This is a genomic window from Nonomuraea sp. NPDC050202 (assembly GCF_040656115.1).
Classification (GTDB): domain Bacteria; phylum Actinomycetota; class Actinomycetes; order Streptosporangiales; family Streptosporangiaceae; genus Nonomuraea.
This window is the reverse complement of record NZ_JBFALF010000002.1, coordinates 159,001-1,044,206: the sequence shown is the minus strand read 5'-3', so window position 1 is coordinate 1,044,206 and position 885,206 is coordinate 159,001. Positions and strand designations below refer to the sequence as shown.

The following is an 885,206-nucleotide window of genomic DNA, read 5'->3' as shown; positions in this document are numbered from 1 at the left end:
CCACCACGTTGTTCGCCAACTCCGCGACAGCCGGCTCGCTCGTGTCGGGCATCGCCGCCGGCGGCATCTCCCACGCCCTCGGCTATCGCGCGGCCCTGTTGGTCTGCGCCGTGCTCAGCGCCCTGGCGTGGCTGCTGTTCCTCCTCGCACAGCGTCGAGCACGAGTTGAGACAAACAATTCCGTCACCGAGCCTCTGCCGCCACACTGAGCGTCGCCGACAGCGGGACTGCTGCCCATTGCTCTGGATATGCGCCTCCCCAGCGCCGGCCTGGTCCCGCTCAGCCACCAGCACCACCGTGACACGCCCCCATGGAGATGACCAGCAGCCACCTCACTAGGCGTCACGATCACGAGCTCGACACCATGGCCAATGCTGGTCCCCTCTGCACGGTTACTTGTCGTGGCTCTGCACTTGAACCCGTACGCCGACATCGGCGGCCGCGGCGCGGTCTTCAGCATCTGCGGCGGCCTGGCGGGCGTCGAACTCCTCCAGAGCCTCCCGCGCCGCCCTTCGGGCCGCCTCATCGGCCAGCAGAGCGGTCTTCACTGCTGTGGGATGTGTCATGACATCGGTGATAGCCGAAGGCCGGGTCCCGCTCTTTTCCGCTTCTTTCTCGACCGCATCACGCCGCTCGGTCGACAGACCCGAGGCCTCCCAGCTGCGGTAGTAGCCGTTCAAGGCCCCCCGCTCGGGTCCGCGCCACCAGCCGCAAAGTAACGCTGAGTAACCGCCGCCACTTTGTGTAGGCTGCGGGGCTGTTCCTCAGGGAGGCGTCAGGGCCCAACCAGGGCGGTGATCAGTTTGCGCGCTGCTGCTTTGGTCAAACGCCGCAGCGCCTGACCGGTCTTCTCGTCAGTTCCGCGCGGCGCGATCTCGGTTCCCTGGACCCACGATGCCGCTCCTTTTGCGATCTTTGGGTGCGGCCTGGCTCCGGTCGATGATGTGCACCGACTCGGCTCGGCCCAGCCCGTGCCGGGCTTGCCGGTGACGGCCTTCCAGAGGGCATCGGTGGTCAGTGCGGATTCGTCGAAGTCCTCGGTCAGGCCCGGGCCGGTCAGGGCAACCCAGCTGGCTATGTCAGTTTCGTCTGACGCCGTTTGTCGGTCTCGTTCGACACCACATGGGTGCCTAACGGGGCAGGAATGTCGGCTTCGTCGGACACCACTTCCGGGTCCCTTGCTACGGCCGCTCGGCGAGTTGTCGAGTGGTGTGGGCGAGTCGGTAGGAGTCGGAGCCCGTTTCGATGATGGTGCCGCCCCGCCTTGGCGTCGCGTCGGATCGTGGCGTACAGGTCGACGCGTGAGGTGGGTGCGCGAGCCATGATGCTCAGACCCAACTCAAGTGGCAGATCAGTTCGTCCCTTGGCGGACGTCCGTCCCGTGCTCGGCGAACGCCTTGAAGTCCTCCATGTGCTGCTGCGACTGCTTGCGGAAAGAGCCAGGCATCACAAGCCCCACCAGCCGCATCAGCAATCCGTCGAACCGGAATTCGCTCTCGCTCTCCCACAGCGTGGTGTCCGGACCGGCTGCGATCAGCCGGTCGCGCTGGGCCTGCCACATGCCCTCGCCGGCGATCTCGCGGTCGTAGTGCACGACGACAGAACTGGGGATGGCGTGCAGGTCTTCAGGTTCCAGGCGCGTGATGGTCTCGGTCGCCTCCATTCTCTGCTTCCCCATGTGAAACACGACTCGCGAGGTGGTGCCGAGCTGGCCGTGCGCTCCGTCCACCGGCTCGTGCAGTACCAGGCCCCGCAGCCACTTCGGCATGTGCGCCGGGTCCGCGAGCATCTGGAGCACCTTCTCTCGCGGCAGGGCGATCTCGATCGAGGTGGTGTACTTCATCAAGCGTTCCCTCCGGGGGCGTAGAACGCGGTGGTGGCCTTGACGGCGGCCGCCACGTGATCCGGATCGCCACCGGCGGCCAGGTGAGCTTCGCCCCATGCCGCAGCGCTGCGTCGCACGAACTCGCGCCCCGTGGGCGAGGTCTGGAACTCCTCGTGATCGAGGGTTTCGCCGTCTGCCAGGAACCGGGCCAGGGTGAGGAGATGCAGGTCCCAGCCCACACCGCCGGCACCGGGGCCGTAGGTCGGGAACATGGGCTCCCCGACGGCCGCTGCATGGACCAGTTCAAGCTCGGTGTCCCCGGCAGGGCCCGGGGACAGGCGCACCTCGACCTCGCTCGTGCCCGGCCACTCGTCGGCGTCCGGCCCGAAGAGCCAGGACACCCGCAGCAGACGCGGCGGCTCGCACCGGAGGATCTCCCCGTGCTCACCGCCGTCCAACTCGAACGACCCGCCGAGCCGCAGGTCTCCGGAGACCGACTTCAACCAACGGCCCAGCCGCTCAGGGTCGGTGATGGCGGTCCACACGTCGTCGACCGGCGCGTCGTAGCGACGCCGCAACTCCATCGTGTACGCGTCGCCGGCGGGCAGGGTCGCTGTTCCCATCGTCCGGCGCGCAGCGGCCAGTTCGTCCAGCACATCCTTCATGTCATGTTCCTTTCACTGGCGGATCGGCCTTGCCGGCGTCGGTGCCGTGTCGGGCTGCTGGCCAGCCCGGGACCGGGATGCACGCCTGCCTCGGGCCAACTCAGTGCCCAGGGCATCGAGCCGCCGATCCCAGAACCCGCGAAACCGGTCCAACCACACGTCAACCTCGCTTAGCGACGTCGGGTCGACGGCATAGAACCGGCGAGCCCCCTCGGCCCGGACCGGCGCGAACCCGTTCTCACGCAGAACGCGAAGATGCTGGGAATCAGCCGGCTGGGACAGTGCGAACTCAGCCCGGATCACGTCCGTGATCGCCCCAGAGGTCTGCTCGCCCTCGGCGAGCAGCTCCTGAATGCGCCGGCGCACCGGGTCGCCGAGAATGTCGAACGCGTGCACGAACCAGAAGCATAACAGTTCTGACTTATATAAGCCAGAACTGGTACTGCCGCATTACCCCCGGTGTCAACGCACATCGACACCCGGCACGCCCCATCGATGCTGGTGTCGAACGAGACCGACATCCGGTGTCAGGTGAGACCGATACGGCCCGTCGACGGGCGGACACCGGCCTACTCACACCGATCGCTTCCTCAGCCGCATCGCCGCTGGTAGAAGCAGCGTAGATATGGTCTGGTTCGTGTGCAGTACACCCGCGAAAGTTCAGGGTCTTCTGTGTGCCGCTCCAGGGATTCGAACCCTGAACCTCCGCCTCCTGAAGACGGCGCCTCTGCCAGTTGGGCCAGAGCGGCTTGGGCCCCGGGCTTGGCTGGCGTGGGCCGGCCCGGGGCGAGGGCAAGGTCCGGCCGGGGGGCGCCATTCCCGCCGGCCAGGCCGTAGCCCGCGGCCCTTTCCTTTCAGGGCCGTCGTCCGAGTGGCAGGATTCGAACCTGCGGTGCTCCTGCTCCCAAGGCAGGCGGGCTGACCAAGCTGCCCCACACTCGGTTGACGAAATAAATGTGGAAGCCGCCTCGAAGGTGGTCCGAGACGGCTTTCCGGGAACCTCTGCGAGGGGTCAGCCGGAAAGCCTTCGCCGCAGCTCAGGCAGGGTGGCGGCGGAGGGTCGAGTTGTCATCGGGTTGAGCACTTCGCCGCCTTTCTCGCTCGCTGCTGGACGATGTCCACGGTAAACCGGTGATCGGGTCGCGTGCCACTTAATTATTCGCCGGCGCCGACGCGGCTCTCCGGGGTTTCGACGCGGAAGCGGGGCAGAGAATCCGGGTAGTTGTCGCGGACGTAATTGACCAGGAATTCGCGGACGTCGCACTTGAGGTCCCAGGAGGACGGCGAGTCGGCGGCGCTCATCAGGGCGCGCAGTTCGACCAGGCCGTTCGGCAGCACGTCCGTGACCTGGAGGGTCCAGTCCTTCTGGTCCCACAGCGGGTTGCCCTGCAGGAACTCGTAGAGCGCGTCGCGCAGCTTCGGGACCGGGACCGACCAGTCCACCCGCAGCAGGCACACGGCCAGGACGCGGCTGCCGTGGCGGGTCCAGTTCTCGAACGGGTTCTGGGTGAAGTACGAGACCGGGAGCACGAGGCGGCGCTCGTCCCACAGGCGCACCACGACGTACGTGAGCGTGAGCTCCTCGATGCGTCCCCATTCGTCCTCGACGACGACCACGTCATCCAGGCGCAAGGCGTCGCTGAAGGCGAGCTGGAGGCCGGCGAGCATGTTGCCGATGGTGGGCTGGGCGGCGATGCCGACGATGGCGCCGGCGATGCCGGCCGAGGCGAGCAGTCCGGCGCCGAGCGCGCGGACCTGCGGGAAGGAGAAGAGCATCGCGCCGACCGCGATCACGATGATGATCGCGGCGGCGACGCGGCGGACCAGCGCGATCTGCGTCATGATCCGCCGCGCCCGCCGGTTGCGCTCCCCCTCGACCAGCACCAAGCGGTCGAGGATGACGTCCGTCAGCGCGTACGTGGCCTGCACGATCAGCCACGTGACCGCGGCGATCGTGGCCAGGCCCAGCACCCGTTCGACGGTGCCCGCGGTGCCCTTCTCGCTGGCCGAGTCGCCGAACATGCCCGGCCCGAACACGAGGTTGAACGCCACCACGGCGGCCACCGAGAAGGCCGGCCACGTGCAGTGCTCCACCAGGTGACGGGCCAGCGCCCATTTCCGGCCCACCTTGGTGAGGACTCTTCTGGACACCTCCACCAGCAGGATCGCGCCCACCACCGAGATGACGAGGATCGGCCAGTCAGCCGGAGACTGCACGCTCATGCCCCCAATGTCTTAGAACGTCTCGTCAAAGGTCACATTTCCCTCAACTGCCACTTGATACGCGGAGACACGCCGTTCGAAGAAATTGGCCAGCTCCTGCACGTCCTGCAACTCCATGAACGCGAACGGGTTCGCCGAGCCGTAACGCCTGGGCATACCCAGCCTGACCAGGCGTTGGTCGGCCACGTACTCCAGGTACTGGCGCATCTGCGCCACGCTCATGCCGGGCATGCCCTCCCCGCACAGATCCTCGGCGAAGGCCAGCTCGGCGGCCACCGCCTCCTCCAGCATCAGCGTCACCTGCTTGCCCAGCTCGTCGTCGAACAGCGACGGCTCCTCGGCCCGCACGGTGTCCACCACGCTGAACGCGAACTCCATGTGCATGGACTCGTCGCGGAACACCCAGTTCGTCCCCGTGGCCAGACCGCCGAGCAGGCCGCGGGAGCGGAACCAGTAGACGTAGGCGAACGCGCCGTAGAAGAACAGGCCCTCGATGCAGGCGGCGAAACAGATCAGGTTGAGCAGGAACTGGCGGCGCTCGGCGGCGGTCTCCAGCCGCCGCAGGCTCTCGATGGAGTCGATCCACTTGAAGCAGAACTCCGCCTTGTCGCGGATCGACGGGATGTGCTCGATCGCGGCGAACGCCTTGACCCGCTCGTCCGGGTCGGGCAGATACGTGTCGAGCAGCGTGAGGTAGAACTGCACGTGCACGGCCTCCTCGAAGAGCTGCCTGCTGAGGTAGAGGCGCGCTTCGGGAGCGTTGACGTGCTGGTAGAGGTTGAGCACCAGGTTGTTGGCCACGATGGAGTCGCCGGTGGCGAAGAACGCGACCAGCCGGTTGATCAGGTGCCGCTCCTGCGGCGTCATCCTGGCCAGGTCGGCGAGGTCGTTGTGCAGGTCCACCTCCTCGACGGTCCACGTGTTGCGGATCGCGGCGCGGTAGCGCTCGTAGAAGTCCGGGTAACGCATGGGCCGGAGGGTGAGGTCCATTCCGGGGTCGAGCAGCATGAGAAGGGGCTCCTTACTGGCAGGCTTCGCAGGTTTCGGGGTTCTCGAGTGAGCACGCCACCGCCGGCTCCACCGTGGCGACGGTGGTCTGGGCGATGCGGGTGGCGGGGCGGGAGCGCAGGTAGTACGTGGTCTTCAGGCCCTGCTTCCAGGCGTAGGCGTACATCGAGGAGAGCTTGCCGATGGTGGGGCTGGCCATGAAGAGGTTGAGCGACTGCGACTGGTCGATGTACGGCTGGCGCGCGGCGGCCAGGTCGATGAGCGCCTTCTGCGGCAGCTCCCAGGCCGTGCGGTAGAGCACCTTGAGGTCGTCGGGGACGCCGGGGAGCGCCTGCACCGAGCCGTCGGCCCGCTTGAGGTCGTCGCGGAGCTGCTGCGTCCACAGCCCGCGGGCCTGCAGGTCGGCCACCAGATAGCGGTTGACCTGCAGGAACTCGCCGGACAGGGTCTCGCGCTTGAACACGTTGGACACCTGCGGCTCGATGCACTCGTAGCAGCCGGCGATGGAGGCGATGGTGGCGGTGGGCGCGATGGCGATCATGAGCGAGTTGCGCAGGCCGGTGCGGGCGATCTTCTCGCGCAGCGCGTCCCACCGCGGGGACGAGGCAGCGCCGCCGCCGTTCGCGGGCACGCCGGGGACCCCGCCGCCCGCCGCGCCGCCGCCGTTCGCGGGGACCCCGCCGCCTGCCGCCCCGTAGTGGTCAGGGTGCAGGACGCCGCCGGCCGCGCGGGTCTCGTCGTACGACGGGTGCCGGCCGCGTTCGGTGGCGAGGTCGGCCGAGGTGTCGTACGCCGCCAGCGCGATCTCCTCGGAGATCCTGGTGGACAGCTCCAGCGCCCGCGGCGAGTCGAACGGCAGCCGCAGCGCGAAGAACACGTCGGCCAGCCCCATCAGGCCGAGCCCGATGGGCCGCCAGCGCTTGTTGGCCGCCTCGGCCTCGGGCGTCGGGTAGAAGCCGAGGTCGATGGTGCGGTCGAGGAAGCGTACGGCGGTGCGCACGGTACGGCGCAGCCGCTCCCAGTCCACCTCCCCCGCCACCAGGTGGGCGGCCAGGTTGATCGAGCCGAGGTTGCAGACCGCGGTCTCGGCGTCGCTGGTGACCTCCAGGATCTCGGTGCACAGGTTCGACAGGTGGATGACGTTCTCGGGGCGGGCGGTCTGGTTGGAGGTGCGGTTGGCGGCGTCCTTGAACGTCATCCAGCCGTTGCCGGTCTGGGCGAGGGTCCGCATCATGCGGCCGTACAGGGTGCGCGCCGGGATCTGCCTGACATATCGCCCCTCGGCCTCGTAGGCGCGGTATCTCGCCTCGAACGCCTCCCCGTACAGGTCCGTGAGGTCGGGCGTCTCCTTCGGGTCGAACAGCGACCACAGCTCGTCGGACTCGACCCGGCGCATGAACTCGTCGGGCACCCAGTTGGCCAGGTTCAGGTTGTGCGTACGGCGGGCGTCCTCGCCGGTGTTGTCCCGTAGCTCCAGGAACTCCTCGATGTCGGCGTGCCAGGTCTCCAGGTAGACGCAGGCCGCGCCCTTGCGCCGCCCGCCCTGGTTGACCGCGGCCACGGACGAGTCGAGCGTGCGCAGCCAGGGCACGATGCCGTTGGAGTGGCCGTTCGTGCCCCTGATGAGGGAGCCGCGCGAGCGCACCCGGGTCCAGGAGATGCCGATGCCGCCGGCGTACTTGGACAGCCGCGCCACCTGCCCGTACCTGTCGTAGATGCCCTCCAGCTCGTCACGCGGCGAGTCGAGCAGGAAGCAGGAGGACAGCTGCGGGCGCCGCGCACCGGAGTTGAACAGGGTGGGCGAGCTGGGCAGGTACGACAGCGTGGACATGAGCCCGTACAGCTCGGCCGCCTCGGCGACGCTCTCCGACAGCCCGCAGGCCACGCGGAGGAAGAAGTGCTGCGGCCGCTCGAGCACGTCGCGGGTCTCGGGGTGGCGCAGCAGGTAGCGGTCGTAGACCGTGCGCAGCCCGAAGTACTCGAACCGGTCGTCGGCCTCCTCCGAGACGAGCGCGTCCAGCTCGGCGGCGTGGGCGGCGACGAACTCGGCCAGCGTGTCCTGGATCAGCCCGGCCGCGTGGGTGGCCGCGATCGACTCGGAGAACGAGCGCACGCCGTGCCCGGCGGCCTCGTCGGCGATCTCCTCGGCCAGCAGCCGGGCGGCGACCCGCGAGTTGGCCGGGTCGGCGATCACCCGCGCGGCGGCCTCCTCGATGGCCAGACGGCGGTCAACCTCGACGATCTGAGTCATGTTCGCTCTCCTCATCCCCGTGAGGGCACGCGAGAGCACGGCAGCACGCCATGGCATACCGCGTCGCGCTCCGGCCCACCCTCGAGACCTTGAACACCTCATGCCGGGCAGCACCCGGCACACCGCTGGCAGGTCTTCGGGCTCGCGGGCACGCTCGATGGCACCTACTGGCCGTCGCTTCCCGGATCTCTCCAGTGCCGATGACGGCGGTCGTTCCCGCTCACCGCTGCGGGGCAGCCCCGGAATCGCACCGGGTTCCCTTTTGCTCCGCCTCCTGAGAGGCGAACCAGCGACGAGCAGGATCCTACATCTAGTGGCCGTTCCCGCAACTACCCCAGCATGTTGTGGCTTTGGTGGAGTCGAGCAGGCCGAGATCCCGCAGTACGGCGCGGGTACGGGCGATCTCGGTGCCGAGCCAGCGGGCGAAGTCGTCGCCGGCGAGCGGGATCGGGACCCAGCCGGCCGCCAGGCAGGCCGCCTCCCAAGCGCTGGACCCGATCACCTCCTCGCACATGCGCACGGCCGACTCGCGGCTCTCGTCCGGCATGTCCTCGGGCCCGAACGCGGCCGTCCAGTCGGCGAAGTCCACCCGCACGCCGCACTCCAGCAACGTCGGCACGTCGAGTTCGGGCACGCGCCGGGCCGTGGAGACCGCGAGCGCCCTGACCCGGCCGCGGCCGATGGGGGCGCGCCAGTCGGCCAGCGGGCCCGCGGCGGCGGCCACCTTGCCCGACAGCAGCGCGGAGACGGCCTCGCCCGTCCTGGGATAGCCGGTGTAGTCGACCCGCCTGCCGTCCGCGCCGATGGCCCTGGCGATCAGGCCGAACAGCAGGTGGTCGGGCTCGCCCTGCGGCCCGCCCGCCAGCAGGGTCTGCTGGGGGCTGGCCAGGAGGCGGGCGGCGAGGTCATCGAAGTCCCGCAGGGGCGAGCGGTCGGGCACGACCACGACCTCGATCTGGCCGCTGAGCCTGGCCAGCGGGGTGGCGGTGTCGAGCAGGCTCTGCGTGTTGTTCAGCTCGGCGGTGGCCAGCGCGGGCAGGCCGCTCACCGTGATCGCGAATCCGGCCCCGGCCACCGGGCCACCGGGGCCGCTCCCGTCCGCCGGACCGCTGCTACCCGCCGGGCCGGCGCCGGTCGCCGGGCTGCCGCCGATCGCGTGGCTGACGGCCGCCGCGAAGCCCGCGGCGCGGGCCGCGGCGGCGAAAGCCTGCCCCACGCGGGCCCAGCGGTGCCCGCCCGCATTGATCGAGAATCCGGTACGCACCACGTTCCCCGCCCGTTCCGTGCCGCAACCGGCCGCGCAGGCGATGGCGCCGAGCCCGCAGGCGAGGAACCGCCGCCGGCGCATGTGCTTCTCCCCCGGACCCTCCATTACTCTATGTTATTAACCCATTACGAGACGCTCTACACAGGGGTCGCGATCAACACTCACAAACCGCTATTCTTCGCGATTTTTCGTGATTTTCAGGCTTAACTGACTTTCTTCCCGACTCCGGCCATCAGCGACGACGGCAGCGACCAGTCCCCCACCAGCTTGGGCCGGTCCGGCCGCCAGTCGGTGGCCTGGACGAGCCCCGGCGGCTCCAGCGGCCAGCCCCCGAAGAACGCGCGGATCTGCCCCGGGGACCGGTCGGTCCCGCCACCGGCCGACGAGCCCCGGTAGACCCTCCTGGCCCGCTCCTCGTCCTCCAGACCTCCCAGGGTCGTGGCGTGCGTGATCACCAGGAAGCCACCCGGGGCCATCCGCTCGCGCAGCACGGCCACCGCCCGCTGCGGCCCCGCCGAGTCCGGCAGGAAGTGCAGGATCGAGACCAGCAGCACCGCGATCGGCCGGTCGAGATCGAGGAACTCCCCGGCCCTGGCCAGCACGTCCTCGGGGTCGAGCAGGTCGGCCTGGACGAAACGGGCCCTGCCCGGCGAGTGCCGGAGCAGGGCCGTGGCGTGTGCGGCGACGACGGGGTCGTGATCGACGTAGACGACCCTGGCCCCGGGCGCCACCTCGTGCGCGCTGCCCTGGGTGGGCAGCCCGCTGCCGAGGTCGAGGAACTGGTCGACCCCGGCGCGGGCGACATGACGTACGGCACGCTGGAGGAAGGCCCGGTTCGCGCGGGCCAGCGGGACCGCCTCCGGGATCAGCTCGGCGAGCTGGTCGATGGCCTGGCGGTCGACCGCGAAGTTGTCCTTCCCGCCCAGCATGTAGTCGTACATGCGTGCGGGATGAGGCTTCTGGTGGTCGAACTGCCGCACAGTATCGAATTTATGTCGTATCCAGCCGGATAACACTACCTTGGGAAGATTGTGGCTGGATTCAAGTCGGCTATTCGACCGTAACGCTCTTGGCCAGATTGCGCGGCTTGTCCACATCGCGGCCCAGCGCCACCGCGGCGTGGTACGCCAGGAGCTGCAGCGGGATCGTGAGCAGGATCGGGTCCAGCTCGATCTCGTTCTTGGGGATCACGATCACGTCGTCGGCCAGCTTGGCGTCGGGCTCGCGGTGCCCGACCATGAGCACCTGGCCGCCGCGGGCGCGGATCTCGCCGAGCGTGGTGAGGTTCTTGTCGAGCAGCTCGTCGTCGGGCACGATCGCGACCGTCGGCATGTCGGGGCCGATCAGCGCGAGCGGGCCGTGCTTGAGCTCGCTGGCCGGGTACGCCTCGGCGTGCACGTAGGAGATCTCCTTGAGCTTCTGCGCGCCCTCGCGGGCCACCGGGTAACCGCGCACCCGGCCGACGAACATCATGCTCGGGTGCGGCGCGTACCTCTTGGCCAGCTCGGCGATCTTGTCGCCCTGCTGCAGGATCTGCTCGATCTGGCCGGGCAGCTTGCGCAGGCCCTCCACGATGCGCCGCCCGTCGGCGGGCGACAGGTCGCGCACGCGCCCGAGGTGCAGCGCGAGCAGCGCGAACGCCACCGACGTCGAGGTGAACGCCTTGGTCGAGGCGACCGAGACCTCGGGCCCGGCGTGCAGGTAGATGCCGCCGTCCACCTCGCGCGCGATGGCGCTGCCCACGGCGTTGACGATGCCGATGACCCGGCCGCCCTTGCGCTTGAGCTCCTGCACGGCGGCGAGGGTGTCATAGGTCTCGCCCGACTGGCTGATCGCGACGTAGAGGGTGTCGGGGTCCACGACGGGGTTGCGGTAGCGGAACTCGCTGGCCGGCTCGGCGTCGGACGGGATGCGCGCCAGCTCCTCGATGAGCTGGGCGCCGATCTGGCCCGAGTAGTACGCCGACCCGCAGCCGATGATCTTCACCCGGCGGAAGCCCCTGGTCTCGCGGGCGTCCATGTTCAGGCCGCCGAGATGGGCCACGTGGAAGCGCTCGTCGAGACGGCCGCTCATGGTGCGGGTGATCGTCTCGGGCTGCTCGGAGATCTCCTTGAGCAGGTAGTGCTCGTAGCCGCCGGTGTCGTAGTGGCCGGCGTCCCAGTCGACCGTCAGCGGCTCCTTGGCCGTCTCACGGGCGTCGCTGGCGAAGGTGTGGAAGCCGTCGGCCTTGAGCACGGCCAGCTCGCCGTCCTCCAGGTGCACGACCTGGCGCGTGTAGCGGACCAGCGCCGCCACGTCGGAGGCGGCGAACATCTCCTTCTCGCCGATGCCCAGCACGATCGGGCTGCCGTTGCGCGCCACGACCACCTCGCCCGGCCGCTCGGAGTCGATCACGGCGATGCCGTACGTGCCCACGACGCTCTTGAGCGTCTTCCTGACGGCCTCCTCCAGCGAGTCGTTCTCGTCCACCGCGGCGGCGATCAGGTGCGCCAACACCTCGGTGTCGGTCTCGGAGGCGAACACCACGCCGTCGGCCTCAAGCTTGGCGCGCAGCTCCGCGGCGTTCTCGATGATGCCGTTGTGCACGACCGCGATGCGCTCGTCGGTGGACAGGTGCGGGTGCGCGTTGACGTCGCTGGGCACGCCGTGCGTGGCCCACCGGGTGTGCCCGATGCCCAGACCGCCCTTGAACCTGACCGGCACGACCTTGGCCAGATCCGCCACCCGGCCCTTGACCTTGCGTACCTTCAAGCCCTTGTTGGACACCACGACCCCGGCCGAGTCATAGCCCCGGTACTCCAGCCGCTGCAGGCCCTCCAGCAGGATGGGCGCGGCGTCCTTGGGGCCGACATAGGCCACGATTCCGCACATCGAGGTCTCCTCTATCCGTAAATGATCCTGCGTAGCTGCCTCAGGGACAGCTCTGGAGCCGCTACCCGCCGGCTCCGTAAGTCGGCGGCGATCCGGGGAAAGATCTCGTCATTGGTGAAGCCCTTGGACTTCAGCTCGCCGTGGCGGCGGCGGACGTACTCCTCGGTGGACTCCGAGAAGTACGACAGCACGTCGGCGACCACGCGGGCGGCCTCGCCGGGGCCGAGCGGGCTCGTCCTCGTGAGGTGCGCGATGAGATCTTCGTACGGATGCCGTGCCGTGGACACAGACGAGGACACTACGGCTCTGGAACGAGACACGCCAACATCCTGCCCGATATCGGGCAGGAAATGCTTCTAGGCGATGGCCGCGCGGCTCCAGCCCTTGCTCAGCCGCCAGCAGGCGAAGGCTCCGGCGGCCAGGCCGAGGCCGCGAGCACCGCCGCCGGGCCCGCCGTACCGGCGAGATCGCCCCTGACCGCCGCCTGCAGCATGGTCGTCGCCTCAGTAGCCGGGCGAGACCGGCGCGACGGCCTGCGCCCAGCCGGGCATCAGCGCGTACGGGACCAGCGCACCGCCGAGGGCGCTGACCGACAGGACGGCGATGTTGCACAGCGCGCTGAGCTCGCCCTGGCTGCGCACGACACCGGCGATGGCGGTGCCCACGCAGAGCAGGGCGAAGCTCCACGCCGTCACGGCCAGCACGAGCGGCCCGATCGACCCCGCCGCCGGGCGCATGCCGACGGCGAGCACGCCGTAGCCGAGCAGCAACGGCCTGCTGGACGACCAGCACGGCGATCCGGCGCGGCGCCGGAAGACGGCCCACCGGCGCGCGGCGCGGCGACGCGGACGCCCCGGCGCACCGGAGGCTGGCGAAGCATCTGACGGTCGTTGACTGGGATGCCGAATTCGCCGCGGATCTGGCTGATCTCATGCGTATCATCCGACCCGTCTGACACATCCCTTTCCTGGGAATAGTTACGCTCAGTAGTCGCATCGTGACTTTCCTGGGGAGATGTTCATGCAGCTCTGGCTCGCCGTCGTCCTGGCCGCCGGCGTTCTCACCGCACCCGCCGACGTCCCGCCGCTCACCGCGCCCGACGTGGGAAGGCAGGCCGAGTTCGCCGCGGCCGCGCGGGAGTACGGGGTGCCGGAGAGCGTGCTGCTCGCGGTGGCGTACCTGGAGTCGCGGTGGGACGCGAACGGGGGGCGGCCGAGCACGGCGGGCGGTTACGGGCCGATGCACCTGGTGGACGCGTTTCCCGGCGACGTACGCGCCCACGGCCACGCCTCCGCGCACGGGGAGACGATCATCGGGGACGCCCTCGGCGACCCCCGCGGGGACGACGCCCGGCCCATGTCCACCTCGGTCACCGAGGCCCTGTCCCGCTCGGCGCTGCGCACGTCGGCGGCGGCCCCGCCCCGCACGACCCTCCCCGAGGCCGGGCGGCTGATCGGCGTGGAGCCCGCGCGCCTGCGGACGGACCCGGCGGCGAACATCCGCGCCGGCGCCGCCCTCCTGGCCTCCTACCAGGAACGCCCCAGCGCCCAGCCCGCCGACTGGCACGGGGCCGTCGCCCGGTACGCGGGGACGGATGATCCGGTGGCGTCCCGGGCGTTCGCGGACGAGGTGTTCTCGGTGATGCGGGAGGGGGCGGAGCGCCGTACGGACGACGGTCACCTGGTGCGGCTCGATCCCGTTCCGGACCTGCCCGTGGCGCGCGGGGACGCGACACCGGTGGACGCGCGGCCCGGCGCCACCGCCTCACCGGCGAACCCGCACCCCGGCCCCGCCGCCTCACCCGCGGCCCAGCACCCCGGCCCGGCCACCTCACCCGCACCCCGGAACCCCGATCCGGCCGCCTCGCCGGCGGGCCGGGAACCCGACACCGGCATCGAGGGGTGGCCGGACGACGAGGCGGGCCTCCTGGCCGGAGCGGACGCCGAAGCCCTGTGGGAGACCACACCCAAGGGCCAGCCGTCGACGCAGGCCGAGTGCCCGCCCTCGCTCACCTGCGAGTGGATGCCCGCCGCCTACAAACGCTTCGGCAAGAAGAAGGACCGCGACTACGGCAACCACGACCACCTGGCCCGCAAGCGCTCGGTCGACTACATCGTCATCCATGACACGGAGGGCACCTACCAGGGCATCCCCAGCCTGATCCGCAACCCGAAGTACGTGAGCTGGCACTACACGATCCGCTCCAGGGACGGACATGTCGCCCAGCACGTGCCGACGAACGACATCGCCTGGCACGCGGGCAACTGGGACGTCAACACCCGCTCGATCGGCATCGAGCACGAGGGCTACCTGGCCAAGGGGGGCGCCTGGTACACGGAGGCGATGTACCGGTCGTCGGCCAGGCTGGTCAGGTACCTGGCCGCCAAGTACGACATCCCGCTCGACCGGGCCCACATCCTCGGCCACGACAACGTCCCCGGCACGACCCCGCAGACGGTCGCCGGCATGCACGAGGACCCGGGACCGTACTGGGACTGGGAGCACTACTTCGAGCTCATGAACAAGCCGTTCAAGGCCGCCAAGAACGGGGACTCCATCATCATCCGCCCCTCGTACGCCTCCCACCGGCCGCGCTTCACCGGCTGCGTGGCTACCAAGCCCGCCCAGGCCTGCCCGGCGCACGGGGCGTCCACCGTCTGGCTGCACAAGGCGCCGAGCCAGAGCGCTCCCCTGGTGACCGACCTGGGCAAGCACCCGGGCAAGCCGAGCACGTACAGCGTGTACGACCACAGCGCCCGCGCCTCCACCGGCCAGCGTTACGCCGTCGCGGACCGGCAGGGGGACTGGACGGCAATCTGGTACCTGGGGCAGAAGGCGTGGTTCCACAACCCGGCCTCGAACCCGACCGCCATCCCGGCCAAGGGCCCGATGGTGACGCCGCTGTCGGGCGAGGTGAAGGTGTACGGGCGGGCGTACCCGGAGAAGTCCGCCTACAAGAGCGCCGCGTACCAGCCGCTGACCCCGCTCAGGTACAAGATCGCGCCGGGGCAGACGTACACGGTGGGTGACACCGTCACCGGCTCCTACTACGCCGCCAACGCCTACTCCCCGGCCAAGCATGTCACCACCACCGGCAAGACCCGCTACCACCAGATCCAGCTCGGGCACCGGGTGATGTTCGTGATGGCCAAGGACGTGCGTTTGATCGGTTGAATTTCGCTCCACGGGCCGCGCAGTGCGCACGGGCACTCTCCGGAGACGATATGGTTTTCCCGTGGCCCGGCGCAGGTAGCCGGAGGCTCACGCGGAAGTGGCTCAGTGGTAGAGCATCACCTTGCCAAGGTGAGGGTCGCGGGTTCGAATCCCGTCTTCCGCTCGGAGCAAGACTCCTGGTGGAGTGGCCGAGAGGCGAGGCAGCGGCCTGCAAAGCCGTCTACACGGGTTCAAATCCCGTCTCCACCTCGGTGATCTGCGGACCCTCCAGGATCCGCTAAAGTAAGTCCAGCGCCATGCGGAAGTGGCTCAGTGGTAGAGCATCACCTTGCCAAGGTGAGGGTCGCGGGTTCGAATCCCGTCTTCCGCTCTGAGTTTCCAACTCAATAAAGGACGATTAGCTCAGCGGGAGAGCGCTTCCCTGACACGGAAGAGGTCACTGGTTCAATCCCAGTATCGTCCACCCTCTCTTATGAGAGTGCGGCCCCAGGCTCATGGCTTTCCGCCGGAGTCTGGGGTTTGTCGTTTCCGGCCCGCCCTTCCAGCAGCCGGACCAGCCGCGCCCGGCACTGCGGCCACTCCTCGGCGATGACGGAGAACATCGCGGAGTCGCGCAGCAGGCCGTCCTCCCCCGGCGCCCACGACGGCGACCACCTGCGCAGTACGCCCTCGAACCGCGCGCCCACCTTCTCCAGGGCGGCCCGCGAGCGCTCGTTGCGGGCGTCGGTCTTGAGATCGACCCTGGCCACGCCCCAGCTCTCGAAGGCGTGGCCGAACAGCAGCAGCTTCGCCTCCGTGTTCACCCCGGCGCCTCGCGCGGACCCGCCGAGCCAGGTGAACCCGATCTCGACCGCGCACAACCGGTCGCCTCCCGGCCACAGGCGCGGATCCCAGTAGGCGGTGACGCCGACCGCGCGGCCCGACGCCCTGTCCACCTGCGCGTACGGCGCGAGCCGCCCCGCCGCCTGGCGCTCGAGCTGCGCGTCGATGTAGGCGCCGACCTCGTCCGCCCTCGGCACCCAGGTGAAGGTGAACGCGCTGCGGTCCTCCTCGGCCGCCACGGCCAGGTCGCCGGCGTGGTGATGGCCGAGGGGCTCCAGGCGGACGCGCGCGCCTTCGAGCACGGGCCCCTCCAGCGCGAAAGTCATCGATGCACCCCCAGAGTGATCATTCTTGCCGGGCCAGGGCCGAGCGTCAACGGTGGCGGTGGCCAACCATGGGGGATATGTCGCCTTGTGCGAAGTTTTGGGGACAGAGCGTGTATATACCGATTAAGGGCGGGTAGCGCCGATGCATTGGCTCCTCGGAGGAGGAAACCGTGGATATCAACATCGGCCAGGGCCTGTCAGACGCCTGGCGGCAAATAGCGATGTTCGTGCCGAGGCTGGTCGCGTTCCTGGTGATTCTGCTCATCGGGTGGATCGTGGCCAAGGCTCTGGAGAAGATCGTCGACAAGGTGCTCGAACGGGTCGGCTTCGACCGAGCGGTGGAGCGCAGCGGCGTGCGTCGCTGGCTGGAGCGCAGCAAGTACGACGCCAGCAGCCTGCTCGCGAAGATCGTCTTCTATGCGATCCTGCTGATCACCCTGCAGATGGCCTTCAACGTCTTCGGCCCCAATCCGGTCTCGGCGCTGCTGGCCGGCGTGGTCGGCTGGCTGCCCAAGGCCCTCGTGGCCATCGTGATCATCGTGGTGGCCGGGGCGGTGGCCAAGGCCGTCCAGGACATCGTGGGCGGCATGCTCGGGGGGCTGTCGTACGGCCGCTGGCTGGCGACCGCGGCGGCGGTGTTCATCTGGGCGCTGGGCATCATCGCCGCGCTCAACCAGATCGGCGTGGCCACGACCGTGACGACGCCCGTGCTCGTCACGGTGCTCGCCACGATCGGGGCGATCGCGGCGATCGGCATCGGGGGCGGGCTCGTCCGGCCCATGCAGCAGCGGTGGGAGCGCTGGCTGGGGCGGATGGAGCAGGAGGCTCCGCAGGCCAGGGCGCACGCCGAGGCGTACCAGCGGGGGCGTGAGGACGCCCGCGCCATGACGGAGGAGACGGCGCCGATCCGGACGTCGCCCGGCGGAGCGCACCGCTCCGACATGCCTCCGGGCTGAGGCCCGAGGCGAACGCCCGGGGCGCTCCCCGGGCTGAGGCCCAAGTGCCCCGGGCGAACGCCTGGGGCACTGCCCGTTCAAGCTCAGGCGGGGTGACCGTCTTCCAGCAGGTCGAGCTCGCGGGTCAGCCAGCACACCGCCGTCAGCCGCAGCGACGGCGCGTCCGGCTCGCCGGTGAAGGCCCAGCCGCGGTGCCGCAGCTCGTCGAGGAAGCCCAGCAGGTAGTCGCCCAGCGTCTCCCGGTCGAGCGGGATGGCGTCACGCAGCACCGCCGCGTGCTGGTCGACCGCGGCCACCAGCCCCGGATCGCCGTCCATCCTGGCGAGCTGGGCGTCGCCCAGGGCGTGCATGAGCCAGCGCAGGGGCGAAACCGCCCAACCCTCCTCGAAAACCACGCGCCAAGGTTAAGGCATGTCCCGAGGTCAGCGGCCCGGCTCGAACGGCAGGCCCACGTAGTTCTCCGCCAGCGTCGTGGCCGCCGCCTCCGACGAGGTCACGTAGTCGAGGTAGGACAGCTGCAGCTTCCGCGCGTACGGATCGTCCTCCTCGAACGTGTGCAGCAGCGTCGTCATCCACCACGAGAAGTGCTGGGCCCGCCACACCCGCTTCAGGCACGCGTCCGAGTACCCGTCGAGCAGTTCGGTCGAGCCGCTCCCGAAGTACGCCGCCAGCGCCTCGGTCAGCACCCGCACGTCGGCCACGGCCAGGTTGAGCCCCTTGGCCCCGGTGGGCGGGACGATGTGGGCGGCGTCCCCCGCCAGATAGAGCCGCCCGTACTGCATGGGCTCGGTCACGAACCCGCGCATCGGCGTGATGCCCCGCTCCATGATCTCGCCGGTGGCCAGCGTGAAGCCGGGCACGGTCTCCAGCCGGGTCCGCAGTTCCTCCCAGATCCGCTCGTCCGGCCAGTCGTCGAGCCGGGCGTCGGCGGGGACCTGCAGGTAGAAACGGCTGACGGCGGGCGAGCGCATGCTGTGCAGGGCGAAGCCGCGCTCGGTCCTGGCGTAGATCAGCTCCTCCGACGACGGCGCCACGCGCGCCAGGATGCCGAGCCAGGCGAAGGGATAATCGCGCTCGAAGACGCTCAGGACGCCCTCCGGGACGGCCGGCCGGGACACCCCGTGGAAGCCGTCGCAGCCCGCGATGACGTCGCAGTCGAGCCGCTCGCCGCCGAACGTGAGGTACGGCTGCGACTCCAGCGCGTGCAGCTCCACGTCCTCGACCTCGAACCGGACGTCACCGCCCGCCGCCAGTCTGGCCGCGATCAGGTCCTTGACCACTTCCTGCTGCCCGTACACGGTGATGGACCGGCCCGGCACGAGCTTGTCGAACGCGATGCGGTGCCCCGCGCCGCCGTACCGGAGCTCGATGCCGTGGTGCGGCAGCCCCTCGCGCAGCATCCGCTCGCCGACGCCGGCCTCCACCAGCGTGTCCACCGTGCCCTGCTCCAGCACCCCGGCGCGCACGCGGCGCTCGACGTAGTCGCGGCTGCGCTTCTCCAGCACCACGGAGGAGATGCCGCGCAGGTGGAGCAGATGTGACAGAAGCAGACCTGCGGGGCCCGCCCCGATGATCCCGACCTGAGTTCGCATGAAGGAAGCATCCAGCCTCGACCGGGTTCGCGCCGAGAGGACCCTTCCACTCAGTGGAAAATTCATGCAGGATTGCGGCATGTCAGGCGGAGCCCGGGAGTCGGGGCGCTCGGTGACGTCCAAGGTGCTGGCCATCCTGGGGGCGTTCGACGCGGCGCGCCCGCAGCTCACGCTGACCGAGCTGGCCGCCCGCAGCGGGGTGCCGCTGAGCACGGCGCACCGGCTGGTCGGCGAGCTGGAGGAATGGCAGGCGCTCAGCCGTTCGCCCGACGGGCGGCTGCGGGTCGGGCCGCGGCTGTGGGAGCTGGGCCAGCTCGCGCCGAACCGGCTGCAGGAGCTGGCACATCCGTGGTTGCAGGACCTGTTCGGCTCCACGGGCGAGAACGTGCACCTCGCGGTCAGGGACGGCCTGGAGATGCTGTACGTGGACAAGGTGTACGGCAGGCGGGCCGTGCCCATCGTGTCCAGGATCGGCGGCCGGCTGCCGATGCATCCCACGGGGGTCGGCAAGGCGCTGCTGGCGTACGAGCCGGACTGGTTCGTCAGGTCCTACCTGGCACGCAAGCTCGAACGCCCCACCCCGCACACGATCACCGAGCCGGGGCGGCTGGCCAGGGAGCTGACGGCGGTGCGGGCGCAGGGGTACGCGCTCACCTACGAGGAGATGACGCCCGGCTCGTGCTCCGCGGCGGCCCCGGTCCTGGTGGACGGCCGGCCGGTGGCGGCGCTGGGCATCGTGCTCTCCTCGCGCCGCGCCCGCGAGCTGCCCCGGCTGGTGGAGCCGCTCCGCGCCGCCGCCGCCGGCATCGCCACCGCGTACGGGGGTTAGTCGCTCAGCTTCTGGATGCGGTCCTTGAAGAGCGTGGTCGCGATGGCGGCCTTGTGCGGCTGTCCCTTGAGGAAGGCCTGCGCGAAGCTCTTGGCCTGGTCGTAGGAGACCTTGCCGGGCATGGGCGGCTCGTTCGGGTTGACGTCCACGTCCACGAGCGCGGGCCCGTCGTGGTGGAGCGCCTGCCCGATCGCGTGCGCCACGTCCTCCGACTTGGTCACCTTGGCCCCGAACCCGCCGCACGAGCGCGCCCAGGCCGAGAAGTCGGCCTCGGGCTGGGCGTAGCGCACGCCGTGCTCCGGGTAGCCGAGCACCATCTGCTCCCACAGGATCTGCCCGAGCGAGTTGTTGTTGTTGATGACGACCTTGACCGGCAGCCTGTGCTGCACCGCGGTGAGGAACTCGGCCATCAGCATCGAGAAGCCGCCGTCCCCGACGTAGGCGATGACCTGGCGGCCGGGGAAGGCGTGCTGCATGGCGATCGCGTACGGCAGGCCGGGGGCCATCGTGGCCAGCGTGCCCGACAGGTAGAACTCGCGCCCGCCGCGGATCGTCCAGTGGCGGGCCGCCCAGGTGGCGATGGTGCCGCTGTCGCACGTCATGATGGCGTCGTCGGTGGCGAGCTCGTCGAGGATGGACATCACGTACTGCGGGGCGATGGGGTCGCGGTCGGGGTTCTCCAGGGACTCCATGTCGGCGCGCCACTTGGCCATCATCTTCTGATATTTCGCCAGATGACCGTTGTCGTCCCGGCGGCCCAGCAGCGGCAGCAGAGCCCGCAGGCCCTCCTTGGCGTCGCACACCACCGGCACGTCCGTCGCGATCCGCGCCCCCGCCCTCGTCGGGTCCGCCTCGAACTGCACCACCCGCGTGTCGCGCACCTCCGGCAGGAACTTGGAGTAGGGGAAGTTCGTGCCCACCATGAACAGCACGTCCGCCTCGTCCATCAGCTCCTCGCTCGGCCGGGTGCCGAGCAGGCCGAGCCCGCCCGTCGTGTACGGCGAGTCGTCGGGGACGACCGCCTTGCCCGGCAGCGTCTTGACCACGGGCGCCCCGAGCGCCTCGGCCACGGCCAGCACCTCTTCCCTGGCGTGCAGCGCGCCCTGCCCGACGAGCATGGCGGGCCGCTCGGCCCGGTTGAGCACCTCGGCCGCCCACTCCACGTCCTCCTGCCTGGGCAGGCCGGGCGGCTGCAGGTAGACGGGCGCCGTCTGGGGCGCCCGCACCGGGGCGACGCTCTTGTACGGGTCCGCCCCCGCCTCGGCCACCTGGATGTCGTTGGGCAGGGTGAGGTGGGAGACCCCGCGCCGCGCGTAGGACGTACGGATGGCCAGGTCCACCAGCGAGGGGAGCTGGGCCGGGTTGGTCACCATCATGTTGTACTCGGCCACGTCGGCGAAGAGCTTGTCCAGGTGCACCTCCTGCTGGTAGCCGGTGCCCAGCACGGACGTCTCCTGCATGCCCGTGATGGCCAGCACGGGCACGTGGTCGAGCTTGGCGTCGTAGAGGCCGTTCAGCAGGTGGATGCCGCCGGGGCCGGAGGTGGCCAGGCACACGCCGATGCGCCCGGTGGCCTTGGCGTAGCCGGTGGCCATGAACGCGGCGGCCTCCTCGTGGTGGACGAGGACGAAGCGCACCCGGTCGCGATGGCGCCGCAGCCCTTCCATGATGCCGTTGATGCCGTCGCCCGGCAGGCCGAAGACAGTGTCGACGCCCCATGCCGCGAGCCGTTCGATCAGGGATTCGGATGCGATTCGAGCCATGTGTGCGGCCCTACCCCGCTCTGCCGCCCGCAGACGCGGAACCGGGATTCATGGGCATTTCTCGAATGTGGCGGGTAGGGGACCCCACATGCGCATTCTGGTCACGGGAGCCACCGGCACGTTGGGCGGGGCACTGGTGCCCGCGCTCCTCAAGGCGGGTCACGAGGTGCGGGCGCTGAGCCGTACCAAGCGGGACGGCCGCGGCAACGTCGAGTGGATGTGGGGCGACCTCTTCTCCGGCAACGGCGTCAGGGAGGCCGTGGACGGCGTAGACGCGATCGCCCACCTGGCCACCAGCGGCCGCAAGGGGCGCGGCGCGGTGGACGTGCCCGGCACCAGGACTCTGATGATCCTCGCGCACGCGGCCGGGGTGCCGCACGTACTGTTCACCTCGATGGTCGGCGCCGACCGCGCCGCCTACGGCCACCTGCGGCACAAGCTGGAGGCCGAGCGGCTGGTGCAGGAGAGCGGGCTGGGCTGGACGATCCTCCGCGCCACCCCGTTCCACCAGTGGCTGCACCGGCGGCTGCGCGACTACGCCTCGCTGCCCGTGCTGCCCGTGGACCGGTCGCTGCCCTGGCAGCCGGTGCACACGGGCGAGGTGGCCACGCGCGCCGCCGCCCTGCTCAGCGCGGGCCCCGCACACCGGGAGATCGAGTACGGCGGGCCTCAGGTGCTGGACACCGAGGAACTGGTCAGGACCTGGCTGAGCGCCTCAGGGCTGCGCCGGCCCTGCCTGCCCGTCCGCTATCCGGGCCGCCTGTACGCGGCGCAGCGCGCGGGCGACCTCACCACCGACGCGGCGCCCAAGGGCGAGATCACCTGGCACGACTACCTCATGCCGCCGCCCCCGTTCCTGTCGGACGACTTCGCCTCCGAGCACACCGCCTCCCCCACCAGCCCGGCCACGCAGCCGGAGCAGGACCCTGACCTGCACGTATACGGGGGCGACGAGGGGTACGAACGCCCGACACGAAGCTAGCCGGACGTCCAGTTTTATTACACTTCGCCGCCTTGTTGCTTTCTGTCTGTTATTAGAAGATGTGTCCGGTGATGAGAGGCATCCCGCTGACCGAGGACTTCGCCAACGGCGGGGTCTCCTTCTGGTACCGGCAGATCGGCCTGCCCATGCGGCGGCCGGCCCTGCCGGGGCCCCGCGAGTACGACGTCGCCATCGTCGGCGGCGGCTACACCGGCCTGTGGACCGCGTACTACCTGAAGCAGGCCGACCCCGGCCTGCGGATCGCGATCCTGGAGAAGGAGTTCGCCGGGTTCGGCGCGTCGGGGCGCAACGGCGGGTGGCTCTCTGCCGAGTTCGCCGGGTCGCGCAGGCGGCACGCCAAGGCGCGCGGGCGGCAGGCCATGATCGATCTGCAGCGGGCCATGTTCAGGTCCGTGGACGAGGTCATCAAGGTGACCCGCGCCGAGGGCATCGACGCCGACGTGCACAAGGGCGGGCTGATCCACGTCGCCACCAACCCGGCCCAGCGCCGCCGCCTGCGCGCCGGTGTCGCCGACCTGCGGGCCTGGGGCTACGGCGAGGACGACGTGCGGCTGCTCGGCCGCGACGAGCAGCGCGAGCGCGTGCAGGTGGCGGGGGCGCTGGAGGCGTCGTACTCGCCCCACTGCGCCCGCATCCAGCCCGCCAAGCTGGCCGTCGGGCTGGCCGCCGCGGTGGAGCGGCTGGGCGTGGACATCTTCGAGGACACGACGGTGACCGAGATCCGGCCCAGGCGGCAGGGAACTGCGGCGTCGGCGGTCACCACGCGGGGCCTCGTCTCGGCCGAGTACGTCATCCGCGCCACCGAAGGCTTCACCGCCAGCCTGGCCGGCCAGCACCGGCAGTGGCTGCCGATGAACAGCTCCATGATCATCACTGAGCCGCTGCCCGCCGACGTGTGGAAGCACCTCGGCTGGCAGGGCAACGAGCTGCTGGAGGACGAGGCCCACGCCTACGTCTACGCCCAGCGCACGGCCGACGACCGGATCGCGATCGGCGGGCGCGGCGTGCCCTACCGCTTCGGCTCCCGTATCGACCGGCGCGGCGCCACCCAGGCGCGGACCGTCGCCCTGCTGTGGCACATGCTCGTCAAGCTCTTCCCCGCCGCCGCCGACGTCCGCGTCCAGCACGCGTGGTGCGGGGTGCTGGGGGTGCCGCGCGACTGGTGCTCGACCGTGCACCTGGACCACGCCAGCGGCCTCGGCTGGGCCGGCGGCTACGTCGGCAGCGGCGTCACCACCACGAACCTGGCCGGCCGCACGCTGCGCGACCTGGTGCTGCGCCGCGAGAGCGAGCTGACGGGGCTGCCGTGGGTGGGGCGGCAGGTGCGGCAGTGGGAGCCGGAGCCGCTGCGGTGGGCGGGGGTGCAGCTCATCTACGCGCTGTTCCGCGCCGCCGACCGCCACGAGAACGAACGCGTCGCCACGACGTCGGCGTACGCGCGCCTGGCGAACCTGATCTCAGGCCGCTGAGCCCGCGCTGCCGATGCCGGAAGCCTGATCGCGCGCTGCCGATGCCAGAAGGCTGATCCCGCGCTGCCGATGCCAGAAGGCTGAGGCTGATCCCGCGCTGCTGATGCCAGAAGGCTGAGGCTGAGCCCGGGCCGCCGGCCTCAGGATTCTGGGGCGCCGCGCCCCCACGGGTCGTAGTCGACCTCCAGCGGCTCCTGCGGCGGCCGCTCGCCCTCCGGCACGTGCTGCAGGTTGACGCGGATGCGGTACCACACGCTGCTGCGCCCCCGCATGCCGTCCACCAGCACGTCGGCGGCCTCCAGCCGGGCGGCGACCTCGGGATGGCGGGCCTTCCACCGCTCGAACCCCGCCATCGCCTCGTCCTTGTGCTCCGCCTTGGCGATCTCGATCACCGGCATCGTCTGCTGCCTGCGCCCGCTGCCCTTCGGCGGCTTGGGCGCCGGGCCGAGCTCCTCGGCCAGCTCCAGCAGCCCGTCGAGCGAGCCGGGGTGCAGGTCCATGTCCTCCCACGGGTCGCCGCGCTCGGCCAGCCGCTCGGGCACGGTGTCGATGGTGAACTCCTCGGGCCGGCAGCCCGGCACCTCGTCCCAGGTCAGCGGGGTGGACACGCGGGCGTCCTGCACGGCGCGCACGGAGTAGGCGGAGGCCACGGTGCGGTCGTAGGCGTTCTGGTTGAAGTCCACGAAGACGCCGTGCCGTTCCTCCTTCCACCACCGGCTGGTCGCCAGGTCGGGGGCGCGCCGCTCCACCTCGCGCGCCACCGTCTCGGCCGCCTTGCGCACCTTCGCGAACGGCCAGCGCCGCTCGATCCGGGCGTAGACGTGGAACCCGCGCGATCCGGACGTCTTGGGCCAGGCCACGAGCCCGTAGTCGGCCAGCACCTCCCTGGCCACCTGCGCCGTGCGCAGCACGTCGGCCCACTCGACGCCCGGCACAGGATCGAGGTCGATGCGCAGCTCGTCGGGCCTGGACAGGTCGTCGGAGCGCACCGGGTGCGGGTTGAGGTCGACGCAGCCGAGGTTGACCACCCAGAGGAGCTGCGCCAGGTCGGTGCAGACCACCTCTTCCGCGCTCAGCCCCGAGCGGTACTTCAGCTCGGCCACCTCGATCCAGTCGGGCCGCTTGGCCGGGGCCCGCTTCTGGAAGAACGCCTCCTGCTCGATGCCGTGCACGAACCGCTTGAGCACCATCGGCCGCCCGTGCACGCCGCGCAGCGCCGCCTCCCCCACGGCCTGGTAGAACCGGACCAGGTCGAGCTTGGTGCGGCCGGACTGCGGGAAGACGACCTTGTCGGGGCTGGTGATGCGGACCTCGCGCCCGGCGACCTCGATGTCAGGCATGAAGGTCACGATACGCGGGGCGACCGACAACCCCGGGGAGCTCCGATCACGGATCCTGGAAGGTGCCGTGGCGGCCGGCCCCCGCGGCGAAGCGGGCCGCGCCGTCCGACGCGTCGGGCAGCGACACCAGGCCGTGGCGCAGCTCGTTGCGCATCGCCACGCCCTCCTCCAGGCCGTCCTGCTCCAGCACCGACATCCGGTCGCCGCGCAGGCACTCCTGCGGGAACCGCGCCAGCTCCCCGGCCAGCGCCTCCGCGTGCTGCCTGGCGGTGCCGCCGGGCACGAGCCGGTTGGCCAGCCCCCACGCGTACGCCTCGGGCGCCTCGACGGGCCGGCCCGTGAGGATCATGTCCAGGGCCCGCGACGTGCCGATGAGCCGCGGCAGCCGTACGGTGCCGCCGTCGATGAGCGGCACGCCCCACCTCCGGCAGAACACCCCGAACACCGCGTCCTGCTCGGCCACCCGCAGGTCGCACCAGAGCGCCAGCTCCAGCCCACCGGCCACGGCGTGCCCGGAGACGGCGGCGATGACCGGCTTGCTCAGGCGCAGCCGGGTCGGCCCCATCGGCCCGTCGCCCTCCTCGCCGACGTGGTTGTCGAGCGACTTGAGGTCGGCGCCGGCGCAGAACGTGCCGCCCTCCCCCCACAACACCGCCACGGCGGCGTCGGAGGACTCGAAGTCACGGAACGCCTCGGTCAGCGCGTCGGCGGTCTTGCGGTCGACGGCGTTGCGCGCCTCGGGCCGGCTGATCACCACGGTGGTGACCGGGCCCTGGCGCTCCATGCGTACGGTCATGCGACCCTCCTCGGGGGAACGTGCGGTGGCTCTCCTCGGGGAACGTGCCGAGCGTACGTCGATGCGGTGGTGCGGGCCAGGGACCGGCGGCGCGGATGGCCGGGTGCCTGCGAAGGGGATGCCTCGAAGTGCACACAATATGCGATCGGATGACTACGATAAGTGGCATGCCCTCTGCTCATCCCCTGGCCTACACTCAAGAGATGAGTGACAGCGCCTTCGAGGTCCCGCTGAACGAAGCCGACGGCCACCTGCCCGAGGTCATCAGTGCCGCCTCCGAGCGTGGCGCGATCGCTTACCTGACCGATCATGGGCGCCGGGTGGCGGCCATCGTTCCCGCCGACGACGCCTGGTACTGGACGCACGGTTGGCAGGCGGCCGAAGCCGAGGCCGACGCGGACTTTCGCGAAGGCCGCAGCCGCCGGTTCGACAGCATGGACGACCTCTTCGCCGAAAGCGACGCCATTCGCGGGGAGACGTCCGCTTGAGATACGAGCGTTCCGACTCGTTCCTGCGGGATCTCTCACGACTGCCTTCTGAGCATTACGCGCTCTTCAAAGAGGCGGTCCGCAAGCATTTCCTGCCTGCTCTCGCCGAGGGAGCTCACACCGGCCAGGCGCCCTGGCCGACCCGTCTGCGTGTCCACAAGCTCGCCGGCACCGACGTTTATTCGATGACATGGAACTTCGCCTCCCCTGATGGACGCGCCACCTTCCACTACGCCACCGACGTCGACGGCGAGACGATCCTGCGGTGGAGGCGTATCGGCGATCACTCCATCTACGATCGCCCTTGACCACTGCCCGGTTCTGTCGTCCTCGGTTGCTATAGATGAGCGCCATCGTCCGGCACGACAACGGGACAGGATGGCCGATGGACGCTTGGGGTGACCTCACCGAGGAAGACGAGCGGGAGTTCGCGCGGCTCGACGCCGCCTTCGAGGCCGGTGAGCCGCTGACCGGCGAGCGCGATGCGACGTTCGGGACGTGGGCGCACGTCAGGTTCTGCGCCGCTCCTGGCGACGAGCGGCGTCGCGCGCTGCTCGGGCAGGTGACCGAGCGCGTGACGGAGTGGGACAAGAACACGGTCTCCGGGCTGTGGCGGGTGTCGGGCCGGGCCCCGCACCCGGCCTCCGTGGACGATCCGGACTTCTACCGGGTGCCGGTGGCCGCCGCCGCCTCGCTGCCCTACTCCGGGCGGCGGTTCGCGCTGCGCTGGTGGGACTTCAGGCACATGCGCTGGTACGACGACCGCTTGTGGCAACTCATCGGCGATCAGTTGACGGAGCTGCTCAGCGAGCCGGAGACCGACGACCCGGCCGAAGCGGTCCGCAACCTGCTCTGGGACGAGGACGCGTTCGTGACGCGGCTGGCCGGTGAGTTCGCTCCCCGGCTCGGGTCCCCTGAGGTGCGGCCACTGCTGCGGCACTGGTGCACCGCCACCGCCTCCAAGCCCAGTCCCCGGTGGACTCAGCAGGCCAAGGAGCTGCTGAACGCGTCGGCCATGAACGTCATCCCCGAGGTGCTACGCGCGCTGGCGGTCCATCGAGAGGCGGTGGTCCGGCATCTGTACGCCGACAGGGTGCACGCCGAGACCGTTTTTCTGCGCCGGCGCACCGCCACGGCGCTGCGTGGCCTGGTGTGGACCTGCGAGCTGATCGACGAGCCGTGGGTGGTTCCGCTGCTCGGCGACGTGGCCGTGACGGCGGGCACGGGCATCGGCGGCTCGGGCGCGAACGCGCGCAGCGAGCTGCTGGCCAACGCGGCGATCGGGGTGCTGGCCAGGCGCGGCGGCCTCGACGTGGTCGCGCAGCTCGCGCGCGTGCAGGCGAAGGTCCGCAAGAAGACGATCCTCGCCGCGGTGGACCGCACGCTGAACGAGGTGGCCGAGGGGGCTGGGCTCTCCCCCGAGCAACTGCTGGACCGCACCGCGCCCACGTTCGGGCTCGACACCGACGGCACCCGTACCGAGCAGGGGCTGTGCCTGTCGCTGGACGGCAAGATCACCTACAACGGGCGCAAGACCATCCCCAAGGCGGTGGATCGGGAGCTGCTCGCCGAGTTCAGGGCCACCGCCAAGGAGCTGAGGAAGGCGGTGCCCGCCGAGCGGTTCCGGATCGAGCGGGCACTGGCCACGGAGCGGATCTGGCGGTGGCGGGACGTGTGCGCCCACTTCCTCGACCACCCGGTCGTCGGCGCGTTCGCCCGCAACCTGATCTGGGAGATCCTGCAGGGCCCCGCCGGGCTACCGGTGCGGGTGGACGGGGCCTGGGAGCTGACCGACCCGGCGGGCCGCCGCATCCAGCCCTTCCCCGACACGCCCGTCCTGCTCTGGCACCCCATCGCGCACAGCGCGCAGGAGGTCCGGGGCTGGCGTGACCACCTCATCGCGAACGAGCTGCGCCAGCCGTTCAAGCAGGCCTTCCGCGAGGTCTACCTGCTCACCCCGGCCGAGGAGGAGACCCGCCACCACTCGCGCCGCTTCGCCCGGCACCTGCTGCGCTACGGCCAGGCCAAGGCGCTGCTGACCGAGCGCGGCTGGAGCGGCATGTCGCTGGGCCACTGGGGCCGGCTGTACGGCTCCGGCGAGGCCGAGGCCACCAAGGAGCTGCCCGGCGGCCTGACCGCGCACTGGGACTTCCACCTCGACGAGGACTCCTTCGACCGCGACGGCGGCGGCACCGTCTCCATCTGCGTCAGCGGCGACCTGCGCTTCACCGCCGAGGGGCGCGGCGTGCCGCTGGCCGAGGTGCCGCCGCTGACGCTGTCGGAGGTGCTGCGTGACGCCGACCTGGCCGTCGGCGTCACGTCCACCGGGCTGGACCCGGAGGGGCACGGCGAGTACTGGGAGTCGTACGGGTTCGGCGAGCTCAGCGAGTCTGCCGAGATGCGCCGCGACGCGCTGGCCCGGCTGCTGCCCCGCCTGGCCGTCGCCGGCCGGTGCACGCTGTCCGGCCGGTTCCTGCACGTCAAGGGCGACCTGCGGACGTACAAGATCCACCTGGGCTCCGGCAACATCCTCATGGAGCCCAACGACGCCTACCTGTGCATCGTCCCGGGCGGTGGCGGCGACCAGGTGTTCCTGCCGTTCGAGGAGGACGGCGGCATGTTGTCGGTCATCCTGTCCAAGGCGTTCCTGCTGGCCGCCGACACCGCGATCACCGACCCGTCGATCACCCGGCAGCTTCGCTGACGCTGAAGGCGCCCGCGAGCAGCTCGTCGAAGGGGTCGTCGGCGGGGCGGTCGAGGCCGCGCAGCGGGCCCGGGTCCACCAGGTGCGCCTCGGCGTACAGGCGGGCCACGAGCGCCTTGCGGCCGTCGTCGAGCCCCCACGTGGCCTGGTCCTCCAGCAGCGCGGCGGCGTAGACGTCGGCCATGAACTGCGCCAGCGGGTAGAGCCGCGCCTCGGCCGCCGGGTGCTCCAGCGCGGACCACGCCTCGATGGCCTTGGTGAGGTCGTCGATGCGGGTCCGTACCAGGTCGGAGGTGGCCAGGGTGCGCAGGTGGTCGAGGAAGGGCAGGTGGGCGCGTTCCTTGAGCATGGCGCGGCGCACGTCGAGGCAGAGGATGTTGTCGCCGCCCTCCCAGATCGGGTTGACCTGCGCGTCGCGCAGCAGCCGGGCCACCGGCCACTGCTCGATGTAGCCGTTGCCGCCGTGCACCTCGATGGCGTCGGTGGCGGCGGTCACGCCGAGGCGGGCGGCGCGCAGCTTGATCAGGGCGGGCGCCAGGCGCAGCCGGGGCCCGACGTACCCGTCGAACACCATCGCCTGCGCGGCCTCGACCTCGACGATCAGCTCGCTCAGCTTGCGCCGCACGAGCGGATGCTCGGCGAGCGGCCGGCCGAACGCCTCGCGGGCGCGGGCGTAGCAGAGCGCCTCGACCAGCGCGCGCCTGGCGACGCCGACGCCCATCATGGCCACGCCGAGCCGGGAGGCGTTGGTGAGCTTCATCATCGTGCCGAGCCCCGAGCCGGAGCCGTCACCGGCCAGCAGGAACGCCTCCGCGCCTGCGAGCTCCACCTCGGCCGAGGCGACGGACCTGGTGCCGAGCTTGTCCTTGAGCCTGCGGATGCGCACCCCGTTGCGGCTGCCGTCGCGCCGCTCCCACAGCACCAGGAACGGCGCCACGGCTCCATCGGGCAGCCTGGCCAGCACGACGAACGCCGAGCCGTTGGCGTTGGAGGCGAACCACTTGAACCCGGTCAGCAGCCACGCGTCACCGGCGGGCACCGCCTCGGTCTCCAGCGCCGCCAGGTCGGAGCCGCCAGTCCGCTCGGTGAACAGTTGTGCGGCCTCGCCGGAGTAGAAGCCGTTGGCGAAGATCTCCCACACCCGATCGCGTACGTCCGGCGGCGCGTGCTTCTCGGCCAGCGAGACCACCATGTCCCCGCCCGTGCCGAGCGCGCAGCCCATCCCGATGTCGGCCTGGTCGAGCAGGTACGTCCACGCGGCGCCCAGCGCGGCCGGATCGGCTCCGTTCGCGCGGGCCTGCCCGGCGAAGGACGGGGAGGTGAAGTTGTCGGCCATCAGCGCCTGCCGGGCGGTGTGGAACGACGGCGGCATGACGACCTGGCTGACGTCCCTGCCCCACTTGTCGTACTTCTCCAGCCGTGGCGGGTTGCGGTCGGTCTCCTCGGCGCATTCGGCGACGAGGCCGCCCATGAGCTCGCCCAGCCGGTCGAGGCGCGGCTCCGCCCAGGCGTAGCCGTCACCCAGGTGCCGCCGCATGAGCAGGCGGAGCGTGGGGTCGCAGCGCCACCAGTTGCGCCCGGCGCCGCCCTGGTAGGACTCGGTGGCGTAGCGGTCGCTGCGGTCGAACGGTTCGATGAGATAGCGGCCCATACTCGCGAGTGTTACATATACTCGACACGCGATGGAAGAGCGTAATAGTACGACCTTGAGCGCCCGTTCAGCGGTGCTGAGCGCGCTGCTCGGCAGCCACCCGCCCCGGCTGCCCGCCCGCCACCTGGTGCGCATCGGCGCGCTGTTCGGCATCGCGGAGGGCACGGTCAGGGTGGCGCTGTCGCGCATGGTCGCGGCCGGCGACCTGCTGCAGGCCGACGGGCAGTACACGCTGTCGCAGCGGCTCGTCGAGCGCCAGGCCCGGCAGGACGAGAGCCGCGACCCGCACACGAGGCCGTGGGACGGCACGTGGGAGGTGGCCGTGGTGACCGCCGAGCGGCGCGCGCCCGCCGACCGGGCCGCGCTCCGGCACACGATGACCGCGCTGCGCCTGGCCGAGCTGCGCGAGGGCACCTGGCTGCGCCCGGCGAACCTGGTGCGCGCCGCCTGGCCGGAGATCGTCACCGCGCAGTGCACGCTGATCGACGGCCGCCCGCGCCGCGACCCCACCCCCCTGCTGTGGGACCTGGACGGCTGGGCGGCCGAGGCGCGGCGCCTGGAGCGGGCGCTCGGCCGCGCGCAGGGGCTGGCCGAGGGCTTCCTCGTCTCGGCCGCCGTGCTGCGTCACCTGCTGGCCGACCCGCTGCTGCCCGCCGAGCTGCTACCGGACGGCTGGCCGGGCGCCGGGCTACGGGCCCGCTACGACGCCTTCGACCGCCGTTACCGCGAGGTCCTCCAGGAGCACCTCAGAGGCTGACGCCGAAGACCGTCCGCTTGCCCCTGAACTCGCTGACGCTCCAGAGCTTGCCGTCCTGCACCGTCAGGTCCTCGGGCCCGATCGGGAACGGCCTGGTCTCCAGCTCCTCGCCCTCGTACACCAGCAGCTTGCCGTTGGCGGCGGAGCCGGCCGACTGGCTCAGGTACCACTTGGCGCGGTACGTCATCGCGCCCTGGATCTTGGGATGCCCCATGACGAACGCGTCCACCGGCTCCCCGCCCTCCAGGTCGAGGTTCCAGCGCCCCACCCAGCCGTCGGGGGTCTTGTCCTGGTACTGCCCGGTGATGAGCCTGGGCGTGTCGCCGCTGCGGTCGATCGACACGAACGAGAACCGCGGCCCCGGCCGCGCCACCTTCCAGAAGTCGGTCTGCGGGATGACGTAGCGGTAGCCGAAGGCGTGCAGCTTGCCGCCGTGGCGGCCGACGCGCTTGCCGTCGCCCAGGTCGTTCTGGGCGGTGCGCAGGTCGAGCAGGTTGCCGAGGTCGAAGACGCGCAGGCCGCGCGTGGTGTCGGCGACGTAGAGCAGGTCGCCGTAGCAGGCGATCCCGCCGGCGTGGATGTCGATCGGCCCGTACGAGCCGTCCGGCTTGGCCTGCACCAGCAGCGCGTGCTGGTACTTCAGCGACTTGGGGCTCAGGAACGACACCCTGATGCCCCGCTCCCCCGCCTCCGGCTTGAAGTACCAGCTCACCATGAACGCGGGGATCCCGATGGTGCCGGAATCCTCGCTGCCGGTCAGGCCTTGCGGGTACCAGTCGGCGGTGTCCTGGTCCTTGGCGTCGAAGGCGTACCACTCGGCCGGTCTGGGCCGCATCGAGCCCATGGCGGCCGCGGCCCCCTTCCGCTCGCAGGCCCTGTTGGCCTGCGCCAGCACCGCCTCGACGGACGTGCCGCCGATCTCGCCGGCCAGCTTGGCCGCCCCCTCCGCCAGGTCCCCCGTCTCCCGCATGAGGGCAAATGCCGCCTTGTCGGTGGGAACCATCCCCGTACCCGCCATATCTGCCTCACCTTTTCCGTCTCTTGACCAGTTTGACGGAACGGGGATGGGCAAGGTTGGCGATCACTTCCACAAATGCACAGGAGTCCCCGAGAGCGCCAGCTCGCGGTAGCGCCGGACGAGCTCGCGCCGGTCGCCGCCGAAGCGCTCCAGCGCCTCGCGCTGCCACGCCGAGCCGGTGCGGCGCAGCCGGGTGCGCTGCGCGATCACGTCCAGCGCCCGGTCCGCGTCGTTCGGCGCCACCCCGGCGCCGAGCAGCCCCTTCCTGGCTTCGGGCAGCAGGTGCAGCACCAGCTCCGCGGCGTCGTGCTCGCCCTCCATGCCGGGCCAGGAGAGCTTGGCGTCCAGCCCGTGCATGGCCGCGCGGTAGAAGTTCTGGTACGCCGTGGCGAACCGGTAACCGGTCAGGTCCCGCTCGGCCTGCGACAGCGTCAGCCCGAGCAGGAAGGCCGTGTTCGCCGCCATGTCCGCGCAGGAGGGCCCGGCGGGCAGCGCCCGCATCTCGATGCGCAGGTGGCCGCCGTCGGCGGGGTCGTAGACGGGCCGGTTCCACTGCCAGATCGTGCCCTGGTGCAGCCGCAGCTCCGGCACCTCGTACCGGTCGGCCCCCTCGGTGAGGTCGGGCACGATCGGGTCGTAGTCCTGCACGTACCGCTCGAACAGCTCGTGCGCGCCCTCGCGCACCCAGTCCGAGCCGAACGTCACCCGCCCGTCCCTGCGCTCGCGCCGCTGCACGTCCCGGTCGTCGGCGGCCTCCTCCATCAGCGCGATGCGGGTCTCCTCCCACAGCTCGCGCCCCAGGAAGAACGGCGAGTTCCCGCACGCCGCCAGCACCGGCCCGATGGCGAGCTGGGCGGCGTTGAACAGCCGGGCGAAGTGCTCGGGCGGCGTGCGGACGTGCACCTGCCAGGAGGTGTTGGCGCTCTCCAGGATCACGTCCTCGACCGAGAGCTCCAAGTCGTCGATCTTGACGAGGAACGGCTCCAGCCGCAGCCTCCTGATGCCCCTGCTCATGGCCCGGTATCGGTTCTGGTCGCTCATCGCGCCCAGCGTGAAGTCCTCGGTGTCGAGCGTCGGCAGGATGCCGATGGGCAGCGCGCCCCCGCCCGCCACGGCCCCGTCCACCTTAGTGATCGTCTCCTGCACCTCGGCGCTCAGCCGCTCGAAGGGCCTGCCCGCCAGGGGCAGCGGGGTCAGGTTCACCTCGATGTTGTAGCGGCCCAGCTCCAGCACCACCCGGTCGTCGCCCAGGGCCTGCCGTACCTGGTCGTTGCGGGGCAGCGGCCGCCCCTCGTCGTCGATCAGGAACAGCTCCAGCTCGGCCCCGATCGTGATCGGGCCCTGACCGAAGCCGGGGGTGTCGAGCAGCTCGCGCAGCACGCCTAGCTGCTCCCGGATGCGTTCCCCGAAGCGGGTGTACTCCGCCTCGGTAAATCGCTCCTTATCCAGATCTCTTCCCATCACCCCAATCTGTCCCAAATGTCAGCCTTGACACCTTCACCAGCGGACGGTGCCCGCATCCTCCAGATAGGCGCCGGTGGGACCGTCCTCGTCCAGGGTCGCGAGCCGCACCGCGATGGCCGCGCCCTGCTCGGCCGTGCGGAACCCCTGGTGATCGTTGAGGTCGGTGGCGCAGTAGCCCGGGTTGGCCGCGTTCACCTTGATGGGGGTGTCCTTCAGCTCCTTGGCGTAGCAGACGGTGACCATGTTGAGCGCGGACTTGGAGGAGTTGTAGCTCAGGGCGTTGAACTCGCCGAAGGGGCTGGCCGGGTCCATCGCCATGGCCAGCGAGCCGAGCTCGCTCGACATGTTCACGATCCGCCCCGCCCGCGACCTGCGCAGCAGCGGCAGCATCGCGTTCGTGACCGTGACGACGCCGAACACGTTCGTCTCGTAGACCTGCCTGAGGTGCGCGGCCGTGGCGGCGCTGGGCAGGAAGCCGGCCGGGTCGCCGGTGATGCCGGCGTTGTTGACCAGGACGTCCAGCCGGCCGTACTCGCTGTCGATCCACTTCGCGGCGGCGGCCACGCTCTCCCCGTCGGTGACGTCGAGCCGGACGTACGGCTGCCCCAGCCGTTCGGCGGCGGACCTGCCGCGCTCGTCGTCCCGCGCCCCCACGATCGTGGTGACGCCCTGCTCCGCCAGCAGGCGCGCGATTTCGTAGCCGATGCCCTTGTTGGCACCCGTGATGAGTGCGATCTTCGTCATGCCTCCCACGTTCGCCCAGGTCAGGTGCTCGCGGGAGAGACCTGGAGAGGCTGGGATCAGCGGTACCACCCACAGGGCCGCGTTTCGGCCGAGGATGGAGGCATGAACCGCGACGAACTCGCCGAATTCCTCCGCGTCAGGCGCGCCCATGTCACCCCCGCGGACGTGGGCCTGCCGGCCGGCGGCAGCCGCCGCACGCCCGGCCTGCGCCGGCAGGAGGTCGCGCAGCTCGCGGGCATGTCGATCGACTACTACATCCGGCTGGAGCAGGGCAGGGGCCCGCACCCGTCCCGGCAGGTGCTCAACGCGCTGTCCCGGGCCCTCATGCTGGGCCAGGACGAGCGCACCCACCTGTTCCACCTGGCGGACCAGCCGCTGGACCCGCCCAGGATCAGGGAGGACGTGCCGGGGAGCCTGCTGCACCTGATCGCGTTCCTGGAGGAGGTGCCGGCGTACGTCCTGGACGCCCGCTACGACATCCGCGCCTGGAACACCATGGCCGGCGTGCTCATGGGCGACCTCGACGCCACGCCGCCCGACCGGCGCAACGTCATCCGCTGGGTCTTCATGTCGCCCGACATCGCCGAGCACCTCACCGACGAGGAGAAGGGCCGCTTCGCCCGCGCCTCGGTCGCCGACCTGCGCGTCGCCGCCGGCCGCTACCCCGAGGACCGGGCCATCCAGGCGCTGGTGGCCGAGATGCTGGCGCTCAGCCCGGAGTTCGCCGAGCTGTGGTCCAGGCACGAGGTCGCGGTACGCAGGGAGCAGCGCAAGCACGTCCACCACCCGGTCGTCGGCACGATCGAGACGATCTGCCAGGTCATGCCGGTGCCCGACCGCGACGATCTGCGCCTGGTGCTCTACACCACCGAACCCGGCTCGCCATCGCACCGGGCCTTGCGCGAGCTGCGGCAATTGACTCTAAGCTCATGAGATGCGAGCGGTTGCCTTTGACATCTTCGGTGGGGAGCTCGACGTGCGCGAGCTGCCCGACCCTTCCCCGGCCGCGCACGGAGCGGTGATCAGGGTCGAGGCGACCGGGCTGTGCCGGTCCGACTGGCACGGCTGGCAGGGTCACGACCCCGACATCAAGGTCCTGCCGCACGTGCCGGGGCACGAGCTGGCGGGCGTCGTCGAGGCGGTGGGCCCCGACGTGCGCGGCTGGCTGCCGGGGGCCAGGGTGACGGTGCCGTTCATCTGCGCGTGCGGCTCCTGCGCCTCCTGCAACACCGGCGAGCAGCAGGTCTGCGAGCGGCAGACGCAGCCGGGCTTCACCCACTGGGGCTCGTTCGCCGAGTACGTCGCCATCGACCACGCCGACGTCAACCTGGTCTCCGTGCCCGAGGACATGGCCTACGCCACCGCGGCCGGCCTCGGCTGCCGCTTCGCCACCGCGTTCCGTGCCGTGGCGCAGGTCGGCCAGGTACGCCCGGGGGAATGGGTGGCCGTGCACGGCTGCGGCGGCGTGGGCCTGTCGGCCGTGATGATCGCGACGGCGGCCGGCGCCCGGGTCGTGGCGGTGGACATCAGCACCGACGCCCTGCACCTGGCGGAGCTGGCAGGGGCCACGCACTTCGTCAACGGCTCGGCCGGTGACGCGGCAGCCCAGGTCAGGGAGCTGACCAGGGGCGGCGCGCACCTGTCGATCGACGCGCTGGGCAGCCCCGCGACGTGCGCCGCCTCCGTCGAGAGCCTGCGCCGCCGGGGCCGGCACGTGCAGGTCGGGCTGCTGCCCGGCGGGGCGACGCCGGTGCCGATGGACCGGGTGATCGGCCACGAGCTGCGGCTGCTGGGCAGCCACGGCATGGCCGCGCACGCCTACCCGCCCATGCTGGAGATGATCAGGGCCGGGATCCTGCACCCCGACCAGCTCGTCACCCGCACGATCGGGCTCGCCGACGCCGGCAAGGCGCTGGCCTCGATCGGCTCGGTGCCGGGCGTCACCATGATCACCCCCCGCTGATCGGTGCTCAGTCCTCCGGCCGCACCCTCAGCGTTCTGAGCACCAGGGCCAGCATGCCGTGGTGGGCCACGAGCATGATCAGCTCGATCCGGCCCGCCTCGTCGTAGCGGTCGCACAGCGCCGCCCACGTCGCGTCCGTCAGGTCGCCGGCGTAGTAGAGGTCGTCGGCCACCTGCAGCACGAGCTGGTCCTCGACCGACCACAGGGCGTCCGGCCTGCGCACCAGCTCGACCTCCTGCGGCGTGAGGCCCGCGTCCAGGGCGAGGCGGGCGTTCCTGGCCCACTCGTAGGCGCTGCCGCAGTGGTGGGCGGTGCGCAGGATGGCCAGCTCGCGGTCCCTGGCGGGCAGCGTGCCGTCCTGCAGCGTGCCGTGGAGGTGCCGCCACGCCTGGTACAGGCCCGGGTGGCGGGCCAGGGTGGCGAACACGTTGTACGGATGGGCCTTGGTGAAGTCGTCCCATTGTTCGGGTGGAAGGGGCCGCACGCGGGGTTTCATGTTCGTCAACATCTCCCAACCGGCCAGACGCTTGGTAAGCCTCCATCAGGGTACGAGCCGTCCGCGATAAAACGGCTTTACGGCTAAATAGAAGCGCTTTTCTTGATTGGGTCAATACGGCAGGATAAAGAGGCCCGCAGACGTTGCAAGCCTGGTCGACCGCAAGGACGCATGGTGATTCGAACGTTGCTCGCTGAGGACATGAACCTGGTACGAGGGGCGCTCGTGGCGCTGCTGGCCTATGAAGAGGACATCGAAGTCGTGGCCGAGGTCGATCGGGGTGATCGCATCCTGGCCGCGGCCCGGGCCTCCCGGCCCGACGTCGCGGTACTCGACATCGCGTTACCCGGCATGGACGGGCTCGACGCGGCGCGTGAGCTGCACGAGAAGTTACCCGAGTGCGGGGTGCTCATCCTGACCGGGGTCGGCACCCCCGGGCTGCTCAAGAAGGCGCTCGACGCGCACGTACGCGGGTTCATGGCCAAGGACGCGCCCTCCGGGCGGCTGGCGGACGGCATCCGCAGGGTAGCCGACGGCGAGCGGGTCATCGACTCCGAGCTGGCGATCGCGGCCATGCGGCCGGCCGATGCGCCGCTGACGCCACGCGAGCTGGACGTGATCGGGGCGGCGGCGGACGGGGCGTCGGTCGGGGAGATCGCGGCCTCGCTGTATCTGGCCGAGGGTACGGTCCGGAATTATCTGTCCAGGACCACGGCCAAGCTGGGAGCGCGCAGCAGGATCGACGCCATCCGCATCGCCAGGGAATCGGGTTGGATCTGAAATGTTCAAATTCCTGAATTTAGTCCGGTATGTGCCGCCAGAAAGGCCAGCACGTCGGCGGCCAGCGCGACGGAGCGGCTGACCGCCCGGGCCCCGTGGCCCACGTCCGGCTCGTGGCGCAGCAGGACCGGCCGGTCGCCGCCGGTCGCCCACTGCAGCGCCGCGCACATCTTGCGGGCGTGCATGGGGTCCACCCGCGTGTCGGCCGCCGCCGCCGTGAACAGCGTCGCCGGGTAGCCGGCGGCCTTGCTCACGTGGTGGTAGGGCGAGTAGTCGAGCAGCCAGGCGAGCTGCTCGGGGTCGTCCGGGTCGCCGTACTCGCCGGTCCACGAGGGGCCGAGGCCGCTGAGGTGGTAGCGGGCCATGTCGAGCAGCCCGGCCGAGCACACGACGGCGGCGAACAGGTCGGGCCGCTGGGTGAGCGCGGCCCCGACGAGCAGGCCGCCGTTCGACTCGCCCCAGATGCCGAGCTGCTCGGGGGTCGTCCAGCCGTCGGCGATCAGCTTCTCGGCGGCGGCCACGAAGTCGTCGAACACGTTCTGCTTGCGCTCCAGCATGCCGTCGCGGTGCCACGCCTCACCCTCCTCCCCGCCGCCGCGCAGGTTGGCGATGGCCAGCACGCCGCCCGCCTCGACCCAGGCCAGGGAGTCGGCGGCGTAGCCGGGCATGAGGGGGATGCCGAAGCCGCCGTACCCGCTGAGGATCGCCGGGCGCGGGCCGCCCTGGGAGGGGCGCGCGACGACGACCATGCGGATCAGGGTGCCGTCGGCTGAGGCGTACTCGATGTGGGAGCTGCGCACCTCCGGCAGCGTGACGCGGCCGGGCGCGGCGGACCAGCGCGTGGTGGCGTCTGTGCGGGCGTCGTAGCGCCAGATCTCGGCGGGGGTGACGGCGTCGGTGTAGGCGAACCACGCCTCGGGGCCGCCTCCCGGGCGGGAGGTGAGCGAGGCGATCGAGCCGTTGCCGGGCAGCGGCACGGTGCCCAGCCGCTCCCCCGTGCGGGCGTGGTGCACGGCGATCTCGCCGACCGCGTGCCGCGTCCTGGAGACGAGCAGCCGGTCGCCGTCGAGCAGCGTGAACGCCCCCAGCACGGCCTCCGTGTCCTCCGGGATCAGCTCCCGCCAGGCCGTGGGATTCCCCGGGTCGGCCACGCAGAGCCTGCGGCGGGGCGCGTCCCTGTCGGTGAGCAGGTACAGGCGGCCGTCGCAGGCCACCGCGCCGGCCGTGCGGGCGTGCGAGCCCTCCTGCACGGGACGGGGCGCCGGGTCCTGGCCGGCCAGGTCGGCCAGCCAGAGCGAGTTGCCCGACGCGGTACCCGCCGAGATCGTCAGCCAGCGGCCGTCGGGGCTGATCTGCACGCCGTACGAGATCGCGCCCCTGGTGAACACGGGCACGTCGGGCTCGGCCGAGCCGATCGTGTGCAGGAACACGCCCTCCCGGAAGCGGACGTAGTAGAACGACTCGCCGCCCGGCAGCCAGGCGACCGCCGAGTAGCGGCAGCCGCCGATGGGCCCGTCGACGACCGCTCCGGTGGCGAGGTCCCGCACGTACAGGCAGGCCTTCTCGTCGCCGCTGCGCGAGGTCTGGTACGCCAGGCGGCGCCCCTCCAGGTCGGGCTGCCAGTCGTCCAGCGTCGTCAGCCCGCTGGGGTCCAGCTCCATGGGGTCCAGCACCACGCGGTCGTCGCAGCAGAGCACCGGGTGCTCCTGCGACGGGGATTGGCGCAGGTGGAAGCGCTTGTCGCCGCGCCACACGGGCGGGGTCACCAGGCCCGTCTCCCTGAGCTCGGTCAGCCGCGCCAGGAATCGCTCCCGCTGGGGCAGCGCGGCGGCGCTGTCGCGCCACAGCCGGTCCTGGGCCGCCAGCCACGCCTGCGTGCGCGGGTCGGCGGGGTCCTCCAGCCAGCGGTACGGGTCGTCGATCTCGTGGCCGTGGCGGCGTTCGGTGATGGGGAGGCGTTCGGCGGGCGGATAGCTGTCTTGAAATTTCATGACACGGGCTCCGGGTGCCAGTGGCCGGCCAGGTCGGCGTACAAGGGGGAGGTCCGGATCAGCTCCTCGTGGGTGCCGAGCGTGATCCGGGCGCCGTCCATGAGCAGGATGCGGCGGGCGCGCAGGGCGGAGGTCAGGCGGTGGGCGATCACGATGAGCGTGCCGCCTCTCCGGGCGAACGCGGCCTCGGCCCTGGCCTCGGTGGCGGGGTCGAGGTGGCAGGTGGCCTCGTCGAGGATGACGATGCGGGCGGGGGCCAGGTAGGCGCGGGCCAGGGCGATGAGCTGGCGCTGTCCTGCCGAGAGCGCGCCGGGCTCGACCTGCGCGTCGTACCCGCCCAGCTCGTCCACCAGGCCGCCCGCGCCGACGGCCTCGACGGCCTCGACGATCTCCGCCGGCCTGGTGCCGGTTTCCGCGTGGTAGAGCAGGTTCTCCCGGAGCGTGCCCCTGAAGACGTACGCCTCCTGGGGGATCAGCACGCGGGCGGCGGGGTCGAGCTGGTCGGCGGGCACGCCGCCGACCAGCACCTCGCCCTCACCGGGTCGCAGCACGCCGCTGAGCAGGGACGCGAGCGTGGACTTGCCCGCCCCGCTGGGCCCCACGATCGCCAGGTGGTCGCCCTCGGGGACCGTCAGGTCCAGGCCGTCCAGAACGGGCGCGGAGTGCGGGCCGTAGGCGAAGGTGACGGCGTCGAGCCGGATCTCGCTCGCGAACGGGCGGATCCTGGAGGGGACGGGGGCGGCGGGCGGCGCCATGGCGAGGATGCGGCCGAGCGAGACGGCGAGCCGGACGCCGCTGACGCCGAGCCCGTGCACGAGCCCGCCGAGCGCGGGCGCCAGCGACTGGGCGACGTACGCGAGGGTGCCCACGATCACCCCGGCCCCCACCCCCCGGTCCAGCAGCCACGGGGTTCCCGCCAGGACGAGGACGACGGGCAGCCAGCCGCCGACGGCCAGGGCCGCGGTGCGGGCGGCGCTCACCCGGGCGAGCGTGCGCGCGGCGGCGGCCTGCGCGCCGACCCGGCGTTCGAGCCGGCCCGTCACGCTCTCCCGCAGACCGCACGCCTCGATGTCGCGCAGCCCGCCCGCCATGTCGGTCATGGCCTCGGCCAGCCGCTCGTCGGCCAGCAGGTACGCGCGCTGCCGCCGGGCCAGCGCGGGCAGCGAGGCCAGGAAGAGCCCGAGCCCGGCCAGGAAGGGCGGCATGACGAGCACGAGCGTCTCGGGAGCCAGCGTCAGCAGCCCCAGCACGACGCTGACCACCGTGAACACGAACCCGCGCACGGTCGTGACCACGGCCGCGAAGGCGTCCCTGGCCAGCTCGACCTGGAGCCCGGCCCTGGCCACGGCCCCGCTGTCGCGCCCCGAGCCCGTCCTGAGCGCGCCCTCCACCACCCGCGTCAGGAGATCGTCCCTGAACGGCTCCGCCACCGCGGCGACGGCCAGCACGACCTGCCGCGCGGCCACGGCCCCCGCCAGCCACGTGACTCCGAGCGCGGCCAGCCAGCCGAGCCCGATCAGCGGCTCGGCCGCACCGAACCCGTCCTCGATGGAGCGGGCGACGGCATGCCCGATGAGGAACGCGGGCGCCGCCTCGACCACCGACCAGAGCCCGAGCTTGACGAGCTGCCGCGGCTCCCGCCGCAGGGCGCGGACGAGCGGGTTCATGGCGCGGCTCCCTGGGCTCCCCTGGCTTCCTGGACTCCCCCTGCTTCCTCTGTGACCTCGGCTCCCTGGAAGACCGCCCGGTAGGCCGGGTCCTGCCACAGCACGTGGTGCGGCCCGCACGCGCGGACCGTGCCGCCGTCGAGCCAGACGACCTGGTCGGCGCGGGCGGCGGTGGCCAGCCGGTGGGCGGCGATGAGGCGGGTGCGGCCGAGCCGGTCGGTGGTGAGGGCCTGGCCGACCTGGCGCTCGGTCACGGTGTCGAGGCTGGAGGTGGCGTCGTCGAGCACGAGCAGCCGCTCCCCCCGGGCGAACGCCCTGGCCAGGCCGATGCGCTGCCGCTCGCCGCCGGACATGGGCGCGTCGCCGAGGGGGGTGGCGAAGCCGAGCGGGAGCCGCCGGACGAACGTGTCCGCGCACGCGGCCTCGGCGGCCTCCGCCACCCGACGCGCCGCCGGCAGCCGGCCGTCGAGGACGGCGGCCTCCGCGGACAGGCCCGGGCCGGCGGCCGCCCCCTTCCTGACGGGCGCCGGCTCGGGGGCGGTGGGGCTGGTGGCGCTGGTGGGGCTGAGGGGGCTGAGGGGGCTGAGGGGGCTGAGGGGGCTGACCGGGCTGATGGCGTCGCCGATGGTCTCGCCGACCAGGACCGGGCGTTCGAAGGCGTAGCCGATCGCCCGCCTCAGCTCCTCCTCCGCCAGCTCCGCCAGGGGCACGCCGTCGAGCAGGACGGTGCCGCGCTCGGGGTCGGCCAGCCGGCCCGCCAGCGCGGCCAGCAACGACTTGCCCGACCCCGACCGCCCGACGACGGCGGTGACGGATCCGCCGGGGAGCGTGAGGTCGCCGATGGCCAGGCCGCCGGCGGCCACGTCGCGGAACTCGACCGTACCGGGGCCGGGCGGGAGCGCGCGGGTGCCGTACCGGACGGGTGGCAGGTCGAGGACCTCGGCCACCCGTCCGGCGGCGGCGCGCGCCCTGGCCAGGCCGCTGATGTGGCCGAGCGCCGTGCTGAGCGAGGCCCCGAGCACGGCGTAGCGCGCGGCGGCGTACAGCTCTCCGATGGTGAGGTCGCCCGCGGCGAGCATGAAGCCGCCCACGGCGAGGACGGCGACCTCCAGCAGCGGCACGACCAGGCCGGACCGGACGGCGGCCGAGGCGTTGGCCCGCCACAGCGCCATGCCGTGCGTGCGCAGCCCGGGCAGCGGCGCGAGCACGCGGCGCGACTCGCGGCCCGCCGTGCCCGCGGCGGCGATCGTGCGGGCGCCGCCCAGCGCCTCCACCAGGCGGGCGGCGATCTCGCCCTGGGCCTCCTGGTACCCGCCCGCGAGCGTGGTCGTCGTGCGCAGGAAGGCACGCAGGACGAAGAGGATGACGACGATGCCCGCCCCGAGCGTCAGCGTCAGGACGGGAGCGATGAGGGTGAGCGCGACCAGCGCGCCGGCCGTGGGGACGAGCAGCGCGAGGGCGCTGGTCACCGTCTCGGGCGCCCTGCCGACCTCCTCGGCGTTCAGGCCTGCCCGGGTGACGAGCTCGCCTTCCGGGAAGCGGCGGGTGGCCGCCGAGCCGGTGCCGAGCACGTGCCGCAGCACGCCGGAGCGCAGTGTCGCGGCGGCGTGGGCGCCGCTGGCGCCGCGCGCCCAGACGCCGAGGCTCTCACAGAGCATGACGGCGGCGACCGCGCCGGCGCAGAGCGCCAGCCAGGGGGTGCCGCCGGGCTGGCGCGTCACGAGGGCGTCCACGGTGCGGCCGATCAGGTACGGGATGGCCAGCTCGCCGGCCGCTCCCACGACTGCCGTGCCGGCCAGCACGACGGGCCATGGGCCGCCGCGCCGTACCGCGCTGACGACCAGCCGGTCTCCTGCCCGCAACGCGACCCCTCCTCTCGTGCATGTCCCCGCGCCGTGATGGACGGCGCGGGGACCTCTATTCGCACATCAGTGGCAGAGAGCGACACTGAGGTTGCTGGGCTTGCCGGAGTGGCAGGAGAGAACGGTCAGCGTGCTGCCGCCGCTGGCCACGTCGCTGGCCGCGGGAGCCTCAAGACCCTGCAGGTCAAGAAGTACCATGTCGTACACCTCCTTCCGTGGTGTCGTCGGGGAGAGGCCGCTCGGGTGCGGCCCCGAGGAACGGCAGATGGCAGGGTTTTTCGCCCATCGCCGAGGCGAGGGCGAAGAGCACGCCGGCCGTTCCGGTCGCGAAATCCATGGACAGGCGCAGGAGCTGGTCGCCGGGGAAGGCCAGGCCCCCGGCGTACGGCAGCGCGTGCCACCGCAGCCCCTTCACCAGTTCGGGCACGTCCCCCGCGCCGGCCGCGATGAGCCCGGCGCGCCCGGTGAACAGCCCTGCCTGCACGAAGAAGCCCGCGCGCCCGGCCAGCCGCAGCTCGGCCAGCGCCGTCGCGAACGCCTCGTCGTGCCGGTGCCGCAGGTAGCGCTCCAGCACGAGGGCGATCCCCGCGGACCCTTCGTCGAGGTACGGCAGCAGCCGCCACCCCTGGTTGACCTGGAGCGAGCCGTCCTCCGAGTGGCGGCAGCGCCGCAGGTCCTGCCGGAGCGCGGTGGCCGCCAGGTCGAGCAGCGCCGGGTCGCCGGTGTGCTCGTAGGCGTGCAGGAACAGTAGCGCGGGGCCTGACGAGCCGTGCATGAGCCCGGCGCGCGGGTTGGCGCCGCCGCTGATCTCGGGCACGGAGGTGTCGAGCCGCCCGGCGCAGATGTCCACCGCGCGCAGGGCGAGGTCGGTGTACCCGAAGTGAAGGAGGTTCAGCCCGATGCCGGGCAGTCCGGAGATGAGCGCCGATTCCAGGCGGTCCCACTTCTCGCGCAGGCAGACGTCGATGAGGTCGTGCGCGTCCTGCTGGTGTCCGAGCAGGCCGAGCACGTACGCGATGCCGTGCAGCCCGTCGTACAGGCCGAGGCCGGAGCCCTGGACGGGGCGGCGGGCCCGCTCGCACAGCCAGCGCTCGTACTCGGGAAAGGGCCCGAGGCCAGTGCTGTGCAGGGCGAACAGCACGCCGGCCGCGCCGTGTGCGAGGTTGAGCCCGCCGCCGGGCTTGAACTGGCCCACGTCGCCGGGGAAGAGCCGGTCGTCCCGTCCGGGCGTGGCGGCGGCCACTATCGCCTTGGCCATGGCGTCCCGCAGCTCGGGCCAGCTCGCCACGCCCGGCATGGGCACGGTCGTGTCGTCGCGCGCGCCGCCCGCAATGGTGGTGACGGCCTCGTCGATCACGCCGCGGGGCACGGGGAACGTCTCCTTGACGATCTCCCCGAGGTGGGCCACCTTCGGCCGGTGCAACGGCAGCATGATCGTGCACTGCGGCGCGAACAGGCCCAGGCGCAGGCAGGCCAGCGCGTACCGGTCCACGTCCACGCCCTGGCGGTCGGCCGGGGCGGCGAAGGCGGGATGGGCGAGCGCGGCGCGTCCCCTGTCGTCGGCGAGCGTGGCGACCTCGTAGTCGATCAGCGCCACCCGGCCGTCGTCGGTCAGCAGGATGTTGTCGGGGTGCAGGTCGCCGAAGACGACCCCGCGCTCGTGCAGCGAGCCGACCGCGCGCGTGACTTCCTCCAGCGTCTCGACCGCCCACTCGGTGTACTCGGCCAGGTCCCGCTCGGTGCAGGTGGCGCGGGTGAGCGGGTAGCGGTGCACGAGCCGCCGCTGGAGCGGCGTGCCGTCCACGAACTCCTGCACGAGGAAGTGGTGCTCGCCCAGCGTGAAGTAGCCGCGCAGCGCCGGGGCCGCGGGCAGGCCAGACAGGCGTTCGAGGATGTCGCGCTCGTGCTCGATCCTGGCGACCGCGTCGCGGCCCGCCGCGTCGAGCCCGGCGTGCGGCCTGGCCTCCTTGAGCACCACGCGCTCGCCGGTCCGCGTGTCGCGGCCCAGGTAGACGCCGCCGCCGTTGGAGAAGTGCAGGACGCTCTCGATCGTGTACGGCAGCCCGGTCGTCGTCACCGAGTTGCGGGCGGCCAGCTGCGGCTCCAGGAACGCCGGCAGCGTCGTCCACGGCGGCACCGAGAAGGTGGCGCCCCGCACGTCGGGCACGAGCGTGCCGTCGCCGTCCTCGAGGGCCAGCACGCGCTCGCCCGCCGGGGACAGGCAGTGGCGCTCGGCGAAGCCGCCGTACCTGATGAACAGCGGTCCTTCGTTGTAGCGCAGATCGCTGAGGATGTACGGGCCGCGCACGTCGCGCAGGAGCTCGTCGAGCTCCTTGAGCACCAGTTCGAGCTGCGCCTCGTCGCGCGGGTAGATGGTGATGAGCTTGCCGCTGGAGGCTCGGGAGGCGGCCTTGGAGTTCACCATGACGAGCACGGGCAGGCCGCGCAGGAACTTGAACGCGATACCGCGCGGCAAACAGTAGTCCCAAATGGCTTCGATGGCCTTTTCCGCGTCCTCCACGCGGGCCGACACGTGAATCTTCCAGCCCTGCGAAGGCAGCGGCGGCTCGTTGTCCGGAGCGAAATAGCACCAGGTGTCGGTGAGGGCCGAGGACCAGCCGGCGGGCAGTGACCTGCGCAGAATGGGAAAGTCGGCGTCTTCGGCCGTGCTGTGCTCGAGGCTGTCGTAGAAAAACTGATCGGCCAGGCAATACAGCTCGTACTTATCCATCTGGGCGGGACCTCCAGGGCGGTGTGCTCAGTAGCCTCTCGCCGTTGGAGCCGTCCGGCTAGTCACATTCTTCAGCACGAATACAGGCTTATGTGTATGGCATTTGTGAAATCCACACCATTGACCGGGAGGCGGTTATTTCTTCCGTGGGACGTACACGCTGAAGGTGAATTGGCCGGTCCTGGAGGAGGTGGCCTCCAGCCAGCCGCCGAGGCCGGAGACGCGCTCGGCCAGGTTCAGCAGGCCCTGGCCTGCGTCGCCGGGGCGGCGCGGCGGGCGCACCCCGTCGTTCCTGATCGTCAGGCGCACCATGTGGTCACGTTCCAGGAGATGCATCGAGCACTGGCGGGCCTCCGCGTGGCGCAGCACGTTCGTGACGCCCTCGCGCAGGGCGTGCGTGAGCGCCTCCTCCACGTCGCCGGGCAGGTCGCGGCAGGACACCCTGATCTGGCAGCGCACCCGCGCCGACTCCAGCAGGGAGCGCGCCGAGCCCAGCTCGGCGGCCAGCGTGGAGCTGCGCAGGCCGTGCGCCACGGCCCTGACGTCGGTCGAGAGGCTGCGCAGCAGCTCCACCGTCTCGCTCACCTCCTCCCGCGCCTTCTCGTCGCGCTCGGCGACCAGCCGCTCCAGGAGCTGCGCCTTCAGCACCAGCACCGTCAGCCGGTGGCCGACCAGGTCGTGCAGGTCGCGGGTGAAGCGGCGGCGCTCCAGGGCGACGGCCCTGCGCATGACCTCGGTACGCGCCTCGCCGAGCTGCTTGGCCCGCCTGGTCAGCGTGAGCACCGCGTACTCGGCCAGGCCGGCCAGCGGGGCGGCCAGCGCCCACAGCGGGTCGATCATGGACCGGTCGGGAGCCGCCAGCACCACCGGCCCGCACGCCAGGGCCAGCAGCACCAGCACGGTCGAGCGGATCCGGCCCGCCATCACCAGCAGCGCGCCCGCCAGCAGCCCGCAGACCGGGGTCCACGCAGCGCCGAACACGGTCAGCGGCAGGTACGTCAGCCACGCCTGCACGGCCACGATCCACCACGCGCCCGCACGGCGTACCGGGGTCTCGGTGATGAACCTGACATGCAGGGCCAGCAGCACGAGCAGCGTCAACGCGCCCTCGGCCACCGCCCCCGACCTCGCCAGCCCGGTCAGGATCGGGACCGACAGCCCGGCGATCCCCGCCCCCAGCCCGAGGCCGCCCAGCCAGTAAGGGGACGAGAAATCCTTGAGCCGGGCGCGCAGGCCCTTCCACCTGGAACGTCGATCGCGGAACTTGGCACGCGCCCTAGACATGAGTCCACGGTGTGTGTCTTCCACCTCACCCCCGGTATGCGTTCGGGTCTGCCGGATCAGGCACGTCGCCAGGCGCCCACCGTTTTGCAACGTTCCTCTAATCCACTTGATCGGCATCGCCCCTGTAAAGGTCATTTCCGTTTTTGGACAGGTGATTTCCCGTGGACCCCCTGGGTAGCGGCGACATATCTGGTCATATGGTGAGCTTCATGGAGTACACGCGACTGGGTAACTCAGGCTTGAAGGTGTCCCGGCTGTGCCTGGGCATGATGAGCTACGGCGACCCCGCCAGGCAGCAGTGGGCGCTGGCGCGGGACGAGGCGGAGCCCCTCGTCCGCAGGGCCGCCGACGCGGGCGTGACGTTCTTCGACACCGCCGACGTCTACAGCGCGGGCGCGAGCGAGGTCGTGACCGGCGAGGTGCTGCGCGCGACCTTCACCAGGCGTGAGGACTACGTACTGGCCACGAAGGTGTACTTCCCGATGGGCAGGGGGCGCAACGACCGCGGCCTGTCGCGCAAGCACATCCTTGACGCCATCGACGCCTCGCTCACCCGGCTCGGCACCGACTACGTGGACCTCTACCAGATCCACCGCTGGGACGACGAGACGCCCATCGAGGAGACCATGGAGGCGCTGCACGACGTGGTCAGGGCGGGCAAGGCCCGCTACATCGGGGCGTCGAGCATGTGGGCCTGGCAGTTCGCCAAGGCGCAGCACGTGGCCGAGGTCAACGGGTGGACGAGGTTCGTCTCGATGCAGAACCACTACAACCTCCTCTACCGCGAGGAGGAGCGCGAGATGCTGCCGCTCTGCGCGGACCAGGGCGTGGGCGTGATCCCCTGGAGCCCGCTGGCGCGCGGCGTGCTGGCCAGGGCCGGCTCCGCCACCACGACCGCCAGGACGGGCTCGGACGAGCGGATCGACCACCTGTACGACCCGGAGAACGACAAGCTGATCATCGAGCGGGTGGCGCAGGTGGCGGCGGACCGCGGGCTGCCCGCAGCGCAGATCGCGCTGGCCTGGGTGCTGCACAGGGGCGAGATCAGCGCGCCGATCGTGGGGGCCACCAAGGAGCGGCACGTGGACGACGCCGTGGCCGCCGTGTCGGTGACGCTGTCGGAGGAGGAGATCGCCTTCCTGGAGGCGCCGTACCGGCCTCGCGAGGTGCGCTTCTGAGCTGCGGACCGCCTCGGCGACGGCGGCGGCCCGCTCCCCGGCAGCCCGCGACGCCCCAGGAGATCGCCCTGCGCTACCTGCGGCGGGTGGCGCCCGATCACGCCGCCGGGCTCAGCGTCCAGTGGATCGACCAGCACGACGAGACCGTCACAGCGAGGACCGTCGGAGCCAGGACTGTCGTAGCCAGGACTGTCGTAGCCAGGACTGTCGTAGTGGCCCCCTAAGGTATGGGCATGCGGGCAAACGAGGAAGCGGCGGCGGCGCTGCAGGAATACGCGGAGCTGTTCGCGCTCTCCGGTGGCGACGCCTTCCGGGTGCGGAGCTACCAGAAGGCGGCCAAGGCGATCGCCGGGTACCCCGAGGACATCTCGGTCGTCGACGTGCGCTCCGTGCCCGGGGTGGGCGAGGCCATCGCCAAGAAGATGGAGGAGTTCCTGCAGCGCGGGAGCTTCCGGCAGCTCGACGACCTGCGGGGCCGCGTGCCCGACGGTGTGCGTCGGCTGACCAGGGTGCCGTCCCTGGGGCCGAAGACGGCGATCATGCTGTTCGAGGACTACGGCATCGACTCCACCGCGGCGCTGAGCGAGGCGATCACCTCCGGCCGCCTCGACGGGGTCAAGGGCCTCGGCCCCAAGACCCTGGCCAACCTGCTCAAGGGCATCGAGCAGCTCGAGCAGTCGGGCCGCCGGGTGCACATCGGCGTCGCGATGTCCCTGGCCGAGCAGGTGTTGGGCTCGCTGAAGGCCGAGCGCATCGCGTACGCGGGGTCGCTGCGCCGGATGCGCGACACGATCGGCGACATCGACATCCTCGCGGTGGCGCCCGAGTCCATCATGGCCGACTTCCGCGCCCAGCCGTACGTGGCCGAGGTCATCGCCGCCGGCGACAAGAAGACCTCGATCCGTACCACGTCCGGCATCCAGGTGGACCTGCGCGTGGTGCCGGCCGGCTCGTGGGGCGCGGCCATGCAGTACTTCACGGGCTCCAAGGAGCACAACGTCGCCATCAGGGAGATGGCGGTGAAGAAGGGCTGGAAGCTGTCCGAGTACGGGCTGTTCGAGGGCGAGCGGGTGATCGCCGCCGAGTCCGAGGAGGACATCTACGACGCGCTCGGCATGCAGTACGTGCCGCCGCCGATGCGCGAGGACGGCGGGGAGGTCAAGGCGGCGCTCGCCGGCGAGTTGCCCGTCCTGGTCGAGCTGGCCGACCTCAAGGGCGACCTGCACACCCACACCGACCTGACCGACGGCATCGCCTCGCTGGAGGACATGGTGGCGGCCGGTCACGCCCGCGGCTACGCCTACTACGCGGTCACCGACCACGCGCCCGATCTGGCGATGCAGCGCATGACCCTGGACAAGGCGCTCGAACAGCGGGGCCGGGTCGCCGAGCTGCAAGCGAAATATCCCGACATGCGCCTCCTGCACGGTACGGAGCTCAACATCGCCCCCGACGGCTCGGTCGACTGGCCGGCGGAGGTCCTGCGGGAGTTCGACGTGTGCGTGGCCTCGGTGCACTCGCACTTCGGCATGTCACGCGACGAGATGACCCGCCGCTTCATCGCCGCCTGCGAGAACCCGTACGTGGACATCATCGGCCACCCGACGACCCGCAAGATCGGCAAGCGCGAGCCCGTGGACGCCGACTGGGACGCCGTCTTCCGCGCCGCGGCCCGCACCGGCACCGCCATGGAGATCGACTCCTACCCCGACCGCTCCGACCTGCCGTCCGACCTGGTGCGGCTGGCCAGGCACCACGGGGTGAAGTTCTCGATCGACAGCGACTCGCACGCGATCCCGCACCTGGCCAACCAGCGGTTCGGGGTCGGGATCGCGCAGCGGGCCTGGTTGACCACGGATGACGTCATCAACACGTGGCCGCTGGAGCGGCTGCTGGCCTTCCTGGGGCGCTGATCACTCCCCCGTCCAGACCTGGAGGCGGTTGCGCCAGACCCAGTGGCCCTTGTGGTCACCGCTCTTGATCCGCACCCAGTGGCCGGGGCCGCGGCCTCTGGCGGCGCAGGTGGCCTTGACGGGGTCGTCGGACGGGGGGAGCTCGGCCGTCTTGCGGTGCTTCTTGCCCGGGCCCAGCCTGATGGGGGCCGGGTCCTCTGCCTGATTGACGTAGTGGCAGGTCGGGGAGTGGCGGGCGGCGGTCTCGACGGTGGCCGGAGTCAGAGGGGTGACGGCGAGTGCGGTAGCCGGGGTCAGGGGGGTGATGGCGAGTGCGGTGCCCGTGAGGAGGCGGGTTGCGGCTCCCATGAGCGGTCCCCTTTCGACGGTGTCCGCGCCCTCTGCTCACAAATACGGACTTAACGCCATATATGCGGATGTTTTGCCCCGGCCTTGGGGGTTCCGTCAGACGCCGATGGGACACAGGCCGACCAGAACGACTCCCGGGCTGACAAACCCTGGGCGGATGTGCCCGGAGGTCCCGCAGTGGTTCGACGAGGGGCTGGCAGTCGTGATCTCCGGCGGCACCCGCTACCTCGCCTCCGAGACGGCCGAGGACCGCCGCCTGGTGCCCCCGTCGGGCCCGCTGCCCGTGACGCTCGACGAGTGGTTGAGCGCCGCGAGCAAGGATGCCGGTACGTACGCCGAGTCCGCCTGCCAGGTGACCCGCTGGTTACGCGACAACGGAGGGCGCGGGCCTCCTGTTTCTGATTGAACGCCTCAACACCGGCACCCCTTCGCCACCCTCGTCGAACCGGGCTGAGCCGGCACGCCGCCCCACGAGCAGGCGGCCCGCGGAGGCGTTGGGGTGGGCCTGACCTCGGGTAGGGGTCTGTGTGCGGCACGAATGGAACGTTCCCGCAGGGCCGAGGAAGATTTTGGCAATGACGGGCGCGCGGAGACAGCTCAAGGAGATTAAATGGTTTCCTGGTAGGAAATAGGTATTAAGAGGTGATGCTCCATGAAGCAGGCCACCGCGGCGATCGTGAAGCCGCTGCCCGACCACCTGTTCAGGATCCACGGCAACAGCGCCGAGATGCGCTGGGAGTCCATGGCGGGGCTCGGTTACCACACCCCGAACGACCGGTTCTTCGTTCGCAACCACACCTACACCCCGCTCATCGACGTCACCACCTGGCGGCTGAGCGTCCACGGGGAGGGCGTGCGATGTCCGCGCGAGTTCAGCTACGAGGAGCTGCGGGCCATGCCGTCGCGCACGTACGACGTGGCGATCGAGTGCGCGGGCAACGGGCGGCGCTTCTACCGCACGCAGCAGCACGACGGCGCCCCCGGCACGCAGTGGGGGCTGGGCGCGATCGGGGTTGCGCGGTGGCGCGGGGTGCCGCTCAAGTACCTGCTCGGCCAGGCCGGGGTGCGGCCCGAGGCGGTGGACGTGCTGCCCACCGGGCTCGACGCGCCGTTCGAGGATCACGGTCATGTCCGCCGTCCGCTGCCCATCGGCAAGGCCATGGACGACGTGCTCGTCGCCTATGAAATGAACGGCGTCCCGCTGCCGCCCGACCATGGATTTCCGGCACGGCTGGTGGTGCCGGGATGGGTGGGAATAGCGTCGATCAAATGGCTCGGCGACATAGAAATCTCGACCGAGCCGCTCTTCACACCGTGGAACACGGTGTTTTACCCCGACGTCACGACGCAGCCGGTGAAGAGCGCGTTCGAGGTCCCCTGGAATGCGCGCGTGCCTGTCACGGGCCCGCACGTCCTGCGCGGCCGATCCTGGTCGGGCCGGGGCCGGATCGTCAGGGTGGAGGTCAGCTTCGACGGCGGGCTGAGCTGGCGCACAGCAGAGCACCATGGTCAGCACCTGGTCAAGGCCTGGTTGCCCTGGCACGTCGCCTGGGCTCCGGAGCGTACGGGCACGCGCCTGCTCATGGCGCGCGCCACGGACGAGACCGGCGCCACGCAACCCCTCACCACGCCACGCCACCCGTTCGGGTACCACTTCGACGCCGTCGTGCGACATCCCATTCACGTCGTCAATGGATAGGAAATTGTCACCGATCCGGGCTGAGCTGGAGATTTCCATTATCACTCGTAGGGCGCACCCGAATTCATCTGAAAGACTCGCGCAGAAACCTCGCGGAAATCCCCTGGTGTGATGCTGTCCGCACCAGGGAAAAGGAGAGCCGATGCGCCAGTTGACCGCACTCGACGCCCAGTTCCTCAATGTCGAAACGCCCACGACCGCCGCGCACGTGGCCGGGCTGGCGATACTCGACCCGGCGGACGGCGCGGTCACCAGGAGCTCGCTGGCAGAGCTGCTCCTCGATCGCATCCACCTCTCCCCCGCGCTCAGCCTGCGCCTGGCCGAGGTGCCGCTCGGCCTGGACCACCCCTACTGGGCCGCCGATCCCGGCTTCGACATCGACAACCACCTGTTCGAGATGACCCTGCCCGAGCCGGGGGACCGCTGGCAGCTCGCCGACGCCGTCGCGCGGATCCACGCCCGCCGGCTCGACCGGGCGCACCCGCTGTGGGAGATGCACCTGATCAACGGGTTGGGCGATGGGAAGGTGGCCGTCTACACGAAGGTGCATCACGCCGCCATCGACGGGGTCTCGGGCGCGGAAACCCTCGCCACGCTGCTCGACTTGACCCCGGACGGGCATCTGACGCCGGGAAGCCGCCACACGACGGCGAGGAACGGCGGAGAAGCGAAGGCGAGCGGCGACGCGAGGCCGACGGCCGTGGGCACCGTCGCCTGCCAGTCCGGCTCCGGCCAGGCACACCGCGCCGCTCGGCCGCATGGCCCGGCCCCCGTGCACGGCGGGAACCCCGACCTTTCACGCGACATCGCGTCACCCCACGCCCCCGACGACGCTCCCAGCCTGATCGGGATGCTGGCCGGGGCCGCGTTCCGCACCGCCACGCACCCCGCCCGCGCCGTACGGTCAGTGGTCAGAGCCGCAGGAGACCTGGACGCCATCCCGGTCGTGGGAGCCCTGCCCGGCGCGAAGCTGGTCGCCAAGGCCGCGCGGATGGTGACCCGCGACCAGCATCACCGCCCCGAGCTGCCCGGCCTGGTCGTGCCGCGCACCCCGCTCAACGGCCCGATCAGCGCCCGCCGCCGCCTCTCGTTCGGCTCGCTCTCGCTCAAGGACGTCAAGAACGTCGCCAAGGCCAACGGCATGAGCGTGAACGACGTCGTCATGACCCTGTGCACATCGGCCCTGCGCTCGTGGCTGCGCGAGCGGGACGCGTTGCCGGAGGAGCCGCTGGTCGTGGCCGTGCCCGTGGCGGTACGCAGCACGACGGCCAGGGACCTGGTCGGCAACCAGATCTCGGCCATGGTCGCCCCCATGCCCACGAACCTGCCCGACCCCAGGGAGCGCCTGCAGGCGGTCGTCACCGCCATGGGCACGGCCAAGCGACGCTTCGCGCTGGCGCCGGCGACGTGGTTGAGCGAGCTGTGCTCGATCCTGCCCGCACCGCTCACGAGCCTCGCCACCCCGGCGATCTTCCGGCTGGCCGGGATGGCGTGCCCGCCGATCAACCTCATCGTCAGCAACGTTCCCGGCCCGCAGTTCCCGCTGTACCTGTGCGGCGGGCGGGTGCTGTCGTACTACCCGCTGTCCGTGCTGACCGACATGAGCGGCGGCCTGAACATCACCTGCTTCTCCTACGACGGCATGCTCGACTTCGGCATCGTGGCCTGCCCCGAGCGGGTGGACGACGTGTGGGGCCTGCTGGAGCACCTGCGTACGGCGCTGGACGAGCTGCTAGACGAGCGAGTGGGCGATGAGTTCCGCGACGGCGTCGGGGTCGATCTGGTGGCCCGTTAGCTGGCAGAGGTTCTCCTGGTAGATCAGGACGGCGGCGAACGTGGCGGCCGCCACCTCCAGCCTGGCCGCGTCGCCGCGCGCGCCCGGCAGGGCCAGCCCGAGCGCGAACCTGGCACGCCTGGCCAGCTCGCCGTTGAGGCGCCCGAGGCGCCCGAGGCGCTCCTTGACCGAACCGTGCGTGTCGGCCTCGCGGAACAGGATGCGCCGCATCGCCGGTGAGGCGCGCAGCGGCAGGACGCGTGACAGCCTGGCCAGCGTGCCCGCCGGGTCGCCCGGCACCGCGTCGACCTGGTCGTCCTCCTCGACGTGCGTGCGTTCGTTCACGAGGGCGACCAGTACGTCGATCTTGCGCGGGAAGTACTGGGAGATCAGCTCCTTGGGCACGTTCGCGAGTTTGGCGATGACCACGGTGGGGGTGGCCTCGTAGCCGCCACCCGCGAAGAGCTGCTCTGCCGCGTCCAGGATGCGCGTGCGCGCGTCACCGATCACCACAGCTCCGAACCATAGCCCCACCTGCGACTCCGTCGCCATCACGGGAGAGCGGGAGGCGCCTGCCGAGCCATGCTCGGTCAGGCTCGGCTTCGCTCTGGGCCACCGAACATGCCGGGCGAATCAGGTGAACTCTTCGCCCGACTGCCCGAAGCGTGAGTCGTTCGGGTATCGTATGAGACATAAATGTCTCAAATGATACGTAGGTGTATACAGATGGCAGCGACACGTGACCAGATCTTGAAGGCCGCGATCCATCGCCTCAACGAGAGCCCGGCCGCCTCCATGGCGCAGCTCGCCGAGGCCGTGGGGATCAGCAGGGCCACCCTGCACCGCCACTTCAGCAGCCGTGACGAGCTGATGCTCGCCCTCGCCCACCGCGCCTACGACCACTGGGAACGCCTGCAGGTGACCAGCGGCGTGGCGGCGGCGACCGCGTCCGGCGACCCCGAGGCGCTGGAGCGGGCCATGAACGAGCTGCTGGGGGGCGTGATCGACATGGCCGACGAGTACGGGTTCGGCCTGACCGACGACCGGCTGGCGAGCCATCCCGAGCTGAAGCGGCGCACCGACGAACTGGAGGAGCGCGAGGTCGCGCTCTACGCCGCCGCCCAGCGCGCGGGCCTGCTGCGTGCCGACCTGCCCGCCCGCTGGATCAGCAACACCGTGTACGGGCTGCTCGTCACCGTACGGGAGAGCCTGCGCAACGGGGACGTCGCCCGGCGGGACGTGCCGCGGCTGCTGATCAGCACGTTCCTGCACGGCACCGCACCTGGAAGGGAGGAAGGATGACGATCACCACAGCGCCCGTCTCGTCGAGGCGGCGGTGGGCGGGCCTGGCCGTGCTGTCGGCCAGCGTGCTGCTCGTGGTCATGGACATGACCGTGCTGAACGTCGCCCTGCCCGCCATCTCCGAGGACCTGCGGCCGGAGTCGACCGAGCTGCTGTGGATGGTGGACGCGTACGCGCTGGTCCTGTCAGGGCTGCTGGTCACCGTGAGCGCGCTGGGCGACCGGTGGGGCCGCAAGCGGATGCTGATGACGGGGTTCGCGGTGTTCGGGCTGGCCTCGCTGGCCGTGCTGGCGGCCGACAGCCCGCTGGAGGTGATCGCGGTACGGGCGCTGCTCGGCGTCGGCGGCGCCATGATCATGCCGTCCACGCTGTCCATGATCCGGAACCTGTTCACCGACCCCGCCGAGCGGGCGAAGGCGCTCGGCGTGTGGTCGGCGATGGCCGCGGTCGGCGCCGCGCTGGGGCCCGTCGTGGGGGGCGTGCTGCTGGAGCATTTCAGCTGGCACGCCGCGTTCCTGGTGAACGTGCCCGTCATGGCCGTGGCGATCGGGTTCGGCCTGTTCCTGCTGCCGGAGTCCAGGAACCGGACGCCCGGCCGCTGGGACGCCGTCGCCACGCTGCTGTCGATGGCGGGCATGGTGGCCCTGGTCTACGCGATCAAGAACTTCGGCAAGTACGGCCTCACCTCCCCCGCAGCCCTGGTGGCCGCCGTGGTGGCGGCGGTGGCGCTGGGCTGGTTCGCGGTCCGGTGCCTGCGCAGGGAGGATCCGCTGCTGGAGCTCAGGCTGTTCCGCAGCGCGCCCTTCTCGGCCGGGGTGGTGACGGCACTCGTCACGTCGATCGCGATGGCTTCCGTGTTGCTGCTGCTCGCGCAGTGGATGCAGCTCGTCCAGGGGTACGGCCCGCTGGAGACGGGCGTGCGGCTGCTGCCCGCCGCGCTGGCCGCCGTCATCGCCTCGCCGCTGGCCCCCTCGCTGGCGGCGCGCATCGGAGCCCGTACGGTGCTGGCCGGCGGGCTGGCGCTGACCGGGCTGGCGTTCCTGCTGCTGGTCGTGGTGCCCGGCCCGCTGGGGTACTGGCCCGTCGCGGTCGCGCTGACGCTGATCGGCCTAGGGAACGGCTCGCTCGCGATCGCCTCGGCCGCCATCATGTCGGGCTCGCCACCGGCGAAGTCGGGCAGCGCGGCCGCCATCGAGGAGACCAGTTACGAGCTGGGCGGGGCGCTGGGCGTGGCCGTCCTGGGCAGCGTCGCGGCCGCCGTGTACCGGAACGAGGTGGCGTACACGGGGCCGGGCGCGGGGGTCGCGCGGGAGTCCCTGGGCGGGGCGCTCGACGTCGCCAGGGAGCTGGGGGCGGCGGGCGGCCGGCTCGCCGCGCAGGCCACGGCGGCGTTCACCGACTCCCTCGTCCTCACCAGCGGGGTCGCGGCCGTACTGCTGGGGGCGGGCACGCTGGCGGTGTGGTGGCTCACGCCGCGCGACCTCGACGTGTCATCGGCGGACCACCACTGACCCACCCACGGCACCCGCCCGTCCCGCCGCGTTCCTCGCCTCCCGGGACGCCACCAGGCGCGCAGGGGTGCAGCAACCGGCGCGCGTAAGGCGCGATGCGCGGCGCCGATGGGCGGCGCGAGGCGGCCGGTGCACGCGATGCATGAGCCGGACGAGCCCAAGCATGGGCCCGGGCCGGCGGGCGGAGGCCGGACGGCGCAGGCCAGGCGGGCGCAGGTTGGGCGGCACGGGCTGGTGGGTGTTACAGGTCTGGGCCGGCGACCTGGTCGGCTACACGGCCGATGCGGGCCAGGCGGGCCAGGGCCGGGCGGGCCAGCACCTCGCCGATGTCGTGCAGGGCCACGATCAGCTCCTCCACCCCGTCGAGCGGCATGTCCGGCTCCCTGCTCAGCAGGATCCCCCGGTAGTCCTCGGGCGAGACGGCCCCGCCGGGCAGTTCGATCCGTTCGTCCTCGACGCGGAACAGCACCGGGACGGACGTGTCGAGGGCCAGCGCGAGCGCGGTCAGCTCGGCCGCCGTGAAGGACCGCTGGCCGCGCTCGGCCTGGTGGACGGCCTGCCGGCTCCACGGCCTGTCCAGGTAGCGCCCCAGCGCCTCGCCCAGCTCGGTCAGCGACATCCGGCGCTCCGCGCGCAACCGGGCGATCTGCCGCCCGATGGCCTCTTCGACCCGCATTCCTCACCCCTTCCACCCGGTTGTCATTCTGCACGATGACACCGACAGCCACCCATTGACAGCCATGCGCCCGCCGCAGTACTGTAAATGCACAGAGTTCCCCGTCAATGTAGTCGATGACACGAGCGATGGTGAGGCGCGAGATGCAGGACATCGTCATTGAGGTGGTCGGACCGGTCGGCGGCTGCGCCGTGCTCAAGGTCGCCGGCGAGGTCGACGTGTTCACCGCCCCCAAGCTGCGCGAGCAGATCATCGACCTCGCGGCCAAGGGCACCGTGCACGTCATCGCCGACCTGAGCGAGGTGCAGTTCCTCGACTCGACCGGGCTGGGCGTGCTCGTCGGCGGTCTCAAGCGGCTGCGCACGCAGGACGGCTCGCTCGCGCTCGTGATGACCACGGACCGCATCTCCCGCATCTTCAAGATCACCGGCCTGACCGCCGTCTTCGCCTCCCACGCCTCCGTCCAGGACGCGATCGCCGCCGACCCGCACTGGACGCAGGCCGTCGAGGGCGAGGCGGGCAGCGTCGCCGAGTGGTGCGCGCGGCAGGGCCTGCCGGCTGCCTGACCCCCGGGCACGCCGAAGCCCCCTTGCCACCGCACGCCGGCCGCGGCGGCAAGGGGTCCGGCCGTGCCCGCACAGCGTCAGGAGCGGGAGGCCTCGTCGAGGATGGCGAGTTCCTCGGCGCTCAGCGTCAGCGCCGCCGCCTCCATCAGCGGCCGCAACTGCTCCAGGTTCCGCGCGCTGGCGATCGGCGCCGTGACCGTCGGCTGGGCGGCCACCCAGGCCAGCGCCACCGAGGCCGGCGCGGCCCCCCGCTCCCTCGCCAGCCCGATCAGCGCCTCCACCGTCCTGGGCCCGTGGGCCGTCTCCAGGTACTCGGCCGCCTTCCCGGCCCGCGGGCTGTCCACGGCCACGCCGGGCGCGTACTTGCCGGTCAGGAACCCGCGCGCCAGCCCGAAGTAGGGCACGCTGGACAGTCCCTCCCCGGCCACGACCTCCCGCAGCTCGCCCTCGTAGCCCCGCTCGACCAGGTTGTACGGCTGCTGCAGCGCGACGTACCTGGCCAGCCCCTCCGCGTCGGAGATCTTGAGCGCCTCCGCCAGCCGCCCAGCGGAGTAGTTGGACGCCCCGACGTGGCGGACCTTGCCCTCCTGGATCAGCGCGTCGAACGCGGCCAGCGACTCCACCAGCGGCGTGTCGTGGTCGTCGACGTGCGCCCAGTAGAGGTCGATGTAGTCCGTACGCAGCCGCCGCAGCGAGTCCTCGACCGCCGTCCTGATCGTCGCCGGCGCGAGCCCTTCGAGCCCCTCCAGCATGCCGACCTTGGTGGCCAGCACGATCGAGTCGCGGTTGCGGCGCGAGGCCAGCCACTCGCCGATGATCGTCTCAGAGGTGGACTCCCCCGTGGCCCAGTACGGGTAGACGTCCGCCGTGTCGAGGAAGTTGCCGCCGCCGTCGACGTAGGCGTCCAGGATCGTGAACGACGTCTCCTTGTCGGCCGTCCAGCCGAAGACGTTGGTGCCGAGCGATATCGGGAACACGGACAGGTCCGTGGTGCCTATGGATCTCATCCCGCTATTATCCGCACATCCAACAAGGAGATCGCGATGCGGCCCCGGTTACGAGGATGCCTGGTCAGCGTGGTGGTCGCCGCCGGTCTGTGCCTGGCGGCCGTGGCGGTGCTGCGGCCCGGCGGCCAGGATCCGCCCGGCCCGGAACCGGCTCGGGAACCCGCCCCGGCCCGGACCGAGCTCGTGAGCGAACGCCGGTTGGACGAGCGCAGGATGGAGCTGACGATCAGGTCGCGGGCGCTCGACGCCACCACGAAGGTGCGCCTGCTGCTTCCGCGCGGCTGGGAGTCCCGGACCGGCTGGCCCGTGCTGTGGCTGCTGCACGGCGGGCTCGACGACCACACCTCGTGGACCGCCAGGACCGACGTCGAAGCCCTCACCCGCGACACCGGCGTGCTCGTCGTGATGCCGGACGGCGGCGAGTGCGGCAGCTACTCCGACTGGTGGAACGGCGGGGAGGGCGGCCCGCCGCGCTGGGAGAGCCACCACCTGGAGGAGCTGCTGCCGCTGCTCGAAGCGCGCTACCGGGCGGGCCCGCGGCAGGCCGTCGCGGGGTACTCGATGGGCGGGCAGGGCGCCATGCTGTACGCGGCCAAGGGGCACTTCGAGGCGGCGGCCTCGTTCAGCGGCGCCCTGCACATCCTGGGCCCCGGCGTCCCGCAGGCCGTGATGGCGGGCACCGCGATCGGCTGCTTCGGCACCGACTGGAAGCGCATCTGGGGCGACCCGGAGGAGCAGCGCGAGGTCTGGCGCGCGCACAACCCCTACGACCTGGCGGACAAGCTGAAGGGGGTCCGGCTGTACGTGTCCGCCGGGGAGGGCGACCTGGTGGAGGACCTGGCCAACCGGGCGGCCAGGGCGTTCGCCGGCCGCCTGGAGGAGCTGGGCATCCCGGTGCGCACCCATTTCCACCGCGGCGGGCACAACCACACGTCCTGGCAGCGGGAGCTGCACCGGGCCTATCCCATGCTGATGTCCGACATCGGCGCGCGGCAGGTCAGCTGACGCGTTTGACCAGCGAGTCGCACAGGGCGCGGAGGTCTCGGGCCTGCGGCAGGCACTGGTCCAGGGTGTCCAGCGCCGACGACAGGTATCGCTCGGCCAGGGCCTGGGCCGCCGTCCGGCCACCGGCCCGCTCGGCCAGGTCTGCGGCGTACCGTACCGTGTCGTCGTCCGTCGCGCCCGACATGAGGACGGCTGACAGCTCGCGGGCGGCCATGGTGCCCGAGGACAGGGCGGCGAGGATCGGCAACGTCTTCTTCTCGCGTCGCAGGTCGCTGTGCACGGGCTTACCCGTGACGTCCGGGTCCCCCCAGATGCCCAGGATGTCGTCCACGATCTGGAAGGCCACGCCGAGATCCCGCCCCACGTCCCACATCCGCTGGGCGAGCTCCGGAGCGCCTCCCATCTCGACGCCCGCCGCCGCGGCCGCCCCCAGCAGGCCGCCGGTCTTACCGGCCGTCATCTCGAGGTACTCATCGGTGGAGACCCGGTCGTGCCCGTCCCAGGTACGCTGCTCGAAGGCCATGTCGGCGGTCTGGCCCTGCACGAGCTCGACGAGTGCCGCCGACAGGTGGCGCATCGCCCCTGGATGGCCGGCGAGCTGCCTGACGGCCAGCGCCAGGAGCGCGTCACCGGTGACCAGGGCCGGGCCCACGCCGTACGCCTTCCAGAGCGCGTCGCGATGCCTGCGCCGCTCGTCGTTGTCGATGATGTCGTCGTGCACCAGCGAGAAGGCGTGCACCAGCTCGACGGCCACCGCCGCCGGCAGCGCCGGCTCCGCCCTGCCGCCTGCCGCCTCCGCGCTCAGCAGCGCGATGGCCGGACGCAGGCCCTTGCCCGCGCCGTGATCGCGGGGCGTGCCGTCCATGCCGGACCATCCCAGCGTGAACGCCGCCATCGTGGCGCCCCAGGGATGCAGGACGGCGACGGCCTCGCGGAGCGCGGGCTCCACGAGCCTCCGGCAGCGGGCGACGGCCTCCTCACCGGGCCCGATGGGGGCTGAGTGGCCGACGTCCATGCACGTGCTCCTTGCTCACCGCGATCTTGAAATTATCAGAAGTGTCGTGTGATACTCCACGAGCAGCTTAACTTTTGTCAGTGAATGTCCGTCATCCGAGACGGACGTGATGGAGGTCCGGTGTCGTTCGGCGGCGTGCCGACCCGTCATGCCCAAACCCTGCCCCTTCTCCGATTCCTGGCAAGGAACGCACGTGACCCCCTCCGCGCCGTCGAAGAGGCGGGCCGGCAAGCGAACGGCGAGCTCGTCCGGCTGAACATGGGCCCGTTCCGCCCGTACCTGATCACCCATCCGGACCACGTGCAACACGTGCTCAAGACGCACCAGCCCAACTACCTCCGGACGGGCATGTTCTGGGACCCGCTGGGCCCGCTGATCGGGCAGGGCATCCTGTCGGACGGCCCCGGCTGGAAGGCCAGCAGGAGCATCCTCCAGCCGATGTTCACGGCTCGCTACGTCGACTCGCTCACCCAGCGCATGGCTGCGATCGTCACCGATCTCATCGACACGGTGGTGGTGCCCGGGCGGCCCATCAACATCGCGGACACCGTCTCCGCCCTGATCCACCCGGCGATCGTCCGGCTCTTCCTGGGCTCCACGATCTCCGACGCGGACATCGAACGGCTGGCGCCGGCCTACGACACGGGCGTGACCGCCCGTTCGATCCGGCTGCTGCTGCCGTCCGTTCCTGAGCGCTTCCCGTTACCGGGCGACCGCGCGTTCCGGGAGGCGATCAGGACCATCGACGAGGTCGTCTACCCCCGCATCCGGTACGCCAAGGCCCGCGGCGAGCACGAGAACGACCTCGTCTCCCTGCTGTGCGAGGCCCGCAAGGGCGAGCCGGACATGGACCGGCTGATCCGCGACGACATGGTGGCCGTCCACGGCGCCGCCACCGAGACCTCCGTCACCGCGCTCACCTGGGTCTGGCCGGTGCTGGACGCGCATCCGGAGATCGCCGCCAACGTCTACGAGGAGATCGAACGGGTGGTCGGCCCCGGACCCGTCACCCTGGCCCACCTGCCCGAGCTCACCTACCTGCGGATGTTCCTGGACGAGCTGGTACGTCTCTATCCGCCCGGCTGGATCCTGCCCCGGACGGCGATCCACGCCGACACGATCGGCGGGGTGGAGATCCCCGCCGGGTCCACGGTGGTGCTGAGCCCGTTCCTGACCCAGCGGCTGCCCGAGTTCTGGGAACGGCCGCTGGAGTTCGACCCCGGGAGGTTCACGCCGGAGAACGGCCGCGGGCGGCACCGGTACGCCTACTTCCCCTTCTCGGCGGGGCCGCACTCGTGCCTGGGCCCGCGCCTGTTCACGATGGAGGCGCTGTTGCTGGTCGCCGGAATCCTGTGCAGGTACCGGCCGGTGGTGCACACCGACGGCCCGGTCCTCCCCCGGCTGGCCTCGACGTTACGGGCGGATGCCCGGCTTTCCATGACCCTCGTCCCCGTGGGGCGCGGATGAGCGGCCCGGCCATGGCGGCGGGCCTCGGCAGGGCCTGCGCGCTGGGCGTCGAGTGCGCCCGCGACCTGAGCCGCCACGCCGCCCGATATCCCGAGCTCTTCCCCGCCAGGCCCTTCGACCCCGGCTTCTTCCACTCGCTGGGCCTGGTCGGCGCGTTCGGCTCGCCCTGGGCCACCGCGGACGAGCTGCGGGCGGTCAACCGGGCGGCCCTGTGGGTGTTCGCCGCGGACCTGCTCATCGACCACGTCGCCACCTCGAGGGAGGAGGTGGCCGCGCTGGTCGGCGACTGCGTGGCCGTGGCCGCCGGCCGCAGGGAGCCGGACAGCCCGCTCACCCGCTTCCTCGCCGAGCTCCGCGACGATCTCGGCGGGGACTCTCGCTGGTGCGACCAGCTTGAGCGCATGCTCACCGCGATGCAGCGCGAGTGGCACTGGCGTGCGTCCGGGGCCGCCCTGGATCTGGACGAGTACCTCGCGAACGCGGACAGCTGCGGCTCCTCCTTCGTCAACCTCTCGCACTGGCTGTCCATCGGCGACCCCGGGAGCCCGTCCGGCCTCGACCGGGTTCGCGAAGCCGGTGACGAGGTGCAGCGCTACCTCCGGCTGCTGAACGATCTGACCACGTACGACAGGGAGAGCCGCTGGGGCGACGCCAACGCCCTGACACTGGGCGCCGAGCGTGACGAGGTGATCGAGCGCATGGCGCGGCACTCACGCATGGCGGCCGAGCTGATCGAGCCGCTGCGTGAGAGCTCGCCCAGGGCGGCGCTGTACCTGGAGCGGCAGCTGGGCTTCAACACCGGCTTCTACGGCATCACCGACTACTGGGGGGAGATGTGAACGTCACCCGCGAGGCCGGCGCGCTGGTGGCGACGCTGATGTCCACGCCGTGGGGGCAGGTGTCCGCGTCGGTCTACGAGACGGGGCGGCTGGTCACCCTGGCCCCGTGGCTGATCGGGCATCGTGAGCGGGTCCACTACCTGCTGCGCACGCAGCGTCCTGACGGCTCGTGGGGCGCGCCCGACGGCTACGGCCTGGTGCCGACGCTCAGCGCCACGGAGGCCCTGCTCACCGTCGCGTCAGGGTCCGGCGAAGGGCTCATCCCCGAGGACATGGAGCACGTGGCACTGGCGGCGCGCAGCGGCCTGGCCGCACTGCACGAGCGGCTGCCCCGGGTGGCCGGCGTGCCCGACATGCCAGCCGTCGACCTGATCGTCCCTGGGCTGGTCACGCTCATCAACGCCCACGGCGTGAGCGCGCCGCTCCCTCTGCCCCCCGGGCTCGACCACAGCCGGGTCGAGCAGGTCCGCCGGGTGGTGGAGTCCGGCGCGACCCTGCCGGAGAAACTGCTGCACGCCCTGGAGGCCACCGGCCTGTCGGGCGGCGCGCGCTCCGTCCGGCCCACGGTGATCGGCACGATCGGCGCATCGCCCGCCGCGACCGCCGCCTGGCTCTCCACCGGCGCCGAGCTCGAAGCCGACTTCGCACTGCGCCACCTGGAGGCCGTCGTCACCCGGTACGGAGGCCCGGTCCCCGTGGGGCTGCCGATCACGGTCTTCGAGCGCGGCTGGGTGCTCACCTGGCTCTCGCGGGCGGGTCTCAGCGTCCAGGTGCCGCCGGAGATGCTGGCCGACCTCAGGGCGTCGATCGGCCCGGCGGGCACCTCCGCGGGCCCTGGGCTTCCCGCGGACGCCGACACCACCTCGGTCGCGCTGCACGCCCTGGCGTTGCACGGCGTGGCCCTCGATCCCGGGAGCCTGCTGGCGTTCGACACGGGCACGCACTTCTGCACCTGGCAGGGCGAGGACGGCATTTCCATCAGCGTCAACGCCCACGTGCTCGACGCGTTCGGCTCGTACGCCGCCACCGCCCCCGCGAGGGCGGGCGCGTACGCGGAGGTCAGGAGCCGGCTGGCGGACCTGCTGGCGGAGCGGCAGCACCCGGCGGGCAACTGGGAGGACCGCTGGCACGCGTCACCGCTGTACGCGACGCTGAGCTGCGTTCTCGCGCTCGGCGAGTACGGTGGCCGCGAGCACGCCGCGGCGGTGACCATGGCGCGGGAGTGGGTGCTCGACACCCAGCGTGCCGACGGGTCGTGGGGACGATGGGAGGGCACGCTCGAGGAGACCGCGTACGCGATCCAGGCGTTGCTGCTCCCGGAGCGAGTGCGGGGCGGCGCGGTGGACGAGCGGTACGCTCATGCCGCCGCCCGAGGGCACGCATACTTGCAGCGTATGGGCGATATGTCGGACTATCCGTCACTTTGGCATGACAAGGACCTTTACACTCCCATCGCCATTGTCAGGGCGGCAATCCTGGCAGCCTTGCACTTGGGCGCTCCGACACTAGAATCCCGGTAAATTCGGACTTTACGCCATGTACTAGGATTTTCCCTCCTTGAGTGGGCCTTGCGGCGTTGCTAGGGTGTCCCGGGTGCCGTTTGCAGAAATATCCACTAAAGTCTTGACATTCGGCTTGACGCACCCCTCTGACCTGGACGGTTAATATGCGTTTGCGTAACTCAAGCGTGCGGGCCAAGGTGACAGCCTTGCTGGTGTCGCTCGTCGCGCTGTGGGGTTTCGCCGCCTGGGTCACCTTGCGTGAGGGCGTCAACCTGCTGGGTGCCACCACTGTCGACAGCGGCGCGGTGCAGCCTGCCGAGGTTCTCCTCGCGGAGCTCCAGCGCGAGCGCCGGATCACGATGGAGGCTCTGGGCAGCCCGAGACGGCTGCCCGACAAGTCGCTCCGCGAACAGCGAGCCAAGACCGACACGGCGCATCGCACGCTCGTCGAGTCCGCGACCAGTGCCAGCGTGCGGTTCGCCGCCGACGCCACCCTGACCCGCCGCATCGACGAGGCGCTCAAGACCACCGAGGGGATCAGCGCGACCCGGAAGACCATCGACAGCGGCCGGCTCGACCAGCCCCAGACCGCCGACGCCTACAACGACGTCATCGACTCCCTGTATCGCATGTTCGACGGCGTGGCCGCGCTGGACGACAAGGAGATCGCCAAGGACGCGCGGACCATGCTGACGATCAGCCAGTCCAGCGAGTACCTGGCCCGCGAGGACGCGCTCTTCGCCGGCGCGCTGGCCAGAGGCGGGTTCACCCAGGCGGAGCACACCGAGTTCGTGCGGCTGTCCGGCTTCTACCGGATCTCCCTGGACAAGGCCGCCGCCCAGCTCGGGCCCGCGGACGCGGCCGCGTACCAAATCTGGGCGAAGAGCCGTGCGGTGCAGCAGCTGCACATCCTGGAGCAGCGGATCGCCCAGTCCGACGCCGGGATCCTGCCTGCCGTGACCGCCCAGGAATGGCGCTCCGCCACCGAGCCCGCCCGCGCCGCGCTGGAGAAGTTCATCTCCGACGGGGGTGACCGGCTGGTCGAACGGGCCGTGCCCGGAGCCGTCGGCGTCATCGTCCGGCTCGTCCTCGCAGGCGGCCTCGGCCTGCTCGCCGTCGTCGCCTCCATCGTGCTGTCGATCACCACGACAAGACAGCTCCTCGCCCAGCTCAAGAAGCTGCGCGACGCCGCCCACGAGCTGTCCGACGAGCGCCTGCCCGGCATCGTCGAGCGCATCGGCCACGGCGAGGAGGTGGACGTCGCCAAGGAGGCCCCGGCGCTCGACTTCGGCGACGACGAGATCGGACAGGTGGGCCAGGCGTTCAACACCGTGCAGCGCACCGCCATCGCCGTCGCCGCCGAGCAGGCCGAGCTGCGCCGCAGCATCCGCGACATCCTGCTCAGCCTCGCGCGCAGGACGCAGGGCCTGGTGCACCGCCAGCTCACCGTGCTCGACGTGATGGAGCGCCGCGAGACCGACCCCGAGGAGCTGAAGGAGCTCTTCCGGCTCGACCACCTCGCCATCCGCATGCGGCGCAACGCGGAGAACCTCATCGTCCTGTCCGGCTCCTCCCCCGCCCGTACGTGGCGGCGCTCGGTGCCCATGGTCGACGTGGTCCGAGGCGCGCTGGCCGAGGTCGAGGACTACACGCGCGTCTCGCTCATGCCCATGGGCGAGGTGGTGCTCGTCGGCCGCGCCGTCGGTGACGTCATCCACCTGCTCGCCGAGCTGATCGAGAACGCCGTGTCGTTCTCGCCCCCGTACACGAACGTGCAGGTCAGCGGCCAGCTCGTGGCCAACGGGTACGTGATCGAGATCGAGGACCGCGGCCTGGGCATGAAGCCCGAGGACCTGGAGACGGCCAACGAGCGCATCGCGGACCCGCCCGAGTTCCGCATCACCGGCACCGCCCGGCTGGGGCTCTACGTGGTCAGCCAGCTCGCCAGGCGCCACGACATCCAGGTGGTGCTCAAGGCGTCCCCGTACGGCGGCACGACGGTCGTGGTGCTGCTGCCGCAGGAGCTCGTCCAGCTCGACCCCACGCCCGAGCCGCCCGGCGGCGAGCGGGAGCGGCTGCCGCGCAGGCAGCCGGCCGTGGCCACCGCCACCCGGCCCGCCACGGCGGAGAACGTGCGCACGCTCCCGTCGCGGCCCACCGCCGTCCCGGCCCCCGCACCCCCGCCCGCCCCTCGGCCCCGGCCGGAAGCCGTGCCGAGGCCCGAACCCGCGCCCGCCCCGGAACCACAAGCCGAAACGCCAGCCGAACCGGAGCAGCAGTCTGTGACCGAGTTCACACCAGGGGGGCTTCCCCTTCGGGTGCCCCAGGCCAACCTGGCGCCAGCGCTGCGTGACGACACGCCCACGCAGCCCGACTTTGAGGAGGACGATGACGAGCGCTCGCCGGAGGAGATCCGCGCGATGATGGGATCTCTGCAGTCAGGAACCCGTCGCGGCCGCTCGCAGGCGGCCAAGATGCTGGAGGAACAGCAAGGAGGTGACGCATGACCCCCACCGCGGGCGCCGACCTCAACTGGCTGATGGACGACCTGGTCAACCGGGTCAAGGAGGCCGAGCACGCGATCGTGCTGTCGTCCGACGGGCTGCTGATGGCCTCCTCGGCCGCGCTGCAGCGGACCGACGGCGAGCACCTGTCCGCCGTCGCCTCCGGACTGCAGAGCCTGGCCAAGGGCGTCTCCGACCACATCTCCGCCGGTGCGGTACGGCAGACGGTCGTGGAGTGGAAGAACCAGTTCCTCATCGTCACCGCGGCCGGCGAGCGCGCCTGCCTGGCCGTCCTGTGCGCGCAGAACGCGGACATCGGGCTGGTGGCGTACGAGATGGCGATGATGGTCGCGCGGGTGGGCCAGTACCTCACCTCCGGCGCGCGCAACGCCCAGGCCATCGCCGGGAGCGACCGGTGAGAGGCGCGGACGAGCCCACGGACGAGCACTGGGTGGATCCGGAGATCATCCGGCCCTATGTCGTGACCCGTGGCCGTACCCAGCCTGCCCACGGCAGGTTCGACCTGATCTCCATGGCGCTGGCGATCGGTCCGCCGCCGGGGCCCGACGCCGGGCTGGACCCTGAGCACCTGCGCATACTCCAGCTCTGCCGTGAACCCAAGTCCGTAGCCGAGATAGCCGCATACCTGGACCTACCGGCCGGCACCATCCGCGTGCTGCTCGGCGACCTGTTCGACCGCGAACTCGTCTCTGCCCAGGAACCCCGATCCGAGGTGGACATGCACGACATGAAGATGTACAGGGCGGTGCTCGATGGTCTTCGCTCGCTCTGAGCGTCCGCGCCTGCCGACGGCGATCAAGATCCTGGTCGCCGGCGGGTTCGGCGCGGGCAAGACGACGATGGTGGGCGCGGTCTCCGAGACCCGGCCGCTGCGCACCGAAGAGGTGCTGACCGACCGCGGCATCGGCGTCGACGACCTGACCTCGGTGGAGGCCAAGCGCACCACCACCGTGGCGATGGACTTCGGCCGGATCACCCTCGGCAACGACTACGTCCTGTACCTGTTCGGCACGCCGGGGCAGGAGCGGTTCTGGTTCGTGTGGGACGAGCTGGCGGAGGGATCGCTGGGCGCGGTCATCCTCGCCGACACCCGGCGGCTGGCCGACTGCTTCCCCTCGGTCGACTACTTCGAGCGGCGCGGCACGCCGTTCGTGGTGGCGGTCAACTGCTTCGAGGGGGCGCCGACGTTCGAGCTCGACGAGGTGCGGCTGGCGCTGCAGCTCAACCCGTCGATCCCGATCATCATGTGCGACGCCCGCAAGCGGGACTCCAGCCGGGAGGTCCTGATCACGCTGGTCAAGCACTCGGCCCGGCTGCGCGCGGAGCCGGTGGGCAGCTGACCCCGCGGCGAGAGGGCTCGCGAGCCCTCTCGCCCTCTCCCCGCGCTGCCGGCAGGGGGCCGGCCATGAGGTGTCACGCCTGCCCGTCCAGGTACGCCTCCAGCGCCGCCGCGCCCCGCAACATCGCCCGTCCCCTGGCCGACAACCGTGCCTGCCAGTCGCGCAGCGCGGTCTCCAGGGGCGCGAGCCCGCCCGCCGTACGCACCTGCCGGATCAGCGGCGCGATCTGCTCCAGCAGGTAGCCGCCCCGCCGGAGCTGGTGCGCGAGCTGCGCGTCCCGTACGTCGGAGGCGCTGTAGACGCGGTAGCCGGTCGCCGGGTCGCGGCGCGGCACGACCAGCCCGGCCTGCTCCCACTTGCGCAACGTCGCGGGGCGGATCCCCAGCTTCCTGGCGAGCGGCCCGATGAAGGTGACACCGCCGGCCGGCTCCGGCTCGCGCGACGGCACCAGGGAGCGCAGCGCCTGCTCGACCGCCTGGAGGGTGCGCCGGTCCTCGAGGAGCTGGGCGTGGCTCTCGTCGATCAGCCGCAGCGCCTCCTCGGTGGCGCCCTCGTTCGCCGCCCGCATGATCGCCGTCGCGGTCGCGTGCCCGTGCGCGGGCACCAGGGCGAGGAACGCGCGCAGCGCCTGGGCGTGGCGGCCCGTGTAGGTACGGTAGCCGTGCTCGGTGCGCGCGGCGGCCGGGAGGATCCCGGCCTCCTCGTAGTTGCGGACCGCCTGGGTGGACAGGCCGTGCTCGCGCGCCAGATCCACCGGCCGCAGCCGCCCTCGGGGCATGACGTACCTCACCGTGTTGAGGGTCCGGCAGCGGTGCCGCGGCGGAACCGGCGTCAAAGTCTCAACAGTCACTTCAACGATACCGTAGAAGGCACGTCCCCCGACAGAACAGGACCGTGTCATGAGTGCTGCCCCCTCGATCAGCGACGCCGCCCGGGACCTCGACGTCGAGGGCGTCGCGGCCGTCACCCGGCTCGTCCGCTCGCTGCCCGCCCGCCCCCGCCTGCTCGGGCTGGGCGAGGCCCTGCACGACGAGCGGCCGATCCACGAGCTGCGCAACGAGATCTTCCGCGAGCTGGTCGAGCAGGAGGGCTACCGCGCGGTCGCCCTCGAGAGCGACTGCGTGGCGGGCCTGGTGGTGGACGAGTACGTCCGGACGGGCGCCGGCTCGCTGGACGACGTCATGCGGACCGGGTTCAGCCACGGCTTCTGGGACCGGGAGGCGACCCGCGACCTCCTGCGCTGGATGCGCGCGTACAACGAGGGCCGCCCCGCCGAGGACCGGCTGCGCTTCTTCGGCTTCGACGCGCCCCTGGAGATGATGAGCGCGGCCAGCCCTCGCCACGCGCTCGTCGCCCTCCACGACCACCTGGCGGCGGCCGGCGTCCCCCTCCCCTGCTCCCGCGACACCCTGGAGCGGCTGCTGGGCCCCGACGAGCGGTGGACGAACGAGGCCGCCGCCATGGACCCGTCCCGGTCGGTGGGCAACTCCCCCGACGTCGCCGAGCTGCGCCTGATCGCCGACGACCTCGTGCCGCTGCTCACCGTGCACGCGCCGCACCTGATCCGCGCGACCTCGCGGGAGGAGCAGGAGCGGGCGCACCTGTACGCGCGCACCGCCACGGGGCTGCTCCGCTACCACGCGGCCATGGCCGAGCCGTCGCCGGCACGCGTCGGGCGGATGCTGGGGCTGCGCGACGCGATGATGGCCGACAACCTGGAGGCCATCGCCCAGCACGGCCCCGCGCTGGTCTTCGCCCACAACCGTCACCTCCAGCGGGAGAAGAGCCGGTGGCAGCTCGCGGACATGGCGCTGGAGTGGTGGAGCGCGGGCGCCATCGCCGGCGCACGCCTCGGCGCCGGATACGCGTTCCTGGCCTCGGCCCTCGGCACCGTCCGCCATCAGGGGCTCGGCGTCCCGGATCCCGGCACGGTGGAGGGCGTGCTGGCCACGCTCCCCGGCGAACGGTACGTGGTCGACTCGCGCCTGCTCGTGGCGGCCATGGCGGGGACCGAGCCGGCCCAGCGTACGGACGTGGCCGACAACCACGGGTACTTCCCGCTCGACCCGGCCCATCTGGGCGAGACCGACGGGATCATCTTCGTCAAGGACGTGCGCGAGCGCTGACCCCCAGCAGCACACGGGCCGTGGCGAGCCACCCCTCGCGGGCGCTCGGATAGCGCGGGGCCCACCCGGTCGCCGCGCGGAAGCGGGCGTTGCTGACCCGGAGGGAGCGGGTGAGCGAGGTGAGCCGGTCGCCGAACACGTACGCCAGCCGCCCCGGCCCGCGTACCCACGCGGCCGCCCCGGCGGCGCGGGCGAGCGCGTCCGCGTACGCCCGCTTGGTCAGCGGCTCGTCGTCCACGACGTTGTACGTGCCCGCGGGCGCCTCCAGCGCGGCCACCACGGCGGAGGCGGCGTCGGCCAGGTGGATGGAGGAGACGTAGCCGCCCGGACGGCCGAGGATCATGCCGACGTGGCGGCGGGCCTGCGCGAACAGCTGCTCGCTGTGCTCGGCCCCCGGCCCCTGGAACCAGCCGAGCCGCAGCACCACCGCCGCTCCCCCGCCGGACTCGGCGAAGCGGCGGGCGCTGGACTCGGCGGCGAAGTTTCCCCGGGTCAGCGGGTAGTGGTCGACCGGGGCGTCCTCGTCGAGCCAGCGGTCGCCCCCGTCGCGGTAGAGCATGCAGACCGACTCCTGCACGACGCGGCCGACCCCGGCGTCGAGCGCGGCGGCCACGACGGCGGCGGAGCCCTCCGCGCGTACGCGATGGTTGGCGCGCATGGCGGCGGCGCTCATGAAGCGGCTCATCGGGGGGATCGCGGTGGCCAGGTTGACCACCGCGTCGTGCCCCTCGAACGCCACTGCCAGCCCGGCCCGGTCGAACAGCGACACCCGCGCGGGCCTGGCCCCCTGACGTTCGAGCGCGGCGGCCTTGTCAGGGGTGCGAGCCAGCGCGGTGACCTCGTGACCGGCCGCGACCAGCGCCGGGACGGCGTGGCCGCCGATCGCGCCGGTGCCGCCTGTGATGAAGACCCGCATAGTGAGAGAGTACTCTCTTACCATGGCGAGATCCACACCGGGCGTCACCCGGCAGCGCCTCATCGACGAGGCCGTCAGGCTGTTCTCCACCCGCGGCTACGCCGCCACCTCCGTGGCCGACATCCAGGCCGCCTGCGGGCTGACAACCGGCTCGGGCGCGCTCTACAAGCACTTCCCGTCCAAGCAGGCGCTCCTGGAGGCCGCGGTGCGGCGCAACCTGGATCGGATCGCCGAACGCGGCGGCGAGACGACCGGCGCGACCGGCGATCCGCGAGCCGATCTGGAGCGGATGGCCCGGGCCGTGTGGCAGGTGATCGAGGAGGACCGGGAGCTGATCCGGATCATGCTGCGGGAGTTCGACGGGTTCACCGAGCTGTTCGAGGGCATGTGGCAGGGCGTGCTGTCCGGCGTGTACGCCCAGGGCGCCAGGTGGATCGCGGCGCAGCGCGAGCTGGGCAACGTCGAGGCCGACGATCCGGAGGCCACCGCGGCCGTGCTGCTGGCCTCCCTCACGTACTACCCGCTGCTCCAGATCATGATCGGCCACACCCCCGGCGACCTCGATCCCGAGCGGTTCCTCGCGGCCTGGGTCCGGCACGCCGCCCTTACGCTCGGGCTGGCACCCCGCCCGGCCTGACCCCGCCCGGCCCGACCCCATCCGGCCCGACCCCATCCGGCCCGACCCCGTGCGGCCCGCCCCCGTGCGGCACGACCCCGTCCGGCACGGCCCCGTCCGGCCTCGCCCCGCCACGGGCGAGGACCTGCTCGCACGCCAGCAGCAGCACCCCCGCGCTCCAGGCGTGCGACAGCGTCAGGTACATGCCCTTGGGCTGGAAGCAGTCCGTCTGGTAGTAGCGCTCGGTGATCATGCCCCGGTACGCGTTGAGGTCGCCGTCGGCCGCCGGGAGGAGCTGGCGGAAGCAGTCCAGCGTCTCCTGCGCCCGTTCCGCGTAGTACGGGTCCCCGAGCGCCTCCGACAGCTCCATCAGCTCCGCCGTGCACACCAGCCCGTACGCGTGCAGGTGCTGGTTCGACGGCGAGGCCTGGTCGGCGCCGCGGGTGGCGAAGCCGTAGCGGCCGAGCGGGGTGCGCGGGCCGAAGCGCACGTTGTAGGTGTAGCGGAAGGTGAGGGTCCAGTCGGCGGCGCGGCGGGCCAGGTCGAGCCAGCGGGCGGCGCCGGTGCGGCGGTGCAGCGCCATGTACGCCATCACGGCCGCGTACCCGTCCTCCGAGGTCGGGGCCAGGTCCACGTCCTCGGGGGCGCCGTAGACGAACTCGTCCTCGACGAACGAGGCGTAGTACTCCCCGGCGCGCTCGGCCGCCCGCAGGTGATCGGGGTCGCCGGACTCGGCCAGCGCGGCCACCCAGGTCAGGCCGGAGGCGCCGGACCAGGACAGGACCTCCCCGGTGGCGGCGTGGTGCAGGGTGCCGAGGTTGCCGTCCTGGCGCTGGCGGGCGGCCATCACCCGCAGGTTGGAGCGGGCGGCCGCCTCCCAGTCCGGGTTGGGGCGCGAGCGCAGCGCGCGCAGCAGGAAGAGGGTCGCCTCCCCCAGGGTGCGCGCGTGCAGGGCGTCCTTGACGTGGCTCCAGCTCTGCGACCAGCCCGACTTCCGGTACCAGGTGCCCCAGAACGTCCCGGACGGCGACAGGTCGGCGCAGATGAAGTCGATGACCCGTTCGGCGGCGGCGACGTGCTCGGGCCGTCCCCTCCGCAGCCCGTGCTCCAAGAGCGCCGCCGCCCACGGGATCCCGCTCACCCAGCCGACGTGCATGGCCTGCCGGTCCACGCGCTCGCCGTTGGTGCCGCTCACCTCCCTGTCGAACCCGACCGTCTCCAGCAGCACGCCCGGGTCGGGGTCGTAGTGCCAGCGGTACAGGCCCTCGGCGGCGATGTCGGCGGCCTCCGCGACGTCCTCCCACGGCTCGACGGGGGCGGCGGGCAGGCGCAGGTCGCGGTCCTCGCGCAGCAGCGGCGCGTACGCGTGCCGGTCCGGGGGCAGCGCGCCGGTCGCGAGCGTGAGGACGTGCGACTCGCCCGGCTGCCACACGTGCGTGGCGGCCCGGGCGGGCAGCGCCAGCGCGGAGCCGTAGTAGGTGACCGGGAACTCCCGGTACGGGAACAGCAGCGCGATCGTCGCCTGCCCTGCTTCGTGCTCGATGGCCAGGCCGGTCGGGCCGAGCGGCGACTCCTCGTCCGCGATCAGCGCGGTGCCGCCGGTGTCGCCCCAGACCAGGACGGCGGGGGTGGCGGCCCGGTCGGCGCGGAAGCCCCAGCGGGCCGAGACCATCTCCTCGGGGCGGTCGGCGCCCGCCTCGAAGCGGGGGAAGACGCGCTGGCAGTCCGCGGGCCGGTTCTCGCCGTAGAAGAGGCCGGGGATCAGCCACCACGGGTCGCCGGCGGCCGTCACCGACCTGCTGACGCGGACGGTCGCGGCGGCGGGCGCGGCGCCGTCGTACCGGATGTTCAGGCTCAGCTCGCGGCGGCCCGTGGGGCGCCGCTCCCCCCACCGCCACTCCACGCCGAACGGCCCGGCCGCGTCCAGCAGCTCGACGAGCACCTCGCCACCGTCGGGATCCGGGACGACCACGGGTGAGCCGGCCCTGGGCGGGTCCGCGACGGGGCCGCCCACCTCGCCGACCTCACCGACTTTACCGACCTCGCCGACACCGCCGACGCCGCCGATCACCAGGCCTCCACGGTGAACGCGCCCTTGCGGACGCCCAGCTCGACCAGGTCGGTCTCCATCGCGGAGAGCGGGTCGTCGAGCGGGATCCTGAACGTGCGGATCTCGCTCGGCCCGAAGTCGGCGATGAGCCTGATCCCGGCCATGGGGATGTTCAGCGTCGCGACCGCGGGCCGCCCGGTGCTCTCGACGGCGCGCACCACGAGGTCGCGCGGGGCGTCCTCGTGCAGCTTCACCGCCGTGACCATGACCTGCCCGTCCCCGTCGTCGAGGTAGCCGCGCGCGCTGGGCAGCGGGCCGTCGTGGAAGCTCTCCAGCATCGCCCGCACCGGTGAGCCGAGCAGCGCGGCCCGTCTGGTGAGCCCGGCGGCCCGCCAGTCGCCCGCGTGCGGCACCAGCAGGTACGAGAACCGCTGCGTCCCCTGGTCCTGGAAGGAGTAGTAGCCGTCCGGGTCCAGCAGCCGGGGGTCGTGCCAGGAGTAGACCGGGCTGCGCACGGCGGTGATGCCGATGCTGTGGCTGCGCCCGGGGCTCGGCGGGGAGACGTCGTAGCCGTGCTTGGCGTTGTTCACCACGGCCAGGCCGGCCCGCGCGCCGTGCACGGCGCCCGACAGGTCCACCCACGACTGGGCCGGCTCCTCGGCTCCGTCGATGGGCCTGTTCAGGTGGGCGAAGGGGATCTCGTACGTGGCCACGGGGCTCTCCAGCCCGACGGGGAAGCGCAGCTTCATCAGGTGCGCCTGCTCCCGCCAGTCGAGCGTGACCCGCACCTCGACGGCGTCGTCGGCCCCCGCGCCCAGGATGAACTCCTCGGCCATGGTGGAGCGGCCCCACTCGCGCTCGACCCGGAGGCGGGCCCGCAGCGGGCCGTGCTCGCGCAGGACGATGTCGGTGGTGACCATCTCCTCGCCGGGCCAGTCGTAGGAGACGACCCGGTGTCCCCAGGTGTCGGTGGGGTCCTCGCAGACCTGCGTGTGCGGGCCGGAGGCCCCGGCCAGCAGGTCGACGCCGGTGCGCTTGTCGACCAGGCTGGACAGCCAGCCGGTGACGGGGTCGAGCTCCAGGCGGAGCACGTCGTTCTCCAGGTGGTGCTCGGAAGCGAGCAGGGTGCCGGCCGGGTGGGCGCCGGGGCCCTGGCGCAGCCGGTAGAGGCGGTAACCGAGCGCGGGCAGCTCCGCCTGGAACACGGTGGCGCCGCGCCCCTTGTCGTCGGTGGTGGCGACCGACTGGGTGCGCTGGCAGGGCACGTCGGCGCCGTCGGCGTCCACGACGTGCACGCCGTTCGGGGCCAGGCCGTACTGCATCTCGACCCGGGTCGTAACCGGCCACGGGTGCGGGTTGAACACCACGACCGGCTGGGTGCCGCTCTCCTCGGGCACGGCGATGTCGCGGGCGATCACGTTGTGCGCCCTGGCGATGATCCGCTTGGAGATCGCCATGGCCTCGCCGAGCTGGTCGCGGGCGTCGTCGTAGGCGGGCTCGATGGCCGAGCCGGGCAGCACGTCGTGGAACTGGTTGAACAGCACCTGCTTCCACGCCCGCTCCAGGTCGGCGCGGGCGTCGTGGCCGGCCACGGCGGCCCAGCGCTCGGCCGACAGCACCGCCGCCTGCGCCCTGCGCTGCCAGGCCTTGATCCCGGAGTGCGCGGAGTAGCAGCCGGCCGCGTGGTGCTGCAGGTCGTCGCGCCACACGGGCAGCTCCGCCAGGCCCTGCTCGCCCAGCCGCTTGCCGATCTCGTCGAAGTAGCGGCGCGGGGACGACATCGTCAGCTCCCCGAACGTGCCCATCCGGTCGTAGCGGTGGATGGACTCGATGTTGGCCTTGGTGGGGCCGCCGCCGTGGTTGCCCACCCCGTAGAAGATCATCAGGTCGCCGAGCGAGCGGTCGAGCTGGCCGAGCGCCTTCTCCGTCTGCCCGGCCACCTCGCCGGGCGGGCTGCAGTACTCGAACGGGATGCGGTAGGCCAGCACGCGGCTGCCGTCGGGCGCCTCCCACCAGAACATCGTGCCGGGCAGCTCGCTCTCGTGCGGCCCCGGGCGCAGGAAGCAGTAGGAGTCCATGCCCTGGCCGCGCAGGATGGCCGGCAGCATGGCGTTGTGGCCGAACGGGTCCACGTTCATGCCGACCGAGGCCGTGACGCCGAACTTCTCCTTCAGGTAACGCTGCCCGTACAGGCCCTGGCGGACGAACGACTCGCCCGACGGCATGTTGCAGTCGGGCTCCACCCACCAGCCGCCCGCCATGACCCAGCGGCCCTCGGCCACCTTCTCCTGGATCCTGGCGAACAGCTCGGGGTCCGACTCCTCCACCCACGACAGCAGCACCACCTGGTCGCAGGTGAAGACGAAGTCCGGGTACTCGTCCATGCGGTGGATCGCCGACCAGAACGTGGCCCGCGCCTCCTGGTACCCCTCCTGCCACGGCCACAGCCACACCGGGTCGAGGTGCGCGTTCCCGATCATGTGCAGGGTGCGGGCGGGGGACGCCGCGGGCCTGGGGGCTCTGGGGAGGTCGCGCGGCTGGCTGCCGGAGGGCGCGTTCGACATGGGCGCCACTCGCCGGGTCACGCGGCCGCCCATGCGTCGACCTTCTCGCTGATCATGTGCAGCATCAGTGTGTGGATCTCCTGGATGCGCGGGGTTTCTGAGCTGGGGGCGAGGAGGATGTGGTCGGCGTGCTTGGCGGCGGCGCCGCCGTCGCCACCGCCGAACAGCACCGTCACCGCGCCGTTGGTCTGTGCGGCCTCGAGCGCGCTGACCACGTTGGGCGAGTTGCCGCTCGTGGTGAACGCGGCCACGACGTCGCCCGGGCGGGCCAGCGCCCGGACCTGGCGGGCGAAGACGTCATCATAGGCGTAGTCGTTGGCTATGCACGTCATAACGGTCGCATCGGTGGTCAGCGTGACCGTGGGCAGCGGGCGGCGGTCGCGCTTGTAGTGGCCGATCAGCTCGCCGGTGAGGTGCTGGGCGTCGGCGGCGCTGCCGCCGTTGCCCATCGTGTAGAGGGTGCCGCCGCGGGTGAAGGTGTCGATGAGCAGGTCCGCGACCTGCTCGACGTCGGGCAGGAGCGCCGTCATGCCGCGCGCGGCGGCCAGGTGGCCCGCCACGTGCTCGGCGAGGACGTCGGGGATCGGGGGCATCGGGGGAAGATCAGGCATGGGTCTTTCCTGAGGCGAGGTCAGGGGCGAGAGCGCGGGAGCCGGGCCAGGCCGGGCCCCGGTCCTGAGCCGAGGCCAGGTGCTGTACTTGAGGCGAGGTCGGACTCGGCTCTTGAGGCGAGGTCAGGTGCTGTTCTTGAGGCGGTGTCGGACTCGGCTCTTGAGGAGGGGTCAGGACTTGGCGCCGGTGATGAGGTCGTGGGCGACGGCGCCGGCGCCGACCACGCAGACGCCGTCGCCGAGCTCGGCCAGCTCGAAGCGGGCGGCGCGGGCGGCGGGCGGCATGGCGTCCCTGGCGACGGCCGCGGCGACGGGGTCGAGGAGCCTGGCGCCCGATCGGGTGACGCCGCCGCCGAGGACGACGAGCTCCGGCTCGAACGCGTTCACCAGGTCGGTGAGCGCGGTGCCCAGTGCCCATGTGGTCTCGTCCCACACCTCGACCGCGAGCGGGTCGCCCGCCTCGGCGGCGCGCGAGACGTCCTGCGCCGTGGGGAGCGCGAGGGCGGACAGCGACGAGGGGCGGCCGGCGGCCAGGGCCTCGCGGGCGCGCTCGGCGATGGAGGTGCCGGACGCGTACGCCTCCAGGCAGCCCCGCCGCCCGCACGAGCACTTCCGCCCGCCCGGACGCACCATGACGTGCCCGAGCTCGCCGCCGTTGCCGGCCGCGCCACGGTGCAGGCGGCCGGCGATGACCGAGCCGCCGCCGACCCCCGTGGAGATCGTGAGGTAGAGCATGGTGCTGGTGCCGCGGCCCGCGCCGTACCGGAATTCGCCCAGCGCGGCGGCCGTGGCATCGTTCTCAAGGGCGGCGGGGACGCCGAACGCCTCCGTGGCCAGCGAGACGATCGGGACGTCGATCCATCCCGGCAGGTGCGGCGGGCACTCCAGGACGCCGGTCGTGGTGTCCAGCGGGCCGCCACAGGAGATGCCGACGGCGGCCACCTCGGGCACGCCGGCCTCCGCAACCGCCTTCCTTCCCAGGTCGAACAGCCTGGTCAGGACGGGTCGCGGCCCCTCCTCCCTACGGGTGGGGGTGACCTGCCAGCCGTGGATCAGGCCATCGCCTGTGACCACGCCCGCGGCGAGTTTGGTGCCGCCGATGTCGAGGGACAGGACGGCGGGAAGATCGTGCTCCATTGGGCCTCCGACGGGAACGACTGCCGCGTTGAGGCTGTGACATCGTTCCCACACGGGATCCTAGGGCGACCTTTCCCCGTGGGTCAACGCACCGGGTGGGAGAAATGTCAGACGGCGGGCGGCTGCGCGGTGGATTCGCGCTCGATGAGCCGCACGTTGAGCACGGTCGTGACCGAGTCGGACTCGGGGCGCTCGATGCGCTCGCCGAGCCTGCGTACGGCGGTCGCGCCCAGGTTGAAGGTGTCCTGGGAGACCGCGCTGACCGTGGGCGAGACCATGCTCATCCAGGGCGCGTCGTCGAAGGCGACGAGGCTGATGTCGCCGGGCACGCGCAGGCCCAGCTCGCCGATCGCCCGCCAGACGCCTTCGGCGAGCACGTTGTTGGCGGCGAACACGGCTGTGGGACGGTCGGGGCCGCGCAGCATGTCGAGCGCCCGGCGGCGCGAGTCGGCCACGTCCCAGCCCGAGGAGACGACCAGGCCGGGATCGACCTTGATGTCACCGGCGTTCAGCGCCTCCAGGTAGCCCTGGTAGCGCTCGTACCCGGTGGTCCAGTCGGTCTCGTCGATGAACAGCGCGATCCTGCGGTGCCCGAGCCCGACGAGGTGGGCGGTGGCGGTGCGGGCGCCGACGCGGTTGCCGACCACGACGCCGTCGGTCGAGCCGGCCGCGAACTGCCGGTCGACCTCGACCACCGGGATGCCGTGGGAGGCGAGGTAGGTGGACACGGCGGAGGAGTTGGGCGTCACGACCACCCCGGCCACCCGGAGCGCGACCAGCGCCTCCGCGGCCTCGGCCTCGGCCTGCGCCGACAGGCTCGTATCGGCCAGCACCATGGTGTAGCCGCGCTCGCGGGCCTCCCTGCTGGCGCCGGCGGCCAGCTCCGCGTAGAACGGGTTGCGCAGGTCGCTCACCAGGACCCCGACCGACCGGCTGACCTGCTGCTTGAGCGTGCGTGCCATGACGTCGGGCACGTAACCCAGCTCGGCCGCGGCCCGCAGCACCCGCTCGCGCACGTCGCTGGCGGCGTAGCCGCGCCCGGTCAGCGCCCTGGAGACGGTGGAGCGGGAGACGCCGGCGGCCTCCGCCACGTCCTTGATCGTGGGGCGGCGGGAACGGCCGAGGGGGGCGCTGCGCCGTTCTACGGTCATCGAATCCCTTCCGCGACCACGTCGACCAGCGCCTCGGCGTGCTGCCCGAGACGCAGATCGCCGATGGTCAGATCGACTGCGAGACGAACGCGGCGCCGCGGCACGACGTCGGCGCCGAGACGGAGATGCACCTGCTCCATACCCCCTCCGGGCAACCTGAGCGTCAGGGATCCCTGCTCGCGCCGCCACCCGGGCGGCACCACCGGCTCGACGGTGGCCACGACCTTGTCCGGCCACGGGTTGCGCACGGTGGCCGTCAGCACGACCTCGCCGCCCGCGGGGACGCTCGTATAGTACGGCGTCACGCGGCACAGCACGCCGTCAGCCCCGAGGTCGAGCCGGTCGAGCGGGAGCAGGTCGTGGTGCAGCGCGACCAGCTCCTCGCCTCGTTCGGTCATCATGTGCAGGTAGTCGTCGTCCACCCAGCGGGGCCGCCAGTGGCCGCTGACCATGAGATCGGGGCGCAGGCGCCGGTAGAGCGCGGCGCTCTTGCGGTAGTCCTCGATCTGGAACCTATTCTTGTACTGAAAATTCAGGATCTCCTGGCGTTCGTCCGGGATGCCCATCCCGTCCTGCTGGTCGCCGGTCACCAGCACCCGGTGCCCGTCCACCTCGAACTCGTAGGCCGCCGCGAACAGCGTGTGCCCCGGCAGGTCGTGCACCGTGATGTCGTACTCCCACCAGCGCACCGTCTCCCCCAGCCCGAGCACCCGGTCGGCGGGGATCGGGTCGAACCACTGGCACGGCAGGTCGTGGTGGAGCGGCGCGGCCAGGATGGGGGCGATGTGGGAAGGCGCCCAGATCGCGGTGCCCTCGACGTCGCGCAGCAGCGGCATGCCCGCCACGTGGTCGTCGTGGTAGTGGGTGGGCAGGGCGACCTCGACATCGGTGACGCCGTAGTGCTCGCGCAGCGCGGGCAGAGAGGCCAGCCAGGGGCGGCGCGCCTCGCGGGCGGTGCTCTTCACCAGACCCGTGGACATGTCGTAGCCGAAGTCGAACACCATGGCCGCGCCCGACTCCGACAGCAGCACGTAGCTGTAGGACTGGCTGCTCCTGTTCATCAGCAGGTGCGGCGTGACCTGCACGAACGGGTTGTTCAGCAGGCGGCGCACGTCCCAGGGGTGCGGGCGGCGGAAGTCCACGTAACGCTGCATGGCGGCCGACAGGCGGGCCAGGGCGTCCTTCGGGTCGGTCATCGGCTCACCGTGCGAGGGCAGCAGCACGTCGAGCTCCTCCCGCTGGAGCAGCTCAGAGCTGAGCACGACCATGGCGGGGCCCTCGTTCTCGGTGTACGACCACTGGGTGGCGGCCAGCGACCACACCTTGCCGGGGGCGTAGATCAGGTCGCCGGTGAAGGCGACGCCGCCCCAGACGTAGGTGACGGAGCCGGGGGTGTGCCCCGGGGTGGGCAGGACGCGCACGTCCACCCCGCCGTATCGGGCCGTCCGATACTCCGGCACCACGTCCGTCACCGCGACCGGCTCCAGCAGCGAGAAGCGGTCGTCGCGCAGGTCGTAGTCGTTGAGCAGCTGCCGTCCCTCCCACATCTCGCCGACCTTCTCGAACAGGTCGCGCTCGACGGGCGGCACGTGGACGGCCACGCCCGCCTCGACCGCCCGGTGCAGCCCCTGCACCTGGTCCCGGTGGTGGTGGGTGACCAGCACGTCGGTGATGCGGTCGAGGCCGAGTTCGTCGAGCAGGTCGAGCACCCGCCCGGAACCGAAGTCGACGGCGATCCCGGTGCGCTCCCCGCCCTGGAGGGCGGGAGCCTTGATGACGTAGACGTGGCAGGTGTCCTCGACGCGGAGCACCCCGGGCACGACTTCGGTAACTTCCTTGGCCACGAGGCCAAATCCTATCCGGTATCGTTCCCACAATGGATGCCCTGGAGTGGATTGTTCCCTGTCCGAAAAAGGCTACTTTCGGTGTTTCGCACGTGGAGCTTCGTGACGCTGGAGTCCAGGGCGACGCGGCTGCCGGAAGTGCCGTCGGCGAGCTGCGCCGGACACTCCCGTCGACTCCGGACGCCCCGGCGGTGATCGAGGTGCGGGTCGACGCCGGCGCCGGGCTGCCGCCGGAGGGGTACACGCTGACGGCCGGGGACGGCCGGGTGACGATCGTGGGAGCCGATCCCGCCGGGGCGTTCTACGGGGCGCAGACCCTCGTCGCGCTGGCCGCGGCACCGTGCTCCGAGCACGCGGCGTGCGTGCCGGAGTCGGACGTCCGCGACTGGCCCGACCTGCCGCTCCGGGGCACGATCGAGGGCTTCTACGGCACCCCGTGGACCCACGCCGACCGCCTGGAGCACCTGCGCTTCTCCGCCAGGCACAAGCTCAACGCCTACGTGTACGCCCCCAAGGACGACCCGTTCCACCGGGAGCGGTGGCGGGAGCCGTACCCGGAGGAGGAGCTGGCGCGGCTGGCCGAGCTGGTGGCGGAGGCGGCGGCGCGGCACGTGCGGTTCGTGTTCGCGCTCAGCCCCGGCCTGTCGATGGTCTACAGCGACCCGGCCGAGCGGGCGGCGCTGCGCGCCAAGGCCGAGCAGGTGTGGCAGGCGGGCGTCAGGGAATACGCGCTGCTCTTCGACGACATCCCGCCCGAGCTGAGCCACCTGCCCGACCGGGAGGCGTACGGCACGGCGGAGGGGGCCAGCGCGAGCGCCCACGCGGCGGTCTGCCGCGACTTCGCCGAGCACTTCCTCGCGCCCCACGGCGCGGACCGGCCGCTGACCATGGTGCCCACCGACTACGCGGGCACCGCCCGCACGGCCTACCGCGACCGGCTGGCGGCCGAGCTGCCCGCCGACGTGCTGGTCTGGTGGACCGGGTCCGACGTGGTGGTGGGCGCGATCTCGGCCTACGACATGACGGCCGCGGCGGCCTCCTACGGCCACCGGGTGGCACTGTGGGACAACTTCCCGGTCAACGACTTCGACTTCTCCCGGGTCTTCCTGGGACCGCTGGTCGGCCGGGCCACGGACCTGGACGAGGTGCCGCTGGAGGGCATCACCGCCAACCCGATGGTGGAGGCGGCGGCCTCGCGGATCGCGCTGACGACGGTGGCCGACTACGCCTGGCACCTGGCGGCCTACGACCCGGCGCGCTCGCACGAGCGGGCGATCCGGCTGCTGCCGGGGGCCGCGGAGCTGCTGCCGCTGGTGGAGGCGTGCTCGGCGTGGCCGCCCGGCGACGACCAGAGCCCGGCGCTGACCGCTCTGTGCGCCGCCGCGCTGGAGGGCGGCCCCTACGAGACGCTGCGCGCCGAGCTGGTACGGCTGGCGGAGCTGCCGACCGGCGTGCCGGGCCCGATCGCCGCCGAGCTGGCCCGGTGGGTGTCGGCGGCCAGGGACGTGGGCGCGGCCGGGCTGGCCGCGCTCGACCTGCTGACGGGCGCGGGCACGCTGGCGGCGGCCGAGGAGGCGCTGGCCCGCGCCGAGACGCACGAGGCGAACGTGCTGCGCAAGGTGATCCCGCCGTTCGCCCGCCAGGTGCTCGAACGCGTCACCGCCTGAGAACCCCGAGCGCGGGTGCCGGTCAGAGCGACAGCACCTGACCGGCCGCCCGCAGCTCCTCCTGCAGCGCCGCCACGTCCACGTCCTGCACCGCCTTCCCGCTCCCCGCGGCCTGGGCGGCGGCCAGCCCGGCGGCGTGCCCGAGCATCTGGTACTGCACCTCCATCCGGATGGAGGAGAACGCCACGTGCGAGGCCGACACGCACACCGGCACGACCAGGTTCGCGCACTCCTCCCGCCGCGGCACGATCGCCCCGTACGGGATCTGGTACGGCGCCACCCCCACCGACAGGTACCCCTCGGTCACCACCATGGGCACCGGGTCGGGATGCTCGTACACCTCCCGCCAGGTCCGCTGCACCTCACGGATGTCCAGGTGGTAGGAGCCCATCGCGATCACGTCCGGCTGCGGCCGCCCCTGGAGGAGGTCGTGCTCGGTCAGGTGCGTCTCCCCCAGCATCCGCCGCGCCTCGCGCACGTAGAGCTGGTGCGGCAGGTGCCCGGTGTCGGCGAACTCGTCGGCCGGCAACCCCCACCGCGACAGCTCGGCCCGCACGGCGGCGGGCACCTCGGGGTCGTGGGAGAGGAAGTACAGCAGGTCCTGGGCGTGGTGGAGGTGGTGCAGGCGGATGCGCTCGCGCCCGGCGGCGTCCGCGTCGGGGTAGGCCCAGGCCGAGCGGTCGAGCACGCTGAGCGAGAACGGCCCGAGCGAGTTGCCGTCGCACTTGCCCCGGGGCAGGTTCGGCTCCAGGCCGACCAGGCGTCCCGCGCGGGGCTCGACGCCCTGCTCGCGCCAGTGGCGGAAGAGCCGCCGCCCCAGCTCCCAGTGCTCCTCGTCGTAGCCGGGCCGCCGCTCGAACGGGATCCGGTCGGGCGCGGTGGTCATGCAGACGCGGTAGCCGTACGACATGACGCCGCCGTCGCCCGCGCCCACCTCGGCCATCGGCCCGTCGGCGACCTGCGGCAGCAGCGTGCCGTCGGCGCGGAACGGCGAGATCCAGGGCGGGAAGTTGTGCATGCCGGGCACCACCTCGCGCCGCCCGGCGAAGGTCTCACCGTGCAGCGAGCGGTCCTCGCGTCCGACGCGGTACGACACCCCCGCGGCGGCCAGCAGGTCACCCTCGTAGCTCGCGTCCACGAACACCCCGGCCGCGTGATCCGCCACCGAGACGATCCGCTCCCCGGAGGTGACCACCGCGCGCAGCGGCGCGTCGAACACCACCTCCACGCCGGCCCGCTCCAGCCAGGACAGGAAGATCTCCTCGGCGACGTGCGGCTCGGGCCCGGCGTAGTGCCCGGGCGCGACCCCGTAGGCGCCGGCGACCGCCTGGCGGAACCCGGCGGCCATGCCGCCGAGCACGCGGGCGTCGCCGACGTCGGTGTAACCGAGCCCGCCCGAGGTCATGCCGCCGACGTGCCGGCCGGGTTCGAGCAGCACGGTGTCCAGGCCGCGCCGGGCGGCGGCCACGGCGGCGCACACGCCTGCCGAGGTCGCGCCGTACACGACCACCTCGGCCTGCCTCATCGCAGCCCCCACCACGCCGCCACCTGGTCGAGGTCCGCGCCGGTGATCGGCTCGCGGGTGTTGTCGATGGACTCGACGTAGTACAGGGCGGGCACGCCGAGCTCGGGCTGGGCCCGCGCGTAGGCGAGCCAGTCGGCCCGGCTCGGCATCGGCCACTGGTCGGTGTCGATCAGGTGGTGCGGCATGGCCTGCGTGGCCACCGCGTGCCGGTAGCGGAGCTGGTCCACGGCGGGCACGAGGTCGCCGCGGGCGTCGTACTCGAGCACGTCGTTGAGCCTGATCATGTCGGTGACGTCGGCGAAGGCCGGGTGCGGGGTGTGGGTGATCATGAGGGCGTCGGGTTTGACCTGCTTGGCGGCGTCGTACATGGTGGCGAGCAGCTCGTGCAGGAGGGCGATCCCCCAGGTGGAGCCGTACGTCTTCAGGTGCGAGCCGCTGGGGAACCACTGCGTGAAGTCGATCTTGAAGCCGTCGGCGCCTAGGTCGCCGAGGAGCCGCTCCATGATGGCCCGGATCCGCAGCCGGTAGGCGGGGTTCGACGGGTCGGCGGCCACGGGACGACCGCCCGCGTCCGTCACGCACTCCTCCGGCGGCAGCCCGTCGGCCGACCAGGCACGCCACCACAGCAGCACGCGCTGGCCGCGGGCGTGCCGGTCGGCGATCCACTCGCGCAGCGCCGGCCACTTGGCCTCGTCGGGCTCGCAGTCGCCGTACGTGAGCTGCCACCGGTCGTCGATGACGACGGTGCCGGGCACGATGCCGTGCTCCTCCAGCCTGGCCAGCCACTCGTCGTACAGGTCGCGCCGCGACAGCTCCACCGGGGAGACGCCGTCGGCCCTGGCGCACTGCGCGCCCCAGCCGCAGAAGATCGGCCGGCTCCACCAGTCGGCCCGCTCGGGCACGCCCGACGGGGCCAGGCCGTGCCCGACGAGGTCGGCGCGGTGCTGGGTGATCGCCTCCCAGGGCGAGGACGCGGCGCGGAACACCACGGCGGGCGAGGTCCACGAGCCGCGCACCTCGGTGTGGCACTCGTAGTCGAAGCGCAGCAGCGCGCCGCCGTCCAGCGGCTCGTACGTCAGCTCGGTGAAGGTCAGATCGGCGATCCCGGCACGGACCGACGCGCCCAGCCAGTCGCCGGCCGGGACGGCGGTGGCGCCGTCCGGCTCGTCCTTGCAGAAGGCCAGCACCAGGGGCGGCGGGGAGAAGACGGCGTGCAGCCGGCCGGGCGAGGCGTCGCCGACGACGGTCAGCGCGACGGGCGCGGACACCGGCCGCACCGCGCCCACGGGGTGCGCGGGTGTGGGGCTGAAGACGCCGCGCGCGTGGATGCCCGACCGGAACGTGCCGGCGGCGCGGGTGTTGAGCACGGCCCTGCCGCCCATCAGCGTCACGTCGCCGAGCACGCCGTCACCCTCGACCCGCACCTCCAGCTCGATCGTCTCGGGGGTGCAGGTCAGCCGGACGGTCTTGGCGTCCCACTCGGTGGTGCGCTGGGGAAAGTCGAAGATGGCCACGCCCTCGCGCTCGACGAGCACGGGCGGCAGCGTCTCGTACGTCTCGTCGCGCCCGCCCCTGGTGTTCACCGAGGCCAGCAGGTTGAGCGTCATCCAGCCCACCAGCTCGGCGCTGGGGTCGGTCCGCGAGACGGTCAGATGGTAGTGACCGCTGTCCAGGTGGTAGGCCGTGTCAGTGGTGGTGATCCGCATGGGTTAGCCGAAAGCCTCGATCCTGGGCAGGGCGGGGGCCGTGCCGCCCCCGGCGATGAGCCGGGCGTAGTAGCGCCCGGAGTCCTTGACGGTGCGGGCGCCGGTGGCGTAATCGACGTGGACGAGCCCGAACCTGGGCCGGTAGCCCAGCGCCCACTCGAAGTTGTCCATGAGCGACCAGTGCAGGTAGCCGCGCACGTCGGCGCCCGCTTCGAGAGCGGCCTCGACGGCCGCCACGTGGTCGCGCAGGTAGGCGATCCTGCGGTTGTCGTGCACCCGGCCGTCGTGGGTGGGCGCGTCGCCGAAGACGCCGCCGTTCTCGGTGATCATCAGCGGCGTGCCGGGGAAGCGCCGGCTCAGCCCGACGAGCAGGTCGCGCAGCGCGCCCGGGTTGATCTCCCAGCCCTCGTCGGTCCTGGCCACGTCGCCGCTGGGTCCGACCACCCTCCAGGGGAACGGGTCCGGCGGCGCGGCGGCCATGACGCGCCGCGTGTAGTAGTTGATGCCGAGGAAGTCGCTGCGCCCGCCGATCGCGGCCTCGTCGCCGTCCTCGATGAAGTCCAGGCCGTGGCCGAGCGCCCGTTCCCAGTGCTCGCGCATGTCGGCGGGGTAGCCGTCGCCCAGCAGCGGGTCGAGGTACCAGCGGTTGACGTAGCCGTCGGAGCCCCAGGCCGCCGCCCGGTCGGCCTCGCTGTCGGTGGCGGGGTCGCAGGGGAACAGGCTCAGCGCGCAACCGGCCCTGGTCCCGGCGTGCGCGTGCAGCACGTCGGCCGCCGCGCCGTGGCCGAGCAGCACGTGGTGGCCCGCCTTGACGGCCGTGCCCAGGTCGGCGACGCCGGGGGCGTGCAGGCCGAGCTGGTAGCCGAGCAGGGCGATGATCCACGGCTCGTTCTGGGTGATCCACCAGGTCACGCGGTCGGCCAGCCGGTCGGCGACGGCCTGCGCGTAGCGGGTGAAAGCGTTTACGGACGAGCGCTCGGCCCACGTCAGGCTCGCCGGCATGTCCCAGTGGTTGAGCGTGAGCACCGGCTCGACGCCCGCCTCCAGCAGCGCGTCGGTGAAGCGCTCGTAGTGGTCGAGCGCCTTGGGGTCGGCGTGCGCGCCGTCCGGCATGACCCGGGACCAACCGGTCGAGAAGCGGTAGGCACGCAGCCCCAGCTCCTTGATCAGCTCGATGTCCTCGCGCCAGCGCAGGAACGAGTCGCAGGCCCGCGAGCCGTCGCCGCCGCCCTCGACCGCGCCGGGGCGGCGGCAGAACACCTCCCACACCGACTCGCCCCGGCCGTGGTGCCCCTCGATCTGGTACGCGGAGGTGCCGGCGCCCCACAGGAACCCGTCGGGGAAGCTCATCCCTTGCTCCCGGTCGTGGCGATGCCCTTGACGAAGTGCTTCTGGCCGAGGAAGAACAGGATGATCATCGGGATCGTGGTGATCACGCTGGCTGTCATGACGATCTCCCAGTGCCACTCGCCGCCGAACCCGAACTGGTCGAGCAGCGCCTTCAGCCCGCGCGGCACGGTGAACGTGCTGGAGTCACGCAGGTAGATGAGCGGCCGCATGAGGTCGGTCCACGCCGCCTGGAACTCGAACAGCAGCGTCACCACGACCGCCGGCTTGCACAGCGGCAGGGCCATCCTGGTGAAGATCTTCCAGTTGTTCGCCCCGTCGATCTTCGCCGCCTCGAACGGCTCGCGCGGCAGGCCCATGAAGAACTGCCGCAGCAGGAAGATGTAGAAGGCGCTGCCGAACAGGTTCTGCGCCCACAGCGGGGTCAGGGTGCCGACCATGCCGAGGGAGTTCCAGATGAGGAACACCGGGACCATGGTGACCGCGCCCGGCAACATCATGGTGGCCAGCAGCAGGCCGAACAGCGCGTTCCTGCCGGGGAAGCGGAAGTAGGCGAAGCCCCACGCCACCATCGCGCTGGTGATCGTCACGGCCACCGCGGCCAGCACCGTCACCAGCAGCGTGTTGAACATCCACAGCGCCAGCGGCGCCTCCTGCCACACCTTGATGTAGTTGTCGAAGGTGAACGTCTCGGGCAGGATCCGGTGGTCGAACACCTCGCTGCGCGGCTTGAACGAGGCGCTGAGCAGCCAGATGAACGGGTAGATGAACGCGAGGGCGAACGCGCTCAGCGCGACCCACGTCAGGATCTTCGGCAGCCGCCTCACGGGTTCCCCCCTTCGTAGTGCACGAACCGCTTGGTCACCACGAACTGCACGCCGGTGATCGCCATGATCACGATGAACAGCAGCCAGGCCAGCGCGGAGGCGTAACCCATGTGCAGGAACTCGAAGGCCTGCTGGAACAGGTAGATCGCGTAGAACAGGGCGGCGTCGTTGCTGTAGGTCGTGTTGCCCGAGCCGAAGAAGGCGGTGTACGCCTCGGTGAACGACTGCAGGGCGTTGATGCTGTCCACGATGAACAGGAAGAACAGCGTGGGGCTGATCATCGGCACGGTGATCCGCAGCGTGCGCTTCCACCATCCGGCCCCGTCCACGAGGGCGGAGTCGTACAGCTCCTGGGGCACGCCGCGCAGCGCGGCCAGGATGATGACCACCGACGACCCGACGGTCCACAGGCTCATCAGCACCAGGCCCGGCTTGACCCAGGCGGGGTCGGTGGTCCAGGCGGGGCCGTCGATGCCGAAGACGCCGAGGAAGGCGTTGATCACGCCGTCCTGGCCGTTGAACAGCATCAGCAGCAGGATGCCGACCGCGACCGGCGGCGTCATCTTGGGCAGGAAGAAGGCCGTGCGGAAGAAGCCGGTGGCCTTGGTGGCGCTGTTGAGCAGCAGCGCCAGCCCGAGGGAGACGACGAGCTGGGTCGGCACGGACATCACGGTGAACAGGAACGTGTTGCGCAGCGCCAGCCCGACCTTCGGGTCCTCGAAGAGGGTCACGTAGTTGTCGAAGCCGATGAACGACGGGTCGTTGATGACGTCGTAGTCGGTCAGCGACAGGTAGGCGCTGTTGATCACGGGCCAGGCGGTGAAGATCAGGAAGCCGATGATCCAGGGGCTGATGAACAGCAGCGCCGCGCGGGTCTCGATGAACCGCATGGACCGCCAGCGCGGCGCCTTGGTGTGCGAGAGGGACATTGCCTTAGTTCGTTCGCTTCGTCCAGTCGGCCCATGCCTTGTCCAGGGCCGCCTGGGCGTCCTTCTGCGCCTTGTCGAGGGCGGCCTGCGGCTCGTCCTGGCCATTGAGCACCCGGTTCACCGCACCCTGCCAGGCGTCCTTGAACTCCTTGTCGGCGGGGTTGGCCGGCAGGCTGAAGGTGTTCTGGTTGGCCTCGTAGACGGCCTTGACGCCGGAGTCCCAGGGTTCGCCGCCCGAGGTGAGCATCTTCTGGATCTCCTCGTCGGCCTTGACGTTGCCGGTGAGGACGCCGGTGAACGGCTTGCCCTCGGCCTTGCGCTTGTCCACGCGAGCCTGGGCCGCGGCCTTCCACGACTCCACCAGCGTCATCGTCTTGGCGAAGCGGCAGGCGGCGCCGGGGTTCTTGGAGCCCTTCGGGATGGCCCACGACGAGCCGGAGGAGTAGGCCAGCGGCTTGCCCTCCGGGGTGCGGAAGGTGTCGAAGGCCATGGGCGCCTTGGGCGAGACGTCGTTGAGCACGTTGACGTACCACTGCTCCATCGGCATCGCGCCCAGCGCGTTCTCGGCGTACTGGTTGCCCTTGCCGAAGAAGTCGGCCGAGTCGCGCACGGCCTTGACCTTGGCGAAGCCGCCCTGCGCGTCGTAGATGGCGACCGCGAACTGCAGCGCCTTGACCACCTCGGGGGTGTTGAGCTGGGCGGTCCTGCCGTCGGCGGACAGCAGGTCGGCGCCGAGGGACTTGGCCCACAGCGGCAGGAACTCCGGCAGCTTGCTGTCGAAGCCGATCACCTGGAGCTTGCCGCCGGGCGCCTTGACCAGCTTCTTGGTCGCCGCGGTGACCTTGTCCCAGTCGGAGCCGTTGACGTCGGCGATCGTCAGGCCGGCCTTGCTGAGCAGGTCGGCGTTGGCCATGGTGATCTGGACCTGGTTGAACTCGGGGATCGCGTAGACCTCGCCGCCGAACGTCACCTGGCTGAGCGCGTTCTTGTTGTACATCGAGGTGTCGATCTGCTCCCCCTGGACGCACTGCGTGAGAGGGATGATCGCGCCACGCGAGGCAAAGGTGCCGATCTGGTCGCGGTTGGCGTAGATGATGTCCGGCGGGTCGCCGGCCGCCACCGCCGACAGGAACTGCTGGATGTCGAGGTCGCCCTCGATCAGCTTCACGTCCGCGCCCTTGAGCGACTTCTTGGCCAGCTCGACGCGGGTCTCACCGATCTCGTCGGTCGCGCCGAAGCCCATGACCGAGATGGTGCCCTGGTAGGAGGCGCCGGGGTTGAACTGGCCCGCCGACGGAGCGGGCGCCGCGGCGCCACCGGTGCCCTTGGCACACGAGGTGAGCGCCAGCGCGAGCGACACCGAAAGGACGGACCAGCGGACGAGCGGGGATCTCATGGGGGTTTCGCCTCCACACTGAACAAGCGGGGCATCAGGCATGCTGATGACGGCCACGTGGCGCCAGGCCAGTGTGGCAACGTTCACACATCTGAGAACGTACCCATACCGCTGAAATCCCGTCAACCACTCACTTCACTGCGTTTCTGTCCTGTTAAGAAACTCCAGAGGCGTGGGACGCCCCACTGGGACGCCCGCACCTCCTTCCCCGCCGGGGATCCCGTACACGCGAGAGGGCCCGGCCGTTGGTCACGGCCGGGCCCTCCTTGGGCAAGGCGCCCCGGGGCAGGGGGGACGGGCGCCTCGCCAGGGGGTTGGCGTCAGTGTTCGGAGGCCTTCTCGGCGCCGACGCCGGTGAGCGAGCGGACCTCGATCTCGGCGTACTTGGCGGCGTTGTACTCCTTGCTGAGGATCGTGCCGAGCCAGCCGCACAGGAAGCCCAGCGGGATCGAGACGATGCCGGGGTTGCTCAGCGGGAACAGCACGAAGTCGGCCGTCTTGAACAGCGCCGTCTCGCCGCCGGAGACCACCGGCGAGAAGATCACCAGCAGCAGGGCCGAGACCAGGCCGCCGTAGATGGCGGACACCGCACCGGCCGTGTTGAACCTCTTCCAGAACAGGCTGTAGAGGATCGCCGGCAGGTTGCCCGAGGCCGCCACCGCGAACGCCAGGGCCACCAGGAACGCCACGTTCTGGCCCTGGGCCAGGATGCCCAGGCCGATCGCGACGGCGCCGATGACCAGCGCGGACAGGCGGGCCACCACGACCTCCTGGCGCTCGCTGGCCTGGCCGCGCTTGAAGACGTGCGCGTACAGGTCGTGGGAGAAGCTGGAGGAGGAGGCGAGGGTCAGGCCCGCGACCACGGCCAGGATCGTGGCGAAGGCCACGGCGCCGATGAGCGCCAGCAGGAGCGTGCCGCCGACCGGGCCGAAGATGTCCTCGCCGATCTGCTGTGCCAGCAGCGGGGCCGCGGTGTTGCCCGCCTTGTCGCCCGCGACGATCGCATCCTTGCCCACCAGGGCCGCCGCGCCGAAGCCGAGGACCAGGGTCAGCAGGTAGAAGACGCCGATGATGCCGATGCCCCACAGGACCGACTTGCGGGCGTCCTTGGCGGTGGGGACGGTGTAGAAGCGGATGAGGATGTGCGGCAGGCCCGCCGTGCCCAGCACCAGCGCCAGGCCCAGGCTGATCAGGTCGATCTTGCCGGCCAGGCCCTGCGCCTCGGTGCCGTACTTCAGGCCGGGGATCAGGAAGCTGCCGGGGTTGGCCGCGGGGCCGCTCTTGGTGGCGGCCTCGCCGAGCAGGGCCGACAGGTTGAAGCCGTACTTGCCCAGCACCAGCAGCGTCACCAGGGCGGCGCCGCCCATGAGCAGCACGGCCTTGACGATCTGCACCCAGGTGGTGCCCTTCATGCCGCCGAAGACGACGTACACGATCATCAGCGCGCCCACGCCGACGATCGTCCAGGCCTTGCCCGCCTCGCCGGTGATGCCGAGCAGCAGGCCGACCAGCGCGCCCGCGCCCACCATCTGGGCCAGCAGGTAGAAGATGCTCACCACGATCGTGGACACGCCCGCCGCCGTGCGGACCGGGCGCGGGCTCATCCTGAACGCCAGCACGTCGGCCATGGTGAACTTGCCGGAGTTCCGCATCAGCTCGGCCACCAGCAGCAGCGCCACCAGCCAGGCGACCAGGAAGCCGATCGAGTAGAGGAACCCGTCATAACCGGACAGCGCGATGATGCCCGCGATGCCGAGGAAGGAGGCGGCCGACATGTAGTCGCCGCCGATCGCCAGGCCGTTCTGCACGCCGCTGAACGACCGGCCGCCCGCGTAGTAGTCGGCGGCCGTCTTGGTCTGGCGGCTCGCCCAGAACGTGATCGCCAGGGTGGCGGCCACGAAGGTGAGGAAGAGGATCATCCCCAGGGTCGTCGAGCTCACTGAGTCTTCCCCTCCACCTCGTGGCGCAGCTTGTCGGCGATCGGGTCGAGCTTCTTCTCCGCGTGCCTGGCGTACGCCCACGCGATGAGGAAGGTGGACACGAACTGCAGCAGGCCGAGGACCAGCCCGACGTTGATCTCGCCGAGCAGCTTGATCCCCATGAAGCCGCGCGCCCATCCGGACAGCACCACGTAGAGCAGGTACCACGCGAGGAACGCCACGGTCATGGGGAACGTCCAGCGGCGGAAGGCTCTTTTCAGCTCCTGGAACTCACTGCTCTCCTGCACTTGTTCATAGACCGACGCGTCATGTTCTCTAGTCGTCACGAGACCTCCACTGTGATGCGGATCACGCCCAACGTAAGAGCGCAACCTACCCGTCGTGGAGATCCGTAGGAGGGTTGTTCGGTGAGGCGGTGCCGTCAGGCGATTAGTTGGGGATGGCCTGCGGTGAAAGGTCTGGTTCGCACGACGAGCGGTTGGGCACCCCTTTCACCCCTTTACGGCCCCCGCCGTCAGACCCTCCACGATGTAGCGGCGGATGGCGGCGAACAGGACGAGCGTGGGCACCACCGAGACGACCGTGGCCGCCGCCATCGAGCCCCAGTCGATGTCGTACTGGGTGATGAAGGAGTTCATGGCGACCGGGACGGTCTTGGCGTCCTCGCTGTCGATGAACGTGATCGCCAGGAACAGCTCGTTCCAGCACTGCACGAACGCGAAGATGAAGGTGGCCGCGATCCCCGGCAGCATCACCGGGATCACCACCCGCACCATGGCCGCCAGCCGCGAGGCCCCGTCCACCTGCGCCGCCTCCTCCAGCGCCACCGGCACCCGCTCGTAGAAGCCGCGCATGATGATCGTCGAGAACGGCACCAGCATCGCCACGTACACCAGCATCAGCCCCGCCAGCCGGTTGAGCAGGTCGAGGTCGGACATCAGCAGGTAGAGCGGGCCGAGCGCGATGAACAGGGGGATCATCTGGGTGACCAGGAAGGCCAGCACCAGCGCGCCGCGGCCGGGGAAGGCGAAGCGGGCCAGGGTGTAGCCGCCCAGCACGCCGATGGCGGTCACGACGGCCGCCGCCACGAGGGAGACCAGGAGCGAGTTCAGCAGGTACGTCCCGAAGTCGGCGAACTCGAACAGCTCGGCGTAGTGCTCGAAGGTGACGTTCGCCGGCCAGTAGCGCAGCGGCACCGAGAAGATCTCGGGCTTGGGCTTGAGCGAGGTGACGACGATCCAGTACAGCGGGAACAGGGTGATCAGCAGCCAGGCGCCCAGCACGGCGGCCTTGGCCACGGTGCCGACGCGGCTCATCGGGCCTTCTCGAATCGGGTGGCGTTCAGGTAGAAGATGCTGAAGGAGAGCAGGAGGCCGAGGACGAGCAGGCCGACCGCGCCCGCCCGGCCGTAGTCGCCGCCGATGACCTGCTGGATGAGGAACGTGGTGATGATGTCGGTGCTGCCGGCCGGGCCGCCGCCGGTCATCGCGTAGATGAGGTCGGGGAAGTTCAGGATCCAGATGATCCGCAGCAGCACGATCAGCGCCAGCGTGGGCCGGATGTGCGGCAGCGTGACGTGCCAGAACTGGCGCAGCCGGGACGCCCCGTCCACGGCCGCCGCCTCGTACAGCTCCCTGGGCACCGACTGCAGCGCGGCCATGATCATGATGGCGAAGAACGTGACGCCGTACCAGATGTTCGCCACGATGACGGAGGTCATCGCCCACCCCGGCGAGGCCAGGAAGCCGATGCGCTCCTCGATGAGGCCCGCCTTCAGCAGCAGGTCGTTGACCACCCCGAACTGACCGTTGAACATCCACCGCCACAGCAGCCCGATCAGGAACCCCGACATGGCCCACGGGAAGAACACCCACGCCTGGTAGAGCCCCCGCCCCCGGAAGTGCCCGCGCAGCAGCAGCGCCAGTCCGAAGCCGAGGACGAACTGGAAGAACAGCGAGACGGCCACCCACGTGCCGGTGTTGCGCAGCGCCGTCCAGAAGCGGTCCTCGGCCAGCACGGCGCGGAAGTTCTCCAGGCCGGCGAACGGGGTGGAGGTCACGTCGAACAGGTTGTAACGCTGGAAGGCGATCACCGCGCCGCGGACCATCGGGTAGTACGTGAACAGCGCCACGAACACCACGCCCGGCAGCAGGCACAGCGCGATGAACCGGGCCCTGCGGACGGTGAACGTCCTCATGAGACCTTCTTGGCCTGGTCCACCCAGAAGGCGTCCCACGCCTTGAGCACCTCGGCGGTGGTCTTCTTGCCGGTGATCAGCGCCTGGACGTCACGGTCGGAGTCCACCAGGAACTGGCTCCAGCCCGGATAGTCCACCGGCCTGATCGTGATCACCTGCTTCGGGTCCTGCTGGGCCTGCAGGTACGCCTTCCACGCGCCCTGGGAGAACTGCGGGTCGTTCTGGGCCTGCCTCGAGATCGGGATGAGCGAGTTGCCCTTGGCGAAGGCGATGCTCTGCTTGGCCTCCGACAGGAACTGCACCAGCTTGACCGCCTCCTGCGGGTGCTCGCTGAAGGAGGTCACGCCCCAGCCAGCGTAGCCGACGGGCTGGTAGGCGTAGCCGGTGGGGCCCTTGGGGATCGGTGCGGTGGACCAGGCCGTGACGCCGCTCTCCTCGACCGTCTTGATCACCTCGGGGTCCTGGATGAGCATGCCGGTGACGCCCGAGGTGAAGCCCTGGACCATCTCGGGGTAGCCCCAGGACACGGAGTCGGGCGGCGACGCCTCCTTGAAGATCTTGACGAAGAGGTCGAGTGCCTGCGCCGCCTCGGGGGTGGAGAAGATCGTCCGCTTGTCCTTCAGGTAGAAGGACTTCTCCGGGTTCAGCGCGTCGCCGTTGTAGGCGCTGATCATCATCACCGCGTAGTCCGCGCCGCCCTTGCCGCCCCTGAAGGAGTAGCCGTACCGATCGCCGGTGGTCATCCGCTTGCCGGCCTCGTACAGCTCCTGCCAGGTGGCCGGGGGCTTGGTCATGCCGAAGTCCGTACGGTAGAACAGCGTGCGCTGGTAGAACCCGTACGGGATGAGATAGGCCTTGCCCCCGACCTCCACCGCCTTCTTCTGGGCCAGCTCGGTCAGCTCCGGCCAGCCGGGCCAGTCCGTGGTGGGCAGCTCGGCCAGCCAGCCGTTGTTGGAGAAGGACTTGGCCGTGTGGTCGCGCACCTCCAGCACGTCCAGGCCCTTCTTCGTCTGCAGGATCTGGGTGATCTTCTGGTCGGCGCTGTCGAGCGGCGGGGAGATGAGCTCGACGGTGACGCCCGGGGTGGCCCGCTCGAAGTCGGCGATGAGGGACTTGATGAGCTTCGTACGCTCGGGTCCGGTCAGGCTCTCGATCATCCGCAGCCGGACCTCCCCCGGCGAACCGGAGGAGCCGGAGCCGCAGCCCGCGAGTGCCAACGTGACGACGGCGGCCGTGGCCACCAGGACGGGGTTTCTCATGACGAGCCTCCCGCGAGGTCAGACAGCGCTGTCAGTCACGTTAGGCGGACATTCCCTCCAGGGCCAGACCGAGATCCTTGATCAGGAGTTCCGCGGGCTCCAGGCCGACCGAGAGCCGGACGAGACCGACCGGGATGCCCATGGTGGCCCGCACGCTCTCCTCGGTGGACAGCGCGGGCGCGTTCACCAGGCTCTCGAACCCGCCCCACGACACCCCGATCCGGAAATGTCGCAACCTGGAGAGGAACGCCCCGACCTCCGGGCGGGACTCCGTGTCGAGCTCCAGGCTGAACAGGCTGGAGAAGCCGGACATCTGCCGCAGCGCGATCGCATGCCCCGGATGCGACGGCAGCCCCGGATGGTTCACCGACCGCACGGCCGGATGGTCCCGCAGGAACGCCGCCACCGCCAGGCCGCGCTCCTGGTGCGCCGCCATCCGCACCGGCAGCGTCCGCAGCCCCTTGATCACCTTGGCCGCGTCGTGCGGCGACATGGCGGCCCCGTAGAGCTGGAACTCGGTCAGCGCCAGCGGCCTGATCAGCCGCGCCGGCCCCACCACCACCCCGCCGACCAGGTCGCTGTGCCCGCCGATGTACTTCGACAGCGAGTGGACCACCAGGTCCACCCCCATCGTCAGCGGCTTCTGGAACAGCGGCGTGGACCACGTGTTGTCCATCACCGTCACCAGCCCCCGCTCCTTCGCCCACCCCGTCACCTCGGCGATGTCCACCACTGCGTAGGCCATGTAGGACGGCGACTCGAAGTAGAGTAGGCGGGTGCTCGCCTTGATAGCGCTGTCACCCTCCTCGAGATCCTTGACGTGGGTATGCGTCACCCCGAACTTCTCCAGGTAACGCAGGAACTGCGTGGTGGGCCCGTAGACCGCGCCGAGCACCAGCACGTGATCGCCGGCCGACACGAGCGAGGAGATGGTCGCCGAGATCGCGCCCATGCCCGACCCGAAACACTTGGCCCGCTCTCCCCGCTCCAGCGCGGCGAGCTTACGCTGGGCGAGATCCACCGTCGGGTTGGTCCCCCGCCAGTAGACGTAGCGCTCGTCCTCGTTCCTGACGGCCTCGCCGAGCTCCTCCGCCGTCGCGAACGTGAACACCGAGTTCTCGAACACCGGCGGGTTGACCGCGCCCAGCATCCAAGGCTCGTCCTCACCCAACCGGCCACAGATCCATTCATCATTCATGGGGGCACACTATGACAACGCGCAAGCCGACCATGGCGGACGTCGCCCGGCAAGCGGGTGTGAGCCTCAAGACCGTCTCCCGGGTCGTCAACCAGGAGCCCCACGTGCGGGCGTCGCTGCAGCAGCGGGTGCAGGCCGCGATCAGCGCCCTCGGCTACCGCCGCAACGAGGCCGCCGCCCGGCTGGCCAGGGGCGCGACCATGCTGACGCTCGGGCTGGTGATGGAGAACATCTCCAACGAGTTCTACTCGCGCCTGGCCGCCGCCGTCGAGGCCGCCGCGGCCGGTCACGAGGCGCTGGTGGTGTTCGGCTCGTACGAGGAGAGCGCCGACAAGGAGCGCATGCTGATCGAGTCCATGTACGCCAGGGGCGTGGACTCCCTGATCGTCGTGCCCTCGGCGGCCGACCACTCCTGGCTGGCCGAGCACGCCGGTCTCACCACCGTGTTCGTGGACCGGGTGCCGCCTGGCCTGGACGGGGCCGACGTGGTGCTGCTCGACGACGTGTGGGGCGGCCGCATCGCCACCGAGCACCTGCTCGCCCGCGGCCACCGCCGGATCGCGCTGATCTCCGACGACGACGGGATCAGCTCGGTGCACGACCGGGCGACCGGCTACCGCGCCGCGCTGGCCGGCGCGGGGGTGCCGGCCGACGAGGAGCTGGTGGTGCGCGAGCTGTACGACCCCGGCCAGGTGTCGGGCGAGGTCACCAGGCTGCTCGACCTGCCCTCGCCGCCCACGGCGTTCTTCGCCACGAACAACCGCGCGGCCATCGGCATCCTGCAGGCCCTGCGCGAGCGGCCCGAGCGGCCCGCGTACGTGGGGTTCGACGACTTCGCGCTGGCGAACGTGTTCAACCCCGGCGTGACCGTGGTCCGCTACGACACCGCCCGCCTGGCGCGCGCCGCCGTGGACCTCCTGCTGAACCCGTCGCCGGCGGCCCGCCGCATCAAGGTGCCGGTGGAGCTGGTGCCGCGCGGCTCCGGCGAGCTTCCGCCCGCCTGACCGCCGTCCCAAGACGTGGTCACGTCTCCCCATGTCAGGGGCAGAGCCGTCGCCGGGTGGGTAACCACTCGGCTGGGGGGTGGGCCATGTCCGGGAGTGCGGGGGATTCGAGCGAGGCCATCGATCCGGACGTCTACCTCGACGTGCCCGTGGTCCTGGTGGACGAGATCAGCCTCGACGTGCAGGACCTGCGGGCGAAGGTGTCGCTGCAGGCCGAGGTGCTCGATCTGCTCAAGCTGAGCGTGGGCGCCGACGTGTTCCTCGGCTCCGTCAACCTCACGATCAAGGGCGTGGAGGCGCAGGCGCTGCTGAAGGTGCGGCTGGACAACGTGGCGCGCATCATCGACCGGGTGCTGCAGACCATCGACGACAACCCGCAGATCCTGGAGAACCTCACCCGGAACCTCGGCACGGCCGTGCGGGACATCGGGAGCGGGGCCGGGTACGCGGTGCGGGATGTGGGGGCGGGTGCCGGTGATGCCGTCCGCGACGTCGGGGCCGGGGCAGGCGGCGCCGTGCGCGACGTGGGGACGGGAGCCGGTGACGCCGTCCGCGACGTCGGGGCCGGGGCAGGCGGCGCCGTGCGCGACGTCGGAGCGGGAACCGGCGATGCCGTGCGTGACGTGGGAACCGGAGCCGGCGAGGTCGTGCAGGACGTGGGAACCGGGGCCGGTGAAGTCGTGCAGGGCGCGGGAGCCGGCACCGGAGAGGTCGTACAGGACGTCGGGGCCACGGCCGGTGGCGCGGACAGCGGCGGCAAGTCCCAGCACCGCCACCACCGCTACCTCTTCAAGCGCCGCCACCACCGGAAGTGATCAGCACCATGCCGAAACCCGAGCACCCACGCACCCCGGACGTCGAGATCAGCGCCTCCGCCACGGCCAGGGAGCTCCGCTTCCACGAGCGACCGGAGGTGTCGGTGCACGCGGAGGCGGAGCCCGGCGGCGAGTGCGCCTGGGGCAGCGACCGCACCAACCTGCCCGACCAGGTGGAGCCGAACGTCACCTACCGCGACATCCGCGTCGACTTCCGCGTGGCAGCCGCACTGGCCACCCCCGCCGACCCCGCCGCCCCCGCCACCCCCGAGCAGAACACCGACCCCGAACAGGGCACCGGTCCCGAGCAGGGCACCGGTCCCGAGCAGGGCACTGGCCCCGCCGAGGAGCCGCCGTCGCCCTGCTAGCCGTCGCGTCCGGCCTGGAAGGCCTCGCGCAGGACCGTGGCCAGCTCGTCGGCCAGCTCCGGAGTGGCGGCCACGACGCCGCTCCACCGCCTGGTCAGGTCGGTGTCCAGCTCGACGGCCCGCCCGAACACGTCCCTGACCGCCCCGCCCGCCGCCTCGGCCAGCACGACGGAGGCGGCGATGTCCACCAGCCGGTGCGTGTCGGTGGCGGCGTCGGCGAAGGCGTCGGTGGCGCCCTGAGCCACGAGGGCGCCCTCCAGGCAGCTCGTGCTGAGGATCCGCACGCGGGCCGCCCGCCGCGCCACCTCCCACCAGGCGGCTGCGGCTCCCGGGTTGGCGGGATGGGGCCGCAGGAGGGAGACGGCGGCGCCCGCGAGCGCCTTGCGGCCGCTCGTACGCAGCGAGGACGGCTCGCCCGCCCGGGCCCACCAGCTCCGCCCGGTGTCCAGCCACACCGTCAGCGCCTCGGTGAAGACCCCGTCCTCGGCCGCTGCCGCCGAGAAGGCCGACAGGGGGACGCCGGCGGCGGCGTTGGCCGAGCCGTCCACCGGGTCCATGACGAGGGTCAGCGCCGAGCCGTTGTCCACCCAGCCGGTCTCCTCGGTGAGGACGTTGACCGGGTGCCCGGCCAGGGCTCTCAGGATCGCGTCCTCGACGAGCACGTCGATGCGCATGGTCGGGGTGCCGTCCGCCCCGTCCGCCACGACGGCGGCCAGGGTGGCGCGGTCGTGCTCGGCGGTGGCGGTGGTGTACGCGTCCAGCGCCGCCGAGGCCGCCGCGGCGAGGGCCGGATGCGCCTCCACGGGCACCCCGGCACCCCACCCACGCACGTTCGGCCCCCCGGGCCCAGGCCCGGCCCCGCGCTCAGCCCCGCGCATCGGCGTCCCCTCTCCTCACGGCACTCGCGTCACTGTCCTACCCCCGCCGGCAGCGCGGAGTCACCGGCCGTAACGGTGGTCCGCACCGTCGGCCACCCCCGTTCCACGGTCACGACGGCCAGGTCCCCGCACTGCCCCGCCACCGCGGCCTGCCCCACGAGCAGGCCGGCGCCGACCGCCTCAAGGAGCGCTCGGCCTGGGCCATCGAGCGGGTGACGCGCTAGGACGAGCGGGGACGCCAGTCGCCGCGGTCGAGGTCGAGGTCCTCCGGCGTGTGCAGCCTGACCATGGTCCTGGCCACGCCGGGCGGCACCCGGTGCGGGGTCAGGAAGGACACGGCCGCCATCACCGTGAACGCGATCGGCACCGTCCACGCCGCCGGCTGGGCCAGCAGCGCCCCCGCCAGCCCCCGCTGCGGCCCCGCGACGATCGTGACGAGCACGGCGGCGCAGGCCAGCCCGCCCCCCACGAACAGTCCCGCCAGCGCCCCCGTCGTGGACAGCCGCCGCCACCAGATGCCCAGCACCAGCAGCGGGCAGAACGACGAGGCCGCCACGGCGAACGCCAGCCCCACCACGTCCGCCACCGGCAGCGCCCGCGCCCACAGCGCCAGGGCCAGCGGCACCGCCACCGCCATCAGCGTGGCGATCCTGAACGAGCGCACCCCGCCCTTGAGCAGGTCCTGGGCGATCACCCCGGCGACGGACACGGTCAGGCCCGAGGAGGTGGACAGGAACGCGGCGAACGCGCCCGCCGTGACCAGCGCGGTCAGCAGGTCGCCGAGGGTGCCGCCGATCATGCGGGAGGGCAGCGTCAGCACGACGGTGTCCGTGCGGACGAGCTCGGGCGTGTACATGCGGCCCAGCCATCCGTACACGGCGGGCAGCAGGTAGAAGGCCCCGAGCAGCGACAGCACCACGAGCGTCGTGCGGCGGGCGGCCCGCCCGTCGGGGTTGGTGTAGAAGCGGACGAGCACGTGCGGCAGCCCCATCGTGCCCAGGAACGTGGCCAGGATCAGCGAGTACGTCGAGTACAGCCCGTACTCCTTGCCCCCGGCCAGCGGCACCTGCCAGGTGGCCGCGTCCGCCGCGCTGACGCTGGGCGCCCCGTCGGCCTGCCAGGCCATCAGCAGGAACACCAGCGGCACCGCCAGCGCCGTCAGCTTGAGCCAGTACTGGAACGCCTGGACGAACGTGATCGACCGCATCCCGCCCGACAGCACGTTCACCGCCACGACGACCGCGACCAGCAGGCCACCCACCCACACGGGCGCGCCGGTGATCGTGCGCAGCACCAGGCCCGCGCTCTGGAACTGCGGCATGAGGTAGAGCCAGCCGATCAGCACGACCAGCACGCTCGCGGTGCGGCGCACGGTCATCGACTCCAGCCTGGCCTCGGCGAAGTCGGGCAGCGTGTACGCCCCGGACCGGCGCAGCGGCGCCGAGACCAGCACCAGCAGCACCAGGTACCCGCCGGTCCAGCCGACGGGCAGCCACAACATGTCCACGCCGAAGGACAGGATCAGCCCGGCGACCCCCAGGAAGGAGGCCGCCGACAGGTACTCGCCGCCGATGGCCGAGGCGTTCCAGAGCGGGCTGACCGTGCGGGAGGCGACGTAGAAGTCGGAGGTGGTGCGCGAGAACCTGATCCCGAACGCTCCGATGAGCACGGCCGCCACCACCACGACCAGCACCGCCGTCAGGCTCATGCGGCCGGCTCCGCGCCACGCCGTGCCCGGTGCCCGTTCACCGGCGCTCGACCAGCTCGGCGAAGTGCCGCTCGTTGCGCTCGGCCTGGCGGACGTAGAGCCAGGCGCCGATGACGAAGGCCGGGTAGATGAGGCCGGCGAGCACCGCCCACGGGAGCGGCAGGCCGAGCACGTCCACCTCGCGCAGCTCGGGGATGAGCAGGAACAGCAGCGGCAGCCCGCCCACCACGCACGCCAGCACCGTGCAGACGAACAGGGCCAGCCGGAACTGGGTGCGCAGCAGGGAGTGCATGTAGACCTCGCCGAGCCGGGTCTGCTCGTCGATCTCCCGGGTGGCGGGGTAGCGGGGGCGCCTGGCGGCGGCGGTGCGCGGGCTGGTGACGACGACGCGGCGCGGGACGTCGGCCCTGCCCCGGGAGAGGTCCGCACGGCGGCCGGGACGCGGCTCCGGGCTCATTCCTGCCTGCCCTTCCTGGCCCGCCGCACCAGCAGGTCGCGCAGCTCGCGCGTGTGCCGCCGGCTGACCGGGATCTCGGTGTTCCCGACCCGTACGGTGCACTTGCCGGAGTCGATGTGCAGCTCCTCGATGTGCTTGACCGCCACCAGGTGGCTGCGGTGCACCCGGACGAACCCGGACGACGCCCACCGCTCCTCCAGCGTGGCCAGCGGGATGCGCACCAGGTGGGTGCCCGCGGCGGTGTGCAGGCGAGCGTAGTCGCCGTGCGCCTCCACGTACATGACGTCGGCGCTGGAGACGAACCGGGTCACCCCGCCCAGCTCGACCGGGATCGTGTCGCTCTCACCGCCCTCCACCGGCACGTCGGCGGAGATGGCGACCCGCCTGATCGCCTCCGCCAGCCGCTCGGGGCGGACGGGCTTGAGCAGGTAGTCCTCGGCCTTGATCTCGAACGCGTCCACCGCGTGCTCCTCGTACGCGGTCACGAACACCACCCTCGGCGGGTTCGCGAACTGCGACAGCAGCCGCCCGAGCACCACGCCGTCCAGCCCGCGCATCCTGATGTCGAGGAACACGGCGTCGATCGGCCGCCCGTCGGCGATGGCGCGGTCGAGCAGCCGCAGGGCCGCCGCGCCGTCCCTGGCGGTGACCACCTCGCCGATGCGGGGATCGGCGCGCAGCAGGTACGACAGGTCTTCGAGGGCGGGCAGCTCGTCATCTACCGCGAGTACCCGGAGTTGTGCCATAGACAGTGATGAAACCGACAACAAAGATCGAGGTCAACGGGCAGAGACGCCTGGGTGATATTTCGGCAATCTGATGTTGACCTTGGTGCCCGCGCCGCTGGCCGTTTCGACGACGAGGCCGTACTCGTCGCCGTACACCTGGCGCAGCCGCTCGTCCACGTTCGCCAGCCCGACGCCGCCCGCGGGGGTGATCTCACCTGCGAGGATGCGGCGCAGCCTGTCGGGGTCCATGCCGAGGCCGTCGTCCTCGACGCTGATGCGGCACTCGGCGCCGGCGTCCTCGGCGATGATCGTGATGCGGCCGACGCCGTTCTTGCTCTCCAGGCCGTGCCGTACGGCGTTCTCGACCAGCGGCTGCAGGCACAGGAACGGCACCGCGACCGGCAGCACCTCGGGCGCGATGCGCAGCGTCACCTGGAGCTGGTCGCCGAACCTGGCCCGCTCCAGGATCAGGTAGCGGTCGATCGAGCGCAGCTCCTCGGCCAGCGTGGTGAACTCGCCGTGCCGCCGGAAGGAGTAGCGGGTGAAGTCGGCGAACTCCAGCAGCAGCTCCCTGGCCCGCTCGGGGTCGGTGCGGACGAAGGAGGCGATGGTGGTGAGCGAGTTGTAGATGAAGTGCGGGGAGATCTGCGCGCGCAGCGCCCGCACCTCGGCCTCCATGAGCAGCGTGCGCGAGCGATCCAGCTCGGCCAGCTCCAGTTGCGAGTCGACCCAGCCGGCCACCTCCTGCGCGGCCCTGACCAGCCCGGCCGAGGCGTTCTGCCCGTAGGCGGCCAGCGCGCCCACGACGCGGTCGTCGGTGGTCAGCGGCACCACCACGGCGTGCCTGACGGGGCATTCGAGCAGGTCGCAGTCGATGGTCAGCACCTGCGTGCGGCCGTCCTTCAAGGTGGCGGCCGCGTGCTCGAACGCCTGCTCGGCGTGGTGGTCGTCGCCCTCGCCGTCGTACACGAGCAGGCGCTCGACGTCGGTGATCGCCAGCGCGGCCGAGCCGAGCAGCGCGCGCAGGTGCCGCGAGGCGCGCTCGGCACCGTCGGCGGTCAGGCCGGCCCGCAGCGGCGGCCCGGCGAGCGAGGCGGTGTGCAGGGTCTCGAACGTGGCCCGCTCCGCGGGGCTGGTGCCCAGCTCGCGCCGGCCCCGCATGACCCGCCACAGCACGATCGAGGGCACGCCGACGAGCACCGCGACGACGGCCACGCCGACCAGGTACTCCACGCGGCCAGAGCCTAGCCGGTCAGCGGGCCTTGGCGATGAGGTCGGCGTACGCCTGGGCCTCCTCGGCGGAGTCGTACGTCGTGCGCGGCCAGAAGAACCCGCGCAGCCCGTCCTTCTTGTTGCGCGGCACGACGTGCACGTGCAGGTGGGCGACGCTCTGGCTGATGCGGTTGTTCATGGCCACGAACGTGCCGCCCGCCTGCAGCCCCTGCTCCACCGCCCGCGCCATGGCCTGCACCCGCTCGAAGAACGGCCCGACGTCGCCGAGGTCGGTCAGCGTCTCCACGTGCGCGCGCGGCACGACCAGCACGTGCCCTTTGAAGACCGGCCGGGTGTCGAGGAAGGAGATCGCCACCTCGTCGGAGCCCACCACGTACGCGGGCCGCTCCCCGGCGATGATCTCGCAGAACAGGTCGGTGCTCACCGCCCGACCCTATCCGCGAACGCCGTCCAGCTCGTCATGTTGGGCGCCGACCACTCCTGCGGCGCGTGCAGGAAGTGCTCGCCCACGCGCTCGCGCAGCCGCTCGGGCACCTGTTCGACCTTGGCGCCCCGGCAGTGGTAGACCAGCCCGCCCCCGCGCTGCCCCATGGCCATCCACGGCAGCCACGGCGAGACCCGGCACCAGGAGAACACGCACGGCACGTCCGCCATCCCCGACTCCACGTCGGCCGCCGAGGCGAAGAACTGGAACAGCTCCAGCGCCCGGTAGGTGTCACCGGCCGAGTTGTCGGGGAAGTCGGCCACCTTGAGCGGCGACGGGTAGGCCAGCCGCACGTCCACGTTGTAGACGACCTGACCGCCGAGCCGCGTCTCCGGCACCGGGTAGGCGCCCAGCCGCTGGTTGACCGGGTCGTTGAAGACGTGCTGCACCTCGACCTCGCGGCTGGTGAACGGGTTGGGCCAGGAGTCGAGCACCTCCCGGCTGCCGGGGTCGAGGTAGAGCGCGGCCTCCCTGGTCAGGAGCTGCCAGCCGGCCTCGGTCTCGACGGCCCTGGCCACGTTCAGCCCCTCGAACCCGAACAGGTGGTGCGGCCCGTCGTCGTCCTGCCAGCCGTAGACGTCACCGGTCCAGTACGAGATTGTCTCGGTGCCGTCGGACGAGGCACGCACCCGGAGGAAGTCCATGATCGCCAGCCTAACGCGGGACGACGGTCACGGCGAAGATCGCTTCTCCGGACCGCTGCCTGCTCTCCTCCGTGGCGGGCGTCCTCGCCTGCCCGCATCGCCAGCAGTCGAACAGCCTGATCTCGGTCGTGCCCGGCAGCTTGCCGTTGAACACGAAGTAGGTCGTGCGCCCGGACCCCGGCCCGCCGCCCTGGCTCTCGTGCTCCTCGCTGATGAACGAGGCCACCTTCGCGTCGGGCAACTCCACCAGGTCCCAGCTGTCGCCCACCGAGGGATTGTCGGTGACGGCCAGCGAGAACCGCTGCCCGGAGCGCACCTCGACCTGCACGGTCGCGCCCTTCGAGCCCTTGACCACCTTGCCGTAGTCGCTCACCGCGGACCCGGCGCCGCACCCTGCCACCAGGAGGGCGAGCAGGGCTGCGGCAGATGTCCGGCGTATCACTCCGGCAGGTTATCGGGCTCGGGCGGATCCCTCGGCACCGCGTACGGCTCCCGCTCGGCCGGCTGCCCCTCGGCGATCTTGCGCTGCCTGACCAGCTCGGCGTCCAGCTCGGCGCCGAGCAGCAGCACCATGTTGGACAACCACAACCAGACGAGGAACACCACGACCGCCGCGAGCGTCCCGTATGTCCGGTCGTAGGAGGCGAAGGAGGCCGCGTACAGGGCGAAGCCGCCCGAGACGAGCACCCACAGCACCACCGCCAGCAGCCCGCCCGGCGTGAGCCAGCGCATGCCGGGCTGGCGGACGTTGGGCGCCGCCCAGTACAGCACCATGATCATGCCTGCGGCGACCAGGGCCAGCACCGGCCATTTGACCACGTTCCACGCCGTCACCATCGCGTCGTCCACGCCCAGCGCCGCGCCCACGGCCTCGGCCAGCTGCCCGGTCAGCGTGACGGCGATCGCTCCCACCGCGAGCAGCACGGTGGTCAGCACCGTCAGGGCGAGCCGAAGCGGGGTGAGCTTCCAGAACGGTCGCCCCTCCTCGATGTCGTAGATCACGTTGCCGGCCCTGATGAAGGCGCCGATGTAGCCCGAGGCGGACCACAGGGCGATCAGCAGCCCGGCCGCGGCCACGACACTCGCCGCGTAGTCCGTGCCCTCGACCGCCCGCACGCCCTGGTCGATCACGCTGCGCACCTCGGCGGGCGCCACCGCCAGCAGGCTGCCCACGACCGCCGCCGCGTCCTGCCTGCCCAGCAGGCGGAACAGGGACACCAGCACGATCAGCGCGGGGAAGATCGACAGCACGGCGTAGTACGTCAGCCCCGCCGCCAGGTCCTGGAGACGATCGTCGCGGAATTCGGCGATCGTCCGCCGTAACACGTGCCACCACGCCCTGCGCGGCAGCTCGGCCGGATGGTCGGGGACAGCCTGGGGGGAGGGCATGTCCTACTTGGCCGCCCTGCGGCGCCTCATCATGCGGCGCAGCACGAACGCGGTCACCGCGCCGATGGCCGCGATCAGCACCACGGGCCGCTTCTTCGCTCCGGCGGCGGCGTCCTTGACCTGGTCGGGCGTGTGGTCGCGGACCTTGCCCGCCACCTCGGAGGCCTTGCCCCTGACGGTCTCGGCCGCGTCGGCGGCCCGGTCCTTGGCCACCTCCGCCGCGTGCCCGGCCCGGTCCTTGGCCACTTCGGCCGCGTGCCCCGCCCGGTCCTTGGCCACTTCGGCCGCGTGCCCGGCCCGGCCCTTCACATCGGCCTTGGCCGCGAGCTGGCTGACGGTCTCGCCCATCTCTCTTCGGGTCTCCTCTATATTTTTGCGCACGTCGTCCTCATCCTCCTCGTCGTCCTCCCCGTGCGCCCCACGCATGGACTCCTCCTCGGTTCGCAGGTGCTCGACCGCTTCTGACCGCTCGTCCGGGATGGGGGCTTCGGGGATGAAAGTCTCGTGTTCCTGCCTGGCCACCTCGGCCTCTCGCGCGTTCTCCGCCGCGCCCGGCCTGGTGGGAGGGACATTGATGGATTCGCGCTCGGTCGGAGTGCCCACGGTCGCTCTGCGGGCGCCGACGTCACCGGCGTGCTGCTCGCTGTATCCGGGGTCGGTCTCGCTCATCGCCGCGCCCTCTCCTTGACCATGTCGATGTCGGCCTTGACGCTCGCGATGGCCTCCTCGGGGACCGGCGGCGTGGCCCGTTTGACCTCGTTCTTGCCGAACAGCCCGAGCAGGGCGGAGACGATGAACAGCGCTCCCGCCACGATGGCGGCGGCCGCCCACCCGGGCAGTACCAGAGCGAGGAGCATGACGACGGCGGCCACCAGCGTGGCACCGCCGCAGAACGCGACCATCCCGGCCGCGCCGAACAGGCCCGCGCCGAAGCCGGCGCGCTTGCCCTTCTCCGTGAGCTCCATCCTGGCCAGGCGAAGCTCATCCTTCACGAGCCTGGTGACCTGCTCGGAGAGATCGTTGACCAGTTTGTGGGTGTCGTTCACGATGTTCGCCTCCTCCGCTGAGGAAGGCGACTACCCAGACAAAAGGCCTTCTATCACGCGAAAAAAGCGCTCAGCGGCGCTTCTTCGCCGCCGTCTTCAGCAGGAAACCGAGCACGGAAACCACCGGGTCCTTCTGGACCTCGCACCAGTTGTCGGGCTGCTTCGGCTTGCTCCATGGGGACGGGAGCTCGCACGAGGGAGCCTGCGGCTTCGGCCGCTCACACCACGATCCTGGACGCTCCATACTTCGATCCTACGTCCTCGGGCACCGGCGTGACAGACGAGATATGCCGTCCCTACACCTTCGTGCACCGGCCGGACAGACGGGATGCGCCGTCCCTGGGCCTACGGGATGCGCCGTCCCTGGGCCTTCAGACACCGGCCGGACAGGCGAGACACGTCATCCCGGCCCCTTCAGGCGCCGGCCTGGCAGATGAGATGCGTCAGGGCGGCCACCGCCCGGTAAGGGTCGGTACGCCCCGCCCGCTCCTCGGCCGCCAGCAGGCCGTCGAGATCCCCGGGGACGGGCGCGCCGTCGGGCGCCACGTCCGTGAACACGCGCACGCCGTACCACTGCCGCACCTCCAGCCTCTGTTCGGCCAGCCGCCGCGTCAGCTCGGCGAGCCGGTCGGCCCTGGCCGTGACGCCGACCCTGTTGGGGTAGTACGGCTCGTCGAAGGCCCACAGCGCCCCCGCCCAGTCGCCCAGCAGCCCGGGCCGCATGGCCAGCGCGTCGCCGTTGCGCACGAGCAGGGACAGCACGCCGCCGGGAGCCAGCATGCCCGCCAGACCGGCCAGGAGCGGGCCGGGGTCGTCGAAGTACATCAGCACGCCGTGACAGAGAACCGCGTCGAAACCCCCCGGCTCGAACAGCTCCGCCAGCCGCTCGGCCTCGGCCTGCACGGTCCTGACGCGCATGCCCGGCTGGATCCCGGCCTCGAGGATGCCGAGCAGCTCGCGGGAGGCGTCGAGCGCGGTCACGTGGTGACCTCTGGACGCCATCCTGAGGGCCTGCGTGCCCTGGCCGGAGCCGACGTCGAGGATGCGGCAGGGGGTCGCGGGGAGGTGCGCGGTGAGCTGGCGGGTGACGAGCTCCTGGCGTACGACGTCGCGCAGCGTGCCGAGCCCTTCACGCCACCTGCCCTCGGCCCCCGAGAACCTCATGCTCACGACCTTAACCGCCGGTTGTCCACAGGCTCCAGACGGCCTGCCCCGATCTTCCGCCGGTCCGGGTAACCTGCCGGGGTGCTGGTACACGGGGTTTGGACGACGGACGGGCTCGCCTTCTGGGCCGAGACCACCACCGCTGACCCGACCACCGCCGACCCCACTGCGGCCGAGTCCACCGCCACTGGCCGCACCCCAGCCGAGTCCACCCCCACCGTTCCCACCCCAATCGACCCGACCGCCACCCACCCCACCGCAGCCGACCTCACCCCCTACACCGATACCTCTGCTCGCCCCGTCACCTCAGCGGTAACCGGCTCCCGCGCCCCGGCTGCTCCACGGCGGGCCGCCGCTTCAGGGCGTGCGCGTCCGGCCGGCGCCCCGCACCCCCATCCGTTCGCCGCCCCCGCCGCCGACATCGCCGCCGCCCTCGGCCTCAACACCCCGCCGACGGTCGAGGCGGGCTCCCCATCGCCCGCGCCCGGATTCGGCGAGGAGCCGCCCGCGCCCGGGCGCGGCACCGAGCCGCCCCTGATCGAGCCCGGTGCCGAGCCGCCAGCGCCCGGGCGTGCCACGAAGCCACGCGTGCTCGGGGGCGGTGCCGGGCCGCGCGTGCCCAAGCCCGGCGCCGAACCACGCGTGCTGGAGCTGCTTCTGCCCGGCTCGGCCCGGGAGCCGCTGCCTTCGCCCGAGACCGGGCGCATGGCCGAGGTCGCGCGGCCGCGGCTGCGGTTGTGGCAGGTGCCGGCCGTCGTCCCGCCCACGGCCGACGCCCTGCGTGTCCTCGCCGAACACACCGGCACCGCCACCACGCGCCACTGGGCCGCCGTCGCCGCCTTCGCCCACGACCTGGTACGACGGGGCCGCGTGATCCCGCAGCTCGTGCCGCTCACCACCGCAGGCCGCGAGCACACCGCGAGCGGCCCGGGCGACGCCGCCATGGCCACGCCGGCGACCTCCCGAGACGACATCAGCGCCACGCCGGCGGGCTCCGAAGACGACCCCATGGTCACGTGGGCAGCCCCCGAGGACAACTCCAGGGCCGTGTGGCGGCCGGTCCTCACGGGGGCCGACGCCGCCTACTTCCGTGGCCTGGCCCTGGCCATGCCGCCCGCCTGCCGCACGTCCTCGGTCGAACGCCACTCCACGGACGTCCAGCGCGAGGCCTTGGAGGCGTTCACCGACGCCATCGTCCGCCGCACGCTCACCGAGCCCCTGCTCGCCAGGCCGCCCAGGACCCTCCAGGAGCGCTGGCTGACCGCGCTCACCGACGACGGCGCGGCGTGCCCCGACGTACCGGAACTCCGCCGCGAGCTGGAGAAGTGGCACGAGGCGGTGACCACGTCCGAGGGCGCGACGCGGGTGTGCTTCCGCCTCCTGGAGCCCACCAACGCCGTGGGCACCACCGCCACGACCACAGCAACCGACACAGACACCGACACCAGCGATATCAAGGACACCGCTGGCACCACTGGCACCACTGGCACCGACGACTGGCGGGTGGAGCTGGCGCTGCAGGCTGTCGACGACCCCAGCCTCTATGTCCCGGCCTCGCAGGTCTGGGGCGGAGTGACAGGGCTGCCGGGCAAGCCGGAGCGGGAGCTGCTCGCCGGCCTCGGGCGGGCGGTGCGGCTCTACCCGGAGCTGGACCGCGCGTTGCGCGTGCCGGAGCCGAGCGAGCTGACGCTGGACACAGCCGGGGCGTTCGGGTTCCTGCGGCAGGCCGCGCCGCTGCTGCAGGCGGCCGGGTTCGGGGTGCAACTCCCGCGCTGGGCGGGTCGTACGCGGCTGGGCCTGAAGCTGACCACCCGCACCAGGAAGCAGCAGTCGGCGGCGGCGGGCCAGGGCTTCGGCATGCGGGAGCTGGTCGACTTCCGGGTGGACCTGGCGGTGGGTGACGAGACGATCAGCGAGGCGGAGCTGGCCGAGCTGGCCAGACTCAAGGTGCCGCTGGTCAGGGTGCGCGGCCAGTGGGTGGAGCTGGACGACAGGCAGCTCAAGGCGGCGCTCAGGGCGGTGGAGGGCAGCCGTACGGGCGAGGCCAGCGCCGCCGAGATCCTGCGGCAGGTCGTGCAGAGCGACGACGAGGAGCTGCCGCTGCTGGAGATCGACGCCGACGGGGTGCTGGGCGACCTGCTGTCCGGGCAGGCCGAGCGGCGGCTCACCCCGCTGGCCACCCCGCCGGGCCTGGACGCCACGCTGCGGCCGTACCAGGAGCGGGGGCTGGCGTGGCTGAGCTTCCTGTCGGAGCTCGGGCTGGGCGGGGTGCTGGCCGACGACATGGGGCTGGGCAAGACGATCACCACGCTGGCGCTGCTCGTGCACGAGCGCGCCCCAGGCCCGAGGCCCGCGCACGAGGGCACCACCGTCCCAACGGGCCTGGACGAGCGCGTCACCGCCCCGACGCTGCTGGTGTGCCCGATGTCTCTGATCGGCAACTGGCAGCGTGAGGCGGCCAGGTTCGCGCCGGGCCTGCGGGTGTACGTGCACCACGGCAGCGGGCGCGACGCGGCCGGGATCGAGCACGCCGACCTGGTGATCACCACCTACGGCACGGCCCACCGCGACCTGGAGACCCTCAAGCGGTACACATGGCGCCGGGTCGTGTGCGACGAGGCCCAGGCGATCAAGAACAGCGGCACGCTGCAGGCCCAGGCCGTGCGGGCCATCCCCACGGGCACCCGGCTGGCGCTGACGGGCACCCCGGTGGAGAACCACCTGGCCGAGCTCTGGTCGATCATGGAGTTCGCCAACCCGGGCCTGCTGGGACCGCGTTCGCGGTTCAGGACCCGCTTCCAGGAGCCGATCGAGGCCCGCCAGGACGAGCAGGCGGCCACGGCGCTCAAACGGGCGACGGGCCCCTTCATCCTGCGCCGCCTCAAGACCGACAAGTCGATCATCTCGGACCTGCCGGAGAAGATGGAGGTCAAGGAGTGGTGCCCGCTCACGACCGAGCAGGCCACGCTCTACCAGGCGGTCGTGGACGACATGCTGGCCAAGATCGACAGCAGTGAGGGCATCGAGCGGCGCGGCCTGGTGCTGTCGGCCATGGCCAAGCTCAAGCAGGTCTGCAACCACCCCGCCCATCTGCTGAAGGACGGCTCCCGCCTGGCCGGCAGGTCGGGCAAGCTGGCCCGCCTGGAGCAGCTCGCGGAGGAGATCCTGGCGGAGGGCGAGAAGGCCCTGCTGTTCACGCAGTACGCCGAGTTCGGCACCATGCTGCAGCCCTACCTCGCCCAGCGTCTCGACCGCCCGGTGCTCTGGCTGCACGGCGGCCTGCCGAAGAAGACCCGCGACCGCCTGGTGGACCGCTTCCAGCACGACCCTGAGCCGACGCTGTTCGTGCTCTCGCTCAAGGCCGCCGGGGTCGGGCTCAACCTGACCGCCGCCAACCACGTCGTCCACGTGGACCGCTGGTGGAACCCGGCCGTCGAGGACCAGGCCACCGACCGCGCGTTCCGGATCGGCCAGCGCAAGAACGTGCAGGTGCGCAAGCTCATCTGCGCCGGCACCCTGGAGGAGCGGGTGGACCAGATGATCGAGCGCAAGAAGGCGCTGGCCGAGCGGGTCGTCGGCACGGGCGAGGACTGGCTGACCGACCTGTCCACCGAAGAGCTGCGCGAGGTGTTCCGCCTGACGGCCGAGGGGGTGGGCTGATGGCCCAGGTCGAGGCAGCCAGGCCCGCCGAGGTTCAGGTGATGGGCTGATGGCCTGGTTCGAGGCCGGCAGGCCGATCAGGGTCGAGGGTGGGATCAAGGCGCGGTCGCAGCGCGGCAGCATCGGCTCGGCCTGGTGGTCGCGGCGGTTCATCGACATCCTGGAGCGCATCTGCGACAAGGGCCGGCTCTCGCGTGGCCGGGCCTACGCCCGCCGGGGCCAGGTGCTGTCCATCGACCTGTCCGCCGGTGAGGTCACGGCCGCCGTGCAGGGGTCGCGGCCCGATCCGTACGAGGTCGTGATCCGGATCGAGGCGTACGGCGAGGCGCGCTGGACCGCCATCGAGGAGTCGATCGCGGCGCAGGCCGTCTACCGGGCCAGGCTGCTGGCGGGCGAGATGCCGACGGAGATCGAGGAGCTGTTCGCCGCGATGGGCGTCGACCTGTTCCCGCGCGACCTGGACATGGAGTGCTCGTGCCCCGACTGGGGTTTCCCCTGCAAGCACCTGTCGGCGGTGCTCTACCTGCTGGCCGAGTCGTTCGACGACGACCCGTTCCTGGTGCTGGCCTGGCGCGGGCGCACCAGGGAGCAGTTGCTCGGCTCGCTGGCGGACGAGCCGGTGGCGGACCCGCTGCGGGTGGCGGACGTGCCGTTCGCGGACCGGCTGGCCGACTTCTACGCGCCGGGGGCCACGGCGCACCGGCCCGAGCGCCGTCCCGCTGCCGCCGCCCCCGATCTGCTCCTGCGGGTCTTCCCGCCGCCCGGCGACCTGGAGCGGGCGCTCGCCCCGGCGTACAAGGGGCTCGCGGAGCCCCAGACGCACGACGGCCACGCGGAGCCCCAAACGCATGACGGCCTCACGGAGCCCCAAACGCAAGAGGGGCTCTCGGAGCCCTGACGTACGAAGGGCTCGCGGAGCGCTGAGCGCACGAAGGGCTCGCGGAGCCCCGGGCGCACGCCCCCTTCACACTTTCCCAGCCCGTGACGTACAGCGATTGCTCAATTACTTTAAGTAGAAGAAGCCGCAACCTAGGGAAAGGACGAAAACATGGGATTTTCCTGGACCTGAGCCGCTGACTCAGCGGTCCTCGAAAGCGGCGGGCACCATGACGCGCACTCCGTTCGGGACCACGCGGAGCCTGATCGGGGTGCGCAGCCGCACCTCGCCGTCCACGTCGGCGGCCATCGGCGGGTCGGTCTCCAGCAGCATCTCCCTGCCCACCACGAACGGCCCACCCGCCAGGCTGCGCCAGCGACCCGTCGTGGCCCGCAGCAGGGTCTCGCCGAGCAGGCGCAGCTTCTTGCCGGAGCCGAGCTGGTAGGCCACCAGCATGCCGTTGTCGATGCTGATGTCCCGGGCCACCTGCCAGCCGCCGTGGAAGCGGCCGTTGGCGATGTTGAGCTGGTGGGTGAGCAGCTCGTGCCGCTGCCCCTCCACCGTGATGTACGCGCGGAACGCCTGGTGGTTCGGCAGGATCGTCAGGGCGGTGAGCGGGTAGGCCGGGCGGCCCACGATGCGCTTGAGCCACGGCTTGACCTTGCCGGCCACCTCGACGGAGACGCCGAAGCTGGCCAGGTTCGCGAACGGCCGGTCGTCGGCCATGCCCAGGTCGATGTCGGCCACCTTGCCGGTGGCGAACACCCTGATCGCCCCCGCCAGGTCGAGCGGCAGGCCGAGGCTGCGCGCGAAGTTGTTGGTGGTGCCCAGCGGCAGCACGCCGAGCGCCACGTCGCGGTGGGCGACGTGGCGCACGGCCGTGGACAGGGTGCCGTCGCCACCGCCGACGATGAGCAGGTCGGGGTCGGTGGCCAGGGCGGTGTCGAGCAGGTCGCGCAGCTTCTTGGTGTTGTAGACGGACAGCTCCGCCAGCGGCTCGAACCCGAGGTTGTGGATCTGCTCGATCACCTCGAAGTAGTGACGGCGGCCGCGGCGCGAGCGAGTGTTCACCACCACCGCCACCCGGCGATCCCGCCGGATCGCCTCGGTGTGCTCATCTTTGGTGCGCAGTTCGCTCATGGTCATTAATCGTAGGGGCCGCCGGAGTTACCGGCGGCCCTCTGAATGATTACTTCTTCGGGGGAACCACGTGAACGATCGCGCCCAGGTTCCCGGGCAGCGGGCTCACCAGCTTGAACTGCACGCCCAGCGCCTTGCCCTCGTCACCGGGGTTGCCGGTGCCGAGGACGGAACCGGCGGCCACCTGGCCGTACAGCTCCGTGGCCGGGGTGCCGTCCTGGTGCACCACGCGGGTGGTGTACGCCTGGTCGCCCTTCGACGGCACGACCACCGAGGCGTCGGCGTCCCGGAAGTACAGGCCGCCGTCGATCGCCTCGATGCCCGGGTACCAGGTCTTGGCGTCGGTGAAGGCGGAGACGCCCTTCTGCGCGGGGAAGTCCGTGCAGTACTCGCTGAACGGCTCGTCCGGCGCCTCCAGGCACTCCTTGAACGGGTACGTCTTGCCGAACCCGAACGCGGCGTTGGAGGTCTGCACCCGTCCCTGGAGGTTCTTCTGCAGCGTCGGGTCCTTCTCGGCCGCGACGCCGGTGCGGCGCAGCGGCTCGAAGTGGGAGTCCACGACGAGCAGGCTGCCCTTGGGGCCGAGGCTGGGCGGCTGCCTGAGGGTGTCGTTGATGTTGTTGTTGATGTACGTCGAGTCGCGGTACCACACGAGCAGACCGGGCGCGTTGTACTTCACCTTCTGCACCTTCCACGCCCCGTCACGGAGGTAGTCGGTGTCGTAGGTGTACTGCAGGCCCTTGTCGAAGCCGTCGAAGTTGCGCCACTCGGCGAGGTAGAAGCGCTGGATCTCGCGCTCGCCGTTGTTGCGGGTCCAGCCCGTGCCGCTGGTGTTGGTGAACGTGCCGTGCAGGGGCTTCCAGCCCGTGTCGGTCTCGACGTCGTCGCTCCACACGGCGGTGCCGCCGTTGGTGAGCTCGAAGTCGTCCACGTGCCAGCCGCGCATCTGGTAGGCGGCGTCGGTGTTGTACGTCAGCCGCAGCTTGATCGTCTGCCCGGCGAACGGCGTCAGGTTCACGTAGTCGTGCCGCCAGGCGCCGCCGGTGTCACCGGTGAGGCCGTACTTCTTGTTGCCGAAGGTCTTGAGGTTCTTGTACGGGTCCGGGTAGTCGTCCGGCGTGGTGACCTCGTTGCCGGCCTCGTCGTAGACCTTCTGCTGGGTCCACGTCTCGCCGCCGTCGGTCGAGACCTCGACGAAGCCGAAGTCCCAGTCCTGCTCGATCTCGTAGTTGTTCCACATCCACAGCTTGAGATCGGTGCCGGCGGGGACGGGCAGGTCGCGCTGCAGGCTGAGGTTGGCCCAGTCCTGGTCGAGGCCGCTCCACCAGGCGCTCGAGCCGCTGTGCACGTCGATCATCTTCAGCGGCGTGGAGGCCAGGTTGACCCGGACGCCGTCCTGGGTGAGCTTGGGCGTGCGCGACGTCTGCCCGACGGTGACGAGCCTGGCGGCGTCACCGGGGTTGAACGTCTTCGGGTTCGCCCAGCCGAGCACCCACTTGTCCCACAGGCCCATGTGCGTCGGCATGGACTGGAAGATCGGGCCGGAGTGGGAGCCGCTGGACATCAGGTCCCAGAAGTCCACGGCGGAGCTGGCCGCGCCCGAGGTGTCGTACAGGTCGGGCAGGCCCAGGTCGTGGCCGTACTCGTGGGCGAAGACGCCGACGCCGGAGTCCTCGGGCTGCACGATGTAGTTGGAGATCTTCTTGTCCGTGCCGGGGATCTTGTAGCCGCCGGCCACCGCGCTGGAGTGGGCCCAGATCGCGTACGTGCCCTGGGCGCCGCCGTCGGAGGACTTGTCCTTGCCGGCGTGCACGAGCACGAGGTGGTCGATCACGCCGTCGGGCTCGGCGAAGTTGCCGTCACCGTCGGCGTCGGAGATGTCCTCGACGTCGTAGTCCGCCCACGGGAAGTCCGGCTGGGCCTGGGCCAGCGCGTTCACCGTGTCGATCGGGAGCTGCTGGGCGCCGAGCGGGTTGTCGGGGTGGCCCGACATGTCCTGGGGCGGGTTGCCGCAGGCGGCGGCGCCGTACCACGCCTCGGAGTGCGGGACCTTGATCCAGCCGACGGCCGAGCCGGTGACGGAGTAGGCGCCCTTGGACATCTCCTCGTACATCTTCTTCATCGTGAAGCCGGAGATGTCGATGCCGGGCTTGCCGTCGCGCGGGTCCTTCAGGTCCGGGCGCACGCGCTCGGTGATGCCCTTGTCGGTGTAGAGCATCTTGTTGAAGTGCTCGGTGCTGAAGTCCTTGACCCAGAAGGAGTTGTTGTCCTTGTGCGGCAGCGTGGCCGGGTCGGGGATCTGGTTGTGCAGCGGGCCGTTCAGGAGCGTGCCCGGCGGCTCGACGACGCAGTCGTCCGGCTCGCTCTGGGTGCTGCGCAGCCGGTTGTAGCCGGAGAAGTCGTCGTTGGCCTGCTCGTTGAATTCGACGAGGACCGTCAGGAGCTTGGCCGTGCGGGTCTGCTTGGTGTTCTTGAAGATCCATTCAGCGGGGTTGCGGCCCGTCTTGATGGCCTGGTCCTCGCGCGCGGCGAGAATGCGGCCGGTCACCGGGTTTCCGCTGTTGAACTTCCTGTCGAACTTCTGCGCGGGAGTGAGCGAGCGGGACCTCGCGTCGTTGAGCGTCGGCTCCTTCGTGTCCTCGGGGACCGCCGGAGGAGCGTAGTTGATGTAGTAGTCCGCGGCCGTGGGCTGGTAGTTCGCGACGGACGTCGCGGCTGCCGGCGGCGTGGACAGGGCGGCGCCAAGGAGGGCGACCGCCGGGATCGTTGCTAACAGGCGCTTAGAACGTGGCACCAGGAACCCTCTCTGCCCGGGGTCGCCGGGCGCATGGCCATAGGGTGTGCAATGCCGGACGCTAAGGGGTACGTCACCGAACGTAAAGTACGTTGTTGAAACGTGATCAAACTACGACATTTCAGAACATCAACAGCACCGCGGCGGCCCCGCCCGCAATAGCCCCGCCGTAACAAATCACTGCCACCAGCAGGTCGAACCTGGCGATGCCGAGCAGTTCCTCACTGGTGTGACGGATGCGGTGCGCGGCGTGGAAGAGACACAGCACGACCACCACGACCAGCGCCAGCCGTACGAGCACGCCGTCCAGCAGCCCGCGCAGGTGCTCGGCGGTGGGCCAGTCCACGATCCCGAGCGGCATGAGCACCCCGAACAGCAGCACGAGCACCGGCACCACCAGCGCCGCCACCACTCCCCCGCCGCTGAACAGCAGCCACAGGTACGGCTCCAGCGTCCGCCTCATCGGAACCCCCTCAGCACGAAGAAGGCGATGACCGCGGAGACGACCAGCCACAACGAGTGGTTGCCGCCCTGGATCATCCACGCGGGCAGCCGGTAGCCGTCCAGGCGCACGACGGTGGCCTTGGGCGCGAGGTTCAGGAACGTGACCGAGTGGAACGCGGTCGCGGCCAGGGCGACCACGTTGATCGCGATCATCCACGGCCGGGACGCCAGCGCCGCGAACTCCGCCGTCCTCCCGTCGAGCACCGCGGCGACCAGCATCAGCAGGAACACCATCGACCAGGCCACGAACACGCTGGTCAGCTCGCGCAGCACGAAGATCGTGTAATTGCGGGTGCGGGCGAACCAGAGGTTGTCGCGCGGGGGCCGGTAGGCGGCCGAGGTGGTCCGTACGGCGGCGCTCGGCGTCACCTCGTCATGCGCCTTCACCGCTTGCTCCAGGGCAGCACCGAACGCAGGGCGGCGGTCAACTTGTAGCGCTGGATCGCCTCGGCCGGGTCCACGTGCTTGGGGCAGACCCGGGTGCACTCGCCGACGAACGTGCACCCCCACACCGCGTCGTCCTGGCTGAGGACGTCGAACCGGTCGCCCATGTCGCGCGAGTCCAGGTTGTAGCGCTGGGCCAGCGCGATCGCCGCCGGGCCGAGGAAGTCGGGGTCGAGCACGTAGACGGGGCAGGCCGAGTAACACAGCAGGCAGTTGATGCACATGCTGTACTGCTTGTACGCCTCCAGCTGCTCGGGCGTCTGGGCGTACTCGGCGGTCAGCGGCAGGTCCTCGCCCTCCCTGATCAGCCAGGGCCGCACGGACGACAGCTTGGCCAGGAAGTCGTCGATGTCCACCACCAGGTCCCTGATCACCGGGAACCCCTTCAGCGGCTCGATCCGCACCGGCCCCTCGCCGTACTCGGCGAGGAAGGTGCCGCAGGTCAGCCGGGCCTCCCCGTTGACGGTCATGCCGCACGAGCCGCACACGCCCATCCGGCACGACCAGCGGTAGGACAGGCTGCCGTCGAGCTGGTCCTTGATGTAGTTGAGCCCGTCGAGCACGGCCCAGTCGTTCATCAGCGGCACGTCGTAGCCCTGGAACGCCGGCTCGGCGTCCTGCCCCGGGCGGTACCTGGCCACTTCCAGCCGGATCGTCCGCGTGCCCGCCGCCTGCCGTACCGCTTCCGTCGTGTCAGTCACGGCCGTAAACCCTTTCTCCCGGAGGCCAGCGGGTGATCGTCACGGGCAGCAGGCCGACCGACGGCGTGCCGTCGGGCGCGCGGTGCACCAGCGAGTGCGCCAGGAACGCCTCGTCGTCCCTGGCGGAGAAGTCGGTGCGCTGGTGCGCGCCGCGCGACTCCTGCCTGTTCAGCGCGCAGGCCACGATCGTCTGCGCGATCTCCAGCATGCCGTGCAGCTCCTGCATGTTGATCAGCTCGGTGTTGAAGGCGGTGCTGGCGTCCTCGACACGTGCCTCCTCGGCCCGCTCGCGCAGGTCCGCGAGCGTGTCCACGGCCTTGGCCAGCTCGCCGCCCGTGCGGTAGATGCCGGCGGCTCCTTCGAGCGTGTGCTGCATCTGCTCGCGCAGGTCGGCGATCCGCTCACCGTGCTTGCTGCCCTCCCGAGCCCGTTCCAACCGCCGCCGCTCGTCATCGCCCTGGCTGCGTACGGCGGGCGGCTCGGCGTCGCGGTGCTCCCTGGCGAAGGCGGCCGCCGCGATGCCCGCCCGGCGGCCGAAGACGAGGATCTCGGGCAGCGAGTTGGAGCCGAGCCGGTTGGCGCCGTTGATGCTCACGCAGGCCGTCTCCCCGGCCGCGAACAGCCCCGCGATCGGGGTGGCGCCGTCGAGGTCGGTGTGGACGCCGCCCATCATGTAGTGCACGACCGGGCGTACCGGGATGAGGTCGGTGGCCGGGTCGAGGTTCTGGTAGCTGCGGCACAGCTCGCGCACGAACGGGATGCGGGCGTCGATCTTGCCTTCGCCGAGGTGGCGCAGGTCCAGGTAGACGACGGGCCCGTACGGGGTGTCCACGGTGCGGCCCTTGTGCTGCTCGTGCACGAACGCCTGCGACAGCCGGTCGCGCGGGCCCAGCTCCATGCTGCGCAGCTTCGGCGTGGGCGTGGGCTTGCCCAGGTCGTAGTCCTGCAGGTAGCGGTAGCCGTCCTTGTTGATCAGCCAGCCGCCCTCCGCCCTGGCCGCCTCGGTGATGAGGATGCCGGTGAACGGCAGGCCGGTGGGGTGGTACTGGACGAACTCCATGTCCTTCAGCGGCGCGCCCTCCCGGTAGGCCAGGGCCATGCCGTCGCCTGTCTTGATGGCGGCGTTGGTGGTGAAGGGGAAGACCTTGCCGCAGCCGCCGGTGGCCAGGATGACGGTCCTGGCCGGGATGGTCTCGATGCGGCCGGTCCTGATCTCCACGGCCACGACGCCGTGGACGCGGCCGTCGTCGACGACGAGCTTGGTGACGAACCACTCGTCGTACCTGATGACGTCCTGATACTTCAGAGTCGTCTGGAAGAGCGTGTGCAGCAGGTGGAAGCCCGTCTTGTCGGCCGCGTACCAGGTGCGCATCTTCTTCATGCCGCCGAACGGCCGCACCGCGACGCGGCCGTCGCTCTCGCGGCTCCACGGGCAGCCCCAGTGCTCGAGCTGGATCAGCTCCTTGGGCGCCTCGGCCACGAACGCCTCCACGGCGTCCTGGTCGCAGAGCCAGTCGCCGCCGGAGATCGTGTCGTAACAGTGCTCGTCGAGCGTGTCGCCGTCGCCGATCACCCCGGCGGCGCCGCCCTCGGCGGAGACGGTGTGGCTGCGCATCGGATAGACCTTCGACACGACCGCCACCTTGAGCGAAGGGTCCGTCTCGGCGACCGCGACGGCCGCTCGCAGCCCGGCTCCGCCTCCCCCGACGATGAGCACATCGATCATTGACGTCACTTTCCGTGATCTGGCTGAATCTGGTCCTTCACCCGCTTGCCGTCGTGGCGGATGGCCGACAGGTGGATGCTGCCGTCGTGGTACTCGTGCCGGATGCGACGGCAGCCGCAGTCGAAGAGCTGGTCGCGGATGACCAGACCGTAGCCGTCGTCGTCGACGAGGCGATCACCTCCGGACTTCTTCCCGCAGGGGGCCGTCTCGGGGTCGAAGGGAATCTTCGTGCCTGTCATCGCCGATCTCCCTGGATAGGCGAAACATCATGGAGGAGGGTCAGCCGGGCGCGTCATGGCGCGGCGGCACCTCCGGGGTGCCTCCCTGGTCGGCCTCCGGCTTCTCGGCGGGCTCCTCGTGCGGGTAGTGCAGGTCGAAGGCCGGCCGTTCGGAGCGGATCGGGGGCATGAAGGTGAAGTTGTGGCGCGGCGGCGGGCAGCTCGTCGCCCACTCCAGCGAGTTGCCGTAGCCCCACGGGTCGTCGAGCGTGACCTTGGGCGCGTGCCTGGCGGTCTTCCAGACGTTGTAGAGGAACGGCAGCGTCGAGGCGCCGAGCAGGAACGCCCCGACCGAGGAGATCTGGTTGAGCGCCGTGAAGCCGTCGGCCACGCCGTAGTCGGCGTAGCGCCGGGGCATGCCGAGCTGCCCGAGCACGTGCTGGATGAGGAACGTGGTGTGGAAGCCGATGAACAGCGTCCAGAAGTGCACCTTGCCGAGCCGGTCGTCGAGCATGCGGCCGGTCATCTTCGGCCACCAGAAGTAGAACCCGGCGAACATGGCGAACACCACGGTGCCGAACACCACGTAGTGGAAGTGGGCGACGACGAAGTAGGTGTCGGTGATGTGGAAGTCGAGCGGCGGCGAGGCCAGGATGATCCCGGTGAGCCCGCCCAGCAGGAACGTCACCAGGAAGCCCACGGCGAACAACATGGGCGACTCGAACGTCAGGTGCCCGCGCCACATCGTGCCGATCCAGTTGAAGAACTTCACCCCGGTGGGCACCGCGATGAGGAACGTCATGAACGAGAAGAACGGCAGCAGCACCTGCCCGGTGGGGAACATGTGGTGTGCCCACACCGTCATCGACAGCCCGGCGATCGCGATCGTGGCCCCGACCAGGCTCATGTAGCCGAAGATCGGTTTGCGGCTGAAGACCGGGATGACCTCGGTGATGATCCCGAAGAACGGCAGCGCGATGATGTAGACCTCGGGATGGCCGAAGAACCAGAACAGGTGCTGCCAGAGGATCGGCCCGCCGTTGTCGGACAGGAAGACCTGCGTGCCGAGCTTGCGGTCCGACTCCAGCACCAGCAGCGCGGCGGCCAGCACGGGGAACGCCATCAGCACGAGCATGCTGGTCAGCAGCACGTTCCAGGTGAACAGCGGCATCCGGAACATGGTCATGCCGGGCGCCCGCATGCCGATGATCGTGGTGATGAAGTTGACCGCGCCGAGGATCGTACCGAGGCCGGACAGGGCCAGGCCCATGATCCACAGGTCCGCGCCGACCTGCGGCGAGTAGATCGACGACGCCAGCGGCGTGTACGCGAACCAGCCGAAGTCGGCCGCCCCTCCCGGCGTGAAGAACCCGGCGAGCACCATCAGCCCGCCGAACAGGAACAGCCAGTACGCCACCGCGTTCAGCCGCGGGAAGGCCACGTCGGGCGCGCCGATCTGCAGCGGCATCACCACGTTCGCGAACCCGGCGAACAGCGGGGTGGCGAACAGCAGCAGCATCACCGTGCCGTGGATGGTGAACAGCTGGTTGTACTGCTGCTGGCTGACGACCTGCATGCCGGGCGCGGCGAGCTCCGCCCTGATGAACATGGCCATGACGCCGGCGACGAGGAAGAACCCGAACGAGGTGATCAGGTAGAGGTACCCGATGACCTTGTGATCGGTCGTGGACAGCCAGGATGCGATGACGGTCCCGGTGCGACGGCGCCTGACCTGCTCGATCGAGGTCTCTCGAACGGTCGTCACGGCTGCTCCCCTCCGACGCGGAGTTGTGCCTGCCCCGATCTACCCATTCCACGCCAACGATCGCCGCTCGGCTAGGCGTTCTTTGTTATTCGCCCGCGAAACCTTTGGCCCCGGCGCGGTCCACATTCCGGATACTTACCGGCCTACCTGGTGACATCTTCTATCCTTCGTAGGCCACACAGAATCGGAGGAGATGCTCGTGACCGCCCAGAGTGACTACGCCGACCTCGTCCAGCGAGGGCTCTCGCTCGACCTCACCCGGGGAAAGCCGTCGCCGCGCCAGCTCGACCTCTCCAACGATCTGCTGAAACTGCCCACGTCGTACCAGGCGGCCGACGGCACCGACGGCCGCAACTACGGCAACCTGCAGGGCCTGGCCGAGCTGCGCGAGCTGTTCGCGCCGCTGGTGCAGGTGCCGGCGGAGCAGCTCGTGGTCGGGGGCAACTCCAGCCTGGCCATGATGCACGACACCGTGGTGCACGCGCTGCTCACCCCGGTGCCGGGCGCCGCGCGCCGGTGGGTCGAAGAGCCGGAGATCACGTTCCTGTGCCCCGTCCCCGGCTATGACCGGCATTTCACCATCTGCGAGCGGTTCGGGATCAAGATGGTCCCCGTCCCGATGAACGCGGAAGGCCCCGACATGGACGTCGTCGAGCGCCTGGTGGCCGAGGACGCGAGCGTCAAGGGCATGTGGTGCGTGCCGAAGTACAGCAACCCGTCCGGTCTCACCTACAGCGACGAGACCGTGCGCAGGCTGGCCGCCATGGAGACGGCCGCGCCCGACTTCCGGATCTTCTGGGACAACGCGTACGCGGTGCACCACCTCACCGACACCCCCGACGAGCTGGCCGACCTGCTGGCGCTGGCCGCCGAGCACGGCAACGCCGACCGGGTGTTCGTCTACGCCTCGACCTCGAAGGTGACGCTGGCCGGCTCCGGCGTCTCGTTCTTCGGCGGCTCGCCGGCGAACGTGAAGTGGTTCCTGCACAACACCTCGAAGCAGTCCATCGGCCCCGACAAGATCAACCAGCTCCGTCACGTGGAGTTCCTGCGTGACGGCGCCGGCGTGGCCGCGCACATGCGGCGGCACGCCGAGCTGATCGGGCCGAAGTTCGAGCTGGTCGACAAGGTGCTGACCGAGCGGCTCGGCGACCTGGCCACCTGGACGAGCCCGCGGGGCGGCTACTTCATCAGCCTGGAGGTGCCGCACGCCGCCGAGGTGGTGGCCAGGGCCAAGGCGGCGGGCATCGCGCTGACGCCCGCCGGCGCCACGCACCCGTACGGCAAGGACCCCGACGACCGCACGATCAGGATCGCGCCGACCTACCCCGGCCTGGAGGAGCTGGAGCAGGCCATCAACGGCCTGGCCGTCTGCGTCCGCCTGGTCGCCGAAGAGCACGCCTGACCGACCGCCAGACCGACCGCCAAACCGGTCGCCTGACCGGACCAGGCGCCGCGGCCCTCGCCTCTCAGTGGCGGGGGCCGCCGCCGTTCCTGAAGCCGAAGATGTACTCGCGCGTCTCGCTCGGGTGGAACGTGACGCCGACGCCCGGCTCGAAGGCGACGTTGTCGCGGGCGCAGTAGTACAGGCTCTCCCACACGGTCAGGGCCTTCTCCCTGGCCGGGGCCTCCAGCGTGTCGCGCTTGCGGGCGCCGTGCGCGCCGAGCACGTTCAGCAGGCCGAACCCCCAGAACAGGCCCGTCAGGCAGAACGGCGCCAGCAGCACCTCGCCCCAGTTCGGGTCCTGCCCCATCGCGATCACCAGCGACATGACGAGATGCACCAGCGCCGCGACCAGCAGCAGCACGTACCCCTGGTTCCTGGCCCAGGGCGTGTAGTGGCGGCTGGGGAACGACAGCCACACCGCGAGCTGCGTGCGGCTCATGACGTGCTTCGACGCGCCCAGCGCCGCCTGGGTGGGCAGGTCTGCGACCTCCCGCGTGCCCGGTAACCTGACCCGCCCGATCTTGTACGTGGTCCCGGCGGCCACCACTCCGGGAACCGCGACAACCTGGTCAGTCTCCAAACACACCGGGCACCCGACAGTCACCCGGGCAGTCTGGCCTTAAGGAACGCACTGCGCAAACCATAAGGTGCATAGTGTGAGACCGATTGATGCCCTGGTGGACGCTCTGTCCGAAGCCCGCGTTCTGACCGACCCCGACGTGATCGACTCCTACGCCCGCGACCGCACGTTCCTGGAGCCCGGCAAGCCGCTCGGCGTCGTGCTCGCCACCTCTCGCGACGACGTGGTGACCACCATGAAGTGGGCCACCGAGCACCGGGTGCCGGTGGTGCCGCGCGGCGGCGGCACCGGCCTGGCGGGCGCGTCGGTGGCCGGCGACGGCTCGGTCATCCTCTCGCTGGCCAGGATGACCGCGATCAGGGAGCTCTCCCCCGCCGACGAGATCGCCGTCGTCGAGCCCGGCGTCATCACCGCCGACCTGGACAAGGCCGCCAGGCAGCACGGGCTGATGTACGCGCCGGACCCGTCCTCGTACGAGATCTCCACCATCGGCGGCAACCTGGCCACCAACGCCGGCGGGCTGCGCTGCGTGAAGTACGGCGTGACCAGGGACTCGGCGCTCGGCCTGGAGGTCGTGCTGGCCGACGGCCGGGTGCTGAACACCGGGCGGCGCACGATGAAGGGCGTCACGGGCTACGACCTGACCGGGCTGTTCGTCGGCTCCGAGGGCACGCTCGGCGTGATCACCGCCGCCACCGTGCGGCTGCGGCGCGCGCCGGCCGCGCCGCCCGCGACGTTCGCGGCCGACTTCTCCTCGCTGCGGGACGCCGGGGCTGCCGTGTCGGCGATCATGGCGGCCGGCTGCCAGCCGTCCCTGATGGAGCTGCTCGACCGGGCCACGCTGCAGGCCATCGACGAGTGGCGCAACATCGGGCTCGAACCCGCCACGCAGGCCATGCTCATCGGCCAGTCCGACGCCGCCGACAGCCAGGCCGCCGTGGAGCGCATGGAGCGGATCTGCACGGAGAACGGCGCCTCGTTCGTCGCCGTCTCGTCGAGCCCGCAGGAGGCCGACGAGCTGATCGGGCTGCGGCGCCTGGCCTACGGGGCCAAGGAGCGCCAGGGCGCGTGCCTGGTGGAGGACGTGTGCGTGCCGCGTTCCGCGCTGGCCGAGATGATCGGCCGGATCGAGGCGGCGGCGGTGCGGCACGGGGTGCGGATCGCCACGGTGGCACACGCCGGCGACGGCAACCTGCACCCGGTCTTCATCTTCGAGCACGGCACCGTGGAGCCGCCGCCGGAGGTGTGGGCCGCGGCGGACGAGGTGTTCAAGGACGCGCTGGAGCTCGGCGGCACGCTCACCGGGGAGCACGGCGTGGGGCTGCTGAAGCGGCGCTGGCTGGAGCTGGAGTCCGGGCCGGTCGTGGGCGAGCTGCAGCGGGGGATCAAGGCCGTGTTCGACCCCCTCGGCATCCTCAATCCCGGCAAGGCGATCTGACGGCCGACGATTGGATCTCGCCTTCACCAAGCCGTGACCTTGGGCTTCCAAGCGCACACGACCTGCGACGGAAGCCTGACTTTCATCGTCAAAACGTGAAACTTCTGATAGGTCCGGCAGACGCCCCGAGGGTCACGCTGGTAGCGTTTTGCCTCATCTATTGGGTTGTGATGGGGGTCCGACGTGAATCAGTTCCAGCCGTTGGCGGCGGACGATCCGCGGCGGCTGGGGGCGTATGACATCGTCGCCCGGCTCGGCGAGGGCGGCCAGGGCGTTGTCTATCTCGGCAAGAGCGACTCCGGGGAACAAGTCGCGGTCAAGCTGCTGCACAACGCCCTGGTGGCGGACGCCGACGCCAGGACACGCTTCCTGCGCGAGGTGGCGGTGGCGCAGCGCGTCGCCCGGTTCTGCACCGCTCCGGTGCTCCACGCCGACCTGGACGGGAGCCGGCCGTACATCGTCAGCGAGTTCGTGCCCGGGCCTTCCCTGCGCGAGCTCGTCATCAACGAGGGGCCGCGGCGGGGCGCGGCCCTGGAGCGGCTGGCGATCAGTACGGCGACCGCCCTCGCGGCCATCCACCGGGCCGGGATCCTGCATCGCGACTTCAAGCCCGCCAACGTGCTGATGGGGCCCGAAGGTCCCGTCGTGATCGACTTCGGCATCGCCAGGGCGCTCGACTCCCCCGGCGCCACGGCCACCGGGATGGCCATGGGGACGCCCTCGTACCTGGCGCCCGAGCAGCTCAGCGGGGCGCAGGTGTCGGAGGCGGCCGACGTGTTCGCCTGGGGCGTCACGATGGTGTTCGCCGCGACGGGCAAGCCCGCCTTCGGGGCCGACTCCATTCCCGTGGTGATGAACCGGATTCTGAACGAGGAGCCGGAGCTCGGGAAGATGGAGGGGCTGCTGGGCGACCTGGTGGCCGCCTGCCTGTCGAAGGATCCGGCGCAGCGGCCCAGCGCCGACGAGCTGATCGTCCACCTCACGGGACAGCCCGCGCCGAAGGCGGCCATCGAGCCGGTGACGGGCGGCCAGAAGACCGCCCCCGGCGCTGCCGGTGCGGGCGGCGCCGGCGGTGTCGCTGCCGGTGCCGCTCAGGCGGGCGCTGACGGCTCAGGCGGTCCCGGTGATGCGCCGAACCAGGACCACTACCCCGGCCCATGGCACCAGCCGACCGGCCCCCAGCAGCTTCCCCCGCAGCAGACGGGCGACTACGGCCGCCAGGCGGCCGCGGCGGCCCAGGGCGGCCCCGCCGGCAGCGCGCCTCACGGCGGCCCCGCGGGTAACGCGGCCCAGGGCGGTGCGGCCCAGGGCGGTCCCGGCCAAGGCGGTGCCGCGGGCAACGGACCGCAGGCGGGCATGCCCCACGGCGGCCCCGCGGGCAACGGCACCCACAGCGGTTCTGCAGGCAACGCGCCCCACGGCGGTCCCGTTCAGGGTGGCGCGGCGCAGGGCGGGCCCGGCGGGATGCCGCCCGGAGCGCCCCAGGCCGGGATGCCGGGCGGCGGCCCGCAGCCGGGAATGCCCGGCGGCCCGCAGGCAGCCGGCGCCCCCGGCGCGCAGGCCGGCGGCCCTCAGGGCGCTCCCGGGATGCACGGCGGCCCCAACGGCGGCCAGCAGTCGGCCGCGTCCGGGATGCCCCCGCACGGCCCCGGCCAGCCCTTCCAGGCGGGGGCCCACGGCGGTCCCGCGGGTCCGGGCGGGCCTCATGGGCCGGGCGGCCGAGGCGGGCCGGGCAGGCCCAACGGTCCCGCCGGCCCCGGTGCGGCCAGTGGTCCCGGTGCGGCCGGGGCAGCCGGTACGCGACCGGGTGGCGGGGTGCCCGCCAAGCAGCGCCGTACCCTTACGCTCGCCCTGTCGGGTGCCGCCGCAGCGGCGCTGCTCGTCGTGGCGGGCGCGATCGTCGTGCAGGCCAACAGCAAGGAGCCCGAGGTCGTCGCGGTGGGCAACTCCGCCAACGAGACCGACGGCGGCTCGGGCGGCGCGGGCCAGCCGAGCGAGCCCCCGACCGCTCAGCAGTCCCCGCCCGTGGTGATCCCGACGGACAGCGCGGCTCCGGTGCCCACCCTGGACATCGAGCCGGAAGAGACCAAGAAGACCAAGAAGCCGACGAAGGAGCCCATCGCCCAGGTTCCGCAGGTGGTCACCGAGGCCCCCAGGCCCCAGACGACCACGAAGAGGCCCACGCCCACCCCGACTCCGACCAAGAAGAAGAAGACCACGCTGGTCGAGCCCGAGCTGGACCCGACGGAGAAGCCGACCTCGGGCCCCACGACGACCGTGCGTGCGGAGGGCGAGGCGGACAAGCCGGCCACGTCGCTGAAGCCCAACACGTACAAGCCGACGGCGGTGTGCGGCGCGGGCTACAAGATCGTCGACTCGCGGTCGCTGGGCGCCAACGCCACGATCTACCTGCTGTACAACAGCAGCGCGGGCAAGAACTGCGTGGTCACGATGTCGCGCCTGGTCCACCCGAAGAAGATGCCGATGAGCGCGATCCTCCAGGTCAAGGGCGGCTCCAGCGGCAACAACTCGGGCTCGTTCACCGCGTATGCCGGCCCGGTGCGTCTGCCCGCCGCCAAGAAGTGCGTGATCTGGGGCGGCTCGTGGAGCTCCTACAGCTGGAAGTCCGGCTGGAGCCACTGCAGCTGATCCGGCACGACGATCGAGCCGCCACCCGTCACGGGGTGGCGGCTCGTTCCATGCCTGGGCTAGCGTGCTTGGCATGATCGCCGGGAGGACGTCGTGATCAGGAGCAGGCTCGACACCGGGAGCGACGACTACCGCGCCAGGCGCGCGGCGATGCTGGCCAAGCTGGCCGAGCTGGACGCCGAGCAGGCCAAGGCGGTGGCCGGGGGCGGCAAGAAGTACGTCGCGCGGCACCGGGCGCGTGGCAAGCTGCTGGCCAGGGAGCGGGTGGAGCTGCTCGTCGACCCCGACTCCCCCTTCCTGGAGCTGTCGCCGCTGGCGGCCTGGGGCAGCGACTTCCCCGTCGGGGCGAGCGTGGTGACGGGGATCGGCGTGATCGAGGGCGTCGAGTGCGTGATCACCGCGAACGACCCCACGGTGCGCGGCGGCGCCTCGAACCCGTGGACGCTCAGGAAGACCCTGCGCTCGGCCGAGATCGCGCTGCGCAACCGGCTCCCGTACGTGAACCTGGTCGAGAGCGGCGGCGCGGACCTGCCGACACAGAAGGAGATCTTCATTCCGGGCGGGCAGATCTTCCGCGATCTGACCAGGTTGTCGGCGGCGGGGGTGCCGACGGTGGCGCTCGTGTTCGGCAACTCGACGGCGGGCGGGGCGTACGTGCCCGGGATGAGCGACCACGTCGTGATGGTGCGGGAGCGGGCCAAGGTGTTCCTCGGCGGGCCGCCACTGGTCAGGATGGCGACCGGGGAGGAGTCCGACGACGAGTCGCTGGGCGGGGCAGAGATGCACGCCAGGGTCAGCGGGCTGGCCGACTACCTGGCCCAGGACGAGCACGACGCGCTGCGGATCGGGCGGCGCGTCGTCGCCTCGCTGGGCTGGCGGAAGCTGGGCCGCGCGCCCGATCCCGGCGTGGCGGAGCCGGTGTATCCGGCCGAGGAGCTGCTCGGGATCGTGCCGGAGGACCTGAAGGTGCCGTTCGACCCGCGCGAGGTGATCGCGCGGGTGGTGGACGGCAGCGAGTTCGCGGAGTTCAAGCCGCTGTACGGGGCCTCGCTGGTGACCGGGTGGGCGCGGATCCACGGGTATCCGGTGGGGGTGCTGGCCAACGCGCGCGGGGTGCTGTTCAGCGAGGAGTCGCAGAAGGCCACGCAGTTCATCCAGCTCGCGAACCAGTCGCGCACGCCGCTGCTGTTCCTGCAGAACACGACCGGCTACATGGTCGGCAAGGACTACGAGCAGGGCGGCATCATCAAGCACGGCGCCATGATGATCAACGCGGTGTCCAACTCCACCGTGCCGCACCTGACGGTCGTCATGGGCGCCTCGTACGGGGCGGGCAACTACGGGATGTGCGGGCGCGCGTACGAGCCCCGCTTCCTGTTCAGCTGGCCGAGCGCCAAGTCGGCGGTGATGGGCCCCGCCCAGCTCGCCGGCGTGCTGTCCATCGTGGGGCGGGCGTCGGCGCTGGCCAAGGGGCAGGTGTACGACGAGGAGGCCGACGCGGCGATGCGGGCGATGGTGGAGGCGCAGATCGAGGCCGAGTCGCTGGCCTTCTTCCTGTCGGGGCGCCTGTACGACGACGGGGTGATCGATCCGCGCGACACCCGTACCGTGCTGGGCATGTGCCTGTCAGCGATCAACAGCGCGCCGGTGCCCGAGGCGGCGGGATTCGGGGTGTTCCGGCCGTGATCACTCGCCTGCTCGTCGCGAACCGGGGCGAGATCGCCCGCCGCGTCTTCCGTACCTGCCGGGCGCTCGGCATCTCCACGGTGGCCGTGTTCTCCGACGCCGACGCGGACGCGCCGCACGTGGCCGAGGCCGACCTGGCGGTACGCCTGCCGGGCACGCGTCCGGCCGACACGTACCTGGACGTGGGGCGGCTGCTGGCGGCCTGCCGGGCCTCGGGCGCGGACGCGGTGCATCCGGGTTACGGGTTCCTGTCCGAGAGTGCGGAGTTCGCTCGGGAGGTGCTGGCGGCCGGGCTGGTCTGGGTCGGCCCGCCGCCCGAGGCCATCGCGGCCATGGGCGTCAAGATCGGGGCGAAGCGGCTGATGGCGGAGGCCGGGGTGCCGGTGCTGCCCTCGCTCGACCTCGCCGCGCCTGAGGAGTTCCCGCTGCTGGTGAAGGCGTCCGCGGGTGGTGGCGGGCGCGGGATGCGGGTGGTGCGCGAGCCCGGGGAACTGGCCGGGGCGGTGGAGTCGGCGCGGCGGGAGGCCGCCGCGGCGTTCGGCGACGGCACGGTGTTCGCCGAGCCGCTGCTGGAGCGGGCCAGGCACGTGGAGGTCCAGGTGCTGGCCGACCGGCACGGGGCCGTGTGGGCGCTGGGCGAGCGCGAGTGCAGCGTGCAGCGGCGGCACCAGAAGGTGATCGAGGAGTGTCCCGCGCCGGGGATCCCGGAGGCGACGCGGTCGCTGCTGTACGAGGCCGCGGTCCGGGCGGCCCGCACGATCGGGTACGTAGGGGCCGGGACGGTGGAGTTCCTGGTCAAGGGGGACCGGGTGGCGTTCCTGGAGATGAACACCCGGCTCCAGGTCGAGCATCCGGTGACCGAGCTGGTTCACGGCGTGGACCTCGTGCGGCTGCAGATCGAGGTGGCGGAGGGCGCCGCGCTGCCCGCCGGGCCGCCGGCGCCGGTGGGGTGGGCGGTCGAGGCGCGGTTGTACGCCGAGGACGCCGATCATGTGCCGCAGGCCGGGGTGTTGCGGCGGTTCGAGATCCCGGGTGACGTGCGGGTGGATGCCGGGGTGGAGTCGGGGTCGGTCGTGTCGCCGCACTATGACGCGCTGCTGGCCAAGGTGGTGGCGCATGGTTCGACGCGGGCGGAGGCGGTGCGCAAGCTGGTGTCGGCGCTGCGCCGGGCCCGGCTGCACGGCTTGACCACGAACCGGGATTTGCTCGTAAATATCCTGACGAATCGGGAGTTTGTGGCCGGTGACACGCACACCGGCTTCCTCGACCCCGACGGCCCTGTCCGCGCGTCCCCCGCGGCCCGGGAGCAGCCCGCCGAGGCCGGGCACGCGGGGCTGGCGGCCGCGCTCGCCGTGGCGGCGCTCAACCGCAGCCGCGCCCGCGTGCTCCCCGGCCTCCCCGCCGGCTGGCGGAACGTGCGCTCCCAGCCGCGCACCATCCGCTTCGAGGAGACCGGCGAGGTGACCTACGACCCGCTCCCCGAGGGTGTCACCGTCGCCGCCGCGGACCCGTACCGGGTGATCCTGGAGCACGACGGCCTGCGCCGCACGTACGAGATCGCCCACTACCCCGGCAGCGTGTGCGTCGACCACGCGGGCGGGCACGCCGAGCTGACCCCCGTCCCCCGCCTCCCCGAGCCCGCCGAGCACGTCGCGCCCGGATCCCTCCTGGCCCCCATGCCGGGTAACGTGCTGCGGGTCGAGGTGGAGCCCGGTGATCGGGTGGTGAAGGGCCAGGCGGTCCTGGTCCTGGAGGCGATGAAGATGGAGCACCGCATCACCGCCCCGGCCGACGGCGTGGTGTCCGTCGTAGGCGTGGAGAAGGGCCGGCAGGTCGACGCGGGAGCGGTGCTGGTGATCATCCAGGAGGGGGACTCATGACAGACCTGGTGCACAAGGAGCTCGCGGGGGGCGTCGCGACGATCACGCTGGACTCGCCGCCCAACCGCAACGCGCTGTCCAGCCGCCTGCTGGCCGAGCTGGCCGACCGGCTGCGGTGGGCGCTGGCCGAGCCGGAGGCCAGGGTGATCGTGCTGACCGCCACGGGGCACGTGTTCTGCTCGGGTGCCGACATCAAGGAGCAGCGCGCCTCCGGGGCTCCGGTGACGGCCTCGTTCCCGGAGGTCCTGGAGCTGATCTGGGAGAGCGCCAAGCCGGTGATCTGCCGGCTCAACGGCACCGCGCGGGCGGGCGGCCTGGGGCTGGTGGCCGCGTGCGACTTCGCGATCGCGCCGCTGACGGCGTCGTTCGCGTTCACGGAGGTGCGCCTCGGCGTCGCGCCCGCCATGATCGCGGTGCCGGTGCTCCGCAGGCTGAGCTCCCGAGCGGCGGCCGAGTACTTCCTGACCGGCGAGGTCTTCGACGCGGCGCGGGCCGTGGAGATCGGCCTGCTGTCGGCGGCCGTCCCGCCCGAGGGCCTCGACGCGACCGTGGCCCGCTATGCCGAGATGCTGATGAAGGGCGGCCCGGAAGCGCTGGCGATCACGAAGCGGCTCGTCAGGGAGGTTCCGGCGATGTCCTTCAGGGGAGGGTTGCAGCGGATGACGGAGCTGTCGGCCGAGCGGTTCACCTCGGCGGAGGGCCAGGAGGGCATCGCGGCGTTCATGGCCAAGCGCCCGCCCGCGTGGGTGCCCCAGGAGGGCTGATCATGGTGCTGCGCGTCGCGAACTGCAGCGGCTTCTACGGCGACCGGCTCTCCGCCGCCAGGGAGATGGTCGAGGGCGGCCCGATCGACGTGCTCACCGGCGACTGGCTGGCCGAGCTGACGATGCTCATCCTGGCCGGCAACCGGCTCAAGGGCCGCCCTGGCTACGCCCCGACGTTCCTGCGCCAGCTGGAGGACGTCCTGGGGCCCTGCCTCGACCGGGGCATCAAGATCGTGACGAACGCGGGCGGCCTCGACCCGGCCGGCTGCGCGGACGCCGTCCACGACCTCGCCGCCCGCCTCGGCCTGTCCCCGTCCGTTGCGTACGTCACCGGCGACGACCTCACCGGTCACCCGCTCCCCCTCGTCAACGCCGACACCGGCGAGCACCTCACCGCGACCCCGCTGACCGCCAACGCCTACCTCGGCGGCCGCCCCATCGCCGCCGCCCTGTCGGCGGGCGCGGACGTGGTGGTCACCGGCCGTGTCACGGACGCCGCCCTGGTGACCGGCCCCGGCATCTGGCGGTACGGGTGGGGGCCCGAGGACCTCGACCCGCTGGCGGGCTCGGTGGTGGCGGGGCACGTCATCGAGTGCGGCTGCCAGGCGACGGGCGGCAACTACGCCTTCTTCCAGGACGTACCGGACCTGGCCCACTGCGGCTTCCCCCTCGCCGAGCTGCGCGCGGACGGCTCGTCCGTCATCACCAAGCACCCCGGCACAGGCGGCCTGGTCTCCATCGGCACGGTCACGGCGCAACTCGTCTACGAGCTGGGCGGCCCCCGCTACCTCGGCCCCGACGTGGTGGCCCGCTTCGACACGATCACCCTGTCGGACGACGGCCCCGACCGCGTCCTGGTCTCCGGCGTCCGCGGCGAACCGCCGCCGGACACCCTCAAGGTCGCCGTCAACCACCTGGGCGGTTACCGGAACACGATGACGCTGGTGCTGACGGGCCTGGACGTGCCGGCCAAGGCGCGGGTCGCCGAGGAGGCGCTCTGGGCCCGCGTCCCGCGCGAGTCGTTCGACGAGGTGGACGTCACGCTCACGGACTCCGGACTGCTCCGCATCACCGTGATGTCCACGGACGAGCGCAAGGCCGGCCGCGCCTTCTCGTCCGCCGTGGTGGAGACGGGCCTGGCCAGCTACCCGGGCTTCTACGGCCTCTCCCCGCCGGGCAACGCCTCGCCGTACGGGGTGTACTGGCCGGTGCTGGTCCCGGTCTCGGAGGTGCGCCCCAGGGTGTTCGTGGACGGCGAGGAACTCCCCCTCCCGCCTCCCCCGGACCGTACGCACCTGCCGCCCGCAGCGGGCGCGGGCCCGGCAACCCCCGTACCCCTCCCAGCGCCCGGGGCCGGCGCCCAGCCATCCCCGCACGCGGACGCGCGGGAGGTCGGCACCACCACCATCCCCCTGGGCCGCATCGCGGGCGCGCGCTCCGGGGACAAGGGCGGCAACGCCAACCTGGGCGTCTGGACCGACACCCGGGCCCGCTACGACTGGCTGGCGGCCCACCTGACCCCCGACACACTCAAACGCCTCCTGCCCCATCTCGCCCCCTACCGCATAGACCGCCACGACCTCCCCAACATCAAGGCGCTCAACTTCGTCGTCCACGGCCTCCTGGGCAGGGGCGTGGCCGCCAGCCCCCGGATGGACCCGCAGGCGAAGGCGCTGGGCGAGGAGCTGCGAGCGCAGCCGGTGGACGTCCCTACGCCCCTGGCACCGCCCGCCACCCCAGCAGCCCCGCCCCCATGAGCCCCGCCATGGCCCCGAGCGACGACGCCCGCACCTCCGGCGCCTGCCGGAAGCCCAGCCGGGCGCTCAGCCGCTCCCGCAGCGGCACGAGGAGGGTGTCGCCCGCCTGCGAGACCCCGCCGCCGATCACGATGGCCCCGGGATCGAGCACCAGCGTGTACGTGGCCAGCGCCAGAGCGAGCGCCTCCACGGCCTCGTCCCACACCGCCACGGCCCGCGCGTCCCCCGCCAGCACCGCCCGGACCACCTCCTCGGCCCCGGGAAGGCCGCACCGCGCCGCCACGGCCCCGCCGGACGCGTAGGCCGCCAGGCAGCCCCGCTGCCCGCACCCGCAGGCCGCCCCGTCGGGCCGCACGGGGATGTGGCCCACCTGCCCGGCCCACCCGCCCGCGCCCCCGTACAGCGCGCCCGACAGCACCACGGCCCCCGCGATGCCGGTGCCGATGGGCAGGTACAGGACGTCCCGCCCGCCTTCCCCGTACGCGAGCTCCGCCTCCCCGGCGGCCCGCACGTCGTGCCCCAGCGCCACCGGCAGCCGTACGTCGGGGGCGAACGCGTGCGCGGGCACGTCGCGCCAGCCGAACGCGGCGGAGAAGACCGCGTGGGTGGGCGTGACGAGCCCGGGCACCGCGAGCCCGACCGCCAGCGGGCGCACGCCGTCGCGGGGACGGGCGAGGTCGGCGACGAAGGCCGAGACGGCGGCGATGACCCGCTCGGGGCCGTCGGCGCGGGGCGTGGGGCGGCGCTCGACGTGGTGGATCGTCCCGTCCCTGGCGACGAACCCGCCCTTCATGGTGGTGCCGCCCACGTCGATGGCCGCCACGTGCGTCATCCAGCCCTCCGAACAGTGCCGATAATCACTTTGAGTCATCCGTCGTCCATGCAGAAGAATGCCCTCCATGACCGTTCGCCGCCTCACCGAGGCCGACCTCGACGACTGCGCCCGGCTGGCCAAGGACCGCGGCTGGCTGCCCGAGCGGCACAAGTGGGGCCTGCTGTTCGAGATCGGCGAGCCGTACGGCATCGACGCCCCCGACGGCGACGGCCTGGCCGCCACGAACGTCCTGACCCGCTACGGCGACGACCACGCCGTGATCAGCATGGTGCTGACGGCCGCCAGGTTCGAGCGGCAGGGGCTGGGCCGCAGGCTCATGGAGCACGTGCTGGAGCAGGCGGGCGGGCGCACGGTCTCGCTGTACGCCACCGAGATGGGCCGCCCCCTGTACGAGCGGCTCGGTTTCCGCGTCGTCGGCCGGGCCGCCAGGCACACGGGTGTCTTCCGCGGCGAGCCGTCGGGGCGCACCCGCCCGGCCACGCAGGCGGATCTCGACGGCATCCTGCGGCTCGACGCGCAGGTGTTCGGCACGGACCGGTCGGCGTTGCTGCGGCGCATGTTCGGGTTCGGCGAGCAGGTGCGGGTCGCGGAGGGCGGCTTCGGCCACTGCTGGCGCAACGACGACAACACGGTGATCGGCCCGGTCGTGGCTGGGGACGAGGAGACGGCCAGGGCGCTGATCGGCGATCTGGCGCTGCACGCGGGCGGCGAGGTGCGGATGGACTTCGACCTGTCCAGGCAGGCGCTCATCGCGTGGGCGGGCGAGCACGGCATCGGCAGCCCGTGGCAGGTGTCGATGATGGTGCGCGGCGGTGAGCTGCCGGGCGACCGGTCGTGCCAGTACCTGCCATTCATGCAGGCGCTGGGTTGACCTTGCGTGCAGCGCTCTCATAGGGTCGAGCACCAGAATATCGTTCTGTAGAGGGGCGGTACATGACCTCCACCCACATCGACGTCGGGGCCATCGACCTCGACGAGCTCGGCGCGTGGATGGACGCCGAGGGGCTGCCGGGCGGCCCGATCACCGACCCGGCGCCGGTCCTGGGCGGCACACAGAACGTCATGGTCCGCTTCGAGCGCGGCGGCCGCCCGTACGTGCTGCGCCGCCCTCCCCTGCACACCCGCCGCAAGAGCAACGAGGTGCTGCGCCGCGAGGCGCGGGTGCTGGCGGCGCTGCGCGACACGCCCGTGCCGGCGCCCCGGCTGGTGGCCGCGCAGACGGCGCGGGAGCCGGTTTTCTACCTGATGGAGCCGGTGGACGGGTTCAACCCCTCGACGGGGCTGCCGGAGCCGCACGCGTCCGACCCGGCGATCAGGCACCGGATGGGGCTGGAGGCCGCCGCCGCGCTGGCCGAGCTGGGGCGGATCGATCCGGCGGTGCTGCCCGGGTTCGGACGGCCCGAGGGCTTCCTGGAGCGGCAGGTGCCGCGCTGGCTGACGGAGCTCGACTCGTACGGCGAGCTCGACGGCTATCCCGGGCCCGACATCCCCGGCCTGCGCGAGACGGCCGACTGGCTCACCCGCCACCTGCCCCGCACGTTCACGCCGGGCGTCATGCACGGCGACTACCATTTCGCGAACCTCATGTTCGCCCCCGACGGCCCCCGCGTGGCCGCGATCGTGGACTGGGAGATGTGCACGATCGGCGATCCGCTGGTGGATCTCGGCTGGCTGCTGGCCATGTGGCCGTCGGGCAACGACCACGTGCCGGGGCTGCCGCCGCCGCGCGAGCTCGTCGCGTACTACACGGCGCTGTCGGAGCGCGACATGTCGGCCATCGACTGGTACGCGGTGATGGCCTGCTTCAAGCTCGGCATCGTGCTCGAAGGCACCCACGCCAGGGCGTTCGCCGGGAAGGCGCCCAAGGACATCGGCGACCTGCTGCACGCGACGACGCTGGCGCTGTTCGAACGGGCCCAGGAGTTCATGAACGGCGCCCTCGACTGATCAGTCTCCCCATCACGATTTCCGGAAAGACGATCAAAGGGGAAACCCCCGGGCATACAATTGCGCGCAATTGCTCAATTAATCGGGGAAGGATCGTCATGCGAATGCGGTTCCTCGGCTCCACCTCGGAGGCAGGCGCCTGTCCCACCCTGTACGAGACCGACCGCGGCACCATCGTCGTGCAAGGTCTCCGGGTCACCGACGCGGAGGCCCTCGCGGACCTGCGCGACGTCCTCGACGGCGAGGCCGCCGTAGAGGTCCCCCGCGAGCTCATCACCGAGATCGCCCGCCGCGTCCTCCCGGACGCCGATGAAACCCGTGCCCGTCAGGCAAACGCTTTCCCAAGCAGCGGAGGAACACCGACGGCAACCGGTTGATCACAATTGCGGCGGGCCCTGGCATGATCGGCACCGGCGAGGCTAGCCTCTTGCGCCGTGACGTCCTTTCAGCAGGCGCGCATCGACCTCGGCAGCCAGCTACGTCAGCTGCGCGAGGCGGCCCATCTGTCGGGCAAGGAACTGGCCGAACGGCTGCGCTGGCAGCCGTCCAAGGTCTCCAGGCTGGAGAACGCCCGGCAGACGGCGACCGAGGATGACGTGGTCGTGTGGGCGCAGGCCGTCAACGCCTCGCCCGACACGACGGACGAGCTGATCAGGCAGTCCATCGCGCTGCTGGAACGCCACGACGACTGGAAGCAGCGCCACCGCAGCGGCCTGGCCGCGATCCAGGAGGACGTCCGCGACCTGGAGGCCCGCACGAAGGTCTTCCGCGTCTTCGAGCCGGGCATCATGGTGGGCCTGCTGCAGACCTCCGAGTACGCCAGGCACGTGTTCCGCAAGGTCAAGCGGCTCTACAGCGCGGCCGACCAGATCGACGCGGCGGTGCGGGTGCGCATGCAGCGCCAGGAGATCCTCTACGACCGGACGCGCACGTTCAGGTTCGTGGTCACCGAGGCCGCGCTGCGCACGATGCTGGCGCCGCCCGAGGTGATGCGCGGCCAGCTCGACCGCCTGCTCGCCGTCAGCACGCTGCCGAACGTCGAGTTCGGCGTCATCCCGTTCGGCACCGAGCTGCCGGCCAACCCGGTCAACGGCTTCTGGATCTACAACGAGGCCATGGTCGCGGTCGCCACGATGACCAAGGACCTGATCCTGCGCGATCCCGATGACATCGCCTTCTACGTCCGGGCGTTCGACGATTACGCGAAGGCGGCCGAGTTCGAGGAGACGGGGCGGGAAGTCATCATCGCGATTCTTCACGATTACCGGAAACAAACCCCACATTAACCGCAGCAATTGCTTGCCCCCCACCGCAAGATCGTGCAATTCTGACGCGAGACGATGCGGAGGTGACGCATGATGCTTGATACCGCGCTCTGCCTCGAGCGGTTCGCCTGGCACGCGGGTCGTCATGCCGACCTGTCCGTGCAGAGCCTGGCGCTGTCCAGCGACCCGGCGTACGTATCGGTCCGCAACCGCTTCTCGGCCACCCTCGCCGAGACCGTGACCTGCTCCGACGAGGGCGCCTTCATCACCTCGTGGGGTTACCGCCTGGGCACCACGGAGGACGTCGAGTCCGCCGCCGCCCGCCTCGCCTTCCTCCTGGCCGCTCTGCCCGCCTAGGGCTGTTTGAACGGGATGTTGAGCCAGGGGCTGTCGGGGTCGGTCGTCAGGATGCGGTGCGCGTCGAGCATCTCGCCGTACCAGTCGCCGAACTCCTCCTCGTCGAAGTGCAGGCAGCGGCCCAGGATGTAACCGGCCGAGAAGTCCTCCCAGGAGCGATAGTTGATCCGGCTGACCCGCCCGGCGCGCACGACCGCCTGCTCGGCCTCCTCCAGGGTGCAGAAGCGGGCGCCGAGCCCCCAGCGGGCCATCTTCGAGGCCCGCCCGTAGTCCCACGCCTCCACCGAGTGCACGAACCGGCCCTCGGCGAGCAGCCCGTCCGCGCGGAAGCGCGCCTCGTACCGGATGATGCGCCCGATGAGCCGCTGCGCCCCGGCGGCCATGGCCTCCGCCTCGGCCTCGCTCAGCGGCTCCGGCCCCTCCGCCGCGCGGCTGCGCAGGACACGCGCGGTCACCTGCCGCCAGTGGTCGACCTCGACCACGCCGCCGTAGTCGAGGGCGAGGCCGCGGCGCACGCCCAGCACGAAGCCCCAGACCGGGCTGCTCATCCGACCGGCGAGCAGCTTCTCCACCGCGTTCGCCAGCGCCGCCGGGGTGGTGATCTCCCACCACTCCCGCAGGCGCTTTCTCTCGCCGACGTAGCCGGTGCCGTGCCAGCCCATCGCGTTCCAGAGGGAGCCGTTGCTGACGCAGAGCAGCGCCCCGCAGGCGAGCCCGTGGGCGACCGGGCCTTGCAGCGGGCCGCCTGACCACAGGGTGCGCAGCCGGTTGCCGGGGGCGATGGTCGCGCGCTCGGTGTGCCGGCGCCACACCTGCCGGTGGGCGGCCGTCGTGGGGAAGAACGCCTCGCACGGGCTGCCCGGGTTGACGGCCAGCCATGCCTCGCCCCCAGGCCAGTCGTGGGCGAGGGCCGCCAGGTCGGTCCTGAAGAAGACCGGGTCCGGCACGGGCGCGGGAAGCATCCCGTCGGTGAGGAACACCAGACTGCGGACGCCGTGCCGGGGATCCCAGCGGACGGGGTTGTAGAAGTTCCAGTCCTGCCGGGAGTCGGCCTGGGACCGCGACATCGCGTGGAAGAGCTTCACCTGGGCGAGGACGTCGAAGTACGCGGGCCAGTCGCCGCGCGTCCTGGCGTCGTACAGGCCGCGCTCGATCTCCGTGGGCGCCCGCCAGTACGGAGCCGGCGCCGCGCCCGCCAGGCCCGCTCCTGGATCGTCCCGCACCCCCATGCGGCGTTACCTTACAACCGCTCTGTACGGCTCTGCTCGACAGCACCCCGCCTTGTGGAGCACCTTCCGCGTCTCGGGGCCGGTCCACGTTCCCGGCGGGGCGCCGCCGCGGCAGCGCCCCGCCCTCGCCTACGCCGCGCAGTCGTAGAGCCCGTCCTGGCCGTCCACGGCCGTGCAGTTCTGCTGCACCCAGCTCGTCACCTCCGAGTTGCCCCGGCCGGGCCCGCCACCGCTGCCCGGCATGACGTACCTGAGCTGTCCCGAGGAGACCAGCGACCGGAGCCGGTCCACGGTCATGGCGGGGTCGCTGCCGGTGAAGCCGCCCATGGCGATCACGGGCTTGCCGGTGGACAGGATGAGGCCGGACGCCTGCTGCGCGCTGCCCACCGCGACCAGCCACGTCGCGCTCCCCTGGTGGGCGACCAGATACGCGGCCATCGCGTCGCTGACGCCGCCGCCGGGACCGCCCCGCCCCATGAGGCCGGACCGGCCGCTGCCTCGCCCTCCGGCCGCCGTCCGCCCGTTCTGCGGGTCGCCGCCCGGCTGGTCCGCGCTGTCGGGGAGCTGTCCGTCGCCCGGCTGGTCCGCGCTGTCCGCGAGCTGTCCGTCGCCCGGCTGGTTCCCGCCGCCCGGGAGCTGTCCGTCGCCCGGCATCCGTCCTGGCGTGCCTCCGGGCCCGCCGAGGCCCGTCCGTCCCGACGAGGGGCCGGCGGTCGGGTTCGTCCCGTTGATCGGGGACTGCAGGGGCGTCACCGCGTACGCGGCGGGCCCGGCGAGCCCGGCGACCACCGCGGCCGCCAGCGCGACCGCCGCGAACCGCGCCGTCACCCGGGCCCGCACCCTGGCCAGCACGAGCACCACCACGGCCACCAGGCTCGCCCCGAGCACGACCCAGGGCAGCCACGGCAGCCAGTCGGGCGTGCGGCGCAGCACCACGAACGACCAGCCCCCGGTCAGCGCCACCGCCAGCGGCAGCACCCAGGCCCACGCCCGCGACCGCCGGTACGCCTGCCACATCACCACGAACCCCGTCCCGGCCAGCGCGGCCACCGCGGGAGCCAGGGCGGTGGTGTAGTACGGGTGGAAGGTGCCGCTGGAGAAGCTGAACACCGCGTAGTGCACGACCAGCCACCCGCCCCACACCAGCCAGGCCGCCGCCGCCGGCCCGCCGTCCGCGTGCAGGCGCCGCACCCGCGGCAGGATCGCGAACGCCAGCGTCACCACGCAGAACGGCAACAGCCACGAGATCTGCCCCGCCAGGATGTCGTTGAACAGCCGCCCGGCCCCGGGCTCCCCGCCGAAGCCACCGCCACCGCCGCCCCGGCCCTGGCCGAAGACGCGGCCGAGGCCGTTGTAGCCGATCACCAGGTCCCGGACGGTGTTGTCGGTGGAGCCGCCGATGTAGGGGCGGGAGTCCTCGGGCCACAGGTCGGTGACCACCATCCACCAGGCGCTGGACACCACCAGCACGACCCCGGCCGCCAGCAGGTGCCCCACCCGCTTCAGCCACGGCACCCCGGCGCACACCAGGTAAGCCAGCGCGAACGCCGGCACCACCAGGTACGCCTGCAACATCTTGGCGTTGAACCCGAGCCCCACGAAGAACGCCGCCAGCAGCAGCGGCCCCAGCCGCCCCGTCCGCAGCGCCTCCAGGCAGAACCAGGCCGACAGCACCAGCAGCAGCACGAGCACGGTGTCGGGGTTGTTGTCCCGGTTGATCGCCACGGTGATCGGCGTGAGCGTCATGACGACGGCGGCGATCAGCGCGGCGAGGTGGCCCCCGGCAGGCCGTGAGCCAGGCGAGGCGGCGAAGGCGCGGCGCACGGCCGAGTGCACCAGGCCGACGGCGGCCACCCCGGCGAACGCCTGCGGGAGCAGCATGCTCCAGGTGCCGTAGCCGAAGATCCGCGCCGACAGCCCCATCACCCACAGCGCCAGCGGCGGCTTGTCCACGGTGATGAAGGAGCCGGCGTCGATCGCGCCGAAGAAGAACGCCTTCCAGCTCCGGGTGCCCGACAGGATGGCGGCGGCGTAGTACTCGTTGGCGTTGCCGCTCAGCGCCCACGCGTACAGGACGAACGCCACGGCGAGCACCGCCCACAGCGCGGGCCGCGACCAGCGCGGGTCGTCCTCGGCGCCGAGGAGGGCACGGGCGAGCGCGCCGCGCTTGCCGGCGGCCCGGTGCCCGGGCCTGACGGCGGTGGCGGTCATCGGGTGGCCCTCCGCTCGGGGTTGAAGACCCACGCGCGCAGCAGCAGGAAGCGTACGAGCGTGGCCGCCGCGTTGGCGACGATGACCGCGATCAGCTCCACCGCGTGGGAGACCCCGGCGGGCAGCAGGGAGAGGCTGCCCGAAGTGAGCGCCAGCCCGACGAGGAACGCGATCAGCCCTTCGAACTGGTGCCGCACGGCCCCGCCCGAGCCCCTGACGCCGAAGGTGAAGCGGCGGTTCGCCGCGGTGTTGGCCACGGCGGTGACCAGCAGCGCGACCGCGTTGGCCGCGAGGGGCGGCACGACCTGGCGCAGCAGCGAGTACAGCAGCAGGTACGCCAGCGTGCTGATCACCCCCACGACCGCGAACCGCGGAAGCTGCCTGGCCATGCCCTTCGGCAGCTCGGCCCGCTCGACCCTGGCGGGCACGGGGATGCGGGCGGCGCCGGACAGGGCCCTGCGCCCGACCCGCACCAGGCCGCGCAGGTCGTCGAGGGCGGTCTGGACGATCTCCACCCGGCTGTCCGGGTCGTCCACCCAGTCCACGGGCACCTCGTGGATGCGCAGGCCGTGGCGCTCGGCCAGGAGCAGCAGCTCGGTGTCGAAGAACCACTGCTCGTCCTCGACACCGGGCAGCAGAGCCTGGGCGATCTCCGTACGGGCGGCCTTGAAGCCGCACTGCGCGTCCGAGAACCCGGCGCCCATGCCGAAGCGGAGCAGCAGGTTGTACGAGCGGGAGATGAACTCCCGCTTGGGCCCCCGCTCCACCCGCGCCGCGCGGGCCAGGCGGGTGCCGATGGCCAGGTCGCTGTGGCCGGACAGCAGCGGCGCCACCAGCGGCAGGAACGCGTCGAGGTCGGTGGACAGGTCCACGTCCATGTAGCTGACGATGTCGGCCTCGCTCTGCGACCACACCCTGCGCAGGGCCCGCCCGCGGCCCTTCTCGTCCAGGTGCACGGCCCGGACGTTCGGCAGCTCCCTGGCCAGCTCGGTGGCGAGCTGCCAGGTGTCGTCCGTGCTGGCGTTGTCGGCGATCGTGATGCGGAAGCCGTAGGGGAAGTTCCTGGTGAGGTAGGTCTGCAGCCGGGATGCCGGCCCGCAACGCCCGCTGCTCGTTGTGGACCGGGACGACCACCTCGACCAGGCGGGTCCGCACTGCTGTGGTTTCCATGCAGCTAAGGACACATTTGGGGTCTTTAAGGCGACTTATCCGATTCTGAGTTACGGATGAGAGTTCCCGGCAGCTCCATGGTGGCGATGGCTCCGCCGTCCGGGGCGTTCTCCAGGCTCACGGTGCCGCCCGCCTCCGTGACGGCCTGCGCCACGATCGCCAGCCCCAGCCCGGAGCCGGGCAGGCCGCGCGCCGACGGGGAGCGCCAGAACCGCTCGAAGACGTGCGGCAGCTCCTCCTCGGGCAGCCCGGGGCCGTGGTCGCGCACGGTCAGGCGGCCGTCGCGCAGGTTCACCTCGACCTGGGCGCCCGGCGGACTGAACTTGGCGGCGTTGTCGATGAGGTTCAGCACGGCACGTTCCAGCGAGGTGGCGCTGCCCACGACGTACCAGGGGCGCAGGTCGGTGACGACCTCGGCGCCGCGCAGCCTGGCACGCTCGACGGCGGCCGTGGCCACCTCGTGCAGGCCCAGCTCGACGTGCGGCTCGTGGTCGGTGTCGCCCCTGGCGAGCTGGAGCAGGTCGGCCACCAGCGTGGACAGCTCGGCGAACTGCGCCTTCACGTTGACCAGCAGGCGCTCCTTGGCGCCGGGGTCGAGGCTGCGGCCGGTCTGCTCGCTGCGCAGCAGCAGGTCGATGTTGGTGCGCAGGGTGGTGAGCGGGGTTCGCAGCTCGTGGCCGGCGTCGGCGACGAGCTGTTTCTGGCGCTCCCTGGAGCCTGCCAGGGCGGCGGTCATGGCGTTGAACGAGGAGGACAGGCGGGCGATCTCGTCGTTGCCGTGGACGGGGATGCGCGTGTCGAGGTCCTCGGTCTGCGCGATGTGCTCGACCGCCCTGGTCAGGTCGCCGACCGGGCGCAGGGCGGAGCGGGAGATCGCGAGCCCGGCCATGGCCGCGCCGAGCACGCCGAGCACGGAGATGCCCACGAGCATGATCCCGGCGTTACGCAACGTGCGCTGGATGTACCCGACAGGCCTGGCCTCCATGACCGCCACGCCGGGCTTGAAGTTGATCGTCACCACGCGCACGTCCTTGCCGTCGCGCGTCGTCCCGTAGCGGTAGACGGGCTCGCACGGCTCGAAGGCCTGCGCGTCTTTCTCGTAGTCGGGCACGATGGGCGACGGGCCGATCGAGCAGGTGGTGCTGTCGGCGTACAGTAAAGTCGCCAGGCCGTCGACGAACGGGCCCCGCGCGCCCTCCGGCGTGCAGTTGCGCTCCAGGAACCCCTTGTCGCCCCCTCGCACCGACTCCAGGATGCTCTGGTCGAAGTTGCCGATGAGCCGGGTCTGCAGGATGAAGTACGACGCGCCCGCGCACATCGCGATGGCCAGCGCCACTGCCACCGTCACCAGGAGCGTCAGCCGCGTGCGCAGGGTGCCGCGGGTGGCCAGGCCGCGCAGGCGCTCACCCAGCCCGCCGCCGTTCACGGCGTGGTCCTGAGCACATAACCCACCCCGCGCACGGTGTGGATCACGCGCGGCTCGCCCCCGGCCTCGGTCTTGCGCCGCAGGTACATCACGTACACGTCGAGCGAGTTGGACGTCGGCTCGAAGTCGAAGCCCCACACCTCGCTGAGGATCTGGTCCCTGGTCAGCACCTGGCGCGGGTGCGCCAGGAACAGCTCCATCAGCAGGTACTCGGTCCTGGTCAGGTCGAGCCTGCGGTCGCCGCGGGTGACCTCCCTGGTCGCCGGGTCCATGCGCAGGTCGCCGTACGAGAGCGTGTCGCCCTCGGCCGTGCCCGTGCTGAGCGCGCCGCGCCGCAGCAGGGCCCGCACCCTGGCCAGCAGCTCGTCCAGCTCGAACGGCTTGACCAGGTAGTCGTCGGCCCCCGCGTCGAGCCCGGAGACCCGGTCGCCGACCGCGTCGCGGGCCGTGAGCATGAGCACCGGGACGTGGTTGCCGGACCCGCGCAGCCTGCGGCACGCGGTCAGCCCGTCGAGCCTGGGCATCATGACATCGAGCAGCACCGCGTCGTACGGCTCCGCCGCCAGGGCGTCGAGCGCCTGTTGCCCGTCGTTGGCGGTGACGACCTTGTAGCCCTCGAACTCCAGGCTCGACTGCAGAGCCTCGCGCAACGCGGGCTCGTCGTCCACTACCAGCAACCGTGCGGGCTCACTCATGCTTACAAACGCTAGGGGCTCATCATGAAAACGTGATGAACGACCTCACAGAGGTCTTATGAGGATCACCACGCGACGGGCATCGAAGTGAGCCCGAAGATGGGTCCATCGTACTTGGCGGGCAGCTCCTCATCGGCCACCGTCACCCGCAGGCCGGGCAGGCGCTCGAACAGCGTGCGCAGCGCGATCTCCAGCTCGGCGCGCGCCAGGTTCTGGCCCAGGCACTGGTGCACGCCGTACCCGAAGGCCACGTGGTGGCGGGCGCCGCGCTCGACGTCGAAGTCGTCGGGCCGCTCGAACGCCCGCGCGTCGCGGTTGGCCGAGGCGCCGAGCACGAAGATGCCCTCGCCCTTCCTGACGAGCTGACCGCCGATCTCCTGGTCCTCGACGGCGACCCGGTCGAAGGCCACCCAGTCCACGATCGAGTGGTAACGCAGCAGCTCATCGACCGCCATGGGCCAGCGGTCGGGGTTCTCGCGCAGCGCGGCGAGCTGGTCCGGGTGGCGCAGGAGGGTGAGCGTGGCCAGTGGGATCATGTTGGCGGTGGTCTCGTGGCCGGCGACGAGCAGCAGGAACATCACGCCCACCAGCTCGTCGTGCGTGAGCCGCCCGCCGGTGATCAGCCGGCCCAGGAGGTCGTCCTGCGGGGCCTTCTCGGCGTCCGTGACGAGCCCGTCGAGGTAGTCCCTGATCGCGAACGCCGGCGTGTGGAAGTCCCCGTCGGAGCTGAGCATCTCGCGGGTTCGCGCCTGGAAGAACTCGCGGTCGGCGTACGGGACCCCGAGGAGCTGGCAGATCACCAGCGAGGGCAGCGCGAGCCCGAACGCCTCGACCAGCTCCGCCTCGGAGCCCTGCGCGACCATGTCGTCGATGAGCCGGTCGACCAGCGCCTGGATCCCCGGCCGCAGGTCCCTGATCCGCCTGACGGTGAACTCGGGGATGAGCAGCCGCCGGAACCTGGTGTGCTCGGGCGGGTCGAGGTCGATGAAGTGACCGGCCAGGAACTTCTCCATGGCCGCCGCCTCCTCGGGCGACGGCGGCGGCGCGGTGTGGAGGGCGGTGTTGGGATGGCCGGGCGTGGCCGGGCTGGTGCTGATGCCGCTGCCGGCGAGCACTCGCTGGGCCTCGGCGTGCCGGGTGACGAGCCAGACGTCCCCGTTGGGGAGTGAGGCCCTGACGAGCGGGGCCTGCTCGCGCATCCGCTCGTACTCGGGCGGCGGCGCGAACGGGCAGGTACGCGGAACCGGGAAGGAATGCGCCATAGTGTTGCCCCCAAGAAGCCGATCGCATTGCTTACTTACGCGAAAGTAAGCAATGATGCGATGGGCCGTCAAGTGATGGGAGCGGAATGGCGGGCCGGCGGACGGACACACGTGAGCGGATCCAGCAGGTGGCGCTGGAGTTGTTCGCCGAGCGCGGATACGACAAGACCTCGCTGCAGGAGGTGGCCGAGCGGCTGGAGATCACCAGGCCGGCGCTCTACTACCACTTCCGCACGAAGGAGGACATCCTCGCCAGCGTGGTGGACCGGCTGTGCGACTCGATCGACGAGCTGATGGCCTGGGCCGGGGAGCAGCCGAGGACGGCCGAGTCACGCCGGGAGATCCTGCGGCGCATGTCGGGGCTGATGGAGGATCAGTGGCGGCCTATGTTCAGGTTCGCCCAGGTGAATCAGGGCGTCATGCAGCACAACGTGGCCGGGGAGCGCATGCGGAGCCGGATCGTCGGCATGCTGTCGGTGCTGGCCGTGCCGGGGGCGAGCGCGGTCAAGCAGTTCGAGGCCAGGCTGGCGGTGTTCGCGGTGATACTCGGGAGCGCGCCGTTCCTGTTCGACATGGACCTGGACGAGGGCGAGCGGGCGGACGTGGCCCTGGAGGTGGCCGCCAAGCTCGTCACCGACTGAGCGTCGGGCTAACGCAGGAGCGCCATGGCGGCGTTGTGGCCGCCGATGCCGCTGACGCCGCCGCCCCTGCGGGCGCCCGCGCCGCACATCAGGATGCGCTCGTGCTCGGTCTCCACGCCCCACCCGCCGTCCTCGGCGTACGGCCAGCTCAGGTCGGTGTGGAAGATGTGACCGCCGGGCAGCCCGGCGTCCCGTTCGAGGTCCACCGGGGTCTTGACCTCGACGCACGGGGTGCCGTCGGGGGCGGTGAGCAGGCAGTCCTCGATGGGCTCGGCGAGGACCGCGTTGATGGAGGCGAAGGTGGCGTCCAGGGCCAGCTTCCTCGCCTTCTCCGGATCTTTCCGGAAGAGCCGGGCAGGCATGTGCAGGCCGAACAGCGTCATCGTCTCGGCACTGCCACGCAGGTCGGGCCCGAGGATGGACGCGTCGGTCAGCGAGTGGCAGTAGACCTCGGCGGGCGGCAGCTCGGGGATCTCGCCGCGCGCCGCCTGCTCGTACGCCGCCACGAGCTGATCGCGTCCCTCGTTGATGTGGAACGTCCCGCTGAAGGCCGCCCGCGGATCCACGGCGGCGTCCTTGAGCCGGGGCAGCCGCGTGAGCACCATGTTGACCTTGAGCTGCGCCCCCTCGGGCAGCACCGCCTCCGGCCGCCCCATCACCCGGTCGAGCACGGCCGGTGGCAGGTTCACCAGCACGTGCCCGCCGCTCACGGTGTGCTCGCCGTCGTCCGCCACGAACGTCACCTCGCCCGACGGCGAGATGCCGACGATCTCGGCCCCGGTCCTGATCTCGGCGCCCGCCCGCCTGGCCGCCGCCTCCAGCGCGCCGGAGACCGCGCCCATGCCGCCGACCGGGACGTTCCAGTCGCCGGTGCCGTCGCCGATCACGTGGTAGAGGAAGCACCGGTTGGCCAGCAGGTCGGTGGCCGGGTCGGCGAACGTGCCGATCAGCGCGTCGGTCAGCACGACGCCGCGCACGGTGTCGTCGCGGAACCGCTCGTCCACCGTCTCCCCGATCGGCCGCGCGAACAGGTCGCGCCACGCCTCCTGCCCGACCAGGCGCTCGATCTCGGCCTGCGGCCGCAGGGGTTCGAGCAGCGTGGGGGCGAGGGCGCGCGCCACCTCGGCGGTCATGCCGTAGAACCGCCGCCACGCCTCGTGGTCGGCCTCGCCGCCCGTGACGTTCCTGAACGAGGCCGCCGTACGCAGGTCGTCCTCGTTGTCGACGAGCAGGCCCGTGTCGCCCTTGGGGGTGTAGGAGGCGTACCGGCGGCGGCGCAGCTCCAGGTCCAGCCCCAGGTCGCGGACGATCCGGGTGGGCAGCAGGCTCACCAGGTAGGAGTACCGTGACAGGCGCACGTCCACGCCGGGGAACGCCCGCGCGGAGACCGCCAGGCCGCCCACGTGCGCGTATCGCTCCAGCACGAGCACCCGCCGCCCGGCCCCGGCGAGGTACGCCGCCGCGACCAGCCCGTTGTGCCCGCCCCCTGCCACGACCACGTCATACGAAGCCACCTTCGCACCCTACGACCCGCCCCGCCCCACCCGTCAACGCGCCCCACCCATCCGAGCGCCCCACCCATCCAAGCGCCCCACCCCCAACGCGCCGCACCCACAACGCGCCGCACCCACAAACCCCACCCGCCGACGCGCCGCACCTCACCGGCCCGCGCCCACCTCGCTCAGGAGCACCGCACCGGCGGCGGGGTCGTCAGCCGGTCAGGGGCGGGTCGCGATGGCCAGAAGGGTCGCCGCGGGGCCGGTCAGCGGGCGGCCTCGGCGCCACACCGCGCGCAGGCTGCGGACCAGGTTGACCCCCGTGAGCGGCACCTCCACCAGCCGCCCCGTCGCCACGTCGGACTCCACCGCGTACCCGCTCAGCACCGCCGGCGCCACGCCGGCCTGCGCCGCCCCCTTCACCGCCGAGTTCGATCCCAGCTCCAGCCGCGGGCTGGCCCGATGCATCGCGGCGAACGCCACGTCGAGCGTCTCCCGCGTACCGGAGCCGGTCTCCCGCACGACGAGCGGCGTGGCGGCCAGTTCCGGCCCCCTGAGCACGGTGCGGCGGCGCGCCCACGGATGCTCGGGCGCCACCACGACCACGAGCCGGTCGGTCCCGACGACCCGCACGGCCAGTCCGTCCGGCACGCTCGGCCCCTCGACGAACCCCAGCTCCACCTCCCCGGCCAGCACCCGGGCCGCGACGTCGGCGGAATTGACCACGTCCAGCCCCACCTGGACCTCGGGCTCCCGGTGCTGCAACTCGCCGAGCCAGCGCGGCACGAGGTACTCGGCCACCGTCATGCTCGACGCCACCCGCAGATGAGCGGCCTCGCTGAGACGTACGGCCTGGGCGGCGCGCATGAGCTCCTGGGCCGCCGCGAGCACCTGCGTGGCCCAGCCGGCCACCATCTTGCCCTCGGCGGTGAGCGTGGAGCCGCGGGGGGTGCGTTCGAGCAGGGGAAGGCCGAGACGGCGTTCGAGCAGGGCGATCCGCTTGCTGGCGGACGGCTGCGCGATCCCGGCCGCCCTGGCCGCCCGCCCGAGGCTGCCCAGCTCGCCGACGTCGACGAGGAGCTTGAGCGAGTCGAGATCCGGCAGCGCACTCATAGCCTCAGGCTATGGCCTCCCAGGCAAGGCATGGCTACCGGGCGTCCCTCCCGCGCCGAAGACTGGGATCATGCTCACCACCCCGCGCGACCCCGCCGCCCGCGATCCCCTGCAGCGGACCCGGCCACGCCTGGTGCGGGGTCACCGGCCGCGCCCGGACGGGCCGCCCCGGGGAACGCGCCGCGAAGCACCGGCGCCTCGATCGGGGCGCCGCTCCTGGTCGGCGCGCCTCGCCGAGCCCGGCTCCCGGTGGAGCGCCTTCGGTGAGGCGGGTGGCCGGTGGATGGGGCGTGCGACGGCGCGGATCGGTCTGCTGTGGCCGGGGGTGGCCGCGGCGGCCGTGGCGGTGGCGTTCGCGACGCTCGTCAACCGGCTCGTCCCGGCCCTCACCCCGGCGGTCGTCGCCGTCGCGGCCGGAGCGGCCGTGGCGAGCGTGGTGGGCGTCGGCGACCGGCTGAGGCCAGGGCTCGCGTTCGTGTCCAGGCGGGTGCTCCGGGTGGCGATCGCCCTGCTGGGCCTGCAGATCGCCGTGCCTCAGGTGCTGGCGCTCGGCTGGCAGAGCCTGGCCGTCGTGGCGGTGGCGACCGGGGTGACGTTCGCCGTGACGCCGCCGATCGGGCGCAGGCTGGGCCTGAGCCGCGGCACGTCCCTGCTCATCGCCACGGGCGTGGCCATCTGCGGCGCCGCCGCCATCGCCGCGATGCGCGAGAGCACGGACCTGCCCGACGAGGACGAGGCCGCCGCGAGCGCGCTCGGCGTCGTGGTCCTGTACGGGAGCGCGGCCATCGCCCTGATCCCCCTGCTGGCGGGCCTCATGGACCTGTCGCCGGCCCAGCTCGGCGTGTGGACGGGCGCGGCCGTGCACGAGGTGGCACAGGTGGCCGCGATCGGCGCCGCCTCGGGCGTGCTGGCCACCGCCGTGACGGTCAAACTGGGCCGCGTCGTCCTCCTGGCCCCGATCGTGGCACTGAAGACATACCGCGAGCGATCCGCCCAGAACGCCACGCGGACGGCGGGCCCGGATGATCCGGCCGCGGCGGGGGCGGCCGGACCGGAGCGGCGGGAGGGTGGGCGGAGGCCGCCGGTGGTGCCGCTGTTCGTGGCCGCGTTCCTGGCGATGGTGGCCGTGCGGAGCATCGGGCTGGTGCCCGCGGCGGTCACCGGCGCGCTCCCCGGCGTGACGAACGTGCTCATGGCCGCCGCCCTGTTCGGCCTCGGCACCGGCATCGACGTGCGCGGACTCCTGCGGGGCGGCCGGGCGGCGCTGCTCGGCGGCATCGCCACGGCGATCATCGCGGCCACATCCCTGGCCGGGGTCGCGCTCCTCGTGTGATCCTCGGAGTGGACGGCCGGGCCAGGGGCCCGTACCCTGCTCCATTTGGAACAAATACCGCGAAAGCGGTCGTTCCCCGTAGGCAGCCCCAGGACCACTCAAGGAGCATGAAACTCACCATGCGCAGCACCACCGACTCCATCCTGCAGCCGTCCGACGAGGTCGCCGAGGCCCTTGCGGCGGGCGCGCCGGTCGTGGCGCTGGAGTCCACGATCATCTCCCACGGGCTGCCGCAGCCGCGCAACCTGGAGGTGGCGCGGGAACTGGAGGGAGTCGTACGGGCGGCGGGCGCCGTACCGGCCACGATCGCCGTCCTGGACGGCGTGCCCCGCATCGGCCTGGACGAGGTGGAGCTGGAGCGCATCGCGTCCGAGCCCGGGCTGCGCAAGCTGGGCCAGCGCGACCTGCCCCTGGCGGCGGCGCTGAAGGCGAGCGGCGCGACCACGGTGTCGGCCACGTCGTTCCTGGCCGCGCGCGCCGGGATCCGGGTCTTCGCCACCGGCGGTCTCGGCGGCGTGCACCGCGGCTGGGCCGAGGACCAGGACGAGTCCGCCGACCTCGACACGCTCGCCCGCACGCGGATCACCGTCGTCTGCGCGGGCGTGAAGTCGATCCTCGACGTGCCGGCGACGCTGCAGCGGCTGGAGACGCGCGGCGTGAGCGTGGTGGGGTTCGGCACGGACACCTTCCCCGGCTTCTACCTGCACTCCTCCGGCCAGCCGATCGACTGGCGGATCGAGTCGCCCGACGAGGCCGCGGCCATCATGCGCGGCCAGGACGTCCTCGGCGGCCCCGAGACCGCGCTGATCGTGGCCAATCCGGTCCCCGAGGACCAGCAGCTCGACCCGGAGCTGCACGACCGCGTGCTCGGCGAGGCGCTGGCCGCCGCCGAGCGCGAGGGCGTCAAGGGGCAGGCGATCACCCCGTTCCTGCTCGGCTACCTGGTGAACGGCACCGCCGGCGCCTCGCTGGAGGCCAACCTGGCCGCCGTGCGCGGCAACACCGCCCTGGCGGCCCGGATCGCCGTCGCCTGGGCCAGACCGTGACCGGCAACGCCCTCCTGATCATCGGGGACGTCGTCACCGATGTGGTGGCGTTGCACGGCTCCCCGGTGCGGGCCGGCACCGACACGGCGGCCGACATCGTGCTGCGCCCGGGCGGCTCCGGCGCGAACACCGCCGCCTGGGCCGCCCGCCTGGGCGCCGAGGTGCACCTGCTGGCCAGGCTCGGCTACGACAGCAGCGAATGGCACACCACCGAGCTGGTCAAGACGGGCGTGCACCCGCACGTGGCGGTGGATCCCGACCGTCCCACGGCCGTCGTGATCGCGATGGTGGATCGCAGCGGTGAGCGCTCGATGCTCACCAACCGCGGTGCCGGCGGCCTGATCTCGGCGGCCGACTGGGACCCGGCCCTGCTCGACGGCGTGACGCGGCTGCACCTGTCGGGCTACATCCTGTTCGCCGAGGCCGGGCTGGGCCTGGCCAGGCGGGCCATGGCGGACGCGGCGGCGGCCGGCGTCGCGATCAGCCTCGACCCGGCCTCCACGGGCCCGCTGCGCGACTTCGGCGTTGAACGTTTCACCCGCGAGACCGCGCCCGCCGGCCTGATCATCCCGAACCTCGACGAGGCCCTCCTCCTCAGCGGTGCCCGGACGGCGGAGCAGGCGGCCGTACACTTGAGTGAGAGATATGGCACAGCGGTGGTGAAGCTGGGCGCACAGGGCGCGCTGGCCGCCGTGGACGGCGAGGTGGTGGCGACCACTGAGGGGGTGTCCGCCGAGGTCGTCGACTCCACGGGGGCGGGTGACGCGTTCGCCGCCGGGGTCCTCGCCGCGAAACTGCTCGGCGCCGACGAACAGGCCGCCTTGCAGGCCGGTTGCCGTGCTGGTGCGGAATGTGTGGCCCAGGTGGGCGGCCGTCCACGGTACGGTTTGGATCTGAACCGTCTTTACCCTATTCACACTGATTGATAGCTTGCCGCGTAGGCTGCACCATTAGCCACATGCGTTACGGGCAGCACCACGCGGCTCACTGGGGAGGATAAGGTCCGCCGATGGAAGTCGAGTCATCGATCTGCCTGAGCGACCTAGTCCCTGCGCTGCGTTGGAGCCGCCCGCAGCAGGTGGCCGAGGCGCTGGGGGATCCGCGCCTGCCCGCGGGGTGGTGGTCCTCTCTCGCGCTGTCCAAGGCGCTCGGCACGGCGGGGCTCGACTGGATCTGTGACCGGCTGGCCCGGCTGGCCTCCTCCCGCTGGGACCACCTGCCGCTGGCCGACCTGCTGCCCGCCCTGACGGTTCACCACATCGATCCCGCGCTGCCGGGCTGGCCCGAGGCCACCCGTACGGCGATCACCGGCCTCGGCGGCTGGCAGCGGCTGCGCCGCCTGTCGCCCAGCGACCTGACAACCCCGTCGGCCACGCCCGAGGCCGTGATCGGGTCCGTCTTCCGCGAGATCCTCGGCCGCATCCCGGCCCAGCGCGAGGTTCCCGTCGCCGCCGCCCAGGCAGGCCATCCGGAGGTCACCCGGCCGCTCCAGCGGGGCCAGGCGCCCGCCTCCTCCGCCGGTACGGGCTCGTTCGCCGCGCAGCCCTCGCCGGCGGCCGGGCCGCGCCAGACCGGCTCCTTCCCGCTTCCCACCGCCGCCGACAGCGGCCCCGGGGCACGCCAGACGGGCTCCTTCCCCGCCGTACCCGGCGAGCGGCAGACGGGTTCTTCCCCGTCGGTGCCCGGTGAACGCCAGACCGGCTCCTTCCCGGCGGTGCCCGGCGAGCGCCAGACGGGTTCCTTCCCCGCCGTACCTGGGGAGCGCCAGAGCGGCTCCTTCCCGGCCGCGCCGGCCGCCGACGCGACGCCCGGGTCCTTCCCCGGCGCACCGCAACAGCCCTCGGAACGCCAGCCGGGCTCCTTCCCCGGCGGGCCGCAGACCCCCGAGCGCCGGCCGGGCTCCTTCCCCGAGCAGCCCGCGGCCGACGGCACGCCCGGGTCCCGCCAGACCGGCTCCTTCCCCGCCGTACCCGGCGAGCGCCAGACCGGCTCGTTCCCCGCAGTGCCCGGCGAACGCAACACAGGCCCCTTCCCCGCGGCCGACGGCACGCCGGGGGCGCGCGAGACGGGCTCGTTCCCCGCGCAATCCCCGGGCGGGCCGCGCCAGGGGTTCGCCGGCGAGGGCGGCCTCCCGCAGCGCCCGGCCCCCGGCCAACAGGAACGCCTCCCGCAGCGCCCCACGGGCCCGCAGTCCGGACGCCAGGACCCGAGCGCCCTCCCGCCCCGTCCCGGCACGCCCGGCCCCGTCCCGGGCGCGCCCGGCACGCCCGGCTCCGTCCCCAGCACTCCGGGCGCCGCAGCTCCCGGCTCGAACGCCGGCGCGCCAGGTTCCGCCACCGGCGTCCCAGGCTCCCGTCCCGGCGCCTCCCCGCTTCCCGGCGCGCCCGGAGCCACCCCGGCCGGCTCGATCCCACCCCTCCCCGGCGGCGCCGACCCCGCCAAGGGCTACTCCACCCCCGTCCCCTCGGACACCGACCATGCGATGGTCCGGGTCGTGGACAGCCTCTTCCGCAGCCTGGACAAGCTGGAGCTGGCCGTCGCCGTGCACCGGCTGTTCGCCGAGGACCCGGTCAGCCTGCGTACGCTCGCCCACAAGATGCTGGTGGAGCGGGAGGCGCTCTCCCAGGCCCAGCGCACCGCCGAGGAACGCGTCCTGCAGTGGCTGCGCTCCTCCGAGTCCGCGCCGGTCACCGGCCACATGTTCCGCCTGACCGAGTGGCTGGGCGCCGCGGCCACCGAGGATCAGCTCATCGGTGCGGACCCGGCCCACCCGGTAATGGTCCCCTCGTTGCGCACGCCGCTGTGGCGGGTGCTGGTGACGCTGATGCCGGACCGCCGCCTCCAGGACGGCTGGCTCGTCGTGGGCGACATCCACGGCCTGCAGGCCCGTACGAGGCAGCTCCTGGCCTCCAGCTCGCCCGACGCCGACGTCGTGGAGCTCATGAGCGAGCTGGGCATCCGCGCCCACTCGGCCAAGGCCTGGCTCGATGCGCTGCCTCCCGAGACGGGGCCCGACCAGGTGTCCGCCGCCCCGTCGCCGGCTCAGCCCCTCCCCCGCCGCACGCCCGGCGCCAACGGCCACCACCACCGCGGCGGCCAGCCCATCCCAGCGGCGACGGCCGGATCCATCGACCCCTCCGCCGCGCTCGCCACGCTGTCGGCGCTGTCGGGCGGCCGCTCGTCGATGCTGCCCGCCGGCGGCCTGGCGGGCACCCCGTCCACGCCTCCTCCGCCGCTGCCGAGCCCGTCCTCCGACCCGCGCCGCTGGCAGCGCATCGAGGTCACGCCCGAGCACCTCAGGGGCGGCCCGGTGGCGGTGCCCGAGGGGTACGCGGCGCAGCTCGGCATGCGCCCCGGCACCCTGCTGTCGGTGACGGGTCCGGGCGACAACGCGATCGTCCTGGTCTGGCAGGGTCACCAGCCGGTCTTCGACTCGCTGCAGCCCGTCCTCATGCGCCTGAACGCCCGCCCGGGCGACCAGGTGTACGTCACGGTGGACGGCTACCGCCTGGAAGCCCAGCTCACCGCCTGACGCCGCCCTCCCCGGGCTCCTCCGTCGGGAAGAAGATCGCGCTCACGGGACGAAGGACGCCGTCCGCGCCGCCACCGTCCAGCGCGCCGGTTTCGGCTCGTTCCACTCCCCCCGTGAGCCCGCTGGACGCCTACGACCTCGTCGTGCACCTGCCCCACGTCACGGGCGCCGAGCCCGACGAGAGCGCGCTCGCCTGCTCGCCCCAGGAGGTGCGGGAGGTGTTCTCCCACTACAAGCCGCGGTGACGCGTCCTGGCACCCGCCACGTCGCAGCGGGCGTCAGTCGAACAGGCGCATGCGGTGGGCCGTGGCCGCCGCCTCGCCGCGCGTGGCCGCTCCCAGCTTGGCCAGGATGTTGGACACGTGCACGCTCACCGTCTTGACCGAGATGACCAGCTCCTCGGCGATCTCGCGGTTGCTCCGCCCGCTCGTCACCTCCCGCAGCACCTCCAGCTCGCGAGCCGTGAGCCCGAGCGGCTGCCCGCCGGCGGGCTCCTCCGAGCCGCCGCCGATCCTGGCCCGCCGCGTGAAGGCGTCGAGCTGCTCCAGCAGCGGCGTGGCGCCGAGCTCGCGGGCCAGGTCGCGGGAGCGGGTGATCCGGGCCGCCGCCCCCTGCCGGTCGCCGGACGCGAGCGCCGCCCGCGCCGCGGACATCAGGCAGAGCGCCTCGGCGTACGGCTCCCGCAGCGCCTCCCACGCCCCCACCGCCAGGTCCCACGCCTTGAGCCGCCAGGCGACCGCCTCGGCGGCGTGCTCCAGCGGCGCCTCGGGCCCGGTCAGCGCGCCGAACGTGAGCCGGTGCGCCTGCTGCAGATCGCCCTCGGCCAGCAGCTCCCCGCCGAGCGCCCGCAGCCGCGGCAGCAGCGACAACGCGAGCCGCGCGACCGCCCCGAGCTCCACCGCCCTCGGCTCCGTGAACTCCGCGGGCTCCCCCGGACCGGTCTCGGCGAGGCCCGCCGTGGCGTCCAGGAGCCGCGGCGACGGCACCACGGCCCAGACGAGCTGCGCGACGGCCACCAGCACCGGCCAGGAGTAACGCGGGTTGCTCACCAGGTCGCGCTCGTCCAGGGCGCGCGCCGCCGTCTCCACGGCCTGGTCGAGCTGCCCCCGCGCCTGCAGCAGCCGGATCTCCCTGCACAGGTGGGGCAGCGTCGTCTGGTCCCGGTAGTTGCCCCGTGACAGCACGCTCCGCGACGCCTCCAGCAGCTTCTCCGCCCTGTCGAACTGCCCGCGCGCCAGCGCGATGTCGGTGGCGAAGCCCTGCAGACTGGCCCGGTAGGGGGCGGGCGGCGCCAGTTCGAGCGCGTGCTCGACCACCTGGAGCGCCTCGTCCCAGCGGCCGAGCGACACCAGCGGCTCGGCCAGGTTGATCGACAGGAACGTGCCCGACGTGCGGGCCAGGCCGTACTGGCGGGCCTCCTCGACCCCCTCGCGGGCGACCCGCGCGGCCCGCTCGTGCATGCCGGCGCCCTCCAGGGCGTCGGACTCGGAGATCGCGCACCGCATCAGCGCGTTGTACGCCTCGTCGCGGGAGGCGATGCGGCGCGCCTCGGCGAACGCGGCGAGCTGGGAGTCCATGTCGGAGTAGCAGGAGTGGCCCCAGGTGAGGCTGATCATCGCGTGCGCCTCGACGTTGGCGTCGCCGACCTCGTGGCCGATCTCCATGGCGTGCCGGGCCGTGGCCTGCCGCTCCTGCCGGTCCTCCGGCCGGTGGAGCATGCGTGACAGGCTCTCCAGCACCTGGCCGCGGAGCTTGAGCTGGTCGGCGGGCACGAGAGCGGCGGCCGCGCGCAGGTCCTCGAGGTGGCCGGGGCGGCTCAGGTCGTAGCGGGTCAGGCCGCGCTGGCGCAGCAGCATGGCCGCCCTGATCGGGTCGACGCAGTGGTCGAGCTCGTCGAGCGCGGCGCTGGCCATGGCGATGCTGCGCTCGTACTCGCCGGACAGGTGCGCGACCGTGGCCGTCTGCCTGAGCACGTCGATGCGGTCGGCGCCGATGCGCTCGGCCGCGTCGGGCACCTGGTCCCACAGCTCCAGCACGCGGGACAGCATGCGGAGCTGCTCGTCGTAGGCGGTGGACTTGCGGGCCGCGGCGGCGGCGTGCCAGGCGCTGGTCAGCGCCCAGGTGGAGTCGTGGGCGGAGTGCCAGTGGTGGGCCAGCTCGATCGCGCCGCGCGGGGCGGGCAGGATCGACAGGTCGCGCTCCAGCGCCTCGGCGTAGCGGGTGTGCAGGCGGACGTGCTCGCCGGGCAGCAGGTCGTCGTGGAGCGCCTCGCGGATGAGCGCGTGGCGGAAGCTGTAACCCTCGCCGTCGACCACCAGCACGTTGCCCGCCACGGCGGGCCGCAGGGCGCGCGACAGCGCGCCCTCGTCGAGCCCGGCGACGGCGCTGAGCAGGGCGTGCTCGATGCGCTGGCCGCCGGCGCTGGCCACGCGCAGCAGCTCCTGCGTCTCCTCCGGCAGCCGCTCGACGCTGGCCAGCAGCAGGTCGCGCAGCGACTCGGGCAGCGCCTCGCCGCCGCCGCACTCGTTGAGCAGCGCCTCGACGAACAGCGGGTTGCCCTCGCTGCGCGCGTAGATGAGGTCCATGTCGGCGGGGGACGGCTCCCGCTCCAGGATCCCGGCCGCCAGCGCGACGGCCTCCCTGCGGGTGAGCCTGCGCAGCTCGGCCCTGGTCACCCACTCGACCCGGCCCAGCTCGGCGAGCAGCGGCCGCAGCGGGTGGTTGCGGTGCAGCTCGTCGGTGCGGTACGTCACCACGATGAGCAGGCGGGCCGCCGTGCGCTGGTAGCGCACGAGGAACGTCAGCAGGTCGCGGGTGGAGCGGTCGGCCCAGTGGGCGTCCTCCACGATCAGCACCACGGGCCGCTCCTCGGCCAGCCGCTCCAGCAGCCCGAGCACCTGCTCGAACAGCCGCGCCCTGGCCTCGGGCCCGTCTTTGCCCGGCTCCCCGAACTCGGGCAGCAGCCGCCCCAGGGCCCGCGCGTTGCCGCCGGGCACGAGCGCGGCCACCGCGTCGCGGCCCAGCTCGCGCACCAGACCGCGCAGCACGGCGGTGAACGGCGCGAACGGCAGGCCCTCCGTGCCCAGCTCCAGGCAGCCGCCGACGAGCACCAGGGCGTCGCCTGCCCGGTGGTCGACGAACTCCTTGACCAGCCGCGTCTTGCCGACCCCGGCCTCACCGCCCACCAGCACGGTGGACGACGCCCCGGCCCGCGATCGGGCCAGGCCGTCACCGAGAGCGGCGAGCTCGCGGGCACGCCCGACGAACAGAGGGCTCACGGCATGGATACTCACGCCCCAAGGATGCCATCCGCCTGAGACAGAAACATCCGCCAGCCCCCGCTGTACGCGCTCAGCGGAGGACTCGTGCGCGGGGGCTCAGCGCAGGGGCTCAGCGCAGGGGCTCAGCGCAGGGCCTCGTGAAAGGGTCGAGGCAGGACCTCGCGGGAGGGCTCAGCGCAGGACCTTGCGGAAGAACGTGGCCGACGCCTCGTACCCCAGCGCATGGTAGAACTCCGGCGCCCGCCGCGTCGCCATCGCCACGTACCCGGCCTCGCGCGACCGGGCCCACCGCTCGAACTCCTCCAGCAGCGCCCGCCCGATCCCCTGCCGACGCGACCCCGACTGGACCATGGCCTCCTCGACCCAGGCGACCGGCCCGTTCGCGAACAGCGTCAGATGCACGAACCCGAGCAGGTAACCGTGCACCCGCCCGCCCACGACGGCAGTGAGCAGCAGGGCGTCGTCGTTGGCGAGCAACGCGGGCAGCGCGGCGTCGAAGGCGTCGCGCTCCGGCCTGAACGTCAGGCCGAACTCGCGGGCCAGCGCGAACACCTCGTCCGCGTCCGACTTCTCCGCCCTCCTGATGAGAAGATCGTCAGCCGTCATGACCAACGACCCTAGATCGTCGCGAGGGCATTTAGCAAACACCTGTTCACAGGTCGCCCAGCCCGAGTTGCCGCGCGATGAGCATCCGCTGCACCTCGCTGGTGCCCTCGCCGATCTCCAGGATCTTGGCGTCGCGGTAGAAACGCCCGACGGGGAACTCGTTCATGAACCCGTACCCGCCGAAGATCTGCGTCGCCTCCCGCGAGTTGTCCATCGCCGCGTTCGAGGAGACCAGCTTGGCGATCGCCGCCTCCTTCTTGAACGGCGCCCCGGCCACCATCTTCTCGGCCGCGTGGTAGTAGGCCAGGCGGGCGGTGTGCGTGCGGGCCTCCATGTCGGCGATCTTGAACTGGATGGCCTGGTAGTGGCCGATCGGATGGCCGAACGCCCTGCGGTCCCTGACGTACTTCAGGCACTCGTCCACGCAGCCCTGCGCCAGCCCCACGCCGAGCGCCGCGATCGCGATGCGGCCCTCGTCGAGGGTCTGCAGGAACTGGGCGTAGCCGCGGCCGCGCTCGCCCAGCAGGTTGCCGGCGGGGACGCGGCAGTCGGTGAACGACAGCTCCCGGGTGTCGGAGGCGTTCCAGCCGACCTTGGAGTACTTCTTCGACACCGCGAACCCGGGCGTGCCGCTCGGCACCAGGATCGTGGAGATCTCCCGCTCGCCGGTGAGCGCGGCCACGCCGACGACGCCGGTGATGTCGGTGCCGGAGTTCGTGATGAACGCCTTCGTCCCGTTGATCACCCATTCGTGGCCGTCGAGCACGGCCGTGGTCCGCATCCCGCCCGGCACGTCGGAGCCGCCGCCCGGCTCGGTGAGCCCGAACGCGCCCAGCCGCTCCCCCGAGGTCAGCCTGGGCAGCCACTGCCTGCGCTGTTCCTCGGTGCCGTACCGGAAGATCGGCATCGCGCCCAGCGACACCGCCGCCTCCAGGGTGATGGCCACGCTGGAGTCGACCCTGGCCAGCTCCTCCAGGGCCAGGCAGAGGGCGAAGTAGTCGCCGCCCATCCCGCCGTACTCCTCGGGGAACGGCAGGCCGAACAGCCCCATCGCGCCCATCTGCCGCACGACGTCGTACGGGAACTCCTCTCGCTCGTAGAAGTCGCCGATCACCGGCGCGACCACCTCACGGGCGAACGCCTCTACCGTCTTGCGCAGCTCTTCGTACTCGTCGTTGAGCATGTCTCAGCCTTTCGAAAGCGCCTGTACGACGCGGGACGGGCTGGGCCTGCCGAGCAGCTCCGCCAGCCAGGTGCTGGTGGACACGAGCTTGCCCAGGTCGAGGCCGGTCTCGATACCGAGGCCGCGCAGCATCCAGACCAGGTCCTCGGTGGCCAGGTTGCCGGTGGCGGACTCGGCGTACGGGCAGCCGCCGATACCGCCCGTGGAGGCGTCGATGGTGGTGACGCCCGATCTCAGCGCTGCCAGGGTGTTGGACAGCGCCTGTCCGTAGGTGTCGTGGAAGTGCACGGCCAGCCGCTCCGGCGTGCGGAAGGCCTCGATCAGGGCCGTGACGTGACCCGGGGTGCCGACGCCGATCGTGTCGCCCAGCGACAGCTCGTAGCAGCCCAGCCCGAGCAGCCGCTCGCCGACCGTGACGACCTGCGCGATCGGCGTGGGCCCCTCCCAGGGGTCGCCGAAGCACATCGACACGTAGCCGCGCACCTTGATCCCGTTGTCCAGCGCCCTGGCCACGACCGGCTCGAACATCTCGAACTGGCTCTCCAGGCTGCGGTTCAGGTTCTTGGCGGCGAACGTCTCGGTGGCGCTGGCGAAGATGGCGATCTCGTCCACGCCCAGGTCGAGGGCGCGGTCGAGGCCGCGCAGGTTCGGCACGAGCACGGGGTAGCGCACGCCCGGCTTCCTGTGCAGCCTGGTCAGGAGCTGCTCGGCGTCGGCGAGCTGCGGCACCCACTTCGGGTGCACGAAGCTGGTGGCCTCGATCACCTTGTGCCCCGCGTCCGCGAGCCGGTCGATGAGCTCGGCCTTCACCTCGACGGGGATGACGGCGGACTCGTTCTGCAGGCCGTCGCGCGGGCCGACCTCGTAGATCGTGACCTGGTGCGGAAGACCTTCCATGGGGTACGGCATCACGCCTCCTCGCTGGTGACCACGGCCAGGACGGCGTCCATGTCGACCGGCTGGCCGGCCCGTACGGACAGCTCGGAGACGACGCCGTCGCGCGGGGCCGTGACCGTGTGCTCCATCTTCATGGCCTCCACGATGAGCAGTGGCTGGCCCTCGTTCACCCGGTCGCCCTGCTGCGCCTTGACCACCAGCACGGTGCCGGGCATGGGGCTCCTGACCACGCCGTCGGCCGCCGAGGCGGCACCCGCGCGGTCGCCGGGGTCGCCGATCAGGTGCCGGGTGAGCGGCCAGGACGCGCCGTCCCTGCCGAGCCAGAGGGTGTCACCGTCGCGTACCCAGAGGTAACGCGTGGTGCGCCCGCCGATCGTGACGGCCAGGTCGCTGCCCGGCCGGATGCGCGCCCGCACCGCTTCGCCATTCATCAGGACTTCGGCGGACTCCTCGGGCAGCCCGCGGACCTGGATCGCGTGCACACCGTCCCGGGACTCCAGCCGCCACGTCGTCCAGGCCTGCTCCCCGATCCGCCACCCGTCGGTGACCTCCCACGGGTCGTCGCCCTGCGGCATGGCGTGGAAGACCAGCGCCGCCGCGGCCTGGACCTCCTCGGGCGGCGCCGCGTCCGGCACCAGCTCGGGCAGGACGCGCTCGACCAGGCCGGTGTCCAGCTCGCCCGCCACGACGGCCGGATGCGCGGCCAGGGCCCGCAGGAACGGGATGTTGGTCACCACGCCGAGGACCGCCGTCCCGGCCAGCGCCCGGTCCAGCGCCCTGAGCGCCGCGGCCCGGTCCGGCGCCCAGGCGACGACCTTCGACAGCATGGGGTCGAACTCGCTTCCGACGACGCCCCCCTCGACCAGCCCGGAATCCACCCGGACGACCGCCCTCCCACCGGAGACCGGCCCGCTCGGCATCCCGCCGCCGGAAACCGGGCCGCTCGGCACCCCGCCGCCGGAGACCGCGCCGCTCGGCACCCCGCCGCCGGAGACCGGCCCAGGGCCCGCGTCGCCGGGTTCCCGCAGCGTCAGGATCCGGCCGCCCGTCGGCAGGAAGCCGCGCGCCGGATCCTCGGCGTACACGCGGGCCTCCACCGCGTGGCCGTCGAGCCGCACGTCCTCCTGCCCGAACGGCAGCCGCTCCCCCGCCGCCACCCGCAGTTGCAGCTCCACCAGGTCCAGGCCGGTCACCAGCTCGGTGACCGGATGCTCGACCTGCAGCCGGGTGTTCATCTCCATGAAGTGGTAGGCGCCGGTGGTGCCGTCCACGATGAACTCGACCGTGCCGGCGCCCACGTACCCGACCGAGCGGGCGGCCTCCACCGCCGCCGCGCCCATGCGGGCCCGCGTCTCGGGGGAGACGAAGGGCGACGGCGCCTCCTCGATGATCTTCTGGTGCCTGCGCTGGAGGCTGCACTCGCGCTCACCCAGGTGGACGACGTTGCCGTGGGTGTCGGCGAGGATCTGGATCTCGATGTGGCGGGGGTTCTCGACGTACCGCTCGATCAGCAGCGTGCCGTCACCGAACGCGGCCAGCGCCGTACGCCGCGCCGACTCCAGGGCGTCGGGCAGCTCGGCGGCCGACCGGACCAGCACCATGCCCTTGCCCCCGCCGCCCGCGGACGGCTTGATCAGGGCGGGGAAGTCGCGCCACTCCTCCAGCCCCGGCTCGGTGGCGCCGGGCACCACGGGCACCCCGGCGGCGGACACGGTGGCCTTGGCGCGGATCTTGTCGCCCATCGCGTCGATGGCGGCGGCCGGCGGCCCGACGAACACCACCCCGGCCTCGGCGCAGCGCCGCGCGAACGCGGCGTTCTCGGCGAGGAACCCGTAGCCGGGATGCACCGCCTGCGCCCCGGAGGCCAGCGCCGCGCCGGCGATGGCCTCGATGTCCAGATATCTCGGCACCTCAAGGGCGAGGTCGGCCTCGCGGACGTGCCTGGCCCCCGCGTCGGACGGCGTGTGCACGGCCACGGACGCGATGCCGAGCCCGCGCAGCGTGCGCGCGATCCGTACGGCGATCTCGCCCCTGTTGGCGATCAGAACACGGTCGAACAGCATGCGTCACATCCGGAAGACGCCGTAACCGGCGGGCTCGAGCGGCGCGTTGGCCGCCGCGGACAGCGCCAGGCCCAGGACCGTGCGGGTGTCGAGCGGGTCGATCACGCCGTCGTCCCAGAGCCTGGCCGTGGAGTAGTAGGGGTTGCCCTGGTGCTCGTACTGGGCCCTGATCGCGTCGGGGTCGGCGTCGCCGACCGTGGTGAGGACGTTCGCGGCCTGCTCGCCGCCCATGACCGAGATGCGGGCGTTCGGCCACATCCACAGGAACCTGGGCGAGTACGCCCGCCCCGCCATCGCGTAGTTGCCGGCCCCGAACGACCCGCCGATCACCACCGTGAACTTGGGCACCCGGGCGCACGCCACCGCCGTCACCATCTTGGCGCCGTGCTTGGCGATGCCGCCCGCCTCGTACGCCTTGCCGACCATGAAGCCGCTGATGTTCTGCAGGAACAGCAGGGGGATGCGGCGCTGGTCGCACAGCTCGATGAAGTGCGCGCCCTTCATCGCCGACTCGCTGAACAGGATGCCGTTGTTGGCCAGGATGCCCACCGGGTGCCCGTGGACGTGGGCGAAGCCGGTGACGAGCGTCGATCCGTACTCGGCCTTGAACTCAAGGAAGCGCGAGCCGTCGACGATCCTGGCGATCACCTCACGCACGTCGTACGGCTGGCGGGTGTCGGCGGGCACCAGCCCGTACAGGTCGCGGGGGTCGTGGGCGGGCGGCTCCGGCGCGATCGTCCGCCAGGGCCGCTCGGCGCGCGGGGCCAGCGTGGAGACGATGTCGCGGACGATGGCCAGCGCGTGCGCGTCGTCCTCGGCCAGGTGATCGGTGACGCCGCTGACGCGCGCGTGCAGGTCGCCGCCGCCCAGCTCCTCGGCCGTGACCTCCTCGCCGGTGGCCGCCTTCACCAGCGGCGGGCCGCCCAGGAAGATCGTGCCCTGGCCGCGGACGATGACCGCCTCGTCGCTCATGGCGGGCACGTACGCGCCGCCGGCCGTGCAGGAGCCGAGCACGGCGGCGATCTGCGGGATGCCGCGCGCGGACATCGTGGCCTGGTTGTAGAAGATGCGGCCGAAGTGCTCGCGGTCGGGGAACACCTCGTCCTGCCGGGGCAGGAACGCTCCACCGGAGTCCACGAGGTAGACGCAGGGCAGGCGGTTGTGCAGCGCCACCTCCTGCGCGCGCAGGTGCTTCTTGACCGTGATCGGGTAGTACGTGCCGCCCTTGACGGTGGCGTCGTTGGCGACGATCACGCATTCGCGGCCGGAGACGCGGCCGACGCCGGTGATGATGCCCGCGGCCGGGGCCTGGTCGTCGTAGAGGCCGTTCGCGGCCAGCGGCGACAGCTCCAGGAAGCGGGAGCCGGGGTCGAGCAGGCCGTCGACGCGCTCGCGCGGCAGCAGCTTGCCGCGCTCCACGTGCCGCCGCCGCGACCGCTCGGGGCCGCCGAGCGCGGCGACCGCGAGGCGTTCGAGCAGCTCGGCGGCGAGCCGCTCGTTGAGCTCGGCGTTGTGCTTGTACGCCTCGCTCCCGGGCTCCACAGCCGTCTTCAGCACCGGCCAGTCGCTCCTCATGGCTCCAGATGTTAGTCATCATTAACGTCATCGTCTAGCATGTGAGACGTGACCACCGCCTCTGACACCCCTACCCGCAGCCGGCGCAACAGGCGCGCGGAGATCCTGGAGGCGGCCGCCCGGCTGTTCGCGGCCCGTGGTTTCCACGGCGTGTCGATCGAGGACATCGGCGCCGCGGTCGGCGTCTCGGGGCCCGCGCTCTACCGGCACTTCGACGGCAAGGACGCGCTGCTGTCGGAGATGCTGCTCGACGTCAGCTCGCGGCTGCGCGAGTCGGCCATCACGGTCGTGACCGGCTCCGCCGGCCCGGACGAGACGCTGGACGCGCTGCTCGACGTGCAGATCACCTTCGCGACGGACCATCCGGCGCTGATCACCGTGCACGACAGGGAGCTGGGCAACGTGCCCGAGCCGGCGCGCCGGCAGATCAGGCGGCTGCAGCGGCTCTACGTCGAGGAGTGGGTGACGGTGCTGGCCGAGCTGCATCCGGAGTGCCCCGCGGCACGGCTGCGGGCGGCCACGCACGCGGTGTTCGGCCTGCTCAACTCGACCCCGCACAGCGCGGGCGAGCTGCCCGCGCAGGACATGCGCCCCATGCTGCACGCGATGGCGCGCGCGGCCATCGCCGCATGTGTTCGTTAAGGCTCGTTAACTTAACGTCGTCGCCTTGTCGACTCAAATATCTAGATATATCGTCAGCATATCTCGATAGTTGGAGGCGATCATGCGCGACCATCACGAGTTCTGGGACGCTCCCCCGCCCCCGCCGCCCCCCTTCCCTCCACCGGGGCCGGTGGCGATGCCCTTCCCGCCCGGCGCGCCCGCGCCGCCGCACCACGTCGTCCACTGGCAGCAGCCCCCGCCCCGGATCCGCCGCGGCGACGTCAGAGCGGCCCTGCTGGCCCTGCTCCACGAGGGGCCGCGGAACGGCTACCAGATGATCCAGGACATCGAGGAGCGCAGCCGCGGGGTGTGGCGGCCCAGCCCGGGATCGGTCTACCCGGCGTTGCAGCAGCTCGAGGACGAAGGGCTGGTGACCGGGGACGAGTCGGGCGGGAGCCGGAGATACCGGCTGACCGAGCAGGGCCGCGCGCAGGCCGCCAGGCATGCCGACGAGGCGCCCTGGGAGGAGGTCGCCCGCACGGTCCCCGACGACCACCACGAGCTGCGCCTGCTGTGGGCCCAGCTCGACGAGACCTTCAGCCACCTGGTGCGGACGGGCAGCGAGCGGCAGCTCGCCGAGGCCAGAAAGCTGATCAAGCAGACACGCAGGTCCGTCTTCCAGATCCTCGCGGAGGACTAGATGCCCGCGGACGCCGCGGTGTCCGTACGCGGATTACGGAAGGCGTACGGGAAGGTCGAGGCCGTCAAGGGCGTCGACTTCGAGGTGCGTCCCGGTGAGGTGTTCGGGTTCCTCGGCCCGAACGGCGCCGGCAAGACCACCACCATCAGCATGCTCTGCACCCTGGTGAACCCCACGGGCGGCAGCGCCACGGTCGCCGGTCACGACGTGGTCAAGGAGCGCGACCAGGTACGCAGGAACATCGGCCTGGTCTTCCAGGACCCCACCCTCGACGGCTACCTCAGCGCCCAGCAGAACCTGCGCTTCCACGCCGAGCTGTACGGCGTGCCGAAGGGCGCGGTGCACGACCGGATCCGCAAGGTGATGGAGATGGTCGCGCTGTGGGACCGCAAGGACGCCAAGGTCATGACGTTCTCGGGCGGCATGAAACGGCGGCTGGAGATCGCGCGCGGGCTGCTGCACTCGCCCCGCGTGCTGTTCCTCGACGAGCCCACCGTCGGCCTCGACCCGCAGACCCGCTCGGCCATCTGGGGATACATCAACCAGTTGCGGCTCATGGAGGACATCACCATCTTCATGACCACGCACTACATGGACGAGGCCGAGTACTGCGACCGGATCGCGATCATCGACCACGGCCGGGTCGTGGTCATCGACTCCCCCGAGGCGCTCAAGGCGGGCGTCGGCAAGGACCGCGTACAGATCCAGACCCCCGACGACCCCGCGGCGATCGAGGCGCTGCGGGAGCGGTTCGGGCTGGAGGCGGCCGTGCACGAGGGCGCGGTGACGTTCGCGGTGGCGTCCGGCGAGCAGTTCGTGCCGCGGCTCTTCGCCGAGCTCGGCATCCCGATCAAGTCGGTGAGCGTGTCGCGGCCGTCGCTCGACGACGTGTTCATGTCCTACACCGGCTCCACGATCCGCGACGCCGAGGCGGGCGACGACACCATGGCGTGGATGAGAGCGATGGCGAGGCGATAGTCATGGCGTCAGAGGCCATCGGCGTCCGGGTGCCGGCCCGCGGCGCCGGGCACGACCTCCGGGCCGTCAAGATCGTGCTGCACCGCGAGATGCTGCGCTTCGTCAACGACCGCACCCGGATGTTGTCGATGCTCGTGCAGCCCGTGCTGTGGCTGTTCGTCATGGGGACGGGGCTGGGGTCGCTGGTACAGGGGTCGATCCCCGGGGTCGACTACCGCACCTTCATGTACCCCGGCATGATCTCCATGACCGTGATCATGACGGCCATGTTCTCGGCCGGGTCCATCGTGTGGGACCGCGAGTTCGGCTTCCTGCGGGAGATGCTGGTCGCGCCCGTGTCGCGGGGGGCGATCGTGATCGGCAAGTGCCTGGGCGGGGCCGTCGTGGCCGTCGGGCAGGGCATCGTCATCCTGGCGATGGCGGGGCTGGTGGGCGTGCCGTACGCGCCCGGCCTGATCGTCACGCTGCTGCTGGAGATGTTCCTGGCGGCGTTCACCATCACGGCCTTCGGGGTGACGCTGGCCGCCCGGATGAAGAACATACAGACCTTCTTCGGGCTGATGCAGATGGCGATCATGCCGATGATGTTCCTGTCGGGGGCCATGTTCCCGCTGGCCAACCTGCCCTCGTGGCTGCACGTGCTGACCGTGGTGAACCCGATGACGTACGCGGTGGACCCGATGCGGCAGGCCGTGTTCGCGTACCTGGACGTGCCGGCGGCGGCCGAGGCGATGCTCAATCCCGGGGTGCGGTGGTTCGGCTTCCAGGTGCCGGTCGGACTTGAGCTGGGGATCGTGGCGGGGCTGGGGGTGGTGTTGCTGGGGGTGGCGGTCCTGCAGTTCCGCAAGGCCGAGTAGAACGAGGCCCGGGGCAGGTGCCCCGGGCCTCGTCGCGGTGTTCAGGTGGTCAGCGCTTCACGCGGACGTAGTCCGTACGGCTGTGATCGCCGTAGGTGTCCCCGTCGCCGCCGAACACGAACTTCCAGTGTCCCGACTTCCAGGCCTTGGCCTTCGTGTAGAGCCGCCCGCTGTCACCGGACGAGGTCGTCTTCACGAACTGCCACTTCTTCGAGCCCAGCGGCTTGAAGAACAGCGCCACCTTGGCCGAGTAGCCCTCCCACGAGCCTTCGTCGTCGATCTGCAGCAGACCCCTGAACCTCAGGTACTTGCCGCGCTTGACCGGCTCCGGGTAGGCGTTGAACTTGACCAGCCGGGTGTCCGCCTTCTCCGCCGGCGGCGGGGCGGGCTGGTTCACCTTCACCCAGTCGGGCCTGCTGACCGAGCCGTTGACGCCTCGCGTGCCGCGGTACTCGGCACGCCACCAGCCTGAGGTGACGGCTTCGGCGGAGGCGCCGAAGCGGCCGTGGCGGCCGGTCACGTCGCTGGTGACGTACTCCCAGCGGCTGGAGCCGTCGGCCTTGAAGAAGATCGACACGCGCTGGCCGGGCAGGCCGCCGCGGCCCTCGACGCGCAGGGCGCCGGAGAAGGACAGCCTGTCGCCCTTGTCCACCGGCTCGGGGCCGGCGTCGAAGCCGGCGATGCGGCTGCCGAGGCTGGCGCGCCTGACGTCCACCCTGTCGGCGTCGCTGACGGAGGCCCTGGCGGTGCCGGTGGCCGCGAACTCGGCGCGCCACCAGCCGGTGGCGTTGGCCTGGACGCGGGCGCCGAACCAGCCGCCGCGGCCGGTCGTCACCTTGGCGGCCTCGCGGTAGGTGTCCGAGCCGCGCTCGCGGAAGGTGATGGACACGCTCTGGCCGGCGTAGCCGTCGCCGTCGGCGAGGAGGCGGCCGGTGACCCGGATGGTGTCGCCCTTGTCGACGAGGTCCGGGCTGGCGTCGAGGTCGCCGATCTTGGTGGTGAGCGCCTTGACGACGTCGAACGAGCCGGACTGGGTGACCGAGCCGCCCTCGCCTGAGGCGGTGGCGGCGTAGTTCCACTTGCCGGCGGCTCCGGCGCCGAAGGACTTGGTGCCCGTCCACTTCAGCCCGCCCGTGACGGCCGTGGACGTGACGTTGACGGTGTCACCGTTGAGCTTGAGACCAGCCGTGGTCGCGTTCGTCGTGGTGAACGTGAACGTGACGCTGACATCGCTGTCGAAGACCACGACGGGCGCGGCCGGGCTGAGCTCGACCTTGGTGATGGTGGGGGTGGGGGCCGCCGACGCCGCGGGCGTGGCCAGGGCCATCGTCCCTGAGACGCCCAGTACGAAGGCTAGGGCGGCGACACGGATGCGTTGTAACATGCGGGTTCCTTTCTGGAGACCCCATTGGTCCAACGCGGCATTGAGGGTGCCACGTGTGCTCTACCAGTAGACGTGCATGCCGCCGGTGAAGTTGTGATTTCTGACAAACAGTTATCAGTCAGGGTCAAAAGGAGCGGTCCACAACCTGTCGCCGGCGTCCGGCAGACGTCAGGGCCGATCAGGGACATAATCGATGCTGTGGCGCGCGACACAGTTGAGACTCACTTCATCGAGACGGTTTCGACGCTCGAGGCGGGCCCGGCCCGAGATCCGGGGCTGCCGGTCCGCGAGGGCACGTCCCTGACCGGGGAGCAGTGCAGGTCGCTGTTCAGGCGCCAGCTCGACAGCCGGCTGCTCGACATCGCGGCCCGCTGGCTGCGCGAGCGCGACGAGGGTCACTACACGATCGGCTCGGCCGGCCACGAGGGCAACGCGGCCGTCGCCGCCGCCCTGCGGCCCACCGACCCTGCGCTGCTGCACTACCGCTCCGGCGCCTTCTACCTGACCAGGTCCGAGCAGGCCGGGCGGGTCCCCGAGCAGGGCATCCGCGACGTGCTGAAGGGCCTGACCGCCGCCGCGGACGAGCCCATCGCGGGCGGCCGGCACAAGGTGTTCGGCCATCCCGACCTGGCCGTCATCCCCCAGACCTCCACGATCGCCAGCCACCTGCCCAGGGCGGTCGGCGTGGCGTTCGCCATCGAGCGCGCCCGCGCGCTGGGCGTGCCCTTCGCGTGGCCGCAGGACGCCATCGCGGTGTGCAGCTTCGGCGACGCCTCCATCAACCACGCCAGCGCCCTGTCCGGTCTCAACACCGCCTCCTACGCCACCTACCAGGGGCAGGCGCTGCCGCTGCTGTTCGTGTGCGAGGACAACGGCATCGGCATCAGCGTGCGTACCCCCAAGGGCTGGGTGGAGGCGGCCGCCCGGCGGCCCGGCATCGAGTACATCGCCGCCGACGGCTGCGACCTGCCCGCCGCGTACGACGCCGCCGTCGAGGCCGTCCGGCACGTGCGCGAGCGGCGATCGCCGGTCTTCCTGCACCTGTCGACCGTGCGGCTCATGGGGCACGCCGGTTCCGACGTCGAGTCGGCGTACCGCACGCAGCGGGAGATCAGGGCGGACCTGGACCGCGATCCGCTGGTGCGCACCGCCGCCCTGATGGTGGAGGCGGGGCTGATCACGCCGGACGAGCTGCTCAAGGCGTACGAGATGGCGCGCGAGCACGTCCTGAGGATCGCCGAGGAGACGGCGCGCAGCCCGCGGCTGAGCTCGGCCAAGGAGATCATGGAGCCGATCGCGCCGCGCAAGCCGGACCTGATCGCCAGGATCAGCCCGATGGCGGCCACGGCGGCGGTCAGGGAGAAGGCGTTCGCCGGATCGTTGCCGGAGAACGACAAGCCGATGACGCTCTCCCAGGCCGTCAACCGCACGCTCGCCGACGCGCTGGCCGTCTATCCGGAGATGACGGTGTTCGGCGAGGACGTCGCCAAGAAGGGCGGCGTGTACGGCGTGACGCGCGGGCTGCAGAAGCGGTTCGGGGCGGGACGGGTGTTCGACACGCTGCTCGACGAGCAGGCCGTCCTGGGGCTGGCGCTCGGGTCGGGCGTGTCGAAGCTGCTGCCGGTGCCCGAGATCCAGTATCTCGCCTACCTGCACAACGCGCTCGACCAGATCCGCGGGGAGGCGGCCACGCTGTCGTTCTTCTCGCGTGGCGCGTACACCAACCCGATGGTGGTGCGGGTGGCCTCGTACGCCTACCAGAAGGGGTTCGGCGGGCACTTCCACAACGACAACGCGGTGGGCGCGCTGCGTGACATCCCCGGGCTGGTCATCGCCTCGCCCGCCCGGCCCGACGACGCCTCGGCCATGCTGCGCACGTGCCTGGCGGCGGCGCGCACCTCGGGGTCCGTCTGCGTGTTCCTGGAGCCGATCGCGCTCTACCACACGCGTGACCTGTTCGACGAGGGCGACGGCGGGTGGCTGGCGCCGTACGCTCCGCCCGCGCGCTGGGCGGAGACGCACGTGCCGATCGGGCGGGCGCGCTCCTACGGCGACGGGCGCGACCTGACGATCGTGACGTTCGGCAACGGGGTGCGGATGAGCCTGCGGGCGGCGGTGCGGCTGACCCAGGAGGGGTACGGGTGCCGGGTGCTCGACCTGCGCTGGCTGGCGCCGCTGCCGATCGACGACCTGCTGCGGGCGGCCGAGCTGACCGGGAACGTGCTGATCGCCGACGAGACCCGGCACAGCGGCGGCGTCTCGGAAGGGATCGTGGCCGAGCTGCTCGACGCCGGGTTCACCGGGGCGGTCGGGCGGGTGACCTCGTCCGACAGCTTCATCCCTCTGGGGAAGGCGGCCGATCACGTGCTGCTGTCGGAGGAGGAGATCGAGCAGGCGGCCCGCAAGCTACTGGGTTGACCGCGCCACGGCGCCCCTGATGCAGGCCGGCTTCGACCAGGCGACCGTGGAGGTCTCCGAGATCCGCAGCGGGACGCCCACCAGGAAGCAGTAGCCGCTGTCCGGGTCGAGGCCGGCGAGGCGGGTCGAGGTGGCGCCCTGCGACAGGGGCGTGATGGCCTGCCCGCCCTTCTCGACCGGGGAGCGCTGGACGACCACCGGGTAGTCGCGGGCGCCCGCGGGCAGCGACCAGCGCAGCTCCACCAGCTCGCCCTGGTCGGCGGTCACCTTGACCTGGCGGGGGGCCAGGGCGGCCACCTGCTTCTTGCCGATGGGCTCCTGGTCGGCGGTGCCGGTCCTGGGCCGGTGGGTCGTGGTGGTCGGGGTGGTCGTGGTGCTCGTGGCGGGTGGCTGCGTCGAGAGGTGGACGGCCAGGGCGGTGCCGGCCACGACCACGGCCGCCGCCGCGCCGCCGATCAGGATCATCCTGCCGGTGCGGGAGGCGCCGCCGGCCGGGGGCATCGTGGGAGCGGGCGGGGCGAGCTCGCCGGTCGGCTGGTGTCCCGGGGCCGGGTGGCCGGGAGCGTGCTGGGCGGGCGAGTGCGGGCCCGGGTAGCCGATGCCCTGCGCGCCTGGGTGCGCGCCCGGGTGCGCGCCGGTGGGAGGATGCGGCGCCGGGCCGGCGAGATGGGGCGGGCCCGCCTGGGGCGGTGCGGGCGGCAGGTGGTGGCCGGTGCTCGGGAGTCCGGTGCTCGGGAGTCCGGTGCTCGGGAAGCCGGTGCTCGCCGGCGGAGGCTGAGGGGCGCCGAAGTCGTGGCGCGGAGCCGGGGGCGTCGCCGGGCCGGGGTCCTGGCGTGGGGCCGGGGCGGGATCCTGGCCGACCAGGTCCGTGACCGGGAGGCCGAGTTCCGCCTGCAGCGCCTGGAGGTGCCGGGCGAGCTCGCGCGCGGACCCGTACCGCGTCTCCGGCTGCTTGGACATCGCCCGCAGGATCGTCTCGAACACCGCCGCGGGCACGTCCGGCCGGTTGATCGGCGGCGGGTCGAGGCTGAGCACCCGGTACATCAGCGGCGCGATCGACGGGTCGGACGGGTTGTGGAAGGCGGGCTGGCCGGCCAGCAGGTGGTAGAGGGTCGAGCCGAGCGAGTAGATGTCGGTGGAGGCCGAGTGGGGCCGGCCGGTGAGCACCTCGGGGGCGGCGTGCAGCGGGGTGAACGCCTGCGAGGTGACCGAGATCTCCGAGGAGTCCACGACCCTGGCCACGCCGAAGTCGGCGATCGCGAGCTCGCCGTACCGGGAGATGAGGATGTTCTGCGGCTTGATGTCGCCGTGCAGGACCCCGGCCTCGTGCACGGCGGCCAGCGCGCCGGCCAGCTTGACGCCCGCCCGCAGTACGTCGGGCAGCGGGAGCGGCCCCTCCTTGCGGATCTTGTCGCGCAGCGAGCCGTTCCCGAAGAAGTCCATCGCGATGTACGGCTTGCCGGAGCGCGTCACGCCGGTGTCGAAGACGGTCACGACGTTCGGGTGGCCGGTGAGGCGGCCGGTGAGCTGCAGCTCGCGCTGGAACCTGCGCATCGTGCGCTGGTCCACCCGGTCCACGGACAGCACCTTCAGCGCCACGACCCGATCGAGGCGCTCCTGGTAGGCGCGGTACACGACGGCGAATCCGCCCTGGCCCGCCTGATCGAGTACCCGGTACCCGGGTGCGTCCTCGACTGGCAGCACTCCACTCTCCCCCTGTTGCTGAGGAGTTTAGTGCGAAATATCGGGACTAGAGGGGGTTCATGAGGTACGCGCCGAACAGCACGGACGTCACCGACACGAGCAGGAAGAAGAACACGTAGAACCCGCCGGGCAGGAACGTCAGCCTGGCGAGCTGGTCGGCGTCGGAGTCCCTGGCCTGCCGGCGGCGCCGCTTGTGCTGCAGCTCGATGATCGGCCTGATCCCGCCGAACAGCAGGAACCACACCGCGACCAGGGCCACGACCTGCTGGATGTCCGCCGGCGCGTACATGATCAGGGCGAACACCGCGCCGCCCGTCACCAGGAGGATCAGCGCCCCGTACAGGTTGCGGATCAGCAGCAGCATGCAGACCAGGAGCAGCAGCACGCCCCAGACCAGCAGCGTGACGCGGCCCTGCTCGGTCAGCCAGGCGGCGCCGAGCCCGAGCAGCGGGGGCGCCAGGTAGCCCGCGAGCGCGGTCAGCACCATGCCGGGCCCGGTGGGCCTGCCCCTGGTCAGCGTTACGCCGGAGGTGTCGGAGTGCAGGCGGATGCCTTCCAGCTTGCGCCGGGTGAGCAGCGCCATCAGCGCGTGACCGCCTTCGTGGGCGATCGTGATCAGCCCCCTGGACACCTGCCAGGGCATGCGGAAACCGACGATGACCAGCGCGAGGAGAGCCGAGACCACCACGACCCAGGGGTCGGGGTCAGGCTGAACCTTGATCAGGTGGGCCCAGAACTTGTCCATCGAGGAGAACCCTAGCCGGTCAACTCACGGCCCGGCGGCGGTAAAGGGTCTTCCTCGTGGAACCCGGGCCGCTCGCGGGGGCTCCGTTCGCGCGATGGGGCCGCCACGTGCCGGGGCAACGGGGCGGCCGTGATCTGATAGAGGGGTGAACGATCGGCACGTGGCGCTCATCAGCGCCTTCTACGACGCTCTCGGCCGGGCGGACTACGTGGCCATGGAGCGCTGTTACCACCCCGAGGTCAGTTTCGGCGATCCCATCTTCCAGGAGGTCGAGGGGCGCGACAGGGTGATGCGGATGTGGCGGCTCCAGCTCGGCGTGCGTGACGGGTTGAAGTCGGCGTACCGCGACGTGAGGGCCGACGACTTCACCGCGACCGCTCACTGGACCTCCCGCTACACCTTCCACCGCACGGGCCGCGAGGTGGTCAACGAGATCGACTCGTTCTTCAGGTTCGAGGACGACCTCATTGTTCGCCATCACGACGACTTCGATTTCCGGCGATGGTCGAAAATGGCACTTGGCAGGCCACATGGGCTTTTGTTCGGATGGACACCGTTGTGGCGCAAGACCATCAGGGACCGCGCGGCACAGCAGCTCGACGAGCTGCGTCCGTCGTAGTCGTTATCGGGAGGGGCGATGGCCAGGGTGAAGGGGTTCAGGCGCAGCGGGGACGCCCGCGAGGAGGCTCCCGAGCACTCGATGGACCCGCGCGCCGCCGAGGAGCGCCCCTACCGGCCCACGGTCATCGACAACGCGATCTACCGGAACGGCGAGCGGGTCGACAACCCCGGCTCGCTCGCCGACGCCTTCGAGCGCCTCAAGCAGATGCCGGACGCCATGGCCTGGATCGGGCTGTACCGTCCGAAGGAGTGGGAGCTGGTCAAGCTCGGCGAGGAGTTCGAGCTGCACGAGCTGGCGCTGGAGGACGCCATCGTCGGCTCCCAGCGCCCCAAGGCCGACCGGTACGGCGACACGCTGTTCGTCGTGCTGCGCGCCGCGCGCTACCTGGACGACGTGGAGGAGGTGGCGTTCGGCGAGGTGCACGTCTTCGTCGGCCCCAACTTCGTGATCACCGTACGCCACGCCGAGGCCCCCGACCTCCAGGCCGTCCGCAAGCGCATGGAGTCCGACCCCGAGCTGCTGCGGCAGGGCCCGCAGGCCGTCCTGTACGCCATCCTCGACGCCGTGGTCGACGGGTACGCGCCGGTGGTGGCCGGGCTGCAGAAGGACATCGAGGAGATCGAGGTCCAGGTGTTCGGCGGCGACCCGTCGGTGTCGCGGCGCGTGTACGAGCTGTCGGGCGAGGTGATCGAGTTCCAGCGGGCCACGGCGCCGCTGGTCGGGATGATCCACGGGTTCATCGCGGGAGCCCGCAAGTACGGGGTGACCGACGAGCTGCAGAGCTACCTGCGCGACGCGGCCGACCACGCGATCACCGTCACCGAGCGCATCTCCTCCTTCCGCCAGATGTTGCAGAACATCCTGGTCGTCAACTCGACCCTGGTCACCCAGGCCCAGAACGCGGAGATGGCGCGGATGACCGAGGCCAGCATCCAGCAGGGCGAGGAGGTCAAGAAGATCTCCGCCTGGGCGGCCATCCTCTTCGCCCCCACCCTGGTCGGCACCGTGTACGGGATGAACTTCGACTTCATGCCGGAAACGCACTGGGCGTTCGGGTATCCGTTCGCCATCGTGCTGATGGGCGCCGTCTGTGTGGCGCTCTACACGGTCTTCAAGCGCCGCAACTGGCTCTGACGGCGGGCCCGGTGATCACGGGCTGAGGCCGGCCAGGAGCAGCCAGAGCATGGCGGCCTGGATCAGGCCCACCACGTCGATGGCCAGGATCCAGGCGAGGCCGTTCAGCGTCGTCCGGGAGACGACGTAGCTCAAGGGGAGGGTGAGCGCGGCGTGGATCATCGTGTAGCGGTCCGGTAAGCCGCGCTGCGAAGTGAACCCGGCCACCATCCCGAGGACGATCACCAATGCCGCGTAACTGCCTGCCACCCACGTCGCCACTGCCCTTCTCCTCACGGTCCGCTTCTCGATGGCGGACGCCTCCGCCCGGGCCCCGCGGGCCCCGGGCGACGAGCGCCTCTCCTTGGACCCTACGTTGATCCGGTGGATCAGTCAGGGAAGTCGGTCAGCGACTGCTCGGCCTCCGCGATGGCGCGGCGCAGCTCCTCCGCGTACGTCGCGACCTGATCAGGGCCGAACCTGGCCGAGGGCACCGAGATCGACAAGGCGCCCACGGCGGTGCCGCGGCCGTTGCGCAGGGCCGCGCCGATGGCCGAGACGCCCTGCTCGGTGCCCTCGATGTTGAGGGCGTGGCCGCGGGCGCGGACCTCGGCCAGCTCGTGGGTCAGGACCGCGCGCTCCCTGGCGGGATGGTCCGCGTAGAGCTCCCACAGGTGCTCAGGGGGCAGCACCGCGAGCAGGGCCTTGCCGCCGGAGGCGAGGTGGGCGGGCAGGATGGTGCCGCGCCGGTCGCCCACGTGCAGGAGCTGCGGCGACTCCACGCTGTCCAGGAAGCGGACCTCCGTGCCCACCCTGACCATGAGGTTCACCGTTTCCTGGAGGCGGGCGCAGAGCGCCTCCATCGCGGGTCTGGTGCGGGCGCGCAGCTCGCGCAGGGCGGAGCCGCCCGGGACGGCCGGGGTGGCGGCGAGGAACGGCCCCGGCAGGTACGTGTGCTGCTCGTCCTGTACGGCGAAGTCGCGGTAGACCAGCATCGCCAGCAGCCGGTGCGCGGTCGAGCGGGCGATGCCCAGCTCGACGGCCACGTCGGTGACCGTGAGCCGGCCCCGGTCGCGCAGCATGTGCAGCACGAGCAGCGCGTTGTCCACCGAGCCCAGCGCGTACAGGGGCTTGTTCTTCACAGCGGAATGCTAGTCCCCCGTAGAAGAATTCACCGTGATCACGGTCAGCACGCTCGGCGCTTCCGGGGAGACGACGGTGACGCCCTCGGCGGTCCGCAGGTAGCCGGTCGACAGCAGCGCCGGCCGCACCGCCTGTCCCTCCCCCGGCAGGTGGAGCAGCGAGACCGTGAAGCCGTCGCCGTCCCCCAGCACCACCGTCCCGTCGCGCCGCGACAGCACGCTCAGCGCCGGGTCGAAGTGCCACAGGCTGCGCAGGGCGCCCGTGGGGACGCTGTCGTGCACGACCATCACGTCCGGGCCGTGGCCGACCAGCACACGCCGCGTCCGCGTCACCCCGTAGGCCTCGTCGGCCAGCTCGTACGACTGGCTCGACGGGCCGATGGACGAATGGAGCAGGCGGGTGGGCGTGCCGGGGCGGAAGGTCCCGGAGGCCGGGATGGGCACGTTGTGGGCTTCGGGGGAGCGGGTCCAGTCGACGTAGCCGGTCCGTTCGTAGGAGTGGAAGCCGGCCTCCACGAGGATGCGGCGGCCCTGGGCGGAGTAGGTCACGCCCAGGTGGTCCTCGTGGCCGTGCAGCCGCCTGCCGGGGCCGAACCTGATCGAGTAGTACGCGGCCGAGGGATCGTCCCAGGCGCTCCTGCCGAACACGTAGCCCCCGTCGAAGACCCGCACCACCGGCCCCTCGTGCGGGAACCCGTCCGCGCGGGCGTCGGCCGGGCTGTCGCCGATGGGGACGAGGTGGCCGTCCGGCTGGGTGGCGTGGGCCACGTACGACTCCAGCGCCCGCCGCCTGGCCAGCAGCCGCTCGGGCACCTCCGCCCCGCTCTCGCGGATCGCGCGCAGGGCGACCCCGAGGCGGCGGTGCACGTACAGGCCGTAGCGCGGGGCCTGCTCGTGCAGGACGCCCTGGGCGTCGACGGCCAGCTCGGCCGAGGCCGTCATCCTGCGTACGGCCAGGTCCCGCCAGCGCGCCCGGCCCAGGCGGCAGCCGACGACCAGCAGCGCGATGTCCTGGTCGAGGCCGTGGTTGTGGCCCTCGCGGTAGAGGGAGTGGTCGGCCAGGACCTCGCCGTGCTCGGCCAGGCTGTCCCACAGGCGCTCGGTCCGGACGTGCTCGCTCAGGCACACCAGCGCCGGGGCGCGCAGCGCGACCGCGTGCTCGGCCCACGCCCAGGGGCTGATGCCGGAGCCGCCCCTGGGGTTCGCGCCGATCCAGTCGTCGGTGATGGCGCGGGCGCGGTCGAGGCACGCCGTGTCGCCCGCTCGTTCGTAGGCGGCCACCAGGCGGCCCATCCAGCGCAGCGAGTGCAGGTGCAGCGCCCAGGAGCGGTTGCCGTGCGGGTTCGCGGTCCAGTCGATCGGCGTGCCGAGCCGCACGGCCGGCAGCTTCACGAACGTCACCAGGCCGTCCATCACCTCCTCCACCTTGATCCCGGGGAACTGGTCGCTCAGGCAGATGGCCCTGCCTGAGGTCGTTCGGGCACGCCGGAACACGTCATGACTCCTGTTTCAGGGCGCGCGGGACCCACGCGCGGCACCGTCGGACGGGGTTAGCGGGGGCCCTCGTCGGTCCAGCCGGCGACGAGGACGAGCTCGGAGCGGGTGCCGTCCTCGCTGGACAGCACCTGCGAGGTGCCCGGGTCGATGATCAGCGTCCGGCGGACGCCGGAGGGCAGGCCGAAGGAGAACGCCTCACCCGCGCGCCCCCGGTCGTCCGTGGCCGTCCCCAGGTAGCGGACCTCGGGCAGGTCGGCGAGCGCGCGGTAGGCGGCGGCGCGCACGCCGGGCGGGGACGGCTTGGTCCACAGCAGGCCGCCGAGCGCGTCGGCGAGCAGGGACTGCGAGCCTGCCGGGAGCATCGCGGCCACCCGCTCGCGCAGCTCGGCGGCGTCGGAGGGCAGGGCCTGGATCTCCGCGAAGGTCAGGTCGCGCCCGGCCATGCTGAACGGCGAGCGGCCGGTGACGCGGGTGACGCGGCCCTGCTCGGCGGTCCACGCCCGGCCCTGCCTGGTGACCCAGAGCTCGGTCTCCCTGACGCCGTCGTACACCTTCCTGACGTGCCAGTACGTGCCCTGGGAGGTGGCGGACGCGGCGGAGGTGGCGGCCGTCAGGAGGATCTGCCTGCCCGTCTCCATGGGCTGGTCACGAAGGATCAGGAGGATCAGCGCGAGGGCGGCGGCGGTGGCCGGGATCACCGCCCAGGACAGGCGGCGACGCCGGCGGCGGGCCGTCACGCGCCACCACACCCTGGCGTGATCGTGCGGTCCTGGCCGCGGCTTGCCGTACAGCTCGCGGATCAGCTCATCCATCGTCGCGCGCCTCCCCGAGCCGGCCGCGCAGCTTCTTCCTGGCGCGGCTCAGGCGGGAGCCGACGGTGCCGTACGGGATGCCGAGCGCGGTGGCGATCTCGTCGTGGCTGAGCCCGGCCAGCGCGACCAGCAGCAGCACGTCGCGGTCGCGCCGGTCCAGCTCGGCCAGGGCGGCGGCCAGCTCGGGGCGCAGGCTCTGGGCGCTGACGCGCACGGCCACGGACTCCTCGTGGCCGGGCGCGTCGGTGTCGGGGCCGCAGCGGCCGAGCGCGCGCAGCGTGCGGGCCTCCAGGCGGCGGTGCTTGCCGATGAGGTTCGTGGCGATGCCGTACAGCCAGGCCCGCACCCCCGCGCGGGACGGATCGTAGCGGTCGCGCTTGCGGAACGCGGTGAGGAACGTCTCGGCCACGATGTCCTCGGCGTGGTCGGGGCCGAGCCGCTGGGCGACGTAGGTGTGGATCTCGCCGAAGTACGCGTCGAACACGGCGGCGAACGCGTCGGCGCCGTCCAGCGTGTCGTGCCGCGTGTCGTGCCCCTTGTCGTGCCCCTTGTCGTGCAGGGCCCCCGGCGCGCGGGCCGTCCAGGGCACCGTGGCCGCGATGGTCTCCCCCGTCATGAGCAACCTTCCGATGTATCAGTACTCGTCTGTAATCACCCGATACACCGGATCGCTTTCACGGCCGCCCGAGGAAACGGCGGACGTCGGCGAGCTCGTCGTCCAGGGCGGGCAGCTCGCCGAACGGCTGCACGCTCACCTCGGCGCCCCTCCTCCCCCACACGCCCCTGATCACGCCGTCCACCAGCACGACCGGGCGCAGGACGCCGCCGCCGGGGAACACCTTCCTGGCGTGTTCGGGGGCCAGGATCGGGTCCCTGCCGCGCCAGCCCAGCAGGTACTCGTCGAAGGCGGGGGCGAGGCGTACCAGCGGGGCGGCCTCGGGCGGCGGCGGGGGTGCCGGGCTCAGGCTCCAGGCCGTGCGGGCCTCGCCGAGGGACAGGCCCGACCAGGCGGCCAGGTCGTCGGGGGTGGCGGGGTGGTGGGCGCGGCGGTAGCGGGTGGCCAGCTCCTTCAGCGCGCGTTCGCGGTCGGGCTCGGGGACGACGGGTGCGCCGAGCCAGTCGGCGGCGTGCACGTACGTGGGCTTCCCCGCGCGCTGCGGGCCCAGGACGGCCAGGCCGTGGTGGGCGGCCAGCGCCACCAGGTGCACGACGCCCTGGCCGCGGGCCCTGCCCTTCAGGCGTTCCTCCAGGTCGGCCTTGGTGAGGGGGCCCTGGCCCGCGAGGGCGCCGGTGATGAGCGCCAGGAGGTCGTCGCCGGTGACGCCCTCCTCGGCGAGGCGGCGCAGGGTGCCGGTGGCGCGGCTGGTCAGGGCGTGGATCCAGGGCAGGTCGTCGGCGTGCACGAAGTGCAGGGTGCCGCGCGGGCCCCACGTCCTGACGAGCTCGCGGGACTGCCAGGCCGCCTCGACGTCCGCCGGGGTGAGGGTGGCGGAGCGGGCGCGGAAGGCCAGCAGGGCCGAGGGGACGTCCTGGGCCTGCATGGCCGCCAGGCGCCTGACGATCTCGCCTGCCGTCAGGCCTGGCGGGCGGTGCAGGAGCTGGGCCTCGGCGCTTCTCATGGGGCGATCATCGCAGGAGGAGGCGGTCGCGCAGGCGGGCGAGGAGGGGCTTGCGGGCGCGGACGGCCCTGCGGATGGCGTCGCTGCGCTGCCAGGCCTCGGTGGCGGCGGCGTCGGTGACCTCTTCGGGCGCGTACCGCACGAAATTGGAAATTTCGGCTAGCGGGTGGAGATGTGCGGAAATGTCGCCCGGTTGGCGGGACACCACGTCGCCCGCCGTCAGCGCGTGCTCCCCGCCGAGCCCCAGATCGTCGCACGCCTGCCGCCACGCCCCCAGCACCCGCTGCGCGGGCTCCGGCGCGCTGCGGCGGCCGTGCCTGCGCCGCCACGGCACGGCGACCACCACGCCCGCGTACGCCACCAGCAGCCCGCCCGCCGCCACCGCCGCGACGAGCCACGGGTCAGGGCCGCTCGCCGCCTGCTCGCCCTGGTCCGCCGCCTGCGGCTGGGACTGCTTGGGCCGGTCGCTGCCCCCCTTGGCGAACTCGCCCTCCAGCTTCTCGCTCTCCTCGATCGCCGAGGAGGCCACCTCGTGGTCGTCCTTGGCCCCGCTGCGGCCCGGCGTCGGGTAGAACGGCCGCCACCCCAGCCCCTCGAACTTGATCTCCGCCCACGCCATGACATGTCCGGACTTGACGTGATAAACGCCACCGGACTCCTCTCCCGGCCTGAACCCCACGACCACCCGCGACGGCAGCCCGAGCGTCCTGGCCATGAGCGCGAACGTGGCCGCGAACTGCTCCGACGTCCCCCTGTGCGTGGTCTGCAGGAAGAACTCCAGGCCCTTGAGCGAGTGGCCGGGGGGCGCGGTGACGTCGTAGGCGGCGTTCGTGCGCAGGTAGCTCTGGAGCCGGTACGCCTGCTTGATCGGCTCGCCGGCGCCCTTGACCGCCTGCTGGGCGAGCCTGCGGAAGAGCCGCTCCTGGGGCCCGTCGGGGAAGGCGGTCAGGCTCGCGTCACGAACGGGGACGGCGGCCAGGAGGTCCGCCTTCGTGGGCCGCGGCACGCGGGAGGTCACCTCGTAGCTGAACCCCTTGGCCGGCTTGGCGTCGGCCAGCAGCGACCCGCTGGCGGGGTCCACGGCCAGGCCGCGCACGCCGGTGACCTCCTCGGGGCGTTCCGCGGCGGGCAGCCAGGTGCCGGGCAGGCCGCCGAACGTGATGCGCTGGCGCACCACGTCCGCGGCGCCCGCCCACTCGCCCTCGGGGACACGGCCGCCGGTGGGCTGGAAGCGGGCGCTGGAGGTCCAGCGGACGCCGTCGTACCGGTCGAGCACGGCCAGGCGCCAGTTCTGCGGCTTGCCGGCCTCGACGGTGAACAGTTCGCGGTCGGGGATCTGCAACCACGCCGAGACCCGGTCGAGAGGGCTGACGCTGTCCACGCGGGCGGGAGGGGGGAGGTCGGCGTCCTGGCGGGGGTTGTACGGCTCGGCGGCGATGGGCAGCAGCGGGCCGACCACCAGCGCGAGCCCGGCCAGCGCGGCGGCGGCCGGGATCCCGGCGAGCAGCCAGACCGGGGAGCGGCCGTCGCGGATCAGGGCCAGCGCGGCGATCAGCACGAACAGGGCCGCCGCCACCGGCAGGTTCGAGCCCTCGCCGTCCACGCCCAGCAGCAGCGCCGCACCGAGGACGGCCAGGGCGGGAAGCGCGGCGGCGATCCGCGTGGCGGTGCGGGTCAGGATCTCCGCGCCGATGGTGGCCGCCGCCCAGACGAGGGTGTGCACGAGGACCAGCAGCTCCGGCTCCGGCTGGGCGGGCAGAAGGGTGGTGAGCAGGGCGTGCCAGGCGTTGACGACGTCGGCGGGGACGGTGGGTGACAGCGTTCCGTACAGGGGGATGGTGCCGGCCAGCCAGAGGACGAGGTCCAGGAGGAGGGCCAGCCACAGGGGACGGCCGCGGGTCAGGGCGGCGACGGCCGCGGGGCCGACGGCGGCGGGGACGACGGCCAGGAACAGCTCGCTGCCGGGGAACACCCGGTGGAAACCCCAGCCCGCCACGCCCGCCAGCGCCGCCACGACGGCGAGCCCCGCCGGGCGCGGCCACAACGGCCCGCCCTGCACGGCGTCGCGCCGGACGTCGCGCCGGACGTCGCCGGGCGGGCCCGGCCGGGTGGCACGCCGCTCGTCGCCGGGCGGGTCCGGCCGGGTGGCACGCCGGACGTCGCCGGGCGGGCTCGGCCGGGTGGCGCGCCGCATGCCGCGGGTCATCGGGACCTCCAGGCCGCGGGCAGCTCCTCCAGCGACACGATCGGCACGACCGTCACCCCTGGCGGGCCGGCCGGAGCCGGGCCAGGGCCCACGTACACGCAGATGACGCGGTCGAAGCGGCGCCGTGCCCCCGCGATCCGCCCTGCCTCCGACGGGTCGCCCGTCACCAGTACCAGCGATCCTCCGCCCCGGGCCGTCCGCAGCGCCTCCGTGACCCCGGCCGTGCCGGGGCGGACCAGCGCGAGCCGGTCCAGCACGGCCTCGGGATCCGTCTTCGTGTCGGGCAGCGGCCCGTCACCGGTCAGGACGCGTACCGGGAACCCGGCCCGGGCGGCGGCGACGGCGGCCGAGGCGGCGGCGTCCACGGCCGGCTCCGTCAGGCCCCGCGTGTCGAGCAGCACCGTCGTGGTGGGCAGGCTGGCGTCGATGAACTGGCGGACCATCAGGGTGCCGGTGCGGGCGCTGGAGCGCCAGTGCACGTGGCGCAGGTCGTCGCCCAGCACGTACTCGCGCAGGGTGTGGAAGGTGACCGTGCCCGCGGGCGCGTTGTCGCTGGCCGGCCCCTCCAGGTGGTGGGCCTTGCCGGACGGCGGGACGGGCAGGGCGACCGTGCGCGGGCGTACCAGGAGGGTGACGGGCCGGCCGTACTCGCGCAGCCGGCGCGTCAGCCCGAACGGGTCGGCGCGCACGAGCACGAGCGGCCCCACCGGGATCTCCCCCCGCGTGTCCGTCGGCAGCGGGTACGACACCGTGCGCACCGCCCCCTTGGGCAGCCTCGGCAGGTCGACCGTGTGCTCCGACGAGCCGATCCGGTCCTGGGCGCGCAGGCCGGACAGGCCGCGGCGGCCGAGGTTGGTCACGCTCAGGACGGCCACGGCGGCGTCGCCGCGCGGCACCTTGACCGGGGTGACCTCCCTGCGCACCTCCAGCCGCGGCCTCGGAGCGGTCCACGCCAGGGCCGCGGCCAGCGCGAGCAGCGCGCCCGTGGCCAGCACCACGGGCTCGGGGTAGCCGAGCGCGAACCCGGCGGCGTACAGCACCACGGCCCCGGCCAGCGTGCCCCAGCCCAGCGGGGTCAGGACCGCGGTGAGCCGGGTGCGCGGAGGTTGTCCGGCGGCGGGCCCGGTACGCGGGGGCCGTGCGTCGGCGCGCCCGGCGGGTGGCGACGGCTGCGCGGCGGCGAGTCCGGCCGGTGGCGACGGCTGCGCGGCCGTGGGCCCGCCCGGTGGCGAGGACTGCACCTACGCCGCCTGCGGCACCGGCATCCCGGCGAGGATCTCGCCGAGCGCGGCGGCCGCGGTGACCTCGCGCAGCTCGGCCTCCGGCGTGAGGATCAGGCGGTGCGCCAGCACCGGCACGGCCAGCGCCTTGACGTCCTCGGGCACCACGTAGTGCCGCCCGGCCGCGGCGGCCTTGACCCGGGCGGCGCGCAGCAGCGCGAGGCTCCCCCGGGGGCTGGCGCCGAGCCGCAGGTGCGGACTGGTGCGGGTGGCGCCGCACAGCGCCACGATGTAGTCGTAGACCGGGTCGGCCACGTGGATGCGCGAGGCGAAGTCGATCATGCCGGCCACGTCGGACGACCTGGCCACCACCGGCAGCCGCTCGACCTGCGGCCCCGTCGGCATGCCCTTGAGCACCTCGACCTCCGACGCGTGGTCCGGGTACCCGACGGAGATCTTCATCAGGAACCGGTCGAGCTGCGCCTCGGGCAGCGGGTACGTGCCGTCCATGTCCACCGGGTTCTGCGTGGCCACGACGAGGAACGGCCGGGGCACCGGATGCGGCTCGGCGTCCACCGTGACCCGGCGCTCCTCCATCACCTCCAGCAGCGCGGCCTGCGTCTTCGGGGAGGCGCGGTTGATCTCGTCGGCCAGCACGATGTTGGCGAAGACCGGCCCCTGGTGGAACTCGAACTTCTGGTGCGCCTGGTTGAAGATCGACACGCCGGTGATGTCGCTGGGCAGCAGGTCGGGGGTGAACTGGATGCGCCGCCACTCGGCGTCCACGCTGGCGGCCAGGCAGCGCGCGAGCGTGGTCTTGCCGGTGCCCGGGACGTCCTCGACGAGCAGATGCCCCTCGGCGAACAGGCAGATCAGGGCCAGTTCGGTGGCCTCGTGCTTGCCGCGGATGATGCGCTCGATGTTGGCGGCCAGGAGCTGGAAGCGCTGCGCGAACTGGCCGGCGAGCTGCTGCTGCGGTTGCTGTTGCGGCTCGTACACCGGCGGCGGCTGCTGGAACTGGTGGTCCTGGTAGTTGTACTGGGTCAACTGAGTCCCCTTCTCAGTCGGTGCACTCGAAGAGCGGCCCCTCGGGGAAACCGCCGTCCGGAGTCGCCACCAGAGTGTCGTTCAGGTAGCCGTTGCCGTACTGGCTCTCGATCCGGTTCCAGACGTCGCTCGTCCTGCCGGTCGAGGAGTCGGTGTACGAGGCGCCCTTGACCTGGCAGATCACGGTCAGGGTGATGTACTGCCCCTTCGGGATCGTGCCGGCCGTGCCGCTGGTCGACGGGCCGGGGCGGATCAGGGTGTTGGTGTCGTCGTTGCTGGCGTTCTTGTACTGCTGGCGCGGGTAGGCCAGGTCCACCTCGGCCGTGGCCACGTCGGGGCTCTCGCCGGCGGCGTTCCTGGCCTTGAGCTTGAAGGCGTGCTTCTGGTTGTTCTTGAGCCCGTCCACGGTGAACGACGTGCCCTTGATGCCGCTGTTGGTGGCGGCGCCGGTCAGCTCGTACGTGGTGGCGTCGTCGGCGCCCTCGGGGGCGGTCCAGGTCAGCTCGGCGCCCCGGTTCCTGGCCTTGGCCGCGAACCCGGTGGGCGAGCCGGGCGCCACGCACGGCCGCACCCCGGCGCTGGGCTCGGACTCGACCTCGCCGCCCGACCAGTGCGCGACCACGGTGAACGTGTACTCGTTCGCGCAGTCGCCGCCCGTGAACTCGAACTGGAACGGCCCGTCCGCGTCCACCGACTGCGGCGTGGACCTGCCGTCGCCGGAGGTCTTCAGCGTGTACCGCTCGACCTCGCCCCCGGTGGACTCGCTGAAGGTCACCGTCACCTTGCCGGGGCCCGACCTGGCGGTCACGGCTCCCGGCGCGGAGGGCGCGCTGGGCGACGGCGTCCGGGAGGGGGTCCTGCTGGGCGTCTCGCGCGTGGGCGTGGGGGTGGAGCTGGGCCGGTCGGTGGTCCTGACCGGGTCCGGGTCGGGCTCCTGCTCGGGCTCCTGCTCGGGCGGGGTGTCGGGCTGGGTGGGCTCGGTGCTCGGGGTCGGCCTGGGCTTGGGGGTGGTGGACGGCCCCGGTACGTCGGAGTCGCCCTTGTCGACGTCGTGCTTGCGGCCCTCGGGGTCGATGACGACGGCCTTGTCGCCGTTCTCGTCGTTCGCCCAGAGCAGGCCGTCCTTGACGAACACGTCCACCGGGCCCGGCTCCTGCGCCACCTGGAGCGTGGTCGGGCGGCCGCCCGCCGCGCTGTCCCAGACGATCAGCGCGCCGCGGCCCTGGTCCGGCACGTACACCTTGGTGCCGAGCACCTGCGGCACTCCCAGGTCGGCCGGGTCGCCGGTGGCCAGCTTGGTGCTGAGCACGGCGTTGGAGCTCGTGTCGATCACGACGAGCAGCCCGGAGTCGCCGGGCGCCAGGATCGGCACCAGGGAGCCCTCGGTGCCGGCCGGGGTGAGCGCGCCGCCCCTGGCGGCCTGGGCCACGCCCTTGGGCAGGGTGATCTCGCCCACGCCCCCGTCGGAGCCGATGATCGTGGCGGTGGCGGCCCTGGTGTTGACCACGACGGGCAGGCCACCGGCGATGGTGACCGACAGCTCCTCGCCGGGCTCGCCGACCTTGATCGGGCTCGCCGCGGCGCCGTTCGAGACCGGGACGACCTGGCCCTGCGCCGTCACGGGCACCCACAGGCGGCCCCCGCCGTCGACGCGGGCCGCGCCCAGCGGTCCCGGCAGGGTCAGCGCGGCGCCGACGGTGTCCAGCGTGGCGGGGTCGATCTGCTGGACCTTGCCCGCGGCCGGGTCCACGGCGTAGGCGGTGTTCCCCGACATGGCGAGCTGCATCCCGGCCGCGCCGAAGTCGCGGGTCTCGGTGACGGTGAGCTGGCTGGGCTCGACGCGGCTGACGTACCCGGTGCGGTCGTCCACGAGCAGGACGTTGCCGCCGTCCTGGACGACGCGGAGCCGGCGGCCCGCCTTGTCGTCGAGGTAGCCGTCCACCTCGCCGGACAGGCCGTTGACGTGCACGATCTTGCCTCGGGCCGCGGTCCACAACCACGCGCCGACGTCGGCCAGCTTGGGGTTGGCGCTGGAGACGCCCACGCCGAACCACGCCGCCGCGGCGACCAGGATCACGGCCGCCACCCCGGCGATCACCGCCGTGGCACGATCACCGCGGAGCACGCTCACCTTGCCTACCCACCCCGGTTTGTACGACTAGGGAGCGTTTCGCCCCGGAACAACGGGCATCACCCTAGCGCCCGGACGTCCCTCCCGGGTATGTACCGGCTGGTAGCCATGGGAGCGCCGGTGCGCGAGTGCCAAGAGTGTCGGTGTGAAGCCGTACCTTAGAGCCCGTGTCCGAACAGCCCCTGACCCTCGACTCCGTCCTCACCGACGAGGCGGTCCTGTCGACCTACCGCCGCATGTTCGCCGCGCTGGCCCGCGACAGCGGGGCGGTGGTCGACGACCCGGCCCTGGTCGACATCGCCGAGACGCTGTTCGCGGCGTTCGCGGAGGCGGGCGAGGAGTGGCTGACGCACGAGCAGATGCGTTTCGCCTGCCGCGCCTACCCCACCGACCAGTTCGACAACCGGCTGCGCGTGCTCAAGGGGCTCGGCGCCATCCGCGAGGTGTTCCCCAAGCCCAACCAGCTCCGCTACCGCGCCTCGTTCACCAGCGTCGTGGGGCTGATGTTCATCAGGCGGATGATGGACGACGGCGGCCAGTCCGAGATGCACCGATTGCTGGCGCTCGAAGACCTCAACGTCGCCGACCCGCGCACCACGATGGAGGAGGCCAGGCAGAGCGCGCTCAACCTGGCGCGGGCGTTCCGGCTGTGGGCGCTGGAGCTGATCACGCTCACCACCGGCACCATCGAGGAGCTGCGCGAGCAGGCGCCCAAGCTGTGGGGCACCGAGGAGATCGCGCGGCGGGCGCAGAGCCTGCACGGCACGATCCTGACCCGCTGGCCGGAGCTCGACCGGGTCTGCACCGACCTGCGGGCCGCCATCTACGCCTACAGCGACGCCTCGCGCCGCGCCGCGGGCCGCCTGGCCGACTCGGCGGGCACGACGCGCAACCTGACGCTGCTGCCGACCGAGACGTGGCGCACGTTCGCGCAGACGGCGTCGAGAGAGCGGCTCGCGGCCGTGCTCGACGGGTTCCTCTTCGACGCGCCCGCACCCTGGCACGATCCCGCCGCCATCGCGCGGGCCGTCGACGAGGCCCCGCGGCCGGCCCCCGCCCAGCCCACTCCCCCGCGCTCCACGCTGCCCGACCCCGGCCCCGAGTCCTCGCTCGACACCTCGCCCGGCGCCGCGCTCGAACGGCTCACCCGGATGGCCGAATCCCTGCTGGGAGGAGCTTCGCGGGTGGCGCTGGCCGACGTGCTCGGCTCCGACTGGGTCGCGGCGCGGCGGATGCTGGCCGACCTGACGACCGTGGACCTGCGGCCCGAGCTGCCCTACCGGCTCGCCTGGGCCGACGGGCTGACCGTCGATCCCGATCGCGAGCCCGCCTGGCTCTCGCACGGTTACCTGGAGCGCCTGTGATGGATCAGCGACAAGCGGCCGTCTCCCATGCGCTGGTGCGGGCCTACGGGCCCGCCCGGCTGGGCGCCGGGGTTCCCGCCGCCCCCGGCATGATCCGGCTGACCAGGCCCGACTCCACCGGCGACGCCCTGCCCGTCTGGCCCGACGGGGTGACGCCGTCGCTGCTGGAGGAGCACCAGGTGGCGCCCGTGCCCGTGGAGCGCTCCGGCGAGACGCGGCGGGTGCTGGCGGCGGTGCTCAAGTGCTGCTGGACCGATCTGTCCGTGGACCCGTGGCCGGGCGATCCCGCGCCGGTGGAGCTGGTGCTCGACACCTACCGGGAGCTGATCGGGCGTACCGACGACCTGATGCGCAACTGGGCGCGCGGCGCGCTGCGGCGGCTGCACGACTCGGCCTGGATCGTGATGGACGACGGGGTGGTGCTGCTCGGGCCGCGCTGCGCGTTGTGGCCGGTGGAGGCCCACGCGCAGTTGCAGGAGCTGGTGCGGCGCCTGCCGGAGCCCGAGCGGCCGGAGCTGACCGTGGTGGGCGACGCCGACATCATCGCCGCCGCCCGGGGTGCCGGGGGCGCGAAGCCGGGCGGCGGTAGCCAGGAAGCGGAGGCCGGCGGCGGTAGCCGGGAGGCTGAGGCCGCGGAGCGGGCCGAGACCGCCGAGACCGCCGAACCCACCGAGACCGCCGAACCCGCCGAGGCCGCCGAACCCGCCGAGGCCGCGGAGCGGGCCGAGGTCGCGGAGGCCGGTGGCCGGGTCGAGGCCGGCGCGGCCGAGTTCGACGACCTGCTGGGCGGCTACGACGAGCGGCGGCGGGCCGAGCTGGTGGCGGCGTTCATGGTGGTCGAGCACGCCGCCGAGCCGGTGCAGGAGGTGCGCTTCGCCGCCCTGCGCGACCCGGCGCTGCGCCGCACGCTGGGCGAGATGCTGGCCAGGCGCGGCCGTACGCTGATCCAGCACCGCGACCGCTGGATCTCCGGCTACGACGACGGTGCGGCCGCCGCCATCGGCGCCCTCGACGCCGCCGGCACGCCCGAGACGGCGCGCGGGCCGCTGGGAGTGAGCGAGCGTGCGGTGCTGACGCTCGTGCTGGTGCACTCCGTGGCCATCCCGCGAGCCGAGGGCCTGCTGCCGGATGACTCGTGGCTGTCGCCGCACCCGACACCGGTCGAGGAACTGCGCCGCCACACCCAGCTCCCGATCGGCGAGCTGGAGTCGGCGTTGCGGACGTTGCGGCACGCTGGGCTGCTCGGCCAGGTGAAGGCGGGCGAGGAGGCGGGCGGCTACGTGCCGGGGCCGCAGTTCCACCGGCTCACCGCGGCGGCGCGGCGGCGGTTGCAGGAGGAGCTGATCCTGGCGGCCGGGCCGAACACCCCGCTCGCGACCGCCGTGCTGGCGCGTAGATCCGCCAAGTAAGAGCGTTTTTCTGATGGATGGAAGGGTTACGGGGGTTCGAGGTGTCGCAGGTGGATAACGTCGTCGGGGACCGGGTGCTGATCGCCATGCAGGCGGTCAACATCTCACGGCTGTCGACCCATCCCGTGCCCACCGTCCCCGGCACGCTCATCGTCGTGGCCGGTGCGGGGCCCAAGGACTCCAACGGGGCGGGGAAGTCCTCGTTCATCGCCTCGATCACCGCGCTGCTCGGTGACGAGCAGTGGCGCTTCGCCTCGGGCGCCAAGGCGGTGTCGGAGCTGCTGTTCAACGCCGAGCTGGCCAGCGGCGCGGGGGCCCGGCAGTGGGCCAGCGCCGATCACGGCTACATCGTGGGCGTCTTCGGGCCGCCCGGCATGAACGGCTTCGACCCGGCCCCTCCGCCGGACGGCACCGGCGGCGAACGCGCCCCCGCCTCGGCCCCCTCCGGTGACGTGGCCCGGGGCACGACGGCCGGTGGGACGGCCGGTGGGGCGGCCGGTGGGGCGGCTCCCGGCGCTGGGCTCGCGCTCGCCGGTGGCGGTGACGGTCGGGGTGGGAATGGCGGTGGCGGTGACGGTGCTGAGCTCGTGCTCGGGGAGGCCGACGGCGGCGGTGGGGAGCTGTTCGAGGTGCCCGACACCTCGGGCGGGGCGCTGACCGTGTGGCTGAAGGTCAACCAGGAGGCGCCGCACCTGGAGATCCGCTGGCGGGAGGGCGTGCACCTGGCGGCGTCCCCGTCCGAGGCCGAGCGGGTGGCGCGGGCCGACGAGATCTGGGCGTCGCTGCCGAGGTCGGCCGGGCGGCGCGACGTCGTGGCCCGCGACCTGACCAAGGTGCTCTACGGCGACAAGGTCAGGTGCGTGTCGTTCCTGTCCACGTCCGTGCGCAGCAAGGTCGCCACCAACCTGCTCTCCCAGCCGCTCAACGAGATCACCCCTGAACGCGTCTTCGAGGCCATCGCCGCGCTCACCGGCCTGGACGCCGAGCTGGAGCAGGAGCGCGAGGCCCGTCGCGACGAGCACGCCAAGCGGGTGCGCGCGGCGCAGGCGGCCGAGCGGCTGGCCGAGTTCGAGGCGGAGTCGAAGGCGCTGCTGACCACGTTCGACCGGCGGGACCAGGCGCGCATCCGGCTGGCCGACGCGCTGCGGTGCTGGCGCGGGCGGCAGGCGCGCAAGCTGGCCGACGCCGCGGCCAAGGACGAGGCGCTGGTCGCCGACCTCGAACGGCACCGCGCCGCGGGCGAGGCGGCGGGCGAGGCGATCGCCATGGTGAAGGCGGAGATCGCCACGCTGCGCGAGGACACCCTCGACCGGCAGGTCTCGCAGGCCCGCAAGGAGCTGTCGGCCCTGCAGGCGCGGGCGGCCAAGCTCGACGCCGACCGCGCCGTGGCGGAGAACTCCGCCGACGAGCTGCGCGGGCTCATCCCTGGGCTGGAGGAGACCCGGCGGTTCGCCGACGGGCGGGACGTGCCGGCGGCCGAGCGGGAGCTGGGCGAGGTGCGGCTGCGCCTCAACGAGGCGCTCAAGGCCCTGGGCGTGGCCGACCAGGAGGTGGCCTCGGCGCAGGCCGCGCTGGACGACGCCGAGGGCGGCCCGGCGGCGGCCCAGCTCAACGCGCTGGCGGCGGCCGGGATCGGCGCCACCGGCCTGCTGGACGCCCTGGACGTGGCGGAGCAGGCCCGCGACGCCGCCCACACGCCCCCGACGGCCCTGCCCGGCTCTCGTGCCGGTGCCGGTGCTGGTGCTGGTACGAGAGCCGGTGTCGCGGCTGGTGCCGGTGCCGGTGCCGCGGCCGGCGCTGGGTCCGATGCTGGGTCCGATGCTGGGTCCGATGCTGGGTCCAGTGCCGCGGCCGGTGCTGGAGCCGGCGCCGCAGCCGGTGCTGGAGCCGGCGCTGGGGTCGGGCTTGCGCTGGGTGAGCTGCGCGGGTGGCCGAACGAGCATGCCGTGATCGTGGACGCCTCCCAGCTCGACGAGGCCGCCGCGGCGCTGGCGGAGCTGCCCGGGTCGGTGCTGGTCAGCGCGGCCGGGGTGAGCGTCGTGGGGGCGTTCGACGGGGTGGCGACCGGGCGGGAGGCCCGGATCAAGGCCGCCGAGCAGCGGCTCAACCGGGCCAAGGACGTGCAGGAGAGCGCGGCGCAGGCCGTACACGACGGGGAGGAGGCCGTCGCGCAGGCGCAGCGGCGGCTGGAGGGGGCCAGGGCCGGGGTGCGGCTGGCCGAGATCGAGGCCAAGCTCGGCGAGCGGCGGGCCAGGCTGGGTGAGCTGAACGCGGCCATCGAGGAGCTGACCCCGAAGGTCGCCGAGGCCGAGCGGCAGGCGGGCGCCCTGGACTTCCGCGCGCGTACCAGGGACATGGAGATCGAGCGGCTGGAGGGCCGCAGGCACCGGCACGAGTCCGAGCGGGCGCAGGCCCGCGACCAGGAGGCGAAAGTCGGGGCGGAGCGGGAGGCGCTCAAGCTCGGCGCGCTGGCCGCCGACTGGGGCGGCACGGTCGAGACCGCCCGCGAATGGCTGGAGGCGCTGCCCGAGGAGGAGCGGCCCAGGGCCGCCGAGGAATGGTGGCGGGTCGCCGAACGCCACCTCGACCAGGCGTTGCGCGACACGTTCCCGTCGGATGACGAGGCGGAGATCCCGGAGGAGCTGCGGTTCCTGCTGAGCGAGCGGGAGGGCAGCACGGCGCGCGAGCAGGCGACGTTCCCGGCGGTGTGCGGGGCGCTGGCGTCGTACCTGCGGGGGCAGGAGGAGTACGAGCGGCACCAGCGGCGGCAGATCGAGGCCCAGCTCGTCTCGCGCCAGCGGGACCTGGCGGCGGCGGCCAGGGGCGCCGAGGAGGCGGCCCAGTCCACGGCCGTGCACCGGGCGGCGCTGACGGCGGCGATCAAGGCGCGGCTGGCGCGGGTGGCCGAGGAGTTCGACAAGCTCGACACCTCCTACGGCGGTTACGGCGCGACCCTCGAGTTCCCCGTGCCGCCCGCGCCCGCCGACCCCGAGCAGCGCTGGCAATGGCGGGTGACGCCCAAGTGGCGGCGGGGCGAGGGGCAGGGGTTCGTGCCGTACAACCGGCGGGCCAACACGGCGCTCATGGACGAGAAGGCCGTCAAGCTGGTGTGCGCGGCGGCCATCGCGTCGTCCGGTGGCGGTCACCTGTGCCTGGTGCTCGACGAGCTGGGGCGCAACCTGGGCAAGGAGCATCGGCGGGAGGCCGTGGCGCTGTTCAGGAGGATCGGGGAGACGTACGGGATCACGGTGATCGGGGCGTTGCAGGACGACATGGAGCCGTACGCGATCGACGCCTGCGGGCAGTACATCAAGCTGCGGCGGTCGTCGGACGCGATGCCGTACAACGAGCCGCCGGTGATCGTCGGGCACGACCAGCACGCCGAGCGGGTGCGCGCCCTGGCCGCGTACGTGGATCGGGGCACGCCCGCCCTCACCTGATCGGCGGACCCGGCGATCCGGCGCAGTCTCACCTGATCAACGGGCCCGACGATCCGAGGCGACCTCACGCGATCGGCGGGCCGATGTAGGAGGCGCGGAGGCGGAGGAGGGAGCCTCGTTCGTACTCCTCCATGGCGTGGGCCAGCCAGCCCGCGACCCTGGCCACCGCGAAGATCGCCTCTCCGGCGCCTGGCACCATGCCGCTGACGGCGGACAGGGTGGCCAGGGCGAAGTCGATGTTGCGGTCGGGCAGGCGGCGGCGTCGCATCTCCGCCAGCACGGCCTCCCCCGCGGCGATCCGCCCGTGCCCGGGCGCGGCCTGCTTGACCAGGTCGAGCAGGGCGGCGCCGCGGCCGTCGCCGTTCTTGTAGACGCTGTGGCCGAAGCCGGGGATGCGCTCGCCCCGCCGCACCCGTTCGGCGATGGCGCGGGCGGCGTGGCGGGGCTCGGCGATCTCGGCCAGCAGGCGTTCGGCGCCGTACGACGCCCCGCCGTGCAGCGGGCCGCCCAGGACGCCGAGGCCGGTCAGGACCACCGCGTACGGGTCGGCCTTGGCGGAGGCGGCCACCCTGGCGGCCAGCGTGGAGGCGGCCAGCTCGTGGTCGGCGAGCAGCACCAGCGCGGCTTCCATGGCCGTGAGCAGGGCCGGGGTGGCGGGGTGCGGGCACAGGCGGGACCACAGGCGCTCGGCGATCGAGTCACCCTGGGGGTCGCTCAGCGGGGGCGGCGCGTCCACCAGGCCCGCGATCAGGCGGCGGCCGGTGGCGGTGACCGACTCGGGGTCGAGCTGGTAGCGGAGGGTGTCGGACGCGCCGAGCACCGTGGTGATCACCTGGAGCCGGTCGAGGGGCAGCAGGTCGTCGGGCAGCCCGCGCTGCGCGGTGACGGCGGCCCGCAACCCCTCCTCGGGCTCGCACCGCCACGGCCGGCCACCCCGCCTCACCCCACCCCGCTCCTCGCCCGCGCCTTCGGCGGGCGGGCCACCGCGCCTCGCTCTGCCTCGGTCCTCGCCCGTGCCTTCGGCGGGCTGGCCACCGCGCCTCGCTCTGCCTCGGTCCTCGCCCGTGCCTTCGGCGGGCGGGCGCCAGACGGCCGGGTCGCCGGTCCACAGCCACTCGGCGACCGTCTCGAACGAGGCCGTGCCGGCCAGGCTCAGGGCGTCGATCCCCCGGTAGTAGGGCCGGTCGACGCCGAGCGCCGTCACAGCCGACTCGATGACGAGCTCCGGCGGCTGGCTGCGGGGCCGGCCCCGGCGCGCGAGGCGTTCGATCTCCTCGGCCGAGAAGAGGCTGCGCCGTCCGTCCTCACCGTGCCGCCGCTGCAGCACCCCCCGGCTCACGTACGCGTACAGCGTGGCGGGCTTGACGCCCAGCCGCTCCGCCGCCGTGGCCGCGTCGATCCACTCCACAGCCGCCCAACCCTCCCATAGTTGACGAAAATCAATATTGATCCACGTTGAACGCGCATGTCAACGTGAAGGCATGCCAAAAGTTCATTTCCTCGACGTCACCAACCGGGACGGCGTGCAGACCGCGCGCACCGGCCTGTCGAAGTTCGGCAAGACCATGGTCAACTTCTATCTGGCCAAGCTGGGGGTGGCGCAGTCCGAGATCGGCTTCCCGTTCCTCTTCCACGAGGTCCCGTACGTCCGGGCGCAGGTGGCGCTGGCGCAGGCGGGGGCGTTCGGGGAGCTGAGGCTGTCCGGGTGGTGCCGGGGTGTGCCGCAGGACGTGGAGAAGGCCGCGCCGCTCGGCCTGAAGCACTACAACCTGTCCATCTCGACGTCCGACTACATGATCCAGAACAAGTTCCGCGGCCGGCTGGACAGGGACGCGATCATCAGGGAGATGACGGCGGCGGTCCGCGTGGCCAAGGACGCGGGCGCGCTCACCGTGGGGGTCAACGCCGAGGACGGCTCGCGTACGGACGACGGGTTCCTGCTGGAGTTCGCGCTGGCGGCCAAGCAGGCGGGCGCCGACCGCGTACGCTACTGCGACACCATCGGCGGCGACACGCCCGACCGGATCCGCGAGCGCTTCGCCAAGCTGGCCTCCGCCACCGCGATGCCCGTCGAGACCCACTGCCACAACGACCTGGGCATGGCCGTGGCCAACTCCGTTTCCGGCGCGCTCGGCGACCTCGACGCCGGGCAGGACGCGTGGATCAACACCTGCGTGAACGGCATCGGCGAGCGCTCGGGCAACGCCGACCTGCTCTCCACGATCCTGGCCTTCCGCCATGGGTTCGGGCTGGAGTCGGCGCAGATCGGGGACGCGCTGAACCTGGAGTGGGCCCGCCGGTTCGGGCTGTGGGCGAGCTACGCGCTGGGGCAGCCGCTGCCGTACAACCAGGTCGGGGTGGGGCGCAACGCGTTCGCGCACGAGTCGGGCATCCACGCCGACGGCGCGCTGAAGGACCACGGCAACTACGAGCTGTACGACGAGGCGACGCTGGGGCCGTTCCCCGGGGACTGGCACGCGCGCCCGGGCCGGGTGGTGCTGACCGGCGAGTACGGCGGCAAGGCCGGGTTCCGCCACGTCATGGAGGGGCTGGGGGTGGAGGTGCCCGACGAGGAGGAGTCGTTCCGGCTGGTGCAGCTCTGCAACGCGATGACGGGCAGGCCACTCACGGACGACGAGTTGCGTCTGATCGCGGCCTACCCGCGCGAGTTGTCGCTGATGTTCCCCGGTTACGCCTGACCGACGGCCGGTCAGGCCCGCCGCTCACGCGGCCGGAGCCTGACGAGCACCCGGCCCGGCCTCCCCGGCGGCCTGCGCGTCGTGAACGGCCTCGCCGGGAGCAGGCGCGTCGTGAACGGGCTGCTCGTGCGCCGCAGCCGGGCGGGCGGGCTCGTTCGCCTGCTCGGCGGCCAGCGCCTGGCGGAAGTCCTCGTCCGCGTGCTCGATCGCCTCCAGCCGCACCGTCTCGCGCCGGAAGAGCCCCGCCAGCAGCCAGTCGGCCAGCACCGCGGCCTTGTGCCGGGCCGTCGGCACCCACCCCAGGTGGTAGGCCCGGTGCGCGAGCCACCCGAGAAGGCCGGTGAGCTTGATCCGGTACACCTGGGCGACCCCCTGGTGGTGGCCGAGCCCGGCGACCGAGCCGAGGTAGGCGTGCCGGTACGGCTTGAGCCGCCGCCCCCGCACGTACGCGACCAGGTTCCGCCCCAGCAGCTTGGCCTGCCGCACCGCGTGCTGGGCGTTGGGCGCGGTGAACTCGCCCGGCCGGGTCAGGTCGGGCACGGCGGCGCCGTCACCGGCCGTGAAGGCGTCCTCGACGCCCGCCACCGTCAGGTACTCGGTCGCGAGGAGCCGCCCGATGCGGTCCACGGGCAGCCCGCTGGCCGCCGCGAGCGGGCTGGGCCGCCCGCCCGCCGCCCACACCACCGTGCCGGCGTCGATCTCCGTCCCGTCCGAGAGCACCGTCACGCCGCCGGCCAGCGAGGCGAGCCGGGTGCCGAGCCGCACGTCCACGGCGCGCTTGCGCAACGCGTCCACGGTCCAGCGGCCGAGGTCGGCGTGCAGCTCGGGCAGGATGTGGTCGTTGGCCTCGACGAGGGTCCAGCTCAGGTCCGCGGGCTCGATGCCCTCGTGGTAGCGCACGGCCTCGTCGGCCAGCCCCTGCATCTCGGCCAGCGCCTCGACGCCGGAGAACCCGCCGCCGACCACCACGAACGTCAGCGCCCTGCGCCGTACCTGCTCGTCGTCGGTCGAGGCGGCCGCGGCGAGGTTGGCCAGCACGCGGTTGCGCAGGTGCACGGCCTCGCCGATGCTCTTGAAGCCGACCGCGTGCTCGGCCAGCCCGGGGATGGGCAGCGCGCGGGTGATCGAGCCGGCCGCCATGACGAGGATGTCGTACTCGATCGTCCTGGCGGGGCCCTGGACCGGCTGGAAGTCGGCGCTGCGCGCCTCGTGGTCCACCCGCGTGACGCGCCCGGTCAGCACCCGCATGCCCTTGAGCACCTGCCCGAGCGGGGCGGCCACGTGGCGCGGCTCGATCGAGCCGCCGACCGCCTCGGCGAGGAACGGCATGTAGGTCATGTAGCCGCGCGGGTCCACCACGGTGACGGTCGCCTCGCCGGAACGGACGAGCTTCCGCAGCCCCATCGCGGCGTACATGCCGACGTATCCGCCACCGACGATCAGGATGTGCTTCCTCATTGCCCCGTCTCCTTTCGGGTTCTTCACCCCATGGACGGGACAGCGCCGCCGTTTGTGACAACTTCCGGCGGCGAAGTCTCAGAGCGACCGGTCGCCGGTCTCCGGCAGGGCCAGCAGGCAGAGCAGGCTCAGCAGGGCCATCGCGGAGACGTACCCGCCGATCGCCATGACGCCCAGCCCGCCCGCCTGCATGCTGGTGGCCACCAGCGGCGGCACCGCGCCGCCGAGCACGCCGCCGAGGCTGTAGGCGACGGACGCGCCGCTGTAGCGGTACTCGGTCTTGAACAGCTCCGGCAGGTACGCCCCCATCGGCCCGAAGACGAGCCCCATCAGCGCGAGCGCCCCGGCCAGCGCCAGCCCGACCAGGAAGATCGAGCCGGTCTCCATCAGCGGGAACATCACCAGCCCCCACGCGATCGCCGCGGCCGTGCCCCAGATCAGCGTCCGGCGGCGGCCCAGCCGGTCGGACACCAGGGCCGAGACCACCGTGCCCGCCGCCATGAACACCACGCCGACCATGGTCAGCGCGAGCATCGTGGTCCGCGGGATCCGCAGGGTGTCGGTGCCGTAGGCCAGGCAGTAGGTGGTGGCGGTGTAGAAGAGCGTGTAGGCGACGGTCATGGCGCCGGCGCCGAGCAGCACGCGCCGCCACTGGTGCCGCATGAGCCCGGCGAACGGCACCTTGGCGATCCGGCGCTGGTCCATGGCCGCCTGGAAGACGGGGGTCTCGGAGATCTTCAGCCGCACGTACAGGCCGACGACGACCAGCAGCAGGCTCGCCACGAACGGCAGCCGCCAGCCCCAGCTCTCGAACTGCCCGTCGCTCAGCACGGCGCCGAGGATCAGGAACAGCCCGTTGGCCACGATGAACCCGGCCGACGGGCCGAGCTGCGGGAACATCGCGTACAGGCCGCGCTTGCCGGGCGGCGCGTGCTCGGTGGCCAGCAGCGCCGCGCCGCCCCACTCGCCGCCGAGGCCGATACCCTGCGTGAAGCGCAGCAGCACGAGCAGCACGGGCGCGATCACGCCGATCGAGGCGTAGCCGGGCAGCAGGCCGATCAGCACTGTCGACAGGCCCATCACCAGCAGCGAGACGACCAGCATGGACTTGCGGCCGACGCGGTCGCCCCAGTGCCCGAACACGGCCGAGCCGAGCGGCCGGGAGATGAACGCCACGGCGAACGTCGAGAACGAGGCGAGCGTGCCCGCCACCGAGTCCATCTCGGGGAAGAACGCGGTGTTGAGCACCAGGGCCGCGGCGGTGCCGTAAATGTAGAAATCATAGAATTCGATCGCGGTGCCGATGAGGCTGGCCGCCGCGATCCGGGACCGGCTGGGCGCCGCGGTCTGGGGGGAAGTCGTCATGAATTTGTCTCACTATGCGGACTAACGTCTTGTGAAGCGATACGCAGACGCTACCACCTGCGCAATGTCACGTATCACCCACGGGGAGGGGCACGGGTTTGGCCGTCGATCTGGTGATCTTCGACTGTGACGGGGTGCTCGTGGACAGCGAGCCGATCTCCGTACGCGTGGGCACCGCCGCGCTGCGGCGGCTCGGCTGGGACATCGACGAGACCGAGTACGCCGAGCGGTTCGTCGGCTGCACCAACGAGTACTGGGCCGAGCAGGTCGGCCAGACCCCGCCGGGCTGGCGCGAGCAGGTCAACGCCGACTACGCCGACGCGATCGCCGCCGAGCTGTGCGCGATCGACGGCATCGAGGCGGCGCTCGACCGGCTGTCCATCCCCTACTGCGTGGCCTCCAACGGCCGGCACCCGACCATCCGCCGCAGCCTGGAGCTGACCGGGCTGGCCGGCAGGTTCGACGGGCGGGTGTTCAGCGCCGAGGACGTCGCCAGGGGCAAACCGGAGCCCGACCTGTTCCTGCACGCCGCGGCCACGATGGGCGCCGAGCCCGAGCGCTGCGTGGTGGTGGAGGACAGCCCGTTCGGCGTGACGGCGGCGATGCGCGCCGGCATGCGCTGCTTCGCCTTCGCCGGCGGCCTCACGCCCCCCTCCCGGCTGACCGGCCTGGGCGCGACGCTCTTCCACGACCCCGCCACGCTGCCCGACCTGATCGCCGCCCTCGACTGACAGCCTCGTGCGTACGGGCCGGGCTCCCCCGACCGCTCGGCACCCGCCCGCCGCACCACGTACGGTGAGGCCATGCCTTCAGGTACGCAACGTCCTTACGTGGTGGCCCACGTCGCGGTGTCCGCCGACGGAGCTACCACGGGATTCCAGCCGGACGTCACCCGGTTCTACCAGCTCGCCCAGACCTGGGAGGAAGACCTCACCCTGGCAGGGGCCGACACCATCCTCGCCCAGGAGCAGGCGCTGGCCGGCGCCGAGCACCCCGGCCCCGCGCCCGACGGGCCGCTGCTGGCCGTCGTGGACGGCCGCGGCCGGGTCAGCCAGTGGGAGGCGCTGCGCGCCGCCGGCCACTGGCGCGACGTCGTGGCCCTGCGCTGCCGCGACACTCCCCCGCGCCCGGCCGGCCTGCCGGTGCGCGAGCTGGTCACGGGCGCCGACCGGGTCGACCTCGCCGACGCCCTGCGCACGCTGGGCCGCGACGACGGGGTCGGCGTCGTGCGGGTCGACAGCGGCGGCCGGCTCATCGGCGCGCTGCTCGCGGCCGGGCTGGTGGACGAGGTCAGCCTGCTCGTCCACCCGTGCCTGGCCGGCGAGCGCGCCACCCGCTTCTGGTACGGCGACCGCCCCGCCGCCGCGCCGCTCACCCTCATCACCGCGCAGAGCCTGCCCGACGGCCTCGTCTGGCTCCGCTATCACCCCTGACGGGTGCGGCCGTCCTCGTCCAGGTAGTCCCGCCACGACCGCTTCGGCGTCCAGCCCAGCAGCCGGTGCGCCTTGGCGCAGGAGATGCCCGAGGCGTCAGGGCGGGCCAGCGGCCGCAGCTCGATGCGGTCACCGAAGTAGCGGCGCAGCATGGCGGCGAAGTCGTGCCCGCCCGCGTTGTCCGGCGAGGCGATGTAGAACACCTCGTGCCCGGGCAGGTCCGACTCGGTGGCCAGCACGATCGCGTCCGCCAGGTCGTACACGTCGATGTAGCTCCACAACCCCGCCCCGGCCTGGGAGCTGTCGCGGACCTGCGGGCCGAGGTTGCGCTCGTAGTTGCCCTCGTGCTGCACCCAGCTCGGGCGCAGCGAGATGCAGCGGATGTCCGAGCGGCGCACCGCCGCGTCCATGAGCTGCTCGCCGAAGTGCTTGGCCAGCGCGTACGGATCCTGCGGCCGGATCGGGTGCTCCTCGTCCACCGGCGCGTAATCCGGCAGGAACGGCCGTTCGGCGAAGAAGAACCCGGGGACGGTCTCGCTGGAGATGTTCACGAACCGCGGCACCCCGAACCGCACCGCCGCCTCGAGCACGTTGAACGTCGCCATCAGGTTGTTCTGGAACACCACCTGCGGCGCGTTGGCCGTCGGGTCGGGGATGGCCGCCGCGTGCACCACCGCCTCGGACCCGCGTACGACAGCGAACGCCTGCCCCGCGTCCGTCAGGTCGGCCTGCACGTAACGCGGCTCGTCCGGCTCGCGCCGCTCCCAGACCGGTCGCGTCAGATCGGTGGCGGTCACCTCGTGACCCGCCGCGACCAGCGCGCTGACGGCCGCCCTGCCGACCTTGCCATGGGCTCCGGTGACGACGACACGCATCGATGACTCCTCAGGGGTAGATCCGGGGTGGTGCTGTCAGACTCCCACGGCCTTGAGCGTGGAGCCCGTACGCGTCTTGTTCACCTTGAGCTGCGCCGTGATCCTGGAGCGCAGCTCGGCCACGTGGCTGACGATGCCCACGGCCCGGCCGCCGTCGCGCAGCCCGTCGAGGATGTCGAGCACGCCGTCCAGTGTGTCCTCGTCGAGCGTGCCGAACCCCTCGTCCACGAACAGCGTGCCCAGCTCCGCGCCGCCCGCCTCCGCCGTGACGACGTCGGCCAGGCCGAGCGCCAGGGCCAGCGAGGTGATGAAGCTCTCACCGCCGGACAGCGTGGCCGGATCCCGGTCGACGCCGGTCCACCCGTCGGCCACCCGCAGCCCGAGCCCGCCGCCCGCACGGGCCCGCGAGCCCGCCGTCTTGCGCAGGTCGTGCCGCAGCAGGTAACGGCCGCCCGACATGTGGTCCAGCCGCTCGTTCGCCGCCGCCACCACCTGCCGCAGCCGCTCGCCCAGCACGAACGACGACAGGCTCATGCTCCACTGGTTGTCGCCCGAGGTGCCGCTGGCCAGCGCCGCCATCCGCTCGGCCAGCCGGTGCCTGTCGGCCGCGGGACGCCAGCGTTCGATCCGGCCGGACAGCTCGCCGCACAGCTCCTCCAGCCGCCGCGCCCGCGCCTCGGCCCGGTCGCGGGCGCTGGCCAGCCTCGTGTACGCCTGCTCCAGCCCGTCCCGCTCGGCCCCGATCGCCGCCAGGTCCGGCGCCGGCTCCGCCGCGGCGGCCACCAGCTCGGGGTCGGCCAGCACGCCGGTCACGGCGGCGTGCTGGTCGTCCAGCCTGCGCAGCAGCTCCGCCTTGCTCTCCCGCTCGGCCAGGCTCCGGTACGCGGCCTCCGCCTCCCGCACGTCCCCGAACCCGGCCTCCTCCGCCGCCTCCTCGGCCGCCTGCCTGGCCCGCTCCAGCTCCTCCCGGGCCGCCACCGCCGCCTGCGTGGCCTCCAGCGCCTCGCGCAGCAGCTCCGCCTCGTCGTGCAGCCTCGACAGCCGGGCGGTCAGGGTGGCGTCGTCGCCGCGTGCCGCGTCCAGCCTCGCGCTCAGCCGCCCGGCGTCGCCGCTCAGCTCCTCGTGCCTGGTACGCCCGGCAGCCAGCCTCGCGGCGACCTGGCGGCCCCGCTCCTCCAGCTCCTGCCTCTCGCGCCGGAGCCCGGCCGCCTCCTCGGCCAGCACCCGCTCCCGGCCCGCCGACGCCTCCAGCCTCCGCAACTCCCGCTCGGCCTCGGCCAGCACCCGCTCACCGTCCACCTCCCCGGCCTCCACCCCGGCCTCCACTCCGGCCTCCACCCCGGCACCGCCGTGCGCCACAGCGGCGTCCGTGCCAGAACTGCCCTGCGCCTCAGCGGCGTCTGCGATGTCACCTCCGCCCGCGGCTGCCACCGCGCCGGAGGTGACGGCTTGGGCGAGCTGGGTGCGGACGCGGCCGCGTTCGGACTCCAGGTGGCGGTGGTGGGCGCGGTGGGCGGCGAGGGCCTCGGCGAGCTCCCTGGACTGGTCGCGAACCCGTTCGCGCTCGATCTCGACGCGTTCGAGCGCGGCGGCCAGGGCAGGCTCGCGGTCGGCCACCGCCTGGAGGCGGGAGACCTCCTGCTCGGCCAGCTCCACCCGGTCCTCTGCCGCCACCACGTCCAGCCCCCCGGTGGCCTCGACCGCGTCGGCGTGCCGTGACTCCAGCGACGCGAGCGCCCGCTCGGCGGCCTCGCGCTCGGCCAGGGCGGCTTCGTGGGCGCTCTCGGCCTCCTGCTCGTCGTCGGCCGAAGGAGCACTCGCGGCCGGCGAGGCCGGATGAGGGTGGTGCTCGGAGCCGCAGACCGCGCACGGCCGCCCCTCGGCCAGGTCGCGCGCCAGCTCGGCCGCCATTCCGTCGATGCGGGCCTGCCGCAGGTCGAGCCAGCGCTCCCGCGCCGCCTGCGCCTGGTCCACCAGCACCTGGTGCGCGGCCACGGCCGCCTCCAGCTCCGCCGCCAGCGCCTCCCGCCGGTGGGTGGCCTCCAGCGCGGCCCTGGCGGCGTCGAGGCTCGCGGTCGCGGCGGGGATGGCCGCCGCCTGCGCGCGTACCTCGGTCAGGGCGGCGCCCGCGTCGGCGAGCCGTCCGGGCAGCTCGGCGTCGGCGGCGGCCACCTCGGCCTCGCGCTGTGCCAGCGCGTCCAGTTCCACCGCCAACCTGGCCAGCTCGCCGTCGATCTCGATCAGGTGGGCGGCGGCATCGCGTACGGCCCGCGCGGCCGGGATCCTGGCGGCGTCCACCCGCGCCTCGGCCAGCCTGGCCTCGGCCTGCTCGATCAGCCCGGGCAGCACGGCCAGCCGCGTGGCCACGGCCTCGTCGGCGCGTACCAGCTCGGCCAGCTCCTGCTCGACGCGCAGCAGGTCGCGCCGCACCACCGACAGCCTGGCCTCCTCGGTGAGCAGCTCGGACAGGCGCGCGATCTCGTCCTGCCGCCGCCGCTCCAAGCCGGCCAGCTCAGCCACGGACGGCTCCGCGCTCCGGTACGCCGAGGACCGGCCCGTGTCCCGCTCGTCCGTACCGCCTGGGCTGTGAGCGGACGGCGCCGCGAGGTCCTGATCCGGGGCATGACCGGATGACGCCGTGAAGTCCTGACCCCCGGCCAGGCCGGTGGCGGAGCCCTGGTCACGGGCCGGGCCGCCCTGGTCGCCAGCGAGGCCGGTGGCGGAGAGGAGGGGGCGGGCGCGGGCGAGGGCGTCGGCGGCCAGCGTGCGGGCCTTGGTGGCGGCCTCCGCGCGCTGGCGGGCGGCCGTGATGAGCGGGAGCACGCGGTCCGCCCTGGCGGCGTCGTCGAGGATCGCCTGCAGGTCGGCGCGCTCGTCGGCGCGCTCGTCGAGGGTGCGGCGCAGGGTGAGCGCCTCGGCGTGGCGGCGCTGGCGGTCGGCGAGCGCGGCGGCCCGTTCGAAACGCGTCCGCGCCGCCCGCAGCGCCTGACCGGCCGCCGCGTGCTCCTCGTCGGCACGCAGCACGACGGCCCGCGCGGCCTCCAGCAGGGCGCCCGCCCACCGCACCGGGTCGGTCTCCGGCGACGGCACCTCATCGCCCGCGCCACCGCCGTCCTGCGGCGCTCCGCCGCTCACCGCGCCGGCCCCGGACGGGCTCGGCCGCGCCGCAGCGGGCAGGTCGAACAGGGCCGGCGGCGCCGCGGGATCATCCCCCGGCGCGGCCAACGTAGCAGGCACAGGCGCATCGGACGCAGGCTCGGCAGACCCGGGCGCGGAGGAGGCGGGCGCGGAGGAGGCGGGCGCGGAGGAGGCGGGCGCGGAGGAGGCGGGTACGGCAGCCCCAGACGCGGCCGACGCAGGCACGGCCGACGCAGGCGCGGCGGACCCAGACGCGGCCGACGCAGGCGCGGTGGAGATGGGCGTGGCGGAGGCGGTCAGTGCGGCGGGCAGGTCGTCGCCCGCGGCCTCCTCCACCCGCTTGATGGCGAAGTCCACCTCCTGCCGCAGCTCCTGCGCCTCCCGCCAGGCAAGCTTGCGGTGCTCGGCCAGCCACGACTCGGCCGAAGTGAAGATCTTGACGGTGAACAGCCGCTCCAGCAGCTTCGACCGCTCATCCCCATCAGCCCGCAGGAACCGCGCGAAATCCCCCTGCGGCAACATCGCCACCTGGCAGAACTGGTCGGCGTTCATCCCGAGCAGCCCGCCCACCAGGTCCCCGGCCTCGTCCAGCCGCGTCGTCAGCCCGTGCCAGTCGCCCCCCTGCCACTCCGACAGCACGACCTTGGACTTCTCCTCGGTGACCCCGGACCCCCGCAGCTTGGGCCGCAGCCAGGCCGGGGAGCGCTGGATGCGCAGTAAGCGCCCCCGGATGGTCACCTCCAGCGTGACCGACGGCCCCACCGACGGCGGGGCGTGGTCGCAGCGCAGGCTGCGGGCGCTGTTGCGCTGCCCGGGCACCTGGCCGTAGAGGGCGAAGCACAGCGCGTCGAGGATCGTGGTCTTGCCCGCCCCGGTGGGCCCGTGGACGAGGAAGAGCCCGGCCGCCGACAGGGCGTCGAAGTCGACCGTCTCGGTGCCCGGGAAGGACCCGAACGCCGTGAGCGTGAGCCTGTGCGGCCGCATCTACGCCATCGTCTCCTTCACCCTGGACGCCTCGATGGCCTGTCTTAGCAGGTCTTCCTCCTCGGGTGCGGCAGGCTCGCCGCGCACCTCCCGAACGAAGTCGAGCGCCACCTCCGCCTCCGGCCGCCCGCTGAGGCGTACGGGCTGCGCGGCGGGTGCGGCGCCCACCGGGTCGAAGGAGAGGGCGAGGGTGTGCGGGAAGCGGGCGCGGAGCCGGTCCATGGCGGATTTCGGGCGGACGGCGTCGGTGAGCACGACCTGCAGCCAGTGATCCTCGTAGGCCGCGTACGCGGGCAGCGTCAGCAGCTCCTCCAGCTCCCCGCGCAGCCGGCCGACCGGGCGCGGCACCGGAGCGGGGACGAACTCCGCCCCCTCCCCCAGCGTCACCAGCCACGACCCCTTGAGCTGCCCCACCTCGGAGAAGGAGTACGCCAGCGGCGAGCCGGAGTAGCGCACGGTCTCCGACATGCGCTGCCGCCCGTGCAGGTGGCCGAGCGCCACGTAGTCGACCCCGTCGAACGCCCGCAGCGGCACGTGCGCCACCCCGCCGACGCTGATGTCGCGCTCGCTGTCGCTGGCCTGCCCGCCCGTCACGAAGCAGTGGGACAGCACCACCGACGCCCGGTGGCGTGCGGCATCGGCCCTGATGCGCGTCATCGCATGCGAGATCGCCGCCGTGTGGCTGCGGTCGGGCAGCTCCCACTCGGCGCGCACCAGCTCGGGCTCCAGGTAGGGGATGCCGTAGAAGGCGACGCCGTCGACCAGCACCGGCTCCCACGACTGGCCGGGCGAGGTGCGCACGTGCACCCCCGCCGCCTCGAACAGCGCCGAGCCGAACCGCAGCCGCAGCGCCGAGTCGTGGTTGCCGCTGATCAGAACCACCCGCGCCCCGGCCCCGCGCAGCCGCCCGAGCGCCTCGTCGAGCAGCGCCACCGCGTCGACCGGCGGCAGCGCCCTGTCGTAGACGTCGCCGGCCACCGCCACCACGTCGACCCGCTCGGCCCGCACCGTCTCCACCAGGTGATCGATGAACGCCGCCTGCCCCGCGAGCAGGCTCTCCCGGTGGAAGGAGCGCCCGAGGTGCCAGTCGGAGGTGTGCAGGATCCGCATGTCGCAGGAAGCTAACAGGTCTCACCGACAAATGAGGTACCTCCAGTCCCACACGCTGGGAGTAGGCTGGAAGATCAGCGGGCAAAACAACGCACATGGGGAGGCCAATGCGCACTGGCCGTGGCACCTTGAGCGTCGCCGCCGGTCTGGTGCTGGTGGCTCTCGCTTCGGTCGGATACGTACTGCCACCCGCGTTCGACCCACCGCCGCTCAAGGTCGATCCAGCCTTCCAGGCGATCCCGGCGCAGCCCGCCGGCGAGCTGAAGCCTGTGGTGGCCGCCGATCCCGTCCGCAGCGAGGAGATCTCGATCCCGGCCGAGGCCCAGCGGCTGGAGGGCACGCTCCGGGTGCCGCTCACCCCTGGGCGCCACCCGGCGATGGTGTTCGTGTCGGGCTCGGGCAACGGCTCGCGCACGGAGTTCACGCCGCAGGCGGAGTTCCTGGCCAGGGCGGGCGTGGCGACGATCGCGTTCGACAAGCGCACGATCGGCTACAACTTCCGCGACCGCGACTTCGGCCTGCTCGCCGACGACGCGCTGCGGATGGTGGAGTACCTGCGCACCCGGCCCGAGGTGGACCCGGCACGCGTCGGCATCTGGGCTGTCTCGGAAGGCGGCTGGGTGGCGCCGATCGCGGCGGCCAAGAGCTCGTCGGTCGGGTTCATGGTGCTGGTGTCGTCGCCGAACGTCTCCCCGCTGCGTCAGGTCGCCTGGGCGCTCAACGAGCAACTCCTGCGGCTGCGCGCCCCCATCGGCGCCCGCGACCTGCTGACCAGGGCGATGGGCGGCGTCGGGTTCGACTTCCTGCGCTACGACGCGATGCCCGCGTTAAGCCAGGTCAAGCAGCCGATCCTGGCCTTCTACGGCACCACCGACCCCTCGATCCCCTTCGTCGAGTCCACCAAGGCGCTCATCACGGCGATGCGCAAGGCGGGCAACGACGACTACACCATCCGCTTCATGGCCGACGGCGACCACGCCATGCGCGTCAAGGGCGGCCCCTTCACCAAGGGATACCTCGAGACCCTGGCCAACTGGATCAAGGGCCTGCCCGGCACGTCCAGGCCCGCCGTGCACATGGCCGGCGCCACCCCCGTCCAGCGGTTCGAGGCCAGCGACGTGCCCGCGGCCCCCTGGTACGCCGGCGGCACGATGCTCGGCCTGACCATCTGCCTGGCCGCCGTCGGCTACGTGGCCGGCCCGGTCGCCGCCGTGGTCGTACGCCTGCGCCACCGCGGCCAGACACCCGTCGAGACCAACGCCAGGCTGTGGCCGCCGATCAGGCGCAGGCTCAGCCGGATGGCCTGGACCGGGCTGGGCCTGCTGGCCTCGGTGGTGGCGTTCATCACGCTGCTGGTGCTGTTCTCGGTCAACCAGGCGGGCGCGTGGCCCGCCGTGCTGGCCGGCTGGCTGGTCGTGCGACTGCTGGCCGTGCTGATGCTGATCCAGGAGGTCACGGCGGTGGCGGCGTACGTCTCGGCGCTGCGCGAAGGGCTGCAGCCGAGCCGGTGGCAGCACGTGGCCGTCGGGGGCGTCCTCGGCGGCACCGGCCTGCTGCTGGTGGCCGCAGCCTACTACGGCCTGTTCTCGTTCCCCTGGTGACCCTGGTGACGCTGGTGACCATGGTGACCCTGGGCATCCTGGTGACCCTGCCCTAGATAGGCGTTCATCCAGCGGTCCAGCTCGGCGAAGACCTGCTTGCGTGCGGGCTCGGCCGACAGCACCAGGTCGTGCAGCCCGTCCGGGATCCGCACGCACGTCACGTGCGGCCCCAGCGCGGTGGACCAGCGGGCGATGTGCCGCGGGTCGAGCACGATGTCGGCCGAGCGGGCCTCGGGCACGAAGTCGCGCACCCGCAGCCCGGTCGAGGAGGCCAGCACCAGCACCGGCACGTCCACCGACAGGCCCTGGTGCAGCCGCCGCTGCGCCCGCCGGATCGCGGCCAGCCACATGGCGTGCACGGAGAAGCCGCCCAGCGGCTTGAGCTCCAGGTCGTAGTCCCACTCGCCCTGCTCGTTGCGGTGCAGCGTCTGCCCGTAGACGGTGCTGGAGCCCAGCGGCAGCACCCGCCGGCTGTACGACAGCGGCGTCCTGAGCAGGTCGGCCGCCAGCCGCAGCGGGGCGGGCACGTTGAGGTCGAAGAACGGGCTGTTGAGCACGAGCCCCTGCACCAGGCCCCGGCCGCGCACCCGGTCGGCCCACAACGGAGCGATCAGGCCGCCCGTGGAATGGGCGTTGATCGTCACCTCGTCGTGGTCGCGGCGGATGATCCGCACGGCCTCGTCGATCTCCGGGAAGTAGTCGGTGACGCTCCTGATCAGCCCCCTGGTCTGGTGCGGCAGCAGCGATCGGCCGTACTTGCGCAGGTCGAGCGCGTAGAAGTCGACGCCGCGCTGCACGTAGTGCTCGGCCAGGTGGTCCTGGAAGAAGTAGTCGGTGAACCCGTGCAGGTAGAGCACCGCGCGGCGGGTGCCCGCCTCGGCCCTCCTGCTCACCAGCGTCGCCACGACCTGTCCCTCGAAGTCGTCGGGCATGGGCAGCACGGTGATCTCGTACATGCTAGACACCATAGGGATCGTCCGGCCACGACGGCACGCCGGGCGGCAGATCCTGGCTCACCTTCATCGGGAAGTCGGCCTGCCGCTTGTCCAGGAACGCCGTCACCCCCTCCACCGCGTCGGCCGCGCCGCCCAGCTCGGTCATGAGGCGGGAGTCCGCCGCGTGCGCCTCCCACGGCGAGGACGCCGACAGGCCCGACCACATCAGCCGCCGGATGGCGGCCACGGAGACGCCCGAGGTGTTGTCGGCGATCTCGCGGGCCAGCGCGTACGCCGCCGGCAGCAGTTCCTCTTGCGGGAGGACGCGCGAGACCAGCCGCCCTTCGAGGGCTTCGGACGCGGGGAAGAGCCGGCCGGTCGCCGCCCACTCCATGGCCTGGGCGATGCCCACGATCCTGGGCAGGAACCAGCTCGACGCCGCCTCGGTGACGATCCCCCGCCGCGCGAACACGAACCCGAACCGCGCCGTCTCCGACGCCAGCCGCACGTCCATCGGCAGCGTCATCGTGACCCCGACCCCCACGGCCGGCCCGTTGATGGCGCCGATGACGGGCTTGAGCGAGCGGGCGATCCGCAGCGCGACCGTACCGCCGCCGTCGCGCGGCGCCCCGTCCACCGTCTCGCCCTCCTGCCGGTGCCCGAACGTGCCGCCCCCGCCGCCGAGATCGGCACCGGCGCAGAACGCCGGGCCCGCGCCGGTCACCACCACCGCGCGCACGTCGTCATCGGCATCGGCGAGATCGAAAGCCTCGATCAACTCCCCGCGCATCGTAAAGGTGAACGCGTTGAGCCGTTCGGGACGCTTCAATGTGACGGTGGCGATGCGATCGGTCACCCCGTACTCGATCTCCGTGAAGGCCATGCCCCGAATCTTATTCGGTTACTGATGTTCACCCTCCGATAAAGACATATTTCGTATCTGATGCATAGGCTGCCGCCTCTATGGGAGCCTGAGGCGACCGCACCCATGCGGTTCACCGCAGGTTGCGGACTTTGCGCCTATGGTGGAATTCGCGGGGAAACGGGGAAGGCGTGCGGCAGGCTAAGGAACCATCGAGCGCCGGAGCGGTCCTCGGGTGGCTGGTGCTGGCGGCACTCGCGCCCGGGGCCGCTCACTTGCGTGCCGGCTGGCGCAGGACAGGCCTCGTCCTCATCTCCCTGTACGCCGTCCTCCTGCTGGGCCTGCTCGCGTTCGTCCTCACCAACGACATCGGCAACCTGGCCGGCTCGATCACCAAGGACTCCTGGCTCGCCACCATCATGTTCGGCACCATCGCCCTCGGGGTGGCGTGGTTCGCCATGATCGTCCACTCGTTCGTGGTGCTGCGGCCCGGCCGGCTGGCGCAGCCGGCGCAGATCCTCACCGGCACCGTCGCCGGGCTGCTCGCCGTCGCGGTCGTGGTCCCCTTCGGGTTCGCCGCACAGACGGCCAGCACCTCCCGCCAGGCACTCGACAACATCTTCCAGGCCCCCGAGAACGAGGGCGAGGCCCCGGCCCCCGAGCCCAAGCCCGAAGACCCCTGGGCCGGCCGCGACCGGGTCAACATCCTGCTGCTGGGCGGCGACGCCGACGACAACCGCGTCGGCGTCCGCACCGACAGCATGAACCTCGCCAGCATCGACGTGAAGACCGGCAACACCGTCCTGTTCAGCCTCCCCCGCAACCTCGAGGACGTGCGCTTCCGCCCCGGCACCCCGATGGCCCGCCGCTTCCCCAACGGCTTCGACCTGCCCAAGGACGCCAACGGCGGCGCCAGCGACCTGCTCAACAGCGTCTGGGAGTACGCCGACGCCCACCCCGAGATCTTCGGCGGCAAGCAGCACCAGGGCCCCAAGGTCCTCATGGACACGATCGGCTACACCCTCGGCCTCAAGGTCGACTGGTACGCCCTGGTCAACATGTGGGGCTTCGCCCGCCTCATCGACGCCATCGGCGGCGTCACCATCACCGTCGAGCAGGACGTCATCTTCGGCAAGTACAACGAGGGCCTGGTCAAGGCCGGCACGCGCAAGCTCAAGGGCGCCGACGCCATGTGGTACGCCCGCTCGCGCACCTACAGCGACGACTACACCCGCATGCGCCGCCAGCGGTGCGTGCTCGGCGCCATCCTCGACCAGGCCGACCCCGGCACGGTGCTGTCCAGGTTCAACCAGGTCGCGCTGGCCACCAAGGAGCTGATCAGGACCGACATCCCGCGCACCTGGCTGGAGCACCTCGTGCCGCTGGCGCTGAAGGTCAAGGACGCCGAGGTGACGAGCGTGCAGTTCGTGCCGCCGCTGATCAACACCGGCTACCCGGACTGGGAGAAGATCCGCGACGTCGCGGCCAAGGCGGTCCGCGACTCGACCCGCGTCAAGGCGCCCGTCGCCGCCTCCGCCAGCCCGTCGTCCTCGTCCCCCGCTTCGTCCGTGCCCTCCTCGTCGGCCTCGCCTTCGCCGAAGAAGACCAGGAAGCCCGCGAAGGAGACCGGTGACGACCCCACGAAGGGGCTCACCGAAGGGTGTGGGAGCTCGGCCGCCAAGGGCTAGCCGCCTCCTTTACGTTGTAGATCACAGCAGCGCACCGGCGAGCCGCCGCCAGTGCGGCATGGCGGACGCGCCGCGCGCGAGAACCTGGATCCCGACGTGGTCCGCGCCCGCGTCGAGGTGGTCGTGCAGCCTGCGGGCGATCGTGTCGAGGTCGCCCCAGACCACCAGGTCGTCCACCAGCCGGTCACTGCCGCGACCGTCGTCGATGTCCGCCTCGGTGTAGCCCAGCCGCAGGAACTTGGCGATGTTGTACGGCGTGGTGAAGTAGGGGTGCAGGTGCTCGCGGGCGAGCTCCCGCGCCCTGCCGGGGTCGCTCTCGAACAGCACCGCCTGCTCCACGCCGAGGAACGGCCCCTCCCCCAGCGTCTGCCGCGCCTGCGCCGTGTGCCGCACCGTCACGTGGTAGGTGTGCGCGCCGTCGGCCCGGTCGCGGGCCAGCTCCAGCATCTTCGGCCCGTACGCCGCCAGCAGCCGCCGCATCCGCCCTCGCGGCGCGGGAACGGCGTCCGCCGCCGCGTCCATGGCGTCCAGGTAGCCGCCCATCGCCTGCAACGGCTTGGCGCCCGGCCGCTTGGCGCCACCGAAGCCCAGGCCGAGCAGGTGACGGCCAGGGTAGGCGTCGGCCAGGAGGGTCGCCGCGCTCTGCGTCCACCGGGGCTCGCGGGACCAGATCTGCGCGATGCCGTTGACGACCTTGATCCGCTCGGTGCAGGACAGCAGGAACCCCGCGTGCGTCAGGGCCTCCCGCCCCCGCAGCTCCGGCACCCAGATCGCCTGCCAGCCCAGCTCTTCGAGCTCCCGCACGGACTCGCGCATCGCGCTCGCCGGCAGGCCGTCGAAGTCGAACGTCCAGACCCCGAACCGCCCCAGGTCCATGCCCTCGATCGCGCCCATGTGCCCTCCATCGACATATCGCTTATTTTCGATATGAGCGTACATGATGGGACACGGATGCCGGTGACCCGGTGGTCAGAGCGCGTTGCCGAGCACCTCGACCAGGCGAGAGATGCGCTCCTCGTCGCGCCTGTAGTGCGTCCACTTCCCGACCCGGGTGGAGCGCACCAGCCCGGCGCGTTCCAGCGAGGCCATGTAGGCGGAGACGGTGGACTGCGCGAGGCCGAGCTTGGCCTGGATGTGGCTCACGCAGACGCCGACCTCGTGCGGGTCGGCGATGCCGGTCTCCACCGGGAAATGCGCCTCGGGGTCGCGCAGCCACTGGAGCACCTGGAGACGCACGGGGTTGGCGAGTGCCTTGAAGACCTCGACGAGGTGCGCGGAGGTGTCATCCTGAGCCATCGGTACGAGTATAGGCCGACATTTCGCGGAACTTCGATATGAGGGGGAGAGGCCGGAATGATCGCGAGCCCGGGAGGGACGCGGGAGCCCCGCACGAGCGCGGGAGCGTAAAGAACCTGCCTCGCCGCTGTGGCGTACCCGGCCGGACCCGGGTGGGTCGTGGTCTCCTGGGCCGGAACTCGTCACCCAGGAGGTCCGACATGCGCCGCCGCGCTCACCTACTGCTCGCCACCGCCGCCCTGGCCACCGTGCTCGTGCCGCTCGTCCCCATGGACACCCCGGCGCCTCCCGGGGTGATCAGCGGCACGCAGGGTGTCCGTCACGCGCTCATGCGGGCGGGCCAGGGTCTCTACCTGCTGTCCGACGTCATCGGCGGCATCAACTGGCATCACCAGCTCACCCTCTGACGCCGCCGGGCTCACACGCCCTGACGCGGCCGGGCTCACGCTGTGACGCGGCCGGGCTCACGCTCCGGCGTCACGCGCGAAACGACTCCTTGGACAGGCGCCGCACCCGCGTCTCGTCGATGTCGTGCCCGAGCCCCGACTGGGTCAGCGGCACCGCGATGACCCCCGCGTTCGCGCCGACGATCGGGGTGACGATCTGGTTCTGGCGGGGCGGCTGCGTGACGTCGCACGGCAGCGTGCAGCCCGGCAGGCTGGCCACCGCCACCGTGGCCGCCCTGGCCAGGCCCGCCCCCTGACCGCCGGTGCACTGGATGTCCCAGCCCGCCGCCGCGGCCTTGTCGTGCGCGCGCCTGACCTCCGACAGCGAGGCGAACGCGGCCGGCCGCAGCAGCAGGACGCGCGCCGCCCGCAGCGTCAGGTAGTCGTCCAGCTCGGCGGACGAGCCGGCCTCGACCGCCACCGAGGCGGTCACCTGGTCCTGGAGCGAGGCGTGGGCGTAGACGTCGGAGGTGGCGAAGGGCCGCTCGATGACCTCCAGGCCGTAGGAGTCGAGCGCGACGAGCTGGCCGAGGTCGGAGTAGGCGTTGCCGCAGTCGACGGCCAGGGTCAGCGCGGGGTACGCCTGCCGCACCGCGCGTACGGGCTCGACGTCCCAGCCGGGCCTGACGTCCAGCGTGACGTGCCCGTACCCGGCGCAGACCTGCTGGTTGACCCGGGACACGAGGCTCTCGACGGACGGGTCTGGCGCCAGCCGGACCGTGGCCATGAGCGAGGTGCGGGTGCCGCCGATCGCCTCGGCGAGCGGCACCCCGCGCATCCTGGTCCACAGGTCCCAGCAGGCCATGTCCACCGCGGAGTCGCCGCCGGCCACCGTGTCGGGATGTTCCCAGTCGACCCCGACCAGCAGTGCCGCCAGCGACTCCTCCAGCCTCGACCAGGTCTTCGCCGCAGGAGCGGTCGTCTCGCCCCATCCGGTCATGCCCCCGTGGTCGGTGAGTTTCACGAGCAGGGTCTCCGTTCTCCTGCCGTACGGCAGGACCAGCCGGAAGACCTCGAGCTCCCGCACTCGCGGCATGTACCCCCCTTATGACGCGGTTCCCTCCATAGTGCCCGCTGCCCGGGAGTGAACGAAACGCGGGGCCAGCACGGCGCCCAGAACCGCGAGCCCGATGGTGAAGGCGAGACCGACCGCGTAGTTCTGCGCGGCGGCGGTGAACAGGGCGCCGCTGACCGCGACGGCCACCACGGTGAACACCGACTCGCCCACGCCCACGGCCGCGGTGTTGTTGCCCTCCTCGCCCTCCTTCGACATCTCCAGCACCAGCACCGACACGGTCGGGTGCAGCACGCCGATGCCGAGGCCGACGGCGGCCATGCCCACGTGCGCGAGCACCAGCGGCACCGGGTCGATCAGGACGAGCGTCACCAGCGAGATGCCGGCCGCGATCAGCAACGCGCCGCCGCGCAGGGCCGCCATGTTGCCGATCATGCCGCGGCCCTTGAGCCAGGAGCCGGTGGACCAGCCGAGCGCCCCGATGGTGAGCACGATGCCGGCCGCGGTGACGCTCAGGCCGCGCTCGTACTTGAGCATGAGCGGGATGAGCACCTCGGCCGCCGTGTACGAGCCGAACGCCAGCCCGCGCAGCAGCGGGCCGGTCGGCAGGCCGCGGGCGGCCCGCATCGAGCCCGGCAGCAGCAGCTTGGGCAGCGACACGGCCAGCAGGACGATGCCGGCGGCGAGCAGGGGCAGGCCGGCGAGCTGGAGCGCGCTGCCGTACTGGATGAGGGCGGCGGCGACGGCGGTCAGGGTGGCGAAGACGAGCTTGCGGCCGAGGCCCGGGGCCGGCGCGGCGACGCCCTCGTGCACGGCCCTGCCGGCGGTCCCGCGCCAGAGCAGCATCGCCGACGGGACGACGATCACCGTGACGCCGAGGAAGATCCACCGCCAGTCGAGGTTCTCGGCGATGAAGCCGGCGATGGCCGGGCCGATCATGGAGGGCACCACCCAGGCCGCCGAGAACGCGGCGAACACCCGCGGATGCATCGCGGGCGGGTAGGCCCTGGCCACCAGCACGTACAACGCCACCTGCGTCAACCCGGTCCCGAGCCCCTGCACGAACCGGCCCGCGACGAACAGCTCCATGGTCGGCGCGAGCCCGGCCAGCAGCAGCCCCGCCACGAACGTCACCACGCCGGCGCCGATGGGCTGGAGCGGCCCCCGCACGTCGCTCCACCGGCCGCCCAGCACCGTCGCGATCACGCTGGCCGCCAGGGTGGCGCTGAAGGCCAGGTTGTACAGGTGCATGCCGTCGAGCTCGCGCGCCACCACGGGCATGGCCGTGGCCACCGCCATGGCCTCGAAGGCCTGCAACGTGACCAGCGCGACCAGCCCGACGCTGAGCGCGCGGTACTGCGGCGAGACCACGCTCGCCGGAGTTCCCACGGGACTTTCAACAGTCGTTGTCATACCGGCAAACTATGGCGAAGGCCCAGGTCAGCACATCGGGCGCAGGGCCTAGGCAATTCGGCCTAAGGCCCTGCCGTCTACGCCTTGGGCATGCGCGCCTCGATGCCGTCGAGCAGCAACTCCAGCCCGTAGGTGAAGCGGTCCTCGCCGTCGCCGGCGGTCAGGTCCTTCACGTGTTTGCTCAGGTGCGGGAAGCGCTCGCGCGGCAGGCCCTCGTAGTAGGCGATGATCTGCGCGACGAACGCCTGGAAGTACTCCTCGGGCCCGCTCATCCCGGCCGCACGCATCCGCGCCCAGTGCAGGGAGCCCTCGTAGGCGTCGCCGACGAGGTAGAGCGTGAGCCGGTCCATCGCCAGGGACGCTTCCACCGGGGGCATGCCGGCCTCGATCAGCAGCCCGTACGTGAACTCGCCGGCGAGCAGCGAGCTCTCACCCGTCGGGATGTTCGCCAGCGCCGCCCTGGCCACGTCGGCGTGGTCGCGGAAGACGCGGTGCACCTCCAGGGCGTACTCCCGCAGTTGCTCCTTCCAGCGGGCCGGGTCGGGCTCCGGCAGCCGCACCTCGCTGAGCACCCGGTCGTAGATCAGCTCCAGCAGCTCCTCCTTGCCGGACACGTGCGCGTACAGCGAGGCGGGGCCGGTGTCGAGCTCCTGGGCCACCCGTCTCATGCTCAGCGCGTCGAACCCCTCGGCGTCGAGGATGCGCAGCCCGGTCTCGACGATCAGCTCCTGGCTGAGCTGCTGCCTCTTGACCTGCGCCGGGCGGCGCGACTTGCGCCACGGGGGCGCCGGCACGTCTCGGGAGTCCTTGCTCATACGAACACTGTACTTGACACGAACGCCGTTCGTCACTAAAACGGTGTTCGTTGACGAACGCCGTTCGTTGACTAGAACACCGTTTGAAGGAGTTGTCATGACAGTGACCGCCTCCGGGGCGACGACCGAGGCCCCGCCCTACCGCTGGCGCTGGGTCGCCCTGTTCGTGGTCCTGGCCGCCGAGGTCATGGACCTGCTGGACGCGCTCGTCACCGCGATCGCCGCCCCCACGATCCAGGAGGAGCTCGGCGGCTCCGAGAGCCTCGTGCAGTGGCTCGGCGCGAGCTACACCCTGGCCATGGCCGTCGGCCTGATCACCGGCGGGCGGCTCGGCGACCTGTTCGGCAAGAAGCGCATGTTCGTGATCGGCGCCGCCGGCTTCACCGTCGCCTCGCTGCTGTGCGGCGTCGCCGTCAGCCCCGAGATGCTCGTCGCGGGCCGGGCGGTGCAGGGCCTGTTCGGAGCCGTGATGTTGCCGCAGGGGCTGGGGCTGATCAGGGAGATGTTCCCGCCGCAGGAGATGGGCAAGGCGTTCGGCATGTTCGGGCCGGTCATGACCATCTCCTCCGTCGGCGGGCCCGTGCTGGCGGGCTGGCTGGTGGACGCCGACTTCTTCGGCACGGGCTGGCGCATGATCTTCCTGATCAACCTGCCCATCGGGCTGGCCGCCGTGCTGGCCGCGCTGCGCTTCCTGCCCGAGTTCCGCCTCTCCAACGCCACCCGGCTCGACCTGCCCGGCGTCGCGCTCGTCTCGATCGCCGCGTTCCTGCTGATCTTCCCGCTCATCCAGGGCCGCGAGGCGGGCTGGCCGGCCTGGACGTTCGTGTCGATGGCCGCCTCCGCCGCGCTGTTCGCCCTCTTCGGCCGCTACGAGTCGCGCCGCGCCAGGTCCGGCCGGGATCCGCTGGTCACGCCCTCCCTGTTCCGCAAGCGGGCCTTCATCGGCGGCCTGGTCTCCGGGCTGGCCTTCTTCTCCGGCATGACCGGATTCGGCGTCGTCTTCAGCTTCTACACGCAGGCCGGGCTCGGGTTCACCCCGCTCCAGGCGGGACTGACCGCGCTGCCGCAGGCCATCGGCGGCGTCGCCGGCTTCGCCCTGGCGATGGCCGGGCTGCAGGAGAAGCTGGGCCGCGGCCTCATGCAGATCGGCACCGTCGTGATGGCGGCCGGGGCGGCCGTGCTCGCCCTCACCATCCACGTGGCCGGGGTCGACGTCAGCGGCTGGCAGCTCGCTCCCGGGCTGACCCTGGTCGGCGTCGGGATGGGGCTGACCATGGCGCCGTTCTTCGACATCGTGCTGGCCGGCGTCGAGCCGCACGAAACGGGCTCGGCCTCCGGCACGCTGACCGGGGTGCAGCAGCTCGGCGGCGCCTTCGGCACCGCCGTGCTCGGCACGCTCTTCTTCGATCTGCTCGCCGACCAGTGGGAGTTCGGGGCCTCGATGGAGGTCACGGTGTGGGTCGAGGTCGGGCTGCTGCTGCTGACGTTCGCCCTGTCGTACCTGCTGCCGCGCCGCGCCCGCCCGGAGCAGCAGCCGCACGGTGCGTGACGCCCGCGCCGGGGCGCGCGATGCCGCTCGTCACCGCCGTGGGGGTGTGCGGGCTCGCCGTCAGGGCGCGATGGGCCACCGTCTAGGTGCGCCGGCTTGCCGTCAGGGGGTGATGTGCCGCTCGGCCCAGCGCGCGATGTCGCGGCGCTCGATCGCCGCCGCCATCAGGTCGGGGAAGGCGTCGGGCGTGCACGAGAACGCGGGCACGCCCATCGCCGCCAGCGCGGCGGCGTTCTCGTGGTCGTAGAACGGCGCGCCCTCGTCGGACAGCGCGAGCAGCACGATCACCTGCACCCCGGCCTGCGTCATCGCCGCCACCCTGCGCAGCATCTCCTGCCTGATCCCGCCCTCGTACAGGTCACTGATCAGGATGAAGATCGAATTGCCCGGCCGGGAGATGAGCCCCTGGCCGTAGGCGACGGCGCGGTTGATGTCGGTGCCGCCGCCGAGCTGGGTGCCGAACAGCACCTCCACCGGGTCGTGCAGCTGATCGGTGAGATCCACCACCGCCGTGTCGAACACGACGAGCGACGTCTTCAGCGAGCGCATCGACGCCAGCACCGCCCCGAACACGCTCGAATACACCACCGAGGCGGCCATCGAACCGCTCTGGTCGATGCACAGCACCACCTCCCGCTGCACCGAACGCTGCCTGCGCGCGTAGCCCACCAGCCGGGACGGGACCACGGTGTTCCTGTCGGGCAGGTAGTTCTTCAGGTTCGCCCTGATCGTGCGGTCCCAGTCGATGTCGGCCACCCGCTTGGGCCGGTGCGTCCTGGCCGAACGGTCCAGCGCCCCCGACACGGCGGCCCTGGTCTTCTGCTCCAGCCTGCGCTCCAGCTCCGCCACCACCTTGCGCACCAGCGCCCTGGCCGACTCGCGGGCCTGGTCGGGCATGACCTTGTTGAGCGCGAGCAGGGTGCCGACCAGGTGCACGTCCGGCTCCACCGCCTCGAGCATCTCGGGCTCCAGGAGGAGCCTGGTGAGGTTCAGCTTCTCGATCGCGTCCTTCTGCATGACCTGGACGACCGTGGACGGGAAGTACGTGCGGATGTCGCCCAGCCACCTGGCCACCCGCGGCGCCGACGCGCCGAGGCCGCCCTGCCTGCGGTCGCCGTCCTCGCCGCCCTGACCGCCCTGGTCGTAGACGGCGGCCAGGGCGGCGTCCATCCGCGCGTCCACGCCTTCCAGCCCGCACCCCGTGCCGTCGGCCGGACCGCCGCCGAGGACCAGCCGCCACCGCCGCATCCGCTCGTCCGCCGCGCTCATCGCCCCGCCACCCCTCCACGCCCGCTGTCTCGCCCGGCCACGCTCATCCGCTCGCCTTCCCGATGATCGAGAGCACGGTGGCGACGGCCGCCGCGGCGCGGCGCTCGTCCACGTCCTGCTCCCCTTCCTCCTCGTCGCGGCCGGCCGAGCGCACCCGCTCGCCGATCGCCCTGCGCTCCGGCGCGGCGAAGGCGCCGAACGTGCGGCGCAGCAGCGGCAGCACGTCCGTGAACTGCTCGCCGGACAGCCCGGTCAGCCAGCCGTCCACCAGGGCCAGCAGGCGCGGGTCGTGCACCAGCAGCAGCCCGCCCCCGGCCAGGAAGCCCTCGACCCACGCGGCCGCCCGCGCCGGAGCCTGGCCCCGCGACATGGCCCTGGACATGCGGTCACCGGCGTCGTCCAGCTCGCCGGAGTCCAGCAGGATCCTGGTCAGGCGGCCCTCGATGAGGCCGTGCAGGTCCTGCCGGTCGCTGATGCCCCGCAACGTGCCCAGCCAGCGCCCCCGGGGCCCTGCCCCGTCCGGAGCCCCGTCCGGAGTCCCGTCCGGAGCGCCGTCCGGAGCCTTGGCTGAAGCCCCGTCCGATGCCCCGTCCGGAGCGCTGCCAGGTGTGTCGGACAGGAGGGCGACGGCCGAGTGCACCGCGTCCACGTGCTTGAGCAGGTCCGCGGCCGCCCCGTCGTCCAGCCCCGTCACCGCCACCGGCAGCCCGACGCAGATCCGCTCCAGCATCGACCGCACGATCACCGCCAGCCCCTCCGCCGAGGTGCCGCGCACGTCGCCGTACCGGTGGGCGCGCACCATCGCGGGCAGCGCCGCCATCAGGTGGGTGACGTCCGTGTCGAGCGCCGCCTTGGCCGACAGCGCCGCCAGCACGTCCGGCAGCGCCTCCGGCAGGTCCGCCAGCAGGCACCGCTCCACCAGCGACGTCAGGTCGGCCAGCGCCGCCGACGACTCCCCCGCCAGGTCCGCGGCCCGCTGCGCCGCCGCCGCGACCACGGTCGTGCCGAGCGCGGCGTGCTCGATGAGCGCGAGGTCGTGCTCGGGACGCCACCGCAGCGTCCACGTCTCCCTGAACGTGCCCTTGCCGCGTGCCTGCCCCGGCGTGCCCCAGCCCACGCCGAGCAGCGCCAGCCGGTGCAGCAGGTTGCTGCGGTCGAGGTCGAGGGGTTTGCGCAGGTCGAGGTCGATCTCCCGGTCGAGCGCCTCCGGCTTGAGCTTGAGCCGCCGCTGCTGCTCGCGCAGGTCCCGCTGCAACGGCACCATCGGCGTGCCGTCGGAGACGTGGCCGAGCCGGTCGCCGACGACCATGCGCCGCTGGATCAGCTCCACGGCCAGGTCGTCGCCCTCGCACAGCACCGCCCTGGCCGCCTCGGTGACCTCGCCGAGCCCGGCCAGCGGCCTGCCGCGCAGGGCGGCCAGGCTGCCCGCGAGGCGAACGGCCTCGATGACGTGCGCCGACGACACGGCCAGCCCCTCGTCACGCAGCACCCCCGCCGCCTGCGCCAGCCACCGCTCCACGGGCCGGTCGGGCGCCTCGAACAGGTGGTGGTACCAGCCGGGCGAGGTGATCCCCGCGCCGTAGCCGCTCCAGGATGCCAGCCGCCCGTACGTCCACGGCACCCACGTCAGCTCCGCCTTCACCTTCGGCAGGCCGCGCAGCACGGCGTTGTCCGCGGCGGCGGACGGCAGCGGGCCGGTCAGCGCGGGCACGTGCCAGGCGCCGCAGATCACCGCGATCCGGCCGAAGCCCTGCTTGACGGCCGCGCGGAGGGTCTTGCGCATGTACGCCTCGCGCCTGGCCTCATGCCCGCCCGGCTCGTGACCCTCGCGTACGGCGGCCATGGCCTCGGCGATCACCTCGAACGGCGTGTCGCCGCCCCGGTGCTCGACGACGTCCTCCCACCAGCGTTCCGGGTCGTCGTACCCGGCCGCGGCGGCCAGCGCGCCGATGGGGTCCATCCGCACGCCGGGGTGCCGCTCGCGCTTCCCAGCGGCGTCCGGAGAGTCGTCTCCGTCGTCGTCCCCCGGGGCGTCCTCCTCGCGGTCGCCGGCCAGGGAGTGGGCCGCGGGCAGGTCGCAGAAGCGCACCGGGATGCCGGCGGACGTGCCGTACAGGATCGCCTGCCACTCGGGCGAGAACGCGGCGAACGGCCAGAAAGCGGCCCGCGACGGCTCGCCCGGCACGTGGGCGAGCAGCGCGACCGGCGGCTCCAGGCCGGGCGCCAGCGTGACCAGGGCGTCGGCCTCGGGCGGGCCCTCGATGAGGATCGCGTCGGGCCGCAGCCGTTCGAGCTCCCGCCGCACGGCCCGCGCGGAACCAGGCCCGTGATGCCGCACCCCCAGGACCGACACGCCGCTCACAGCACCTCCTCCTGGGCCTGAACGCCGCCCACCCGGCCTCGGCACGTGGCCGGGACGCCGCTTGTCCGGCCTCCGCCGGCCGTCGGGACGCCGTTCATGACACCTCGCGGCAGGCGCGGTAGAAGTCGCGCCAGTCGGAACGCTCGCGGACCACGGTCTCCAGGTACTCACGCCACACCACCCGGTCCGACACCGGCTCCTGCACCACCGCGCCCACGATCCCCGCTGCCACGTCCGCCGGGCGCAGCACCCCGTCGCCGAAGTGGGCGGCCAGGGCGATGCCGTTGGTCAGGACCGAGATGGCCTCCGCCGTGGACAGGGTGCCGCTGGGCGACTTGACCTTGGTGCGGCCGTCCTCCGTGACCCCCGTGCGCAGCTCCCTGAACACCGTCACCACCCGCCGGATCTCCGCCAGCCCCGTCGCCGTCTCCGGCAGCTCCAGGGAACGGCCGAGCTGGGCGACGCGGCGGGCGACGATGTCCACCTCCTCCTCGGCGGTGGCGGGGACCGGCAGCACGACGGTGTTGAAGCGGCGGCGCAGCGCGCTGGACAGCTCGTTGACGCCCCGGTCGCGGTCGTTGGCCGTGGCGATCACGTTGAAGCCGCGCTCCGCCTGCACCTCGCGGTTGAGCTCGGGCACCGGCAGCGTCTTCTCCGACAGCACGGTGATCAGGGCGTCCTGCACGTCGGACGGCATGCGGGTGAGCTCCTCGACCCGGGCCACCCGGCCCTCCGCCATCGCGCGCATGACCGGCGACGGGGTCAGCGCCTCCATCGACGGGCCCTCGGCCAGCAGCCGGGCGTAGTTCCAGCCGTACCGGATGGCCTCCTCGGCGGTGCCCGCGGTGCCCTGCACGAGCAGCGTCGAGTCGCCGCTGATCGCGGCGGCCAGGTGCTCCGACAGCCACGTCTTCGCGGTGCCGGGCACGCCGAGCAGCAGCAGCGCGCGGTCGGTGGCCAGCGTCGCCACGGCCACCTCGACGATGCGGCGCGCGCCGACGTACTTGGGGCTGATGCGCTCGCCGTCGCCCAGGATGTACGTGGTCACCGCCCACGGCGACAGTTTCCAGCCCGGCGGCCTGAGCCGGTCGTCGTCCTTGGCGAGGAAGGCCAGCTCCTCGGCGTACTGGTCTTCCGCGTGCGGGCGCAGAACGGTCATCGGGAGAGCTCCTTGTACATGTCAGCACGGAAACGCAGCAGGGCGGCGACCTGCTGGATGGGCTCGGCCGGCGAGTAGTCCTCGGCCAGCTCGAACAGGGCCGGGTCGATGTGCTCGCCCGCCAGCTTGACCAGCTCGCCGAGGTTCCACGGCTGCGTGGTGTTCACCTTCACGATCTTGTTGAGCACGGCCGTCGCCAGGCCCTCGCGCCAGTGGGACGACACGCCGCCCAGCACCATGATCAATTGGCTGTCGAGGTCGTGGCCGCGTACGAACCGGGCGGCCAGCTCCTGCTGCTCCTCGGGCGGGAGGCATTCGAGCAGGTCGGCGATCGGGTCCCAGCCGAACATCGCCCGTGCCCACTCGGGGTCACGCTGGAGCACCGCGGCGCGTACCCAGGCCGCCTTCACCTCGGCGTCCCAGTCGGGGATCTTCATCGCCAGCAGGGCGTGCGGCCGGCCCCAGAAGGACAGGGGGGCGCGGGAGATGATCTGCTGCAGCCACCAGGCGCGCTCGCCGATGCCGCGGGGCGGCTTCGGGCGCACGCCGTCGCGTTCCATCTCCTTGTCGCAGGCCACGGGCGCCTCGACGGAGATCGCGTCGCCGCTGATCGTCACGCAGGCGCGCACCCGCTCGGCCATGCGCTGCGACAGGCGCGAGCCGGGCAGGCGGGTGAGCAGGTTGGCGGCGGCCTGGCGCACCTCCCTGCGGCGGTCGTCCAGCGCCTGCTCGAGGAACGGCTCGTCCGCCATGCTCAGCCCGTCGGCCAGCACCTCCACGAACCCGGCCCGGTCGTCGGGCGTCTCGCGCTCCCACGTGCTCTCCAGCAGCCGCCTGGCCTGGCCGGGGTCGGCCGCCCTGAGCGTGCTCAGGTGGGCGCGCCGGTCGGCGGCGCCGCCCAGCTCCCACGTCTCGCCCGTCGGCTCCTCCAGCAGGTACGCCCAGGCCGGGTTGAGCCCGGCCAGCCAGCGGCCGCGCTGCCCGGCCAGCACGCCGAGATGCACCCTGATCGAACGGTCGCGGCGGCCGCGTTCCAGCAGCTCGGGCAGCACGTACGCGGGCACCCTGCGGCCCGTGGCGGCGGCCGCGGCCAGCCATTCGGGGATCAGCCTCTCGTGCTCGCCGCCGAGCAGCCTGCCCAGCCGCTCGGCCGCGCGCCTGCCCACCGCCTCGCGCTCCTCGCCGGGCGCGGGCTCCATGCCGCCGGGCTCGTTCACGCGGCGGCCCGCGCGCCGCCGCGCCACCTCGACGGCCGCCGCTTCGAGCAGGTCGCCGGGGTACGGTCTGCGGTCGGTGCCCACGAGCGCCGTCGAGGCCAGGTCGTCCCAGCCGGTCACAGGATCACCGTCGTTCCGTCGTCGTCCCAGGTGGTCAGGGGGCGCAGGCCCTGGGGCGTCCACTCGACCGCCACCGTCAGCGGGCGCCCGCCGGAGACGGCGATCAGCCGCCAGGGGTCGTGCGCGCGGGGGTGGAGCGGGAGGCCGCCGATGGCGGTGCGGCCGGGGATCACGCCAGTGAGGACCAGCGGCCACGACTCGGTCCACGGATCCTCGGCCAGCACCCACGCCACCTCGTCGAGCGCCTCGTCAGGCGACACCCCGGGCGGCACCTCGGGCGGCACCCCGGGCGGCACCCCGGGCGGCACGGCCGCCGACCGCGCGGCGGGCGATGGTGCGATGGGCGGTGGCGCGGCGGGTGGGGGGATCGTGGCGTGGCGGGTGGCTACGAGGGCGCGGAGGGGTGCGGCGCCCGGGTAGTAGGTGAGGTCGGCGTCGATGGTCGTGCCCGTGACCAGGGAGGCGTCCAGCGGCTGGCCCTGCGGGGCGAACGACAGGATGAGGGCGGGCCGGCCGGTGCGGCGGCCCCGGAGCCAGACGCGGCGGGCCGTCAGCCGGTCCTGGGACTCGTCGCGCCTGCCCAGCACGTCCCAGTGATCGCGCACCGGCGGCCCGGCCAGGACCTCTTCCCTCGTGACGGGGAAGCCGGTGCGGATCAGCACGGTCTGGGCCAGGGGCTCCGTGAGCTCGGCCCGGCGGCGGTAGGCGACGGCGAGCAGGTTGACGAGGGCGTACTCCTCCAGGAGCCGCCCCGGCCAGCCCTCCTCGGCGCGCACCCGGGCCAGCCGGGACACGACGCCGGCCACGCCGGGTGCCTGGGCGTCGATGAGCCGCTTGGCCAGGCCGTCCCAGTCGTGCTCCTGTGCGCCCGCCAGCCCCTGCCGCACCTGGTCGGCCAGCCACCTCTCCAGCTCGGCCAGCCCGGCTGCCACCCGCTGATGACGTACGGACTCCACCCGCCCCCCGGAGCCGGGTGGGACACCCCCGCCCTGCCCGCCCTGCCCAACGCCCGCACCGGCACCGAAGGGAATGCCCAGGTCGATGCCCGAGGCAGACAGGTCGGAGCCGGAGGCCGAAGGGTCCGTGCCCGAGGCCGAGAGGCCGGAGCCGGAGGCCGAGGGGTCGGGGCCCGGCTGGGGGCCGTCGTCGCCGGCGGCCAGGCGGGCGCGGGCGGCGTCGAGCCGGGCCGCCGACCTGGCGGCGCGCTCGGCGCGCCCGTCCAGCCACTCCGTCACCCACTGCGGCGCCGCCTCCTGGGCGGGCACGCCGTCGGCGGACCACAGGAGCAGCAGCCCGAGCGCGTGCTTGCACGGGAACTTCCTGCTCGGGCAGCTGCACCGGTACGCGGGCTCGCTCAGGTCGACGGCCGCCAGGTAGGGCTTGGCGCCGCTGCCCTTGCACTCGCCGTACAGCACGGTGCCCGTCGTGCCGCGCAGCGACCACTTGCCGGCAGCCGCCACCCCCTGCGCCGCCTTCTGGGACGAGGCGTCGGGGGCGAGGGCGAGCACCTGATCGCGGCTCCACCGTTCAGTCACCTGCCGCAGATTACCCAGGCGTACCGACAATCCGCGCGGCGTCCGGATGATCCCGGACGTCCGGGTTCAGCCCGCGCTCACCTCGGCCGCCGACAGGTAGGAGCCGCTGGCGCGGTGCCCTTCCAGCCGGACGTAACGGGCCTGCACGACCTCGAACGTGGCCGTGTTGAGCCGGGCGTCCAGCGCCCACGTGCCCGCCGCGACCTTGGTGAACGTCTGGCCGTCCGTGCTGACGTAGACCTTGTGGTCGAGGATCGTGCCGTTGAGGTTGCCGTCGAAGCGAGGCTGGTAGCCGATCTTCGAGATCTGCTTGACCTCGCCCAGGTTGAGGGTGATCGACTGCGGGAGCGGGGTGGGCGGCGACTACTCGGAGTGCCAGAACGTGCCGATGTCCCCGTCCACGGCCCGTTCGGGGCCGAAGCCGGCGTGGAAGCTGCTGGCGTACACCTGCGACCTCCCACCGCACCGGCACGCCGGCCCGCGGCATGCCGCCGAGCCCGTCGTCGGCCAGCGGCTCGGTGGCGAGCCTGGTCCACAGCACGACGCTGTCGGGGCGGGGGTCCAAAATATTAAAATATGAGGAATCGTACGCCAGGTGAACGGACAAGGTCATCAGCGGAGACGGCACTTATCCGAAATATCCTCATAAACTCTGCATGTGGAGTTGTGGATCTACCCCGACGGCCCGTCCACCGAGGTCCCGGACGAGGCGGCGGCCCTGGCCAGCCCGCTCGCCGGGCAGCTCGTCCTCGACGGCAACCGCTTCCTGCGCAGGGACGTCACGGGCGCCCCCGTCGCCTTCGTCGAACGCCCGCCCATCGCCGAGGCCCTCGACCTGCTCCCCCACCCGGAGGGCGGCTGGTTCAAGGAGACCTATCGCTCGCCCGTCACGTTCACGCCGGACGGCTATCCGGGGCCCCGGGCCAGCGCCACCGCCATCTACTTCCTGCTGCACCCGGGCGAGGAGTCCGTGCCGCACATGGTCACCTCGGCGGAGATCTGGCTGTGGCACCGCGGCGGGCCGCTCGACCTGACGATCGGGGGCGAGACGGTCGTCCTCGGCCCCGGCGTCGAGCACGGCCAGGTGCCGCAGGCGGTCGTGCCGGGCGGTGTGTGGCAGTCGGCCCGCCCGGCGGGCGACACGGAGGTGCTGGTGAGCTGCCTGGTCTCGCCGGGCTTCGACTTCGCCGACTTCCACGCCTGACGTGAGAAGCTCCCGGCCGGACGTGCTGCGCCGTCCGGCCGGGAGCTTCGGTCTACTGCGGTCGCGCCGCGTCAGTGGAGCATCAGTTCGGCGGGACCGCCGGCGGCCTGAAGATCTCCCAGACGCGATAGGCGCGCGTCCACCACTTCGACCCGAACCCCTGCGAACGCGGAGCCTCCGACGCGTACGGCTTGGAGGCCGGGCCGTGTCCGGTGCCCTGCCACGCGATGCCTTCCGTCTCGGTCCTGCTGCTCCTCGTGTACGCCCCGGTGGGCCGGGCTCTCCCCAGCTGCTCGTCGATCGAGCGTTTCTGCGCTTCGCTCAGCCCGCGCGACTGGCTCTGGCTGGGGTTCGGCGCGTTGCGCTGCGCCTTGGGCGGCGACTGCCGCTGGACCGACCTGCGACTGGTCGGGCGGGTTGCGGGCCGGTGCCTGACCGTGGCCTTGGAGGGCCTGCTCGCCCGCCTGGTCACTGCCCTGCGCGCGGCCTCGGCCCGTCGCCTGGCAGCCGCGGCCCTGCGCTGCGCCGCCGCCGCCCGTCGCCTGGCAGCCGCCGCTGCCGCCCGCTGCCTGGCCAGCGCGGCCTTCTTCCTGGCCGCCAGCGCCGCCCGCTTCCTGGCGGCTTCGGCGGCCCGCTTCCTCGCCGCCTCAGCTGCCCGCTTCCTGGCTGCCTCGGCGGCCCTGCGCCTGGCCGCCTCCAGAGCGCGCCTCCTGGCCGCCTCGGCGGCCCTGCGCCTGGCAGCGGCGAGCGCCGCACGCCTGGCCGCCGCGGCCGCCGCCCGCCTGGCAGCGGCCTGGGCCAGCCGCCTGGCGATGGCACGCGCCGCGATCCTCGCCGCGATGCCGACGGCGAACCAGAACAGCTGACCGTCGGGGTCGCTCATGGTGACGGGGCTGTTGTTGGCGTAGGCGTAGGCGTTGAGCTGCTGCGGATCCTCCTCGTCGATGATCGGGTCCACCGAGAGGAAGCGGCCGTTGGCCGGGTCGTACTCGCGGGCGCCGAGGTGGACGAGGCCGGTGGTCGCGTCCTTGGTGCCGCCGACGAACCCGCGCTGCCCCGGCCACCAGGGTGGCGCCGTCCCGCGATCCTCGCCGAACGGGGTCTGCCTGCGCACGGCCAGCTCACCGTTGCCGGCGTTCACCATGGCCTGCGCGGTGCCCTGGTGGTCGTTGGCCATGAAGTAGACCTGGTTGTCCGGCGTGCGCACCGCGATGGCCTCGCCGCCGATGGTGTAGTAGCGGGTCTGCTCGACGGCGTCCTTGGCGTAGTCGAGACGCAGCTCCATGTCGTCGATGTAGAGCGTGGCGTCGGTGGGCGTCTTGCGGAGCAGGCGGTCGCCGTCCGCGTCGTAGACGAACGAGGTCGTCTTGCCCGCCTCGGTCACCGACTCCAGGTTGCCCTCGGCGTCCCACACCAGGCTCTGGTCGGAGTTGCCGACCTTGCGCCTGGTCGTGTTGCCCGCCGCGTCGTACTCGAACAGGTCCTGTCCGACAGCCTGCAGCGCGTGCGGCTGCTTGCCGCCCGCCGTGGGGTAGCTGAAGGTGCGTACGCTCTCGCCCCCGCTGCCGAAGGCGTGCTTGGTCTCCTTGGTCCGGTTGCCGGTGACGTCGTAGGCGTAGCTGACCGCGTACGGGGCCACGCCGCCGATCGTGGCGGACTGCGGGGTACCGCTGGCGCAGTCGTCCGTGGCCGTCCACGCCGAGGTCAACCGGCGCAGGTGGTCATGGGTGAAGCACTGCGTGTCCTGGTTCGCCTTGTCCGCGATCTTGGTGACGTTGCCGGCCGCGTCGTAGGTGTAGGCGAGGTCCAGGTCGCTGGAGGCGGCGCCCGACCGGTCCAGCCGCATGCCGGTCAGCCTGCGGGTGCCCTCGTCGTGGGTGTAGGTGAGCCAGGTCTTCTTGTCGCCGTCGCCGAGCTCGTACTGCAGGGTCTCGCCGAGCTTGGAGTAGCGGGCCGCGTTCACGTACGCCGACAGGCCGGTGACCTTGACCGGCTGGCCGAGCGCGTCGTAGGTGTAGACGACCTGCTCCTCGGCCAGCCCGCCGCCTGCCGGGAAGCTGACCGACTGGACCTGGTCGTCGAGCGTGTAGCGGGTGTTGAGCTGGTAGGAGCCCGCCAGCTTGCCCTCCCGTGCCGGGACGGTCACGGTCTGGCGGAGGGTGCGGTAGTCGGCGTCGATCGCGTCGATCTCGGCCTTGTACGCCTGCCCGTCCACGTACCGGATGCTGGCGTTCAGGTGGCCCTTGGCCAGGGCGTCGTACTTCCACTCGGCCAGCAGCGTGCCGCTCGCCGAGCCCTCGCGCAGCTGCGTCTTGCGGCCCAGCGCGTCGTAGCCGTACCACAGGGTCTTGCCGCGCGAGTCGGTCGTGGTGACGATCTCGTCGGCGTCGTTGTACGTGGTGGTCGTGACGCCCTTGTCCGGGTCCTCGGTCTTGATCTCCCGGCCGCGGAAGTCGTAGTGGTGGCGCCAGACGTTGCCCGCCGGGTCGGTCACCGTGGACAGGCGTCCCGCGTGGTCGTAGGTGTACTTGGTGGACTCGTACTCGCCGGTCGGGGTCGCGCCCTTGTACTGGCGCAGCTCGATCAGGCGGTCCTCGGCGTCGCCGATGCGGGTCGTCGCCGTGCCGCCCGGCGGCGGGGTGATGTGGATCCGGTCACCCTCGTCCTTGGCGGTGACGCGGTACTTCTCCGCGCCCTTCGCCTTGAAGACCTCGGCGTTCTTCTCGCCCGTGCCGTCGAACAGCGACACGACCTGGCTCGGCACGGCGGCGTCGGCCACCGCCAGCAGCGCGGTGGACGGCGTGCCCGTGGCGAAGTAGCCGGTGTTCTGCTTGTACTCCTCGCCCTGGGAGTTGTAGAAGGTGTCGGTGATCGTGCGGCCGTCGCGCAGCGCCGGGTCCTGCGTCTGGTCGTCGGTGGGCGCGGGCTCCTGGGTCTGGCGCTCGCGCATCAGGCCGTCGTACAGCTCGTGGCTGACGGTGTAGCCGCCGTCGGCGCGCAGCGTCCTGGTGGTGACGACGCTGGGCCCGTCGGAACGCACCGTGTAGGAGTACTCGGTGCTGGGCGACTGTCCTGCCGCCTTGCTGCGGTCGGGCTGCCAGACCTTGATCAGGCGGCCCAGCGCGTCGTACTCCAGGTCGACGCGGCGGTTGTTGGCGTCGATCTCGGAGACGGGCTCGCCCCAGGCCGGTTCGAGCTGGGTGCGCTCCAGGTGGCCGAGCTGGTTCGTCTCCGTGGTCTCCCTCGCCGGGGCCCCGGCGGCGGGGCTGTAGGCGGTCACGGACTTGGTGCCGACCGGGTCGGTCTCGCTGGTCTCCCGGCCGTAGACGTCGTAGGTGTGGGTGCTGCCGGTGATCGTCTGGCCGTCGGCCGAGACGACCTCCTGGACCGCGGTCACGTCGCCCTTGGTCGGGGGCTGGCCGTTCGCCTGGCCGTCGTACTGGACCTTCTCGTCGGAGAGCACCTCACCGGCGGCCAGCGTGGAGACCGCGGTGCCGCAGCCGGCCGCGACCTTCTGGACACGGCTGGGGTAGTCGAGCATCCAGGACGTGTCGTTGCGGGCGTAGGTGTAGCGGGTGCACTCGTCGTCGTCGGTGCTGGCCAGGTCGCCCTTCTCGTCCACCTGCAGGAGCAGGCCCTTGGCGTCGTACTCGCGGTCCTCGCCGGTGCGCCGCCACTTGCCGCCGGGCATCGCGGCGCGGGTGACCATGGACTTGGGCTGGACCACGTACGCGGCCTTGGTGACGCCGCCCTGCGTGGACTCGGCCGTCTTGACCGACCACGGCTGCTGCGCGGTCGCGGTCAGGAGCGTTCCGCCGTCGCCGTCGAAGAGGATCTCCTCCCGCTCGAACCCGGCGAGCTGGTCCAGGTCGTCCAGCTTGACGCCCTCGGAGTCCTCCACCTGCGCGACGCGCTTGGAGCCGTCGGCCTGCTTGTCGCCGTGCATGCCGCGGAAGTAGCGGAACTCCGTCAGCGTGCGCTTGGTGTCCTGGCCGTCGCCCTCGCGCACCCGTACCCTGCCGAACCCGCGGAAGTCCGACCACGTACGGTGCTCGGGCTTGACCAGGACGTTCTCGGCGTAACGCCAGGCGGCGCCGTCCAGGTACTCGTAGTCGGTGACCACGTTCGGGGAACCGGCGACCCGGTCGACCTCGACGGTCTGGGTGACCAGGTACTTGTGGAACCAGTCGGTGACCTCGGCCTCGTTCGGCGGGGCCCAGCGCTGCGGGAAGCAGCGTCTGGTGTTCTTGTCCGCCGCCGGTACGTCGCCCGGCTTGCAGTCGGCCGCCGAGTAGTTGATCCGCAGCTCGCCGCCGGACTCGTTGTTGATGGCCTGCACCCGCCACTTGACCAGCGGGGCGCGGCCCTCCAGGGCGTCCACCCGGTTGGGCAGCTGCACGCCGGTGAACTTCACCGGGGGCAGCGTGATCGTGCCGCCCACGTGGCCGGTCTGCTGGATCGAGGCCAGCCACAGCGCCGGGCTCATGCCGTCACCCGAGGCGGGGAACTGGTGCGCCAGCGCCCACGAGTCCACCGGGTAGTACTGACCGGCCGCGTTGAGCACCTGCGTGGTGACCTTGGTCAGCCGCTTGCGCGTGAAGAACGTCGGCGCCAGGCGGTCGACGCACTTCACTCCCGCGTCGCAGATCTGGTCGAACGGGACGTCCGGCCAGTGGCTCGCGGTCTCCTTCTTCAGCTCGGCGGGCGCGCAGGTGACGGTGCCGCTGGGCAGGCAGCGCTCGGCGGTCTCGAACAGCACCCGGGCGGCCGGCGTCCTGGTGAACAGCTCGTTCTTCAGGTAGCCGTAGTCGATGCGGGTGAGGTAAGCGCCGCGCACGTACGGGGTGCCCAGCTCCGGCTTCATGTTGCGGCCGTAGTGGTTGGTCTCCTGGGCGTACCAGTAGGTGGTGGCGTTGCCGTGGGTGTCCACCTCGGAGTCGAGGTTCCACCGGTAGGCCTGCTGGCACCAGGCGTTGGCCGGGGTGCTGCTGTAGCAGGGCTCACCGCTGTTGTTGCCGAACACCGGCACCGTCTGCACCGACTTGGTCTCGGCCTTGCCGCTCACCCAGCCGGGCAGGCGGTTGAGGCCGAAGGTGTACTGGGTGCCGTCCGGTGTGGTGACCCGCCAGTGCTCGCCGTTGTTGTCACCGTTCGTGGCACCGGTCAGCGCCTCGATCCGGGTGCCGTCGTCGCGCTTGGGCCGCCACTGCTTCGTGGTGGCGTCCTTGACCAGCTCGACCGACGAGTCGCCCATGGACATGATGGCGTTGTCCTGGTCCCAGCACAGGTCGCCGGTCTTCTTGCCGTCGATCATGCAGGACTTGTAGCGGCGCTCGATGTAGCCGCCCGGGTTCAGCTCGAAGCCCTCACCGGCCCAGGACGCCTGGTTGTTGGTGGAGGCGGTGCGCCCGTCCACGCTCTGCGAGGAGTAGCCCAGCGACACGCCCGGCTCCTCGCCGCCCAGCGACGGAGGCGTACGCAGGTCATAGCTCCAGGTGAAGTCGCCCGACTGGGTGCCGACGCTCCAGTCCGACGAGGCCGCCAGGGAGGTGGCCGCGTGGTCGCCCGACGGGCCGGACGCCGCCGCGGTCAGCGCGTACAGGCCGCCCGTCTCGACCTCGGCGGTCACCGTGCCGCTCGTGGCGTTGTTGTCGCTCTGCACCGGCTGCGGCGCGGCGCAGCCGGCCGCGCCGGTCAGCGCGCACTCCTCCAGCTTCACCAGGCGCAGCCGGGAGCCGTAGTCGCCGCCGTAGGCGTACCGGAAGCCGGAGTAGTCCACCTCCAGGCGGGTCTTGACCGGCTTGGCCGCGGCCGTCGCCGCCACCCCCTGCCCCGGCGTGACGCGCATCGCCAGGCCGAGACGGTCGGTGTCGAGCAGCTCGACGCTGATCGGGGCCGTCGCCTGCGCCGCCTTGGCCGTCCCCGGCGCCAGCTTCACCGGGAAGCCGGCCTTCAGGGTGCTGACCGAGCCGCCCAGCTCCGCCTTCTGCGGCTTGGGCCAGGTGACGGCGGGCGCCGCCTTCCAGGCCTGCTTGGCGACGGGATCCGCCAGCGGCGGCTTGACGGGCACCTTCCCGCCCGTCACCGGCGTCTCCTTCTGCACGGCCGGCGCCGAGCGCGGGGCCGCGTAGGCGGGCATGGCGTACGCCATCTCCACCATCAGGACGATCGAGAGAACAGGGGCCAGCCTGCGGGGCCAGCGCGATTCGGGCTTGGCTTCCCGCGTCGCGAAACGATTCCACGACGAGTCGGGGCGATCCGGTTCCTGGGGGGTTGGTTGCAGGCCGTTCCATCGGGAGTCAGGCAGGTCTAACTCACTCGGCTGATCCATTGAGCTCCTCCGGGGGTTACGGGGAGACCGGCTGAGCGAGCTGTGCGGTGCTCAGCCAGCCGTCGACAGGCGCGAGAGCCCGGTGGGGTCTCGCTGCTCGAGGAGACGATCTTGACGGCGCGGCCAGCCTTTCCCTGGCTCCATGACACGATCACCGCCGATGATCGAATCGTCACCTCCGGGCCCCCGTTGGTCCAGACTTTTGCGCTTTCTGCTCAAATCTTCTTCAGAGGTAAGGCCCTCTCTGAAACTTTCCGCCCGGCCTGGCCTTCCCGAGCGGAGGAGCGAACGCGGTCAGCCGGGCATCGCCGTCCTGACCGGCTGATCGCCAGGTTTACCGGCGGCCTGCCGGTAAGGGGCGGGACATGGACACCAAGGAATGGACCGTGCGCATCTCGCTCACCGAGGCCGGTGACGACACCTCGGCGCAGGCGACGCTGACCACCGCGAAAGGCGAGCAGGTGACCGGGACCGGCCGGGCGCGCCGCAACCCGGCGGACCCGTCGAAGCCGGTGATCGGGGACGAGCTGGCCGCCTCGCGCGCGCTGGCCGACCTGGCACATCACCTGGCGGTCATCGCAAATCACGACATTTCGGAATCGGCCGCGGAATCCCCGCCTCCCACCCGCTCGTGGTGATCACGGTGCTCGACGCGTACGGCGCGCGCGCCGCCCACCTCGCGGGCGCCCCGCCCGGCGGCGCGGTCGCCCAGTGGCCGGTGCTGCGGCACACGGCCGGCTGAACCTACCATTGACCCTTCATGGGCAAGATGCCCGCCGACGAGGCGGAAATCGACGTTTCTCTGGTACGCCGCCTGCTGGCCGCGCAGTTCCCGCACTGGGCGGATCTGCCCGTCGAGCCGTTCCCCTCCTCCGGGACGGTCAACGCGGTCTACCGGTCGGTCAGCCGGTGGATCGACGGCGAGAACCCGCGCGAGGGTCACGAGGACGGCGTGCTCGCCGAGGAGCTGGCCGGCCTCGTCGCGGCGTTCCGGCGGATCGACCTGCCGGGCGGGTGTACTCCGACCTCATGCCGGGCAACCTCCTGGTCCGGGACGGGCGGCTCACCGGGGTGATCGACTTCGCGACCATGGGCGTGGGCGATCCCGCCGTCGGCCTGATCCCGGCCTGGAACCTGCTCACCCCCGCCTCCCCCGAGGTCTTCCGCGCCGCGCTCGACGCCGACGACGCGACGTGGGCGCGCGGCAGGGGCTGGGCGCTGTCGATGGCGCTCATCCAGCTCCCCTCCTACCTGCACACCAACCCGGGGATCGCGGCCAACGCCAGGTACGTGATCGGCCAGGTGCCGGCCGGCAGGATCAAGGACCGGCCCCTGGGGTAACGTCCGTCCCGTCGCGCCGACCGCACAAGGAGAGACCCATGATCCGCAAGGCCGTGATCCCGGTGGCCGGGCTGGGCACCCGGTTGCTGCCCCTGACGAAGGCGCTGCCCAAGGAGATGCTGCCGATCGGCGACAAGCCGGTCATCGAGCACACCATCCGCGAGCTCGTGGACTCCGGCATCGACGAGATCACCATCGTGACGTCGGCCCGCAAGGAGCTCGTCCAGCGGCACTTCGCCCCTGACGGCGACCTGGAGCGGGAGCTGCGCGCGTCCGGCAAGGACGACCTGGCGGACGCGGTGGCGGAGCTGTCGTCGCTGGCCCACATCACGTACCTGTACCAGCGCGGCCCGTACGGCAACGGCACGCCGGTGCTGAACGCCGCGCGGGTCATCGGCGACGAGCCGTTCATGGTGTTGTGGGCCGACGACGTGTTCGTGGCCGAGGTGCCCCGCGCCAGGCAGCTCAAGGCCGCCTACGCCGCCACGCGCGCCCCGGTGCTGGCCCTGATGCCGATGGCGGTCGAGGACGCCGCCCGCTACGGCGTGCCGATCGTCGAGGAGGACCTCGGCGGCGGCCGTCTGCGCATCTCGGGGCTGGTGGAGAAGCCGCGCCCGGAGGAGGCACCCTCCCAGTACGCCGCCATCGGCGGTTACGTCGTCACCCCCGGGGTGGTCGCCGAGCTGGAGGCCGCCACGCGCCGCTGGCACGAGCGTCCCGAGGGCGAGATCTACCTCACCGACGCCCTGCACCGCCACGCCGCGGCCAACCCGGTGTACGGCCAGGTCATCGACGGCACCTGGTGGGACACCGGCTCGCCGCTCAACTATCTGCGGGCGCAGTTCGCCGCGGCGCTGGCCGATCCGGTCTACGGGCCGGAGCTGCGCAAACTGGCGCGGGAGAGCTAGCGTCTACGAAAGAACTTACGAGGAGGGCACCGGTGAGCCGACAAATCGTTTCCATCGTGGGCGGCAAGGACGCGCAGGCCGCGAGCACGTACGAGTCGATCAACCCCGCCCGCACGGGCGAGGTCGTGGCGCGGGTCGGCCTGGCGGACGCGGAGACGTTCGCCGCGGCCTGCCGCACCGCCAAGGAGGCGCAGCGCGAGTGGGCGAAGGTGCCCGCGCCGGTGCGCGGCCGGGTGATCGCCTCGATCGGGCGGTTGGTGGAGGCCAACACCGAGCGGCTGGCCAGGCTGGTGACCGAGGAGATCGGCAAGCCGTACGCCGAGGCGCTGGGCGAGGTCAGGGAGATCGTGGACACCTGCGACTTCTTCCTGGGCGAGGGCCGCAGGCTGTACGGGCAGACGGTCCCGTCGGAGATGCCGGACAAGAACCTGTTCACGTTCAGGAACCCGATCGGCGTGGCGGCGGTGGTGACGGCGGGCAACTTCCCGGTGGCCGTCCCGTCGTGGTACCTCGTCCCGGCGCTGCTGTGCGGCAACGCCGTGGTGTGGAAGCCCGCCGAGTACGCCGCCGCCTCCGCGCACGCCCTGTTCCGGCTGTTCACGGCGGCGGGCCTGCCCGACGGCGTGCTGAACGTCGTCTTCGCCGGCGGCGCCGACACCTTCAGCGGCCTGGAGCGGGCGCTCGGCGAGGGCACGGTGCAGAAGGTGGGCTTCACCGGCTCCAGCGAGGTGGGCAGGAAGATCGGCGAGCTGACGGGCCGCCACCTGCAGTCCGCCTGCCTGGAGCTGGGCGGCAAGAACCCGATGGTGATCATGCCGGACGCCGATCTCGACCTCGCCGTCGAGGGCGCGTTGTTCTCCGGCTTCGGCACCGCCGGCCAGCGCTGCACCAGCCTGGGCACGGTGATCGTGCACGAGAGCGTGCACGAGGCGTTCGTGGAGCGGTTCGCGCGGGCGGTCGGCTCGGCCAGGATCGGCGACCCGGGCCAGGACGTGCTGGCGGGGCCGCTGCTGGACCACAAGTTCGCCGAGCGGTACGAGGAGTACCTGACCTGGATCGAGCCGCACCACCGGGTCGTCACCGGGGCGACCGGCCGGATCACGCAGGACAACCCGCGCGGCGACTTCGACGGCGGCGACGGGCTCTACTACCACCCGGTCGTGGTCGACGGCGTGCGCCCCGGAGACCGGCTGTTCATGGAGGAGACGTTCGGCCCGATCGTGGGCGTGACCGCGTTCTCCACCATGCGGGAGGCGCTCGACCTGGCCAACCTGCCCGGTTACGGCCTGTCGAGCTCCATCTACACCACGAACCCGCAGCACGCTTTCCGCTTCAGGGAGGGCATCTCGGCGGGCATGGTCAGCGTCAACAACTCCACCTCGGGCGCCGAGGCGCACCTGCCGTTCGGCGGCAACGGCAAGTCGGGCAACGGCAGCCGCCAGTCGGGCATGTGGGTGCTCGACCAGTTCACCCGCTGGCAGGCGATGAACTGGGACCACTCGGGGCGCCTGCAGAAGGCGCAGATGGACGTGGCGGACATCGTCCCCGACCTGGACTTCCGCCTGGCATGAGCGAAGCGGGGCCCTCTCACGAAGGGCCCCGCTCCCGCTGCGGGACGATCAGACCTGGCCGACCTTCTCCAGGGCGGCGCAGCAGGTGTTCACCAGCAGGCGGGTGACCACGTACGGGTCCACGTTGGCGTTCGGGCGGCGGTCCTCGATGTAACCCTTCTTGTCCACCTCGACCTGCCACGGGATACGCACGGAGGCGCCGCGGTTGGAGACGCCGTAGCTGTACTTGTTCCACGGGGCGGTCTCGTGGTGGCCGGTGAGGCGCAGCTCGATGTCGGCGCCGTACTGGGTGACGTGCTCCATCGGCTTGTCACCCTCGCCGAGCGCTTCGCAGGCGGTGATGATGGCCTCGTAGCTCTCGCGCATGGCCTTGGTGGAGAAGTTGGTGTGCGCGCCGGCGCCGTTCCAGTCGCCACGGGCGGGCTTGGGGTCGAGGGTGGCCTCGACGCCGTACTCCTCGGCGGTCCGGTAGAGCAGGTAGCGGGCGACCCACATGTGGTCGGAGACCTCGAGCGGGCCCGCCGGGCCGATCTGGAACTCCCACTGGCCGGGCATGACCTCGGCGTTGATGCCGGAGATCGCGAGGCCGGCGGCGAGGCAGCGGTCGAGGTGCAGCTCGACGATCTCGCGGCCGAACACGGCCTCGGCGCCGACACCGCAGTAGTAGTGGCCCTGCGGGGCGGGGAAGCCGCCCTCGGGGAAGCCCAGGGGACGGCTGCCCTTGAAGAAGGTGTACTCCTGCTCGATGCCGAACCAGGACTCCTGGGCGGCGTACTGCTCGGCGATCGGGCGCAGCAGGGCGCGGGTGTTGCTGACGTGCGGGTCGCCGTTGATCTCCTCGACCTCGCACAGGACCAGCTTGTTGTCGCCGCCGCGGATCGGGTCGGGGCAGACGAACACGGGGCGGAGCACGCGGTCCGACGAGTGACCCTCGGCCTGGTTGGTGCTGGAGCCGTCGAAGCCCCAGACCGGAGGCTCGGATCCGTCGGCAAGGATCTTGGTCTTCGAGCGCAGCAGAGCCGTGGGCTCGGTGCCGTCGATCCAGATGTACTCAGCCTTGTAGCTCACGGCGGTCCTTTCGGGGTTTTTCTCAGCCACGCCGAGTCTTATGGATGGCCGTTTCCCGGTTTTTGCCCGAATGTGAACGCCGTGTTAAGCGGAACGTTTTACCTCGCTGAGGTCACCGCTCCCGCACGGTTCCGTCGGCCGCGACTGTGAGCGTCACCTGGGGAGCGCCTTCCCCGCAGTCGGGCCCGTTGGGGAAGGTGGCCCTCGGCGTCACCCTGATCGTACGGGTCAGCACCGGCTCGGAGCCGCCGTCGCCGAGCGTCAGCCGTACCTCGACCGGCCGCTTCGGCAGCCCGCTGATCGTGCCGAACCCGAACTTGCCGCCCGTGCGCACCGCCGTCGCCGAGCAGGCCTCGCCCTCGCAGGTATGCCCGGTCACCCGCGTGGACGGCATCAGCTCGCCGCTCGATCGCCTGCACGCGCCGTCCCAGCAGACCTCCATCGCCAGGTGACCGGCGCGAGCCGCGACCGCCTGGTCCACCTCGACGTGGACGCCCTCCAGGCCGGCTCTCACCGTGCAGGGCGCCTGGCCGTACGAGCAGGCGGTCAGGCAGGCGAGCAGGAGGAGGGTGAGTCTGAGCACACCCGTAAGACGTGCGGCGGCCGTGCCCGGTTCAGGGGGCGAAGGGGGCCAGCTCCGGCACCGTCGTCCCGTCCAGGATCGAGCGGGCCAGCGCGTCCCCCGTGAACGGCGCCATCGTCAGCCCCGCCGCGCCGAACCCCGTCACCACGTGCAGCCCGTCCTCGCCCGGCAGCGGCCCGGCGATCGGCACCTGCTCCGACGGCAGCGGCCGCAGCCCGACCCGCGTCTCGATGAGCGTCGCGTCCGCCAGCCCCGGCGCGATCCGCAACGCGTCGGACAGCACCTGCCACTGCCCGCGCGCCGTCACCCGCGCGTCGAACCCGCTGCCCGTCTCCCTGGTCGCCCCCACCGCCACCCGCGAGTCGTCGAAGGCCACCATGTAGTGGTGCGACAGCGGGTGCACCGACGGCCAGCCGCTGGTGTCGACGCCGTCGAGGCGCAGGTGGGTGATCTGGCCGCGCTGCGGCTCGACCGCCAGGCGCAGGCCGCGGGGTTCCAGCAGCTCGTTGGCCCAGGCGCCGGAGGCCACCAGCACGGCGTCGGCCTCCAGCACGCCGGAGTCCACCTCCACCAGGGGCGGGCCCTGGGGGCGCAGCCTGGCCCGCCCGCGCACCTGCCGGGCTCCGTGGTGCACCGCGCCCTGGAGCAGCGCGTCGCGCATGGTGCGCCCGTCCACCCGGCCGCCGCCGGGGACGAACACGCCCTCCAGGGTGTCGGCCAGCACCGGGAACAGGGCGCGTACCTCGTCGTTGCCGATGCGCCGCACCTCGCCGACGATCCCGCCGGCGTCGCGGGCGCGCGCCTCGACCAGGGCCTGCGCCTCGTCCAGCCGCGCCGGGTCCTCGTGCACGAGCAGCTCGCCGGTGCGGCGGTAGTCGGTACGCTCCACGCCCGCCTCGGCCAGCAGCCCGATGACCTCGGGGTAGTAGGCGGCGCCGGCCGCGTACAGGTCGTAGAAGGGCCCCTCCACGGCGGAGGCCCACGGCGCGATGATGCCGGCGCTGGCCGCCGTGGCCTGCCCGGCCTCGCCGGAGTCGACGACCGTGACGGCCGCGCCCCTGCGGGCCAGCGCGAAGGCGGCGCTCGCGCCGGCGATGCCGCCGCCGATGACGATCACATGCATGATCTCCTTCCTACCGTACGGCGCATGAGCTCCGGCCCACCGGGTACCACCTGCGACGACACGCGTCCGCAGTCGCCTCCCCCACGACGGCCGGCACAGGGAGCCTTGGTGCACGTTTCCGCCGCGGTGTGGTGGCTGACGATCCTGGGGATCGTCGGGCTGCTGCTGTTCGACTTCTTCTTCCACGTCCGCAAGTCGCACGTGCCCACGCTGCGCGAGGCGTCGATCTGGTCGGCCCTGTACGTGGGCATCGCCCTGCTGTTCGGCGCCGGGGTCTGGATCTTCGGCGGCTCGGACCCCGGGGCGGAGTACTTCGCCGGTTACGTGACCGAGAAGGCGCTGTCGGTCGACAACCTCTTCGTCTTCCTCGTCATCATGTCGAGCTTCAAGGTGCCGCGCGCCGACCAGCAGAAGGCGCTGCTGTTCGGCATCGCCTTCTCGCTGCTGGCCAGGAGCGGGTTCATCCTGGTCGGCGCGGCCCTGATCAACATGTTCTCCTGGGTGTTCTACCTGTTCGGGCTCATCCTGCTGCTCACGGCGGGCAACCTGCTCAAGCCGGAGGGCGAGGAGAGCCACTCCCCCGACAACCTCATGGTGCGCGTGGCCCAGCGGCTGCTGCGCACCAGTGACACCTATGACGGCGACAAGCTGTTCACCGTCCAGGACGGCAGGCGGGTCATGACGCCCATGTTGCTCGTCATGATCGCCATCGGCGGGACCGACATCCTGTTCGCGCTGGACTCGATCCCGGCCATCTTCGGCCTCACCCAGAACGTCTACCTCGTCTTCACCGCCACCGCGTTCTCCCTGCTGGGGCTGCGGCAGCTCTACTTCCTCATCGACGGGCTGCTGGACCGGCTGATCTACCTCTCCTACGGCCTGGCCTTCATCCTCGCCTTCATCGGGGTGAAGCTGGTCCTGCACGCGCTGCACGAGAACAACGTGCCGTTCGTCAACGACGGCGAGCCGGTGCCGGTGATGGAGATCAGCACGGGCCTGTCCCTGTCGGTGATCATCGGCGTGCTGGCGGTCACGGTGGTGGCCTCGCTGGCCAGCGCCAGGGGCCGGGCGCAGAACACGGTGTCGACGGTGCGCCGGCACGCCCAGCAGTATCTGGACGTCGAGCACGACCCCGAGCTGCGCGCGGAGCTCTTCGCCAAGCTGCTGGCCGGGGAGGAGCAGCTCAGGCGGCTGCCGGAGAAGTTCAGGAGGCAGATCCGCGATGAGGACAAGCTGATGGCGCTGCTGCGCCGCGCCCACGAGGAGCACGACCGCGAGTGAGGCGGGCACGAGCGGGCCGGGGCGCTCGCTGGAACGCCCCGGCCCGCACGCGGCCTTCCGGTCAGGTACGGCGGTCGGTGCCGTTGCCGTCGTAGCCGAGCAGCCGCATGGCCGTGTCCGGGTCCATGGCCGCGGCCAGGAGCTGGGCGCGGGCGTGGGCCTGGTCGCGTTCGTGCTCCGCCTTGGCCTGCGCCGTGCGGATGCCCTTGATCGCGACGAACGCCAGCCCCGCGCCCACGATCCCCGCGACGACCACGACGAACAGCAGGAGCAGCAGCCCCGGCGAGGCCACGCCGGACGCCGCGGACCCGGAGCCGTTGCCGTTACCGCCCGCCAGCGTGCCCGTCACCGCGAGCGCCGCGATGATCGACAGCACCACGAGCCCGAGCAGGCTGGCGATGACCAGCCAGATCCGGCCCACGGCCCGCCGCGGCGCAGGCGGCGCGGCGGCGGAGGCGGGGGCGGGGGCGCCCACGACGACGGACACCGGCGGCTCCGCCGGCGCCGGCGGCTGGGCGGGGCCGGCCCAGGGCACGAACTCCGGCCGATCGGACTGCTCGGCGGGCAAGCCCGAGGCAGCGACCTGGCCCGAAACGGCAGCCGAGCCCGAAGCGACAGCCGAGCCCGAGGCCGCGGGCGGGCCAAAAGGCGCGGGCGGGCCCGAGGGCGCGGGCGGCCCGAAGGTGACAGGCGGCACGGAGGTGACAGGCGGTTGCTGCGCGAGCGGCACGGGCGGCCCCACGGGCGGGGTCAGGGGAAGAGGCGCGCCCGCAGGCGACGGCGGGGGCGCCTGGGCCACCGCCGCCGAACCGGGCCCGGGTGCCTGCAGCACAGGCGGCGAACCGAGCCCAGGAGCCTGGAGCCCCGTCGGCGCGGTCTGGACGATCACGGCGCCGGGAGCGCCGCCGAAGGCGGCCGGCACCGCCTCGACCGGCTCCTGGTGCCCGGGCAGCTCGCGGTCGATCCGGCTGTGCTCCTTGTGCGCCCTGACCGCGTCCCGGTGGTAGTCCTCCAGCTCCTGGTAGAGCTCGTCGGAGGCGTAGATGCTGCCGTCGAGCAGCGGCCCCGGCTCTCCGCGGATGATGGCGACCACGTCGTCGCCGTTGAGCGTCTTGTGCGTCTCCAGCGCGTGCGCCAGGCAGAGCACCTGCCTGCGGTGCTCCTGCAGCAGCTCCTCGGTCTTCTCCAGCAGCCGCACCAGGTTGAACTCGATGCGCTCGCCCAGCACGTCGGGCGTCATGTCGGGCTGGTTCCTGCTCGGCTCCCTGTCGGTGATGCCGATGGTGCCGCCGCCACCGGGCTTGCGCACGGCCTTGCCGCCCATGATCTCCAGCTCCTGGAGCGCGGGCAGCGACGTGACGCCCGAGCCCATGCCCCAGTACGACTCCATCATCGCCGTCAGGTACGTGGCGGAGTACAGGTCGCCGGAGACACCCGAGGAGTTGTCCTCGCCGAAGAACATGCGCTCGCCCGCCAGCGAGGCCAGGGAGACCATGATGTCCGCCTCGTGCTCGGACTTCCACCGGGTGAACTGGTCCTCGGGCTTGATCGAGGCGACCATGCCCAGGTAGTCGGCGCCCTTCTCGATGGTGGCGATGTCGATCTCGAGGTGGAAGCGGGTGACGTAGGCGACGACGGCGTGGCAGGCCTCGTGCACGGCCACGGCGTGCCGCTCGCGCTCGATGTACTCGACGTCCTCGGGCGGGCCGAGCTGCTTGAGCCGCTTGGCGCGCAGCACGTCCGACCAGGTGATGACCTCGCGGCCGTCCCTGATGGCGGTGATGAGCGACTCGTTGACCAGGTCCTTGATGGTGGCGCCGGTGGCGTACGGGGTGATCGTGGCCAGCTTGTCGATCTGCTCGGGGGTGAGCTCGTGCTCGACCTTGTCGAAGTAGCCCTGGTAGGTGCGCACCCGCCCGGCCTTGGACGGGTAGCCGACCTTGTAGATGCGGTCGATGCGGCCCGGCCGCAGCAGCGCCTCGTCCAGCGCGTCGGGCCGGTTGGTGGCCATCATGACGAGGATGCGGTACTTGGGCGGCGGCTTGGGCCGCATGCCGAGCAGCCGGCGCACCAGCCGGTTGAAGAACCCGCGCGGCTTCTTGAGCCCGGACAGCTCGGTGAGCAGCGCCTGCAGCGTGCCGGGGTCGCCGCTGTTCATCATGCCCCCGCCCATGAAGAAGCGGTCGCGCAGCCCCGGCTCCTCCTCGGCGTGGCGCCCGCCCTTGAAGGCGAGCACCTGGCGGGTGGCCTCGGACAGGTAGTTCATGCCGTGGCAGCCGTCGAGGCCGGAGTGGCCGGCGAAGCCGCCGCCCTGTCCGGGCGGGCCCTGCTGGGCCAGCCTGCCGCGCTTGCCGAGCGAGTCGGCCTCGTCGAAGAAGACGATCACGCCGCCGTACCGCAGGGCCAGCTTGCGCAGCTTCCTGAACAGCGACTTGACCTTGAGAATGCCGATGCCCATGAACATGTTCGTGAACGCGCCCGGATCCACGAACACGTACGGCTTGCCGGTCTCACCGGCGACGGCCTCGGCCATGAGGGTCTTGCCGGTTCCCGGCGGGCCCCACAGCAGCAGGCCGCTGGGGACGTACCCGCCGCGCTTCTCGATCTCGTCGGGCCGCTCCAGGAACACGATGTTCTCCTGGACGCGCTCGACCACGTGGTCCTGGCCCCACACGTCGTGGAAGCGGGTCTTGATGTCGTCGGGAAAGTACGTCTCGACGCCGCCCCTGGACAGGAACCAGAACAGGCCCACGAACTGGATGATGATGACGAAGAACAGGAAGACGATCTGCAGGAGGAACGGCAGCGCCTGCCAGAGCAGCGCGGGCGCCTGGAGCAGCGCGGTGAACGGGCTGACGTCCAGCACCGCCCCCAGCACCAGGGCGATCAGCGTGATGAAGAACACGATCTTGAGCGCCCGCGCCAGGCGGAACCGCGTCCAGTCGTCGAAGCGGCGGTGCGTCCAGCGTTCGAACCCGCCGAAGACCTTCTGGCTCCAGAAGCGGTGGTAGCCCGACCAGTGCTCGCTGACGAAGAAGTGCAGCTGCCTGATGATCTCCGCGCCGAGCAGCCAGAAGATCCACTGGTAGGCGATCGCGATCTGCTGCGCGGCCTCGGGGAAGGAGATGACGCCCTCGAAGTCGGCCATCACCTTCCAGGTCAGGACGAGGTAGGCCAGCACGAGGACGACGAGGAACTTGCTCCGGTCCCAGAGCTGCATCTTCTTCCTTGTCACGGATTCGGGATCATTGGGCCCGCTGCCGGGGGCGCGCAGCCCTTCATGGTGAATCGTGGTGGTCAATGATGCTCCCTCATCCGGGCAGCCGGAGCAGCTTGAACGAACTCGCGATCTTGTCGAACTCGGCGGTGCGCTTCGCGAAGCAGACCGACTGGCAGCCGATGAGCATGACGGAGACCGTGGCGCCCTTCTCGTCGAGGATGGCGGTGTGGTCGAACGTCTGGACGTCGTTGCCGATCTGGTAGTTGAAGCGGACGCGGACTCCCCTGGCGCCGCCGTCGAGGGTCAGCACCTCATCGCTGATGGGCTCGAAGCGGTTGAACATGGGCGGCTGGTTCATGGCCAACGCCTGCTGCAGGTAGGCGGTGCGCATCTCCTCGGTCACCGGAAGGATGAAGTCGCGCAGCCTGTTCAGGGAGATCGAGTCCCGTTGCTCCTCGGTGAGCTGGTGCACGGTGGCGTAGACGAACGGCTCCGTCGAGCCCAGGAGATGGTTGACCGATGGATCCGCTGACTGGTCGAAGGCCGTCGACCAGACCCGCTGCGCCCGCAGCAGCGCGGCCTGCGAGCGGGGATGGTCGCCGGACAGGTACAGCTCGATGGGATGGGCGTCGAGCTGCGTGAACGAGGCGGGCACCCTGAAGTAGGTGGTGCCGCTCTTGTCGCGTACGTAGGTGAACTCCGGCTGTCCGCAGGCGGACAGCATCAGGACCGCGGCCATGAGCGCGATCAAAGCCCGTGTCTTTTTCACCAGGGCTTACCTCCGCATGACGGACCGACGGAGTTGTTGTGCCCGCTTTGGAGGGAAATCAGCTCGCCGTGCGGTGAGAAATCTTGACCAAATCTTGGCCAAGCATTGGCTTTACTTGTTACAGACCAAAACGGCGTCCGTGCAGGGGCTGCGAGCGCTCCGCTACAACGTTCATGCAACCCCCATTGGTACATCCCGGTAAGTAGCGAAAGATATGAGGATCCCTATCGACCACCCCTGGAGCGGACCATGACAGAACCCGCGATGGAGACCGTGGACTCCTTCGGCATCACGGCCGAACGTCAGTTCGCCGACCTGTGGTCACGGTCGGTGCTGACGGTGCGGGAGCGCCGCCTGCTCCTCCTCGGGCTGCTCGTCGGCCAGGGGCTGCACGAGATGACCGACGTCCAGCTCGACGTGGCGCTGCGCGCCGGCGAGCTGAGCGAGGCCGAGCTGCGGGAGGTGGCGGTCTTCCTCACCCACTACGCGGGCTGGGCCAGGGGCGCCAAGCTGAACGACCAGGTGGAGTCGCTGATCGAGCGGGTCAGGCGGGCTCGATCCGATAGATCGGACCCTGCAGGCTGAGCGCGTACAGCTCGCCGTCGGGGCCCTCCCCGAACGACGAGAGCTGATCCACCCGGCCGACCTCGGCCGAGTCCGCCACGTCATCCGCGGGCGCGGCCCTGACCCATCCGGCGCAGAAGTCGCCGTACAGGAACTGCCCCTTCAGCCAGGGGATCCGCTCGCCGCGGTAGACGTACCCCGCGATCACCGAGCAGTTGCCGCCCTCGTTCAGCGGGTAGACGATCACCGGCTCGACGAGGTCGCGGGCCTGGCCGTCGCGGAAGCGCGCCCTGCCCTCGCGCAGGTTCCAGCCGTAGTTCTCGCCGCCCTTGGAGCTCGCGGGCTGGTGGTCGACCTCCTCCCACGCGTTCTGCCCGACGTCGCCGATCCACAGGTCGCCGGTGCCGCGGTCGAAGCTGAACCGCCAGGGGTTGCGCAGGCCGTAGGCCCAGATCTCGCCGCGCGCGCCCCGCCTGCCGGCGAACGGGTTGTCCTTCGGGATCTCGTACGGGTCGCCGCGCGGGTCGATGCGCACGATCTTGCCGAGCAGCGTGCCCAGGTCCTGGCCGTTGCCCTCGGGGTCGCCCGCGCTGCCGCCGTCGCCGAAGGCGATGTAGAGGTAGCCGTCGGGGCCGAAGGCGAGCTGGCCGCCGTTGTGGTTGGCGAACGGCTGGTCCTGCTTGAGCACGTCGCGCCTGCCGGTCGCGCGCTCGCCGTCGTAGGCCCACTCGGTGATGTGGGTGTGGCCCTGCGCGTCGGTCCAGTCGAGGTAGACCCAGCGGCCCGTGGGGTGGAACGCGACGCCGAGCAGCCCCTGCTCGTTGCCCGTGCTCACCTCGCGGGACAGGTCGATCACGGTCCTGCCGTCGGTGGTGCGCAGCCGGCCCGTCTGCTCGGCCACGTAGAGCCGGTCGTCGCCCTCGCGCACGGCGAACGCCACCGGCTGCTCCAGCTTGGCGATCTCGGTGAAGCGCAGCTCGCCCCGCTCGGGCGCGGGCGTGCTCGTCTGCGGCTCGGGCAGGCCGGTGCGCGGCGAGGGCGCGGGGGCGGTGGTCGTGGGGGCGCGGGTGGCCGACCCGGCGGGTTGCTCGGGCGTGCATGCGGTGAGGGCCATGAGGAGCATCCCGGCCATGACGAGGCGCACGTTGCCCATCCTGCCATGACCGTTAAGGTGCAGGCATGCCAACCGCACTGATCACTGGCGCGACGGCCGGCATCGGCGCCGCCTTCGCCCGTCACCTGGCCGCCGAGGCCTACTCGCTCGTCCTCGTGGCGCGCGACGAGCTCCGCCTCGCCAAGGTCGCCGACCAGCTCAAGCTCAGGTACGGCGTGGGCGTCGAGGTGCTGCCCGCCGACCTGTCGACCGAGGAGGGCCTGGCCAGGGTCGAGTCGAGGCTGCGTGAGGGCGTCGATCTGCTGGTCAACAACGCCGGTTTCGGCAACGCGGGCAACTTCCCGCACGTGCCGGTCGAGAACGAGGTCCGCATGCTCAAGGTGCACTGCGAGGCCGTGCTGCGGCTGACGCTGGCGGCGCTGCCCGGCATGCGGGAGCGGGAGCGGGGCGCGATCGTGAACGTCGCGTCCGTGGCGGCGTTCTTCACGCGGGGCACCTACAGCGCGTCCAAGGCGTGGGTGGTGAACTTCAGCGAGTCGGCCGCGAGCACGGTCGGCCCGCGCATCAGGGTCATGGCGCTGTGCCCCGGCTTCGTCCGCACCGAGTTCCACCAGCGGGCCTCGATGGACGCCTCGGGCATCCCCTGGTTCCTGTGGCTGAAGGCCGACGACGTGGTGCGCGAGGCGATGCGCGACCTGGCGCTGGGCAGGCGGGTTTCGGTGCCCGACCTGCGGTACAAGCTCATCGTGGCGATCGGCCGGCTCGTGCCGCGCCGCCTGCAGGCCATGGTGTCGCAGCGGATCGGCCGCTGACGGCCGTACGGGAAGGCCCGCGGACGGCCCGTACGGGAAAAAGGACGGGCCCCCGCCGCGGGAGGGGGTCGCGGTGGGGGCCCAGGCGGTCGCGGGCTCACGCCCGCGGCCGGGAATGTGGTGTCAGCGGTTGGCCTCGTGGCCGATCGACAGGCCGGAGGCCGGGTCGAAGAAGTGCAGGTTGTGCGTGTCGACGACCAGGTCGATGCTCTGGCCGGGGCGCACGTGGCTGCGGGCGTTGACGCGGGCGGTCCACAGGGACTTGTCGCCCGACAGCGGCAGCGTGGCGTCCTCTTCGTCACCCGCGTCGGCGGCGGCGACGGTGTCCTTGTGCTCGACCGGCGGGGCGTCGATCAGGAACAGCACGTTGATCTCGGAGCCCAGCTCCTCGGTGACCTCCGCCTTGACCGGGAGCGTGGCCCAACCGTTGGCGTGGGTGCCGGCGGAGGCGGCGTCCTCGAAGTCGGAGGGGCGGATGCCGAGGATGATCTTCTTGCCGATGTACTGGTCGAGGCCCGGCTTCTCGGAGAAGGTCGCCTCGGGGATCGACAGCTTGATGTCGGCGAAGGTCACGGCGGCGCCGCCGTCGCCGCGGACCAGCTCGGCGGTCACGAAGTTCATCGACGGCGAGCCCATGAAGCCGGCGACGAACAGGTTGACCGGCTTGTCGAACAGGTTCTGCGGGGTGTCGACCTGCTGCAGCAGACCGTCGCGCAGCACGCAGACGCGGTCGCCGAGGGTCATGGCCTCGACCTGGTCGTGCGTGACGTAGACGGTGGTGACGCCGAGGCGCTCGTGCATCTGGTTGAGCGAGGCGCGCATGGAGACGCGGAGCTTGGCGTCCAGGTTGGACAGCGGCTCGTCCATGAGGAAGGCCTGCGGCTCACGGACGATGGCGCGGCCCATGGCGACACGCTGGCGCTGACCACCGGACAGGGCGGCCGGCTTGCGCTTGAGGTAGGTCTCCAGGCCGAGCATCTTGGCGGCCTCGTTGACCCGCTTCTGGATCTCCGGCTTGGGCATCTTGCGAAGCTTGAGGCCGAAGGCGAGGTTCTCCTCGACCGTCATGTGCGGGTAGAGCGCGTAGTTCTGGAAGACCATCGCGATGTCGCGGTCCTTCGGCGGGAGGTGGTTGACCACCTTGTCGCCGATGGCGATCTCGCCACCGCTGATGTCCTCCAGACCCGCGATCATCCGGAGCGCGGTCGACTTACCGCAACCGGACGGGCCGACCAGCACCATGAACTCGCCATCCTTGATCTCAAGGTTGAGCCCGTTCACGGCCTTCACGCCACCGGCGTAGATCTTGTCGACGTTCGTCAGAACGATGGATGCCATGACATTCCTTCGCGCTCCAGGGCGGATGGCCCGGATGGTCCCGTCAGATTCGCCCGCACGGAGCGAATCTCCCCACTCGGCGTGGATACGTTTTCAAGCATCTCACCCGAAACGGACATCGGTGTCAAGGGTTACGGCATGACCAGCCCTTGTACTCACAGGCGACTTCCAGTTTCCCGGAAACCATGATGGAATCGTTTCCATGGAGAGGCGGGCGACGATCAAGGATGTGGCCGAGGCGGCCGGCGTGGGCGTCGCCACCGTCTCCCGGGTGCTGTCGGGCGGCTCGGCCAGCCCGCAGACCAGGGAGCGGGTCCTGGCCGTGGCCGCCCAGCTCGACTACCGCCCCAGCGCGCTCGGCCGCAACCTGCGCCAGCGCCGCACCGGCGGCATGGGCCTGCTCGTCCCCGACCTGACCGACACCTTCTACGCGCAGCTCGCCGAGGGCGTGCTCGCCTGCGCCCGCTCGGCCGGCGAACCCGTCGTGCTCGGCTCCACGGCCGGCGACCCCGAGCAGGAGGCCGAGCTGATCGGCATGCTGCTGGAGCAGAGCGTCGACCGCCTCATCGCCGTCCCCTCGGGCGAGGAGGACACCTGGGCCCCGGCGATCCGCGCGGGCATGACGGTGGTCTTCGCCGACCGCCTCCCTGCCCGGCCGTCCCCCGAGGAGGAGGATCCCGCCGCCGCGACCGTCAGCGACCTCATGCTCCTGGACGGGATCGCCGCTCCGCCGCCCGCCCCCCTGCCCGCTCCCGGCCGCTCGTCCGAGCCGCCGTCGCTGCCGTCCGTGCTGGCCGACGACCGGGCGGGCATCCGCACGGCGGTCCGCTACCTGCGCGGCCTGGGCCACAAGCGCATCGCCTTCCTCGGCGGCCCCGGCCACGACCGGCGGGTGTCGGCGTTCAGGGAGGCGGTGGGCTCGCCGGTGGACGAGGAGCTGGTCGTGTTCGGCACGGGCAGCCGCGACTCGGCCTACGCCGCCGCCTCGGGCCTGTTCCAGAGCCGCCCCGACCTGTCGGCGGTGGTCGCCGGGGGGAACGTGCTCGGCGAGGCCGCGGTGCTGGCGGCCAGGGAGCTGGACCTGCGGGTGCCGCGCGACGTGTCCCTCGTGATGTACGACGACGTGCCCTGGGCCGAGCTGTGCTCGCCGCCCCTGACCGTGATCGCCCAGCCGGGCCGCGACATGGGTTACCGGGCGGCCGAGCTGGTACTGCGGTCGGCCGGCCGCAGGGCGCGCTCCATCGTGCTGCCCACGGAGCTCATCGTCAGAGGGAGCTGCGGCCCGCGCCGCTAGCCGGGGCCGACGCCCGCGGACCGCGGAGCCGTCAGCCGGGGGCCAGGATCGCGCCCGCGCCGCGCAGGAGCTCGGCACGCAGGTCGGCGGCGGGGACGTCGGGGAGCTGACCGATCGGGTCGGCGACGGCCGCCAGCGCCTGGGCCGCGCGCACCCGTTGCCGCCAGTCAGGGCTGGGCCCCGCCAGCAGCTCCACGGCCCGGTTCATCAGCCCCACCACCCGCGACATGATCTCGGTCGTCTCGTCGCCGTACACGGAGGCGTCGCGGAGCAGCAGGGCCATCGTCTCCCGGTGCGCCAGGATCACGTCCAGGCAGCCCTCCAGCACCGCCCGCCGCACCTCCTCCGGTTCGGCGCGGGACGACGCGGCCCCGATCACCGCCTCCAGCTCGTCGATCGGGGGCCCCACCAGGCTCGCCAGCAGCGCGCTCTTGCTGCGGAAGTGGTGGTACAGCGACGGCTTGGTGATCCCGACGCGCTCGGCGATGTCACGCATGGAGGCGGCGCGGTACGTCTGCGCGGTGAACAGCTCCCGCGCCGTCTCGATGATCCGCGACCTGGTGTCGTCCCCGGCCAACGATGCCCCTTCCCTCACGAGAGCCGTCAGCATAGCAGCGGTTGCCTACCTTCCGGTCGGTAGGCTACCGTCGCCTTCACCCTACCGACCGGAAGGCAGGGAGAAGGGAGAGCAAAATCATGACGACGATCCAGGGCACGGTGGCACCGGGCCTCGAACCGGTGCGGGAGGCGTTCGAGCGCAACTTCGCCGACGGCGGCGAGGTGGGCGCGGGGCTCACCGTCTACCGGTACGGCGAACCGGTGGTGGACCTCTGGGGCGGCCTCGCGGACCCCGCCACCCGCCGCCCCTGGCGGCGCGACACCATCGCGCCCCTCGCCTCCACCTGCAAGGCCTTCGCGTCCGGCGCGCTCCTCCTGCTGGCCGAGCGCGCCGAGATCGACCTGGAGGCCCCGGTGGCGCGTTACTGGCCGGAGTTCGCGCAGCAGGGCAAGGGCCGGATCACCGTACGCACGCTGCTCAGCCACCGCGCCGGCCTGCCGAGCCTGCACATGCGGCCCATCACCTGGGAGGACCTGCGGGACTGGACGCCGATCACCGAAGCGCTCGCGGCGGCGGCCTCCGAGTGGCCGCCGGGCACCGCGCACGGCTACCACGGGGTCAGCATCGGCCACCTCGCGGGCGAGCTCGTCCGCAGGGTGTCAGGAGTGAAGCTGAGCGAGTTCCTGGCGCGGGAGATCACGGGGCCGCTCGGGCTCGACTGCTACGTGCGGGTGCCCGACGCCGCGATGTCGCGCCTGGCCACGGTGGTGGTCCCCGACGCCGAGTCCGTCCGCCTGGGCATGGAGGTGCCGGAGCTGGCCGGGTTCGTCGAGGCGCTGCACGATCCCGGCTCGTTGTCCTACCGGGCCCTGTATGGCAGCGTCGCCCTCGGCTGGGACGCGGCGAACGAGCGGCGCACGTACGAGGTGGAGAGCCCCTCCATGGACGGCGTCGCCTCCGCCCACTCCCTGGCCCGCTACTTCGCCGCGCTGACCGGCCCCGTCGACGGCGTGCGGCTGCTGGGCCCGGACCTGCTCGACCGGGTGCGCACGCCACAGGCCGACGGCATCGACCAGGTGCTGCGCGTGCGGACCGCCTGGGGCATCGGCTTCGCCGTGCCCGGCGGCCCGTTCTGGCCCGCGCCCGAGCGTCTCACCGGCCTGTTCGGGCAGAGCGGCGCGACCGGCTCGTTCGCCTTCGCCGACCCCGCCCGCGGCCTGGCCTTCGGGTACGTGCCCAACCGCGGCTCCGAGCTGCTGGAGGGCGGTGACTTCCGGGTGCGCTCGCTGGTCGAGGCCCTCTACCGGAGCCCGGTGTAGCGGCGCGGCAGGATCATCACGGGGTTGTCGTCGAGGATCACCTCGGGCGGCCCGAACCGCGCCGCGACCTCCCGGATCTCCGGCTCGTCCAGCAGCAGCAGCCGCCCCCGCTCGACGAACGTCTCCCCGTCCACGACCACGGTCGGCCGGTCCACCTGGCAGTCGCAGTGCGCGAACCCGGGCCCCGTCGTGACCGGCACGCCGTCGGTCAGCCCGTCGAGGCCGCAGTAGAACGCCCCGGCGTGCTTCTCCCGCTCGAACTGCGTGCCGCCCGCGACGCGCACCTTCGGGTTCAGCCCGAACAGGGCGTGGCGCATGTAGAAGCCGCCGGGCGCGTAGCGGCGCAGCTGCTCGGCGGCGGCCCCGCCCTCGATCTTGCGGACCAGGTTGCCCTCCAGCGTGATGCGCAGCGGCTCCTCCGGCACGCCGGTGACGGTGCTGTCCTCGACGACGAGCACGCCCTCGGTGCCGGTCGGCCAGAAGTTCACGCCGCCGTACGGGAACGGCCGCCAGTCGCCCGGCCGCAGCCCGCCGGGCCCGGGGTCCTCGAAGGTGAGGCCGGAGAACGTCAGGTCCGTGCCGCGCGCGGAGGTCACCCTGATCGAGGAGGCCGCGCGGAGCCGGCGCAGCGCCCCGGCCACCAGCGCGTGGAAGACCTCCACGGGCAGCCGCGCGCCGGTCAGCAGCGCGCCGGCCGTGGCGGTCATGTGCAGGGACAGGAAGCGGACGGAGCGGGACCTGATCTGGTCGAAGAACAGCGGCTCCGTGTGCACCTCGCCCCACCAGGTGCCGCTGATCACGACGTCCGCCTCGTGGAAGGTGGCCGTCTCGATCGGCAGCGGCGCCTCGCGGTCCCAGCCGCCCGCGCTGAACGGCGGCACCGACAGGATGCGCACGTCGGCGCCGCGCAGCGTGGCCGCGGCGGCGATGGCCTGCACGACGACCGGGTCGACAGTGTGCTCCATCATCAGCAGCACCCGCTCGCCCGCGGCCAGCCGGACGTACTCGCACAGGTTGCGCACGCCGGGCATCAGCTCGACGATCGAGTACGGGGCCACGGCCGGCTCGGCGACATAGCTGAACGGCGATGCCGCATACGGATTTGTCGTCATTCGCGAGCCCCCTCGGCCTTTGCGTCTCGGGGCATTCGATACCCACAGTGACGAATGCATACCCTGCGTGTACGACGTTCGCCCCTTCCGGTGGCGGCCCTACAGTGGGCGTCTGTGCTGTTCGGTAGATCGGCGGAGATCGCCGCCATCGAGGACGTGATCTCCCGGGCCCGCGGCGGCGCGGGCGCCGCGCTCGTGCTGCGCGGCGAGGCCGGCGTGGGCAAGACGGCCCTGCTGGACCTGGCGGCCGCGCGGGGCGGGGCCATGCGGGTGCTGCGCACGACCGGCGTCGAGCCCGAGTCGGACCTCGCCTTCGCCGCCCTGCACCAGCTGCTGCGGCCGGCGGCCGGGCTGCTGGACGCGCTGCCCGAGCCGCAGCGCGAGGCCGTGCGCGGGGCCCTCGGGCTGGGCGGGGGCGCGTCCGGTGACCGGTTCCTGCTGGCGGCGGGGGTGCTGTCGCTGCTGAGCGAGGCCGCCGTGCCGGACGGGCTGGTGTGCGTGGTGGACGACTTCCAGTGGGTGGACCGGGCCTCGGCCGACGCGCTGCTGTTCGCCGCCAGACGGCTCGGCACGGAGCGGATCGCGATGTTGCTGGCGGTACGGGGGGACGCTCCGGTCAAGGGCGTGCCGTCACTGCCCATCGGCGGCCTGCCCGAGGCGGCGGCCACCGACCTCCTGGACGCCGCCACCCGCCACCCCGCCTCCCTTTCCCCGGACGCCACTCGCTACCCCGCCTCCTCTTCCCCTGACGTCGCCCTGCGGACCGGCACCGGGCCCGGTGGAGCGGGCGTTCCGGCGCTCGCCGAATCCGGAGGTGGCGAGGGCGGCGCGATGGCGCCTGCCGTGAAGCGTGAGCTCGTGGCGCTGACCAGGGGCAACCCCCTGGCCCTGCGCGAGACCGTGCGGCGGTTGAGCCCCGGGCAGCTCGCCGGCCGTGAGCCGCTGCCCGACCCGCTACCGGGCGGCGCGCGGCTCTTCGGGGAGCAGGTGGCGGCGTTGCCGGAGGGGGCCCGGCTGGTGGCCCTGCTCGCGGCCGTCGAGGGCGACCTGGACGTGGTGCTGCGGGCCGCCGGGCGGATGGGCGCGAACCGGGAGGCGCTGCACGAGCTGGAGGCGGCCGGCCTGGCGCGGGTCGAGGGCGCGTCCGTGCGGTTCCGCCACCCGCTCGTCCGGTCGGCCGTGCACGAGTCCGCGACCCCGGCGGACCGCCGCGAGGCGCACCGGGTGCTGGCCGGGGAGTCGGACGGGGACCGCCGCGCCTGGCACCTGGCGGCGGCCGCGCTCGGCCAGGACGAGTCCGTCGCCGCCGCGCTCGCCGAGACCGCCGCCCGGGCCCGCGACCGCGGCGGCTACGGCGACGCCGCCACCGCCCTGGCCAGGGCCGCCGAGCTGACCCCCGGCAGGGCGGCCAGGGCGGCCCGGCTCAAGGACGCCGCGGTGGCCGCCTGGCTGGGGGGCCGCCCGGGGCAGGCGGAGTCGCTGCTGGCCGAGGCCCGGGAGCACGCGGCCGGTGACGCCGCGCTGGGGATGGAGCTGGCCCAGTTGCGCGGCCGGTTCGAGCTGAACTCCGGCAGCGCCGCCGAGGCCGTGCAAATCCTGGCCGCGGGCGACAGCTTGGACATGCTGGCCGACGCCGCCGAGGCGGCCTCGTACGCGGGCGACACCGCCGCCATCGTCGAGATCGGCCGCCGCGCGGCGGCGCATCCGGAGGGTTTCCTGCGCGACGTCCTGACCGGCATCGGCCTGACCCTCTCCGGCGGCGCCTCCGCCGACCCGCACGACAGCACGCAGGCCCCTCACGGGCAGGCACACCTGCACGACGACACGCCGGCCCCCTACAGGCGGGCACACCTGCACGACGGCACTCGGGCTGCTCACGGGCAGGCGCACCTGGACAGCGCCGCGCAGGCCTCCGGCGAACGCGCACAGGCCGAGGGCGAACGCGCACAGGCCGAGGGCGAGCGCGCGCCCGTGCATCCCCACGACACCGCCCACGCCCTCCTGAGGCGGGCGCTGGCGAGGACCGGGGAGCTGACGGAGGCGGCCGGGTTCCTGTGGGCGACGGCGGCGGCCAGCTACTTGGGTGAGGCCGATTTGTCGGCCGAGCTGGCCGCGCGGGCCGGCCGGGTGGCCAGGGTGTCGGGCATGGTCGGGCAGTTGCCGGTGGTGCTGGAGTTCGTGGCCACCGCCGAGCGGATCGCCGGCCGGCTGGCGGAGAGCCAGGCCGTCTCCGAGGAGGGCCTGGAGCTGGCCCGCGAGGCCGGCTACAGCAACACGGTGGCCGCGCACCTGGCCAACCTGGCGGTGCTGGCGGCGCTGCGCGGCGAGGAGGACGAGTGCCGCCGGCTGGCCCAGGAGGCGCTGGCCATCGCGCTCCCCCACCGGGTGGGCCTGCGCGCGGGCGTGGCCGCGTACGCGCTGGCCATGCTGGACCTGGGGATGGGCCGGTTCGCCGCGGCGCACGACCGGTTCGCCGCGATCGCGGCGGCGGGGCCGGGCGCGGGGCATCCGACGGTGGTGTGGCGCTCGACGCCGGACCGGATCGAGGCCGCGGTGGGCGCGGGCCACCTGGAGGCGGCGGGGGCGGCGCTGGAGGCGTACGAGCGGTGGTCGGCGCACGCGGCCACGGCCGAGTCGCGTGCGCTGCTGGCCAGGTGCCGGGCCCAGGTCACGGGCGGGCACGAGGGTTTCGAGGAGGCGCTGCGGCTGCACGCGAACCCGTACGAGGCGGCCAGGACCGCGCTGCTGCTGGGCGAGCGGCTGCGCAGGGCGCACCGGCCGGGCGAGGCGCGCCCGCACCTGCGGGCGGCGCTGGAGACGTTCCAGCGGGCGGGCGCGCGGCCGTGGGCGCGGCGCGCGCACGGCGAGCTGCGCGCGGCGGGCGAGAGCGGGCCCGGTGAGAGCGCCGAGCCCGCCCGCGGCCCGTCGCTGGACGTGCTGACCCCGCAGGAGCTGCGCATCGCCGGGCTGGTCGCCGACGGCCTGTCCAGCAAGGAGATCGCCGCGCAGCTCTTCCTCAGCCCGCGTACGGTCGAGTACCACCTGTACAAGATCTATCCGAAGCTGGGCATCGGCACCCGTACTGAACTGGCGCGGCTAGTAGTTCTACGGAAGGCACCCGTAAGCCGGCAGGACATGCTTTGAGCATGCAAAACGACATCTGGAGCGAAGAGTTCGGCAACGCCGCCGACGAGCCGATTCTGTTGATCATGGGTTCGATGTCGCAGGGGATCCTGTGGCCGGACGAGTTCGTGGGCAGGCTGACCGCCGGCGGGCGGCGGGTGATCCGCTACGACCACCGCGACACGGGCCGCTCCCGCATCGTGGACTTCGAGAAGGAGCCGTACACCTGGGACGACATCAAGGACGACGTGCTGCGGGTGATGGACGCGCACGGCCTGGAGAGCGCGCACCTGGTCTGCCACTCGGCGGGCGGGCTGCTGGGCCAGCTGATCGCGGTGGAGCGGCCGGAGCGGGTGCGCACGCTCACCGTCATCGGCTCCTCGCCGCTGGGCGAGCGTGAGGGCATGGTGGTGATGCGGGCGCTGATGGGCGAGCCGCAGCCGGAGGGCAGCCTGCCGGAGCCGACGCCGGAGTTCGTGGCCTTCTACCGCGAGCTGATCGCCACCCCGCCGCCTGCCGGCCGGCGCGAGCGGATCGAGGTGATGATCGCCGAGCAGCGCGTGCTGCACGGCGATGCGCTGCCGTTCGACGAGGACGCCGCGCGCCACCTGCAGGAGCGCATCTACGACCGGGCCCGCGACCTGGACGCCGTGGCCAATCACCGCCTGGCGGCGGCGGCCAGGCCGGACTTCGAGCCGGTGGGCGTGCTGCACCTGGTCAAGGCGCCCACCCTGGTCATCGAGGGCACCCACGAGCCGTGCAAGCCCGGCCACGGCGCGATCATCGCCGAGCGGATCCCGGGCGCGCGGCTGATGATGATCGAGGGCATGGGGCACACGCTGCCGCCGGAGGTGCACGAGGAGCTGGCGCGGGCCGTCCTCGCGCACACCTCCGCGGCGAGCGGCTAGAGCAGCCGCTCGATCGCCGAGGTGATCGCCGGGTCCTCCGGGGTGATGCGGGGACGGAAGCGGGCCACGACCTGGCCCTGGCCGTCCACGAGGAACTTCTCGAAGTTCCACTGCACGTCGCCCGCCTCTCCCTGCTCGTCGGGCGTCCGGATCAACTCGGCGTACAGGGGGTGGCGGCCGGGGCCGTTCACCTCGGACTTCTCCAGCAGCGGGAAGTCCACCCCGTAGGTGGTGGAGCAGAAGTGCTGGATCTCCTTGGCCGTGCCGGGCTCCTGCCCGGCGAACTGGTTGCACGGCATGCCGATCACCGTGAAGCCGCGCGGGCCGTACTGCTCCTGGAGCTTGACCAGGCCGGTGTATTGCGGGGTGAGGCCGCATCGCGAGGCCACGTTGACGATGAGGGCGGGCTTGCCCGAAGCCAGCTCTGCCAGTGTGGTCGGCTCGTTCGTCAGAGTGCGAAGCGGGATGTCGCTGAGGCTCATGGTTCGACCCTACAGAACGCGTCAGGCCGAAATTGTGACGCAGTCCTCATTTTTCCGACAAACACGCATGAAAAGGTATATATCGAGATCTTTACTGACGATCTACGTTTCCATGGTCAATTCGCTGTAAAGGGAGCCTATCGGGCAGGGTGGCGCGGTCCACGAACCCCCTCGAAAGGGAACCCGCATGCCCATGCTCCGCCGTACCGGCGTCCTGGTCCTGACCGCCACCCTGGTGGCGGCGGGCGGCGCCTCGGCCGCACAGGCGCAGAGCTCCCAGACCAGCGGCAGGAACAAGACCATCGCCAAGGCCATGGTGGCCGCGCGTGGCTGGGACAGCACCCAGTTCAGATGCCTGGTGAAGCTCTGGCACCGCGAGAGCGGATGGAACCACCGCGCCGGCAACGGCTCGGGCGCCTACGGCATCCCGCAGGCGCTCCCCGGCCACAAGATGGCCTCGTCAGGACGTGACTGGCGGACCAACCCGCGCACGCAGATCAAGTGGGGTCTCGGCTACATCAAGCAGCGTTACGGGTCGCCGTGTCGCGCCTGGGGGCACTTCCAATCCCACGGTTGGTACTGAGCCAAACCCCAGGCTTGCCCGCTGTTTCCGGCAAGGGCCGCCCTATCGGGCGGCGACCGGGCAATCCCGGCCCAGCGAGCCGCCCTTTTATCCGCAACGGTCACACAAACACCTGTCCTTCGCGTGTCTTGGTGTATGACCCGCGGTGACAGCGCGTAATAGGAATCGTGCTAGAGGACACGTCGCGGTGCCCTCCGGGCCGCCCAGCACGACCGGGCGGAGGCAAGATGCGTCCCGGAGGGCCGCGCGGACCCTCTGCGTCCGAGCCACGGACGCGGACGGCGGGGCGCCCGTGCAGGGCGCCTGTCCGCACGCGACCCGACAGCAAGGATCGCCTTGGACAGCAAACGCGCGCTCAGCGGCACACTCGTTTCCGTCACCGCTTTCACCGCACTCGGCGCAACGGCCGCCCTGGCCGAATCGCAACCGCCGATCAGGGCGACGACCGCCCTGGCCGAGTCGAGGCAGCCGATCAGGACCGGGATCTGGACCACGTCGGCGCGACCGAAGATGGCGGCCGTCCGGCCCGCCAGCAGGAACAAGAAGATCGCCTTGGACCACGTCGTGCAGCGAGCCTGGAACTATCGCGAGTTCCGCTGCCTGGACAACCTGTGGACCAGGGAGAGCAACTGGAACCACCGGGCGCTCAACCACTCATCCGGCGCGTACGGCATCCCGCAGGCCCTGCCGGCCGGAAAGATGAGCGGCGCCGGCCGTGACTGGAAGTCCAACCCGGAGACCCAGATCCGCTGGGGTCTGGCCTACATCAAGGGGAGGTACGGCAGGCCTTGCGGCGCCTGGGGGCACTGGAAATCGCACAACTGGTACTAGCCGGCTCAGGAGGGCACCCGGAGCGGCTCACCGGGTGCCCTCCCGACGCCCCGCGTACGCCTCGATCGCCTTGATCAGCAGTTCGAGCCCGAACTCGAACTCCTCCTCGTGATCGCACTGGTCGAGCAGCGCGGACAGCGAGCTGACCTCGGGGAACAGCGCGGGATCCACCCCGTCGCCCCTGATCGTCCTGGTCTGCACGGGCGCGAACGTCGGCGTCACCCCGACCTCCCGCAGCAGCGAGCCGACGATGTAGGCGATGAACATCCGCAACATCCGCACCGCGTCCGCCCCGTCGAACCCGGCGCTGCGCAGCGTGGCCAGCGCCCGCTCGACGGGCAGCAGCCCGGCGGCGGAGTGCAACTGGCGGCTGACCACGAGCATGGTGGAGCGCGGGTGGTGGTGGGCGATCTGCCGGAACGCCCTGGCCTGCATGCGCACCCGGTCGGTCCAGTGGGCGTCGGGGTCGTCGGTGAACTCGATCTGGCTCAGCACCGCCTCGGCCACCCCGTCGAGCAGGGCGTCCTTGCCGGGCACGTGGTTGTAGAGCGACATGACGCCCACACCCAGCTCGGCCGCGATGCGACGCATGGAGATCGCGTCGGCGCCCTCCCGCTCGATGAGGCCGATGGCGGCGGCGACGATGCGTGCCCGGGACAGGGGCTCGGTGCTCATAGCTCATTCTATGGACGGCTGGTAACCGGCCCCGCGATGCCGCGCGTTTCGGCAGACTTGGAGGCGTGCGCCAGATCCTGACCTATCACGACGCCGTCGTCCTGCTCGGCGGGCCCAGCAGGATCACGAACCTCCTCGACAGGGCGTCGTCCCTGGCGCTGTTCGGGATGCAGGCCGTCGACCTGTTCGACGCCCGCGCGGAGGCGGTGCGGCTCGGCGACGCCTTCATCCGGACGCTGCGCGACAAGGTCAAGGGGCTGAGCAGGTACGACGCGACGCAGCGGCTGGTCGCGGCCCACTCGGTCATCGTGGCCACCGCCTACCTGGAGGCGCTGGCCGAGGTGGACGTGCTGCGCGAGCTCACTCCGGAGGACCAGCGCCGGATCACCCAGACCGACGGCCACCCCATCCGGATCGTTCCCCTGCCGCTGCCCACCCCGGCCCACCCCTACGAGTACGTGCTGGGCGAACTCGAGACCCTCTACCGGACGGTGTTCACCGACCCGCTGCTCAGCTTCGTGCAGGGTCTCGCCGTGTGGGACACCTGGGACGAGACCACCCGGAGCAGGCTCTTCGACGAGGTGCCCGCCCGCGCGCTCCTGCGCTACGAGGAGCTGTTCCGCCGGCTCGCCGCCGAGTTCCCCGAGGTCGCGTGCTGGTCCGACCGGATCGATCACCAAGCCACCAGGGCCGAGCTGTCACGGGGCCTGGCGGGCATCCACGAGCAGCTCGCCAGGATCCCCTCCAGCCGCACCCTGTCCGATCGGCTGGCGGCGTTGATCCGGTCGAACAAGGCGGCGCTCAAGCGGCCGATCGTCTCCTCGGCCCGCATGCCGGCCGGGATGGCGATCCCCACCCTGGACGAGGGCTACGTCAACCCGGGCTACCGCCTGATGTCCGGCGCCCATCGCTCGATCGCGCTGGAGGAGGACTGGGCGAGGCTCCCCCACCGCCGCGACCTGGACGCCTTCCTGTCCGGCCACCTCACGCTTCCCCAGGCCACCGAGGCTCCCCTCCTGGTGCTCGGCCAGCCGGGCGCGGGCAAGTCCGTGCTGACGCGCATGCTCGCCGCCCGCCTGCCCGCCACCGAGTTCCTCCCGCTCAGGGTCGAGCTGCGCGGGGTCCCGGCCGACGCCGACGTGCTCGCACAGATCGAGCACGGCATCAGGGCCGCGCTGGACGAGCAGATGTCCTGGCCGGAGTTCGCCTACGCCGCCGAGGGGGCGCTGCCGGTCGTCATGCTGGACGGGTTCGACGAGCTGCTGCAGGCGACGGGCGTGAACCAGACCGACTACCTGGAGAGGGTCGCCCAGTTCCAGCGTGACCAGGCGGAGAAGGAACGCGCGCTGGCGGTCGTCGTCACCTCCAGGATCGCCGTCGCCGACCGGGCGCGGCTGCCCGAAGGCTCGTACGTCATCCGGCTGGAGCCCTTCGGGGACGACCAGATCCGCCGGTGGGTCACCACCTGGAACGACGCCAACCACGAGTACTTCCTCGGGCGCGGGCTGCTGCCGCTGCCGCTGGACCGGGTGCTGGCGGTGCCGAAGCTCGGCGAGCAGCCGCTGCTGCTGCTCATGCTCGCCCTCTACGACGCCGACGCCAACGCCCTGCGGCACCTGCGCGAGGACCTCCACGAGGCGGAGCTGTACGAGCGGCTGCTGCACGACTTCGCCGTCCGCGAGGTCGGCAAGTCCCGCCCGCACCTCGCGGACGACGACCTGGGGCAGGCCGTGGAGGACGAGCTGCGGCGCCTGTCGATCACGGCGTTCGCGATGTTCAACCGCGGCCTGCAGTGGATCGCCGAGCAGGACCTGGACGCCGACCTGCGGGCGCTGCGGCCGCAGGAGGCACACCGCCCGCGGGGCCTGCGCCGCCCCCTGAGCCCGGCGGAGGGCGTGATCGGCGGCTTCTTCTTCATCCACACGACGCAGGCGCTGCGCGACGAGCAGCGGCTCAAGACCTACGAGTTCCTGCACGCCACGTTCGGCGAGTACCTGGTCGCCCGCATGGTCGTCAGGGAGCTCGTCGAGATGGCGGAGGAGCTGGCGTTCGCCGAGTCCCGCCGCCGGCCTGTCCGGGCGAGCGACGACCTGCTCCAGGCGCTGCTGTCGTTCGCGGCCCTGAGCGTGCGCGCCCCCACCGTGGACTTCCTCAAGCACGGCATCGCGGGCCAGGTGCCCGGCAACCGGCGCGCGCTGCTGACGCGTCACCTGTGCGAGCTGTTCGCGCAGTCGCTCCAGGCCGGGCCCGGCGCCGCCTACGACGCGTACCAGCCGGTGCGGGCCGAGCTGACCGCGCGTTGCGCCGCCTACAGCGTCAACCTGATGCTGCTCGCCGTGCTGTCGTCGGACGAGCCCCTGTCGGGCGCCGAGCTGTTCGACGTGGAGCAGCCCGAGCACGCGAACGAGCGCTGGCGCAGGATCGCCCGGCTGTGGCACTCCCAGCTCAGCAGGGCGGAGTGGGACTCGCTCATGCGCACGATCTGGGTCCGCCACTTCCTGCGCAACGAGACCAGGGTGCTCCAACTGGAGTTCAACCGGAACCCGCCTTACGACCTGCGCGAGACGGTCTTCTTCAGCTGGCCGCAGCCGCTGCCGAACTACCCCTACCAGCACAGGGCGTCGGGTGCCGCGCCGACCACTAGCTGGATGCGCACGATCTCGTTTCGCGACGACAGCGAGATGGCCCATCTCTTCCTCGACCTGCTTCCCTATGCGGTGGAGATCGGCGGTCGGCTCGACGCGCAACCGCAGAGCCCTGTCACGCACCTGCTGAGGCTCCTGTTGAGCGACACACCGCACCTTGACCTTTACATGCAGTGCCTGGGCCATGCACCGAACACGCGCTATGTGGACCGGGTGCTGAGGCAGTTGGAAGCAGACGCGCACACGTTGCCCAGCAGGGACGTGGCAACGATCCTGCGTCTCGCCCTTGACTCCGTGTATGACGGCAAGAAGCATGGCCGGCGTGTCCATCGCATCCTCCGAGTGCTGAAGGATCGCGCGGACCGCGATCCGCAGGTGCTGCGAGAGGTGGGCGAGCTATTCTCGTGGCAGCCGCATGACCAGCCGGGTCTCCGGCCCGTCCTCGATCCGGAGGTCTCCCCCGTGGGCCCTGGCGATGTCGCGGGCGATCGGCAGCCCTAGCCCGCTCCCGCCGGTGTCCCGCGACCGCGTCCGATCCAACCGGGTGAACCGCTCGAACACCCGCTCCCGCAACTCCTCGGGGATCCCCGGCCCGTCGTCGGCCACCTCCAGCACCGCCTCGTCCCCGCTCCCCCGCACCGACACCCGCACCGCCGAGTCCCCGTACCGATCGGCGTTGGACAGCAGGTTCGTCAGCACCCTGGCCAGCCGCAACCGGCTGCCCTCCACGAACACCCCGGGCTCCACGCGCAGGGTCACCGGCAGCCGCGCGGGCCGCCGCGCCACCTCCTCCTCCACCAGCCGCCCCAGGTCGATCCGCTCCCTGCCGATCTCCGTGCCCGCGTCCAGGCGGGCCATCAGCAGCAGGTCCCCGACGATGTCCGCCAGCCGCTGGGCGTCGTCCATGACGGCCAGCCAGTCGGCCTCGGTCCGCTCCTCCAGCCCCGCCTCCAGCCGTACCATCAGCCCCGCGATCGGCGTGCGCAGCTCGTGGGAGGCGTCGGAGACGAACCGGCGGTGCCGCTCCACGGCGTCCTCCAGCCGGCTCAGCGTGTCGTTGACGGTGACGGCCAGCTCGGCCACCTCGTCCTCGCTGGGGGGCACCTCCACCCGCCGGCTGAGGTCCTCCGCGCTGATCCGTTCGAGGCCCCGGCGGATGCGTTCCACGGGGGCCAGCACGTGCCCGACCCCGTACCAGGCGGCCCAGCCCAGCAGCGCCACCAGCGCGGCGGCGGATCCGTACAACATGGCCGGCAGGAAGGACGAGCGCAGCAGGAACGGCTCGCGCACCGCCGCGTAGGCCACGGCCGGCCCGTACGCGGTGGAACGGTTGCTGGTCCCCACCACGACCACGCAGCCCTCGGGCCGGCACACCCGGCCGTTGACGCGAGAGTCCCCGCCGGAGGGCCTGGCCGAGGTGAGCGGCGGCTGGCCGGCGAGCGCCGCGCTGGCCGCCACGACGCGGCCCTCGGCGTCCACGACCTGCAGCAGGCCGACGCTGTCCTGCGGCGGGATGTGGCCGGGGAAGGGCTGGTCGTCGATCATCATGGTGACGCGGCGGCTGGCCTTGGCGGCCTGCTCCATGAGGTCGGCCCTGGCCTGCACCGGGTACGTCGCCGAGATCACCGTCACTCCGCCCAGGATGAGGAGCCCGAACGAGACCACCGTCGCGATCGTCACCCGGGCCCTGATGGAGCGACCGTGCACCATGTGTCCGACTATGTCACGGAGCGTACAAACAGCAGGTCAAACGGATGTGTAGAAGCGGCGGTGCAGCTCGCGTACCTCCTCGGCCAGCTCGGGCACGGGCCCTTCCACGATCACTCCCGGCGCGATCTCGCCGACCGGCAGCGTGCGCACGGGCGGCGCGGGCACCCCCAGCTCGGCCAGCCAGCCGGCGAGCTGGGCCGAGGAGGCGACGTACACGATGCGCCCGAGCCCCACCCAGGCGTGCGCCGCGGCGCACATGGGGCAGTGCTCGCCGGAGGTGTAGACGGTGGCGGCGGCACGCTCCCCGGGCGTCAGGTGCTCGGCGGACCAGCGGGCGAGGGCGAACTCCGGATGCCGGGTGCGGTCGCCGGAGGCCACCCGGTTATGGTCCTCGGCCAGCACCGCCCCGTCGCCGGACACCAGCACCGAGCCGAACGGCTCGTCACCCACCTCCAGTGCCCGGGTGGCCAGCTCGACACAGCGCCGCAGGTACGGCAGCTCCGATGGCTCGATCATGACAACTCCACCATAGGTATCGGCCCGCCGAAAGTGCATGAGCATTCATGTTTCCGCACGTCATGTACAGAAATCCGACCTTGGGGCCACAGAAAATCGGTTGATCCCACGTATTAGCCTAGAAGGGATGCCTCCCGATACGCAGAAACCTCGCCGTCCCCTGCTGTCTTCCAACTCCCTGTGGCGGATGAAGCCGTACCTCCGCCCGTACGTCGCCAGACTGATCGTCATCTGGCTGACCGCGCTCGTCGGTGTCGCTCTCGTCATCGTGTTCCCCCTCATCATCAAGACCGTCATCGACGGTCCCGTCGAACACGGTGACTCCGGCGCGCTGCTGCCCCTCGGGCTGCTCGCGATCGGCGTCGGCGCGCTCGAGGCGCTGCTGATCCTCTTCCGCCGCTACATCCAGGTCAAACCGGTGCTCGGCCTGGAGACCGCCGTCCGCGACGATCTGTACGAGCACCTGCAACGCCTGCCCATGGGCTTCCACGGCGACTGGCAGTCCGGGCAGCTCTTATCGCGGGCCACGACGGATCTTTCGACGATCCGCCGCTTCCTCGGCTTCGGCGCCCTGTTCCTGGTCATGAACGTGCTGCAGGTCATCACGGTCACCGTGCTGCTGCTGAACATGTACTGGCCGCTGGGCCTGCTGGTGCTGGCCTCGGTGGTGCCGATCGTGTGGACGTCGCAGCGCTTCGAGAAGCGCTACATCAAGATCTCCCGTCAGGTCCAGGACGAGCAGGGCGACCTCGCCACGCTCGTCGAGGAGTCCGCGATCGGCATCCGCACGATCAAGGCGTTCGGCCGCCGCCACCACGTCTACGACCAGTACGACGACGCGGCGCGCAAGGTCTACGGCTCCTCGATGGACAAGGTGCGCCTGTCGGCCAAGTTCTTCTCCTTCCTGGAGATCGTCCCCAACATCACGCTGGCCCTGGTGCTGCTGATCGGCGCGCTGGCGGTCGGCTCCGGCACCCTGACCCTGGGCGCGTTGATCGCCTTCACCACGCTGATGCTGCAGCTCGTGTGGCCCGTGGCGAGCCTGGGCTACCTCCTGGTCATGGCCCAGGAGGCGATGACCTCCGCCGACCGGCTCATGGAGGTCATGGACACCGTCCCGGCCATCGAGGGCGGCACCGGCACGATCGAGGAGCCGCGCGGCCACCTGCGCTTCGAGGGGGTCGGCTTCCGCTTCGCCGACTCCGAGGAGCCGGTGCTGAACGACGTCTGGCTGGAGGTCCGGCCGGGCGAGACGGTCGCCGTCGTGGGCCCGACCGGGGCGGGCAAGACCACGCTGACCGCGCTGGTGCCCCGCCTGATCGACCCCACCTCCGGCCGGGTCACGATCGACGGGCACGACGTGCGCGACCTCGATCTGAAGACCCTGCGCTCGGTGGTGGCCACCGCGTTCGAGGAGCCCACGCTGTTCTCGATGAGCGTGCGCGAGAACCTCATGCTCGGCCGGCCCGACGCCACCGAGGAGGAGCTGGAGCAGGCCATCCAGACCGCGCAGGCCATGTTCGTGCACGACCTGCCGTGGGGCCTCGACACCCGCATCGGCGAGCAGGGGCTCTCCCTGTCCGGCGGGCAGCGGCAGCGCCTCGCGCTGGCCAGGGCGGTGCTGAGCAAGCCACGCATCCTCGTGCTCGACGACACGCTGTCGGCGCTCGACGCCGAGACCGAGGCCCTGGTGGAGGAGGCGCTGCGGCACGTGCTGCGCGACGCGACCGGCATCGTGGTCGCCCACCGCGCCTCCACCGTGCTGCTGGCCGACAAGGTGGCGCTGCTGCGCGACGGCACGATCACGCACGTCGGGCAGCATCGCGAGCTGCTGGCGCAGGTGCCCGAGTACCGGGAGCTGCTGGCCCAGGACGCCGACTTCGACGACGCGGCGGAAGGAGCGCTTCGATGACCACGACGGTTCAGGAGAAGAGCGGTTCCTGGCGCGGCGTCGCCTCCGAGGATCAGGACGAGCTGTCGGACAAGGTGTCCGTGCTGCTTCGGGCGCGCTCGCGGCGGCTGCTCGGCGACCTGCTGCGGCCGTACAAGAAGAGGATCGCGCTGCTCGTACTGATCATCGTGATCTCCAACGCGGCCGGGCTGTCGATCCCCTACCTGGTCTCGGTGGGCATCGACCACGGCATCCCGCCGATCACGAACGGCTCCGGCTCCGGGGTCCTGGTGACGGTGGTCGGGGTGATCCTGGCGGCCGCGGTCACGCAGGCGCTCACCCGGCAGGCGTTCCTGCGCCTGATGGGCGCGGTCGGCCAGAGCATCCTGCTGACGCTGCGCAGGAGGGTGTTCGACCACTTCCAGCGGCTGTCGCTGAACTTCCACGAGAAGTACACCTCGGGCCGGGTGATCTCCCGGCTGACCTCCGACATCGAGGCCATCGCCGAGCTGGTGCAGTCGGGGTTCGACGCGCTGGTCAAGGCCGTGCTGACGCTGGTGGGCACGGCGGTGCTGCTGCTGGTGCTGGACGTGCACCTCGGCCTGGTGGCGCTGATCCCGATCCCGCTGCTGCTGCTGTTCACCAAGTGGTTCCAGCGGCAGTCGGCCACGGTCTACCGGCGGACCCGCGAGACGGTCGCCTTGGTGATCGTTCACTTCGTGGAGTCGATGATCGGCATCCGCGCGGTGCAGGCCTTCCGCAGGGAGCCGCGCAACCAGGAGATCTTCGAGCAGCTCAACGACGACTACCGCGACGCGAACGCGCGCAGCATGATCCTCGGCGCGACGTTCATGACCGGCGTCAAGCTGATCGGCAACATGACGATCGGCGCGGTGCTGCTCTACGGCGGCTACCTGGCCCTGCGCGGCGAGGTCTCCCCTGGCGTGCTGGCCGGCTTCATGCTGTACCTGCGCTCGTTCTACGAGCCGATGCAGGAGATCAGCCAGTTCTACAACACGCTGCAGTCGGCCGGCGCGGCGCTGGAGAAGCTGTCGGGCGTGCTGGAGGAGGAGCCCTCCGTGCCCGAGCCGCGCGAGCCGGCGGCGCTGCCGGAGGGCAGGGCGCGGGGCAAGGTGCGCTTCGACGGCGTCGAGTTCGCCTACGTCAAGGAGATGCCGATCCTGCCCCGCCTGGATCTGACGATCCCGGCGGGACAGAGCGTGGCGCTGGTCGGCGCCACGGGCGCGGGCAAGACGACGCTGGCCAAGCTCATCTCCCGCTTCTACGACCCGACGGACGGGCGCGTGCTGCTCGACGGCGTGGACCTTCGGCGGCTCGACGAGCCGACGCTGCGCCAGGCCGTGGTCATGGTGACGCAGGAGAACTTCCTGTTCAACGGCACGGTCGCGGACAACATCAGGTTCGGCAGGCCCGACGCCACGGACCGGCAGGTACGCGAGGCGGCCAAGGCCATCGGCGCGCACGAGTTCATCTCCGGCCTCCCCCAGGGCTACGACACCGAGGTGGGCAAGCACGGCGGCCGGATGTCCGCCGGGCAGCGGCAGCTCGTCGCCTTCGCCCGGGCGTTCCTGGCGGATCCGGCCGTGCTGATCCTCGACGAGGCCACCTCCAGCCTCGACGTGCCGAGCGAGCGGCTGGTGCAGCGGGCGCTGCGCACGATCCTGGCCGAGCGCACGGCGCTGATCATCGCGCACCGGCTGTCGACCGTGGAGATCGCCGACCGGGTGCTGGTGATGGAGCGCGGCCGGATCGTCGAGGACGGGCCGCCTGAGCAGCTCATCGCCGCCGCGGGCCGCTTCGCCGGGCTGCACCGGGCGTGGCTGGAGAGCCTCAGCTCCTAGGCGGCCCTAGGGCTGGGGGTGCGCCGCGGCCATGGCGTTGGCGTACAGCTCGTACCCGACGAACAGGGCCAGCGGCACGCCCAGCGCGACCAGCAGCCTGCCGGGCAGGCGCGTCCGCTCCGGAAGAGGAGCGGGTGCCCTGTCCGGCGGCGCCGCCGGACAGGACACCCGCTCGGTCTCGGGCTCGGACTTGGACTCGGGCTCTGGCTCGGGCTCGGGCTCGGGCTCGGGGTGGCGGGTCGGGTACCCGGAGGGGAACCAGGTCACGCGGTACGCGCCGCAGGCCGGGCAGCAGGCGCTCGACCAGGGCGGCGGCACGGGAACTCCCGAGCTGAGCCAGAGGTCGCCCCCGTTGCCGTAGTCGTCGCAGAGGTGTCTGACGACGAATTCCTCTTCCCAGACGTGCAGGCAGCGCAGGCATTCGAAGGGCCACGTCTCGCAGGTGTCGAACCCGGGCACAAGGACCACCCCCGGCTTGTCGGTCGCCGTGTCACCGAAAGTGTCCGCCCGGTTACGATTCCCCTTCAAGACGGGCTCCTGACACCGGCGGCCACGAAAGCCTTACCGGTTGTCAGGTTGCGGAGTCAGTACAGCGGTTTCGGCACCGGGCTCAGCAGCGGCGTCGCGTCGGGCACGACAGGCTCGGCCGGTGGGATCAGCTCCGGATGGCGTGCCAGGTAGCCGTCCGGGAACGTGGTCGCCTGCTCAGAGCCGCACTGCGGGCAGACGGCGCCCGACGACGGCGGCGGGACGCGCAGCCCGGCGCGCAGCCAGACCTCGCCCTCGTTGCCGTGGTCGTCCTCGCTGCGCCTGACGACGTAGTCCTCCTGCCAGACGTGCCAGCAGCCCCGGCACTCGAAGGGCACATTTCTCAGTTCTTCTTCCACCTTGCGGTCACCCCCTGATTTCGAGTGTCCGCCTCCTCCGGATAAATCCGCAACCAGGCTCACCGAATGGTGAAGACAAAGGTGAGAGCGCCCGCGACCACGCCCAACGTGCCGAGCCAGGCGAACAGCGCGTCGAGCCCGGCGTCCAGGGGCCTGCCGGCGTGCAGGGCGGCCTGTACCCGGCGGTAACGCAGCCGCGTCCTGATCAGGAGCACGCCGCCGCAGAGCGCGGACAGGGCGAAGGCGGCGGTGGCGAGCACGGGCAGGCCGTGACGGACCGCGAGCCCGGCCGCGCCGAGCCCGCCGGTGGACAGGGCCACGGCGGTGCGCACCCAGGCCATCCGGGTGCGCTCGCTCTGCAGCCCCCGGTCCCAGATCTCCTCTTCGGCCGCCATGCGGTCACGCGGACAGGATGATCAGGACGAGCGCGATGACGGCCACAGCGGCGACGCCGTACCCGAAGACGGCCGCGAGCGCGGGCGGCGGGAGCGGCGCCTGCTGGCGCAGCGCGCGCTGGATGTTGCGCCAGCGGGGGTAGGCCATGCCCGCCGCGAGCGCGGAGAGGGTGACCAGCACAATGGCCAGCCCGGTACGGATCCACGGCACGAACACATCGGACGGCACGGCCGCCATGGCCACCCCACCCGCGCTGAGCGCCAGCGCCGTGCTCAGCCAGGTGAGGAAGGTGCGTTCGTTGGCCAAGGTGAAACGCGGGTCGGGTTCCATGGGAAAAACGCTAATTCGTACCCATTTCCCCTAGAGAAGCCGGGATTATCCCAGCACGTCAGCTACAGGCCTGGGCCACCTTCTCCACATAGGCGGCGCCTTCGGAGGTCACCTTCTGCACCGCGTCCACGGCGTCGTTGGCGTCCTGGACGGTGATGCTGGTCAAGGTGCTGGCCATGCTGTCGGTGGCCTCCTTGAGCGTGGTGTTGGCGGCCTGGTCGGCCACGCCGTTCAGCTTGTTCGCGGCGTCGTCGATGGCCTTGTCCATGGCCTGCGGGTCGTTGGTGAGCTTGCTGATCTCCGCGCCCAGCTCAGTTATGATCTTGGGGGCTTCGAGGCACGCCTGGGCCTTGTCGATGGTGCTGTTGACCTCGCTGCACCCGGCAGCCAGGACGCCTGCGGCGAACAGGGCCAGCGGCAGGAACCGGCTCTTGAGATGTCGCATGCCTCGACCCTACCCAAGGGTTCACTCACCTGCGGTCACTTTACGCAACCAGTCGATCACCAGGCGGTTGACCTCCTCGGGCCGTTCCTGCTGGACCCAGTGCCCGCAGCCGTCCAGGAGGTGGGCGCCGGCCAGGCCGGGCAGCGTCCGGGGGAACGCCTCGATGGCACCGGCCATCCAGGTGGTGCTGGCGTCCAGCGCCCCGCCGATGAACAGCGCGGGCTGGGTGATCGGCGCGCCGTCCCAGGCCGCCAGGTCCTCCCAGTCCCTGTCCACGTTGCGGTAGCGGTTCAGGGCTCCGGTCAGGCCGGTCCGCTCGAACTCGCCCGCGTACACGTCCAGGTCGGCCTCCGTCAGCCAGGACGGCAGGGTGTCCTGGGGGAAGCGGTCGCGCAGCCGGCCGCCCCGGGGCACGAAGTAGGCTCCCTGCCCCTCCCCCGACAGGGCGGCGTAGAAGCCGGCCAGCCAGCCGCGCACGTCCGGCTCGATCTCGGCCTCGGCGCGGCCCTCGGCCTGGAAGTAGCCGACGTAGAACTCCTCGTCGCCGCCCATCGCGGCGAACGCGTCGGTGGGGCGGTGCGGGCCGCGCGGCGCGTACGGAACGCTCAGCAGGCCGACGGCCCGGAACAGGTCGGGCCTGAGCAGGGCGCTGTTCGCGGCGATCGAGGAGCCCCAGTCGTGGCCGACGATCACGGCCGAGCGCTCGCCGAGCCCGCGCACGACGGCGGCGTTGTCGGCGACGTGGGCCAGCATCCGGTAGTCCGCGACGCGGGCGGGCGCGGAGGAACGGCCGTAGCCGCGCACGTCGACGGCCACCGCGCGGAAGCCCGCCGCGGCGAGGGCGGGCAGCTGGTGGCGCCAGGAGTACCACGACTCGGGGAAGCCGTGGACCAGCAGGACCAGCGGCCCGCTGCCCTGCTCGACCACGTGGATCCGGCCTCCCGGCACCTCGACCAGGCGGTGGGTCTGTGACATGCGCGTGCCTCCCTTTCGTTCCCAGGCACTATCCGGCCCGCCGGGCGCGTCAGGCGAATCCTGTTGCCGTTTCAGCAAGATCTGGACAAGTCCTCCGGCGGGACCGAAGATTCCATGCATGCCCTCGGAAGATCATCCCCACCGGCAGCGCGACGGGATCCGGGCGCTGCTCGGCGGCAACCGCGACTTCCGGCGGCTGCTCACGGCGGGCCTCGTCTCCCAGACCGGCGACTGGGCGATCAGCACCGGCCTGGCCTACCACGTCTACACGCTCACCGGCTCGACCCTGTCCACCGCGATCATGCTGGTCGTCTCGCAGCTCCCCGACGTCGTGCTCGCGCCCGTGGCCGGCATGCTCGCCGACCGCTGGGACCGCCGCAAGCTGCTGGTCGGCACGGACCTGCTGCTGGCGCTCGGACTGCTGCCGCTGCTGGCCGTGCGGGAGCCGGACCAGGTGTGGATCGTGTACGCGGTCGCGCTGTGGACGGGGGTGCTCAGCACCGTGCTGTTCCCCGCCCAGAAGGCGCTGCTGCCGCAGGTCGTGCCCGAGGAGCAGCTCGTACGCGCCAACGCGCTGCACGGGCAGAGCGGCCAGGTGGCCCGGCTCGTGGGGGCGATGGCCGGCGGGGTGGCGGTCGGCGCGGGCGGGCTGGCGGCCGTCGTGTGGATCGACGTGGCCAGCTTCCTCCTGTCGGCCCTGCTCCTGTCCGGTCTACGGCCGCCCGCCCGCCGCTCCCCCGCCGCCGCCCGGACCTGGACCTTGCGGGTGGAGCCGGGGATCGGGCCGCTGGTGGTCTACATGGTGATCACCGGGCTGGGCGAGGGCGTCTTCGCGACGCTGGCGGCGCCGTTCGTGGCGGACGTGCTGGGCGGGCGCGGGGACGCGTACGGGCTGTTCCTGTCGGTGCAGGCGGTCGGCGGGATCGCCGGCGGGCTGGCCGTGGCGGCCTGGCTGGGTAACGTGGCGCCGCGGGCGCTGCTGGGCTGGGGGACGGTCGTGTTCGGGCTGGCGGACGCGGTGCTGTTCACGTACCCGGTGCTGCTGTACTCCCCGGGCGCGCCGCCGGCGCTGTGGCCCGCTCTCGTACTGATCGCCGTCGCCGGGGTGCCCGCCGCCGCCTCGATGGCCGGCCTCATGACGCTGGCCCAGACCCGCGCGCCCGCCGACCGCACGGGCGCCGTCTTCGGCGTGCTCGTCAGCGCCCGCGCCGCCACGGGGCTGCTCGGGATGACGCTCGCGGGCGCGCTCGGCGACCGGTTCGGCATCGTGCCGACCCTGTGCCTGCACGCCGCGGGTCTCGTCGCCGCCGGCCTCCTGGCGTTGCTGCTCGTCCGGCGCTGACCTGCATTCATAAGGCATCGGATATCGCTCGTTTCGCGATATCGCTATTAGACATGACGTGATCGCATCTGCTTTGCTCCTCACCTCCGGACCCATCGCACGACAGCGAGGACATACGCATGCGACACCTCCGCACCCGGGCCGCGCTCCAGGCGGCCGCCGCCCTGACCGTCTCCCTCGTGGCGGGCGGCGCTCTCACCACGGGCACGGCCTCGGCGGCCACCCCCGCCACCCAGCAGGTGGCGTCGCCGGACGCGGCGCAGGCGCGGGTCAAGAAGGAGCTGCGCGCGCTGGAGGCGTCCTTCAAGGGCCGCATCGGCGCGTACGCCATCGACACCGCGACCGGCAAGACCGTCGGATACCGTTCCGGCGAGCGTTTCCCGCTGCTGTCCACGTTCAAGGCGCCGCTGTGCGCGGCCGCGCTGCACAAGGCCCGCACCTCCGAGCCCGGGCTGATGGAGAAGGTCGTCACGTGGACGGCCGCCGACCTCAAGCCCAACTCCCCCACCACCGAGAAGCACGTCGAGGACGGCCTGAGCGTCGCCAAGCTCTGCGAGGCGACCATCACCGAGAGCGACAACACCGCGGCCAACATGATCCTCAAGCAGATCGGCGGGCCCGCGGGGCTGACGAGGTACTTCCGCTCGCTCAAGGACCCGATCTCGCGGCTCGACCGCTACGAGACCGAGCTGAACGACTGGACCGCCAAGGAGAAGCGCGACACCACCACGCCCGCGGCCATCGCCCGTGACCTACGCCTGCTCACGGCGGGCAACGCGCTGCAGGCCAAGGACCGCGAGCAGCTCAACGCCTGGCTGATCGCGAACAAGACCGGCGACGCGCGCATCCGCGCCGGCCTGCCCAAGACCTGGAAGATCGGCGACAAGACGGGCACGAACGGCGAGATCGGCGGCGCCAACGACATCGCCGTCGTCTGGCCGTCCGGCACGTCGAGCGCGCCGATCATCCTGGCCGTCTACACCCACCGCACGGTGGCCGCCGCGGACGACGCGACCGTCGCGAAGACCGCCACGATCCTGGCCCGCGGGCTCGGCAGGCTCTGATGTCGCGTCGGGGGACGAACATCGTGCGCCTGGCCGCCGCGGGCGCGGCGGCGGGCCTGGTGGTGGCCGCGATCGCGGTCCCGGCCGTCGGGGGCGCCGGGCTCGGCTTCGTGACGGCGGCGGGCGAGGTGAACCTCAAGCCGCTCGACCTGGCCGAGCCGCCGCCGGCGGAGGTCACGATCGTGCGGGACGCCAAGGGCGGGGAGATCGCCCGCTTCTACGAGGAGTACCGCGAGGTCGTCGGGTTCGACGAGATCGCCGGGACGATGAAGACGGCGATCGTGGCGATCGAGGACTTCCGCTTCTACGAGCACGGGGCCATCGACATCGAGGGCACGCTGCGCGCGCTGGCCACGAACCTGCAGTCCGGCAAGGTGAGCCAGGGCGGGTCCAGCATCACCCAGCAGTACGTCAAGCAGGTGCTGCTCAACTCGGCCGACACCGAGGAGGAGCGGAACGCGGCCGTCGAGGCGAGCTACGCGCGCAAGCTCAACGAGCTGCGGTACGCGATGGGCATCGAGAAGAAGTACACCAAGGACGAGATTCTCGCCAAATATCTGAACATCGCGTACTTCGGCGCCAGCGCGTACGGCGTGGAGGCGGCGGCCAGGCGCTTCTTCGGCGTCTCCGCGGCCGACCTCACCCTCCCCCAGGCCGCCACGCTGGCCGGCGCCGTCCAGGATCCGAACGCCACGGACCCGAACCTGGGCAAGCAGCAGCGCGAGCGCCTGCTCAAGCGGCGCAACGTCGTCCTGGACCGGATGGCCGAGCTGGGCAAGATCACCGCGGCCGAGGCGGCCAAGGCGAAGGCCGCCAAGCTCGGCTACAAGGGCACCAGCATCCCGGGCGGCTGCGAGAGCAGCCAGTACCCGTACTTCTGCCTCTACGTCCGCCACGAGATCCTCGGCAACCCGGACTTCGGCCGCACCGCCAAGGCCAGGCTCGCGATGCTCAACCGCGGCGGCCTGACGATCACGACCACGCTCGACCCGGCCATGCAGGCGGCGGCCGACCGGGCGCTCAAGCGGTACGTGCACCCGTCGGACGCCCCCGTCGCCGCCCAGGCCCTGGTCGAACCCGGCACGGGCGCGATCAAGGCCATGGCGGCCAGCCGGCGCTACGGCCGGAACGCGGCCAAGAACGAGATCTCCTACAACGTCGTGGCCAACACCGCCCACGGCGGCGGCATCGGCTTCCAGCCCGGCTCCACGTTCAAGACGTTCACCCTCATCACGGCCCTGCAGCAGGGCATGAAGCTGGACGACGGCATCGCGGCGGGCGCGGGCTACCGGGCGCCCGCGTACTCGACGTTCAAGACCTGCAAGGGCCAGAACATCGGCGACCCGACCCACACCGTCACCAACGACGAGGGCTCCCCCGGCTGGAAGACCCTCAGGACCGGCACGTGGGACTCGGTGAACACGTTCTTCATGGAGCTGGAGGAGCGGGTCGGCCTCTGCGAGACGGTCACGACGGCCAAGTCGCTCGGCATCCGGCGCGCGGACGGCAAGAAGCTGCAGGAGTACGAGACGTTCACGCTCGGCATCAACGAGTCCGACCCCGTCACGGTGGCCACGGCGTACGCGGCGATCGCCGCCCGCGGCACGTACTGCGCCCCGCTGGCGATCACCAAGATCACCGACCGCGACGGCAAGATCACCCGCTACCGCCCGAAATGCCGCCAGGCTCTGGACCCGGGCATCGCGGACGCGACAGCCGAAGTCCTGTCGGGCGTCTTCACCGAGGGCACGATGAGCGGCGTCGGCGGCCTCGACCGCGACGCGGCCGGCAAGACGGGCACCACGGACGACTACGCCTCGGCCTGGTTCGCCGGCTTCACCCCCGACCTGGCGGGCGCGGTGAGCCTGGGCGACCCGCGCGGCTCCCAGCAGCACAAGCTGACGGCCGTCACGATCGGCGGCCGGTACTACGGGGCGGTACAGGGGGCCAGCATCCCCGGCCCCATCTGGCGCGACACGATGCTGTCGGCGCTGCGCGGCGTGCCCGCCACGCCGTTCACACCGATCGACGAGGCCCGCTTCGAGGGCTGCTCGGAGAGCTGCCGCCCCGACAAGGGCCCGAAGGACGGCGAGGCCACCCCGGAGGTGACCCTGGCTCCCGAGGACGTCCTGGAGTAAAGCGGATCACGGGCGGCCCGCCCCTCCCCTTCCCCGGCGGAGGCGGCGGGCCGTCCGTCCCGCCTCGAAGGCGTTCCGCCCTGGCGGAAGCACGATCCTGTTGCTGTCAGGGCTCCGCCGAACGACGCGCGCCTCACTCGTTCCGCTCCACGACGTAGTACGTCTTGCGATGGAAGCCGGTCACCGTGGCGCCCTCCTCCATGAGGCCGCCCAGCACGTCGCGCACGGTATGCCGCCACGCCTTGGCGGCGCCCGCGTCCACCCCGCGCAGCCGTTCGATGTCCTCGGGGACCGCGACCAGCACCACGCGCCCGTCGGTACGCCCCCCGACCGGGCGGTCGCCGTCGCCGCCCAGCCCGATCACGGCGTCCTCCGGCACGTCCGGCAGGTACGGCACCCGCCGGACCGCCGCCTCGACCCGCGGATCGGTCAGCGGCCACACGGCCAGGACCCGGTCGGACTCGTCGCCCTGGTTGATGGCGTCGGCCATCACGCCGTAGAAGTTCGGCAGGTACTCCGCCGGGCGCGCGCCCAGCTTGGCCAGGTTGAAGTGGGCGTTGCGGCGGACCAGCGGGTCGTAGGTCCAGGTGATCCGGGAGATCCCGCGCTCCAGCGCCCACAACCGCTGGTGCAGCTTCAGCTCGAAGCCGATGCCCCGTCCCGCCGCCGCGCCCGTGGTGTTCGAGTGCAGGGTCGAGTCCCGCCCGAAGAAGCCCACCGAGGCCCCGACCATCCGGTCGCCGTCGAAGGCGCCGGAGACGTAGTTGCCCACGTGGGTCAGCGCCCGCATCAGCCCGGCGCTGATCGGGCGGCCGTCCGGCTCGAACCTCCAGATCCGCTCGAACAACTCGTCGACCTGCTCGAACTCCTCGTTCGCATGGAGTTCCCTGATCACGACCGAGGCCGTCGTGGCCGGGCAGTCGGACCCGGTGGCCCCCGGCACGTGCACGCGGTCGCCGCCGACGGCGGCCCTGGCGTGCCCGATCCGTTCCTCGAAGGCCGATCCGCTGCGGATCGCGCGTCGCTCCGTCACCCGACGAACGCTAGAAGGACCAGGGGTGATACGTCCAACACGCGCTGGCTGATGGGTCGATATCTGTGGACGTATGGACCGTCCCGAACGTGTCCCCTGCCGCGACAACGCACGGCACTCAACCCGCCCCCGGCGGAGCGTAGATGTGGCGATGCGCGTAGAGCAGGTTCTCGCCCGCTCCCGCGGCCACCCCGAACGGCTCCTCCGGGCGGTCATCCAGGCTCACGGGCATCGCCTCGCGCGGGCTCAGGAACCACGCCATCCCGGCGATCGGCCTGGCGGCGGGGAAGGGAAACGGCACTTCGTCCTCGTTGGCATGGAGGATCTCGTACAGGGCGCTGCTCACGTCCGGCACCTGGGCCCGCACCTCGTCCTCCCGGGCATCAGGCTGGATCCCGCGGTACGCGCACCGCCCCGCCTCGATGAGCTGCTCGAAGTCTTCGACGTAATGATCGGTACGGGTCAGGACGGAGAGCACACCCCCGGCATCGGCGCTCTCCTCCGGGGATCCGCCGGTGGCCTCCGGCGTCATGGGGCTCTTCCCCGTGACGGCGGCGAAGGCATCGTCATAAGACGCGAGCGCCCGCAGCAAGGCTTCCTGCTCCTCGGAAGGGTCCTTGCCCTCCGTCACCACGGCGAGATGCTCTTCGACGGCCACGATCAGCGTTCGAGCCGCGAGCCGTAACGTCGCGACACCGCTCACCTCCGATCGCGCTGCCTCATCAACCATGCGGTCGCCCCTCCATCACCAGTTCGCCGTCCCTTCCTTGATCACCCGCCACCGTACAGAATGGCTGTGTGACGACACAGGACGTTCAGGTCTACCCCATGCCGGTCACCGCGCACATCGCCAGGTTCATCCTGGCCCTCCAGATGGGCGCCGGCTTCGCGGGGATCGCCCTCTGCGTCTACCTCTTCACCTCATCCGGCTTCGCCGCCCCCTTCCTGCTGCTCCTGCTCGCTTCTGCCGCCGTCACGGCGCTCCTGTGGCTGGTGGTGGCCCGCTGGCCGTCCCGCAGGAGGCCGGTACGCTGGGCGGCCATCGCCATCCAGGCTGCCACCTGTGCCCTGATCCTCGCCAAGCCCCTGTTCGACAGCGACATCAGTTTGTTCAGCACGCTCTTCCAGAGCGCCGTCCCGGCGGCGACCGTCATCCTGCTCGCCGTCCCCTCCACGGGCCGCTGGTTCGACCGCTGATCCCGTTCTCGATCTCCTCGTCCGGGTAGCGCCGGAGGCATGCGCGTCGCCACACTCAACCTCTGGGCCCGCCACGGCTCCTGGAGCAGGCGCAGGCAACTCCTGATCGACGGGTTGCGCGACCTGGACCCGGACCTCGTCGCCCTGCAGGAATCCGTCGTGACGGACGACTACGACCAGGTCGTCGACCTGCTGGGCCCCGGCTACCACGTCGTCCACCAGGAAGGCGGCGAAGCCGACGGCACGCGGGCCTCGATCGCCAGCCGCTGGCCCCTGCGCGAGGTCCGGCAGATGCGTCTGGACGTCACCTCCCGGGTGGACCCGTCGGAGTTCGCGAGGTGGGTCGGGCTGGCCGAGGTGCTGGTCCCGGAGTTGCGGGGGGTGCCGCTGCTGTTCGTCAACCACAAGCCCTCCTTCCGGCTCGGCCACGAGCACGAGCGCGAGCTGCAGGCCGTCCGGGCGGCCAGGCTGGTCGAGGAGGTCGCCGGGGATCGGGACCGCGTGCACGTGGTGGTGGCGGGGGACTTCGACGCGCCGCCCGAGTCCGCCGGCGTCCGGTTCTGGGCCGGGCTGCAATCCCTGGAGGGGATGAGCGTGGCCTACCGCGACGTGTGGCGGTGGGCGCACCCGGACGCGCCCGGGCACACGTTCACGCCGGTCAACCCGCTGGTGCGGAGCGGGAACTGGCCGCTGGAGACGGGCCGGCGGATCGACTACCTCTTCGTACGGTGCCACGGCAACGGACCCACGCTGCGGCTGATGAACTGCCGGCAGATCTTCGACCATCCGGTGGACGGCATCTGGGCCAGCGACCACTTCGGCCTCATGGCGGATCTCGAGGCGATGCCATGACTCAGCGAAGGCCGGCGGCGCGCAGCAGCCGTAGCTGGCCGATCTCCGTGACGTTCTTCATCAGCTCGGCGTTCACCCAGGCGAGCATGTGCGCCACGGTGTGCCCGGACTCCTCCGGCCACGGGAACGGCGCCGCAGCCTCCAGGTCGCCGTCGGTGAGCCGCCCCAGCACCGCCAGCCACTCCTCCCGCAGCCCGCGCAGCCACGCGACGGCGCTCTCCCCGTCACCCGGCCACCTGACCTCCGACCTGTCGCGCGGCGCCCGCCCCCGCGCGTGATCGATGGTCACGCTCCACCACCAGCCGATGTGCCAGCTCACCCAGGCGATCGTCGGCACGGGAACGGGGTCGGGCTCGGCCTCCGCCCAGTCCGGCTCCCACACCCCCGCGGCGTCTCGGCGCACGGTCCAGCAGTTGCGGGCGGGCTCCCACAGGAAGTCCTCCGGCTGCAGCCGTTCCAGGTGGTACTCGAACAGTGACCAGGTGAACTCGAACTGCCAGCGCAGCAGCTCACATCGCGATCCGGACATCGGCCGATGCTCGCACGCCCCGGCCCCGGCCGTAAAACGGTTTATGGGCGGGCCTCAGAACTCGTCGTGACCCGAGACCTGAGCGATGGAGAAGACGTGCCGGCTCGCGGCGCAGATCGTTTCCAGCACGTGGACGGGGGTGTCCGCGGTGGAGTAGCTCGCCCGCAGCACCTGGACGATCCACTCCCCCGGATCGAGCTCCAGCGTCTCCCGCTCGAACGCCACCGGCGGCCGGGCGACCAGGCTCTCCTCCGCGCGGCCGAACGTGTGACCGAGGGCGACGAGCGCGGACTGCAGCGACGGCCGCACGAAGTCCGGCTCGGCGAGCCGGGTGCCGCCGAAGAGGTCGGCGCGGAAGTAGCTCGTGGCGATGCGTACGGGGACGTCGTTCGCGGTCATCATCTTGCGCCGCGCCACGACGTCCGTGCCCGGCTCGACCCGCAGGCAGGCCGCCACGTCGTCACCGGCCGGTTCGAGCCCGACGTACAACATCCGGCGACCGGCCTTCAGGCCCTGACGCTGCGCCTCCGACAGGAACAACGACGCTGAGCCCCGTACGGCGGGCTCCGTCGGCAACGTCCGCCGCACGAGCACGCGCGGCACGCCGGACGCCTGACCTCCGGGACCTCGTTCCGCGGGAACGCTGTCCTGGACGCCTTCCCGCCTCGGCGTCTCGTCGCCCATGCGAATCTCGCCTCCTGTCGAATCCGGCACGCCGCAGGCACTCTAGTGCCCTGCCGCGACGCCCCTGCGCGGGCCCTCGGCCGTCGCCCGGCCCGGGGTCCAGGTCAGCCGACACATCGTGCGACGGTGAGGACCGCCGACCAGTGGCGCGTGAGCCGTCCGTCCGGACGTGCGGCGAGGCGGCGGCGGATCTCGCGATAGAGGTGCTCCTTCTTGTCCGGGTCCATCACGATGTGGCCCGAGAACGTGTCCAGCAGAGCGATGTACTCGTCGGCCGTGTAGCGCAGGGCCCACACGTAGAGCTCCGTCCCCACCACCGTGAAGCGCCCGGACGCCTCGATCTCGGCCGCCATGGGGTCGGGCTGCTCGTCGGGCTGTGGCGGCGGCCACGGGCCGCCGTCGCCTTCGCCCAGCTCGTCGTAGACCTTCTGGATCTCGGTGAAGAACGGGTCGAAGCCCGCCGGGAACGCGTGGTCGGCGTTCCAGACGGCCAGATGGCTGCCCTCGGCGAGCAGGCCGGCCGCCTTCGCGTACTTGACCTCCGGATTCACCCACTTCCACGCCGTGGCCGCGTAGAGGAGATCGAAGCGGGCGCCCGGCGGTGGCTTCCAGTCTTCGAACGATGAGGTGATCACGGAGACGTCGGGGAAGTCGGCAAGATGTTCGCGTGCCTTGGCCGCCAGGGCCTCGCCGAGTTCGATCGCGGTGATCCGGAACCCCATCCGTGCCAGCGGGAGCGTGGCCTTGCCCGGCCCGCAGCCTACTTCGAGGAGGTGCGCGGGTGGCTTGAGCGCTGTCGTCGCGAGGAGGTCGGCGTACAGGTCGGGCGGGTAGTCGGGGCGGGCGTCCTGGTAGGTGTCGGCCGCGCGGTTGAACGTGGCTCGTAGCGGAAGGCGATGGGACATGATCCGATACTGGCAGGGCGCCACGTCGAGATCGCGCCATGAAACACGTGGCGATCTTTCAGGACATTCCGAGTCCCGCTGCCCCGGCCGGCACGGGGTGCGCCGCAGGCGCCCAGATCAAAAACGCCTGAGCCCTGCGGCGCGAAGCGCCCCCTGGCGAAGCCCTACTCGGGGCGGGTCACAACGGCCCCGGTCGGTGATCGGGCAACGGGTGGGGGGCCGGGGCCACCTACAGCTTGGAGAAGCAGGGGCCGTCGAAGGTGTAGGCCTGGGCCGTCGGCCCCGTGAAGAAGTCCTTGACCATGGTGACACCCGTCGTCGCCTTGTCGTCCACCTTGTTGATCAGCGTCTGCCTGAAGACCGCCGACGGGTCCGCGAAGTTGCCCGCCTCCGCCGGCAGCATGCCCTCGTAGTCCACCGTCTTCAGCGTCTTCACCGCCGCCAGCAGGCCGCTCCTGCTCACGTTCCCGCCGGCCACCATCGCGTCCAGGGCCGCCTTCATGGGGTACGCCCACGCCCATCCCGAGGTGTAGCCGTCGTTGGGGGTGACGCCGGGGAGCGCTTCCCGCATCGCCTTGTGGCCGGGGGTGTCGGCGTCCCAGGGCTTGCCGGGGGCCGACTGCTCGTACAGGGCCTTCAGGGCGGGGGCGGCGGGGGACTGCAGCAGGGCCGGGTTCCACGTCGGGCCCGTGCCGATGAAGCGCCCCTTGTACCCGGCCGCGGCCGACTGGCCGACGATCGTGGCGGCGTCCGCGGGGCCCGTGGTCAGGATGACGAGGTCGGGCTTGTTCTTGGTGATCTCGGTGATGGCGCGGCCCTGCTCGGTGGCGCCGGTCGGGGTTTCGACGTGGGTGAAGGTCAGGCCGCTGCGCTCGGCGGCCGCCTTGGCGCCGGCCGCGGCGTCCGCGCCGTAGTCGCCCGCCAGGTGGACGGCCATGACGGACTTCACCTGGTACGTGTCCACCGCGTAGTCGACCGAGTTCATCGCCTCCACGCAGTAGTTCGACCCGGTCTCGACGATGACGTCCTCGAACTCCCAGGCCGAGGTCCACGACGCGGGGGCGGAGACGACGTTGTTGGCCTTGAGGTCGCCGATGATGGCGGCGGTCGTGGGCGAGCCGAGGGTCTGGGCGAGGCCGAGCACCTGGTCCTTGATCTCGTTGTAGACCTGCCGGTGCACCTCCGGGTTGTACTTGTTGTCCTTGACGTACCTGGTGACGTCCACCTCGTACTTGCCGCCGATGCCCCCTGCCTTGTTGACGCGCGCCCAGAAGGCCTTCTGGGCGTCGGTGATGGGGACGGCGAGCGCGGCGAAGGGACCGGAGGTGAGGTCGGAGATGGTGCCGAGGTAGATGCAGCCCTTGTTCCTGTCCACGGCGGACGGGCAGGGCTCGGTGGTGACACCTGGAGCCTGGGCGGCGGGGCCGCCTCCACTGCCTTGGTCGTCCCCCCGGAAGACGCCGCATGCGGACAGAAGGGCCGCTATGGCGACAACAGTGACTGCATAGCGACTCTTCATGGAGAACCCTCCTGGAGCGAGCTAGTACGAGAAAGGCCAGGACTTCCAGTAGTTGCGGACCCGGATCCACAGGCCGAACAGGCCCCGTGGCTCGAAGATGAGGAACAGCACGATCAGCAGCCCGTACAGGACGGTCTCGACCTGGAACACGTTCGGCGTCTGCGTCGTGTCCCCGCTGATGAACGGCACCAGCGCCGGCAGCGACCTGGTCACCGGCTGCAGCAGCGAGATGAACAGCGCCCCCGCGATGGCCCCCGACACCGTCGCCACCCCGCCGATCAGCACCATCGCGATGAACTGCACCGACAGCAGCAGGTTGAACGACCCCGGCTCGACGTACCCGGAGATCGTGTACAGCAGCCCGCCCGCGCACCCGGCGTAGAACGACGAGACGCCGAAGGCGAGCACCTTGTAGCGGGTCAGCGGCACCCCGATGACGGCGGCGGCGATGTCGCGGTCGCGGATGGCGGCGAAGGCGCGGCCGATGCGGGAGCGCGCCAGGTTGCGGGCGGCCACGGCGAAGACGATGAGCAGCGTCAGCATGAGCGTGTAGAGGAGCTGCTCCTTGGTGCCGAGGGGCCCGTCCTGGTCCAGCCGTACGCCGAGGAGCTGCGGGATCGCCGCCTCCCTGCCCACCCCGGGCCCGCCGGTCAGCTCCTGCCACTCCTTGAAGATGTGCTCGCCCAGGAAGACCAGCCCGAGCGTGACGACGGCGAGGTAGAGGCCGCGCAGCCGGGTGGCCAGCGGCGCGACCAGCACCCCTGCCGCGGCGGCGACCAGGCCGGCGGCGGGCAGCCAGATCCACAGCTCGGCGACGCCGTACCCCACGTTCTCCCCATCAGGGGGACCCGAGAGGGCGGCCGCCGTGTACGCGCCGATCGCGACGAAGAACGCGTGCCCGAGCGAGACCTGCCCGGCGTACCCGGTGACGATGTTGAGCCCGATCGCCCCGATGGCCAGCACGTACGCCCCCGCCAGCACCTCCAGCGACCGGTCCTGCAGCAGCACCGCCAGCGCGAACGCCACCAGCACCAGCAGCCCCGTCGACACCTTCTTGGCGGGCGTGTCGAGCAGCGCCATGTCCTGGGCGTAGGAGGTGTAGAGCAGCGGCCGGCCGCGCACCCGCCGGGACCGGCCGGTCGGTATGTCAGGAGGTGCCCCCGCGGAGGTCCGCGTCTCGGTCATACCCGCTCGACCTCCCGGGTCCCGAACAGCCCGTACGGCCGCACCAGCAGCACGAGCAGCATCACCACGTACGGCGACACGACCGCGAAGTTCTGCCCCAGCCACGGCGCGAACTCCCCCTGGTACGACTGGAACAGCGACTCCACCACGCCCACGACCAGCCCGCCCGCCACGGCCCCGCCCAGCGAGTCGAGCCCGCCCACGATGATCGCCGGCAGCGCCTTCAGCGCGATCACCCAGGTCATCTGCTCGATCCCCTGCCCGGTGCCGACGAACATCCCGGCGATCGCCGCCAGGAACCCGGCCAGCCCCCACGACAGCGCGAACACCGCCCCCACCGAAACCCCCTGGGCCAGCGCGATCTCCTGGTCGAAGGCCGCCGCCCGCATCGCCAGCCCGTAGCGCGTGTAGCGGAAGAACGCGAACAGCAGCGCCACCAGCACGGCGGTGACCAGCATCATGGCCAGCCAGCGCGACTGCACGACCAGCGGCCCGAGCGAGACCTGCGTGAACCCCCACGGGTCCCCGACCTGGCGCACGTCCCGGCCGATGAAGGCGTTCACCACCACCCGCAGCACCACGTCGATGCCGAGCGTGATGATCGCCACGACGAACACCGGCCGGCCCACCATCGGCCTGATCGCCACCCGCTCGACGACGAGCGCCACGCCCGCGATGAGCAGTGCCGCCAGCAGCACGGCCGCATAGAAGCCGGTCACCCCGGCCAGGTAGCTGACCGCGACGGCCCCGGCCAGCATGAGGGCGGGCTGGGCGAAGCTGATCACCCGCGTGGCCTTGTAGATGATCACGAAGCCGAGCGCGAGCAGCGCGTACACCGACCCGTTCCCCAGGCCCCTGATCACCGACTCCAGCAACCCCTTCACCGGGCGTACATCCCTTCGACCAGGTCCTCGAAGAGCTTGGCGATGGCCGAACGCTTGACCTTCTGCGTGGCGGTCAGCTCGCCGTCCTCGTGGTCGAGCTCCTTGGGCAGGAACGCGAACCGCTTGACCTGCTCCACGTACGCGAACCGCTCGTTCACCCCGTTCACGATCCCCTGCACCAGCTCGCGCACCTGCGGCTTGCCCGACAGATCCCGGTAGGTCGTGTACGGCAGGCCGCGCCGCCGCGCCCACTCCCCCACGGTGTCCAGCTCGATCCCGATCAGCGCCACCAGGTACGGCCGCTGGTCCCCGATCACCACGGCCTCCTTCACGTACGGCGACGCCTTCAGCGCGTTCTCGATCTCGCTGGGCGCGATGTTCTTGCCGCCGGCCGTGATGATGATGTCCTTCATGCGGTCGGTGATCCGCACGTGCGTGCCGTCCACCCACTCGCCCACGTCGCCGGTGTGCAGCCAGCCGCCCTCGTCCAGCACGTCGGCCGTGGCGCGCGGGTTGCGCCAGTAGCCGGCGAAGTTGCCCGGATGCCTGGTCATGATCTCGCCGGTGGCCTCGTCGATCTTCAGCTCGATGCCGGGGTGCGGCTCGCCGACCGTGCCCAGGCGCACCCGTCCCGGGCGGTTGGCGGTGGCGACGGCGGTGTTCTCGCTCATGCCGTACACCTCGTGCATGGGCACGCCGATCCCCATGTAGAACTTGAGCACGTCCGGCGCGATCGGCGCGGCGCCGGAGGCGGCGTAGCGGACCCGCCGCATGCCGAGCCGCTCGCGCAGCGAGCGGTAGCAGAACACCCAGCCCGCCGCGTACGCCGCCCGCGTCCCCGGCGTGTGCCGGCCGCCGGTGCGCACCAGCGAGTCGCCGACCCGGTCGGCCACCCGCAGCCAGAGCCTGGTGAACGCCCGCTTCACCGGTGAGGCCGACTCCAGCCTGATGTTGACCTGCGCCAGGACCTTCTCCCAGATGCGCGGCACCCCGAACAGGATCGTCGGCTGCACCTCCCGCAGGTTGGCCTGGACGGTGTCGATGGACTCGGCGAAGTTCACCTGCACCCCGGCCGCCGAGTTGAACCACACGGTGAACGCCCGCTCGGCCACGTGGCACAGCGGCAGGTACGACAGCGCGAGATCGCGTTCCGAGGGCGGCGGGGAGGTGAAGCCGCCGCCCTCGACCAGGGTGAGCACGGCGAACTCGACGTTGGCGACGGTGAGCATCACGCCCTTGGGCGGGCCTGTGGTGCCGGAGGTGTAGATGAGCGTCATCACGTCGGAGGGCTCCGCCTCGGCCATGCGGCGCTCCACGGCGCCGGGGTGCGCGGCGCGGTGCTCCGCCCCGAGTGCGAGCATCTCGGGCCAGGACATGAGCACGTCGTCGTCGTAGCGGCCGCGGATGCCGCGCGGCTCCAGGTAGACGATGCGCCGCAGCTCGGGGCACTCGTCGAGGACGGACAGCGCCTTGTCCACCTGCTCCTGGTCCTCGGCGAGGAGGATCTTGGCGCCGGAGTCGGCCAGCAGGTAGGCGACCTCGGCGGGCGGGTTCGTCGGGTACAGGCCGACCGTGATGGCGCGCGCGGCGACCGTGCCGAGATCGGTGTAGAGCCACTCCGGGCGGTTCTCGGAGTGCACGGCCACCCGGTCGCCCGGCTCGACGCCGAGCGCGAGCAGGGCGTGGGCGACCAGCTCGACCTGCGTCCAGTACGCGGCCCAGGTGACCTCCTGCCAGATGCCGAAGTCCTTGTGCCGCATGGCGACGGCCTCGGGGGCGCTCCTGGCGCGCTCGCGCACCCTCGTGACGATGGTGGCCGTCCCCACGGCGGTGCCCGTGCTCATGCGGCTCCCTCCCGCCCACCCGCGCTCATGCGGCCCCCTCCCCACCCGCCCGTGCTCATGCGGTCCCTCCCAGGTACGCCTCGATGACCGCGGGGTCCTGCTGCACCTCGGCCGGGTCGCCGAGCGCGACAGGGCGGCCGAAGTCGAGCACAAGCACCCGGTCGGCCAGGTCCATGACCAGCGCCATGTCGTGGTCCACGAGCACCACGGGGATGCCCAGCTCGTCCCGGATGTCCATCACGAACCTGGCCATGTCCTCGGTCTCCTCCAGGTTCATGCCGGCCACGGGCTCGTCCAGCAGGAGCAGCCGGGGCTCCATGGCCAGCGCCCGGCCCAGCTCGACCCGCTTCTGGATCCCGTACGGCAGCAGCCGCACGGGATGGCGGCGCCACGCCTCCAGCTCCAGGAAGTCGATGATGTCCTCGATCCTGGCGCGGGCGGCCAGCTCGGCTCGCCTGGCTCGGCCGTACCAGGCGAGCGCCGGCAGCACGCCGTAGCGGAAGTGGTGGTGGCGGCCGAGCATGAGGTTGTCCAGGACGGTCAGGTTGTGGAAGAGCTCCACGTTCTGGAACGTCCTGGCCAGGCCCATGGCGGCGATCTCGTGCGGCCGGCGGGCCAGCAGGTTCTCGCCGAGGAACGTGACCCGCCCGCGCTGCGGCCGGTAGACGCCGGACAGCACGTTGAAGATCGAGGTCTTGCCCGCGCCGTTCGGGCCGATGAGGGCCAGCAGCTCCGCCTGCCGCACCTCGAAGGAGACCCCGTCGATGGCCTTCACCCCGGCGAAGCTCAGATGCACGTCCTCGAACGTCAGGAGAGCCATCTTTTTCTCCGCTTGTAGTGCTTGACCTCGCGGAACGACCGGACGGCCCCCAGGTAGAACTCCTTGATGTCCTCGTCGGCGAGCAGCTCGCGCGACGGCTTGTCCATCACGATCTTCCCGGTCTCCATGACGTAGCCGTGCGAGGCGATGGACAGGGCCATCGTGGCGTTCTGCTCGACCAGCAGGACCGTCGTGCCCTGGCGGTTGATCTCCACGATGAGGTCGCGCACCTGGCCCACCAGCGACGGCGCCAGGCCCAGGCTGGGCTCGTCCAGCAGCAGGTACTTCGGGCCCGCCATCAGGGCGCGGCCGACGGCCAGCATCTGCTGCTCGCCGCCCGACAGGTAGCCCGACACGCTCCTGCGCCGCTCCCGCAGCACCGGGAACAGGCCGTAGACGCGGTCCAGGTGGGACTCGGCGGCCGTGTGGCCGCCGACCTTGAGGTTCTCCTCGACGGTCAGCTCGGCCAGGATGCGCCGGCCCTCCATCACCTGGCTGACGCCGCGCCGGACGATCTGGGCGGGCCGCAGCTCGTGGATGGGCTCGCCCTCCAGCGTGACCTCACCCTTGGTGATCTCGCCGTCGTGCACGCCGAGCAGCCCCGACAGGGCCCGCAGCAGGGTGGTCTTGCCCGCGCCGTTCGCGCCGAGCAGCGCCACGACGGAGCCGGGCGGCACGCGGATGCTCACACCGCGCAGGACGAGCATCACGTCGTCGTAGACGACTTCGAGGTTGCGTACCTCCAGCACGCGCGGCTCCCCGGGATCGTGTGGCCTACATCACTCCCCCCGATGAGGCCAATGTCCACGCTTGCTCAGCGACCGACAAGAGGCCCGGCCGAAATTCGCACGGCACGGTGCGCCTAGGATTTCCGGTATGGCAATTTGTGAGCATCTTTCCGAGGCCGACGACCCCGCCGCGAGGACTCCGGAGGGCTGCGAGGAGTGCCTGGCCGTGGGGGGTCGCTGGGTGCACCTGCGGCGCTGCCTGGAGTGCGGGCACGTCGGATGTTGCGATTCCTCCCCGGCCAAGCACGCCACGGGGCACTTCCACGAGACGGGTCACCCGGTCATGCAGTCGTACGAGCGCGGCGAGGACTGGCGGTGGTGCTTCGTGGACAACCAGATGGGGTGAGGATCACCTTTCGAGGATCGCCTCCTCGAAGTCGAGCTGCGCCATCACCTCGCGCAGCACCTCGTCGTCGAGGCGGCGCTCGTCACGCAGCCGGACGAACACCTGTCGCTCGGCCTGCAGCATGTCGCGGCGCAGGCGGCGGTAGAGGGCGCTCGGCGTCTCGGCGCCGCCCGCGCCCGTGCCGCCGCCCAGGCGCTCCCACGCCGACAGCGAGCGGCGCCACGACTTCTCCCTGAGCTGGTCGATCACCTGGCGCTGGATCTCGTCGGGCTCGCCGTCGAGCTCCCCGACCAGCCGCTCCAGCTCCGCCAGGCCCGACTCCAGCGCGGCCTGCTGCGCCGCCGCCTCGGCCAGGCGGTCCTCGTACTGCTCCTGCTCGCTCGACACGCCCAGCCGCCTGATCAGCGCGGGGAACGTGGTGCCCTGGATGAGCAGGGTGCCGATCACGGTCGTGAACGTCAGGAACAGCAGCAGCGCCCGGTCCCGCGGGGCCACCCCCGAGATCGAGAACGCCGCCGCCAGCGACACCACGCCCCGCATGCCCGCCCAGCCGAGGATCACCGACTCCGCGGAGGACGGCGCGCTCCCCCTGCGCCACACCTTGATCACGAGCGTCACCGTGAACACCCACACGAACCTGCTGACGATCGTCACCGCCAGCACCGCCACCGCGTACCCGGCGACCGCCCAGGCGCTGTAGCCGGTGATGCCCTCGATCACGGTCACGAGCTGCAGCCCGATGAGCGCGAACACGATCGCCTCGAGGAAGAAGTCGGTGACCTTCCACACCGCGTCGGACACCAGCCGGGTGCCGAACCCCCGCAGATGCATGCGGTTGCCCAGGTAGAGGCCGACGATCACGACCGCGATCACGCCCGAGGCGTGCACGCTCTCCGCCGCCAGGTAGGCGGCGAACGGGATCAGCAGCATCAGCGTGTTCTCGACCAGCGAGTCACGGGTGCGCTGGAAGATCCAGGCGAAGACGAACGCCAGCGCCAGCCCGATCGCCACCCCGCCTGCGGCGGCGAACAGGAACTCCCCCAGCCCCTCCCACAGGCTGACGGCCCCGCCCACGGCCGCCCCGATGGCCACGCGGTAGAGCGTGAGCGCGGTGGCGTCGTTGAACAGGCTCTCGCCGATGAGGATCGTCAGCGACCGGCGCGGCAGCCCCAGCCGGCGGCCGACCGCGACGGCCGCCACCGCGTCGGGCGGGGCGATGATGGCACCCAGCGCGAACGCCAGCGCCAGCGGCAGATCGGGCAGCATGAGGTGCACGGCCAGCCCGACGACGGCCGTGGTGAACAGCACCAGCCCGATCGACAGCAGCCCCACGGCCCGCTTGACGTCACGCAGGCGCAGGTAGGAGCTGTCGAGCGCGGCGGAGTAGAGCAGCGGCGGCAGGAACACGTACAGCACCAGCTCCGGCTGCAGCGGCACCGACGGCACCAGCGGCGAGACCAGCAGCCCGGCCGCCACCAGCAGCAGCGGCGCCGGCCAGCCCTTGCGCCGCGCGATCGCCGCCACGCCGACCGCACCCCCGGCAAGCAGCAGCAACTGCAAACCCATGCTCGGATCCACCGGCGCCCCTCCAGCCCCCAGCCGGGCGATCGCGAGCCGACGACCGCCTCAGCCCAATCGTCCCGCCGAGAGCGTACCTGCCGCGCCGAGGCGGGGCGTCACCACTCCCTGCGGTCGCTTCTCTCGTGGTAGTCGGGCTGCTCGGGGCGCAGGCGCTCGCCCGTGGAGAACATGGGGTCCCCGACGTACGGGCGGGACATGCCCGCGTCGGGCTGCTGCGTGTACTGGTCCTGCCCGTACTGGTCCTGCGGGGAGTAATGGTCCTGCGGCGGGTACTGCTCCTGGCGGCCGAGCGCCAGCAGCGGGTCCACCGGGTTGGGGGCCTGCTGCGGGCTCTGCTGCTGGTAGGAGCCGTAGTCCTGGACGGGCTGCTGCGGCTGCTGGGGAGCGGCGCGGCGGCGGCCCGCCCCCGGGATGCCGTGCATGGGCGTGCCCAGCCCCGCCGTGCTCGGCTGGGGCTCGGGCGGGGCCTGCTGGTAGCCGTCGGAGCGCCGGCTCCCGTACGTGTCGGCGGAGTACGGGTCCTGCTGGTACGGCTGCTGCTGCGCAGCGGGCTGGTACGGCTCGGCGGCCTGGGAGGGGAAGCCGAGCGGGTCGGTGCTGATGGGCGACTGCCTGCGCTGGTCGCCGCCGGGCATCTGGTAGACGGGCTCGGCGCTGTCGATGTACTGCGGGCCGGTGAACGGCTCGGCGGCCGGCGGCGGCTGCTGCGTGTAGTGGGGGCCGCTCAGCGGGTCGGAGGTGTACTGGGGGCCGCTGAAGGGGTCGCCGGTGTACCTCGGCTGCGGCCCCGTCGTCTCCACGTACTGCGGGCCGGTGAAGGGCGTGCGGGGCTCGCCGTACGCCGGGGTGGTGTCCCTGGGGGCCGCGCTCTCGCCGTACGAGGCCACCAGCTTGTCCTGCGGGGCCGGGCCCCTGGCCACGAGGACGTCGTTGGGCGACAGGGCGGCCGTGGGCCGCTCGTCGAGCTGCTGCGGTGGCGCCGGTGGTTGCTGCTGGCTGTGCTGCTGGGGCCGGTGGTACGTGCCGGTGCCCGGCATGACCTCCGTGCCGGGGTCGTGCGCGGGCACGGCGGGCTGCTCGCCCGTCGCCTCCGCGAACCCCTCGTCGAGGGTGTCGAGCAGCCGGCCGACATCCTCCATCGGCATGCGGAAGCTCGCTGTGCACATCTCACCGCGCCACAGGCTGAGGACCAGTGTCCCCTCATGCCACGTGACGCGGAGGCACCGCTCCTGACCTCGTGCATCGAAGAAGACTTCGCCGAACGACGGCAACGGGACAACTTCCGACATGGCAGACATACTGCTTTAACCAGCCTTTATTCGTCCACTCAACCCCGGAAAACCCAGAGGAACCGGCCTGACCATCTACACCCGGACTCCCTCCGGTCACACCCTGTGAGGCACTTCCGCGACCAGTTGGAGTTCCGATCGCCCAGTGTGCCACGCAACCCGCCGGGAGTATCCGGGAACGCCGGGATGCGTCTGGCCGATCACACCGCGTTCGGCGCGGCGACCCCGGAATGCAGGTAGCGTTTACTGCCGTGCCGGACTCCCATCTCCCACCAGTGGACGAACTGCTCAGCATCGCGGTCAACGCTCTCGGCGGGAGCGAACGGCAGGGCCAGCTCACCATGGTCCGCGCGGTGCAGAAGGCCATCGACGACGAGGAGCACCTGGCCGTCCAGGCGGGCACGGGCACCGGCAAGTCCCTGGCCTATCTCGTGCCCTCGATCCGGCACGCCATGGACAGCGACTCCCCCGTCGTCATCTCCACCGCCACCATCGCGCTGCAGCGCCAGCTCGTCGACCGCGACCTGCCCCGGCTGGCCGAGACGCTGGCCAAGGAGCTGCCGCACGAGCCGACGTTCGCCATACTCAAGGGCCGCCGCAACTACCTGTGCCGCTACAAGGCGACGGCGGGCTGGCCCGAGGAGGACGAGCAGGACCAGCTCTTCGACCCGCGCGAGGTGAGCGCGACCGGCCGCATGGTGCAGCGCATCCAGGAGTGGGCCGAGCAGACCGAGACCGGCGACCGCGACGAGCTGGTGCCGGGCGTCAGCGAGCAGGCGTGGCGGCAGTTCTCCGTGAGCGCCCAGGAGTGCCTGGGCGCCACCCGCTGCCCCAGCGGGGCCGAGTGCTTCGCCGAGCTGGCCAGGGCGCGGGCCGGCGAGGTCGACGTCGTCGTCACCAACCACGCGCTGCTGGCCATCGACGCCATGGGCGACCTGCCGGTCCTGCCCGAGCACGAGGTCGTGGTGGTGGACGAGGCCCACGAGCTGGTCGACCGGGTCACCTCGGTGGTCACCGCGGAGCTGTCGGAGGCGTCGGTCATGCTGGCCGTGCGCCGGGTCGGCCGCCTGATCGACCAGCCCATCGCCGACCAGCTCATGGAGGCCGGCGAAGACCTCAAGGCGCTGCTGGCCGCCGCCCCGCCCGGCCGCATCGACGAGCTGCCGCAGGTGCTCGGGCTGACCCTGCAGCTCATCCGCGACACGGCCTGGCGCTGCATCACCGCCATGGGCCCGCGCAACGCCGACAAGGACGACCCCGACAAGGCGGGCCAGCGCAAGGCCGCGTTCACCGCGCTCGACGAGGTGCACGACACGGCGGTGCGCATGCTCGACGCCTACGGGCACGCCTCCGAGGCTGACCGGGCCGAGGTGGTCTGGCTCGACGGCGCCACCGACCGCCGCCCGCCCTCCCTGCGCGTCGCGCCGCTCACCGTCAGCGGCATGCTCCGCGACAAGCTGTTCGGCGAGCGCACGGTGGTGCTCACCTCGGCCACCCTGGCGCTCGGCGGCACGTTCGACGCGCTGGCGGCGCAGTGGGGGCTCGCCGACGGCAAGTGGCAGGGCATCGACGTCGGCTCCCCGTTCGACCACCCCCGCGCCGGCATCCTGTACGTCGCCAAACACCTGCCCCAGCCCGGCCGCGACGGGCTCCCGCAGCAGTACCTCGACGAGATCACCGAGCTCATCGAGGCCGCCGGCGGCCGCACGCTCGGCCTGTTCTCCTCCATGCGCGCCGCCAAGGCCGCCACCGAAGCGCTGCGCGACCGCCTGGACGTGCCGCTGCTGTGCCAGGGCGACGACTCGACGATGCTCCTGGTCAAGCAGTTCTCCGAGGACGAGCCGACCTGCCTGTTCGGCACGCTGTCGCTCTGGCAGGGCGTCGACGTCCCCGGCCCGTCCCTCAGGCTGGTCATCATCGACCGCGTCCCCTTCCCCCGCCCCGACGACCCCCTCACCTCGGCCAGGCAACGCCACGTGGCGGCCAGGGGCGGCAACGGCTTCATGGCGGTGGCGGCCAACCACGCCGCGCTCCTGCTGGCCCAGGGCGCCGGCCGCCTCCTGCGCGCCCAGGACGACAAGGGCGTCATCGCGGTCCTGGACCCCCGGCTCGCCACGGCCCGCTACAGCGGCTTCCTGCTGAACTCCCTCCCCCCGTTCTGGCGCACCACAGACCCGGCCGTCCCCCGCGCCGCCCTGAAGCGCCTCGCAGCCGACCCCTCCTGACCCGCCGGGGCCTGGCAGGCCCATCGGGGCAGAGCGAGCACGCGCAGGGGCTCCACGGCACCGGCTCGAACGGCGGGCCGCGTTGTCGCACGGCGGGCTTCGCACGCCACGGGCATCCGGTGCCCGCGGCATCACGCATCTCAGCATCGCGTGGCGGGTGCGGCGAGGCCCCGGGGCGCGGGCCGGCCAGCGCCAGGGCCAGCGGCACGACCGCGTGCCTCCCAGCGCCGGTACGGCGAGCAGCCGTACCGGCGGAGCCCGGCGCGACGTGTGCGGCGGGAAGGGGTTGACCACGGACCCGGTCAACGACGCGCCGTGACGGCGGCCGGCCCCGTGCGGGTCCAGAAGCGTCCCCCTGGAGGCCCTCAGCCCCGAACGGCGGGTGGCGCCACGCCGGCCTGCCGTAACTGAAGAAAGGTTCTAGGACCAGGGAGCGAGATCGGGACGCTTCGGAGCCAGCCCATCCCCCGAAGACACCCCCCGGAGGCGGCGGGACACCCACGGCACCAGATGCTCGCGAAGCCACTGAGCATCCTCGCGCCGCCGCGCCCGCGGATCCACCGCCCGGTCCGGCCACTCCTTGCGCCAGTCCTCGAACGGCACCCCCAGCACATCGAGCACGCGGGCGGCCACGAGCCGGTGCCCGTCCTCGTTCATGTGCAGCCGATCGGGGCTCCACGCCCGCCAGTCTCGCAGCCCCTGCATGGACCACTGATCGACGAGCCGGCACCCGTACAGGTCGGCGATGGACCGCACGTGCAGGTAGAAGACGGCGAACCGGCCGCGCAGCCGCCGCATCAGCGGTGTGTCCCGCGGGTCCACCCCCGTGAACAGCACCACCTCCGCCCCGCAGCCCCGCAGGTCCCGCACGGCCCTGGCGAGCTTCTTGGCCATCACGTCGGGGTCGCTGCCGGGCCGCAGCAGATCGTTCCCGCCGGCGCAGAAGCTGACCAGGTCGGGCGCCATGTCGACGGCCAGCGGCACCTGCTCGGCCACGATCTGGTCGATCAGCTTGCCGCGCACGGCCAGGTTGGCGTAGCGGAAGGAGGGGTCGTCGGCGGCGAGCCGCTCGGCCACCCGGTCGGCCCAGCCACGGTAGTGCCCGTCCGGCCCGGGATCGTTCAGTCCTTCTGTGAAGCTGTCGCCGAGGGCGACGAAGGACTTGTAGTGCCTCATGAGGTGGTGTTCATCTCCGAGATAGCGTGCAGCGCAAGGACGTACGACTGTAGTCCGAACCCCGCGATGGTGCCCGTCGCCACCCCGGCCACGACAGAGGTATGGCGAAACTCTTCCCTGGCCGCGGGGTTGGAGATGTGCACCTCGATGAGCGGGGCGGTGCGCTGGGCGATGGCGTCGCGCAGAGCGTAGGAGTAATGCGTGAAAGCGGCCGGATTGAGCACGACCGGGATCTGGCCGTCGCACGCCTCGTGGATCCAGCCGATCAGCTCGGCCTCGGAGTCGGTCTGGCGCACCTCGACGTCGTGGCCGAGCTTCCCGCCGGTCTCGCGGCAGAGGTTGACGAGGTCCTCGTACGTGCCGGCCCCGTAGACGGAGGGCTCACGCTTGCCGAGCCGGCCCAGGTTGGGCCCGTTGAGCACGAGGATCATGCCGAGATCTCCTTGTAGGCGGCTTCGAGCAGCTCTTCTGCCGGGCCTTCGAGGCGGCCCGGCCTGGCCAGGTCGTCGAGCACGACGAACCGCTGCTTGGCTCCGCGGTTCTTCTTGTCCAGGCGCATGTGGTCGCGCAGCCGGGGCCAGGCGTCGGCGTGGTAGGTGGTGGGCAGGCCGACGGCGGTGAGGATGGCGCGGGTGCGGGCGACGACGTCGGCGCGGCCGGAGAGCCTGGACAGCTCGGCGGCGTAGACCATGCCGATGGCGACGGCCTCGCCGTGGCGGATGCCGTAGTGCTGGTCGCGTTCGATGGCGTGGGCGAGCGTGTGGCCGTAGTTGAGGATCTCGCGCAGCCCGGCCTCGCGCAGGTCGGCGCCCACGACGTCGGCCTTGACCTGGATCTTGCGTTCGATCAGCTCGCGGGTGTGGGGGCCGTCGGGGCGGGTGGCGGCCTCCGGGTCGGACTCGATGAGCCGCAGGATCTCGGGGTCGGCGATGAAGCCGCCCTTGATGATCTCGGCCAGGCCCGCGACGTAGTCGGCCTTCGGCATGCCGGCCAGCGTGGACAGCTCGCACAGCACGCCCGCGGGGGGCAGGAAGGTGCCGACGAGGTTCTTGCCCTCGGGCGTGTCGATGCCGTTCTTGCCGCCGACCGCCGCGTCGACCATGGCCAGCAGCGTCGTGGGCACGAGCACGACCTGCACGCCGCGCAGCCACGTGGCGGCCACGAACCCGGCCAGGTCCGTCGTCGCGCCGCCGCCCACGCCGACCACGGCGTCGGAGCGGGTGACGCCGTGGCGGCCCAGCTCGGACCAGAGCCGCGCGGCCACCTCGACGGTCTTGGCCTGCTCGCCGTCGGGCACGGGCAGCTCGACGACCTCGTAGCCGCTGCCGGACAGCGCCTCGCTCACCGGCCGGGTGATCCCGGGCAGGGTCTGCGGGCCGATCACCGCGACGGTGCGCACGCCGGGCTTGAACAGCGTGGTCAGCTCGGCCAGCACGCCGGTGCCGACCACCACGTCGTACGGGCTGTCGCCGCGTACGTGGATCCGCGTCGCGGCCGTCGCGCTCTCGTCCGGGGTCGTCATGCGGGCAGGCCCTTCATGATCTCGTCGGCGAGCTCTTCCGGCTCGCGCTTGTCCGTCACCACGGTCGTCACGGCCAGCCGCTCGTAGACCGGCCGCCGCTCCTCCATGAGCTTCTTGAGCTGGCTGCGCGGGTTGAGCACCAGCAGCGGCCTGGCCGCCGCGAGCCCGACCCGCTGGACCGCGTCGGACAGCCCGACCTGGAGGTAGACGACGTGGTGACCGGCGAGCAGGGCCTGGGTCTCCTCGTGCAGCACGGCGCCGCCGCCGAGGGACAGGATGCCGTCGTGCTCGGCCAGCGCGCGGCGTACGGCCTCGTGCTCCAGCTCGCGGAAGCGGGCCTCGCCGTCCTCGACGAAGATGTCGGCGACGGGCTTGCCCGCCACGGCCTCGACGTCGGCGTCGGTGTCGCGGAATTCGACGCCGAGCCGCTCGGCCAGCAGCCGCCCGAGCGTGCTCTTGCCGGACCCGGGCGGGCCGATCAGCACAGCGCGTGTCATTTGATCACCATGGAAGAGAGGTATCCGGACAGGTTGCGGGCGACTTCCTCGACGGAGTCGCCACCGAACTTCTCGATCGCCGCGTCGGCCAGCACCAGCGCGACCATCGCCTCGGCCACGATGCCCGCGGCCGGGACGGCGCACACGTCGGAGCGCTCGTGGTGGGCCTTGGCGGCCTCGCCGGTCTTGACGTCGATCGTGGCCAGCGCCCTGGGAACGGTGGAGATCGGCTTCATCGCGGCGCTGACCCGCAGGATCTCGCCGTTGGTCATGCCGCCTTCGAGGCCGCCCGCGCGGTTGGTGATGCGGCGCACGCCGTCCTCGGTGGTGTACTCGATCTCGTCGTGGGCGCGGGAGCCGGGCCTGCGCGCGGTCTCGAAGCCGTCGCCGACCGCGACGCCCTTGATCGCCTGGATGCCCATGAGCGCGCCGGCGAGCCTGGAGTCGAGCCTGCGGTCCCAGTGCGTGTAGCTGCCCAGGCCGGGCGGCAGGCCGTAGGCGAGGACCTCGACGACGCCGCCGAGCGTGTCGCCGTCCTTGTGCGCCTTGTCGATCACGGCGACCATCGCGGCACTGCCCTCGGGGTCGGAGCACCTGACTGGGTCGTCGTCGATCCTGTCCAGGTCGCCGGGGCCCGGCAGGGTCTCGGCCGGGGTGCGCGCGCCGCCGATCTCGGTGACGTGGCTGACGATGTCGACGCCGAGCGCCTGCTTGAGGAAGCGCCTGGCGACCTCGCCGAGCGCCACCCGGGCGGCGGTCTCGCGGGCGCTGGCCCGGTCGAGCACGTTGCGGGCGTCGTCGAAGCCGTACTTCTGCATGCCCGCCAGGTCGGCGTGGCCGGGGCGGGGGCGCGACCGCGGGGCGTTGCGGGCCAGGCCGTCCAGCTCGTCCGGGTCGACCGGGTCGGCCGCCATGACCTTCTCCCACTTGGGCCACTCGGTGTTGCCCACGCGGACCGCGACCGGGCTGCCCATCGTGCGCCCGTGGCGGACGCCTCCGACGATCGTCACCTGGTCCTGCTCGAACTTCATCCGCGCGCCGCGCCCGTAGCCGAGCCTGCGGCGGCGCAGGGCCTCGTCGATGGCGGCCGTGGTCACCTCTACCCCGGCCGGCAGGCCTTCGAGGATGGCGACGAGTTCGGGGCCGTGGGACTCTCCGGCGGTCAACCAGCGCAACATACGTACAAGTCTTCCACGTACGGCCTAGTGAGATGTCCCCCGGTCACGATGCGAGACAGAGTGTCGGCAACGTTCCGAGCAGCATGAAGGTGCCGAAGGGGAACTGGGTGTGCCTGGTGGCGCGCCCCGTCACCAGCAGGCAGAGCGCGTAGAGCGCGCCGAGCAGCTGCCCGCAGAACGCCGCCGCCACCAGGGCCTGCCAGCTCAGCGCGGCGCCGGCCATGCCGATCAACCCAGCGATCTTGACGTCGCCGAGGCCCATCGCCTCCGGTCTGAGGAGCCACAGCAGCCCGTACACCGCGGTCAGCGCCGCCCCGCCGGCCAGCGCCCTGGGCAGCTCTCCCGTCGGGAGCAGCGCCAGCGCCATGATCGGGTACGCCGGGAGCGTGATCGCGTCGGGCAGCGTGCTGGTACGCCAGTCGATGACGGCCAGCGCGACGGCGATCACGGCGAAGCACACGTACGGCGGCCCGGCCCGCCACGCGACCAGCGCGGCCACGGCGGCGCTGACCAGCTCCAGGGCCGGCCACCGGCGGGCGGGGGCCAGGGGTTCGCCGTCGCCGGAGGAGTAGGAGGCGGCCAGCGCCCTGATGCGGTCTCCGCAGACGAGGCCGGCGAGCGCCATGAGTGCCACCATCCCGCCGACGCTAGCCGCGCCCGGCCGTCACCCTCGCGCCGCCATACACATCCGGCATGAAGATCCGGGAAAGAGGCCAGGAGGCCGAGAGGCCGGGCGCGAGGATCGCCGCCGCCGCCAAGGCCCCCGGGCGTGCCGCTGTCAGCGTCGCCGCGAGAACCAGCGGCGTTTGCGCGGCGGCGCGGCCTCCACCCTGGCCACCGTCACGCCGGACAGCTCGTTCACGGTGCCGGACTCGACCGCGGCCAGCGCCGCCAGCACCTCCCCCTCGATCACGAACTGCACCGGCCCCGCCACGTCCACCACGACGGCCGCCGCCCGCTCCTGCACGGCGGCCTGGCAGACCTGCAGCGTGGTGGCCTGGATCGGCCGCGCGTCGGGCCGCCACCGGACGAGCGCCTCCGTGCCGGTGAACGCGAGCACCGCCTGCCTGCCGTCCTGCCCGACGAGCTTGGGCAGCGCCATCTCGCTCTCCTTCTCCTGCCGCAGCCCGTGCTCGCCCACCTCGGACTCGGTCAGCAGCGCGACGACGGGCACCAGCAGGCGGGCGCCGCCGAGCGCGTTCAGCACTTCGGCGGGGCCGGCCGTGCCGTCCTGGTAGGCGGCCAGCGCGGCGGCGACGGCGGGGGCGGCGCTGCCGTCGTCGTTCGGGTCAAGGGGTTGCGGGATGCTCGGCACAGCGTCCGAGACTACCCGCGCCCGCCACCGCCCCCGATCCGGGCCCGGATCGCGTGCACCGCCGCGGCCAGCACGGGCGGCACGGTGATCACGATCACCACGGCGTCGGTGATCCGCTCGGCCGCCGCGTCCAGCACCAGCCAGCCGAGCAGCGCCCACGTCCGCAGGTCCGACCGCACGACCCAGCGCAGGCACCGCGTCGCCGCCCGTCCGACCGCTGCGGCACGTTCCGCCACAGCGGTCCGCCGGTCCCGGACGGCCGCACGTCCCCCGCCCGCGAGGGCGGCTTGCCCGCGCAGCGTCAGCGCCATGCGCGGCATGCCCGCCAGCAGCCGGAACGTGAACCTGTACCGGGCTCTCCCGACGGGGAGTGCGAGCAACTCGCCCAGCCACTCCTCCAGCCACCTGGCCCGGGCCGCGGCCGGAAGCATGATCGCCCCCGCTGTGATGGCCCCGAAGAAGGTTCGGGCGCCACCAGCCCCGGACAGGTTCGCCATGGCCAGCCGCCGCAGCTCCTCCTCGACCTCCGTCAGTCCCAGCCGCCTCGCGACGGGAGCGACGACGTCGAGGTTCTCCTGGGAGTTCACCCGTTGCCTGGCCTCGGGCAGACCGCTGATCGTGCGCTGGTTGTGCAGCCGGTCCGCGAGCTTGAGCGTGAGCACGCGCTCGTCCGTCGAGACAGGCCATTCGGGCGGTCTGCGCTTGGCGTAGTCCAGCATCCGCATGCCGCGCAGCAGGTCGATGATCGGCGCGCCGAACTCGGCCGCCAGCTCCGCCTCCGGGCAGGCGGTGTCCGCCAGCACGTCGTGGAGCAGCGCCGCGCAGAGCATCTCGTGGTCCAGGTCCAGCTCGGCCAGGATGACGGCGACGGCGACCGGATGGGTGATGTACGGGCTCCCGTCCCGGCGGAGCTGCCCGCTGTGCCAGCGTTCGGCGACCTCGTAGGCGCGTCGCACCAGACGCAACCGCTCGCCGGTCAGCGAACCGCCGACGGCCTTCAGCAGCGGCTGGAGATGCCCGCTCACGGTAAGCCTCCCACCGGCCCCGTCACCCAGCCCGGCACCCGCTGCCTGCGCGCCCTGTAAGCCTTCGCGATCGCCTCGCGCGCCTGCTGCGCCCCGTCCGTGGTGACCCGGTAGTAGCGGCGCCGCGGCCGCCCCTCGGCCACGTGGGCCTCCGGATCCTCCCACCGGCTCTCCACCCAGCCCGCCTGCTCCAGCCGCGCCAGGATCGGGTAGAGCGTGCCGCTGGGCAAGCCTGCGAGGTCGCACAGCTCCAGCCCGTAACGTTCGCACAGGGGATCGGCCAGGAAGGCCCGCAGGACCGCCTGTGTCGGCATGGTCATCCGTAACCCGGCCTGCATGTCTCGTACTCTACATAGGTAGATGTACGCAGACCGTCACCCGAACGGTACGAGTCGTGTGACCCCCACAGCAGGGCCCAGGAGTCACCCCAGGTCGGCGATCGCCGCCACCGGCCCGCCCCCGGACGGCCCCTGGTGCACGGCCGCCACCGACACGAACACCGCGGGATCCCCGGTGACCGCGGCGGCCACCCCGCCCACGGCCGCCTTGATCTGCCGGTGCCAGTGCACGTCGGAGTCGTCCAGCATGATGTTGCGCCGCCCCCGCACCCGCCCCGACGGATCGGCCTCGCACTTCATGAACACGTTCACCAGCCGCCCCCCGAGGTCGGACGGATGCGGCCGCTCGGGCAGCGGGAGGCCGGAGTCGCGGATGGCCTCCCAGATCCCGTCGGCGTCCAGCGCGTCCTTCATCACGCTGTGCCCGATGCGGTACCGCCCGCCGATCCCGCGCACGTTCCCCACCAGCACGATCTGCGCCCGGTCCAGCTCGACCCCGGACGAGCACGAGGCGACGGACGAGTACAGCGACAGGTCCTTGTGGATCTGGCCGGCAGACGGCATCTCGATCTCGCCGAGCGCCACGGCGATGCCGAGGGCGGTGGTGGAGTTGGACAGGTCCATCGAGGGGCCGGTCTCCTCGATGGCGGTGTCCTGGCCGCGGCTCCTGGCGTCGGTGATGGTGGCCAGCGTGAGCAGCGGGGTCTTGGTCTGTACGTAGTGCACGTCGCGCGGGTCGTCGATGCCGGCGGTCTTCATGGCCTCGCGGACGCCGGCGGCGACCTTCTCGACCATGGCCGGCCTGCCGATGTCCTCGGGGAGGATGACCTCGCTCATCGCGACGCCGACCGACAGCCGGGGCTCCTCGGTGGCGGGGGCGTCGGCCGTGGTGGCGAAGATGGTGGCGTGCGGGCTGAGGATGCCGTCGGTGCCTCCGGACCACACCAGCGGCACGCTCTCCGGGGCGGGGTGCCCGTGCTCGGCCAGGACCTCTCGGAAGGCGCGGTCGGCGAGGATGCGCGTGTAGTCGTTCACGCCGCCGTTGCCCTCGGTCTTGCCGATGACGGCCAGCACCCGGTCCGCCTCGATCACGCCGTCGGCGATCAGCCTGGACAGGCCGGAGGCGTCGGTGACGCTCTCGATCGGCACCTTGCGCACTTCGATCGGTTCCGGCATGCGTACGCCCTTTCTGCTGGCGGCGGGTCCCCACGCTACCGAGCCGGCCGGCGGGGTTCATGGTCAATGTGTGCCCAGGAACCCCGCCGGCGATGTCAAGGTGCGCTGAGCGCGATGGTGGGCGGCAGGCGGGCGGCGTGGTGTCCGTGGACGATCGGGCCGGCCACCGATCCGCAACTCCGGATGAACGCCATAGGGTCGGGCTGTGATTCGCGAAGCGCACGTCAACGGGATCAGGCTCGTCTACCGGGAGGAAGGCGCCCCCTCCGCTCCTCCGCTGCTGCTGCTGCACGGCCGCACCGCCGACCACAACGACTGGAACGGCATCACCCAGCACTTCGCGGCCCGCTTCCACGTCTTCGCGCCCGACCTGCGCGGCCACGGGGCCAGCGACCATCCCGGCGAGTACGCGCTGCCCGGCATGGCCGCGGACGTCGTCGCCCTGCTCGACCACCTGGGCGCCGAGCGGGTCAGGCTGGTCGGGCACTCGCTCGGCGGCGTGATCGCCTGTCTCGTGGCGGCGGACCGTCCGGACCGGATCGAGCGGCTCGTCCTGGAGGACCCGCCGCCCGCGTACGCGCTCACGGGGCGCCCGCCGATCGTGGAGGACGGCTCGACCGGGTTCGACTGGCGGATGGTGCACGAGACCGAACGGCAGATGCTGGAGCCCGTGTGGGGCGAGGGGCTCGCGAAGATCACGGCGCCCACGCTCGTGCTCTCGGGGACGCTCAGCCCGTTCGAGCCGGACGTGGCGGCGCGGATCCCGGGGGCGGAGCTGGTCAGGATCGAGGCGGGGCATCTGGTCCACATGGACGCCCGCAAGGAGTTCCTGCGCGCGGTGGACACTTTCCTCGGCTGAAACGGCATTCCAGAAGTTCTGCTCGTAACCGGTGGGGAGCCAGGGCGCCACAAGCTGCCCCGGACCGAGCCGACAGATCACCAGCTGGACACACGATCGGCCAGTTGTCACCCGGGTCAAGCTCGGCGATCCGGGTCGGAAACATCCGCGTGCCGAGAACAGGACCGTCATCGCCCGCCGGGCTTGCCCCCATCGGCCATGCAGCTCCGTGCGCAACTGCTCGATCGAGGCGCCGGAGCCGTCGGCGAACACGCTGGCCGGGCGCACACTGAGCGCGACCTCGCCGGGCGGGTGGACGTTGTGGGCACCTTCGTTTACGCGTGAGTTCTGGTACCGGCTACGAGCGAGTCGCCTGATCCAGAGTCATCTCACGGAGATGAGTTCTTCGGGTAGCCGGTCGCCGGTGACCCTGGCTCGGATCATGTCTGTGAACAGTCCGGGCTTCTCGCCGTTCCACGCGTGGCCCACTCCGGGCGCCAGGCATGCCTCGCCGTTGGGGAACGCAGCGGCGATGTCGACCAGGGAGCGCCTGGTGAGATCGTGCTCGTTCTCACCAGCCACTGCCAGAACCGGGCAGGGAGAGTCTGCGGCCTGGCTCGCCAGCCGAAAACCGAGGGCTTCGTCACTGACCCTGCGGAATGCCTGCCGGCTGGTAGCCCGCGCGGCGCTCTGGTAGCCGTCGATGTCGGCTGCGGGGACGTTGAGCGCGCGGGCGTTGGCCCGCAGCACCGGCCCCCATTTCATGACCGGGGCCATCAGGGTGCCCAAGAGCCGCAGCCTGCCGGGGTTGGGGAAGGGCAGCACGTTCACCCCGCTCACGATCGCGCCGATCACCGCCGCGGGAGCGGTCGCGGCCAGGTGCGCCGCCACGTAGCCGCCCAGGGACAGGCCGACGACATGCGCCCTGCCCTCCGGTACCCGTGCCCTGATCACCTCGGCTACCAGGTTGGCGGTCTCAGCAATCGAGGTCCACGAGCGCGTGTTGCTCCGCCCGTGCCCGGGCAGGTCGGGAACCAGGACGTGCATGTCGTCGGTCAGCGCAGAGACCTGCTTGGTCCACATCCAGCCGCTGATACCCACACCGTGCAGGAGCACCACCGCCGGCGCCTCGACGTCGCCCACCTCTTGGACAAAGATCGCCATACTCGTCATGCTGGCACAACCGTCGCTGACCGTGTCGCTCCCGATCTTTTCCTTACACAATGTAGTGTCCGTTGTCATCAGAGGCGCCCGTGCATGGTCCTGAGCGGCAAGGTCCCCAGCGGTACCCGAACTCGTTCGCCGAACAGGCTCCGAAGACCACCAGCCGGTGCCCGAACTCATTCGACCTGGTCCCGGACTCACCGGCCGAACCTTTCGATCCGACTCCCGGCGAGGGCCCTGTCAATGCCTGTCCGCGCCTGCTATCTCACGCCCCGTTACGCGCAGGGCTTCTGGAAGGGCGCATGGGCCCGCGGGCACGGCCCTGGCGCGCCGTTCTCATCGGGCCGTAACCCGGGTGTCACGTTTCCCGGCCAGGGTAAGTGCGTGGTTGACATGCACCTGCACCAGCGCCTGAGCAGGCTCCGGCTGATGGCGCCCTCGATCGGGCAGTGCGCGGCGGGAGCCGCGCTGGCCTGGCTGGTGGCCAAGGAGCTGCTCGGTCATGCCAGCCCGTTCTTCGCGCCGATCGCGGTGGTGGTGTGCATCGGCGTGGGGCTCGGGCAGCGGCTGCGGCGGGTCGTCGAGCTGGTCGTGGGGGTCAGCCTGGGCGTCGGCGTGGGTGACCTGCTGGTGTCGTGGATCGGCTCGGGCGCCTGGCAGATCGCGCTGGTGGTGGCGCTGGCCATGGCCGTGGCGGTGCTGCTCGACAGCGGCTCGCTGATCGTGCTCCAGGCGGGCTCGTCGGCCGTGCTGGTGGCCACCCTGCTGCCGCCGTCGGGCCTGGGCGGCCTGAACCGGATGCTCGACGCCCTGGTCGGCGGCCTCATGGGGCTGCTGGCCGTGGCGTTGCTGCCCGCCAGCCCGTCGGCGCTGGCCACGCGGCACGCGACCGGGATGTTCGGCGCGCTGGCCGACGCGCTGCGGCAGATCGCCGAGGCGATCGAGCGCTCCGACTCGGCGCTGGCCGCTCAGGCGCTGGAGGCGGCGCGGGGCACGCAGACGAGCGTGGAGGAGTTCAAGCAGGCGCTGGAGACCAGCCGCGAGATCGCCACCATCTCGCCGCTGCACCGCCACCGCCGTCCCAGGCTGGAGGGGTACGAGACGGCGGCCGTGCCGCTCGACCACGCGCTGCGCAACGCCAGGGTGCTGGCCAGGCGGGCGATCGTGGCGCTCGACGGCTCCAGCGCGCTGCCACCCTGGCTGCCGGGGGCGCTGCGCGAGCTGGCCGACGCGACCCTGCTGCTGCGCGATGAGCTGGCCACCGGCAGGCCTCCCGAGCGGGCGGGCCTGGCGATCCTGTCCGTGGCGTCGCGGCAGGGGGCGCAGCGGTGGGGGTTCTCGGCGGACGTGATGATCGCCCAGCTCCGGTCGATCATCGTGGACCTGCTCCAGGCGACGGGCACCGAGCGCGAGGAGGCCGTCGCCGCGCTCCCGCCCCTTGACGTCGCGCCCGAGCCGCCTCCGGCGGACCCCCAGGCACCCTCCACCCCCACACCTGACGAAAAGGACTTAGCCGGGGCAAACGTGACCTTACTGTCATAAAGATCCGCCATGGTGGAGAGGTGCTAACCAGGCTCAGCGATCTTGTGAAGGAACGGCTGGGCACGTTCGGCCTGACGGCGCCGTCGATCGCGCAGTGCGCGGTGGGCGCCGCCCTGGCCTGGACCGCCGCCGTCGAGCTGCTCGGCCACCCCGCCCCGTTCTTCGCCCCCATCTCCGTGCTGATCTGCGTGGGTGTCGGCCTCGGGCAGCGGCTGCGGCGGGTCGTCGAGCTGGTCGTCGGGGTCAGCCTGGGCGTCGGGGTCGGCGACCTGCTGGTGTCGTGGATCGGCTCGGGCGCCTGGCAGCTCGCGCTGGTGGTGGGGCTGGCCATGACGGTGGCCGTGCTGCTCAACAGCGGAGCCCTGTTCGTCGCGCAGGCGGGCTCGTCGGCCGTGCTGGTGGCCACCCTGGTCCCGGGCGACGGCGTCGGCGGGCTCGACCGCATGGCCGACGCGCTCACGGGCGGCCTCATCGGGATCGCGGCGGTGGCACTGCTGCCCGCCAGCCCGTTCACGCTCGCCGCCAAGCACCTGTCGGGGGTGCTCGACGCGCTGTCCACGGTGCTGGAGCGGGCGGCGGAGGCCATCGAGAAACGCGACGCGGACCTGGCGGCCGAGGCCCTGGAGGAGGCGCGCACGACGCAGGCGGCGGTGGAGGAGTTCGAGGCGGCCCTGGAGACCAGCAAGGAGATCACGATGATCTCGCCGCTGCACTGGCACCGGCGGGCCCGCCTGGCCCGCTACGAGACCGCGGCCGTGCCGGTGGACCTGGCGCTGCGTAACGCCAGGGTGCTGAGCAGGCGCACCCTGGCCTCGCTCGGAGAGGCCAGCCCGCCTCCTGCCGCGCTGGCCGAAGCGATGCGCGAGGTCTCGGAGGCGGCGCTGCTGCTGCAACTGGAGCTGGGCGCCGGCCGGGAGCCGACCCTGGCCCGGCAGGCGCTGCTGGCGGTCGCGGCCCGGGAACGGCCCCAGGGGCTGGGGTTCTCGGCGCACGTGATCATCGCCCAGTTGCGGTCCGTGGTGGTGGATCTGCTGCAGGCGACGGGGATGGAGCACGAGGAGGCGACGGCGGCGCTGACGCCGCTGGACGAGGCCGGGGTCGGCGACGAGGCCACGCGGCGCGGCTGAGGAGCCCGCGCGTGCTCAGGTGAAGGTGCGCAGGACGTCGGCGATCTCGTCCACCTCGGCGAGCTTGCCGGAGGCGACCGCGATGACGAAGTCGTAGGCGACGTCATCGTCGGCGGGATCGAGCTCGACGTGGTTCTTGGCCAGGAAGACATAGGTCAGCAGCCAGCCGGCCCGCTTGTTGCCGTCGACGAACGGATGGTTGGCGACAATCGAGTGGAGCAGGGCGGCGGCCTTGGCGAACAGGTCGGGATAGGCGTCCTGGCCGAAGAGGGAGGTCTGCGGACGCTGCAGGGCCGCTTCGAGCAGCCCGAGGTCGCGCACCTCGATCGGGCCACCGACGGCGATGCGGGCGACACGCAGCCCCTGCTCCAGGCTGATGTACCCGGTCACTCGCCGAGCCTGCGCAGCAGGTCCGCGAAGCGCTGGGCGCCCTTCTCCGCAAGGGCGTCGGTGAGCTCGTCGTCGGAGACCCGCTGGAGGTAGTCGTCGATCGCGCGTAGCGCTATTTGCTGCATGCTCCGCCCTTCGGCCTCCGCGCGCTTGCGGAGGGCTTCGGTCTGCTCGTCACTCAAGCGAAGGGTCATAGCCATGCCCCCATCGTAGACGCAAGGTGGTATCACCGCGATACCACGACGGAGAGTTTAACATCGGCTACTTTCCGTTGAACAAGTTTTCGCAAGCGTGGGTGCGTTCCTCCTAGGAACTTCTCACCACTCCCTCAACCCCTCCGGCCTCGGCAGACTCGTCGTCGTCGCCACCCAGCGGCGGCATGACCACGGAGGTTGGAAGCGAACATGATCGGCAAAGTGCTGCTCGCCATCGGCATGCTCACCGCGATGACCGCCTGCGCCGACGGTGACCGCGGCTCCAAGCAGGCGCCGCAGCGCGCGAGCGCCGCCCCGCACCCGTACGTCGGCATGTGGGTCACCGCCGACGGGCGCATCAGGCAGGAGCTGCTGCCCGACGGCCGCTACGAGGAGGAGCGCGACGGCCGCAAGCGCGCCTACACCGGCCGGTACACCGTCACCGGCAGCCACCTCGACTACTTCGACGACGCCGGGTTCACCGCCACCGGCGACGTCCGGAACGGCGTGCTCTACCACGAGCACCTCGTGCTCCACCGGGAGCGGTGACGTCCGGCGGGCACGCGGGCCGGCGGCGGATGGGGGCCGCCGCCGGCCGCGAGGTCACGGCAGGGCGGGGTACGGTTCGGTGACGCGGTACAGGGCCGTGTCACCGTCGGAGCTCACCCGGCGGAACCCGGCCTTCTCGAGCACGCGGACCGACGGTGGGTTCGACAGTTCCACGTTGGCGAACACCGTGTGCACCCCCTGCGCGGTCAGGGCGAACGCCGCCAGGGCCCGGGTGGCCTCGGAGGCGTAGCCGCGGCCCCGGCGGGAGGCGACGATGCCGTACCCGAGCTCGACCGCGCCGTCCTGGGGAGGCCAGAACAGGCCGATCGAGCCGACCACCAGCCCGCTGTCGCGCTCGACGATCTGACGGTGGCCGTGGACGTCCAGCCAGGCCGGGTGCTCGGCGAACAGGCCGGCGATGACCTGGTCGCCTTCGGCCGGGAAGTCTCCGGCCCAGTGCCCGGGCCGGGCGCCGTCCAGGACCGCCGCCACCTCATCGGGTGTCCAGACCCGAAGGAGGAGACGATCGGTGGTCAGGTCGGCGCCGGCCGGGGTAAGGAAAGAACTCACGTGACACTCCTGGTCGTTGGGAGACGACCGGGCCGCGAGCGACCTGCTCAAGCGGACCGGCCGAGGGCATGCTGAACACAGCCGTCGGCAGCCATATTCATCAGCCCCCTCTCCTCCAGAAGTGATCCGCCCAACCTTAACAGGGGTCAGGAGGACAGGCGCTTCAGCCGGGTGACCGCCTCGTCGATGACCTCGTCCTTCTTGCAGAAGGCGAACCGTACGAAGTGCCGCCCCCGCTCCGGGTGGTCGTAGAACACCTGCGTGGGAATGGCCACCACCCCGGCCAGCTCGGGCAGCCGCCGCGTCAGGTCCAGGCCGTCGGAGAAGCCCAGCGGCCGGATGTCGGTCTGCACGAAGTACGTCCCCGCCGGCCGCAGCACCGAGAAGCCCGCCGCCGACAGCCCCTCCATGAGCCGGTCGCGCTTGTCCTGGAGCCCGGCCCCGAGCGCGGCCACCCACTCCAGCTCGTGCCGCAGCCCGTACGCCACCGCGAGCTGCCACGGCGCGCTCGCCGTGAACGTGAGGAACTGCTTGACCGTCTGCACCGCCGTGACCATCGCGGGGGGTGCGCACACCCAGCCCGTCTTCCATCCGGTGACCGAGAACGTCTTCCCCGCGGACGAGATCATGACCGTGCGCTCCCGCATCCCGGGCAGCGTGGCCATCGGCACGTGCTCGACCCCGTCGAAGGTGAGGTGCTCGTACACCTCGTCCGTGATCGCGATCAGCCCGTGCTCCTGGCAGAGCTCGGCGATGACGGTCAGCTCGGCGCGGGTGAAGACCGTGCCCGTGGGGTTGTGCGGGGAGTTGACCAGGACGGCGCGGGTGCGCGGGGTGACGGCGGCGCGCAGCTCGTCGGGGTCGAAGGTGAAGCGGCCGTCGACCGGCCTGAGCGTGACGGCCACCAGCCGGGCCTGGGCCAGGGCGATCGAGGCGGCGTAGGAGTCGTAGTAGGGCTCGAAGGCGATCACCTCGTCACCCGGCTCGCACAGGGCGAGCACGCTCGCCGCCACCGCCTCGGTGGCGCCCACCGTGACCATGATCTCGCCCACCGGGTCGTAGGTGAGGCCGTAGTGCGCCGCCCGGTGCTCCGAGACCGCCTGCCGCAGCTCCAGCACGCCCGGCCCGGGCGGGTACTGGTTGGCGCCCGCGCCGATGGCCTGGACGGCGCGGTCGAGCATCGCGGCCGGCCCGTCGGTGTCGGGGAAGCCCTGGCCGAGGTTGATCGACCCGGTCTGGACGGCGAGTGCGCTCATCTCCGCGAAAATGGTCGTACCGAAGGTGCGCATCCTGCTGACAAGTGGTTCGGTCACGGCTCCACACTATTAGTCTCGTCCCGTGATCATTCGGGTCGTGCTCGCCCTCGCCCTGTCCGCGCCTCCCGTCATGACCCCGGCCGGGGCACCGCAGAGCCCCTGCCCCGTCCCCGTGCCCGCCCGTACGAGCTGCGGTTTCCTGGAGGTCCCCGAGCGCAGGGACGCCCCCGAGCGGAAGATCAAGGTCGGGTACGCCGTGCACCTCTCGGCGGCGGCCGGCCGCAAGGCCGACCCCGTCGTCTACATGAGCGGCGGCCCCGGGTCGGCGTCGATGCAGCTCATGGGGTTCCTGAGCCAGATGTTCCCCGACCGTGACGTGGTGACCGTCGAGCAGCGCGGCAGCAGGTACTCCCAGCCGGTGCTGGCCTGCCCCGAGACCGCGCAGGCGCTGCTCGGGCGGCTGCGGCAGCCGCCGGCCGACGTCGCCGCCGCCGCGAACCGGTGCCGCGAACGGCTCACCGAGCAGGGCGTCGACCTTCGCGGCTACAACACGAAGGAGATCGCGGCCGACGTGGTCGCGTTGCGGCAGAAGCTCGGGTACGCCTCGTGGAACCTGTTCGGCGTCAGCTACTCGACCAGGGTCATGATGGACGTGGCCGCGGCCGACCCCGAGGGGGTGCGGTCGGTGGTGCTCGACTCGTACCTGCCCGCGGGCGTCGCCTGGTACGACGACGCCGACCGGAACCTGGGCGACACGATGGCGCTGCTGGGGGTCCGGGAGCGGTACGAGACCATGCTGGCGCGGCTCAACCGGACGCCGGCCCTGGTCCCGGTGCTGGATCCGCTGGCGGGCCGCGAGTTCACGGCGCGGATGAGCGGTGACGACGTGGCCACGATCCTGGCGGAGGCGCTGCACGAGGCGGAGGTGGCCGCCGTGGTGCCGGTGATGGTGAGCGCGCTGGCCGAGGGGCACGACGAGCTGCTGCGGCCGCTGGCGGATGCGGTGGGCGAGGGGCTGACGTCGCACGAGTTCGGGCTGTATCACGCGGTGCAGTGCCAGGACGAGGTCCCGTTCAACACCTTCGGCCGGGGGTCACGGCTTTTCACCGTAAATGCGGATAAGGCGGTGTGTGATGCTTGGCGGCTGCCCAAGAGCAGCGCCGCCGTGAGCGCCGTGCAGGCCCCTGTGTACGTGCTCGCCGGCCAGTACGACCCGACGACGCCGCCGAGGACCGCGGGGCCCGCCGCCGAGTCCCTGCCCGGCGGGCGTTTCCAGCAGTTCGCCGGCCTCTCCCACGCCGTCTTCCTGGCGAGCGACTGCGCCCGCAGCCGGATCGCCGGGTTCGTCGGCGACCCGGCCGGCCAGTCGCTCACCCCGTGCCCCGCGCCCGAGCTCCGGCCGGGCGGTCTGCACGTGACCGGCGCGCCGTACCAGATCTCCCGCTCGCCCTGGCCGGCCGCACCCTTCGCCCTGTACGCGCTGGCCTCCCTGATCCAGCTGGTGACGGCCGCGCTGAGGGGCAGGGCACTGGCCGCCTTCGGCGGGCTGGCGGGCGTGGCGTTCACGGGCGTCGTCGCCCAGTCCGTCCTCACCCTGGCGAGCAGGAACGAGACGGCCCTGGCCGTCGGCGTGCCGGACCTGGTGGTCCCGTACAGCTCGATCGCGGCGATCTCCGCCATACTGACTGCGGCGGCGCTCTTCCACGACCGCAGATGGCCGCACATCGCGGCAACCGTCATCAACGGCGGATTCCTCGTATGGTGGTTCACCTGGGTCCTGTAAAGACGCGCATCCATGAGCTCGACGCCCTACGCGGCTTCGCGGTGGGCGGCATCATGCTGGTCAACACGTGGCAGCACATCGAGCTCAAGAAGACGCATCCGGTCGGGCTCGACTGGTTCGTCGAGGGCCTGTTCCAGAGCCGGTTCTATCCGATCTTCTCGTTGCTGTTCGGCATCAGCTTCCTGCTGTTCCTGCGCGGCAACAGCCGCTGGGCGCTGGTGAGCAGGCTGTTCTGGCTGTTCTGCTTCGGGATGATCCAGCACCAGTTCTACGAGGGCGAGGTGCTGACCGACTACGCCTTCTACGGCGCGCTGGTGCTGCTGCCGGCCTCGTTCCTGGCCGAGGGGCTGCCCGTGCTGCTGCTGGGCGTGGCGGGCGTCGGGTGGGCGCTGATGCCGGGGGTGGGCGGCGGGCCGCTGCTGATCCCGGGGCTGTTCCTGGTCGGCATGGGCGTGTGGCAGTTGCGGCCGCCGAGGTCCCTGCTGCTGCCCGGGTTCGCGGTCGCCGCGCTGGCCTCGGTGCTGCTCACCATGGCGTGGATCAGTACGAACGACTGGACCGTCTACAGCGTGGCCGCCCTGGCGGGCGCGGCGGCGTACGTGCTGGGCCTGCTGCTGATCCTGCGGCCGTGGTTGTCGGCGCTGATGGAGCCGCTGGGGAAGATGGCGCTGACGAACTACGTCTCCGGCACCGCCGTGATCGCCCTGGCCCTGCCGCTGCTGGAGACCGACCGGAGCCGGTGGTCGGTCGTGGGGCTGACGGCGGTCACGCTGATCGTGCAAGGCCTGTTCAGCCGGTGGTGGTTGTCACGGTTCAGATATGGCCCGCTTGAATGGATATGGCGGTGCCTGACCTGGTTTCGTCTGGTGCCCAACCGGCTACAGTCGAGCCGTGACCAGAATCGCCCTCTGCCAGATCCCGGTGTCCCCTGACCCCTCAGCCAATCTCAAGAGGGTCCGAGAGGCACTCGCGTCCGCCGAAGGCGCCGACCTGGCGATCTTCCCCGAGGCCACGCTGACCCGGTACGGCCGGCGCATCTCCACGCTCGCCGAGCCGCTGAACGGGCCGTTCGTGTCGGGGCTGGCCGAGTCGGCCCGCGAGCACGGGCTGGCGGTGATCGCGGGCGTGTTCGAGCCCGGCGAGGATCGCGTGCACAACACGGCGGTGGCGATCGACGCCCGGGGCGAGCTGAAGGCGGCCTACCGGAAGATCCACCTGTTCGACTCGTTCGGCGCGAAGGAGTCCGACCTGGTCGCGCCGGGCGCGGAGCCGGCCGTGGTGGAGCTGGCGGGCGTCAGGGTGGGGCTGATCACCTGCTACGACGTGCGCTTCCCCGAGCTGGCCAGGGCGCTGGTCGACCGGGGCGCCGAGCTGTTCGCGGTGATCGCCGCCTGGGGCTCAGGGCCGCTCAAGGAGGACCACTGGGTGACGCTGGTCAGGGCGCGGGCGCTGGAGAACACCATGTGGACGGCGGCGGTCGGCCAGGCGCCCAACCCGGCGGAGTCGTCCGACGGGTTCGGGGTGGGCCGCAGCATGCTGGTCGACCCGCTCGGCGTGGTCCGCTCCGACCTGGGCACCGGCCCCGGCGTGCGGGTCGTCCAGGTGGACCGCGAGTGGACGGCCACCGCCCGGGCGATGCTGCCGTGCCTCGAACACCGGGTGCTGTGACCCTGACCCGGTCCACCCCGGGGTCAAGCGATCGTAAAGTAGGACTGTGAGCGGAACGCAGATGCAGAAGGTGGTCCCGCCGCGTCTGCTCGTGCCATATCTGTCGGGCAAGCGCACGGTCATCTCGGGTTACGTCTACCGGGTGCAGGATTGTGTCAGGCTGACCACCCCCGAAGCCCTCTACTACGGGCTCGACCTGTCCTTCGACGGATCCGAGCTGTTCGCCGAGGTGCCCGAGCTGTACATGATGCGATGGTTCGCCCGCGACGTCGACACCTACGCGGTGCCGTACGGGCCCCACATGGGCGGCGACTGGAGCGACGCGCCGCCGTTCGCCGGCAACGGGTTCACCACGTCGTCGGAGCACGTGGTGCCGCAGTTCCACACCGTTCCGATGCCGATCCCGGCCGGGGCGGAGATCGTGCACGTCACCGGCGAGGGCGAGCGGCCCTTCGCCGAGTACGACGGGCTGACCTGGCGGCCCGCCGCATGAGCGACGAGATCATGCCGGTCGCCTCCGGCTTCGTGGCCCGTTTCGGCGAGAGCACGCTGCCTGCCGCCCTCGGCCCCGACAACGACCAGGTGGTGCTGTTCAGCGAGACGGAGCTGGAGGGGTTCGAGGCCGCCTCCGGCTACTGGCGGCGGGTGGTGCCCAGGGCGCAGGTCGAGTGGCTGGTGCTCATCCGCACGGTGGGCGCGTTCGGCGGCGAGCCGTGCATCGTGCTCGACGAGGACGACGACGGGCTGCACATCGCCTACACCGGGCACAGCGGGATGAAGGCCGAGGCGCTGGGCTACTGGATGGTCGACCACGGCGCCTACGAGGTCGTGGTGCCCCGCGAGGAGGTCTTCTCGATCCGGGTCGAAAGGATTCCGGTCCCGTAGTCAACCTTCGGCGCGTCCGTGTGTCTGTAGGGATGTGACCGAAACAGCGACCATGGCGCAGCCGTCGTTCGCCGAGCTGTTCGCGGCCCAGTACCACTCCCTGGTACGGCTGGCCGGGCTGCTCGGCGCGGACGACCCCGAGGACATCGTCCAGGAGGCGTTCGCCCGGCTGCACTCGCGGCGGCTGCGCGACGACGGGGCCGCGATGGCCTACCTCCGCGCGACCGTCTGCAACCTGACCCGCAACCGCCTGCGGCATCTCCGCCTCGTCCGGCTGCGCCGTCCCGATCCTCCGGAGCACGTCCGCAGCAGCGAGCACGCCGTGCTCGTCTCCGAGGAGCACCGGGAGCTGCTGGCGGCCGTGGACCGCCTGCCGCGCCGCCAGCGCGAGGCCCTCGTCCTGCGTTACTGGCTGGAACTGTCGGAGCGCGAGATCGCCGACGCCATGGGCGTCTCGCCAGGATCGGTGAAGACCCACGCCAGCAGGGGCCTGGCGGCCCTGGGCAGGGCGCTGAAGGAGGAGGACCGGTGAACGACCTGGAAGAGCGCCTGCGGGCGGCCCTCGACGCCCGCGCCCAGACCTTCGAGACCAGCCCGGACGCCTGGCTGCGCGTGCGCGAGCGCAGGCCGCGCCGCTACCGCGCGCTGCGCCTGGCGGCGGCCGCGCTGCCGGTGGCGCTGCTGGCCGTGTTCGTCCCCGTCCTGCTCGGCGGGGGCCTGGGCAGGAACACCGCGGCCGACGCCGACGCGATCTACCAGGGGCTCATGCGTGGCAGGACCGCCGCCGGCGAGCAGGTCACGGTGGACAACCCCACCGAGGGCAAGCCGCTGCGGCTCTGGTTCGCCAAGGGCAGGCTGGGCAATCCCGAGCTGTGCTACGTCGTCGAACGGGTGGACGCCGAGGGGTACGGGGGCTGCTCGCGCATGCCCACGATCGGCTCCGACGCCTGGTTCGCGGGCAGCACCGTCCGCGACCAGGCGGAGAGCGCGCTGGACTGGGGCGTGGCGGTCGACGACATCGGGACGGTCACCGGGGTCGCGGGTGACGGGCAGAGGTTCCCCGGGCAACTGTGGCGGCCCGCGGGGGCGCCGTACCGGATCTGGACCGTGACCTACCCCGCGCGGCAGCCGCTGTCGAAGATCGAGATCTCCGACGACCGGGGCAGGGACCTCGGCGAGCGCTCGCGCGACATGTTCGCCGCTCCCCAGCCGGGACAGGCTCTCGGGGCGGCCCACGACCTGCCCGCCGGGGTGACCGCGCGGCCGTTCCGGACGAAGGAGGGCACGGAGCTGCGCCTCACGCGCGGCGGCGCGGAGCTCGGCACGGTCCTGCTCGGCCAGGCCATGCAACCGGTCGACGCGCGCATGCGGGAGAACGTGATCACCGGGGTGGCGGCAGGGAACGTCTCCAGGATCGCGTTCTCCTTCGAGGACGGAACCACCGCCCAGGTCGGGACGCGGCCCGATCCATGGGGCCTGGGCATCACGCTGTTCGCCGCCGAGGGCGCCCCGGACGACGGCCAGGAGCGCCATCGCCTGGTCGCCTACGACGCGTCGGGCGCGGAGGTCTGGCGCGACGAGGCCAAGGACCCGCAGGAGGGGATGCCGCCCGTCGGCGAGGTGATGAGCCTGCCCGGCACCGGAGCGGCCGGTGAGCCGGTGCGCGTCTGGTTCACCGACGCCGGCCCCGACACGGGCCGCCCCAGGGTCACGCTCTGCTACTCCGGCGGCGTGGACCCCGACCTGTCCTGCATCGGCGGTGGCCGGCACCCGGACCACCTCGGCAGCCCGCTGCGGGCCGTCCAGTACCTGCCGGAGCCCGGCACCGTCAGCTACTTCGGCGCGGCAGGCGACGACTGGGAGTCGGTCGAGGCCGTGCTCTCCGACGGGCGGCGCCTGCCCGCCACGTTCCGGCGCGGCACCGGGACCCCGGCCCCGATCTGGTACGTCACGATCCCGTCCAGCGACGCGGAGGTCGCGGGCTTCACCATGAAACGCAAGGACCGGCCGCTCGGGCTGTTCCCGGAGACGCGCAAGGACTGCGGGCAGCAGGCCATGCGCTCCGACACCCCCCGCCACCCGCTGCCCGCGGGCGTCACCGCGCTCGTGAGCGAGCCGAACTGCCTGGCCTTCTGGGAGAACGACGAGCTGGTCATGGGGCTCGCCGGGCCGCTGCCCGGGACCAGGCTGAGCGACCTGCTCAGCGCCGAGCAGCCGGTGAGGTGGGGCCGCGGCACCCACGCCTGGTACGGCTACGCGCTCGCCGGCACCGCCAGGATCGAGGTCACCTCGTCGAACGGTGTCACCGGCACCGCGCAGGCCGCCCCCGATCCGTGGGAACAGGGGGTGGCGCTGTTCGCGGCGCCGATCCCCGAGGGCGCCGACTTCTCCGCCGGCATGGTCGTCAAGGGGTTCGACGCCGGCGGCAAGCAGCTCTGGCAGCAGGACTAACCCAGGTTGCGGTACCGGGCCCGGCGGGCCGCGAAGCGGTCGGCCGGGCCCACCTGGAGCAGGCCCGCGATCTCGTACTCCAGCGCCCGCCCCACCCGCTCGCAGAACTGCCTCGGCTCGTAGGCGGCGTCGGGCAGCTCGGGAATCACCCGGTCCACGATGCCGTCGCGGCGCAGGTCGGTGGCGCGGATGTGCTGCGCCTGGGCGATCTCGGGGGCGAAGTCGACCGAGCGGTAGAGGATGGCGGAGGCGCCCTCGGGCGGCAGCGGCGCCAGCCAGGCGTGCTGCGCGCAGAGCACCCGGTCGGCGGGCAGCAGCGCCAGCGCCGCGCCGCCCGCGCCCTCGCCCAGCAGCAGGCAGACGGTCGGCGCGTCGAGCATGAGCAGCTCGGCCAGGCAGCGGGCGATCTCGGCGGCCAGCCCGCCCTCCTCGGCCGCCTTGGACAGGTCGGCGCCGGCCGTGTCGATCACGGTGACCAGGGGCAGGCCGAGCTCGGCGGCCAGCCGCATGCCGCGCCTGGCCACCCGCAGGCCGGCGGGGCCGAGCGGCGAGTTGGCGCGCTGGAGGCGCCGGTCCTGGCCGAGCACCACCGCCGGCGCGGTGCCGAACCTGGCCAGCGCGAGCAGCAGCCCCGGCTCGTTCTTGCCCGTCCCCGTGCCGCTGAGCGGCGTCACGTCCGTGGCGGCGAGCTTGAGCAGGGTGCGCACGCCCGGCCGGTCGTCGCGCCGGGACCGGGTGATCGCCTCCCACGCCTCCACCGGCCGCAGGTCCTCCTCGGGCGCCTGGCCGGCCTCGATGGCCGAGCGGTCGGCGGCGAGCACGGCCAGCGCCCTGATCGCCACCTCCCGCGCGTCCTCGGCGGACACCACCGCGTCGAGCAGGCCCTTGCCGTGCAGGTTCTCCGACACCTGCACGCCCTCGGGGAACGGGTAGCCGTGCAGCGACTCGAACACCCGCGGCCCCTGGAACCCGATCAGCGCTCCCGGCTCCGCCACCGTGACGTGCCCGAGCGACCCCCAGGACGCGAACACCCCGCCGGTCGTCGGATGCCGCAGGTACACCAGGTACGGCAGGCCGACCGCCCGGTGCTCCTGGATCGCCGCGGTGATCTTCACCATCTGGACGAACGCGAGCGCGCCCTCCTGCATGCGCGTGCCGCCCGAGGCCGGCAGGGCCAGCAGCGGCAGCCGCTCCCGGGTGGCCCGCTCGGCCGCGGTCACGAACCGCTCGGCCGCCACCACCCCGATCGAGCCCGCCATGAACGAGAACTCGCACGCCACGACGGCCACCCTGCGCCCGTCGAGCAGCCCCTCGCCGGTGATCACGGCCTCGTCGTAGCCGCACTTGACGCGGGCCGCGGCCAGCTCGTCTGCGTAGGAGGAGCCGGGCTCGGCCGGATCGGCGGGCGGCGCGTCCCACGACTTCCACGACCCCCGGTCGAGGATCGTTTCGATCAGTGTGCGCGCGTCCGGACGGCTCACTATCGCTCCCTAGATGTCAGCCAACGTTGCAATGTTGACGCATGAGCGCCCCGGCCGGTGCCACCCGTTCGCGATCATCGTTCGCACTCTTCCAGCCAGGCGAGCACGGCGTCGCCGTCCTGGCCGAGCATGGGCGGCGCGGTGTGCTCGACCCCGGTCAGCCCGTCGAAGCGCAGCGGCGGCCCCGGCAGCTCGATCGGGCCGAGCACCGGGTGCTCCACCTGGACGACCAGGCCCTGCGAGCGGGTCTGCTCCCACGCGTAGACCTCCTCGAGCGTCCTGATCGCGCCGGCGGGCACGCCCGCCCCGGCCAGCTCCGCCAGCCAGTGGGCGCGGTCGTGGGCGGACAGCGCCTTCTCCATGTCGGCTATCAGCTCGTCGCGGTGCGCGAACCGGTCGCGGTTGGTGGCGTAGCGCGCCTGGCCGGGGTCGATGCCGAGGAGCGCGGCCACCTTGCGCCACTGGCCGTCGTTGGCGGCGGCGATCTGCAGCATGCCGTCGGAGCAGCGGAAGGCGCCGTAGGGGGCGATGGAGGCGTGGTGGTTGCCGCCCGCCGCGGGCACCTGGCCGCCCACCGTCCAGGCGGTGCCGTGGTAGGCGTGCACGCCGGTGATGGCGGCGAGCAGCGAGGTGCGCACGACCCGGCCCCTGCCGGTGCGCTCGCGCTCGTAGAGCGCGCTCACCACCCCGTACGCGCCGTACATGCCGGCTAGCAGGTCGCCGATGGAGGCGCCGACGCGGTACGGCTCGTCGGGCGAGGGGCCGGTCAGCGACATCAGCCCGGCCTCTCCCTGGGCGATCTGGTCGTAACCGGGGCGGCCGCCCTCGGGGCCGTCGTGGCCGAAGCCGGTGATCGACAGGACGACCAGGCGCGGGTTGAGCTCGTGCAGGCGCTCGACGGAGAAGCCGAGGCGGTCGAGCACGCCGGTGCGGAAGTTCTCGACCAGGACGTCGCTGTGGCGCACCAGGCGCTCGATGAGCTGCTTGCCCTCGCCGGACTTCAGGTCGACGGCGATGGACTGCTTGTTGCGGTTGGCCGCCAGGAAATAGGTCGAGATGTCGTGATCAGGCCCGACGAACGGCGGGCCCCAGCCGCGCGACTCGTCCCCCCCGTCCGGATGCTCGACCTTGATCACCCGAGCGCCCAGGTCACCGAGCATCTGCGCGGCGTGCGGCCCGGCCAGGGCCCTGGACAGATCGAGTACGACGATGTCACCGAGGGGTCCGAGCAAGATCCAACCTCCTCCTTGCGTCCGGGGTGAAAGAACATTCTCTCAGGCGTCCGCCCCCCGTCACCTACCCTGGGTCCGGTGAAAGACCTGGCCTCTCGCATCTCGAACCTGCGCCCCTCGTGCGGCCCGGTCCGCCTGGTGGCCGTGGACGGGCCCGCGGGGTCGGGCAAGACGACGTTCGCGGGGCGGCTGGCGGCGGAGCTGGGGTGCCAGGTGATCCACAGCGACGACTTCCCCGTGCCGTGGGAGGAGGGGCCAGGCGGCTGGTTCCACGCGCTGGAGTCGCAGGTGCTGCGACCGCTCCAGCGCGGGCTCCCCGGAGGTTTCCGCAGGTACGACTGGGTGCGCGGCGGCTATGCCGAGCCGGTGGCGGTGCCTGTCGCGCCCGTCCTGGTCGTCGAGGGCGTCGGGACGGCGCGGGCCTCGGTGGCGGACCTGCTGGCGTACACCGTCTGGGTGGAGGCCGCCGAGCCGGTGCGCCTGCGGCGGGTGCTGGAGCGGGACGGCGCCGCGCTCGAACCGCGGTGGCGGGAGTGGTTCGAGGCGGAGCGCACGTGGTTCGCCGGGGACCGCACCCGGGAGCGGGCCGACCTCGTGGTCACGACGTGAGGTGCGCGACGTCGTTGAAGCTGACGAGCTCGCCCCCGGTGCGCCAGAGCGACACCGAGGCGTTCAGCACCGGCGCGAACTCCAGCACGGCCGCCAGCTCCGCGTCCGGCCGCTTGCCGAGGACGTGGCGCAGCGCCAGCACCACCGAGTCGTGCGCGACGATCAGCACCCGCCGCCCGGCTGCCCGCCCGTCCAGGTCCCGCAGGAAGTCGCGCAGCCGCACCACGACGTCGGCCAGCGACTCGCCGCCGGGCGGGCGGAAGGCGTAGGCGCCCTCGGCCTCGCGCCGGACCAGCTCCTCGGGGTGCCGCTCCCGGATCGCGGCCAGGTTGAGTCGCGCGAACGCGCCCCCCTCCTGGTCCCTGAGCCGCTCGTCCACGGTGACGGGGAGCGGCTCGACGCCCCACGCCTCCTGGGCGATCTTCCAGGTGTCGAGCGCGCGCAGGTACGGCGAGCACCACACCAGCTCGGGCGCCTCGCGGGCGGGCCGGGCCGCCAGCAGCCGGCCCAGCGCCGCCGCCTGCGCCCTGCCCAGCTCCGTCACCGTCACCTCGTCGTCGCCGCGCCCGTAGACCAGCGGCGTCTCCCCCGCCTGCCGGTGGGCGAGGTTGGCCTCGCTCTCGCCGTGCCGCACCGCCATGATGCACTCAGGACCCATGTCCCCATCCTCACACGGCGGTGATCGTACGGTGGTGGCATGACTGGCGTCGCAGTACTCGGAACGGGGCTCATGGGGCTGCCCATGGGCCGGAACCTGGGCCAGGGCCGGCATGCGGGTGACGGCGTGGAACCGTACCAGGGACAGGGCCCTGCCGCTGGAGGCCGACGGCGCGGTGGTCGCGCACTCCCCCGCCGAGGCGGTCGCGGGCGCGGACGTGATCGTCACGATGCTGAGCGACGGTGACGCCGTGCACGAGGCCGTCACCGCCGCCGCTCCCGGGCTGCGGGCCGGGCAGGTGTGGGCGCAGATGAGCACGGTCGGCCTCGCCGCCGTGGAGCGGCTGTCGGCGCTGGCGGCCGAGCACGGGCTGACGTTCGTGGACGCGCCCGTCCAGGGCACCCGGCAGCCGGCCGAGCAGGGCAGGCTGGTCATCCTCGCCTCCGGCCCCGCTTCGGCCCAGGGCGCGCTGGAGCCGGTGTTCGGGGCGCTCGGGCAGTGGACGCTGTGGCTCGGGGACGCCGGAGCGGGCACGAGGCTCAAGATGGCCACGGTCAGCTTCGGCATCTCGCTGACGGCTGTCGTGGCCGAGGCGCTCTCGCTCGCCCAGGGGCTCGGGCTCGATCCCGATCTGGTCCGCCAGGTGATCAGCGGTGGGCCGATGGACAGCGCCTACTTCCAGGCCAAGTCCGCCGCCATCCTGTCGGGCGACTTCACGCCCAGCTTCACCGTGCGCAACGCCGAGAAGGACACGCGGCTGATCGGGGAGGCGGGTGAGGCCGCCGGGGTGCGGCTGGACGTGGTGGCCGCGGCCGGGGAACGCTTCCGGCGGGCGGAGGCGCAGGGGCACGGCGATGAGGACATGGCGGCCACGTATTTCGCGAGCTTCGGCAAGGGGCAGGCTGCCGTGCCGCCTGCCCGGGGGGAGGACGGGAGCGGGCCCGGGGCCCGCGACGGTGAGGCGTGATCAACGCCTCACCATTCGTCCACCTCCGCGTAGGCCCTGCCACCCGAGAGCTTCGCGTACCCGGGCCCCCGGTCGAAGAACCGGTCCGCCGGAGGCCGCAGGCGGGCGCGGAGCTCGGCCGTGCCCTGCTCGTCGATGCGGTCCCCGTCCAGGACCACGCCGTAGTCGCCCAGCGCTCCCGCGATCGACACCTTCCCGTCGCGCACGTCGGCCGCCACCGCCCGGGGGTCCCGGTCGTAGGGGGAGCCCCAGCCGCCCCCGCCGGTGGTGCGGATCCTGATCAGGTCCCCCGCCTGCACCGGGTGGTCGTCCACCAGGCCTTCCATCTCCTTGCCCGCGATCTCCACCCGGAACGGCCGCCCCGCCAGGCCGCCGTTGACGCCCCAGCAGGACAGGATGGACCGGTCGGCGATCGACATGTACGAGGCGTCGCGCAGCATGCGGATGTGCTTGTCGTAGCCGAGCCCGCCCCTGAACATGCCGGGGCCGCCCGAGTCGCAGGCCAGGGCCAGCCGCTCCACGCGGAACGGCCAGCGCGCCTCGGCGAACTCCACCGGGATGTTGCGCGAGTCGGGCACCACGTGGATGGTGTCCTCGCCGTCGGCGTACCAGCGCCCGCCGGAGCCGCCGCCCAGCACCTCGCGCATGAGGTACGGCTGCCCGTCGGCGTCCGTGCCGTACACGCCCGTGTAGCGGATGGTCTCCTGGTCGGCGGGCATGCGCCCGCCGGTGGCCTTGGCCAGGACGCCGGCCAGGACGCCGAGCAGCCGCAGGATGACGAACGTTCGGGCGTTGGTCGGGGCGGGGAAGACGGGGGTGAGGAGGGTGCCCTTCTCGGGGAAGATCATTTTGATGAGGGGCACCACTCCCTCGTTCACGTCCAGCTCGGCCATGCGGTCCGGCGTGTCGGCCAGGTTGCGCAGCACCGGGGCCAGCCACTTCTTCAGGAACACGCCGTCGGCGTAGTCGCCGGCGTGGTTGATGGGGCCCTTGGCCTGGGGTGAGGTGCCGGTGAAGTCGATGGTCAACGGCGCGTCGGCCGCGTGGTCCACGCTCAGCGTGATGCGCTGGGCGTGCAGGCGGGGCTCGTCCACGCCGTCGTGCTCGGCGTAGTCCTCCCACACGTACGTCCCCTCGGGGATCTTCGCCAGCAGTTCCCTGCGGAACGTCTCGGTCGTCTTGGCGATGATGGCGTCGAAGCACTCCTGGACGGCCTGCTTGCCGTACCGCTCGAACAGCTCGCCCAGCCGGCGCGCGCCCATCAGGCAGGCCGAGCACTCGGCGTCGAGGTCCCCGGCCAGGGAGTCGGGCATGCGGGAGTTGCGGGTCATGATGCGCAGCGCGGCCTCGTTGGGCACGCCCTGGTCCCGCAGCTTGATCGGCGGGACCATCAGGCCCTCTTCGTAGACCGAGCGGGCGTGGGAGGGCATGGAGCCGGGGACCGAGCCACCGATGTCGTCGTGGTGCCCGAAGGCCTGGACGAAGGCGACCACCTCGCCGTCGTGGAAGACCGGGACGGTGACGCACAGGTCCGGCAGGTGGCCGATGCCGCCTTCCGACAGGTAGACGTCGTTGTGGAAGTAGACGTCGCCGGGCTTCATGGTCTCGACCGGGAAGTCGCGCACGACGGGCTGGACGAGCGCGCTGTAGGAGCGGCCGGTGAGCTTGCGCAGCCGTACGTCGTGGATGCCCGCGCGGAAGTCGTGCGCGTCGCGGATCATCGGCGAGCGGGCCGTGCGCGCGATGGCGGTCTCGACCTCCTTCTCGACGGAGGCGAGCGTGCCTTCGACGATCTCCACCAGGATGGGATCAGTCACGACTTATCTCCACATTTCCGTATTCGTCGATCTTCGCGGTGAAGCCGGGGTGGATGGGGATCGTCGAGCCGTACTCCTCGATCACCGCCGGCCCCCGCACGGTGGCGCCGGGGCCCAGGGCGGCGCGCTGGTGGATCGGGGTGTCGCGGGTCTCGTCGAAGTGCACGGGGCGGACCGACGTGGCGCCCTCGCCGGCCTTGTCCAGGCGGCGGACGGCCGGGCGGGTGATGGGGCCGATGCCGGAGACGCGCAGGTTCACCCACTCCACGCCGTGGCGGGGGTCGTCGCGGTAGGCGTAGCCGTACAGCTTCTCGTGGGCGTCGTGGAAGCGGGAGATCACCTCGGCGTGCCAGTCGTCGTCGATCTCCCCCGCGGGCGCGGGCACGCGGACCTCGTAGGCCTGGCCGTAGTACCGCAGGTCGGCGCTGCGCTGGTAGATCGGGTCGTCGAAGCCCTCGCGGTCGAGCGCCTCGCCGGCCTGATGCTCCAGGTCGTGGAAGATCTCGACGGCCTTGCCGAGGGACAGCTCGCGGGTGACGTACGTGCGCACGTAGTCGTTCTTGACGTCCACCGTGAGCAGCCCGAACGCCGAGACGTTGCCCGGATCGCGCGGGACGATCACGGACGGCAGGCCGAGGATGTCGATCAGCCGGCAGGCCAGCAGCGGCCCCGACCCGCCGAACGTCACCAGCGGGAAGTCCCGCACGTCCAGCCCGCGCTTGACGGTGAGCTGCCTGATCGCGTTGCTCTGGTTGAACGCGCTGATCTCCAGGATGCCGGTCGCCGTGCGCTCGGGGGTGAGGCCGAGCTTGTCGGCCAGGGCCTGGATGCCGGTGCCGGCGGCGTCCACGTCCAGCGGGATCTCCCCGCCGAGCAGGTGCGGCGGGATCCGGCCGAGGAACACGTGCGCGTCCGTCACCGTCACCTCGGTCCCGCCCTTGCCGTAGCAGAGGGGGCCGGGGTCGGCGCCGGCGGAGCGGGGGCCCACCTTGAGCGTGCCCTCGGGCGAGATCCACGCCACCGAGCCGCCGCCCGCGCCGACCGTGATGATGTCGATCATCGGGATCTTGCACGGGTAGCGGCCGACGGAGCCCTCGGTGGTGATGGAGGGCTCGCCGTCGATCACCACGGCCACGTCGGTCGAGGTGCCGCCGCCGTCCAGCGTGATCACCGACTCGTGGCCCGCCGTGGAGGCGATCAGCGCGGCGCCCAGCGCGCCCGCCGCCGGGCCCGACAGGACGGTGCTGATGGGCTGGTTGACGACCTCGCGGGCGGACAGCACGCCGCCGTTGGACTTCATCACGGAGAACGGCATGCCGAGCCGGGTCGACAGGGTCGCGATGTAGGTGCGCATGGCCGGCTTGACGGCGGCGTCGACGAGGGTGGTGACCGAGCGCTCGTACTCGCGGTACTCGCGCAGCACGTCGCTGGACAGCGAGATCACCGCCTCCGGGTGCTCGCGCCAGAGCACCTCGCGCATGCGCCGCTCGTGCTCGGGGTTGGCGTAGGAGTGCAGGAAGCAGACCCCGATCGCGGTGATGCCCTTGGCGCGGAACCAGCGGGCCACCTCGGCGGCCTGCTCGTCGGAGAACGGCCGCACCTCGTTGCCGAGGTGGTCGAGCCGCCCGCCGACGGTCTTGACGAGGTGGACGGGCACGATCCTGGGCGGTTTGACCCAGAAGTAGGAGTTGCCGTAGCCGTCAGGCACGCTCTGCCTGGCGATCTCCAGGATGAACTCGAACCCCTCGGTCGTGATGAACCCGAGGTTCTCGATGCGGTCCTCCAGGAGCCGGTTCGTGGCCACCGTCGTCCCGTGCACGATCGAGCCGACGTCGAGCCGGCCCAGCTTCTCGATCCCCGCGAGGAACCCGTCGGCCGGGTTCGCGGGGGTCGAGGGGGTCTTGGTGGTGAGGATCTCACCCGTCTGCTCGTCCACCGCCACCACGTCGGTGAACGTTCCTCCGGTGTCCACTCCGATACGCACGCTACGCATGGCTCCTCAGCTCCGGCGACGGCCGAGCACTTCGTCGATGACTCGTGGCGCGTTCGTGGGGCCCACATACGCCGCCAGGCGCACCACCATCTCCTGCGACCTGGCGAGCTCGGCCTCGACCCTGGCCTTGCCCGACTGGCCGGCCTGGACTCCGAAGTAAGCCCCGATAATGGTACCGATCACCCCCGCCACCCCGGCGAACAGCGCGGCCAGCTCCCCCGTGGCGAACACGGCGGCGCCGAAAGCGACGAGGAGCGCGACGATGCCCGTCACCACGACGAGGAAGCCGTAACGCCAGCGGGTGGCGTCCGCCTGGGCCGCCGTGAGGTCGTCCTGCCTCATCAGCGCGTCCAGCGGCGACGTCTCGGACGGTGGTTTTTCGGTGACCACAGATTCCTCCTGAACAACTACAGGGGAGAAATGTCCCACGAGGTCATGGAACAAGCCAAGCCACTAAGCTGGCGGCCCGTGACCGAACTGTCTGCCTTGTCTGCCGTGCCGTCTGGCGCCCGGGATGCCGTACTGAAGTTCTACTTCGGCCCCATGGACTGCGGGAAGTCCACCCTGGCGTTGCAGATGAACTACAACCACGGACGGCAGGGCAGACGCGGCCTGGTGCTGACCAAGCACGACCGCTCGGGAGGGCCGAAGGTCACCAGCCGGATCGGGCTCGGGCTGGAGGCGATCGAGGTGGAGGACTCCCTCGACCTCGTACAGCTGGTGACCGCGCACGACCGCATCGACTACCTGATCTGCGACGAGGCCTGCTTCTACACCGTCGAGCAGATCGAGCAGCTCGCCGACCTGGTGGACTCCCACGGCGTGGACGTCTACGCGTTCGGCCTCGCCTCCGACTTCAGGTCGGTGATGTTCCCGGCGGCGCAGCGGCTGTTCGAGCTGGCCGACGAGGTGTGCCGGCTGCAGGTCGAGGTGCTGTGCTGGTGCGGGCGTCCCGGCCAGCTCAACGCCCGGATCGTGGGCGGGACGATGGCGCGTACGGGGGAGCAGGTCGTGATCGGCGACACCGACCACGCGCCCGTGCGCTATCAGGTGCTCTGCCGCCGCCACCACCGCGCCGGCCAGCTCGGCGAAGGCGGGAACGCGGGGGCGGGCACGCACGCCGGCGCGAGTGCGCGTGCGGCTGCGGGTGCCCCGGACGAGGGCTCAGCCGCTTGAGCGCGGGGGGATCAGGCGTTCCAAGGCGTCCCTGAGCAGCCTGGCGTCGCCGTCGGGCAGCGGCGCCAGGAACTCCGCCTCGGCCGCCGCCACCACCCCCACGGCCTCGGCCAGCACCTCGCGGCCGCGCTCTGTCGGCTCCACGATGTTCTTGCGCCGGTCGGCCGGGTGCGGCCGGCGCCCGACGAGCCCCTTGCGCTCCAGCCCGTCGACCATGGCGACCATGGTCGTCCGGTCGATCCCCATCCGCTGGGCCGCCTCGAGCTGCGACAGCGGCTCGGACCCGCCCAGCACCGACAGCACGCCGAACTCGCGCCCGTCGATGCCGCACGGCTCCAGCGCCGGGCCCATCAGCTCCGACAGGCGCAGGTTGGCGTGCTTGAGCAGGTAAGCAAGGCTGCGACTCGACACCTTGTGATTCTCCCACCACGCCCGGCTCAGACGGCGCAGTACCCGTCGTCGCACCCGTCGCCCGGCGCCGCGAGCTGGGTGATCGGCGTCTGCCCGGTCCGCTCGGCCACCTCGTCGATGGCGGCGGCGAAGGCGTCCTCCGGCTGCGCGCCCGACACGGCGTACTTGCCCTCGAACAGGAACAGCGGCACCCCGGAGATGCCCAGCGAGCGCGCCCTGGCGAGCTGCTCGCGCACCTCCTCCGCGCCCTCTCCGGAGTCGCGCACGCCCACCTCGCCGGCCAGCCTGTCCAGCACGCCGGGGTCGGCCACGTTCAGCCCTTCGGTGAAGTACGCGCGGAAGAGCCGCTCGGCCATCTCCTTGCCGAGCCCCTGCCGGGTGGCGACCTCGATCAGGCGGTGCGCCTCGAACGTGGCGGCGTTGACCGCCTTGTCGTAGTGCAGCTCCAGCCCCTCGGCGGTGGCGGCGCCGACCACCCGCTCGACCATCTGGCCGGCGTTCGGGCCGAACTTGCGCTCCAGCGCCGGGATCAGCGGCTCACCGTCGGACGGGGCGTCCGGGTTGAGCTGGAACGGCCGCATCGTGACCTCGATGGTGCCGCCCTTGGCCCGGAACCGCTCGGCGGCCCTGGCGAACCGGACATGCCCGATGTAACACCAGGGGCACACGACATCCGAAAAAATCTCGACCTTCATATCGCTGGACAACCCGATCGGGTACGCGGTGATTCCGGGCCCTAGCCGGCCGCCAGCTCCTCCAGCCGGTACGGCAGGTACGCCGAGTCGTCCACCAGCGCCGACGCGCCGCGCCACCAGCCGAACCACTCGCCGCTGCGCCACATCCAGTCGACCCGCTCGATGGCGGCCACCACGTCGCCCACCGTCTCCCACCGCTCGCCGAGCTGCTCGCCGGAGGCGCCGTGACGCGTCGCCCACGCCATGAGGATGCCGACGGCCTCGGCGGGCACCTCGCGCGCGTACGGGTCGGGGGTCTCGCCGGGCAGCCGGTGCGGCCCGAGCCCGGCCGCGACGCCCCAGCTCCACTGCGCCTCGGCGGGCCGCGAGTAACGCAGCGACTGGAAGTCGAGGTTGGAGCCGAGCTCCTCGTCGGGCCGCCGGGCGACGACCGCGTCGAGCCGCCCTCCGGCGTCGAAGTGCACGACGAGGCGCTGCCCCGGCTTGACGCCCGGCGGCAGCTCGAAGCGGTCCTCGGCCTGCCAGGAGTTGAGGTCGACCTGCGCGACGGGCGCGCCCCACATCTGGTCGGCGGCGTCGTCGGAGATCCAGGCCGCTAGCATCTCCAGCGCGGTCAGGTCGGTCCACGGCTCGATGGCGACCGCCGTGCGCACCACCTCGTCGGGCGCGGGCAGCTTGCCGCCCCTGGGCTTGGACCACCAGCCCTCGCCCAGCTCGCGGGTGCCGACCAGCAGCGCGGCGATGGCGGCCAGCTCGGCCGAGCGCCTGGTGAGCTGGGCACCGAGGGCCAGCTCCAGCGTGCGGTCCGTACGCTCGTCACCGAGCACGGGACGCACGTCGCCGATCAGCATCTCCGCTGTCGGGCGTTCCTCGCCCAGGAGGTTGCGTACGACTCGCCTGGCCTCGGTCCGTGCGTCTTCAGCATGTGCCTGCCGCATACCGCCACGCTACGCCGGGAGATCCTTTTCCGCGAGAGCCCCCGAGGCCATCAACCCCTCCGGCGCGACCCGCGTCCCAGCAGCCAGCCCAGGGTGACCCCGCCGAGCGCGACGCCGGCCCCCATGCCGAACGCCGCCAGCATCACCCACGGGCGTGTCTCGGTGTGCCGCTTCGCGGGCCGCTCGAAGACGGCGCCCGGCGCCGGGCGGCTGTCGGGAAACAGGTGCGTCCCGGCGTACGTCTCGGCCGAGGCGGGCACGGGCTCGGCGGGCAGGCCGAGCCCCGCGGGCAGGCCCGGCTCGGCGGTCGGGACCGAGGTCCGCAGGTGCTCCTCCACGGCCGAGAAGAACTCGCCCGCCGTCCGCTTGGCCACGGAGCCGAGCATGCGCTGCCCCACCCCGCCGATCATCCCGCCGACCACCGCCTCGGCGTCGTAGTCCACCCGCGTCCCGCCGTCGAGCTCGCTCAGCCGTACCAGGACGGTGGCGTCCACGGTCCCCGGCGCACCCTGCCCGCGGGCCTTGAGCGTGAAGCTCTCGGGCTCCAGCGGGTCGGACAGCGCCACCTCGCCCTGGTAGACGCCCGTGATCGAGCCCACGCCCGCGTTGATCGTCATCCGGTACGTGTCCGGCCCCGTCTCCTCCAGCCGCTCGCACCCGGGAAGGGTGCGCACCAGCACCGCCGGGTCCCTGAGCGCCGCCCACACCCGCTGCCTGTCCACGCCGATCTCGGCACTGCCCGCCAGTTTCATGCGGCCACTCTAGGCAGCGCCGGGCGCGTGGATAAGGGCAACACCTCACAGAGGCTGGCAAGATGGTGCCTCATGTTCAGGGGACACCGGATGATCGGCGTGGCGTGCGTCCTGGCGCTGGCCGCCTGCGCCCCGGCCGGGACCGCTTCCAGCCCTTCGCCCGGCACCCCCGTTCCCACCGCGGCGACGCCCGGGAAGAAGACCCCTGAACCGGCGGGGCCGCCGGGCGCCAAGCCCCGCAAGGGCGAGGTGCGCCCGATCCCCCGCACCGGCGGCCTCCCGCCGGTGATCAGCTCGATCCCGACCGGGCGCAAGGTCGTCTTCCTGACCATCGACGACGGCTGGGAGCAGGACCCGGGCTTCGTCAGGCAGGTACGCGACCAGCGCATCCCGATCACCGCCTTCGCCATGCGCGACGCCGTCGAGGCCAGGGGCACCCCGGACGAGTCGGGCGGCCCGGCCCGGTACGTAGGTGCCGGTAAATGGGGATATTTCCGGCAGCTTCGCGACGCCGGCGTACCCGTCGAGAACCACACCCTCACCCACCCGAACCTCCGCCTGCTCGGCTACCCCGCCCAGCGCCGCGAGCTCTGCGGCTCCTCGAAGCTGATCGAGAAGGAGATCGGGACGCGGCCCACCCTGTTCAGGCCGCCGTTCGGCAACTACAACACCGACACGCTCCGGGCCGCCAAGAGCTGCGGCATGTCGGCCGTGCTGCTCTGGACCGCCACCGTCCAGCCGGGCGGCAAGATCGCCTACCAGGTGCCCGACAAGAAGCTGCGCCCCGGCGACATCCTGCTCCTGCACTTCCGCCCGAACCTGGCCAGGGACTTCCGCGTCCTGGTGAACAAGATCAAGCGCCGCGGCTACGAGCTGGGCGACCTCCAGGCGTACCTGGCGGCGGCGCAGCCCCGCTGAGGTCCGCGCCGAGGTCCGCGCCGAGGTCCGCCGGGCGGCGTACGCGGCGATCAGCCGGGCGGGTGACGCGCCCCGGCGCCCCCGCGCGCCATCCTCGACAGGGCAACCAGCACAGGCGATGTGACCAAGCTCGCATCGCATTGCTCTACGGCTTGTAGTACTACTACGGGTAGATGTACTACAGCGTGTAGAGCTCAGGGAGACGACGGGGAAGATGGACGCACTTGACCTGGCGCGGTGGCAGTTCGGGGTGACCACCGTGTACCACTTTCTGTTCGTACCCCTGACCATCGGTCTCGGGATCTTCGTGGCCGGCCTGCAGACGGCCTGGCACCGCACCGGCAACGAGCAGTACCTGAAGCTCACGAAGTTCTTCGGCAAGCTGTTCCTGATCAACTTCGCCATGGGCGTGGTGACCGGCATCGTGCAGGAGTTCCAGTTCGGGATGAACTGGAGCGAGTACTCCACGTTCGTCGGTGACGTCTTCGGGGCGCCGCTGGCCATGGAGGCGCTGCTGGCCTTCTTCATGGAGTCCACGTTCCTGGGATTGTGGATCTTCGGCTGGGACCGGCTGCCGAAGCGGGTGCACCTGGCGACCATCTGGGCGGCGGCCATCGGGTCCAACCTGTCGGCCTACTTCATCCTCGCGGCCAACGCCTGGATGAAGCACCCCGTCGGCTACGAGGTGGTGGACGGCAAGGCCAGGATGACCGACCTGTGGGCGGTGCTGACCAACTCCACCGCGCTGGCCCAGGTCCCGCACGTGATCGCGGGCTCGTTCGTGGTGGCGGGCGGCTTCGTGCTGGCGGTGTGCGGTTACTGGCTGCTGCGCACGCGGGCGGAGATGTGGCGCAGCGCCGCCCGCGCCGCGCTGGTGATGACGGCCATCGCGGGGGCGGTCGTCGCGGGCACCGGCGACCACTCGGCCAAGCTGATGCACGAGCAGCAGCCCATGAAGCTGGCCGCCGCCGAGGGCCTGGAGCGCGACACGGAGGGCGCCGCGTTCAGCATCGTCCCCGGCATCGAGATCCCGAAGCTGCTGAGCTTCCTGTCCACCTACGACTTCGAGGCCCCCGTCCAGGGCACCGAGGACCTGCAGCAGCGCTTCGAGCAGCAGTTCGGCCCCGGCGACTACCGCCCGGACGGCACCGTCGTCTTCTGGTCGTTCCGCGTGATGATCGTGTTCGGCCTGGCGACGGTGGGCCTGTCGGTGCTCGGCCTGTGGCTGACCCGCCGCAGGCGGCCGTTCCCCGCGTGGTTGTCGCGGGCGATGCTGCTGGCGCTGCCGCTCCCGCTGATCGCGGTGATCGCCGGCTGGCTGCTCAGCGAGATCGGCCGCCAGCCCTGGACGGTCGCGGGCGAGCTCCTCACCGCCTCCAGCGTGTCACCGAGCGTCTCGCTGGCCGAGGTGGCCACGTCCCTGACGATCTTCACGCTCCTGTACGGCGCGCTCGCGGTGGCCGAGACCGTGCTGCTGGCCAGGCACGTCCGCAAGGGCGCCGAGGAGCAGGCGCCGGTCCAGGCGGCCGAGGCGCCGCGCGAGCCGTCCCTGATGTACTGAGGAGCCTCCCCCAATGATCGAGTTGTGGTTCGCCATCATCGCCTTCCTCTGGACCGGCTACTTCGTCCTCGAAGGCTTCGACTTCGGCGTCGGCATGCTGGCGCCCCTGGTGAGCAGGAACGCCGCCGAGCAGCGCGCCGGCCTGCAGACCATCGGCCCGGTGTGGGACGGCAACGAGGTGTGGCTGATCACCGCGGTCGGCGCCATGTTCGCCGCCTTCCCCGCCTGGTACGCGGGCGTGTTCAGCTCCTTCTACCTGCCCGTGACGCTGATCCTGGTGGGGCTCATCGTGCGCGGCGTGGGCCTGGAGTGGCGCGGCAAGGTGGACAACCCGCTCTGGTGCGACCTGGGCATCGTGGTGGGCAGCGCGCTGCCGGCGTTCCTGTGGGGCTCGGTCTTCGCCGACCTGCTGTTCAACAGCGCGCTCGCGGCCGTCGTGGGCGGCGTGTTCACGCTGGCGGTGTGCGTCCTGCACGGCGCCGTGTTCCTCACCCTGAGGACCACCGGCCCGGTACGCCGCCGCGCCCGCGTCGCCGCCATGATCGCCGGCGGGGTGACGATCCCGGTGGCCGTGGCCGCCCTGTCGAGCCTCGGCACGATCCCGGCCCTCGCCTCCATGGCGGCCCTGGCCGCGGCCACCGCCCTCATCTGGCGCCGCCGGGAGGGCTGGGCGTTCGCGGCCACGGCGGGCTCGATCGTGCTGGCCACGCTGGCGGTCTTCATGGAGCTGCGGGTCCGGCCGCTGCCGGGGCTGACGCTGGCGGAGGCGGCCTCGGCGCCGTACACGCTGGGCATGCTGACCTGGATCGGGCTGATCGCGCTGCCGTTCGTGCTGGTGTACCAGGGATGGACGTACTGGGTGTTCAGGAAGCGCGTGCTGGTCGCCGGCCACTGACCCGCTGACAGGACAGGACGTGGTTCCTCGTCGACCACCGCATGCCAAGATCGCAAGAGCTCGGCAGGCGAGGCCGATCGCCGGGCGGGAGCACACCCCGCCCGGCGATCCCCGGTCAGGTCGCCGGCGCGCCGCCCAGATAGAGGCGTCCCAGGCGCGGGTCGGCGGCCAGCTCGCGGGCGGGCCCCGAGATGTGCACCCGGCCGAGGTCCAGCACGCATCCCAGATCCGCCATCTCCAGCGCCCGGCGGGCGTTCTGCTCCACCAGCAGCACCGCCACCCCGGCCCGGCGCATGAGGTCTATCTGCTCGAAGACGACCTGCGTGTTGCGCGGGTCCAGCCCCATGGACGGCTCGTCCAGCAGCACCACCGACGGCTCCAGCATCAGCGCCCGCGCGAACTCCACCTGCTTCTGCTGCCCGCCCGACAGCAGCCCCGCCAGGCTCCCCCACCGCTCCCCCACGACCGGGAACAGCTCCTTGACGGCCTCGATCCGCGCGTTCAGCCGGGCCTGGTCGCGTACGGTGAAGCCGCCGAGCCGGACGTTCTCGGCCACCGTCATCTCGCGGAAGACGCTGTGCCCCTGCAGCACGTGCGCCAGGCCGAGGCCGAGCAGGCGTTGCGGCGGCAGGCCCGTCACGTCGCGGCCGGCCAGGAGCACCCGGCCCGAGCGGGGCGCGAGCAGGCCGCTGGCGACCCTGAGCGCGGTGGACTTGCCGGCGCCGTTGGGGCCGACGAGGCAGACGACCTCGCCGGCGCGGACGGTGACGGCCAGGCCGCGCAGCACGGGGGCGGCCCTGCCGTAGCCGGCCACGACGTCCTCCAGGGAAAGAACCGCCTCAGACACCGAGATACGCCTCCAGCACGCGCGGGTCCTGCCGGACGGTGGCGGGCGGGCCCTCGGCGATGGGCGCGCCGCGGTCGAAGACGATGACGTGGTCGCACATGCCCATCACCATGTCCATGTTGTGCTCGACGACGAGGAAGGTGCGGCCCTCGGCGTTGAGGTCGCGGACGAGGGCCGTGATGCGGTCGATCAGCGCCGGGTTGACCCCGCCGGCCGGCTCGTCGAGCAGCACCAGGTCCGGCTCGGCCATGAGCACGGCGGCCAGTTCGAGCAGCTTCTGCTGCCCGTACGAAAGGTCGCGCGCCTCGGCCTCCTCCAGGTGCTCGATACCCATACGGCGCAGCCAGTGGCGGGCCCGCTCGACCTCGCCCGAGTCGCGGAGGCCGGCCAGCAGCTCGCGCAGGCGGGTGCGGCGGACCGCGACCAGCATGTTCTCCAGCACGGTCAGGCGCGGGAAGATCCGGCAGAGCTGGAAGGTGCGGCCGATGCCCGCGTGCGCGATGCGGTGCGGCGAGTGCCGGGTGATGTCGCGGCCCCGGTAGAGCACCCGCCCGGAATCGGGCCCGATCATGCCGGTGACGATGTTGAAGAACGTGGTCTTGCCGGAACCGTTCGGCCCGATCAGGCCGTTGATCGCGCCGTCGCGCAGCTCGACGGTGGCGCCGTTCACGGCGAGCACGCCGCCGAACGCCTTCGTCAGCCCTTCCGTGCGCAGGCTCACCGCGTCACCCCCTGGAGTCTCTGGTCCGCGCTCTCGTCGGGGATGGACGGGCCGGTCCGCTTGCGGGTGAAGCGGGCCAGGATGCCGTCCGGCATGAACAGCACGACCAGCACCAGCACCAGGCCCGTCGCGGTCAGGTGGATCTGCGTCTCGCCAAGCGCGATCAGGAAGTACTCCCCGGCCGGGGCCACGATGAGCGCGCCGAGCAGCGGGCCGTACAGGTGCCTGACGCCGCCGAGCAGGCTCATCAGGACCATGGACGAGGCGATCAGGATCGAGAAGACGAAGATCGGGTCGAGGCTGCCGAACCAGAGCGCGTAGAGCCCGCCGGCCAGCGCCACGAACAGGGCGGACAGCGCGAAGGCCGCCACCTTGTACGCCCCCGTGGGCACGCCCAGCGACTCGGCCTTGTCCTCGTCCTCCCTGATGGCGCGCAGGCCCGCGCCGAAGCGGGAGCGGGAGACGTACCACCAGGACAGCAGCGCGAGCGCGAGCAACACCAGGAACAGGTAGAAGAAGACCATGTGCGTCTGGCCGCGGTGCAGGCCGGGGAAGGGCGTGGGGACCTGCAGGCCCGTGGAGCCGCCGGTCAGGGAGCGCCAGCCCTGCACGATGAGGTTCATCATGGACACCAGCGCGATGGACACGATCACGAACGAGGCGCCGCGCACGCGTACCGCCGCGATGCCGACGCCGACGGCGAACACCGTGACCAGCAGCGCAGACGCGAGCAGGGCCACGGCCCAGGGCACGTCCAGGCGGACGACGAGCAGCCCGGTGCCGTACGCGCCCAGGCCGAAGAACGCCGAGTGGCCGAGCGAGACGTAGCCGGTGAAGCCGCCCAGGAGGTTCCAGGAGGTGGACATGGCGGCGTACATGACGGTCAGCGCGCCCGCGTACACCAGGTAGTAGTTGGGCGCCAGCCACGGGTAGGCGATCGCCAGCGCGGCCAGCAGCAGCGGCAGCCCCCTAGAAACGGTGTGCAAGCCGGCCTCCGAAGAACCCCTGGGGACGCGCGAGCAGGGTCAGGAAGAGGAAGACGTAGAACATCATCGTGGCCCAGGTGGCGTCCACGGTGACCAGCACGAGGCCCTCGACCACCCCGAGCAGGACAGCGGCCAGCGCCGCGCCCACCACGCTGCCCAGCCCGCCGACGACGATGATGGCCATGAGCTTGCCGATCCACACCCAGTGCGAGGCGGGGAAGAACGGCGTGATCAGCGCCAGCACGGTGCCGCCCACGGCGGCGGTGGCCAGGCCCACGCCGAAGCCGTACCCGGCCACACGCTCGGTCCGGATGCCGACCAGCCTGGCCGCCTCGCGGTGCTGGATCGTGGCCCGCAGCGCCTGCCCGAACCGGCTCCTGATCAGCACCGCGAACAGCACGGCGAGGGTGAGCCCCGCCACCCCGAAGGCGATGATCTTGTCGTACGGCAGGTGCACGCCGCCGACGCTCAGCGACCGGGTGGCGTACTCCATGCTGACCGACTTGTAGGAGCCCGTGTAGAACGTGCCGAGCAGCCCCTCGATGGTGAGCGCGATCCCGAACGTCAGCAGCACCGACATCATCGCCAGGTTGTCCGGCGCGAGCCGGGCGATGAGCAGCCGCTGCACCGCCACGCCGAGCCCGAAGAAGAGCGGCACGGTCAGCGGCAACGCCAGGAACGGGTCCACGCCGAGCGTGGTGTGCACGGTGTAGGTGAGGTAGGCGGCCAGGAACAGGAACGCCGGGTGTGCCACCATGACCACCCGCATCACGCCGAAGTACAGCGACAGGCCAGAGGCGAGCAGGGCGTAGAGCCCGCCCGTCAGCACGCCCAGGGCCAGCCCCTGCAGGAGCAGGCTCACCATTCCCGCTTCGGGTAGACGAGGCCGGCGGTCTTGGCCTGCTCCGGGAGGACGATCTCGATCTTGCCGTTGACGTACTGCTGGATCATGTGCGCCTGCTCCGGCCGGCCCTTGTCGTCGAAGGACAGCGGCCCCACGACGGTCTCGAACGTGCCCTGCCTGATGTGCTCGGTCAGCTTGTCCTGGCACTCCTTGGTGGGGTCGACGCACTTGACGGCGTTCACGGCGGCCTCGACGATCTGCCCGACGGTGTAGCCGTTGGCGGCGTCCTCGTTGGCGTCGCCGCCGAACAGCTCCTTGTAGCGCTTGACCATCTCCTGGTTGCCGGGGAACGTCGCGGTGGCGGACCAGCCGACCGGCGAGAGGATGTGCTCGGCCGCCCCCTTCACCGCGGCGGGGAACTCCGCCAGCGTCGGCCCTGTCGAGAACGCCGCCAGCTTGGGCTGCACCCTCAGCTCCTGCAGCGCGCGCACCAGCCCGACCGAGTCCTCGAACTGCGTGCCACCCACCACCAGGTCCGGCTTCGCGGCGGCGATCTTGGCGGCGATGGGGGCGAAGTCGGTGGTCTCCGGCGGGTACACCTCGTCCACGACGGTCTTGATGCCGGCCGCGGCCAGCTTGTCCCGCAGGCCGTACGCGGTGCCCTGCGCGAACGGGTCGTCCAGGCTGGCGTACGCCGCCGTCTTCGGCTTCTGGTCGGCCGGCAGCTTGATGATGTAGTCGGCCAGGTAGTTGTAGTGGTCGCTCGCGATCGCGGGCGCCGCGTAGAACAGCCGCCTGAAGCCCTGCTCGAACACCTCGGCGGCGGCTCCGGCCGGCTCCACGAAGAGCATGCCGTACGACTCGGCGACCTTCGCCGCGGGGATCACCAGGCGCGAGGAGAACGGCCCGAAGACCAGGTTGACCTTGTCCTGCGTGATGAGGGACTCGTAGTCGGAGCTGACCCGGTTGGGATCGGAGGCGTCGTCGCGGAAGATCAGCTCGACCTTCCTGCCGAGCAGGCCGCCCTTGGCGTTCACCTGGTCGGCCCAGACCTTGTACCCCTCCTGGATGCCCTTGCCCGGCTCGGAGAAGTCGCCGGTGAGCGGGAGCGAGATGCCGATCTTGACCGGCCCCTGCTGCTGTCCCGGCGACTGGGCCGCGCCGGGTTCGTCGGTCTTCGCGCACGCGGTGAGCGCCAGTGCGCAGATGGAGATGGTCGTCAGGCCCTTGCGAACTCTTGCCATCGAGGAGACCCCCGTCAGAAGAGGCTGAGCGAAAGCGCTTTCGGAAGCGCTTTCGGTTACGATTACACGGGATTCCGCCCTGGACAAGGGGGTCCGCACCACATGGCCAAGCGACCTTCTCTACCTGGCCCACCCCGTCTGGCTTCCCCGCCCCGCCCGCCCCGTCTGGTCGACGTGGCCGAGGCCGCCGGGGTCTCGCTGGCGACGGCCTCGCGGGCGATGAACGGCAGCACGGGGGTGAGCGCCGAGGTCGCGGCGCACGTCCAGGCGATCGCCACCCAGGTCGGGTACGTGCCCAACAGCCACGCGCGGGCGCTGGCCGGCGGGCAGGCGTCCATGGTCGGGCTGATCGTGCACGACGTGGGCGACCCGTACTTCGGCGAGATCGCCAGGGGCGTGCTGCGCGAGACCGACAGCCGCGGCTACCTGGCGCTGATCAGCCAGACCGAGCGCGACCCGCGGGCGGAGCTGGCCCGCATCCGCGCCCTGCGCGCGCACCGGGTGACCTCGATCGTGCTGGCCGGGTCCGGCTACGTCGAGGCGAGCACGGAGACCGACATCGCGGCCGAGCTGCGCTCGTTCACCGCGGCGGGCGGCCGGGTCGCCGTGATCGGCCGCCACCACCTGCCGGTGGACGCGGTGCTGCCCGACAACGCCGCCGGCGGCGCCACGCTCATGCGGCACCTGCTCGACCTGGGCCACCGCCGCCTGGGGGTGCTCGGCGGGCCCGCCAACCTGACCACGGTGGAGGACCGGCTGGCCGGGCTGCGGGCGGCGTTCGGCGCGGCCGGGCTCGACTGGGGCTCGGTGCCCGTCGTCCACGGGGACTTCACCAGGGAGGGCGGCGCGGCGGCCACCGCGCGGCTGGTGCGGGCGCACCCCGGCCTGACGGCGGTGGTCGCGCTGAACGACCCGATGGCGGTGGGGGCGCTGTCGTGGCTGCTCAACCACGGGCGGCGGGTGCCGGACGAGATCTCGGTGGCCGGGTTCGACGACGTGCCGGTGGCTCGGGACGTGTACCCGGCGCTGACCACGGTGCGGCTGCCGATGGTGGAGATGGGCAAGCAGGCGCTGGAGCTGGTGCTCAGGCCGCCGGCGTCCCGGCCGCGGCGGCGGCGCACGCGGCACGAGCTGGTGCTCCGCGCCTCCACCGCCCCGCCACCCCCTTGACATGACCTTGTGCCGGGTTACGATCCGAACGTCCCGAAAGCGCCTTCGCCCCCCGGGGCGCCGCGAGAGGACCCCCCGATGCCAGCCTTTCGCACCCGAACCCGCACCGGCGCCACCGTCCTCCTCCTGATCGCCGCGCTCTGCACGCCCCCGTCGCCCGCGCTGGCACAGCCGGTGCCCGTCGAGGACCCCATCCCCGAGAAGCCGATCGCCTCGCCGCTCACCCTCACCCTGGAGGAGTTCGCCTCCTTCCCGGAGAGCGAGCCGATCCCGCCTCCGAGCAACGACCCGCGGCTGGTGCGCCACGCCAGGATCAACTACCTGGGCGAGCTCCCCGACGGCTCCCGCCGCCTGTACGTCAACGACCTCAACGGCAGGCTGTACCTGCTCGGCCAGGACCGGCAGCCGGTGGAGTACCTGGACGTGGCCGCCGCGTTCGCCCCGGACTTCGTCTCGGGGCGCGGCCTGGGCAGCGGTTTCGGCTTCGCCGCCTTCCACCCGGAGTTCGGCGGGAACGGCAGGTTCTACACGGTCCACACCGAGTGGGGCGCCGCGCTCACCACGAAGACCCCCGACCTGCCGCCCCAGCCCGGCACCAGGTTCCACGGCGTGATCACCGAGTGGACGGCCGCCGACCCGCGCGCCGGCGTGTTCTCCGGCACGCGCAGGGAGGTGCTCAGGCTCGGCTTCTCCGGCCAGTCCCACGGCATCCAGCAGATCGACTTCAACCCCGGCGCCCGCCCCGGCGACGCCGACTACGGCCTGCTCTACATCGCGGCGGGCGACGGCGGCCGGGGCGCCTCCAGCGACGACCCGCAGAACCTGGCCATCCCCCAGGGCAAGATCCTCAGAATCGACCCGACGGGCACGGACGGCCGCAAGTACGGCATCCCGCCCGCGAACCCCTTCGCCGGCCAGGAGGGCAGGCTCGGCGAGATCTACGCGTACGGCATGCGCGACCCCCACCGCTTCAGCTGGGACGGCGACCGCATCCTGCTCGGCCACATCGGCGAGCACGCCATCGAGGCCGTCTACGACGTCGGCCCCGGCGACAACCTGGGCTGGAGCGAGCGCGAAGGCTCCTTCGTCTTCGACAAGGCCGACCGCTGCCACCTGTACACGCTGCCGGACGACGACGCGCGGTACGGCTACACCTACCCGGTGGCCGCCTACGACCACGACCCGCCGCCCGGCCACCCCTGCAACGCCGACAGCGGCCACGCGATCGTCGGCGGCTTCGTCTACCGCGGCGAGCGGCTGCCGCTGCTGTCCGGGACGTACCTGTTCGGCGACATCGTGGACGGCCGGGTGTTCTCCTCCGTCGCCGCCCACCTGCGCGAAGGGGCCGGCCGCGCCGCGATCTACCAGCCCCGCCTGGTGGACGCCGCCGGGAACGCGGTGACCATGCGGGACCTGGCCGGGGACACCCGCGTGGACCTGCGCTTCGGCCGGGACGGCAGGGGCGAGCTGTACGTGCTGTCGAAGGCCAACGGCAAGATCTGGAAGGTCACGCGGGCCGACTACGCCCCGGCCGGCGTGCTGCCGTCGTTGCGGCGCGACCTGGTGGCCGCCTACGACTTCGAGCACCCGCTGCCGGGCGACCCGGCCCGCGAGCAGGACCAGGGCCTGTCAGGCACCGGTCTCGCCCTGGTCAACGGCGGTGCCGCGATGCGCGTCGAGGACGGCGCGTACCGGGGCAGCGTGCACGCGCTCCAGACCCGCCAGGTCGGGCCGGCCGCGGCGGGCAACGACGACTGGAAGGCCGGCGTGTACGCCGAGTCCGGCGTGCCCACCCTGCGCTCCTTCAACGCGGTCGCGGGCACCACCGTCATGGGCTGGTTCAAGCTGCGGGCCGACGGCCCGGCGCTCAACTCGAACACCCCGGACCCGGCCGACCGTTACAACGCGATCGGCCTGGCGGGCGTCCTCAGCGGCACCTCCCAGGGGCACGACGTGCGGGCCCTGCTGGAGCTGATCACGGTGAACGGCGAGCTGAAGGTGGTGGCGCTGGCCAGGAGGGTGGACGGGTCCGCCTCCCAGACCTTCGCCGCCGGACTGCCGTGGCAGCGCGTCCTCCCCCGCGACCAGTGGGTCTTCCTGGCCGCCACGTTCGACTTCGACACCGGCGCCATGCGCCTGTACCGCAACGGCCGCCCGCTGGACGGCTCCTACACGGTCACCGGCGACCCCTGGGGCGTGGCGGGCGCCCCGGAGCCCGACCTCACCTCACCGACCGACCCTCGGGGCATCAAGATCGGCGGCAGCTACCCGCAGAACACCAGGGAGCAGAACCCCTGCGACTGCCGCATGGACGGCCTGCTGTTCCTGGACCGGGTGGCCACCCCTGGCGAGATCAGGGCACAGTACGAGCTGCTCCGCCACCGCTAGCCGACGACCTGCATCTTCTTCGTCCGATGGTCGGTGAGATGCAGGTCGCCGCCGAGCCGCTCCCTGAGCAGATCGAGCACCTTCCTGCTGGACAGCACGGTCCAGAGCGGTCCCACCAGGTGCGGGTTGTACTCGGGGGCGGCGTCCATCCAGGCGTCCTTGCCTGCCTGGCTCATGAACGTCGTGACGAAGAACTCGCCGTCCGGGGTCTTGCAGTACCCCGTGCGGAGCTCGGTGGCGTTCACCTGCATGCGCGGCGTGCAGCCCACCTTGGCGGAGAGCTGCTCGACCGTGAGGGGGGCGGCGCCGGCCGGCTGTCCGGCTGCCGCGACCTGGCCGCCGCCGCTCCCGGAGGAGCAACCGGCGACCAGCCCGGCCAGCAGCGCGAAGGCGGCCAGACGTGGAATCGTCGTCATGTGCGGAGGTACGCAGGTTCCGCGCGGGGAGTTCAGACACCGGCTACTTCGGTTGGGGTGTCATCGAGACCCGGTGGTCGGTCAGGTGCAGGTCGCCGTTGAGCGGTCCGCGCAACGTCTCCAGCACCTTCAGCGGCCCCAGCACGGTCCACTTGGGCCCCACCAGGTGCGGGTTGTACTCGGGCGCCCGGTCCATCCACTCGTTCTTGAGCTGCTCGGTCTTGAAGGTGTTGACGAAGAACTCGCCGTCCTGCGTCTTGCAGTACGCCGTGCGCACCTCGTCGGCGTCGACCTGCATCTTCGGCTTGCAGCCGACCTTGTCGGAGATCTGCTCGACCGTCATGGGGGCGGCGGTGGCGGGCTGGGACTTGCCTGCTGCGACGTAGTCGCTCCAGCCGCCTCCTGAGGAGCAGCCGGCGACCAGTCCGGCCAGCAGCGCAAGAGCGGCCAGACGTGGAAATGTCGTCATGTGCGAGGGTACGCAGCCCCGCGCGACCCGGTTCACCGCAAGACGACGCAGCCTCGCGCTTCCAGGCGGCGCAGCACCTCGGGCTCGCCGTCGAGCTTGTTCCAGCGCAGGTCGAGCTTGTCCAGGTCGGGCAGGTCGGCAGGCAGCTCCCGCAGCCGGTTGTTGCGCAGGTCGAGCTGCTTGAGCCCGGCCGGCAACGTCGCGGGCAGCTCGCGGAGCAGGTTGTTGCGCAGGTCGAGCTGCCTCAGCCCCGGGGGCAGCGTCGCGGGCAGCTCGCGCAGCCGGTTGCCCTGCAGGTGCAGCTCGCGCAGCCGCGACAGGCGGCCGATCGAGCCGGGCAGCCGCTCCAGCCGGTTGTTGTAGAGCCGCAGCTCGACCAGCGAGACCATGGAGCCGATCGAGTCGGGCAGGGTCCGCAGCCGGTTGTCGGTCAGGTTGAGATAGGCCAGCCGGTCCAGCCGGCCGATCGAGCCGGGCACCTCGGTGAACAGGTTGTCGCTGAGGTAGAGGTAGTCGGTGAGCGGCAGGTCGCCGAGCTCGGGCGGGATCTCGGTGAGCCGGTTGTGCCCGAGGTCCAGCATGCGCAGCCGGGTCAGGCCGCCGATGGCGGCGGGGATGCCGGTGAGGGCGTTCTCGGCCAGGTTGAGCGATTCCAGGCCGGTCAGCTTCCACAGCGTGTCCGGCACGCCGCTCAGCCCGTTCCCGCCGGCGGCCAGGTGGCGCAGGGCCGGGGGCAGCCGGTCGGGCAGGGCGCCGACGCGGTTGCCGTACAGGAAGAGGGTCTCCAGGCCCGGCGGGAGGTCGGGCAGGGCGGTCAGCTCGTTGCCGTCGACGTGCAGCGCGCGCAGCGCGGCGAGCCCGGACAGGGCCGGCAGCTCGCGCAGACGGTTGCCGTCGAGCCGCAGCTCCTCCAGCCCGGTGAGCCCGGCCACCCGCTCCGGCACCTCCGTGATCGCGTTCCACGCCAGGTCGACGACCCGGACGTCGGCGGGCACGGCGGGAAAGGCGGTCAGGCCGGAGTCGGGGGCACGCATGCCGCCGATCATCCCACGCGCCCGCCGGCGGGCGTGCTACCGGCCGGGGCCCGTCAGCCCGTACGGGCGGCGCGCAGGTCGAACAGCTCGGACGGCGAGATCGGCATGCGGTTGATCTCGATGCCCTCGGCGTCCTCGAGGGCCGAGGCGATGACGGCGGAGACGGGGATCACGCCGGCCTCGCCCGCCCCCTTGATGCCCAGGGGGTTGAGCGGCGACGGCGTCTCCAGGTGGCCGGTCTCGACGTGGGGGATCTCGGTGGCGTACGGCATGAGGAAGTCCATGAAGGAGGCGTTCACGAGCTGCCCGTGCTGGTCGTAGACCATGCGCTCGTACAGCGCGCCCCCGATGCCCTGGGCCACCCCGCCGTGGATCTGCCCCTCCACGATCATGGGGTTGATCAGCCGCCCGCAGTCGTGCACGACGGCGTACCGCAGGACCCTGATCTCGGCGGTGTCGGGGTCGGTCTCGACGATCGCGGCGTGCATGCCGGCCGCGAACGTGGACCTGATCGGCGAGTAGTAGTCGCGCCCCTCCAGCCCCGGCTCCTCCCCCTCGGCGACCGGCGGCCGGTCGGGGGTGACGGCCCCCGCGAACTGGGTGGCCTTCGCGGTCTCCTCGTCGAAGGCGTACCGCAGCGGGTTGGCCAGCACCGCCACCGTGGACAGCGGGATGGCGGCGGACGGGGCGCCGGCCACGTGCACGATGCCCTCGGCGATGTCGAGGTCGTCCGGGTTCGCCTCCAGCGCCTCGGCGGCGATGCGCAGCGCCTTCTCGCGCACCTTCCTGCAGGCCAGCGCGATGGCGTTGCCGCTGACGACGGCCGCTCTGGAGGCGAAGGTGCCGACGGCGTAGCCGAACCTGCGGGTGTCGCCGGTGACCACCCTGACCCGCTCGATGGGCACGCCCAGCTCGGTGGCGGCGATCTGGGCGAACGCCGTCTCGTGCCCCTGCCCCTGCGAGGTGAGGCCGGTGGAGACGTGGACGAGGCCGTCGGAGGTGATCTGCACGTGGCCGCCCTCGTACGGCCCCACGCCGGTGCCCTCCACGTAGCACCCGATCCCGATCCCGAGGCCCGGCCGGCGCTCGAAGGTGTCCCAGCCGATCAGCTCCTTGATCATCCGGAGCATCTCGGGGTAGTCCCCGCTGTCGTAGATCAACGGCCGCCCGTCCTGGAAGGTCATGCCCTGGTCGTAGGGGAACTCCTCGGGCCGGATGAAGTTGGCCGCCCGCACCTCGGTGCGGTCCTTGCCGAGGTATCGGGCGATCTTGTCCATCGTGCGTTCCATGCAGAAGACGCCCTGGGGCCGCCCCGCCCCGCGGTAGGGCGTCACCTGCACGGTGTTGGTGTAGACGGCGGTGAACTCGACCCGGTAGGCGCCCGGCTTGTACGGCCCCAGCAACTGCGTCGAGGTGACGATGGGGACGATGATCCCGTACGGGGTGTAGGCGCCGTGGTCGTGCAGGATCGTCACGTCGAGCCCCAGCACGCGCCCGTCGTCGTCGAACCCGACCCGCACGTACTGCACCTGCCCCCGCTCGTGCGCCGAGGAGATGAAGTGCTCCCTGCGGTCCTCGGTCCACTTGATCTCCCGGCCGAGCGTCATGGCGGCCCACGGGACCAGCACCTCCTCGGGCCACGGGTGCACGATCTTCACCCCGAAGCCGCCGCCCACGTCGGGCGCGATCACCTCGACCTGCGGCAGCGGCAGGCCCAGCGCGGCGGCCACGGCCATGCGCACGCTGGTGGAGGTCTGGGTGCTGGAGTAGACGCGCAGGTCGCGGCCGTCCCAGCGGGCGTACACGCCGCGGCCCTCCAGCGGCATGCTGGCGCTGCGCTCGATGTCGAGCCGGAAGGCGAGCGTGTGCGGCGCGATCTCGATGGCCTGCCTGGCGCCGCTGCCGTCGGCCGCCGCGACCTCCTGGACGAGGTGCGCGCCGACGTTCCCCGGCACGTCCTCGTGCACGAGCTGGGCCCCCTGGACGGCCTCCTCGATGCCGACGACGGGCTTGAGCGGCTCGTAGTCAACCTCGATGAGCGCGCAGGCGTCCTCGGCGGCGTACCGGTCGGCGGCCACCACCATGACCACCGGCTCGCCGACGTGCCTGACGACGTCCCTGGCCAGCGGGTAGGCGGTGCGCCCGTGCGTGAGCGCGGGGTGCGGGATCAGCAGCGGCAGCGCCCGGCCGACCCGCTCGGGCAGGTCCTCCCAGGTGTAGATGGCGACGAGCCCCGGCACGTCGAGCGCGCCCGACACGTCGATGTCGCGCACGCGGGCGTGGGCGTGCGGCGAGCGCACGAACGCCGCCGCCAGCGCCTCGCGGCCCAGGTCGTCGAGGTAGCGGCCCTGCCCGGTGAGCAGCCTGGGGTCCTCGCGCCGCTGGACGGCCTCCCCGAACAGCTTGGTCGTCATGCTTCCTCCGCCAGCAGCTCGGCGGCCCGGTGCACGGCCTTGACGATGTTCTGGTAGCCGGTGCAGCGGCACAGGTTCCCCGAGATGCCCTCGATCACCTCGTCGCCGGTGGGGGCCGGGTTCTCCTTCAGCAGGGCCGTCACCGTGCACAGGAAGCCCGGCGTGCAGAACCCGCACTGCAACCCGTGACACTCGGCGAACGCGCGCTGCACGGCCGACAATCCGCCGTCCGGTCCGGCCAGCCCCTCCACGGTGGTGATCTCGGCGCCGTCGACGGTCACGGCGAACGTCAGGCACGACCGTACGGGCCGCCCGCCGAGCAGCACCGTGCAGCAGCCGCAGACGCCGTGCTCGCAGCCCACGTGCGTGCCGGTCAGGCCGAGGTCGTGGCGCAGGCAGTCGGACAGCAGCCGCCGCGCCGGGACGCGGACCCGCCTGGCCGTGCCGTTCACGACGAGTGTGATCTCATGCTCCACGGGCCGCAGCCCCTTCCCGCGCCGCGTTGCGCAGCGCCCGCTCGGCCAGCACGCCCACCAGGTGCCTGCGGTAGGCGGCGGAGGCGTGGATGTCGGCTTCCGGCGCGGTCGCGTCCCGCACGAGGGCCGCCGCCGCGCCCCAGCCGGCGTCCGCGGCGGGCCCGCCCGCGCCCGCCTGGCCCAGCTCCACGACGACGGGCGCCGGGCCGACCCCGATGCAGGCGACCCTGGCGCCGTCCGGGGTGACCACGGCGCACACGCCCGCCAGCGCGTAGTCCCCGTGCCTGCGCGCGACCTCCTCGAACGCGATCCCGGCCCCTTCCCCCAGCGCCGGGAAGAACGCCGACACGGCCAGCTCGCCCGGTTCGACCGCCGACTCCATGGGCCCCACGAAGAACTCGTCCGCGGGCACCTCCCGCACCGTGACCCGGCCGTCCCAGCGCGCCACCCGCACGCTGCCGCCCAGCACCGCCAGCACGGCGGGCAGCTCGGCGGCGGGATCGGCGTGCACGAGGCTGCCCACCACGGTCCCCCGGTTGCGGATCACCGGATGGGCCACCAGCTTGAGCGCCCGGGTGAGCAGCCGGTGCACCTCGGCCCGCTCGACGTCCGCGTGCCTGGCCAGCGCCCCCACCGTCACCCCCGCCGGGCTCGCCTCGATCCCGTCGAGCCCGGCCACCCGGTTGATGTCCACGACGTGCTCGGGCGCGGCCAGCCGCATGTTGAGCATCGGGATGAGGCTCTGCCCGCCTGCCAGCACCTTCCCGCCGACCTCCGCGAGCGTGCGCAGCGCCGCCGGGAGGTCGCGGGGCGCGTGGTAGGTGAACGGCGGCGGCTTCACCCGGCCTCGCTCCTGACGGGCTCGGGGCTGCGGCCCGCGATGGCACGCAGCAGGTGGTAGCCGCCCAGCACCACGACCGTGCCGAGCGCGATGCCCTCCAGCGTGAAATCGCCGCCGATGAAGTGCTTCACAGGTCCGATGGCCAGGATGATTCCCGCGCCGATCGGAACCATGTTCACGGGATCGGCGAAGTTCACCCGGTTCTCGATCCAGATCTTCGCGCCGAGCAGCCCGATCATCCCGTACAGGATCACGGTCACGCCGCCGAGCACGCCGCCGGGCGTGGCCGCGACGAGCGCGCCGAACTTGGGGCAGAGCCCGAACAGGATCGCGATGACGCCGGCGATGTAGTAGGCGGCGGTCGAGTACACCTTGGTGGCCGCCATGACGCCGATGTTCTCGGCGTAGGTGGTGGTGGGCGAGCCGCCGACGGCGCTGGTGACCACGGTGCCGACGCCGTCGGCCATGACGGCGCGCCCCACGTACGGGTCCACGTCCGTCCCGGTCATCTCCCCGACGGCCTTGACGTGCCCGATGTTCTCGGCGATCAGCGCGATCACGGCGGGCAGCACCAGCAGCACGGCCGAGGTCCTGAAGTCGGGCGCGTGGAAGCTCGGCAGCCCGAACCAGGGCGCGTCGGCCACCGGCTGGAAGCTCACCCGGTCGTGCGGGAAGGCCGTCGCCACGCAGTACGTGCCCTCGGCCGGGCAGGCGTTCCCGGCGGCGTCCCGCAGGTTGGCGCCCGGCAGCACGGACGTGACCGGCCCGGCGACCCTGTCCAGCACCCACGACAGCACGAACCCGGCCACCAGCCCGATCAGTACCCCGATCCGCCCGGCGAACCCCTTGAACGCCACGATCACCACGAACGTGATCAGCATCGTGACGAGCGCCACCCAGTGGTCCTGCGGCCAGTAGACGTCCGCCGCCACGAACGCCAGCCCGAACCCGATCAGCATCACGACCGCGCCGGTGACCACGGGCGGGAAGACCCGGTGGATGATCCGCACGCCGAGGAAGTGGATGGCCAGCCCGGCCAGCGCCAGCACGAGCCCGGCGACCAGGATGGCGCCGGTCACGATCGCGTCCGCGCCGCCGGTGTCGCCGCCGGCCGCCGCCCTGATCGCGAACACGCCGCCGACGAAGGACGCGCTGGTGCCCAGGTAGCTGGGCACCTTACCCTTCACGATCAGCAGGAACATGATCGTCGCGACGCCGGACATCATCACGGCCACGTTCGGGTCCAGCCCCATGACCAGCGGGAAGACGAACGTCGCGCCGAACATCGCGATCACGTGCTGCGCCCCGAACCCCACCATCCGGGGCCAGCTCAGCCTCTCGTCGGGCCTGACCACCTCGCCGGGGGCCAGATGCTTGCCGTCACCGTGTTTGGTCCATCCCACAACCATGCGAGCCCCTCTTGTGCCGGGCGCCTGGACGTACCGTTCGCGGGCACATTAGGCCCGCCGGCACGCTCCTACACGGGCATGATCTGCCAAATCTGACCCGCCGACCAGAGAGAACCTCGCGCACACGGGCGCGGCCGCCTTGTGAGGGGGACTACCGCCGTACGGCGCGCAGCAGGTGGTAGCCGACGAGCAGCACGATGGTGCCGAGCGCGATGCCGCTGAGCGCGAACGTGTCGGTGATCGGGAAGGCGACGGGCCCGATGGCGCAGATGATGCCGGCGCCGGTCGGCACGAGGTTGCCCGGCTCCGACAGGTTCACCTTGTTCTCGATCCAGATCTTGGCGCCGAGCAGGCCGATCATCCCGTACAGGATGGTCGTCACGCCCCCCAGCACCCCGCCCGGCGTGGCCGCGATGAGCGCGCCGAACTTGGGGCAGAGCCCGAACAGGATCGCGATGACGGCCGCGATGTAGTAGGCGGCGGTCGAGTAGACCTTGGTGGCCGCCATGACCCCGATGTTCTCGGCGTACGTGGTCGTCGCGGAGCCGCCCACGGAGGTGGCCACGACGGTCCCGACGCCGTCGGCCATGACCGCCCGGCCCATGTAGGCGTCGACGTCGGCCCCGGTCATCTCGCCCACGGCCTTGACGTGCCCGACGTTCTCGGCGATCAGCGCGATCACCACGGGCAGCACCAGCACGATGGCCGACACCTCGAACACGGGCCCGTGCAGCGACGGCAGCCCGATCCAGTCGGCCTGCGCCACCGCGTCCAGGTTCACCCGGAAGTGCTCGGTCACCTTGCCGCTGTCGTCGGGCGCCGTGATCGGCCCGCCGGCGAGGTCCCACGCCCAGGACAGCAGGAACCCGAACACGAGCCCGAGCAGCACCCCGATCCGGCCGAGGAAGCCCTTGAACACCCCGATGAACACGAACGTGGCCGCCATCGTCAGCAGCGCCACCCACGGGTCCTTCGGCCAGTAGACGTCCGCCGCCACGTACGCCATGCCGAACCCGATGAGCATCACCACCCCGCCGGTCACGATCGGCGGGAAGACCCGGTGGATGACGCCGACGCCCAGCTTGTGGATCGCGAACCCGCACGCGGCCAGCACGACCCCGACGACGAGCAGCGCCCCGGTGACGGTCGCGTCGCCGCCGCCGGCCGCCCTGATCGCCACGACGGCCCCCACGAACGACGCGCTGGACCCGACGTAGCTGGGCACCTTGCCCTTGACGATCAGCAGGAACAGGATCGTCGCGACCCCGGACATCATCACGGCGAGGTTCGCGTCCAGCCCCATGACGAGCGGGAACACGAAGGTCGCGCCGAACATCGCGATGACGTGCTGCGCCCCGATGCCCACCATCCTGGGCCAGCTCAGCCGCTCGTCCGGCTTGACCACCTCACCCGGCGTCAGGCGCTTCCCATCGCCGTGCACCTTCCACCCCAGCGCCACGAACACACCTCGATCTCCCGCCTGAACTGCGGGTATGTCTCCTGTCTGATGCTGGAGAGCACAATAGAGGGTGCCCTGGGGTACTCGCGCACCGGCTAGGCGACGTGGATCGAGAACCCGTCGCCGCCGACCACCTGCCCCTTCCGGATCTTGGCGCGCTTGCGCAGCTCCACCTCGCCGTCCACCTCGATCATCCCCTCGGCGATGAGCTGCTTGGCCATCCCTCCCGTCTCGGTGATGCCGCAGTACTTCAGCAGGTCGCACAGCGGTATGTACTCGTCGCGCAGTTCGAATTCCAGCTCGTCCACAACGCAGCAGCCTAGATGCCCCGCATCCGCAGCACGTGCAGGGCCAGCGTGAGGTTGAGCCGCAAGTGGGGATCGTCGGTGAAGTTGCCGAGCAGCCGCTCCAGCTTGCCGATCCGGTAGCGCAGCGTGTTGTAGTGGAAGTGCAGCCGCCGGGCCGTCTCCGCCACGTTCAGGTTGGTCTCCAGCAGCGACTGGAGCGTGCGCCGCAGGTCGGCGTTCTCGGCGTCGTCGTCGGAGGCCAGCGGGCCGAGCGTCTCCCTGACGAACGCGTGCAGCTCCTCGGTGTCGTTCACCAGCGACAGCAGCCGGTAGACGCCGAGCTGGTCGAAGTGCGCCACCGCCCCGGGCCCGTGCAGCTGCCGCCCCACCCGGGCCGCCTTCAACGCCTGCGAGTACGCCTCGGGCAGCGTCTCCGCGCCGGGGCTCGGCCGGGAGGTACCGGTGGAGAACGTGGCGGGCGGCACGTCGGCGAAGGCCGCGGCGGCGTCCTTGGCCACGCGGGCGGCGTCGATGGCGGCGTCCACCACGGCCACCACCTCGTGCGAGAACCCGGCGACGGCGCCGTGCGGGTCGTGCCGCCTGATCGCGGCGGTCCAGCAGGAGACGAGGCGGTCCTGGGCGCTGCGCTCGTCGCCGTCGGGGTCGAGCTCGGCCACCAGCACGGTCACCGGCCGCGACAGGTCCCAGCCGAACGCCTGCGCGCGGGAGGTGACCCGCTCCGCCGTGCCGGCCCGGCCGGTGAGCACGTCGCGCAGGAAGTCGGCGCGGTACTTGCTCTCGACGGCGTTGACCGCCTCCTGCCGGGTGACGACGAGGGCGGCGACGGTGGCGGCACGTTCCAGGATGCCGACGTCGCTGTCCCTGATCGCCGCGGCCGGGCTGTAGGCGACGATCCTGCCGTGGTGGTGGCCGCCGGCGAGCACGGGCACCGAGGCGAACGAGCGGGCGCGCGCGGCGGGCGTACGCGATGGCGACGTGGGAGGCCCCTCGCGGGAGATCGACTCCCGCAGGACGCTCACGTGGTCGCCGGGCCCGGCGGTGGCCAGGACGCGGCCCGAGCCGTCCACGGCCGCCACCGCCACGTCGAGGAGCTGCGCCACCTCCGCGGTGACCTCGTCCAGGCCGCCGCCGGCCAGCACCACCTGGACCAGCGCCCGGTGCGCCTCCTCGGCGCGGGCGAGCACGGCGGCCTGGCGGTTGAGTATGTCGGTGAGCACCTGGTTGAGGATGTCGTCGAAGCCGACGTCGTTGGGCAGCAGGATGAGCGGGAAGCCCAGCCTGTCGGCCTGCTCCACCATCTCGGCGGGCAGCTCGTCGAGGTAGCGGCCGAGCTTGATGGCCAGCGCGGCCAGCCCGCGCTCGTCGAGGTCGGCGACCAGCCGGCCGAGCGACTGCGGCGTGTTGCGCAGCGGGTAGCCGGTGGTGAGCAGCAGCTCGTGCGGCTTGACCCAGGCCAGGATGTCGGGCACTTCCATGACGTTGAGCCGCTGCACGATGCGGCCGAGCCCGCTCTCCCCCGCGATCAGCCTGGCCTCCGCGAGAGTGGACACGCCCAGCACCTCTCCCACGGACACGCCGTGGATGATCGTGCCGGTGCTGGCGAGACGAACGGGGGGCTCCATGGGGAAATTGTGAACCCGGAAGCCGTCTGTCAGGAAGAGCCAACCAACCCGCTGACTGTTGGCAAATTTACCCGTACGGAGGGTTCACCGGCCGTTCTACGGTCAGGTCCAAGGTCGGTTGGGAGGTCCGGTGACCGTCAGTACTTCCGCGCGGCGTACCCGCGTCCACGTCACGGGCGCGGCGAGCACCGCGGTCCGCCCCGTCCTGGAGGGCCAGCGCCGGCCCGCGCGCGTGCTCGCGGCGTTCCCCGCGGGCGTCTACCTCGAGGTCAGGACGGAGCTGGAGCCTTCGGTGATCGCCGTCATCACGGGCGAGGCCACCCGGCTGCCGAACTCGGTGCTGCTGGCGGGGCCGCTCCCCCACCTCACGGTGGGTGACGACGCCTCGGTGGGCGACCGGGCGATCGAGCTGGGCCCGCTGAGCCTGAACGTGCGCCGCTGGTGGGATCCGGCCCCGCCGCTGGGGCGGCTCGACCCGGCCCTGCTGGAGGACGCCCTGCCGAACGCCCTGCCGAAGGACCCGCCCGGCGCCGGGCTGGCGGGCAACGGCGCGGTGGACATGCTCGCGAGCAGTTGCGCGAAGGGCTGGCTGCTGGGGGCGGTGACGGCGGCTGAGCAGCTCGTCGGGCTGGGCCCCGGGCTGACGCCGAGCGGCGACGACGTGCTGGCGGGGCTGCTGGTGACGCTGCGGCGCCTGGGCACGGCGGCGGCGTGCGAGCGGGCGGTCCGGCTGGCCGGCTGGCTGGCGGCGACCGTGACGTTCGACGCGCGCACGCGTACGACGCCGATCTCGGCCACGCTCCTGCACTGCGCCGCCAGGGGCGAGGCCAGCCCCGAGGTGACCGCGGTGCTGCGCGGCGTGGCGGGCCGCCAGGCGCTCGAACCGGCCCTGCACCGCCTGTACCGCCTCGGCCACACCTCGGGCGCCGACCTGGCCCAGGGCATCGCCATCGGCGTGGCCGCCGTCCGCTCCCTGAGCGGGGCGCGATGACCGGCCTGCCGCAGGCGGTGCTGGTACGGCGGGGGGCCTACCACGACTCGGTCACCCTCATGCGGGTCAGCCGGGCACTGTCGGAGCTGCCGGGCGTGGAGGCGGCCATGGTCGCCATGGCGACGGACCTGAATGTCTCGATCCTTCGGGAGATGGGCTTCGGCGTCCCGGAGTCCGACCCGGGCGACCTGCTGATCGCCGTGCGGGCGCGGGACCCGGACGCGGCCGTCGAGGAGGCCGAGCGCCGGCTCACCGAGGTGGACCGGCCGCGCTCCGGCTCCGCGGAGCAGCCGCCGCTGACCACCCGCTCGGCCGCCGCCCGCGGCCCCGCGGACCTCGTGCTGGTCTCCACCCCGGGCGAGTACGCCTTCTTCGAGGCCCTGGACGCCATCGAGGCCGGCCTGCCCGTCATGATCTTCAGCGACGGCGTCACCGTGGCCCAGGAACGCCGGCTGAAGGAGCTGGCCGAGGCCAGGGACGTGCTGGTGATGGGCCCCGACTGCGGCACCGCCGCGATCGGCGGCGCCGGCCTCGGCTTCGCGAACGTGCTGACCCCCGGCCCTGTCGGCGTGGTCGCCGCGTCCGGCACCGGCGCGCAGCAGGTGACGTGCCTGCTCGACTGGGCCGGCGTCGGCGTGAGCCACGTGCTGGGGGTGGGCGGCAGGGACCTGTCCGCCGAGGTGGGCGGCCTGTCGGCGCGGCGCGCCCTGCGCATGCTGGACGAGGACCCGGCGACGGAGCTGATCGTGCTCGTCTCCAAGCCGCCGGCCCCGGAGGTGGCGCGGGCCGTGCTGGGGCAGCGGCTGCGCACGCCCGTGGTCCCGGCCCTGCTGGGCACGCCCGCCCTCACGCGGGGAGGGCCCGGGGCAGCGGCCGGGGCAGCGGACGGGGAGGCGCCCGGCTCCGCGCGGACGCCAGGCACCGCGCCTACGCCCGGCCCCGCGCCGGCCGGGGATCTCACCTGGGCCGCCGAGCAGGCGTTGCGCGCCCTCGGCAGGCCCGTCCCCGAGTGGCCGTCCTGGCCCGCCCCGCCCGGCACGCGCCCCGCCCCCAAGCGGATCAAGGGCCTGTACTCGGGGGGCACGCTGGGTGCGGAGGCGGCGCTGGTGGCCGGCCACGGCGACTTCGTCGACTACGGCGACGACGCCTTCACCAGGGGCAGGGCGCATCCGATGATCGACCCGACGCTGCGGGTCGAGGCGCTCGCCCGCGCCGGGGAGCAAGACGTGGTGCTCATGGACGTGGTCCTGGGCCACGGCGCCGACCCCGACCCGGCCGCCTCGCTGGCGCCCGCGGTCGCCGGCACGCCGGCCACGGTCGTGATCGCCCTGATCGGCACCGAGGGCGACCCTCAGGACCTGCACCGCCAGGCCGCCGCCTTCCGCGAGGCGGGCGCGGCCGTCTTCACCTCCAACGCCCAGGCCGCCCGCCACGCCAGGAGCCTGCTGTGACGTGCCGGGAGCCGGGCGTCCCGGCTCAGGAGTCGCCGTGACCACCCTGCTGAACGCCCCGCCACGCGTGATCACCGTCGGCGCCGGCCTGCTCGACGAGGCGCTGCGCGCGCAGGCCGTGCCGACGGCCCCGGTCGCCTGGCGCCCGCCGTTGCCCGGCACCGCCGGCGCCCTGGCCAGGGTGCTGGCCGACCCGCGCCGCCAGGAGGCCAACGAGCTGGCCGTGCGCAGGCTGATCTCGGCCCGCCCGCACCTGGTGGGCGTGCGGCGCGCGGCCGACCTGCTCGACGGGGACACGTTCCTGCACGCGGGCCCGCCCATCACCTGGGAGCGTGCCTCGGGCCCGATGCGCGGCGCGCTGATCGGCGCGATGCTCCTGGAGGGCCGGGCCGCGGACGAGCACGAGGCCGCCGGCATGCTGGCGGCGGGCGCGGTCGCGCTGCGCCCCTGCCACGAGCACGCGGCCGTGGGCCCGATGGCGGGCGTGGTGAGCCCGTCGATGTGGCTGTTCGAGGTGCGCGACGACGAGCACGGCGGCACCGCGTACTGCTCGCTCAACGAGGGCCTGGGCAAGGTGCTCAGGTACGGCGCGTACGGCCCGGAGGTCCTCGACCGGCTGCGCTGGATGGACCGGGTGCTCGGCCCGGCGCTGGCGGCGACGCTGGAGCGTACGGGCCCGATCGACCTGCGCTCGCTGATCGCGCAGGCCCTGCAGATGGGCGACGAGCTGCACAACCGCAACAGGGCCGCCACCTCGCTCCTGCTGCGCGAGCTGGCCCCGGCCGTGGTGGAGGCGGCGCCGGGCGCGGCGGCCGAGGTGCTGCGCTTCATCAACGGCAACGACCACTTCTTCCTCAACATCGGGATGGCCGCGGCCAAGGCCGGCACGGACGCGGCCCGCGACGTGCCGGGCTCGTCCCTGGTCGTGGCCATGGCCAGGAACGGCACCGACTTCGGCGTCCAGGTGTCGGGGCTGGGCGGGCGCTGGTTCACGGGCCCGGCGGGGGTGCCGGACGGGCTCTACCTCGGCTCGTACGGCCCGCAGGACGCCAACCCGGACATCGGCGACTCCACGATCACGGAGACGTCGGGGCTGGGCGGGTTCGCGATGGCGGCGTCGCCGGCCATCGTGCGGTTCGTGGGCGGCGAGGTGGCGGACGCGGTGCGGGCCACCCGCTCCATGTACGAGATCACGCTGGCCGAGCACCCCGTCTACCAGATCCCCGGCCTCGGTTTCCGCGGCACGCCGGTCGGCATCGACGTGACGCTGGTGGCGCGGACGGGCCTGCTGCCGGTGGTCAACACGGGCATCGCGGGCCGCGTCGCGGGGACGGGCCAGGTCGGCGCGGGCCTGGTCGAGCCGCCTGCCGAGGCGTTCACCAGCGCGTTGCTGGCCCTGGCCGAGGCGAATAAGTGATCCATTTTAAGGCGGACATATCCCCACGTCAGTGGCAATGTAAGACTGTATCGCCTTCCCTTGCGGATTCGCCGCCGATATCGTAACGATCCTCATAATCTGCAAGTAGCGTGAAGAACGCACGTGACGGATGAGGCGAGATGGGGGCGGGAACATGGCAGCCGACCGCTTGCTCAGCGGGCCCGGCTCAGAGGGAGGTGCCACGGGGGGCGCTCCGCAGAGCCAGGGGCGCCTGATCGGCAGGCGCTACCGACTGATGTCGCCCGTAGGCAGAGGCGGCATGGGCATGGTGTGGCACGCGCACGACGTGCTGCTCGACAGGGACGTGGCCGTCAAGGAGCTGATCCTGCCCTACGGCCTGGACCACGCGGGCAAGCAGGTGGCCCACCGGCGCATGCTGCGCGAGGCCCGGTCGGCCGCGCGGCTGACGCACCCGGGCATCGTGACCGTCCACGACGTGGTCGAGGAGGACGGCCGGCCCTGGATCGTGATGGAGCTGGTCCGGGCGTGGTCGCTGGAGCAGGCCGTACGTCAGAGCGGGCCGCTCCCGGTGATCCAGGCGGCCGAGATCGGCATCCGGGTGCTCGACGCGCTCATGCACGCGCACGCGGCCGGCATCCTGCATCGCGACATCAAGCCGGGCAACGTGCTGCTCACCCAGGACCGGGTGGTGCTGACCGACTTCGGCATCGCGGCCATCGAGGGCGACGTCACGATCACCCAGACGGGGCTGCTCATGGGGTCGCCGGCGTACATCCCGCCGGAGCGCCTGTCCGGCCAGCCGATCTCGCAGGCGGCGGACCTGTGGTCGTTCGGCGCGACCCTGTACGCCGCCGTCGAGGGCCGCCCGCCCTACGAGGGGCCCGACCCGGTGGCGGTGCTCGGCGCGGTGGTCACCCAGGACCCGATCAGGCCGCAGCGGGCCGGCTCGCTCATGCCGGTGATCGAGGGCCTGCTGCGCAAGAACCCGGCCGAGCGGCTCACCGCCACGCAGGTGATCGAGATGCTGGAGGCGGTGCTGCGCGCGCACGGCGCGCCCAGGCCGCGCGCCCCCGAGACGCTGCCCGGCCCCGCCGACCCGACCCCGGCCGGGCTGCTGCCCCCGCTGGACACCCCCTCGGGGCCGATGCCCTCGCGCATCGTGGAGACCCCCTCGGGGCCGGTGCGGGTGCCGTACGACCCGCTGAACAGCCCGTCGGGCGGCCACTCGATGCCCTACGAGGGGATGACGAGCCCGTCGGGCAGCCACCGCACCGACCAGCTCCCGCCGCTGCCACGCACCCCGGCCCAGCCCCCGGCCCAGCAGCGCGGCCCGTACGACTCCCTGGCCAGTTCCTCCGGCCCGTACGACTCCCTGGCCGGCCCGTCCGGCCCGTCCGGCCCGTACGACTCCCTCGCCGCGCCGTCCGGCCCGTACGACTCGCTGAGCAGCTCTTCGGGCCCGTACGACTCGCTGAGCGGTTCCTCCGGCCCGTACGACTCCCTCGCCGCCTCGTCGGGCTCGCAGCAGCCGCCGTTCGGGGCGCCGCCCGGCCCCCGGAGGGGGCGCCGCGACGCCGACGACCTGGACGGCCCGAGCGGGCCGCACCCCCAGCCGATCCTGCCGCTGACCACGGACAGCCGGACGTCGTCCGCCGCCACCCCGTGGCCGCTGGCCTCGCCCGACGACCTGCGCGAGCAGTCGCGCGACCTGTCGCACGACATCTCCCGCAGCCGCCTGGCCACGCTGCCGGGCGGCGGCCCGCGCCCGGGCAAGAGCCGGCGCCGGGTGGAGGACGACGAGGGCGGCCCCTGGATCCGCGACGGGCGGCCCACACTGCTCACGGTCATCAGCTCCCTGGTGGCCGTGGCCGTCGTGGCGGGCGCCGTGTGGATCATCCTGACGGGTGGCTCGGCGCAGGGGCCGTCCACCGCCTCCACCACCGTCTCCGAGAGCGCCACGACGGAGGACGCGACCGAGCCGTCGATCATCCCCGAGGGTTACCTGGAGCACACGGGCCCCGGGTTCTCGGCGGCCGTGCCCGAGGGCTGGAAGCTCGCGACGTCCGGCGGCGTGGCCACGTTCAGCGGCCCGAAGGACTCGGGCATGCGCATCCTGGTCGAGCGGGCCGCCCCGCAGACCGACGGCGGGCTGTCGGAGCTGAGCAGGCTGGAGGCCGACGGCGGCCTGGAGAGCTACATCCAGGTGCAGCTCCAGGCCGTCGACTACCGCGACTGGCAGGCCGCCGACTGGGAGTACACCTACACCACCGCCAACGGTGTCCCCATGCACGCCCTGACCAGGTACGTCTCCATCGACGACACCGCCGCGTTCAAGATCACGATGGATCTGCCCGAGCTGAAGTGGGACGACCAGGCCGACACCCGCAAGGTGTTCCTCAACACGTTCCGCCAGGCCACCTGACCCGTATTGCACCAACCGTTCCAAAACGTGTAACGTGCCTGCCATGGCGCGACCGAGGAAGTTCGAGGAGGACCGGGCGGTCGAGGCGGCCATGCGCGCGTTCTGGAGCGCGGGCTACGAGGCCACCTCGACGCAGGACCTGTGCGCGGCCACGGGGCTCGGGCGCAGCAGCATCTACAACACCTTCGCCAGCAAGCACGACCTGTTCCAGCGATCACTGCGGCACTACATGGACGAGCGCAACGCGCGGCTCGCCGAGCTCATGGAGGGCGAGCTGCCGATCAAGGAGAAGATCAGGACCGTGCTGTGGTGGGCGGTCGAGCCCGACCCCGGCGACCCGACCGGCTGCCTGGTGGTGAACTCGCTGGTCGAGCTGGGCCCGCGCGACGCGGAGATCGCGCAGTTGCTGCGCCGCGACAACGACACGCGGGTCCAGATCGTCAGGACCGCGATCGAGGCGGCCCGCACCCGCGGCGAGCTCGACTCGGGCCGGGACCCGCTGGCCCTGGCCCACTTCCTGGCCGCGACGGTCAGCGGCCTGCGCGTCGCGGCCCGCGGCGGGGCCGATCGGGCCACGCTCGAGTCGATCGCGAACACCGCGCTGGCCGCCTTCTGAATTCTTCGTGGCCACATTTTGAACTGATCAATCTAAAACTGTCTGAAGGAGGAGGTCGCCATGCCGTTGGCGGTCTACATACTGGGGCTCTCGATCTTCGCTCAGGGCACCTCCGAGCTCATGCTGGCCGGGCTGCTCCCCGAGCTGGCGCGCGACCTCGGGGTGTCGGTACCGGATGCGGGGCTGCTGATCTCGGCGTTCGCGATCGGGATGCTGGTGGGGGCGCCGGTACTGGCCGTCGTCACGTTGCGGTGGCCGCGCCGCACGGTGTTGCTGGCGTTCCTGGGGCTGTTCGCCCTGTCGCACGTGGCGGGCGCGCTGACGTCGAGCTACGGCGTGCTGTTCGCCACCCGCGTGGTCGGCGCGTTCGTCTACGCGGGCTTCTGGGCCGTGGCGGCCTCCACCGCGATCGGCCTGGTGCCCGCGAACGCCCGCGCCAAGGCGATGAGCGTGCTGGCCGGCGGGCTCACCGTGGCCACCGTCATCGGCCTGTCCGCGGGCACGGTGATCGGGCAGCACCTGGGCTGGCGGGCGGCGTTCTGGGCGGTCGCCGCGCTGTCGGCGCTGGCCGGCATCGGCGTGTTCGCCACGATCCCCGGCGGCCGTCCCGACAGGGACAGCACACCCCGCGTCTCCGACGAGCTGCGCGCGCTGGCCAGGCCCGCGCTCTGGCTCGCCTACGGCACCACCGCGCTGACCACCGGCGCGCTGCTGTCGTCCTTCAGCTACCTCAGCCCGCTGCTGACCGACGTCACCGGCCTGGACCCGGCCTGGGTGCCCGCCGTGCTCGGCCTGTACGGGGTGGGCGCCCTCATCGGCATCACCATCGGCGGCCGGATCGCCGACGCGCGGCCGTACCCGCTGCTGTACGCCGGCGTCGCCGGCCTGATCCTGACCTCGGCGGCCCTGGCCGCCTCCGCGGCCGTGGCCCTGCTCGCCATCCCGCTGATCTTCCTGCTCGGCGCGTTCGGCTTCGGCACCAACCCGGCGCTGAACGCCCGTCCCTTCGCCCTGGCCAGGAACGCCCCCACGCTGGCCGCCGGCATGAACGTGGCCTCCTTCAACGTCGGCATCACCGCCGGCCCGTGGGCGGGCGGCCTGGCCATCGAGGCGGGCCTCGGCTACGCGTCCGTCGCCTGGATCGGCGCCGCGATCGGCGTGGCGGGCCTGGTCGCCGTGGCGCTCGGCGCGGGCCTGCAGCGCAGGAGCTCGCTCGTCCAGGAGACGTCCGGAACCCGTGAGATACGGTCTGCCGTATGAAGCTGGCGAGCATCTCCCGCTACCCCGTCAAGTCCACCGCCGGGCACGAGGTCACCGAGGCCGAGGTACAGCCGTGGGGGCTGGCCGGCGACCGCCGCTACGTCATCACCGACGAGAGCGGCGCGGTGCTCACCGCCCGCCAGGAGCCGCGCCTGCTGGCCTGCGTGCCCGTGCTCGACGGCGGCGCGCTCACGCTGACCGGCCCGCACGCCGATCCGCTGACGGTGATCCCCACCGGCACGAGGTCCGTCGTGCACCTGCCGAGGACCTCCGTGGAGGTCACCGACTGCGGCGACGACGCCGCCGCATGGCTGAGCGGGCTGGCGGGGCGGCCGGTGCGGCTCAGGTGGCTCGACGACCCGGCCCGCCGCCCGGTCGACCCGATGTACGGCCGGCCGGAGGACCGGGTGAGCCTGGCCGACGCGTTCCCGCTGCTGCTCACCACGACGGCCTCGCTCGCCCGACTCAACGAGTGGATCGCCGGGACGGCGCTGGAGCTCGGCGAGGAGCCGCGGCCGCTGCCCATGCGCAGGTTCCGGCCGAACGTGGTGATCGACGGGGTGGCGGAGGCGTTCGCCGAGGACGAGTGGAAGCGCCTGTGCATCGGGGAGGTCGAGTTCCGCGTAAGCAAGGGCTGCGATCGCTGCGTGCTGACCACGGTCGACACCACGACCTACCGCAAGGGCAAGGAGCCGCTCAGGACGCTCGCCCGTCACCGCAAGCGGGACGGCAAGGTCTGGTTCGGCGTGAACCTGATCCCCGACCTGATTCCCGGGACGTACGGGCGCGTCGCGCAAGGGGATCCCGTTCTCGTGCTCTGAAAGATCATGGCGAAAATCCCAATTTCCCGATAAATAGGATCACCGTCCCCTTTGGGGCACTGTTAGGGGTTATGCGAGACTTCACGGGTGACCAGTGCCCCCACAAAGCCCGCTGTCTCGCCCCCTGACCGGATCCAGCGCGTACAACGGCGGACCCTGGCGGTCCTGTCGGCGGCACAGATCGTGGGCGGGGTGGGCGTGGCCGTCGGGCTGGCGCTCAGCTCGGTCGTCGTGGACGAGCTGTCCCGCTCCACGGTGATCAGCGGCTTCGCGGGCACGGCCACCGTACTGGGCGCGGCGCTGCTGGCCCTGCCGACCGCCAAGGCGTCGGGCCGGGGCGGGCGGCGGGCGGGGCTGTCGCTGGCGTACGCGGCGGCGCTGGTGGGCTGCGCGATCTCGGTGCTGGCCATCAGCCTGCGCAACTGGCCGCTGCTGCTCGCGGGCCTCGTGCTGGTCGGCGGCGGCAGCGCGGCCAGCCTGGCGGCCCGCTACTCGGCCACCGACCTGTCGCCGAAGGACCGCTCGGCCCGCCACCTGTCGCTGGTCGTCTGGGCCTCGACCATCGGCTCCGTGGCCGGCCCGAACCTGGCCGAGCCCGCCGACCGGATCGGCAGGAGCCTCGGGCTGGTGGAGAAGGCGGGGCCGTTCGCGTTCGCGGCCCTGGCGTTCACGCTGGCGATGGTCGTCATCCTCGGCTTCCTCCGCCCCGACCCGCTGCAGCTCGCCAGGGCCGGTGCGCGCGAGGAGGACTCCGGAGGAAACCGCACGATCCGTACGGCCTGGCGAACCCTGCGCACCACCCCGATGGCCCGCCGCGCCCTGGTCATGATCGCCGTCAGCCACACGGCGATGGTCTCCGTCATGTCCATGACCCCGGTCAAGCTCCACCACGACGGCTCGAACCTGGACGTCATCGGCATCGTGATCAGCCTGCACATCGCCGGCATGTACGTGCTCTCGCCGGTCGTGGGCTGGCTTGCCGACAAGGCGGGCAAGGTGCCGGTGCTGGTGCTCGGCTCGGCCCTGCTGCTGGCCGCCGCCGCCCTGGCCGGCACGGCGGGTCACCGGGTGTGGCAGGTGACGGCGGCGCTGGTGCTGCTCGGCCTGGGCTGGTCGTGCGGCCTGGTGGCCGGCTCGGCGCTGGTCACGGAGTCGGTGCCGATCGAGCGCCGCCCTGCCGTGCAGGGGCTGTCGGACCTGCTGATGAACGTCTGCGGCGCCACGGGCACGATCGTCGCGGGCGCCATCGTGGGGCTGCTCGGCTACGGCATGCTCGGCCTGGTGGTCGGCATCATGGTCGCCCTGGCCGGCCTCTGGCTGACCGTCGTCTGGCGCCGCACCACCTGACGACCGCCCAGCCCACCCCCTCCCCTCGCACGCCATGAACCGGCGAGCTCACTTCGCGTCGGCGTAGGACTTGACCGCCACCGCCTCCATCGGGAACCGCACCGGCGTCGCGCCGAACAACAACCGGCTGGCCTCCGCCGCCGAGGCCGCCACGGCCGCGATCACCTCCTCGGCCAGCTCGGCCGGGCAGTGCACCATCACCTCGTCGTGCTGGAAGAACACCAGCCGGGCCGGCTCGGGCAGCCGCCCCCGCAACACGGCCAGCAGCGCCAGCGCCCACTCGGCCGCCGTGCCCTGCACCACGAAGTTGCGCGTGAACCGCCCGCGGTCCCTGGCCGCCCGGCCGCCCTCGGGCCCCGACACCAGCTCCTTCCACCGCTCCGACGGGGGCGGGCTGGTGCGCCCGAGCCACGACCGCACGATCCGCCCCTCCTCCCCCGCCTTGGCCGCGTCCTCCACGAACTGGTACGCCTTCGGGAAGCGCTGCCGCATCACGGCCAGCAACTTGGAGGCGTCGCCGCTGGTGCCGCCGTACATCGCGGACAGCATCGCGATCTTGGCGTTGGCCCGCTCGCCGCCGAACGACTGCGCCAGCGCGGAGTACAGGTCGATCTCCCCCGCGGCCCTGGCCAGCCCCACGTCGCCGGCCATCGCCGCCAGCACCCGCGGCTCGAGCTGCGCCGCGTCCGCGACGACCAGCAGCCATCCGTCGTCGGCCACCACCACCCGCCGCATGACCTTGGGGATCTGCAGCGCCCCGCCCCCGTTGGTGGCCCACCGCCCGGACACGACGCCGCCCACCACGTACTCGGGCCTGAACCGCCCGCCGCGCACCCACTGGTCGGCCCACGTCCACCCGTGCGCGCTGAACAGCCTGGCCAGCTCCTTGTAGGCCAGCAGCGGCGCCACCGCCGGGTGGTCGATCTGCTTGAGCTCCCACTGCCTGGTCGTCTTCAGCGCCACCCCGGCGCCCTTGAACGCCTTGACGAGCTGCTGCACCGAGTCGGGGTTGACCGGGTGCCCGAACGCGGCCGCCACCTCGTCGGCCAGCGCCTGCAGCCTGGCCGGGCGCATGCCGTGCACGGGACGCGGCCCGAGCAGGTCGGTCAGCAGCGCGTCGTGCACGTCCCTGCGCCACGGCATGCCCTCGTGCGACATCTCGGCCGCGACCAGCGCGCCGGCCGACTCGGCCGCCACCAGCAGCCGGAACCGGCCCGGCTCGGGCAGCGCGGCGACGCGCCGGAGCTGGTCGGCCAGCACCTCGGCGGCCGCCTCCGCACCGAGCGGCTCGGGCGCGAACAGCGTGCCGGGCGCGCTCGGCTGCTCGTCCGGCACCGGCAGGCCGTGCAGCCGGGCGTGCGCGGCCCTGGCCGAGCGCGGCTCGCCGTAACGGCCCTCGTACGCCAGCAGCAGCCCCTCGGTCAGCGCGAGGTCGTGGCAGCGCGCGACCCGCACACCCCGCTCCAGCAGCGGAGGGTACGACTCCCGCGCGTCCGCCCAGACCCACCGCGGCCCCTCGGCGGCCTCCAGCTCCCGCACGGCCCGCGCCAGGTCGGCGGGACGGCGCGCCGCGCCACCGACCGGCAGCACCGTCTCCCCCGCGACCACGACGTACACGCGGTCAAGGGTGCCAAACGGCCCCGACAAAAAAGGGCACGGGGTCAGGCGAGGCTGATGCGCACCTCGTCCTCCAGCGGCGGCTCCAGCTCCTGCGCCAGGCACCCGGTGGCCGCGAAGCAGCGCAGGGTCAGCTCGTCGGGGGTCACCGTGGCGTGCAGGAACTGCTTGAAGAACGGCGGCGTGTCCCAGTCGGACAGCTCGGACAGGTAGCGGTGGAACACCCGGTCCACCGGCAGCCGCAGCGGCCACGGCCAGGCGCCGAGCAGCCGCGCCGCCCACCGCATCCGCCGCGTGATCTTCACGGGCCCTTCCGGGGTCCTGACGGGCTCGTTCTTGATGTGCTCCGACATGATGCACAGCGCCTCGGAGGGCGTCAGGTAGAGCCACTTCATCCGCAGCCGCTTGGCGTAGAGTTGGCTGTAGAAGGACAGCGAGTCGCCGCGCAACGGGTAGCACTTGAACGCGTCCTCGTGCACGCCCGCGACGTCCACGCGCTCGATGGTGTGCGTGGCGTGCATGAACGCGCCGCCACCGCCCGACACGACGTACTGGATCACCCGGTCGCCCACCCGGACCGGATAACGCTGGTAGTTGTGCACGTCGCCGCCGATGGCCGCGACGTACCGGTGTGCCGGGTCGCGCACGATGTCGTCGATCGTCCCGCCGCCCTCCAGCGGCGACGGCTTGTACGTGTTGCCGGTGTAGATCGGCTTGCCGGTCACCAGGACCTTCGGCCTGGGGTCGAGCGAGACCCGGCGCAGCCAGGCCGTCTGTCCCCGGTCGATGACGTTCCTGATGCCGGTGTCGACGCCCACGATCAGCAGGCTGTCGCTCTCGATCGTCCAGTACGGCCCCGGCTGCGTCGCCTGCTGCGAGGGCCTGCCCCTGAGCTTGCGCGCCTCGGCCAGCTTCGCCTCGTCGATGGTGTCCGGCTTGCGCCACAGCAGGCCGCGCAGCCCGCGGTCCGGCTTCGGCTTGAGCGGCGGCGCGTCGCAGAAGACCCGCATGAAGCCGCCGAGCCCGTCGTACCAGTCGTGGTTGCCGGGGATGGCGTAGATCGGTGCGTCATAGTCCTGGTACGGGCGGAAGAACTTGTCGCCGTACTCGTTGCCCGATCCCGTGGGATAGACCACGTCGCTGGCGATGATGGCGAAGGACGTCTGTTCGCCGAGTTTCATCATCCCCGGAACAACGGCGTACTGGGAGGCGTCGCCTTCTCCGGTATCGCCGAGCAGAAGAAAACTGAAATGACTCCCAAGAGCCGGTTTGATGCGAAATTCCGGATCGATCCCCCGCGCTTCCTGGGACTCCACCCAGCGCGCCCGCACCTCCCCTGACGGATCACCGAACAACCCCGCCAGGATCTCGTTGCGAGACAGCCACAGCGTCCGTACATTCAACCAGGTAAAGCCTTGCTTGTTGGGCCTGAGCTGCGCAAACGCCCCTGGTTGCACACAGGCCCATCCGGCACCCTCCTCCGAGATCCGGGAGGAAACCTGCTTTCCACGCTCAGCCGCGACTTCCACCATGACCACATCTTTACCGCGATCTACCAATTGCGCATCCTGAACGCTCCGTACCGCTCGGAACACACAAGGTGTGCAATGGTGTAGCCTCACCCCCCAAGCAAGCGGTTGGGACTGCCTAGGAGGCTCCCATGACCCGTAACGGCCCCGACGACGCGACCCGCAGAGGCACTTCCGCCGTGGCGGCCATCGAGGGCCTGCTCGCCTTCGCCACGACCCGGCCGCGCTGGGCCGGCGGCGCGGCGCTCAACAGCGCGAGCGAGGCGATCGCGAGAAGCCGGGCGCTGGCCGCGCAGTCTCCGGGCGAGCACACCCCGCTGCTCGCCCGGTGCCTGCACACGACCGCGAAGCTGTTGCTGGCGCGGGGGCGCGCCACGGAGGCGCTGCCGCTGGCGCAGGAGGCGGTGGCGCTCACCCGCTCGGTCGGCGGCGGCTCGCTGGCGCTCTCCCTGCGGCGCCTGGCCGAGGTCCAGGAGGCTCTGCACCGCTTCAGCGACGCCGCCGCCACGATCGCCGAGGCCGACCGCCTCCCGCCCCCGCCCGGCTGACCCGCGCCCGGCCGCCTGGCTCCTGTCGCCGTCCGGCTGGAGCTACGACACGGCCGGCGGGACCAGCACGCCCGGGTTGAGTATCCCGGCGGGGTCGAGCTCGGCCTTGACCGCGCGCAGGATGCCCGCGCCGACGGGCCCGAGCTCGCTCGCGTAGGCGTCCAGGTGGTCCCGGCCCACGCCGTGGTGATGGGTGATCGTGCCGCCCGCCTCGACGATGGCCGCGTTCACCGCCGCCTTGGCCCGCTGCCACTGCGCCACGGGGTCGGCGTCCTGCGGGGTCACGACGGTGAAGTAGAGCGAGGCGCCGGTCTCGTACACGTGGGAGATGTGGCACATGACGAGCGGCGAGCCGAGCGCGCCGAGCAGGGCCAGCCGGACCGCGTCGTACAGGCGCGGCAGGTTCGCCCAGAAGCCGGCCGTCTCCAGCGTCTCGACGGTGGCGCCGGCGGCGAGCAGGGAGTCGCGCAGGTACGGGGCCGAGAAGCGGCCGTGCTCCCACGCCTGGCCCGGCTCGGGCCCGAGCGGCTCGCCGCCCAACCGCGCCAGCACGGCGGAGGCGGCGGCATGCCGGCCGGCCACGCGCGCCCCCTCATAACCGGCGATCAGCAGGCAGCCGGAGCCACCCGCTCCACCCGAGCCGCCCGCTCCGCCCGAGCCGACTGATCCGCCCGGGCCGCGGGAGCCGTCCGCGCCACCGGAGCCGCCTGCTGCGCCTGTGCCGATCTCGTCCGGCTTGGCCAGGCCGATCATCGTCTCGGTCTCGTCCGAGAGGCGCAGCACGGTCGGCAGCGGCCCTTCCTGGGCGAGCGCGCGCACGGCGGCAGAACCCGCCGCGAACGAGGCGAACCGCCACCCTTCGTACCGCCGCTCGGCGGGAGCCCGGCGCACCCGCAGCCGCAGGGACGTGATGACGCCGAAGGCGCCCTCCGAGCCGAGCACGAGTTGCCGCAGGTCGGGCCCGGCGGCCGACTTGGGGGCGCGCCCGAGTTCCAGGGTGCCCGAGGGCGTGGCCAGGGTGAGTCCGACGACCATGTCGTCGAAGCGCCCGTACCCGGCCGACGCCTGGCCGCTGGACCGGGCGGCGGCGAAGCCGCCCAGCGTGGCGTACTCGAAGGACTGGGGGAAGTGCCCCAGCGTCAGCCCGTGCCCGGCCAGCAGCCGCTCGGCGTCCGGGGCCCGCACCCCCGGCTCGAACCCCGCCACCATGGACTCCTCGTCCACGAACAGCAACCGGTCGAGCCGCCCCAGGTCGAGTGCGATCACCCCGGCGAAGCCCGCGCGGTCGGCGGCCAGCCCGCCCACCACGGAGGTGCCGCCGCCGAAGGGCACGACCGCGACGCGCTCGCGCGAGCACAGCCGCAGCAGCTCGGCCACCTCCTCGTGCGAGCCGGGCAGCACCACGGCGTCCGGCGCGGCCGAGCCGTCGCCCGCGCGCATGCGCAGCAGGTCGGGCGTGGACTTGCCGCGCGTGTGGCGGACGCGCGCCTCGTGGCCGGTCAGGACGTGCCCGTCGCCGACGACCTCGGCCAGCGCCCCGAGCAGCGGCCGCGCCAGCGCGACCGGCGGGAGCGCGACCTGTTCCAGCGAGGCGGCGGGCGTGCCGGGCGCGCGCACGCCCAGCAGGTCGCGCAGCAGCGCCCGCACCGGCTCGGGCAGCTCGCGGGCCCTTGCGGGATCGCCCCAGCCCGACCACGACATCGGTTCTCCAGTCACGCTTACACTGTGACACATGACGTCGATTCGTCACAATGAGGGCGTGCTGGACGCGGCGCGCGACTGCATGCTGGCGTACGGGGTGCGCAGGACGACGCTCACGGACGTGGCCAGGCGAGCGGGGGTGTCGCGGATGACGATCTACCGCCGCTGGCCCGACGTGCGCACGCTGGTGGCCGACCTGATGACCAGGGAGTGGGTGCGGGTGGTCGAGGGGCTCGACCTGTCGGACCCCGTACGGGCGGTGGTGGCGGGCGTGCGGGGGCTGCGCTCGCACCCGTTGTGGCGGAAGATCGTGGAGGCGGATCCGGAGCTGCTGGTGCCGTACCTGCTGGATCGGCGCGGCGCCAGCCACGAGGCCATCCTGGCGGTGCTGGAGCCGGCCGTCGGCGATCCGGCCAGGGCCAGGGCGGTGCTGCTGGTGGCCCAGTCGTTCCTGCTGTCCGCTCCGACCATGCTCGACCCCGTCACGCTGGACGAGCTCGACGCCGAGCTCGCCGCCCTGCTGGAGGCCTACCTTGGATAGCTCGCTGAACGCCGCCAGACGCTCCCGTGAGCTGCGCCGGGTCGCGGAGGAGCGGGTGGACGTGCTGGTGGTGGGGCTCGGCGCGACCGGCGCGGGCGCCGCGCTCGACGCCGTGTCCCGAGGGTTGAGCGTAGCGGCGATCGACGCCCACGACCTGGCTTTCGGCACCTCCAGATGGAGCTCCAAGATGGTGCACGGCGGCCTGCGTTACCTGGCGAAGGGTCAGGTGGGCGTGGCGTACGAGAGCGCGGTCGAACGCGGGATCCTGCTCCGCAGGACGGCTCCGCACCTGGTCAGGGCGCATCCGTACATGCTGCCGCTGACCCCGGCCGTCTCGCGGCGGCAGGCGGCGCTGCTGATGACCGGCTACCGGCTGGGGGACGGCCTGCGTGCCGCCGCGCGCACGCCGCGCCGCATGCTGCCGGGCCCGGCCCGGCTGAACGCGGCCCGCGCGCACACGCTGGCGCCGGTCCTGCGCACCGACGGCCTGCGTGGCGCGCTGCTGTCGTGGGACGGCCGGCTGCTCGACGACGCCCGCCTGGTGGTGGCCATCGCCAGGACCGCCGCCGCGCACGGGGCCCGCGTGCTGACCCGCTGCCGCGCGCTGCGCCTGACCGGTCACGGGGCGGACGTGCGCGACGAGCTGACGGGCGAGGAGTTCACGATCCGCGCCAGGGTCGTGATCAACGCCACCGGGGTGTGGGCGGGCACGCTGGACCCGCGGGTGCGGCTGCGCCCGTCGCGCGGCAGTCACCTCGTCCTGGAGCCGGGCACGCTGCCCGGGCTGATCGCGGGCATGCACGTGCCCATCCCCGGCGAGAGCAACCGGTTCGCGCTCGTGCTGCCACAGCCCGATGGCCGGATTTACGTGGGTCTGACCGACGAGCCGGTGGACGGGCCGGTGCCGGACGTCCCCGAAGTGCCCGAGGAGGACGTCAGAACGCTTCTGGAGGTGCTGAACGGGGTCCTTGAGGTCCCAGTGACCGGGGAGGCGGTCGCGGGCGCGTACGCGGGCCTCAGGCCGCTCCTGGCGGCCGGCGGCAGGACGGCCGACCTGTCGCGGGAGCACGCGGTGTTCTCGGAGGGCGGGATCGTGACCGTCGTGGGCGGCAAGCTGACGACATATCGCCGCATGGCGGAGGACGCGGTGGATCGAGCGGTCTCGTCCGGGAACCTCTGGGCCGGCCGGTGCCGCACCCGGCGCATCGCGCTCGTGGGGGCGGGACCGCGCCCGTCCGGGGTGCCTCCGCGCCTGGCCGAGCGGTACGGCTCGGAGGCCGCGGCCGTGCACGAGCTCGTCGGGCGGCACCCGCAGGAGGTCGGGCTCGGCTTCACCGTGGGCGAGCTGCTCTGGTCGGTCCTGCACGAGGGCGCGCTCGACGAGGGCGACCTGCTCGACAGGCGGACGCGGATCGGCCTGGTCAAGCGGGACAGGGACCGCGCCCTGCCCGCGACGCGGGACGTACTGGGCCGAATCTCCCGCGCCTAAACCCGCCGATCCGTTAGGTTAGTCTTACCTAAGTCGGATCGAGGAAGGGGCAGGGGCGTTGGCGAGGGGCTGCGAGCACCCGATGGGGTGCCACACCGGCGAGATGCCCACACTGGCCAGCGCCACCGTGGGAGCCCGGCTGTGGCTGCTCATCGAATACACCGGAGCCTGGCCCTCGCGCCTGGAAAACTTCGAACTTCCTGCAGAAATCTCGAAACTCGTCCGGCGGGCGCTCGAACGCGGTATCAGGCCCCAGCTCATCCGCCGGCCAGGCAAGCGGACCCGCCCACGGGAGCAGGGGATCCGTGTGCTAGTGGGCTACGCGGCAGGCGAGAGCCCCTGGATAGCGCAGGGTGTCATCGCAGGTCCTGACGATCTTGACCTGGACGCGCTCGTGGCCGGAGTGGTCCCGGAGTCCTGCATACTTGAAGACGAGCCGGTATTTCTGGTCTGCACGCACGCCAAGCGCAATGTGTGCTGCGCCCGCATTGGACTACCCCTCGCTCGGTCCCTGGCCGAAATCTTGCCGGACAGAGTGTGGGAAACGTCACACGTTGGCGGCGATCGCTACGCCGCCAACCTCGTGTGCTTGCCACACGGAATTTTCTACGGCAGCATGTCTCAGGCTGCTGCATCGGCAGCGGCTAACGCGTACCGGTCGGGCGAGATCATTCTCGACCGCTACCGGGGACGCGCAGGCATCCCTGAGCCATTGCAGGCCGTCGAGCACTTCGCCCGAGCCCATACGGGAGAGTGCTCCGTCGGCGCGGTGGCCGTGGAATCCTCCAGGACGGACGGCGACGTCACCGAAGCCATTGTGCGCTGCGGCGACGTCCGGCTCCAGGTTGTGATCGAGCCATCGGCGTTCACCGCGCCGTGTGGTACGGCTTGCGCCGAGACGATCACCACCTACCGGCTGGTTTCGCTGGACAGGCTCGCGCCTGTGCGGTACGCCACGCCCGCTCTCGCCTGAACAGGGAACATCACGGCCCGACGTTGCGTTGGAACAGTGACGCCATAAGCGTCCAATGCGGCTCAATTACCGAAATACCTCTCACGAAGGTGGTTTTCTCATGTCTCAGGTACGTCGGCAGCTCGCCCGCCCGCGCCCCAGCTGGGGTTGGCAGGATGATGCCGCGTGCCGGGGTGAGGACCTCGTGCTCTTCTTCGGCCCCGATGGGGAGCGGCAGCCCGAGCGTGACGTACGAGAGCGGAAGGCCAAGGCGATCTGCGCCCAGTGCCCCGTCCGCAACGAGTGCCTTGACTACGCGCTGTCCCGGCCGGAGAAGTACGGCACGTGGGGCGGTCTCAACGAGGACGAGCGGGCCAGCGAGCGTCGCCGTCGCATGCGCCGCGCGGCCAGCGCCGGCATCTCCGCCGCCTGACACACCCGGCAGCATCACCATCATCGCGTGATCACGCAGTTGTCCCGATGAGCCGGAGCCTGGGCATCCCTTGCCAGGCTCTGGTGAACCCGGTCGGGGCAACTGCCTGATCAGGCACCGGATGGCCCACGAGCAACACCTGACTTCGCACCGCGGACGCCAACCGCGGTCGCGAAGTCATCACATTTCTGGGTCATCACATTCCAGGACATTTCGGGACCTGCCTGACATCTGGCGGTCACCGCCCGTTGCCGTCCGTTCGGGATCGCGTCATGTGCCCGCCCTAGTGTGCCCGGCATGAAACGCATCGCGATCCTGATGAGCGCGGGCGCGCTGACCCTCGGTCTGTCAGCCGTGCCCGCGACCGCGGACCCCGACCGAACCGCCGCCTTCGGGCAGGCCACGCTGACCGGGTTCGCCTCCCTCCCCGCGCTGACCTTCGTCCCGGGCAGCGAGCCGTCGGGCTCCCTGCTGGGCACGACGCCGGTCAACGGCGTCACCCCGCCGTTCACCGGCCAGCCGGTGCAGGGCTTCAGCGGCATCGCGCGCCGCCACGACGGCACCTTCGACGTGCTGTCCGACAACGGCTACGGCAACAAGGCCAACAGCTCGGACTTCCTGCTGCGGATCCACCGCATCAAGCCGGACTTCAGGTCCAAGACCGTTCAGGTGCTCGGCGGCTTCAACCTCACCGACCCGCGCGGGCTCGTCCCCTTCGCCCTGACCCGCCAGGACCGCACGCTCACCGGCTCCGACTTCGACGTCGAGTCGATCGTGCGGGCGACGGACGGCACGTACTGGATCGGCGACGAGTTCGGCCCGTACCTGCTGCACTTCGACCGCAAGGGCCGCCTGCTGGAGGCCCCGGTCGCGCTCCCCGGCGTCCAGGCCCCCGAGAACCCCGGCCTCAACGGCGGGCAGCCCAACCTGGCCAGCAGCAAGGGCTTCGAGGGCATGGCCAGGGGCGTGGACGGCCGCCGCCTCTACCCGCTGCTGGAGGGCACGGTCAGCGGCGACCCCGCCGGCACGCTGCGCATGTACGAGTTCGACCTGCGCGAGCGGGCCTACACCGACCGGCGGTGGACGTACCGGCTGGAGGACCCCTCCCACGCGATCGGCGACGCCATCGCGGTCGACGAGAACCGGTTCCTGATCATCGAACGGGACAACGGGCAGGGCGACGCCGCCAAGGTCAAGCGCATCTACCTGGCGGACAGGCGCGACAAGGATCGGGACGGCGCCCTGGACAAGACCCTGGTCGCCGACCTGCTGAACCTCGCCGACCCGCGCGGGCTGGGCGGCGCGCCGGGCACGTTCCGGTTCCCGTTCCAGACGATCGAGGACGTGATCATCCTCGACGACCGCACGCTGGGCGTGCTCGACGACAACAACTTCCCCTTCTCCAACGGCCGCACGGCCGGCAAGCCGGACGACAACGAGTTCATCACCGTACGGCTGACGCGCGGCCTGAAGGCCGACCCCCGCGTGTACCGCTGACGCGCGCGGCGCGGCGGCCGGCGGTCCACGAGACCGGCGGCCACCGCGCCGATGGGGGTCGTCGATAGGGTGCCTGCCATGTCAGCACCACCGCAGCTCACGCCGGCGACCGCCGCAGCCGACCTCGAAGAGATCATCCGCCTCGCCGTCGAGACACTCCGGCAGGCGCCGGAGCCCGCAGCCTGGGCCGCCAAGGCGGGCTCGCTCGACTGGACCTGCTGGGAGACGGCCGAGCACCTGGCCGACGACCTGTTCGCCTACGCCGCGCAGCTCGGCCTCACGACGCCGCCGCTCGACGTCGACGTGCCGTTCGTCGTGGAGAGCCGCCGGCCCGGCGGCCCTGGCAACGCCGTGCACGCCGAGCGCGCCGCGGGCGTCACGGGTTTGATGCAGGTGCTGCAGGCGAGCGGCGCGCTGCTGGTCGCGATGGTACGCACCGCACCGCCGCACGCCCGCGCCCACCACGGCTTCGGCCCCGCCGACGCCTCGGCCTCCGCGGCGATGGGCCTCACCGAGACCCTCGTCCACGTGCACGACCTGGCCGAGGGCCTGGACCTCACCTGGGACCCGCCCGCCGGCGTGTGCGCCCGCGTGCTCGCCCGGCTCTTCCCTGACGCCCCTCGGGACACGGACCCCTGGACGACCCTGCTGTGGGCCACGGGCCGCGCCGAGCTTCCCGGCCGTCCGCGCCTGACGCGCTGGCGCTGGCACAACACGCCTGCCTCACAACAGTCATGACCGAAAACCCGCGACCCCGGGACCGATACCCGGCGACCGGGTGGCGGCCTCAGACGATGAGGTCGTCGAACTCGCCGTCCTTCGCCCCGAGGACGAACGCGGTGATCTCGGCGCGGGTGTAGACGAGCGCCGGTCCTTCGGGAAAGCGTGAGTTGCGCATGGCGATCTCCCCCGTGGGCAGGTTCGCGACTTCGACGCAGTTGCCGTTGGGGTTGCTCCGCTTGCTCTTGCGCCAGACGACGGGAAGGCGGCCGGCGGGCGTTCCGTTCCGGAACTCGTGCATGGGGGCAGCTCCTCGCGATCTTACGGATGCACGTGCATCCGCGTTTGCGAGGTGACAATACGGCAACAAGAACTGCTCCATATACCGGACGACCAAAAATCCCGGTATGGAGTGGATCACAGGAGTAATCAGTGACTCATCCGGAAAGCAGCCGTTCCAGGAAGCGCCTGGTGGCCTTGGGCTCCTCCGCCTGGATGCTCAGCCGGTCCATGACCTCCATGTAGTGGTCGGAGTCGGCGGCCTTGTCCAGGTAGAGGGCGCTGGTGAGCTGCTCCATGTAGACCACGTCGGGCAGCTCGCGCTCGGGGAAGCGCAGGATGCTGAAGGGGCCGCCGGCCGCCGCGTGGCCGCCGCGGTCGAACGGCATGATCTGCACGGTGACGTTGCGCTCGGCCGTGATGTCCAGCAGGTGCGCGATCTGCTCGCGCATGATCTCGGGGCTGCCCAGCGTGCGGCGCACCACGGCCTCGTCGATCACGGCCCAGAGCGTCAGGCCGCTCTCCAGCCGCTTCTGCCGGGTCATGCGCAGCGCCACCCGGCGCTCCAGCTCCGACTCGGCCGCCTTCTCGTGCGCCAGCTCGATCACCGCCCTGGCGTACGCGGGCGTCTGGAGCAGGCCGGGGACGAACTGGTTCTCGTAGGTGCGGATGCCGGCCGCGGCGCCCTCCAGGCCGATGTAGACCTCGAACCAGGCGGGCAGCAGGTCGCCGTACTTGTGCCACCAGCCGGGGGCGTTGGCCTGCTTGGCCAGGGCCAGCAGCGGCTCGCGCTCCTCGGGGTCGGTGACGCCGTACAGGGTGAGCAGGTCGGCCACGTCGCGCTGCTTGAAGCTGACCTGGCCGAGCTCCAGCCGGCTGATCTTTGCGTGAGATGCCCGAATCGAGTACCCGGCGTCCTCGCGCGAGATACCCTTCTCCGTACGGAGCCTGCGCAGTTGCGTCCCCAGCAGGATCCGCAGCACCGTCGGGCTTCCCGGCGAATAGCTGAGAAGCTTCCCTTCCGTGCTCTGTGCGCTCACTCCGCCGCTCCTAGGTCATCTGCACGTGCAGATGCGATTCGCATCCGTAAACTACGAAAAGTCTTGCATCGGTAAGCACTCCCCGTAAAGATGGGTATTGGATCACCAGACCGCGCTTCGGGGGCCAGAATGACGACTTTCGACGCTCGGCCGCAAGCCGCCATCGGTGCCCGGCCACCAGGATGGCTCTCCTCCATCCTGGTGGAGGGACGTGCCGGTGCATGCGACGCCGTGTTCCCGTTCCACCGTGGCACGGCGCTGGAGCCGTCCTGCGTCGCCACGGCCCGCCGGTTCGTCGATCAGACACTCGCCTCGTGGGGCACCCTGGAGCACGCCTTCGACGCCCAGCTGGTGGTCTCGGAGCTGGTGACCAACGCGATGCGCCACGGCGGCGGGGCCGCGCAACTGCGGCTGCTGTCGCACGAGGCGGAGCTGGCGTGCGTGGTGACCGACCACAGCCATACCGTGCCGGTGACGGCCGCGCCCGACGTCTTCTCGGAGTACGGGCGGGGGCTGCGGCTGGTGGACGCCCTGTGCACGGCGTGGGGCTGGCTCTCGCCGGAGGGCACCCGCAAGGTCGTCTGGGCGATCATCGCAGGCTGAGGCCATGACAGGCCGAGGCGTCACGGACCGAGGCGGCGGGCCGAGGTCTCAGTCGCGGCCCAGCAGGTGCAGCACGTCGGCGTCGCTGAGCTGGTCGAAGCGCTCGTACCACTGGCCCACCGCCCGGAAGTCGAGCGGCATCCTGAGCACGACCACCTCGTCCGCCTCCTCCCGCATGGACCGCACGGTCTCGCGGGCGCCGACCGGAACGGCCAGCGTCACCTTGGCGGGCTTCATCGTGGCCACCGCCCTGAGCGCGGCCCTCGCGGTGCCGCCCGTGGCCAGGCCGTCGTCCACCACGATCACCTCCCTGCCCTCGACCGGGGGCAGCGGGCGGTCGCCGCGGTAGGCGCGTACCCGCCGGGCGAGCTCCCGCCGCTCCTCCTCCACCACGTCGGCGACGTCCTCGGGGGTCATGCCCAGGCGTCGCAGCAGCAGCGGGTCGAACACCGGCTCGCCGCCCTCCGCCACCGCGCCGACACCCAGCTCGGGGGTCGGCGGGTAGCCGATCTTCCTCGTCACGAGCACGTCGAGTACGGCGTCGAGGCGGCGCGCGATGGGCACGGCCACCGCCACGCCGCCGCGGGGCAGGGCCAGGATCACGGGGTCGTGCGCGTCCCGCAGCCGCTCGGCGAGCTGCGCCCCTGCGTCGGCCCGGTCTGCGAAGAGCTCCATGACCTGTGCCTACCCGCTGACGCCCGCTCCTCGCCTCCCGCTCCGCCCCTTCGCCCGCCGCCCGCCGCCCGCCGCCCGCGCGGTCACGGGCGGTCTCGGGCGGCCGCGGTCCGAGCGGTCAGGGGCGGCTGCGGCCCGAGCGGCGCATCTCCTTGGTGATGAGCTTCCACTTGTTCTGCTGTTCCTTGCGCAGCCGCGCGTCGGTCCTGGTGGCCATCCACGCCGCCTCCCGCTGCAGCTTGCGCCAGCTCTCCAGGCGCCGCTCCGGCAGCTCCCCCCGTTCCAGGGCGGCGAGGACCGCGCACCCCGGCTCGCCGTTGTGGCCGCAGTCGCCGAAGCGGCACTGCTCGGCGAGGGCCTCGATGTCGGAGAAGACGAGGTCGACGCCCTCTCCCATGTCGTAGAGGCCGATCCGGCGGATGCCCGGCGTGTCGATGACGAGCCCGCCCCCGGGCAGCGGGATCAGCTCCCGGTGCACGGTGGTGTGCCGGCCGCGGCCGTCCGCGGCGCGGACCTGCTGGGTCTCCATGACCGAGTCGTCGGCCAGGGCGTTGACCAGCGTGGACTTGCCGGCGCCCGACGGGCCGAGGATGACGGCCGTACGGGAGCCCTCCAGGTGGTCGCGGACGAGCCGGACCCCGTCGCCCTGCAGGGAGGAGACGGCGTGCACGGCCACGCCCGGCGCGGTGCCGCGGACGTCGGCGAGGAGGTCGTCCAGGCCGCTCTCGAACAGGTCGGACTTGGTGATGAGCACGACGGGCGTGCCGCCGGACTCCCAGGCGAGCGCGACGAGGCGCTCGATGCGGCCGAGATCGGCGAAGTCGGTGGCGTGCATCGACGGCTCGGCCACGAAGACGACGTCCACGTTGGCCGCGAGCACCTGGCCCTGGCCGTCGCCCGACAGGCCGCCGACCGAGTCGCGGCTGACGCCGCCCCGGACGAAGGCGGTCGTGCGGGGCAGCACCTCGTCGAGCTCGTAGCGGCCCTCGGGCAGCCACCTGAGCGCGACCCAGTCGCCGACGCAGGGCAGCGCCACCGGGTCGGCGGCGGAGGCGCGGCGTACGCGGGCGCCGTACCTGGCCTGGTGCTGGCCGTCGGTGGTGATCACCTCGGCGGCGCCACGGTCGACGCGGGAGACGCGGGCCGGGACGGTGCCGTCAGGCAGCTCGGCGGCGCGAAGGTCGGTCCAGCCGAGCAGGGAAAGATCGTAAGACAACGTCGTGAAACCTTTGATCGAGAAGGAAGAAAGAAGAAGAACGGGCTGGTCAGATGAGCGCCCGGAGGTGAGCTGAGGACACGCTGAACAGGACGACCCGCATAGTCCTCACCCCCTCGATCAGTTTCTGGAACGACTCTACGCAGGGTGTCCCCGGCGATGCAATCGCATTATCTTCCGCGATCTGTTGAACCGTGCCAGGGCGGCTCCCCGTACCACCTCTCGACGGACTGAGAAAGGGGAATGATGCGAATCAGCACGTATCCCCCGCCCTCGGCCGAGGGAGCCGCCCCGATGGGCAAGCCGCGCCTACGACACTGGATCCGGCGCGTAAGCCCGGACGACGAGGTGGTCGTGTCCGCGCTCTACCGGGAATACCACAGGCCGCTGCTGGCCTTCGTGATCCGGCTGACCGCGGGCGATCGGCAGTGGGCGGAAGACGTGGTGCAGGAGACCATGATCCGGGCCTGGCGGAGTGCGGAGCAGCTCGACCCCGACTCGGTCTCGCTGATGCCCTGGCTCGCCACGGTCGCCAGACGTATCGTGATCGATGACCGGCGGCGCAGGGACGCCCGCCCCCAGGAGTCGGGTGACGGGCCGCTGGAGAGCATGCCCGTGCCTGACGAGATGGAGGGACTGCTGCACCAGGTGGTCGTGTCCGAGGCGCTGAAGGCGTTGTCGCCGGCACATCGCGAGATCCTCAACGAGACGATCCTGCGGGACCGGTCGGTCAACGACGCCGCCGAGGCGCTCGGCATCCCCGTGGGCACCGTGAAGTCCCGGGTCTACTACGCCGTTCGCGCGTTGCGCATCGCGCTGGAGGAGAGGGGGGTGAAGGCATGACGTCGAGAGTCGAGCACACGGACGTGGGAGCGTACGCGCTCGGGCTGCTGGACGAGGACGACCGGCTGGCCTTCGAGGCCCATCTCCTCGGCTGCTCCTCCTGCCGGTATGAGCTGTCCGACCTGGCGGGTGTGGCCAGCGTGCTGCACGGGATCGGCCCGGTGGAGGACCTCGACCCCCCTTCCCTTGAGCCCCAGGGCGACGTGGTGGACCTGCTCCGGCGCAAGAAGGCGGCCGACAGGCGGACGCGCAGGGGCACGTTCGTGATCGGGATGGCGGCGGCGGTCACGCTGGTGGCCGGCGGGCTGACGATCGGCACGCAGCTCAGCGCCGGCGACGCGCCGCAGGTGGCGCAGGGGCACGGCGGTCACATGGGCACGAACATGGGCCCGGCCGAGCAGTTCTACGCCGATGGCAGGCCCATCGAGGGCACGGGCGCGGAAGGCGTGACGGGCGGGCTGGTCGTGGAGTCGAAGGGGTGGGGCACGCACGCGGCGCTCAAGCTGTCGGGGGTGAAGGGGCCGCTGGAGTGCGAGCTGATCTCGGTCGGCAAGTCGGGCGAGAGGCGGGTGATGACGGGGTGGTCCGTGCCTCCAGCCGGGTACGGAGTGCCGGGGTCGCCCGATCCGCTCTACATGCACGGCGGCAGCGCCACGCCGTTGCGCGACATCGATCATTTCGAGGTGGTCACGTCGGCGGGCAGGAAACTGCTCACCATCAAGGCCTGATCCTTTCTGCTGGATGCCCTCTCACCGCTGGTGGGAGGGCATCTTCGCGTGCCGGCACGGCCCAGGGGAGAAATGCGGAGATTTACGGGTTGGCGGATTGAACCTCTCCGGCTCCCGGCACGTACTGCCTGCCGTACCGACCGGAATATCGAGCCTTTTATGAGGTTTCATTTATGTCTATCCGTCAGATCGCTTTTGCGGGGTTTAGCGGCAGGTGTGCTTGCGGCCCCCGCGGTGCCCGCGCACGCGTCCGGCGACGAGGTCTGTCTCGCGGCGGGCCTGCGCGGCGCGAACGAGGTGGGCACCCCCGGCGGCTTCTACGCCAACCCGCACGACGCCGCCCACTCCGAGGGGCGCTGCGGGGCCAGTTCCACCGGCTGGGCAAGCCGGTCGATCTCGGCGGCGTGCTGCACGGCAGCGACCAGGCCGCGCTCTCCTCCCAGTCCGACGGCGGCCAGGAGGTGCCGGGGAACGACGAGGAGCAGCGCGGCGACGCGGACGGCAGGGCCGTGTGGTGGCTGCGGCCCGGCGGCTCCTCGATCACCGGCGTCGCGGGGGTGGCGCCGGCCTGCTCGCCCACGCCACCCAGATCCTGCGCCTGAACACGACCGGCGGCACCGCGCCCGCGGGGACCTGCCACCGCGACGGGGTACTCCGGCCCACCCCGCTCGCACGAAGCACCCCACCGCGCACCGGGAGCCCGTGCGGTGGGGTGCTTCTCTGGTGAGATCTACAGACCGGGGGCGGGGAACTGGGCGGTGAGCTCGCTGACCTCGTGGTGGACGCGGGTGATCACGTCCTCCGCGTCGCCCTTGGCGAGGGCGGTGACGACCTCGTCCATCCAGGCGCCGATCTGGCGCATCTCGGCCTCGCCCATGCCGCGCGAGGTCACCGACGGCGTGCCGATGCGGATGCCCGACGGGTCGAACGGCTTGCGGGTGTCGAACGGCACCGTGTTGTAGTTGGTCTCCAGGCCCGCGCGGTCGAGCGCCTGCGCGGCCGGCTTGCCGCCGATGCCCTTGGGCGTGAGGTCGAGCAGGATCAGGTGGTTGTCGGTGCCGCCGGAGACCAGGTCGAAGCCGCGCGACGACAGCTCCTCGGCCAGCGCCTTGGCGTTGCGCACCACCTGGTGGGCGTAGTCGCGGAAGGCCGGCTGGGCGGCCTCGTGCAGGGCGACGGCGATGGCGGCGGTGGTGTGGTTGTGCGGGCCGCCCTGGAGGCCGGGGAAGACGGCCTTGTTGAGCGCCGTGGCGTGCTCGTCGGCCGTGGCCATGAGCATGGCGCCGCGCGGGCCGCGCAGCGTCTTGTGGGTGGTCGTGGAGATCACGTCGGCGTGGCCCACCGGGGACGGGTGCGCGCCGCCCGCGACCAGGCCCGCGATGTGCGCGATGTCGGCGGCCAGCACGGCGCCGACCTCTCGGGCGATGGAGGCGAAGCCCTCGAAGTCGATCGTGCGCGGGATCGCGGTGCCGCCGCAGAAGATCAGCTTCGGCCGGTGCTCCAGGGCGAGCCGGCGGACCTCGTCGAGGTCGATGCGGCCGGTGTCCTTGCGTACGCCGTAGCGGACCGGGTTGAACCACTTGCCCGTGGCCGAGACGGACCAGCCGTGCGTGAGGTGGCCGCCGAACGGCAGGCCCATGCCCATCACGGTGTCACCGGGCTGCAGGAACGCCATGTAGACGGCGAGGTTGGCGGGCGAGCCGGAGTAGGGCTGGACGTTGGCGTGGTTGACGCCGAACACGGCCTTGGCCCGCTCGATGGCCAGGGTCTCGATCTGGTCGATGACCTGCTGGCCCTCGTAGTACCGCTTGCCCGCGTAGCCCTCGGAGTACTTGTTGGTCAGGACGGTGCCGGTGGCCTCCAGCACGGCCTTGGACACGTAGTTCTCCGAGGCGATCAGCTTGACCGTGTCGGACTGGCGGCGCTCCTCGGCCTTGATGAGCTCGGCGATCTGCGGGTCGACGCTAGCGAGAGAACTCATGACTCTCCTGTCATCGTTGACGATGTGCGAAGACCCAGGCGCACGGCCTCCGCTCCCTTCGCTCCCTGGTGGTCGATCCCACCCAATGCGCCAGTCGCGTCTCGTTACTGAACCTTATCGGATGCGACAGGGGCTTATTTCTTCGTGATCAGCAGGTTCGCGGAGTGTCCGGCGTCCTTCACGTCCGGGCCGGCCGTCGTGGCGGCGGGGGAACGCCGGGATCATGCCTCGGTGACGGCCACGTTCCTGATCGAGCCGAGCGGTCCCAGGTTGACGTCCACCTTCTCGGCGGTTTCTGGCAGCCCCTCGAAGACGGCCCAGAGCTGGAGCTGCGCGCCCTCGCCGAACGCGGCGTTGGGGACGGTGAAGCACTGGCAGGCGCCGTCCTTGACGGCCGGGTAGAGCGGATTGCCCACCCCGGGCGGGACGATGCTCACGCGCGAGACGGTGTAGTCGAAGACGTCGGAGCCGAGCTTGCCGGCCAGGGGCGCGTTCCCGGTGCCGACGTTCTTGACCGTCCACTGCAGGCGCCCCCTGGTGCCCTGCCGCACCAGCGAGTCGATCCGCACCTCGAGCCGGCTGCCCAGGGCGTCGATCGTGCTGGCGGCCGCCGGGGTGCCCGGCTCGGCGCCGGGCCGCTCCCAGGGGCGTATCGCGGCGAGGGTGACGCCCGCCCCGACGGCGGCGGCGAGCACGCCGGCGACGATCGCCGGCCAGGGGATCCCGCGCCGCGGGGCGGACGGCTGCACGACGGGGGTCCAGGTCTCCGAGACCGCCGCGGTGGCGGCGGCCACCGGCACGCCCGCGCGGCCGAGGAGCTCGTCCACGAGCTGCTGGGCGGTCGGGCGGCGCGCCGGGTCCTTGTCCAGCGCCCGCTCGACCAGCGGCCTGATGCGCTCGTCGAGCCCGTCGAGCCTGGGCACGTGGTTGATGACGCGGTAGACGACCTCCGCCACGCCGCCGGTGCCGAAGGGCGGCCTGCCGGTGCCCGCGAACGTCACCAGGGCGCCCCAGGAGAAGATGTCGCCCGCGGGCGTCACGTGCTCGCCCCTCGCCTGCTCCGGCGACATGTACGCGGGCGTGCCCATCATCGTCGCGATCGTCGCCACCCCGCCGGGGGTGTCGGCGAGCTGGGCGACGCCGAAGTCGATGACCCGTGGCCCGACGGGGCTGAGCAGCACGTTCGACGGCTTGAGGTCGCGGTGCACGACCCCCGCCTGGTGGATCGCGGCCAGCGCGGTGGCCACGCCGACGGCCAGCGCCTCCAGGTTCGAGCCGGTCAGCGGGGCCCGCGCGACCACGGAGGACAGGTCGGGGCCCTCGACGAACTCGGTGACGAGGTAGGCGGTGCCGTTGTCGAACCCGGCGTCCAGCACGGGCGCGGTGCAGAACCTGGCGACCCTCCTGGCGGCCTCGGTCTCCTTGCCGAACCGCCGCCTGAACTCCTCCCGCCCGGCCAGGTCGGGACGCATGGTCTTCAGCGCCACGCGCCGCCCCGCCGGGTCCTCCGCGAGATGGACGACCCCCATCCCGCCCTCCCCAGCTTCTTGAGGAGGGTGTACGGCCCGACCCGCTGCTGCACGTTCACCGGTGGGATTATTCCGGACATGATCCGGCTGGGGAATGGCTATCTGGTACGGCTCACGCCCGGCCAGAGCCGGTCCACCTCGGCGTTCAGGATGGCCCCGATGAGCACGGCCAGCGCCGTGATGTAGAGCCACAGCAGCAGCGCGATCGGCGCGGCCAGCGAGCCGTACACCGAGACGGGCGAGAACCAGGCGGCCAGCACGGCACGCAGCACGGCCGCGCAGACGATCCACAGGAACAGCGCCAGGATGGCCCCGGGCAGCTCGCGGTACCACTTGGTGCGCACCGGGACGCTGACGTGGTAGAGCACGGTGAGGAAGAGCACCGAGCCGATGATCACGACGGGCCAGTAGAGCAGGTCGATGAGGATGCCGTAGTCGGCGGGCAGCGCGTCCTTGATCAGGGTCGGGCCGACGACGAGGATCGGCATGACGATGATGCCGATGATCAGGCCGATGACGTAGAGGCCGAACGACATCAGCCGGGTGCGGATGATGCCGCGCTCCTCGCCGAGCCCGTAGGCGACGGAGATGAGGTCGACGTACACGTACAGCGCCCTGGAGCCGGACCAGAGCGACAGCAGGAAGCCCAGCGAGATGATCGACACCTTGCCGGCGTCGTCGCTGAGCACGTCGGTGATGAGCGGGTTGATCACCTTGTTCACCGCGTCGTCGGTGAACAGCAGCCCCGCCTGCTCGATCACCCAGGTCTTCACCTGGGTGACGACGGTGGGGCCCAGCCAGGTGCCGAGCTTGCCCAGCACGCCGATCAGGCCCAGCACGAAAGGCGGCAGCGACAGCAGCGCGAAGAACGCCGCCTCCCCGGCCAGGCCGGTGACGCGGTAGGTGACGCCGGCGTTGGTGGCGGCGCGCACGATCGCCCACGTGTTGGTGTCCAGCACCCAGTTCAGCCTGGCCCGGGCATGGGAGACGAGCCCGCGCTTGGGCCGGGGAGGCGCATCGGTGGACGTCATGGCACCCAACGGTATGTCGCAGTGACTCTTCGGGACAGCTTACGTCCCGGCGCCACCCCTAGTCGTTGTCCACGATGCGCGCGCCCAGCGGAAGGAGGGAGACGGGGATGAGTTTGATGTTCGCCACGCCCATCGGGATGCCGATGATCGAGATGAACAGCGGGATCGAGGTGACGACGTGGCCGATGGCCAGCCAGATGCCGGCGACCACGAACCAGATGATGTTGCCCAGGAGGGAGAAGACGCCGGCGTCGGGGTCGCGGACCACGGTGCGGCCGAAGGGCCACAGCGCGTACTTGGCGATTCTGAACGAGGCGATGCCGAACGGGATCGTGACGATGAGGATGCAGCAGATGACCCCCGCCAGCGCGTAGCCCATCGCCAGCCAGATCCCCGCGAACACCAGCCAGATGACGTTCAGGATTGTGCGCATGCTCACAGCATGTCACGGATCATGACGCGAGCGTCATCCGGAATGACCCTGATTCACCCCCGACTTGGGGCTGCGTCCCTTTCCGGGTGGACCCGCGAAACACTGCGCGATCTCCATCCAGGCCCGCGCGGGCTCGCCCACCGGTTCCAGGCCGGTGTCCGACAGGTGGATGCGCTGGGTGACGACCAGGCAGAAGTCCAGGACGGTGCCGCGGACGAGCGACGGGGCGTCCGGAGGGCCGGCCGTCCAGGCTCCGCCGTCCGGCATGGCCAGCTCCACGCGTACGGGCTCGCCGGGGGCGGGCAGGCCGCGGACGGCGAAGCTGTAGGGGCGGGCCCTGAACCCCATCATGGCCACGTGCCGCAGCCGCGCCGTCGGCTCCCTGGTGACGCCGAGCGCGTCGGCCACGTCCTGGCCGTGCGCCCACGTCTCCATCAGCCGCGCGGTGACGAACGAGGCGGCCGACATGTCCGGCCCGAACCACGGCAGCCGGTCGCGGGCGCCGAGCGTGGCGAACACCTCCTGGCTGCGGGCGCGGGAGGCGCGGAACCAGGCGAGCAGCTCCTCCGGCGCCTTCCCCCGCGCCTCGGCCGCGATGTCGTCCACGGACGTGAAACGCGCCAGCGAGGCGCGGAAGCCGCCGGGGTCGGTGGCGGCCAGGACGGCGGCGTCGTCGAACCACGCCAGGTGGCTCACCTGGTCGCGGACCGCCCACCCCTCGGCCGGCGTGGGCCGCTCCCAGTCGCCGTCCCGCAAGGGGTGCAGCAGCGCTTCGAAGGACGCGGTCTCGGCGCGCAGGTCGGCGAGCAACTCGGCCATGAGGTCCACGCGCGCCAGCCTAACCGGAGCCGCGTTCTGGGAGAATAATGTCGTAACGTGATCTGCGAGAGCTGCAAGGACAAACGCCACGAGGACTGCCGCGGCGGCTCGTGGTGCGACTGCCAGCACAAGGAGCAGGCGCGGCCGGAGGAGTCGGAGCTCGACTGGCCGCGTCAGGGCTGAAGGCCAGGCAGAGGGGGCCACTATCCCACACTCTGGACCCGGTCTTGGACATCTCGGACAGCCAGAGTACTCTCGAACCATGCCAGCGGACCCCATGCTCGTCGGTCGACGACACGTCGACCTTCAGCGTGTCCGCAGTGCCATCTGTTGCGACGCCCGCTAACCCACGTCGATTTCTACCGCTGAGCGCGTCGCACTCCATCCTCTCCAGCCCTGCCCTTCGACGATGAAGGCAGGAGGAACGTTGCGCGCGCCCATGATCTTAAGGACGCGCAATGAGCACCCCTGCCAGCCGCACTCCTGCCAGCCGGCACCACAAGCGCCCGCGCGGCGAAGGCCAGTGGGCTCTCGGTTACCGTGAGCCGCTCAACAAGAACGAAGAGAACAAGAAGAACGACGACGGTCTCAACGTCCGCCAGCGCATCATCGACATCTACTCCAAGCGGGGCTTCGACTCGATCGACCCGGCCGACCTGCGTGGCCGCATGCGGTGGTACGGCCTCTACACCCAGCGCAAGCCGGGGATCGACGGTGGCAAGACGGCGGTGCTCGAACCGGAGGAGCTCGACGACCGCTACTTCATGCTGCGGGTGCGCATCGACGGCGGCCAGCTCGACCTGGCCCAGCTCCGTGCGATCGCCGACATCTCCAACAACTACGCCCGCGGCACGGCCGACATCACCGACCGCCAGAACATCCAGCTCCACTGGGTGGAGATCGAGTCGGTGCCCGACATCTGGGAGCGCCTGGAGGCCGTGGGGCTGTCGACCACCGAGGCGTGCGGCGACACCCCGCGTGTGATCATGGGCTGTCCGCTGGCCGGGATCGACGTCGACGAGGTGCTCGACGCCACCCCACAGATCAGCGAGATCTACGACCGGGTCGTCGGCAACCCGGCGTACTCGAACCTGCCGCGCAAGTTCAAGACGGCGCTGAGCGGCTGCCCGGCGCACTGCACCGTGCACGAGATCAACGACGTGGCGTTCGTCGGCGTGGTCAACGAGCACGGCGAGGCCGGCTACGACCTGTGGGTGGGCGGCGGCCTGTCGACCAACCCGATGCTGGGCAAGCGGCTGGGCGTGTTCGTCAGCCCCGAGAAGGCGGCCGACGTGCACGAGGGCGTCGTCGGGATCTTCCGCGACTACGGCTACCGGCGGCTGCGGCACCGGGCGCGCATCAAGTTCCTGGTCAGCGACTGGGGGCCGGAGAAGTTCAGGGACATCCTGGAGACCGAGTACCTCAAGGAGAAGCTGCCCGACGGGCCCGCCCCCGAGCAGCCGCGCAGCAACCGGCGCGACCACGTGGGCGTCTTCCCGCAGAAGGACGGCAACTTCTACGTCGGCTTCGCGCCCAAGGTGGGCCGGGTCGACGGCGACAAGCTGCACCTGATCGCCGACATCGCCGAGCGGCACGGCTCGGACCGGGTCCGCACCACGGTCGAGCAGAAGATGGTCATCCTCGACGTCGCGCCCGACCGGGTCGACTCGATCGTGGCCGAGCTGGAGGCCAACGACCTGCAGGTCAAGCCCTCCACGTTCCGCCGCCAGACGATGGCCTGCACCGGCATCGAGTACTGCAAGCTCGCCATCGTCGAGACCAAGGCCACGGCCATGGACCTGATCGACGAGCTGGAGCGGCGGCTGCCCGACTTCGACGAGCCGCTGACCATCAACCTCAACGGCTGCCCCAACTCCTGCGCCCGCATCCAGGTCGCCGACATCGGCCTGAAGGGCCAGCTCGTCGTGGACGAGAACGGCGACCAGGTCGAGGGCTTCCAGATCCACCTGGGCGGCTCGCTCGGCGTCAACGCCGGCTTCGGCAGGAAGGTGCGCGGCCTCAAGACCACCGCCAAGGCGCTGCCCGACTACGTGGCGCGCGTCGTGTCCAACTACGACAGCCAGAAGAAGGAAGGCGAGTCGTTCGCCGACTGGGTCCAGCGAGCAGACGAGGCCGACCTGAAATGACCACACGAGCGGTTCCCTTCCACTGCCCCTACTGCGGCGAAGAGGATCTCGAACCCTACGAGGGTGATGGCGGCTGGTACTGCCGCGCCTGCGCTCGTGCCTTCAAGCTGAAGTTCCTTGGAATCGGAGTGAAGATATGACGCTGGTCGACATCGAGGTCGGTCTGAGAGAGCAACGCGGCGCCCTCGACCTGCAGGACATCGTCGAGTCCGCCGCGAAGTTCCTGGACGACGCCCCCGCGCGCGAGATCATCCGATGGGCGGCGGCGACGTTCGGCGACCGGCTGTGCCTGACCTCCTCGATGAGCGACGCCCTGCTCATCGACCTGGTCAGCCGGGTCAAACCCGGCGTGGACGTGTTGTTCATCGACACCGGCTACCACTTCGCCGAGACCATCGGCACGCGGGACGCCGTGCGGCAGGTCTATGACGTCAACGTGATCGACATCAAGCCGTCGCGGACGGTCGCGGAGCAGGACCGCGACCTCGGGCCGCGCCTGTTCGGCCGCAACCCCGACCTGTGCTGCTACCTGCGCAAGGTGGAGCCGCTGAACCGGGCGCTGGAGCCGTACCTGGCGTGGATCTCCGGCATCCGCCGCGACGAGTCGCCCAGCCGGACCGGCACCAAGGTCGTGGAGTGGGACGCCAAGCGGCAGATGGTGAAGGTCAACCCGATCGCCTCCTGGACCCAGGAGGACGTGGACAACTACATCGCCGACAACGGGGTGCTGATCAACCCGTTGCACTACGACAACTACCCCTCGATCGGCTGCGCGCCGTGCACGCGGCAGGTCGCGGAGGGGGAGGATCCGCGCAGCGGTCGCTGGGCGGGCCTGGGGAAGGTCGAATGCGGCATTCACCTGTGATCCCCAGCGGGGGACCCGTCCCGTTGGCAGGCGGGGCGGCCCCCGGCCGCGTGCCACTGGTGGCGGTGGCGCACGGGTCTCGCGACCCTCGGGCCGCCGCCACCGTGGCCGCGTTGCTCGATCGGGTGCCGCTGGACGTGCGGGTGGCGTACCTGGACCACAGCGCCCCGACCCTCGGCCAGGCCCTCAGCGGCCTGCGCGAGGCCGTGGTGCTGCCGCTGCTGCTCACCGAGGCGTACCACAGCCGGGTGGACCTGCCTGCGGCGCTGAACGAGGCGCGTGCGCGCGAGCCCCGGCTGCGTGTCCGCTACGGGCACACGCTGGGCCCGCACCCGCTGCTGCTGACCGCGCTGGAGCGGCGGCTGGGCGAGGCGGGCGTGCCGGCGGGCGACCCGGACACGGCGGTGGTGCTGGTGTCGGCCGGGTCGAGCGACGCGCGGGCCAACGCGGTGATCGCGGAGACGGCGCGGGTGTGGCGGCGGTCCGGCTGGTGGACCGTCACCCCCGCGTACGCCTCCGCCGCCTCCCCCACGCCGGCCGAGGCGGTCGCCTCGCTCGCCCGGGCGGGGGCGCCGCGGGTGGTCGTGGCGCCGTACCTGCTGGCTCCCGGGTACTTCGCCGACAAGGTGCGCCGCGACACGCTGGCCGCGGGCGCGTCGGTCGTGGCGGACGTGCTGGGGCCGGCGCCCGAGCTGGTGGACGTGCTGGTGGAGCGTTACGAGGCCGCTCAGCGCCAGCCGGTCACCCTGGCCGGCTGAGCGCCCCGCCCTGGGCGCCCGGAGGTCCGGAGCGCCGGTGACGGGTCAGTAGCCGCGGCCCAGCCGGCGGTCGTCGCGGATCTGGCGGCGCAGCTCGCGCTCCTCGGCTGCGATCCGGCGGCCGATCTCGCGCCAGTCGTCGCCGTGCAGCCGCCGCCAGTGCTCGCGCCACGCGGCGAAGCCGCGCTGGAGCGGCTGCACCTGCGAGTCGCCGATCACCTTGACGTCGCCCATCACGGCGTACGCCTGCACGCGCACCACGGGCACGTTCATGCCGGGCGGCGCCTGCATGACGTTCACCTTCTTGTCGCCCATGACCGCCATGCCGTCGAGGTCCACGTACACGCCGTCAGGCACGATGATCTTGACGTCGCCCATCACGGAGACGGCCAGGATCTCCACCCGGTCCGTACGCACCTCCGCCTCGCGCAGGTCGAGCAGGACGTCGCCCATCACGGCGACGGCGCCGAGCTCCTGATCGATGCGCCAGGTGCCGCGGCGCTTGGAGTCGCCCATGACGCCGACGAACCACCGCCGCTTCTTGCGCTCCGGGGCCGCGGCGGCGACGGGGGCGGAGCCGCCCGCCGTGGGCAGGTCCTGGGTCAGCATGGCCAGCTCGGCATGGGTGGTCGCGGTGTACGCGGCCTCCGTGCGGTCGGTCAGCTCGGCGAGCGTCAACCGGCCCTCGACCGAGGCGACCCGGAGCTGCTCGACGACGGCCTCGCGCTCGGCGTCCGATGCGCGGACCTCACCGGGATCAGTCATACTCGCAACATATCGCGTTTGCGTCCCGGTGCAGCTCCTCCTTGCGGAGGAATCCAGTTATCCATCGAAACATGCATATTCGGGATGAGATCTGAACCGGTCCGTGGGCGGGGCGCGTACCACGCCATGACACGGGGCCCCGGCCTTGGTCCGGGGCGCGGCCGGACCAGGCTAGGGTCCCTTGTCATGCATGCAGAACAGCTCTACCGCGCGGCGTTGATCGGCGACATCGAGACCGTGGGCAAGCTGCTCGCGGGCGGCCTCGACCCCAACACGCCCAGCGAGGGACAGGAAGACGGCGGGGCGGAGGGCGGGCTGGCCCTGTGCGCGGCGGCCTCGCGTGACCGCACCGAGGTGATCACGGCGCTGCTGTCCGCCGGCGCCGATGTCAACGCCAGGGAGGACGGCGGCTGGACGGCCCTGCTGTGGGCCGCCGCCAACGGCCACGCCGACGCCGCCACGCTGCTCATCGAGGCCGGCGCCGACGTGAACGCCACCAACGAGGTCGGCGACACCACGCTCACGCTCGCCGCCAGCCGCGGCGCCCCCGGCGTGGTGCAGGTGCTGCTGGAGGCGGGCGCCGACCACGAGAGGTACGACGGCGACGGCGACACCCCGCTCGAGGTCGCGCTCGGCTGGGCGGGCGTGCACCTGGAGAGCGCGCTGCTGGAGCAGATCGAGCAGGAGGGCTGGGAGTACGTCGTGGCCCGCCAGTACGCCAAGGACGGCACCGAGCTGATCACCGTGGCCGGCCGCTCCCCCGACGGCGAGCAGAGCGAGCAGGTGCAGGCCCAGCGCGGCCACGCCGCCGTCGCGACCCTGCTGGAGGACGCGGCGGGCGTCTACACGCCGGTCGAGCAGCTCGTGGCCAGGGCCCTGGCGCACCGCGACGTCGACGAGGACGCCGAGACCTGGTGGATCGTGGCCGACTCGCTGGGCAAGCGGGCCGACGAGGAGACGTACGAGGCGCTGGCCCGATTGTGCGTGAGCGAGGACGCCAGGGAGCGGGAGTTCGGCGTGGACGCGATCGCGCAGTTCGGGTTCGCCGACGGGGAGAAGCCGTACCTGGAGCGGACCCTGCCGCTGCTGCAGAAGATGGTCACCACCGAAGGCAACCCGCAGGTGCTGCGCTCGGTGCTGGCGGCGCTCGGGCACCAGGGCGACCCGCGGGCGCTGCCGAACGTGCTGGACATCCTCGGGCGTCCCGATCACAAGCGCACGATGACGGACCCGATCGCGCTGGCCGACGTGCTCCCGCCGGACCACGAGGAGGGGCTGGCCCTGCTGATCTCCATGACCGAGGACGAGGACTCGGAGATCCGCGACTGGGCCACCTCCGGGCTCGCCGGGCTGGCCGCCGACACGCCGCGGATCAGGGAGGCCCTGGCGGCCCGGCTGTCCGACTCCGACCTGCGTACGGTGGCCGAGGCCACCCGCGGCCTGGCCGACCGCGGGGACGAGCGGGCCGCGCAGGGCATCTCGCGGGTGCTGGCGGAGAGCGACGACGAGTACGCCAGGGAGCTGGTCACCCGGCCCGCCGCCGGAGCCTGAGGGCTCAGTCGCCGTTGAGCACGCGGGTCACCCAGTCGAGCGTCCCCGTGCTCAGGGCCTCCTCGGCCAGGCGCTTGCCCGACTCGGTGGTGATCGCAGCCAGCGAGCTGTCGATCCACCCCTGGACGTTCTGGTGGCCCTGCTCGCGATACTCGACGGCCTGGATGAGGCACTCCAGCTTGTCGGCGTCGCGGGCGCAGACGGCTTCGAGGGTGGCCTTCTCCTCGTACTCGGCCACGGCGTCGCTGACGATGGAGGCCACCTCCGCCGGCAGGCCGCGGACCTGGTCGGCGGTGACGTCCTCGTTGGAGGCGGCCGTGAGGTAACGCTTGCCGATGTACGGGATGTCGGTGACGCGCGTCTCCTGCGTGTCGTGGAAGAGGCTCATGAACGCGGCCCGCTCCGGATTGCCGCCCTCCAGACCCGCGATCACGGCCGCGATGACCGCCGCGCGGAAGGAGTGCTCGGCGATGCTCTCCGGATCGCGGACGCCCGCGACCAGCCAGCCGGTTCGTTTGTAGCGCTTGAGCAGCCCGAACTCGTACAGAAACCCCGCCAGACCCGTCACGTCACCTGCCACGAGGACCCCCTTCTCGTCATGCGCAGAGTCTGATTCCTGCCCCGAAATCACGCGGCGAATGCCGTGACCGGCCGGCCGGTCACGGCACTCGCGGGGCGTCGCGGGTTCGCACGCCCGGCCTCGGGTCAGCCTTCGTCGCCGTCGCCCTCGTCACCGAAGGGCAGCCACGGGTCGAAGTCCCACGGGTACGGGTCTTCCTCGTGGCCGTCCTTGATCGGCTCGTGGTCGTCCTCGATCGGCTTCCGGTCGTCGCTGACCGGCTTGCGATCGTCCTTCACCGGCGGCTCCACCGGCAGTTGGGGGGCCGGCTCGGCGTGGTGGTGCCGGTCGCCCGAGGCGTGGTGGTCGTGCTCGTAGTAGTGATCGTGGTGCCGGCGGTGGTGGTGCCCGTGGCAGCGCCGGCCGCCGCACCAGCGCCGACCCCACGAGCCGTCGCCGCACCGGCGGTCGCCACAGCCCAGCGCCGGCTTCTCACCGGTGACGTATCCGGCGCCGGCCGGGACGGCGGACGCGCCTGCGCTCGCGCCGGCGACCCCTTGGCCCGCGGGAAGGAGCATGATGCCCGCGGTGGCGCCGGCCACGGCGAGCGCCGCGAAACGTCGACGACCTCGGCGATTATGTGGATTTTCGGTATTCACGTGCATTCTTTCCGTCCTGGGTAGTTCGACCCGGAATCCCGCGTCCCTTTTTGGGAACACTCGGATAAGGGGCGACGTACCCATGCACGCAATCGCCTTTACCTCCACCGATCGAAATAACCTGTCAAAGCCCAACGCAAATAGCCGCGGTATTCAATCCCTTTTGCGCTATTACGGGCCCGAAAGGGTGGGGGCAGTCGCCAGCACGTCCCTGGCGAGGGCGAGATCACCCTCCAGGTCGGCGGGGAAATCGGCGGGATCGCCCCTTCCGCCGAGCAGGAAGCAGAATTTCTTCACGTCCGCCGTGATGTGCGCGTCGGGCTCGCCCGGCCCGGCGTCCTCCACGCCCAGCGCGACGCGCCACTCGCCGCCGCCCTCGCCGGTCAGCGTGAGGTGGAGGGTGCGGCCCGTGCCGTCCACGCCGCCGAAGAGCATCGTGAAGGGCAGCAGGCGGGCGCACAGGTCGGCCGTGGGGTGGATGTGCCGCGCGATCGGGTCGGGCAGGCGGATCTCGGCCGTCTCGGCCGCGTCGGAGGTGTGGATCCACGTCTCCAGGCAGCGGGCCAGGATGTGGTCGTTGACCGGCGCCTCCAGGCCGTCGAGCGTGGCCTGGGTCGTCGGGGGCAGCTCGGCCAGGTGACGGCAGAGGGCGTCCGCCTGCGCGCGCCAGTCCCTGCGGGTCTGCTCGGGGCTGCGGGCCCGCTCGTACGCCTGGACGTCGCTCGTACGGGACAGCGAGTCGGCCGCGCCGATCGGCGGGCCCAGCACGGGAGCGCCGACGGAGGCGGCCAGCAGGCCGTCCTTGGCGGCCAGGTGGGCGACGAGCTCCTGGAGCGTCCAGCCCTCGACGATGATCCGCGACCAGTCGTCGTCCACCGCCGAGGCGAGCAGCGCGTCCATGGCGGCCACGCGGCCGGCGTACGGCTCCACCCAGGCGGCGGTGGGGGCCGCCGGCCGGCGCCGGGCCCGGGCCCCGGCGAGGAGCTGGGGCCGCAGCGAGCGGGCCGGCACCTCGGGGTCCTCCATCAGCGCGTCGAGGTAAAGACGCTCGACGGGGTCCATCACACCTCTTCCTGAGCATGCGGGTACGCCTCGGCCGTGTGCGGCGGCCTGGCGTCCATCACACTTCTTCCTCTGCCAGCGCGTCCGCCAGGCGCCGCAGCGCCAGCCGGATGCGCGATTTGGCCGTTCCCTCCGGCACGCCGAGCTCCTCGCCGACCTGCCGGTAGGTCCTGCCTCCGAAATAGGCGAGCTCCACCGCCTCGCGTAAGCCGTCGGGCAGTGACGTCACCGCCTGGCGCACCCGCTGGGCCTCGTCGGCGGCCAGCACGGTGTCCTCGAGTCTGGTGGGCTCGCGCTCGAACAGCCTGGGCCCGAGCGCCGACACCCGCCTGCGCTCCTCGGCCCGCACGTGGTCGACCGCACGCCGGTGCGCGATCGTGGCCAGCCAGGCGCGCAGGGTGCCGCGTTCCGGGTCGTAGGCCAGTGGCCGCTCCCAGAAGACCAGGAAGACCTCCTGCGTGATGTCCTCGGCGATCACCCGGTCCCTGGTGACCCGCAGGGCGAGACCGAAGATCAGCGAAGAGAGCCGATCGTAGACCTCCCCCAGCGCGGACTCATCGCCGCCGACCACCCGCTGGTGCAGCAGGCGGTCGTCGTACGGTGCCTCCACTGGCACCACACTCCCGTTTATTCCGGACCAAGGCGGTAGGTGCGCCGCGACCCGAGCATGTCACTATTCGCACCAAATGTAGAGCTGGATGACCGCCGGGCAAGACTCTTTCGCGCCACGATAAGGTCGAAAGGTAACAACGGAGGGAGCAATCGCCATGGCCACCACCCGCACCGCCACTACCCAGTGGAAGGGCGCCCTGCTCGACGGCTCGGGCACCGTCTCGCTCGACACCTCGGGTGTCGGCACGTTCGAGGTCTCCTGGCCGTCCAGGGCCGAGTCTGCCAACGGCAAGACCTCCCCCGAGGAGCTCATCGCCGCCGCCCACTCCTCGTGCTTCTCGATGGCGCTCTCGCACGGCCTCGCCGGGGCCGGCACGCCGCCGGAGTCGCTGCAGACCAGCGCCGACGTGACGTTCCAGCCGGGCGAGGGCATCACGGGCATCGTGCTCACGGTGAAGGGGCACGTTCCCAACATCACGGCCGAGCAGTTCCAGGAGGCGGCCGAGACGGCCAAGGCCAACTGCCCGGTGAGCAAGGCCCTGGCCGGCACGACGATCAGCCTCAAGGCCGAGCTCCTCTAGTCCCTTGGTCGCGCGGGGAACGGCGATGTGGTCATCGGAAGACCAAGAGCGCTTTCGCGTGCGACAATCGGGTCACATGCGCGAGGTCTGGCCGGGCGAGCCCTATCCACTCGGCGGCACCTGGGATGGCGTTGGCACCAGCTTTTCGGTGTTCTCCGAGGTCGCCGAGCGGGTCGAGCTGTGCCTCTTCCACGATGACGGCTCCGAGGAACGCGTCGACCTGCCCGAGGTCGACGGGTTCGTCTGGCATGGCTACCTGCCGGGCATCCAGCCGGGGCAGCGGTACGGCTACCGGGTGCACGGGCCGTACGAGCCGTCGCAGGGTCACCGGTGCAACCCGGCCAAGCTGCTGCTCGACCCCTACGCCAAGGCCATCGACGGCGACCTGACGTGGAACCAGGCGCTGTTCCCCTACTACTTCACCGATCCCACCCGGCGCAACACCGAGGACAGCGCGCCGTACATGCCGAAGAACGTGGTGATCAACCCGTTCTTCGAGTGGGGCAACGACCGGTCGCCGCGCATCCCGTACCACGAGACCGTGATCTACGAGGCGCACGTGCGCGGGCTCACCATGCGCCACCCCGACGTGCCGCCCGACCTGCGTGGCACGTACGCCGGGGTGGGGCATCCGGCGATCATCGACCATCTGCTGTCGCTCGGGGTGACGGCGGTCGAGCTGATGCCGGTGCACCACTACGTGCCCGAGCACTTCCTGGTCGCGCGGGGGCTGACGAACTACTGGGGCTACAACACCATGGCCTACCTGGCCCCCCACGGGCGCTACTCCAGCGCCGGCACCAGGGGGCAGCAGGTGCTGGAGTTCAAGGCCATGGTGCGGGCGCTGCACGAGGCGGGCATCGAGGTCATCCTCGACGTGGTCTACAACCACACGGCCGAGGGCGACCACATGGGGCCCACGCTGGGGTTCAGGGGGATCGACAACGCCGCCTACTACCGGCTGCACGACGGCGACCGGCGCTACTACCTCGACTACACCGGGTGCGGCAACTCCCTCAACGTGCGCTCGCCGCACGCCCTGCAGCTCATCATGGACTCGCTGCGTTACTGGGTGCTGGAGATGCACGTCGACGGGTTCCGCTTCGACCTGGCCTCGGCGCTGGCCAGGGAGCTGCACGACGTCGACCGGCTGAGCGCGTTCTTCGACCTGATCCAGCAGGATCCGGTGATCTCGCAGGTCAAGCTGATCGCCGAGCCGTGGGACGTGGGCCCCGGCGGTTACCAGGTGGGCAACTTCCCGCCGTTGTGGACGGAGTGGAACGGCAAGTACCGCGACATCGTCCGCGACTTCTGGCGGGGCACGCACTCCGCGCTGCCCGAGTTCGCCTCCCGCCTGACCGGCTCCGCCGACCTGTACGAGTCCTCCGGCCGCCGCCCCGTCGCCTCGATCAACTTCGTCACCTGCCACGACGGGTTCACGCTGAACGACCTGGTCTCGTACGACCACAAGCACAACGAGGCCAACGGCGAGGACAACCGCGACGGCACCAACGACAACCGCTCCTGGAACTGCGGCGCGGAGGGCCCGGTCGAGGATCCGCAGATCGTCACGCTCCGCCGCCGCCAGCGCCGCAACTTCCTGGCCACGCTGTTCCTGTCGCAGGGGGTGCCGATGCTCTCCCACGGCGACGAGATCGGGCGCACGCAGCGCGGCAACAACAACGCCTACTGCCAGGACAACGAGCTGGCCTGGGTCGACTGGTCGCTGGTGAACGCCGAGTCGGAGCTGCTGGAGTTCGTGCGGGCGCTGGCGAAGCTGCGCCGCGAGCACCCGGTCTTCCAGCGGCGGCGCTTCTTCCACGGGCGCCATCCCGACAACGGGGCCCGCGACCTGGTCTGGCTGACGCCCGGCGGGCGGGAGATGACGGCCGGCGACTGGCACATCAGCTACGCCAAGTCGCTGATGGTCTACCTGAACGGCGAGGCGATCACGGAGATGGGGCCGCGCGGCGAGCGGATCGCGGACGACTCGTTCCTGCTGCTGATCAACGCGCACCACGAGAGCCTGCCGTTCACGCTGCCGGGCGAGGAGTTCGGCACGCGCTGGCTGCCCGTGCTGGACACCACGCATGACGTGGTGGAGGAGGGGTTCGCGGACGACGGGTGGCAGGCGGGCGACCTGGTGGCCGTCACGGCGCGCTCGCTGCAGGTGCTGCGCCGGCCCAGGAGCGGCAAGTCGTAGGGGCGGTTCAGAAGACGCGGGCCGCGCTGGCCGTGAGGAAGACCAGCGTGAACGCCGTCACCCCGGCCAGGCCGTGCAGCGTCACGGCGAGGGCGGGGAAGCCGCGGCCCGCCATCCGGTGGCGGCCGGCGCCGAGCCAGCGGGTGGACATCGCGAAGCCGAGCAGGGCGGCCGCCGCCAGGCCCGCGAAGGCCGCCCAGGCGAGCGCGCGGCTGCCCGTGGCGAGGCCGGCGGCGTAGCAGGCCAGCGCCGACACCGCCAGCGCCGGGTGGGCGAAGACGAGGGCGGCGGGGAAGCGGGTGACCTTGGCGCGGCGCAGGCCGCCGCCCGCCAGCCACAAGGAGAGCAGGTGAACCCCGGCGAGCGCGGCGACCGTCCATGCCGCGGCGGTGAGCAGGCCCACAGCGCGCCTCCCTCGATCCCCATCCCTCTCGTTACGTTAAGCGGAGAATTGCCGGTACGTCCGCCGATACGGGAAAAGCGGTATCCGTCCGCAAAACCCCTGGCCGATCGGATGTCGGTGGCGTGTGCCAAGGTAGAGGGGTGCGGCGCATCTATCCCGACATACAGGACAACCCGGATATCGTGCAGGCCTACGCCTACCCCGACGACCGGCCATGGCTGCGGCTCAACATGGTCGCCAGCGCCGACGGCGCCGCCTGGCTGAAGGGGCGGTCGGGCCCGCTGTCGAGCAAGGGCGACAAGCGGATCTTCCAGACCCTGCGCGGGCTGGCCGACGTGGTCGTCGCGGGCGCCTCGACCGTGCGCAAGGAGGGGTACGGCCCCGTCCCGCCGCGCGACACGTGGGCGGAGATCAGGCAGGGGCGGCCCGAGGTGCCGCCCATCGCCGTGATCACCCGCAGCCTCGCGCTCGATCTCGACGGCGAGCTGTTCTGCGACGCCCCCAGCAGGACGATCGTGATCACCTGCGAGGCCGCGCCGCACGAGCGGCGCAAGGAGGCGGCCAAGCTCGCCGACCTGATCGTGGCCGGCGAGGAGAGCGTCGACATGCGGCAGGCCGTGGCCGCGCTGCACCAGCGCGGCCTGACCAGGGTGCTGTGCGAGGGCGGGCCCCGGATCAACGCCCAGCTCTCGGCCTGCGACCTGGTCGACGAGCTGTGCCTGTCGATCAGCCCGCTGCTGGTCGGCGGCGGTGCGGCGCGCATCCAGAACGGCGAGCCCGCGCAGGTCACACTGGATCTCAACCAGGTGCTGGAGGAGGATGGCGTCCTCTTCTGCAAGTACGCGAGGGCCACCCACGGGGACGAGGGAGCGCAGCCATGACCGATGAGCCGACCGCACCGGAGGTGGCCGAGGAGCCGGAGCCGGTGCCCAACCTGCCGGTACGGCCGCCGGTGGCGCCGATGCTGGCCAAGCCGGTCAAGGCCATGCCCAAGCAGGACGGCACCCTGCTCTACGAGCCGAAGTGGGACGGGTTCCGCTGCATCATCTTCCGCGACGGCGACGAGGTCTACCTGGGCAGCCGCAACGAGCGGCCGTTCACCCGCTACTTCCCCGAGCTGGTCGAGGCGGTCAGGGCCGAGCTGCCCGACAAGGTGGTGATGGACGGCGAGATCGTGCTGCCGGTGGGCACGCAGCTCGACTTCGACGCCCTGCAGCAGCGCATCCATCCGGCCAAGTCGCGGGTGACGATGTTGTCGGAGCGCACGCCGGCGCAGTTCATCGCGTTCGACCTGCTGGCGCTGGGCGACGAGTCGCTGATGGAGACGCCGTTCTCCGAGCGGCGGGCGCGGCTGGAGGGGTTGTTCGGCGAGAAGGCCGGCTCGGTGCGGCTGACGCCCGTCACGACCGCCTACGAGCAGGCCCTCGAATGGTTCGAGACGTTCGAGGGGGCCGGGCTCGACGGCATCATCGTCAAGCCGGGCGACCAGCCGTACGTCCCGGACAAGCGCACGATGTTCAAGGTCAAGCACGAGCGCACCGCCGACGTGGTGATCTGCGGCTACCGCGAGCACAAGACGGGGCCGATCGTGGGGTCGCTGCTGCTCGGCCTGTACGGCGACGACGGGCGGCTGCACCACGTGGGCGTGGCGGCCTCGTTCCCGATGAAGCGCAGGGCCGAGCTGGTCGAGGAGATCAAGCCGTACCTCGCGGAGCTGAGCGAGCACCCCTGGGGCCACTGGGCGGAGCAGGCGCAGGCCAACCTGGGCCAGCCGGCCGCCGGGCCGGCCACGGGCGGGCAGCGGGTGCCGGGCGCGGTGTCGCGGTGGAACGCCAAGAAGGACCTGTCGTTCATCCCGCTGCGGCCGGAGCTGGTGATCGAGGTGGCATACGACCAGATGGAGGGCGACCGGTTCCGGCACACGGCGCAGTTCCGGCGGTGGCGGCCCGACCGTACGCCCGAATCGTGCACGTATGAGCAGTTGGAGCGTCCGGTTAGTTACAACCTCGATGACATCCTTGCCCGCTAGCACCGAATCCCGTTATATCTCGACATATGAATACAGGGGATGAGTTACGGGCCGCCGTGTCCGCGCGGCGGGATCTGGGGCCCGAGTACGAGAACGAGGTCGTGGACTCGTTCCTCGACAAGATGGGCCAGGAGATCGACCGGCGGGTCGACGAGCGGCTCGCCACGGCCGCGCCCAAGGCCGGGCCGGTCAACCAGACCGTGGCCGACGGGCAGCGGCTCGCCCTGGCCATCGTCTCGCTGGTGCTGGGCACGGGGGCCACGCTCGCCTTCGTCCTCACCGACAGCAAGGCGCCCTACGTGATCCCGGTCTGGATCGCCATCGTCATCGTGAACGTGATCTTCAACAGCAGCCGGGGGAAGGGCTAGACCAGCCAGATCAGCCCGGCGAACCGGCCGCCGGGCTGCTCCCTGCGGTGGGAGTAGAGCTCCTGCGCCTCGATCGTGCAGCGCGCGTCGTGGCGCACGTCGGCCAGGCCCGCGGCCCGTAGCTGGGCCTCGATCCCGGCCCGCAGGTCGAGCGCGGGCGTCTGCCAGGACGTCGTGGACCACGTCGCGGGCACCCTGGCCGCCACCCGCTCGCGCAGGTCGGCGGGCACCTCGTAGCAGCGGCCGCACGCGCCGGGGCCGATCAGCGCGACCATCCTGCCCGGCTCGGCGCCCTTGGCCGCCATGGCCTCCACCAGCGTCGTGGCGATGCCCGCCTCGGTGCCGGGGCGGCCGGAGTGCGCCGCGCCCACCATGCGGGCCACCGGGTCGGCCACCAGCACCGCGGGGCAGTCGGCCCCGAGCGAGGCCAGCGCCAGGCGCGGCTCGGTGGTGAACACGCCGTCGAGCGGGGGCGGGTCGTCGCCGAAGGGCTCGCTCACGTACGCGACGTCGGCGCCGTGCACCTGCCGCATGAACACCACGGCCCGCACGCCCAGCTCGTCCCTGACGCCGTCGCGGTTGGCGCGCACGTTCGCCGGGTCGTCGCCGACCAGGCCGCCGAGGTTGCGCGAGCCGTAGGGCGGGGCGCTGACGCCGCCGTGGCGGTCGGTGACGGCGACGTGGACACCGGGGGCGAGCTCCATGACCCCGATCCTAGAACCACTGATCCGCCGCCGGGGTGCCGCCCATGCTCACGGCGTGCTTCCTCGACGCGCCGCGCCGCGACCTCGTACGGGTATCGCCCGGCCGCCCCGAGCCGGCCGGGCGCGGGCTGCTCAAGGCCGTCTGCCTGGGGCGGCTCGGCACCGGGCAGGGGCGGCCGGCCGTGCTGCAGGCCGGCCGCCGCGGGATGGACTTCCGGGACCGGCCGCACACGTGCCGGGGGCGGGTGATATCGACGGTGGGGAACCGGGCAGAGCTGGAGCTGTGGGGCGAGGACGACACCGGCCGTCGCACCACGCTCGGGCGTGCCGAAGTGATCGATGACGAGGAGATCCCCTGATGACCAGCCTTGCCGACCTCCATGCCCTGATGTCCCGGCTCGGGCACCCGGTCGTAGGGTCCGCCGCGCCCTCCGGGTCCGGGTTCGCGGACGGGGCGCCGTACCGTTTCGAGATCCCCAGCGTCGAGGGGCCCGAGGTGCTGGAGGCGGTGGTCGCGGAGGCCGACCGGCTCGGCGTGCCGGTCGCCAGGACCTCGCAGGGCAGCGGCGTGATGATGCTGACCGACGAGGAGATCACGCGGATGGCGCGGATCGGGGCCGAGCGGGGCATCGAGGTGAACCTGTTCCTCGGGCCGCGCGCCGCCTGGGACACCGGCGGCCAGGCCAAGCTCACGCAGGCCGTCGGCGCCGCCGCACGCGGCAACGCGATGGTGGCGGCGTGCCTGGCGGACGCGCTGCGGGCCTGCTCGCTGGGCATCCGCAGCCTGCTCGTCGGCGACCTCGGGACGCTGGACCTGCTGCGCGAGCTGAAGGCGGACGGGACGCTGCCCGCGAACCTGGTCCTGAAGACGTCGGTGCTGATGCCGCTCACCAACGGCCCGACCGCGGCCCTGTACGAGCGGCTCGGCGCGACCACCGTCAACGTGGGCACCGACCTCACCGTGCCGCACCTGGCCGAGATCCGGGCCGCCACCGGGCTGCCGATCGATCTCTACCTGGAGGTGCCGGATGACCAGGGCGGGTTCGTCCGCTTCTACGAGGCCGTGGAGATCGTCCGGGCCGCCGCTCCCGTCTACCTGAAGATGGGGCTGCGCAACGCGCCCAACATCTACCCCTCGGGCGGGCATCTCGGAGCGGTGCCCAAGGAGCTGGGACGGGAGCGGGTACGGCGGGCGGCGCTGGTGCAGCGGCTGATCGAGCAGCTCGACCCGGCGCTGGCCAAGCCGTCGCAGACCTCCGACCTCGGCGTGCCCGAGCTCTGACGCGTCAGGCGTGCAGGCGGTGGATCCTGAGGGGCCCACCGCCCCAGCGGCCGATCGCCTCCTCGTCGGCGAAGGCGAGCACGCGCATCATGTTCCCGCCGTCGCTCAGCTTCACGTTGCGGCGCAACCTGGCGACCAGGTCGGCGGGCAGCCTGGTGGTGCCGGCCTCGATCGTGTCGCCGTAGTGCGGGGCGAAGGCCACCCCGGCGAAGCCGGTACGGCCGAGCAGCGTGCGCACGGTCTCCGAGGAGTAGAACATCAGGTGGTTCTTGGTGAAACCGCTCCAGGCGGCCCCGTACGCCTTGAGCAGCAGTGACCGCGCGTTCACCGTCAGGATGAGCAGCACGCCCCCCGGCGCCAGCAGGCTGCGGAAGCGCTGGAAGTCCTCCAGCGGCCTGGGCAGGTGCGCGAGCACCGACCAGAGGGTGATCACGTCGAAGCCGCCGGCCGCGATCTCGGGCACGTCCTCGGGCGCCCCGAAGTAGGTGCGGGCCCTGCTGAGCCGCTGGTTGGCCTGCTCGACCGACTCCGGCGACAGGTCCACCCCGTAGGCGTCGAAGCCGCGCTGCTCGGCCAGCTCCAGGAACAGCCCGACCCCGGAGCCGAAGTCGAGCAGCCGCCGCTCCTTGCCCTCGTCGAACACCGGGGCGAACGACCTCATGGTGAGGTCGTAGCGGCGCTGCCGGTTGGCGGCGTACTTCCCGGTCAGGAAGTTGCTGTAGCCGGTGGCGTACAGGTCGCCGAGCCGCTCGGGGCGCACGTTGGGATTGCGGTAGAGGAAGCCGCAGGACGGGCAGCGGACGACGTGGTAGCGCCAGCCATTCCCGCCGGTGGGGGTGAAGAGCGGCTGCTGGCGGGACTCCCCGCACATCATGCAGCTCAGGAACTCCTCGATCTCGCCCAGGGACCGCAGCCCCTGGTACTCGGCCAGCGACATGACCGGCGCCCGCCTGAGCAGCAGGCGCCACTGCGCCTCCCGGATGAGCCGTTCCCCCGGACGGACATAGACCCGCTGTCCCCACGGGACGCGGTCGTAACGCGAGCCGTACGCCAGCCGGCCGAGCATTCTGTGTGCCATAGCCACCACCCTTTGTGCGTTTGTGTGCCCGTGCGCTTCCCGGCTATGCGTGCGTCTCCGGGCACTTTGCATGATCTTTGGGCTGGTCGAGGTTATTGAGCAAGCATATGCTTGGTCCATGCGTGAGTTCCGCAACCTCATCGGCGGCGAGCTGGTCCCCGCCCCCCGCACGATGGACACGGTCAACCCGGCCACGGGCGAGGCGTGGGCCACGATCCCGGCCGGCGGCGCCGCGGAGGCCGAGGCGGCCGTCGAGGCGGCCGGGCGCGCCTTCCCCGCCTGGTCGGCGCTGCCCGCCCTGGCCAGGGCGCACCACCTGCGCAAGGTCTCGGAGGTGTTCGGCCGGCACGCCGAGGAGCTGGCCAGGCTGGAGACGCGCGACAACGGCCGGATCCTGCGCGACACCCTCAAACGGGACCTGCCGGGCATGGCGCACCTGTGGCAGCTCGCCGCCGGGCAGTGCCTCGACGCGGTCAGGGGCGACACCGTGCTGCTCGGGCCGGACGCGCTGGGGCTGACGCGGCGCGAGCCGTACGGGGTGGCGGTCTGCGTCATCCCGTGGAACTCCCCCATCTCGACCTTCTCCGCCAAGGCCGCCTACGCGCTGGCCGCCGGCAACACGGTGATCGTCAAGCCGGCCGAGCAGGCGAGCGCGTCCGTGCTGCGGCTGGGCGAGCTGCTGGCGGAGGTGTTCCCGCCCGGGGTGCTGAACATCGTCAGCGGCCTGGGCGAGGAGGTCGGCGACGCCCTCGTACGGCACCGCGGCGTCGGCAAGATCAGCCTCACCGGCTCGACCGCCACCGGCCAGGCCATCACGCGGGCCTCGGCGGACGCGCTCAAGCCGATGACGTTCGAGCTGGGCGGCAAGTCGCCCAACATCGTCTTCCCCGACGCCGACCTGGACGCCGCCACCCAGGGCGTCACCGTGAACTCCGTCTACACGGGCAACGCCGGGCAGGTGTGCGTGGCCGGCTCGCGCATCCTCATCCACCGCTCGATCTGGGACGAGATGCTCGGGCGCATCGAGCGGGCCTGCGCCGGGCTGGTCCTCGGGGACCCGCTCGACCTGGCGACCACGATGGGGCCGATCGTGTCGGCCGGCCAGTACGAGCGGGTCACGTCGTACCTGGAGCTGGCCGAGAAGGAGGGCGCGCGGCTCGTCTTCGGCGCGCGGACCGGCGCGGACGTGGTGCCCGCGCTGCCCGGCGGCTACTGGGTGGCGCCCACGCTGTACGCGACCGAGGACAACGCGCTGCGCGTGTGCCAGGAGGAGATCTTCGGGCCGGTGGCGGTGGCCATCCCGTTCTCCACCGAGGAGGAGGCGGTGGCGATCGCGAACGACTCGCCCTACGGGCTGGCCGCCGGGGTGTGGACGCGCGACCTGGGACGGGCGCACCGGCTCATCCGGGATCTGCGCAGCGGTACGGTGTGGGTGAACACGTTCAGGCAGATGCCGCCCGGGCTGCCGTTCGGCGGGGTCAAGGACAGCGGGTACGGCCACGATTCGGTCCTGGAGTACACCCGGGAAAAGGCCGCCATTATCCAGATCTAGTTGGATAGATTTACCCCTCATGAGCGAGGGGATCAAGGACCATTCCGGGCTGTCCGAGGCGGCCGCCCAGTCCCGGGCCTCGGTGCTGCGCAGCCGGGCAGAGTCGTACATCGCGCTCTCGCGGCACGACGCCGCGATCGCGGACCTGACCGAGGCGATCGCGCTGGCACCGGACAACGCCCGCGCCTGGCGGCTGCGCGGGGAGAGCCACCGGGTGACCGAGCGGTACGAGGCCGCGCTGGAGGACTTCGGCGAGGCGCTGCGGCTGGAGCCCGACAGCGCGTACGCCCTCGGCTCGCGCGGCCAGACCTACGCCGCGATGGGCCGCCTGGACGAGGCCATGGACGACTTCGAGCACGCGCTCACCCTCTCGCCCGAGTCGTTGTGGATCCTGGAGGCGAAGGCGGACGCCCTGGTGGACCTGGACCGGCTGGACGAGGCGCTGGCGGAGCACTCCAAGATCATCTCTTTGGACGAGGAGCTCGCGTACTCGTGGGTGGCCCGCGGCGACCTGTACCAGCGGATGCAGCTCTACACGGAGGCCGTCGACGACTACACCAGGGCGCTGGAGGCGGACCCCGACTACGTGCGCGCGCTGAGCCGGCGGGGGGAGGCGTTGCGGATGATGGACCGGTACGAGGAGGCGCTGGCCGACCTGAACCGGGCGCTGGAGCTGGAACCGGGTAACGACCGGGCGCTCGGGAGCCGGGGAGCGGTGCTGAGCGAGCTGGGGGACAACGAGGCGGCGCTGAAGGATCTGGACGCGGCGATCGAGCTCGATCCCGAGTACGTGTGGGCGTTCCGGGTGCGGGGGGAGATCCTCCAGGAGCTGGACCGGCACGAGGATGCCATCTCCGACTTCACCCGGGCCCTGCACCTGGACTTCGGCGACTGACCCCGGCGACCGGCTCCGGCGACCGGCTCCGGCGGGTGACTTCGGCGGGTGGCTCCGGCGGCTGGCTCCGGCGGCTGGCTCCGGCGGCGGCCGGACGCCACCGGGCGGACGCCACCGGGCGCGCGCGTGCGGCGCGCACGTCCGATGGTGGCTTATCCGCACACGTCCGATGGCGGCTCATCGCAGGCGGCGGTGGCCTTCGGTGGCGAGCCACTCCACGGCCGCCGCTCCCGCCGACGGCAGGATCGAGATGTGACCGTCGCGGGGCGACAGGCGGAGCTCGGCCGTGGGGCAGTGACGGGCCAGCCGATCGCCATGGCCGGCGGGCACGACACGGTCCTTGGCGCCGTGGACGAGCAGGATCGGGGCGGTGACGGCGGCCGGGTCGCAGCCCCATGGCGTCACGTACGCCAGGTCGTCGTCGATCAGCCCGCCCGGCCCCTTCGCCACGGCGGGGCCGACCACGCTGTCGAACCAGGACCACTCCCCCTCGAACGCCGCATGGTCCTCGGGGGTGAACATCTCCGGGTCGTACGCGGCCGCGGCCTCGTGACGTTCCTTGGCCGCCCGTCCCCGGGCGGCGGCTCGCAGGGAAGCCTCGCAGGAAGGCGCCATGCCCGCGAACCAGTCGAAGTCATCAGCCGCACGCGCCTCCCGATCGGCCCGGCCGCGCTCCGCCTCGCCCGCCGCGTCATGCGGGGCGAGCCCTCCTGCGGCGTAGGGTGCCAGGCCGGACACGCTCAGCACGGCCAGCACGCGCTCCCCCAGCAGGGCCGCGCAGGCCAGGGCGTGGGAGGCGCCGCCCGAGTGGCCCATGACGGCGAAGCGGCCGAGGCCCAGCGCGTCGGCGATCCGGCTCGCGTAGCCGGCCGCCGACGCCAGGGTGCGGCCGGGTTCGGGGGTGGAGCCGCCGTAGCCCGGGCGATCGTAGGAGATCCAGCGCAGGCCGAGGCGGTCGTCGAAGAGCGGCGCTGGCGGCGCGCCGATGTTGGGCGTGCCGTGGTGCCACAGGACCGGCAGGCGGTCGGTGGCTCCCGGAGCCGTGTCGTAGACGTGCAGGATCCGGCCGTCACCGATCGTGAGTTCGAATTCCTTCGTCACGGGGACAAGCCTAGCCGCCGCCGGGACCGCGTTCGACGGCCCCTCTCGTACGAGGGGCCGCAGAGCGACGCGTGAGGTCCCGGCGGGCGGTGTCACAGGGTCAGCAGGGCGCTGACCGGCAGGCGCGAGTCCGACAGGGGGCGGATGGCGATGCGGAGCAGCGCCAGCGCGTTGTCGTCGCCCGCGATGCGGTTGGCGCTGAGCCCACCGCACGACTGGCAGCAGTGGATGATCAGCCACTCCCCGTCGCGCCGGACGGTGACGCTCAGCGCCGCCATCCGGCCCCGGCACCCCGCCCGCCGGTCCCCCGGTACGCGGTGATCGACGTGCAGGCTGGTCAGGCAGTGCGGGCAGTGGTTGCGGTGCGCGGTGCCCGGTGCGATCATCGGCACGTCCATGCGGCACCCGACGCAGCGGAACGCGTCGCCGGGCTCGCCGTGATGTGCTTTCTTGCTCCGTTGCGGCCGTTCCCGGCCCGGGTTCCTCCTGGGCATGTCACAGATCACCGAACGCCTCGAGCGGGAACGGCGGCTGCGCCAGCGGCCGTACGGCCATGCGCATGAGGATGAGCTGGTTGTCGTCCCCGCAGATGGGGTTGGACGTGAGCTCACCGCACCGGGTGCAGCGATGGATGATCATCCACTCACCGGTACGCAGGACGGCGATCGAGATGGGGATCATCCGTGATCTGCACTCGTCGAGCAGGTGCAGCGAGTGCAGGCAGCTCGGACAGTGGTTGCGACGAACACCGTCCGGCGCGTTCGCGGTGACCGTCAGGCCGCAGCGTACGCACTGGAACGTCTCGGTGCTCGCGATGGAACGGGATTTGCCGTTGGCAGACAACCTGGGTACTCCTTGCCGGAATGGTCGTTCTCAGGACAGCAAGGGAGCCCTGGCGTGCCTCGCGGGCATGCTCTTGATGTGGCGGGTGGTCGTTAGGGGCAGGATCCGCCTAGGACACGGCGAGGCGCGCAGGGCGCGGTGCCAGGCATAAATCCCCCTCCTTGACGGGCACGACAGGCCCGGATGTCTCCACTGAACGGACGCCTGCGAGCGTAACGGGGCACGACGGCCGATCGCCAACCATTTTTCCGGTGGCCACCGACCGAACGAAGTTCTAGGGTCGGCTCATGGGCATCGGGCTGACCGAGGAGCACCAAGCGCTGGCGGCCTCCGTACACGGGCTGGCCGGGCGGGGCGCCGATCACGCGGCACTGGCGGGGCAGGGGCTGCTGGGGCTGCACCTGCCGGAAGAGTGCGGCGGGCAGGGGTTCGGGCTGCTGGAGCTGTGCGTGGCGGTGGAGGCACTGGGCGAGCGGCGGGTCTGCGGGGGGTACCTGCCGGCCGTGCTGGCCTCGGCGGTGCTCGGCTCGTACGGCGCCGAGCTGCCCGGTGACACCCGGCTGGAGTTGCTGCGCGGGCTCGCCGGCGGCTCCCTGACCGCCGCCGTGGCGCTGCCGCCCGGCTGCGCGATCGGCTCGGCGCGGGCCGATCTGTTCGTCGTACCGGCCGGTGATGGCGGGTGGGCGGTGCTCGATCGGGGCGACGTCACCGCCCAGCCCGTGGAGGGGATCGATCCGGACCGGCCGCTGTGCTCCGTCGCCGCACGCGCCGTGCCCGCCGACCGGCTGCTCGGGGCGGCTCCGGTACGTGAGCTCGGCGCCGTGCTGCTCGGCGCCGACGCGTGCGGGGTCGCGGCCTGGGCCGTGGCGACGGCGGCCGGGCACGCCAAGGTCCGCGAGCAGTTCGGGCGCCCGATCGGGCAGTTCCAGGGGGTCAAGCACCGGGTGGCGGGCGCCTTGGTGGCCCTGGAGCAGGCACGGGCCGCCGTGTGGGACGCCGCCAGAGCCCTGGACGAGTCCCGCGGCCCGAACACCTCTTCCGGCGCGGGGCCGGTCACAGGGACGGTCACAGGGACGGTCACAGGGCCGGTCACGGAGGCGTTGCCCGGCGGTCTTGCCGAGGAGGTGCGGCTGGCCGTGAGCGTGGCGGCCGTGCTGGCGCCCGACGCCGCCGTCCGGTGCGCGGCGGACGCGATCCAGGTGCTGGGCGGCATCGGCTACACCTTCGAGCACGACGCGCACCGCTACTACCGCAGGGCCCTGTCCGGCCGCATGCTGGCCGGCGACCCCGGTCCGTGGGCCGAGGAGGCGGAACGGCTGGCGGTGGCGGGGGTGCGGCGGCGGATGGAGCCGGACCTGCCGGAGGAGGCCGCCGCCGTCAGGGACGCCATCCGGGCGCAGGCCGCGTCGCTGCGCGCCGAGGAGCAGGCGGCCAGGCGGGCCAGGCTCGCGCGGGAGGGATGGATGATGCCGCATCTCCCACGCCCCTGGGGCCGGTCCGCCACACCGCTGGAGCAGGTGATCATCCACCAGGAGTTCCGCGACCTCGGCCGCCCGAACCTGGGCATCGCCGCCTGGGCGGTCCCGTCCATCGTCCGGTACGGCACCCGCGAGCAGCAGGAACGTTTCCTCCCCGGAACGTTCGCCGGCGAGATCGTGTGGTGCCAGCTCTTCAGCGAGCCCGGCGCCGGCTCGGACCTGGCGGGGCTGGCGACGAGGGCCGCGCGGGTGGAGGGCGGCTGGTCGCTGACCGGCCAGAAGATCTGGACGTCCCTGGCGCAGTACGCCCACTGGGGCATCTGCCTCGCCCGCACCTCCCCTGACAGGCCCAAGCATGACGGCATCTCCTACTTCCTGGTGGACATGTCGTCCCCGGGCGTCACCGTCAGGCCGCTCAAGGAGATCAACGGGGACGAGATCTTCAACGAGGTGTTCCTCGACGACGTGTTCGTGCCGGACGACCTGGTCGTCGGCGCGGTGGACGAGGGCTGGCGGGTGGCCCGCGACACGCTCTCCCACGAGCGGGTCGCGCTCGGCGACTCCTGGGGCCCGGGCTCGCGGCACACCGACATGGCCCGGCACGTCTCCCGGCTGCCCCCGCTCAGGCAGGCGCAGCGCGAGCAGGCGGGCCGCCTGTGGGCCGAGGGCCAGGCCATCTCGGCGCTCGGCCTGCGGGTGACGCTGTCGCAGCTCGCCGGCGCCGACCCGGGCGCGGCTCCGAGCGTACGCAAGCTGCTCGGCATGCGGCACGCGCAGGCGATCTCGGAGTTCTGCTGGTCGCTGGACCCGTCGGACCGTCACTGGAGCCGCATGATCCTCACCACCCGGGCGTTCACGATCGGCGGCGGCACGACGGAGGTGCAGCTCAACATCATCGCCGAGCGCGCGCTCGGCCTCCCCCGTGATCCGTGATCAGCGCTCGGGATAGTACGGGGCCGCGAGGTGGGCGTACACGATCGTGTTGTCCTCGTAGCTGTGCGCCTGCCGGTCGAACGCGCCGCCGCAGGTCACCAGGCGCAGCCCCGGATAGCCGAGCTTGCCGTAGACCTTCCTGGCGGGGAAGCTGCGCTTCGGGGTGTGCTCGACCTTGTCGACGACGAAGACGGCCACCGAGCGGTCGGCCCGCAGCACCTGCACCTGGGCGCCGCGCTTGACCTCCTTGAGCCGGGCGAAGGCGGCGGGGCCCGTCCGCGTGTCCAGGTGTCCGGTGATCACGGCGGCGCCGCGCTGGCCGGGGACGGGGCCGTAGCGGTACCAGCCGGCCAGGTTCGGCGGGTCGAACGGCGGGTTCTGGATGGCGCCCTTCGCGTCCAGGCCCAGCTCCATCAGCGGGGCGGCCACGCCGATGGAGGGGATGTAGACGGCGGTGGGGCGGGCCGCGCGCATGGGCTTCGCCACCTTGGACGCTGGTATGCCGGCCAGTTCCTTGAGCGGCGCGGCGGGGGCGCTGGACTGCCGGGCCGCCGGGACGGTGGCCGTGTCGCCGCCTCCGCCGAGCGCGCCGCCGACGCCGAGCACGATCAGCAGCACTCCCGCCATCGACACGGCCACCGCCCCGCCCAGCACGAGCCGGTTCCCCGGCGCTCGCCGTGGCGGGGGCAGGTCAGCCGGCATCCTTGCGGCGCCGTACCGCGAAGCCGGTCAGGCCCGCGCCGGTCAGCAGTGCCGCCCCGCCCACCGCGAACGGCCACACCGGCCCGCCGGCCGCGAGCCCGCCGCCGCCCGTCTCCGGATGGCCCTTGGGCACCCGGTGCTCGTCCTCTCCCGCCGGCCGCCACGGAGGCTGCTCCCCGGCAGGCCAGGAATCGGTGGGTACGGGCGCGTTCGACCAGGACTCGTTGGGCTCGGGCACCTCGGGGTGTCCGGGCGGGTTCGACCATGAATCGTCGGGTTCGGGCGCCTCGGAGTGCCCTGGCACGCCCGACCATGAATCGCCGGGTTCGGCGTCGCCCGACCAGGAATCGTCCGAGGGCTCGTCGCAGAGCAGCGGCAGGTGCACCAGGCAGGCGGAATCCGTGCCCGGGACCTGGGGATCAGTGCCGGCCCAGGCGGGGCCGGCGAGGCCGACGGCCAGGCTCACCCCGGCCACCGCGAAGGCGGTGGCCGCTCCAGCCGCTGCGAGACGTCGCGCTCTTGCCATGAGAAGGCTCCAGACTCGGTTGTCGCCCCCCGATGCACAACGAGAGCCTTGCGAACTATTAGACCGGCAGTCAAGTAATGTGACCGAAGTGAAACCGTCCAGACACGGAGGGTTTGGCTCTGGCGCGGCGTGGCAGGAGAACTCCACAAAGGGGGACAAAACGCCATGAGCAATCCACAACAACCAGAGCTACGCAGGTCAGGCAAGGGCAGCACCGACTCCAAGTCCGCGGACGCCGTCAAGGAGACGAAGAGCGGAGCCCGGCGTTCCGGCCACCCGCACGGCACGGACAAGGGTCGCAAGGGGGGCGGCAAGGGCGGCGGCGTGCCCCCGGCCCAGCGACCACAACACCCGGAGTGAAGTCACGTGAAAGGAAGCCTGCAGTTCATCGGGAACGCCACCACGCTGATCCGTTACAACGGCTTCACGCTGCTGACGGACCCCAACTTCCTGCACCGGGGGCAGCGGGCGTACCTGGGGTACGGCCTGTCGTCGCGCCGCCTCACCGACCCGGCCGTGGAGATCGAGGATCTGCCGCCGCTGGACGCGGTGCTGCTGTCCCACATGCACGGCGACCACTGGGACAGGGTGGCGCGGAGGGGCCTGGACAAGGCGACGCCGGTCATCACGACCACGGCGGCGGCCGGCCGGCTGCGCCGCCGCGGCTTCCGCAGGAGCGTGGGGCTGGAGAACTGGGAGCAGCACGAGCTACGCGGCCCGGACGGCACCGTGCGGATCACCGCGCTGCCCGCCAAGCACGCGCCGGGCGCGGCCGAGGCGCTGCTGCCGCCGGTGATCGGCACGATGGTGGAGTTCTGCAACCGCGACGAACGGGTCGAGCTGCGCCTGCACATCAGCGGTGACACGCTGCTCGACCGCCGCCTCGACTCGATCCCGCGCCGCTTTCCCGACATCGACCTGGCCATCGTGCACCTGGGCGGCACCAAGCTCGGCACCCTGCTCGTGACCATGGACGGCGAGCAGGGCGCCGCGTGGGTGGATCTGATCAACCCGCACACGGTGGTGCCGGTCCACTACGACGACTACTCGGTCTTCAGCTCGCCGCTGGACGACTTCCGCCATCACGTCGAGCAGGCCGGCCTGGCCGACCGGGTCGTCTACCTGGACAGGGGCGAGACGCGCGAACTGGCGCCGCATCACCTGGTACGCCGCTGACCCGCGCCGAGCCGGGTGACCTCGTCACGGCGCGGACGCGTGTCAGCCGGGCGACCTCGTCACGGCGCGGACGCGTGTCAGCCGGGCGACCTCGTCACGGCGCGGACGCGTGTCGGCCGGGTGACCGCCGGGCGGCGCGCGCGCTGCCGGAACCGCCGTTTCGACGTCGGCCGAGCCATCGGTGCACTACGATCTGCGACGGAATCGTGTCGCAACGTGAGCATCGTCGGAAGCGGGCGGTCATCCCCATGAAGCATGCGCTCAGGCTGGCCGCGGCCGCACTGGTCATCGCGGGCGTGGCGGCGATCGGGTGCGACGGCACGGCGTCCATGACCGAGCGGCCGCAGATCATCCCCCTGCCGGGCCCCCAGGCGACGGAGCTCGCGGTGCCCACGTTCGGCTCGCCCCCGCCGTCCGTGCCGTCACCCCTGCCCGAGTCGAAGCCGGAGCCGAGCCCCGCGTCGAGCACGGAATCGAGCGCGGGATCGAGCACGGGATCGAGCACGGCTCCGAAGCCGACCTGAGCCGGCGCGGTTCAGGTGTCGGACCTGGCCTTGCTCGGCTGGACCCGCTTGGGCTCGCCGGGCATCTTCGGGTAGTTCGGCGGGTACGGCAGGTCGCCCCGCTCGTCCTCGGCGTACAGGCCGAGAAGAGGCTCGATCGAGTACGCCCGGTCGTCGATCGCCGCGTGCACGTCGCCCAGCTTCGCGAAGCGGGCGGGCACCGTGCGGATGTCGAAGTCGCGCGGGTCGGCGTCGGCGAGCTCGTCCCAGGTCAGCGGCGTGGAGACGGGGGCGTGCGGCTGGGCGCGCACCGAGTACGCGCTGGCCACGGTGCGGTCCCTGGCGTTCTGGTTGTAGTCGATGAACACCCGGTCGCCCCGCTCCTCCTTCCACCAGGCCGTGGTCACCAGGCTCGGGTCGCGGGCCTCGACGGCCCTGGCCAGGGCGATGCCCGCGTGGCGTACCTGGATGAAGTCCCAGCGCGGCTCGATGCGGACGGCGATGTGCGCGCCGCGGTTGCCCGAGGTCTTCACGAAGCCTTCCATGCCCAGCTCGCCGAGCACCTCCCTGGTCAGGAGCGCGGCCCTGCGCGCGGCGTCGAACTCCAGCCCCGGCTGCGGGTCCAGGTCGATGCGCAGCTCGTCGGGGTGCTCGACGTCGGCCGCCCGCACCTGCCAGGGGTGGAAGTCGATGGTGCCGAGGTTGGCGCAGTAGGCGATGGCCGCGACCTCGGTGACGCGCAGCGACTGCGCCGTGCGCCCGCTGGGGAAGGTCACGGTGACCGATTCCAGCCAGTCGGGGTGCTTGGGCGGCATGCGCTTCTGGTAGATGGCCTCCGTCTGCACGCCGTCGGGGTGGCGCTTGATGTTCGTGGGCCGGTCCTTGAGCGCGCGCAGCGCCCCCTCGCCGACGCTCACGTAGTATTCGACCAGTTCCCGCTTGGTGGCGCCGATCTCAGGAAAGTAGACCTTGTCGGGATTGGTGACCTTGACGGTCCGCTCCCCCACCTCGAGCTCTATGTACGGCGATGCCATGCCCCCGAACCTACTCCAAGCGGGGTGGGCCCGTCCCGGAGCCGCCTCGGTGGCGGGACCGAGGGCTCGACGGGACGGGCCGCGAGACCATCCGCCGCCGTTCCGGGCGCTGGCGCGCCACCCGGCCGGCCGTGGCGATCCCCAGCGGCGCCAGCACGGGCGTGGGCTGTGCCGCTCGGCGGGATCTGCGGATGATCACCCCTTGGCAAGGAGGCGATGACACCCCCTTGCCTACAAAGACGCAAATTCACCCCAGAACAGATGCTTCACCCTGCGGAGATCTCTTTTTGCACGATCTCGTACGCTGGACACATGGACAAGGTGGTCAAGAGCGAGGCCGAATGGCGGGCCCAGTTGTCGCCCGAGGAGTTCCACGTCCTCAGGGAGGCCGGGACCGAGCGCCCGTTCACGGGGGAGTACGTCGACACCAAGACCGAGGGCGTGTACTCGTGCCGCGCCTGCGGGGCAGAGTTGTTCCGGTCTGACACGAAGTTCGAGTCGCACTGCGGGTGGCCGAGCTTCTTCGAGCCGTCCGAATCCGACGCGGTGCGGCTGATCGAGGACCGCAGCCACGGCATGGTGCGGACCGAGGTGCGGTGCGCCCGGTGCGACTCGCACCTGGGGCACGTCTTCCACGGCGAGGGTTATCCGACGCCGACGGACGACCGCTACTGCATCAACTCGGTCTCCCTGCGGCTCGAACCCAAGGGGTGATCAAGCAGCGACGCGGCGTATCGATCGCCTTCCACGGGTACGAGTGCCGCGTGCGCTTTGTCCACCTTCGCCACCGGTGGGTAACCATCGAGGCCATCGGACGCGTCGTCACCCAGCGGTGCGAGGTGTGCGCGAAGACGCGGGTCCGGGTCCGCTGACCCGGACCCCACCGGATCAGCCCGGTGCCGGATGGGTGACGCGGCAGCTCCGGTCGGAGGGGCCGAGGATGTTGGCGAGCACCGGATTCCCGTTTCCGCCGAACTCCGCCTGCACGAACACCACCGGATCGTCGACCCCTCGGCTGCGGAGGTAGGCGAGGCCGCGTTCGCAGAGGATGATCGCGGTCAGCGAATTATCCGCCGTATCCGGCAAGTCTGTATAAATGCGCAAATAACCGCCGACGCTGCGGACGTCCTTGAGGCGTTTCAGGGCTTTGTCGTTCGGGCCCCAGTTCGTACGGAAGTACTCCGCCGCCTGGTGATCCGTGTGCCGTGAAGGCCCGTCGGCCCTGTAGTCGTCGCCGTCCCCGGGGTCGGGGCCGCCCGCCAGCACGTCCTCCGGGGCCGTGGTGCCGGACACCATCCCCGGACGGGGCCCTCCCGCCTGGCCGGACGTGGCCGCCGGATCCGGCGCCTCGGAGCGCTGGGCCTCCCGCATCCTGGCTTCCGCGCCCGCCTCCGGACCGGTCCCCGCGGTCCCGCCGTCCCCGCCCGACGCCGCCGCCGGCCCGCCGGGACCGGTCGCGCCCGTCGCCCCGGTCGTGCCCGTCCCGCCGTTCACGCCGCCGGACCCGGGCGAACCAGCCCCGTCGCGCCCCTGCCCGGCCCCCTGCTCGCCGCCCTGCCGGCCCGCCGCACCGGACCCCGCCTGCGCTCCCCCGAACACGCCGAGCAGCACGCCCGGCCCCATCCCAGCGTTCCCGCCGAGCACCGCGACGACCCCACCGGCCAGCACCAGCACCACCGCCGCCAACCGGCCCTTCCGCGCGCCCGGCCCACCCGCCCGCGCGCCCAGGCGCCCCTTCCGCGCACCCGACCGGCGCTTCCGTACGCCCGGCTGGCCCTTCCGTACGCCCGGCCACCCTTTCCGCCCCGGCAAGCGCCGCGACCCGACGGCTCCCGGCCCGCTCCCGATGACCAGCGGCCCCGTTCCCGCCACCGGCTTGCTCTCCACCCCTGGCTTGCTCCCCGCCACCGGCTTGCTCCCCGCCCCCGGCCTGCTCCCCGAGGGCGGCCTGCTCCCCGAAGCCGGCTCGCCCTCGTCCGGGACGGACAGGTCTCTCTCCGGGACCGACCGGTTGTCTCCCACCTCCGACCGGCCGTCTCCCACCTCTGACCGGCCATCTCCCGCCGTAGGCTTGCCGTCCTCGGCGGCCTGCCGTCCCTGCCCCATCGCCGCCCAGCCGCTCCCCGTACGGCGCCGAGCGTGCCGGGGGCGGCGGCCCGCGGCATGGCGTCCCGCCGCGTGCCGACGGCGGCCTCGTCCTCCGGTCTCCTCCACCCCGACCGACCTCCCCGCAATAGGCCCGTTCCCTAGACGCCCGCCTGCCTTGGAACGTTCACATCGGCCCGCCCCCGAAAGCGCGAGCCCCCACCGTGCCCACGACACAAGGAGACCACCACCGGCCGCGACAGGGGGGCAGGATGCGCCGAAGGAGGAAACACGAAGGCGCCCGGCCAAGCGAGCGGACGGGCGCCTTCGAGTCGTACGCGGCGTTACGGGAGGGCGGCGACAAGCTCCTGCAGCGGCTTGCGCGCCCCGGTGTAGAACGGGATCTCGACGCGGGTGTGGCGGCGGGCCTGCGCGCCCCGCAGCGTACGCATGAGGTCGACGATCCGGTGCAGCTCGTCGGCCTCGAACGCCAGCATCCACTCGTAGTCGTTGAGCGAGAAGCACGCCACCGTGTTGGCCCGCACGTCGGGGTAGTCGCGCGCCATCCTGCCGTGCTCGGCGAGCATGGCCCGGCGCTCGGAGTCCTCCAGCAGGTACCACTCGTAGGAGCGCACGAACGGGTAGACGCTCACGTACGCCCGCGGCTCCTCCTCGGCGAGGAAGGCCGGGATGTGCGACTTGTTGAACTCGGCCGGCCGGTGCAGCGCCATCGCCGACCACACGGGCCTGGTCTGCCGGCCCAGCCGGGTGCGGCGGAACCTGGCGTACACGTCCTGCAGGTCTTCCGGCGTGGGCGCGTGCCACCAGAACATGAAGTCGGCGTCGGCCCGCAGCCCGGCCACGTCGTAGACCCCCCTGGTCACGACGTCCTTGCCGGCGGCCTGGTCGAGCAGCTCCTGTACCTCGGCCGCGAGCCCGTCGCGGTCGCCGGGACACGGCTCGGTCACCTGGAAGACCGACCACATCGTGTAACGGATCACCTGGTTGAGATCGCGGGCCTTCGGCCGCGGAGCGCCCTCTGTCATGATGCCTATTCTCCTCGCCTGGTGAGGTGGTCCAGAATCCGGGCGGCGGCCGTGCGCGCGGTGCCGACGCAGGCGGGGATGCCGATGCCGTCGTAGGCGGCGCCGCACACGGCCAGGCCCGGCTCGACCGACACCGCGGCGCGCACCCGGGCCACCCGGTCGAGGTGACCCACGTTGTACTGCGGCAGCCCGCCGCCCCAGCGCGTCACCCGCGTGTCGATCGGCAGCCCGCGCACGCCCATGACGTCGCCCATCTCGGCCGTGGCCAGCGACACCAGCTCGGCGTCGTCGCGCTGGAGCAGGTGCTCCTCGCCGATCCGGCCGATGGAGCAGCGCAGGATCACCAGGTCCTTGGTCAGGTGGGGCCACTTCACCGAGCTGAACGTGACCGCCTTGACCGGCCGCCGCTCCACCGGCGGCACCAGGTAACCGCTGGTGCCGGGCGGCTCGGGGAAGGCGTCCACCGGGTAGGCCAGCGTGACGACGGCCATGCTCGCGTACTGGATCCGAGCCAGCTCGGCGGCGGCCTTCGGCACCTCCGACTTGAGCAGCCGGCTGGTGGCGGGCCCCGGCGTGGCCAGGATCACCGCGTCGGCCTCGATCACCTCCGGACGCGGCACGGGACCGGTGACCAGCCGCCAGCCGGCCTCGGTGCGGTGCAGCTCGCGGACGGTGACGCCGGTCCTGACGTCGGCCTCCGACGCCTTGGCGACCGCCTCGGGCAGGGTGCCGACGCCGCCGCGCAGCGAGGTGAAGACCGGCCCCGCGTCCTTGGGCGTCTCGGCGACGAGGTGCCTGGCCGCGCTCAGCAGCGAGCGCTCGGAGCGGGCCACCGCCGCCACCCGCGGCATCGTGGCCTCCAGCGAAAGCATGTCGGCGCGGCCCGCGTAGACGCCGCCGAGCAGCGGCTCGACCAGCCGGTCCACGATCTCGCCGCCCATCCTGGCGCGGATGTAGGCGGCGACGGACACGTCGGTGCGCACGAGGGTCGGCGGCAGGATCTGGTCGAGCGGCACGCGCAGCAGGCCGCCCGGCGACACGATGCCGGACCTGGCCAGCTCGGTCAGATCGGACGGCACGCCCATGACCTGCCCCTTGGGCAGGTGGCGCAGCTCGCCCCTGCTGTAGACGGCCGAGCTCAGCGTGCCGGGGAAGACCAGGTCGTCGCCGAGGCCGACGGCCCTGGCCAGCTCTTTCCCCTCGGGCCGCCTGGCCAGCATCGCCTCGGCACCCGCGTCGACGCTCACCCCGGCGACCTCCGAGGCGTGCAGCTTCCCGCCGATGCGCGACGAGCCCTCCAGGACCGTCACCCTGATGTGATCGCCCGCGCCCTGGCGGAGATACCACGCGGCGGCGAGGCCGGAGATCCCCGCGCCGACGATGACCACGTGCGCCCGATTCCCTTCCACGCCTCCTGACGCTACCGCCTCAACGGCTCGGCCAGCCGCGCGGGGCGCGTGACCGTACCGTGATTCCTCCCGTCAAACCGGGGCGGTGCCCGGCCCGTCATAAGGGCATGACGAGATTCCGGTACGGCCTCGCTCTCACGGCGGCCTGCTCGGCCGTGTTGCTGACCGCCTGCGGTGGCGGCGGCTCCGCTGTCCAGTCCGGCGCGGCGCCGGCCTCCCTCTCCTCCCCCGCGTCCGAGGGCGCCGCCGCCCGGGACGAGAGCACGGCCAAGGAGCCCCAGGCCCGGCAGACCCGCCAGGGCCAGGCGGGCGGGGTCGCCTCCGGGGTCCAGGCCGCCCAGCAGGAACGGCAGGTCATCTACACCGGCAGCATGACCGTGCGGGCCGAGCGGGTGACCCCCGCCGTCCAGCAGGCCAAGCAGATCGTCACCGAGGCCGGCGGCTACCTGTCGCAGGAGGAGAGCAACTCCTCGGGCGACACCGAGGCGTCCGCCATGCTGGAGTTCAAGATCCCCACCGCCAAGTACGGCGAGGTGCTGCGGCGGCTCGGCGGCGAGCTGGGCAAGCAGCTGTCACTCAACCAGAACGCCCAGGACGTCACCTTGAAGGTGGCCGACGTCGAGAGCCGGCTGAAGTCGGCGCAGCAGTCGCTGGAGTCGCTGCGCGCGCTGCTGAAGCGCGCGGACACGATCGGGCAGGTGCTGGACGTCGAGCGGGAGATCTCCTCCCGGGAGGCCGACCTCGAGTCGTTGCAGGCCCAGCAGAAGGAGCTGGCCACCCAGACCGCCATGGCCACGCTGACGTTGCGGCTGGTGGGCCCGGTGACGGCGGTCGAGGACCCGGCCGACGAGCCCGCCGGCTTCTTCGGCGGCCTGAAGGCGGGCTGGCAGGCCCTGGTCTCGTTCACGAAGACGGCCCTGACCGTGATCGGCGCGCTGCTCCCCTGGGTCGCCGTGTCGGTGCCGCTGATCGTGCTGGTGGTCTGGCTCGTCCGCCGCGACCGCCGCCGGCCGGCCCCCGCGCCGGCCACACCCGACACAGAAGCCGCCTGACGGGAGAAGCCAGGACGGACGTCCACTCCCGCTCGGCGGGACCGGATGGGTGAAGTACGGCGAGCGCAGCGGGTCTCCGGCACGCATGACGGCGGCGGCCCGTGGGGGTTCCCCAGAAAGCTCGAGGCTAAGTCAGTGCTCGTGGACCAGGTCCGTGAGGCGCTTGAGCTGATCGGGGTCCGTCGAGGGCAGCACGCCATGCCCCAGGTTGAACACGTGCCCCTCGGCCGCCTCGCCCCGGCGCAGCACCTCGCGCGCCTTGCGCTCGACGACCTCCCACGGCGCGAGCAGGATCGCCGGGTCGAGGTTGCCCTGCAGCGCCTTGCCCGGCCCGACCCGCCGCGCGGCCTCGTCGAGCGGCACCCGCCAGTCGACCCCCACCACGTCGGCCCCGGCCTCGCCGAGCACCCCCAGCAGTTCCCCCGTGCCCACCCCGAAGTGGATGCGCGGCACCTCGGCGACGCTGTCGAAGATGCGCCGCGTGTACGGCAGGATGAACTCGCGGTAGTCGTCGGGCGCCACCGCCCCCACCCACGAGTCGAAGAGCTGCACGGCCGACGCCCCGGCCGCGATCTGGATGCGCAGGTGCTCGGCCACGATGTCCGACAGCCGCTCCATGAGCTGGTGCCACAGCTGCGGCTCGCCGTACATCATGGCTTTGGTGCGGTCGTGGTTCTTGGACGGGCCGCCCTCGATGAGGTAGGAGCCGAGCGTGAACGGCGCGCCGGCGAAGCCGATCAGCGGGGTGCCGCCGAGCTCCCCGGTGAGGGCCTGGATCGACTCGGTGACGTAGGGCACGTCGCCGGGCTCCAGCGGCCGCAGCGCCTCGAGGCCTCTGGCGTCGCGGATCGGGTCGGCCACGACGGGGCCGACGCCCGGCTTGATGTCGAGGTCGACGCCGATGGCCTTGAGCGGGACCACGATGTCGCTGAAGAAGATGGCCGCGTCGACGCCGTAGCGGCGGACGGGCTGCATGGTGATCTCGACGATCAGGTCGGGCGTCGCGCACGCGGTGAGCATCGGCACGCCCTCGCGGACCTTCAGGTATTCCGGCAGCGACCGCCCGGCCTGGCGCATGTACCAGACAGGGGTGTGGGGGACGGGCTGGCGGCGGCAGGCACGCAGGAACGCTGAGTCGGCGAGGTTCACCTCACCAGGGTAGTGGTTGCGGGCGCAGGCTCGCGGGGCGGGAACGCGGGCGCGGAGGGCCGCGACACGGGTCCGAGGTGTCGGAAAAAGATGCATTGGACACCCCAAATCATGATCAGATAGCCAGATGAAGGTTTACCGGTCTGCTCGGCATCGGCACCGCACACGGGTCGAACACACCCCATGTCCGGCCAGAGAGCCGGTCTCGACTGGGCCAAATGTTCCCCAAGCCACCGCGCGGCATCGATTCAGCGACCACTTTCGGGACACGCCGAGCGCGTTGCGGGGAATTGTCAGCGGCTCGTGCCAACGTCGGAGCCACGACCCGAAGAAAGGCCCCGGTTCGATGACTCGTGCGATGACCGCGTTGTGGAGTTCCCCAGAGCGCCGCAGTGAGCCCTGCCCCTCCTGCGCCGAGGAGCGGGCGTTCGAGCAGCCGCCGTGCCTGGAGGGGCATGAGCCGGGCCAGTGCCCCGAGTGGGCCTGCGTCGACTGCGGCCACGCGATCATGCTTGCGTCCGCCGAAACCATCCGCCCGGCACGCCAGCTCGTTACGGCATCGGCTTGATCACGAAGGATGAGCACCCCCGTGGTCCCCTTCCACCCGTCTTCGACCTACGCTTCCGCTATGACCCTCGGTGACCAGCCACCGCCTCCGGCCGCCTTCACGCGCGCCGCGGACAGCCTGCGGCGGGCCGAGGTCAGGCCGGAGATCGAGCTCGAGGACCTGCCCGCGCCGCAGCGGCTGGCCCCCTACTCGGCCGCCATCGGCGCGTCGGTCTACCGCGACGACGACGAGCTCGCGGTCGGCCGGCTGATCCTGCTCTACGACCCTGACGGCCAGCGCGGATGGGAGGGCCCGTTCCGGCTGGTGGCCTACGTCAGGGCCGACATGGAGCCGGAGATCACCTCCGACCCCCTGCTCGGGCCCGTCGCGTGGAGCTGGCTGACCGAGGCTCTCGACGCGCATCAAGCCGATTACTCCGCCGCTGGCGGTACCGTGACAAGAGCCGTGTCCGAGGGGTTCGGCAACAAGGCCGACGACCCGGTCACGACAGAGCTCGAGCTGCGGGCGTCGTGGTCACCCGCGCAGGAGGATCTGTCCGGCCATGTCGCCGCGTGGTGCGACCTGATGTGCCTGGCGGCGGGCATGCCGCCGCTTCCCCCCGACGTGGCCGCCCTGCCCCGCCGACGTGATGATCCGGAGAGTGACCGAACGAAGTGAGGGCACCAGTCAAGACAGCACCAGCGTCATGAGGTCGGTGAACTCATGACAGAAGAACGCACAGTGGAGCCGCTGCTGGAGCCGCGCGACGGCATACCCGCGGTCATCTCCGACGCCGCCGGGCTGGCGGAGGTGGTGGCGAGGTTCGCCGCCGGCAGCGGTCCCGTCGCGGTGGACGCCGAGCGGGCCTCCGGCTACCGCTACGGCAACCGCGCCTACCTCGTGCAGCTGCGCCGGGCCGGGGCCGGCACCGCGCTGATCGATCCGATCGGGTGCCCCGACCTGTCCGCGCTCGACCAGGCCGTGGCCGAGGCGGAGATCGTGCTGCACGCCGCCTCGCAGGACCTGCCGTGCCTGATGGAGGTGGGGTTCAAGCCGCGCGTGATGTTCGACACCGAGCTGGCCGGGCGGCTGCTCGGCTACGAGCGGGTCGGGCTGGGCACGATGGTCGAGACCGTGCTCGGGCTGCGGCTGGAGAAGGGGCATTCGGCGGCCGACTGGTCCACCAGGCCGCTGCCGGAAGACTGGCTGCGCTACGCCGCGCTCGACGTGGAGGTGCTGGTCGAGCTGCGCGACGTGCTGCACCAGGAGCTGGCGGAGTCGGGCAAGCTGGAGTGGGCGCGCGAGGAGTTCGCGGCCGTGCTCGACACCCCGCCGCCGGCGCCGCGCTCCGACCCGTGGCGGCGCACGTCGGGCATCCACAAGGTGCGCAACGTGCGCTCGCTGGCGATCGTGCGCGAGCTGTGGACCATGCGCGACCGCATCGCCCGCGAGGCCGATCTCGCCCCCGGCCGGGTGCTGCCCGACGCGGCGATCGTCACCGCCGCGCTGGAAGGGCCCCGCACCAAGAAGGCATTGACCGAAATTTCGGCATTCACCGGGCGAAGCGCGCGAAGGCACATGAGCGACTGGCTCGCCGCCGTGGCCAGGGCGCGCAACCTGCCCGACAACCAGCTGCCCCAGCCCAGCACGCCCGGCGACGGCCCGCCGCCGCCCAACCGCTGGGCCGACCGCGATCCGGCCGCCGCCAAGCGGCTGGCCGCGGCCCGCGCCGTGGTCGCCGCGCTGGCCGAGGAGCACCACATGCCCACGGAGAACCTGCTGCAGCCCGACGCCGTGCGCAGGCTCACCTGGGAGCCGCCCGACGAGATCACCGAGGAGAGCGTGACGGCCAGGCTGCGCGAGCTCGGCGCTCGCGAGTGGCAGCTCTCCCTGGCGGCCGCTCCCATCACCAAGGCCCTGGCCAGGCTGGGGACGCGCGGCGAGCTCTAAGCTCGGCACCGGGCGCCCCGGCCGGAGGTCCGGCAGGCCCACCTGAGGTTCGCGCTACTTGACGCCTTCGGTGGCCCGGCCGTACCGTTCGGGAAAGCGCTTTCCACACACGTTGTGCCTGAAGGGATCCTCATGAGCGTGCGCACCATCGGCGTCGTGATGAACGGCGTCACCGGACGGATGGGCTACCGCCAGCACCTGGTCCGGTCCGTCCTGGCCATCAACGAGCAGGGCGGCGTGACGCTCTCGGACGGCTCCAGGGTGAAGCTCAAGCCGGTACTGGTCGGCCGCAACGCCGACAAACTTGCAGATATCGCGGCAAAGCATGAAATTTCGGATTTCACCACGGACCTCGACGCGGCACTCGCCGACGACGGCAACCTGATCTACTTCGACGCCCAGGTCACCAGCGCCCGGGTCAAGGCCGTGCTCAAGGCCATCGAGGCCGGCAAGCACATCTACGCCGAGAAGCCGACGGCCGAGTCGACGCAGGAGGCCATCGCGCTGGCCGAGGCCGCCACCGCCAAGGGCGTCAAGAACGGCGTCGTGCAGGACAAGCTGTTCCTGCCCGGCCTGCTCAAGCTGAAGCGGCTGATCGACGGCGGCTTCTTCGGCCGCATCCTGTCGGTGCGCGGCGAGTTCGGCTACTGGGTGTTCGAGGGTGACTGGCAGGAGGCGCAGCGCCCGTCGTGGAACTACCGGGCCGAGGACGGCGGCGGCATCGTGCTCGACATGTTCCCGCACTGGCACTACGTGATGGAGAACCTGTTCGGCCCGGTCAAGTCCGTCTACGCCCAGGCCGTGACGCACATCCCGGCCCGCGTGGACGAGCAGGGCAAGCAGTACGCGGCCACCGCCGACGACGCCGCGTACGGGATCTTCGAGCTGGAGGGCGGCATCATCGCCCAGATCAACTCCTCCTGGACGGTCCGCGTGAACCGGGACGAGCTGGTCGAGTTCCAGGTGGACGGCACGCACGGCAGCGCCGTCGCGGGCCTGCGCAACTGCCGCGTCCAGCACCGCTCCGCCACCCCCAAGCCCGTCTGGAACCCCGACCTGCCCGCCACGGCGCGCTTCCGCGACGGCTGGCAGGAGGTGCCGGACAACGCCGAGTTCGACAACGGGTTCAAGATCCAGTGGGAGGCGTTCATCCGCCACGTGCTGGAGGACGCGCCGTTCCCGAACGACTTCGCCTCCGGCGCCCGCGGCGTGCAGCTCGCCGAGCTGGGGCTGCGCTCCAACGCCGAGGGCCGCAGGATCGAGGTGCCGGGGCTGTGAGGATCGAGCTTCCCGGGTTCGGCTCGTACCCGCTGAGCGAACCCACGACCTGGCCGGCCGTCGACCGGCCGGCGACCAGCCGCATCGTGTACGCCGCCGCGCACGTGGTGGCCGACCCGCTGGGCGACAACACGCCCGGCTCCCCCGCCGCCGTGGACTGGGAAGCCACCCTGCGCTTCCGCCGCCACCTGTGGTCGCTGGGGCTGCGCGTCGCCGACGCCATGGACACCGCCCAGCGCAACATGGGCCTGGACTGGGCCGCGACCAGGGAGCTGATCCGGCGCAGCGCCGCCGAGGCCCGCTCGTACGGCGACCCGGCCACGCTGGTCTCCTGCGGCGCCGGCACCGACCACGACCCGGACGCCGGCACCCTGGACGCCATCACCGCGGCGTACGCCGAGCAGATCGAGACCGTGCAGTCCGCCGGCGCCGGCGTGATCGTCATGGCCTCCCGCCAGCTCGCCAGGATCGCCTCGGGCCCGGAGGACTACCACCGGGTCTACGGCAAGCTGTTCGGGGTGGCCGAGCGGCCGGTGATCCTGCACTGGCTGGGCGAGATGTTCGACCCGCAGCTCGCCGGCTACTGGGGCTCGCGCGACGTGGCGGCGGCCACGGAGTCGTTCCTGGAGCTGATCCACGCCAACGCCTCGATGGTGGACGGCGTGAAGGTGTCGCTGCTGGACGAGGAGCACGAGGTCGGCCTGCGCGCCGCGCTGCCTGAGGGCGTCAAGCTCTACACCGGCGACGACTTCAACTACCCGTCGCTGATCAGGACGGGCTCGCACGCGCTGCTGGGCATCTTCGACGCGATCGCCCCGGCCGCGGCGGCGGCCCTGCAGGTGCTGGACGCGGCCGAGGCGTCCTGCACCGACGAGGGCCGGGAGCGGCTGCTGGCCCAGTACGACGAGATCCTCGCGCCGACCGTCCCGCTGTCGCGCAAGATCTTCGAGACGCCGACGTACAACTACAAGACCGGCATCGTCTTCCTGGCCTGGCTGAACGGCCACCAGGACGCGTTCGCCATGGTGAACGGCGCCCAGTCGGCCCGCTCGCTGCTGCACCTGTCGGAGGTGTTCCGCCTGGCCGACCAGGCCGGGCTGCTGGCCGACCAGGAGCTGGCGGTGCGCCGCATGAAGTCGCTGCTGGCGGTGAACGGGCTGTGAGTCTCTCGCTGAACCAGTGGACGACCCGGCACTGGACGCTGGCCGAGGCCGTGGACGGGTGCGTCAGGCACGGCCTGGAGGCGATCGGGCTGTGGCGGGAGAAGGTCGCCGAGACGGGCCTCGCGCAGAGCGTCAAGCTCGTGCGGGCGGCCGGGCTGCGGGTGTCGTCGCTGTGCCGCGGCGGCTTCCTCACCGCGGGCGGGCTGCCGGGCGAGGACGGCCGCACGGCCTTCGCGCAGGCGCTGGAGGAGAACAGGCGGGCCATCGACGAGGCGGCCGAGCTGGAGGCGGCCTGCCTCGTGCTGGTCGTGGGCGGGCTGCCGGGGGTGAAGCCCGGCGAGCCGCTGCCCGCCTCCTTCACCCGTGACCTGGCGGGGGCCCGCGAGCGGGTGGCCGAGGCGCTGGCGGAGCTGGCGCCGTACGCCGGGGAGCGGGGGGTCAAGCTGGCGCTGGAGCCGCTGCACCCGATCTACTGCCCGGACCGGGCGGTGATCTCCACGCTCGGCCAGGCGCTGGAGCTGAGCCTGCCGTATCCGGTCGAGCAGGTCGGCGTCGTCGTGGACACCTTCCACGTGTGGTGGGACCCGCGCCTGTTCGAGGACATCGCGCGGGCCGGGAGCCGGATCGCCAGCTACCAGGTGTGCGACTACCTGCACCCGCTGCCCGAGGACGTGCTGCTCGGGCGGGGCATGATGGGCGACGGCGTGATCGGCTTCCGGCCGATCACGGCGGCGGTCCAGGCCGCCGGCTACACCGGTGACGTCGAGGTGGAGATCTTCAACGCCGACGTCTGGGCCGCCGACCCCGACGAGGTCGTGGCCACGATGAAGGCCCGTTACGAGGAGGTCGTGCTCGCCTGAGACCGGACGGGCGGCGTCTCTGACGAGGCTCCGCCCACCCGCACGCGGCTAGATGAGGCGCCGTTCCATCGCCGCCACCACGGCCGCCGCCCTGTTGTCCACGCCCAGCTTGGCGAAGACGTGCTTGAGGTGCGTCTTCACGGTGGTCTCGCTGATCAGCAGGGCTCGTGCCACCTCCTTGTTGGCGGCGCCGCGCGCGATCAGCCTGAGCACCTCCAGCTCCCGCGGGGTCGGCGCCGCCGCGGGCTTGCGGCCCAGTCCGTCGATGAGCTGCGAGGTGATCCGCTGGGCCAGGACCCGCCCGCCGGCCGCCGCCGTGCGCACGGCCGCCTGGAGCTCCTCGCGCGGGGCGTCCTTGAGCAGGTAGCCGGCCACCCCGGCGGCCAGCGCCCGCGACACGTCGGCATCGGTGTCGTACGTGGTCAGCACCACGACCCGGATCTCCGGATGGTCGGCGGACAGCCGCTCGATCGCGCCGACCCCGTCGAGCCCCGGCATGCGCAGGTCCATCAGCACCACGTCGGGCCGGGCGGCCCTGGCCTGGGCGAGGGCCTCGTGCCCGTCGCCCGCCTCGGCCACCACCTCGATGTCCGGCACGCCGTCGAAGATGCCGCGCAGCCCGTCGCGGACCACGGGGTGGTCGTCGACGATCATCAGGCGCAGGGGATGCTCACGCACAACGCGGTCCCTTCTCCCAGCGCCGACTCCACGGTGACGGTGCCGCCCGAGCGCGCGGCCCGCTCGCGCATCGCGATCAGCCCGTAGCCGCCTCCCGTGCCGTCGGGGTCGAAGCCCGCGCCGTCGTCGAGCACGTCCAGGGTGATCTCCTCCTCCATGTACGACAGCGTCAGGACGGCGCGGCGGGCCCTGGCGTGCTTGGCCACGTTCGCCAGGCCCTCCTGGGCGGCGCGGAGCAGCGTGGCCTCCACGTCCTCCGGCAGCCGCCGCGGCTCGCCGTCCACCGAGACGGTCGCCGGTACGCCGGTCGCCGCCGACCAGCGCTCGGCCACGCCCTTCAGCGCCTCGTGCAGCGGGGCCCGCTCCAGCGGTTCGGGGCGCAGCGCGTCCACCGAGCGCCTGGCCTCCTTGAGGCTGTCGCGGGCCAGTTGCTTGGCCTGCGCGATGCGCTGGCGCACCGCCTCGGGGTCGTCGATGCCCTGCTCGGCCGCTTCGAGCTGGGCGATGATGCCGCTGAAGCCCTGGGCGAGCGTGTCGTGGATCTCCCTGGCGAGCCTGGCGCGCTCCTCCAGGGCGCCCACGATCAGGTTCTGCTCGCTGTGCTTGACGAGGTCGTGGGTGAAGATGCCCATGATGAGCGTGAGCGCCGTACTGCCCAGGACGTACGCCAGCACGGCAGGGTCCTCGGGGATGACCTCGAAGGCCCCGGCCGCGGCGGCGCTCGACAGGACGAGCAGCACGGCGCCGGCGTAACCCCACCTGCCGGGCAGCAGCAGGTAGGGCAGCGTGATCATGCCGTACGTCATCGCCTGGTAGGAGGAGTTCGTCCGGACGAGCGCGTAGTTCAGCGCCACCAGCACCAGGAAGTGCCAGGCCATGGGGTTGAGCTGTTCGAGCAGCGCGGGCCTGCGGGCGATGAAGAACGCGTACCAGGCAGCCATGATCGCCGTCAGCGCGAGCGCGACGGGGTCGAGCCCGTCCTCCAGGGCCGCGATCGTCGCGGCCATCCCGAGACAGGTGTAGAACAGCAGGTGGAACGCCCGGGGCCAGGCTGCCTCGTCCAACGTGCGATCACTCCCAGCGGAACAGCGCGACCGCGATGGCGGTGCCGACCACGATTATCGCCGAGACGATGAGGAAGGGCATCGCCGAGGGGGCGCCGAACCAGCTCTCCCGCAGCACGGTGACGGCGTGGGTGAGGGGCAGGTACTCGCCGATCTCGCGCAGCTCTCCGGGCACCCCCTCGCGGGGGATGGCCGCACCCGCCAGGAAGATCATCGGGAACATGACCAGCAGGCCGATCAGGTCCGCCGTCCTGGCGCGCGGCGCGAGGGCGGCCAGCACGAAGCCGATGGCGTAACACATGAGCGCGCACAGCACGAAGGACAGCGCCAGCGCCGTCGGGTGCGCGGGCAGCGCCACCTTGAACCCGAGCACCGCCACCCCGATGAGGATGGCGGCCCCCGCGAGCGCCATCACGAGCTGGGCCGCGATCTGGGCGGTGAGCAGCACGAACGGGGAGACCGGGGTGGTGGCCATGCGGCGCAGCACCTTGCGCTCGCGGTAGCTCGCCATGACCCCGGGCAGCGTGGAGATCCCGCCGATGGCCAGGACCATCGCCAGATAGCCGGGCACGAAGATCTCGAGGTTGTCGTTGCTGCCGTTCAGGAGCAGCAGCATGGCCGGGAAGGCGACCATGAAGAACAGGGTGGCCGGGTCCCGCGACAGCAGCCGCAGCTCCGAGGCCGACAGGTGCGCGAACGCCTTCATCGCCCCTCCTCCGCCAGCGCCAGGTACGCGTTCTCCAGCGAGTCCGTCCCGGTGCGGCGGGTCAGCTCGCGCGGGCTGCCGAGCGCCACGATCTTCCCCTTGCGGAAGACCGCCACCCGGTCGCACAGCTCCTCGGCCTCGTCCATGTAGTGGCTCACGAGCACCACCGTGGTGCCGGCCGCCTTGAGGTCGCCGATGAGCGTCCACGTCTCGCGGCGGGCCACGGGGTCGAGCCCGGTGGTCAGCTCGTCGAGCACGATCAGCTCCGGGCCGCCGACCAGGGCCATGGCGAGCTTGAGCCGCTGCTTCTGGCCGCCGGACAGGTCGCCGTACGCCTTGGCCGCGATGGGGCCGAGACCCCAGCGCTGCAGCACCGCCTTCCAGTCGTCCGGCCGGTCGTACAGGGCCGCGAACAGCCGCATGGCCTCGGCCACCTTGAGCCGGTCGGGCAGCTCGCCTTCCTGCAGTTGCACGCCCATGCGCTGGGCCAGGGCCCGGCGGCGGCGCGCGGGGTCCTGGTCGAACACGCGGACCGTGCCGGTGTCCGGCCTGCGCAGGCCGGACAGGCATTCCACCGTGGTCGTCTTGCCCGCGCCGTTGTGGCCGAGCACGCCGAACGTCTCGCCCTTCGCCACCGTGAACGAGACGCCGTCCACGGCACGATTGTGCCCGTATGCCTTGTGGAGGTCCTCGACCTCGATCACTGTCATGCTCCGAGCCTCGCGGGAGGCGGCTCCGGGCGGCATCGCCCGATCGTGCGCGCGGCATCCTCCTTCCGGAGGATGGCTCCCATGCGCGAACGGCAGCGCCGCTTCCCCGCTACTCCGGCTTGTCCCACACCAGCTGGTAGCGGCGCAGCAGCAGGCGGCGGAACCGGCAGCCCGGCAGCACCCGGCGGGCCAGCCGTCCGGTCTCGCCCCAGGACAGGACGGGGTCCATGGCGGGCACGGCCCTGCCGGGGCCGGTCTTGGGGCCGTTGCGCAGGCGCAGGGCGCGGGAGGCGATCTGGCCGGCGCCGCTGATGATCCAGTCGAGCGGCGAGCGGTTCCTCGCCAGGCCGATCACCACCAGCCGGCCGCCCGGCGACAGCAGGCGGGCCAGCGCCTCGGCGGCCTCGGTGAAGCCGGCGTGGTGGATGACCGCGACGGCGCTGATGAAGTCGTACTTGCCCTCGGGGAGCAGGCCGCGCGGGTCGTCGAGATAGTCGGCCGTGACGAACTCGACGTTGTCCAGGCCACCGTGACGCTCACAGGCCATGGCGACCGCCTCGGGGGCGCGGTCGGCGGCGGTGACGTGGGCGGCCCGGGTGGCCAGCTTGCTCGCCAGCAGCCCGTCGCCGCAGCCCACGTCGAGTGCCCGCTGGCAGCTCGCGGGCATGAGCTTCATGACCAGGCGCTGGTAGTGGACGTTGTGGTTCCAGTACGGCACTGACACGTGATCACGTTAGCGCCGGGATTCGCGTCAGCGCCTGGCTTCTGGCGATTTGTCATGATTTTTCGGTGATTGTCACTGTTCCGGCGGCGCCGTTCACCGTGATCTGCTGGCCCGAGGTGATGCGGTGGGTGGCGCCGGGCACGCCGACGACGGCCGGGATGCCGTACTCCCTGGCCACCACCGCGCCGTGCGACATCGCGCCGCCCATCTCCATCACCAGGCCGCCCGCCGTCAGGAACAGCGGCGTCCAGCCCGGGTCCGTGGAGGGGCAGACGAGGATCTCGCCCGGCTCCAGGTGGGCGCCGATCGGGTCGAGCACCACCCTGGCCACGCCCGTGACCGTGCCGGGCGAGGCGGCGCTGCCCGCGAGCGCGCCCTCCGCGGCGGGCTCCTGGAGCGCCTCGGGTTCGGTGCCGTCGGAGAGCAGCACCCTGGGGACGTGCCTGCGGCGCCGCTCCTGCTCGTACGTGGCCCGCCGCTCCGCCACCAGCTCCCGCAGGTCACCACCCGCGAGCGCGGCCCTGGCCTCCCTCAGGTCCAGGAAGAACACGTCCCCGGCCGCGTCCAGCACGCCCAGGCCCACCAGGTGCTCCCCCACCACGAGGAGGCTGCGCCGGACCGCTGCGAGCGTCTTGACCAGGTAGAACTTGGGCAGCTCGCGCAGCCCGGCGTACCGGCGCGTGCGTCCGAGCCCGAAGCGCACCACGGCGGCCCGCCACCGGCCCCCGCGCCGGGCCCTGGCCGCCACGTGCGCGATGGTCGCGCGTGCCTGCCTGGCCCCGTCGGCGAACTGCTCGGAGGGGGACAGCCCCTTGTCCATGCGCAGGTAGTTGGCCAGCACGCCGAGGATGTGGCCGGGCTCCTCCGACCATCGCGGCACGCCCAGGTCGATCTCGGCGACGCCGCGGTGACCGTACTTGTCCAGGAACGCGGCGATCTCGCGCTGGGCGACCGGCGGGAGCCCGCCCTCGCGGTAGCGGGCGGCCAGCTCGGGCACGGACAGCTCCCTGAACGGCTCCGGCTCGATGCGGGTGGCCAGCTCCCACAGCTCCAGGTCCATCTCGGTGGTCGGGTTGTGGGGCAGGCTGCGCAGCACGTCGCTCATCTCGGGCACGGGCACACCGGAGAGCCTGGAGGCCAGCGCGAACAGGCCGTAGCCGGTGATCACGGTCGGCATGATCGTGATGATCAGCGGGAAGGTGCCGGCCAGGACGCGTTCGGCGTGGTCCAGGCGTTGCTCGGGAGTCGCGGAGCCGGGCACCCTGAGCCTGCCGTCCAGCGTCTCGCCGAGCCGGACGGTGGCGGCCACGGCCCGGTCCGGCCTGGTGAGCGCCGTCAGGACGCGGCGCGGCAGGCGGAGGTTGCCGGCGAACCTGAACAAGCCCCGCAGGAAGGGCCGCAGGGACGTGTGCGCCGGAGTCAGGCGGGGGTCCTCGAAGAGCCGTTCCATGACGCCCACGGCGCGGGCCTCGCCGAGCGTCAGCATGCGCGGCAGGAGGGCGCGGCCGGGGCGGCTGCGTACGGCGGTGGTGAGGTCGAGCCAGAGCCGCTCCCCCGACACCGTCACGAAGCCGGCCCCGCCGAGGAGATCGGCGGGCCGGTGGCCGGCCAGGCCCGCGCCGCCCGCGCTGATCACCCGGAACGCCGACTGCCCCATCGGCGTCAGCGGCCCCATGACGCCCTGCACGACGTTGACCGAGAAGTACACCCGCAGGCCCGGCCTGGTGTGCTCGGGCAGCGGGTAGAGCGTGGTGATCGGCCTGGCCTGGGTGAGCCAGAGCGTGCCGTCGTGGTCGATGGCCCATTCGGTGTCCTGGGGCGCGCCGTAGTGGGCCTCGACGCGGGCGCCGAGGCCGGCGAGCTCGCGTACCTCGTCGTCGGTCAGGCACAGGCCCTGCCCGGCGGTCTCGACGCGTTCGGTGCCGCCGCCGGGCAGGGCGCGGACGGCCAGCCGCTTGTCGCCGGCGTGGCGTTCGAGGATCCGGCCGTCGTGGACGCGGAAGCGGTCGGGGTTCACCGCGCCGGAGACCACGGCCTCGCCGAGCCCGGGGCTCGCGTCGATCACGCTCTCGCGGCGCCGCCCCGTCACCGGGTTGGCGGTGAACATCACGCCCGCCACCCTGGCGTCCACCATCTCCTGGACGACCACGGCGAGCCGGACGGCGGCGTGGTCGATGCCGTTCGACTCCCGGTAGGCGACGGCGCGGTCGGTCCAGAGCGAGGCCCAGCACCGGCGTACGGCCCGCACCACCTCCTGCGCGCCCACCACGTTCAGGAACGTGTCCTGCTGGCCGGCGAAGCTGGCGAACGGCAGGTCCTCGGCGGTGGCGGAGGAGCGCACGGCCACGGGCACGTCGTCACCGAGAGCCTCGTACGCCGTCACGATCGCCTCGTGCACGGCCTCCGGCACCGGCGCCTCCATGAGGTGCCGCCTGGCCCGCTCGGCCAGCCCGTCCCCGCTGGTCCCGCCGTCGACGCGCAGGCCCTGGGCGACCTGCCGGTAGGCGTCCGTGGTGAGCACCCAGCCCCGGGGCACCGGCAGGCCCGCCCTGGTCAGCTCGCCTAGGTTGGCCGCCTTGCCGCCCACTTCGGCGAGCATGCCCGCGTCGATCTCGGAGAAGTCCAGGGCCGTCTTCATCGCGCGTACTCCTGCCGTTCGGCGTCCTGTCACCCCAGTGTTCCGCGTTCCGGCCAAGAATTCAACACTTGATGAATCACAGGTCCAGCGGGGTGCCGTCCAGGTCCCACGCCGGGTCGACGGGCACGCCGAGCGCGGCCAGCGCCGTCGGCCCCACGTCCACCAGCCGGGGCGCGGCGAGCGGGCGCCCGCCCAGGTCCTCGCCCAGGCGGCCGGCGATCACGAAGACCGTGCGCTCCTCGTCCGAGGTGCCGCCGTGCCCGCCCTCGTCCACGTGGCCGTGGTCGGTGGTGACCAGCACCGTCCAGCGCTCGCCGGGGTAGGAGGGGCGGGCGCGGACCGCGTCGAGGAGGCGGCCGAGGTAGGCGTCCTGGGCCTGGAGGGCGGCGGCGTACTCGGGGCAGTGGGGGCCGAGGTCGTGGGCCACCTCGTCGGTGTCGCCGAGGTAGACGAAGGTCGCGTCCGGGTCCTCCTCGGCCAGGTGACGCTCGGCGGCCTCGGCGACCTGCTTGTCCGCGGCGGCCCAGCCGACGGCGTACCCGTCGAGGACGAACCGGTGGTCGATCGCCGGGCCGAACGTGCCGTGCTCGGCGAGGGCCGCCCAGGAGAAGAACGCGGAGGCGGTCAGGCCGGGGCGGGCGGTCGTGGCGCGCGACAGGAAGTCCGGAAATTTCTGGAACTGCGGGCTTTCGAAGCCGTTGTCCACGACACCGTGCTTGTCCGGCCAGACCCCGGTGGCGATCGACGACCAGCCGGGGCCGGAGTCGGTACGCGACCTGATCACCCGGCCGCCGTCGCCCGGCTCGGGGGTCTTGGGGACGACCTCGCCCGGGGATTCCGTACGGGGTGTCCCGGCTTCGCCGTAGGGGAGCTTGCTGGTGCCGTACGCGCCGGTGGACATCAATCCGGCCAGGACGGGAGCGTCCAGGGCGAGCAGCCTGTCGAACCTCAGCCCGTCCATGCCGACGACGAGCACCTTGCTTCTAGATGCGGACATCCCCCCATCTAAGCGGTGAAACCACCGCAAAGCGCGATCCGCCACACCGACCGCCCGCCAGGGGCGCGCCGCGGGGCGCGAGCGCGCCCGCACCACACGACTCAGCGCCCGCACCACAGCCCGCACCACAGCCCGCACTACACGGCCTGGCGGCCACACCGCACGGCTCACCGGCCACGTCGCGGGGCTCAGCGGCCATTCTCCACGACTCGGCGGCCACGCTGCGGGGCTCGGTGGCCACACCGCGGTGTGGCCACACCGCGGGGCTCGGTGGCCACACCGCACGACCGGCGCCCACGCCGCGGGCGCGGCGGTTACGGTGCGAGGCTCGGCGCCGTCAGGAGGTGAAGCGCCGCACCCACTCGGCGGCGCCGGGCAGGATCTCCTCGACCGGGGCCACCTGCGGATACCAGGTGCGCTCCCACTCCAGCGACACCCACCCGTCGAAACCGGCCGCTCGCAGCAACTCACCCGCCTCGTCCAGCGGCACCGAGCCCGTCCACATGGGGACGGGGGTGGTGTCCTGTGCCGAGACCGCGTCCTTGACCTGCACGTAGTCCAAGTATGGCGCCAGCGCCGCCAGCGTCCGCGCCGGCGGCTCGCCGTGCCGCCAGGGGTGCAGCAGGTCCCAGATCGCACCGGCGGTCCCGGGACAGTCGGCCTCGGCGAGCAGCGCGGCCACGGCCTCGCCGGTCGCCATGCGGTCGTGCGTCTCGACGAGCACGCGGCGGCCGAGGTCGCCGGCCGTACCGGAGACGGCCTTGAGCCGGCGGGCGCCGGTGGCGACGTCGTCGCCGCGCGGGAACACCCGGACGCCCGGCGCGCCGAGGTCGGCGGCGAGCCGCAGGTCGGCGAGGAGCGCCTCGATGACCGGCTCGTCCGGGCCCGGCTCGCAGATACCGGCATAGCCGGCAAGAGCCGAGATCTCCAGCCCTGCCCGCTCGACGCGCTCCCGCACCGAGGCCCGGCCCGCCGCGTCCAGGCTCGCGTGCACGCCGGTGTCCGGATGCAGCCGCAGCTCCAGCCCCTGGCAACCGTGCCCGGTCGCGATCTCGATCGCCCTGTCCAGCCCCTCGCCGGGCATCCCCAGCGTGCTGACCGCCAGCTTCACGCCATCCTCCACATCACGTCGTCAGGGTTCCCGCTCCGGCCGGCCGGTCCCGCCGGCCTCGGCGGAGCGAACATGGGCGCCAGGCGGCCGGTGGACGGCGCGCCTCCGCGCTGCACGCCGGTGGACGGCGCGCCTCCACGCGCACGCCGGTGGACGGCGCGCCTCGCGGAGGCGTCAAGCCATTCTCCTGACGCTCTCCCGCAGCACGACCTCGCCGGCGACCTTCTCGACCACGACCGGGTCGTCCTCGTTCAGCGCCAGCTCCAGCGCCCGCGCCCCCATGTCCTTCAGCGGCAGCCGGACGGTCGTCAGCGCGGGCACGTGATCACGCAGCGTGACGATGTCGTCGAAGCCGGCCACCGAGACGTCCTCCGGCACCCTGACCCCGCGCTCCCGGTAGGCCGCCAGGGCGCCGACCGCCATCACGTCGTTGACGGCGAACACGCAGGTCGCGTCCCTCACCTGCTGGGCGGCGGCGTGGCCGCCGTCGCGGTCGAACGGGCCGTGGATGATCTGAGGGGCGGGCAGCCCGAGCTCGTCGAGGGCCTCGGCGAAGCCGGCGCACCGGTCGGCCGCCGTCACCAGGTGCGGCGGGCCCGCGAGGACCGCGAACTTCGTGTGGCCGAGCTCCGCCAGTGCCCTGGCCAGCTCGGCGGCGCCTTCCCTGTTGGCGGGTGCGACGGTGTCGACGCCGAGCAGGTCCTGGCCCACGCAGGCCGCCCGGCCGCCGCCCGCCTGGTAGCGGGCCAGCTCCTCGCGCAGGCGCTTCGTGACGCCCTGGTCGGCGACGCGGGAGCCGACCAGCAGGACGGCGCGGACGCGCTGGGCGTGCAGCGTGGCCAGGTACGCGATCTCCTGCTCCGGGTCGCGATGCGTGGTGCCGACCATGACCAGCAGGCCCTCGGTGGCGGCCGCCCGCATCGCTCCGTCGGCGAGGGCCGCGAAGTAGGGGTCGGTGAGGTCGTGCACGACGATGCCGATGACGTTGCTCGCCCCGCGGGCCAGCGTCTGGGCGGCGATGTTGGCCCGGTAGCCGAGCTCGTCCGCGGCCCGCTCGACGCGTGCCCGCAAGGCCGCGCCCACCTGGCGGGTGCTGCCGTTGAGCACCCGCGAGGCGGTCGCGAGCGAGACGCCCGCCTGCTTGGCGACGTCTTCAAGCGTGACCACGAGACCTCCCGGAAAGCGGTTTCCAAGTCTGCCAGACCGGCACCTGGATCCGCATCCTGCCACGCCCGCGGCCCGGGGGACAGAACGTCCCGTCCCGGCGACGGAAGCGGCCCGCCACCGGGCGCCCGGCAGGGGGATCAGGACCGGTTCGCGAGGCACGTCCGGGTGGGGCGGCGTCAGGAGGGGCGCTCACTGAACGAGCGCGGGCGAGGTGGCGCCGGCCGGAGGCATCGCCGGCGGGCCGTCCTCAGGTGAGACCACTGGGCGCAGCGCCCGTGACCCCGCGCGCCCGGCCCCTCCCATCCGGGAGAATGGCCGGGCGAGGAGCCAGGCGTGCGGCCGGGCGAGGACCCAGGCGTGCGGCCGGGCGAGGAGCCAGGCGTGCGGCCGGGCTTCGGCGGGTCAGGCGTGGGGCCGGGCTGCGGCGGGTCAGGCCCAGGGGAACAGGATGTCGAACAGGCCCTTGCGCTCCTCTTGCGTCGGCGTGGGAGCCGGCGCCTGGGTCGTGGCCGGAGGCTGGGTGGCCGTCGAGTCACCCGAGTCGCCCGTGTCGTTCGTGCTCTCCTGCTGCTTGTTCGTCGCGGACGAGGAGTCGCTGCCGCCGTCGTCCTGCCCCCGGGAGTCCGCGGTGTCGTTCATCGTGCCCTGCGGATCGCGGGTGGGCTTGCGGGTCGGCTCGGCGGTGTTCCTGTCGCGGGTGGGCGTCGGGCGCGGCTCGGCCTCGCGCGTGGGGCGGGACTGCTCCTGCGTCGGGGCCGGGTTTGCGGACTCGGTCTCGGTCGGCTCGTCGGTGACCGAATCCGTGGGGTCGGGGGTTTCCTCCGCCGCCTCCTCGACCGGGGTGTCCGCCGGGTCGGCGGACTCGGACGGCGAGGTGACCTCGCCCGCGCTGGCGCACTGGACGCCCGCGCAGGGGTCGTCGGAGGAGGTGCCCGTGAGCATCCAGCCGGCGCCCACGCCGACCAGCACCACCGCGGCGGCCGCCACCAGCAGCACCCTGGTGCGGCGCCGCACCTCCCCCTCGCCTCCGGACGAGCGCCCGTCGTGGGAGTCGCCGGAGTCGTCGGTCCAGCCCGAGCCCAGGAAGCCCCGCTTGGGACGCTCGTCCTCCTGGTCGTCGTCGCGGGCGTAGCTGCGGTCCAGCGGGAGGTAGGGGTTGTCGTCGTCGTCCTCCACCCGGTGCGGCCCGCTGTGGTCGGCGAGATCGTCGTAGGTGGCGCCGGTCCGGGCGTCGAGCGACCCGCTCAGCTCGTCGTAGGCGCCGGCCCGCGTGTCGTGCGGCCCGCTCAGCTCGTCGTAGGCAGCGCCACCCGGTACGTCGTGCGGCCCGCTCGCCCCGCTCAGCTCGTCGTAGGAGGCGCCGCTCGACCCGTAGGAGCCGGCCGCGCCCAGCACGTCGTGCGGCCCGCTCTGACCACCGAGCTCGTAGGAGGAGGCACCGAGCAGCGGTTCGGCGGACAGCACGTCGCGCGGCGGGACGGGGTCGTCGAGCACGTCGCGCGGGGTCTCACCGATCAGCTGCGGCTCGCTCCTGCCGGGCGGCAAGATGTAGGTCTCGTTGCCGACGACCTGGATGGCGGGTTGCTCGTCCGTGTCGTCGGTGCTCCACCGCGGAGAGAGCACGTCACCCGTCATCTCCGGGTTTAACGACTTACCCTGCCCGTCCTCGTATGGCCTGTCGTTCTCGTCGCGTGCCACGGTGGAACCTCTCTAGTACGAATAGTAACCGCGCCCTTTCCTACCACTACTTGTCCGGAAATTTCACTTGTTTCCCTAAAATCACTCTGAGTAACAATCGCACCAGAGTGTCACCGGCCGAGCACTCCCGCGAGCAAGGCGTCGAGCGTCGACCTCACCCGTTCGACCGCCACCCCGCACTCCCTGAGCCGGTGGGCGAGCAGCGGCGCGGCGAGCGGCGCCAGCAGCGCGTCGGCCAGGCAGTACGCGTCGGCCTCCGGCCGCGCCAGCCTGATCAGCATGACCAGGTGCGCGTGATAGGCGTCGTACGCGCCGCCGAAGCGCGCCATCGGCCCCGCCGTCTCCGCCATCAGCAGCAGGTCGAGCTGCTCGACGGTCCGGTCCGTCAGCGCCCGCAGGAACGCCCGCGCGCGCTCGGCGGGCTCCGCCCCGGGGCCGAGCGGCGGCGGCCCCTCGACGAACGCCGCCTGGAACTCCCGCTCCCGCGCGTCGATCAAGGCGTAGGCCAGCCCGGAACGGTCGCCGAAGCGCCGGTAGAGCGTGCCCACCCCGACGCCGGCAGCCGCCGCCACCTCGGCCATGGACAGGCCCTGCACGCCTTGCGCGGCCACGATGGCCTCCGCCGCGGCGAGGATCTTGGCGCGGTTGCGGGCCGCGTCGGTGCGCTCGCGTCTCACGATCACATCCTCGCACCGCTTGCATCCGGAATGCGTTCCGCTTAGTGTCTGAAGCGGAACGCATTCCGCATAAGGAGGACCATGATGACGAGACGAGTCGCCTTGGTGACAGGTGGCAGCAGGGGCATCGGCGCGGCCGTCGCGCGGCGGCTGGCGGGTGACGGGTTCGACGTGGCGATCACGTACCGGAGCGCGGGCGACCGGGCCGCCGGCGTGGCGAGGCAGGTCGAGGCGGCTGGCGGGCGCGCGCTCGCCGTGCAGGCCGAGGCCGCCGACGCCGACGCGCTGGTGGCGGCGGTCGAGCGGACGGTGCGCGAGCTGGGCCGGCTCGACGTGCTGGTGAGCAACGCGGGCATCGCGCCGTACGGGGCGCTGGAGGAGGTGACACGGGCCGAGGTGGACGAGCTGCTGGCCGTGCACGCGCGGGCCTCGTTCGTGCTGGCCCAGGCGGCGGCGCGGCACATGGAGGCGGGCGCGCGCATCGTGCTGATCGGCAGCAGCCTGGCCGAGCGGGTGCCGTACGCGGGATGGACGGCGTACGCGATGAGCAAGTCCGCGCTGATCGGCCTGGCCAAGGGGCTGGCCAGGGATCTGGGCCCGCGTGGCATCACCGCGAACGTCATCAATCCCGGCTCCACCGACACCGAGATGAACCCGGCCACCGCGCCGGAGGCCGACGAGGAGCGGCGGTTCACCGCGCTGGGCCGCTACTGCGACCCCGAGGAGGTCGCCGCCGCCGTGTCCTACCTCGCGGGCGAGGGCGGCCGGGCCGTCACGGGCGCGTCGATCCCCGTGGACGCGGGCGTGACGGCCTGAGCACCGCCCCCCGTGCACACGGGCGTGACGGCCCGAGCACCGCCCCCCGTGCACACGGGCGTGACGGCCCGAGCACCGCCCCCCGTGCACACGGGCGTGACGGCCCGAGGGCCGCTCCCCGTGGACGCGGGCGTGACTGCCTGAAGGCCGATCTCCGTGGACGCGGGCGTGACGGGCCGAGCGGCGATCACTTGCACGGGTCCGTGGTGCTGTCGACGACCTTGTCCTTGAGCGCGTCGGGGATCGCCGACTGGACCCGCACCCCGGGCCAGTCCTTGCCGATGACGAGCTGGATGACCGGCCCGTCGGGCTTCCGCGCCGGCGGGGTCTTGAGCTCGTACGGCTGCGACGTGACGGCCTTGACCTTGCCCTGCACGGGCGTGCGCTTGTCCTTCGACAGCCGCGCGGCCACCGCGTCACCGTAGGCGGGGCCGTCCTGGGCGTCCTTCCTGGCGTACCGGATCGTGGTGGTGTCGGTCGTCGCGGCGTTGCCGACCTGCGTGACCACGAACCCCTGGCCGGCCAGCGCGTCCGCCACCTGGAGGGCCTTGCCCTGCTCGCCGGTGCCGTTGAGCACCTGCAGGCGCACCTGCGCGTGCTCGATCTTGGGTGCGCTGGACTTGCCGGGACCGGGGCTGGTCCTGATGTCGGTGTCGTTGCGCACGGCCTCGAAGAAGTCGCGCGCCGCCGGCTGGGCGAACTGCACCCTCGCCTTGTTCTCCGGGTACGGCTCCACCGGCACCGTGATGCCCTTGAGCTCCTTGGCGGTCAAGCCGCTGACGCTCCTGGCGATCTCCAGCATGCGGTCGAGGCCGAGGCCCTCGTCCACGGTGACGGCCTGGGTGGCGGCCCGCAGGAAGGCGTCGAGCTTGCCGGGGTCGGTGAGCAGGCCGCCGCTGGTGACCTTCTCCATCACCTGGGTGAGGAAGATCTGCTGGCGCTCGATCCGGCCCAGGTCGCTGCCGTCGCCCAGGGAGTACCTGGTCCGTACGTACCCCAGCGCCTGCTCGCCGTTGACCACGTGCTTGCCGGCGCCGAGCACGAACTTGGCCTCTTTGTCGTTGACGGGCTTGGGCAGGCAGATCTCGATCCCGCCGAGCGCGTCGATGATGCCCTTGAAGCCGGTGAAGTCCACCTTCACGAAGTGGTCGATCTTGATGTTGGTGAGGGATTCCAGGGTCTTGATCGTGCAGTTGATGCCGCCGTCGTTGAAGGCGGAGTTGATCTGGCGGAGGCCGCCGGGCAGCACGGCCCCGTTCGCGCCCTCGCAGTCGGGGACCATGACCATCGAGTCGCGCGGGAAGCTGATCATGGTGGCGGAGTCCCGGTTGGGGGCGATGTGCAGAACCATGATCGTGTCGGTGCGCTCCCCCGCCCCCACGGTTGTGGCGCCGTACTTCTTGTTGTTGCCCTCGCGGGAGTCGGAGCCGACGAGCAGCACGTTGAGCGCGCCGGTGTCGGGCGGGCGGGTCGTGCCCGGGTTGATGCGCTCGCGGTCGATGCCGCTGTCCAGGTAGCGGTAGTAGCCGTACGCGCCGAGCGCGACGGCCACCAGCACCAGCGTCAGCGCCACGCTCACCCAGCCGAGCGGGGTCAGCGGGTTGCGCCGGGGCGTGGATCGGCGCGTGCGCGGGGGGCCCGAAGCCGGCGTCGGGGTCTTGGGATGCGGAAGCGGGGCGACACGCCGCCCCAGACCACCTTCGTTCCGCCGTTCTCTCACGCGGTCCACCCCTTGCGACATGATCGCGAAGCATAGCCACAAATCGGTATACGGAAGATAAGTACTGTCATCTCGGCTTGTTCGCCTGTTCATCATCAGCGAGACGATGGCCTTACGGATAGTCCCCTCTCACCCGGAGCGAGGGCTCCATCCAAAGCACCGGAATGCGGGGCGTCGCCACGTACGGTGACGCCATCATGACGGTCATGCTGTTGACCGAGATGGCCCCTCCCCCGGGCGCCCAGGAGATGGCCGGGCTGCGCGCCAGGGCCAGGGCGGCCCGGCGCGGCGCGCTCGTGGCGCTCACCGCCTCGATCGCGCTGCTGACCACCGTGCAGTTACTCGCCGATCGGGCCGCGACCAGGGAGCAGACGCTGCCGCTGGCCGTGCTGTCCCTGGCGCTCTTCGCCGTCGCCCTGCCCGTGATGGCGATCACCCAGTACGCCTGGGGCGCGCGCGCCCGCCTGGTGCGCCGCCGGGAGCGGGAGCTGTACGCGGCGGCCCGCTCGGGCAGGGCGCGCCCGCTGACCCGGCTGGCCGTGGCCGGCTGCTGGACGGTGACGCTCTTGCTCGGCTGGACCGTTCCGCGCTTCTTCCGCGAGGCCGCCCTGCACGCCTTCGCCGACACCCTGAGCTGGGCCGTCGAGGCGCTGTCGGTGATCAGCGTCGCGGCGGGGGTGTTGTTCCTCCTGTGGTGGGCACGGGACGCGGTGGGGATGCTGGCGCGTGCCCTGCGCTCGGGCGGATCACCTGGCGATCCATGGGACCCCGGCGGCGGCACGCGTCCCGGAGAGGGCGCGGCGCTCTGGACGGGCGCGGCCGTGGCGGTCGTGGCCCTGCTCGGAGCCCGCGCCCACCTGTGGGAGCCGGCGACGGGCGTCGTCTACGCGTTGCTCACCGCCGCCCTCGTCTGCGGGGTAGTTACTGACGAGTAGCATGGGCACGGAACCCCTTTCAGCAACGAGGAGCGAATCCGTGCCTTCCTCTCGTGACGTCGTGTTCGTCGACGGCGTACGCACGCCTTTCGGCAGGTCAGGGCCGAAGGGACTGTACGCGGAGACCCGCGCGGACGACCTGGTCGTCCGCGTCATCCGCGAGCTCATCCGGCGCAACCCCCATCTGCCGCCCGAGCGCGTGGACGAGGTGGCCATCGCCGCGACCACGCAGATCGGCGACCAGGGCCTGACCATCGGCCGCTCGGCCGCCGTGCTGGCCGGGCTGCCCAAGACCGTGCCCGGCTACGCCATCGACCGGATGTGCGCGGGCGCGATGACCGCGGTCACCACGGTCGCGGGCGGCATCGCGTTCGGCGCGTACGACGTCGCCATCGCCGGCGGCGTCGAGCACATGGGCCGCCACCCGATGGGCGAGGGCGTCGACCCGAACCCGCGCTTCCTGTCGGAGAAGCTGGTCGACCCGAGCGCGCTGGTCATGGGCATGACGGCGGAGAACCTGCACGACCGCTACCCGACCATCACCAAGGAGCGCGCCGACGCGTACGCGGTGCTCTCGCAGGAGAAGGCCGCCAAGGCGTACGCCGACGGCAAGATCCAGCCCGACCTGGTGCCGACCGCGATCAGGACGGCGGAGAAGGGCTGGGGCCTGGCCGTCGAGGACGAGGCTCCCAGGCCGGGCACCACGATGGAGGGGCTGAGCGGGCTCAAGACGCCGTTCCGCCCGCACGGTCACGTCACGGCCGGCAACTCCTCCGGCATCAACGACGGCGCCACCGGCTGCGTCGTGGCCGCCAGGGAGGTCGCCGAGGAGCTGGGGCTGGCGCCGAAGATGCGCCTGGTGTCGTACGCCTTCGCGGGCGTGGACCCCGAGGTCATGGGCGTCGGGCCGATCCCGTCCACCGAGCGGGCCCTGCGCCTGGCGGGCCTCGACATCTCCGACATCGGGCTGTTCGAGATCAACGAGGCGTTCGCCGTCCAGGTGCTGGCCTTCCTGGAGCACTTCGGCATCGCCGACGACGACCCCCGCGTCAACGCCTACGGCGGCGCGATCGCCTACGGGCACCCGCTCGCCTCCTCCGGCGTGCGGCTGATGACGCAGCTCGCCCGGCAGTTCGGCGAGCGTCCCGACGTGCGTTACGGCATCACCACGATGTGCGTCGGCATGGGCATGGGCGGCACCGTGATCTGGGAGAACCTGGCATGAGCAACATCGAGACCTGGCGCGCGCTGCTCAGCGAGCGCAACACCGACGAGGTCGTCACCAAGGCGCTGGTGCGTGACGTGCAACTGCCTCACGGGGCCGGCACGATGGCGCTGATCACCCTGGACAACGGCTTCGACCACACCAAGCCCAACACGTTCGGCCCGCACGGCCTGTTCGCGCTGAACGGGGCGCTGTCGGAGATCGCCCAGCGCACCGACCTGGTCGCGGTGGGCGTGACCGGCAAGCCGTTCATCTTCGCCGTCGGCGCCGACCTCAAGGGCGCGGCCGCCGTGACCTCGCGCGAGGAGGCGCTGGCCATCGGCGCGCTCGGCCACCACGTCTTCCGCAGGCTGGGCGAGCTGCCGATCCCGTCGTTCGCGTTCGTCAACGGCGCGGCCATGGGCGGCGGGCTGGAGATCGCGCTGCACTGCACGTACCGGACGATCTCGTCGGGTGTGCCGGCGGTGGCGCTGCCGGAGTGCTTCCTCGGCCTGGTGCCGGGCTGGGGCGGCACGCAACTGCTGCCCCGCCTGATCGGCCCGGCGAACGCGGTCAAGCTCGTCATCGAGAACCCGCTGTCCAACAACCGCATGATCAAGGGCAGGGACGCGTACGAGCTGGGCGTCGCCGACGCGATGTTCGAGCCCGCCGACTTCCTGGAGGAGTCGCTGCGCTGGGCCGCCCGCGTGGTCAACGGCGAGGTCACCGTGGAGCGCGAGGAGCACGACGGCTGGGAGAAGGCCGTCGCCGACGCCCGTTTCCTGGTGGACATGAAGCTGCGCGGCGCCGCGCCGGCCCCGTACCGGGCGCTGGACCTGATCGCGCAGGCCGAGACCGCCACCCGCGACGAGGGCTTCGCGGCCGAGGACGAGGCGCTGGCCGACCTGCTCATGGGCGACGAGCTGCGGGCCGGGCTCTACTCCTTCGACCTGGTGCAGCGCCGCGCCAAGCGGCCCGCGGGCGCGCCGGACAGGTCGCTGGCCCGCAAGGTCACCAAGGTCGGCGTGGTGGGCGCGGGCCTGATGGCCTCGCAGATGGCGCTGCTGTTCGCCCGCCGCCTGGAGGTGCCGGTCGTGCTCACCGACCTCGACCAGGCCAGGCTGGACAAGGGCGTCGGGTACGTGCACGCCGAGGTGGACAAGCTGCTCGCCAAGGGCCGCGCGTCGCAGGACCAGGCCAACCGGCTCAAGGCACTGGTGACCGGCTCGCTGACCAAGGACGCCTTCGCCGACGCCGACTTCGTGATCGAGGCCGTGTTCGAGGACATGGCGGTCAAGAAGCAGGTGTTCGCCGAGGTCGAGGCCGTGGTGTCGGCGGAGTGCGTGCTGGCCACGAACACCTCCTCGCTGTCGCTGACCGAGATGGGCGCGGGCCTGGCCCACCCCGAGCGGCTGGTCGGGTTCCACTTCTTCAACCCGGTCGCCGTCATGCCGCTGCTGGAGATCATCAGGGGCGCCTCGACCGACGACGCCACGCTGGCCACGGCGTTCGCGGTGGGCAAGTCGCTGAAGAAGTCGTCGGTGCTGGTCAAGGACGCCCCGGCGTTCGTGGTCAACCGGCTGCTGACCTGCTTCATGGGCGAGGTCGTGGCGGCCGTGGACGAGGGCACGCCGCTGGAGACGGCCGAGCACGCGCTCGACGGGCTCGGGCTGCCGATGACGCCGTTCGCGCTGCTGCAGCTCGTCGGCCCGGCGGTCGGCCTGCACGTGGCCGAGACGCTGCACGAGGCGTTCCCCGACCGCTTCGGCGTCTCGGAGAACATGGCGAAGCTGGTCGAGTCGGGCAAGCCCGGCGTCTACCGGCCGGACTTCACGCTCGACCCGGAGGCGGTGGCCCTGTTCGCGGGCGGCGCCTCCCCGTCCACCGCCGAGCAGGTGCGCGAGCGCGTGCTGAAGGCGCTGGCCAGGGAGATCCGGATCATGCTCGACGAGGGCGTGGTGGCCGCGCCGCAGGACATCGACCTGTGCATGATCCTCGGCGCCGGCTGGCCGTTCCACCTGGGCGGCATCACCCCGTACCTGGACAGGACGGGCATCGCGCAGCCGCGCTTCCTGGCGCCGGGCGTGGCGTCCGTCCCCGCCTGACTTTGCGGACTCTTTGAGGAGGTCCTGACCGGACCTCCTCACCTCCGCACGCACTCCGTCGTAGCCTTTGGTGCCGTCCTACGAACGGAGAGTAATCATGATGAGAGCAGCCGGCGCCCTCGCGCTCTGCGCCGCCCTCCTGGCGGGCGCCTCCTCGCCCGTGCAGGCCGCGCCGCCCCCGAAGGCGAAGCTCAAGATCGTTGACGGGATGAAGGGCGGGCCCGTGAAGTCGGTCTGGCTCCACTGCGGGCCCGTCGGCGGCACCCACCCCAACGCGCGTGCCGCCTGCCGCCTGCTGCGGCAGGTCAAGGGCGAGCCGTCACAGCTCAACGTCAGCCCGAAGGCCTCCTGCAGCCAGGAGATCAAGCCGCACGCGGTCGCCATCGCGGGCACCTGGTACGGCAGGAAGGTGCACTGGGCGAAGTTCTTCGCCAACGCCTGCCAGATGCAAGCGATGACCGGCCCCGTCACCGCTCTCTGAGCATCCTCGCGCGGTCAGCGGCGGGCCTTCTCCTCCCGGGAGAAGGCCTGCCTGCTGTTCCAGTAACCGAAGCCGAAGTAGACGACCAGGCCGATGACCATCCAGACGAGGAAGCGCAGCCACGTCTGCGCCGGCAGGTTCAGCATCAGGTACAGGCAGGCCAGCACGGACACGATCGGCAGGAACGGCACCAGCGGCGCCCGGAACACCCTCGGCAGGTCGGGCCGCGTCCGCCGCAGGATGATCACCCCGATCGACACGACCACGAACGCGAACAGCGTGCCGATGTTGACCAGTTCGGCCAGCTCCCCGAACGACACGAACCCCGCCAGCGCCATCGTGACGAGCCCGATGATCACGGTGAGCCGGGCCGGGGTGCCGTAGTGCGGGTCGACCTTCGCCAGCCAGCGCGGCAGCAGCCCGTCGCGGCCCATCGCGAACAGCACCCGGGTCTGGCCCAGCAGCAGCACGAGCACCACCGTCGTCAGGCCCGCGATCGCGCCCACGCTGATGATCGCCGCCAGCCAGGCGTGCCCCACCGAGGTGAAGGCGTCGGAGAGCGGGGCGGCCGTGCTCAGCTCGCTGTAGCGCTGCATGCCGACGACGACCAGGGAGACGGCGACGTACAGGACCGTGCAGATGGCCAGCGAGCCGATGATGCCGCGCGGCACGTCGCGCTGCGGGTTGATGGTCTCCTCGGCGGCGGTGGCCACGATGTCGAAGCCGATGAAGGCGAAGAACACGATCGCCGCCGCGGAGAAGATGCCGATCACGCCGAACGCCACCGGTGTGATGCCGAAGATGAGCTGGATGAGCGGCGCCTTCAGCCCCTCCACGCGCGGCGTGGAGACCGCCTCGGGGATGAACGGCGTGTAGTTGGCGGCCTTGACGAAGAACAGCCCCGCCACGATGACCAGCAGCACCACCGCGATCTTGGTGATCACCAGGATCAGGTTGACCCGCGAGGACACCTTGATCCCCGCCACCAGGATCGAGGTGAGGAGCAGCACGATGAGGATGGCCGGGACGTTCACCACCGGATCCTCGCCCGCGATCGAGGCGGGCAGCTCCATGCCGATGGAGGCCAGCATGGAGGCGAAGTACCCCGACCAGCCGACCGCCACCACGGCGGCGGCCAGCGCCAGCTCCAGGAACAGGTCCCAGCCGATGATCCAGGCGGGGAACTCGCCCAGCGTGGCGAAGGAGAAGGTGTAGGCGGAGCCCGCGACCGGGATCGTGGAGGCGAACTCGGCGTAGCACAGCGCCGCGAGCCCGCACACGATGCCCGCCACGACGAACGAGAGCGCCACCGCCGGGCCCGCCATCTCCTTGGCGACCTGGCCCGTGAGCACGAAGATGCCGGTGCCGACGATCACGCCGATGCCGAAGACCGTCAGGTCGGTGGCGGTCAGGCGTTTGCGTAGCTGGTGCTCGGGCGCTTCGGTGTCGCGGATCGACTGCTCGACGCTCTTCGTGCGAAAGATGTCCACGCTCGGTGATCCTTCCCATACCAGGGGTGATCATGCCCGTTTCGGGGTGGGACCGGGGACGATCCCGGTGGTGTTCCGCGATCTGGGTAGCAGTCTGGAGCTATGCTCAACGATCTCCTCGACGCCCTGGCCGGGCAAGACCTCGGCGTGGTGCTACCACTGTTGCTGGTCTTCCTGACGCTGGACGCCTCGGTCGGGATCGGCCTGATCACCCCCGGCGACGGGCTGCTGCTCGTGGCGGGCGCCACGGCCGACAGCGTGGGCGAGACGCTGGCCCTGATCGCGGCGGGCCTGGTGGCCTGCTTCGCGGGCGCGTCAGGCGGTCACTGGCTCGGCCGGCGCTACGGCTCGCGGCTGCGGCACGGCAGGCTGGGGCGGCGCGTCGGGGAGCGCCGGTGGGTACGCGCGCAGGAGCTGTTCGAGCGGAGCGGGTGGGCGCTGGCGCTGGCGTACTTCCTGCCGGTGCTGCACGCGCTGACGCCGGCCGTGGCGGGCACGGTGGGCATGCCGTACCGCAGGTTCATGCCGTGGGCGATGCTGGGCAGCGCGGCCTGGGTGAGCACGTACGTGACGCTCGGCGCGCTGGCCGGGGAGGTGGTGCGGCGGCACGCGGAGTGGCTGCTGCCCGTCGTGGCCGCGGCGGTGATCGTCATGGTCGGGATCACCGCCGCGGTACGCAGGGTGGTCAGCGGCGGGCGGGCTCCACGGAGGAGGTCCGCTTCGCGACCGCCTCGGTGATCTGGCGGGCGAGGTCCTGGCCGGTCAGGCCGATCCTGCCGAGGATCGCGGCCCGCTTGGCGTGGTCGAGGAACTGCTGCGGGATGCCGAAGGTGCGGACGGGCACGTCGACGTCGCCGTCGCGCAGCAGCCGGGCCACGGCGTCGCCCACGCCGCCGACGCGGCCGTTGTCCTCGACGACCGCGACCAGCTTGTGGGCGCCGGCGGCCAGCACCAGCGCCTCGTCCAGCGGCTTGACCCAGCGCGGGTCCACGACGGTGGCCGAGATGCCCTGGGCGTCGAGCAGGACCGCCGCGTCCATGCAGATCTGGGCCATCGGGCCCACGCCCACCAGCAGCACGCCCGGCTCGCCGTCGGCGGCCCGCAGGAGGTCCATCTCGCCCAGCTTGCCGACCGGCTCGATCGACTCGGCGACCGGGCCCTTGGGGAAGCGCAGCACGGTGGGGCCGTCGGTGACCTCCACGGCCTCGCGCAGCAGCTCGGTGAGGCGGTCGCCGTCGCGCGGCACCGCGATCCGCAGCCCGGGCACGACCTGGAGGATCGACAGGTCCCACATGCCGTTGTGGCTGGCGCCGTCGTCGCCCGTGACGCCCGCCCGGTCGAGCACCACGGTGACCGGCAGGCGGTGCAGGGCGACGTCCATGAGGAGCTGGTCGAAGGCGCGGTTGAGGAAGGTGGCGTAGACGGCCACGACCGGGTGCATGCCGCCCAGCGCGAGCCCGGCGGCGCTGGTCAGCGCGTGCTGCTCGGCGATGCCGACGTCGTAGATGCGGTCGGGGTAGGCCTCGGCGAAGGCGTTGAGGCCGGTCGGGTGGAGCATCGCGGCGGTGATCGCGACCAGGTCGTCGCGCTCCTTGCCGAGCCGGACGAGCTCCTCGCTGAAGACGTTGGTCCAGATGCGGCCCTTGGGCTTCTCCGCGCCGGTGGCTCGGTCGAAGGCGCCCGGCGAGTGGAACTGGTCCTCGTCGTGGTTCTCCGCCGGGCTGTAGCCGCGGCCCTTCTGGGTGAGCGCGTGCACGATGACCGGGCCGCGGAAGTCGCGGGCCTGGCGCAGCGCCGCCTCCATGGCCTGCTCGTCGTGGCCGTCGATGGGGCCGACGTACTTGAGGCCGAGGTCCTCGAACATCACCTGCGGCGACAGGACGTCCTTGACGCCCTTCTTGAAGCCGTGGAGCGCGTCGTAGAGGACGGGAACGTTCCCGATCTTGTCCTTGACGAAGTCGAGCATGTCCTCGTAGCGGCGGTTGACCCTCAGCGAGGACAGGTGGGTGGCCAGGCCGCCGATCGTCGGGGAGTAGGAGCGGCCGTTGTCGTTGACCACGATCACGACCGGCAGGTCCTTGAACGCGGCGATGTTGTTGAGCGCCTCCCAGGCCATGCCGCCGGTCAGGGCGCCGTCGCCGATGATCGCGACGACCGTGCGGTCGTGCTCGCGGCGCAGCTTGAACGCCTTGGCCAGGCCGTCGGCGTAGGACAGCGCGGTCGAGGCGTGGGAGTTCTCCACGAAGTCGTGCTCGGACTCTGCCTGGCTCGGGTAACCCGACAGGCCGCCCTCCTGCTTGAGCGCCTCGAAGCCGGCGGCCCTGCCGGTGAGGATCTTGTGCACGTACGCCTGGTGGCCGGTGTCCCAGACCACGGGGTCGTCGGGTGAGTCGAAGACCCGGTGAACGGCGATGGTGAGCTCCACCACACCGAGGTTGGGGCCGAGGTGACCGCCGAACCTGGCGCACGAGTCGACGAGCACGTCGCGGATCTCTCCAGCCAGCCGCGGCAACTCCTCGACACTGAGCCGTTTGACGTCCTGCGGTCCCTTGATCGAGCCCAGCAACCCGCTCACGGATGCGTCTCCCCTCTGCTCTTTTGCGCCGATCCCCCCGAGTCTAGTTCGCGAAGGCCCCACTGACTCCATCGAGTCAAATCCACCCACTTATGTCCGATCTTGACCTAGTCTTTCGGTACCTATGAACTCCGTCCCCATAAGCAGACTCCTGACCCTCGTGGCCGCCGTACTGGCGCTCGCCCTCGCGGCGGCCGCCCTGGTGATGGTGCTGGCGGACGTGGCCACGACCTCGACGGGCCCCGCCAACGAGGCGCAGCAGCTCGCCTCGCCGCCCGCGAAGGTCTCCAACGAGAAGCCGGGGACGCTCCTCGCCCTCAGGGCGCTGGCCGTGGCCAACCCCCTGTACAAGACCGGGCGGCTCGCCGACGTGGACTGCTCGCCCGGCGACCTGCCCGCAGGCAGCATGGTGGCATACCGGCGCTTCCTGACCCGCGTGACGGCCTGCCTGAACGAGGCGTGGGCGGCCCAGTTCCGCAAGGCGGACCTGCCCTTCACCAAGCCGCGGCTGCGCATCATCACCGGCAAGGTCAGGACGCCCTGCGGGGCCTGGAACGCCGGCGCGGACGGGGTCTACTGCTCCACCGACCGCACGATGTACCTGATGATCAGCAAGGCGCAGTTGCGCAACCCGTTCCCGCTGGGGATCACCCGGCTGGTCGCCCACGAGTACGGCCACCACGTCCAGCAGGTCTCCGGCGTGTGGAGTTACTACTGGGCCGCGCGGAGCTCCGCCGGCAAGGCCAAGCGGCTGCAGTTGTCGCGCAATTCGGAGTTGCAGGCGGAGTGCTTCTCCGCGGTCTTCATGAGCACGATGAAGGGCAGTCCGCTGGTCACCGAGGATGACTGGGCGTACACGGTGAACTGGTTCAGGAAGAACGGCGCCAAGGGCTGGCCGCAGAACGACCACGGCAAGGGCCCGACGCAGGCGGCCTGGATGACCCGCGGCTTCAATCGCGGCACTCCTGGGGCGTGCAACACCTGGGCCGCAAATCCGCGAAATGTCACCTGATGACTCTTTAGTCTCGCTTTACCTGGAACTCCCTCTTTAATAGGGTGCGTTCTCATGCGTATCCCTCGATTGGCGCTCATGGCGGGCGCAATGGCCGGCGTGCTGTTCGCCGGCACGGCCCACGCGGCCGCCTCTTCGGCCCCGTCGTACAAGCCGGTCCTGACCAAGAACGCCCTCTACAAGACGGGCAAGCTGGGCGTGACGGCGTGTGAGGAGCCGCAGGTCCAGAACGGGACGGTCGAAGAGGCCAAGCTCTACTTCGAGACCGTGATGGAGTGCCTGGACAAGGCCTGGAGCCCCATCGTGCAGAAGGCCGGTTACCGCTTCAGCAAGGCCAGGCTCCACGTGGTCACCAAGCCGGGCGTGAAGATCCCCTCGTGCGGTCGCTTCCCTGCGGGCGCGCAGGCGGTCTACTGCCCGCAGGCCAGGTCGATCTCCTTCCTGCTGAGCTCGAACGTCGTCGAGGAGCCCACCGACCTGCAGCTCATGCAGGTGCTGGCGCACGAGTACGGCCACCACGTGCAGCACCTCACCGGCATCATCAAGGCCACCGACGTGATCCTGCGCAAGGACAAGGAGTCGCGTGCCCTGGAGGCCCTGCGCCGCTCCGAGCTGCAGGCCCAGTGCCTGAGCGCGGCGTTCGTCGGCCGGGTGTGGAACTCGCTCGGCCGCCCCGACACCGACTGGAGCATCCTGCTCAAGGGCAGCCACAACCCTGTCGCCGCCCTCGGCGTGCGCAACAGCGGCGACGAGACCCACGCCTCGCAGGCCAGCAACAAGTACTGGCTGGAGCGGGGCTTCAAGGCCCAGTCGGCAAGCGCCTGCAACACCTTCACCGCGCCCAGCCGCAGGGTGTACTAAGGCAAAACCGCACAAGAACCTCTAAGATCCGCGATCGTGCGCATTCCCCTCACGGCGCTCGCCGTGTGCATGGTCGCGGGTCTTGCCGTTCCCGCGCCGGCCGCAGCCGCGGGACGGGTCGGCCAGGCCGGGCTGATGGGCGCGATGGGCGGCGAGGTCGTGCCGCACACGTGCGCGGTGCCGGCGATCCGCGTGGGGAGCGTGGCCTCGCTCAGATCCTTCCACCAGGCGATGGCCGCCTGCGCCGACACGTTCTGGGCGGGCAGGTTCGCCGCCGCGGGGCTGCCGTACAGCTCGCCCGAGGTGACGATCACCACCGGTGGCGACTCGGTGTGCGGGGCGATCACCAGCAGCGGGGCGCAGTACTGCCCCGACCACCGGACGATCGTCATCCGGATCATGAAGCAGGACCTGCGGGACCCGTTCAGGATGAACATCGCGCACTCGGTGGCGCACGAGTGGGGTCATCACGTGCAGCAGCTCATCGGGGTGCTGGCCGCGCAGGCCGCGCTGTACGAGCCGGCCTCGGAAGGGGCGCGCAAGCTGCTGAGCCACCGGCTGGAGATGCAGGCCGAGTGCTTCGCCGGGGTGTTCTACAGCGCGACGCTGAAGTCGATCAGGCCGGGGATCTCGTGGCAGGACTGGCTGTCGGCGGTGCGCAACGCCGACGAGAGCGACATCCACGGCAAGCCGCGCAACCTGGCGCTCTGGCAGGACCGGGGGTACCGGGGCGGGGCCACGGGCTTCTGCAACACGTGGACGGCGAACCGGGGCAAGGTCGCCTGAGACGAGGTCAGGCGTTGGCGCGGGCCAGGACTTCCAGGGGGTCGGACAGCACGTGGGCGAAGGCCAGCTCGGCGGCGCCCACCAGGGTGGCGGCGTCCCCGAGCGCCGAGGTGCGCAGCCGTACGCGCTCCCGCTGGGGCGCCATGGCGTGCAGCGCGAGCTGCGAGCGGACCTGGGCGGCCGAGCCCAGGTAGATCTCCCGCAGCATCCCCCCGAAGATCACCATCTCGGGGTTGAAGATGTTGACCAGGTTCGCCACGCCGAGGCCCAGCCAGTCGCCGACGCGGCTGAGCGCCTCCTGGGCCACGATGTCGCCGCGGTCGGCCGCGTCCACGACGGCGCGCACGGCGTCGCGGCCCTGGTGCCCGGCCGAGACCCGGCCCGCCGACTCCAGCAGGGCCCGCTCCCCCACCTCCGCCTCCAGGCAGCCGTGCGAGCCGCAGCCGCAGGCCCGCCCGCCCGGGTTGACGACCATGTGGCCGACCTCGCCGCCGTAGCCGTCGTGGCCGCCGAGCAGGTGGCCCGCGGCGATGATGCCGCCGCCGATGCCCACGTCGCCGTGCAGGTAGATGAGGTCGCGTACGCCGATGCCGACGCCGCGGCTGTGCTCGGCCAGTGCGGCCAGGTTGGCGTCGTTGCCCACGCTGACGGGCAGGCCGAGGCCGAGGCGGCGGCCCAGCTCCTCGCCGAACGGCACCTCCTCGGCCTTCAGGTTCGGCCCGAACGTGACCACGCCGTCGGCCTTGCGCACGCCTCCGGACACGGCCGCCGCCGCGCCGACGCAGACCGTGTCGTCCCTGGTCTTGCGCCGCATCTGCCGGGCGAAGCCGGCCAGCGTGCCGGTCAGCGCGTCCACCTCGAACCGGCCGCGGTCGCGTACGGTCTCGCGGCGGTCGAGTATCACCCCGCCCAGCCCGACGCGGGCGACCGCCAGCCGGTCGGGGCCCACGTCGAAGGCGAAGACGTAGACGCGCGCCGACTCCGGGCGCACCACGAGCGAGGGCCGGCCCGCGCGGCCCGTCTCGCGCGGCAGCTCCTCGCGCACCAGGCCCGCGGCGGTGAGATCCGACGTCAGGGCCATGATCGTGCTGCGGTTGAGCCCCATCTTCGAGGTCAGCTCGGCGCGCGAGATCGGCCCGCCCAGGTGGACATGGCGAAGCAGCGCGCCGAGGTTGTGGCGCCTGATGTCCTCTTGGGAGGGGCCGGCACGCATCGTCTGGGATTCCTTCAGGGGCTGTGAGTCGCTGATCACCTTAGACCAGCGGCAGCCGCCCGCTTGCGCGCCAGGGCGTCGACACCCGCGGCGAGCAGCAGGACGGAACCCGTGACCAGGTACTTCACGCTCGCCCCGTACCCCATCAGACCCATGCCGTTCTCGATCACGGCCACCACGGCGCCGCCGAGCACGGCGTCGAGCACCCTGCCCTTGCCGCCGAAGAGGCTGGTGCCGCCGATGACCGCCGCGCCGACCGCGTACAGCAGGACGGAGCTGCCGCCCGTGTTCGGGTCGACGGAGCTGGCCCGCGACGCGGCCACGATGCCGCCGATGGCGGCCATCGAGGAGCAGATCACGAACGCGCTGATCTTGATCCGGTCCACCGGGATGCCGGCCCGCCTGGCCGCCTCGGTGTTGCCGCCGACGGCGTACAGGTGACGGCCGAACCCGGTACGGCGCAGCACCAGCGTCCACGCGACGAGCAGCACCAGGATGACCGGGACCACGATCGGCACGCCGGTGAGCGAGACCAGCGCGGGGTTGCGGCTGCGCTCCAGGTTGAGCGCGGCGACCGCGAGGCCGGCGAACAGCGCCAGCATGCCGACGCGGAAGGCGATCAGCGAGAGCGGGTCGGCGACCAGGCCGCGCTTGGTGCGGTTCCTGGCCCTCCTGAGCTGCACGGCGGCGAAGATCGCCACGCAGAGCAGGTAGAGCGCCCAGCCGAGCCACGGCGGCAGGTTCCTGTTGGCGATGGCGACGACCACGCTGTCGCGGATGGAGATGTTCGTGCCCTCGTCCACCAGCACCAGCACCAGGCCCTGGAAGGCGAGGAAGGCCGCCAGCGTGACCACGAACGACGGGATGCCGACCTTGGCGACCAGCGTGCCGAGCACGGTGCCGATGATCACGCCGGTGAGGACGGCGGCCGCCATGCACACGTACCAGGGCAGGCCCGCGCTGGTCAGCGTGACGGCGAGGACGGCCGCGCAGACCCCGCTGGCGAAGCCGGCCGACAGGTCGATCTCGCCGAGCAGCAGCACGAACACCAGGCCCATCGCGATGAGCGTGACGGCGGCGCCCTGCGTGAACAGGTTGGCGAAGTTGATCGCGGTGACGAAGGAGGGCCGTGCCACGGCGAAGACGACGCAGAGCACGACCAGGCCGAGCACGGCGGGCAGCGCGCCCATGTCGCCGCCGCGCACCCGCTGGACGTAGGCGAGGAAACTGTTCTTGATCGAGGGTGCCTGCGCCGCGGCGACGATGGCCTCGCCGGGCAGTTCCTTGACCTTGTTCATGGGGTGACCCCGTTCTTGAGGCCCAGTTCGCCGCTGCGGCCGGAAGTGATCAGTTCGACGACCTGCGCGTGCGTCACGTCGGCGGTCCTGACCTGGGCGGCCATCCTGCCGAGGTAGAGCGCCGCGATCCGGTCGGAGACGGCGAACACGTCGTTCATGTTGTGCGAGATGAGCACCACGGCCAGGCCGGTGTCGGCGAGCCTGCGCACCAGCTCCAGCACCTGCGCGGTCTGGGCCACGCCCAGCGCCGCGGTGGGCTCGTCGAGGATGACGACCTTGCTGTTCCACAGCACGGCCTTGGCGATGGCCACGGTCTGCCGCTGCCCGCCGGACAGGCTGGAGACCTGCTGCCTGATGGACTTCACCGTGCGGACGGACAGGCCGCTGAGGGTCTTCTCCGCCAGCTCCTCCATGCTGTCCTCGTCGAGGAAGACGCCGTTCTTGCGCTCCCTGCCGAGGAACATGTTCTGGACGATGTCGAGGTTGTCGCACAGGGCGAGGTCCTGGTAGACGATCTCGATGCCCAGCTCGCCCGCGTCGCGGGGGCTGTGCACGTGGACCTGCTTGCCGTCGAAGAGCAGCTGGCCCGAGTCGATCGGGTAGATGCCGCCGATGCACTTGACCAGGGTGGACTTGCCTGCGCCGTTGTCCCCGACGAGCGCGGTGACCTCGCCGGCGTACGCGGAGAGCTCGACGTTGTGCAGGACCTTCACCGGGCCGAAGCTCTTGTCGATCCCACGCACTTCAAGGAGGGGGGTCATGGGGCTCCCTTAAAACGAGGGCACGGCCCCCGCTCGTGGCGCGGGCCGTACCCCTCGGCGTTATTGAATTCCTGCCTCGGTGCACTTGGCGGCGAAGTCGCCCGTGCACAGTTCCTCCTTGGTGACGTAACCGTCGGCCACCACGTCCTTGACGTTGTCGAAGTAGATGGCCTGCGGCTCCATCAGCTCGGCGGGCACGTCCTGACCCGACTCGGGGTCCTTGACGCTGCTGCTCGCCGTGGGCTTCTCACCCTTGGCCAGCGCGACGGCGAGCTTGGCCGCCGCGTCGGCCTCCTTCTTGACCGCCTTGTAGACGGTCATGCACTGGTCACCCGCGAGGATGTTCTGCAGGCCCTGGACGGTGGCGTCCTGGCCGGTGACGGGCACCTTGCCGTTGAGGTTGTTCTTCTTCAGCACGGTGATGGCGGCGTTGCCGAGGCCGTCGTTGGCCGCCAGTACTCCGGCGATCTTCGGCTGCTCGGTCAGCATCTGCTCGAAGAGCGTTCCGGCCTGGGTGTTGTCCCAGTCGGGCACCGACTGCTCGGGGCCCTTGACGTACTCGCCGGCGTCGAACTTGGGCTTGAGCACGCCGTCGTACCCGGCCTTGAACAGCGTCGCGTTGTTGTCCGTCGGCGAGCCGTTCAGGTAGGCCACGATCGGCTTGTCGGCCTTCTTGTCGGTCAGGCACTTGCTCAGGCCCTCGCCCTGGAGCGTGCCCACCTTGGTGTTGTCGAAGCTGACGTAGTAGGCGGCGCCGCCGCCGAGCGTCAGCCGGTCGTAGTCGATCGTGGCCACGCCCTGGGACTTGGCCTTGTCGATGACCGTCTTGCCGGTGCCGCTGTCCAGGTTCACGATCATCAGTACGGTCGCGCCGTTGGTGATCATCTGGTCGGCGATGGTCTGGAACGCCGTCTTGTCGTTCTGGGCGTTCTGGATGTCGTACTGGACGCCGGCGGCCTTGAACGCCTCTTCCAGGTACTTGCGGTCCGCCGTCTCCCACCGGGCGGAGGACTTGCTGTCCGGCAGGATGACGCCGATCTTGCCGGCCTTGGCCGCGTCCGTGGCCGGGGCGGTCGAGGTCGACGTCGTGGTCTGACCGCCGTCGCCCCCGCAGGCGGTGAGACCGAGGGCGAGCGCGGCTGCCGCGGCGGTCAGGCTGAGGATCCCCTTGCGCATGGTGCAGGGTCCTTTCTTCCGGAGGGGCCCGGATGAATGTTGTTTGCGGCAACGTATTCCGGGACGGACCACATTGGAAGGGGGTGAAGGCGGCTAGTTTGTTGTTTCTGGTAACAATCCAGAAACGCCACCTCAACCTTTTCGACGCATGGGAGCCGAGGCGGGAGAGCAAGGCCTGGCGGGCGCGGTCGACGGGGACGGTCCGCCTTCGGCGCCGTCCTCGTCGAGCCGCCCGCCCCGCGTGGCCAGTCACACATCCGTGACGTCCACATGTGGACACGACTCGTGACAAACCCCCCCGGCATCTGCGATACATCGATCAAGGCCATTCGGCGTGCGGGGACGCTGTCATTCACCCATCTGGGGGTTTCGTGAAGCGCCTTTGCAGCGCCCTGGGCACCATCCTGCTCGTCTCCGCCGCCCTGATCGCCGGGAACGTTCCACCGGCGGCGGCCTTACCCGCGCAGTTCCAGAAACAGACGGTCTTCAGCGGCCTGAACCACCCGTCCAACATCGAGTTCTCCCCCGACGGGCGGGTGTTCGTGGCCGAGAAGAGCGGCCTGATCAAGGTCTTCGACTCGCTCACCGACACCACGCCGGCCACGTACGCCGACCTGCGCACCCAGGTGCACAACTTCTGGGACCGCGGCCTGCTCGGCCTCGCACTGCACCCGGACTTCCCGTCCGATCCCCGCATGTACGTCCTGTACGCCTACGACGCCGTCCCCGGCGGCACCGCGCCCCGCTGGGGCACCCCGGGCGGCACGGACGACCCCTGCCCGACCCCGCCCGGCGCCACCGCCGACGGCTGCCTGGTCACCGGCCGCCTGTCGGTGATCTCCCCCACCGGGGCCGAGACGCCGCTGATCACCGACTGGTGCCAGCAGCACCCCAGCCACTCCGTGGGCGACCTGCAGTTCGGCCCCGACGGCGCGCTGTACGCCTCCGGCGGCGACGGCGCCAGCTTCAACTTCGCCGACTACGGCCAGGACAACCTGCCCGCCTCCGACATCACCCCGGACAACCCGTGCGGCGACCCGCCGTCCCCTGTCGGCACCGCGCTGACCCCGCCCGCCGCCGAGGGTGGCGCGCTGCGCTCGCAGGACATGCGCACCGGCGCCGACCCGGCCGGACTGGCCGGTACTGTCATCCGGATAAATCCGGACACGGGGGCTGCCGCGGCGGGAAACCCCAACGCGAGCAGCACCGACCCCAACGTCGCCAGGATCGTCGCCCACGGCCTGCGCAACCCGTTCCGCATCACCAACCGCCCCGGCACCGGCGAGATCTGGTCCGGCGAGGTCGGCTGGAGCACGTTCGAGGAGATCAACCGGGTCGCCTCGCCCACGACGGCCGTGGCCAACTTCGGCTGGCCCTGCTACGAGGGCGCCGGCCGCCAGGCGGGCTACGACAACCTCAACCTGACCCTGTGCGAGAGCCTCTACACGGCCGGCGCCGCCGCGCACGCCACCCCGTACTTCGCCTGGAACCACAACTCCAGGCCCGCCCCGAACGACCCCTGCCCGACCGGCGGCTCGTCCTCCAGCGGCGTGGCCTTCTACGAAGGCGGGGACTACCCGGCCGCCTACGACGGCGCGCTGTTCTTCTCCGACTACAGCCGCTCGTGCGTCTGGGTGATGACCGCGGGCGCGAACGGCCTGCCCGACCCCGCCACGGTGGCCTCCTTCGACTCCGGCATCCCCGCGGTGGAGCTGGAGACCGGCCCCGGCGGCGACCTGTTCGCCGTCGACTACGCCAACGGCACGATCGTCCGCTACATCTACGACAACACCCCGCCCTCCGCCGTCATCGACGCCACGCCCGCCTCCGGCGCCGCCCCGCTCACGGTCAGCTTCTCCGCCACCCGCTCCGGCGACGCCGACGGCGACCCCCTCACGTACGCCTGGGACCTGGACGGCGACGGCGAGCTCGACGACTCCACCTCGGCCACCCCGTCCTTCACCTACACCCAGCCCGGCTCCCCGGTGGTGCGGCTGCGGGTCAGCGACGACCGCGGCGGCCAGGGCGACACCACCGTGACGATCAACGTGGCCAACACCGCGCCCGCGGCCACCATCACCGCGCCCACGGCGGCCACCACGTGGGCGGTCGGCCAGTCGATCGCGTTCTCCGGGAGCGGGAGCGACGCGCAGGACGGCACGGTCCCCGGCTCGAGCATGCGCTGGGCGCTCATCATGCACCACTGCCCCAGCACCTGCCACGAGCACGAGATCACCACGTTCACCGGCGCGAGCGGCTCGTTCCAGGCCCCCGACCACGAGTACCCCTCGCACCTGGAGCTGCGCCTGACCGTCACCGACTCCCACGGGCTGACCGACACCGAGAGCGTGCTGCTGCAGCCCAGGACCGTGGAGCTGACGTTCACCTCCGCGCCGTCCGGGCTGCGGCTGGGCTTCAACAGCGAGCAGGTGGCCACGCCGTTCACCCGTACCGTCATCGTCGGCTCCGGCAACTCGGTCTCGGCGCCGTCGCCGCAGGCCGCGGGCGGGCAGAGCTACGCGTTCGCGTCGTGGTCCGACGGCGGGGCCGCCACGCACCAGGTGGTGGCGCCCGCGGCGGCGAGCACGTACACGGCCGCCTACACGCTGGTGCCGCCCGCGGGCGGGCTGGTGGCCGCGTACGGCATGAACGAGGCCTCGGGCAGCTCGGTCGTCGACTCCTCCGGCAACGGCAACACCGGCACGGCCAGCGGCACGAGCCGCACCTCCAGCGGCAGGTACGGCCGGGCGCTGTCCTTCAACGGCCTGCTGAGCCAGGTCAACGTGCCGGACTCCGCCGGCCTGCGGCTGACCACCGGCATGACGCTGGAGGCATGGGTACGCCCGTCGAGCGTCAGCGGCTGGCGCACCGTGGTCATGAAGCGGCACTCGGGCGGCCTGGCGTACGCCTTGTCGGCCGGCGCGCCCGACCAGCGGCCTCATGCCCGCGTCCACACCACCGCCGCCGCCGACCTGCCCGGCACGGCAGCGCTCCCGGTCAACACGTGGTCCCATCTGGCGGCCACGTACGACGGCTCGCTCCTGCGGCTCTACGTCAACGGCGCGCAGGTGGCGCAGCAGCCCGTGACGGGCCCGATCCGCACGGACGGCGGCGCGCTCAGGATCGGCGGCAACGGCCTGCTGAACCAGGTCTTCAGCGGTCAGATCGACGAGGTGCGCATCTACAGCCGAGCCCTCACCGCGGCACAGATCCAGACCGACATGACCACGCCGGTGAGCTGATCCGCCGAGGCCCGGCGCGGTGCGGCGCGCCGGGCCTCACATGGCGGTGATCACGTTCTGCGCGATCAGCCCCACGGCCGAAAGCGCCGCCACCGTCAGCACCGCCATCCGCACCCTGCCCCCGTCGAGGTAGCGCCGCAGCGGCCCCGACACCAGGAACCCGAGCACCATGGGGACGACGAGCACACCCCCGGCCAGCAGCGCCTGGCCGGGCAGCTCCCCCACGATCTGGAGGATGACCAGCGACTGGGCCGCGCTCAGGAAGAAGAACATCGCGAGCGTGGCCCTGATCTGGGGCCCCTTGGCGTTCTGGTAGACGAGCGCGATGGGCGGCCCGCCGATGCCGGTGGCGGTGCCGGTGATGCCGGAGACGAACCCGGCCGAGGTGATCGTGTACCCGTTGCGCGGCACGCTGAGCGCCCTGGCCGTCAGCGCCACGGCGATCAGCACCATGACGGCGACGAAGATGCCCCTGGTGTAGACGGAAACGTAGACAATGATGACTGCGGCGATGGCGCTGCCGGGCAGCCTGCCGATGAGCGCGAAACCGAGGCCGCGCCAGTCCACCCGCCGCCATTCCACGGCCAGGGTGAACAGCGGGAGCGTCAGGTTGACCACCTGGATCGCGCCCGGCATGAGGTCGGGGGCCAGCATCGTGAGCACGGGTGCGGCGACCAGGCCCAGCCCGAATCCGACGCCGCCTTGGACGATGGCTCCCACGAAAACCGCCAGGCTGCCCACAATCAGCATCAATGCCGCATTTGTCATGCAGGAGAGTCAACCATCGCCATTCGGTGATCCAATCAGCGCTCCACGGCTCTACGCTGCTGACCGTGGCATCCTCACCCCTCCTGTCCGCACTCCTCGCCATCGCGCTCCTGTCCCCCCAGAGCGCCCACGCCGCCACTGCCCCCTTTCCCTGGAAGGCCGGCAAGCTGGCCGTCACCGCCTGCCCCGAGACGCCGCTCAGCTCCGGCGGGATCCCACGTACCCGCGAGTACCTCGACACGGTCGTGAAATGTCTGGACAAGTCGTGGTCGGCGTATGTCGCGCGCACCGGGCTGCGCTTCGAGCGGCCGGCCGTGCGCTACGCCGAGGAGGGCACGGTGTGCGGGGTGCCGATCGCGGACGTGGACGCCTTCTACTGCCACCCCGCCAAGACCCTGGTGTTCCCGCTGACCGGGCGCTGGATCGAGGGGCGTACCGACCTCTACCCGTTCAAGGTCGCCGCCCACGAGTACGCCCACCACCTGCAGACCCTCACCGGCGTCCGCCGCTCCTACGAGGCCCGCCACCGGGCCGAGCCGGACGCCCGCGGCGAGTTGCGGCGCCGGTTCGAGCTGCAGGCCGACTGCCTGGCCGGGGTGTTCATGGGCAGCGTGCGCGCGTCACTCGCCCGTACGGGCGAGGACTGGTCGGCCCTGTACGAGACGGTACGCGCCAGCGGCGACGACGGCGACCGGCGCAGCCACGGCAAGGGCGCCGGCCGGGCCTACTGGTTCAGGCGCGGCACCACCACCCTCTCGCCCGCCGCCTGCGACACCTGGTCGGCGCCCGCGGCCAAGGTGTCCTGAGGCGTCACGCCGGCGATGAAGGAGCGCGGCAGGGCGAGGAAGCGCTCGCCCTCGGCGTCGGGTGGCCGGAGCGTTCGAACACCTCCAGGCGCGCGCCGCCTCAGCCGGTCAGCGCGCCGGCGAGGCGGGCGGCCCGGGCGGCGAGGCCGGGGATGCTGGAGGTGATGAACGACCCGCCCCCGGCCAGGTCCCCCAGCACGTGCAGGCGCGGGTCGGCGGGGACCAGCCCGCCCGCCGGGTGCAGCGCCGCCAGCCCTTCCGCGAGGAGGGCGGTGACCAGCGGTTCCGCCGCGCCGGGCACGGCCTGGGGCGGCGGGTTCACGGCGTTGACCGCGACGTCCACGCCCAGGTCACCGCCGTCGGCCCGCACCCGGAACCCGCCTTCCACCGCCTCGATCTTGCGTACGCCGGCGACGACGGAGAGCTGCCCCGACTCGAACAGGCGCAGCAGGACGGCGGCGTTCACCGGCACCATCGGCGAGGCCACGCCGGTGGCCAGGCGGGCGTGCCCGCGCAGCCGCTCGCGGTCGGCCTCGGGCAGCAGCCGCCACGCGAACGGGCCGACGATGTGCGCGGCCTCCTGCAGCACCCGCCGCGCGATCGCGGGATCGCCGACGGCGGCCAGCTGCCGCCGCAACCGCTCGACGGGCGGCTCGGATCCCGCCGACAGCAGCTCCTCCGTGAAGCCCGCGAAGTCCTCGCCCGCCTCCTCCAGCTCGGCCCGCAGCAGCCCGGCCAGGTCGTCGAGGGTGACGGCGCCACGCTCGCGCCGCAGCGCCTCCACCCGCTCGACGGTCAGGTGCCGGCGCTGGTGGCCGAGGGGGCGCTGCCAGACGGCGGGCAGCATGCCGCTGCGCGAGACGAGGGCGATCCGCCCGGTATGACCGCGCGCGGCGAGCGACACGACCACGTCGACGGCCGTCAGCCCGCTGCCGATCACCGCGACACCGGCCTCGCCCGGCACCCCGTCGAGCGTGTCCGCCAGCGGGTACGGGTCGGCGACGAACCCCTGAGCGCCGCCCAGCCCGTAGTGGTCCTGCGGCGTCCCCACGCCCACGCACACCACGACCTGGTCGGCCAGGTGCTCGTGCCCGTCCGCGGTACGCAGCGCCAGCCCCGCCCCACCACGGGCCACCGCGGTTACGCGGGAGGCCACGACACGGGTCCGCCAGCCCCGTGCCCGCAGCCGCGCCAGAGCCGCCTCGGCGGTATCGGCCAGGTACTCGCCGTAGCGGGCGCGCGGCACCAGCGGCTGTCCCAGCAGCTCGTCCAGGTGGGCGGCGGCACGCTCGGGGCCCAGCCAGGCGGCGTAGTGCCCGGAGTCGGAGCCGCGGATGGACATGATGGCGGGCGGCGCGTTGACCAGCACGCTGTCCAGGTCAGGCCCGTACGGCCGCCCTCGCCACAGGTTCGTGCCCGGCTCGAACACGGTGACCTCCGCCCCCTCCGCCTCGCCGACGGCCAGCGCGTCCAGCAGGCCGACCGCGGCGGCACCAGCCCCGATGATCGCGATATGCACGGCGTTCTCCTTCGTCTGCGTACTCGTCCGAACGACCGGTCCGAGCCTCGCGGACGGCGTGGCCGCGCCCCATCCCCCGCCCGCGGCCGATCGCCCGGGGAATGACCCCCTCAAACGGGGGGTTGGCGCAGGAGGGATGTCCAGGCAGGCTGGCCCCCGGAAGTAGAGGCAGGGCCACGAGGCCGGCAGCCCCCGGAGGAGAGGCAAGGGCGCCCTGGGAGAAGGACGCGCCCGGCACGAGGAGGTTCGATGACCCGCCCGCACCGTCACGCCGAGGTCCTGACAGCGGCCGAGCGGGCGGCCGACGCGCTGGAGTGCTTCAGCCGCGCCTCGGCCCGGCTGCGGCGGCTGATGCCGTTCGACGCAGCCGTGTGGTCGGCGACCGACCCGGAGACGGGCCTGGTGACCGCGCCCATGCTGGTGGAGAACCTCGGCTCGGGCGAGGGTTGCGGCGCCTACTGGGAGAGCGAGCTGCTGGAGGAGAACGTGCTGCCGTTCCGCGACCTGGCCCGCGCCGCCGTGCCCGCGGCGGGGCTGCGCGCGGCCACCGGCGGCCTGCCCGCCCGCAGCGCCCGCTTCCGCAGCCTGCTCGGCGGCCAGGGCATCGACGACGAGCTACGGGCCGTGCTGCGGACCGGGGGCCGTCCGTGGGGCTCGGTGAGCCTGTTCCGCATGCGCGGCGCTCCGGCGTTCGGGCAGGACGACGTCGCGCTGCTCGCCGAGCTGTCCGGGCCGCTCGCCGACCGGCTGCGCCGCTTCGCCGGCCCGCACGACCCGGACGGCGGGCACGGCCGGAGCGGCCCCAACGGCGGGCACGGCCCGAACGGCGGGGGCGGCGGGCGGGGCCGGGGCGGCCCGAACGGCGGGGGCGGAGGCGGCGGGGGCGGCGACTCGGCGCCCGATGGCGTGGGCGGCAACTCCGCGCCGGGGCTGCTGCTGTTCGACGAGAACGGCGAGGCCACGTCGATCAACGAGGAGGCGCGGGCTCATCTCGCGTCGCTGCCGGACGGGCCGTCCACGCCGTCGGCGCTCGGCGTCCGGCTGCCCATCTGGCTGGTCGGCACGGCGCTCCAGGCGCGGGCCATCGCCCTGGGCCGCGACCGCGGCAACGCCCGCATCCGCCTGCGGACCCGCGACGGGCGGTGGCTGACCTGCCGCGCCTCGTGCCTGAGCGGCTCGGGTGGGCGGCCGGGCCCTGTGGTGCTCGTCATCGAGCCCGCGGCCCCTGCCGACCTGGCCCTCATCGTCGCCCAGTCGTACGGCCTGACGCCGCGCGAGTTCGAGATCGCCCAGCTCGTGGCGCAGGGCCTGGCCACCTCGGAGATCGCCGCGGCGCTGTTCATCTCCCCGCACACCGTCAGGGGCCATCTGAAGGCCGTCTTCGGCAAGGCGGGCATCTCCAGCCGTGGTGAGCTCGTCGCGCGGCTGTTCGCCGGCTAGTCCTTTTCGACAAGGCAAGAGCCGCCTCGCGGGGGGTGTCCCGCGGGGCGGCTCTCTGGGTGTCGGGTGGTTCCCCCGATGCGGGGCGCGTGAGGATCGCGCCCCAACCCCCGCGTTCCCGCCCGGCTCATGACCGGGCGGGGACGCGGGAAGACCTACCTCACTTGGCCAGCAGCGAGCGCAGCACGTACTGCATGATGCCGCCGTGCCGGTAGTAGTCGGCCTCGCCCGGCGTGTCGATGCGGACGACCGCGTCGAACTCGACGTCGCCGGCCTTCACGTGCACGGTCCGCGGGATGCCGGTGCCCTTGTTGAGCTCCTCGACGCCGGTGATGTCGAACGTCTCCTCACCCGTCAGCCCCAGCGCCTCGGCCGAGCCGCCCTCGGGGAACTGCAGCGGCAGCACGCCCATGCCGATCAGGTTGGAGCGGTGGATGCGCTCGTACGACTCGGCGATGACCGCGCGCACGCCCAGCAGCGCCGTGCCCTTGGCCGCCCAGTCGCGCGAGGAGCCGGAGCCGTACTCCTTGCCGGCCAGCACCACCAGCGGCGTGCCGGCCGCGGCGTAGTTGACCGAGGCGTCGTAGATGAACGACACGGGGCCCTCGGGCTGGGTGAAGTCGCGGGTGTAGCCGCCCTCGGTGCCCGGCGCGATCTGGTTGCGCAGGCGGATGTTGGCGAACGTGCCGCGGATCATCACCTCGTGGTTGCCGCGCCGCGAGCCGTAGGAGTTGAAGTCCTTGACCTCGACGCCGTTGGCCTGCAGGTACTGGGCGGCGGGGGTGCCGGCCTTGATGGAGCCGGCCGGCGAGATGTGGTCGGTGGTGACCGAGTCGCCGACCTTGACCAGCACGCGGGCACCCTTGATGTCGGTGACGGGCTCCGGCTGCTCCGGCATGCCGTCGAAGTAGGGGGCCTTGCGCACGTAGGTGGAGTCGGGGTCCCACTCGAACGTGTCGCCGGTCGGGATCGGCAGCGAGCGCCAGTGGTCGTCGCCCTTGAACACGTCGGCGTAGTCGCGCTCGAACATGTCGCGGCCGATCGAGGAGTTGACCACCGCGGCGATCTCCTCCGGCGCCGGCCAGATGTCGCGCAGGTAGACCGGCTCGCCGTCGTTGCCGAGGCCGAGCGGCTCGGTGTCGAGGTCGAGGTCCATGGTGCCGGCCAGCGCGTAGGCCACCACGAGCGGCGGCGAGGCCAGGTAGTTCATCTTGACGTCGGGGTTGATCCGGCCCTCGAAGTTGCGGTTGCCGGACAGCACGGCGGTGACGGCCAGGTCGTTGGCCTGGATGGCCTCGGAGATCTCCGGCAGGAGCGGGCCCGAGTTGCCGATGCAGGTGGTGCAGCCGTAGCCGACGAGGTTGAAGCCGATCTTGTCGAGGTACGGCTGGAGGCCGGAGCGCTCGAAGTAACCGGTGACGACCTGGGAGCCCGGGGCCAGCGAGGTCTTGACCCACGGCTTGCGGGTCAGGCCCTTCTCGACGGCGTTGCGGGCCAGCAGGGCTGCGCCGAGCATGACGAAGGGGTTGGAGGTGTTGGTGCACGAGGTGATCGCGGCGATCGAGACGATGCCGTGGTCGATCTCGAACGAGGTGCCGTCGGCCAGCGTGACGGGCACCGGCTTGCGCGGCCGGCCGCCGTCGGCGCTGGCGTTGGAGGCGGGCGCGTCGGAGGCCGGGAAGGTCTCCTCGCCGGCCTCGTCGACGCCGTCGGCCACGTAGTTCTGCACGTCGTGCCGCCAGGTGGCCTTGGCCTGCGACAGGACGATGCGGTCCTGCGGGCGCTTGGGGCCGGCGATCGACGGGACGACGGTGGACAGGTCGAGCTCGATGTACTCGGAGAACTCGGGCTCGGGCGCGGACGGGTCGAGCCACAGACCCTGGGCCTTGGCGTAGGTCTCGACGAGGGCGATCTGCTCCTCGGAGCGGCCGGTCAGGCGCAGGTAGTCGACGGTCTGGCCGTCGATCGGGAAGATCGCGCAGGTGGAGCCGAACTCGGGGCTCATGTTGCCGATCGTGGCCCGGTCGGCCAGCGGCACGGACGAGACGCCCTCGCCGTAGAACTCGACGAACTTGCCGACCACGCCGTGCTTGCGCAGGATCTCGGTGATGGTCAGCACCAGGTCGGTGGCGGTGGCGCCGGCGGGCAGCTTGCCGCTGAGCTTGAAGCCGACCACGCGCGGGATGAGCATGGAGATCGGCTGGCCGAGCATCGCGGCCTCGGCCTCGATGCCGCCGACGCCCCAGCCGAGCACGCCGATGCCGTTCTCCATCGTGGTGTGGGAGTCGGTGCCGACGCAGGTGTCGGGGTAGGCCTTGCCGTCGCGGGTCATGACCACGCGGGCCAGGTGCTCGATGTTGACCTGGTGCACGATGCCGGTGCCGGGCGGGACGACCTTGAACTCGTCGAAGGCCGTCTGGCCCCAGCGCAGGAACTGGTAACGCTCGTGGTTGCGCTCGTACTCGCGCTCGACGTTGCGCTGGAAGGCGTCGGGGTGACCGAAGTAGTCGACGATGACCGAGTGGTCGATGACCATCTCGGCCGGGGCGAGCGGGTTGATGCGCGAGGCGTCGCCGCCGAGGTCGCGCACTGCCTCGCGCATGGTGGCCAGGTCGACCACGCACGGCACGCCGGTGAAGTCCTGCATGATGACGCGGGCGGGCGTGAACTGGATCTCCACGCTCGGGGCCGCGCTGGGGTCCCAGTTGCCCAGCGCACGGATGTGGTCGGCGGTGATGTTGGCGCCGTCCTCGGTGCGGAGGAGGTTCTCCAGCAGGATCTTCAGGCTGTACGGGAGACGTGCGGCGCCCTCGACGGCATCCAGCCGGAAGATCTCGTACGACGCGTCGCCGACGCGGAGCGTGTCACGGCTGCCGAAGCTGTTCGCGGACACGGTGATTCGCCTCCTCCATAGACAGGTGTTCAGACAGAATCCTGCCGCACTACGGAAGCAGCCAGCACGTTAGGTAACCCTAACCACCTGGCCCCGCGGCAGGTTGTCTCGACGTCAAGATATCCCCAGAATATCTCGACATCAAGTTAAACCGGCGCCAGCCGCCAGAACAGCAGGCCGATGATCGCCACCGACAGGATCGGCGCCAGGATCTTCTGCTCGAACTTCTTGCCCGTCTTGATGCCGATCTTCCACGGCAGCACGAACTTGGCCCCCAGCGGCCACAGCACCGGGCACCCTCGCTCCGTCATGCAGTCGCCCACGACATGCATGAGGCAGCCGGCTCCCACCGCCAGCCCCAGCCAGGCATAACCCACGTCGAGCGACATGAACACGGCGTACAGCCCCGCGGTCATGCCGATGTTGACCATGACGGAGCCGATCTTGTTGCCCGGGATGCCCACGCCGATGGCGCGCAGGGCCAGGCCGATGAGCAGCACCACCATGATGTCGCGGCCGATCGGGTAGGCGTTGGCGAGCCAGTGCGCCCCGAACCCGAGCGCCACCGCGAACGCCAGCGAGTGCGTCGCCCCGCGGTGCCCGCCGCTGATCCAGGAGACGAACTTGCTCAGCCCCCACGTCAGCGGCCCGAACGTCTGCGCGATCGTCGCGCTCGGATGGTCGAGGTCGGGCAGCATCGCGGCGCCCGCACAGATGAGCGCCCCGGCGATCAGCTCCGCGGGAGTGAGCGCGGTGGCCATGATCCCCGTATCGATGAAACGGGAGGATTCGTTCAGCAGCGGTAGTGCCGCCAGCGGCGGAGCCAGCCCCAGCCAGGCGATGGCCCCGGTCATCGCGTGAGTGTGCCCCATCATGATCGGGACTGTACGGCAAAGAAGCTCTTTACGCGCCGAGGCGTGCCGCGCCGCCGCACACCCGCGGCCCCGGACAACCCGCAAACGCAGACGAGGTCGTCTCCGCGGCGACAGCACCCCCCAGCCCTGCCGACGCGGAACGACCTCGTCTGCTGTGAATAACGACGTCCTCCCCGATCCTGTTCCCGGATTCCGCAACTTTTTCGTGATCTGGCTCACTCCTCGGCGAGGCTTGCGAGCAGAACACTAGCGATATATCTTTGACGCATCGAGAACAGATCGCGATATAGGAGGAAATCCCATGACGCACCACTTCGCAGCGAGCGGGCCCTGGCCCGGCGCACACGAGTACAAGCGCGCGCTCCGCGAGACGCTGCACGCCATGAGCGACGCCTTCGACCAGGTCGGCGAGCAGTTCGGGCGCGGCGTCCGCGGCGAGGGACGCGGTGGTGACCGCGGCGGCCCGCACGACCAGCGACATCGGGGCAGGAGGGGCGGGCCGGGCCCGTTCCCGTTCGACTTCGGGCGCGGCGGCCCGTTCGGCCCGGGCGGGCCGTGGGGCGGCGGCCATCGCGGCTGGGGCGGCCGCGGCCGCAAGGCCAAGCGGGGCGACGTCCGCGCCGCGATCCTGGCCCTGCTCTCCGAGGAGCCGCGCAACGGCTACCAGATCATCCAGGAGATCGCCGAGCGCAGCGAGGGCGGCTGGAAGCCCAGCCCGGGCGCCGTCTACCCGGCGTTGCAGCAGCTCACCGACGAGGGCCTGGTCATCTCCGAGGAGAACGAGGGCCGCAAGACCTTCCGGCTCACCGAGGAAGGCCGCGCCTACATCGAGGCGCACGCCGACGAGGTGCGCGCCCCGTGGGACGAGATGCGGCCCGACATCGACGACAACACCGCCGACCTCTGGCACATCGCCCGCCAGTCGGCATTCGCCATGATGCAAATCCTGCAGACCGGAAACGACGCACAAATCCGCGAAGCGCGTAAGACTCTGGTTGAGACCCGGCGCAAGCTGTACCAGATCCTGGCCGACGGCGACGACCCGGGCGAGGAGTGATCGATGGCCGGCGTCGCACCGGACAGCCGCCGGTTCGGGGAGAGCGAGGAGCCCGGGATGGACCGCAACGATCTCCGCATCGGCGACGCCGAGCGCGAGCAGACGATGGCCGCCCTGCGCGAGCACTTCGCGCAGGGCCGCCTGACCCACGAGGAGCTCGACGAGCGCCTCGACAGCACGCTGGCCGCCAAGACGGCCCGCGACCTCGCGCAGGTGACGGCCGACCTCCCGGGGCAGGAGCCGGCCTACCGTGAGCCCGCCTCGCCGTACGGGATGGGCGACTGGCACGCGGCCGCGCACGCCCACCGGGCGCAGATGCAGGCCATGCGCCACGCGCAGCGGGAGATGCACCGCGCCGCCTGGATGGCCAGGAGGCACGGGCACGGGCACCGCCGCGGGCCGCACCCCATCCTGCCCGTGCTGGGCGCGCTCATGGTGATCGGGCTGATCGTGGGCGGCTTCGGGATCTTCAAGGTGCTGTTCGTGGTGTGGCTGGGGGCGGTGGTGTTCAGTCTGGTGCACCGGCGTTTCCACCACCGCGGCTGAGGGCCCCGCCCTGATCCTTTTTGGGCCTTGACCCTGTCAGGGGCCCACCTGATGATCTGGGCGGGCCTTCGACGCGAAAGGGACACCCACATGGCCGAGCAGGGCACTCCGGTCCGCCTCACGAACCCGTTCGCCGCCGTCGCGGGTGCCGGCGGCGTCGTCATGGACGTGCCGGAGTACCAAGCCGGGTTCGACCGCGACCACGCGGCCTGCGCCGAGCCGATGTGGAAGCTGGAGCGCGCGCAGGACTTCTACGAGCCCGACGTGGCGAGCTGGCGGGCCATGATGGACGGCGACTGGGAGCGGTCGCTGGCCCTCGTCCACGCCATGGCGGGCCCGCTGTCCGACTACTTCCGCCGCTACCAGCCGGTCAGGCGGTTACGCGTGGCCGAGCTGCCGGTCACCCCCTATTTGCAGTGGGAGATGCACGTCCTGGCGCTGCGCGCCGCGGCGGGCTCCCCCTGCCGGGTGGTGCCCGCCGCCCGCGTGGCGGACCTCGATCCGCTGCCGGAGCTGGTGATCTTCTCCCCGTCCCTGATGTACGAGGTCCTGTACGACGAGTACGGCGGCGGGCGCGGCGGCCGCCGGATCACCGATCGCGACGTCGTCGAGCCCTGCCTGCACGCGGTCCGCACCCTGTTCGACGAGGGCGAGGACGTGCGCGACTTCCACGAGCGCGAGATCGTGCCGCTGCCGCCGCCGACGATCACCGACGAGATGCGGGCCGCGCTGCCCGCCTACGCGCACCGTACCGAGGAGTTCAGGATCTGACCTCCTCGTTGAGGCATCGCAGGACCGGGAAGCGGGTCAGCGCGCCCGGGTCCAGCTCGCGCCCGGTGGTCACCTCGAAGACGGCGCTCTGCCCCGGCAGCAACGTGACGAGCTGGTCGTCCACGCTCGCGGCGGGATCGAGCCGGTCGGGGAAGAGCGCCAGCTCGCGCAGCACGCTCGACGCGGTGATCGTCACCCGGTAGCCGCCCGGCGAGCGCTCCACGTGCGCGTCGTAGGCGGCCGGCGGGTAGGCCACGGCCGGGTCCTCGGCGTAGCCGCGCACGATGCTCACCCCGCCGCCCGCCCCGGCGCTCACCCCGCCGACCACGCCGCCGCCCGCCCCGGCGCCCGTGCCGCTGCCCGTTCCGCTGCCCGCGCCGTCCAGGCGGGCCGTGAGCAGCTCGCGGGCCGGGTCGTCGGGCTCGGCCACCGACGGCGGGAGCGCCACCCTGAGCACCGACCTGGGCGCGGCGTGCACGGCGACGACCTCCTTGGCCAGCGGCCGGCCGTCGAGACCTCGCCGCTCCAGGCGCAGCTCCCCCGACCAGGGCTCGTCGGTGTCGTTGACCAGGGCCGCCTCGCCGTCCTGGACGGTGATCAGCCGGTCGGCGTAGGCGCGGCGCAGCGCGTACCACAGCGGTTTGCGCCGCCCGTCGCCGTCGACCGCCGACCAGGACGTGACCGGCCAGCAGTCGTTGAGCTGCCAGACGATCGTGCCCATGCAGTGCGGCATGAGCGCGCGGAACCGCTCGATGCCGAACGCCATCGCGCGGGCCTGGTTGAGCTGCGTGAGGTAGTGCCAGTCGTCGAACGTCTCCGGCCGCGGCAGGTGGTCGCCGAGGCCGCGCAGCAGCTTGGCCTGCCCGTCGATGGCCTTCTGGTGGGCGGAGCCGGGCGTGAGCGGCTCGTCGGAGGAGGCGCGGCGCAGCGTGGCGTAGGAGGGCGGCCCCTGGAAGCCGAACTCGGCTACAAAGCGCGGCCGGTAGGCGGCGTAGCGGCGGTAGTCCTCGCGGTTCCAGACGTCCCAGATGTGGATCGTGCCCCGGGCCGGATCGTTCGGGGGCAGGCCGGGGGCGCCCGAGTAGGGGCTGCCGGGCCAGTACGGGCGGGTGGGGTCCAGCTCGGCCACGATCGACGGCAGCAGGTCGTAGTAGTAGCCGGCGCCCCAGCTCCGCCCCGCCAGCTTCTCCCGCCAGCCCCAGTCGGCGTGACCCTCCAGGTTCTCGTTGTTGCCGCACCACAGCACCAGGCTCGGGTGCGCGGCCAGCCTGGCGACGTTCTGCCTGGCCTCGGCCTCGACCTCGGAGCGCAGCGGCTCCTCCTCGGGGTAGGCGGCGCAGGCGAACGGGAAGTCCTGCCAGACCAGCAGGCCGAGCTCGTCGGCCAGGGAGTAGAAGTCCTCCGACTCGTACAGGCCGCCGCCCCACACCCGCAGCAGGTTCACCCCGGCGGCCGTGGCCTGCGCGAACCGTTCGGCCAGGCGTTCCCTGGTGACGCGGGCGGGGAAGCAGTCGTCGGGGATCCAGTTGACGCCCCTGACGAACACCGGCACGCCGTTGATCGTGAGCTTGAACGCCTCGCGGTCCAGCTCGACGTCCCTGAACCCGATCCTGCCGCGCCACTCCTGCTCCCCGAGGCGCACGGTCAGGTCGTACAGGGGCTGCTCGCCGTGGCCTCGCGGCCACCACAGCGCGGGCTCGGGCACGCGCAGCTCCACCACGCCGGCGCGCCCGTCCAGGCGGTGTTCCGCGGTGCGGCCGGCGATCCGCGCGGTGAGGGTGAGCGGCTCCTCGGTCGTGCGCTCGACGCGTACGTGCACCTCCACCCGGCCGTCGGCGCGGGCGAGCGGGCGCACCTCGGCCAGCCGGGCGCCCGACCAGCTCTCCAGCCCGATCGGCCGCCAGATGCCCGCCGTCACCAGGGTGGGACCCCAGTCCCAGCCGAAGTTGCAGGCCATCTTGCGGATGAACGGGTACGGCTCGTCGTAGGCGCCCGGCCGCTCCCCCAGCGCCGCCCGCAGCCCTTCTGCGTGGCCGTAGGCCGAGGAGAAGCGCACGACGAGCTCGTTGGCGCCCTCGCGCAGCAGGTGGCGGACGGGGAAGCGGTAGGAGCGGTGCTGGTTGGCGGTCTCGCCGATCAGCACGCCGTTCAGCGTGATCGCGGCGACCGTGTCGAGGCCCTCGCACACCAGGTCGGTGCGCTCGTGCTCGTCCGGCGACCAGGTGAACGCCGTGCGGTAGGTCCACTCCGTACGGCCGATCCAGGCCAGCCGGTGCTCGTTGCCGTCCAGGTACGGATCCTCGATCACCCCGGCCGCCAGCAGATCGGTGTGCACGCAGCCGGGCACGCTCGCCGGGATCTCCGCCAGGTCCTGCGACGACAGGGTCCAGCCGCTGTGCAGCGGGCGGTACTTCAAGAAGCTCTCCTTAGCAGGTCTCGAGCTGGGCGCACGCCACGAGATGCCCGGGCTCGGCCTCGTACAGGCCGCCTGAGCCGCCCTTCCGGTGGTACAGGCAGGCCTCCACGGGCGCGGCGTCGTCCCAGGGCTCGTGCAGGCGCGGCACGGCCGACAGCAGCTCGCGCGTGTACGGGTGCAGCGGATCGCCGAAGACCCGCTCGGTCAGGCCCATCTCCACCACGCTGCCCTTGCGCAGCACCACCGTGCGCTCGGCGAGGTAGTTGCCCAGCGACAGGTCGTGCGTGATGTAGAGCACGCTCAGCCCCCGGGCCTTCAGCTCGGCCAGCAGGTTGAGCACGTCGATGCGGGTGGAGGCGTCGAGCATGCTGGTGATCTCGTCGGCGACCAGCAGCTTGATGTCCAGCAGCAGCGCGCGGGCGATGAGCAGGCGCTGGAGCTGGCCGCCGCTGAGCTGGTGCGGGTACTTGCCGAGCACCTGGTCGGGGTTGAGCCGCACGTCGCGCAGGGCCGTGCTCACCCGCTCGGCCCACTCGGGCGCCGGCACGGCGGGGAAGTACGCCTCCTTGATCATGGCGAACACCCGGTCGGCCTTGAACACGGGGTTGAAGGAGCTGAACGGGTCCTGGAAGATGCCCTGGACGCGGCGGTAGTACTCCTTGCCGGAGCGCACCGGCAGGCCGTCGAAGGTGATGGAGCCTCTGGTGACCGAGTTCAGGCCGAGGATCATCCGGCCGATCGTGCTCTTGCCGCTGCCGCTCTCGCCGATCAGCGAGACGACCTCGCCGGGCACGACCTCGAACGTCACGCCCTTGACGGCCGCGACGCTCTTGCCGCCGAAGGCGCCGACCCGGAATTCCTTGGTGACGTCGTGGAGCTTCAGCATCAGGCCTTCCAGCAGGCTACGTGGTGGTCGGGGGCGAGCTCGGTCACCGGCGGGTCCTCGGCGCACTGCTCGCCCGCGATGGGGCAGCGGTCGCGGAAGCGGCAGCCGGCGGGCGGGTTCAGCAGCGACGGCGGGCTCCCGGCGATGCCTTCCAGCCTGCGGTCGGCGTAGCGGACGCCCACCGCGGGCAGGGAGTCGAGCAGCAGCTTCGTGTACGGGTGCCGCGGCGCCTTGACGATCACGTCGGCGGGCGCCTTCTCGGCCAGCCTGCCCGCGTACATGACCATGATCGTGTCGGCGATGTGGTGGGTGAGCGCGAGGTCGTGGGTGACGAAGATCATGCTCTTGACGTAGCCGCTCTCGCGGAAGCCGAGCAGGGCGCGGGCGACGGCCTTCTGGGTGGAGACGTCGAGCGCGGAGGTGACCTCGTCGGCGATCAGCAGGGACGGGTCCAGCAGCGTGGAGATGACCATCACCATGCGCTGCTTCATGCCGCCCGACAGCTCGATCGGGTAGCGGTCGAGCACCTCGCGGGGCAGGCCGACCTGCGACATCCGGCGTTCCAGCTCGGCCAGGTCGAGCGTGGCGCCGCGCGACCTGAGCAGCTCGGTCACCATCCTGCGGATCTTGCGGGTGGGGTTGAGCGCGCTCATGGCGTACTGCGGGATGAGGGAGACCTCGCGGAAGCGGAACTCGTTCATCGCCCGGTCGTCGTCGATGGGCAGCTCCCGGCCGTCGAGCACGACCGTGCCACCCGTGCGGCGCATGCGGCCGTCCATGCGGATGAGCGACTTGCCCAGCGTGCTCTTGCCGCAGCCCGACTCGCCGACGAGGCCGATTATCTCCCCGTCGCGCAGCTCGAACGTCATGCCGTCGAGGGCGCGCACGTCTCCCTTGAGCGTCCTGTAGTGCACCTTCAGCTCGCTGACCTGCAGACTCATGTCTCCCTCAGTTTCGGGTTGAAGACCTCGTCGAGCCCGACGTTGGCCACGTACAGGGCGCCCACGATGGCCGTGATGGCCGCGCCGGGCGGCACGAACCACCACCACAGGCCGAGCTGGAGGGCGCTCCACTGGTTGGCGTTCTGCAACATCAGGCCGAGCGAGACGCCTTCGGTGGGGCCGAGGCCGATGAAGTCCAGCGAGGAGGCGATCAGCACCGAGCCGCCGAACAGCAGGATGAACGTCATGAACAGGTAGGAGCTCATGTTCGGCGCGATCTCCCTGGCGATGATCCGGCCGGTGCCCGCGCCGCTCATCCTGGCCAGGTCCACGAACTCCCTGGTACGCAGCGAGAACGTCTGCGCCCTGATCGCCCGCGCCGCCCACGGCCACTGCGTCAGCCCGATGAACAGGCCCTGCACGGCCACGCTGCGGATGCCCAGGTAGGCGTTGATGATCAGCAGCACGGCCAGCGTGGGGATGACCAGGATGACGTTGGTCAGCATGTTGAGGACCTCGTCCACGATCCCGCCGCGGTAGCCGGCCACGAACCCGACGAGCATGCCGATGACCGCCGCGATGCCGCCGCCGACCACGCCGACCGCGAACGTGCTGCGCAGCCCGTACACGAACTGCAGGAACACGTCCTGGCCGAACGTGGTGGTGCCGAACCAGTGCTCGGCCGAGGGCGGGCTCATGGGCTTGGGGCCGTAGTCGTTGGGGGTGCCGGAGAACAGCACGGGGCCGAACAGCCCCAGCAGGAGCAGCACGAGCACGATGCCGAAGCCGGCCATCAGCTTGCCGTTGCGCACCGCGAAGTACAGGGCCTCGCGCCGCACCCCGGCCGGCTCGCGCGGAGCGACTTCCTGAAGTGTCGTCATGCCTGCGCACCCGCCATTCCCGCCCTGGTCCGCGGATCGACCACGACGTAGACGATGTCGATGATGAAGTTGGCGATCAGCACGCCGAGCACGATGAACAGGAACGTGCCCTGCAGGAGGAAGAAGTCCTTGTTCTGGATGGACTTGAGGATGAGGCTGCCCAGGCCCGGATAGGCGAAGACGATCTCGGTGACCAGCGCTCCGGCCACCAGCACGCCCAGTTGCAGGGCCAGGCCGGTGATCTGGGGCAGCACGGCGTTGCGGAAGGCGTAGCGGCGGATGAGCCTGCTGGGCGCGCCCAGCGCGGACAGGTAGTTGGAGTAGTCGGACTCCAGCTCATAGATGATCATGTTCCGCATGCCGATGGCCCAGCCGCCCAGCGCCACGAGGAACAGCGACAGGAACGGCAGCGCCCAGTGGTGCAGCAGGTCGAGCACGAACGTCCACGACCAGTTGGGCCGCATCGAGAAGCTGTAGCCGCCGGCCACCGGGAACCACCCGAGTATCACGCCGAACGCCCAGGCCAGCAGCACGGCCAGCCACATGTACGGCATCGCCGTCAGCAAGTAGCCCACCGGCAGCACGGTGTTGTCGAGCAGCTTGCGCCGGGCCGCGTACGCGCCGAACTGGTTGCCCACCACCCAGCTCAGCAGCACCGACGGCACGATCAGAGCCAGCGTGTACGGCACCGCCTGGGTGATCACATCGCTCACCGGCGTCGGGAACAGCCAGATGCTGACCCCGAAGTCCCCCCGCAGCAGCGCGCCCCAGAAGTTGAGGTACTGCTGCCACAGCGGCTGATCGAGCCCGAACAGGCTGGTGTAGTAGGCCCGCATGGCCTCCACGGCCTCGGGCTTGGTGACGTTGGCCCGCGCGACCATGCTGGCGACCGGGTCGCCCGGCATGAAGCGCGGGATCATCCAGTTGACCGTGACGGCGACGAAGAAGGTCAGTCCGTAGATGAGCAGTTTCCTGCCGAAATAACGACGCACGTGTGTTGTCTCCTGGGAGTTCCCTCCGCCCCGGGGATACGCGGGGCGGAGGGATCGGGGGTTCGTCCGGTCGGCTCGTCAGGAGGCGGCGGGCTGGAGCTGCGTGAGCGTCTCGAAGCCGCCGAGCTCGAGCCAGTTGCGCCACATCACCGCGCCGGTCTTGGGCGCGCTGCCCGCCGCGGAAGGCCAGTTCTTCCACACGCTGGTGCTCGACTGCGCCCACAGGCCGTTGTACCAGAGCGGGATCACCGGCATGTCGTCGAGGTGGATCTGCTGGAGCTGGGAGATGATCTTCTGCATGCCCGCCGTGTCGTCGGTCTTCACCTGGTCGAGGTCCTGGACCAGCTTCCAGGCCTGCTCGTTCTCGTAGCGGGCGAAGTTGACGGTGTTCTGCTGCTTCTGCACCGGGAGCTGGAACATGTACTCGTAGTAGGTGTACGGCGAGTTCGACAGCTGCCGCTCGTTGTTGATGAGCAGGTCGAAGTCGCCCTTGGCGCGCTGCTCGACCAGCGCGTTGAAGTCGGGGAACTCGGGCGTGATCTGGATGCCGGCGGTCTTGGCGCTGGCGGAGATGGACCTGGCCGACTCCATCCAGTCGGTCCAGCCCGACGGCACGATCAGGGTCAGGCTGATCTTGGAGCCGTCCTTGTTCTCGACGTACCCGTCGCCGTCGGTGTCCTTGTACCCGGCGTCGGACAGCAGCTTCTTGGCCTTGGCGGCGTCGAAGGTGAAGCCGGAGGAGGAGACCACGTTCTGGTCCACGTACTTGTCCCACTGGGGCAGCAGGCCGGTGGGGCTGGCGGCCTTGACGAGGTTGCCGTACACGCTTTCGACGATCTTCTTGACGTCCACGGAGGAGGCCAGCGCCTTGCGGAAGGCCGGGTCGTCCATGGGCTTCTTCGTGGTGTTGGGCACCAGCCACGCGGTGTTGGCCGACAACATGTACGGGGGCTCGTTGTAGTACGTCGTCAGCCCGAAGTTGCCCTTGACCAGGTTGGCCACGCCGGGCAGGAAGTTGTTGCTGAGGTCCAGGCCCTTCTGCAGCAGCATGCCCATCGCGACCTCGTTGCTGGGCGTGGCGATGTCGACGATGTAGCGCGGCTTGGGCTCCATGTTCAGCGCCGTCTTGCCCCACCAGTCGTCGCGCCGCTGCAGGACCACGCGGTCCTGGTCCTTGCTGAGGAACTTGTACGCGCCCGTGCCCACCGGGTTCTCGTTGATCCCGTCGAGCACCTCCTTCTCCGAGCGGCCCTTCCAGATGTGCTCGGGGACGATGGAGCGGCTGTAGAGGTTGAAGTCCCACTGCTGGTAGTTGGCCTTGGAGAAGGTGAACTTCACGGTCTGGTCGTCGACCGCCTCGACGGTCTTCAGCCAGTCCCACAGGTGGTGGTAGGGGATGGTCTCCATCTTGCCGAGCTCGAAGGAGAAGACGACGTCCTTGGCGGTGAAGGGCTGGCCGTCCGACCACTTGATCCCGGGACGCAGCTTGACCTGGTAGGTGGTGTCGTCGGTCCACGAGCCGCTCTCGGCCAGCCAGCCGTTGAGCTTGGCCGCGTTGGGGTCGTAGTGGAAGAGCGTCTCGTACACCAGGCCCTTGGTGCCGACCGCCGAGTCCCACTCCCTGATCGGGTTGAAGTTCGGCGGCGGCCCCCACTGGGTGCCCGTGGTGTAGAGCGTCTCGTTGCGCGGAAGCTGGTCGGGGTTGGCACTGGCCGCGGCACCCTGGCTCTGCGGCTGGGAGGCCGGCGGGGTCGGCGTGGCTCCGCCACCGGAGCAGGCCGCGGCGAGCAGGCCCGCCGCCACGAGCGGAATCATGATCCGAGCCCGGTTACGCATCGTTTCTCTCCTTCCTCCGCGCCTGGCGCGAAGGGTACGTGCACCTGTCAGACCCCCGAATCGACCTTTGGGAGCGCTCCCAGCGCTGACGCAGAAAGCGCCCGCGCATAAAGGCCGGTGACCGATTTCTCTGTTCATCAAGCGCGGGCCCGGAAGGGCCTGCTGAACCGGATAAGTACCGCGAACGTAAATTCCGCATGTCCGTACAGTCAAGAGCCGTGACGCTTTCGAGACGTGTCCCGGAAACGCTCTCCGAACCCGCCGGCCAACCGGTTCGACCTCCGTCACGTGCCAACCAGGCGACGCGCTCCGCCGTCCTACTTCCGTCACATTCGCCACATTCGTGAAGGAACTCAACGGTGAGACTTGCCTCCACGCTCGCGGCGCTGCTCGCCGCGGCTGCGACGCTCGGCGCGACGCTGCCCGCCCAGGCCGCCGCCCCCGCCCTCCGGATCGTGACGATCTCCTACGACTCTCCGGGGGCGGACCGGCGCTCCAACAGCTCGTTGAACGCCGAGTACATCACCCTGCTCAACACCACGAGGAAGGCCATCGACCTCAAGGGGTGGAGCGTGCGGGACAAGACGGGCTACACCTACGAGTTCGGCGCCGACGTGGTGCTGGGGGCCAGGAAGCGGATCACGCTGCGCACCGGGCAGGGGAACGACGGCACCAGCAGCGTGTTCTGGAACCGCAAGCAGTACGTGTGGAACAACGACCAGGACACCGCCTACGTGCGCAACCCCGGCGCCAGGCTCGTCGACTCCTGCTCCTACAAGGCCCGCAGCAACTCCGCCGCCGTGAACTGCTGAACCGCCCGGGATCGAGCGGCGGCGCTCCCGGCGGCCCGGGAGCGCCGCTTCGCGCTATTCGCAGAGCGTGACGGTCTCGGCGTCGCACTTGTCGGCACCGTCACCGCCGTTCGCGCTGTCGGCGCCGTCGCCGCCGATCAGCACGTCGTCGCCCGTCCGGCCCGCGAGCCGGTCGTCGCCGGCCTCGCCGGCCGCCTGGTCCGTGGCCGTCCCGCCGAAGAACAGGTCCGAGCCCGCCCCGAGGACGACCCTCGACCGCAGCGTGGTCCTGTTCGTCAGCGTGTCGTTCCCGGCGCCCATGTCGGCCACGATCGTGGTGACGCCATCGGCGTCGCAGACCGACACGTTCTTGGCGGTCGCCGTGCAGCCGGCGCCGGGGAACAGCAGCCCGCCGTCGTTCCTGACCACCAGCCTGCCGCCCACCTGCGTGATCGTGATCGCGTCGGCGGCGGCGTCCGCGGTGATCTGCAGCAGCGGCGCCGAGACGGTCACGTTGGCGGCGGCGTGAGCCGGTCCGGCGACGGCGAGCAGCGAGGCGGCCGCGGCGGCCGCCACCGTGGCGCCCGCCGTCAGCGCCCGCACCCCGTGCCGGCGCAGGACGGTGGCCCTCGACCGGCTGCCGGTCCCCCGTGTCGTACTCATACATCCCCCTCTGTCGGATGACAGGCCGCCGCGTTCGGCGGCCGAAGATGAGTACAGCCCGGAGGAGGGCCTGGGCTCAGTGCCGGAGCGGACAGGCCTTCTGTGCCGATGTGCCTGGTGTCAGAGCCAGCCCATCTGCTGGGCCGTGCGGATGGCCTCCAGCCGGTTCTGCGCGTTGAGCTTGGTCATCGCGCTGGACAGGTAGTTGCGTACCGTGCCCTCGGTCAGGTGCAGCTCGCCGGCGATCCTGGAGATCGTGGCGCCCTCCGCGGCCAGGCGCAGCGCGTCGCGCTCGCGCTCGGTCAGCGGGCTGTCGCCGGCCGCCATCGCCGCCGCCGCCAGCTCCGCGTCCAGGTAGCGGCCGCCGGACTGGACCTTGCGGATGGCCATCGCCAGTTCCTCGGCCGAGGCGTCCTTGCCGAGGAAGCCGCTGACGCCCGCCGCCATGGCCCTGCGCAGGTAGCCGGGCCGGCCCAGGCTCGTCAGGATGACGATCTTGCACTGGGAGCTGATCTGCTCGGCCGCGCTGAGCCCGTCCATGCCGGGCATCTCGATGTCGAGCACGGCCACGTCGGGACGGTGCTCGGCGACCGCGCCCACCACCTCGTCGCCCCTGCCCACCTGGGCGACGACCTCGATGCCGTCCTCCAGGTCGAGCAGGGCCGCGATGGCGCCGCGGATCAGGTGCTCGTCGTCGGCCAGCAGCACGCGGGTCGTCATGCGGGCACCGCCGCCCGCAGCAGGTACCGGCCTCCGGGCGCGGGCTCGGCCTGCAGGGTGCCGCCCGCCGCGCGCACCCGCTGCGCGAGCCCCGCCAGGCCGATCGGCGCGTGCTCGCCGACCGGTCCGCTGACACCGTCGTTGGACATCTCCAGCACCCCGTTCTCGATCGTGATCGTGCAGCGTTCGGCCTTGCTGTGCTTGAGCACGTTCGTCGCGCCCTCGCGTACGACGGTGGCCAGCAGCGTCCTGGTCTCGGGCGGCAGCGAGCCGATGTCGGCCCGCACCGTGCAGCGCACGTCGGCCGCCTCCAGCACCGCGCGCACGCTGGCCAGCACCTCGTCCAGGTCGATGGCCCGGTAGTTCTGCACGACGGTGCGCACCTCACGCAGCGACCTCCTGGACAGGTCGCGCACCTCGAACATCTCGGCCGCCGCCGCCTCCGGATCGGCGGCCAGGGTCCGTTCGGCGTGCTCGGTCCTGGTCGCCACGTCGGTGAGGCTGCGGCCGAGCAGGTCGTTCAGGTCGCGGGCGAAGCGCAGCCGCTCCTCCGAGACGGCCAGCTTGGCCATCGCCTCCTCCCCCTCGTGCGCCTCCTTGGTGAGCTGCCACAGCTTGAGATTGGCCAGCACCGCGCCGACGGAGATCAACGTGAAGACGGACTGCACCAGGAGCAGCAGGGGGACGAGGAAACCGTCGGCGAAGCTCGCGTACACGTTGAACAGCACGATCGACGTGACGGACACGGCGATGATCGTGCGCTTGCGGACGAACGGCGCCAGCAGCGCCAGCCAGGTGGGCAGCGCGAACACCTGCCCCGCCGCGGCCAGCAGCAGGGCGATCGTCCCGGTGATCGCCAGGATGGCCGTGGGACGTCTCTCCCCGCGCACCGCGATCCTGAACGGCCGGGTGCTCAGCACGTTGAAGACCAGCAGCAGGACGACGCCGAGGGCGATCAGCGGCCACGGCGCGGCCGCCTCCCGCCAGCGGATGTACAGGTCGAAGTAGCCGAAGAGCGGGATCAGGAGCACGAAGTCCGTGCAGTAGACGATCAGCCAGCGGACCTTGGTCAGCTTGGACGCGTGCCGGACGCGGTCGAGGACCTTCACGCGGGCACCACCGCGCGCAGGAGGAACCGCCCGCCCGGCGTGGGCTCGGCGGAGAAGGAACCACCCACGGTGACCAGCCGCTCCGACAGGCCGCGCAGGCCGCTCCCGGGCGCCACCGCCAGCTCCGTGACCCCGTCGTTGAGCATCTCCAGCACCCCCTCGTCGATCTTGATCTCGCACCGCGTGGCCGCGCTGTGCTTGAGAATGTTCGTGGCGCCCTCGCGGACCGCCCAGGCCAGCAGCATCTTGGCCGACGGCGACAGGCTGTCGGTCCTGGCCTCGATCGCACAGCGAACCCCGGCCGCCTCCAGCGCCGCGCGCACTCCGGCCAGCTCCTCCTCCAGGTCGAGTGCCTGGTAGCCGTGCACCGCCTGCTGCACCTCGAACAGCGACTCTCCGGCGAGCGCGCGCACCTCGGCCATCTCGGCCGCGGCCCGTCCGGTGTCCTTGGTCGCCAGCTTGGCGGCCAGCTCGCTCTTCAGCGTGATGACTGACAGGCTGTGCCCGAGCAGGTCGTGCAGGTCGCGGGCGAAGCGCAGCCGCTCCTCCGCCACCGCCAGCCTGGCCACGGCCTCGCGGCTCATGTACGCGTCCCTGATCACCCACCAGAGCCAGCGCCACACGAGCATGGCCCCGATCATCAGCACGGAGTTGATCAGCTGGCCGGCCAGGATGCCCTGCCAGGGCAGGCCGACGACGAGGCCGGCGTGGGCGGTGACCACGATGACGAGCAACGCGGCCAGCACGATCGTCACGCGCGGCTTGAGGTAGAGGGCGGCCAGCGACGCCCACATGGTCATGGTCTGCAGCCACATGGCCGCCGACGCGCCGCCCAGAGGAGACAGCACGAACAGCGCCGCCGAGAGCACCCCCGCGAGCAGTAACTTCAGCGTCGGCTTGGGGCGGTGCTCGAAGGCCTCGTGCAGCAGGAAGGGGCTGAGCCCGAAGAAGGCGGTCACCAGGACGACGTTGACCGCCGCTCTGGCGACGGATAGCTCGCCACGCATCGCGTCCTCGGCGATGAACGCGACGGACATGAACCACACCAGGCCCAGCGCGGCGTCCATCCAGTACAGCAGGATCTTCCTCGCGGTGTCGGGACGCGTCGCCATCACGCCCTCCCCCTGCTGAATGGAACCTCCCCGGTCAGCGAAATCCTATCTTCAGGGCGGAGTCGCCCAAAGAATTCGTGACACGTCCGGCTTCGGGGTTACTCCGCGCAGTGACAACCACGCCAGGCCGTGACGGGCGGCGTAGCCGGTCAGCGTGCGGGCGTCGCGCTCGCTCAGGTCGCCCTCGTCCGCCAGCACGGGGGTCAGCGCGATGCGCCGCCACACCTGGCCGGGGTCGGCCAGCCCGTGGGCCCGCGCGACCTGCTCGGCCGCCGCGCGTACGGACGCCGCCACCAGGCCCAGGCGCGCGCCCCGGGTGGAGCGCGGCTCGACGGGGGCCAGCAGGTTGACGGTCTCGACCTCGGCGCCCGCCTCGCGGGTGGCGCGCAACATCGCGGCGTCGCCGGGGGCCAGGCCGTCCCGCCGCAGCGGCAGCGTGAAGCTGACCCGCAGCCGCCGCTCGCGCTGCATGGCGTGGATGGCGCGCGCGCGGCGCAGCACCGCGGCCCGGTCGGCGCTGTCGCGCACCTCGAAGTCCACGGCGGCGGCGTCGAACGCGCCGACCACCCGGCGGTAGGCCGCGGCCAGCCCGCCCGGTTTGGTGCAGGTGGCGGCCAGCTCGGGCCCGGCGGGCCCGCCGAACACGGGGGCGGCGTCGCCGCCCAGCGCCCTGAGCCGCCCGATCCGGTTGGCCACCGGGTTCCTGCCCGGGTCGAGCAGGCCCGTGCGGTCGGCGGCGAGGGTGCCGTCCGAGTCCACGAGCCCGGTGCGGTCGGCGGCGAGGACGCTGTCCGGATCCACCAGCCCGGTACGACCGGGAGAGGCAGAACCGTCCCCGTCCACCGGCTCCGTACGGCCGGGAGAGGCAGCGCCGTCCCCGTCCGCCGGCCCCGTGCGGCCGGGAGAGGCAGCGCCGTCCCGGTCCAGCAGGCCGCTCCACTTGGGCGAGCAGCCGTCGCCGCCCGCGACCAGGTGGCCGAGCGCGTACCGGCGCACCCCGGTGCGGCGGGCCTGCGCGGGCAGGTCGAACGTGGGCTGGCGGGCGGTGTCCACGAACGCCACGAACGCGGCGGACGCTCGCCCCGCGGGCGACGCCGGAGTGGTGGCGGGCGGGCGCGCGACCGGGGCGCGCGGCGGCGGAGCGGCGTCCGCCGGCAGCAGGCGCACCACCGCGGCGGTGCCGGCGGCGAGCGCGAGCGCCCCGAGAACGGCGAGCGGGCGCGGGAGCAGGCCGGGCTCCCTCTTGTGCCGAGGCATGGGCCACCCCGAGTGTTCGGTCGGCTACGTACAGCTCTGGCGCTCGAACGTTAGCAAGCCCGTACGGCGCGGCGCGGGCCTTTTCCGGTTCGCGTCCGTTGTGTGCGGATAATGTGGACCATGAAGCTGCGGATCTTCACCGAGCCCCAGCAGGGCGCGACCTATGACGACCTGCTCGCCGTCGCCCAGGCCACCGAACGGCTGGGTTTCGACGCTTTCTTCCGGTCCGACCACTACCAGCGCATCGGCCCGGGCGACCAGGGCCCGGGCTCGACCGACGCGTGGATCACGCTTGCCGGTCTGGCCAGGGAGACCTCAGGCATCAGGCTGGGCACGCTGGTGTCGCCGGCCACCTTCCGGCTGCCGGGGCCGCTGGCGATCAGCGTGGCGCAGGTCGACCAGATGAGCGGTGGCCGGGTTGAGCTGGGCTTCGGCACCGGCTGGTTCGACGGCGAGCACTCGGCTTACGGCATCCCGTTCCCGCCGGTGAGCGAGCGCTTCGGCCGGTTCGAGGAGCAGTTGGAGATCGTCACCGGGTTGTGGACCGCGCAGGACACCTATTCCTTCGAGGGCAGCTACTACCGGCTGGCCGACTCCCCCGCGCTGCCCAAGCCGGCCCAGCGGCCGCGCCCGCCGGTGATCATCGGTGGGGTCGGGACCAAGCGCACGCCGCGCCTGGCGGCCACGTACGCGGACGAGTACAACGTGCCGTTCCACACGGTGTCCGACACCGGTGCGGCGTTCGACCGGGTGCGCCAGGCGTGCGAGGCGACCGGGCGTACCGTGCGGCTGTCGGCGGCGCAGACCACCGTGGTCGGCAAGGACCGCGCGGAGGTCGAGCGGCGCGCGACCGCCATCGGCGAGGACCCCGACCGGCTGCGCGAGAGCGGCCTGGCGGGCACCCCGGACGAGATCGTGGCCAAGATCGGGAAGTTCGCCGAGCTCGGGGCCGAGCGGATCTACCTGCAGATCCTCGACCTCGGCGACCTGGACCACCTGGAGCTGATCGCCGCCGAGGTGCTGCCGCACGTGTAGTACGCGGTTCGCGGCCCATGCCCCGTTCGCGGCGTTTCGCCGGTAGTAATCGGTTGGCGGCGCTTTGCTGGATTACGGCAGACTTGGGGCGTGCTGCTGACGATCACGACCACCGCCAGGCCCGCCACCGACCTCGGCTTTCTCCTGCACAAGCATCCCGAGCGCGTGCAGGAGTTCAGCCAGTCGTTCGGCACGGCCACGGTGTTCTATCCCGAGGCGGGCGAGGAGCGCTGCACGGCGGCGCTCATGCTCGAGGTGGATCCGATCGCGCTGGTCAGGTCACGCGGCAAGAACTCCCCCGACTTCAGCCTGTCGCAGTACGTGAACGACCGCCCGTACGCGGCCTCGTCGCTGCTGGCCGTGGCGCTGGCCGACGTGTTCCGCACGGCCCGCGCCGGGCGGTGCAAGGCCAGGCCCGAACTGCCCGGCACGCCGCTGCCGCTGGAGCTGCGGCTGCCCGCGCTGCCCTGCCGGGGCGGGCCCGACCTGGCACGGCGGTTGTTCGAGCCGCTCGGCTGGGAGGTGGACGCGCGGCCCGTGCCGCTGGACGAGAGCTTCCCCGAGTGGGGCGAGTCCCGATATGTCGGGCTCACCCTGCGCGGCACCACCCGCCTGGCCGACGCGCTCAACCACCTGTACGTGCTGCTGCCCGTCCTCGACGACGGCAAGCACTACTGGGTCGCGCCCGACGAGGTGGACAAGCTGATCAGGGCCGGTGAGGGCTGGCTGGGCGGCCATCCCGAGCGGGCCCTGATCACCCGGCGGTACCTGGGGCGGCGCTGGGCCCTCGCCCGTACGGCGCTGGCGCGGCTGGCCGAGCTGGGCGACGAGACGGAGGAGGAGCTGGAGCCCGCGGTCGAGGAGGACGCGCCCGCCGACGTCACGGCCGCCGACGAGGCGGCCGCCGCCGAAGCCGAGGCCGCCGCCGAAGCCGCCGCCGAAGCCGAGACCGCCGCCGAAGCCGAGACCGGGTCCGCCGCTCAGGCCGCCGTCGAAGCCCCAGCCCAAGCCACCGCTGAAACCGGGGCCGAGGCCCAGGCCACCGCTCAGGAGCAGGCGGCGGCCGAGCCCAAGGCCAAGCCGCTGAACCTCATGCGGCGCGAGGCCATCCTGGCCAAGCTGGAGGAGCTCGGCGCGGTCAGCGTGATCGACCTCGGCTGCGGCCAGGGCGAGCTGGTCGGCGCGCTGCTGGCCAGGCCCAGGTTCGCCCGGGTCGGCGGCATGGACGTCTCGCCGATGGCGCTCACCATCGCCGCCCGCAAGCTGCGCCTGGAGCGCATGCCCGACGCCAAGCGCGCCCGGCTCACGCTGTTCCAGGGCGCGCTCACGTACACCGACAAGCGCCTGTCCGGCTACGACGCCGCGGTGCTCATGGAGGTGATCGAGCACGTCGACCCGCCGCGCCTGGCCGCGCTCGAACGCGTGGTGTTCGGCCGCGCCAAGCCCCAGCACGTGCTGGTCACCACCCCCAACATCGAGCACAACGTCCGCTACGAGTTCCTGACCGGGCTGCGCCACCCCGACCACCGCTTCGAGTGGACCCGGGCCGAGTTCGCCGGCTGGGCCACCCGGGTGGCCGCCCAGTACGGCTACCAGGTCGCCTTCGTCCCGGTCGGCGACGACGACCCCGAGGTCGGCCCCCCGACCCAGATGGGAGTGTTCACCCGTGATCAGCGTTCCTGAGCTCTCCCTCGTGGTGCTCGTCGGCGTGTCCGGCAGCGGCAAGTCCACGTTCGCGCGCAGGCACTTCAAGCCCACGCAGGTCATCTCCTCCGACTTCTGCCGCGGCCTGGTCGCCGACGACGAGAACGACCAGGCGGCCACCCCGGCGGCCTTCGACCTGCTGCACCACATCGTCGGCGTGCGCCTGGCCAGGGGCCTGCTCACGGTGGTCGACGCCACCAACGTCCAGTACGCCGCCCGCAAGAGCCTCATCGACCTGGCCAGGCGGCACAACGTGCTGGCCGACGCGATCGTCCTGGACGTGCCGGAGGAGGTGGCGATCGAGCGCAACGCCGCCCGCCCCGACCGCGACTTCGGCCCCGGCGTGGTCATCAGGCAGCGCAAGGACCTGCGGCGCTCGCTCGGCAAGATCTCCGGCGACGGCTTCAGGCGGGTGCACGTGCTGCGCGGCCTGGAGGAGATCGAGGCCGCCACGATCGCGTACGAGAAGGCGTGGTCCGACAAGACGGAGCTGACGGGCCCGTTCGACATCATCGGCGACGTGCACGGCTGCCGTTCGGAGCTGGAGACGCTGCTGCGCGAGCTGGGCTGGCAGGGGCTGCGGCATCCCGAGGGGCGTACGGCGGTGTTCGTCGGCGACCTGGTGGACCGCGGCCCCGACACGCCGGGCGTGCTGCGCCTGGTCATGGACATGGTCGAGGCCGGCACCGCGATCTGCGTGTCCGGCAACCACGAGCAGAAGCTGGTGCGCGCGCTCAACGGCCGCAAGGTCAAGGTCGCGCACGGCCTGCAGGAGTCGCTCGACCAGCTCGCCGCGCAGCCGCCCGAGTTCGTGGCGCGGGCCAGGGCGTTCATGGACGGCCTGCTCAGCCACTACCGGCTGGACGGCGGCCGGCTCGTCGTCGCGCACGCGGGGCTCAAGGAGGAGTACCACGGCCGCGCCTCGGGCCGGGTGCGCGCGTTCGCCCTGTACGGCGACACGACCGGCGAGACCGACGAGTACGGCCTGCCGGTCCGCTACCCGTGGGCCGACGAGTACCGCGGCCGCGCCATGGTCGTCTACGGCCACACCCCCACCCCTCACCCCGAATGGGTCAACAACACGATCTGCCTCGACACGGGTGTCGTGTTCGGCGGTCACCTGACGGCGCTGCGCTACCCCGAGCGCCAGCTCGTCCAGGTCCCGGCGGAGAAGGTCTGGTACGAGCCGGCCAAGCCGCTGTCGGCCGCCGGCGGCCGCGACCCGGGCATGCTGGACATCAACGACGTGATCGGCACCCGGCACGTGGAGACCAGGTTCGGCTCCCGGGTCAAGGTGATGGAGCAGAACGCCGCCGCCGCGCTGGAGGTCATGAGCCGCTTCGCGGTGGACCCGCGCTGGCTGGTGTACCTGCCGCCGACCATGGCGCCGCCGGAGACCTCCCGGCTCGACGGCTACCTGGAGCACCCGCACGAGGCGTTCGAGGAGTTCGCGGCGGCCGGGGTGAGCGAGGTCGTGTGCGAGGAGAAGCACATGGGCTCGCGGGCCGTGGCCGTGCTGTGCCGTACGCCGGAGGTGGCCGCGGCCAGGTTCGGGGTGGACGACGGCAGCGCGGGCGCGCTCTACACCCGTACCGGGCGGCCGTTCTTCAGCGACACCGCGCCGCTGGTGGAGCGGCTGCGCGAGGCGTGCGCGCCGCTGTGGGCCGAGCTGGGCTCCGACTGGGTGGTGCTCGACTGCGAGCTGCTGCCCTGGTCGGCCAAGGCCGGGGAGCTGATCAGGTCGCAGTACGCCTCGGTCGGCGCGGCCGCCGGCGCCGCGCTGCCGGAGGCGGTCGCGGCTCTTGAGGCGGCGGCCGGGCGCGGGCTGGGTGTGAGCGGTCTGCTCGACCGCACCCGCCGCCGCTCCCGCAATGCTGCCCTGTTCCGCGACGCTTATGCCCGTTACTGCTGGCCCGTCGACGGCCTGGAGGGGATCCGGGTGGCGCCGTTCCAGATCCTGGCCTGCGAGGGGCGGACCACGGCGCTGGAGCCGCACGCCTGGCACCTGTCCACGCTGGCCCTGCTCGACTCGCCGCTGATCACCGCGACCCGGCACGTCTTCGTCTCGCTGGACTCGCCCGAGTCCAGGGCCGGGGCGACCGCGTGGTGGGAGTCGATGACGGCGGCCGGAGGCGAGGGCATGGTGGTCAAGCCCGCGGCGTACGTGCCCGGCCGGGTGCAGCCGGGCGTCAAGGTGCGCGGGCGCGAGTACCTGCGCATCATCTACGGCCCCGACTACACCGAGTCGCTGGACGTGCTGCGGCGCCGCTTCCTCGGCAAGAAGCGGTCGCTGGCGCTGCGCGAGTACGTCCTCGGCCTGGAGGCGCTGTCGCGGCTGGCGGAGGGGGAGGCGGGCTGGCGGGTGCACGAGCCGGTCTTCGCCGTGCTCGCCCTGGAGTCGGAGCCTGTAGACCCGCGCCTGTGAGCCCTGACCCGGGAATACGTGGGTGATCGACGGGTAGTTCCCCGACCATTCGGGGGAGGTGCCTGCATGGCAACGCAACACACCCATCATGAGCATCTGGGGCATGTCATCTTCATCACGGCAGCCGCAGCCATCGGTGGGTTCCTGTTCGGGTACGACAGCTCCGTCATCAACGGCGCGGTGGTCGGCATCCAGAAGCACTTCCAGGTGGGCTCGTTCGAGACCGGCTTCGTGGTGGCCATCGCGCTGCTGGGCTCCGCCCTGGGTGCCTGGGTGGGTGGCGGGCTGGCGGACCGGTGGGGGCGTACGCGGTCGATGCAGGTCGCGGCGGTGCTGTTCGCGGTCAGCTCCATCGGGCAGATGTTGCCGTTCGCCATCTGGGACCTGGCGCTGTGGCGGATCGTCGCGGGCTTCGCGATCGGCATGGCGTCGGTGCTCGGCCCCGCCTACATCGCCGAGGTCGCCCCGCCCGCCTACCGAGGCCGGCTGGGCTCGTTCCAGCAGCTCGCCATCGTGCTCGGCATCGCGGTCTCGCAGCTCGTCGACTACGTGATCGCGCGCCTGGCGGGCGGGGACGTCAACAACATCCTGTGGGGGCTGGAGGCGTGGCAGTGGATGCTCGGCGCCTGCGTCGTGCCGGCGCTGCTGTTCCTGCTGTTCGCCTCGACCATCCCCGAGTCGCCCCGCTACCTGGTCATGTCGGGACGGACGCGGCGGGCCCGCGAGGTGCTGTCCGAGATCGAGGGCGACGACGTGGACCTCGACGACCGCATCACGGAGATCCAGCACGTGCTGCGCACCGAACGCGTACCGGGGCTGAAGGATCTGCGCGGCCGGGCGATGGGGCTGCTGCCGATCGTGTGGATCGGCATCGTGCTCTCGACCTTCCAGCAGTTCGTCGGCATCAACGTGATCTTCTACTACTCCTCCGTGTTGTGGCAGTCGGTCGGCATCAACCAGAGCGACTCCCTGCTGATCAGCTTCTCCAGCTCCATCATCAACATCGTGGGCACGTTCATCGCGATCTCCCTGGTGGACAAGATCGGCCGCAGGCCGCTGCTGCTGATCGGCTCGGCCGGCATGGCCATCGCGCTGGCCACGGCGGCGTGGGCGTTCAGCTCCGCCGTGGGCGAGGGCGAGTCCGTCTCGCTGCCCGACCCGCAGGGCGCGATCGCGCTGATCGCGGCCAACGTGTTCGTGCTGTTCTTCGCGCTGTCATGGGGTGTGGTGGTCTGGGTGCTGCTCGGCGAGATGTTCCCCAACCGCATCCGCGCCGCCGCCCTGGGCGTCGCGGCGGCGGCCCAGTGGGTCGCCAACTGGCTGATCACGGTGTCGTTCCCGGCCCTGGCCGAGTGGAACCTGCCGCTCACCTACACCATGTACGCGATCTTCGCGCTGCTGTCCTTCCTCTTTGTGAGCAAGTGGGTCAGGGAGACCAAGGGCCGCAAGCTGGAGGACATGGGCTGATCACGTCCCTGCATCGGCTACCCTCCGGCACGTGCTCGACGACGTTCTCGGCCCCTCCCTCGACGTGCTGTTCTGCGGCATCAACCCCGGCCTCATGTCCGAGGCCACCGGCCACCACTTCGCCCGCCCGGGCAACCGCTTCTGGCCGGCGCTGCACCTGTCCGGCTTCACGCCGCGCCTGCTGGCGCCCGCCGAGCAGCACCTGCTCCCCTCGTACGGGCTGGGCATCACCAACATCGTGCCCCGGGCCAGCGCCAGGGCCGCCGAGCTGACCCGCGACGAGCTGCTGGCAGGCGGCGAGGCGCTGGCCGGGAAGGTCGCTTCGGCCGGCCCGAAGGTGCTGGCCGTGCTCGGCATCTCCGCCTACCGCACCGCCTTCGCCCGCCCCAAGGCGGTCATCGGGCCGCAGCCGGAGACGGTGGGCGGCGCCCGCGTGTGGGTGCTGCCGAACCCGAGCGGCCTCAACGCCCACTGGACGGTGGCCACCATCGCCGGGGAGATGGGCCGCCTGCGCTCGTCCCTCTGAAGGGCCGCCGGTCAGCCCCGGCCCGCGGCCTGGAAGGTGTGGCGGTAGGACTGCGGCGAGACCCCGATCGCGGCGTGCAGGTGCTGCCGGAGCGACGCCGCCGTCCCGAACCCCACCCGCGCCGCGATCACCTCGACCGGCAGGTCGCTGGACTCCAGCAACTCCCGCGCCCGGGCCACCCGCTGCTGGATCAGCCACCGCCCCGGGCTCGTCCCGACCTCGTCGCGGAAGCGCCTGGCGAACGTGCGCAGGCTCATCCGGGCGTGCCTGGCCAGGTCGGTCAGCGTCAGCGGCTGCTCCAGCCGGGTGAGCGCCCACTCCCGCGTGGCCGCCGTCCCCGTCGCGGACGGCTCCGGCACGGGCTGCTCGATGTACTGGGCCTGCCCGCCGTCCCGCCACGGCGGCACCACGCACCGCCGCGCGACGTGGTTGGCCACCTGGCTGCCGTGGTCCTTGCGTACGAGATGCAGGCACACGTCCACCCCGGACGCCGCTCCCGCCGAGGTGAGCACGTCGCCGTCGTCCACGAACAGCACGTTCGCGTCGAGAGCCACCCGGGGGAACAGCTCACGGAAGCGGGGCGCCAGCGCCCAGTGGGTCGTGGCGGGGCGCCCGTCGAGCAGGCCGGCGGCGGCGAGGGTGAAGGCGGCGGTGCAGATGGACACGATGCGCGCACCGGCCGGGATCAGCGCGAGCGCGTCCGCCACCGGGGCGGGCAGCTCCGCCGAGTCGGGGGCCGCCGTGTACGGAGGGATGATCACCGTGTCGGCCGAGGCCAGCGCCTCCGGCCCCCGGTCCGCCATGATCGTGAAGTCGGCGCAGGTGCGCACCGGCCGGCCGTCGACCGTGCAGGTCACCACCTCGTACAGACCGTCGGCGATGCCGAACACCCGCTGCGGGATTCCGAGCTCGAACGGGTACACCCCGTCCAGCGCCAGGACGACGACACGATGCATGGCAGGATTCTATCGATGGATGGCATTCATGCCACTCCCGCCCGGCCGCCGCACCCCGCAGGCTGGGAACCATGAACGACATGCCCACCATGCGCGCGATCAGCCAGGACGTCGTCGGCGGCCCCGACGTGCTCAAGGAGATCCGCCTGCCACGGCCCGCGGCCGGTCTCAGCGAGATCCTCGTCCGGGTGCACGCCGCCGGCCTCAACCCGACCGACTGGAAGCACCGCTCCATCCCCGGGCTCTTCCTCGGCGAGCCGCCCTTCACCCTCGGCTGGGACGTCTCCGGCGTCGTCGAGTCGGCCGGCCCGGGCGTCACCCTGTTCAAGCCGGGCGACGAGGTGTTCGGCATGCTGCCGTACCCGCACGGGGCCGGTTCGCACGCCGAGTACGTCACCGGCCCCGCCCGCGCCTTCGCACTCAAGCCCGCCGCCCTCGACCACGTGCAGGCCGGCGCCCTGCCGCTCGCCGCCCTCACCGCCTGGCAGGCCCTGGTGGACACCGCCCGCCTGGAAGCCGGCCGGCGGGTGCTGATCCACGCGGCGGCCGGCGGCGTCGGACACCTCGCCGTACAGATCGCCAAGGCCCGCGGCGCGTACGTCATCGGCACCGCCAGCGCCCCCAAGCACGGCTTCCTCCGCTCCCTGGGCGCCGACGAGGTCATCGACTACCGCACCACGGACGTCGCCGAGGCCGTCCGCGACGCCGACGTCGTCCTGGACGCCCAGGGCAGCGACCACGCCATCCGCTCCCTGCGCAGCCTGCGTCCCGGCGGCCTCCTGGTCTCGCTCCTGCTCGACGGCGGCATGGCCGCGCTCGCGGAGGAGGCCGCCCGTCTCGGGGTGCGCGCGGAGGTCATGCTGGTGGAGGCGGACCACGCCGGGATGGCCGCCATCGCGGAGCTCGCGTCCGACGGCCGGCTGCGCGCCGAGATCGCCGGCACGTACGAGCTGGCGGACGCGGCGAAGGCGCACGCGCTGGGCGAGACGGGGCACACGACCGGCAAGCTGGTGCTCACCGTGCGCTGATCGCGCGTGCCGCCGCGGAGCATGAACGGGGCCAGGGCTCCGGACGCCTGGAGAGCCCTGGCCCCCGGTCACAGGCGAAACCCGGTCACCTGGCCGCGAAGTCCTGGGTCCAGTAGGGCGTGCCCGAGGAGTCCTTGGCCACGCCGACCCCGATGAGGTTGTACTTGCAGTTCATGATGTTGGCGCGGTGCCCGGAGCTGGTCATCCAGGACTGCATGACCTGGGCGGGGGTGCGCTGCCCCTTGGCGATGTTCTCGGCCCAGCCGGAGCCTCCGGTGAAGCCGGCCGCCTTGATGCGGTCCGTGAAGGAGCGGCCGTCCTTGGAGGTGTGGCTGAAGTAGTCCTTCGCGGCCATGTCGGCCGAGTGCCCGAAGGCGGCCGCGCGCAGCTGCGGGTCGTGCTTGACGGCGGAGCAGCCGCCCTTGGCGCGCTCCTCGTTGACCAGCCGCACGACCTCGTTCTCCTCGGCGGTGCCCACGGTGCCGGAGGGCGGGGCCGAGGAGGTGGGGCTCGGCGCGGGCGAGGTGGGGCTGGGCGAGGTGGGGCTGGGTGAGGTGGGGCTGGGCGCGGGTGAGGTGGGGCTCGGGCTGGGGGCCGGCGTGCCGCTGCCCGGCGTGCAGGTCAGCTTGGCGGCCTTGGACCTGACCGGGCGGCCGCGGTAGTCGGTGGCCGTCGCGTAGTAGGTGCCGGGCTCGCAGGCGAGCGTGAGCGTGAGGCGGCCCTTCCTGGTGGCTCCGCTCTTGACGACCGGGTCCTTGCCGGGAACGGCCCGCAGGATGCGGATGCGCAGCAGCGCGGAATTGAAGCAGCCGCGCCGGGCGGCCGCGGACTGGATCTTCAGCGTGTCGCTGACGTGCGGCTTGGCCACACTCACGCGACACCGCGCCGCTTCCGACGCCGCGGCAGCCTGCGCCGCGCTCACGGGCGTGGCGATCGCTGCCAGGCTGACGGCTGCGGCGAGTACCCCAAGGGGTCTACGCATAGGGGGTTTCCTCCAGTTGCGGTAGACGCTGGATGGCTCCGCATTCTGTCGGGACCGATACCGATTTGTCATCTAAAACGGAATATTTCCCTAAAGCGGGTGTAAACCAAAGTGATCGTTGGGGCGTCTGCGCAGGCCATCGGGACCGTCACCCGGGAGGACCGAAACCCCCATACGGTCACGGATGGGAGGCCGGCCCCGGCCGCCGCACGGGCCTGATACGCTCCGAATCGGACGGCCCTCCGCGGCATCCCGCGCCCCTCACCGAACCGGCGCTCGCAAGGACACCGCACCCCGCCATCCGGCCCATCGCCGTCCTCTCAGCCGAACGACCAACGGATCAGGACGATCCGTCGTCGAACGGCGTCCGGATCCACGACGAGCGAGGAACGATCCGGTGAAGCGCTACATCCTGACCGGCACCCCGGGAGCAGGCAAGACCGCGATCCTGCGGTGGCTGGAGCTCGACGGCTACACCGTCGTCGACGAGGCGGCGACCGACGTCATCGCCCTGCGCCAGGCCCAGGGCGACGACGAGCCGTGGACCAGCCCGTCCTTCGTGGCGGACATCGCCGCCCTGCAGCGGCGCCGCCAGGAGCGGGCCGCCGCCCTGCCCGGCGACGTGCAGTTCTACGACCGCTCCCCCATCTGCACCTACGCCCTGGCGACCTACCTCGGCCACCCCGTCCCACCGGCCCTGACCCGCGAGCTGGAACGGGCCGCGGCGGAACGGATCTACGACAGGACGGTCCTGTTCGTGTGCAGCCCCGGATTCGTCACCCCGACCGCGGCGCGACGGATCACCTACGAGGAGGCCCTCCGGTTCGAGCGCATCCACCGGGACGCCTACACCTCGCTCGGGTACGAGTGCGTCCCGATCCCGCCGGGACCGCTGGCGGACCGGGTGGCGGCGGTGAAGGAACGGCTCGGAACCGCGCTCCCCGGCGGGCGGCCCGCCGGCTGATCGTTCACGCCGCCGTCATCCACTTCTGTCATGATCCACTGGATCTCGCGACAGCGACAGGAGAACAATGACCTCATTAGCGCGCCGTGCAGTGCGTGCCGCCCTGACGATCGGGCTGGCCACCGCAACGATCTGGACGGCGGGGGCGCCGGCGCAGGCCGCCGCCTCCGCCACCGTCTCGGTGGACTTCACCCGGCCGATCCGCACGCTCTCCCCCGCCGACTACGGCATCGGCATCACCGGGTACGGCAGCGGCTCGTACATCACGAACGACGCCCGGCACCGCGAGCTCCTCAGCGACCTCGCACCGGGGCGGATGCGCATAGAGCTGCACTACGAGCGGCCCGGCGACCACACCAGTCCCATCGTCTGCGGCGGCTACAAGTGCGACACGACCATCACCGGTGACGCCTGGATCGCGGCCATCCGCGACCTGGGCGCGGAGCCCGTCGTCATCCTCCAGGTGGACGGCCGCCAGAGCGCCGAGGTGAACCGCGACGACGCCGTCGCCCTCTACCGGCACTTCGCCGCTTGGGGGACGCCGGTGCGGCGCTTCATCCTGGGCAACGAGCTCAACTGCGCCTGCACCCCGGAGAAGCCGGAGATGACGGCCGCCGAGTACAGCAGCCGCTTCAACCTGATCGCCGACGCCCTCGACGCCGAGGACCCCGGGGTGACCGTCGGCGGCCCCGCCACGGCCTGGAACGACCACTCCTACATCAGGACGTTCCTGGAGGGCTCCGGCGACCGGGTCGACTTCCTCGACTACCACGACTACGGCAACGGCAGCGAGACCGTCACCGACCAGGACCTCCTGACCACCGTCGTCCGCGGCTACGAGACGGACCTCAAGGAGGTCGGCGCGCTGGCCGAGTCGGTGCTCGGCCGCGAGATCGACATCCAGATCGGCGAGTTCAACTCCGACTTCGACGACCCCGGCGGCCGACGCACGCTCACCCACTTCAACACCCTGTGGGGCGCCGCCGCGCTCGGCCAGATCCTGCACGCCGGCGCCGCCGCCTACCAGTACGGCGACAAGAACGGCCAGCTCGGCCTGACGAGCACGGACGGCGAGGGCGGCATCCCGCGCAGCGAACCGCTGCCGATCTACCACGGCATCGGCATGTTCACCGGCGAGGGCCTGTTCCGCCCGTTCGGCACCACCATGGTCGCCGCCACCGCGGACAACGCGCTCCTGCACGCGTTCGCCTCCGACGGGGGCAAGAACGTCGTCCTCGTCAACGTCGGCACCGAGCCCCTGGACACCACGCTCGGCTTCACCGGCCTGACGGCGGGCACGGCGGCGCTCTGGCAGAGCACCGAGGCCGCGTGGGCCCCGCACCGGGCCGGCACGGCCGAGGTCGCGGGCGGCAAGGCCACGCTGACGCTGCCCGCCCGCTCGGCCACGACGCTGGTCATCCAGGAGCAGGGCCTGTCCGCGACCTACTTCGACAACGCCGACCTGACCGGCCCGAAGCTCACGCGCGTCGACCCCGGCGTGAACTTCGACTGGGGCGCCGGCACGCCCGACCCGGCCATCGGCCCGGACACCTTCAGCGTGCGATGGACCGGCAAGGTGATCGCCGACCGCGCGGAGACGTACACGTTCATCACGACCAGCGACGACGGCGTGCGCCTGTGGGTGGACGGCACGCTCGTCGTGGACGCCTGGACGGACCACTCCAAGCGCGACGACAGCGGCCAGATCGCGCTGACCGCCGGCGCGCACGACCTCAGGATGGAGTTCTACGACAACGGCTACGACGCCATCGCCCAGCTCCACTGGTCGAGCCCGTCGATCCAGCGCCAGGTCGTCCCGGCGGCGAAGCTGCTGACCGGCTGACCGAACGGCGCCCGCGCGGGCTTCCCGGCCGGCGCGGGCGCCCGGCGGCGAGGCGGGCTCAGTGCTGGGAGAGCAGGTGCGCCAGCTCCTGCTCCACCTCCTGGTTCGCCACGAAGAGCAGCTCGTCGCCCGCCTCCAGCGGGTCGTCGGCCGTCGGGACCAGGACGCGGCCCTCGCGCAGGATCGCCACCAGGGCCGCGTCCACCGGCCACGGGACAGAGCCCGCGCGCTGCCCCACCACCGGCGCGTCCTCCGCCAGCGTCAGCTCCACCAGGTTCGCCTGACCCTGGCGGAACGTCATCAATCGCACCAGGTCGCCGACGCTGACCGCCTCCTCCACCAGGGCGCTCAGCAGGCGCGGCGTGGAGACGGCGACGTCCACGCCCCACGACTCGTTGAACAGCCACTCGTTGTTGGGGTGGTTGATGCGGGCCACCACGCGCGGCACGCCGTACTCGGTCTTGGCCAGCAGCGAGACCACCAGGTTCACCTTGTCGTCGCCGGAGGAGGCGACGACGACGTGGCAGTTGTTGAGGCCGGCCTCGTCGAGCGAGGCGATCTCGCAGGCGTCCGCGAGCAGCCATTCGGCGCGGGGGACGCTGTCGATCTTGATGGCTCGGGGGTCGCTGTCGATGAGCAGGACCTCGTGGCCGTTCTCCAGGAGCTCGGCCGCGATGGAGCGGCCGACGGCGCCCGCTCCGGCGATGGCGACGCGCATCTCACTCGTCCTCTTCCGGTGCCGCGGCGAGCACCTTGTTGATCCGGTCCATGTCGTTCTCCGCGGCGATGACGTGCAGCACGTCGCCCTCCTGCACCACGGTGTCGTCGGAGATCGTGACGGCCTCCCCCATGCGGTTGAGGAAGGCGGCGCGGACGCGGGCGCGGGCCTCGAGATCGACGACGCGGGTGCCGATCCAGGAGGCGTTCACGGTGACCTCGGCCAGGACGACGGTGCCGGTGGGGTCGCGCCAGAGCGGCTCGGCGCCCTCGGGCAGGATGCGGCGCATGATCTGGTCGGCGGTCCAGCGCACGGTGGCCACCGTGGGGATGCCCAGCCGCTGGTAGACCTCGGCCCTGCGGGGGTCGTAGATGCGGGCCACCACGTTGTCGACGCCGAACGTCTCCCGCGCCACCCGGGCGGAGATGATGTTGGAGTTGTCGCCGCTGGAGACCGCCACGAAGGCGGTGGCCGACTCGACGCCGGCCTCGGTGAGCACGTCGCGATCGAAGCCGACGCCGGTCACCCGCCGCCCGCGGAACCCGGCGCGCAGCCGGCGGAACGCCTGCGGGTCGCGGTCGATGATGGCGACGGAATGTCCGCTGTCCTCAAGGATGTGCGCGAGGGTCGATCCCACCCGGCCACATCCCATGATCACTATATGCATTTCCCCCCGCATCGTCAGCGGTCGGCCGGTTGCTCGACACCAGTATGGCCCCAGGGGGGAGCGCCGCGTTTAGGGCCTCGGCATGGGGCTAGCATCTCGTTACGTGGCGAAGGTAACGGATCTTGTCAAACGCTTGCTCGTGGGACGTGCCCTGCGAAGCGGGCAGCTCCACGAGCAACTACTCCGCAAACGGATCGCACTGCCGGTCTTCGCGAGCGACGCGCTCTCGTCCGTCGCTTACGCCCCCCAAGAGATCCTGGTCATCCTCTCCCTGGCCGGCGTCTCCTTCTACTCCTTCAGCCCCTGGGTCGCCATCGCCGTCGTGGTCGTGATGCTCACGGTCGTGGCCTCGTACCGGCAGAACGTGCACGCCTATCCCAGCGGCGGCGGCGACTACGAGGTCGCCACCACCAACCTCGGCAAGAACGCCGGGCTCACCGTGGCCAGCGCGCTCATGGTCGACTACGTGCTGACCGTCGCGGTGTCCGTCGCGAACGGCGTCGACTACGTCGGCGCCACGATCCCGTTCGTGGGGCAGCACAAGCCCGCCGTCGCCATCGTCATCGTCGTCCTGCTCACCGTGGTCAACCTGCGCGGCATCCGCGAGTCCGGCGCCGCCTTCGCCATCCCCACGTACGCGTTCATGATCTCCGTCCTGGGCCTGATCGCCTGGGGCGGGTTCCGGCTGCTGGTGCTGCACGAGGACATCGAGGCGCCGAGCGCGCACTTCACGATCGAGCCCGAGCAGCACAACCTCACCGCCTTCGCCGCGGCGTTCCTGGTGCTGCGCGCGTTCTCGTCGGGCTGTGCCGCGCTGACCGGTGTGGAGGCCATCAGCAACGGCGTGCCCGCGTTCAGGAAGCCCAAGAGCAAGAACGCGGCCACCACGCTGCTGATGATGGGCCTGGTCGCGATCACGATGTTCAGCGGCATCATCGCGCTCGGCCTGGCGTCGGGCGTGAAGGTGGCCGAGCCGTCGGTGGTCGCCCGCGACCTGCTCAAGCCGGACGGCACGCCCGTCGGCCCCGGCTACTACCAGCAGCCGATCATCTCGCAGGTGGCCGACGCGGTGTTCGGCGGCGGTTCCGTGCCGTTCATCGTGATCTCCGCGGTGACGGCGCTGATCCTGTTCCTGGCGGCGAACACCGCCTTCAACGGCTTCCCGGTGCTCGGCTCGATCCTGGCGCAGGACCGTTACCTGCCGCGCCAGCTGCACACCCGGGGCGACCGGCTGGCCTTCTCCAACGGCATCATCATCCTGGCGCTGGGCGCGTGCCTGCTGCTGTGGGGGTTCCAGGCGGACGTCAGCCGCCTGCTGAACCTGTACATCGTCGGCGTCTTCGTCTCCTTCACGCTCAGCCAGACCGGCATGGTCATCCACTGGACCCGCCACCTGAAGACCGAGACCGACCCCAGGATCCGCCACCAGATGCACCGCTCCCGTGTGATCAACTTCTTCGGCGGGGTCATGACGGGGCTGGTGCTGATCGTGGTGCTGCTGACGAAGTTCCTGGTCGGCGCGTGGATCGTGGTGATCGCGATGCCGGTGCTGTTCCTCATGATGAAGGGCATCAGGCGCCACTACGACAAGGTGGCGGCCGAGCTGGAGCTCACCGAGGACTACGAGCCGGCCATGCTGCCCGCCCGCAACCACACGATCGTGCTCGTCTCGAAGCTGCACAAGCCCACCATGCGCGCCCTGGCGTACGCCCGCGCCACCCGTCCGTCCACGCTGGAGGCCATCACGGTCGGCGTGGAGGGCGACGAGGCGCGCAAGCTGCAGGAGGAGTGGGAGCGGCGGGGCATCCCGGTGCCGCTGAAGATGCTCGACTCGCCGTACCGGGAGATCACGCAGCCGATCCTCGACTACGTCAAGACCATCCGCCGGCGCTCGCCGCGCGACGTGGTGACCGTCTTCATCCCCGAGTACGTGGTCGGCCACTGGTGGGAGCACCTGCTGCACAACCAGAGCGCGCTGCGGCTGAAGGCGCGGCTGCTGTTCAAGCCCGGCGTGATGGTGACCAGCGTGCCGTGGCAGCTCCACTCGTCCGACCGGCTCAAGGGCAGGCCGGAGCCGTTCGCGCCGGGGGCGGTGCGGCGGCCGTGGCACCACACGGCCAAGGAGGAGTCGCAGCGGCTAGCCGACAAGCGCCCGTAGCCGCCACGTGTCGTGCGGGCCCCAGCCCGGGGGCGCGGCCACGGCGGCCCAGCCGTCGACGATGTTGGCACCGTACCGGTGGCCGTGGCCCGGCGGCACGTCCAGCGCGCTCGTCATGTCCACCAGCACCTGCCAGAACGTCACCAGCGGGAACCAGTTCATCTCCGGGTTCACTCCCGGCCCGCGCGGGCCCTCCAGCCACGCGGGCCTGCGGTAGATCAGCCGGGGCGACCACCACACGACGGGGTCGGAGGCGTTCTGCAGGTAGACCACGCGCGGGCGCGGCCACGGCGCGGCCGGCCGGTGCAGGTCGGCGGGGTGCTGGGCGAACCTGGCGGTCCTGCCGTCCTGGTAGACGGGCCGCCACACAGGGCTGCCGCGATCGCGGCCGCCGGTGAGGCGCTGCCAGATGGGGTTGGCGTTCGGCGGCCCCACGAACACCGCGCCGTCCGCCCGCGCCACCAGGTCGGCCAGGTCACCGAACGACTGCTCCAGCTCGTAGGAGCCCAGGCTCTCGCCCGACAGCAGCAGCCTCGGCCGCGCCCCGGCCGGCAGCCGCGCCCACCGCTCGCGCACGGCCTCGAACAGCGCCCTGCCCGCCGCCGCCGCCTTCTCCCTGTCGACCAGGAACGACACCCAGCTCGGCAGGTACGAGTACTGCATCGCGACCATCGCGGAGCGGCCGTTGTACATGTACTCCAGGGTGTCGGCGATGTGCGGGTCGACCCAGCCGGTGCCCGTGGTGCCGAGCACGGCCAGCACGGGCCTGCCGAACGCGCCGGTGCGCTCCAGCTCGCGCACGGCCAGCGCCGCCTGGGCGGCCGGCGAGGCCGCGCTGTCAAGGCCGATGTAAACCCTGATCGGTTGCGTGGCCGGCCTTCCCGAGAAGGCCTGCAGCCGCGCGGGCGTCGCCGCCGTGCCGGTGAACCGGCGGCCCTCCCGGCCCAGCGACTCCCAGCTCACCAGCGACCTCGGCCCGCCCGACAGGTACGCCGAGGCCGGCGGGCGCACGCCCGGATGCGTGCCCTCGTTCGCGACGGAGGAGATGTCGCTCATCCTGGTCACGAACCCGTTGAACAGCACGTCGTTGGCGAACACCGCCACCAGCGACCCGATGACCAGCACCCCGACGGCATGACCCACGTACGCGGGGACGTACCGGTCGAGCCAGGCGTTCAGCTTGCGCCCCCCGAGCCGGACGAGCCTGGCGGCCAGCAGTGCCGCGCCGAACAGGACGAGCGTCACGGCCAGGATCACCGGCGGGAACCAGGTGATCCGCGTGTCCATCCCCATCAGCGCCCGCAGGTCGCGCTGCCAGTCGAAGCTGTACCACAGCGCCACCACCGCCAGCACGCCGCACCCGGCCAGCATCACCCGCCAGGCGGCCCGCCGCCCCCGCCCGGGCAACCGGATCACCGTGCGGCACAGCGCGCCGATGGCCGCGCCCACCGCGTACCCGAGTATGCCGGTGACCGCCCCCATCACCCCCTGGTACAGCCACGTGCGGGGCAGCAGCGACGGTGTCAGCGAGGCGCAGGCGAACAGCGTGGCCACCAGCGTCCCCCCGAACCCGAGCCGCCGCCGCACCACCCTTCCCATGGACACTCAGCGTAATGGATCAAGTCCGATAAGTGGTCATCCGGGTAAGGGCACTAAGGTGTCGGATGTGGAACAGGTATCTCTCGAGTTGACGGTAGGTCCGGTCGCCCATGGCGGCTGGTGTGTGGCGCGCCACGAGGGGCGGGTGGTGTTCGTACGGCACGCCTTGCCAGGCGAGCGGGTGATCGCCGACGTCACCGAGGAGACCTCTCGCTTCCTGCGGGCCGACGCCGTCGAGATCCTCGAGGCCTCCCCCGACCGCGTCGTCCCGCCCTGCCCCTACGCGGGCCCGGGCCGCTGCGGCGGCTGCGACTGGCAGCACGCCACGCTGGAGGCCCAGCGCCGCCTCAAGGCCCAGGTCGTCAGCGAGCAGCTGCGCCGCCTGGCGGGCATCGAGCGCGAGGTCGTCGTGGAGGAGGTGCCGGGGGCCAAGGACGGGCTCGGCTGGCGCACCCGGGTGCAGTTCGCCGCCACCTCCACCGGCGAGCTCGGCTTCCGCCGGCACCGCTCGCACGACATCGAGGTCGTGGACGCCTGCCTGATCGCCCACCCCGAGGTGGAGGCGGCCGGCGTCGAGGACCACCTGTGGCCGGGCGCCGCCGGTGTCGAGGTGATCGCCTCCTCGGGCGGCGACCGCGCCGTCGTCGTCGCCCCGCGCGCCCGGCGCAGCGTCACCGTCCCCGACCTGGAGGCGCCCGCCTCGGTCCTGCTCGACCAGGGCAAGGGCCGCACGGTGCCGCGGCGCGGCTCGGGCGTGCTGCACGAGCAGGTCGGCGACCGGGAGTTCCGGGTCGCCGGGAGCGGCTTCTGGCAGGTGCACCCCGGGGCCGCCGAGACCCTGCTGGACGCGGTGCTCGCCTACGCCGCCCCCGAGCCCGGCGAGTGGGCGCTCGACCTCTACTGCGGGGTCGGCCTCTTCGCGGCCGGCCTGGCGGAGGTCGTGGGCCCGGAGGGAGCGGTGTTCGGCCTGGAGTCGGAGGCCGCCGCCGTCCGCGACGCCCGCGCCAACCTCCGCGACCTGCCCCAGGCCCGGGTGGAACGGGGCCGCGTGGAGGAAGCCCTGGACCGCTTCCAGATCGAACGCGCCGACCTCGTCGTGGTGGACCCGCCCCGCGCCGGCCTGGGCCGTGACGTGGTGGAACGCATCGTCTCCCTGGACGCCCTGCGCATCGTCTACGTGTCCTGCGACCCGGCCACGCTGGCCAGGGACCTGGCCTGGCTACGCGACGGCGGCTACACCCTTTCCGACCTGCGCGCCTTCGACGCCTTCCCGATGACCCACCACGTGGAGTGTGTGGCACTGCTGGTCCGGGAGTGAATCATGCCCTCGCCAGCAGTTGGACAACAGAACGCGTTTCATATCGGGTCAGATTGATTCTGGCATTCTCAAAGATCATGACGCATGCGTAGCGCACGATCATGAAAGCGCCCCGCCATCCATCGGATGACGGGGCGCCCGCGCGTCCACACTCCTACTCCTCGTCGTGGGGCGGCTCCGGCCCGACGAACGACCCCAAGTTCGGACGCGTATATAAGGCCGCGCTTCCGAAGGTCGTCGAGCGCCTTAGCGCCGCCAGAAGAACGCCATCGGATGGCACGTGTGGTTGCGCTGTGTTGAACCTGAGGCATCGACGTTGCTGGAGTCCCATCTCAATGACGTCCTTGAACTGCTTCATCGCGATAACGTGACGATCCGCCTCTCCAAGGACGGGCTCGACCACGACAGCGTGGCAATAGCCGTCAACACGAAGAAGCCCTCGCCCCCGGTCCGTAGACCAGAGCGAGGGCTTCTCGTTGCACGGCGACGTGCCTCGTTCAGTTTTGGATCTGCACGCAGTCGGTCGCCCACAAGGATCGTGTGATCGTATTGGTGATCTCCGCCGTCCGGCAGAAGTGGTACGCCGGCGGTGCCGCGATCGTCACGTCAGCACTTCCTGCCCCGCGGCATCCGTTGCCCGAGAAGTCGTAGTGCGCTCCGACAGGCGGGAACGTCTGGCCGCCGAACAGGCACACGTAGTCGTAGTCCTGAGCGTGCGCCGGGACGGCCACCGTGCAGGCCGCCAGCAGCGCCGCGCCCATAATGGTGGCGAAGCGTTTGAGGTACATGCCTCGACCGTAGAAGCGCAGTACAAGGTCGGCCTAGATGCGATTCGTCACCTGACGGCAGGTGTTCCTCACACGCGAAGAAGCCCCGCCCCCGGTCCCGTAGGACGGACACTGAACTTTTTTCATCCTCACGCCGCCTGCGCAACTCGGTGATTCTGCAGGACGGCGATGGCCTTGCGCAGGTGGCCGGCCTTGCTCGGGCTGCAGCGTAGCTGGCGGAGGATTCTCCAGCTCTTCAGCTGGGCGTTCGCGCGGCCGGTCAGGCAGCGATTGTTGCCGGGGTCGTCAAGGAAGGCTTGGCCCAAGACGTACGCCATGCCGCCATCGCGGTGAGCTTCTGCCAGCCCGGCTCGTACATGCGGGCTTCGAGGTCGGCGATGCTCTCTTGGAGATGGGAGACCATCGCCATCGCGGCCCGCTTGTCCCGGACGACCTCCGCCAGTTCGGTACGGCCGGTTGCCCGATACAGAGTCTCTTGGATGCGGGAGGCGATACCCACGAACGGCCTCCCTCGGAGAGCGTGAAGGTGTTTGATGCCCTCAGCCGGTGGCATGAGGGCCCCTAGCAGGGAAAATTGGACATCACCTCGCCGGAGGCCTTCCCATCGGGGAGGCCGCGCCAGAAGCTTCCGCACATTGCTGGAAGCCACCAGATCGGGGGAACCCAATGCGTAAGACGCTTACCGGGCTTGGTCTAGCGTTCATCCTTACGCTCGCCCCAGCCGCAGCAGCAGCGGCTGACTCGCCAGCCGGGCCAGCCGCACAAAGCCAGGTCACACCCGCTCCACGAGACAACGACAGAGACGACGGCGGCAACGAGGGCCTGTGGGGTCTGCTAGGGCTGCTGGGGCTGGCCGGTCTCGCAGGTTTGCGTAAACGCCGCGAGTACACCGGAACTCGTCAGCACTACGGCGACCAGCCGCGCCCGTAACGTTGGGTCCCCGATGAGGCCCCTTGGCACTTGGCCGGGGGCCTCCCGATCGGGGAACACTCAGTACGGGCTCATGGAGTACGCGGCCAGGTCGTCATCCAGGTCGTCGCCGTCCTCGATGGTCTCCCGGGTATGGCGACGGCCCCGAGCCTGGGGAAGCTCGGGGCCGTCTAGCCTGCGGTGATCCGGCCGCAGGATCCTTGATGATGTTCAGGCCTGGGTGCGTGGCACTCTGTTGTAGTCCTCGCCCGCGATGGGCTCCACCTCGTACGCCTGCATCCAAGACTCTTCCGTCTTGAGGTCGCCCCGGTAGCCAGGTACGTCCAGCGTGTACGCCACCAGCGCTTCCCACTGGCCCGTCGAGGCCTTTCGCTACTGGAGCAGCAGCCCGGCCTTGGCCGGGTGGGAGGGGAGGCGTACCGAGGGAGGGTCCTGCATGGTGGCGACCCTACCCGTCGGGACGAACAGGTATTCGATAAGGTCGCGGTTGGGTCTAAGACGGACTTCACCCACGAGCGCGCCACCTTGGCCGGCATCGCGAGTTCGTCCTGAACCATCTGGATCGCCTGCTTCAGTTGGCGAACGCGACCGACAAGCTCGGTCGCCCTCAGAGCGTCCGTGTACTTGAGGACGCGGCGCTGCCGGATGCTGTGGAAGCCAGCCGAGCACCACGCCGAACATCAGGTAGGCGCCCACTGGCACCAGTGGGTCCGCCCTGACATTGACGCCCCAGAACCGAGGTGCTGCCCCGACTGCGGCATGCTGTGGGGAATCATTCCCGCAACCGGGGACGGAGACTTCCGTGTACGGGGTGCCGTCGTCGACGAACCCAGTGTGGAGGTTGGTCCAGTCGCCGGCTTGTGGGGTCCACTCCGGGAACGCGAGTCTGGCGGCATGGTCGCGGATAGCGGCGACCCACTTGTCCTCCCCCGAGGTGGCCGTACTCCACAGTGCCAGGACAGCAGCCAAGAACAGGCAAACGCCTTAGCAGGTGAGGGACTTGTCCACAGGGTCTGGCACCCGTTGGGCAGCCACGTAAGCGGCGTCGCGTACCTCGTTCAGCCATCCTGCCGGACGTAGATCCGGGATGGGGTGGCGGAGGGGGTTGAACCGCATGTCCGCGTCCCCGATCGGCGGCCCAGACAGTTCGACCTGGCCGAAGAGCTGCCACGGACCCGACGGGGCGGCAACGAGGAGTTCAAGGAGGAGCGGGCCGGATTCGACAGCCTGCGCGACAGCGTCAAGCGCGGCTGGCAGCGGCGTGGGCGTGTGGAGCAGCGCGCCGAGCAGCAGCCGCCGACCGTCTGCCTGGTAGGGGAACAGCGAAGTGTACAGGCCTGTCCACTGGGTTGTGGGGCGGAGCAGCCGCCGTCCGAGCGTGGTGCGGCCGGTGGTGGCCAGCAGCAGGTCGGCGGTGGCGTCGTCGTCCTGCCAGCGGAACGCGAGGCCGAGGATGTCCGGGAGAGGCGCCGGTACGCCTATGGAGCGGGACAGTCGGGCGACGCCGCGCAGGGATATCCGCTGGTCCAGGAAAGCGGCACCCCACCGGTTTGGTGCGCCATGCAGACGCAGATGCGCGTCGAAGATCAGCCCGGACGGATGGAAGGGCCGCCCCCGGCGCAGCCGTGCGGCGGTGCCGAACGTAGCAGCCAGCGCGGACCGTACAGCGGAGGTGTACCACTCCATGGCGTGCCCCCTTTAGCGCGGCGACTGCGTCTTCGGGACGGCTGCTACCCGAGGTGGCGCTGGGGAATCATGTGGCGCTCCGGCCCGGCGATCAGCAACCCGCCGCGGCGAGCATCGTGACGGCGATGGACAGGTCCTCGGTCGTACGGGCGCAGCCCGCGCAGCCTGTCGCAAGGTGGTCAATGGCCACGGGCAGGGGAGACGGCTGGCCGACAGGCCGGCCACCGAAGGGCGGGTGTGCTTCATCTGTCTGTACCAACGAGAGGATACATATAGACCAAGCGCTACGCCTGCTTTAGCATGCCCTCATGACCAGCAGTCCTCACACAGTCACCGAGAGCGACACCGTCTCTCACCCCATGGGCCACGCTCCGCGGCCCCCGCGCACTCGGCAGGCCCCCACGAGGGGAGCTCCCCTGACGGATCTGTACAGCACCGACCTCGACGAGGTGCCGTTCAGCAGGCTCTGCGGTGGCGGCCGGCAGGACGAGGATGGCGAGGGCTGCGTCCTGATCGCCCCGATCCCAGGCATCGAGGACGCCTACGCCCTGCGCGACTCGAAGAACCCGGACGCCGGCACCCTCCGCTTCACCGGCGACGAGCTACGCGCCGCCGGGCTGTCCACGCTCTGAGCACCTCGCGAAGGGCGGCGGATGACCCTGTCAGACCGGCACACCGGGCATCGGCAGCGCCGGGCGCACCCTGCTCGAAGGCCACCTGCACCCGGCTCCCGAACTGCCCGCCCGGGGTGTCGGCGCCCGATGGGCGAATGTCTCCCACGCCACAGCCAGACGGAAGGAGAGTCACGTGACCGATACGCATGACCGCCATCCCAGAGACGCCCCCCGAGCGGAAAGCGCGGGCGCCCAGGACGCCGGCAGCGGCGAACCCCGCACCCCCGTCTTCGAGCCCCCGCATTTCTTCCCGCACCCGGAGCCCCCGCGGCCGGGATACTTCAGGATCGCCTGGGGCCCATCGGTGGGCAGAGGCGTCAGGGCCAGGATCCGCGGCCACACCTGCGAGTGCCTGCCGACGATCTACGAACTGCTCGCCATAGGCGGCCTGGTGCACATCCGCCGAACCGAGAGAACCCCGCGAGGCGAGCGGGTCCGTGAAAGCCCCTGGGTCAGGACGGCGCAGGGACTCGCGCTCTGGGCCGCCCTGCTCGAAGGGCGCGCCCGATAGGCCGCCGAGGCCCGCTCCCCTGGCAGCGGGAGGCCCCTCGCGACCCTTCCTTCCACCGAGGGCCTCCCGCACCGGGCACGGCGGGTCTCAGTTCAGCCCGTACTCGTGGCTGTCGTCGTCCGTGTCCGCGCACTCAGCCGTCGTCGTCTGCACGACCATCGGCGTGCCCATCTTGATGACGTAGGCCACCCCTTCGTCGCACATGACGAGGGACGGCCCGTGGACGTCCAGGTCGTCGCCGGCGAGCGCGGGTACGGCGGCGAGGAGCAGGGCGGCTGCGGTCATGGTGAGGGCGGCCAGGGCGCTTTTGTACATGGTGATCCCCCGATGCGAGGTGAGGTGGTCGTTCGCCTGCCTTCGTACCCGCACATGTGGATCAGGAGGTTCAGGGTTCGATGCGAAGATCTTTACCAGGGTGGATCCCCCACTCCTCCCGCAGCCCCGCCAGCGCCTCGTGGAAGCCGGGGAACGTCTTCTTCACGCATCCGGGGTCGTCCAGCGTGATCCCCGGCGCGCGCAGCCCCGTGACGCTGAACGACATGGCGATCCGGTGGTCACCGTGGCAGGCGATCTCGGCGGCGCGGGGCCGGGCCGGAGTGATCTCGATCCAGTCGCGGCCGAGGCTCACCGGCACACCCAGCCGCCGCAGGTTCTCGGCGCACGCCTCCAGCCGGTCGCACTCCTTGACGCGGGTGTTGTACACGTCCTCGATCCGGACGGGGCCGTCGGCGAACGGAGCGATGGCGGCGAGCGTGGGGACGGTGTCGGAAATGTCGCGCATGTTGACGGTCAGGCCCCGCAAGCGGCCCGTACCGGTGACGGTCATGGAATCAGGTGACATGTCGACCGCAGCGCCCATCCGTTCCAGCACCTCGGCGAAGCGCACGTCCCCTTGCAGCGCCCCGGAGCCCAGCCCGGGGACCGTGATGGTGTTCCCGGTCAGGGCGGCGGCGGCGAGCGGGTAGGCGGCCGTGGAGGCATCGGGCTCGATGGCGTAGTCGGCCGCCTCGTACCCCTGCGGCGGCACGTGGAACGTGGCCCCCTCCCGCCGCACCTCGACCCCGAAGCTGCGCATCATCGCCAGCGTGATCTCCACGTACGGCGCCGACACGAGATCGGTGACGGTGATCTCCAGCCCCTCGGCGGTCAGCGGCCCGACGAGCAACAACGCGGTGAGGAACTGCGAGGACAACCCCGCGTCCAGCGTGATCCGCCCGCCCTTGATGCCGCCGGCCCGCACGGTCAGCGGGTGATGCCCCTCCTGCCCCTCATGTGTCAGGTCCACGCCCAGCTCGCGCAGCGCCCGGGTGAGGGGTCCGAGCGGGCGGCGGCGCATCTGCGGGGAGGCGTCGAAGCGGAACACGCCGTGCCCGGCCGCCGCCAGCGCGGGCAGGAACCGCGCGGTCGTGGCACCGTCGCGGCAGAACACCTCCGCCTCCCCGTACGCGGGCCCCTCCGGCCGGCCCACGATCGTCCACGCCTCCGGCCCCCGCTCCACCCGGTAGCCGAGCGCGGCCAGGCCCTCCGCGAACCCTTCCGTGTCGTCGGAGACCAGCGGGCGCCGCAGCACGGTGGTGCCGCGCGCGGCGGCGGCGAGGAACAGGGCGCGGGCGGTGACGGACTTCGAGCCTGGAACCTGCATGATCGTCATACCGGGAGCCTAGACGCGGAGCCCGGGGTGGGTCGCCGGGCTCAGCTCCCCGCCCCGGCCGCCGGCGAAGGCCTCGATCCGGCGGCCCCGGCGAGCACCTCCGCGACGCCCAGCACGGCCGCCGACAGCGTTCACGCGCCGCTCCCCAGCGTCCCGAGGTCGTGCCGTGAGCGCAGCCGCGCGGTCGCGGTCTCCACGTTGCGCCGCAGTCGCTCGGTCTCGGCCGCCAGCCGTTCCTCCCCGGACGGGGTGAGCCGGTAGTAGCGCCGCGCCCGCCCGTCCACGACCTCCTCCCGCTCGGTCTCGACCAGCCCTTCCCCTTCCAGCCGGTCGAGCGCCGCGTACATGGTGCCGGCACGCAGCCGCACCCGCTCCCTGGAGATAGCGGCAAACGGGACAAAGTTCACCTGTCTTTCACCTGCCCCGCTGGATGCCGGCCTGCCCAGGGGTAGAGAGCGAGCATGCGCTACAACGTGCTGGCCTGCGACTACGACGAGACCCTGGCCAGGGACAGCCAGGTGGACGAGGCGACGATCGAGGCGCTGGAGCGGCTGTCCCGGGCCGGGTTCAAGCTGCTGCTGGTCACCGGGCGCGAGCTGGACGACCTGCTCTCGGTCTTCCCGCACCCGGCCCTGTTCGACCTGATCGTGGCCGAGAACGGCGGCCTCCTGTACGACCCGCGCCAGCGGACCTGCGACGCCCTCGCCGCACCCCCGCCCGCCGAGCTGGCCGAGCGCCTGCGGGTGGAGGGGGTGAGCCCGCTGGGCGTCGGCCAGGTGCTGATCGCCACCCGCGAGCCCCACGACGTGCACGTCCTGGGGCTCATCCGCGAGCTGGGCCTGGAGCTGCAGGTCATCTACAACAAGGGTGCCGTCATGGTGCTGCCTCCCGGCGTGAACAAGGCCACCGGCCTGTGCGCCGCCCTCGACCGCCTGGGCCTGTCACGGCACAGCGTGGTGGCGGTCGGCGACGGTGAGAACGACCACGCGTTCCTGACCGCCGCCGAGTGCGGCGCCGCCGTCGCCAACGCCCTGCCCGCGCTCAAGGACGCCTGCGACCTCTGCCTGGACGAGGCGAACGGGCGCGGCGTGATCGAGCTGGCGGGGCTGCTGCTGACGGGCGACCTCGACGAGCTGGACCTGCCGCGCCACCACGTCCTGCTCGGTCACGCGGGCGAGGAGGAGGTGCGGCTGCCCTCGTACGGGATCGGCCTGCTGGTGGCGGGCCCGTCCGGCAGCGGCAAGTCCACGGTCACCACCGCGCTGCTCGAACGGCTGACCGGCGACGGCTACCAGTGCGCGATCGTGGACCCGGAGGGCGACTACGCGGAGTACCCGGGCCTCACCGTGCTCGGCGACCCCGACCGGGTGCCGGCCGTGGACGAGGTCGCGCACGTCCTGGAGCAGCCCGGCCACAGCGTCGTGATCAACCTGATCGGCCTGCAGCTGCGCGACCGCCCCGCGTACTTCGCCGAGCTGCTGCCCCGCCTGGCCGGCCTGCGCGCCAAGCTGGGCCACCCGCACTGGCTCATCCTGGACGAGGCCCACCACCTGATGCCCGCCGAGGTACGCCACGTGCCCATTCAGGATCCCGGCGACCTGGGCGCGCTCCTGTTGATCACCGTTCATCCCGACGCGCTGAGCCCCGCCGCGCTCCGCCTGGTCACCAGCACGATCGCGGTGGGCAGGGAGCCGGGGAACACGCTGGCCGCCTTCGCCGCCGCCCGCGGCCTCGACGCGCCCACGCTGCGCCCCGCCCCGAAGGGCGATCTCGCGCTCTGGCAGGACGGTGCGGAGTACGCGCGCGAGCTGACCCTGGCCCCCGCCCGAGCCGAGCGCACCCGGCACCGGCGCAAGTACGCGGCCGGCACCATGGCCAAGGACAAGAGCTTCTACTTCATCGGGCCGGAGGAACGGCTCCGGCTGCGGGCCAGGAACCTGCACACGTTCGTCGAGCTGAGCGAGGGCGTGGACGACGACACCTGGCTGCACCACCTGCGGCGCGGCGACTACTCGGCGTGGATCCGCGACAAGCTGGGCGATGCCGAGCTGGCGGAGGAGGTGGCCGCCGTCGAAGGCACGCCGGAAGGCGACCTGTCGCCGCGGGACAGCAGGCAGCGCGTGGCGGACCTCATCGGCGCCCGCTACACCCTGCCCGCCGAGCCCACCGACTTCGACCCGGACCACAGGGGCCGCTGACTTCCCGGCCCCGCCGCGGGCAGGTCAGGCGGGTGCGACGGGTGGCTTGATCGGTGTGCGGCCGCGGCCGAGCACCCACAGCATGGCCGCCAGCGCGGCAACCTGCAGCGGCCACCCCATCACGATCTTGGCGAAGCCGAGCGCCGCCACCGCCTCGTCGCCGCCGCCGAACAGGTACACCGGCCCCTGCACGGCCACCCGGACCGCGCAGGGCAGCATGAGCAGCCACGTCAGCCGCGTGCACAGCCGCACGATGCCGGGATCCTTGTGCCAGGCGGTCGGGTCACCCGTCACCGACCCGATCAGGAAGCCGACGACCGGCCACCGCGTGACGATCGAGATCAGCATCGCCACCGCGTAGCCGGCGTTGTACAGGATGCCGGGCAGGAAGTAGTCCTTCGCGTCGCCCGATCTGCTGGCGAAGAACGCGCCGATCGCGATGCCGATCAAGCTGTTGATCACGAACTGCGGCGTGGACCGCTGAACGACCCGCACCACCAGCAGCACCACCGCCAGCGAGACGCTGATGATGAGCGACAGCTTCAGGTCTTCCGTCGTGATCCAGGACAACGTGAACGCGATCGTCGGGACGGCCGCCTCGATGATGCCGCGCACGCCGCCGAGCGCCTTGGCGAGCTGTGCTCGCACCGCCGCCTCAACGGTGTCGTGGGCGACCTCTTCCGCCTCAGCACTCACCTGATCAACTCCCTGGGCGCAGCTCGTAACGCGGATTGAACATCACCTTGCGCCCGTCCTGCATGCTGACCAGGCCCTCGGCCTTGACCGTGCGGCCCGGCTCGATGCCCGCGATCTTGCGGCGGCCGAGCCAGACCAGGTCGATCACGTCGGACCCGTCGTAGAGCTCGGCCTCGAGAGCAGGGGCGCCACCCCTCGGACGCAGAGTCACCGTACGTAGCGTACCCGCCACACAGAAGCGGCGGCGACCGCCACACGAGACGATCGGGGTGGCGCCGACCTCGTCGGCGTCCTCCCGGAGTTCCTGGGCCTCTATCTCGGACTGGCTGGTGGCCAGCCGACTGAAGAACCCGCGCAATCCCCCACGTTTAGGGGGTTCTGCCGTACTCATGATGCATCAGCCTATGTGATGTCAGCTCTTAGCGAATCTCACTGATTTCAGGTCCTCGCTTGAACGGGTTGAGACCCGGCCGCTGCTCGCTCGTCTCGCCCGACTGCTCGTTCGGACGGCGCAGCGGGATGGGCTCCTCGCGCGCCATCGGCTCGTCGCCGCGGACGACCACGACGTCCTTGATGAAGTCGAGGTACGCCTGCGCGACCGCGTCGTCGACCGCCGCCTTGCCGGAGATCACCGCCAGCAGGAACCAGCGGGGGCCGTCGATGCCGAGGTAGCGGGCCGGGCGGCTGTTGCCCTCGACCTTCATCTCGCCGGCCAGCTCGCTGCCGAACGGCCCCTGCCGCTCCTCCAGGTGCTTGGCCTGGGAAAGGATCTTGGTCCTCACCTCGTCCCACAGGCCGGAGCTGCGCGGCGCGGCCAGGGCCTGGAGCTGCAGCGAGCTCTCGTCGTACAGGACGACCACCCCGACGTGCTGATCCCCGACGGAGGCCAGCCGCACGTCGAAGTCGGGGTTGTGCGGCAGCCGCAGGCCGCCCAGGTCGATCCGCTCGGCCTCCGGGTGCGGCTCGTCGGCGTCCCACGGGCCGGACTCCCGCGATGGCGCGGCAGACTCCTGCTCGATCGCCTGCTCCGGCTGCTCACGACGACGACGTCGGAACACGTTCCTCACTCTCCCTGCTCATCGGGCCGCTGCCGGGCCCGTAGTTCGTCGGGCCCCGCAGGGACCCCTTCCCACGCCACGATCAGCGCCCCGTCGATCCGAAGCCGCCGGCGCCGCGCACGGACTCCGGCAACCGCCCGGCCTCCACGAACGCCACCCGTTCCACCCGCTGGATCACCAGCTGCGCCACCCGGTCACCCCGCCGCAGCCTGAACGGCTCCTTGAGGTCGGTGTTGATCACCGTGACCTTGATCTCGCCCCGGTAACCGGCGTCCACCGTACCCGGCGCGTTGACCAGCGTGACGCCGTGCCTGGCCGCCAGGCCGGAACGCGGATGCACGAACGCGGCATACCCGTCGGGCAGGGCGATCGCCAGCCCGGTGCCGACGACGGCCCGCTCGCCGGGCATCAGCTCCACGTCCTCGGCCGCGTAGAGGTCGGCTCCCGCGTCTCCCGGATGGGCGTACGACGGGATCGGCAGCTCGGGGTCGAGCCGCTGGATGAGGACCTCTGCTCCGCTCAAGGGTTCACCTCGTAGTCCTGATGTTCGGCGGCGATGGCGGCCAGATCACCGTGCTTGGCGAAGTGTTCCATGTTCACCTCGATGAACAGCGCTGCCGCGCGGACGGCGACCGGCCCTTCTGGAGCGCCGATGCGCCCCTCTGCCTCAAGGTACGCCTTTCTGCCGTCGATGCCGTTGCACCAGGCGCGCAGGTGGAGTGTCGTGCCCACGGGAACGGGGAGCAGGTAGTCGGTCTCCAGCCGTCCCGTCACATAGGGCTTGTGGAACAGGTAGACGGACATTCCGATGACTTCGTCCATGGCGGCGGCCAGGACGCCGCCGTGCGCCAGCCGCGGCGCTCCCTGGTGGGCCTCCCCCACCGTGAACTCCGCCTCCACGGTGGCGCCGTCGGGGGTCCTGGCGTTGAGGTGCAGTCCGGTCGGGTGTCCGGTGCCGCAGCCGAAGCACTGGCTGTAGTGGGAGCCCAGCGTGCTGCACGCCGGCGGCGCATCGGGATGCGCGGCGGGCTTCGAGGCGCCGGGCGGCGGGGTGGTGAGGGAGGAACGCGTCACGGGTGACGAGGTTACTCCGTGTCCTCCCCCCGCTTGTCCCCAGCGGCCACCGACACGATCGGGCCTTCCGATCGGGTCGCGGAAGCGTCAGACCGTGTCGCGGGAGCGCCGGGCCGTGTCGCAGGAGTGCCGGGCCGCCGGGTCGCGGGAGCGTCGGGCCCCTCGCCGCGATCGCCGGGACCGCCCTCGCCGCCCCGGAACCCGCCGTCCCCGTCGCCCGGGCCGGGCGGTGGTGATGGCGGTGGTGACCCGCCGGACGAGGCGTCCTCGTGGCCCGGCGGCAACTCCGGTGGCTGATGTCGCAGCTCGGGCAGCGCCCGGTAGATCACCGCCGCCACCGGCACGGCCACGGCGGCCCCCGCGATGCCCGCCAGGATGCCCCCGATGGACAGCACGAGGATGATGGCCAGCGGGTGGAAGTGCAGCGCCCGCCCCACGATCAGCGGCTGCAGCACGTGGTTCTCCAGCTGCTGCTCCACGATGAGGATGCCGAGAAAGATCAAGGCGTACACGAGCCCCTTGGCCCCCAGGGTGACCAGGGTCGCGATCGTCCCGGCGAAGAAGATGCCGACGATCGGGATGAAGCTGGCGAAGAAGATCAGCACGGCCAGCGGTGCCCACAGCGGCACCCCCATCCCGGCCAGCACGATCCCCATGATCAGGCCGTGCACGGCGGCCACCGCCACCGTGCCCTGGACGTAGTGGGAGAGCGTGGCCCACGCGGCCCGCCCCGCCCGGTCGACGCGCGGCGCCACCCCGCCGAACGCCCTCAGGAACCACGTCCAGATCCGGTCGCCGTCCTTGAGCAGGAAGAACGTCACGAACAGCAGCAGCACGATGGACGCGAGCACCTCGACGGCCACCGCGCCGGCCGACAGCACCGTGCCGGTGATGGCCGTGCGCTGCGCGTTGAGCATGGCCGCGATCTCGTCGACGTAGCCGGTGATCTGCGTCTGCTCCAGGTGCAGCGGGCCCTCGATCAGCCAGGCCTGCACGGACCTGGCCGTCTCCTGCACCTGCTCGACCAGGTTGGGGAACTCCTCGCCGGCCCGCGCGCCCACCAGCCAGCCGGTGCCGACGAGCACGGCCAGGGCCACCAGCATGGTGCTCCAGGTGGCGTAGATGGGCCGCATGCCGGCGTTGCGCAGGGCGTTCGTCAGGGGGAAGAGCAGCGCTGTCAGCAGGAGCGCGATCGCCACGGGCAGAGCCACGAACGCCAGGCGGGCGATCGCCTGGACGATGAAGTAGACGACCACGCCGACGAGGATCAGGCACCCACTCCATGCGGCCATCCTGGCCAGCACGGGCGGTACGAGCTTGGTGGGGCGGTCGGTCAGCACGTGTTCAAGACTGGCACGTCCGGGCGCGGGATGCGCGCGGATAAAGGGCCGGCAGCTATGAGCGTAATGGAGCAGCACCTCCGCACCCGGCTCATCGGCGTCGCTTCGCCCGGGCGAGGCGCACACGGAAGAAGGCCAGGTGAAGGAGCTGATGCGCGCAGGTGAAGAGGCGAGGCAGGCCAGGCGCGCGCATGCGAGTGAGGCGGCGCGTGCGTGCGAGGGAGGCGAGCCGCGCCGCGCGAAGGAACAGCGTGGCCCGGTGGTGTTCACGCCCCGGAGATCGGGCCTGTGCAAGGGCGGGGGCGCGTGTCACCGTCATGGCCATGAAGGCTGTGGTGGTCCTCACCGTGCTGGCGTCCCTCGTCGCCGCCCCCGCCCCCGCGTACGCCTCCCGCGCCGCCCTGGCGCTGGAGGTGCTCTCCAGCCGCCCCGACCAGGTGACCGGCGGCGACGCCCTGGTCAGAGTCCGGGACACAGGCGGCGCCCGGCTCAGGGTGCTCCGCAACGGCGAGGACGTCACGGCGGCCTTCAGGCGGACCGGGGACGGCCTCACGGGCCTGGTGAGCGGTCTGGCGGCCGGCGACAACACGCTCACCGCCACCGCCGGGCCGCGCAGGCGCACGCTGAAGGTGCGTAACCACCCCGTCCAGGGCCCGGTCTTCTCCGGCGCGCACCAGTACCCGTTCCTGTGCAAGACCGAACGCAGCGGCCTGGGCCCGCCCGTCGCGGACAACCAGGACGGCCAGGGCATGCGCGTCGCCGGCGGCTGGAGCAGGGACTGCTTCGCCCCCACGGTCACCGACCGCCTCTACCGCTCCACGGACGGCGCCTACAGACCGATGCCCGCGCAGGGCCGCCCCGCCGAGCTGGCCACGACCACGCTGCTGGACGGCCGTACGGTCGACTTCGTGGTCCGGCGGGAACGCGGCGTGATCAACCGCTTCCTCTACTCGATCGCCATGCTGGAGGACGGCTGGAACGGCAGGGCGATGTACCGGTTCGACGGCGGCGTGGGCATCGGCCACGACCAGGGCACCCTCGGCGGCAGCGCCCTCGACCCGTACGGCCTGGGCCAGGGCTACGCGATCCTGCACTCGTCGGGCACCCGCACCTCGACCCACTACAACCTGATCCTGGGCGGCGAGACGGCCCTGATGGTCAAGGAGCGCTTCGTCGAGCAGCACGGCCTGCCGCTCTACACGGTCGGCGTCGGCGGCTCCGGCGGCGCCATCCAGCAGTACATCTACGCCCAGAACCACGGCGACCGGGTGATCGACGCCGCGATCCCGCAGTACTCGTACCCGGACATGGTCACCCAGACCATCCACGTGGGCGACTGCGAGCTGCTCGAACGCTACATGGACGCCCATCCCCGCTGGGCGCGGTGGGACGAGCGCACGGCCCTGATCGGCATGAACGCCAGCGACACGGTCGTCAACCCGACCACCGGCAGGCCGGGCTCCGACGAGTGCGTCAGCGGCTGGCGCGGCCTGACCCCGCTGACCATGAACCCGCTGTGGACGAACAACGACGACCCCGAGTGGCAGCGCATGGACCCGCCGGGCGTCAAGGACACCGTCCAGTGGACGCACTGGGACGACCTGCGCAAGGTGTACGGGGTGGACGAGCACGGCTACGCCCGTTCGACGTGGGACAACGTGGGCGTCCAGTACGGGCTGGAGGCGCTGACCGGCGGCGTGATCACCCCGGAGGAGTTCCTCGACCTGAACGCCGAGGCGGGCTCGTGGAAGGAGGCGGCCGACATGGTGCGGGAGGGCTGCCCGTTCGTGCCGTCCGCCTGCCCGGCCGACTTCGACCCCTGGAGCGCCCGCAACGCGAACCTGAGCGGCGATCCCGCCCCGAGGCGCACCGGCGACCCGGAGGCGATCAGGAACGTGCGGAGCAGCGGCCTGGTGTTCGGCGGCGACGTCGACCTGCCGGTCATCGACTGGCGGCACTACCTGGAGGAGCAGCTCGACATGCACAACGCGCACCAGTCGTTCGCCTCCAGGAAGCGCATGCTGGACCACGACGGCCGGGCCGGGAACCAGGTCATCTGGTTCACCGACGCCCGTCCTGACGGGCCGAGGTCCGACCAGACGCCGGAGGCGCTGCGGGTGATCGACGCCTGGATGGCCAATATCCGGAAATATCCGGCGCGCGGCGTCGCCGGGAACAGGCCGCCCCAGGCCGTGGACCGCTGCTTCGCCACGGACGGCACCGAGCTCGCCGCCGGCCCGCACGTCTGGGACGGCATCCTCGACCGCCGCGCCCCCGGCCCGTGCACCCAGCGCTTCCCGCTCTACGGGACCTCGCGCACGGTGGCGGGCGGCCCGATCGAGGGCGGCGTCCACAAGTGCCGCCTGCAGCCGGTCGAGCGGGCCGTCGCCAGGGGCCTGTACGGCTCGTGGCGCCCGACCTCCGAGGAGCAGGCCAGGCTGAAGCGCATCTTCCCGACGGGTGTCTGCGACTACTGAAAGCCGTCGTCCGCCGGGCCACGGCTGACGCGCCGCCACCCGCCGGGCGGCTACTGACGGTCCTCCAGCACAGGCAGCTCGCGCATCGTCCGCATGGGCGAGCTGAACACCCACAGGAACGCCAGGCAGGCCCCGACGCCGGCGACCACCAGCGTGTTCCTGACGCCGATGACCTCGCCCAGCACGCCGCCGAGCACCCCGCCCAGCGGCATCGTCCCCCACACGAGGAAGCGCATGGTGGCGTTCATCCGGCCGAGCAGCTCCTCAGGCGTGGCGGCCTGGCGGAAGCTGAGCTGGGTGACGTTGTAGACGACCACGCCCGCCCCCGCGAAGAACTCGTACCCGACGACCAGCCCGAGCCGCCAGTCGGCCTGCACCCACGGCAGCAGGAACGTCAGCGGCGCGGGGATCGCGATGGCCAGCCACATCGTCGGCCCCTGCCCCAGCCACCGGGCCAGCCGCGCGTTGAGCACCGCGCCCACGATGCCGCCGAGCCCGCCCGCGGCCATGAGCAGCCCGATCGTGCCCGCGCCCACGTCCAGCTCCCCGGCTAGCAACAGCAGCAGCATGGGGTGGGCGATCGCGGAGAACAGGTTCGCGGTGCCCGTGCAGCCGGCGATGCGGCGCAGCAGCGGGTGCCCGAACACGAACCTGACGCCCTCGCCGATCTCCTTGCCCAGATGCGCGCGGGGCCGCTCCTGGCGCGTCTCCCGCTTGCGGATGGTGCCCAGGCACAGCGCCGACCAGGCGAATCCGGCCACGGTGATGACCAGCGCGAACGGCGCGGTGAGGAACTGGATCAGGTAGCCGCCCACGCTCGGCCCGCCGAGCTGCGCCACCGTTCGCACGATCTCCAGCGTGGAGTTGCCCTCGACCAGCCGCTCGCGCCCGATGAGGTGCGGCAGGTAGCTCTGGTACGCGGCGTCGAAGAACACGGTGAACACGCCGAGCACCAGCGCCACGGCGTAGAGCTGGTAGATCGTCAGCACGTCCAGCCACCAGGCGAGCGGCACGGAGGCCAGCGCCAGCGCCCGCGCCCAGTCGCTGACCACCATCACCATGCGCTTGCGCCGCCGGTCCACGATCGCGCCCGCGGGCAGCCCGATCACCACGAACGCCAGCGTCTCGCACGCGGTCAGCAGCCCCAGCTCGAACGGCGAGACGTGCAGCGCGGTCACCGCCACCAGGGGCAGGGCCAGGAACAGGAGCTGGGTGCCGACCTGGCTGGCGGTGTCCGCCAGGAACAGCCCCCGGAAGTCGTGCTCGCGTAAGAGGCTCACCAGCCGAACCTCTCATAACCGATTGGCGAATTTCAACCGGTTGTAGGGTGACCTGCCATGGGCACCAGACGCCGCCCCGCGACCGAGGCCGAGGCCCGCGCGCTGGCCTCCGCCATCCGGCTGCGCATCCTGCGCCTCTGCCTGGACCAGGCGCTGACGAACAAGGAGATCGCCGACCGGCTCGGCGCGAACCCCGCCACGACCCTGCACCACGTCCGCAAGCTGGTGCACACCGGGTTCCTGGTGGCCGAGCCGAGCAGGCCCGGCCCGCGCGGCTCGACCGAGATCCCCTACCGGGCCACCGGCAAGTCGTGGGAGATGGACGTCCGCGAGAGCGGCGTGGCCGGCGGGAGGGCCGCCATGCTCGACGCCTTCCTGGAAGAGATCAGGCTGGTGGACGTCGAGGAGGGCAGCTTCACCAGGCTCGGGCTCAGGCTCACGCCGCAGGACCATGCCGAGCTGCTCGAACGGCTGCAGGAGGTGTTCGACGACTTCGCGCGACGGCAGCCGCCGCCGGGCGGGGAGGCGTACTCGCTGTTCGTCGCCCTCCACAGAGACGTGTCCAGAGACGCGTGATGCCGGGCGCGCGTGCGCCCGGCATCACGACGGGTCAGCCGAGGTGGACCTCGACCTTGAGCGTGTCACCGTACTCGAGCACGAACTCCTCGACGTTGCCCGCCGCGCACAGGTCGTCCTGCGCCTGCCGCACCAGCTCCACGTCCGGCGCCCACACGGTCAGCCGCGACACCTCGGCCCGCATCGACTGCTTGGCCTCGGACTTGGCCTTGCGCACCTGCCCGAGCACCTCCGAGGCCACGGCCAGCACGGCCGGGTCACCCGCGCCGCGCTCGGCGGCGGGCCAGGAGGCGCGGTGCACGGAGCCGTCGCGCCACCACGACCACACCTCCTCGGTCACGAACGGCAGGAACGGCGCGAACAGCCGCAGCAGCACGTCCAGCGCCTGCCGCAGCGCCGCGTGCGCCGAGGCCGAGGCGGCGCCGGACTCGTACGCCCTGGCCTTGACCAGCTCCACGTAGTCATCGCAGAACGCCCAGAAGAACCGCTCCACGGCCTCGATGGCCCGCGTGTGGTCGAACGCCTCGAACGCCTCCGTGGCCTCGCGCACGGCGTCGGACAGCGCCGCCAGCATGGCCAGGTCGAGCGGCTCGGTCACCTCGGCGGCGGACTCCTCGGCGGCCAGCCCCAGCACGAACTTCGAGGCGTTCAGGATCTTGATGGCCAGCCGCCGCCCGACCTTGAGCTGCCCGGGGTCGAAGGCGGTGTCGACGCCGTAGCGGCCGTTGGCCGCCCAGTAGCGCACCGCGTCGGAGCCGTGCTGCTCCAGCAGGTCGATCGGGGTGACGACGTTGCCCTTGGACTTGGACATCTTCTTGCGGTCGGGGTCGAGGATCCACCCCGAGATCGCCGCGTCGCTCCACGGCAGCGTGCCGAACTCGCAGTGCGACCTGACCACGGTCGAGAACAGCCAGGTACGGATGATCTCGTGGCTCTGCGCCCGCAGGTCGGCGGGGAAGACGCGCCGGAACAGCTCGTCGTCGCTGCCCCACCGGCCGGCGATCTGCGGGGTCAGCGACGAGGTGGCCCAGGTGTCCATGACGTCGGGGTCGGCCATGAACCCGCCGGGCACGCCGCGCTGCTCCTCGGTGTAACCGGGCGGCACGTCGGAGGACGGGTCGACCGGCAGCATGTCCTCGGTGGGCAGGATCGGCGCGTCGTGGACGGGCTGCCCGGTCTCGTCGATCGGGTACCACACCGGGAACGGCACGCCGAAGAAGCGCTGCCGCGAGATCAGCCAGTCGCCGGTGAGCCCCTCGACCCAGTTGTCGTAGCGCACCCGCATGTGCGGCGGGTGCCAGGTGAGCTCCCGCCCGCGCGCCAGCAGCCGCTCCCGCAGCTCTTCGTCGCGCCCGCCGTTGCGGATGTACCACTGGCGGGTGGTGACGATCTCGAGGGGCTTGTCGCCCCTCTCGTAGAACTTCACCGTGCGCTGCACGGGCCGGGGCTCGCCCTCCAGGTCGCCGGACTCGCGCAGCAGCTCCACGATGCGCTCGCGGGCGCTGTGCACGGTCTTGCCGGCCAGCTCCTTGTACGGCTCCGCCTCCACGCCCTCGGGCGGCTCGGGCAGCAGCCGCCCGTCCCAGCCGATGACCGGCCGGGTCGGCAGGTGCAGCTCCCGCCACCAGGTGACGTCGGTGATGTCGCCGAAGGTGCAGATCATCGCGATGCCGGTGCCCTTGTCCGGCTCGGCCAGGCGGTGGGCCAGCACCGGCACCTCGGCCCCGAACAGCGGCGTCAGCACCGAGGTGCCGAACAGCTCCTTGTAGCGCTCGTCGTCGGGGTGCGCGACCAGCGCCACGCAGGCGGGAATCAGCTCGGGCCGGGTCGTCTCGATCCAGACCGGGCCCTTCTCGCCGTAGAAGGAGATCTTGTGGAAGGCGCCGGGCCACTCCCGGTCCTCCAGCTCGGCCTGGGCCACGGCGGTGCGGAAGCTGACGTCCCACAGGGTCGGCGCCTCGGCGAGGTAGGCCTCGCCGCGCAGCAGGTTGCGCAGGAACGCCCGCTGCGAGACCGCCCGCGACTCGTCGCTGATCGTGGTGTAGAGCAGCGACCAGTCCACCGACAGGCCGATGCGCCGCCACATCTCCTCGAACGCCTGCTCGTCGACGGCGGTCAGCTTGTGGCACAGCTCCACGAAGTTACGCCGGGAGATGGAGATCTCCCGCTTGCCCGGCTTGTCCGGCGGCACGAAGTCGGGGTCGTACGGCAGCGACGGGTCGCAGCGCACGCCGTAGACGTTCTGCACGCGGCGCTCGGTCGGCAGGCCGTTGTCGTCCCAGCCGATCGGGTAGAACACCGACTTGCCGAGCATCCGCTGGTAGCGGGCCATGATGTCGGTGTGCGTGTAGGAGAAGGCATGACCGACGTGCAGGGAGCCGGACACGGTGGGCGGCGGCGTGTCGATGGAGTAGACCCGCTCGCGCGGCGCCGACCGGTCGAAGCGGTAGGTGCCCTCTTCCTCCCAGCGAGCTACCCATACCTGCTCCAAGCCGTCAAGGGTCGGCTTTTGGGGCATGGATGGACGGCGTAGTCGCTGTTGAGTCATGCCTCCTTATGGTACGGCTTCGCAGGCCCGGCAGGCGTTAGAGACTAGTGTTCGTTACAAAGGGGAAGGGAGATCGACATGACGGAGGACAAGCCCGATATCGCCTGGCGAGTCGTCGGCGGCCTGGTGGGGTTGGTGACGGCATGGGCGGCCAGGAAGATCCTCGGGTTCGCCTGGAAGAAGGCGACCGGCAAGGAGCCGCCCATCGACACCGACTCGCCCGAGGTCAGCATGGGCGAGGCGATCGGTTACGCCGTCGTCATGGGGGTCGGTATGTCGGTGGCGCAGATCGTGGTCAACCGGACCGCCAAGAAGCGCTACGACGCGTGGAAGTCACTGAAGCAGGTGACTCCAGGGCAGTGAGGAACTCGCTCGCCCAGCGGTCCACGTCGTAGGTGGCGACCCGGCGGCGCATCGTGCGCATCCGCCGGGCCAGCTCGTGCGGCGTGGCCCGCATGGCCGCCAGCATCTGCCGCTTGACGTCCTCCACGTCGTACGGGTTGACCAGGTACGCCTGCCGCAGCTCGTCGGCGGCCCCGGCGAACTCGCTGAGCACGAGGGCCCCGTGCAGGTCGTGGTGGCAGGAGATGTACTCCTTGGCCACCAGGTTCATCCCGTCGCGCAGGGGCGTGACGACCATGACGTCGGCGGCCAGGTAGAGCGCGGCCAGCTCGTCGTGGCCGTACGACTGGTGGAAGTACCACACCGGCTGGTAGCCGAGCTGCGCGTGCTCGCCGTTGATCCGGCCGACCTGCAGCTCGATGTCGTCGCGCAGCTTCCTGTACTCGTCCACCCGCTCCCTGCTCGGCGTGGCGATCTGCACGAACACGGCCTCGCCCGGCTGCAGCCGCCCGTCCTTGAGCAGCTCGCCGAACCCTTCCAGGCGCTGCCCGATGCCCTTGGTGTAGTCGAGCCGGTCCACGCCCAGCAGCACGTGCTCGGGGTCGCCCAGCTCGACCCTGATCTCCTTGGCCCGGTCCACGATGCGCGGCTCGCGGACGAGCGAGTCGAGCTGCGCGAAGTCCACGGAGATCGGGAACGCCTGCGTGGTCACGACGCGGTCGTCGAGGAAGATCTCGTTCCCCTTGTACGGCAGCCCGAGCAGCCGCCGGCACAGCCTGCGGAAGTTCGAGGCCCCGCCCGGGAGCTGGAAGCCCACCAGGTCGGCCCCGAGCAGCCCTTCGACCAGCTCCTTGCGCCACGGCAGCCGCCAGAACAGCTCCGTCGGCGGGAACGGGATGTGCAGGAAGAACCCGATCCGCAGGTCGGGGCGGAGCTTGCGGAGCATCGCGGGCACGAGCTGGAGCTGGTAGTCCTGCACCCACACGACCGCGCCCTCCTCGGCCGCCTCGGCGGCGGCCTCGGCGAAGCGCTGGTTGACGCTGCGGTAGGTCTCCCACATCTCCCTGTCGAACACCGGCGTCGCGACCACGTCGTGGTAGAGCGGCCACAGGGTGGCGTTGGAGAAGCCCTCGTAGTAGAGCTCGACCTCACGGGCGGACAGCGGGATCGGGATGAGGCTCATCCCGTCCTGTTCGAACGGCTCGAGCTTCTCGTCGGGCGCCCCGTGCCAGCCGGCCCAGGCTCCGTGACGGCGCTGCATCACCGGCGCGATCGCGGTGACGAGGCCGCCAGGACTCCTGCGCCACGAAGCCGTTCCGTCAGGCTCGATCGTGCGATCGACCGGCAACCGGTTCGCGACGATCAGAAACGAGCTACGGCCACTCAACGCAGTCCTCCTATGGGGTCATGTGTCAGGAAAGCCGCCAAGCGCACGGCTAACGGCGGCCACCACCGACTCCGGCCCCGCATGGGGGATGATCGCGGCGATGTGGGAATCGGGCCTGATGAGCCATGCCTCATCCGGCCCGGCGCCGAGCCTCTCAGCGAGCGAGCCAGTCCCATCCATCTCCGCGAGCCCGCGTACGGCGAGCGGCGCCGGTATCACCTTGCCCAGGACCTGCACAAACAAACTCGAATCGCACATATCGCCCAGCAGGAGGAGGAATCCATCCCGGGTGTACTCGCGCAGCCTGCCCCCCGGCAGCGGCAGATCGGGCAGGATCACGCCGGGCGCGGGGGTGCACAGCGCCCCCTTCGGCGGCCGGCCCAGGAAGGGCCGGGCCGGCTCCGGCGTGGTCAGCGGCGAGTCCACGTACCAGAACGGCTCGGCGAACCGCCCCGAGTCCACCTCCTCGATCCGCCCGCCCTCCAGCGCCGCGCGCCTGCGCATCCGCTCCTCGACGGTCCTGGGGGCGAGGAAGCGCATGGTGGCGGCGGTGATCTCCAGGTTCTCCAGCGCGGCGGCGTGCCGCTCGGCATGGTAGGACTCCAGCAGCTCGGGCCCCGCCCAGCCGTTGAGCGCGAAGGCCAGCTTCCAGGCCGCGTTCTCGGCGTCCGGCACGCCCGAGTTCAGCCCTCGCGCCCCGAACGGGGCCACCAGATGGGCGCAGTCACCCGCCAGGAGGACCCGCCCGACCCGCATGCGGGAGGCGATGCGCGAGTGGAAGCGGTACGTGCTGTGCCACAGCAGCTCGTACGGCCGATCCCCAATGATTTGCCGGATTTTCCGCGATATTTCGACATCCGTTGGGATGAAGTCCGGCGCGATCTGCCAGTCGATCCGGTACGTGCCCCCGGGGCAGGGATGGATGAGCACCTGGCGGCCCGGGTTCCAGACGGGGTCGAAGTAGAAGCGCCGCTCGCTCTCCCAGCCGGGCAGGTCCGCCTTGATGTCGCAGATCAGGAACTGGTCCTCGAACGTCTCCCCGGAGAACGACACCCCCAGCGACGCCCGGATCCCCTGCGCCCTGGCCCCTGCGCAGACCAGCACGTACGGCGCGCGCAGCAGCCGCTGACCGCAGTGCACCGTCACCCCCGAGGCGTCCTGGCTCAGCCCCGTGACCTCGTGGCCCCAGCGCACCTCGATGAGCGGCTGCCCGGCGATGGCCTCGTCGAGGATCTGCTCGGTGCGGGTCTGCGAGATGTTCACGCACGGCGGCAGCGGCCCCTCGCGCTCGAACGTCCAGGAGAACAGCTCGCGGTCGCGGTAGTAGGTGCGGGCCGTGGTCCAGGCCAGCCCCTCCTCGGCCACCTTGCCCGCCCCCGCGGCGGCCCAGACGTCGAGCACGTCGCGCTGCTGGCAGATGGACTTCGACCCGCCGCGCCCCCGCCCCGGCCGCTGGTCCAGCACCAGCACCTGCACACCCCACCGGGCCAGCAGCAGCGCGGCGCTCTGCCCGACCGGCCCGGCCCCGACCACGATGACCTGCGGCTCGCTCATGACTGGAGCTCGTCCCACACCTGACGGTCGCGCTCGGCGGTCCAGACGCGCGGGCGCTCGACGCCGTGCAGCTCGTCCCAGAGCCTGGAGACGTTGAACGGCAGGCAGTGCTCGAAGATCGGCCAGCGGCCGTAGCGGGGCTCCAGGGCGCGGTGCGCGCGCTCGAACGCCTCCTTCAGCGACCCGGCCCCGCCCACCTCGCGCAGCATCACGGCCAGGAAGTCGCGCGTCTGCCCGATGGCCGACTCGACGCCCGCCTTGCCCCTGGCGACCGCACCCCTGCCGCCGACCAGGGTCTCGGCGCCGAACGAGGCGACCCGGTCGAGGGTGCCCGAGGACCAGTCGCGGTGGAAGGCGTCGCCGGTGTAGAGGGCGGCCTGCGACTCGACGAGGTCGCCGGCGAACAGGATCCGGTGCTTCGGCAACCACGCCACCAGGTCGCCCTCGGTGTGGCCGCGCCCGCAGTACTGCAGCACCAGGTCGCCGCGCCCGCCGCCGAGGTCGATCGTGAAGCGGTCGCCGAACGTGGCCGTCGGCCAGGTCAGGCCGGGGATCGAGCCGGGGTCCTTGAACAGGCGGGGCATCCTGGCGTACTCGCTGGCCCAGTCCTGCTCGCCGCGCTCGGCGATCAGCTCGCGGGTCTTCTCGTGCGTCACGATCACGTCCGCGCCGAACGCCGACGCGCCCAGCACGCGCACCGCGTGGTAGTGCGACAGCACCAGGTACCGGATCGGCTTGGCGGTGTGCTCGCGCAGCCTGGCCAGCCACTCGCGGGCGGCCACCGGGGTGGCCAGTGCCTCGAAGCAGACGAGGAAGTCCTCGCCCTCGATCGCGCCCACGTTCGGGTCGCCCTCGGCGGTGAGCGCGTACACGCCCTCCGCGAGCACCTCCAGTGTCTGTTCCTTCTCGCCGAGATCCGCCGACGAGGCGAACGGTCTGGCCATCGCTTCTCCTCCCGCTCAGACGCCGGAGCCGGCCCGCGGGCGGCTCCGTCACAGGCATACCCCGCGGTGCTGCTCGAACCGGCGGCTCGCCCTCTTGACAGGGAAGTCAGGACGGTGATTTGTTTACCGAACATTCGGTCAGTTGACAAGGGAGATCTGCGTTGGAGAGCGCGCGCCGCATGATGGCCGCCGACACCGCCTCCGCCGCCCTGGGCATCGAGCTGGCTGAGCTGGGCGAGGGCCGGGCGGTGTGCCGCATGACCGTGACCCGCCAGAAGATCAACGGCCACGACCTGTGTCACGGCGGGTACGTGTTCCTGCTGGCCGACACGGCGTTCGCGTGCGCGTGCAACACGGACGGCCCCGTCACGGTGGCGGCGGGCGCGGAGATCGCGTTCGTCTCCCCGGCGCGGGCGGGGGACGTGCTGGAGGCCGAGGCGGCCGAGCGCACCCGCTACGGGCGCAGCGGCATCTACGACGTCACCGTGCGGCGTCCCGACGGTCAGGTGGTCGCGGAGTTCCGCGGCCGGAGCCGGGAGTTGACGTGAGACTTGGCGATCCCCCCGCCGCGCACGAGCTCGACCCGATCGAGCGCGTCTCCCGCGACGAGCTCATGGCGCTCCAGCTCGAACGCCTGCGCCGAACCCTGCGCCGCGCCTACGAGAACGTCCCGCTCTACCGGGACAAGTTCGACCGGGCGGGCGTGCACCCGAGCGACTGTAAGGAGCTCGGCGACCTGGCGAAGTTCCCCTTCACCACCAAGCAGGACCTGCGCGAGTCCTACCCGTTCGGCATGTTCGCGGTGCCGCGCGAGCAGGTCGTGCGCGTCCACGCCTCCAGCGGCACCACCGGGCAGCCCACCGTGGTCGGCTACACCAGGAACGACATCGACGTCTGGGCGGAGGTCGTGGCCCGCTCGATCCGCGCCTCCGGCGGGCGGCCCGGCGACATCGTGCACGTCGCCTACGGCTACGGCCTGTTCACCGGCGGCCTGGGCGCGCACTACGGGGCCGAGCGGCTGGGCTGCACGGTGGTGCCCGTCTCCGGCGGGATGACGCCCCGGCAGGTGCGGCTCATCCACGACCTCCGGCCCGACGTGATCATGGTGACGCCGTCGTACATGCTGGCCCTGCTGGACGAGTTCGCCGCCCAGGGCCTCGACCCGCGCGAGTCGTCGCTGCGCGTCGGCATCTTCGGCGCCGAGCCGTGGACCGAGAAGATGCGCGCGGAGATCGAGGACCGCTTCGACCTGCACGCCGTGGACATCTACGGGCTGTCGGAGGTGATGGGCCCCGGCGTGGCCAACGAGTGCGTCGAGACCAAGGACGGGCTGCACATCTGGGAGGACCACTTCTACCCGGAGACCGTCGATCCGTTCACCGGCGAGCCCGCCCCCGAGGGTGAGCTGGTCTTCACCAGCCTCACCAAGGAGGCCATGCCGGTCATCCGCTACCGCACCCGCGACCTGACCCGGCTGCTGCCCGGCACCGCGAGGCCGGCCTTCCGGCGCATGGAGAAGGTGACCGGGCGTACCGACGACATGATCATCCTGCGGGGCGTGAACGTGTTCCCGACCCAGATCGAGGAGCTGGTGCTGGGCGTCGAGGGCCTGTCGCCGCACTTCCAGCTCCACCTGACCCGCCCGGAGCGGCTCGACGTGATGACGGTCAAGGTCGAGGCGCGCCCGGGCTTCTCGGGCCGGGTGGAGGCGGGCGAGGCGCTGCGCAAGGCGGTCAAGGACACCGTGGGCGTCAGCGTCGAGATCGACGTCGTGGACCCGGAGACGCTGGAGCGGTCGGTCGGCAAGCTCAGGCGCGTCATCGACAGGCGGGGCGGCTGACACCGTGGTCACCCGGAACCCCGCTCGTCCGGGCAGGCGCGGCCACGACCCCGAGTCGGTGCTGTCCATCGCCGTCAGCGTGTTCAACGAGCGCGGCTACGACGGGACCAGCATGGAGGACCTCGCCAGGGCGCTCGGGGTCACCAAGTCGGCCATCTACCACCACGTGCCGGGCAAGGAGCAGCTCCTCGCCCGCGCGCTGGACCGGGCGCTGGACGGGCTGTTCGAGATGGTGACCGACCCGCGCGCCGCCTCGGGGCCCGCGATCGACCGGCTGGAGTGGGTCGTGCGGCAGAGCGTGCGTATCCTCGTCGGCCGGCTGCCGTACGTGACGTTGCTGTTGCGGGTGCGCGGGAACAGCGTGACGGAGCAGGCGGCGCTGGAGCGGCGGCGGGAGTTCGACCGCTTCGTCAGCCACCTGGTCAAGGAGGCGGCGGCGGAAGGCGGCATCCGCGCCGACGTGGACCCGGCCCTGGTGACGCGCCTGCTGTTCGGCACGATCAACTCGATCACGGAGTGGTACCAGCCGTCGCGCGGCGCCTCGGCGGACGACCTGGCGGACACGCTGCTCACCATCACCTTCGACGGCCTGCGCTCGGACGCCTAAGGGCTGAGCTCGTCGCGGCCGGGGTCCTGGGGCAGCGAGGGACGCTTGACCCGCAGATCGTTGCGGATGGCCTCGCCCAGTTTCTTGGTGGCCATGCGATTGAGCGCGCCCCCGGCGACGGCGCCGGTCAGGAACGGCCCGAAGGTGGTCAGATGCCGCCCCAGCGTCCGCATGAGACGGTTACGCAGAGCGGTCTTGGTGGCGGCTCCCAGGGCCAGGGAGACGGACGCGGGCGCGAGGGGGTCGATGCCGCGCTGTTTGGCCCAGGCGGCGGTGAACGCGATGGCACGCTGGGTTCCGGACCCCTGGACGTGTACGCCGTAGACCTCGTGCAGCTCGGCCAGCAGCTTGACCTCGATGGCGGCGACGACGATGGTCTCGGCGACGAGCTGGGCGGGGGCGGAGAGCAGGAGGGGTGGCGCGGCGAACTCGGCCGCTGCCAGTGCTCCGCCGATGGCGCCGACCGTCATCGTGGCCTTCTGCGCGGTGCGCACCAGGTCGTCGGCGAGCTCTTCGCCGGTCAGGCCATGATGATGCTCGGCAAGGGTGTGCAGATCCCTGATCGGGATGCGCGGCGCGATGTTGAGGAAGACGTCGGCCAGCCAGCGGCCCCGGCCCGCGCCGGTCTCTCGTGCCCTTTTGGCTCCGGCGGACAGCGCCCGGGCTAGTCGGCCGAGCAGCCTGCGCCGCTCGGCCGGCTCGAGTTCACCGGGAGCGGTGAGCCTGCCAACGAGCTCGCCGACCTCACGATCGGGGTCGGCGATCTCACTGCCTGGTTGCTGGTCTTTCTCTGGTACGGCCACGCGGTGCCTCCGTGTCTCTTGGTCGCGATCGCCCAGGGTGTGCGGTTCCTGCCCGCCCCGAGCTCCTTCGCTCCAGGAATTAGGCGGCGCACTCCCGGCAGACCTGCTGGCCGTTCTTCTCGGAGGCCAGCTGGCTGCGGTGATGCACCAGGAAGCAGCGCGAGCAGGTGAACTCGTCGGCCTGACGGGGGATCACCCGCAGGGAGAGCTCTTCGTTCGACAGGTCCGCACCGGGCAGCTCAAGAGACTCGGCCAGGTCGGTCTCGTCGATGTCGATGCTGCCAGACGACTTGTCGGTGCGCCGCGCCTGCAGCTCCTGGAGGCTGTCCTCCCCCAGGTCGTCGTCTGTCTTGCGCGGGCTGTCGTAGTCGGTAGCCATTGTGCTTACTCCATCCCCCTCATCACATATGTGTTCGCGCTCATCGCGCGTCTTCTAACGTCCGGGAAGCCCATCTTGTGCCCGTTCCGTCGGGGAGATTTCCCATCGGTACCCCGCGGAAACGGACAACGAACCTCCCAACACGTCAGGGCCTGCTGCCGACGGCAATGGTTAGCCAAATATGGCGAAACCCACAGCCTTGGCGTCATGCACCACCGTGTTCGACGGCACATCCAACCACATGTGCGGCGTGGATGAGACGCCCCCCGTGACTCAACACGCGCACGAACGCGCCACGGCGGCACAGCCGTTCATCGCCTCGGAAGCCGAATGGTCACGACCAGCCCTCCACCATCGCGCGGCACGGCGGCCACATTCCCGCCGTGCGCCTGCACCACCGCACGGACGATGGACAGCCCCAGACCCGATCCCTTGGCCGATTCCACGCGGTCCGCGTGGAGCCTCCTGAACGGCTCGAACAGGCTGTTCACCTCGTACGCCGGCACATGCTGTCCTGTGTTGGCCACCTGAACAACCAAGGCACCGTCCGCCATTCCCGTTCGGATCCAGACTTTTCCGTTTTCGGGAATGTTGTACTTGACGGCGTTCTCCACCAGGTTGCTGACAGAGCGTTCCAGCAGCACGGGATCGCCTGTGGTAGGCGCGCTGACCAGTTCGGTGGAGACGGTTACGCCGTGCTCCTCGGCGAAGGGCGCGAGCTGTTCCACGGCTGTCTGGGCGACTTCCATGACGTCGAGGGGTTTGCGCACGGCGAGTTCGCGTTCGCTCCTGGCGAGCAGCAGCAGCCCTTCGATGAGCTTCTCGTTGCGCGCGTTGACCTCGAGCAGGGTACGGCCGAGCGCCTTGAGGTCCTGCGACGCCTCCGGGTCCGACAGGGCGATCTCCAGGACCGTCCTGTTGATGGTGAGGGGGGTGCGCAGCTCGTGGGAGGCGTTGGCCACGAACCTGCGCTGGGTGTCGAAGGCGACGTTGAGGCGGGTGAGCATGGCGTCGAAGGTGTCGGCCAGCTCCTTCAGCTCGTCGTTGGGGCCTTCCAGGGCGATGCGCTGGTGGGCGAGGGTGCTCTCCGACAGCTTCTTGGCCGTGGCGGTCATCCTGGCCACTGGTCGCATTGCCCGATCGGCCACGAAATAGCCGATGATGAGCGCCAGAATGCCCACGCCGACCAGCGCCATGGCCGCGCTCTGCAGGAGTTGGTCGCGAGCGTTCTGGACGGTCGCTTCCTTGGCCTGCAGCCACTGGTTCTGCGCGATCGCCGCGTCGATGGCGTTGATGCCGCGCGTGTTCAGCTCCGGCCATTCGGTCACGATGGATGCGCCGACGATGGCGTACATCGACAACAGCAGCGCGGCCGCCGCAGCGAAGACCAGCGCGCTGTAGGTGAGCGTCAGCCGCCACCGGATGCTGACCTTGCCCGGAAGCTCCTTCACACGATCCATGGTGGAGCGCGGAGCCATCGTCTGCGCCGGCGGGGGCGGGCCGTCCCAGGCGGGCGGCCCGCTGGGCGGCGGGGCCTCCTGCACGCGCGTCGCCTTCCTCGCGGAGTGCGGGCTGATCATCGGATGCGTCGGCCCCGCCTCACGCTCTGGCCGTTCACTCACAACTTGTACCCAACCCCGGGCACAGTCTCGATCACCTGAGGCTCACCCAGCTTCTTCCGCAGCGTCATCATGGTCACGCGGACCACGTTCGTGAAGGGATCGATGTTCTCGTCCCACGCCTTGTCCAGCAGGTCCTCCTGGCTGACCACGGCGCCTTCGGCCCGCATCAGCTCCTCGAGCACCGCGAACTCCTTCTTGGTCAGCACGACCTCCCTGCCGTCGCGCTCCACCAGCCGCTTGCCGGGGTCGAGCTTGATCCCGGCCCGCTCCAGCACGGGCGGCAGGGCGGGCGCGGAGCGGCGGCCGAGCGCGCGCACCCTGGCGACCAGCTCGATGAACACGAACGGCTTGGCCAGGTAGTCGTCGGCCCCCAGACCGAGCCCCTCCACCTTGTCGTCCACGTCGCCGGAGGCGGTCAGCATGAGGATCCGCGAGGCCGTACGCTGCTCGACCAGCCGCCTGCACACCTCGTCGCCGTGCACCACCGGCAGGTCGCGGTCCAGCACGATCACGTCGTAGTCGATGTAGGAGGTCCGCTCCAGGGCGCCGCCACCGTCGTAGGCGACGTCCACCGCCATGGCCTCGCGCCGCAGCCCCGTCGCGATCGCGTCAGCGAGCACCCGCTCATCCTCTACAACCAGCACGCGCACGCCGGTACACCTCTCTCCGATTCTGGGCACTCATTCTGCCCACAGGCTCGATAAGCGCACGGTAAGGCATGTTCAGGGCTCGGTGACCCCGGCGTGAGGCAGAGCGGCGCGAAATTCATGTTTCGGAGGGCGACAGGCCGGGGTATGCCTGCGGGACACCCCTTGCCCGGTCTTCATCCGGCAACGGGAGACTTCGCCCCCTGCACGAGTCGAACCCCCAGAGAGTAGGTGAGATGGGCGAGTTCACGACCACGATCGAACACCGCCTCGACCAGGCTTACAAGGGCCTTCGGGAGGCCCGTAGCGCCGGCGACGACTACCTCGCCGACACCCTCACCGCCGAGATCGAGGACCTGCGCCGCCTGGCCGACGATCACGGCATCCCGTTGCCCCGCTAGCCCGTGCGAAACGGCCGGAGCCGGCGCTCCGGCCGTTTCGCCCCCGGATCAGGAGTCGCGTGCCGGGTTCAGCGGCGCCAGCAGGTCATGCAGCTCCTCGAACAGCCCCTGAGCCGCGCACAACGCGTAGTCAGGGCTGGCCGGCCGCCCGTTCAGCCCGCCGAACCTGGCGCCGGACTCGGTCGCCACCAGGCCCGCCGCGGCGTAGTCCCACGGGTTGATGCCGCGCTCGTAGTAGGCGTCCACCCGTCCCGCCGCCAGCGAGCACAGGTCGACGGCGCACGATCCGCCCCGCCGGATGTCACGGACGCGGGGCAGCACCTGGGCGACCACCTCGCCCTGCACCGCGCGCCGGGCCTTGGAGTAGCCGAAGCCGGTCGCCACCAGCGCCTGGGCCAGCGGCACCCCCGTGTTGCAGCGCAGCCGCGAACCGCCCAGCCAGGCGCCCTCGCCGCGCGCCGCGGTGAAGACCTCGCCGCGCGACGGCACGTTGACGACGCCTGCCACGACCTCGCCGCGTACCTCGACGGCGATCGACACCGCCCAGTCCGGCAGGCCGTACAGGAAGTTGACGGTGCCGTCGACGGGGTCCACGATCCAGCGCACGTCGGACTCGCCGGGATCCTCGCCGCCCTCCTCGCCGAGGATGCGGTCGCCGGGCCTGGCGGCCAGGATGCGCTCGCGGATGAGCTCCTCCGACTCCTTGTCCAGCGCGGTGACCACGTCGGTGGGGCTGGACTTGGTCTCGATCTCGCCGGACATCGTGGGCCGCTTGGCCAGCAGCATGTCGCCGGCCTCGCGGGCGATGTCCTCGGCGAGCCTCAGGAAGTCCGTCATCACGCCACCGAGTCCGGGCGCTTCCACTCCTGGCCGAGCACGTGCTGGCCGAGAAAGGCCAGGACGGTCTCGTACCAGGCGACGATGTTGCCGGGCTTGAGTATCCAGTGGTTCTCGTCGGGGAAGTACAGGAACTTCGCGTCCACCTCGGTACGCCGCAGGTCCCACCACAGCCGCAGCGCCTCGCCGATCGGCACCCGGTAGTCCTTGTCGCCGTGGATGACGAGCATCGGGGTGGTGATCCGGTCGAGGGCGTTGTGCGGCGAGAGCAGCGAGTAGCGCTCGCCGCCGGGCAGGCCGAACTCGCGCTGCCAGTACATCGCGGCGTCGGTGGTGCCGGCGAACTGGTCGAGGTTCCACAGCGAGGCGTGGGTGACGATGGCCTTGTAGCGGTCGGTGTGGCCGGCGAGCCAGTTGGCCATGTAGCCGCCGAACGAGCCGCCCATCGCGGCGACGCGCTCGCTGTCGATGTCGTCCCTGGCCAGGGTGGCGTCCACGATCGCGTCGAGGTCGGCCTGGGTGCGCGGGCCCCAGTCGCCCCAGCCGCGGTCGATCATCTCCTGGCCGTAGCCGGTGGACATGCAGGGGTCGGGCATGAGCACGGCGTACCCGTGCTGGGCCAGGATCCACGACTGCCAGCGCCACTGCCAGTCGTTCCAGGAGCCGAGCGGGCCGCCGTGGATGAACAGCACGAACGGCGCGGGGCTGGCGGCGGAGGCGCCTTCCGGCAGGGCCAGCCAGCCGCGGATCGTGGTGCCGTCGTCGGCGGTGGCGGTGACCTCGGTGAGCGTGCCGGTCACCTCGGGCCGGGGCGCGGGCGAGAGCAGGTCGGCGATCTCGCCGGTGGCGGCGTCGATCCTGGCCGGGGCGGGGGCGAGGTTGACGGCGCTGCGCAGGGCGTAGATCCAGCGGCCGTCGGGCGACGGGTTGAGGCCGAGGTAGGAGGCGTCGTCCTGGGTGAGCCTGGCCGGCTCGCCGTCCAGCGGGACGCGGAAGACCGGGCGGCGGCCCTGATGGTCGGCCGCGATGTAGACGGCCGAGGAGTCCGGCGCCCAGTCGACGTCCGAGGGCCACAGGTCCGGCGCGTAGGCGCGGCCCTGGCCGGTGGCGAGGTCGGCGATCCACAGCTCGCTGTGGGCCGAGACGTCCAGCCCGGTGAGCCTGTCGCGCGAGCAGGCCAGCTTGGTGCCGTCGGGGGAGATCGCCAGCGGCCCGGTGAAGTCGTAGGCCTCGTCGGACAGCAGCACGCGCCGCTCGCCGGTGGCCACGTCGATGGCGACGAGCTCGGTGCGCGACTCGCCCTTCGGCAGGTACACGCGCCAGGTGCTGATCACGGTGGTGCCGTCGGGGGTCAATTCGAACCCGCCCTCGCGCAGCGCGTCGCCGGCGTCGGGGGTCAGGTCGCGCACGTCCTCCAGGCGGTCGGCGCCGAGCCTGGCCGCGAACAGCCGGGGCCGGCCCGGGCCGAGGTCGTGGTCCCAGTAGCGGACGGGGTAGCCCTCGTGCAGGATCGCGCTGATGCCGGCCTCCTTGCGGGCCTTGCGCTTCTCCTCGTCGGCCGACTCCTCGCCGTCGAGCACGTCGGAGACGAACACCACCACGTCGCCGGCCGTGCGCACGCCGCCGATGCCGCCAGGCCTGGTGGCCACCTGGCGGGCCTCGCCGCCCGCCCGGGGCAGCAGCCACAGCGCGGGCACCTCCTCGCCGGGGTCCTTGACGGTCGGGTCGGGGCGGGCGGAGGTGAACAGCACGTCGCCCGCGTCGGTGAAGACCGCGGCGGACTCGCCCTTGGCCGAGCGCGTCAGCCGGTACGGCTCGCCGTCCAGCGGGACGGCCCAGAGCGCGGTGCCGAACGACTTGCCGTCGGGATTGAGGGACTGAACGGTCGAGATCAACCTGGAGCCATCAGGCGAAAGCCGTAGAGAAAGGACCCGGGGAATGGCCACATAGTCACGAATGTCGTTGAATGCGCTCACTCGATCGAACCTACCTCGCGGGGAGGACCGCCGACACTCCCCCATAGGGTTGTCACGTGGGAATTTACGACGCCTTGCTGGTCCTGTCGTTCGGCGGTCCCGAGGGCCCGGACGACGTGATGCCGTTCCTGGAGAACGTCGTGCGCGGCCGTGGCGTGCCGCGCGAGCGCCTGCTCGAAGTGGCCGAGCACTACCAGAGCTTCGGCGGGGTCAGCCCGATCAACCAGCAGAACCGCGACCTGGTCGAGGCGCTGCGCCCGGTCCTCGACGTGCCGGTCTACTGGGGCAACCGCAACTGGCACCCGTTCGGCGAGGACACCGTGCGCCAGATGCGGGCCGACGGGATCAGGAAGGCCGCCGTCTTCGCCACCTCGGCGTTCGCGGGCTACTCCAGCTGCCGCCAGTACTACGAGGACATCGAGCGGATCTCGATCGAGGGCGGCCCCGAGCTGGTCAAGATGCGCCACTACGGCGAGCACCCCGGCTTCGTGGCGGCGATGGCCGACCACACGCGGGCGGCGCTGGAGCGGCTCGGCCGCGACGACGCCAGGCTCGTCTTCACCGCCCACAGCATCCCCGTCTCCATGGCCGAGACCGCGGGCCCCGAGGGCGGGCTCTACGAGGCGCAGCTACGCAGGAGCGCCGAGCTGGTCAACCAGGCGCTGGGCCGCACCGAGCCGTGGGACCTGGTGTGGCAGTCGCGCAGCGGGCCGCCGCAGGTGCCGTGGCTGGAGCCGGACGTCTGCGACCACCTGCGCAAGATCGAGGCGCCGGCCGTGGTGCTGGTGCCGATCGGGTTCGTCTCCGACCACATGGAGGTCGTCTACGACCTCGACACCGAGGCCAGGGCCGTGGCCGCCGAGCTGGGCCTGCCGCTAGAGCGGGCCGCGACGGCGGGCACGCATCCGCGGTTCGTGGGGATGGTGCGCGAGCTGATGGCGGAGCCGGAGCCGGTGCCGTGCCCGCTCACCTGCTGCCCGGCCCCGAAGCGGCGGCCTCAGGCGTAGGTCTTCGCGTACGCGTCGGCGATCGACATGACCTTGTTCACGTAGTCCCACGAGTGGTTGTAGAACCAGATCGCCTTGCGCAGCCTCTCGCCGCCCTGCCCGGCCTTGTTGGCGCACAGGTAGTTCGCCGCGCCGGGCACGGCGTCGTACGGGCTCCAGATGTCCTTCTTGCCGTCCCCGTCGCCGTCCACGCCGTAGTGCTTCCAGGTGGCGGGCATGAACTGCATGGGCCCCAGCGCGCCCGCGCTCGACGGCCCGTTGTTGCGCCCGTGCCCGCTCTCGACCTGCCCGATCGCGGCCAGCACCGTCCATGACAGCCCGGGACAGCGGGTGGCGGCGGCCTTGTAGAGCTCCAGGTAGCTGCTCGGCCGGCCCACGCTGACCTGCTGCGGCTGCTCGGGCTGCTGGGCGGGCTGCTGCTGCTTCGCGGCGCGCGCGGCGGCGTCGAGCACCACGACCTGGGCGCCCTGGCCGAGCGCCTTGCGCACGCCCGCCTCGCCGATCTTGCCCTCCTTGCCGTGCAGCAGCACCGCGACGCCCTGCGCGAACCCCAGGGATCTGCCGAGGTCGGCGCTGATCAGCCCGTCCACGCCGGTCAGCCCGAGCGAGGCCGAGGCCGCGACGCGGAGCCTGGGCCCGCCGTCCACCTGGTACTCGGCGCCCAGGATCATCCCGAACTTGCGCATCGAGGCCGCCTCGGCGACCAGCTCGCCCCTGGCGAGCGCGCTCCACACGGCGGGCTGGTCGGCGACGGGCTGCGGCGTCCAGGAGCGGAAGCCGGACGGGTCCACGGCCAGCAGGTTCAGCCCGGTGCCCGAGATCTTGACGGCGCCCGCGTCGACGACGGTGACCTTCTGCACGTGCTTCAGCCTCGCCAGCTTGAGCCTGGTCTCCCTGGGCACGGTGCCCGCGGCGATCGCCAGCACGCGGGCCGGCGTCGGGGTGACCCCCGGGCCGCCGGCGCCGAAGTCCTTGACGGGCTCGGCGGTGGGCACGATCTGGTCGAGGCGGGGTGCGGCCGACTGCTGCTGCGGGGTGGCGCGGGGCCGGCTGCGTACGGGTTCCTGAGCGCTGCTGAGCAGGTCACCGTCCAGGAACACCACGACGCCGCCGGCCGCGACGGTGACCGCGAGCACGGCGACGAGCATGAGCATGACCGCGCGGACAGTGGGAAGACCGGACACTCGGGACACGTTAACTCACGCCAGCCCGAAACCACTTGCGATCCAGACATATGTGCGCAATGGTTAGCTGCTTGAGTAAGGGGGAAACAGCGTGGTCGGGCCTTACCGGGGGTTGTTCGAGAGGCCCGGGACGAAGGGGTTCGTGCTGGCGGGGCTCGTCGGCCGGATGCCGATGTCGATGCTCGGCATCGGCGTCATCCTGCTGATCACCGCGCTGACCGACAACTACGCCACCGCCGGCGCCGTCGGAGCCGCCTCCAACCTGGCCTTCGCCGCCGCCGCCCCGCTGTCGGGCCGGCTCGCCGACAGGTTCGGGCAGGGCCGGGTGATCCCCCCGTTCGCCGTCGTCAACGCGCTGGCGCTGGCGGCCCTCATGCTCTCCGCCGGCTCCGGCCTGCCCGAGTGGACGCTGTACGCCTCGGGGCTGGTCATCGGCGCCACCTCGCTGTCGCTCGGCTCCATGGTGCGGGCCCGCTGGTCGGTCATCCACGGCGGCACGGACCGGCTGCACGCCGCCTTCGCGTTCGAGTCGGTGGCCGACGAGGTCGTCTTCGTCACCGGGCCCGCGCTGGTCACGGTGCTGGCAACCACCGTGAACCCCTACGCCGGCCTGATCGTGGCGCTGGTCTGCATGCTGGCAGGCTCCCTGGCGCTGGCCGCGCAGCGGCGCACCCAGCCGCCCGTGCAGCTGGTCAGGTCGTCGGGGGGCACGCCGATCCTGATCCCCGCCGTCGCCCTGCTGGCCGCCGTCTCCCTGGCGCTGGGCGCGATCTTCGGCTCCGTGGACCTGATCACGGTGGCCTTCGCCGAGGAGCAGGGGGTCAAGTGGGCCTCGGGGTTCCTGCTGGCCTCGTTCGCGGGCGGGTCGATGGTGTCGGGGCTCTGGTTCGGCTCCCGGAGCTGGCGGATCTCGCTGCGCGCGCGGTTCGTGCGCGCGCTGGCCCTGTTCGTGGTGGGGCTCCTGCCGATCCTGTTCATCGACACCACGGGCATCATGGCGGCGGCGCTGTTCCTGGCGGGGTTCGCCATCTCGCCGACGCTCATCACCTGCTTCTCCCTCACCGAGCGGCTGGTGCCGCAGTCGCTGCTCACCGAGGGCATGGCGTGGATCTCGACCGCGATCACGCTCGGCGTGGCGCTCGGCTCCTGGGCGGGCGGGCAGCTCACCGAGACGTACGGGGCCTCCGACGCGTACGCGTTCTCCATCGCCGCGGCGGCCGTCGCCGTGATCGTGGGCATCGGAGGTTCGGGTTTGCTGAGACTTCCCGAGGCTCCTTCACCCTCGCGGAGCTGATCCGCTACGGTCGGGACATCCCTCGCAACACCCATCACACTGGAAGCACTAGTTATGTCCCGACAAATCAGTTCACTTCTAGCTATCGCGGCTGTTTGCGTGACCCTTGCTCCGGCGCCGGCCTACGCGCAGGCTCCGAAGAAGGAGCCCGTGGATTGCGAGCAGGTCAAGTGCATCGCGCTGACCTTCGACGACGGGCCGGGCAAGTATGCGGGAACGCTGCTCGACACGCTCAAGAAGTACGACGCGAAGGCGACGTTCTTCCTTGAGGGCCAGTACGTGAAGAGCCGCCCGCAGTACGTCAAGCGCATGGTCGCCGAGGGCCACGAGCTCGGCAACCACAGTTACAGCCACCCCGACTTCACCAAGAGCGAGGCGGGGACGATCCGGAGCGAGATCCAGAAGACCCAGGACGCGGTGAAGAAGGCGGCGGGCGTCGAGCCCAAGCTGCTGCGCCCGCCGTACGGGATGGCCGACCTGCAGGTGTCCGACATCGCCGCGGAGTTCGGCATGCCGATGATCCTGTGGACCGCCGGCTCCCAGGACTGGAGCTCCAAGAACGTCGACGCCATCCAGAAGCAGACCCTCGCCGTGGCCAAGCCGAACTCGATCATCCTCATGCACGACTGGGTGAAGCAGACGGTCGACGGCATGCCCGCGCTCATCAAGACCCTGCAGAACAAGGGCTTCCACCTCGTCACGGTCTCCGACGTGGTCAAGAACGAGGACCTCAAGCCCGGCGACATCTTCCCCGTTCCCGAGGGCTGGGAGAAGTGAGTATCGTTCGCGTTTAGCCGGAACGATGCTCTGGAGGGGTGCCCCGTGGTCTTCGTGAACTGGGCGCGCAACCAGTCGGGCACCCCCGCCGAGGTGCGTGCCCCGTCCGCCGTCGAGGACGTCGTACGCGCCGTGCGCGACGCCGCCGCCTCCGGGCGGCGGGTCCGCATGGTCGGCACGGGGCACTCCTTCACCGGGGTGGCGCTCACCGACGGCATCATGCTGCGGCCCGGCGCGCTGACCGGGATCAGGACCTGGGCGGACGACCGCGTCACCGTCCTGGCCGGCACGCCCCTGCGGGTGCTGAACGAGCTGCTCGCCCGGCGCGGCCTGGCCCTGGCGAACATGGGCGACATCACCGAGCAGACCGTCGCGGGCGCCGTCCAGACCGGCACCCACGGCACCGGCCGTGACAGCGGCGGCCTCGCCGACCAGGTCACCGAGCTGGAGCTGGTGCTGGCCGACGGCACCGTGGCCACCGTCGCCCCGGGCGAGGACCTCTTCGACGCCGCCCGGGTGGGGCTCGGCGCGCTCGGCATCCTGACCGCGGTCACCTTACGCGTGGAGCCCGCGTTCCTGCTGCACAACCGGCGGCGCAGGCTCCCGCTCGGCGACATCCTCGGCACGCTCGACGAGCTGACCACCGCCAACGAGCACCTGGACTTCTTCTGGCTGCCGCACACCGAGGCGTGCCTGGTCAAGACCAACAACCGCAGCCCTGGACCGGCCGACCCGCCCGCCCCGTTCCGCCGCTGGCTGGACACCGTCTTCCTGGAGAACACCCTCTTCGGCGCGGCCTGCGCGCTCGGGGCCCGCGTGCCCACCCTGATCCCGCGGATCAACGAGCTCAGCGCGGCGGCGCTCGGGGACTCCGCGTCGGTGGACGTGTCGTACAGGGCGTTCACCGCGCGGCGGGACGTGCGCTTCCTGGAGATGGAGTACGCCGTGCCGCGCGAGCGCCTGGCCCAGGCGCTGCGCGAGACGCGCGACCTGGTCGAGCGGATGGACTGGAAGATCACCTTCCCGGTGGAGGTGCGGGTGACGCCGCCCAGCGACGCGTGGCTGTCCACCGCTTACGGGCGGCCGTCGGCGTACGTCGCCTGCCACATCTACCGTCCGACGCCGAACCCCGCCTACTTCGAGGGCGTCGAGGAGATCATGACCCGCCTCGACGGCCGCCCCCACTGGGGCAAGCTGCACACCCGCGACGCCGCCTACCTCGCCAAGGTCTACCCGCGCTTCGCGGACTTCGTCGCCCTGCGCGACCGCCTGGACCCCGGCCGCCTGTTCGCCAACGCCTACCTGGACACCGTGCTGGGCGCCTAACCCGCGCCTAACCCGGCGGCGTGCCGTACTCCGGCTCGGCCCGCTCGGTGTCGCGCGACGGCGCCTCCTCCACCACGTCGGGCTCCTCCTGCACGGGCGGCGCGCTGGACGTGGCCTCCTGCGACGGCTCCACCGTGTCCGACGGGGTGGGCGCCGGGGTGGGCGTCGGCTCAGGGGTGGGGCTGACGGTCCTGCTGGGCGTGGGGGTCGGCGTCGGGACGGCCTCCGGCGTGTCCTCCGGAGTGGCCAGGGGATCCGTGTACGCGGGCGGCGCCTGCGTACCGGTCTCCCGCGGGGCCGGCGCGCGCTCCTCCTCCTGCTGCTTCTGCTGCGCCTTCGCCGGAGTCCTGCCCGTGACCTGCTCGTGCACGGTCTGCTGGGCGGCCGCCTGGTAGACCAGGATGCTGCCCATGCTCACCCCGAACACCAGCGCCGCCGCCGCGCCGACCTTCAGCCACGGCAGCCGCCACCTCGGCGGGGCCGGGCGCACGGCGGGCATCACCAGGGTGACGTCCCCGCCCTCCCGGTGCTCCACCCGCTCCTCTGGCTGGTCCTCCGCCCGCTCCTCCTGCGGCTCCTCCCGCCGGACGACCAGCGGTGTGCGCTGCTTGACCCGCTCTCCTGTCTGCTTGAGATAGTGCGTGTAGACGGCCGTGGCCACCGTGCTGGCGACGCTGACCACCGCCGCGCCGATCACCGTGCCGGCCACGCCCAGGTACGACGCCGCCACCGCCGCGGTGACCGCGGCCAGTGCGCTGCCCAGGATCTGCGGCATGCTCAGCTCGAACTTCCGCTGCTCGCCGCTCATCCCCCGGATCAGTCCTTCCTTGCCCCGCGTTCGGTAAAGACCTGTCTCGTGAATAGACGCGAGTGCGTGTCCCGTTGTTCCTGTGACCTGCGTGACAGGCATCCTTGCCGATCGTGCCCCGACGACTCGGCCTGCCCTCCGTGTACCTCGCCGCGGCCGTGGCAACCGCCGCGGCGACCGCCGCCCCTCTCGCCATGACACCCGCCGCGGGACTCTCCCTGCACCCCGACCATCCGGAGCCCGCCCGGCCCTACATCGTCACCGCGCGCGACCGGAAGACCGCCCGCGACCTCGTCGGCGAGGTGCGCTGGCGGGTGCGCCGCTACTACACCTCGGCGCTGCCGGGATTCGCCACCTTCCTCACCGCCTCCGAACTGGACGAGCTGCGCGCCGACCCGCGGGTGCGCACCATCGAGCCGGACCGCCAGCTCCATCCCATGGCCGTGCGCGCCCCGGGACGCCCGCCCTCGGTGCGGGCCGGCGGCGCGGGCACCACCGTGTACGTCCTGGACAGCGGCGTCGCGATCCGCCGCGCCGAGTTCGGCGACCGGGCCTGGCGCGCCTTCGACGCCACCGGCGGCACCGGGCGCGCCTGCGGCCGTCACGGCACGCGCGTCGCCGCCCGCGCCCACGCCGTCGCCCCGAAGGCGGGCATCGCCTCCGTACGGGTGCTCGGCTGCGGCGGTTCCGGCACGCTGGCCGACATGCTGGCGGGGCTCGACTGGATCCACCGGCACGCCCGCGGCCCCTCCGTGGCGCTCCTGCCGACCGACGGCGCCGACTCCCCCGCCCTCGCCAGGTCCGCGCGTTCCCTCGTACGCTCGGGCGTGTTCGTCATCGGCGCCGCCAACGGCGGCGCCTGCCGGCTCACCCCGGACGGCCGGGCGTTCTCCGCCCACGCCCCGCACCTCGCCGGCGCCGCCGCCCGCCACCTCGAACGTCATCCGGACGCCGACCCCGCCACCCTTTCCGCCTGGCTGGACTGCACCACGGCCCGAGGCGCGATTCGCCAGAACCCGTCGAGGCCAAATAACCTCCTGGTACGCAACGGCGGGCTCTAGAGGGATGGATAGCTCAAATGTGACCGGCGTCACATCGCCCCGGGGCTATCCCAGGAAGGCGATGTTCGGACATGCCGGGTACGGTGCTGGCAGGCAACCGGCACACGCGAGAGACTCAAGGGTCCGGGGGAAGAATGGCGACGCTGACGAAGGGACTCGCATGCAGGAGCTCCGACTCGTCGCGGTGAGTGAGGACGGCACCTACCTCGTGCTGGCTACTGCCGGACGAGGTACGCGCTTCACGCTTCCCGTGGACGACCGGCTCCGTGCTGCCGTCCGCGGCAACTTCTCCCGTCTCGGCCAGTACGAGATCGAAGTGGAGAGTCCGTTGCGCCCCAAGGAGATCCAGGCCCGCATCCGAGCCGGAGAAACGGCAGAGGAGATCGCCGCGACCGCCGGGATCCCGGTCGAACGAGTCCGCTGGTTCGAGGGGCCTGTGCTCCAGGAACGGGAGTACGTCGCCCAGCAGGCGCAGCGCGTCGCCGTCCGCATGCCGGGCGAGTCCGCCCCGGGTCCCACGCTCGGCGACCTCGTCGCGGAGCGGCTGACCAGGCGCGGCGTGCCCACCGACGAGATCGACTGGGACAGCGCCAAGCGCGACGACGGCCTGTGGCGGGTCAAGCTCGGCTACGTCTGGAACGGTCACACCCGCCACGCCGAATGGCTCTTCGACCCGCGCAAGCGGCACGTCACCCCGCACGACGACGAGGCCATGCGCCTGTCGGCCGCCGACTTCGACCCCGAGCCCGCCGTGGTGGAGGACACCACGGTTACGCCGTTCGCGCCGCGGGTGGCCAAGCTGCAGCCGGTGCCGCCGCTCCCCTCCTCCGACGCGCTGCCCTTCCCTTCGGTGGTGCGGGGCGAGCCCGAACCCTTCACCTCCTCGGAGACGGCCTACCCGCCCTCGCGCGAGGCGCCCTTCGACCCGCCGGGCAGAGAAGAACCTCCGTCACGCGAGCCCTTCCGGCCCGAACCGCCCGCCCGCGAAACCGGCTACACCCGCCCCGGCGACACCTCGTCCCGCCGTGGCGGGTCTTCGCCATGGCTGCCCGACTTCGGGTCGGGACGGGCGGAGCACGAGTCCATCTACGCCCCGGCCACCCCACCGCCATCCCGCCCGGACTCCCGCCCCGACACCCGCCCGGACTCCCGGCCGGCGGTGCAGCCGGTAGCCGAGGAGCCCGCACCCGCGGCCAGGCCGGTCGCCGCACCCGCCGCCCACACCGGCCCCGCGACAGGGCCGCTCACCGCGCCCGCCGCCCACGCCGGACCCGCCACCGGGCCGCTCACCGCGCCCGCCACGCAGGCCGGCCCCACGGCGGAGCCCGTCGCGCAACCTGCCTCCAGCACCGGTCCGGTCGCCGAGCTTCAGACGCCTCCGGCGCCGGCGGCCCCGGCCAGGCCGGAAGCTCCGCACGCCGAGACGGACACGCCGCAGGCAGGGGCGAGCGCACCGCAGGCAGAGGCGGACGCTCCCCGCGCAGGGGCGGTGCCCGCCGCAGGCACGGCGGCTTCCACCGAGGTGGCCGCCACCGCTGCGGAGGCTGCCGGCGCGCCTGTCGCCGACCTCAACTCGCCCGCCGCCCCGGGCCCCGCCGCCACCGAGCCGGGCCCCGCCGCGCTGTCTTCCGCCCAGCCGGACGCGCCCACGGCCACCGCCGCTTCGCACCAGGCCGCCACGCCGGGCACCGCCGCCGAAGCGTCGTCCCAGACGAGCAGCGCTCCCGAGGCATCCACCCAGGCGAGCACTGCTCCCGAGGCATCGTCCCAGACGAGCAGCGCTCCCGAGGCATCCACCCAAGCGAGCACCGCCGCCGAGGCGACCTCGCAGGCGAGCACCGCCGCCGAGGCGACCGTCGCGGGGGCATCGCCCGCGACGGAAGCAGCGGGCACCGCCGTCACGTCCGACGCCGCGGCCACCGCACAGAGCCCGGCCGCCGCATCGGGTGCCGAAGACACCCAGGTCGCCGCGTCGAGCGCCGCAGACGCCCAGGTCACCGCGCCGCAGGCCGCGGCGCCTCCGTCGCCCGCCGAGGCGGCCCCGGCAGCTTCCGCCGCAGCGGTCGCCGACACGGCAGTCACTGACACGGCCCCGGCCGTCGCAGGCGCGGAAACAGCCAAGGAGCCGGCAGCGGTTGCGGAGCCCGCAGCGGCAACTGCCGCCCCGGCCCAGCCGCAGGCGGCAACCGCCACGTCGAGCCAGCCGCAGGTGGCGGAGGCTCCCGCTGCGCAGGCCGAGGCGCCCAAGGCCCAGCCGGTCTCAAGCCCAGCACCAGCCGCGAGCCCAGCACCGTCGGCAAGCCCCGCACCGGGCGAGAACTCCGCACCGGCAGCCGGCTCCGCGCCGGGTGCCAGTTCCGCGAGCACGCAACCGGCCGCACAGACGGAATCCGTCGAGAAGGCGGAGGCCGTCGCGGGCGGTGACGCCACCACGGCCCAGACCACCACGGCCCAGACCACCACGGCCCCGGCCGCCGAGTCCCAGGCCACCGCCGCGTCTGAGCCCGCATCCACCGCGACCGAGGAAGCCCCGGCAGAGGAGTCCACGACCGAGGAGTCCGCGACCGAGGAGACGACGGCGACCGCCGCCGCGCAACCGGCGGTGGCCGAGCAGGCGACCGCGACCGCCGCCGAGCAGGCCGTGGAGGCCGAGCCGGAGCCGGTCGTCCCCGAGACGCCCGCAGTCCCCGAGCCCGCGCCGGCCGCCGAGAAGCCGGCCGCGCCCGAGAAGAAGGCGACGCAGCCGGAGCCCGTCCAGGAGAGCAAGCCTCCCGCGCCCAAGCCGAAGCCCGCACCCGCGGTGCCGGCGGCGCGGGCGGGCAAGGACGAGGGCAAGGAAGAGCCGCCCGTGCCGGTGCCGTCTCCGCCGCCCGCCCCGGCCGCGCGTCAGGCGCGCAAGGGTTCGAGGGGTCGCCGGGCGTCCGTACCGACCTGGGACGAGATCATGTTCGGCGCCCGCCGCCAGGACTGACCACAGGAGACGACACCACTGAGCACGCCGTAACCCCCGGGCACGCAGCGGCCGCGCGCCGGGAAACCCCTCCATGGCCGCCCCGCGTCCCGCACCCGCCCAAGGGCGACCGGCCGGGGTCCGCCGAAAGCCGTGTCAGGCCGAGCCCGTCAAGACTCGCCGCGCTCCAGGAACGGCGCCAGCCACTCGGGCGTCACCTCCGCGGCGAACTCCACCCCCTGCGCCTCGGCGACGTCGATCGCCGCGTAACCCCCCTTGCCGGCCCCGACCCCGGCGATCAGCGTGAGCACCCCCGCCTGCCGCTGGAACCAGGTCTGCCGCAGCCGCCACCCCACCACGGCCCGGCGTTCGACCACGGCCTGGGCCCGCCGCAGCGACCCCGACCGCACCGCCAGGCGTCCCCCGTCGTAGCCGTGCCCCAGCGAGGCGTACCTGTCGAGCCCCAGCGGCACCCCACCACCGGCCAGGAGCAGCGCCAGCACCAGCAGGACCCACCAGAGGGCGCCCCCGGTGGCCCAGAGGACGGCGGCGCTCGCGGCGGCCAGCACCAGCCAGGGGAAGACGGCCCGGAACAGGCGGCGCCTGCGGGCCACGAGCGGGTGAGGGCGGAGGGCGGCGTCGTAGGGGCCGATCGCGTCGCCGGTCACCTGGAACGCGATCGTCCGCGGCACGTCGGGCAGGAGCTGCCCGCGCGTCTCCGAGTCGCCGAGCCCTGTCACGATGGCCCACACGCGTACGACCCCGGCCCACCGTTCTGCCAGGCCGTCCACGATCTCGTAGCCGCGCACCCGCTTCGACTCCAGCGACACGCTGCGCCGGTTGATCAGCCCGCGCTCGGCCACCAGGTAGCCGTCGCGGCGCTTGAGCACGAAGTCCCAGTTGAAGACCGCGTACATCAGCCCGCCCGCGAACGGCATCGCCAGCACGAGAAGTACCGCCACGGCGATCAGGAGGTAGGGGTGCCCCCAGAGCCACTCCCCCGCGCTCAGGGCGTCGTCCTGGCTGAGCCCCAGGTCGTCCCCCCACTGGAAGGCCAGCCCGATCACACCGCCGACGAAGGCGAAGGGGGTGAGCAGGTACGCGCCGGACAGCGGCCCGTACAGGAGCCATTTGCGCGGCACGCCGATGATCGGCCGCTCGGCGGCGGCGTCGGGGACGTGCGCGTCCTCGGCGGGTTCGGCCGTGCTGCGCAGCAGGAGCGCCTTGAGGCGTTCGGCCTCGTCCAGGGAGACGCCGGCGAGCTTGGCCTCTTCCTCGTCGCCGCTCGCCCCTGTGTCGATCTTGAGGATGGTCAGGCCGAGCAGGCGGTGCATGGGGGGGTTGGAGACGTCGACGCCGCGGATGCGTTCCAGCGGGATGGTACGGACGGAGCGGCTGATCAGCGAGCGCTTGGTCTCCAGACGGTCGCCGACGATCTCGTACGTGAAGGTGGCCCACCTGACTGTCGCGAACACCACGGCGGCGAAGACGCCGACGGCCGCGTAGGCGTACGACCTGGCCGAGAAGCCGCCCACGAACAGGACCCCGACCAGGGGGAGGAGGAGTGAGGGCAGCATCCGCACGGGGTCGATGAGCAGCACTTTCGGGCTGAGCCGCTGGGGCGCCCGCGCCACAGGCGGCGGCCAGGGAAACGGCCCCCCAGGCCCCGGATACGGCCCGCCTGCCCCAGGATGCGGCCCGCCCGAAGGATGCGGCCCTCCCGCCCCAGGATGCGGCCCGCCTGACCCAGGCCCAGGATGCCCCTCGCCTGGCTCAGGATGCCCCCAGCCGGGCCCAGGATGCGGTCCGACCGGCCCAGGCCCGGGGTGGGGTCCGCCGGCTCCGGGACGCGGTCCGCCGGGCCCAGGTGGCGGTGCCCCGTGCGCGGGGAACCCTCCCCCGGGGCCGTGTACCGGGCCTCCTGGCGGCGCGGGCTGCTCGCCGCCGGCCGGAGGAGGGGGCGGCGTGGGCGGGGCCCAGCCGCCGTCCGGCGGGGCCGGTGCGGGGTCGTCGGGGCGGGGTTCGGTCATGTGGCGTCGTCCCTGAGCTCTTCCGCCCGGCGCGCGAGCTGCTCGGCCAGCTCCGCCGCCACCCGGTAGTCGAGCCCCTTGATCGTCGAGGACCCGGCGTGGGAGGCCGTGCGGATGTCCAGCGTGGCCAGCCCGAGCAGCCGCTCGAACCACCCCTGCCCCTTGTCGACGGTCTGGATGCGGCTCACAGGCACGAACACCCACTCCCTGGTCAGGAATCCCGACCTGGCGTAGACGACGTCCCCAGACAGCTCCCAGCGATGTACGAAGTACCGTACGAACGGCTCGGCCACCAGGAACGGCAGCGTCACCGCCATGACCGCGACGGGCAGCAGCCACGCGTCCTCGGCCAGCCACCTCGGCACCCACGACCACTCGCTCCCGTCGAGCCACCGCGACACGAGCAGCGAGCCTCCCAGGAAGAACACGAAGGCGACCAGCGACTCCAGCAGCCACATCCGGATGGCTTTGGGCGAGACGCGGTTCGCCGGATCACGCAGAGCGCCCATTGACGTCACAAGGCCAGCTTATGGCGCGAACCCGGCAGGCGATCTGCCAGCGGGCCGGGAAAGGAGCGGGCCGGCGGATTTCCGCCCGGCGGGGCGGGCAAAGATCCGCGGGCCGTCCCGGCGTGTCTGCCGACTCCCGGGTCGGCCTCGGTGCCATGCTCGATGGCGGCCGGCCGCAGGCTGTCGAGCTTGGCCACGTCGGCGGCGCCACGTACGTGCCAGCCAGGTTCGGCCAGCGCGTCGTGACCGCACCACTGCGCGAGCGCCTCACGCAACGTGGCAGCCGCCGTCCGCATACAGGGGCCCGCGCGGTCGCCTCTTTTACTCGAAACCACGATCTGGCGCACCTGGTTTTTGCGGGTCCGCCGGTCCGAAACCTATGTCCGTTTCGTTGGGGTGGCCGCCCGGGCCCCCGCCCCTGCGTGCCATCGCATAGCAGCAGGCGGGCGACACTTCCCCGGTGGGGGCCGATCCGGGCGCCGGGAGCGCTCGAGCGGACGTCGATGTGGCCAAGCTCACTACACGAATGCCCGCATTCCCGGGCTTTTCGGATCCTTTACCGACCACCGACCATCGAGAAACGGTCTGCGCACCGCCGAGAGCCGCGTAGCATCATCCGGCATGGGGCTGTGTAACGCGGCATCGCGCATGCGACGCTTGGCTGTCAGTGTGACGGCGGCGGCTGTCGCGTTGTCCCTGTTGGGTTGCAGCAGCCTCAGCTTCATCGGCAGATCCCAGGCTCAGGACATCGCCGAGATGAACGTCACGAGTCCTGAGCTGCGCGAGGGCAAGCCGCTGCCCAGCGAGTACTCCTGCGAGAGCGACCAGGGCAGCCCGCCACTGCGCTGGTCCAGCCAGCCACTGCCGGGGGCCAAGTCGATCGCCATCGTGGTCGACAGCCACACGTCCGCCAAGTCGGCGGTGCACTGGGTGCTCTACGACATCCCGGCGACCACGACCGAGCTGGGCCCCAACGCCGCCGCCGACCCTCCAGAGGGCACGGGGCAGGCGAGGGTCACCAGCGGCAGGGTGGGTTACGAGCCTCCTTGCGAGAAGGACGCCAGCTATCGGTTCACGGTGTACACGCTGAACGGCAAGGTAGGTCTCGCGGCGGGCTCCCCGCTACCCGCGGTCCTGAAGAAGATCGCGGAGCAGACCATCGCCCGCGGCCGTCTCACGGCGGTGTACATCCAGTGAGAGGCCGAACACGGCAGGTAGTGCCGGTGTACCAATTATTCACGTAGGGTGTGACAACTCTCATAGTGGTCCGACACAATCAGATCCAATTGTTAGGCACTGGTGATCAAAGGGGGCAGATCGCGTCGATGGCCGCGCGATCTCATCGGTGCCAGAGGGAGGCCATGGCTTTGAGGGTGGTGCAATGATCGCGGTCGTAGTGAGCTTGGTCGCTGTCGTGCTCCTCGTGCTCGTCGTCGTGGCACTGGGCATGCGCTCGATGAACCGCAGGGAGAGCTCGCTTCCTCCAGAACGGCTGAAGGAGATGGCCGAGAAGGAGGAGCAGACACAGACTCGTTCGACGGACCAGTTCGCGGCGCACGAGCCGCGGATGGCCAATTTCAGCCCGGACTTCAGTCCCATCGATGAGGTCAAGCCCAAACCGGTGCGCACCGGTCAGCGCGGCAGGCGTGGCGTCGACGAGTGGGGCAACCCCACCAATGACGACGATGACGAGGAGTTCTGGGCGAACATCCGCAGCGATGCGGAGGAGGGCGAGTTCGGCGCCGGGGGCACCGTGGCCGCCAGGAAGGCCGCCTCCCGCCCGGTCGAGCGCGAGCGCCCCGCCGCCGCCGAGGCCGAGCGTCCCGCTGAGCGCCCCGCCAAACGTTCCGGGCGCGCCGCCAAGCCGCGGCCCGCTACCGCCTCCACCGCCGCCTCCGCCGGCGTCGACCCCAACGCGGCCACCGTCCAGGCCCCCCTGCCGCAGCGCCAGCCCGCCGCCGCGTCGGCCAACCTCGCCGACCTGGTCGAGCCGCAGAAGCGCACCCCCAGCCAGTCCGATCTGGCCGACCAGCGCACCGTGACGTTCGCGGCGCCGACGGCCGACGTGCTGAGCATCCTCGGCGCGGGCGCCCAGCCGGTGCCCGCCCCCACGCGCCCCGAGCCGTCCCCCTCGCCCAGGCCCGCCTCCGTCTCCTCCAACTCCGTCTCCTCCAACTCCGTCTCCTCCAACGCGGTCCCGTCCAACTCGGTCTCGTCCAACAGCGCCTACCCGGCCGCGGCGACCGGCAGCGGCTCCTTCCCCGCGGTGAGCCCGACCTCCAGCGGCAACTTCCCGGCCGCTCCCGCGGCCATCCACGGCGCGCCGACGAGCGACCCGTTCCCCGCGTACAGCGGCGGCGCGGCCGACCCGCTCGAGACCACCTGGACCCAGCAGCCCGCGGGCACCACGTCCGGCTCCTGGGCGGCCTCGGCCGACATCCTCGACGACCCGGCCCCCGCCCCCTCCACGCCTTACGGAGGGGCGAGCTCGTGGCCGGCCTTCGAGCAGCCCGCCGGCCGCTCGTCCTACCCCGCCACGTACGAGGTGCGCGCCGGCTGGGCCGTGGCCGACGACTCCGACCCGCTCACCGGCCCCTCCCCCGCCTCCGGCACGCCGACCGTGCCCGGGCGGGCGGTCTCCAACTACGACGTGCTGTCGGCCCCCACGCCGCCCGTGCCGCCGGCCTCCCCGTTCGCCGCGGGCGCGTACGAGACCGGCGACATCACGACCAGCCCCGCGGCCTGGCCCGAGCCGCCGTCGGCGGCCAACGGCGCGCACGGGACCTGGCCGGGCCAGCCCTCGCAGCCGCCGGCCAACGGCCGCGGCAACCACCGGCGCGGCCCGGAGCAGCAGGACCTTCCGCACGACTACTATCGGTGATCTTCAGCAACCATTAATGCGTAAAACCAGCGCGACGCCCCCTTAAAGCGAGGACGTCGGAGCAATAGGGTTTGCTCCATGTTCCGCGACACGCAGAGTAGCTGGATGAGCACCCTCCGGCATGATGTGCCAGCCTCGCTCGTGGTCTTCCTCATCGCGGTGCCCCTCTCCCTGGGCATCGCGATGGCCTCCGGAGCGCCGCTGGCAGCCGGATTGATCGCCGCCGTGGTGGGCGGCATCGTCGCAGGCGCGCTGGGCGGCTCGGCCGTCCAGGTGAGCGGTCCCGCCGCCGGTCTGTCCCTGGTGGTCGTGGACCTCGTGCACACGTACGGCTGGCGCGCCACATGCATGATCACCCTGCTGGCAGGGGCCGTACAACTCGTGCTGGGGGTGTTCAAGGCCGCCAGGGCGGCGCTGGCGGTCTCGCCGGCCGTGATCCACGGCATGCTGGCGGCCGTCGGCATCATCATCGCCCTCTCCCAGCTCCATGTGGTGCTGGGCGGCAGCTCGCAGAAGTCGGCCATCGCGAACGTGATGGAGCTGCCCGGCCAGATCGCCGACCTCCACGGGCACAAGGTGGCCGTCGGCATCCTCACGATCACCGTCCTGGCGTTGTGGACCCGGCTCCCCAAACGGATCAAGGTGGTCCCGGCGCCGCTGGCGGCGCTGGCCGCGGCGGCGGTCACGGCGTGGGCGTTCGGCTGGGACGTCACGCGGGTGGACCTGTCCGGCAGCTTCACCGAGTGGGCCTTCCCGGTGCTGCCGCAGGGCGACTGGCACCTGGTGGTGTCCTCGGTGCTGCTGGTGGCGCTGCTGGCCGGCTGCGAGTCGCTGCTGTGCTCGGTGGCGATCGACAAGATGCACGGCGGGCGCCGGGCGGACCTCGACCAGGAGCTCACCGGTCAGGGCGTGGCCAACATGGTCACCGGCGCGCTCGGCGGCCTGCCCGTCGCCGGGGTGATCGTGCGCAGCACCGCGAACGTGCAGGCGGGCGCCCGTACCCGCTGGTCGACGATCCTGCACGGGGTGTGGGTGCTGGTGTTCGCGCTCGGTTTCGGCTGGACGATCACGCTGATCCCCCTGGAGGCGCTGGCCGCGCTGCTGGTGCTCATCGGCGTGCAGATGGTGAACCTGGGTCACATCAGGAAGGTGCACGGGCACGGCGAGGTGCCGGTGTACGTGGTGACGATGGCCGCCGTGATCCTGATCGGGCTGGCCGAGGGCGTGCTGGCGGGGCTGGCGCTGGCCGCGCTGCTCGCGCTGCGCCGCCTGACCTGGGTGACGGTGCTCAAGCGGGAGGACCGCGACGGCCGGCTGCACGTGACGATCTCGGGGTCGCTGACGTTCCTGGGCGTGCCGAGGCTGACGCACGAACTGCGGACGATCCCCGCCGGCGCGACCGTGGACCTCGATCTGAACATCGACTTCATGGACAACGGCGCCTTCGAGGCCATCCATTCGTGGCGGCTGGACCACGAGCGGATGGGCGGCACGGTGGTCATCGACGAGCTGCACGACGAGTGGTACGCGCTGGCGGCCAGCGGGGCGCGTATGTTCCCCGCCAAGTCGCCGCCGAAGGCGCCGGACCGCTGGTGGCTGCCGTGGGCGCACCGGCGCCGCGAGGTGGAGCCGGTCACCGTATCGCCCGACGGCGCCTCCGAGTGCCTGCTCACGGCGGGGGCGCGCGAGTACCACCGGCACACCGCGCCGCTCGTCCGGCCCATCTTCACCGAGCTGGCCCGCAAGCAGCAGCCGTCGCACCTGTTCATCACGTGCGCCGACTCCCGGATCATGCCCAGCCTGATCACGGCGAGCGGGCCCGGCGACCTGTTCACCGTGCGCAACATCGGCAACCTGGTGCCGCGCAAGGGCTCGGAGCCGCACGACGACTCGGTGGTGGCGGCGATCGAGTACGCCACGCAGGTGCTGGGCGTGCACACGATCACGGTGTGCGGGCACTCGGGCTGCGGCGCGATGGCCGGGGTGCTGAGCGGCGGGGTGCAGGCGGGCAGCCTGCCGGGGCTGCGCAGGTGGCTGCGGCACGGGGACCACAGCCTGGCCACGTTCATCGAGACCGAGGGCGACCGGCTGCACGCCGGGGCGCTGGACGTGCTGTGCCGGGTCAACGTGCAGCAGCAGCTGGAGAACCTGCGCACGTACCGGAAGGTCGACGAGCAGGTGCGCGCGGGCAAGCTGGAGCTGGTCGGGCTGTACTTCGACATCGGCTCGGCCAGGGTGCACATGGTGCCGCCGCTGCGTCCTACGCTCTCCGTGAAGACGTTCGATCGCAGGATGGTCACGAGCGAGGATTGAGCCCATGAAGGTTCTGGTCATGGGTGGTTCGGGGTTCCTGGGGCGCGCCGTCGTGGAGGCGGCGCTGGCCCGGGGGCATGAGGTGACGACGTTCAACAGGGGCCGCAGCGGGGCCGACGTGCCCGGCGTGGAAGCGGTGCGCGGCGACCGTGAGGTCCGCGCGGACCTGACGCGGCTGGCCGAGGGCCGCTCGTGGGACTTCGTGGTCGACACCTGCGGTTACGTGCCCCGCGTGGTGGGCGAGTCGGTGCGGGTGCTGTCGGGGCGGGCGGCCACGTACGCGTTCGTGTCCAGCGTCTCGGCGGTCGACGGCTTCCCCGCCAAGCCGGCCGCGGAGGAGGCTCCGGGCTGGGCGTGCGCGCCGGACGCGGGGCCTGACGACGGCGACTACGGCGTGCTCAAGGCGGGCTGCGAGCGGGCGGTCGAGCAGGGGTTCGACGGCAACGCGCTGATCGTGCGGCCCGGCGTCATCCTCGGGCCGCACGAGGACGTGGCCAGGCTGCCGTGGTGGCTGACCAGGATCTCCCGGGGCGGCAAGGTGCTGGCGCCCGGCGACCCGTCCGCTCCCCTGCAGCTCGTCGACGCGCGCGACGTGGCGGCCTTCACCCTCGACCAGGCCGCGCTCGGCACGTCCGGCGGCTTCCTGGTGACGGGCCCGGCGGGCGAGACGACGTACGGCTCCTGGCTGGCCGCCTGCGCGTCGGCCACGGGGTCCGGCGCGCGGTTCGTGTGGGTGGACGACGCGTTCCTGGTGGAGCGGGAGGCGGGGGCGTTCGTGGAGCTGCCGCTGTGGAGCCCGCCGTCGGAGGTCAGGGACAACTTCTGGAGTGTCCCGACGGCCAAGGCCGAGGCGGCCGGGCTGCGTACCCGGCCGGTGGCGGAGACGGTGCGCGACACGTGGGCGTGGCTGCGCGAGATCCCGGAGGACAAGCGCAGCTACGGCAAGACCAGCCGGCACGGCATGGACGCGGAGAAGGAGGCGGCCATCCTGGCGGCGTGGGAGTCGCGTTCTGCGTAATCCTCCGCAGAACGGGCGGCGTGGGCGGGGTTAGGGTCGCTTTGCCAGCGAGGTTCTCCACCTGCCCATGGCGCTCCTCGCGACGCCGGTCCTCACTCCCAGGGGCCGGAGGGGCGGAGGTGCCCGCCGGCGAGCCATGGCCCTCTGGACGGGGCCGCCGATGATGGCTCGCCGGCGGGACGCATCACCTCCGCCCCTCACCATGAGTACGGCGGCCCGGTCCGGGCCGCCTCGCCGTCGCCGGTCCTGCCTCAGGTCATCGAGGACGCCGCGCGCCCAGCACGGCTACCTCGGCCGGGCTCTCGACGCCCTCCGCGCCGCCCACCGCACCGTTCACCGCACCGCCCACCGCACCGCCCACCGCGCCGCACTCCGCGCCGTTCACCGTACGGTCAGCGGTTGAAGCCGGTCGAGTGATCGCCCGTGATGATCACGCCACTGTTGTCGCGCCCGATCGCCACCGACCGCTCGCCTGACGCGGTCACGGTGCCCGTGCCGGCCGTCTCGGCCCGCGCCTCGGCGAGCATGGCACGCAGCCGCGCCGCCAGTTCCTCGTCCGCTGCCAGCATCCTGCGGATCTGCACCCGCAACGCCGCCTGAAGATCGGGATCGTCCGGAGCCTGCGCCAGCTCGACGACCGTCTCCGGAACCTCGTCCTCGTCCGGCCGCACGCCGAAGATCTGCTGGAGCATGCGCCGTCCCCACCCCACCGTGACGTCGGCCACCTCCTCATGCGCCCGTGCCAGCACGGCGGCCCCGTACGCACCCACGGCGGCCGTCACGTACGGTGACAGCTCACCGACCAACGTGGCCAGCTCAGCGGCCATCGCTCCACCCCCACATGGCACCCGGCCGCGATCGATGTGACCGCCGCATCCAGCCTCGCGAAAAACCTAGCGTCCCCCTCCGCTTCGGGCTCCGGCTCTCACGAACCCGTCACCCCACGGCTACGCCCTTCCTGCCCTCCAGCCCCGGCTAACACCGTGGAAACACCGGGACAGGAATGCTGCCTGCCATGCATTTCATGGCATGGCGCGACATATCACCTTTCCTGCCTGCTTTCCGCTCTGCGCGCGGGTAGGGCGGCGTGCTACCCACGAAGCTCGGTGCGCGGCTGCCGAGGAGGCTCGGGACGTGGTTGCCCGCGAAGCCCGGGACGTGGCTGCCCGGGAGGCTCAGAGCGCGGTCACCCGCGAAGCCCGGGGCACGGTCACCCGCGAAGCCCTGGGCACGGTCACCCGCGAAGTCCGGGGCGCGATCGCCTGCGAAGCCGGGAGCGTGGATGCGCCGGCGGGTCGCTCTGGCGGGTGCGCTCGCGGCGCTGGCTCTCCTCGCGTCGAGCGGCGTTCCTCAGTCCGCGCCCGTGCCCGTGCCCCCGTCCGTGCCCCTCCCCCTCGCCCCTGCTCCCGCCCCCGTCGCCGTCGCGTCCGCCCCGGAGCCGGCGAAGCAGCCCGCGCCCAAGCGGCCCTCGTACAGGAAGGGGCTGACCCGTTCGCTCGACCGCTACCTCGGCGACCTGCCGGGTGATCTCTCCGTGTCGGTGCGGGAGCTGTCGTCCGGGCTGTCCTACTCCTACAACCGCGGCCTCAGGACGGCCACGGCCAGCATCGTCAAGGTGAACATCGTGGTGGCGCTGCTGCTCCGGGCCCAGCGGGAGCGCCGCAGACCGGCGAGGTGGGAGAAGCGGGCGGCAGCGCAAGCGATCAAGGTCAGCGACAACGACGCCGCGTCCCGGTTGTGGGCGGCGATCGGGGGCGCCTCGGGGCTGGCCGCGGCCAACAAGAAGCTCGGGCTGCGCGACACGCGTCCGGGGCCCGGCGGCTCGTGGGGGTCGACCACGACGAGCGCCGCCGATCAGGTACGGCTGCTGGACGCGCTGGTGTCGGCCGACAGCCCGCTGTCGCCCCGGCACCGTCGCTACGTGCTGGGGCTGATGGGCGACGTGGCGCCGGAGCAGGCATGGGGCGTGAGCGCGGCCGGCAGGGGCGCGGAGGTCAAGAACGGGTGGCTGCCGCGGGAGCGCGACGGGGGGCGGTGGACGGTCAACAGCATCGGACGGGTACGGGAGCGGGGGCGTACGTACCTGATCGCCGTCATCTCGCGCCGGCATCACTCGCTGGGGGCGGGGATCAAGGCGGTCGAGCACGCGAGCAAGCTGGTCGCCAAGGTCATCGGCAAGGCCGCGAAGAAGTGATCGCGTGGTGAGGCATGCTGGAAAGAGCCGTTCTGAGGGGATTCGATGACGCGACAGGCCGATTTCCAGCATCCGCGCTTCGCCCAGGCGTACGCCCGGGTGGCCGAGCTCGTGGACCGGCGGGGCGCCTACGAGCACCGGCGGCGGCTGCTGGCCGGGGCCGAGGGGCGGGTGATCGAGGTCGGGGCCGGCAACGGCCGCAACTTCGCCCACTACCCGCCGGCGGTCACGCAGGTCGTGGCCGTGGAGCCGGAGGACACGCTGCGCGAGCTGGCCGGGGCGCAGGCCGCGTCGGCGCCGGTGCCGGTGTCGGTGGTGTCCGGGCACGCCGAGGAGCTGCCCGCCGACGACGGTGCCTTCGATGTCGTGGTGGTGTCGCTGGTGCTGTGCTCGGTGCCGTCGCAGGCGCGGGCCCTGGCGGAGGCCGCCCGGGTGCTCAGGCCCGGGGGGCAGTTGCGGTTCTACGAGCACGTACGGCCGGCCAACCCGGCGTTCGGCCTGCTGGCGGACGTCGTGACGCCGGTGTGGCGGCGGGTCGCGGGCGGCTGCCGCCCGAACCGGGACACGCTCCGGGCGATCCGGCGGGCCGGGTTCGAGGTCGTCGAGGCCGACACGTTCGGATTCGCGCCCCAGCCGGGGGTGCCGCGATTGAGGCACGTCCTGGGGTATGCCCGGAAATAGCGCACCGCTCCGGCAACACGTCGTGGTGAACGATCTCTCCGTCCGTTGCGCGTCACGCGCCCGGCGCTCGTCCTCGACCTGGCGGAACCGTTCCCGAGCCCAGCTTGACGGCGTGTCCGCCACCGGCAAGGCCGCTTTTATCAAGACACGCTGGCACCAACGTCAATAACCACGATCACCCTGGTCAGGGGCCGTAAACTGACAACGTACCGGTCAGTAGCAGCGCACGCTATTCACACCCGCTCGCCCTCACACCCGTTGCGCGGGCCGAGCATGCTTCGCAGACACGCCACTAGAAACGGCGTGCTCCCCAACGGAGGTAGGCGGGATGGACAGTCGCTGGCATGTGACGCTCGCCCTCGGCGTAGCGGCCATCGTGGCCTTGTTCGTGGCGATCCTGGTTCTCGTGGACACCAAGGCCGAGTTGATGGCCGCGGGAACAGCGGCCGGAGCCTCCTTCGTGGGGGTGGCCGGGCTGGCGCTCACGATCGTCGGCCTCAGCCACAGGAAGCCTTAGCCCGCGCGAGCCGGATGCGGCCGGCCGGCAGCGGGAGAGATCGGCTGCGGTCCGCCTGATCATCCGGCGGCTGTTTCCCCAGGTAGGCACCAGGGATGGGTGACGAGTCGGCCTGTAGGCCGGGCTCAGACGCCGCCCCTCTGTGACCTTGAACTTCTCCCCCACATCCCGTTTACGCTGGCTTTTTGCCTTTCGTCGTTTCGCGTCGTTCTGCCGCCTTTCTGGTGCTCCGGCGGAACAGAGACGGAACAGGAAGGCGGAGAGCCGGCAACCCTTCCTGGAGGCCGCTCCGCCATCCAGCCGGTCGCCGTGCTGGAGGCAGTGCCATGCCCAGATAGTTCGATAACACTCAACCGCGCGCCTCAACCGAGTTTCCGCGGTCCCTGCCGCAAGTAAGTAGCAAGCGGCCGGGGCCCGGGGACTCCAACACCGAACCCCGGCCTGTGACCCAGCAACCTGACTACACCAGGAGCCAGGCCATGAGCCCCCACCCTTCCACACTCACTATCACCGAGAGCGCGAATCCCACCGACGAAGTCCTGCCGAAGCGCATCGGACGCTTCTTCCCCAACCCCTTCCGTCGCCGCCGCCGGCGTGCTGTGCCGGTCACTGAACGCCCCGTGGGGACTGGCGCGGGCCGACTCGGGGATCGGGTCATCCTCGGCTTCGCGGTGGCCGTCCTGCTGGCCGTTGCCGCCGCTGCGGCCTATGTCTCGTACCACCACTTCTACGGCCTGGCCATCGCCCTCGGGGAGCGGCATGACATGGCCATCCTGTACCCGGCGATGTCGGACGGCGTGATCGTCATGGCGTCGCTAGTGATGGTCTACTGCTCGCGCCGCCGGATCGGTGTGCCAGTCCTGGCGTGGGTCGCGCTCGCCCTGGGCGGGGCGGTCACTCTGGCGGCGAACGTGGCTCACGGCTGGTCCGGCGGGCTCGGGTCGCGCCTGGTCAGCGCCCTGGCGCCGCTGGCGTTCGCGGGTGCGTACGAACTGCTGATGTGGATCGTCCGCAACACCCGCCGGCCGTCAGTCGAAAACCCGGCCAAGGAGCACGTGTGCCAGCCGATCGAGACCGTCGTCGAGGTGGAGCGCGAGGTGCAGGTCCTGCCCACCGACCGGTACGAGGCGGCGCGGCTGGCCTACCTCGACAGCCTCAGCGAAGGCAAGCAGCGCATCGGCCGCCGCCCTCTCATGAACCGGTGGGGGCTGGAGCAGCGCGAGGCCGAGGACATCATCGCCGAGGTGGACAAGGAGCGGGCGCAGGCTGCCGAAGCCAAGGCAGCCGAGGTACCCGGCTCCGAGGCTGCTCCGCCATCGCTGAGCGGCGTGCAGCCGACCGGCACGAGCCAGGCGGAGGCGGCGTGATGACGAGCTTCCTGATTCCCGCCATGGGCGTGTTCGTGTTCCTGCTGTGCGCCACCCGGGAGGCGGACGCGGACGCCCGGACCGCCGGGCAGATGTGGGCGGCCATGCGGCGCGCCGGATGGGCCCGTACGTCCTTCACAGTGGCGCGCGTCGCGGTGGTGGTCGTGCTCCTCGTTCTGGCCGAGGTCTGCCGTCTGGTCGGGCACGCGGTCGCTGGGACGCGGCTCGTCGTCGAGGCGCTCGCCGTGCACGCCGAGATCCTCGGCTCGCTGGTCACCCGGACGGAGGTGCGGGCATGACTGCCACGGAGGAGATGCGCGAGGGCATGGTGATCGCTCTCCAGGCCGAGGACGTGCGCGTCGCCGTCGAGTCCACGACGGAGCAGGCTGGCCAGGAGGCCGGAGAGGAGGGCGACGGCGTCCTTGAGGGGACCGTGGTTCTCGTCGATCAGGCGCACCGGCCGGAACCGACGGACCTGCTCGCCGAGCTGGCCGCGCGCCGCCGGGAGCGGCAGCCGCTGGTGCCGCTGTGGCTGAGGTCGCGGGCGGATGCCTTGCAGGTGCTCAAGTGGCAGGCCGAACACACCGGCTACGTGCTGGCCTACCACGCGCTGCGCACCCCGAAGTACGCCGCCAAGCTCACGGGCCGCTCCCCGGCCGGCGCCTGGCGGCTGCTGGTGGCGCTGGTGCGGTGGCTGTTCGACCTGGAAGGCCGCCCGGTGCGGCGTGCGGCGGCCACCAAGGAGGAAGCGGCGGAGTACCTGGCCCTGTCGCGGCAGCGTGACGACCGGGTCAAGGCGCGCTTTTGGACGCTCCTTGTCGGCGCGATCACGGCGGTCCTGGTCGGTATCTTCGTCGCCGTGGCCGCGCCGACCTGGGTGCAGTGGGCGATCCTCGGCGTGCTCATCGCCGGGGCTGGCATTCTCGGGACACCCGCCGATCAGCCGCTGCTGGACCGGGCGGTCGTTCCCACCCGGGTGCGCAAGCTGACCAGTGACCAGGTGCTGGACGCGCTCGGCTCGCTCGGCATCTCGGCCATCAACCAGGCGCTCGGCAAGAACGGGCGTGGCATAACCTTCCCGGCCCCGATCATGCGGGACGGGCCGGGTTGGCGGGCCGAGGTGGATCTTCCGCTCGGAGTGACGGTGGCGGAGGTGCTGGAGAAGCGCGACAAGCTCGCCTCCGGCCTGCGCCGCGCCCTTGGGTGCGTGTGGCCCGAACCGGTCTCGGAGGAGCACCCTGGCCGGCTGGTGCTGTGGGTGGGTGATCAGGAGATGCGTAAGGCTCGGCAGCCGGCCTGGCCGCTGGCCAAGTCGGGGCAGGTCAGCCTGTTCGACCCGGTCCCGTACGGCAACGACCAGCGCGGCCGGCCGATCTCTATCCTGCTCATGTTCGCCAACGTGCTCATCGGCTCGATGCCGCGCTACGGCAAGACGTTCGCGCTGCGGGTGCTGTTGTTGGCCTGCGCGCTGGACCCGCTGGCTGAGCTGCGGCTGTTCGAGCTGAAGGGCACCGGGGACCTGTCGGCGCTGGAGAAGGTGGCCCATCACTACGCCAAGGGCGCCACCGACTCGGCCAAGGCCGCCTGCGTCGCCTCGCTGGCCGAGGTGTACGCCGAGTTGGACCGGCGCGCTGAGGTGATCGACGGCCTGCCGCGTCACCAGGCGCCCGAGTTCAAGGTGACACCCGAGCTGGCCGCGCGGCGTGACCTCGGCCTGCATCCGATGGTGGTGGCGATCGACGAGTGCCAGGAGTTGTTCGCCGACGATGAGTACGGCGAGGAGGCCGCCAAGTACGCCACCGCCATCATCAAGCGCGGCCCCGCCCTCGGCATCATCCTCATCCTGGCCACTCAGCGGCCGGACAAGGACAGCCTGCCCAAGGCCATCTCGGCGAACGCGGGCATCCGGATCTGCCTGCGGGTGATGGGCTGGCAGGAGAACGACATGATCCTCGGCACCGGCATGCACCAGGCCGGCGTCAAGGCCACCATGTTCACCCTCAACGACAAGGGCATCTCCTGGGCCGTCGGCATCGCCGAAGACCCGCTCATCGTCCGCTCCGCCTACCTCGACGGCCCCACCTCCGAACTGATCGCCGAACGCGCCCACCAGCTCCGCAAGGCGGCCGGAACGCTGTCCGGGCAGGCGATCGGCCAGGAAGGGCCGCAGCGGGTCTCCTATGACCTGCTGGCCGACATCCTGACCGTGACCACGGCCAAGGACGAGAAGGTCTGGAACAGCACGGTGGTGGACCGGCTGGCCGAGTTCCGGCCGGACGCCTACGGCCAGTGGGCGAACCTGGAGGACGACGCCAAGACCGCCACACTGACCGCCCGCTTGAAGGAGTACGGCGTCCGGACGGAGGACACCTGGGGCCGCGACGCCACCGGTAAGGGCCGCAATCGCAAGGGCTTCAACCGGTCCGACATCGCCGACGCGTACGGCAAGCGGAAGGCCCAGCCCTAGCACCCGGGCCACCTCACCGAACGCCCCTGGAGTCGCTTCCAGGGGCGTTCGCGTGGGGCCGCTAGAGCGCTAGGCCGCAGGTCACGACCGGGTTTCTCCGCTAGCTGAGCCGCTAGGCTTCGCGGCTGCATCCGCTAGGACTACGAGATGAGGAACGTCGACAAGCGGCGAGGTGGCGTCGTCGCCGAGTGGCAGGACCGACGTCGAAGCCACCTACGGCGAAGCCGGGCAGGCCAAGACGGCGGACGCCGCTAGGGGGCACCCCATCCGGGAGAAGGCGGCCTGCAATGCCTGGGCCGTCCAGCAGGTATGACCCCCGCCCCGAGCAGAGCGAGACCGACGCCGCCGGGACGCTCGAACGTGCCGAGCAGGTGACCGTACGCGAACGGGAGACTAGTTTGGGTGAGTTTCGAAACTCGGCCAAAACTCGGGCTCGTGACGAGTCGCGGCACACACCATGCAGCGCCATGGGGATGGCTGAAGTGGAGTCCTCAGGGTTCGCGACCAAGCCCTTGACGTGCAGGCATGTGATTCGGAGGCGGCAAGAGCCTCTGTGGGACTTTCTCTCTCAGTATCGGGGTGAGTATTGAAACTTGGCCAAAACTGAGCCCTGACTGGCAGCAGCCGCGGCTACGATGCAGAGAGCATGGTGAGGTCGCTTCCTCACTGTCAAGTAGGCGCCCCCGCCTTGGTTAGCGGCCGTCGACGGGGGTCACCCATTCGCGGGATCAGGTAACCGACTTGGTTACCTGATCCTGTTGACCACCAGGTCTACGATGATGAGCACGGTCCGCACTGCGAGCTGTGCCCACTCCATCCACCTGGATGGGTCTGTTTTTTGCTTCCGTTTGCGCACGGTGTCCCTTCTTTCTGGTTGATGGTGTGCCAGGGTCGGCGCCATCGAGCAGCTGACCCCCCGATGGACTGCTGCTGGGGACCGCGTGCGAAGCGGACAGGCAAGAGCTTAGACGTGCGAGCTTGCGGCTGGGAGACATTGGCGATTTATAGAGATCGCCCCCGGCGTTGGCTGTGTTGGCTGTGTTGGCTGGGTGCGGACGAGCGCGGAACCTCGCGGATCGGATCAGGGGTTTTCCGCAGACCACCCTCGCCCAATGTGATTTGCGACACAGCTCACCATCGGCAGCTCGTACGCGTCACTCTGGCCAAGACACCCCGCCACGCTGCTCGGCCACGGCGCCTCACGCGGGATGGCAACCAGGGGTCAGCTGCCGTGGCCTGCCCCCTGGCCGGACCCGTCAGGTGATCGCCGGTCGCTGCTGGCCAAGAGCACCTTCGTCGAGCTGGTGGCTGCTTCCAAAGGAGCGGCAGCGGGTCCTGGGGGACCTAGCGGGCGGCCGGCTACGTCAGGATGCTTTCCTGATCGCACCGGACGTGAACCACTGCACCAGCGTCACCGCCGCGTGGAGCACGGTCTGCGCAGACTCCAGCGTGACCGGGGCCGTGTTCGGGCCAGCGTGCCGGTCACGCTGCCCATGCCACACGAGCGCCAGCATCGCGATCAGCACGTCTGCTGATGCTGGCGTACGGGACTGGTCGACCGCGACCGTCCACTTCGCCGCGGTCTGCTTGATGTGCGCAAGCGCCTTTCCGAGCGTCCCCTGCCGGTCGTTGGGGATGGCCGCGGGAATCACAACGGCCTCCACCGCCTTGACCGCCTCGCTGTACGCCTTCGACGCGTCCGGGTTCATGCCGTAGGCGGCGTTCCACGCCCGCTTGAGGTGATCAGCTGCATCGGTGGGGGCCGCCTGCATCGTCATCCAGGCAGCCTGGGCGACGGTCTCGTCGACGCGACGAGCCAGCCCGTTCAAGTCGTCATTCAGCTTCCACGCCGACCCGCCTGTGTCCAGAATCAACTGCAGTTTGAGCAGCATGGCACCCCACCACTGGTGCTCGAAGACGTCGTTGCCGTCCACTCCTGCATAGGAGCCACAGACGTTCAGCGTGGCATCAATCGCCTCCAGCAGACTGTCACCGTCGAGCACCACGAACACGCCATCAGTATCACGATGCCGAGGGACGACATCAGTGTCACGCAACCGCAACTGCAAGAGCATCGCCAGATCGTACTGGCCATCGAAATCCGTAACGGCCTCGTTCAACCAGTCCCGAAGCGGCTGGACCAGGTACAGCGGCGTCCCCTCGACCAGGGCACGCTCGCCGGTCTGGCCAGCCAGGCGCTCGCGTAGGGGACGCCAAGAGGGGTCAGCGGCGGTTGACATGAAACAAGCGTAGGGCGGGCGAAGGGCCCGCCGCGCGGGGATTTACCGGCTTTCTGGCCTTCGGCCTGCATCTCCTCGCCCCTCTTCTCCAGCCACGACTCCACGGTCCGCTCTGAAGGCAGGGACACGTTGCGGTTGGGGAACATGGCGCTGTGGTGGGCTCCCCAGGTTGTTACCCATGGGACGAAGCTGGACGGCGCGGGCAGCCTGAGTGTTACCGTGGACCGGTCTGCCCGCGCCGTGGCTTCTGGCGCCGTCAGACGGCCTCCGCCGCGATGGGGGAAGGGCTTCGGCTGGAGGCCATCCAGTCGAGCTGCGCGGCCATGCCAGTGACCAAGTCGGTGGTCGGGGCCCAGCCGAGCAGCCGACGCGCTGAGGTCACGTCGGCGCAGGTGACAGAGACATCCCCGCTCCGTGCGCGGGTGGACCGGACGTTGATGGGCTGGCCGGTGAGCCGGTGGGCTCGTTCTACGACGTCGTTGAGACTGATGGTGCGGCCGGCTCCGACGTTGATCACGCTGTTGGACAGGTAGACGGTGCCTGCCGCGATGGTCGCGTTGATGGCGTCGTCGACGTAGGTGAAGTCGCGGCGCTGCTTGCCGTCCCCGTAGATCTGGAGGGTCAGACCGGTTGAGGCTGCGTCCAGGAGGCGCTGGACGAACATGTCCTCCCTCTGGCGCGGGCCGTAGACGGTGAAGTACCGCAAGGCCACCACGGTGGTGTCGCAGTCAGATCGGGCTGCGTGGGCGAGGCAGAGCTGTTCCTCCGCGAGCTTGGTCACCGCGTACGGGGAGGCGGGGCGCGGGTGATCAGTTTCGGTGCTGGGGCGGTCGCCGTCGGGGGCGCCGTAGATGCTGGAGGAGGAGGCAACGACGAGGCGCGGGATGCGCAGCCTCGTCACCGCGTGCATGAGCCGCTGGGTAGCCGAGATGTTGGAGGCGACGTAGTCGTCGAAGTCGGCTCCCCATGAGGGCTGGACGCCTGGGACGCCGGCCAGGTGGAAAACGACGTCGGCGTCGAGCAGCAGGGGTTCGATGGCACAGGTGCGCAGGTCGCCGGTGGCGAAAACGAAGTTTGGGTGGGTACGGATGTCGGCCAAGTTGTGGGCGGCGCTGAGGTGCTTGCTGGGATCGCGGCGGTCCACACCGATCACGGTCACGCCTCGCGCGAGCAATGCCTGGCACAGGTGGGAGCCGATGAAACCGGCGGCGCCGGTGACGACGGCTCGCCGGGGAAGTGACTCACGGAGTCCATGGGCGGTGGCTGACATGGGCATAGGGGTCCTCTGAGGTGGTTGGTGGATGCTGGCGATGAGTGTCCGGCCGTGGGCCAGGAGTTCCGCGTTGTCCGCTTCGTGGCCTCGTACCAGTGCGGTCACCGCCTCCAGGAGGCGAAAGCGTTCCAGGAGCTGGTGTTCGCTGGAATCGAGTGGGCGGCCGTAGCCGTCGAAGAAGGCCGTGCGGAGGTGCTGCGCCCGACGCCAATAGCGGTGTTCGAGGCGGGCGAAGTCGCGGATGCGGGCGTCGAGGCGGGTGTGCTCGAAATCGACGACGCCGACCTGCCCCGCGTCTCTGACGATCCAGTTGCGTGGTTGGTAGTCCAGGTGGCACACCGTGGTCTCGAGTGTCTCTGCGGCCATCTCGTCCGCCCAGGAGTGCAGGAGGCGAAGGTCGGAGGAGGTGATGAGGGCCGCCAGGTGCGCGCGGGCGGCCCACCAGCGCATGCGCTCAGCGAGGTAGGCAGGTACGTCGGTCGCGGTGTGCGGGCCGGGCGAAGCTTGGTGGAGGAGACGCAGGACGTGGCCCGCGTCGCGGTGTGCCCGACGTTCGGCGAGGGAGTCCTCGGGGAGCTGCGTGGCGCGTTGCCCGGGGATGGCGGTCAGTAGCAGGGAGAGGGTGTCGGGGTCGGCGTGGATGAGGGCTGGAGCGTGTTCCTTCAGGGCTGGGACCCAGGTGGAGTAGGCGCGGAATTCGGCATGGAACCGATCGGGCGCCTGGTGGTGCTTGAGGATGTAGCGCTGCCCGTTCTTCGTGGTGAGGACCTGGAGGTGTGAGGGCAGGTCGAGGCGCGGAAGCGGCGTGACGGGTCCCAGGTGCCAGCGGGCCATGGCCAACAGCTCGGGGTCGGAACCGCTCACGAGATGGCCAGCGTGGTCAGGTGGGCGGTGTCGTTGTGGCGCAGCAGCATCCACCGCTCGTCGCCGAACCGGTTGCGGTGGAGTTGCCAGTGGGTGATCGAGGCGTGGTCGAGGGTGAAACTGGTCATCAGGCCGGGACGGAGGTCGAGCAGGAGGGTGTGTGCGGCGAGCACGGTTTCGCCGTGTGCGACGAACAGGACGCGATCGCCTTCGTGGTGACGGATGAGGTCGGCGATGACCGCGCCGGCGAGCTTGAGGTAGCCGTTCCAGGTGTCGGAGCCCGGTGCCCAGGGTTGATCGGGATGAGCGTGCGGGCCGCCGCGGAAGGCGGTCTTGACCTCGTGCCAAGGCTTGCCGTCGGCCTCGCCGTGGACGGGGCCGTCCAGGGAGTTGCTGATGAGCAGCGGTAGGCCGAGGGCGTCGGCCAGGATACGGCCGCTTTCGCGGAGCCGCAGGCGGGGTCCGGCGTACACGTGGGTGAATGGTTCGGCGTCATGTTGGATGAGGAGGCGGGCAGCGGTCAGGGTCATCTGCCGTCGGCCGAGGTCGGTCAGTCCGGTGCAGGTACGCGGGCCGCCGACGACGCCGTCCACATTGCATTGCGCCTCGCCGTGGCGGGTGAAGATGAGTTCGGTGGAGATCACGTCAGGTCCTCCGGTCGGGGGCGGACGGTCGGCCACGGATGCCGGTAACCGCTCTTGCCGAGATAGGGCAGGGTGAGCAGGTGGTGCAGCTCGGCGTGACCGAGGAACCGGCCGATGGTGACGGGGGGTAGGCCCGCGCCGAGGAGCGGCTGGTTGTAGCAGGCCAGGGACGTCGTGAAGGTCGCGGGTGGAAGAGGCCCGTACGTCATGGCCAAGGTGACCAGCAGCTTGGCGAGGTCGTAGCCGAACGGCGCCAGGGTGAGGTCGCCGAGATCCACCATGACGGGCCCATCAGCGGTGATGAGGACATTGCGCAAGTTGGTGTCCTTATAGAAGGCGACCGGGGTGGCCGGGCTGGCGGCGAGGAGCGATTGGGCGGCGGTCATCTGGTGGGCGTTTACCAATCCGGCGGCGCGGTGCCTGCGCAGAGCTGCGATGCGGGGCGAGACGAAGTCGGGCAACTCATGGCCATGGGCCAGAGGGTGTGCGGTGGTGAGGAGCGCACGGTGCAGATCGCCCTTCCACGCGGCGGCGTGGGCACGGCCGAGGACGGTGGCCACAGCCGGGGCATCAGTGAAGCGGGCGTGGCGGCCTTCGATCGAGGCGAAGTCGATGCCGTCCGCGCGAACGGTCCTGATGGCGGGGAGCCGGAGCGAACCTGCATGTTCGTTGAGCCATGCGTGGTGGGCGATGGTCTGTTCGAGGGCTTCCCGGGTGGCGTACGGCTTGCTGAAGGTCATGGTGCGTCACCCCGCTTGGCGATCAGGTAAGTGACGGTGGAGGCGGCCACGACCCGGGCGTCGATCACGCGGGAGCGCAGTGCCGTGGCGATCGCGTCCGGGTCGGTGGCCATGGCGGACGGCAGTTCGTACTTGGGCGTGGTGGCGAGGTAGGCTGCGACGTGGTCCAGCCCCGTGAAGGCGAATCGGTGTTCCTCGTGTTCCACGTGCACTATCGGGAGGATCGGCGCTGTGAGCGCCTCCAGGTTGCCGCTGTGGGCGGTCCCGTACAGGCTCGGCCGTCGGGTTGCGCCGGCGTCGATGCCTGCGGCGGCGACCAGGTGGTCGAGGGTCCGGTAGCTGTCGGCCGATTTGGTGACCATGATGGCGATGCCGCCCTCGACGAGAACGCGGGCGATCTCGGCGATGACGGGGGTCGGGTCGGGGGCGTGGTAGAGGCAGAACGCGGCCACCACCACCGCGCAGGTGGCGTCCCCGAGGGGTAGGCGGTGAAAGTCAGCGCGGAGGCAGGTGACCCTCGTCGGAGCGCCCTCGACCCGGGAGCGCGCGGCGGTGAGCATCGCCTGCGAGGTGTCGATGGCCAGCAGGTGGCGCGGCCGGAGGCGCTCGGCCAGGATTCGGCTACTGGTACCGCGGCCACAGCCCAGGTCCGCGACGATCGCCTGCCGGGGCTCGGCCAGGTGATCGGTGGCCAGGTCGGCGATGACCTCGGCGACTGCCCTTCCCTGAATCTTCGCCTGGTGCAAGGCCGAGGTACGGGCCGCCAGGCGTGACTCCTCCTGGTACAGGCGCGATGCGGTGGTCGGATGCGTGAAGGCGTTTTCGGGCGACGTCATGGGCGCCACCCGTCTACGCCGCCGCCACGGCGGGTCAGCGGCCGGCGGCCACCTGTTCCAGCCAGCGGCGCGTCTTGGCACGGCTGGTCAGGAACACCACCTGCTTGCCTGCGGCGAGGTGGTGGATCTTCGCCAGCACCTTGGGTCGCATGCGCCGCCGGTAGGTGGCCACGTAGGTGATCACGCCCCAGTGGATGCGGTTGTAGACGCCGGAGGTGTGCTGGCCGGCGCCGTGCCGGAGCTGGCGGGAGACGATCCCCCACAAGGCGGCCCAGGTGGGCACGTCCATCATCACCACGGTGTCGCACGCTTCCAGCCGGACGTGCAGCGAGGAGTTGTAGTTGCCGTCGATCACCCAGCGCGGTGCCGCAACCAGCTCCCGCTGAGCCGCCTCGAACTTCTCCGGCGGCAGCGGGTTCCACTCGTCGTCGTAGTAGACCGCGTCGAGATGCGTGACCGGCGCATCGAGCAGACGGCCGAGTTCGCGCGCCACGTAGGATTTGCCGCTTCCGCCGGACCCGACGATGGCCACCCGGTTCATCTGCATGGTGCTCCACGATAGTAGAAACGGGCCTGGTCAGAGCGGCAATGGCGAGATGGCGGACCGCGCTCATCGACACCTCCAGGCGGTGTGAGGGCGCCGGACGTCGAAGGCGGCCAAGATGTCCTCCACCATCCGGAGTTGGTGGCTGAGCCGGAACGCGTCGAGCTTGGCCAGACACGCTGAGATCAGGTCGGCGTGAGCGGCGGTGCCGGCGATGGACAGCAGCCGATGCACCGCGGCGAGCACCTCATGACCGTCGTTGACGATCAGTTCGTCCGGCATGAATCGGTGGACGCAGGCGATGTTGGACGGTGCCAGGGGCAGGCACCCGGCCAGAACTGCCTCGAAGATCCGCTGCGTCATCTGACCCACGGCCGCGTACCGCTCCGGGAGCAGCAGGACCGTCGCCAGGCTCTCGCCGTACATCCGGCCCACTTCGTTAAAGGGGACCCTCCCGAGGAAGGTCACCTTGGGCCAGCGGCCGATGGTGGGCCACTTCCCGGCCACCTGGTGGGGCAGGCGGGCGGCGGCCGGGGCGAAGTAGTGGTCGAACGCCTGGTCGCGGTCGTACTGGTTGCCGATGTAGGTCAACGGGATGGGGCGCGACTGTGCGGCGAGCACCGGCGGGTCGGCCTCGTCCAGGAGGACGTCGTCCAGAGGGAACAGCAGCGGGCGAGACCCGAGGGAGGGGAGCAGCGCAGCCTCACAGACCACCACGCCGTGGCGGCGGCGCAGGGGGTGGTCCAGCGGGATCTTCCGGTCCTTGTCCCAGACGATCGTGGGGGTGCCGCGAGTGTACGTGTAGTGGTCGAGCAGGTCCGCCTGTCGATGAAGATCGCAGGTGTGCCCAGGAACGTCGCATGCGGTCGTGTTGCGGCCGGGAATGGGCCAGCGCCACTCGGCGAAGAGAACGTCGATCTCAGGAAGACCGGCGTCGAACGCGTACCGATCGGCGATGTGGTCCCCGGCCTCGGCCAGGTCACGGTTCCGTTGGAGGAAGACCACCTCGTGGCCGGCGGCGCGGATGGCGTCGATGAAGGGGCGTCGATGGCTCCGCCCGCCGTCCGGGGTGTCGGTGATGCCGGGCCCCAGGAAACCCCAGAAGCTGTAGCCGATCCTCATCGGGTGATCCACCTGTCTTCCAGGAGCAGGGCGTCCAAGCCGGTGCCCGCCAGGCACTTGAGCGCCATGACCGGTGTGCCGCAGATGGGCTTGCCCTTGACGTTCAGTGAGGTGTTGATCAGGACGGGAATGCCGGTACGGCCGGCGAAGGCGGTCAGTACGGCGTGCATGAAGGGGTTGCCGTCCTCGGTGATGGTTTGGACGCGAGCGGTGCCGTTGACATGCACGACTGCGGGAATACGCTGGCGCGCCAGCTCGGTCACGCCCGAGGCCATCGACATGAACGGCGACTCCTGGCCGAGGGTGAAGTAATCGGCCGCGTGCTCGGCCGCGACCATGGGCGCGAACGGGCGGAAGGGCTCGCGGAACTTCACGGTGTCGTTCAGCCGCGCGACCACGTCCGGGATCAGCGGCGAGGCCAGAATCGACCGGTTCCCGAGCGCGCGAGGCCCCACCTCGACCCGCCCCCGGAACAGGCCAACGATCTGACCGCCGGCCAGCCGCTCCGCCAAGAACGCGGCGACGTCGCCGTCGATCCGGTGCTCCGTGAACCCTGTGACCTCTGGCATCTGGCCGGGAAAGGCGGGGCCGAGGTAGCACGTGCCCGCGACGCCGGCCAGGGGGCTTGTCCCGCTCTCCAGGTGGACTGCGGCGGCTGCGCCGATCGCCGTGCCAGCGTCGCCCGGAGCCGGAGGCACGAACACCTCCGCGAAGAGACCCGACTCCACGATCTTGCCGACGGACACGCAGTTGGTGGCGACACCACCGCCGAGGCACAACCGCTTCATCCCGGTACGTGCCCTGGCCAGGCCGGCTAGATGCAGCATCACCTGCTCGGTCCGCTCCTGGAGCGCGGCGGCCAAGTCCCGATGGACTTGGCCGATCGGGGCGTCCCCGGCGCGGCGTGAACAGGTCTCGGCAGCGAAGCGGGGAGTCAGCCGGGCGAAGGACGACGACAGCACCCGGGGCGCGAAATAGGCCGGGTGCAGGGAGAAACCGGTCGGCGTGATGGGGATGGCGGCGGCGAAGAGGGCGCGGAAGCGGGCCGGATCGCCCAGTGCGGCCAGCGCCATCACGGTCCCCTCCTCGTCGCCCCGGCGCCAGCCCAGGTGCTCGGTGACGGCGCCGTAGGCGTATCCGAGCGAGGCCGGGTCGGTCAGCTCGTAGAGGGATCGCAAGGCCGGTCGGCCGGGCTGGAGCTGACGTCCGAGCGCGATGGTGGTGGTCTCGGCCTCGCCGAGGCTGTCCACGACCAGGACGGCCGCGCTCTCCCAGCCCGAGGCGGCAAAGGCGTACATCTGGTGGGTGCGGTGGTGGAGGAGCGGGTGGATGCGAGCGTGGGGGAAGCGGCGCCTCAACCCGTGGACGCGGCGGACAGTGCGGAATCCCACCTTGGTGAAGCTGGCCGCGCGCCTTCCCGCGAATTTACGAGTGGCAGGGTTCAGAGCCAGGCCAAGGGTAGTGGGAACCACTTTCAAGTAGTGGAGGCCGTGGAAGTTGTACGCGACGGCGTTCACCTCCTCGGGGCTGATGCCCGCCTTGGACAACAGCCAGGCGACCGCCCGCTCGGGGTAGGCGCGGGTGTGCTTGGCCCCGGACAGGCGTTCCTCCTCGACGAATCCGATCAGCTCACCATCGACGAGCAGGGCTGCGGCCGAGTCGTGCGTGAAGGAGCACAAGCCGAGGACGACATGGGGAGGCATCGAGATCACCGACTCTTCAGAACGGCGTACCAGGCGCACAGGCCCTCTCCGAGGAGGCCGCCGACGTCCTCCGCGCTGCGTACGGCGGCGTCGCGGTCGCCGCGTTTCCACTGCTGGTAACTGGCCAGCACGGCGGCCATGATGTCCCAGCCGGGATGATCGACCATCCGGCCGGACCGGACATCGGCTAGTAGGGCGTCGAACCCCTCCCACGACGTCTCCAGGGAGGGCAGCTTGCCGGGCGTGGAGACCGCCGTATCGAGGACGGCGACCGCCTTGTCCAGGTCGCGTTCGTACACGTGAAGCGAGTCCACGTGGTGGTGGTACTCGCCCAGCTCGGCACCCAGCCAGCCGGCCATCAGCTCGTGCAAGGTGGTGGCCGCGAAGATGTCGTAGGGCAGGCCGGTCCACAGGTCCTGGCTGCGCATGGTGGTCGCCATGTGCAGGCGACCACGACGGAGGTGGAAACGGTAGCCCAGGGTGCAGGGCACGTCCCGATGCCCGCCGGCGTCACGGGCCGGGTCGTAGAGCTGGATGACGGCCCGTCTCGAATCCGGGTCGCCCTGGAGGGTGGACAGCGCCAGGGCGAGCTGATCGACCGAGCCGTCCCAGCAGCGCATGCGCGGCCCGTAGGCGCCGCGCAGGATGCCGTCGTCCTCGGCGTACCGCCGGAGCTGGCCGTTGAACTCATAGATCCACGGCGCATCGGACCCCGACAGGATCCAGACGGCCTCGGCGACGGCGAACGCGGTGTTCAGCACGCGACCAGGCGGAGCGTGCAGCAGCCGCGCGCGAGGCTCTTCGAGCAGCAGGCGCACGTCCAGCAGCTCGCGGGTGTCCATGCCCCGGGGGCTGACCTTGTCACCGTCGATGGTCAGCCGCACCGCGCTGGCGAACAGCTCGTTGAGCGTGCCGCCGGTAATGGTCGTCACTGGTGTCACCTTCCTGGCCTGCCTCGGCGGGCAGGCGTCGGGCGATCGTTCTGTCCTCGGATGGCGCGGTCTGCCCGGAACCGGACTCCGGTGCCGGACAGGCACAGAACCATCACAGCCTGGTGGGACACCCGGGCGGCAGGGGAGACTAGGGGAAGCATGAGGAAGGCTTTCCGCCCCCTTCCCTCCCTCTCTGCGGCGAGGTGCATACGGATGGACGATCAAGCGCTGCCCGAGTGGGCGATGAGGCTCCGCCAGGCCAGGCTGGAGCGGTTGCTCAGCCTCAAGGGCCTTGCCCGGCTGATGCGCCAGGCCGCCGGGGATGACTTGCCGCTGCCCAAGACCGCGAGCTTGTGCCGGAACATCCGCTTCTGGGAAAAGGGTGCCTACCAGCCCAACGCCCTCTACAGGGTGCTGCTCTGCAAGGCCCTCGACCTGACTGAGGCCGAGCTGTTCGGAGGCGAAGCCCCGAAGCCGGCCACGTCGCTCCGGCGCCGTGCACTGGTCTCGACACCTGGCAGAGAGCAGTACGGCGACGTACTCGACCACCTGCGCGAGCAGTGGCATCTACTCGTCCAACGCGACAACCTGCTCGGCCCTCGCCATACCGTTCCGGCCGTCTGCGAGCAGATCACCGTCCTGGAGGATCTGCTGGTGCCTGCTCGTGGACACGATCGCGTCCAGGTCCTCAACCTCGCGGCCCGCTACGCCGAGTCGGCGGCGTGGCTGTACGAGGACGCCGGAGACGTCGAGCAGGCCGAGCGCTGGACCGACCGCGCGTCCATGTGGGCCTATGAGATCGGCGACGGCGAGATGATCGCGTGGACCATGTTCCGCGGCAGTCAGCAGGCCATGAGTAGACGCCGGGCCGGTGACGTGCTCGGCCTGGCCGCCTCCGCGCTTCGGCAGTCCGGCCACCTGCCGGCACCGATGCGCGCGGCGATCGTGCAGCAGCAGGCCCAAGGCCACGCCCTCGACAGCGAGGAACGGGCCTGCCACCGGCTACTGGACCAGGCCCGCGAACTTGCGTCGCCGGTCAACGACGATGGAGACGCCCGAAGCGGACACGGGTCGTTCTGCACGCCCGCCTACGTCGAGATGCAGCGCGCCCGCTGCTGGCTGGAGCTCAAGAAGCCGCAGCGCGCGGTCGCCACCTTCGAGCACGCGCTGCCCGCCCTCCCGTCGGTCTACCGCCGGGACCGTGGCATGGCCCTGGCGGGATTGGCCTCTGCCTACGTCGGGCAAGGAGACCCCGAACGGGCGGCCATGACGGCCGCCGAGGCGCTTGGCATCGCCCGCGCCGCCGGCTCGGTGCGCATCATCAACGTACTGACCTCCGTCGAGCGCTCGCTGACCGTCCATCGACGCCTCCCCGCTGTGGCCGCCTTCCGGCTGGCCCTGGCCGAGGCGGTGGCCAACTGATGGCCTCCAACCTCGAACTTCAGGCCATGCGGCGCGCCATCGCGCTGTCAGCCCACGGACTCGCTTCCACCAGCCCCAACCCGCCAGTCGGCTGCGTGATTCTGGACGCCGCCGGCCAACCTGTCGGCCAGGGCTATCACGCCCGCAAGGGTGAAGCGCACGCCGAGGGGAACGCTCTGCTGGCCGCCGGGGCGGCGGCGAAGGGCGGAACAGCCGTGGTCACCCTGGAGCCCTGCAACCACGTGGGTCACGCGCCGGCCTGCCGCCAACTCCTCATCGACGCCGGGATCGCCCGCGTGGTCATCGCCGTCATCGACCCCACCTCCCGCGGCGAAGGCGGGGTGGCCGAGCTGTGCAAGGCGGGCGTGAGCGTGGAGACCGGCGTGCTCGCCGAGGAGGCGCTGCTCGTTCTCGGCGGATGGCGCACCGCCCTCACACTCAACCGCCCCATCGTCACTTGGGTCTATGCCGAGACCGACGAAGGGAGGACGAGCGCCTTCAACCGCATCCCGTCTTCTCGCGATCTGCTACTTTCCGCCGATGCCGTCCTGTACGCCGATGGACACCTTGAAGAAGCGATGCCCCGCAGCCACGGTCCCGGCATGATCCACCTGCCGGAAGGTCCCATACGACCCGACCACCGCGACCTGCTGAAGGCGCTCCACACGGGGGGAGTCCGCCGCCTCCTCCTCGACGGCGGCCCCGATTTGGCCGCGCCCTTCCTGGCCGCTGCACTCGTGGACCACGTCGTCGCCTACCTCCCCGACCGCGGCCCATCGGCTCCCCCTGGGATCAACGAGCAAGGACTGATACCAGACGGCTTCTACCTCACGGGCATCGACCGCGTTCCCCGCTACGTCAAGGTGAGCGCGGCCAGGAACGACGGAGAGCGACAAGATCACCTCTCCCCATCCTCGTAGCCTGGTCGATCACGGGGTGCCGGTAAGAAGCGTGTCATGAGCCCCAAACAGCGTTGATCTTGCTGTAACTTGTCTGCTCAATGCTGGGCGGTCATGAAACACCCCCGATGCACATCAACGAGCTGGTCGAGCACTGGACGATCCCGGACGAAGAGCGTGACCTCATCGCCGGGAAGCGGGACGCCACGCGACTCGGGTTCGCGATCTTGCTGAAGTTTTATACGCAGCATGGCCGATTCCCGCGCGGCCGCTCGGAGCTGCCGGACGACGTGGTTGAACACGTGGCCAAGCAAGTCCGGGTTCCTGTTTCGGAGCTGGGCTTCTATGAGTGGTCTGGCTCCACAATCGAGTACCATCGCCATCAGATCCGCACGCACCTGGGCTTTCGCACGTGCACGACGGCGGACGCGACGAAGCTGGCGGTGTGGCTGGCTGAGAAGGGCGCGCACGCCGAGCGGCGCCCTGACCGGGTACGGGAGGAACTGCTCAAGCATCTGCGCGAGGAGCGGATCGAGCCGCCGACGCCTGGGCGGATCTCCCGGATCGTGGCCTCGGCTCTGCACAACGCGGAGGTCGCCTGGTCGGTGCGGATCGCCTCCCGGCTCAGTCCCGGTGATCGCCAGGCCGGCTTCAGCGGTCTCGCTCAGGCAGACACACCCACAGATCCGGCGGCCCGATGATGGCCCGGGCGTCGGGCAGTCGCAGCCCTGCCTTGGCGCACACATATGCCACGGCCTCGCCCTGGTAGAGGTATTCGGCCAGAATCTCGTCGGCCGTCAGGTGTCCGCCCGCGTCGCCGCCGCCGGGAAGTGTGTCGGAGTCCTCGATCACTCCATCGCGGCTGACAAGTCCTTGGTCGCCGCTCTTGGGGTTGGCGAACAGGCTGTAGCAGACCGTTCCCTCGGACAACGGCAAGGTCACTTCGGGAGTGGAGGGGATGTACCCCCAGGGTTGGGTGACGACGCATCCACCGGGGACGTCGGTGATTCCGACGATTCCCAGATGGGCGTCGGGATCGGCCCAAGGATCTTCCAGGACCGGCTCCATAGTGGTGTCGTCCACCGGCCGGGCTTCCAGACGCCGCGCAGCCTCAGTCGTGGTGAGATCCGCCACGCAGGCCACACCCATGTAGTCGTCGATGTCGGCCAGCGTGGCGATCAGCCGGTGCGCCTCCGCGGCCGTCGCGGCCTCGTCGGGGGTCAGGCCGGGATGCCCGGCGGGGACCAGGAACAGGTCCGGGGTCGGACCGGCGAGGGCGAGCCGTCCAGGAGACCATCCGGCCATCATGGGCCGCCAGGGGTCCGCACCGGCGGCGACCAGGGTGCGGACGTTGTCGAGTCGATGGGCGAACACCGCCGTCCACAGGGCGGTCCGGTCGTCGAACTCGGCATCGACGTCGTCGACGCGACGGGCCAGCTCGGCCACCGTCTCAGGAGTCCCCCATTCGGCCGCTAAGTGCAGGGGCCTTCCCTCGTAACCGCCGAAGGCGTAGACGCCCGAGTTGGGGTCGGCGCCCGCTTCCAGCCTGGCGCGGATCGCTGCGAGGTCAGCCCATCCATGCCCATCGATTCCGGACCATCCCGCCGGTAGAGGCTCGGTCATGACGCTCCCTCGGATTGGCATGTCATGGACGGGGACGATTATTCCGTATCAGAACGGGTGGCTGAACCGCCTCGGCCCTCTGCCGAGTGACAGAGGGCCGAGGTCGGGTTCAGCTTCTGGTTCTCACCAAGAAGGGGTCCTTGTCGGCGAGTCTATTTCTCGAGTAGAAGGTTCTGAGCCAGGTCCATCCATGGTTCCTGTTCTGCAGGCCATTGATGGGTCTGACGGAGTAGTCGTTCCCCACTTTTCCCTGGTACGTGCTGGCGAAGGGGAACTCATCGCACTGCAGACCGGCCTGGGTGTAGTGCTGTACCCACTTCAGGCTCGGGTTCAGCTCCCAGTAGTACAGGTCGCATTCGCCCTTCGTCAGATGGCCGTTCACCTGCCTTTCCCAGTTGAACTTCTTCCGATTCTCATCCGCGTTCTTCTTGCCCAGGAGACGGGTCAGTGGATTCGATCCCGGGACGTCGGCGTTGCCCGGGATGGTCTTGACCTGGCGCACGTTGTTCACCAGTTTGTAGGGCCAGGTGTTCTTGTTGTCCGGTGTCTTCAGGGCGTCGGCGATATGGTCGATGACCGCGTCCATGGGTTTCCCGGCCGCTGTCGCCGCGCTTTTCGACATCGTGAAGACGGGGGTGATGGTGAAGATGCAGGCGCCGGTGTGCACGCCATAGGTGTTGTTCGCCGCCGCTCTCACCGTACTCGGGGGGTCCTCGTCCTCCTGCCCGAGGGTGAGTTCGTCACAACGGGTGGTCGGGGCGTAGGCGTAGCTGGGGCCACCGCAGACGCGTGTGGTTCCGATGACCTTGCCCGCGTCCAAGCCCTTGTCGTCAAAGCAGCCGGTGTTCCACAGCGGGATCGCCTGCTTGTCCCAGGTTTCGTCGACCTCGCCGTCGTCGTCCCACTCGTCCAGTGTGTTGTACAGCCGGGGACGAAGCGTGCAGGTGCTGACACGGTCGCTGTCGGGGTCGGAGTAGAAGCGGAAGAAGGTGTCACCGCTGGCCTTGAACTTGGCGATGCTGTCCCGGAACGTGTAGATGCCGTCCCCGTACTCCTGCCAGCCCTTGGCCTTCATCTGGCTGAGGACGGCGGGAGTGAGGTTACACGTGGAGCCGCTTTCGCCCTTCGAGCTGATCACCAGGCCGATCCGGTACTCGTCGAGTTTGTCGGCCGGGATCTCCTTGCCGTCGAGGTACGCCACGATGTTGCCCAGCCGGGTCCACATCGAGATCGTCTGCGGAGTCAGGCCTGTTCCGCCGATCACCCCCGCGCCGTCGGCGGTCCCTAGGTAGGTGTGATAGACGGTCGTGGCCTCCACGAGATAGCCGTCCTCCACTTGCGGGCGGACGTACTCTCCCTTCTTGATGTAGTCGCCGACGCCGATGAGCTTGCTCCAGCAGGCGTTGTAGCGGGAGGACTTCTGCCAGCCGAAGCTGGCATTCGGCTGCGGCGCGTTCCGGCGGCCCTCCGAGCACATTTCAAGGCTCATGTGCTCATAGTCGAAATCGGCGTTCTGTACGGCGGTGGCCTCCGCCTTCTTCGGAGTGCTTGCCTGGCCGGAGTCACCGAGATCGATCTTGACCGACTGCCATTCCGTCCACGAGGACACCGCGGCGGCCGATGTGGCGCGGGCACGCCATCGCACCTGCCACCCGTCCTTCAGCTTCCCGTCGGGCACCCGAGCGATTCCCACAGATCCAGCGGCGATCTCTGCGCTTCCGGACCAGATTCTGCCCTTGCCCTGCGACCGGGCGCCGGGGTCGTGCTCGACCTCGACTTCCACGGTGGAGTGCCGCGTCAACCGGCCGGACACCTTGACCATGAGCTCCGGAGCCGTGGTCGGTACGACGGCCTCCTCAGCCTTCGAGGAGCGGGTCCACAACCTGTCGATGGACAACGGGGCCTTGGCCGTAGCACGTAGTTGCCGCGGTTCCGCCGAGCCGGCCAGGAAAGTCCACCCGTAGGGCTCCTCGATGGCGTTGCCCGCGGTGTCCGAGGCCGCGGTGATCTCAGCCCAGTAGTAGAAGTCCAGCGGTTCGTCCGGCGTGAACGTCAACACCGTGTTACGGGCGCTCATCGTGACGCTGCCGGGCACCTCCTCCTCAGTGAAGATGTCGGTCAGGACGAAGTTCACGTTGGTCACCGGCTCGCTGAAGGTGACCTTCACCGTGGCGTCGGCCGGCACGTTCTCGGCTCCGTCGGCCGGTTCCACCGCGAGGATCGTCGGCGGTGTCGTGTCCGAACCGGGGGGAGGTGTCGTGGGAGTCGGGCTGGGACCGGCGTTGTCGGTGTAGGTCACCTTCAACGTCGGCGGATGGGCCTCGGCCTCCTCGGTTTCCGACGCGTGGAAGCCGCGGTCGTACTGGGGGGCGCTGGTGGATTCGTCAATCCCGCGCACCATCAGGCCATGGTTGTCCTGGCCCGATGCCCAGCGCCGCACGATGTCGGTTACCGGCCAGGTCCACACGACATCGCTCGGCGGCGAATCGCCGATGCATCCGCCGGGGTCCTTGGCAAGCGCCTCGCCGTTGGTGGTGGTCTGCGGCTGATTGCGCCAACTCAGGGTTTCAGCACTCCACGCCCCGGTGACCTGCTGCGCCTTGAGACCCGAGTCGGCGGCGCCACAACCGAAGGAAGCCGAATTCCACAGCTCCAGCTTGGCCTCGGTGATCGCCTTACCCGCCAGCGCCGAGGTGTCGAACTTCAGGTAGGTCCGCTCGATGGCCCTCGGAGCGCTACTGCCGTACGCACCCGCCCACACAGTGGGGCCATTGGGGCCGACCGCCCCTTGGTTATCGAGCCAGGTGTCGGTCTGCACCGGCAACGTGATCGTCTTCGGAGCCGATGGCGCCTGTACCGTCGTGAAGGACCAGACATGCGGGGTGGCCATGATGTTGCCCGCGGTGTCTTTGGCTTTGCTCGCTTCGGCGGTGTAGGCGGCGCTGTGGGCCAGGGGTTGTTGTGGGGTGAAGGTCAGGATCTTGTTGGTGCTGTCCATCGCCGCGGTGCCGGTGATGGCGGTGCCCTGCGCGTCCTTGAGGATGATCTCCGCTTCGGACACCGGCTCGCTGAAGGTGGCCCGCACTGGTGTGGCGACCGGTACGTCGGTGGCGTCCTTGGCCGGGTCAGTCCCGCTCACCGTCGGCGCGGTCGTGTCAGGCGCCGCCGTGGTGAAGGACCAGACATGCGGGGTGGCCATGATGTTGCCCGCGGTGTCTTTGGCTTTGCTCGCTTCGGCGGTGTAGGCGGCGCTGTGGGCCAGGGGTTGTTGTGGGGTGAAGGTCAGGATCTTGTTGGTGCTGTCCATCGCCGCGGTGCCGGTGATGGCGGTGCCCTGCGCGTCCTTGAGGATGATCTCCGCTTCGGACACCGGCTCGCTGAAGGTGGCCCGCACTGGTGTGGCGACCGGTACGTCGGTGGCGTCCTTGGCCGGGTCAGTCCCGCTCACCGTCGGCGCGGTCGTGTCAGGTCCCGTCGTGGTGAAGGACCAGGAATGCGGAGACATGACGTTGTCCCACAGGTCCGTCGCGCCGCTGACGGTCGCGGTGTAAACGGTGCCGGACTTCAGCGGCTGACCGGGTGTGAAGGTGACGGTGGCGTTGCCGTACTCACCGGTTTCGCCCGTCGTGGTGGCCACGACGCCGCCGTCGGCGTCCTTCAGAACGAGGTCGGCGCCGCGTACGTCCTCACTGAAGGTGACGGTGACGCCGGTGTCGGTCGGTACGTCGCTCGCGCCATCAGCCGGCGTCGTTTCGATGACGGACGGCGGAGCCGAGTCACCGACGTCAGGATTGGTGGGAGACTCGTCACTCTCCCCCTCCAGCGGCTGCAGCTCGGGGATGGTGCTTTCGGTTTCCGCGTAACGCTGGGTCTCGATCGCCCTGATCTGTTCGGTGCTGAGGACGCTGGTGTCGGGGGTGGCGAGCAGGACCTCCTCCATCGCCAGAGCCTCGCCGTAGGTGGGGAAGGACGTCAGATCCCCGCTGGAGTTGAACACCACCCTGACGCGGTCCGCAGGCGTGTAGTCGATGAACAGCACCGGGCCGCGTCCGTCCGCGCCGGAGTACTGGTCGGAGCGGTATTGGCGCCAGTTGGCTCCGGCGGCGCCCTCGGTGGCGGCGCGGATCATCAGCCCATAGTCCGACGTCCCGTCGGCCCACTGCTGCACGATGTCCTGGATCGAGTAGTACAGCTCGCCGCTACCCGAGCAGCCTGCCAGCGTGGCGCTGTAGCCGCCGGTGTTGACCACCGCGTTGGTGCCGGTGCTGCGGGGCTGGTTGGCCCACGTCAAGGTGGAGTAGTCATACGCCTCGGTGAGCTGGCGCGCGACGATCCCGACGCCTACACTGGTGCCGCACCCGTTGGCGTGGTAGTTCCACAACCGCAGGTCGGCGTCGTGGATGGTGGCGAAGTCCAGGTGGGTGCCATTGATCACGTAACGCAGGTAGGTGCGCCACAGCTCCCCGTCAGCCGACTTTCCTGCCCGGAGCCAGGTGGACAGGGTCGCCGAGTTGGGGTACTGCACGCTGGAGACGAAGGTGTCGGAGGAGTCTCCCGCGCCGATCCAATCACCGCTCATTGGCACGATCACCGGGTAGGTCACTGAGGGATCCGCCAGGAAGGCCGGGTCAGGGGTCAGCACCAGCGATGGCTTGCCGGAGGCATCGGTGGTCACCGAAGTGTCCACCTTGCCGACCTTGCCCTGGTCGGGCGCCTCGGCTGCCCTGGCGTCAACCGCCTGCGCCGCCAGTGGCCTGCTCTCCGCCGCGCCCTGCGCCGACATGAGCTGGGGCTTGCCGTCACGGGTGCCGTACGTCTTGCCCTCGGGCAGGGTGACGGACAGGGGGATCTTTATCAGGCTCTTCGGACGCGTACGCAGCACGACGTCCTGAGCGAACCCGTTCGGGAGGGCGGTGAGCACCAGGTCGGCGCCCTCTGCCACCACATCCCGATAAGTGATCTTGTTTCCGTCCACGGTCGGCTTGGGCAGCTTGTTGTTCCAGCCGATGGCGACGGTTCCGTCCTTGTCCTTGGCGGTAACCAGGGTCTTGTCCCCCTCGCCGCCGAAGGTCAGCGGAGTCTTGACCAGCTTGGCCGCCAGCGCGCCGTCGGACTTGGTCACGATCGAGGTGTCGACCGGCTGCCAGGACTTCTTGCCGTCCTTGCTGGACACTTTGAGCTGCACCGGTTCGGTGCTCAGCTCAGCGTGCAGCGTCTTGCCGTCGGTGTTGGCCCACACCTTCATGGTCTCGGTGTAGTGCGAGGGTAAGGCGACCCGTTTGCCGGTCTTGACGGCTTTCGCCTTGGCCGCCACCACCTTCTCGTCCACCACGGGACTGCCGCCCTGCGGCTTCGAAGGCGCCGAACTCGGCGCGGGTGCCGGCTCAGTGTGCTGCTCCGCCCAGGACGGAGCTGAGGCCAAGCTCAGGGCCATCGTCGCAGCCACGGCAGCGGCGGCGGCCCTCGCCAGGCGTCTGCTTCGATGCCTGGGACCGGGTAAGTGCGGTGCTGTCTCCCCGTTTCGCACCAGCAGTGTCACGTAACACTCCTCTGCACACAGCAGAGTGGCCATGTCGCCATGGCCACTCGAACGGATGTTCCAGGCACAGAGGTATCATCAAGATCAACGCAAATCCAGTCTTTGATCAAGCTGTCTTTCGTGATAGCCCTCATGGGCAGTGTCGAAGACGAGGTTGCGTCCACGGATTTGCCGGGGCCGCGATCCGACGGCGTGCGCGGCCTCGATGACCTCGCCGTCGACCTGGCGGATGCCGACCTCGGTGAGCCGTACTGCGGGCGGGATCGCGAAGACGACGCCATGAGGGTGGGGATCGTGATCTGAGCCGAGCCGCTCGTTTGTGGCCCATGACACGTTTCTTACCGACACCCCATCACCTGCGGCGCTCCTGGGCGGTCTCAGGGCCCATGCCGCCCATCGGCTTGTCCCCGCCACTCGTAGGCCGCCCGGATATGCCCGTGGCTCACCGGTAACTTCTCCGATCAGTGGCTGTGTCGGGCGACGGCGATCTCGGCCCGGCCGCTCACACATCGGTCAGTTGTTGGTCTCGCGCGCGTGCGCGTAAGTGGCTCCCGAAAGTCCCGATACGCCCGGCCCACCGGTGTAGACGAGCATGTCGAATCCGGGCCCTGTTCGCCTCGCACGCGTGCGCGTATATGCCTCGCGAAATTCCCGGCAGGCCCTTCGCCGATCGGTCGAGCGGTGCCGGTAGCGTGTTCGGGCATCCGCAACGCTGACCGTCTCAGAGCCCCACCCCGCGCATGGGATTGTCTCGCCATTTGTCGGCCGCCCGGATGTAGCCGTGCACCACCGGTGACTTCTCCGACCAGCGACCGTGCCGAGCGATGGCCGACACCGAGGCCCCCGCCTTGGCCGCGGCTGTCGCCCCACCAGCCCGCAGCGAGTGGGCTGTAAAGGCGTGGGCGTCCTTGAGTCCCGCTCGCTCCGCCGCGCGCCGCACGATCTTGTTGAGCCCGTCGCCGGACATCCGACCGGTGCCGCGCATGGTCGCCCCCGACGTGCCGGACAGCCGCCCATGCCGGTCAATGGCTCGCAGCAGCGGCCCCTCCCTCACTCCGCGCTCCTCCAGCGTGGCCAGCCACGCCTGCACGACCCGCACCGGGCAGGTCGCCGGGTGCGAGCCGTACGGCAGAGGCACGATCTCACCGATCGCGTCCTGGTCGGTCTTGGACCGGCGGATCGCCACCTCCAGCCCATCGGCGCTGAACGACAGGTCGGCGAGGTCCAGCGCCGCCAGTTCGGAGCGGCGGCCCATGAGAGCGAAGCCGAGCACCAGGACCACGCGGTCACGCAGGCCGGTCAGGATGGCCGGATCGGTGGTGTCGATCAAGGCGTGCAGCACGGTCAGCTCGGCGGGCGGGGCCTTGCGGGTGCGCTGCCCGGCCGTGGCGCGCTCCTTGCGGTAGTCACGCAAGGCGAGGCGGGCGAACTCGGCGTTGAGTCGGAGCCCGGCCTTCTTGTGCCGGGACTGGATGCAGGCCAGTGCGCGCTCGATGGTGGAGGGCGCCGGGAGGGTGCCCTTGCGGGTGGGGGTGGCGGCCAGGTGGGTGACATACTCGGTGACCGTCTCGGGAGTAGCGGGCAGCGGGCTGCGGCCGAGAGCGGCGCACCAGGCGGTGAAGGTCTCCCAGTCCCGCTGGTAGGCCCGGCTGGTGTTGGCGGCGAACCCCCCGGCGACCCGCGCCCGCGCCGCCTTGGTCAGCTCCCGGTCGGCCGCGCCCTCCGGGGTCGGCAGCGAGGCGGTCGGGGCGTCATCCAGCCGTGCCAGCTCGGTCACCGGCGTCTCCCGTCTTCAGATGATCAAGATTCTGGGTCGCGATAAGGCATGTTATCGCGACCCAAGAGGATCGACATGGACCCACACCGACCGACTGGAGGCGTGCGCACCCTCATACCGCCACAACATGCCGACGACGGCTCTTGGGGGTGCAAACGATCAGGGATGGGGCCCACCTTCGTCGCTTGCGAGGCGTTTCGCGTCGCCCTTTCCGAAAGATCAACGATCTTGTCAGCCCCGTAGAATTCGGCGAATCTGACTCGGAGAACGCTTTCTGGAAGCCATGCAGAGCGCGTTGCACAATCGTTACATTGCTCTAAAAGCCCGATTCTACGGACGATTGGCCATCGGGCCGTCGATCACCGTTGACCTTGGACCGTCAGCCCGCCGAATGGCCGGGGCCAACGATCTACCATAGTCACAGCAAGAGAGCCCGACCCCCGTTGCCGCGGGGATCGGGCTCACAAGGTACTAGCCGGGCCCGAAACCTCGAACTCGTACCGACACAACACTGCCAGTGTAACGAGATCCAGGAGATTCTCATCGTTCGGGCTCGGCTCCACAACTGAAGGAGCCTGCATGCTCAAGATTCAGCTGTCCCTGCCTCTCTCCATCCCGGGCAAGTGGAGCGTCGGCGTCATCGCGGTGATCGTGATCGTGGTCGTTCTACTGCTCACAGGCACGCCGCTCCAGCTCATGATCGGCGCCCTCTAGCGAGAGGTGGGAGGGTGGCCGCTGGCGCCAAGGCGGCCACCTTCCCCCGTGTATGGCCTCCTCGCGTCCCCGTCGGAACCAACCAGCCAGATCGGGCCACCTTCCGGCTGCAACCGGGAACCTCGACGATCAAGGCTGTCAGGGCGGTGTCCGCGGCCTGAAGCTCGCCGCTGGTCCAGGCTGCGGCTTCTTGGATCAGTAACAGCTCGCGGACACCTTAACGTTCAGCGCCGGATGCAATCCCGTAAGCGCCCTCCGCCCGAACGGAGGTGGAAAGGGCTTGCTCCTCTCTCCGAGCCTTGACCGCGGCAATCCTGCTAATGATGTTCTCGATGACAGCCTGATTCGGGGAGAGAGGCACCGGCCCTCCCTGTGGGCCAGATACCTCGACGGCCTTCACCGGCCGCCACTCGTCGGGGAACATCCGCGCGAGCAGATCCAGGGCAATGCGCCCGTTCGGCTGGCTCCAGGCCCGCTCGCACGTGCCGTCCGGCCGCTCCGCTTCACGCACAAGCACGCCGCCCACCGCATCCGCGAACGCGGCGGCCACGAGGACGTCGGCAGCCTTCGCGCGCGCACGCGTAACCGCCTCCCGAAACGCTCGAAACTCCGCGAGAGCATCATCCTCCTCCCCCTGGGCCATCCACCGACGGACTGTGGAGTCACCGACCCCACATAGCGCCGCGGCTGCGCCCAAGAAGTGACCGGCCTCCAGGTGCCGGCAAAGCTGGTCCTGGAGTTCGAGGGTGAGCTTGGTTGGGCGTCCCATCACCGATCCCCTTCGATTCGAGCTGCGAGCCGACGCCAGGCTTGCTCGACACCTACCTGGGCGGTTCTCGCGTCTCGGGCGATCCCCCGTCGAACGACACGGCTGGCAACACTGGCGTCCCTCTGGCCGGGGCTGGCCACACCCCATTCAGCCAGGACAACGGCCACGGTGCCCTCGGCCGCCGTCATGGTGGCGTCGTCCTGCCTGTTGGTCACTTTGCGACCTCTTCTGGGGCGTTGGAGAGGCCGAGCATCCCGGCGAGCTTGGCCGTGGGGATCAGGATCTTCCGGCCAATGCGTAGGGACGGGAGGTCGCCACGACGTACCGCATCGTAGGCGGCGTCACGGTGCAGACCCAGGAGCGCAGCGGCCTCGGCAACGGTCATTGTGGGGCGCTGGAAGAGTTGCGTGTTGGTCACGGCCGAATGCCTAGCAGCTTCGTCGGCTTGCGTCGCGGCAGGTCAGCTTTCGTCGGCCTGCGTCCCTCGGCCAGGGATTACGAAAGAAGAAGAAAGAAGTCGCCGCGTGGCGAGAGACGGCCGCGGTGAGACAAGGCCGGCGGGGTGCCGACGTGCACCGGGTCTTGAGCGCCATCCGGGAAGCCCGCTTGCCGCGCTTGGCCCTTCCTTCGTAGCGGACGAAGAAAGGGCCCCGGGCTCATGCGCCAATGCCCAGGTCTCACGCTAGGTGGCGGACCACGAAGGGAGTTGTTTCTTCTTTATTCGTCAGGCATGGTCCCCAACGCCTCAACACGTCGGTACCGAACCGCCGGACGCCCCCCGGTCGATGTACTGGTCTTGGCGTACTGACCGCTGGCGATGAGGCTGGCGAGCATCTCGTCCAGGGCATGCTTGGGGACGTTTCGGGAGAACAGCGCCGAGATTTCCGATCGCGTCAGTCCAGTGTCCCCGGCCTGATCGAGGTGGCGACGGAGGCGGTCGAGCTTGGGGTCTCGCATGCTCTTGTCGAGGACGAACACCGCCGAGGCGATGGAGTACCGGATCAGGGCAGCAGCCGCGGTCAAGTGGTCCGCGCTCATGTGGTCTCGCCCTTCCAGGGCGGCGTACAACCCAGCGATGCGCAGGCAGTACGGTGCCGAGCGGCGGGTGAACTCGGTCCAGGCGAAGTCTTCGTCGTCGGCCGCCGTGAACTCGTCGTACAGCCTGTCCGCCCAGAGGGCTTGGGCGCCCTGGTCGAACGCGATACGACGGACCTTGCCAGCCGCGAGGATACCCTTGCGGAGCTTCCCTGCGATCTCGGCCACCGTGTCGGGGTTCACTCCGTCCGGGATCGGCAGGCGCTTGGATCGTTCGACGTAGACGGGCAGGAAGCGGTTGTAGGAGCCTCCGGCCATGTCGCTCTCGGCCAGCCGCAGCCGAAATTCCTTCGGGGTGATGTGGCCGATGATGGCCGCGTGCGGGTTGGTCGCCCGATATGCCGCCCGCGTGAGTACGGCGAGGGTGCGGCCGTCCCACGCCTGCCGCAAAACGGTTCCGAGGGAGGACCCCTCGCGCTTGGCACGGGCCATCACCGTGGCGAACTCCGGCTCGACGACCACCAGCCGCTTGTCCATCGTTCCGCCCGTGTCCTCCGGCGAGTCCGGGTCACGGATGCGATCGATCAGCCCTTCGCCCGAGGACAAGCCCGTGACGCAGATGTCCCCGTAACCCATTCCGGTCTCTTTCATGAAGATCTCGGCCGTGTCGGTCGCCTGCCCCTTGCGGCCCGAGCCCGTCCGGCCGAACAGCAGCGGCCAGATCAGTAACGGGTGATGGGTGTTGCCCACTTGGGCATACGGATTGGTGCCGATGAGAGCGCCGCATGCAGCGAGCGCGGAGGCGAGCACGCCCACCGGATCGGCCTCGGTGCTCGGGTCGGCGACGGCCACCAACTCGCCGAGCAGGCCGTAGAACATGGCGCTATCGGCAACGGGCGGCGGCGTCGCGAGTGCGCCGTTCGCCCCCTCGGCCCGCTCTTGGTGGAATGCCTCGACTCGGGCCTCGGCGTCGTGCTCCCCCAGCAGGCTGACGGCGTCGTGTCGCCGTGTCATACGTCCCTCCGGCGTGGTTGGCGGGCTCCGGCTTCCAGGCCGGAGCGGATGGTGGAGGCCGCTTCACGGGGCGGCAGGCCGATTTCGTACGCGGCGGCGTGCAGCGTCTCCTCGACCAGCCGAGGCGGCAACAGCCCCGTCGCCACGAGCTGACCAAGGGCGAAGGCCGCAGAGTTCACCGCGTGGTTGCGCGTGCCCGGGACGGCGTCAAGCACGCTCTGGATCTCCTCGCGCAGAGCAGCTTTCGCATAGCCCGCAGCACGCCCATCGAGCGTGGCCAAGATCCGGCGTGCCGAGAGGTGGTCCGGCTTCGACTCGGCAGTGGCCGTGGTCAGCCGTTCGCCGAGCCAGCCAGGCAACTCCGCGACAGGTTCATCGTTGATGACCTCGTACGAACCGACTCCGTCCGGGAGATCCACGAAACTGCCCGGCCCGACGACATAACCGCCCTGTGCCCGGGTGTCGATCAGCCAGCCGAGCCGCCCGGCGGTGTTTCCGAGGGGCAGATCGGCAGGCGCGGTGAAGTACAGGTGCGTGCCCCCGCGTCGGGTGAGAACGGTGAACGTGTCGAACGGCAGAGGCTGCCCTGCTTCCATGCAGGCCAGCGCCAGCACGTCCGCCCCCTCGTTGACCCCGGGCTGATCCCAGGGCGTAGGCGGCCGTTCGTCCGTCTTGGGCGTGTCGAGGTCCACCACGACCAAACCCGACGGGCCGCAGGCGATGCCGATGTTGTACGACGCCCGTGACCAGCACCGGCGGATCAGCTCGGGATCGGTCGTGGACTCCCGCTCCCAGTTCGTGAACCCTTTGAGCGGACGCTTCTCGCCGGGTGTCAACGGGAAGACGTGCCAGCCGCGCTTGGCGGCGGCCAGGGCATACCGGAGTTGACTGCCCGTGCCCTGCGTCGGGTCTGCCTGTAGCCTGTTGGGGCTCGTGCCATTGGTCGGTGCTGAGCTTCCGGGCGGGTCCGTTGCGAGCGGGCCCGCCCCGCCCTTCTCAAGCTGTGCGGTCGAGCGCATCACGCCGACTCCGCGAACCGGCTGTCTTCCCAGGCCACGACGTCCGAGAGCCGGTAGCGGACGTACTTCCCAGCCCTGTAGTAGCGCGGACCGTCTCCTCGGGAGTTCCAGGCGTAAACGGTGGCGAGCGGGACCTTCTCCCGGTCGGCCAGTTCCTGCGGAGTCAACACGTCGTTGCCCATGACTTCCTCCAGATGCTCGTGGCGCTGATGCCACGGGCACCATAGATCACGGATGATGCTCGTTGCAAATCCGCCACAAGCACCGTAATCTCTGCCGCATGAACGACAACCAAGAGGGGGGTCCGCCAACCGTTGCGCAGCTTGTCGGGCTCAACATCCGCCGGCTCAGGGAGGCGAAGGGCAAGGTCTTGCGGGATGTTGCCGAAGCAGCCCGCACGTTCGGGGTGAAGTGGGACGCCTCCGCCGTATCTCGTATCGAGACCGGTCGGCGGGATCTCACCGTCGAGGAGTTGCTCGCATTGCCGCACGTGCTCACGTTGGCTCTCGATGAGCCGGTGACGCTGCGGGATCTCCTGCCCGACGGGGAGCCGATGCAGGTGACCAGCTTCGACCGGAAGATCCCCGCGTCCCGCCTACAGCAGCTCCTTGCCGAACCCGGCCTTGCCTGGTTCAACGTGCGTGGGCACGAGCGGGTGACCGAGGGCGTGAAGGAATGGCTCACGGAGGACAAGCGGAAGGCCCAACTCCAGCGCGGCGGCGTGGCCGGCACCGAGTCGTACGAGGAACTCCAGGCACTGGCCGACGAGCTGGGCGTGGGGAACGGAAACCTGCTCCTCGCCTACCGGGATCTCTGGGGGGAGTTCACGGGCAGCATGGCGCAGGAGCGGGAGCGGCGGCTGCTCGAATCCGGCGCGGACCTGAGCCAGCCGACCAAGGTTCGGACCCTCCGCGGCCACATCACCCGGCAGCTCATGGCCGAACTGCGCGACTACTTCGACCAGCAGAAAGGAAGCGATGGCCCGCGTTAGAGATCTCTGGACCAAGACCGTCATCGGCCCCGACGGAGAGAAGAGGAGGGAGCCCACCAGCCGTCACGGCAACGGCAAGCGCTGGCTGGCTGTCTGGATCGGCCCGGACGGCAGGGACCAGACCAGGGCGTTCGCCAAGAAGAGCGACGCCGAGAAGCACGCCACAACCATGGAGGCCGACCAGCTCAGGGGTGTCTACATCGACCCCAAGCGCGGACAGGCCAAGCTGCGCCAGTACGCCGAGGACACCTGGTTACCGACCCTCGTCCACCTGCGCGTCAATTCCCTGGAGACATACCGATCTCACCTCAACACCCACATCTACCCGGCGTTCGGCGACCGGCGGATCGGCTCGCTCACCCGTACCGACATGAAGAGCTTCGTCGCCACCCTGAAAGGCTCCCTCGCTGCCTCCACGGTCGGCACGGTCTTCGCCGTCTTGCGCGCGCTCATGCAAGCGGCGGTGGACGATGGGGTCGTACCCGCCAATCCCTGCCTGCGGGTGCCACTCCCCCGGGTTGAAGCCCGTGTCGTCGAGCCCCTGCCGACTCAGTCCGTCCTGGCGCTCGCTGATGCCATCACGCCGAGGTACCGCCTGGCGGTGTGGCTCGGGTTCGGCCTCGGTCTGCGGGAAGGTGAGGCGCTCGGCATCACCGAGGCCAGGGTGGAGTTCCTCAAACGGCGTATCCGCATCGAGCAGCAGGCGCAGAAGGGAGCCTTGGTCGAGCTGAAGACGAAAGCATCGCGGCGAACTCTGCCCGTTGATGACGGCGTCCTGGAGGAGATCACCAGGCACATGCAGCTCTACCCCCGCGGTCCCGAAGGAGTACTGATCACCAACCGCATCCGCAAGATCCCCCGGCGCTCGTCATTCGGAGACTGCTGGCGCGAGGCCGTCGAGAAGGCCGGCCTCCCTAAGGGGACGCGGTTCCACGACCTCCGCCACTACTACGCCTCGACCCTGATCGCGGCGAACCTCAACCCCAAGAGCATCCAGCGCCGCCTCGGCCACGCGACCATCAGCGAGACGTTCGACACCTACGGGCACCTGTTCCCGGACGACGAGGACCTCGGGCGCGGCGCCATCGACGCTAAGATCGAGAAAGACCTGGCGGAACAGAGCCGGAACAAGAAGGAAGCATGAACCCCAACCCCCTGGTCAGAGGGGTGTGTGTGACGAGTCGGCCTGTAGGCCGGGTTCTGTCCTTCGTACGAAGGGGCGACCATCCATCTAGGACCGCCGTTGCCGGCGGTCTCGAGCGGTCTACCCGCGCGGCTCGGGCGGGCAGCCCTCGAACGTCGCGCGCGGAACGCTCCGAAGAGCGTCCCTTCTTGACCTTGCTCCGGGTGGGGTTTACCTAGCCGCCCACGTCACCGTGGGCGCTGGTGGTCTCTTACACCACCCTTTCACCCTTACCTCCCGGCCAGGCCGGGAGGCGGTCTGCTTTCTGTGGCACTGTCCCGCGGGTCACCCCGGGTCGGCGTTACCGACCACCCTGCCCTGTGGAGCCCGGACCTTCCTCGGCGGGCCTGATGAGGCCCGACGCGGTCGCCCGGCCGACTCGTCTGGTGGACTGTATCAAATCTCAAGCCGTTCCCAACCCAACGACAAGATCGATTCGCTGGAATGGCGGAGTCATCGCCTGAGGGGGGCGGTGGCGACGCGGCGGTCGTGCCGGGTGCGTCACTGGTGGCGCCCGGCACGGCTCCGCTCAGCGCAGGTGCGAGGTGTCGTTGAAGGACTTCACCACGGCCGGCCCGTCGGCGTAGTACTCGATCAGCGACAGGCATGCCAGGTCGAGATGCATGCGGTAGAGGGACTGCAGCGGCGCCAGCAGGGCGTCCCTGAGGAGCAGCTTGATCGGCGTCACGTGCGAGACGGCCAGGACCGTCTTGCCTTCGTACCGCTCCACCAGCCGCTCCCTGGCCGCCTGCACGCGGCGTGCGGTCTCGGCGAAGCTCTCGCCGCCCGGCGGGGCCACCTCGGGGTCCGCCAGCCAGGCCGCCAGCTCGGCGGGCCAGCGGCGCTGGACCTCCGTGAACGTGTGCCCCTCCCAGGCGCCGAAGTCCGCCTCCATGAGCTCTTCGAGCACCTCGACCTCGGCACCCGCCTGCTCGGCGACCGCCTGCGCGGTCTGCCTGGCGCGTTTGAGCGGGGAGGTGACGACCACGTCCAGCCGGTACGGCTCGCGCGACAGCCGTGCGGCCGCCGCCGCGGCCTGGGCCAGGCCGTTCGCGGTGAGCTCGGCGTCGCCGCGCCCGGAGAACCTGCGTTCGAGCGACAGCTCGGTCTCGCCGTGCCTGAGGAGGAGCAGGGAGGTGGCGACGCGGGTGGGCGGGGCCCAGCCGGTGCCCTTGGCCGTGCCCGTGGCCCTGGCCTGGGCGGTGGCCACGGAGGCGGTGGGGGCGGACAGTTCGGAGATGTCGCCCGCGTCGAGGAGGTCCGTCTGCCGGCCGGCCGTCGGTGCGGGGCGGGCGGCTCCGGTCCTGGAGGGCCGCGCGCCGGGCGCGCCCGTACCGGCAGGCCCCGGCCCGTCGGCGCCGCCCGTACTGGTAAGTCCCGGCGCGTCGGCGCCACCCGTACCGGTCGTGCCGCCCGCCTTCCAGGTCAGCCCCTTGGCGGCGGCGTCCATGGCCTCGTTGGCGAGGCGGTCGGCGTGGGAGTTGCGTTCACGGGGGATCCAGGTCCACTCCGTCACCCGCAGCCGCCTGACGAGGGTCCCGGCCTCGGCCGCCAGCGGGCGCAGGCCCTCGTTCTTGATCTTCCAGCGACCCGCCATCTGCTCGACGACCAGCTTCGAGTCCATCCGTACGGCCACCCGCGCCCCGTCGCCGCCCAGGTCGAGCACGGCCCGCAGGCCGGCGATCAGGCCGCGGTACTCGGCGACGTTGTTGGTCGTGACGCCGATCGCCTCGGCCGCCTCCGCCAGCACCTGGCCGTCGGAGGCGTCCTTGACGACCGCGCCGTAACCGGCCGGACCCGGGTTGCCGCGCGAGCCGCCGTCCGCCTCGATGACGTACGAGGTCACAGGCCGGACTCTGCGGTGCGGACGAGGATGCGGCGGCACTCCTCGCACCGGAGCACCTCGTCGTGCGGGGCGGCCTTGATGCGGTTCATCTCGGCGATGGACAGGGCCACCTTGCAGCCCTGGCACCGGCCGCCGTGGAGCATGGCGGCGCCCACGCCGTACTGCTCCCTGAGCTTGTCGTAGAGCTTGAGCAGGTCGGCGGGGATGTCTCCGACGACGCCCGCGCGGCGGCCCTGCACCTCGCCCGCCTCCTTGTCGATCTCGTTCAGCGCGGCGTCGCGGCGGTCCTCCGCCGCCGAGAGCGCGGCGCGCTCCTCGTCGCGCTTGGCCGCCAGGTCGGTGACCTTGGTGTCGGCGGCCTCCCTGCGCTCCATGATCTCCAGCACGACCTCCTCCAGGTCGCCCTGCCGCCTGTGCAGCGAGGCGATCTCGGACTGCAGGCTCGCCAGGTCGCGCGGCGAGGTCACGGCTCCGGAGTCGAGGCGCTTCTGGTCGCGGTCGGCGCGGGTGCGCACGGCGTCGACGTCGCTCTCGGCCTTGGCCTGCTCGCGGGCGAGGTCGCCGGCCTCGGTCTCGGCCTCGATCACCTGGGTGGCGAGCTTGGCGAGCGTCTTGGAGCGCCCGTCGATCTCGGCCAGCTCGGGCAGGGTGCGGCGGCGGTGCGCCAGCCGATCGATCTTGGAGTCGAGCTCTGCCAGGTCGAGCAGTCGCTTCTGTGCCTCAGGGGCTGCTTTCATGATCAATATCCTCTTGTCCAAGCATCGGTGACCGTGGCGGAGACACGTGTTTCAACGGTAACGCCACTCTCGCGCAGGATGGACGCCGCGCTGTCCAGCCAGGGCCACTCGGTCGCCCAGTGCGCGGCGTCGATCAGCGCGGGCCCGCCCGACTCCACGAACTCGCTGGCAGGATGATGCCGCAGGTCCGCCGTGAGGAACACGTCGACGCCCGCGGCGGCGGCCGTGCCGAGGAGCGAGTCGCCCGCGCCGCCGCTGACGGCCACGCGCAGGACCGGGCGGGACAGATCGCCCGCCACGCGGATCCCCCACGACGTGCGCGGCAACCCCTCGGCCGCCCGCCGCGCGAACTCCCCCAGCGTCGTCTTCTCCGGCAGCTCCCCGATGCGGCCCAGCCCGCGCCACGGGTCGTCGGGGAACGGCCGCAGCGGGACCAGGTCGCCGGCCAGCCCGACGGCCCTGGCCAGGGCGTCGGACACGCCCGGGTTCGCGACGTCGGCGTTGGTGTGGGCGGTGTAGAGGGCGATGTCGTTCTTGATCAGGGTGTGCACGAGCCTGCCCTTGGGCGTGGTCGTGGCCACGGAGGTGGTGCCGCGCAGGAAGAGGGGGTGGTGGGTGACGATCAGGTCGGCCCCCCAGTCGAGCGCCTCCTCGGCCACGGCGGCGACCGGGTCGACCGCGAGCAGCACCCGGCGTACCTGCTGGGCCGGGTCGCCGCTGACCAGCCCCACTGCGTCCCACGACTCGGCCCGGGCGGGCGGGTAGGCCGCCTCGAGCACCTCGATCACGTCAGTCAACGTCACAGCAGCCACCTGCGCAGACTACCGGCCCGCGGAGCGCCTCGCGGCGGGCGCGGCGAGGGGTGTCTTCAGAACAGGGTTCGGCGTAATGTAAGTGAATCCTGACTTGCGTTCGGAGGGCGGCATGGCACCAAGCGTCGCGATCGTCGGAGCGGGTTTCGGCGGGCTGTGCATGGCGATCCAGCTCGAACGGGCAGGGATTCGCTCGTACACGGTCTTCGAGAAGGCCGGCGATCTCGGCGGCACCTGGCGGGACAACAGCTATCCCGGGGCGGGGTGCGACATTCCCTCGCATCTGTACTCGTACTCCTTCGAGAAGTATGCGAGCTGGACCCGCCGCTACCCGGAACAGCCCGAAATTCTCGAGTATCTCGAACATTGCGCCGACAAATACCACGTCAGGGAAAAGATCCGCTTCGACACGGAGGTGCGGCGGGCCGTTTTCGACGGCGCGCAGTGGCAGGTCACGACGCCGGGCGGCACGGAGGCGTTCGACGTGCTCGTCATGGGGGTGGGGCAGCTCAACCGTCCCCGTCTGCCGGACATCCCCGGCATGGCGGAGTTCGAAGGGGTCTCGTTCCATTCCGCCCGCTGGGACCACGGGCACGACCTCACCGGCCGGCGCGTCGCCGTGATCGGGAACGGGTCCTCCGCGGCCCAGCTCATCCCCCGGGTCGCGGAGCGCGCCGAGCATCTGCACGTCTTCCAGCGCACGCCCAACTGGGTGATCCCGAAGCCCGACGCCACGTTCGGCCCGCTGACCCGGCTCGCCTTCCGCTTCGTCCCCGGGCTGCAGCGGGCCTACCGGGAGTGGATCTACCGGTACGCCGAAGGCACCCTCTACCCCGCGCTCTCCCAGGGGTGGAGCGCGGGGCTGCTCAAGCAGCGGGCGCTGCGGCACCTGCGCGACCAGGTGCCCGACCCCGGCCTGCGGGCCAGGCTGACGCCCGACTACCCGCCGGGCTGCAAGCGGGTCGTCATCGACAGCAGCTTCTATCCGGCGCTGACCAGGCCGAACGTGTCGCTGGTCACCGACAAGATCGTACGGGTCACGCCCAAGGGCATCGAGACCACCGAGGGGCCGTACGAGGTGGACACGATCGTGTACGCCACCGGCTTCAAGAGCACCGAGTTCCTGGTGCCGATGGAGGTGGTGGGGCGCGAGGGGCGGTCGCTGGAGGAGCGGTGGGCGGATGGGGCCGAGGCTTACCTGGGGATCTCGGTGCCCGGGTTCCCGAACATGTTCGTGCTGTACGGGCCGAACACGAACCTGGGGCACAACTCGATCGTCTTCATGATCGAATGCCAGGTGGAGCATGTCATGGCCTGCCTGCCGTACCTGGCGGGGAGCGGCCCCATCGAGGTGCGGGCCGAGGTGATGGCGGCCTGGCGCAGGCAGCTCGACGCGGCGATGGCCAGGATGGTGTGGGGGGCGGGGTGCCAGAGCTGGTACAAGACCGCGTCCGGGCGCGTCACGAACAACTGGCCGGGGACCACGACGCTGTACCGCAGGCTCACGGCCCGTCCCCCGCAGCCGGCCTACCGGGCGGCCGGTTCGGGCAAAGCCTCGTAGGCGGCCGGTCCGAGTGGGCGACCGGTCCGAGTGGGCGACCGGTCCGAGTGGGCGACCGGTCCGAGTGGGCGACCGGTCCGAGTGGGCGACCGGTCCGAGTGGGCGGGCAACCCATCAAACCCAGGTCGTACAAGTGATCCAAAAGATCGGACCTGAGACGCATTGGAGCAGGTCCCAGGGTCGCGATACCGTCCTGCCATGACGCTTCCCCTGCACCAGCGCGCTGTCGTGGCCGACACTCACAACGACCTGCTGATGGCGGTCTCCGCCAGGCCGCCGCACCAGTGGGCCTCGTTCTTCCGGGAGAGATGGCTGCCGCAGCTCCTCGACGGGGGCGTCAATCTGCAGGTGCTGCCCGTCTTCATCGACGACCAGTATCTCCCGGAGGGCGCGCTGCGGCAGACCCTGCGCATGATCGAGTGCGCTCACGTGCTGGCGGAGGGCAACCCCGACCACGTACGCCTCTGCCTCGACGCCTCCGACATCGACCGGGCGCTCGACGACGGCAAGATCGCCCTGGTGCTCGCGATGGAGAGCATGCCCGGCCTCGACGCCAGCGTCGAGCTGATCCCGACCATGCACCGCCTGGGCGTCCGGGTGGCCTCCATCGCCCACTTCGGCCGCACGCCGCTGGCCGACGGCAGCGGTGAGGACGCGACGGGCAGCGGCCTGACCTCCGCCGGCGTCGCGGCCCTGCGGGAGATGGAGCGCCTGGGCATCGTCTTCGACGTCTCCCACCTGGGCGCCTCGGGCGTCGCCCACGTGCTGGAGCTGGCCACCCGACCGGTCATCGCCACCCACTCCTCCGCCCGCGCCCTGCGCGACCACCACCGCAACCTCACCGACGACCAGCTCAGGGCCGTGGCCGCCACCGGCGGCGTCATCTGCGTCAACTTCTTCGCCCCGTTCCTCGCCGAGCGCGAGGAGGACATGACGCTCGACCGCCTGCTCGACCACATCGAGCACATCGTGTCCGTCGCCGGCATCGACCACGTGGGCCTCGGCCCCGACTTCATCCGCGAGGTGATGGACGACCTCACCCCGCCCTGCTGCGAAGACCTGCACACCAGAGGGGTGGACCCGAAGCAGGCGGTCCCGGGCCTGGAGGGGCCGCGCGGGCTGCCCATGGTCACGGAGGGCCTGCTCGCGCGCGGGTTGCCGGAGAAGGACGTCATGCAGATCATCGGCGGCAACGTGCACCGCCTCTTCGGCGAGCTCCTCTCATGACGTCACCGGTCCCGGTCACCCTCCCACCACCAGGCCCTGGCGCCCTACCGCCACGGAGCCGGGACGCCCTATCGCCGCGGAGCCGGGACGCCCTTCCACCGCGGAGCCGGGACGCCCTTCCGCCGCGGAGCCGGGACGCCCTTCCGCCGCTGGGTCGTCCTGGCGCCCTTCCGCCGCAGGGCTCGAACACCAGGCCGACGACTCTTCTCGGGGGACGACCATCATGAGCATGACCGACAACGCTTCCCAGCAGGCCGCCGGCATGGTCGAAGACCTGGAGGAGCTGGTCCTGTGCGAGTCCTTCTCCAGTGATCTGGAAGCCGTGGCCCGCAGCGCGAAGGTGGTGGCCGCGATGGGGACCCGCCACCTGGGCACCGGCCCGGAATTCCTGGTGATCGACGGCGTCACGCACCTGCGCTGGTCGTTCGGCACGCCCAGGGTCCTGCTGCTCGGCCACCACGACACCGTCTGGCCGATCGGCACCCTCACCACCCACCCATGGTCCGTGGTGGACGGGGTGGCGCGAGGGCCGGGGGTGTTCGACATGAAGGCGGGGCTGGTGCAGACGTTCCACGCGCTGGCCGGGCTCGACTCGCTCGACGGCGTCACGTTGCTGATCACCGGCGACGAGGAGGTCGGCTCGCTCACCTCCTCGCCCCTGATCCAGGAGACCGCCCGCGGGCTGGCCGCCACCTTCGTCATGGAGGCCAGCGCCGACGGCGGGGCCCTGAAGACCGCCCGCAAGGGCACCTCCAACTACACCGTCAACGTGCACGGCAAGGCCGCGCACGCCGGGCTCGAGCCGGAGAAGGGCGCCAACGCGGGCATCGAGCTCGCCCACCAGATCCTGGCCGTCGCCGCCATGGGCGCGGGGGCGACCACGGTCACGCCGACAGTGCTGTCGGGCGGCACGTCCTTCAACACGGTGCCGGCCGCCGCCTCGGTGGGCGTGGACGTACGGGTCGCGGAGGTGGCGGAGCAGGCTCGGGTGGACGCGGCGATGCACGCGCTGCGGCCCGTGGTGCAGGGCACCCGTCTGGAGGTCCTCGGCGGCCCCAACCGGCCGCCCCTGGAGGGCTCGATGTCGGCCGGTCTCTTCGCGCTGGCCCAGGAGCTGGCGGCGGGGCTGGGGCTGGGAACGCTGGCGTCGGCCTCGGTGGGCGGCGCCTCCGACGGCAACTTCACGGCCGGAGTGGGCTGCCCGACCCTCGACGGGCTGGGCGCCGTAGGCGGCGGAGCCCACGCGGATCACGAACACGTCATCGTCGCTGAGATGCCGGCACGCGTGACCCTGCTCCGAGCACTCATCGAAGCGGTCCGGTAGGGGCGAGCGTCAACGCGCGGCGGTGTGAAGGCCCTGGATGGGCCCGAGTGGTGGGTGAGGGTGAGGGCGTGGCGATGTGAAGGTCCTAGATGGGCCGGGTGGTGGGCGAGGGTGAGGGCGTGGCGCCACCCGCGTGCCGGGGTGTGGTCGGCGAGCGGTGTCGTGGACGTGGCGCGCCGCTCAGGGGGCGACCAGGTCTGCGCCATCCTCACGGGCTTCGGGCGTCGAACCCCGGACATCCAGGCCTGGGAGTGCGCCTGAACCAGGTGGGTGACGGGGATGCCGAGCCGGTCGGCCAGCACGGTCTTGCCGCTGCCGCCGCAGCCGAGCACCGCGATCCTGCGCGGGCTCCGGCCCGCCCGCCACGTCATGTCCGCATCACCGTCCGCCTGGCCCGCCACATCATGCCTGCGTCACCATCCACCCGTCCCACCGGGCGCGTCAGCCCCGCGTCCACCGTCCACCCGGCCGCCCGCCATGTCATGCCTGCGTCACCGGCCACCGATGCCGTCTCCTGCCGTGCCGGCCCTGGTGAAGCGGGCTCCCCAGCTGCGGATCTGGTCGAGCAGCTCGGGTGGCTCGAGAACGTGGAAGTCCGCGTCGAGCACGCCCAAGGCCATGATCGGCCATTCCAGGGAGTCGACCACCATCCGTACCCGGCACTGCCTCGCGTCGATCTCCTCGACCGTGCACCACCTGCCGATCCGCTCCCGCACCGCCGCCGCAGGGGCGTGCACCAGGACCTCCACCTGGTGGGAGCGGGGCAGGCCGTCCAGTCTGGCGCGGACGAACTCGGCGGCGTCGGCGGTGGGCAGCGTACGGGGCCGGAAGCGGGCGCCGGTGCCCTGCGCCGCGGACAGCCGGTCGACCCGGAAGCTGCGCCAGTCGTGCCGCTCCAGGTCGTAGGCGACCAGGTACCAGCGGCGGCCGAGTGACACCAGCCGGTGCGGCTCGGTGTGCCGCTCGGTGTGCCGGCCGTCGGCGGCGGTGTAGGAGAAGCGGAGCCGTTCGTTGTCCCGGCAGGTCAGCGCGATCGTGGTGAGGACGCCCGGGTCGAGGCCCGCCCTGGCCTGGCCGGCCCAGCCGGCGGAGACCGTCATCGCGCGCAGCGCGTCGATGCGCCGCCGCAGCCGGACCGGCATCACCTGCACCACCTTGGCCAGCACCCGGATCGAGGACTCCGCGATGCCCTCCACCGGGTCCTGCGCCGCGGCCTGCATGCCCACGGCCAGGGCTACCGCCTCCTCGTCGTCGATCACCAGCGGCGGCAGCGCGGCGCCCGCGGCGAGCTGGTAGCCGCCGTCCACGCCGCGCTGTGCCTGCACGGGATAGCCCAGCTCGCGCAGCCGGTCGACGTCCCTGCGCAGGGTACGGGCGGAGACGCCGAGCCGTTCGGCCAGCTCGGCGCCCGGCCAGTAGCGGTGGGTCTGGAGCAGGGACAGCAGCCGCAGCGTCCGGGTGCTGGTGTTCGCCATGTTTCCGATTCTTCCGTCATTCAGGTCAGAAAGTGACCGCTATGGTCGGCAGTCTGTTCTTGAGCGACAGGAACACCTCACCGTTCTCGAGCGGCAGAACATCCCCACGGAAGGCAGTGATCATGACCGTCAACACGCCGAACCCCCACAGCACCAGCGACGTGACCGGAGAGCGCGCCGACCTGCTGGCGGCGCTGGCGCAGAGCCGTCACTTCCTGCGCTTCACCACCCGCGACCTCACCGACGAGCAGGCCGGGATGCGGACGACCGCCAGCGAGCTGTGCCTGGGCGGCCTGATCAAGCACGTGGCGCAGATGGAGCGGAGCTGGGTGGACTTCATCCTGCAAGGCACGTCGGCCATGAAGGACTTCACCGCGATGACCGAGGCCGACCTGGCCGAGTTCACGGACGGGTTCCGGATGCTGCCCGGCGAGACGCTGGCCGGGGTGCTGGCCGAGTACGACGAGGTGGCCCGGAGGACCGATGAGGTGGTCGCCACCCTGCCCGACTTGGACGTCGACCATCCGCTGCCGGCCGCGCCGTGGTTCCAGCCCGGCGAGCGCCGGTCGGCCCGTCGGGTGCTGCTGCAGATCATCGCCGAGACGTCCCAGCACGCCGGGCACGCCGACATCATCCGCGAGTCGCTGGACGGCGCGAAGAGCATGGGCTGAGCGGAAGCAGGGGCTGCGCGGAAGCAGGGGCTGCGCGGAAGCAGGGGCTGCGCGGAAGCAGGGGCTGCGCGGAAGCAGGGGCTGAGCGGAAGCAGGGGCTGAGCCGACGACCGCGCGAAGAGTACGGGCCGAGGAGCGGACGACCGCGCCAAGGGCACGAGGTGAGCAGCCGACGACCGCGCGACGACCGCGCGAAAAGGCACGAGGTGAGCAGCAGGGCAACGCCTGCCCGCGAGGCAGGCGTTGCCCTCACGTCTCGACCGGCTAGCTAGCCGGCGACCGGGCCGAGCTTCCGTTCCAGCGCGCACCGGTTCGGGAACTCCTCGTAGTACGACTCAGGCCGGCCGTACCAGTGCCCCTGTGCCTCGACCTCCACCGGATCCCAGATCAGCGGACACGGCCCCGGATCGACCTCCAGGTCGTGCAGGTACCCGTCCACCGAGCGGAGCGCGTCGCAGGCCGCCCCCGGGTACGGGTGCAGACCCCCGTCCGGGCCGCAGGTGAGGCGCATCGAGTACGCGCCGCCATCGCGCGGGGTGACGGTGATGTAGAGGTTCGCCCCGGCGGCGGCGTCGGCGGGGAGCGTCGTGAACGGGCCGGCGAGTGCCGCGGTGGCGCACAGTCCGAGCGCGGCCAGCCTGCGGGCGGCGGTCAGCACGAGCGACATGATGTCCTCCCTGGTCAACGGGCGTCCCGGCATGGGACGGCGCACCCACCATGACTACAGTGAGTGAGGTCGCGGGGACCAGCAGCAACGCGGACATCAGTCCGTGATGGATCGGATACGTACAGCTATCCCGACAGCTCATAGGCAGCGCACCGGTGCCCGCGTGCGTAAATGGAGGGATGGAGCATGAGGAGGCGGCGGCCAGGGCCGGCGTGGTGATCAGGGAGTTGCGGGAGATCGGCGAGTTCGAGCAGGTCTACCGGCTCTTCGACGAGATCTGGCATCCGGAGCCGGCGAACGTGCCGGTGACCGTGGAGCTGATGGCCGGGTTCGCGCACACGGGCAACTACGTCGCCGGGGCGTTCGCGGGTGACGACCTGGTGGGGGCGTCCGTGGGGTTCCTGGCGTCGGGCGAGGCGCTGCACTCGCACGTCACGGGGGCCGTCATCGGCAAGGGCGTCGGGTACGCGCTGAAGCTGCACCAGCGCGCCTGGTGCCGCGAGCGGGGGCTGGGGCGGATCACGTGGACGTTCGACCCGCTCGTCCGGCGCAACGCCCACTTCAACCTGGTCAAGCTGGGCGCGCGGCCGGAGGCGTACCTGACGGAGTTCTACGGGGCGATGGCGGACGCGATCAACGAGGGGGACGCCTCGGACCGGCTGCTCGCGGTGTGGCGCATCACCGGCGAGCAGGAGCAGAAGGCGGGCCTCGACGAGGCGTACCCGCTGGTGCGGGAGGCGGACGACGGCCGCCCCCTGATCGGGGACCCGGGCGGGCACCGGGTGTTGCTCGTGGGGACGCCGCGCGATGTCGAGCGGCTGCGGCGGCAGGACGCCGGGAAGGCGATGGCGTGGCGGATGGCGGTGCGGGAGGCGCTCGGCGGCGCCATGGCGGCTGGGGCGCGGGTGGCGGGATTCACGGAACGGGGCGAATACGTGGTGGTAATTAACTAGGTATTCCACGGATGTTTCGGGTCTCTGTAATGTGGCGGACAAGCAAGCTGAGCAAGGAGATCCGCATGGCGGAATTCACCCCCACCGTTCCAGCGCGAGTCCTACCCGCCGTCGCCGTGCGCGACCTTCCGGAGCCGCCCAGATCGACGTGGCGTGTCATCGGCCCCGGCCTGGTCGGCGCCGGTGTCGGGCTGGCGTCGGGCGAGTTCATCCTCTGGCCGTACATCGCCTCGCAAGTCGGCCTCGTCTTCATCTGGGGAGCCGCGATCGGCATCATCACCCAGTGGTTCCTGAACATGGAGATCGAGCGTTACACCCTGGCCACCGGCGAGACCGCGCTGACCGGTTTCAGCCGCATGTGGAAACACTGGGGCCTGGTCTTCGTGATCATGACGCTCTGCTCGAACCTCTGGCCGGGCTGGGTGACCACGTCCGCGACCATGGTCACGTACCTGACCGGCTCGGGCGAGGGCTCCGTGCGGTGGATCGCGATCGGCATGCTGCTGCTGATCGCGATCAGCCTGACCATGGCGCCCGTGATCTACATCCTGCTCGAACGGGTCATCTTCGTGAAGATCGCGCTGGTGGCGACGCTGATCGTGGTGGCGATCCTGTTCGCGATCAACGCGGACAGCTGGCTGGCGCTGGGCCAGGGCCTGACGGTCGGGGCCAGGTTCCCGGTGCCGCCGCTGGAGTTCGCGGTGCTGATGGGCGCCATCGCGTACGCCGGAGCGGGCGGCGGCCAGAACCTGTGCCAGAGCAACTGGATCCGCGACAAGGGCTTCGGCATGGGAGTGTACGTCCCGCGCCTGGTCAGCCCCGTCACGGGTCACGAGGAGGCGGTCTCCTCGACCGGTTACCAGTTCGCGCCGACGAAGGAGAACCTGGCGCGGTGGAAGCAGTGGTGGCGCTTCGCCAACATCGAGCAGGCGTGGACGTTCGCCATGGTGTCGTTCGTGACGATCGCGCTCATGTCGATGCTGGCCCACTCCACGGTGTTCGGCCGGCCGGGGCTGGAGAACAGCATCGGTTTCCTTCAGGTCGAGGGCCAGGTGCTGCAGAGCACGGTCGGCACGTGGTTCGGCCTGCTGTTCTGGGTGATCGGGGCGCTGGCCCTGTTCGCCTCGGCCATGGGCATCGTCGACTACACCTCGCGGCTGGCCTCCGACACCATCAAGACGGTCTACCTGCGTGACAAGTCCGTCACGGTGAACCGGGTCTACTTCTACACGGTGTGGGCGATGGCGCTGATCGGCACCGTCATCCTGCTGGCGGGCCTGGACCAGCCGCTGATCCTGCTGGTGTTCTCGGCGTGCTTCGCGGCCGTGATGATGTTCGTGTACTCGTTCCTCCTGATCATCCTCAACCGGCGGGCGCTGCCCGAGGCCATCAAGGTGCGGTCGTACCGGCTGGGGGCGCTGATCTGGTCGGTGGCGTTCTTCGGCACGCTGACCGTGATCGTGGTCACCCAGCAGGCTCAGCGGCTCATGGGAGGTTGACCTCAACCGAACTTGAGGTACCACACTCGGCGGCATGAAGATTGTCGAGGTGACGAGGTTCGGCGGTCCCGAGGTGCTCGTGGCCGGGCGGGCGCCCGACCCGGAGGCGGGGCCGGGGCAGGTCGTGATCGGCGTGTCGGTGGTGGACGTGATGTCCATCGACGCGCAGCTGCGTGCCGGGTGGGGGCGTGACTGGTTCCCCGCCCGGCCGCCGTTCGTGCCGGGCACCGGCGTGGCCGGGCGGGTGGTCTCGGTCGGCGACGGCGTCGAGCCCGGGTGGGCGGGGCGGCGGGTGGCCGCGCTGCTCCCCGGCGGCGGAGCGTACGCCGAGCGCGCCGTGGCGGGAGTGGAGACGGTCGTCGCGGTGCCCGACGAGGTGCCGCTGTGGCAGGCCGCGGCGCTCGTCCAGGTCGGGCCCGCGGCGCTGAGCCTGGTGGCGGCGGCGGAGCTGCGGCCCGGTGCGCGGGTGCTGGTCACGGGGGCCGGTGGTGCGCTGGGGCTGTCGCTGGTCCGGCTCGCGAGCGCGGCGGGCGCCCGGGTGACGGCGGCGGCGCACGGCCCGGCCAAACGCACGGCGGCCCTGGCGGCGGGGGCGGCGCAGGCCGTGGACTACCTCCAGCTCGCGGGGCCGTTCGACGTGGTGTTCGACGGGGTCGGAGGCGAGGTCGGCGCGGCGGCGTTCGAGCTGGCCGCGCCGGGCGGGAGGTTCTTCGCGTACGGGGTGCCCAGCGGATCGACGGCGCCCGTCGATCCGGCGGAGGCCGAGCGGCGCGGCGTCCGGGTGATCGGCATGGAGCAGGTCCAGTTCGCGCCCGACGAGTTCACGCGGCTGGCCGAGCAGGCGCTGAAGGAGGCGGCGGCGGGCCTGCTGGCGACCGACGTGGGCCTGGTCGTGCCGCTGGAGCGGGCGGCCGAGGCGCACGCCGCGCTGGAGGCCCGCGAGCTGGTCGGCAAGGCCCTGCTGGTGGCCGGCGCGCAGGCCGTCCAGTACAGCAGGCACGGCGGCCCCGAGGTGCTGGAGCTCGCGGAGATCCCGCTGCCCGAGCCGGGCCCCGGCCAGGTACGGGTGGCGGTCAGGGCGGCGGGCGTGAACCCCATCGACTGGAAGCTGCGCCGAGGCATGCGCGGCGGCTCGCCCGACGGGCCGCAGGGCGTCGGCATGGAGCTGGCGGGCACGGTCGACGCGCTCGGCCCCGGGGTGACCGGGCTGCGGCTCGGCGACCCGGTGTACGGGCAGGTGGCGCCGGGCGCCGTGGCCACGCACGCGATCGCCGAGGCGGACGCGCTGGCGTACAAGCCGGACGATCTCACCTACGAGGAGGCCGCCGCGCTGCCCGTGGCCGTCGAGACGGCCCGCCGCGCGCTGCGCGACCTCGCGCTGCAGGAGGGCGAGACGCTGCTGATCCACGCGGTCGCGGGCGGCGTCGGCCTGGCCGCCGCGCAGCTCGCCCTCGCCCGGGGCGCCACGGTCATCGGCACGGCGAGCGAGCGGCACCACGCGTTCCTGCGCGGGCTCGGCGTCCGGCCCGTGAGCTACGGCGAAGGGCTGGAGCGGCGCCTGCCGCCGTCCGTCGATCGGGTGCTGGACGCCTCGGGCAGGGGCGAGCTGGACCTGTCGGTCGAGCTCACCGGCGATCCGGACAGGGTGATCACGATCGCCGACCGGGCGGGTGCGGAACGGCTCGGGGTGCGCTTCTCGACCGGCGACGGGGCCGCGGCAGCGGCGCGGGCGCTGCGCGAGTCGCCGCACGTACGGCTGCCGGTGGCCGAGGTGTTCCCCCTGGAGCGGGCGGCGGAAGCCCACCGCCGCAGCGAGGAGGGCCACTTCCTCGGCAAGCTGGTCATCAACACGGAAGCGTCCTTGCCGCGTTAGCGGGCACACTGGTGCCCATGCTGGAAACCTCGGCCCGCCTGCTCAAGCTCCTCTCCCTGCTCCAGGCGCACCGCGACTGGTCGGGACCCGAGCTGTCAGCCAGGCTCGGCGTCTCGACCAGGACGATCCGCAACGACGTGGAGCGCCTGCGCTCGCTCGGCTATCCGGTGCACGCGACGCCGGGCGTGGCGGGCGGCTACCGGCTGGGGGCGGGGGCGGCGCTGCCGCCGCTGCTGCTGGACGACGAGGAGGCCGTGGCGGTGGCGGTCGGGCTGGGCCGGGCGGCCGGGGGCGGCGTGGAAGGCATCGAGGAGACCTCGGTCCGCGCCCTGGCCAAGCTGGAGCAGGTGCTCCCGTCCCGGCTGCGGCGGCGGGTGAGCGCGCTCAACGCCTACACGGTGCAGATCCCGGGCAACACGCCGTCCGTGCCGCCGGAGGTGCTGACCACGATCGCGAACGCGGCCCGCGACCACGAGGGCCTGCGCTTCGACTACACCGGCCACGAGGGCGAGGCGAGCGTGCGGAACGTCGAGCCGCACCGCCTGGTGCACCGGCGTGGCCGGTGGTACCTCGTGGGCTACGACGTCGACCGCGACGCCTGGCGCACGTTCAGGGTCGACAGGGTGCGCCTGCGCACCCCGTCGGGCCCCCGCTTCACCCCGCGCGAGCTGCCGGGCGACGGCGACGTGGCGGCGTACGTGGAGAAGGGGCTCAACACCGCGATGTGGCGCTACCGCGCGACGGTGCTGCTGCACGCCCCCGCCGAGCGCATGCGGGAGCTGCCCCTGGGCCTGGAGGTCGAGCCGGTGGACGAGGGCACCTGCCTGCTCAAGCTGGGCGGCGACGACGTCAACGGGATAGCGGTGTGGATCGGGTTCATCGGGGTGGACTTCGAGGTGCTCGATCCGCCGGAGCTGGCCGAGCACGTGCTGCGGCTGTCAGAGCGTTACCGGCGGGCGGTCAGCGGCCGGTAAGGCAGCGGTCAGCGGGCTCGGCGAGGCTGCCGTACATGCAGAACATGACCCAGGTAGCGGGCAGCAAGGACGACTTCCAGCTCGTCACGCACCTGACGCTCACCGGCAGCCAGTACGAGATCGGCAAGGCGCTCACCGAGGAGGCCCGCCGGCTCGGCTGGTCCCCCGCGCCGATCGACCCGGTCGTGGGCCGGGCGCGCAGGACGTGGTTCGAGCACCACTGGCCGCAGCACCACGCCCGCATGGACGGCGCGGCGGCGGTGCTCGGCCTCGACCCGGAGCAGGACGAGCTGGTCCTGGACGACCAGGGGTACGTGCCGGAGGGCTACGGCTGCTCGGCCCTGTGGATCCCGCCGTCGGCCGCGACGGACGGCCACGGCAGGGTGGGCCGCAACTACGACTTCTTCCCCACGACCACCAGCGAGCTCATGGGTGGCGAGCCCCGGCCGGGCGAGCTTCCCATGGCCTCCCGCCCCTACGTGATCACCACGATCCCGGACGAGGGACTCTCCTCCACGGTGATCACGATGTCGGCGCTCGACGGCTGCATGGACGGCATCAACTCGGCGGGCCTGGCGATCATGCTGCTGGTGGCCGACTTCGAGACCGCCGAGCCGCCGGAGGCCTTCGCACCGCAGGTCGGGGTCAACAGCGTGCAGCTGCCCCGCTTCCTGCTCGACACCTGCGAGAACGTGGACCAGGCCAAGCAGGCGCTGCTGGGCGCCAAGCAGTACGACCACGGCATGCCCCTGCACTACCTGATCGCCGACGCGCACGGGCAGGCGTTCGTGTGGGAGCACGGCAAGGACGGCAGCGAGCACATCGTGGAGTTCGGCGACGGCCCGCTCTGCGTCACCAACCACCTGCTGCACCGCCACCCCGACCCGATGAACCTGCCGGAGGACACCGGGTCGAGCTTCGCCTCCTACAGCCGGCTGCGCACGCTGTACGAGCGCAGCAAGGGCGTCACCATGTCGGCCGGCGACCTGCGCGAGAGCCTGCGCGCCGTCGCGCAGCCCGAGGAGGCCGCCGTGCCGTTCCGCACGCTCTGGAGCACGGTCTTCGACACCGCCGACCGTACCCTGTCCACCCGCTTCTACCTGGGCGAAGGCGGGCGTTACAGCGAGGAGCTGGTGTTCCCGGCGAGGTAGTCGGCGCGTACCTTCGAGCGCGACAGCTTGCCGGTGGGGGTACGCGGGAGCACCTCGCGATACTCGATCACCTTCGGGTGCTTGAACCTGGCGATGCGCGGCCCGCAGTGCTCCATCAGCTCGGCCGTCAGCTCGGGGCCCGGCTCGATCCCCTCGGCCGGCTGCACGAGGGCGACCACGTTGTGGCCCCACTCCTCGTCGGGCACCCCGATGACGGCCACGTCGGCCACCGCGGGGTGCTCCAGCAGGGCGGCCTCGATCTCGGCGGGGTAGATGTTCACCCCGCCGGAGACGATGAGGTCGGTGCGCCGGTCGCACAGGAACAGGTAGCCGTCCTCATCGAGGTAGCCGATGTCGCCGGGCGCGTACCACTCCCCTCGCTTGCTGGCGGCCGTCTTGGCCGGGTCCTTGCGGTACTCGAACGAGCCCATGCTGGACTTGACGTAGATCATGCCGGGCTCGCCCGGCGGCAGCTCCGCGCCGCTGTCGTCGAAGATCTTGGCCTCGAACGTGGGGGCGGGGCGGCCCACGGTGCCGGGCCTGGCCAGCCAGTCGTGCGGCTTGACGGAGAAGGCGATCGTGGACTCGGTGGAGCCGTAGTACTCGTACAGCACCGGCCCCCACCAGTCCATGATCTGCTGCTTGACGGAGACCGGGCAGGCGGCGGCGGTGTGGATGACCTGGCGCAGGCTCGACACGTCGTACTTGGCCCGCACGTCCGCGGGCAGCTGCAACATCCGGTGGAACATGGTCGGCACCATCATCGCGTTGGACACCCGGTGCCGCTCGATGAGCTCCAGGATGTGCACCGGGTCGAACCGGGGCGTGATCACCACGGTGTGCCCGAGGTGCAGCGCGAACTGGGCGTGCGCGCAGGGCGCGGAGTGGTACATCGGCGAGGTCACCAGGTGGACCTCGGCGCCCGGCCTCAGGTCCACCACCTCGCCGAAGAACCAGGTGTACAGGGGCACGATCGCCTCGGGCTCGGCGCCCGGCAGGCCGCGCTGCACGCCCTTGGGGAAGCCGGTGGTGCCGGAGGTGTACCACATGACGGCGCCGGCGGTCCGGCCGGCGGGCGCGTCCGCGGGCTGCCCTTCGGCCAGCCCGGCCGTCCCGGTCTCCGCGCCGGGCACGGCCTGGCCGGGGCCGGTGACGACGACCTTGGCGTCGCAGTCGCCCAGGATGTACGCGATCTCGGCGTCGGTCAGGTGCCAGTTGATGGGCACGTAGTAGAGGCCGATCTGCCCGGTCGCCATGACCATGACCAGCGCGTCCACGCCGTTGGGCAGCACGCCCGCCACCACGTCGCCAGTGGCGAGCCCGCGGGCGCGCAGGCCGTGCGAGACCTGGTTGACCCGGGCGAGCAGGTCACCGTAGGTGACGCGGGTGTCGTCGGTGTCGATCACCGCGAGGCGGCCGGGGTCGGCGGCGGCGATGGCGTAGAAGCCCGGTAGCTCGCTGACGTCCATTACAGCTCCAGCAGTTGTCCGAGACGGGCGCGGTGGATCCGTGGCGGGCCCAGCAGCACCTCGTCCGCCTTGGCCCGCTTGTAGAACAGGTGGGCGTCGTGCTCCCAGGTGTAGCCGATGCCGCCGTGCAGGAGCAGGTGGTCGCGGGCCACCTCGAAGCAGGCGCGGCCGACGTAGGCCTGGGCGAGCGCGGCGGCCTCGGGCAGCTCGGCAGGCGACTCGTCGGCGGCCCAGGCGGCGTACCTGACGATGGACTCGGCCTGTTCGAGCTTGCAGTGCATGTCGGCGAGCTTGTGCTTGACCCCCTGGTAGGAGCCGATGTAGCGGCCGAAGGCCACGCGGATCTTGGCGTAGGCGACGATGGCGTCGAGCGCCGCCCGCATCACGCCGAGCTGCTCGGCGGCCAGGGCCACGCACAGCCTGTCGAAGACGCCGGTCTGCGGCGCCGGGCCGAGCACGCGCGCGGGCGCGCCGTCGAGCACGATCCTCGCCTGGCCGCGGGTGAGGTCGAGCGTCTCCAGCGCGGTTCTGGTCACGCCGGGACCCGCCAGCTCGACGGCCACCATGACCAGGGCGTCGCCGTCGCGGGCCGGCGCGACGAGCACGTCGGCTTCGCCGCCCGAGAGCACCTGCGCCGGCGCGCCGCTCGCCGTGCCGCCGTCGCAGGAGAGCTCGGTGTGGTCGAACGTGGCCGCGATCCGGCCTTCGGCGATGCCGGTCTGCAGCTCCTTGTCGGGCACCTGGCTCAGCGCGAGCGCCGCGAACGCGGTGGCCAGGAACGGTCCCGGCAGCAGCGCGGCGCCCGTCTCCTCCAGCGCGACGGCCAGCTCGGACATGCCGGCGCCGGCGCCGCCGTACTCCTCGGGGACGATCAGCCCGGACAGGCCCAGCTCGCCGTTGAGGCGCGCGTACACCTGCGGGTCGTAGCCCTCGCGGACCTTGGGCAGCGGCGAGGCGGTGCGCAGGAAGTCGCGTACGGCCGCGCGCAGCTCCTGCTGTTCCTGGCTGAGTACGAGCTTCACGCCTGCGTCCCCACCTTCAGGTCCTTGAACGGCACATTCTTGTCCACCCGCGGCTCCGGCGGGAGGCCCAGCACACGGTCGCCGACGATGTTGCGCATGATCTCGTTGGTGCCGCCGCCCAGCGCCATGCCCGGAGCCATCGAGATCGCGCGGGCGAGCGGGTGGTCGGCCAGCGCGGCCTCGGGGCCGACCAGCCGCGTGGCCAGGTCGGCCTGGTAGAGGGTCAGCTCGGCCAGCAGCAGCTTGGCCGCGCTGCCCCGCGCGCCGGGGAAGATGCCGGCCCTGGTCTCCTGGGCCAGCCGCTGGTTGAACAGCGCCAGCGCGCGGCTGCGGATGTGCAGCTCGACGAGCTCGTCGTGGACCAGCGGGTCGCTGGTGTCGAGGGTCCGGCGCAGCGCCTCCAGCGAGGCCGGGTGGTCCTTCTGCCCGCCCATGCCGACGCCCGCCGAGATCGACAGCCGCTCGTGCAGCAGCGTCGTGACGGCCACGCTCCAGCCGTCGTTGACCTCGCCGACGCGGTGCTCGTCGGGGATGGGGACGTTGTCGAAGAAGATCTCGTTGAAGTTGGCCCTGCCGGACATGTCCTTCAACGGCCTGACGGTCACGCCCGGGTGGTGCATGTCGATCACGAACATGGTCAGGCCCTTGTGCTTGGGCACGTCCACGTCCGTACGGGCGAGCAGCAGCCCCCAGTCGGCGTGGTGGGCGACGGAGGTCCACACCTTCTGGCCGTTGACGATCCAGTGGTCACCGTCGCGTACGGCCCTGGTCTGCAGGCTGGCCACGTCGCTGCCGGCGCCGGGCTCGGAGAAGAGCTGGCACCAGATCTCCTCGCCGCGCAGCAGCGGCCGGACGAACCGCTCGCGCTGGGCGTCGGTGCCCCGGTCGACGATCGTGGGCCCGGTCATGCCCAGGCCGATCGAGAAGATGTAGGTGGGCAGGGTGTAGTCGCGGGCCTCCTCGGCGAACACCCGCTCCTCCGCCTGGGTCAGTCCCTGGCCGCCCCACTGTTTCGGCCAGGTGATGCCGGAATAGCCGGCGTCGTAGAGCTTGGCCATGAACTCCTTGGCCCGGGTGATCCCGTCGGCCTCCGGGTAGTCGTCGGTCGGAGCGTTCTCCCGCAGCCAGTCGCCGGCCGCACGCCGATACTCAGCAAGGTTCACATCGACTCCTCGGCATCAGTGCTCACTTACTCTAGTCAGCGCATCCGAGGACGTACAGAGCATTGCTCTGGACGCGCCGCGCCCGTTTCATCACGGAGAGGCCGGTAAGGGATCACTGAGGCGGATTTGGGGGACCCCGATAGAAGCACGTTCGAGTAAACGCGGTTACCATGATCAACGTGACTGTCGGTGAACGGGGAATCCGTACCGTACCCGGGTTCTTCATACCAGAACAGATCACGCCCGGTTTGTCCTATAAATACTAGTGATCAGAAGTTAGAGTTACTCGCTGTGACAACAGGTTTCAGCCGATTACGGCGCGAGGATTTGCTGAAAACGGCCTGCGAGGTGATCGCGGAGCAGGGATTCGGGCACACCAGGACCCTGGACATCGCCAGGGCCGCGGGAGTCAGCCAGGCCCTGCTCTTCTACCACTTCGAGACCAAGGAGCGGCTGTTCGCGATGGCGTTCAGTTACGCCGCCCGTCAGCATCTCAACGCGCTGACCGACGTCGAGCAGTCGGCGGGCACGCCGATCGACCGCCTGCGCTCCCTGCTGCGGCTCTGCTCCCCCGCGATCCCCACCGAGGGCTGGCGGCTGTGGATCGACGCCTGGTCCGAGGCGATGCGCAGCGCGGAGCTGGAGGAGACCTCGCGGCGGATCGACGCCAGGGGCCGCACGCTGATGCGCGGCATCATCGAGGCCGGCGTGGCCTGCGGCGAGTTCGAGTGCCCCGATCCCGACGCGACGACGTGGCGGCTGTTCGCGCTCATCGACGGGCTGGCGGTCCAGACGCACGCGCATCCCAAGGTGTTGTCACGGCGCCGGGTCAACGTGCTGATCCGCTCGGCGGCGGCGAATGAGCTGGGGGTGCCCGCGGAGAAGCTGTGAATGCCGCGCTCCTCACCCTTCCCAGTCTTATTGGATTCTCCGTACAATTACTGGGCGAGGAGAGGAGTGCATGCGATGACATCCGCACCGAGCTCTACCGCCGCCAGGGAACGCGACGAACGGGTCGCGAGCCGCAGCGCGTACCGCGCGGTCATCGACCGCCTCTCGAAGGCGTCGGTGGACAAGCACTGGGAGCCGTACCGCGACATCCCATGGGACGACCCGGAGTTCCACGTGGACCAGACCGATCCGCGCTGGGAGCTGCCCGGGGTGGACCGCCTCGGCGGGCACCCCTGGTACCTCAGCCGCTCCCCCGAGGTACGCGCGCGGATCGGCCTGTGGCGGGTGGCCACCGCCATGAAGATCGGGCTGCAGTTCGAGAACCTGCTCAAGCGCGGGCTGCTCAACTACGCCTACCGGCTGCCGAACGGGTCCCCGGAATTCCGGTACGTCTACCACGAGACCACCGAAGAGGCGCATCACGGGATGATGTTCCAGGAGTTCGTGAACCGTACCGGGCTGCCCATCCGCGGCATGCCCGGGCCGCTCTCGGCGGTCGCCCAGGTGGCGCCCTGGATCCCGCTCATCTCGACCGAGCTGTTCTTCATCTTCGTGCTGGGCGGCGAGGACCCGATCGACCACGTGCAGCGCAGGCTGCTCAAGGACGGCCGGGTGCACCACCCGCTGGAAGAGACGATCATGCGCATCCACATCGCGGAGGAGGCCAGGCACATCTCCTTCGCCCGGCACTACCTGCGCAACCGGGTGCCGCGGATGCCCGCCTACCGCAGGCTCCTGCTGGGGATCGCCTCACCGATCGTCCTCGGCATCATGGCCCGGATCATGCTGGCGCCGCCCGGGCCGATGATCCGGCGCTTCAGGATCCCCGCGAGCGTGGTGGCCGAGGTCTACCTGCGCAACCCCGCCGCCCGGCAGGAGATCCGCGACTCGGTGGGCAAGACGCGCGAGCTGTGCGCCGAGATCGGGCTGATCAACCCGCTCACCCGGCGCATCTGGCAGGTCATGGGGATCTGGGAGGCCGCCGCGCCGTCAGCACCTCGGTGACCGTCTCCAGCTCCCAGCGGCCCGACGGGTTCGCCGCCAGCAACTGCCGCCTGGCCTCCTCCTTGAAGGCCGCCAGCCGAGCGCCGAGGCGGGCGGGGGCCGAGTAGGAGTACGACAGCTGCAGGCCGATCACGGCGTCGAGGTCGTACACCTGGCGCTCCACGTAGTGGGCGCGGTCGAGGACGCTGAACGGCGAGGTGGCCAGCACGTCGTCGTGGTGCTCGCCGGTGGCCTGGAAGGAGCTGGACGCGCTGAAGGTGTTGACGCCGAACTCGTCGCGTACCCGGCGGGTGACCGGCTCCCAGGGCTCTTCGCGCGGCTCGCGGGTCGGCCCGACGAGGGCCACGACGCCGTGCCCGGGCAGCAGCGCGTCCAGCTCCGCCAGCACCGCACGGCGGTCCATCCAGTGGAACGACCTGCCCATGACGACGTGGTCGAACGCGGGCAGCTCGCGCAACCTCGTCGAGTCGGCCTCGATCCAGCGGATGTTCCGCTCCCGCGGGGCCAGGCGCCTGCCCTCGGCGAGCATCTCCTCGTCGGGATCGACCGCGAGGACCTCACGGACCCGCCCGCTCAGCGGGATGGCGATGGTGCCGGGGCCGCAGCCCAGATCCAGGACGACGCTGTCGTCGCCGAACGTCATGGCCAGGTGCTCGATCGCCGGAACGCCCGGTCTCGTGCGGTACTTCGCGTAATAAGGTGCCGCGCCGCCGAACAGGTCTTCCATGGATGGGACCATATACGGGTCCGCAACGTGTTTTATGGAAGGTTCTGATCTGTGAGGCGGCTACTCACGGTCCTGCTGCTCGCGTTCGCCGCCGTGGGAGTGACGTACTCCCCGGCCCAGGCGCACAACGTGCTGATCGGCAGCGACCCGGAGGACGGGGCCACGCTGACGGCCTCGCCCTCGCAGGTGACGCTGGTGTTCGACCAGGCGGTGCGTCAGGGGTACGCGCAGGTGGGCGTGACGGGCGCGGACGGGTCGGCGTGGGCCGACGGGAGTGCCGTGGTCGCGGCCGAGCGCGTTTCGGTGAAGGTCAAGCCGCTGCCGGCCGGAGGGTCGTACGTGGTGGGTTACCGGATCCTGTCGGCCGACGGGCATCCGGTCACCGGGAAGATCAGCTTCAAGCTGGCCGCTGCCGCCACCCCGGGCGCGGCAGGGGCGGCGGCGGCCGGGGTCGCGGCGGGCGGCTCCAGCGCCGACGCAGCCGAGGCGGCGGCCAACGGCGGGGCCGGGATGGCCGTGGTGTGGATCGTGGGGGCGCTGCTGGTGCTCGCGGCCGGGACGGCGGTCGCCCTGCGCCGCGCCACCCCGGCCGGGCGCGCCGCTCCGGCTCCGGCGCCGGGCGCGGCGAGTGCCGATGCTGCGGGCGCGGCGAGTGCCGAAGCCGCGGGCGTGCCGAGGACCGAGGCCGCGGGCGCGGCGAGTCGTGGTGAGGGGAGCGGCGCGTGACCGCCGTCGCCCCTGTGCTGCCCCCGCAGCAGCGCGTCGGCGGGCGGCTGGTGGCCGGCGCGTTCGGCGTGTGCGCGGTCGTCGCGGCCGTGGCGGCCAGCTCGTTCACCGCTCAGGAGTCCGTGCCCGGCATCCCCATGCCCGGCCCCGTCGTGTCGGTCGGGCTGCCGGTCGTGCGGGTGCTGCTCGACGTGGCCGCCGTGGCCGTGGTCGGGCTCAGCCTGCTGCCCAAGCTGCTCGGCTTCAGCATGCCGGAGCGTACGGAGCCGGTGATGCTCAGGGTGCGGCCGCTGGCCGTGATGGCCGCCTGGGCCTGGGCGATCTGCGCGCTGCTCACGATCGTCTTCCAGACCGCCGAGCTGAACCCCGGCGCCGTGCCGACGTTCGGGTTGATCGCTGGATATGTCGGAAGTGTCGGCACGGGTCAAGGGCTGCTGTTCAGCGCGGCATGCGCGCTGGCGGCGGCCGGGATCGGGCTGATGGCGGTGCGGTTCGGCGAGAAGGTCCCGGCGGAGCTGCGGATCATCGTGGCGCTGTTCGGGCTGCTGCCCATCCCCGTCACCGGGCACGCGGTGAACTCCGTCTGGCACGACCCCATCATGATCTCGATGGAGATCCACGTCATGGGGGCGGCCGCCTGGACGGGCGGGCTGGTGGCCACGGCCGTGTTCGTGGCGCCGCACCGCGGCCTGCTGGCCGTGGTGCTGCCCAAGTTCTCCAGGATGGCCACCGTGTGCCTGCTGCTGGTGGCGCTGTCCGGGCTCGTCACCGGGCTGGGCACGATGGCGCTCACGCCCGGCGTGACACTGCCGGACGCCATCGTGACCAGCCACTACGGGGTGCTGGTCGTGGTCAAGACGGCGCTGGTGGCGCTGCTGGTGCCGCTGGCGGCGCACATCCGCTTCCGGCTGCTGCCGGTCATCCGCCGCGGCGGGGCCACCGCCCTGGTGGGGTGGGCGGCGGCCGAGGTCGGGGTGATGGGGCTGGCGTACGGGGTGGCGGTGGCCATCACCCGCGCCTCCATCGCCTGAGACTCCTGCGTACGGACGGCTGAACCGCTCACGGGCGGGGCGGCTGCGGGCGGGGCGGCGGAACGGCTGCCGCCCCCGCGGGCCCGCTACGGCGTCGCGGGCGCGACCACCGGGCGCGGCGTGGCCCCGATCGGCTGGGGCCTGCGCCTGCCCGCGACCCACTCGATGGCCAGCCAGGTGGCGAGCAGGCCCAGCCCGGCCCACACCGCCGACGGCGTGGCCAGCGGGGGCGCTCCCAGCAGGCCCTCCTGGCCCTTGACCGCGCCGTACACCGGGCCCATGACCGCGCTCTGCACCACCAGCGCGCCGTACGTGACCGCCGTCACCCCGGCCGCCCCGAGCACCGCGCGCACGACCGGCATCCGCACCAGGAACGCCAGGTCCACCAGCAGCCCGGCGGCGACCATGAAGAACGGCACCGCCGACGGCGGGAACCCGGTGAAGGTCAGCAGCGGCCAGATCAGCGTCCTGAACAGCACGTAACTGCCCGCGACGAGCGTGGCCGCGCCGAACCTGCCGACCATCAGCCTGGCCACGACCAGCACCGACAGCACCCCCACCACGGCGTAGACCGGGTACAGGTAGTCGGGCACGGGCAGCGTGAACCCGGCCATCATCGTGCGATCGATCGGCCGCCCCATCTGGTCGGCGGCGAACTCCAGCAGGATCGGCTCGGCGTAGGTCGCGTTGTTGTCCCACGCGCCGAGCGACAGGATGCCGTACTCCTGGTGCTGCTCGGGGAAGTGCATGTTCTCCAGGAAGAACGCGAGGAAGGCGCCGAGCACGACCACGCGCTCGCGCCCCTGCCGCGCCCTCATGGACCAGCCGCGGATCACGCCCGCGATCATGAAGAACGTTCCAACGTAGAGCAGGATGTGCGACGGGCTCCACGAGGTGATGTCGAGGCCGTTGACGCGGTGGTTGATCAGGTCGAGCGGCACCGCGACGAGGAAGATCCCCGTGCCCCACTGGATGAGCCTGAGCGCGAGCTTGTCGACGCCGTAACCGGTGTAGCCGTGGATCACGGTGAGGGCGACGGCGATGACCGTGCCGACGGAGTTGAGCAGGTGCGGCGGGGCGAGGTCGTCACGCAGCCACTTGAAGTGCCACGAGACGTCCCAGGCCGAGCCGAGCACCTTGAGCGTGAACGCCGCCAGCCAGCCGAAATAGAGCACCCTGAACAGGTCTTGCGGAGTTTCGCGGCCCGCCTCGCCGCGAGTCCAGTAGGGCAGGGCCCAGGCGGCGGCCCTCTTGAACGATGCTGGAGACTTCACGGCAGAGAATCTTACGGTCATCTGCCTCGTACGGTCCGATCGCGGGGGCTCTACCTCGACGAGGCCCGCAGAGAGTACATGAGCGGAATCCTGGGGGCGCCGGCGGGCCGGCGGTAGGCGCCGTCCGCCTCCACCAGGTCGGCGAAGCGGCGGAAGAGCGTGTGATCATGCTCGTGCAGGAAGTCGATGCGCAGGCCGGCCGCCGCGACCGCGGTGACGACGTCGCCCATGCCGTGGTCGAACTGCACGGAGGTCTGGTGTTCGAGGATGTCGCTGCCGGTGTAGGTGTGCGGGTACTCCCAGACCTGGGGCGTGCGGTCGAAGTAGTCGCGGGTGATGTGGGTGCCGGTGTCGTCGTCCAGCATGTTGGTGAACGGGTGGAACTCCGCGAGGTACAGGAAGCCGCCGGGGTTCAGCAGGGCGGCGACCGTCTCGGCCCAGCGGGTGAGGTCGGGCAGCCACACCAGGGCGCCGATGCCGGTGTAGACGATGTCGTACGTCTCGCCGAGCGCCCGGGGCGCGTCGTGGACGTCGGCCGTCACGAACCTGGCCGGGATGCCGCACTCGGCGGCGATGCTTCTGGCCTGCTGGACGGCGGCGTCGGAGAAGTCGAGGCCGGTCACCTCGGCACCGAGCCTGGCCCAGGAGAGGGTGTCGAGGCCGAGGTGACACTGCAGATGCGCCAGGCGGCGGCCGGCCACGTCGCCCACCTCCGCGAGCTCGAACGGCCGCAGCGCGCTGCCGCCCGCCTTGAAGCCGGCCACGTCGTAGTAGTCGCTGGCGAGGTGGATCGGGACGCGCGCGTTCCAGTTGGCCTGGTTGATCTGCAGGTAGTCCTCCATGCCGGTGATCCTAGGCAGGAGGCGCCTCCCCGTTCCAGGCATTTCGGCCGCGGCGGCGCAGGCGTACCGGCAGGTGCTTGAGCCCGTTCTGGAAGTTGGAGGTGAGCCGGCGCGGGCTGCCGGCGAGCTCGACGTCCCAGGCCGGCAGCTCCCGGAAGACGGAGCGGAACTGGGCGCGGGCCAGGTGGGCGCCCAGGCAGAAGTGCGGGCCGAAACCGAAGGTGACGTGGTCGTTCGGGGTGCGGCCCACGTCGAAACGGTCGGGGTCGGGGAAGACGGAGGGGTCGCGGTTGGCGGAGGCGTGGTAGACCACGACCTTGTCACCTGCGCGGATGGCCTGGCCGGCGAGGGTGAGGTCGCGCGTCGCCGTACGCCTGAAGTGCATGACGGGGGGCCAGAAGCGCAGCATCTCCTCGATCGCGGAGTCCAGGAGGGAGGGGTCGGCGCGCAGGCGGGCCAGCTCGGCGGGGTGCTGGAGCAGGGTGAGCAGGCCGCCGGGGATGCCGTTGCGCAGGGTCTCGTTGCCGGCGACGGCGAAGAGGAAGAACATGTTCTCGAACTCCGCCTCCGTCAGGCCTGCCTTGCGCATGGCGGCCATGACGGACTCGCCGTCCACGGGTGTCCGCGCGAGGGCGTGGGCGTAGGCGAACATGTCGGCCAGCGCGGCCCTCGAACGCGGGTTGACGCCGGGCCCGAGCTGGGGCTTGGCCGCGAGCGCCAGGCGGCCCATGGGAGTGAGGGACTCGGCGTCCGCCGTGGACAGGCCCGCGTAGTCGTCGTCCTGGTAGCCGATCACGCGTGACGCCCAGTCGTACAGCAGCCGCCTGTCCTGGGCGGGGACGCCCATGACGTGGGCCAGCGTCCACACGGGCAGGTCGGCGGCCACCTCCACGAAGTCGCACTCCCCCGCCTCGAACAGCGCCGCCGCCCGTTCGGCGATCGTGCGCTCCAGCGCCCGTACGGCGCGCGGGGTGAACGCCGCCGCCACGATCCTGCGCAGCCTGGAGTGGTCCGGCGGGTCCATGTTCAGCATCTGGTCCTGGACGAAGCGCAGGTCGGCGGGGGTGTCGGGGTCGCGGATCTGGGTGGCGCCGAGGTGGGAGGAGAAGTCCTCCGGGGCGCGGAGCACGTGCTTGACGTCGGCGTGCCTGAACACCGCCCAGAAGCCGGGGCCTTCACGCCATGGGCCGATGGGGGGCTCGGGGATCCAGCGGACGGGAGATTCCGCTCTGAGGCGGGCGAACAGGTCGTACGGGACGGCCGTGTCGTAGGTGGACGGGGTGAAGATCTCGACCGCGGACCGGCCCGCTGGGTGACCGTCGTCCATCGCCGGCATACCGTCTCCCCTCCCCCGTCCTTCGGACCGGTTCTCCACAGCCGGATACGGGCCGCGGCGAGTTGTCCACAGGCTCCTGGCCGGGCCTCTCACCCGCCCCGTCCAGCGTGCATGATGAGCCCGTGACTCCAGAAGACGCTGAGGCGATTCTCCAGGAATACTTCGCCCCCTGGATCAGGCAGCTCGGCCTGCGGGTGGAGGAGGTGGGCGACCGCCACGCGATCGTGCGGCTGCCCTGGTCCGACGAGCTGGCCAGGGAGGGCGGCGGGCTGTGCGGGCAGGCCATGATGGCGGCGGCCGACACGGCCACGGTGCTGGCCATCTCTTCGGCGCGGGGCGGGTTCGTGCCGATGACCACGGTGCAGCAGTCCACGACGTTCCAGCGGCCGGTGGTGGGCAAGGATGTCCTGCTCGACGTGCGCATCACGAAGCTGGGGCGCACGCTGGCCTTCTCAGAGGTCACCCTCACGGCCGAGGGCAGCGCGGAGACGGCCGCCCACGCCACCACCGTCTACGCGATCCTGGGCTGACCGCGTCCGGATAGCCGTCCCCCTTATCTCACAGGTAATCGCCAAGCCACACCCATCAGAGGAGACTGACGAGTGCACGCACCGCCATAACGGACATGGAGGATGGATCATGACGACTTCGGACACTGTGCAGGAGTTGCTTCGGCGGCTCGGTGAGGGTGACGCCGAACGGGCCGCCGAGTTGTTCGCCGAGGAGTGCGACTGGCTCTACAACTGGCCTGCCGAGGGGCATCCGTCGGTGCCGTGGATCCGTCCCCGTTCGAGCCGCAGTGACGCGGCGGATCTGTTCCGCGCGCTGCGGACCTATCACGTGCCCGAGCTCAACAGCACCACCGTCACGCGGATCCTGGTCGACGGGGACGACGCGGTCGTGCTCGGCGAGTTCACGCAGACCGTCGCGGCCACGGGCCGGCCCTACACGTCCGCGTTCGCCCTGCGTCTCACGGTCACCGACGGCCTGATCACCCGCTACCACATCTACGAGGACAGCCTCACCGTGGCCCGGGCGCACTCGGAGACCACCGCCCCGGATCGCCAGGCCTCGTGACGGACATCCTCCGCAGGCTCCGTGATCCACCGGTCCACCTCGGCGAGCACCTTTCGGCAGGTCCCGGCGTGAGTGCCGTCTCAGCGATCTCTCAGGTGCGGAAAGTAGGCTCGCCGCATGAAGCGTGTGGCCGCCCTGGTTGCGGCACTCGCCCTCATCGGGGTGACGACGTGGCTCGTGTGGCCGTCGGCTCCGGAGGTGCGGGCCCAGGACCAGCGAATAACCGTCGTCGACGGACCAGCCGACGACCAACGGGTCGAGCTCGATACGACGTTCTTCCCACCCCCTGATGGGGGGAAGGCGCCTGCCGTGATGCTCGCCCACGGTTTCGGCGGCAGCAAGCAGAGCATGCGTGACCAGGCGGTCCGCCTCGCCCAGCAGGGCTATGCCGTGCTGACCTGGTCGGCTCGCGGCTTCGGCCGCTCGACCGGGCAGATCGCGCTCAACTCGCCCGACTACGAGGTCAAGGACGTCAAGCAGCTCATCGACTGGCTCGCCAAGCGGCCGGAGGTGCGGCTCGACGCCTCGGGCGACCCGCGCGTGGGCATCGCGGGCGGCTCGTACGGCGGGGCCATCGCCTTGATGGCGGCGGCCCACGACCAGCGAGTCGACGCGATCGTCCCGCAGATCACCTGGTCCGACCTGGCCGACGCCCTCTTCCCCAACGCCGCCACGAGCACGGCCGCAGGCACGGGCACGAACGCCGGCACAGGCACGAACGCCGGCACAGGCACGAACGCCGGCACAGGCACGAACGCCGCCACTGAGACCGGCACGAGCACGGACGCAGGTACGGGCGCCGGGGCGGGCACGGGTGCCGGGGTGGGTGGCGCCGCCACGAGCGGGGTCTTCAAGCGCATGTGGGCCGGGATCTTCTTCGGTCAGGGCGTTTCGCTGGACGCCACGTCGCTGCTGGGGCGCAGGGAGGCGGCGGCGGGGCCGGTGACGGAGGAGCAGGCGCGGTGCGGCAGGTTCCTGCCCGCGATCTGCGACATCTACCAGCAGGTCGCCGAGGACGGCCGGGCCACGCCGGAGGCCGTCGCGTTGCTGCGCAGGTCCAGCCCGATCACCGTGGCCAGGCAGATCAAGGCTCCGACCCTGCTCATCCAGGGCCAGCGCGACTCGCTGTTCCCCCTCAGCCACGCCGACGCCAACGCCAAGGCCATCGCCGCGGCAGGCACGCCGGTGAGCCTGGCCTGGTTCGACGGCGGGCACGACGGCGGCAACGGCGAGGCCGACTGGCTCTTCGACCAGTCGGCGGCCTGGTTCGCGCGTTATCTCAAGGGCGAGGGTTCCGGGCAGGCCGCGCCGCCGGTGAGCGCGTTCACGGTGACGCGTGACGGCGGGCGCGACCCCGGCACCCGCCAGCGCATCCGGCTCCACCCCGAGGCCGCCTCCTACCCCGGCCTCGCGGGCACCGGCACCACCACCGTCGCGCTGAACGGCCCCGAGCAGAACATCGTCAACCCGCCCGGCGGCGCCCCGGCCTCGATCTCGACCGTGCCGGGCATCGGCGGGCTGCTGGGCGGCCAGAACACCGGTGGTGTCTCGATCGACATGCCGGGCCAGAGCGCCGCGTTCGAGTCCGGCCCGCTCGCCGCCCCGCTGCAGCTCACCGGCAGCCCCACCGTCAAGATCAAGGTGACGGGCAAGGGCGAGGCGACGCTGTTCGCGAAGCTGTACGACGTGGCGGACGACACCCAGTTGCCCACGTTGCCCGCGGGGCTGGTGGCACCCGTCCGGGTGACGATCCCGGAGGGCGCGGGCAGCGCGGAGGCCACGGTCAGCCTGCCCGCGGTGGACCACCGCTTCGCCGTGGGGCACCGGCTCCGGCTGGTCGTGACCACGACCGACATGGGCTTCGCCACGCCCGCGCAGCCTGCCGCGTTCAAGGTCTCGCTCGTCTCCCCCGCCGTCAGCGTCCCCACGGTGGGCACGCTGGCCGCCGCTCCGACCGGGGTGGCGTGGTGGGTGTGGGCGATGCCGCTGTCCGCCGTGGTGATCGCCGCGATCCTCCTGGCCACGGGCCGCACCACGTCCCGCTCCGGCCGTCGGCCGGCCGGCCGCGGTCAGAGCCTGCCGCAGGCCACGACGGACGCTCCACTCCTCACGCCCTCCGCCAACGGCACGACGCACGTAGTGACCGCCGATGGCACGGCTCACGCCGCCTCCGCCGACGGCACGGCGCACATAGTGACCACCGATGGCACGGCGCACGCCGCCTCCGCCGACGGCGCCGCTGACGATGCCTCCACGGTGGCCACAGCGAACGGCGCACCTGGCGCCGCCGCCGCCAACGGGACGGGCGATGGCGGCGCCGGCGACGGCAACGAGACGGGCAACGGCAGGAGCACCGTTGACGGCGAGAGTGGCGTCGCCCGCTCCAACGGCGACGGCGCGTCCTCGAACGGCTGCGGCGGGGCCGAGGTGCCGCTGGAGATCAGTGGCCTGACGAAGGCGTACCGGAACGGCGAGCTGGCCGTCAACGACCTGTCGTTCCGGGTGGAGCGGGGCCAGGTGCTGGGCCTGCTCGGCCCCAACGGCGCGGGCAAGACGACGACGATGCGCATGATGATGGGCCTCATCCGGCCGGACTCCGGCGAGATCCGCATCTTCGGGGAGCAGGTGACCCCGGGCGCGCCCGTGCTGTCCAGGCTGGGGTCGTTCGTCGAGGGGCCGGGCTTCCTGCCGCACCTGTCGGGGCGCGACAACATCGAGCTGTACTGGGCCGCCACCGGCCGCCCCAGGGCCGACGCGCACTTCGAGGAGGCGCTGGCGATCGCGAACCTGGGCAAGGCGCTCGACCGGGCCACGCGCACGTACTCGCAGGGCATGCGGCAGCGGCTGGCCATCGCGCAGGCCATGCTCGGCCTCCCGGACCTGCTCGTGCTGGACGAGCCCACGAACGGGCTCGACCCGCCCCAGATCCGGGAGATGCGGGAGGTGCTCAAGCGGTACGCGCGCGACGGCCGTACCGTGATCGTGTCCAGCCACATGCTGGCCGAGGTGGAGCAGACCTGCAGCCATGTGGTGGTCATGCAGCGCGGGCGGCTGGTCTCGGCCGGCCCCGTGTCGCGGCTGCTGAGCTCGGCCGCCACCGTCGCCAACGGGCACGGGCCGCGCCTGGAAGACGTGTTCCTCGACCTCATCGGAGACAAGCCATGACCGCCGCGACCGGCTACGCGCCGAACCGCACGCTGCCGTTGCGGGTGGAGATCGTCAGGCAGTTCAAGCGGCGGCGCACGCTGGGCATGTTCGCGCTGCTGCTGGCCCTGCCGTGGATCCTCGTCATCGCGTTCCAGATCGGGCCGCAGTCGAGCTCGCAGGGGCAGTCGGCGCTGCGCATGTCGGACCTGGCGACGCAGAGCGGGCTCAACTTCGCCGCGTTCGTGCTGTCGGTGTCGGCGAGTTTCCTGCTCGTGGTGGCGGTCGCGCTGTTCTGCGGCGACACCGTGGCGAGCGAGGCCAACTGGTCGTCGCTGCGGTATCTGCTGGCGGCGCCGATCCCGCGCGACCGGCTGCTGCGGCAGAAGCTGATCGTGGCGCTCGGCTACTCGGCGGCGGCGGTGATCTGCCTGCCGCTGATGGGGCTGCTCGCCGGCACGCTGGCGTTCGGCTGGGACGACATCACGGTGCCCGGCACGGGCGAGACCATCCCGGCGCTCGACGTGCTGCCGCGCTTCGGGATCGTGATCGGGTACGCCCTGGTCAGCCAGCTCGTGGTGGCGGCCCTGGCCTTCCTCATCTCCACCATGACCGACTCCCCGCTCGGCGCCGTGGGCGGGGCGGTCGGGCTGTGGATCGTCTCCACCATCCTGCAGGCGGTCGAGGCGCTGGGGGTGCTGCGCGAGTTCCTGCCGACGTTCTGGAACACCGCCTGGACCGATGCCCTGATGCCCGAGCTGGACTGGAGCGGGATGGTGAAGGGCGCCTCCGTGTCGGTCACGTACGCGGCGATCCTGATCGCGGTGGCGTTCCGGCGCTTCCGCCGCAAGGACGTGGTCAGCTAGCGAGCCACCACCTCATGAGATGGCCGGCCATCTCATGAGGTCAGCCGGTGGTCCAGTCGAAGGCCTTGGTGACGGCCTTCTTCCAGCCCGCGTACGCCTTCTCGCGCCGCTCCTCGTTCCAGGTCGGGTTCCAGCGGCGCGACTCCGCCCAGTGCGCGCGCAGCTCGGCGGTGTCCTTCCAGTAGCCGACGGCCAGGCCGGCGGCGTACGCGGCGCCGAGCGCCGTGGTCTCGGCGACGACGGGGCGGCTGACCGGCACGCCGAGGATGTCGGACTGGAGCTGCATGCACAGGTCGTTGGCGGTGACGCCGCCGTCCACCTTGAGCACGTCGAGCACGACCCCCGAGTCCCGCTGCATGGCCTCGACGACGTCGCGGCTCTGGTAGCAGATGGACTCCAGCGTGGCGCGGGCGAGGTGGGCGTCGGTGTTGTAGCGGGACAGGCCGACGATGGCGCCGCGGGCGTCGGCGCGCCAGTACGGGGCGAACAGGCCGGAGAAGGCGGGCACGAAGTACATTCCTCCGGAGTCGGCCACCTGGCGGGCCAGCGTCTCGCTCTGGCCCGCGGAGGTGATGACGTGGAGCTGGTCGCGCAGCCACTGCACGGCCGAGCCGGTGACCGCGATGGATCCCTCCAGGGCGAACACGGCGGGCTGGTCGCCGAACTTGTAGGCCACGGTGGTGAGCAGGCCGCTCTGGGAGCGTACGCGTTCGGTGCCGGTGTTGAGCAGCAGGAAGTTGCCGGTGCCGTAGGTGTTCTTGGCCTCGCCGGGCGAGAAGCAGACCTGCCCGACGGTGGCGGCCTGCTGGTCGCCGAGGATGGCGGTGATCGGCACCTCCCCGCCGAAGGAGCCGTACCGGAAGGTGGCGCCGTAGCCGGCGGGGTCGGCGGAGGGGCGGATCTCGGGGAGCATGGCGCGGGGGATGCCGAAGTAGGACAGCAGCTCGTCGTCCCAGTCGAGGGTGTCGAGGTCCATCAGCATGGTGCGGCTGGCGTTGGTGACGTCGGTGACGTGCACGCCGCCGTTGACGCCGCCGGTGAGGTTCCACACGGTCCAGGTGTCGGTGTTGCCGAAGACGGCCTCGCCGCGGTCGACGGCCTCGCGGACGCCGGACACGTTCTCGAGGATCCACTGGATCTTGCCGCCGGAGAAGTAGGCGTCGGGCCGCAGGCCGGTCCTGTCGCGGATGACCTGGCCGCGCTCGTCCTGTTCGAGGGCGGCGGCGATGCGGTCGGTGCGGGTGTCCTGCCACACGATGGCGTTGTAGTACGGGCGTCCGGTGCGCGGGTTCCACACGACGGTGGTCTCGCGCTGGTTGGTGACGCCGAGGGCGGCCAGGTCGCTGTCGTGCAGGCCGGCGCGTTGCAGCGTGGTCTGGATGACGGCGGCGGTCCTGGTCCAGATCTCGATCGGGTTGTGCTCGACCCAGCCGGCCCTGGGCAGGATCTGCTCGTGTTCGAGCTGGAACTTGGCGACCTCGGCGCCATCGTGATCGAAGATCATGAAGCGGGTGCTGGTGGTGCCCTGGTCGACGGCGCCGACGAAGTCCGGCATGGTGCTCTGCTCTCTCCTCGAGGTCCTCAGTCGGACGGCTTCACGGTGTCGCGGTCCTCTCCCTGCGGGAGGAAGCGGGAGATGCACACCTGGTACAGCCCGGCCCCGAGGACGCCGCCGACCAGCGGGCCGACGATCGGGACCCAGAAGTACAGGTCCCCGTACTGGTCCCGCCACGCACCTCCGTAGCCGGTGAGGAAGCTGGCCAGGCGCGGCCCGAAGTCGCGCGCCGGGTTGATGGCGTAGCCGGCGTCGGTGCCGAAGGACATGCCGATGCCGACGACGAGCAGGCCGATGACGAACGGCCCCAGGTTCGCGCTCGGCGCCATGTTGGCCGTGTCGGACAGGGCGAAGATGACGAAGAGCAGGATCGCGGTGCCGATGACCTGGTCGCGCAGGGCGCCCCACAGGTCCACCGGCAGGGTGCCGTTGCCGGGCAGGGTGGAGAAGACGATCTGCGTCTTGAGCGTGTGACCGGGGTCGGCCATGGCCAGCACCTCGGAGTAGTTCCAGCGCACGATGAGGGCGGCGAGGAACGCTCCGGCGGTCTGCGCGACGGCGTACGGGAGCACCTTGGGCCAGGGGAAGCCCCTGAAGATGGCGAACCCCACCGTGACGGCGGGGTTGAGGTGCGCGCCCGTGGTGCGGCCGGCGACGTAGACGCCGAGCATCACGCCGATCCCCCACGCCCAGGCGATGCTGTCGTGGTCGCCGAGCTGGGCGGCGACGACCTGCGCGACGACGCCGGCGCCGAACAGGATGAGCACCATCGTCCCCGCGAACTCGGCGACGAGCTCCCCCGTCAGCCCTCTCCGGGCGGGACGTCCGGCCACCGGTCACCTCCTTGAAGCGGCCCTGTGTGCATTCCCTGATCCGGAGAACGAACACACTTCGTGCTCAAAACATTGCGAAGAGTGACGAAAGCGCTTGGGTTCGACCGGCACGCTCGACGCCGGGAACCGGCAGGCCGAGGGGCGGTGAGGCCCGCGGCCTAGAGAGGACGGCTGAAGGTGACCAGGCTCGTGCCGGGCCCGTGGTAGCCGGGGACCGGCTCGCTCGCCGCGAACCCCATGCGGCGGTGGAAGGCGATGGAGGCGCCGTTGACCGGCGCGGTGATGGCCTTGACGACGCGGCGGCCGTCGCCGCGGGCCAGCTCGAAGAAGCGCTCGTACATGGTGCGGGCCAGCCCGCCCTTGCGGGCGCCGGGTGCGACGCCGACGAAGTGGATGTACGCCTCGTCCGGCAGCGAGGGCGACAGGAACCCGATCAGGAAGCCCGCCAGCTCGCCCCCGGGCCCCTCGGCGACCAGGCTCGTACGGTGGAAGTGGTCGAGGAAGAGCCTGGGCAGGGCGGCCGCGACCGGGCGGCCCCACCAGTCGTCGAGCACGGCGGCGATGGCGTCGTAGTCGGCGGGGGTGGCGGGGCGCAGGGCGTACACGGAAGGGATGCTAGTCCCAGTGGGGCGGCCGGTTCTCCAGGTAGAAGGAGTCGCTGTCGGTCTCGCGCCAGTCACCCCAGCCGAGGTCGGTGTCGTCGGCGGTCTGCTCAGGTAGAAAATCCTCCACGACAGACATGCTACCCAGGCGTACAAACCGGCACCGGGCGTGTCCGCGGGTCCAAGGACAGGCCGCGAACACGGCGGTACGATGCGAAGGCAGGTGTCGCCTACCCCCCGTGAGGCTGCTCATGGCCACCCCTACAGGCTGGCGGCGTGAAGGCAATCTGCCGGCGGAGCTCACGACCTTCGTCGGCCGCACTCGTCTGCTCGCCAACCTCAAACGGCACCTCGGCGAGTCGCGGCTGGTGACCGTCACCGGCATCGGCGGGGTGGGCAAGTCGCGCACCGTGCTGCGGCTGGCGCACCAGGTGCGCTCCCACTACCCCGACGGCGTCTGGTTCGCCGACCTCGCCCGGCTGCAGGACGCGGGCATGGTCAAGCACACCATCGCCTCCGCGCTCGGCATCGCCGACCAGTCGTCGCGGGCGGAGTCGGAATCGCTGTCGGAGTGGGTGGGCGAGCGCGACATGCTGCTCATCATCGACACCTGCGAGCACCTCGTGCAGGGCTGTGCCGAGCTGGTGCACGAGCTGCTGGAGGCGGCGCCCAACCTGAAGGTGCTGGCCACCAGCCGCCAGTCGCTGCACCTGCCGTACGAGCACGTGGTACCGGTGCCGCCGCTGCAGGTGCCCGGCGACGACCCGGCCGAGAGCCTGTTCACCAACGAGTCCGTGCAGCTCTTCGCGGCCAGGGCCGGGGCCAGCGTGCCCGACTTCGTGCTCGACGAGGACAACATCGCCCCGGTGGCGGAGCTGTGCCGCAGGCTCGACGGCATCCCCCTCGCCATCGAGCTGGCCGCGGTGCGGCTGCGGGCGCTGTCGGTGGAGCAGATCCTGGGGCTGCTGGCCGACCGGTTCAGCCTGCTGGCCGGCGCGAGCCGTACGGCGCTGCCCCGCCACCAGACGCTGCGGGCGGCCATCGGCTGGAGCCACGAGCTGTGCGAGCCGGCCGAACGGCTGCTGTGGGCGCGGCTGTCGGTGTTCGCGGGCGACTTCGAGCTCGACGCGGCCCGGTTCGTCTGCTCCGACGGGCGGCTGCCGTCGGAGGACATCACCGACCTCGTCACCGGGCTGGTGGAGAAGTCGATCCTGCTGATCAGGAGCAACCACGCGGGCGTGCGGTACAAGCTGATCGACACCCTGGCCGAGTACGGCGAGGAGTGGCTCGACAAGCTCGGCCAGAAGGAGCAGATGGCCCAGCGGCACCTGGAGTACTACCTGAGCCTGGCCCAGCGCAGCGAGGACGCCTGGTCGGGGCCGCGGCAGATCTACTGGTTCGTCCGCATGCGGCAGGAGCACGACAACGTCCGCGTGGCGCTGGAGCACGCGCTCAAGTCGCCCGGCAAGTCGGCGCTCGCGCTGACCCTGCTGTCGTCGCTGTGGTTCATGTGGGTGTGCTGCGGGTTCGCCCGCGAGGGGCGCCTGTACTTGGAGCGGGCGCTGGAGGCCAACCCCACGGTCAGCAAGGAGCGCTGCAAGGCGCTGTGGGTGCTGTCGTACGTCAAGAGCGCGCAGGGCGACAGCGCGGGAGCGCTGGCGGCGGCCGAGACGTGCAGCACCGAGGCCGTCCGGGTGGGCGACTCGCGGGCGGTGATCCTGGCCTCCAAGATGCAGGGCACGGCGGCGCTGCTCCAGGGCGACCTGCAGAAGGCCAGCGCGCTGCTCGGCGTGGCGATCGAGTTCAACACCGAGAACAGGGAGCTCAACCCCGGCCTGCTGCCCGCCATCGTCGAGCTGTCGATCGTGCTGACCACGCAGGGCGAGCTGTACGAGGCGGAGTCGCTGCTGCAGGACTGCCTGCAGGTGTGCAAGGAGCGCGGCGAGCTGTGGGTCAGCTCCCACGCGCAGTGGGCGCTGGCGAGCACCCGCATCGCGACCGGCAGGATCCAGGACGCGCTGCAGAACGCCAGGGAGGCGCTGCGGATCAAGCGGCACTTCCACGACACGCTCGGCACCCTGATGGCGCTGGAGACGGCGGCGCGCATCTTCGTGCTGTCCGACAGGCTCACGCTGGCCGCCCAGCTGCTCGGCGCGCTCCAGCAGAACTGGAAGAGCGCCGGGCTGCCGCAGCTCGGCGCGCCCTGGATGACCGGCGAGCACAACGCGTGCATGCGTGACTGCCGGCAGCGGCTGGGCGAGCTGGCCTACAAGAACGCCTTCGAGGAGGGCGCCCGGCTCGATCTCGACGAGGCGTCCGCGCTCGCGCTGGACGACCCGGACGCCTCCGACGAGAGGTAGGGTTCGCCGACCGTCAGACGGCCTGCGGCCACTGGGTGCCGTCAGGCCAGGCGTGCACGTAACGCGCGCTGCCGAGGGAGAACTCTATGTGGCCTCGCACCCAGTGTTCGAGGCCGCGTACGTACTTGCGGACCGGGAGCGGGGCCCAGCGCTCCAGCGCCGTGCGGCGGTCGAGGAACGCGGCGATGGCTTCGTTGTGCATCTGGGAGACCTCGCTCAGCGCGTCCTGCAGGCTGAGGGACTTGTGCGTGGCCAGCACCGTGACCAGGTTGTGCCGGGCCTTGTCGGTGCCGCGTTCCTTCGCGTACGACAGGAGGTCGTTGTCCCAGCCGATGAGGTCGCACGCCAGGTCGGACAGCGCGCGCACGTCGGGGTGGTGCCACTCCTCCGCTTCCAGGCGGTAGCCGCCGCCTGCGTCGATGAGGGCGAAGCAGGTGTAGGTGGCTCCGGTGATGCGGCGCATCAGGACGTAGTCGTCGGGTGTGGGGATGAGGTCGACCTCGCGATTGGCTGCCTCCCAGATCTGGGCGAACAGGTATTCCTTGACCGTGATGCGCCACCGGTCCACCTGCGCGGGGGTGGCGTACTCCGAGATGCGGCGCAGCAGCTCGTTGAGTGCGAGGCCGAACGGGTCGTCGGTGTCGGGTTCCCGCCGCCCGTCGAGGATCTCCAGGAGCGGGGGCAGGGCGCGGGCCAGTGCGGAGGCCCGATGCCCCATCAGCTCGCCCTCGCAGAACGCGTCGTCGAAGGCGAAGAGCCAGTTGTACCAGTCGTTGATCAGCCGGAGGCTGTCGCGCGGCACCGTGGGGTTGGTCCGTGCCGCGAGCATGCCGATCTTCGAGCGCCGGAAGTGCTCGATGGTCTCGGCGCCGTTGAGCATCTTTGAGGCGGCCAGCCATGCGTGACTCTCCGCGTCGACCTCCGAGGCATGAACGTTGATCTCGTTCGGGAACGGACATGGCAGCGGAGGGATGTGGAGCGGTCGCCTACTGAAGGAGTGCGCAGAAGTAGCCACGCCCCCCAGCATGACTATGGAGTGTTCGAAAGGCCACACTCGGCAACTTCAAGCTCTTTATTGCTTATTTCATACTATGAATCGCTTTGCGCGAACCATTGGATAAACTGGTCATTTGCGAACATTTGCGCGGTCTCCATCGCGGACGGCCGCCCCGCGTACGGGTCGGCCCCGGCGTCCAGCAACGCTCTGACCACGCCAGACTCCTTCTTGAAGACCGCGCCGGCGAGCGGCGTCTGCCCCCGGTCGTTGGCGCGGTTCGGATCGGCGCCGCTTGTTACAAGCATGCGTACCGTCTCAGCGTGACCGTAATAAGCCGCCAGCATCAGCAAAGTGTCACCTTTGCCGTTGGTCAGGTCGACCGGCACCCCGGCCTCCACGTACGCGCGCAGCGCCTCGGTGTCGCCCGCCCTGGCCAGGCCGAACAGCTTGGTGGCGAACTCCTCGATCTCAGGATCCCCGTCCATGGGGCCCATTGTGCCTCGATAGGGTGCCGTGCACGGAATCGATCCGATGCGCCGTAGGTTCTGGTGAAGAGTACCTAGGGAAAGGCTGTTCAACCGTGTTCGACCCGAAGGATCTCTACGAGCTCGCAGACGACGCCCCCGAGCTTGCCGATCCGGTGTTGCTGTACCACTTCGACGGCTTCGTCGACGCGGGCTCGGCCGGACGGCTCGCGCTGGGCCACCTGCTGGCCGAGCTGGAGCACCGGGTCGTGGCGACGTTCGACGTGGACCGGCTGCTCGACTACCGGTCACGGCGACCCATCATGACGTTCGACACCGACCGGTGGGTGGAGTGTGAGAGCCCGGAGCTGGCCGTCCATGTCGCCGAGGACGCGACGGGAACGCAGTTCCTGGTGATGAGCGGGCCCGAGCCCGACCGGGAGTGGGAGCTGTTCACCAAGGCCGTGGCGGCCCTGGTGGAGCGGCTGAAGGTGAGCAAGCTGGTGACACTGCACGGCATCCCGATGGCCGTGCCGCACACCCGGCCGCTCGGCATCACGATGCACGCCAGCAGGCCCGAGTTGATCAATAATGCGCAAAGCAGTGTGTTCGGGCGTGTCCAGGTGCCAGGCAGCGTCGCGGCGCTGCTGGAGCTACGGCTCGGGGCGCAGGGCCACGACGCGCTGGGGTACGCGGTGCACGTGCCGCACTACCTCTCGCAGGCCGAGTACCCGACCGCCGCGGTGAGCGGGCTGGAGGCGGTGACGCGGGGGACGGGGCTGGTGTTCCCGATGGACGCGCTGCGCGAGGCCGCTCGCCGTACGACGACGGAGATCGAGGAGCAGATCCGCGCCTCCAGCGAGCTGTCCACCGCGATCACCGGGCTGGAGCAGCAGTACGACGCGTTCGCGGCGGGCGCCGAGCGCGAGAACCTGATGGCCGAGACCACACCCATGCCCACCGGGGACGAGCTCGCCGCCCAGTTCGAGCGCTTCCTCGCCGAGCGTGACGACGAATAGGAGCGCACCCCGGATACGCTGGCTCGATGACTGAGATCCGCGTCGGCCTCGTCGGTTACGGCACCGCCGGGGCGTACTTCCACGCCCCGCTGATCCACGCCACCCCCGGCCTGACCCTGGCGGCCGTCGTCACCAGGAATCCCGATCGCCAGGCCGAGGTGGCCGGCAGGTACGGCGCGGCGGGGGTGAGCGACGTACGGGAGCTGTGGCACCGCTGCGATCTCGTCGTGGTCGCCTCGCCCAACCGGACGCACGTGGCCACGGCGGCCGCCGCCCTCGCCCAGGGCCTGCCCGTCGTCGTGGACAAGCCGCTGGCCAGGACGGCCGAGGAGGGCCGCGAGCTGGTGCGGCTGGCCAAGGAGCGCGGGGTCATGCTCACCGTGTTCCAGAACCGGCGCTGGGACGGCGACTTCCGCACCGTGCGGCGGCTGGCCGGCGAGGGGCGGCTGGGCGAGGTGCTGCGGTTCGAGTCGCGGTTCGAGCGCTGGCGGCCGGTGCCGAAGGGCGGCTGGCGGGAGGCCGGCGGCCCCGAGGAGGTCGGCGGGCTGCTGTACGACCTGGGCAGCCACCTCGTCGACCAGGCCGTGCAGCTTCTCGGGCCGGTACGCGAGGTCTACTGCGAGAGCGACGTCAGGCGCGAAGGGGTCTCGGCCGACGACGACACGTTCGTCGCCCTCACCCATGCCGGCGGCGCCCGGTCCCACCTGTGGGCCAGCTCGATGGCCGCGCGCCTCGGCCCCCGCTTCCGCGTGCTGGGCTCGGCCGCCGGCTTCGTGAAGTACGGGATGGACGTGCAGGAGGAGCGGCTGCGGGCGGGGATGACGCCCGATTCGCCGGGGTTCGGCGACGACGAGGAGGACCGCTGGGGCCTGCTCGGCACCGAGGGCGAGCGGCAGATCGTCCGGACCGAGCCGGGGGCGTACCTCGACTTCTACCGGGGTGTGGCGGCGGCGCTGCGCGAGGGCGCGGCGCCGCCGGTGGACCCGGACAGCGCGGTGGACGTGCTGGCGATCATCGAGGCGGCCCGCCTCTCGGCGACCCAGCGGATCGTCGTCCACCTGAGCTGACGAACGGTGCCGGCGCACAGCGCCGGTGGGCGGTGCCGGTGGGCGGTGCCGGTGGGCGGTGCCGGTGGGCGGTGCCGGTGGGCGGTGCCGGTGGGCGGTGCCGGTGGGCGGTGCTGTCAGTCGCGCAGGCGGGCGCGCATCACGGCGGTGTCCTCGTCGGTCCAGCCGTTCCGGGCCAGCCAGCCCAGCGGCCCGCCGAAGCGGTCGTCGAGGACGCCGAGGAACTGCTCGATGTAGCGGGCCCTGGGCAGGTGGTCGTCGGCCGGGCGCGAGTCGAGGTCGCCCCGGTAGGTCTCGCTGGCCCGCAGCCGCTTGAGGATCAGCTCCAGCCGCTCCCCCGTGGCCACGTAGTCCTCGACGATCGCCTCCCGGGTCACCCCGGCGATCTCCAGGGCCAGCGCCGACAGCACCCCGGTACGGTCCTTGCCCGCCGCGCAGTGCACCAGCGAGGCCCCGTCGCGCAGCGCCATCGCCCGCAGGGCCGCCACCACCGCGTCCGGCCGGTCGCGCAGGTAGCCGAAGTAGAAGCCGGTCACCCGCAGCTCCTCGTCCACCACCCGCTCCGCCCACGGCAGCACCCGCTCACCGTCGATCGTGTCGGCTTCCACGTCGGTGTGCCGGCCGCCCTCGGCGAACAGCGTCAGGTGGTGGTGCCGCACCTCGGGCACCAGGGTCAGCGGCCCCGGCCCCTCCAGCGCCACCTCGGCGTTCGAGCGCAGGTCCACCACGTGCCGCAGCCTCAGCTCGCCCACCAGCAGCTCCACGTCCGCCGGGGTGAGGCCCTGAAGGTTGTCGGCGCGGAAGATCTGCCCGCGACGGGTGCGGCCACCGTCACGAGTTGGCAGTCCGCCCAGGTCACGCGCGTTGACCGCGCCTTCCAGATCGATCCACCTCGTCATCTCACTCATTATTACGACCCTATATGTCCGCCAAACATGAGCGAATTCGAGGTTCATAACGCAGCATGAACGTATGGATCCACGAGCTCTGCCTCCACGGCTGGTGATCGATCCATCGCTGCACCCGGAGATCTCGGTCGAGCTGCGGTCGAGTCCGCACATTCTCCGCCAGGCTCGGTCGGGCGCGCGCATGGACACCACACGCAATCCTGCCCTGCTCTTCGCCCTGCCCGCCTTCCTCATGCTGGTGTACATGCTGACGGGCTGGGCCGGTCTGTGGGTCGTCGGCATGGGAGTCGGCCTGATCGTCCTGATCCGGTGGATGGCGATGGACAGCACATATCGATCCACCAAGCGAAGACTCCGGCTGGCGCGCGAGCACGCCAACCAGTACATCCTGCCCGAGGATCTCGACTATCCCTGCCAGCAGCTCCTGCGCCGGGCGCAGAACGCCGTCGAGGCGATCATGGCCTCGGCGGTGCACAAGGCGGGCCTCATCGACAGCATCGAGAACCAGGTGTCGCTGCCGGAGGAGATCTGGCAGATCGCCACCCGGCTGCGGAAGCTGTCGTCGATGCACGCCGAGCACGGGAAGATCATCCCGCGTGAGCTGCCGCCGGGCATGGAGGACGCGTTCAAGCCGTACACCAGCGCCCTCGACGCCGCCTGGACGTCGCTGTCCCAGCGCGTACGCCACCTGGAGAAGTACGCCAAGCAGGTGCTCAAGGCGGACAAGGTCTACCACGCCCACACCCGGCTGGAGAAGCTGGCGGCCAAGACGCCGGAGTACCAGCAGCTCATCGCCGAGACCGTGCGGGACGAGCTGGCCCACGAGCGCATCAGGGAGCTGTCGGACCAGGCCGCGCACGTCCGCAAGCTGTTCGAGGAGAGCATCCTGCAGGCCAGGCAGGCGGCGGGCGAGCTGCTGCGTTCGCCGCTCACGTAGAGGGTCACCGCTCACGTAGAGGGGGCCGCGCGCCGCAGGAGCTCCAGCGTCCTGCGCATGCCGGCCTCGTTCCCGAGGCTGCGGTAGATCTCCCTGGCCTGCTCCAGCGGCTCCACCGCGGCCCCGCGCCCGCCGGCGTCCAGGTGCGCCTCGCCGAGGTAGCGCAGGCTCCTGGCCATCCACCACCGGTCCTCCAGCTCGGCGAACTCCCGCACCGCCCGCCGCAGCTCCTGCTCGGACTCCTCGATGCGCCCGAGCCTGGCCAGCGCCCGCCCGGCCGACACCGCGGTCCTGGCCACCCCCCACGAATCGCCCAGCGCGGCCAGGATGTCCTCGGCGCGCCGGACGTGGTCCAGCTCGCGCAGCCCGTTGTCCGGGTCGCCCACCTCGCCGGCGGCGCGCAGGCAGCGGGCCTCCTCCCACAGCTCCCCGCGCTGCTTGAACATCTCGCCGGCCCGGTCGAGGCTGAAGCCGGCCCTGGTGAACAGGTTGGCGGCCAGCCGGCGGTCGCCGTGGCGGTACTCGCCGCGGGCCTGGGCCGCCAGCACCTCGCCGTAGACGCGCAGGGTCTGCGCCTCGGAGTAGCGGTTGCCCTCCCGCTTGAAGATCGCCAGGGCGTCCTCCAGCAGCTCCCTGGCCTCCTCCGGGCGCCGCTCCGCCATCCGCATCTCGGCCAGGTTGCGCTGGGTGCGGGCCATCCACCACACGTCGTCCTCGCCCTTGAACGCGGTGATGGCCCCGATCAGGAAGTCCTGCGCCCGGTCCAGGTTGCCGTCGCTGAACAGCGTCATGCCGATCGTGCGCATGGCCCTGGCCGCCCACCAGGTCTCGCCCAGCTCGTTGAAGATCGCCAGTGCCCGCTCGGACTCCTCCAGCCCCCGCTCGCGCAGCCCCAGCCCGCCGTGCACGGCCGCGGCGTCCAGCAGCGCGATGGCCAGCGAGCGGCGGTCACCGGCCTTCTCCGCCGCCTGGCAGCCCAGCTCGGCCACGGCCACCCAGTCGGCCCAGTACGCGCGCAGCGAGTGGCACAGCGAGCAGAACGCCCTGGCGAGCCCCCACGTCAGCTCCCAGAGCCGGAGCTGCTGAGCCAGGTGGATCATGGCGATGAGCGAGAGCCGCTCGGCGTTGAGCCAGTCGCCGGCCCCGAGCTGCCCGTCGGCGCTGGCGCGCCGGCCGCCCCTGCTCCAGTCCTGCGGCCAGCGGTTCTGGGCGGCCTCCTCGGCGCGGCGGCGGTAGCCGTAGAGCACGCGCTCGAGGGCGGCGCCGCGCCGCTCGTCCTCGTCGCGATCGGCCAGCTCGGCGGCGAACACCCGGACCAGGTCGTGCAGGCGGTAGCGCATCGTGCCGGTCTGGTCGGTGCCCGAGCACTCGGCGAGCTGGGCGTCCATGAGCGCCTCGAGCTGGTCGGCGCCTTCCAGCACGGAGATGTCGAGCAGCTCGCCGGCCACCCAGCCGGGCACGTCGGGCGAGGTCAGCGCGCTGAGCAGGCGCAGCAGGCGGCGCTGCATGCCGGTGCAGTCGTCGTAGCTGAGCTGTACGGAGGCGCGCACGCTCTTGTCCACCGTGGGCGCCACTTCCAGCATGTCGAGGATGCGCCGCGTGTCCACCAGCCGGTTGGCCATCTCGCGCATCGTCCACTGCTCGCGGGTGGCCAGCCGGCCGCCGCAGATGTTGATCGCCAGCGGGAGGTAGTCGCACAGCCGCACGACCTCCTTGGTGGCCTCCAGGTCGTCCACGACCCTGGCCCCGCCGGCCAGCCTGGCCAGCAGCTCCACCCCGTGCGCCTCGCTGAACTCGCCGAGCCGCCTGTCGTGCGTGCCGTTCAGGAACAGCGGGGCGCGCGAGGTGACCAGCACCGCGCAGCCGGGCTCGGCCGGGATGAGCGGTTTGACCTGCTCGGCGTCGTGCGCGTTGTCCAGGCCGATGAGGATCCTGCGGCCCTTGGTCCAGGTCAGCCAGAGCTTGCGCAGCTCCTCCAGCCCGCCGGGGTCGGTGGTCAGCCGCACGTCCAGCGCCCGCAGGAAGCCGATCAGCACCTCCTCGGGCCGTACCGGGGCGTCCACGCCGCCGCGCAGGTCGGCGTAGAGCCGGCCGTCGGGGAACCACCCGGCGACCTCCTGCCCGAACCTGGTCATGAGTGCCGACTTGCCGACGCCGCCGCGCCCGTACACGGAGACGACCAGCGGCGGCGAGAGGCCGGCGGACCTGCGCCGGGCGGCGAACACCTCGCGCAGCTCGGACAGCGTCTCGGCGCGTCCGGTGAAGTGCTCGGGCACGGGCGGCCACTGGTCGGGGGCCATCGAGCCGGGCTCTGATCGGGGCCGGCCCTTGGCGCCGCCGCGCGACTCGGTGGTGGCCCAGGTGGTCAGGCCGACGAGCAGGGCCGCGGTCAGGGTGACGCCGATCTTGGCGGCGGGCGGGATCTCCCACTCCAGGGACGCGGCCAGCACGCTCGCGGCGCCGGCGGCCAGCCCGGCGGAGACGGGAGCCGCCCAGGGCACCCTTTTGCGTCGCTGCTTTTCCGGAAGGTTGTCCCCTGTCAACGAACACCCCCTTTGGGGGTGATTCAAACCGATGGGGTACGGCTTGCGCCAGCCGTACCCCATCGTTCACTCAGATTCCGATCACATGACAGGTGGCCGTCATGGTCTTGCTCGGGTCGCTCTCCGAGGTGGCGGTGAGCTTGACCCTGGCCAGCCGGTCGCCGCCCGCCTCGCGCACGGCGTTGACGCTCACGAGCGACTGCTTGCCGAACGCGACGGACGCCAGGGCGTTGGGGAGCTGGGCGGTCCAGCCCTTGCCCTGGACCTCGGCCTTGAGGCGGTAGAGGTCGGACTTCAGGTAGCCGCTGACGTCCTCCGGGTGCTGCCCCTGCGCCGGGGCCGCCTTGCCGGTGTTGAACAGCGGGAACTTGCAGGTGGAGATGTTCCTGGCGGTGGGGATGCCGGCCGCCGGGAGCAGCTTGAGCCCTCGCCGCTGCGGGCCCGCGCCGTCGAGCGAGCGGATCGCGACGGTGTAGGAGAGCTCACCCTCGCGGTTGCGGTGCACGTCGGTGATGTAGAAGTGCAGGCGGTTGGCCTCGTCGACGTACTCGTACTCGCTGCCGGAGTCGGTGCCGGCGTGGAAGAGCGCGTCGGAGAGCTGCCGGTAGTCGCCGATCGTGATCGGCACCTTGGTCCCGTCGGGCAGCACGTAGTCGGTCATGCCGATGTCCTGCGGGTTGGCGTCGATCACCCACTCGAACGCGGGGAGTTTCCAGCCGGGCCCGCGGTCCTCGTTCTTGGTCTTGGCCAGCAGCACGCCCGAGTCGGGGGTGAAGGAGTCGCTGCCCATGCGGTCCACGACCTCGACGGTGTAGTTCTCCCAGCCGCCGCCGTCGCACAGCGGATCGGTGGTGACGTCGCAGGCGGGGCTCTTGTCACCGGTGTCGAAGGAGATGTTGACGCCCGACAGCCCGCTCTCGCCCGGCTGCACCGAACGGGCCGTGACCCGGGCCGTGACCAGGCCCGACTCGTCCAGGGCCTCGCGCGAGAGCCGCAGCACGTTCCGCTCGTCCACCATGCCCAGCTTGATCTTGTTGCGCAGCATGTGGTGGGCGCCCATGGACGCGCCGCCGGTGGGCGGGATCAGCCAGCGGGAGTGCGGGCCGCCGGGGCCGTTGAAGCTGCCGCGGCTGAGCATCTCCCAGATGCCGGTGTAGGCCCTGTTCACCGGGGTGGCGTAGGGGTTGTTGTAGTTGTCGGCGATGCCCATGATGTGGCTCAGCTCGTGGGCGTAGACCGCCATGCCGGAGCTCTCGGCCTGCACCGAGTCGACGCCGAAGCGGGCGTTGGGCCAGAACGTGGAGCCGGCCTGCCAGGAGGTCCACTCGACGTAGCGGGTCGGGGACCAGTTGGGCAGGGCGGGATCGGGCGGGCCCCACTCGTCGGTCACGTCCTCCCTGGTGGGGAACTTCATCATGCCGAACTCCTGCCAGGTGGACGATTCGTCCTGGCCGGCGCTCAGGTAGAAGACGAAGTCGAACTGGGCGGCCACCTCGGGGCCGACGGCGGCGAGCCAGGCGGTGTTGCCGTCGGTACGCAGGTTCCTGGTGCAGGTGTCGCCCGCGGGGCAGGCGCCGCGCTGGTACTCCATGGCGTACTCGTGGTCCTTGCCGGGCATCGTGTAGGGACCGAACCCGGTCAGCTCCACGCCGATCCGCCCGCCGGAGTCCTCCATCCAGTACTCGTGGATGGTGTGGCCCTTGTTCAGCTCGTTCGGGGTGTTGAGGAAGTCCTGGTAGAACTTCGCCACCTGGTCACGCGGGACGTCGTGGGCCTCGGCGCTCGGGTTGCCGAAGACCGTCGAGCCCTTGGGCTGGGTCACCACGAACGGCTGGTTGGCGTAGTCGAGCAGCACGAGCGCGCCCTTGAAGGTGCGCTGCGATCCCTTGACCGAGGGGTCGTTCCAGTTGGTGCCGGGCGGCTTCTTGTAGTCCGCCCACGTCATGTTGTCGGGGTTCTCCCAGTTCTGCGGGTCGATGGGCTTGATGCCGCCCGGTGACGGGCGGGTGCGCAGGGCCGGGGCGTCGTCGAGGGGGGTGTCCGACTGCCAGGGCTGCGTTCGCGGCCAGTGGTCCAGCCGCCACGGGTGCTCAGGATCTTCGGGGGGTGCTGCGGAAGCAGGGGTCGCCATCAGGCTCACCGGGATCAGCACGAGGGCCGCCAGCAAACCCTTCAGCAGCTTCTTCGGGGCGTTCACGGATTGACGGTATAGACGTTATTGACGGAGATCACCGAGCAGTTGTAGGGAAGACTCGTAGTCGCGTTTCCGTCAATTGACGAAAAGTCCACGTAGAGGTGGGATTGTGGCGGATCTCCAGCGGGCCGTTGACGAGCTCGCCGCCCGGCTCGACCGCCCCCTCCTGCTGGAGGACCGCGTCCAGCGCGTCGTGGCGTACAGCGAGCAGAGCGGCGCCATGGACGACGTGCGGCGCGACTCGATCCTGCGCCGGCACACCGTGCCCGAGGTGCGGCAGTGGTTGCGGGCCGCGGGCATCCACGAGGCCACCGGGCCCCTGCGCACGCCCGGGGCCCCGCATCTGGGGCTGCTGCCGCGCGTCTGCGTGCCGATCAGGCACGCGGACGACCTGCTCGGGTTCCTGTGGCTCATCGACGCCGAGCCGCCCATGACGGACGCCGGCGTCGCCGAGGCGGCGGCCGCCGCACCGGGGCTGGCCCTGGCGCTGTTCCACGAGAGCCTGGCCAGCGGGCTCGCCTCGCACCGGGAGCTGGAGGCGGTCAACGGGCTGCTGCTCGGCGACGGGGAGGCCGCCAAGGACGCCGCCGAGCAGCTCATCGAGGCCGGCGCGTTCCCTCAGGCGCAGCCGGTGAGCGTCCAGGTGGCCAGGCCGCGCACGGCCGAGCCGGACGACGCGCTCAGGCTGGCGCTGGAGCAGGGGCTGCTGGCGCTGCGGCGGCGGCTGAGCGGGCACCATCCGCTGCACCTGGTGCGCTACGACCACGCCGTGCTGCTCACCGCCGGGCCGCCGGTCCCGGCCGACGACCTGCACGCGGCCATGCCGGTGCCGGTGGTGGTGGGGATCGGCCGGCCCAGGCCGGCGCTGGCGCAGGCGGCGGGGTCGTACCGGGAGGCCAGGCACGCGGCCGAGGTGGTCGCGCGGGTGCCGGGGCTGGGGCGGACCGCGGAGTGGGCGCGGCTGGGGGTGTACCGGATGCTCACCCAGCTGCCCGACCAGGAGCTGCATCCCGGGCTCGAAGGGCTGCTCGCCGACGCGCAGTACCTGCCGCTGCTGGAGACGCTGGAGACGTACCTGGACCTGGCGGGCAGCGCGGTGGCGACCTCGCGGGCGCTGCGGCTGCACCGCACGTCGCTGTACTACCGGCTGCAGCGGGTGGAGGAGCTGGCGCGGACCGATCTGAAGGACGGCGGCGAGCGGCTGGCCCTGCACCTCAGCCTCAAGCTCGCGCGACTGTCGGGGCGCTACTTACCTAGGGATTCACATAGTTCGTCCTGATTGCGGTGATGTCACGGATTCACGTTTAATGCCCTGAGGGCTAATTCTTGACGGGGAGTGGGGATGCCGTCCGCGAAGCGTGCCAGGCCGATGCTGGGCAGGCGCGCGCCCGCGCCCGTCGTGATCAACTCCGCGCCGCTCGTCCTGCCCATGTGCGCCGATCCGGTGCGCGACGGCGCGGTGGCGACGCGCGGCGAGCGGGTGCTCGCCGTGGGCCCGCGGGCGGAGCTGCTGTCGTCCTACCCGGCCGCCGAGGAGGTGCGCTGGCGGGGCATGATCGTGGCGGGCCTGGTGGACGCGTGCTCGGCCGTCCCGTCCGCCGCGCCCGGGGTGACCGCGCGCGCCCGCGTGGTGTCCGACCTGGCCGACCCCGCAGGCTTCCCCGGCATCTCGTACGTCGCGGTGACCAGCGAGAGCGAGCAGGAGTGGGAGGACAGCGAGCGGGACGCCGTCATCACCGCCATCCGAGAGATCGACCGGCCCTGCGCGGTCGGGATCGCGGTGCACACCCCCGACCCCCTGGTGCTGGAGGACGTCTCCGTGCTGGCCAGGACGTTCGGGCTGCGCCTGCTGGTCGACCTGGACCGGCACTCCCCCACGGCGCTGGACGAGGCCGGGGTGCTGGGGCCGCTGTGCCACGTGGTGTGCGCCAGGCCGCTCGACCCGGGCGAGCGCAAGCTGCTGCGGCTGCGCAGGACCGTGGTGGCCCTGTGCCCGGCCGCCGAGGACGCGCTGGCCCTGCTGGAGGAGGGCAACGTCGTCGCCTTCTGCGACACCGGCCCGTCAGGGCCGCTCGGCGTGGCGGCGGCGGTGCGGCGGCACGTGCGCGGGCTCGGCCTGCGGCCGCGCGGGCTGGACCGGAGGCTGGTGGAGGCCGCCACGCTGGGCGGGGCCAGAGCGCTGGGCCTGGACCGCGGCAGGGGCCGGATCGGGGTGCTGGCCCCCGGCGCCCGCGCCGACTTCGCGGTCTACGACGCGCGCGGGCGGTATCCGTACTCCGCGCTGCTGGCAGAGCCGCCGTGCCTGGGCACGGTCGTCGGCGGCACGCTCGCCCGGCCCGCCTGAGTTCCGGACACGGCCGTCGGCGGCACGCCCTCCCGCCTGAGTTCCCGGACGACCGTGGGCGGCGCGCTCGCCGCACCGGCCTGATCACCCGAACTGGGAGTCCACCAGCATCAGCAGCTCGCCGAGTTGCTCGCGCTGCTCCTGCGACAGCACCACGAACAGCTCCTCCCCCGCCTGCCTGCGCGCGTCGCGGGCCCGCTCCGACATCTGCCGGCCTTCCGAGGTGAGCACGAGCAGCGTCGAGCGGCGGTTGGCCGGATCGACCTCCCTGCGCACCAGCCCGGCCTCCTCCAGCGCGTCCACGACCGGCGTGAGCGAGCGGGGCACGATCCGCAGCTCGTCGGCGAGCCTGACCATGCGCATGGGCCGCTCGGCGGACGCGAGCGCGCGCAGTGCCCGCGCCTGGCCGGGGTTGAGCCCGAGCGGCACCAGCCGATGCAGGTAGCCGTGCCGCAGCCGCCTGCCGACCAGGAACAAGAGCTCGGCGAGCTCCTTCTCTGCCATGCGGATCAGTTTAGCGGAACAATTATGAGTTAACCTCTGTTTGAGTGGACATCAGAAAGGAGGCCCGCGTGACGGAGGAACCGCGTGCGCCGCTCGGGCGCATCGTCAAGCTGTTCGGCGCCTACCGCGGCCGCCTGGGCGTGGTGGCCTCGCTCATCCTGCTGTCCTCCCTGGTCTCGCTGGCCTCGCCCTTCCTGCTGCGCGAAGTGCTGGACGTGGCGATCCCCACCGGCGACGCCACGCTGCTCGCGTTGCTGGCGCTGGGGATGATCCTCGTGGCGGTCACGACGAGCGTGTTCGACGTGCTGCAGACGCTGGTGTCGACCACCGTGGGCCAGCGGGTGATGCACGACCTGCGCATCGCCGTCTACAGCCACCTCCAGCGTATGTCGCTGGCCTTCTTCACCAGGACACGGACCGGCGAGGTGCAGTCGCGCATCGCCAACGACATCGGCGGCATGCAGGCGGTCGTCACCTCGACCGCCGCCTCCCTCGTCTCCAACCTGACCACCGTGATCGCCACGATCGTCGCCATGGTCGTGCTCGACTGGCGGCTGACCCTGATCTCGCTCGTGCTGCTGCCCGTGTTCGTGTGGATCAGCCGCAAGGTCGGCGCCGAGCGCAAGCGCATCACCTCCGAGCGGCAGCGCAAGCTGGCCGGCATCGCCTCCATGGTGCAGGAGTCGCTGTCGATCAGCGGCATCCTGCTGGGCCGCACGATGGGCCGCGCCACCGAGCTGACCGAGCGCTTCGGCAAGGCCTCCCACGAGCTGGCCGAGCTCGGCGTGCAGACCAGCATGGCCGGGCGGTGGCGGCAGTCGTCCATCCAGATCGTGATGGCGGCCATGCCCGCGGCGATCTACTGGGCCGTCGGCCACACCGGGTCGATCTCGGTGGGCACGCTGGTGGCCTTCACCACGCTGCAGACGAGCCTGTTCAGACCGGCGGTCTCGCTGCTGCGGCTCGGGGTCGAGGTGCAGACCTCGCTGGCGCTGTTCGGGCGTATCTTCGAGTATCTGGACCTGCCCGTGGACATCCGTCCCGGCACGCGGCGGCTGGAGGCCGTACGCGGCGAGGTCCGCTTCGAGCACGTCGACTTCTCCTACGGCGAGGACGCCCCCACGCTGACCGACGTGGACATCACGGTCCCCGCCGGCACGAGCCTGGCGATCGTCGGCGAGACGGGCTCGGGCAAGACCACGCTGAGCTACCTGCTCCCCCGCCTGTACGACGTCACCGGCGGCCGCGTCACGATCGACGGGGTGGACGTGCGGGAGCTGACCTTCGAGACGCTGAGCGACGCCGTCGGCGTGGTGTCGCAGGAGACGTACCTGTTCCACGCCTCGATCGCCGACAACCTGCGCTTCGCCCGCCCCTCGGCGACCGGTGAGGAGCTGGAGGCGGCGGCGCGGGCGGCGCGCATCCACGACCACATCGCCTCGCTGCCCGACGGCTACGACACGCTGGTGGGCGAGCGCGGCTACCGCTTCTCCGGAGGGGAGAAGCAGCGCCTGGCCATCGCCCGCACGCTGCTGCGCGACCCGCCGGTGCTGATCCTCGACGAGGCCACCAGCTCGCTGGACACGCAGACGGAGCTGGCCGTCCAGCAGGCGCTCGACGCGCTGGCGCGGGGCCGTACGACGATCACCATCGCCCACCGCCTGTCCACGATCCGCGACGCGGACCAGATCGTGGTGCTGGACCACGGGCGCGTCGTGGAACGCGGCACCCACGACGAGCTGATGGCCAGGGGCGGCCACTACGCGGCGCTGGTGAGCCGCGATCAACCCGTAGAACTCGTCTAAATCTGTTTTAAACGTGTCTTGCCTCACATTCCGGCCAGACCGGAATCCGCCCGCCAGAACGGTGCGTTTGTTCCCGCGGTGCATCTCCAAGGCAAGGACCCGTTTTGTCTCCCACATCCTCCACGTTCAGAGCCCTGCGTCATCACAATTACCGGCTCTGGGCGGGAGCTGACATCGTCTCCGTCACCGGCACCTGGATGCAGGTGCTGGGCGTCAACTGGCTCGTCCTCACGCTGACCGGCTCGGCGACCAGCGTCGGGCTGAGCCTCGTCATGCAGGCGCTGCCGACGCTGCTGTTCGGCATGTGGGGCGGCGCGCTGGCCGACCGGCTGCCCAGCAGGCCGGTCGTGGTCGCCGCGCAGCTCGCGCAGGCCGGTCTCGCCGTCGTGCTGGCGGTGATCGCGTTCGCGGACGTGCGCTCCGTGCTGCCCATCTACGCCGTGGCGCTGGCCGGCGGCCTGGTCTCCGCGCTCGGCGGGCCCGCGCTCGGCCGGTTCGGCGCCGAGGTGGTGCCGCCCGCCGACCTGCCGAACGCGATGGCGCTCGGCTCGATCCTGAACTCCGCCGGGCGCATCCTGGGCATGAGCCTGGCGGGCGTGCTGCTGCCGGTCACCGGCATGGGCGGTCTCTTCGTCATCAACGCCGCCAGCTTCTTCGTGGTGATCGCGGCCATGGCGGCCATGCGGCGCGCGGAGTTCCACGTGCTGGCCTCCGCCGAGCGGCAGCCGGGCGCCGTGGCCGAGGGCCTGCGGTACGTGCTGCGCACGCCCTGGCTGCTGGTGGTCCTGGCGCTCTGGTTCGTCTCGGGCAGCGTCGGGCGCAACTACCAGGTCACCATGGCGGCCATGAGCGCCGGCCCCCTGGAGTCGGGCGCCGGCGGGTACGGCCTGCTGTCCACGGTCTTCGCCGCCGGGACCGTGCTGGGCGGCTTCCTGGCCGCCACCAGGCCACACCTGACCCTCAGGCTGCTGCTGATCACGGCGTTCGTGGCGGGCGTGGCGCAGGCACTGAGCGGGCTGATGCCGTCGCTGTGGACGTTCGCGGCCATGATGCTGCCGATCGCGGCCGGCGCGGTGGCGCTCGACACCACCGTCAGCGCCCGGGCGCAGCTCGACAGCCCCGAGGAGATGCGCGGCCGGGTCATCGCGGCCCTGTCCATCGTCAGCGCGGGTGCGGGCGCGGTCGGCGGGCCGCTGCTCGGCTGGCTCAGCGACACGCTCGGCCCGCGGGTGGCGCTGGAGATCGGCGGCGTGTCCTGCGTGGCGGCGGCTCTGCTGACGGCCGTCGCGCTGGCCAGGCTGTCCGGGCGTACGATCCGGCAGGCCGTCAGGGTACGGCCGAGCCTCGAGAACGCCTGACCCCGCGGGGAATTCTTCCTTACTCCTCTTGGTTTGACATCAGCGTGCAGGTAACCTACAACTGAAGTTAGAGGTTAGCTGCAACCGAGCATCCAGCGAGGAGGATGGACATGTTGTTGACCTCGATCGACCCGTTCTTCCAGGAGTTCGAGCGGCAGTTCAACCGCCTGACCCGCCAGAGCTTCGACAGCACCGGCAACGCCGTGATGCCGATGGACGGGCTGCGCCGCGCGGACGACGTGCTCCTGCGGTTCGACCTGCCCGGCATCGACCCCGACTCCATCGAGGTGACGGTGGACCGCGGCGTCCTCAGCGTCAGCGCCCGGCGCGAGGAGGAGATCGCCGAGGACGAGCGGCTGTTCGTCCGCGAGCGCACCATGGGCACGTTCACTCGGCGGGTCTACCTGTCGGAGCACCTCGACAGCGACAAGATCGACGCTGGGTACGCCAACGGCGTGCTCACCGTCCGCATCCCGGTCCTGGAGCGGGCCAAGCCGCGCAAGGTGGCGATCCAGCGCGGGGAGACCAAGGCCATCAAGGCCTGATGCGCGCGGTCCGGGGGCGGGCGTTCCGCCCGCCCCCGCGCCACGAGGAGAATGGACGAATGCCGGACCTGCCGTTCGACGACGAACACGCGCCTCTCTACTCGCTCGGGCAGGTGGCGGAGATGCTCCAGGTCCAGCAGGCGTTCCTGCGGCGGCTCGACCAGCACGACGTCATCAGGCCGAGCCGGTCGAGCGGCGGCCAGCGGCGTTACTCGCGCCGCGACATCATCATCGTGCAGCACGTGACCCGCATGACCCAGGAAGGCATGACGCTCATCGCCATCCGCCGCATCCTGGAGCTGGAGCGCGAGGTCGCCGTGCTCCGCCAGCAGCTCAAGGAGGCCCGCGCCCGGCTGCGCGATCAGGAGTGAGCGCACGGCCCGTGACGGGCGCCGTCCCTCGCGGCGGACGCGGACGCCAGCCTGCCTCGCGGCGGGCGCGTACCCCCGTGACAGGCACCTGCCCTGGCGGCGGGCGCGTACCCTCGTCACGTGCACAACACCAGATACGCACCCTCCGGCATGGTGTGCAGCGTCGACCACCTGGCCTCGGCGGCCGGGCTGACGATGCTGGAGCGTGGCGGATCGGCCGCGGACGCGGCCATCGCCACCAACGCCGTGCTCGCCGTCGTCGCCCCGCACATGTGCGGTCTCGGCGGCGACCTGTTCGCCCTGGTCCACGAGCCGGCTCGGGGAGGCGGGGCGAGCGCGCTCAACGCCTCCGGACGGGCGGGATCCGGCGCGGATGCCGCCCGCCTGCGTGCCGAGGGTCACACGCGCATGCCGCACCTGCACGACATCAGGTCCGTGCCGGTGCCCGGCTGCGTGGACGGCTGGGCGGCGCTGCACGCCCGGCACGGCCGCCTGCCCCTGGCGGAGCTGCTCGCGCCGGCGATCAGGCTGGCCGATCACGGGTTCCCCGCCTCGCCGCTGATGCTGGCGGGCGCCGTGGCCGCGGCCCGCCGGCCCGGCGGCGCCGACTTCGCCGCCGTACGCGCCGCGGGCGACCGCGTCACCAGGCCGGGTGTCGCGCGGGCGCTGCGCGCGGTGGCCGAGCGCGGCAGGGACGGCTTCTACCTGGGCGAGTTCGGGCAGGGCCTGGTCGAGCTGGGCGCCGGCGAGTACACCGAGGCCGACCTGGCCGCGCCGGGCGCCGACTGGGTCGAGCCGCTGAAGGTACGCGTGTTCGGCCACGACGTCTGGTCGATGCCGCCCAACTCCCAGGGGTACCTGCTGCTGCGCGCGCTGGCCATCGCCGAGGGGCTCGACCTGCCCGCCTCGCCCCGCCATCCCGCCTGGGCGCACCTGCTGGCCGAGTCCGCCAGGGTCGCCGGGCACGACCGGCTCGACGTGCTGCACGAGGCCGCCAAGGATCTGCTCGAACCGGCCGAGATCGCCAGACGGCGGGCGCTCGTCGATCCGGGCTCCCGGCTGCGGCTGCGCGCCCCGGCCGAGCCGGGCGACACGACGTACCTGTGCGCGGTCGACGCCGACGGCATGGGCGTCTCGCTGATCCAGTCGAACGCGGCCGGGTTCGGCAGCATGCTCTTCGAGCCCCGTACCGGGATCAACCTCCACAACCGCGGCATCGGCTTCTCCCTCAAGCCCGGCCACCCCGCCGAGTACGGGCCCGGCAGGCGCCCGCCCCACACGCTCGCGCCCGCGCTGATCACCCGCCGCGACGGCACGCTCAGATCCGTGGCCGGCACGATGGGCGGCGACGCGCAGCCCCAGATCCTGCTGCAGGTCATCACCCGCCTGCTGCTGCACGGCGAGGAGCCCGGGCAGGCGATCTCGGCGCCGCGCTGGCGGCTGGGCACCGGCGGCACCGGGTTCGACACCTGGGACTCCCCCGACGACGCCGTGCTCGACCTGGAGGAGGGCGCGAGCTGGGCCGACGGCCTGGCGGCGGTCGGGCACCGGGTGGCGGCGCTGCCGTACGGGAGCTCGTTCGGCCACGCCCACCTCATCGACGTGCGGGCCGACGGGATGCTGGCCGGCGCCGCCGACCCCCGCTCGCTCGTCGGCTCCGCGATTGGACGCTGACCGTCCGGGTAGCGAGCCACACCATGGCTACGGACGTCATCACTCTCATCACGCAGGACCACAGGGTCGTAGAAGGCATCTTCGACAAGCTCAAGAAGCGGCAGGGCGACCAGAAGGCCCTGGTCGCCGAGCTGCACGCCCTCCTGATCGCGCACGCGCGCGCCGAGGAGGACCGCGTCTACCCGGGCATCGACGCCCACCACAGCGTCGAGGAGCACAAGGAGGCGGAGGTCCTCCTCGACTCGCTCGTCCGCGCGCAGCCCGGCACGGCGGAGTTCGCCAAGGCGCTCGACGATCTCATCGAGTCCGTCAACCACCACGTCGAGGAGGAGGAGACCAAGCTCCTGCCCTCGCTGAAGAAGGCGGCGGACGCCAAGGAGCTGGAGCGGCTCGGCAAGGCGTTCCAGGAGCGCAGGGCCGAGGAGCTGAAGGCGCTGGGCGGCCCAGGATCCGGCTCAGGGTCCGGCTCGGGGTCCGGCTCGGGGTCCGGCTCGGGCGGCGAGGCCACCAAGGCCGAGCTGTACGAGCAGGCGCAGCAGGCGGACATCCCCGGCCGCTCCCGGATGGGCAAAGAAGAGTTGGCACGGGCGCTACGGGACGCCAAGTCCTAGGATTCCGGCCCGCTCCTTGGGTAGGGGGCGCATATGACCGAAACACCTCCGAACCGGCACGGCATGGCAGACGAGCAGGAGATCGAGGTCACCGAGTGGACCGATGATCTCGGCCTCCACCACGAGGTCGTCGAGGACGACCCGCAACGCAGGGACACCCTGGACGAACGGCTGCGGCGGGAGGCTCCCGAGCGTCTGCACGAGCCCCGCCCCAAGCACCGGCTGACCCAGCCGGACGAGGGGCTGGAGCCCGACCGGGAGGACGAGGAGATCGGCGTGGACTACCTCGACGACAACGACGACATGTCGGCCGAGGAGCGGGCCGTCCGCATCGATCCCGACGAGAACCTCACGTGAGCCGTTCCAGGACGGGCACAAGCGCATGCAGGTCGTCGACGATCACGTCGGCGGCCTGCGCTTCCTGGCGCTCGGCATGCAGGTAGCCCCACGGGCCGCGGCGCAGCAGCGCCGTCCGCATGCCCGCGGCGGCGGCGGGCAGCACGTCGTTGTCGAGCCGGTCCCCCACGTAGAGGATCTCGGCCGGCTCGCGGCCCGCGACGGCGGCCACCTTGGCGAAGAAGCCCGCCTCGGGCTTGGACACGCCCCATCCCTCGGAGGTGTGCACGGAGTCGGCGGGCAGGTCCATGGCGACCAGCGCGTCGTAGGCCCGTCGCGGCTGGTTGCCTGCGATGATCACCTGGTGTCCGGCCGCGCGGATGGCGGACAGGGCCGCGCGCACGTCGGGGTAGAGGTCGTCGGCGTCGAAGTGGTTGCGCAGGCCGCCGGGGTCGTCCCGCTCCCAGGCGGCCTCCTCGGTCTCGAGGTCGAAGCCCGGCCGGATGAGCCGGAAGGCGTCACCGTGGGGGCGGTCCAGCGCGGCCATCCCGCCCAGCGCGCCCATCAGCACGAAGTGGCTCACGCCCAGCCGCTCGGCCCAGCGCGACCAGATGCGCGTCTCGTCGATCAGCGTCTCCCCGACGTCGAACACCACGGCTTTGATCATCGATCCCCCCACCCTGTTTCACCTCATACGTCTGGGCACTAGCACACACCGGACGAAATATCTGTAAGGGGGATCTTTTCATGCAACCGGAGCGTGACGCGAAGGACCGCCAGCTCGACGAGCACCGCGTACCTCTCGACGACCTCAACATGACCACCGACCAGGGCATCCGGGTCGACGACACGGACAACTCCCTCAAGGCGGGCACCCGCGGGCCGACCCTCATGGAGGACTTCCACTTCCGCGAGAAGATCACCCGCTTCGACCACGAGCGCATCCCCGAGCGGGTGGTGCACGCCAGGGGCTCGGGCGCGTACGGGGTCTTCGAGCTGTACGAGCCGCTCGGCGAGTACACCTCGGCCGCGTTCCTGAACGACACCTCGGTCAGGACGCCCACCTTCGTCCGCTTCTCGACCGTGGCGGGCTTCCGCGGCTCGGCCGACACCGTACGCGACGTGCGCGGCTTCGCCACGAAGTTCTACACCACCCAGGGCAACTTCGACCTGGTCGCCAACAACTTCCCCGTCTTCTTCATCCAGGACGGCATCAAGTTCCCCGACTTCGTGCACGCCGTCAAGCCGGAGCCGCACAACGAGATCCCGCAGGCGCAGTCGGCGCACGACACGTTCTGGGACTTCATCCAGCTCCAGCCCGAGTCGCTGCACATGGTCATGTGGCTGATGTCCGACCGGGCGATCCCGCGCAGCTACCGGATGATGCAGGGGTTCGGGGTGCACACGTTCCGGCTGGTGAACGCCCAGGGGCAGGGCACGTTCGTCAAGTGGCACTGGCGGCCGAAGCTGGGGACGTACTCGCTGGTGTGGGACGAGGTGCTGCGCATCCAGGGCAACGACCCCGACTTCAACCGCCGCGACCTGTGGGAGGCGATCGAGCGGGGCGCCTATCCCGAGTACGAGCTGTGCGTGCAGCTCGTGCCCGAGTCGCGCGAGCACGACTTCGACTTCGACCTGCTCGACCCCACGAAGATCATCCCCGAGGAGCAGGTGCCGCTGCGGCCCATCGGCAAGATGACGCTCAACCGCAACCCGCAGAACTTCCACGCCGAGACCGAGCAGGTGGCCTTCCACACGGCCAACCTCGTGCCCGGCATCGACTTCACCAACGACCCCCTGCTCCAGGCCAGGAACTTCTCCTACCTCGACACCCAGCTCCTGCGCCTCGGCGGCCCCAACTTCGCGCAGATCCCCATCAACCGGCCGATCTCCCCCGTACGCAACGACCAGCGCGACGGCTTCCACCAGCACCTGATCCACGAGTCGCGCACCAGCTACGCCCCCAACTCCATCAGCGGCGGCTGCCCGGCGGCCATGGACGGCTACCGGCACTACCAGGAGAAGGTGGAAGGCTCCAAGATCCGCATGCGCAGCCCCAGCTTCGAGGACCACTACAGCCAGGCCACGCTGTTCTGGAACAGCATGGCCGACTGGGAGAAGCGGCACATCGTGGCCGCGTTCCTGTTCGAGCTGGGGCACGTGGAGCGCAAGCACATCAAGCAGGCCATGGTCGTCCACTGCGGCAAGATCCACCCGGATCTGGGCGCGGCGGTCGCGCAGGGCCTCGGCCTGCCCGCGCCGGGCGGCGGCCAGGTGCACGCCAACACCTCACCCGCGCTCAGCATGACGAACCAGCCCCGCAGCGTGGCCACCCGCAAGATCGCCATCCTGATGGCCGACGGGACGGACGCCGCCGCCGTCACCGCCTTCCGCCAGGCCCTCGAAGGCCAGGGGGCGATCTGCGAGATCGTGGCGCCGCGCGAGGGCGAGATCGGCGGCCTGCCCGTGGACCGGCAGCTCAGCGCGGCCAACTCGGTCATCTACGACGCCGTGGTGGCGGCGGACGGGGCCGCGCTGGCCGCCTCGGCACGGGCCGTCTTCTTCGTGTTGGAGGCGTTCCGGCACGGCAAGGCGGTGGGGGCCGTGGGGTCGGGGCGGCAGCTCGTGGAGGCCGCACGGCTGCCCAACGACGTGGGGGTGATCGTGGGGGACGACATCGCCTCCGCCTTCGCCGAGGCGGTGGCCGGGCACCGGTTCTACGACCGGGACGTGTCCGGCGTGCCCGCCTGACAACGGCTCATCCCCGGCCGGCCGCCTCCGCTCCGGGCGGAGGCGGCCGCTTTCACGGTGTGAGTTTCTCCATCGCCTTGGCGATCCGCTTCTCCGACACAGGCGTGGGGGTCCCCAGCGTCTGAGCGAAGAAGCTCACCCTCAGCTCCTCGATCATCCACCGGATCTCCACCACGTCCGGATCCCGGCGCCGCGCCGGATGCAGCCGCTCCAGCACGTCGTGGTAGTCGTCCTCGACCTTGTGCACCCGATCCATCCACTCCTGGTCCCGCCAGGGCTCCTCGGGCAGCTTGGCGAGGCGGCGATCGATGGCCCGGATGTAGCGCAGGATGTCGGACAGCCGGCGATGGCCTGTGGCCGTCACGAAGCCCGCGTACACCAGCCTGCCGAGCTGATCCCGGACGTCCTCCGTCGCCGCGCTCGCCCGCAGCGCGTCCAGGCGCACGTTCGACTCGTGCCAGACGCTGAGGATCTGCTCCACCTTCGCCAGCACCTCCCGCGCCGTGTCGTACAGGTGGGCGCGCACGTGCTGGTAGAGGCGGTCGAAGCCGACCGGGTCCCAGGCGGGGCCGCCGGCGTCGAGCATGAGCTTGTCCACGGCGGCGTTGACCACGTCGTCGAACAGGGCCACCGCTCCGCCGTGGGGGCTGCGTGACAGGGCCAGCTTGGCCTGGTTGGACAGGCCGCCGAGCAGCGACTTGGCCGGGTTGGTGACGTTGAGCAGGAGCAGGCGGCGGACGCCGGGCCAGTGGGAGCGGCGCTGCTCGGCCTGCGTCTCGAAGATCTTGATGGAGACCGAGTCGCCCGCGTCCACCAGGGCCGGGTAGCCCTTCATGCGGCCCTGCTCGAAGACCTTGGGCAGGGTGCCGAAGCTCCAGGTGTGCAGGCCGGTCTGCTCCAGGTCGTCGCCCGCCTGTGAGAGCGTCTGGCGCAGGCGGGGCGCCAGGCGGCGCTTGAGCGCGTCGAGGTCCTTGTCCTCGGCCACCGTGCGCCTGCGCTCGTCGATCACCCGGTAGGTGATGCGCAGGTGGTCGGGCACCTGGTCGAGCTGCCAGGCCTCGCGCGGCACGCGGATGCCCGTCAGGCGCAGCAGCTCGCGTTCGACGGCCTCCAGCAGCGGCTCGCCGCCCTGCTTGACACCGGCGAGCACCTGCTTGGCGTAGTTGGGAGCGGGCACGAAGTTGCGGCGCAGGTTCTTCGGCAGGGAGCGGATCAGCGCGGTGATCAGCTCCTCGCGCAGGCCGGGGATCTGCCAGTCGAAGCCGTCGGAGTTGACCTGGTTGAGCACCTGGAGCGGCACGTGCACGGTGACACCGTCGGCGTCGGCCCCCGGCTCGAACTGGTAGGTCAGCTTCATCCGCTGGCCGAGCTGTTTCCAGGTGTCGGGGTAGTCGCGGGCGCTGATGTCGGCGCCCTCGTTGACCAGCATCTCCGGCGAGAACGTGAGCAGGTCCGGCTGCTCCTGCCTGGCCTTCTTCCACCAGGAGTCGAAGTGACGGGCCGAGACCACCTCGGCCGGCACCCGCTGGTCGTAGAAGTCGAACAGGGCCTCGTCGTCCACCATGATGTCGCGGCGGCGGGCGCGGTTCTCCAGCTCCTCGACCTCGCCGAGCAGCCGGCGGTTGTCCTTGAGGAACTGGTGGTGGGTGTCCCAGTCGCCCTCGACCAGCGCGTGCCTGATGAACAGCTCTCGCGACAGGTCGGGGTCGATGCGGCCGTAGTTGACCTTGCGGCCGGTCACCAGCGGCACGCCGTACAGGGTGACCTTCTCCAGGGCGATCACGGCGCCCTGGTTCTTCTCCCAGTGCGGCTCGGAGTAGGTGCGCTTGACGAGGTGCTGCGCGAGCGGCTCCACCCAGTCGGGCTCGATCTTGGCGTTGACCCGGGCCCACAGGCGGGAGGTCTCGACGAGCTCGGCCGACATGACCCACTGCGGCTGCTTCTTGGCCAGCGCCGAGCCGGGGAAGATGGCGAAGCGGGCGTTGCGGGCGCCGAGGTACTCCTGGATGGGCCTGCGGCCGTCGGCGCCGCGTTTCTCCATCACGTCCTTGACGCCGATGTGCGACAGCAGGCCGACAAGCAGCGACGCGTGCACGTGGTACGGGTCGGCCGGGCTGCTGTTGGGCTGGGCGCCGAGCGACTGGCGTACCTGGCTGTAGATGTCCTGCCACTCGCGTACGCGCAGGTAGTTGAGGAACTCGGCCTTGCACAACCGCCGGAACGCGCTGGACGACAGCTCCTGCTGCTTCTCGCGCAGGTAGTTCCACAGGTTGAGGTAGGCCATGAAGTCGGACTCGGGGTCGGCGAAGCGGCGGTGCTTCTCGTCGGCCTGCTGCTGCTTGTCGGCGGGGCGCTCGCGCGGGTCCTGGATGGACAGGGCGGCGGCGATCACCATGACCTCGCGCAGGCAGCCGTTCTTCTCGGCCTCCAGGACCATGCGGCCCAGGCGCGGGTCCACGGGCAGCTGCGCGAGCTTGCGGCCGACGCCGGTGAGCTTGTTCTGGGCGTCGAACGCGCCGAGCTCGTGCAGCAGGTTGACGCCGTCCTTGACCTGGCGGCGGTCCGGCGGCTCGACGAACGGGAACGCCTCGATGTCGCCCAGCCCGATCGAGGTCATCTGGAGGATGACGGAGGCCAGGTTCGTGCGCAGGATCTCGGGGTCGGTGAACTCCGGCCGGCTGAGGAAGTCCTCCTCCTCGTACAGCCGGATGCAGATGCCGTCGGAGGTACGCCCGGAGCGGCCCTTGCGCTGGTTGGCGCTGGCCTGCGAGATGGGCTCGATCGGCAGGCGCTGCACCTTGGTGCGGTGGCTGTAGCGGGAGATGCGGGCGAAGCCGGGGTCGACGACGTACTTGATGCCGGGGACGGTGAGCGAGGTCTCGGCGACGTTGGTGGCCAGCACGATGCGGCGGCCGGTGTGGCGCTGGAAGACGCGGTGCTGCTCGGCGGCGCTGAGCCGGGCGTAGAGCGGGAGGATCTCGGTGTTGCGGAACTCCGCCTTGGCCAGGGCGTCGGCGGCGTCGCGGATCTCCCGCTCGCCCGACAGGAACACCAGGATGTCGCCGGGCCCCTCGCCGATCAGCTCCCGGCAGGCGTCCACGATGCCCTGCGTCTGGTCGTCGTCCTCCTCCAGCGGCCGGTAGCGCACCTCGACCGGGTACGTGCGGCCGGAGACCTCGATGATCGGCGCGTCGTCGAAGTGGCGGGAGAAGCGCTCGGGGTCGATCGTGGCGCTGGTGATGATCACCTTGAGGTCGGGGCGCTTGGGGAGGAGCTGCTTGAGGTAGCCGAGGATGAAGTCGATGTTGAGGCTGCGCTCGTGGGCCTCGTCGATGATCAGCGTGTCGTACTGGTCGAGCAGGCGGTCGTTCTGCAGCTCGGCCAGCAGGATGCCGTCGGTCATGAGCTTGACCAGGGTGCGGTCGCTCGCCTGGTCGGTGAAGCGCACCTTGTAGCCGACCACCTCGCCGAGGCCGGTGCCGAGCTCCTCGGCGATGCGCTCGGCGACCGTGCGGGCGGCGATGCGGCGAGGCTGGGTGTGGCCGATCAGCCCGCGGACGCCCCGCCCCAGCTCCAGGCAGATCTTGGGGATCTGGGTGGTCTTGCCGGAGCCCGTCTCGCCCGCGATGATCACAACCTGGTGGTCGCGGACGGCCTCCAGGATGTCGTCCTTGCGCTGCGACACAGGCAGGTTTTCCGGATACTTCACTACCGGTACGGCCGCGCGGCGCCGTACCAGTCGCTGCTCCGCCCGCTCCAGGTCGGCCAGGATCTCCGCGACGATCTTGTCGCGCGTGTCGCGGGAGCGCACGCGGCGCATGCCGTCGAGCCTGCGCCGCAACCGCCGCTGGTCACGCGGCATCAGGTCGGGCAGGCGGGACTGGAGCTCGGCGAGTGGAGAGGACAACGAAGGCGTTCCCATACTGCTTTCAGGATATTTGAGCCGGGCATCCCCGGAGCCAACCGCCCATGGTGCCTGACGCGCCCGCCTCGCGCATCCCAATATCGCCGTGTCCCCCGGTGATCGTGAAACGCGATCACCCTAACGGTCGTGGATCGTGATCACGTAGCCGTCGGGGTCGGCGAAGCTGAACGTCCGCCCGAAGGGGCCGTCCACCGGCGGGGTCACGATCGGCACGCCCGCCGCCTGGAGCTCGTCGTGCAGCCGCTGGGCGTCGCCGGCCTTGAGCCAGAGCGCCACGCCGGCCCCCGGCCGCTCGGGCAGGTCCAGGCCCGGGAGCGGCTCGCGTACGGCGAAGGCGATGGGCTCGGTGGCGAACACGATCGCGTGCGGCGGCCCAGGGGCGCGCTTGAGGCCGAGCCGCGTCTGGTAGAACTCGGCGGCCCTTTCGAGATCGCGAACCTGCAGCGCGACGAAGTCGATCCCGGTGACGGTCATGATGCCCTCCTTCGGATGTCAGGGTTTTGACACAGGGGAGCGTATGTCAAACTATTGACATGATGCAAGACGATGCCACCCGCACTGTCGGCTATCAGCTCAAGCGGGTCCAGGCCGCCCTGCGGGCCGCCATGGACGGCGCGTTGCGCGCGCACGGGCTCACCACGCCGCAGTACGTGTGCCTGGAGCTGCTCGGGCGGCAGCCCAGGCTGTCGAACGCGGAGCTGGCCCGCGGGGCGTTCGTGACCCGCCAGTCGATGAACGTGGTGCTGCGCAACCTGGAGGACGCGGGGCTGGTGTCACGGCCCTCGACGGCGCCGTCGGGGCGCGCGCTGCCCACGCGGCTGTCGGCGGCGGGGGAACGGGTCCTGGAGGCGGCCAGGGCCGACGTGCTGGCGATCGAGCGCCGGATGACGGCCGGCCTGGACCGGGCTCAGACGGAGACGCTGCTGAGGCAGCTCGACGACATGGCCGACGCCCTCTCCGGCCAGGGCTGACCGCCGCGGGGCACGTTCCACCCGGCCCGCGGCGGCCGCCCGGGTGTCAGCGGACGGTCTCGACGCGGCCCGCGGCCGCCAGGGCGACGCCGATGATGCCCGCCTGGTTCTGGAGGGCGGCAGGCACCACGGGCGTGTCGAGGTGCACGTGCGGCAGGAACTTCTGCGCCTTCTTGCTGGCGCCCCCGCCGATCACGATCAGCGACGGCGAGAACAACATCTCGACGTGGCGCAGGTACTCCTCCACCCGCTCCGCCCACTTCTCCCAGCTCAGGTCGTGCTTCTCACGGGCCCGGTCCGAGGCGTGGTGCTCGGCCTCCCTGCCGTTCAGCTCCAGGTGCCCCAGCTCGGTGTTGGGCACCAGCACCCCGTCCACGAACAGGGCGCTGCCGATCCCGGTGCCGAACGTCAGCACCAGGACGGTCCCCCGCCGCCCCCGCCCCTCGCCGAGGCTCACCTCGGCCAGACCGGCGGCGTCGGCGTCGTTGAGCACCGTGGCCCCGCCGAACAGCCGCGCCGCGTCGACGCCGACCCAGGAGCGGTCCACGTTGGCGGCCGTCTTGATCACGCCGTCCACGACGACTCCGGGGAAGGTGACCCCGACCGGACCGGTCCAACCGAAATGCCCGGTGATGGTGCGCACCACCTCGGCCACCGCGTCCGGCGACGACGGCTCGGGGGTGGGGATGCGCAGCCGCTCTTCCAGCAGCTCACCGGCCTCTGTGTCGACCGGCGCGCCCTTGATGCCCGAGCCGCCGATGTCGATGCCCAGCACGTTCATGATCCTCTATCTACCCCGCAGGCGCGAAAAACTCTAATTCTGGACCCGGCTGAACCCCGCCTCCTCCCTCCGCGTATCTCGCGTCACAAGCGCTAACTAGGAGGCAACGGATGCGGCCACGCATCATCACACTCTGCGCTGTTGCGGTCGTCTTGGGAGCGACTCTCACCTCTCCCGCACACGCCACCACCAGGACGCGATTCGACGTCATCAACCTTGTGTCGGACGTTCAGGGCAAAGCCCCGGTCACCGACCCCAAGGTCGTCAACCCGTGGGGCCTGGCCATGGGCAAGACTCTGTGGGTCTCGAACACCGGCACCGGTAGCGCCACCGTCTACTCCGGCACGGGCAAGAAGGAGAAGACGGAGGTCGCCATCCCTGGCGGAGCCCCGACCGGCCAGGTGTTCAACCCCGGTGAGGGCTTCACCGTCAAGGGCAAGCCCGCCACCTTCATCTTCTCCAGCCCGAGCGGCGCCATCAGCGGCTGGAACGCGGAGGTCGACCCGGCCAACGCGATCATCGCGGCGTTCACCCGCGGCGCCGACTACAAGGGGCTGGAGCTCGTCCAGACCGAGGACGAGGCGTTCCTGCTGGCCGCGGACTTCGCCAGCGGGCGCATCCACGCCTTCGACGAGGACTTCAGGCGCATCCCGCTGGGCCGGTCGCAGTTCAGGGACCGGGCGCTGCCGAGGGGCTACAACGCCTACAACGTGGCGGTGGCCAACGGCAACATCTGGGTCGCCTACGCCCTGCGCGACCCGAGCACCGGCAAGCCCGTCTTCGGCAACGGCAAGGGCTTCGTCAGCCGCTTCAACGCCAGCGGGCGCCTGACCGGCCGCATCTCCCGCGTCGGGCTGAACGCCCCCTGGGGGATCACCGCCGCGCCCGAGGGCTGGAACCGGAGCGAGTACCGGAACGCGCTGCTGGTCGGCAACTTCGGCGACGGCACCGTCCACGCCTACCGCAGCGGCCGGCACCTGGGCTCGCTGCGCACGTCCGACGGCAAGCCGATCGTGCTGCCCGGCCTCTGGGACCTCGAGCCGGGCACCGCCGCCACCGGCGGCGAGAGCTCGCTGTGGTTCTCCGCCGGCATCGACGGCACCAAGCACGGCCTGATCGGGGTCATCGCCCCGCAGGGCACGAAGGTGAGCTCCAACGGTGCGGCGAGCACGCCGTCGAGCAGCCCGACGCACCCCTCGGGCCACCGGTCGAGCGCCCCGAATACCCAGCCGCCCTCCCAGAATCCCTACGGCGGGTACTGACAGGCGCTCTGTCGCCGCCGCCCCCTGGCCTGGCGAGAAGCGCAGCTCGCCCAGCACGGCGAGGGGGCGGCGGTCCATCCAGCGAGACAGCCTCCGGAGTCCTCTAGAGTCCGGGATCATGAGTGAGCAGACGTTCAGCGAGTGGCTGAGGCAGCAGTGCGAGCCCGAGTGGACGGCGGTGGTGACGCACCCGTTCGCGACGGCCATCTGCGAGGGAACGGCGGCCGGCGATGAGATGCGGCGCTACCTGGAGCAGGACTTCCAGTTCGTGGACTCCTTCACGGCACTGCTCGGCGCGGCCGTGGCCGCCGCCGACACGTTCGAGGCGCGGGTGCCGTACGGCACGTTCCTCGGGCAGGTGGCGACCACCGAGGAGAAGACGTACTTCCACCGGGCGCTGGCCGAGCTGGGCGGGCGGACCGAGGTGCCGCTGGAGCCGGTGACGGCGGCGTTCAGGCGGCTCATGGACGAGGTGCGGGTGTCGCAGGACTACCTGCTGATCGCCACCGTGCTGTGCGTGGCCGAGTGGTGTTACCTCGGCTGGGCCTCGCGGGCGGCCGAGCCGCTGCCGGAGAGCTTCGTGCACCGCGAGTGGATCGAGCTGCACGAGGGCGCGGAGTTCCGCGCCTGGGTGGCCTTCCTGCGCGGCGAGCTCGACCGGCTGGGCGAAGGGCTGGGCGAGGAGCGGCGCCGGGAGGTGCTGGACGTCTTCCGCCGGGCCGTGGAGCTGGAGCGGGCCTTCTTCGACATGGCCGCCGGCTAGCCCAGGACGTCGGCGAGATCCTGAAACGTCCGGTAGTGGATGCCGGTCATGCCCAGAGCCCTGGCAGCCTCCACGTTCGGCAGCCGGTCGTCGACGAACAGGCAGCGCCCGGGCTCGGCCCCGGCCCGCTCCGCCGCGATCCGGTAGATGCGCGGGTCGGGCTTGGCCACGCCGACCCTGGCGCTGCTGACCACGTCGTCGGCGAAGTACGTCAGCCCGAGCCGGTCGATGTGCTCCTCCAGCGTGTCCATGGCGTTGGTCACGATGATCACCGGCACCCGCTCCTGCGCCCTGGCCAGCAGCCCCTTGACCTGCTCGTCCACCCAGAAGCCGATCTCGATGAACTCGGCCACGGCCTGCCGCGCGCGCTGGTCACCGCCGAGCGCCGCCACGATCGACTCCGCCCACTGCGCCTCGGTGACGTGCCCGAGCGTCGGGGGCAGGATCAGCTCGGGGTCGAAGGCGGTCTTCATCAGGGGCAGGCCGTAGCGGGCCTCGATGTCGGCCTGGGCGGCGTGGTCGAAGTGGCGCAGCACGCCGTCGAAGTCGGTGAGAACCGCGTCGAAGGGGAACACGGAACAGCATTCTGCCTCACACCCGCACCCCGGGGTCCCCGCCACAGGCATCGGGACGACCCGCGGCACTACCATCTCCGAGACAGGATTCGGTATCGGAACGGTAGGGCATGAGCGATCATCGGCTGCCACGCGAGCTGGGCCCCCTGTTCGCCGACGGCGGCAGGGGGCGCAGGCTGCCCGTGGCCTTGCCTCCCGGTGACGTGGTCTGGCCGGATCCCGGCTACACCGGGCAGGGGGTGCCGGCGCGGCCGGCGTTCTGGATGAGCGACGAGCCGGTGACCGGCGCGGACTGGACGCTGCTGCGCGAGTGGCATGCGCACAGCGGCCTGTGGCCGCTGCTGCTGGACGAGTCGGCGCAGCCCTGGAGCGTCGGGCAGGTCGTGCCGGACGACCCCCGCCAGATCGACCACTTCACCGCCGAGGGGTTCATGGCGGAGGTGTGGCAGGAGTGGGTGGCGCAGATGCCGCCCGACGCGCTGGAGGAGCTGGACCCGTACGGCGCGCTCTGCCCGGGCCTGGCGGCGCCCGGCGTGCTGAAAGCCGAGCCGGAGGCGGTCGCCGACTGGCTGGCGGGCGAGCTGGCGGCCAGGGGCATGCCGCTCGGCCTGGTCGCGGCGGGCCGGGGCGCGGACGCGCTGGCGGTGATGGGCTGGCAGGGGGCGCTGCACCACAACGAGTGGATGGTGCCGATGGCGGCGGTGGTGCGGAGCTGGGAGGACAGGTTCGGGGCGCGGGTGGTGAGCGTCGGGTTCAACACGCTGGAGCTGAGCGTGGCGGCGCCGCCGGTCGATCCCGAGCACGCGCTGCACGTGGCGGCCGAGCACTGGACGTTCTGCCCGGACAACGTGGTGCAGGGGCCGGGCGATCTGCAGGGGTACGCCGACCAGATCGCCGGCCGTCACGTGTGGTCGTTCTGGTGGGACTGAAAGTGGAGGTTTTACGCTACCTTTAGCTTCCGTGCCATGGGGAGATCTGACGCCGGAGTTACTGCACTCCTCCGTCTGGGCCGACGGGCTGGTGGAGTCGGCGGGCATCCCCATCTTTGACATACCGCTGGTCTCGGTGGGCGGCGGCCTGGGCTCGTTCACGCTGCTCGACGTGCTGCGCGTCCGCGGCGTGGCCACCTCCGCCATGCGGGTGCTCTCGACCAGCGACTCCCCCTGGCAGACCTGGGAGTACCTGACGCGGGTCTCGCAGCTCCCGGCGCACGAGCGCATCCGCTCCGACTCGGGCGCGCGGCCCGACAACATCTGGGGCTTCCCCTCGTACGCGGTGCAGGAGGCCTGGCAGGAGCGCTCCGTCGGGCCGCTGTTCCAGGTGCTCACCGAGCCGATCGGCAGCGACTTCTACAGCCCGCGGGCCGCGCTCGTCATGCGGAGCGTGCAGCGCGAGGCCGACCGCATCGGCTACTGGGAGATGCTGGCCAAGGGTCAGGTCCGCATGGTCAGGAAGCGGCTGGGCGGCGGCTACTTCACCGTGCTGACGCCGCCGGCGGGCAGCGGGCCGACCAAGCGGGTAGCGCTGCGCTCGCGGTACGTGCATCTGGCCGTGGGGTATCCGGGGCTGAAGTTCCTCGACGACCTGCAGGAGTTCCGGCAGCGGCGGGGCGAGCGCTATCGCGTGGTGAACGCGTACGAGCCGCACGAGCACGTCTACGACCAGCTCAGCAAGCGTCCCGGCGTGGTGGTCGTGCGCGGGGCGGGGATCGTGGCCTCGCGGGTGCTGCAGCGCCTCATGGACGACAGGGAGCGGTACGGCCTGCAGACGCAGATCGTGCACCTCTTCCGCACGTTCGTGACGGGCGCGCACGGGCCGCACGCGTTCATGCGGCGCAAGGGCGGCGACGGGTGGGCGTACCAGGCGTTCACGATGCCCAAGTCGGCGTTCGGCGGCCAGCTCAAGGCGCAGTTCCGCAAGGCGTCGCCGGAGCGGCGGGCCCGGCTGGCCGCGCTGGTGGCCGGCACCACCACGCCGAAGCTGGCCCGCTGGCAGGCGCAGATGCGCCGGGCCAGGCAGGGAAGCTGGTACCACCCGGTGCACGCCGAGGTGGAGCGCATCGACCAGGCGCCCGACGGCCGGCTGGTCACCCACACCCGCAGCGTGAGCTCGGCGCCCATGCAGTACGTCTCCGACTTCATCATCGACTGCACCGGCCTGGAGGCCGACATGCCGGAGCACCGGGTGCTGGCCGACCTGCTGCAGCACGGCGGCGCCCGCCCCAACAAGGCGGGCAGGCTGCAGGTGGGCCCGAGCTTCGAGGTGCTGGGCACGGAGAACGGCGACGGCAAGCTGTACGCCTCGGGCGCGGCCACCGCGGGCAACCACTTCCTGGCCGTGGACAGCTTCCTCGGCATGCAGACCGCGGCCCTCGACATCGCCGACGACCTGGCCAGGCGGGGGTTCTGCAAGGGGCTGGGGCCGATCAGGTCGGTGTCGCAGTGGATGAAGTGGGCGGCGAACAGGAGACCGGCTTGATCCCGACGCTCGCCGGGCGGGTGCAGACCCGGCTGTTCGTGCTGGCCACGGTGGGGGCGGTGCTGACGGCGCTTCTCGGGGCCGTGCTGCCGATGTCGCTGCGCGACGCGTTCGTGATGCTGCTGGCCGTGGCCGTGGTCGGCGTCGGCTGGGAGCTGCTGTACCACCTGCTGATGCAGTTCCGCTGGGACAAGGACTGGCCGACGCTGTTCGGGCTGGTCACGGTGGTGCCGGAGGGGCTGCTCCTGTGGGTCCTGCTCGATCTGAACCTGGTGCCGGGGGTCGAGGGGCCGGTGTCGTTCTGGGCGTTCGCCGTCATGTTCGGGGTCGTGTGGATCGGCCAGTGGCTGTTCGTGAACGGGCCCATGCGGGTGCTGTTCGTGCGGTGGCGGCTGCGGGGCGGCCGTCTGTTGTGAGAGGGGCCGGCTCCGAGATCTACCCGACCCGGGTGCGCTCGCGCGGCTCCGGGCCGTCGGCGGGCGTCGGCACGTTCGGCGGCGTGACCCCGGGCGGTCAGGGGATCCGGGCCACGGCGCCGTAGTTGCCGGACGCGCTGGGCTGATCGGTACAGGTGGTGTCGTGGTCGTCGGGCCGCCATTCCGGGACCCACACCAGCCCCGGCTCTACCAGCACCAGACCTTCGAGCAACGCCTCGACCTCCTCCCGGGTGCGAATCGCGTGGCCCGGCAGCGTCATGGCCAGCAGGTCGTGAATGGCCGGCAACAACTCCGCCGGAATGGCGTCGAACGTGGTCTGCATGACCGACAGGTAACTCCGCTCCGGGACCACCTGCCGAATCCGTTTGATCACGTAATGGAAGTACTCGTCGTCGTTCAGGCTGTGGGTGGACAGCAGCAACACGGCCATCGGCCGGTCCCAGTCGAGGAATGTCTGCAGCACCCGGTCGTCGAGGACGTCGTCGATCTCGCGCACGTCGCCCTCCACGACGCGGACGAGGTCGGTGACGGGCTCGATGGTCGCCCTCGCTTCGGCCAGCACCATGGGGTCGTTCTCCACGTAGACCACGCGCGGCACCGAGGCGCTCAGGGCGTCGCGGGCCACGTCGTGCAACTGCCTGCCCGGTGGCAGGCCGCTCGGGACGCCGCTTCCGACGATCACGAACTGGTCCACACCCTCGCTCGCCAGATGGCGGACCACACGGCGTAAATATTCGAGCACGGCCCTGGCGGCCGTCGTCGTGATGGGTGCGGCCTGATCATAACGGCGGATGACATCCCGGTCCGCCACGAAGTTGTTCTTCCCGCCCGCGGCGGCGTCGAGAATACGAGTGACACGCGCTTGGGTCATCTCCAGCATCGCCAAGTTTCGGATGGCACGCTGACGCATTGAGTGTTACCCCTTTCCCCTCGCCCACTATCTCGGGAAAAGCTGATCCTTTCGGACCCCACTCGATGACCCAGACCATATGATCCTCGCCCCACGGCGGATGACAACCGCGAAAGCCATTGATTATGGATATACCTACGTAACCATTCGTTGGTACAAACCGGCGAAGAGATCAAATACCCAGAGAACGCGAAAGCTTTTCGCGATGGTGATTGAGCATCTCGAAGGTCTCGTCGCGGGTGGTCGTCGTCACCGACAGCTTGGTGAACGCCTGGTGGAAGGCCTCCACGGCGGCCGCGTCGGTGATCAGCACGTCGGACTCGATGCCGTGGGCGCAGGCGATGTCGGGCTCGAAGGCCTCGGAGAAGCGCCACAGCGTGAACGGGCCGGTGCGCGGCACGTACGCCGGATCCTCCATCGGCACCACGTGCAGCGAGACGTTGGGCCGCTTGGCGTGCTCGATCAGCACGTCGAGCTGGCGGAGCTGGACGTGCTGCCCGACGATCGAGCGCGTCAGCACGCTCTCGTCGATCACGGCCCACAACACCACGCCGTTGTCGCGGGGCACCGCCTCCTGGCGGGCCAGCACGAGCGCGAGCGCCTCCTCCACCGTCTGCTGCCCGAGCGTGGCGGGCCCGGCCACGGTGATGGCGGCCCTGGCGTACTCCTCGGTCTGCAGCAGCGGCGGGACGAACTGGTTGTGGTAGGTGCGGATCACCGTGGCGCGCCCCTCCAGGGCGTAGCCGGTGGCCAGCCAGACGGGCACCGACTGCGCGTCGTACCAGGCGGCCTGGCGCTCGCCCCTGGCCAGCGAGAGCACGTACTCGCGGATGGGGGGCACGCAGACGCCGTAGACGGTCAGCAGGCGCTCGACGGTGATGGGCGCCGGCGCGATGCGGCCCTCCTCGATGGCGGGGATCGCGGCCGCGCCCCTGCCGATGGCGGTCTCGACCTGCTCGACGGAGAGCTGCGCGGACAGGCGCAGGCCGTGCAGCCGCTTGCCCAGCGCCCGGCGCTGCGGGCCGCTCAGCGGCGCGACCGCCTCGGGGATGTCGGCCGTCTGCTCGGGCTCCTCGGGCAACCCCTCGGCCTTGCGGGCCAGCTCGATCACGCCGCGTAGCACGGACAGCGAGCTCTCCGACAGCCCCGAGGCGGACAGGCCGGTCGTGGCCGCGCGCAGCTGCAGGTCCTCCACCGAGCCGGACTCGAGGTAGTCGTCGCCGACCAGCCAGCCGACGCTCACCTGCAGGCATGACGCCAGCGCCCTGAGCACCTGGAGCGTCGGGTTGGTCTGCTTGCCGGTGCGCAACTGGCTGACGTAGGCACGGGTGATCGGGATGCCGGCCTCCGTCAGGGCGGAGGCGACCTGCGCGCCGGTGAAGCCGCGCTTGGTCAGCGCGAGATCGAGCCGCTCGGCGAAGTTCGCCACGGCACACCTCCTTGCCGCCCGTGAACATTGTCCAGCGTAAGGGACGCGGGCCCCACTGTCCCCTGCCATGCGGGCAAGCTCTGCCACGCAGGCAGGTATCAACTTATGCGCAAACTGTCAGTTGACATAGCCCCCCTCATAAGCGGACTATCGGTTCACGTGGTAACTGTGACTTAACAGTCTCAGGGTTCTGGAGAGATCCCCCTGCGAGGAGGTGGCCGGACGTGACCATGGATTCGACCTTCCTGGACGGCCCGGCCGTCCCTGGTCAGGAGCGGGTGGTCCAGCGCATCTGCGCCCGCGTGGCGGGACCCGTGGCGGGAGCCGGCGTGCACGTCGCCGGCCTGCCTCTGGGCGGGGTCCAGGTCTGGCTGGACGACCCCGGCCACCGCTGGCGCTTCTACCACCGGATGGCCCGCGAGCTGCGGCTGGCGGGCTGGCACACCGAGACGGGCCCCGATCGGCTGCTGTTGCTCGGGTGGAGTGCGGTCTGCCTGAGCCACCGCGTCAGGATGCTCGGCGCGGCCCTCGCGGGCCGGCTGGCGGACTTCGACAAGACGGCGTTCACCGCCGTCATGGTCGCCACCCGGCTGCGTCACGAGGGCTTCCCCGCCGTGGAGCTGCCCGTCGAGGTCGAGGCCCACTGCGCCGAGGAACTGCGCTGGCCGGCCAGGCTGGCCGACCTCGACGGTCTCGAACGGCGCTCGTCGCTGGAGCCCCTGCGGCTGAGGCTGGCCCAGGTGGCCGGCCTGGAGGCCAAGGTGGGCCGGCGCTGCGGCGAGCATCTCGCGCTCGCCTCCAAGGTCGCGCGCATGGTGGCCGGCGGTGCGGGACCGGCCCGTACGCGCGCGGCAGGACCCAGAGCCGGGCTGACGGAGCGCATGGTCTGCGTCAGCGTTCCGAACGTGGCCGAGAGCGCGGTGACGGCTCGATGAATCTCCCGGCCCCCATCTGCCTGGGCGCGACGGCGGTCATCCCGTCCGCGTCCCGGCACCCGCTGCCACCCCGCGGCGCACGGCCGCCGGCCTCTCCCGGCCGGCGCGGCCCGTACGCGGCCCGCGTGGCAGCCCTCCCAGCGCCGGCCCCGGCGCTTCCCCACCCCCACGGCACCGTGCGGCACGTGCCCGACATAGTCGGCGCGGTGCTGACGGCCAGCGCGGTAGCGGCTGGCGTGCTGGCCGTCTCGAGGGGTGGCGACTGGGGCCGGCTTTCTCACCGCCCGCAGGGTCGCGTACGCGCGTACGCCGTCCTGCCGCTGATCTCGTGGCGGCGGCGTGCCCGCGACCCGCGGCGGTTTCGCGGCTCCCCAGGAGCCGCCACGAAGGCGGCGGCGCCTCCGGCCATGCCGGTCGTCCGCCGCGTCGGGCTCGGCAGGGTCGTCCACGGCGGTGCATCCGGCCTGGACGGCACCATCGGCACGACAGCGAAGCCGGGCGGGCCGATCGCCGTGACGGGCGCCACGGTGCCGATCGGCCGGCCACCCCTGCGGGGGCCGGTGCCCGGGCACGCCCGCGTGCTCATGGCCGTCCTGCCGGCCACCGTTCTGCTCGCCGCCACGGCGCTGGTGCGGGTCGCCGGGGCGTCGGAACGTCAGAACGGACCTCGATCCCGACGCGCGGCCGAAGAGGGGCCGGCGATGCCCCGCCGGCTCCTCGCCGAGCCGCGCGCACGTCTCGACCGGGCCGGGACCCGACCGGCCCGCCCCGGAGATCCACCCCGAGTAACCCACCCGCTGTAAATAGGAGCCAGACCATGCTCACCGACGAGTTGCGCAGGCAACCGCACGAAGTCCACGCGCGGGGCGTACGGCCCGGCGCGCCGCCACCGTCCTGGGGCGGGGAACCGCGAGGCGAGGAACAGGCGGCGGGATCGGCGCGCACCGTGCACCGGCTGCGCCGCATCCGGCAGGTGTCCGTCGAAGCCATCACCGAGATCGACGAAGCGCTACGGCACCGAGCCCACTGACCCTCTCTCTCGCCTTCCCGCACAGGAGGACAAGACCATGCGCACCGTCCGGGGCACACGATGAGCCGCCGCAGGGTCGGCGTGCTCGTGGCACCCGCGAACCCGTCCGCGGAGCCCGAGCTCACCCGGCTGCTCGGCTCGCGGGCCGACATGCACGTCGCCCGCCTCCCCGTACGGCTGGGGCCGTCCCTGGCCGACCGGCTGGAGAGCTACAACGCCGCCATGCCCGCCATGATCGGTGCGTTCGACGGCCTGCGGCTGGACGCGATGGTCATGGCCTGCAGCCAGCCCCGCTACCTGCTCGGGCCCGACGAGGACCGCGAGCAGTGCGCCGAGCTGACGGCCGCGACCGGGGTGCCGTTCGCCACCGCCACGCTGGCCACCCGCGAGGCGCTGGAGCACGTCATGGCGAGCGACATCGTGCTGGTCTCGCCGTACCAGCCGTGGGTGACGGACCTGGCGGAGCGGTTCTGGAAGACGGCCGGGCTGAACGTCACCCAGGTCGTCCAGGTACGCGCGCCGGACGGCTACTCGCCTTACGGGCACACGCCCGCCTCGCTGGTCAGCCAGGTCGAGCTGGCGGAGCCGCCCGGTGACGCCGTGCTGCTCTTCACCGGCACCGGGCTGCCCACGCTGCCCGTGCTCAGGCCGCTGACCAGCGGCAACGACCGGACCTTGCTCACCTCGAACCTCTGCGTGGCCTGGTGGGCCCTGTCCAAGGCCGTCGGCCGGCACGTGACGCTCAGCCGCGTGCCGTACCGCCGCCACCACATGGCGGCCGCGGCGCGGATGGGAGGCAGGCCATGAACGGCGTCATCGTGGTCGGCGCGGGACCCGCCGGCCTGACCGCCGCTCTCTCCCTGGCCAGGGCCGGGATCCCGGTCACCGTGCTGGAGCGCGAGAACGAGCTGCCCCGGCAGGCGCGCGCCTGCACGTTCCACCCCGCCACGCTCGACCTGCTGGACGACCTCGGCGTGGCGGCCAGGCTGGTGACCGCCGGCCGGGTGGTGGACCGGGTGCAGTGGCGCGACCGGTCGGGGATCGTGCTGGCCGAGATGGGCATGAACCGGCTCGACGGCCTGACCAAGCATCCGTTCAGGATCCACGCCGACCAGGCCTCCCTGACCCCGCTGCTGCTCGCCGCCCTGAACGTCTACCCGGACGTGGACGTGCGGTTCGGCACCCGCGTGGACGGTGTGGCGGAGGGCGGCACAGGGATCCGGGTCCGCGTCGGCCACACCTGGACGCGGGCCCGGTACATGATCGCCGCCGACGGCGCGCACAGCACCGTGCGTAGCTCGCTGGGCCTGCCGTTCCCCAGGTCCGCCTACCCGGCGCAGGCGCTGCGCGTGTTCACCGACTCGCCGCTCGACCGGCTGCTGCCGAGCCTGGCGCCGCTGACGTACGTGCGGGACGTGCAGCAGTCGTGCACGCTGCTCGGGCTGCCCGACCACTGGCGGATCATCTTCAAGATCCCCTGTGACACGCACGAGCCGCTGTCCCCGTCGAACCTGTCCCTGCTGGTCCGCAGGGCCCTGCCCGGCGCGGGCGAGCCGATCCGGATCACCGGCGCCGACCGGTTCGGGCTGTCCAGGGGGGTGCTGACCTCGTACCGGTGCGGGCGGGTGCTGTTCGTGGGCGACGCCGCGCACCTGACCTCCACCGTCGGCGGGCTCAACATGAACGCGGGCATCCACGACGCCGCCGAGGCCGGCCAGGTGATCGCGGCCGTGCTCGGCGGCTACGCCCGGCCCGCCGCGCTGGAGGCGTGGGCCTGGCGGCGCCGCTCGGTGCTGCTGCAACGGGTGATCCCGCGCGGCGAGACCCGGCTGGCGGGCGTGCGCGAGCGCGACAGCGCCCGGCTCGCGGCGGCCATGGCCGGGCTGCGGGCCATCGCCGGGGACCCGGACGCCACGCGCGCCTACCTGGCGCAGGCGTCGCTGCTCGACACGCCGAGCTCCGCATCCGCCGATTCGGCCGGGAGGACCTGACCCCGGGACCCGTGGCCGCGTACCGAATGGAGGAGGTGACACCGGATGTGGCGAACCCTGTCAGACGACGCACGCCAGGCCATTCGTGACCTGTGCGACAAGCACGGAGCACGCCTCTACGACTACTGCCGCACCGAGCTGGCCGCGGGCGACGCCGAGCAGGCGGTCGCCGGGGCCGCGATGACGGTGCACCTGTACGCGGACCGCGTGGTGGATCCGGCCCTGCGCCGGCCCTGGTTGTACGCGGTGGCCAGAGCCCATCGGGCGGTCGTCGCCAAGCCCGCGAGCATCGGCTCGTGGTCGCGGCCCGGCCGCATGTCGGAGCTGCTGCCCGAGGCGCTGCTGTCCCTGGAGCGCCCGCAGCGCGAGCTGCTCGACCTGTCCGTACGGCACGGCCTGGCCGACAGGGAGCTCGCCGCGATCTTCGAGCTGCCCGAGCCCGAGGTACGCGCCATCGTCATGCGGGCCGCGGCGGCCCTGGAGGAATGGTTCGCCGCGATCGTCGCCGCCCGCTCCCGCGACGGGTGCCCCGAGCTGACGGCACGCATGGCCGAATGGGTCGCGGCCCCGGGACGGCGGGCCAGGGCCAGGATCGGCCGGCACATCCAGTCCTGCGCGAGCTGCCGGGCCGCGCCCAGGACCATGACGGCGGGGGCGCTGCTGCGCCGCCTGCCGATCGCGGCACTGCCCGGCACTCTTCCCAACCGGCTGGCGTTGGCGCAGCCGTTGCCCGGCGAGGGGCCACTCTGGCGGGCCGACGGCTTTCCTGTGCAGGCCCGCACACTGGTCGAGACCGGCTCCTCGGCGCCGGCTCCACCGCTCGCCGACGCCACGCCGCCCGCCCCGGTCGCCGGCCCCACGACGGCGACCCCGGGAAAGCCCTGGTCGGCGGCGGGCGCGGCTGCCGCCGACCAGGAGCACCCCGGCGCCGAACGGGAACGGCGCGGCCCCGACCCCGAACGCCCGGCCGCTGCCGCTCCCGGGCATCCGGGCGCCGACCTGGAAGGCCCTGGCGGTGGTCTGGGGCATCCCGGCGCGCCGGCCGTGCGCGGGCGGCATCCGTTCACGCCGCCGAGCCGTACGCGGCCCTTCCGCGGCGGCGTGTACGGCGACAAGCTCGTCTACACCACCGCCATCAAGGGCGAGAGCAACGGCACCCACCACAACGGCGCGATCGTCCGCTACGGCGGCATCACCCTGTCCGCCCTGGAACAGTCGCCGGACGGGGGCGGCGCGCAGTGGCAGGAGTTCTGGCAGCCACCCGCGGACGACGACGATCCCGAGCCCGGCACCCCGATCAGGGCCGTGGCCAGGCTCGGGCTGATCCTGGGCGTGGGCCTGCTGGCGGCGGGCCTCATCTGGGCCGTGCTGAACGCCCAGGCCCACCCGGCCACGCTCACCAAGGCCGCCGCGCAGACGAGCGTGCCGCCGGAGGAGCCCTCGAGCTGGGTCGCCGAGGCCACCACCGACAGCGCTGCGGGGTCGGCGCTGAAGTCCGTGCCCAGGAAGTCCACCCTGCCGCGGCCCGCGCCGCCGGTGGCCCGGCTGTCGCCGTCGTCGTTGTGGCTGGGGCCGGAGCGCGGCGGGAGGTTCTCGCTGTCGTGCACGGGCCGGTGCGAGATCACCTCGGTCTCCGGCACGAACGGCATCGCCGTCACCGGCACCCGGTTCCGCATCCGTTCCCCTCAGGACCCCTGTGACCTGGAGCCCGGCGTGCACCGCGGGAAGATCGCCGTCCAGTGGACCGGCCGCGCCACCGGCGACGGGCGCACCACCGGCGGCGCCACGACCGGCGGCGGGACGCTGACCATGAACGTGGCCTGGACGGTCGGCCGCTCCACGGACGACCGCGTGCTGATGGCGGACGGCCGCGTGCTGACGGTGGACGCCGATCGGTCGCCGCGCCGCTGCGGCTGACGCCGCGGGGGGCCGGTCACCGCGCACGCGCGGGGACGACCCCGGCATGACCCCCGCCGGAGTACGGCGAGGGTCATGGGATGGGCCTAGAAGAACTGGAACTCGGGCTCGGGCTGAGGCAGCTCCACCCGGTCGGGCCCGCGGAACTTGGCCGTGTCCTGAGGCACGTCCGCCAGCGGCGTCCCCAGCACGAACGGCACGCTCACGCTGCTGCGAGCCAGGTCGACGGTGACGTTGGCCCCCGTCCCCGCCTCATCGGTGTAGGTCGAGTCGGTACCCGCGACCACCAGTCCGATCCGATGCCCCTTCTTGAACGTGTAGTCCTGCGGCAGGGTCAGCCACCGCACCGTGCCGTACGTGCCCACCGGCAGCGGCGTGGCCTGGCTGAGCGACTGCCGGTTCTGCACGTCGATCCAGCCGCGGGCGACGATCTCCAGGGGCCGGGTGGCGAGGTTCGTGACGACCTTGCGGTAGCAGGCGTCGTCGGCGGTCGTGCTCTCCCCGTGGCAGTCCTCCTCGGCGAGGGTCGTGATGCCCTGGCCGCGGCGCCAGTCCACGCGGGTGCTCTCGCCGAAGTCCACCAGCAGCGCCGTGAGGTTGGAGGTGGGCTTGTCGAGCTTGACCCGCAGGTCGGCGGTGGGCGTGCCGGACAGCCGCAGGTCGAGCGGGAGCGCCCCGGTGGTGAACGCCACCCGGCCGGGGTGCGCGGTGCCCACGTCGGCCACCATGTCGTTCTCGCTCATGGCGATGTCGGTGAAGGAGGCGGTGCTGTTCCTGGCGGCGGGCCGCAGGCCGAGCGAGCCGCCGGGCGCGGGCCGCAGCGACGCCTTGATCGCGAACGGGGCCGGCCAGTCGCGCTGCCTGACCCACTGCACGGGGCCGACCTCGACGTCGGCGCGGGGCTCGTTCATGATCCCGTTGCGGACGCCGTGCAGCCAGTGGTCGAACCACCGGTGCAGCGTGTCCACCCACAGCCCCCTGCGCCCCTCGAAGTCGAACGGGTCCACGTGCTGGGTCTGGCCGACCCAGATCTTGCGGGGCACGTGCCGGTCGGCCAGCGCCTTCCACCAGGCGGAGAAGTTGTCGGGCTTGACGTTGAGGTCGTTGACCGTGTGCACGACGAAGACACTCGCCCTGACCTTGGAGACGTCGGCGAGCAGCCCCTCGATGTAGTCGCGCTCGGCCCAGAACGGGTTGTGGTCGCCCGTGGCGTCGCCGTCCTCGGCGTCCATCCTGTCGCGCACGGCCTGGCACTTGGCCTCGGGGTCGGTGTCGACGTAGTTGGCCAGCCAGGAGGCGTAGTCGTAGTTGTAGACGACGCCGTTCGAGCGCTGGTACTTGTACCAGGAGCTGATCGCCGAGATCGGCACGATGGTCTTCAGCCCCTCGACGCCGGTCGCGGCGACGGCGTTGGCGAGGGTGCCGTCGTACGACTTGCCGATCATCGCGGACTTGCCGGTCGTCCAGTCGGCCACGGCCGGGGTGCCGTCGGCCCTGAAGGCCTTGGCGCGGCCGTTCAGCCAGTCGATGACGGCCTTGCCGCCCAGCACGTCGGCCTTGCCGCCGACGTCGGGGCAGCCGTCGGACCTGGTGGTGCCGAGCATGTCGACGTTCAGGACGGCGTAGCCGCGCGGGACGAAGTAGTTGTCATAGAAGAGCGGAAATTTCGTGACATTTCCGGCGGCGTCGTAGACCTTGCGCTCCGACTCGTTGCCGCGGCCCGAGTTGTCGTAGTACGGGCTCTCGTCAATGATCACCGGCACCCTGAGCGAGGGGCCGGACTCCTTGGGCCGGATGATGTCCACCCTGACCTTGTCGAGCGCGCCGTCGAGGTCGCTGTCGACGGTCGACTCCACGTACACGTGCTCACGGACGGCGTCCGCGTACGAGAAGACCGGCTGCGTGCGGCCGTTCTGGACGGTGATCGCAGGAGCGGCTGCGGCGGCCTGGGCAGGGGTTGCTATCGCGAGGGTGAGGGCGACTGCGAAGAGGGCTGGGCGTAATTGTGACACGCGTGACCTCCGGGACGGTTGGACCGAAACAAGCGCAATCTCTCAGACGACCAGAGAGGTGGCAATATCCAGGGCATGGATGTGTTGGATCGGGTACGGGGCTGCCTCCTGGGCGGCGCGATCGGCGACGCGCTCGGCGCGCCGATCGAGTTCCAGTCGTTGCGGGAGATCCGCAAGCATCACGGGACGGGCGGCATCACGGGATATGTCACGACCTGGCGCGGCAAGACCGGCCTGATCACGGATGACACCCAGATGACCCTCTTCACCGTCGAGGGCCTGCTGGACGCCCGCGTCACCGCAGCTCACGCTAGCGGAGCGGAGGCCGGAGAGGGTGGCGGCGCGCGGGACGGGGAGCGGGGCAGCACGCCGGGCGCGGAACGGGGCGGTGCCGAAGGCGGTGCGCGGGCTGCGGCCGTGGACGCCGTTCGGCGGGCGTACCTGCGCTGGCTCGACACCCAGCAGCATCAGGCTCCCCCGCCGGCGGGCCTCCCCCACCAGACGGGCCTGCTCCGTGAGGAGGCGTGGTTGTACTCGCGGCGCGCCCCGGGCAACGCCTGCCTGTCGGGACTGCACCGCTGGTTCCCCGGCCCGTCCCCGTGGGGCGAGCCCGGCCCGGTGAACCCCGACTCGAAGGGCTGCGGCACGGTGATGCGCTCGGCCCCGTTCGGCCTGGTCAACCGTGTGCCACGGGAGGCGTTCGAGCTGGCGGCGATCTGCGCGCAGATCACCCACGGCCACCCGACCGGCTACCTCGCCGCCGGGGCGTTCGCGGCGATCATCACCCACCTCATGGCCGGGCAGGCGCTGGAGCCCGCCGTCCACCAGGCGATGGAGCTGCTGGCCGAGTATCCCGGCCACGAGGAGACCACCGCCGCCCTGCGCGCCGCCGTGCACCTGGCGGGCGGCGGCGGGCACTCGCCGGAGGCGGTCGAGTCGCTGGGCGGCGCCTGGGTGGCCGAGGAGGCGCTGGCCATCGGCGTCTACTGCGCGCTGGCCGAGCCCGCCGTGGACAGGGCCCTGCTGCTGTCGGTCAACCACTCGGGCGACAGCGACTCGACCGGCTCGGTCTGCGGCAACCTCCTGGGCGCCCTGCACGGCACCGCCCCGCTGCCCGCCGCCTGGCTGGCGCCGCTGGAGGGCAGGGACACGATCGAACGCCTCGCCGCCGAGCTGGCCTGACCACGTCACCATTAGGGTGGATGTTCTTTCCGCCGAACAGGAGTGGGCGCATGCGTAACGTCGCCAGGACCTCGCTCGTGGACGCCGCCATCGCCGAGCTCCGCAGGGAGATCGCCGCGGGGGTGTGGCCGGTCGGCACCAAGATCCCGTCCGAGAGCCGCCTCGCGGAGAGCCTGGGCATGAGCAGGCTGTCGGTGCGGGAGGCGGTGCGGGTCCTGGCGCACGCGGGGCTGCTGCACACCCGGCAGGGCGACGGCACGTACGTGACCGCGACCGACGAGTCCCAGGTCGCGCTGCGACGCCGGCTCGACACGGCGGCCGCCATGGACATCATCGACGTGCGCCGCGGCCTCGACCTGGTCGCGGCCAGGCTGGCGGCGGGCCGGCGCACCGAGGAGGACCTGGCCGCGATGCGCGAGACCCTGGCCCGCAGGGACGCGGCGGGGCGGGCCGGCGACCTCGACGGGTTCGCCGACGCGGACGTGGACTTCCACCTGCTGGTGGCGAACGCCGCGCACAACGCGCTGCTGGGCGACCTCTACCGCAGCATGAGCGACGCGCTGCGCGACAGCGTCAGGGACCAGGAGGAGGCGGCGCTGGTTCCCGACACCTCGCACGAGGAGCTGCTGCGGGCGATCGAGGAGGGAGACGCGGCGCGGGCCGTCGCGGTCTCGGTCGCCATCCTCGACCAGCAGGAGCGCGACCTCTGACAGGCGCGTCCCGGGCCGTCAGCGCATCCGGACGATCAGCCGGCGGATCCTGCGCCCGCCCCCAGCGCCCTCACCCCCGCCGAAGGGGGAAGAGCCGAGGTGAGCCCCCGACGCGTGCCGCTCGGGAAGGAGGGCGTCGGGAGCGCACCCCGGCGGTCTGCCCCCGCCTCTACCCAGAAATGACGATGGTGTCCTCCGGCGACCGATGATCCGGCTGATCCGGCTGCTCCTCCCTGCGCCGCCGCAGCATCACCGGCAGCCCCAGCGCCGCCCAGGCCACCACCGCTCCGCCGGCGGCGGCCAGGAGCAGCGTGTACGCGGGCACCCCGCCCGGATCGCCCGCCCGAGCCGCCGGAGAGGCCGAGACCACGGGCGCGGCAGGCGCGGACGCGGGCACCGGCACGGGCGCGGGCCCGGCCGTCATCGCGCTCCCGTCGCCGGGCTCGAACCCCGGCGGCCGCACGTCGCCCCAGTAGTCGTGACCGCCCTGCCCGATCGCGTCCACCAGCTCGGGCGCCACGGGCTTGATCCGCAGGGCTCCTGGCACGGTGAGCGTCCCCACCTCGTACGGCTGGAACGGCCCCTGGACGCCCTCCACCTTCCACACCCCTTCGGGCACCACCACGGACGCCAGGTAGTGCGCGGCCTCCGGCAGCGCCGTCCCCTTGAACTCGAGGCTCCTGCCGTCCTGCCCGGTGAGCCGCAGCCCGACGGGCTCCATCTTCCCCTCGAACGGGTGGGTGCCGTGCTGCAGCACCCAGAACCCCAGCGCGTACGACGTCCCGCCCTCGAACCGGGACGGCGCGGGATCCAGGTACGTCACCGCCCACCCGCCGGCCGCCACGGCCGGAGCTCCCCCGACGACCAGCGCGGCGATCAGAGCCGGCAGCGCGATCATCGCGGCCAGGGCCTTCCTCTTCATGGGACCACCTCCGGTGTGGATACACCGGAGGCCGGACGGAGGTTCTCCGGGGACCCGGCGGGTCCCGCCAAGGGTCTGCGACATTTCCCGAAACGGCGCGCACAATGGGGGCAAGGGCGAGAATTCGGCGAGGAGCGAGGAGGCTTACGCCGTGTCCGCCGCCGGACGTGAATATCTGACCGCGATGCTCGACGTGCTCGTTTACGAGAACGTCTTGGTCGCGTGGCGGCGGATGCCGCTGGGCGGATACATGATCGTCTCGCACGAGGGCGAGGAGATCAGGCTGACCGCGCAAGAGGCGGAGATGTGGGCCCGTGGCGCCTTCGCGGTCTACCTGGCCCTGGTGGACCAGCGCCGCATCAATCCCCGGATCCCCGGCGACACCACCCAGAATTAGCCCACATATCACGCAAAATGCCTATTTCTGGATATGTGGCGCATTAACCGCGCGATATACGGCGAATCACGGCCGGCGTTTCCGGCCCGCGCCTGCACAGGGTCCTGCTGCCACCTCGGCAACAGGGTCCTGGCGCCGAGGTGGCGGCCGATCCCCCGACCCGCCGCCAGCCCCGCCCTCCTACCCGGGCCGCTCAGGACCCTCGCGCGTTCAGGACGCCTTGTTGTTCATGAACTGCGAGATCTTCCACTCCTCGCCGTCCTTCGTGAGCACGAACAGCTCACGGTAGTTGTCGCTGCCCTGCTTGCTGGTCGAGCGGACGATGGCGTCCGTGTCCCCCGCCGTACGCGACTCGTCGATCGTGTGCGTGGCCTGCTTCATGCCGTTGCCCTGGAGCTGCTTCTGGAACAGGGTGCGGATCGCCTCGCTGCCCTCCGCCGTGGGCTGCCCGTTCACGGCGGCCACCGCGTCGTCGGAGAAGGAGTTGACGACCTGGTCGACGTTCCCGGCTTTGAGTGCGCTGAAGAAGCCCTGGACGGCCGACTGTGCCTGGCCGCCGCCCGCGGTGTCCGTCGGAGAGGCCTCGTCCGTGGCGTCGGGGGAGGTGTCGGTCTCCCCCGGCGATATGGAGTCCATGTCGGTGGGCGTGCCTGGGCTCGCCGCGCCCTTCATCGCCTGGGTGTTGTTCCCCGCGGAGCAGCCCGCGACGAGGAGGGCGGGCACGATCGCCGCCAGCAGGAGTGCCCTGCGCTGAGAAATCTTGCTCATGGCCGCTTTGATGCCCCCGTGGGTCGGTGGCGAATGCGCGGTTTAGGCACTTCGCACGACCCCTTTACCTGGTCCGGGTATTACTCACGGTAACAGTTCACAGGAATGGGCGATACCGGTCAGAGCCGTGATCGTTGCCCCGCCGATACCAGCGCGTACGGCAGCGCCGATAGCGTCCATCCAGTGCCGCGAACCCAGGCGAACCCCGAACCACTTCCCCAGCGCGAGGACGCCGAACGCTGCGAACGCGTCGACTCCGATCGGCGCTGCGTGTTACCGGCGGCCCATCACGGAGCGCACGTCTACCCCCCGGCCGAAGTGAGCCCCGTGGAGACCAGAGCCTAGCCTGCGACCCGCCCGCGTCGCAGGCACCACACCCGGACGGCGGCGTTCGATGTACCCAACACACCCGAACGGCTACACCGGCGCCGCGCGCCCGAAGCGACCCAGGCCGTCGTGCGAGCCGACGGCCTGGGCCCCGTCCTGACCGGCGGCACCCGCTAGACGCCGGCCTCCACCCGCTGTTCGAGGCTGACCTCCACGCGCCCGCCGTCGCCCACCCGCACGGAGTAGACCGGCACCGACACCGCCTCGTCGTCCAGGCAGCGCCCGGTCACCAGCGAGAACACCTGCTTGTGCAGCGGCGAGGCGACCGTCGGCTCGCCCTTCCTGGTGCCGACGATGCCGCGCGAGAGCACGTACGCCCCGCTGAACGGGTCGAGGTTGCCCAGCGCGTACAGATCGTCGTCGTAGGTGCGGAAGATGGCCACCTGCGTGCCCTCGACCAGGGCACAGACACCGCGTTCCGGCAGCAGCGCCTCGAAGGCGCAGATCGTCGTCCAGTTCACTGGGCCATCACCGGCTTGATCTGGCCGCGCTCGCTGGAGAACACGATCGACGGGTCGGGCACGCCGGGGGCGTTGACGAAGCTCACGAACCGGCTCAGCTTCTCCGGGTCGTCCAGCGTGGCGGCCCACTCGTCGGCGTACGTGGCGGTGTGGCGCTCCATCTGCGCGTCCAGGTCGGCGCAGATGCCCAGGGAATCTTCCATGATCACCTCACGGAGGTAGTCGAGCCCGCCATCCAGGGACTCGAGCCAGGTGGACGTGCGTTGCAGCCTGTCGGCGGTGCGGATGTAGAACATCAGGAACCGGTCGATGGTCCTGATCAGCTCGTCGGTGGTCAGGTCGTTGGCCAGCAGGTCGGCGTGGCGGGGCTTGAAGCCGCCGTTGCCGCCGACGTACAGGTTCCAGCCCTGCTCGGTGGCGATGATGCCGAAGTCCTTCGAGCGGGCCTCGGCGCACTCGCGGGCGCAGCCGGAGACGGCCGACTTGAGCTTGTGCGGCGAGCGCAGGCCCCGGTAACGCAGCTCCAGCGCGATGGCCATGCCCACCGAGTCCTGCACGCCGTAGCGGCACCAGGTCGAGCCCACGCACGACTTGACCGTGCGCAGCGCCTTGCCGTACGCGTGCCCGGACTCGAACCCGGCGTCCACCAGCCGCCGCCAGATCTCCGGGAGCTGGTCGACCCGGGCCCCGAACAGGTCGATGCGCTGCCCACCGGTGATCTTGGTGTAGAGGCCGAAGTCGCGGGCCACCTCGCCGATCACGATCAGCTTTTCGGGCGTGATCTCGCCGCCCGGGATGCGCGGCACGACCGAGTACGTGCCGTTCTTCTGGATGTTGGCGAGGAAGGCGTCGTTCGTGTCCTGCAGCGTGGCGCGCTCGCCCTCCAGCACGTGCCCGTTGTGCAGCGAGGCCAGGATCGAGGCCACCGCCGGCTTGCAGATGTCGCAGCCCCTGCCCTGCCCGTGCTGGGTGATGAGCTCGGAGAACGTCGTGATGCCGCGCACCCGTACGATGTCGAACAGCTCGGCCCGCGAGTACGTGAAGTGCTCGCACAGCGCCTTGCTCACCTCGACGCCCGACTTCTCCAGCAGCTGCTTGAGCATCGGCACGCAGCTCCCGCAGGTCGTGCCGGCCCGCGTGCACGCCTTCAGGCCGGGCACGTCGGTCACGCCCTTGTCGGCGATGGCCGTGCGGATGTCGCCCGCGCACACGTTGTTGCACGAGCACACCTGCGCCTCGTCCGGCAGGTCGAGCTGTGCCCCCGCCCCGCTGAACAGCAGGTCGGACGGCGAGGCGGGCAGCGACTTGCCCACGAACGGCCGCAGCTGCGTGTACGGCGAGGCGTCGCCCACGCAGATGCCGCCGAGCAGCGTCTGCGCGTCGTCGCTGATGAACAGCTTCTTGTAGACCCCGGCGACCGGGTCCATGTAGGTGACGTCCAGCGCCCCGTCCATGGCCCCGAACTGCGCCACCTCGACGCCCAGCAGCTTGAGCTTCGTGGACATGTCGGCGCCCTCGAACGCCGAGGCCCCGCCCATGATCCGGTCGGCCGCCACCTCGGCCATCGTGTTGCACGGCCCGACGAGCCCGTACACCATGCCGCCCGCCAGGGCGCACTCGCCGATGGCGTAGATGAAGGGGTCGGAGGTGAGCATCCCGGAGTCGACCACGATGCCGCCCCGCGGGCCGACCTCCAGCCCGGCTGACCTGGCCAGCTCGTCGCGCGGCCTGATGCCCGCCGAGAACACCACGACCTGCGCGTCCACCAGGGTGCCGTCCGGCTTGAGCAGCCCGGTCACCTGTCCGGCGCCGTCGGTGACAATCTCCTGCACGCCCGCGCCGGCGTGCACGCTCAGCCCGAGCCCCTCGATGTGCGACTTCAGCACCGAGCCGCCGCCCTCGTCCACCTGGCGCGGCATCAGCCAGGGGCTCATCTCGACGATGTGCGCCTTGAGCCCGAGCGCCCGCAGCGCGTCGGCGGCCTCCAGGCCGAGCAGTCCGCCGCCGACGACGATGCCCTCCACGGCGTCCTTGGCGGCCGTCCTGATCGCGTCGAGGTCCTCGATCGTGCGGTAGACGTAGGCGTGCTCGGCGCCGGGCACGGGCGGCACGAACGGCGCGGAGCCGGTGGCCAGCACGAGCACGTCGTAGGGCTCGATGCCACCGTCGGCCAGCGTGACCTGCCTGGCCTCCCGGTCGATGCCGGTGACCCTGGTGTTCAGCCTGGTGACGATCCCGGAGGGCACCTCGTAGGTGAGGTCCTCGGCGCTGGTGCCGGACAGGTACGAGGTCAGGTGCACCCGGTCGTAGGCCGGGCGCGGCTCCTCCCCGATCACGGTCACGGTGCCGCCGAAGCCCTTGCTCGTGAGGGTCTCGACGAGCCGGTGAGCCGTCGGACCATACCCTACGACGACGATCCTGTTCATACCGAAACCCCTTCTTGCTCACAAAGCCAGCCGACGATGCCCTCCACGGCGTCGCGGCAGGTACCGCATCCGGTCGTGGCCCTGGTGGCGCTCGCCACCGCGGCCACGTCCCTGGCCCCGGCCTCCCAGCACGCCCTGATCTGGCCCTTGGTCACGTTGTTGCACTGGCAGACCTTGGCCGCGTCGGGCATCAGCGTCGGGCTGTCGGCCACGGGGGCCGAGGCCAGCCCGGGGAAGAGCAGCCCGGCCCGGTCGCCGGGCACCGGCCCGCCGCGGTCGAAGAGCTGGGTGAGCGTGCCGACGGCGTCGCTCTCGCCCAGCAGGATCGCGCCGACCAGGCGGCCGTCCCGGATGACGAGCTTGCGGTAGGTGCCGCGGGCCCGGTGGCTGAAGCGCACCACCTCGGCGTGCTCCTCGCCGAGCTGGGTCTCGCCCATGGCGGCCAGCTCGACGCTCTTGGCCTTGAGCCGGGTGACCAGGCGCGAGCCGCGGTAGAGGCCCTTGCCGCCGGTGATGACGTCGGCGGCCACGGCGGCCTGCTCCCAGGCGGGCGCGACCAGGCCGTAGACGGTGCCGTCGTGCTCGGCACACTCGCCGATGGCGAAGATGGACGGGTCGTCGGTGCGCAGCTCGTCGTCCACGACGACGCCGCGCCGCACCTCCAGGCCCGCCTCGGCGGCCAGGCCGGTGACGGGGCGCACGCCGCAGGCCAGGACGACGAGGTCGGCCTCGACGAGCTCGCCGTCGTCGAGGCGCACGCCGTGCTCCTCGACGCCGGAGGCGGAGACGCCGGTACGGATGTCGACGCCGAGGCCGTTCAGGGTCTCGCCGAGCACCTCGCCGGCCTCGACGTCGAGCTGGCGCTCCATGAGGTGGCCCGCCAGGTGCAGCAGGGTGACCGGGAGGCCGCGTCCGGCCAGGCCGCGGGCGGCCTCGATGCCGAGCAGGCCGCCGCCGATGACCACGGCCCGCCCGGCGTGCTCGGCGGAGGCGAGGATGCGCTCGCAGTCGTCGAGGGTGCGGAACGGGATGGCCCGCTCGACGCCGGGGATCGGCGGCACGATGGCGTCGCTGCCGGTGGCCAGCACCAGCAGGTCGTACGGCTCGCGCCGGCCGCCCTCGGTGACGACGTGCCGGGTGTCCCTGTCGATGTGCGCGACCGCGTCGCCGAAGGCGGCCTCCACGTGGTGGGAGTCGTACCAGGCGGGGTCGAGCAGCCGTACTTGCTCGGGGCGGGAGCTGCCGGCCAGCACGTTCGACAGCAGCACCCGGTTGTAGGGGTGGCGCGTCTCCGCGCCGAGAACGGTGATCTTCATGTACGGGTCACGGGTGCGCACCTCGGTCACCAGCCGTGACCCGGCCATCCCGTTGCCCACGACGACGAGCCTCATGAGTCCCTCTCCACCCTGACAGCGCAGACCTTGAACTCCGGCATCCTCGACGTCGGGTCGAGTGCCGGGTTGGTGAGCCGGTTGGCGCCCTCCCAGTGGAAGGGCATGAACACGGTGTCGCGCCTGATGGCGTCGCTGATCCTGGCCACGGCCTTGGCCTCGCCTCTCCTGCTGCTGACCCGCACGACGTCCCCGGCGGTGATGTCGAGCTGCTCGGCCAGGTCCGGGTGCAGCTCGACGAACGGCTCCGGGGCGGCCTGGACGAGCGGCGCGATCCTGCGGGTCTGGGCGCCGCTCTGGTAGTGGGCGAGCACCCGGCCGGTGCTCAGGTAGACGGGGTAGTCCTCGTCCACCTCCTCGGCGGCCGGCCGGTGCTGGACGGTCACGAACCTGGCGCGGCCGTCGGGGTGGGCGAACCGGTCGAGGAACGGGCGCGGCGTGCCGGGGTGCCCGGGAGAAGGGCAGGGCCAGAAGACGCCCGTCTCGTCGGCGATGCGCTCGTAGGTGATGCCGGAGTAGTCGGCGGGCCCGCCCGCGCTGGCGCGGCGCAGCTCGTCGAAGACCTTGACCGGCTCGGTCTCGAACGTGTGGCCGAGGCGCTGGGCCAGGGCGGCGAGGACGTCGAGGTCGCTCCTGACGCCTTCGGGCGGCGTGGCGGCTCGGCGGCGGAGCAGGACGCGGCCTTCGAGGTTCGTCATGGTGCCGCTCTCCTCGGCCCACTGGGTGACGGGGAAGACCACGTCGGCCAGGGCGGCGGTCTCGGACATGACGAAGTCGCAGACCACGAGCAGGTCGAGGGCGCCGATGCGCTCGGCGACGTGCTCGGCGGCGGGGGCGGAGATGACGGGGTTGGAGCCGAACAACATCAGCGCCTTCGGCCCTTCCGGGGTGCCGAGGGCGTCGAGCAGCTCGTACGCCGACCGTCCGGGTCCCGGGATGTCCTCGGCCGGGATGCCCCAGATGCCCGCCATGTGCTCGCGGGCGGCCGGGTCGTCGATCTTGCGGTAGCCGGGGAGCTGGTCGGCCTTCTGGCCGTGCTCCCTGCCGCCCTGGCCGTTGCCCTGCCCGGTCACGCAGCCGTACCCGGAGCCCTGCCTGCCGGGCAGGCCGAGCGCGAGGGCGAGGTTGATGAACGCGGTGACGGTGTCGGTGCCCTTGGCGTGCTGCTCGGCGCCGCGCCCTGTCAGGATGTAGGCCTTGTCCACGGCGGCCAGGGCCCTGACGGCCTGCCGCATGTGGTGGACGGGCACCCCGGTGAGGCGCTCGACCCGCTCGGGCCACCAGGCCGACAGCGAGGTGCGGACGTCCTCGAAGCCGGTGGTGCGGGCCGCGACGTACTCCTCGTCGACCAGGCCGTCGGCGATGGCCAGGTGCAGCAGGCCGAGCGCGAGGGCCAGGTCGGTGCCGGGCGTGGGCTGCAGGTGCAGCCAGGCCAGCTTGGCGGTCTGGGTGCGGCGCGGGTCGATGACGATCAGGCGCGGCCCGTCCAGGTGGCGTACGAACGGGGGCATCGTCTCGGCGACGTTGCCTCCGGCGATCATGACGACGTCGGCGTCGTCCAGGTCGGTGATGGGGAAGGGCATGCCCCGGTCCATGCCGAACGCCCTGATGGAGGCGGCGGCGGCCGAGGACATGCAGAAACGGCCGTTGTAGTCGATCTGGCTGGTGCCGAGGGCGACCCGGGCGAACTTGCCGAGCGTGTACGCCTTCTCGTTGGTCAGCCCACCCCCGCCGAACACGGCCACGGCGTCGGGGCCGTGCTCGGCGCGGATGGCGGACAACCGGTACGCCACGTAGTCGAGTGCGACGTCCCAGTCCACGGGCTCGCCGTGCAGGAGGGGGGCGGTCAGGCGCTCGCCGTTGGTGAGCAGCTCGCCCGCCGTCCATCCCTTCTGGCACAGCGCCCCCGAGGCGTTGGCCGGGATGTCGGTCCTGGGGCTGATGGTCAGCTCAGGGCCGATCTGCATGCCGCACTGCAGGGCGCAGTACGGGCAGTGCGTCTTGGTGGGCGCCATCGTCATCACATCAGATCCGGGCATAGGCGAGGCTGGCCACGATCTTGACGCCGACGGTGCGGGTGTAGCACCACCAGGTCAGGGCGAAGCAGGACACGTAGAAGACGCCGAAGGCCAGGAAGGCGGGGGCGGGGGTGCCGGCCGCGGCGAAGGCCATGCCGAACGCCCGGTTGATGAGGAACCCGCCGAGCGCGCCGACGGCCGAGATGATGCCGATGGCGGCGGAGGCCTGGCGCTTGCCGTACAGGAGGGTCTCCTCGGTCTCGTCGCCGCGCTCGGCGACGGCCTTGGCCTGGAAGATGGCCGGGATCATGCGGTAGGTGGAGCCGTTGCCGATGCCGGCGGTGAGGAAGAGGAGCTGGAAGGACAGGAAGAACATCCAGAAGTTGCCGGAGGTGCTGGCCAGCCAGACGAGCAGGACGCCGCCGCCCATGGCGGCGAAGTTCCACAGGGTGACGGGGGCGCCGCCGAGCTTGTCGGCCAGCCAGCCGCCGATGGGCCTGATCAGGGAGCCGACGAGCGGCCCGGCGAAGGCGACGGCGGCGTACGGGGCGTCGGGGAAGAGGCTCTGGCTCAGCAGGGGGAAGGCGGTGGAGTAGCCGATGAACGAGCCGAACGTCCCGATGTAGAGGAAGGACATGATCCAGGTCTGGGCCTTGCCGGCCACCGCGAGCTGCTGGCGGGGGTTGGCCTTGGCGCTGGTCAGGTTGTCCATGAAGAAGAAGGCGCAGGCGGCGGCCACGACGATGAACGGGATCCAGAACCAGCCCGCGGCGGCCAGCCCGAGCGAGCCGATCACCAGCGGCATGACGAGCTGGACGGAGCTGACGCCGATGTTGCCGCCCGCGGCGTTCAGGCCGAGCGCGACGCCCTGCTTGCTGCGCGGGTAGAAGTAGGTGATGTTGGCCATGCTGGAGGCGAAGTTGCCGCCGCCGAAGCCGGCCAGCGCCGCGATGACGAGGAAGAGCCAGTAGGGCGTGGCCGGGTTGTTCACCGCCACGCCGAGCATGACGGCGGGGATGAGCAGCAGTATCGCGCTGACCACGGTGAAGTTGCGGCCGCCGAACTTGGCGGGCCCGAACGTGTAGGGCACCCGCAGCACCGAGCCGATCAGGTTCGGCAGGGCGACCAGCCAGAAGAGCTCGTCGGTGGTGAACTCGTACGACCCCATCTTCGTCGCCACGATGCTCCACAGCGTCCACACCGTGAAGCCGAGGTGCTCGGCCACGATCGAGAAGATCAGGTTGCGTCGTGCGATCCGCTTGCCTGAACTCTCCCAGAATGCTGGGTCATCGGGATGCCACTCGGCGATCCAGCGCGCCATCGACCTCTCCTACGCTCGGCGTCCGGGATCTCCAAGGTAGGAAGGGCTCGTTACGCACTCTGACCCTGCGTGGCTGTGCGCCGGTTACATGTGATTCACCTCGGTAACAAGCCGCGCACAAGCGTCACCGCGGAAACATGCCCGTAATGATCGGTTACCGGGCCTGTGCTGGGGTAACTGCACTTGAGCAAGGGGGGAAACATGATCAAAAAGCTGCATGACATGGGTGTCAAGTCGGGCCACATGTACACCGCGGGGCTGGTGTCGATCGGCCTGGCCTTCGGAAGCTGGATGCTGTCCAAGAAAGCCGAGGCGGCGGGGCTCGACCGGGCCGACCGGTGGGGCATCTTCGTCGGGGAGTGGGCACCCACGTTCTTCGCGATGGGTGTGGCGCTGCGCATGGAGGAGACCCACCGCGACCTCGAAGAGCCGTCTGCCGGGATGTTCGAGCAGGAGACCACCCGGTCCCGGTCGCACGCCGGCGTTTAACCGGAGATGTCACGCAGGTCACGTCACCGTGCGTGACCTGCGTGACCCCATGCCCGCCGCCTGTCAGTCGCGCCGTTCGGCCAGGCGGGCGAGCGGCGCGTCGGTGAGCCGGTAGCGGTACCAGTCGTCCTGGTTGACCGCGCCGAGCTTCTCGTAGAAGTCGATGCTGGGCTGGTTCCAGTCGAGCACCGCCCATTCCAGGCGCTGGTAGCCGCGCTCGGCGCAGATCTCCGCCAGCTTGCGCATCAGGCTCACGCCGTGGCCGCCGCCGCGGTGCTGGGGGCGCACGTACAGGTCCTCCATGTAGATGCCGTGCGTGCCGCGCCAGGTGGAGTAGGTGAGGAACCAGAGCGTGAAGCCCACCACCTGGCCATCCTGCTCGGCGATGTGCGCGAAGGCGGCGGGGTGGTCGCGGAAGAGGGTGTCGTGGAGCTGCTCCTCGGTCACGCGCACCTCGTGGGCGGCCTTCTCGTACGTGGCGAGCTCGCGGATCATGCTGACGATCTCGGGCACGTCAGCGGGTGTGGCAGGACGAATCATGGCATTGAGGCTACGCGCCGTCGAACCTCGTCCCGAACCCCGTACCTGCTTTGCCTAGAACGGTATTCGGACCGGCGTGCGGACGCTCAGTCCGGTCGTGAGCGTTGCACCAGGGCCGGCCGTGCGCCCGCCGTCATGCCCGGAGGTCGGGGCGGCCCTCGCACACGGCGAGCGCGCCCTGCTGGAGTACGGTGACCTGCAACGCGCCCGGCGCTGGTTCGACACGGCCTACCGGCAGGCGCAGGCGCGCGGCGATCTGGCCGGCCTGGCGCGGGCGGCGCTGGGCATGGGCGGGATCTGGGTGCACGAGCACCGCACGGCGGTCGAGTCGGAGCAGGTACGGGTCCGCCAGCGGCACGCGCTGTCCCAGCTGGACCCCGGCTCACCGCTCGCGCTGCGGCTGCGGCTGCGCATCCAGGGCGAGGAGGACTACCACGGCGGCACGCACGAGGGCATCCTGCGGCTGCTGGCCCAGGCCAGGAGCTCGGGCGACGCGCAGGCGCTGGCGGAGGCGCTGAGCCTGGCGCACCACTGCGTGCTGGGCCCCGGGCACGGGGCGCTGCGGCTGGAGCTGGCCGGCGAGCTGATCGGCCACGCGGCGGTGACCGGCCGCAGAAGTGACCTGCTCATGGGCCTGATGTGGCGCACGGCGGACCTCTACCTGGCCGGCGACCCGCACGCGGAGCGCTGCATGCAGGAGCTGCGCGCCGTGCTGGCGGATCACCCGCACCTGGCGGTCGAGTACGTGGCGAGCGCCATCGAGGTCATGCTCACCATCCGCACCGGCCGGTTCGAGGAGGCCGAGAAGCTGGCCGCCGCCTGCTTCGAGCGCGGCGTGGCCGCCGGCGACATCGACGCGACCGGCTGGTACGGCGGCCAGCTCGGCGCGGTCCGCTGGTATCAGGGCCGCGCCGCCGAGTTGCTGCCCGCCCTGGCGGACCTGGTCAACTCCCCCACGCTCAGCCCCATCGACAACTCCTACGTGGCGGGCCTGGCGCTGGCCGCGGCCGCCGCGGGGGACCGGCGGCTGGCGGCCGGGCACCTGGCCCGGTTACGCGGCCGCGACCTGGCGGAGCTGCCCAGCTCCAGCTCCTGGATGATCGCGATGTACTGCGTGGTGGAGGCCGCGCACCTGCTGCAGGACGCCGACACCGCCGCGAGCGCGTACGCGTTGCTGAGCCCGTACGCGCACCTGCCGGTGATCGCCAGCCTAGGCGTGGCCTGCTTCGGCTCGGCGCGGCACTCGCTGGGCATGGCCGCGCTCACCACCGGCGATCTCGGCCTGGCCATCGGGCACCTGCGCGCGGCGGTGCGCGACAACCTGGCGCTGGGCCACTGGCCGGCCGCCACGCTGTCGCGCTGCCGGCTCGGCCAGGCGCTGGCGCTGCGCGACGGCCCGGCGGACGCGGCGGCCCGCGCGGAGCTGGCCACGGCCGCCCACGAGGCCGCTGAGCTGGGCATGGTGCTGCCCGCGGTGGTCGGGCGGCCGCCGGAGGCGGACGGCGGCTGCCGGTTCCGCCGTGACGGGCGGCACTGGCGCGTCGAGCTGAACGGCCGGGTGGCGGTGGTCGATCACAGCGTCGGCATGGCGTACCTGGCCACGCTGGCCGCCGACCCCGGGCACGAGATCCCGGCCGCGGACCTGGTGGCGGGCGCTCCCGGGCGCGAGGCGGCCCAGCCGCCGCTCGATGACGTGGCCAGGGACTCCTTCCGGCTGCGGCTGGCCCGGTTGCAGGCCGAGATCAAGGAGCACGAGTCGATGCACGACCTGGAACGCGCGGCGGCGCTGCGGATGGAGCGCGAACGGCTGATCGCGGAGCTGGCCGCCGCGGCCGGCCTGGGCGGCCGGGCGCGGCCGTTCCCGGGCGGCGAGGAGCGGGCGAGGATCGCGGCCGGCAAGGCGATCAGGCGGGCGCTGGCCCGGATCTCGGCCGTGGACCCGACGATCGGCGAGGAGCTGCGCGCCACGGTGCAGACGGGGGTGCGCTGCTCGTACCGGCCCAGATGACGCTGGCACGGCTTGGAACGGGATGTCACGCCTCTCAGGTCGGGGGCCCTTTCCGTACGTCGACTGGGGGACATTCCATGCGCCATCCGCAAAGGCTCAGCGTGCCGATCCACCTTGAGCGTGACCTGCCGGAGCCGCTGCAGGACCAGCTCACCGCCCAGCTCAGGAGGGCCATCGTGCGGGGGCAGCTGGCTCCCCGCAGCCGGATGCCGTCCACCCGCACGCTGGCCCGGGTGCTGGGGATCTCGCGGGGCGTGGCGCTGGCCGCCTTCGAAAGGCTGCTCGCGGAGGGGTACATCGCCGGCCGCCACGGCTCCGGCACCTACGTGTGCGAGCCGGCGAGCGCGCGGCGCCGCTCAGCGGACTCCGGGGAGACGCTCATCGACCTGCGGCTGGACCGGCCGAGCGCGCACGGCTTCCCGCTGGCCGAGTGGCGGGCGGCCTGGCGGCGGGCCGGGCTGCACCGCCCGTCGCTGGGCGGGCCGCCGCCCGCCGGCCTGCCCGCGCTGCGGGCCGCCATCGCCGCCTACCTGCGGGACGCCCGCGGCCTGGAGCTCGACGGCCACGAGGTGATCGTCACGGCCGGGTACGCGGACGCGCTCCGGCTGCTCCTGCGCGCCCAGGGCGGCCCCGATCCGGTGATCGCGCTGGAGGATCCCGCCCCGCCGAGGCTCAGGGCGGCGCTCGGCCGGCTCGGCACCGTGCTGCCCCTGCCGGCGGACGGCTCGGGCGCGCGTACGGACCGCGTCCCCGCCGCCTGCGACGTCGCGGCGGTGCTGCCGGAGCGGGGCCTGCCGCTCGGCACGCGGATGCCGCTGGAGCGGCGCCGCGCGCTGGCCGGGTGGGCGCGCGACAGCGGCGGCCTGGTGCTGGAGCCGGCCTTCGACGGCCTGTTCAGCGCCGAGCCAGGCCCGCTGCCCAGCGTGCTCGCCCTCGGCGACGCGTGGTCCACGGCCATGGTGGGCTCGTTCGCCGAGGTGCTGACGCCGTCGCTGCGGCTGGCGTTCGCGGTGGTGCCGCGCCGGCTGGCTGCTGCTGCCGGTGTCGGCGCCGGCCGGGTCGGTGGCCGCGGCGCTGCGGGCCCGGCGGGTCGAGGTGGCCGAGCTGTCCGCCTACCACCACCCGGACGCGCAGCCCGGCAACGGGATCGTGCTCGGCTTCGGCCACCTGGACGGGATCTCGCTGCGCCGCGCGCTGCACGCGCTCACCCGCACCCTGGACGAGCATCGCCTGGCCCGCCGCACAGCCGCATGACCCAGCGGGGTAGTGGCGGCAGCGGCCTGTCAGGCGCATCTTTCAGTGATCGGCTCCGCACCGGAAGAGGAGATCACATGAACCGACTCATCGCGCTGCTGGTCCTCGCCCCCCTCACCCCGCCTGCCGGCGGCCTGCCCGACGTGGATCCGGTACGGGCGTGGAACGAGCAGGCCCTGCGGGTCGTACGTGCCGAGCGGGCCTCCGACTCGGACGCCGCCAGGACGTACGCGATGCTCAACGCCGGCATGTACGACGCCGTCAACGGCATCGCCACCGCCCGCGGCGACCACCGGGCCAGGACGCACGCGCTGCGCGACCCCGGGGGCGCGCCGGCGCGCGGCGACCAGCAGGCCGCGGCCGTGGCGGCGGCCCACGCGGTGCTCACCCGCCTGTACCCGGGGCAGGAGGCCGTGCTCACCGAGCGGCTGAACGCGGACCTGGGCCGATTAGGGACGGGGCCGCGCATCGCCGAAGGCCGCGCCTGGGGCGAGAGCGTGGGCAGGGACGTGCACGAGGCCAGGCAGGGCGACGGCTCCTCGCCGGTGGAGACGCAGCCCGCGGGCTCGGGGCCGGGGGTGTTCGGGCAGGCGTGGTCCGGGGTGCAGTATCGCGGCATGCGGCCGTTCGGCATCGCCGACGCGGCCCCGTACGTCGGCGGCGGCCCGCCCGCGCTCGCGAGCCTCGACTACGCGACGGCGTTCGCCGAGGTCAGGCTGGCGGGCGATGCCGCCATCGCCGACGCGGGCAAGTCGGCCGTCTACCAGTACTGGTCGCTGCCCGCCGGCACCGCGCAGCCGCCCGGCGAGTGGATCAAGATCGCGCTCGCCGTGGACCGGCCGCTGCCGCTGGCGGAGGAGGCCCGGCTGTTCGCCCTGCTCGGCATGGCGCTGGCCGACACCTCGATCCCGACAGTCCGGACGAAGTTCACCTTCCGCCACTGGCGGCCCCAGGCGGCGATCCAGCAGGCGGACACCGACGGCAACCCGTACACGGAGCCGGTGGCGGGCTGGCGGGCGCGGGCCGGCAGTGCGGGCAGCTCGCCCGAGTACATCTCGGGCCACAGCTCCTTCAGCGGCGCGGGCGCGGCCGTCCTGGCGGGCTTCTTCTGCGCCGACCGGATCCCGTTCACGCTGGTCACCGACAGCGCCCCGGTCGATCCCGCCACCGGGCAGCCGTGGCGACGACGGTTCCCCGGCTTCTCGGCCGCCGCGGCGGACGCGGGCCGCTCGCGCGTGATCGGCGGGCTGCACTTCTCCTTCAGCAACCTGGACGGGCTCGCGATGGGCGCGGACGTGGCCGCGGAGATCCTCGCCGAGCGCCTGCTGCTCAGGACCGGGCCCACGCACACCGGCGAGTGCCCCCGCTGACGCGCGCCCGGTTCCGCGCCGGCCCCGATCATCCGGGACACTGGTGCTGGTCAGGCACTTACCTGTGAGGTGGACAGATGGAACAGCGGGTGTTGGGACGTACCGGACGCCGGATCGGGGTGGTCGGGCTCGGCGCCTGGCAGCTCGGCGCCGACTGGGGTGAGGTGTCGGAGGACGAGGCCGTCGCCACGCTGAGCGCGGCGGTGGAGTCGGGCGTGACCTTCATCGACACCGCCGACGTGTACGGCGACGGCCGCAGCGAGCAGATCGTCGGCCGCTTCGCCAAGGACCGCCCGGAGATCACGGTCGCGACGAAGATGGGCCGCCGGCTGGAGCAGATCCCGGCCAACTACGTGATGTCCAACTTCCGCGCCTGGAACGAGCGCTCGCGGCGGAACCTGGGTGTGGACACCATCGACCTGGTCCAGCTCCACTGCCCGCCGACGCCCGTCTACTCGACGGACGCGGTGTTCGACGCGCTGGACACGCTGGTGTCGGAGAAGAAGCTCGCCGCGTACGGGGTGAGCGTGGAGACCTGCGAGGAGGCCCTGACCGCCATCGCGCGCCCCGGCGTGGCGACGGTGCAGATCATCCTCAACGCGTTCCGGCTCAAGCCGCTGGAGGAGGTGCTGCCGGCGGCCCGCGCGGCCGGGGTGGGCATCATCGCCCGGGTCCCGCTGGCCAGCGGCCTGCTGTCGGGCAAGTACGACGAGCGCACCACGTTCTCCGCCGACGACCACCGCAGCTACAACCGGCACGGGGAGGCGTTCGACGTCGGGGAGACCTTCTCGGGCGTGGACTTCGGCACCGGCCTGGAGGCGGTGCGCCGTCTGGCGCCCCTGGTGCCCGAGGGCGTCACCATGGCGCAGTTCGCGCTGCGCTGGATCCTCGACCAGGAGGGCGTGTCGGTGGTGATCCCTGGGGCCCGCAACCCGGCCCAGGCCCGGGCCAACGCCGCCGCCGACGCGGTGCCGCCGCTGGACGCCGCCACGCTGGACGCCGTGCGGGACGTCTACGACGAGCTCATCCGGCCGCAGGTCCACCACCGCTGGTAGCAGCGGTTCTTCGAAGCGTCCCGCCCGGACCAGCAGAGGTACCGTCGAACGGCGGCAGGTCTGGTGGCCTCGCGGCCACCGCCACCCATCTCGCTGTCCGGGCGGGACAACCCGCCGGAGAATTCCACTCCGGAGGTCTCGCGCTCATGCGCGGATGCGTACCTCCACCATGGGCCCCTGAACGTGCTCAAACAAGGGCCCCCGCGCCCGCGGGAAGACTTCGGCGGCCTTGGCGCCCGCTTTTAGTTGATACAGGCGCAAAAGTAAAGCCTTGGCAAGCGCTTTCCATGCCGATAAAACGTTCTCATTCTCAGATCACTCGGCAGGAGCATGCCTGTGAGGCTCGCACTCATCGCCGCCGCGGTCACGGCCCTGGCCGTCGTCCCGGCGACCCCCGCCATGGCGGCCCCCCTCGACCCGGCCCCCGGGCTCAAGTTCGACTTCGGCTCCACCACCAGCCCCCTGGCCGACGGCTACACGCGCGTCGCGCACAACACCCTCTACGCCGCCGACCGCGGCTACGGCCTGGACCGCGCGGTGGGCTACCGCGACCGCGGCACCGCCGACCCCGTGACGCGGGACTTCACCGTCGCCGCCTCGTACGGCTTCGCCGTGGACGTCCCTGACGGCGAGTACGAGCTGACCGTGATCTCCGGCGACGCCATCGCCCCGAACACCACCACGCTCAGCGTGGAGGGCGAGGCCCGCGCCACGATCACCGCGAGCACCGGCGCGTACGGCGACTACACCGGCACCGCCAGGATCACCGACGGCCGGCTCGACCTGGGCTTCGGCCAGGACGGCCGGGTGAACGCGGTCCTGCTCGGCCCGGCCACCGCCCCCACCGGCCTGGCGGCCACCGGCATCCAGGCCACCGCCACCCCGAGCGTCACGCTGGCCTGGAACGCCACGGGCTCGTCCGGCTACGAGATCTACCGCGCCGCAACCACCACGGGCCCCTGGGCCAAGCTGGGCACCAGCTCCGCGCCCACCTTCACCGACACCACGCCCGAGCTCGGCCTCACCTACCTCTACGCGGTCAAGATCCCCGGCGGCACGCTGGGCGCGCCCCTCACCGTCACCGTCAAGGACGCCGCGCAGCCCGCCCCCGCCACCCCCGAGGGCCTGCAGCTCGTCACCGCCACCACCAAGAAGATCACGCTGCGCTGGCGGCCGGTCGGCGGCGCCCTCCTCTACCACCTCTACCGTGACGACGAGCGGATCGGCGTCGTGACGGGCGAGGCCTCCTACACCGACGAGCTCGTGCCCGGCGACCGGCACCGCTACCACGTGGTGGCCGCGGGCCCCGGCGGGCTGTCGGCGCCCTCCGCCACGCTGACCTCGCCGGTCACCGCGTACCCGCTGCGCCGGATGCCCGAGCTGGACCGCGGCCTGGTGGCCGTGCCGACCGGGCAGGGCACGCTGGTGAGCTGGCGGATGCTCGGCACCGACCCGTCCGGCGTGCGTTTCAAGCTCTACCGCGACGGCAAGCTCCTCACCACCACGGACAGCACGAACCACCTGGACAGCGGCACCGGCTCCTACGCGGTCTCCGCGGTGCTGGACGGCAGGGAGGGCCGCCGCTCGGCGCCGGTGCGCCCGTGGGCGGCGCCGTACCTGGACATCCCGCTGGACAGGCCGGCCGGCGGCGTGACCCCGGCCGGCAACGCCTACGACTACCGCGCCAACGACGCCGCCGTCGGCGACCTGGACGGGGACGGGCAGTACGAGATCGTCCTCAAGTGGGACCCGTCCAACTCCAAGGACAACTCCCAGGGCGGCTACACCGGCCCGGCCGTCTTCGACGCGTACGAGCTGGACGGCACCCGCCTGTGGCGGATCGACCTGGGCCGCAACGTCCGCGCCGGGGCACACTACAGCCCCTTCCTGGTGGACGACTTCGACGGGGACGGGCGGGCCGAGTTCGTGGTCAAGACCGCGGACGGGACCGTGGACGGCGCCGGCACGGTGATCGGCGACCCCGCGGCGAACCACAACACCGGCGGCCGGATCCTGACCGGCCCCGAGTACCTGACCGTCTTCGACGGCCGCACCGGCAAGGCCCTGGCCACCGTGGACTACGAGCCGGCGCGCGGCAACCTGGCCGACTGGGGCGACAGCAGCGGCAACCGTTCCGACCGCTTCCTGGCCGCCTCCGCGTACCTGGACGGCGCCCTGCCCAGCATCGTGATGACCCGCGGCTACTACGCCAAGAGCATGCTGGCCGCCTACGACTGGCGTGACGGCAAGCTGACCAGGCGCTGGACGTTCTCCAGCTCCGGCAACCCGGGCTACGGCGGCCAGGGCAACCACAACCTGTCCGTGGCCGACGTGGACGGCGACGGCCGGGACGAGATCGCCTACGGCGCGATGACCCTGGACGACGACGGCACCGGCCTCTACACCACCAAGCTGGAGCACGGCGACGCCATGCACCTGGGCGACCTCGACCCGGCCCGCCCCGGCCTGGAGATCGTCGGCGTGCACGAGCACACGAACATGCCGTGCGGCCTGGAGATGCACGACGCCGACAGCGGCGAGATCATCTGGTGCGTCAGGACCGGCCAGGACACCGGCCGCGGCCTGACCGGCGACATCGACCCGGCGCATCCGGGCGAGGAGGCCTGGGCCTCCAACGGCGCCGGCCTGCGCACCGCCACCGGCGAGCTCATCTCGGACCGGACCCCGGCGATCAGCAACACCATCTGGTGGGACGGCGACCTGTCGCGGGAGGTCCTGGACCACGACTACTCCGCCGAGAAGCTGGCCGGCGTGCCCACCATCGGCAAGTGGGACCCGGCCGCCCTGAGCACGGCCAACCTCCTGACGGCGACCGGCACGTACTCCAACAACACCACCAAGGGCAACCCGTCGCTCCAGGCGGACCTGCTCGGCGACTGGCGCGAGGAGCTGCTCGTCCGCACCGAGGACTCCACCGCCCTGCGCCTGTACGCCACGCCGTACGCGACGGACCACCGCTTCCCGACGCTCACCCACGACCCGGTCTACCAGTCGGGCGTCACCTGGCAGAACGTCGGCTACAACCAGCCGCCGCACACCGGCTTCTTCCTGGGCACCGGCATGGCCACCCCGCCGGCCCCGTACCTGGCCACCGGCGCCCCCGTCCGGGCCCGCCTCCAGCTCCACAGGGACCAGCTCCAGGTGAAGCTCGCGGGCACGCGGGCGGACATCCTCCCGTCCACGGTACGGGCGGTCGCCGACGGCAAGCTCGTCCCCCTCGCCGCCACCCCGCTCCCCCACGACCGGCTCCCCCACGACCGGCTCCGCATCGACACCACCGCCATCGAGCAGGCCCTGGCCGGCTACACCGGCACGGTCACCGTCACGATCACCGGCCACCTGTCCGACGGCCGCACCTTCACCGGCGAGCTGAAGCTCCGCCCGTGACGCCTTCCGGGTCGCCCGCCCCGTCCGGGGCGGGCGATCCCTTCGTCTTGATCACCGTCACGGCCGTTCGGCATGATGGCGCGAGGAGGGCGGGACCACCCTCGTGACGTGCGAGAGGCGAACCCACATGCTCCTGACGGCCTTGAAGGTGCTCGCCCTGGCGGGAGCATGCCTGAACTTCGCGCTCGGGCTCTACATGCTGATCAGCAACCGGGGTCCCCGCCTGTTCAACCGCCGTCAGCCACGCAGGCCTCGCCTCCTCGGGGCAGGGCTGATGCTCATCGGCACGGGCATCGTCCCCATGGTCTCGGACAGCCTGCTGCCGGACCTGCCTCTCGGGCTGGCCTTCGCGCTGGTCGTCGTGAGCGCCGGGTGTTTGCTGTCCGGCTCGGTACTGGTGGCCCTGTCGGCCGCGGAGGTCAGCCCGCCTCCTCCGTGAGCGCGAAGGGCGAGTCGGGGTCGGGCTGGGGCAGCGGCACGTCCAGCCGTTCGAACGCCGCCCTGAGCGCGCTCTCGCTGGCCAGGACCAGCTCGAACGCGTTCGCGTGACGCTGCGCGTCCACGATCTTCGTGAAGAGCTCGAGCAGGTTGTCCGCCTTCTCCTTCCGTTCCGCCAGCATCTGGTCGGTGATGTCGGCGACGTCGGCGGGAGCCTGCGTGAGCCGTACGGCGTGCCGGATCGTCGAGTCCTCCATGGCCTCCTTCAGGAAGCTCTCGCACAGGTCGCGGGACTCCCGCAGCTTGCGCATGCGCACGTCGAGCTGCTCGGCGCGCGTCTCGATCCGGTAGAGCGCGCTCTCGTGGGCGCAGCGCAGCTCGCGTACCGCGTCGGGGACCTCGACCTCGACCACCGCGCGCCACCTGCCCGAGACCGAGTCCGCCGGCAGGTTCGCCAGCCAGCGTTGCACCGCCGTGTTGGCGGCCCGCTCCGCCTGCTCCGCGCGGAAGACGCTGTGCCGCCGCAGCGAGCCCCGGACGATCTCCCTGACGTAGTCCTTGATGACGTGGTCCTTGTCCTCCTTCAGCTCCTTCCACGGCCGGAAGACGAGCGAGCCCGTGGCGGAGCGCCGCCACAGCCAGACCTTGACCGTGAACAGGTAGCCGTCCCCTTCGGACGGCGCGGCGAAGACGTAGGAGGCCTCCTCCGGCGTGACGTCGGGCTCCTGTCCCGCCTCGGGCGCCTTCGCGGGGGTACGCTCGGCGGCCTGCTTCGTGGGCCAGCGCATGACGAGCAGCCGGTGCAGCGTGAAAGGCATGTCAGTGCTCCTTCAGGAGGAGGAGATAGCGGGCGAGGTTCGCGGCCGAGATCGTCGCGCGGCTGTTCCACAGGTGGAGGTGGAACGTCCAGGACTTCCTGAGCCTGTCCGGGGCCTGCGCCAGGACGTTCGTGAGGATGGCGTCCGTGGTGGGGTCGGTGGCCGCCTGCTGCGCCCAGTCGGCCACGAGCTCCCACGAGATCGGGGTGAAGGCCGGGGATCTGCTCTTGCCGGCCTTCCTCGACAAGCCCCAGCTCAGGGCGTTGGTCCACAGCGCGACCAGGTCGCTCACCGGCTGGTGGTCACGCAGCGCCGGGTAGGCGTCCTGCTCCTGCGGCAGGGAGACGAGCCTGACGAACGCCAGCGCCGCGGTCACCTGCTCGCTCGCCTCCCCCGACGTCCAGCGGGCGAGCTCGCCCAGCACCCGCTGGGCGGTGGACGCCGTGTAGATCTCCGCGACCGACCTGGCGACGGCGTCGCAGGTCTCCAGGTAGTTGGTCGCGACGGCGATGGTGCGGAACGCGGCGAGGGCGTCGCCGGGGTTGCCGACGCCGATGGCGGACCCGTACGAGAGCGCCGCGGCCAGGCGCTGGTTGTAACTGCCGGTCGCCCACCCCTTGAGCGTCCGCCGGACCAGCGCCGCGACATCGCGGTCCGCGAGGGCGGCGGACTCCAGCGCCCAGGTCAGCACCCTGGCCTTGCTCCGCTCCACGCTCCACGGCCTGAAGAACCGCTTGTCGATCACCTCGTAGTCGCAGGTGGCCAGCCTGCCGATGGCATCGGCCGCCTTGACCTGGACCCGCCAGTCGTCGGCCTCGACCAGGCCGGCGAGCCAGTCGTAGAGCACCGGGCGGATCGCCGGCAGTTGCGCCCAGAGCGTGGGCAGGAGCCGCCTGTCCAGGCCGGGCCGCACGTCGATGCGCCGCCCCTGCCCGCCCCGCCCGCCCTCCGCCTCGCTCAGGCGCGAGTAGCCGATCCACTGGCTGAGCCGCTCCCACACCTGAAGGGGACGTTCCTCGTCGGGGTCGTCCTCCTTCTGCTCCTCCTGCCCGATGCGGGCCGCCAGCGCCAGCGCGGCCTCGGACACCACGGCCTCGGGCAGGCCGAACAGCACCGAGCCGCTGATCAGGAAGTGCCGCGCCAGGCTGGGGGCGTCCTCCAGGCCCAGGTTCTTCTCCAGCTCGGTGAGCGCCGCGTAGGGAAGGTTGTCGATCATCTCGGTGAGGGGCCGTCCCTGGCGGTACCCCTCCGCGAACTGGTGGGCCATCTCCACGGCCTCGGCCGGCCGGCAGCCGGCGATGTGCTCGTGCAGCTGCTCGAGATGCTGCTGGAGATCGCCCGAGAGCTCCTCCGCCAGATAGGCGATCCACTTCTGGAAGACGTCCAGCGCGGACGGCGGCTCATGCAGCACCACGGACTTCGTGACGGCGCAGTCCGCCGGGACGAGCGCCACGATCACGGCGCCACTCGCGCCGGCGACGGCCCTGAGCTGGTCGACGACGGTCTCGGGATGGCGGTGCCACGTGGCGTCGTCCGCACGCAGCAGGTAGCCGTGCCGCGCCCGCAGGTGTGCCGGCCTGACCTTCTTCAGGTCCTTCGCGCCCAGGGTCTGGCACGTGAGCCCCATCTCCAGGAGCGCGGACAGGGCGGTCGTCGATCGCCCGCTGTGCGGCTCGCCCCTCAGCAGGGCCACCGACCTGTTGGTCAGCCGCGTCACGAGCTCCCGCTGCGACGCCGTCTCCACGAAACACGTGCCGATGCACGCCACGCTCCCGGGATGCGGCGAGATCGTGAAGACGTCCTCCTCGGGCTGCTGGACATAGAGATCGCGGCCGGCCCCGTAGACGGTGCCGCCGTCCTCGGCCCGGTACTCGGAGCCGCCGAACCAGTTCTGCCCGACGCCGATCATCTCCGCGCGGAGCCGGCGTTCCTGCTGCTCTCGTTCGATCTTCTCGCCCAGTGACTCCTCGCCCGCGGGTCCTGCGTCGCCTGCGGCGGGGGCGGGGTTGTTCTCCTCGGTCATCGTTGTGGTTTCCGCTCCGGCATCGTGATGTCGCGGCCGGCCACGTAGCTGACGCCCTGGCCCGAGGTGTTCACGACGCTGCCGCCGTACCAGTCGCCGCCGACCGACACGCCGCCCGGCGCCCTCGGCTGGTCGCCGCTCCCGTCCTGACCGGTCTCGAGGTCGTCGATCGCGTGGACGTCGTGTCCCGGCAGGTAGACGTAGGCGTCGTACTGCTGCTGCTTGACCTTCACCACGACGTGGCGGAACCGGTCCGGCTCAGGGCCGCCGTAGCCCTGGCCGACGTAGTCACGGTAGAACTCCTCCGACACGACGATCCCCAGGCTGGCCTCCTGGATCATGCGCAGTGCCGCCCGCAGCGGTCCCGCGTCCACCAGCCGGCCGCTCGCGACGGCGTGCCGGCCGGGGGAACCGGCGGGGCCGTCCACGTGCAGCGGCCCCGCGTGGACCGCCAGCCGCAGCCGCAGCCGCGGCCCGGACGAGGCGTTGTAGTCGTCGAGGGCCGCACGCAGCGCGTCGGCGAAGGCGCCGGTGAGCCGTGCCGGGTGGATGGTGTCGGGCAGCACCACGAACTCTCCGTCGCCCTGCGGCTGCCGCTTCCAATCGAGCAGCCCCAGGCCCGCCGCTCCCGCCGCGAGGTCGAGCAGTCGGATCATGGCGGCTTGCAGCGCGTACTGGTCGGCGTTGTTACGGGTGCTGTAGCTCTCGATGTCGTAGCTCAGCATCGCGCGGTATTCCGGCTTGTCGTTCATCCCGCTCCTCGTGCGTTCGTGCCGTTTCCGAGAAGGCTGAACCACCCCTGCGCCCGCGGGCCGCGATTTTTACCGGTCGAGCGGGACCAGTTCCGCGAACCTCGCCAGCCCGGCGACGTCCTTGATCACCACTCGCCGCTGGCCGCGCAGGATCAGACCGCGATCCGACAGCGTCCGCATGGCCTTGTGCACGGTCGGCTCCCTGACCCCGATCAGCCCGCCGAGCTCCGCCCTGGTCAGCGGCACGCCGGTGTCCCTGCCCTGGGGGGTGTCGTAGCCGTGCCGCGCGGCGAGCGAGACGAGGATCCTGGCCAGGCAGACCTCGGCGCCGAAGCCGACGAACTCCAGGCGCCGCTGGTTGGCCCATCGCAGGCGGTCGCTCAAGGAACGCGACACGGCGAAGCCGGCGACCGGGTTGCGCTGCAGGTAGCCGAGAAAGGCGCTCCCGCGGACCGCGAGCAGGCGCATCTCGCCGCAGGCCGTCACGTCGGCACTGCGGACTCCCGTCCCGAGCACGGCCATCTCACCGACGAGATCCCCCCGCACGCGTACGGCCAGCAGCGCCTGCTCGCCGTTCTCGGCCCGAGCCGTGATCTTCGCGAGCCCCTGGAGGATCACGTGGACGAGCGTGCCGGGCTCGCCCTGCCGCAGGACGGTGGCGCCGTCGCCGGCCCGGCAGACCGCGCCGAGTTCCAGCAGGTCGGCCCGCGGCCCCTCCGGCAACCGGGCCAGGAACGTGCCCAGCGGCCATGGGTCTTTCCGGTGACTTCCCAACGGCGCACCTCCAGCCCTTCTTCCGCACTATGACACCGAAGAAGAGCCGGACCAACACCTACCGTGCCGCCCCGCTCGGGCTGATCGCTAGCGCTGCTGCTTCAGGCGCAGCGCTTCCTTGCGGGCCTCGGCCTGCACCGCCCGCTCGTGCTCCAGCCACTCCGGGTTCTCCGCCTTCAGCGCGTCGATCTCGGCGGTGGTGAGCGGCTCGGTGATGCCGGCCCTGGCCAGGCCGGAGATGGAGACGCCGAGCTTCGCGGCGACCACCTGCTTGGGGTGCGGGCCGTTGCGGCGCAGGTCGACCAGCCAGGCGGGCGGCGCCGACTGCAACGCGTTCAGCTCGTCCCTGGAGACGACTCCGGCCTGGAACTCGGCGGGAGTGGCCGAGAAGAGCACACCCAGCTTCTTGGCCGCGGTCTCGGGCTTCATCGTCTGGATGCTCTTCGGCTTGGACGAGGTCATGACGCCAAGAGTAGTCAGTCGGGACGGTTTTCCTGACATCGGTACCCTGGGGAAGTGACTGATGGTGAGACCGGCAAGGTGTTCCGGCTGGCGTACGTGCCCGGGGTGACACCCGCGAAATGGGTCAACGTCTGGACCGAGAGGTTGCCCGACGTGCCGATCACCCTGGTCTCGGCTCCCGCCGCCGAGGTGGTGGCGCTCCTGCGCGACGGCGGCGCCGACGCCGGATTCGTCAGGCTGCCGGTCGAGCGCGACGGCCTCAGCGTGATCCCGCTCTACGTGGAGACCACGGTGGTCGTGGTGCCCAAGGACCACGCGGTGGCCGCCGCCGACGAGGTGACCACCGCCGACCTGGCCGACGACGAGGTGTTCCACCCGCTGGACGACACCATCGAGTGGACGGCCCGCCCCGGGCTGCCCGCCTTCACCCATCCGGCCACGACGGCGGACGCGATCCAGCTCGTGGCGTCCGGCGCCGGGCTCCTCCTGGTCCCGCAGTCGCTGGCGCGCCTGCACCACCGCAGGGACCTCACCTACCGGCCGGTGACGGACGCACCGCAGTCGCAGGTCGCGCTGGCCTGGCCCACGGACGCGACCACCGACCTGGTGGAGGACTTCATCGGCATCGTCCGGGGCCGGACGGTGAACAGCTCGCGCGGCCGCAACACCGCCGCCGCCCCGCGCGCGGAGAAGCCGGCCCAGCGACAGGCCCAGAAACCCGCGCAGAACGGCTCCGGGCGCCGAGCCGTGCGCTCCAACCGCAGGGGCAGGGGCCACCGGCCCCGGTGAAGCACACCCGAAGCTCGGAGTGACAACTCGATCACGCTTCGGCGCGTCTCATCTCCTGTCACGGTTCATCCTCCACAACCGCAGGAGGGCACGTTGCTCAGGTGCTTCGCTCTCGCCGTCCTCACCGCCGCGGGCCTCACCGCGTGCGGCACCGGCACACCGCCGGCCGCCCCCGTCGAAACCGTCACCGCGACCGTCCAGCCCACCCCGACGACCACCGCCACCGCCACCGCCACCGCCACCGCCACCGCCACCGCCGACCCCGGCGAGACCGACCGCCCCGAGCCGAGCGAAGCCGCGGCAGAAAGGAAGACGCTGCCGGACGTGGTCGGCATGAACCTCCAAGAAGGCCAGGACACGCTGCAGGCGGCCGGCTTCTACGTGCTGAACGACAAGGACGCCACCGGCCAGAACCGGCTGCAGGTGCTCGACCGCAACTGGGTCGTCACCAAGCAGTCACCGGCCGGGGGCCGGAAGGTGACCACCGACACGCTGATCACCCTGTACGCCAAGAAGATCGGCGAGTAGCCCGGGCGGCGCACCCCCACCGGACCCAGGGCCCGCCGCCCGCGTGCAGGAGCCCCGACTCGTCCCTCATGTCGTGCACCACCCCCGTGCCCGCAGGTGCAAGAGCCTGCGGACGCTTGCGCCGGTGCTGCCGGCGTGGAGGTATCCGGCAGCACCGCGCCCGCGCTGGCGGCGATTCATGGGGCAAGGCTCGGGCAGTTGCCGGTCATGGACGACGAGAAGCCTCCCGAGGAGATGCCGCCCGCGGTCGGACAGGTCTGCGGCGAGTCCGACACCCTCGCCGCACGAGCCGGAGTCGAGGTACGGGCCACACCACGCCCGATCCCGGCCGAACCGGTAGAGCCGCCACCCGACCCCGAGCAGAAGGCCGAGGAGGAGCGGCGGGAGGTCGCGGCCGACGAGGACGACGGCGTGGAGCCCGACGTGGAGCCCACCGACTGAGTGCGCCTCCGGTACCGCACGTCCGGGTCTGCGACTCCCCACGCGCAAACGGTTACACGGATCCGGGAGCCCGCTCACATCCTCACTCGCTTCGTCAGGACGCCCGAGCCCGCTTCGGCGAAGTGCCCACACCGCCGCTGGCATCCTTCCCACACCTGATCCGGCAGAATGCCCACTCGACCATTGGCAGAATGCCCATAGATCAGCTCTGGCCTGCGGTAATGTGATGGACTGTGCCTGAAGCAAACTTGTTCCCACGCCGCGCCCAGGCCATGGCATGTGAGGCGCTGGCCGACACACGGGTGGTCGTCGTCAACGGCGCCAGGCAGGTGGGCAAGAGCACACTTGCCAGACTGATCGCCGACGACGCGGACAACGCCCGTCAGCTATACCTCGACGACCCGGCGATCCTGGCCTCGGCCGAGGAGGACCCCATCTCCTTCGTCCGGCACGATGGACTGCTACTGATCGACGAGATTCAGCGCGCTCCGCGGCTCCTCCTGCCGATCAAACACGAGGTCGACAAGGATCCACGTGCGGGCCGCTATCTTCTCACCGGTTCCGCTCGCCTGCTGGGGCTACGCGATCTCCCGGACGCCCTGCCCGGCAGAACGGAGACCATCGAACTGTGGCCGCTTTCCCAAGGAGAGATCGACAACGCTCCGGACGGATTCGTTGATCACGTCTTCACCCATGACGTCGACACCACCATGCGCTCCTGCCCTCTCCGTAAGCACGACTACGTCGACAGGGCCTTGCGTGGCGGTTACCCAGAGGCGGTCCGCCGGGATCCTGGCCGTCGACGCAACAGGTTCTTCGACTCCTACATCACCGACTTGATAACCAGGGACGTGCGCCAGATCTCCGACATCGAACGCCCAGCACAGATGCGCAGGCTTCTGAGTGTCATCGCGGCCCGGATGGGAGGGCTGACGGTGGTCCAGTCCATCGCTGGAGACGTGGGCCTGCCCAGGATGACGCTCTCCCGCTATCTGGACCTTCTGGAACTGGTCTTCGTCATCAAACGCATCCCGGCCTGGTCGTCGAATCTCACCCGCCGCGCGATCTCCACCCCGAAGTTGCTCGTCACGGACACCGGGCTTGCCGGCCGCCTCATCGGCATGTCGCCCGAGCGCGCCAGAGACGTCACAGCTCCCGTGGGGCCACTGCTCGAAAATTTCGCGATCAGTGAAGTAGCTCGTCAGCTGACCTGGGCCAACGAGCCCGTCCAGCTGTTCCACTACCGAGACCGGGACAAGGTGGAGGTGGACATCCTCCTGGAGCATGCGTCCGGAGAAGTGATCGGTGTAGAGATCAAGGCCGCGGAAACAGTGCGAAGTGACGACTTCCGTGGACTGCGCCATCTGGCCGCCCGGCTAGGTTCACGATTTCGCGCCGGCTTCGTCCTCTACACCGGCGAACAGTCCCTGGCTTTCGGGGGAAACCTCCGAGCACTCCCCATGGCGTCCCTGTGGACGCTAGGAGGCACAGCCGAAGACTGACCACATGCTCGCTACTCGCTGAACGCGCAGGGTGGGCGGTACTGGGTTCGAACCAGTGACCCCTCGCCTGTAAGGAGCCAAGATCGGCTCCGCACGCAGGCGACCTGGGCCTATCCCGCACCGCCGCCACCGCCTCGGAAGCAACCCGCCCAGAGCTAATGGCACGCTAATGGCACGATGATCACGCTCTCATCCCCCGCGATCATGCTGCTTGATCCGGACCTCCGCGCCGCGTTCTGGTCCCTGAATGGCACGCGAATGGCATGCCCCGTACGGACGTACGCACCTGACCCACCCGATCTTCCCGTCTGCCTCGTCCCACCTGCAAGGCAGCGGGCCAAAGGCCACGGGTCAAGGGTGGAGCTCCCCACTGGAAGAACGACCCTTGGCCCGTGGCCTTTGGCCCGCTGGGCTCTGCCTGGGATGAGGCAGACGAGAAGATCGGCCCTACGCCAGCCACTGACCGCCTGGGCTTGTCGCGATCATCCCGGAGCCGAGGCCCCCGCCGGAGGCATTAGACCTTGACCAGCCCCGCACCTGCGGACACTGTGATCTGAGCGATCGCGACTGAAAGGGCGGATGCATGCTGGGCTTGGGCTGGTACGAAGCGCTGCTCATCGCGGTCCTGGTGATGGGTGTCGTAGTCGCCATCATGCTGCTACGGCGTCGGCGCCGTTAGCGTCAGGCGGGGGCGCGGCGCTGAAGTCGGCGGGTCGCTTGGTACGGCGCGCACGGCGGTCGGCGTGGCGGTCCGGCGCTGCCGCCGGCCGGGACCGGCCCCCAAGCCGCACGCCCGGGCGGCGGGCAAGCGACGGGCCGCCGTACGGCGGCGCGCCGCGCCGCCGTCTTGACAGCAAGTGCCCGCCCTGCGCCAAGCGCAACAAGCAGCTCCGCAAGGCCCAGTGCCGCGAGGGCTGGCACCTCGACGTAGAACCCACAATCACACCCGACGAGCCGAACGAGGAACAGCGCTGGCTGGTGGAGTTCCGCTCCGACTGCCAAGCCCAGCGCGACGCCGCCGAAAAGGCCGGCCACGACACCACCGAACTCGACGCGATCATCACCGGCCTGGACGTTGAGATCAACGCCACAGGCATGCGCGGCAATGCCCTGGGGCGCACGATCGCCAAGCGCTCCCGCTCCACCAGGCGGCGGCAGGACGCGCCTGACCTGCCCAAGCGCCAGATGACCCACACCACCCTTGGACGCACCTTCCAAGGCAGCGACGGCAAGGTCTACCGGCCGTCCCTGTTCGTCACGCTCACCTTGCCCTCGTACGGCACGGTTCGCGACGGCGCACCCACCGACCCCGACACCTACGACTACCGGCGCGCCGCACGGGACGCGCTGCACTTCTCCAAGCTCGTCGATCGCTTCGTGCAGAACCTGCGCCGCGTCGCAGGCCTCATGCAGCGGATGGGACACGACTCCGTCCGCGCTGCTCTGATCTACCAGCACAGCACTGCAGAAGCCGACCGCAAGGTCGCCGACTCTATGAACGACAAGATCAACCAGAGCAACCCGGACGACGAAAATGGATCTTCAGGAGTGCTCGCCCGCGCGACCTAATGGCACGTTAATGGCACGACAGCCCCGTAGCATGATCGCTTCGGGGCTTCTTGATGCAGGTGGGCGGTACTGGGTTCGAACCAGTGACCCCTCGCTTGTAAGGCGGTACGGGCTGAGCGCTGTAGTGATTCGCGTTCCACCAGGTGCTTTGACCAGCGGACTTGAGCGAAATCGCTAAAGGCGAGATGGCACTAAAGGATCACTTGATGAGCCTCGGCTTGCGAGCATCCCGCTGTCCACGGTCATAGCCCTCCACCCCGCCTTCGAACCACGCATGCACCGCCAGATCCAGCAGGGCCTGGTTCACCGGCATGCCGCGCTCGATTCTCCGTGCCGCCTTCCAGAGTAGGAAGCGCAGCATCGGATTGTCCTCATCAGGCCAAGGCGGCGCGGGGCATCATTCCGTCACGCGGGTTCGGCCAATCGCCGTGCGCGGCATCCTGTTCGTCGGCGAGACGCATGGCCGGCTGGGCGATGTCGTCAGGAACCACCGGAGGATCGAAGGCATCAGTCACTTCTCCATCTTCTCCCGATGTATGCCCCGCAGGCCTCAGTTTCCATTCGGGAGCGTCGACATCCCAAGGAAAGTGCCCTGACTCCGTATAGTCTCGTCTTATGCGGAGCCAGAATGAGGAGTCAGGCGTCTTAGTCCCTTCATCGGGTCGTCAGATCACCAGACCGATAAGCCTCGAAGAGCGAATTCGAGCGAAGGACGCATTCCTGGCCGAGGAACTCGAAGACAGCACAAAACGCGCCTACCTGGACGATCTGGCCGCCTGGCGCCGCTACTGCGACGAACATGCGGCAACCACGTACCTGGTCGATGACGTAACGATCGTCAATTATGTCGAACATCTACTCAACATCGGCAAAGCACTCAAAACCATACAAAGACGCATCAATGGCCTACGTGCCGCGATGGACGCCCTCGGCTACCCGTTCACCCCCGAAACGGCCAAGGAAGCCCGCCGCGCGCTCGTCGTCGCCCGCAAGCGCATCATGAAGGAGCCCGGCACCCGCGGCCATGGCAAGGCCGCCGCCTTCACCGTGCCCGAGCTCCGGGCCATGTCGTCCGCCTGCCCCGAAACGCTCCGTGGGATCCGCGACCGCGCGCTGGTGCTGCTGGGCTTCGCCATCGGTGCCCGCCGCAGCGAGCTGGCCAACCTGTACGTGTCGGACGTGACCGAGGTTGCGGCCGGCCTCGAGGTGCACGTGCGCTGGTCCAAGGTGCACGAGGAACGCTGGCCAAAGGTGCCCTACGGGCAGCACCTCGAGACCTGCCCGGTGCGGGCGTGGAAGGCATGGCTGGACGCCGCCAGCCTCACCGAGGGCCCCGCATTCCGCAGCATCGACCGGCACGGCAACCTCGGCCCCTCCATCACACCGGAAGGCATCGGCGACGCCGTCACCGCACTCGCCGCCCAGGCCGGCCTCGGCAAGCGCACCGCGCACGGGCTGCGCTCCGGCATGGCCACCGAAGGGCGCCGCGCCAAGCACGACGCCGTGGCCATCGCTCGCCAGGGCGGCTGGAGCAAGCACAGCCGCGAGATGCTCGGCTACATGCAGGTCATCGACGAGTGGGAGGACAACCCGCTGTACGGAATCGGGCTATGAGGCGCCGGTCCCGTTTGCTTGGGTACGGGACCGGACACCCTAATCCTTGTCCTTCCCTGGGCAGATCCGGTGTCGGGGATCCCACCAGATCGGATAGAAGACGCGTGGGCTCTCGTCGGAGATCACACCCCACAGCCGCTCCGGACCGCTCAGCCGAAACCGGAACACCTCGTCGAATTCATCTAACTCAAGCTCCCCCAGACGCGCCTGCGCGGCAGACACCAAGTGGTCCACGGGAATGAACTTGTGCTTGGCTCCGCGCCGGCGGTTGCCGCCCGTCATCTGGGCTCGGATCTCTTTCCAGCTCAGCCGTTCCATCTCGGCGAGGAACTGGATGATGCGAATGAGCGTGTCCCGGTCGATACCGGCCCACGCCCAGTCGCCGTTGTGCTCGGCATCGAGCAACGACAGTCGCCACATCGGGTGGTGGAGGTCGTCCTCCAGTCCCGTAGTGGCAACCCCAAGTAGGCGCTTAGGGATGCTCTTGCCCGTCCCGGGCGCGACGGATCCAGGGAGTACAGGGACACCCTTGGACGCGTAGGCGGTAGCCGGTACGGGTTTCTGCTTAGCCCTGTTCGCCATCGGCGCGGGCCGCGAGCATGGCGTCGAAGAACTCGAAAATCTCCGAGTCCAGCAGAGGCTCGTCGCTGCGCTGCATGGGTGCCACGCCCGCACGAAGGCGCGCACACACCCACGGCTTCTCCTGATGCGTCATCTGGGAGAGCTGGTTTGCGGCGAAGTTGCCATAGGACGCCAGAACGAGATCGATCGACTCGCGCTCACCGTCGTCCAGGGCGCTCGGGTCTCCCGCGATATCGCCCGGGTTGAGCTGGAAGCGGCCTCGATGCTTCGCGTAGAGCTCCTTGGAGACCGGCCCGTTGGCCCACGCCTCGAACCGCTCCGGGAACAGGCGCCGCTCTTCCCAGGCGAGGTGGTAGCCGTAGGCGTAGTAGCAGAGCTTCTGCAGCTTCATAGCTGTCATTGATCCGAGCTTGTTGAGGATGTACGCGGCTACGTCCTGGACGTGCGCCATGCCTACTCCCCTCATGTGCCCACCGTAGCTTCTACCCTGTTCAGCGCTCGGGATTGCATGTCGATTCCCATATCAGTGTGGACGAGTACAGATCACACCAAAAGGGTCCGATCGAAAGTGTTTTCGATTCGTTGCGCCCCATGTGATCGGGTCACTCTTGCACCTCAGGCTCCGTCTTGCATGCCGAATCACAGACATGACCACATGAGGACACAGATCCAACGAGCAGCCATCAGCTTCTAGGGCCGCGAATTTCCACCTTGTCCGCAGGGAGCACCTCAACCGGGCCGCCGGGGCGCTCGACCACCACCACGTCGCCCTCGTCGGCAAGGTCAAGTTCGCGCCGCTCGGAGTCGCTCGGCCGGCGCACCACGATGCGCATCCCGGGCTCAGCCGTGATGACGGTGACGAAGTCGGCCCCAAGTTTGACGAAGGAGCCGCGGTTCTTGACGGTGTAGACCACTCCCCGGTCTCGGAGCATCCCGAGCGCCTGCATGATGGTCTGGCGCGCTACACCAAACTCCTGCTCAAGGTGCGTAACGCTGGGCAGCCGCTGGCGCGGTGCCCACTCTCCCGCCTCGATGCGGCCACGAAGGACCACCGCGATCTGCTCGTACACAGGAGTGTCCGCCTCGTAGTCGATCACATGATGACGCTAGGGATGCCTACCGGAGCCCCTTGGTTCGCCTCAATGCGTATTGCATTACCTCTACTGCGATGTTGTAAAGCATCTACTACTGGCTGCACTACTCATGAGTAACAGCTTATGGTCATGTCATGGCTCTACCCGCCGACCCTGCAGAAGCGGTGACAGCACTCAACGAACGCTATGCGTACTGGCTCGTCAGCCGGACCGGCCTCGGGCGCTTCTGGGCCGCCAGCGCTGAGGACACCCTCCCCGCCGGCTGTGCCGCCGTCGTACACGCGGACACACCCGAAGCCCTCGACGAACTACTCGTCCGCCAAGAGCGGCTACGTGGACGCAACCTGGACACGTCGACGTCCATGCGTACTCTCCCGTCTCCGCGCGCGGGCACCACAGCGTCGCAGTTCCGGACGGGTGATCCCACATGATGTTCCCTGACCCGCCCAGAACGTGGTGGGCTCACGCTCTGGAGTACGTCGAGCCGCGTCGCCAGCGTGTGGTGGTGCCGCACATCGCTGGCTACACAACCTCATACGATGCCGCGAGCGGCACCTTCATGGCGCTGCGCCGCGAAACTGTTCCTGTCGAGGCGATCAGCGTGGGCTGCTTCGTGCGGATCAGTGCCTGCGACGTGAGCGCACTTCGGGACAGCACTGCTTCCAATGAGGCGTGGATCGCCGCGTGGGCCACCGGCCAGGCGATCACATGACAAGAGCTCCGGCGCGAAGGCCCGTCCCGTACGTCACCGCCTACGAAGGCGAGGCCCTGGCCTACCAGCTCGTTGTGGAACCGCACGCGGAGGCAACCGAGGCGATACGCCTCTCCTACGCCGACCCCGTCGAGACAGACCGGCTGTACGGAGTGCTGTGGTATCGGCAGGGCATCACCAAGACCGGGCGCCCGCTCTGGAAGCTGATCAACACCCCGCGACAGCGGCGATGCATGATGCACCTGCTGTGCCAGGTGTGCGGCCGATCCGCGATGGACGACGACGGCCGGCTCTGGTGGCTGATGCCTGAACCTCCGGGGACGACTGGCTTCGGCCTTCCGTTCACGCACGTGCCGCCGTGCTGCCGGGCCTGCATCCCTGTGGCGCGCTCGTTGTGCCCGCGGTTGCGCCACGAGGCGCTCGTCTATACCGCCCTCGATGCTGAGCCGTTCGGCGTTGTGGCGGACCTGTATCGGCCGGCAGCGGGACGCAAGGCAGTCCTGCTTCAGCACGCCGTCGAGGTGCCCTTGGACGCTTTCCGTCGCTTGGACTTCGCCCTAGCCACGCAGTTGCTCGTCTCACTCACTGGCCTACAGAGAACCGATGACCGCTCGGCGTGAAAGGGAGCACCCCTGGTCGGCCTGACCCACGTGATGCGGACGATGTAGATGAGGTGCCACCCACCGCGCTGCGTCCGCATGTCGTAGCAGGAGCGCAACACCTGACTCGACGCGAGTCACATTCACGTCTCCCCAAGTTCACCCTTTCCGCATCTTGCCGAGATCGACCTGCTCGTTGAGCTTGGAGGTTGCCGGACATGGCTTGACGACGGCGAGGGAGACAGGCCATGGACAGGGACGACTCGAAGGAAGCCGTCTTTGAGCGCACCAAGCACGTGTGGCCGAACGTCCACAACGCGTTGCTTGCTGGCATCGAGACGGCCATCTATCTTCACGACTGTGCAGGCTGGCATCACGAGGACGACAAGCACCTCTACCAGCACATGATCCGCCGCAAAGCCATCGAGGTCTACCACGACCTCAAGCCCGCGCCTGGACCTGGCTTCGGAGAGAGTGACACGACCATCCTCCCGATGAGCGGACTCATTCTGCATCTTCCGGACGATGTGGTACGCATCTGGCACATAGCCACGGTCAACATCCCTACTCCGAGCACGCCAGCGAAGCGTGAGTTCATCGACCAGCCACGCAGCGATCAGTTTCCCCTCTGGGAAGAGGTCAGCGACGAGCAGCAGCAGAGCGCCCAGAATCGTCTGGTCCTGTGTTGGACCGTCTCTGACCACAAGATCGAGCGCTTCCAACTGGTACGGCCTGCGGGGACCAAGCGCACAGGAAAGCATGTCGCCGTCGACTGGGATATTGATCTACTAGAGCGCCTGCCCGGGTGATCGGCCCACAACCTGCATGACGGCTGTCGATCACTCCGCTCCCAGTCGGATTCCCGCGTACTCAAGGAACTCCTGAGCGGTCGCGGACGAGCCATGGGCTGCCAACTCCTGTTGGAAGATCCGCAGAAACCCGACTCCCCGCGCGGAGTCCACATGATCCGCCAGGAGATCCACGGCCTGCCGTCCGGACATGCACCCGTCATCCAAGTGGCCTTGCCGCAGTTGGGCGGTTGCCACTCTGCCTAGCCATGTTGCACGGTCGCGCGGGTAGTGGTCTCCGCATGCTTCCACCGCCGCCAGCAATTCCCGTTCGGCCGCAGTGTCGTCCCCCAGGTCGAACAAGGCTCTGCCGACTTGAGCCGCGATCCTCGTCTCGTCCACCCAGTACGCCCACGCCGGGCTGTCGCCGTCCTTGGCCTTGTTGAGGAAGTGGCCGGCCTTGTTGAGTGCCGCCTTTGCCGTCCGCGAGTCACCCACCTTCGCGTACGCTCGGCCAGCTCGCGCCCAGGCCATGGACTGAACGATGGGCGGCGTCTGCTTGGAGGCCTCTGCGGTAGCGACGTCCATGAGTTGTGTCGCGTCTTGAAGCCGGCCGGTGGAGTACGCCTGGATGCCCATGAAGCCGATGATGTTGACGCCCATGGGCCGGTCGCCGATGGCGGCCACTGACCGGAGGGCGACGAGGTAGTACTGCTGTGCCGCTGCATGCCGTCCGCTGTCGAAAGCGGCCCAGCCCGCGAGCCTTGCCGCCTCGGCTGCTGCCGCATACAGCCGACGACCAACCTGCTCCCGGTAGCTTCCGTGCTTGAGGATGCTGGCGATGTATTGGAGGTCGGCGTGAAGTGCGTCTACGAGCGCTCCTCCACCGTGTTCGTCGTCCATTTGACGGCGGGTGGCGATCAATTGATCGATCTGGTCCACGAGTGCTGAGCTCACCTGGCGTCCGCTCTCCTGGTAGGCGAACCATGGGCCTTGGTTGAGCCGCCACTGATAGACGGGGAGAAGCAGTTCAGCCCCGGTTAGAACGAGGAACTCTCTACGATCCACCAGCGCGCCCTCCGCTACGTTGGTGAGTGCTTGGGTCGTACCTTCAAGGTTCCACGGTTCGGACGCGCATGCCATAGTGCCGGTAGGCAGCCAGTGAGGCCACGCGACCCTACTGTCAGGGGTGACATTGAAGAGTGCCCGCATGGCTGCCTGCGCGGCGGCATCGGGTGTAACTCCACGCTCCCATCGAGTGATGGTCTTCCGAGTGGTGCCAAGCCCCTGGGCGCGCAACAGTGAAGCCAGTCCTTCCTGAGACCATCCTCGTAAGCGCCGAGCCTCCGTGAGCGGGTGCCGAACTGCCGAGTCGGCCATGTGACCCCTCCTGACCCCGGCGTGACCCGCCGGACCCTTTCAAGGGGGCGGATGCCCCTCATAGTGCCTCGCGCTGACCTCTGACGTCAGCCGTACGACTCCGGCTTTATGAGGGTTGTGGATGGTCAGCTACGCACTCACTGTGCAAGCCGGCGCCGGATCTCGGCGAGCAGGAGATCGCTGTCCACGACCGTCAGGTCGGCCGGTACTTCTCTCAGGCCAGCATCCTCTTCGGTGAGGAAGCCGGCAGCGATGAACGCTTCCAGCACTGGGCGATCAAATGCGCGAGCGAAGGCGGCAACGGTTTGCGGTTTGGGCGTGGTTGATTGCCAGCGGCTGATGCTGGTTTGTCGCATGCCCATCCGTTTTCCGATGGCGTCCTGCGATATGCCGCCGCTGACTCGTTCCACGTACTCCCACCAGCTCACGCCGCAACCTTATGCGCAACCGTCACACGCGCGCACGCATGTGATCACTCGTACACGGTTGACTCCTATGCGCATGAGAGTTACTCTCACTCGTGAACGCATGTTAACACGCCCCTTGGAAGGAGGTAAGGGTGAGCGAGAGGGTTGTTGGCCTCCGGTTGCGCACCGATCAACTTGAGAAGTTTCGTGCGATCGCAGGACTCACCACAGAGAAGCTCCTCGCGGAGCGCATGAGCGTCCACGAGAGCACCGTCAACAAGGTCCTCGGAGGACGACAGACGCCGAGCGCCAGATTTATTGGAGCTCTTGTCAAAGCCTTCAACGGCCTGACTTTCGACGACCTGTGGGAGATCGTCGCCGACGACGTCGAGACAAGCGACGTTCACGAGACGGCTGAGCCGTAAACAGCGCGAAAGCGGCCCCGATCCTCGAAGACTGAAGCCGCTCCACGCGCTCCGATCGATACGACAGGAGCGATCCCACTATGTCATACGCCCTCACCGACCTCACCTTCTCGGAGGCTGCTCGCGCGGAGATCGCGCCGATGGTCGACACCTGCTACCGGGAGGCGCTGATCTACCTGCGGCAGGCCGAGGCGATGCGCGAGGCCGCTGGCCTACCGCTCCCCCCGGTGGGCGCCGAGCTGTACGCCCGCCTCATCCCCGCTCAGGCGGTGTCCCGGTGACCGCCGATCAGGTCACCGAGTTGACCGCTGCACTCACGGACAAGATGGCGCACCCTCGCCGCGCCCCGTTGCAGGGCTGTATCTCCATCAACACAAGCACGTGCACGGACCCGGACTGCGGCTGCACCCCCAGGAGGAGCCGATGACCGCCACCCGCTCCAACGTCCGTCCTGTCGACGAACTCGCGGTCTGGGACGCGCACACCCACGCCAGCCGGCACGCCATCCTCACCACCTTCTGGCGGTCACTCGATCCGGCTACTGCCCGAGCCCGCTTCGCCGCCGCTGCGGATCTGCTCTCCCTCGTCAACGAGCGCCTGACCTCGATGCAGGCGACCGTCAACGGCATCGGCTCGCAGGACACCCGATGACCAGGCCCGGCTACCGCACCCACCCTCGCAGCGCACCTGCGGTGGCCGGGCCATCCCCCCCATCTCCCGTCCAGGGGCCGTGGATTCATCCCAGCTGCCGACTCCTGGACGGGCCCCAGACTCCCCCGCCTGGACGCAGAGGGGCGTTTCCTCCGAATCCAATCCCGATGCCCCGGGCGGGGGCTCACCACCCACAGATACCGAAGGAGATCGACATGAGCGACAACGACGAGGCGTACCGCGCGAACGCGTACCGGGTCGCCCGGGTGATGAAGACCGTTGCCACAAAAGCCGACCTGGAGGCTCGTGCCCGCAATCTCGACGCTGCAGGCAAGCACGTCGCCGCCGAGATCTTCCGAGAAGTGGCCAGCGAGTAAACCCCGCAGGAGACCCCCAGCCCGTTCCGGTATCCACGCCGGCGCATCAGGGAGCAAGCCCTGAACGGGCACGACAGACACCCTCCCCCAAGGAGATCGACATGACCGACACCACCAACCCGATGGCGCGATACGCCAACTTCCACCCCATGCGCAGCGTGGAGAAACTGCGCGGCACCCTCGACAAGCTCGCGCACCTGCCCAGCGACACCGCCGTCTTCCTCGTCCTCGACGACGGCAACGAGCCCACCTCGTACGCACCGGCGACCGAGCTGCAGGTCACCCACTGGAACGGGTACGAGCGCTGCGCCGCCACCGACGATGACGCCGAGCTGGCGCCGTTCTTCATCTACCCCGCCCAGCACCCGGAGGGCGTGGCCAGCGGCGGCACCTTCCACCCGGTGGCCACCCTCGCCGCCCTACGGGACACCGTCGCCGCCCTACGGGACAACCCGACCTTCCACCGGACCGAGGACGCCTCCAACGACGAGGACTCCTTCACCATCGTCAGCGAACTCCAGGTCGCCTGGTGGGACGGCTCCGTCCAGGTCGGCGAGCCGGGCGACGGCGTCAAGCAGGCCCTATTCATCATCTGATCCCCACGCATCGAAACGGACCCCCGTCATGAAGCCGCTCCCTACCGTCTCTCCCGAGGAGGCGGTCCCCAGCCCGACAGTCCCCCCAGCCGTTCGCAAGCGCCTCCTTGAGGTCGCCAAGAACGGCATCTCAACAACGGACGCCGCCAACAAGCTCGGCCTGACCGTGCGCGAGGTCTGGAGGTACCTGGAGCTGCTGCGTGTCGCTGGCGTCGTGCATCTGCAGGCCAGCGACGAGGACGGGCGGGCCGCGGAGTGGAAGACCGGCCGACCGCCCCGGAGGAGCACCTGATGGACACGCCCACCACCGAGCAGACCCCGCCGGCGGTTGAGCCCCGCGCACCTCTGGTGGTGTTCCGCTCACGCGAGGAGCGCGCCGCAGCCAAAGCCCGTGCTCGCGCTCTAGCCGCACAGCACGGCATCGAGGAGCAGCGCGCCCGCGACCAGCGGGAGGTGGAAGCGCTCGAAGCTGAACGCGAGAAGGCCCGGGTTCGCGCCGAACTGGACCAGATGGCCAAGCAGGAGCAGGACCAGGCCGCCGCGGAGCGCAGGTCGTTCCGGCAGCGGATCAGCCGCGCCGTTGTGCTCGCCACTGCAAACGTGGGTGTGAACGCGGTTGCCGTCCTCGGCCAGGTGCTCGCCCTCACCCTCGGGCTCGGCTGGGAGTGGTGGGCCGCCGTCCCTCTCGCCCTCGTCGTCGAGTCCGTCGCGGTCAACGTGGGCTACATCGCCCACGACAAGCTCATCAACGGCTACAGCGCCGGCTGGCTCCGCATGCTCTCCTACGGAATCGGCGCCGCCGTGGGCTGGTTCAACTACGAACACAACCGCGGCACCGACGCGGACGGCGTCGTCCTGGCGACCGAGGACTACGCGGTGGTGTTCGGCGCCGCCTCCGTCCTCTCCCCGGTGTTGTGGCAGATCTACTCCCAGTGGAAGCACTGGCAGCAGCTCCGCTCCCAGGGCCTGCTGGAGGCTCGCGCGCCGAAGTTCGCGAAGCTCCGCTGGATCATCCCCAGCCTCCGCGGCGAGACATGGCAGGCGTTCAAGCTCGCCATCGCCGAAGGCATCCAAACGCCCGAGGTGGCCATCAACGAGGTCAGGTCGAGAACCGTCACGGGAACGGCGCGGGAAACGCTCCTCCAGGCTCGCGAGGAACTCATCCGTACGCAGTCTGACGCTCTGCGACTGGCTCTCGTCCAGTTGGCAGCAGTCGCCAGCGACTTCGACGGCGAGAACCCGCGGGGAACCGAAGCTCGGCAGAACATCGCCACCTTCCTCGCCCGCTTCCGACCGTTCATCCCGCCCGTCGAGTTCGAGGTGCTCGCCGATGAGCATCCGTCGGACCAGGAACCAGACGAGGAACCGTCCGAGGAACGGCGTATGCCCACTGAGCAGGACAATCACCGGGCACGACGGTACGTGATCAACGCGATCAAGCGCAGCAAGACCGTTCCCACGAAGGGCGCCGTCGGTTCCCGCTTCGGGTTCTCCGAGAGCTGGGGTTACGACCGCGTGTTGGACGCCAAGCGAGAACTCGAAGAGCAGGGCTGGAACTTCGACCCGAAGGGCAACCCGATCGAGCCCGGCGGGACCTTGGTCCGTTCGAGGAACGGTTCCCGCGCCACCTCTTCCACCACCCCGACTGGAGACCTGTCATGACCAAGAACAACCAGCCGAAGGACGCCCGCGAGGTGCTCGACGAACTCGGCGCGAAGTGGTCGCCCGACATGGGCAAGTTCCTCGCTGGCGAGGTCGACCTCTCCCAGATGCGCTGCGCCCTGTGTGAGAAGAACCCGTGCGCGTGCCCCGAGTTCGGCAGCGACGAGTACTTCGCCCTCATCGACAGAAGGCACGGGAGACGGTCATGAGTCCTCTGATGACTTTCCTGCTTGTCGTGCTCGCGCTGATCCTGGCGACCAACCGCCGTCAGGTCGGCAACGCCAAGACGCTGAGTGAGTTGTGGGAGCCGGCCCGCGCCAACGGGTGGGGCCGCAGCACCGCGCTGGCGGTCGTCGGCGTGGTGGTGTTCGCGCTCAAGTTCGCCGGCAGCGTCGCCCTGGTCGTGCTGACCGTGACTGCCAAGGCGATCGAGGTTCTGGGATTCATCGCCTCCGTGGTGCGGGAGCACCTGACGGACCTGCTCAACCCGCCTCTTCCGATCGGACGCGTGGAGGCAGCGTGAGCGAGAAGGCACGATCCGAGCACCTGCGGCTGATCCGCCACGGCGAAGACGCCCCCAACCTGCCCCTGTCTGAGGACGACGAGCACAAGGAGTTGGCTCTGCAGGGCGGCAGCGAAGTCGAGCCGGTTTACGAGGGCGAGATCGTCTCTGACAAGCCTTCCCCTCGCACCTCCATGGTGGTGGACCGGATCACTGTCTTGCGTCCACACGCAGGCACGGCGGTCGTCGTAGCCCGGCACAGCGTCACCGTGCTACAGGGCATGCACTCGTGGTGGGTGCGGGCAACGGACGGGCTGACGTTCGGCATCTACCGGGAGCAGATCCGCGCCGCACGCGCCCGCGGCGACGCTGACGCGCTCGACCATTGGCTGACCCGCCGCCGGGAGGCCGCCAGGGACCGCCGTGAACGGCTCCTGGAGCTGCCGAAGGTCGGCCTGCAGGTGCTCATCTTCGCTGGTGGCGGATGCCTCGCTCTGGTGGTGCTGATGGTCATCGTGTCGACCCTGGTTTTGATGACCGGCGCTGGCGGGTTCGAGGACGTGTTCTTGTGGGTCGGCGGCGTGCTGAAGTGGTTGTTCGGCGCGATCCGGCTGCTGTGGATGCCGCTCCTGGTCGCCGGCCTGGTCGCTCTGCTGGTGGCGTTGTACCGGGAAGGGCGTCGTACAGGAACGACCCCTGAGTGGCTGTCCGAATCGGATCGTCCCTTGACCAGCGGCGGGCAGCAGGGCACTCCTGTCCTTGTCACCCCTTCAGTCGTGGTGGTGGCCCTGCGCGATCTGGGCCTTTCTCGGTTGTCCAAGGCCATCAGGCAGATGGGCGACGCCGGCGCCAGCATGCTCAGCCCCATCCGCATCGCCGGATGCGGCGTCGAAGTTGATGTTGCTCTGCCGTCCGGCACCTCCACGGACGAGGTGCAGAAGCGCCGCCGCAAGCTGGCGGAAAACCTCGGCCGGCACGAGCACGAGGTGTTCATCACCATCCCGAAGAAGGCCCGCACGGTGCGACTGTGGATCGCCGATCCGGGCGCGCTAGACGAGCCGATCGGGCCATCCCCGCTGGTCAGCAGCAAGGAGGTTAAGGCCGACTACAAGACAGGGCTAGCGCCGTGGGGCGAGAACCTGCGCGGCGACGCAGTCGGGATCAGTCTGTTCCAGCGGCATCTGCTCATCACGGGACTGTCCAATCAGGGCAAGACCGCCTCGTTGCGGGCGCTCGCTCTGTGGCTGACGTTCGACCCGCGGGTGCGGTTCTACATCGCCGACCTCAAGGGCGACAACGACTGGAGCATGTTCTCCGGCATCGCCGAGGTGCTCATCGAGGGTCCGACAGACGACCACGTTGTCGAGGCAACCGAGATGCTGGAGTGGGGTGTCCGCGAGATGGAGCGCCGTCTCCAGGCCCCTCCCGGCGCCAAGTTCGACCCGGTGATCCTGATCGTGGACGAGGCGCAGCAGGCGTTCATGTGCCCGGCCCGGGAGGAGTACATCGACGATGACGGCAAGGTGAAGCTGGGCGCCCCGTACGGCGGCACCAAGGCCACAAGCATGTTCTTCATGGCCGCCCGCAAGATCCACAACCAGGGCCGCGCGGTGGACGTGCTGCTGTGGGAGGGCACGCAGGACCCGACCGACCAGAACCTGCCCAAGCTGGTACGGGAGGGCGCGCACATCCGCGCGTCGCTGGTCGTCGGTACCGAGGCCCAGGCCCGGATGGCGCTCGGGGATAAGGCCGTGGATGGCGGCGCTGCGCCGCACCTGCTGCGCCAGGACCTCGACAAGGGCACGGTCGTTACGAACGGCGGCGGCATGAAGCTGCCCGCTGGCCAGTCGTCAATCACGATTCGGACGCACTTCATCGACAAGCCGCAGGCCGCCGAGGTGGCCGATCGGGCGAAGGCGCTGCGCAGCGGGACGGCCACCCGCAACGGCATGCCCCACCAGGAGCCGCGCGTCGATCCGCTCGTGGACATCGCAGCGGTGCTGGGGGACGAGACGCGAGTGCTGACGCAGGAGGTGCTGAAGCGGCTGTCCGCCCGCGATCTGGGCCGGTACGGGGAGTGGACGCCGGGCGACCTGAAGGAGGTTTTGGACGAGGCGGGAGCGCCCTCGTACAAGAGCGACGGGCGGATGGTTGTGGGCCGTGAGCGCGTTCTCCGGGCGCTCGCAAACCGCCCTGAACTGGACGCCGAAGAGGACGGCGAGTGATCGCTATGGGCAGGGAGTCGAGCAGGGAGACAGGGAGAACTCCCTCATCGCCTCTCTCCCTCCGAGAACCCGCGCTGACCAGCGAAACTCCCTGCCGGGGAGGACAGGGAAGCGCCCTCGATGAGGGTCTGAAACCGTCCCAGGAGGCACTTCGCGAGAGCGCAACGCCTCCCTCCCTGGCGCGGCTGAGCGGCGGTTGCGGAGACCTCTCCCTCGATCTTCGGGAGGGGTGTCCGGAGCATCCCGCTCCACTCAACCGATGGGAGGTCTTGATGGACCTCGCAAGACTGTTCGGCCTCGGCGCCCTCATCACCTCTGGGATGGGATTGGCGTTGTGGCTGGCTTTCGCTGACCCGCCGCTGGCGTGGCCGACGCTAGCGGTGGTCGTCCTCGTGATCGTCGTCGTGATCGTTCGGATGGCCCGTAACGACAACAGGCCGACCCGGCCGCCCAAGTAGCCGTCGCCGATCCATCTCGCGCTGGCGAGCACACCGCAATACCCGTCACTACCGATCAAGAAAGAAGGAATCATGTTCGACAGGATGCCGCCCGAGAAACTGGCCAAGGCCAAGGGGCAGGCTCAGCAGGCCGGCGAAGCCAGCAAACTCGCCAGGGCCGCCAACGGTCACGGCGTGACCGGCGCCGAGCGGCGCAAGGCCGAAGAGACGCTAGTCCGCACCTTCGGCAGGCGGAAGGCGGCCCAACTCAAGGAGAACGAGCTCCTCCGTGCTGGCGCCGCCCCCAAGGGCCTACGGAAGTGGTTCGGCTGATGCCTCACCGAACCGACGTCGCCGCTGCCGCCGCGCAAGCGGACGAAGCCGCCGCTTCCTTCGCCGGACAAGGCATGGAGAAGGAGTGGGCCATCAGCCGCTGCATGGCCTCCCACTACAAGCAGGCTCTCGCCAACCAGGAGGAGCAGTGAGTACTTCCGTTCCGCCGCCCGACTATCCGGTGCGCTGGGTCAACGACGTTCCTCACGTTCCGATCCACTGCGCTGGCTGCGGCCGAACCGTGCCGGTGGAGGGCGTCACCACCATCGCCGGCGCTCTGGCTGTCCTCGCCGCGATGGGCGCTCACCAGCACTGAGCGGCTGTTGCGGGTGCGCTCTCCTGACCACCCTTCCCCGCGGGTCAGGAGAGCGGCCCGGAGCGTCCGCTCCCCCAACCTCTCTCGAAAGGAAAGCTCGTCATGCAGTGGAAGAAGTGGCTGAAGTGGGGCGCCGTCGCCTTCGTCGTGTTCTACCTGTTCACCAAGCCCGCCAACGCAGCCGCGGCGGTGAACGGCGCCTTCGACGGCATCATGCAGGGCGCCAACCAGTTGGCCGTGTTCTTCAGCAGCGTCCTCACCTGAGGGCCCTGGCGACCATGAGCATCAAACGAGCCGTCACCGACTACATCAAAGGGCAATCCACGGCCGGCAACTGCAGCGACTGCGGCCACGGCTCCACTGCCGCTCCTGGGTGCGCGTGCATGGCGGCCTGGTGCCCCTGCCACAAGGGCTTCTACGGGCACAGCGCACACGGCTGTTCTGGCCGCGCAGAAGACCACAAGACGTGAGCTGCTGTTGCGGGTGCTCGCCACCGCGGGGGCTGTGGCGGGCGTCCGGAGCAGTCAGCTCCACGAACAGAAAGGAGGGGGACCCCATGTCCATGACGTACCAGGATGCCCTGGACGAGTGCGACCGAGTCGGAGCGAAGAACGCATCGGACGCCGCACTCATGGCCAGCTTCTGCAGGGGTTCCATTCAGATCTTGGTAGGAGCCGCCTCTCCCAAACTCGTGTGGGAGGGAGCCATGAAGCAGGGCCTGACCAGCCGGGAACTGGCGCAGCTGGCCAACAAGGACCCGAACGCTGTCCACGAGCTGATGTGGTGATCGGGCGCTAGACGGCAAGGTCCGGACCAGACCAAGGACGAAGGAGACACCGTGGGGCTATTCGGTAGCAGGCGCGCCCCCGACCCGCCACCGCCAGTGCGACGGGACCAGGTGCGCGCAGCACTCCAACTCGGCATGACCTGGTACGGAGGCGACCCCGACGGCGAAGACTTCGTCGCCAACCGGAACCGGTATTACCAGGCGCTGAAGCAGTGCACGAAAGCGGAGATCGACTACGTGGAGGACGCGCTTGAGCGGCACGGCTACCCGCCGTAAGACCACCGATGTCCACGAGACCTGCCCTCGGCCAGGAACTACCCCATCAAAGGAGACACGCAGATGAGCGACAACCAGCAGGCCGCCAACAGGCGGAAGCCGAAGCCGAAGCCCGCCAAGAAGCCCTCCACCAGCGAGGTGAGGCGCGTCGGTGACACCTACACCAACATGACCGAGCGGGAGCAGGCAGCTCTGCTCGATGGCTGGTTCACCCGAGGCCGCTGATGTTCAGGCAAGAACCCATTTCCGACAGCGATCCTCGCTTCCAGGATCTGCGCCGCATCCGCGAGGAGGAGGGCTACGACGGTCCTCTCGACCAGATCTGAACCGGGTGAACCCGACCGGCCCCAGAGCGGAGGCGGCGGGCGTCACCCTGCGAGTCCAGCCTGCGCCGAAGCCGGGGGAAGCGGAATGAAGTACGCCGGACACCTCAACTACAAGATCGGCAGGAATCCGGATGGTCCCGGCTGGCTGGCCCTGTACAAGTGCCCCGCCCCGGGGTGCGGCGTCGGGGGCCGGGCCATCGCCCCCTGTAAGAGGAAATCGACATGTTCCGCAGGCTTCCAACGACAGACATCCCGGCCCGCGACGTCCGAGTGGGCCACATCTACATGTCGTCGTCGGCCGGTAAGGCGAGGCGGCCCGGCTCGCCCGTTACCCGCATCAACTACCTGGAGGACGGCAAGCCGACGGTGTACATCGAGACCGCAGATAAGCCGGGGTGGTCGTACTGCCTCACCCATGAGGAGCCGGTGTCCATCCTCGCATAACGCAGAGAGATGGCCAGGTCGTGCCAGGACCGGGACACCCCCCTCTTACTCTGGAGGCCGCGTCTCCGAAGCTCGTCTGGGAGGGCGCTCAGAAGGCCGGGATGACCCACCTGGAGCTTGCCCTGCTGGCGCAGGAGAACCCGGCCAAGGTCCATGACCTGATGTGGGGACTAGCCCACTGGCACTTCCACCCGCTGAGGGTGTCCACATATCGTCCCCGGCCGCCCGAACCTCGCGGCCGGGGCACATACGAACCACGAAACCGGAGAATCGCCCTCCATTGTGAAGGAGACACATGGCCAGCTCCAGGTGTTCCGTGTGCGGACAGAGAGTGTCCGTAGCTGCGGGTCAGGACGCCCCGTCGCACCAGCCGCCGGGTGACCGCTCCCAGTGCTCCGGCTCGGGTGAGCCGACCGAGGAGTAGCACCTAGGTAGACCCGCCAGGGTGGCCAGCGGCAACGCCGGCCACCCACGAATCAGAGGCTTCCACCGGCCCAGCCCCGAGTTCCCCCTAAACTCCAGGGGTATCGCCAACCGCCCTGCCACCTTGAGGAACCATGCGCGTCACACGCTTTGAGAGCTTTCTCCTGAATCTTCTGGCCAGCAGCGGGCACCCCGCGATCAAGGACGTACAGGTACTCAGCCAGCCCCAGGACCGCGCCCTGCCGCGCGGCATAGACGTCTGGTTTGTCACTGGTGCACGCATTATTCTCCAAACGGTTGGAGCTGCGCCGCCTGGCGGCGACAGCAGCGACCGCGAAGAGCGGATCGTGGAGGGTACGCCGCTGCCACCGGTAGACGAGCCCGTGTTCGCACCGGCTGATGATCGTATAGATGTGAAGTCGTTCGAGACGTGGCTAGCTGCGAAGATCACGAACAGCGGCCACGCTGAGATTCAGGGCGTCCGGACCTTCACAGGCCACTCGCATCGGCTTGGCGTCGACGTGACGTTCTACAACGGCGCCCACACGTACACGTACTTCCCGTACACCCTGCGCGCCGGTCAGCAGCCTGGCGCACATCCGATCTACGAAGCCAAGGACGTCATTTAGGCCGGCCTCTTCATTCAGCAGAGTCGCGGCCACCCACGCGAGCGCCAACACCGCACACGAGACCGCCCCGGCTGCTTCCCCGCAGCCGGGGCGTTGTCACGTTTGGCGCTCCAGAGGGGACCCTGGAGCGACGCCAGATTAACGCTCTAATGTCCGGTTTGTATAGGTTCTGTGTGTGGCAGTCTGGCGAGGACCCCGAGGCATCGAGATCGAGGTCATCGTGCTGAACGCCTACCAACGCTTCAAGGTCACACAGACGACGAACGGACGCCGCTACCTGCTCGGCTACTACGGCACCCTTGCCGGCGTCCTACGACACGTGGGCGACTTCGCCGACCTGGTCGAGGTCATCGACTTCCCCAGCGAGCGTCAGGCCGCATCCTGAGGACCGCGACCAGGGGATGATACGGACATCGCTGCGGGCGATCACGTACCGGGGCCACGATGAGCAGATGGACGATGACGCTCTTGACGAGCTCGTGGCACGAGGCGGACGTACGGACGCGGAGTGGGCAGCACTCACCCCCAGCCAGCGTCTCCTAGCCTCCCTGGAAGCGCAGGCCGCCATCCGCGAGGAGATGCCGGCGTGGATGTGGCATCGGGCGCGAGAGGTGTGTCCCGATCCGGACAGCGCTCCGTGACAACCCGATCACATCTTCCGCCGTCTCATCTCCTGTCACGTTCCATCCCCCAAGCAACAGGAGTCCGGATGCTCCGTCGCATCGTTCCCGCCGCCGCTGCCGGGACGCTCGCCCTCGCCCTCGTCGCCGCGCCGGCTCAGGCCGCGAATCCCGCGGTGATGTTCACGAAGGTCTACTTCGACTCGCCGGGCAAGGACACCCGCTCCAACAGCAGCCTCAACGCCGAGTACGTCGTCCTGCTCAACACCACCAGGAAGGCCATCCAGCTTGAGGACTGGATCCTCCGCGACAAGACGGGCTACAAGTACCGGTTCCTGCCCTTCCTTCTCAAGCCCGGCAAGACCGTCACCGTCAGGACCGGCAGCGGGAACGACGGCAGCAGCGGCGTGTTCTGGAACCGCAAGCAGTACGTGTGGAACAACGACGGCGACACCGCGGGCATCTACCGGGCCTCCGACCTGAAGCGCATCGACACCTGTTCGTGGGGCAGCGCAGGCGACTGGACCAACTGCAAGTAGGCAAGTAACGACACCTTGCTGCTCGCCGATGCAGCAAGGTGTCGACCTTCCAGTTCGTCGCGTCTCTCGTTTCCTCACTTGCGTGGCCCGTCGCGGTCATCGCCGCCGTCTTCATACTGCGCAAGCCCCTTGCGTCCGCCTTTGGTCGTGTCCGCAAGATCGAGGCGTTGGGAGTGTCTGCCGAACTCGACGAGGTTGAGCAGGCCCGTGAGAACGTAGAGCAGGAACTGTCCAACCCCGATCGCGACGTGGACGAACTCGTTGAGCGCGCCGCCGAGTTCGGGTGGCGTTTGGGGAGAGCCGCGCCTGATGTTCCGCCACAAGTCCAGGTTGACCGGTCCAGCGATACGCCAGTTGTACACTCCGCTTCTGAAGACGCCCTCAGGCGTTGGGCGGCAAGGATGAACGACTCAAACGGGTACGTTTGGGAGCACCTCGTTGCTCAACTCGAGGAGCTGATCACATCGGGCCACTTCAAACCCGGCCAGGCATTTCCTTCCGCCCTGCGAATCTCTAGGGACTTTCAGGTCGGCCTGGGAACGGCCCGGAAGGCACTCCGAGTCCTCGAGCGCCAAGGGCGCATCGTTGTGGTGCCGAGCAAGGGATCGTTCGTCACTCCCCAGGTGCCCGAGTTCAAAATGCCGGGCCCTCCCGCAGACGCCTAGGTGGCTGCGCGTTTTCAGCCCGTACAGATGTTCGGACCAGAGTAGGCTTAGAAACGACGAAACCCCGGTAGCAGCCGGGGTCTCGTTGCGAAGTTCCGAGAGATCAGAACATCTTCAGCTCACATGCCATCGTACAAGACGACTGTGCGATTTACCGCCCCCCAGCGGCGATAGATGTCTGCCCTCTCGGCTCCTACGAGAGAACGGACGAGGTCTTGGCAGAGACCCAACCAGAACCTCCGGCGTCGGCGTTATACGCCGTCCGCTACTCCTACGACTGGTTGCGCACCTGGCGTTACGTGGTTGTGCAGCCCTCGGTGAAGAACGTGGGGCTTGCCGCCGCCACCTTCAGCAACAAGCGCGGCCTCCAAGTCTTCCCCGGCGTGAAGCGCCTCATGGCCATCACCGGACACTCGAAGCCGAGCGTCATCGATGCCCTGGCCACCATGCGCTACCTCGGGTTCCTGTGGCGCAGGTCCTGCGGGCAAGGCTCCGAGAGCGGCCAGGCGGACGAGTACCAGCTATCCCTGCCGCGCACCAAGGACCACCTGCCGATGATCGACGCCAAGACCGGCAAGGAACCCGCGCTTCACACGCTGCCACCCATCGCCCAGCAGACCGCGACCCGGCTAGGGGTTGCCGGAAGGCTTTCCAAGAGGGTGGGTGGTCAAATGACACAACCAGGGTGGTCAACTGAGACAACCACCCTGGTTCGCTCAGTAATCACCATTCCGATCGACACGATCGGCCCGATGCTGGCGCATCGGGGCGCAAGTATGACTTCGACGACGACGAGGACTGCTACGACTACGTCTGCGATCACGTGGCTGACATGGACCCGTTCGAGTCGTCGATGATGGACGGGATGCTCTCCAGCGGAAAGCACCCCAAGGCGATTGTGAACGCCATTCTGGCCGGACGTCAGAGCGGCGCTGCGTAGTCGTATAACGCGAAGAAGCCGCCCTCCCCCGCGCATGGGAGGGCGGCTGTCTGTCCTAGGCCTAGACGTCCATGCACCACATCCAGCCGTGGCCCGAGATGTAGCAGCGGTACCACTCGGACGGCATGGCCTGAGCGGGCGTGCTCGCCGCCCCAATCGTGATCACGGTGGTGACAGACACCAGGGCCAGAGCGGCAACACGGCGAGCGCGGCGGGACATCGACGTCATTCGGTTTCTCATGCCCCCTATGCAACAGGGCGCCACTTGGAACCATCTTGTGCCTCACTGTGGCCCCGGCTTCAAGTCCTGGCAGGGTAGCCGTACAACACGAAGAAGCCCGCCCGATCCCCTGAGGGACCGAGCGGGCTTCTCGTTGCAGGGCGACGGTCCAGTGGAGACCTGAGGCTGACGACACGCGCGAACCTGCATTACGACCAGCGTGGGACAGGCGGGATTTAGTCGGGCAGTGGCACAACGTCAGGACCGACATGTTCTACCAGGTGCAACAGCGCCCCCGCCATGTTCGCTTCGTACTCTTCAGATCGGCACCCGCTGCACACGAGGAAGAGGTGCCCGCCCCCGTCCACCTCAACGTGGGCGAACCCGCCGGCGTGGGGGAATTGGCGGCTCACGATTTCGCGCATGCCCGCAGCCTTCCCCTGAAGCTGCGACGCGAAAAGGGCCGGGCCACCCGTAGGTGACCCGGCCCGTCATGGCATGGGCTCGCCGCCCGCAGCAGCGACGAGATCCACACATCCAGACAGCACCGTAGTGCCCCCTGGCTGGTCAGTGCTGACGGCCCTCCACCGAAGGCTGCACCGGACCCGAGGTGGGCGTGACGTTGGCCCGCAGCACCAGACCCAGCACGATCGACAGGACCGTCACGGTGGCGCCGATCTGGTCGGCGGTGAACTCCAGCCCGAACCCGGCGACCGCGGTCATCAGCGTCGTCACGGCACCAGTCAGCGCCGAGACGACGATCGGACGCGTCATGATGGTGACGATGATCGCCACCACAGCGGTCGCGATGGACGAGATGGCGGCAGTCTGTTCCTGAGACAGGTCCAGCCCGTACGCGACCAGCAGCGCCACCAGCGAGTTCACCGCGTACAGAATGACCGCGGGCTCCTGCCCGAAGATAGTGACCTTCTTCACGACGACCTCCTAATTGACGGTGTAGCCGCCGTTCCAGTCCCAGGACTTGCTGGCCACGTGCGTGGCGCCGGAGGTCAGCCAGACCGAGTCGGCGTCGTTGTTCAGGAAGTGGCCGGCCGCGCCGCAGTCGACGTCGCTCTTGGCGTACAGCCGGTACTCGTCGCCGTTCTTGAAGTTGCCGCCCCAGCGGGAGCCGTTGAACACGGTGACCGTCTCGCCGGGCTGGAGCATCGCGGCGGAGCCCTGACCGGGCAGGCCGGTGACCGTGTACTTGTTGCAGGTGTGCGGGCTGCCGTTGTTCTTCGACCAGTTGTCCTGGACCACGAGACCGTCGATGTCGACCGGAGCGCCGCCCGCGACCTTGAAGGTGACGAACTCGCGGTTCCGGTTGGCGAACGTGTCGCTGCCCATGGCGTCGGTGCCGACCTCGACGATCGTCAGGGCGCCAACGGGCAGGTCGAGGGTGGTGGCCGAGGCCGGGCTGCCTACAAGGCCAGCGGCGGCGACGACGGCAGCGAACAGAAGCGCGCTCTTGTTGAGACGCATTTGAGGATGCTCCTTGAGGAGGTGAACATGAAGAGAGCGCCTCCGCACTGTGCGGGGCGCTCGGGTGAACTGGAAAGGATTCCTTTCGAGTTCGCTGATCAGTTGGCCTCGTCGACGAGGCCAGGCACGCGATCAGGAGGCGTGCCCTCCACCGCGGGCTCGGGATGCCGCGGAAGTCTCTCTTGGTACGGCCACACCTGCAGCCACCACCGGGTCACGGCTTGTTCTCGTCCAGGCGCGCCCGCAGCGAGTCCACCTTGGCCTCCAGGTCGGCGATCACCTCCCGGAGCTCGTACACCCACTTGGCGGTGTTGACGAGGATGTTGCCGGCCTGCCATTCGGGGTTGTCGGGCTTGCCGAACGGAACCTTGAGTTCGTGCTGCCACAGGTCTTTCGCTGCCACGTCGTCCTCCTCATCAAAGCTGGTTGGGGGTTCGGCGAAGGCGCCGTCCTTGACGAGCCGGTACAGGCGGTCTCCGGGGCAGGAGGTGGCGTAGAAGTCCCTGTGCCCCTTCACCGCTGGGCCGATACCCTTGGCCATCAGCCACGCCCTGAGCTCGCGCACGGCGTTGATCTGCGCCGGGGTCGGGTCCTCGTTCGGCCCGGACATGAGCGTCACGCTGTAGTAGGTGGTGTTGCCGGACGGCTGGGCGGCCTGCGCCCGGTTGAGTCCGCGGCCCTCGAATACGTAGCCGTGCGGGCAGGCCCCGTACGAGTAGCCGATGTCCACCCACTGCCGCGCCGGCCCGCGGTGAAAGTCTCGAGTGCGCTGCCAGTAGCCCAGGCACGCCGAATGCTGCTTACGCTCCAGCCCTTGGTCGACGCTGTCGTAGTGGATGACCAAGCCGCGGGTCGGCTTGGCGTAAGAGGCGCCTGTCGCGCCCCAGCCGAACTCGGAGCGCTTCACGAGTCTCATCTCAGCCTCCCGGCTTGCAGGTGTAGGTGGTGGATCCCGGTTCGACGGGAGTGCAGGTGTGCGTGACGCCGAGATGGTCGGTGTAGGTCCAGCCGCTCGGTGGCGGCCCAGCCGGGCCTCTCTCGCCCTGCGGACCCGGAACGGTGGAATCCTTGCCGTCCACGCCGTCTTTGCCGTCCGCTCCGGGCTCCCCACGTGGTCCAGGAGGGCCGGTAACGCTCTCTCCTGGTTCGCCCTTCGGCCCCGGGCTGCCCGCCACTCCCGGCGGTCCCGTAGGGCCGGCAACACCGTCTCGGCCCGGCCTTCCGGCAGGCCCGCTCGGGCCTGGGGAGCCGCGAGGCCCGACGATCGTCTGCCCTGGAGGGCCCATCTCGCCGCGTTGGCCGCGCTCCCCAGGAGGGCCGGCTGAAGGGGATACGAGCGGAACGCCGCCCATCCGTTCCACCTGCTCGGTGAGGATGGTGCGATCGTTCTCCGCCTGCCGGACCCTTTTGCCGAGCTCGTTGATCTGTACCATCAGCGCGCCAAGCACCGCAGTGAAAACGACGGCGACGACGAGCGGCAGCAGCCACAGCCTGGGGCGGCCCCGCTTCACCTTGTCGGGGTCGTCGGCGACGCTGTCGAAGCCGAGACCGTCGTCCTGGTGGCGGCCCATCAGGTCCTCCCGCTGTTCAGCCATAGCTGGATGAGCAGGATGACGAGCGGCGCGATGATGGATGTGAAGACGGCCAGGCCGATCAGGCGGCGGTCGTTTGCCCGCTGCACCCGCTCGGCGTCGCGCTCCTTCTTGTCGGCCTCACGGTCCGCTCTGAGCGCCGCCAGCTCGCGCTCGTGGTCGTCGAACTCCTTCTGCACATGCTGCTGGTAGGCGGCGAACAGCTCGCTCGACACGACCCGGTCCAGGCGGCTGTTGAGGCTGTTGAACCCGGACTCCAGCGTGTGCCGGAGGGCCTCCATCGTGCGGTGCAGCTCCCACGGGGTGGGCGAGTCGGGCACACGTCCCCCTCCTGCAGACGGTGGCCCGCGGGCCGGTAGGTGTGGGTGCCGCCCGCCCCGCACCCTCAGCAGACGGGCGGCACGTCAAGGGGAACTGTCAGCGGAACGACAAATGGTTGCTGGTCACGACACCTTCGTGAGCCGCAGCATGGAGTTGGTCTTAACGACGCAGGCTGTGGCATTGCTGGCCCACTGGCACCACCGGAAGCGCAAAGTCCCTGCGGTCCCTGCTACCTGTAAAACCCCGCGAGGCAGCGCCACCAGGTCAAAGCCGGTGATCGTGCTCGCCAGTACCAGATCCGATCCGGTGTAGCACCTTCGATCGATGTCGCCCGCTACGCCAGGTGGTTCGAATATGGCGTCGTTCGTCCATCGGAAGGTACATCCTGCCGGAAACGACCATGTGAACTGAATGTCAGCAGCAGTGGGACCTGTGTAGATGATGAAGCCCTCGACCCAGTATTTCGTGTTTGCCGCCACGCTCATAAAGAGATGGGTGTCATCCACAGGGCTCACGTTGCTAGCGATGTTCTGGTCGGCGGCTTTGAGCACGATGTCTTGCTGTGGAAGCCTCATCAGGTCGGATGCGTTGAGGATCTGACCAGAGACCCAGTTAACGAAGCCGGGCATGACCGCCCCTCCTAGAAGCCGAGGGCGTTCTCATCGAGCCTGCCCAAGATCGAATTGTTGAGGACGAAGAACGACCCGTACTTGGTCGCGCTCTGCAGCGTCCACGTGGTGATCCATGTCGCCCCAGTTGTCTGGTGCGAGATGCCTCGAATGAACACATCCCGGGTGATCGGGTCGCCGCCGCCGGCCGGCTGCCGGATGATGCGGATCCGGTCGCCAATCTCCCGGCTCAGCACGATGGGGAAGAGCACGTCAGGGTTGGCGTGGGCGTGGATCTCCAGGAAGTCGAAGCGCGTCTCGGGCTCCTTGGACACGTACAGGATCCAGGACGCGTAACCGGCCACCGCCGTGTCGTCCTGCAGTAGCAGCCCGGACGCCGGGAACGTCTTGACCAGGAACTCGCCCTGGCTGGCCGCGTCGCCTGCGACCTGCTCGACTCCGCCTTCGCGTTGGGCGCGGATCTCGTTCCACAGGGTTGCGTCGTCGGTGACGAGCTTCGTTCTCGCTGGCGTGAAGACCCCGTTGGTGCCGAACGTCGCCTGCACGGTGTTCGACCTGGTTTCCAGGATGAGAGCCTGCCGGTTGCGGAACACCACCCGGCCCGAAGCGTCGATGTACAGTTCGCCGATCTCCGACTCTGCGACGGCCTGCAGCTCGGCGAGTGCTTCGCCCTCCAGCTCGGTGGCCTGCAGTGTGCTGTTGCCTGTCGCGATCGACCGGTCGGTGGGCGGCCAGCCTGCGGAGTCGAGGATCCGGGAGACGCGTGCCCCGGCGTTCTCGCCCGCGCCGACCGGAGCGACCGCGGGCCTGCGCCGGTTGCGGAGGACCTTGAAGCCGTCCGTGGCGGTGACGAGCGCCTCCGAGTAGACGTCGGCGACGTGGTCGACGTCCCACTTGTCGATGAAGCCCCGCCACAGGTCGTAGGTGACGGCGTTCCAGGTGGCCCGGTAGCGGATGGGGCGCATCGCGGTGACCTTGCTGCGGACGCCGGTCGCGTACGGGCCGTCCAGCGCGGTCGGGTCGAAACGGCGGTCGGTGTTGTTGACGTGGCAGGAGGCTGTGCCGGCGTCGTACCGGATCACGGGGGACTCGACGCGGGAGGATCCGCGCCGGGTGGTGATGCCGCGCTTGGCTCGCAGCGTCACGTTCGTCCACGTGCCCTGAACGGGGCCGATCCGCTGGTCGGAGACGGCCACGTTGTCCATGTGCCAGTAGCCGCCCGCGTCGCGCTGCAGGTGCCATTCGACCATGCCCGGCTTCCCGGACGGCCACGTCTGGGTGGAGCTGATGGCGTAGTCGGTGGCGATGGCGGAGCTGGCGTCGTCGTACCGCCAGATCTCCGCCGTGCCCGAGCCTGTCGAGTCGATCGTGTAGCGCAGTTCGACCCTGCACCACTGGCCTGTGGGCACGGGGGTGGTGAGCTGCGCCGCGATCGAGATGGAGAAGCCGAGGTAGACGCGTAGGCTCCGCGTTGAGGTCATCCAGACGGCGCTGACCACACCGGTAGGCCCTTGCACCACGGCAACGCGCTGGATGGCGCTGGTCGCGCTCACGAGGTACATGTACAAGCGCAGGCAGAAGACGTTCCCGACCTGGGTGACGCCGGTCCAGTCCATGTGGCAGTCGGCGCCCGAGGTCGGGTTCATTGCCGACAGGCCGGACCCGCCGAACACCTGGGCGTTGGAGAAACGCGGCGCCCCGGTGATGACGTTGAACGCGCTCCCGGACGACCCGCCGCTGTTCCCGGTCGTGATCGTCGTGTTGTTCGTCCCGCCGTCGAAGCTGTTCGTCTTCGCGTTCCCGGCGGGAGCGGTGTTGTCGAACATCACCTCGACGGAGATGGTGGGGAGGCTCACGTTGTACGCCTCCAAGCGGCGCCGGATCCCCGCTCGTACTCCTGGATGGCGGACACGACTCGGCGGCCGATTTCCGGTCCGGAGTCCATGCCTCCGTGGACGGTGATGTTGTAGACGGGCGCCGGCCGGTACATGCCGCCTCCTCCCGCAGACACCGCTGACCTGGACACGGGCATGGTCCGGTAGAACCTGCCGCCGAACTTCTCCGCGACCTCGGAGAGGATCTCCTCCGACCTGCCGCGCTTGGACATGGCGAGAGGGATATAGGCCTCGCCGCCGGTTTCGGGCTCGTTCCACACGCGGGTGATGCCGGGTCCGGCGATCTGGGCGACGTGGTGCTCGGCGCCGCCGGCGAAGTAGGCGATGCCGCCGTCCGCGTAGTGGGCGTTGATCTGCGCCGAGTATTTGAGCAGCCAGGCGTTCATGGTGGCGTCGGCCTCGGCCGTGTCCACGATGATGCGCACCTGGCGGTCGGAGCCGACACCCTTGCTGATCTCCAAGCCCACCCGCAGCGCAGCGTCGTACACGCTGGTCCTGCCCCCGTCCATGCCTTCGCGGACCTTGTCGGCGACCTCCTTGCCGCGCTGTGCGGCGATCTCCCGCAGGATGGGGGCGGCCTCCTCCAGATTCCTGGCGAAGGTGTCGCCGGCTTCCTTGCCGCTGCGGCCGTGCAGTTCGATGAACCTCTTCAACTCCGCGTCGCTCATGTCCGCCGCGGCGGCGATGACCCCGGCCGCGCCCGGGCCCAGCTTGGCGAGCTCGGCGAGCATGGAGTCCGGCACCCGGCCGGCGAGACGGATCAGGTTGTCGGCCCACCGCTCCTGGTCGGCGACCTGCTTCTCCAGCTCTCGCAGCAGTTCCTCGCTGGTTAGCTTGGCGTCGCCGCGCAGCTTCGCGTACGACTCCATCACGCTGTCGTTGGCGTCGCGGGTGTCGCGGGCCACCTCGCGGCGGGTATCGCGGACCCGCTGCTCAGCCTCCGTCACATCGCGGGCCGCGTCACGCACCGCCTTGGCCGCTTCCGACTGCGCCTCTGCGATCTGGCGGGCGGAGTCCTTGGCCGTCTGCGCGGCCTCCTTCTCCGCGCGGGCCACCTCCTCCTGCGCCTCCTTGACCGCGCGCGCGTTCTCGGCCCGGGTGCGGTCCAGCTCCGTCTCGGCGTCCGCAAGCTGACGCTCGGCGTCCTCCCGCTGCCGGGCCGCGTCGCGGTGCGCGTCCGCGAGCGCCTGCTCAGCGTCGCCGACCGCGCGGGCGTTCTCCTCCCGCTGCCGGGACGCCGCCTCTTCGGCCTCGGACTCCGCCCGGCGCGCGTCCTCGATGCGGCCGATCGCGTCCACGACCTCGGACGACCCGTCGATGCCGCGCCTCTGCGCGTCGGCGAGATCCTCCCGCAGCTCCTGGTTGCGGCGCCGCACCTCCTCCAGCCGCTGGAGAGCCTGCCGGTAGGCGAGCTCCGCCTCACGCCGGTCGAGGTCGCTCGCCTCCGGATCGGCGTTGATCTCCTCCATCCGCTGGCGGGCCCGCTCGATCGCCAGGGCAGCGCCCTCCTCGTCGAGGGCGCTACCGGACTCGGCGGCGATCAGGTCCTCAAGCCGTTCCTGTGCCCGCTCCCGGGCCGCGGTGAGGTCCTCGACCGCCTCCGCGGTGCGCCGGTGCGCGTCCTGCACCCGGCGTTCGGCGTCCACCTGCCGGGCCGCCGCGTCCTGCTGGGCGTCGGCGAGCCGCCGCTCAGCATCCTCGATCCGCCGGCCCGACTCCTCCGCAGCGCGGGCGGCCTGCTCGCGGGCATCCTCGACACGGCGCTGCGCGTCCGCCTCCCGCTGTGCGCCTTCCTCCACCGCGGCGGCCACGCCGGCCTCAGCGTCCCGGATGCGGTCCTGAGCGGCTTCCGCAGCGTCGGCCGCGGCCCTCTGGGCGTCCTTCACCCGCTGCTTGGCGGCGGCGATCCGCTCGGCCGACTGCTCCTGCACGTCGGCGAGCTCCTGCTCAGCCCGGGCGATTCGTTCGGCGCCCTGCCGCTGCACCTCAGCCGCACGGGCATGCGCCTGCGCCGCGCTCCCCACGCCGGAGGAGCGCTGCTGCACGTTGCCCATCACCTCGCCGAGCTGCACGAAGCTGGTGTAGGCGCCCGCCCACGCCTTCTGCATCTCCTGGGACGCCTCATCAGCAGCGGAGGAAATCACGCCGAAGTCCTGGGCGGCCTGCCGGCTGCTCTGCGACATGGCGATATTCGTGCGCTCTACCTGCATCGACTGGACCGTGACCTCGCCAAGCGCGGCGCCGAACGGCACCAGCACCGCCGTCAACGTCTTGACGAGCCCGGCGTGCTCGGACGCCCACCGGCCGAACTTGGCGAGCTGCGTGGTCACCTCAGCCGCCCATTGCGCGACTTTGGCCAGGTTGACGGCCATGTCCGCCAGCAGTTGCGGATCCTCCTCGACGGCCTGAGTGACCGTGGTGATCGCGGAGGCGAGCCGTTGCATGATCTCCGGCAAGCGGGGACCCAGTTCGGACAGCACGGAGGAGAATGCCCTCTGGATGGCGTCGATGGCCGGTTCGAACTCGGACAGGCTGTCGATGCCGCGCTCGGCGAAGTCCTCGAACTCCGGGGCGAGCTCGGACAGGTTGCGGCGCACGACCGGCGACAGCTGGCCCAGCTCCCGCTCGGCGGCCAGCGCGATCACGGTCCAGACGCGTTCGAACGGCTGCCCGATCAGCTCCGCCTCGCGCTTGACCGCCATCTTCATCTGGCCGATCGCGTCCTGCGCGGCATCCGAGCCCTGGGCTGCGGCCAGGCCGAGCCCGGCCAGCGCGCCGCCGAGGCCGACCACGACCGCGTTGCTGGCCAGCGCCGCCGCCGCGGGGATCGCCACCAGCCCGGCTGCCACCGCCGCCCCGGTCGCCGGACCCGACGAGCGGACCAGGCTGAGCGCGGTCTGAATCATGCCGATCGCCGCGGCCGACGCCGACGCGCCGTCCACGTCGACCTGGACGGTCACGCGCCGGTCGAGGTCGCGGGCTTCACGCTCCACCTTGTCCAGGTCGCGGACGGCGCGGTCGATGTTGGCGCCGACAACCACCTCGGGGTGAAGCGCGGCGAGCGCGACCAGTTCGCGCCGGATCGCCTCCGCCTCGTTGGCCGCCTCCCGGGCGTCGAGGTCGATGCCGATGCGCTGGTCGGACAGCGACCGCAGGCGCGTTGACAGGCGGTCCAGTTCGCGTTCCGCGTCCGAACTGTCCGCCGTGATCTCGATGCGCGGCAGGCGCTTAGTGGCATCCTCCAGCAGCCTGCGGGTTTTGATGGCGGTACGGCCGACGTCGTCGAGCTGGTCACCGAACCGGCCGGCCTGAGCACCGGCCTGCGCGAGCGTCGTGCCCTGCTGTCGGGCCTGCTTCTCTATCCGCTCGAGCTCGCGTGTCAGCGCCCGCGACGAGCTCTCGGTGGTCTTCAGTCCCTTGTCGGCGCGGTCGAGGCCCACGCCGTCCCACTTCGATTTGAGGGCGATCACCAGGTCACGAGTCGGCACGGCGCACCTCCTCGTTGCGGATCAGCGCGACGTAGACGCCTCGCCCGTCCTCGGGCGTGACCGTCTCCTGGGTGCGGTCTTTAACTTCACAGCCGCGGCACCGCCGCTTCTCGCCGACGTAGGCGTTGCGGTTGCCGCCCCGCGTCTCATCCCACTCATCCGGGCGTGTGCCGCAGTGCTGGCACTCCTGGCGGCGCCAGATCCAATGCCAGACGGCCTTGTCCCGGTCGTCGGGGTCCCAGCGTAGGAATTCGGAGTGGGGGATCCGGTAGGCGGCGCAGACGTCCAGTTCTAGCTGGAGGGTTCGGTCCGCGCCCAGCCTTTTGGGAGCGACTCGTCCGGCGTACGGATGTTGACCCGGATCGCCGCGTTACCCGCCTCGACCTGCTCGGCGTTGGACATGCCCGTCTCCCACAGGTGCTCCCACTCCTGCGGTGTCAGGTCGCCCTCGACGCACGCCAGGAAGCACGCCCGCGGGAAGGTGTCGAGGTTGAACATCTGGTCCTTTGTTTCGGGGCGCGGCTTGTGTGCGGCGACCAGCGCCTCGAAGTCGGTCGCGGGCAAGGCACGCAGAGTGACGAACGCGAAGCAGGCCCGCAGCTTGCCCTCCGCCTCCCGCACGTCGGCGCGGGCCTGCTCCAGTGCGGCCGCCTCAGCGCCGCCCTGCACCAGCAGCAGGGTGAGCAGGCGGCGCGCACGCTCGAGTTCGTCGCGCGCCGCCGTGTCGTCCTCGACGCGGAGCGGGAACTCGCCGCTCGGGCGGGGACGGTTGAGCAGGCGCTCGCGCAGGCTCACGCCGGGATCACCACGTTCTCGGCGGGCTCAGACACGACGGAGTACTGGGTGGTGAACCGGCCCGCCTCCGCACCCATCGACCGGATCTTGCCCACGCTCAGCACCCGAACCGGGAACACGTCCATGAGCCTGCCGGCGACATCCCCGCCGTCCAGCCACACGATGTTGCCCTCCTCGTCGCGCGGCATCACCGTGCGGGCGTCCTCGCCGTCCACCCCCTCGTAGAAGGTGATGCTGGACTCGTCGGCGTTGGTCAGGCCCGGGATGGAGCTGACGAACCGGCTGTTCAGGTCCGGCGTGGCGATCGCCTGGCCGGACACCATCCATCCGGCGATGTCGGCGATGTCCTTGGACAGGTCAACGCCGGCGTTCAGCTCCGACCTGGTGGGCGCGTTGATGTTGGCGATCGTCGGCACCCAGTAGCACTTGGTGATGCCGGGCCGGAAGAACCTGCTGGCCGGCGTGATCGGCGTGGCGACCATTACTCATCCCCTCGGGGTACGCGCCGACCACGCGGCGACTTGTCGGGCAAAGCAGAAGCCCCCGCCTCGGCAGGGGCTTCCGACGTCTTCTCGGGCCGGCGACGCGGCTCCGGCGGGGGCGGCGGGTCGGTCTCCTCCCAGCCGGAGCGCCGGTAGTGGCGCAGCGCCGACCTCGGGATCTCGACCTTGCGTTCGCCGTCGTCGATGTGCGGGTGACGGACCCACATCCGATCCGGGCTGCTCACGACGACGCCCCGACGATGACGATGTCGTACGTCACCGGCGTGCCTGCGGCGCTGTTGACAAGGTCGACCAGGTCGCCGGTGCCCGCGGTGACGGCCACGCCCGCGGCGGACGGGTCGTACCACCAGAACATCCCGCCGGGCTTGACCGGGATCCCGTCACCGGTGGCCAGGAACAGCGGTGCGCCGTTGCTGGCCGGGCGGGTCACGTTGACGTTGTTGGTGTTGCCGGCCGCGGCCAGCACGAGCAGCATCTTGATCCGGGCGAAGGTCAGGCTGGTGCCGAACGGACCGGTCAGCGAACCGGCTAGGTCGATCGAATCTGTCGCCGACGCGGCTATCGTGCGCCGGTCCGACCAGATCATGTTCGCCTGGCCGGCGCCCGCGCCTTCACCGAAGGCGATCTGCCGGGCCAGCTTCAGCAGGTTGGACGGGGTGGTCAGGTCGAGCGGGGAGGTCAGCTCCGATTCGAGCTGCCAACTGGCCCGCAGGTTGAAGGCCATCAGGGGGTCCTTTCGGTCATCGGAAGCCGTGCTCCCTCGCTGTCTCATCCACCGCAGCGACGGTGGCTGCCAGAGCGCCGTCCATGCCGGCTTCCGCCGCTGGCGCCAGGTAGGGCTTGGTGTCCTGGTTGACCCACCGGTCGCGGTGGCCGTGCACCGGGTGACGGAAGGTGGCGTTGCCCCGGATGCCTTCCAGCGGCCGTCCGTGGGGTGCGATCGCGCGCCGGACCCGCATGGACACGCCTGGGTCGCGCTTGGCGAACCGGATGCTGAGCGTGATCGCCCTCGGGATTCGTGCTGACCAGGAGGCGCGTTGCTTGGCGTCCGCGACGATCGGTTCGGCCGCGGCCTTCAGCGCCGGGCGGAGCTTCTTGCGCAGTTCGGGCTCGATCGCACCGAGGTCCTTCTGCAGTGCGCGGATCGCCTCTGTCGGGTCGGACGGCTCGGCCATCAGGCGTCCGGGAACGCGTCGATGTGAACGACGAACCTGATCGTGCACACTGGCCCGTCCGATGTCTGGTCGGCGATCATGTCCAAGGTGGACATCCGGGCCATCATGACCGTGTCGCCAAGCCGGGAGTCCTTGCCGAGCTCAGACCGGATACCGGCCAGCAGCTCGAACGCGCGCTCGCGGGTGGTGCGGGCGTCCGGCCGGCCGTCGCGGCGGGTGTCGCCGCGCCACGCGCTGACCAGGCACATGACGTCGTACCGTTCGAGGTCTGGCTGCATGTCGAGCTGTTCGCGCGTCAGTGTCGAGCGCACGTCCGGCTCGTTCGGGCTGCCGCTGTAGCCGATCTCGATCACATCGCGCTGAACGTGGTTGGTGGGCCCGCCGTCGAGGACCTGAACGTCCGGCCAGGCACGCTCAGCGAGCGCTACAAGCGCGTTCAGCGCGGCGGGGATGGTGGACACCGGAAAGCCCCCTCAATCGACTACAAACCGTCTGAGAACGTCTGGCGGGCGTTTAGCCGATGAGAGGCTCATCGCGTTCCTGGTGCCGCTTCAGGCCCAGCAACTCACTGACCCTGTACGGCAGGGCGTACGGCTTCACCGAGGCGGCGATCGCGTCGGAGTCGCCGAGCATCGGACGGCCGCCGCCGTTGTTGCGCTGCGACCCCTGCCACAGGTGCAGGATCAGGTCCAGCGCGGCCAGGCGGTAGTTCGGCCCCAGCGGTGTCCGGCCGACCCGGTAGGTGACACGCGCGCCGCCGCACCAGAGCGGCAGCAGCAGCACGCCCTCGGAGTGTTTCAGCGTGTAGCCGTCCGTCCCCGCCAGCGCGTCAGCCGGTGCGATCGCGTCGCCGCCGGGCAGCCGGACCACGCTCGTGATCGAGATGACCGGCCGTTCCGGCAGCACCACCACACCGCGGCGGGCGGACACGTCCGACACCACCGTCTTCGGGGTGACGTGTCCCATCCGGTCCTCGATGACCTGGCAGCCCGCGCCGATGAACTCGCGCAGCGCCTCGTCATCCTCGTGACGGTCCAGATCCATCCCTAGATGCGTCTTGGTGTCGGTCAGGCTGACGAACGGCGCACCATCGGCGGGTTCCACCACGAACACATCGCCGTAGGCGGCGGCATTCGGCGGGGTGGCGACCCAGCGCACCCGATGGACGCCGGCCTGCACAGTCTCGTACGTGAAGTCGTAGATCCCGGTCGTCGTCGGCGGCACCGGGTCCTGTACGACGGTCGTCCCGTCTGGCAATGCAATGGTCAGCCGGACGTTCCCGGCGTTCGCGAGCGCGTCGGTCTCATCCGTGATCGTGACACTCAGGGGGACAGGATCGCCCAGATCGAAGCTCATGGCCGCCCTCCCGTCATCGCCGCCGCACGCCGCCGGCCGCCTGCCATCGCCGGGCCGCGCCGCACGCGCGCCCGCATCCCGCCCACGCTCACCTGAGGCACCGGCTCACCCGGACCAGTCGCGTCCTGGCCCGCCGCCACCGCCCCAGCCGCCACCGCGCCAGGAGCGACAGCCGCCGCCGGATCGACGCCAGCCGCCAAGGCCTCAGCCACCTGCGCAACCGCGACCACCACGACCTGCGCAGTCGCATCCAGCCCAACCGCCGAGCCCGTGACCGTGCCAGCCGACGCGAGCACGGCTGCACCTGCATCGAGCGCCGCGCCCGAGGCCGCGGCCACCTCCGCCAGCGCCGTCGTGCCCGTGGCAGTGATCACCGTCGCATCCTGGGCCGCCGCCGTACCGGACGCCAGCCCGACCGACGCCGCCACCACCGCCGACGGGTCAGCCGCAACCGCCGTAGCCAGCGCGCCTGCGGGTGACGGCGCCACCGTCGCGGTCACATCATGGGCGGTCGCCTGGATCTCGATCGGCGCGTCAGCCACAAGCTCGACGCTGACGGACGTGCCCGGGTCGAACAGCGCCTCGGCCAGTGCCGTGGCCGCCTGGGCGCCCGGGGCGACCGCCGCCGTGGCGTTGTTGGCCGAAGCCGTCGCCGCCGCTTCCTGGGCGTTGGCCGTCGTGCCGCCGCCGGCCGCCGCCGACCGGATCGCGATGGAGACCGCGGCCCACTGGACGCTGGACGCGGCGGTGAACGTGCGGGTGCCGGTCGCTCCGGACACCAGCAGATGCTCGGTCGCGCCCACGCCCGACAGGCCGCCGACATGGATCTCGTACTGCTCGACCATGCCGCCCGGCGTGGTGTAGCTCGCCGTACTGGCGCCGCCGCCGGAGTTGTTGTGGCAGATCAGCAGCGCATCCGACGTGGACGGCGACACCGACGGGGCGGGCTGAGGCGTCGCCGACGTCGAGAACGTGGCCGCCGCCGCGTCGATCGGGTTCGCAGCGTCGGCCCCGGCGAGCACGTAGACGACGAGGGCTTTCTCCTCGTCGGCGCTCCCCGTCTCGGTGACGGACACCGTCTGCGCACCCGCAGTGGCGACGGTGGCGGTGTAGCTCTTGATGTGCGCACCAGTGTCGCCCGAGTCGGCCGCCCCGTTCGGTACCGGGGTGAGTGTCGGCGAGCCTGGCGACACGGTCGGCGTCGGCATGTTCGCCGCCGGGTAGAAGTCGTTGCCATGGATCACCAGCAGCACATCGCCGACCTGCGCGGCCGTCGCATCCGACGGCGTCACCACGGTGGTCGTCGGCGAGCTGCCGTTGTTGGTCTGGACCGTGACGCTGCGGATCGTGGTCACGGAGCCTCCCTACGGCTGCGGAATCGTCGAGCCGCCGCCGTCACGGTTCCCGAACCAGGTGGCTACGCTTCCAGGCTCGGTCACGCTGACCAGACCGAACTCGCCAGGCGAGAGCTCTCCGAGGTCGTTGCCGGTCACCACCGCACCGGACACCCGGTAGCCGATCCGCAGGTGGTACAAGCCGCTCGCGAGGTAGTTGTTGACGATCGTCGGTGTGATCAGCGGGCCGGAGTTCGTCGCGAATCCACACGTGATCGACGAGTTCGGCGGCGTGCCACCGGCCGAGAACGCCGGGCCGATCCAGCAGTGCTCGACCGTGATCGCGCCACCCGCGCCGGAGAAGACCTGCACGGGATCGAGATGCTGCTCAGGATCGACGAACGCGAGATCGTGGATGCAGCACTGCGAGATCAGAGACCCGCCGCCAGCCACCACGTGGATGCCGTCACCGGTGCCCGACACGTCGCAGCGGCGCGCCACCAGGAAGCTGTCACTGGAGATGCCGTTGGTCTGGACGTCCCCGGCCGTCGCCGCGGGAACCCGCCGGACCGTCACGTCCTCGACGGTCAGCGTGCCGAGGCCCGCGCCGTTGACCGTGATCCCGAAGGTCGTCCCCGGCCCGCACTGGATCACGCCCTGCCGGAACGTCGCGTTGGCGCCGTAGCAGACGACCTCTGCGTTGATCCGGAAGCGCTCCAGCACGAAGTTGCTGGCGTTCACCCGGAACGTCCCGGTGTCCCACACTGCGCCCGACGGAAGCGGATCCCCCACGTTGTAGACCGTCAGCGCTGCCTCATCACCGAGAAAGCCGACCGTCCCCGGCGCCGCACGCTGGCCCTCGGCGAGGCTCTGCCGGTTGAAGCGGCGGACGTACTTCAGCGCGACGGGCATCTACAGGGTGATGCGCCAGATACCGTTGGCGTGCCACACCACCGTGAACTGGCCACCCGTCACAGAGTTGGCGCCGCCCAGGTAGTTGTAGCAGACGCCCTGGTCAGCGACCGGCGCCGTCACGGTGTCGTCGTAGGTGAGCGTGCCATACACGTTGGCCAGGTCTGCGGCCGTGCCCGAGGTCGGGTCGTTGGCGTCCCAGAAGATGACGTCCGCCGTGCCGCTGTTGAGCGTCACGCCGGTGAGCGTCACGCCACCCTGCGCCCACTGGCCGGCCTCGAACACCTCGTTGCCCGTGGTCACCCACTGGCCGACGTTGTAGGCGGAGTTGGCCGCTGTGACGTCGTTGTCGGGCGTGATGTCGTTGTCGTAGAGGGCCGTCTTGAACGAGTCGCCGTCCAGATCGACCGCGAAACTGCCCGTACGGACAAAGAAGTCAGTCAGCAGCGGTCGGAAGATCTTGCTGTTAGTCCACGCCATCGGTCACACCACGCTCTCGCCCGCAGCCACACCAGCCTGCGCTGAAACCTGATGGCCTGCGCTCGCGCCCGGCTCTAGCCCGGCCTCGACAACTTCTCGTTCAGCCGCCACCGCGCGCCCGTCGGCCTCGGCCGCCTGGCGCTCGGCCTCGGTCACGGCCTCCACCAGCCCGCGCTCCGTCGCCTCGCGCTCGGCATCCCAGGTCGCCCGGAAGCGGTCCAGCTTGGCCTCAGCCCGCCGTACCGCCTCCACCGCCAGATCCGCCATGCGCCGCTCCTGCACGGCCGCGGACCGGAGCTTCTTCTCCTGCTTCTCATCCACCGAGGACCTCCTCCCGTGTGGCCGTCGCCGTCGGCGCGTACACCGTGCAGTCGCGGCCGTCCTCACGCTCGATGACCACCGACATCACCGGCCGCCCGTTGCCGTCCGTCTGCACGAGCTCCTTGCCCACGTAGTCCTCCCGCTCGACCGCCCGCACATCACACGCCACGCCCTCCGGCGTCAGCGGTACCATCAGCCCCGCCATGCCCTTGCAGGGGTGCATCGGCGTCGAACCGTCCCGAGTCACGGCGGCGCTCGTGCACCGGGTGCAGTGCCAGCGCCGCTCGAGCAGAAGGCCAGCCACTACTTGTTCGCCGCCCGCCCGCGCGCCTTGTTCGCCGGCGTGGCCGCGGCCTTCTCCTCCGGCTCCGGCTCCGGCTTGGGCTCGTCCAGGAGGCCGTACCGCTCCGCGTCCGCGCGCGACACCTCGCCGCCCGCCGCGCACAGCAAGTGTCGCGCCTCCGGATCGCCCTCAGGCACGGCCCTGCTCTTGTCCTCGGTGAGGTACATCCGCTGCTTGATGGTCACGCGGCTCATGCGACTGTCGCCCCTCCGGTCAGACCGGCCAACTGCCAGGCGCTGCCGTCGTAGGCGAGCAGGCAGCCCTCACCCGCGGCGTCCAGCGTGACCGTCCCTCCGCTCACGGCCAGCGTGTACGAGCCGGTCGACGACAACGTGCGCAGGCACACCGTCACCATGTGACCGGCCTGAGTCGCCGTCATCGTCACCGGCTTGGCCGACGCGTTCGTGGACGACAGGATCAGCGTGCCGTCGTCCCGGGCCAGCGTCACGGTGGCGTTGGCCGCCAGCACCCGCACCGCACCCGGGCGCGGAGTCACACCTTCGATGATCGCCATGCCGACCCCCTTACGCGTCCGGCAGCTGAATGAAGAACAGCACGACGTCGAACACGCCGGCGGTGAGCGCCGCCGTGGCCACGGTCGCCTGGATTTTCCTCGCGGCCGTGGTCTTGACGGTGGTCGCGCCGGTGAAGACCGGCACCACCGACTTGCGGCCCGTCGTCGACCAGGGCGCGCCGGACACGGCCGCGGCAGCGACGATGTCGCCGGCGCCCTCGACCTTGACCGCCACCGTGGCGGCGCCGCCGCTCGTCACCGCCGTGTCGACCTCGACGAACCCGCCGAGGATCACCGCGTTGGCCGGGATCTGCGCGTCCAGCGTCAGGTCGATGTCGCCGACCGCGCCGCCGTCCACGGCGAAGTCGTACCGGCCGCGCACGACCCGCCAGTCCGTCGCCCGCGGATATCCACCCTTGTAAGGCATTTACATCCTCCTCATGCAGAAGGGGAGAGCGCCGAGCCCTCCCCTTCGAGCTGATGTGCTGGTGCCGGACCGGTCGTCAGACCAGCCCCGTCACCTCGGCAAACGCCGTCGGCCGGTAGTGGACGACAGCGACGCGGACATCGGCCCTCACGGCGAGCTTGCCGTTGATGAAGTAGTCCGCGTGTGAGTTGGAGATCTGCACGTCGATGCCGCGCCGGATCGCCAGTTCGGAGAAGTTGGCGTAGTCGCCCATCAGCGCTTTGGTGGGCGGCGCGGCGGTGGTCTCCACCACCGGCAGGCCCCAGACCGTCGCCGGGCCGACCTGGCTGGGGTGGCCCCAGATGTAGACGCCGTCCGCGGTTCTGAGCAGCCGGATGGACTCCCACTTCAGCGGCGACATGAAGATGACGTTGGGCTCGGCGAAGCCCTCCGTCCTGATGCGGTTCATCGCCTTGTACAGGGCATCCATCGTCGGATCGGCGCCCTTGGGCTGGCTAATGATGCCCGGCACGTTCTCGGTGCCCAGAAGGTTGGGGGCGGTGCCGTTCCCGCGGAGGATCTGCAGGTCCAGGCGCTGCCGGAGCATGAACGGCAGCCTGTTGTTCACGTAGGACTCGGCGCGCGGCACGTCTTCGAACGTCTCGTCGGTCACCGGCAGATAGACGGCGATCTTGCGGACGGGGACGGTCTTCTCTTCCAGCTTGAGCTGGGCCTCGGGGAACTGCTCACCCTCGAAGACCTCGGCAGCGGTGTTGTTGAAGATCGTCTCTTCCATGTAGACCACCGCAGCCTGACCGGTGCTGGTCTGCGGGATCATGTTCGCGATGTGCGGAGCCGGCCTCGTCGGGAACTCCTCGATCCGGCCCGTGCGCGTCGTCTCCGGCGCATATCCGCCCGTGGTCAGCAGCGTCTTCAGGGACACGTCGACCGTGGCCTGCGGGCCGCTGCCGCTACCACGCACGTAGCCCTTGACCGCCTGGCTAGCCATGAACGACTCACCGAAGGACCGCTCCCGCCCGTCCTTCGTCTGCGGCCCGCGGCCGTCATCTCTGACGTCCCGATCGCCGCGCTCTACCTGCTCCGCCTCCTTGGCGGCACCAGCAGCGCGGGCCAGAACCATCAGCTCATCGACCTTGGCCTTGCGCTCGGTGAGCTCCTCATTGAGCTGGCGGATCGCGTCGACCTTGGCCGCGGTGTCGCCCTTGATGGACTTCACCTTACTCATGTCGTACTCGGGGCCAGCCTCGTCGAAGATGTCCTTCAGACTCTTGCGCTTCGCGTCGAGCGCCTCCTGCGCTTCCTTCAGCGCGGGGAACTCGATGACCCTGTCGGGCGCGTCGATACTCATGATCTCCTCACAGGTTCTGCAGTTGGGCGATAGACCTGGCGACCAGTGAGGCGATGTCGGCCTCGGTCGGGTCCTCGGGCCCCGTGGGCGTGGAGAGCAGGCCCTTCAGGCGTCGCAGCTCGTCATCGACCCAGCCCAGGAGCTCAGCCGACGACGGGGCGAGCCCCGTCCTGCCCTTGCGCGCGCGGAGAGCTAGGACTTCCGAAGCGCGATCGATGTAGGAGGAGAGCCTGGCTATGACCAAGTGCCCTTCCTCATGGAACTTCATGGAACCACCGGCATCGGCCTTCAGCTCCGGAACCTCGACCTCCGCATCCCGCAGGTGCGCGGCGAGGTGGTCATAGACGGCCTGGCGGTCATCGTCCGGGACACCCGCCTTGCCTTCGTTGATCAGGGCGATGCCCATCAGGCACGCCCTCGTGTTCGCCGGCCCGCCCACGCCATGGTGGTGAGCCAGCTTGTAGGAGCTCTTCAGCTCCGGGTCCGCGCCGGCGTCCTGCCAGGCGAACACCGTACGGAGCTCCGACGGGCGCAAATCCTCACCGAGGCCGGCCAGCGTTTTCGCGCCGTCCCACGACCTCGACGTGACCTCGCACTCGTGCGGCGCGATCGGCCGCCCCGTCTTCACTGCCGCCGGCCCGGACTTCGTGGCCAGGGTCCGCGTGCCGACCCCGGCACCCAGCAGGACCGGTGACACCTCGTGCGTCTTGAGCTTGCTGAGAAAGCGCACGTCCTGGCCGTCATGCTCGCCGAAGGAGTACTCCAGCGCGTCGTATCCGTACGACCATTGCCCCAGCGACCCCAGGGCCTTGACGGTCCGGAAGGTGTCGGCGCCGTGGGTCGTGTCCATGAAAAACTGACCCTCGAAGATCGCTTCCTTTGAGGTCTGCCGGATGGTGCCCTTACCGACTGGGAGGGCACCATCCCATGACGTGTGACCGTAAGAACTGATCGGCACCTCAGCGCCGTCTTCGAATGCGCCGGGCAGCGTCACGTCTCGATGGCTGTCGATCTTGTTGAAGGTTGAAAAGACCGCGCGGACCAGGCCCTTGGATTCGTCCTTGATCTCGACGTGGAGTCCCTTGGTATCCATCACTACTCCTCTGCCGGATCGGGTCCGGATGGGTCATCGGGCGACTCCGCGCCCTGGTCAGCCGTTGTCGGCGGTTGTAGTTGGACCGAGTAGAGACCGGTGTGAACTAGGAGCGTCATGTCCTCGGCCTCAATCGCCGCCACGACGCTCGCCGGGTCGTAGCCCGCGTCCACGAGCTGCCTGATCGCCGCCGCCTTGGATTGCTGAATCTCCGCCGCGTCCTTGCGATCGTCCTGCAGAAAGCTGATGTCTCTGGCGTCGAACCAGAGGTCAGCGCCATCTGGCACGTCGATCAGCGACGCCAGCGACCCAGCCACGTTCCGCCACAAGGGCCGCATGGTTGCATCGGCGAACCGCCGCCTGGCTGACGAGTAGTTCCCGGCATTCAGCGAGCTGCCTTGGAGTCCCTCCGAAAACCCGACGATCGTCGCTGGGACACCGGCCGCAGCCGCGAGCCTGCTTTCTCCCGCGCCTTGGATCGACTTGAAATCCAGCGCTCGCAGGTCCATGGTCAGCGGCGTCACGTCCGCGCCGCCCCCGAGATAGAGGGTCTTGTAAGCGTTGTCCACGCCCGCGTGACTCTCATTCATGAGCGTTTTGAAGCGTTCGAACATCTCGGGAGTCACGCTCGCGTCGAGCCTGACCGCCAACGCTGGGGTGGCCCCGTTCTCGAAGAACTTCAACTTGTGCGTTGTGGCCGCCAGATCCGCGCTGATCTCCCGCAGGACCGGCGTCAACCAGCTCATCCCCCGCCACGAGAACTCCGGATCAGGGATGGGCGCGAAATGCGCCACCTGCGACGGCAGCAGCAGCGTGTCCGTTCGCACGCCGGGCGCCCGCGGCGAGTAGTAGTAGCCGATCACCTCAGCGTCGAGCGCCGCCCCGTACAACTCCGGCTCGCTCTTCGACGCGCTGACGATCGTCACCCAGTCCGGCCGCAGCCGCCGTAGCCGATCCGTACCGGGCACACGCGCGATGAAGGCGTTGCCGCTCAAGTCGGCGTCCTGAATCATCCGTGCAAGCAGGTCACCCGTCGTCCCTCCCGGCCACGGCTTCTCCAACAAGGCCAAGGCTCGTGTCCCGAACAGATCTCCCGGGCGGCCGTTCCGCATCCGGCGGAAGGTGAACCGTGCCTCACTGAACACGGCCAGGCGGACCAGCATGAGCGCGGCAATCGGGCCATTCCGCTTGTAGATCCCCTGCACGTAGCCGGGAAAGTCGTTCTCGATCTGCTCACGGTCCGAGTTCAGCGACGACGACCCGATAAACGGCCACCGTAACCTCTCCAAATCCCAGAATGGCGGCTCACTCCACGCCTTCCGGCCACGCCGGCGCCGGTCGCGAGCCTCTGCCGCGACCCTCTCCAACAGCCCCATTAGGTCTGCACGCCCTCGCCAGATCGGCACACGGCCATCTGCTCAACACCGCCGCCGACGAAGACGAGTTTCACGCCCGGCATCTGCTCACTCAGATTGGCGTGGGCCATCTCCCTGAAGCGGCTGAACTGGTCGATGCTCACATCCCTGCCGAAGCGAAGCACGAGCGTGTCACCAGGCCGCGCCACCACGCCCTCAGCCGGTCGGCGGCTCGCATCCAGCGCCGCCTTGGCCTGCGCAAGCGCGACTAGCGCATCGAGGAGGATGTACCTGCCCGACTCGTCTGTCATCGCCTCAGGTGCAAGGCCGATACCCTCTCGCTCTAGGTAGTCCGCAAGGCGCCGCCGTGTCGCCGTGTACGCCGCTTCAAGCTGGGACACGACCTCGGCCAGCGTGCTCTCACTCACTGGCGCCGCCCTTCGCTCGCGGTCGTCCCGCATCGCGCCACCCGGCCATCGCCGCAACCCACAGCATCGTCACACCGAGCACCACTGTTCGCAGGCACCACGCGATCACGTACGGGATGCCGAGCACGAGCGTCCCTAGCAGGCGCACGAGGGCAAGCAGACCCTTACCGAACTCCCTTCTCCGCGCCTCGTCCGTGATCCGCTCCAGCGGCACAGTCAACGCCATCGTTGCCTCCTCACGCCCACACCGCGAACGGCTCGATCTGGTGCTCTTCCGGCGCGGGTGCGGCGATCCGCCACAGCGCGATGACCATGGCGATACAGCCGTCGATCTTTCGCTTTGACTTGCCTTTGGACAGCGTGAAACCGCGCTCACCGGGCCGCATCGCGGCGGACTTGACGTGCGCCCCCAGGTCAGGGTCCCCATCGTGGACGACGTCGCCGCCCACGATCATCTCCAGGGCGTGGCCGCACGCCGGTGCCATCCGCTCGGGCGACTGCGGGAACTCCACCATGTTGAAGCCCTCGTCTTCGAGCATGCGGGCGGGCACCTCGAAGAACCGCGGGTCATAGGTGACCTCGACGATCGTGTACTCGTTCGCCAGGTCGTGCCGGATGTAGTCCACCACCGCCTGGTGGTCGATCTTCCCCGTGCCGTCCGGATTCCAGATCTTCGCCTTGACCGCGACCTTGCCGTCAGGGCGCTCCCAGCCGACCAGCACGGCCACCGAGTCACGGCGCAGCGCCATGTCGACGGCCACCTTGACCTCAGCCTTGTGCGGGATGGTGGCGTCGCCGGCGCACTTGTCCCATGCGCCCGGGTAGTCCTTCAGCCAGCTGTCCTCAGCGATGTCCACCCAGCGGTTGGCGTAGTACCTGAGCCATTCGTGGCGAGGCATCGACGGGCGGCCCCAGTCGTTGACGCGGTCGGCGACGTTCCACAACACGCCCGCAGCCTTCGACGCGGCCCGTACGGCGATGGCGCGCTGCTCGGGATCCTCGTAGTCAAGATCCTCGGGGGCTTCCTGCCAGTCGAAGTACAGCCGCGGCGCCAGCGCCGGGTTCTTCAGCACCCGCAGGCCGCGCTTGTACATGGCGCCCAGCAGCGAATGGTCCACGTCGAACCCGGCCGTGCTGAGGTTCAGCACCCGTCCGGAGCCGCGGGCCGTCATGCGCTTCTTCGTCGACTTGGAAATGACCGTGTGCACGCGCGCCTTGTTCGAGCCGACGTCGCCCCACTCGTGGACCTCGTCACAGATGAACAGGTGCGGGATACCGCCCTCGTTCGTGCCCGCCACCGCGGCGACCCGCCGGATCTCGCCCGGCCTGCCGTCACGGAACTGGATCACCTTCTCGTAGACGGCGAAGAACCCGCACAGCGGCGCCTCGGGGATCTCGTCGTCCCGACCGCCGACCATCTGGCCGGCCTTGGCGAACAACTCGTCGGCCTGCTCATACGAGGCAGCGGCGATGTTGATGATCGGTGAGACGGGCGCGATCTGCGGCGGGCCGGCGAACTCCAGCAGCGCGATAGCGGCGATGAACGTGGTCTTACCGTCGCCAGTCGCAGCGCCTCGCACGCCCTCGTCGTAGTGCCACTGATCGCAGCCGGGGCAGAACTCGTACCAGCGGTACAGGAACTCCTTCTGGTCCTGGCGGAGCTTGAACGGCTGCCCGAACGTGTCCCCCTCAGGGAAGATCAGGTTGTCCTGGATCCACCGCACAGCCACCCCGCCGAGCGACGGCCACAACTCCCCGCGCATGGGCGCCCACCCGCACGCCGTACACGCCTGCTCAGTCATCGACGACCTCGCCCACGATCCGCAGACCCTGCTCACGGGGGTCCGGCTCGTCATCCTCCTCGACCGCATCAGGCTCGCTGTAGCGGGCGTTCATCTGCGCGAGCGACCGCTGCTCGCTGATCGCAGCCAGGCCCAGTGAGGCCGCGTTCAGACCGCCGATGCCGAGCTGCTTCTCACAGTCCCGCACGGTGGCCATCGCCTGCTCGGCGACCTTGTACAGCGGGTTGATCACCTCTTGGCCCTGCGACCCGGTGACGAGCGGCTGCTGGTCGGCCTCCGCGATCGTCCGCAGGTAGCGGTCCAGCGCGTCGATCCACCGCAGCAGCACCACCTTCGCCGCCGGCGTCACCAGATGCGCCGGCCTGTCCTCCCAGAAGTCATCCCACGCGGCCTTCGCAGGCTTCGACAGCCCGCGCGGCGCCGTGAACTTCTCCACCTTCAGCCCGGCCACCACACCGAGGACTTGCTGCCCGTTGCGCTTGTCGATCGCGGTGCCGGCCGTCTTCTTCGCTCGGGGCATCAGGTACCTCCCCTCGCGAAAGCCCAGTCAGGGGGCAAATCGTGTCCGGTGGTACCAGCGAAAAAAGGCGCGAGGGGGACGGGTCAGGAGCCGGTTGATCGTTTCCCGTGCCGGGGGTGCCCCCCTGGTCCCTCTGCCCTGTCCTGCCCTGTCTCGGCTGACGCTGGGGCTGGTTCAAGGCGTGTTCGATCTTCGTGGTTAGCTGATCGACGTTGATCGTTCACGTGTTGGTTGGTGTGATGGTCAGGCACGTGGTGGGTGGGTGGCAGGGGCATGGGGTCGGGGTGGGGGCGGTGGGGCCTGGGGGTGGGGGCACCCTGCCGGGCCTACCCGGTGTGCCCCGTGGTTGCGCCCTTGCTGTAGTTGCAGCGGGCACACTCTGGCTGGTAGTTGCTGAGGTCGTTTGTTCCACCACGTGTGCGTGGGATGACGTGGCCACCAGTGAGCGGGTTGCCTGGTGTGGGTGGCTGTCCGCATTCGGCGCACACGGTGGCGGCGGCGAGGATCTGTTCTCGTGCTTGCTGATGTGTCCAGCCGAGTCCACGCTGCGTGGTGGTTCCACGCTGCTGGTCACGCTGGCGCTGCCGTCCACCCGTGCACCCGGGGCAGCGGGGCCCTGGCCCTGAATGCAGGGCCCGGCAGTCGAGGCACTCCCTCTGGGGCATGCGCTCTACCCCCTGTTGATGGCGCCCCTCTTGGTCAGCCCTCGGTTTGTGTGTCGTCCCGCTGGTTCTTCTTGCGGGCGGAGCTGTCGGGGTACATGCGGGCTTCGCCGGCGTCGTCTCGCGCGGCCCACGAGATGAGCTCCACCCCGAGTTCGCGTGCCTGCTCGCGGGTGAGGGTGCAGTCTGCGTGGGCCTCGCCGCTACGGATGGACAGGCGGAGCGGGAAGCCGTACCAGGCGGATGACAGGTAGACCTTGTTGTCGTCGAGGCTGCACCCGCAGTTGTTCGGGTCGGCTTCGGAGTGGTCGCTGTCGTGGACCTTCATGGTCTTGAAGGTGGACCAGATGCTCATACGTCGGCGTCCGGGTCCTGGGTGTCGGTGATGGCGATGGCGATGCGGTGGGTGGCGACCTGGGCGTCAGGGCGCCAGGCGCCGTCCCAGAATCGGGCGCCGTCCTTGAACGCGTAGACCTCGGCGTAGATCGCGTTCGGTTCGATGCGCAGGCCTCGTAGTTTGTGGATGTCGAGGCCGAGCGCCTCGATCAGTTCGAGGACGCGGGCACGCGGGACGCTCTTCGGCACGCCAGGGATCCATGCGTCGCACCCGTCCGGCCCGTACACAACGTCCTGTTCCTGGTCGGTCATGGGTTCCTCCCGGTGGTGGGCGAGACCCCCGAGTCCGGGAGGGTCTCGGGGGTCTCTACCTCCAGTCGCGCACTGGAGGGTTCTGTTTGGGTCTGGTGTCACGGTGTGGAGCGGTACAGGATGCCCGCATGGGAAAGGTGCTGGCCGTGGCGGGGGTGGCGCTCGTAGTGCTAGCGCTAGCGGCGATGTCCGCAGTGTTCATCGTGCTCGCGCCTGACACCGTGGCGTATCCGCCGGCGCCTGCTGCTCGGACCTCGGAGGCGCCGGTCCAGCCGGCGCCGGACCCGGTCATTGTGAGCGGCACGGTCGTGCTGAAGTTGACATGGGACACGGCCAAGTTCGGCGACCGCCTGTCCTGCACGGGCGAGGGCGAGTACGCGGACATTGCCTATGGGGCGCAGGTGGTGGTTACAGACCCTGCCGGGAAGACGATCGGGCTGGCTCGCTTGACCACTGGGGTGCTGCAGGAGCCGGGATGTACGTTCCAGTTCGCGGCGTCAGTTCCCGGCGGCCATGAGTTCTACGGCGTCGAGGTGGCGAATCGGGGCCGGTCGCAGTTCTCGGCCGCCCAGTTGGCCGCTCCAATCGAGCTGCCCCTTGGAGAGTGACAACCTTCAGGAGATCAGCCCAGCGCGCTCCAGTACAGCGAGGGCGAGTCCGAGGCTGAGCAGGGTGAGAGGCCACGCCTTCTGGATGCTGGCGATGACGGCGGAGCACAGGAAGCAGACGACGGCGAGGAGCAGCAGGACGTTCATTGCGCTTCTCCGTTCCTGGCGAAACTACGGAGCGTAGGCAGATCTTGGTTGCCCGCCCGTGACGAGTTGTACTGAGGGTGACGAAACGCGGGGTGTGGCGACGGCCCCGGGTTCGGGGAATCCCGGGGCCGTCTAACCTGCGGTGATCAGGTCCCGCAGGCTTCTATGGGTGTCCCGTCTTCTTGTCCTCGCCCTGCTCTTCGTGCACTTGGCTGGTGGTGAGAAGTTCGGCAGCAGCGAGGATGATCGCCAGCCACGACAGCGAGAGGACGAACGGCGGCTCGTCTTGGGCCACGGTGAGCATGGAGAGTGGCCAGCCGATGATGGAGCCGGCGAGCAGGATCCAGGCGGCGATGACACGGGCTCGGCGGGCGCGCTGGTTCACACGCACCCCCTTCGGGTCAGGCTCGGGTGCGGGGCACCCTGCTGTAGTCCTCACCTCGGATGGGCTCTACCTCGTACGCCTGCATCCACGCTGTCTGGGGTTCGAGACCGCCCTTGTAGCCGGGGACGTCGAGGATGTACTCCACCAGCGCCTCCCACTGTCCAGTGCTGGTCTTGCGCCATTCCAAGAGGAGCCCGGCCTTGGCCGGGTGGTTGGGGAGGCGTACTGAGGGTGGATCTTGCATGGGTGCGAGCCTACCCACCAAGGCGAACAGGCATTCGAGTGGTGTCCGGGCGGAAGGCGGCGTGCAGTACAACCAACCGCCCGGAGATGTTGGGGTAGCGGCCTGGCATTCCTTTGACCCCGGGCGGGACCCCTCACAGATCCCTGAAGGAAGGCCAGGCCGCCACGAGGCTCCGCAGGCTCCACGGGGCGGGAGGCGTGGCGGAGCGGCGCATCTCCCCCAGCACCGTGGGAGTGCGCGTTCTTGGGAAATCTAGGGATGTCTAGGCTGCGCGCATGTCGCGCTCGATCGCCGCCAACTCGCGGTAGTCGTACCGGTTGTAGCGGCCGATCCTGCCCAGAGGTTCGAGTTGGTGGCGGCGGATCCACGAGCGGACCGTCGAGGCCGGCACGCCGAACAGTTCGGCGGCCTGGGTCGGAGTGACAACATCATGAGGCTGAGGGACCACGTTCACCCCCGGGAACGCGAAATGCCCTCAGACCGTGGTGCGGGGTCTGAGGGCATAACTGTGCTTGGCAGTAGCGTTGCAGGTCAGCGCTTATCGGTCAAATAGACGCGCTGGTTACGGTCCTTTCAGGCGACCCTGCGAGGCTTCTTCACCTCTTCCAGCAGGTCCCGGTATTCGACCAGGGTGAGGACGCGGTCGCATTTCGGTGTGCCGCAGGTGACCTTGTCGTCGCCCACTCTCCGCTGCAGCGTGAAGCTCTTGCACTCCGGGCAGCGGACGCCCTTCAACCGTTCGACGACCACGTCGGACGGGTCGTAGCGGATCAGCTTGGCATGCCATTCCTCCACCTCGGAGCCGAAGTACCGTGCGATGTCTGGGTTGGCGAGGATGCGTTCGGCACGTACGACCAGCCAGGCCGTTCCGAGGCTGATCGAGTCTGACAAGCTACCCTGGCGGGAGAGCGAGTCGATGCCGAGGTAGGCGGCCTTCCAGGAGCGCAGCCACGAGTCGAGGTCGTCCAGGTCGTCGATCGTTGGCGACGGGGAGCGGCTCTCTTCCGACCCTGACACCTTCGCCTCGCCACTCTGGCCGCGGAGCCCGTCCGACTCGCGGAGATACACGCAGGCGGCGCCGTCGAGCTTCGACAGTTTGGACTTGAGTGCGTAGCCGCAGTCCGAGCAGTAGACCGGGCTGCCGGGCACCGGGTACGGGAGGCGCGGTTCTGCCGGTTCGGCAGGCTCGGTCGGCCACATCATCGGTGCGTGCCACGCGGCGATGTCGTTCCGCCAGTTGTGGTGGGCGGTCTGGTAGGCGGCGTAGGCGTGCTCGTATGTGCGGACCTTGCGCCGGTAACTGTTCATGCACGCGCCCTGACAGAGGTGTTCGAGGTCGTACGTGCGCTGGGACATTTCGGCCTCCCCGATGAGTACGCTTACGGGAGACCGCTTTTGAGGGATCTGCGGTGGGCGAGGACTAGTGGGACGAGGCGGCTCTCCGAGTGACGGCGGAGGGCCGCTTTCGCTTCAAGACTAGTGCCGAGACTCCGCTCCACCCCTTCTCGCGTCGCAGAAGTCTTCGTAGTGTCGCGTATATGGATGACCACACGCAGGCCCACATCATCGCCGCCGAGAACATCCTTGGATGGGCCATTGAGGCGGCCAAGAAGGACGGGGAGTCGACCCTGGCTCTCGTTAAAGCCATACAAGCCCATACGCGGGCGCAGATGGCTATTGCGACCGCTCTCACGGAAGTCGCGGCGGCGATCCGAGAGACACGATCCTGACTGGTGGTCACCGGCGGTAGCCACGAAGTGCACGCTTATGGTGTCGTTCCTTCCGGCGCAATGTACGGGGCGAGCAGCGCTGCGATCTGGGTCCTCTGCTCAGGCGTCAAGGGCGGGTCGTCGGCGCCGTCCTCCCACCCGACTTGGAACGCTTCCTCGGGTGTGCGGCAGATGCGGCGGGTGGTCACGTCTCCTCCAGCAGGTCGGTCTGCCCGTCACAGTCTCCTCCGTCTCGCCGGCTGAAGCGCGACGGCCGAGGGGTGACGATCCCGAGCTTCTCGGCGCACTCAGGCCCGTACCCTCGCTGTCTCGACTCCGGGGCGGTCAAGAGACGACCGCAGTTCCCGAGGCAGAGCATCGGCGGAAGTGAGTGCGGGATCAACGAGGCGTCGAGGTTGAGGAGGTTCACGGCCGCACCTCGTCCCACCACTCTGTGAAGACGATGTACTCGGTGAATGCGGTGAGCGCCAGCAGCGGCAGCGCTAGCCCTGGCGCGCCTTGAGTTGCTAGTCAGACCTCGGCGCCCATCACCACCAAGCCCGCGAGCAGCAGCACAGCTCCTGTGATCACGTCTCCTCCTGGGGTTGGGCTGGCGTCTCAGGTGGCAGGCTGGACAGGATCACCGGCGTCTCCTGCGGTACTCGCTCCGGTCGATGCGCATGCCCTTGGGGAAGCCTGCCGGGTTGCAGGTCGGGCAGCGGCGGTAGTGCTTGCGGTTATCCCTAAAGGCCACGCTGTGCATCGCGGCTTGCGTGGCGGACAGGAACGGTCCGAACGCCTCGCCGAAGCCGCTCAAGGCCGTCTCAGCGGCGCGGCGCATGCCAGTAGCGAACTCGGAGAACGCCGTTACGGCGGGCTCCAGAGTTAGCACGTACTCGCCCAGGGCCTCTCCTGGGGTGACCCCCACAACTCGGTGGAAGCTCTCCGACGAGTCGGGCATGGAGATCCGTAGCAGGCCATCGCCGGGCGACGAGGCCCAGTCTGCAAGTTCACGCGCAGCGACCAGCGCCTCGCGTACGGGCGTGATGACCGAGGACCACTCCAGTACGTCGGCAGCGTCATCCCTGATGATCGGCCATCCTGCCCTCGCTGCGGACAAGGCGGTTCCGGCCTCATCGATGAAGGTGTGAGAAGCCGTGACACCTCGGAAGGGAGGTGTCGGGTCTGGCTCGTCTGGAGCCCACCTCATCGCGTCCTCGGAGAGCGCATCATGCAGGCAAGCGTCGATAGCGGCGAGTACGCCGTCAGGGTTGGCCATGGCGACCAGTCTCCTCCTCAACTGCCATCTCAGGGGGCAGTCTGGAGAGGGCCATCAGCGGTGTCTCCGGCGCCCTCTTCGGTGATACTCAGCCTTCACCCACGACAGTCGATCCTTGCGTGCTCGTTCCTCATCGCAGCAGGGGCAATCGATGTCCACCTCGATGCGGTCAAGGGCTGCGACGCCGTGCTGGGCCACCAGCAACTCTACGGTTGGGCGGTACACGCGGGAGAGCCTGTGACGCTGTCTCCCGTGGTGGGCGAAGTAGCGATCGATCGCAGTCGCGGCGTCCGCGGTCACGTCTCCTCCTGGGGTGGGGCTGGAGTCTCAGGCGGCAGGCTAGCGGCCTCCTGGTCGTCGAGGGCGGCACGGAGGCGGGCGACGCAGGGGCTGCGGTCGCCGTCTCGATCGCGGGCGGCATAGGCGATGGCGACGTCGAGGTCTTCAGCGGAGACGACGACCAAGCCCGCCTTCCGCTGCTCCTCGGCCACCTGTAGCCGTACTTGGGCGGCGAGGACAGGAGCAGCAGCCGCGAGGGCGGCGTGGGCAGCGTTGTAGTCGAACCCGCGCCGTTCCACGTACTCGTGATCCACGCCGTCGATGGCGGCCTGTACGGCCTCCTGGGGGATGTCAGGCACTCTGAGCCTCCTGTACGAGGGTGAGCCGGTAGCGCCACACCATCGCGTCCACGGGGCGTGTGTCGGGCAGGCGCTCGTCTCCACACGGGTCGCAGACGAGCGAGGTGTGCCGCCCAATCGTCGGCCAATCGACAACGACGAGCTGGGCTGCAGGCCCGTGGCGGCACCACTGGCAGGTGAGCGGAGCGGCCTCTGCCGGGATGGGGTCAGGCATCGATCGGCACCTGCTCAATCACGTTCATGGCACAGAAGTGGCCATCCGTCTCGTGGCACACCCAGCAGCCCACTCGGCCTCGTGCCAGACCTGCGGCATGGCGCTCACAGGTCGCCTTGGAGCCGATGTGCTCGTGGACGCAGCCGGTGGTGACGATGAAGGTCGAGTCGTGCCTGCAACGTAGGCTGGCGAACTCGTTGATGGCCTGGCATCGCCAGCCGTCTCCTGGGATGGCGTTCGGCTCTCGGTCAGCCACGCCCCTCCTCCGGCTCCTCGTACCCGAGCGCCCTCACCCGGTACAGCAGGGACGCGACCGTAGCGACGGTGGGGACGTCCCAGCCGGATAGCCACACCACCATGCGCTCGTCGTAGGCGCCCAGCTCTACGCCGGCGAGCGCGTCACGGAGCACCTGCTCAAAGACCGGACGGGCCGGTTCCTTCAGTCCGGTGCGGATCGCACCCCACGGGGCGGTGTGAATTGGGCTTAACGGAATGTTGATGTCGGCCACGGGTCAGCCCTCCTCGGAGGAGTCCGGGGCAGGGGCGGCTTCCTCAAGCTCTTCGAGAGCAACTTCGAGGTGCATGACGATCAGGCTGGCGGGCAGCCTGTAGGCAGGGTTCGCCGTATGCCATCTGAGGACAAGGCCCTCAACGCGGTCGCGGAACTCCTCCAAATGGGTGGCACGGTTCTCCGCAACATCGACGCTCATCACTGTCTCCTTGGTCGTCTTGGGGTGTCTGGTCTTTGCGCTCTCTCCGCGTTCTGGGCGCTGTCCGGCCTGTATGCCGGAAGAAGAGAGCAGGGCTGGTTAAGGCGTTGTCGAGTGAGCGGCGATGATCGCGGCCCGTTCGGCGTCGTACTGCTCCAGGCTGATCCGCCGCTGCCGGTACCGTTCGCGGGCGTCGCCCAACAGACGCTGGCCGGCGCTGGAGACTCGGACGCTGAAGCTCGGCGGCTCCAGAAGGCAGAAGTCGCAGTCCGGGACGCGTTCGTCGAGCCTCCAGTGGTCGCGCTCGTGGACCCACTCAGCGCGGCGCTCGGCGGCCAGTTCCTCGCGGTCGGCGTAGCCGCCGAGCTCGCACGTCTCTGGGTGACCCTTGGTTCGGCCACAGCCGACGCAGACAAGATCGCTCATCGGGGGTTCTCCGTTCAGGGTGTCGGGGGTCAGCAGAACTCGCCGTCGTAGAAGGGGACGCCACGCTCGGCGCGGAAGGACACGGCCTTACGCTCCCAGCCCGACATGCGCCGCTCGCCCGCTCTGATCGCGTCGGCGGGGCGCTTGGTGACGTCGGCCATGAACTCCTGCCACGGCACCTCGTAGCCGCTCTCAGCCATGACCTTCACGTCCTCACGGGACAGGAACTTGGTCCACGCAGCGACGGTGACGAGCCCGAGGTCGCGGTGCGCACGGAACAGGAACTCCTTGCCGCCGACGTGCTTGCCGATGTGGAGTCCTTCGTCGCCTTCGGGCGTCTCGGGTGTGACCGCGTAGTAGTTGACGCTCATGTCGATCTCCGTTCGGGGGTGTCGGTCTGGTCCGGCAGGAGAGCCGGACCAGAGGAGCGTCAGGGGATGGTCTCGCCAGGAACGTCGTTGCTTGCTGCCTCGCTGGTGAAGTTCTTGTCGGCGACCATGAGGATCAGCGCCCACCGGCGCATCCCGATCAGCCGGTACCAGTGGGTCCGGTTCTGGTGGCGGCGGGCGGTGTTGGCGAGTTCCCAGCCCTGCCGCTTGCGGAGGCTGATCTTCAGCATCTCGGTCCCTTGCTTCGTTGAGGGTCTTGGGGGGTGTGGCCCGAGAGGGTTCTCTCGGGCCGGAGGGCGACGGTCAGGTGCCGCTCGCACGAGTGATGCTGAAGCCCGCGCTCGCAAGGGCCTCGACGATGTCGCCGGCGAGTTCAAGGCTTTCGGCCTCGAAGATGTCTGGACACTCGTCGGCCTCGTAGATGACTCCAGCGATGATGTCGACTGGGGAGGTGGCGTTGTCAGCCATCTGGGCTCCTCTGGTCAGCGGTTGCGGTTGGGCGCCTGCGAACTCAGCGCGTTGTACACGTCTCGGAGTTCTGCGAACTGAGGACTGGCGATGAACGTCGCGAGCTGGTGGCGGGCGTCCTCCAGTCCGAGCGCGACGCTGACCCAGTAGGCGGGGGACTCTACGAACTGAAGTTGTCCTCGACCGTCGAGGTGGTCGATATCTGGCTGGATGGTCCACACGGTGGAGCGGAGCCAGTCGGCAGAGATGCGGAAGACGACGCCCTCGTGCTCGAACCACCAGTCCCGATAGAAGGGCTTGCGACCAGTGATCGGGTGACGCGCCTTGAGGTGGATCCTCGCGGGCTTCTCGGTGGCCATGAGCATCGTCTTCTCCTCGGGCGGGGACAGGTCGATCAGTTCAGGGAGAGGGGGTGGCCCCCTCTCGGGGACAGAAGGGGGTCAGACGCAGAGATGGGACGCGGGCGCATTGGCGGGATACTTCTTGGTGTGGCCCTTGCCTTCACACGCCGGGCATGCGATGGGCTTCGACATGAACGTCCGGTAGCTGGAGCCGCGAACCTTCAGGTGCTGGGTCTGGCCGGAGCCGTGGCAGTTGTCACAGATGCGGTAGAGCGGCTCGGCATGCTCCACGGCCTGGTGCAGGCGGTGGACCCGGATGTACGGCTCGTAGCCGTGCCGGTCGCGGCCCTCGATGTAGATCCTGTACCAGCCGTGCCGACCCGTGATGGGGCCGCCGCCCGGCTCGACCTCTGCTCACGTTCCCGCCTCGATGACGAACTCGCGGCCAGTAGCGCTGGAGATGGCGATCGTCCTGCGCTTGAAGGTGACGCGCTGCCTCATCTCAGTTCTCCAATCAGGTTCGAGGCGGGTTCGGTGGCCCCCTCTCGGGGGCCCTGAGGTCTAGCCGGCGATCCAGATGAGGTGCTTGGCCTGCCCGCCGATCTCCACCGCCGCCTCCCGGTCCGCCAGGGTGAGGGTCTTCTGGTTGGACTCGGGGGCGATGCACACGTCCTCCAGGCGCTCCATCAGGCGGAGGGTGGTGTCCACCTCGGGGCGGGTCCAGCGGGTGAGGTGCTGGCGGATCTCGGTGAGGCTGCTCCACCGGCCCGGGGTCGCGAGGGCGGTGATCTCGCTGGCGATCTGGATCTCGGTGTCGGTGAAGGTGACCATCTCTCGTTCTCCCTGGCGTCTTGTCCCTTGCTGATGACTCAAACTTACCAGATCTGGCTTAGTCGTCAAGCTTTATATGGCTTATTCGATCGCCCTGTAACATAACCGTGACTAAGCCACGAGCGGCTTGACCGGAACGCCAGCGGCGGTACGCTGATCACGTGACCCATAACCACGACGTCGTCGGCTACGCCGAGATCATCGAGCGTGCTAAGGAAGACTTCGGCGCCGACTTCCCCATGAGCACCGTCCGCAACTGGGAGAAGTACCGACGCGCCTGGGTAGCCAAGGGCTCGCCCGCCCGCTCCGGCCTGCGCCCCCGCGAGACCCCCATGCCCGAACCGGTCGCCACCGTCAACGGCACGCCCGCCTGGTGCTGGCGGGAAGTGCGCGCTTGGCTGATCAGCAGCCAGCGCGTCGAACAGCCTCCCGCCGGCGAGGTGGAGTAGCCGGTCACCGGGACTCCCCTGACGATGGACGGCTCGCCACCAGCAGCTCCCGCCCGCACGCGGCGGCGATCTCATCCGCCCAGGCCAGGCTCAACGGCGCTTTCCCGGTGAGCATCTGAGACATGTGCTTGGCCGTGATCCCGAGTGTGCGGGCCACCTCCGCCTGGGAGACGCCTGCGGCCCGCAGCTCGTCCGCCAGGAGGGCGCGTAGCGAGCCCTGAAGGGTCACAGGGACTCCCCTGCCCGCACATCGACACAGGCGGCGACACGGTTCGCCTGCCACCAGAACTGCGTGTACCGGGAGAACAGGTTCCGCTGCTGCTCGTCGGTCAGCTTGCGGATCTCGCCGGCGAGGTCCGCGGCGGTCTGGTGGAGGATCGCGTGGTCGCCGTCCTCCACCAGCCAGCGCCACAAGCGGCGGATCACCGGGCCACCTCCGCGCCGTTCCAGCCGTCATCGTCGAGATCGAACTGGTCCGGGTCGTTCCAGTAGCAGTCGCACTCGCCGCGAATGTTCCGGCAGCCAGGACAGCGCGGGCAGTTGCAGGAACCGAAACCGTCGCCGAACCCTCGATGGAGCGGGAGGCCGCACTCCAGGCAGGTCACGACGTCTCCCCCGCCTGCTGGGAGGCAAGCGCGAGTTGCGACATAACCTCCGCTTCGACGTCATCAGGCAGGTCCCAAAGCCCGAGTCGCCCCTTGCACGGAACAGGTGCACTTAGTGGCTGAACGTCCCTGAGTCGCCAGTGGTACTGGCCCTGGACCGTCCACGGCGAGTCGCACCCGCAGCCTCGCTGGCCGATGCACACCAGTTCAACCCGGGCGACAGCGACGACCGCTCCAGCGGTGAGCTGCCCGTCCCGCAGCAGCCGCACCGCCGTGGGCCCAAGACGCTCCACCCGCAGCGGAGGGGTGAACCGGTCCCCGAACTGGTGGAGTGCTCGCAGGATGCGCTTGTCGGTGGCGCCGTCCTCGTCCCAGCGGGCTCCGGCGTGGATGGCGAGCGGGCCTCGGTAGCCAGCGCCCCATGAGCGGTTTTCGATGTCCTTGCCGCCGTGGGCGATGGCCCAGGCGTAGGGCTGGCGGACACTTAAGGCTTTCATTCGTTCGATTCCTCTCTCGAACATGGATCTTGATCGGCGTATCTTGATCGTCTTTGCGTACTGGAGTGCGGACAGTGGAGCGCTAGAAGCCACCTAGAAGCGCCCAGCGCTCCCCCGCCCGCTACAGGGAGACCGAAGCGGCCCCAAAATCGACGAGAGACGGCTTCTGGGGCCCGCTACGGGCATCGCCGTCCGAGCCGTCCCCTATCGGAAGCGCCTCCGGGGTGAACTCGCCGGCGAACAATCCGGCCATGAACGCCTCCGCCTCGCCGTCGTCGAACACCAGCAACGCGCCCCGGCAGTCTCGGCTGGCCATCTCCCACCGGTCCTCATCGACCTGCGCGAACCAGACCGGGCCGAGGTAGTTGCCCATGTTGTCGGCGTCCATGTAGCGCTGGAACTCGCGCCAGTCATCGGCGGAGAACGTGAGCACTGGTGACTCCTTGCCGAGTTTGGAGTCTCGTACCGCCACTCCACCGTCAGGGAGGGGAGTCACCTCTACGCAGGCGGTAGCGCCGTTGCAGAAGGAGGACCTGCTCCAGGCGAGGCCGCTCAAGGCGTGGTCCCGTTGATGACCCGGGCGATCCGCAGCGCGTGCTCGACATCCTCCGGCAGAGGGCCGTCCTCGCGCAGGTCGATCCCTGTCCACGAGTCCAGCCAGGAGGCGAGAGGCTCGGCCAGCGCGGGCGAAGCCAACGCGATCCACTGTCCGTCACGCACCGCCTGATCCCGCATGTACCGCCACGCTGAATCGCGGACACTCAGGTTGATCTCCGCAACCAGCGCGTTCTCCGTACTGACTGCGACCTGCTGGCTGAGATCCTCCTGCTCTTCGAGACGACCGCACACCCAGCGACCGTCTGTGGTGCCCGCAGACACTCGGCGCAGCTTCGCCGCCGCCTCTCGCAGCTCGTCGGCGATCGTCTTCTCGGTGGTGTCAGCCATGGTTCGTGGTCTCCTCGATGATCTTGGCGGGTCGGTCAGGCGGGCCAGGGACGGGAAGGCGGGTCACGCTGCGCCCCTTCGGTGACTGCGCTCGAACTCGGCAAACTCGGCCACCATCCGCTGGCGGTTCACGCGCGCCTTCCGCGGGGAGATCGGCCCCTCACCTCGGGACCACTCCAGCAGCACCTCAAGCGCCATGTCGTCTGGGACCAGCGCGGCCAACGCCACCGCCAGGCTGCGCAGCTCGATCGAGTCGAGAGGTTCGAGAATCGCGTGGGATTCGTCCGCGTCGAAGTCGTGAACAGCGCAGACAAGGCGTGTTGCCGGGTTGAGCATCTGCTCGACGAGAGCATCCAGATCGCCGCTCACAGCACGTCCTCCCCGGCCATCGCCCTGCGCGCCAATTCCGCGCCACGCCGAGCCGTCTCCGGGCGCGGAGGAGGGCCGATCTGGGTTTTCCACGGCTCAGCCGGCCGGGCGGCGGTCAAGCGCCAGCCCTGGCCACGCAGCGCGATCACGTACTCGTTGGCGAACACTTCCGCGTCCGGCCGCTCACCCTCCATCGCGTCCCGCTCCCGGACACGGTGCGTCAGGGCAGCGATTGCGGCGCGGGTGGCCTCATCCAGGTCGAGCAAGTCGGGCTTGGTCATCGCTCATGACACCTCCTTCGAGGCGAATGGATCTTTGGCATCGGGGTTACATGCAGGGCATTTGGCCCAGCGACCGTCCGCGAGCGCCAGCCAGCGGTATGTGTCGCTCTCGCAATTGCCGCACCACGGCGGGCAGTCCGGCACGACGCGCAGGCGTGGCGTGTCCGGCTGTCCGCCCTGCAGAAGCACCGGCAGGAACTTGTGCGGGTCGTCCTGAATGGCCGCGGCCACGTACGCGGCCCGGCTGGTGCGGATCTGCCGGGTGCCCAGGATCCGCTGCCGAATCGCGGTGGCGTCCAGCGCGGAGATCTGCCGGCCCGTCAACTCCACCAGGAGTTCGACGATGCCGAGATCAATGGAGTCGTCGTCTTCCGCCCATGCGGGCGCGTTACGGCGGGAAGAAGACTGACTACCTGTACCGTCCCTAGTCCCTTCGGGACCGGGACGGGACCGGGGTGGCGTTAGTAGCGCGTTACGTGGCGCGTTACTAACGCCGTTATTTCTGGAACGCGGTTCGGTCACGTCGTGCTGTCGTTCCCGATACCGGCGCTGCCGATCGGCGTTGTCCTTACGCCTCTTGGCCACCTTCTCCTTGGAGGGCTGGACATCCAGGTAATCGTGGATCACCCAGCCCTCCTCTGATGGCGCCGGGCACATCTCGGACGGGCATGCCTCGCCAGGCTCGTGCCAGAGCTTCCGTTTCAGCAGTTCGGGGACGAACCGTGCCGGCGTTCGCACCTGCGCTGACACGTCGTCGAGGTCTTCCTCGGGCACCACACCGTCAGTGAGGTTGCGGGCGCACCAGAAGATCGCTGAGACGTGCAGGCGAAATGCAGCATCCGACAGTCGTGTCACCTTTCTGTGGATCGGAAACTGGTCATCGAAGAACACCCAGGGCATGCGAGCCGCTCTCCTTGCTGGTGATCGTTGCTCTTGCGGAGCGGGGTGGGGCGGTGTGCCTTACGGCAATCAGAAGGGCGGCTCCTGCGCGGCCGGTGGCGCGATCTCCTCGAAATCGAGGACGACAAGGGCTTGACCGGTCGAGCGGCCAACAATCCGGCCGTCCATCAGTAGTTCGAGGTGGTGCCCACACACACGATGCGCTCCGTCACATTTGCCGCCGCACCCAACGCAGTCCTGCAGGCGCATTCGGAAGTGGGCCGGCTGCGGGCACATCCCGCCGTGGTCCCCTCGGCCACCGCAGAGACCTGGGAGGACCTTGTGAGTGGTCTTGTTCTTGTGGGCATACTCGGCCGCCAGCACGTCGATGCGCAGGAGGTGAGCCGGGTCCGCACTTGCGCCGAGCTTGGTGGCCGCGCAAGCGCGCCACTCAGTGGCTTCCTCGTCAGGAAGGGTCGCGAGATAGGCAGTCGCTTCCTCGAAGGCTCGCTGCTCCTTCGCCACCCGGGCGGTGTGAACAAGAACGTCGTATGAGGGGAAGTCTTCGCCCATGTTCATACGGATCTCGTCCAGAGCGCGCTCGCGCCATGGAGTCACCATGTCCTGCGGTAGCGCAACTAAGAGATCTTGGATGGCGTTGAAGAGACGGTCGCGCTCATACAGTGCCTCGCTGAACGCGTGCTGCGCCGCATCAACTTCAAGCTCGATGGAATCGTCCGCGTTTTCGCCCCACTCGCGGGCGTGGTTCCTACACGTCTCCTGCTCATCGTCAGTCAGGTTCGCCAGCAGGTCGTGCGCGACGTCGTACCGTCCCCGGTGAAAGTCCTCTCGCTCCCAGAGGTCTTCCTCCTCTACGGGAGATGGCTGGGCATCTTCCAGATGCGCGTGAGCATCGTCTTGAAGCTTCCGCACCTCCTTCCATGCCACTCCACACATGTACCTGAACACCTCGCCTGCCCGGACGTTCCGCCTGGACATGGCGATGTCCACGCAGTCGAGCAGCACCTCCAGCGGCAGCCCAGCCTTGATGAGGCTGTCTACGGACATCTCCCAGCCTTGTGGCCTCGGAAGTGACGGGCGTCCCTCGCTCCATGACGTCCATTTGGCGTCGAAGGCCACGCGCGCCTCGGTGCGCGCCTGTCGCGCACCGAGGAGGTTGCCCGCAGCGGCTTCCATGGCCTTCGCCCACCGCTCCGCGTCATCAGCGACCTTGGCCACCGTGCCAGCGTCGGGGGGCGTGGCAGATTTGCCAGCGTTGCAGTCCTCGCAGAGGGTCTGCAGGTTGGACGGCTCATCCGACCCGCCGAGTGCAACGGGGACGACGTGGTCTGGTTCGAGTTTCACGTCTGGGGCCTTCGCCCCGCAGCTCTGGCAAGTGTGGTTGTCGCGGCGGAAGATCTCGTGGCGGAGGCGCTTGCTTACGGCCATGGCAACTCCTTGGAGGACAGGCTGGAACGGAGCCGGGCGGCTCCGCTCACCTGTTCATCCGCAGGAGTGGCCGGCTCATTGCGGCTGACACGGAGGTAGGCCATCACGCCACCGATTCCGTGCTGGAGCGGGCCCACGTCGGCGTGGACGCCTTCTCAATGCACGGCCTGCAGCGGAGACTCAACCCGTCGTCGTGCTTGGCGTTCCGGCTGAACTCCCCCACTGGCTTGGACCGGCGGCAGGCACGACACCGCTTGAACTCGGCCATCGCCGGGGCCTGGGCCATCGGGATGTTGTGGCGCATCCGCCGGCGGCGTTCAGCCTGGCGCTCGTCCTCGTTCATGCCTCCCCATAGCCCGTACTTGACCGGCTCGGAGATGGCGTACAGCAGGCAGGCGCTGCGGACGGGGCACTGGGCACAGATCTCCTTTGCCTTCCGCTCCCGGATGCCTTTCTCCGGCTGCCGCTCGTTGTCGGAGCCGAAGAACAGGACCAGGTTCTCGCCGCTACAGGCGGCCTCCTCCTGCCACTTCCAATCACGCATCGACACGAGCGGCCTCCTCTTCGTTTCTTGTGGGGTCGCCGGCTACGTCGCGGGCGATCTCTGCCATGCGCAGGAGACGAGCTGACACCTCAGGCGTGGCGGAAGGGTCAGCGGCGGCGCGCTCCAGGCAGGAGATGTGAGGGTCAGGGCGCATCGGACCCCTCCGACAACAGGTCCAGAGCGGGCTGGAGAGGCTTGCGGAGGCGCTCCCGAATCAGTTCGACGGCCACCGGGTCCTGGTCGATCAGGACGCAGCGGAAGCCCTCGACGATGCAGGCTTCAGCCGTGGTGCCGCTTCCGGCGAACGGGTCGAGGACCACACCATTCGGCGGCGTCACCAGGCGGACCAACCACCTCATCAGGGCGACGGGCTTGACCGTAGGCCACGCCGTGCCGTCCGGCAGTTTGGGCCGCTCCGAGGCTGGGGCCTTGGCCTCGTAGCGGAAGACCGGGAAGAACCTGCTTGCCCCTCCACCCGTATCGCCCACCCATCCTCCCCGGCGGCCCTTGGCGCCGTGGTAGCCCATGCCGTTGCCCTTCTCGGCGCGGGAGTTGCTGGGTGTCCAGCCACTCTGCCGGTCGAGTTCGGCGACCGAGCAGTCCGGCTCGCACGGGCCGTCCTCGACACACAGGGCGCTGTGCGAGAACACCAGGTTGGTCGGCCAGCGCCCCTCAGGAGCCCCACCACGCACTCCCGGCAGAGGGGCGAAGTCCGTGCCTCCCTTGTCGATGTAGCGGCGGCCCTGGGACGCCTCGCCCACGCGGGGGCGGGACTCTCCGGTCGGCTCGACACGGCAGGCGGCGATGTTCAAGGCGCCGGTGCCGTACTCCAGGACGTTGGCCACCGTCGTGTTGAACCCGGTGCTCTTTCTGGCGAGGATGATCGGCTCATGTGCGGGCTTGAGCGAGGTGCTCCAGCCCTCCCACTGCCGGGCCTCATCGCGAACCGGGGCCGTCACGGCGTACGCGCCGTCGCTCAGCGCGGCGATCTGCACGTCCGAGGGGCGGCGCACCCGGTACGCCTCGCCGACCACCTCGCGCTGCGTCCACGCCTCACCCAGAGCGCCCTTGCGCCCGTTCAGCTTGGCAACGAGAGGGCGGACTTCGGCGTCGTCGAAGCCCATCGCCTCACGTAGCGTGTCCCACTGCTCGAGGGTCGGAACCGCGGCCGCCTTGCTCGTAAGTGACGTCCAGTGGCCAGCCATCCCGTTGAACCCGAACAGCGCATCCATGCGGGCCGTCGTCCACCCGGCGGCGTCGCGCCGCGCCTTCAGCCAGGTGGTCACCTGCAGAACCTCGTCTCGGTCCAGGCGCTGCCGGTCGATCACCTTGGCGATGTCCTGCCCTTTCGGAAATCCCGAACCCGTAATCCAGTGAATCGAGTCACGAATTTGGAATCCGGCGTTCTCTATCGCGCAGGCGAGTCGGTGGTAGGTGCGTGGAGCACCGAAGGCCAACAGGTGGCCACCCGGCTTGAGGACCCGCAGGCATTCAGCCCATACAGCCGGGTCGAATGCCACGCCAGAGGCGTCCCATTCGCGCCCCATGAAGCGATATTCGTATGGCGGGTCGGTGACGCATGCGTCGACGCTGGCGTCGGGCATCTCGGCGAGCACCGCCCGGCAGTCTCCGACGTACAGGGAGACGGTGTCGTCGCTCCAGTACGGGTCAAGAGGCATCGACGTTCTCCGTTCCGAGTTGTTCCGGAGCGTTCCGAAACGGTCCGGGAGTGTCCGGAGACGTAAGGGCGAGAGCGTCTGCGACGGACTCGGTCGGCGATAACGTGGCGTAGCGGTGCCACTGGCCTCCGTTCCAGTAGCGGACGGTCACCCAATGGCCAGCCGTCTGGAGCTGGTCGGCGTGGTCGAGGGCTTCCTTCTGGGTGGCCCAGTCGGTGCGGACGAGCTGTGAGACGGACACCCGCCATGGCTTCTCTCGGTGGTCCTCTGGAGACGTAGAGGAGACGATGTGGCGGTTCAGGAACGGCTTGTCCCCCTCAGGGCACACCGCGGGGACCTCGCCCGCCTGGACGGCTCTCCGACGGTCCAGGAGCCTCTGGCCCACCTCTACGGGGATGTCCGGGTCACGCAGGACCGCCCACACATCGATCACAGGGTGAGAGGGGAAGTCAGCCACGAGACGTCTCCCACGGCACGAACACGCCGCGATGCCCAGTCACGGACTCCACCCAGTCGGCGGCGTCAGCCTGATGCGTGGCGTCGGCGCACACGTACGTCGAAGCGGACGGCTCGCCCTTGCCAGGGGTGAGGTTGGCCGGCCAGGAGACGCGGCCCACGAAGTTGTCGCAGCGTCCCGAGCAGATCGGGTCCTTACGGGCGGTTCGAGGGCTCACAGCAGCGGCCCTCCTTCCTCGGTCTTCGGGTCGGGCATGTCGAACAGGGCGGGTGTCTCCGGCTCTGCGGGAGGCTCCGGTGGGCGGTGCACGCACACCTTGAGGTGCTCGGGGTACTCGCCGTCCTCCATCGCCGTCTGGCAGCAGGTGGGGAGGCTCACTCGGCCTCCTCCCACACGTCGTAGGGGTCGCCGTCCTGCCGTGCTCGCCGCTCTACTGCGGCATGCCACCAGGCGAGCGTCAGAGAGCCGACCGTGATGTAGGAGCCAGCAGCGACCAGGCTCCAGCCGATCCACGACCAGGCTCCAGCCGATCCACGACCAGGCGTTCACCGGCCACCGTCCTGTTGCTGCTGCCACTGGCGGGCCAGCCGGTCGGCTTCATCTCCGAGTTCGTCGCCGAGAATTTGGTCCAGACGGGTCGGCGGGTGGATTTGCCGCCCGTCCTGGTCGCGGCGGGCCAGGCGCCGGTCACGGACGTGCACGACGGCCACCGCGATCAGGATCAGCGTCACCAGAGCGGCGGCCAGCATCCACGTTCCGGACGTGGCCACGTGCACGATCTCCAGCAAGGTGGCGAGGTTGGCGACGGTCACCGGGTCTCGCCCCCGTCCGGGACAGGCTGGACCGGGTCAGCAAGGCCGAACGACAATCCGCCAATACCGGCCGCGTAGTCGGACAGCCAGCCGATCGCCGACTCCGCTCCGTCCTTGTCGGCGGCGTACAGGGCGTACTCGATGGCCAGGGCGTTCTGGTCGAGGGAGGTCACAGGAACTTCACCTCTTCCTGCCGCTCCTCCTCGCGCGCCTTCATGGGCGGATTGCGGACGAGCAAGTAGTCGATGATGTCCGGCGCCTGCCGGTCGGCCGCGTCCTGGTCGGCGGCGACGATGAGGACTTCGTCCTGGTCGCCACGCCCCCAGCCGACAACGCCGAGCCCATCAGTGGTGAGCGTGGCGGCATAGGCGGCCAGGTGTCGGGCGATGCTCGTGCGCACCGCCTGGCCCGGCATGGTCCGCCAGAAGGTGTTCGGCTCGCAGGTCACCAGCAGGTGGGAGCCGGACGCGATAGGCAGGTGCCGCCGCCATCCAAAGTCCACCTGATCGTCGGCCTCGGGGTGGCCAGCGTCGCCGAGCACCCGCATGACCCGCTTGGCCAACTCGATGTGCGTCGGGTTCTGCCTCGGGATGATCCCGAGTTCCTCCAGTGCGGTTACAGCGGCTCGTGCTGCCATGTCTGTCTCGCTCGGGGAGAGTCTGAACACGTAGGCGTCGCCGTCGCGGAAGTGCGCCGGGCCAGCGTCTTCGGCGGGCGGGACGAAGCGGATGTGGGTCAGTGCGCGGATGTGCATGGCGAACGCCCAGTGCGCCTGCTCGCGGGTGACCTCGCTCACGACTGCCGCTCCTGCTCTGCCTGAGCGGCCTCAGCGGCGGTGACGAACCGGGCGTTGTCCGGGAACCGCTCCCGGTACTTGGCCGGGATCCGGCCCTGATGCATGAGATTCGTCGTGGTCGCCCTGCGGCCGTCGAAGAACTCGATGTGGAAGCGGTGCCCGCCGAACCCACGGAAGCGCAGGCTGCCCGTCTCCTCGCAGAGGTAGTAGTGCTCGCCATCTACGACGACCCGCTTGGTGGGGTCGTCTTCGTCTCGGTCGCCGCCGGGACCCCAGAACCGGTCGAGAAACTCTTCGCTGATCACTGGGCACCACCCGCCTCAGCCTCAGCCTCAGCGAGGTCCCACAGGGCTCCCTTGAGCCGGGCCAGGTGGTACGGGTAGTCCTCCCGGGCGGAGGCGGCGAGAGCCGTGGAGAACGCCTTGACGATCTCCTCGACGTCGTCCCGGTAGGTCTCCCGGTCCAGCACGATCGGGGTCACCTCTCCCTCGACGACGACCGCCCGGAAGCGCACCTCGGGCAGCTTGTCGCCGTCCTCGCTGTAGGCGGTGATGCCGATGTGGACGACGTTGCCGTCAGCGCCGATCGACGGGTGCCAGTAGTTGCCGTCGTGGTAGTCGTTGTCGCCGGACGTCAGCATCTCGGCGACGCTCTCCGGGGTCGGAGGAGTAGCGGCGACAGGAGTCTCGGGGGTTTCGGTGCTCATCGGGTGGTCTCCCGGTTTTGTCGGTGATGATCGGTAGATTGATCGGCATGTCCCGCTATCGGCTCCAGCCCACCCCTGCTCAAGAGCGGGTGCTGCTGGAGCATTGCGGGCATGCGCGGTTCGTCTGGAATCTCGCGGTTGAGCAGCACTCTCACTGGAGGCCAGGGCGAGGGAGTGTTCCTCGATATCTGGAGCAATGCCGCCAATTGACTGAGGCGCGGGCAGAATTCGAATGGTTGCGGGCGGGCAGCCAGATGGTTCAGCAGCAGGCACTGAGGGATTTCGCTCAGGCGATGTCCGACTTCTTCAACGGCACGCACCGAAGGCCGACGTGGCGTAAACGCGGACGTCGGGAGAGTTTCCGAGTCGTCGCCGTGAAGCCAGCCGATGTGCGTCGCATCTCCAGACACGTGGGAGAACTGAAGGTCCCGAAGGTCGGCTGGGTGCGGTTCCGCTGGTCCCGCGCCGTCCCCGAGGGTGTGAAGTCGTATCGCGTCAATCAGGACCAGGCGGGACGCTGGCATGTCGCCTTCGCCGCGATCCCCGAACCGATCCCCGCGCCCGGTAGGGGGGAGGTCGTGGGTGTGGACCGGGGCGTCGCCGTGTCGGCAGCTTTGTCGACGGGCGCGCTGTTCTGCGCGCCTACGCTCCGAGACACGGAGAAGACGCGCCTCCTGCGCCTGCTCCGAAAACTGGCCAGAGCGAAGCGCGGGTCGAACCGGCGCGGCAAGGTCAAGGTTGCCATCGCGAAGCTGAAGGCCCGCGAGACTGACCGGCGTAAGGACTGGGTGGAGAAGACCTCTACCGACCTGGCCCGCAGGTTCGACGTGATCGCCGTCGAGGATCTCAAGACCGGCAACATGACGCGGTCGGCGAAGGGAACTCTCGCTAAGCCGGGGAGGAACGTCCGCCAGAAGGCCGGGCTCAACCGGGGCATCCTCGCCGCCGGTTGGGGTCAGCTCGTGGAACGGTTGGAGCACAAGGCGCCCGGCCGAGTCGTCAAGGTCAACCCCGCGTACACGAGCCAGCGGTGCTCGGCGTGCGGGATCGTGGAGGCGAAGTCGCGCGAGAGCCAAGCCGACTTCCGCTGCCGATCCTGCGGATACGCCTGCAACGCCGACGTGAACGCGGCCAAAAACATCAAACACGCGGCGGGGCACGCCGTGTCTGCGCGGGGAGGCTTGCCGTTGGGCGAGCCTGCGAACCGTGAACCTCAACCTGTCCTCCTCTCGGCGTGATGGGTTGGAATTCCCCGCCTTCAGGGCCGGGGAGGATGTCAAGCTGCGTCCTTCGGGGAGTCGTAGTCGTAGGGGCGGCGGCCAGCCGCGACAGGCTCGGCCACAGCGGGGATGGTGAGGGTCTGCTGGTTGTCGCCGTTCATCACCGGCGAACCCCACTGGGCGGGGACGAGCGGGTTGTCCGGGCCCCAGATCATCAACCAGGACTCGATGAGGATCGCCGCCACGCCCTCCGCGTCCTGCGGGCAGGCGTCCAGATCGGCGACCGTCTGCTTCCAGCCGGCGCGGGCGGCGGCCTGGCGGAGCTGCTGGCGCGGGGTGAGCGGGGAGTCTTCGACGATGGCGTGGTCGTAGCGGGCGTCACAGAAGGCGCAGCACAGGTGCCCGTACGTGGCCAGCAGCGGCCGGGGCATCGTCTTCTCTTCGGTGGTGGTGGTCACAGTTCCTCCTAGAGAGGCTCGATACGGGGACGCTGGGGAAGGAGATCGCCTCGCTCGGCGTGGCGACGGCGCAGCTCGGCGGCGACGGCGTAAGAACCGATGTGGTCCCACGCGTCCGACCACAGGCCGGGATCACGCGGAAGGCTGTCCTCCCACTCGCGGCCCTTGTCCCAGTCGCGGAGTCGGGGGCGGCTGTAGAAGCGGTCCCACCAGGCGCGCCACTGCTGGCGGCGCCTCCACACGCGGGCACGGAAGTCCCGAGGGAGCAGACGCCACGCCTTGTGGAACGGCGTCTGCTTCGGTTGGAGGGGCTTCCCAGTGGTGGAGCTGTGACGTCCCATGCGATCTCCTTGCTGAGTGGTTCAGGAGGTGCGCCGCTTCGTGCTCGCCCCCGGTGGTCGAGCACGAAGCGGAAGATCAGAAGGGCTAGAACGGGGCTTCGGAGTCGATCGGCTCCCACGGATGCAGCGAGAGCATCCGGCGCCACAACTGCTTGGCGTCGTCGCCGTACCGGTCGGCCGCCTTATACGTGGGGAACTCGAAGGCGCCGGCCTTGGGCGGCACATCCCTGGCGCCTGTGACCGTCCATCGCTCGCGGGTCGGCAGCGCCTCGAACTCGGCGATCCGCTCGCGGGCCTCGCGCAGTTCGGCGATCAGGTCAGGCACCTGCATGTACACCACCTGGCCCCACGACGGCAGCGCTCCCGGCTCTCGCGCCAGGTCGTACAGCTTCTGGAGGTCGTCCAGGTCCAGCGGCTGCTGGCCGCTTTCGTTCGCTTCGGGCTCGCGGTCGTTGGCCTCGTACAGGTCGTTGATGTCGGTCATGAGGGGTCTCCTAGGAGGCGAAGTAGGTGAGGGCGTCCACGACAGGCCGGCAGAGGATGGCCAGTGCCGCCGCCATGTAGATGGCCTCAAGCAGGCGCCAGAACGTGACCAGCAGCGGAGCGTGGGGCGGGAGGGTGCGGCGGTGCTTGGCCATCAGGCACCCCCATCAAGGTCAGAGGGAGAGACGTACAGGGCCGCGTCACGGCGGAAGAGGTCCATCACCTGCAGATCCAGGTCGGTCTGACACCTTCCGCACCGATCGAGCCGAGTCGGGTCCTCGCACGGAGGCTCCTCGGACCGGCACCTGTGCGAGGCCGGCAGGGTTTCCCGGCACCAAGCGCAGAACTTCATGTCGAGGACCGCGGCGATCAGCTCCGGCTCGATCTCGCGCGGTGTCCCACACGTCGTACAGACGGTCTCCTCGCCGTCGTACCGGTGAGGGCCCGTGACGCCGCACGCCGTGCACTCGAGGTCGAAGCCCAGGGAGTTGAACATCATGACCCCTCCCCCAGGTGCTCGGAGTGCCACCTGGCCAGCGCCTCACGGCGTGCTTCGGCGATCTCAGCGTCCGACCGCTTGTCCCAGGAATGGACCAGCAGCTCGAGGTCGTAGCCCCAGGCGGGCTCTTCCGTGAGCTCCGAGTTGTGGCGGCGGCACGTCGGGACCGCGTTGTCCGGGTCCGTGATCGAGCCCTGGCGGGCTCGGGTCCGAGGCTCGTGCAGGTCCTCCGCCCACCTGTCGCACCACGGGACGACGCACGGGGGCGTGCCGTCCGGGAACATCTCGTTCTTCATGGCCCGGCGTTCGCGGTTCTCCCGCGCCCGTTTCGACGACACCTGGCGCAGCTCGGTCTTCCGCTCGATGTTGCTGGCCGATCTCAGGGGCATCTTCCGCTCGAGCGGCTTGCCCTGCTTGAGGGACGTCCGGCGGCGTGGCATCGGCGAGCGCTTCACAGTTGACCACCTGCCAACTGCATCTCCGCACGGACGGTGGACTGGATCGTCCGGCCTACGTCGATGCGGGCGTGAAGCGCCTTGATGTGCTCCTTCTGCAGGCGAACCGCAGCAGCGGCCTTGCCGTGCACCCGCCACAGCTCATCCGTCTGCACGGTGGCGATCTGCTTGCGGTCCTCGACCGACCCGGCCGCCTCACGGAAGGCGTTCGCGAACGCCACCTTGAAGTCACCCTCAGCCTCAACCCCCGTGAGCTCAAGCTCTCCCAGCGTCTTCACGGCCTCGTCAAGGTCACGGGAGAGGTGCCCGAGCTGCTTGACGATGGTGAGCATCTCGCTCATCACCCACCACCGTTCGGAGCCGGCGGCGTCGTGGCGAACGGGTCGAACAGCTCAGAGGAGTCGAGTCGTTCGGCCTTCTTCGGATCGGAGTAGGCCTCCCGTTCCAGCTTGTTGTGCGCCTTCAACTCCGGCCCGGTCATTAGGCCTGCGGTGGCCTTCTCCTCGTCCGACAGCTTCGACCTCGAGACCGACCTGTCCTTGTTGCGCGGCAGCCCATCGGGAACGTTCTTGCCACGCTCGATCAGCAGATCGACCAGCCGCATCTCGTTGCCGGCGGCGTCGGTGACGAGCTGGGCGAGCAGGCCGGCCCGGTTCGCCTCCCGGTAGGTGCGCTCGAGGTCCTGCTTGGTGGCGTTGCCGTTGAGTGCCTCGGTCCGGTAGTCCTCCACCGTCTTGGCCGCGGACCGCTCGTAGGAGATGCCGTCCGGGTCGGGCTCATCCGTGGGCAGGCACAGCGCCTGGATCAGCGCCGTACGGAACGCCACGGACATGGCCTTGCTCATGGCCTTGTCACCGGAGTCCATCGCCTCACCGGGCACCCGGCAGTCGATGTACGTGCCGTCCGGACCGAAGAAGCGGTAGGTGACCGTCACCTGGGCGTGCCCCATCTGGGTGCGGTTCCGGCCCACCTCGACGGTGTCGTAGGAGGAGTCCTCCACGATCGGAACCACGATCACCCCGACCTCGCGCAGCTTCGGGCCGACCGCGTTGACCACGGCATCGACCCCCCGGAAGCTGTAGTTGCCGTGGCTGTTCTGGTCCCGCTTGGCGACGCTGCGGACCTTCTTCATCACCAGAGCCAGCGCCTGGTAGATGTTCATGTCGGTCACGTGTCCTTCCCCCTCTGGTACTCGTCTTCGATGAAGTCGGGAAGGTCAGGACCGCCACGCCACTCCGTCCGGTCCGCGTGCTCGGCTACCTCGTCGGCATCACGGCCGGGGCACTCCGGGGCAGACAGGTAAGCGGTGACGGACTCCTCAGACACGGACCAGTAGCCGTGCATGAACTGCGCCTGAAGCGGGCCGTCGTCGTCGCCGAGCGCGATCACCTCGTCCAACGAGCACTTCCGGCCGGTCGCCTCAGAGATGCGGCGGGCAGCCTCGGAGAGCGTCAACCAGTGGCCCGTCATGACACGCCGCCTGCGATGGCAGGAAGGACCGCCGAGCGGTACCAAGCCGACGCCTCCGAGCCAGCAGAACAGAGGTCAGCCAGCCGGTCATAGCCGGAGTACACAGTGGCGAGAGTGTCGGCGTACCAGAGCCAGCGGACGCCCCGCTCGTCCAGCCACGCGCCCAGTTCGGCCACAAGGCAGGCGTGCAGGTCGCCGCAGTATCGGCCCTGTTCGTCCTTGTAGCCATACGCGGTGTCGAACGACACCTCCAGCCAGCAGGCAGGGTTCTCGTGCTCGTCGTTGTCGCAGGTGGAGTCGCAATACCACTCACACCCGTTGTCGACCGCTCGGAAGGGCTCGCCGGGACGGTAGTAGACGTCCAGCAGCGCACACAGCCCCTGACCGATCTCGTTACCGATGTTCCACGCCTTACCGTGATCGGCGACGGCGGCGCCCTGGCGCCACGCAGTGAGCTGCTTGTTGCTGAAGCGGGTCGCCTCAGTGGCGCCGATGAGCTGGTTGCACTTGAGGAACACGTCCTTGTAGGCGATCTCGTCAAGGACGTATACGTCAGTCGTGAGGGTCACGTCGCCGCTCCCGCCTTCTCAGCGAGACGGGCAGCTTCTCCCGCTACGTGCGCGGCCTTGGTGAACGCGTCCAGCACCTCGTCCGGCGACATCGCGTCCAGCCGGTCCCCCGCATCCGTGATGAGGTCGTCCAGCGGCATCCCCGCCACGCACCGGCCGGGCAGCACCTGCTCGGCCAGCAGGTAGGCGGCGTCCACGAGACGGTGGTCGCCCGGCTCCCAGTGGATCTCGTGCCACTCCCGCAGCCCCATCCACACGTCCGGTTCGAAGCCGCCGGCGATGGCAAGAGCGCCGAACGCGTCCACCTCGCCGGACACAATCGTGAAGTTGCCGGCGCACATGCCGCGCCGCTGCAGGACGCCCTGAGCGGCGTTGAGGATCGTCTCGGCGTTCACTGGTCACGCTCCGGACGCTGCTCGGCGACCTTGGTCTCAGCGACGTACAGGGCCGGGTAGTGCTTCTTCACCCACTCGTAGTGGTCGACCTGCCGGGCAACGTCACCGGGCTTCGGCGGCAGCACGTACGTCACGACGCCACCTGCTCATCTACCTGAATGACCGGCCCGTACGAAGTCCGGGCTCTGTACTCGGCCATCGACCGGTCGTAGACATGAACAGCCCGTGCCACGTAGTCACCAACGAGCGGAATGTTGATCGCGATCGCATGGTTCGGGTCGTCGGTTACTCGGTGGTTGACGGCCTCCTCGGACAGTGCTCGGGAGGCATGCTCGACGATCCGGCGGCCTTCCTCGTCGGAGCCGAGAATGCTCCACGAGATCTCCATGCCCTGGATTAGCGGCAGTTCCGGCACGTCCTCGAACAGGTTGGCCAGGGTGCGGAGGCTGGCGATGAGCGCCGTACGCTGGTCGGTCTCCGGCGTCGCCCTGGTCTTCCCGGATGATGTAATGGTCATTACGTCCTGCTCTCTTTGGTTCGATCAGTCGGTCTGGAGCGGGATCAGCGGGTCCGCCGGGGGTCGCATTCGGCGGGCCCGCAGCCGTTCATGGGGCGAGCTGCTCCGCAGCGGTCTCGTTGGCGTCGTCCAGCTCGCGGAAGATGGAGGCGACCAGCCAGCCAGCGGTCACAAGGACGCGGTACTCGGCGGCGGTCATCGCGCACACCTCCCGCACGCGGTCGCGGTACGCAGGTTGACGTGACCCCTCTGGCAGATCCACGTGGACGGAGTGCCGGGTGGAAGCCAAGGCAGCGAGGGCTTCTTCTTCGCCATCACGAAGCACCGCCATCCAGAAGCGTCAGCTCGCTGGGACGCTCATACTCGTCGGCGTAGTAGAGGGTCCATGCCTTGTCGAAGACGGGCAGGTCACGCTTGGTCCACGCGAGCGTCTCCCGGATGGCGCCAGTCGGCGTCTCCTCAGGCCTCTTGCCAGGCTTGCGGCCATGCTCCATCTCGTAGACCTTGGCCACGCGCCGGCCGAACCAGGACTGCACGGACTTGATCTGGTCCTTGGTGAGCCCCTTGCCCTTCAGGTAGTCCGGAACGTACAGCGGCACATCGGCGGGGTCGATCTCCGGCTGCTCGCCGAGCCCGCGGGCGATGACGACCTTGGCCTTGGAGCCGAGCCAGTCGGCATCGACGAGTCCCGTGGCGGCCTTCAGCATCTTGATCTGCTCGCGGCTGATGACGGCACGTTCCACCGCTTCGCTGCGCTGCTCCGGGGAGGCGATCTCCTCGACGTCGAGGAGGTAGGTGCGGACGGCCTTCGCGATGGGCGAGTCGGCGAGCAACTGGCCGACGTTGAGGATCGTGCGCCGGGTGAAGACGGTGATCGATCGAGCGTTAGAGTTTGCGATCTTCGTGTTGACGGTCGCGAACTCCCGGTACTCATCGCCCTTGAGCACGCGGAGACCGTTGTCGGTCAGCTCCTCGCGGTTGCGGCGGATGACGCTGTCGATCGTTGAGGTGCTCACCTCGTAGTACCTGGCCACGGTGGGGATGTCAGCGTGGATGCCGTCCGGCAGCAGGCTTACGGCCTTGACCTTGTCGAGTACCTCGACGCGGTCGGCGTATTGGGCTCTGAGAGAGGGCGATTCGGTGAGAGCGAGCTCGTTCATGCCACCCGCCCTCGTTTGCCGGCCGCGCTGTTCTGGCGTCGCTTCTGGGCGCTCTTGGCTGCGAGTTCCTGCATGTGAGCCTTACGGAGGTGCTCAGCCCGTCGCACGCGCTCCGCCTCAGGCAGTTCGTTGTTGGGATCCACCTGCCGCTCGAAGCGGGCCAGGAATGCATCCCTGCCCGGCTTGGTGCGAGCGGACGGGTCAGCGGTGTTCGCCCAGGAGATGTGTGCGCCACGGCGGCTGTTGAGGGAGTGCTCGGTGGGGGTCATGAGACGGCCCCCTCGACCTCGAACACGTCCTCAAAGCGGATGTCAGCGAAGGTGTGCAGGACGGCGGCGACGAACTCATGGCCTGGCTTTGTCTCGCCCTTTTCGATGCGGGCGATGGTGGTCCGGCTGAAGCCGAGGCGCTCCGCTCGGGCGTTGGGAGTGGCCAGCTTTTTGGCTATCATCCGCCGGTCCCACTCTGCCTGTCTGAGGCGGATGACCGGCCTGCTCGTCGAGTGCATGCACGCACTCTCCCATGGATGAGTGCGCGCTCGCAACACTTACCGGCAGGTAATTTCTCCACGCCACACGGGCTGTGCATGCATGCACGGGAATCTTGGACCGAACCAATAGCTGCACCAGCGGTAACCCCAGCAAAGGTCGCGTGTTAAGGTGCGTGCGTGCACACAACCACCGAGTGGGACCGCGACCTCCTGCGCAAGACGCTGCAGGAAATCATGGATCGCGGAGGCCTCAACCAAGCTGAGGTCGGGCGCCTAGCGGGCCGTGACCGCACAATGGCGAACCGATGGCTGGCGGGTCAGCACCGCCCCGCCTATGCATCCGCCATCAGCTTCGCCAACGCTCTCGCCGAGCAATACCCGCACCTGACATCCCTGAGTGAACAGTTCCTGCGCGCCGCCGGCTACCAAGCCCCCGAGTCTCAGCACGAGGCCACCCGAAGCGAGCGCCGCCCGCCCGACCCTGAGCAGGCGTTGAGGATGCTCCGCGGCATCGCCAAGGAAGAGAGCAAGACGATCGGGGACGTGCTCGTGGAACGAGGTCTCGCCACCCCCGAGGAGCTCACCCTTAGTGAAGAGAAGGAGAACGACCGGCTCGTCAGCGACATCCTGCAGTCGAACCTTCCAGATCGAACCAAAGACATTCTGCTTCTGGACTACGTCGAACGACGCCGGCGTGCTTACAAGGCCCAAGGCCTGACGCCTCAACGAGACGAGGCGGGCCGCGAAGCCTGAACGACTTCGCGGCCCGCCTGACATCACCCTCACCGAACGACGGGGAACGGCCCTGAGTCAGTGTGCGGATTCCGCGCCTCCGCCTCCAGGGCCGCGTCGATGTGCGCTAACACCTCTCCGCGCTGCATGTTCGCCAGGAGGCGTTCGACAGTGAAGACGTCGCTACGCAACTGCTCCCCATGTCCGCGAGTAACTTCCTCCATGCGGACGGCATGGCTAGACGCGGCCTCCTCGAAGCGGCGCGCGTTGTCGTCGATGGCCTTGCAGACGCGCCGGACGGCGTCCTCGATCGCAGTCTTTTCCGCCGCCCGCCTCGCGCGTTCTATCTCGCGCCTTGCGGCGTCTCGCTTCTTGGCCCTCGCATCGACACCGTAAGCGAACGCCCCTCCACTGATCACGGCTGCGGCAAGGACCACTGCCATGTACCAGTGGATCTCGAGTTCCATCACGGCGGCCAGGACAGTTCCCCCACACGAAGCTGCGACCGCGGTACCGATGATCCAGCGTGTCCTACTGTCTTTCACTTCCACCCCTTCGTGGCCGAATGCTGCAGGAGCGGCGGCCAACTGCGGCATTTCTGTTTCCCCAGGTTTGCGGCAGCACGGTGACTGTAGGCCAGGAATGCGACGTATGGAACGAGATGCCCTCGCGTTTTCGCCTGACCGATAGCGTTACTGACTGGTCATGATTCCTGACTGTGAGAACACATCGCGTTCACCTGCGCGTTTGAGCGAGACCCGATGAGACGTACGCGAACAGACGGATCAGCAAGGTAAGCAGGTCATAGCCCCTCAGATAGTATCCGCGATCAAAGCAGCACGCATGTTCTAATTCTTGTGCACGCCGGTGCATGAACGTGCACGCGCGTCCATGAACGTCGCTGACCGGCCATGCCCTACCATGATCGTCTACGGTGCTTCCGTGATCACGTTCAAGCCCAACGCCTACGTGTGGGTGCAGGTCAGAGACGAGCTGAAGACACGAATCCTCGGCGGCACCTACAGACCTGGCCAGGTCCTCCCCTCCGAGACCACGCTGGTGCAAGAATTCGGAGTGGCCCGCAACACGATCCGGAAAGCGATCAGGGCGTTGCGAGAAGAAGGCTTGATCACCACCGTGCCGCACCTCGGATCGTTTGTATCCGAGACGCCGGCATCCGGCTCCGATGAGGCGAGGGGCTAGGGAGGGGCGAGGTGGCGCCCAACGGGACAGGGGACCCCGATAGCGTCTCTGTCGGGGTCCCCGCCCCTTGACGGGCCGCACCGACCCGATTACTGCCACCTGGGGAAATGGGCTCGGGCCGGTGCGGCGCCGACGCCTCTGCGTGACCAGAGGGCAGCATGTGATATCGGATCGTAGCTGAGCCATCGCTTCATGTCACTGGTTGATGCGAACTTGCTTCGCAATTGCCAGCCCTGCTCAGATTTGGTCACTGAGAGCGGTGCGACGCCCCGCCTCCCGAGCCCGTTCACTGGCGGTCGAAGCCGCGTACCGGTCGAGCATCTGACGAGACCGCCACCCCGCCAGCCGCATCAGCTCCTCCTCCGAGATCTGCTGCTTCTTGAAGTGGGCCCACGTGTGCCGCAGCAGATGCGGATACAGCTCCTCGATCCCGACCGCCTCGGCTCTCCTCTTCAACATCTCGTAGATGCCCCACCGGGTGAGAGCCCCACGGTTCTTCTCCGCCAGCCACAACGCAGGGTTGTCCTTCAGCTTCTGCTTGCCCCGGATACGCAGGTACTTGTCGAGCACCACCGCGGTCTTGCGGCCATAGCTGACCACCCGATCACGACGCCCCTTGCCGTGCACCTTGACCTCACGCATGTCCAGGTCCAGGTCCTCGACCTTGATGCCGGCCATCTCGGCGCGGCGGATCCCGGTATCCATGAACAGCAGAATCATGGCCAGGTCGCGCAGGTCGACGAACGTCTTCCCAGAGCAGTTCTTCAGCAGCGCCCCGAGCTGCTCCTTACGCAGGACCGGGACGTCCTTCTCCGGTACCGCCGGCGGCCGGAGCTTCGCCATCGGGTTCGGCTCGTCCGTCCACTCCGACCACCACTTGAAGAACTGCTGGATCGATCGGTACAGGTTGTTGGCGTACCCGTCCGATCGGGTCTCCAGGATCGTGATGATCCAGTCCTGGATGTTGGCAGGTTCGACGTCCTCCCACGTCTCGACGTCTGGGCGGTGATCGCTGAGCCATCGGGCGAACTTGCGAATGGCGCCCGTGTAGATCGTTACCGTGTTGTCGCTCTTGTTCTCAGCCCTGAGGTACCGGGCGAAGGGGCCGATCTCGGCTTCTAACGCTGACGACATACCGCGCACGATAACCCCGCGCTGCCGAATAGGCGAGAGGCTTCTGAGCGCTGTAGTCGCTTCGGATACACGAAAACGACTCCCCAAGGGGAGTCGTTTTCGCAGGTTATCCGGTGTTGTGTGGGCGGTACTGGGTTCGAACCAGTGACCCCTCGCTTGTAAGGCGAGTGCTCTACCGCTGAGCTAACCGCCCCTGATCGGCACTACACCTTACGACACCAAGGGCCCCGATCGCACATCCACCACCCACCCGGGCCCCAGCTCCGGTCGCCCCGCCGCGCGCCAGCCCAGCAGGGACGCGCCGAGCATGCCGGCGTCCACCCCGAGGGCCGCCGGGACCAGCGGGGGCGCCTCGCGGAAGGCCAGGCGCTTGATCAGGCGGGTACGGACCGGGTCGAACAGGGCCGGGCCGGCTTCCGCCAGGCCGCCGCCCAGGACGATGACCGAGGGGTCCAGCAGCAGCGTGTACGTGGCCAGCGCCAGCGACAGCGCCTCCACGGCCTCGTCCCAGACCTCGATGGCGATCGGGTCGTCCGAGGAGACCACCTGCTCCGCCTTGACCCCCTCCACCCCGGCCCGCTGGCTGTAGCGGCGGCCGACCGAGGCCGCCGACGCGTACGTCTCCAGGCACCCGAACTGGCCGCATGCGCACTGCTCGCCGTCGGGGAAGACCGGGGTGTGGCCGATCTCGCCGGCCCAGCCGGAGGAGCCGCCGTACGGCTCGCCACGGATGATCGAGGCGCCGGCGATGCCCGTGCCGATGGGCAGGAAGAGGAAGTCCGTCAGGCCGCGGCCCGCGCCGAGGATGCTCTCGGCCAGGCCGCCCGTGCGGACGTCGTGCCCGAGCATCACCGGGATGTCCAGGGCGGTGAAGCTGGACGCGGGGACGTCGCGCCAGCCGAGGTTCGCCGCGTACACGGCCGCACTGTCCGTCACCAGGCCCGGCACGGCGAGGCCGACGCCCGCCGGGTTGCCGTCGCCGGAGGCGGCCAGGTGGCTGATGAAGTCGGAGATGGCCGTCACGACCGCCTCCGGGCCCTCGGCTCGGGGGGTCGGGCGCCGCTCGCTCAGCAGCACCGCGCCGGACTCGCTGACCAGGCCGCCCTTCATGGACGTGCCACCGACGTCGAGCGCGACGACGAACGAACTCATTGCGGACACGGAAGGAGACGATAGCGCAGCTCAGTAAATGTCTGGAAAGGGTGTGAGGGCAGAACGCTCACAGGCCCCGTGGTCCTTCCTGAGGCATGTCAGGGCACGGCGGACGCCCGTGGGGCCCCAGCACGGCCTCACAGGGCTCTTCAGGCCCGTCCCAGCACCCGGTTGAGCGCCGCCTCGACCTCGGCCGACAGCCCGGGCGGTGGCGCCACGGGAGCCGGGGGATCGAGCGCCTCGGACGAGCGGGCCAGCCACACGGCCCCGCAGGATCGGCACTCCACCTCGCCCAGCCGGCAGATCAGCGCCGTGGACGCGCAGGTGGAGCAGGAGTCGAGCTCGAGGTCGTGCAGCCGTTGACAGTCCGGGCAGATCAGCACCTGGGACTCGTTGCGCACTCCGCGCTGCCACGGGCTGGCACCGCGCACCGGGTCCGTCTGCCGGGCCCCGCAGCGGTAGCAGGGCATCCTTCCCTCCGAAAGTCACGAAGTCCGCGAAGTCATGAAATATCGGCGAGCGCCTTGACATAGTCGGCGACGTCGCGTGCGGAGGAGATCGGATTGACCACCGACCACCGGATCACGCCCTCGCCGTCGATGATGAAGGTCCCCCGCCGAGCGAGCCCCCTCGCATCATCGAACACACCGTACGCCTGCGCGACCTGTCCGTGTGGCCAGAAATCGGAGAGCAGGGAGAACGTGTAACCCTCGCGATCCGCCCACGCACGATGCGTGAAGACGGAGTCGACGGAGACGGTCAGCAGCCGCGCGCCCTCGATCGGTTGATCGCGCAGGGCGGACAGCTCGCTGGAACAGATCCCGCTGAACGCCAGCGGGTAGAAGACCAGCACGACCTTTTCGCCCCGGAGCCGAGCCAAGCTCACCGGGGTGCCGTGCTGGTCCTGCAGCTCGAAATCCGGAGCCAGGGCGCCGACCTCGGCAGGATGCGCGTTCACAGCCATCATCCTGCCGTACGGCAGGCACTCAGGCTCCCTACCTCTTGCCCTTCGGCGGGACGAGCCTGGTCCCGGACCAGTCGGGTGCGGCGGAGATGCTGCTCGTCTGCGAGAGACCCGCGGTGGCGGCATCCTCCCCGATGTCGCTCGGCTCCACGTGGCCCTCGCGCCCCGCTTTGGGAGTCAGCAGCCAGATCTGGCCGCCATCGGCGAGTGATCGCATGGCGTTGGTGAGAGCGTCGAAGAGGTCCCCGTCGCCGTCGCGCCACCACAGCAGCACGACGTCCACGACGTCGTAACTGTCCTCGTCCAGCAGCTCGTTGCCGGTCAGGTCTTCGATGGACCCGCGAAGTTCGTCGTCGACGTCCTCGTCCCAACCGATCTCCTGCACCACCTGACCCGACTTGAGGCCGAGTCGTTCGGCCAGGCCGCGCTCGCCCTGCGCCTGACCCGCGGTCGCGCTCACGTTTATCCCTCCTGCTTGAGTGGCCCCGCTTATGCGGTTTATCGCTTCGGCACAGTCCACACGCTGTGACCCTCAGTCGTCAACGGTCGCCACGGGTACGGCCGTAGTCGGTCAGAATCAATCAGACAAAAACGACAGGCGAACCTGGCGTTGCGGGTTGTCGACGTTCAGATCGATCAGCGCGACGGACTGCCACGTGCCCAGCGCCATTCGCCCGCCCAGCACGGGGATCGTGGCGTACGGCGGGATCAGCGCGGGCATCACGTGCGACCTGCCGTGCCCCTTGGACCCGTGGGCATGACGCCAGCGGTCATCGGCCGGCAGCAGGTCACGCAGAGCCGCCAGCAGGTCGTCGTCGCTGCCCGACCCCAGCTCGAGCAGCGCGATGCCCGCCGTCGCATGCGGCACGAAGACATGCAGCAGCCCGTCGTCACCCTGGGCACGTACGAAATCGGCGCATTCGGCCGTGATGTCGTGCACCGTCTCTCGTGAACCCGTGGCCACAGAGATGATTTCAGATCTCACACGGAAATCCTACTTAGGCACGACGACGGCATCGGGGCCGGGAAACACCAGCCCAGTGTGCCCGTCGTCGAACCGCACCACGTACGGAGGCCCGCCGTTCGTGCCCTGCACCTCCGTGATTACGCCGCTCCGGTCCCTTTCGCCAACGGTATTCCCGTGCACCAGGAGCCGGTCGCCAACCGTCGCATTCATACCTCCCACATTGGTACGCGGATAGCCGGACGAAAAGAGCGATTCCGAAGTTTTGCGGAGGGCGGAGAGAGAGATCAAATGATGACCGAATTGTTACCAGCCACGGAGCCACGGGAGCCCTGACGGGAGGGCCGAGCGCCTGACGGGTGGGACAAGCGGGAGGGACACGGTGCGTGAACGCGCCTGCCGCGTTCGAGGTGCGGCGTGCGGTGCCGCTCGGCGTGCGAGGTGCGGCGTGCGGGCCGGTGCGGCGCGCGATACGCCGTGGACCGCGAGGCCGGCGACTCGGTACGCGAACGGAGGGCGGCCCGGGACCACGAGGCCACGAGGCCACGGCCAACGGCGCCCGGCATCAGGTACGCACGGAAGTGCGTCACACAGCACACGTCACCGACACCGACCGACACCGACACCGACACCGACACCGACACCGACACCGACACCGACACCGACACCGACACCGACACCGACACCGAGCATGGGCCCCACCGCGTTACGCGCCCGGGCTGCACCACGACCGGTGGGCGCGCCGCACGCGACACCCCCTCCACCTCCACAGCCGCACCTCCCCCGCCGTACCACGCCCTGCCACTTCCTGTCACTTCAGGGGCACGCAGGCTGGTCTCTAGGTGAGGCGGCTAGACTCGCCCGCCGCGAGTGAGAAGCCTCCCTCACGGGGAGGCTACGAGCTACAGAGGAGGCATCCCGGGCGCAACGAGGATTCGAGCGAAATTTCGTCCGTTTTCCTGTCTTGTTAAATTGCTCCCGGGATGTAACCTTTGGTGGCGATTCGTCCTACCATCGGTGGTCTAGGCCATCGCAGATGGCCCTGCCAGCAGGGACACTCTGGTTACCGGCCAGTAGAGATGCGTTTTCTACGGCTAGCGACCAGGATGGAAGGCGACCCAGACCAGACATCAGTCCATCTCGGAAGGCGAGACCCAGTGGCTTCCGGACGCCAGCGATTCTCGATCATCAGCGACGGCCTACCCAGCCAGCTGCCTGATGTCGACCCCAGCGAGACCAACGAGTGGCTCGAGTCTCTCGACAACGTCGTCAAGACCGAGGGCCGCACCAGAGCCCGCTACCTCATGCTCCGCATGCTGGAGCGCGCCCGCGAGCACCAGGTCGGCGTGCCGGGCCTGCGCAGCACCGACTACATCAACACGATCCCGCCGGAGCGCGAGCCCTGGTTCCCGGGCGACGAGCACGTCGAGCGCCGCATCCGCGCCTACATCCGCTGGAACGCGGCCATCATGGTGTCGCGGGCGAACGCCCGCACCAACGTGGGCGGCCACATCGCCACCTACGCCTCGGCCGCCTCCCTGTACGAGGTGGGCTTCAACCACTTCTTCCGCGGCAAGGACCACGGCGAGTCGGGCGACCAGGTCTTCTTCCAGGGGCACGCGGCCCCGGGCATCTACGCCCGCGCCTTCCTCGAGGGGCGGCTCAACGAGGCGCAGCTCGACGCCTTCCGTCAGGAGCTGTCGCACGGCTTCCACGGCCTGCCCTCCTACCCGCACCCGCGACTGATGCCGGACTTCTGGGAGTTCCCGACGGTCTCCATGGGCCTGGGCCCGATCGGCGCGATCTACCAGGCGCGGTTCAACCGCTACCTGCTCAACCGGCAGATCAAGGACACCAGCCGCAGCCACGTGTGGGCGTTCCTCGGCGACGGCGAGATGGACGAGCCCGAGTCGCTCGGCGCGATCGGCCTGGCCGCGCGCGAGGAGCTCGACAACCTCACGTTCGTGATCAACTGCAACCTGCAGCGGCTCGACGGCCCGGTACGCGGCAACGGCAAGATCATCCAGGAGCTGGAGTCGTACTTCCGCGGCGCCGGCTGGAACGTCATCAAGGTCGTCTGGGGCCGCGACTGGGACCCGCTGCTGGCGGCCGACGTCGACGGCGTGCTGGTCAACCAGATGAACACCACCCCCGACGGCCAGTTCCAGACCTACTCGGTCGAGACCGGCGGCTACATCCGCGACAACTTCTTCGGCTCCGACCCGCGCCTGCGCAAGATGGTCGAGCACCTGACCGACGACGACATCCGCAAGCTGTCGCGCGGCGGCCACGACTACCGCAAGGTGTACGCGGCGTTCAAGGCGGCCCGCGAGCACGTCGGCCAGCCGACGGTGATCCTCGCCCAGACCATCAAGGGATGGACGCTGGGCAAGGACTTCGAGGCGCGCAACGCCACCCACCAGATGAAGAAGCTCACCAAGGCCGAGCTGAAGGAGTTCAGGGACCGGCTCTACCTGCCGATCCCCGACTCGGCCCTGGAAGGCGAGCTGCCCCCGTACTTCCACCCGGGCGAGAACGACCCGGAGATCCAGTACATGAAGGAGCGCCGCGCGGCGCTCGGCGGCGTGCTGCCCAAGCGGGTCGTCCGCGCCAAGCCGGTCAAGCTGCCCGGCGACGAGGTCTACGGCACCTTCAGCAAGGGCTCGGGCAAGCAGCAGGTGGCCACGACCATGGCGTTCGTGCGGCTGCTGAAGGACCTCATGCGTGACAAGGAGATCGGCCACCGGTTCGTGCCGATCATCCCCGACGAGGCGCGCACGTTCGGTCTCGACGCGATGTTCCCGACGGCCAAGATCTACTCGCCGCACGGCCAGACGTACGAGGCCGTCGACCGCGAGCTGCTGCTGTCGTACAAGGAGTCGGTGCAGGGGCAGATCCTGCACGAGGGCATCAGCGAGTCGGGCTCGATGGCCTCGACGATCGCGGCCGGCACCGCGTACGCCACGCACGGCGAGCACATGATCCCGATCTACATCTTCTACTCGATGTTCGGCTGGCAGCGCACCGGCGACGCGATGTGGCAGATGGGCGACCAGATGGGCCGCGGCTTCCTGCTGGGCGCCACCGCGGGCCGCACCACGCTCAACGGCGAGGGCCTGCAGCACGAGGACGGCCATACCCCGCTCATCGCCTCGACGAACCCGGCCGCCGTCTCCTACGACCCGTCCTGGGCGTTCGAGGTGGCGCACATCGTCAAGGACGGCCTGCGCAGGATGTACGGCGACCAGCCGGAGGACGTCTTCTACTACCTGACCGTCTACAACGAGCCCTACCTGCAGCCGGCCCAGCCGGCGGACATCGACGTGCAGGGCCTGCTCAAGGGCCTGTACAAGTTCGCCGACGGGCCGCAGACGCAGGGCCCGAAGGCCAACATCCTGGCCTCCGGCGTGGCGGGCCCGTGGGCGATGGAGGCGCAGCGGCTGCTGGCCGAGGACTGGGGCGTGTCGGCCGACGTGTGGTCGGCGACGTCGTGGTCGGAGCTGCGCCGCGAGGCGCTGGCGTGCGACGAGCACAACCTGCTCAACCCCGACGCCGAGCGCCGCGTCCCCTACGTCACCCAGGCGCTCTCGCAGGCGCAGGGCCCGTTCGTGGGCGTCAGCGACTACATGAAGGCCGTCCAGGACCAGATCGCGCAGTGGGTGCCGGGTGACTGGTCCTCGCTGGGCACCGACGGGTTCGGCCTGTCCGACACCCGCTCGGCGCTGCGCCGCCACTTCCACGTGGACGCCGCCTCGATCACGCTGGCCGTGCTGACCAGCCTGGTCAAGCGGGGCGAGCTCGACGGCGAGGTGCTGCGCGAGGCGATCGCCAAGTACCACCTCAAGAACGGCGTCACCGAGGCCGGCGGCGCGGAGAGCAACGACACCCAGTCCATGGGAGTCTGAGTCATCCAGCACGAGGCGCTCCCGCGAACCTTTTTCGCGGGAGCGCCGTCATATCCGGCCGTCCGCGCCGTTGGCCTGGTGAGGCGGCACGTTCAGGAGGGGTACGTGCCGCCTCACCCTGGTTTGGTGCACGGTCACGTATTGTGGGCACTACTTCCCCCTGAGAGATGTGAGGGGAAGTTCGTCATGCGTCGCGTCACAGCCGCCGCCCTGCTCCTGGCGGCCGCCGCTGGTTGCTCCACGGCACCCGCAGAGCCCGCCTCCGGGCCCTCAGCGGACTCCACAGCCGCTTCCGACAAGATCTCCTGGGGGCCCTGCACCGACATCAAGCGCCCCGACGGCGAGCCGCCGGCCCGCCAGGACGCCTCGGTACGGTGCGGCAAGCTCGCCGTGCCCCTCGACTACGCCAAGCCCGACGGCGAGAAGCTCAACCTGGCGCTGATCAAGCTGCCGTCCACGGGCGGCGCGGGCAAGCGGCTGGGCTCGGTGGTGTTCAACTTCGGCGGCCCGGGCGCCTCCGGCGTGGACACGCTCGACCAGGCCGCCAAGGCGCTCACGGCGCTGCGCGCCCGCTACGACCTGATCAGCTTCGACCCGCGCGGCGTCGAGCGCAGCTCGGGCGTGCGCTGCGGGGACGGCGCCGAGATGGACAAGTTCGTGGCGCTGGACACGCTGCCGCCGGACGACGAGACGGACAGACAGGTCGCGTCCGCCAACAAGCGCTTCGCCGCGCTCTGCCAGCAGAACTCCGGCAAGATCCTGCCCTACGTCGGCACCGTGAACGCCGCCCGCGACATGGACCGCATCCGCGACGCGGTGGGCGACGCCAAGCTCAACTACGTCGGCATGTCGTACGGCACGCAGCTCGGCGGCGTCTACGCCACCCTGTTCCCCAAGAACGTGGGCCGCATGGTGCTGGACGCGCCGCTGGACCCGACGGTCACGTTCGAGCAGCGCACGCTGGCGCAGACGCGCGGCTTCCAGAAGGCGTACGAGAGCTTCCTGCGCGCCTGCGTGAAGGAGACCTGCGCGCTCGGCAAGGACCAGGCCACCGCCCACACGAACGTCGAGAACCTGCTGAACCAGCTCACCGCCCAGCCGCTGAAGGTCGGCAACCGCGAGCTGAGCCAGGGCCTGGCCTCCACGGGCGTGGCCGCCGCACTGTACTCGGAGCTGACCTGGCCGTTCCTGGAGGAGGCGCTGGGCGCGGCGCTCAAGGGCAACGGGGAGGCGCTGCTGTACCTGGCCGACTCCTACACCGGGCGCAGCCCCGACGGCAGCTACTCCACGCAGATGACCAGCTTCCCGGCCATCACCTGCGTGGACACCGCCGAACGGCCCGACGAGGCGACGCTGCGGCGCACCGAGCAGGCCGCGCTGAAGATCTCGCCGCTGTTCGGCAGCGAGGGCTCGGGCGGGCTGTGCCGGGTGTGGCCGGCCAAGGGCAGCGACGAGGCCCGGCACGTCGACGCCACGGGGTCCGCGCCGATCGTGGTGGTGGGCGGCAAGGGCGACCCGGCCACGCCGTACGAGTGGGCGCCAAAGCTGACGGCCCAGCTCAAGACCGCGACGCTGGTCACGTACGAGGGCGAGGGGCACGGGGCGTATCTGTCGGGCAGCAAGTGCATCCAGGGGCTCGTGGACGCCTACCTGATCGACGGCAAGGTGCCCGGCAAGGGCACGAGCTGCCCGGCGGCCTAGTCTGGGCGGCGTGACGGACTACCACTCCAAGATCGAGACGGAGGCCGCCCGCCTGGCGGCCCTGGCAGGCGACCTGTCCGTCCCGGTGCCGACGTGCCCGGGATGGACGATCGCCGAGCTGATCACGCACGTCGGCCAGACGCACCGCTGGGCCGTGCACATGCTGCGCAACCGCGTCCAGGAGCGCGTCTGGTCGCGGCAGGTGCCCAGCGGGCTGGCCGAGGGGCAGAGCGGCGACGCGGCCTGGCTGGCGGCGGGGGCCGCCGAGCTGCTGGAGGTCCTGCGCGAGACCGATCCGTCCATGCGGGTGTGGACCTGGGGCCCGGACCAGCGGGCCTCGTGGTGGCCGCGCCGGATGCTCTTCGAGCTGGTGGTGCACCGGGTCGACGCCGAGCTCGCGCTCGGCGTCGACCCTGAGATCCCGGCGGGGACCGCGATCGACGGGATCGAGGAGTTCCTCCACAACCTGCCGTCGGCCGCGTGGGTCACCAAGTCCCTGGCGCAGCTCGGCGCGGAGGGGGCCACGATCCACCTCCACGCGAGCGACGCCGACGGCGAATGGACCATCACGCAGGGCCCCGCCGGGAAGATCGAGTGGGCGCGCGGGCACGCCAAAGGCGACGTCGCCGTGCAGGGCCCGGTGAGCGAGCTGCTGCTCCTGCTGTACGGCCGCCGCTCCCCCGACGCCCTCACCGTGTACGGCGACCGGCCCTTCCTGGACCGCTGGCTGTCAGCCGCCGCCTTCTAGCCGCCTCCCGGGCGCTTCCCGGTCGCCGCCCACCGGGGCCCTGGACGCGCCGCCGTTCGGCGATCGGCGGCGTGTCCAGGGCGAGGGGGAACCGCTCCCGGAGTGGGACACGGCCCGCTCGCCTGCCGGGTTGTCGCGGGGAAGGCGCTGTCCCGGCGTACGAGCGATCATCAGTTGCCCCTCACTTTTCGAACAAGACAACGATCTACTGTGTGGGCGACAACCCTATGTCGGTGTTTTCGAGCGATCAGTCGAGCAGCGTGCCGTGCACGGCCATCTCCGGCACCTCGGTGGCGAAGCCTTCGAGCGGCCGGTCGGGGCAGCGCTCGGCGGTGACAGTGGCGGCGGCGATGCGGTCGAGGCGGAAGACGCGTACGTCGTCGCGCAGCCGGCACCACGCCACGAGGTACCAGAACCCGCCCCGGCCGCCCAGGAACACCCCCGGCTCCACGTCACGCGAGGTGATCGCGCCCTTGGCGTCGGCGTATTCGAGCCTGAGCACCCGCCGCCGCAGCAGCGCCTCCTCGATGGCCCGCGAGATGCCCTCGGCGCCGAGCGGCTGGATCTCGCTGCCCTGCTCGGGCGGCAGGTGGACGAGCTGCACGCGCCGCGCCAGCTCCCTGGCCAGGTCGCCCTCGGGCCCCGGCATCGCGGCCACCACCTTGCGTAACGCGCTGCGCGCCTGCCGCCCGAACGGCTGGTCGCCGGCCTGGCTGAGCGCCACGGCGATGGCCACGGCCTCGGCCGGGGTGAAGTTGAGCGGGGGCAGCGACATCTTCTTGTCGATGGCGTAACCGCCCTTGCGGCCGGGCTCGGCGTAGATCGGCACGCCGGACTCCTGCAGCGCCGCGATGTCGCGCTCGATGGTGCGCACGCTCACCTCGAACCGCTGGGCGATCTCGCGGGCGGAACGGCAGCGGGGCGCGATGGCGCGCAGGTCTTCGACGAGCGCGTAGAGCCGGTCGGTACGGTTCACAGCCGGAACGCTACGCCCCGCCACCGACAATCGCGGGGCGCTCGGCAGCCACGGGCACACTCCCGTAACCGCCGGGCCACAGGGGTCTCACGCCTGGGCCACCGCCCCAGGATCCTCTCCGGGGAGAGTACGCCTGATCCAGCTTTCCCGCCACGCAACGACGCGCCATTTTTCGCCGGCTCCCGAGGACCCGGCCGATCACGCCTCGCTCTCTCCCCGGGTCCACGAGAGCAGCCGGTCGAGGGGCCAGGAGTTGACGATCCGCTCCGCCTCGATCCCGCACCTGGCGGCGCGCTCGCACCCGTACCGCTGCCAGTCGAGCTGCCCGGGCGCGTGCGCGTCGGAGTCGATCGAGAACACGCAGCCCATCTCGTACGCCAGCCGCATCAGCCGCTTCGGCGGGTCGAGCCGGTCGGGCCTGGAGTTGATCTCGACCGCCACCCCGAACCGCCGGCACGCCTCGAAGACCAGCTCCGCCTCGAACTCCGACTCCGGCCGCTTCACCCCGCGCTTCCCGCCGGCCTGCACCACCCGTCCCGTGCAGTGACCGAGCACGTCCACGAGGGGGTTGGCGATGGCGGTGACCATGCGGCGGGTCATCTCCTCGCCGCCCATCCGCAGCTTGGAGTGCACGCTGGCGACCACCACGTCGAGCCGCTCAAGCAGCTCGGGCTCCTGGTCGAGCGAGCCGTCGAGGTTGATGTCCACCTCGATCCCGGTCAGGATCCGAAACGGCGCCATCCGCTCGTTCAGCTTGGCCACCACGTCGAGCTGCCGCTCCAGCCGCTCCGCCGACAGCCCCTTGGCCACGGTCAGGCGCGGCGAGTGGTCGGTCAGCGCCCAGTACTCGTGCCCGAGCGCGACGGCCGCCTCGGCCATCTCCTCGATCGGCGAGCCCCCGTCGGACCAGTCGGAGTGGCTGTGCAGGTCACCCTTGAGCGCCGCGCGCAGCTCCGCCGTCTCGGCGTCGAGCTCCACTCCGGCCGTCGCCCGCATCCTCCGCAAGTAGGTCGGAACCTGCCCGTCGAGGCTTTCGTTGACCACGAGAGCGGTGACTTTCCCGATCCCGGGCAAGTCGCCGAGCGCACCGCTGTGGGCCAGATGGGCGAGCTCGTCGGGGGACAGCTCGTCCACGACCGCGGCGGCGCGCCGGAAGGCACGCACGCGGTACGTGGGCTCGCCCGCGCGCTCCAGGAGAAAGGCGATCTCGCGCAGGGCCTCGACCGGATCCATGCGTTCATTCATACCCAAGTCAACGACAAGCGCGGGGCGCTACCAATTGAACGGGGACAAGGGCCGCCGCTAGGCTGATCGGCCCAGGAAAGCAGGAGTTTGATGGCAAAACCGCCGCAGGCGACCACAGAACCGCCGCGCAAATCGTCCAAGGTCGTCCCGCTGGTCGTTCTCGGGGTGCTGTCCGTGATGGTCGTCGGCTACTGTGCCGCCGTGTCGGACGACGACGACGAGGTCACCGCCGACTGCGTGATGCTCGTGGAGGACGACGACACGACCCCCACCCCGGTCCCGTCGCCGTCGCCGAGCACCGCCACCTCGTCGCCCCCTGCGGGGTCCTACGTGGTGGTCGACGACTCCTACTGCGACGACGACGGTGGTTCGAGCCACTATTACGGGGGTTCGCGCGGGGCGTACGTCTGGTACTACGGCGGTCACCGGGTCGGCAACCGGGTCCAGGGCGGCACCACGCTCAAGCCGTCCGACGTGACCATCACCAGCCGCGCCGGCAAGGAGATCCAGCGCGGTGGCTTCGGCCGGAGCTGGACCGGCGGGAGCTGACCGTGCGCCGCGAACATGCCACTCCCAGGAACGGCTGGGAGAAGACGATCGAGAGCCAGGGGCTGGCCTACCACCGCGCCGCCCACCCGTCCGGGCTGAGCAGGCCGTACTGGGACGAGTCCGTCCACTACGTCTTCTCGATGGAGGAGGTGGAGGAGCTGGAGCGGCAGGTGGAGGAGCTGCACGAGATGTGCCTGCGGGCCGTCGACCACGTGGTCGAGGCCGGCCGCTTCGCCGACTTCGCCATCCCCGAGTGGGCCTGGGAGGAGGTCGCGCGCTCGTGGGAGCGCCGCGACGCCTACCTCTACGCCCGTTTCGACCTGCGCTACGACGGCGCGGGCCCGGCCAAGCTGCTGGAGTACAACGCCGACACGCCCACCTCGCTGCTGGAGTCGTCGGTGGTGCAGTGGTTCTGGCTGCAGGACGTCTTCCCCGATGACGACCAGTGGAACTCCATCCACGAGCGGCTCATCGACCGCTGGCGGGAGCTGCGGCTGCCGCCCGGCCCCACGCACTTCGCGTTCACCAACGCCGACGAGACGGGCGAGGAGGCCATGACCGTGGCCTACCTGCAGGAGACCGCCGAGCAGGCGGGCCTGCAGACCGTGGCCGTGGCCATGGAGGACATCGGCTGGGACGCGCTCAACCGCCGCTTCGTGGACGTCGAGGAACGCGTGATCCGCTCGGCGTTCAAGCTCTACCCGTGGGAGTGGATGCTGGCGGACGACTTCGGCCGACACGCCGTGCGGCACGCCACCTGGTTCGAGCCGCTGTGGAAGACTCTGCTGTCGAACAAGGCGCTGCTGGCGGTGTTGTGGGAGCTCAACCCGGGCCACCCCAACCTGCTGCCCGCCTACCTCGACGGCCCTCGCGACCTGACCTCCTACATCGCCAAGCCGCTGCTCGGCAGGGAGGGCGCCTCGATGCGCATCGTCACGCCGGAGGGCACCCAGGAGACGCCGGGGAGCTACGGCCGGGAAGGCTACGTCTTCCAGGGCTTCGAGGCGCTGCCCGTCTTCGAGGGGCAGCGGCCGGTGCTCGGCGCCTGGATGATCGCCGACGAGTCCGCCGGCCTGGGCATCAGGGAGACGACCGGCCTCATCACCGATGACACCTCCTCGTTCGTCCCCCACCGCATCGCCCTTTGACGATCCCACAGATCCCCCCACACCCATGCCTTTGCACGAATGGAACTGACGTGACCCTTCTCGAAACCCTCGCCCGCGGCTCGGGAGCCATCGCCGCCTATGCCGCCGTCGGCCTGATCCTGATGATCGTCGGCTTCTACGTGATCGACTGGGCCACCCCCGGCAAGCTGAGCGAGATCATCCGCAGCGAGCGGAACCCGAACGCCACCCTGCTGGCCACCTCCGCGCTGGCCGCCGTCGGCCTGATCGTGGCCGCCTCCATCTGGGCCTCCGGCGGCCGGCTCGCGGAAGGGCTGGCGGGCACGGCGGTGTTCGGGCTGGTCGGCATCGTGGTGCAGACGGTGGCGATGCTGGTGTTCGACCGGATCGTCGGGATCTCCGTACGGGACCTGATCAAGGAGCCCGAGCTGCAGCCCGGCTCGCGGCTGCTCGCGGTGACCCACCTGGCGATCGGCCTGATCACCGCCATTGCGGTGATCTAGCACAGGCGCGAACCACCGTTCCGGTCATCCGGAGAGACCTGGCACTCTAGGAGGCGTGACAGACCGGACCCGGGAGGACACCACCCGCAGGCTCGAGCGGGCCATGGGCTCCCTCGGCACCGCGGCCATGGCCCGCATGGACGATCAGCTCCCCTGGTTCCGCGCGCTCAGCGCGGAGGACCGGTCGTGGGTGGGGCTCGTCGCCCAGGCCGGCATCGCCGCGTTCGTGGAGTGGTTCCAGCACGCGGGCAAGGACCGGCCCACACCCAGCATCGAGTTCTTCGGCACCGCGCCGCGCGAGCTCAAGCGCTCCATCTCGCTGCAGCAGACCGTGGACATCGTCCGGGTCGTGGTCGAGGTGGTCGAGGCCCAGACCCACGAGCTGGCCGCGCCCGGCGGCGAGGACCAGCTCCAGCAGGCCATGCTGCGTTACACGCGCGACGTGGCCTTCGCCGCCGCCCACGTCTACGCCCGCGAGGCCGAGGCCAGGGGGTCGTGGGACGCCCGGCTGGAGGCCCTGATCGTCGACGCCCTCGTCCGCGGCGAGGTGGACGACGGCCTGCACTCCTGGGCCGCCGCGCTCGGCTGGACCTCCGCCCCGGTGGTCGTCATCGCCGGTCACGCCCCCGACGACGACCCGCGCGCCGTCATCGACGGGCTGCGCGAGAAGGGCCGCCGCATCGGCATGGACCTGCTGGCCGGGGTGCAGGCCGACCGGCTGATCGTGATCGTGGGCGGCGCCGGCAGCGTCGACGACGCGGCCAAGCAGGTCGTGGCCCGCTTCGGCGTGGGCCCCATCGTCATCGGCCCCGAGGTGCCCGACCTGCACGCCGCCGCCCGATCCGCCAGGGCGGCCCTGGCCGGGCTGAAGGCGTCCTGCGGCTGGCCCGACGCGCCCAGGCCGGTGCACGCCGAGGACCTGCTGGCCGAGCGGGCGCTCGACGGCGACACCGACGCCAGGGAGCAGCTCATCGAGAACGTCTACCTGCCGCTCGCCGGCACCCCGTTGCTCGACACGCTCGCGACGTACCTGGAGCAGGGCACGTCGCTGGAGGCGACGGCGCGGCTGCTGTTCGTGCACCCCAACACCGTGCGCTACCGGCTGAAGAAGATCACCGAGCTGACCGGCTACCAGCCCACCGAGGGCAGGTCCGCCTTCACGCTGCAGGTGGGCCTGATCCTGGGCAGGCTGTCGGAAAGCGCCGAAACGTGGCGGGCTCTAACGTAATGCCACGGAAATCCCCACTGTAGGGTTCCTACAAATCACCCCGGACAAAGTTCGTACGGATCTCCATCCGCGTGTCGAAGTTCTACAGGGCAAGGTGGTTTTTGTGCTTGTACTCGTCGCCCCGGGCCAAGGTGCCCAAACGCCGGGCTTCCTGACCCCATGGCTTGAGCTGCCCGGTCTGGCCGACAGGCTGGGCTCCTGGTCGGAGGTGGCGGGGATCGACCTGGTCGCCTACGGCACCACCGCGGGGGCCGACGAGATCCGCGACACCGCCGTCGCGCAACCCCTGCTCGTGGCCGCCGCGCTGGCCGCCGCCGAGGCGCTCGGCGCGACCCCCGACCTGCTGGCCGGTCACAGCGTCGGCGAGTTCGCCGCCGCCGCGCTGGCCGGGGTGCTCACCCCCGAGCAGGCGCTCCGCCTGGTACGCGAGCGGGCCCAGGCCATGGCCAAGGCCGCGGCCGTCACCGAGACCGGCATGACCGCCGTGCTCGGCGGCGTCGCGGAGGAGGTGCTGGCCGGCATCGACAAGCACGGGCTCACCCCCGCCAACATCAACGGCGCCGGCCAGATCGTGGCCGGCGGCACCCTGGAGCAGCTGGCCGCGTTCAAGGACGACGCGCCGGCCCGCGCCCGCCTCATCCCGCTCTCGGTCGCGGGGGCCTTCCACACCCACCACATGGCCCCGGCCGTCGAGAGCCTGCGCGAAGCCGCCTGGAACGTCGTACCCGCCGACCCCAGGATCACCCTGCTGTCCAACTCCGACGGGCAGGCGGTCGCGACCGGCGCCGAGTTCCTCCAGAGACTGGTCAACCAGGTCAGCAACCCCGTCAGATGGGACGCCTGCATGGAGACCATGGCCGGGCTCGGCGTCACCAAGATGATCGAGTTGCTGCCCGGCGGCACGCTGACGGGCCTCGCCAAGCGCGGCCTGCGCGGCGTGCAGACCGTGGCGCTGAAGACCCCAGACGACCTCGACGCGGCCAGGGAGCTGATCAAGTGAGGATCCCCGACATCGCCCCAGGCGGCAGGGTGCTGGCCCTCGGCCACTACCAGCCGTCCAACGTCGTCACCAATGACGACCTGGCCAAGACCATGGACACCAACGACGAGTGGATCCAGTCCCGGGTCGGCATCAAGGAGCGCAGGGTCGCCCCGGACGGCGAGTCGGTCGAGGACATGGCCACCATCGCCGGCGGCAAGGCGCTGGCCGCCAGCGGCCTGTCCCCCGACGACGTCGACCTGGTCATCGTGGCCACCTGCACGCTCGAGACCCAGATCCCCAACGCCTCCGCCGTCGTGGCTCACCGCCTCGGCATCAAGGCGCCCGGCGCGTTCGACGTCAACGCCGCCTGTGCCGGGTTCTGCTACGCGCTCGGCACCGCCAGCGCCGCCGTACGCGCGGGGTCGGCACGCAACGTGCTGGTCATCGGCTCGGAGAAGCTGTCGCAGTGGGTCGACTGGACCGACAGGTCCACCGCCGTGATCTTCGCCGACGGGGCCGGCGCGGCCGTGGTCGGCCCGTCCGAGACGCCCGGCATCGGCCCCGTGGTGTGGGGCAGTGCCGGTGACAAGGCCGACGCGATCGCCATCAAGGATCGCGACCACTTCCTCCACCAGGAGGGCCAGACGGTCTTCCGCTGGGCCACCACCGCCCTGGCGCCGGTGGCGCTCGAGGCCTGCTCCCGCGCGGGCGTGGACCCGTCGGAGCTGGCCGCGTTCGTGCCGCACCAGGCCAACCTGCGCATCATCGAGGCCATCGCCCGCAAGCTGGGCGCCGAGAAGGCCGTCATCGCCCGCGACATCGTCAACGCCGGCAACACCTCGGCCGCCTCGATCCCGCTGGCGCTCTCGCGCATGCTGGAGCGCGGCGAGGTCCGGTCCGGAGACCTGGCGCTGATGCTCGGCTTCGGCGCGGGCCTGACGTACGCGGGCCAAGTGATCGAGATTCCCTAAGTGCTTCGATCGGTCCTGGTGGCAGTCCCGGACGGGACTCCCCGTAGGATCCGATCCGTCCTACAAGCTTGTGCGGCACCGCTCGCACAGAAACCCTGAAACACCAGAAGGAGAACCAGCGACATGGCTGCCACCGAGCAGGACATCCTCCAGGGCCTCGGCAAGATCATCAACGAGATCACGGGCATCCCGGCGTCCGAGGTCACCCCGGAGAAGAGCTTCGTGGACGACCTCGACATCGACTCCCTGTCCATGGTCGAGATCGCCGTGGCCGCCCAGGACGAGTTCGGCGTCGAGATCCCCGACGACCAGCTCAAGAACCTGAAGACGGTCAAGGACGTCCTCAACTTCATCCAGAACTGAGACGTAGAAGAGATCCACACCCGCACTGATCAGTAAGGAGCGCGAAAACGTGAGTGCGAACCGGGTACGTGTCGTCGTCACCGGCCTTGGCGCGACGACGCCCGTCGGTGGAGACGTCACCTCGACCTGGACGGCTCTCCTCGCCGGTCAGTCGGGTATCGAGACCCTCACCACGGACTGGATCGACGCCGTCCCCGTGAAGTTCGCGGGGACGGCGGCGGTCGATCCCACGGACGTCCTGCCCAGGCCCGAGTCCCGCCGCCTCGACCGCAGCGAGCAGTTCGCCCTGGTCGCCGCCAGGGAGGCCTGGCAGGACGCGGGCACGCCCGAGGTGGCGCCCGAGCGGCTCGGCGTGGTGGTCTCCAGCGGCATCGGCGGCATCTCGACCACGCTCAGCGCGTACGACACGTGGAAGGAGCGCGGCTGGAACCGGCTGTCGCCCTTCACCGTGCCGATGCTCATGCCCAACGGCCCCGCCGCCTGGATCGGCCTCGATCTGGGCGCACAGGCGGGCGTGCACGCCACGGTGTCGGCGTGCGCGTCCGGCGCCGAGGCCATCGGCTACGCGATGGACATGATCAGGGCCGGCCGCGCCGACGTGGTGGTGGCCGGCGGCACCGAGGCCGCCATCCACGGCCTCAACATGGCCGCCTTCGCCGCGGCGAGGGCCATGTCCCAGCGCAACGACGACCCCCAGGGCGCCTCCCGCCCCTGGGACCGCGACCGCGACGGGTTCGTGCTCGGCGAGGGCGCCGGCGTCGTCGTGCTGGAGTCGGAGGAGCACGCCAGGGCGCGCGGCGCGCGGATCTACGCGTACTGCGCGGGCATCGGCTACTCCGCCGACGCCCACCACATCACCCAGCCCGAGCCCGAGGGCCGGGGCCAGATCATGGCGATGACGCAGGCGCTCACCGACGCCGGCATCACCGGGCTCGACGTCAAGCACGTCAACGCGCACGCCACCTCGACCCCGTCGGGTGACGTCGGCGAGGTGGCCGCGGTGGCCAAGGCCATCGGCACCCACCCGCTGGTGACCTCGACCAAGTCCATGACCGGCCACCTGCTCGGCGGCGCCGGCGGCATCGAGTCCGTCTTCACCATCAAGGCGCTGCAGGAGCGCATCGTCCCCCGCACGATCAATCTCGACAACGTCGACGACGGCATCGAGGTGGACCTCGTCTACGGCGAGAACCGCACGCTGCCCGAGGGCGACATCGCCGCGGTCAACAACTCGTTCGGCTTCGGCGGCCACAACGTGACGGTCGTGTTCAAGGGAGCCTGAATGACCCTGCTCGACGGGGTGGTGAGCGAGGGCTCCGAGCAGGAGCCCGCCGATCCGCGCGATCCCATCGTCCGGCTGGAGGCGCTGCTCGACGAGGCTCGCCGAAGCTGATCACCCCGGAGGGCACCAGCGGCGTCCTGGCCGCCATGGGCCGCGTCGAGGGCGTGCCCGTCGTCGCCTTCTGCAGCGACGCCCGCGTCCAGGGCGGCGCCATGGGCGGCGAGGGGTGCGAGCACATCGTGCACGCCTACGACGTGGCCGTCCGCGAACGGGTGCCGATCATCGGGATCTGGCACTCCGGCGGTGCGCGACTCGCCGAAGGCGTCGAGTCGCTGCACGCCGTCGGCCGGGTCTTCGCCGCCATGACCAAGGCGTCCGGCGTCGTGCCGCAGATCTCCGTGGTCGTCGGGCCGGCCGCCGGTGGCGCCGCCTACGGCCCGGCACTCACCGACCTGGTCGTCCTGGCCGGCTCCGGCCGCATCTTCGTCACCGGCCCCGACGTGGTCCGCAGCGTCACCGGCGAGAGCGTCGACAGCGCGGCCCTGGGCGGCCCCGAGCCGCACGGCAGGCATACGATGTCAAGCCGCTGGTCAGCGGCCTGCTCGACGAGCCCGGTGTCGAGCTGCACCCCAAGTGGGCGCCGAACATCGTCACGTCGCTCGGCCGCCTGGGCGGCCGCACGATCGGCGTGATCGCCAACAACCCGCTGCGGCTCGCCGGCTGCCTCGACGCCACGTCCGCCGAGAAAGCCGCCCGCTTCGTACGTATGTGTGACGCTTTCGGGGTGCCGTTGGTTGTCCTCGTGGACGTTCCCGGTTACCTGCCGGGCGTCGGGCAGGAGCACGGCGGCGTGGGTCCGGCGCGGTGCCAAGCTGCTGCACGCCTTCGCCGAGGCGTCCGTGCCGCGGGTCACGCTGGTGACGCGCAAGGCGTACGGCGGGGCGTACGTCGCGATGAACTCCCGCTCGCTCGGCGCGACCAAGGTCTTCGCCTGGCCGACCGCCGAGGTGGCGGTCATGGGCGCGGTGGCCGCGGTCCGCGTGCTCAAGCGGCGCGAGCTGGCCGCGGCACCGGAGGAGGAGCGGGCCGAGCTGGAGCTACGGCTCACGCAGGAGCACGAGAAGCTCGCCGGCGGGCTGGCCAGAGCTCAGGAACTGGGCGTCATCGACGAGGTCATCAAGCCGGAGGAGACCCGCGGCGCCATCGCCAGGGTCCTGGCCCACGCCACCCCGGCCCGGGGCGCCCACGGCAACATCCCGTTGTAGCGATCTTGTTCAGCGGCTCGCGGAGGTCGGCGAGCGGAGCGTCTCATCCTTCCGGCCGTCCCTAGACGGCCGCGTGCAGCCACCGCACCGGCGCGCCGTCGCCGGCGTACCTGAACGGCTCCAGCTCCTCGTCCCACGGCTTGCCGAGCATCTTGTCCAGCTCTTCCTCCAGCACGCACCGCCCCTGGGCAGCCATCATCATCGCGGCGCGCAGCCGGTCCTCGGGGATCATGATGTCACCGGCAACGCCGATGACCGCCGTGAAGGCGCCGAGCGTCGGCGTGTAGGCATGCCGGGAGCCGTCCACGCCTGGCGAGGCGTCCTCGGTGATCTCGAACCTGAGGCGCTGCCAGCCCATGAGCGAGGAGGCGATGGCCGCCGCGATGCCCGGCCGGCCCTCCCACTCCGCCTGCGCGCGCACGACGTTGGGCGCGGCGGGTTGCGGAGTCCACGTCAGATCTACGGGCACGCCAAGGACACCCGCGACTGCCCATTCGATGTGAGGGCACAGCGCGGGCTGAGCCGAGTGGACGTAAAGGACGCCACGAGCAGACACCGGACCTCCCGTTTCGGTACGAGGTGCGCCTTCCCCAACGGCCTCGCCCCGGGATGATCACAAGTGACTAGGGAGAGACTACCGTCGGTCGCTACCTGACACCAGAGGGGGGCCATACCAAGTTGGTGCGTGAGTGGCGGGTGACGGCGGTCCCACAGGGGAAACATACCCGCCCATGGAACTGCAATCTGTCGGCGAGGCGTTCATCCGGCCAGGTCAGCTGCTGGCCGACCGGACCGCGCTCGCCGCCGTGTCGCGCTGGACCCAGGCGGTCTCGGAGGCCGACGGCGTCTGCGTCGTGCACCTGGCGCCCGGCGTCGACCCCTGCGAGCTCACCGTCGAGCTGCGCGCTCAGGGCCTGCGGGCCTCGCCCAACCACGTGCTGCGCGGGCAGCCCCTGTTCTTCGGCGGCCCCGCGTCCAGGCCCTTCCCGGCCCCGCCGGTCTCCCACAAGGCGGGCCGGGCCCGGTCCGACGTGGTGGTGGGCCTGCTCGACACCGGCGTCGCCAAGCACCCCTGGTGGTCGGGCAGCGACTGGTACGCCCGGGTCGGCCCGGAGGACGCCGACGCCACCGAGGGCTCGCAGGCGGGTCACGGCACGTTCATCGCGGGCCTGCTGACGCGCCGGGCGCCCGGCGTGCGGCTGCGCGTGCACCGGGTGCTCGACGGTGACGGCCTGGCCGACGAGGCCTCCGTCGTGCGCGTGCTCCACCGCATGCGGGAGCGGCCCCCGCAGGTGCTCAACCTGTCCTTCGGCTGCCACACCTTCGACGACCGGCCGCCACCCCTGCTGTCGGACGCCCTCGGCGCGCTGGCCGACACCGTGACGGTGGCCTGCGCCGGCAACACCGGCTCCGACCGGCCGTTCTGGCCCGCCGCGCTGCCGTTCGTGGTCGGCGTGGCGGCAGTGGACTCCACCCAGCAGCGCAGGGCCCCCTACTCCGGCTACGGCACGTGGGTCGACGCGTGCGCCCGCGGCGACTGGCTGACGAGCAGCTATCTCGACACCGGCGAGTACGGCGGGTACGCGGCGTGGAGCGGCACGTCGTTCGCCACCGCGCTGGTGTCCGGCGCCATCGCCGACGCGGCCAGGCACGAGCCGGCCAAGAAGTGGATCAGGAGCCTCCTTGACTCCGAGGAGACCCCGCAAATTCCCGATCTGGGGGTTCTCTTCCCGGCGAGTCTGTAGAGTTTACGCTCAGTCCCCGGACAATCACGAGGAGGAATGATCTCCTCTTCGTGCCGGCGAAAGGAGGCCGTATGCGCGATCCGGCGGAGCTGCTCGCCGCCGCCGACGACGGCGATCGGTCGGCCTGGGACGAGCTCGAATCGAGGTTCGGGCCGCGCATGTGGGCCGTGGCCCGCGCGTGCGGCCTGAGCCCAGCCGATGCGGCCGACGCGGTCCAGGGCACCTGGCTGCGCCTGCTGCAGAATCTCCGGAGCATCAGGGACCCGGCGGCAGTGGGTGGCTGGCTCATGACGACCGTGCGCCGCGAGGCCCTCCTGCTCCGGCGCAAGGAGCTGCCGGTGATCTCCTCCACGGAGGCGATCAGCGAGCTCGACCCCGCGGCCGTCGTCCTGGAGGCCGACGACCGGCACCTGCTCTGGAAGACGGTCTCCACCCTGAACGAGCCCTGCCGCACGCTGCTCCAGCTGGTCGCGATCGATCTGGGGAACCAGCAGGTGGCCTCGCGGATGGGGATGCCCACGGGCAGCGTCGGGCCGACCAAGGCGCGCTGCCTGGAAAAACTGCGCACTCTGATCTCGCTACAGGAGACAGCGCAATGATCAACGACGAATACTTCCTGGCGGCCCTCCGGCTGGCCTCCGGGAACGACCCGATCCCCAGCCAGGTGTCCGCCGCCGCACGTGACGCCTGGCGGCTGCGGATCCCCCAGGCGGTGACCGCCGCCCACGAGGCCGCCACGATCCGGAGCGTGCGCGCCGACGACAGCTCGCACCTGGTGCGCTTCGTCGCGGCGGGCCTCACCTTCGACCTGGAGGTGACGGAGGGCGACGGGCTCATCGATGTCGCGGGGCACATCTCCCCCTATCCAGGGGAGGGCGCCCTCGTCGATGTGAGATCCCCGCACCTGACCCTGACCAGACGCATCGCGCACACCGGTCACTTCGTCGCCACCGGCCTGCCACCCGGCTGGCTCAGCGTGGTGTGCCACCGGCCCGGCCACGCGCCCATCCAGACCACCTGGGTGCGCATCCGCCCCTGACCCGCCACTGATCCGCCACTGTCCCGGCCGGGAGGGTCGCGCCCGCTCCCGGCCGTCTTCGATCGAGGCCGGCCATGAGTGCGACAGCCGACGGGCAGGGCCCGTCAGACGACCTCCACCCGCTCGTCAGGGCGGCCGAGGCCGCCTTGATGCGTGCCCTGGTCGACCCCGACCAGGCCCTGCGCGCCGGCCGCGTGATCGTCGAGTCCGCGCGCCGCGACCACTGCCCGGAGGCCGAGGTCATGGGGCTGCGGACGATGGCGCTGGCCTGGCGCGAGCTGGGCGACCTCGAGAAGGCCGAGCTGCACCTGCGCGAGGCCCTCGCCGTCCGCGGCGCCCCTGCCGCGCGTACCGCCCAGGTCCGGCTCTCCCTCGTCACCGTGCGCACCGAACGCGGCCACCCGCTCCAGGCCCTGCGTGTGGCGGCCCTGGCCTGGGCCTACCTGTGCCCGCTCGACCGCGCCAAGCTCGACACCCAGCGTGCGGTCGCCCTGGCCCACCTCGGCCGCCACCAGGAGGCCATCGCCTCCTGCGACCGGGCGCTGCTGGCCCTGGTGACCGCGCCGGGCAGCATCGACGACCGCAGGTTCCTGGCCGGCGGCCTGCTCAACCGCGGGCTCATCCACGCCTACCGCTGCGACTGGGACGCCGCCATGCGCGACCTCACCGCGTGCCTGCAGATCTCCCAGTACGCCGGGCTGTGGCACCTGGCGCGCCTGGCCGCCGCCAACCTGCCCTTTCTCGCGGTCCGCCGCGGGGACATCGCCGGAGCGTTCCGCCACTACCGCGATGCCGAGGAGACCCTGTTCGGCTTCCCCGAGCGGCTGGCCGCGATGCGGGCCGACTTCGCCGGCGCCCTGCTGGCGGCGCAGATGCCCGGCGAGGCGGGGACGATGCTGCGCATGGCCGTACCGGACCTGGAGGCGTCGGCCTCATACACCGCGCTGGCCGAGGCGCGGCTGAAGCTGGCCCAGGTGGAGCTGCTGACCGGGGACCCGCACCGGGCCAGGCAGGTCGCCGAGCAGGCGGCGGCCGAGCTGGCCGCGCAGGACAGGACGTCGTGGCTGCCGCTGGCCAGGGAGGTCGTCCTGCGCTCGCGGCTGGCGCTGGAACCCGTCACGCCCGAGCTGGTCGCGGAGCTGATCGCGTGCGCCGACGAGCTGGAGGACGGGTTCACCCACCGGGCGGGGGCGGCGGCGCTGCGGCTGGCGGCGGCCGAGGCGGCGCTCGCCGTGGACGACCACCCGACCGCCTCCGCCCAGCTCGCCAGGCTCACCCGGCACGCCGAGCGGCGCGAGCGGTGGATGCCCGCCGGCACCAGGCTGACCTCGCTGGCCTCCGAGCCGCAGGCCAGGCAGCTCGCGCAGGCGTCGCAGATCCCGGTGCCGGTGCGCCAGCACGCGCTCGCCCTGCAGGCGGCGCTGCAGGAGGACGTCCCCGGGGCCTTCCGCGCCGTCCGCGACGGGCTGGCGGAGGTGAGCGGGCGGGTGGAGGCGTTCGAGGACCCGTCGCTGCGTGCCCACGCCGCCAGGGCCGGGGAGCGGCTGGCGGCCTACGGGCTGGAGCTGGCGGTGCGCGACGGGTGCCCCAAGGAGGTGTTCGAGTGGGCGGAGCGGTGGCGGGCCGTGGCGGCTCCCGCGCACGCGTGCGCGCTGGTGGACCCCGACCGCATCCGCGCCGAGCTGGGGCGGGGCGCGCTGATCGAGTACGTGGCCGACCGGGACACGCTGCTGGCCGTGCTGCTGAGCGAGGAGCGCGTGTTGCTGCGGCGGCTGGGCAGCCTCCGGCAGGTCATGGACGCCATCGTGCGCCTGCGGTACGCGCTGCGCCGCCGGCACGACGTCGAGGCCGCCGCCGCCGAGCTCGAACGGCTGGTGCTGCGGCCGCTGGCCGCCGAGCTGTCCGACCGGCCGCTGGTCGTGGTGCCGGTGGGGGCGCTGCACACGGTGCCGTGGGGCGCGCTGCCGTCCCTGCGGGCGCGGCCGGTCAGCGTGGCGGCCGGCGCGGCCGCCTGGCTGCGGGCCCGCACCGCCCGCGGCTCGCGCTCCGGCGGCCCGCCGCGGGTGGTGGCCGCGGCCGGGCCCTCGCTGACGCACGCCCACTCCGAGGTGGCGCACGTGCTGGCCTGCCATCCCGGCGGGCGGCAGGTGCCCGGGCGCGTCGAGCCGGTGCTGGAGGCGCTCGCCACGGCCGACATCGTGCACCTGGCCGCACACGGGACGTTCCACGCGCGCAGCCCGCTGGTGTCCGGGATCACGCTGGAGGACGGGCAGCTGATGGCCTACGACCTGCTGGACGTCTCGCGCTCGGCCGGGCTGGTGGTGCTGTCGGCGTGCAACTCCGGGATGTCGCGCGCGCCGGTGGATGGGGCGCCGCTGGGGCTGCCGGGGACGTTCCTGGCCAAGGGGGCGGCGTGCGTGGTCGCGGGGATGGTGCCGGTGGAGGACGAGATGGCGCGGGCGGTGATGAGCACGTTCCACGAACTGCTGGCGGCGGGGCAGCCGCCGGACGCGGCGCTGGCTTGCGCGGCGGCGAAGACGGACGAAACGGGCTTCGTCTGCTTCGGCGCCGGCGACCAGCCGTTCTGCTGAATCCACCACGCGCACGGCCCGCGCCTCGCCACGCCTACGGCCCACGTGGCGCGCGTCGCGGCGGCCCGCCCGTGAACCGGAGGAGCGTCTCCCTGGACAGGGGTCCGCCACGTGCGGCGGGTGGGGGACGTTGGCTTGCCGTAAGGGAGGGAAGGCTTCCGCATCCCCCAACGGATGGAAGGCTTCTAGGGACCTGTAGCGATCGGGCGCGAGGTGTCGGAGACCCAGTCGGACCAGGAGCCCACGTACAGGGAGGCGGGCAGGCCCGCCACCTCCAGGGCCAGCACCTCGTGTGCGGCCGTCACCCCGGAACCGCAGTACGCGCCGGTCGCCACCCCTTCCCGCACGCCCAGGCCGGCGAAGCGGGCACGCAGCGCGTCCGCGGCGAGGAACCGGCCGTCGGGGGCGAGGTTCTCGGTCGTGGGTGCGCTGACCGCGCCGGGGACGTGCCCGGCCACCGGATCGATCGGCTCCACCTCGCCCCGGTAGCGCTCCCCCGCCCGGGCGTCCAGCAGCACGCCCTGCCCGGCCAGCGCCGCCGCCTCGTCGGCCGTCAGCGCGGGCATCCCGCCCGGCCGCGCGGTGAAGTCGCCCTCCGCGGGCTGCGGGACCTCCTTCGTGGTCGGCAGGCCTGCCTCGATCCAGGCGGGCAGGCCGCCGTCGAGGACGCGCACGTCCTGGTGGCCGAAGTAGCGCAGCGTCCACCAGGCCCTGGCGGCGCTGGTGGCGCCGGCGTCGTCGTAGACGACCACCGGCCGCCCGCCGGAGACGCCCAGCCGTCGCATGGCGCTCTGGAACGCCCCCGCCTCCGGCAGCGGGTGCCGCCCGCCGCCAGCGGGCGGGGCAGCGAGGTCGGCGTCGAGGTCGCAGTAGGCGGCGCCCTCGATGTGGCCCTCGCGGTAGAGGTCCAGCCCGGGCGGGCCGCCGAGCCGCCAGCGCACGTCGAGCACGGTCGGGCCGTCGAGGGCGGCCAGCTCGGCAGGGGTGATCAACGGGCTGGTCACGACTGAACCTCCAGAAGCGGGACGTGCTGCTCGGCCGCCGTGAGCGAGCCGTGGTAACCGGTGAACAGTGCCTCGATGCGGTGCGTCGACGGGGCGGTGATGGCCAGGTCGGTGTGCGGGACGGCCACGACGTCGCCGATGCGTGCGAGCCACGCGTCGGCGACGCGGGGGCCGAACCAGCCCGACTCGACCGCCTCCTGCCTCGACACCACCCACGCCTTGCCGCGCAGGGTCTCGCGCCACGCCTCCAGCACCTGCTTCGCGGCTCCCGGGCGGGCGTACACGTGCCTGGCCCTGGCCTCACCGCCGAGCAGCGCCACCCCTTCGGTCAGCTCGGGGACGGTCTCGGCGTCGAGCTTCTCGGTGGCGTTGACCATGCCGTGGTCCGCGGTGACGTACAGGGCCGAGCCGGGCGGCAGCCCCTCGGCCAGCCGCTGCGCCATGTCGTCGACGATGCCGAGCTGGCGCAGCCACTCGTCGCTGCCCCAGCCCACCATGTGGCCGGCCGCGTCGAGGTCGCCGTAGTAGACGGTCACGTACGCGGGACGCCGCTCGCGCAGCGTCTCGTGGACGCGGGCCACGCGGTCGTCCACGGAGTCGGCGGCCACGTACCGCACGCCGCGGTAGACGGCCCTGGTCAGGCCGCTGCCCTCGAACTCGGCGGGCCCCACGTAGACGGGCTCGACCCCGGCCTCGGCGGCGCGCTGGTAGACGGTCGCGGCGGGCTGCCACTCGTCGGGGTCCATCGTCAGGCCGTCGGGGAGCGTCCAGCGCAGGCAGTTGAACAGGTGCCCGGTGCCCGGTACGGCCAGCATCAGCCCGACCATGCCGTGCTCGCCCGGCGTCAGGCCCGTGCCCAGCGTGCACAGGCTCGTGACGGTGGTGGCGGGGAAACCCGCGGTGAGCGTCCGGCCGGTCAGGCCGGACAGGAACGGTGCGGCCTCGGGGTGCGCGCGCAGCAGGTCGGCGCCCAGGCCGTCGACCACGAACAGGCAGACGCGGTCGGCGGGGTCGAGGGCCAGCGCGTTGGGCTCGCGCAGGCCGAGGGCGGCCAGCAGCGACCGCGGCACATCCGCCAGCGACCCACCGCCGTATCCCGGCACCAGCATGCCCCTCAGTGTAGTCCCAGGGGGATCTCCGGCCTCGTGCTGTTCTCGCCCGATCGGCATGCGCCCACCGCCCAGCCGGCACCACCACCCAGTCGGCACCACCACCCGGCCGTGCCCGGTCGGTACCGCCGCCCGCCGCACCGCTCATGCCGCCACGGCGCCGCTTCCCTACGACACAACGCTTCCGCACCATGCCGCTTCGTGCGCGGCGCGGTCGTAGACGCAGGCTGCTCCGAGCACCGGTCGTCACGCCCCGCAGTCACCTGTCGCCTGCTGCCTGTCACCATGCTCGGCACCGGTGGTCGCGCTCACCGCAGTGCCGGCCGTCGTACCCGGCACCGTGCGCCGCATGAGCCGCCAGGCCGGAGCGGGCCGGGTGCAGGAGGTGGCGCGGATCAGGCCGTCACACGGCTCAGGCCGTGGCGCGGGCGGTGGCCTCGGAGAGGGCCTTGGCGAAGGCGAGGACGTGGGTGACCGCTTCCGGGCCGTCGGCGGCCTCGCTGACCCGCAGCGACAGGTCGTCGGCCGTGATGGCGCCCGTGTAGCCGTGGTCGGCCTCGCAGTTCTCGTCGCCGCACGTCGCCGGCTCCAGGTCCACGTGCGAGATGGCGCCCCAGCCGATCGTGAGCGTCACCTCCGTGGGAGGGACGCCCGGCACGTACGAGGCGGGGTCGGGCACGACGCGGGTGACGGCGACCGACTGGACGCGGCTCAGCCTGACCGCCTCGGTGGTGGTGGAGGCGTGGGACGCCGAGACGCCCTCGACCGCCGGGTGCTCGTCGGTGTGGCAGACCAGCAGCCGCGTCGCCGACAGCACCAGGACGGTGACGTGACGGCGAACCTCCATCGCGGGATCGAAGGTCGCCTCGTGGTGGACCACGAACGCGGTCACGGCCTCCTTGCCCAGCGCGGATTCGACCGCATCGGTGACGAGGTCGGGATAGTAGCCGCTGCGCTCGATCGCTTCACGCAGGCCCGCGGCTGAGACTCGGGTTTCCCTCATGGCTCCATCCTGCCAGGACCGGGCAGTGCACTCACCCGCCGGACATAACGCTCTATAACGTCTTCTGTCTGGTCAATAGTGGGCACTTGGGTCACTTCATTCGCTGAGGGCGGATCCGCTGAGGGCAGAGCCCGGCCAGGCGTCCGTCCGGCCTGGACCGCCGGTGCCGAGGAGACCCGGGCACGGGCCGCCCACCCCGCGGACGGCCCGCGTCACGACAGCCCGGGCACGGGCCGCCCCGACGCCTCAGGACAGCCTGCGGGGGCCGACGTCCAGGCGCGGGCCCGCCGGGGTGCGCAGGATGGCGCGGGCGCCGAGGATCATGGCGTCGGACTCCCCCACGAGCACCTGGTCCAGGTCGAGCCGGGCCACCTCGGGCAGGTCGTGGGCCAGGCGGCCGACGCGTACGAGGAGCTCCTCCAGGGCGTCCACCGCCACGGGCGGGTAACCGTACTCGCCGAACAGCAGCGGCGCAGCGCGTACGGTCCGCACGAGGGCGGAGGCGTCCTCGCGGGTCAGCGGCGCCAGGCGGAAGCCCTGGTCCTGCAGCAGGCGCGCGGTCACCTCGCCCAGCCCGAACGACACGACCGGCCCGAACGCGGGATCCTCGATGACGCCGACGACCGTGGGCACGGCGGGCTGCGGCGCCATCCGCTGGACGGCCAGCTCCACCCCCTCGCCGAACAGCTCGGCGAACTCGGTGTAGGCGTGCCGCACCATCTCCGGCCCCGTCAGCCCCAGGCGCACGGTGCCGGCGCGGCGCGAGGCGCCCGGGTCGGCCACCTTGACCACCACCGGCCAGCCGAGGCGCTCGGCGGCGGCCACGGCCTCGTCCCGCGAGCGCACCACCTCGGCGGGCCAGACGGTCAGGCCGTAGCAGGACAGCAGCTCGGTGGCGTCGATCTCGACCGGCGGCCCGGCCTGGGCGAACCCGGCCGGTGCGGCCTCGGCGTCGGGCGCGCTGCCGGACAGCGTCTCGTGGACGAGCGTCCTGGCGCGCGCGGTGTCGATGCCGTCGAGCTCCTGCGGCGGTGTCGAGGGCTGGGCCCGCCACGTGGCGTAGCGGACCACCTGGGCCAGGGCCCGCACGGCCTCCTCCGGCGCCGCGTACGACGGGATGGAGCCGCGCGAGGGCGCCGACGGGCCGGGCACGCGCAGGTCGGGATGCATGCCCAGATGGCCGCGGAACGTCGCCAGCACCGGCTTGCCCGAGTCCTTCGACACCTTCAGCAGCTCGCCGGCGACCTCCTCGGTGCGTCCGGGGATGGGCGGCATGTAGATGACGACGGCGGCGTCGACGTCGGGCGAGGCCAGCTCGCCGGCGAGGGCGGGGCCGAACTCGGCGGCGCCGGCGGCGGGGCCGAGGTTGACGGGGGCGCGCGGCTCCAGGCCGACGGCGCGGCAGGCGTGGGCGGCCAGCAGGCCGAGGGCGTCGGAGTTGGTCACGAGCGCGACCCGCGGGCCCGCGGGCAGCGGCTGGTAGGCGAGCAGCTGGCCCACGTCGAAGAGCTGGATGAGGTCGTCGACCCTGATCAGGCCCGCCTGCTCGAACAGCGAGCTGATCGCCGAGTCGGGCAGCCCCAGCTCCTCGGCCGAGTGCCCGGAGGGGGTGCCGCCGCTCTTGACCACCACGACGGGCTTGCTGCGCGCGATGCGCCTGGCCAGCCGGGTGAACTTGCGCGGGTTTCCGAGCGACTCCAGGTAGAGCAGGATGACCTCGGTGGAGTCGTCCTCCTCCCAGTACTGCAGCAGGTCGTTGCCCGAGACGTCGGCCCTGTTGCCCGCGGAGACGAACGACGAGATGCCCATGCCGCGCTGCGCCACCCGCTGCAGGAGCGCGGTGCCGAGCGCGCCCGACTGGCTGAAGAAGCCCACTCTCCCCCTGCCGGGCACGGTGGCGGCCAGGGTGGCGTTCAGCTTGACGGCCGGGTCGGTGTTGGCGATGCCGAGGCAGTTGGGGCCCACGACGCGCAGGCCGTAGGAGCGGGCGATGCGGGCCAGCTCGTCCTGCCTGGCCCGGCCCTGATCGCCCGTCTCGCCGAAGCCGGAGGAGACCACGACCAGGCCGTGCACGCCCTTCTCCGCGCACTCCTTGACGACGTCGAGCACGCCCTCGGCCGGCACGGCGACCACGGCGAGATCGACGTCGCCGTCGATCTCGCTCACGCTCGGGTACGCCCGCACGCCCGCCACCGCCCGCACCTCGCGGTGCACGGGGTAGACGGGGCCGGTGAAGTCGGCGGCCAGGAGGTTGCGCAGCACGGTCTGGCCCACGCCGCCCGGCTCGCGGGAGGCGCCGATCACCGCGACGGAGCCGGGGGTGAGGAGCCTGGCGATCGAGCGGGACTCGGCGCGGTGCTCGCGGGCGATCGTCACCTCGGTGGAGGTGTCGGTGGGGGTGAGGTCGAGCGTCATGCGGACGACGCCGTCCTCGAACTGGCTCTGGGCCGTGTAACCGGCCTGCCGCAGCAGCCCCGTCATGCGCATGTTGGCGGGCAGCACGTCGGCGACGAACCGCTCGATGCCGTGCTCGCGCGCCGTGGCCGCCAGGTGCTCCAGCAGCACGGAGGCCACTCCCCTGCCCTGGTGCGCGTCCTCGACGAGGAAGGCGACCTCGGCCTCGCCGGGCCCCGTGCGGTCGTAGCGGATCACGGCCACCATCTCGGCGCCGATGGTGGCGATCAGCGCGACGCGGTTGACGTAGTCGACGTTCGTGAACCGCTCGACCTCGCGGTCGGAGAGCCGGGGGCGCGGCCCGAAGAACCGGAAATAGATCGATTCGTCGGACAGCCTCGAGTAGAAGGAACGGAGGCGGTCGGCGTCGGCGGGCCTGATCGGGCGGACGTGCGCGGTGCCGCCGTCGGCCAGGACGACATCGGCCTCCCAGTGAGCCGGATATTGTGCCTCCACAGTCTCGACTGTAAACCCGCATCCCATATGCCAAGACCAGGGGTCCTGTTGGGCAACGCTTGTGCATCGACTCCTGCCCGGTCTCCGGGGTACGCCCCACGGGCAGCCCGGAAGCTGTTACTTTTGCGGTGGCGTTTCAGCCGTGGTCAGGCTCGATCTGAAGGCAGCAAGGTGGTGGCATCATGACGCGGGTCGTCGTGGTGGGCGATCTCATGACCGACGCGGTCGCTCGCGCCCGTTATGCGCTCGCCCGGGCGAGCGACACCCCGGCGATCGTGACCATGCACGGCGGCGGCTCAGGGGCGAACATCTCCTCCTGGCTGGCCGTCGAAGGCGCCGAGGTGGCCTTCATCGGCCGCAGGGGCGCCGACATCACGGGGCGCAACCGCGACATGGAGCTGATGGGTTACGGCGTCGACGCCCGGCTCGTCATGGATCCCGAGCGGCCGACCGGCACCTGCGTGGTGCTGGTCACCCACAAGGGTGAGCGCACGATGCTCTCCGACCCCGGCGCGAACGCCGCCCTGTCTCCCGAGGACCTGCCGCGCGACCTGTTCGGCCAGGGCGCGCACCTGCACCTGTCGGGCTACACGCTGATCAACGAGGGCTCGCGCGACGCCGGGCTCGCGGCGCTCGACATGGCCAGGCGCTCCGGGATGTCGATCTCGGTCGACTGCGCCTCCTCGGCGCCGCTGGAGCGCACCGGCGCCGAGCCGTTCCTCGAGTGGACCAACGGCGCCAAGCTGCTGTTCGCCAACGTCGACCAGGCGAAGGTGCTGACCGGCCGCGACGACGCCGAGGCCGCCGCCAAGGTGCTGACCGCGTGGTTCCCGCAGGTCGTGATCAAGATGAACGCCGAGGGCGCGCTGTGGTTCAGCAACGGCCGCCCCGACCCGGTGCACGTGGCCGCCGACCCGGTCGACAAGATCGTTGACGGCACGGGCGCGGGTGACGCGTTCTGCGCCGGGTTCCTGCCCGCCTGGTTGGAGGGCAAGCCGCCGGCCGAGGCGCTGTCCTCCGGTTGCCGGCTGGCAGCCAAGGCGATCATGCATCTGGGTGCGCGACCGCCGTTCTAGGCTCGTTCGCCGGCATTAGGGTGGAAGATCCCTGACTGCGCGTGGATGAGGAGCCCGATGGCCGGCGTGCGCCCGTTGCGTTCGAGTGATCCGTCCTCCATCGCCTCCTACGAGCTCACCGGATTCCTCGGCGAGGGCGGGCAGGGCAGCGTCTACCTGGGGCTGTCGCCGTCCGGGGAGCAGGTCGCCGTCAAGCTGCTGCACGCGAGGTTCACCGAGGACGAGCGGGCCGTGCGGCGCTTCCTGCGCGAGGCCGACTCCGCGCGGCGGGTGGCCGAGTTCTGCACGGCGCGGGTGCTGGACGTGGGTGAGGCCGATGGGCGGCCGTACATCGTGGGCGAGTACGTCGACGGGCCCTCCCTGCACCGGCAGGTGACCGCCGAGGGGCCCATGCAGGCGACGGCGCTGGTGCGGCTGGCCGTGTCCACCGCCACCGCGCTGGCCGCCATCCACCGGGCCGGAGTGATCCACCGGGACTTCAAGCCGGGCAACGTGCTGCTCGGGCCTGGCGGGCCGCGGGTGATCGACTTCGGGATCGCGCGGGCGCTGGACGTGAGCCAGAGCGTGAGCACGAGCGTGGTGGGCACTCCCGCGTTCATGGCGCCCGAGCAGTTCCTGGGCGAGCCGCTGCCTGCCAGTGACGTGTTCGCGTGGGCCGGGACCATGGTGTTCGCGGCCACGGGGCGGGGGCCGTTCGGGTTCGGGGCGTTGCCGGTGGTGATGCATCGGATCATGAACGGGGAGCCCGACTTATCGGGGGTGCCCGGCTCGCTCGTGCCGTTGCTGCGGGCTGCCCTGTCCAAGGACCCGCATCAGCGGCCCACGGCCGACCGGCTGCTGCAGGAGCTCATCCGCACCTCGGGGCCGGCAGGCGTGCCGCAGGCGGGTCCTGCCGTTCCCGCGCCGCGTGCCGGCGGCGGCGCGGGCGGGCCGGGGGGCCGATGGGCATCGCCGGGGTCCTCACCTGCTCCGGGAGGGCCGGCGGGGGCCCGATGGGAGCCGGCGCCGTACTCGCCCGGTCCGGGAGCGGTGACGGCGCCGCGGGCGAAGGGCGGGCGAAGGTTGCTGGTGTCGCTGAGCGCGGCGGCTACGGCGCTCGTCGTGGGGCTCGCGACCTGGGCGGTCGTGCGGCTCAACGGCGCCGGGAGCCCGACGCCGACCCCGGCCGCGGACCTCGCCAGGAACCCCGCGACGAGCCCGGCCGCCGGCGGGTACGGCAGCGCGCTCGCCTCCGTCGTGCGCCCGTCCCGCGAGAAGGGCGGCACGGTGCGCGTGTCCTCGCAGTCCCTGCTGGAATCCACCGATCCGGCGGACATGTTCTCGACGTACTCGCGGAACATGGTGCGCCTCTACGGCCGCTCGCTGACGTTGTTCAAGCCCGCGCCGGGCCCGGCGGGTACGGAGATCGTCCCTGACCTGGCCGAGAGCCTCGGCCAGGTGAGCGACGGCGGCAAGACCTGGACCTACAAGCTCCGACAAGGCGTGAAATATCAGGACGGCACGCCGATCACCGCGCAGGACGTGAAGTACGCGGTGCTGCGCAGCATGGACCCCGGCTTCGCCCAGGGCGGGTTGTTCTTCGACGTCCTGCTCGACCTCCCCGGCGACTACGAGGGCCCCTACAAGTCGCCGGACGCCGACACCGACCGGGCGATCGAGACCCCGGACGACAGGACGATCGTCTTCCACCTGCGCAAGCCGCTGGCCACGTTCGACCACGTCGTCCAGTTGCCCGAGACGATCCCGGTGCCGAAGGCGCGCGACACGCGCCAGGACTACAAGTCGGCCGTGGTGTCCTCCGGGCCGTACCGGATCGAGAGCACCAGGGAGGACTACGTCGCGCTGGCCCGCAACCCCCACTGGGACGCGGCCACCGACCCCAACCGCACGGCGCTCCCCGACCGCTTCGTGTTCACCTACGGCATGGACGCCGGCCAGGTGACCGGCCTGCTGGAGGCGGGCAACACCGAGATGGGCGGCTTCCTGCCGGAAGACGCGTACGCGCGCATCCTCGCCGACCCCGCGCTCAAGGCACGCGCGGACGCCCCCGTGGTGGCCGTCCGCACCCTGGGGATCAACCCGCAGGTGCCGCCGCTCGACAAGCTGGAGTGCCGCCGCGCCGTGGTCCGCGCGCTCGAACTGGAGGCCGTGTCCACCGCCTCCCGCGCGGTGCCGGACCAGGCGCCCACGTCACTGGTGCCACCGGACCTGCCCGGCGAGCACTACCGCGACCCCGACCTGTCTCCGGGCGGTGACCAGGCCCGCGCCCGCGAGGCCCTGACGCGGTGCGGGCGGCCGGACGGCTTCAGCACCACCTACATCTACCGCGAGCTCCCCGGCGAGAAGGAGGCCGCGGAGGCCGTGCGGAACAGCCTGGCCAAGGTCGGCATCAAGGTCACGCTGGATCACGCGCCGGTGGAGAAGTTCCACAAGGAGTTCGGGGGCGTCCCCGCGAACCTGAAGAAGAAGGGCGTGGGGCTGATCGCCAAGGCATGGGCCCCCGACTGGCCCGACACCTACACGTACCTGCCCGCCCTGGTGGACAGCAGGGAGCTCGTGGAGGACCAGCCGTCGGTCAACCTCACCGTGCGGCTGCCCGCCGTGGACGAGCTCCTGGACAGGGCGGTCGCGGAGCCCGACCCGAAGGCCAGGGCCGGGCTGTGGGCGCAGGCGGAGCGGCGGGTGGCCGAGGAGGCGGTGCTGGTTCCGACGACGTGGCGCCGCGCGTTGCTGCTGCGCGGCGTCACGGCGACGAACCTGCACGTCAGCCCGGTGTTCGGCGACTACGACCTGGTGACCATGGGGGTGGACGCCGTCAGCTCGTGACCGCCAGGGCCAGCGGCAGGACGGCCGGCGCGCCGGCGTGGCGGACCTGGGCGGCGGCGAGCGTCATCGTCCACCCGGTGTCCACGCGGTCGTCCACCAGCAACACCGGTCCGCCGCACTGGGCGATCGCGGCGCCCAGCTCCTTGGGCATGGCCAGGGTGCCCCTGATGGCCTGCACCCGCTTGGCGCTGTTGAACTGCTTGCCCGGCGTGCCGGACCGGTAGCCCAGCTCGCCCAGGTACGTCAGCCGCCCGACCTGGGACAGCCGCTCGGCGAACCCGCGCACCAGCAGGGGCCGCGACGCGGACGGCACGTTCACCACGGCGACGGGCCGCTCGCGCCAGTCCCAGGCGGCCAGCACCTTGATCACGGCGGCGAACAGGTCGTCGGGCACCGGCCCGTCCTCCCCGGCGAACAGCTCGCGCAGCCGGTTGCCCCACCCGATGTCGGTCAGCCGCCCGAGCGCCCTGCCGGGCTCGGCGCCCAGTTCGGGCTTGATCCGCCCGGACAGGTCGGGCATGCCGGTGGGCCACTGCTTGCGGGCCTCGATCTCGACGCCCGGCCTGCTCAGCCGCTCGCGCGCGCTCTCGACGGCCTGCGCGCCGATCTCCGGCGAGCGGTGCCGCCCCGTGCAGTTGTCGCAGCGGCCGCACGGCGTGGCGGTGTCGTCGTCGAGGTGCCTGCGCAGGAACTGCTCGCGGCACTCGGTCGTGGTGAGGTAGGCGAGCATGGCCTCCTGCTCGGCCCGGCGCTCGGCGGCGATGCGCTGGTAGCGCTCGGCGTCGTACGCCCACGGCTCGCCGGTGGCCTCCCAGCCGCCCTTGACGCGGCGGACGGCTCCGTCCACGTCGAGGACCTTGAGCATCATCTCCAGCCGGCTGCGGCTCAGGTCGACGGCCGTCTCCAGGGCCGGGGTGGACATGACGCCCCGCTCCTCCAGCGTCTGCAGCGTGGCGCGGACGACGGGCTCGGGCGGGAAGGCCAGCGAGGCGAAGTACGCCCAGATGTCGCGGTCCTCGGTGCCGGGCAGCAGGATGACCTCGGCCCGCTCGACCCCGCGGCCGGCCCGTCCGACCTGCTGGTAGTAGGCGACCGGCGACTGCGGCGCGCCCACGTGCACCACGAACCCCAGGTCGGGCTTGTCGAAGCCCATGCCGAGCGCGCTCGTCGCCACCAGCGCCTTGATCTTGTTGCCGAGCAGCGCCTCCTCGGCGGCCAGCCGCTCGGACTGCTCGGTCTGCCCGGAGTAGGCGGCCACCTCCAGCCCCTGCTCGCGCAGGTAGCCGGCGATCTCGTGGGCGGCGGCCACGGTGAGGGTGTAGACGATGCCGGAGCCGGGCAGCTCGCGCAGGGTCTGGGCCAGCCAGGCCAGGCGCTGCTCGGCGCCGGGCAGGCGGACGACGCTCAGGTGCAGGCTCTCGCGCTCCAGCGGCCCGCGCAGGACCAGCGTGTCGTCGCCCTCGGGCCGCAGCTCGGCCGGCAGGCGCATCTGCTCGGCCACGTCGCGGGTGACGCGCGCGTTGGCGGTGGCGGTGGTGGCCAGCACGGGGATGCCCGGCGGCAGCTCCGCGAACAGCGTGGACAGCCGGCGGTAGTCGGGCCTGAAGTCGTGGCCCCAGTCGGAGATGCAGTGGGCCTCGTCGACCACCACGAGCCCGGCGCTCTCGGCCAGCTCGGGCAGGACGTTGTCGCGGAAGTCGGGGTTGTTGAGCCGCTCCGGGCTGACCAGCAGCACGTCCACCATGCCCTCGGCGACCTGGCCGTAGATCTCCTCCCACGCCTCGGGGTTGGCGGAGTTGATCGTGACGGCCCTGATACCCGCGCGCTCGGCGGCGGCGATCTGGTTGCGCATGAGCGCGAGCAGCGGGGAGACGATGACGGTGGGGCCCTCGCCGAGCTCGCGCAGCAGGGCGGTGGCCACGAAGTAGACGGCCGACTTGCCCCATCCGGTCCGCTGCACGACCAGCACCCTGCGCCGGTCGAGCACCAGCGCCTCTATGGCGGCCCACTGGTCGTCACGGAGGCGAGCGTGGTCGCCGGCGAGCGCCTGAAGGCGCTCTTCCGCCTCTTCCCGCAGCATCGCGGCATCGGGGGCATCAATCATGCCCCCCTTGTTACCAGACGCGCTGTTCTCTTCACTCCTCAAAACCACTTCCAGCCCTTACGGCAGGCCGCCCTCACCCCACCCGCCGCCCGTGGCCGGCCCCTGTCCAGGGAGACGCTCCTCCGGTTCACGGGCGGGCCGCCGCGACGCGCGCCACGTGGGCCGTCGAGGTGGTTCAAGGGCGGCGTGGCGGGGCACGGCGCCCTTCAACCACCTCGACGGTCAAGCGGGCGCACGTGACGGCGGCCGGCCACGTGCGGGTTCAGCGGGCGTTCTCCTGGAGGCCCTCAGCCCCGCGCGGCGGGTGGCGGTGCCTTTGGCCGTGCCGTAACAGAGGGTCTTCCTGGCCGTGGGGAGGGTCACTTGTCCGCGTGCTCGGGGAAGGCGTTGATCGTGACGCGGTGCATGCGGCGGCGTTCGGTGTAGTCGGCGACGGCGTAGTGCTGGGTCGGGCGGTTGTCCCAGAAGGCCAGCGTGCCGGGGCGCCAGCGCAGGCGGAGCTGGAACTCAGGCGACCGGATGTGGTCGATCAGGTACGGCAGCAGCGCCTCGTTCTCCCGGTCGCTCAGCCCCACCAGCCGCGTCGTGGAGGCGCGGTTGACGAAGAGCGCCTTGCGGCCGGTCTCGGCGTGCACGCGCACCACGGGCCGCTCCACCGGCGGCCACTTCGCCTGGATCTCCGCCAGGTCGAACGGGTGGCCCTTGGCGATGGCCTTCTTCATCGACATCGTGATGTCGTGCACGGCCGTCAGCTCGTCGCACAGCCGCTGGATCGGCTTCGACAGCGTCTCGTACGCCAGGTACGTGTTCGCCCAGCACGTGTCCCCGCCCACGCTGGGCAGTTGCACGCAGCGCAGCAGCGACCCCATGGGCGGTGTCGGCTCGAAGGTGTTGTCGCTGTGCCATTCGTCCCCGCCCTCACCCTTGGGGGAGGTCTGGTCGAGGACGTGGATGGGGCTGGTGGAGTCCTTCTTGAAGGCGGGATGGTTGAGCGTGCCGAAGTTCAGGGCGAACTGCAGGTGCTGCTCGTCGTCGATGGGCTGGTCGCGGAAGAACAGCACGAGGTGCTTGAGCCACCCCGCCCGCAGGGTCGCGACCTCTTCCTGCGACAGCGGCTTGCGCAGATCGACCCCGGTGACCTCGGCGCCGATGTGCTTGGTCACGGGATGGAACTCGATCATGACACCTCCGGTGAACAGGCGGGAACCCCTCGGACAGAACGTAAGACCCAAGCAATTGCTTGGTCAAGACGCTGGAAGGCGATCGATCCGTTGCTCGAACACATCTGCGATAAATCGAGTAGGATGCCGAAGCAGACGTTCTCATCGCACCTGTCGACCGCATGCGGAAAGATCGTTACCGTGGCGTGAGCGTCGCCCTGGATATGCCACGCAAGACCCGGCTCGTGCCATCATCTCCAGGGGCACACACGTCGGATCCCCGCGACGGGGGCAGGTTACGTCGACGCCTCGCACGCCGATCTGACGCTTCGCAAGCGGGCTGACGGCTACGGTTACAGCACGAGAACAGAAGGAGGATGCGCTTCCCCTCGGCGCGACGGCCGAGGCAGCCGCGCAGCACAAGATGGCCCGACGCACGACTGCACCCCCGCCTGAGGACTTCGAGGAGCGGATCGTCGACATCGACGTCTCCGCCGAGATGCGCGCGAGCTACCTCGAGTACGCGTACTCAGTGATCTATCAGCGTGCCCTGCCCGACGCGCGCGACGGCCTCAAGCCCGTGCAGCGGCGCATCCTGTACTCGATGAGCGAGATGGGCCTGCGCCCCGACCGCGGGCACGTCAAGTCGTCCCGCGTTGTCGGCGACGTCATGGGCAAGCTGCACCCCCACGGCGACAGCGCCATCTACGACGCGCTGGTCCGCCTGGCGCAGCCGTTCTCCATGCGGCTGCCGCTGGTCGACGGCCACGGCAACTTCGGCTCGCCCGACGACCTGCCCGCCGCCATGCGTTACACCGAGGCCAGGCTGGCCCCGGCGGCCATGCTCATGGTCGAGTCGCTCGACGAGGACACCGTCGACTTCAAGCCCAACTACGACGGCCAGGAGACCGAGCCCACGGTCATGCCGTCGGCGTTCCCCAACCTCCTGGTCAACGGCACCAGCGGCATCGCGGTGGGCATGGCCACCAACATGGCGCCGCACAACCTCGTCGAGGTCGTGGCCGCCGCCCGCCACCTGATCAAGAAGCCCGACGCGACGCTCGACGAGCTGATGAAGTACGTGCCGGGGCCCGACCTGCCGACCGGCGGCTCGATCATCGGGCTGCAGGGCGTGCGCGACGCGTACGAGACGGGGCGCGGCACGTTCCGCATGCGGGCCAAGTGCGTGGTCGAGCAGATCACGCCGCGGCGCAAGGGCATCATCGTCACCGAGCTGCCCTACAACGTGGGCCCCGAGCGCGTGGTCACCAAGATCAAGGAGCTGGTGACCAGCAAGAAGCTCCAGGGCATCGCCGACCTGAAGGACCTCACCGACCGGCACAAGGGCCTGCGGCTGGTCATCGAGATCAAGAACGGCTTCATCCCCGAGGCCGTGCTGGAGGAGCTCTACCGGCTGACGCCGATGGAGGAGACCTTCGGCATCAACAACGTCGCCCTGGTCGACGGCGAGCCGCGCACCCTCGGGCTGCGCGAGATGCTGCAGGTCTACGTCGACCACCGGCTGGAGGTCGTGCGCCGCAGGTCGGAGTTCCGCCGGCGCAAGCGCGAGGAGCGCCTGCACCTGGTCGACGGCCTGATCATCGCGCTGCTCAACATCGACGAGGTCATCCAGGTCATCCGTTCCTCCGACGACTCCGCCCAGGCGCGCACCCGCCTGATGGAGGTCTTCGACCTGACCGACATCCAGGCCGCCTACATCCTCGACACGCCGCTGCGCCGCCTGACCCGCTACGACAAGCTGGAGCTCGACCGCGAGAAGGAGACGCTGAGCGACGAGATCGCCAAGCTCACCGAGATCCTCTCCTCCGAGGCCAAGCTCCGCCAGGTCGTCTCGGGCGAGCTGGCCGACGTGGCCAAGAAGTACGGCACGCCGCGCCGCACGGTCCTGCTGGAGGCGCCCGGCGTGACCCGCACGCCCGTGGTGGACCTCCAGGTGGCCGACGACCCGTGCCTGGCCATGCTCTCCTCGACCGGCCTGCTGGCCCGCACCCCCGACGCCACGCCGCTGCCCGGCGAGGGCGAGCGCACGGCGCACGACGTGCTGCTCAGCGTGGTGCGAACATCCGTGCGCGGCGAGGTCGGCGTGGTCACCTCCCACGGCCGGCTGTTCCGGGTGCAGGTGGTCGACCTGCCCACGCTGCCGCCGTCGGCCAACCCGCCGTCGTTGTCAGGCGGGCATCCGGTGTCCGAGTACGTCTCCCTGCAGCCCGACGAGAAGGTGGTCGGCCTGGGCTCCCTCGACCCCGACGGGCCCGGCCTGGCGCTGGGCACCGCGCAGGGCGTGGTCAAGCGGGTGGTGCCCGACTACCCGGCCAACCGCGACGACTTCGAAGTGATCACGTTGAAGGACGGCGACAGCGTGGTGGGCGCGGTCGAGCTGGAGTCCGAGTCCCACGACCTGGTGTTCATCTCCTCCGACGCGCAGCTCCTGCGCTACCCCGCCTCTCTCGTGCGGCCGCAGGGCCGTCCGGCGGGCGGCATGGCGGGCATCCGGCTCGACGGCGGGGCCAGGGTGATCTGGTTCGGGGTGGTCGATCCCGAGCGTCCCGCGCACGTGGTCACCGTCGCCGGCTCCTCCACGGCGCTGCCCGGCACGCAGGTGGGCGGCGGCAAGGTGTCCGACTACGCCGAGTTCCCCGCCAAGGGGCGCGCGACGGGCGGTGTGCGGGCCCAGCGGTTCCTGAAGGGCGAGGACGAGTTGCTGCTGGCCTGGGCCGGTCCGGCGCCCGCCAAGGCCGTCTCGGCGGTGGGCAAGCCGGTGCCGCTGCCGGAGGAGGTCGGCCGCAGGGACGGGTCCGGCGTGCGGCTCACGCACACGATCGGCGCCGTCGGCGGCGCCCTCGGCTCCGGCCCCGAGCCGCGGCCGGGCGGCCAGGCCCCGGCTGCCGACGACTCCGGCGACGACTCCGCCGACGAGTAGCCGTCGCGGTGGCATGACCCGTTGCGGCGGCCCGCCCGGGAGCAGTCCCCTATCGCCCGGCCCGGGCCGCCGCAGCGGGAGCCCTACACGTCCCGGCAGAGGCAGAACGGGTGCCCCGCCGGGTCGAGGAACACCCGGAAGCTGTCCTCCTCGCTGGGCTGGTGCTCGTGCTTGGTAGCGCCGATCTTGAGCACCTGCCGCTCGGCCTCGTCCATGTCCGTCACCGTGAGGTCGAGGTGGAACTGCTGCGGCCGGTCGGTGCTGGGCCACACGGGCGGCTGGTGGTCGGGAGCGAGCTGGAAGGCCAGCCGCTTGGGCGAGCCGCCGTCGCTGACCACCACCCAGTCGTCCTCGGCCGAGACGATCGGCCAGCCCAGCAGCTGGGAGTAGAAGCCGGCCAGCCCCTGGGGATCCGGACAGTCCAGCACGACGGTTCTGAACTCGGCGATACCGCCCATGCCTATCGGCTCCTTTCACGAGACAATGGGTGCCATGGCTGCCAACTCGTTCATGGTTCCGCTCGGCACTCCCGCGCCCGCGTTCGACCTGACCGCCATCGACGGCGGCAGCGTATCGCTGGAAGATCTCAAGGGCTCTCCCGCCACTCTCGTGGTCTTCCTCTCGAACCACTGCCCGTACGTGCGGCACATCGAATCCGGCCTCGGCGCCCTGGCGAGGGACTACGGGGCGAGGTTGTCGATCGTCGCCATCTGCAGCAACGACAGCGTGAACTACCCCGACGACGACCCCACACACCTCGCGGAGCAGGCCGCCCGGGCGGGGTTCACCTTCCCGTACCTGCTGGACGACACGCAGGACGTCGCCAAGGCCTACCGCGCGGCCTGCACCCCCGACTTCTTCCTGTACGACTCCCAGTTCCAGCTCGTCTACCGGGGCGAGTTCGACGGCGCGCGGCCGGGCAACGACGTGCCGGTGACCGGCTCGTCCCTGCGGCCCGCCATCGACGCCCTGCTCGACGGCGGGCAGGTGCCCGAGCAGCAGAACCCCTCGCTCGGATGCGGCATCAAGTGGAAGCCGGGCAACGAACCCATGTGATCTTTCTGGTCTCCTCTCGCTCCGTCGCTCTATGATCACCAGCAGTCCCGGGCGAGTCACCGACGACGCGAATGGAGACCGTGATGGTCGCACCACGGACTGCCTTACCCGCTCTGGCCCTGGTGGCCCTGCTCGCCGCCGGCTGCGTCAACCCCGCTGAACGGCCGGGCGGCGCCACCGCCCCGGCCCCGTCCGGCACGGCGAACCGGATCGGCTTCTTCGGCTTCGCCAAGGCCAACTCCTTCTCCGCGGCCACGTTCGCCGGGGTCGAGGAGCACGCCAGGGCCAGCGGCGCCACGGCCGAGTTCCTCGACCCCAACTTCGACGCCCCGGCCCAGGTGCAGCAGCTCCAGGACGCGGTGACGGCCAAGCGGTTCGACGTGTTCGTCGTGCAGGCCAACGACGGGGCGGCCGTGGTGCCGGCGATCCAGTCCGCCGTGCGGGCGGGGATCACGGTCGTCGTGCAGTTCACCCCCGTCGGCACCCGGTACGACACCGCCGAGCCGCAGGTGGACGGCACGATCACGCTCGTCGACGTGCCCACGCTGAACGGCGAGGGCCTCGGCAGGCTGGCGGTCCAGGCCTGCCGGAGCAGGAAGACGAGCCCCTGCGAGGTCGCCTACCTGGAGGGCCTGAAGGCGCTGCCCCTGGACAACGCCCGCACCCGGGCGGCACTCGGCGTGCTGGAGGCCGCGCCCGGCGTGCGGGTCAAGGCCCGGGCCGAGGGCGGCTACACGCAGGAGAGCGGGCGCAAGGCCATGCAGGACATCCTGCAGAAGGACCCCGGCATCGACGTGGTCATCGGCTCCTCGCAGGCCGTGCTCGGCGCCGAGGCCGTGGCCAGGGGCAAGGACATCCTGTACGTGGCCAACGGCGCCTCCCGCCAGACCGTCGAGGCGGTCCAGGAGGGCCGCTGGTTCGCCGCGTACTACCTGCCCGTCAAGACCCTCGGCGCCAAGGCCGCGGAGCTGGGCCTGGCCAAGGCGCGGGGCGGCAGCGTGCCCGCCACGAACGTGATGACCGACGTCGCGCCCGGCACGGCCATGGGCACCAAGGACGCGCTGGCCCAGGTGCGCGGCGAATACGACGAATGACCCGCGACCACGGCATCCTCGCCGGGGCCGCGGCCCTGGTGGTGCTGCTCTCGCTGGCCACGGACACGTTCCTGACGCCGGGGAACCTCGTCAACCTGCTCGACCAGGCCGTCGTGGTGGGGCTGCTGGCGTGCGGCATGACGCTGTGCGTGATCTGCGGCGTGTTCGACCTGTCGGCCGGCGCGGTGCTCGCCGTGAGCGCCATCGTCGCGGTGGTCGTCACCGAGCGCGCCGGCGTCCCCGCCGGGTACGCGGCGGCGGTCGCGACCGGTGCCCTGCTCGGCACGGTCAACGGCGTGGTCGTGGTGCTGTCGCGGGTGCACTCGTTCATCGTCACGCTGGCGCTCGGCCTGGTGCACCGGGGCCTGGCGCTGGTCGTCACCGGCGGCGCGATCGTCTACCCCGGCCCGTCCCGGCTGGCGGCGTTCCAGTCGCTGAGCTGGCCGACCGTGCTGGGCGGTGTCAGCGCGGCCTCGCTGCTGCTGGTCGCGGTGGCCGTCGTCACGTCGGTGCTGCTGTCGGGCACCACGTTCGGCCGCCGGGTGTACGCGGTCGGCGGGAACCCCACGGCGGCCTGGCTGTCCGGGATCGGCGTGCGGCCGGTCCGCGTGGGCGTCTTCGCGATCAGCGGGGTCTGCGCGGCCCTGGCCGGGCTGGTGCTGGCCGCCCGGGGCGGCTCGGCACAGTCGGACATGGGCACCCTGCTGGAGCTGACGGCCATCGCGGCGGTCGTGATCGGCGGGACGAGCATCCTCGGCGGGCAGGGCGCGGTCTGGCGCGGCATGGCGGGCGTGCTGATCCTGACGCTCATCGGGAACGGCTTCAACCTGCTCGGCTGGGACACCACCTACCGTCCGATCGTCGAAGGACTGCTGATCCTGGGGGCGGTGAGTCTCGATCAGCGGCTCAGGCATCGAGGTGTTTGACAGGAAAGATCCACAAACTTGTCACGGGGACGTTACGATCTGTTCCATTCGTTTGGCGGATCTCGAAGGGCCCAGATGACCAACCCCCCGCGCGTACCGAAGGGCATCAATCCCCACATTCCCAACGCCGCGCGCATGTACGACTATTATCTCGGCGGCAAGGACAACTTCGCGGCCGACCGCGCGGCCGCCGAGAAGATCATGGCGCTGGGGCCCAGCCGGGAGATCTGCCTGGCCAACCGGCGGTTCCTGGGCAGGGCCGTACGCCATGTCGCCGGCCTCGGCATCGACCAGTTCATCGACCTCGGCACCGGCCTGCCCAACCAGAACAACGTGCACGAGGTCGCCCGCGAGGTCCATCCGGACGCGCACGTCGTCTACGTCGACTACGACCCCGTGGTGATCGTCCACGCCCGCGCCCTGCTGGCAGGCACCGACTCCAAGATCACCATCGTGCACGCCGACATCCGCGCGCCCGCCACCGTCCTCGACGCCCCGGAGACCGCCCAGCTCATCGACTTCAGCCGGCCGGTGGGCGTGGTGTTCCTCGGCGTGCTGCACTGCCTGACCGACGCGGAGGACCCGTGGGGGGTCGTGGCCGCCTTCCGCGAGCGGCTGGCGTCCGGGAGCGCGCTCATCCTCTCCCACCTCACCGACGACGCCCATCCCGAGGTGGGCAAGGCGGCGCGGGAGGTGTACGACGAGGCGGACGCGCCGCTGATCCACCGCGGCCACGCAGCGGTCACCCGCATGTTCGAGGGCTTCGACCTGCTGGAGCCCGGCGTGACGCACGTGGGCGACTGGCGGCCCGACGAGGCGTGGGAGACGGAGCTCGCGGGCGGCGAGTGGTGGTACGTCGGCGTCGGCCGCAAACCCTGACGCCCACCGGTGGCACGCCGGCGTCGGCCGCGACCCCTGACGCCGTTACGTGCCGGAGGCCACGAACCGCGGACCGGAGACCCCGGACCGGAGACTGCGAATCGGAGACTGCGGACCGGAGGCGACGGGCCGGAGGCGACGGGCCGGAGGCTAGGTACTGGCGGCGGCGATGGCGACGGGCAGGGCGAGCAGCAGTTCGTGCGGCTCACCACCCTCCCAGTGCCGGATCAGTTGGTTGCCCGCCTCCCCCGGATCGAACTCCTCACATCCCAGCGGCCCGAAGCAGCCCGCCTGGTCCAGCATGAGGATGAGCGGATCGTCGTCGGGGAGGCTGCCCGCGTATGCGGCGGCATCGAGGAGGGCAAGGGCACACCTGGCGTTGCGGCCGTCATCCCTGGTCTCCACACGATCAAGGCGGCGCCGAGCCTGGGCGCGGAGGTACACGGCGAGCGATTCTGACCTACTCACGACAAACCTTCTTGGATTACGTACGTACGGCTACGACATCATCACTCAAGGTGAACGGTTTTCGTGGGAGGTTTGCCAACTCCAGCCTGTCGCCACCCCGCCATCGCGAGATCTGAGGCATGAGGGATTATTTGTGACATGAGTGCGTTCGACGACCTGTATGCCGCCAACGTGAAGTTCGCCGAGACGTTCGGCAACTCCGGCCTGACGGGCCGGGCAGCGCGCGGCCTCGCCGTTGTGACCTGCATGGACTCCCGCATCGACCCGCTCGGGTTGCTCGGGCTGAAGCCCGGCGACGCCAAGATCCTGCGCAACGCCGGCGCCCGCGTGACGGACGACGTGCTGCGCACGCTGGTGCTGGCCGTCGTCCTGCTCGGGGTGGAGCGGGTGCTGGTCATGCCGCACACGGACTGCGGGATGGCGAAGGTGACGGACGCGGACGTGCACGCGATGGCGAACGAGCGCGGGATCGACACGCGCAGCCTGGAGTTCCACACGGTGCCGGACCAGAACGAGGCGCTCAAGCACGACCTGACCAGGATCAGGACGTTCCCGTTCCTGCCGTCGGAGATGCCGGTGGGCGGGGCGATCTACGACGTCCACACCGGCAGGCTCACCCCGTCCGACCACTGACCCTGCCGCAAGGCCACCCAGCCCGCCCTGTGGCGCCGGGAACGCCCCTCAGAGGCCCCAGTCCGTACGAGAAGGGCCGGGACGTGCACGGAGGGGCAGGAGGCACACACGAGCCTCCACGGGGCACCACAGCCCCGCAGAGACCCCAGACCGCCACTGTGACGGCCGGCGTCGCCCTGCACAGCACGCGCCCGCCCGCCCGAACCGCCCGCCCGCAGGCTGCCGACGAACGCGCGTGCCCGTAGGCGTGCCAGCGAACGTGCCCGCCAGTGGGGTGCAGACGAACGCGCCAGCGCGTCGGCCTGCATGCCAAACGCGCGCCCATAAGCCCGCGAGCGAATGCGCCCGCCCGTAGTCCTACGGGCGGGCGCACGTCAGCGCGTCGGCATGCACGCGAACGTGGTCATCACGCCCTCAATCCCGGCAACCCGGAATCCCGGCAGCCTGAATCTCTACAGCTCTGAATCTCTGCAGCCACGCCCGCAGACCTGCATCACGCCGCACGAATCGCCCGGCCCCGAACGCGGGCCGGGCGGGATCGCGACGGCGGACGACAGCTCCGCCCCGCCGCCCGCAGGCGGCCGGCCGGGCCGGCCCGGTCAGGCGTCGATGTGGTCGCGATCCACCTCGGCCGCGCTGCTGACGATGAACTCCCGCCGCGGCGCGACCTCACTCCCCATCAGCAGGTTGAAGATCCCCTCGGCCCCTTCGGCGTCCTCGATCCGCACCCGCCGCAGGATCCGGTGGCGCGGGTCCATCGTGGTCTCCGCCAGCTGGTCGGCGTCCATCTCGCCCAGGCCCTTGTAGCGCTGCACCGGGTCCTTCCACCGCTTGCCGCGCCGCTCCAGGTCGCGCAGCACCTTCTGCAGCTCGGCGTCGGAGTAGCAGTAGATGTACTTCTCCTTGCCCCGCCCCGGGTTGGTCAGCTCGATGCGGTGCAGCGGCGGCACGGCGGCGAAGACGCGCCCGGCCTCCACCATCGGCCGCATGTAGCGGTGGAACAGGGTCAGCAGCAGGCAGCGGATGTGGGCGCCGTCGACGTCGGCGTCGGCCATGAGGATGACCTTGCCGTAGCGGGCGGCGTCGATGTCGAACGAGCGCCCGGAGCCGGCACCGACGACCTGGATGATCGCGGCGCACTCGGCGTTCTTGAGCATGTCACTCACGGACGCCTTCTGAACGTTGAGGATCTTGCCCCGGATCGGCAGCAGCGCCTGGAACTCCGAGTCACGGGCGAGCTTCGCCGTGCCGAGGGCGGAGTCACCCTCGACGATGAACAGCTCGCTGCGGTCGAGATCGTCGCTGCGGCAGTCGACCAGCTTCGCGGGGAGCGCGGAGTTCTCCAGGGCGCTCTTGCGGCGCTGGTTGTCGCGGTGCTCGCGGGCCGCGATGCGGGCCTTCGCCGCGGCCACGATCTTCTCCAGCACGGCCCGCAGCGGCTGCTTGTAGCCGCGCGGCGGGTTCGTGAACAGCTCCTTGAGCTCGCGCGAGACCACGTGGGAGACGATGCGGGTGGCCGCGGAGGTGCCGAGCACCTCCTTGGTCTGCCCCTCGAACTGCGGCTCCGGCACCCTGACCGTGACCACGCCGGTCAGGCCCTCGGAGATGTCGTCCTTGGTGACGGGGTCGTCGCCGTTCTTCAGCAGGCGGGTCTCGCGCAGCAGCTCGTTGATCGTGCGGACGAGGCCGCGCTCGAACCCGGTCAGGTGCGTGCCGCCCTTGGGCGTGGCGATCACGTTCACGAACGAGCGCACGGTGGACTCGTAGCTCTTGCCCCAGCGGATCGCCACGTCCACGCTGAGCTCGCGCTGCACCTCGGTGGGCGTCATGTGGCCCTGGTCGTCGAGGACCGGCACGGTCTCGTGGAAGTGGCCGACGCCCTGCAGGCGCAGCACGTCGCAGACGGGCTCGTCGCGGGCCAGGAACTCGGCGAACTCGGAGATGCCGCCCTCGAAGCGGAACTCCTCCTCGATGCGCTCCTCGTGCCTGCTGTCGTAGAGGGCCAGGGTCAGGCCGGGCACCAGGAAGGCGGTCTGCCGCAGGCGTACGTGGATCTCGTCGACCGAGACCTCGGCGTCGGGCAGGAAGATCTGCTTGTCGGCCCAGAAGCGCACCCGGGTGCCGGTGACGTTCTTGGGGAGCTTGGCGCCCAGGCGCAGGCCGGACTTCTTCTTGAACTTGGCCGTCGGCCCCTCGCCGTCGAAGACGCCGGTGACGCCGCGGCGGAAGCTGATCTCGTGGACGAGCCCGTCGCGGTCGACCTCCACGTCCACCCGGGAGGACAGCGCGTTGACCACGGAGGCGCCCACGCCGTGCAGACCGCCGGAGGCGCCGTACGAGCCGCCGCCGAACTTCCCGCCGGCGTGCAGCTTGGTGTAGACGAGCTCCACGCCGGCCAGGCCGGTCTTCGGCTCGACGTCCACCGGGATGCCCCGGCCGTTGTCGCGGACCTCGATGGAACCGTCCGCGTAGAGCTCTACCTCGATCCGGTCACAGTGGCCGGCCAGCGCCTCGTCGACGCCGTTGTCCACGATCTCCCAGAGGCAGTGCATGAGCCCGCGACTGTCGGTGGACCCGATGTACATGCCCGGGCGTTTCCGCACGGCCTCCAGGCCCTCAAGCACCGAGAGGTGACGAGCCGTGTAACCCGCCTCCACAAGCGTCACTCCAGCTCCCCTGGTCTAGGCATCGAACACGTGTGCGTAGCCTACCGTTCTTCCCCTACGCGCGCGTACAAGCTTGCCATGGCGTCACGTTTGCCGTTACCAACCGGCTGATCGTCATTACTTTGGGACACATTCTGCTCTGGGCGTAGAGAGGGGGCGGTTGGGAACGTCCAGGTCCGGTTAGATGTTGTTCCAAGTGACTGACGCCAGATCCTCGCTTCGGCGGGGGTGACCCGAAAGGCGATACGTGACTGGAGCTCTCGCCCCCGTTAAGCCGCTGACGGCCCTCGACCGCTGCGACCGCTGCGGTGCCCAGGCCTACATTCGCGCGACCCTGCCTGTGGGTGGGGAGCTGCTTTTCTGCGCCCACCATGGGCGTCAGCACATCGCAGCGTTGCGTGAAAAGGGCGCCGACATCCTGGACGAGTCGGCTCGACTCAGCGAAACCTCTTCCATTGCCCCCAACGACGAGCGCTGACCTGCGCTGGTCGTGATGAGATAACCACATATTGCATGACCGGTACGGCGACCCTGGGGCAGCCCGGGGTCGCCGTTCTGCTTCCACACACGCGCACACCGCATGCTCACGCCCCCTCCGCCGCCACCTCCGGCGGCCGCTGAGCCGGCCGGTGACCGCGGCGTGCGATGCCCGCGCGGCATGGTGGTGCCCGCATGGCGTGGCGTGGACGCCCACCCGCACGGCCGGCGCATCGTGACCGACCTGGCCACATGGCACGTGTGGTCACCGATCTGCCCGTGACACGTGTGATGACCGCGTCACACCTGGCGCGTGTGATGACCCGCGTGGCGCGGCGGAGGTGCCTTGCCGTCTCGACGTCACCGGACCCGGTAGTGGTACCGCCCCGCGATCTCGAAGCCTTCGCTCCGGTAGAGCGCCTGAGCTCCGGTGTTCGCCGCCGTCACGACCAGGTAGGCGGATCCGAAGCCGTCCCCGGCCCGTGCCACCAGAGCCCGCAGCACCCTCCGCGCCAGCCCTCTGCGCCGGGCCCCGGGAAGGGTGGCCATGCAGTAGATCCCGAGCGTGTCGCCCTGCGGGACGGCCCGCCCGACGGCGAGCGGCACGCCGTCCTCCTCGTACGCCGCGTACCAGGCAGGCACCCCTGTGCAGATGCGCTCGGCCTCCTTCTGGCCGCTCCCGTACCGGCCGTCCACCGCCCACCAGGTCTGCAGCCACTGCGGCCACGGCCGTTCCTCGGTCCGGACCTCGCGCACGGGCTCGCCCTTGGGCGTACCGGCCATCACCAAGGTGGGATCGACCAGCTCGTACCCCCGGCGCTCCAGTTCCTCGTCCAGCCCGGGCGGAGCCGCGACCCCCAGCGAGAAGACGCAGCGCTGCCCGCGCTCGCCGTAGAACGCCTCCGCCGCGCGGATCGCGCCGTCCAGGTCGGCGGGCGTGCTCGTGGCGAGTACGGAGTTGGCGCGCTTCGTCACCCCGTCGGCGCGGCGGAACACCCACCCGTCGTGGGCACGCTGCTCGTACGCGGGCCAGGCCTCATGAACAAGACGGTCGATATCCATCCGCGCAGACTAACCGCCCTGAGGAGCTACCCGGTCCGCCGGGTAGGGCGCTGGCCTGGGCCAATAGGGTAGGGGGCTGTGTTGATTCTGTTGCCGCCGTCCGAAGGCAAGGCCTCGGAGGGCAGCGGGCCTGCCCTGGGCGAGCTGTCCTTCCCGGCCCTCGACAAGTCCCGCACGCGGGTGCTGAACGCGCTGATCCGCGCCTCCAAGCGCCGCGACGCCCTCGACGTGCTCGGGCTGACGCCGGGGCTGGCGGGCGAGCTGGCCAGGAACGCGGCGCTGAAGACCGCCTCCACCCTGCCCGCCGCCTCGCTCTACACCGGCGTGCTGTACGACAATCTCGGCCTGGACACGCTGGACGAGGAGCCGAGGAGGCGGGCCGAGGAGTCGTTGCTGATCTTCTCGGGGCTGTGGGGTGTGGTGAAGATCACAGACTGGATCCCGCCGTACCGCCTCTCGATGGGCGTCACCCTGCCGCCGATCGGCGGGCTGGCCGCGTTCTGGCGTCCCAGAATCACGAAGGAGCTGGATCGGATTCCGGGGCTGGTGGTGGATCTCCGCTCGGCCACGTACGCGGGGGCCTGGCAGCCGGGCCCGCGCTCGGTGACGGTACGGGTCTTCCGTGACGGGAAGGTCGTCAGCCACATGGCCAAGGCCACCCGGGGCGAGATCGCCCGCGCCCTGCTGTGCCAGGACGCGGCCCCGGCGAGCCCGGACGAGCTGGCCAAGACCCTCGACGACCTGGGCTACACCGTCGCCCTCGCCGAGCCCTCCCGCCCCACCCGCCCCTGGGTCCTGGACGTCCACGTCACCGACCCGACATGACCTGACATGATCTGACCTGACTGACCGGCGATACGGCGAACGCCCGGGCGTGTCGGGTCGCACCGAGACGCCGCGCGCTCGCCCATGCGGGCGGGGTGCCGCGCCGGTCCGCCGTCCACGTTGCGCCGGACTCCGCCGCGCACCGTCTCACCGACGCGACGCCGAGACGGAGCGACCGGCCAGGCACCAGGAAGCAACCCCGAGCCTGAGCCGAAACAGGAGCCCGGGCCCGGGTCGCGAAACGCCGCGCGCCCCGCCGGGAACTCCCGGCGGGGCGCGGTACGAGCAGATCAGCCCGAACGGGTCTCAGTCCAGGTAGTCCCGCAGGACCTGGGACCGCGACGGGTGACGCAGCTTGGACATGGTCTTGGACTCGATCTGGCGGATGCGCTCACGGGTGACCCCGTAAACCTTGCCGATCTCGTCCAGCGTCTTCGGCTGACCGTCGGTGAGGCCGAACCGCATCGACACGACGCCCGCTTCGCGTTCCGACAGCGTGTCGAGAACGGAGTGCAGCTGCTCCTGCAGCAGCGTGAAGCTGACGGCGTCGGCCGGCACGATGGCCTCGGAGTCCTCGATGAGGTCGCCGAACTCGCTGTCGCCCTCCTCACCCAGCGGGGTGTGCAGGGAGATGGGCTCGCGGCCGTACTTCTGGACCTCGACGACCTTCTCGGGCGTCATGTCCAGCTCGCGGGCCAGCTCTTCCGGCGTGGGCTCGCGGCCGAGGTCCTGCAGCATCTGCCGCTGGACGCGGGCCAGCTTGTTGATCACTTCGACCATGTGGACCGGGATGCGGATGGTCCGCGCCTGGTCGGCCATGGCACGCGTGATCGCCTGCCGGATCCACCACGTGGCGTAGGTGGAGAACTTGTAGCCCTTGGTGTAGTCGAACTTCTCGACGGCCCTGATCAGGCCCAGGTTGCCTTCCTGGATCAGGTCGAGGAACAGCATGCCGCGCCCGGTGTAGCGCTTGGCCAGCGAGACCACGAGCCGGAGGTTGGCCTCCAGCAGGTGGTTCTTGGCGCGGCGGCCGTCTTCGGCGATCCACTCCAGCTCGGCCTTGACGTCGACGGGCAGCCCGTCGGTCTCGCCGCCGCCGAGCTGCTCCTCGGCGAACAGGCCCGCCTCGATGCGCTTGGCCAGCTCGACCTCCTGCTCGGCGTTGAGCAGGGGGACCTTGCCGATCTGCTTGAGGTAGTCCTTCACCGGGTCGGCGGTGGCGCCGGCGGCGGCCACCTGGGCCACCGGAGCGTCATCGTCGTCGTCGGAGAGGATGAGGACCTCTTCCTCGGTCTTCTGCGCGGCGGCGACGTCGGCGGCCTTGGGCTCGTCGTCGGATTCGTCGTCGTCGGAGTCGCCCTCGGACTCGGACTCGTCCTCGGCGACGATCTCGTCGTCGACTTCGATGTCCTCGAGGTCCTCCAGCTCCACGTCGCCGTCGAGCTCGATGTCCTCGTCGTCGTCCGTCTCGCCCCGCGGGGCCTCGGGCGCCTTCGGCTTGGTGTCGGCAGGCCCAGCGTTCTTCTGCTCGGCCTTCTTGGCGGCGGCGGGTGCCGCGGCCTTCTTCGCCGCCGGGGCGGCCTTCTTGGCAGGGGCCGCCTTCTTGGCGGCCGGCTCGGCTTCGGCGGTGCCCACGACCGCGGTCACGGTCTCGGGCTGCTGCTCTTTGGCGGCCGCCGCTGTCTTGGTCTTGACGGGGGCGGCAGTGCGGCGCTTTGCTGGACCACGAGACTTCTTCGGCGCAGCCGAATCCGCGGCGGTCACCACCACGGTCACGCCCTCTTTGCTGAGGTTCCGCAAGAACGCGGCGGCGTGCGACATGGGGATGTCCGCCTCCTCGAAGGCCTGACGGACATCCTCAGACTCGAGGAAACCCTGCGAGCGCCCACGCTCGAGCAGTCGCTGAATGACGGGCTCGTTCAGCTCTTGTGGCTTCGAGCGAGTCGAACTTGCAGGCGACACGAACACCTCTCGAACGAACGCGTGGCGACAATGGACCCAGATGCCCGCTGGGGGGCTGTTGCCTCTCTCGGAGATCGGTGAGGCCGTGCGGACCGCGACGGACCTGCACAGCATTGTGGCACGACCCCGCACTCCATACGGCCACCTCCCGGCGGTTGACCTCCACCCTAGGCCGACCGAGACAGTAGTGCGTACGTAAGCGGGGCACTGATACCCGAAAGCAACCGTTATGACTGTTTCATTCAGTCACTCTTCGTGGCTGGTGGGACGTGGATTGCGAGCGCGGTAACGTCATCATCCTGTTCATATCCAGACAACATCCGGTCAACCAGGAAGTCCAGCAGCATGTGAGGACTACTCACCACCTCAGGCGGCGCTTCGGTCACAACACTGCAAATCTCTGCGAGCCCGGCATCCAGCCCACGCTTCCGGTTCTCGACGAGCCCGTCGGAGTAGAGCACGGCGGTATGGCCGGGCGGCACCACGAACCGGAACTGCCTTCGGCTGGTCGGCCAGCCTAGCGGAGTGCCCGGCTCGGCGTCGCAGAGGATCGCCGTGCCCTGTGGCGAGACCAGGACGGGTGGCGGGTGACCGGCCAGGGCCAGCGTGCCCTCGCCGGTGACGGGCTCGACCACCATGTACGCCAGCGTCGTGACCTGCTCTTCCTCCTCCGTGGCCTCGAAGACCCGGTCGAGACCGGTGAGCACGGCCGCGGGCGGCGGGTTGGTCAGCGCCAGGGCGCGCATGGCGTTGCGGATGCGGCCCATCCCCGCGGCGGCCTTGACGCCCTTGCCCATGACGTCGCCGACGACCGCCGCGACCCGCCCGTCCTGCAGCACGAACGCGTCGTACCAGTCGCCGCCGACCTGCACGTGGCGGCTGCCGGAGCGGAAGCGCTGGGCCAGCACCAGGCCCTTGACCACCGGCAGGCGGTCGGGCAGCAGGCTGCGCTGCAGCGTCTCGGCGGTGCGGTGCTCGCGCTCGAAGAGCGTGGCCCGCTCCACCGCGAGCGCGCACTGGCCGGCCAGCGCCTCCAGGAAGACGCCGTCCTCCTGGGAGATCTTCTGCGGCCTGGTGAAGGAGAACCGGAGCGCTCCCAGGGCGCGTCCCGCGGCCAGCAGCGGCAGGCCCACCCAGGCCCGCTCGTCGCCGTGGGCGAGGAACCCCGCCAGCACCTCCTCGTCGCCGCCCGCCTCCAGGAGCTGCGCCTTCAGCGACTCGGGCGACTCGGCGAACACGGGCCGGCGGCTGTTGACGGCCATGGTCATCACGTTGGAGTGGGACAGCGGGATCTCGTCGCCCGTCGCCCCGGAAGCCTCCAGGATGCCCTCGCCGTTGATCAGCTTGAGCGCGGCGCGGTCGGTGTCGAGCAGCGCGACCGCCGAGCGGTCGGCGGCCAGCGCGGTGCGGCCGACGTCGATGATGACCTGCACCACCTGCTCGACCGTCAGCGCCTCGGCCAGCATGGCGGTGGCGCCCTGCAGCCGGGCGGTGCGCAGGGCGGCGGCGCCGAGCTGGTCGGTCAGCCTGCCGCGCATCTCCTCGGCCTCGCGCTGCGGCGTGACGTCGGTGTTGGCGCCGACCCACTCGACCACTCTGCCGTGGCGGATGATCGGCACGGCGCGCACCTCGAAGTGGCGGTAACCGCTGGCGCGGGTGCGCACGCGGTAGTTCCACTCGAACATGGTGCGCCCGCGCAGGGCCTCGCGCCACGCCTCCTCGGTCTGCTGGCGCTCCTCGGGGTGCACGACCTCCAGCCAGCCGCTGGCGAGGTACTCCTCCAGGCCCTGGCCGGTGATGGCGCGCCACTGCGGGGCGTCCTCGACGACCGCGCCGGTGGGCGAGGTGATCCAGACGAGCTGGGACTGCGCCTCGACCAGCGAGCGGTAGCGCTCCTCGCTGCGGCGCAGCGCCTCCTCGGTCTGGCGGCTCTCGGTCACGTCGAGGCCGACCAGCGCGATGGCGCGCAGCTCGCCGGCGTCGTCGTGGACCGGCGAGAACGACAGCGACCAGTGCCGGGTGTCGCCCTCGGCGGAGCGCACCCGCACGCGGCCCTCGGTCACCGGCGCGTCGGTCTCGATGACGGCCTGGACGGCGTGGGTGATGATCTGGCTGAGGTCGGCGGCCAGCACCTCGACGGGCTGACGGCCCACCATGCGCTCCGCGGGCACGTTGACGACATCGCTGAACACGTCGTTGACCCGCTGGATGCGGCTGTCGGCGTCGAAGAACGCGAAGGCGAACTCTGCCTCCGACAACATGCCCTTGAAGAGGGCGGAGTCTGAGATGTCCACATCCGACTCCCGGGGACGGGGAACGGAGGTCTCGGCGCTCATGGTCCGCACCTCCGTCGCGTGCCAGGGTCTCCCACGCGGCACATCTCCATAACTGTGTATCGGCGTAGCGCAGCTCCGGGCGACCGGATCCTGCAGTACATCATCGACGATGGGCATGTACGGACGGAAGCCCCCGCCGCGGCCCGGTCGCCTCTAGGGTCTACGCATCCTGTCAAAGTCGCTCCACATTGCGCAGCAAGATCAGGTTACAGCGTCAGATCGCCGGGGCCGGATCGCCGGGGCGGACGCCCGTCAGGCTACTGGCCCTACTGGCTCTTCGCCGCCCGCTTGGCCTCCTGCTTGGCGGCCCGCACGCGGCCGAGGCTGTCGGCGTCGACCACGTCGGCGACCGACCGGTGTGACCCCTCCTCGCCGTAGAGCCCGGCCGCCTCACGCCAGCCTGACGGCTGGACCCCCAGCTGCTTGCCCAGCAATGCCAAAAAGATCTGGGCCTTCTGCTTGCCGTATCCCGGCAGGGCCATGAGTCGTTTCAGCAACTCTTTGCCGTCGGTGGCGTCGGCCCAGATCTTCTCCGGCTGCCCGTCGTAGTGCTCGACGAGATAGGCCGCGAGTTGCTGGACCCGGCCCGCCATGGACTTGGGATAGCGGTGCACGGCCGGCTTCTCCGCCAGCAGCGCCACGAACGCCTCGGGATCGTAGGAGGCGATCTCCTCCGCCGTGAGGTCGTGCCCGAGCCGCTGGGAGATCGTGTAGGGCCCCGTGAACGCCCACTCCATGGGGATCTGCTGGTCGAGCAGCATGCCGACGAGCAGGGCGAGCGGGCTGCGGCCGAGGAGCTCGTCTGCCTCGCTCCGCTGGGCGAGCTGGATGCGCATGGAGACAGCTTCGCACGAAAGCCCGCCGGGTGAAGTGAACACAGGCGTCGTGGAGCCTTGACACCAGCCCGAGAAAAGGTGAAATGAGAGCGCAAGTCGCCCTGCAGACATTCCTGGGGGTTTGCCCCCCGGCCTCCAGAGGAATCTCACTCCTATGCTCGCTCTGGCCACACGGTTCCTGCGGGAGCCGGTCAGTCTCAGGCTGGCCGAAGAGTTCCTTACCGTACCCGTGGACACGATCGACCGCTGCGTGGCCGACGTGTGCGCGTGCGCCCAGCACCTGGGCATCTCCGCCACGCCCGAGATCGTGGAACGCATCGCGCGCGAGCACCTGCTCGCGATCGTGAACTCGGCGCCTCCTCCCCGGAGCCTCCGCTAGGGCGTCCACGGAAGGCGACGGTGCCCGCGTCGGCGTGCCCGCCGATAACATCGGGGTCACCGGGCCGTGTTCTCCGCACCGTTCGCGCCTGGAATACGAGAGAGTGAGGGTGTGCGCCGACACCGACGAGATCCCCGGGAGAGCACCCCGCCAGACGACGTGTTCAAGGAGATGGTGCAGGCGGCCCGCGAGCTGCTGGCCGTACGCACCCCTCTCGACGCGGAGCTGATGGTCTCCGACATGATCGGAGCCTGGTGGGGCAGGCGGGTCAGGGGCGGCGACGTCGAGCAGGTGCTCGGTGAGGGGCTGGTCGACTACGCGGCCAAGGCCGGCACGCCGGCCTCGCTGACGTTGCTGATCTGCCTGGCCTACCTCGGCACGGCCCGGCAGGGCGCCAAGGCCGAGGGCGCGGCGCTGGCGATGATGGAGTCCGGCGTGGCCAGGCCGGGCTGGGCCGACCGGGTGGGCGCGGTCAAGCCGGCCGGCTGCTACGTCTCGCGCGACGCGTACGGCGACCAGGACACCGTGATCTGCACCTTCGCCTACCGCTGGAACGACAGCGACCAGCCGATCGACCGCCACGCGCTGGTCATGGTGGTCGACTACAACATGAGCGGCATGGCGCGCGACGCCTGGGTGTCCTCCCAGGTCGACAAGCTGCTGGAGCAGGCCAGGGCCGAGGCCGCGGGCAACCCGCTGCTGCTGTTCGAGGAGATCCAGCCCGAGCAGGCCAGGGCGCTGCTGGAGTCGGCGATGAAGGCCACCAGGGAGCCGAAGACGCCGCCGCCGGTGAGCGACAGCTACAGCGCCTACCACGCCTTCGCCCGCGCCCGGCTCAAGGCGCTGCCGCCGGGGCGCAAGCGGCCCGCGCCGCTGCACATCGAGGCACCGTACAGCAGGGAGCGGCGGGCCATGCTGGCGGCGGAGTTCCTGGCCTCCGACGCGGCCGAGCACCTGTCCGACCCGTCGGCGGCCTCGCGCTGCGCCGACCACATCATCGACTACGGGTGCGAGCAGGACTTCAACCGGCCGCTGCGGGTGAGCCCGACCAAGTGCGAGACGTTCCTGCTCGACTGGCTGCCGCGCAAGGTGATGCTGAGCGTGGCCGAGCAGGAGGCGATGCCGCACGTGCTGTCGGCGTGGGTCCGCTTCGCCGCCCACCGCACGGGGCTGCCCGAGCAGGGGCTGAAGGCCACGCTCGACGCGGTGTGGGAGGCGATCGGGAAGTTCCCCGAGGCCTACCGGGATCCGACGTCGTTCGGGCTGGACCGGCCGCTGCTGGAGCGGCTGCTGCCCGACGGCGACCTGTCGGCGCTGGCCAGGCGGGCCTTCGCGTTCCCCTATTTGCAGGGCACGCACAACGGGATCGAGCTCGACCAGCTCGACCCCGCCGACCAGGCCGACCGGCGCACGTTACTCGAGATCGACCACGGCGGCGCGATCGACCAGGAGCACCTGGCCTGGCACGAGGAGATCGCGACCAGGCTGTGGGACGGCGATCCGCCGCAGCTCTGGGAGGCGGCGCAGCGCCTGCTCGACCTGGGGCACGACCGCCACGACGTGCTCCACGTGCTGATCGAGATCGCCGAGCGGATCGGCGGCGACCCGGAGGAGCTGGCGGCGGCCCTCGACGACATCGCCGACATCCCGGACGAGTTCTGACCATGGCCATGTACGAGCGGCTGAGCGAGGGCCGTTACCTGGCCTCCGAGCACACGCAGGGCCCGTGGGACCCGCGTGCCCAGCACCTGGGGCCGGTCACCGCGCTCGTCACGCACGAGCTGGCGCGGACCGCGCCGCGCCCGGGGCTGGAGCTGTCCAGGCTGGTGGTGGACGTGTTCGCCCCGGTGCCCGTGGCCGAGCTGGAGGTGGCGACCGAGGTCGTCCGCGACGGCAAGCGGGTGCAGTGCCTGTCGGCGAGCGTGTCGTCCGGCGGCCGCGAGTTCGTCAGGGCCACCGCGTGGCGCATCCGCGAGGCCGACACGCCGCCCACGCCGGTCAGGGAGGCCCCGCCCATCCCGCCGCGCGAGGAGCAGCCCGAGCGGTCGTGGCTGCAGTCCGGCTTCGGGTACGGCAAGGCGCTCGACTGGCGCTTCGTCGCCGGCGGCGCGGCCGAGCCCGGCCCGGCCACCGCGTGGGGCAGGCTCACGATGCCGCTGGTGGCGGGCGAGGAGCCGGCCCCGGTGGAGCGGGTCGCGGTGTTCGCCGACAGCGGCAACGGCATCAGCTTCGCCCTCGGCTTCGACACCCACGTGTTCGTCAACGTGGACCTGACGATCTCGCTGTTCCGCGCGCCGGTCGGCGAGTGGGTCTGCATGGACGCCGAGACCGTCATCGGCCCGTCGGGCCGCGGCCTGACCCGTTCGACGCTGTTCGACGTGGCGGGCGAGATCGGTACGGCCACGCAGACGCTGTTCGTCGCGCCGAGGCAGGGGTAACCGCCATGATGGACGCATGGTGATCGACCTCAACGCGGACCTGGGCGAGGGTTTCGGCATCTGGAAGCTGGGCGACGACCTCGCCCTGCTCGACATCGTCACGAGCGCCAACGTGGCGTGCGGATTCCACGCGGGCGACCCGGTGACGATCAGGCGCACGTGCGCGGCGGCCGTCGACCGGGGCGTGGCGATCGGGGCGCAGGTGTCCTACCGCGACCTGGCCCACTTCGGGCGCAGGGAGATGGACGTGGAGCCGGAGGAGCTGTGCGCCGAGGTGCTCTACCAGCTCGCCGCCGTCGACGGCATCGCCAGGGCGATGGGCGGCCGGGTCTCCTACGTCAAGCCGCACGGCGCCCTGTACAACCGGATCTGCCGCGACGAGGGCCAGGCGACGGCGGTGATCGAGGCGGTGGCCGACTACGACCCGTCGCTGCCGGTGCTCACGCTGCCCGGCTCCGTCGTGCACAAGGTGGCGGCGGCCGAGGGCGTGCCGACGGTGAGCGAGGCGTTCGCCGACCGCGCGTACACCCCCGCGGGGACGCTGGTGCCGCGCCGGGAGCAGGGCGCGGTGATCCACGACGCCGCCGCGGTGTCCGCCCGGGCCCGCCAGATGGCCGTGGAAGGCTCTGTGACGGCCGCTGACGGGAGTTCCGTGCTGATTGCAGCGCGTTCCATCTGCGTCCACGGAGACACGCCTGACGCCGTCAGGCTGGCGCAGGGAGTGCGTGACGAGCTGCTGGCGGCCGGAGTGGTCCTGCAGGCGTTCGCGTGATCCGGACGGCCGGGGAGCACGCGCTGCTCGTGGAGACCGGGTCGCTGGAGCTGTCGCACCGGCTCGACGCGGCGCTGCGGGCGCGGGGGCCGGAAGGGATCGTGGAGATCGTGCCGGGGCCGGAGACGGTCCTCGTGGTGGCTCCCGGGGTGGATCAGGCCGGCTTGCGGGCGCGGCTGGAGCAGGTCGCGCGCGCGGAGCGGGACCGGGCCGTGGCGGGCGCCGGGGAGGGGCAGCCGCTCGTGACGATTCCCGTCGTCTATGACGGGGCGGATCTCGATTCCGTGGCGGAGCTGGCCGGGATCTCCGTCGAGGAGGTGGTCGCGCGGCACACCGGGCGGGAGCTGGTGGTGGGGTGGCTGGGGTTCGCCCCCGGGTTCGCCTATCTGACCGGGCTGGATCCGGTGCTGGAGACGCCGCGGCTGGACACGCCGCGCACGTCGGTGCCCGCCGGGTCGGTGGCGGTGGCGGGGCCGTACTCCGCGGTGTATCCGGCGGCCTCCCCCGGTGGGTGGCGGCTGATCGGGCGCACGCCGGTGCGGGTGTGGGACGTGGCGGGCGATCCGCCGTCGTTGTTCCGGCCGGGCATGCGGGTGCGGTTCGAGGCGGCATGATCGAGGTCGTCACCCCGGGGCCGTACGCGACCGTCCAGGATCTGGGCCGGCCCGGTCACGCCCATCTGGGGGTGCCGCGGTCGGGGGCGGCCGACGCGCCGAGCCTGCGGCTGGCCAACCGGCTGGTCGGCAACGCCGAGAGCCTGGCCGGGATCGAGCTGACGTTCGGCGGGGCACGGCTGCGCTTCCTCGACGGGGCGTGGGCGGCGCTGGCCGGGGCGCCGCTCGCCGGCGCGGACATGGGGGCGCCGTTCTGGGTGCCCCCGGGCGGCGAGCTGCGGCTGGGGGCGCCGGCGTGGGGTCTGCGCACGTATCTGGCGGTGCGGGGCGGGATCGCGGTCGAGGCCGTGCTGGGCAGCCGCTCCACCGACTCGCTGTCGGGGCTGGGGCCGGAGCCGCTGCGGGCGGGCACGCTGCTGCCCGTCGGGCCGCCGGAGGGCGCGATCTCGGTGGACCTCGCGCCGCTGCCCGGCCCGCGGGCGGCGGTGCTGCGCGTCCTGCCGGGGCCGCGGGACGACTGGTTCGTGCCGGAGGCGATGGCGGAGCTGTGCGGGCAGGCGTACACGGTGACGCAGGACAGCAACCGCGTCGGCGTGCGCCTGCGCGGCTCCCGGCTGGAGCGGGCCAAGGAGGGCGAGCTGCCCAGCGAGGGCATGGTGGCCGGGGCCGTGCAGGTGCCGCCGAGCGGGCAGCCGATCGTGTTCCTGACCGATCATCCGCCGACGGGCGGATATCCGGTGATCGGCGTCGTGCGCGGCGCCGACCTGCCGGTCCTCGCCCAGCTCAGGCCGGGCGAGGAGGTACGGTTCACAACTCGACGTGGCCCGTGACGCAGGTGATCACGTCGCCGCCCACCCGGACGGCGTCGTCGGAGCCGACAGAGATGTCGACGCGGCCCGCGCGGCCGATCGCGGTGCCCTGCGCGGCCACGTACGGGGCCTTGGCGCGGCCCGTGCGCAGCAGCCACTCCGCCAGCGAGCCGTTCAGGCTGCCCGTCACGGGGTCCTCCACCGTGCTGCCCTGAGAGGGGAAGAACGCCCGCACCTCGAACGCGCACGGCGAACCCTCGGGATACGGCCCCACCACGCCGATGTCGTGCGGCACCGTCCGCGGGCGCAGCGCGAGCACGGCCTCGGCGTCCTTGAGCAGCACGCCCACCCAGCCGGGGCCGTTGTCGACCCACTCGGCGTCCACGACGTCCTCCCGCGTGATGCAGAGCGACTCGACGATCTGCTCCAGAAGCTCCTCCTCCACGGGCCCGGAGCGGACCAGTGGCGGCGTCCGGAAGGCCAGCCCCGCGTCCGTGGCGTCCACGAGCACGAGCCCGGCGCCGCACTCCTGCACGACCTGGCCCTCCTTGCGCGGCTCGCCGCCGGCCTCCAGCCAGGCGTGGCAGGAGCCCAGCGTGGGGTGCCCGGCGAAGGGCAGCTCGGTGTCGGGGGTGAAGATGCGGACCCGGTAGTCGGCCTCCCCCGTGGTCGGCGGCAGCAGGAAGGTGGTCTCCGACAGGTTCGTCCACCGGGCGAAGCTCTGCATCTCCTCCGTGCTCAGCCCCTCGCCGTCGATCACGACCGCTAGCGCGTTTCCCGTGTACGGGCGGCCGGAGGCGAACACGTCAACCTGCGTGAATCTGCGCAACATACTCCGGAGTCTCCCAGACAGGTCTTTCCCCGGTGACACGCCGCCCGCAAACTGGACGGTGTGGCGGACTTTGATGTTGTGGTCCTGGGCTCTGGCCCAGGTGGGCAGAAGGCCGCGATAGCGGCGGCGAAACTCGGCAGGCGCGTGGCGATCGTCGAGAAACGGAACATGATCGGCGGCGTGTGCATCAACACGGGGACGATCCCGTCGAAGACCCTGCGCGAGGCCGTCCTCTACCTCACCGGGCTCAACCAGCGGGAGCTGTACGGCGCCAGCTACCGCGTCAAGGACGACATCACGGTCGCCGACCTCGGGATGCGCACCCAGCACGTGATCGGCCGCGAGGTCCAGGTGATCCGCAGCCAGCTCGCCCGCAACCGCGTGACGGTGCTGCAGGGCACCGGCCGCTTCCTCGACGAGCACACGATCGGGGTCACCGGCGAGGAGGAGGAGAAGAAGGTCTCCGCCGACAAGATCGTGATCGCCACGGGCACCTCCCCCGCCCGCCCGTCCAGCGTCGAGTTCGACGACAGGACGGTGATCGACTCCGACGCCATCCTGCACCTCGACAAGGTGCCCGAGACGCTGGTCGTGGTGGGCGCCGGGGTGATCGGCATCGAGTACGCCTCCATGTTCGCCGCGCTCGGCACGAAGGTGACGGTGGTGGAGCGGCGCGAGCGCATGCTGGAGTTCTGCGACCTGGAGATCGTCGAGGCGCTCAAGTACCACCTGCGCGACCTGGCGGTGACCTTCAGGTTCGGCGAGAACGTGGCGGCCGTCGAACGCCGCCCGCGCGGCGCGCTGACCCTGCTGGAGAGCGGCAAGAAGATCCCCGCCGACTGCGTCATGTACTCGGCGGGCCGCCAGGGCAAGACGGCCGAGCTGAACCTGGAGGCCGCCGGCCTGACCGCCGACGACCGGGGGCGGATCAAGGTGGACGAGAACTACGCCACCGAGGTGCCGCACATCTACGCCGTGGGCGACGTGATCGGCTTCCCCGCGCTGGCGGCCACGTCGATGGAGCAGGGGCGGCTGGCCGCGCAGCACGCGTGCGGCGAGCCGGCCGGCGACCTGCACGACCTGCCGCCGATCGGGATCTACACCATTCCCGAGATCAGCTTCGTCGGGAAGTCGGAGGACGAGCTGACCCGGGACAAGGTGCCGTTCGAGGTGGGCATCTCGCGTTACCGTGAGCTCGCCCGAGGGCAGATCATCGGCGACTCGTACGGGATGCTCAAGCTGCTGGTGTCCTCGGAGGACCGGCGGCTGCTGGGCGTGCACGTGTTCGGCACGCAGGCGACGGAGCTGGTGCACATCGGGCAGACGGTCATGGGCTGCGGCGGGACCGTCGACTACCTGGTCAACGCGGTGTTCAACTATCCGACGCTGGCGGAGTCGTACAAGGTGGCGGCGCTGGACGCGATGAACAAGATGCGGACGGTGGCCCGGCTCACCGCGGAGATGTGAGCCGGGCCTGTCCCCCTACGAGATGGTCCACTTCTGGTTGGCGGCGCCCGTGCAGGTCCAGAGCTGCAGAGGGGTGCCGTCGGCGCTGGAGTTGCCGGTGACGTCGGCGCACTTGTCCGCCGCCGGGTTCACCAGGTCGCGGCCCGGGGTGTGGGTCCACTGCTGGTTGGCGGCGCCGGTGCAGGACCAGAGCTGGAGCCGGCTGCCGTCGGCGGTGCCGTGGTCGCGGACGTCGAGGCACTTGCCGAGGGCGCGCAGCGTGCCGTCGCCGGGCCGGGTCCACTGCTGGGCGGCGGTGCCGTTGCAGGTGTAGAGCTGTACGGCGGTGCCGTCGGCGCTGCTGCCGCCCGCCACGTCCATACACTTGCCGGCCGGCCCGGTGATCTGGCCGCCTCCTGAGGAAGCCGTGCCCGACCAGGTGAAGGTGGCCGTGGTGCGGGCGGGCAGCGGGTAGACGAAGGACTGGCCGCCCCAGTTCACCCGGACGGACTGGGCGGAGGTGCCGCCGTTGTGGGCGATCAGGGCCTTGGAGCCGTCGGGGTTGCGGTAGGCCACGTTCTGGATGGTCGCGTTGGCGGTGGAGTCGATGCGGTACGCGCCGGGCTTGACGAACTTGGTCAGGTGGCCCGTCGTGTAGTACTCGATCGTGTAGTCCACCTGGCCGGCGCGGGAGCCGCCCTCCTGGACGGTGATCAGGCCGGTGCAGGTGCCGCAGCCGCCGTTGTGCGGGCCCATGTTCTGGTTGAGCGCCAGGCTCCACTTGACCAGGCTGCCGCTCCAGTTGCGGGCGTAGGTGACGATGTCGGCCATGTCCTCGTTGTGCTGGTTGGCGATCCAGGTGCCGCCCGAGTGCTCGGTGCTGAACTGCCGTACCGACGGGTACTGGTTGTGCACCTGGGTGCCGACGGACGGGTCACCCCAGTAGCCGTGCCAGGCGATGCCGCCGAACAGCGGGTCGTCGCGCAGCGTGGCGTCGGCCAGGATGGGCTGGCCGATCTGGGCGTAGTCGCCGTAGTTCCAGTCGTGGACGAGGACCTTGGTGCTGATGCCGGCGCCCCGGAAGGCCGGGTAGACGAAGTTCTTGGTGAGCTCGATGAGGCCGGAGGCGTTCCAGGACATGCCGGGGTAGTTCATGGCGGTCGGGTTGCCCGCCTGGCAGCAGTTGGGCTCGTTCTGGACGGAGAGGTAGTCCACGGGGACACCGGCGGCCTGGTAGCTCTGGATGTACCTGACCAGGTACTGGGCGTACATGCCGTAGTACTCCCACTTGAGCCAGCCCATCTGGTCCATCCGGCCGTTGTCCTTCATCCAGCCGGGCGCGCTCCACGGCACGCCCTTGACCCGCAGGGCCGGGTTGAGCTGCTTGGCCTGGACGGTGAGCAGGCGCACGTTCGTGTCGTAGCCGTTGGCGCCGAAGTCGTTCAGGTCGCAGCAGGTGTCGTCGAGCGAGACCATGCCGGGGCGCGACAGGTCGGAGGCGCCGATCGGGTTGCGTACGAACGACAGGCCGATCCCGTCGGTGGGGTGGAACAGCCTGCGCATGACCGCGTCGCGCGTGGCGGCGCTGACGGGGCCGCCGCGCAGCAGGTACGCGGTGGTGTCGGTGATCGACGCGCCGCCGCCCTCGAACTGCTGGTACGTGGTGCCCTCGTTGACGGTGATCGTGTGGTTCGCGGTGCCGCCGGCGGGGCCGAAGGCGATCGGGGTCTGCTGGGCGAGGCCGCGGGTGACGGTGCGTCCGCCGGAGTCGGAGGTGGTGGTGAGCCAGACGTTCACCGGCTCGTTCGCGGCGGCGGCCGGCAGGGGCGCGGCGGCCACCAGGGCGAGTGCGCAGGCGAGCGCCAGAAGGATTCTGGACACGGCAGAGGTCCTCTCAGGGCCGGGGGGGGTGATGCCCTTGTAACAAATGAAACATGCTGAAACACTGCCTTGCTTTGAGCAGCAGAGCATGAGTCAAAAGGGTGAGTCAACCGATGTAACAAATGAAACGGTCAGCGCGGGGCCGGCCCCGTGGAGCCTCGGACGATCAGCTCGGTGCCGAGGGAGACGTGCAGCGCCTCCAGCGTGTGCCTGCTGAGCAGCCGCATCAGCAGGGTGACCGCCATCCGGCCCATCTCCTCCAGCGGCTGGCGCACGGTGGTCAGGGCGGGCGAGGCCGCCCTGCTGATGTCGATGTCGTCGAAGCCCGCCACCGACAGGTCTCCGGGCACGCTCAGCCCGCGCTCGGCCGCCGCGCGCAGCGCGCCGACCGCCATCTTGTCGTTGAACGCGACCAGCGCCGTCGGCCGGTCCGGCAGGCCGAGCAGCTCGCGGGCCGCCAGGTAGCCGTGCTCGATGTTCGGCTCCGGCACGTGACGCAGCAGCTCGGGGGCCGGCAGCACCCCGGCGTCGGCCAGCGAGGCGGTGTAGCCGGCCAGCCTGGCCTCGCTGGGCAGCCACTTCACCGGGCCGCCGATGATCCCGACCCGCCGGTGGCCCAGCTCCACCACGTGCGCCATCAGCTTGCGGCCGCCCGCGAAGTGCGCGGCCGACACCGCCACGATGTCCTTCGGCGGCGGCGTGCGCGGGTCGATCACCACGAAGGGGAAGCCGCGGTCGCGCAGGCGTACGAGCTCCTCGCCCGGCTCGGGCGGCAGGATGAGGATCGCGCCCGCGACACCCGGCAGGCCGGGCAGGCCCGGCAGCACCGCGCTGCGCTGCGCCGCCTCCCCCGCCCCGAGGATCATCTGCCTGCCGTGCAACTCGATCGTCTCGCCCACCGAGGAGACGATCAGCCCGAAGTAGTCGGTCAGCACGTACGGGCAGCGCACGTACACCGCACCGCCCTGGGCGTCGGGCGTGGCGCGGGGCCGGGGCGCCTGGTCGCCGAGCCGGCCGACCGCCTGCAGCACCAGCTCGCGGGTGTGCGGGGCGACGTTGGCCTGGCCGTTGAGCACGCGGGAGACGGTGGCGATGGACAGGCCCGTCTCGGCCGCGACGTCCCGCACCGTCGCCCGCGCCCTGCCCGTCATCGCTGCTCCCCGCTCGGCTCTGCCGCCGCCAGGATATTCACCGGGCGAAGCCGATCTCCACCCTGCGTGGCCACCGCTTCCGTCGCCCGGTGGCACCGTCGATGGCGGGCGGCACGCCGGCGGCGAAGGTCAGGGCCCGCTGGGCGCCCGCCCGTCTCACGGGTCACCGGCTCGTCCAGGCCGGGATCCGGGATTCGCCCGGTACGTGCTAGTCGGTCGAGGTGCGGCGCGTGCGGGCCTGAGGCTTCTTGCGGCCCGCCACCAGCGTGTCGCCCGGCGCGGGAGCCGGCGCGGGAGCCGGTGCGGGAGCCGGCGCGGCGGCCGGTGCGGGCTCCTCGTTGCGTTTCTGCTCCGCCTGGGCGCGGGGCCGCGGATGCGGCGCCGTGTCCTCGGTGGGAGAGATCTCCGGCTCGGGCTCCGGCGGCGGGGACTCCTCGGGCTCCCTGAGCGAGGCGATGACCCGGTCGGCCTCGGTGTCGGCGGCGAACTCGCTCGCCGCCTCCGACTCCCTCCGCCGGATCACCACCATGTGGTCCACCGAGATGCGGCCCGCGCCGACCACGGCCAGCAGGAGCGAGGCGGCGCCGAGCAGGATGAGCTCGTTCATGGTGATGGGGTTGAGCGGCGGGGCGACCAGGAAGACCGCCAGGGCCTCGGCGAACAGGATCAGCCCCGTCACCGAGACCGCCAGGCCGGCGATGAGCAGCGCGCCGCCGATGAGCTCGGCGAGCATGGTGACCGTGGCCCAGGCGCCGGGCGCGGGGGCGCCCTGTTCCAGGAACTTCGCTCCGGTGATCTTCAGCCCGTCTTCCAGCTTGGTCCACCCGTTGGCGAAGAAGATACCGCCCACACCGATGCGGGCGACTAATGCGGCAAGATCACGGAGGACCTGTTTCACGGTAGTTGTCTGCCCTAATCGGGACATGGCACACCTCAATCACGGCTGAGCAGCATGGCCACCACGGCGGCGGTCAGGCCGAGCAGGACGACGCTCACGACCACGGTCGTGTGCAGGGCGTTGACGAAGGCCCATCGGGCGGCGTCGAGCAGCGCGCCGCCGGCGGAGCCGCCGACCTCGTCCGCGACGTGCGCGGCGGCGGCCAGCGACTGCCTGGCCTTGTCCATGCCGCCCTCCGGCACGCCGGGAACGGACGGCAGGCCGGGGGCGTACACGATCGTGGTGATCGTGCCGAGCACGGCCACGCCCAGGCCGGCCCCCAGCTCGTACGCGGTCTCCTCGATGGCCGCGGCCCCGCCCGCCTGGGACTCGGTGGCGGCGGCCATGATCGTGTCGGAGGCGGCGAGCAGCGCCACCTGCACACCGAACCCGATGCCCACGAAGCACACCGCCAGCATCACGGGGTGACCCTCGACGCCCCAGGTCAGGGTGGGGGTCAGGGCCAGCGCGACGAGGGCCAGGCCGCCGCTCATGGTGGCCCGCATGCCGAGCCTGGGCAGGATGTGGGCGGCGGCGAGCCCGCCGATGACGGCCGACAGGACCAGGGGCAACATCCGCAGCGCCGCGCGCACGGGGCTGTCGCCGAGGACGAGCTGCAGGTACTGGGCGAGCATGAGCTGCAGGCCCACCAGCGCGAACACGCCGAGCAGCACGCCCGCGACGCCGGTCGTGAACTCCCGGCTCCTGAACAGGCCGATCTCCAGGAACGGCGCGGGCAGCCGGGTCTGCCGCCGCACGAACGCCACCAGCAGCCCCAGCCCGGCCAGGAACACCATGACCGACACCCAGAACGGCATCAGGCTGCCCGAGCCAGCCTCCTTGAGCCCGAACGCCAGCGCCAGGATGCCGGCCACCGACAGGACGGCGCTGGGCGCGTCCCACGGCCGGTGGCGGCGCCCGCGCGAGTCGGGCAGCAGGCGCATCGCGGCGGGCAGCAGCACCAGCAGGATCGGCACGTTGATGAGGAAGACCGCGCCCCACCAGATGCCGACGAGCACGCCGCCGACGAGCGGCCCGACGGCGGCGCCCGCCGCCGCGACGGCGCTCCAGACGCCCAGGGCGATGGCGCGCTCGCGCCGGTCGGTGAAGACCTGGCGGATCAGCGAGAGCGTGGCCGGCATGATCATCGCGCCGCCCACGCCGAGCAGCGCCCTGGCCAGGATGAGGGTCAGCGGAGTCGGGGCGCACGCGGCCGCGGCCGAGGCGAGGCCGAACAGCACCATGCCCCACAGGACCAGCCGCTTGCGGCCGTACTTGTCGCCGAGCGTGCCGAACATGATCAGCAGCGGCGCGACCACCAGCGAGTAGATGTCGATGATCCACAGCAGTTGCACCGCGGAGGGTTCGAGCGCGGCCGTGAGCGCGGGCACCGCGATGTGCAGGACGGTGGCGTCGACCGTGATCAGCAGCAGGCTCAGGCAGAGCAGCACCAGAATGGACCAGCGGCGGTCCTGGGGGTCCCGGTCGGCAGTGCGTACGAAGGATGCGGCCTGTGTGACGGTCATGGGCCTCCTCGCAGGCCGATCCGCTTCACAGGGCCCGCACGTGCTGGTGGTCGGCGGCGGCGGAACCGTGGCTCGCCACCTGCTCCTCTCGAGCTCTGCGGCCTGATTCCGGCGCTCCCGGCTTGCGTGGCAGCTTAGGCCATGCCGGGGGGTTGTGATAGCGGTATCGGCCGATCCACGGCCACCGCACACCTCTCTAGAGAGATACAGCCATATGTCGGTACCTATCCAACAATCGCCCGCCAGCCGATCATGGGACTCGTGGGGACCGACGAAAGCGACAAAACAGGCAACCATCCCGACCGGTCCTCACGTGAATGGTGCGAGGAGGCCCTGACCAGGCTGAACGCCGGCCGCCCCGAGTCCGCGCTGGACGCCGCCCGCCGCGCCGCCGACCTCGATCCAGGCTCCGAGTGGGCGCACCGGCTGATCAGCCTGGCCCACGAACGGCTGGGCCGCGAGGCCGAGGCCGTGCCCGCCGCCGAGCGGGCCGTGGAGCTGGCCCGCGGCTCATGGCAGGCCCGGCTCCGCCTGGCCGCGGTGCTGCGCCGCACACCGGGACGCTGGGCGGAGGCGGTCGAGCAGGCCGAGCTGGCCAGGAAGTTCGCGCCCGAGGAGCCGAGCCCCGAGGTCATGCTCGGCGACCTCGCCCTGCTGCGCGGCGAGCACGCGCGGGCCGAGCGCTCCTACCGGGCCGCGCTCGCGATCGACCCCGGCGACCCGCAGGCCCGCGTGAACCTGGGGCTGGCGCTGCTGCGCTGGGACCGGCCCCGGCCGCACCACGACCCGGCCTGGCCGGTCGACCCGCGCGAGACGGGCCGGGCCAGGCGCGCGCTGGAGGTCTGGTCCCGCCAGGTGCGCCTGCTGCTCGCCGTGGCCGCGCTGGGGATCGCCGCGTGCGCGCTGCTGCTCGACCGGGGCACCGAGGCCCGGCTCGGCGGCTGCGCGGTGCTCCTGCTGCTGGTCCCGCTCACGGTGCGGCAGGCGCGGCGGGTCGGCGTCTGGCCGTACGTGGGGGCGATGCTCGGCCGGGACCCCTGGCTCGGGGTGTCGGTGGTGTCGGCGGCCCTGTCGGTGGCGGCGTTCGCCGCGTGGCTGCTGCTCGGCGCGGTACGGGTGCTGCCGTCCTCGCTTGATCCCGTCTGGGCCGGGCTGGCGGGCATCGTCGTGCTGGGCTGGCCCGCGCTGGCCGCGGTGCGCGTCCTGGCCGAGTCGTGGCGGGGGCGGCCGCTGCGGGCACTGGCCGTGACGGAGCCGGCCCGGGAGAGCGAGCGGACCGCCCGGCGCAACGCCGGGGTGGCTCTCTGGATCGTGCTCGGCAGGACCTGGTCGGTGCTGGTGACGCTGGTGGCGGGGGCGCTGGTGGTGGAGCCGGGGGCGGCGGTGGCCGCGGTGGTGGTGCCGTACCCGGTGGTGCGCGGGTACCTGCGCGCCCGGCGTCGCGCCCGCCACTGGGGGGACCCGTGGCTGGCCGCGGCGACCTGGCTCGTCGTGCCAGGGGCCGTGGCCTGCGCGGCGGGCGGGCTGCTCGGGGCGACGTGGGCGGCGGAATGGGCACCAGGGTGGGCAGCGGGATGGGCGGCGGAGTGGGCATGGCGGATCGGGCTCGGCGCGCTGGCCGCGGTGGCGCTGGTGCTCGCGCTGCGGGGCCTGCAGGCGTGGTGGCGGGGCGGGCCGGGGCCGTGGCGTTCCTCCCTGCTCATGTGCGACCTGCCCGTGGGCGCCGGGCCGTCGGTCGCGCTGAACCCCGAGGTACGCCAGACCTTCTCCTACGCCCGCAGCATCGTGCTGTCGTACGGGGACTCGCTCGGGCCCCGGGTCGCCGGCGCGGTGGCGTCCGTCACCTCCTCCGGCGAGCTGCGCCTGATCGCCGAGACGGCGGCGTGGGCCGCGATCGAGCAGGACCCGAGGGTGGCGGTGTTCGCCACCGATCCGCTGCAGCGGCGGTTCTGGGTCGAGGTGCGCGGCATCGCCAGGGCCGACTCCGACGTGCTGCGCGTGACGCCCAAGCAGGTGCTGTTCGGCGAGTTCCCCGGCCGCCACCAGCGCCGCTGACTCCCTCGGGACACCCGGGCGAGGCGCCTCCTTCCCTGAAACCTGTGGCGGCCGTGGCCCCTCCCGAAGGACCCGCACCACGCGCGGCGGCGGGGTGGTGTCCCTGGCGCGGTGCCCGGCCGCCGGGGTAGAACCTTGTTCTATGCGAATCCTGCGCACGCCGGACGATCGCTTCGCCCACCTGCCCGGCTTCCCCTACGAGCCCCGTTACGCCGAGGTCGGCGACGGCCTGCGGATGGCCTACGTCGAGGCCGGCCCCGCCGGCGGCGAGCCCGTCGTGCTGCTGCACGGCGAGCCGAGCTGGTCCTTCCTCTACCGGCACGTCATGGCCGAGCTGGCCGCGGCCGGGCTGCGCGCGATCGCGCCGGACCTGATCGGGTTCGGCCGCTCCGACAAGCCCGCCGATCCGGCCGACCACACCTACGCCCGGCACGTCGAGTGGACCCGCGCGCTCCTGCTCGACGCGCTCGGCCTGAGCGGCATGACCGTGGTCGGCCAGGACTGGGGCGGGCTGATCGGCCTGCGGGTGGCCGCCGAGCACCCCGGGCGCGTGGCCAGGATCGTGGCCGCCAACACGGGCTTGCCGACAGGTGACATTCCCATGCCCGAGGTGTGGCACCGGTTCAAAAACACGGTGCTCAAGGCGCCGGCGCTGGACATCGCCAGGCTCGTCCAGGCCGGGTGCAGGAGCGAGCTGCCGGAGGAGGTGCGGGCGGCCTACGACGCGCCGTTCCCCGACGAGTCGTACAAGGCGGGACCGCGGGCGATGCCCGGGCTGGTGCCGATCGCGCCGGACGATCCCGCCGCGCCCGCCAACCGCGCTGCCTGGCAGGTTCTCACCACGCTCGACAGGCCGTTCCTGGTGGCCTTCTCCGACGGGGATCCGATCACGGGGGGCATGGCACCCATATTGCGCGAATCACTGCGCGGCACGGCTGGCCTGCGACATCCTGTGATCAAGGGCGCCGGGCACTTCCTGCAGGAGGACGCGGGGCCGGAACTCGGCCGTCAGATAGCCCTTTTCGTGACCTCCACCTAGCGTGTCAGGACCGCCCAATAGTCGGTCCGGTGCGGTATAACCGGGGGCGGACCGGGGAGGCGTGATGCGTGAGTCCGGCAGGGCCCAGACCGCGGGGCGGGCCGCGGCGCGGGATCTGTTCGAGAAGGTTCGGCTGCGGTATTTCCAGATTCCCCCGGCCGTGCGCCGGGTGCTCTACGTGGCCGTGCTCGTGGTCACCATGGGCGTGGGCGCCGCCCTCGGATGGGACCTGCTCAAGACCTTCCCCCTCGTGCTCCTGCTGCTCGCGTTCGTCGCGCTGACCATGCGCTATCCCAGGGCCGCCGCCACCGCGCTGGTCGTGGCGGGCTGGATGGCGCTGGCGCTGCAGGTGTTCGGGCGGCTGTTCCCCGATGGCGCCGTCACCGTGCACGTCATGGTCTTCCTCGCCCTGCCCGTCGCCGGAGCGGCGCACCTCATCCGCTGGGTGACGCCGTGGGTGACCACGCTGATGGCGCTGGCCCCCGCCGGCCTGCTCGCCGCCGCGCTCTCCCCCGTCTCCGACAGCACGGCCGTCTGGGTGGCCTGCGCCGCCGCCGTGGCCGTCCTCGGCTACCGGTTCGTGCTGGCCAGGAAGGCCCGCGCGGAGAGCGTCGCCGCCGCCGAGCAGCAGGTACGCGTCAGGGTCCGCGAAGGCAGGCCCGAGGCGCCCCACGACAGGTCGGGCGCGCCGCCGCAGATCTCCGTCGAGGACGCGCTCGCCGAGCTGGAGAGCATGATCGGGCTGGCCCCGGTCAAGGAGCAGGTGCGCTCGATCGCCGCCTCCATCGAGGCGTCGCGCCTGCGCGCCGAGGCCGGTTACACCGCCGAGCGGCCCACCAGGCACTTCGTGTTCGTGGGCCCGCCCGGCACCGGCAAGACCAGCGTGGCCCGCGCGCTGGCCAAGATCTTCTACTCGTTCGGCCTGCTGGAGACGCCGTACGTGGTCGAGGCGCAGCGGGCCGACCTGGTGGGCGAGTTCCTGGGCGCGACCGCGATCAAGACCAACGAGCTGGTCGACAGGGCGCTGGGCGGCGTGCTCTTCATCGACGAGGCCTACAGCCTGGTCAACTCCTCCGACGGGCAGCCCGACCGGTTCGGCGTCGAGGCCGTGCAGACGCTGCTCAAGCGGGCCGAGGACGACCGCGACCGGCTGATCATCATCCTGGCCGGCTACGAGCAGGAGATGGGCTCGTTCCTGTCCAGCAACCCCGGGCTGGCCAGCAGGTTCGCCACGCGGGTGCGCTTTCCCGGCTACTCCCCCGCCGAGCTGGTCGAGGTCACCGGGCTGCTGCAGCGGCGCAGGGGCGACCAGATGGACGACGCGACCAAGCGGGTGCTGCTCGGCCTCTACGACGACGTGCACCGCCGCGGCCTGGTCGACGAGCTGGGCAACGCCCGGTTCGCGCGCAGCCTGGTGGAGGCCGCCGCGCAGGCCCGCGACGTCCGCGTGGTGGGCGCCGGCGGCACGCCGACCACGCAGGACCTCGTCACCACGACCACGCCCGACGTGACCAAGGCGTTCGAGGAGCTGACCGCCCGCTTCCGCGGCTACGTGGCCACGCCCACGCTGGAGGAGGCGCTGGCCGACCTCGACAGGATGGCCGGGCTGGCTCCGGTCAAGCGCCAGGTGCACGCGATCGCGGCCCAGCTCCAGGTGGCCAGGATGCGCCAGGAGCGCGGGCTGCCCACGCCGCAGCAGATGCGGCACTTCGTGTTCGTCGGCCCGCCGGGCACCGGCAAGACCACGGTCGCCCGCGTGCTGGGCCGCGTCTTCGCCGCGCTCGGCCTGCTGGCCAGGCCCGACGTGGTCGAGGCGCACCGGGCCGACCTGGTCGGCCAGCATCTCGGGGCGACCGCGATCAAGACCAACGAGCTGGTCGACAGGGCGCTGGGCGGCGTGCTGTTCATCGACGAGGCCTACAGCCTGGTCAACCCCGGCTACCAGGGCGGCGACGCGTTCGGCGCCGAGGCCGTCCAGACGCTGCTCAAGCGGGCCGAGGACGACCGCGACCGGCTGGTCGTCGTGCTGGCCGGCTACGAGCGCGAGATGGACGCGTTCCTGTCCACCAACCCCGGCCTGGCCAGCCGCTTCAACCAGCGCGTGGCCTTCCCCAGCTACTCCCCGCGCGAGCTGTCGCAGATCGCGGTGCTGCTGGCGGAGAAGTCGGGCGACACCTTCGACGACGAGGCGCTGCAGCGGCTGGACGAGGTGTTCACCTGGGTGTGCGAGGACCGGCTGATCGACGGGCTGGGCAACGGCCGCTTCGCCAGGTCCCTGTTCGAGCGGGCGGCCATGCGGCGCGATGTGCGGCTGGCCGCGCACGCCTCGCGCGGCGGCTCCGCCAGCGCGGCCGACCTGACCACCATCACCAGCGAGGACGTCCGCACCGCGGTGGACGAACTCTCCGGACGCTGACCTTCTTCACATGTTCCGTGCGGCGCGAGGCTCACATGGTGTAGCAATGTGACTACGATGAGTCCGGTGGCTCGGTCGTGCGTGCGCGCGCCTAGGAGGGGGAGCGATGGCGGGGTTCCTGGCCCGCAGGCTGCTCAACTACGCCGTGCTCGTGGTCGTGGCCGCCAGCCTGGCCTACCTGCTGGCGGCGACGGCTCTCGACCCCCGCTCCAACTACGCCGACCGCACGCCCAAACCGCCGCCCGCCGTGGTCGACGCCCAGCTCTCGGCGCTCAACCTCAACGACAAGACGCCGCTGCTGCAGCGCTACGCCGTCTGGGCCGGCGGCGTGCTGCGCGGCGACTTCGGCCGCACGGTGGCGGGCGCGCCGGTCAACGAGGACCTCAAGCGCCGCATGGGCGTGACGTTCCGGCTGGTCATCCTGGGGCTGGTGTGCGGCAGCCTGCTGGGCGTGCTCGTGGGCGCGCTGGCGGCGGTCCGGCAGTACGGCTGGTTCGACCGGCTGTCCACCGGGCTGTCGTTCCTGGTGCTCGCGGTGCCTGTGGTGGTGCTGGCCAACATGCTGATCCTGGTCGCGGCGTGGGCCAACCAGCACGTGTTCGGCCGCCAGGTGCTGCTGGTCAGCGGCGAGTACAGCGCCGACGTCGAGGGCCTGTGGAACCAGGCGGTGGACCGGCTGCAGCACCTGGTCCTGCCGACGATCTCGCTGTCGGTGGGGCTGATCGCGGTCTTCAGCCGCTACCAGCGCAACATGATGCTCGACGTGCTCGGCGCCGACTTCGTCCGCACGGCCAGGGCCAAGGGGCTGAGCAGGCGCAAGGCGCTGACCCGCCACGCGCTGCGCACCGCGATGATCCCGGTGGTGACCTACTTCGCGTTCACGTTCGGGGCGCTGCTGACGGGGGCCACGTTCACGGAGAAGATCTTCGGCTGGCACGGGCTGGGCGAGCAGCTCATCAACTCGATCTTCAGCAACGACGTCAACACCGTAGCCGCCATCTCCCTGCTGGCCGCCGTCGCCGTCCTGTGCGCCTCGCTGGCCGCCGACCTCCTGCACGCCGCGCTCGACCCGAGGGTGCGGGCCTGATGACGCTGTCGGATGAGGAGCAGGCGGAAGAGCTCGCCGGCGGCGTGCTGACCAGGGCGCCGTCCAGGGTGCGGATGGTCGCCGGGCGGTTCTTCCGCTCCACGCAGGGGCTGATCGGGTTCGCGGTGCTGGCGCTGATGTTCCTGCTGGCCTTCGTGGGGCCGCTGTTCAGCCCGTGGACCTACACCGACAAGGATTTCACCGCCTTCATGCAGCCGCCGTCGGCGCGCCACTGGTTCGGAACGCTCCAAACGGGCTCCGACGTGTTCGCCGTCACGCTGCGCGGCATGCAGAAGTCGCTGGTCGTCGGGCTGCTGGCGGCCCTGGTCTCCACGGCGCTGGCGGCGGTCGTGGGCGCGTTCGCGGGCTACTTCCTGGGCTGGACGGACCGGGTGCTGAGCTGGGTGACCGACCTGCTGCTCGTGCTGCCCGCGTTCCTGATCCTGGCGATCCTGTCGCCGCTGTTCGGGCCGGGGCAGTGGCCGCTGTTCGTGATCATGCTGGCGCTGTTCCTGTGGATGGTGACCTCGAAGGTCGTGCGCGGGATGGCGATCTCGGTGAAGGAGCGCGAGTTCGTCCAGGCGGCCCGCTACATGGGCGTGCCACCGGTGCGGATCATCTTCCGCCACGTGATCCCCAACCTGTCGTCGCTGCTCATCGTGGACGCCACGCTCAACGTCAGCAGCGCGATCCTGACCGAGACGTCGCTGTCGTACTTCGGGTTCGGCATCCAGCCGCCCGACGTGTCGTTCGGGACGCTCATCGCCGACGGCTCCAAGACCGCGGTGTACGCGCCGTGGACGTTCTGGTTCGTGGCCGGGCTGCTGGTGATCACCGTGCTGGCGGTCAACCTCGTCGGCGACGCGCTGCGCGACGCGTTCGACCCCTCCTCCGGGAAGGCGTGATGGACGAGCCGGTGCTGGAGGTCACCGACCTCAACGTGTCGTTCGGCGGCGTGCGCGCCGTGCGCGGGGTGAGCTACGCCGTACGCCCGGGCGAGGTGCTCGGCATCGTCGGCGAGTCGGGCTCGGGCAAGTCGGTCACCTCGGCCGCCGTGATGGGCCTGCTGCCGCCCGGGGCACGCGTCACCGGCTCGGTACGCCTGCACGGCAGGGAGCTGATCGGCGCGCCCGAGCGGGCGCTGAACTCCTTCCGCGGCAAGTCCATGTCGATGGTCTTCCAGGACCCGCTGTCCGCCCTCACCCCGGTCTACCGGGTGGGCGACCAGATCGCCGAGGCCGTGCGCGTGCACCAGCGGGTCGGCAAGGAGACGGCCCTGGTCAAGGCGATCGAGCTGCTGGAGCTGGTGGGCATCCCTCGGCCGGCCGAGCGGGCGCTGGCCTTCCCGCACGAGTTCTCCGGCGGCATGCGGCAGCGCGTGGTGATCGCGATGGCCATCGCCAACGACCCCGACGTGATCATCTGCGACGAGCCGACCACGGCGCTCGACGTCACCATCCAGGCGCAGGTGCTGGAGGTGCTCAAGCGGGCGCAGGCCAAGACCGGCGCGGCCATCATCATGATCACGCACGATCTCGGGGTGGTGGCCGGGTTCGCCGACCGGGTGCTCGTCATGTACGCCGGGCGGCCCGTCGAGGTGGGCGGCGTGGACGACATCTACTACCGCACGCGGATGCCGTACACCGTGGGCCTGCTCGGTTCCGTCCCGCGCGTCGACCGGGGCGGGCGGCAGCCGCTGACGCCCATCGAGGGCAGCCCACCCTCGCCCGCCGCGCTGCCGCCCGGCTGCCCGTTCGCGCCGCGCTGCCCGATGCGGATCGGCGCGTGCGACGAGCAGGAGCCCCCGCTGTTCGAGGTGGGCCCGGCGCACCGGGCGGCGTGCATCAGGTGGGAGGAGGTGCATCCGCACGGGCCGGGCCGGCACGAGGCGCCGTCCGGCGTCCCCCGGCTGCGCGTGCGCGGCGAGCACCCCGTGCTGGAGGTGCACCACCTGGTCAAGGACTACCCCCTGCTCAGGGGGGCGGTGTTCAAGCGCCGGGTGGGCACCGTGCACGCGGTGGCCGGGGTCAGCTTCGACATCCGGCAGGGCGAGACGCTGGGGCTGGTCGGCGAGTCGGGCAGCGGCAAGACGACCACGCTGACACAGATCCTGGAGCTGGCCGCGCCCCAGGAGGGCAGCATCGCGGTGCTCGGGCACGACATCGCCAGGCTGGGCCGGGCCGAGCGCAGGGAGATCCGGCGCGACATGCAGGTCGTCTTCCAGGATCCGCTGGCCTCGCTCGACCCGCGCATGACCGTGCACGACATCCTGGCCGAGCCGCTGCGTACGCACGGGCGGCGCGAGGTGGGGCGGCGGGTCGGCGAGCTGCTCGCCCTGGTCGGCCTCGACCCCTCCCACGCCGCCCGCTACCCGCAGGACTTCTCCGGCGGCCAGCGGCAGCGCATCGGCATCGCCAGGGCGCTGGCGCTGGAGCCCCGGCTGCTCGTGCTCGACGAGCCGGTCTCCGCGCTCGACGTCTCGATCCAGGCCGGCGTGATCAACCTGCTCGACTCGCTCCGGGCCAGGCTCGGGCTGTCCTACCTGTTCGTGGCGCACGACCTGGCGGTGGTGCGGTACATCGCCGACCGGGTGGCGGTGATGTACCTCGGCAGGATCGCCGAGATCGGCCAGGTGGACGCGGTCTACGACAGCCCGGCCCATCCGTACACCCAGGCGCTGCTCTCGGCGATCCCGCTGCCCGATCCGGTACGCGAGCGCGCCCGCGAGCGGATCCTGCTCGAAGGTGACCTGCCCAGCCCGGCCAACCCTCCGACGGGCTGTCGATTCCGCACCAGGTGCCCCAAGTTCCGCACGGAGCTCACCGACGCGGAGCGCGCGCTCTGCGTCGGCGTCGAGCCCGAGGTGCGGCCCGTGGGCGAGGACCAGGGTGCGGCCTGCCATTACGCAGAGAGACGCGAAGTCGTATAGACCTCGCTCGATCCAGGAGGAATGTCGCGCGATGAAAGCATCACGTCTGGTCGTGGCCGTCGCCTTGGCGGCTTCGCTGCTGCCCGCGGGCTGCGGTGGAGGCCAGGGAATCGGTCCGGGGGGCCAGGAGAGCGCCGGGGACGAGCGGACGATCAAGGCTTCCGACCTCAACCCGCAGCCGCGCGAGAAGGTCAAGGACGGCGGGACGCTGCGCTGGGGCATCAACGAGTTCCCCACCCAGTGGAACCGCACCCACGTCGACGGCAACCTGGCGATGGCGGCCGTGATCAGCAACGCGCTGCTGCCGTCGCCGTTCACGTCCAACGAGAAGGCGGAGATCTCGGTCGACACCGACTACGTGCTCGACGCCAAGGTCACCGAGCAGCGGCCAAAGCAGGTCGTGACGTACACGCTGAACCCGAAGGCCAGGTGGTCCGACGGGAAGCCGATCACGTGGGCCGACTACCAGGCGCAGTGGCAGGCGCTCAACGGGCGTGACCCGGCCTTCCACATCGTCTCCTCGACCGGCTACCAGGACATCGAGAAGGTGGCGCGGGGCAAGGACGACCACGAGGTGGTGGTGACGTTCCGCAAGCCGTTCGGTGACTGGCAGGCGCTGTTCGGGCCGCTGCTGCCGGCCGCCACGAACCGCAGCGCGGAGGCGTTCAACAACGCGTGGGTGAACAGGATCCCGGTGACGGCGGGGCCGTTCAAGTTCGGCGGGTTCGACCAGACGGCCAAGACCATCACGATCGTGCGGGACGAGGCGTGGTGGGGCGAGCGGGCCAAGCTGGACAAGATCATTTATCGGGCCTCGGAGCAGGACTCGCTGATCGGGGCGTTCAACAACGGCGAGCTCGACATCATCGACGTCGGCACGTCCGCACCGGACTACGCGCGGGCCAGGACCACGACCGGCGCCCAGGTACGCCAGGCGGCCGGCCCCGACTTCCGGCACCTCACCTTCAATGGCTCCAGCGAGCTGCTCAAGGACCGCAACGTCCGGCAGGCCATCCAGCTCGGCATCAACCGCCAGGCCATCGCCCAGTCGGACCTGCAGGGGCTGGACTGGCCGATCGCGCTGCTCAACAACCACTTCTTCATGAACACCCAGGAGGGCTACCAGGACAACGCGGGAGCGCTGGGCGCCTACAACCCGGAGAAGGCCAAGCAGATGCTGGACGCGGCCGGGTGGAAGCTGAACGGCGCGGTCAGGCAGAAGGACGGCAAGCCTCTCGACCTGCGGTTCGTGGTGCCGTCAGGAGTGCAGATCAGCAAGGCTGAGGGCGAGCTGGTGCAGAGCATGCTGGCCCAGATCGGCGTCAAGATCACGATCAGGGCCGTGCCCAGCGACGACTTCTTCACCAAGTACGTGATCCCGGGGAACTTCGACATCACCCCGTTCGCCTACATCGGCACGCCCTTCCCCGTCTCCAGCAGCTACGGCATCTACGCCAACGCCGCCAACGGGCAGAACTGGAACGCCAACTTCGGCCGCACCGGGTCGCCGGCCATCGACGAGGCCATGAGCAGGGCCGCGCAGAGCCTCGACCCCGTACGCGCCCGCGCGGCCACGCAGGCTGCCGACCGGCTCATCTGGCAGGAGGTGAACGTGCTGCCGCTCTACCAGCGGCCGCAGATGGTGGCCGTGCGGCAGGAGCTGGCGAACATCGGGGCGCGCGGCTTCCACGACCTGCGCTACCAGGACATCGGTTTCACGGACTGAACCTGTCCGCGATCGGGTGTAGTACTGGTCTGGTGAAAGTGACGTGGTCCCAGATCCTTGCCTGGCGGTTGAGCCGGCAGTTCGTGAGCGCGGCCGACGGTGCCGGCGCGGTGGCGGTCGCGCGGCGGCTGTGCGGGGTGCAGGCGCAGGTCGCCTCCTCGGCCCGGCTCGCCGTGGCGGTCAGGAGCGCCCGGCCCGATCCCGGGGAGATCGACCGGGCGCTGTGGAGCGATCGCACGCTCGTCAAGACGTGGCTCATGCGCGGCGGCACCCTGCACCTGGTGCCGTCGGACCAGCTCGCCGACTACTGCGCGGCGCTGAGCACGCTGCGCTTCTGGGAGAAGGGGTCGTGGCAGCGCGGCCACGGCGTCACCGCCGGCGAGATCGCGGCGATCATCGAGGCCGTCCCCGCCGCGCTCGGCGAGCGGGCCCTGACCAGGGAGGAGCTCGTCGACGCCGTGGTGGCGCAGACGGGTGACGCGCATCTGCAGGAGGCGCTGACCTCCGGCTGGGGCGCGCTGCTCAAGCCGCTGAGCCGGCTGGGCGAGCTGTGCTACGGGCCGCCGCGAGAGGGCAAGGTGACGTTCACCGCGCCGCGCTCCTGGATTCCTGGCTGGCCCGGCTCGCTGCCGCCGCAGGAGGAGGCGGGGGTGCGCCTGGTGCGGGCGTTCCTGGGCGCGCACGGGCCCGCCACGCCGCAGATGTTCGACGCGTGGCTGTTCGGCGGGACGGCGCCCAAGGCCGTGCTGAAGGGATGGTTCCGGGAGCTGGCGCCCGAGCTGACGGAGGTGGAGACCGACGACGGCGCCACGCTGACGGCCCTGACCGCGCACCTCGACTCCCTCGCCGGCACCGCGCCCTCGGCCGCGGTGCACCTGCTGCCCGGCTTCGACCAGTACATCCTGGGCGCGCCGCGGGACCTCGCGCCGCTGCTGCCTCCGGAGCTCAAGGCCAGGGTGAGCCGGCAGGCCGGCTGGATCTCGCCCGTGGTCGTCCACGAGGGGCGGGTGGCCGGGGTGTGGGAGGCCAAGGGCGGGGACATCACGCTCGATCTCGCCGCCCCCGTGCCTCCGGCGCCGCTGGACGCGGCGGTTTCGCGCATGCGCGAGCTGCTCGGCGCGTTCAGCGCCTAGCTTCCGCGCGGACCGCCGCCGTCTCAGGCCGAGGTGCCGGCCATGACGCGGTCGACGATGCCCTTGTTGCCCTCCTCACGCGCGCAGTGGGCGCAGCAGTACCAGTGCTCGCCGGACTGCACGCCGTGCCCGATGACCTTGGTGCCGCAGTGCTCGCAGATGGGCGCCATCGCCTCGATCGCGCACTGGAAGCAGTCGAAGGTGTGCACCGCTCCCTGCGCGTGCACCTCGAACGCCATGTCGTAGTCGTTACCACAGGTCTCGCAGACAGCCATGGTGATCCCCTTTGCAGTCGATCCGCCGGGGGGATACCCGGTTCCGTGGTCTCTTTTCCCCAAGGAAGCCCCATATTCAGGCTCGCGGGCGATCGAAGGCGGACCAGGCCACCAGGGGCAGGCCCAGCAGGCCGAGCGCGGCCAGGGCGGCCGGCAGGCCAAGCCACCCGCTCAGGCCGGCCACCAGCAGCGGGCTCACCACGAACCCCGTGTACGAGATCGTGGACACCCCCCACACCATCGTCCCGCTGGGGTCGTCGGCCGCGGCCCGGGACAGCAGGGCCGGCACCACCGGCCCGAGCGCGAGCCCAGTGAGCCCGAATCCGGCCAGCGAGATCAGCGCTCCCCCGCCGAGCCCGGCCAGCGCGATGCCGGCGCCGCCACCGACGCCCGCCACCAGGAACAACACCTTGAGCGGCGTCCGCGGCAGCGCCTGCGCGACCAGCCGCCCGGCCGTCAGCGCCGCCATGTAGACCGCGGGCGCGGCGCTGGCGACCAGCGGCGTGGCGTCCCGATGCTCCTCCAGCAGCAGGACCGACCACTGCTCCACCGAGTTCTCGATGATCAGGACGCAGGCTGCCAGCGCGCCCAGCACGACCGCCGCGCCCCACAGCCGCCGCCTGTCGCCCCCGCCCCGCTCCGGCAGCCCGCGCCCCAGGGGCAGGGCCAGGAGGGTGAGCGAGGTGGCCGCCACGATCAGGGCGATGATCAGGAGCACGGTGGCGACGCCGAGCCCGTACGAGCGGGCCAGGCCGGTCAGCGGGGCCGCGACGATGACCGCCACCGGGAAGGCGGCGTGCACCGGCTGGAAGAGGCGGCGGCCGGTCTCGCGCTCGGCGCGTCCCGTGGCCAGGTTCAGCGCGATGTCGAGGGCGCCGCTGGTGGCGCCGACCAGCAGCAGGGCCAGCGCGAGCTGCCAGGCGTCGCGGGCCGGCCCGATGGCGGCCACGGCGAGCGCGAACAGGATCATGGTCACCGCCAGCGCGCCGCGTTCGCGCCCCCTGGCCAGCCGCCCGGCCAGCGTCATCGCCGGCAGGGCGCCCACCGGTACGGCGCTGAGCGCCAGGCCGAGGTCGCCCGCCGTGAGGCCGAGCTCCAGCTTGATGGCGGGCAGCAGGGCCGACCACGACCCCCAGAACACGGCCCACGCGGCACAGACCGCGATCAACGGCATCTACCAGTACTCCTTGAAATTCCGGTCAAGACACAGTAAAGATCAGCCTTGCCCAAATACCCCTTCGAAGGGAAGCTCGTGCTCCTCCGCTCGGTCATCGCGGCCACCCTTGTCGCCGCCGGAATCGCCGCCGTCCCGTCCTCCGCGTACGCCGCCTCGGCCGCGTACACCCCCGAACGCGTCTGCGGCAAGGGCTTCCACCGGGTCAAGGACGGTCACCGCGCGATGCGGACGCGCGGCGGAGCCGTGTTCGGTCACGTGTACCTGATGTATAGCAAGCGCAGCGGCAAGAACTGCGTCGCCGCGATCAAGACCGCCTACACCGGCACGCGCACGGTCACCGGCGCCTACCTGGAGGTCCGGGGCGGCGGCCGCAGCGAGGACGTGCAGCGCTACAAGTACTACGCCGAGACCGGCCACATCGAGGGGGCCTGGAAGTGCGTCAAGTACGAGGGCTGGACCCGCGACCCCGACAACCGCGTCACGGCGTGGGGCGGGCGCAAGAGCTGGGGCAACTGCGACGGCTGATCGGGGGTAGGGGTCCTCTGACGGTCCAGAAGAACCTTTTTTCGCCGTAACTGTCACAACGGGACGGGCTGCCTCGTCCTGCTGGTGCGTACGACGAAACCCAGGAGGTTCACATGACCCAGCGGATCAATGTCGCCCAGCATGTCCCCGACGCCTACCACCACTTCCTGGCAGTGGAGAAGCTGCTGCACGACAGCGAGTTGCCTGCCGCCACGATCGAGCTGGTCAAGCTGCGCGCCAGCCAGATCAACGGCTGCGGCTACTGCGTGGACATGCACAGCCGCGACATGAAGAAGGCCGGTGAGAGCGACGAGCGGCTGTGGTCGGTGGTGACGTGGCGCGAGGCCACGGTGTTCACCCCGGCGGAGCGGGCGGCGCTGGCGCTGACGGAGGAGGCGACCAGGCTCCCCGACCGGGAGGCCGTGCCGGACGAGGTGTGGCGGCAGGCGGCCGAGCACTACAGCGACAAGCAGCTCGCGCTGCTCATCGTGGCCATCGCGATGATCAACGCCTGGAACCGGATCGGCGTCACCGCGCGCCTGACTCCCGGCCACTGACCGGGAGCTCCGGCTGTTCCGTAGAAATGCATGGAGCGGTCACGCCTGCCCGGGTTAGGTTGGCGCGCATGGCGGGCCTCACGGGCCCGCCGTGCCGTCGCCGAGCGGCGCGGCGCGCAGCCGGGCGAACGGCCGCGCCGCGGAAGGGGGAGACCATGAAACGCGTCAGGATCGCCAGGCCCGCGACCAAGCGGCGCACCTGGCCGCCGGAGCTGGATCTGCGCTCCCCGGCGGGGCGCAGGCTTCCCTATTGACGTGTTCCTTACACCGAACTTACGGGGGCATCGGTAGATAACATAGGTAACAGGAACATCACGGGGGGCTCACGATGAAGAGGCTTGTGGTGGTGCCGCCACCCGTCGCGCGGCACAAGATCCGCGACATCCGTTCGGCCGGCCGCCGCAAGCCCCCCACCGATCCCAAGGTGATCGATCTGCACGCCTACACCGGCAAGAACGTCATCCGCTTCCCCGGCGGGCCCACCCCGGCCGCCTGAGGGCCAGGGCGGGCTGCGGCGTCAGCCGTACAGGCGCTTGGCGTAGCTCTCGCCGTAGTAACTTTCGAGCTGTTCGAGGCTCTCCTCCACCGGCTGCACGTCCTTGACCAGCCTGGCGTGCGACGGCAGCGTGTCGGGGGCCCAGGAGTCGGGCTTCCACAGAGCAGAGCGCAGGAACGACTTGGCGCAGTGGAAGAAGATCTGCTCGATCTCGACGACGAGCGCGAGGTGCGGGCGGTGCCCCTTCACGATCATCTCGTCGAAGAACGGGGCCTCGCGGACGAGCCGGGCCCGGCCGTTGATGCGCAGGGTCTCGTTCCTGCGGGGGATCAAAAAGATCAACCCCACATGCGGATTCTTCAGGATATTGAGGAATCCGTCCGCCCTGCGGTTCCCCGGGCGGTCCGGGATCGCGATCGTGGTGTCGTCGATGACGTGCACGAAACCGGCCGGGTCGCCCTTGGGCGAGACGTCGCAGTTGCCCGCCTCGTCCGAGGTGGCGATGAGGCAGAACGGCGAGGCCGCCAGCCACTCGCGGTCGCGCTCGTGCAGGCGCTGCCGTTCCTTGGCCGCGGCCCTCGGCATGACCTCGCCGAGCAGCTCGCGCAGCTCAGCCTCCGACCCGATCTCGGCCCAGCTCATGTGATCTCCCTTCGGGGGTAACACCCCATTTTGTCAGGGAATCGGGTCGAGCATCCGGTGTGGCGTCCGAAGGGCGAGACTGACCTGATCCTGTCGCGTGTCGGCGGCCAGGCCCGGACCGGGGCGCATCTCGACCTCCTCCAGCTTGACGATGCCGCCGCAGGTCGGGCAGTACGACGTGGGCTCCAGCCGGCCCCCGCAGGCCACGTGGTGGAACAGCCGGTGGGGGCCCTTCGTGGCCAGGTGCCGCTCGCCCCACTGCGCCAGCGCCAGCACGGGCAGCCAGAGCTCGTGGCCGACAGGGGTCAGGACGTACTCGTCGCGGGGCGGCGTCTCCTGGTAACGGCGGCGCTCCAGGACACCGGCCTCGACGAGCGTGGCCAGCCGCTGCGACAGCACCGCCTTCGGGATGTCGAGGTGGGCCTGGAAGTCGCCGAAGCGGCGCACGCCGTACAGGGCGTCGCGGACGACGAGCAGCGTCCAGCGCTCGCCGATCACCTCCAGGGCGCTGGCCAGCGCGCAGCTCTGGCCGTCGTAGTTCTTGCCGAGTCCCATGGATCCCATGTTAGTTCATTCACCGAACCGTGTTAGGGTGCGCGGCATGAGTTCAATCACTGAACCGAAGGTGCGCCAGGGAACGCTCGCCGTGGCCTCGGCGGTGCCGCTGCTCGTCCTGACCAACTTCACGCTGCCGATGGCGACGCTGCCGCAGACCTCCGCGTCGCTGGGGGCCGGGCCGACGGGGCCGGTGTGGATCCTGGGCTCGATCGCGCTCGGGCTGGCCTCCCTGCTGCTGGTGGCCGGCGGGCTGGCCGACGACCACGGGCGCAGGCGGGTGCTCGTGGCGGGGACATCCGTGATGGGCGCCGCCGAGATCGTGGCCGCGCTGAGCCCGGACGTGCCGGTGTTCGTGCTGGCCAGGTTGGTGCAGGGCGGGGCGGGGGCCGCCATGCTGGCCGCGAGCCTGGGCATCGTGGGACACGCCTACCCGTCGGGCACGCAGCGGGTGCGGGCCACCGCGCGGTACGGGGCCATGATCGGGCTGGGCACGGCCGTGGGGCCGCTGCTGTCCGGGGTGCTGGCCGCGGTGGCGAGCTGGCGGTCGGCGTACTGGGTGATGGCGGCCGGCGCGCTGGTGCTGGCGGCCGCGTCGGCGCGGACGCTGGAGGAGTCACGCTCCGCGATGCCGCGCAGGTTCGACGTGCCCGGGGTGGTGCTGCTCAGCCTGGGCGTGGCGGCGCTGGTCGCCGGGGTGACCGAGGGGCGGGCCGGGTGGACGCGGCCGGTCGTGGTGGTGGCGTTCGTGCTGGCCGTGGTGCTGGTGGGGGCGTTCGTGGCGGTCGAGCGGCGGCGGGCCGAGCCGCTGCTGGACCTGGAGCTGTTCCGGCGGCCGTTGTTCCTGGTGGCGACGGGCGGGGCGCTGGTCGTGGGGGCGGCGGTGGTGGGGCTGCTCAGCTACCTGCCGACCGTGCTGCAGGTGGCTCACGGGCTGACGCCGCTGGACACGGCGCTGCTGTTCGGCGTGTGGTCCGGGCTGTCGTTCGTGGCCTCGCTGCTGGGCGGGCTCGTGCCGCTGCGTGCCGCCGCGCGGCTGGCCCTCGGGCTCGGGCTGAGCGCGCTCGGCTTCGCCGCGCTGCTGGGGGTGGGCTTCTCGCTCTGGCTGCCGCTGGTCGTCGGCGGGCTGGCGGTGAGCGGAGTCGGATCCGGGCTGATCAACTCCTCGATAACGCACCTGGCGATCGAGAGCGTGCCCGCGCATCGGGTGAGCATGGGCTCGGGGGCGAACAACACCGCCAGGTACATCGGCTCGTCGCTGGGGGCGGCCGGGATCGCGGCGGTCGTCGGGAGCCTCGGGCCGGCGCAGGGGGCGGCGGTCGCGGTGGCCGGGTGCGTGGTGCTGACGGGCGTCACGGCACTCGCCGCGCTGCTCGTCCGCGCCTGAGCCGCGCCGCATCCCGGCCCGGTCGCTGTCGCTGTGCTACCAGCGGCGGGTGCGGGCCATCGCGCCCAGGAGGGCGTCGCGCTCCAGGGCGAACCTGTGCGGCTCGATGCCCTGCCGTTCGGCTCGCAGGTGCAGCATGGTCAGCTCGGTCGCCGCCTGCTGGTAGTCGCTCATGGCCCGGCCGAGCCCCGCTCCCCTGGCCCACTTGCGGGCCGCCTTGCGGGCGGACAGCGTGGTGAGCATCCGTACGTCGGCGTCGCTGATCAGCCCCGTCTGGTGGTAGGCGGGCAGGTAGAAGGCCATCCTGGCGATGAGGTGCCGGCGCTCGACGACGGTCACGACGATGAGCAGGACCAGCGCCGCCATGATGACCAGGTAGGCCACGCCCAGCCACTCGAGCGAGCCGGTGGTGGCCGCGCCGTTCCAGAGGCCGTGCAGGAAGACCGCGGCCACGTAGCCGAACGGGATCGCGGCGTACCTGGCGGTGCTGCGGCTGGTCAGCGCGTACGCGACGCCGAGGCCGATCATGGAGGTGTAGATCGGATGGCCGAGCGGGTCGATCAGCCCGCGCAGCACGAAGAGCTGGACGGCCGCGCCCGCGCCGTTCTCGCCGAACGCCAGCAGGTAGTAGCCGACGTTCTCCACGGCGGCGAAGCCGAGGCCGGCCATGGAGGCGTACACGATGCCGTCGGTCAGCCCGTCGATCTCGGCCCGCCGGCGCAGGAGCAGCAGCAGGGCCGAGCCCTTGAGCGCCTCCTCCACGATCGGGGCGAGCACGACGGCGCCGATGTTCTCGACGGCGGCGGAGGTGTAGCCGGCCCTGGCGAAGAGCTGCTGGCCCACCAGCGTCAGCGCGATGCCCGCCACGATGGCCACCCCCGCGCCCCACGCGAAGGCGAAGGCGAGGTGCAGCTTCGGCTCGGGTTCGAGCCTGTCGAGCGAGAGCACGGCCGCGAGCAGCACCGGCAGGGGCGCCACGGCCAGCAGCGCCGACAGGCCGAACCCGACGGGGCCACCGGAGAGCAGCATGATGACCAGCACGATCAGCGCGATCACTCCGGAGACGACCAGCCCGATCAGCAGGGCCTTGCTGGGGCGCTGGACGAGCGGGGGAGCAGTCATGGTGATGCCTCTCTTCCCGTTGGCTTCGCCCACTATGCGCGCCACGCATCTACAAGCACTTAACGGCTACTTGAATCGCGGTAGTAGGGATCCGTCACCACGGGCTCACCGTCGGTGTACGCGTAGACCTCCCGGCCGTTGATGAACACCTTCAGCGCCCGGCTCATGACGTCCAGCGGGTCGCCGGACCAGATGACCACGTCACCGTCGAGCCCGGGCCGCAGCGCGCCCACCCGGTCGTCCAGCCCCATGATCCGGGCGGGGTTGACGGTGATCGAGCGCAGCGCCGCCGCCGGGTCCAGCCCCTCCCTGACCGCGAACGTGGCCGAGTGGACCAGGAAGTGGATGGGTACCACGGGGTGGTCGGTGGTGATCGCCACCTCGACGCCCGCCCGGTCGAGGATGCCGGGGTTGCGCAGCGAGCGCTGCCGCAACTCGACCTTCGACCGGCTGCCGAGCAGCGGGCCGATGATGACCGGCACGTTCCGCTCGGCCAGGGTGTCGGCCAGCAGGTGCCCCTCGGTGCCGTGGTTGATCACCAGCCGGTAGCCGAACTCGTCGGCCAGCCGCAGCGCGGTGGCGATGTCGTCGGCCCGGTGGGTGTGCTGGCACCAGGGCAGCTCGCCGTCCAGCACGCGGACCAGGACCTCCAGCGTGCCGTCGCGGTCGAACGGCTTGCCCTCCTGCTCGGCGGCGGCCCTCCTGGCCCGGTAGTCCTGCGCCCTCATGAACGCGTCACGGATCACCGCGGCCACGCCCTGCCTGGTGGAGGGGAGCTTCTTCTGGTCGCCGTACACCCGCTTGGGGTTCTCACCGAGCGCGCTCTTGACGCTCACCGGCTCCTTGAGCAGCATCTCGTCCACCGACCTGCCCCAGCACTTGATCGCCACGGTCTGGCCGCCGATCGGGTTGCCGGAGCCCGGCTTGATCACCGCGGTGGTGACCCCGCCGGCCAGCGCGTCGCCGAAGGCCAGGTCGGCCGGGTTGATGGCGTCCAGCGCGCGCAGCCGGGCGCCGTTGGGGTCGGTCATCTCGTTGGTGTCCTGACCGGCCCAGCCCTCGGCCTCCTCGTGCACGCCGAGATGGCCGTGGGCCTCCACGAAACCGGGCAGCACCCAGGCGCCGGCGGCGTCCACGACCGGGGTTCCCTCCGGTACGGCCACGTCCCGGCCGACCGCGGCGATCTTCCCGTTCTGGATGAGCACGGTTCCGCCGTCGATGGGGTCACCGTCGACGGGCACGACATATCCGCTGGTAATAGCAAGATTCATGACTTGTAACCTACCGGTGGGTGGGTAGGTGCTCCGGATGACCTCCAATCTCTACAGACGATGGCTGCTCGAGCTCTGGAACGGCGACTTCGAGTTGGCGCACGAACTCGTCACCCCCGACTTCACCGGCCACTGGCCGGGCATGACAGTGGCGGGGCCCGACGGGCTGATCGAGGCGCTGCGGCAGGGGCACGCGCCGTTCGACGACGTCAAGGTCACGCTGGACGTGGGGCCGATCGTGGACGGGGATCTGGTGTCGGCGCGGTGGACGTTCGCGGGCGCGTACCGGGGCGGGCTTCCCGGTGTGACGGCGGCGGAGGGCACCAGGATCGCGTTCAGCGGCCACGACATCCTGCGGGTGAGGGACGGGAGGTTCACCGAGTACTGGGTGATCTCGGACGTCCAGACGCTCAACCGTCAGCTCGGTATAGGGTGATATTTCCTGATTTACGAGGGCTGGTGAATGGCGGAGAACCACGGTCCGGGCGTAGGGCCGGACCCCCAGTCGCTGAGCGACGAGGAACTGTCGGACCTGGTCGCCGAGCAGCGCTTCGGCGCGCTGGCCACGATCAAGGCCGAGGGGCGGCCCGAGCTGTCCACCGTCGCCTACACCTGGGACCCGCGGCAGCGCGTGGTGCGGATCTCCACCATCGCCGACCGGCTCAAGGTGCGCCGGCTCCAGAAGGATGCGCGCTGCTCGCTCTACGTGGCCAGCGACGACTTCCGGTCGTTCGCCGTGGCCGAGGGTGAGGCGGAGCTGTCGCCGGTGAGCCGCGAGCCGGGCGACGAGGTGGGGCTGGAGTTGCTGGCCATGCAGCCGCCGCTCCCCGATCCGGCGGGCGAGCCGGCCTTCCTGCGGCAGATGGTGACCGACCGGCGGATGGTGATCCGGCTGCGGGTGTCACGCCTGTACGGCACCGCGCTGACCATCAACTGAACGCCGCTGCCCGGCGAGGCCTGTGCGGCGCTTCCCTGACACGCGCAGCGCCACCCTCCCGCCCTGACACGCACACCGCCACCTGCCGCCCTGGTGTGCGCGTCGCCACCCTGCCGCCTGACGCGGGCAGCGCCACCTTGCCGATCTGACGCGTGCAGCGTCACCCGGCCGCCCTGACGCACCCGATGCCGAGCCGTGCTCGCCGAGCACCGCGGCGGGGCCTTGCCAGGCGTGCGGGCCGGGCTTACGATCCGGCTAATTGTTAGGAAACTTTCTTTAATGAAAGGTCTCTGACGTGCGCCGATTAGCCACCCCCCTGATCGCCGTCCTCTTGATCGCCGCGCTGGGCGCTCTCCCCGCTCAGGCCGCGAGCCGCCTCGTCGCCACGTTCACGCTGTCCGGCACCACCGGCACGTTCGTGGTGAGCAACCCGGGCACGACCGCCGTGACCGGCTGGTCGATCGTCTTCGAGCTGCCCTCCGGAGTCACCGCGTCCAGCCCGCAGAACGCCACCATCAGGCAGAACGGCACCAAGGTGACCCTCACCCCCGCCTTCTACATCAACACCGTGCAAGCGGGCAGGAACACCGAGCCGTACAACCCCAGGATCACGCTCAGCTCCCCCGCCCAGCCGGTGAGCTGCCTGATCGACGGTGCCGACTGCGACGGCAGCGGCGGCGACCCGCCCGCCAAGCCGCCGGTCAGCGCCACCTATCAGGTGAACGGGAACGCGGCCGGGTTCGTGGTGGCCAACAACGGCACGGCCCCGCTCAACGGGTGGACGATCGTGTTCGACCTCCCGGCCGGAGTCACCGCGGGCAACGCCCAGCACGCCTCGCTCAGCCAGAGCGGCCGTACGGTGACGCTCACGCCCGCGCACTACAACACGACCGTGAACGCGGGCGCGACCACCGAGCCGTACAGCCCGTCCTTCACCGTCAGCACCGCGGGTGCCGAGCCGGCGAGCTGCCGGATCAACGACGTCAACTGCGACGGCAGCCCCGACGCGCCGCCTGCCGCTCCCGGGAACCTGCGCTCGCCCGCCAGGACCACGAAGACCGTCGCGCTGGCCTGGGATGCCGCCGCCCCCGGCAGCCTGCCGATCACCGGGTACGAGGTCTACAACGGCTCCTCCGTCGCCGCCTCGGTCACCGGCACCACGGCGGTCGTCTCCGGCCTGTCGCCCTCGACCGCGTACACGTTCACCGTCAAGGCCAAGGACCGCAAGGGCACGCTGTCACCGGCGTCCGTGCCGCTGGCGGTCACCACCCGCGACCCGGCCGACGACACGCAGCCGCCGACGGCGCCGGGTGACCTGCGCAGCACCGCGAGGACGTCGTCCAGCGTCACGCTGACCTGGGCGGCCTCCTCCGACAACTCCGGCATCGCCGGCTACGACGTCTCCATCGGCTCCTCGGTGGCGGCGACCGTCTCCGGCACCACGGCGGTCGTCTCCGGCCTGTCGCCCTCGACCGCGTACACGTTCACCGTCAAGGCCAAGGACCGCAAGGGCACGCTGTCACCGGCGTCCGTGCCGCTGGCGGTCACCACCCGCGACCCGGCCGACGACACGCAGCCGCCGACGGCGCCGGGTGACCTGCGCAGCACCGCGAGGACGTCGTCCAGCGTCACGCTGACCTGGGCGGCCTCCTCCGACAACTCCGGCATCGCCGGCTACGACGTCTCCATCGGCTCCTCGGTGGCGGCGACCGTCTCCGGCACCACGGCGGTCGTCTCCGGCCTGTCGCCCTCGACCGAGTACTCGTTCACCGTGCGGGCCCACGACCTGTACGACAACCTCTCCCCCGCCGGCGCGGCGGTGAAGGTGACCACGGCTGACATCGTCGAGACCGGCTACGCCCGCGTCGGATATTTCGTGCAATGGGGCATCTACGGCCGCCAGTACTTCGTCCGCAACCTCGACACCACCGGCGCGGCGGCGAAGCTGACCCACATCAACTACGCCTTCGCCAACATCGACCCGCAGAACCTCACCTGCCTGCAGGGCGTCACCAAGGGCACCAGCACCGACCCGCAGGACCCGAACCAGGGCGACGGCGCCGGTGACGCCGAGGCCGACTACGGCCGCCCGTTCAGCGCCGCGCAGTCGGTGGACGGCGTGGCGGACACCGGCTGGGAGAAGCTGCGCGGCAACTTCAACCAGCTCAGGAAGCTCAAGGCCAAGCACCCGCACCTAAAGGTGCTGATCTCGCTGGGCGGCTGGACGTACTCGAAGTACTTCTCCGACGTGGCGGCCACGGACGCGGCGCGCAAGAAGTTCGTGGCGTCGTGCATCGACATCTACATCAAGGGGAACCTGCCCGCCTACAACGGCGCGGGCGGCCCCGGCACGGCGGCGGGCGTCTTCGACGGCATCGACCTCGACTGGGAGTGGCCGGGCGCCGAGGGGCATCCGGGCAACCACGTCAGCCCGGCCGACAAGGCGAACAACACGCTGCTGATCGCCGAGTTCCGCCGCCAGCTCGACGCGCTGACGGCCACGACGGGCAAGCGGTACCAGCTCACGGCCTTCACCCCGGCCGACCCCGCCAAGATCGCCGCGGGCTGGGATCTCCCCGAAGTCACGAAATCTCTGGACATCTTCAATGTCCAGGGGTACGACTTCCACGGCGCCGGCAGCGACAACTCCTGGGAACCGAACCGCACCGGCCACCAGGGCAACCTCCACCTCGACACCGACAGCCCGTACGACCCGGACTTCAGCGTCGAGAAGGCCGTGGACGTCTACCTCCAGGCCGGCGTCCACCCCCGCAAGATCACCATCGGCCTGGCGTACTACGGCCGCGGCTGGCAACGGGTGGCCGACGGCGGCAGGTACGGCGAGTGGCAGCAGGCGGGCGGGGCCGCGCCCGGCCAGTTCCAGGAGGAGGCCGGCACCCGCGGCTACACCAACCTGCTGGCCATGGTGCCCGGCTGCACGGTCAGGCACGACGAGCAGGCGGTGGCCACGTACTGCTTCACCGGCGACGGCGGGCAGTGGTGGACGTTCGACGACGCCTGGTCGATCGGCAAGAAGACGGCCTGGCTGCGGAGCAAGGGGCTGCTCGGAGCGATGATCTGGGAGATGTCCGGCGACTCGGGCACCCTGACCACCGCACTCGACGCGGGCCTGCGCTAGAACCCTCCACGCCGGGGCGGGACGCCTCCGGGCCCCGCCCCGGCGCGCTTGCCGAACGCATCCGGCCCGGCGCTTGCCGAACGCATCCCACCCCGGCGTTCACCGGACGCATCCCACCCCGGCGCGTACGCGCGTCGAATGCTCATCCGCGCGGCGCCACCGCGTTACTCTGCCCTCAACTCCAAGTCACGCGATCTTGTCACCGTCGAGTCGTTGTCTCTCCCCAGCCGAGGAGACCCATGTTCAGGCGACTCGCCGTCCTCATCGCGACCTCCTTCTCCCTCACCCTCCTCCCCCTCGCCACCCCCGCCGGCGCCGCGACCGTCGTCAACGTCGCCCACCGGGGCGCCTCCGCCTACGCCCCGGAGAACACGATCGCCGCCTTCGAGCTGGCCGCCGCGCAGGGCGCCGACCTGTTCGAGCTGGACGTCCAGGAGACCAAGGACCACGAGCTGGTCCTGATGCACGACACGACGCTGTCCCGCACCACGAACGCCGAGCAGGTCTTCCCCGGCCTGTCCCCGTGGAACGTCGGCGACCTCACGCTCGACCAGATCCGCGAGCTGGACGCCGGCTCGTGGCTGTCCGACAAGTACGACGGCGAGCGCGTGCCCACCCTGGGCGAGGCGCTGCGCGAGATGAGCGGCTCGGGCATGGGCCTGCTGCTGGAGGTCAAGGCCCCGGAGCGCTACGCGGGGATCGAGTCCCGCATCGCCGCCGAGCTGCGCCGCCACCCCTCCTGGCTGGCTCCGGGCAAGCTGGTGGTGCAGTCGTTCAACTGGGACTCGATGCGCACGTTCGACCGCCTGCTGCCCGAGGTGCCGATCGGGCTGCTCGGCACGCCCTCGACCGGGGAGCTGCCCGGCCTGGCGAAGTTCGCCGACCAGATCAACCCGCCGTACACCACGCTCACGGCCTCGTACGTCCGCCGCGTGCACGCCCTCGGCCTGGACGTCCTCACCTGGACCGTCGACAGCCCGACCGCCATGCGCCGCATGATCGGTTACAAGGTGGACGGCATCATCACCAACCGGCCCGACGTGCTGCGCGACGTGCTCAGCTCCTGAGCCCCCACCACCGCGCTGTGCCAGCCCGCCGATGACGAAGATCGCTCCGGGGCGGCACAGCGCGAACGGGGCGTATCCGGCCCGGGACAACTGATCCTGATCCGCTCCGTCCCAGCCGCCGTCCACGCCGTACGAGTGCCTGCGCCCCCGGCGGGGTGAGCACTGCCGGGACCTCTTGGACAGGCCGGTCAGGGCGCGGGAGCCGCAGGAACCGGGGTGATGGTGGCCCGGTCCCACGCTCCCCGCACCGCCAGCCAGAAGATCAGCGCATATCCGGCGAACAACCCCAGCATCGCCACCATCAGCGCCATCTCCGGCAGCCCGGTCGCGTCCATCAGGTAGTCGATCACCGCGACGTAGTCCCGCTCCGCCCAGTGCCACACCACGTACACGATGAGCTGCAGCAACGGGCTCACCACGAACGCGGTCCCGGCCAGCGTCGCCAGCACCCGGGCGGAGCCGCGCCGCGCTGCCAGCAGCCCGATGGCCGACCACGCCACCGCCTGCGTGGCGAGCACACCGGACACGGCGACCAGCACGTTCCCCCACGGGTCCGGTGCGTTCCTGTGGTAGTCAACGCAGCAGTCCAGCCCGACGATCATGTCCTCGTTGCCGATCAGCCACGCGACCGCGACCATGGCCAGCCTGTGCACCCCGTACAGCACCGTTCCGAATGCCACGGCGAGCACCGCGATCCGCCTCATACCCGGCAGCATGACCGACCGATGCGCGCTCGATCCATCCCGCTGTCCGCTACTGGACATCCCCGCGCAGGTGCCGGGCGGTCCCGGCGTCGGCGGGGAAGTACGCCTCCACCGCGATCTCCTCCAGCGTCACGTCGAACGCCGCCCCGAACGTCGTGATCGTGTTGAAGAAGCAGAGCTCCCGCCCCCGGTGCTCGATCCTGATGGGCAGGGCGATGTCGGTGGGTTCGGCGACCCCGGGGCCGCCCCCGCCCCCGTACTCCCGCACCTCCTCCAGCAGCGCGCTCAGCTCGGGATCCCCGGTACGCGCGACCTGCCGGGCCAGCCTCGGCAGCAGGAACCCGCGCACCTGCGCCAGGTTCCGCAGCCGCGGCGCGAACCCGCCCGGATGCAGGCCCAGCCGCATCATGTTGACCGGCGGCTCCAGCAGCGCCGGGTCGACCCCGTCCAGGAAGACCTCGACCGCCGCGTTCGCCAGCAGCAGGTTCCACCGGTTGTCCACGGCCAGCGCCGGGAACGGCTCGTGCCCCCGCAACACCTGCTCCAGCGCTTCGCGTGCCCCGGCGAGGTCGGGGTCGTCGAGCGGCCGCTCCCGGTAGGCGGGCGCGTGCCCGGCCGCGACGAGCAGCCGGTTGCGCTCGCGCAGCGGCACGCCGAGGTGCTCGGCCAGGTGGATGACCATCGAACGGCTGGGGATCGTCCGGCCCGTCTCCACGAAGCTGACGTGCCGGGCGGACACGTCCGCCTGAATGGCCAGGTCCAGCTGGCTGAGCTTGCGCCGGTGCCGCCACTCGCGCAGCAGCTCACCGACCGGCCGATCATCACGCATGCGTGCTGTTCTAACCCATCCCGTCCGGCCTGCGCCATTACATGCCATGTAATCGACGGCCCGGACGGCATCCGCGATGGTGACCACCATGAACAAGGACATCATCCTGAACGCCTTCGCCGAGTTCGCCGCGGGCGACCACGACATCCTCCACCCCCTCCTGCGGGAGGACTTCGTCGAGCACAGCCCCGGCAACCCGTCGGGACGGGACGCGTGGATCGCGTTCATCAGAAATTCGCCCTTGGCCGCCGCCCGCCTCGACCTCAAGCGGGTCATCGCCGAAGGCGACCTCGTCATGCTGCACTACCACCTGATCCCGGACGGCGACGAGCGCGGCGTCGCCGTCGTGGACATCTGGCGGCTGGTGGACGGGCAGATCGCCGAGCACTGGGACGTCGTGCAGCCGGTGCCGGAGCCCGGCCAGATCCCGAACGGCATGTTCTGAGCCGCGTCCCCACGGATGACGCGCCGAAGGGGGTCCGGACCGAGATCCGAACCCCCTTCTCGAACAGGCGCATCAGGCCCTTGGCCGAGCGTCACGGGCGACCCGGCGCCCGGCCTGCCGTCAGCTGCAGCCGCTGGTCGAGCCGCAGCCTTCGCACACGTAGCAGCTCCCGGCCGGACGCATCTTCGTGCCGCACGTCATGCAGAGCGGCGCGTCGGCGGTGAAGCGCTGGTGGCTCTCCAGCGTCAGCTCCTGGACGGCCGGCCGCGTGTCCTCCTTGGGCTGGGCGGCCTCGATCGGCGCCGACTGGGCCAGCGCCTCCCGGTCCACCGTCTCCTGCAGCGCCGCCGGGTCCTCGCCGCGCTGCTGCGCCGCCCGCTCGGCCGCCGAGAAGATGCCCAGCGCCGCCCGCTCCTCGTACGGCAGGTGGTCCAGGGCCAGGCGGCGGAAGATGTAGTCCATCACCGAGGTGGCCATGCGGATGTCGGGGTCGTCCGTCATGCCGGCCGGCTCGAAGCGCATGTTGACGAACTTGCTCATGTACGTCTCCAGCGGCACGCCGTACTGGAGCCCGATGGAGATCGCCACCGAGAACGCGTCCATGACGCCCGCCAGCGTCGAGCCCTGCTTGGACATCTTGAGGAAGACCTCGCCGAGCCCGTCGTCAGGGTAGGACGAGGCGGTCATGTAGCCCTTGGCGCCGCCCACGGTGAAGCGGGTGGTCATGCTCGGCCGCTGGTTCGGCATGCGCCGCCGGGTCGGCCGGTTGACCTCGATGACCTTGACCTCGGGCTCCTTCGGCTGCTCCTGCTGCTTCTTGGAGCCGTCGCCGGCCGACAGCGGCTGGCCGACCTTGCAGTTGTCGCGGTAGACGGCCAGCGCCTTGAGGCCGAGCTTCCAGCCCTCCAGGTAGACCTGCTCGATGTCGTCGATCGTGGCCGACTCGGGCAGGTTGACCGTCTTGGAGATGGCACCGGACAGGAACGGCTGCGTGGCCGCCATCATGCGGACGTGGCCCATGGGCGCGATCGCCCGCTCGCCCATCGCGCAGTCGAACACCTCGTAGTGCTCCTGGCGCAGGCCGGGCGCGTCGACGACGTGGCTGTGCTCGCCGATGTACTCGACGATGGCCTCGATCTGCTCCTGCTGGTAGCCGAGCTGCTTGAGCGCCCGCGGGATCGTCTGGTTGACGATCTGCATGGAGCCGCCGCCGACGAGCTTCTTGAACTTGACCAGCGCCAGGTCCGGCTCGATGCCGGTCGTGTCGCAGTCCATCATCAGGCCGATCGTGCCGGTGGGGGCGAGGAGGCTGGCCTGGGCGTTGCGGTAGCCGTTCTTCTCGCCCAGCTTCAGGCACTCCGACCACTGGCGGGACGCCTCGGCGTGGATCTTCGCGTCCATCGAGCCGATCGTGCGCAGGTCGTCGTTGGCCGCGGCGTGCTTGCGCATGACGCGCTTGTGCGGCTCGGCGTTCCTGGCGTAGCCGTCGTAGGCGCCGACGACCCCGGCCAGCTCGGCGCTGCGCCGGTAGGACACGCCGGTCATCAGCGAGGTGATCGCCGCGGCGACGGCGCGGCCGCCGTCGGAGTCGTAGGCGTGGCCGGTCGCCATGAGCAGCGCGCCCAGGTTGGCGTAGCCGATGCCGAGCTGGCGGTACGCGCGCGTCGTCTCGCCGATCTTCTCCGTCGGGAAGTCGGCGAACGTGATCGAGATGTCCATCGCGGTGATGATCAGCTCGGTCAGCTTGACGAAGTCGGCCACGTTGAAGGAGTTGTCGTCCTTCAGGAACTTCAGCAGGTTGATGCTGGCCAGGTTGCAGGAGGAGTTGTCGAGGTGGACGTACTCGCTGCAGGGGTTGCTGGCCGTGATCCGGCCCGTCTCGGGCGTGGTGTGCCAGTCGTTGATCGTGTCGTCGTACTGCACGCCGGGGTCGGCGCACTCCCACGCGGCCTTGGCCATCTTGCGGAACAGGTCCTTGGCGTCGACCTTCTCGATGACCTCGCCGGTCAGGCGGGCCCGCAGGCCGAAGTCGCCGCCCTTCTCCACCGCGCGCATGAACTCGTCGGAGACGCGCACGGAGTTGTTGGCGTTCTGGTACTGGACGGAGACGATGTCCTTGCCGCCCAGGTCCATGTCGAAACCGGCGTCACGCAGCGCGCGGACCTTGTCCTCCTCGCGCGCCTTGGTCTCGATGAACTCCTCGATGTCGGGGTGGTCGACGTCGAGCACGACCATCTTGGCCGCCCGCCGCGTCGCGCCGCCCGACTTGATCGTCCCCGCGCTCGCGTCGGCGCCCCGCATGAAGCTCACCGGGCCGCTGGCGGTGCCGCCGCTCGACAGCAACTCCTTGGACGAGCGGATCCTCGACAGGTTCACCCCCGACCCTGAACCGCCCTTGAAGATCACACCCTCTTCCTTGTACCAGTCCAGGATCGACTCCATCGTGTCGTCCACGGAGAGGATGAAACACGCGCTCACCTGCTGCGGCGACTGCGTGCCCACGTTGAACCACACCGGCGAGTTGAACGCGAACACCTGGTGCGCCAGTGCGTGCTTCAGCTCGTGGTCGAAGATCTCGGCGTCCTCTTCGCTGGCGAAGTAGCCGTTCTCGAGCCCCGTCCTGGTGTAGACGCCGACGACCCGGTCGATCAACTGCTTCAGGCTCCACTCGCGCTGCGGGGTGCCCACGGCGCCGCGGAAGTACTTGGTCGTCACGATGTTGGCCGCGTTGACCGACCAGAACTCGGGGAACTCGACGCCCCGCTGCTCAAAGTTGATGGACCCGTCGCGCCAGTTCGTCATGACGACGTCGCGGCGCTCCCACTGGATCTCGTCATACGGGTGCACGCCGGGCTTGGTGAAGATCCGCTTCATCTTCAGTCCCTTACGCGGACGCTTGCCCCCGCGCGCCACTGAACCGCTGGCCGTCTCCGTCATGACTCCCCCTTCTCCGCCTTCAACTGTTTGATCTCGGCCTCGAAGTCCGCCAGGCTCTCGAAACCGCGATATACCGATGCGAACCGCAGGTAGGCCACCTCGTCCAGCTCCCGCAGCGGGCCCAGGATGGCCAGGCCCACCTCGTTGGAGGGGATCTCGGCCGCGCCCTTCGCCCTGATGGCCTCCTCCACCCGCTGCCCGAGCTGCGCCAGCGAGTCCTCGCTGACCGGCCTGCCCTGGCACGCCCGCCGCACGCCCGCGACGACCTTGTCCCGCGAGAACGGCTCCGTCACTCCGCTGCGCTTGCTCACCATCAGCAGTACGGTCTCCTGCGTGGTGAACCTGCGCCCGCACTCGGGACAGGTGCGGCGGCGCCTGATGGCCGCGCCGTCATCCGTGGAGCGACTGTCGATGACCCTGGTGTCAGGGTGGCGACAGAACGGACAGTGCACGCTTCGCCTCCAAGAAACCTGGCCACCACACGCGCCCTCACCCGCCATGACGGGACGCTCGCGCACACTCCACAGCTGTCCATGGAGCGGTCGCAGAAACACAAGGTGTGGTGAACTACATCGGTGTAACTACTAGATGTTGTGGTCCAACCGTAGAAGCGCGCGACCATGAACGCAAGTTGAGCGCTGCCATCCTGCTGAAGTCGCTGATCAGCCCGCCAGCATCATCCGTCCCGGGCGTGTCGTCCAGTGATCGCGATCTTCCCGCAGGTCGGAGCGTCACATCGGTTGCTTCCAGCCTCGGCCGTGAACAAACCTCACAAACGTACCCGAGGACACACCCCGCCCTTCCCACCCCTTCCCTCGCCCTCGCCGAGCGGCTTCGCGGCGGGGCGCGGGTGAGGCCCTGAGGCGAGAGGAGACGAGGAGTCCGCGCGATGCTCCGCACCCGCCGTTCGCCCGAACGCGCCCCGCGTCCGGACGGGACGGGCCGGCGCCCTGAGCAAGCGGCGCCCTGAGTGCGGGAGGGCTGGCACAGCACGGGGCGGGACCAGCTCAGGCCGGGCGGCGCCCCCACAAGGAGCCCGCCACGCAGGAAGTCCGCTACATGAGGAGCCCACCGCGTGAAGAGCCCACCGCGCACGAAGCCCGCCACACAGGGAGCCCGCCACACAGGGAGCCCGCCACACAGGGAGCCCGCCACACAGGGAGCCCGCCACACAGGGAGCCCGCCACACAGGGAGCCCGCCACACAGG

Annotated in this window: 844 protein-coding genes, 7 tRNA genes, 1 other RNA gene, 5 pseudogenes and 1 riboswitch; of the genes and pseudogenes, 367 read left to right on the top strand and 490 right to left on the bottom strand. The window is 71.2% G+C overall.

The annotated features are described in order from the left end of the window. Positions 1–209 (top strand): hypothetical protein (locus AB0I79_RS10060; RefSeq protein ID WP_357869594.1); only part of this gene is annotated, 209 nt, incomplete at its 5' end. Positions 210–392: 183 nt separating this feature from the next. On the opposite strand, the gene AB0I79_RS10055 is transcribed toward AB0I79_RS10060, so the two are convergent. The 14 genes from AB0I79_RS10055 to AB0I79_RS09990 form a co-directional block, all read right to left on the bottom strand. Then, positions 393–680, bottom strand: coding sequence for a hypothetical protein (locus tag AB0I79_RS10055; protein WP_357869591.1), 288 nt, complete (start codon positions 678–680; stop codon positions 393–395). A gap of 671 nt (positions 681–1,351) precedes the next feature. After that, positions 1,352–1,843, bottom strand: coding sequence for an SRPBCC family protein (locus AB0I79_RS10050; RefSeq protein ID WP_357869589.1), 492 nt, complete (start codon positions 1,841–1,843; stop codon positions 1,352–1,354). Then, complete coding sequence (locus AB0I79_RS10045; RefSeq protein ID WP_357869586.1) at positions 1,843–2,490, bottom strand: SRPBCC family protein; 648 nt, start codon at positions 2,488–2,490, stop codon at positions 1,843–1,845. Before AB0I79_RS10045 ends, AB0I79_RS10050 begins: the two co-directional genes overlap by 1 nt. 12 nt (positions 2,491–2,502) lie before the next feature. Then, positions 2,503–2,886 carry a metalloregulator ArsR/SmtB family transcription factor gene (locus tag AB0I79_RS10040; RefSeq protein WP_357869583.1) on the bottom strand — a complete coding sequence of 128 codons (384 nt, stop codon included), beginning with the start codon at positions 2,884–2,886 and terminating at the stop codon, positions 2,503–2,505. A gap of 279 nt (positions 2,887–3,165) precedes the next feature. Then, a tRNA-Leu gene (locus AB0I79_RS10035) sits at positions 3,166–3,239 on the bottom strand. 117 nt (positions 3,240–3,356) lie between these two features. Continuing rightward, positions 3,357–3,432, bottom strand: a tRNA-Pro gene (locus AB0I79_RS10030). Between the two features lie 213 nt (positions 3,433–3,645). Further along, a complete protein-coding gene (locus tag AB0I79_RS10025; RefSeq protein ID WP_357869581.1) occupies positions 3,646–4,713 on the bottom strand; it encodes a mechanosensitive ion channel domain-containing protein in 1,068 nt (355 codons plus the stop codon). A gap of 12 nt (positions 4,714–4,725) precedes the next feature. Continuing rightward, positions 4,726–5,721, bottom strand: a complete 996-nt coding sequence (locus AB0I79_RS10020; RefSeq protein WP_357869579.1) for a ribonucleotide-diphosphate reductase subunit beta — start codon at positions 5,719–5,721, stop codon at positions 4,726–4,728. A 13-nt stretch (positions 5,722–5,734) separates the two neighbouring features. Then, complete coding sequence (locus tag AB0I79_RS10015; RefSeq protein WP_357869576.1) at positions 5,735–7,972, bottom strand: ribonucleoside-diphosphate reductase subunit alpha; 2,238 nt, start codon at positions 7,970–7,972, stop codon at positions 5,735–5,737. A 109-nt stretch (positions 7,973–8,081) separates the two neighbouring features. Next, positions 8,082–8,278: riboswitch (cobalamin riboswitch) on the bottom strand. A 4-nt stretch (positions 8,279–8,282) separates the two neighbouring features. Then, positions 8,283–9,344: a tripartite tricarboxylate transporter substrate-binding protein gene (locus tag AB0I79_RS10010; RefSeq protein WP_357869573.1), complete on the bottom strand. Its 1,062-nt coding sequence runs from the start codon at positions 9,342–9,344 to the stop codon at positions 8,283–8,285. A 98-nt stretch (positions 9,345–9,442) separates the two neighbouring features. Next, on the bottom strand, positions 9,443–10,219 hold the full coding sequence (locus AB0I79_RS10005; RefSeq protein ID WP_357869571.1) for an SAM-dependent methyltransferase: 777 nt from the start codon (positions 10,217–10,219) through the stop codon (positions 9,443–9,445). A gap of 70 nt (positions 10,220–10,289) precedes the next feature. Next, positions 10,290–12,110, bottom strand: a complete 1,821-nt coding sequence (gene glmS, locus AB0I79_RS10000; protein ID WP_357869568.1) for a glutamine--fructose-6-phosphate transaminase (isomerizing) — start codon at positions 12,108–12,110, stop codon at positions 10,290–10,292. 11 nt (positions 12,111–12,121) lie between these two features. Next, the gene (locus AB0I79_RS09995; RefSeq protein WP_357869566.1) at positions 12,122–12,397 is read right to left on the bottom strand and encodes a hypothetical protein; all 276 of its coding nucleotides are present in this window, start codon (positions 12,395–12,397) and stop codon (positions 12,122–12,124) included. A gap of 216 nt (positions 12,398–12,613) precedes the next feature. Further along, a complete protein-coding gene (locus AB0I79_RS09990) occupies positions 12,614–12,880 on the bottom strand; it encodes an ABC transporter permease (protein WP_357869563.1) in 267 nt (88 codons plus the stop codon). A gap of 250 nt (positions 12,881–13,130) precedes the next feature. Between AB0I79_RS09990 and AB0I79_RS09985 the strand changes: the two genes are divergently transcribed. The 5 genes from AB0I79_RS09985 (at position 13,131) to AB0I79_RS09965 (ending at position 15,747) form a co-directional block, all read left to right on the top strand. After that, positions 13,131–15,284, top strand: coding sequence for an N-acetylmuramoyl-L-alanine amidase (locus AB0I79_RS09985; protein ID WP_357869560.1), 2,154 nt, complete (start codon positions 13,131–13,133; stop codon positions 15,282–15,284). Between the two features lie 91 nt (positions 15,285–15,375). Further along, positions 15,376–15,447: transfer RNA gene (locus AB0I79_RS09980), tRNA-Gly, on the top strand. 15 nt (positions 15,448–15,462) lie between these two features. Beyond that, a tRNA-Cys gene (locus AB0I79_RS09975) sits at positions 15,463–15,533 on the top strand. A 49-nt stretch (positions 15,534–15,582) separates the two neighbouring features. After that, positions 15,583–15,654 (top strand) — tRNA-Gly (locus AB0I79_RS09970). 21 nt (positions 15,655–15,675) lie between these two features. Beyond that, positions 15,676–15,747: transfer RNA gene (locus AB0I79_RS09965), tRNA-Val, on the top strand. A 7-nt stretch (positions 15,748–15,754) separates the two neighbouring features. Here AB0I79_RS09965 and AB0I79_RS09960 read toward each other — a convergent pair. Continuing rightward, on the bottom strand, positions 15,755–16,432 hold the full coding sequence (locus AB0I79_RS09960; protein WP_357869558.1) for a GNAT family protein: 678 nt from the start codon (positions 16,430–16,432) through the stop codon (positions 15,755–15,757). A gap of 170 nt (positions 16,433–16,602) precedes the next feature. On the opposite strand from AB0I79_RS09960, the gene AB0I79_RS09955 reads away from it, so the two are divergent. Further along, complete coding sequence (locus AB0I79_RS09955; RefSeq protein ID WP_357869555.1) at positions 16,603–17,388, top strand: hypothetical protein; 786 nt, start codon at positions 16,603–16,605, stop codon at positions 17,386–17,388. Between the two features lie 83 nt (positions 17,389–17,471). On the opposite strand, the gene AB0I79_RS09950 is transcribed toward AB0I79_RS09955, so the two are convergent. Both AB0I79_RS09950 and AB0I79_RS09945 read right to left on the bottom strand, forming a co-directional pair. Then, the gene (locus AB0I79_RS09950) at positions 17,472–17,783 is read right to left on the bottom strand and encodes a DUF6401 family natural product biosynthesis protein (protein WP_357869552.1); all 312 of its coding nucleotides are present in this window, start codon (positions 17,781–17,783) and stop codon (positions 17,472–17,474) included. 27 nt (positions 17,784–17,810) lie between these two features. After that, entirely contained in the window at positions 17,811–18,980 is a 1,170-nt protein-coding gene (locus tag AB0I79_RS09945) for a 4-hydroxybenzoate 3-monooxygenase (protein ID WP_357869549.1), read from the bottom strand. A 79-nt stretch (positions 18,981–19,059) separates the two neighbouring features. Between AB0I79_RS09945 and AB0I79_RS09940 the strand changes: the two genes are divergently transcribed. Then, a complete protein-coding gene (locus tag AB0I79_RS09940; RefSeq protein ID WP_357869546.1) occupies positions 19,060–19,809 on the top strand; it encodes an IclR family transcriptional regulator in 750 nt (249 codons plus the stop codon). Here the strand turns inward: AB0I79_RS09940 and AB0I79_RS09935 are convergent. Continuing rightward, complete coding sequence (locus AB0I79_RS09935) at positions 19,806–21,572, bottom strand: thiamine pyrophosphate-dependent enzyme (RefSeq protein ID WP_357869543.1); 1,767 nt, start codon at positions 21,570–21,572, stop codon at positions 19,806–19,808. The genes AB0I79_RS09940 and AB0I79_RS09935 overlap by 4 nt on opposite strands. 88 nt (positions 21,573–21,660) lie before the next feature. Between AB0I79_RS09935 and AB0I79_RS09930 the strand changes: the two genes are divergently transcribed. Further along, complete coding sequence (locus AB0I79_RS09930) at positions 21,661–22,554, top strand: SDR family oxidoreductase (RefSeq protein ID WP_357869540.1); 894 nt, start codon at positions 21,661–21,663, stop codon at positions 22,552–22,554. 71 nt (positions 22,555–22,625) lie between these two features. Next, the gene (locus AB0I79_RS09925) at positions 22,626–24,044 is read left to right on the top strand and encodes an FAD-binding oxidoreductase (protein WP_357869697.1); all 1,419 of its coding nucleotides are present in this window, start codon (positions 22,626–22,628) and stop codon (positions 24,042–24,044) included. 140 nt (positions 24,045–24,184) lie between these two features. Here the strand turns inward: AB0I79_RS09925 and ligD (AB0I79_RS09920) are convergent, their stop codons facing one another. Beyond that, complete coding sequence (gene ligD / locus AB0I79_RS09920; protein ID WP_357869537.1) at positions 24,185–25,384, bottom strand: non-homologous end-joining DNA ligase; 1,200 nt, start codon at positions 25,382–25,384, stop codon at positions 24,185–24,187. A 46-nt stretch (positions 25,385–25,430) separates the two neighbouring features. Further along, positions 25,431–26,180 (bottom strand): crotonase/enoyl-CoA hydratase family protein, encoded by a 750-nt coding sequence (locus AB0I79_RS09915; RefSeq protein ID WP_357869534.1) that lies wholly within the window; start codon positions 26,178–26,180, stop codon positions 25,431–25,433. Between the two features lie 203 nt (positions 26,181–26,383). Between AB0I79_RS09915 and AB0I79_RS09910 the strand changes: the two genes are divergently transcribed. Genes AB0I79_RS09910 through AB0I79_RS09900 form a run of 3 tightly spaced genes read left to right on the top strand, consistent with a single transcriptional unit; the run spans position 26,384 to position 29,372 of the window. Beyond that, complete coding sequence (locus AB0I79_RS09910) at positions 26,384–26,668, top strand: hypothetical protein (RefSeq protein ID WP_357869531.1); 285 nt, start codon at positions 26,384–26,386, stop codon at positions 26,666–26,668. Beyond that, positions 26,665–26,976, top strand: a complete 312-nt coding sequence (locus AB0I79_RS09905; protein ID WP_357869528.1) for a hypothetical protein — start codon at positions 26,665–26,667, stop codon at positions 26,974–26,976. The genes AB0I79_RS09910 and AB0I79_RS09905 overlap by 4 nt, the downstream gene beginning before the upstream one ends. A gap of 35 nt (positions 26,977–27,011) precedes the next feature. Further along, positions 27,012–29,372 carry a DUF4132 domain-containing protein gene (locus AB0I79_RS09900; RefSeq protein ID WP_357869526.1) on the top strand — a complete coding sequence of 787 codons (2,361 nt, stop codon included), beginning with the start codon at positions 27,012–27,014 and terminating at the stop codon, positions 29,370–29,372. On the opposite strand, the gene AB0I79_RS09895 is transcribed toward AB0I79_RS09900, so the two are convergent. Continuing rightward, positions 29,353–31,023: an acyl-CoA dehydrogenase family protein gene (locus AB0I79_RS09895; protein WP_357869523.1), complete on the bottom strand. Its 1,671-nt coding sequence runs from the start codon at positions 31,021–31,023 to the stop codon at positions 29,353–29,355. The genes AB0I79_RS09900 and AB0I79_RS09895 overlap by 20 nt on opposite strands. Positions 31,024–31,078: 55 nt before the next feature. On the opposite strand from AB0I79_RS09895, the gene AB0I79_RS09890 reads away from it, so the two are divergent. Then, complete coding sequence (locus AB0I79_RS09890) at positions 31,079–31,780, top strand: PaaX family transcriptional regulator C-terminal domain-containing protein (RefSeq protein WP_357869520.1); 702 nt, start codon at positions 31,079–31,081, stop codon at positions 31,778–31,780. Here the strand turns inward: AB0I79_RS09890 and AB0I79_RS09885 are convergent. From AB0I79_RS09885 to AB0I79_RS09875, 3 genes are all read right to left on the bottom strand, one after another. Continuing rightward, positions 31,770–32,798: a hypothetical protein gene (locus tag AB0I79_RS09885; protein ID WP_357869517.1), complete on the bottom strand. Its 1,029-nt coding sequence runs from the start codon at positions 32,796–32,798 to the stop codon at positions 31,770–31,772. The genes AB0I79_RS09890 and AB0I79_RS09885 overlap by 11 nt on opposite strands. Before the next feature lie 63 nt (positions 32,799–32,861). Beyond that, positions 32,862–34,259 carry a glutamate--cysteine ligase gene (locus tag AB0I79_RS09880; protein WP_357869514.1) on the bottom strand — a complete coding sequence of 466 codons (1,398 nt, stop codon included), beginning with the start codon at positions 34,257–34,259 and terminating at the stop codon, positions 32,862–32,864. A 36-nt stretch (positions 34,260–34,295) separates the two neighbouring features. Beyond that, positions 34,296–35,006, bottom strand: coding sequence for an SDR family oxidoreductase (locus tag AB0I79_RS09875; RefSeq protein ID WP_357869511.1), 711 nt, complete (start codon positions 35,004–35,006; stop codon positions 34,296–34,298). A 102-nt stretch (positions 35,007–35,108) separates the two neighbouring features. On the opposite strand from AB0I79_RS09875, the gene AB0I79_RS09870 reads away from it, so the two are divergent. Together AB0I79_RS09870 and AB0I79_RS09865 are read left to right on the top strand one after the other, a co-directional pair. Beyond that, positions 35,109–35,939 (top strand): helix-turn-helix transcriptional regulator, encoded by an 831-nt coding sequence (locus tag AB0I79_RS09870; protein ID WP_357869508.1) that lies wholly within the window; start codon positions 35,109–35,111, stop codon positions 35,937–35,939. Between the two features lies 1 nt (position 35,940). Continuing rightward, on the top strand, positions 35,941–36,969 hold the full coding sequence (locus AB0I79_RS09865; protein WP_357869506.1) for a zinc-dependent alcohol dehydrogenase family protein: 1,029 nt from the start codon (positions 35,941–35,943) through the stop codon (positions 36,967–36,969). A 7-nt stretch (positions 36,970–36,976) separates the two neighbouring features. Here AB0I79_RS09865 and AB0I79_RS09860 read toward each other — a convergent pair whose 3' ends face one another. After that, positions 36,977–37,465, bottom strand: a complete 489-nt coding sequence (locus AB0I79_RS09860; RefSeq protein WP_357869504.1) for a carboxymuconolactone decarboxylase family protein — start codon at positions 37,463–37,465, stop codon at positions 36,977–36,979. A gap of 171 nt (positions 37,466–37,636) precedes the next feature. Between AB0I79_RS09860 and AB0I79_RS09855 the strand changes: the two genes are divergently transcribed. Beyond that, complete coding sequence (locus AB0I79_RS09855) at positions 37,637–38,245, top strand: response regulator transcription factor (protein ID WP_357869501.1); 609 nt, start codon at positions 37,637–37,639, stop codon at positions 38,243–38,245. Positions 38,246–38,250: 5 nt separating this feature from the next. Here AB0I79_RS09855 and AB0I79_RS09850 read toward each other — a convergent pair whose 3' ends face one another. The 6 genes from AB0I79_RS09850 to AB0I79_RS09825 all read right to left on the bottom strand — a co-directional run bounded on the left by AB0I79_RS09850 (position 38,251) and on the right by AB0I79_RS09825 (position 47,780). Further along, entirely contained in the window at positions 38,251–40,236 is a 1,986-nt protein-coding gene (locus AB0I79_RS09850) for a prolyl oligopeptidase family serine peptidase (protein ID WP_357869498.1), read from the bottom strand. Further along, positions 40,233–41,903 carry an ABC transporter ATP-binding protein gene (locus AB0I79_RS09845; RefSeq protein ID WP_357869495.1) on the bottom strand — a complete coding sequence of 557 codons (1,671 nt, stop codon included), beginning with the start codon at positions 41,901–41,903 and terminating at the stop codon, positions 40,233–40,235. Before AB0I79_RS09845 ends, AB0I79_RS09850 begins: the two co-directional genes overlap by 4 nt. Further along, positions 41,900–43,765 (bottom strand): ABC transporter ATP-binding protein, encoded by a 1,866-nt coding sequence (locus AB0I79_RS09840; protein ID WP_357869492.1) that lies wholly within the window; start codon positions 43,763–43,765, stop codon positions 41,900–41,902. Before AB0I79_RS09840 ends, AB0I79_RS09845 begins: the two co-directional genes overlap by 4 nt. 66 nt (positions 43,766–43,831) lie before the next feature. Next, positions 43,832–43,963, bottom strand: coding sequence for a SapB/AmfS family lanthipeptide (locus AB0I79_RS09835; RefSeq protein WP_103955008.1), 132 nt, complete (start codon positions 43,961–43,963; stop codon positions 43,832–43,834). Beyond that, on the bottom strand, positions 43,950–46,496 hold the full coding sequence (gene lanKC, locus AB0I79_RS09830; protein WP_357869489.1) for a class III lanthionine synthetase LanKC: 2,547 nt from the start codon (positions 46,494–46,496) through the stop codon (positions 43,950–43,952). Before lanKC ends, AB0I79_RS09835 begins: the two co-directional genes overlap by 14 nt. A 135-nt stretch (positions 46,497–46,631) precedes the next feature. Beyond that, entirely contained in the window at positions 46,632–47,780 is a 1,149-nt protein-coding gene (locus AB0I79_RS09825) for a histidine kinase (RefSeq protein WP_357869486.1), read from the bottom strand. A gap of 209 nt (positions 47,781–47,989) precedes the next feature. Between AB0I79_RS09825 and AB0I79_RS09820 the strand changes: the two genes are divergently transcribed. Then, positions 47,990–48,958, top strand: coding sequence for an aldo/keto reductase (locus tag AB0I79_RS09820; RefSeq protein WP_357869484.1), 969 nt, complete (start codon positions 47,990–47,992; stop codon positions 48,956–48,958). Positions 48,959–49,191: 233 nt separating this feature from the next. After that, complete coding sequence (gene polX / locus AB0I79_RS09815) at positions 49,192–50,871, top strand: DNA polymerase/3'-5' exonuclease PolX (RefSeq protein WP_357869481.1); 1,680 nt, start codon at positions 49,192–49,194, stop codon at positions 50,869–50,871. On the opposite strand, the gene AB0I79_RS09810 is transcribed toward polX, so the two are convergent. Continuing rightward, positions 50,872–51,219, bottom strand: coding sequence for a hypothetical protein (locus AB0I79_RS09810; protein WP_357869479.1), 348 nt, complete (start codon positions 51,217–51,219; stop codon positions 50,872–50,874). Between the two features lie 157 nt (positions 51,220–51,376). Here AB0I79_RS09810 and AB0I79_RS09805 point away from each other — a divergent pair, with 157 nt between their 5' ends. The 3 genes from AB0I79_RS09805 (at position 51,377) to AB0I79_RS09795 (ending at position 54,713) form a co-directional block, all read left to right on the top strand. Further along, positions 51,377–51,625 (top strand): hypothetical protein, encoded by a 249-nt coding sequence (locus AB0I79_RS09805; protein WP_357869476.1) that lies wholly within the window; start codon positions 51,377–51,379, stop codon positions 51,623–51,625. 246 nt (positions 51,626–51,871) lie between these two features. Continuing rightward, positions 51,872–52,918 carry a sulfite oxidase gene (locus tag AB0I79_RS09800; RefSeq protein WP_357869473.1) on the top strand — a complete coding sequence of 349 codons (1,047 nt, stop codon included), beginning with the start codon at positions 51,872–51,874 and terminating at the stop codon, positions 52,916–52,918. 142 nt (positions 52,919–53,060) lie between these two features. Further along, complete coding sequence (locus tag AB0I79_RS09795) at positions 53,061–54,713, top strand: wax ester/triacylglycerol synthase domain-containing protein (RefSeq protein ID WP_357869470.1); 1,653 nt, start codon at positions 53,061–53,063, stop codon at positions 54,711–54,713. On the opposite strand, the gene AB0I79_RS09790 is transcribed toward AB0I79_RS09795, so the two are convergent. Continuing rightward, on the bottom strand, positions 54,651–55,205 hold the full coding sequence (locus AB0I79_RS09790) for a TetR/AcrR family transcriptional regulator (protein WP_357869468.1): 555 nt from the start codon (positions 55,203–55,205) through the stop codon (positions 54,651–54,653). The two genes, AB0I79_RS09795 and AB0I79_RS09790, sit on opposite strands and share 63 nt — an antisense overlap. A gap of 213 nt (positions 55,206–55,418) precedes the next feature. On the opposite strand from AB0I79_RS09790, the gene AB0I79_RS09785 reads away from it, so the two are divergent. Both AB0I79_RS09785 and AB0I79_RS09780 read left to right on the top strand, forming a co-directional pair. Next, positions 55,419–55,994 carry a TetR/AcrR family transcriptional regulator gene (locus AB0I79_RS09785; protein ID WP_357869465.1) on the top strand — a complete coding sequence of 192 codons (576 nt, stop codon included), beginning with the start codon at positions 55,419–55,421 and terminating at the stop codon, positions 55,992–55,994. After that, positions 55,991–57,505, top strand: coding sequence for an MFS transporter (locus AB0I79_RS09780; RefSeq protein WP_357869462.1), 1,515 nt, complete (start codon positions 55,991–55,993; stop codon positions 57,503–57,505). The genes AB0I79_RS09785 and AB0I79_RS09780 overlap by 4 nt, the downstream gene beginning before the upstream one ends. A gap of 241 nt (positions 57,506–57,746) precedes the next feature. On the opposite strand, the gene AB0I79_RS09775 is transcribed toward AB0I79_RS09780, so the two are convergent. Beyond that, complete coding sequence (locus tag AB0I79_RS09775) at positions 57,747–58,181, bottom strand: helix-turn-helix domain-containing protein (protein ID WP_357869460.1); 435 nt, start codon at positions 58,179–58,181, stop codon at positions 57,747–57,749. A gap of 143 nt (positions 58,182–58,324) precedes the next feature. Here AB0I79_RS09775 and AB0I79_RS09770 point away from each other — a divergent pair. Continuing rightward, a pseudogene (locus tag AB0I79_RS09770) lies at positions 58,325–58,663 on the top strand (STAS domain-containing protein); the annotation flags it as partial. A 161-nt stretch (positions 58,664–58,824) separates the two neighbouring features. Here AB0I79_RS09770 and AB0I79_RS09765 read toward each other — a convergent pair. After that, the gene (locus AB0I79_RS09765; protein ID WP_357869458.1) at positions 58,825–59,754 is read right to left on the bottom strand and encodes an aldo/keto reductase; all 930 of its coding nucleotides are present in this window, start codon (positions 59,752–59,754) and stop codon (positions 58,825–58,827) included. Between the two features lie 36 nt (positions 59,755–59,790). Between AB0I79_RS09765 and AB0I79_RS09760 the strand changes: the two genes are divergently transcribed. Next, the gene (locus AB0I79_RS09760) at positions 59,791–60,759 is read left to right on the top strand and encodes an alpha/beta hydrolase-fold protein (protein WP_357869455.1); all 969 of its coding nucleotides are present in this window, start codon (positions 59,791–59,793) and stop codon (positions 60,757–60,759) included. On the opposite strand, the gene AB0I79_RS09755 is transcribed toward AB0I79_RS09760, so the two are convergent. Then, a complete protein-coding gene (locus AB0I79_RS09755) occupies positions 60,752–61,774 on the bottom strand; it encodes a polyprenyl synthetase family protein (RefSeq protein WP_357869453.1) in 1,023 nt (340 codons plus the stop codon). The genes AB0I79_RS09760 and AB0I79_RS09755 overlap by 8 nt on opposite strands. 120 nt (positions 61,775–61,894) lie before the next feature. On the opposite strand from AB0I79_RS09755, the gene AB0I79_RS09750 reads away from it, so the two are divergent. The 7 genes from AB0I79_RS09750 to AB0I79_RS09720 all read left to right on the top strand — a co-directional run bounded on the left by AB0I79_RS09750 (position 61,895) and on the right by AB0I79_RS09720 (position 69,447). Then, entirely contained in the window at positions 61,895–63,241 is a 1,347-nt protein-coding gene (locus tag AB0I79_RS09750) for a cytochrome P450 (protein WP_357869450.1), read from the top strand. Next, a complete protein-coding gene (locus AB0I79_RS09745; protein WP_357869448.1) occupies positions 63,238–64,080 on the top strand; it encodes a terpene synthase family protein in 843 nt (280 codons plus the stop codon). Before AB0I79_RS09750 ends, AB0I79_RS09745 begins: the two co-directional genes overlap by 4 nt. Continuing rightward, a complete protein-coding gene (locus AB0I79_RS09740) occupies positions 64,077–65,600 on the top strand; it encodes a prenyltransferase/squalene oxidase repeat-containing protein (protein WP_357869445.1) in 1,524 nt (507 codons plus the stop codon). The genes AB0I79_RS09745 and AB0I79_RS09740 overlap by 4 nt, the downstream gene beginning before the upstream one ends. A gap of 194 nt (positions 65,601–65,794) precedes the next feature. Then, positions 65,795–68,089 carry a nitrate- and nitrite sensing domain-containing protein gene (locus AB0I79_RS09735; RefSeq protein WP_357869694.1) on the top strand — a complete coding sequence of 765 codons (2,295 nt, stop codon included), beginning with the start codon at positions 65,795–65,797 and terminating at the stop codon, positions 68,087–68,089. Continuing rightward, positions 68,086–68,505: a roadblock/LC7 domain-containing protein gene (locus AB0I79_RS09730; RefSeq protein WP_357869443.1), complete on the top strand. Its 420-nt coding sequence runs from the start codon at positions 68,086–68,088 to the stop codon at positions 68,503–68,505. Before AB0I79_RS09735 ends, AB0I79_RS09730 begins: the two co-directional genes overlap by 4 nt. A 32-nt stretch (positions 68,506–68,537) precedes the next feature. After that, positions 68,538–68,879 carry a DUF742 domain-containing protein gene (locus tag AB0I79_RS09725; protein WP_357869440.1) on the top strand — a complete coding sequence of 114 codons (342 nt, stop codon included), beginning with the start codon at positions 68,538–68,540 and terminating at the stop codon, positions 68,877–68,879. After that, positions 68,860–69,447 carry an ATP/GTP-binding protein gene (locus tag AB0I79_RS09720; protein ID WP_080036634.1) on the top strand — a complete coding sequence of 196 codons (588 nt, stop codon included), beginning with the start codon at positions 68,860–68,862 and terminating at the stop codon, positions 69,445–69,447. The genes AB0I79_RS09725 and AB0I79_RS09720 overlap by 20 nt, the downstream gene beginning before the upstream one ends. A gap of 73 nt (positions 69,448–69,520) precedes the next feature. On the opposite strand, the gene AB0I79_RS09715 is transcribed toward AB0I79_RS09720, so the two are convergent. Then, positions 69,521–70,225, bottom strand: a complete 705-nt coding sequence (locus tag AB0I79_RS09715; protein WP_357869691.1) for a TioE family transcriptional regulator — start codon at positions 70,223–70,225, stop codon at positions 69,521–69,523. Positions 70,226–70,346: 121 nt separating this feature from the next. Here AB0I79_RS09715 and AB0I79_RS09710 point away from each other — a divergent pair, with 121 nt between their 5' ends. Further along, positions 70,347–71,573, top strand: a complete 1,227-nt coding sequence (locus AB0I79_RS09710; protein ID WP_357869438.1) for an erythromycin esterase family protein — start codon at positions 70,347–70,349, stop codon at positions 71,571–71,573. On the opposite strand, the gene AB0I79_RS09705 is transcribed toward AB0I79_RS09710, so the two are convergent. Next, positions 71,551–72,489: an NAD-dependent epimerase/dehydratase family protein gene (locus tag AB0I79_RS09705; protein ID WP_357869436.1), complete on the bottom strand. Its 939-nt coding sequence runs from the start codon at positions 72,487–72,489 to the stop codon at positions 71,551–71,553. The two genes, AB0I79_RS09710 and AB0I79_RS09705, sit on opposite strands and share 23 nt — an antisense overlap. 22 nt (positions 72,490–72,511) lie before the next feature. On the opposite strand from AB0I79_RS09705, the gene AB0I79_RS09700 reads away from it, so the two are divergent. Then, positions 72,512–73,126: a TetR/AcrR family transcriptional regulator gene (locus AB0I79_RS09700; RefSeq protein WP_357869433.1), complete on the top strand. Its 615-nt coding sequence runs from the start codon at positions 72,512–72,514 to the stop codon at positions 73,124–73,126. On the opposite strand, the gene AB0I79_RS09695 is transcribed toward AB0I79_RS09700, so the two are convergent. The 6 genes from AB0I79_RS09695 to AB0I79_RS09670 all read right to left on the bottom strand — a co-directional run bounded on the left by AB0I79_RS09695 (position 73,095) and on the right by AB0I79_RS09670 (position 82,462). Then, positions 73,095–75,176 carry a hypothetical protein gene (locus AB0I79_RS09695; protein ID WP_357869431.1) on the bottom strand — a complete coding sequence of 694 codons (2,082 nt, stop codon included), beginning with the start codon at positions 75,174–75,176 and terminating at the stop codon, positions 73,095–73,097. The genes AB0I79_RS09700 and AB0I79_RS09695 overlap by 32 nt on opposite strands. Next, positions 75,173–77,752 (bottom strand): glycoside hydrolase family 38 C-terminal domain-containing protein, encoded by a 2,580-nt coding sequence (locus AB0I79_RS09690; protein WP_357869428.1) that lies wholly within the window; start codon positions 77,750–77,752, stop codon positions 75,173–75,175. Before AB0I79_RS09690 ends, AB0I79_RS09695 begins: the two co-directional genes overlap by 4 nt. Beyond that, complete coding sequence (locus AB0I79_RS09685) at positions 77,737–78,330, bottom strand: SIS domain-containing protein (RefSeq protein WP_357869425.1); 594 nt, start codon at positions 78,328–78,330, stop codon at positions 77,737–77,739. Before AB0I79_RS09685 ends, AB0I79_RS09690 begins: the two co-directional genes overlap by 16 nt. Before the next feature lie 171 nt (positions 78,331–78,501). Further along, positions 78,502–79,467 carry an ROK family protein gene (locus tag AB0I79_RS09680; RefSeq protein ID WP_357869423.1) on the bottom strand — a complete coding sequence of 322 codons (966 nt, stop codon included), beginning with the start codon at positions 79,465–79,467 and terminating at the stop codon, positions 78,502–78,504. A gap of 107 nt (positions 79,468–79,574) precedes the next feature. Next, positions 79,575–80,618: a LacI family DNA-binding transcriptional regulator gene (locus AB0I79_RS09675; RefSeq protein ID WP_357869421.1), complete on the bottom strand. Its 1,044-nt coding sequence runs from the start codon at positions 80,616–80,618 to the stop codon at positions 79,575–79,577. Beyond that, complete coding sequence (locus AB0I79_RS09670) at positions 80,615–82,462, bottom strand: MBL fold metallo-hydrolase (RefSeq protein WP_357869418.1); 1,848 nt, start codon at positions 82,460–82,462, stop codon at positions 80,615–80,617. Before AB0I79_RS09670 ends, AB0I79_RS09675 begins: the two co-directional genes overlap by 4 nt. 92 nt (positions 82,463–82,554) lie before the next feature. Between AB0I79_RS09670 and AB0I79_RS09665 the strand changes: the two genes are divergently transcribed. Next, positions 82,555–84,129 carry a beta-N-acetylglucosaminidase domain-containing protein gene (locus AB0I79_RS09665; protein WP_357869416.1) on the top strand — a complete coding sequence of 525 codons (1,575 nt, stop codon included), beginning with the start codon at positions 82,555–82,557 and terminating at the stop codon, positions 84,127–84,129. 22 nt (positions 84,130–84,151) lie between these two features. On the opposite strand, the gene AB0I79_RS09660 is transcribed toward AB0I79_RS09665, so the two are convergent. From AB0I79_RS09660 to AB0I79_RS09605, 12 genes are all read right to left on the bottom strand, one after another. Beyond that, on the bottom strand, positions 84,152–85,654 hold the full coding sequence (locus AB0I79_RS09660; RefSeq protein WP_357869413.1) for an FAD-dependent oxidoreductase: 1,503 nt from the start codon (positions 85,652–85,654) through the stop codon (positions 84,152–84,154). Further along, positions 85,651–87,360 (bottom strand): hypothetical protein, encoded by a 1,710-nt coding sequence (locus tag AB0I79_RS09655; protein WP_357869410.1) that lies wholly within the window; start codon positions 87,358–87,360, stop codon positions 85,651–85,653. The genes AB0I79_RS09660 and AB0I79_RS09655 overlap by 4 nt, the downstream gene beginning before the upstream one ends. A gap of 3 nt (positions 87,361–87,363) precedes the next feature. Further along, on the bottom strand, positions 87,364–88,710 hold the full coding sequence (locus tag AB0I79_RS09650; protein ID WP_357869407.1) for a GH1 family beta-glucosidase: 1,347 nt from the start codon (positions 88,708–88,710) through the stop codon (positions 87,364–87,366). Next, positions 88,707–89,534 (bottom strand): carbohydrate ABC transporter permease, encoded by an 828-nt coding sequence (locus tag AB0I79_RS09645; protein ID WP_357869404.1) that lies wholly within the window; start codon positions 89,532–89,534, stop codon positions 88,707–88,709. Before AB0I79_RS09645 ends, AB0I79_RS09650 begins: the two co-directional genes overlap by 4 nt. After that, entirely contained in the window at positions 89,531–90,463 is a 933-nt protein-coding gene (locus tag AB0I79_RS09640) for a sugar ABC transporter permease (RefSeq protein ID WP_357869401.1), read from the bottom strand. Before AB0I79_RS09640 ends, AB0I79_RS09645 begins: the two co-directional genes overlap by 4 nt. A gap of 4 nt (positions 90,464–90,467) precedes the next feature. Then, the gene (locus AB0I79_RS09635) at positions 90,468–91,859 is read right to left on the bottom strand and encodes an extracellular solute-binding protein (protein ID WP_357869398.1); all 1,392 of its coding nucleotides are present in this window, start codon (positions 91,857–91,859) and stop codon (positions 90,468–90,470) included. Positions 91,860–92,179: 320 nt separating this feature from the next. Next, positions 92,180–93,778 carry a cation acetate symporter gene (locus AB0I79_RS09630; protein WP_357869688.1) on the bottom strand — a complete coding sequence of 533 codons (1,599 nt, stop codon included), beginning with the start codon at positions 93,776–93,778 and terminating at the stop codon, positions 92,180–92,182. A 17-nt stretch (positions 93,779–93,795) separates the two neighbouring features. Further along, positions 93,796–94,125 (bottom strand): DUF485 domain-containing protein, encoded by a 330-nt coding sequence (locus tag AB0I79_RS09625; RefSeq protein WP_357869395.1) that lies wholly within the window; start codon positions 94,123–94,125, stop codon positions 93,796–93,798. Positions 94,126–94,290: 165 nt separating this feature from the next. Then, positions 94,291–95,115: a carbohydrate ABC transporter permease gene (locus AB0I79_RS09620; RefSeq protein WP_357869392.1), complete on the bottom strand. Its 825-nt coding sequence runs from the start codon at positions 95,113–95,115 to the stop codon at positions 94,291–94,293. Then, positions 95,112–95,996 (bottom strand): sugar ABC transporter permease, encoded by an 885-nt coding sequence (locus tag AB0I79_RS09615; RefSeq protein WP_357869389.1) that lies wholly within the window; start codon positions 95,994–95,996, stop codon positions 95,112–95,114. The genes AB0I79_RS09620 and AB0I79_RS09615 overlap by 4 nt, the downstream gene beginning before the upstream one ends. Beyond that, complete coding sequence (locus AB0I79_RS09610; protein WP_357869387.1) at positions 95,993–97,255, bottom strand: sugar ABC transporter substrate-binding protein; 1,263 nt, start codon at positions 97,253–97,255, stop codon at positions 95,993–95,995. The genes AB0I79_RS09615 and AB0I79_RS09610 overlap by 4 nt, the downstream gene beginning before the upstream one ends. Before the next feature lie 40 nt (positions 97,256–97,295). Further along, entirely contained in the window at positions 97,296–98,453 is a 1,158-nt protein-coding gene (locus AB0I79_RS09605) for a PLP-dependent aspartate aminotransferase family protein (protein WP_357869384.1), read from the bottom strand. 11 nt (positions 98,454–98,464) lie between these two features. On the opposite strand from AB0I79_RS09605, the gene AB0I79_RS09600 reads away from it, so the two are divergent. The 3 genes from AB0I79_RS09600 (at position 98,465) to AB0I79_RS09590 (ending at position 100,640) form a co-directional block, all read left to right on the top strand. Further along, entirely contained in the window at positions 98,465–99,457 is a 993-nt protein-coding gene (locus tag AB0I79_RS09600) for a LacI family DNA-binding transcriptional regulator (protein WP_357869382.1), read from the top strand. 86 nt (positions 99,458–99,543) lie between these two features. Then, positions 99,544–100,272: a hypothetical protein gene (locus AB0I79_RS09595; protein WP_357869379.1), complete on the top strand. Its 729-nt coding sequence runs from the start codon at positions 99,544–99,546 to the stop codon at positions 100,270–100,272. 8 nt (positions 100,273–100,280) lie between these two features. Further along, a complete protein-coding gene (locus tag AB0I79_RS09590; RefSeq protein ID WP_357869376.1) occupies positions 100,281–100,640 on the top strand; it encodes a hypothetical protein in 360 nt (119 codons plus the stop codon). Here AB0I79_RS09590 and AB0I79_RS09585 read toward each other — a convergent pair. The 13 genes from AB0I79_RS09585 to AB0I79_RS09525 form a co-directional block, all read right to left on the bottom strand. After that, on the bottom strand, positions 100,637–101,470 hold the full coding sequence (locus AB0I79_RS09585; RefSeq protein ID WP_357869373.1) for an inositol monophosphatase family protein: 834 nt from the start codon (positions 101,468–101,470) through the stop codon (positions 100,637–100,639). The two genes, AB0I79_RS09590 and AB0I79_RS09585, sit on opposite strands and share 4 nt — an antisense overlap. A gap of 268 nt (positions 101,471–101,738) precedes the next feature. Next, positions 101,739–103,226: a cation acetate symporter gene (locus tag AB0I79_RS09580; protein ID WP_357869370.1), complete on the bottom strand. Its 1,488-nt coding sequence runs from the start codon at positions 103,224–103,226 to the stop codon at positions 101,739–101,741. 37 nt (positions 103,227–103,263) lie between these two features. Beyond that, positions 103,264–103,683: a hypothetical protein gene (locus tag AB0I79_RS09575; RefSeq protein WP_357869368.1), complete on the bottom strand. Its 420-nt coding sequence runs from the start codon at positions 103,681–103,683 to the stop codon at positions 103,264–103,266. After that, positions 103,680–104,429 carry a LytTR family DNA-binding domain-containing protein gene (locus AB0I79_RS09570; protein WP_357869365.1) on the bottom strand — a complete coding sequence of 250 codons (750 nt, stop codon included), beginning with the start codon at positions 104,427–104,429 and terminating at the stop codon, positions 103,680–103,682. The genes AB0I79_RS09575 and AB0I79_RS09570 overlap by 4 nt, the downstream gene beginning before the upstream one ends. A gap of 33 nt (positions 104,430–104,462) precedes the next feature. Next, positions 104,463–105,644, bottom strand: a complete 1,182-nt coding sequence (locus AB0I79_RS09565; RefSeq protein ID WP_357869362.1) for a histidine kinase — start codon at positions 105,642–105,644, stop codon at positions 104,463–104,465. A gap of 19 nt (positions 105,645–105,663) precedes the next feature. After that, the gene (locus AB0I79_RS09560) at positions 105,664–106,068 is read right to left on the bottom strand and encodes an HIT family protein (protein ID WP_357869359.1); all 405 of its coding nucleotides are present in this window, start codon (positions 106,066–106,068) and stop codon (positions 105,664–105,666) included. Continuing rightward, complete coding sequence (locus tag AB0I79_RS09555) at positions 106,065–106,772, bottom strand: DUF1838 family protein (protein ID WP_357869356.1); 708 nt, start codon at positions 106,770–106,772, stop codon at positions 106,065–106,067. Before AB0I79_RS09555 ends, AB0I79_RS09560 begins: the two co-directional genes overlap by 4 nt. A gap of 10 nt (positions 106,773–106,782) precedes the next feature. Beyond that, positions 106,783–107,214, bottom strand: coding sequence for a protease inhibitor I42 family protein (locus AB0I79_RS09550; RefSeq protein ID WP_357869354.1), 432 nt, complete (start codon positions 107,212–107,214; stop codon positions 106,783–106,785). Next, a complete protein-coding gene (locus tag AB0I79_RS09545) occupies positions 107,211–108,161 on the bottom strand; it encodes a YihY/virulence factor BrkB family protein (RefSeq protein ID WP_357869351.1) in 951 nt (316 codons plus the stop codon). The genes AB0I79_RS09550 and AB0I79_RS09545 overlap by 4 nt, the downstream gene beginning before the upstream one ends. 3 nt (positions 108,162–108,164) lie before the next feature. Then, complete coding sequence (locus tag AB0I79_RS09540) at positions 108,165–108,830, bottom strand: DUF3618 domain-containing protein (RefSeq protein ID WP_357869348.1); 666 nt, start codon at positions 108,828–108,830, stop codon at positions 108,165–108,167. Then, positions 108,827–109,207: a phage holin family protein gene (locus AB0I79_RS09535; protein ID WP_357869345.1), complete on the bottom strand. Its 381-nt coding sequence runs from the start codon at positions 109,205–109,207 to the stop codon at positions 108,827–108,829. The genes AB0I79_RS09540 and AB0I79_RS09535 overlap by 4 nt, the downstream gene beginning before the upstream one ends. A 70-nt stretch (positions 109,208–109,277) precedes the next feature. Then, complete coding sequence (locus tag AB0I79_RS09530; RefSeq protein ID WP_185102853.1) at positions 109,278–109,451, bottom strand: hypothetical protein; 174 nt, start codon at positions 109,449–109,451, stop codon at positions 109,278–109,280. Between the two features lie 170 nt (positions 109,452–109,621). Beyond that, entirely contained in the window at positions 109,622–110,371 is a 750-nt protein-coding gene (locus tag AB0I79_RS09525) for a methyltransferase domain-containing protein (protein WP_357869343.1), read from the bottom strand. An 81-nt stretch (positions 110,372–110,452) separates the two neighbouring features. Here AB0I79_RS09525 and AB0I79_RS09520 point away from each other — a divergent pair, with 81 nt between their 5' ends. After that, positions 110,453–114,031, top strand: a complete 3,579-nt coding sequence (locus AB0I79_RS09520; protein WP_357869341.1) for an SNF2-related protein — start codon at positions 110,453–110,455, stop codon at positions 114,029–114,031. A 49-nt stretch (positions 114,032–114,080) separates the two neighbouring features. Then, positions 114,081–114,929: an SWIM zinc finger family protein gene (locus AB0I79_RS09515; protein ID WP_357869338.1), complete on the top strand. Its 849-nt coding sequence runs from the start codon at positions 114,081–114,083 to the stop codon at positions 114,927–114,929. A 180-nt stretch (positions 114,930–115,109) separates the two neighbouring features. Here the strand turns inward: AB0I79_RS09515 and AB0I79_RS09510 are convergent, their stop codons facing one another. The 8 genes from AB0I79_RS09510 to ctaD form a co-directional block, all read right to left on the bottom strand. Further along, positions 115,110–116,048: a diacylglycerol kinase family protein gene (locus AB0I79_RS09510; RefSeq protein WP_357869335.1), complete on the bottom strand. Its 939-nt coding sequence runs from the start codon at positions 116,046–116,048 to the stop codon at positions 115,110–115,112. 49 nt (positions 116,049–116,097) lie between these two features. Continuing rightward, positions 116,098–118,842 (bottom strand): immune inhibitor A domain-containing protein, encoded by a 2,745-nt coding sequence (locus AB0I79_RS09505; RefSeq protein WP_357869333.1) that lies wholly within the window; start codon positions 118,840–118,842, stop codon positions 116,098–116,100. A 121-nt stretch (positions 118,843–118,963) separates the two neighbouring features. Then, the gene (gene frdD / locus AB0I79_RS09500; protein WP_357869330.1) at positions 118,964–119,305 is read right to left on the bottom strand and encodes a fumarate reductase subunit FrdD; all 342 of its coding nucleotides are present in this window, start codon (positions 119,303–119,305) and stop codon (positions 118,964–118,966) included. After that, complete coding sequence (locus tag AB0I79_RS09495; protein ID WP_357869327.1) at positions 119,302–119,733, bottom strand: hypothetical protein; 432 nt, start codon at positions 119,731–119,733, stop codon at positions 119,302–119,304. Before AB0I79_RS09495 ends, frdD begins: the two co-directional genes overlap by 4 nt. Further along, positions 119,730–120,491: a succinate dehydrogenase iron-sulfur subunit gene (sdhB, locus tag AB0I79_RS09490; protein ID WP_357869325.1), complete on the bottom strand. Its 762-nt coding sequence runs from the start codon at positions 120,489–120,491 to the stop codon at positions 119,730–119,732. Before sdhB ends, AB0I79_RS09495 begins: the two co-directional genes overlap by 4 nt. Then, on the bottom strand, positions 120,484–122,217 hold the full coding sequence (gene frdA / locus AB0I79_RS09485) for a fumarate reductase (quinol) flavoprotein subunit (RefSeq protein WP_357869322.1): 1,734 nt from the start codon (positions 122,215–122,217) through the stop codon (positions 120,484–120,486). The genes sdhB and frdA overlap by 8 nt, the downstream gene beginning before the upstream one ends. 5 nt (positions 122,218–122,222) lie before the next feature. Further along, positions 122,223–122,456, bottom strand: coding sequence for a hypothetical protein (locus AB0I79_RS09480; protein WP_185102846.1), 234 nt, complete (start codon positions 122,454–122,456; stop codon positions 122,223–122,225). A 40-nt stretch (positions 122,457–122,496) separates the two neighbouring features. After that, on the bottom strand, positions 122,497–124,200 hold the full coding sequence (gene ctaD, locus AB0I79_RS09475) for a cytochrome c oxidase subunit I (protein WP_357869320.1): 1,704 nt from the start codon (positions 124,198–124,200) through the stop codon (positions 122,497–122,499). Positions 124,201–124,390: 190 nt separating this feature from the next. Here ctaD and AB0I79_RS09470 point away from each other — a divergent pair. After that, positions 124,391–125,605: pseudogene (locus tag AB0I79_RS09470) on the top strand (aminotransferase class I/II-fold pyridoxal phosphate-dependent enzyme); the annotation flags it as partial. Between the two features lie 64 nt (positions 125,606–125,669). Here the strand turns inward: AB0I79_RS09470 and AB0I79_RS09465 are convergent. Beyond that, positions 125,670–126,227, bottom strand: coding sequence for a hypothetical protein (locus AB0I79_RS09465; RefSeq protein ID WP_357869317.1), 558 nt, complete (start codon positions 126,225–126,227; stop codon positions 125,670–125,672). Positions 126,228–126,303: 76 nt separating this feature from the next. On the opposite strand from AB0I79_RS09465, the gene AB0I79_RS09460 reads away from it, so the two are divergent. From AB0I79_RS09460 to AB0I79_RS09435, 6 genes are all read left to right on the top strand, one after another. Beyond that, positions 126,304–127,665, top strand: a complete 1,362-nt coding sequence (locus AB0I79_RS09460) for an FAD-linked oxidase C-terminal domain-containing protein (RefSeq protein ID WP_357869314.1) — start codon at positions 126,304–126,306, stop codon at positions 127,663–127,665. Positions 127,666–127,848: 183 nt separating this feature from the next. Continuing rightward, positions 127,849–130,314 carry a serine/threonine-protein kinase gene (locus AB0I79_RS09455; RefSeq protein ID WP_357869312.1) on the top strand — a complete coding sequence of 822 codons (2,466 nt, stop codon included), beginning with the start codon at positions 127,849–127,851 and terminating at the stop codon, positions 130,312–130,314. 150 nt (positions 130,315–130,464) lie between these two features. Continuing rightward, positions 130,465–132,000, top strand: coding sequence for a carboxyl transferase domain-containing protein (locus AB0I79_RS09450; protein WP_357869685.1), 1,536 nt, complete (start codon positions 130,465–130,467; stop codon positions 131,998–132,000). After that, a complete protein-coding gene (locus AB0I79_RS09445; protein ID WP_357869310.1) occupies positions 131,997–133,880 on the top strand; it encodes a biotin carboxylase N-terminal domain-containing protein in 1,884 nt (627 codons plus the stop codon). Before AB0I79_RS09450 ends, AB0I79_RS09445 begins: the two co-directional genes overlap by 4 nt. Next, the gene (locus AB0I79_RS09440) at positions 133,877–134,644 is read left to right on the top strand and encodes an enoyl-CoA hydratase-related protein (RefSeq protein ID WP_357869307.1); all 768 of its coding nucleotides are present in this window, start codon (positions 133,877–133,879) and stop codon (positions 134,642–134,644) included. Before AB0I79_RS09445 ends, AB0I79_RS09440 begins: the two co-directional genes overlap by 4 nt. Before the next feature lie 2 nt (positions 134,645–134,646). Further along, complete coding sequence (locus tag AB0I79_RS09435; protein ID WP_357869304.1) at positions 134,647–136,401, top strand: acyclic terpene utilization AtuA family protein; 1,755 nt, start codon at positions 134,647–134,649, stop codon at positions 136,399–136,401. Here AB0I79_RS09435 and AB0I79_RS09430 read toward each other — a convergent pair. Next, positions 136,355–137,233: an ROK family protein gene (locus AB0I79_RS09430; RefSeq protein WP_357869301.1), complete on the bottom strand. Its 879-nt coding sequence runs from the start codon at positions 137,231–137,233 to the stop codon at positions 136,355–136,357. The two genes, AB0I79_RS09435 and AB0I79_RS09430, sit on opposite strands and share 47 nt — an antisense overlap. Positions 137,234–137,300: 67 nt before the next feature. Here AB0I79_RS09430 and AB0I79_RS09425 point away from each other — a divergent pair, with 67 nt between their 5' ends. The 5 genes from AB0I79_RS09425 to AB0I79_RS09405 all read left to right on the top strand — a co-directional run bounded on the left by AB0I79_RS09425 (position 137,301) and on the right by AB0I79_RS09405 (position 140,805). Continuing rightward, positions 137,301–138,107: a GNAT family N-acetyltransferase gene (locus AB0I79_RS09425; protein WP_357869298.1), complete on the top strand. Its 807-nt coding sequence runs from the start codon at positions 137,301–137,303 to the stop codon at positions 138,105–138,107. A 62-nt stretch (positions 138,108–138,169) separates the two neighbouring features. Next, entirely contained in the window at positions 138,170–139,183 is a 1,014-nt protein-coding gene (locus AB0I79_RS09420) for a phosphotransferase family protein (RefSeq protein WP_357869295.1), read from the top strand. Positions 139,184–139,281: 98 nt separating this feature from the next. Next, complete coding sequence (locus tag AB0I79_RS09415) at positions 139,282–139,560, top strand: hypothetical protein (RefSeq protein ID WP_357869293.1); 279 nt, start codon at positions 139,282–139,284, stop codon at positions 139,558–139,560. Between the two features lie 57 nt (positions 139,561–139,617). Continuing rightward, entirely contained in the window at positions 139,618–140,469 is an 852-nt protein-coding gene (locus tag AB0I79_RS09410; RefSeq protein WP_357869290.1) for a helix-turn-helix transcriptional regulator, read from the top strand. Between the two features lie 69 nt (positions 140,470–140,538). After that, complete coding sequence (locus AB0I79_RS09405; protein ID WP_357869288.1) at positions 140,539–140,805, top strand: hypothetical protein; 267 nt, start codon at positions 140,539–140,541, stop codon at positions 140,803–140,805. On the opposite strand, the gene AB0I79_RS09400 is transcribed toward AB0I79_RS09405, so the two are convergent. From AB0I79_RS09400 to AB0I79_RS09375, 6 genes are all read right to left on the bottom strand, one after another. After that, positions 140,802–142,034: a DUF1266 domain-containing protein gene (locus tag AB0I79_RS09400; RefSeq protein WP_357869285.1), complete on the bottom strand. Its 1,233-nt coding sequence runs from the start codon at positions 142,032–142,034 to the stop codon at positions 140,802–140,804. The two genes, AB0I79_RS09405 and AB0I79_RS09400, sit on opposite strands and share 4 nt — an antisense overlap. A 129-nt stretch (positions 142,035–142,163) precedes the next feature. Further along, complete coding sequence (locus AB0I79_RS09395) at positions 142,164–144,245, bottom strand: glycosyltransferase family 39 protein (RefSeq protein WP_357869283.1); 2,082 nt, start codon at positions 144,243–144,245, stop codon at positions 142,164–142,166. Then, the gene (locus tag AB0I79_RS09390) at positions 144,242–145,429 is read right to left on the bottom strand and encodes a glycosyltransferase (protein ID WP_357869280.1); all 1,188 of its coding nucleotides are present in this window, start codon (positions 145,427–145,429) and stop codon (positions 144,242–144,244) included. The genes AB0I79_RS09395 and AB0I79_RS09390 overlap by 4 nt, the downstream gene beginning before the upstream one ends. A gap of 11 nt (positions 145,430–145,440) precedes the next feature. Beyond that, positions 145,441–146,841, bottom strand: coding sequence for a HAMP domain-containing sensor histidine kinase (locus tag AB0I79_RS09385; RefSeq protein ID WP_357869277.1), 1,401 nt, complete (start codon positions 146,839–146,841; stop codon positions 145,441–145,443). After that, complete coding sequence (locus tag AB0I79_RS09380; protein WP_357869275.1) at positions 146,838–147,536, bottom strand: response regulator transcription factor; 699 nt, start codon at positions 147,534–147,536, stop codon at positions 146,838–146,840. Before AB0I79_RS09380 ends, AB0I79_RS09385 begins: the two co-directional genes overlap by 4 nt. Positions 147,537–147,601: 65 nt before the next feature. After that, positions 147,602–148,798 carry a cytochrome P450 gene (locus AB0I79_RS09375; RefSeq protein WP_357869272.1) on the bottom strand — a complete coding sequence of 399 codons (1,197 nt, stop codon included), beginning with the start codon at positions 148,796–148,798 and terminating at the stop codon, positions 147,602–147,604. Between the two features lie 86 nt (positions 148,799–148,884). Here AB0I79_RS09375 and AB0I79_RS09370 point away from each other — a divergent pair, with 86 nt between their 5' ends. Continuing rightward, positions 148,885–149,439, top strand: coding sequence for a helix-turn-helix domain-containing protein (locus tag AB0I79_RS09370; RefSeq protein WP_357869269.1), 555 nt, complete (start codon positions 148,885–148,887; stop codon positions 149,437–149,439). 8 nt (positions 149,440–149,447) lie between these two features. Here AB0I79_RS09370 and AB0I79_RS09365 read toward each other — a convergent pair whose 3' ends face one another. Next, positions 149,448–150,953, bottom strand: coding sequence for an NAD(P)/FAD-dependent oxidoreductase (locus tag AB0I79_RS09365; RefSeq protein WP_357869267.1), 1,506 nt, complete (start codon positions 150,951–150,953; stop codon positions 149,448–149,450). Between the two features lie 204 nt (positions 150,954–151,157). Next, positions 151,158–152,048, bottom strand: coding sequence for a LysR family transcriptional regulator (locus tag AB0I79_RS09360; RefSeq protein ID WP_357869264.1), 891 nt, complete (start codon positions 152,046–152,048; stop codon positions 151,158–151,160). Between the two features lie 70 nt (positions 152,049–152,118). Between AB0I79_RS09360 and AB0I79_RS09355 the strand changes: the two genes are divergently transcribed. The 5 genes from AB0I79_RS09355 to AB0I79_RS09335 all read left to right on the top strand — a co-directional run bounded on the left by AB0I79_RS09355 (position 152,119) and on the right by AB0I79_RS09335 (position 158,204). After that, positions 152,119–153,381, top strand: a complete 1,263-nt coding sequence (locus AB0I79_RS09355; protein WP_357869261.1) for a putative sulfate exporter family transporter — start codon at positions 152,119–152,121, stop codon at positions 153,379–153,381. 107 nt (positions 153,382–153,488) lie between these two features. Further along, positions 153,489–154,427 (top strand): pseudouridine-5'-phosphate glycosidase, encoded by a 939-nt coding sequence (locus AB0I79_RS09350; RefSeq protein ID WP_357869259.1) that lies wholly within the window; start codon positions 153,489–153,491, stop codon positions 154,425–154,427. Then, positions 154,424–155,353, top strand: coding sequence for a PfkB family carbohydrate kinase (locus tag AB0I79_RS09345; protein WP_357869257.1), 930 nt, complete (start codon positions 154,424–154,426; stop codon positions 155,351–155,353). The genes AB0I79_RS09350 and AB0I79_RS09345 overlap by 4 nt, the downstream gene beginning before the upstream one ends. An 83-nt stretch (positions 155,354–155,436) precedes the next feature. After that, positions 155,437–157,959, top strand: a complete 2,523-nt coding sequence (locus AB0I79_RS09340; RefSeq protein ID WP_357869255.1) for a hypothetical protein — start codon at positions 155,437–155,439, stop codon at positions 157,957–157,959. 113 nt (positions 157,960–158,072) lie between these two features. Next, positions 158,073–158,204 carry a hypothetical protein gene (locus tag AB0I79_RS09335; RefSeq protein WP_357869254.1) on the top strand — a complete coding sequence of 44 codons (132 nt, stop codon included), beginning with the start codon at positions 158,073–158,075 and terminating at the stop codon, positions 158,202–158,204. A 33-nt stretch (positions 158,205–158,237) separates the two neighbouring features. Here AB0I79_RS09335 and AB0I79_RS09330 read toward each other — a convergent pair whose 3' ends face one another. The 6 genes from AB0I79_RS09330 to AB0I79_RS09305 all read right to left on the bottom strand — a co-directional run bounded on the left by AB0I79_RS09330 (position 158,238) and on the right by AB0I79_RS09305 (position 167,564). Continuing rightward, positions 158,238–161,237 (bottom strand): AAA family ATPase, encoded by a 3,000-nt coding sequence (locus AB0I79_RS09330; RefSeq protein WP_357869251.1) that lies wholly within the window; start codon positions 161,235–161,237, stop codon positions 158,238–158,240. Between the two features lie 174 nt (positions 161,238–161,411). After that, positions 161,412–161,846, bottom strand: a complete 435-nt coding sequence (locus tag AB0I79_RS09325; protein ID WP_357869248.1) for a GNAT family N-acetyltransferase — start codon at positions 161,844–161,846, stop codon at positions 161,412–161,414. A 46-nt stretch (positions 161,847–161,892) separates the two neighbouring features. Then, positions 161,893–163,029, bottom strand: a complete 1,137-nt coding sequence (locus tag AB0I79_RS09320; protein ID WP_357869246.1) for an acyl-CoA dehydrogenase family protein — start codon at positions 163,027–163,029, stop codon at positions 161,893–161,895. Between the two features lie 3 nt (positions 163,030–163,032). Next, a complete protein-coding gene (locus tag AB0I79_RS09315; RefSeq protein ID WP_357869243.1) occupies positions 163,033–163,938 on the bottom strand; it encodes a hydroxymethylglutaryl-CoA lyase in 906 nt (301 codons plus the stop codon). Then, the gene (locus AB0I79_RS09310) at positions 163,938–165,989 is read right to left on the bottom strand and encodes a biotin carboxylase N-terminal domain-containing protein (protein WP_357869241.1); all 2,052 of its coding nucleotides are present in this window, start codon (positions 165,987–165,989) and stop codon (positions 163,938–163,940) included. Before AB0I79_RS09310 ends, AB0I79_RS09315 begins: the two co-directional genes overlap by 1 nt. Positions 165,990–165,992: 3 nt before the next feature. After that, on the bottom strand, positions 165,993–167,564 hold the full coding sequence (locus tag AB0I79_RS09305; protein WP_357869238.1) for a carboxyl transferase domain-containing protein: 1,572 nt from the start codon (positions 167,562–167,564) through the stop codon (positions 165,993–165,995). A gap of 48 nt (positions 167,565–167,612) precedes the next feature. Between AB0I79_RS09305 and AB0I79_RS09300 the strand changes: the two genes are divergently transcribed. The 4 genes from AB0I79_RS09300 to AB0I79_RS09285 all read left to right on the top strand — a co-directional run bounded on the left by AB0I79_RS09300 (position 167,613) and on the right by AB0I79_RS09285 (position 170,702). Continuing rightward, on the top strand, positions 167,613–168,206 hold the full coding sequence (locus tag AB0I79_RS09300; RefSeq protein WP_357869235.1) for a TetR/AcrR family transcriptional regulator: 594 nt from the start codon (positions 167,613–167,615) through the stop codon (positions 168,204–168,206). Positions 168,207–168,288: 82 nt separating this feature from the next. Then, complete coding sequence (locus tag AB0I79_RS09295) at positions 168,289–168,867, top strand: PadR family transcriptional regulator (RefSeq protein WP_357869232.1); 579 nt, start codon at positions 168,289–168,291, stop codon at positions 168,865–168,867. After that, the gene (locus tag AB0I79_RS09290) at positions 168,868–169,845 is read left to right on the top strand and encodes an ATP-binding cassette domain-containing protein (protein ID WP_357869229.1); all 978 of its coding nucleotides are present in this window, start codon (positions 168,868–168,870) and stop codon (positions 169,843–169,845) included. Positions 169,846–169,847: 2 nt separating this feature from the next. Next, on the top strand, positions 169,848–170,702 hold the full coding sequence (locus AB0I79_RS09285) for an ABC transporter permease (protein WP_357869226.1): 855 nt from the start codon (positions 169,848–169,850) through the stop codon (positions 170,700–170,702). A 49-nt stretch (positions 170,703–170,751) separates the two neighbouring features. On the opposite strand, the gene AB0I79_RS09280 is transcribed toward AB0I79_RS09285, so the two are convergent. Beyond that, positions 170,752–172,086, bottom strand: a complete 1,335-nt coding sequence (locus AB0I79_RS09280) for a hypothetical protein (RefSeq protein ID WP_357869223.1) — start codon at positions 172,084–172,086, stop codon at positions 170,752–170,754. A gap of 198 nt (positions 172,087–172,284) precedes the next feature. Here AB0I79_RS09280 and AB0I79_RS09275 point away from each other — a divergent pair, with 198 nt between their 5' ends. Then, positions 172,285–174,504, top strand: coding sequence for a thiamine pyrophosphate-dependent enzyme (locus AB0I79_RS09275; protein ID WP_357869220.1), 2,220 nt, complete (start codon positions 172,285–172,287; stop codon positions 174,502–174,504). Here AB0I79_RS09275 and AB0I79_RS09270 read toward each other — a convergent pair. Both AB0I79_RS09270 and AB0I79_RS09265 read right to left on the bottom strand, forming a co-directional pair. Continuing rightward, complete coding sequence (locus AB0I79_RS09270; RefSeq protein WP_357869217.1) at positions 174,493–176,208, bottom strand: protein kinase; 1,716 nt, start codon at positions 176,206–176,208, stop codon at positions 174,493–174,495. The two genes, AB0I79_RS09275 and AB0I79_RS09270, sit on opposite strands and share 12 nt — an antisense overlap. Before the next feature lie 46 nt (positions 176,209–176,254). Continuing rightward, positions 176,255–176,953, bottom strand: coding sequence for a M50 family metallopeptidase (locus AB0I79_RS09265; protein WP_357869214.1), 699 nt, complete (start codon positions 176,951–176,953; stop codon positions 176,255–176,257). Between the two features lie 145 nt (positions 176,954–177,098). Here AB0I79_RS09265 and AB0I79_RS09260 point away from each other — a divergent pair, with 145 nt between their 5' ends. Together AB0I79_RS09260 and AB0I79_RS09255 are read left to right on the top strand one after the other, a co-directional pair. Beyond that, positions 177,099–177,572: a nuclear transport factor 2 family protein gene (locus tag AB0I79_RS09260; protein ID WP_357869212.1), complete on the top strand. Its 474-nt coding sequence runs from the start codon at positions 177,099–177,101 to the stop codon at positions 177,570–177,572. Positions 177,573–177,590: 18 nt separating this feature from the next. Further along, positions 177,591–178,709, top strand: coding sequence for a magnesium and cobalt transport protein CorA (locus AB0I79_RS09255; protein ID WP_357869209.1), 1,119 nt, complete (start codon positions 177,591–177,593; stop codon positions 178,707–178,709). 15 nt (positions 178,710–178,724) lie between these two features. Here AB0I79_RS09255 and AB0I79_RS09250 read toward each other — a convergent pair whose 3' ends face one another. From AB0I79_RS09250 to AB0I79_RS09205, 10 genes are all read right to left on the bottom strand, one after another. Further along, positions 178,725–178,970: a hypothetical protein gene (locus tag AB0I79_RS09250; protein WP_357869206.1), complete on the bottom strand. Its 246-nt coding sequence runs from the start codon at positions 178,968–178,970 to the stop codon at positions 178,725–178,727. Between the two features lie 107 nt (positions 178,971–179,077). Then, entirely contained in the window at positions 179,078–179,830 is a 753-nt protein-coding gene (locus tag AB0I79_RS09245) for an IclR family transcriptional regulator (protein ID WP_357869203.1), read from the bottom strand. Between the two features lie 9 nt (positions 179,831–179,839). Continuing rightward, positions 179,840–181,324 (bottom strand): heparinase II/III family protein, encoded by a 1,485-nt coding sequence (locus AB0I79_RS09240; protein WP_357869200.1) that lies wholly within the window; start codon positions 181,322–181,324, stop codon positions 179,840–179,842. 56 nt (positions 181,325–181,380) lie between these two features. Further along, positions 181,381–182,139: a hypothetical protein gene (locus AB0I79_RS09235; protein WP_357869197.1), complete on the bottom strand. Its 759-nt coding sequence runs from the start codon at positions 182,137–182,139 to the stop codon at positions 181,381–181,383. Next, positions 182,132–182,755 (bottom strand): RNA polymerase sigma factor, encoded by a 624-nt coding sequence (locus AB0I79_RS09230; protein ID WP_357869194.1) that lies wholly within the window; start codon positions 182,753–182,755, stop codon positions 182,132–182,134. Before AB0I79_RS09230 ends, AB0I79_RS09235 begins: the two co-directional genes overlap by 8 nt. Before the next feature lie 58 nt (positions 182,756–182,813). Next, complete coding sequence (locus tag AB0I79_RS09225; protein WP_357869192.1) at positions 182,814–183,758, bottom strand: winged helix DNA-binding domain-containing protein; 945 nt, start codon at positions 183,756–183,758, stop codon at positions 182,814–182,816. A 7-nt stretch (positions 183,759–183,765) separates the two neighbouring features. After that, positions 183,766–185,964, bottom strand: a complete 2,199-nt coding sequence (locus AB0I79_RS09220; protein WP_357869190.1) for a DUF3488 and transglutaminase-like domain-containing protein — start codon at positions 185,962–185,964, stop codon at positions 183,766–183,768. Continuing rightward, on the bottom strand, positions 185,961–187,205 hold the full coding sequence (locus AB0I79_RS09215; protein ID WP_357869187.1) for a DUF58 domain-containing protein: 1,245 nt from the start codon (positions 187,203–187,205) through the stop codon (positions 185,961–185,963). Before AB0I79_RS09215 ends, AB0I79_RS09220 begins: the two co-directional genes overlap by 4 nt. Continuing rightward, positions 187,206–188,231: a MoxR family ATPase gene (locus AB0I79_RS09210; protein WP_357869183.1), complete on the bottom strand. Its 1,026-nt coding sequence runs from the start codon at positions 188,229–188,231 to the stop codon at positions 187,206–187,208. 13 nt (positions 188,232–188,244) lie between these two features. Further along, positions 188,245–190,356 carry a hypothetical protein gene (locus AB0I79_RS09205; protein WP_357869182.1) on the bottom strand — a complete coding sequence of 704 codons (2,112 nt, stop codon included), beginning with the start codon at positions 190,354–190,356 and terminating at the stop codon, positions 188,245–188,247. A 173-nt stretch (positions 190,357–190,529) separates the two neighbouring features. Here AB0I79_RS09205 and AB0I79_RS09200 point away from each other — a divergent pair, with 173 nt between their 5' ends. The 3 genes from AB0I79_RS09200 to AB0I79_RS09190 are packed head-to-tail and all read left to right on the top strand — an operon-like array spanning position 190,530 to position 196,575. Then, a complete protein-coding gene (locus AB0I79_RS09200) occupies positions 190,530–191,726 on the top strand; it encodes a hypothetical protein (RefSeq protein WP_357869179.1) in 1,197 nt (398 codons plus the stop codon). Beyond that, positions 191,726–193,135 carry a hypothetical protein gene (locus AB0I79_RS09195; protein WP_357869176.1) on the top strand — a complete coding sequence of 470 codons (1,410 nt, stop codon included), beginning with the start codon at positions 191,726–191,728 and terminating at the stop codon, positions 193,133–193,135. Before AB0I79_RS09200 ends, AB0I79_RS09195 begins: the two co-directional genes overlap by 1 nt. A gap of 50 nt (positions 193,136–193,185) precedes the next feature. Next, positions 193,186–196,575: a chromosome partitioning protein ParA gene (locus AB0I79_RS09190; RefSeq protein ID WP_357869173.1), complete on the top strand. Its 3,390-nt coding sequence runs from the start codon at positions 193,186–193,188 to the stop codon at positions 196,573–196,575. A 64-nt stretch (positions 196,576–196,639) separates the two neighbouring features. Here the strand turns inward: AB0I79_RS09190 and AB0I79_RS09185 are convergent, their stop codons facing one another. Further along, positions 196,640–197,983 (bottom strand): citrate synthase, encoded by a 1,344-nt coding sequence (locus AB0I79_RS09185; protein ID WP_357869171.1) that lies wholly within the window; start codon positions 197,981–197,983, stop codon positions 196,640–196,642. A gap of 73 nt (positions 197,984–198,056) precedes the next feature. Here AB0I79_RS09185 and AB0I79_RS09180 point away from each other — a divergent pair, with 73 nt between their 5' ends. Continuing rightward, the gene (locus tag AB0I79_RS09180) at positions 198,057–199,274 is read left to right on the top strand and encodes a hypothetical protein (protein ID WP_357869168.1); all 1,218 of its coding nucleotides are present in this window, start codon (positions 198,057–198,059) and stop codon (positions 199,272–199,274) included. A 24-nt stretch (positions 199,275–199,298) separates the two neighbouring features. Here AB0I79_RS09180 and AB0I79_RS09175 read toward each other — a convergent pair whose 3' ends face one another. Together AB0I79_RS09175 and AB0I79_RS09170 are read right to left on the bottom strand one after the other, a co-directional pair. Continuing rightward, on the bottom strand, positions 199,299–200,732 hold the full coding sequence (locus tag AB0I79_RS09175; RefSeq protein ID WP_357869165.1) for an FAD-dependent oxidoreductase: 1,434 nt from the start codon (positions 200,730–200,732) through the stop codon (positions 199,299–199,301). Between the two features lie 78 nt (positions 200,733–200,810). Next, a complete protein-coding gene (locus AB0I79_RS09170) occupies positions 200,811–202,097 on the bottom strand; it encodes an MFS transporter (protein ID WP_357869162.1) in 1,287 nt (428 codons plus the stop codon). A gap of 98 nt (positions 202,098–202,195) precedes the next feature. On the opposite strand from AB0I79_RS09170, the gene AB0I79_RS09165 reads away from it, so the two are divergent. Next, positions 202,196–202,828, top strand: a complete 633-nt coding sequence (locus AB0I79_RS09165) for an HAD family hydrolase (RefSeq protein ID WP_357869159.1) — start codon at positions 202,196–202,198, stop codon at positions 202,826–202,828. A gap of 72 nt (positions 202,829–202,900) precedes the next feature. Then, the gene (locus AB0I79_RS09160; protein WP_357869156.1) at positions 202,901–203,530 is read left to right on the top strand and encodes a dihydrofolate reductase family protein; all 630 of its coding nucleotides are present in this window, start codon (positions 202,901–202,903) and stop codon (positions 203,528–203,530) included. Here AB0I79_RS09160 and AB0I79_RS09155 read toward each other — a convergent pair. From AB0I79_RS09155 to AB0I79_RS09145, 3 genes are read right to left on the bottom strand one after another with little or no spacing between them, the layout of a single operon-like run. Next, a complete protein-coding gene (locus AB0I79_RS09155; RefSeq protein WP_357869153.1) occupies positions 203,521–204,405 on the bottom strand; it encodes an NAD(P)-dependent oxidoreductase in 885 nt (294 codons plus the stop codon). The genes AB0I79_RS09160 and AB0I79_RS09155 overlap by 10 nt on opposite strands. Positions 204,406–204,441: 36 nt before the next feature. Then, positions 204,442–208,527, bottom strand: a complete 4,086-nt coding sequence (locus AB0I79_RS09150; protein WP_357869150.1) for an AAA family ATPase — start codon at positions 208,525–208,527, stop codon at positions 204,442–204,444. Then, positions 208,528–209,637, bottom strand: coding sequence for an exonuclease SbcCD subunit D (locus tag AB0I79_RS09145; protein WP_357869147.1), 1,110 nt, complete (start codon positions 209,635–209,637; stop codon positions 208,528–208,530). 107 nt (positions 209,638–209,744) lie between these two features. Between AB0I79_RS09145 and AB0I79_RS09140 the strand changes: the two genes are divergently transcribed. Next, the gene (locus tag AB0I79_RS09140; RefSeq protein ID WP_357869144.1) at positions 209,745–211,238 is read left to right on the top strand and encodes a prolyl oligopeptidase family serine peptidase; all 1,494 of its coding nucleotides are present in this window, start codon (positions 209,745–209,747) and stop codon (positions 211,236–211,238) included. Here the strand turns inward: AB0I79_RS09140 and AB0I79_RS09135 are convergent. After that, positions 211,211–212,194 (bottom strand): alpha/beta hydrolase, encoded by a 984-nt coding sequence (locus tag AB0I79_RS09135; RefSeq protein ID WP_357869141.1) that lies wholly within the window; start codon positions 212,192–212,194, stop codon positions 211,211–211,213. The two genes, AB0I79_RS09140 and AB0I79_RS09135, sit on opposite strands and share 28 nt — an antisense overlap. 1 nt (position 212,195) lies before the next feature. Continuing rightward, complete coding sequence (locus tag AB0I79_RS09130; protein ID WP_357869139.1) at positions 212,196–213,056, bottom strand: enoyl-CoA hydratase-related protein; 861 nt, start codon at positions 213,054–213,056, stop codon at positions 212,196–212,198. A gap of 170 nt (positions 213,057–213,226) precedes the next feature. Between AB0I79_RS09130 and AB0I79_RS09125 the strand changes: the two genes are divergently transcribed. Continuing rightward, positions 213,227–214,723: an LCP family protein gene (locus AB0I79_RS09125; RefSeq protein ID WP_357869136.1), complete on the top strand. Its 1,497-nt coding sequence runs from the start codon at positions 213,227–213,229 to the stop codon at positions 214,721–214,723. 21 nt (positions 214,724–214,744) lie between these two features. Here the strand turns inward: AB0I79_RS09125 and AB0I79_RS09120 are convergent, their stop codons facing one another. Next, on the bottom strand, positions 214,745–215,617 hold the full coding sequence (locus AB0I79_RS09120) for a TIGR03620 family F420-dependent LLM class oxidoreductase (protein ID WP_357869134.1): 873 nt from the start codon (positions 215,615–215,617) through the stop codon (positions 214,745–214,747). A gap of 75 nt (positions 215,618–215,692) precedes the next feature. Beyond that, the gene (locus tag AB0I79_RS09115; protein WP_357869131.1) at positions 215,693–216,019 is read right to left on the bottom strand and encodes a metalloregulator ArsR/SmtB family transcription factor; all 327 of its coding nucleotides are present in this window, start codon (positions 216,017–216,019) and stop codon (positions 215,693–215,695) included. 200 nt (positions 216,020–216,219) lie between these two features. On the opposite strand from AB0I79_RS09115, the gene AB0I79_RS09110 reads away from it, so the two are divergent. Beyond that, positions 216,220–216,426: a hypothetical protein gene (locus AB0I79_RS09110; protein WP_357869128.1), complete on the top strand. Its 207-nt coding sequence runs from the start codon at positions 216,220–216,222 to the stop codon at positions 216,424–216,426. Between the two features lie 70 nt (positions 216,427–216,496). Here AB0I79_RS09110 and AB0I79_RS09105 read toward each other — a convergent pair whose 3' ends face one another. The 3 genes from AB0I79_RS09105 to AB0I79_RS09095 form a co-directional block, all read right to left on the bottom strand. Beyond that, complete coding sequence (locus AB0I79_RS09105) at positions 216,497–217,501, bottom strand: enolase C-terminal domain-like protein (RefSeq protein WP_357869125.1); 1,005 nt, start codon at positions 217,499–217,501, stop codon at positions 216,497–216,499. A gap of 9 nt (positions 217,502–217,510) precedes the next feature. Next, a complete protein-coding gene (locus AB0I79_RS09100) occupies positions 217,511–218,893 on the bottom strand; it encodes an MFS transporter (protein ID WP_357869123.1) in 1,383 nt (460 codons plus the stop codon). A 77-nt stretch (positions 218,894–218,970) separates the two neighbouring features. Next, the gene (locus tag AB0I79_RS09095; RefSeq protein WP_357869120.1) at positions 218,971–219,708 is read right to left on the bottom strand and encodes a TetR/AcrR family transcriptional regulator; all 738 of its coding nucleotides are present in this window, start codon (positions 219,706–219,708) and stop codon (positions 218,971–218,973) included. 97 nt (positions 219,709–219,805) lie between these two features. On the opposite strand from AB0I79_RS09095, the gene AB0I79_RS09090 reads away from it, so the two are divergent. Next, entirely contained in the window at positions 219,806–221,257 is a 1,452-nt protein-coding gene (locus AB0I79_RS09090; RefSeq protein WP_357869117.1) for an MFS transporter, read from the top strand. Between the two features lie 102 nt (positions 221,258–221,359). Here AB0I79_RS09090 and AB0I79_RS09085 read toward each other — a convergent pair whose 3' ends face one another. The 6 genes from AB0I79_RS09085 to AB0I79_RS09060 all read right to left on the bottom strand — a co-directional run bounded on the left by AB0I79_RS09085 (position 221,360) and on the right by AB0I79_RS09060 (position 229,216). Beyond that, a complete protein-coding gene (locus AB0I79_RS09085; RefSeq protein ID WP_357869115.1) occupies positions 221,360–222,526 on the bottom strand; it encodes a VWA domain-containing protein in 1,167 nt (388 codons plus the stop codon). 43 nt (positions 222,527–222,569) lie between these two features. Further along, the gene (locus AB0I79_RS09080) at positions 222,570–224,888 is read right to left on the bottom strand and encodes a DUF5682 family protein (protein WP_357869112.1); all 2,319 of its coding nucleotides are present in this window, start codon (positions 224,886–224,888) and stop codon (positions 222,570–222,572) included. 94 nt (positions 224,889–224,982) lie between these two features. Next, positions 224,983–226,047: an AAA family ATPase gene (locus tag AB0I79_RS09075; protein ID WP_357869109.1), complete on the bottom strand. Its 1,065-nt coding sequence runs from the start codon at positions 226,045–226,047 to the stop codon at positions 224,983–224,985. Beyond that, entirely contained in the window at positions 226,044–227,384 is a 1,341-nt protein-coding gene (locus AB0I79_RS09070) for a DUF5691 domain-containing protein (RefSeq protein WP_357869106.1), read from the bottom strand. The genes AB0I79_RS09075 and AB0I79_RS09070 overlap by 4 nt, the downstream gene beginning before the upstream one ends. Further along, positions 227,381–228,919: an SWIM zinc finger family protein gene (locus AB0I79_RS09065; protein WP_357869103.1), complete on the bottom strand. Its 1,539-nt coding sequence runs from the start codon at positions 228,917–228,919 to the stop codon at positions 227,381–227,383. The genes AB0I79_RS09070 and AB0I79_RS09065 overlap by 4 nt, the downstream gene beginning before the upstream one ends. A gap of 66 nt (positions 228,920–228,985) precedes the next feature. After that, on the bottom strand, positions 228,986–229,216 hold the full coding sequence (locus AB0I79_RS09060) for a discoidin domain-containing protein (RefSeq protein WP_357869683.1): 231 nt from the start codon (positions 229,214–229,216) through the stop codon (positions 228,986–228,988). Between the two features lie 28 nt (positions 229,217–229,244). Between AB0I79_RS09060 and AB0I79_RS09055 the strand changes: the two genes are divergently transcribed. Continuing rightward, positions 229,245–229,499, top strand: a complete 255-nt coding sequence (locus AB0I79_RS09055) for a hypothetical protein (RefSeq protein WP_357869704.1) — start codon at positions 229,245–229,247, stop codon at positions 229,497–229,499. 78 nt (positions 229,500–229,577) lie between these two features. After that, positions 229,578–230,123 carry a cupin domain-containing protein gene (locus tag AB0I79_RS09050; RefSeq protein WP_357869100.1) on the top strand — a complete coding sequence of 182 codons (546 nt, stop codon included), beginning with the start codon at positions 229,578–229,580 and terminating at the stop codon, positions 230,121–230,123. Between the two features lie 82 nt (positions 230,124–230,205). Here the strand turns inward: AB0I79_RS09050 and AB0I79_RS09045 are convergent, their stop codons facing one another. Further along, a complete protein-coding gene (locus AB0I79_RS09045) occupies positions 230,206–236,283 on the bottom strand; it encodes an RHS repeat-associated core domain-containing protein (protein ID WP_357869098.1) in 6,078 nt (2,025 codons plus the stop codon). Positions 236,284–236,819: 536 nt separating this feature from the next. On the opposite strand from AB0I79_RS09045, the gene AB0I79_RS09040 reads away from it, so the two are divergent. The 4 genes from AB0I79_RS09040 (at position 236,820) to AB0I79_RS09025 (ending at position 240,274) form a co-directional block, all read left to right on the top strand. Further along, positions 236,820–237,092, top strand: a complete 273-nt coding sequence (locus AB0I79_RS09040) for a DUF1876 domain-containing protein (protein ID WP_357869095.1) — start codon at positions 236,820–236,822, stop codon at positions 237,090–237,092. Positions 237,093–237,165: 73 nt separating this feature from the next. Continuing rightward, complete coding sequence (locus AB0I79_RS09035; RefSeq protein WP_357869092.1) at positions 237,166–237,795, top strand: phosphotransferase; 630 nt, start codon at positions 237,166–237,168, stop codon at positions 237,793–237,795. A gap of 38 nt (positions 237,796–237,833) precedes the next feature. Then, complete coding sequence (locus AB0I79_RS09030) at positions 237,834–238,703, top strand: UTP--glucose-1-phosphate uridylyltransferase (protein WP_357869089.1); 870 nt, start codon at positions 237,834–237,836, stop codon at positions 238,701–238,703. A 32-nt stretch (positions 238,704–238,735) separates the two neighbouring features. Then, positions 238,736–240,274, top strand: a complete 1,539-nt coding sequence (locus tag AB0I79_RS09025; RefSeq protein WP_357869086.1) for an aldehyde dehydrogenase family protein — start codon at positions 238,736–238,738, stop codon at positions 240,272–240,274. A 48-nt stretch (positions 240,275–240,322) separates the two neighbouring features. Here AB0I79_RS09025 and glnII read toward each other — a convergent pair whose 3' ends face one another. From glnII to AB0I79_RS09010, 3 genes are all read right to left on the bottom strand, one after another. Beyond that, the gene (gene glnII / locus AB0I79_RS09020) at positions 240,323–241,342 is read right to left on the bottom strand and encodes a glutamine synthetase (protein WP_357869084.1); all 1,020 of its coding nucleotides are present in this window, start codon (positions 241,340–241,342) and stop codon (positions 240,323–240,325) included. Positions 241,343–241,454: 112 nt separating this feature from the next. After that, positions 241,455–241,925 (bottom strand): hypothetical protein, encoded by a 471-nt coding sequence (locus AB0I79_RS09015; RefSeq protein WP_357869081.1) that lies wholly within the window; start codon positions 241,923–241,925, stop codon positions 241,455–241,457. Between the two features lie 31 nt (positions 241,926–241,956). Beyond that, entirely contained in the window at positions 241,957–243,048 is a 1,092-nt protein-coding gene (locus AB0I79_RS09010; protein WP_357869079.1) for an FAD-dependent oxidoreductase, read from the bottom strand. A 108-nt stretch (positions 243,049–243,156) separates the two neighbouring features. Here AB0I79_RS09010 and AB0I79_RS09005 point away from each other — a divergent pair, with 108 nt between their 5' ends. After that, positions 243,157–244,329, top strand: a complete 1,173-nt coding sequence (locus AB0I79_RS09005; protein ID WP_357869076.1) for a TerC family protein — start codon at positions 243,157–243,159, stop codon at positions 244,327–244,329. 61 nt (positions 244,330–244,390) lie between these two features. Here the strand turns inward: AB0I79_RS09005 and AB0I79_RS09000 are convergent, their stop codons facing one another. Then, the gene (locus tag AB0I79_RS09000) at positions 244,391–247,564 is read right to left on the bottom strand and encodes an AAA family ATPase (RefSeq protein ID WP_357869073.1); all 3,174 of its coding nucleotides are present in this window, start codon (positions 247,562–247,564) and stop codon (positions 244,391–244,393) included. A gap of 76 nt (positions 247,565–247,640) precedes the next feature. Further along, complete coding sequence (locus AB0I79_RS08995; protein WP_357869070.1) at positions 247,641–248,318, bottom strand: hypothetical protein; 678 nt, start codon at positions 248,316–248,318, stop codon at positions 247,641–247,643. 249 nt (positions 248,319–248,567) lie between these two features. Here AB0I79_RS08995 and AB0I79_RS08990 point away from each other — a divergent pair, with 249 nt between their 5' ends. Beyond that, a complete protein-coding gene (locus AB0I79_RS08990; protein WP_357869067.1) occupies positions 248,568–248,903 on the top strand; it encodes a carboxymuconolactone decarboxylase family protein in 336 nt (111 codons plus the stop codon). Here AB0I79_RS08990 and AB0I79_RS08985 read toward each other — a convergent pair. After that, entirely contained in the window at positions 248,863–250,035 is a 1,173-nt protein-coding gene (locus AB0I79_RS08985) for a PQQ-dependent sugar dehydrogenase (RefSeq protein ID WP_357869065.1), read from the bottom strand. The genes AB0I79_RS08990 and AB0I79_RS08985 overlap by 41 nt on opposite strands. Before the next feature lie 26 nt (positions 250,036–250,061). Between AB0I79_RS08985 and AB0I79_RS08980 the strand changes: the two genes are divergently transcribed. After that, positions 250,062–250,808: an SDR family oxidoreductase gene (locus AB0I79_RS08980; RefSeq protein ID WP_357869062.1), complete on the top strand. Its 747-nt coding sequence runs from the start codon at positions 250,062–250,064 to the stop codon at positions 250,806–250,808. Positions 250,809–250,931: 123 nt separating this feature from the next. Here AB0I79_RS08980 and ugpC read toward each other — a convergent pair whose 3' ends face one another. Next, on the bottom strand, positions 250,932–252,146 hold the full coding sequence (gene ugpC, locus AB0I79_RS08975; protein ID WP_357869059.1) for a sn-glycerol-3-phosphate ABC transporter ATP-binding protein UgpC: 1,215 nt from the start codon (positions 252,144–252,146) through the stop codon (positions 250,932–250,934). Positions 252,147–252,348: 202 nt separating this feature from the next. On the opposite strand from ugpC, the gene AB0I79_RS08970 reads away from it, so the two are divergent. Then, positions 252,349–253,440, top strand: a complete 1,092-nt coding sequence (locus tag AB0I79_RS08970) for a LacI family DNA-binding transcriptional regulator (protein WP_357869057.1) — start codon at positions 252,349–252,351, stop codon at positions 253,438–253,440. A 31-nt stretch (positions 253,441–253,471) separates the two neighbouring features. Here the strand turns inward: AB0I79_RS08970 and AB0I79_RS08965 are convergent, their stop codons facing one another. Continuing rightward, the gene (locus tag AB0I79_RS08965) at positions 253,472–254,017 is read right to left on the bottom strand and encodes a helix-turn-helix domain-containing protein (RefSeq protein WP_357869054.1); all 546 of its coding nucleotides are present in this window, start codon (positions 254,015–254,017) and stop codon (positions 253,472–253,474) included. Between the two features lie 119 nt (positions 254,018–254,136). Here AB0I79_RS08965 and AB0I79_RS08960 point away from each other — a divergent pair, with 119 nt between their 5' ends. Then, positions 254,137–255,318: a serine hydrolase domain-containing protein gene (locus AB0I79_RS08960; RefSeq protein WP_357869052.1), complete on the top strand. Its 1,182-nt coding sequence runs from the start codon at positions 254,137–254,139 to the stop codon at positions 255,316–255,318. Here AB0I79_RS08960 and AB0I79_RS08955 read toward each other — a convergent pair. Continuing rightward, on the bottom strand, positions 255,300–256,430 hold the full coding sequence (locus AB0I79_RS08955) for a hypothetical protein (protein WP_357869050.1): 1,131 nt from the start codon (positions 256,428–256,430) through the stop codon (positions 255,300–255,302). The two genes, AB0I79_RS08960 and AB0I79_RS08955, sit on opposite strands and share 19 nt — an antisense overlap. 114 nt (positions 256,431–256,544) lie before the next feature. On the opposite strand from AB0I79_RS08955, the gene AB0I79_RS08950 reads away from it, so the two are divergent. Both AB0I79_RS08950 and AB0I79_RS08945 read left to right on the top strand, forming a co-directional pair. Further along, the gene (locus AB0I79_RS08950; RefSeq protein WP_357869047.1) at positions 256,545–259,574 is read left to right on the top strand and encodes an AAA family ATPase; all 3,030 of its coding nucleotides are present in this window, start codon (positions 256,545–256,547) and stop codon (positions 259,572–259,574) included. A 2-nt stretch (positions 259,575–259,576) separates the two neighbouring features. Next, on the top strand, positions 259,577–260,461 hold the full coding sequence (locus tag AB0I79_RS08945; protein ID WP_357869044.1) for an alpha/beta fold hydrolase: 885 nt from the start codon (positions 259,577–259,579) through the stop codon (positions 260,459–260,461). Here the strand turns inward: AB0I79_RS08945 and AB0I79_RS08940 are convergent. Next, positions 260,458–260,943 (bottom strand): glutathione peroxidase, encoded by a 486-nt coding sequence (locus tag AB0I79_RS08940; RefSeq protein ID WP_357869041.1) that lies wholly within the window; start codon positions 260,941–260,943, stop codon positions 260,458–260,460. The two genes, AB0I79_RS08945 and AB0I79_RS08940, sit on opposite strands and share 4 nt — an antisense overlap. 187 nt (positions 260,944–261,130) lie before the next feature. Here AB0I79_RS08940 and AB0I79_RS08935 point away from each other — a divergent pair, with 187 nt between their 5' ends. Next, a complete protein-coding gene (locus AB0I79_RS08935) occupies positions 261,131–261,526 on the top strand; it encodes a transglycosylase SLT domain-containing protein (protein ID WP_357869038.1) in 396 nt (131 codons plus the stop codon). A gap of 336 nt (positions 261,527–261,862) precedes the next feature. Next, the gene (locus AB0I79_RS08930; protein WP_357869035.1) at positions 261,863–262,357 is read left to right on the top strand and encodes a lytic transglycosylase domain-containing protein; all 495 of its coding nucleotides are present in this window, start codon (positions 261,863–261,865) and stop codon (positions 262,355–262,357) included. A 27-nt stretch (positions 262,358–262,384) separates the two neighbouring features. Here AB0I79_RS08930 and AB0I79_RS08925 read toward each other — a convergent pair whose 3' ends face one another. After that, complete coding sequence (locus AB0I79_RS08925) at positions 262,385–263,032, bottom strand: TetR/AcrR family transcriptional regulator C-terminal domain-containing protein (RefSeq protein WP_357869033.1); 648 nt, start codon at positions 263,030–263,032, stop codon at positions 262,385–262,387. 65 nt (positions 263,033–263,097) lie between these two features. On the opposite strand from AB0I79_RS08925, the gene AB0I79_RS08920 reads away from it, so the two are divergent. Beyond that, entirely contained in the window at positions 263,098–266,178 is a 3,081-nt protein-coding gene (locus tag AB0I79_RS08920; protein ID WP_357869031.1) for a hypothetical protein, read from the top strand. Here AB0I79_RS08920 and AB0I79_RS08915 read toward each other — a convergent pair. Together AB0I79_RS08915 and AB0I79_RS08910 are read right to left on the bottom strand one after the other, a co-directional pair. Then, complete coding sequence (locus tag AB0I79_RS08915; RefSeq protein ID WP_357869028.1) at positions 266,074–267,387, bottom strand: ATP-binding protein; 1,314 nt, start codon at positions 267,385–267,387, stop codon at positions 266,074–266,076. The two genes, AB0I79_RS08920 and AB0I79_RS08915, sit on opposite strands and share 105 nt — an antisense overlap. 36 nt (positions 267,388–267,423) lie before the next feature. Further along, entirely contained in the window at positions 267,424–267,903 is a 480-nt protein-coding gene (locus AB0I79_RS08910; protein ID WP_357869025.1) for a nucleoside deaminase, read from the bottom strand. A 187-nt stretch (positions 267,904–268,090) separates the two neighbouring features. Between AB0I79_RS08910 and AB0I79_RS08905 the strand changes: the two genes are divergently transcribed. After that, positions 268,091–269,815, top strand: coding sequence for an ABC transporter ATP-binding protein (locus AB0I79_RS08905; protein WP_357869022.1), 1,725 nt, complete (start codon positions 268,091–268,093; stop codon positions 269,813–269,815). Continuing rightward, the gene (locus AB0I79_RS08900; protein WP_357869019.1) at positions 269,812–271,656 is read left to right on the top strand and encodes an ABC transporter ATP-binding protein; all 1,845 of its coding nucleotides are present in this window, start codon (positions 269,812–269,814) and stop codon (positions 271,654–271,656) included. The genes AB0I79_RS08905 and AB0I79_RS08900 overlap by 4 nt, the downstream gene beginning before the upstream one ends. 6 nt (positions 271,657–271,662) lie before the next feature. Here the strand turns inward: AB0I79_RS08900 and AB0I79_RS08895 are convergent, their stop codons facing one another. The 6 genes from AB0I79_RS08895 to AB0I79_RS08870 are packed head-to-tail and all read right to left on the bottom strand — an operon-like array spanning position 271,663 to position 274,689. Beyond that, positions 271,663–272,184 carry a hypothetical protein gene (locus tag AB0I79_RS08895; protein WP_357869016.1) on the bottom strand — a complete coding sequence of 174 codons (522 nt, stop codon included), beginning with the start codon at positions 272,182–272,184 and terminating at the stop codon, positions 271,663–271,665. A 56-nt stretch (positions 272,185–272,240) separates the two neighbouring features. Next, positions 272,241–272,543 (bottom strand): hypothetical protein, encoded by a 303-nt coding sequence (locus AB0I79_RS08890; RefSeq protein WP_357869013.1) that lies wholly within the window; start codon positions 272,541–272,543, stop codon positions 272,241–272,243. A 59-nt stretch (positions 272,544–272,602) separates the two neighbouring features. Further along, on the bottom strand, positions 272,603–272,938 hold the full coding sequence (locus AB0I79_RS08885) for a DUF202 domain-containing protein (protein WP_357869010.1): 336 nt from the start codon (positions 272,936–272,938) through the stop codon (positions 272,603–272,605). A gap of 4 nt (positions 272,939–272,942) precedes the next feature. Then, positions 272,943–273,269 carry a DUF202 domain-containing protein gene (locus tag AB0I79_RS08880; RefSeq protein WP_357869007.1) on the bottom strand — a complete coding sequence of 109 codons (327 nt, stop codon included), beginning with the start codon at positions 273,267–273,269 and terminating at the stop codon, positions 272,943–272,945. A gap of 58 nt (positions 273,270–273,327) precedes the next feature. Further along, positions 273,328–273,714, bottom strand: coding sequence for a hypothetical protein (locus AB0I79_RS08875; RefSeq protein ID WP_357869004.1), 387 nt, complete (start codon positions 273,712–273,714; stop codon positions 273,328–273,330). A 21-nt stretch (positions 273,715–273,735) separates the two neighbouring features. Then, positions 273,736–274,689 (bottom strand): alpha/beta hydrolase, encoded by a 954-nt coding sequence (locus tag AB0I79_RS08870; protein WP_357869002.1) that lies wholly within the window; start codon positions 274,687–274,689, stop codon positions 273,736–273,738. 118 nt (positions 274,690–274,807) lie between these two features. On the opposite strand from AB0I79_RS08870, the gene AB0I79_RS08865 reads away from it, so the two are divergent. From AB0I79_RS08865 to AB0I79_RS08855, 3 genes are all read left to right on the top strand, one after another. After that, positions 274,808–276,031 (top strand): MFS transporter, encoded by a 1,224-nt coding sequence (locus AB0I79_RS08865; protein ID WP_357869000.1) that lies wholly within the window; start codon positions 274,808–274,810, stop codon positions 276,029–276,031. 119 nt (positions 276,032–276,150) lie between these two features. Continuing rightward, a complete protein-coding gene (bla, locus tag AB0I79_RS08860; protein ID WP_357868997.1) occupies positions 276,151–277,095 on the top strand; it encodes a class A beta-lactamase in 945 nt (314 codons plus the stop codon). Beyond that, on the top strand, positions 277,095–279,233 hold the full coding sequence (locus AB0I79_RS08855) for a transglycosylase domain-containing protein (RefSeq protein WP_357868996.1): 2,139 nt from the start codon (positions 277,095–277,097) through the stop codon (positions 279,231–279,233). The genes bla and AB0I79_RS08855 overlap by 1 nt, the downstream gene beginning before the upstream one ends. A 133-nt stretch (positions 279,234–279,366) precedes the next feature. On the opposite strand, the gene AB0I79_RS08850 is transcribed toward AB0I79_RS08855, so the two are convergent. Next, a complete protein-coding gene (locus tag AB0I79_RS08850) occupies positions 279,367–280,266 on the bottom strand; it encodes a GNAT family N-acetyltransferase (RefSeq protein WP_357868993.1) in 900 nt (299 codons plus the stop codon). Positions 280,267–280,384: 118 nt separating this feature from the next. After that, a complete protein-coding gene (locus AB0I79_RS08845) occupies positions 280,385–280,996 on the bottom strand; it encodes a hypothetical protein (protein WP_357868991.1) in 612 nt (203 codons plus the stop codon). A gap of 68 nt (positions 280,997–281,064) precedes the next feature. On the opposite strand from AB0I79_RS08845, the gene AB0I79_RS08840 reads away from it, so the two are divergent. After that, entirely contained in the window at positions 281,065–281,463 is a 399-nt protein-coding gene (locus tag AB0I79_RS08840) for a hypothetical protein (RefSeq protein WP_357868986.1), read from the top strand. Between the two features lie 39 nt (positions 281,464–281,502). Beyond that, entirely contained in the window at positions 281,503–282,315 is an 813-nt protein-coding gene (locus AB0I79_RS08835; protein ID WP_357868983.1) for an endonuclease/exonuclease/phosphatase family protein, read from the top strand. A 1-nt stretch (position 282,316) separates the two neighbouring features. Here the strand turns inward: AB0I79_RS08835 and AB0I79_RS08830 are convergent, their stop codons facing one another. The 9 genes from AB0I79_RS08830 to AB0I79_RS08790 form a co-directional block, all read right to left on the bottom strand. Then, positions 282,317–282,844 (bottom strand): DinB family protein, encoded by a 528-nt coding sequence (locus AB0I79_RS08830; RefSeq protein ID WP_357868980.1) that lies wholly within the window; start codon positions 282,842–282,844, stop codon positions 282,317–282,319. Between the two features lie 54 nt (positions 282,845–282,898). Continuing rightward, entirely contained in the window at positions 282,899–283,528 is a 630-nt protein-coding gene (locus AB0I79_RS08825; protein WP_357868977.1) for a UTRA domain-containing protein, read from the bottom strand. A 104-nt stretch (positions 283,529–283,632) separates the two neighbouring features. Further along, complete coding sequence (locus tag AB0I79_RS08820; protein WP_357868975.1) at positions 283,633–284,433, bottom strand: class I SAM-dependent methyltransferase; 801 nt, start codon at positions 284,431–284,433, stop codon at positions 283,633–283,635. Positions 284,434–284,662: 229 nt separating this feature from the next. Next, positions 284,663–285,952: an ABC transporter substrate-binding protein gene (locus AB0I79_RS08815; RefSeq protein WP_357868972.1), complete on the bottom strand. Its 1,290-nt coding sequence runs from the start codon at positions 285,950–285,952 to the stop codon at positions 284,663–284,665. 21 nt (positions 285,953–285,973) lie between these two features. Next, a complete protein-coding gene (locus AB0I79_RS08810; RefSeq protein WP_357868969.1) occupies positions 285,974–287,137 on the bottom strand; it encodes a branched-chain amino acid ABC transporter permease in 1,164 nt (387 codons plus the stop codon). Continuing rightward, positions 287,134–288,021 carry a branched-chain amino acid ABC transporter permease gene (locus AB0I79_RS08805; RefSeq protein WP_357868966.1) on the bottom strand — a complete coding sequence of 296 codons (888 nt, stop codon included), beginning with the start codon at positions 288,019–288,021 and terminating at the stop codon, positions 287,134–287,136. Before AB0I79_RS08805 ends, AB0I79_RS08810 begins: the two co-directional genes overlap by 4 nt. Continuing rightward, positions 288,018–289,865, bottom strand: a complete 1,848-nt coding sequence (locus AB0I79_RS08800; protein WP_357868963.1) for an AMP-binding protein — start codon at positions 289,863–289,865, stop codon at positions 288,018–288,020. The genes AB0I79_RS08805 and AB0I79_RS08800 overlap by 4 nt, the downstream gene beginning before the upstream one ends. A gap of 55 nt (positions 289,866–289,920) precedes the next feature. Further along, positions 289,921–290,685, bottom strand: a complete 765-nt coding sequence (locus tag AB0I79_RS08795; RefSeq protein WP_357868961.1) for an ABC transporter ATP-binding protein — start codon at positions 290,683–290,685, stop codon at positions 289,921–289,923. Further along, complete coding sequence (locus tag AB0I79_RS08790; RefSeq protein WP_357868958.1) at positions 290,673–291,434, bottom strand: ABC transporter ATP-binding protein; 762 nt, start codon at positions 291,432–291,434, stop codon at positions 290,673–290,675. Before AB0I79_RS08790 ends, AB0I79_RS08795 begins: the two co-directional genes overlap by 13 nt. 127 nt (positions 291,435–291,561) lie before the next feature. Here AB0I79_RS08790 and AB0I79_RS08785 point away from each other — a divergent pair, with 127 nt between their 5' ends. Continuing rightward, entirely contained in the window at positions 291,562–291,819 is a 258-nt protein-coding gene (locus AB0I79_RS08785) for a UBP-type zinc finger domain-containing protein (protein WP_357868955.1), read from the top strand. A gap of 3 nt (positions 291,820–291,822) precedes the next feature. Here the strand turns inward: AB0I79_RS08785 and AB0I79_RS08780 are convergent, their stop codons facing one another. Together AB0I79_RS08780 and AB0I79_RS08775 are read right to left on the bottom strand one after the other, a co-directional pair. Next, positions 291,823–293,385 carry a Na+/H+ antiporter gene (locus AB0I79_RS08780; RefSeq protein ID WP_357868952.1) on the bottom strand — a complete coding sequence of 521 codons (1,563 nt, stop codon included), beginning with the start codon at positions 293,383–293,385 and terminating at the stop codon, positions 291,823–291,825. 110 nt (positions 293,386–293,495) lie between these two features. Next, entirely contained in the window at positions 293,496–294,545 is a 1,050-nt protein-coding gene (locus AB0I79_RS08775) for a hypothetical protein (protein WP_357868950.1), read from the bottom strand. Positions 294,546–294,919: 374 nt separating this feature from the next. On the opposite strand from AB0I79_RS08775, the gene AB0I79_RS08770 reads away from it, so the two are divergent. Beyond that, complete coding sequence (locus tag AB0I79_RS08770; protein WP_357868947.1) at positions 294,920–296,914, top strand: ATP-dependent DNA helicase; 1,995 nt, start codon at positions 294,920–294,922, stop codon at positions 296,912–296,914. Positions 296,915–297,334: 420 nt separating this feature from the next. Here AB0I79_RS08770 and AB0I79_RS08765 read toward each other — a convergent pair whose 3' ends face one another. The 10 genes from AB0I79_RS08765 to AB0I79_RS08720 all read right to left on the bottom strand — a co-directional run bounded on the left by AB0I79_RS08765 (position 297,335) and on the right by AB0I79_RS08720 (position 305,141). Beyond that, positions 297,335–298,090, bottom strand: a complete 756-nt coding sequence (locus AB0I79_RS08765; RefSeq protein ID WP_357868944.1) for an SGNH/GDSL hydrolase family protein — start codon at positions 298,088–298,090, stop codon at positions 297,335–297,337. Then, on the bottom strand, positions 298,087–298,521 hold the full coding sequence (aroQ, locus tag AB0I79_RS08760; RefSeq protein WP_357868942.1) for a type II 3-dehydroquinate dehydratase: 435 nt from the start codon (positions 298,519–298,521) through the stop codon (positions 298,087–298,089). Before aroQ ends, AB0I79_RS08765 begins: the two co-directional genes overlap by 4 nt. Continuing rightward, positions 298,518–299,612 carry a 3-dehydroquinate synthase gene (gene aroB / locus AB0I79_RS08755; RefSeq protein WP_357868939.1) on the bottom strand — a complete coding sequence of 365 codons (1,095 nt, stop codon included), beginning with the start codon at positions 299,610–299,612 and terminating at the stop codon, positions 298,518–298,520. The genes aroQ and aroB overlap by 4 nt, the downstream gene beginning before the upstream one ends. Beyond that, positions 299,609–300,109, bottom strand: a complete 501-nt coding sequence (locus AB0I79_RS08750; RefSeq protein ID WP_357868936.1) for a shikimate kinase — start codon at positions 300,107–300,109, stop codon at positions 299,609–299,611. The genes aroB and AB0I79_RS08750 overlap by 4 nt, the downstream gene beginning before the upstream one ends. Continuing rightward, positions 300,106–301,287 carry a chorismate synthase gene (gene aroC / locus AB0I79_RS08745; protein WP_357868933.1) on the bottom strand — a complete coding sequence of 394 codons (1,182 nt, stop codon included), beginning with the start codon at positions 301,285–301,287 and terminating at the stop codon, positions 300,106–300,108. Before aroC ends, AB0I79_RS08750 begins: the two co-directional genes overlap by 4 nt. Before the next feature lie 43 nt (positions 301,288–301,330). Continuing rightward, positions 301,331–301,924 carry an A24 family peptidase gene (locus AB0I79_RS08740; RefSeq protein WP_357868930.1) on the bottom strand — a complete coding sequence of 198 codons (594 nt, stop codon included), beginning with the start codon at positions 301,922–301,924 and terminating at the stop codon, positions 301,331–301,333. A 141-nt stretch (positions 301,925–302,065) separates the two neighbouring features. After that, complete coding sequence (locus tag AB0I79_RS08735) at positions 302,066–302,602, bottom strand: SseB family protein (protein WP_357868927.1); 537 nt, start codon at positions 302,600–302,602, stop codon at positions 302,066–302,068. Positions 302,603–302,613: 11 nt separating this feature from the next. After that, the gene (locus AB0I79_RS08730; RefSeq protein ID WP_357868925.1) at positions 302,614–303,627 is read right to left on the bottom strand and encodes an HD domain-containing protein; all 1,014 of its coding nucleotides are present in this window, start codon (positions 303,625–303,627) and stop codon (positions 302,614–302,616) included. Further along, complete coding sequence (locus AB0I79_RS08725; protein WP_357868923.1) at positions 303,624–303,965, bottom strand: helix-turn-helix transcriptional regulator; 342 nt, start codon at positions 303,963–303,965, stop codon at positions 303,624–303,626. The genes AB0I79_RS08730 and AB0I79_RS08725 overlap by 4 nt, the downstream gene beginning before the upstream one ends. Positions 303,966–304,049: 84 nt before the next feature. After that, positions 304,050–305,141 (bottom strand): ring-opening amidohydrolase, encoded by a 1,092-nt coding sequence (locus AB0I79_RS08720; protein WP_357868920.1) that lies wholly within the window; start codon positions 305,139–305,141, stop codon positions 304,050–304,052. A gap of 205 nt (positions 305,142–305,346) precedes the next feature. On the opposite strand from AB0I79_RS08720, the gene AB0I79_RS08715 reads away from it, so the two are divergent. Continuing rightward, positions 305,347–306,000 carry an alpha/beta fold hydrolase gene (locus tag AB0I79_RS08715; protein WP_357868918.1) on the top strand — a complete coding sequence of 218 codons (654 nt, stop codon included), beginning with the start codon at positions 305,347–305,349 and terminating at the stop codon, positions 305,998–306,000. A 153-nt stretch (positions 306,001–306,153) separates the two neighbouring features. Here AB0I79_RS08715 and AB0I79_RS08710 read toward each other — a convergent pair. Then, positions 306,154–306,267: pseudogene (locus tag AB0I79_RS08710) on the bottom strand (IS630 family transposase); the annotation flags it as partial. Between the two features lie 96 nt (positions 306,268–306,363). Next, on the bottom strand, positions 306,364–307,143 hold the full coding sequence (locus AB0I79_RS08705) for an alpha/beta hydrolase (protein ID WP_357868916.1): 780 nt from the start codon (positions 307,141–307,143) through the stop codon (positions 306,364–306,366). Between the two features lie 393 nt (positions 307,144–307,536). Here AB0I79_RS08705 and AB0I79_RS08700 point away from each other — a divergent pair, with 393 nt between their 5' ends. Beyond that, on the top strand, positions 307,537–308,685 hold the full coding sequence (locus AB0I79_RS08700) for an FUSC family protein (protein WP_357869680.1): 1,149 nt from the start codon (positions 307,537–307,539) through the stop codon (positions 308,683–308,685). 20 nt (positions 308,686–308,705) lie between these two features. Then, a complete protein-coding gene (locus AB0I79_RS08695) occupies positions 308,706–309,812 on the top strand; it encodes an FUSC family protein (protein WP_357868913.1) in 1,107 nt (368 codons plus the stop codon). A 15-nt stretch (positions 309,813–309,827) separates the two neighbouring features. Here the strand turns inward: AB0I79_RS08695 and AB0I79_RS08690 are convergent, their stop codons facing one another. Both AB0I79_RS08690 and AB0I79_RS08685 read right to left on the bottom strand, forming a co-directional pair. Further along, positions 309,828–310,202: a type II toxin-antitoxin system death-on-curing family toxin gene (locus AB0I79_RS08690; RefSeq protein ID WP_357868911.1), complete on the bottom strand. Its 375-nt coding sequence runs from the start codon at positions 310,200–310,202 to the stop codon at positions 309,828–309,830. Beyond that, a complete protein-coding gene (locus tag AB0I79_RS08685; protein ID WP_357868908.1) occupies positions 310,199–310,402 on the bottom strand; it encodes a CopG family transcriptional regulator in 204 nt (67 codons plus the stop codon). Before AB0I79_RS08685 ends, AB0I79_RS08690 begins: the two co-directional genes overlap by 4 nt. Positions 310,403–310,606: 204 nt before the next feature. Between AB0I79_RS08685 and AB0I79_RS08680 the strand changes: the two genes are divergently transcribed. After that, positions 310,607–310,945 (top strand): Atu4866 domain-containing protein, encoded by a 339-nt coding sequence (locus AB0I79_RS08680; protein ID WP_357868905.1) that lies wholly within the window; start codon positions 310,607–310,609, stop codon positions 310,943–310,945. Positions 310,946–310,999: 54 nt separating this feature from the next. Here AB0I79_RS08680 and AB0I79_RS08675 read toward each other — a convergent pair whose 3' ends face one another. Both AB0I79_RS08675 and AB0I79_RS08670 read right to left on the bottom strand, forming a co-directional pair. Further along, positions 311,000–311,515 carry a GNAT family N-acetyltransferase gene (locus AB0I79_RS08675; protein WP_357868902.1) on the bottom strand — a complete coding sequence of 172 codons (516 nt, stop codon included), beginning with the start codon at positions 311,513–311,515 and terminating at the stop codon, positions 311,000–311,002. 146 nt (positions 311,516–311,661) lie between these two features. After that, positions 311,662–312,828, bottom strand: a complete 1,167-nt coding sequence (locus AB0I79_RS08670) for a pyridoxal phosphate-dependent aminotransferase (protein WP_357868900.1) — start codon at positions 312,826–312,828, stop codon at positions 311,662–311,664. Positions 312,829–312,853: 25 nt separating this feature from the next. On the opposite strand from AB0I79_RS08670, the gene AB0I79_RS08665 reads away from it, so the two are divergent. Genes AB0I79_RS08665 through AB0I79_RS08635 form a run of 7 tightly spaced genes read left to right on the top strand, consistent with a single transcriptional unit; the run spans position 312,854 to position 319,558 of the window. Continuing rightward, complete coding sequence (locus tag AB0I79_RS08665) at positions 312,854–314,554, top strand: alpha/beta hydrolase (RefSeq protein WP_357868897.1); 1,701 nt, start codon at positions 312,854–312,856, stop codon at positions 314,552–314,554. Continuing rightward, complete coding sequence (locus tag AB0I79_RS08660; protein WP_357868895.1) at positions 314,530–315,486, top strand: DUF418 domain-containing protein; 957 nt, start codon at positions 314,530–314,532, stop codon at positions 315,484–315,486. Before AB0I79_RS08665 ends, AB0I79_RS08660 begins: the two co-directional genes overlap by 25 nt. Beyond that, on the top strand, positions 315,446–316,222 hold the full coding sequence (locus AB0I79_RS08655; protein ID WP_357868892.1) for a carbon-nitrogen hydrolase family protein: 777 nt from the start codon (positions 315,446–315,448) through the stop codon (positions 316,220–316,222). Before AB0I79_RS08660 ends, AB0I79_RS08655 begins: the two co-directional genes overlap by 41 nt. A 46-nt stretch (positions 316,223–316,268) precedes the next feature. Further along, positions 316,269–316,715 (top strand): hypothetical protein, encoded by a 447-nt coding sequence (locus AB0I79_RS08650; protein WP_357868890.1) that lies wholly within the window; start codon positions 316,269–316,271, stop codon positions 316,713–316,715. Further along, positions 316,712–317,107, top strand: a complete 396-nt coding sequence (locus AB0I79_RS08645; protein ID WP_357868888.1) for a hypothetical protein — start codon at positions 316,712–316,714, stop codon at positions 317,105–317,107. Before AB0I79_RS08650 ends, AB0I79_RS08645 begins: the two co-directional genes overlap by 4 nt. Positions 317,108–317,141: 34 nt before the next feature. Continuing rightward, positions 317,142–317,639, top strand: coding sequence for a sigma-70 family RNA polymerase sigma factor (locus AB0I79_RS08640; RefSeq protein ID WP_357868886.1), 498 nt, complete (start codon positions 317,142–317,144; stop codon positions 317,637–317,639). Beyond that, entirely contained in the window at positions 317,636–319,558 is a 1,923-nt protein-coding gene (locus AB0I79_RS08635) for a hypothetical protein (protein WP_357868883.1), read from the top strand. The genes AB0I79_RS08640 and AB0I79_RS08635 overlap by 4 nt, the downstream gene beginning before the upstream one ends. On the opposite strand, the gene AB0I79_RS08630 is transcribed toward AB0I79_RS08635, so the two are convergent. Both AB0I79_RS08630 and AB0I79_RS08625 read right to left on the bottom strand, forming a co-directional pair. Beyond that, positions 319,555–321,039, bottom strand: coding sequence for a carboxyl transferase domain-containing protein (locus AB0I79_RS08630; RefSeq protein ID WP_357868881.1), 1,485 nt, complete (start codon positions 321,037–321,039; stop codon positions 319,555–319,557). The two genes, AB0I79_RS08635 and AB0I79_RS08630, sit on opposite strands and share 4 nt — an antisense overlap. A gap of 74 nt (positions 321,040–321,113) precedes the next feature. Continuing rightward, entirely contained in the window at positions 321,114–322,271 is a 1,158-nt protein-coding gene (locus AB0I79_RS08625) for a CoA transferase (protein WP_357868878.1), read from the bottom strand. A 78-nt stretch (positions 322,272–322,349) separates the two neighbouring features. On the opposite strand from AB0I79_RS08625, the gene AB0I79_RS08620 reads away from it, so the two are divergent. Then, positions 322,350–322,880, top strand: a complete 531-nt coding sequence (locus AB0I79_RS08620) for a hypothetical protein (protein ID WP_357868875.1) — start codon at positions 322,350–322,352, stop codon at positions 322,878–322,880. Here AB0I79_RS08620 and AB0I79_RS08615 read toward each other — a convergent pair. After that, entirely contained in the window at positions 322,870–323,538 is a 669-nt protein-coding gene (locus AB0I79_RS08615) for a histidine phosphatase family protein (RefSeq protein ID WP_357868872.1), read from the bottom strand. The genes AB0I79_RS08620 and AB0I79_RS08615 overlap by 11 nt on opposite strands. Before the next feature lie 112 nt (positions 323,539–323,650). Here AB0I79_RS08615 and AB0I79_RS08610 point away from each other — a divergent pair, with 112 nt between their 5' ends. Then, the gene (locus tag AB0I79_RS08610; RefSeq protein ID WP_357868869.1) at positions 323,651–324,505 is read left to right on the top strand and encodes an NAD(P)-dependent oxidoreductase; all 855 of its coding nucleotides are present in this window, start codon (positions 323,651–323,653) and stop codon (positions 324,503–324,505) included. 8 nt (positions 324,506–324,513) lie between these two features. Here the strand turns inward: AB0I79_RS08610 and AB0I79_RS08605 are convergent, their stop codons facing one another. From AB0I79_RS08605 to AB0I79_RS08595, 3 genes are read right to left on the bottom strand one after another with little or no spacing between them, the layout of a single operon-like run. Further along, positions 324,514–326,322: a hydantoinase B/oxoprolinase family protein gene (locus tag AB0I79_RS08605; protein ID WP_357868867.1), complete on the bottom strand. Its 1,809-nt coding sequence runs from the start codon at positions 326,320–326,322 to the stop codon at positions 324,514–324,516. Next, entirely contained in the window at positions 326,315–328,315 is a 2,001-nt protein-coding gene (locus AB0I79_RS08600) for a hydantoinase/oxoprolinase family protein (protein WP_357868864.1), read from the bottom strand. The genes AB0I79_RS08605 and AB0I79_RS08600 overlap by 8 nt, the downstream gene beginning before the upstream one ends. 6 nt (positions 328,316–328,321) lie before the next feature. Next, the gene (locus AB0I79_RS08595; RefSeq protein WP_357868861.1) at positions 328,322–328,705 is read right to left on the bottom strand and encodes a hypothetical protein; all 384 of its coding nucleotides are present in this window, start codon (positions 328,703–328,705) and stop codon (positions 328,322–328,324) included. 78 nt (positions 328,706–328,783) lie between these two features. Here AB0I79_RS08595 and AB0I79_RS08590 point away from each other — a divergent pair, with 78 nt between their 5' ends. Further along, entirely contained in the window at positions 328,784–329,491 is a 708-nt protein-coding gene (locus AB0I79_RS08590; RefSeq protein ID WP_357868858.1) for a thymidine kinase, read from the top strand. On the opposite strand, the gene AB0I79_RS08585 is transcribed toward AB0I79_RS08590, so the two are convergent. The 4 genes from AB0I79_RS08585 to AB0I79_RS08570 are packed head-to-tail and all read right to left on the bottom strand — an operon-like array spanning position 329,480 to position 332,287. Beyond that, complete coding sequence (locus AB0I79_RS08585; RefSeq protein ID WP_357868855.1) at positions 329,480–329,902, bottom strand: MarR family transcriptional regulator; 423 nt, start codon at positions 329,900–329,902, stop codon at positions 329,480–329,482. The genes AB0I79_RS08590 and AB0I79_RS08585 overlap by 12 nt on opposite strands. 26 nt (positions 329,903–329,928) lie before the next feature. Continuing rightward, complete coding sequence (locus AB0I79_RS08580; RefSeq protein ID WP_357869677.1) at positions 329,929–330,597, bottom strand: DsbA family oxidoreductase; 669 nt, start codon at positions 330,595–330,597, stop codon at positions 329,929–329,931. 41 nt (positions 330,598–330,638) lie between these two features. Beyond that, complete coding sequence (locus AB0I79_RS08575) at positions 330,639–331,535, bottom strand: hypothetical protein (RefSeq protein ID WP_357868852.1); 897 nt, start codon at positions 331,533–331,535, stop codon at positions 330,639–330,641. 50 nt (positions 331,536–331,585) lie between these two features. Next, complete coding sequence (locus AB0I79_RS08570; RefSeq protein WP_357868849.1) at positions 331,586–332,287, bottom strand: carbon monoxide dehydrogenase subunit G; 702 nt, start codon at positions 332,285–332,287, stop codon at positions 331,586–331,588. A gap of 72 nt (positions 332,288–332,359) precedes the next feature. On the opposite strand from AB0I79_RS08570, the gene AB0I79_RS08565 reads away from it, so the two are divergent. The 3 genes from AB0I79_RS08565 to cydB all read left to right on the top strand — a co-directional run bounded on the left by AB0I79_RS08565 (position 332,360) and on the right by cydB (position 335,661). Further along, complete coding sequence (locus tag AB0I79_RS08565) at positions 332,360–333,205, top strand: polysaccharide deacetylase family protein (RefSeq protein ID WP_357868846.1); 846 nt, start codon at positions 332,360–332,362, stop codon at positions 333,203–333,205. A gap of 214 nt (positions 333,206–333,419) precedes the next feature. Then, positions 333,420–334,766 carry a cytochrome ubiquinol oxidase subunit I gene (locus AB0I79_RS08560; RefSeq protein ID WP_357868843.1) on the top strand — a complete coding sequence of 449 codons (1,347 nt, stop codon included), beginning with the start codon at positions 333,420–333,422 and terminating at the stop codon, positions 334,764–334,766. A gap of 13 nt (positions 334,767–334,779) precedes the next feature. Beyond that, positions 334,780–335,661 carry a cytochrome d ubiquinol oxidase subunit II gene (gene cydB / locus AB0I79_RS08555; RefSeq protein WP_357868840.1) on the top strand — a complete coding sequence of 294 codons (882 nt, stop codon included), beginning with the start codon at positions 334,780–334,782 and terminating at the stop codon, positions 335,659–335,661. Between the two features lie 115 nt (positions 335,662–335,776). On the opposite strand, the gene AB0I79_RS08550 is transcribed toward cydB, so the two are convergent. From AB0I79_RS08550 to AB0I79_RS08530, 5 genes are read right to left on the bottom strand one after another with little or no spacing between them, the layout of a single operon-like run. Beyond that, positions 335,777–336,508 (bottom strand): ABC transporter ATP-binding protein, encoded by a 732-nt coding sequence (locus AB0I79_RS08550; RefSeq protein WP_357868837.1) that lies wholly within the window; start codon positions 336,506–336,508, stop codon positions 335,777–335,779. After that, a complete protein-coding gene (locus AB0I79_RS08545) occupies positions 336,501–337,229 on the bottom strand; it encodes an ABC transporter ATP-binding protein (protein ID WP_357868834.1) in 729 nt (242 codons plus the stop codon). Before AB0I79_RS08545 ends, AB0I79_RS08550 begins: the two co-directional genes overlap by 8 nt. Next, complete coding sequence (locus AB0I79_RS08540; RefSeq protein ID WP_357868832.1) at positions 337,226–338,215, bottom strand: branched-chain amino acid ABC transporter permease; 990 nt, start codon at positions 338,213–338,215, stop codon at positions 337,226–337,228. The genes AB0I79_RS08545 and AB0I79_RS08540 overlap by 4 nt, the downstream gene beginning before the upstream one ends. After that, complete coding sequence (locus AB0I79_RS08535) at positions 338,199–339,080, bottom strand: branched-chain amino acid ABC transporter permease (protein WP_357868830.1); 882 nt, start codon at positions 339,078–339,080, stop codon at positions 338,199–338,201. The genes AB0I79_RS08540 and AB0I79_RS08535 overlap by 17 nt, the downstream gene beginning before the upstream one ends. After that, on the bottom strand, positions 339,074–340,303 hold the full coding sequence (locus AB0I79_RS08530; RefSeq protein ID WP_357868827.1) for an amino acid ABC transporter substrate-binding protein: 1,230 nt from the start codon (positions 340,301–340,303) through the stop codon (positions 339,074–339,076). The genes AB0I79_RS08535 and AB0I79_RS08530 overlap by 7 nt, the downstream gene beginning before the upstream one ends. A gap of 174 nt (positions 340,304–340,477) precedes the next feature. Here AB0I79_RS08530 and AB0I79_RS08525 point away from each other — a divergent pair, with 174 nt between their 5' ends. Continuing rightward, positions 340,478–341,473, top strand: a complete 996-nt coding sequence (locus AB0I79_RS08525; RefSeq protein ID WP_357868824.1) for a LacI family DNA-binding transcriptional regulator — start codon at positions 340,478–340,480, stop codon at positions 341,471–341,473. Between the two features lie 78 nt (positions 341,474–341,551). Then, the gene (locus AB0I79_RS08520; RefSeq protein ID WP_357868822.1) at positions 341,552–343,861 is read left to right on the top strand and encodes a PQQ-dependent sugar dehydrogenase; all 2,310 of its coding nucleotides are present in this window, start codon (positions 341,552–341,554) and stop codon (positions 343,859–343,861) included. Here AB0I79_RS08520 and AB0I79_RS08515 read toward each other — a convergent pair. The 10 genes from AB0I79_RS08515 to AB0I79_RS08470 all read right to left on the bottom strand — a co-directional run bounded on the left by AB0I79_RS08515 (position 343,858) and on the right by AB0I79_RS08470 (position 354,309). Continuing rightward, entirely contained in the window at positions 343,858–344,277 is a 420-nt protein-coding gene (locus AB0I79_RS08515; protein ID WP_357868819.1) for a hypothetical protein, read from the bottom strand. The genes AB0I79_RS08520 and AB0I79_RS08515 overlap by 4 nt on opposite strands. A 43-nt stretch (positions 344,278–344,320) precedes the next feature. Then, on the bottom strand, positions 344,321–344,746 hold the full coding sequence (locus AB0I79_RS08510; protein WP_357868817.1) for a hypothetical protein: 426 nt from the start codon (positions 344,744–344,746) through the stop codon (positions 344,321–344,323). Positions 344,747–344,778: 32 nt separating this feature from the next. Then, entirely contained in the window at positions 344,779–345,780 is a 1,002-nt protein-coding gene (locus tag AB0I79_RS08505; RefSeq protein WP_357868815.1) for a hypothetical protein, read from the bottom strand. Positions 345,781–345,833: 53 nt separating this feature from the next. Beyond that, a complete protein-coding gene (cutA, locus tag AB0I79_RS08500; protein WP_357868812.1) occupies positions 345,834–348,194 on the bottom strand; it encodes an aerobic carbon-monoxide dehydrogenase large subunit in 2,361 nt (786 codons plus the stop codon). Continuing rightward, a complete protein-coding gene (locus AB0I79_RS08495; RefSeq protein WP_357868809.1) occupies positions 348,191–348,670 on the bottom strand; it encodes a (2Fe-2S)-binding protein in 480 nt (159 codons plus the stop codon). The genes cutA and AB0I79_RS08495 overlap by 4 nt, the downstream gene beginning before the upstream one ends. Next, positions 348,660–349,511, bottom strand: a complete 852-nt coding sequence (locus AB0I79_RS08490) for an FAD binding domain-containing protein (RefSeq protein WP_357868807.1) — start codon at positions 349,509–349,511, stop codon at positions 348,660–348,662. The genes AB0I79_RS08495 and AB0I79_RS08490 overlap by 11 nt, the downstream gene beginning before the upstream one ends. Then, complete coding sequence (locus AB0I79_RS08485) at positions 349,508–350,920, bottom strand: solute carrier family 23 protein (RefSeq protein ID WP_357868804.1); 1,413 nt, start codon at positions 350,918–350,920, stop codon at positions 349,508–349,510. Before AB0I79_RS08485 ends, AB0I79_RS08490 begins: the two co-directional genes overlap by 4 nt. Before the next feature lie 151 nt (positions 350,921–351,071). Continuing rightward, positions 351,072–352,379, bottom strand: a complete 1,308-nt coding sequence (locus tag AB0I79_RS08480; protein WP_357868802.1) for a solute carrier family 23 protein — start codon at positions 352,377–352,379, stop codon at positions 351,072–351,074. Positions 352,380–352,474: 95 nt separating this feature from the next. Continuing rightward, a complete protein-coding gene (locus tag AB0I79_RS08475) occupies positions 352,475–352,687 on the bottom strand; it encodes an RNA-binding S4 domain-containing protein (protein WP_357868799.1) in 213 nt (70 codons plus the stop codon). Between the two features lie 11 nt (positions 352,688–352,698). Beyond that, positions 352,699–354,309, bottom strand: coding sequence for a PucR family transcriptional regulator ligand-binding domain-containing protein (locus AB0I79_RS08470; protein WP_357868796.1), 1,611 nt, complete (start codon positions 354,307–354,309; stop codon positions 352,699–352,701). 130 nt (positions 354,310–354,439) lie between these two features. On the opposite strand from AB0I79_RS08470, the gene AB0I79_RS08465 reads away from it, so the two are divergent. From AB0I79_RS08465 to AB0I79_RS08430, 8 genes are all read left to right on the top strand, one after another. Continuing rightward, the gene (locus tag AB0I79_RS08465) at positions 354,440–355,300 is read left to right on the top strand and encodes a DUF2877 domain-containing protein (protein WP_357868793.1); all 861 of its coding nucleotides are present in this window, start codon (positions 354,440–354,442) and stop codon (positions 355,298–355,300) included. Then, positions 355,297–356,751: an FdrA family protein gene (locus AB0I79_RS08460; RefSeq protein ID WP_357868791.1), complete on the top strand. Its 1,455-nt coding sequence runs from the start codon at positions 355,297–355,299 to the stop codon at positions 356,749–356,751. The genes AB0I79_RS08465 and AB0I79_RS08460 overlap by 4 nt, the downstream gene beginning before the upstream one ends. Positions 356,752–356,788: 37 nt before the next feature. Continuing rightward, complete coding sequence (locus AB0I79_RS08455; protein WP_357868789.1) at positions 356,789–358,168, top strand: DUF1116 domain-containing protein; 1,380 nt, start codon at positions 356,789–356,791, stop codon at positions 358,166–358,168. Positions 358,169–358,298: 130 nt separating this feature from the next. Further along, positions 358,299–360,572: a protein kinase gene (locus AB0I79_RS08450; RefSeq protein WP_357868787.1), complete on the top strand. Its 2,274-nt coding sequence runs from the start codon at positions 358,299–358,301 to the stop codon at positions 360,570–360,572. 43 nt (positions 360,573–360,615) lie between these two features. Beyond that, positions 360,616–361,188: a TetR/AcrR family transcriptional regulator gene (locus AB0I79_RS08445; RefSeq protein ID WP_357868784.1), complete on the top strand. Its 573-nt coding sequence runs from the start codon at positions 360,616–360,618 to the stop codon at positions 361,186–361,188. Positions 361,189–361,248: 60 nt separating this feature from the next. Beyond that, on the top strand, positions 361,249–362,448 hold the full coding sequence (locus AB0I79_RS08440) for a Cmx/CmrA family chloramphenicol efflux MFS transporter (protein WP_357868782.1): 1,200 nt from the start codon (positions 361,249–361,251) through the stop codon (positions 362,446–362,448). Then, entirely contained in the window at positions 362,445–363,269 is an 825-nt protein-coding gene (locus AB0I79_RS08435) for an MOSC N-terminal beta barrel domain-containing protein (protein ID WP_357868781.1), read from the top strand. Before AB0I79_RS08440 ends, AB0I79_RS08435 begins: the two co-directional genes overlap by 4 nt. Positions 363,270–363,356: 87 nt before the next feature. Further along, positions 363,357–364,616: an MFS transporter gene (locus AB0I79_RS08430; RefSeq protein WP_357868779.1), complete on the top strand. Its 1,260-nt coding sequence runs from the start codon at positions 363,357–363,359 to the stop codon at positions 364,614–364,616. Positions 364,617–364,664: 48 nt separating this feature from the next. On the opposite strand, the gene AB0I79_RS08425 is transcribed toward AB0I79_RS08430, so the two are convergent. Together AB0I79_RS08425 and AB0I79_RS08420 are read right to left on the bottom strand one after the other, a co-directional pair. Then, complete coding sequence (locus AB0I79_RS08425) at positions 364,665–366,233, bottom strand: bifunctional 3'-5' exonuclease/DNA polymerase (protein WP_357868776.1); 1,569 nt, start codon at positions 366,231–366,233, stop codon at positions 364,665–364,667. A gap of 44 nt (positions 366,234–366,277) precedes the next feature. Further along, entirely contained in the window at positions 366,278–367,549 is a 1,272-nt protein-coding gene (locus AB0I79_RS08420) for a metallophosphoesterase (protein WP_357869674.1), read from the bottom strand. A gap of 344 nt (positions 367,550–367,893) precedes the next feature. Here AB0I79_RS08420 and AB0I79_RS08415 point away from each other — a divergent pair, with 344 nt between their 5' ends. Further along, the gene (locus tag AB0I79_RS08415; protein ID WP_357868773.1) at positions 367,894–368,310 is read left to right on the top strand and encodes a tetratricopeptide repeat protein; all 417 of its coding nucleotides are present in this window, start codon (positions 367,894–367,896) and stop codon (positions 368,308–368,310) included. A gap of 42 nt (positions 368,311–368,352) precedes the next feature. Here AB0I79_RS08415 and AB0I79_RS08410 read toward each other — a convergent pair whose 3' ends face one another. Further along, complete coding sequence (locus AB0I79_RS08410) at positions 368,353–370,011, bottom strand: FAD-binding oxidoreductase (RefSeq protein WP_357869670.1); 1,659 nt, start codon at positions 370,009–370,011, stop codon at positions 368,353–368,355. A gap of 31 nt (positions 370,012–370,042) precedes the next feature. Between AB0I79_RS08410 and AB0I79_RS08405 the strand changes: the two genes are divergently transcribed. The 6 genes from AB0I79_RS08405 to AB0I79_RS08380 all read left to right on the top strand — a co-directional run bounded on the left by AB0I79_RS08405 (position 370,043) and on the right by AB0I79_RS08380 (position 375,661). Next, positions 370,043–370,552 carry a helix-turn-helix domain-containing protein gene (locus AB0I79_RS08405; RefSeq protein WP_357868770.1) on the top strand — a complete coding sequence of 170 codons (510 nt, stop codon included), beginning with the start codon at positions 370,043–370,045 and terminating at the stop codon, positions 370,550–370,552. Further along, positions 370,545–372,041: a glycerol-3-phosphate dehydrogenase/oxidase gene (locus AB0I79_RS08400; RefSeq protein WP_357868767.1), complete on the top strand. Its 1,497-nt coding sequence runs from the start codon at positions 370,545–370,547 to the stop codon at positions 372,039–372,041. Before AB0I79_RS08405 ends, AB0I79_RS08400 begins: the two co-directional genes overlap by 8 nt. A 103-nt stretch (positions 372,042–372,144) precedes the next feature. Further along, positions 372,145–373,014, top strand: a complete 870-nt coding sequence (locus tag AB0I79_RS08395) for a sucrase ferredoxin (protein WP_357868765.1) — start codon at positions 372,145–372,147, stop codon at positions 373,012–373,014. Between the two features lie 100 nt (positions 373,015–373,114). Further along, positions 373,115–373,426 carry a WhiB family transcriptional regulator gene (locus AB0I79_RS08390; protein ID WP_080036407.1) on the top strand — a complete coding sequence of 104 codons (312 nt, stop codon included), beginning with the start codon at positions 373,115–373,117 and terminating at the stop codon, positions 373,424–373,426. 297 nt (positions 373,427–373,723) lie between these two features. Beyond that, a complete protein-coding gene (locus AB0I79_RS08385) occupies positions 373,724–374,923 on the top strand; it encodes an esterase-like activity of phytase family protein (RefSeq protein ID WP_357868763.1) in 1,200 nt (399 codons plus the stop codon). 78 nt (positions 374,924–375,001) lie between these two features. After that, positions 375,002–375,661: a hypothetical protein gene (locus AB0I79_RS08380; protein WP_357868760.1), complete on the top strand. Its 660-nt coding sequence runs from the start codon at positions 375,002–375,004 to the stop codon at positions 375,659–375,661. Positions 375,662–375,710: 49 nt separating this feature from the next. Here the strand turns inward: AB0I79_RS08380 and AB0I79_RS08375 are convergent, their stop codons facing one another. Together AB0I79_RS08375 and AB0I79_RS08370 are read right to left on the bottom strand one after the other, a co-directional pair. After that, positions 375,711–375,944 carry a DUF397 domain-containing protein gene (locus tag AB0I79_RS08375; RefSeq protein WP_080036405.1) on the bottom strand — a complete coding sequence of 78 codons (234 nt, stop codon included), beginning with the start codon at positions 375,942–375,944 and terminating at the stop codon, positions 375,711–375,713. A 136-nt stretch (positions 375,945–376,080) separates the two neighbouring features. Continuing rightward, positions 376,081–376,962, bottom strand: coding sequence for a helix-turn-helix transcriptional regulator (locus tag AB0I79_RS08370; protein ID WP_357868758.1), 882 nt, complete (start codon positions 376,960–376,962; stop codon positions 376,081–376,083). A gap of 129 nt (positions 376,963–377,091) precedes the next feature. On the opposite strand from AB0I79_RS08370, the gene AB0I79_RS08365 reads away from it, so the two are divergent. Beyond that, positions 377,092–377,565: an ATP-binding protein gene (locus AB0I79_RS08365; RefSeq protein ID WP_357868756.1), complete on the top strand. Its 474-nt coding sequence runs from the start codon at positions 377,092–377,094 to the stop codon at positions 377,563–377,565. A gap of 48 nt (positions 377,566–377,613) precedes the next feature. Here the strand turns inward: AB0I79_RS08365 and AB0I79_RS08360 are convergent, their stop codons facing one another. After that, on the bottom strand, positions 377,614–378,240 hold the full coding sequence (locus AB0I79_RS08360; protein ID WP_357868753.1) for a phosphoribosyltransferase family protein: 627 nt from the start codon (positions 378,238–378,240) through the stop codon (positions 377,614–377,616). Between the two features lie 118 nt (positions 378,241–378,358). Further along, entirely contained in the window at positions 378,359–379,456 is a 1,098-nt protein-coding gene (rsgA, locus tag AB0I79_RS08355; protein ID WP_357868750.1) for a ribosome small subunit-dependent GTPase A, read from the bottom strand. A gap of 294 nt (positions 379,457–379,750) precedes the next feature. On the opposite strand from rsgA, the gene AB0I79_RS08350 reads away from it, so the two are divergent. From AB0I79_RS08350 to AB0I79_RS08340, 3 genes are all read left to right on the top strand, one after another. After that, on the top strand, positions 379,751–380,299 hold the full coding sequence (locus AB0I79_RS08350) for a sigma-70 family RNA polymerase sigma factor (protein ID WP_357868748.1): 549 nt from the start codon (positions 379,751–379,753) through the stop codon (positions 380,297–380,299). Further along, positions 380,296–381,027 carry a zf-HC2 domain-containing protein gene (locus AB0I79_RS08345; RefSeq protein ID WP_357868746.1) on the top strand — a complete coding sequence of 244 codons (732 nt, stop codon included), beginning with the start codon at positions 380,296–380,298 and terminating at the stop codon, positions 381,025–381,027. Before AB0I79_RS08350 ends, AB0I79_RS08345 begins: the two co-directional genes overlap by 4 nt. Before the next feature lie 404 nt (positions 381,028–381,431). Beyond that, entirely contained in the window at positions 381,432–381,629 is a 198-nt protein-coding gene (locus tag AB0I79_RS08340) for a hypothetical protein (RefSeq protein WP_357868743.1), read from the top strand. Between the two features lie 128 nt (positions 381,630–381,757). Here AB0I79_RS08340 and glyA read toward each other — a convergent pair whose 3' ends face one another. From glyA to AB0I79_RS08315, 5 genes are all read right to left on the bottom strand, one after another. Then, entirely contained in the window at positions 381,758–383,008 is a 1,251-nt protein-coding gene (glyA, locus tag AB0I79_RS08335; RefSeq protein ID WP_357868741.1) for a serine hydroxymethyltransferase, read from the bottom strand. 221 nt (positions 383,009–383,229) lie between these two features. Next, entirely contained in the window at positions 383,230–384,729 is a 1,500-nt protein-coding gene (locus AB0I79_RS08330; protein WP_357868738.1) for a serine/threonine-protein kinase, read from the bottom strand. Then, a complete protein-coding gene (locus AB0I79_RS08325) occupies positions 384,636–385,568 on the bottom strand; it encodes a YihY/virulence factor BrkB family protein (RefSeq protein ID WP_357868736.1) in 933 nt (310 codons plus the stop codon). Before AB0I79_RS08325 ends, AB0I79_RS08330 begins: the two co-directional genes overlap by 94 nt. Positions 385,569–385,626: 58 nt before the next feature. Beyond that, complete coding sequence (locus AB0I79_RS08320) at positions 385,627–386,001, bottom strand: YccF domain-containing protein (protein WP_357868734.1); 375 nt, start codon at positions 385,999–386,001, stop codon at positions 385,627–385,629. A gap of 33 nt (positions 386,002–386,034) precedes the next feature. After that, positions 386,035–386,820 carry a TIGR03084 family metal-binding protein gene (locus tag AB0I79_RS08315; protein WP_357869667.1) on the bottom strand — a complete coding sequence of 262 codons (786 nt, stop codon included), beginning with the start codon at positions 386,818–386,820 and terminating at the stop codon, positions 386,035–386,037. 57 nt (positions 386,821–386,877) lie between these two features. On the opposite strand from AB0I79_RS08315, the gene AB0I79_RS08310 reads away from it, so the two are divergent. From AB0I79_RS08310 to AB0I79_RS08290, 5 genes are all read left to right on the top strand, one after another. After that, positions 386,878–387,003 carry a hypothetical protein gene (locus AB0I79_RS08310; RefSeq protein WP_357868731.1) on the top strand — a complete coding sequence of 42 codons (126 nt, stop codon included), beginning with the start codon at positions 386,878–386,880 and terminating at the stop codon, positions 387,001–387,003. 79 nt (positions 387,004–387,082) lie between these two features. Beyond that, complete coding sequence (locus AB0I79_RS08305) at positions 387,083–387,166, top strand: putative leader peptide (RefSeq protein ID WP_311132608.1); 84 nt, start codon at positions 387,083–387,085, stop codon at positions 387,164–387,166. A 112-nt stretch (positions 387,167–387,278) separates the two neighbouring features. After that, positions 387,279–388,967, top strand: coding sequence for a nitrite/sulfite reductase (locus AB0I79_RS08300; RefSeq protein WP_357868728.1), 1,689 nt, complete (start codon positions 387,279–387,281; stop codon positions 388,965–388,967). Between the two features lie 136 nt (positions 388,968–389,103). After that, positions 389,104–389,832, top strand: a complete 729-nt coding sequence (locus tag AB0I79_RS08295; RefSeq protein ID WP_357868725.1) for a phosphoadenylyl-sulfate reductase — start codon at positions 389,104–389,106, stop codon at positions 389,830–389,832. Next, positions 389,814–390,590, top strand: a complete 777-nt coding sequence (locus AB0I79_RS08290; protein ID WP_357868722.1) for a sirohydrochlorin chelatase — start codon at positions 389,814–389,816, stop codon at positions 390,588–390,590. The genes AB0I79_RS08295 and AB0I79_RS08290 overlap by 19 nt, the downstream gene beginning before the upstream one ends. Positions 390,591–390,635: 45 nt before the next feature. On the opposite strand, the gene AB0I79_RS08285 is transcribed toward AB0I79_RS08290, so the two are convergent. After that, positions 390,636–391,355, bottom strand: coding sequence for a DUF1707 domain-containing protein (locus tag AB0I79_RS08285; protein WP_357868720.1), 720 nt, complete (start codon positions 391,353–391,355; stop codon positions 390,636–390,638). Between the two features lie 186 nt (positions 391,356–391,541). On the opposite strand from AB0I79_RS08285, the gene AB0I79_RS08280 reads away from it, so the two are divergent. Then, positions 391,542–392,906: an ankyrin repeat domain-containing protein gene (locus tag AB0I79_RS08280; RefSeq protein WP_357868717.1), complete on the top strand. Its 1,365-nt coding sequence runs from the start codon at positions 391,542–391,544 to the stop codon at positions 392,904–392,906. Between the two features lie 4 nt (positions 392,907–392,910). Here AB0I79_RS08280 and AB0I79_RS08275 read toward each other — a convergent pair whose 3' ends face one another. From AB0I79_RS08275 to AB0I79_RS08260, 4 genes are all read right to left on the bottom strand, one after another. Then, on the bottom strand, positions 392,911–393,486 hold the full coding sequence (locus AB0I79_RS08275; RefSeq protein WP_357868714.1) for an HD domain-containing protein: 576 nt from the start codon (positions 393,484–393,486) through the stop codon (positions 392,911–392,913). A gap of 125 nt (positions 393,487–393,611) precedes the next feature. Beyond that, positions 393,612–394,043 carry a hypothetical protein gene (locus tag AB0I79_RS08270; protein ID WP_357868711.1) on the bottom strand — a complete coding sequence of 144 codons (432 nt, stop codon included), beginning with the start codon at positions 394,041–394,043 and terminating at the stop codon, positions 393,612–393,614. 252 nt (positions 394,044–394,295) lie between these two features. After that, positions 394,296–395,186 carry a maleylpyruvate isomerase family mycothiol-dependent enzyme gene (locus AB0I79_RS08265; protein WP_357868708.1) on the bottom strand — a complete coding sequence of 297 codons (891 nt, stop codon included), beginning with the start codon at positions 395,184–395,186 and terminating at the stop codon, positions 394,296–394,298. 58 nt (positions 395,187–395,244) lie between these two features. Beyond that, a complete protein-coding gene (locus tag AB0I79_RS08260; protein WP_357868705.1) occupies positions 395,245–395,802 on the bottom strand; it encodes a sigma-70 family RNA polymerase sigma factor in 558 nt (185 codons plus the stop codon). A 151-nt stretch (positions 395,803–395,953) separates the two neighbouring features. Here AB0I79_RS08260 and AB0I79_RS08255 point away from each other — a divergent pair, with 151 nt between their 5' ends. Both AB0I79_RS08255 and glgX read left to right on the top strand, forming a co-directional pair. Further along, positions 395,954–396,379, top strand: a complete 426-nt coding sequence (locus AB0I79_RS08255) for an OsmC family protein (RefSeq protein ID WP_185102645.1) — start codon at positions 395,954–395,956, stop codon at positions 396,377–396,379. A gap of 76 nt (positions 396,380–396,455) precedes the next feature. Next, positions 396,456–398,582, top strand: a complete 2,127-nt coding sequence (gene glgX, locus AB0I79_RS08250; RefSeq protein ID WP_357868702.1) for a glycogen debranching protein GlgX — start codon at positions 396,456–396,458, stop codon at positions 398,580–398,582. A gap of 7 nt (positions 398,583–398,589) precedes the next feature. Here the strand turns inward: glgX and AB0I79_RS08245 are convergent, their stop codons facing one another. Next, positions 398,590–398,985: a hypothetical protein gene (locus tag AB0I79_RS08245; protein ID WP_357868699.1), complete on the bottom strand. Its 396-nt coding sequence runs from the start codon at positions 398,983–398,985 to the stop codon at positions 398,590–398,592. Between the two features lie 140 nt (positions 398,986–399,125). On the opposite strand from AB0I79_RS08245, the gene AB0I79_RS08240 reads away from it, so the two are divergent. Genes AB0I79_RS08240 through AB0I79_RS08230 form a run of 3 tightly spaced genes read left to right on the top strand, consistent with a single transcriptional unit; the run spans position 399,126 to position 401,382 of the window. Next, entirely contained in the window at positions 399,126–399,866 is a 741-nt protein-coding gene (locus tag AB0I79_RS08240; RefSeq protein WP_357868696.1) for a pyrimidine reductase family protein, read from the top strand. After that, complete coding sequence (locus AB0I79_RS08235; RefSeq protein ID WP_357868693.1) at positions 399,863–401,014, top strand: ATP-dependent DNA ligase; 1,152 nt, start codon at positions 399,863–399,865, stop codon at positions 401,012–401,014. The genes AB0I79_RS08240 and AB0I79_RS08235 overlap by 4 nt, the downstream gene beginning before the upstream one ends. A 26-nt stretch (positions 401,015–401,040) precedes the next feature. Further along, positions 401,041–401,382, top strand: coding sequence for a hypothetical protein (locus tag AB0I79_RS08230; RefSeq protein WP_357868690.1), 342 nt, complete (start codon positions 401,041–401,043; stop codon positions 401,380–401,382). Here AB0I79_RS08230 and pgeF read toward each other — a convergent pair. After that, positions 401,379–402,086: a peptidoglycan editing factor PgeF gene (gene pgeF, locus AB0I79_RS08225; RefSeq protein WP_357868687.1), complete on the bottom strand. Its 708-nt coding sequence runs from the start codon at positions 402,084–402,086 to the stop codon at positions 401,379–401,381. The genes AB0I79_RS08230 and pgeF overlap by 4 nt on opposite strands. Positions 402,087–402,130: 44 nt before the next feature. On the opposite strand from pgeF, the gene AB0I79_RS08220 reads away from it, so the two are divergent. Both AB0I79_RS08220 and AB0I79_RS08215 read left to right on the top strand, forming a co-directional pair. Continuing rightward, a complete protein-coding gene (locus tag AB0I79_RS08220; RefSeq protein ID WP_357868684.1) occupies positions 402,131–402,445 on the top strand; it encodes a hypothetical protein in 315 nt (104 codons plus the stop codon). Continuing rightward, complete coding sequence (locus tag AB0I79_RS08215; RefSeq protein ID WP_357868681.1) at positions 402,445–403,368, top strand: U32 family peptidase; 924 nt, start codon at positions 402,445–402,447, stop codon at positions 403,366–403,368. The genes AB0I79_RS08220 and AB0I79_RS08215 overlap by 1 nt, the downstream gene beginning before the upstream one ends. A 4-nt stretch (positions 403,369–403,372) precedes the next feature. On the opposite strand, the gene AB0I79_RS08210 is transcribed toward AB0I79_RS08215, so the two are convergent. Further along, complete coding sequence (locus tag AB0I79_RS08210; RefSeq protein WP_357868679.1) at positions 403,373–404,446, bottom strand: class I SAM-dependent methyltransferase; 1,074 nt, start codon at positions 404,444–404,446, stop codon at positions 403,373–403,375. Positions 404,447–404,564: 118 nt separating this feature from the next. On the opposite strand from AB0I79_RS08210, the gene AB0I79_RS08205 reads away from it, so the two are divergent. Further along, positions 404,565–405,998, top strand: coding sequence for an aldehyde dehydrogenase family protein (locus tag AB0I79_RS08205; RefSeq protein WP_357868676.1), 1,434 nt, complete (start codon positions 404,565–404,567; stop codon positions 405,996–405,998). A 19-nt stretch (positions 405,999–406,017) separates the two neighbouring features. Next, positions 406,018–406,893, top strand: a complete 876-nt coding sequence (locus tag AB0I79_RS08200) for a tetratricopeptide repeat protein (RefSeq protein ID WP_357868673.1) — start codon at positions 406,018–406,020, stop codon at positions 406,891–406,893. A gap of 177 nt (positions 406,894–407,070) precedes the next feature. Here AB0I79_RS08200 and AB0I79_RS08195 read toward each other — a convergent pair whose 3' ends face one another. From AB0I79_RS08195 to AB0I79_RS08185, 3 genes are all read right to left on the bottom strand, one after another. Next, positions 407,071–407,994, bottom strand: a complete 924-nt coding sequence (locus tag AB0I79_RS08195) for an alpha/beta fold hydrolase (RefSeq protein ID WP_357868670.1) — start codon at positions 407,992–407,994, stop codon at positions 407,071–407,073. Between the two features lie 92 nt (positions 407,995–408,086). Further along, positions 408,087–408,488, bottom strand: a complete 402-nt coding sequence (locus tag AB0I79_RS08190; RefSeq protein ID WP_357868667.1) for an RNHCP domain-containing protein — start codon at positions 408,486–408,488, stop codon at positions 408,087–408,089. Between the two features lies 1 nt (position 408,489). Continuing rightward, complete coding sequence (locus tag AB0I79_RS08185) at positions 408,490–408,837, bottom strand: RNHCP domain-containing protein (protein WP_357868664.1); 348 nt, start codon at positions 408,835–408,837, stop codon at positions 408,490–408,492. A gap of 287 nt (positions 408,838–409,124) precedes the next feature. On the opposite strand from AB0I79_RS08185, the gene AB0I79_RS08180 reads away from it, so the two are divergent. Then, positions 409,125–411,248, top strand: a complete 2,124-nt coding sequence (locus tag AB0I79_RS08180; protein WP_357868661.1) for an acyl-CoA dehydrogenase — start codon at positions 409,125–409,127, stop codon at positions 411,246–411,248. On the opposite strand, the gene AB0I79_RS08175 is transcribed toward AB0I79_RS08180, so the two are convergent. Then, positions 411,249–411,902 (bottom strand): class F sortase, encoded by a 654-nt coding sequence (locus AB0I79_RS08175; RefSeq protein WP_357868658.1) that lies wholly within the window; start codon positions 411,900–411,902, stop codon positions 411,249–411,251. Positions 411,903–411,939: 37 nt separating this feature from the next. Continuing rightward, positions 411,940–412,476: a hypothetical protein gene (locus tag AB0I79_RS08170; protein WP_357868656.1), complete on the bottom strand. Its 537-nt coding sequence runs from the start codon at positions 412,474–412,476 to the stop codon at positions 411,940–411,942. Between the two features lie 165 nt (positions 412,477–412,641). Between AB0I79_RS08170 and AB0I79_RS08165 the strand changes: the two genes are divergently transcribed. The 3 genes from AB0I79_RS08165 (at position 412,642) to AB0I79_RS08155 (ending at position 414,176) form a co-directional block, all read left to right on the top strand. Beyond that, positions 412,642–412,836: a hypothetical protein gene (locus AB0I79_RS08165; protein WP_357868653.1), complete on the top strand. Its 195-nt coding sequence runs from the start codon at positions 412,642–412,644 to the stop codon at positions 412,834–412,836. A gap of 6 nt (positions 412,837–412,842) precedes the next feature. Beyond that, on the top strand, positions 412,843–413,652 hold the full coding sequence (locus AB0I79_RS08160; RefSeq protein WP_357868650.1) for an MBL fold metallo-hydrolase: 810 nt from the start codon (positions 412,843–412,845) through the stop codon (positions 413,650–413,652). A gap of 248 nt (positions 413,653–413,900) precedes the next feature. Then, positions 413,901–414,176 carry a hypothetical protein gene (locus tag AB0I79_RS08155; RefSeq protein WP_357868647.1) on the top strand — a complete coding sequence of 92 codons (276 nt, stop codon included), beginning with the start codon at positions 413,901–413,903 and terminating at the stop codon, positions 414,174–414,176. An 11-nt stretch (positions 414,177–414,187) separates the two neighbouring features. Here the strand turns inward: AB0I79_RS08155 and ligD (AB0I79_RS08150) are convergent, their stop codons facing one another. Next, positions 414,188–415,189, bottom strand: a complete 1,002-nt coding sequence (ligD, locus tag AB0I79_RS08150; protein WP_357868644.1) for a non-homologous end-joining DNA ligase — start codon at positions 415,187–415,189, stop codon at positions 414,188–414,190. Positions 415,190–415,501: 312 nt separating this feature from the next. Here ligD (AB0I79_RS08150) and msrB point away from each other — a divergent pair, with 312 nt between their 5' ends. Continuing rightward, positions 415,502–415,903 (top strand): peptide-methionine (R)-S-oxide reductase MsrB, encoded by a 402-nt coding sequence (gene msrB / locus AB0I79_RS08145; protein ID WP_357868641.1) that lies wholly within the window; start codon positions 415,502–415,504, stop codon positions 415,901–415,903. 174 nt (positions 415,904–416,077) lie between these two features. Here the strand turns inward: msrB and AB0I79_RS08140 are convergent, their stop codons facing one another. From AB0I79_RS08140 to hemG, 3 genes are all read right to left on the bottom strand, one after another. Continuing rightward, complete coding sequence (locus tag AB0I79_RS08140; RefSeq protein ID WP_357868638.1) at positions 416,078–417,097, bottom strand: hypothetical protein; 1,020 nt, start codon at positions 417,095–417,097, stop codon at positions 416,078–416,080. A 521-nt stretch (positions 417,098–417,618) separates the two neighbouring features. Continuing rightward, complete coding sequence (gene hemQ / locus AB0I79_RS08135) at positions 417,619–418,320, bottom strand: hydrogen peroxide-dependent heme synthase (protein WP_357868635.1); 702 nt, start codon at positions 418,318–418,320, stop codon at positions 417,619–417,621. 5 nt (positions 418,321–418,325) lie between these two features. Beyond that, positions 418,326–419,729 (bottom strand): protoporphyrinogen oxidase, encoded by a 1,404-nt coding sequence (gene hemG / locus AB0I79_RS08130; RefSeq protein WP_357868632.1) that lies wholly within the window; start codon positions 419,727–419,729, stop codon positions 418,326–418,328. A gap of 107 nt (positions 419,730–419,836) precedes the next feature. On the opposite strand from hemG, the gene AB0I79_RS08125 reads away from it, so the two are divergent. Next, positions 419,837–420,781 carry a DUF4349 domain-containing protein gene (locus AB0I79_RS08125; protein ID WP_357868629.1) on the top strand — a complete coding sequence of 315 codons (945 nt, stop codon included), beginning with the start codon at positions 419,837–419,839 and terminating at the stop codon, positions 420,779–420,781. 132 nt (positions 420,782–420,913) lie between these two features. On the opposite strand, the gene hemE is transcribed toward AB0I79_RS08125, so the two are convergent. Then, entirely contained in the window at positions 420,914–421,930 is a 1,017-nt protein-coding gene (gene hemE / locus AB0I79_RS08120; protein ID WP_357868626.1) for a uroporphyrinogen decarboxylase, read from the bottom strand. Positions 421,931–422,558: 628 nt separating this feature from the next. Here hemE and AB0I79_RS08115 point away from each other — a divergent pair. The 5 genes from AB0I79_RS08115 to AB0I79_RS08095 all read left to right on the top strand — a co-directional run bounded on the left by AB0I79_RS08115 (position 422,559) and on the right by AB0I79_RS08095 (position 427,728). Next, positions 422,559–423,155 carry a DUF3000 domain-containing protein gene (locus AB0I79_RS08115; protein WP_357868622.1) on the top strand — a complete coding sequence of 199 codons (597 nt, stop codon included), beginning with the start codon at positions 422,559–422,561 and terminating at the stop codon, positions 423,153–423,155. Between the two features lie 45 nt (positions 423,156–423,200). Continuing rightward, positions 423,201–424,427, top strand: coding sequence for a ribonuclease D (locus tag AB0I79_RS08110; protein ID WP_357868619.1), 1,227 nt, complete (start codon positions 423,201–423,203; stop codon positions 424,425–424,427). Positions 424,428–424,559: 132 nt separating this feature from the next. Continuing rightward, positions 424,560–425,705, top strand: coding sequence for a Gfo/Idh/MocA family oxidoreductase (locus AB0I79_RS08105; protein WP_357868617.1), 1,146 nt, complete (start codon positions 424,560–424,562; stop codon positions 425,703–425,705). Beyond that, a complete protein-coding gene (locus AB0I79_RS08100; protein WP_357868614.1) occupies positions 425,702–426,868 on the top strand; it encodes a dihydrodipicolinate synthase family protein in 1,167 nt (388 codons plus the stop codon). Before AB0I79_RS08105 ends, AB0I79_RS08100 begins: the two co-directional genes overlap by 4 nt. Then, positions 426,865–427,728 carry a sugar phosphate isomerase/epimerase gene (locus AB0I79_RS08095; protein ID WP_357868611.1) on the top strand — a complete coding sequence of 288 codons (864 nt, stop codon included), beginning with the start codon at positions 426,865–426,867 and terminating at the stop codon, positions 427,726–427,728. The genes AB0I79_RS08100 and AB0I79_RS08095 overlap by 4 nt, the downstream gene beginning before the upstream one ends. Before the next feature lie 48 nt (positions 427,729–427,776). Here the strand turns inward: AB0I79_RS08095 and AB0I79_RS08090 are convergent, their stop codons facing one another. From AB0I79_RS08090 to AB0I79_RS08040, 11 genes are all read right to left on the bottom strand, one after another. Then, positions 427,777–428,406 carry a response regulator transcription factor gene (locus AB0I79_RS08090; RefSeq protein ID WP_357868608.1) on the bottom strand — a complete coding sequence of 210 codons (630 nt, stop codon included), beginning with the start codon at positions 428,404–428,406 and terminating at the stop codon, positions 427,777–427,779. Next, positions 428,382–429,470: a sensor histidine kinase gene (locus AB0I79_RS08085; protein ID WP_357868605.1), complete on the bottom strand. Its 1,089-nt coding sequence runs from the start codon at positions 429,468–429,470 to the stop codon at positions 428,382–428,384. Before AB0I79_RS08085 ends, AB0I79_RS08090 begins: the two co-directional genes overlap by 25 nt. 7 nt (positions 429,471–429,477) lie before the next feature. Beyond that, positions 429,478–430,176: an ABC transporter permease gene (locus AB0I79_RS08080; protein WP_357868602.1), complete on the bottom strand. Its 699-nt coding sequence runs from the start codon at positions 430,174–430,176 to the stop codon at positions 429,478–429,480. Then, on the bottom strand, positions 430,173–430,886 hold the full coding sequence (locus tag AB0I79_RS08075; protein ID WP_357868599.1) for an ABC transporter ATP-binding protein: 714 nt from the start codon (positions 430,884–430,886) through the stop codon (positions 430,173–430,175). Before AB0I79_RS08075 ends, AB0I79_RS08080 begins: the two co-directional genes overlap by 4 nt. 109 nt (positions 430,887–430,995) lie before the next feature. Beyond that, on the bottom strand, positions 430,996–431,610 hold the full coding sequence (locus AB0I79_RS08070; RefSeq protein ID WP_357868596.1) for a class I SAM-dependent methyltransferase: 615 nt from the start codon (positions 431,608–431,610) through the stop codon (positions 430,996–430,998). Between the two features lie 52 nt (positions 431,611–431,662). Then, positions 431,663–434,248 (bottom strand): PEP/pyruvate-binding domain-containing protein, encoded by a 2,586-nt coding sequence (locus tag AB0I79_RS08065; RefSeq protein WP_357868593.1) that lies wholly within the window; start codon positions 434,246–434,248, stop codon positions 431,663–431,665. A gap of 76 nt (positions 434,249–434,324) precedes the next feature. Further along, complete coding sequence (locus AB0I79_RS08060) at positions 434,325–435,245, bottom strand: alkaline phosphatase family protein (protein ID WP_357868590.1); 921 nt, start codon at positions 435,243–435,245, stop codon at positions 434,325–434,327. A gap of 337 nt (positions 435,246–435,582) precedes the next feature. Then, positions 435,583–436,356, bottom strand: coding sequence for a sugar phosphate isomerase/epimerase (locus AB0I79_RS08055; protein WP_357868587.1), 774 nt, complete (start codon positions 436,354–436,356; stop codon positions 435,583–435,585). Positions 436,357–436,530: 174 nt separating this feature from the next. Then, the gene (locus AB0I79_RS08050; RefSeq protein ID WP_357868584.1) at positions 436,531–437,523 is read right to left on the bottom strand and encodes a LacI family DNA-binding transcriptional regulator; all 993 of its coding nucleotides are present in this window, start codon (positions 437,521–437,523) and stop codon (positions 436,531–436,533) included. Positions 437,524–437,952: 429 nt separating this feature from the next. Beyond that, positions 437,953–439,221 carry a hypothetical protein gene (locus AB0I79_RS08045; RefSeq protein ID WP_357868581.1) on the bottom strand — a complete coding sequence of 423 codons (1,269 nt, stop codon included), beginning with the start codon at positions 439,219–439,221 and terminating at the stop codon, positions 437,953–437,955. Between the two features lie 110 nt (positions 439,222–439,331). Then, positions 439,332–439,898, bottom strand: a complete 567-nt coding sequence (locus tag AB0I79_RS08040; protein ID WP_357868578.1) for a TetR family transcriptional regulator — start codon at positions 439,896–439,898, stop codon at positions 439,332–439,334. An 84-nt stretch (positions 439,899–439,982) separates the two neighbouring features. On the opposite strand from AB0I79_RS08040, the gene AB0I79_RS08035 reads away from it, so the two are divergent. After that, complete coding sequence (locus tag AB0I79_RS08035) at positions 439,983–440,714, top strand: SDR family oxidoreductase (RefSeq protein WP_357869664.1); 732 nt, start codon at positions 439,983–439,985, stop codon at positions 440,712–440,714. A gap of 187 nt (positions 440,715–440,901) precedes the next feature. Here AB0I79_RS08035 and AB0I79_RS08030 read toward each other — a convergent pair whose 3' ends face one another. Further along, positions 440,902–442,293: an LCP family protein gene (locus AB0I79_RS08030; RefSeq protein WP_357868575.1), complete on the bottom strand. Its 1,392-nt coding sequence runs from the start codon at positions 442,291–442,293 to the stop codon at positions 440,902–440,904. A 347-nt stretch (positions 442,294–442,640) separates the two neighbouring features. Here AB0I79_RS08030 and AB0I79_RS08025 point away from each other — a divergent pair, with 347 nt between their 5' ends. The 4 genes from AB0I79_RS08025 to AB0I79_RS08010 all read left to right on the top strand — a co-directional run bounded on the left by AB0I79_RS08025 (position 442,641) and on the right by AB0I79_RS08010 (position 447,159). After that, positions 442,641–443,369, top strand: coding sequence for a hypothetical protein (locus tag AB0I79_RS08025; protein WP_357868572.1), 729 nt, complete (start codon positions 442,641–442,643; stop codon positions 443,367–443,369). Positions 443,370–443,430: 61 nt separating this feature from the next. Continuing rightward, positions 443,431–444,594 carry a thiolase family protein gene (locus AB0I79_RS08020; protein ID WP_357869661.1) on the top strand — a complete coding sequence of 388 codons (1,164 nt, stop codon included), beginning with the start codon at positions 443,431–443,433 and terminating at the stop codon, positions 444,592–444,594. Next, on the top strand, positions 444,591–446,678 hold the full coding sequence (locus AB0I79_RS08015) for a 3-hydroxyacyl-CoA dehydrogenase NAD-binding domain-containing protein (protein WP_357868569.1): 2,088 nt from the start codon (positions 444,591–444,593) through the stop codon (positions 446,676–446,678). Before AB0I79_RS08020 ends, AB0I79_RS08015 begins: the two co-directional genes overlap by 4 nt. A 97-nt stretch (positions 446,679–446,775) precedes the next feature. Continuing rightward, positions 446,776–447,159 (top strand): SSI family serine proteinase inhibitor, encoded by a 384-nt coding sequence (locus AB0I79_RS08010; protein ID WP_357868566.1) that lies wholly within the window; start codon positions 446,776–446,778, stop codon positions 447,157–447,159. Positions 447,160–447,173: 14 nt separating this feature from the next. On the opposite strand, the gene AB0I79_RS08005 is transcribed toward AB0I79_RS08010, so the two are convergent. Continuing rightward, positions 447,174–448,649 carry an amino acid permease gene (locus tag AB0I79_RS08005; RefSeq protein ID WP_357868564.1) on the bottom strand — a complete coding sequence of 492 codons (1,476 nt, stop codon included), beginning with the start codon at positions 448,647–448,649 and terminating at the stop codon, positions 447,174–447,176. Positions 448,650–448,751: 102 nt separating this feature from the next. Here AB0I79_RS08005 and AB0I79_RS08000 point away from each other — a divergent pair, with 102 nt between their 5' ends. Further along, positions 448,752–449,387, top strand: a complete 636-nt coding sequence (locus AB0I79_RS08000) for a VTT domain-containing protein (protein WP_357868561.1) — start codon at positions 448,752–448,754, stop codon at positions 449,385–449,387. Here AB0I79_RS08000 and dxs read toward each other — a convergent pair. Next, on the bottom strand, positions 449,335–451,215 hold the full coding sequence (gene dxs / locus AB0I79_RS07995) for a 1-deoxy-D-xylulose-5-phosphate synthase (protein WP_357869659.1): 1,881 nt from the start codon (positions 451,213–451,215) through the stop codon (positions 449,335–449,337). The genes AB0I79_RS08000 and dxs overlap by 53 nt on opposite strands. A 169-nt stretch (positions 451,216–451,384) precedes the next feature. Between dxs and AB0I79_RS07990 the strand changes: the two genes are divergently transcribed. Genes AB0I79_RS07990 through AB0I79_RS07980 form a run of 3 tightly spaced genes read left to right on the top strand, consistent with a single transcriptional unit; the run spans position 451,385 to position 453,883 of the window. Next, positions 451,385–452,236, top strand: a complete 852-nt coding sequence (locus tag AB0I79_RS07990) for a neutral zinc metallopeptidase (protein ID WP_357868558.1) — start codon at positions 451,385–451,387, stop codon at positions 452,234–452,236. Between the two features lie 54 nt (positions 452,237–452,290). Then, positions 452,291–453,097: a neutral zinc metallopeptidase gene (locus tag AB0I79_RS07985; RefSeq protein WP_357868555.1), complete on the top strand. Its 807-nt coding sequence runs from the start codon at positions 452,291–452,293 to the stop codon at positions 453,095–453,097. A gap of 36 nt (positions 453,098–453,133) precedes the next feature. Continuing rightward, positions 453,134–453,883: a neutral zinc metallopeptidase gene (locus AB0I79_RS07980; RefSeq protein ID WP_357868552.1), complete on the top strand. Its 750-nt coding sequence runs from the start codon at positions 453,134–453,136 to the stop codon at positions 453,881–453,883. Between the two features lie 7 nt (positions 453,884–453,890). Here the strand turns inward: AB0I79_RS07980 and AB0I79_RS07975 are convergent, their stop codons facing one another. The 4 genes from AB0I79_RS07975 to AB0I79_RS07960 are packed head-to-tail and all read right to left on the bottom strand — an operon-like array spanning position 453,891 to position 458,331. After that, entirely contained in the window at positions 453,891–455,096 is a 1,206-nt protein-coding gene (locus AB0I79_RS07975; RefSeq protein ID WP_357868550.1) for an ROK family transcriptional regulator, read from the bottom strand. 35 nt (positions 455,097–455,131) lie between these two features. Continuing rightward, positions 455,132–456,394 carry an ABC transporter permease gene (locus AB0I79_RS07970; protein WP_357868548.1) on the bottom strand — a complete coding sequence of 421 codons (1,263 nt, stop codon included), beginning with the start codon at positions 456,392–456,394 and terminating at the stop codon, positions 455,132–455,134. Continuing rightward, positions 456,391–457,155, bottom strand: a complete 765-nt coding sequence (locus AB0I79_RS07965) for an ATP-binding cassette domain-containing protein (RefSeq protein WP_357868545.1) — start codon at positions 457,153–457,155, stop codon at positions 456,391–456,393. The genes AB0I79_RS07970 and AB0I79_RS07965 overlap by 4 nt, the downstream gene beginning before the upstream one ends. A 60-nt stretch (positions 457,156–457,215) precedes the next feature. Beyond that, positions 457,216–458,331 (bottom strand): substrate-binding domain-containing protein, encoded by a 1,116-nt coding sequence (locus AB0I79_RS07960; RefSeq protein WP_357868542.1) that lies wholly within the window; start codon positions 458,329–458,331, stop codon positions 457,216–457,218. Positions 458,332–458,702: 371 nt separating this feature from the next. On the opposite strand from AB0I79_RS07960, the gene AB0I79_RS07955 reads away from it, so the two are divergent. Further along, positions 458,703–461,573 (top strand): LamG-like jellyroll fold domain-containing protein, encoded by a 2,871-nt coding sequence (locus AB0I79_RS07955; RefSeq protein ID WP_357868539.1) that lies wholly within the window; start codon positions 458,703–458,705, stop codon positions 461,571–461,573. 36 nt (positions 461,574–461,609) lie between these two features. Here the strand turns inward: AB0I79_RS07955 and AB0I79_RS07950 are convergent, their stop codons facing one another. After that, the gene (locus AB0I79_RS07950) at positions 461,610–462,293 is read right to left on the bottom strand and encodes a sulfite exporter TauE/SafE family protein (protein ID WP_357868537.1); all 684 of its coding nucleotides are present in this window, start codon (positions 462,291–462,293) and stop codon (positions 461,610–461,612) included. 113 nt (positions 462,294–462,406) lie between these two features. Here AB0I79_RS07950 and AB0I79_RS07945 point away from each other — a divergent pair, with 113 nt between their 5' ends. Further along, complete coding sequence (locus AB0I79_RS07945) at positions 462,407–463,147, top strand: neutral zinc metallopeptidase (RefSeq protein ID WP_357868534.1); 741 nt, start codon at positions 462,407–462,409, stop codon at positions 463,145–463,147. 100 nt (positions 463,148–463,247) lie between these two features. Here AB0I79_RS07945 and AB0I79_RS07940 read toward each other — a convergent pair whose 3' ends face one another. Next, positions 463,248–464,666, bottom strand: coding sequence for an FAD/NAD(P)-binding protein (locus AB0I79_RS07940; protein WP_357868532.1), 1,419 nt, complete (start codon positions 464,664–464,666; stop codon positions 463,248–463,250). A gap of 249 nt (positions 464,667–464,915) precedes the next feature. Here AB0I79_RS07940 and AB0I79_RS07935 point away from each other — a divergent pair, with 249 nt between their 5' ends. Continuing rightward, positions 464,916–466,106 (top strand): helix-turn-helix transcriptional regulator, encoded by a 1,191-nt coding sequence (locus tag AB0I79_RS07935; RefSeq protein ID WP_357868529.1) that lies wholly within the window; start codon positions 464,916–464,918, stop codon positions 466,104–466,106. Between the two features lie 160 nt (positions 466,107–466,266). Here the strand turns inward: AB0I79_RS07935 and acnA are convergent, their stop codons facing one another. Then, entirely contained in the window at positions 466,267–468,999 is a 2,733-nt protein-coding gene (gene acnA / locus AB0I79_RS07930; protein ID WP_357868526.1) for an aconitate hydratase AcnA, read from the bottom strand. A gap of 146 nt (positions 469,000–469,145) precedes the next feature. Beyond that, positions 469,146–469,874, bottom strand: coding sequence for a metal-dependent hydrolase (locus AB0I79_RS07925; protein WP_357868524.1), 729 nt, complete (start codon positions 469,872–469,874; stop codon positions 469,146–469,148). 301 nt (positions 469,875–470,175) lie between these two features. Between AB0I79_RS07925 and AB0I79_RS07920 the strand changes: the two genes are divergently transcribed. The 3 genes from AB0I79_RS07920 (at position 470,176) to AB0I79_RS07910 (ending at position 472,248) form a co-directional block, all read left to right on the top strand. Beyond that, on the top strand, positions 470,176–470,931 hold the full coding sequence (locus AB0I79_RS07920) for a PadR family transcriptional regulator (RefSeq protein WP_357868521.1): 756 nt from the start codon (positions 470,176–470,178) through the stop codon (positions 470,929–470,931). A gap of 3 nt (positions 470,932–470,934) precedes the next feature. Further along, positions 470,935–471,477, top strand: a complete 543-nt coding sequence (locus AB0I79_RS07915; protein ID WP_357868519.1) for a DUF1707 domain-containing protein — start codon at positions 470,935–470,937, stop codon at positions 471,475–471,477. 90 nt (positions 471,478–471,567) lie between these two features. Continuing rightward, positions 471,568–472,248 carry a DUF6879 family protein gene (locus AB0I79_RS07910; protein ID WP_357868517.1) on the top strand — a complete coding sequence of 227 codons (681 nt, stop codon included), beginning with the start codon at positions 471,568–471,570 and terminating at the stop codon, positions 472,246–472,248. Here AB0I79_RS07910 and AB0I79_RS07905 read toward each other — a convergent pair. The 6 genes from AB0I79_RS07905 to AB0I79_RS07880 all read right to left on the bottom strand — a co-directional run bounded on the left by AB0I79_RS07905 (position 472,238) and on the right by AB0I79_RS07880 (position 480,200). Beyond that, entirely contained in the window at positions 472,238–474,664 is a 2,427-nt protein-coding gene (locus tag AB0I79_RS07905) for a glycoside hydrolase family 2 TIM barrel-domain containing protein (protein ID WP_357868514.1), read from the bottom strand. The two genes, AB0I79_RS07910 and AB0I79_RS07905, sit on opposite strands and share 11 nt — an antisense overlap. Before the next feature lie 10 nt (positions 474,665–474,674). Beyond that, complete coding sequence (locus AB0I79_RS07900) at positions 474,675–475,550, bottom strand: ATP-binding cassette domain-containing protein (RefSeq protein ID WP_357868511.1); 876 nt, start codon at positions 475,548–475,550, stop codon at positions 474,675–474,677. Continuing rightward, the gene (locus tag AB0I79_RS07895) at positions 475,550–476,491 is read right to left on the bottom strand and encodes an ABC transporter ATP-binding protein (RefSeq protein ID WP_357868509.1); all 942 of its coding nucleotides are present in this window, start codon (positions 476,489–476,491) and stop codon (positions 475,550–475,552) included. Before AB0I79_RS07895 ends, AB0I79_RS07900 begins: the two co-directional genes overlap by 1 nt. Next, positions 476,488–477,372, bottom strand: coding sequence for an ABC transporter permease (locus AB0I79_RS07890; protein WP_357868506.1), 885 nt, complete (start codon positions 477,370–477,372; stop codon positions 476,488–476,490). Before AB0I79_RS07890 ends, AB0I79_RS07895 begins: the two co-directional genes overlap by 4 nt. Then, positions 477,369–478,364, bottom strand: coding sequence for an ABC transporter permease (locus tag AB0I79_RS07885; RefSeq protein ID WP_357868504.1), 996 nt, complete (start codon positions 478,362–478,364; stop codon positions 477,369–477,371). Before AB0I79_RS07885 ends, AB0I79_RS07890 begins: the two co-directional genes overlap by 4 nt. A 78-nt stretch (positions 478,365–478,442) precedes the next feature. Continuing rightward, complete coding sequence (locus AB0I79_RS07880; RefSeq protein ID WP_357868501.1) at positions 478,443–480,200, bottom strand: ABC transporter substrate-binding protein; 1,758 nt, start codon at positions 480,198–480,200, stop codon at positions 478,443–478,445. Between the two features lie 359 nt (positions 480,201–480,559). Here AB0I79_RS07880 and AB0I79_RS07875 point away from each other — a divergent pair, with 359 nt between their 5' ends. Beyond that, a complete protein-coding gene (locus tag AB0I79_RS07875) occupies positions 480,560–481,012 on the top strand; it encodes a lamin tail domain-containing protein (RefSeq protein ID WP_357868498.1) in 453 nt (150 codons plus the stop codon). 54 nt (positions 481,013–481,066) lie between these two features. On the opposite strand, the gene AB0I79_RS07870 is transcribed toward AB0I79_RS07875, so the two are convergent. The 5 genes from AB0I79_RS07870 to AB0I79_RS07850 form a co-directional block, all read right to left on the bottom strand. Further along, entirely contained in the window at positions 481,067–481,654 is a 588-nt protein-coding gene (locus AB0I79_RS07870; protein ID WP_357868496.1) for a hypothetical protein, read from the bottom strand. Positions 481,655–481,774: 120 nt separating this feature from the next. Continuing rightward, positions 481,775–482,374 carry a response regulator transcription factor gene (locus AB0I79_RS07865; RefSeq protein ID WP_185102564.1) on the bottom strand — a complete coding sequence of 200 codons (600 nt, stop codon included), beginning with the start codon at positions 482,372–482,374 and terminating at the stop codon, positions 481,775–481,777. Further along, complete coding sequence (locus AB0I79_RS07860) at positions 482,371–483,483, bottom strand: histidine kinase (RefSeq protein ID WP_357868493.1); 1,113 nt, start codon at positions 483,481–483,483, stop codon at positions 482,371–482,373. Before AB0I79_RS07860 ends, AB0I79_RS07865 begins: the two co-directional genes overlap by 4 nt. Then, entirely contained in the window at positions 483,480–484,595 is a 1,116-nt protein-coding gene (locus tag AB0I79_RS07855; RefSeq protein ID WP_357868490.1) for a histidine kinase, read from the bottom strand. The genes AB0I79_RS07860 and AB0I79_RS07855 overlap by 4 nt, the downstream gene beginning before the upstream one ends. A gap of 51 nt (positions 484,596–484,646) precedes the next feature. Continuing rightward, complete coding sequence (locus AB0I79_RS07850) at positions 484,647–485,852, bottom strand: hypothetical protein (protein ID WP_357868487.1); 1,206 nt, start codon at positions 485,850–485,852, stop codon at positions 484,647–484,649. Positions 485,853–485,972: 120 nt separating this feature from the next. On the opposite strand from AB0I79_RS07850, the gene AB0I79_RS07845 reads away from it, so the two are divergent. The 5 genes from AB0I79_RS07845 (at position 485,973) to mug (ending at position 493,009) form a co-directional block, all read left to right on the top strand. Continuing rightward, positions 485,973–486,887 carry an LLM class F420-dependent oxidoreductase gene (locus tag AB0I79_RS07845; protein WP_357868485.1) on the top strand — a complete coding sequence of 305 codons (915 nt, stop codon included), beginning with the start codon at positions 485,973–485,975 and terminating at the stop codon, positions 486,885–486,887. 90 nt (positions 486,888–486,977) lie between these two features. Next, positions 486,978–488,570, top strand: coding sequence for a 3' terminal RNA ribose 2'-O-methyltransferase Hen1 (locus tag AB0I79_RS07840; protein WP_357868482.1), 1,593 nt, complete (start codon positions 486,978–486,980; stop codon positions 488,568–488,570). Beyond that, positions 488,554–491,016 carry a polynucleotide kinase-phosphatase gene (locus tag AB0I79_RS07835; RefSeq protein ID WP_357868479.1) on the top strand — a complete coding sequence of 821 codons (2,463 nt, stop codon included), beginning with the start codon at positions 488,554–488,556 and terminating at the stop codon, positions 491,014–491,016. Before AB0I79_RS07840 ends, AB0I79_RS07835 begins: the two co-directional genes overlap by 17 nt. A 66-nt stretch (positions 491,017–491,082) precedes the next feature. Then, complete coding sequence (locus tag AB0I79_RS07830) at positions 491,083–492,483, top strand: sugar porter family MFS transporter (RefSeq protein ID WP_357868477.1); 1,401 nt, start codon at positions 491,083–491,085, stop codon at positions 492,481–492,483. A gap of 31 nt (positions 492,484–492,514) precedes the next feature. Then, positions 492,515–493,009, top strand: coding sequence for a G/U mismatch-specific DNA glycosylase (mug, locus tag AB0I79_RS07825; protein ID WP_357868474.1), 495 nt, complete (start codon positions 492,515–492,517; stop codon positions 493,007–493,009). Between the two features lie 11 nt (positions 493,010–493,020). Here mug and AB0I79_RS07820 read toward each other — a convergent pair whose 3' ends face one another. Beyond that, positions 493,021–493,965 carry a helix-turn-helix domain-containing protein gene (locus AB0I79_RS07820; RefSeq protein ID WP_357868471.1) on the bottom strand — a complete coding sequence of 315 codons (945 nt, stop codon included), beginning with the start codon at positions 493,963–493,965 and terminating at the stop codon, positions 493,021–493,023. Positions 493,966–494,036: 71 nt separating this feature from the next. Between AB0I79_RS07820 and AB0I79_RS07815 the strand changes: the two genes are divergently transcribed. After that, positions 494,037–494,993, top strand: a complete 957-nt coding sequence (locus AB0I79_RS07815; RefSeq protein ID WP_357868468.1) for an NADP-dependent oxidoreductase — start codon at positions 494,037–494,039, stop codon at positions 494,991–494,993. Between the two features lie 85 nt (positions 494,994–495,078). Here AB0I79_RS07815 and AB0I79_RS07810 read toward each other — a convergent pair whose 3' ends face one another. Next, positions 495,079–495,867 carry a CAP domain-containing protein gene (locus tag AB0I79_RS07810; RefSeq protein WP_357868465.1) on the bottom strand — a complete coding sequence of 263 codons (789 nt, stop codon included), beginning with the start codon at positions 495,865–495,867 and terminating at the stop codon, positions 495,079–495,081. A 505-nt stretch (positions 495,868–496,372) separates the two neighbouring features. Between AB0I79_RS07810 and AB0I79_RS07805 the strand changes: the two genes are divergently transcribed. After that, positions 496,373–496,939, top strand: a complete 567-nt coding sequence (locus AB0I79_RS07805) for an AAA family ATPase (protein WP_357868462.1) — start codon at positions 496,373–496,375, stop codon at positions 496,937–496,939. 67 nt (positions 496,940–497,006) lie between these two features. Next, positions 497,007–498,782 (top strand): PA14 domain-containing protein, encoded by a 1,776-nt coding sequence (locus tag AB0I79_RS07800; protein WP_357868460.1) that lies wholly within the window; start codon positions 497,007–497,009, stop codon positions 498,780–498,782. Between the two features lie 58 nt (positions 498,783–498,840). Here AB0I79_RS07800 and AB0I79_RS07795 read toward each other — a convergent pair whose 3' ends face one another. Continuing rightward, entirely contained in the window at positions 498,841–499,500 is a 660-nt protein-coding gene (locus tag AB0I79_RS07795; protein ID WP_357868458.1) for a TrkA family potassium uptake protein, read from the bottom strand. Between the two features lies 1 nt (position 499,501). Beyond that, positions 499,502–500,167: a TrkA family potassium uptake protein gene (locus AB0I79_RS07790; RefSeq protein ID WP_357868455.1), complete on the bottom strand. Its 666-nt coding sequence runs from the start codon at positions 500,165–500,167 to the stop codon at positions 499,502–499,504. A gap of 103 nt (positions 500,168–500,270) precedes the next feature. Between AB0I79_RS07790 and AB0I79_RS07785 the strand changes: the two genes are divergently transcribed. Beyond that, the gene (locus AB0I79_RS07785) at positions 500,271–502,325 is read left to right on the top strand and encodes an APC family permease (protein WP_357868453.1); all 2,055 of its coding nucleotides are present in this window, start codon (positions 500,271–500,273) and stop codon (positions 502,323–502,325) included. Here the strand turns inward: AB0I79_RS07785 and AB0I79_RS07780 are convergent. Further along, on the bottom strand, positions 502,305–503,924 hold the full coding sequence (locus tag AB0I79_RS07780) for an alpha/beta-hydrolase family protein (protein ID WP_357868450.1): 1,620 nt from the start codon (positions 503,922–503,924) through the stop codon (positions 502,305–502,307). The genes AB0I79_RS07785 and AB0I79_RS07780 overlap by 21 nt on opposite strands. A 67-nt stretch (positions 503,925–503,991) precedes the next feature. Between AB0I79_RS07780 and AB0I79_RS07775 the strand changes: the two genes are divergently transcribed. Continuing rightward, complete coding sequence (locus tag AB0I79_RS07775) at positions 503,992–505,242, top strand: class I SAM-dependent RNA methyltransferase (RefSeq protein WP_357868447.1); 1,251 nt, start codon at positions 503,992–503,994, stop codon at positions 505,240–505,242. A gap of 497 nt (positions 505,243–505,739) precedes the next feature. Here the strand turns inward: AB0I79_RS07775 and AB0I79_RS07770 are convergent, their stop codons facing one another. Both AB0I79_RS07770 and AB0I79_RS07765 read right to left on the bottom strand, forming a co-directional pair. Then, a complete protein-coding gene (locus tag AB0I79_RS07770) occupies positions 505,740–506,030 on the bottom strand; it encodes a hypothetical protein (protein ID WP_357868444.1) in 291 nt (96 codons plus the stop codon). Between the two features lie 259 nt (positions 506,031–506,289). Beyond that, the gene (locus AB0I79_RS07765; protein ID WP_357869701.1) at positions 506,290–506,529 is read right to left on the bottom strand and encodes a hypothetical protein; all 240 of its coding nucleotides are present in this window, start codon (positions 506,527–506,529) and stop codon (positions 506,290–506,292) included. 167 nt (positions 506,530–506,696) lie between these two features. Between AB0I79_RS07765 and AB0I79_RS07760 the strand changes: the two genes are divergently transcribed. After that, a complete protein-coding gene (locus AB0I79_RS07760) occupies positions 506,697–506,960 on the top strand; it encodes a WGxxGxxG family protein (protein ID WP_357868442.1) in 264 nt (87 codons plus the stop codon). Positions 506,961–507,170: 210 nt separating this feature from the next. Here the strand turns inward: AB0I79_RS07760 and AB0I79_RS07755 are convergent, their stop codons facing one another. From AB0I79_RS07755 to AB0I79_RS07745, 3 genes are all read right to left on the bottom strand, one after another. Beyond that, positions 507,171–507,299: a hypothetical protein gene (locus tag AB0I79_RS07755; protein ID WP_357868440.1), complete on the bottom strand. Its 129-nt coding sequence runs from the start codon at positions 507,297–507,299 to the stop codon at positions 507,171–507,173. Between the two features lie 33 nt (positions 507,300–507,332). Further along, the gene (locus AB0I79_RS07750; RefSeq protein ID WP_357868437.1) at positions 507,333–507,473 is read right to left on the bottom strand and encodes a hypothetical protein; all 141 of its coding nucleotides are present in this window, start codon (positions 507,471–507,473) and stop codon (positions 507,333–507,335) included. Positions 507,474–507,944: 471 nt separating this feature from the next. Further along, the gene (locus tag AB0I79_RS07745) at positions 507,945–508,646 is read right to left on the bottom strand and encodes a hypothetical protein (RefSeq protein WP_357868435.1); all 702 of its coding nucleotides are present in this window, start codon (positions 508,644–508,646) and stop codon (positions 507,945–507,947) included. Positions 508,647–508,954: 308 nt separating this feature from the next. Here AB0I79_RS07745 and AB0I79_RS07740 point away from each other — a divergent pair, with 308 nt between their 5' ends. Then, positions 508,955–509,278, top strand: coding sequence for a DUF397 domain-containing protein (locus AB0I79_RS07740; RefSeq protein WP_357868432.1), 324 nt, complete (start codon positions 508,955–508,957; stop codon positions 509,276–509,278). 175 nt (positions 509,279–509,453) lie between these two features. Then, entirely contained in the window at positions 509,454–509,831 is a 378-nt protein-coding gene (locus tag AB0I79_RS07735) for a hypothetical protein (RefSeq protein ID WP_357868429.1), read from the top strand. An 87-nt stretch (positions 509,832–509,918) separates the two neighbouring features. Here the strand turns inward: AB0I79_RS07735 and AB0I79_RS07730 are convergent, their stop codons facing one another. The 3 genes from AB0I79_RS07730 to AB0I79_RS07720 form a co-directional block, all read right to left on the bottom strand. Beyond that, positions 509,919–510,146, bottom strand: coding sequence for a hypothetical protein (locus tag AB0I79_RS07730; protein WP_357868426.1), 228 nt, complete (start codon positions 510,144–510,146; stop codon positions 509,919–509,921). A 70-nt stretch (positions 510,147–510,216) separates the two neighbouring features. Continuing rightward, complete coding sequence (aroA, locus tag AB0I79_RS07725) at positions 510,217–511,482, bottom strand: 3-phosphoshikimate 1-carboxyvinyltransferase (protein WP_357868424.1); 1,266 nt, start codon at positions 511,480–511,482, stop codon at positions 510,217–510,219. A gap of 131 nt (positions 511,483–511,613) precedes the next feature. Continuing rightward, a complete protein-coding gene (locus AB0I79_RS07720) occupies positions 511,614–511,889 on the bottom strand; it encodes a helix-turn-helix transcriptional regulator (RefSeq protein ID WP_357868421.1) in 276 nt (91 codons plus the stop codon). A 54-nt stretch (positions 511,890–511,943) separates the two neighbouring features. On the opposite strand from AB0I79_RS07720, the gene AB0I79_RS07715 reads away from it, so the two are divergent. Further along, positions 511,944–513,680: an HAD hydrolase family protein gene (locus AB0I79_RS07715; protein WP_357868419.1), complete on the top strand. Its 1,737-nt coding sequence runs from the start codon at positions 511,944–511,946 to the stop codon at positions 513,678–513,680. 24 nt (positions 513,681–513,704) lie between these two features. Here AB0I79_RS07715 and AB0I79_RS07710 read toward each other — a convergent pair whose 3' ends face one another. The 6 genes from AB0I79_RS07710 to AB0I79_RS07685 all read right to left on the bottom strand — a co-directional run bounded on the left by AB0I79_RS07710 (position 513,705) and on the right by AB0I79_RS07685 (position 517,848). Then, positions 513,705–514,376: a DUF3159 domain-containing protein gene (locus tag AB0I79_RS07710; protein ID WP_357868416.1), complete on the bottom strand. Its 672-nt coding sequence runs from the start codon at positions 514,374–514,376 to the stop codon at positions 513,705–513,707. Between the two features lie 4 nt (positions 514,377–514,380). Further along, positions 514,381–514,767: an OB-fold nucleic acid binding domain-containing protein gene (locus tag AB0I79_RS07705; protein ID WP_043614113.1), complete on the bottom strand. Its 387-nt coding sequence runs from the start codon at positions 514,765–514,767 to the stop codon at positions 514,381–514,383. A 28-nt stretch (positions 514,768–514,795) separates the two neighbouring features. Continuing rightward, the gene (locus tag AB0I79_RS07700) at positions 514,796–515,434 is read right to left on the bottom strand and encodes a DUF3710 domain-containing protein (RefSeq protein ID WP_357868414.1); all 639 of its coding nucleotides are present in this window, start codon (positions 515,432–515,434) and stop codon (positions 514,796–514,798) included. Between the two features lie 82 nt (positions 515,435–515,516). Then, a complete protein-coding gene (gene dut, locus AB0I79_RS07695; protein WP_357868412.1) occupies positions 515,517–515,957 on the bottom strand; it encodes a dUTP diphosphatase in 441 nt (146 codons plus the stop codon). Next, entirely contained in the window at positions 515,954–516,508 is a 555-nt protein-coding gene (locus AB0I79_RS07690) for a PaaI family thioesterase (RefSeq protein ID WP_357868409.1), read from the bottom strand. Before AB0I79_RS07690 ends, dut begins: the two co-directional genes overlap by 4 nt. A gap of 11 nt (positions 516,509–516,519) precedes the next feature. Next, entirely contained in the window at positions 516,520–517,848 is a 1,329-nt protein-coding gene (locus AB0I79_RS07685) for an AI-2E family transporter (protein ID WP_357868406.1), read from the bottom strand. A 323-nt stretch (positions 517,849–518,171) separates the two neighbouring features. On the opposite strand from AB0I79_RS07685, the gene AB0I79_RS07680 reads away from it, so the two are divergent. Beyond that, positions 518,172–520,325 carry a DUF6351 family protein gene (locus AB0I79_RS07680; RefSeq protein WP_357868404.1) on the top strand — a complete coding sequence of 718 codons (2,154 nt, stop codon included), beginning with the start codon at positions 518,172–518,174 and terminating at the stop codon, positions 520,323–520,325. Between the two features lie 50 nt (positions 520,326–520,375). On the opposite strand, the gene AB0I79_RS07675 is transcribed toward AB0I79_RS07680, so the two are convergent. After that, on the bottom strand, positions 520,376–521,605 hold the full coding sequence (locus AB0I79_RS07675) for an MFS transporter (protein WP_357868401.1): 1,230 nt from the start codon (positions 521,603–521,605) through the stop codon (positions 520,376–520,378). 57 nt (positions 521,606–521,662) lie between these two features. On the opposite strand from AB0I79_RS07675, the gene AB0I79_RS07670 reads away from it, so the two are divergent. Next, entirely contained in the window at positions 521,663–522,181 is a 519-nt protein-coding gene (locus AB0I79_RS07670) for a helix-turn-helix domain-containing protein (protein WP_357868398.1), read from the top strand. 34 nt (positions 522,182–522,215) lie between these two features. Here the strand turns inward: AB0I79_RS07670 and valS are convergent, their stop codons facing one another. Continuing rightward, positions 522,216–524,729 (bottom strand): valine--tRNA ligase, encoded by a 2,514-nt coding sequence (gene valS / locus AB0I79_RS07665; RefSeq protein ID WP_357868396.1) that lies wholly within the window; start codon positions 524,727–524,729, stop codon positions 522,216–522,218. 78 nt (positions 524,730–524,807) lie between these two features. Here valS and AB0I79_RS07660 point away from each other — a divergent pair, with 78 nt between their 5' ends. After that, on the top strand, positions 524,808–525,092 hold the full coding sequence (locus AB0I79_RS07660; RefSeq protein WP_357868393.1) for a DUF4235 domain-containing protein: 285 nt from the start codon (positions 524,808–524,810) through the stop codon (positions 525,090–525,092). Here the strand turns inward: AB0I79_RS07660 and AB0I79_RS07655 are convergent. Genes AB0I79_RS07655 through AB0I79_RS07645 form a run of 3 tightly spaced genes read right to left on the bottom strand, consistent with a single transcriptional unit; the run spans position 525,025 to position 528,956 of the window. Further along, on the bottom strand, positions 525,025–526,458 hold the full coding sequence (locus AB0I79_RS07655) for a trehalose-6-phosphate synthase (protein ID WP_357868390.1): 1,434 nt from the start codon (positions 526,456–526,458) through the stop codon (positions 525,025–525,027). The two genes, AB0I79_RS07660 and AB0I79_RS07655, sit on opposite strands and share 68 nt — an antisense overlap. Before the next feature lie 18 nt (positions 526,459–526,476). After that, positions 526,477–528,012, bottom strand: coding sequence for an FAD-dependent monooxygenase (locus AB0I79_RS07650; RefSeq protein WP_357868386.1), 1,536 nt, complete (start codon positions 528,010–528,012; stop codon positions 526,477–526,479). Further along, positions 528,009–528,956 (bottom strand): MBL fold metallo-hydrolase, encoded by a 948-nt coding sequence (locus AB0I79_RS07645; RefSeq protein ID WP_357868384.1) that lies wholly within the window; start codon positions 528,954–528,956, stop codon positions 528,009–528,011. Before AB0I79_RS07645 ends, AB0I79_RS07650 begins: the two co-directional genes overlap by 4 nt. A 179-nt stretch (positions 528,957–529,135) precedes the next feature. On the opposite strand from AB0I79_RS07645, the gene paaI reads away from it, so the two are divergent. The 3 genes from paaI to AB0I79_RS07630 are packed head-to-tail and all read left to right on the top strand — an operon-like array spanning position 529,136 to position 531,403. Next, positions 529,136–529,504: a hydroxyphenylacetyl-CoA thioesterase PaaI gene (paaI, locus tag AB0I79_RS07640; protein WP_357869657.1), complete on the top strand. Its 369-nt coding sequence runs from the start codon at positions 529,136–529,138 to the stop codon at positions 529,502–529,504. Next, positions 529,501–530,796, top strand: coding sequence for a phenylacetate--CoA ligase PaaK (gene paaK / locus AB0I79_RS07635; protein ID WP_357868382.1), 1,296 nt, complete (start codon positions 529,501–529,503; stop codon positions 530,794–530,796). Before paaI ends, paaK begins: the two co-directional genes overlap by 4 nt. A 4-nt stretch (positions 530,797–530,800) precedes the next feature. Then, entirely contained in the window at positions 530,801–531,403 is a 603-nt protein-coding gene (locus tag AB0I79_RS07630) for a TetR/AcrR family transcriptional regulator (RefSeq protein ID WP_357868379.1), read from the top strand. On the opposite strand, the gene AB0I79_RS07625 is transcribed toward AB0I79_RS07630, so the two are convergent. The 4 genes from AB0I79_RS07625 to AB0I79_RS07610 all read right to left on the bottom strand — a co-directional run bounded on the left by AB0I79_RS07625 (position 531,400) and on the right by AB0I79_RS07610 (position 534,857). Then, the gene (locus AB0I79_RS07625) at positions 531,400–532,206 is read right to left on the bottom strand and encodes a hypothetical protein (protein WP_357868376.1); all 807 of its coding nucleotides are present in this window, start codon (positions 532,204–532,206) and stop codon (positions 531,400–531,402) included. The two genes, AB0I79_RS07630 and AB0I79_RS07625, sit on opposite strands and share 4 nt — an antisense overlap. A 79-nt stretch (positions 532,207–532,285) precedes the next feature. Then, positions 532,286–532,585 (bottom strand): DUF4193 domain-containing protein, encoded by a 300-nt coding sequence (locus tag AB0I79_RS07620; RefSeq protein ID WP_020542847.1) that lies wholly within the window; start codon positions 532,583–532,585, stop codon positions 532,286–532,288. 311 nt (positions 532,586–532,896) lie between these two features. After that, positions 532,897–534,045 carry a HAMP domain-containing sensor histidine kinase gene (locus AB0I79_RS07615; protein WP_357869654.1) on the bottom strand — a complete coding sequence of 383 codons (1,149 nt, stop codon included), beginning with the start codon at positions 534,043–534,045 and terminating at the stop codon, positions 532,897–532,899. A 158-nt stretch (positions 534,046–534,203) separates the two neighbouring features. After that, positions 534,204–534,857 (bottom strand): response regulator transcription factor, encoded by a 654-nt coding sequence (locus tag AB0I79_RS07610; RefSeq protein ID WP_080036256.1) that lies wholly within the window; start codon positions 534,855–534,857, stop codon positions 534,204–534,206. Between the two features lie 233 nt (positions 534,858–535,090). Between AB0I79_RS07610 and AB0I79_RS07605 the strand changes: the two genes are divergently transcribed. Further along, entirely contained in the window at positions 535,091–535,255 is a 165-nt protein-coding gene (locus AB0I79_RS07605; RefSeq protein ID WP_181449058.1) for a hypothetical protein, read from the top strand. A 48-nt stretch (positions 535,256–535,303) separates the two neighbouring features. Here AB0I79_RS07605 and AB0I79_RS07600 read toward each other — a convergent pair whose 3' ends face one another. Further along, positions 535,304–536,092, bottom strand: a complete 789-nt coding sequence (locus AB0I79_RS07600; RefSeq protein ID WP_357868373.1) for an inositol monophosphatase family protein — start codon at positions 536,090–536,092, stop codon at positions 535,304–535,306. After that, positions 536,092–538,113, bottom strand: coding sequence for a S9 family peptidase (locus AB0I79_RS07595; protein ID WP_357868371.1), 2,022 nt, complete (start codon positions 538,111–538,113; stop codon positions 536,092–536,094). The genes AB0I79_RS07600 and AB0I79_RS07595 overlap by 1 nt, the downstream gene beginning before the upstream one ends. 11 nt (positions 538,114–538,124) lie before the next feature. Here AB0I79_RS07595 and AB0I79_RS07590 point away from each other — a divergent pair, with 11 nt between their 5' ends. Then, positions 538,125–539,075, top strand: a complete 951-nt coding sequence (locus AB0I79_RS07590) for a ferrochelatase (protein WP_357868369.1) — start codon at positions 538,125–538,127, stop codon at positions 539,073–539,075. Here AB0I79_RS07590 and AB0I79_RS07585 read toward each other — a convergent pair. Further along, positions 539,066–540,259, bottom strand: coding sequence for a lytic transglycosylase domain-containing protein (locus AB0I79_RS07585; protein ID WP_357868367.1), 1,194 nt, complete (start codon positions 540,257–540,259; stop codon positions 539,066–539,068). The genes AB0I79_RS07590 and AB0I79_RS07585 overlap by 10 nt on opposite strands. A 91-nt stretch (positions 540,260–540,350) precedes the next feature. Between AB0I79_RS07585 and AB0I79_RS07580 the strand changes: the two genes are divergently transcribed. From AB0I79_RS07580 to AB0I79_RS07570, 3 genes are all read left to right on the top strand, one after another. Next, complete coding sequence (locus AB0I79_RS07580; protein WP_357868364.1) at positions 540,351–541,553, top strand: MFS transporter; 1,203 nt, start codon at positions 540,351–540,353, stop codon at positions 541,551–541,553. A 150-nt stretch (positions 541,554–541,703) separates the two neighbouring features. After that, positions 541,704–542,330: a polysaccharide deacetylase family protein gene (locus AB0I79_RS07575; RefSeq protein WP_357868361.1), complete on the top strand. Its 627-nt coding sequence runs from the start codon at positions 541,704–541,706 to the stop codon at positions 542,328–542,330. Between the two features lie 45 nt (positions 542,331–542,375). Further along, positions 542,376–543,656, top strand: coding sequence for a D-arabinono-1,4-lactone oxidase (locus AB0I79_RS07570; RefSeq protein ID WP_357868357.1), 1,281 nt, complete (start codon positions 542,376–542,378; stop codon positions 543,654–543,656). A 7-nt stretch (positions 543,657–543,663) separates the two neighbouring features. Here the strand turns inward: AB0I79_RS07570 and AB0I79_RS07565 are convergent, their stop codons facing one another. Further along, a complete protein-coding gene (locus tag AB0I79_RS07565) occupies positions 543,664–544,464 on the bottom strand; it encodes a hypothetical protein (RefSeq protein WP_357868355.1) in 801 nt (266 codons plus the stop codon). A 113-nt stretch (positions 544,465–544,577) separates the two neighbouring features. Between AB0I79_RS07565 and AB0I79_RS07560 the strand changes: the two genes are divergently transcribed. Beyond that, a complete protein-coding gene (locus AB0I79_RS07560) occupies positions 544,578–545,525 on the top strand; it encodes a S8 family serine peptidase (RefSeq protein ID WP_357868353.1) in 948 nt (315 codons plus the stop codon). A 160-nt stretch (positions 545,526–545,685) separates the two neighbouring features. After that, positions 545,686–548,496: a septation protein SepH gene (gene sepH, locus AB0I79_RS07555; protein WP_357868350.1), complete on the top strand. Its 2,811-nt coding sequence runs from the start codon at positions 545,686–545,688 to the stop codon at positions 548,494–548,496. Between the two features lie 149 nt (positions 548,497–548,645). Here the strand turns inward: sepH and AB0I79_RS07550 are convergent, their stop codons facing one another. Continuing rightward, positions 548,646–550,109: a PH domain-containing protein gene (locus tag AB0I79_RS07550; protein ID WP_357868347.1), complete on the bottom strand. Its 1,464-nt coding sequence runs from the start codon at positions 550,107–550,109 to the stop codon at positions 548,646–548,648. A 392-nt stretch (positions 550,110–550,501) separates the two neighbouring features. Beyond that, positions 550,502–551,014, bottom strand: a complete 513-nt coding sequence (locus AB0I79_RS07545; protein WP_357869650.1) for a PH domain-containing protein — start codon at positions 551,012–551,014, stop codon at positions 550,502–550,504. Positions 551,015–551,770: 756 nt separating this feature from the next. On the opposite strand from AB0I79_RS07545, the gene AB0I79_RS07540 reads away from it, so the two are divergent. The 4 genes from AB0I79_RS07540 to AB0I79_RS07525 all read left to right on the top strand — a co-directional run bounded on the left by AB0I79_RS07540 (position 551,771) and on the right by AB0I79_RS07525 (position 557,226). Further along, positions 551,771–552,211, top strand: a complete 441-nt coding sequence (locus AB0I79_RS07540; RefSeq protein WP_357868345.1) for a YbhB/YbcL family Raf kinase inhibitor-like protein — start codon at positions 551,771–551,773, stop codon at positions 552,209–552,211. Between the two features lie 184 nt (positions 552,212–552,395). Further along, positions 552,396–553,895 carry a hypothetical protein gene (locus AB0I79_RS07535; protein ID WP_357868343.1) on the top strand — a complete coding sequence of 500 codons (1,500 nt, stop codon included), beginning with the start codon at positions 552,396–552,398 and terminating at the stop codon, positions 553,893–553,895. Between the two features lie 105 nt (positions 553,896–554,000). Then, the gene (locus tag AB0I79_RS07530; RefSeq protein WP_357868341.1) at positions 554,001–556,208 is read left to right on the top strand and encodes a SulP family inorganic anion transporter; all 2,208 of its coding nucleotides are present in this window, start codon (positions 554,001–554,003) and stop codon (positions 556,206–556,208) included. A gap of 4 nt (positions 556,209–556,212) precedes the next feature. Beyond that, positions 556,213–557,226 carry an NAD-dependent epimerase/dehydratase family protein gene (locus AB0I79_RS07525; RefSeq protein WP_357868338.1) on the top strand — a complete coding sequence of 338 codons (1,014 nt, stop codon included), beginning with the start codon at positions 556,213–556,215 and terminating at the stop codon, positions 557,224–557,226. Positions 557,227–557,618: 392 nt separating this feature from the next. Here the strand turns inward: AB0I79_RS07525 and AB0I79_RS07520 are convergent, their stop codons facing one another. Then, complete coding sequence (locus tag AB0I79_RS07520) at positions 557,619–558,053, bottom strand: hypothetical protein (RefSeq protein ID WP_357868335.1); 435 nt, start codon at positions 558,051–558,053, stop codon at positions 557,619–557,621. 455 nt (positions 558,054–558,508) lie between these two features. Here AB0I79_RS07520 and AB0I79_RS07515 point away from each other — a divergent pair, with 455 nt between their 5' ends. From AB0I79_RS07515 to AB0I79_RS07490, 6 genes are all read left to right on the top strand, one after another. Beyond that, positions 558,509–559,420 (top strand): serine hydrolase, encoded by a 912-nt coding sequence (locus tag AB0I79_RS07515; RefSeq protein WP_357868332.1) that lies wholly within the window; start codon positions 558,509–558,511, stop codon positions 559,418–559,420. A gap of 45 nt (positions 559,421–559,465) precedes the next feature. Continuing rightward, positions 559,466–560,101: a methyltransferase domain-containing protein gene (locus AB0I79_RS07510; protein WP_357868329.1), complete on the top strand. Its 636-nt coding sequence runs from the start codon at positions 559,466–559,468 to the stop codon at positions 560,099–560,101. A gap of 328 nt (positions 560,102–560,429) precedes the next feature. Continuing rightward, positions 560,430–560,618, top strand: a complete 189-nt coding sequence (locus AB0I79_RS07505; protein ID WP_225267930.1) for a hypothetical protein — start codon at positions 560,430–560,432, stop codon at positions 560,616–560,618. 620 nt (positions 560,619–561,238) lie between these two features. After that, entirely contained in the window at positions 561,239–561,985 is a 747-nt protein-coding gene (locus AB0I79_RS07500) for a DUF2637 domain-containing protein (RefSeq protein WP_357868327.1), read from the top strand. Beyond that, a complete protein-coding gene (locus AB0I79_RS07495) occupies positions 561,985–562,284 on the top strand; it encodes a hypothetical protein (protein WP_357868326.1) in 300 nt (99 codons plus the stop codon). Before AB0I79_RS07500 ends, AB0I79_RS07495 begins: the two co-directional genes overlap by 1 nt. Beyond that, positions 562,281–564,452 carry a DUF3631 domain-containing protein gene (locus tag AB0I79_RS07490; protein WP_357868324.1) on the top strand — a complete coding sequence of 724 codons (2,172 nt, stop codon included), beginning with the start codon at positions 562,281–562,283 and terminating at the stop codon, positions 564,450–564,452. The genes AB0I79_RS07495 and AB0I79_RS07490 overlap by 4 nt, the downstream gene beginning before the upstream one ends. A gap of 1,364 nt (positions 564,453–565,816) precedes the next feature. Here the strand turns inward: AB0I79_RS07490 and AB0I79_RS07485 are convergent. The 9 genes from AB0I79_RS07485 to AB0I79_RS07445 form a co-directional block, all read right to left on the bottom strand. Beyond that, positions 565,817–566,692, bottom strand: a complete 876-nt coding sequence (locus AB0I79_RS07485; RefSeq protein WP_357868322.1) for a hypothetical protein — start codon at positions 566,690–566,692, stop codon at positions 565,817–565,819. A 256-nt stretch (positions 566,693–566,948) separates the two neighbouring features. Continuing rightward, positions 566,949–568,829: an NAD-dependent epimerase/dehydratase family protein gene (locus tag AB0I79_RS07480; RefSeq protein WP_357868319.1), complete on the bottom strand. Its 1,881-nt coding sequence runs from the start codon at positions 568,827–568,829 to the stop codon at positions 566,949–566,951. Continuing rightward, positions 568,826–569,473 (bottom strand): histidine phosphatase family protein, encoded by a 648-nt coding sequence (locus AB0I79_RS07475; protein ID WP_357868316.1) that lies wholly within the window; start codon positions 569,471–569,473, stop codon positions 568,826–568,828. The genes AB0I79_RS07480 and AB0I79_RS07475 overlap by 4 nt, the downstream gene beginning before the upstream one ends. Continuing rightward, the gene (locus AB0I79_RS07470; RefSeq protein ID WP_357868314.1) at positions 569,470–570,213 is read right to left on the bottom strand and encodes a phosphotransferase; all 744 of its coding nucleotides are present in this window, start codon (positions 570,211–570,213) and stop codon (positions 569,470–569,472) included. The genes AB0I79_RS07475 and AB0I79_RS07470 overlap by 4 nt, the downstream gene beginning before the upstream one ends. Then, on the bottom strand, positions 570,210–571,049 hold the full coding sequence (locus AB0I79_RS07465) for a class I SAM-dependent methyltransferase (RefSeq protein ID WP_357868311.1): 840 nt from the start codon (positions 571,047–571,049) through the stop codon (positions 570,210–570,212). Before AB0I79_RS07465 ends, AB0I79_RS07470 begins: the two co-directional genes overlap by 4 nt. A gap of 34 nt (positions 571,050–571,083) precedes the next feature. Continuing rightward, entirely contained in the window at positions 571,084–571,596 is a 513-nt protein-coding gene (locus AB0I79_RS07460; protein WP_357868309.1) for a topology modulation protein, read from the bottom strand. Positions 571,597–571,659: 63 nt separating this feature from the next. Continuing rightward, positions 571,660–572,715 carry a hypothetical protein gene (locus tag AB0I79_RS07455; protein ID WP_357868307.1) on the bottom strand — a complete coding sequence of 352 codons (1,056 nt, stop codon included), beginning with the start codon at positions 572,713–572,715 and terminating at the stop codon, positions 571,660–571,662. Continuing rightward, the gene (locus AB0I79_RS07450; RefSeq protein ID WP_357868304.1) at positions 572,712–574,418 is read right to left on the bottom strand and encodes a carbamoyltransferase C-terminal domain-containing protein; all 1,707 of its coding nucleotides are present in this window, start codon (positions 574,416–574,418) and stop codon (positions 572,712–572,714) included. Before AB0I79_RS07450 ends, AB0I79_RS07455 begins: the two co-directional genes overlap by 4 nt. A 5-nt stretch (positions 574,419–574,423) precedes the next feature. Further along, positions 574,424–575,350, bottom strand: coding sequence for a thymidylate synthase (locus tag AB0I79_RS07445; RefSeq protein WP_357868301.1), 927 nt, complete (start codon positions 575,348–575,350; stop codon positions 574,424–574,426). A 213-nt stretch (positions 575,351–575,563) separates the two neighbouring features. On the opposite strand from AB0I79_RS07445, the gene AB0I79_RS07440 reads away from it, so the two are divergent. The 3 genes from AB0I79_RS07440 to AB0I79_RS07430 all read left to right on the top strand — a co-directional run bounded on the left by AB0I79_RS07440 (position 575,564) and on the right by AB0I79_RS07430 (position 578,372). Next, positions 575,564–576,772 (top strand): hypothetical protein, encoded by a 1,209-nt coding sequence (locus AB0I79_RS07440; RefSeq protein ID WP_357868299.1) that lies wholly within the window; start codon positions 575,564–575,566, stop codon positions 576,770–576,772. After that, positions 576,772–577,692 (top strand): bifunctional diaminohydroxyphosphoribosylaminopyrimidine deaminase/5-amino-6-(5-phosphoribosylamino)uracil reductase RibD, encoded by a 921-nt coding sequence (locus AB0I79_RS07435; protein ID WP_357868296.1) that lies wholly within the window; start codon positions 576,772–576,774, stop codon positions 577,690–577,692. The genes AB0I79_RS07440 and AB0I79_RS07435 overlap by 1 nt, the downstream gene beginning before the upstream one ends. A gap of 107 nt (positions 577,693–577,799) precedes the next feature. After that, positions 577,800–578,372, top strand: a complete 573-nt coding sequence (locus tag AB0I79_RS07430) for a DUF4158 domain-containing protein (RefSeq protein WP_357868293.1) — start codon at positions 577,800–577,802, stop codon at positions 578,370–578,372. Here the strand turns inward: AB0I79_RS07430 and AB0I79_RS07425 are convergent. Together AB0I79_RS07425 and AB0I79_RS07420 are read right to left on the bottom strand one after the other, a co-directional pair. Further along, positions 578,323–579,294: an ankyrin repeat domain-containing protein gene (locus AB0I79_RS07425; protein ID WP_357868291.1), complete on the bottom strand. Its 972-nt coding sequence runs from the start codon at positions 579,292–579,294 to the stop codon at positions 578,323–578,325. The two genes, AB0I79_RS07430 and AB0I79_RS07425, sit on opposite strands and share 50 nt — an antisense overlap. 109 nt (positions 579,295–579,403) lie before the next feature. Beyond that, a complete protein-coding gene (locus AB0I79_RS07420) occupies positions 579,404–584,626 on the bottom strand; it encodes an Ig-like domain-containing protein (RefSeq protein WP_357868288.1) in 5,223 nt (1,740 codons plus the stop codon). 309 nt (positions 584,627–584,935) lie between these two features. Between AB0I79_RS07420 and AB0I79_RS07415 the strand changes: the two genes are divergently transcribed. After that, entirely contained in the window at positions 584,936–585,136 is a 201-nt protein-coding gene (locus AB0I79_RS07415) for a hypothetical protein (RefSeq protein ID WP_357868285.1), read from the top strand. Positions 585,137–585,554: 418 nt separating this feature from the next. Here AB0I79_RS07415 and AB0I79_RS07410 read toward each other — a convergent pair whose 3' ends face one another. Further along, positions 585,555–586,610, bottom strand: coding sequence for a site-specific integrase (locus AB0I79_RS07410; protein WP_357868283.1), 1,056 nt, complete (start codon positions 586,608–586,610; stop codon positions 585,555–585,557). 579 nt (positions 586,611–587,189) lie between these two features. Between AB0I79_RS07410 and AB0I79_RS07405 the strand changes: the two genes are divergently transcribed. After that, the gene (locus tag AB0I79_RS07405) at positions 587,190–587,324 is read left to right on the top strand and encodes a hypothetical protein (RefSeq protein WP_357868280.1); all 135 of its coding nucleotides are present in this window, start codon (positions 587,190–587,192) and stop codon (positions 587,322–587,324) included. A 217-nt stretch (positions 587,325–587,541) separates the two neighbouring features. Here the strand turns inward: AB0I79_RS07405 and AB0I79_RS07400 are convergent, their stop codons facing one another. From AB0I79_RS07400 to AB0I79_RS07380, 5 genes are all read right to left on the bottom strand, one after another. Next, positions 587,542–588,093 carry a hypothetical protein gene (locus AB0I79_RS07400; RefSeq protein ID WP_357868277.1) on the bottom strand — a complete coding sequence of 184 codons (552 nt, stop codon included), beginning with the start codon at positions 588,091–588,093 and terminating at the stop codon, positions 587,542–587,544. 211 nt (positions 588,094–588,304) lie between these two features. After that, complete coding sequence (locus AB0I79_RS07395) at positions 588,305–588,511, bottom strand: helix-turn-helix domain-containing protein (RefSeq protein ID WP_357868274.1); 207 nt, start codon at positions 588,509–588,511, stop codon at positions 588,305–588,307. Positions 588,512–588,810: 299 nt separating this feature from the next. After that, positions 588,811–590,142, bottom strand: a complete 1,332-nt coding sequence (locus AB0I79_RS07390) for a hypothetical protein (RefSeq protein WP_357868272.1) — start codon at positions 590,140–590,142, stop codon at positions 588,811–588,813. Further along, the gene (locus AB0I79_RS07385; RefSeq protein ID WP_357869647.1) at positions 590,139–591,161 is read right to left on the bottom strand and encodes a bifunctional DNA primase/polymerase; all 1,023 of its coding nucleotides are present in this window, start codon (positions 591,159–591,161) and stop codon (positions 590,139–590,141) included. The genes AB0I79_RS07390 and AB0I79_RS07385 overlap by 4 nt, the downstream gene beginning before the upstream one ends. Then, a complete protein-coding gene (locus AB0I79_RS07380; protein WP_138718879.1) occupies positions 591,161–591,343 on the bottom strand; it encodes a helix-turn-helix domain-containing protein in 183 nt (60 codons plus the stop codon). Before AB0I79_RS07380 ends, AB0I79_RS07385 begins: the two co-directional genes overlap by 1 nt. Before the next feature lie 98 nt (positions 591,344–591,441). On the opposite strand from AB0I79_RS07380, the gene AB0I79_RS07375 reads away from it, so the two are divergent. Both AB0I79_RS07375 and AB0I79_RS07370 read left to right on the top strand, forming a co-directional pair. Beyond that, on the top strand, positions 591,442–592,152 hold the full coding sequence (locus tag AB0I79_RS07375; protein WP_357868269.1) for a helix-turn-helix transcriptional regulator: 711 nt from the start codon (positions 591,442–591,444) through the stop codon (positions 592,150–592,152). Positions 592,153–592,321: 169 nt separating this feature from the next. Then, on the top strand, positions 592,322–593,296 hold the full coding sequence (locus tag AB0I79_RS07370; RefSeq protein WP_357868267.1) for a tyrosine-type recombinase/integrase: 975 nt from the start codon (positions 592,322–592,324) through the stop codon (positions 593,294–593,296). A 29-nt stretch (positions 593,297–593,325) separates the two neighbouring features. Here the strand turns inward: AB0I79_RS07370 and rnpB are convergent. From rnpB to AB0I79_RS07350, 4 genes are all read right to left on the bottom strand, one after another. Then, positions 593,326–593,717, bottom strand: an RNA gene (gene rnpB / locus AB0I79_RS07365) — RNase P RNA component class A. A 147-nt stretch (positions 593,718–593,864) separates the two neighbouring features. Continuing rightward, positions 593,865–595,181 carry a bifunctional RNase H/acid phosphatase gene (locus tag AB0I79_RS07360; RefSeq protein WP_357868265.1) on the bottom strand — a complete coding sequence of 439 codons (1,317 nt, stop codon included), beginning with the start codon at positions 595,179–595,181 and terminating at the stop codon, positions 593,865–593,867. Continuing rightward, complete coding sequence (locus AB0I79_RS07355; RefSeq protein WP_357868262.1) at positions 595,178–595,918, bottom strand: C4-type zinc ribbon domain-containing protein; 741 nt, start codon at positions 595,916–595,918, stop codon at positions 595,178–595,180. The genes AB0I79_RS07360 and AB0I79_RS07355 overlap by 4 nt, the downstream gene beginning before the upstream one ends. Positions 595,919–595,920: 2 nt before the next feature. After that, entirely contained in the window at positions 595,921–596,721 is an 801-nt protein-coding gene (locus tag AB0I79_RS07350) for a Nif3-like dinuclear metal center hexameric protein (protein ID WP_357868260.1), read from the bottom strand. Between the two features lie 121 nt (positions 596,722–596,842). Here AB0I79_RS07350 and AB0I79_RS07345 point away from each other — a divergent pair, with 121 nt between their 5' ends. From AB0I79_RS07345 to AB0I79_RS07330, 4 genes are all read left to right on the top strand, one after another. Further along, on the top strand, positions 596,843–598,291 hold the full coding sequence (locus AB0I79_RS07345) for an NAD(P)/FAD-dependent oxidoreductase (RefSeq protein WP_357868257.1): 1,449 nt from the start codon (positions 596,843–596,845) through the stop codon (positions 598,289–598,291). 198 nt (positions 598,292–598,489) lie between these two features. Further along, a complete protein-coding gene (locus AB0I79_RS07340; protein ID WP_357868254.1) occupies positions 598,490–599,518 on the top strand; it encodes a dipeptidase in 1,029 nt (342 codons plus the stop codon). Positions 599,519–599,747: 229 nt separating this feature from the next. Beyond that, positions 599,748–600,842, top strand: a complete 1,095-nt coding sequence (locus AB0I79_RS07335) for a M20 family metallopeptidase (protein WP_357868252.1) — start codon at positions 599,748–599,750, stop codon at positions 600,840–600,842. 111 nt (positions 600,843–600,953) lie between these two features. Next, entirely contained in the window at positions 600,954–601,103 is a 150-nt protein-coding gene (locus AB0I79_RS07330; protein ID WP_357868249.1) for a hypothetical protein, read from the top strand. Between the two features lie 230 nt (positions 601,104–601,333). On the opposite strand, the gene AB0I79_RS07325 is transcribed toward AB0I79_RS07330, so the two are convergent. Further along, entirely contained in the window at positions 601,334–602,317 is a 984-nt protein-coding gene (locus tag AB0I79_RS07325; RefSeq protein WP_357868246.1) for a YafY family protein, read from the bottom strand. 122 nt (positions 602,318–602,439) lie between these two features. Here AB0I79_RS07325 and AB0I79_RS07320 point away from each other — a divergent pair, with 122 nt between their 5' ends. Further along, positions 602,440–602,988, top strand: a complete 549-nt coding sequence (locus AB0I79_RS07320; RefSeq protein WP_357868243.1) for a DinB family protein — start codon at positions 602,440–602,442, stop codon at positions 602,986–602,988. A gap of 268 nt (positions 602,989–603,256) precedes the next feature. Here the strand turns inward: AB0I79_RS07320 and AB0I79_RS07315 are convergent, their stop codons facing one another. After that, a complete protein-coding gene (locus AB0I79_RS07315; protein ID WP_357868241.1) occupies positions 603,257–603,655 on the bottom strand; it encodes an SSI family serine proteinase inhibitor in 399 nt (132 codons plus the stop codon). 179 nt (positions 603,656–603,834) lie between these two features. On the opposite strand from AB0I79_RS07315, the gene AB0I79_RS07310 reads away from it, so the two are divergent. The 6 genes and pseudogenes from AB0I79_RS07310 (at position 603,835) to AB0I79_RS07285 (ending at position 610,105) form a co-directional block, all read left to right on the top strand. Then, positions 603,835–604,608, top strand: coding sequence for a GNAT family N-acetyltransferase (locus AB0I79_RS07310; RefSeq protein WP_357868238.1), 774 nt, complete (start codon positions 603,835–603,837; stop codon positions 604,606–604,608). Between the two features lie 65 nt (positions 604,609–604,673). Continuing rightward, positions 604,674–606,107, top strand: a complete 1,434-nt coding sequence (locus tag AB0I79_RS07305; RefSeq protein ID WP_357868236.1) for an Nramp family divalent metal transporter — start codon at positions 604,674–604,676, stop codon at positions 606,105–606,107. 34 nt (positions 606,108–606,141) lie between these two features. Next, positions 606,142–607,056, top strand: a pseudogene (locus AB0I79_RS07300) (zinc-binding dehydrogenase); the annotation flags it as partial. A gap of 15 nt (positions 607,057–607,071) precedes the next feature. Continuing rightward, positions 607,072–607,980 carry an NADP-dependent oxidoreductase gene (locus tag AB0I79_RS07295; protein WP_357869644.1) on the top strand — a complete coding sequence of 303 codons (909 nt, stop codon included), beginning with the start codon at positions 607,072–607,074 and terminating at the stop codon, positions 607,978–607,980. A gap of 17 nt (positions 607,981–607,997) precedes the next feature. Then, complete coding sequence (locus tag AB0I79_RS07290) at positions 607,998–608,954, top strand: YafY family protein (protein ID WP_357868233.1); 957 nt, start codon at positions 607,998–608,000, stop codon at positions 608,952–608,954. 35 nt (positions 608,955–608,989) lie between these two features. Further along, complete coding sequence (locus tag AB0I79_RS07285; RefSeq protein ID WP_357868230.1) at positions 608,990–610,105, top strand: C45 family peptidase; 1,116 nt, start codon at positions 608,990–608,992, stop codon at positions 610,103–610,105. Here the strand turns inward: AB0I79_RS07285 and AB0I79_RS07280 are convergent. From AB0I79_RS07280 to AB0I79_RS07270, 3 genes are read right to left on the bottom strand one after another with little or no spacing between them, the layout of a single operon-like run. Beyond that, a complete protein-coding gene (locus tag AB0I79_RS07280) occupies positions 610,072–611,574 on the bottom strand; it encodes an AMP-binding protein (RefSeq protein WP_357868227.1) in 1,503 nt (500 codons plus the stop codon). The genes AB0I79_RS07285 and AB0I79_RS07280 overlap by 34 nt on opposite strands. Then, entirely contained in the window at positions 611,574–612,596 is a 1,023-nt protein-coding gene (locus tag AB0I79_RS07275; protein ID WP_357868225.1) for an acyl-CoA dehydrogenase family protein, read from the bottom strand. Before AB0I79_RS07275 ends, AB0I79_RS07280 begins: the two co-directional genes overlap by 1 nt. Then, a complete protein-coding gene (locus AB0I79_RS07270; RefSeq protein ID WP_357868222.1) occupies positions 612,593–613,759 on the bottom strand; it encodes an acyl-CoA dehydrogenase family protein in 1,167 nt (388 codons plus the stop codon). The genes AB0I79_RS07275 and AB0I79_RS07270 overlap by 4 nt, the downstream gene beginning before the upstream one ends. Before the next feature lie 291 nt (positions 613,760–614,050). Here AB0I79_RS07270 and AB0I79_RS07265 point away from each other — a divergent pair, with 291 nt between their 5' ends. After that, positions 614,051–614,650, top strand: a complete 600-nt coding sequence (locus AB0I79_RS07265) for a TetR/AcrR family transcriptional regulator (protein ID WP_357868221.1) — start codon at positions 614,051–614,053, stop codon at positions 614,648–614,650. Between the two features lie 75 nt (positions 614,651–614,725). Further along, the gene (locus AB0I79_RS07260; RefSeq protein ID WP_357868218.1) at positions 614,726–615,715 is read left to right on the top strand and encodes a diiron oxygenase; all 990 of its coding nucleotides are present in this window, start codon (positions 614,726–614,728) and stop codon (positions 615,713–615,715) included. Here the strand turns inward: AB0I79_RS07260 and AB0I79_RS07255 are convergent. Then, positions 615,672–616,442, bottom strand: coding sequence for a class I SAM-dependent methyltransferase (locus tag AB0I79_RS07255; protein WP_357868216.1), 771 nt, complete (start codon positions 616,440–616,442; stop codon positions 615,672–615,674). The two genes, AB0I79_RS07260 and AB0I79_RS07255, sit on opposite strands and share 44 nt — an antisense overlap. 51 nt (positions 616,443–616,493) lie before the next feature. Here AB0I79_RS07255 and AB0I79_RS07250 point away from each other — a divergent pair, with 51 nt between their 5' ends. Next, positions 616,494–617,168, top strand: a complete 675-nt coding sequence (locus tag AB0I79_RS07250; RefSeq protein WP_357868213.1) for a copper resistance CopC family protein — start codon at positions 616,494–616,496, stop codon at positions 617,166–617,168. Then, entirely contained in the window at positions 617,165–618,199 is a 1,035-nt protein-coding gene (locus AB0I79_RS07245) for a CopD family protein (protein WP_357868210.1), read from the top strand. Before AB0I79_RS07250 ends, AB0I79_RS07245 begins: the two co-directional genes overlap by 4 nt. Before the next feature lie 86 nt (positions 618,200–618,285). Here the strand turns inward: AB0I79_RS07245 and AB0I79_RS07240 are convergent, their stop codons facing one another. The 3 genes from AB0I79_RS07240 to AB0I79_RS07230 are packed head-to-tail and all read right to left on the bottom strand — an operon-like array spanning position 618,286 to position 621,651. Next, positions 618,286–619,473 (bottom strand): hypothetical protein, encoded by a 1,188-nt coding sequence (locus AB0I79_RS07240; RefSeq protein WP_357868207.1) that lies wholly within the window; start codon positions 619,471–619,473, stop codon positions 618,286–618,288. 50 nt (positions 619,474–619,523) lie between these two features. Beyond that, entirely contained in the window at positions 619,524–620,315 is a 792-nt protein-coding gene (locus tag AB0I79_RS07235) for a class I SAM-dependent methyltransferase (protein ID WP_357868205.1), read from the bottom strand. Between the two features lie 10 nt (positions 620,316–620,325). Beyond that, positions 620,326–621,651, bottom strand: a complete 1,326-nt coding sequence (locus AB0I79_RS07230) for a cytochrome P450 (protein ID WP_357868203.1) — start codon at positions 621,649–621,651, stop codon at positions 620,326–620,328. A 122-nt stretch (positions 621,652–621,773) separates the two neighbouring features. Here AB0I79_RS07230 and AB0I79_RS07225 point away from each other — a divergent pair, with 122 nt between their 5' ends. From AB0I79_RS07225 to AB0I79_RS07210, 4 genes are all read left to right on the top strand, one after another. Then, the gene (locus tag AB0I79_RS07225) at positions 621,774–622,181 is read left to right on the top strand and encodes a PaaI family thioesterase (protein ID WP_357868201.1); all 408 of its coding nucleotides are present in this window, start codon (positions 621,774–621,776) and stop codon (positions 622,179–622,181) included. A gap of 109 nt (positions 622,182–622,290) precedes the next feature. Next, positions 622,291–622,728 (top strand): nuclear transport factor 2 family protein, encoded by a 438-nt coding sequence (locus tag AB0I79_RS07220; RefSeq protein ID WP_357868198.1) that lies wholly within the window; start codon positions 622,291–622,293, stop codon positions 622,726–622,728. Positions 622,729–622,845: 117 nt separating this feature from the next. Then, positions 622,846–625,893, top strand: coding sequence for an alpha/beta fold hydrolase (locus AB0I79_RS07215; RefSeq protein WP_357868195.1), 3,048 nt, complete (start codon positions 622,846–622,848; stop codon positions 625,891–625,893). Beyond that, a complete protein-coding gene (locus tag AB0I79_RS07210; protein ID WP_357868192.1) occupies positions 625,890–626,738 on the top strand; it encodes an ABC transporter permease subunit in 849 nt (282 codons plus the stop codon). Before AB0I79_RS07215 ends, AB0I79_RS07210 begins: the two co-directional genes overlap by 4 nt. Before the next feature lie 40 nt (positions 626,739–626,778). On the opposite strand, the gene glpK is transcribed toward AB0I79_RS07210, so the two are convergent. From glpK to AB0I79_RS07195, 3 genes are all read right to left on the bottom strand, one after another. Continuing rightward, on the bottom strand, positions 626,779–628,293 hold the full coding sequence (gene glpK, locus AB0I79_RS07205; protein WP_357868189.1) for a glycerol kinase GlpK: 1,515 nt from the start codon (positions 628,291–628,293) through the stop codon (positions 626,779–626,781). Between the two features lie 26 nt (positions 628,294–628,319). Continuing rightward, complete coding sequence (locus AB0I79_RS07200) at positions 628,320–629,126, bottom strand: MIP/aquaporin family protein (RefSeq protein WP_357868188.1); 807 nt, start codon at positions 629,124–629,126, stop codon at positions 628,320–628,322. Positions 629,127–629,284: 158 nt separating this feature from the next. Then, complete coding sequence (locus AB0I79_RS07195; protein ID WP_357869641.1) at positions 629,285–629,740, bottom strand: GNAT family N-acetyltransferase; 456 nt, start codon at positions 629,738–629,740, stop codon at positions 629,285–629,287. Positions 629,741–629,967: 227 nt separating this feature from the next. On the opposite strand from AB0I79_RS07195, the gene AB0I79_RS07190 reads away from it, so the two are divergent. Continuing rightward, positions 629,968–632,088 carry an ATPase gene (locus tag AB0I79_RS07190; RefSeq protein WP_357868185.1) on the top strand — a complete coding sequence of 707 codons (2,121 nt, stop codon included), beginning with the start codon at positions 629,968–629,970 and terminating at the stop codon, positions 632,086–632,088. Between the two features lie 13 nt (positions 632,089–632,101). On the opposite strand, the gene AB0I79_RS07185 is transcribed toward AB0I79_RS07190, so the two are convergent. Then, on the bottom strand, positions 632,102–632,968 hold the full coding sequence (locus AB0I79_RS07185; protein ID WP_357868182.1) for a hypothetical protein: 867 nt from the start codon (positions 632,966–632,968) through the stop codon (positions 632,102–632,104). 209 nt (positions 632,969–633,177) lie between these two features. Continuing rightward, entirely contained in the window at positions 633,178–633,579 is a 402-nt protein-coding gene (locus tag AB0I79_RS07180) for an ankyrin repeat domain-containing protein (protein WP_357868180.1), read from the bottom strand. An 86-nt stretch (positions 633,580–633,665) separates the two neighbouring features. On the opposite strand from AB0I79_RS07180, the gene AB0I79_RS07175 reads away from it, so the two are divergent. Both AB0I79_RS07175 and AB0I79_RS07170 read left to right on the top strand, forming a co-directional pair. Further along, positions 633,666–634,568 carry a PAC2 family protein gene (locus AB0I79_RS07175; protein WP_357868178.1) on the top strand — a complete coding sequence of 301 codons (903 nt, stop codon included), beginning with the start codon at positions 633,666–633,668 and terminating at the stop codon, positions 634,566–634,568. A 26-nt stretch (positions 634,569–634,594) separates the two neighbouring features. Next, a complete protein-coding gene (locus tag AB0I79_RS07170) occupies positions 634,595–635,635 on the top strand; it encodes a Gfo/Idh/MocA family oxidoreductase (protein ID WP_357868176.1) in 1,041 nt (346 codons plus the stop codon). Positions 635,636–635,751: 116 nt separating this feature from the next. On the opposite strand, the gene AB0I79_RS07165 is transcribed toward AB0I79_RS07170, so the two are convergent. Then, on the bottom strand, positions 635,752–636,534 hold the full coding sequence (locus AB0I79_RS07165) for a tyrosine-protein phosphatase (protein WP_357868173.1): 783 nt from the start codon (positions 636,532–636,534) through the stop codon (positions 635,752–635,754). A gap of 73 nt (positions 636,535–636,607) precedes the next feature. Here AB0I79_RS07165 and AB0I79_RS07160 point away from each other — a divergent pair, with 73 nt between their 5' ends. After that, positions 636,608–637,480: a hypothetical protein gene (locus tag AB0I79_RS07160; protein ID WP_357868171.1), complete on the top strand. Its 873-nt coding sequence runs from the start codon at positions 636,608–636,610 to the stop codon at positions 637,478–637,480. Between the two features lie 11 nt (positions 637,481–637,491). Here the strand turns inward: AB0I79_RS07160 and AB0I79_RS07155 are convergent, their stop codons facing one another. After that, positions 637,492–639,981, bottom strand: coding sequence for a tetratricopeptide repeat protein (locus AB0I79_RS07155; RefSeq protein ID WP_357868168.1), 2,490 nt, complete (start codon positions 639,979–639,981; stop codon positions 637,492–637,494). Between the two features lie 112 nt (positions 639,982–640,093). Beyond that, positions 640,094–642,220 (bottom strand): M6 family metalloprotease domain-containing protein, encoded by a 2,127-nt coding sequence (locus AB0I79_RS07150; RefSeq protein ID WP_357868166.1) that lies wholly within the window; start codon positions 642,218–642,220, stop codon positions 640,094–640,096. Positions 642,221–642,326: 106 nt separating this feature from the next. Here AB0I79_RS07150 and AB0I79_RS07145 point away from each other — a divergent pair, with 106 nt between their 5' ends. Together AB0I79_RS07145 and AB0I79_RS07140 are read left to right on the top strand one after the other, a co-directional pair. Further along, positions 642,327–643,496, top strand: coding sequence for a helix-turn-helix domain-containing protein (locus tag AB0I79_RS07145; RefSeq protein WP_357868164.1), 1,170 nt, complete (start codon positions 642,327–642,329; stop codon positions 643,494–643,496). A gap of 63 nt (positions 643,497–643,559) precedes the next feature. Next, the gene (locus tag AB0I79_RS07140) at positions 643,560–644,561 is read left to right on the top strand and encodes a hypothetical protein (RefSeq protein ID WP_357868161.1); all 1,002 of its coding nucleotides are present in this window, start codon (positions 643,560–643,562) and stop codon (positions 644,559–644,561) included. 84 nt (positions 644,562–644,645) lie between these two features. Here AB0I79_RS07140 and AB0I79_RS07135 read toward each other — a convergent pair whose 3' ends face one another. Further along, positions 644,646–645,065 (bottom strand): MarR family transcriptional regulator, encoded by a 420-nt coding sequence (locus AB0I79_RS07135; protein ID WP_357868158.1) that lies wholly within the window; start codon positions 645,063–645,065, stop codon positions 644,646–644,648. A 68-nt stretch (positions 645,066–645,133) separates the two neighbouring features. Between AB0I79_RS07135 and AB0I79_RS07130 the strand changes: the two genes are divergently transcribed. The 7 genes from AB0I79_RS07130 to AB0I79_RS07100 all read left to right on the top strand — a co-directional run bounded on the left by AB0I79_RS07130 (position 645,134) and on the right by AB0I79_RS07100 (position 651,786). Further along, the gene (locus tag AB0I79_RS07130) at positions 645,134–646,870 is read left to right on the top strand and encodes an ABC transporter ATP-binding protein (protein WP_357868156.1); all 1,737 of its coding nucleotides are present in this window, start codon (positions 645,134–645,136) and stop codon (positions 646,868–646,870) included. A 104-nt stretch (positions 646,871–646,974) separates the two neighbouring features. After that, on the top strand, positions 646,975–648,228 hold the full coding sequence (locus AB0I79_RS07125; protein ID WP_357868153.1) for an MFS transporter: 1,254 nt from the start codon (positions 646,975–646,977) through the stop codon (positions 648,226–648,228). A gap of 110 nt (positions 648,229–648,338) precedes the next feature. Continuing rightward, positions 648,339–648,773, top strand: coding sequence for an Hsp20/alpha crystallin family protein (locus tag AB0I79_RS07120; RefSeq protein WP_357868150.1), 435 nt, complete (start codon positions 648,339–648,341; stop codon positions 648,771–648,773). A 59-nt stretch (positions 648,774–648,832) separates the two neighbouring features. Next, entirely contained in the window at positions 648,833–649,144 is a 312-nt protein-coding gene (locus tag AB0I79_RS07115) for a MerR family transcriptional regulator (RefSeq protein WP_357868148.1), read from the top strand. 120 nt (positions 649,145–649,264) lie between these two features. Next, positions 649,265–650,818: a gamma-glutamyltransferase gene (locus AB0I79_RS07110; RefSeq protein ID WP_357868145.1), complete on the top strand. Its 1,554-nt coding sequence runs from the start codon at positions 649,265–649,267 to the stop codon at positions 650,816–650,818. Between the two features lie 23 nt (positions 650,819–650,841). Continuing rightward, complete coding sequence (locus AB0I79_RS07105) at positions 650,842–651,429, top strand: hemerythrin domain-containing protein (protein WP_357868143.1); 588 nt, start codon at positions 650,842–650,844, stop codon at positions 651,427–651,429. Between the two features lie 33 nt (positions 651,430–651,462). Next, positions 651,463–651,786, top strand: coding sequence for a DUF5709 domain-containing protein (locus tag AB0I79_RS07100; protein WP_357868141.1), 324 nt, complete (start codon positions 651,463–651,465; stop codon positions 651,784–651,786). On the opposite strand, the gene AB0I79_RS07095 is transcribed toward AB0I79_RS07100, so the two are convergent. Beyond that, positions 651,779–652,432, bottom strand: a complete 654-nt coding sequence (locus AB0I79_RS07095; RefSeq protein WP_357868138.1) for an HAD family hydrolase — start codon at positions 652,430–652,432, stop codon at positions 651,779–651,781. The genes AB0I79_RS07100 and AB0I79_RS07095 overlap by 8 nt on opposite strands. 80 nt (positions 652,433–652,512) lie before the next feature. Here AB0I79_RS07095 and AB0I79_RS07090 point away from each other — a divergent pair, with 80 nt between their 5' ends. Beyond that, on the top strand, positions 652,513–654,516 hold the full coding sequence (locus AB0I79_RS07090; RefSeq protein ID WP_357868135.1) for a catalase: 2,004 nt from the start codon (positions 652,513–652,515) through the stop codon (positions 654,514–654,516). Between the two features lie 52 nt (positions 654,517–654,568). Here the strand turns inward: AB0I79_RS07090 and hrpA are convergent, their stop codons facing one another. Together hrpA and AB0I79_RS07080 are read right to left on the bottom strand one after the other, a co-directional pair. Then, positions 654,569–658,438, bottom strand: a complete 3,870-nt coding sequence (hrpA, locus tag AB0I79_RS07085) for an ATP-dependent RNA helicase HrpA (RefSeq protein ID WP_357868132.1) — start codon at positions 658,436–658,438, stop codon at positions 654,569–654,571. A gap of 120 nt (positions 658,439–658,558) precedes the next feature. Beyond that, complete coding sequence (locus AB0I79_RS07080; RefSeq protein ID WP_357868130.1) at positions 658,559–658,915, bottom strand: VOC family protein; 357 nt, start codon at positions 658,913–658,915, stop codon at positions 658,559–658,561. Between the two features lie 59 nt (positions 658,916–658,974). On the opposite strand from AB0I79_RS07080, the gene AB0I79_RS07075 reads away from it, so the two are divergent. Then, positions 658,975–659,412, top strand: coding sequence for a MarR family transcriptional regulator (locus AB0I79_RS07075; protein ID WP_357868127.1), 438 nt, complete (start codon positions 658,975–658,977; stop codon positions 659,410–659,412). A 46-nt stretch (positions 659,413–659,458) separates the two neighbouring features. On the opposite strand, the gene ppgK is transcribed toward AB0I79_RS07075, so the two are convergent. Continuing rightward, the gene (gene ppgK / locus AB0I79_RS07070) at positions 659,459–660,193 is read right to left on the bottom strand and encodes a polyphosphate--glucose phosphotransferase (RefSeq protein WP_357868124.1); all 735 of its coding nucleotides are present in this window, start codon (positions 660,191–660,193) and stop codon (positions 659,459–659,461) included. Positions 660,194–660,411: 218 nt separating this feature from the next. Between ppgK and AB0I79_RS07065 the strand changes: the two genes are divergently transcribed. After that, positions 660,412–661,455 carry a TIGR03118 family protein gene (locus AB0I79_RS07065; protein WP_357868121.1) on the top strand — a complete coding sequence of 348 codons (1,044 nt, stop codon included), beginning with the start codon at positions 660,412–660,414 and terminating at the stop codon, positions 661,453–661,455. Between the two features lie 118 nt (positions 661,456–661,573). Next, positions 661,574–662,218, top strand: a complete 645-nt coding sequence (locus tag AB0I79_RS07060) for a TenA family protein (RefSeq protein ID WP_357868118.1) — start codon at positions 661,574–661,576, stop codon at positions 662,216–662,218. Here the strand turns inward: AB0I79_RS07060 and AB0I79_RS07055 are convergent. Continuing rightward, a complete protein-coding gene (locus AB0I79_RS07055; RefSeq protein WP_357868115.1) occupies positions 662,215–662,793 on the bottom strand; it encodes an HAD-IA family hydrolase in 579 nt (192 codons plus the stop codon). The two genes, AB0I79_RS07060 and AB0I79_RS07055, sit on opposite strands and share 4 nt — an antisense overlap. Before the next feature lie 110 nt (positions 662,794–662,903). On the opposite strand from AB0I79_RS07055, the gene AB0I79_RS07050 reads away from it, so the two are divergent. From AB0I79_RS07050 to AB0I79_RS07040, 3 genes are read left to right on the top strand one after another with little or no spacing between them, the layout of a single operon-like run. Beyond that, positions 662,904–663,722: a DUF4253 domain-containing protein gene (locus tag AB0I79_RS07050; RefSeq protein WP_357868113.1), complete on the top strand. Its 819-nt coding sequence runs from the start codon at positions 662,904–662,906 to the stop codon at positions 663,720–663,722. Between the two features lie 31 nt (positions 663,723–663,753). Further along, positions 663,754–665,271, top strand: coding sequence for a hypothetical protein (locus AB0I79_RS07045; protein ID WP_357868110.1), 1,518 nt, complete (start codon positions 663,754–663,756; stop codon positions 665,269–665,271). After that, positions 665,268–665,687 carry a hypothetical protein gene (locus AB0I79_RS07040; protein WP_357868107.1) on the top strand — a complete coding sequence of 140 codons (420 nt, stop codon included), beginning with the start codon at positions 665,268–665,270 and terminating at the stop codon, positions 665,685–665,687. The genes AB0I79_RS07045 and AB0I79_RS07040 overlap by 4 nt, the downstream gene beginning before the upstream one ends. Positions 665,688–665,784: 97 nt before the next feature. Here AB0I79_RS07040 and AB0I79_RS07035 read toward each other — a convergent pair whose 3' ends face one another. Both AB0I79_RS07035 and AB0I79_RS07030 read right to left on the bottom strand, forming a co-directional pair. Continuing rightward, positions 665,785–666,588 carry an SAM-dependent methyltransferase gene (locus tag AB0I79_RS07035; RefSeq protein WP_357869638.1) on the bottom strand — a complete coding sequence of 268 codons (804 nt, stop codon included), beginning with the start codon at positions 666,586–666,588 and terminating at the stop codon, positions 665,785–665,787. A gap of 202 nt (positions 666,589–666,790) precedes the next feature. Beyond that, positions 666,791–668,047 (bottom strand): Scr1 family TA system antitoxin-like transcriptional regulator, encoded by a 1,257-nt coding sequence (locus tag AB0I79_RS07030; RefSeq protein ID WP_357868104.1) that lies wholly within the window; start codon positions 668,045–668,047, stop codon positions 666,791–666,793. 224 nt (positions 668,048–668,271) lie between these two features. On the opposite strand from AB0I79_RS07030, the gene AB0I79_RS07025 reads away from it, so the two are divergent. The 6 genes from AB0I79_RS07025 (at position 668,272) to AB0I79_RS07000 (ending at position 673,920) form a co-directional block, all read left to right on the top strand. Further along, entirely contained in the window at positions 668,272–668,982 is a 711-nt protein-coding gene (locus AB0I79_RS07025) for a hypothetical protein (protein ID WP_357868101.1), read from the top strand. A 185-nt stretch (positions 668,983–669,167) separates the two neighbouring features. After that, a complete protein-coding gene (locus AB0I79_RS07020; RefSeq protein WP_357868098.1) occupies positions 669,168–669,785 on the top strand; it encodes a hypothetical protein in 618 nt (205 codons plus the stop codon). Between the two features lie 14 nt (positions 669,786–669,799). Then, the gene (locus tag AB0I79_RS07015) at positions 669,800–670,012 is read left to right on the top strand and encodes a hypothetical protein (protein WP_357868096.1); all 213 of its coding nucleotides are present in this window, start codon (positions 669,800–669,802) and stop codon (positions 670,010–670,012) included. 60 nt (positions 670,013–670,072) lie between these two features. Next, the gene (locus AB0I79_RS07010; protein WP_357868093.1) at positions 670,073–670,819 is read left to right on the top strand and encodes a hypothetical protein; all 747 of its coding nucleotides are present in this window, start codon (positions 670,073–670,075) and stop codon (positions 670,817–670,819) included. Continuing rightward, the gene (locus AB0I79_RS07005) at positions 670,816–672,003 is read left to right on the top strand and encodes an FAD-dependent oxidoreductase (protein WP_357868090.1); all 1,188 of its coding nucleotides are present in this window, start codon (positions 670,816–670,818) and stop codon (positions 672,001–672,003) included. Before AB0I79_RS07010 ends, AB0I79_RS07005 begins: the two co-directional genes overlap by 4 nt. Positions 672,004–672,048: 45 nt before the next feature. Beyond that, positions 672,049–673,920, top strand: coding sequence for a hypothetical protein (locus AB0I79_RS07000; RefSeq protein WP_357868088.1), 1,872 nt, complete (start codon positions 672,049–672,051; stop codon positions 673,918–673,920). Between the two features lie 86 nt (positions 673,921–674,006). On the opposite strand, the gene AB0I79_RS06995 is transcribed toward AB0I79_RS07000, so the two are convergent. Then, complete coding sequence (locus tag AB0I79_RS06995; protein ID WP_357868085.1) at positions 674,007–675,932, bottom strand: Xaa-Pro dipeptidyl-peptidase; 1,926 nt, start codon at positions 675,930–675,932, stop codon at positions 674,007–674,009. A 75-nt stretch (positions 675,933–676,007) separates the two neighbouring features. On the opposite strand from AB0I79_RS06995, the gene AB0I79_RS06990 reads away from it, so the two are divergent. Beyond that, a complete protein-coding gene (locus tag AB0I79_RS06990) occupies positions 676,008–677,114 on the top strand; it encodes an ADP-ribosylglycohydrolase family protein (RefSeq protein ID WP_357868082.1) in 1,107 nt (368 codons plus the stop codon). A gap of 50 nt (positions 677,115–677,164) precedes the next feature. Further along, positions 677,165–677,824, top strand: coding sequence for an FCD domain-containing protein (locus tag AB0I79_RS06985; RefSeq protein ID WP_357868080.1), 660 nt, complete (start codon positions 677,165–677,167; stop codon positions 677,822–677,824). Positions 677,825–677,993: 169 nt separating this feature from the next. Here AB0I79_RS06985 and AB0I79_RS06980 read toward each other — a convergent pair whose 3' ends face one another. Further along, positions 677,994–678,746: a hypothetical protein gene (locus tag AB0I79_RS06980; protein ID WP_357868077.1), complete on the bottom strand. Its 753-nt coding sequence runs from the start codon at positions 678,744–678,746 to the stop codon at positions 677,994–677,996. 151 nt (positions 678,747–678,897) lie between these two features. Here AB0I79_RS06980 and AB0I79_RS06975 point away from each other — a divergent pair, with 151 nt between their 5' ends. Then, positions 678,898–679,143: a hypothetical protein gene (locus AB0I79_RS06975; protein WP_357868074.1), complete on the top strand. Its 246-nt coding sequence runs from the start codon at positions 678,898–678,900 to the stop codon at positions 679,141–679,143. A 210-nt stretch (positions 679,144–679,353) separates the two neighbouring features. Here the strand turns inward: AB0I79_RS06975 and AB0I79_RS06970 are convergent, their stop codons facing one another. The 6 genes from AB0I79_RS06970 to AB0I79_RS06945 all read right to left on the bottom strand — a co-directional run bounded on the left by AB0I79_RS06970 (position 679,354) and on the right by AB0I79_RS06945 (position 687,915). Continuing rightward, a complete protein-coding gene (locus AB0I79_RS06970; protein ID WP_357868072.1) occupies positions 679,354–679,911 on the bottom strand; it encodes a nuclear transport factor 2 family protein in 558 nt (185 codons plus the stop codon). A gap of 500 nt (positions 679,912–680,411) precedes the next feature. Next, positions 680,412–680,759: a nitrite reductase small subunit NirD gene (gene nirD / locus AB0I79_RS06965; protein WP_357868069.1), complete on the bottom strand. Its 348-nt coding sequence runs from the start codon at positions 680,757–680,759 to the stop codon at positions 680,412–680,414. After that, positions 680,756–683,185: a nitrite reductase large subunit NirB gene (nirB, locus tag AB0I79_RS06960; RefSeq protein ID WP_357868066.1), complete on the bottom strand. Its 2,430-nt coding sequence runs from the start codon at positions 683,183–683,185 to the stop codon at positions 680,756–680,758. The genes nirD and nirB overlap by 4 nt, the downstream gene beginning before the upstream one ends. Then, positions 683,182–684,576, bottom strand: a complete 1,395-nt coding sequence (locus AB0I79_RS06955; RefSeq protein WP_357868063.1) for an FAD-dependent oxidoreductase — start codon at positions 684,574–684,576, stop codon at positions 683,182–683,184. Before AB0I79_RS06955 ends, nirB begins: the two co-directional genes overlap by 4 nt. Next, the gene (locus tag AB0I79_RS06950; RefSeq protein ID WP_357868060.1) at positions 684,573–686,591 is read right to left on the bottom strand and encodes a molybdopterin-dependent oxidoreductase; all 2,019 of its coding nucleotides are present in this window, start codon (positions 686,589–686,591) and stop codon (positions 684,573–684,575) included. The genes AB0I79_RS06955 and AB0I79_RS06950 overlap by 4 nt, the downstream gene beginning before the upstream one ends. Before the next feature lie 10 nt (positions 686,592–686,601). Next, positions 686,602–687,915 carry an MFS transporter gene (locus tag AB0I79_RS06945; protein ID WP_357868057.1) on the bottom strand — a complete coding sequence of 438 codons (1,314 nt, stop codon included), beginning with the start codon at positions 687,913–687,915 and terminating at the stop codon, positions 686,602–686,604. 201 nt (positions 687,916–688,116) lie between these two features. On the opposite strand from AB0I79_RS06945, the gene AB0I79_RS06940 reads away from it, so the two are divergent. Further along, positions 688,117–688,404: a hypothetical protein gene (locus AB0I79_RS06940; protein ID WP_357868055.1), complete on the top strand. Its 288-nt coding sequence runs from the start codon at positions 688,117–688,119 to the stop codon at positions 688,402–688,404. A 63-nt stretch (positions 688,405–688,467) separates the two neighbouring features. On the opposite strand, the gene AB0I79_RS06935 is transcribed toward AB0I79_RS06940, so the two are convergent. Continuing rightward, complete coding sequence (locus AB0I79_RS06935; RefSeq protein WP_357868052.1) at positions 688,468–688,944, bottom strand: GNAT family N-acetyltransferase; 477 nt, start codon at positions 688,942–688,944, stop codon at positions 688,468–688,470. A gap of 97 nt (positions 688,945–689,041) precedes the next feature. Here AB0I79_RS06935 and AB0I79_RS06930 point away from each other — a divergent pair, with 97 nt between their 5' ends. From AB0I79_RS06930 to AB0I79_RS06910, 5 genes are all read left to right on the top strand, one after another. Then, the gene (locus AB0I79_RS06930; protein WP_357868049.1) at positions 689,042–690,952 is read left to right on the top strand and encodes a hypothetical protein; all 1,911 of its coding nucleotides are present in this window, start codon (positions 689,042–689,044) and stop codon (positions 690,950–690,952) included. A gap of 77 nt (positions 690,953–691,029) precedes the next feature. Continuing rightward, positions 691,030–693,576 (top strand): aminotransferase class I/II-fold pyridoxal phosphate-dependent enzyme, encoded by a 2,547-nt coding sequence (locus tag AB0I79_RS06925; protein WP_357868047.1) that lies wholly within the window; start codon positions 691,030–691,032, stop codon positions 693,574–693,576. A gap of 77 nt (positions 693,577–693,653) precedes the next feature. Then, positions 693,654–694,631, top strand: a complete 978-nt coding sequence (locus tag AB0I79_RS06920; RefSeq protein ID WP_357868045.1) for an aldo/keto reductase — start codon at positions 693,654–693,656, stop codon at positions 694,629–694,631. A 336-nt stretch (positions 694,632–694,967) separates the two neighbouring features. Beyond that, positions 694,968–698,039, top strand: a complete 3,072-nt coding sequence (locus AB0I79_RS06915) for a hypothetical protein (RefSeq protein WP_357868042.1) — start codon at positions 694,968–694,970, stop codon at positions 698,037–698,039. A 127-nt stretch (positions 698,040–698,166) separates the two neighbouring features. Then, positions 698,167–698,478: a hypothetical protein gene (locus AB0I79_RS06910; protein ID WP_357868039.1), complete on the top strand. Its 312-nt coding sequence runs from the start codon at positions 698,167–698,169 to the stop codon at positions 698,476–698,478. On the opposite strand, the gene AB0I79_RS06905 is transcribed toward AB0I79_RS06910, so the two are convergent. From AB0I79_RS06905 to AB0I79_RS06885, 5 genes are all read right to left on the bottom strand, one after another. Then, on the bottom strand, positions 698,459–699,295 hold the full coding sequence (locus AB0I79_RS06905) for a hypothetical protein (protein ID WP_357868037.1): 837 nt from the start codon (positions 699,293–699,295) through the stop codon (positions 698,459–698,461). The two genes, AB0I79_RS06910 and AB0I79_RS06905, sit on opposite strands and share 20 nt — an antisense overlap. 1 nt (position 699,296) lies before the next feature. Continuing rightward, the gene (locus AB0I79_RS06900) at positions 699,297–701,318 is read right to left on the bottom strand and encodes a hypothetical protein (RefSeq protein WP_357868034.1); all 2,022 of its coding nucleotides are present in this window, start codon (positions 701,316–701,318) and stop codon (positions 699,297–699,299) included. After that, positions 701,315–702,070, bottom strand: coding sequence for a hypothetical protein (locus AB0I79_RS06895; protein ID WP_357868031.1), 756 nt, complete (start codon positions 702,068–702,070; stop codon positions 701,315–701,317). Before AB0I79_RS06895 ends, AB0I79_RS06900 begins: the two co-directional genes overlap by 4 nt. A 69-nt stretch (positions 702,071–702,139) precedes the next feature. Further along, positions 702,140–702,844 (bottom strand): Crp/Fnr family transcriptional regulator, encoded by a 705-nt coding sequence (locus AB0I79_RS06890; protein ID WP_357868029.1) that lies wholly within the window; start codon positions 702,842–702,844, stop codon positions 702,140–702,142. 87 nt (positions 702,845–702,931) lie between these two features. Beyond that, positions 702,932–703,306: a DUF5997 family protein gene (locus AB0I79_RS06885; RefSeq protein ID WP_357868026.1), complete on the bottom strand. Its 375-nt coding sequence runs from the start codon at positions 703,304–703,306 to the stop codon at positions 702,932–702,934. Positions 703,307–703,360: 54 nt separating this feature from the next. Here AB0I79_RS06885 and AB0I79_RS06880 point away from each other — a divergent pair, with 54 nt between their 5' ends. The 5 genes from AB0I79_RS06880 to AB0I79_RS06860 all read left to right on the top strand — a co-directional run bounded on the left by AB0I79_RS06880 (position 703,361) and on the right by AB0I79_RS06860 (position 708,135). Then, complete coding sequence (locus tag AB0I79_RS06880; RefSeq protein WP_357868023.1) at positions 703,361–704,095, top strand: LysR family substrate-binding domain-containing protein; 735 nt, start codon at positions 703,361–703,363, stop codon at positions 704,093–704,095. 93 nt (positions 704,096–704,188) lie between these two features. Then, positions 704,189–704,623, top strand: a complete 435-nt coding sequence (locus AB0I79_RS06875; RefSeq protein ID WP_357868021.1) for a PASTA domain-containing protein — start codon at positions 704,189–704,191, stop codon at positions 704,621–704,623. Between the two features lie 135 nt (positions 704,624–704,758). After that, positions 704,759–705,064: a hypothetical protein gene (locus AB0I79_RS06870; protein ID WP_357868019.1), complete on the top strand. Its 306-nt coding sequence runs from the start codon at positions 704,759–704,761 to the stop codon at positions 705,062–705,064. Positions 705,065–705,297: 233 nt separating this feature from the next. Next, positions 705,298–706,566, top strand: a complete 1,269-nt coding sequence (locus AB0I79_RS06865) for an ATP-binding protein (RefSeq protein ID WP_357868017.1) — start codon at positions 705,298–705,300, stop codon at positions 706,564–706,566. Positions 706,567–707,145: 579 nt separating this feature from the next. Beyond that, on the top strand, positions 707,146–708,135 hold the full coding sequence (locus tag AB0I79_RS06860; RefSeq protein ID WP_357868015.1) for a replication initiator: 990 nt from the start codon (positions 707,146–707,148) through the stop codon (positions 708,133–708,135). 199 nt (positions 708,136–708,334) lie between these two features. On the opposite strand, the gene AB0I79_RS06855 is transcribed toward AB0I79_RS06860, so the two are convergent. Both AB0I79_RS06855 and AB0I79_RS06850 read right to left on the bottom strand, forming a co-directional pair. Next, positions 708,335–708,496 carry a hypothetical protein gene (locus AB0I79_RS06855; RefSeq protein ID WP_357868012.1) on the bottom strand — a complete coding sequence of 54 codons (162 nt, stop codon included), beginning with the start codon at positions 708,494–708,496 and terminating at the stop codon, positions 708,335–708,337. Between the two features lie 13 nt (positions 708,497–708,509). Further along, the gene (locus tag AB0I79_RS06850) at positions 708,510–708,650 is read right to left on the bottom strand and encodes a hypothetical protein (protein WP_357868010.1); all 141 of its coding nucleotides are present in this window, start codon (positions 708,648–708,650) and stop codon (positions 708,510–708,512) included. A gap of 100 nt (positions 708,651–708,750) precedes the next feature. Here AB0I79_RS06850 and AB0I79_RS06845 point away from each other — a divergent pair, with 100 nt between their 5' ends. After that, positions 708,751–709,749 carry a tyrosine-type recombinase/integrase gene (locus tag AB0I79_RS06845; protein WP_357868007.1) on the top strand — a complete coding sequence of 333 codons (999 nt, stop codon included), beginning with the start codon at positions 708,751–708,753 and terminating at the stop codon, positions 709,747–709,749. A 39-nt stretch (positions 709,750–709,788) separates the two neighbouring features. Here AB0I79_RS06845 and AB0I79_RS06840 read toward each other — a convergent pair whose 3' ends face one another. From AB0I79_RS06840 to AB0I79_RS06830, 3 genes are all read right to left on the bottom strand, one after another. After that, positions 709,789–710,154 (bottom strand): hypothetical protein, encoded by a 366-nt coding sequence (locus tag AB0I79_RS06840; RefSeq protein ID WP_357868005.1) that lies wholly within the window; start codon positions 710,152–710,154, stop codon positions 709,789–709,791. A 160-nt stretch (positions 710,155–710,314) separates the two neighbouring features. After that, positions 710,315–710,782, bottom strand: a complete 468-nt coding sequence (locus AB0I79_RS06835) for a type II toxin-antitoxin system antitoxin SocA domain-containing protein (protein WP_357868003.1) — start codon at positions 710,780–710,782, stop codon at positions 710,315–710,317. 232 nt (positions 710,783–711,014) lie between these two features. Next, complete coding sequence (locus AB0I79_RS06830; RefSeq protein ID WP_357868001.1) at positions 711,015–711,428, bottom strand: GntR family transcriptional regulator; 414 nt, start codon at positions 711,426–711,428, stop codon at positions 711,015–711,017. A gap of 424 nt (positions 711,429–711,852) precedes the next feature. Here AB0I79_RS06830 and AB0I79_RS06825 point away from each other — a divergent pair, with 424 nt between their 5' ends. The 3 genes from AB0I79_RS06825 (at position 711,853) to AB0I79_RS06815 (ending at position 713,545) form a co-directional block, all read left to right on the top strand. Beyond that, positions 711,853–712,137, top strand: coding sequence for a hypothetical protein (locus AB0I79_RS06825; RefSeq protein WP_357868000.1), 285 nt, complete (start codon positions 711,853–711,855; stop codon positions 712,135–712,137). Beyond that, complete coding sequence (locus AB0I79_RS06820) at positions 712,134–712,757, top strand: hypothetical protein (RefSeq protein ID WP_357867998.1); 624 nt, start codon at positions 712,134–712,136, stop codon at positions 712,755–712,757. The genes AB0I79_RS06825 and AB0I79_RS06820 overlap by 4 nt, the downstream gene beginning before the upstream one ends. A gap of 227 nt (positions 712,758–712,984) precedes the next feature. Next, positions 712,985–713,545 carry a hypothetical protein gene (locus tag AB0I79_RS06815; RefSeq protein ID WP_357867996.1) on the top strand — a complete coding sequence of 187 codons (561 nt, stop codon included), beginning with the start codon at positions 712,985–712,987 and terminating at the stop codon, positions 713,543–713,545. Positions 713,546–713,575: 30 nt separating this feature from the next. On the opposite strand, the gene AB0I79_RS06810 is transcribed toward AB0I79_RS06815, so the two are convergent. After that, on the bottom strand, positions 713,576–714,466 hold the full coding sequence (locus tag AB0I79_RS06810) for a hypothetical protein (RefSeq protein ID WP_357867993.1): 891 nt from the start codon (positions 714,464–714,466) through the stop codon (positions 713,576–713,578). A 575-nt stretch (positions 714,467–715,041) separates the two neighbouring features. Next, positions 715,042–715,332 carry a helix-turn-helix transcriptional regulator gene (locus tag AB0I79_RS06805; RefSeq protein ID WP_357867991.1) on the bottom strand — a complete coding sequence of 97 codons (291 nt, stop codon included), beginning with the start codon at positions 715,330–715,332 and terminating at the stop codon, positions 715,042–715,044. A gap of 131 nt (positions 715,333–715,463) precedes the next feature. Between AB0I79_RS06805 and AB0I79_RS06800 the strand changes: the two genes are divergently transcribed. From AB0I79_RS06800 to AB0I79_RS06700, 21 genes are all read left to right on the top strand, one after another. Next, positions 715,464–715,736, top strand: a complete 273-nt coding sequence (locus AB0I79_RS06800; protein WP_357867989.1) for a helix-turn-helix transcriptional regulator — start codon at positions 715,464–715,466, stop codon at positions 715,734–715,736. 80 nt (positions 715,737–715,816) lie between these two features. Beyond that, positions 715,817–716,017 carry a hypothetical protein gene (locus AB0I79_RS06795; RefSeq protein ID WP_357867986.1) on the top strand — a complete coding sequence of 67 codons (201 nt, stop codon included), beginning with the start codon at positions 715,817–715,819 and terminating at the stop codon, positions 716,015–716,017. A 142-nt stretch (positions 716,018–716,159) separates the two neighbouring features. Then, positions 716,160–716,387, top strand: a complete 228-nt coding sequence (locus AB0I79_RS06790) for a hypothetical protein (RefSeq protein WP_357867983.1) — start codon at positions 716,160–716,162, stop codon at positions 716,385–716,387. A gap of 215 nt (positions 716,388–716,602) precedes the next feature. Next, entirely contained in the window at positions 716,603–716,764 is a 162-nt protein-coding gene (locus tag AB0I79_RS06785; RefSeq protein ID WP_357867980.1) for a hypothetical protein, read from the top strand. A gap of 101 nt (positions 716,765–716,865) precedes the next feature. Continuing rightward, the gene (locus tag AB0I79_RS06780) at positions 716,866–717,360 is read left to right on the top strand and encodes a hypothetical protein (protein ID WP_357867977.1); all 495 of its coding nucleotides are present in this window, start codon (positions 716,866–716,868) and stop codon (positions 717,358–717,360) included. Positions 717,361–717,388: 28 nt separating this feature from the next. Beyond that, positions 717,389–717,652 carry a hypothetical protein gene (locus AB0I79_RS06775; protein ID WP_357867973.1) on the top strand — a complete coding sequence of 88 codons (264 nt, stop codon included), beginning with the start codon at positions 717,389–717,391 and terminating at the stop codon, positions 717,650–717,652. After that, positions 717,652–719,022, top strand: a complete 1,371-nt coding sequence (locus AB0I79_RS06770; RefSeq protein ID WP_357867971.1) for a hypothetical protein — start codon at positions 717,652–717,654, stop codon at positions 719,020–719,022. The genes AB0I79_RS06775 and AB0I79_RS06770 overlap by 1 nt, the downstream gene beginning before the upstream one ends. Then, positions 719,019–719,231: a hypothetical protein gene (locus AB0I79_RS06765; protein ID WP_357867968.1), complete on the top strand. Its 213-nt coding sequence runs from the start codon at positions 719,019–719,021 to the stop codon at positions 719,229–719,231. The genes AB0I79_RS06770 and AB0I79_RS06765 overlap by 4 nt, the downstream gene beginning before the upstream one ends. 8 nt (positions 719,232–719,239) lie before the next feature. Beyond that, the gene (locus AB0I79_RS06760; RefSeq protein WP_357867965.1) at positions 719,240–719,545 is read left to right on the top strand and encodes a hypothetical protein; all 306 of its coding nucleotides are present in this window, start codon (positions 719,240–719,242) and stop codon (positions 719,543–719,545) included. Beyond that, positions 719,542–721,749, top strand: a complete 2,208-nt coding sequence (locus AB0I79_RS06755) for an FtsK/SpoIIIE domain-containing protein (RefSeq protein ID WP_357867962.1) — start codon at positions 719,542–719,544, stop codon at positions 721,747–721,749. The genes AB0I79_RS06760 and AB0I79_RS06755 overlap by 4 nt, the downstream gene beginning before the upstream one ends. A gap of 272 nt (positions 721,750–722,021) precedes the next feature. After that, positions 722,022–722,207, top strand: coding sequence for a hypothetical protein (locus tag AB0I79_RS06750; RefSeq protein ID WP_357867959.1), 186 nt, complete (start codon positions 722,022–722,024; stop codon positions 722,205–722,207). A 72-nt stretch (positions 722,208–722,279) separates the two neighbouring features. Then, positions 722,280–722,519, top strand: a complete 240-nt coding sequence (locus AB0I79_RS06745) for a hypothetical protein (protein WP_357867957.1) — start codon at positions 722,280–722,282, stop codon at positions 722,517–722,519. Further along, positions 722,519–722,671, top strand: a complete 153-nt coding sequence (locus AB0I79_RS06740) for a hypothetical protein (protein WP_357867954.1) — start codon at positions 722,519–722,521, stop codon at positions 722,669–722,671. The genes AB0I79_RS06745 and AB0I79_RS06740 overlap by 1 nt, the downstream gene beginning before the upstream one ends. A gap of 266 nt (positions 722,672–722,937) precedes the next feature. Next, positions 722,938–723,099 carry a hypothetical protein gene (locus AB0I79_RS06735; RefSeq protein WP_357867951.1) on the top strand — a complete coding sequence of 54 codons (162 nt, stop codon included), beginning with the start codon at positions 722,938–722,940 and terminating at the stop codon, positions 723,097–723,099. Between the two features lie 292 nt (positions 723,100–723,391). Continuing rightward, complete coding sequence (locus AB0I79_RS06730; protein ID WP_357867948.1) at positions 723,392–723,622, top strand: hypothetical protein; 231 nt, start codon at positions 723,392–723,394, stop codon at positions 723,620–723,622. Positions 723,623–723,673: 51 nt separating this feature from the next. Continuing rightward, on the top strand, positions 723,674–723,898 hold the full coding sequence (locus AB0I79_RS06725; RefSeq protein WP_357867945.1) for a hypothetical protein: 225 nt from the start codon (positions 723,674–723,676) through the stop codon (positions 723,896–723,898). Between the two features lie 63 nt (positions 723,899–723,961). Further along, positions 723,962–724,123, top strand: a complete 162-nt coding sequence (locus AB0I79_RS06720) for a hypothetical protein (RefSeq protein ID WP_357867943.1) — start codon at positions 723,962–723,964, stop codon at positions 724,121–724,123. Positions 724,124–724,446: 323 nt separating this feature from the next. Further along, positions 724,447–724,668: a hypothetical protein gene (locus tag AB0I79_RS06715; RefSeq protein ID WP_357867940.1), complete on the top strand. Its 222-nt coding sequence runs from the start codon at positions 724,447–724,449 to the stop codon at positions 724,666–724,668. A 557-nt stretch (positions 724,669–725,225) separates the two neighbouring features. Next, positions 725,226–725,720, top strand: a complete 495-nt coding sequence (locus tag AB0I79_RS06710; RefSeq protein ID WP_357867937.1) for a hypothetical protein — start codon at positions 725,226–725,228, stop codon at positions 725,718–725,720. A 175-nt stretch (positions 725,721–725,895) separates the two neighbouring features. Beyond that, positions 725,896–726,105 carry a hypothetical protein gene (locus AB0I79_RS06705; RefSeq protein WP_357867934.1) on the top strand — a complete coding sequence of 70 codons (210 nt, stop codon included), beginning with the start codon at positions 725,896–725,898 and terminating at the stop codon, positions 726,103–726,105. Between the two features lie 324 nt (positions 726,106–726,429). Then, positions 726,430–726,879 (top strand): lamin tail domain-containing protein, encoded by a 450-nt coding sequence (locus AB0I79_RS06700; RefSeq protein WP_357867932.1) that lies wholly within the window; start codon positions 726,430–726,432, stop codon positions 726,877–726,879. 74 nt (positions 726,880–726,953) lie between these two features. On the opposite strand, the gene AB0I79_RS06695 is transcribed toward AB0I79_RS06700, so the two are convergent. Next, complete coding sequence (locus AB0I79_RS06695) at positions 726,954–727,241, bottom strand: hypothetical protein (protein ID WP_357869699.1); 288 nt, start codon at positions 727,239–727,241, stop codon at positions 726,954–726,956. Positions 727,242–727,280: 39 nt separating this feature from the next. Here AB0I79_RS06695 and AB0I79_RS06690 point away from each other — a divergent pair, with 39 nt between their 5' ends. Together AB0I79_RS06690 and AB0I79_RS06685 are read left to right on the top strand one after the other, a co-directional pair. Next, a complete protein-coding gene (locus AB0I79_RS06690) occupies positions 727,281–727,544 on the top strand; it encodes a winged helix-turn-helix domain-containing protein (protein WP_357869635.1) in 264 nt (87 codons plus the stop codon). Positions 727,545–727,759: 215 nt separating this feature from the next. Then, entirely contained in the window at positions 727,760–728,401 is a 642-nt protein-coding gene (locus tag AB0I79_RS06685) for a hypothetical protein (RefSeq protein ID WP_357867930.1), read from the top strand. Between the two features lie 870 nt (positions 728,402–729,271). Here the strand turns inward: AB0I79_RS06685 and AB0I79_RS06680 are convergent. From AB0I79_RS06680 to AB0I79_RS06530, 31 genes are all read right to left on the bottom strand, one after another. Next, positions 729,272–729,640: a hypothetical protein gene (locus tag AB0I79_RS06680; protein ID WP_357867928.1), complete on the bottom strand. Its 369-nt coding sequence runs from the start codon at positions 729,638–729,640 to the stop codon at positions 729,272–729,274. Positions 729,641–729,649: 9 nt separating this feature from the next. After that, positions 729,650–730,186: a hypothetical protein gene (locus tag AB0I79_RS06675; RefSeq protein WP_357867925.1), complete on the bottom strand. Its 537-nt coding sequence runs from the start codon at positions 730,184–730,186 to the stop codon at positions 729,650–729,652. 214 nt (positions 730,187–730,400) lie between these two features. Next, on the bottom strand, positions 730,401–731,102 hold the full coding sequence (locus tag AB0I79_RS06670; protein ID WP_357867922.1) for a peptidoglycan recognition family protein: 702 nt from the start codon (positions 731,100–731,102) through the stop codon (positions 730,401–730,403). A gap of 654 nt (positions 731,103–731,756) precedes the next feature. Next, on the bottom strand, positions 731,757–732,098 hold the full coding sequence (locus tag AB0I79_RS06665) for a hypothetical protein (RefSeq protein ID WP_357867919.1): 342 nt from the start codon (positions 732,096–732,098) through the stop codon (positions 731,757–731,759). 123 nt (positions 732,099–732,221) lie between these two features. Next, positions 732,222–732,728, bottom strand: a complete 507-nt coding sequence (locus AB0I79_RS06660; RefSeq protein WP_357867916.1) for a hypothetical protein — start codon at positions 732,726–732,728, stop codon at positions 732,222–732,224. 11 nt (positions 732,729–732,739) lie between these two features. Beyond that, entirely contained in the window at positions 732,740–734,584 is a 1,845-nt protein-coding gene (locus AB0I79_RS06655; RefSeq protein ID WP_357867913.1) for a hypothetical protein, read from the bottom strand. Continuing rightward, positions 734,581–738,111 (bottom strand): hypothetical protein, encoded by a 3,531-nt coding sequence (locus tag AB0I79_RS06650; RefSeq protein WP_357867910.1) that lies wholly within the window; start codon positions 738,109–738,111, stop codon positions 734,581–734,583. Before AB0I79_RS06650 ends, AB0I79_RS06655 begins: the two co-directional genes overlap by 4 nt. 291 nt (positions 738,112–738,402) lie before the next feature. Then, positions 738,403–738,906, bottom strand: a complete 504-nt coding sequence (locus AB0I79_RS06645; RefSeq protein WP_357867907.1) for a hypothetical protein — start codon at positions 738,904–738,906, stop codon at positions 738,403–738,405. Next, entirely contained in the window at positions 738,903–739,388 is a 486-nt protein-coding gene (locus tag AB0I79_RS06640) for a hypothetical protein (RefSeq protein ID WP_357867905.1), read from the bottom strand. The genes AB0I79_RS06645 and AB0I79_RS06640 overlap by 4 nt, the downstream gene beginning before the upstream one ends. A gap of 241 nt (positions 739,389–739,629) precedes the next feature. Then, entirely contained in the window at positions 739,630–740,133 is a 504-nt protein-coding gene (locus AB0I79_RS06635) for a hypothetical protein (protein ID WP_357867902.1), read from the bottom strand. Positions 740,134–740,149: 16 nt separating this feature from the next. After that, positions 740,150–740,584, bottom strand: a complete 435-nt coding sequence (locus AB0I79_RS06630; RefSeq protein ID WP_357867900.1) for an HK97 gp10 family phage protein — start codon at positions 740,582–740,584, stop codon at positions 740,150–740,152. Further along, on the bottom strand, positions 740,584–741,045 hold the full coding sequence (locus AB0I79_RS06625; RefSeq protein ID WP_357867897.1) for a hypothetical protein: 462 nt from the start codon (positions 741,043–741,045) through the stop codon (positions 740,584–740,586). The genes AB0I79_RS06630 and AB0I79_RS06625 overlap by 1 nt, the downstream gene beginning before the upstream one ends. Positions 741,046–741,097: 52 nt before the next feature. Further along, complete coding sequence (locus AB0I79_RS06620; protein WP_357867894.1) at positions 741,098–741,940, bottom strand: hypothetical protein; 843 nt, start codon at positions 741,938–741,940, stop codon at positions 741,098–741,100. Next, positions 741,937–743,295, bottom strand: coding sequence for a hypothetical protein (locus tag AB0I79_RS06615; RefSeq protein WP_357867892.1), 1,359 nt, complete (start codon positions 743,293–743,295; stop codon positions 741,937–741,939). The genes AB0I79_RS06620 and AB0I79_RS06615 overlap by 4 nt, the downstream gene beginning before the upstream one ends. A gap of 9 nt (positions 743,296–743,304) precedes the next feature. Next, positions 743,305–744,186 carry a hypothetical protein gene (locus AB0I79_RS06610; protein ID WP_357867889.1) on the bottom strand — a complete coding sequence of 294 codons (882 nt, stop codon included), beginning with the start codon at positions 744,184–744,186 and terminating at the stop codon, positions 743,305–743,307. After that, positions 744,187–744,666: a hypothetical protein gene (locus AB0I79_RS06605; protein ID WP_357867886.1), complete on the bottom strand. Its 480-nt coding sequence runs from the start codon at positions 744,664–744,666 to the stop codon at positions 744,187–744,189. 3 nt (positions 744,667–744,669) lie between these two features. Then, a complete protein-coding gene (locus AB0I79_RS06600; RefSeq protein WP_357867884.1) occupies positions 744,670–744,987 on the bottom strand; it encodes a hypothetical protein in 318 nt (105 codons plus the stop codon). Then, positions 744,980–745,234 (bottom strand): hypothetical protein, encoded by a 255-nt coding sequence (locus tag AB0I79_RS06595; RefSeq protein ID WP_357867881.1) that lies wholly within the window; start codon positions 745,232–745,234, stop codon positions 744,980–744,982. The genes AB0I79_RS06600 and AB0I79_RS06595 overlap by 8 nt, the downstream gene beginning before the upstream one ends. Positions 745,235–745,290: 56 nt before the next feature. Beyond that, on the bottom strand, positions 745,291–745,524 hold the full coding sequence (locus AB0I79_RS06590) for a hypothetical protein (protein ID WP_357867878.1): 234 nt from the start codon (positions 745,522–745,524) through the stop codon (positions 745,291–745,293). Next, a complete protein-coding gene (locus tag AB0I79_RS06585) occupies positions 745,521–745,844 on the bottom strand; it encodes a hypothetical protein (RefSeq protein ID WP_357867875.1) in 324 nt (107 codons plus the stop codon). Before AB0I79_RS06585 ends, AB0I79_RS06590 begins: the two co-directional genes overlap by 4 nt. A 10-nt stretch (positions 745,845–745,854) precedes the next feature. Continuing rightward, positions 745,855–746,271 (bottom strand): hypothetical protein, encoded by a 417-nt coding sequence (locus AB0I79_RS06580; RefSeq protein WP_357867873.1) that lies wholly within the window; start codon positions 746,269–746,271, stop codon positions 745,855–745,857. Between the two features lie 76 nt (positions 746,272–746,347). Continuing rightward, positions 746,348–747,619, bottom strand: coding sequence for a phage major capsid protein (locus AB0I79_RS06575; RefSeq protein ID WP_357867871.1), 1,272 nt, complete (start codon positions 747,617–747,619; stop codon positions 746,348–746,350). Between the two features lie 7 nt (positions 747,620–747,626). After that, complete coding sequence (locus AB0I79_RS06570; protein WP_357867869.1) at positions 747,627–748,712, bottom strand: HK97 family phage prohead protease; 1,086 nt, start codon at positions 748,710–748,712, stop codon at positions 747,627–747,629. 2 nt (positions 748,713–748,714) lie between these two features. Continuing rightward, positions 748,715–750,088, bottom strand: a complete 1,374-nt coding sequence (locus AB0I79_RS06565; protein WP_357867866.1) for a phage portal protein — start codon at positions 750,086–750,088, stop codon at positions 748,715–748,717. Then, positions 750,088–750,495 (bottom strand): hypothetical protein, encoded by a 408-nt coding sequence (locus AB0I79_RS06560; protein WP_357867863.1) that lies wholly within the window; start codon positions 750,493–750,495, stop codon positions 750,088–750,090. The genes AB0I79_RS06565 and AB0I79_RS06560 overlap by 1 nt, the downstream gene beginning before the upstream one ends. Then, positions 750,488–750,721 (bottom strand): hypothetical protein, encoded by a 234-nt coding sequence (locus AB0I79_RS06555; protein WP_357867860.1) that lies wholly within the window; start codon positions 750,719–750,721, stop codon positions 750,488–750,490. The genes AB0I79_RS06560 and AB0I79_RS06555 overlap by 8 nt, the downstream gene beginning before the upstream one ends. Positions 750,722–750,731: 10 nt before the next feature. Continuing rightward, positions 750,732–752,258, bottom strand: coding sequence for a terminase TerL endonuclease subunit (locus AB0I79_RS06550; protein WP_357867857.1), 1,527 nt, complete (start codon positions 752,256–752,258; stop codon positions 750,732–750,734). 31 nt (positions 752,259–752,289) lie between these two features. After that, positions 752,290–752,817 carry a P27 family phage terminase small subunit gene (locus AB0I79_RS06545; RefSeq protein WP_357867855.1) on the bottom strand — a complete coding sequence of 176 codons (528 nt, stop codon included), beginning with the start codon at positions 752,815–752,817 and terminating at the stop codon, positions 752,290–752,292. 326 nt (positions 752,818–753,143) lie between these two features. Continuing rightward, positions 753,144–753,482, bottom strand: coding sequence for an HNH endonuclease (locus AB0I79_RS06540; protein WP_357867852.1), 339 nt, complete (start codon positions 753,480–753,482; stop codon positions 753,144–753,146). 34 nt (positions 753,483–753,516) lie between these two features. Continuing rightward, positions 753,517–753,834 carry a hypothetical protein gene (locus tag AB0I79_RS06535; RefSeq protein ID WP_357867849.1) on the bottom strand — a complete coding sequence of 106 codons (318 nt, stop codon included), beginning with the start codon at positions 753,832–753,834 and terminating at the stop codon, positions 753,517–753,519. Next, positions 753,831–754,127 (bottom strand): hypothetical protein, encoded by a 297-nt coding sequence (locus tag AB0I79_RS06530; protein ID WP_357867846.1) that lies wholly within the window; start codon positions 754,125–754,127, stop codon positions 753,831–753,833. Before AB0I79_RS06530 ends, AB0I79_RS06535 begins: the two co-directional genes overlap by 4 nt. Before the next feature lie 128 nt (positions 754,128–754,255). Between AB0I79_RS06530 and AB0I79_RS06525 the strand changes: the two genes are divergently transcribed. Next, the gene (locus tag AB0I79_RS06525; protein WP_357867844.1) at positions 754,256–754,735 is read left to right on the top strand and encodes a hypothetical protein; all 480 of its coding nucleotides are present in this window, start codon (positions 754,256–754,258) and stop codon (positions 754,733–754,735) included. A 6-nt stretch (positions 754,736–754,741) separates the two neighbouring features. On the opposite strand, the gene AB0I79_RS06520 is transcribed toward AB0I79_RS06525, so the two are convergent. The 5 genes from AB0I79_RS06520 to AB0I79_RS06500 all read right to left on the bottom strand — a co-directional run bounded on the left by AB0I79_RS06520 (position 754,742) and on the right by AB0I79_RS06500 (position 756,867). Next, the gene (locus AB0I79_RS06520; RefSeq protein ID WP_357867841.1) at positions 754,742–754,882 is read right to left on the bottom strand and encodes a hypothetical protein; all 141 of its coding nucleotides are present in this window, start codon (positions 754,880–754,882) and stop codon (positions 754,742–754,744) included. A gap of 163 nt (positions 754,883–755,045) precedes the next feature. Further along, positions 755,046–755,267 (bottom strand): hypothetical protein, encoded by a 222-nt coding sequence (locus AB0I79_RS06515; protein ID WP_357867838.1) that lies wholly within the window; start codon positions 755,265–755,267, stop codon positions 755,046–755,048. A gap of 16 nt (positions 755,268–755,283) precedes the next feature. Further along, positions 755,284–755,511 (bottom strand): hypothetical protein, encoded by a 228-nt coding sequence (locus AB0I79_RS06510; protein WP_357867835.1) that lies wholly within the window; start codon positions 755,509–755,511, stop codon positions 755,284–755,286. A gap of 262 nt (positions 755,512–755,773) precedes the next feature. Next, positions 755,774–755,965 (bottom strand): helix-turn-helix domain-containing protein, encoded by a 192-nt coding sequence (locus AB0I79_RS06505; protein ID WP_357867832.1) that lies wholly within the window; start codon positions 755,963–755,965, stop codon positions 755,774–755,776. A gap of 119 nt (positions 755,966–756,084) precedes the next feature. Then, positions 756,085–756,867, bottom strand: a complete 783-nt coding sequence (locus tag AB0I79_RS06500) for a hypothetical protein (RefSeq protein ID WP_357867830.1) — start codon at positions 756,865–756,867, stop codon at positions 756,085–756,087. Between the two features lie 182 nt (positions 756,868–757,049). Between AB0I79_RS06500 and AB0I79_RS06495 the strand changes: the two genes are divergently transcribed. Next, on the top strand, positions 757,050–757,241 hold the full coding sequence (locus AB0I79_RS06495; RefSeq protein WP_357867827.1) for a hypothetical protein: 192 nt from the start codon (positions 757,050–757,052) through the stop codon (positions 757,239–757,241). A 184-nt stretch (positions 757,242–757,425) separates the two neighbouring features. Here AB0I79_RS06495 and AB0I79_RS06490 read toward each other — a convergent pair whose 3' ends face one another. The 13 genes from AB0I79_RS06490 to AB0I79_RS06430 all read right to left on the bottom strand — a co-directional run bounded on the left by AB0I79_RS06490 (position 757,426) and on the right by AB0I79_RS06430 (position 762,516). Continuing rightward, on the bottom strand, positions 757,426–757,599 hold the full coding sequence (locus AB0I79_RS06490; protein ID WP_357869633.1) for a DUF6011 domain-containing protein: 174 nt from the start codon (positions 757,597–757,599) through the stop codon (positions 757,426–757,428). A 261-nt stretch (positions 757,600–757,860) separates the two neighbouring features. Then, positions 757,861–758,499 carry a hypothetical protein gene (locus AB0I79_RS06485; protein ID WP_357867824.1) on the bottom strand — a complete coding sequence of 213 codons (639 nt, stop codon included), beginning with the start codon at positions 758,497–758,499 and terminating at the stop codon, positions 757,861–757,863. A gap of 296 nt (positions 758,500–758,795) precedes the next feature. Continuing rightward, positions 758,796–759,137, bottom strand: a complete 342-nt coding sequence (locus tag AB0I79_RS06480; protein ID WP_357867821.1) for a hypothetical protein — start codon at positions 759,135–759,137, stop codon at positions 758,796–758,798. Between the two features lie 206 nt (positions 759,138–759,343). After that, positions 759,344–759,607 (bottom strand): hypothetical protein, encoded by a 264-nt coding sequence (locus tag AB0I79_RS06475; RefSeq protein WP_357867819.1) that lies wholly within the window; start codon positions 759,605–759,607, stop codon positions 759,344–759,346. Continuing rightward, the gene (locus AB0I79_RS06470; protein WP_357867817.1) at positions 759,600–759,860 is read right to left on the bottom strand and encodes a hypothetical protein; all 261 of its coding nucleotides are present in this window, start codon (positions 759,858–759,860) and stop codon (positions 759,600–759,602) included. The genes AB0I79_RS06475 and AB0I79_RS06470 overlap by 8 nt, the downstream gene beginning before the upstream one ends. 3 nt (positions 759,861–759,863) lie before the next feature. After that, the gene (locus AB0I79_RS06465; protein ID WP_357867814.1) at positions 759,864–760,061 is read right to left on the bottom strand and encodes a hypothetical protein; all 198 of its coding nucleotides are present in this window, start codon (positions 760,059–760,061) and stop codon (positions 759,864–759,866) included. A 99-nt stretch (positions 760,062–760,160) separates the two neighbouring features. Next, positions 760,161–760,487: a hypothetical protein gene (locus tag AB0I79_RS06460; RefSeq protein ID WP_357867812.1), complete on the bottom strand. Its 327-nt coding sequence runs from the start codon at positions 760,485–760,487 to the stop codon at positions 760,161–760,163. Positions 760,488–760,516: 29 nt separating this feature from the next. Next, positions 760,517–760,858 carry a hypothetical protein gene (locus tag AB0I79_RS06455; RefSeq protein WP_357867809.1) on the bottom strand — a complete coding sequence of 114 codons (342 nt, stop codon included), beginning with the start codon at positions 760,856–760,858 and terminating at the stop codon, positions 760,517–760,519. Positions 760,859–760,917: 59 nt separating this feature from the next. Continuing rightward, positions 760,918–761,106 (bottom strand): hypothetical protein, encoded by a 189-nt coding sequence (locus tag AB0I79_RS06450; RefSeq protein WP_357867807.1) that lies wholly within the window; start codon positions 761,104–761,106, stop codon positions 760,918–760,920. Between the two features lie 73 nt (positions 761,107–761,179). After that, complete coding sequence (locus tag AB0I79_RS06445; protein ID WP_357867804.1) at positions 761,180–761,344, bottom strand: hypothetical protein; 165 nt, start codon at positions 761,342–761,344, stop codon at positions 761,180–761,182. A gap of 14 nt (positions 761,345–761,358) precedes the next feature. Beyond that, positions 761,359–761,709: a hypothetical protein gene (locus tag AB0I79_RS06440; protein WP_357867802.1), complete on the bottom strand. Its 351-nt coding sequence runs from the start codon at positions 761,707–761,709 to the stop codon at positions 761,359–761,361. A gap of 75 nt (positions 761,710–761,784) precedes the next feature. Continuing rightward, a complete protein-coding gene (locus tag AB0I79_RS06435) occupies positions 761,785–761,976 on the bottom strand; it encodes a hypothetical protein (RefSeq protein ID WP_357867800.1) in 192 nt (63 codons plus the stop codon). Positions 761,977–762,246: 270 nt separating this feature from the next. After that, the gene (locus tag AB0I79_RS06430; protein ID WP_357867798.1) at positions 762,247–762,516 is read right to left on the bottom strand and encodes a hypothetical protein; all 270 of its coding nucleotides are present in this window, start codon (positions 762,514–762,516) and stop codon (positions 762,247–762,249) included. Positions 762,517–762,677: 161 nt separating this feature from the next. On the opposite strand from AB0I79_RS06430, the gene AB0I79_RS06425 reads away from it, so the two are divergent. Continuing rightward, a complete protein-coding gene (locus AB0I79_RS06425; RefSeq protein WP_357867795.1) occupies positions 762,678–762,965 on the top strand; it encodes a hypothetical protein in 288 nt (95 codons plus the stop codon). Between the two features lie 4 nt (positions 762,966–762,969). Here AB0I79_RS06425 and AB0I79_RS06420 read toward each other — a convergent pair whose 3' ends face one another. The 20 genes from AB0I79_RS06420 to AB0I79_RS06325 all read right to left on the bottom strand — a co-directional run bounded on the left by AB0I79_RS06420 (position 762,970) and on the right by AB0I79_RS06325 (position 772,984). Further along, on the bottom strand, positions 762,970–763,194 hold the full coding sequence (locus tag AB0I79_RS06420; protein ID WP_357867793.1) for a helix-turn-helix domain-containing protein: 225 nt from the start codon (positions 763,192–763,194) through the stop codon (positions 762,970–762,972). Next, positions 763,191–763,391 (bottom strand): hypothetical protein, encoded by a 201-nt coding sequence (locus AB0I79_RS06415; protein WP_357867790.1) that lies wholly within the window; start codon positions 763,389–763,391, stop codon positions 763,191–763,193. The genes AB0I79_RS06420 and AB0I79_RS06415 overlap by 4 nt, the downstream gene beginning before the upstream one ends. Continuing rightward, positions 763,388–763,570, bottom strand: a complete 183-nt coding sequence (locus tag AB0I79_RS06410; RefSeq protein WP_357867788.1) for a hypothetical protein — start codon at positions 763,568–763,570, stop codon at positions 763,388–763,390. Before AB0I79_RS06410 ends, AB0I79_RS06415 begins: the two co-directional genes overlap by 4 nt. Then, positions 763,567–764,067 (bottom strand): ASCH domain-containing protein, encoded by a 501-nt coding sequence (locus tag AB0I79_RS06405; RefSeq protein WP_357867785.1) that lies wholly within the window; start codon positions 764,065–764,067, stop codon positions 763,567–763,569. Before AB0I79_RS06405 ends, AB0I79_RS06410 begins: the two co-directional genes overlap by 4 nt. A 121-nt stretch (positions 764,068–764,188) precedes the next feature. Further along, entirely contained in the window at positions 764,189–764,716 is a 528-nt protein-coding gene (locus AB0I79_RS06400) for a DUF397 domain-containing protein (RefSeq protein WP_357867782.1), read from the bottom strand. Further along, entirely contained in the window at positions 764,620–765,012 is a 393-nt protein-coding gene (locus AB0I79_RS06395; protein WP_357867779.1) for a hypothetical protein, read from the bottom strand. The genes AB0I79_RS06400 and AB0I79_RS06395 overlap by 97 nt, the downstream gene beginning before the upstream one ends. Before the next feature lie 63 nt (positions 765,013–765,075). Then, a complete protein-coding gene (locus AB0I79_RS06390) occupies positions 765,076–765,381 on the bottom strand; it encodes a hypothetical protein (RefSeq protein WP_357867777.1) in 306 nt (101 codons plus the stop codon). Beyond that, positions 765,378–765,662, bottom strand: coding sequence for a hypothetical protein (locus AB0I79_RS06385; RefSeq protein WP_357867775.1), 285 nt, complete (start codon positions 765,660–765,662; stop codon positions 765,378–765,380). Before AB0I79_RS06385 ends, AB0I79_RS06390 begins: the two co-directional genes overlap by 4 nt. Positions 765,663–765,665: 3 nt before the next feature. After that, positions 765,666–766,562 carry a hypothetical protein gene (locus AB0I79_RS06380; protein WP_357867773.1) on the bottom strand — a complete coding sequence of 299 codons (897 nt, stop codon included), beginning with the start codon at positions 766,560–766,562 and terminating at the stop codon, positions 765,666–765,668. Between the two features lie 69 nt (positions 766,563–766,631). Beyond that, the gene (locus AB0I79_RS06375; RefSeq protein WP_357867771.1) at positions 766,632–767,990 is read right to left on the bottom strand and encodes an HNH endonuclease; all 1,359 of its coding nucleotides are present in this window, start codon (positions 767,988–767,990) and stop codon (positions 766,632–766,634) included. Positions 767,991–768,093: 103 nt separating this feature from the next. Beyond that, a complete protein-coding gene (locus tag AB0I79_RS06370) occupies positions 768,094–768,534 on the bottom strand; it encodes a WhiB family transcriptional regulator (protein ID WP_357869630.1) in 441 nt (146 codons plus the stop codon). 143 nt (positions 768,535–768,677) lie between these two features. Next, positions 768,678–770,213, bottom strand: a complete 1,536-nt coding sequence (locus AB0I79_RS06365) for a DNA methyltransferase (protein ID WP_357867769.1) — start codon at positions 770,211–770,213, stop codon at positions 768,678–768,680. Further along, a complete protein-coding gene (locus AB0I79_RS06360; RefSeq protein WP_357867766.1) occupies positions 770,203–770,670 on the bottom strand; it encodes a hypothetical protein in 468 nt (155 codons plus the stop codon). The genes AB0I79_RS06365 and AB0I79_RS06360 overlap by 11 nt, the downstream gene beginning before the upstream one ends. Continuing rightward, the gene (locus tag AB0I79_RS06355) at positions 770,663–770,887 is read right to left on the bottom strand and encodes a hypothetical protein (RefSeq protein ID WP_357867763.1); all 225 of its coding nucleotides are present in this window, start codon (positions 770,885–770,887) and stop codon (positions 770,663–770,665) included. Before AB0I79_RS06355 ends, AB0I79_RS06360 begins: the two co-directional genes overlap by 8 nt. Then, positions 770,884–771,048 carry a hypothetical protein gene (locus AB0I79_RS06350; protein WP_357867761.1) on the bottom strand — a complete coding sequence of 55 codons (165 nt, stop codon included), beginning with the start codon at positions 771,046–771,048 and terminating at the stop codon, positions 770,884–770,886. The genes AB0I79_RS06355 and AB0I79_RS06350 overlap by 4 nt, the downstream gene beginning before the upstream one ends. 167 nt (positions 771,049–771,215) lie before the next feature. Continuing rightward, complete coding sequence (locus tag AB0I79_RS06345) at positions 771,216–771,482, bottom strand: hypothetical protein (RefSeq protein WP_357867759.1); 267 nt, start codon at positions 771,480–771,482, stop codon at positions 771,216–771,218. Then, on the bottom strand, positions 771,479–771,655 hold the full coding sequence (locus AB0I79_RS06340; protein ID WP_357867757.1) for a hypothetical protein: 177 nt from the start codon (positions 771,653–771,655) through the stop codon (positions 771,479–771,481). Before AB0I79_RS06340 ends, AB0I79_RS06345 begins: the two co-directional genes overlap by 4 nt. Further along, positions 771,652–772,278 carry a hypothetical protein gene (locus AB0I79_RS06335; RefSeq protein ID WP_357867755.1) on the bottom strand — a complete coding sequence of 209 codons (627 nt, stop codon included), beginning with the start codon at positions 772,276–772,278 and terminating at the stop codon, positions 771,652–771,654. The genes AB0I79_RS06340 and AB0I79_RS06335 overlap by 4 nt, the downstream gene beginning before the upstream one ends. Beyond that, complete coding sequence (locus AB0I79_RS06330; protein ID WP_357867752.1) at positions 772,275–772,583, bottom strand: hypothetical protein; 309 nt, start codon at positions 772,581–772,583, stop codon at positions 772,275–772,277. The genes AB0I79_RS06335 and AB0I79_RS06330 overlap by 4 nt, the downstream gene beginning before the upstream one ends. Further along, positions 772,580–772,984: a hypothetical protein gene (locus tag AB0I79_RS06325; RefSeq protein ID WP_357867749.1), complete on the bottom strand. Its 405-nt coding sequence runs from the start codon at positions 772,982–772,984 to the stop codon at positions 772,580–772,582. Before AB0I79_RS06325 ends, AB0I79_RS06330 begins: the two co-directional genes overlap by 4 nt. A 47-nt stretch (positions 772,985–773,031) precedes the next feature. Here AB0I79_RS06325 and AB0I79_RS06320 point away from each other — a divergent pair, with 47 nt between their 5' ends. After that, complete coding sequence (locus AB0I79_RS06320; protein WP_357867746.1) at positions 773,032–774,222, top strand: transposase; 1,191 nt, start codon at positions 773,032–773,034, stop codon at positions 774,220–774,222. A 38-nt stretch (positions 774,223–774,260) separates the two neighbouring features. Here AB0I79_RS06320 and AB0I79_RS06315 read toward each other — a convergent pair whose 3' ends face one another. From AB0I79_RS06315 to AB0I79_RS06240, 16 genes are all read right to left on the bottom strand, one after another. Continuing rightward, positions 774,261–774,662: a hypothetical protein gene (locus AB0I79_RS06315; RefSeq protein WP_357867744.1), complete on the bottom strand. Its 402-nt coding sequence runs from the start codon at positions 774,660–774,662 to the stop codon at positions 774,261–774,263. Positions 774,663–774,670: 8 nt separating this feature from the next. Further along, positions 774,671–775,003, bottom strand: coding sequence for a hypothetical protein (locus tag AB0I79_RS06310; protein ID WP_357867742.1), 333 nt, complete (start codon positions 775,001–775,003; stop codon positions 774,671–774,673). Positions 775,004–775,088: 85 nt separating this feature from the next. Continuing rightward, on the bottom strand, positions 775,089–775,487 hold the full coding sequence (locus tag AB0I79_RS06305) for a hypothetical protein (protein WP_357867739.1): 399 nt from the start codon (positions 775,485–775,487) through the stop codon (positions 775,089–775,091). A gap of 10 nt (positions 775,488–775,497) precedes the next feature. Next, entirely contained in the window at positions 775,498–775,641 is a 144-nt protein-coding gene (locus AB0I79_RS06300; RefSeq protein WP_357867736.1) for a hypothetical protein, read from the bottom strand. Then, a complete protein-coding gene (locus AB0I79_RS06295; RefSeq protein ID WP_357867733.1) occupies positions 775,641–775,985 on the bottom strand; it encodes a hypothetical protein in 345 nt (114 codons plus the stop codon). Before AB0I79_RS06295 ends, AB0I79_RS06300 begins: the two co-directional genes overlap by 1 nt. Further along, positions 775,982–776,440 (bottom strand): hypothetical protein, encoded by a 459-nt coding sequence (locus AB0I79_RS06290; protein ID WP_357867730.1) that lies wholly within the window; start codon positions 776,438–776,440, stop codon positions 775,982–775,984. Before AB0I79_RS06290 ends, AB0I79_RS06295 begins: the two co-directional genes overlap by 4 nt. After that, positions 776,437–776,781 (bottom strand): hypothetical protein, encoded by a 345-nt coding sequence (locus AB0I79_RS06285; RefSeq protein WP_357867728.1) that lies wholly within the window; start codon positions 776,779–776,781, stop codon positions 776,437–776,439. Before AB0I79_RS06285 ends, AB0I79_RS06290 begins: the two co-directional genes overlap by 4 nt. Continuing rightward, a complete protein-coding gene (locus tag AB0I79_RS06280; RefSeq protein ID WP_357869627.1) occupies positions 776,781–777,602 on the bottom strand; it encodes an ERF family protein in 822 nt (273 codons plus the stop codon). Before AB0I79_RS06280 ends, AB0I79_RS06285 begins: the two co-directional genes overlap by 1 nt. Before the next feature lie 5 nt (positions 777,603–777,607). Next, positions 777,608–777,910: a hypothetical protein gene (locus tag AB0I79_RS06275; RefSeq protein WP_357867725.1), complete on the bottom strand. Its 303-nt coding sequence runs from the start codon at positions 777,908–777,910 to the stop codon at positions 777,608–777,610. Next, positions 777,907–778,479 carry a hypothetical protein gene (locus tag AB0I79_RS06270; RefSeq protein WP_357867722.1) on the bottom strand — a complete coding sequence of 191 codons (573 nt, stop codon included), beginning with the start codon at positions 778,477–778,479 and terminating at the stop codon, positions 777,907–777,909. Before AB0I79_RS06270 ends, AB0I79_RS06275 begins: the two co-directional genes overlap by 4 nt. Further along, positions 778,476–778,874, bottom strand: coding sequence for a hypothetical protein (locus AB0I79_RS06265; RefSeq protein ID WP_357867719.1), 399 nt, complete (start codon positions 778,872–778,874; stop codon positions 778,476–778,478). The genes AB0I79_RS06270 and AB0I79_RS06265 overlap by 4 nt, the downstream gene beginning before the upstream one ends. Continuing rightward, positions 778,871–779,008: a hypothetical protein gene (locus AB0I79_RS06260; RefSeq protein ID WP_357867716.1), complete on the bottom strand. Its 138-nt coding sequence runs from the start codon at positions 779,006–779,008 to the stop codon at positions 778,871–778,873. Before AB0I79_RS06260 ends, AB0I79_RS06265 begins: the two co-directional genes overlap by 4 nt. Next, complete coding sequence (locus tag AB0I79_RS06255) at positions 779,005–779,391, bottom strand: hypothetical protein (protein WP_357867713.1); 387 nt, start codon at positions 779,389–779,391, stop codon at positions 779,005–779,007. The genes AB0I79_RS06260 and AB0I79_RS06255 overlap by 4 nt, the downstream gene beginning before the upstream one ends. 314 nt (positions 779,392–779,705) lie before the next feature. Further along, positions 779,706–780,551, bottom strand: a complete 846-nt coding sequence (locus tag AB0I79_RS06250) for a hypothetical protein (protein ID WP_357867710.1) — start codon at positions 780,549–780,551, stop codon at positions 779,706–779,708. After that, positions 780,548–780,820 (bottom strand): hypothetical protein, encoded by a 273-nt coding sequence (locus AB0I79_RS06245; RefSeq protein WP_357867707.1) that lies wholly within the window; start codon positions 780,818–780,820, stop codon positions 780,548–780,550. Before AB0I79_RS06245 ends, AB0I79_RS06250 begins: the two co-directional genes overlap by 4 nt. After that, positions 780,817–781,059, bottom strand: coding sequence for a helix-turn-helix domain-containing protein (locus AB0I79_RS06240; protein ID WP_357867704.1), 243 nt, complete (start codon positions 781,057–781,059; stop codon positions 780,817–780,819). Before AB0I79_RS06240 ends, AB0I79_RS06245 begins: the two co-directional genes overlap by 4 nt. A 159-nt stretch (positions 781,060–781,218) precedes the next feature. On the opposite strand from AB0I79_RS06240, the gene AB0I79_RS06235 reads away from it, so the two are divergent. After that, positions 781,219–781,794 (top strand): hypothetical protein, encoded by a 576-nt coding sequence (locus AB0I79_RS06235; protein ID WP_357867701.1) that lies wholly within the window; start codon positions 781,219–781,221, stop codon positions 781,792–781,794. Between the two features lie 29 nt (positions 781,795–781,823). Here AB0I79_RS06235 and AB0I79_RS06230 read toward each other — a convergent pair whose 3' ends face one another. Beyond that, positions 781,824–782,243, bottom strand: a complete 420-nt coding sequence (locus tag AB0I79_RS06230; RefSeq protein WP_357867698.1) for a hypothetical protein — start codon at positions 782,241–782,243, stop codon at positions 781,824–781,826. 472 nt (positions 782,244–782,715) lie between these two features. On the opposite strand from AB0I79_RS06230, the gene AB0I79_RS06225 reads away from it, so the two are divergent. Beyond that, on the top strand, positions 782,716–782,976 hold the full coding sequence (locus AB0I79_RS06225) for a winged helix-turn-helix domain-containing protein (RefSeq protein WP_357867695.1): 261 nt from the start codon (positions 782,716–782,718) through the stop codon (positions 782,974–782,976). Between the two features lie 237 nt (positions 782,977–783,213). On the opposite strand, the gene AB0I79_RS06220 is transcribed toward AB0I79_RS06225, so the two are convergent. From AB0I79_RS06220 to AB0I79_RS06185, 8 genes are all read right to left on the bottom strand, one after another. Continuing rightward, entirely contained in the window at positions 783,214–784,110 is an 897-nt protein-coding gene (locus tag AB0I79_RS06220) for a tyrosine-type recombinase/integrase (protein WP_357867692.1), read from the bottom strand. Positions 784,111–784,231: 121 nt separating this feature from the next. Further along, positions 784,232–784,303 (bottom strand) — tRNA-Val (locus tag AB0I79_RS06215). A 17-nt stretch (positions 784,304–784,320) separates the two neighbouring features. Next, positions 784,321–785,262: an ROK family protein gene (locus tag AB0I79_RS06210; RefSeq protein WP_357869624.1), complete on the bottom strand. Its 942-nt coding sequence runs from the start codon at positions 785,260–785,262 to the stop codon at positions 784,321–784,323. Between the two features lie 149 nt (positions 785,263–785,411). Then, positions 785,412–785,732 (bottom strand): hypothetical protein, encoded by a 321-nt coding sequence (locus AB0I79_RS06205; protein WP_357867689.1) that lies wholly within the window; start codon positions 785,730–785,732, stop codon positions 785,412–785,414. A 32-nt stretch (positions 785,733–785,764) separates the two neighbouring features. After that, positions 785,765–786,226, bottom strand: a complete 462-nt coding sequence (locus AB0I79_RS06200; RefSeq protein ID WP_357869621.1) for a peroxiredoxin — start codon at positions 786,224–786,226, stop codon at positions 785,765–785,767. 31 nt (positions 786,227–786,257) lie between these two features. Next, entirely contained in the window at positions 786,258–786,686 is a 429-nt protein-coding gene (locus tag AB0I79_RS06195; RefSeq protein ID WP_185102419.1) for a DUF3052 domain-containing protein, read from the bottom strand. A gap of 117 nt (positions 786,687–786,803) precedes the next feature. Next, a complete protein-coding gene (locus tag AB0I79_RS06190) occupies positions 786,804–787,211 on the bottom strand; it encodes a secondary thiamine-phosphate synthase enzyme YjbQ (RefSeq protein WP_357867686.1) in 408 nt (135 codons plus the stop codon). A gap of 9 nt (positions 787,212–787,220) precedes the next feature. After that, positions 787,221–787,403, bottom strand: a complete 183-nt coding sequence (locus tag AB0I79_RS06185; protein ID WP_357867683.1) for a DUF1918 domain-containing protein — start codon at positions 787,401–787,403, stop codon at positions 787,221–787,223. Between the two features lie 944 nt (positions 787,404–788,347). On the opposite strand from AB0I79_RS06185, the gene aceE reads away from it, so the two are divergent. The 3 genes from aceE to AB0I79_RS06170 all read left to right on the top strand — a co-directional run bounded on the left by aceE (position 788,348) and on the right by AB0I79_RS06170 (position 793,544). Beyond that, complete coding sequence (gene aceE / locus AB0I79_RS06180; RefSeq protein ID WP_357867680.1) at positions 788,348–791,095, top strand: pyruvate dehydrogenase (acetyl-transferring), homodimeric type; 2,748 nt, start codon at positions 788,348–788,350, stop codon at positions 791,093–791,095. Positions 791,096–791,281: 186 nt separating this feature from the next. Further along, on the top strand, positions 791,282–792,796 hold the full coding sequence (locus AB0I79_RS06175; protein WP_357867677.1) for an alpha/beta hydrolase: 1,515 nt from the start codon (positions 791,282–791,284) through the stop codon (positions 792,794–792,796). Positions 792,797–792,806: 10 nt separating this feature from the next. Next, positions 792,807–793,544 (top strand): maleylpyruvate isomerase family mycothiol-dependent enzyme, encoded by a 738-nt coding sequence (locus AB0I79_RS06170; RefSeq protein WP_357867674.1) that lies wholly within the window; start codon positions 792,807–792,809, stop codon positions 793,542–793,544. Positions 793,545–793,791: 247 nt separating this feature from the next. On the opposite strand, the gene AB0I79_RS06165 is transcribed toward AB0I79_RS06170, so the two are convergent. Both AB0I79_RS06165 and AB0I79_RS06160 read right to left on the bottom strand, forming a co-directional pair. Further along, positions 793,792–794,520: a YafY family protein gene (locus AB0I79_RS06165; protein ID WP_357867671.1), complete on the bottom strand. Its 729-nt coding sequence runs from the start codon at positions 794,518–794,520 to the stop codon at positions 793,792–793,794. A 198-nt stretch (positions 794,521–794,718) separates the two neighbouring features. Beyond that, positions 794,719–795,753 (bottom strand): PHP domain-containing protein, encoded by a 1,035-nt coding sequence (locus AB0I79_RS06160; RefSeq protein WP_357867669.1) that lies wholly within the window; start codon positions 795,751–795,753, stop codon positions 794,719–794,721. Positions 795,754–795,855: 102 nt separating this feature from the next. Here AB0I79_RS06160 and AB0I79_RS06155 point away from each other — a divergent pair, with 102 nt between their 5' ends. From AB0I79_RS06155 to AB0I79_RS06115, 9 genes and pseudogenes are all read left to right on the top strand, one after another. Beyond that, the gene (locus tag AB0I79_RS06155; RefSeq protein ID WP_357867666.1) at positions 795,856–796,314 is read left to right on the top strand and encodes a hypothetical protein; all 459 of its coding nucleotides are present in this window, start codon (positions 795,856–795,858) and stop codon (positions 796,312–796,314) included. 2 nt (positions 796,315–796,316) lie between these two features. After that, positions 796,317–797,462 (top strand): glutathionylspermidine synthase family protein, encoded by a 1,146-nt coding sequence (locus AB0I79_RS06150; RefSeq protein WP_357867664.1) that lies wholly within the window; start codon positions 796,317–796,319, stop codon positions 797,460–797,462. Positions 797,463–797,512: 50 nt separating this feature from the next. Then, positions 797,513–797,944: a DUF350 domain-containing protein gene (locus AB0I79_RS06145; RefSeq protein WP_357867662.1), complete on the top strand. Its 432-nt coding sequence runs from the start codon at positions 797,513–797,515 to the stop codon at positions 797,942–797,944. A 103-nt stretch (positions 797,945–798,047) separates the two neighbouring features. Continuing rightward, a complete protein-coding gene (locus tag AB0I79_RS06140; RefSeq protein WP_357869618.1) occupies positions 798,048–799,172 on the top strand; it encodes a helix-turn-helix domain-containing protein in 1,125 nt (374 codons plus the stop codon). Between the two features lie 103 nt (positions 799,173–799,275). Further along, the gene (locus AB0I79_RS06135; protein ID WP_357867660.1) at positions 799,276–800,172 is read left to right on the top strand and encodes an ACP S-malonyltransferase; all 897 of its coding nucleotides are present in this window, start codon (positions 799,276–799,278) and stop codon (positions 800,170–800,172) included. Next, positions 800,169–801,125 (top strand): beta-ketoacyl-ACP synthase III, encoded by a 957-nt coding sequence (locus tag AB0I79_RS06130; protein ID WP_357867658.1) that lies wholly within the window; start codon positions 800,169–800,171, stop codon positions 801,123–801,125. Before AB0I79_RS06135 ends, AB0I79_RS06130 begins: the two co-directional genes overlap by 4 nt. Positions 801,126–801,248: 123 nt before the next feature. Beyond that, entirely contained in the window at positions 801,249–801,488 is a 240-nt protein-coding gene (locus tag AB0I79_RS06125; protein WP_225268039.1) for an acyl carrier protein, read from the top strand. Between the two features lie 49 nt (positions 801,489–801,537). Next, the gene (gene fabF, locus AB0I79_RS06120; RefSeq protein ID WP_357867654.1) at positions 801,538–802,770 is read left to right on the top strand and encodes a beta-ketoacyl-ACP synthase II; all 1,233 of its coding nucleotides are present in this window, start codon (positions 801,538–801,540) and stop codon (positions 802,768–802,770) included. Beyond that, positions 802,771–804,035 (top strand): annotated as a pseudogene (locus AB0I79_RS06115) (carboxyl transferase domain-containing protein). A 61-nt stretch (positions 804,036–804,096) separates the two neighbouring features. On the opposite strand, the gene AB0I79_RS06110 reads toward AB0I79_RS06115, so the two are convergent. After that, positions 804,097–804,591 (bottom strand): DUF3145 domain-containing protein, encoded by a 495-nt coding sequence (locus AB0I79_RS06110; RefSeq protein ID WP_253740559.1) that lies wholly within the window; start codon positions 804,589–804,591, stop codon positions 804,097–804,099. A gap of 175 nt (positions 804,592–804,766) precedes the next feature. On the opposite strand from AB0I79_RS06110, the gene AB0I79_RS06105 reads away from it, so the two are divergent. The 4 genes from AB0I79_RS06105 to AB0I79_RS06090 all read left to right on the top strand — a co-directional run bounded on the left by AB0I79_RS06105 (position 804,767) and on the right by AB0I79_RS06090 (position 809,410). Beyond that, positions 804,767–805,780, top strand: coding sequence for a S8/S53 family peptidase (locus AB0I79_RS06105; protein ID WP_357867651.1), 1,014 nt, complete (start codon positions 804,767–804,769; stop codon positions 805,778–805,780). 71 nt (positions 805,781–805,851) lie between these two features. Beyond that, entirely contained in the window at positions 805,852–806,379 is a 528-nt protein-coding gene (locus tag AB0I79_RS06100; protein WP_357867649.1) for a sigma-70 family RNA polymerase sigma factor, read from the top strand. Further along, positions 806,376–806,819, top strand: coding sequence for a hypothetical protein (locus tag AB0I79_RS06095; RefSeq protein WP_185102401.1), 444 nt, complete (start codon positions 806,376–806,378; stop codon positions 806,817–806,819). The genes AB0I79_RS06100 and AB0I79_RS06095 overlap by 4 nt, the downstream gene beginning before the upstream one ends. A 74-nt stretch (positions 806,820–806,893) precedes the next feature. Then, entirely contained in the window at positions 806,894–809,410 is a 2,517-nt protein-coding gene (locus tag AB0I79_RS06090; protein WP_357867646.1) for a CHAT domain-containing protein, read from the top strand. Between the two features lie 185 nt (positions 809,411–809,595). Here the strand turns inward: AB0I79_RS06090 and AB0I79_RS06085 are convergent, their stop codons facing one another. From AB0I79_RS06085 to AB0I79_RS06070, 4 genes are all read right to left on the bottom strand, one after another. Continuing rightward, positions 809,596–810,414 (bottom strand): sulfurtransferase, encoded by an 819-nt coding sequence (locus AB0I79_RS06085; protein WP_357867644.1) that lies wholly within the window; start codon positions 810,412–810,414, stop codon positions 809,596–809,598. Further along, positions 810,411–811,523: a nucleotide pyrophosphatase/phosphodiesterase family protein gene (locus tag AB0I79_RS06080; protein ID WP_357867642.1), complete on the bottom strand. Its 1,113-nt coding sequence runs from the start codon at positions 811,521–811,523 to the stop codon at positions 810,411–810,413. Before AB0I79_RS06080 ends, AB0I79_RS06085 begins: the two co-directional genes overlap by 4 nt. Before the next feature lie 412 nt (positions 811,524–811,935). Then, positions 811,936–812,526, bottom strand: coding sequence for a DUF5998 family protein (locus AB0I79_RS06075; RefSeq protein ID WP_052422317.1), 591 nt, complete (start codon positions 812,524–812,526; stop codon positions 811,936–811,938). A gap of 246 nt (positions 812,527–812,772) precedes the next feature. Beyond that, complete coding sequence (locus AB0I79_RS06070) at positions 812,773–815,463, bottom strand: GNAT family N-acetyltransferase (RefSeq protein ID WP_357867638.1); 2,691 nt, start codon at positions 815,461–815,463, stop codon at positions 812,773–812,775. Positions 815,464–815,618: 155 nt separating this feature from the next. Here AB0I79_RS06070 and AB0I79_RS06065 point away from each other — a divergent pair, with 155 nt between their 5' ends. After that, entirely contained in the window at positions 815,619–816,512 is an 894-nt protein-coding gene (locus AB0I79_RS06065) for a sugar kinase (RefSeq protein ID WP_357867635.1), read from the top strand. Between the two features lie 57 nt (positions 816,513–816,569). Continuing rightward, positions 816,570–819,338, top strand: coding sequence for an ABC transporter substrate-binding protein (locus AB0I79_RS06060; protein ID WP_357867632.1), 2,769 nt, complete (start codon positions 816,570–816,572; stop codon positions 819,336–819,338). On the opposite strand, the gene AB0I79_RS06055 is transcribed toward AB0I79_RS06060, so the two are convergent. Both AB0I79_RS06055 and AB0I79_RS06050 read right to left on the bottom strand, forming a co-directional pair. Beyond that, the gene (locus tag AB0I79_RS06055) at positions 819,328–821,442 is read right to left on the bottom strand and encodes a RecQ family ATP-dependent DNA helicase (protein ID WP_357867629.1); all 2,115 of its coding nucleotides are present in this window, start codon (positions 821,440–821,442) and stop codon (positions 819,328–819,330) included. The two genes, AB0I79_RS06060 and AB0I79_RS06055, sit on opposite strands and share 11 nt — an antisense overlap. Positions 821,443–821,801: 359 nt before the next feature. Beyond that, positions 821,802–822,623 (bottom strand): TauD/TfdA family dioxygenase, encoded by an 822-nt coding sequence (locus tag AB0I79_RS06050; RefSeq protein WP_357867626.1) that lies wholly within the window; start codon positions 822,621–822,623, stop codon positions 821,802–821,804. A 403-nt stretch (positions 822,624–823,026) separates the two neighbouring features. Here AB0I79_RS06050 and AB0I79_RS06045 point away from each other — a divergent pair, with 403 nt between their 5' ends. Further along, positions 823,027–825,543, top strand: a complete 2,517-nt coding sequence (locus AB0I79_RS06045; protein ID WP_357867623.1) for a DNA topoisomerase IV subunit A — start codon at positions 823,027–823,029, stop codon at positions 825,541–825,543. Positions 825,544–825,626: 83 nt separating this feature from the next. On the opposite strand, the gene AB0I79_RS06040 is transcribed toward AB0I79_RS06045, so the two are convergent. Continuing rightward, a complete protein-coding gene (locus AB0I79_RS06040) occupies positions 825,627–826,001 on the bottom strand; it encodes a VOC family protein (protein WP_357867620.1) in 375 nt (124 codons plus the stop codon). 34 nt (positions 826,002–826,035) lie between these two features. Between AB0I79_RS06040 and AB0I79_RS06035 the strand changes: the two genes are divergently transcribed. The 4 genes from AB0I79_RS06035 (at position 826,036) to AB0I79_RS06020 (ending at position 829,498) form a co-directional block, all read left to right on the top strand. Next, positions 826,036–826,599: a thioredoxin family protein gene (locus tag AB0I79_RS06035; RefSeq protein WP_357867617.1), complete on the top strand. Its 564-nt coding sequence runs from the start codon at positions 826,036–826,038 to the stop codon at positions 826,597–826,599. Positions 826,600–826,682: 83 nt separating this feature from the next. Beyond that, positions 826,683–827,693: a sugar ABC transporter substrate-binding protein gene (locus AB0I79_RS06030; protein WP_357867614.1), complete on the top strand. Its 1,011-nt coding sequence runs from the start codon at positions 826,683–826,685 to the stop codon at positions 827,691–827,693. Further along, positions 827,690–828,619 carry an ABC transporter permease gene (locus AB0I79_RS06025; RefSeq protein WP_357867611.1) on the top strand — a complete coding sequence of 310 codons (930 nt, stop codon included), beginning with the start codon at positions 827,690–827,692 and terminating at the stop codon, positions 828,617–828,619. Before AB0I79_RS06030 ends, AB0I79_RS06025 begins: the two co-directional genes overlap by 4 nt. Before the next feature lie 75 nt (positions 828,620–828,694). Beyond that, positions 828,695–829,498, top strand: coding sequence for an SAM-dependent methyltransferase (locus AB0I79_RS06020; protein ID WP_357867608.1), 804 nt, complete (start codon positions 828,695–828,697; stop codon positions 829,496–829,498). Between the two features lie 150 nt (positions 829,499–829,648). Here the strand turns inward: AB0I79_RS06020 and AB0I79_RS06015 are convergent, their stop codons facing one another. Continuing rightward, positions 829,649–829,966: a hypothetical protein gene (locus AB0I79_RS06015; protein WP_357867605.1), complete on the bottom strand. Its 318-nt coding sequence runs from the start codon at positions 829,964–829,966 to the stop codon at positions 829,649–829,651. Positions 829,967–830,104: 138 nt separating this feature from the next. Between AB0I79_RS06015 and AB0I79_RS06010 the strand changes: the two genes are divergently transcribed. Beyond that, positions 830,105–830,599: a carbonic anhydrase gene (locus tag AB0I79_RS06010; protein ID WP_357867602.1), complete on the top strand. Its 495-nt coding sequence runs from the start codon at positions 830,105–830,107 to the stop codon at positions 830,597–830,599. A 599-nt stretch (positions 830,600–831,198) separates the two neighbouring features. On the opposite strand, the gene AB0I79_RS06005 is transcribed toward AB0I79_RS06010, so the two are convergent. Further along, positions 831,199–833,265, bottom strand: a complete 2,067-nt coding sequence (locus AB0I79_RS06005) for a DNA topoisomerase IV subunit B (protein ID WP_357867599.1) — start codon at positions 833,263–833,265, stop codon at positions 831,199–831,201. Positions 833,266–833,512: 247 nt separating this feature from the next. Here AB0I79_RS06005 and AB0I79_RS06000 point away from each other — a divergent pair, with 247 nt between their 5' ends. Then, the gene (locus tag AB0I79_RS06000) at positions 833,513–833,743 is read left to right on the top strand and encodes a hypothetical protein (RefSeq protein ID WP_192786721.1); all 231 of its coding nucleotides are present in this window, start codon (positions 833,513–833,515) and stop codon (positions 833,741–833,743) included. A gap of 359 nt (positions 833,744–834,102) precedes the next feature. On the opposite strand, the gene AB0I79_RS05995 is transcribed toward AB0I79_RS06000, so the two are convergent. Continuing rightward, positions 834,103–834,804 (bottom strand): GNAT family N-acetyltransferase, encoded by a 702-nt coding sequence (locus AB0I79_RS05995; protein ID WP_357867596.1) that lies wholly within the window; start codon positions 834,802–834,804, stop codon positions 834,103–834,105. Positions 834,805–834,882: 78 nt separating this feature from the next. Between AB0I79_RS05995 and AB0I79_RS05990 the strand changes: the two genes are divergently transcribed. Further along, complete coding sequence (locus tag AB0I79_RS05990; protein ID WP_357867593.1) at positions 834,883–835,629, top strand: peroxide stress protein YaaA; 747 nt, start codon at positions 834,883–834,885, stop codon at positions 835,627–835,629. A gap of 306 nt (positions 835,630–835,935) precedes the next feature. On the opposite strand, the gene AB0I79_RS05985 is transcribed toward AB0I79_RS05990, so the two are convergent. The 3 genes from AB0I79_RS05985 to AB0I79_RS05975 form a co-directional block, all read right to left on the bottom strand. After that, positions 835,936–837,591 (bottom strand): RNA polymerase sigma factor, encoded by a 1,656-nt coding sequence (locus tag AB0I79_RS05985; RefSeq protein WP_357867590.1) that lies wholly within the window; start codon positions 837,589–837,591, stop codon positions 835,936–835,938. 242 nt (positions 837,592–837,833) lie between these two features. Further along, on the bottom strand, positions 837,834–839,927 hold the full coding sequence (locus AB0I79_RS05980; RefSeq protein WP_357867587.1) for a SpoIIE family protein phosphatase: 2,094 nt from the start codon (positions 839,925–839,927) through the stop codon (positions 837,834–837,836). A 266-nt stretch (positions 839,928–840,193) separates the two neighbouring features. Continuing rightward, positions 840,194–840,763, bottom strand: a complete 570-nt coding sequence (locus tag AB0I79_RS05975; protein WP_357867584.1) for an HhH-GPD-type base excision DNA repair protein — start codon at positions 840,761–840,763, stop codon at positions 840,194–840,196. Positions 840,764–840,917: 154 nt separating this feature from the next. Here AB0I79_RS05975 and AB0I79_RS05970 point away from each other — a divergent pair, with 154 nt between their 5' ends. The 6 genes from AB0I79_RS05970 to AB0I79_RS05945 all read left to right on the top strand — a co-directional run bounded on the left by AB0I79_RS05970 (position 840,918) and on the right by AB0I79_RS05945 (position 845,796). Then, positions 840,918–841,142, top strand: coding sequence for a hypothetical protein (locus AB0I79_RS05970; RefSeq protein ID WP_080046301.1), 225 nt, complete (start codon positions 840,918–840,920; stop codon positions 841,140–841,142). 171 nt (positions 841,143–841,313) lie between these two features. Continuing rightward, positions 841,314–842,804: a hypothetical protein gene (locus AB0I79_RS05965; RefSeq protein ID WP_357869615.1), complete on the top strand. Its 1,491-nt coding sequence runs from the start codon at positions 841,314–841,316 to the stop codon at positions 842,802–842,804. A gap of 2 nt (positions 842,805–842,806) precedes the next feature. Beyond that, positions 842,807–843,580 (top strand): thioesterase family protein, encoded by a 774-nt coding sequence (locus AB0I79_RS05960; protein ID WP_357867581.1) that lies wholly within the window; start codon positions 842,807–842,809, stop codon positions 843,578–843,580. 16 nt (positions 843,581–843,596) lie between these two features. Further along, positions 843,597–844,352 (top strand): 5-oxoprolinase subunit PxpA, encoded by a 756-nt coding sequence (locus AB0I79_RS05955; protein ID WP_357867578.1) that lies wholly within the window; start codon positions 843,597–843,599, stop codon positions 844,350–844,352. Then, positions 844,349–844,966, top strand: coding sequence for an allophanate hydrolase subunit 1 (locus AB0I79_RS05950; protein ID WP_357867575.1), 618 nt, complete (start codon positions 844,349–844,351; stop codon positions 844,964–844,966). The genes AB0I79_RS05955 and AB0I79_RS05950 overlap by 4 nt, the downstream gene beginning before the upstream one ends. After that, the gene (locus AB0I79_RS05945) at positions 844,963–845,796 is read left to right on the top strand and encodes a biotin-dependent carboxyltransferase family protein (RefSeq protein WP_357867572.1); all 834 of its coding nucleotides are present in this window, start codon (positions 844,963–844,965) and stop codon (positions 845,794–845,796) included. Before AB0I79_RS05950 ends, AB0I79_RS05945 begins: the two co-directional genes overlap by 4 nt. Here the strand turns inward: AB0I79_RS05945 and AB0I79_RS05940 are convergent. Continuing rightward, entirely contained in the window at positions 845,774–846,607 is an 834-nt protein-coding gene (locus AB0I79_RS05940) for a PhzF family phenazine biosynthesis protein (protein WP_357867569.1), read from the bottom strand. The two genes, AB0I79_RS05945 and AB0I79_RS05940, sit on opposite strands and share 23 nt — an antisense overlap. Positions 846,608–846,667: 60 nt before the next feature. On the opposite strand from AB0I79_RS05940, the gene sthA reads away from it, so the two are divergent. Then, entirely contained in the window at positions 846,668–848,074 is a 1,407-nt protein-coding gene (gene sthA / locus AB0I79_RS05935) for a Si-specific NAD(P)(+) transhydrogenase (RefSeq protein ID WP_357867566.1), read from the top strand. Between the two features lie 15 nt (positions 848,075–848,089). Here the strand turns inward: sthA and AB0I79_RS05930 are convergent, their stop codons facing one another. The 4 genes from AB0I79_RS05930 to AB0I79_RS05915 form a co-directional block, all read right to left on the bottom strand. Further along, a complete protein-coding gene (locus AB0I79_RS05930) occupies positions 848,090–849,934 on the bottom strand; it encodes a ricin-type beta-trefoil lectin domain protein (protein WP_357867563.1) in 1,845 nt (614 codons plus the stop codon). Positions 849,935–850,065: 131 nt separating this feature from the next. Beyond that, positions 850,066–851,085: a LacI family DNA-binding transcriptional regulator gene (locus tag AB0I79_RS05925; protein ID WP_357867560.1), complete on the bottom strand. Its 1,020-nt coding sequence runs from the start codon at positions 851,083–851,085 to the stop codon at positions 850,066–850,068. A 208-nt stretch (positions 851,086–851,293) separates the two neighbouring features. Continuing rightward, positions 851,294–851,983: a DoxX family protein gene (locus AB0I79_RS05920; RefSeq protein ID WP_357867557.1), complete on the bottom strand. Its 690-nt coding sequence runs from the start codon at positions 851,981–851,983 to the stop codon at positions 851,294–851,296. Positions 851,984–852,018: 35 nt separating this feature from the next. Next, positions 852,019–853,548 (bottom strand): MFS transporter, encoded by a 1,530-nt coding sequence (locus tag AB0I79_RS05915; RefSeq protein ID WP_357867554.1) that lies wholly within the window; start codon positions 853,546–853,548, stop codon positions 852,019–852,021. A 261-nt stretch (positions 853,549–853,809) separates the two neighbouring features. Here AB0I79_RS05915 and AB0I79_RS05910 point away from each other — a divergent pair, with 261 nt between their 5' ends. The 8 genes from AB0I79_RS05910 (at position 853,810) to AB0I79_RS05875 (ending at position 865,933) form a co-directional block, all read left to right on the top strand. Continuing rightward, positions 853,810–855,603, top strand: coding sequence for a hypothetical protein (locus AB0I79_RS05910; protein WP_357867551.1), 1,794 nt, complete (start codon positions 853,810–853,812; stop codon positions 855,601–855,603). A 142-nt stretch (positions 855,604–855,745) separates the two neighbouring features. Continuing rightward, entirely contained in the window at positions 855,746–856,642 is an 897-nt protein-coding gene (locus AB0I79_RS05905) for a haloalkane dehalogenase (protein ID WP_357867548.1), read from the top strand. A 64-nt stretch (positions 856,643–856,706) separates the two neighbouring features. Further along, complete coding sequence (locus AB0I79_RS05900) at positions 856,707–859,058, top strand: AAA family ATPase (protein WP_357867545.1); 2,352 nt, start codon at positions 856,707–856,709, stop codon at positions 859,056–859,058. 106 nt (positions 859,059–859,164) lie between these two features. Further along, on the top strand, positions 859,165–860,145 hold the full coding sequence (locus AB0I79_RS05895; protein ID WP_357867542.1) for an ABC transporter permease: 981 nt from the start codon (positions 859,165–859,167) through the stop codon (positions 860,143–860,145). Next, positions 860,145–861,050, top strand: a complete 906-nt coding sequence (locus AB0I79_RS05890) for an ABC transporter permease (protein WP_357867539.1) — start codon at positions 860,145–860,147, stop codon at positions 861,048–861,050. The genes AB0I79_RS05895 and AB0I79_RS05890 overlap by 1 nt, the downstream gene beginning before the upstream one ends. Continuing rightward, a complete protein-coding gene (locus tag AB0I79_RS05885; protein ID WP_357867536.1) occupies positions 861,050–863,074 on the top strand; it encodes a dipeptide ABC transporter ATP-binding protein in 2,025 nt (674 codons plus the stop codon). Before AB0I79_RS05890 ends, AB0I79_RS05885 begins: the two co-directional genes overlap by 1 nt. Positions 863,075–863,105: 31 nt before the next feature. Continuing rightward, on the top strand, positions 863,106–864,800 hold the full coding sequence (locus AB0I79_RS05880) for an ABC transporter family substrate-binding protein (protein WP_357867533.1): 1,695 nt from the start codon (positions 863,106–863,108) through the stop codon (positions 864,798–864,800). A gap of 32 nt (positions 864,801–864,832) precedes the next feature. Next, on the top strand, positions 864,833–865,933 hold the full coding sequence (locus AB0I79_RS05875; protein ID WP_357867530.1) for a winged helix DNA-binding domain-containing protein: 1,101 nt from the start codon (positions 864,833–864,835) through the stop codon (positions 865,931–865,933). A 23-nt stretch (positions 865,934–865,956) separates the two neighbouring features. Here the strand turns inward: AB0I79_RS05875 and AB0I79_RS05870 are convergent, their stop codons facing one another. Together AB0I79_RS05870 and AB0I79_RS05865 are read right to left on the bottom strand one after the other, a co-directional pair. Then, complete coding sequence (locus tag AB0I79_RS05870; RefSeq protein WP_357867527.1) at positions 865,957–866,208, bottom strand: hypothetical protein; 252 nt, start codon at positions 866,206–866,208, stop codon at positions 865,957–865,959. A gap of 76 nt (positions 866,209–866,284) precedes the next feature. Continuing rightward, positions 866,285–867,382, bottom strand: coding sequence for an MFS transporter (locus AB0I79_RS05865; protein WP_357867524.1), 1,098 nt, complete (start codon positions 867,380–867,382; stop codon positions 866,285–866,287). 48 nt (positions 867,383–867,430) lie between these two features. On the opposite strand from AB0I79_RS05865, the gene AB0I79_RS05860 reads away from it, so the two are divergent. The 3 genes from AB0I79_RS05860 (at position 867,431) to AB0I79_RS05850 (ending at position 868,963) form a co-directional block, all read left to right on the top strand. Beyond that, positions 867,431–867,910, top strand: coding sequence for a hypothetical protein (locus AB0I79_RS05860; protein ID WP_357867521.1), 480 nt, complete (start codon positions 867,431–867,433; stop codon positions 867,908–867,910). Between the two features lie 113 nt (positions 867,911–868,023). Further along, a complete protein-coding gene (locus AB0I79_RS05855; protein WP_357867518.1) occupies positions 868,024–868,467 on the top strand; it encodes a carboxymuconolactone decarboxylase family protein in 444 nt (147 codons plus the stop codon). Positions 868,468–868,795: 328 nt separating this feature from the next. Then, a complete protein-coding gene (locus tag AB0I79_RS05850) occupies positions 868,796–868,963 on the top strand; it encodes a hypothetical protein (RefSeq protein ID WP_357867515.1) in 168 nt (55 codons plus the stop codon). 21 nt (positions 868,964–868,984) lie between these two features. Here the strand turns inward: AB0I79_RS05850 and AB0I79_RS05845 are convergent, their stop codons facing one another. Then, a complete protein-coding gene (locus AB0I79_RS05845) occupies positions 868,985–869,605 on the bottom strand; it encodes a pyridoxamine 5'-phosphate oxidase family protein (RefSeq protein ID WP_357867513.1) in 621 nt (206 codons plus the stop codon). Positions 869,606–869,638: 33 nt separating this feature from the next. Continuing rightward, on the bottom strand, positions 869,639–870,160 hold the full coding sequence (locus tag AB0I79_RS05840) for a helix-turn-helix domain-containing protein (RefSeq protein WP_357867511.1): 522 nt from the start codon (positions 870,158–870,160) through the stop codon (positions 869,639–869,641). Positions 870,161–870,206: 46 nt separating this feature from the next. Here AB0I79_RS05840 and AB0I79_RS05835 point away from each other — a divergent pair, with 46 nt between their 5' ends. Further along, the gene (locus AB0I79_RS05835) at positions 870,207–871,547 is read left to right on the top strand and encodes an MFS transporter (protein WP_357867508.1); all 1,341 of its coding nucleotides are present in this window, start codon (positions 870,207–870,209) and stop codon (positions 871,545–871,547) included. 36 nt (positions 871,548–871,583) lie between these two features. On the opposite strand, the gene AB0I79_RS05830 is transcribed toward AB0I79_RS05835, so the two are convergent. Both AB0I79_RS05830 and AB0I79_RS05825 read right to left on the bottom strand, forming a co-directional pair. Continuing rightward, positions 871,584–872,669, bottom strand: a complete 1,086-nt coding sequence (locus AB0I79_RS05830; protein ID WP_357867505.1) for a PrsW family intramembrane metalloprotease — start codon at positions 872,667–872,669, stop codon at positions 871,584–871,586. A gap of 59 nt (positions 872,670–872,728) precedes the next feature. Further along, positions 872,729–873,940 (bottom strand): amidohydrolase, encoded by a 1,212-nt coding sequence (locus AB0I79_RS05825; protein ID WP_357867502.1) that lies wholly within the window; start codon positions 873,938–873,940, stop codon positions 872,729–872,731. 37 nt (positions 873,941–873,977) lie between these two features. Here AB0I79_RS05825 and AB0I79_RS05820 point away from each other — a divergent pair, with 37 nt between their 5' ends. From AB0I79_RS05820 to AB0I79_RS05805, 4 genes are all read left to right on the top strand, one after another. After that, a complete protein-coding gene (locus AB0I79_RS05820; RefSeq protein WP_357867499.1) occupies positions 873,978–874,376 on the top strand; it encodes an ester cyclase in 399 nt (132 codons plus the stop codon). Positions 874,377–874,403: 27 nt separating this feature from the next. After that, complete coding sequence (locus tag AB0I79_RS05815; RefSeq protein ID WP_357867496.1) at positions 874,404–874,877, top strand: TIGR03618 family F420-dependent PPOX class oxidoreductase; 474 nt, start codon at positions 874,404–874,406, stop codon at positions 874,875–874,877. A gap of 295 nt (positions 874,878–875,172) precedes the next feature. Then, positions 875,173–878,016: a glycosyl hydrolase family 18 protein gene (locus tag AB0I79_RS05810; RefSeq protein ID WP_357867493.1), complete on the top strand. Its 2,844-nt coding sequence runs from the start codon at positions 875,173–875,175 to the stop codon at positions 878,014–878,016. A 239-nt stretch (positions 878,017–878,255) separates the two neighbouring features. Then, complete coding sequence (locus AB0I79_RS05805) at positions 878,256–879,083, top strand: glycerophosphodiester phosphodiesterase family protein (RefSeq protein WP_357867490.1); 828 nt, start codon at positions 878,256–878,258, stop codon at positions 879,081–879,083. Positions 879,084–879,271: 188 nt separating this feature from the next. On the opposite strand, the gene AB0I79_RS05800 is transcribed toward AB0I79_RS05805, so the two are convergent. Together AB0I79_RS05800 and AB0I79_RS05795 are read right to left on the bottom strand one after the other, a co-directional pair. Next, the gene (locus AB0I79_RS05800; protein WP_357867487.1) at positions 879,272–879,787 is read right to left on the bottom strand and encodes a hypothetical protein; all 516 of its coding nucleotides are present in this window, start codon (positions 879,785–879,787) and stop codon (positions 879,272–879,274) included. Between the two features lie 49 nt (positions 879,788–879,836). Next, on the bottom strand, positions 879,837–880,616 hold the full coding sequence (locus AB0I79_RS05795) for a helix-turn-helix transcriptional regulator (RefSeq protein WP_357867484.1): 780 nt from the start codon (positions 880,614–880,616) through the stop codon (positions 879,837–879,839). An 88-nt stretch (positions 880,617–880,704) separates the two neighbouring features. Between AB0I79_RS05795 and AB0I79_RS05790 the strand changes: the two genes are divergently transcribed. Then, on the top strand, positions 880,705–881,061 hold the full coding sequence (locus AB0I79_RS05790; RefSeq protein ID WP_357867481.1) for a nuclear transport factor 2 family protein: 357 nt from the start codon (positions 880,705–880,707) through the stop codon (positions 881,059–881,061). A gap of 120 nt (positions 881,062–881,181) precedes the next feature. Here the strand turns inward: AB0I79_RS05790 and AB0I79_RS05785 are convergent, their stop codons facing one another. Next, the gene (locus tag AB0I79_RS05785; protein WP_357867478.1) at positions 881,182–883,998 is read right to left on the bottom strand and encodes a vitamin B12-dependent ribonucleotide reductase; all 2,817 of its coding nucleotides are present in this window, start codon (positions 883,996–883,998) and stop codon (positions 881,182–881,184) included. After that, a complete protein-coding gene (gene nrdR, locus AB0I79_RS05780; protein WP_043614619.1) occupies positions 883,995–884,450 on the bottom strand; it encodes a transcriptional regulator NrdR in 456 nt (151 codons plus the stop codon). The genes AB0I79_RS05785 and nrdR overlap by 4 nt, the downstream gene beginning before the upstream one ends. Positions 884,451–885,206: the final 756 nt, after the last annotated feature.

What these genes read in the sequence shown, in the direction of transcription:
- AB0I79_RS10050 (WP_357869589.1), bottom strand. Translation starts at nt 1,843, where the DNA reads ATGAAGTACACCACCTCGATCGAGATCGCCCTGCCGCGAGAGAAGGTG.
- AB0I79_RS10045 (WP_357869586.1), bottom strand. Translation starts at nt 2,490, where the DNA reads ATGAAGGATGTGCTGGACGAACTGGCCGCTGCGCGCCGGACGATGGGA.
- AB0I79_RS10025 (WP_357869581.1), bottom strand. Translation starts at nt 4,713, where the DNA reads ATGAGCGTGCAGTCTCCGGCTGACTGGCCGATCCTCGTCATCTCGGTG.
- AB0I79_RS10020 (WP_357869579.1), bottom strand. Translation starts at nt 5,721, where the DNA reads ATGCTGCTCGACCCCGGAATGGACCTCACCCTCCGGCCCATGCGTTAC.
- AB0I79_RS10015 (WP_357869576.1), bottom strand. Translation starts at nt 7,972, where the DNA reads ATGACTCAGATCGTCGAGGTTGACCGCCGTCTGGCCATCGAGGAGGCC.
- AB0I79_RS10010 (WP_357869573.1), bottom strand. Translation starts at nt 9,344, where the DNA reads ATGGAGGGTCCGGGGGAGAAGCACATGCGCCGGCGGCGGTTCCTCGCC.
- glmS (WP_357869568.1), bottom strand. Translation starts at nt 12,110, where the DNA reads ATGTGCGGAATCGTGGCCTATGTCGGCCCCAAGGACGCCGCGCCCATC.
- AB0I79_RS09985 (WP_357869560.1), top strand. Translation starts at nt 13,131, where the DNA reads ATGCAGCTCTGGCTCGCCGTCGTCCTGGCCGCCGGCGTTCTCACCGCA.
- AB0I79_RS09960 (WP_357869558.1), bottom strand. Translation starts at nt 16,432, where the DNA reads ATGACTTTCGCGCTGGAGGGGCCCGTGCTCGAAGGCGCGCGCGTCCGC.
- AB0I79_RS09945 (WP_357869549.1), bottom strand. Translation starts at nt 18,980, where the DNA reads ATGCGAACTCAGGTCGGGATCATCGGGGCGGGCCCCGCAGGTCTGCTT.
- AB0I79_RS09940 (WP_357869546.1), top strand. Translation starts at nt 19,060, where the DNA reads ATGTCAGGCGGAGCCCGGGAGTCGGGGCGCTCGGTGACGTCCAAGGTG.
- AB0I79_RS09935 (WP_357869543.1), bottom strand. Translation starts at nt 21,572, where the DNA reads ATGGCTCGAATCGCATCCGAATCCCTGATCGAACGGCTCGCGGCATGG.
- AB0I79_RS09930 (WP_357869540.1), top strand. Translation starts at nt 21,661, where the DNA reads ATGCGCATTCTGGTCACGGGAGCCACCGGCACGTTGGGCGGGGCACTG.
- AB0I79_RS09925 (WP_357869697.1), top strand. Translation starts at nt 22,626, where the DNA reads ATGAGAGGCATCCCGCTGACCGAGGACTTCGCCAACGGCGGGGTCTCC.
- ligD (WP_357869537.1), bottom strand. Translation starts at nt 25,384, where the DNA reads ATGCCTGACATCGAGGTCGCCGGGCGCGAGGTCCGCATCACCAGCCCC.
- AB0I79_RS09915 (WP_357869534.1), bottom strand. Translation starts at nt 26,180, where the DNA reads ATGACCGTACGCATGGAGCGCCAGGGCCCGGTCACCACCGTGGTGATC.
- AB0I79_RS09910 (WP_357869531.1), top strand. Translation starts at nt 26,384, where the DNA reads ATGAGTGACAGCGCCTTCGAGGTCCCGCTGAACGAAGCCGACGGCCAC.
- AB0I79_RS09900 (WP_357869526.1), top strand. Translation starts at nt 27,012, where the DNA reads ATGAGCGCCATCGTCCGGCACGACAACGGGACAGGATGGCCGATGGAC.
- AB0I79_RS09895 (WP_357869523.1), bottom strand. Translation starts at nt 31,023, where the DNA reads ATGGGCCGCTATCTCATCGAACCGTTCGACCGCAGCGACCGCTACGCC.
- AB0I79_RS09885 (WP_357869517.1), bottom strand. Translation starts at nt 32,798, where the DNA reads ATGGCGGGTACGGGGATGGTTCCCACCGACAAGGCGGCATTTGCCCTC.
- AB0I79_RS09880 (WP_357869514.1), bottom strand. Translation starts at nt 34,259, where the DNA reads ATGGGAAGAGATCTGGATAAGGAGCGATTTACCGAGGCGGAGTACACC.
- AB0I79_RS09875 (WP_357869511.1), bottom strand. Translation starts at nt 35,006, where the DNA reads ATGACGAAGATCGCACTCATCACGGGTGCCAACAAGGGCATCGGCTAC.
- AB0I79_RS09870 (WP_357869508.1), top strand. Translation starts at nt 35,109, where the DNA reads ATGAACCGCGACGAACTCGCCGAATTCCTCCGCGTCAGGCGCGCCCAT.
- AB0I79_RS09865 (WP_357869506.1), top strand. Translation starts at nt 35,941, where the DNA reads ATGCGAGCGGTTGCCTTTGACATCTTCGGTGGGGAGCTCGACGTGCGC.
- AB0I79_RS09860 (WP_357869504.1), bottom strand. Translation starts at nt 37,465, where the DNA reads ATGAAACCCCGCGTGCGGCCCCTTCCACCCGAACAATGGGACGACTTC.
- AB0I79_RS09855 (WP_357869501.1), top strand. Translation starts at nt 37,637, where the DNA reads ATGGTGATTCGAACGTTGCTCGCTGAGGACATGAACCTGGTACGAGGG.
- AB0I79_RS09850 (WP_357869498.1), bottom strand. Translation starts at nt 40,236, where the DNA reads ATGAAATTTCAAGACAGCTATCCGCCCGCCGAACGCCTCCCCATCACC.
- AB0I79_RS09845 (WP_357869495.1), bottom strand. Translation starts at nt 41,903, where the DNA reads ATGAACCCGCTCGTCCGCGCCCTGCGGCGGGAGCCGCGGCAGCTCGTC.
- AB0I79_RS09835 (WP_103955008.1), bottom strand. Translation starts at nt 43,963, where the DNA reads ATGGTACTTCTTGACCTGCAGGGTCTTGAGGCTCCCGCGGCCAGCGAC.
- lanKC (WP_357869489.1), bottom strand. Translation starts at nt 46,496, where the DNA reads ATGGATAAGTACGAGCTGTATTGCCTGGCCGATCAGTTTTTCTACGAC.
- AB0I79_RS09825 (WP_357869486.1), bottom strand. Translation starts at nt 47,780, where the DNA reads ATGTCTAGGGCGCGTGCCAAGTTCCGCGATCGACGTTCCAGGTGGAAG.
- AB0I79_RS09820 (WP_357869484.1), top strand. Translation starts at nt 47,990, where the DNA reads ATGGAGTACACGCGACTGGGTAACTCAGGCTTGAAGGTGTCCCGGCTG.
- polX (WP_357869481.1), top strand. Translation starts at nt 49,192, where the DNA reads ATGCGGGCAAACGAGGAAGCGGCGGCGGCGCTGCAGGAATACGCGGAG.
- AB0I79_RS09810 (WP_357869479.1), bottom strand. Translation starts at nt 51,219, where the DNA reads ATGGGAGCCGCAACCCGCCTCCTCACGGGCACCGCACTCGCCATCACC.
- AB0I79_RS09805 (WP_357869476.1), top strand. Translation starts at nt 51,377, where the DNA reads ATGTGCCCGGAGGTCCCGCAGTGGTTCGACGAGGGGCTGGCAGTCGTG.
- AB0I79_RS09800 (WP_357869473.1), top strand. Translation starts at nt 51,872, where the DNA reads ATGAAGCAGGCCACCGCGGCGATCGTGAAGCCGCTGCCCGACCACCTG.
- AB0I79_RS09795 (WP_357869470.1), top strand. Translation starts at nt 53,061, where the DNA reads ATGCGCCAGTTGACCGCACTCGACGCCCAGTTCCTCAATGTCGAAACG.
- AB0I79_RS09785 (WP_357869465.1), top strand. Translation starts at nt 55,419, where the DNA reads ATGGCAGCGACACGTGACCAGATCTTGAAGGCCGCGATCCATCGCCTC.
- AB0I79_RS09780 (WP_357869462.1), top strand. Translation starts at nt 55,991, where the DNA reads ATGACGATCACCACAGCGCCCGTCTCGTCGAGGCGGCGGTGGGCGGGC.
- AB0I79_RS09775 (WP_357869460.1), bottom strand. Translation starts at nt 58,181, where the DNA reads ATGCGGGTCGAAGAGGCCATCGGGCGGCAGATCGCCCGGTTGCGCGCG.
- AB0I79_RS09765 (WP_357869458.1), bottom strand. Translation starts at nt 59,754, where the DNA reads ATGAGATCCATAGGCACCACGGACCTGTCCGTGTTCCCGATATCGCTC.
- AB0I79_RS09760 (WP_357869455.1), top strand. Translation starts at nt 59,791, where the DNA reads ATGCGGCCCCGGTTACGAGGATGCCTGGTCAGCGTGGTGGTCGCCGCC.
- AB0I79_RS09755 (WP_357869453.1), bottom strand. Translation starts at nt 61,774, where the DNA reads ATGGACGTCGGCCACTCAGCCCCCATCGGGCCCGGTGAGGAGGCCGTC.
- AB0I79_RS09745 (WP_357869448.1), top strand. Translation starts at nt 63,238, where the DNA reads ATGAGCGGCCCGGCCATGGCGGCGGGCCTCGGCAGGGCCTGCGCGCTG.
- AB0I79_RS09730 (WP_357869443.1), top strand. Translation starts at nt 68,086, where the DNA reads ATGACCCCCACCGCGGGCGCCGACCTCAACTGGCTGATGGACGACCTG.
- AB0I79_RS09720 (WP_080036634.1), top strand. Translation starts at nt 68,860, where the DNA reads ATGGTCTTCGCTCGCTCTGAGCGTCCGCGCCTGCCGACGGCGATCAAG.
- AB0I79_RS09715 (WP_357869691.1), bottom strand. Translation starts at nt 70,225, where the DNA reads ATGCCCCGAGGGCGGCTGCGGCCGGTGGATCTGGCGCGCGAGCACGGC.
- AB0I79_RS09710 (WP_357869438.1), top strand. Translation starts at nt 70,347, where the DNA reads ATGAGTGCTGCCCCCTCGATCAGCGACGCCGCCCGGGACCTCGACGTC.
- AB0I79_RS09705 (WP_357869436.1), bottom strand. Translation starts at nt 72,489, where the DNA reads ATGCGGGTCTTCATCACAGGCGGCACCGGCGCGATCGGCGGCCACGCC.
- AB0I79_RS09700 (WP_357869433.1), top strand. Translation starts at nt 72,512, where the DNA reads ATGGCGAGATCCACACCGGGCGTCACCCGGCAGCGCCTCATCGACGAG.
- AB0I79_RS09690 (WP_357869428.1), bottom strand. Translation starts at nt 77,752, where the DNA reads ATGGGCGGCCGCGTGACCCGGCGAGTGGCGCCCATGTCGAACGCGCCC.
- AB0I79_RS09685 (WP_357869425.1), bottom strand. Translation starts at nt 78,330, where the DNA reads ATGCCTGATCTTCCCCCGATGCCCCCGATCCCCGACGTCCTCGCCGAG.
- AB0I79_RS09680 (WP_357869423.1), bottom strand. Translation starts at nt 79,467, where the DNA reads ATGGAGCACGATCTTCCCGCCGTCCTGTCCCTCGACATCGGCGGCACC.
- AB0I79_RS09675 (WP_357869421.1), bottom strand. Translation starts at nt 80,618, where the DNA reads ATGACCGTAGAACGGCGCAGCGCCCCCCTCGGCCGTTCCCGCCGCCCC.
- AB0I79_RS09660 (WP_357869413.1), bottom strand. Translation starts at nt 85,654, where the DNA reads ATGAGGCAGGCCGAGGTGGTCGTGTACGGCGCGACCTCGGCAGGCGTG.
- AB0I79_RS09655 (WP_357869410.1), bottom strand. Translation starts at nt 87,360, where the DNA reads ATGCGGATCACCACCACTGACACGGCCTACCACCTGGACAGCGGTCAC.
- AB0I79_RS09650 (WP_357869407.1), bottom strand. Translation starts at nt 88,710, where the DNA reads ATGAGCTTCCCCGACGGGTTCCTGTGGGGCGCCGGCACCTCCGCGTAC.
- AB0I79_RS09640 (WP_357869401.1), bottom strand. Translation starts at nt 90,463, where the DNA reads ATGTCCCTCTCGCACACCAAGGCGCCGCGCTGGCGGTCCATGCGGTTC.
- AB0I79_RS09635 (WP_357869398.1), bottom strand. Translation starts at nt 91,859, where the DNA reads ATGAGATCCCCGCTCGTCCGCTGGTCCGTCCTTTCGGTGTCGCTCGCG.
- AB0I79_RS09630 (WP_357869688.1), bottom strand. Translation starts at nt 93,778, where the DNA reads ATGATCCTCTTCCTCACCTTCGTGGCCGCCACCCTGGCGATCACGTTC.
- AB0I79_RS09620 (WP_357869392.1), bottom strand. Translation starts at nt 95,115, where the DNA reads ATGAGCCGCGTCGGCACCGTGGCCAAGGCCGCCGTGCTGGGCGCCTGG.
- AB0I79_RS09615 (WP_357869389.1), bottom strand. Translation starts at nt 95,996, where the DNA reads ATGAGGACGTTCACCGTCCGCAGGGCCCGGTTCATCGCGCTGTGCCTG.
- AB0I79_RS09610 (WP_357869387.1), bottom strand. Translation starts at nt 97,255, where the DNA reads ATGAGAAACCCCGTCCTGGTGGCCACGGCCGCCGTCGTCACGTTGGCA.
- AB0I79_RS09605 (WP_357869384.1), bottom strand. Translation starts at nt 98,453, where the DNA reads ATGAATGATGAATGGATCTGTGGCCGGTTGGGTGAGGACGAGCCTTGG.
- AB0I79_RS09600 (WP_357869382.1), top strand. Translation starts at nt 98,465, where the DNA reads ATGACAACGCGCAAGCCGACCATGGCGGACGTCGCCCGGCAAGCGGGT.
- AB0I79_RS09595 (WP_357869379.1), top strand. Translation starts at nt 99,544, where the DNA reads ATGTCCGGGAGTGCGGGGGATTCGAGCGAGGCCATCGATCCGGACGTC.
- AB0I79_RS09590 (WP_357869376.1), top strand. Translation starts at nt 100,281, where the DNA reads ATGCCGAAACCCGAGCACCCACGCACCCCGGACGTCGAGATCAGCGCC.
- AB0I79_RS09580 (WP_357869370.1), bottom strand. Translation starts at nt 103,226, where the DNA reads ATGAGCCTGACGGCGGTGCTGGTCGTGGTGGTGGCGGCCGTGCTCATC.
- AB0I79_RS09575 (WP_357869368.1), bottom strand. Translation starts at nt 103,683, where the DNA reads ATGAGCCCGGAGCCGCGTCCCGGCCGCCGTGCGGACCTCTCCCGGGGC.
- AB0I79_RS09570 (WP_357869365.1), bottom strand. Translation starts at nt 104,429, where the DNA reads ATGGCACAACTCCGGGTACTCGCGGTAGATGACGAGCTGCCCGCCCTC.
- AB0I79_RS09555 (WP_357869356.1), bottom strand. Translation starts at nt 106,772, where the DNA reads ATGGACTTCCTCCGGGTGCGTGCCTCGTCCGACGGCACCGAGACAATC.
- AB0I79_RS09545 (WP_357869351.1), bottom strand. Translation starts at nt 108,161, where the DNA reads ATGCCCTCCCCCCAGGCTGTCCCCGACCATCCGGCCGAGCTGCCGCGC.
- AB0I79_RS09540 (WP_357869348.1), bottom strand. Translation starts at nt 108,830, where the DNA reads ATGAGCGAGACCGACCCCGGATACAGCGAGCAGCACGCCGGTGACGTC.
- AB0I79_RS09530 (WP_185102853.1), bottom strand. Translation starts at nt 109,451, where the DNA reads ATGGAGCGTCCAGGATCGTGGTGTGAGCGGCCGAAGCCGCAGGCTCCC.
- AB0I79_RS09525 (WP_357869343.1), bottom strand. Translation starts at nt 110,371, where the DNA reads ATGAGGTTCTCGGGGGCCGAGGGCAGGTGGCGTGAAGGGCTCGGCACG.
- AB0I79_RS09515 (WP_357869338.1), top strand. Translation starts at nt 114,081, where the DNA reads ATGGCCTGGTTCGAGGCCGGCAGGCCGATCAGGGTCGAGGGTGGGATC.
- AB0I79_RS09510 (WP_357869335.1), bottom strand. Translation starts at nt 116,048, where the DNA reads ATGAGCGAACTGCGCACCAAAGATGAGCACACCGAGGCGATCCGGCGG.
- frdD (WP_357869330.1), bottom strand. Translation starts at nt 119,305, where the DNA reads ATGAGGCGGACGCTGGAGCCGTACCTGTGGCTGCTGTTCAGCGGCGGG.
- frdA (WP_357869322.1), bottom strand. Translation starts at nt 122,217, where the DNA reads ATGATCGATGTGCTCATCGTCGGGGGAGGCGGAGCCGGGCTGCGAGCG.
- AB0I79_RS09480 (WP_185102846.1), bottom strand. Translation starts at nt 122,456, where the DNA reads ATGACAGGCACGAAGATTCCCTTCGACCCCGAGACGGCCCCCTGCGGG.
- AB0I79_RS09450 (WP_357869685.1), top strand. Translation starts at nt 130,465, where the DNA reads ATGCTGGCCAAGCTGGCCGAGCTGGACGCCGAGCAGGCCAAGGCGGTG.
- AB0I79_RS09440 (WP_357869307.1), top strand. Translation starts at nt 133,877, where the DNA reads ATGACAGACCTGGTGCACAAGGAGCTCGCGGGGGGCGTCGCGACGATC.
- AB0I79_RS09435 (WP_357869304.1), top strand. Translation starts at nt 134,647, where the DNA reads ATGGTGCTGCGCGTCGCGAACTGCAGCGGCTTCTACGGCGACCGGCTC.
- AB0I79_RS09430 (WP_357869301.1), bottom strand. Translation starts at nt 137,233, where the DNA reads ATGACGCACGTGGCGGCCATCGACGTGGGCGGCACCACCATGAAGGGC.
- AB0I79_RS09425 (WP_357869298.1), top strand. Translation starts at nt 137,301, where the DNA reads ATGACCGTTCGCCGCCTCACCGAGGCCGACCTCGACGACTGCGCCCGG.
- AB0I79_RS09420 (WP_357869295.1), top strand. Translation starts at nt 138,170, where the DNA reads ATGACCTCCACCCACATCGACGTCGGGGCCATCGACCTCGACGAGCTC.
- AB0I79_RS09415 (WP_357869293.1), top strand. Translation starts at nt 139,282, where the DNA reads ATGCGAATGCGGTTCCTCGGCTCCACCTCGGAGGCAGGCGCCTGTCCC.
- AB0I79_RS09405 (WP_357869288.1), top strand. Translation starts at nt 140,539, where the DNA reads ATGATGCTTGATACCGCGCTCTGCCTCGAGCGGTTCGCCTGGCACGCG.
- AB0I79_RS09400 (WP_357869285.1), bottom strand. Translation starts at nt 142,034, where the DNA reads ATGGGGGTGCGGGACGATCCAGGAGCGGGCCTGGCGGGCGCGGCGCCG.
- AB0I79_RS09395 (WP_357869283.1), bottom strand. Translation starts at nt 144,245, where the DNA reads ATGACCGCCACCGCCGTCAGGCCCGGGCACCGGGCCGCCGGCAAGCGC.
- AB0I79_RS09380 (WP_357869275.1), bottom strand. Translation starts at nt 147,536, where the DNA reads ATGAGTGAGCCCGCACGGTTGCTGGTAGTGGACGACGAGCCCGCGTTG.
- AB0I79_RS09375 (WP_357869272.1), bottom strand. Translation starts at nt 148,798, where the DNA reads ATGGCGCATTCCTTCCCGGTTCCGCGTACCTGCCCGTTCGCGCCGCCG.
- AB0I79_RS09370 (WP_357869269.1), top strand. Translation starts at nt 148,885, where the DNA reads ATGGCGGGCCGGCGGACGGACACACGTGAGCGGATCCAGCAGGTGGCG.
- AB0I79_RS09360 (WP_357869264.1), bottom strand. Translation starts at nt 152,048, where the DNA reads ATGAGTGCGCTGCCGGATCTCGACTCGCTCAAGCTCCTCGTCGACGTC.
- AB0I79_RS09355 (WP_357869261.1), top strand. Translation starts at nt 152,119, where the DNA reads ATGCTCACCACCCCGCGCGACCCCGCCGCCCGCGATCCCCTGCAGCGG.
- AB0I79_RS09350 (WP_357869259.1), top strand. Translation starts at nt 153,489, where the DNA reads ATGAAACTCACCATGCGCAGCACCACCGACTCCATCCTGCAGCCGTCC.
- AB0I79_RS09340 (WP_357869255.1), top strand. Translation starts at nt 155,437, where the DNA reads ATGGAAGTCGAGTCATCGATCTGCCTGAGCGACCTAGTCCCTGCGCTG.
- AB0I79_RS09325 (WP_357869248.1), bottom strand. Translation starts at nt 161,846, where the DNA reads ATGACGGCTGACGATCTTCTCATCAGGAGGGCGGAGAAGTCGGACGCG.
- AB0I79_RS09320 (WP_357869246.1), bottom strand. Translation starts at nt 163,029, where the DNA reads ATGCTCAACGACGAGTACGAAGAGCTGCGCAAGACGGTAGAGGCGTTC.
- AB0I79_RS09315 (WP_357869243.1), bottom strand. Translation starts at nt 163,938, where the DNA reads ATGCCGTACCCCATGGAAGGTCTTCCGCACCAGGTCACGATCTACGAG.
- AB0I79_RS09310 (WP_357869241.1), bottom strand. Translation starts at nt 165,989, where the DNA reads ATGCTGTTCGACCGTGTTCTGATCGCCAACAGGGGCGAGATCGCCGTA.
- AB0I79_RS09305 (WP_357869238.1), bottom strand. Translation starts at nt 167,564, where the DNA reads ATGAGGAGCGACTGGCCGGTGCTGAAGACGGCTGTGGAGCCCGGGAGC.
- AB0I79_RS09295 (WP_357869232.1), top strand. Translation starts at nt 168,289, where the DNA reads ATGCGCGACCATCACGAGTTCTGGGACGCTCCCCCGCCCCCGCCGCCC.
- AB0I79_RS09290 (WP_357869229.1), top strand. Translation starts at nt 168,868, where the DNA reads ATGCCCGCGGACGCCGCGGTGTCCGTACGCGGATTACGGAAGGCGTAC.
- AB0I79_RS09285 (WP_357869226.1), top strand. Translation starts at nt 169,848, where the DNA reads ATGGCGTCAGAGGCCATCGGCGTCCGGGTGCCGGCCCGCGGCGCCGGG.
- AB0I79_RS09280 (WP_357869223.1), bottom strand. Translation starts at nt 172,086, where the DNA reads ATGTTACAACGCATCCGTGTCGCCGCCCTAGCCTTCGTACTGGGCGTC.
- AB0I79_RS09265 (WP_357869214.1), bottom strand. Translation starts at nt 176,953, where the DNA reads ATGGACAAGTTCTGGGCCCACCTGATCAAGGTTCAGCCTGACCCCGAC.
- AB0I79_RS09255 (WP_357869209.1), top strand. Translation starts at nt 177,591, where the DNA reads ATGGCCAGGGTGAAGGGGTTCAGGCGCAGCGGGGACGCCCGCGAGGAG.
- AB0I79_RS09235 (WP_357869197.1), bottom strand. Translation starts at nt 182,139, where the DNA reads ATGGATGAGCTGATCCGCGAGCTGTACGGCAAGCCGCGGCCAGGACCG.
- AB0I79_RS09230 (WP_357869194.1), bottom strand. Translation starts at nt 182,755, where the DNA reads ATGACGGGGGAGACCATCGCGGCCACGGTGCCCTGGACGGCCCGCGCG.
- AB0I79_RS09225 (WP_357869192.1), bottom strand. Translation starts at nt 183,758, where the DNA reads ATGAGAAGCGCCGAGGCCCAGCTCCTGCACCGCCCGCCAGGCCTGACG.
- AB0I79_RS09220 (WP_357869190.1), bottom strand. Translation starts at nt 185,964, where the DNA reads ATGACCCGCGGCATGCGGCGCGCCACCCGGCCGAGCCCGCCCGGCGAC.
- AB0I79_RS09195 (WP_357869176.1), top strand. Translation starts at nt 191,726, where the DNA reads ATGGATCAGCGACAAGCGGCCGTCTCCCATGCGCTGGTGCGGGCCTAC.
- AB0I79_RS09180 (WP_357869168.1), top strand. Translation starts at nt 198,057, where the DNA reads ATGCCAAAAGTTCATTTCCTCGACGTCACCAACCGGGACGGCGTGCAG.
- AB0I79_RS09175 (WP_357869165.1), bottom strand. Translation starts at nt 200,732, where the DNA reads ATGAGGAAGCACATCCTGATCGTCGGTGGCGGATACGTCGGCATGTAC.
- AB0I79_RS09170 (WP_357869162.1), bottom strand. Translation starts at nt 202,097, where the DNA reads ATGACGACTTCCCCCCAGACCGCGGCGCCCAGCCGGTCCCGGATCGCG.
- AB0I79_RS09160 (WP_357869156.1), top strand. Translation starts at nt 202,901, where the DNA reads ATGCCTTCAGGTACGCAACGTCCTTACGTGGTGGCCCACGTCGCGGTG.
- AB0I79_RS09155 (WP_357869153.1), bottom strand. Translation starts at nt 204,405, where the DNA reads ATGCGTGTCGTCGTCACCGGAGCCCATGGCAAGGTCGGCAGGGCGGCC.
- AB0I79_RS09150 (WP_357869150.1), bottom strand. Translation starts at nt 208,527, where the DNA reads ATGCGGCCGCACAGGCTCACGCTCACGGCGTTCGGGTCCTTCCCGGGC.
- AB0I79_RS09145 (WP_357869147.1), bottom strand. Translation starts at nt 209,637, where the DNA reads ATGCGGATCCTGCACACCTCCGACTGGCACCTCGGGCGCTCCTTCCAC.
- AB0I79_RS09140 (WP_357869144.1), top strand. Translation starts at nt 209,745, where the DNA reads ATGCGCACTGGCCGTGGCACCTTGAGCGTCGCCGCCGGTCTGGTGCTG.
- AB0I79_RS09135 (WP_357869141.1), bottom strand. Translation starts at nt 212,194, where the DNA reads ATGTACGAGATCACCGTGCTGCCCATGCCCGACGACTTCGAGGGACAG.
- AB0I79_RS09130 (WP_357869139.1), bottom strand. Translation starts at nt 213,056, where the DNA reads ATGGCCTTCACGGAGATCGAGTACGGGGTGACCGATCGCATCGCCACC.
- AB0I79_RS09120 (WP_357869134.1), bottom strand. Translation starts at nt 215,617, where the DNA reads ATGGGCGCGATCGAGGGCATGGACCTGGGGCGGTTCGGGGTCTGGACG.
- AB0I79_RS09115 (WP_357869131.1), bottom strand. Translation starts at nt 216,019, where the DNA reads ATGGCTCAGGATGACACCTCCGCGCACCTCGTCGAGGTCTTCAAGGCA.
- AB0I79_RS09110 (WP_357869128.1), top strand. Translation starts at nt 216,220, where the DNA reads ATGCGCCGCCGCGCTCACCTACTGCTCGCCACCGCCGCCCTGGCCACC.
- AB0I79_RS09105 (WP_357869125.1), bottom strand. Translation starts at nt 217,501, where the DNA reads ATGCCGCGAGTGCGGGAGCTCGAGGTCTTCCGGCTGGTCCTGCCGTAC.
- AB0I79_RS09100 (WP_357869123.1), bottom strand. Translation starts at nt 218,893, where the DNA reads ATGACAACGACTGTTGAAAGTCCCGTGGGAACTCCGGCGAGCGTGGTC.
- AB0I79_RS09095 (WP_357869120.1), bottom strand. Translation starts at nt 219,708, where the DNA reads ATGAGCAAGGACTCCCGAGACGTGCCGGCGCCCCCGTGGCGCAAGTCG.
- AB0I79_RS09090 (WP_357869117.1), top strand. Translation starts at nt 219,806, where the DNA reads ATGACAGTGACCGCCTCCGGGGCGACGACCGAGGCCCCGCCCTACCGC.
- AB0I79_RS09085 (WP_357869115.1), bottom strand. Translation starts at nt 222,526, where the DNA reads ATGAGCGCGGCGGACGAGCGGATGCGGCGGTGGCGGCTGGTCCTCGGC.
- AB0I79_RS09075 (WP_357869109.1), bottom strand. Translation starts at nt 226,047, where the DNA reads ATGACCGTTCTGCGCCCGCACGCGGAAGACCAGTACGCCGAGGAGCTG.
- AB0I79_RS09045 (WP_357869098.1), bottom strand. Translation starts at nt 236,283, where the DNA reads ATGGTGGAGATGGCGTACGCCATGCCCGCCTACGCGGCCCCGCGCTCG.
- AB0I79_RS09040 (WP_357869095.1), top strand. Translation starts at nt 236,820, where the DNA reads ATGGACACCAAGGAATGGACCGTGCGCATCTCGCTCACCGAGGCCGGT.
- AB0I79_RS09030 (WP_357869089.1), top strand. Translation starts at nt 237,834, where the DNA reads ATGATCCGCAAGGCCGTGATCCCGGTGGCCGGGCTGGGCACCCGGTTG.
- AB0I79_RS09010 (WP_357869079.1), bottom strand. Translation starts at nt 243,048, where the DNA reads ATGCATGTGATCGTCATCGGCGGCGGCATCGCCGGCGCGAGCGCCGCC.
- AB0I79_RS08990 (WP_357869067.1), top strand. Translation starts at nt 248,568, where the DNA reads ATGACAGAACCCGCGATGGAGACCGTGGACTCCTTCGGCATCACGGCC.
- AB0I79_RS08985 (WP_357869065.1), bottom strand. Translation starts at nt 250,035, where the DNA reads ATGGGCAACGTGCGCCTCGTCATGGCCGGGATGCTCCTCATGGCCCTC.
- AB0I79_RS08980 (WP_357869062.1), top strand. Translation starts at nt 250,062, where the DNA reads ATGCCAACCGCACTGATCACTGGCGCGACGGCCGGCATCGGCGCCGCC.
- ugpC (WP_357869059.1), bottom strand. Translation starts at nt 252,146, where the DNA reads ATGGCATCCATCGTTCTGACGAACGTCGACAAGATCTACGCCGGTGGC.
- AB0I79_RS08970 (WP_357869057.1), top strand. Translation starts at nt 252,349, where the DNA reads ATGGAGAGGCGGGCGACGATCAAGGATGTGGCCGAGGCGGCCGGCGTG.
- AB0I79_RS08960 (WP_357869052.1), top strand. Translation starts at nt 254,137, where the DNA reads ATGACGACGATCCAGGGCACGGTGGCACCGGGCCTCGAACCGGTGCGG.
- AB0I79_RS08955 (WP_357869050.1), bottom strand. Translation starts at nt 256,430, where the DNA reads ATGACGACAAATCCGTATGCGGCATCGCCGTTCAGCTATGTCGCCGAG.
- AB0I79_RS08945 (WP_357869044.1), top strand. Translation starts at nt 259,577, where the DNA reads ATGCAAAACGACATCTGGAGCGAAGAGTTCGGCAACGCCGCCGACGAG.
- AB0I79_RS08940 (WP_357869041.1), bottom strand. Translation starts at nt 260,943, where the DNA reads ATGAGCCTCAGCGACATCCCGCTTCGCACTCTGACGAACGAGCCGACC.
- AB0I79_RS08935 (WP_357869038.1), top strand. Translation starts at nt 261,131, where the DNA reads ATGCCCATGCTCCGCCGTACCGGCGTCCTGGTCCTGACCGCCACCCTG.
- AB0I79_RS08925 (WP_357869033.1), bottom strand. Translation starts at nt 263,032, where the DNA reads ATGAGCACCGAGCCCCTGTCCCGGGCACGCATCGTCGCCGCCGCCATC.
- AB0I79_RS08915 (WP_357869028.1), bottom strand. Translation starts at nt 267,387, where the DNA reads ATGGTGCACGGTCGCTCCATCAGGGCCCGGGTGACGATCGCGACGGTG.
- AB0I79_RS08910 (WP_357869025.1), bottom strand. Translation starts at nt 267,903, where the DNA reads ATGATCGAGCCATCGGAGCTGCCGTACCTGCGGCGCTGTGTCGAGCTG.
- AB0I79_RS08905 (WP_357869022.1), top strand. Translation starts at nt 268,091, where the DNA reads ATGAAGCCGTACCTCCGCCCGTACGTCGCCAGACTGATCGTCATCTGG.
- AB0I79_RS08900 (WP_357869019.1), top strand. Translation starts at nt 269,812, where the DNA reads ATGACCACGACGGTTCAGGAGAAGAGCGGTTCCTGGCGCGGCGTCGCC.
- AB0I79_RS08885 (WP_357869010.1), bottom strand. Translation starts at nt 272,938, where the DNA reads ATGGCGGCCGAAGAGGAGATCTGGGACCGGGGGCTGCAGAGCGAGCGC.
- AB0I79_RS08880 (WP_357869007.1), bottom strand. Translation starts at nt 273,269, where the DNA reads ATGGAACCCGACCCGCGTTTCACCTTGGCCAACGAACGCACCTTCCTC.
- AB0I79_RS08875 (WP_357869004.1), bottom strand. Translation starts at nt 273,714, where the DNA reads ATGCGACATCTCAAGAGCCGGTTCCTGCCGCTGGCCCTGTTCGCCGCA.
- AB0I79_RS08870 (WP_357869002.1), bottom strand. Translation starts at nt 274,689, where the DNA reads ATGTCACAGACCCACCGCCTGGTCGAGGTGCCGGGAGGCCGGATCCAC.
- AB0I79_RS08865 (WP_357869000.1), top strand. Translation starts at nt 274,808, where the DNA reads ATGCCCTCGGAAGATCATCCCCACCGGCAGCGCGACGGGATCCGGGCG.
- bla (WP_357868997.1), top strand. Translation starts at nt 276,151, where the DNA reads ATGCGACACCTCCGCACCCGGGCCGCGCTCCAGGCGGCCGCCGCCCTG.
- AB0I79_RS08855 (WP_357868996.1), top strand. Translation starts at nt 277,095, where the DNA reads ATGTCGCGTCGGGGGACGAACATCGTGCGCCTGGCCGCCGCGGGCGCG.
- AB0I79_RS08845 (WP_357868991.1), bottom strand. Translation starts at nt 280,996, where the DNA reads ATGGTTGATGAGGCAGCGCGATCGGAGGTGAGCGGTGTCGCGACGTTA.
- AB0I79_RS08835 (WP_357868983.1), top strand. Translation starts at nt 281,503, where the DNA reads ATGCGCGTCGCCACACTCAACCTCTGGGCCCGCCACGGCTCCTGGAGC.
- AB0I79_RS08830 (WP_357868980.1), bottom strand. Translation starts at nt 282,844, where the DNA reads ATGTCCGGATCGCGATGTGAGCTGCTGCGCTGGCAGTTCGAGTTCACC.
- AB0I79_RS08825 (WP_357868977.1), bottom strand. Translation starts at nt 283,528, where the DNA reads ATGGGCGACGAGACGCCGAGGCGGGAAGGCGTCCAGGACAGCGTTCCC.
- AB0I79_RS08820 (WP_357868975.1), bottom strand. Translation starts at nt 284,433, where the DNA reads ATGTCCCATCGCCTTCCGCTACGAGCCACGTTCAACCGCGCGGCCGAC.
- AB0I79_RS08815 (WP_357868972.1), bottom strand. Translation starts at nt 285,952, where the DNA reads ATGAAGAGTCGCTATGCAGTCACTGTTGTCGCCATAGCGGCCCTTCTG.
- AB0I79_RS08810 (WP_357868969.1), bottom strand. Translation starts at nt 287,137, where the DNA reads ATGACCGAGACGCGGACCTCCGCGGGGGCACCTCCTGACATACCGACC.
- AB0I79_RS08800 (WP_357868963.1), bottom strand. Translation starts at nt 289,865, where the DNA reads ATGAGCACGGGCACCGCCGTGGGGACGGCCACCATCGTCACGAGGGTG.
- AB0I79_RS08795 (WP_357868961.1), bottom strand. Translation starts at nt 290,685, where the DNA reads ATGGCTCTCCTGACGTTCGAGGACGTGCATCTGAGCTTCGCCGGGGTG.
- AB0I79_RS08785 (WP_357868955.1), top strand. Translation starts at nt 291,562, where the DNA reads ATGGCAATTTGTGAGCATCTTTCCGAGGCCGACGACCCCGCCGCGAGG.
- AB0I79_RS08780 (WP_357868952.1), bottom strand. Translation starts at nt 293,385, where the DNA reads ATGGGTTTGCAGTTGCTGCTGCTTGCCGGGGGTGCGGTCGGCGTGGCG.
- AB0I79_RS08775 (WP_357868950.1), bottom strand. Translation starts at nt 294,545, where the DNA reads ATGCCGATGGAGGATGTCGGCCGGCTGCTCGACACCCTCGACGAGGGG.
- AB0I79_RS08770 (WP_357868947.1), top strand. Translation starts at nt 294,920, where the DNA reads ATGCAGGTAGCGTTTACTGCCGTGCCGGACTCCCATCTCCCACCAGTG.
- AB0I79_RS08765 (WP_357868944.1), bottom strand. Translation starts at nt 298,090, where the DNA reads ATGAGGCACTACAAGTCCTTCGTCGCCCTCGGCGACAGCTTCACAGAA.
- aroQ (WP_357868942.1), bottom strand. Translation starts at nt 298,521, where the DNA reads ATGATCCTCGTGCTCAACGGGCCCAACCTGGGCCGGCTCGGCAAGCGT.
- aroB (WP_357868939.1), bottom strand. Translation starts at nt 299,612, where the DNA reads ATGACGACCCCGGACGAGAGCGCGACGGCCGCGACGCGGATCCACGTA.
- AB0I79_RS08750 (WP_357868936.1), bottom strand. Translation starts at nt 300,109, where the DNA reads ATGACACGCGCTGTGCTGATCGGCCCGCCCGGGTCCGGCAAGAGCACG.
- aroC (WP_357868933.1), bottom strand. Translation starts at nt 301,287, where the DNA reads ATGTTGCGCTGGTTGACCGCCGGAGAGTCCCACGGCCCCGAACTCGTC.
- AB0I79_RS08740 (WP_357868930.1), bottom strand. Translation starts at nt 301,924, where the DNA reads ATGGTGGCACTCATGGCGCTCGCCGGCCTCGTCTGCGGAGACCGCATC.
- AB0I79_RS08725 (WP_357868923.1), bottom strand. Translation starts at nt 303,965, where the DNA reads ATGCAGGCCGGGTTACGGATGACCATGCCGACACAGGCGGTCCTGCGG.
- AB0I79_RS08720 (WP_357868920.1), bottom strand. Translation starts at nt 305,141, where the DNA reads ATGCCGGAACCGATCGAAGTGCGCAAGGTGCCGATCGAGAGCGTCACC.
- AB0I79_RS08705 (WP_357868916.1), bottom strand. Translation starts at nt 307,143, where the DNA reads ATGGCGATCTTTGTCCAAGAGGTGGGCGACGTCGAGGCGCCGGCGGTG.
- AB0I79_RS08700 (WP_357869680.1), top strand. Translation starts at nt 307,537, where the DNA reads ATGCACCTGCACCAGCGCCTGAGCAGGCTCCGGCTGATGGCGCCCTCG.
- AB0I79_RS08685 (WP_357868908.1), bottom strand. Translation starts at nt 310,402, where the DNA reads ATGGCTATGACCCTTCGCTTGAGTGACGAGCAGACCGAAGCCCTCCGC.
- AB0I79_RS08680 (WP_357868905.1), top strand. Translation starts at nt 310,607, where the DNA reads ATGATCGGCAAAGTGCTGCTCGCCATCGGCATGCTCACCGCGATGACC.
- AB0I79_RS08660 (WP_357868895.1), top strand. Translation starts at nt 314,530, where the DNA reads ATGGTGGTTCACCTGGGTCCTGTAAAGACGCGCATCCATGAGCTCGAC.
- AB0I79_RS08645 (WP_357868888.1), top strand. Translation starts at nt 316,712, where the DNA reads ATGAGCGACGAGATCATGCCGGTCGCCTCCGGCTTCGTGGCCCGTTTC.
- AB0I79_RS08615 (WP_357868872.1), bottom strand. Translation starts at nt 323,538, where the DNA reads ATGGGTCCTGAGTGCATCATGGCGGTGCGGCACGGCGAGAGCGAGGCC.
- AB0I79_RS08610 (WP_357868869.1), top strand. Translation starts at nt 323,651, where the DNA reads ATGCGGGTGACGGCGTGGAACCGTACCAGGGACAGGGCCCTGCCGCTG.
- AB0I79_RS08600 (WP_357868864.1), bottom strand. Translation starts at nt 328,315, where the DNA reads ATGCGTAGCGTGCGTATCGGAGTGGACACCGGAGGAACGTTCACCGAC.
- AB0I79_RS08580 (WP_357869677.1), bottom strand. Translation starts at nt 330,597, where the DNA reads ATGAAGGTCGAGATTTTTTCGGATGTCGTGTGCCCCTGGTGTTACATC.
- AB0I79_RS08575 (WP_357868852.1), bottom strand. Translation starts at nt 331,535, where the DNA reads ATGCGGCAGGCACATGCTGAAGACGCACGGACCGAGGCCAGGCGAGTC.
- AB0I79_RS08570 (WP_357868849.1), bottom strand. Translation starts at nt 332,287, where the DNA reads ATGAAACTGGCGGGCAGTGCCGAGATCGGCGTGGACAGGCAGCGGGTG.
- AB0I79_RS08565 (WP_357868846.1), top strand. Translation starts at nt 332,360, where the DNA reads ATGTTCAGGGGACACCGGATGATCGGCGTGGCGTGCGTCCTGGCGCTG.
- AB0I79_RS08560 (WP_357868843.1), top strand. Translation starts at nt 333,420, where the DNA reads ATGGACGCACTTGACCTGGCGCGGTGGCAGTTCGGGGTGACCACCGTG.
- cydB (WP_357868840.1), top strand. Translation starts at nt 334,780, where the DNA reads ATGATCGAGTTGTGGTTCGCCATCATCGCCTTCCTCTGGACCGGCTAC.
- AB0I79_RS08535 (WP_357868830.1), bottom strand. Translation starts at nt 339,080, where the DNA reads ATGGTGAGCCTGCTCCTGCAGGGGCTGGCCCTGGGCGTGCTGACGGGC.
- AB0I79_RS08530 (WP_357868827.1), bottom strand. Translation starts at nt 340,303, where the DNA reads ATGGCAAGAGTTCGCAAGGGCCTGACGACCATCTCCATCTGCGCACTG.
- AB0I79_RS08520 (WP_357868822.1), top strand. Translation starts at nt 341,552, where the DNA reads ATGCCAGCCTTTCGCACCCGAACCCGCACCGGCGCCACCGTCCTCCTC.
- AB0I79_RS08515 (WP_357868819.1), bottom strand. Translation starts at nt 344,277, where the DNA reads ATGACGACGATTCCACGTCTGGCCGCCTTCGCGCTGCTGGCCGGGCTG.
- AB0I79_RS08510 (WP_357868817.1), bottom strand. Translation starts at nt 344,746, where the DNA reads ATGACGACATTTCCACGTCTGGCCGCTCTTGCGCTGCTGGCCGGACTG.
- AB0I79_RS08505 (WP_357868815.1), bottom strand. Translation starts at nt 345,780, where the DNA reads ATGCGTGCCCCCGACTCCGGCCTGACCGCCTTTCCCGCCGTGCCCGCC.
- cutA (WP_357868812.1), bottom strand. Translation starts at nt 348,194, where the DNA reads ATGACGACCAAGCTGTTCGGGGAGGCCGTCCAGCGGCGCGAGGACCCC.
- AB0I79_RS08485 (WP_357868804.1), bottom strand. Translation starts at nt 350,920, where the DNA reads ATGGTTGTGGGATGGACCAAACACGGTGACGGCAAGCATCTGGCCCCC.
- AB0I79_RS08470 (WP_357868796.1), bottom strand. Translation starts at nt 354,309, where the DNA reads ATGGAGCCCCCCGTTCGTCTCGCCAGCACCGGCACGATCATCCACGGC.
- AB0I79_RS08460 (WP_357868791.1), top strand. Translation starts at nt 355,297, where the DNA reads ATGACCGGCCTGCCGCAGGCGGTGCTGGTACGGCGGGGGGCCTACCAC.
- AB0I79_RS08450 (WP_357868787.1), top strand. Translation starts at nt 358,299, where the DNA reads ATGAGGCGAGATGGGGGCGGGAACATGGCAGCCGACCGCTTGCTCAGC.
- AB0I79_RS08445 (WP_357868784.1), top strand. Translation starts at nt 360,616, where the DNA reads ATGGCGCGACCGAGGAAGTTCGAGGAGGACCGGGCGGTCGAGGCGGCC.
- AB0I79_RS08440 (WP_357868782.1), top strand. Translation starts at nt 361,249, where the DNA reads ATGCCGTTGGCGGTCTACATACTGGGGCTCTCGATCTTCGCTCAGGGC.
- AB0I79_RS08435 (WP_357868781.1), top strand. Translation starts at nt 362,445, where the DNA reads ATGAAGCTGGCGAGCATCTCCCGCTACCCCGTCAAGTCCACCGCCGGG.
- AB0I79_RS08415 (WP_357868773.1), top strand. Translation starts at nt 367,894, where the DNA reads ATGACCCGTAACGGCCCCGACGACGCGACCCGCAGAGGCACTTCCGCC.
- AB0I79_RS08410 (WP_357869670.1), bottom strand. Translation starts at nt 370,011, where the DNA reads ATGTCGTGGTCGGGCTGGGGCGATCCCGCAAGGGCCCGCGAGCTGCCC.
- AB0I79_RS08405 (WP_357868770.1), top strand. Translation starts at nt 370,043, where the DNA reads ATGACGTCGATTCGTCACAATGAGGGCGTGCTGGACGCGGCGCGCGAC.
- AB0I79_RS08395 (WP_357868765.1), top strand. Translation starts at nt 372,145, where the DNA reads ATGCCCACACTGGCCAGCGCCACCGTGGGAGCCCGGCTGTGGCTGCTC.
- AB0I79_RS08390 (WP_080036407.1), top strand. Translation starts at nt 373,115, where the DNA reads ATGTCTCAGGTACGTCGGCAGCTCGCCCGCCCGCGCCCCAGCTGGGGT.
- AB0I79_RS08385 (WP_357868763.1), top strand. Translation starts at nt 373,724, where the DNA reads ATGAAACGCATCGCGATCCTGATGAGCGCGGGCGCGCTGACCCTCGGT.
- AB0I79_RS08380 (WP_357868760.1), top strand. Translation starts at nt 375,002, where the DNA reads ATGTCAGCACCACCGCAGCTCACGCCGGCGACCGCCGCAGCCGACCTC.
- AB0I79_RS08375 (WP_080036405.1), bottom strand. Translation starts at nt 375,944, where the DNA reads ATGCACGAGTTCCGGAACGGAACGCCCGCCGGCCGCCTTCCCGTCGTC.
- AB0I79_RS08365 (WP_357868756.1), top strand. Translation starts at nt 377,092, where the DNA reads ATGACGACTTTCGACGCTCGGCCGCAAGCCGCCATCGGTGCCCGGCCA.
- AB0I79_RS08360 (WP_357868753.1), bottom strand. Translation starts at nt 378,240, where the DNA reads ATGGAGCTCTTCGCAGACCGGGCCGACGCAGGGGCGCAGCTCGCCGAG.
- AB0I79_RS08350 (WP_357868748.1), top strand. Translation starts at nt 379,751, where the DNA reads ATGGGCAAGCCGCGCCTACGACACTGGATCCGGCGCGTAAGCCCGGAC.
- AB0I79_RS08345 (WP_357868746.1), top strand. Translation starts at nt 380,296, where the DNA reads ATGACGTCGAGAGTCGAGCACACGGACGTGGGAGCGTACGCGCTCGGG.
- glyA (WP_357868741.1), bottom strand. Translation starts at nt 383,008, where the DNA reads ATGAGTTCTCTCGCTAGCGTCGACCCGCAGATCGCCGAGCTCATCAAG.
- AB0I79_RS08325 (WP_357868736.1), bottom strand. Translation starts at nt 385,568, where the DNA reads ATGACGTCCACCGATGCGCCTCCCCGGCCCAAGCGCGGGCTCGTCTCC.
- AB0I79_RS08320 (WP_357868734.1), bottom strand. Translation starts at nt 386,001, where the DNA reads ATGCGCACAATCCTGAACGTCATCTGGCTGGTGTTCGCGGGGATCTGG.
- AB0I79_RS08315 (WP_357869667.1), bottom strand. Translation starts at nt 386,820, where the DNA reads ATGGCCGAGTTGCTCGCCGACCTGCGCGCCGAGACCGCGTCCTTCGAA.
- AB0I79_RS08305 (WP_311132608.1), top strand. Translation starts at nt 387,083, where the DNA reads ATGCCAGCGGACCCCATGCTCGTCGGTCGACGACACGTCGACCTTCAG.
- AB0I79_RS08300 (WP_357868728.1), top strand. Translation starts at nt 387,279, where the DNA reads ATGAGCACCCCTGCCAGCCGCACTCCTGCCAGCCGGCACCACAAGCGC.
- AB0I79_RS08295 (WP_357868725.1), top strand. Translation starts at nt 389,104, where the DNA reads ATGACGCTGGTCGACATCGAGGTCGGTCTGAGAGAGCAACGCGGCGCC.
- AB0I79_RS08290 (WP_357868722.1), top strand. Translation starts at nt 389,814, where the DNA reads ATGCGGCATTCACCTGTGATCCCCAGCGGGGGACCCGTCCCGTTGGCA.
- AB0I79_RS08285 (WP_357868720.1), bottom strand. Translation starts at nt 391,355, where the DNA reads ATGACTGATCCCGGTGAGGTCCGCGCATCGGACGCCGAGCGCGAGGCC.
- AB0I79_RS08280 (WP_357868717.1), top strand. Translation starts at nt 391,542, where the DNA reads ATGCATGCAGAACAGCTCTACCGCGCGGCGTTGATCGGCGACATCGAG.
- AB0I79_RS08270 (WP_357868711.1), bottom strand. Translation starts at nt 394,043, where the DNA reads ATGCTCCTTCCCGCGGGCCAAGGGGTCGCCGGCGCGAGCGCAGGCGCG.
- AB0I79_RS08265 (WP_357868708.1), bottom strand. Translation starts at nt 395,186, where the DNA reads ATGGACCCCGTCGAGCGTCTTTACCTCGACGCGCTGATGGAGGACCCC.
- AB0I79_RS08255 (WP_185102645.1), top strand. Translation starts at nt 395,954, where the DNA reads ATGGCCACCACCCGCACCGCCACTACCCAGTGGAAGGGCGCCCTGCTC.
- glgX (WP_357868702.1), top strand. Translation starts at nt 396,456, where the DNA reads ATGCGCGAGGTCTGGCCGGGCGAGCCCTATCCACTCGGCGGCACCTGG.
- AB0I79_RS08235 (WP_357868693.1), top strand. Translation starts at nt 399,863, where the DNA reads ATGACCGATGAGCCGACCGCACCGGAGGTGGCCGAGGAGCCGGAGCCG.
- AB0I79_RS08230 (WP_357868690.1), top strand. Translation starts at nt 401,041, where the DNA reads ATGAATACAGGGGATGAGTTACGGGCCGCCGTGTCCGCGCGGCGGGAT.
- pgeF (WP_357868687.1), bottom strand. Translation starts at nt 402,086, where the DNA reads ATGGAGCTCGCCCCCGGTGTCCACGTCGCCGTCACCGACCGCCACGGC.
- AB0I79_RS08220 (WP_357868684.1), top strand. Translation starts at nt 402,131, where the DNA reads ATGCTCACGGCGTGCTTCCTCGACGCGCCGCGCCGCGACCTCGTACGG.
- AB0I79_RS08215 (WP_357868681.1), top strand. Translation starts at nt 402,445, where the DNA reads ATGACCAGCCTTGCCGACCTCCATGCCCTGATGTCCCGGCTCGGGCAC.
- AB0I79_RS08210 (WP_357868679.1), bottom strand. Translation starts at nt 404,446, where the DNA reads ATGGCACACAGAATGCTCGGCCGGCTGGCGTACGGCTCGCGTTACGAC.
- AB0I79_RS08205 (WP_357868676.1), top strand. Translation starts at nt 404,565, where the DNA reads ATGCGTGAGTTCCGCAACCTCATCGGCGGCGAGCTGGTCCCCGCCCCC.
- AB0I79_RS08200 (WP_357868673.1), top strand. Translation starts at nt 406,018, where the DNA reads ATGAGCGAGGGGATCAAGGACCATTCCGGGCTGTCCGAGGCGGCCGCC.
- AB0I79_RS08190 (WP_357868667.1), bottom strand. Translation starts at nt 408,488, where the DNA reads ATGCCCAGGAGGAACCCGGGCCGGGAACGGCCGCAACGGAGCAAGAAA.
- AB0I79_RS08180 (WP_357868661.1), top strand. Translation starts at nt 409,125, where the DNA reads ATGGGCATCGGGCTGACCGAGGAGCACCAAGCGCTGGCGGCCTCCGTA.
- AB0I79_RS08170 (WP_357868656.1), bottom strand. Translation starts at nt 412,476, where the DNA reads ATGGCAAGAGCGCGACGTCTCGCAGCGGCTGGAGCGGCCACCGCCTTC.
- AB0I79_RS08165 (WP_357868653.1), top strand. Translation starts at nt 412,642, where the DNA reads ATGAGCAATCCACAACAACCAGAGCTACGCAGGTCAGGCAAGGGCAGC.
- AB0I79_RS08155 (WP_357868647.1), top strand. Translation starts at nt 413,901, where the DNA reads ATGAAGCATGCGCTCAGGCTGGCCGCGGCCGCACTGGTCATCGCGGGC.
- ligD (WP_357868644.1), bottom strand. Translation starts at nt 415,189, where the DNA reads ATGGCATCGCCGTACATAGAGCTCGAGGTGGGGGAGCGGACCGTCAAG.
- msrB (WP_357868641.1), top strand. Translation starts at nt 415,502, where the DNA reads ATGGACAAGGTGGTCAAGAGCGAGGCCGAATGGCGGGCCCAGTTGTCG.
- hemQ (WP_357868635.1), bottom strand. Translation starts at nt 418,320, where the DNA reads ATGACAGAGGGCGCTCCGCGGCCGAAGGCCCGCGATCTCAACCAGGTG.
- AB0I79_RS08125 (WP_357868629.1), top strand. Translation starts at nt 419,837, where the DNA reads ATGACGAGATTCCGGTACGGCCTCGCTCTCACGGCGGCCTGCTCGGCC.
- AB0I79_RS08115 (WP_357868622.1), top strand. Translation starts at nt 422,559, where the DNA reads ATGACCCTCGGTGACCAGCCACCGCCTCCGGCCGCCTTCACGCGCGCC.
- AB0I79_RS08110 (WP_357868619.1), top strand. Translation starts at nt 423,201, where the DNA reads ATGACAGAAGAACGCACAGTGGAGCCGCTGCTGGAGCCGCGCGACGGC.
- AB0I79_RS08105 (WP_357868617.1), top strand. Translation starts at nt 424,560, where the DNA reads ATGAGCGTGCGCACCATCGGCGTCGTGATGAACGGCGTCACCGGACGG.
- AB0I79_RS08080 (WP_357868602.1), bottom strand. Translation starts at nt 430,176, where the DNA reads ATGAAGGCGTTCGCGCACCTGTCGGCCTCGGAGCTGCGGCTGCTGTCG.
- AB0I79_RS08075 (WP_357868599.1), bottom strand. Translation starts at nt 430,886, where the DNA reads ATGACAGTGATCGAGGTCGAGGACCTCCACAAGGCATACGGGCACAAT.
- AB0I79_RS08065 (WP_357868593.1), bottom strand. Translation starts at nt 434,248, where the DNA reads ATGAAGACGGCCCTGGACTTCTCCGAGATCGACGCGGGCATGCTCGCC.
- AB0I79_RS08060 (WP_357868590.1), bottom strand. Translation starts at nt 435,245, where the DNA reads ATGTCCGCATCTAGAAGCAAGGTGCTCGTCGTCGGCATGGACGGGCTG.
- AB0I79_RS08035 (WP_357869664.1), top strand. Translation starts at nt 439,983, where the DNA reads ATGACGAGACGAGTCGCCTTGGTGACAGGTGGCAGCAGGGGCATCGGC.
- AB0I79_RS08025 (WP_357868572.1), top strand. Translation starts at nt 442,641, where the DNA reads ATGCTGTTGACCGAGATGGCCCCTCCCCCGGGCGCCCAGGAGATGGCC.
- AB0I79_RS08015 (WP_357868569.1), top strand. Translation starts at nt 444,591, where the DNA reads ATGAGCAACATCGAGACCTGGCGCGCGCTGCTCAGCGAGCGCAACACC.
- AB0I79_RS08010 (WP_357868566.1), top strand. Translation starts at nt 446,776, where the DNA reads ATGATGAGAGCAGCCGGCGCCCTCGCGCTCTGCGCCGCCCTCCTGGCG.
- AB0I79_RS08000 (WP_357868561.1), top strand. Translation starts at nt 448,752, where the DNA reads ATGCTCAACGATCTCCTCGACGCCCTGGCCGGGCAAGACCTCGGCGTG.
- AB0I79_RS07985 (WP_357868555.1), top strand. Translation starts at nt 452,291, where the DNA reads ATGCGTATCCCTCGATTGGCGCTCATGGCGGGCGCAATGGCCGGCGTG.
- AB0I79_RS07975 (WP_357868550.1), bottom strand. Translation starts at nt 455,096, where the DNA reads ATGCGTGCCGGCCCCTCCCAAGAGGACATCAGGCGCCACAACCTCGGC.
- AB0I79_RS07970 (WP_357868548.1), bottom strand. Translation starts at nt 456,394, where the DNA reads ATGAACAAGGTCAAGGAACTGCCCGGCGAGGCCATCGTCGCCGCGGCG.
- AB0I79_RS07965 (WP_357868545.1), bottom strand. Translation starts at nt 457,155, where the DNA reads ATGACCCCCCTCCTTGAAGTGCGTGGGATCGACAAGAGCTTCGGCCCG.
- AB0I79_RS07960 (WP_357868542.1), bottom strand. Translation starts at nt 458,331, where the DNA reads ATGCGCAAGGGGATCCTCAGCCTGACCGCCGCGGCAGCCGCGCTCGCC.
- AB0I79_RS07935 (WP_357868529.1), top strand. Translation starts at nt 464,916, where the DNA reads ATGACCCGCCCGCACCGTCACGCCGAGGTCCTGACAGCGGCCGAGCGG.
- AB0I79_RS07925 (WP_357868524.1), bottom strand. Translation starts at nt 469,874, where the DNA reads ATGATGGGGCACACTCACGCGATGACCGGGGCCATCGCCTGGCTGGGG.
- AB0I79_RS07920 (WP_357868521.1), top strand. Translation starts at nt 470,176, where the DNA reads ATGACGCACCACTTCGCAGCGAGCGGGCCCTGGCCCGGCGCACACGAG.
- AB0I79_RS07915 (WP_357868519.1), top strand. Translation starts at nt 470,935, where the DNA reads ATGGCCGGCGTCGCACCGGACAGCCGCCGGTTCGGGGAGAGCGAGGAG.
- AB0I79_RS07910 (WP_357868517.1), top strand. Translation starts at nt 471,568, where the DNA reads ATGGCCGAGCAGGGCACTCCGGTCCGCCTCACGAACCCGTTCGCCGCC.
- AB0I79_RS07900 (WP_357868511.1), bottom strand. Translation starts at nt 475,550, where the DNA reads ATGCTGAAGCTCCACGACGTCACCAAGGAATTCCGGGTCGGCGCCTTC.
- AB0I79_RS07895 (WP_357868509.1), bottom strand. Translation starts at nt 476,491, where the DNA reads ATGAGTCTGCAGGTCAGCGAGCTGAAGGTGCACTACAGGACGCTCAAG.
- AB0I79_RS07890 (WP_357868506.1), bottom strand. Translation starts at nt 477,372, where the DNA reads ATGACGACACTTCAGGAAGTCGCTCCGCGCGAGCCGGCCGGGGTGCGG.
- AB0I79_RS07880 (WP_357868501.1), bottom strand. Translation starts at nt 480,200, where the DNA reads ATGCGTAACCGGGCTCGGATCATGATTCCGCTCGTGGCGGCGGGCCTG.
- AB0I79_RS07870 (WP_357868496.1), bottom strand. Translation starts at nt 481,654, where the DNA reads ATGAGTACGACACGGGGGACCGGCAGCCGGTCGAGGGCCACCGTCCTG.
- AB0I79_RS07865 (WP_185102564.1), bottom strand. Translation starts at nt 482,374, where the DNA reads ATGACGACCCGCGTGCTGCTGGCCGACGACGAGCACCTGATCCGCGGC.
- AB0I79_RS07855 (WP_357868490.1), bottom strand. Translation starts at nt 484,595, where the DNA reads ATGGCGACGCGTCCCGACACCGCGAGGAAGATCCTGCTGTACTGGATG.
- AB0I79_RS07850 (WP_357868487.1), bottom strand. Translation starts at nt 485,852, where the DNA reads ATGCCTCGGCACAAGAGGGAGCCCGGCCTGCTCCCGCGCCCGCTCGCC.
- AB0I79_RS07845 (WP_357868485.1), top strand. Translation starts at nt 485,973, where the DNA reads ATGAAGCTGCGGATCTTCACCGAGCCCCAGCAGGGCGCGACCTATGAC.
- AB0I79_RS07830 (WP_357868477.1), top strand. Translation starts at nt 491,083, where the DNA reads ATGGCAACGCAACACACCCATCATGAGCATCTGGGGCATGTCATCTTC.
- AB0I79_RS07820 (WP_357868471.1), bottom strand. Translation starts at nt 493,965, where the DNA reads ATGCATCGTGTCGTCGTCCTGGCGCTGGACGGGGTGTACCCGTTCGAG.
- AB0I79_RS07815 (WP_357868468.1), top strand. Translation starts at nt 494,037, where the DNA reads ATGAACGACATGCCCACCATGCGCGCGATCAGCCAGGACGTCGTCGGC.
- AB0I79_RS07800 (WP_357868460.1), top strand. Translation starts at nt 497,007, where the DNA reads ATGACCTCATTAGCGCGCCGTGCAGTGCGTGCCGCCCTGACGATCGGG.
- AB0I79_RS07795 (WP_357868458.1), bottom strand. Translation starts at nt 499,500, where the DNA reads ATGCGCGTCGCCATCGCCGGAGCGGGCGCCGTCGGCCGCTCCATCGCG.
- AB0I79_RS07790 (WP_357868455.1), bottom strand. Translation starts at nt 500,167, where the DNA reads ATGCATATAGTGATCATGGGATGTGGCCGGGTGGGATCGACCCTCGCG.
- AB0I79_RS07780 (WP_357868450.1), bottom strand. Translation starts at nt 503,924, where the DNA reads ATGGGAAGGGTGGTGCGGCGGCGGCTCGGGTTCGGGGGGACGCTGGTG.
- AB0I79_RS07770 (WP_357868444.1), bottom strand. Translation starts at nt 506,030, where the DNA reads ATGTACCTCAAACGCTTCGCCACCATTATGGGCGCGGCGCTGCTGGCG.
- AB0I79_RS07760 (WP_357868442.1), top strand. Translation starts at nt 506,697, where the DNA reads ATGCGTAAGACGCTTACCGGGCTTGGTCTAGCGTTCATCCTTACGCTC.
- AB0I79_RS07745 (WP_357868435.1), bottom strand. Translation starts at nt 508,646, where the DNA reads ATGGAGTGGTACACCTCCGCTGTACGGTCCGCGCTGGCTGCTACGTTC.
- AB0I79_RS07740 (WP_357868432.1), top strand. Translation starts at nt 508,955, where the DNA reads ATGACCAGCAGTCCTCACACAGTCACCGAGAGCGACACCGTCTCTCAC.
- AB0I79_RS07730 (WP_357868426.1), bottom strand. Translation starts at nt 510,146, where the DNA reads ATGTACAAAAGCGCCCTGGCCGCCCTCACCATGACCGCAGCCGCCCTG.
- aroA (WP_357868424.1), bottom strand. Translation starts at nt 511,482, where the DNA reads ATGACGATCATGCAGGTTCCAGGCTCGAAGTCCGTCACCGCCCGCGCC.
- AB0I79_RS07715 (WP_357868419.1), top strand. Translation starts at nt 511,944, where the DNA reads ATGCGCTACAACGTGCTGGCCTGCGACTACGACGAGACCCTGGCCAGG.
- AB0I79_RS07705 (WP_043614113.1), bottom strand. Translation starts at nt 514,767, where the DNA reads ATGAGTACGGCAGAACCCCCTAAACGTGGGGGATTGCGCGGGTTCTTC.
- AB0I79_RS07680 (WP_357868404.1), top strand. Translation starts at nt 518,172, where the DNA reads ATGAAGGCTGTGGTGGTCCTCACCGTGCTGGCGTCCCTCGTCGCCGCC.
- AB0I79_RS07670 (WP_357868398.1), top strand. Translation starts at nt 521,663, where the DNA reads ATGGGCACCAGACGCCGCCCCGCGACCGAGGCCGAGGCCCGCGCGCTG.
- valS (WP_357868396.1), bottom strand. Translation starts at nt 524,729, where the DNA reads ATGACTCAACAGCGACTACGCCGTCCATCCATGCCCCAAAAGCCGACC.
- AB0I79_RS07660 (WP_357868393.1), top strand. Translation starts at nt 524,808, where the DNA reads ATGACGGAGGACAAGCCCGATATCGCCTGGCGAGTCGTCGGCGGCCTG.
- AB0I79_RS07650 (WP_357868386.1), bottom strand. Translation starts at nt 528,012, where the DNA reads ATGAGCGAGCCGCAGGTCATCGTGGTCGGGGCCGGGCCGGTCGGGCAG.
- AB0I79_RS07645 (WP_357868384.1), bottom strand. Translation starts at nt 528,956, where the DNA reads ATGGCCAGACCGTTCGCCTCGTCGGCGGATCTCGGCGAGAAGGAACAG.
- paaI (WP_357869657.1), top strand. Translation starts at nt 529,136, where the DNA reads ATGATGGCCGCCGACACCGCCTCCGCCGCCCTGGGCATCGAGCTGGCT.
- AB0I79_RS07620 (WP_020542847.1), bottom strand. Translation starts at nt 532,585, where the DNA reads ATGGCTACCGACTACGACAGCCCGCGCAAGACAGACGACGACCTGGGG.
- AB0I79_RS07615 (WP_357869654.1), bottom strand. Translation starts at nt 534,045, where the DNA reads ATGGATCGTGTGAAGGAGCTTCCGGGCAAGGTCAGCATCCGGTGGCGG.
- AB0I79_RS07605 (WP_181449058.1), top strand. Translation starts at nt 535,091, where the DNA reads ATGGGCGAGTTCACGACCACGATCGAACACCGCCTCGACCAGGCTTAC.
- AB0I79_RS07600 (WP_357868373.1), bottom strand. Translation starts at nt 536,092, where the DNA reads ATGACGGACTTCCTGAGGCTCGCCGAGGACATCGCCCGCGAGGCCGGC.
- AB0I79_RS07595 (WP_357868371.1), bottom strand. Translation starts at nt 538,113, where the DNA reads ATGGGGGAGTGTCGGCGGTCCTCCCCGCGAGGTAGGTTCGATCGAGTG.
- AB0I79_RS07565 (WP_357868355.1), bottom strand. Translation starts at nt 544,464, where the DNA reads ATGAGCGGCGAGCAGCGGAAGTTCGAGCTGAGCATGCCGCAGATCCTG.
- sepH (WP_357868350.1), top strand. Translation starts at nt 545,686, where the DNA reads ATGCAGGAGCTCCGACTCGTCGCGGTGAGTGAGGACGGCACCTACCTC.
- AB0I79_RS07545 (WP_357869650.1), bottom strand. Translation starts at nt 551,014, where the DNA reads ATGGGCGCTCTGCGTGATCCGGCGAACCGCGTCTCGCCCAAAGCCATC.
- AB0I79_RS07540 (WP_357868345.1), top strand. Translation starts at nt 551,771, where the DNA reads ATGAACGTCACGAGTCCTGAGCTGCGCGAGGGCAAGCCGCTGCCCAGC.
- AB0I79_RS07535 (WP_357868343.1), top strand. Translation starts at nt 552,396, where the DNA reads ATGATCGCGGTCGTAGTGAGCTTGGTCGCTGTCGTGCTCCTCGTGCTC.
- AB0I79_RS07530 (WP_357868341.1), top strand. Translation starts at nt 554,001, where the DNA reads ATGAGCACCCTCCGGCATGATGTGCCAGCCTCGCTCGTGGTCTTCCTC.
- AB0I79_RS07525 (WP_357868338.1), top strand. Translation starts at nt 556,213, where the DNA reads ATGAAGGTTCTGGTCATGGGTGGTTCGGGGTTCCTGGGGCGCGCCGTC.
- AB0I79_RS07520 (WP_357868335.1), bottom strand. Translation starts at nt 558,053, where the DNA reads ATGGCCGCTGAGCTGGCCACGTTGGTCGGTGAGCTGTCACCGTACGTG.
- AB0I79_RS07515 (WP_357868332.1), top strand. Translation starts at nt 558,509, where the DNA reads ATGCGCCGGCGGGTCGCTCTGGCGGGTGCGCTCGCGGCGCTGGCTCTC.
- AB0I79_RS07510 (WP_357868329.1), top strand. Translation starts at nt 559,466, where the DNA reads ATGACGCGACAGGCCGATTTCCAGCATCCGCGCTTCGCCCAGGCGTAC.
- AB0I79_RS07505 (WP_225267930.1), top strand. Translation starts at nt 560,430, where the DNA reads ATGGACAGTCGCTGGCATGTGACGCTCGCCCTCGGCGTAGCGGCCATC.
- AB0I79_RS07495 (WP_357868326.1), top strand. Translation starts at nt 561,985, where the DNA reads ATGACGAGCTTCCTGATTCCCGCCATGGGCGTGTTCGTGTTCCTGCTG.
- AB0I79_RS07490 (WP_357868324.1), top strand. Translation starts at nt 562,281, where the DNA reads ATGACTGCCACGGAGGAGATGCGCGAGGGCATGGTGATCGCTCTCCAG.
- AB0I79_RS07485 (WP_357868322.1), bottom strand. Translation starts at nt 566,692, where the DNA reads ATGTCAACCGCCGCTGACCCCTCTTGGCGTCCCCTACGCGAGCGCCTG.
- AB0I79_RS07470 (WP_357868314.1), bottom strand. Translation starts at nt 570,213, where the DNA reads ATGACCTTCAGCAAGCCGTACGCCACCCGGGAAGCCCTCGAACAGACC.
- AB0I79_RS07465 (WP_357868311.1), bottom strand. Translation starts at nt 571,049, where the DNA reads ATGACGTCGCCCGAAAACGCCTTCACGCATCCGACCACCGCATCGCGC.
- AB0I79_RS07460 (WP_357868309.1), bottom strand. Translation starts at nt 571,596, where the DNA reads ATGCAGATGAACCGGGTGGCCATCGTCGGGTCCGGCGGAAGCGGCAAA.
- AB0I79_RS07455 (WP_357868307.1), bottom strand. Translation starts at nt 572,715, where the DNA reads ATGAGGATCGGCTACAGCTTCTGGGGTTTCCTGGGGCCCGGCATCACC.
- AB0I79_RS07450 (WP_357868304.1), bottom strand. Translation starts at nt 574,418, where the DNA reads ATGCCTCCCCATGTCGTCCTCGGCTTGTGCTCCTTCACGCACGACTCG.
- AB0I79_RS07440 (WP_357868299.1), top strand. Translation starts at nt 575,564, where the DNA reads ATGGACGATCAAGCGCTGCCCGAGTGGGCGATGAGGCTCCGCCAGGCC.
- AB0I79_RS07435 (WP_357868296.1), top strand. Translation starts at nt 576,772, where the DNA reads ATGGCCTCCAACCTCGAACTTCAGGCCATGCGGCGCGCCATCGCGCTG.
- AB0I79_RS07430 (WP_357868293.1), top strand. Translation starts at nt 577,800, where the DNA reads ATGCACATCAACGAGCTGGTCGAGCACTGGACGATCCCGGACGAAGAG.
- AB0I79_RS07425 (WP_357868291.1), bottom strand. Translation starts at nt 579,294, where the DNA reads ATGACCGAGCCTCTACCGGCGGGATGGTCCGGAATCGATGGGCATGGA.
- AB0I79_RS07405 (WP_357868280.1), top strand. Translation starts at nt 587,190, where the DNA reads ATGCTCAAGATTCAGCTGTCCCTGCCTCTCTCCATCCCGGGCAAGTGG.
- AB0I79_RS07400 (WP_357868277.1), bottom strand. Translation starts at nt 588,093, where the DNA reads ATGGGACGCCCAACCAAGCTCACCCTCGAACTCCAGGACCAGCTTTGC.
- AB0I79_RS07390 (WP_357868272.1), bottom strand. Translation starts at nt 590,142, where the DNA reads ATGACACGGCGACACGACGCCGTCAGCCTGCTGGGGGAGCACGACGCC.
- AB0I79_RS07385 (WP_357869647.1), bottom strand. Translation starts at nt 591,161, where the DNA reads ATGCGCTCGACCGCACAGCTTGAGAAGGGCGGGGCGGGCCCGCTCGCA.
- AB0I79_RS07380 (WP_138718879.1), bottom strand. Translation starts at nt 591,343, where the DNA reads ATGGGCAACGACGTGTTGACTCCGCAGGAACTGGCCGACCGGGAGAAG.
- AB0I79_RS07375 (WP_357868269.1), top strand. Translation starts at nt 591,442, where the DNA reads ATGAACGACAACCAAGAGGGGGGTCCGCCAACCGTTGCGCAGCTTGTC.
- AB0I79_RS07370 (WP_357868267.1), top strand. Translation starts at nt 592,322, where the DNA reads ATGGAGGCCGACCAGCTCAGGGGTGTCTACATCGACCCCAAGCGCGGA.
- AB0I79_RS07355 (WP_357868262.1), bottom strand. Translation starts at nt 595,918, where the DNA reads ATGAAAGCAGCCCCTGAGGCACAGAAGCGACTGCTCGACCTGGCAGAG.
- AB0I79_RS07345 (WP_357868257.1), top strand. Translation starts at nt 596,843, where the DNA reads ATGGCACCAAGCGTCGCGATCGTCGGAGCGGGTTTCGGCGGGCTGTGC.
- AB0I79_RS07340 (WP_357868254.1), top strand. Translation starts at nt 598,490, where the DNA reads ATGACGCTTCCCCTGCACCAGCGCGCTGTCGTGGCCGACACTCACAAC.
- AB0I79_RS07335 (WP_357868252.1), top strand. Translation starts at nt 599,748, where the DNA reads ATGACCGACAACGCTTCCCAGCAGGCCGCCGGCATGGTCGAAGACCTG.
- AB0I79_RS07325 (WP_357868246.1), bottom strand. Translation starts at nt 602,317, where the DNA reads ATGGCGAACACCAGCACCCGGACGCTGCGGCTGCTGTCCCTGCTCCAG.
- AB0I79_RS07320 (WP_357868243.1), top strand. Translation starts at nt 602,440, where the DNA reads ATGACCGTCAACACGCCGAACCCCCACAGCACCAGCGACGTGACCGGA.
- AB0I79_RS07315 (WP_357868241.1), bottom strand. Translation starts at nt 603,655, where the DNA reads ATGTCGCTCGTGCTGACCGCCGCCCGCAGGCTGGCCGCGCTCGGACTG.
- AB0I79_RS07310 (WP_357868238.1), top strand. Translation starts at nt 603,835, where the DNA reads ATGGAGCATGAGGAGGCGGCGGCCAGGGCCGGCGTGGTGATCAGGGAG.
- AB0I79_RS07305 (WP_357868236.1), top strand. Translation starts at nt 604,674, where the DNA reads ATGGCGGAATTCACCCCCACCGTTCCAGCGCGAGTCCTACCCGCCGTC.
- AB0I79_RS07290 (WP_357868233.1), top strand. Translation starts at nt 607,998, where the DNA reads ATGCTGGAAACCTCGGCCCGCCTGCTCAAGCTCCTCTCCCTGCTCCAG.
- AB0I79_RS07285 (WP_357868230.1), top strand. Translation starts at nt 608,990, where the DNA reads ATGCAGAACATGACCCAGGTAGCGGGCAGCAAGGACGACTTCCAGCTC.
- AB0I79_RS07280 (WP_357868227.1), bottom strand. Translation starts at nt 611,574, where the DNA reads ATGGACGTCAGCGAGCTACCGGGCTTCTACGCCATCGCCGCCGCCGAC.
- AB0I79_RS07260 (WP_357868218.1), top strand. Translation starts at nt 614,726, where the DNA reads ATGACATCCGCACCGAGCTCTACCGCCGCCAGGGAACGCGACGAACGG.
- AB0I79_RS07255 (WP_357868216.1), bottom strand. Translation starts at nt 616,442, where the DNA reads ATGGAAGACCTGTTCGGCGGCGCGGCACCTTATTACGCGAAGTACCGC.
- AB0I79_RS07235 (WP_357868205.1), bottom strand. Translation starts at nt 620,315, where the DNA reads ATGGAGGACTACCTGCAGATCAACCAGGCCAACTGGAACGCGCGCGTC.
- AB0I79_RS07230 (WP_357868203.1), bottom strand. Translation starts at nt 621,651, where the DNA reads ATGCCGGCGATGGACGACGGTCACCCAGCGGGCCGGTCCGCGGTCGAG.
- AB0I79_RS07220 (WP_357868198.1), top strand. Translation starts at nt 622,291, where the DNA reads ATGACGACTTCGGACACTGTGCAGGAGTTGCTTCGGCGGCTCGGTGAG.
- AB0I79_RS07215 (WP_357868195.1), top strand. Translation starts at nt 622,846, where the DNA reads ATGAAGCGTGTGGCCGCCCTGGTTGCGGCACTCGCCCTCATCGGGGTG.
- AB0I79_RS07210 (WP_357868192.1), top strand. Translation starts at nt 625,890, where the DNA reads ATGACCGCCGCGACCGGCTACGCGCCGAACCGCACGCTGCCGTTGCGG.
- glpK (WP_357868189.1), bottom strand. Translation starts at nt 628,293, where the DNA reads ATGCCGGACTTCGTCGGCGCCGTCGACCAGGGCACCACCAGCACCCGC.
- AB0I79_RS07185 (WP_357868182.1), bottom strand. Translation starts at nt 632,968, where the DNA reads ATGCTCAACGGCGCCGAGACCATCGAGCACTTCCGGCGCTCGAAGATC.
- AB0I79_RS07180 (WP_357868180.1), bottom strand. Translation starts at nt 633,579, where the DNA reads ATGGGCCCCATGGACGGGGATCCTGAGATCGAGGAGTTCGCCACCAAG.
- AB0I79_RS07170 (WP_357868176.1), top strand. Translation starts at nt 634,595, where the DNA reads ATGACTGAGATCCGCGTCGGCCTCGTCGGTTACGGCACCGCCGGGGCG.
- AB0I79_RS07165 (WP_357868173.1), bottom strand. Translation starts at nt 636,534, where the DNA reads ATGACGAGGTGGATCGATCTGGAAGGCGCGGTCAACGCGCGTGACCTG.
- AB0I79_RS07160 (WP_357868171.1), top strand. Translation starts at nt 636,608, where the DNA reads ATGGATCCACGAGCTCTGCCTCCACGGCTGGTGATCGATCCATCGCTG.
- AB0I79_RS07140 (WP_357868161.1), top strand. Translation starts at nt 643,560, where the DNA reads ATGCCGTCCGCGAAGCGTGCCAGGCCGATGCTGGGCAGGCGCGCGCCC.
- AB0I79_RS07135 (WP_357868158.1), bottom strand. Translation starts at nt 645,065, where the DNA reads ATGGCAGAGAAGGAGCTCGCCGAGCTCTTGTTCCTGGTCGGCAGGCGG.
- AB0I79_RS07120 (WP_357868150.1), top strand. Translation starts at nt 648,339, where the DNA reads ATGTTGTTGACCTCGATCGACCCGTTCTTCCAGGAGTTCGAGCGGCAG.
- AB0I79_RS07115 (WP_357868148.1), top strand. Translation starts at nt 648,833, where the DNA reads ATGCCGGACCTGCCGTTCGACGACGAACACGCGCCTCTCTACTCGCTC.
- AB0I79_RS07105 (WP_357868143.1), top strand. Translation starts at nt 650,842, where the DNA reads ATGGCTACGGACGTCATCACTCTCATCACGCAGGACCACAGGGTCGTA.
- AB0I79_RS07100 (WP_357868141.1), top strand. Translation starts at nt 651,463, where the DNA reads ATGACCGAAACACCTCCGAACCGGCACGGCATGGCAGACGAGCAGGAG.
- AB0I79_RS07095 (WP_357868138.1), bottom strand. Translation starts at nt 652,432, where the DNA reads ATGATCAAAGCCGTGGTGTTCGACGTCGGGGAGACGCTGATCGACGAG.
- AB0I79_RS07090 (WP_357868135.1), top strand. Translation starts at nt 652,513, where the DNA reads ATGCAACCGGAGCGTGACGCGAAGGACCGCCAGCTCGACGAGCACCGC.
- hrpA (WP_357868132.1), bottom strand. Translation starts at nt 658,438, where the DNA reads ATGGGAACGCCTTCGTTGTCCTCTCCACTCGCCGAGCTCCAGTCCCGC.
- AB0I79_RS07080 (WP_357868130.1), bottom strand. Translation starts at nt 658,915, where the DNA reads ATGACCGTCACCGGGATCGACTTCGTCGCGCTGCAGGTTCGCGATCTC.
- AB0I79_RS07075 (WP_357868127.1), top strand. Translation starts at nt 658,975, where the DNA reads ATGATGCAAGACGATGCCACCCGCACTGTCGGCTATCAGCTCAAGCGG.
- ppgK (WP_357868124.1), bottom strand. Translation starts at nt 660,193, where the DNA reads ATGAACGTGCTGGGCATCGACATCGGCGGCTCGGGCATCAAGGGCGCG.
- AB0I79_RS07060 (WP_357868118.1), top strand. Translation starts at nt 661,574, where the DNA reads ATGAGTGAGCAGACGTTCAGCGAGTGGCTGAGGCAGCAGTGCGAGCCC.
- AB0I79_RS07050 (WP_357868113.1), top strand. Translation starts at nt 662,904, where the DNA reads ATGAGCGATCATCGGCTGCCACGCGAGCTGGGCCCCCTGTTCGCCGAC.
- AB0I79_RS07035 (WP_357869638.1), bottom strand. Translation starts at nt 666,588, where the DNA reads ATGCTGGAGATGACCCAAGCGCGTGTCACTCGTATTCTCGACGCCGCC.
- AB0I79_RS07015 (WP_357868096.1), top strand. Translation starts at nt 669,800, where the DNA reads ATGCTCACCGACGAGTTGCGCAGGCAACCGCACGAAGTCCACGCGCGG.
- AB0I79_RS07010 (WP_357868093.1), top strand. Translation starts at nt 670,073, where the DNA reads ATGAGCCGCCGCAGGGTCGGCGTGCTCGTGGCACCCGCGAACCCGTCC.
- AB0I79_RS07005 (WP_357868090.1), top strand. Translation starts at nt 670,816, where the DNA reads ATGAACGGCGTCATCGTGGTCGGCGCGGGACCCGCCGGCCTGACCGCC.
- AB0I79_RS07000 (WP_357868088.1), top strand. Translation starts at nt 672,049, where the DNA reads ATGTGGCGAACCCTGTCAGACGACGCACGCCAGGCCATTCGTGACCTG.
- AB0I79_RS06990 (WP_357868082.1), top strand. Translation starts at nt 676,008, where the DNA reads ATGGATGTGTTGGATCGGGTACGGGGCTGCCTCCTGGGCGGCGCGATC.
- AB0I79_RS06985 (WP_357868080.1), top strand. Translation starts at nt 677,165, where the DNA reads ATGCGTAACGTCGCCAGGACCTCGCTCGTGGACGCCGCCATCGCCGAG.
- AB0I79_RS06980 (WP_357868077.1), bottom strand. Translation starts at nt 678,746, where the DNA reads ATGAAGAGGAAGGCCCTGGCCGCGATGATCGCGCTGCCGGCTCTGATC.
- AB0I79_RS06970 (WP_357868072.1), bottom strand. Translation starts at nt 679,911, where the DNA reads ATGAGCAAGATTTCTCAGCGCAGGGCACTCCTGCTGGCGGCGATCGTG.
- nirB (WP_357868066.1), bottom strand. Translation starts at nt 683,185, where the DNA reads ATGAACAGGATCGTCGTCGTAGGGTATGGTCCGACGGCTCACCGGCTC.
- AB0I79_RS06955 (WP_357868063.1), bottom strand. Translation starts at nt 684,576, where the DNA reads ATGAGGCTCGTCGTCGTGGGCAACGGGATGGCCGGGTCACGGCTGGTG.
- AB0I79_RS06950 (WP_357868060.1), bottom strand. Translation starts at nt 686,591, where the DNA reads ATGGCGCCCACCAAGACGCACTGCCCGTACTGCGCCCTGCAGTGCGGC.
- AB0I79_RS06945 (WP_357868057.1), bottom strand. Translation starts at nt 687,915, where the DNA reads ATGGCGCGCTGGATCGCCGAGTGGCATCCCGATGACCCAGCATTCTGG.
- AB0I79_RS06940 (WP_357868055.1), top strand. Translation starts at nt 688,117, where the DNA reads ATGATCAAAAAGCTGCATGACATGGGTGTCAAGTCGGGCCACATGTAC.
- AB0I79_RS06935 (WP_357868052.1), bottom strand. Translation starts at nt 688,944, where the DNA reads ATGATTCGTCCTGCCACACCCGCTGACGTGCCCGAGATCGTCAGCATG.
- AB0I79_RS06925 (WP_357868047.1), top strand. Translation starts at nt 691,030, where the DNA reads ATGCGCCATCCGCAAAGGCTCAGCGTGCCGATCCACCTTGAGCGTGAC.
- AB0I79_RS06920 (WP_357868045.1), top strand. Translation starts at nt 693,654, where the DNA reads ATGGAACAGCGGGTGTTGGGACGTACCGGACGCCGGATCGGGGTGGTC.
- AB0I79_RS06910 (WP_357868039.1), top strand. Translation starts at nt 698,167, where the DNA reads ATGCTCCTGACGGCCTTGAAGGTGCTCGCCCTGGCGGGAGCATGCCTG.
- AB0I79_RS06905 (WP_357868037.1), bottom strand. Translation starts at nt 699,295, where the DNA reads ATGCCTTTCACGCTGCACCGGCTGCTCGTCATGCGCTGGCCCACGAAG.
- AB0I79_RS06900 (WP_357868034.1), bottom strand. Translation starts at nt 701,318, where the DNA reads ATGACCGAGGAGAACAACCCCGCCCCCGCCGCAGGCGACGCAGGACCC.
- AB0I79_RS06895 (WP_357868031.1), bottom strand. Translation starts at nt 702,070, where the DNA reads ATGAACGACAAGCCGGAATACCGCGCGATGCTGAGCTACGACATCGAG.
- AB0I79_RS06885 (WP_357868026.1), bottom strand. Translation starts at nt 703,306, where the DNA reads ATGACCTCGTCCAAGCCGAAGAGCATCCAGACGATGAAGCCCGAGACC.
- AB0I79_RS06860 (WP_357868015.1), top strand. Translation starts at nt 707,146, where the DNA reads ATGCATGCTGGGCTTGGGCTGGTACGAAGCGCTGCTCATCGCGGTCCT.
- AB0I79_RS06855 (WP_357868012.1), bottom strand. Translation starts at nt 708,496, where the DNA reads ATGCTGCGCTTCCTACTCTGGAAGGCGGCACGGAGAATCGAGCGCGGC.
- AB0I79_RS06845 (WP_357868007.1), top strand. Translation starts at nt 708,751, where the DNA reads ATGCGGAGCCAGAATGAGGAGTCAGGCGTCTTAGTCCCTTCATCGGGT.
- AB0I79_RS06835 (WP_357868003.1), bottom strand. Translation starts at nt 710,782, where the DNA reads ATGGCGCACGTCCAGGACGTAGCCGCGTACATCCTCAACAAGCTCGGA.
- AB0I79_RS06825 (WP_357868000.1), top strand. Translation starts at nt 711,853, where the DNA reads ATGATGTTCCCTGACCCGCCCAGAACGTGGTGGGCTCACGCTCTGGAG.
- AB0I79_RS06820 (WP_357867998.1), top strand. Translation starts at nt 712,134, where the DNA reads ATGACAAGAGCTCCGGCGCGAAGGCCCGTCCCGTACGTCACCGCCTAC.
- AB0I79_RS06815 (WP_357867996.1), top strand. Translation starts at nt 712,985, where the DNA reads ATGGACAGGGACGACTCGAAGGAAGCCGTCTTTGAGCGCACCAAGCAC.
- AB0I79_RS06795 (WP_357867986.1), top strand. Translation starts at nt 715,817, where the DNA reads ATGTCATACGCCCTCACCGACCTCACCTTCTCGGAGGCTGCTCGCGCG.
- AB0I79_RS06790 (WP_357867983.1), top strand. Translation starts at nt 716,160, where the DNA reads ATGACCGCCACCCGCTCCAACGTCCGTCCTGTCGACGAACTCGCGGTC.
- AB0I79_RS06785 (WP_357867980.1), top strand. Translation starts at nt 716,603, where the DNA reads ATGAGCGACAACGACGAGGCGTACCGCGCGAACGCGTACCGGGTCGCC.
- AB0I79_RS06780 (WP_357867977.1), top strand. Translation starts at nt 716,866, where the DNA reads ATGACCGACACCACCAACCCGATGGCGCGATACGCCAACTTCCACCCC.
- AB0I79_RS06775 (WP_357867973.1), top strand. Translation starts at nt 717,389, where the DNA reads ATGAAGCCGCTCCCTACCGTCTCTCCCGAGGAGGCGGTCCCCAGCCCG.
- AB0I79_RS06770 (WP_357867971.1), top strand. Translation starts at nt 717,652, where the DNA reads ATGGACACGCCCACCACCGAGCAGACCCCGCCGGCGGTTGAGCCCCGC.
- AB0I79_RS06765 (WP_357867968.1), top strand. Translation starts at nt 719,019, where the DNA reads ATGACCAAGAACAACCAGCCGAAGGACGCCCGCGAGGTGCTCGACGAA.
- AB0I79_RS06760 (WP_357867965.1), top strand. Translation starts at nt 719,240, where the DNA reads ATGACTTTCCTGCTTGTCGTGCTCGCGCTGATCCTGGCGACCAACCGC.
- AB0I79_RS06750 (WP_357867959.1), top strand. Translation starts at nt 722,022, where the DNA reads ATGGACCTCGCAAGACTGTTCGGCCTCGGCGCCCTCATCACCTCTGGG.
- AB0I79_RS06745 (WP_357867957.1), top strand. Translation starts at nt 722,280, where the DNA reads ATGTTCGACAGGATGCCGCCCGAGAAACTGGCCAAGGCCAAGGGGCAG.
- AB0I79_RS06740 (WP_357867954.1), top strand. Translation starts at nt 722,519, where the DNA reads ATGCCTCACCGAACCGACGTCGCCGCTGCCGCCGCGCAAGCGGACGAA.
- AB0I79_RS06735 (WP_357867951.1), top strand. Translation starts at nt 722,938, where the DNA reads ATGCAGTGGAAGAAGTGGCTGAAGTGGGGCGCCGTCGCCTTCGTCGTG.
- AB0I79_RS06730 (WP_357867948.1), top strand. Translation starts at nt 723,392, where the DNA reads ATGTCCATGACGTACCAGGATGCCCTGGACGAGTGCGACCGAGTCGGA.
- AB0I79_RS06720 (WP_357867943.1), top strand. Translation starts at nt 723,962, where the DNA reads ATGAGCGACAACCAGCAGGCCGCCAACAGGCGGAAGCCGAAGCCGAAG.
- AB0I79_RS06715 (WP_357867940.1), top strand. Translation starts at nt 724,447, where the DNA reads ATGTTCCGCAGGCTTCCAACGACAGACATCCCGGCCCGCGACGTCCGA.
- AB0I79_RS06710 (WP_357867937.1), top strand. Translation starts at nt 725,226, where the DNA reads ATGCGCGTCACACGCTTTGAGAGCTTTCTCCTGAATCTTCTGGCCAGC.
- AB0I79_RS06700 (WP_357867932.1), top strand. Translation starts at nt 726,430, where the DNA reads ATGCTCCGTCGCATCGTTCCCGCCGCCGCTGCCGGGACGCTCGCCCTC.
- AB0I79_RS06690 (WP_357869635.1), top strand. Translation starts at nt 727,281, where the DNA reads ATGAACGACTCAAACGGGTACGTTTGGGAGCACCTCGTTGCTCAACTC.
- AB0I79_RS06675 (WP_357867925.1), bottom strand. Translation starts at nt 730,186, where the DNA reads ATGCGTCTCAACAAGAGCGCGCTTCTGTTCGCTGCCGTCGTCGCCGCC.
- AB0I79_RS06670 (WP_357867922.1), bottom strand. Translation starts at nt 731,102, where the DNA reads ATGAGACTCGTGAAGCGCTCCGAGTTCGGCTGGGGCGCGACAGGCGCC.
- AB0I79_RS06660 (WP_357867916.1), bottom strand. Translation starts at nt 732,728, where the DNA reads ATGCCCGGCTTCGTTAACTGGGTCTCTGGTCAGATCCTCAACGCATCC.
- AB0I79_RS06640 (WP_357867905.1), bottom strand. Translation starts at nt 739,388, where the DNA reads ATGGTCGCCACGCCGATCACGCCGGCCAGCAGGTTCTTCCGGCCCGGC.
- AB0I79_RS06635 (WP_357867902.1), bottom strand. Translation starts at nt 740,133, where the DNA reads ATGGCCTTCAACCTGCGGGCCAGTTGGCAGCTCGAATCGGAGCTGACC.
- AB0I79_RS06630 (WP_357867900.1), bottom strand. Translation starts at nt 740,584, where the DNA reads ATGGCCGAGCCGTCCGACCCGACAGAGGCGATCCGCGCACTGCAGAAG.
- AB0I79_RS06620 (WP_357867894.1), bottom strand. Translation starts at nt 741,940, where the DNA reads ATGAGCTTCGATCTGGGCGATCCTGTCCCCCTGAGTGTCACGATCACG.
- AB0I79_RS06610 (WP_357867889.1), bottom strand. Translation starts at nt 744,186, where the DNA reads ATGCCCGTCGCGCTGAAGTACGTCCGCCGCTTCAACCGGCAGAGCCTC.
- AB0I79_RS06605 (WP_357867886.1), bottom strand. Translation starts at nt 744,666, where the DNA reads ATGGCGTGGACTAACAGCAAGATCTTCCGACCGCTGCTGACTGACTTC.
- AB0I79_RS06590 (WP_357867878.1), bottom strand. Translation starts at nt 745,524, where the DNA reads ATGAGCCGCGTGACCATCAAGCAGCGGATGTACCTCACCGAGGACAAG.
- AB0I79_RS06585 (WP_357867875.1), bottom strand. Translation starts at nt 745,844, where the DNA reads ATGGCGATCATCGAAGGTGTGACTCCGCGCCCGGGTGCGGTGCGGGTG.
- AB0I79_RS06580 (WP_357867873.1), bottom strand. Translation starts at nt 746,271, where the DNA reads ATGCCTTACAAGGGTGGATATCCGCGGGCGACGGACTGGCGGGTCGTG.
- AB0I79_RS06575 (WP_357867871.1), bottom strand. Translation starts at nt 747,619, where the DNA reads ATGAGTATCGACGCGCCCGACAGGGTCATCGAGTTCCCCGCGCTGAAG.
- AB0I79_RS06570 (WP_357867869.1), bottom strand. Translation starts at nt 748,712, where the DNA reads ATGGATACCAAGGGACTCCACGTCGAGATCAAGGACGAATCCAAGGGC.
- AB0I79_RS06565 (WP_357867866.1), bottom strand. Translation starts at nt 750,088, where the DNA reads ATGGGGCTGTTGGAGAGGGTCGCGGCAGAGGCTCGCGACCGGCGCCGG.
- AB0I79_RS06555 (WP_357867860.1), bottom strand. Translation starts at nt 750,721, where the DNA reads ATGGCGTTGACTGTGCCGCTGGAGCGGATCACGGACGAGGCGCGGAGA.
- AB0I79_RS06550 (WP_357867857.1), bottom strand. Translation starts at nt 752,258, where the DNA reads ATGCGCGGGGAGTTGTGGCCGTCGCTCGGCGGGGTGGCTGTGCGGTGG.
- AB0I79_RS06545 (WP_357867855.1), bottom strand. Translation starts at nt 752,817, where the DNA reads ATGCCCCGAGCGAAGAAGACGGCCGGCACCGCGATCGACAAGCGCAAC.
- AB0I79_RS06540 (WP_357867852.1), bottom strand. Translation starts at nt 753,482, where the DNA reads ATGCCCCAGAGGGAGTGCCTCGACTGCCGGGCCCTGCATTCAGGGCCA.
- AB0I79_RS06535 (WP_357867849.1), bottom strand. Translation starts at nt 753,834, where the DNA reads ATGAGCATCTGGTCCACCTTCAAGACCATGAAGGTCCACGACAGCGAC.
- AB0I79_RS06530 (WP_357867846.1), bottom strand. Translation starts at nt 754,127, where the DNA reads ATGACCGACCAGGAACAGGACGTTGTGTACGGGCCGGACGGGTGCGAC.
- AB0I79_RS06525 (WP_357867844.1), top strand. Translation starts at nt 754,256, where the DNA reads ATGGGAAAGGTGCTGGCCGTGGCGGGGGTGGCGCTCGTAGTGCTAGCG.
- AB0I79_RS06520 (WP_357867841.1), bottom strand. Translation starts at nt 754,882, where the DNA reads ATGAACGTCCTGCTGCTCCTCGCCGTCGTCTGCTTCCTGTGCTCCGCC.
- AB0I79_RS06510 (WP_357867835.1), bottom strand. Translation starts at nt 755,511, where the DNA reads ATGCAAGATCCACCCTCAGTACGCCTCCCCAACCACCCGGCCAAGGCC.
- AB0I79_RS06500 (WP_357867830.1), bottom strand. Translation starts at nt 756,867, where the DNA reads ATGTCCCAGCGCACGTACGACCTCGAACACCTCTGTCAGGGCGCGTGC.
- AB0I79_RS06495 (WP_357867827.1), top strand. Translation starts at nt 757,050, where the DNA reads ATGGATGACCACACGCAGGCCCACATCATCGCCGCCGAGAACATCCTT.
- AB0I79_RS06490 (WP_357869633.1), bottom strand. Translation starts at nt 757,599, where the DNA reads ATGCTCTGCCTCGGGAACTGCGGTCGTCTCTTGACCGCCCCGGAGTCG.
- AB0I79_RS06485 (WP_357867824.1), bottom strand. Translation starts at nt 758,499, where the DNA reads ATGGCCAACCCTGACGGCGTACTCGCCGCTATCGACGCTTGCCTGCAT.
- AB0I79_RS06465 (WP_357867814.1), bottom strand. Translation starts at nt 760,061, where the DNA reads ATGAGCGTCGATGTTGCGGAGAACCGTGCCACCCATTTGGAGGAGTTC.
- AB0I79_RS06460 (WP_357867812.1), bottom strand. Translation starts at nt 760,487, where the DNA reads ATGAGCGATCTTGTCTGCGTCGGCTGTGGCCGAACCAAGGGTCACCCA.
- AB0I79_RS06455 (WP_357867809.1), bottom strand. Translation starts at nt 760,858, where the DNA reads ATGAGCGTCAACTACTACGCGGTCACACCCGAGACGCCCGAAGGCGAC.
- AB0I79_RS06450 (WP_357867807.1), bottom strand. Translation starts at nt 761,106, where the DNA reads ATGCTGAAGATCAGCCTCCGCAAGCGGCAGGGCTGGGAACTCGCCAAC.
- AB0I79_RS06445 (WP_357867804.1), bottom strand. Translation starts at nt 761,344, where the DNA reads ATGGCTGACAACGCCACCTCCCCAGTCGACATCATCGCTGGAGTCATC.
- AB0I79_RS06440 (WP_357867802.1), bottom strand. Translation starts at nt 761,709, where the DNA reads ATGCTCATGGCCACCGAGAAGCCCGCGAGGATCCACCTCAAGGCGCGT.
- AB0I79_RS06430 (WP_357867798.1), bottom strand. Translation starts at nt 762,516, where the DNA reads ATGGTCACCTTCACCGACACCGAGATCCAGATCGCCAGCGAGATCACC.
- AB0I79_RS06405 (WP_357867785.1), bottom strand. Translation starts at nt 764,067, where the DNA reads ATGAAAGCCTTAAGTGTCCGCCAGCCCTACGCCTGGGCCATCGCCCAC.
- AB0I79_RS06395 (WP_357867779.1), bottom strand. Translation starts at nt 765,012, where the DNA reads ATGGCTGACACCACCGAGAAGACGATCGCCGACGAGCTGCGAGAGGCG.
- AB0I79_RS06385 (WP_357867775.1), bottom strand. Translation starts at nt 765,662, where the DNA reads ATGACCAAGCCCGACTTGCTCGACCTGGATGAGGCCACCCGCGCCGCA.
- AB0I79_RS06380 (WP_357867773.1), bottom strand. Translation starts at nt 766,562, where the DNA reads ATGCCCTGGGTGTTCTTCGATGACCAGTTTCCGATCCACAGAAAGGTG.
- AB0I79_RS06375 (WP_357867771.1), bottom strand. Translation starts at nt 767,990, where the DNA reads ATGGCCGTAAGCAAGCGCCTCCGCCACGAGATCTTCCGCCGCGACAAC.
- AB0I79_RS06370 (WP_357869630.1), bottom strand. Translation starts at nt 768,534, where the DNA reads ATGCGTGATTGGAAGTGGCAGGAGGAGGCCGCCTGTAGCGGCGAGAAC.
- AB0I79_RS06365 (WP_357867769.1), bottom strand. Translation starts at nt 770,213, where the DNA reads ATGCCTCTTGACCCGTACTGGAGCGACGACACCGTCTCCCTGTACGTC.
- AB0I79_RS06325 (WP_357867749.1), bottom strand. Translation starts at nt 772,984, where the DNA reads ATGAGCACCGAAACCCCCGAGACTCCTGTCGCCGCTACTCCTCCGACC.
- AB0I79_RS06320 (WP_357867746.1), top strand. Translation starts at nt 773,032, where the DNA reads ATGTCCCGCTATCGGCTCCAGCCCACCCCTGCTCAAGAGCGGGTGCTG.
- AB0I79_RS06310 (WP_357867742.1), bottom strand. Translation starts at nt 775,003, where the DNA reads ATGGGACGTCACAGCTCCACCACTGGGAAGCCCCTCCAACCGAAGCAG.
- AB0I79_RS06305 (WP_357867739.1), bottom strand. Translation starts at nt 775,487, where the DNA reads ATGACCGACATCAACGACCTGTACGAGGCCAACGACCGCGAGCCCGAA.
- AB0I79_RS06300 (WP_357867736.1), bottom strand. Translation starts at nt 775,641, where the DNA reads ATGGCCAAGCACCGCCGCACCCTCCCGCCCCACGCTCCGCTGCTGGTC.
- AB0I79_RS06295 (WP_357867733.1), bottom strand. Translation starts at nt 775,985, where the DNA reads ATGATGTTCAACTCCCTGGGCTTCGACCTCGAGTGCACGGCGTGCGGC.
- AB0I79_RS06285 (WP_357867728.1), bottom strand. Translation starts at nt 776,781, where the DNA reads ATGAGCGAGATGCTCACCATCGTCAAGCAGCTCGGGCACCTCTCCCGT.
- AB0I79_RS06280 (WP_357869627.1), bottom strand. Translation starts at nt 777,602, where the DNA reads ATGAACATCTACCAGGCGCTGGCTCTGGTGATGAAGAAGGTCCGCAGC.
- AB0I79_RS06275 (WP_357867725.1), bottom strand. Translation starts at nt 777,910, where the DNA reads ATGACGGGCCACTGGTTGACGCTCTCCGAGGCTGCCCGCCGCATCTCT.
- AB0I79_RS06255 (WP_357867713.1), bottom strand. Translation starts at nt 779,391, where the DNA reads ATGACCATTACATCATCCGGGAAGACCAGGGCGACGCCGGAGACCGAC.
- AB0I79_RS06250 (WP_357867710.1), bottom strand. Translation starts at nt 780,551, where the DNA reads ATGAACGAGCTCGCTCTCACCGAATCGCCCTCTCTCAGAGCCCAATAC.
- AB0I79_RS06245 (WP_357867707.1), bottom strand. Translation starts at nt 780,820, where the DNA reads ATGACCCCCACCGAGCACTCCCTCAACAGCCGCCGTGGCGCACACATC.
- AB0I79_RS06240 (WP_357867704.1), bottom strand. Translation starts at nt 781,059, where the DNA reads ATGCACTCGACGAGCAGGCCGGTCATCCGCCTCAGACAGGCAGAGTGG.
- AB0I79_RS06220 (WP_357867692.1), bottom strand. Translation starts at nt 784,110, where the DNA reads ATGTCGTCAGCGTTAGAAGCCGAGATCGGCCCCTTCGCCCGGTACCTC.
- AB0I79_RS06210 (WP_357869624.1), bottom strand. Translation starts at nt 785,262, where the DNA reads ATGAGTTCGTTCGTCGTCGCGCTCGACGTCGGTGGCACGTCCATGAAG.
- AB0I79_RS06205 (WP_357867689.1), bottom strand. Translation starts at nt 785,732, where the DNA reads ATGCCCTGCTACCGCTGCGGGGCCCGGCAGACGGACCCGGTGCGCGGT.
- AB0I79_RS06200 (WP_357869621.1), bottom strand. Translation starts at nt 786,226, where the DNA reads ATGGCTGTGAACGCGCATCCTGCCGAGGTCGGCGCCCTGGCTCCGGAT.
- AB0I79_RS06185 (WP_357867683.1), bottom strand. Translation starts at nt 787,403, where the DNA reads ATGAATGCGACGGTTGGCGACCGGCTCCTGGTGCACGGGAATACCGTT.
- AB0I79_RS06175 (WP_357867677.1), top strand. Translation starts at nt 791,282, where the DNA reads ATGCGTCGCGTCACAGCCGCCGCCCTGCTCCTGGCGGCCGCCGCTGGT.
- AB0I79_RS06160 (WP_357867669.1), bottom strand. Translation starts at nt 795,753, where the DNA reads ATGGATCCGGTCGAGGCCCTGCGCGAGATCGCCTTTCTCCTGGAGCGC.
- AB0I79_RS06155 (WP_357867666.1), top strand. Translation starts at nt 795,856, where the DNA reads ATGGCAAAACCGCCGCAGGCGACCACAGAACCGCCGCGCAAATCGTCC.
- AB0I79_RS06140 (WP_357869618.1), top strand. Translation starts at nt 798,048, where the DNA reads ATGGGCTCCCTCGGCACCGCGGCCATGGCCCGCATGGACGATCAGCTC.
- AB0I79_RS06125 (WP_225268039.1), top strand. Translation starts at nt 801,249, where the DNA reads ATGGCTGCCACCGAGCAGGACATCCTCCAGGGCCTCGGCAAGATCATC.
- AB0I79_RS06105 (WP_357867651.1), top strand. Translation starts at nt 804,767, where the DNA reads ATGGAACTGCAATCTGTCGGCGAGGCGTTCATCCGGCCAGGTCAGCTG.
- AB0I79_RS06100 (WP_357867649.1), top strand. Translation starts at nt 805,852, where the DNA reads ATGCGCGATCCGGCGGAGCTGCTCGCCGCCGCCGACGACGGCGATCGG.
- AB0I79_RS06095 (WP_185102401.1), top strand. Translation starts at nt 806,376, where the DNA reads ATGATCAACGACGAATACTTCCTGGCGGCCCTCCGGCTGGCCTCCGGG.
- AB0I79_RS06090 (WP_357867646.1), top strand. Translation starts at nt 806,894, where the DNA reads ATGAGTGCGACAGCCGACGGGCAGGGCCCGTCAGACGACCTCCACCCG.
- AB0I79_RS06080 (WP_357867642.1), bottom strand. Translation starts at nt 811,523, where the DNA reads ATGCTGGTGCCGGGATACGGCGGTGGGTCGCTGGCGGATGTGCCGCGG.
- AB0I79_RS06075 (WP_052422317.1), bottom strand. Translation starts at nt 812,526, where the DNA reads ATGAGGGAAACCCGAGTCTCAGCCGCGGGCCTGCGTGAAGCGATCGAG.
- AB0I79_RS06070 (WP_357867638.1), bottom strand. Translation starts at nt 815,463, where the DNA reads ATGGGATGCGGGTTTACAGTCGAGACTGTGGAGGCACAATATCCGGCT.
- AB0I79_RS06065 (WP_357867635.1), top strand. Translation starts at nt 815,619, where the DNA reads ATGACGCGGGTCGTCGTGGTGGGCGATCTCATGACCGACGCGGTCGCT.
- AB0I79_RS06060 (WP_357867632.1), top strand. Translation starts at nt 816,570, where the DNA reads ATGGCCGGCGTGCGCCCGTTGCGTTCGAGTGATCCGTCCTCCATCGCC.
- AB0I79_RS06055 (WP_357867629.1), bottom strand. Translation starts at nt 821,442, where the DNA reads ATGATTGATGCCCCCGATGCCGCGATGCTGCGGGAAGAGGCGGAAGAG.
- AB0I79_RS06050 (WP_357867626.1), bottom strand. Translation starts at nt 822,623, where the DNA reads ATGATCGAGTTCCATCCCGTGACCAAGCACATCGGCGCCGAGGTCACC.
- AB0I79_RS06045 (WP_357867623.1), top strand. Translation starts at nt 823,027, where the DNA reads ATGGCCCGACGCACGACTGCACCCCCGCCTGAGGACTTCGAGGAGCGG.
- AB0I79_RS06040 (WP_357867620.1), bottom strand. Translation starts at nt 826,001, where the DNA reads ATGGGCGGTATCGCCGAGTTCAGAACCGTCGTGCTGGACTGTCCGGAT.
- AB0I79_RS06035 (WP_357867617.1), top strand. Translation starts at nt 826,036, where the DNA reads ATGGCTGCCAACTCGTTCATGGTTCCGCTCGGCACTCCCGCGCCCGCG.
- AB0I79_RS06030 (WP_357867614.1), top strand. Translation starts at nt 826,683, where the DNA reads ATGGTCGCACCACGGACTGCCTTACCCGCTCTGGCCCTGGTGGCCCTG.
- AB0I79_RS06025 (WP_357867611.1), top strand. Translation starts at nt 827,690, where the DNA reads ATGACCCGCGACCACGGCATCCTCGCCGGGGCCGCGGCCCTGGTGGTG.
- AB0I79_RS06020 (WP_357867608.1), top strand. Translation starts at nt 828,695, where the DNA reads ATGACCAACCCCCCGCGCGTACCGAAGGGCATCAATCCCCACATTCCC.
- AB0I79_RS06010 (WP_357867602.1), top strand. Translation starts at nt 830,105, where the DNA reads ATGAGTGCGTTCGACGACCTGTATGCCGCCAACGTGAAGTTCGCCGAG.
- AB0I79_RS05995 (WP_357867596.1), bottom strand. Translation starts at nt 834,804, where the DNA reads ATGGATATCGACCGTCTTGTTCATGAGGCCTGGCCCGCGTACGAGCAG.
- AB0I79_RS05980 (WP_357867587.1), bottom strand. Translation starts at nt 839,927, where the DNA reads ATGAGCGCCGAGACCTCCGTTCCCCGTCCCCGGGAGTCGGATGTGGAC.
- AB0I79_RS05975 (WP_357867584.1), bottom strand. Translation starts at nt 840,763, where the DNA reads ATGCGCATCCAGCTCGCCCAGCGGAGCGAGGCAGACGAGCTCCTCGGC.
- AB0I79_RS05970 (WP_080046301.1), top strand. Translation starts at nt 840,918, where the DNA reads ATGCTCGCTCTGGCCACACGGTTCCTGCGGGAGCCGGTCAGTCTCAGG.
- AB0I79_RS05965 (WP_357869615.1), top strand. Translation starts at nt 841,314, where the DNA reads ATGGTGCAGGCGGCCCGCGAGCTGCTGGCCGTACGCACCCCTCTCGAC.
- AB0I79_RS05960 (WP_357867581.1), top strand. Translation starts at nt 842,807, where the DNA reads ATGGCCATGTACGAGCGGCTGAGCGAGGGCCGTTACCTGGCCTCCGAG.
- AB0I79_RS05955 (WP_357867578.1), top strand. Translation starts at nt 843,597, where the DNA reads ATGGTGATCGACCTCAACGCGGACCTGGGCGAGGGTTTCGGCATCTGG.
- AB0I79_RS05945 (WP_357867572.1), top strand. Translation starts at nt 844,963, where the DNA reads ATGATCGAGGTCGTCACCCCGGGGCCGTACGCGACCGTCCAGGATCTG.
- AB0I79_RS05940 (WP_357867569.1), bottom strand. Translation starts at nt 846,607, where the DNA reads ATGTTGCGCAGATTCACGCAGGTTGACGTGTTCGCCTCCGGCCGCCCG.
- AB0I79_RS05925 (WP_357867560.1), bottom strand. Translation starts at nt 851,085, where the DNA reads ATGACGGGCAGGGCGCGGGCGACGGTGCGGGACGTCGCGGCCGAGACG.
- AB0I79_RS05915 (WP_357867554.1), bottom strand. Translation starts at nt 853,548, where the DNA reads ATGACCGTCACACAGGCCGCATCCTTCGTACGCACTGCCGACCGGGAC.
- AB0I79_RS05905 (WP_357867548.1), top strand. Translation starts at nt 855,746, where the DNA reads ATGCGAATCCTGCGCACGCCGGACGATCGCTTCGCCCACCTGCCCGGC.
- AB0I79_RS05900 (WP_357867545.1), top strand. Translation starts at nt 856,707, where the DNA reads ATGCGTGAGTCCGGCAGGGCCCAGACCGCGGGGCGGGCCGCGGCGCGG.
- AB0I79_RS05895 (WP_357867542.1), top strand. Translation starts at nt 859,165, where the DNA reads ATGGCGGGGTTCCTGGCCCGCAGGCTGCTCAACTACGCCGTGCTCGTG.
- AB0I79_RS05890 (WP_357867539.1), top strand. Translation starts at nt 860,145, where the DNA reads ATGACGCTGTCGGATGAGGAGCAGGCGGAAGAGCTCGCCGGCGGCGTG.
- AB0I79_RS05885 (WP_357867536.1), top strand. Translation starts at nt 861,050, where the DNA reads ATGGACGAGCCGGTGCTGGAGGTCACCGACCTCAACGTGTCGTTCGGC.
- AB0I79_RS05880 (WP_357867533.1), top strand. Translation starts at nt 863,106, where the DNA reads ATGAAAGCATCACGTCTGGTCGTGGCCGTCGCCTTGGCGGCTTCGCTG.
- AB0I79_RS05870 (WP_357867527.1), bottom strand. Translation starts at nt 866,208, where the DNA reads ATGGCTGTCTGCGAGACCTGTGGTAACGACTACGACATGGCGTTCGAG.
- AB0I79_RS05865 (WP_357867524.1), bottom strand. Translation starts at nt 867,382, where the DNA reads ATGCCGTTGATCGCGGTCTGTGCCGCGTGGGCCGTGTTCTGGGGGTCG.
- AB0I79_RS05855 (WP_357867518.1), top strand. Translation starts at nt 868,024, where the DNA reads ATGACCCAGCGGATCAATGTCGCCCAGCATGTCCCCGACGCCTACCAC.
- AB0I79_RS05850 (WP_357867515.1), top strand. Translation starts at nt 868,796, where the DNA reads ATGAAGAGGCTTGTGGTGGTGCCGCCACCCGTCGCGCGGCACAAGATC.
- AB0I79_RS05845 (WP_357867513.1), bottom strand. Translation starts at nt 869,605, where the DNA reads ATGAGCTGGGCCGAGATCGGGTCGGAGGCTGAGCTGCGCGAGCTGCTC.
- AB0I79_RS05840 (WP_357867511.1), bottom strand. Translation starts at nt 870,160, where the DNA reads ATGGGACTCGGCAAGAACTACGACGGCCAGAGCTGCGCGCTGGCCAGC.
- AB0I79_RS05835 (WP_357867508.1), top strand. Translation starts at nt 870,207, where the DNA reads ATGAGTTCAATCACTGAACCGAAGGTGCGCCAGGGAACGCTCGCCGTG.
- AB0I79_RS05830 (WP_357867505.1), bottom strand. Translation starts at nt 872,669, where the DNA reads ATGACTGCTCCCCCGCTCGTCCAGCGCCCCAGCAAGGCCCTGCTGATC.
- AB0I79_RS05825 (WP_357867502.1), bottom strand. Translation starts at nt 873,940, where the DNA reads ATGAATCTTGCTATTACCAGCGGATATGTCGTGCCCGTCGACGGTGAC.
- AB0I79_RS05820 (WP_357867499.1), top strand. Translation starts at nt 873,978, where the DNA reads ATGACCTCCAATCTCTACAGACGATGGCTGCTCGAGCTCTGGAACGGC.
- AB0I79_RS05815 (WP_357867496.1), top strand. Translation starts at nt 874,404, where the DNA reads ATGGCGGAGAACCACGGTCCGGGCGTAGGGCCGGACCCCCAGTCGCTG.
- AB0I79_RS05805 (WP_357867490.1), top strand. Translation starts at nt 878,256, where the DNA reads ATGTTCAGGCGACTCGCCGTCCTCATCGCGACCTCCTTCTCCCTCACC.
- AB0I79_RS05800 (WP_357867487.1), bottom strand. Translation starts at nt 879,787, where the DNA reads ATGAGGCGGATCGCGGTGCTCGCCGTGGCATTCGGAACGGTGCTGTAC.
- AB0I79_RS05795 (WP_357867484.1), bottom strand. Translation starts at nt 880,616, where the DNA reads ATGCGTGATGATCGGCCGGTCGGTGAGCTGCTGCGCGAGTGGCGGCAC.
- AB0I79_RS05790 (WP_357867481.1), top strand. Translation starts at nt 880,705, where the DNA reads ATGAACAAGGACATCATCCTGAACGCCTTCGCCGAGTTCGCCGCGGGC.
- AB0I79_RS05785 (WP_357867478.1), bottom strand. Translation starts at nt 883,998, where the DNA reads ATGACGGAGACGGCCAGCGGTTCAGTGGCGCGCGGGGGCAAGCGTCCG.